The 922,746-nt window shown below is 45.5% G+C and carries 788 protein-coding genes, 3 tRNA genes, 1 other RNA gene, 7 pseudogenes, 2 CRISPR repeat arrays, 6 riboswitches and 2 other annotated features (2 of these 809 only partly in view); of the genes and pseudogenes, 221 read left to right on the top strand and 578 right to left on the bottom strand.

The genetic code is table 11. The features are described 5' to 3' along the window. From prsW to KIK04_RS20255, 7 genes are all read right to left on the bottom strand, one after another. Positions 1-704, bottom strand: partial view of a glutamic-type intramembrane protease PrsW gene (gene prsW, locus KIK04_RS20285; protein WP_232278836.1) — the 5' portion only. Its footprint begins 22 nt before the window's first position; 704 of the gene's 726 nt are visible here — the first part of the coding sequence; its start codon is at positions 702-704; its stop codon lies beyond the left edge, outside the window. 47 nt (positions 705-751) lie between these two features. Continuing rightward, positions 752-2,008 (bottom strand): Glu/Leu/Phe/Val family dehydrogenase, encoded by a 1,257-nt coding sequence (locus tag KIK04_RS20280; RefSeq protein ID WP_232275391.1) that lies wholly within the window; start codon positions 2,006-2,008, stop codon positions 752-754. Between the two features lie 194 nt (positions 2,009-2,202). Continuing rightward, complete coding sequence (locus tag KIK04_RS20275; protein WP_232275390.1) at positions 2,203-2,826, bottom strand: genetic competence negative regulator; 624 nt, start codon at positions 2,824-2,826, stop codon at positions 2,203-2,205. 207 nt (positions 2,827-3,033) lie between these two features. Beyond that, complete coding sequence (locus KIK04_RS20270) at positions 3,034-3,525, bottom strand: DNA-directed RNA polymerase (protein ID WP_232275389.1); 492 nt, start codon at positions 3,523-3,525, stop codon at positions 3,034-3,036. A gap of 86 nt (positions 3,526-3,611) precedes the next feature. Next, on the bottom strand, positions 3,612-4,454 hold the full coding sequence (locus KIK04_RS20265) for a metallophosphoesterase (protein ID WP_232275388.1): 843 nt from the start codon (positions 4,452-4,454) through the stop codon (positions 3,612-3,614). Position 4,455: 1 nt separating this feature from the next. Beyond that, positions 4,456-4,812 (bottom strand): hypothetical protein, encoded by a 357-nt coding sequence (locus KIK04_RS20260; protein ID WP_232275387.1) that lies wholly within the window; start codon positions 4,810-4,812, stop codon positions 4,456-4,458. Then, positions 4,809-5,399, bottom strand: a complete 591-nt coding sequence (locus tag KIK04_RS20255) for a CPBP family intramembrane glutamic endopeptidase (RefSeq protein ID WP_232275386.1) — start codon at positions 5,397-5,399, stop codon at positions 4,809-4,811. Before KIK04_RS20255 ends, KIK04_RS20260 begins: the two co-directional genes overlap by 4 nt. Before the next feature lie 563 nt (positions 5,400-5,962). On the opposite strand from KIK04_RS20255, the gene serA reads away from it, so the two are divergent. Continuing rightward, positions 5,963-7,558 (top strand): phosphoglycerate dehydrogenase, encoded by a 1,596-nt coding sequence (gene serA / locus KIK04_RS20250; RefSeq protein WP_232275385.1) that lies wholly within the window; start codon positions 5,963-5,965, stop codon positions 7,556-7,558. Between the two features lie 140 nt (positions 7,559-7,698). Here the strand turns inward: serA and KIK04_RS20245 are convergent, their stop codons facing one another. The 40 genes from KIK04_RS20245 to KIK04_RS20050 form a co-directional block, all read right to left on the bottom strand. Continuing rightward, positions 7,699-9,150 carry an ATP-binding protein gene (locus KIK04_RS20245; RefSeq protein ID WP_232275384.1) on the bottom strand — a complete coding sequence of 484 codons (1,452 nt, stop codon included), beginning with the start codon at positions 9,148-9,150 and terminating at the stop codon, positions 7,699-7,701. Position 9,151: 1 nt separating this feature from the next. Beyond that, the gene (locus tag KIK04_RS20240; RefSeq protein WP_232275383.1) at positions 9,152-9,868 is read right to left on the bottom strand and encodes a response regulator transcription factor; all 717 of its coding nucleotides are present in this window, start codon (positions 9,866-9,868) and stop codon (positions 9,152-9,154) included. 119 nt (positions 9,869-9,987) lie between these two features. Continuing rightward, positions 9,988-11,247, bottom strand: coding sequence for a c-type cytochrome biogenesis protein CcsB (gene ccsB, locus KIK04_RS20235; RefSeq protein ID WP_232275382.1), 1,260 nt, complete (start codon positions 11,245-11,247; stop codon positions 9,988-9,990). Next, complete coding sequence (resB, locus tag KIK04_RS20230) at positions 11,244-12,911, bottom strand: cytochrome c biogenesis protein ResB (RefSeq protein ID WP_232275381.1); 1,668 nt, start codon at positions 12,909-12,911, stop codon at positions 11,244-11,246. The genes ccsB and resB overlap by 4 nt, the downstream gene beginning before the upstream one ends. Positions 12,912-12,933: 22 nt before the next feature. Next, a complete protein-coding gene (locus KIK04_RS20225; protein ID WP_232275380.1) occupies positions 12,934-13,497 on the bottom strand; it encodes a redoxin domain-containing protein in 564 nt (187 codons plus the stop codon). 156 nt (positions 13,498-13,653) lie between these two features. Beyond that, a complete protein-coding gene (locus tag KIK04_RS20220) occupies positions 13,654-14,388 on the bottom strand; it encodes a pseudouridine synthase (RefSeq protein WP_232275379.1) in 735 nt (244 codons plus the stop codon). A gap of 216 nt (positions 14,389-14,604) precedes the next feature. Then, positions 14,605-15,144, bottom strand: a complete 540-nt coding sequence (locus tag KIK04_RS20215) for a spore maturation protein (protein ID WP_232275378.1) — start codon at positions 15,142-15,144, stop codon at positions 14,605-14,607. Between the two features lie 55 nt (positions 15,145-15,199). Further along, complete coding sequence (locus KIK04_RS20210; RefSeq protein WP_232275377.1) at positions 15,200-15,835, bottom strand: nucleoside recognition domain-containing protein; 636 nt, start codon at positions 15,833-15,835, stop codon at positions 15,200-15,202. Positions 15,836-15,909: 74 nt separating this feature from the next. Continuing rightward, entirely contained in the window at positions 15,910-17,091 is a 1,182-nt protein-coding gene (locus KIK04_RS20205) for a D-alanyl-D-alanine carboxypeptidase family protein (protein ID WP_232275376.1), read from the bottom strand. A gap of 173 nt (positions 17,092-17,264) precedes the next feature. Further along, complete coding sequence (gene ytfJ / locus KIK04_RS20200; protein WP_232275375.1) at positions 17,265-17,723, bottom strand: GerW family sporulation protein; 459 nt, start codon at positions 17,721-17,723, stop codon at positions 17,265-17,267. Further along, the gene (locus KIK04_RS20195; protein ID WP_232275374.1) at positions 17,696-18,376 is read right to left on the bottom strand and encodes a DUF2953 domain-containing protein; all 681 of its coding nucleotides are present in this window, start codon (positions 18,374-18,376) and stop codon (positions 17,696-17,698) included. The genes ytfJ and KIK04_RS20195 overlap by 28 nt, the downstream gene beginning before the upstream one ends. A gap of 242 nt (positions 18,377-18,618) precedes the next feature. Continuing rightward, entirely contained in the window at positions 18,619-19,320 is a 702-nt protein-coding gene (locus KIK04_RS20190) for a metal-dependent hydrolase (RefSeq protein ID WP_232275373.1), read from the bottom strand. Between the two features lies 1 nt (position 19,321). Continuing rightward, the gene (scpB, locus tag KIK04_RS20185) at positions 19,322-19,939 is read right to left on the bottom strand and encodes an SMC-Scp complex subunit ScpB (RefSeq protein ID WP_232275372.1); all 618 of its coding nucleotides are present in this window, start codon (positions 19,937-19,939) and stop codon (positions 19,322-19,324) included. Continuing rightward, a complete protein-coding gene (locus tag KIK04_RS20180; RefSeq protein ID WP_232275371.1) occupies positions 19,908-20,705 on the bottom strand; it encodes a segregation and condensation protein A in 798 nt (265 codons plus the stop codon). The genes scpB and KIK04_RS20180 overlap by 32 nt, the downstream gene beginning before the upstream one ends. 64 nt (positions 20,706-20,769) lie before the next feature. Next, a complete protein-coding gene (ribH, locus tag KIK04_RS20175; protein ID WP_232275370.1) occupies positions 20,770-21,237 on the bottom strand; it encodes a 6,7-dimethyl-8-ribityllumazine synthase in 468 nt (155 codons plus the stop codon). Between the two features lie 27 nt (positions 21,238-21,264). Then, positions 21,265-22,500: a bifunctional 3,4-dihydroxy-2-butanone-4-phosphate synthase/GTP cyclohydrolase II gene (locus tag KIK04_RS20170; protein ID WP_232275369.1), complete on the bottom strand. Its 1,236-nt coding sequence runs from the start codon at positions 22,498-22,500 to the stop codon at positions 21,265-21,267. A 48-nt stretch (positions 22,501-22,548) separates the two neighbouring features. Beyond that, complete coding sequence (ribE, locus tag KIK04_RS20165; protein ID WP_232275368.1) at positions 22,549-23,286, bottom strand: riboflavin synthase; 738 nt, start codon at positions 23,284-23,286, stop codon at positions 22,549-22,551. A 115-nt stretch (positions 23,287-23,401) separates the two neighbouring features. Continuing rightward, on the bottom strand, positions 23,402-24,505 hold the full coding sequence (gene ribD, locus KIK04_RS20160; protein WP_232275367.1) for a bifunctional diaminohydroxyphosphoribosylaminopyrimidine deaminase/5-amino-6-(5-phosphoribosylamino)uracil reductase RibD: 1,104 nt from the start codon (positions 24,503-24,505) through the stop codon (positions 23,402-23,404). A 583-nt stretch (positions 24,506-25,088) separates the two neighbouring features. Continuing rightward, positions 25,089-25,254, bottom strand: a riboswitch (FMN riboswitch). Between the two features lie 133 nt (positions 25,255-25,387). Next, on the bottom strand, positions 25,388-25,819 hold the full coding sequence (locus KIK04_RS20155; RefSeq protein WP_232275366.1) for a peptidylprolyl isomerase: 432 nt from the start codon (positions 25,817-25,819) through the stop codon (positions 25,388-25,390). A 233-nt stretch (positions 25,820-26,052) separates the two neighbouring features. Further along, a complete protein-coding gene (gene lysA, locus KIK04_RS20150; protein ID WP_232275365.1) occupies positions 26,053-27,384 on the bottom strand; it encodes a diaminopimelate decarboxylase in 1,332 nt (443 codons plus the stop codon). A 176-nt stretch (positions 27,385-27,560) separates the two neighbouring features. Next, complete coding sequence (locus tag KIK04_RS20145) at positions 27,561-29,174, bottom strand: spore germination protein (protein ID WP_232275364.1); 1,614 nt, start codon at positions 29,172-29,174, stop codon at positions 27,561-27,563. Positions 29,175-29,204: 30 nt separating this feature from the next. Continuing rightward, the gene (locus tag KIK04_RS20140) at positions 29,205-29,657 is read right to left on the bottom strand and encodes a stage V sporulation protein AB (RefSeq protein WP_232278835.1); all 453 of its coding nucleotides are present in this window, start codon (positions 29,655-29,657) and stop codon (positions 29,205-29,207) included. Continuing rightward, a complete protein-coding gene (locus KIK04_RS20135; protein ID WP_232275363.1) occupies positions 29,650-30,294 on the bottom strand; it encodes a stage V sporulation protein AA in 645 nt (214 codons plus the stop codon). Before KIK04_RS20135 ends, KIK04_RS20140 begins: the two co-directional genes overlap by 8 nt. Positions 30,295-30,542: 248 nt before the next feature. Beyond that, positions 30,543-31,298 (bottom strand): RNA polymerase sporulation sigma factor SigF, encoded by a 756-nt coding sequence (sigF, locus tag KIK04_RS20130; protein WP_232275362.1) that lies wholly within the window; start codon positions 31,296-31,298, stop codon positions 30,543-30,545. Between the two features lie 11 nt (positions 31,299-31,309). Beyond that, entirely contained in the window at positions 31,310-31,765 is a 456-nt protein-coding gene (gene spoIIAB / locus KIK04_RS20125) for an anti-sigma F factor (RefSeq protein WP_232275361.1), read from the bottom strand. Further along, positions 31,762-32,115, bottom strand: coding sequence for an anti-sigma F factor antagonist (spoIIAA, locus tag KIK04_RS20120; protein ID WP_232275360.1), 354 nt, complete (start codon positions 32,113-32,115; stop codon positions 31,762-31,764). Before spoIIAA ends, spoIIAB begins: the two co-directional genes overlap by 4 nt. Positions 32,116-32,204: 89 nt before the next feature. After that, positions 32,205-33,434 carry a D-alanyl-D-alanine carboxypeptidase family protein gene (locus KIK04_RS20115; protein WP_442951186.1) on the bottom strand — a complete coding sequence of 410 codons (1,230 nt, stop codon included), beginning with the start codon at positions 33,432-33,434 and terminating at the stop codon, positions 32,205-32,207. Between the two features lie 193 nt (positions 33,435-33,627). Next, positions 33,628-34,104 (bottom strand): hypothetical protein, encoded by a 477-nt coding sequence (locus KIK04_RS20110; RefSeq protein ID WP_232275359.1) that lies wholly within the window; start codon positions 34,102-34,104, stop codon positions 33,628-33,630. A 199-nt stretch (positions 34,105-34,303) separates the two neighbouring features. Next, positions 34,304-36,112: a carbon starvation CstA family protein gene (cstA, locus tag KIK04_RS20105; protein ID WP_232275358.1), complete on the bottom strand. Its 1,809-nt coding sequence runs from the start codon at positions 36,110-36,112 to the stop codon at positions 34,304-34,306. A gap of 142 nt (positions 36,113-36,254) precedes the next feature. After that, entirely contained in the window at positions 36,255-37,217 is a 963-nt protein-coding gene (locus tag KIK04_RS20100; RefSeq protein WP_232275357.1) for a LytR/AlgR family response regulator transcription factor, read from the bottom strand. Continuing rightward, entirely contained in the window at positions 37,192-38,979 is a 1,788-nt protein-coding gene (locus KIK04_RS20095) for a sensor histidine kinase (protein ID WP_232278833.1), read from the bottom strand. Before KIK04_RS20095 ends, KIK04_RS20100 begins: the two co-directional genes overlap by 26 nt. A 166-nt stretch (positions 38,980-39,145) precedes the next feature. After that, complete coding sequence (locus KIK04_RS20090; RefSeq protein WP_232275356.1) at positions 39,146-40,474, bottom strand: pyrimidine-nucleoside phosphorylase; 1,329 nt, start codon at positions 40,472-40,474, stop codon at positions 39,146-39,148. 220 nt (positions 40,475-40,694) lie between these two features. Then, entirely contained in the window at positions 40,695-41,519 is an 825-nt protein-coding gene (locus tag KIK04_RS20085; RefSeq protein WP_232275355.1) for a purine-nucleoside phosphorylase, read from the bottom strand. Between the two features lie 122 nt (positions 41,520-41,641). Next, entirely contained in the window at positions 41,642-42,826 is a 1,185-nt protein-coding gene (locus KIK04_RS20080; RefSeq protein WP_232275354.1) for a phosphopentomutase, read from the bottom strand. A 181-nt stretch (positions 42,827-43,007) separates the two neighbouring features. After that, positions 43,008-44,000 carry a site-specific tyrosine recombinase gene (locus tag KIK04_RS20075; protein WP_232275353.1) on the bottom strand — a complete coding sequence of 331 codons (993 nt, stop codon included), beginning with the start codon at positions 43,998-44,000 and terminating at the stop codon, positions 43,008-43,010. Positions 44,001-44,165: 165 nt separating this feature from the next. Beyond that, positions 44,166-44,402, bottom strand: coding sequence for a DUF4227 family protein (locus tag KIK04_RS20070; RefSeq protein WP_232275352.1), 237 nt, complete (start codon positions 44,400-44,402; stop codon positions 44,166-44,168). Positions 44,403-44,552: 150 nt separating this feature from the next. Further along, entirely contained in the window at positions 44,553-45,041 is a 489-nt protein-coding gene (gene fur / locus KIK04_RS20065; protein ID WP_232275351.1) for a ferric iron uptake transcriptional regulator, read from the bottom strand. Positions 45,042-45,201: 160 nt separating this feature from the next. Continuing rightward, complete coding sequence (gene spoIIM / locus KIK04_RS20060; protein WP_232275350.1) at positions 45,202-45,837, bottom strand: stage II sporulation protein M; 636 nt, start codon at positions 45,835-45,837, stop codon at positions 45,202-45,204. Positions 45,838-45,921: 84 nt separating this feature from the next. Beyond that, on the bottom strand, positions 45,922-47,223 hold the full coding sequence (locus tag KIK04_RS20055; protein WP_232275349.1) for an endonuclease Q family protein: 1,302 nt from the start codon (positions 47,221-47,223) through the stop codon (positions 45,922-45,924). Positions 47,224-47,245: 22 nt separating this feature from the next. Beyond that, the gene (locus KIK04_RS20050; RefSeq protein WP_442951111.1) at positions 47,246-47,830 is read right to left on the bottom strand and encodes an NUDIX hydrolase; all 585 of its coding nucleotides are present in this window, start codon (positions 47,828-47,830) and stop codon (positions 47,246-47,248) included. Between the two features lie 59 nt (positions 47,831-47,889). Between KIK04_RS20050 and KIK04_RS20045 the strand changes: the two genes are divergently transcribed. Both KIK04_RS20045 and KIK04_RS20040 read left to right on the top strand, forming a co-directional pair. After that, positions 47,890-48,090 (top strand): hypothetical protein, encoded by a 201-nt coding sequence (locus KIK04_RS20045; RefSeq protein WP_232275348.1) that lies wholly within the window; start codon positions 47,890-47,892, stop codon positions 48,088-48,090. Positions 48,091-48,222: 132 nt separating this feature from the next. Further along, positions 48,223-48,828: a TetR/AcrR family transcriptional regulator gene (locus tag KIK04_RS20040; RefSeq protein WP_232275347.1), complete on the top strand. Its 606-nt coding sequence runs from the start codon at positions 48,223-48,225 to the stop codon at positions 48,826-48,828. A gap of 103 nt (positions 48,829-48,931) precedes the next feature. Here KIK04_RS20040 and KIK04_RS20035 read toward each other — a convergent pair whose 3' ends face one another. Then, complete coding sequence (locus KIK04_RS20035; protein WP_232275346.1) at positions 48,932-50,065, bottom strand: M20/M25/M40 family metallo-hydrolase; 1,134 nt, start codon at positions 50,063-50,065, stop codon at positions 48,932-48,934. Between the two features lie 99 nt (positions 50,066-50,164). On the opposite strand from KIK04_RS20035, the gene prli42 reads away from it, so the two are divergent. Beyond that, a complete protein-coding gene (gene prli42, locus KIK04_RS20030; RefSeq protein WP_232275345.1) occupies positions 50,165-50,269 on the top strand; it encodes a stressosome-associated protein Prli42 in 105 nt (34 codons plus the stop codon). A gap of 102 nt (positions 50,270-50,371) precedes the next feature. Here the strand turns inward: prli42 and lipB are convergent, their stop codons facing one another. The 5 genes from lipB to lpdA all read right to left on the bottom strand — a co-directional run bounded on the left by lipB (position 50,372) and on the right by lpdA (position 56,227). Beyond that, positions 50,372-51,058, bottom strand: coding sequence for a lipoyl(octanoyl) transferase LipB (gene lipB / locus KIK04_RS20025; RefSeq protein ID WP_442951185.1), 687 nt, complete (start codon positions 51,056-51,058; stop codon positions 50,372-50,374). Between the two features lie 69 nt (positions 51,059-51,127). Continuing rightward, a complete protein-coding gene (locus tag KIK04_RS20020) occupies positions 51,128-52,510 on the bottom strand; it encodes a dihydrolipoamide acetyltransferase family protein (protein WP_232275344.1) in 1,383 nt (460 codons plus the stop codon). A 96-nt stretch (positions 52,511-52,606) separates the two neighbouring features. Next, positions 52,607-53,590: an alpha-ketoacid dehydrogenase subunit beta gene (locus KIK04_RS20015; protein WP_232275343.1), complete on the bottom strand. Its 984-nt coding sequence runs from the start codon at positions 53,588-53,590 to the stop codon at positions 52,607-52,609. Further along, entirely contained in the window at positions 53,581-54,618 is a 1,038-nt protein-coding gene (locus KIK04_RS20010) for a thiamine pyrophosphate-dependent dehydrogenase E1 component subunit alpha (protein WP_232275342.1), read from the bottom strand. The genes KIK04_RS20015 and KIK04_RS20010 overlap by 10 nt, the downstream gene beginning before the upstream one ends. 181 nt (positions 54,619-54,799) lie before the next feature. Beyond that, the gene (gene lpdA, locus KIK04_RS20005) at positions 54,800-56,227 is read right to left on the bottom strand and encodes a dihydrolipoyl dehydrogenase (protein WP_232275341.1); all 1,428 of its coding nucleotides are present in this window, start codon (positions 56,225-56,227) and stop codon (positions 54,800-54,802) included. Positions 56,228-56,395: 168 nt separating this feature from the next. Here lpdA and KIK04_RS20000 point away from each other — a divergent pair, with 168 nt between their 5' ends. Further along, on the top strand, positions 56,396-56,731 hold the full coding sequence (locus KIK04_RS20000) for a DUF2627 family protein (protein WP_232275340.1): 336 nt from the start codon (positions 56,396-56,398) through the stop codon (positions 56,729-56,731). 68 nt (positions 56,732-56,799) lie between these two features. On the opposite strand, the gene KIK04_RS19995 is transcribed toward KIK04_RS20000, so the two are convergent. The 31 genes from KIK04_RS19995 to KIK04_RS19845 all read right to left on the bottom strand — a co-directional run bounded on the left by KIK04_RS19995 (position 56,800) and on the right by KIK04_RS19845 (position 84,978). Beyond that, positions 56,800-57,447 (bottom strand): hypothetical protein, encoded by a 648-nt coding sequence (locus tag KIK04_RS19995; protein ID WP_232275339.1) that lies wholly within the window; start codon positions 57,445-57,447, stop codon positions 56,800-56,802. 88 nt (positions 57,448-57,535) lie between these two features. Then, a complete protein-coding gene (locus KIK04_RS19990; protein WP_232275338.1) occupies positions 57,536-59,059 on the bottom strand; it encodes a VanZ family protein in 1,524 nt (507 codons plus the stop codon). 320 nt (positions 59,060-59,379) lie between these two features. Further along, entirely contained in the window at positions 59,380-59,925 is a 546-nt protein-coding gene (locus tag KIK04_RS19985; protein WP_232275337.1) for a hypothetical protein, read from the bottom strand. Between the two features lie 249 nt (positions 59,926-60,174). Then, positions 60,175-61,032, bottom strand: coding sequence for an alpha/beta fold macrolide esterase (locus tag KIK04_RS19980; RefSeq protein ID WP_232275336.1), 858 nt, complete (start codon positions 61,030-61,032; stop codon positions 60,175-60,177). Between the two features lie 482 nt (positions 61,033-61,514). Continuing rightward, positions 61,515-62,219, bottom strand: a complete 705-nt coding sequence (locus KIK04_RS19975; protein ID WP_232275335.1) for a hypothetical protein — start codon at positions 62,217-62,219, stop codon at positions 61,515-61,517. Positions 62,220-62,463: 244 nt separating this feature from the next. After that, positions 62,464-63,285: a sporulation transcription factor Spo0A gene (gene spo0A, locus KIK04_RS19970; protein ID WP_232278830.1), complete on the bottom strand. Its 822-nt coding sequence runs from the start codon at positions 63,283-63,285 to the stop codon at positions 62,464-62,466. 250 nt (positions 63,286-63,535) lie between these two features. Then, entirely contained in the window at positions 63,536-64,864 is a 1,329-nt protein-coding gene (gene spoIVB / locus KIK04_RS19965) for a SpoIVB peptidase (RefSeq protein WP_232275334.1), read from the bottom strand. Positions 64,865-64,980: 116 nt separating this feature from the next. Continuing rightward, positions 64,981-66,702, bottom strand: coding sequence for a DNA repair protein RecN (recN, locus tag KIK04_RS19960; RefSeq protein WP_232275333.1), 1,722 nt, complete (start codon positions 66,700-66,702; stop codon positions 64,981-64,983). A 37-nt stretch (positions 66,703-66,739) separates the two neighbouring features. Then, entirely contained in the window at positions 66,740-67,189 is a 450-nt protein-coding gene (gene ahrC, locus KIK04_RS19955) for a transcriptional regulator AhrC/ArgR (protein ID WP_232275332.1), read from the bottom strand. Between the two features lie 37 nt (positions 67,190-67,226). Beyond that, a complete protein-coding gene (locus KIK04_RS19950; protein ID WP_232275331.1) occupies positions 67,227-67,685 on the bottom strand; it encodes a DNA-binding protein in 459 nt (152 codons plus the stop codon). Between the two features lie 101 nt (positions 67,686-67,786). Further along, positions 67,787-68,629 (bottom strand): TlyA family RNA methyltransferase, encoded by an 843-nt coding sequence (locus KIK04_RS19945; protein WP_232275330.1) that lies wholly within the window; start codon positions 68,627-68,629, stop codon positions 67,787-67,789. 25 nt (positions 68,630-68,654) lie between these two features. Further along, a complete protein-coding gene (gene dxs, locus KIK04_RS19940; protein ID WP_232275329.1) occupies positions 68,655-70,553 on the bottom strand; it encodes a 1-deoxy-D-xylulose-5-phosphate synthase in 1,899 nt (632 codons plus the stop codon). A 153-nt stretch (positions 70,554-70,706) separates the two neighbouring features. Beyond that, positions 70,707-71,639 carry a polyprenyl synthetase family protein gene (locus tag KIK04_RS19935; RefSeq protein WP_442951110.1) on the bottom strand — a complete coding sequence of 311 codons (933 nt, stop codon included), beginning with the start codon at positions 71,637-71,639 and terminating at the stop codon, positions 70,707-70,709. Further along, complete coding sequence (xseB, locus tag KIK04_RS19930) at positions 71,632-71,895, bottom strand: exodeoxyribonuclease VII small subunit (protein WP_232275328.1); 264 nt, start codon at positions 71,893-71,895, stop codon at positions 71,632-71,634. Before xseB ends, KIK04_RS19935 begins: the two co-directional genes overlap by 8 nt. Next, a complete protein-coding gene (gene xseA, locus KIK04_RS19925; protein ID WP_269670968.1) occupies positions 71,882-73,258 on the bottom strand; it encodes an exodeoxyribonuclease VII large subunit in 1,377 nt (458 codons plus the stop codon). Before xseA ends, xseB begins: the two co-directional genes overlap by 14 nt. Before the next feature lie 40 nt (positions 73,259-73,298). Next, positions 73,299-74,153: a bifunctional methylenetetrahydrofolate dehydrogenase/methenyltetrahydrofolate cyclohydrolase FolD gene (folD, locus tag KIK04_RS19920; protein ID WP_232275327.1), complete on the bottom strand. Its 855-nt coding sequence runs from the start codon at positions 74,151-74,153 to the stop codon at positions 73,299-73,301. A 61-nt stretch (positions 74,154-74,214) separates the two neighbouring features. Continuing rightward, positions 74,215-74,667, bottom strand: a complete 453-nt coding sequence (nusB, locus tag KIK04_RS19915) for a transcription antitermination factor NusB (RefSeq protein WP_232275326.1) — start codon at positions 74,665-74,667, stop codon at positions 74,215-74,217. A 228-nt stretch (positions 74,668-74,895) separates the two neighbouring features. Next, on the bottom strand, positions 74,896-75,126 hold the full coding sequence (locus KIK04_RS19910) for a DUF2273 domain-containing protein (RefSeq protein ID WP_232275325.1): 231 nt from the start codon (positions 75,124-75,126) through the stop codon (positions 74,896-74,898). Positions 75,127-75,141: 15 nt separating this feature from the next. After that, positions 75,142-75,675, bottom strand: coding sequence for an alkaline shock response membrane anchor protein AmaP (gene amaP, locus KIK04_RS19905; RefSeq protein ID WP_232275324.1), 534 nt, complete (start codon positions 75,673-75,675; stop codon positions 75,142-75,144). 68 nt (positions 75,676-75,743) lie between these two features. Further along, entirely contained in the window at positions 75,744-76,154 is a 411-nt protein-coding gene (locus KIK04_RS19900; protein ID WP_232275323.1) for an Asp23/Gls24 family envelope stress response protein, read from the bottom strand. Positions 76,155-76,275: 121 nt separating this feature from the next. After that, positions 76,276-77,619, bottom strand: a complete 1,344-nt coding sequence (accC, locus tag KIK04_RS19895) for an acetyl-CoA carboxylase biotin carboxylase subunit (protein ID WP_232275322.1) — start codon at positions 77,617-77,619, stop codon at positions 76,276-76,278. 46 nt (positions 77,620-77,665) lie between these two features. Next, positions 77,666-78,175, bottom strand: a complete 510-nt coding sequence (accB, locus tag KIK04_RS19890; protein ID WP_232275321.1) for an acetyl-CoA carboxylase biotin carboxyl carrier protein — start codon at positions 78,173-78,175, stop codon at positions 77,666-77,668. A 204-nt stretch (positions 78,176-78,379) separates the two neighbouring features. Beyond that, complete coding sequence (locus KIK04_RS19885; protein ID WP_232275320.1) at positions 78,380-79,345, bottom strand: SpoIIIAH-like family protein; 966 nt, start codon at positions 79,343-79,345, stop codon at positions 78,380-78,382. A gap of 58 nt (positions 79,346-79,403) precedes the next feature. Then, positions 79,404-80,072, bottom strand: coding sequence for a stage III sporulation protein AG (spoIIIAG, locus tag KIK04_RS19880; protein ID WP_232275319.1), 669 nt, complete (start codon positions 80,070-80,072; stop codon positions 79,404-79,406). A gap of 75 nt (positions 80,073-80,147) precedes the next feature. Next, positions 80,148-81,113 (bottom strand): stage III sporulation protein AF, encoded by a 966-nt coding sequence (gene spoIIIAF / locus KIK04_RS19875; RefSeq protein ID WP_232275318.1) that lies wholly within the window; start codon positions 81,111-81,113, stop codon positions 80,148-80,150. Positions 81,114-81,149: 36 nt separating this feature from the next. Beyond that, positions 81,150-82,499 carry a stage III sporulation protein AE gene (spoIIIAE, locus tag KIK04_RS19870; protein WP_232275317.1) on the bottom strand — a complete coding sequence of 450 codons (1,350 nt, stop codon included), beginning with the start codon at positions 82,497-82,499 and terminating at the stop codon, positions 81,150-81,152. Between the two features lie 14 nt (positions 82,500-82,513). Then, complete coding sequence (gene spoIIIAD, locus KIK04_RS19865) at positions 82,514-82,903, bottom strand: stage III sporulation protein AD (RefSeq protein ID WP_232275316.1); 390 nt, start codon at positions 82,901-82,903, stop codon at positions 82,514-82,516. An 8-nt stretch (positions 82,904-82,911) separates the two neighbouring features. Further along, positions 82,912-83,115, bottom strand: coding sequence for a stage III sporulation protein AC (gene spoIIIAC / locus KIK04_RS19860; protein WP_232275315.1), 204 nt, complete (start codon positions 83,113-83,115; stop codon positions 82,912-82,914). An 11-nt stretch (positions 83,116-83,126) separates the two neighbouring features. After that, on the bottom strand, positions 83,127-83,651 hold the full coding sequence (gene spoIIIAB / locus KIK04_RS19855) for a stage III sporulation protein SpoIIIAB (RefSeq protein WP_232275314.1): 525 nt from the start codon (positions 83,649-83,651) through the stop codon (positions 83,127-83,129). Then, on the bottom strand, positions 83,644-84,612 hold the full coding sequence (gene spoIIIAA / locus KIK04_RS19850; RefSeq protein WP_232275313.1) for a stage III sporulation protein AA: 969 nt from the start codon (positions 84,610-84,612) through the stop codon (positions 83,644-83,646). The genes spoIIIAB and spoIIIAA overlap by 8 nt, the downstream gene beginning before the upstream one ends. Before the next feature lie 96 nt (positions 84,613-84,708). After that, entirely contained in the window at positions 84,709-84,978 is a 270-nt protein-coding gene (locus KIK04_RS19845) for a YqhV family protein (RefSeq protein WP_232275312.1), read from the bottom strand. Between the two features lie 237 nt (positions 84,979-85,215). Here KIK04_RS19845 and KIK04_RS19840 point away from each other — a divergent pair, with 237 nt between their 5' ends. From KIK04_RS19840 to KIK04_RS19830, 3 genes are all read left to right on the top strand, one after another. Further along, positions 85,216-86,037, top strand: coding sequence for a phosphosulfolactate synthase (locus tag KIK04_RS19840; RefSeq protein ID WP_232275311.1), 822 nt, complete (start codon positions 85,216-85,218; stop codon positions 86,035-86,037). Between the two features lie 31 nt (positions 86,038-86,068). Further along, entirely contained in the window at positions 86,069-86,791 is a 723-nt protein-coding gene (locus KIK04_RS19835) for a 2-phosphosulfolactate phosphatase (protein WP_232275310.1), read from the top strand. A gap of 110 nt (positions 86,792-86,901) precedes the next feature. After that, entirely contained in the window at positions 86,902-87,366 is a 465-nt protein-coding gene (locus tag KIK04_RS19830; RefSeq protein ID WP_232275309.1) for a DUF441 domain-containing protein, read from the top strand. A 64-nt stretch (positions 87,367-87,430) separates the two neighbouring features. Here the strand turns inward: KIK04_RS19830 and KIK04_RS19825 are convergent, their stop codons facing one another. The 5 genes from KIK04_RS19825 to KIK04_RS19805 form a co-directional block, all read right to left on the bottom strand. Next, complete coding sequence (locus KIK04_RS19825; RefSeq protein WP_232275308.1) at positions 87,431-88,687, bottom strand: aspartate kinase; 1,257 nt, start codon at positions 88,685-88,687, stop codon at positions 87,431-87,433. 154 nt (positions 88,688-88,841) lie between these two features. Beyond that, positions 88,842-89,399 carry an elongation factor P gene (efp, locus tag KIK04_RS19820; protein ID WP_232275307.1) on the bottom strand — a complete coding sequence of 186 codons (558 nt, stop codon included), beginning with the start codon at positions 89,397-89,399 and terminating at the stop codon, positions 88,842-88,844. Positions 89,400-89,454: 55 nt separating this feature from the next. Next, positions 89,455-90,531 (bottom strand): M24 family metallopeptidase, encoded by a 1,077-nt coding sequence (locus tag KIK04_RS19815; RefSeq protein WP_232275306.1) that lies wholly within the window; start codon positions 90,529-90,531, stop codon positions 89,455-89,457. 51 nt (positions 90,532-90,582) lie between these two features. After that, positions 90,583-91,041, bottom strand: a complete 459-nt coding sequence (aroQ, locus tag KIK04_RS19810; RefSeq protein ID WP_232275305.1) for a type II 3-dehydroquinate dehydratase — start codon at positions 91,039-91,041, stop codon at positions 90,583-90,585. 165 nt (positions 91,042-91,206) lie between these two features. After that, positions 91,207-91,821, bottom strand: a complete 615-nt coding sequence (locus tag KIK04_RS19805) for a YqhR family membrane protein (RefSeq protein WP_232275304.1) — start codon at positions 91,819-91,821, stop codon at positions 91,207-91,209. Positions 91,822-91,985: 164 nt separating this feature from the next. Here KIK04_RS19805 and KIK04_RS19800 point away from each other — a divergent pair, with 164 nt between their 5' ends. Together KIK04_RS19800 and KIK04_RS19795 are read left to right on the top strand one after the other, a co-directional pair. Then, positions 91,986-92,939, top strand: a complete 954-nt coding sequence (locus KIK04_RS19800) for a DUF1385 domain-containing protein (protein ID WP_232275303.1) — start codon at positions 91,986-91,988, stop codon at positions 92,937-92,939. Positions 92,940-92,975: 36 nt separating this feature from the next. Then, positions 92,976-93,305, top strand: a complete 330-nt coding sequence (locus KIK04_RS19795; protein WP_232275302.1) for a hypothetical protein — start codon at positions 92,976-92,978, stop codon at positions 93,303-93,305. A 51-nt stretch (positions 93,306-93,356) separates the two neighbouring features. On the opposite strand, the gene KIK04_RS19790 is transcribed toward KIK04_RS19795, so the two are convergent. From KIK04_RS19790 to mntR, 3 genes are all read right to left on the bottom strand, one after another. Continuing rightward, positions 93,357-94,331 carry a patatin-like phospholipase family protein gene (locus tag KIK04_RS19790; protein ID WP_232275301.1) on the bottom strand — a complete coding sequence of 325 codons (975 nt, stop codon included), beginning with the start codon at positions 94,329-94,331 and terminating at the stop codon, positions 93,357-93,359. Positions 94,332-94,432: 101 nt separating this feature from the next. Further along, complete coding sequence (locus KIK04_RS19785) at positions 94,433-96,133, bottom strand: family 10 glycosylhydrolase (RefSeq protein WP_232275300.1); 1,701 nt, start codon at positions 96,131-96,133, stop codon at positions 94,433-94,435. A gap of 174 nt (positions 96,134-96,307) precedes the next feature. Then, positions 96,308-96,733, bottom strand: a complete 426-nt coding sequence (gene mntR / locus KIK04_RS19780; RefSeq protein WP_232278827.1) for a transcriptional regulator MntR — start codon at positions 96,731-96,733, stop codon at positions 96,308-96,310. Between the two features lie 182 nt (positions 96,734-96,915). Between mntR and splB the strand changes: the two genes are divergently transcribed. Further along, positions 96,916-97,998: a spore photoproduct lyase gene (gene splB / locus KIK04_RS19775; RefSeq protein WP_232275299.1), complete on the top strand. Its 1,083-nt coding sequence runs from the start codon at positions 96,916-96,918 to the stop codon at positions 97,996-97,998. 72 nt (positions 97,999-98,070) lie between these two features. Here splB and KIK04_RS19770 read toward each other — a convergent pair whose 3' ends face one another. From KIK04_RS19770 to pflB, 17 genes are all read right to left on the bottom strand, one after another. Beyond that, complete coding sequence (locus tag KIK04_RS19770) at positions 98,071-98,787, bottom strand: cytochrome c biogenesis CcdA family protein (RefSeq protein ID WP_232275298.1); 717 nt, start codon at positions 98,785-98,787, stop codon at positions 98,071-98,073. 36 nt (positions 98,788-98,823) lie between these two features. Continuing rightward, positions 98,824-99,630: a metal ABC transporter permease gene (locus tag KIK04_RS19765; protein WP_232275297.1), complete on the bottom strand. Its 807-nt coding sequence runs from the start codon at positions 99,628-99,630 to the stop codon at positions 98,824-98,826. Positions 99,631-99,690: 60 nt separating this feature from the next. Next, positions 99,691-100,440 carry a metal ABC transporter ATP-binding protein gene (locus tag KIK04_RS19760; protein ID WP_232275296.1) on the bottom strand — a complete coding sequence of 250 codons (750 nt, stop codon included), beginning with the start codon at positions 100,438-100,440 and terminating at the stop codon, positions 99,691-99,693. A 40-nt stretch (positions 100,441-100,480) separates the two neighbouring features. Further along, complete coding sequence (locus KIK04_RS19755; RefSeq protein WP_442951109.1) at positions 100,481-101,530, bottom strand: metal ABC transporter solute-binding protein, Zn/Mn family; 1,050 nt, start codon at positions 101,528-101,530, stop codon at positions 100,481-100,483. Positions 101,531-101,825: 295 nt separating this feature from the next. Then, positions 101,826-103,853 (bottom strand): methionine--tRNA ligase, encoded by a 2,028-nt coding sequence (gene metG / locus KIK04_RS19750; protein WP_232275295.1) that lies wholly within the window; start codon positions 103,851-103,853, stop codon positions 101,826-101,828. A gap of 453 nt (positions 103,854-104,306) precedes the next feature. After that, positions 104,307-104,537 carry a membrane protein insertion efficiency factor YidD gene (yidD, locus tag KIK04_RS19745; RefSeq protein WP_232278825.1) on the bottom strand — a complete coding sequence of 77 codons (231 nt, stop codon included), beginning with the start codon at positions 104,535-104,537 and terminating at the stop codon, positions 104,307-104,309. Positions 104,538-104,569: 32 nt separating this feature from the next. Further along, a complete protein-coding gene (locus tag KIK04_RS19740) occupies positions 104,570-105,034 on the bottom strand; it encodes a Fur family transcriptional regulator (RefSeq protein WP_232275294.1) in 465 nt (154 codons plus the stop codon). Between the two features lie 215 nt (positions 105,035-105,249). After that, the gene (locus tag KIK04_RS19735; protein ID WP_232275293.1) at positions 105,250-107,499 is read right to left on the bottom strand and encodes a stalk domain-containing protein; all 2,250 of its coding nucleotides are present in this window, start codon (positions 107,497-107,499) and stop codon (positions 105,250-105,252) included. A 225-nt stretch (positions 107,500-107,724) separates the two neighbouring features. Next, on the bottom strand, positions 107,725-109,842 hold the full coding sequence (locus KIK04_RS19730; RefSeq protein ID WP_232275292.1) for a copper amine oxidase N-terminal domain-containing protein: 2,118 nt from the start codon (positions 109,840-109,842) through the stop codon (positions 107,725-107,727). A 340-nt stretch (positions 109,843-110,182) separates the two neighbouring features. Further along, positions 110,183-111,814 (bottom strand): beta-N-acetylhexosaminidase, encoded by a 1,632-nt coding sequence (nagZ, locus tag KIK04_RS19725; RefSeq protein WP_232275291.1) that lies wholly within the window; start codon positions 111,812-111,814, stop codon positions 110,183-110,185. Between the two features lie 82 nt (positions 111,815-111,896). Further along, complete coding sequence (locus tag KIK04_RS19720) at positions 111,897-113,498, bottom strand: response regulator transcription factor (RefSeq protein ID WP_232275290.1); 1,602 nt, start codon at positions 113,496-113,498, stop codon at positions 111,897-111,899. Continuing rightward, complete coding sequence (locus KIK04_RS19715; RefSeq protein WP_232275289.1) at positions 113,473-115,416, bottom strand: sensor histidine kinase; 1,944 nt, start codon at positions 115,414-115,416, stop codon at positions 113,473-113,475. Before KIK04_RS19715 ends, KIK04_RS19720 begins: the two co-directional genes overlap by 26 nt. Before the next feature lie 42 nt (positions 115,417-115,458). Then, the gene (locus KIK04_RS19710) at positions 115,459-116,286 is read right to left on the bottom strand and encodes a carbohydrate ABC transporter permease (RefSeq protein ID WP_232275288.1); all 828 of its coding nucleotides are present in this window, start codon (positions 116,284-116,286) and stop codon (positions 115,459-115,461) included. Further along, positions 116,286-117,170 (bottom strand): carbohydrate ABC transporter permease, encoded by an 885-nt coding sequence (locus tag KIK04_RS19705; protein ID WP_232275287.1) that lies wholly within the window; start codon positions 117,168-117,170, stop codon positions 116,286-116,288. The genes KIK04_RS19710 and KIK04_RS19705 overlap by 1 nt, the downstream gene beginning before the upstream one ends. A 149-nt stretch (positions 117,171-117,319) precedes the next feature. Next, on the bottom strand, positions 117,320-118,681 hold the full coding sequence (locus KIK04_RS19700) for an ABC transporter substrate-binding protein (RefSeq protein ID WP_232275286.1): 1,362 nt from the start codon (positions 118,679-118,681) through the stop codon (positions 117,320-117,322). A 271-nt stretch (positions 118,682-118,952) separates the two neighbouring features. Continuing rightward, a complete protein-coding gene (pflA, locus tag KIK04_RS19695; RefSeq protein ID WP_232275285.1) occupies positions 118,953-119,711 on the bottom strand; it encodes a pyruvate formate-lyase-activating protein in 759 nt (252 codons plus the stop codon). Positions 119,712-119,917: 206 nt separating this feature from the next. After that, a complete protein-coding gene (gene pflB, locus KIK04_RS19690) occupies positions 119,918-122,182 on the bottom strand; it encodes a formate C-acetyltransferase (RefSeq protein WP_232275284.1) in 2,265 nt (754 codons plus the stop codon). Between the two features lie 321 nt (positions 122,183-122,503). Between pflB and KIK04_RS19685 the strand changes: the two genes are divergently transcribed. Continuing rightward, positions 122,504-123,325, top strand: a complete 822-nt coding sequence (locus KIK04_RS19685) for an MreC domain-containing protein (protein WP_232275283.1) — start codon at positions 122,504-122,506, stop codon at positions 123,323-123,325. A 175-nt stretch (positions 123,326-123,500) separates the two neighbouring features. Here KIK04_RS19685 and adhE read toward each other — a convergent pair whose 3' ends face one another. Continuing rightward, positions 123,501-126,128 (bottom strand): bifunctional acetaldehyde-CoA/alcohol dehydrogenase, encoded by a 2,628-nt coding sequence (gene adhE, locus KIK04_RS19680; protein WP_232275282.1) that lies wholly within the window; start codon positions 126,126-126,128, stop codon positions 123,501-123,503. Between the two features lie 309 nt (positions 126,129-126,437). Between adhE and KIK04_RS19675 the strand changes: the two genes are divergently transcribed. Then, on the top strand, positions 126,438-127,256 hold the full coding sequence (locus KIK04_RS19675; protein ID WP_232275281.1) for a Crp/Fnr family transcriptional regulator: 819 nt from the start codon (positions 126,438-126,440) through the stop codon (positions 127,254-127,256). Between the two features lie 54 nt (positions 127,257-127,310). On the opposite strand, the gene KIK04_RS19670 is transcribed toward KIK04_RS19675, so the two are convergent. The 5 genes from KIK04_RS19670 to KIK04_RS19650 form a co-directional block, all read right to left on the bottom strand. Beyond that, positions 127,311-128,048, bottom strand: coding sequence for a hypothetical protein (locus KIK04_RS19670; protein WP_232275280.1), 738 nt, complete (start codon positions 128,046-128,048; stop codon positions 127,311-127,313). A gap of 150 nt (positions 128,049-128,198) precedes the next feature. Beyond that, positions 128,199-130,142: an ABC transporter permease gene (locus KIK04_RS19665; protein WP_232275279.1), complete on the bottom strand. Its 1,944-nt coding sequence runs from the start codon at positions 130,140-130,142 to the stop codon at positions 128,199-128,201. Beyond that, positions 130,114-130,893: an ABC transporter ATP-binding protein gene (locus KIK04_RS19660; RefSeq protein ID WP_232275278.1), complete on the bottom strand. Its 780-nt coding sequence runs from the start codon at positions 130,891-130,893 to the stop codon at positions 130,114-130,116. The genes KIK04_RS19665 and KIK04_RS19660 overlap by 29 nt, the downstream gene beginning before the upstream one ends. 188 nt (positions 130,894-131,081) lie before the next feature. Continuing rightward, on the bottom strand, positions 131,082-132,143 hold the full coding sequence (locus KIK04_RS19655) for a sensor histidine kinase (RefSeq protein WP_232275277.1): 1,062 nt from the start codon (positions 132,141-132,143) through the stop codon (positions 131,082-131,084). Then, complete coding sequence (locus tag KIK04_RS19650) at positions 132,140-132,856, bottom strand: response regulator transcription factor (RefSeq protein WP_232275276.1); 717 nt, start codon at positions 132,854-132,856, stop codon at positions 132,140-132,142. The genes KIK04_RS19655 and KIK04_RS19650 overlap by 4 nt, the downstream gene beginning before the upstream one ends. A 259-nt stretch (positions 132,857-133,115) precedes the next feature. Between KIK04_RS19650 and KIK04_RS19645 the strand changes: the two genes are divergently transcribed. Next, entirely contained in the window at positions 133,116-133,430 is a 315-nt protein-coding gene (locus KIK04_RS19645; RefSeq protein WP_232275275.1) for a DUF485 domain-containing protein, read from the top strand. Next, a complete protein-coding gene (locus tag KIK04_RS19640; protein ID WP_232275274.1) occupies positions 133,427-134,959 on the top strand; it encodes a solute symporter family protein in 1,533 nt (510 codons plus the stop codon). The genes KIK04_RS19645 and KIK04_RS19640 overlap by 4 nt, the downstream gene beginning before the upstream one ends. A 114-nt stretch (positions 134,960-135,073) precedes the next feature. Here KIK04_RS19640 and KIK04_RS19635 read toward each other — a convergent pair whose 3' ends face one another. From KIK04_RS19635 to KIK04_RS19610, 6 genes are all read right to left on the bottom strand, one after another. Then, positions 135,074-135,940, bottom strand: a complete 867-nt coding sequence (locus KIK04_RS19635) for a DegV family protein (protein WP_232275273.1) — start codon at positions 135,938-135,940, stop codon at positions 135,074-135,076. Between the two features lie 105 nt (positions 135,941-136,045). Continuing rightward, complete coding sequence (locus tag KIK04_RS19630; RefSeq protein ID WP_232275272.1) at positions 136,046-136,450, bottom strand: DUF350 domain-containing protein; 405 nt, start codon at positions 136,448-136,450, stop codon at positions 136,046-136,048. 31 nt (positions 136,451-136,481) lie between these two features. Further along, positions 136,482-137,945, bottom strand: a complete 1,464-nt coding sequence (locus tag KIK04_RS19625) for a glutathionylspermidine synthase family protein (protein ID WP_232275271.1) — start codon at positions 137,943-137,945, stop codon at positions 136,482-136,484. Positions 137,946-137,948: 3 nt separating this feature from the next. Next, positions 137,949-138,329, bottom strand: a complete 381-nt coding sequence (locus KIK04_RS19620; RefSeq protein ID WP_232275270.1) for a hypothetical protein — start codon at positions 138,327-138,329, stop codon at positions 137,949-137,951. A gap of 60 nt (positions 138,330-138,389) precedes the next feature. Further along, positions 138,390-138,899, bottom strand: coding sequence for a hypothetical protein (locus tag KIK04_RS19615; protein WP_232275269.1), 510 nt, complete (start codon positions 138,897-138,899; stop codon positions 138,390-138,392). 168 nt (positions 138,900-139,067) lie between these two features. Beyond that, positions 139,068-139,436 carry a winged helix-turn-helix transcriptional regulator gene (locus KIK04_RS19610; protein ID WP_232275268.1) on the bottom strand — a complete coding sequence of 123 codons (369 nt, stop codon included), beginning with the start codon at positions 139,434-139,436 and terminating at the stop codon, positions 139,068-139,070. Positions 139,437-139,642: 206 nt separating this feature from the next. Between KIK04_RS19610 and KIK04_RS19605 the strand changes: the two genes are divergently transcribed. The 3 genes from KIK04_RS19605 to KIK04_RS19595 all read left to right on the top strand — a co-directional run bounded on the left by KIK04_RS19605 (position 139,643) and on the right by KIK04_RS19595 (position 143,614). Further along, positions 139,643-140,914 (top strand): CapA family protein, encoded by a 1,272-nt coding sequence (locus KIK04_RS19605; protein ID WP_232275267.1) that lies wholly within the window; start codon positions 139,643-139,645, stop codon positions 140,912-140,914. 154 nt (positions 140,915-141,068) lie between these two features. Beyond that, complete coding sequence (gene rbsK / locus KIK04_RS19600; RefSeq protein ID WP_232275266.1) at positions 141,069-142,034, top strand: ribokinase; 966 nt, start codon at positions 141,069-141,071, stop codon at positions 142,032-142,034. 524 nt (positions 142,035-142,558) lie between these two features. After that, positions 142,559-143,614, top strand: a complete 1,056-nt coding sequence (locus KIK04_RS19595; RefSeq protein ID WP_232275265.1) for a LacI family DNA-binding transcriptional regulator — start codon at positions 142,559-142,561, stop codon at positions 143,612-143,614. 125 nt (positions 143,615-143,739) lie between these two features. On the opposite strand, the gene KIK04_RS19590 is transcribed toward KIK04_RS19595, so the two are convergent. The 5 genes from KIK04_RS19590 to KIK04_RS19570 all read right to left on the bottom strand — a co-directional run bounded on the left by KIK04_RS19590 (position 143,740) and on the right by KIK04_RS19570 (position 150,865). Then, complete coding sequence (locus KIK04_RS19590) at positions 143,740-144,552, bottom strand: carbohydrate ABC transporter permease (protein WP_232278824.1); 813 nt, start codon at positions 144,550-144,552, stop codon at positions 143,740-143,742. Positions 144,553-144,655: 103 nt separating this feature from the next. Continuing rightward, the gene (locus tag KIK04_RS19585) at positions 144,656-145,531 is read right to left on the bottom strand and encodes a carbohydrate ABC transporter permease (RefSeq protein ID WP_232275264.1); all 876 of its coding nucleotides are present in this window, start codon (positions 145,529-145,531) and stop codon (positions 144,656-144,658) included. 47 nt (positions 145,532-145,578) lie between these two features. Next, entirely contained in the window at positions 145,579-146,925 is a 1,347-nt protein-coding gene (locus KIK04_RS19580; RefSeq protein WP_232275263.1) for an extracellular solute-binding protein, read from the bottom strand. A 136-nt stretch (positions 146,926-147,061) separates the two neighbouring features. Further along, positions 147,062-149,035: a helix-turn-helix domain-containing protein gene (locus KIK04_RS19575; RefSeq protein WP_232275262.1), complete on the bottom strand. Its 1,974-nt coding sequence runs from the start codon at positions 149,033-149,035 to the stop codon at positions 147,062-147,064. 33 nt (positions 149,036-149,068) lie between these two features. Continuing rightward, positions 149,069-150,865 (bottom strand): cache domain-containing sensor histidine kinase, encoded by a 1,797-nt coding sequence (locus KIK04_RS19570; RefSeq protein ID WP_232275261.1) that lies wholly within the window; start codon positions 150,863-150,865, stop codon positions 149,069-149,071. 356 nt (positions 150,866-151,221) lie between these two features. Here KIK04_RS19570 and nhaC point away from each other — a divergent pair, with 356 nt between their 5' ends. Continuing rightward, entirely contained in the window at positions 151,222-152,604 is a 1,383-nt protein-coding gene (gene nhaC, locus KIK04_RS19565; protein ID WP_232275260.1) for a Na+/H+ antiporter NhaC, read from the top strand. Positions 152,605-152,734: 130 nt separating this feature from the next. Here the strand turns inward: nhaC and KIK04_RS19560 are convergent, their stop codons facing one another. Further along, a complete protein-coding gene (locus KIK04_RS19560) occupies positions 152,735-153,457 on the bottom strand; it encodes a TerC family protein (protein WP_232275259.1) in 723 nt (240 codons plus the stop codon). A 461-nt stretch (positions 153,458-153,918) separates the two neighbouring features. On the opposite strand from KIK04_RS19560, the gene msrA reads away from it, so the two are divergent. Continuing rightward, complete coding sequence (msrA, locus tag KIK04_RS19555) at positions 153,919-154,899, top strand: peptide-methionine (S)-S-oxide reductase MsrA (RefSeq protein ID WP_232275258.1); 981 nt, start codon at positions 153,919-153,921, stop codon at positions 154,897-154,899. An 89-nt stretch (positions 154,900-154,988) separates the two neighbouring features. Here msrA and KIK04_RS19550 read toward each other — a convergent pair whose 3' ends face one another. After that, positions 154,989-155,906, bottom strand: coding sequence for a protein phosphatase 2C domain-containing protein (locus KIK04_RS19550; RefSeq protein WP_232275257.1), 918 nt, complete (start codon positions 155,904-155,906; stop codon positions 154,989-154,991). Positions 155,907-156,204: 298 nt separating this feature from the next. Here KIK04_RS19550 and KIK04_RS19545 point away from each other — a divergent pair, with 298 nt between their 5' ends. Beyond that, positions 156,205-157,065 carry a DegV family protein gene (locus tag KIK04_RS19545; RefSeq protein WP_232275256.1) on the top strand — a complete coding sequence of 287 codons (861 nt, stop codon included), beginning with the start codon at positions 156,205-156,207 and terminating at the stop codon, positions 157,063-157,065. 48 nt (positions 157,066-157,113) lie between these two features. On the opposite strand, the gene KIK04_RS19540 is transcribed toward KIK04_RS19545, so the two are convergent. From KIK04_RS19540 to KIK04_RS19520, 5 genes and pseudogenes are all read right to left on the bottom strand, one after another. Beyond that, positions 157,114-157,707 carry a GNAT family N-acetyltransferase gene (locus KIK04_RS19540; RefSeq protein ID WP_232275255.1) on the bottom strand — a complete coding sequence of 198 codons (594 nt, stop codon included), beginning with the start codon at positions 157,705-157,707 and terminating at the stop codon, positions 157,114-157,116. Between the two features lie 145 nt (positions 157,708-157,852). Further along, a pseudogene (locus tag KIK04_RS19535) lies at positions 157,853-158,032 on the bottom strand (ATP-binding cassette domain-containing protein); the annotation flags it as partial. A 257-nt stretch (positions 158,033-158,289) separates the two neighbouring features. After that, on the bottom strand, positions 158,290-158,796 hold the full coding sequence (lepB, locus tag KIK04_RS19530; protein ID WP_232275253.1) for a signal peptidase I: 507 nt from the start codon (positions 158,794-158,796) through the stop codon (positions 158,290-158,292). Between the two features lie 110 nt (positions 158,797-158,906). Beyond that, positions 158,907-160,688 (bottom strand): cache domain-containing sensor histidine kinase, encoded by a 1,782-nt coding sequence (locus tag KIK04_RS19525; RefSeq protein WP_442951108.1) that lies wholly within the window; start codon positions 160,686-160,688, stop codon positions 158,907-158,909. A gap of 24 nt (positions 160,689-160,712) precedes the next feature. Then, on the bottom strand, positions 160,713-162,299 hold the full coding sequence (locus KIK04_RS19520) for a helix-turn-helix domain-containing protein (RefSeq protein WP_232275252.1): 1,587 nt from the start codon (positions 162,297-162,299) through the stop codon (positions 160,713-160,715). A 236-nt stretch (positions 162,300-162,535) separates the two neighbouring features. On the opposite strand from KIK04_RS19520, the gene KIK04_RS19515 reads away from it, so the two are divergent. Continuing rightward, positions 162,536-162,841: a hypothetical protein gene (locus tag KIK04_RS19515; RefSeq protein WP_232275251.1), complete on the top strand. Its 306-nt coding sequence runs from the start codon at positions 162,536-162,538 to the stop codon at positions 162,839-162,841. Between the two features lie 194 nt (positions 162,842-163,035). Here the strand turns inward: KIK04_RS19515 and KIK04_RS19510 are convergent, their stop codons facing one another. The 4 genes from KIK04_RS19510 to KIK04_RS19495 all read right to left on the bottom strand — a co-directional run bounded on the left by KIK04_RS19510 (position 163,036) and on the right by KIK04_RS19495 (position 169,125). Beyond that, positions 163,036-165,306: a purple acid phosphatase family protein gene (locus KIK04_RS19510; protein WP_232275250.1), complete on the bottom strand. Its 2,271-nt coding sequence runs from the start codon at positions 165,304-165,306 to the stop codon at positions 163,036-163,038. A 217-nt stretch (positions 165,307-165,523) separates the two neighbouring features. Beyond that, positions 165,524-167,188, bottom strand: a complete 1,665-nt coding sequence (locus KIK04_RS19505) for an extracellular solute-binding protein (RefSeq protein ID WP_232275249.1) — start codon at positions 167,186-167,188, stop codon at positions 165,524-165,526. A 116-nt stretch (positions 167,189-167,304) separates the two neighbouring features. Next, positions 167,305-168,198 carry a carbohydrate ABC transporter permease gene (locus KIK04_RS19500; RefSeq protein ID WP_232278822.1) on the bottom strand — a complete coding sequence of 298 codons (894 nt, stop codon included), beginning with the start codon at positions 168,196-168,198 and terminating at the stop codon, positions 167,305-167,307. A 24-nt stretch (positions 168,199-168,222) separates the two neighbouring features. After that, positions 168,223-169,125, bottom strand: a complete 903-nt coding sequence (locus tag KIK04_RS19495; protein ID WP_442951184.1) for an ABC transporter permease — start codon at positions 169,123-169,125, stop codon at positions 168,223-168,225. Between the two features lie 314 nt (positions 169,126-169,439). Here KIK04_RS19495 and KIK04_RS19490 point away from each other — a divergent pair, with 314 nt between their 5' ends. Together KIK04_RS19490 and KIK04_RS19485 are read left to right on the top strand one after the other, a co-directional pair. Further along, positions 169,440-170,216: a DUF2087 domain-containing protein gene (locus KIK04_RS19490; protein ID WP_232275247.1), complete on the top strand. Its 777-nt coding sequence runs from the start codon at positions 169,440-169,442 to the stop codon at positions 170,214-170,216. A gap of 2 nt (positions 170,217-170,218) precedes the next feature. Continuing rightward, positions 170,219-170,569, top strand: a complete 351-nt coding sequence (locus KIK04_RS19485; protein WP_232275246.1) for a GIY-YIG nuclease family protein — start codon at positions 170,219-170,221, stop codon at positions 170,567-170,569. Between the two features lie 184 nt (positions 170,570-170,753). Here the strand turns inward: KIK04_RS19485 and KIK04_RS19480 are convergent, their stop codons facing one another. Further along, positions 170,754-172,052 carry a helix-turn-helix domain-containing protein gene (locus KIK04_RS19480; protein ID WP_232275245.1) on the bottom strand — a complete coding sequence of 433 codons (1,299 nt, stop codon included), beginning with the start codon at positions 172,050-172,052 and terminating at the stop codon, positions 170,754-170,756. Between the two features lie 185 nt (positions 172,053-172,237). Between KIK04_RS19480 and KIK04_RS19475 the strand changes: the two genes are divergently transcribed. Next, entirely contained in the window at positions 172,238-172,582 is a 345-nt protein-coding gene (locus tag KIK04_RS19475; protein WP_232275244.1) for a helix-turn-helix domain-containing protein, read from the top strand. 116 nt (positions 172,583-172,698) lie between these two features. On the opposite strand, the gene KIK04_RS19470 is transcribed toward KIK04_RS19475, so the two are convergent. Together KIK04_RS19470 and KIK04_RS19465 are read right to left on the bottom strand one after the other, a co-directional pair. Continuing rightward, the gene (locus KIK04_RS19470; protein ID WP_232275243.1) at positions 172,699-173,910 is read right to left on the bottom strand and encodes a NupC/NupG family nucleoside CNT transporter; all 1,212 of its coding nucleotides are present in this window, start codon (positions 173,908-173,910) and stop codon (positions 172,699-172,701) included. Between the two features lie 367 nt (positions 173,911-174,277). After that, complete coding sequence (locus KIK04_RS19465) at positions 174,278-175,096, bottom strand: VanW family protein (RefSeq protein ID WP_232275242.1); 819 nt, start codon at positions 175,094-175,096, stop codon at positions 174,278-174,280. Positions 175,097-175,270: 174 nt separating this feature from the next. Between KIK04_RS19465 and KIK04_RS19460 the strand changes: the two genes are divergently transcribed. Next, the gene (locus tag KIK04_RS19460; RefSeq protein ID WP_232275241.1) at positions 175,271-177,538 is read left to right on the top strand and encodes a HelD family protein; all 2,268 of its coding nucleotides are present in this window, start codon (positions 175,271-175,273) and stop codon (positions 177,536-177,538) included. An 85-nt stretch (positions 177,539-177,623) separates the two neighbouring features. Here KIK04_RS19460 and KIK04_RS19455 read toward each other — a convergent pair whose 3' ends face one another. The 5 genes from KIK04_RS19455 to KIK04_RS19435 form a co-directional block, all read right to left on the bottom strand. Next, a complete protein-coding gene (locus tag KIK04_RS19455) occupies positions 177,624-177,887 on the bottom strand; it encodes a YqkE family protein (protein ID WP_232278821.1) in 264 nt (87 codons plus the stop codon). Positions 177,888-178,041: 154 nt separating this feature from the next. Further along, positions 178,042-180,006, bottom strand: coding sequence for a methyl-accepting chemotaxis protein (locus tag KIK04_RS19450; RefSeq protein ID WP_232275240.1), 1,965 nt, complete (start codon positions 180,004-180,006; stop codon positions 178,042-178,044). Positions 180,007-180,284: 278 nt separating this feature from the next. Next, positions 180,285-181,550: a sensor histidine kinase gene (locus KIK04_RS19445; RefSeq protein ID WP_232275239.1), complete on the bottom strand. Its 1,266-nt coding sequence runs from the start codon at positions 181,548-181,550 to the stop codon at positions 180,285-180,287. 61 nt (positions 181,551-181,611) lie between these two features. Continuing rightward, the gene (locus KIK04_RS19440) at positions 181,612-183,258 is read right to left on the bottom strand and encodes a hydroxysqualene dehydroxylase (protein ID WP_232275238.1); all 1,647 of its coding nucleotides are present in this window, start codon (positions 183,256-183,258) and stop codon (positions 181,612-181,614) included. 505 nt (positions 183,259-183,763) lie between these two features. Next, entirely contained in the window at positions 183,764-184,363 is a 600-nt protein-coding gene (locus tag KIK04_RS19435) for a DUF4269 domain-containing protein (RefSeq protein WP_232275237.1), read from the bottom strand. 176 nt (positions 184,364-184,539) lie between these two features. Between KIK04_RS19435 and KIK04_RS19430 the strand changes: the two genes are divergently transcribed. Both KIK04_RS19430 and KIK04_RS19425 read left to right on the top strand, forming a co-directional pair. Further along, the gene (locus tag KIK04_RS19430; RefSeq protein ID WP_232275236.1) at positions 184,540-185,061 is read left to right on the top strand and encodes a copper amine oxidase N-terminal domain-containing protein; all 522 of its coding nucleotides are present in this window, start codon (positions 184,540-184,542) and stop codon (positions 185,059-185,061) included. 168 nt (positions 185,062-185,229) lie between these two features. Beyond that, complete coding sequence (locus tag KIK04_RS19425; RefSeq protein WP_232275235.1) at positions 185,230-185,580, top strand: DUF3889 domain-containing protein; 351 nt, start codon at positions 185,230-185,232, stop codon at positions 185,578-185,580. A gap of 3 nt (positions 185,581-185,583) precedes the next feature. Here the strand turns inward: KIK04_RS19425 and KIK04_RS19420 are convergent, their stop codons facing one another. From KIK04_RS19420 to KIK04_RS19405, 4 genes are all read right to left on the bottom strand, one after another. After that, on the bottom strand, positions 185,584-186,111 hold the full coding sequence (locus KIK04_RS19420; protein ID WP_232275234.1) for a DUF2569 domain-containing protein: 528 nt from the start codon (positions 186,109-186,111) through the stop codon (positions 185,584-185,586). Between the two features lie 299 nt (positions 186,112-186,410). Further along, complete coding sequence (locus KIK04_RS19415) at positions 186,411-186,854, bottom strand: flavodoxin (RefSeq protein WP_269670967.1); 444 nt, start codon at positions 186,852-186,854, stop codon at positions 186,411-186,413. Between the two features lie 267 nt (positions 186,855-187,121). Then, complete coding sequence (locus KIK04_RS19410) at positions 187,122-188,060, bottom strand: GNAT family N-acetyltransferase (protein WP_232275233.1); 939 nt, start codon at positions 188,058-188,060, stop codon at positions 187,122-187,124. Then, positions 188,060-188,515 (bottom strand): NUDIX domain-containing protein, encoded by a 456-nt coding sequence (locus tag KIK04_RS19405; protein ID WP_232275232.1) that lies wholly within the window; start codon positions 188,513-188,515, stop codon positions 188,060-188,062. Before KIK04_RS19405 ends, KIK04_RS19410 begins: the two co-directional genes overlap by 1 nt. A 403-nt stretch (positions 188,516-188,918) precedes the next feature. Here KIK04_RS19405 and KIK04_RS19400 point away from each other — a divergent pair, with 403 nt between their 5' ends. The 5 genes from KIK04_RS19400 to KIK04_RS19380 all read left to right on the top strand — a co-directional run bounded on the left by KIK04_RS19400 (position 188,919) and on the right by KIK04_RS19380 (position 194,586). Continuing rightward, positions 188,919-190,607: a peptide ABC transporter substrate-binding protein gene (locus KIK04_RS19400; RefSeq protein ID WP_232275231.1), complete on the top strand. Its 1,689-nt coding sequence runs from the start codon at positions 188,919-188,921 to the stop codon at positions 190,605-190,607. 115 nt (positions 190,608-190,722) lie between these two features. Continuing rightward, positions 190,723-191,661 carry an ABC transporter permease gene (locus KIK04_RS19395; RefSeq protein ID WP_232275230.1) on the top strand — a complete coding sequence of 313 codons (939 nt, stop codon included), beginning with the start codon at positions 190,723-190,725 and terminating at the stop codon, positions 191,659-191,661. Beyond that, positions 191,658-192,605 (top strand): ABC transporter permease, encoded by a 948-nt coding sequence (locus tag KIK04_RS19390; protein ID WP_269670966.1) that lies wholly within the window; start codon positions 191,658-191,660, stop codon positions 192,603-192,605. Before KIK04_RS19395 ends, KIK04_RS19390 begins: the two co-directional genes overlap by 4 nt. 17 nt (positions 192,606-192,622) lie before the next feature. Further along, positions 192,623-193,609: an ABC transporter ATP-binding protein gene (locus KIK04_RS19385; RefSeq protein WP_232275229.1), complete on the top strand. Its 987-nt coding sequence runs from the start codon at positions 192,623-192,625 to the stop codon at positions 193,607-193,609. Between the two features lie 5 nt (positions 193,610-193,614). Beyond that, positions 193,615-194,586, top strand: coding sequence for an ABC transporter ATP-binding protein (locus tag KIK04_RS19380; protein WP_232275228.1), 972 nt, complete (start codon positions 193,615-193,617; stop codon positions 194,584-194,586). Between the two features lie 159 nt (positions 194,587-194,745). Here KIK04_RS19380 and KIK04_RS19375 read toward each other — a convergent pair whose 3' ends face one another. From KIK04_RS19375 to KIK04_RS19330, 10 genes are all read right to left on the bottom strand, one after another. Further along, positions 194,746-195,720: an AraC family transcriptional regulator gene (locus tag KIK04_RS19375; protein WP_232275227.1), complete on the bottom strand. Its 975-nt coding sequence runs from the start codon at positions 195,718-195,720 to the stop codon at positions 194,746-194,748. A 14-nt stretch (positions 195,721-195,734) separates the two neighbouring features. Further along, on the bottom strand, positions 195,735-196,583 hold the full coding sequence (locus KIK04_RS19370) for a class I SAM-dependent methyltransferase (RefSeq protein ID WP_232275226.1): 849 nt from the start codon (positions 196,581-196,583) through the stop codon (positions 195,735-195,737). 119 nt (positions 196,584-196,702) lie between these two features. Further along, positions 196,703-197,368, bottom strand: coding sequence for a hypothetical protein (locus tag KIK04_RS19365; RefSeq protein WP_232275225.1), 666 nt, complete (start codon positions 197,366-197,368; stop codon positions 196,703-196,705). A gap of 77 nt (positions 197,369-197,445) precedes the next feature. Continuing rightward, positions 197,446-198,276: an AAC(3) family N-acetyltransferase gene (locus KIK04_RS19360; RefSeq protein ID WP_232275224.1), complete on the bottom strand. Its 831-nt coding sequence runs from the start codon at positions 198,274-198,276 to the stop codon at positions 197,446-197,448. Between the two features lie 45 nt (positions 198,277-198,321). After that, complete coding sequence (locus KIK04_RS19355) at positions 198,322-199,059, bottom strand: suppressor of fused domain protein (protein WP_232275223.1); 738 nt, start codon at positions 199,057-199,059, stop codon at positions 198,322-198,324. A gap of 35 nt (positions 199,060-199,094) precedes the next feature. Continuing rightward, positions 199,095-199,559, bottom strand: a complete 465-nt coding sequence (locus KIK04_RS19350; protein ID WP_232275222.1) for a GNAT family N-acetyltransferase — start codon at positions 199,557-199,559, stop codon at positions 199,095-199,097. Position 199,560: 1 nt separating this feature from the next. Beyond that, positions 199,561-200,124, bottom strand: coding sequence for a GNAT family N-acetyltransferase (locus KIK04_RS19345; RefSeq protein WP_232275221.1), 564 nt, complete (start codon positions 200,122-200,124; stop codon positions 199,561-199,563). 15 nt (positions 200,125-200,139) lie between these two features. Then, complete coding sequence (locus KIK04_RS19340) at positions 200,140-200,937, bottom strand: DUF4184 family protein (RefSeq protein ID WP_232275220.1); 798 nt, start codon at positions 200,935-200,937, stop codon at positions 200,140-200,142. Between the two features lie 52 nt (positions 200,938-200,989). After that, positions 200,990-201,244, bottom strand: a complete 255-nt coding sequence (locus tag KIK04_RS19335) for a DUF2164 domain-containing protein (protein ID WP_232275219.1) — start codon at positions 201,242-201,244, stop codon at positions 200,990-200,992. A 39-nt stretch (positions 201,245-201,283) separates the two neighbouring features. Beyond that, the gene (locus KIK04_RS19330; RefSeq protein WP_232275218.1) at positions 201,284-202,207 is read right to left on the bottom strand and encodes a PhzF family phenazine biosynthesis protein; all 924 of its coding nucleotides are present in this window, start codon (positions 202,205-202,207) and stop codon (positions 201,284-201,286) included. A 634-nt stretch (positions 202,208-202,841) separates the two neighbouring features. Between KIK04_RS19330 and KIK04_RS19325 the strand changes: the two genes are divergently transcribed. From KIK04_RS19325 to KIK04_RS19310, 4 genes are all read left to right on the top strand, one after another. After that, positions 202,842-203,249: a Fur family transcriptional regulator gene (locus KIK04_RS19325; RefSeq protein ID WP_232275217.1), complete on the top strand. Its 408-nt coding sequence runs from the start codon at positions 202,842-202,844 to the stop codon at positions 203,247-203,249. After that, positions 203,216-204,007, top strand: a complete 792-nt coding sequence (locus KIK04_RS19320) for a winged helix-turn-helix domain-containing protein (RefSeq protein ID WP_232275216.1) — start codon at positions 203,216-203,218, stop codon at positions 204,005-204,007. Before KIK04_RS19325 ends, KIK04_RS19320 begins: the two co-directional genes overlap by 34 nt. A 169-nt stretch (positions 204,008-204,176) precedes the next feature. Beyond that, positions 204,177-205,640: a catalase gene (locus KIK04_RS19315; protein WP_232275215.1), complete on the top strand. Its 1,464-nt coding sequence runs from the start codon at positions 204,177-204,179 to the stop codon at positions 205,638-205,640. Positions 205,641-206,016: 376 nt separating this feature from the next. Next, positions 206,017-206,619: a DedA family protein gene (locus tag KIK04_RS19310; RefSeq protein WP_232275214.1), complete on the top strand. Its 603-nt coding sequence runs from the start codon at positions 206,017-206,019 to the stop codon at positions 206,617-206,619. A 75-nt stretch (positions 206,620-206,694) separates the two neighbouring features. Here the strand turns inward: KIK04_RS19310 and KIK04_RS19305 are convergent, their stop codons facing one another. The 6 genes from KIK04_RS19305 to KIK04_RS19280 all read right to left on the bottom strand — a co-directional run bounded on the left by KIK04_RS19305 (position 206,695) and on the right by KIK04_RS19280 (position 218,048). After that, complete coding sequence (locus KIK04_RS19305; RefSeq protein ID WP_232275213.1) at positions 206,695-208,674, bottom strand: methyl-accepting chemotaxis protein; 1,980 nt, start codon at positions 208,672-208,674, stop codon at positions 206,695-206,697. 488 nt (positions 208,675-209,162) lie between these two features. Continuing rightward, positions 209,163-210,572 (bottom strand): TIGR02679 domain-containing protein, encoded by a 1,410-nt coding sequence (locus tag KIK04_RS19300; protein ID WP_232275212.1) that lies wholly within the window; start codon positions 210,570-210,572, stop codon positions 209,163-209,165. Between the two features lie 9 nt (positions 210,573-210,581). Further along, complete coding sequence (locus KIK04_RS19295; RefSeq protein ID WP_232275211.1) at positions 210,582-214,691, bottom strand: TIGR02680 family protein; 4,110 nt, start codon at positions 214,689-214,691, stop codon at positions 210,582-210,584. Positions 214,692-214,702: 11 nt separating this feature from the next. Continuing rightward, positions 214,703-215,929: a TIGR02678 family protein gene (locus KIK04_RS19290; RefSeq protein WP_232275210.1), complete on the bottom strand. Its 1,227-nt coding sequence runs from the start codon at positions 215,927-215,929 to the stop codon at positions 214,703-214,705. A gap of 30 nt (positions 215,930-215,959) precedes the next feature. Further along, on the bottom strand, positions 215,960-217,495 hold the full coding sequence (locus KIK04_RS19285) for a TIGR02677 family protein (protein WP_232275209.1): 1,536 nt from the start codon (positions 217,493-217,495) through the stop codon (positions 215,960-215,962). Positions 217,496-217,541: 46 nt separating this feature from the next. Then, positions 217,542-218,048 carry a nucleotide-binding protein gene (locus tag KIK04_RS19280; RefSeq protein WP_232278818.1) on the bottom strand — a complete coding sequence of 169 codons (507 nt, stop codon included), beginning with the start codon at positions 218,046-218,048 and terminating at the stop codon, positions 217,542-217,544. Between the two features lie 88 nt (positions 218,049-218,136). On the opposite strand from KIK04_RS19280, the gene KIK04_RS19275 reads away from it, so the two are divergent. The 5 genes and pseudogenes from KIK04_RS19275 (at position 218,137) to KIK04_RS19255 (ending at position 222,583) form a co-directional block, all read left to right on the top strand. Continuing rightward, positions 218,137-218,583 (top strand): transposase-like zinc-binding domain-containing protein, encoded by a 447-nt coding sequence (locus KIK04_RS19275; protein ID WP_442951183.1) that lies wholly within the window; start codon positions 218,137-218,139, stop codon positions 218,581-218,583. Between the two features lie 532 nt (positions 218,584-219,115). Next, positions 219,116-219,830, top strand: a pseudogene (locus KIK04_RS24335) (ABC transporter ATP-binding protein); the annotation flags it as partial. A 418-nt stretch (positions 219,831-220,248) separates the two neighbouring features. Continuing rightward, the gene (locus KIK04_RS19265) at positions 220,249-221,772 is read left to right on the top strand and encodes an ABC transporter permease/substrate-binding protein (protein ID WP_232275207.1); all 1,524 of its coding nucleotides are present in this window, start codon (positions 220,249-220,251) and stop codon (positions 221,770-221,772) included. Between the two features lie 237 nt (positions 221,773-222,009). Next, positions 222,010-222,189, top strand: coding sequence for a hypothetical protein (locus KIK04_RS19260; RefSeq protein WP_232275206.1), 180 nt, complete (start codon positions 222,010-222,012; stop codon positions 222,187-222,189). A 205-nt stretch (positions 222,190-222,394) separates the two neighbouring features. Next, positions 222,395-222,583 carry a hypothetical protein gene (locus KIK04_RS19255; protein WP_232275205.1) on the top strand — a complete coding sequence of 63 codons (189 nt, stop codon included), beginning with the start codon at positions 222,395-222,397 and terminating at the stop codon, positions 222,581-222,583. On the opposite strand, the gene KIK04_RS19250 is transcribed toward KIK04_RS19255, so the two are convergent. Both KIK04_RS19250 and KIK04_RS19245 read right to left on the bottom strand, forming a co-directional pair. Then, entirely contained in the window at positions 222,580-223,377 is a 798-nt protein-coding gene (locus tag KIK04_RS19250; RefSeq protein WP_232275204.1) for a class I SAM-dependent methyltransferase, read from the bottom strand. The two genes, KIK04_RS19255 and KIK04_RS19250, sit on opposite strands and share 4 nt — an antisense overlap. A 192-nt stretch (positions 223,378-223,569) precedes the next feature. After that, complete coding sequence (locus tag KIK04_RS19245) at positions 223,570-224,883, bottom strand: sigma 54-interacting transcriptional regulator (RefSeq protein WP_232275203.1); 1,314 nt, start codon at positions 224,881-224,883, stop codon at positions 223,570-223,572. 217 nt (positions 224,884-225,100) lie between these two features. Here KIK04_RS19245 and KIK04_RS19240 point away from each other — a divergent pair, with 217 nt between their 5' ends. Then, positions 225,101-226,021, top strand: a complete 921-nt coding sequence (locus KIK04_RS19240; protein WP_232275202.1) for a proline dehydrogenase family protein — start codon at positions 225,101-225,103, stop codon at positions 226,019-226,021. Positions 226,022-226,077: 56 nt separating this feature from the next. Beyond that, positions 226,078-227,625 carry an L-glutamate gamma-semialdehyde dehydrogenase gene (gene pruA, locus KIK04_RS19235; RefSeq protein ID WP_232275201.1) on the top strand — a complete coding sequence of 516 codons (1,548 nt, stop codon included), beginning with the start codon at positions 226,078-226,080 and terminating at the stop codon, positions 227,623-227,625. Between the two features lie 118 nt (positions 227,626-227,743). Here pruA and KIK04_RS19230 read toward each other — a convergent pair whose 3' ends face one another. From KIK04_RS19230 to KIK04_RS19155, 16 genes are all read right to left on the bottom strand, one after another. Next, positions 227,744-228,274 carry a GrpB family protein gene (locus tag KIK04_RS19230; RefSeq protein WP_232275200.1) on the bottom strand — a complete coding sequence of 177 codons (531 nt, stop codon included), beginning with the start codon at positions 228,272-228,274 and terminating at the stop codon, positions 227,744-227,746. Between the two features lie 25 nt (positions 228,275-228,299). Beyond that, positions 228,300-228,860, bottom strand: coding sequence for a GNAT family N-acetyltransferase (locus KIK04_RS19225; protein ID WP_232275199.1), 561 nt, complete (start codon positions 228,858-228,860; stop codon positions 228,300-228,302). A gap of 74 nt (positions 228,861-228,934) precedes the next feature. Beyond that, on the bottom strand, positions 228,935-229,411 hold the full coding sequence (locus tag KIK04_RS19220) for an NUDIX domain-containing protein (protein WP_232275198.1): 477 nt from the start codon (positions 229,409-229,411) through the stop codon (positions 228,935-228,937). 178 nt (positions 229,412-229,589) lie between these two features. Continuing rightward, complete coding sequence (locus tag KIK04_RS19215; protein WP_232275197.1) at positions 229,590-229,907, bottom strand: hypothetical protein; 318 nt, start codon at positions 229,905-229,907, stop codon at positions 229,590-229,592. Between the two features lie 189 nt (positions 229,908-230,096). Continuing rightward, on the bottom strand, positions 230,097-230,603 hold the full coding sequence (locus KIK04_RS19210; protein ID WP_232275196.1) for a GNAT family N-acetyltransferase: 507 nt from the start codon (positions 230,601-230,603) through the stop codon (positions 230,097-230,099). 75 nt (positions 230,604-230,678) lie between these two features. Next, positions 230,679-231,617 carry an acetamidase/formamidase family protein gene (locus KIK04_RS19205; RefSeq protein WP_232275195.1) on the bottom strand — a complete coding sequence of 313 codons (939 nt, stop codon included), beginning with the start codon at positions 231,615-231,617 and terminating at the stop codon, positions 230,679-230,681. A gap of 20 nt (positions 231,618-231,637) precedes the next feature. Continuing rightward, on the bottom strand, positions 231,638-232,564 hold the full coding sequence (locus tag KIK04_RS19200) for an aminoglycoside phosphotransferase family protein (protein WP_232275194.1): 927 nt from the start codon (positions 232,562-232,564) through the stop codon (positions 231,638-231,640). A 167-nt stretch (positions 232,565-232,731) separates the two neighbouring features. Continuing rightward, positions 232,732-236,472, bottom strand: coding sequence for a glycosyl hydrolase family 18 protein (locus tag KIK04_RS19195; protein WP_442951182.1), 3,741 nt, complete (start codon positions 236,470-236,472; stop codon positions 232,732-232,734). Between the two features lie 475 nt (positions 236,473-236,947). Then, positions 236,948-238,279, bottom strand: coding sequence for a branched-chain amino acid transport system II carrier protein (gene brnQ / locus KIK04_RS19190; protein ID WP_232275192.1), 1,332 nt, complete (start codon positions 238,277-238,279; stop codon positions 236,948-236,950). Positions 238,280-238,365: 86 nt separating this feature from the next. Beyond that, positions 238,366-238,626, bottom strand: a binding site (T-box leader). Between the two features lie 119 nt (positions 238,627-238,745). After that, a complete protein-coding gene (locus KIK04_RS19185) occupies positions 238,746-239,447 on the bottom strand; it encodes an HAD family hydrolase (RefSeq protein WP_232275191.1) in 702 nt (233 codons plus the stop codon). A 123-nt stretch (positions 239,448-239,570) separates the two neighbouring features. After that, on the bottom strand, positions 239,571-240,065 hold the full coding sequence (locus KIK04_RS19180) for a GNAT family N-acetyltransferase (protein ID WP_232275190.1): 495 nt from the start codon (positions 240,063-240,065) through the stop codon (positions 239,571-239,573). A 36-nt stretch (positions 240,066-240,101) separates the two neighbouring features. Next, positions 240,102-240,806 carry a class I SAM-dependent methyltransferase gene (locus KIK04_RS19175; RefSeq protein WP_232275189.1) on the bottom strand — a complete coding sequence of 235 codons (705 nt, stop codon included), beginning with the start codon at positions 240,804-240,806 and terminating at the stop codon, positions 240,102-240,104. A gap of 107 nt (positions 240,807-240,913) precedes the next feature. Next, complete coding sequence (locus KIK04_RS19170; RefSeq protein WP_232275188.1) at positions 240,914-241,720, bottom strand: class I SAM-dependent methyltransferase; 807 nt, start codon at positions 241,718-241,720, stop codon at positions 240,914-240,916. A gap of 229 nt (positions 241,721-241,949) precedes the next feature. Beyond that, entirely contained in the window at positions 241,950-242,669 is a 720-nt protein-coding gene (locus tag KIK04_RS19165; RefSeq protein WP_232275187.1) for a GNAT family N-acetyltransferase, read from the bottom strand. Between the two features lie 192 nt (positions 242,670-242,861). Then, positions 242,862-243,620: an alpha/beta fold hydrolase gene (locus KIK04_RS19160; RefSeq protein WP_232275186.1), complete on the bottom strand. Its 759-nt coding sequence runs from the start codon at positions 243,618-243,620 to the stop codon at positions 242,862-242,864. Positions 243,621-243,678: 58 nt separating this feature from the next. Continuing rightward, positions 243,679-244,119: a hypothetical protein gene (locus KIK04_RS19155; RefSeq protein ID WP_232275185.1), complete on the bottom strand. Its 441-nt coding sequence runs from the start codon at positions 244,117-244,119 to the stop codon at positions 243,679-243,681. A 170-nt stretch (positions 244,120-244,289) separates the two neighbouring features. Between KIK04_RS19155 and KIK04_RS19150 the strand changes: the two genes are divergently transcribed. Beyond that, the gene (locus KIK04_RS19150) at positions 244,290-246,341 is read left to right on the top strand and encodes a terpene cyclase/mutase family protein (RefSeq protein WP_232275184.1); all 2,052 of its coding nucleotides are present in this window, start codon (positions 244,290-244,292) and stop codon (positions 246,339-246,341) included. 542 nt (positions 246,342-246,883) lie between these two features. Here the strand turns inward: KIK04_RS19150 and KIK04_RS19145 are convergent. After that, complete coding sequence (locus KIK04_RS19145; RefSeq protein WP_232275183.1) at positions 246,884-247,486, bottom strand: TetR/AcrR family transcriptional regulator; 603 nt, start codon at positions 247,484-247,486, stop codon at positions 246,884-246,886. A 244-nt stretch (positions 247,487-247,730) separates the two neighbouring features. Between KIK04_RS19145 and KIK04_RS19140 the strand changes: the two genes are divergently transcribed. After that, a complete protein-coding gene (locus KIK04_RS19140) occupies positions 247,731-248,738 on the top strand; it encodes a saccharopine dehydrogenase family protein (protein ID WP_232275182.1) in 1,008 nt (335 codons plus the stop codon). 1,140 nt (positions 248,739-249,878) lie between these two features. Here the strand turns inward: KIK04_RS19140 and KIK04_RS19135 are convergent. The 12 genes from KIK04_RS19135 to KIK04_RS19085 all read right to left on the bottom strand — a co-directional run bounded on the left by KIK04_RS19135 (position 249,879) and on the right by KIK04_RS19085 (position 258,725). Next, the gene (locus KIK04_RS19135; protein WP_232275181.1) at positions 249,879-250,451 is read right to left on the bottom strand and encodes an SMI1/KNR4 family protein; all 573 of its coding nucleotides are present in this window, start codon (positions 250,449-250,451) and stop codon (positions 249,879-249,881) included. A gap of 186 nt (positions 250,452-250,637) precedes the next feature. Then, complete coding sequence (locus KIK04_RS19130) at positions 250,638-250,886, bottom strand: helix-turn-helix transcriptional regulator (protein ID WP_232275180.1); 249 nt, start codon at positions 250,884-250,886, stop codon at positions 250,638-250,640. Continuing rightward, positions 250,883-251,044, bottom strand: coding sequence for an aspartyl-phosphate phosphatase Spo0E family protein (locus tag KIK04_RS24480; RefSeq protein ID WP_442951107.1), 162 nt, complete (start codon positions 251,042-251,044; stop codon positions 250,883-250,885). The genes KIK04_RS19130 and KIK04_RS24480 overlap by 4 nt, the downstream gene beginning before the upstream one ends. A 384-nt stretch (positions 251,045-251,428) precedes the next feature. Beyond that, complete coding sequence (locus tag KIK04_RS19125; protein ID WP_232275179.1) at positions 251,429-252,742, bottom strand: helix-turn-helix domain-containing protein; 1,314 nt, start codon at positions 252,740-252,742, stop codon at positions 251,429-251,431. Positions 252,743-253,106: 364 nt separating this feature from the next. Beyond that, positions 253,107-253,553 (bottom strand): NUDIX hydrolase, encoded by a 447-nt coding sequence (locus KIK04_RS19120; RefSeq protein WP_232275178.1) that lies wholly within the window; start codon positions 253,551-253,553, stop codon positions 253,107-253,109. Then, entirely contained in the window at positions 253,553-255,589 is a 2,037-nt protein-coding gene (locus KIK04_RS19115; RefSeq protein WP_232275177.1) for a S9 family peptidase, read from the bottom strand. Before KIK04_RS19115 ends, KIK04_RS19120 begins: the two co-directional genes overlap by 1 nt. A 147-nt stretch (positions 255,590-255,736) precedes the next feature. Beyond that, positions 255,737-256,150, bottom strand: coding sequence for an HXXEE domain-containing protein (locus tag KIK04_RS19110; protein WP_232275176.1), 414 nt, complete (start codon positions 256,148-256,150; stop codon positions 255,737-255,739). Positions 256,151-256,194: 44 nt separating this feature from the next. Beyond that, the gene (locus tag KIK04_RS19105) at positions 256,195-256,686 is read right to left on the bottom strand and encodes a GNAT family N-acetyltransferase (protein WP_232275175.1); all 492 of its coding nucleotides are present in this window, start codon (positions 256,684-256,686) and stop codon (positions 256,195-256,197) included. Positions 256,687-256,760: 74 nt separating this feature from the next. Further along, positions 256,761-257,348 (bottom strand): delta-aminolevulinic acid dehydratase, encoded by a 588-nt coding sequence (locus tag KIK04_RS19100; RefSeq protein WP_232275174.1) that lies wholly within the window; start codon positions 257,346-257,348, stop codon positions 256,761-256,763. Positions 257,349-257,537: 189 nt separating this feature from the next. After that, positions 257,538-257,960, bottom strand: a complete 423-nt coding sequence (locus KIK04_RS19095) for a hypothetical protein (RefSeq protein ID WP_232275173.1) — start codon at positions 257,958-257,960, stop codon at positions 257,538-257,540. 81 nt (positions 257,961-258,041) lie between these two features. Further along, complete coding sequence (locus KIK04_RS19090) at positions 258,042-258,473, bottom strand: ester cyclase (protein WP_232275172.1); 432 nt, start codon at positions 258,471-258,473, stop codon at positions 258,042-258,044. Positions 258,474-258,581: 108 nt separating this feature from the next. Continuing rightward, complete coding sequence (locus tag KIK04_RS19085; RefSeq protein WP_232275171.1) at positions 258,582-258,725, bottom strand: hypothetical protein; 144 nt, start codon at positions 258,723-258,725, stop codon at positions 258,582-258,584. A gap of 128 nt (positions 258,726-258,853) precedes the next feature. Here KIK04_RS19085 and KIK04_RS19080 point away from each other — a divergent pair, with 128 nt between their 5' ends. From KIK04_RS19080 to KIK04_RS19070, 3 genes are all read left to right on the top strand, one after another. After that, positions 258,854-259,378, top strand: a complete 525-nt coding sequence (locus tag KIK04_RS19080) for an isochorismatase family protein (RefSeq protein ID WP_232275170.1) — start codon at positions 258,854-258,856, stop codon at positions 259,376-259,378. 88 nt (positions 259,379-259,466) lie between these two features. Further along, entirely contained in the window at positions 259,467-260,135 is a 669-nt protein-coding gene (locus KIK04_RS19075) for a Type 1 glutamine amidotransferase-like domain-containing protein (RefSeq protein ID WP_232275169.1), read from the top strand. A 122-nt stretch (positions 260,136-260,257) separates the two neighbouring features. Then, on the top strand, positions 260,258-260,926 hold the full coding sequence (locus KIK04_RS19070; RefSeq protein ID WP_232275168.1) for a class I SAM-dependent methyltransferase: 669 nt from the start codon (positions 260,258-260,260) through the stop codon (positions 260,924-260,926). Between the two features lie 155 nt (positions 260,927-261,081). Here KIK04_RS19070 and KIK04_RS19065 read toward each other — a convergent pair whose 3' ends face one another. From KIK04_RS19065 to KIK04_RS19010, 11 genes are all read right to left on the bottom strand, one after another. Further along, positions 261,082-262,335: a glycosyltransferase family 2 protein gene (locus KIK04_RS19065; protein WP_232275167.1), complete on the bottom strand. Its 1,254-nt coding sequence runs from the start codon at positions 262,333-262,335 to the stop codon at positions 261,082-261,084. Continuing rightward, positions 262,335-264,596, bottom strand: a complete 2,262-nt coding sequence (locus KIK04_RS24325) for a glycosyltransferase (protein ID WP_332329982.1) — start codon at positions 264,594-264,596, stop codon at positions 262,335-262,337. Before KIK04_RS24325 ends, KIK04_RS19065 begins: the two co-directional genes overlap by 1 nt. Positions 264,597-264,665: 69 nt before the next feature. Next, positions 264,666-265,340 (bottom strand): glycosyltransferase family protein, encoded by a 675-nt coding sequence (locus tag KIK04_RS19050; protein ID WP_232275166.1) that lies wholly within the window; start codon positions 265,338-265,340, stop codon positions 264,666-264,668. Between the two features lie 204 nt (positions 265,341-265,544). Continuing rightward, positions 265,545-266,660 carry a glycosyltransferase gene (locus KIK04_RS19045; protein WP_232275165.1) on the bottom strand — a complete coding sequence of 372 codons (1,116 nt, stop codon included), beginning with the start codon at positions 266,658-266,660 and terminating at the stop codon, positions 265,545-265,547. A 336-nt stretch (positions 266,661-266,996) separates the two neighbouring features. Further along, positions 266,997-267,311 carry an alpha-helical endospore appendage domain-containing protein gene (locus tag KIK04_RS19040; RefSeq protein ID WP_232275164.1) on the bottom strand — a complete coding sequence of 105 codons (315 nt, stop codon included), beginning with the start codon at positions 267,309-267,311 and terminating at the stop codon, positions 266,997-266,999. A 228-nt stretch (positions 267,312-267,539) separates the two neighbouring features. Next, positions 267,540-268,550 carry an alpha-helical endospore appendage domain-containing protein gene (locus KIK04_RS19035; RefSeq protein WP_232275163.1) on the bottom strand — a complete coding sequence of 337 codons (1,011 nt, stop codon included), beginning with the start codon at positions 268,548-268,550 and terminating at the stop codon, positions 267,540-267,542. A gap of 324 nt (positions 268,551-268,874) precedes the next feature. Then, positions 268,875-269,798, bottom strand: coding sequence for an MBL fold metallo-hydrolase (locus KIK04_RS19030; protein WP_232275162.1), 924 nt, complete (start codon positions 269,796-269,798; stop codon positions 268,875-268,877). After that, positions 269,761-270,483 carry a hypothetical protein gene (locus KIK04_RS19025; protein ID WP_232275161.1) on the bottom strand — a complete coding sequence of 241 codons (723 nt, stop codon included), beginning with the start codon at positions 270,481-270,483 and terminating at the stop codon, positions 269,761-269,763. The genes KIK04_RS19030 and KIK04_RS19025 overlap by 38 nt, the downstream gene beginning before the upstream one ends. Before the next feature lie 28 nt (positions 270,484-270,511). Beyond that, a complete protein-coding gene (locus KIK04_RS19020; protein ID WP_232275160.1) occupies positions 270,512-270,886 on the bottom strand; it encodes an alpha-helical endospore appendage domain-containing protein in 375 nt (124 codons plus the stop codon). 39 nt (positions 270,887-270,925) lie between these two features. Beyond that, positions 270,926-271,228, bottom strand: a complete 303-nt coding sequence (locus tag KIK04_RS19015) for an alpha-helical endospore appendage domain-containing protein (protein ID WP_232275159.1) — start codon at positions 271,226-271,228, stop codon at positions 270,926-270,928. 237 nt (positions 271,229-271,465) lie between these two features. After that, positions 271,466-272,485 carry a YheC/YheD family endospore coat-associated protein gene (locus KIK04_RS19010; protein WP_232278816.1) on the bottom strand — a complete coding sequence of 340 codons (1,020 nt, stop codon included), beginning with the start codon at positions 272,483-272,485 and terminating at the stop codon, positions 271,466-271,468. A 374-nt stretch (positions 272,486-272,859) separates the two neighbouring features. Between KIK04_RS19010 and KIK04_RS19005 the strand changes: the two genes are divergently transcribed. Further along, a complete protein-coding gene (locus tag KIK04_RS19005; RefSeq protein ID WP_232275158.1) occupies positions 272,860-275,589 on the top strand; it encodes an alpha-helical endospore appendage domain-containing protein in 2,730 nt (909 codons plus the stop codon). Positions 275,590-276,201: 612 nt separating this feature from the next. Here the strand turns inward: KIK04_RS19005 and KIK04_RS19000 are convergent. The 19 genes from KIK04_RS19000 to KIK04_RS24475 form a co-directional block, all read right to left on the bottom strand. Next, positions 276,202-276,528 (bottom strand): hypothetical protein, encoded by a 327-nt coding sequence (locus KIK04_RS19000; protein ID WP_232275157.1) that lies wholly within the window; start codon positions 276,526-276,528, stop codon positions 276,202-276,204. A gap of 218 nt (positions 276,529-276,746) precedes the next feature. Then, entirely contained in the window at positions 276,747-277,535 is a 789-nt protein-coding gene (locus tag KIK04_RS18995) for a hypothetical protein (protein WP_232275156.1), read from the bottom strand. 1,022 nt (positions 277,536-278,557) lie between these two features. Next, positions 278,558-280,279 carry a collagen-like protein gene (locus KIK04_RS18990; protein WP_232275155.1) on the bottom strand — a complete coding sequence of 574 codons (1,722 nt, stop codon included), beginning with the start codon at positions 280,277-280,279 and terminating at the stop codon, positions 278,558-278,560. A gap of 400 nt (positions 280,280-280,679) precedes the next feature. Further along, positions 280,680-281,243 (bottom strand): GNAT family N-acetyltransferase, encoded by a 564-nt coding sequence (locus KIK04_RS18985; RefSeq protein ID WP_232275154.1) that lies wholly within the window; start codon positions 281,241-281,243, stop codon positions 280,680-280,682. Between the two features lie 2 nt (positions 281,244-281,245). Beyond that, positions 281,246-281,659, bottom strand: coding sequence for a VOC family protein (locus tag KIK04_RS18980; protein WP_232275153.1), 414 nt, complete (start codon positions 281,657-281,659; stop codon positions 281,246-281,248). Positions 281,660-281,701: 42 nt separating this feature from the next. Beyond that, positions 281,702-282,454 (bottom strand): class I SAM-dependent methyltransferase, encoded by a 753-nt coding sequence (locus tag KIK04_RS18975; RefSeq protein WP_232275152.1) that lies wholly within the window; start codon positions 282,452-282,454, stop codon positions 281,702-281,704. A 268-nt stretch (positions 282,455-282,722) separates the two neighbouring features. Further along, entirely contained in the window at positions 282,723-283,829 is a 1,107-nt protein-coding gene (locus tag KIK04_RS18970) for a hypothetical protein (RefSeq protein WP_232275151.1), read from the bottom strand. Between the two features lie 38 nt (positions 283,830-283,867). Next, entirely contained in the window at positions 283,868-294,787 is a 10,920-nt protein-coding gene (locus tag KIK04_RS18965) for a non-ribosomal peptide synthetase (RefSeq protein WP_232275150.1), read from the bottom strand. A gap of 79 nt (positions 294,788-294,866) precedes the next feature. Then, complete coding sequence (locus KIK04_RS18960; protein ID WP_232275149.1) at positions 294,867-312,233, bottom strand: non-ribosomal peptide synthetase; 17,367 nt, start codon at positions 312,231-312,233, stop codon at positions 294,867-294,869. 131 nt (positions 312,234-312,364) lie between these two features. Further along, positions 312,365-323,956: a non-ribosomal peptide synthetase gene (locus KIK04_RS18955; protein ID WP_232275148.1), complete on the bottom strand. Its 11,592-nt coding sequence runs from the start codon at positions 323,954-323,956 to the stop codon at positions 312,365-312,367. Between the two features lie 508 nt (positions 323,957-324,464). Then, the gene (locus KIK04_RS18950; protein WP_442951106.1) at positions 324,465-325,295 is read right to left on the bottom strand and encodes an AAA family ATPase; all 831 of its coding nucleotides are present in this window, start codon (positions 325,293-325,295) and stop codon (positions 324,465-324,467) included. 57 nt (positions 325,296-325,352) lie between these two features. After that, positions 325,353-325,550: a hypothetical protein gene (locus KIK04_RS18945; protein ID WP_232275147.1), complete on the bottom strand. Its 198-nt coding sequence runs from the start codon at positions 325,548-325,550 to the stop codon at positions 325,353-325,355. 1 nt (position 325,551) lies between these two features. After that, the gene (locus KIK04_RS18940; RefSeq protein WP_232275146.1) at positions 325,552-327,090 is read right to left on the bottom strand and encodes an ABC transporter ATP-binding protein; all 1,539 of its coding nucleotides are present in this window, start codon (positions 327,088-327,090) and stop codon (positions 325,552-325,554) included. After that, positions 327,090-327,785, bottom strand: a complete 696-nt coding sequence (locus KIK04_RS18935; protein WP_232275145.1) for an energy-coupling factor transporter transmembrane component T — start codon at positions 327,783-327,785, stop codon at positions 327,090-327,092. The genes KIK04_RS18940 and KIK04_RS18935 overlap by 1 nt, the downstream gene beginning before the upstream one ends. Continuing rightward, positions 327,785-329,524: an ABC transporter ATP-binding protein gene (locus KIK04_RS18930; protein WP_232275144.1), complete on the bottom strand. Its 1,740-nt coding sequence runs from the start codon at positions 329,522-329,524 to the stop codon at positions 327,785-327,787. Before KIK04_RS18930 ends, KIK04_RS18935 begins: the two co-directional genes overlap by 1 nt. Next, positions 329,517-331,352: an ABC transporter ATP-binding protein gene (locus tag KIK04_RS18925; RefSeq protein ID WP_232275143.1), complete on the bottom strand. Its 1,836-nt coding sequence runs from the start codon at positions 331,350-331,352 to the stop codon at positions 329,517-329,519. The genes KIK04_RS18930 and KIK04_RS18925 overlap by 8 nt, the downstream gene beginning before the upstream one ends. A 23-nt stretch (positions 331,353-331,375) precedes the next feature. Next, positions 331,376-331,978 (bottom strand): MptD family putative ECF transporter S component, encoded by a 603-nt coding sequence (locus tag KIK04_RS18920; RefSeq protein WP_232275142.1) that lies wholly within the window; start codon positions 331,976-331,978, stop codon positions 331,376-331,378. A 275-nt stretch (positions 331,979-332,253) separates the two neighbouring features. Further along, positions 332,254-332,640, bottom strand: a complete 387-nt coding sequence (locus KIK04_RS18915; protein WP_232275141.1) for a hypothetical protein — start codon at positions 332,638-332,640, stop codon at positions 332,254-332,256. A 161-nt stretch (positions 332,641-332,801) separates the two neighbouring features. Further along, positions 332,802-332,879: a helix-turn-helix domain-containing protein gene (locus KIK04_RS24475; protein ID WP_442951181.1), complete on the bottom strand. Its 78-nt coding sequence runs from the start codon at positions 332,877-332,879 to the stop codon at positions 332,802-332,804. A 415-nt stretch (positions 332,880-333,294) separates the two neighbouring features. On the opposite strand from KIK04_RS24475, the gene KIK04_RS18910 reads away from it, so the two are divergent. Beyond that, entirely contained in the window at positions 333,295-333,597 is a 303-nt protein-coding gene (locus KIK04_RS18910; protein WP_232275140.1) for a hypothetical protein, read from the top strand. A gap of 1,096 nt (positions 333,598-334,693) precedes the next feature. Here the strand turns inward: KIK04_RS18910 and KIK04_RS18905 are convergent. After that, positions 334,694-335,401 carry a CAP domain-containing protein gene (locus KIK04_RS18905; protein ID WP_232275139.1) on the bottom strand — a complete coding sequence of 236 codons (708 nt, stop codon included), beginning with the start codon at positions 335,399-335,401 and terminating at the stop codon, positions 334,694-334,696. A 6-nt stretch (positions 335,402-335,407) separates the two neighbouring features. Then, positions 335,408-335,536: riboswitch (cyclic di-AMP (ydaO/yuaA leader) on the bottom strand. Positions 335,537-335,932: 396 nt separating this feature from the next. Between KIK04_RS18905 and KIK04_RS18900 the strand changes: the two genes are divergently transcribed. From KIK04_RS18900 to KIK04_RS18890, 3 genes are all read left to right on the top strand, one after another. Then, on the top strand, positions 335,933-336,355 hold the full coding sequence (locus KIK04_RS18900) for a MarR family winged helix-turn-helix transcriptional regulator (protein WP_232275138.1): 423 nt from the start codon (positions 335,933-335,935) through the stop codon (positions 336,353-336,355). A 51-nt stretch (positions 336,356-336,406) separates the two neighbouring features. Then, the gene (locus KIK04_RS18895) at positions 336,407-336,814 is read left to right on the top strand and encodes a hotdog fold thioesterase (protein ID WP_232275137.1); all 408 of its coding nucleotides are present in this window, start codon (positions 336,407-336,409) and stop codon (positions 336,812-336,814) included. Positions 336,815-336,986: 172 nt separating this feature from the next. Next, positions 336,987-337,964: an NAD(P)H-dependent flavin oxidoreductase gene (locus KIK04_RS18890; RefSeq protein WP_232275136.1), complete on the top strand. Its 978-nt coding sequence runs from the start codon at positions 336,987-336,989 to the stop codon at positions 337,962-337,964. 148 nt (positions 337,965-338,112) lie between these two features. Here KIK04_RS18890 and KIK04_RS18885 read toward each other — a convergent pair whose 3' ends face one another. From KIK04_RS18885 to KIK04_RS18875, 3 genes are all read right to left on the bottom strand, one after another. Then, on the bottom strand, positions 338,113-338,640 hold the full coding sequence (locus KIK04_RS18885) for a hypothetical protein (RefSeq protein WP_232275135.1): 528 nt from the start codon (positions 338,638-338,640) through the stop codon (positions 338,113-338,115). A 293-nt stretch (positions 338,641-338,933) separates the two neighbouring features. Beyond that, on the bottom strand, positions 338,934-339,743 hold the full coding sequence (locus tag KIK04_RS18880) for an undecaprenyl-diphosphate phosphatase (RefSeq protein WP_232275134.1): 810 nt from the start codon (positions 339,741-339,743) through the stop codon (positions 338,934-338,936). A 135-nt stretch (positions 339,744-339,878) separates the two neighbouring features. After that, the gene (locus KIK04_RS18875) at positions 339,879-341,231 is read right to left on the bottom strand and encodes a hemolysin family protein (protein ID WP_232275133.1); all 1,353 of its coding nucleotides are present in this window, start codon (positions 341,229-341,231) and stop codon (positions 339,879-339,881) included. Between the two features lie 250 nt (positions 341,232-341,481). Between KIK04_RS18875 and KIK04_RS18870 the strand changes: the two genes are divergently transcribed. The 5 genes from KIK04_RS18870 to ureC all read left to right on the top strand — a co-directional run bounded on the left by KIK04_RS18870 (position 341,482) and on the right by ureC (position 347,906). Further along, positions 341,482-342,285 carry a DUF1836 domain-containing protein gene (locus tag KIK04_RS18870; protein WP_232275132.1) on the top strand — a complete coding sequence of 268 codons (804 nt, stop codon included), beginning with the start codon at positions 341,482-341,484 and terminating at the stop codon, positions 342,283-342,285. A 47-nt stretch (positions 342,286-342,332) separates the two neighbouring features. Continuing rightward, a complete protein-coding gene (locus tag KIK04_RS18865; RefSeq protein ID WP_232275131.1) occupies positions 342,333-343,727 on the top strand; it encodes a PucR family transcriptional regulator in 1,395 nt (464 codons plus the stop codon). 109 nt (positions 343,728-343,836) lie between these two features. Then, positions 343,837-344,970 carry an alanine dehydrogenase gene (ald, locus tag KIK04_RS18860; protein ID WP_232275130.1) on the top strand — a complete coding sequence of 378 codons (1,134 nt, stop codon included), beginning with the start codon at positions 343,837-343,839 and terminating at the stop codon, positions 344,968-344,970. 603 nt (positions 344,971-345,573) lie between these two features. Continuing rightward, positions 345,574-346,191 (top strand): urease subunit gamma, encoded by a 618-nt coding sequence (ureA, locus tag KIK04_RS18855; protein WP_232275129.1) that lies wholly within the window; start codon positions 345,574-345,576, stop codon positions 346,189-346,191. Positions 346,192-346,193: 2 nt separating this feature from the next. Then, positions 346,194-347,906, top strand: coding sequence for an urease subunit alpha (gene ureC, locus KIK04_RS18850; RefSeq protein WP_232275128.1), 1,713 nt, complete (start codon positions 346,194-346,196; stop codon positions 347,904-347,906). Between the two features lie 131 nt (positions 347,907-348,037). Here ureC and KIK04_RS18845 read toward each other — a convergent pair whose 3' ends face one another. From KIK04_RS18845 to KIK04_RS18835, 3 genes are all read right to left on the bottom strand, one after another. Continuing rightward, positions 348,038-348,535, bottom strand: coding sequence for an SRPBCC family protein (locus KIK04_RS18845; protein ID WP_232275127.1), 498 nt, complete (start codon positions 348,533-348,535; stop codon positions 348,038-348,040). A 239-nt stretch (positions 348,536-348,774) separates the two neighbouring features. Further along, positions 348,775-349,242: a GNAT family N-acetyltransferase gene (locus KIK04_RS18840; RefSeq protein WP_232275126.1), complete on the bottom strand. Its 468-nt coding sequence runs from the start codon at positions 349,240-349,242 to the stop codon at positions 348,775-348,777. Positions 349,243-349,261: 19 nt separating this feature from the next. Further along, on the bottom strand, positions 349,262-350,245 hold the full coding sequence (locus KIK04_RS18835) for a S66 family peptidase (protein WP_232275125.1): 984 nt from the start codon (positions 350,243-350,245) through the stop codon (positions 349,262-349,264). 70 nt (positions 350,246-350,315) lie between these two features. Here KIK04_RS18835 and KIK04_RS18830 point away from each other — a divergent pair, with 70 nt between their 5' ends. Continuing rightward, a complete protein-coding gene (locus tag KIK04_RS18830) occupies positions 350,316-350,594 on the top strand; it encodes a hypothetical protein (RefSeq protein WP_232275124.1) in 279 nt (92 codons plus the stop codon). Between the two features lie 142 nt (positions 350,595-350,736). On the opposite strand, the gene KIK04_RS18825 is transcribed toward KIK04_RS18830, so the two are convergent. The 6 genes and pseudogenes from KIK04_RS18825 to KIK04_RS18800 all read right to left on the bottom strand — a co-directional run bounded on the left by KIK04_RS18825 (position 350,737) and on the right by KIK04_RS18800 (position 361,797). Beyond that, positions 350,737-351,348, bottom strand: coding sequence for a LysE family translocator (locus KIK04_RS18825; protein WP_232275123.1), 612 nt, complete (start codon positions 351,346-351,348; stop codon positions 350,737-350,739). Between the two features lie 298 nt (positions 351,349-351,646). Then, positions 351,647-356,521 carry a DUF11 domain-containing protein gene (locus KIK04_RS18820; RefSeq protein WP_232275122.1) on the bottom strand — a complete coding sequence of 1,625 codons (4,875 nt, stop codon included), beginning with the start codon at positions 356,519-356,521 and terminating at the stop codon, positions 351,647-351,649. A 147-nt stretch (positions 356,522-356,668) separates the two neighbouring features. Further along, positions 356,669-357,643: a DUF6005 family protein gene (locus KIK04_RS18815; RefSeq protein WP_232278814.1), complete on the bottom strand. Its 975-nt coding sequence runs from the start codon at positions 357,641-357,643 to the stop codon at positions 356,669-356,671. A gap of 66 nt (positions 357,644-357,709) precedes the next feature. After that, positions 357,710-357,958 (bottom strand): annotated as a pseudogene (asbD, locus tag KIK04_RS18810) (petrobactin biosynthesis protein AsbD); the annotation flags it as partial. A gap of 56 nt (positions 357,959-358,014) precedes the next feature. Then, positions 358,015-359,862: an IucA/IucC family protein gene (locus KIK04_RS18805; protein ID WP_232275121.1), complete on the bottom strand. Its 1,848-nt coding sequence runs from the start codon at positions 359,860-359,862 to the stop codon at positions 358,015-358,017. 48 nt (positions 359,863-359,910) lie between these two features. Continuing rightward, entirely contained in the window at positions 359,911-361,797 is a 1,887-nt protein-coding gene (locus KIK04_RS18800; protein ID WP_232275120.1) for an IucA/IucC family protein, read from the bottom strand. Between the two features lie 361 nt (positions 361,798-362,158). Here KIK04_RS18800 and KIK04_RS18795 point away from each other — a divergent pair, with 361 nt between their 5' ends. The 3 genes from KIK04_RS18795 (at position 362,159) to KIK04_RS18785 (ending at position 366,932) form a co-directional block, all read left to right on the top strand. After that, positions 362,159-363,943, top strand: a complete 1,785-nt coding sequence (locus KIK04_RS18795) for a DEAD/DEAH box helicase (RefSeq protein WP_232275119.1) — start codon at positions 362,159-362,161, stop codon at positions 363,941-363,943. Between the two features lie 199 nt (positions 363,944-364,142). Continuing rightward, positions 364,143-365,558 (top strand): YqhG family protein, encoded by a 1,416-nt coding sequence (locus tag KIK04_RS18790; protein ID WP_232275118.1) that lies wholly within the window; start codon positions 364,143-364,145, stop codon positions 365,556-365,558. A gap of 141 nt (positions 365,559-365,699) precedes the next feature. Further along, positions 365,700-366,932: a hypothetical protein gene (locus KIK04_RS18785; RefSeq protein ID WP_232275117.1), complete on the top strand. Its 1,233-nt coding sequence runs from the start codon at positions 365,700-365,702 to the stop codon at positions 366,930-366,932. A 93-nt stretch (positions 366,933-367,025) separates the two neighbouring features. Here the strand turns inward: KIK04_RS18785 and KIK04_RS18780 are convergent, their stop codons facing one another. Then, positions 367,026-367,268, bottom strand: coding sequence for a YqzE family protein (locus KIK04_RS18780; protein WP_232275116.1), 243 nt, complete (start codon positions 367,266-367,268; stop codon positions 367,026-367,028). A gap of 184 nt (positions 367,269-367,452) precedes the next feature. On the opposite strand from KIK04_RS18780, the gene KIK04_RS18775 reads away from it, so the two are divergent. Beyond that, positions 367,453-368,232 carry an N-acetylmuramoyl-L-alanine amidase gene (locus tag KIK04_RS18775; RefSeq protein ID WP_232275115.1) on the top strand — a complete coding sequence of 260 codons (780 nt, stop codon included), beginning with the start codon at positions 367,453-367,455 and terminating at the stop codon, positions 368,230-368,232. A 100-nt stretch (positions 368,233-368,332) separates the two neighbouring features. Here KIK04_RS18775 and KIK04_RS18770 read toward each other — a convergent pair whose 3' ends face one another. Beyond that, positions 368,333-369,268: a divergent polysaccharide deacetylase family protein gene (locus tag KIK04_RS18770; protein WP_232275114.1), complete on the bottom strand. Its 936-nt coding sequence runs from the start codon at positions 369,266-369,268 to the stop codon at positions 368,333-368,335. A 193-nt stretch (positions 369,269-369,461) separates the two neighbouring features. Between KIK04_RS18770 and KIK04_RS18765 the strand changes: the two genes are divergently transcribed. Beyond that, the gene (locus KIK04_RS18765; protein WP_232275113.1) at positions 369,462-369,773 is read left to right on the top strand and encodes a hypothetical protein; all 312 of its coding nucleotides are present in this window, start codon (positions 369,462-369,464) and stop codon (positions 369,771-369,773) included. A 10-nt stretch (positions 369,774-369,783) separates the two neighbouring features. Here KIK04_RS18765 and vanT read toward each other — a convergent pair whose 3' ends face one another. The 4 genes from vanT to KIK04_RS18745 form a co-directional block, all read right to left on the bottom strand. Beyond that, positions 369,784-372,090 (bottom strand): serine racemase VanT catalytic subunit, encoded by a 2,307-nt coding sequence (gene vanT, locus KIK04_RS18760; protein ID WP_232275112.1) that lies wholly within the window; start codon positions 372,088-372,090, stop codon positions 369,784-369,786. Continuing rightward, positions 372,059-372,916 (bottom strand): D-alanyl-D-alanine carboxypeptidase family protein, encoded by an 858-nt coding sequence (locus KIK04_RS18755; protein WP_232275111.1) that lies wholly within the window; start codon positions 372,914-372,916, stop codon positions 372,059-372,061. Before KIK04_RS18755 ends, vanT begins: the two co-directional genes overlap by 32 nt. Beyond that, positions 372,913-373,971 carry a D-alanine--D-serine ligase VanG gene (gene vanG, locus KIK04_RS18750; protein WP_232275110.1) on the bottom strand — a complete coding sequence of 353 codons (1,059 nt, stop codon included), beginning with the start codon at positions 373,969-373,971 and terminating at the stop codon, positions 372,913-372,915. Before vanG ends, KIK04_RS18755 begins: the two co-directional genes overlap by 4 nt. Before the next feature lie 326 nt (positions 373,972-374,297). Then, positions 374,298-374,744 carry a hypothetical protein gene (locus tag KIK04_RS18745; protein WP_232275109.1) on the bottom strand — a complete coding sequence of 149 codons (447 nt, stop codon included), beginning with the start codon at positions 374,742-374,744 and terminating at the stop codon, positions 374,298-374,300. Between the two features lie 487 nt (positions 374,745-375,231). On the opposite strand from KIK04_RS18745, the gene KIK04_RS18740 reads away from it, so the two are divergent. Continuing rightward, positions 375,232-375,534, top strand: coding sequence for a hypothetical protein (locus KIK04_RS18740; RefSeq protein WP_232275108.1), 303 nt, complete (start codon positions 375,232-375,234; stop codon positions 375,532-375,534). A 204-nt stretch (positions 375,535-375,738) separates the two neighbouring features. On the opposite strand, the gene KIK04_RS18735 is transcribed toward KIK04_RS18740, so the two are convergent. Both KIK04_RS18735 and KIK04_RS18730 read right to left on the bottom strand, forming a co-directional pair. Continuing rightward, positions 375,739-376,074, bottom strand: coding sequence for a hypothetical protein (locus tag KIK04_RS18735; protein WP_232275107.1), 336 nt, complete (start codon positions 376,072-376,074; stop codon positions 375,739-375,741). Positions 376,075-376,276: 202 nt separating this feature from the next. After that, positions 376,277-377,227, bottom strand: coding sequence for a DUF1963 domain-containing protein (locus KIK04_RS18730; protein ID WP_232275106.1), 951 nt, complete (start codon positions 377,225-377,227; stop codon positions 376,277-376,279). A 231-nt stretch (positions 377,228-377,458) separates the two neighbouring features. Between KIK04_RS18730 and KIK04_RS18725 the strand changes: the two genes are divergently transcribed. Beyond that, positions 377,459-377,803 (top strand): hypothetical protein, encoded by a 345-nt coding sequence (locus KIK04_RS18725; protein WP_232275105.1) that lies wholly within the window; start codon positions 377,459-377,461, stop codon positions 377,801-377,803. Between the two features lie 249 nt (positions 377,804-378,052). Then, a complete protein-coding gene (locus tag KIK04_RS18720; RefSeq protein ID WP_232275104.1) occupies positions 378,053-378,295 on the top strand; it encodes a hypothetical protein in 243 nt (80 codons plus the stop codon). Between the two features lie 18 nt (positions 378,296-378,313). On the opposite strand, the gene KIK04_RS18715 is transcribed toward KIK04_RS18720, so the two are convergent. The 19 genes from KIK04_RS18715 to KIK04_RS18635 form a co-directional block, all read right to left on the bottom strand. After that, positions 378,314-379,030, bottom strand: coding sequence for a hypothetical protein (locus KIK04_RS18715; protein WP_232275103.1), 717 nt, complete (start codon positions 379,028-379,030; stop codon positions 378,314-378,316). A 308-nt stretch (positions 379,031-379,338) separates the two neighbouring features. Beyond that, positions 379,339-379,587 carry a helix-turn-helix domain-containing protein gene (locus tag KIK04_RS24470; RefSeq protein WP_442951180.1) on the bottom strand — a complete coding sequence of 83 codons (249 nt, stop codon included), beginning with the start codon at positions 379,585-379,587 and terminating at the stop codon, positions 379,339-379,341. Between the two features lie 407 nt (positions 379,588-379,994). Continuing rightward, on the bottom strand, positions 379,995-380,312 hold the full coding sequence (locus tag KIK04_RS18710; protein WP_232275102.1) for an SMI1/KNR4 family protein: 318 nt from the start codon (positions 380,310-380,312) through the stop codon (positions 379,995-379,997). Positions 380,313-380,492: 180 nt separating this feature from the next. Continuing rightward, positions 380,493-380,741: a helix-turn-helix transcriptional regulator gene (locus KIK04_RS18705; protein ID WP_232275101.1), complete on the bottom strand. Its 249-nt coding sequence runs from the start codon at positions 380,739-380,741 to the stop codon at positions 380,493-380,495. Then, complete coding sequence (locus KIK04_RS18700) at positions 380,738-380,893, bottom strand: aspartyl-phosphate phosphatase Spo0E family protein (protein ID WP_232275100.1); 156 nt, start codon at positions 380,891-380,893, stop codon at positions 380,738-380,740. Before KIK04_RS18700 ends, KIK04_RS18705 begins: the two co-directional genes overlap by 4 nt. A gap of 217 nt (positions 380,894-381,110) precedes the next feature. Further along, positions 381,111-381,233: a hypothetical protein gene (locus tag KIK04_RS24250; RefSeq protein ID WP_269670964.1), complete on the bottom strand. Its 123-nt coding sequence runs from the start codon at positions 381,231-381,233 to the stop codon at positions 381,111-381,113. Then, positions 381,230-382,537, bottom strand: coding sequence for a helix-turn-helix transcriptional regulator (locus tag KIK04_RS18695; protein ID WP_232275099.1), 1,308 nt, complete (start codon positions 382,535-382,537; stop codon positions 381,230-381,232). Before KIK04_RS18695 ends, KIK04_RS24250 begins: the two co-directional genes overlap by 4 nt. 522 nt (positions 382,538-383,059) lie before the next feature. Beyond that, a CRISPR array of direct repeats spans positions 383,060-385,389; the repeat unit is 29 nt; unit sequence CTTTATAACCCACTACGTTCATATAAAAC. Positions 385,390-385,574: 185 nt separating this feature from the next. Next, entirely contained in the window at positions 385,575-385,835 is a 261-nt protein-coding gene (cas2, locus tag KIK04_RS18690) for a CRISPR-associated endonuclease Cas2 (RefSeq protein ID WP_232275098.1), read from the bottom strand. Between the two features lie 2 nt (positions 385,836-385,837). Next, a complete protein-coding gene (gene cas1b / locus KIK04_RS18685; RefSeq protein WP_232275097.1) occupies positions 385,838-386,827 on the bottom strand; it encodes a type I-B CRISPR-associated endonuclease Cas1b in 990 nt (329 codons plus the stop codon). Then, positions 386,824-387,324 (bottom strand): CRISPR-associated protein Cas4, encoded by a 501-nt coding sequence (gene cas4 / locus KIK04_RS18680; protein ID WP_232275096.1) that lies wholly within the window; start codon positions 387,322-387,324, stop codon positions 386,824-386,826. Before cas4 ends, cas1b begins: the two co-directional genes overlap by 4 nt. A gap of 27 nt (positions 387,325-387,351) precedes the next feature. After that, positions 387,352-389,670 carry a CRISPR-associated helicase Cas3' gene (gene cas3 / locus KIK04_RS18675; protein WP_232275095.1) on the bottom strand — a complete coding sequence of 773 codons (2,319 nt, stop codon included), beginning with the start codon at positions 389,668-389,670 and terminating at the stop codon, positions 387,352-387,354. A gap of 5 nt (positions 389,671-389,675) precedes the next feature. Next, positions 389,676-390,383, bottom strand: coding sequence for a type I-B CRISPR-associated protein Cas5b (gene cas5b, locus KIK04_RS18670; protein WP_232275094.1), 708 nt, complete (start codon positions 390,381-390,383; stop codon positions 389,676-389,678). 4 nt (positions 390,384-390,387) lie between these two features. After that, the gene (gene cas7i / locus KIK04_RS18665) at positions 390,388-391,290 is read right to left on the bottom strand and encodes a type I-B CRISPR-associated protein Cas7/Cst2/DevR (RefSeq protein WP_232275093.1); all 903 of its coding nucleotides are present in this window, start codon (positions 391,288-391,290) and stop codon (positions 390,388-390,390) included. Between the two features lie 31 nt (positions 391,291-391,321). Further along, the gene (cas8a1, locus tag KIK04_RS18660) at positions 391,322-393,232 is read right to left on the bottom strand and encodes a type I-B CRISPR-associated protein Cas8b1/Cst1 (protein ID WP_232275092.1); all 1,911 of its coding nucleotides are present in this window, start codon (positions 393,230-393,232) and stop codon (positions 391,322-391,324) included. Next, positions 393,233-393,967 carry a CRISPR-associated endoribonuclease Cas6 gene (gene cas6 / locus KIK04_RS18655; protein WP_232275091.1) on the bottom strand — a complete coding sequence of 245 codons (735 nt, stop codon included), beginning with the start codon at positions 393,965-393,967 and terminating at the stop codon, positions 393,233-393,235. A gap of 515 nt (positions 393,968-394,482) precedes the next feature. Next, positions 394,483-396,018: direct repeats of the CRISPR family, unit length 29 nt; unit sequence CTTTATAACCCACTACGTTCATATAAAAC. Between the two features lie 1,133 nt (positions 396,019-397,151). Beyond that, positions 397,152-397,238: transfer RNA gene (locus tag KIK04_RS18650), tRNA-Leu, on the bottom strand. A 143-nt stretch (positions 397,239-397,381) separates the two neighbouring features. Further along, positions 397,382-397,717 (bottom strand): carboxymuconolactone decarboxylase family protein, encoded by a 336-nt coding sequence (locus KIK04_RS18645; protein WP_232275090.1) that lies wholly within the window; start codon positions 397,715-397,717, stop codon positions 397,382-397,384. Between the two features lie 107 nt (positions 397,718-397,824). Beyond that, on the bottom strand, positions 397,825-398,082 hold the full coding sequence (locus KIK04_RS18640; RefSeq protein ID WP_232275089.1) for a hypothetical protein: 258 nt from the start codon (positions 398,080-398,082) through the stop codon (positions 397,825-397,827). A 257-nt stretch (positions 398,083-398,339) separates the two neighbouring features. Next, positions 398,340-398,663 carry a hypothetical protein gene (locus KIK04_RS18635; protein WP_232275088.1) on the bottom strand — a complete coding sequence of 108 codons (324 nt, stop codon included), beginning with the start codon at positions 398,661-398,663 and terminating at the stop codon, positions 398,340-398,342. Between the two features lie 257 nt (positions 398,664-398,920). Between KIK04_RS18635 and KIK04_RS18630 the strand changes: the two genes are divergently transcribed. Together KIK04_RS18630 and KIK04_RS18625 are read left to right on the top strand one after the other, a co-directional pair. Then, the gene (locus tag KIK04_RS18630; protein WP_232275087.1) at positions 398,921-399,574 is read left to right on the top strand and encodes a DNA uptake lipoprotein; all 654 of its coding nucleotides are present in this window, start codon (positions 398,921-398,923) and stop codon (positions 399,572-399,574) included. A gap of 197 nt (positions 399,575-399,771) precedes the next feature. Continuing rightward, on the top strand, positions 399,772-400,965 hold the full coding sequence (locus KIK04_RS18625; protein WP_232275086.1) for a YkvI family membrane protein: 1,194 nt from the start codon (positions 399,772-399,774) through the stop codon (positions 400,963-400,965). Between the two features lie 84 nt (positions 400,966-401,049). Here the strand turns inward: KIK04_RS18625 and KIK04_RS18620 are convergent, their stop codons facing one another. After that, the gene (locus KIK04_RS18620) at positions 401,050-402,174 is read right to left on the bottom strand and encodes a glycosyltransferase family 4 protein (protein WP_232275085.1); all 1,125 of its coding nucleotides are present in this window, start codon (positions 402,172-402,174) and stop codon (positions 401,050-401,052) included. A 100-nt stretch (positions 402,175-402,274) separates the two neighbouring features. Between KIK04_RS18620 and KIK04_RS18615 the strand changes: the two genes are divergently transcribed. Next, a complete protein-coding gene (locus KIK04_RS18615; RefSeq protein WP_232275084.1) occupies positions 402,275-403,546 on the top strand; it encodes a GGDEF domain-containing protein in 1,272 nt (423 codons plus the stop codon). Between the two features lie 152 nt (positions 403,547-403,698). Here the strand turns inward: KIK04_RS18615 and KIK04_RS18610 are convergent, their stop codons facing one another. Continuing rightward, positions 403,699-404,457, bottom strand: coding sequence for a DUF2705 family protein (locus KIK04_RS18610; RefSeq protein WP_232275083.1), 759 nt, complete (start codon positions 404,455-404,457; stop codon positions 403,699-403,701). Further along, positions 404,454-405,383 carry an ABC transporter ATP-binding protein gene (locus tag KIK04_RS18605; RefSeq protein ID WP_232275082.1) on the bottom strand — a complete coding sequence of 310 codons (930 nt, stop codon included), beginning with the start codon at positions 405,381-405,383 and terminating at the stop codon, positions 404,454-404,456. The genes KIK04_RS18610 and KIK04_RS18605 overlap by 4 nt, the downstream gene beginning before the upstream one ends. 172 nt (positions 405,384-405,555) lie before the next feature. On the opposite strand from KIK04_RS18605, the gene KIK04_RS18600 reads away from it, so the two are divergent. After that, a complete protein-coding gene (locus tag KIK04_RS18600; RefSeq protein WP_232275081.1) occupies positions 405,556-407,139 on the top strand; it encodes an RsmB/NOP family class I SAM-dependent RNA methyltransferase in 1,584 nt (527 codons plus the stop codon). Positions 407,140-407,209: 70 nt separating this feature from the next. Here the strand turns inward: KIK04_RS18600 and KIK04_RS18595 are convergent, their stop codons facing one another. The 4 genes from KIK04_RS18595 to KIK04_RS18575 form a co-directional block, all read right to left on the bottom strand. Further along, entirely contained in the window at positions 407,210-407,938 is a 729-nt protein-coding gene (locus KIK04_RS18595) for a hypothetical protein (protein ID WP_232275080.1), read from the bottom strand. Between the two features lie 604 nt (positions 407,939-408,542). Next, complete coding sequence (locus tag KIK04_RS18585) at positions 408,543-409,343, bottom strand: Cof-type HAD-IIB family hydrolase (protein WP_232275078.1); 801 nt, start codon at positions 409,341-409,343, stop codon at positions 408,543-408,545. A 54-nt stretch (positions 409,344-409,397) separates the two neighbouring features. Beyond that, complete coding sequence (locus tag KIK04_RS18580; protein ID WP_232275077.1) at positions 409,398-410,141, bottom strand: pseudouridine synthase; 744 nt, start codon at positions 410,139-410,141, stop codon at positions 409,398-409,400. A 2-nt stretch (positions 410,142-410,143) separates the two neighbouring features. After that, positions 410,144-412,027 carry an RsmB/NOP family class I SAM-dependent RNA methyltransferase gene (locus tag KIK04_RS18575; protein WP_442951105.1) on the bottom strand — a complete coding sequence of 628 codons (1,884 nt, stop codon included), beginning with the start codon at positions 412,025-412,027 and terminating at the stop codon, positions 410,144-410,146. A 284-nt stretch (positions 412,028-412,311) separates the two neighbouring features. Here KIK04_RS18575 and KIK04_RS18570 point away from each other — a divergent pair, with 284 nt between their 5' ends. The 3 genes from KIK04_RS18570 to KIK04_RS18560 all read left to right on the top strand — a co-directional run bounded on the left by KIK04_RS18570 (position 412,312) and on the right by KIK04_RS18560 (position 415,600). Continuing rightward, positions 412,312-413,061 carry an ABC transporter ATP-binding protein gene (locus tag KIK04_RS18570; protein ID WP_232275076.1) on the top strand — a complete coding sequence of 250 codons (750 nt, stop codon included), beginning with the start codon at positions 412,312-412,314 and terminating at the stop codon, positions 413,059-413,061. Further along, entirely contained in the window at positions 413,058-414,431 is a 1,374-nt protein-coding gene (locus tag KIK04_RS18565) for an ABC transporter permease (RefSeq protein WP_232275075.1), read from the top strand. The genes KIK04_RS18570 and KIK04_RS18565 overlap by 4 nt, the downstream gene beginning before the upstream one ends. A gap of 77 nt (positions 414,432-414,508) precedes the next feature. Then, positions 414,509-415,600 carry an efflux RND transporter periplasmic adaptor subunit gene (locus KIK04_RS18560; protein ID WP_232275074.1) on the top strand — a complete coding sequence of 364 codons (1,092 nt, stop codon included), beginning with the start codon at positions 414,509-414,511 and terminating at the stop codon, positions 415,598-415,600. 104 nt (positions 415,601-415,704) lie between these two features. On the opposite strand, the gene KIK04_RS18555 is transcribed toward KIK04_RS18560, so the two are convergent. After that, positions 415,705-416,067 (bottom strand): NAD(P)H-binding protein, encoded by a 363-nt coding sequence (locus KIK04_RS18555; protein WP_332330019.1) that lies wholly within the window; start codon positions 416,065-416,067, stop codon positions 415,705-415,707. Between the two features lie 178 nt (positions 416,068-416,245). Here KIK04_RS18555 and ant(6) point away from each other — a divergent pair, with 178 nt between their 5' ends. After that, positions 416,246-417,103 (top strand): aminoglycoside 6-adenylyltransferase, encoded by an 858-nt coding sequence (gene ant(6), locus KIK04_RS18550; RefSeq protein ID WP_232275072.1) that lies wholly within the window; start codon positions 416,246-416,248, stop codon positions 417,101-417,103. Between the two features lie 10 nt (positions 417,104-417,113). Here the strand turns inward: ant(6) and KIK04_RS18545 are convergent, their stop codons facing one another. Then, positions 417,114-417,779 carry a metallophosphoesterase family protein gene (locus KIK04_RS18545; protein ID WP_232275071.1) on the bottom strand — a complete coding sequence of 222 codons (666 nt, stop codon included), beginning with the start codon at positions 417,777-417,779 and terminating at the stop codon, positions 417,114-417,116. Positions 417,780-417,796: 17 nt separating this feature from the next. Further along, positions 417,797-418,231 carry an Lrp/AsnC family transcriptional regulator gene (locus KIK04_RS18540; RefSeq protein WP_232275070.1) on the bottom strand — a complete coding sequence of 145 codons (435 nt, stop codon included), beginning with the start codon at positions 418,229-418,231 and terminating at the stop codon, positions 417,797-417,799. Between the two features lie 156 nt (positions 418,232-418,387). Between KIK04_RS18540 and KIK04_RS18535 the strand changes: the two genes are divergently transcribed. Beyond that, positions 418,388-419,440 carry an oxidoreductase gene (locus tag KIK04_RS18535; RefSeq protein WP_232275069.1) on the top strand — a complete coding sequence of 351 codons (1,053 nt, stop codon included), beginning with the start codon at positions 418,388-418,390 and terminating at the stop codon, positions 419,438-419,440. Positions 419,441-419,699: 259 nt separating this feature from the next. On the opposite strand, the gene KIK04_RS18530 is transcribed toward KIK04_RS18535, so the two are convergent. After that, positions 419,700-420,737: a FecCD family ABC transporter permease gene (locus KIK04_RS18530; RefSeq protein WP_232275068.1), complete on the bottom strand. Its 1,038-nt coding sequence runs from the start codon at positions 420,735-420,737 to the stop codon at positions 419,700-419,702. 1 nt (position 420,738) lies between these two features. Next, positions 420,739-421,782 carry a FecCD family ABC transporter permease gene (locus KIK04_RS18525; protein WP_442951179.1) on the bottom strand — a complete coding sequence of 348 codons (1,044 nt, stop codon included), beginning with the start codon at positions 421,780-421,782 and terminating at the stop codon, positions 420,739-420,741. A 281-nt stretch (positions 421,783-422,063) separates the two neighbouring features. Between KIK04_RS18525 and KIK04_RS18520 the strand changes: the two genes are divergently transcribed. Continuing rightward, positions 422,064-423,086 (top strand): ABC transporter substrate-binding protein, encoded by a 1,023-nt coding sequence (locus KIK04_RS18520; protein WP_232275066.1) that lies wholly within the window; start codon positions 422,064-422,066, stop codon positions 423,084-423,086. Between the two features lie 165 nt (positions 423,087-423,251). Next, entirely contained in the window at positions 423,252-424,928 is a 1,677-nt protein-coding gene (locus tag KIK04_RS18515; RefSeq protein ID WP_232275065.1) for an ABC transporter substrate-binding protein, read from the top strand. A gap of 134 nt (positions 424,929-425,062) precedes the next feature. Here the strand turns inward: KIK04_RS18515 and KIK04_RS18510 are convergent, their stop codons facing one another. Further along, positions 425,063-426,100 (bottom strand): NAD(P)/FAD-dependent oxidoreductase, encoded by a 1,038-nt coding sequence (locus KIK04_RS18510; RefSeq protein ID WP_232278812.1) that lies wholly within the window; start codon positions 426,098-426,100, stop codon positions 425,063-425,065. Between the two features lie 545 nt (positions 426,101-426,645). Continuing rightward, positions 426,646-427,125, bottom strand: coding sequence for a GyrI-like domain-containing protein (locus KIK04_RS18505; protein WP_232275064.1), 480 nt, complete (start codon positions 427,123-427,125; stop codon positions 426,646-426,648). A 228-nt stretch (positions 427,126-427,353) separates the two neighbouring features. Between KIK04_RS18505 and KIK04_RS18500 the strand changes: the two genes are divergently transcribed. From KIK04_RS18500 to KIK04_RS18465, 8 genes are all read left to right on the top strand, one after another. After that, positions 427,354-427,791: a VOC family protein gene (locus KIK04_RS18500; protein WP_232275063.1), complete on the top strand. Its 438-nt coding sequence runs from the start codon at positions 427,354-427,356 to the stop codon at positions 427,789-427,791. A 164-nt stretch (positions 427,792-427,955) separates the two neighbouring features. Then, a riboswitch (adenosylcobalamin (AdoCbl) riboswitch) is annotated at positions 427,956-428,098 on the top strand. Positions 428,099-428,187: 89 nt separating this feature from the next. After that, positions 428,188-430,608 carry an S-layer homology domain-containing protein gene (locus KIK04_RS18495; protein ID WP_232275062.1) on the top strand — a complete coding sequence of 807 codons (2,421 nt, stop codon included), beginning with the start codon at positions 428,188-428,190 and terminating at the stop codon, positions 430,606-430,608. Positions 430,609-430,623: 15 nt separating this feature from the next. Continuing rightward, positions 430,624-431,160, top strand: a complete 537-nt coding sequence (locus KIK04_RS18490; protein ID WP_232275061.1) for an ECF transporter S component — start codon at positions 430,624-430,626, stop codon at positions 431,158-431,160. Positions 431,161-431,374: 214 nt separating this feature from the next. After that, positions 431,375-432,070 carry a response regulator transcription factor gene (locus KIK04_RS18485; protein WP_232278811.1) on the top strand — a complete coding sequence of 232 codons (696 nt, stop codon included), beginning with the start codon at positions 431,375-431,377 and terminating at the stop codon, positions 432,068-432,070. A gap of 14 nt (positions 432,071-432,084) precedes the next feature. Beyond that, positions 432,085-433,089: a sensor histidine kinase gene (locus tag KIK04_RS18480; RefSeq protein ID WP_232275060.1), complete on the top strand. Its 1,005-nt coding sequence runs from the start codon at positions 432,085-432,087 to the stop codon at positions 433,087-433,089. A 190-nt stretch (positions 433,090-433,279) separates the two neighbouring features. After that, complete coding sequence (locus tag KIK04_RS18475) at positions 433,280-434,050, top strand: ABC transporter ATP-binding protein (protein WP_232275059.1); 771 nt, start codon at positions 433,280-433,282, stop codon at positions 434,048-434,050. After that, on the top strand, positions 434,025-435,956 hold the full coding sequence (locus KIK04_RS18470; RefSeq protein ID WP_232275058.1) for an ABC transporter permease: 1,932 nt from the start codon (positions 434,025-434,027) through the stop codon (positions 435,954-435,956). Before KIK04_RS18475 ends, KIK04_RS18470 begins: the two co-directional genes overlap by 26 nt. A gap of 160 nt (positions 435,957-436,116) precedes the next feature. Further along, the gene (locus tag KIK04_RS18465) at positions 436,117-437,007 is read left to right on the top strand and encodes a class I SAM-dependent methyltransferase (protein WP_232275057.1); all 891 of its coding nucleotides are present in this window, start codon (positions 436,117-436,119) and stop codon (positions 437,005-437,007) included. Between the two features lie 19 nt (positions 437,008-437,026). On the opposite strand, the gene KIK04_RS18460 is transcribed toward KIK04_RS18465, so the two are convergent. The 7 genes from KIK04_RS18460 to KIK04_RS18430 form a co-directional block, all read right to left on the bottom strand. Beyond that, positions 437,027-437,671, bottom strand: coding sequence for a response regulator transcription factor (locus KIK04_RS18460; protein WP_232275056.1), 645 nt, complete (start codon positions 437,669-437,671; stop codon positions 437,027-437,029). Then, entirely contained in the window at positions 437,637-440,012 is a 2,376-nt protein-coding gene (locus KIK04_RS18455) for a sensor histidine kinase (protein ID WP_232275055.1), read from the bottom strand. Before KIK04_RS18455 ends, KIK04_RS18460 begins: the two co-directional genes overlap by 35 nt. Before the next feature lie 84 nt (positions 440,013-440,096). Next, positions 440,097-440,900, bottom strand: coding sequence for a CPBP family intramembrane glutamic endopeptidase (locus tag KIK04_RS18450; RefSeq protein WP_232275054.1), 804 nt, complete (start codon positions 440,898-440,900; stop codon positions 440,097-440,099). A gap of 118 nt (positions 440,901-441,018) precedes the next feature. After that, entirely contained in the window at positions 441,019-441,225 is a 207-nt protein-coding gene (locus KIK04_RS18445) for a hypothetical protein (RefSeq protein ID WP_232275053.1), read from the bottom strand. Continuing rightward, positions 441,218-441,631 carry a DUF309 domain-containing protein gene (locus KIK04_RS18440; RefSeq protein WP_232275052.1) on the bottom strand — a complete coding sequence of 138 codons (414 nt, stop codon included), beginning with the start codon at positions 441,629-441,631 and terminating at the stop codon, positions 441,218-441,220. The genes KIK04_RS18445 and KIK04_RS18440 overlap by 8 nt, the downstream gene beginning before the upstream one ends. Continuing rightward, a complete protein-coding gene (locus KIK04_RS18435; RefSeq protein ID WP_232275051.1) occupies positions 441,628-442,437 on the bottom strand; it encodes a GTP diphosphokinase in 810 nt (269 codons plus the stop codon). The genes KIK04_RS18440 and KIK04_RS18435 overlap by 4 nt, the downstream gene beginning before the upstream one ends. 66 nt (positions 442,438-442,503) lie before the next feature. After that, on the bottom strand, positions 442,504-443,598 hold the full coding sequence (locus KIK04_RS18430) for a quinone-dependent dihydroorotate dehydrogenase (RefSeq protein WP_232275050.1): 1,095 nt from the start codon (positions 443,596-443,598) through the stop codon (positions 442,504-442,506). A 215-nt stretch (positions 443,599-443,813) separates the two neighbouring features. Here KIK04_RS18430 and KIK04_RS18425 point away from each other — a divergent pair, with 215 nt between their 5' ends. Then, positions 443,814-443,951: a hypothetical protein gene (locus KIK04_RS18425; protein ID WP_232275049.1), complete on the top strand. Its 138-nt coding sequence runs from the start codon at positions 443,814-443,816 to the stop codon at positions 443,949-443,951. 210 nt (positions 443,952-444,161) lie between these two features. Here KIK04_RS18425 and KIK04_RS18420 read toward each other — a convergent pair whose 3' ends face one another. From KIK04_RS18420 to KIK04_RS18395, 6 genes are all read right to left on the bottom strand, one after another. Continuing rightward, positions 444,162-445,670, bottom strand: a complete 1,509-nt coding sequence (locus tag KIK04_RS18420) for a L,D-transpeptidase (RefSeq protein WP_232275048.1) — start codon at positions 445,668-445,670, stop codon at positions 444,162-444,164. 70 nt (positions 445,671-445,740) lie between these two features. Further along, positions 445,741-447,570 (bottom strand): stalk domain-containing protein, encoded by a 1,830-nt coding sequence (locus KIK04_RS18415; protein WP_232275047.1) that lies wholly within the window; start codon positions 447,568-447,570, stop codon positions 445,741-445,743. Between the two features lie 22 nt (positions 447,571-447,592). After that, positions 447,593-449,626 carry a FecR domain-containing protein gene (locus KIK04_RS18410; RefSeq protein WP_232275046.1) on the bottom strand — a complete coding sequence of 678 codons (2,034 nt, stop codon included), beginning with the start codon at positions 449,624-449,626 and terminating at the stop codon, positions 447,593-447,595. Positions 449,627-449,755: 129 nt separating this feature from the next. Then, positions 449,756-451,708 (bottom strand): CHASE2 domain-containing protein, encoded by a 1,953-nt coding sequence (locus KIK04_RS18405; RefSeq protein ID WP_232275045.1) that lies wholly within the window; start codon positions 451,706-451,708, stop codon positions 449,756-449,758. Between the two features lie 224 nt (positions 451,709-451,932). Then, positions 451,933-452,166, bottom strand: coding sequence for a ferredoxin (locus tag KIK04_RS18400; RefSeq protein WP_232275044.1), 234 nt, complete (start codon positions 452,164-452,166; stop codon positions 451,933-451,935). A 116-nt stretch (positions 452,167-452,282) separates the two neighbouring features. Next, complete coding sequence (locus tag KIK04_RS18395; RefSeq protein WP_442951104.1) at positions 452,283-453,590, bottom strand: DNA polymerase IV; 1,308 nt, start codon at positions 453,588-453,590, stop codon at positions 452,283-452,285. 179 nt (positions 453,591-453,769) lie between these two features. On the opposite strand from KIK04_RS18395, the gene cimA reads away from it, so the two are divergent. Further along, positions 453,770-455,383 (top strand): citramalate synthase, encoded by a 1,614-nt coding sequence (cimA, locus tag KIK04_RS18390; protein WP_232275043.1) that lies wholly within the window; start codon positions 453,770-453,772, stop codon positions 455,381-455,383. Between the two features lie 127 nt (positions 455,384-455,510). On the opposite strand, the gene KIK04_RS18385 is transcribed toward cimA, so the two are convergent. Then, positions 455,511-456,068: a TlpA family protein disulfide reductase gene (locus KIK04_RS18385; RefSeq protein ID WP_232275042.1), complete on the bottom strand. Its 558-nt coding sequence runs from the start codon at positions 456,066-456,068 to the stop codon at positions 455,511-455,513. Between the two features lie 227 nt (positions 456,069-456,295). Here KIK04_RS18385 and KIK04_RS18380 point away from each other — a divergent pair, with 227 nt between their 5' ends. Continuing rightward, positions 456,296-457,516 (top strand): MFS transporter, encoded by a 1,221-nt coding sequence (locus tag KIK04_RS18380; RefSeq protein ID WP_232275041.1) that lies wholly within the window; start codon positions 456,296-456,298, stop codon positions 457,514-457,516. A 15-nt stretch (positions 457,517-457,531) separates the two neighbouring features. Continuing rightward, the gene (locus tag KIK04_RS18375; protein WP_269670963.1) at positions 457,532-458,086 is read left to right on the top strand and encodes a M67 family metallopeptidase; all 555 of its coding nucleotides are present in this window, start codon (positions 457,532-457,534) and stop codon (positions 458,084-458,086) included. Here KIK04_RS18375 and KIK04_RS18370 read toward each other — a convergent pair. The 3 genes from KIK04_RS18370 to KIK04_RS18360 are packed head-to-tail and all read right to left on the bottom strand — an operon-like array spanning position 458,073 to position 461,732. Continuing rightward, complete coding sequence (locus tag KIK04_RS18370; RefSeq protein WP_232275039.1) at positions 458,073-458,888, bottom strand: exonuclease domain-containing protein; 816 nt, start codon at positions 458,886-458,888, stop codon at positions 458,073-458,075. The genes KIK04_RS18375 and KIK04_RS18370 overlap by 14 nt on opposite strands. After that, the gene (locus KIK04_RS18365) at positions 458,881-460,272 is read right to left on the bottom strand and encodes a DUF294 nucleotidyltransferase-like domain-containing protein (RefSeq protein WP_232275038.1); all 1,392 of its coding nucleotides are present in this window, start codon (positions 460,270-460,272) and stop codon (positions 458,881-458,883) included. Before KIK04_RS18365 ends, KIK04_RS18370 begins: the two co-directional genes overlap by 8 nt. Further along, positions 460,269-461,732, bottom strand: a complete 1,464-nt coding sequence (locus KIK04_RS18360) for an ammonium transporter (RefSeq protein ID WP_232275037.1) — start codon at positions 461,730-461,732, stop codon at positions 460,269-460,271. The genes KIK04_RS18365 and KIK04_RS18360 overlap by 4 nt, the downstream gene beginning before the upstream one ends. 268 nt (positions 461,733-462,000) lie before the next feature. On the opposite strand from KIK04_RS18360, the gene KIK04_RS18355 reads away from it, so the two are divergent. Then, positions 462,001-462,447: a helix-turn-helix domain-containing protein gene (locus KIK04_RS18355; RefSeq protein WP_232275036.1), complete on the top strand. Its 447-nt coding sequence runs from the start codon at positions 462,001-462,003 to the stop codon at positions 462,445-462,447. Positions 462,448-462,492: 45 nt separating this feature from the next. Then, positions 462,493-463,173: a zinc metallopeptidase gene (locus tag KIK04_RS18350; protein WP_232275035.1), complete on the top strand. Its 681-nt coding sequence runs from the start codon at positions 462,493-462,495 to the stop codon at positions 463,171-463,173. A gap of 73 nt (positions 463,174-463,246) precedes the next feature. On the opposite strand, the gene KIK04_RS18345 is transcribed toward KIK04_RS18350, so the two are convergent. After that, entirely contained in the window at positions 463,247-464,158 is a 912-nt protein-coding gene (locus KIK04_RS18345; protein WP_232275034.1) for a glutamate biosynthesis transcriptional regulator GltC, read from the bottom strand. Between the two features lie 60 nt (positions 464,159-464,218). Further along, positions 464,219-464,827: a rhomboid family intramembrane serine protease gene (locus KIK04_RS18340; RefSeq protein ID WP_232275033.1), complete on the bottom strand. Its 609-nt coding sequence runs from the start codon at positions 464,825-464,827 to the stop codon at positions 464,219-464,221. 170 nt (positions 464,828-464,997) lie between these two features. Here KIK04_RS18340 and tpx point away from each other — a divergent pair, with 170 nt between their 5' ends. Further along, the gene (gene tpx, locus KIK04_RS18335) at positions 464,998-465,516 is read left to right on the top strand and encodes a thiol peroxidase (protein ID WP_232275032.1); all 519 of its coding nucleotides are present in this window, start codon (positions 464,998-465,000) and stop codon (positions 465,514-465,516) included. A 90-nt stretch (positions 465,517-465,606) separates the two neighbouring features. Here the strand turns inward: tpx and KIK04_RS18330 are convergent, their stop codons facing one another. The 3 genes from KIK04_RS18330 to KIK04_RS18320 all read right to left on the bottom strand — a co-directional run bounded on the left by KIK04_RS18330 (position 465,607) and on the right by KIK04_RS18320 (position 467,194). Further along, complete coding sequence (locus KIK04_RS18330) at positions 465,607-465,996, bottom strand: DUF1499 domain-containing protein (protein WP_232275031.1); 390 nt, start codon at positions 465,994-465,996, stop codon at positions 465,607-465,609. A 158-nt stretch (positions 465,997-466,154) separates the two neighbouring features. Next, a non-coding RNA gene (gene ssrS / locus KIK04_RS18325) (6S RNA) lies at positions 466,155-466,335 on the bottom strand. 76 nt (positions 466,336-466,411) lie between these two features. Beyond that, positions 466,412-467,194 (bottom strand): YesL family protein, encoded by a 783-nt coding sequence (locus tag KIK04_RS18320; RefSeq protein WP_232275030.1) that lies wholly within the window; start codon positions 467,192-467,194, stop codon positions 466,412-466,414. A 174-nt stretch (positions 467,195-467,368) separates the two neighbouring features. Between KIK04_RS18320 and KIK04_RS18315 the strand changes: the two genes are divergently transcribed. Continuing rightward, entirely contained in the window at positions 467,369-467,509 is a 141-nt protein-coding gene (locus tag KIK04_RS18315) for a sporulation protein YjcZ (protein ID WP_232275029.1), read from the top strand. A 76-nt stretch (positions 467,510-467,585) separates the two neighbouring features. Here KIK04_RS18315 and KIK04_RS18310 read toward each other — a convergent pair whose 3' ends face one another. Then, positions 467,586-469,259, bottom strand: a complete 1,674-nt coding sequence (locus tag KIK04_RS18310) for a degradosome RNA helicase CshA (protein WP_269670962.1) — start codon at positions 469,257-469,259, stop codon at positions 467,586-467,588. 270 nt (positions 469,260-469,529) lie between these two features. Between KIK04_RS18310 and KIK04_RS18305 the strand changes: the two genes are divergently transcribed. Further along, entirely contained in the window at positions 469,530-470,354 is an 825-nt protein-coding gene (locus KIK04_RS18305) for a YitT family protein (RefSeq protein ID WP_232275027.1), read from the top strand. Between the two features lie 82 nt (positions 470,355-470,436). Here the strand turns inward: KIK04_RS18305 and KIK04_RS18300 are convergent, their stop codons facing one another. The 6 genes from KIK04_RS18300 to KIK04_RS18275 form a co-directional block, all read right to left on the bottom strand. Next, positions 470,437-472,806: a glycosyl hydrolase family 18 protein gene (locus KIK04_RS18300; RefSeq protein WP_232275026.1), complete on the bottom strand. Its 2,370-nt coding sequence runs from the start codon at positions 472,804-472,806 to the stop codon at positions 470,437-470,439. Between the two features lie 594 nt (positions 472,807-473,400). Further along, positions 473,401-473,937: an NADPH-dependent FMN reductase gene (locus KIK04_RS18295; RefSeq protein WP_232275025.1), complete on the bottom strand. Its 537-nt coding sequence runs from the start codon at positions 473,935-473,937 to the stop codon at positions 473,401-473,403. A 192-nt stretch (positions 473,938-474,129) separates the two neighbouring features. Next, positions 474,130-476,151 (bottom strand): S8 family serine peptidase, encoded by a 2,022-nt coding sequence (locus tag KIK04_RS18290; protein WP_232275024.1) that lies wholly within the window; start codon positions 476,149-476,151, stop codon positions 474,130-474,132. Positions 476,152-476,471: 320 nt separating this feature from the next. Further along, entirely contained in the window at positions 476,472-477,443 is a 972-nt protein-coding gene (gene pfkA / locus KIK04_RS18285) for a 6-phosphofructokinase (protein WP_232275023.1), read from the bottom strand. A gap of 23 nt (positions 477,444-477,466) precedes the next feature. Continuing rightward, positions 477,467-478,495, bottom strand: coding sequence for a tetraprenyl-beta-curcumene synthase family protein (locus KIK04_RS18280; protein WP_232278809.1), 1,029 nt, complete (start codon positions 478,493-478,495; stop codon positions 477,467-477,469). A 175-nt stretch (positions 478,496-478,670) separates the two neighbouring features. After that, the gene (locus tag KIK04_RS18275; RefSeq protein ID WP_232275022.1) at positions 478,671-478,988 is read right to left on the bottom strand and encodes a hypothetical protein; all 318 of its coding nucleotides are present in this window, start codon (positions 478,986-478,988) and stop codon (positions 478,671-478,673) included. A 302-nt stretch (positions 478,989-479,290) separates the two neighbouring features. Between KIK04_RS18275 and KIK04_RS18270 the strand changes: the two genes are divergently transcribed. Beyond that, the gene (locus KIK04_RS18270) at positions 479,291-480,481 is read left to right on the top strand and encodes an MFS transporter (RefSeq protein WP_232275021.1); all 1,191 of its coding nucleotides are present in this window, start codon (positions 479,291-479,293) and stop codon (positions 480,479-480,481) included. 106 nt (positions 480,482-480,587) lie between these two features. Beyond that, positions 480,588-481,238, top strand: coding sequence for a nitroreductase family protein (locus KIK04_RS18265; protein ID WP_232275020.1), 651 nt, complete (start codon positions 480,588-480,590; stop codon positions 481,236-481,238). A gap of 230 nt (positions 481,239-481,468) precedes the next feature. Here KIK04_RS18265 and KIK04_RS18260 read toward each other — a convergent pair whose 3' ends face one another. Then, positions 481,469-482,215: a YebC/PmpR family DNA-binding transcriptional regulator gene (locus KIK04_RS18260; RefSeq protein ID WP_232275019.1), complete on the bottom strand. Its 747-nt coding sequence runs from the start codon at positions 482,213-482,215 to the stop codon at positions 481,469-481,471. Between the two features lie 206 nt (positions 482,216-482,421). Beyond that, on the bottom strand, positions 482,422-482,622 hold the full coding sequence (locus KIK04_RS18255) for a cold shock domain-containing protein (protein WP_232275018.1): 201 nt from the start codon (positions 482,620-482,622) through the stop codon (positions 482,422-482,424). A gap of 206 nt (positions 482,623-482,828) precedes the next feature. On the opposite strand from KIK04_RS18255, the gene KIK04_RS18250 reads away from it, so the two are divergent. Further along, positions 482,829-483,062: a hypothetical protein gene (locus KIK04_RS18250; RefSeq protein ID WP_232275017.1), complete on the top strand. Its 234-nt coding sequence runs from the start codon at positions 482,829-482,831 to the stop codon at positions 483,060-483,062. Between the two features lie 443 nt (positions 483,063-483,505). After that, complete coding sequence (gene pepF, locus KIK04_RS18240) at positions 483,506-485,299, top strand: oligoendopeptidase F (RefSeq protein WP_232275015.1); 1,794 nt, start codon at positions 483,506-483,508, stop codon at positions 485,297-485,299. A gap of 249 nt (positions 485,300-485,548) precedes the next feature. Here the strand turns inward: pepF and KIK04_RS18235 are convergent, their stop codons facing one another. Next, positions 485,549-487,153, bottom strand: coding sequence for an FAD-dependent oxidoreductase (locus KIK04_RS18235; RefSeq protein ID WP_232275014.1), 1,605 nt, complete (start codon positions 487,151-487,153; stop codon positions 485,549-485,551). Between the two features lie 125 nt (positions 487,154-487,278). Here KIK04_RS18235 and KIK04_RS18230 point away from each other — a divergent pair, with 125 nt between their 5' ends. The 3 genes from KIK04_RS18230 (at position 487,279) to KIK04_RS18220 (ending at position 489,903) form a co-directional block, all read left to right on the top strand. Continuing rightward, complete coding sequence (locus KIK04_RS18230; protein WP_232275013.1) at positions 487,279-487,596, top strand: LapA family protein; 318 nt, start codon at positions 487,279-487,281, stop codon at positions 487,594-487,596. 145 nt (positions 487,597-487,741) lie between these two features. Next, positions 487,742-488,785, top strand: coding sequence for a M42 family metallopeptidase (locus KIK04_RS18225; protein WP_232278808.1), 1,044 nt, complete (start codon positions 487,742-487,744; stop codon positions 488,783-488,785). Between the two features lie 110 nt (positions 488,786-488,895). Further along, a complete protein-coding gene (locus KIK04_RS18220; RefSeq protein ID WP_232275012.1) occupies positions 488,896-489,903 on the top strand; it encodes an oxidoreductase in 1,008 nt (335 codons plus the stop codon). 599 nt (positions 489,904-490,502) lie between these two features. On the opposite strand, the gene KIK04_RS18215 is transcribed toward KIK04_RS18220, so the two are convergent. The 4 genes from KIK04_RS18215 to KIK04_RS18200 all read right to left on the bottom strand — a co-directional run bounded on the left by KIK04_RS18215 (position 490,503) and on the right by KIK04_RS18200 (position 494,906). Then, complete coding sequence (locus KIK04_RS18215) at positions 490,503-492,467, bottom strand: ABC-F family ATP-binding cassette domain-containing protein (protein WP_232278807.1); 1,965 nt, start codon at positions 492,465-492,467, stop codon at positions 490,503-490,505. A 193-nt stretch (positions 492,468-492,660) separates the two neighbouring features. Next, entirely contained in the window at positions 492,661-493,239 is a 579-nt protein-coding gene (locus KIK04_RS18210) for a TetR/AcrR family transcriptional regulator (RefSeq protein WP_232275011.1), read from the bottom strand. Between the two features lie 77 nt (positions 493,240-493,316). After that, positions 493,317-494,147: a DUF92 domain-containing protein gene (locus tag KIK04_RS18205; RefSeq protein WP_232278806.1), complete on the bottom strand. Its 831-nt coding sequence runs from the start codon at positions 494,145-494,147 to the stop codon at positions 493,317-493,319. A 60-nt stretch (positions 494,148-494,207) separates the two neighbouring features. After that, positions 494,208-494,906: a fumarylacetoacetate hydrolase family protein gene (locus tag KIK04_RS18200; RefSeq protein WP_232275010.1), complete on the bottom strand. Its 699-nt coding sequence runs from the start codon at positions 494,904-494,906 to the stop codon at positions 494,208-494,210. 223 nt (positions 494,907-495,129) lie between these two features. Between KIK04_RS18200 and KIK04_RS24245 the strand changes: the two genes are divergently transcribed. Continuing rightward, positions 495,130-495,897 (top strand): molybdenum cofactor biosynthesis protein MoaE, encoded by a 768-nt coding sequence (locus KIK04_RS24245; RefSeq protein ID WP_269670961.1) that lies wholly within the window; start codon positions 495,130-495,132, stop codon positions 495,895-495,897. Positions 495,898-495,899: 2 nt separating this feature from the next. On the opposite strand, the gene KIK04_RS18185 is transcribed toward KIK04_RS24245, so the two are convergent. After that, entirely contained in the window at positions 495,900-496,976 is a 1,077-nt protein-coding gene (locus KIK04_RS18185; protein WP_232278804.1) for a MoeB/ThiF family adenylyltransferase, read from the bottom strand. A gap of 284 nt (positions 496,977-497,260) precedes the next feature. On the opposite strand from KIK04_RS18185, the gene KIK04_RS18180 reads away from it, so the two are divergent. Both KIK04_RS18180 and KIK04_RS18175 read left to right on the top strand, forming a co-directional pair. After that, positions 497,261-498,085: a glycosyltransferase family 2 protein gene (locus KIK04_RS18180; RefSeq protein WP_232275009.1), complete on the top strand. Its 825-nt coding sequence runs from the start codon at positions 497,261-497,263 to the stop codon at positions 498,083-498,085. 98 nt (positions 498,086-498,183) lie between these two features. Next, positions 498,184-498,891, top strand: a complete 708-nt coding sequence (locus KIK04_RS18175; RefSeq protein ID WP_232275008.1) for a glycosyltransferase — start codon at positions 498,184-498,186, stop codon at positions 498,889-498,891. A 34-nt stretch (positions 498,892-498,925) separates the two neighbouring features. Here the strand turns inward: KIK04_RS18175 and KIK04_RS18170 are convergent, their stop codons facing one another. The 4 genes from KIK04_RS18170 to hemE all read right to left on the bottom strand — a co-directional run bounded on the left by KIK04_RS18170 (position 498,926) and on the right by hemE (position 503,995). Further along, a complete protein-coding gene (locus KIK04_RS18170) occupies positions 498,926-500,236 on the bottom strand; it encodes a molybdopterin molybdotransferase MoeA (protein WP_232275007.1) in 1,311 nt (436 codons plus the stop codon). Positions 500,237-500,425: 189 nt separating this feature from the next. Beyond that, complete coding sequence (hemG, locus tag KIK04_RS18165) at positions 500,426-501,847, bottom strand: protoporphyrinogen oxidase (protein WP_232275006.1); 1,422 nt, start codon at positions 501,845-501,847, stop codon at positions 500,426-500,428. Positions 501,848-501,933: 86 nt separating this feature from the next. Beyond that, positions 501,934-502,884, bottom strand: coding sequence for a ferrochelatase (gene hemH / locus KIK04_RS18160; protein WP_232275005.1), 951 nt, complete (start codon positions 502,882-502,884; stop codon positions 501,934-501,936). Positions 502,885-502,948: 64 nt separating this feature from the next. After that, positions 502,949-503,995: a uroporphyrinogen decarboxylase gene (gene hemE / locus KIK04_RS18155; RefSeq protein ID WP_232278803.1), complete on the bottom strand. Its 1,047-nt coding sequence runs from the start codon at positions 503,993-503,995 to the stop codon at positions 502,949-502,951. A gap of 313 nt (positions 503,996-504,308) precedes the next feature. Between hemE and KIK04_RS18150 the strand changes: the two genes are divergently transcribed. The 7 genes and pseudogenes from KIK04_RS18150 to KIK04_RS18120 all read left to right on the top strand — a co-directional run. After that, the gene (locus KIK04_RS18150) at positions 504,309-506,180 is read left to right on the top strand and encodes a spore germination protein (RefSeq protein ID WP_232275004.1); all 1,872 of its coding nucleotides are present in this window, start codon (positions 504,309-504,311) and stop codon (positions 506,178-506,180) included. Then, the gene (locus KIK04_RS18145; protein ID WP_232275003.1) at positions 506,180-507,358 is read left to right on the top strand and encodes a GerAB/ArcD/ProY family transporter; all 1,179 of its coding nucleotides are present in this window, start codon (positions 506,180-506,182) and stop codon (positions 507,356-507,358) included. The genes KIK04_RS18150 and KIK04_RS18145 overlap by 1 nt, the downstream gene beginning before the upstream one ends. A 1-nt stretch (position 507,359) precedes the next feature. Then, positions 507,360-508,430 carry a Ger(x)C family spore germination protein gene (locus tag KIK04_RS18140; protein ID WP_232275002.1) on the top strand — a complete coding sequence of 357 codons (1,071 nt, stop codon included), beginning with the start codon at positions 507,360-507,362 and terminating at the stop codon, positions 508,428-508,430. Positions 508,431-508,541: 111 nt separating this feature from the next. After that, positions 508,542-509,753 carry an MFS transporter gene (locus tag KIK04_RS18135; protein WP_232275001.1) on the top strand — a complete coding sequence of 404 codons (1,212 nt, stop codon included), beginning with the start codon at positions 508,542-508,544 and terminating at the stop codon, positions 509,751-509,753. Between the two features lie 345 nt (positions 509,754-510,098). After that, on the top strand, positions 510,099-511,196 hold the full coding sequence (locus KIK04_RS18130) for a lytic polysaccharide monooxygenase (RefSeq protein ID WP_232275000.1): 1,098 nt from the start codon (positions 510,099-510,101) through the stop codon (positions 511,194-511,196). 347 nt (positions 511,197-511,543) lie between these two features. Then, positions 511,544-512,341 (top strand): lytic polysaccharide monooxygenase, encoded by a 798-nt coding sequence (locus KIK04_RS18125; RefSeq protein ID WP_232274999.1) that lies wholly within the window; start codon positions 511,544-511,546, stop codon positions 512,339-512,341. Positions 512,342-512,743: 402 nt separating this feature from the next. Next, positions 512,744-513,379, top strand: a pseudogene (locus KIK04_RS18120) (lytic polysaccharide monooxygenase); the annotation flags it as partial. 288 nt (positions 513,380-513,667) lie between these two features. Here KIK04_RS18120 and KIK04_RS18115 read toward each other — a convergent pair. From KIK04_RS18115 to KIK04_RS18105, 3 genes are all read right to left on the bottom strand, one after another. Next, complete coding sequence (locus KIK04_RS18115) at positions 513,668-515,014, bottom strand: sodium-dependent transporter (RefSeq protein WP_232274997.1); 1,347 nt, start codon at positions 515,012-515,014, stop codon at positions 513,668-513,670. Positions 515,015-515,147: 133 nt separating this feature from the next. Continuing rightward, positions 515,148-516,491 carry a sodium-dependent transporter gene (locus KIK04_RS18110; RefSeq protein ID WP_232274996.1) on the bottom strand — a complete coding sequence of 448 codons (1,344 nt, stop codon included), beginning with the start codon at positions 516,489-516,491 and terminating at the stop codon, positions 515,148-515,150. 124 nt (positions 516,492-516,615) lie between these two features. After that, the gene (locus KIK04_RS18105) at positions 516,616-517,254 is read right to left on the bottom strand and encodes an O-methyltransferase (protein WP_232274995.1); all 639 of its coding nucleotides are present in this window, start codon (positions 517,252-517,254) and stop codon (positions 516,616-516,618) included. Positions 517,255-517,357: 103 nt separating this feature from the next. On the opposite strand from KIK04_RS18105, the gene KIK04_RS18100 reads away from it, so the two are divergent. Both KIK04_RS18100 and KIK04_RS18095 read left to right on the top strand, forming a co-directional pair. Then, positions 517,358-518,518: a THUMP domain-containing class I SAM-dependent RNA methyltransferase gene (locus KIK04_RS18100; RefSeq protein WP_232274994.1), complete on the top strand. Its 1,161-nt coding sequence runs from the start codon at positions 517,358-517,360 to the stop codon at positions 518,516-518,518. Between the two features lie 29 nt (positions 518,519-518,547). Next, entirely contained in the window at positions 518,548-520,518 is a 1,971-nt protein-coding gene (locus tag KIK04_RS18095; RefSeq protein ID WP_232274993.1) for an LTA synthase family protein, read from the top strand. A gap of 64 nt (positions 520,519-520,582) precedes the next feature. Here the strand turns inward: KIK04_RS18095 and KIK04_RS18090 are convergent, their stop codons facing one another. The 5 genes from KIK04_RS18090 to KIK04_RS18070 form a co-directional block, all read right to left on the bottom strand. Beyond that, positions 520,583-522,106, bottom strand: coding sequence for a glycine betaine uptake BCCT transporter (locus KIK04_RS18090; RefSeq protein WP_232274992.1), 1,524 nt, complete (start codon positions 522,104-522,106; stop codon positions 520,583-520,585). Positions 522,107-522,316: 210 nt separating this feature from the next. Beyond that, entirely contained in the window at positions 522,317-522,601 is a 285-nt protein-coding gene (locus tag KIK04_RS18085) for a hypothetical protein (protein ID WP_232274991.1), read from the bottom strand. A gap of 90 nt (positions 522,602-522,691) precedes the next feature. Continuing rightward, positions 522,692-522,913 carry a YuzB family protein gene (locus KIK04_RS18080; RefSeq protein WP_232274990.1) on the bottom strand — a complete coding sequence of 74 codons (222 nt, stop codon included), beginning with the start codon at positions 522,911-522,913 and terminating at the stop codon, positions 522,692-522,694. Positions 522,914-523,016: 103 nt separating this feature from the next. Beyond that, positions 523,017-523,283: a hypothetical protein gene (locus tag KIK04_RS18075; RefSeq protein ID WP_232274989.1), complete on the bottom strand. Its 267-nt coding sequence runs from the start codon at positions 523,281-523,283 to the stop codon at positions 523,017-523,019. Between the two features lie 141 nt (positions 523,284-523,424). Beyond that, positions 523,425-524,639, bottom strand: coding sequence for a M14 family metallopeptidase (locus tag KIK04_RS18070; RefSeq protein ID WP_232274988.1), 1,215 nt, complete (start codon positions 524,637-524,639; stop codon positions 523,425-523,427). A 307-nt stretch (positions 524,640-524,946) separates the two neighbouring features. On the opposite strand from KIK04_RS18070, the gene KIK04_RS18065 reads away from it, so the two are divergent. The 3 genes from KIK04_RS18065 (at position 524,947) to KIK04_RS24240 (ending at position 526,863) form a co-directional block, all read left to right on the top strand. After that, positions 524,947-526,116 carry a DegT/DnrJ/EryC1/StrS family aminotransferase gene (locus tag KIK04_RS18065; RefSeq protein WP_232274987.1) on the top strand — a complete coding sequence of 390 codons (1,170 nt, stop codon included), beginning with the start codon at positions 524,947-524,949 and terminating at the stop codon, positions 526,114-526,116. Continuing rightward, positions 526,113-526,652: a GNAT family N-acetyltransferase gene (locus KIK04_RS18060; RefSeq protein ID WP_232274986.1), complete on the top strand. Its 540-nt coding sequence runs from the start codon at positions 526,113-526,115 to the stop codon at positions 526,650-526,652. The genes KIK04_RS18065 and KIK04_RS18060 overlap by 4 nt, the downstream gene beginning before the upstream one ends. 79 nt (positions 526,653-526,731) lie before the next feature. After that, a complete protein-coding gene (locus KIK04_RS24240) occupies positions 526,732-526,863 on the top strand; it encodes a hypothetical protein (protein WP_269670960.1) in 132 nt (43 codons plus the stop codon). 39 nt (positions 526,864-526,902) lie between these two features. Here KIK04_RS24240 and racE read toward each other — a convergent pair whose 3' ends face one another. Together racE and KIK04_RS18050 are read right to left on the bottom strand one after the other, a co-directional pair. Then, entirely contained in the window at positions 526,903-527,712 is an 810-nt protein-coding gene (racE, locus tag KIK04_RS18055; protein ID WP_269670959.1) for a glutamate racemase, read from the bottom strand. Positions 527,713-527,855: 143 nt separating this feature from the next. Beyond that, positions 527,856-532,280: a hypothetical protein gene (locus KIK04_RS18050; RefSeq protein WP_232274985.1), complete on the bottom strand. Its 4,425-nt coding sequence runs from the start codon at positions 532,278-532,280 to the stop codon at positions 527,856-527,858. Positions 532,281-532,603: 323 nt separating this feature from the next. Here KIK04_RS18050 and KIK04_RS18045 point away from each other — a divergent pair, with 323 nt between their 5' ends. After that, on the top strand, positions 532,604-533,737 hold the full coding sequence (locus KIK04_RS18045) for a phosphodiester glycosidase family protein (protein ID WP_232274984.1): 1,134 nt from the start codon (positions 532,604-532,606) through the stop codon (positions 533,735-533,737). 110 nt (positions 533,738-533,847) lie between these two features. Here the strand turns inward: KIK04_RS18045 and KIK04_RS18040 are convergent, their stop codons facing one another. From KIK04_RS18040 to KIK04_RS18000, 9 genes are all read right to left on the bottom strand, one after another. Then, positions 533,848-534,288: a YtxH domain-containing protein gene (locus tag KIK04_RS18040; protein WP_232274983.1), complete on the bottom strand. Its 441-nt coding sequence runs from the start codon at positions 534,286-534,288 to the stop codon at positions 533,848-533,850. A 21-nt stretch (positions 534,289-534,309) separates the two neighbouring features. Beyond that, positions 534,310-534,756, bottom strand: coding sequence for a hypothetical protein (locus KIK04_RS18035; protein ID WP_232274982.1), 447 nt, complete (start codon positions 534,754-534,756; stop codon positions 534,310-534,312). A gap of 371 nt (positions 534,757-535,127) precedes the next feature. Then, the gene (locus tag KIK04_RS18030; RefSeq protein ID WP_232274981.1) at positions 535,128-535,565 is read right to left on the bottom strand and encodes a DUF86 domain-containing protein; all 438 of its coding nucleotides are present in this window, start codon (positions 535,563-535,565) and stop codon (positions 535,128-535,130) included. A 184-nt stretch (positions 535,566-535,749) separates the two neighbouring features. Further along, the gene (locus tag KIK04_RS18025) at positions 535,750-536,130 is read right to left on the bottom strand and encodes a cupredoxin domain-containing protein (protein ID WP_232274980.1); all 381 of its coding nucleotides are present in this window, start codon (positions 536,128-536,130) and stop codon (positions 535,750-535,752) included. A 159-nt stretch (positions 536,131-536,289) separates the two neighbouring features. Continuing rightward, the gene (locus KIK04_RS18020; RefSeq protein WP_232274979.1) at positions 536,290-537,225 is read right to left on the bottom strand and encodes a class I SAM-dependent methyltransferase; all 936 of its coding nucleotides are present in this window, start codon (positions 537,223-537,225) and stop codon (positions 536,290-536,292) included. 107 nt (positions 537,226-537,332) lie between these two features. Then, entirely contained in the window at positions 537,333-537,758 is a 426-nt protein-coding gene (locus tag KIK04_RS18015; protein WP_269671035.1) for a phage holin family protein, read from the bottom strand. A gap of 118 nt (positions 537,759-537,876) precedes the next feature. Then, the gene (locus KIK04_RS18010; RefSeq protein ID WP_232274978.1) at positions 537,877-539,187 is read right to left on the bottom strand and encodes a 6-phospho-beta-glucosidase; all 1,311 of its coding nucleotides are present in this window, start codon (positions 539,185-539,187) and stop codon (positions 537,877-537,879) included. A 37-nt stretch (positions 539,188-539,224) separates the two neighbouring features. Next, positions 539,225-540,205 (bottom strand): N-acetylglucosamine kinase, encoded by a 981-nt coding sequence (locus KIK04_RS18005; protein WP_232274977.1) that lies wholly within the window; start codon positions 540,203-540,205, stop codon positions 539,225-539,227. 148 nt (positions 540,206-540,353) lie between these two features. After that, on the bottom strand, positions 540,354-541,280 hold the full coding sequence (locus KIK04_RS18000; protein WP_232274976.1) for an AraC family transcriptional regulator: 927 nt from the start codon (positions 541,278-541,280) through the stop codon (positions 540,354-540,356). Between the two features lie 116 nt (positions 541,281-541,396). Between KIK04_RS18000 and KIK04_RS17995 the strand changes: the two genes are divergently transcribed. Then, positions 541,397-541,918, top strand: a complete 522-nt coding sequence (locus KIK04_RS17995; protein ID WP_232274975.1) for a hypothetical protein — start codon at positions 541,397-541,399, stop codon at positions 541,916-541,918. A gap of 159 nt (positions 541,919-542,077) precedes the next feature. Here KIK04_RS17995 and KIK04_RS17990 read toward each other — a convergent pair whose 3' ends face one another. The 4 genes and pseudogenes from KIK04_RS17990 to KIK04_RS17975 all read right to left on the bottom strand — a co-directional run bounded on the left by KIK04_RS17990 (position 542,078) and on the right by KIK04_RS17975 (position 544,560). Then, positions 542,078-542,566: a hypothetical protein gene (locus KIK04_RS17990; RefSeq protein ID WP_232274974.1), complete on the bottom strand. Its 489-nt coding sequence runs from the start codon at positions 542,564-542,566 to the stop codon at positions 542,078-542,080. 48 nt (positions 542,567-542,614) lie between these two features. After that, positions 542,615-542,824 (bottom strand): annotated as a pseudogene (locus KIK04_RS17985) (hypothetical protein); the annotation flags it as partial. A gap of 231 nt (positions 542,825-543,055) precedes the next feature. Further along, the gene (locus KIK04_RS17980) at positions 543,056-543,787 is read right to left on the bottom strand and encodes a DNA alkylation repair protein (RefSeq protein WP_232274973.1); all 732 of its coding nucleotides are present in this window, start codon (positions 543,785-543,787) and stop codon (positions 543,056-543,058) included. 50 nt (positions 543,788-543,837) lie between these two features. Further along, a complete protein-coding gene (locus KIK04_RS17975; protein WP_232274972.1) occupies positions 543,838-544,560 on the bottom strand; it encodes a TioE family transcriptional regulator in 723 nt (240 codons plus the stop codon). Between the two features lie 183 nt (positions 544,561-544,743). Between KIK04_RS17975 and KIK04_RS17970 the strand changes: the two genes are divergently transcribed. Both KIK04_RS17970 and KIK04_RS17965 read left to right on the top strand, forming a co-directional pair. After that, on the top strand, positions 544,744-545,220 hold the full coding sequence (locus KIK04_RS17970) for a hypothetical protein (RefSeq protein ID WP_232274971.1): 477 nt from the start codon (positions 544,744-544,746) through the stop codon (positions 545,218-545,220). Positions 545,221-545,235: 15 nt separating this feature from the next. After that, entirely contained in the window at positions 545,236-545,865 is a 630-nt protein-coding gene (locus tag KIK04_RS17965) for a TetR/AcrR family transcriptional regulator (protein ID WP_332329980.1), read from the top strand. Between the two features lie 152 nt (positions 545,866-546,017). Here the strand turns inward: KIK04_RS17965 and KIK04_RS17960 are convergent, their stop codons facing one another. The 34 genes from KIK04_RS17960 to KIK04_RS17800 all read right to left on the bottom strand — a co-directional run bounded on the left by KIK04_RS17960 (position 546,018) and on the right by KIK04_RS17800 (position 583,175). Beyond that, complete coding sequence (locus tag KIK04_RS17960; protein WP_232274970.1) at positions 546,018-546,770, bottom strand: amino acid ABC transporter ATP-binding protein; 753 nt, start codon at positions 546,768-546,770, stop codon at positions 546,018-546,020. A gap of 10 nt (positions 546,771-546,780) precedes the next feature. Continuing rightward, positions 546,781-547,446: an amino acid ABC transporter permease gene (locus KIK04_RS17955; protein ID WP_232274969.1), complete on the bottom strand. Its 666-nt coding sequence runs from the start codon at positions 547,444-547,446 to the stop codon at positions 546,781-546,783. 14 nt (positions 547,447-547,460) lie between these two features. Beyond that, positions 547,461-548,291, bottom strand: a complete 831-nt coding sequence (locus KIK04_RS17950) for an amino acid ABC transporter substrate-binding protein (protein WP_232274968.1) — start codon at positions 548,289-548,291, stop codon at positions 547,461-547,463. A 323-nt stretch (positions 548,292-548,614) separates the two neighbouring features. Next, positions 548,615-549,772 carry an agmatine deiminase family protein gene (locus KIK04_RS17945; RefSeq protein ID WP_442951103.1) on the bottom strand — a complete coding sequence of 386 codons (1,158 nt, stop codon included), beginning with the start codon at positions 549,770-549,772 and terminating at the stop codon, positions 548,615-548,617. A gap of 81 nt (positions 549,773-549,853) precedes the next feature. Further along, positions 549,854-550,678: a MerR family transcriptional regulator gene (locus KIK04_RS17940; RefSeq protein ID WP_232274967.1), complete on the bottom strand. Its 825-nt coding sequence runs from the start codon at positions 550,676-550,678 to the stop codon at positions 549,854-549,856. A 448-nt stretch (positions 550,679-551,126) separates the two neighbouring features. Next, positions 551,127-551,327 carry a hypothetical protein gene (locus KIK04_RS17935; protein WP_232274966.1) on the bottom strand — a complete coding sequence of 67 codons (201 nt, stop codon included), beginning with the start codon at positions 551,325-551,327 and terminating at the stop codon, positions 551,127-551,129. A gap of 51 nt (positions 551,328-551,378) precedes the next feature. After that, positions 551,379-551,891 (bottom strand): DNA polymerase III, encoded by a 513-nt coding sequence (locus KIK04_RS17930; protein WP_232274965.1) that lies wholly within the window; start codon positions 551,889-551,891, stop codon positions 551,379-551,381. A 19-nt stretch (positions 551,892-551,910) separates the two neighbouring features. Further along, positions 551,911-554,280, bottom strand: coding sequence for a polymorphic toxin-type HINT domain-containing protein (locus KIK04_RS17925; RefSeq protein ID WP_232274964.1), 2,370 nt, complete (start codon positions 554,278-554,280; stop codon positions 551,911-551,913). A gap of 229 nt (positions 554,281-554,509) precedes the next feature. Then, positions 554,510-554,917: a transposase gene (locus KIK04_RS24465; RefSeq protein WP_442951102.1), complete on the bottom strand. Its 408-nt coding sequence runs from the start codon at positions 554,915-554,917 to the stop codon at positions 554,510-554,512. Then, entirely contained in the window at positions 554,917-555,900 is a 984-nt protein-coding gene (locus tag KIK04_RS17920) for an IS1182 family transposase (RefSeq protein WP_232274963.1), read from the bottom strand. Before KIK04_RS17920 ends, KIK04_RS24465 begins: the two co-directional genes overlap by 1 nt. Positions 555,901-556,041: 141 nt before the next feature. Further along, positions 556,042-556,320, bottom strand: coding sequence for a hypothetical protein (locus KIK04_RS17915; protein ID WP_232274962.1), 279 nt, complete (start codon positions 556,318-556,320; stop codon positions 556,042-556,044). Between the two features lie 30 nt (positions 556,321-556,350). Next, positions 556,351-561,750 (bottom strand): polymorphic toxin-type HINT domain-containing protein, encoded by a 5,400-nt coding sequence (locus KIK04_RS17910; protein ID WP_232274961.1) that lies wholly within the window; start codon positions 561,748-561,750, stop codon positions 556,351-556,353. Positions 561,751-561,802: 52 nt separating this feature from the next. Beyond that, positions 561,803-563,032 carry a LamG domain-containing protein gene (locus tag KIK04_RS17905; RefSeq protein ID WP_232274960.1) on the bottom strand — a complete coding sequence of 410 codons (1,230 nt, stop codon included), beginning with the start codon at positions 563,030-563,032 and terminating at the stop codon, positions 561,803-561,805. A 369-nt stretch (positions 563,033-563,401) separates the two neighbouring features. Further along, on the bottom strand, positions 563,402-564,523 hold the full coding sequence (eutH, locus tag KIK04_RS17900; protein WP_232274959.1) for an ethanolamine utilization protein EutH: 1,122 nt from the start codon (positions 564,521-564,523) through the stop codon (positions 563,402-563,404). Positions 564,524-564,563: 40 nt separating this feature from the next. Beyond that, positions 564,564-565,109: a BMC domain-containing protein gene (locus KIK04_RS17895; protein ID WP_232274958.1), complete on the bottom strand. Its 546-nt coding sequence runs from the start codon at positions 565,107-565,109 to the stop codon at positions 564,564-564,566. Beyond that, positions 565,102-565,377, bottom strand: coding sequence for a EutN/CcmL family microcompartment protein (locus KIK04_RS17890; protein WP_232274957.1), 276 nt, complete (start codon positions 565,375-565,377; stop codon positions 565,102-565,104). The genes KIK04_RS17895 and KIK04_RS17890 overlap by 8 nt, the downstream gene beginning before the upstream one ends. Positions 565,378-565,397: 20 nt before the next feature. Then, positions 565,398-566,186 (bottom strand): ethanolamine utilization protein, encoded by a 789-nt coding sequence (locus KIK04_RS17885; protein WP_232274956.1) that lies wholly within the window; start codon positions 566,184-566,186, stop codon positions 565,398-565,400. 18 nt (positions 566,187-566,204) lie between these two features. Next, on the bottom strand, positions 566,205-566,840 hold the full coding sequence (eutD, locus tag KIK04_RS17880) for an ethanolamine utilization phosphate acetyltransferase EutD (protein WP_232274955.1): 636 nt from the start codon (positions 566,838-566,840) through the stop codon (positions 566,205-566,207). A gap of 10 nt (positions 566,841-566,850) precedes the next feature. Next, on the bottom strand, positions 566,851-567,729 hold the full coding sequence (locus KIK04_RS17875) for a cobalamin adenosyltransferase (protein WP_232274954.1): 879 nt from the start codon (positions 567,727-567,729) through the stop codon (positions 566,851-566,853). Positions 567,730-567,862: 133 nt separating this feature from the next. Then, complete coding sequence (locus KIK04_RS17870; RefSeq protein WP_232274953.1) at positions 567,863-568,153, bottom strand: BMC domain-containing protein; 291 nt, start codon at positions 568,151-568,153, stop codon at positions 567,863-567,865. A 71-nt stretch (positions 568,154-568,224) separates the two neighbouring features. Beyond that, positions 568,225-569,736 carry an acetaldehyde dehydrogenase (acetylating) gene (locus tag KIK04_RS17865; protein WP_232274952.1) on the bottom strand — a complete coding sequence of 504 codons (1,512 nt, stop codon included), beginning with the start codon at positions 569,734-569,736 and terminating at the stop codon, positions 568,225-568,227. 26 nt (positions 569,737-569,762) lie between these two features. After that, on the bottom strand, positions 569,763-570,449 hold the full coding sequence (locus tag KIK04_RS17860) for a BMC domain-containing protein (RefSeq protein ID WP_232274951.1): 687 nt from the start codon (positions 570,447-570,449) through the stop codon (positions 569,763-569,765). 11 nt (positions 570,450-570,460) lie between these two features. Further along, on the bottom strand, positions 570,461-571,114 hold the full coding sequence (eutL, locus tag KIK04_RS17855; protein ID WP_232274950.1) for an ethanolamine utilization microcompartment protein EutL: 654 nt from the start codon (positions 571,112-571,114) through the stop codon (positions 570,461-570,463). Between the two features lie 17 nt (positions 571,115-571,131). Beyond that, a complete protein-coding gene (gene eutC, locus KIK04_RS17850) occupies positions 571,132-572,220 on the bottom strand; it encodes an ethanolamine ammonia-lyase subunit EutC (protein ID WP_332329979.1) in 1,089 nt (362 codons plus the stop codon). Positions 572,221-572,237: 17 nt separating this feature from the next. Beyond that, the gene (locus KIK04_RS17845; RefSeq protein WP_232274949.1) at positions 572,238-573,602 is read right to left on the bottom strand and encodes an ethanolamine ammonia-lyase subunit EutB; all 1,365 of its coding nucleotides are present in this window, start codon (positions 573,600-573,602) and stop codon (positions 572,238-572,240) included. A 105-nt stretch (positions 573,603-573,707) separates the two neighbouring features. Continuing rightward, positions 573,708-575,138, bottom strand: coding sequence for an ethanolamine ammonia-lyase reactivating factor EutA (gene eutA, locus KIK04_RS17840; protein WP_232274948.1), 1,431 nt, complete (start codon positions 575,136-575,138; stop codon positions 573,708-573,710). A 134-nt stretch (positions 575,139-575,272) separates the two neighbouring features. Then, entirely contained in the window at positions 575,273-576,697 is a 1,425-nt protein-coding gene (locus KIK04_RS17835) for a sensor histidine kinase (protein WP_232274947.1), read from the bottom strand. Beyond that, complete coding sequence (locus KIK04_RS17830; RefSeq protein ID WP_232274946.1) at positions 576,690-577,262, bottom strand: ANTAR domain-containing response regulator; 573 nt, start codon at positions 577,260-577,262, stop codon at positions 576,690-576,692. Before KIK04_RS17830 ends, KIK04_RS17835 begins: the two co-directional genes overlap by 8 nt. Before the next feature lie 73 nt (positions 577,263-577,335). After that, positions 577,336-577,767, bottom strand: a complete 432-nt coding sequence (locus KIK04_RS17825) for a EutP/PduV family microcompartment system protein (protein ID WP_232274945.1) — start codon at positions 577,765-577,767, stop codon at positions 577,336-577,338. A gap of 14 nt (positions 577,768-577,781) precedes the next feature. Then, positions 577,782-578,138, bottom strand: coding sequence for an ethanolamine utilization microcompartment protein EutS (gene eutS, locus KIK04_RS17820; protein ID WP_232274944.1), 357 nt, complete (start codon positions 578,136-578,138; stop codon positions 577,782-577,784). A gap of 204 nt (positions 578,139-578,342) precedes the next feature. After that, positions 578,343-579,485, bottom strand: coding sequence for a 1-propanol dehydrogenase PduQ (locus KIK04_RS17815; RefSeq protein WP_232274943.1), 1,143 nt, complete (start codon positions 579,483-579,485; stop codon positions 578,343-578,345). A gap of 427 nt (positions 579,486-579,912) precedes the next feature. After that, a riboswitch (adenosylcobalamin (AdoCbl) riboswitch) is annotated at positions 579,913-580,064 on the bottom strand. A 78-nt stretch (positions 580,065-580,142) separates the two neighbouring features. After that, positions 580,143-580,799: a response regulator transcription factor gene (locus KIK04_RS17810; RefSeq protein ID WP_232274942.1), complete on the bottom strand. Its 657-nt coding sequence runs from the start codon at positions 580,797-580,799 to the stop codon at positions 580,143-580,145. Positions 580,800-580,809: 10 nt separating this feature from the next. Then, positions 580,810-582,234 (bottom strand): HAMP domain-containing sensor histidine kinase, encoded by a 1,425-nt coding sequence (locus KIK04_RS17805; protein ID WP_232274941.1) that lies wholly within the window; start codon positions 582,232-582,234, stop codon positions 580,810-580,812. Next, positions 582,231-583,175, bottom strand: a complete 945-nt coding sequence (locus KIK04_RS17800; RefSeq protein WP_232274940.1) for a substrate-binding domain-containing protein — start codon at positions 583,173-583,175, stop codon at positions 582,231-582,233. Before KIK04_RS17800 ends, KIK04_RS17805 begins: the two co-directional genes overlap by 4 nt. Before the next feature lie 249 nt (positions 583,176-583,424). Here KIK04_RS17800 and KIK04_RS17795 point away from each other — a divergent pair, with 249 nt between their 5' ends. Continuing rightward, positions 583,425-584,786 (top strand): MFS transporter, encoded by a 1,362-nt coding sequence (locus KIK04_RS17795; RefSeq protein WP_232274939.1) that lies wholly within the window; start codon positions 583,425-583,427, stop codon positions 584,784-584,786. Positions 584,787-584,986: 200 nt separating this feature from the next. Beyond that, positions 584,987-585,661, top strand: coding sequence for a DUF559 domain-containing protein (locus KIK04_RS17790; protein ID WP_232274938.1), 675 nt, complete (start codon positions 584,987-584,989; stop codon positions 585,659-585,661). A gap of 527 nt (positions 585,662-586,188) precedes the next feature. Here the strand turns inward: KIK04_RS17790 and KIK04_RS17785 are convergent. Then, on the bottom strand, positions 586,189-588,036 hold the full coding sequence (locus KIK04_RS17785) for a UbiD family decarboxylase (RefSeq protein ID WP_232274937.1): 1,848 nt from the start codon (positions 588,034-588,036) through the stop codon (positions 586,189-586,191). A gap of 380 nt (positions 588,037-588,416) precedes the next feature. Beyond that, positions 588,417-589,190 carry a VOC family protein gene (locus KIK04_RS17780; protein ID WP_232274936.1) on the bottom strand — a complete coding sequence of 258 codons (774 nt, stop codon included), beginning with the start codon at positions 589,188-589,190 and terminating at the stop codon, positions 588,417-588,419. Between the two features lie 392 nt (positions 589,191-589,582). Between KIK04_RS17780 and KIK04_RS17775 the strand changes: the two genes are divergently transcribed. Next, positions 589,583-590,443, top strand: a complete 861-nt coding sequence (locus tag KIK04_RS17775; RefSeq protein WP_232274935.1) for an Rpn family recombination-promoting nuclease/putative transposase — start codon at positions 589,583-589,585, stop codon at positions 590,441-590,443. A 145-nt stretch (positions 590,444-590,588) separates the two neighbouring features. Here KIK04_RS17775 and KIK04_RS17770 read toward each other — a convergent pair whose 3' ends face one another. Beyond that, positions 590,589-591,398 (bottom strand): alpha/beta fold hydrolase, encoded by an 810-nt coding sequence (locus KIK04_RS17770; RefSeq protein ID WP_232274934.1) that lies wholly within the window; start codon positions 591,396-591,398, stop codon positions 590,589-590,591. 123 nt (positions 591,399-591,521) lie between these two features. Beyond that, complete coding sequence (locus KIK04_RS17765; protein WP_232278798.1) at positions 591,522-592,424, bottom strand: hypothetical protein; 903 nt, start codon at positions 592,422-592,424, stop codon at positions 591,522-591,524. A gap of 222 nt (positions 592,425-592,646) precedes the next feature. Here KIK04_RS17765 and KIK04_RS17760 point away from each other — a divergent pair, with 222 nt between their 5' ends. Both KIK04_RS17760 and KIK04_RS17755 read left to right on the top strand, forming a co-directional pair. Further along, positions 592,647-593,309 carry a Crp/Fnr family transcriptional regulator gene (locus KIK04_RS17760; RefSeq protein ID WP_232274933.1) on the top strand — a complete coding sequence of 221 codons (663 nt, stop codon included), beginning with the start codon at positions 592,647-592,649 and terminating at the stop codon, positions 593,307-593,309. A 185-nt stretch (positions 593,310-593,494) separates the two neighbouring features. Continuing rightward, the gene (locus tag KIK04_RS17755; RefSeq protein WP_232274932.1) at positions 593,495-594,244 is read left to right on the top strand and encodes an alpha/beta hydrolase; all 750 of its coding nucleotides are present in this window, start codon (positions 593,495-593,497) and stop codon (positions 594,242-594,244) included. 200 nt (positions 594,245-594,444) lie between these two features. On the opposite strand, the gene KIK04_RS17750 is transcribed toward KIK04_RS17755, so the two are convergent. After that, on the bottom strand, positions 594,445-595,830 hold the full coding sequence (locus KIK04_RS17750; RefSeq protein ID WP_232274931.1) for a TraB/GumN family protein: 1,386 nt from the start codon (positions 595,828-595,830) through the stop codon (positions 594,445-594,447). A 222-nt stretch (positions 595,831-596,052) separates the two neighbouring features. Between KIK04_RS17750 and KIK04_RS17745 the strand changes: the two genes are divergently transcribed. The 3 genes from KIK04_RS17745 (at position 596,053) to KIK04_RS17735 (ending at position 598,442) form a co-directional block, all read left to right on the top strand. Further along, positions 596,053-596,505, top strand: a complete 453-nt coding sequence (locus tag KIK04_RS17745) for a helix-turn-helix domain-containing protein (RefSeq protein ID WP_232274930.1) — start codon at positions 596,053-596,055, stop codon at positions 596,503-596,505. Positions 596,506-596,551: 46 nt separating this feature from the next. Then, the gene (locus tag KIK04_RS17740) at positions 596,552-597,574 is read left to right on the top strand and encodes a linear amide C-N hydrolase (protein ID WP_232274929.1); all 1,023 of its coding nucleotides are present in this window, start codon (positions 596,552-596,554) and stop codon (positions 597,572-597,574) included. Positions 597,575-597,884: 310 nt separating this feature from the next. Next, positions 597,885-598,442, top strand: coding sequence for a DUF6022 family protein (locus KIK04_RS17735; RefSeq protein ID WP_232274928.1), 558 nt, complete (start codon positions 597,885-597,887; stop codon positions 598,440-598,442). 592 nt (positions 598,443-599,034) lie between these two features. Here KIK04_RS17735 and KIK04_RS17730 read toward each other — a convergent pair. From KIK04_RS17730 to KIK04_RS17715, 4 genes are all read right to left on the bottom strand, one after another. Further along, positions 599,035-600,228 (bottom strand): MFS transporter, encoded by a 1,194-nt coding sequence (locus KIK04_RS17730; protein ID WP_232274927.1) that lies wholly within the window; start codon positions 600,226-600,228, stop codon positions 599,035-599,037. Between the two features lie 74 nt (positions 600,229-600,302). After that, the gene (locus KIK04_RS17725; protein ID WP_232274926.1) at positions 600,303-600,830 is read right to left on the bottom strand and encodes a TetR/AcrR family transcriptional regulator; all 528 of its coding nucleotides are present in this window, start codon (positions 600,828-600,830) and stop codon (positions 600,303-600,305) included. A gap of 248 nt (positions 600,831-601,078) precedes the next feature. Continuing rightward, a complete protein-coding gene (gene pckA / locus KIK04_RS17720; RefSeq protein ID WP_232274925.1) occupies positions 601,079-602,659 on the bottom strand; it encodes a phosphoenolpyruvate carboxykinase (ATP) in 1,581 nt (526 codons plus the stop codon). A 33-nt stretch (positions 602,660-602,692) separates the two neighbouring features. Beyond that, positions 602,693-602,869 (bottom strand): GapA-binding peptide SR1P, encoded by a 177-nt coding sequence (locus tag KIK04_RS17715; RefSeq protein WP_232274924.1) that lies wholly within the window; start codon positions 602,867-602,869, stop codon positions 602,693-602,695. Positions 602,870-603,354: 485 nt separating this feature from the next. Between KIK04_RS17715 and KIK04_RS17710 the strand changes: the two genes are divergently transcribed. Beyond that, a complete protein-coding gene (locus KIK04_RS17710) occupies positions 603,355-604,428 on the top strand; it encodes an LCP family protein (RefSeq protein ID WP_232274923.1) in 1,074 nt (357 codons plus the stop codon). A gap of 78 nt (positions 604,429-604,506) precedes the next feature. Here the strand turns inward: KIK04_RS17710 and KIK04_RS17705 are convergent, their stop codons facing one another. Further along, positions 604,507-605,436, bottom strand: a complete 930-nt coding sequence (locus KIK04_RS17705) for a hypothetical protein (RefSeq protein WP_232274922.1) — start codon at positions 605,434-605,436, stop codon at positions 604,507-604,509. Positions 605,437-605,641: 205 nt separating this feature from the next. Then, positions 605,642-606,226: a flavin reductase family protein gene (locus tag KIK04_RS17700; protein ID WP_232274921.1), complete on the bottom strand. Its 585-nt coding sequence runs from the start codon at positions 606,224-606,226 to the stop codon at positions 605,642-605,644. Positions 606,227-606,385: 159 nt separating this feature from the next. Here KIK04_RS17700 and KIK04_RS17695 point away from each other — a divergent pair, with 159 nt between their 5' ends. The 3 genes from KIK04_RS17695 (at position 606,386) to KIK04_RS17685 (ending at position 608,765) form a co-directional block, all read left to right on the top strand. Continuing rightward, the gene (locus KIK04_RS17695; protein ID WP_232274920.1) at positions 606,386-606,718 is read left to right on the top strand and encodes a winged helix-turn-helix transcriptional regulator; all 333 of its coding nucleotides are present in this window, start codon (positions 606,386-606,388) and stop codon (positions 606,716-606,718) included. Positions 606,719-606,988: 270 nt separating this feature from the next. Continuing rightward, on the top strand, positions 606,989-607,522 hold the full coding sequence (locus KIK04_RS17690; protein WP_232274919.1) for a pyridoxamine 5'-phosphate oxidase family protein: 534 nt from the start codon (positions 606,989-606,991) through the stop codon (positions 607,520-607,522). A 16-nt stretch (positions 607,523-607,538) separates the two neighbouring features. Further along, on the top strand, positions 607,539-608,765 hold the full coding sequence (locus KIK04_RS17685; protein ID WP_232278797.1) for a benzoate/H(+) symporter BenE family transporter: 1,227 nt from the start codon (positions 607,539-607,541) through the stop codon (positions 608,763-608,765). Between the two features lie 62 nt (positions 608,766-608,827). Here the strand turns inward: KIK04_RS17685 and pdxR are convergent, their stop codons facing one another. Both pdxR and KIK04_RS17675 read right to left on the bottom strand, forming a co-directional pair. Next, a complete protein-coding gene (pdxR, locus tag KIK04_RS17680) occupies positions 608,828-610,258 on the bottom strand; it encodes a MocR-like pyridoxine biosynthesis transcription factor PdxR (RefSeq protein WP_232274918.1) in 1,431 nt (476 codons plus the stop codon). A gap of 390 nt (positions 610,259-610,648) precedes the next feature. Continuing rightward, complete coding sequence (locus KIK04_RS17675; protein WP_232274917.1) at positions 610,649-611,473, bottom strand: NmrA family NAD(P)-binding protein; 825 nt, start codon at positions 611,471-611,473, stop codon at positions 610,649-610,651. Between the two features lie 543 nt (positions 611,474-612,016). Here KIK04_RS17675 and KIK04_RS17670 point away from each other — a divergent pair. Further along, a complete protein-coding gene (locus KIK04_RS17670) occupies positions 612,017-612,460 on the top strand; it encodes a cupin domain-containing protein (protein WP_232278796.1) in 444 nt (147 codons plus the stop codon). A gap of 171 nt (positions 612,461-612,631) precedes the next feature. Here KIK04_RS17670 and KIK04_RS17665 read toward each other — a convergent pair whose 3' ends face one another. Continuing rightward, entirely contained in the window at positions 612,632-613,198 is a 567-nt protein-coding gene (locus tag KIK04_RS17665) for a serine hydrolase domain-containing protein (RefSeq protein ID WP_332329978.1), read from the bottom strand. A 499-nt stretch (positions 613,199-613,697) separates the two neighbouring features. On the opposite strand from KIK04_RS17665, the gene KIK04_RS17660 reads away from it, so the two are divergent. After that, positions 613,698-614,348, top strand: coding sequence for a transcriptional regulator (locus tag KIK04_RS17660; protein WP_232274916.1), 651 nt, complete (start codon positions 613,698-613,700; stop codon positions 614,346-614,348). Positions 614,349-614,789: 441 nt separating this feature from the next. Here the strand turns inward: KIK04_RS17660 and KIK04_RS17655 are convergent, their stop codons facing one another. Continuing rightward, the gene (locus tag KIK04_RS17655) at positions 614,790-616,235 is read right to left on the bottom strand and encodes a PH domain-containing protein (protein ID WP_232274915.1); all 1,446 of its coding nucleotides are present in this window, start codon (positions 616,233-616,235) and stop codon (positions 614,790-614,792) included. Then, on the bottom strand, positions 616,222-616,701 hold the full coding sequence (locus tag KIK04_RS17650) for a PH domain-containing protein (RefSeq protein ID WP_232274914.1): 480 nt from the start codon (positions 616,699-616,701) through the stop codon (positions 616,222-616,224). The genes KIK04_RS17655 and KIK04_RS17650 overlap by 14 nt, the downstream gene beginning before the upstream one ends. Before the next feature lie 88 nt (positions 616,702-616,789). Here KIK04_RS17650 and KIK04_RS17645 point away from each other — a divergent pair, with 88 nt between their 5' ends. Further along, positions 616,790-617,389 carry a TetR/AcrR family transcriptional regulator gene (locus KIK04_RS17645; protein ID WP_232274913.1) on the top strand — a complete coding sequence of 200 codons (600 nt, stop codon included), beginning with the start codon at positions 616,790-616,792 and terminating at the stop codon, positions 617,387-617,389. A 256-nt stretch (positions 617,390-617,645) separates the two neighbouring features. Here the strand turns inward: KIK04_RS17645 and KIK04_RS17640 are convergent, their stop codons facing one another. Beyond that, positions 617,646-619,046: an MDR family MFS transporter gene (locus KIK04_RS17640; protein ID WP_232274912.1), complete on the bottom strand. Its 1,401-nt coding sequence runs from the start codon at positions 619,044-619,046 to the stop codon at positions 617,646-617,648. 182 nt (positions 619,047-619,228) lie between these two features. Here KIK04_RS17640 and KIK04_RS17635 point away from each other — a divergent pair, with 182 nt between their 5' ends. Next, a complete protein-coding gene (locus KIK04_RS17635; RefSeq protein ID WP_232274911.1) occupies positions 619,229-619,840 on the top strand; it encodes a TetR/AcrR family transcriptional regulator in 612 nt (203 codons plus the stop codon). Between the two features lie 188 nt (positions 619,841-620,028). Here KIK04_RS17635 and KIK04_RS24320 read toward each other — a convergent pair whose 3' ends face one another. The 8 genes and pseudogenes from KIK04_RS24320 to KIK04_RS17600 all read right to left on the bottom strand — a co-directional run bounded on the left by KIK04_RS24320 (position 620,029) and on the right by KIK04_RS17600 (position 625,792). Beyond that, positions 620,029-620,334, bottom strand: a complete 306-nt coding sequence (locus KIK04_RS24320; RefSeq protein WP_332329977.1) for a sensor histidine kinase — start codon at positions 620,332-620,334, stop codon at positions 620,029-620,031. Positions 620,335-620,524: 190 nt separating this feature from the next. Next, entirely contained in the window at positions 620,525-620,893 is a 369-nt protein-coding gene (locus tag KIK04_RS17630; protein WP_232274910.1) for a DUF4180 domain-containing protein, read from the bottom strand. 12 nt (positions 620,894-620,905) lie between these two features. Continuing rightward, positions 620,906-621,466, bottom strand: a pseudogene (locus KIK04_RS17625) (TetR/AcrR family transcriptional regulator); the annotation flags it as partial. Between the two features lie 82 nt (positions 621,467-621,548). Beyond that, positions 621,549-621,692 (bottom strand): hypothetical protein, encoded by a 144-nt coding sequence (locus tag KIK04_RS17620; protein ID WP_232274909.1) that lies wholly within the window; start codon positions 621,690-621,692, stop codon positions 621,549-621,551. Between the two features lie 459 nt (positions 621,693-622,151). Further along, a complete protein-coding gene (gene deoD, locus KIK04_RS17615; RefSeq protein ID WP_232274908.1) occupies positions 622,152-622,859 on the bottom strand; it encodes a purine-nucleoside phosphorylase in 708 nt (235 codons plus the stop codon). 162 nt (positions 622,860-623,021) lie between these two features. Then, positions 623,022-623,684, bottom strand: coding sequence for a nicotinamide riboside transporter PnuC (gene pnuC / locus KIK04_RS17610; protein ID WP_232274907.1), 663 nt, complete (start codon positions 623,682-623,684; stop codon positions 623,022-623,024). A gap of 138 nt (positions 623,685-623,822) precedes the next feature. Beyond that, complete coding sequence (locus tag KIK04_RS17605) at positions 623,823-624,500, bottom strand: Crp/Fnr family transcriptional regulator (protein WP_232274906.1); 678 nt, start codon at positions 624,498-624,500, stop codon at positions 623,823-623,825. A gap of 797 nt (positions 624,501-625,297) precedes the next feature. Next, the gene (locus tag KIK04_RS17600; protein ID WP_232274905.1) at positions 625,298-625,792 is read right to left on the bottom strand and encodes a hypothetical protein; all 495 of its coding nucleotides are present in this window, start codon (positions 625,790-625,792) and stop codon (positions 625,298-625,300) included. A gap of 190 nt (positions 625,793-625,982) precedes the next feature. Here KIK04_RS17600 and KIK04_RS17595 point away from each other — a divergent pair, with 190 nt between their 5' ends. The 8 genes from KIK04_RS17595 to KIK04_RS17560 all read left to right on the top strand — a co-directional run bounded on the left by KIK04_RS17595 (position 625,983) and on the right by KIK04_RS17560 (position 635,139). Then, complete coding sequence (locus KIK04_RS17595; protein WP_232274904.1) at positions 625,983-626,834, top strand: lipase family protein; 852 nt, start codon at positions 625,983-625,985, stop codon at positions 626,832-626,834. A gap of 34 nt (positions 626,835-626,868) precedes the next feature. Next, positions 626,869-627,744: a lipase family protein gene (locus KIK04_RS17590; RefSeq protein WP_232274903.1), complete on the top strand. Its 876-nt coding sequence runs from the start codon at positions 626,869-626,871 to the stop codon at positions 627,742-627,744. Between the two features lie 227 nt (positions 627,745-627,971). Continuing rightward, positions 627,972-628,823, top strand: coding sequence for an AraC family transcriptional regulator (locus KIK04_RS17585; RefSeq protein WP_232274902.1), 852 nt, complete (start codon positions 627,972-627,974; stop codon positions 628,821-628,823). Positions 628,824-628,950: 127 nt separating this feature from the next. Further along, positions 628,951-630,462 carry a sulfatase family protein gene (locus tag KIK04_RS17580; protein WP_232278795.1) on the top strand — a complete coding sequence of 504 codons (1,512 nt, stop codon included), beginning with the start codon at positions 628,951-628,953 and terminating at the stop codon, positions 630,460-630,462. After that, positions 630,459-631,205, top strand: coding sequence for an ABC transporter permease (locus KIK04_RS17575; RefSeq protein WP_232274901.1), 747 nt, complete (start codon positions 630,459-630,461; stop codon positions 631,203-631,205). Before KIK04_RS17580 ends, KIK04_RS17575 begins: the two co-directional genes overlap by 4 nt. Further along, a complete protein-coding gene (locus tag KIK04_RS17570; protein WP_232274900.1) occupies positions 631,181-632,014 on the top strand; it encodes an ABC transporter ATP-binding protein in 834 nt (277 codons plus the stop codon). Before KIK04_RS17575 ends, KIK04_RS17570 begins: the two co-directional genes overlap by 25 nt. A gap of 21 nt (positions 632,015-632,035) precedes the next feature. Further along, entirely contained in the window at positions 632,036-633,088 is a 1,053-nt protein-coding gene (locus KIK04_RS17565) for an ABC transporter substrate-binding protein (RefSeq protein ID WP_232274899.1), read from the top strand. Between the two features lie 80 nt (positions 633,089-633,168). Next, positions 633,169-635,139, top strand: coding sequence for a DUF4838 domain-containing protein (locus KIK04_RS17560; protein ID WP_232274898.1), 1,971 nt, complete (start codon positions 633,169-633,171; stop codon positions 635,137-635,139). A gap of 249 nt (positions 635,140-635,388) precedes the next feature. On the opposite strand, the gene KIK04_RS17555 is transcribed toward KIK04_RS17560, so the two are convergent. Beyond that, entirely contained in the window at positions 635,389-636,018 is a 630-nt protein-coding gene (locus KIK04_RS17555) for a hypothetical protein (protein WP_232274897.1), read from the bottom strand. Positions 636,019-636,212: 194 nt separating this feature from the next. After that, positions 636,213-639,320, bottom strand: a complete 3,108-nt coding sequence (locus KIK04_RS17550; RefSeq protein WP_232274896.1) for an MMPL family transporter — start codon at positions 639,318-639,320, stop codon at positions 636,213-636,215. Positions 639,321-639,497: 177 nt separating this feature from the next. Here KIK04_RS17550 and KIK04_RS17545 point away from each other — a divergent pair, with 177 nt between their 5' ends. After that, positions 639,498-640,079: a TetR/AcrR family transcriptional regulator gene (locus KIK04_RS17545; RefSeq protein WP_232274895.1), complete on the top strand. Its 582-nt coding sequence runs from the start codon at positions 639,498-639,500 to the stop codon at positions 640,077-640,079. A 380-nt stretch (positions 640,080-640,459) separates the two neighbouring features. Here KIK04_RS17545 and KIK04_RS24235 read toward each other — a convergent pair whose 3' ends face one another. Then, positions 640,460-640,585, bottom strand: coding sequence for a hypothetical protein (locus tag KIK04_RS24235; RefSeq protein ID WP_269670958.1), 126 nt, complete (start codon positions 640,583-640,585; stop codon positions 640,460-640,462). A 202-nt stretch (positions 640,586-640,787) separates the two neighbouring features. On the opposite strand from KIK04_RS24235, the gene KIK04_RS17540 reads away from it, so the two are divergent. Then, the gene (locus KIK04_RS17540; RefSeq protein WP_232274894.1) at positions 640,788-641,207 is read left to right on the top strand and encodes a MarR family winged helix-turn-helix transcriptional regulator; all 420 of its coding nucleotides are present in this window, start codon (positions 640,788-640,790) and stop codon (positions 641,205-641,207) included. Between the two features lie 24 nt (positions 641,208-641,231). Then, the gene (locus tag KIK04_RS17535) at positions 641,232-641,870 is read left to right on the top strand and encodes a nitroreductase family protein (protein ID WP_232274893.1); all 639 of its coding nucleotides are present in this window, start codon (positions 641,232-641,234) and stop codon (positions 641,868-641,870) included. Between the two features lie 179 nt (positions 641,871-642,049). Here KIK04_RS17535 and KIK04_RS17530 read toward each other — a convergent pair whose 3' ends face one another. The 7 genes from KIK04_RS17530 to KIK04_RS17505 form a co-directional block, all read right to left on the bottom strand. After that, a complete protein-coding gene (locus tag KIK04_RS17530) occupies positions 642,050-643,228 on the bottom strand; it encodes an MFS transporter (RefSeq protein ID WP_232274892.1) in 1,179 nt (392 codons plus the stop codon). A 29-nt stretch (positions 643,229-643,257) separates the two neighbouring features. Then, positions 643,258-644,073 carry a MerR family transcriptional regulator gene (locus tag KIK04_RS17525; RefSeq protein ID WP_232274891.1) on the bottom strand — a complete coding sequence of 272 codons (816 nt, stop codon included), beginning with the start codon at positions 644,071-644,073 and terminating at the stop codon, positions 643,258-643,260. A 395-nt stretch (positions 644,074-644,468) separates the two neighbouring features. After that, positions 644,469-645,545 (bottom strand): LLM class flavin-dependent oxidoreductase, encoded by a 1,077-nt coding sequence (locus KIK04_RS17520; protein WP_232274890.1) that lies wholly within the window; start codon positions 645,543-645,545, stop codon positions 644,469-644,471. A gap of 56 nt (positions 645,546-645,601) precedes the next feature. Next, positions 645,602-646,450 carry a VOC family protein gene (locus KIK04_RS17515; RefSeq protein WP_232274889.1) on the bottom strand — a complete coding sequence of 283 codons (849 nt, stop codon included), beginning with the start codon at positions 646,448-646,450 and terminating at the stop codon, positions 645,602-645,604. Between the two features lie 108 nt (positions 646,451-646,558). After that, a complete protein-coding gene (locus KIK04_RS24230) occupies positions 646,559-646,693 on the bottom strand; it encodes a hypothetical protein (protein ID WP_269670957.1) in 135 nt (44 codons plus the stop codon). Between the two features lie 111 nt (positions 646,694-646,804). Continuing rightward, positions 646,805-647,911, bottom strand: coding sequence for an MBL fold metallo-hydrolase (locus KIK04_RS17510; RefSeq protein WP_232274888.1), 1,107 nt, complete (start codon positions 647,909-647,911; stop codon positions 646,805-646,807). Between the two features lie 37 nt (positions 647,912-647,948). After that, positions 647,949-648,359 carry a DoxX family protein gene (locus KIK04_RS17505; RefSeq protein ID WP_232274887.1) on the bottom strand — a complete coding sequence of 137 codons (411 nt, stop codon included), beginning with the start codon at positions 648,357-648,359 and terminating at the stop codon, positions 647,949-647,951. 151 nt (positions 648,360-648,510) lie between these two features. On the opposite strand from KIK04_RS17505, the gene KIK04_RS17500 reads away from it, so the two are divergent. Beyond that, positions 648,511-649,062: a helix-turn-helix domain-containing protein gene (locus tag KIK04_RS17500; protein WP_232274886.1), complete on the top strand. Its 552-nt coding sequence runs from the start codon at positions 648,511-648,513 to the stop codon at positions 649,060-649,062. Between the two features lie 131 nt (positions 649,063-649,193). Here the strand turns inward: KIK04_RS17500 and KIK04_RS17495 are convergent, their stop codons facing one another. From KIK04_RS17495 to nrdR, 5 genes are all read right to left on the bottom strand, one after another. Then, the gene (locus tag KIK04_RS17495) at positions 649,194-650,342 is read right to left on the bottom strand and encodes an NADH-dependent flavin oxidoreductase (RefSeq protein ID WP_232274885.1); all 1,149 of its coding nucleotides are present in this window, start codon (positions 650,340-650,342) and stop codon (positions 649,194-649,196) included. 65 nt (positions 650,343-650,407) lie between these two features. After that, entirely contained in the window at positions 650,408-650,950 is a 543-nt protein-coding gene (locus tag KIK04_RS17490) for an NADPH-dependent FMN reductase (protein ID WP_232274884.1), read from the bottom strand. Between the two features lie 31 nt (positions 650,951-650,981). Next, on the bottom strand, positions 650,982-651,731 hold the full coding sequence (locus tag KIK04_RS17485; protein ID WP_232274883.1) for an IclR family transcriptional regulator: 750 nt from the start codon (positions 651,729-651,731) through the stop codon (positions 650,982-650,984). A gap of 578 nt (positions 651,732-652,309) precedes the next feature. Further along, a tRNA-Ala gene (locus KIK04_RS17480) sits at positions 652,310-652,385 on the bottom strand. A gap of 282 nt (positions 652,386-652,667) precedes the next feature. Continuing rightward, positions 652,668-653,147: a transcriptional regulator NrdR gene (nrdR, locus tag KIK04_RS17475; RefSeq protein WP_232274882.1), complete on the bottom strand. Its 480-nt coding sequence runs from the start codon at positions 653,145-653,147 to the stop codon at positions 652,668-652,670. A 124-nt stretch (positions 653,148-653,271) separates the two neighbouring features. On the opposite strand from nrdR, the gene KIK04_RS17470 reads away from it, so the two are divergent. After that, a complete protein-coding gene (locus KIK04_RS17470; RefSeq protein WP_232274881.1) occupies positions 653,272-653,484 on the top strand; it encodes an alpha/beta-type small acid-soluble spore protein in 213 nt (70 codons plus the stop codon). 99 nt (positions 653,485-653,583) lie between these two features. On the opposite strand, the gene KIK04_RS17465 is transcribed toward KIK04_RS17470, so the two are convergent. The 14 genes from KIK04_RS17465 to KIK04_RS17400 form a co-directional block, all read right to left on the bottom strand. After that, the gene (locus tag KIK04_RS17465; RefSeq protein WP_232274880.1) at positions 653,584-654,171 is read right to left on the bottom strand and encodes a lytic transglycosylase domain-containing protein; all 588 of its coding nucleotides are present in this window, start codon (positions 654,169-654,171) and stop codon (positions 653,584-653,586) included. Then, positions 654,168-654,770 carry a dephospho-CoA kinase gene (gene coaE, locus KIK04_RS17460; RefSeq protein ID WP_232274879.1) on the bottom strand — a complete coding sequence of 201 codons (603 nt, stop codon included), beginning with the start codon at positions 654,768-654,770 and terminating at the stop codon, positions 654,168-654,170. Before coaE ends, KIK04_RS17465 begins: the two co-directional genes overlap by 4 nt. 27 nt (positions 654,771-654,797) lie before the next feature. Further along, positions 654,798-655,802, bottom strand: coding sequence for an MntP/YtaF family protein (locus KIK04_RS17455; protein WP_232274878.1), 1,005 nt, complete (start codon positions 655,800-655,802; stop codon positions 654,798-654,800). Between the two features lie 137 nt (positions 655,803-655,939). Continuing rightward, positions 655,940-656,767, bottom strand: a complete 828-nt coding sequence (gene mutM, locus KIK04_RS17450) for a DNA-formamidopyrimidine glycosylase (protein ID WP_232274877.1) — start codon at positions 656,765-656,767, stop codon at positions 655,940-655,942. Positions 656,768-656,885: 118 nt separating this feature from the next. Beyond that, positions 656,886-659,576: a DNA polymerase I gene (gene polA / locus KIK04_RS17445; protein ID WP_232278794.1), complete on the bottom strand. Its 2,691-nt coding sequence runs from the start codon at positions 659,574-659,576 to the stop codon at positions 656,886-656,888. 129 nt (positions 659,577-659,705) lie between these two features. Continuing rightward, on the bottom strand, positions 659,706-660,365 hold the full coding sequence (gene phoU / locus KIK04_RS17440) for a phosphate signaling complex protein PhoU (RefSeq protein WP_232274876.1): 660 nt from the start codon (positions 660,363-660,365) through the stop codon (positions 659,706-659,708). A 72-nt stretch (positions 660,366-660,437) separates the two neighbouring features. Then, entirely contained in the window at positions 660,438-661,226 is a 789-nt protein-coding gene (pstB, locus tag KIK04_RS17435; protein WP_232274875.1) for a phosphate ABC transporter ATP-binding protein PstB, read from the bottom strand. Positions 661,227-661,238: 12 nt separating this feature from the next. Then, positions 661,239-662,114: a phosphate ABC transporter permease PstA gene (gene pstA, locus KIK04_RS17430; protein ID WP_232274874.1), complete on the bottom strand. Its 876-nt coding sequence runs from the start codon at positions 662,112-662,114 to the stop codon at positions 661,239-661,241. 4 nt (positions 662,115-662,118) lie between these two features. Then, positions 662,119-663,045: a phosphate ABC transporter permease subunit PstC gene (pstC, locus tag KIK04_RS17425; RefSeq protein WP_232274873.1), complete on the bottom strand. Its 927-nt coding sequence runs from the start codon at positions 663,043-663,045 to the stop codon at positions 662,119-662,121. A gap of 151 nt (positions 663,046-663,196) precedes the next feature. Further along, complete coding sequence (locus KIK04_RS17420; protein WP_232274872.1) at positions 663,197-664,219, bottom strand: PstS family phosphate ABC transporter substrate-binding protein; 1,023 nt, start codon at positions 664,217-664,219, stop codon at positions 663,197-663,199. A 361-nt stretch (positions 664,220-664,580) separates the two neighbouring features. Beyond that, on the bottom strand, positions 664,581-665,300 hold the full coding sequence (locus KIK04_RS17415; RefSeq protein ID WP_232274871.1) for a response regulator transcription factor: 720 nt from the start codon (positions 665,298-665,300) through the stop codon (positions 664,581-664,583). 171 nt (positions 665,301-665,471) lie between these two features. Continuing rightward, entirely contained in the window at positions 665,472-667,292 is a 1,821-nt protein-coding gene (pnpS, locus tag KIK04_RS17410; RefSeq protein WP_232274870.1) for a two-component system histidine kinase PnpS, read from the bottom strand. Between the two features lie 101 nt (positions 667,293-667,393). Next, positions 667,394-668,401 carry a bile acid:sodium symporter family protein gene (locus KIK04_RS17405; RefSeq protein ID WP_232274869.1) on the bottom strand — a complete coding sequence of 336 codons (1,008 nt, stop codon included), beginning with the start codon at positions 668,399-668,401 and terminating at the stop codon, positions 667,394-667,396. Continuing rightward, positions 668,398-669,993: a fumarate hydratase gene (locus KIK04_RS17400; RefSeq protein WP_232274868.1), complete on the bottom strand. Its 1,596-nt coding sequence runs from the start codon at positions 669,991-669,993 to the stop codon at positions 668,398-668,400. The genes KIK04_RS17405 and KIK04_RS17400 overlap by 4 nt, the downstream gene beginning before the upstream one ends. Positions 669,994-670,331: 338 nt before the next feature. Between KIK04_RS17400 and yfbR the strand changes: the two genes are divergently transcribed. The 3 genes from yfbR to ade all read left to right on the top strand — a co-directional run bounded on the left by yfbR (position 670,332) and on the right by ade (position 674,306). After that, entirely contained in the window at positions 670,332-670,913 is a 582-nt protein-coding gene (yfbR, locus tag KIK04_RS17395) for a 5'-deoxynucleotidase (protein ID WP_269671034.1), read from the top strand. A gap of 108 nt (positions 670,914-671,021) precedes the next feature. Beyond that, a complete protein-coding gene (gene ytvI / locus KIK04_RS17390) occupies positions 671,022-672,158 on the top strand; it encodes a sporulation integral membrane protein YtvI (RefSeq protein ID WP_232274867.1) in 1,137 nt (378 codons plus the stop codon). A gap of 61 nt (positions 672,159-672,219) precedes the next feature. After that, positions 672,220-672,322, top strand: a riboswitch (purine riboswitch). A gap of 133 nt (positions 672,323-672,455) precedes the next feature. Then, positions 672,456-674,306 (top strand): adenine deaminase, encoded by a 1,851-nt coding sequence (ade, locus tag KIK04_RS17385; protein ID WP_232274866.1) that lies wholly within the window; start codon positions 672,456-672,458, stop codon positions 674,304-674,306. A 105-nt stretch (positions 674,307-674,411) separates the two neighbouring features. On the opposite strand, the gene KIK04_RS17380 is transcribed toward ade, so the two are convergent. The 4 genes from KIK04_RS17380 to citZ all read right to left on the bottom strand — a co-directional run bounded on the left by KIK04_RS17380 (position 674,412) and on the right by citZ (position 678,525). Beyond that, the gene (locus KIK04_RS17380) at positions 674,412-674,843 is read right to left on the bottom strand and encodes a hypothetical protein (RefSeq protein ID WP_232274865.1); all 432 of its coding nucleotides are present in this window, start codon (positions 674,841-674,843) and stop codon (positions 674,412-674,414) included. Positions 674,844-674,975: 132 nt separating this feature from the next. Further along, entirely contained in the window at positions 674,976-675,917 is a 942-nt protein-coding gene (gene mdh / locus KIK04_RS17375) for a malate dehydrogenase (RefSeq protein WP_232274864.1), read from the bottom strand. A 12-nt stretch (positions 675,918-675,929) separates the two neighbouring features. Further along, positions 675,930-677,228: an NADP-dependent isocitrate dehydrogenase gene (gene icd, locus KIK04_RS17370; RefSeq protein ID WP_232274863.1), complete on the bottom strand. Its 1,299-nt coding sequence runs from the start codon at positions 677,226-677,228 to the stop codon at positions 675,930-675,932. 184 nt (positions 677,229-677,412) lie between these two features. Next, on the bottom strand, positions 677,413-678,525 hold the full coding sequence (gene citZ, locus KIK04_RS17365) for a citrate synthase (RefSeq protein ID WP_232274862.1): 1,113 nt from the start codon (positions 678,523-678,525) through the stop codon (positions 677,413-677,415). Between the two features lie 501 nt (positions 678,526-679,026). On the opposite strand from citZ, the gene KIK04_RS17360 reads away from it, so the two are divergent. Together KIK04_RS17360 and KIK04_RS17355 are read left to right on the top strand one after the other, a co-directional pair. Then, positions 679,027-679,833, top strand: a complete 807-nt coding sequence (locus tag KIK04_RS17360; protein ID WP_232274861.1) for a trypsin-like serine peptidase — start codon at positions 679,027-679,029, stop codon at positions 679,831-679,833. A 185-nt stretch (positions 679,834-680,018) separates the two neighbouring features. Continuing rightward, entirely contained in the window at positions 680,019-680,858 is an 840-nt protein-coding gene (locus KIK04_RS17355) for a trypsin-like serine peptidase (RefSeq protein WP_232274860.1), read from the top strand. On the opposite strand, the gene KIK04_RS17350 is transcribed toward KIK04_RS17355, so the two are convergent. Then, positions 680,792-681,235, bottom strand: a complete 444-nt coding sequence (locus KIK04_RS17350; protein ID WP_232274859.1) for a condensation domain-containing protein — start codon at positions 681,233-681,235, stop codon at positions 680,792-680,794. The genes KIK04_RS17355 and KIK04_RS17350 overlap by 67 nt on opposite strands. 355 nt (positions 681,236-681,590) lie before the next feature. On the opposite strand from KIK04_RS17350, the gene ytvI (KIK04_RS17345) reads away from it, so the two are divergent. Further along, positions 681,591-682,706: a sporulation integral membrane protein YtvI gene (gene ytvI, locus KIK04_RS17345; RefSeq protein ID WP_232274858.1), complete on the top strand. Its 1,116-nt coding sequence runs from the start codon at positions 681,591-681,593 to the stop codon at positions 682,704-682,706. A 125-nt stretch (positions 682,707-682,831) separates the two neighbouring features. On the opposite strand, the gene KIK04_RS17340 is transcribed toward ytvI (KIK04_RS17345), so the two are convergent. Beyond that, a complete protein-coding gene (locus KIK04_RS17340; RefSeq protein WP_232274857.1) occupies positions 682,832-683,077 on the bottom strand; it encodes a hypothetical protein in 246 nt (81 codons plus the stop codon). A gap of 589 nt (positions 683,078-683,666) precedes the next feature. Between KIK04_RS17340 and KIK04_RS17335 the strand changes: the two genes are divergently transcribed. Then, positions 683,667-685,199 carry an endonuclease MutS2 gene (locus KIK04_RS17335; RefSeq protein ID WP_232274856.1) on the top strand — a complete coding sequence of 511 codons (1,533 nt, stop codon included), beginning with the start codon at positions 683,667-683,669 and terminating at the stop codon, positions 685,197-685,199. A 72-nt stretch (positions 685,200-685,271) separates the two neighbouring features. Here the strand turns inward: KIK04_RS17335 and KIK04_RS17330 are convergent, their stop codons facing one another. From KIK04_RS17330 to KIK04_RS17295, 8 genes are all read right to left on the bottom strand, one after another. Further along, positions 685,272-685,661: an FxsA family protein gene (locus KIK04_RS17330; protein ID WP_232274855.1), complete on the bottom strand. Its 390-nt coding sequence runs from the start codon at positions 685,659-685,661 to the stop codon at positions 685,272-685,274. Between the two features lie 24 nt (positions 685,662-685,685). Further along, a complete protein-coding gene (locus KIK04_RS17325) occupies positions 685,686-686,177 on the bottom strand; it encodes an acyl-CoA thioesterase (protein ID WP_232274854.1) in 492 nt (163 codons plus the stop codon). A 152-nt stretch (positions 686,178-686,329) separates the two neighbouring features. Next, complete coding sequence (gene pyk / locus KIK04_RS17320; protein WP_232274853.1) at positions 686,330-687,757, bottom strand: pyruvate kinase; 1,428 nt, start codon at positions 687,755-687,757, stop codon at positions 686,330-686,332. A 155-nt stretch (positions 687,758-687,912) separates the two neighbouring features. After that, the gene (locus KIK04_RS17315) at positions 687,913-688,878 is read right to left on the bottom strand and encodes an acetyl-CoA carboxylase carboxyltransferase subunit alpha (RefSeq protein ID WP_232274852.1); all 966 of its coding nucleotides are present in this window, start codon (positions 688,876-688,878) and stop codon (positions 687,913-687,915) included. Then, entirely contained in the window at positions 688,868-689,746 is an 879-nt protein-coding gene (accD, locus tag KIK04_RS17310) for an acetyl-CoA carboxylase, carboxyltransferase subunit beta (RefSeq protein ID WP_232274851.1), read from the bottom strand. Before accD ends, KIK04_RS17315 begins: the two co-directional genes overlap by 11 nt. A 127-nt stretch (positions 689,747-689,873) precedes the next feature. Continuing rightward, complete coding sequence (locus tag KIK04_RS17305) at positions 689,874-690,062, bottom strand: glutamate decarboxylase (protein ID WP_232274850.1); 189 nt, start codon at positions 690,060-690,062, stop codon at positions 689,874-689,876. A gap of 190 nt (positions 690,063-690,252) precedes the next feature. Further along, positions 690,253-690,759 (bottom strand): phosphatidylglycerophosphatase A family protein, encoded by a 507-nt coding sequence (locus tag KIK04_RS17300; RefSeq protein ID WP_232274849.1) that lies wholly within the window; start codon positions 690,757-690,759, stop codon positions 690,253-690,255. A 138-nt stretch (positions 690,760-690,897) separates the two neighbouring features. Continuing rightward, the gene (locus KIK04_RS17295) at positions 690,898-694,680 is read right to left on the bottom strand and encodes a DNA polymerase III subunit alpha (RefSeq protein ID WP_232274848.1); all 3,783 of its coding nucleotides are present in this window, start codon (positions 694,678-694,680) and stop codon (positions 690,898-690,900) included. A 174-nt stretch (positions 694,681-694,854) separates the two neighbouring features. Here KIK04_RS17295 and KIK04_RS17290 point away from each other — a divergent pair, with 174 nt between their 5' ends. The 3 genes from KIK04_RS17290 to KIK04_RS17280 all read left to right on the top strand — a co-directional run bounded on the left by KIK04_RS17290 (position 694,855) and on the right by KIK04_RS17280 (position 696,147). Further along, positions 694,855-695,181 carry a YtrH family sporulation protein gene (locus KIK04_RS17290; protein ID WP_232274847.1) on the top strand — a complete coding sequence of 109 codons (327 nt, stop codon included), beginning with the start codon at positions 694,855-694,857 and terminating at the stop codon, positions 695,179-695,181. 5 nt (positions 695,182-695,186) lie between these two features. After that, positions 695,187-695,675, top strand: coding sequence for a sporulation membrane protein YtrI (locus tag KIK04_RS17285; RefSeq protein WP_232274846.1), 489 nt, complete (start codon positions 695,187-695,189; stop codon positions 695,673-695,675). 154 nt (positions 695,676-695,829) lie between these two features. Further along, positions 695,830-696,147 carry a YtpI family protein gene (locus KIK04_RS17280; RefSeq protein WP_442951101.1) on the top strand — a complete coding sequence of 106 codons (318 nt, stop codon included), beginning with the start codon at positions 695,830-695,832 and terminating at the stop codon, positions 696,145-696,147. Between the two features lie 116 nt (positions 696,148-696,263). Here KIK04_RS17280 and KIK04_RS17275 read toward each other — a convergent pair whose 3' ends face one another. The 4 genes from KIK04_RS17275 to KIK04_RS17260 all read right to left on the bottom strand — a co-directional run bounded on the left by KIK04_RS17275 (position 696,264) and on the right by KIK04_RS17260 (position 699,969). Next, positions 696,264-697,592, bottom strand: a complete 1,329-nt coding sequence (locus tag KIK04_RS17275) for a DRTGG domain-containing protein (RefSeq protein ID WP_232274845.1) — start codon at positions 697,590-697,592, stop codon at positions 696,264-696,266. A 148-nt stretch (positions 697,593-697,740) separates the two neighbouring features. Beyond that, the gene (locus KIK04_RS17270) at positions 697,741-698,169 is read right to left on the bottom strand and encodes a hypothetical protein (RefSeq protein ID WP_232274844.1); all 429 of its coding nucleotides are present in this window, start codon (positions 698,167-698,169) and stop codon (positions 697,741-697,743) included. Positions 698,170-698,300: 131 nt separating this feature from the next. Further along, positions 698,301-698,639 carry a YlbF/YmcA family competence regulator gene (locus tag KIK04_RS17265; protein WP_232274843.1) on the bottom strand — a complete coding sequence of 113 codons (339 nt, stop codon included), beginning with the start codon at positions 698,637-698,639 and terminating at the stop codon, positions 698,301-698,303. A gap of 148 nt (positions 698,640-698,787) precedes the next feature. Continuing rightward, positions 698,788-699,969 carry a DUF445 family protein gene (locus tag KIK04_RS17260; protein WP_232274842.1) on the bottom strand — a complete coding sequence of 394 codons (1,182 nt, stop codon included), beginning with the start codon at positions 699,967-699,969 and terminating at the stop codon, positions 698,788-698,790. Between the two features lie 146 nt (positions 699,970-700,115). Between KIK04_RS17260 and KIK04_RS17255 the strand changes: the two genes are divergently transcribed. The 6 genes from KIK04_RS17255 to KIK04_RS17230 all read left to right on the top strand — a co-directional run bounded on the left by KIK04_RS17255 (position 700,116) and on the right by KIK04_RS17230 (position 707,761). Beyond that, entirely contained in the window at positions 700,116-701,486 is a 1,371-nt protein-coding gene (locus KIK04_RS17255; RefSeq protein ID WP_232274841.1) for a YheC/YheD family endospore coat-associated protein, read from the top strand. Positions 701,487-701,500: 14 nt separating this feature from the next. Further along, entirely contained in the window at positions 701,501-702,691 is a 1,191-nt protein-coding gene (locus KIK04_RS17250) for a YheC/YheD family endospore coat-associated protein (RefSeq protein WP_232274840.1), read from the top strand. Further along, positions 702,688-704,067 carry a YheC/YheD family endospore coat-associated protein gene (locus KIK04_RS17245; protein WP_232274839.1) on the top strand — a complete coding sequence of 460 codons (1,380 nt, stop codon included), beginning with the start codon at positions 702,688-702,690 and terminating at the stop codon, positions 704,065-704,067. Before KIK04_RS17250 ends, KIK04_RS17245 begins: the two co-directional genes overlap by 4 nt. Next, the gene (locus KIK04_RS17240) at positions 704,064-705,173 is read left to right on the top strand and encodes a YheC/YheD family endospore coat-associated protein (RefSeq protein WP_232274838.1); all 1,110 of its coding nucleotides are present in this window, start codon (positions 704,064-704,066) and stop codon (positions 705,171-705,173) included. Before KIK04_RS17245 ends, KIK04_RS17240 begins: the two co-directional genes overlap by 4 nt. A 24-nt stretch (positions 705,174-705,197) precedes the next feature. Continuing rightward, a complete protein-coding gene (locus KIK04_RS17235; RefSeq protein ID WP_332329976.1) occupies positions 705,198-706,619 on the top strand; it encodes a YheC/YheD family endospore coat-associated protein in 1,422 nt (473 codons plus the stop codon). A 161-nt stretch (positions 706,620-706,780) separates the two neighbouring features. Continuing rightward, a complete protein-coding gene (locus KIK04_RS17230; RefSeq protein WP_232274837.1) occupies positions 706,781-707,761 on the top strand; it encodes a YpdA family putative bacillithiol disulfide reductase in 981 nt (326 codons plus the stop codon). A gap of 208 nt (positions 707,762-707,969) precedes the next feature. Here the strand turns inward: KIK04_RS17230 and ytvI (KIK04_RS17225) are convergent, their stop codons facing one another. The 5 genes from ytvI (KIK04_RS17225) to KIK04_RS17205 all read right to left on the bottom strand — a co-directional run bounded on the left by ytvI (KIK04_RS17225) (position 707,970) and on the right by KIK04_RS17205 (position 714,827). Beyond that, on the bottom strand, positions 707,970-709,001 hold the full coding sequence (gene ytvI, locus KIK04_RS17225) for a sporulation integral membrane protein YtvI (RefSeq protein WP_232274836.1): 1,032 nt from the start codon (positions 708,999-709,001) through the stop codon (positions 707,970-707,972). Between the two features lie 150 nt (positions 709,002-709,151). After that, on the bottom strand, positions 709,152-710,315 hold the full coding sequence (gene yfkAB, locus KIK04_RS17220) for a radical SAM/CxCxxxxC motif protein YfkAB (protein ID WP_442951100.1): 1,164 nt from the start codon (positions 710,313-710,315) through the stop codon (positions 709,152-709,154). Positions 710,316-710,436: 121 nt separating this feature from the next. Continuing rightward, complete coding sequence (locus KIK04_RS17215) at positions 710,437-712,680, bottom strand: MMPL family transporter (RefSeq protein ID WP_232274835.1); 2,244 nt, start codon at positions 712,678-712,680, stop codon at positions 710,437-710,439. Positions 712,681-712,748: 68 nt separating this feature from the next. Then, on the bottom strand, positions 712,749-713,840 hold the full coding sequence (locus KIK04_RS17210) for an HD-GYP domain-containing protein (RefSeq protein WP_232274834.1): 1,092 nt from the start codon (positions 713,838-713,840) through the stop codon (positions 712,749-712,751). Positions 713,841-714,002: 162 nt separating this feature from the next. Continuing rightward, positions 714,003-714,827 carry an undecaprenyl-diphosphate phosphatase gene (locus KIK04_RS17205; protein ID WP_232274833.1) on the bottom strand — a complete coding sequence of 275 codons (825 nt, stop codon included), beginning with the start codon at positions 714,825-714,827 and terminating at the stop codon, positions 714,003-714,005. Positions 714,828-714,977: 150 nt separating this feature from the next. Here KIK04_RS17205 and KIK04_RS17200 point away from each other — a divergent pair, with 150 nt between their 5' ends. Further along, a complete protein-coding gene (locus KIK04_RS17200) occupies positions 714,978-716,018 on the top strand; it encodes an HD-GYP domain-containing protein (protein WP_232274832.1) in 1,041 nt (346 codons plus the stop codon). A 6-nt stretch (positions 716,019-716,024) separates the two neighbouring features. On the opposite strand, the gene KIK04_RS17195 is transcribed toward KIK04_RS17200, so the two are convergent. Further along, the gene (locus KIK04_RS17195) at positions 716,025-716,906 is read right to left on the bottom strand and encodes a polysaccharide deacetylase family protein (protein WP_232274831.1); all 882 of its coding nucleotides are present in this window, start codon (positions 716,904-716,906) and stop codon (positions 716,025-716,027) included. A gap of 368 nt (positions 716,907-717,274) precedes the next feature. Between KIK04_RS17195 and KIK04_RS17190 the strand changes: the two genes are divergently transcribed. Together KIK04_RS17190 and KIK04_RS17185 are read left to right on the top strand one after the other, a co-directional pair. Then, positions 717,275-717,445, top strand: a complete 171-nt coding sequence (locus KIK04_RS17190) for a hypothetical protein (RefSeq protein ID WP_232274830.1) — start codon at positions 717,275-717,277, stop codon at positions 717,443-717,445. An 88-nt stretch (positions 717,446-717,533) separates the two neighbouring features. Continuing rightward, complete coding sequence (locus tag KIK04_RS17185) at positions 717,534-718,082, top strand: stage II sporulation protein M (protein WP_232274829.1); 549 nt, start codon at positions 717,534-717,536, stop codon at positions 718,080-718,082. Between the two features lie 209 nt (positions 718,083-718,291). Here the strand turns inward: KIK04_RS17185 and sufB are convergent, their stop codons facing one another. From sufB to KIK04_RS17155, 6 genes are all read right to left on the bottom strand, one after another. Beyond that, complete coding sequence (sufB, locus tag KIK04_RS17180) at positions 718,292-719,689, bottom strand: Fe-S cluster assembly protein SufB (RefSeq protein ID WP_232274828.1); 1,398 nt, start codon at positions 719,687-719,689, stop codon at positions 718,292-718,294. Between the two features lie 56 nt (positions 719,690-719,745). Beyond that, a complete protein-coding gene (gene sufU / locus KIK04_RS17175) occupies positions 719,746-720,159 on the bottom strand; it encodes a Fe-S cluster assembly sulfur transfer protein SufU (RefSeq protein WP_232274827.1) in 414 nt (137 codons plus the stop codon). Beyond that, entirely contained in the window at positions 720,146-721,372 is a 1,227-nt protein-coding gene (locus KIK04_RS17170; RefSeq protein ID WP_232274826.1) for a cysteine desulfurase, read from the bottom strand. Before KIK04_RS17170 ends, sufU begins: the two co-directional genes overlap by 14 nt. Beyond that, entirely contained in the window at positions 721,369-722,682 is a 1,314-nt protein-coding gene (gene sufD / locus KIK04_RS17165; protein WP_232274825.1) for a Fe-S cluster assembly protein SufD, read from the bottom strand. The genes KIK04_RS17170 and sufD overlap by 4 nt, the downstream gene beginning before the upstream one ends. 31 nt (positions 722,683-722,713) lie before the next feature. After that, positions 722,714-723,496, bottom strand: coding sequence for a Fe-S cluster assembly ATPase SufC (sufC, locus tag KIK04_RS17160; protein WP_232274824.1), 783 nt, complete (start codon positions 723,494-723,496; stop codon positions 722,714-722,716). 330 nt (positions 723,497-723,826) lie between these two features. Then, positions 723,827-724,285 (bottom strand): Dps family protein, encoded by a 459-nt coding sequence (locus KIK04_RS17155; protein WP_232274823.1) that lies wholly within the window; start codon positions 724,283-724,285, stop codon positions 723,827-723,829. A gap of 401 nt (positions 724,286-724,686) precedes the next feature. Between KIK04_RS17155 and mtnK the strand changes: the two genes are divergently transcribed. Both mtnK and mtnA read left to right on the top strand, forming a co-directional pair. Beyond that, positions 724,687-725,934 carry an S-methyl-5-thioribose kinase gene (mtnK, locus tag KIK04_RS17150; RefSeq protein WP_232274822.1) on the top strand — a complete coding sequence of 416 codons (1,248 nt, stop codon included), beginning with the start codon at positions 724,687-724,689 and terminating at the stop codon, positions 725,932-725,934. Between the two features lie 64 nt (positions 725,935-725,998). Then, positions 725,999-727,138, top strand: a complete 1,140-nt coding sequence (mtnA, locus tag KIK04_RS17145) for an S-methyl-5-thioribose-1-phosphate isomerase (protein ID WP_232278790.1) — start codon at positions 725,999-726,001, stop codon at positions 727,136-727,138. Between the two features lie 134 nt (positions 727,139-727,272). Here the strand turns inward: mtnA and KIK04_RS17140 are convergent, their stop codons facing one another. Continuing rightward, positions 727,273-727,575 (bottom strand): YunC family protein, encoded by a 303-nt coding sequence (locus KIK04_RS17140; RefSeq protein ID WP_232274821.1) that lies wholly within the window; start codon positions 727,573-727,575, stop codon positions 727,273-727,275. Positions 727,576-727,874: 299 nt separating this feature from the next. Between KIK04_RS17140 and KIK04_RS17135 the strand changes: the two genes are divergently transcribed. Further along, entirely contained in the window at positions 727,875-728,414 is a 540-nt protein-coding gene (locus KIK04_RS17135) for a hypothetical protein (protein ID WP_232274820.1), read from the top strand. Between the two features lie 146 nt (positions 728,415-728,560). Here the strand turns inward: KIK04_RS17135 and KIK04_RS17130 are convergent, their stop codons facing one another. From KIK04_RS17130 to KIK04_RS17115, 4 genes are all read right to left on the bottom strand, one after another. Then, positions 728,561-730,477: a putative bifunctional diguanylate cyclase/phosphodiesterase gene (locus KIK04_RS17130; RefSeq protein WP_232274819.1), complete on the bottom strand. Its 1,917-nt coding sequence runs from the start codon at positions 730,475-730,477 to the stop codon at positions 728,561-728,563. Between the two features lie 29 nt (positions 730,478-730,506). Continuing rightward, positions 730,507-730,884 carry a DUF423 domain-containing protein gene (locus KIK04_RS17125; protein ID WP_232274818.1) on the bottom strand — a complete coding sequence of 126 codons (378 nt, stop codon included), beginning with the start codon at positions 730,882-730,884 and terminating at the stop codon, positions 730,507-730,509. A gap of 156 nt (positions 730,885-731,040) precedes the next feature. Next, on the bottom strand, positions 731,041-731,730 hold the full coding sequence (locus KIK04_RS17120) for a response regulator (RefSeq protein ID WP_442951099.1): 690 nt from the start codon (positions 731,728-731,730) through the stop codon (positions 731,041-731,043). Beyond that, entirely contained in the window at positions 731,727-733,346 is a 1,620-nt protein-coding gene (locus tag KIK04_RS17115; protein ID WP_232274816.1) for an ATP-binding protein, read from the bottom strand. The genes KIK04_RS17120 and KIK04_RS17115 overlap by 4 nt, the downstream gene beginning before the upstream one ends. 237 nt (positions 733,347-733,583) lie before the next feature. Between KIK04_RS17115 and KIK04_RS17110 the strand changes: the two genes are divergently transcribed. The 5 genes from KIK04_RS17110 (at position 733,584) to KIK04_RS17090 (ending at position 738,483) form a co-directional block, all read left to right on the top strand. Further along, positions 733,584-734,603 (top strand): tripartite tricarboxylate transporter substrate binding protein, encoded by a 1,020-nt coding sequence (locus KIK04_RS17110; RefSeq protein ID WP_232274815.1) that lies wholly within the window; start codon positions 733,584-733,586, stop codon positions 734,601-734,603. Positions 734,604-734,626: 23 nt separating this feature from the next. Further along, the gene (locus KIK04_RS17105; protein ID WP_232274814.1) at positions 734,627-735,094 is read left to right on the top strand and encodes a tripartite tricarboxylate transporter TctB family protein; all 468 of its coding nucleotides are present in this window, start codon (positions 734,627-734,629) and stop codon (positions 735,092-735,094) included. A gap of 12 nt (positions 735,095-735,106) precedes the next feature. After that, complete coding sequence (locus KIK04_RS17100) at positions 735,107-736,642, top strand: tripartite tricarboxylate transporter permease (RefSeq protein ID WP_232274813.1); 1,536 nt, start codon at positions 735,107-735,109, stop codon at positions 736,640-736,642. 25 nt (positions 736,643-736,667) lie between these two features. Beyond that, on the top strand, positions 736,668-738,110 hold the full coding sequence (locus KIK04_RS17095; protein ID WP_232274812.1) for an NAD-dependent malic enzyme: 1,443 nt from the start codon (positions 736,668-736,670) through the stop codon (positions 738,108-738,110). Between the two features lie 190 nt (positions 738,111-738,300). Further along, positions 738,301-738,483, top strand: coding sequence for a hypothetical protein (locus KIK04_RS17090; protein WP_232274811.1), 183 nt, complete (start codon positions 738,301-738,303; stop codon positions 738,481-738,483). Positions 738,484-738,597: 114 nt separating this feature from the next. Here the strand turns inward: KIK04_RS17090 and KIK04_RS17085 are convergent, their stop codons facing one another. Next, the gene (locus tag KIK04_RS17085) at positions 738,598-739,158 is read right to left on the bottom strand and encodes a Uma2 family endonuclease (RefSeq protein ID WP_232274810.1); all 561 of its coding nucleotides are present in this window, start codon (positions 739,156-739,158) and stop codon (positions 738,598-738,600) included. Between the two features lie 135 nt (positions 739,159-739,293). Here KIK04_RS17085 and yhbH point away from each other — a divergent pair, with 135 nt between their 5' ends. Both yhbH and KIK04_RS17075 read left to right on the top strand, forming a co-directional pair. Then, positions 739,294-740,445, top strand: coding sequence for a sporulation protein YhbH (gene yhbH, locus KIK04_RS17080; RefSeq protein WP_232274809.1), 1,152 nt, complete (start codon positions 739,294-739,296; stop codon positions 740,443-740,445). Beyond that, positions 740,442-741,890, top strand: coding sequence for a SpoVR family protein (locus KIK04_RS17075; protein ID WP_232274808.1), 1,449 nt, complete (start codon positions 740,442-740,444; stop codon positions 741,888-741,890). The genes yhbH and KIK04_RS17075 overlap by 4 nt, the downstream gene beginning before the upstream one ends. Before the next feature lie 114 nt (positions 741,891-742,004). Here KIK04_RS17075 and KIK04_RS17070 read toward each other — a convergent pair whose 3' ends face one another. From KIK04_RS17070 to KIK04_RS17040, 7 genes are all read right to left on the bottom strand, one after another. Continuing rightward, complete coding sequence (locus KIK04_RS17070) at positions 742,005-742,436, bottom strand: MarR family winged helix-turn-helix transcriptional regulator (RefSeq protein ID WP_232274807.1); 432 nt, start codon at positions 742,434-742,436, stop codon at positions 742,005-742,007. A gap of 275 nt (positions 742,437-742,711) precedes the next feature. After that, entirely contained in the window at positions 742,712-743,401 is a 690-nt protein-coding gene (locus tag KIK04_RS17065) for a hypothetical protein (RefSeq protein WP_232274806.1), read from the bottom strand. Positions 743,402-743,562: 161 nt separating this feature from the next. Further along, entirely contained in the window at positions 743,563-744,477 is a 915-nt protein-coding gene (locus KIK04_RS17060; RefSeq protein WP_232274805.1) for an EamA family transporter, read from the bottom strand. A 391-nt stretch (positions 744,478-744,868) separates the two neighbouring features. Then, on the bottom strand, positions 744,869-746,962 hold the full coding sequence (locus KIK04_RS17055; RefSeq protein ID WP_232274804.1) for a hypothetical protein: 2,094 nt from the start codon (positions 746,960-746,962) through the stop codon (positions 744,869-744,871). Next, positions 746,946-749,102 (bottom strand): DUF8727 domain-containing protein, encoded by a 2,157-nt coding sequence (locus KIK04_RS17050; protein WP_232274803.1) that lies wholly within the window; start codon positions 749,100-749,102, stop codon positions 746,946-746,948. The genes KIK04_RS17055 and KIK04_RS17050 overlap by 17 nt, the downstream gene beginning before the upstream one ends. Next, complete coding sequence (locus tag KIK04_RS17045) at positions 749,077-750,573, bottom strand: hypothetical protein (protein ID WP_232274802.1); 1,497 nt, start codon at positions 750,571-750,573, stop codon at positions 749,077-749,079. Before KIK04_RS17045 ends, KIK04_RS17050 begins: the two co-directional genes overlap by 26 nt. 189 nt (positions 750,574-750,762) lie before the next feature. Further along, positions 750,763-751,497, bottom strand: coding sequence for an alpha/beta hydrolase (locus KIK04_RS17040; RefSeq protein WP_232274801.1), 735 nt, complete (start codon positions 751,495-751,497; stop codon positions 750,763-750,765). A gap of 172 nt (positions 751,498-751,669) precedes the next feature. Here KIK04_RS17040 and KIK04_RS17035 point away from each other — a divergent pair, with 172 nt between their 5' ends. Then, the gene (locus KIK04_RS17035) at positions 751,670-752,344 is read left to right on the top strand and encodes a 3'-5' exonuclease (protein ID WP_232274800.1); all 675 of its coding nucleotides are present in this window, start codon (positions 751,670-751,672) and stop codon (positions 752,342-752,344) included. Positions 752,345-752,495: 151 nt separating this feature from the next. Here the strand turns inward: KIK04_RS17035 and KIK04_RS17030 are convergent, their stop codons facing one another. Further along, entirely contained in the window at positions 752,496-753,320 is an 825-nt protein-coding gene (locus KIK04_RS17030; RefSeq protein ID WP_232274799.1) for an aldo/keto reductase, read from the bottom strand. 444 nt (positions 753,321-753,764) lie between these two features. Here KIK04_RS17030 and KIK04_RS17025 point away from each other — a divergent pair, with 444 nt between their 5' ends. From KIK04_RS17025 to cysW, 4 genes are all read left to right on the top strand, one after another. Further along, a complete protein-coding gene (locus KIK04_RS17025) occupies positions 753,765-753,998 on the top strand; it encodes a YezD family protein (protein ID WP_232274798.1) in 234 nt (77 codons plus the stop codon). Further along, positions 753,995-755,191 carry a sulfate ABC transporter substrate-binding protein gene (locus KIK04_RS17020; protein WP_232274797.1) on the top strand — a complete coding sequence of 399 codons (1,197 nt, stop codon included), beginning with the start codon at positions 753,995-753,997 and terminating at the stop codon, positions 755,189-755,191. The genes KIK04_RS17025 and KIK04_RS17020 overlap by 4 nt, the downstream gene beginning before the upstream one ends. A gap of 165 nt (positions 755,192-755,356) precedes the next feature. Next, positions 755,357-756,196, top strand: coding sequence for a sulfate ABC transporter permease subunit CysT (gene cysT, locus KIK04_RS17015; RefSeq protein ID WP_232278789.1), 840 nt, complete (start codon positions 755,357-755,359; stop codon positions 756,194-756,196). 41 nt (positions 756,197-756,237) lie between these two features. Further along, on the top strand, positions 756,238-757,110 hold the full coding sequence (gene cysW, locus KIK04_RS17010; RefSeq protein ID WP_232274796.1) for a sulfate ABC transporter permease subunit CysW: 873 nt from the start codon (positions 756,238-756,240) through the stop codon (positions 757,108-757,110). Positions 757,111-757,228: 118 nt separating this feature from the next. Here cysW and gerQ read toward each other — a convergent pair whose 3' ends face one another. The 3 genes from gerQ to KIK04_RS16995 all read right to left on the bottom strand — a co-directional run bounded on the left by gerQ (position 757,229) and on the right by KIK04_RS16995 (position 759,190). Further along, positions 757,229-757,723, bottom strand: coding sequence for a spore coat protein GerQ (gerQ, locus tag KIK04_RS17005; RefSeq protein WP_442951178.1), 495 nt, complete (start codon positions 757,721-757,723; stop codon positions 757,229-757,231). 159 nt (positions 757,724-757,882) lie between these two features. Continuing rightward, a complete protein-coding gene (locus KIK04_RS17000; RefSeq protein WP_232274795.1) occupies positions 757,883-758,314 on the bottom strand; it encodes a cell wall hydrolase in 432 nt (143 codons plus the stop codon). 243 nt (positions 758,315-758,557) lie between these two features. After that, positions 758,558-759,190 (bottom strand): NAD(P)H-dependent oxidoreductase, encoded by a 633-nt coding sequence (locus KIK04_RS16995; RefSeq protein ID WP_232274794.1) that lies wholly within the window; start codon positions 759,188-759,190, stop codon positions 758,558-758,560. A 343-nt stretch (positions 759,191-759,533) separates the two neighbouring features. Here KIK04_RS16995 and KIK04_RS16990 point away from each other — a divergent pair, with 343 nt between their 5' ends. Continuing rightward, entirely contained in the window at positions 759,534-760,511 is a 978-nt protein-coding gene (locus KIK04_RS16990; protein ID WP_232274793.1) for a class I SAM-dependent methyltransferase, read from the top strand. Positions 760,512-760,692: 181 nt separating this feature from the next. Here the strand turns inward: KIK04_RS16990 and KIK04_RS16985 are convergent, their stop codons facing one another. The 4 genes from KIK04_RS16985 to KIK04_RS16970 all read right to left on the bottom strand — a co-directional run bounded on the left by KIK04_RS16985 (position 760,693) and on the right by KIK04_RS16970 (position 763,791). After that, positions 760,693-761,925, bottom strand: a complete 1,233-nt coding sequence (locus KIK04_RS16985) for a cation:proton antiporter (protein WP_232274792.1) — start codon at positions 761,923-761,925, stop codon at positions 760,693-760,695. A 3-nt stretch (positions 761,926-761,928) separates the two neighbouring features. Then, a complete protein-coding gene (locus tag KIK04_RS16980; protein ID WP_232274791.1) occupies positions 761,929-762,426 on the bottom strand; it encodes a cation:proton antiporter regulatory subunit in 498 nt (165 codons plus the stop codon). Between the two features lie 29 nt (positions 762,427-762,455). Beyond that, entirely contained in the window at positions 762,456-762,674 is a 219-nt protein-coding gene (locus KIK04_RS16975; protein ID WP_232278787.1) for an AbrB/MazE/SpoVT family DNA-binding domain-containing protein, read from the bottom strand. Between the two features lie 334 nt (positions 762,675-763,008). Further along, complete coding sequence (locus KIK04_RS16970) at positions 763,009-763,791, bottom strand: Cof-type HAD-IIB family hydrolase (RefSeq protein WP_232274790.1); 783 nt, start codon at positions 763,789-763,791, stop codon at positions 763,009-763,011. A gap of 234 nt (positions 763,792-764,025) precedes the next feature. On the opposite strand from KIK04_RS16970, the gene KIK04_RS16965 reads away from it, so the two are divergent. Then, the gene (locus tag KIK04_RS16965) at positions 764,026-765,015 is read left to right on the top strand and encodes a LacI family DNA-binding transcriptional regulator (RefSeq protein WP_232274789.1); all 990 of its coding nucleotides are present in this window, start codon (positions 764,026-764,028) and stop codon (positions 765,013-765,015) included. A 49-nt stretch (positions 765,016-765,064) separates the two neighbouring features. Here KIK04_RS16965 and KIK04_RS16960 read toward each other — a convergent pair whose 3' ends face one another. From KIK04_RS16960 to KIK04_RS16950, 3 genes are all read right to left on the bottom strand, one after another. Next, on the bottom strand, positions 765,065-766,894 hold the full coding sequence (locus KIK04_RS16960) for a hypothetical protein (RefSeq protein WP_232274788.1): 1,830 nt from the start codon (positions 766,892-766,894) through the stop codon (positions 765,065-765,067). 290 nt (positions 766,895-767,184) lie between these two features. Continuing rightward, on the bottom strand, positions 767,185-767,736 hold the full coding sequence (locus KIK04_RS16955; protein WP_232274787.1) for a DUF2199 domain-containing protein: 552 nt from the start codon (positions 767,734-767,736) through the stop codon (positions 767,185-767,187). 370 nt (positions 767,737-768,106) lie between these two features. Beyond that, positions 768,107-768,394, bottom strand: coding sequence for a hypothetical protein (locus KIK04_RS16950; RefSeq protein WP_232274786.1), 288 nt, complete (start codon positions 768,392-768,394; stop codon positions 768,107-768,109). A gap of 316 nt (positions 768,395-768,710) precedes the next feature. Between KIK04_RS16950 and KIK04_RS16945 the strand changes: the two genes are divergently transcribed. After that, positions 768,711-768,980 (top strand): hypothetical protein, encoded by a 270-nt coding sequence (locus KIK04_RS16945; RefSeq protein WP_232274785.1) that lies wholly within the window; start codon positions 768,711-768,713, stop codon positions 768,978-768,980. Between the two features lie 61 nt (positions 768,981-769,041). Here KIK04_RS16945 and KIK04_RS16940 read toward each other — a convergent pair whose 3' ends face one another. Then, positions 769,042-770,937, bottom strand: coding sequence for a PrkA family serine protein kinase (locus tag KIK04_RS16940; RefSeq protein WP_232274784.1), 1,896 nt, complete (start codon positions 770,935-770,937; stop codon positions 769,042-769,044). Positions 770,938-771,222: 285 nt separating this feature from the next. Between KIK04_RS16940 and KIK04_RS16935 the strand changes: the two genes are divergently transcribed. Next, positions 771,223-772,086: a DUF2161 family putative PD-(D/E)XK-type phosphodiesterase gene (locus KIK04_RS16935; protein ID WP_442951098.1), complete on the top strand. Its 864-nt coding sequence runs from the start codon at positions 771,223-771,225 to the stop codon at positions 772,084-772,086. A gap of 224 nt (positions 772,087-772,310) precedes the next feature. Here KIK04_RS16935 and KIK04_RS16930 read toward each other — a convergent pair whose 3' ends face one another. Then, on the bottom strand, positions 772,311-773,519 hold the full coding sequence (locus KIK04_RS16930) for an aminotransferase-like domain-containing protein (protein ID WP_232274783.1): 1,209 nt from the start codon (positions 773,517-773,519) through the stop codon (positions 772,311-772,313). A 133-nt stretch (positions 773,520-773,652) separates the two neighbouring features. Next, a complete protein-coding gene (locus KIK04_RS16925; RefSeq protein WP_232274782.1) occupies positions 773,653-775,977 on the bottom strand; it encodes a sensor histidine kinase in 2,325 nt (774 codons plus the stop codon). A gap of 232 nt (positions 775,978-776,209) precedes the next feature. Here KIK04_RS16925 and KIK04_RS16920 point away from each other — a divergent pair, with 232 nt between their 5' ends. Both KIK04_RS16920 and KIK04_RS16915 read left to right on the top strand, forming a co-directional pair. Next, complete coding sequence (locus KIK04_RS16920) at positions 776,210-776,620, top strand: hypothetical protein (RefSeq protein WP_232278785.1); 411 nt, start codon at positions 776,210-776,212, stop codon at positions 776,618-776,620. A gap of 13 nt (positions 776,621-776,633) precedes the next feature. Next, the gene (locus KIK04_RS16915; RefSeq protein ID WP_232274781.1) at positions 776,634-777,701 is read left to right on the top strand and encodes a phosphodiester glycosidase family protein; all 1,068 of its coding nucleotides are present in this window, start codon (positions 776,634-776,636) and stop codon (positions 777,699-777,701) included. A 271-nt stretch (positions 777,702-777,972) separates the two neighbouring features. Here the strand turns inward: KIK04_RS16915 and KIK04_RS16910 are convergent, their stop codons facing one another. The 3 genes from KIK04_RS16910 to trmL form a co-directional block, all read right to left on the bottom strand. Next, positions 777,973-778,857 (bottom strand): GNAT family N-acetyltransferase, encoded by an 885-nt coding sequence (locus tag KIK04_RS16910; RefSeq protein WP_232274780.1) that lies wholly within the window; start codon positions 778,855-778,857, stop codon positions 777,973-777,975. Positions 778,858-778,936: 79 nt separating this feature from the next. Next, positions 778,937-779,185 (bottom strand): AbrB/MazE/SpoVT family DNA-binding domain-containing protein, encoded by a 249-nt coding sequence (locus KIK04_RS16905; RefSeq protein ID WP_232274779.1) that lies wholly within the window; start codon positions 779,183-779,185, stop codon positions 778,937-778,939. 477 nt (positions 779,186-779,662) lie between these two features. Further along, a complete protein-coding gene (gene trmL, locus KIK04_RS16900) occupies positions 779,663-780,127 on the bottom strand; it encodes a tRNA (uridine(34)/cytosine(34)/5-carboxymethylaminomethyluridine(34)-2'-O)-methyltransferase TrmL (RefSeq protein WP_232274778.1) in 465 nt (154 codons plus the stop codon). Between the two features lie 153 nt (positions 780,128-780,280). Here trmL and KIK04_RS16895 point away from each other — a divergent pair, with 153 nt between their 5' ends. Then, the gene (locus tag KIK04_RS16895; RefSeq protein WP_232274777.1) at positions 780,281-781,018 is read left to right on the top strand and encodes a response regulator transcription factor; all 738 of its coding nucleotides are present in this window, start codon (positions 780,281-780,283) and stop codon (positions 781,016-781,018) included. A 135-nt stretch (positions 781,019-781,153) separates the two neighbouring features. On the opposite strand, the gene serC is transcribed toward KIK04_RS16895, so the two are convergent. The 20 genes from serC to metA form a co-directional block, all read right to left on the bottom strand. Next, positions 781,154-782,251, bottom strand: a complete 1,098-nt coding sequence (gene serC / locus KIK04_RS16890) for a 3-phosphoserine/phosphohydroxythreonine transaminase (protein WP_232274776.1) — start codon at positions 782,249-782,251, stop codon at positions 781,154-781,156. 261 nt (positions 782,252-782,512) lie between these two features. Continuing rightward, a complete protein-coding gene (gene glnA / locus KIK04_RS16885) occupies positions 782,513-783,937 on the bottom strand; it encodes a type I glutamate--ammonia ligase (RefSeq protein WP_232274775.1) in 1,425 nt (474 codons plus the stop codon). 246 nt (positions 783,938-784,183) lie between these two features. Further along, a complete protein-coding gene (aroF, locus tag KIK04_RS16880; RefSeq protein ID WP_232278784.1) occupies positions 784,184-785,245 on the bottom strand; it encodes a 3-deoxy-7-phosphoheptulonate synthase in 1,062 nt (353 codons plus the stop codon). 299 nt (positions 785,246-785,544) lie between these two features. After that, on the bottom strand, positions 785,545-786,492 hold the full coding sequence (locus tag KIK04_RS16875; RefSeq protein ID WP_232278783.1) for a 4-hydroxy-3-methylbut-2-enyl diphosphate reductase: 948 nt from the start codon (positions 786,490-786,492) through the stop codon (positions 785,545-785,547). Between the two features lie 96 nt (positions 786,493-786,588). After that, complete coding sequence (locus tag KIK04_RS16870) at positions 786,589-788,058, bottom strand: sensor histidine kinase (protein ID WP_232274774.1); 1,470 nt, start codon at positions 788,056-788,058, stop codon at positions 786,589-786,591. Between the two features lie 3 nt (positions 788,059-788,061). Continuing rightward, complete coding sequence (locus tag KIK04_RS16865; protein WP_232274773.1) at positions 788,062-788,748, bottom strand: response regulator transcription factor; 687 nt, start codon at positions 788,746-788,748, stop codon at positions 788,062-788,064. 168 nt (positions 788,749-788,916) lie between these two features. Then, a complete protein-coding gene (locus KIK04_RS16860) occupies positions 788,917-790,605 on the bottom strand; it encodes a S1C family serine protease (protein ID WP_232274772.1) in 1,689 nt (562 codons plus the stop codon). Positions 790,606-790,832: 227 nt separating this feature from the next. Beyond that, the gene (locus KIK04_RS16855) at positions 790,833-791,222 is read right to left on the bottom strand and encodes a YugN family protein (RefSeq protein ID WP_232274771.1); all 390 of its coding nucleotides are present in this window, start codon (positions 791,220-791,222) and stop codon (positions 790,833-790,835) included. 93 nt (positions 791,223-791,315) lie between these two features. Beyond that, positions 791,316-791,978: a response regulator gene (locus KIK04_RS16850; protein WP_232274770.1), complete on the bottom strand. Its 663-nt coding sequence runs from the start codon at positions 791,976-791,978 to the stop codon at positions 791,316-791,318. A gap of 12 nt (positions 791,979-791,990) precedes the next feature. Beyond that, on the bottom strand, positions 791,991-793,055 hold the full coding sequence (locus KIK04_RS16845; protein WP_232274769.1) for a HAMP domain-containing sensor histidine kinase: 1,065 nt from the start codon (positions 793,053-793,055) through the stop codon (positions 791,991-791,993). 2 nt (positions 793,056-793,057) lie between these two features. Further along, the gene (liaF, locus tag KIK04_RS16840; RefSeq protein WP_232274768.1) at positions 793,058-793,885 is read right to left on the bottom strand and encodes a cell wall-active antibiotics response protein LiaF; all 828 of its coding nucleotides are present in this window, start codon (positions 793,883-793,885) and stop codon (positions 793,058-793,060) included. Positions 793,886-794,129: 244 nt separating this feature from the next. Next, complete coding sequence (locus tag KIK04_RS16835) at positions 794,130-794,351, bottom strand: hypothetical protein (protein ID WP_232274767.1); 222 nt, start codon at positions 794,349-794,351, stop codon at positions 794,130-794,132. A gap of 179 nt (positions 794,352-794,530) precedes the next feature. Beyond that, complete coding sequence (locus KIK04_RS24460) at positions 794,531-795,190, bottom strand: 3D domain-containing protein (RefSeq protein ID WP_442951097.1); 660 nt, start codon at positions 795,188-795,190, stop codon at positions 794,531-794,533. Positions 795,191-795,298: 108 nt separating this feature from the next. Then, a complete protein-coding gene (locus tag KIK04_RS16825) occupies positions 795,299-795,757 on the bottom strand; it encodes a DinB family protein (RefSeq protein WP_232274766.1) in 459 nt (152 codons plus the stop codon). 163 nt (positions 795,758-795,920) lie between these two features. Beyond that, positions 795,921-797,894: a threonine--tRNA ligase gene (thrS, locus tag KIK04_RS16820; protein WP_232274765.1), complete on the bottom strand. Its 1,974-nt coding sequence runs from the start codon at positions 797,892-797,894 to the stop codon at positions 795,921-795,923. 424 nt (positions 797,895-798,318) lie between these two features. Continuing rightward, complete coding sequence (gene ytxC / locus KIK04_RS16815; protein ID WP_232274764.1) at positions 798,319-799,236, bottom strand: putative sporulation protein YtxC; 918 nt, start codon at positions 799,234-799,236, stop codon at positions 798,319-798,321. Between the two features lie 145 nt (positions 799,237-799,381). Then, a complete protein-coding gene (gene mqnC, locus KIK04_RS16810) occupies positions 799,382-800,521 on the bottom strand; it encodes a cyclic dehypoxanthinyl futalosine synthase (RefSeq protein ID WP_232278782.1) in 1,140 nt (379 codons plus the stop codon). A gap of 209 nt (positions 800,522-800,730) precedes the next feature. Beyond that, positions 800,731-801,879: a PLP-dependent transferase gene (locus tag KIK04_RS16805; protein WP_232274763.1), complete on the bottom strand. Its 1,149-nt coding sequence runs from the start codon at positions 801,877-801,879 to the stop codon at positions 800,731-800,733. Then, positions 801,879-803,066: an aminotransferase class I/II-fold pyridoxal phosphate-dependent enzyme gene (locus tag KIK04_RS16800; RefSeq protein ID WP_232274762.1), complete on the bottom strand. Its 1,188-nt coding sequence runs from the start codon at positions 803,064-803,066 to the stop codon at positions 801,879-801,881. Before KIK04_RS16800 ends, KIK04_RS16805 begins: the two co-directional genes overlap by 1 nt. Continuing rightward, positions 803,063-804,007 carry a homoserine O-acetyltransferase MetA gene (gene metA, locus KIK04_RS16795; protein ID WP_232274761.1) on the bottom strand — a complete coding sequence of 315 codons (945 nt, stop codon included), beginning with the start codon at positions 804,005-804,007 and terminating at the stop codon, positions 803,063-803,065. The genes KIK04_RS16800 and metA overlap by 4 nt, the downstream gene beginning before the upstream one ends. A 126-nt stretch (positions 804,008-804,133) precedes the next feature. Continuing rightward, a riboswitch (SAM riboswitch) is annotated at positions 804,134-804,283 on the bottom strand. A gap of 209 nt (positions 804,284-804,492) precedes the next feature. Between metA and KIK04_RS24225 the strand changes: the two genes are divergently transcribed. Together KIK04_RS24225 and corA are read left to right on the top strand one after the other, a co-directional pair. Further along, positions 804,493-804,627, top strand: a complete 135-nt coding sequence (locus KIK04_RS24225; RefSeq protein WP_269670956.1) for a hypothetical protein — start codon at positions 804,493-804,495, stop codon at positions 804,625-804,627. A gap of 115 nt (positions 804,628-804,742) precedes the next feature. Continuing rightward, entirely contained in the window at positions 804,743-805,678 is a 936-nt protein-coding gene (gene corA, locus KIK04_RS16790) for a magnesium/cobalt transporter CorA (RefSeq protein ID WP_232274760.1), read from the top strand. A gap of 155 nt (positions 805,679-805,833) precedes the next feature. Here corA and KIK04_RS16785 read toward each other — a convergent pair whose 3' ends face one another. After that, the gene (locus tag KIK04_RS16785) at positions 805,834-806,889 is read right to left on the bottom strand and encodes an HRDC domain-containing protein (protein WP_232274759.1); all 1,056 of its coding nucleotides are present in this window, start codon (positions 806,887-806,889) and stop codon (positions 805,834-805,836) included. A 335-nt stretch (positions 806,890-807,224) separates the two neighbouring features. Between KIK04_RS16785 and KIK04_RS16780 the strand changes: the two genes are divergently transcribed. Beyond that, positions 807,225-807,521, top strand: coding sequence for a DUF3055 domain-containing protein (locus KIK04_RS16780; RefSeq protein WP_232274758.1), 297 nt, complete (start codon positions 807,225-807,227; stop codon positions 807,519-807,521). Between the two features lie 145 nt (positions 807,522-807,666). On the opposite strand, the gene KIK04_RS16775 is transcribed toward KIK04_RS16780, so the two are convergent. From KIK04_RS16775 to KIK04_RS16720, 12 genes and pseudogenes are all read right to left on the bottom strand, one after another. Next, a complete protein-coding gene (locus tag KIK04_RS16775) occupies positions 807,667-808,866 on the bottom strand; it encodes a phosphodiester glycosidase family protein (RefSeq protein WP_232274757.1) in 1,200 nt (399 codons plus the stop codon). Between the two features lie 120 nt (positions 808,867-808,986). Then, positions 808,987-809,904 carry a 5'-3' exonuclease gene (locus KIK04_RS16770; protein ID WP_232274756.1) on the bottom strand — a complete coding sequence of 306 codons (918 nt, stop codon included), beginning with the start codon at positions 809,902-809,904 and terminating at the stop codon, positions 808,987-808,989. A gap of 231 nt (positions 809,905-810,135) precedes the next feature. Then, entirely contained in the window at positions 810,136-810,495 is a 360-nt protein-coding gene (locus KIK04_RS16765; protein WP_232274755.1) for an arsenate reductase family protein, read from the bottom strand. Positions 810,496-810,736: 241 nt separating this feature from the next. Next, positions 810,737-811,792 (bottom strand): RluA family pseudouridine synthase, encoded by a 1,056-nt coding sequence (locus tag KIK04_RS16760; RefSeq protein WP_332329975.1) that lies wholly within the window; start codon positions 811,790-811,792, stop codon positions 810,737-810,739. Continuing rightward, positions 811,782-812,381, bottom strand: a complete 600-nt coding sequence (locus KIK04_RS16755) for a cob(I)yrinic acid a,c-diamide adenosyltransferase (RefSeq protein ID WP_232274754.1) — start codon at positions 812,379-812,381, stop codon at positions 811,782-811,784. Before KIK04_RS16755 ends, KIK04_RS16760 begins: the two co-directional genes overlap by 11 nt. A gap of 140 nt (positions 812,382-812,521) precedes the next feature. Beyond that, on the bottom strand, positions 812,522-813,082 hold the full coding sequence (locus tag KIK04_RS16750; protein ID WP_232278780.1) for a bifunctional adenosylcobinamide kinase/adenosylcobinamide-phosphate guanylyltransferase: 561 nt from the start codon (positions 813,080-813,082) through the stop codon (positions 812,522-812,524). A gap of 50 nt (positions 813,083-813,132) precedes the next feature. Continuing rightward, entirely contained in the window at positions 813,133-813,696 is a 564-nt protein-coding gene (locus KIK04_RS16745; protein WP_232274753.1) for a hypothetical protein, read from the bottom strand. Positions 813,697-813,819: 123 nt separating this feature from the next. Beyond that, positions 813,820-814,050: an aspartyl-phosphate phosphatase Spo0E family protein gene (locus tag KIK04_RS16740; RefSeq protein ID WP_442951096.1), complete on the bottom strand. Its 231-nt coding sequence runs from the start codon at positions 814,048-814,050 to the stop codon at positions 813,820-813,822. 177 nt (positions 814,051-814,227) lie between these two features. After that, on the bottom strand, positions 814,228-815,445 hold the full coding sequence (locus KIK04_RS16735; protein ID WP_269670955.1) for an aminotransferase class I/II-fold pyridoxal phosphate-dependent enzyme: 1,218 nt from the start codon (positions 815,443-815,445) through the stop codon (positions 814,228-814,230). Positions 815,446-815,456: 11 nt separating this feature from the next. Next, positions 815,457-815,957, bottom strand: a complete 501-nt coding sequence (locus tag KIK04_RS16730; RefSeq protein ID WP_232274752.1) for an Lrp/AsnC family transcriptional regulator — start codon at positions 815,955-815,957, stop codon at positions 815,457-815,459. Between the two features lie 360 nt (positions 815,958-816,317). Continuing rightward, positions 816,318-816,680, bottom strand: a pseudogene (locus tag KIK04_RS16725) (spore coat protein); the annotation flags it as partial. Between the two features lie 79 nt (positions 816,681-816,759). Beyond that, a complete protein-coding gene (locus KIK04_RS16720; protein ID WP_232274750.1) occupies positions 816,760-817,014 on the bottom strand; it encodes a hypothetical protein in 255 nt (84 codons plus the stop codon). A gap of 95 nt (positions 817,015-817,109) precedes the next feature. Here KIK04_RS16720 and KIK04_RS16715 point away from each other — a divergent pair, with 95 nt between their 5' ends. After that, positions 817,110-818,333, top strand: coding sequence for an NAD(P)/FAD-dependent oxidoreductase (locus KIK04_RS16715; protein ID WP_232274749.1), 1,224 nt, complete (start codon positions 817,110-817,112; stop codon positions 818,331-818,333). 72 nt (positions 818,334-818,405) lie between these two features. On the opposite strand, the gene KIK04_RS16710 is transcribed toward KIK04_RS16715, so the two are convergent. The 4 genes from KIK04_RS16710 to KIK04_RS16695 all read right to left on the bottom strand — a co-directional run bounded on the left by KIK04_RS16710 (position 818,406) and on the right by KIK04_RS16695 (position 823,215). After that, complete coding sequence (locus tag KIK04_RS16710) at positions 818,406-819,632, bottom strand: MFS transporter (protein ID WP_232274748.1); 1,227 nt, start codon at positions 819,630-819,632, stop codon at positions 818,406-818,408. A gap of 79 nt (positions 819,633-819,711) precedes the next feature. Beyond that, positions 819,712-820,131: a hypothetical protein gene (locus KIK04_RS16705; RefSeq protein WP_232274747.1), complete on the bottom strand. Its 420-nt coding sequence runs from the start codon at positions 820,129-820,131 to the stop codon at positions 819,712-819,714. Between the two features lie 269 nt (positions 820,132-820,400). Then, the gene (locus KIK04_RS16700) at positions 820,401-820,817 is read right to left on the bottom strand and encodes a DUF350 domain-containing protein (protein ID WP_232274746.1); all 417 of its coding nucleotides are present in this window, start codon (positions 820,815-820,817) and stop codon (positions 820,401-820,403) included. 40 nt (positions 820,818-820,857) lie between these two features. Then, entirely contained in the window at positions 820,858-823,215 is a 2,358-nt protein-coding gene (locus KIK04_RS16695) for an endonuclease MutS2 (RefSeq protein ID WP_232274745.1), read from the bottom strand. 179 nt (positions 823,216-823,394) lie between these two features. Here KIK04_RS16695 and KIK04_RS16690 point away from each other — a divergent pair, with 179 nt between their 5' ends. Both KIK04_RS16690 and KIK04_RS16685 read left to right on the top strand, forming a co-directional pair. Continuing rightward, entirely contained in the window at positions 823,395-823,757 is a 363-nt protein-coding gene (locus KIK04_RS16690) for a phage holin family protein (protein ID WP_232274744.1), read from the top strand. A gap of 270 nt (positions 823,758-824,027) precedes the next feature. Continuing rightward, positions 824,028-824,405 carry a cupredoxin domain-containing protein gene (locus tag KIK04_RS16685; protein ID WP_232274743.1) on the top strand — a complete coding sequence of 126 codons (378 nt, stop codon included), beginning with the start codon at positions 824,028-824,030 and terminating at the stop codon, positions 824,403-824,405. A gap of 92 nt (positions 824,406-824,497) precedes the next feature. On the opposite strand, the gene KIK04_RS16680 is transcribed toward KIK04_RS16685, so the two are convergent. The 4 genes from KIK04_RS16680 to pheS all read right to left on the bottom strand — a co-directional run bounded on the left by KIK04_RS16680 (position 824,498) and on the right by pheS (position 833,758). After that, positions 824,498-825,133: a CvpA family protein gene (locus KIK04_RS16680; RefSeq protein ID WP_232274742.1), complete on the bottom strand. Its 636-nt coding sequence runs from the start codon at positions 825,131-825,133 to the stop codon at positions 824,498-824,500. Then, the gene (locus KIK04_RS16675) at positions 825,130-829,968 is read right to left on the bottom strand and encodes a hypothetical protein (protein WP_232274741.1); all 4,839 of its coding nucleotides are present in this window, start codon (positions 829,966-829,968) and stop codon (positions 825,130-825,132) included. The genes KIK04_RS16680 and KIK04_RS16675 overlap by 4 nt, the downstream gene beginning before the upstream one ends. A gap of 284 nt (positions 829,969-830,252) precedes the next feature. Then, positions 830,253-832,697 carry a phenylalanine--tRNA ligase subunit beta gene (gene pheT / locus KIK04_RS16670; protein WP_232274740.1) on the bottom strand — a complete coding sequence of 815 codons (2,445 nt, stop codon included), beginning with the start codon at positions 832,695-832,697 and terminating at the stop codon, positions 830,253-830,255. A 29-nt stretch (positions 832,698-832,726) separates the two neighbouring features. After that, positions 832,727-833,758 carry a phenylalanine--tRNA ligase subunit alpha gene (pheS, locus tag KIK04_RS16665; RefSeq protein WP_232274739.1) on the bottom strand — a complete coding sequence of 344 codons (1,032 nt, stop codon included), beginning with the start codon at positions 833,756-833,758 and terminating at the stop codon, positions 832,727-832,729. Positions 833,759-833,812: 54 nt separating this feature from the next. After that, positions 833,813-834,145, bottom strand: a binding site (T-box leader). Positions 834,146-834,452: 307 nt separating this feature from the next. Here pheS and KIK04_RS16660 point away from each other — a divergent pair. The 6 genes from KIK04_RS16660 to KIK04_RS16635 all read left to right on the top strand — a co-directional run bounded on the left by KIK04_RS16660 (position 834,453) and on the right by KIK04_RS16635 (position 842,755). Then, complete coding sequence (locus tag KIK04_RS16660; RefSeq protein WP_232278777.1) at positions 834,453-835,733, top strand: NCS2 family permease; 1,281 nt, start codon at positions 834,453-834,455, stop codon at positions 835,731-835,733. 407 nt (positions 835,734-836,140) lie between these two features. Then, the gene (locus KIK04_RS16655) at positions 836,141-836,767 is read left to right on the top strand and encodes a kinetochore Spc7 family protein (protein WP_232274738.1); all 627 of its coding nucleotides are present in this window, start codon (positions 836,141-836,143) and stop codon (positions 836,765-836,767) included. A 531-nt stretch (positions 836,768-837,298) separates the two neighbouring features. Then, positions 837,299-838,603: a sugar ABC transporter substrate-binding protein gene (locus tag KIK04_RS16650; RefSeq protein WP_232274737.1), complete on the top strand. Its 1,305-nt coding sequence runs from the start codon at positions 837,299-837,301 to the stop codon at positions 838,601-838,603. A gap of 72 nt (positions 838,604-838,675) precedes the next feature. Next, the gene (locus KIK04_RS16645; protein WP_232274736.1) at positions 838,676-839,983 is read left to right on the top strand and encodes a carbohydrate ABC transporter permease; all 1,308 of its coding nucleotides are present in this window, start codon (positions 838,676-838,678) and stop codon (positions 839,981-839,983) included. Beyond that, entirely contained in the window at positions 839,983-840,822 is an 840-nt protein-coding gene (locus KIK04_RS16640; protein WP_232274735.1) for a sugar ABC transporter permease, read from the top strand. Before KIK04_RS16645 ends, KIK04_RS16640 begins: the two co-directional genes overlap by 1 nt. A 106-nt stretch (positions 840,823-840,928) precedes the next feature. Continuing rightward, positions 840,929-842,755 (top strand): alpha-glycosidase, encoded by a 1,827-nt coding sequence (locus KIK04_RS16635; protein WP_232274734.1) that lies wholly within the window; start codon positions 840,929-840,931, stop codon positions 842,753-842,755. 296 nt (positions 842,756-843,051) lie between these two features. On the opposite strand, the gene KIK04_RS16630 is transcribed toward KIK04_RS16635, so the two are convergent. The 14 genes from KIK04_RS16630 to KIK04_RS16570 all read right to left on the bottom strand — a co-directional run bounded on the left by KIK04_RS16630 (position 843,052) and on the right by KIK04_RS16570 (position 854,036). After that, positions 843,052-843,648 carry an N-acetylmuramoyl-L-alanine amidase family protein gene (locus tag KIK04_RS16630; RefSeq protein WP_232274733.1) on the bottom strand — a complete coding sequence of 199 codons (597 nt, stop codon included), beginning with the start codon at positions 843,646-843,648 and terminating at the stop codon, positions 843,052-843,054. Positions 843,649-843,750: 102 nt separating this feature from the next. Then, positions 843,751-844,017 (bottom strand): hemolysin XhlA family protein, encoded by a 267-nt coding sequence (locus KIK04_RS16625; protein ID WP_232274732.1) that lies wholly within the window; start codon positions 844,015-844,017, stop codon positions 843,751-843,753. Between the two features lie 66 nt (positions 844,018-844,083). Next, positions 844,084-844,209 (bottom strand): hypothetical protein, encoded by a 126-nt coding sequence (locus KIK04_RS24220; RefSeq protein WP_269670954.1) that lies wholly within the window; start codon positions 844,207-844,209, stop codon positions 844,084-844,086. 53 nt (positions 844,210-844,262) lie between these two features. Beyond that, positions 844,263-844,400: an XkdX family protein gene (locus tag KIK04_RS16620; RefSeq protein ID WP_232274731.1), complete on the bottom strand. Its 138-nt coding sequence runs from the start codon at positions 844,398-844,400 to the stop codon at positions 844,263-844,265. After that, positions 844,397-845,008: an XkdW family protein gene (locus KIK04_RS16615; protein ID WP_232274730.1), complete on the bottom strand. Its 612-nt coding sequence runs from the start codon at positions 845,006-845,008 to the stop codon at positions 844,397-844,399. Before KIK04_RS16615 ends, KIK04_RS16620 begins: the two co-directional genes overlap by 4 nt. A gap of 16 nt (positions 845,009-845,024) precedes the next feature. Continuing rightward, complete coding sequence (locus KIK04_RS16610) at positions 845,025-847,559, bottom strand: hypothetical protein (protein ID WP_232274729.1); 2,535 nt, start codon at positions 847,557-847,559, stop codon at positions 845,025-845,027. Between the two features lies 1 nt (position 847,560). After that, entirely contained in the window at positions 847,561-847,845 is a 285-nt protein-coding gene (locus KIK04_RS16605; protein ID WP_232274728.1) for a ketopantoate hydroxymethyltransferase, read from the bottom strand. Then, positions 847,842-848,429: a putative phage tail protein gene (locus tag KIK04_RS16600; protein ID WP_232274727.1), complete on the bottom strand. Its 588-nt coding sequence runs from the start codon at positions 848,427-848,429 to the stop codon at positions 847,842-847,844. Before KIK04_RS16600 ends, KIK04_RS16605 begins: the two co-directional genes overlap by 4 nt. Then, complete coding sequence (locus tag KIK04_RS16595; RefSeq protein ID WP_232274726.1) at positions 848,419-849,552, bottom strand: baseplate J/gp47 family protein; 1,134 nt, start codon at positions 849,550-849,552, stop codon at positions 848,419-848,421. Before KIK04_RS16595 ends, KIK04_RS16600 begins: the two co-directional genes overlap by 11 nt. Beyond that, positions 849,545-849,982, bottom strand: a complete 438-nt coding sequence (locus tag KIK04_RS16590) for a DUF2634 domain-containing protein (RefSeq protein ID WP_232274725.1) — start codon at positions 849,980-849,982, stop codon at positions 849,545-849,547. The genes KIK04_RS16595 and KIK04_RS16590 overlap by 8 nt, the downstream gene beginning before the upstream one ends. Further along, positions 849,979-850,278 (bottom strand): DUF2577 domain-containing protein, encoded by a 300-nt coding sequence (locus KIK04_RS16585; protein ID WP_232274724.1) that lies wholly within the window; start codon positions 850,276-850,278, stop codon positions 849,979-849,981. The genes KIK04_RS16590 and KIK04_RS16585 overlap by 4 nt, the downstream gene beginning before the upstream one ends. Then, positions 850,279-851,247, bottom strand: a complete 969-nt coding sequence (locus tag KIK04_RS16580; protein WP_232274723.1) for an XkdQ/YqbQ family protein — start codon at positions 851,245-851,247, stop codon at positions 850,279-850,281. Positions 851,248-851,262: 15 nt separating this feature from the next. Beyond that, complete coding sequence (locus KIK04_RS16575; RefSeq protein ID WP_232274722.1) at positions 851,263-851,973, bottom strand: LysM peptidoglycan-binding domain-containing protein; 711 nt, start codon at positions 851,971-851,973, stop codon at positions 851,263-851,265. Beyond that, complete coding sequence (locus KIK04_RS16570; protein WP_232274721.1) at positions 851,973-854,036, bottom strand: hypothetical protein; 2,064 nt, start codon at positions 854,034-854,036, stop codon at positions 851,973-851,975. Before KIK04_RS16570 ends, KIK04_RS16575 begins: the two co-directional genes overlap by 1 nt. 190 nt (positions 854,037-854,226) lie before the next feature. Between KIK04_RS16570 and KIK04_RS16565 the strand changes: the two genes are divergently transcribed. Continuing rightward, entirely contained in the window at positions 854,227-854,577 is a 351-nt protein-coding gene (locus KIK04_RS16565; RefSeq protein WP_232274720.1) for a hypothetical protein, read from the top strand. Here the strand turns inward: KIK04_RS16565 and KIK04_RS16560 are convergent. The 6 genes from KIK04_RS16560 to KIK04_RS16535 form a co-directional block, all read right to left on the bottom strand. After that, complete coding sequence (locus KIK04_RS16560; RefSeq protein ID WP_232274719.1) at positions 854,574-854,996, bottom strand: phage tail assembly chaperone; 423 nt, start codon at positions 854,994-854,996, stop codon at positions 854,574-854,576. The genes KIK04_RS16565 and KIK04_RS16560 overlap by 4 nt on opposite strands. Positions 854,997-855,080: 84 nt before the next feature. After that, the gene (locus tag KIK04_RS16555) at positions 855,081-855,539 is read right to left on the bottom strand and encodes a phage tail tube protein (RefSeq protein ID WP_232274718.1); all 459 of its coding nucleotides are present in this window, start codon (positions 855,537-855,539) and stop codon (positions 855,081-855,083) included. 1 nt (position 855,540) lies between these two features. Further along, positions 855,541-856,857 carry a phage tail sheath family protein gene (locus tag KIK04_RS16550; protein WP_232274717.1) on the bottom strand — a complete coding sequence of 439 codons (1,317 nt, stop codon included), beginning with the start codon at positions 856,855-856,857 and terminating at the stop codon, positions 855,541-855,543. Further along, entirely contained in the window at positions 856,858-857,070 is a 213-nt protein-coding gene (locus tag KIK04_RS16545) for a hypothetical protein (RefSeq protein ID WP_232274716.1), read from the bottom strand. Then, positions 857,057-857,485 (bottom strand): phage tail terminator family protein, encoded by a 429-nt coding sequence (locus KIK04_RS16540; RefSeq protein ID WP_232274715.1) that lies wholly within the window; start codon positions 857,483-857,485, stop codon positions 857,057-857,059. Before KIK04_RS16540 ends, KIK04_RS16545 begins: the two co-directional genes overlap by 14 nt. A gap of 272 nt (positions 857,486-857,757) precedes the next feature. After that, positions 857,758-858,180: an ArpU family phage packaging/lysis transcriptional regulator gene (locus tag KIK04_RS16535; protein WP_232274714.1), complete on the bottom strand. Its 423-nt coding sequence runs from the start codon at positions 858,178-858,180 to the stop codon at positions 857,758-857,760. 231 nt (positions 858,181-858,411) lie between these two features. On the opposite strand from KIK04_RS16535, the gene KIK04_RS16530 reads away from it, so the two are divergent. From KIK04_RS16530 to KIK04_RS16505, 6 genes are all read left to right on the top strand, one after another. Then, the gene (locus KIK04_RS16530; protein WP_232278776.1) at positions 858,412-858,873 is read left to right on the top strand and encodes a helix-turn-helix domain-containing protein; all 462 of its coding nucleotides are present in this window, start codon (positions 858,412-858,414) and stop codon (positions 858,871-858,873) included. A 42-nt stretch (positions 858,874-858,915) separates the two neighbouring features. Continuing rightward, a complete protein-coding gene (locus KIK04_RS16525) occupies positions 858,916-859,431 on the top strand; it encodes an ImmA/IrrE family metallo-endopeptidase (protein WP_232274713.1) in 516 nt (171 codons plus the stop codon). A gap of 43 nt (positions 859,432-859,474) precedes the next feature. Further along, positions 859,475-860,527 carry a mannose-1-phosphate guanylyltransferase gene (locus tag KIK04_RS16520; RefSeq protein ID WP_232274712.1) on the top strand — a complete coding sequence of 351 codons (1,053 nt, stop codon included), beginning with the start codon at positions 859,475-859,477 and terminating at the stop codon, positions 860,525-860,527. Then, the gene (locus KIK04_RS16515) at positions 860,524-861,474 is read left to right on the top strand and encodes a GDP-mannose 4,6-dehydratase (protein ID WP_232274711.1); all 951 of its coding nucleotides are present in this window, start codon (positions 860,524-860,526) and stop codon (positions 861,472-861,474) included. The genes KIK04_RS16520 and KIK04_RS16515 overlap by 4 nt, the downstream gene beginning before the upstream one ends. A 17-nt stretch (positions 861,475-861,491) precedes the next feature. Continuing rightward, positions 861,492-863,897, top strand: a complete 2,406-nt coding sequence (locus KIK04_RS16510; protein WP_232274710.1) for a glycosyltransferase — start codon at positions 861,492-861,494, stop codon at positions 863,895-863,897. A gap of 94 nt (positions 863,898-863,991) precedes the next feature. Continuing rightward, positions 863,992-865,902: a glycosyltransferase family 4 protein gene (locus KIK04_RS16505; RefSeq protein WP_232274709.1), complete on the top strand. Its 1,911-nt coding sequence runs from the start codon at positions 863,992-863,994 to the stop codon at positions 865,900-865,902. Between the two features lie 136 nt (positions 865,903-866,038). Here KIK04_RS16505 and KIK04_RS16500 read toward each other — a convergent pair whose 3' ends face one another. Then, a complete protein-coding gene (locus tag KIK04_RS16500) occupies positions 866,039-866,818 on the bottom strand; it encodes an FkbM family methyltransferase (RefSeq protein WP_232274708.1) in 780 nt (259 codons plus the stop codon). 206 nt (positions 866,819-867,024) lie between these two features. Between KIK04_RS16500 and KIK04_RS16495 the strand changes: the two genes are divergently transcribed. Continuing rightward, positions 867,025-867,654, top strand: a complete 630-nt coding sequence (locus KIK04_RS16495; RefSeq protein WP_232274707.1) for a DUF1796 family putative cysteine peptidase — start codon at positions 867,025-867,027, stop codon at positions 867,652-867,654. An 80-nt stretch (positions 867,655-867,734) separates the two neighbouring features. On the opposite strand, the gene KIK04_RS16490 is transcribed toward KIK04_RS16495, so the two are convergent. From KIK04_RS16490 to KIK04_RS16470, 5 genes are all read right to left on the bottom strand, one after another. Further along, a complete protein-coding gene (locus KIK04_RS16490) occupies positions 867,735-868,118 on the bottom strand; it encodes a hypothetical protein (RefSeq protein ID WP_232274706.1) in 384 nt (127 codons plus the stop codon). 155 nt (positions 868,119-868,273) lie between these two features. Next, positions 868,274-868,350 (bottom strand) — tRNA-Pro (locus KIK04_RS16485). Positions 868,351-868,440: 90 nt separating this feature from the next. Beyond that, on the bottom strand, positions 868,441-869,094 hold the full coding sequence (locus tag KIK04_RS16480) for a response regulator (protein ID WP_232274705.1): 654 nt from the start codon (positions 869,092-869,094) through the stop codon (positions 868,441-868,443). A gap of 54 nt (positions 869,095-869,148) precedes the next feature. Further along, positions 869,149-869,985 (bottom strand): sensor histidine kinase, encoded by an 837-nt coding sequence (locus tag KIK04_RS16475; RefSeq protein ID WP_232274704.1) that lies wholly within the window; start codon positions 869,983-869,985, stop codon positions 869,149-869,151. A 145-nt stretch (positions 869,986-870,130) separates the two neighbouring features. Next, positions 870,131-871,132: a LacI family DNA-binding transcriptional regulator gene (locus KIK04_RS16470; RefSeq protein WP_232274703.1), complete on the bottom strand. Its 1,002-nt coding sequence runs from the start codon at positions 871,130-871,132 to the stop codon at positions 870,131-870,133. 212 nt (positions 871,133-871,344) lie between these two features. Between KIK04_RS16470 and KIK04_RS16465 the strand changes: the two genes are divergently transcribed. Next, the gene (locus KIK04_RS16465) at positions 871,345-871,668 is read left to right on the top strand and encodes a YbjQ family protein (RefSeq protein ID WP_232274702.1); all 324 of its coding nucleotides are present in this window, start codon (positions 871,345-871,347) and stop codon (positions 871,666-871,668) included. A 99-nt stretch (positions 871,669-871,767) separates the two neighbouring features. On the opposite strand, the gene KIK04_RS16460 is transcribed toward KIK04_RS16465, so the two are convergent. The 3 genes from KIK04_RS16460 to KIK04_RS16450 all read right to left on the bottom strand — a co-directional run bounded on the left by KIK04_RS16460 (position 871,768) and on the right by KIK04_RS16450 (position 874,935). Next, complete coding sequence (locus KIK04_RS16460) at positions 871,768-872,733, bottom strand: aldolase catalytic domain-containing protein (RefSeq protein ID WP_232274701.1); 966 nt, start codon at positions 872,731-872,733, stop codon at positions 871,768-871,770. A gap of 138 nt (positions 872,734-872,871) precedes the next feature. Further along, complete coding sequence (locus tag KIK04_RS16455) at positions 872,872-874,005, bottom strand: serine hydrolase domain-containing protein (RefSeq protein WP_232274700.1); 1,134 nt, start codon at positions 874,003-874,005, stop codon at positions 872,872-872,874. A gap of 27 nt (positions 874,006-874,032) precedes the next feature. Further along, positions 874,033-874,935 (bottom strand): LysR family transcriptional regulator, encoded by a 903-nt coding sequence (locus KIK04_RS16450; protein ID WP_232274699.1) that lies wholly within the window; start codon positions 874,933-874,935, stop codon positions 874,033-874,035. A 170-nt stretch (positions 874,936-875,105) separates the two neighbouring features. Here KIK04_RS16450 and KIK04_RS16445 point away from each other — a divergent pair, with 170 nt between their 5' ends. Beyond that, entirely contained in the window at positions 875,106-876,137 is a 1,032-nt protein-coding gene (locus KIK04_RS16445) for a DMT family transporter (protein WP_232274698.1), read from the top strand. Positions 876,138-876,270: 133 nt separating this feature from the next. On the opposite strand, the gene KIK04_RS16440 is transcribed toward KIK04_RS16445, so the two are convergent. From KIK04_RS16440 to KIK04_RS16430, 3 genes are all read right to left on the bottom strand, one after another. Then, entirely contained in the window at positions 876,271-877,791 is a 1,521-nt protein-coding gene (locus KIK04_RS16440) for a leucyl aminopeptidase (RefSeq protein ID WP_332329974.1), read from the bottom strand. Between the two features lie 91 nt (positions 877,792-877,882). After that, positions 877,883-879,223 carry an ATP-binding protein gene (locus KIK04_RS16435; protein ID WP_442951177.1) on the bottom strand — a complete coding sequence of 447 codons (1,341 nt, stop codon included), beginning with the start codon at positions 879,221-879,223 and terminating at the stop codon, positions 877,883-877,885. A 365-nt stretch (positions 879,224-879,588) separates the two neighbouring features. Next, positions 879,589-879,996: a hypothetical protein gene (locus tag KIK04_RS16430; protein WP_232274696.1), complete on the bottom strand. Its 408-nt coding sequence runs from the start codon at positions 879,994-879,996 to the stop codon at positions 879,589-879,591. A gap of 191 nt (positions 879,997-880,187) precedes the next feature. Between KIK04_RS16430 and KIK04_RS16425 the strand changes: the two genes are divergently transcribed. The 5 genes from KIK04_RS16425 (at position 880,188) to KIK04_RS16405 (ending at position 888,605) form a co-directional block, all read left to right on the top strand. After that, positions 880,188-880,400: a hypothetical protein gene (locus KIK04_RS16425; RefSeq protein WP_232274695.1), complete on the top strand. Its 213-nt coding sequence runs from the start codon at positions 880,188-880,190 to the stop codon at positions 880,398-880,400. Between the two features lie 196 nt (positions 880,401-880,596). Next, positions 880,597-881,142 carry a DUF4912 domain-containing protein gene (locus KIK04_RS16420; protein ID WP_232274694.1) on the top strand — a complete coding sequence of 182 codons (546 nt, stop codon included), beginning with the start codon at positions 880,597-880,599 and terminating at the stop codon, positions 881,140-881,142. Further along, positions 881,139-884,150, top strand: a complete 3,012-nt coding sequence (locus KIK04_RS16415) for a 1,4-alpha-glucan branching protein domain-containing protein (protein ID WP_232274693.1) — start codon at positions 881,139-881,141, stop codon at positions 884,148-884,150. The genes KIK04_RS16420 and KIK04_RS16415 overlap by 4 nt, the downstream gene beginning before the upstream one ends. After that, a complete protein-coding gene (locus tag KIK04_RS16410; RefSeq protein ID WP_232274692.1) occupies positions 884,147-886,573 on the top strand; it encodes a sugar phosphate nucleotidyltransferase in 2,427 nt (808 codons plus the stop codon). Before KIK04_RS16415 ends, KIK04_RS16410 begins: the two co-directional genes overlap by 4 nt. Before the next feature lie 4 nt (positions 886,574-886,577). Continuing rightward, positions 886,578-888,605: a glycoside hydrolase family 15 protein gene (locus tag KIK04_RS16405; RefSeq protein WP_232274691.1), complete on the top strand. Its 2,028-nt coding sequence runs from the start codon at positions 886,578-886,580 to the stop codon at positions 888,603-888,605. Between the two features lie 176 nt (positions 888,606-888,781). Here the strand turns inward: KIK04_RS16405 and KIK04_RS16400 are convergent, their stop codons facing one another. The 6 genes from KIK04_RS16400 to ilvB all read right to left on the bottom strand — a co-directional run bounded on the left by KIK04_RS16400 (position 888,782) and on the right by ilvB (position 896,165). Then, positions 888,782-889,330 carry a peroxiredoxin gene (locus tag KIK04_RS16400; RefSeq protein ID WP_232274690.1) on the bottom strand — a complete coding sequence of 183 codons (549 nt, stop codon included), beginning with the start codon at positions 889,328-889,330 and terminating at the stop codon, positions 888,782-888,784. 395 nt (positions 889,331-889,725) lie between these two features. Then, complete coding sequence (gene leuB, locus KIK04_RS16395) at positions 889,726-890,820, bottom strand: 3-isopropylmalate dehydrogenase (RefSeq protein WP_232274689.1); 1,095 nt, start codon at positions 890,818-890,820, stop codon at positions 889,726-889,728. Positions 890,821-891,028: 208 nt separating this feature from the next. Continuing rightward, the gene (locus KIK04_RS16390) at positions 891,029-892,579 is read right to left on the bottom strand and encodes a 2-isopropylmalate synthase (RefSeq protein WP_232274688.1); all 1,551 of its coding nucleotides are present in this window, start codon (positions 892,577-892,579) and stop codon (positions 891,029-891,031) included. 144 nt (positions 892,580-892,723) lie between these two features. Beyond that, positions 892,724-893,716, bottom strand: coding sequence for a ketol-acid reductoisomerase (gene ilvC / locus KIK04_RS16385; RefSeq protein WP_232274687.1), 993 nt, complete (start codon positions 893,714-893,716; stop codon positions 892,724-892,726). 194 nt (positions 893,717-893,910) lie between these two features. Then, the gene (ilvN, locus tag KIK04_RS16380; protein WP_232274686.1) at positions 893,911-894,423 is read right to left on the bottom strand and encodes an acetolactate synthase small subunit; all 513 of its coding nucleotides are present in this window, start codon (positions 894,421-894,423) and stop codon (positions 893,911-893,913) included. Next, the gene (gene ilvB, locus KIK04_RS16375; protein WP_232274685.1) at positions 894,420-896,165 is read right to left on the bottom strand and encodes a biosynthetic-type acetolactate synthase large subunit; all 1,746 of its coding nucleotides are present in this window, start codon (positions 896,163-896,165) and stop codon (positions 894,420-894,422) included. The genes ilvN and ilvB overlap by 4 nt, the downstream gene beginning before the upstream one ends. 683 nt (positions 896,166-896,848) lie before the next feature. Between ilvB and KIK04_RS16370 the strand changes: the two genes are divergently transcribed. Next, positions 896,849-897,286, top strand: coding sequence for a GNAT family N-acetyltransferase (locus KIK04_RS16370; RefSeq protein WP_232274684.1), 438 nt, complete (start codon positions 896,849-896,851; stop codon positions 897,284-897,286). A 192-nt stretch (positions 897,287-897,478) separates the two neighbouring features. On the opposite strand, the gene KIK04_RS16365 is transcribed toward KIK04_RS16370, so the two are convergent. Beyond that, positions 897,479-897,859, bottom strand: a complete 381-nt coding sequence (locus KIK04_RS16365; RefSeq protein ID WP_232274683.1) for a hypothetical protein — start codon at positions 897,857-897,859, stop codon at positions 897,479-897,481. Positions 897,860-897,998: 139 nt separating this feature from the next. Then, positions 897,999-899,318 carry a helix-turn-helix domain-containing protein gene (locus KIK04_RS16360; RefSeq protein WP_232274682.1) on the bottom strand — a complete coding sequence of 440 codons (1,320 nt, stop codon included), beginning with the start codon at positions 899,316-899,318 and terminating at the stop codon, positions 897,999-898,001. Positions 899,319-899,587: 269 nt separating this feature from the next. Here KIK04_RS16360 and KIK04_RS16355 point away from each other — a divergent pair, with 269 nt between their 5' ends. Next, positions 899,588-899,929: a cupin domain-containing protein gene (locus KIK04_RS16355; RefSeq protein WP_232278774.1), complete on the top strand. Its 342-nt coding sequence runs from the start codon at positions 899,588-899,590 to the stop codon at positions 899,927-899,929. Positions 899,930-900,044: 115 nt separating this feature from the next. On the opposite strand, the gene KIK04_RS16350 is transcribed toward KIK04_RS16355, so the two are convergent. The 5 genes from KIK04_RS16350 to KIK04_RS16330 all read right to left on the bottom strand — a co-directional run. After that, entirely contained in the window at positions 900,045-903,242 is a 3,198-nt protein-coding gene (locus KIK04_RS16350) for a collagenase (RefSeq protein WP_232274681.1), read from the bottom strand. A 355-nt stretch (positions 903,243-903,597) separates the two neighbouring features. Next, positions 903,598-904,482, bottom strand: coding sequence for a glycosyltransferase family 17 protein (locus tag KIK04_RS16345; protein ID WP_232274680.1), 885 nt, complete (start codon positions 904,480-904,482; stop codon positions 903,598-903,600). Between the two features lie 2 nt (positions 904,483-904,484). Then, on the bottom strand, positions 904,485-913,016 hold the full coding sequence (locus KIK04_RS16340; RefSeq protein WP_232274679.1) for a non-ribosomal peptide synthetase: 8,532 nt from the start codon (positions 913,014-913,016) through the stop codon (positions 904,485-904,487). Next, the gene (locus tag KIK04_RS16335) at positions 913,013-921,805 is read right to left on the bottom strand and encodes a non-ribosomal peptide synthetase (protein ID WP_269670953.1); all 8,793 of its coding nucleotides are present in this window, start codon (positions 921,803-921,805) and stop codon (positions 913,013-913,015) included. Before KIK04_RS16335 ends, KIK04_RS16340 begins: the two co-directional genes overlap by 4 nt. Positions 921,806-922,265: 460 nt before the next feature. Continuing rightward, positions 922,266-922,746, bottom strand: partial view of a DNA and RNA helicase gene (locus KIK04_RS16330; RefSeq protein WP_232274678.1) — the 3' portion only. It continues 296 nt past the right edge of the window; the window shows 481 of its 777 coding nt (coding positions 297-777); the start codon falls outside the window, past its right edge; the stop codon is at positions 922,266-922,268.

The following is a 922,746-nucleotide window of genomic DNA, read 5'->3' as shown; positions in this document are numbered from 1 at the left end:
CGTTTGATCAGGCGAAAAGGCGAACCCGCTGTTGCTCGTCTTACTTTAGACATTCCGAAGTACCATAAAAACAGCATGAGTGGGATGACAAACCATAGCCAGTATCTCGTCACGGTGAGCAACAAAATATCATAAACCCCGTGCCAAAATATCGGAATCACGATCGAAAACGCGATATAGCGCTTCGTTAGGTTACCTTGTGAGAACTTGGCTTTGCCCAAATAATAACCCATAATAACCCCAAATAGGGCGTGGCCGGATACGGGTAGCAAAGCCCGAATCAGCAACTCAAAGAAGGACGTATATTGGAACCACGCATATAAAATGTTTTCGATCGTTGCGAAGCCAAGCGACACAGCCACCGCATACAAGATACCGTCGTAATGCTCATCAAACGCGACATGATTGTATATTAAATGAAAGAGGACAAACCATTTGATGAACTCCTCCACACCTGCCGAAATGATAAACGAGAACAGAAACGGGTTCTTCCCCCACCACATGACCAGACCATGCTGAATGATCATAATGGGAAATACAATAAGAATTCCGACGATAAACACTCGAATCACGAGATGAATCGGTTCATAGTCGTAACGATCTTTTAAGTAGAAATAAGTTAATAAAGCAAGTCCTGGCGCTATTGCAGCAGTTAAAACAGGCAAAATCGGCGTTGCGAAGTCACTTGTCTGCGCAGCACTCATTGCGGCGCTGGCCAAGGACATCGTCATGGCCGAATAGTCTGTCACGTTTATACCCACCCCCGGTAACGCGAAGCTTCTGCCATCTTACGTACGCCCACCATATAAGCAGCAAGACGCATGTCTACTTGTTTCAGTTGATGCAATTCAAAAACTTTATGGAATCCGCGAGTCATCAGCGTTTGCAATTTTTGCATAACTTCTTCTTCGCTCCAGTAGTAGCCCTGATTGTTCTGCACCCATTCGAAATAAGATACGATGACTCCGCCGGCACTTGCCAGCACGTCCGGTACGAGCAAAATTCCCCGCTCGGTTACGATGCGAGTCGCTTCGATCGTCGTCGGACCGTTAGCAGCTTCGACGATAATTTGTGCTTGAATTTGACCAGCATTATCTTCTGTGATTTGATTCTCAATGGCAGCCGGAACAAGAATGTCACACGGCTGAATAAGCAAATCTTCATTCGGTATCGTGTTCTTGAACATCGTCGTTACTGTACCGAAAGAATCGCGACGGTCAAGTAAATCCGGTATGTCCAACCCGTTCGGGTCATACAACGCTCCGTTTACGTCGGAAATGCCGACTACTTTAGCACCAGCTTCATACATGAACTTCGCCAAGTAGCTACCAGCATTACCGAAGCCTTGCACGATAACACGAGCATCTTTAAGCGGAATCGATTTCACTTTTAGTGCTTCATATATCATCATAACTACGCCTTGTGCAGTAGCTGTCTCGCGACCGTGCGAGCCACCGAGCACAAGCGGTTTACCTGTAATAAAGCCTGGAGAATCGAACTCACGAATACGGCTGTATTCATCAACCATCCACGCCATAATTTGCGAGTTGGTCATGACGTCTGGAGCTGGAATATCCTTAGTCGGGCCTACGAATTGGCTAATCGCCCGCACGTAACCACGGCTTAAGCGTTCCAACTCCCCAAATGACATTTTGCGCGGATCACAAATGACTCCGCCCTTACCTCCACCATACGGTAAATCAGCAATACCACATTTCAAGCTCATCCAAATTGAAAGCGCCTTCACTTCTTCCTCAGATACATCCGGATGGAAGCGTACCCCGCCTTTCGTTGGGCCGACAGCATCGTTATGCTGTGCTCTATATCCTGTAAATACCTTTACTTTACCGTTATCCATACGAACGGGAATACGAACAGTCAAAGTACGCAAAGGCTCTCTAAGAAGGTCTGTCATATCGTCTCCAAATCCAAGCCTATGTAAAGCTTGTGAAATTACTAATTGAGTCGATTGCAATAATGTTGCGTGATCTGTAGTCTTGGCGGTCATTTACGTTCACCTCATAATGATATAATATCAACTGGCAATACGCTTAAGGGCTGTCATGTCATGCGTCAATTCCCCATGCTCGTGTCCAATAATTAGAAAAAGCATATATTAATTAAATATAACATGACCTAAACTGAAAATGGGAGGTGCGCATCATCCGGGATGAAGCGCACCCCCCATCATAATAAGCAACATCACGTGTTACGTGGCTTGAAGTGTTGGCATGTAACCGCAATCGCATCTTCCGCAATAATGCACTTGCCATACTCCTCCAAGACGGCCGTCGTGACCGATGTCGCTTCTCCAAACTCTGCTAGGATAGCAATTAAAGCCTGTAGTCGAGCCGTTTCCAATTGATTAGGTTCGACATGATAGATCCATTGACCATTATATTGGTAGAGCGATCCAGAAACGGAAAATTGACCATTTACCGTATGTGCCGCTTCAATGAAGTGTTCAAAATCGCGGAAGGCGAACACGATCGTATCGCTTTCCTCTAATGTAACTTCCATTTCGTATACATCGTCTAGTTCCTCTTCGTCACCATGTAATGATTGACTTGAAGATGAGTTGTCCCAACGCGTGCGTGTAACAATGACGACCATACCTTGAGCTGGCATAGCAAATACTTCTACGGCAAGCGGTCCCGTTGCATCAAAGCCGAGTTCGGTATACGCTTGATCCATCATTTCTGCAAACAGTTCTTGTAGCTTGGACATTTCTCGCCACAGGTCTTCACGCTGGATCCCGCGTTCAGATAAATCATCGAACGTTAGGAAAATTCGAATTTTGTCTTGGCTCAGACGTTCGATTTTCATGACAGGACCCTCCTTTACAACATCGGTTATAACAGATTATGAAGCAACATATAATATGTGCTGAAAATGGTTCTATGTATTTCATGTTAACACTATTTTGCATGTTTTGCACTACATAAAATTCACGATCTAGGTCTCGCCTGTAAAAAAGGACTAAAAGCCGCTGTGCAACGTTCGCACAGCGGCTTTGTCCATCCTGATGCGCTATTAATGAGGTGTTTCTATCGTCACATCGAGGGCTTCAGACCCTTGCTGTGACGATGATTTCGCTGAAAAGGCTGTGCCTGATGCAGCGCTTGAGCTCGCTTTTGACACATCGCTTTTCGTTGGTGCCGTAGGTGTTGGCGCGAGACCATTTTCCCGCAATATCGCATCCACTTTACGTTTCACGGCAGGATCGTTGTTAATAAGGTCTTTAACTCGATCTAGGCTGAACACTTCGTTAGATCCGGTACCTTGTCCTTGAGACGCAGCAGACGTTGTTGCCGCGGATGATGCCGTTGAAAGGGACGATAAATCCGCAAATTTCATAAGCGTGTTATCAAGCACACTCCCTTTCGCATTACTCATTAAATCTTGAACGACGTTCCCTGCCGTTTGGAGCTTTGATTGCAACGCCGCTAATGAGCGGCGGTCTGCCATATACATCCCCGCCAAAATTCCTATTGCTGTGCCGGCAATAAAAGTCGTCACTCTCACCGTATGTCCTCCTTTATTAGTTAGGATCATCTTATAGTTTGAACGCGACTCGTCTTGACCATGCGCATTAAATTTTAGGAGAAAGTTCACTCCGTTATGGATGATGCCCGCAGCACGATAAAATGCGCCTCTGGGCGACAATTTAGCCGAAACGGCCAGTGCGCGGTACCAAACCCGCTCGAAATGAACAGCTTAAGCGGGGTACTGCTAGGATTGTATTGATGTTCATACCATCCCGATAAGTAGCGGCGATAAAATGCATTTGCTTTAATCGGTCCGAAAAAAGGCACACAAATTTGCCCACCGTGCGTATGCCCCGATAACATTAAATCTACTCGTTGCAGTTGGCATACCTTTAAGGCTATCGGATCATGGACCAGCAGCACGGTACACGCCTCGTCTGCTAGTGGTTCTTCCATCGCAACTTTGATATTCGCCCGACCTGTGTAAATGTCGTCGAGGCCTACGAGCCATATATGCTCACCCGTTGCACTTTCCAACCTCATCGCTTCATTTTCCAGCACTTTAATGTCGTGCTCTCTTAACATGTTGCCAAGTGCCCTTACGTCGGCCTTATAATCGTGATTTCCATATACCGCCACTACAGGACCCAACTTACGCAGTTGGGTCACATTGTTCACACAACCTTCCCATGATGCGCCTGCCTCTGTAATGTCGCCCCCTAATAGTACGAGCTGTGCTTTTTGACGAGTCAATAAAGTTTGCACATGTTGGTCTGTGATCGAACGCCGATGCAAATCCGATATGAACATGAGTCGCGTGCCGTCAAATGAAGCTGGCAATCGGTCGAGTACCACTTCTTCCTCCGTAACGACCAAGTCCATCGCTTCCATTCTCATCCGAACGATTAGCACGGTCAGTACAATAAAGCACAATGAAAACATAGCAAGCACGATCATGACGCTCATGTTAACCCTCCGCGGTCATAAGATGACGTCCCCACATTAACAAACCTATGAGTAATCCCACAAACAACAAAATTAATAAATTGTAAAACCACTTTGTTAGCTTCTCATAGTTAGATGGATGCAATTGCTGTCTAGGTGGCAAAGTACGATCCTCGTCCTTAATCTCAAGTTGTTTCCAGCTAGACGGATCAGATTCCATATTCTCGTTATGCATATGTTCAGGAGGATCTATCTCCTCTGTTAACGATTCTGATTGTTTTAATGAACGCAGCGCAGCTAATGCTTTGCTCTGATTTAATTGGTCTTGCTCTTGCGTATAAGAGGACCATCGTGAATGTTCACGTCGATTCTCGCTCATGCTTCCCTCCGAAAACGTAATATTAGTCCCATAATTAAATCTATGAGGAAGTGAGCCAACACCGGAGCCCAAAGTGTGCCTGACCATTCATATATCGTTCCGAGCGCATAGCTAATTCCAAATACCATCGCTGTCGGAAGCCAATGACGTAAGTAACGCACGTGAATTGCGGCAAATAAAATACTAGTCCAATACGGGCCAAATGCATGCTGAATGGCCCCTCTAAACAGTAGTTCCTCGCACACACTCACGACAAACGAAATGACGATAATATGCCAAACCGGTCGGTTGCTAAACAGCTTCTCGTTAATTCCACCGTCATCTGTCATATTGTCAGGTACGAACCGCGACACGATTAGGTCTACTACAACTACTGTTGCAGCAAGGCCTGCGCCCCAATAGGCGAAGTGCCAATCATTCGGCAGTGTGAACAGCTCAATTGGGTTGCGCCGCTGCAGCAAGACCCAAATCGTCCCGATAAAAAGTGTAAGCATTTGGGTAATATACAGATTCAATAGTAACGTTCGGTCGTCCAGATCCGTTATTTGAATTTGTCTTGCCTTAAAATCACGCCATTTCTGTTTCATTCCATCCCTGCCTGTTCTTAAGCTAAAAAAATATGTAGCTATAGGTGTTTCTTACATGTATATCCCCAACAGAAAAATCATATCAGAAAATTGTCGGTTCACACAAGCACACAAGCGTAACCAATATATTGACAGCTCACTTGAAGCATGTTACATTAGTAAAAATTTCATGAACCTTAAAGTCAGTGATGGAAACGAGCCTGCAAAGAAACCTACAGAGAGCCGAGTAACTTGGTGGAAATCGGCGGTGGATTGTTGTGTTCCAGCGTTCCTGAGTTGCTGCGCTGAACCTTGCTTTCTTAGTAGGCGCTTTCGGGTGGAATCCGTTATCATTCCTGCGTCTCAAGATAAGACGTTAAGGCTGATCGCGCGAGCGAACAGCGAACAAGGGTGGCACCACGAAAGAAGACTCTCGTCCCTTACTACGGTAGTAGTATGCGGACGGGAGTTTTTTTATATGATTTCAGCATGATTCCATACTCTGTCTTTATCCTTTGTTGTCATGCTTTTCATGCTTACTTATTACATTACATTCAAGCAGTCAAAGGGAGGAAATTTATCACATGTTTAAAGTCCTTGTATCCGATCCGATTAGCGATTTCGGCATTCAGCAACTTATGGATGCGAACGATGTTGTAGTTGACAAAAAAACGGGTCTAACGGAAGAGCAATTAATTGACATTATTGGAGAATACGATGCACTGCTTGTACGTAGTCAGACACGTGTTACCGCCCAAGTTATGAATGCAGGTAAGCAATTGAAGGTTATCGGTCGTGCAGGAGTTGGCGTGGATAACATTGATTTACAGGCTGCTACAGAGCGCGGAATTATCGTCATCAATGCACCAGATGGCAATACCATTACAACTTGTGAACATGCGTTTGCGATGATGATGGCCCTTGCGCGCCATATTCCGCAAGCCTATGTGAAGACGATTAATGGAGTATGGGATCGTAAAACGTTCCTAGGCGTTGAGCTGCGCAACAAAACGTTAGGCGTGCTAGGTATGGGACGTATCGGTAGCGAGGTTGCAAAGCGGGCAAAGGCGTTCGGCATGAACATCCTTGGTTACGATCCGTTTATGACGGATGAGCGCGCGGAAAAGCTTGGCGTGAAGCTTGGAACGGTGGATGAAATTATCCGCTCAGCTGATTTCATTACGGTTCATACGCCGTTAACGGCTGAAACGCGCCATATGATTTCTACTCCTCAATTTGAAGTGATGAAGCGCGGAATGCGCATTATAAACTGTGCGCGTGGTGGTATTATTGACGAGGTAGCTTTAGTTGCAGCCATTGATAAAGGGATTGTCGCTGGAGCAGCATTCGACGTGTTCGAACATGAGCCACCACAGGAAGACCATCCATTTTTGCATCATCCAAACATCATCGTCACGCCACATCTAGGTGCCTCCACTGTTGAAGCACAAGAAAACGTTGCAATCGACGTATCGGAACAAGTGTTGCACATTTTGCGGAATGAAGCATTCAAAAACGCCGTCAACATGCCGCCTGTACCAGCAAATGTACTGAAAAAAATTCAACCATTTTTCGATTTAGGTGAAAAACTAGGTCGTTTCGCTGCACAAATGGCAAAAGGACCACTCATTGAGATTATCGTGCATTACTCTGGTGAATTGGCAGAAGTCGATACGCAACCTTTAACACGACATATCGTGAAAGGTGTGCTATCACGTAATCTTGGGACGGATGTCAATATCGTGAATTCGATGCATCTTGCAAAAGTGCGGGATATTAACATTATCGTACAAAAATCAGTCGTAACGAAAGACTTTACGAACCTCCTTACTGTCATCCTTCGTACGGACACTGAGGAACGTTTAGTAGCTGGAACACTGTTAAGCGGATACGGTGAACGCATCGTACAAATTGATAAATATACCGTTGACTTGGCACCAGAAGGGCACATCTTGTTAATTTCTCATAACGATAAACCAGGATTGATTGGATCGGTTGGTACATTGCTCGGTAAAAATGAGATTAATATCGCAACGATGCAAGTAGGTCGCAAAATTGCAGGCGGTTCTGCGATTATGGTATTGACTGTTGACAAATCCATTGCGCAACAAGTCATTACCGATCTGAAACAAATTCCGGAATTAAATAAAGCGAAACAAATTGTGCTTAACAACGATTGATACAAATTAGAATCGAATGATACAAATTGTTTCACAAGCAACAAGATTTATCTTCATAATGTGGGCTATGCTGACAAGAACTGAAGCGCTGCTCATCAACCAAAAACACCCTTCCGCTAGTCTTGTCGGAAGGGTGTTCGTTATTGTTCGGTTCGAATAGGCAAAAAGATGGAGAACGTTGTCCCTTTACCGATCACACTGTCGACCTTGATCGAACCTTTGTGCGCCTCTACGATATTTTTGACGATCGCTAGACCAAGTCCTGTTCCACCAGACGCGCCGCGCGTTCGTGCTTTATCAGCTTTATAGAACCGTTCAAAAATAAACGGCAAGTCTTCGGTTGGAATGCCCTGACCGTGATCGCGGATATGGATAACCATCGACTCACCCTTATCATTCGCTTGCCGTTCTGTCGTGATGACGATTGGCTCGTCCGTATGGGAGTGTCTAAAGGCATTGTCCAGCAAGTTGGTTAAGACTTGCTCCAAACGATCCTCATCGGCAAGAGGCATAATCGGATTAACAGCTTCATAATTCGCTTGTAGCGGAATTTCCCGTTCATGATCCAATACGGAGAACTTGCGTACAACGCGTTGAATCAGCTCATGGACGTTCGTTTCATTCCAGCGCATGGGCAAATGTCCGGCTTCCATGCGTGCTAAATCAAGCAAATCTTTCACTAACCTGCTCATTCGCAACGACTCGTCATGAATGACCTGCACCAACTCACGGCGTTCTTCTGGTGAGCTTACAATGTCATCAAGCAATGCTTCGCTATAACCTTGCAGCATGGAGAGCGGGGTTCGAATTTCATGCGAGACGTTGGCTACGAAATCTTTACGCAACTTCTCCATCCGAACCTCCTCCGTCACATCACGTAGGACGGCTACTGCACCACGAACGCCATTTTTTTTGTACAATGGCCCCATGACGACCGACCATACTTCTTGCTGCACATGAATTCTCGTCGTCACTTCACGCGCTTCTTCCACGACTGTTTTAAACAGCGGCCGCAGCGGACCATGAACTTTGGTCGTAGATTCCACATGGATATCTTCAACCTCATCCTCAAGAGTGTCATACTCATCCCACTCCAGTGTATGCCACTGCTTCAAAATGGCTTCACCTTGCGGGTTGGCAAGCACCATATACCCCGATGCGTCAAACGTAATGACCGCATCGGTCATACTGCGTAAAATGCTCGCTAAATGCTCCTTCTCATGCTGCAAGTCAACGATGGTCGTATTTAATTCCTCTGCCATATGGTTAAACGTGCGTGACAGCTCACCGATTTCATCTGAAGACCGAAGCGTAACACGAGTCGAATAGTCTCCCTTACGAATCGTATCAGCAGCTAGCTTTAATTTTTGGAGCGGCTGTGTTATTTTCGTGAATAAGAAAAAAGCAAAAAAAGTCGTCAACGAGAATCCAGTTAAGGCCGTGTACACAAACAGTTTCTTAATATCATTGGGATGTGCAAAATTGCTATCAATATAATTTAACAAATAAACGCCTAACGTCATGAGGACAAAAGCAACGAGACCGATAATCGTAATCCATAACTTACCGACAATGCTGCGCCAAAATTTCACGTTATTTAGGCACCTCTAGCTTGTAGCCAACACCCCATACCGTCGTAATCATCGTAGCGGCCTCTGGCGACACTTTATTTAACTTCTCACGCAATCGTTTCACATGGGTATCCACCGTGCGCAAATCACCAAAAAACTCGTAGTTCCACACATCTTTTAACAGTTCCTCACGAGAAAACACTTTATCCGGAGATACCGCTAAATAATGAAGAAGTTCGTATTCTTTGGGAGTTAAACTCACTTCTTGACCGTCTGCTGATACACGGTGTGCATCATGCTCGATTACAAGATGCGGGAACACAATGTTGTTGCTCGTTTTCGGATCATTGGTCAAAAATGCAGTTGCTGATGAGCGACGCAGTACAGCTTTAACCCGATAAATGACTTCACGCGGGCTGAACGGCTTTACGACATAATCGTCAGCTCCAACTTCAAACCCTTGCACGCGGTTCATCTCTTCGCCTTTTGCCGTCAACATAATGACTGGTGTTGCTTTTACTTGACGCAAGCGTGTACACATTTCAACGCCATCCATGCCTGGAAGCATTACATCGAGTAAAATTAGCGCGTAGTCTTCACTTACCGCTTTGCGCAGCGCGACTTCACCATCTTCAGCCTCATCGATTTCGTATCCTTCCTTCTCCAAGTACATTTTTAGCAGTCGGCGAATACGTTCCTCGTCATCTACGACCAGAATGCGGTTTACTTGTTCGGACATGTGCAGCTCCCCTTCCAAATTAAAATGACAACGTGCGAGCGACTCAATAGGAGCCGCATCGCACATTTTTCTTACTTATACGATCAATGACTGAATGTAGTAGACCACTGATATTTCTCTTATACTCCTGAATAGGAGTGGAGACCGGCAATAATCAAGTTAACGCCTAGCAATGTAAATAATACAATCATAAAGCCTATTACGGCAAGCCAAGACGATTTCGTCCCGTGCCAGCCACGTGACAGGCGCAAGTGTAAATATGCGCTATAGAACAACCAAGTAACGAGCGCCCATACTTCTTTTGGATCCCAGCCCCAGAAGCGGGACCAAGCAATATGCGCCCAAATCATAGCGAAGATAAGTCCGCCAAGTGTAAAGATTGGGAATCCGATCGCATTTGCACGGTAACTGATCTCATCCAGATCATCAGGGTCCATTGACTGAAGCATAGGATGAATAGCGCGTGCAATCGGTTTACGAATAATAAGACGAATAAGAGCATATAATAATAATCCGGCAATGATAGAGAATACGACTGTATTCAGTTTACGTCCGGCGTGGACGCCTTCCATCCAGCCGGGTGCTTCCACAAGCGGAAGAGACAACCCTAGTAACGAAGGAACTGCTTCTAGAGATGCTTCATCACTATTATGCGGTGCGATTAGCGGTGGAATCTCATACTTAACCATTTCTAATTTACTCGTAATTTGGCCATTTTCAACGACATCCACTTTTTGGCCGATTGAAACCTCATAATTAACAGCACGGAATCCGAACATGACGAAAATGTATCCGATTGTAATTACGACGACAATCAGTACAAATTCGAGCCAACGCTGCTGCGTACGGTATTTCACATCGTCCCAACGTACCGTACGAAGCAAATACATTAATCCGACAACGAAGCCGACCGCGAAAAAGGCATAGCCTATTGCTGCCAAGGATACGTGCAAAATCATCCATATGGAGTCCAAAGATGGAATCAATGGCTGTACTTCGCTCGGAAAGACGGAAGCATAGGCCATAATAATGAAAGCAAGCGGAACGGCAAATACGCCAAGTACAGCAGAGCGATAAATCATAAACATCACAAGGAAAGCTGCGATAATCATCATCGCCAAGAAGGACATGAACTCATACATGTTGCTGACAGGAATATGTCCGCCGCCAATCCAACGAGTTGCAAAGTAAATCAATTGCGATACAAAACCGATTATCGTAACCGCAAATGAGATGTTCCCCCACTTTTTGACGTGGCTAGCCGTATCTTTCACTTTCATCTTGGTACCAGCCATCGTAAATACGAACAAAATAAAAGCAAGACAATAAATAAAGAAGCTCGCTAAATACGCGTCTTGACTAAGTTCTAACAAAGTCACCCTTTATTCCCCCCACGGTCTATGGCCTTCGGATCAACTTCCAGGTCCATCGTCTTCATTACGCGTGCTACCTCATGACGCAAACCGTACCAATTCTTGTTCGTATGCGCCCCAAGTGCTAGCTGGTCGCCATCCAAGCGCAACCATATCCGACGATGCTGCCAGTAAAAACCCATAATAAGGCCGATCATGCTTATTGCTGCCCCTACCCATACAAACGGAAGTGCTGTATCTTTACGCACCGTTAAATAGGTTGTCGATTCGGAGAACGTTACATCGTTCATCGTGTCGACTTCGAGTTTAAACTTCTTTCCAATTTCACCATTCAACATATCTTGTTGGAATCGCACCTTGTCTTTAGGCAGCGGGAAATATAAATAAGGCTCGCCTGTTGCGACGATTCCGGGCCCTGTAATCATAAACACAAACGCAGGCGCATTCGGTTTATTGGATTTGTTCGTAGGTTTGCCATCCGAACCGAGTCCAAAATCATGATATTTCTCCCGCAATTCTAATTGGTACGGGCCAACTTTATAATGTGTTTCTGTCTTGTTAACCTTCACTTCTATTTGTCCGTATTTCTCGCCTGTAGCTACGTTCGACAAAATCGGCTTGACTGAAATGAGCTTCGGCGTGAAATCGAAACCAAATTGATAGAAGGAAAGACTGTCATACACCATGGGATGATTGACTCGAATGTTGTGACGGTGCACCTCTTCCAGCACCGGTTCAGCTACCGGGTCATCGCACTTATCCACGCAACGGAACAATGTCCCCTTCGTTTCATACAGCTTCGCCATGATGCGACCTTCCTTCGCAAACTCCTCCGGCATCTCATCCGCACTGTAATACTCAACGATAAATTCCTCATTTTGAAAGTAATACGGTGTGCTTGGAATGGGAACCGGTTGTCCTTGAGGAAAACCCGTATAATACTCCATGTGCCAGCCTGGAATGTTGCGTGCCAACACGGCGAGCAGAAATACGATTAAGCCAATATGGTTAATATACGGGCCCCAGCGACTAAAGCGATTCTTCTCCGCTAATAAAGCGTCTTCATCTCGAACGACATTATAGCCTTTTTTCTTGAGCGCCGTCTCCATATTCGATAGCCATTCCGTTTGGTCGGCTTGAATTTGAGTACCGTAGGTTACACGCTGACGCGTAATAAACTGCGTGTGCTTGCGCACTTTTTGTTTATGTAATGCGCGGTACAACGGTAATACGCGATCCAAGCTGCACACAACAAGCGAAGCGCCGATCATGACGAGCAGCGTTATAAACCACCATGATTCATACGTATTGGACAAGCCTAACAAATAATAAATATGGCCAAGTGTACCGTAATTCTCTTTGTAGTAAACGGATGCATCAATATTAATAAATTGACTTTCTTGCGGGTATATCGTCCCGAACGTTGAACTAATCAACGTAATGACGATAATAATAACCGCTATTTTAACGGAAGAGAAAAAGTTCCAGACGCGATTAAGTAAGGATGGATTTTCTTTCTGTGACTTTCGTGCCACCCCGTCATAGCGCATTTCGAGGACACTGTCCTCCTGCATCATTTCCTCAACCGTCGGCTTGCCGCAAGCCTCACATAGCACGGTTCCGACCGCATTTTGATGACCACACTCACATTTCGTATTGTCAAACCGCACGTTAATGTCCCCTCTCCATCCGTTAGCGTTTAGCGTTTACAATCTGCTGAATGTAATTATCCAGCATTTCTGTCGTTAATTCGCCGACATGGATGGCTTGAACGGTACGATCAGGCTTTACGAAAAATGTCGCAGGTAATCCACGTGCATTAAAAGCATCACGCGCTTTAAATTTAAGATCCAACATCATCGGAAAATGTACATTCACTTTTTTCATATAGTTCTGTACAACGAGCTTGTCTTCACCGATATTAATGCCGATCACTTCTACACCTTCTGGTTTCCACTTTTCCCATGCTTGTTGCAAGGCTGGCATTTCGCGTTCACAAGGCTCACACCATGTCCCCCAAAAGTTAAGGACAAGCGCTTTACCTTCAAAGTCATTAAAGCTTTTAACTTCACCGTCGGCCATTTGCAAAGCGATGTCCGGAATAGTACTACCTACAACCGGCGCTGTGTTGCTTGGTTTCAACAAAGCAGTGCCAATCGCATATCCCCCAACGACTAAGATGACGGATAAGATGATAATTTGTACGATTTTGTTACGTTTCCCCATCACCAACGCCCTTTCTATGACTTGTTTCACATTCAGGCGGAAAAAATGCTACAAATTAATTAACGCCATCCACGTCCATTATAATCCAAAGACGAACGCGCATATCTTCCTCAATATGAAAATTATGTGTCATAGCCCTAGCAGGTATCGCCTTATTGTAACGTGCATATACCTGCTAGGTTTAGGTTAGCTGCGGCGGCTTGTCTTAATCGATTGCTGCAACTCATTCACTTCGGATTTCGTCAGTATGCGATGCTTACCGCGCACTAAGCCTTGCAGGGTAATGTTACCGAATCTGACACGCTTCAAACGGATGACCGAATGGCCGATCGCTTCAAACATGCGGCGAACTTGACGATTACGACCTTCGGTAATCGTGATGCTGATTGTAGCCGTATTCGTTTCCACGTTTACATCGTGGTACTCGATCTCGGCTGGCAATGTCACACCATCTTCAAGCTTAATCCCTTTCTTAAGCTTGTCCAAGTTATCCCCGTGCGGTACGCCTTTAACGGTTACATGATACGTTTTCTCTACATGGTGTCGCGGATGCATAAGCTTATTCGCTAGTTCGCCGTCATTTGTGAGGATCAACAAACCTTCAGTATCATAGTCCAAGCGTCCTACTGGGTATACACGCGTACGCAGTCCGCCCATAAAGTCACGCACTGTCTTTCTGCCTTCAGGGTCAGACATCGATGTAATAACCGCTTTCGGTTTGTAAAACGCAGCATATACTTTATCGGACTGGGTAATTTCCCGTCCATTAACTGTAATGACGTCCGTGGCAGGGTCTGCCTTCACGCCAAGCGTTGTGACAACTTCGTCATTCACTACTACCTTGCCGGATAAAATAAGTTCTTCGCATTTTCTGCGCGAAGCAACCCCTGCGTTCGCCAATATTTTTTGTAATCGTTCCATTTTTGTAAGTCACCTCAGGTTTATGATAGCCTTTTCCATATCGTTTGTACACGCACATTTAACGGCTGCTATTAGCCTGTCCAAACTACGTTTATGTAAGGCGGTTTTGTGCAAAGCAAAAGCTCGGTACATGCAGCACCGAGCATCGATTGCTAATTACGTATCATATTATAGCATATAACAGTCAAACGCAGTAAAGGTTTACCCAATACTTCATTAGCTTGACCCAAATACGAGTAAACATATCACAATAGCAGCAACAAAGCCGACAAAATCAGAAAAGAGACCGACTTTTAACGCGTATCTGCCTTTACGTATTCCGACTGCGCCAAAATAAACAATGAGGACGTAAAGCGTCGTATCCGTACTGCCCTGAATCGTAGAGGCAATACGCCCGATAAGCGAATCAGCACCATACGTTTTAATGAGATCCGTAGTAAATGCTAACGAACCCGCTCCTGTAATGGGCCGCAAGAACGCTAGCGGCATCACTTCGCTTGGCACCCCAAACCAATCCATAATTGGACGGAACAAACTAACGATCCAATCCATCGCACCCGATGCGCGAAATACACTGATCGCAACCATCATCCCAACTAACGTGGGGATAATGTTGATGGAGGTCTGGAATCCATCTTTAGCGCCCTCGACAAATGATTCATAGACCGGGACTTTCCGAAAGTAAGCGTAGAGTGGAATAAACACGACGATAGCCGGAATGGCCCATGTGGATACCGTCGATATGAACGAATACATGGTAACCATCCTTTCATAAGCGAACATGAGCTGGATGTCTGGATGTCGATTTTAGTTAAGAAGCTATATCCTTTGAGGTTGCATCATAGGTCGTATGTGGAGGGAAGGATGATGTTGGATGGCGACTTCGATACCATCTGTCCGCCGCAATTGCTGCAAGGGTGGCAATGATAGTCGCAAGCAAGGTCGTTCCTACTATTTCTGCTGCATTCGCCGAGCCAAAATTCATGCGAATCGCAATCAGCGTAGTCGGGATGAGTGTAATGCTAGCTGTATTGATCGCTAGCAGTGTACACATCGCCGGAGTAGCCGTATCCTTGTCGGGATTAAGCTTCTGTAATTCCTGCATCGCACGAATGCCCATCGGCGTGGCGGCATTGCCAAGACCGAGCAAATTGGCACTCATATTCGACATGATGTAGCCGAGTGCTGGATGGTTGCGCGGCACATCCGGAAACAAATAGCGGACAACCGGACCTAACGCTTTGGCCAAACGTGCCAGCAACCCCGCATCCTCTGCAATCCGCATCATGCCTAGCCAAAATACCATGACACTAATAAGGCCAAAACTAACCGTTACCCCAGTCTTAGCCCCATCAAAAATGGCTTCTGTGACGATTTCAATTTTCCCTTGGGCAGCGGCTGCAATAAAGCCAACCAGCAACATAAACACCCAAATTGCGTTAACCACCGAATCCCCCTCCCATGAACATGACGAATGAACATGACTCAGATTTGGCCCCTTAACGGAAGTGTTCCCTGATCTTAACCATTTGGACTTGTGTCATCACGAAGTGAGACGGCTCCTAGCACTTGGTCCTGAATTCGAAATTCAAGCCTTCCCCGATCTCCAAGGCGATAATCCACTGTATCTTTCGGCGTTAATGTCAACCGCGAGGTTACCTGCTCTTTTTCCTCTAACGTTAAAGGATACTTTAACGCTTGCTTGGCGATTAATGGATAACCGGATATTTTTTGTCCGGCCTCAATTAAAGTCGTTAATGGGAAGGTCTTGAAGCCATAATCAAGCAGATGCTCATGATCGACCCAATCTTGTCCATCATTTAAAGTAACGACGGCTAATTGCTGCCCATTTCGTGTAGCCGAGCTGACTAAGCAGCGCAGCGCTTGTTTCGTATATCCGGTTTTCACACCGTCAGCACCTTCGTAAAAGCGCAGCATTTTGTTTTTGTTCACCCATTTGTAATCCCATTTTTCATACGGATTTGGCGCTGACTTGATGCGCGTTCGCACCATTTCTCTAAAGGTAGCGTTGTGCAGCGCATAAGCCGAAATACGAGCCAATTCGTTAGCTGTCGTATAGTGCCCTTTTGCGTCCAAACCATGAGCGTTTTGAAACTGCGTTCGCTCTAACCCTAATAGTCGCGCCTTCTCGTTCATCAAATACACAAAACCTTCTTCTGAGCCGCCAACATGCTCTGCTATCGCAGTAGCCGCATCATTGCCGGAACGCAGCATAAGGCCATAGAGCATGTGATTTAAACTCATCTCTTCACCAAGACGCAAATAAATCGATGAACCTTCTTTTCCTACAGCTCGATTGCTCACTTTCACTTTATCGGACAGCTTTCCGTGTTCGATAGCTACAATAGCTGTCATTATTTTGGTCGTACTTGCCATCGGGAGCTGCTCATCCCCATTTTCACTGTGTAAAATGCGTCCTGAACGCACATCGATAATTGCAGCTGCTTTTGCTGCAGTAGACGGTGTGTGAGCACGAGATGGTTCTTCGTTTGTTTCTTTTTTGGCACGAGGTTTAAAAGAATACGATTGAAATTGGACTTGCTCACTTTGTCTACTTTGTCCATATTGCCCTTGTTGGGCCTCAGCCGCATTCTTGGAACTAAATGGCGTCAGGACAGTACATAACAGCATGATGGTAACTATAACGCGTACGGCTGGCGCAATGCGGCGCAACTTGCTCATAACTTCCTCCTTTTAAATGAAACCGCCAACTTGTACTATATGTATGCTTTTTAGATACAAGGTATGTCCAACGCATACAAAAAGCGTTCAAGTACACATGCTAGCCGCCGCCCACGATAACGGCCAACGACTTTACAGGTGAAACTTGAACGCCTGTGATACGCATGTGGCGGCTACGTAATAATAATGTCGTCATCATGTTTACGCCGATTTGAACGCTGAAACATGCCTTCTATCCGATCCAGTACTTGCGGGGCTGCATCGATAAGTTTCTCCAGCAAGTGTGTCTGACTGTCTACCGACACCACATTAATTCCATTTTTCCCAACAACGAGGAAAGCAATGGGTGTAATATAAATACCGCCGCCGCTACCACCACCAAATGGCTTCGTAGAGGTAGATACCGAATGCCCATTTTGATGCTTTTCGGACTGGTCGTGATGCCGTTCATGTCCCTCTACACGAAAGTCACTTCCACCTGCAGCAAACCCCAAAGCGACCCGACTAATCGGCAAAATAACACTGCCATCTGGCGTTTGCACCGGATCTCCGACGATCGCATTTACGTCTACCATCGTCTTAATATTTTCCAACGCAGCTCTCATTAAGCCTTCAATAGGATGTTCCGCCATGTCTTCACTCCTCCTTTTGTTCGCGTGATGCGAATGATGAGCATAACGACTGCAACTATAGCGTGCGCGACTCGTATTTTCGTTATGCAAACAACACGAGAAGAAAAATATGGTTGCTTGTAGTTCGGTACAACGGACAAATAAGGTGTCTGTTGAAATCGAATTTGATAGGTGAACCAACCTGTAGCTGCACTTTGCACTCCCCACAATAAACCTGTTAATATGCTCGTCGTTGCTGGATTTTTCACACCCACTTCTGATTCCCAAATGAATAGATCACAACGAATGTAATTTAACGAACGATATAACCATTCTTTTAAAGCAGCCGTGTGATAGGCGAGTTCCCAGATTCGCCCCACGAACCTGCGTATCGTCTGTTTGTTTATTCTCCCTTTGCTGCGATGCGAGTGGCCTGAGGCAAAGTTGTCTTCTTCCTTCACCCCTACCATAAAACCTTCGTCCACACCTGCAAACAACACCGTTCTAAACTCATATCGCCAACGCACCCATAACAGCCTTACTAGTAACAACACACGTTCATGTTTGCCCGCTTTATGTAAAAGGATTTTGCATTCGAGATGTGTGCTTAAAAAAGCGATTAATAGCGCAATTAGCAACAATAGAATAATGATGAACCAAAACGATGCGCTCAACCGTTCTTTCCCCCTTTTTCAAGAATCGTGCTTCTTATTACCATGCGTTGACGCAAATCTGTCTGGTAGATCTATTGTTGCGCTGGATTTATGTTGTCCAAATATTCCTGTTTTATTTAACTAACATATCCATAAGTTATATAAGACACGCGCACAATGATTTGTATCCCACATAAACAAATAAAAAAGCCCCTAACGCTTCACGTTAGAGGCTTTCTGGTTATTGCTCTGGCACATTTAGATCATTTATTTAATTCATCTGTATTTAAAGACTCACCTGGTTGCAACGCATAGCCGTGAATACCGAGCACCTTCAATTGGTTAACGAATTGAGCACCGTCTTGTTCAATCACGGGAAACGTATTGTAATGAATCGGGACAATATGTTTCGCTTTTACCCACTGCGCCGCGAGCAACGCGTCTTCTGGGTCCATCGTAAAGAAACTTCCGATCGGTAAAAAAGCAACATCCGGCTTAAACCGTTCCCCGATTAGCTTCATATCGCTAAACAAGGCCGTATCCCCCGCATGGTAAAGCGTAAAATCATCTACTTGGAGAACGATACCCGCTGGGTTCCCTAAGTAAATAATAGTACCATCACTCTCTGTCACCGATGAGCTATGCAAGGCCGGAACCCATTTAATCGTGCCGAACTCAAACGTACCCGATCCACCTAAATTCATGCCGATCGTCTGCGCGCCTTGTCGACCTAAATAATCAGCCAACTCCACTATCGTAATAATCGGCGCGTCATTATTTTTCGCAATCTGCACTGCGTCCCCAATATGGTCACTATGACCATGAGTAAGCAATACGAAATCGGCTTTAATCTCTTTTGCACTTGCCCCCGCCTTAGGGTTATCCGTTAAAAAAGGGTCAATAATGATGCGGTGTCGCTCTGTTTGCAACATTACGCCAGCATGTCCAAGAAACTGAATGTTCAACCTAGACTCCTCCCTCCGGATTTGGAACGTCTTCAATCGTTAATTGTCGACCTTCCAACTTATTGAATAATAGCTGCGTTTCTTCCTCCAATCCGTCCGAATGTTCGAACTGGGACGCCTCTGGCAGCTCGTCCAAGTTAGACAACGCGAAATAGTCAAGAAACGCTTTTGTCGTGCCGTACAAGATCGGCCTTCCGATCGCTTCAGCACGACCTACCTCTTCAATTAAATCTTTGTTAACGAGCGTTTGGATCGCTCGATCTGATTTTACACCACGTATTTCCTCAATGTCGACCCTCGTTATAGGCTGCCGATATGCAACAATCGATAGCGTCTCCAACGCCGCTTGAGACAACGATGAGCGAGTTGGCGAATAAGCCATTTTTTCAAAATAAGGTGCATGCTGTTTCAAAGTCGTTAGTTGATACATGCCTGCGATCTCCAAAATTTGCAACCCTCGCTTGCTGCGCTCCATATCGCCTTGCAAATCCGTCATCGCATCGCGCACAACCTCATGCCGTTGCTCCGTAATTTCGGCTACTTGCTTTATATTTAACCCTTCGTCGCCAGCCATAAACAGCAGTCCCTCAATAATCGACTTCAACGTCTGAAAGTCCATCCTCTTCCACTTCCCCGTTCCATTGCACGACAATGTCGTCGAACAACTGATCTTGATAACATTTCACTTGCTTTAACTTCATCAATTCCAAAATGGATAAAAAGGTAACGACAATTTCTTGCCTTGTCAGCTGCTCACTTAACAGTGCCGAGAACATCACTTTACTGCCGCGCCCGCCTGGACGCAGCATCGTAATAATGTCGCGAATGCGGTCTTTGACGGACATCTCATCACGATGAATCGTCGCCACATGAGATCGACGCACCGCTTTGCGCAGCGCTTTTTGAAACGCCTCAATCAGATCGGTCACGTGCAACCCTTCAACCGGATTCGTAGGTGCGTCTGGCATGAAAGTCGTTAAATCTTCTGGTTCTTTGGAATAAATTAAGCTCCGATCCGCTTCGCGATCTCGCAAATGCTCCGCTATGCCTTTATATTTACGATACTCAATCAGTTTACGAATTAACTCTGATCGTGGATCAATGTCATCTTCTTCATAATAATCGGTATATTCGTCCTCCCAGTCCATAACGGGAGGCTTAGGCAGCAGTTGTTTGGATTTCATGGACAGCAACGTTGCTGCCATGACTAAAAATTCGCTTGTAATATCTAATTCGAGTTCCTGCATGCTTTGCAAATAGTCCATATATTGGTCGGTAATTTCACTAATACTAATATCTTGTATGTCGATTTCCGACTGATCGATTAAATGCAGCAGCAGGTCGAGTGGTCCCTCGAACGTCTCTAACTTATAAGTGACGGTCACCCTGCAACCTCCTGAAAAGCAAATGTAGCGCCCTTAGAAGAAAGGGCACTACATTAAATAAGCACTATTTTAACTGTTTCGTCAAGTTTGCCATCTCGATCGCAGCTGCAGCTGCTTCCCAACCTTTATTGCCAGCTTTCGTGCCTGCTCGTTCGATCGCCTGCTCAATCGAATCGGTTGTCAGCACGCCGAATATGGTCGGAACACCTGTTTTCAAAGCGATTTGAGCCACGCCTTTTGCCGCCTCATTGCACACATAATCAAAATGCGGCGTCGAACCGCGGATAACAGCTCCCAATGTGATGACCGCGTCATACTTCCCGCTCTCCGCCATTTTTTGCGCGATTAACGGGATTTCAAAAGCTCCTGGCACCCATGCCACATCTATATCATCATCCTGCGCACCGTGGCGCTTTAGCGCATCTAACGCACCCGACACCAGTTTGCCTACAATAAACTCGTTAAAGCGTCCTGCGACGATTCCGTATTTTAATCCGTTCGATACTAAGTGTCCTTCAATTATGTTTGGCATGTTTTTTCCTCCTGAAATTGGATATTATTATGAGTTCAATTGCTTCATTTCATCATTTATGACAAGCATATGCCCTAGCTTTTCAGCCTTCGTTTGCAAATAATGGGCATTATCTTCGTTATGATCCATCTGTATCGGTACGCGTTCAACGATCTCGAGTCCATGCCCTTCAAGGCCTTTAACTTTGCGTGGATTGTTCGTCATTAGACGGATGTGACGCACGCCAATATCTTTTAAAATTTGAGCACCGATACCGTAGTCCCGCAAATCGGCTGGAAATCCAAGCTTCAAGTTTGCATCTACCGTGTCATAGCCTTGTTCTTGCAGTTGATAAGCTTTTAGCTTGTTGATGAGGCCAATACCGCGCCCTTCTTGGCGCATATATAACAGCACGCCACAGCCCTCTTGCTCGATCCGTTTAAGTGCTGCCGCAAACTGCGGGCCGCAATCACAGCGGTGAGAATGAAACACGTCTCCCGTCAAACATTCAGAATGTACGCGAACGAGTACAGGCTTCGTACCGTCGATATTGCCTTTTACAAGCGCGACATGCTCTTTGTTGTCGACTTCATTCGTGTACGCGATAGCACGAAATGTTCCAAAGTCAGTCGGCATATTCACTTCAACCTCACGCTGAACGAGCTGTTCCGTCTCGTTGCGGTACTGAATCAGATCACGAATGCAAATGAGCTTCAAGTCATATTTGTGTTTAATTTCGACTAGATCTGGCAGCCTTGCCATCGTGCCGTCTTCTTTAATGACTTCGCAAATGACACCGGCAGGTGCAGCTCCGCACAATCGCGCCAAGTCCACCGCAGCTTCTGTGTGCCCAGCCCGACGTAATACGCCGCCTTTTTTCGCAACGAGTGGGAAAATGTGTCCGGGTCTGCGGAAATCGTGTGCAGTTGCCTCTGACGAAATAAGCGCCTGTATCGTCTGTGACCGCTCATGCGCCGATATCCCTGTCGTCGTATCGATATGATCGACAGACACGGTAAAAGCCGTACCGTGATAGTCCGTATTGCGTGTGACCATCGGTGGTAGCTCCAATTCCTGCGCACGCTCCGCCGTAATCGGTACACAGACGAGTCCTCGTCCTTCTTTAATCATAAAATTAATAACTTCAGGCGTCGCCATATGTGCCAGCGCGATAAAATCGCCTTCATTTTCACGATCTTCGTCGTCAACAACGATGATGACTTTGCCCTGCTTCAAATCGTTTAATGCATCTTCAATTGTGTCCAAGCGAATCGGTGCTTCCATTGAGCGCTTCCCCCTTTTCCATTGCGATTCCACGAATGCGCGTGATTACTAAAATCCGTTTTCTGCCAAAAAAGCAGCACTGATTCCCTTAGAGGAACTTTTACTTGAACCACTTGAACCACTTGCGCCAGTTACAAAGCTATCGCCGTTGTCCATGTTACTGTTGGCGGCAGATTCAGCTTCCGCTGCTGATCTTCCGTAGCGAAGCAGGTGGTCAACATATTTACCAAGCACATCGCATTCGATATTTACGATATCGCCAGCTTGCTTATGTGTAAGTGCGGTTTGCACTAATGTATGTGGAATGATCGATACAGCAAAATGTCCCTGTTGTGCACGAACGAGCGTCAAGCTTATGCCGTCAATCGTGATCGACCCTTTCGGAATCATGTACTTGGCTAATTCCGTTTGGCCCGTTTGGAACTCAAACAGGACCGCATTAGCTTCTGGCGTTCGCTTTATGAGCGTTGCCGTCCCATCTACATGTCCTTGGACAATATGCCCTCCAAAGCGACCATTTGCCGCCATAGCTCGCTCTAAGTTAACGGCCGTCCCTGTACTTAACTGCTTTAAACTCGTGTGGCGGAACGTCTCTGGCATTACATCTGCACGAAAAGTTGCTCGATCAAATGCAGTAACCGTTAAGCATACCCCGTTAACAGCAATGCTATCGCCGATGCTGATGTCAGTGAGCACTTTTTTCGCGGCAATGTCCAGCACCATTGCTTCACCACGCCTTGAAATGGAGCGCAGCACACCTATTTCTTCAATGAGTCCAGTAAACATGTTGCTCGCCTCCCTTGTGGTTCTTCGTTCTTCTTTCTTCGTTCGTTGCCCTATGCTCATTGCTCTCGGCTCTGCTCTCTGCACTGAACCCAACATTGCCCTCGCGCTCCTATCCCTACTTTTTGACAGGATAACCGAACACACACACATCATTGCTTATCGTCTCGACATGAACATCACGCAACTCGAAAGCCTCACGCATTTGCTCGACTCCATCAAATTCAAAGCTGCTCGGCGCCGCGGTACCTCCGACAATTTTGGGTGCGAAAAAGAGCGCTATTTTATCGATCAGCCCTGCCGTGAGCATGGCTCCGTTTAATCTCCCGCCACCTTCAAGCAAAATAGAACCGATCTCCCTGCGGCTGCACTCGCGCAACGCAGCTTGTAAATCCACCTGTTTCCCGTCCCCTGCACGGATAATCTCTACCCCGCGCTGCTGCAAAGCGGCAGCTCGCTGCTTGTCAGCGGATTCGGTCGTCATGACCCAAGTCGGTGCCTTGTTGTCTATCACGATTTGCGCATGAAGTGGCAATCGCAATTGCGAATCCACGATTAAGCGAATCGGATGCAAGCCAGGCACATTGAGCCTTGTAGTGAGCGCAGGATCATCTGCCAGCACCGTGCCGATTCCGACCATAATCGCTTGATGGCGGTGTCGAAGCGCATGTACTCGTTCACGTGACTCTGAATTCGTAATCCATCTGCTGTCGCCTGATTTGGTAGCGATTTTACCGTCTAGCGTGCTTGCCGTTTTCAACGTGACGAACGGCAAACCCGTTGTAATATACTTTGCAAAAGGTTCTATGATGCCCTTTCCTTGCTGCTCCAAAATGCCTTCCTCCACTTCGATACTGTGCGTTCGAAGCAAAGACATTCCTCGTCCAGACACAAGCGGGTTCGGATCTGTACATGCGATGACGACTCGCTTGACCCCTGCCTCGACTAAGCGCAAGCTGCAAGGCGGGGTTCTGCCGTGATGACTGCACGGCTCCAGCGTGACGTATGCGGTAGCTCCGCAAGCTTGCTGTGCTGCCATACGTAAAGCATGTATTTCTGCATGCTCATCGCCTCGCTTCAAATGCGCCCCCATGCCAACAATGCGTCCCTCGTTCACCAGTACACATCCTACAGCTGGATTCACTCCCGTCTGTCCGACTACACGACTGGCTAAATCTAGAGCGAGCTGCATATAGAACTCGTCATTTATAACCGATCGCACATCCTGCCTCCTTCCTTTTCTGCCTCCATTTGTTGCATCAGCATGCTGCAATCGTGCACGTAACGTGACGGATCACAAGCTCCGATGACGCAAAAAAGCCCTTCGGAACATCCTCCGAAGGGCATAGGTATTTAGGTAGCAGGTATGTACTTTTGATCACTAACAAGCATTAAGCATATAACGAAACAAGCGCAGCACGAAAACGAGCTGCCTAGCTCGCATTTTGTATGCCGAATAGACTTAAACTACAGCCAATGATGACACGTCCGTATTTCTACACCAGATGTCCAACCAACAAGAGTTTCATCCCCTATTGGTTATTCGACATAAGACGCAAACCTGTCGTAAGTCAGATACAGATCCGCTATCATCCTTGTCCGTTTAAGCTGTACACAACCATGTACACATACAAAATATTCACAACAATGAACCGAATTCGCGTACACAAATAAAACCCGTAAAATGAGGGCAACCTCACTAAGGCCATCCTTATTTGGATACTTTCGGTTCGTTATCGAGTGTTTATGCTATATGTTGTTGTGATAAAAGAACTTCAACACGCGAAAAAACCGCGCTACTCCTGTTTCCCCTTCTCCCATCCAGACTATACTGTCGGTCCCGGAATTACACCAGGTCCACCGAACGATACAAGATCGTGCGGGTCACGGACTAAGAACTTTCTGTCCTTATCGGACTGCGAAAGCTGCATCACCGCCGGTCGGGAATTTCACCCTGCCCTGAAGGTTGGTTGCCTCGTTGTGAACCACAACGATGGCAAAACGATCATAACACCGATCACAATAATATGCAATCGGTGTTATGGTTAACAGGTTCTATTCAAGTGCCGTACAAGTTTCGTACAAGTACCGTCTTATACGGGTACTATTCTTCCCAAACTGTAACTTCAGTCATTTTAGCACCTTGTTTAAGTGCATCTACGTGTTCCATGCCGGATACGACTTTACCGAACACCGTGTGCCCACCGTCAAGGTGTGGTTGAGCTTCGTAGCAGATGTAGAATTGGCAGCTACCTGTGTTACGGCCCGCATGTGCCATCGCCAACGTACCACGCTCGTGCTTAGAAACGTTTGTCGCTGTTTCGCAAGGAATTGTGTAGCCAGCGCCGCCTGTTCCTGTTCCGTTCGGACAGCCACCTTGTGCTACAAATCCTTTGATTACACGGTGAAACGTCAAACCGTTGTAAAATCCGGAGTTAGCCAACTTTTCAAAGTTTGCAACTGTTCCTGGTGCTTCTTCTGGAAGCAACTCAATAATAACTTCGCCTTGTTCCAATACGATTTTTGCTTTTTTCATATGTAAATCCATCCCTTCACGTGTAACAATAATTTAGACAATAACGTTAGTATACCATCCCCGCAACACCTTTCAAAGTACCATTAACAGACAACCTTAAATTCGATAACGAAAAAGCCATTAAAAAACACCCTAGCTTAGCCAAACAGCAGGTCGCTGCCTAGCCAGACTAGGGTGTTAAACATGTTACATCCTCATTCAAACGAAGACGTAGCTACGTTCACAAGTACCAATTACGCTTGAACCGTCTGCTTCTGCATACGCGCAGGGATAACATCGTTATTGACGACGTCTTCACGTGTTTCACGACGTACAACAACGTCCGCTTGACCGTCTTTTACAAAGACAACAGCAGGTCTTGCGATTCGATTGTAATTGCTGGCCATCGCATAGTTGTATGCTCCTGTGCACGTCACAGCTAACAAATCGCCGAATGCCACGCGTGGCAAGGATACATCCCAAATGAGCATATCTCCGCTCTCGCAGCATTTACCAGCAATCGATACAACCTCGCTCGTTTCTTCATTCGCACGGTTTGCTAATACAGAATCGTAGCGTGATTCATAAAGGGCTGGACGTGGGTTGTCTGTCATTCCACCGTCAACCGCAACATATTTACGAACGCCTGGTATTTCTTTGACAGAGCCTATCGTATACAACGTTGTACCTGCATCGCCAACTACGCTACGGCCTGGCTCGACCCAAATTTCCGGCAACTGCTCCGCAATGCCTGCAAAGTGCTGCTTCACGCCGTCCGTAATTGCTTTAACATACTCGGATACTTGCAACGGCGTATCGCCTTCTACATAACGAATGCCGAAGCCGCCGCCCAAGTTCACCACTTGGAACACGACGCCCAATTGCTGCTTGACTTCGCGGGCAAATTGCGCCACCCTTTCGACAGCCATTTGGAAGCCCTCTGTCTCAAAAATTTGCGAGCCGATATGTGAATGGACACCGAGCAAATGTAATTGCTCTGCCTCATGTGCTTGCTGGACCGCTTCAAACGCAGTTCCGTTGCCAATATCAAAACCGAACTTGGAATCCGTTTGTCCGGTCGAAATGTACTCGTGCGTGTGTGCTTCCACACCAGGTGTGACACGCAGCAACACGTTAACATGTCTGTTCTGTTCTTTCGCGATCGCGTTCAACAACTGAAGTTCAGTGAAGTTGTCCACTACGAAGCAGCCGATTTCTGCTTTCAACGCCATTTCAATCTCGTCCGGCGTCTTGTTGTTGCCATGGAAATGAATGCGCTCGGCTGGAAAACCAGCTTGAAGCGCTGTGTACAGCTCGCCTTCAGATACGACATCAAGAGACAAACCTTCCTCTTCAGCCAGACGACACATCGCCATGACGCAAAACGCTTTACTTGCATAAGCAACTTGGAATTTCAAACCTGAAGCGCGGAAAGCTTCCATATATTCACGGCAACGCTGACGGACAAGAGCTTCGTCAACGATATATAACGGTGTTCCAAATTGAGCTTTTAAGTCCACTACATCACAGCCGCCAACTTCTAAGTGTCCTTGCGCATTGATCGTACTCGTTCCATGTAAATACATCGATTTTCTCCCCGTTTCCCTATTATATGTGTATGTTCACATTGACTCATGCTGTTATACTCATCATTCACATTATGCTATCAATTGTTATATTGAGTATAACAGTAGCAGGTAAACGGGAAGAATGGACTTTTTTGCACATCTTTTGTATTATTCAAAACGAATACATAAGCGAGTTATGAATTCGCAGTTGGTGGCATCTTTGTATCGTCACGCGTTTTATTGAAACTTGGGCGTCTTCTCATATATAGCACAGGGTTACGGACGATGATGTTGTATAGTGCTTTCGCGTTAAACGGGATAAGCGGCCACAAATACGACGAGTTGTAGGAACGATGTACAGCCAAGTAAATAATGAACAACGTCGTCCCGATGACTAGCCCTGGAACCTTAAATAGAGCAACCGCGACGAGCAGCACAAGTCGCACTATCCGATTAGCAAGTCCCAATTCGTAGCTTGGTGTTGCAAACATACCTACCGCCCCGATCGCCATGTACAAAATAACTTCATTTACAAATACGCCCGCCTTAACTGCAACGTCGCCAACGAGAATAGCGGCCACAAGCCCCATCGCAGTCGCGAGCGGGGTTGGCGTGTGAACCGCCGCCATCCGCATGAGATCAATGCCTACCTCAGCCAGCAAAAATTGGATTATGAGCGGGATTTTCCCTACTTCCTGCGGTCCAATTATTTGTAAATGAGGTGGCTTTAAAGAGGGCTCTAGGACGAGCAATAGCCACATCGGGAGCAAAAACAAAGAGGCAAAAATGCCTACGAACCGCACCCAGCGTAAATAGGTGCCCATAAAGGGCGTCTGCCTGTTCTCTTCCGCATGCTGACACAAGTCAAAAAATGTAGTTGGCAAAATCATGACGGATGGCGACGTGTCCACAAAGATGACTACATTGCCTTCCAATAAATGTGCTGCTACAACGTCCGGCCTTTCCGAGTAACGAACGAGCGGATACGGGTTCCATCCTTTGTTAATGATCGCTTCTTCCAACTGCTTGTCTGCAAGCGGTAGCCCATCGATGTCTAGCTCTTTAATTTTGGTGCGTACAGATTCCACTTGGCTGATGTCTACGATGTCGTCAATAAAGGCAATACATACATCCGTACGAGTACGGCGCCCCACTTGAATGACTTCGTATTTCAAACCAGGATCACGCAGCCGACGTCGCACAAGTGAGATGTTCGTAAGCATCGTTTCGGTGAAACCATCTCGGGCTCCTCGTACGACCCGCTCTAGCGAAGGCTCCTCTGGGCCTCTAGAGGGAAATGCTTTTACATCACAGACGATAGCAGCCGATTCATGCTCTATAAAAAAAGCGCTTCCTCCAGCGAGTACTTTGTTAATGACTTCGCTCATTTTAGTCACTTTTTCCACCTGAACATGTGGAATATAGCATTCGAAAAATGCTTTCAGCGCATTAGCGGATACAGACTCCTTATCCAGCATCGTCAGTCGCGCTAAAATGACTGTCATCACATCGTCCTTAATAAATCCGTTCAAATAAAAAAGTCCTGTGCGACGTCCTCCAAACGTCATCTCGCGAAATAACACGTCAAACGATTCTTCTAGCCCAACAACATGCCTTAACGTATGCTTCGCTTGCTCAAGCTTCCATGGAATGGTATCCGAACCTTGCCAATATGCAACAGCCTCCGCGACGTTATTGGACAGTTCATTCTCCTCTTTTTGCATCACTTCCAATTGTTCCTTATTGATCGTATAACTCGCTTGATCCCGATTTCCACCGTGCTGCGGCGACTTTGACTTCGTCGTCATAACGTTTCATCCTCCTGCTGTACTTTCAATTCAACCCCTATATACAAACCAATCGAAAAGTGAGCCGCATATTTTTCCGAGTACCATTGCAATGAGCAAATACGTCAGTACAGTAGACATGCCTAGCCGCTTCGCTAAGATTGGCAACACATTGAGCACTTCAGTCAATGCCGCTGCTACTAAGCCAATAAATATGCCATCTAATAGGCCGATGATGGGGGGCAACCATTGACCTAACTTGAATTGAACGTACCAAAAATCAAGCGTAGTAAACGTAAGCGTGCCCAGCACCATCGCATATTCAAACCATTGCACTAAGCGATAGGAACCTGTTAATTGCGCCAAACGAGGTAACACGTCTAAGACGACAAAGACAGCTACAAAAGAGCCTCCGACTGCAATCCCTCCAGCCAGTCCAATAAAAGCGCCAATTGCTTGCTGTAACCCTGACACAGCCAGATTGTAAAGGGCCGCTTCATTCATCGCCATGTTGCGCGGAGTTCAGTCGCGCATACTTTTCTGTAATGATGTACTGATTTACATTTTCTTGATACATAAACATTTCCAGCTCAAGCGGGGTTGGCTCCTCATTTTTTTTGCTGCGAAAGATATGATTGAAAAATGTAAGCATTCCCACGCCGATGCCAATGGAATAACTGATTTGAAACACTGTGGCACTTGCATTTTTTTGACCCGTTATAAGCTCCATCAGTCGTTTATGAACTTCCGCCATGCTGACATCCGCATGAAAATTCATAATGGCTAGCCCTGACCCGCAAAAGAGCAGCATACAAACTAGCGCCACCAATACGAAATTAGGTTTTTTGGGCTGCTTCGCTATTTCAACGATGGTATGAGGGGCACCGTAGCATTCAATGCTCATCTCGGGTGCTACAAGCTTAATCGCTTGCGCGATACTGAGCATTTCGACGAGCATAAGCTTCCCGTCTGACCTCGTTGGCTGATTGAGAGGCAGCTTACTTAGTTGTGCAGCCCAATGTTCCGGTACGGTAACAAGCTCTGCTACATCACCTAATCGAATTGTAGTTCCAGGAGCAACTCGTGCTCGCCGCCGCAGCCTAATGTAACATGTTGCTTGCGTTGGTTCCGAGCGCACCATATTCACCACTCCTTCCCTTCCATTATGTTTAGTATGGTTGAGTTGAGGAGCATTATGAGAAGTTGGGAGCTTTGGAAAAGTTACCAATTCCATGGATGTCCCCTGTCAAACATCCATAACGCCGCTTGTCTAGCGTACATCCATGGTTAAGAATGTGGCAGTAAGCCATATTGGCAGACGAGGATAATGGACACAAAAATGCCCCTCAATCATGATGAGGGGCATACTAACATTTTACACCAAAGACGTTATTGTGCGATTTGCGCCTTGATTGACTGCAATATTTTTTTCTCCAACCTCGACACTTGAACCTGCGAAATCCCTAGCCTGCTCGCAACTTCTGATTGTGTCTGATCGCGAAAATACCGCAAGTAAACGATAAGTCGCTCTCGTTCATTCAGACCTTCAATCGCTTCATTTAAAGCAAGTTTATCAAACCAGCGCTCTTGCGACTCATCTGCGATTTGATCCATTAACGTTATCGGATCGCCATCATTTTCGAACACCGTTTCATGAATTGAAGTTGGCGGTTTATTGGCCTCTTGCGCAAAGACAACATCCTCCGGCGCAACCCCAAGCTCACTCGCCACCTCTTTAATCGTAGGCAGACGATTCAAGCGCTTGGACAGCTCGTCCTTCGTTTTGCGCACCTTATTCGCCATCTCTTTCAGCGAACGACTAACTTTTAATGTACCGTCATCCCGTAAAAACCGCTGTATCTCTCCGATAATCATCGGTACAGCATACGTGGAGAACTTTACATCGTAGGACAAATCGAATTTATCGACAGATTTAAGCAAGCCGATGCATCCGATTTGAAACAGATCTTCCGGTTCGTACCCCCGGTTCATAAAGCGCTGCACGACCGACCAGACAAGCCGGATGTTGCAGTTGACCAGTGTCTCTCTTGCCAGTGTGTCGCCCGCTTGGCTTAGCGCAATAAGCCGCTTCACTTCCGCGTCATCCAAATAACTGTGCGACGATTGCTTCAAATCGACTTTCATGGCTTCAACCCCTAATTGTAGAGCGCTTTTTTCGATTCGATCCGCTTTTTCATGCGGATAGTTGTACCGGCGCGGTATTGACTCGTAATTTCAAACTGATCCATGAAATTTTCCATAATTGTAAAACCCATGCCTGAACGATCCATATCAGGCTTTGACGTATACAACGGTTGACGTGCCAACTCGATGTCTTCAATGCCACGACCTTCATCAGCAACCGTTAAAGTAACTTCTTCATCTTCAATGACCGCTTCAATCGTCACCATTCCGGACGGATCATTATCGTAACCGTGAATGATACAGTTCGTAACCGCTTCAGATATGACCGTCTTCAAATCGGTCAATTCTTCAAGCGTAGGGTCCAATTGGGACACAAATGCAGCGACAGCGACACGGGCAAACGCCTCATTTTCCGATCGACTAGAAAATTGTAGCTTCATCACGTTGTTATGGATGCGTTCACTCATGATACGACCTCCAAACCGTTAAGCGCTGTGCGCTCATTATCGTAGACGTGGACAATTTTGAACAAACCTGACAATTCAAACAATCGACGAACGGCTGGATTAATGTTGCACACCGCCATTTTTCCGCCCTTACCCTTAATCTGCTTGTACCTCCCCAAAATGACACCAAGTCCTGAACTGTCCATAAACGTAAGTTCTCTCAGACTTAATACCACATGGTTTACATGTCCGCGTTGGATGGCATCATCTAGCTGAATACGTACAACTTCTGCCGTATGATGATCCAACTCTCCCCTCAGACGTGTGATTAACACATTTTGCTGATGTTCTAATTCAACCTGCAAATTCATGCGTTCACTCTCCTCCCAGCTTTGACGAACCAATTCGTTAAATTGAATACCAATTCCTGCTAGGCGACAAAACTAGAACGTACACGTCGTTATTTGACAAAAAACAACTTCCCGCAAGTGCGCTTAAACAGCGTCCACCAACCTGCTTTCGCCACATTTTCATTTGCTTCGACAGGGAATTCACGAATGATCTGATCGCCCTCATACACGACGATACGACCGATCGGTTGTCCTGCATAAATAGGGGCGCTTAAAGATTCAGGTGCTACCAATTCATACCGAATCTTGGCATTCGCAGCCCCTTTCTTCAACAGCACGTTATATGGCCGCTCCGCTTTTAGCTCGATTCGTTCGACCATACCTTTTTCGATGCGGATATCCCCAATCTTGTCACCAGATTTCAAGAGCGGCACATTCGTATATTGAGCAAACGCGAAATCAAACATTTGACTCACTTCTGTGTTGCGTGTTTTGGTATTCGGTTCACCGAGCACCACAGCAATCAACCGCAAATTGTTACGTTTAGCCGTAGCGGACAAGCAGTATTTGGCCTCAGACGTATAGCCTGTTTTTAACCCATCAGCGCCTTGATAGAACTTTACAAGCTTGTTCGTATTGACGAGCCAAAACTTTTTATCGGTGTTCTGCCGTAAATAGTCTTCATATAGCCCCGTATATTTCGTCACATTCGGATATTGCAGTAGCGCCTGCGACATAAGTGCAATATCATGCGCAGACGTATAGTGATTGTCAGCAGGCAGCCCGTTGCAGTTCATGAAATTCGTATTTTTCATTCCTAATTGCTTTGCTTTGTCGTTCATCATTTGCACGAACGCTTTTTCGGAACCGGCAACCTTTTCTGCTAAAGCCACAGATGCATCATTTCCAGATGCAAGGGCAACTCCTTTAAGCATGTCATTCACTGTCATTTCTTCGCCAGGCTCCAAAAAGATTTGGGAGCCACCCATAGATGCTGCATATTCACTTGTGCTTACTCGGTCTGTTAGCTTGAGCTTCCCTTGATCAACCGCTTCCATGACGAGCAGCATCGTCATAATTTTTGTTATGCTGGCAGGCGGCAAGCGGTCGTGACTATTTTTTTCAAAAATAACGGTTGCTGTATCTGCATCTAATAGCACTGCTGAACGAGCACTTTGAGCTAATTCCGCTCCCGGAGCAGCTGGCCCGGTAGTCGTCCGACTCTCGCCACTCGTGATTGCATCCGTTGGAATGTCAGCTATGCTTGCAGCAGTTGCTGCTGGAACGAGCATACTTCCTGCCAACATGACACAAACAAAAGAGCAGAACCATCTGTTCAAACGATTCAAACAACGTCCCTCCTATCACGATGTACACAATCTTAGACACTCCTATATTCCAAGATGTGCCTTTTATTTATTGTTGTCCGAACTTAAATAAAATATTCCAATTCGGACCGATGCAACGCACAAAAAAAGCACAGAGCAGCGATTATGCATGCTACTCCGTGCTATCGATGAAACAGAGATGGAATTATAAGATACGAGTCAATTCGTCATGAACGAGTCGATGCGTCGGATTCAGTTCATCTGCCGCTGTTTTACCAAACACACCTACTAGAACTCTGCTGCTATTTACGCGAACCTGTACTTCGAACTGGGCCAAAGCGGCTACATCAGCCGTAACAAATGCGGATGAATTAGGGGGAATGGTTACGGTCTGAGTACTAACAAGTACCTTTACACCATTAAGCTTAAATACTGTAACGACTGCTGTCCGCGTGAAAGCACTGTTGTTTAACAGCTTGGTAAACACAGTGGCCGAAAAATTGGTAGCTGCATTTTCTAAGGGGCCTGTGGAGTAAACTCGAATAACAGGTTTTGGTTTTGGGCAATGGGGTTTTTTACCACTAACTTGTGGACTTGCCTTTTTCACCTGTGAACTCACCTTTGTGGCCTTACCTGTCACCTTTGAACTTATTTTTGTCGCTTTTCCAATCGGTTTTTTCACTGTTTGCCACCTCCATCTCCGAGATTAATATATATAATGCTAGAGCTGCCAAGTTGGTCAGAGACAACTTACAGCCGACATAACACTAAATTAATAGAAAGTGGTCTTGGAGGTAAAAGGGCTTCTATTTGCAGCTCAATATGCAAAAAAAGCCCGATGCTTTATCGCACCGGGCTTTACATGATCGATTTAAATGCGCTTACGCACTTGCTGTTGCGCCTTTTGAGCTATCCAGCTTCGTACGTGGGTTGTTCCACATTTCAATCCATTTTTTAATTGCTGCCACCATGATGATCATACCAAGAACCAACATAATGATAGATAAGCTAGCGTTCATTACACTGTAACCTTTAGCTTCTACGTTCAAGTACACATTCGTAATCATCCAGTAGCCTGCATAGTTTACCGTAATGAACAAGTAAATCAATGGGATCAGACAAGTCAACATATATCTACGCTTATCTGCAATTTTAAGTATAATAGTTGCCCCGATAATCAAGCCGATAGATGCCATCAACTGATTGGATACACCGAACAGCGCCCATACGGAGCCAATATCGCCTGAGAAGAGCAAGTAACCCCACATAAAGCAAGCTAACGCACTGGCAAAAATAGAACCTGGAATCCAATCCACTCGTTTGAGCGGCTTGTAAATTTCACCGAAGAAATCTTGAATCAAGTAGCGAGATACACGCGTTCCTGCATCGATTGCTGTCAAAATAAATACCGCTTCGAACATAATGACAAACTGGAAGAAGAACGCTGCCATGTTCTCAAACCACGGAATCTTCGTGAAAATGTACGTCATACCTACGGCCAATGTAACCGCGCCGCCTGTTCGACCTTCTAGATCCAAGCCGATTTGCTGCGCCAATTCTGGCAAGTGAACAACTTCCATACCAAGCGTCTTAAACACTTCTGGCGTGGAGTTAATCGCAAAGTAGTCACCTGGTTGCAACGCTGTCGCTGCAATCAAAGCCATAATTGCAACCAAACATTCAACAAGCATTGCGCCAAAGCCGACCGATTTAATGTCGCTCCAACGATTAATCATTTTAGGCGTCGTACCCGAGCCTACAAACGCATGGAAACCTGAGATGGCACCGCACGCAATCGTAATCGAAATGAATGGCCATACCGGGCCAGCCAAAATTGGGCCGCCACCGTTAATAAATTCAGTAACCGCTGGAAACGGAATCGCAGGGTTAATGACAAATACACCAATAATAAGGGCGATAAACACGCCGATTTTCATAAAGCTACTCAAGTAGTCACGTGGTGCTAACAGCAACCATACCGGCAGTGCCGCCGCAAAGAATGCGTATATTGGCAACATAATCGCCAACGTGCTTGCATCAAGCGTCAACCAGTCGCCAAGGACTGTTCCTTGAATGTACGGACCAGAGAATACCCCGATCATCATCAAAATAAAACCAACGGTTGTTGCGACTTTCAAATTGCCTGTCTTTTTATGATACAAGCCTACACCCATCGCGATTGGAATCGTAATACCGACCGCGAACGTCCCCCATGGGTTATTCTCCAACGCGTGGAGCACGACCATGGACAAGCCTGCCATTGTAATCGTAATGATGAACAACATCGCCAAACCTGTACAAAATCCTGCAACAGGCCCCAGCTCTTCTTTAGCAACTTCAGACAACGATTTACCTTGCTTACGCATCGAAGCGAACAACACGACCATATCGTGTACCGCTCCACCGATAACCGCACCGATCAACAGCCATAGTAGACCTGGTAAGTAACCGAACTGAGCTGCTAATATCGGACCGACAAGTGGTCCAGCCGCAGCAATCGCTGCAAAGTGATGACCAAACGTTACCCATTTATTTGATGGAACGTAATCTTTTCCGTCTTCCAGCTCGTGAGCTGGCGTCGGGATTGAATCATCCAGCTTCAATACTTTAGCTGCCATGAACGTTCCGTATAAGCGATACGCGATCATAAGAATACATATCGCACCGATAACCATTGAAACCGCATTCATAGTTATGCTCTCCCTTGCTCTTAATATACGTTTATCATACTAGATGAAAAACGAAATAGAGCGTTTTCATGATAAAACGCATAACTTATGGGCTGAGTTACATAAAATGAATGCTGAAATGCAAACGTGATCGCACCCCTTTTTAAAATCCGAAAATATGTTTCAGCTCTTTCATATACGTTCGGCTGACAGGCACACTTGAACCGTCTTCCATAATCAAATTGTATGTCGAATGAAACCATGGTTGAATCTCAACAATTTGATCCAAATTAACGAGAAACGCCCGATGCACACGTACGATCGAGGAATGCTGCAACTTCCGTTCAATCGTGACGAGCGGTTCGTTCACTTTGTACGTCTGGTCCTTCGTCACAAACTCCGTCTTCCCCTCAACGGAAGTAACGTACACAATCGTACGCACTGGTACGACAACAATGCGATCCTCCACCGTGATCGCAATCCGCTCGGTTCGTTCGGACTGCGCAAATAGCGCGACTGGCACGACTGGCGCAGCATGAGGAACCCCTGTATCTTGTAACGCAAACGTACCATTCGCCAACTGTCCACCTGTTCCCAGGTTAGGCTGAGAAAAGTGCTGCGCCTGCTGATACGGCTGCTGCTGCTGTTGATCATGTCGTTGACCCTGCTGATCCTGTAGTTGACTCTGTTGCTGCTGACGTTGACTCGGTTGTTCCTGTTGCTGACTCTGGTGCTGCTGTCCCATACCTGAAGCCCTTTCGCGCAACCGAATCATTTTGTCGACCGTTTGCTGAACGCGGCATTCATCAAATGGCTTTAAAATATAGTCACTAGCATTCAATTCGAATGCTTTAAGGGCATATTCATCGTAGGCTGTAGCAAACACAACCTCCGGACGTGATTTCACATCGAAGGCAAGCAATTGCTTCGCAATTTCAAGTCCGTTATCTTCGGCTAATTCAATGTCGAGAAATACGACATGCGGCTGATGTTGCTGAATCAGCTCCAACGCTTGTTCCATCCCCTCAGCCTCTGCAACGACCTCCACTTGCTCGGAGCGCCGTAACAAATAGGCCAACTCATCTCGTGCTAGCGGCTCATCATCCACGATAATGGCCTTCAACATGCTGATCACTCCACTTGTTCTGATTTATCGGCAGCATAATCACAACTTTTGTACCTGCCCCAAGCTCACTTTCAATTTGGAAAGAAGCATCTTGACCGTATAATTCCTCAATTCGTTTACTAATATTGTGTAGCGCGGTCCCTGTTCCCTCTATCGATTTAACAGCGTGTTTACCAAGAGTTTGCAGCAGATCAGGTACGATACCTTTACCGTCATCCTCTGTTATTAATACCATATGTTCCTGTTGTTTAAAGGCACGTATCGTCACATGACCACGTCCATGTCTATTTCCCTTGCCAAATGCATGCCGGATCGCATTTTCCACTAAAGGTTGGAGCGTGAATGGCGGAACTGCAACCTTCTCCAGTGCAGGATCAATATGCAGCGTAACTTCATATTTATCTGGAAACCGTGCTTGCTCTAACGACAAGTAAGCCTCAACATGCTCCAATTCTTTTTGTAGTGGAATGAGTACGTGACGCGCTCCTTGCAAATTGCTGCGGAAAAATACACTCAACTTTAAGAGCAATTGACGCGCTTGCTCTGGATTTTTGCGACAAAGGGCCGAAATCGTATTAAAAGCATTAAACAAAAAATGCGGATGCACCTGAGCGTGCAACGCCTTAATTTCCGCATCTTTCAGCAGCTTGCTTTGCAGCTCTGCTTCCGCCAGCTCTAACTGGGTCGAAAACAGTTTGCCAAGCCCTTCTGCCAACTCTTGCTCCACCGAATCAAGTCGATTCGGGCTCGTAAAATATAATTTCAACGTGCCTACTGTCTTGCTATGCACAATTAGCGGCAGTACGATGGCTGCTTGCAGCGGACACGACTGATGCGTGCAATGAATTTCCTCGCGCGTCTTCGCCTTATGAATACGGCCGCTGTCCAACACCTTTTTCGTCAGCTGTGTCACAATTTGCTGGCGGGTTATATGGTGATCGGCTCCCTCGCCAATATGTGCTAACACATAATGCTCGTCCGTAATCGAAATGGCATCTGCATTGGTTAGTTTCAATATGACCGCTGCCGCTTCACGGCAAGAATGAGCATTCAAGCCTTGGCGAAAATAAGGCAGCGTCTGATCGGCGATATAGAACGCTTTGTGCGTTTGCAACGCACGTGCACGCTCTTCTTCTTGCAGCATGGACTGTATAATGAGCATAAATAGCAGCGTGCCAAAACCGTTGACGACGATCATCGGAATCGCAATAATACTGACAAGCGCAAACGCAGCCTCGGGTGGCTTCGCCGTCATCACAATAATGCTCATCTGCAAGCATTCCATCACGATCCCAATCGCCGCAGCAAGCCATGGTGCATTGTTCCGATGCTTTAAAAAGCGCTTGCTAATTAAGCCGGTCACAATTCCGGCAGCAATCGTCGAGATACCGCATGCAACAGCCGTATATCCACCTAAAAACAGGCGATGCACACCTGCAAGGAGACCTACACCTGTTCCAACAAGTGGCCCGCCAAGCAAGCCCCCAATGACGACCCCCATAATGCGCGTGTTGGCGATAGCACTTTCCGCAGCGACATCCGCTTGCCAGCCATGCGGTGCCACAACGCTGCCTACGATTTCAACGCCTGTGTAATTACTTATAATTCCAAATGTTCCAAACACGACGATTAGTAATGATTTTTCCGCTAATCCGTGCTCATTATGAATAATTTGCCGAAACGATTTCATGCGGGATAATAAAAAGGCAACCGTGATTAAGATGCCTACTCGTTCCAGCATTAAGGGCAGTAAGCTAAGCAACGGCTTCACCTTCCTAAATGTTCTGAATGTTCTAAATGATCTGAATGGCAGAATCAGAAACACAATTACTTCCCGTTATATACAATCATCTATAACAAAAAACCGTTATGCGACGAACGTGAAGACACGCTCGCTGCATAACGGACTTTTCGTTTACGTCGTTAAGTTACACAAAACGCTGTACACCGTCTTTAGTGACGATTGCGTATACAAGTGGTTTTGCTGCAACGTCTGCTTGCGACAGCTCGTATGCTTTAATGATACGGTCTTTTGCTTCTTCAACACGCTTTGTATCGTTCACGTGCAAAATCGCGAGCGTATCGCCTACGTTTACTTTGTCGCCTACTTTTTTACGCAAATCAAGGCCAACAGCCAAGTCGATTTGCGATTCTTTCGTTTCGCGACCAGCTCCAAGCAACATCGCAGCTACGCCGACATGCTCAGCTTGAATCGCTGCTACTGTACCTGCTGCTACTGCTTTAACTTCAATACGCTCGCTTGCGTGCGGCAACAGGCTTGGATCTGCGATCATCGATGCATCTCCGCCTTGTGCTTCAACAAGCTGCTTGAGCTTCTCTAATGCGGAGCCATCAGCCAAGTGGCGCTCCAAAATTTCGCGCGCTTCTGCATCTGTCTTCGCAGCGCCGCCCAATACGAGCATGTAAGAACCGAGAATAAGCGACAATTCGCGCAAATCTGCTGGTCCGCCATTGTTAAGAGTCATGATCGCTTCTTCAACCTCAAGCGAGTTACCGATCAAGTGGCCAAGCGGCTGATCCATGTCAGAAATAATACCGACTGTTTGGCGGCCCACTTCTGTTCCGATATCAACCATTGCTTGTGCCAAAGCGATCGAATCGTCCAACGTTTTCATAAACGCACCACTGCCCGTTTTAACGTCGAGAACGATTGCGTCTGCGCCAGCAGCAATCTTTTTGCTCATGATGGAGCTTGCGATAAGTGGAATGGATTCCACTGTCGCTGTAACGTCACGCAAGCTGTACAATTTCTTGTCAGCAGGTGTGATGTTACCTGTTTGTCCGATCAAGGAAACACCGATGTCATTAACTTGGTTGAAAAATTGCTCTTCTTCGATCTCTACTTGGTAACCTGCGATCGCTTCCAATTTGTCGATTGTACCACCTGTGTGACCCAAGCCACGACCAGACATTTTAGCTACAGGTACACCTGCTGCTGCAACAAGTGGAGCAAGCACGAGGGATGTTTTGTCGCCTACGCCGCCAGTGGAGTGCTTGTCAACTTTAATCCCTTTGATTGGGCTCAAGTCGATTTGGTCACCTGACTTCGCCATTTCTAGCGTCATTACAGCTAACTCTTTAGGCGTCATTCCTTGGAATACAATCGCCATTGCCAAAGCTGCCATTTGGTAGTCAGGCAAATCACCTTTACTATAACCACCAATAAAGAACTTAATTTCTTCCGCGCTCAATTCTACTCCGTCGCGTTTCTTCTGAATAATGTCTACCGCACGCATCGTACGTCCTCCTTCGTCTCATCAGCTAATCTTTGTTCGTAAAAATGATTCGAGTTACAGATGCACTTGCTGCACGAATGACTTCATGCTGTCGTATATCATGATGTCTATGCTAGATGCAAACGACCGAGACTCTTCACACATTGAAAGCCATACCGAAAGCGTATACGCTTTCGGTACATACTATACACTTTACGATTTACACTTCATATGACCTAAATTACATCTTAGGAATAACAGTCATTACAAGCTTCAAGAATTGCTCTTTCACTTGCTCTGCTGTTTCCATAACTTCATCATGGGACAACGGCTGGTCAAGAATGCCCGCAGCCATGTTGCTGATGCAAGAAATGCCTAGCACTTCCATGCCCGCATGGCTTGCAACGATAACTTCTGATACCGTCGACATGCCGACCGCATCTCCGCCCAATGTGCGCAACATGCGAATTTCAGCAGGTGTTTCATAGTTAGGTCCTGTCAAGCCGACGTAAACGCCTTCTTGAAGGGAAAAATTCATTTCAGCAGCCACTTCTTTCGCAAGTGCGCGCAAACGACGGCTGTAAGCTTCCGACATATCTGGGAAACGAACGCCCAGTTGCGAATCGTTCGGTCCGAACAATGGATTGCGGCCAGTCAAGTTCAAGTGGTCGCTAATAAGCATCAAGTCGCCAGCGTTATAGGAAGTATTAATACCACCTGCTGCATTCGTTACGAGCAATTTGTCGATGCCAATTGCTTTCATAACGCGTACCGGAAACGCTGTCAATTCAGGGCCGTAGCCTTCATACATATGGAAGCGGCCTTTCATCAATGCGACGGAACGACCGTGAATTTTACCGACAAGCAATTCGCCAGCATGTCCCTCAACCGTAGATGTTGGGAAATGTGGAATTTCATGATAAGGAATTGTAACAGCTTCCTCAACCAAGTCTGCCAATACCCCTAAGCCGGAACCCAAAATTAAACCGATTTCTGGCTTGAATGACACGCGGCTTTGAATATACGAAGCTGCCTCTTGAATTTGTGCATAAGACGTTTGACTCATAACACTTTCCCCCTGCTCCCTAATTTGCATTGTAGTTATGATTCCATCTTTATATCCATCATAGGATGAACGATTACCATCGTTGGCACGTCCATCCTGCTTGATAGCTTAATTATGACTTCTTAGAACAATTCGTTCAAGAAGCTTGTTCCAATAGCTGGTTTCGCTGCACCAAAGTTATCTGCGATCGTTGCGCCAACATCAGCAAACGTTGCACGAATGTTAAGGTTGCGTCCTGCTTTAATGGACGGGCTGTAAACCAAGAGCGGCACGTATTCACGTGTATGGTCCGTTCCTGGATGTACCGGATCATTACCGTGGTCTGCTGTAATGATGAGCACGTCCTCTGGGCCTGTAAGTTCCAACAATTGTGGAACCGCAGCATCGAACTCTTCCAATGCTTGTGCATAGCCTTGTGGATCACGGCGATGTCCGTACAAGGAGTCGAAGTCTACCAAGTTCGTGAACACCAAGCCTTCAAACGATTGTCCGAGCAAATCGATCGTCGTTTGAATACCGTGTGCGTTGCTCTTCGTCGGGTGAGATGCTGTAATGCCTTCACCAGAGAAAATGTCGTTAATTTTACCGACCGAAATAACGTCCTTGCCTGTGTCATGCACAGCGTTCAACACAGTAGGTGCTGGAGGGCTTACTGCATAGTCGTGACGGTTCGGCGTACGCTTGAACGCGCCTGGTTCACCTTCATAAGGGCGCGCGATTACGCGACCAACTGCGTAAGGATCTTCCAACGTCAAACGACGCGCGATTTCGCAAGCACGGTACAGTTCATCCAACGGGATAATGCCTTCGTGCGCTGCAATTTGAAACACGCTGTCTGCTGACGTGTACACGATCCAAGCGCCTGTTTTCATTTGCTCTTCGCCATACTCGTCCAACACTTCAGTACCGGATGCAGGCTTGTTGCAAATGACTTTGCGTCCTGTTTCACGCTCGAAAGCTTCAATCAGCGGTGCTGGGAATCCTTCAGGGAACGTATTGAAAGGCGTCGTAATTTCCAAGCCCATCAATTCCCAGTGGCCTGTCATTGTATCTTTACCGACCGAGATCTCTGCCATTTTGCCGTACACCGCTTGTGGTGCATCAACAGGCTTAATTGTACCCAAATCAGCGATGTTTGCCAAACCGAGCTGCTGCATATGTGGGATTTTTACATTAGGAACTTGTTCAATAATATGTCCAAGCGTATGACTTCCTGCGTCACCGAACTTTTCAGCATCTGGAAGTTCACCAATACCTACGCTGTCCAAGACGATAACCGTCATACGACGAAAACGTTGATTACTCATTCCAATCTTCCTCCTTCGTGTCCTCTTAGCTTGTCTAAAGTTGTACTGACCCATACGATTATTAGCTATGCGACGCTAAAGAGTCAAGCTTATATCTAGCCAACTTGCATACTACGATTTTAAACGTTTTTGCATTTATGCTAACTAGTCTATTGTGAAAAATCATTGAACAACTCGTGTTTCAATCCGCTTGCCGTCGTGCCCGTGGATGTGCATTCGAATAAACGTCTTTCATGCTCGTTTTATTCATCAAGTGCACATAACGCTGCGTAGCCGCGATATCGGTATGCCCTAGCATTTCTTGAACCGCACGTACATCTGCACCATTGTTCAGCAAATGTGTGGCGAACGAGTGCCTTAATGTATGCGGTGACATTTTTGTTTCAAAGCCAAGGGCAGCTGCATACTTTTTCAACAATTTCCAAAAGCCTTGTCTCGTCATGCGCTCACCATGTCGGTTTAGAAAGAGCGCTCCATAATGATCTGCATGTCCTGCCTGGTCTACATGGTCTGCATGGTCTAGTGCCACATCTATTGCCTCTAACCTTTCATGCTTCGCACGCTTGTCCAAAAAGGTCGCACGCGATGCTGATAAATAAGCATTTATCGCATCGACAGCTGCTTGTCCAAGCGGAATAACCCGTTCTTTGCCTCCACTTTCGCAACGCAAAAAGCCAAATTCCAAATGGATATCGCTTACATTCAAAGCGATTAATTCAGATACGCGAACGCCTGTGGCATATAGCGTTTCCAACATGGCCCTATCACGAATGCCTTGAGCGTTAGACGCGTCAGGGGCAGCGAGCAATTGCTCTGTCTCTTCCAATGAGAGTACAACGGGCTCGCTCTGCTTCGCCTTTGGGCGTTCAAGGCCCATCGTCGGGTCGTGTACAACTTCACCTATGCGAATAAGATAATGAAAAAAAGAGCGAACGGCTGCCACTTGGCGTGAAATCGTAGAGCTTGCGCGGCCGTCCCGCTTCATTTGCAGCATATAATGATTAACATGGTGGGCGCGAATGTCTTCGCCTGCCGTAACCCCATGATTAGATAGCGTTTGCACAAAGCCCCGCACATCTCTTACGTAAGCGTCAAGCGTATGCGTTGACAGTTGACGCTCATCGGTCAAGTAATTGAAGTATCGCTCCATCTGTTGTTCAAACTTGCTGCTCATGCCCATTTCTCCTACTCGTGCGGTTTACTTTTTCCCCTACTCTTATTTCTTTCCACGCTCATTCGACAAATTCCTGCTTGTAGAGCCCGTTTCACCCGCGAAAAGCGGAAGTACATTTATCCAATTATGGTGCATGCAGGAGCTCATATGTACATATTGTGCATTTCATTCGCCTAACCAGTAAAATAATCGTAGCCGTTCGGTGAACGATGCAGGCTCAAGAACAGCTTGTAGATCGGTTTGAAATACTTTGACGGCTCTCCCTTGTGGTTCACGATAACGATCCACGGGCGCTATCCAGCTTCCAAACGTATCAAAAAGCTGTATCAGCACATAAGTCAGAACGAGAAATAAGGCAGCGAACTTACATTTCGTAGATAGCTTGCGCAGCGATATAATCATAGTAACCAGTCTCCTTACTCATAAAAGACGTCGTTACCATTAATTTATGAGTAACGGACGGGCGTTATGCTTGTACGCATAGAACCATTTAAAAAGCCCCAGCGTAAACCGCCGAGGCTTTGTCCGTTACTCTCATTTGAATGGGCCAAATTACTGACTAGCTTGCTGCCCTGACTCGATCTTTGTCTGCGCTTCTAGTTCTTTCTCGTGACACTGTTTACAGATGCCGTGAAAATCAAGACGATGGTCAATAACCATAAATGTAAACTCTTTCTCAAGACGCTCTTCTAAAGGTCCGAGCCAGTCTTCTTGAATTTCCTGCATTGAACCGCATTGTACACATATAAGATGGTGATGGTGGTGCTTGTTGCTTTCTCCGCGTAAATCATACCGCGCAACTCCATCGCCGAAATTTAACTTCTCCACGACATGCAGCTCATTAAGTAATTCCAGCGTACGATAAACGGTGGCAAGACCGATTTCAGGCGCCTTTTCTTTTACGAGCATGAAGACATCTTCAGCACTTAAATGATCTTCCTCATTCTCAAGCAGCACTCGAACAGTTGCTTCGCGCTGCGGTGTCAGCTTGTACCCTTGGGATTGCAGTTGTTGTTTAATCTTCTCAATCCGCGCTTCCATGGTCTCCCCCCTTGCCCGCCAAGCCGCATTTCTACTCACTTATATCATTATAGGGGGTGAGCGCAAGCAGTGTCAAATCTTTTACGATGGGTAAATCAACAAACAGGACTTTAGATCTGGTTTATTCGATTGGCTTATCCAATTAGCGAATATGATTAGCTTACCCGACTTGTGTAAACAACGAAGCTGCCCATTGCATAAGTGGTGGTGAAATCCATGTGACCAACGCAGCCACAACGATCATACCTCCTGCTGCTCCCCCATGCGTCACGATATATTGTTTCAAAGGCTCGCGTGAAGCATTCATTTTCGGTATAAGTAATCGGTGTTTTAAAATATGGAAGGCCAATGCTAACGAAGCCACACTGCACATTAGCACAAGTGGTATGGCAATCAAGTTAGGTGGAGCTACCGAGACGAAGGCAAACAACATACCCTTCCATGAATATTGGCTCACTAATGTTCCGACCGTAAAGCCGACAAGCGTCCCTTTTATAAAATCAAGGGCTAAAATGAGTGGAAATCCGATGATCGATATGCCTAACAAGGCTATTACACCAATCCACTTCCAATAAAACAGCAGAGAGGACCAAAATTGCTCGCTACGATCAGCTGACCGTTGCTCTGTCTCGACCGTCACAAAAAATTGGCCTAGATGACGTGCAATATCTTGTTGTTGTTCAAAGGTCAGGGCATTGACAAGCAATGCCCCAAATACAACGCCAACGACAAACAACACCGTGACGAACACATAAAGATGAACTTGGTTGTGGAACGACTGTGCAAGCAACTTCATGATTCAGGCAACTCCTTCTTCCGAAACGACCGTTATCATTCCACTTTTATGCGCGTCCTTGTCCAAATATGCTCGTCACAGCTTCTAAGTCGATAACACCTTGCCGTAAATCCCACCACCTCCGCTTTGCAGCTCCAAATCGCCGCGTCTAGCCTTATCAATCAGAACGGCTGTCTTTTCTCCGACGACTTCGGTTAGCTGCTGCAAGGTCGCATTATGCAGCACGGCCATTTCCGTACCAAAATGTGCAAGCAAGCGGTTATATGTCTTTGGTCCCACTCCAGGAATGTATTCGAGTGGGAATTGATGAATGTACGGTGGTCGGTGCTCTACTCGATGAGGCAGCGATCGGTCTGCAATTTGTTCGATGCGGTCCAGCACACCTCGCACGAACTTGCTGCTCCCGCAATGTTCGCACACGCCTGCTGTCGAGCCGCTCGTGTGGATGCTGAAGCATAAGGTACAGCTTGTGCGATGATACTTACCAAGCCGCGGATTCAACCCATAATTGGCACTAACATGCCGACCGTGCTGTCGATGTACAGCAAGCGCCCACTCTTGGAACGTGGGCGCCGCTAACTGTAGCGCATTGTATTCGCGGGCAATTTTGGCTAGCGAATGAGCATCTGAATTCGTAAGCCATGTGTAGCGGTCCAGCTCAGACAATAAGCCGGCCATGTCGCTGTCCGCGCTTAGCCCAAGCTCTACTGCGTCGATAAGCTCCACATCAAGCACATCGGCTAGCTTGTCCGCACAATTGCCATACACACTTTTGTGTGGCGTGAAAATGTGCGCCGGAATGAATAGCCCTCCGTGCGCGATTGTTTCTGCTTGCAGCGCGCGGCCCGATACATATACACGCTGGGTGGAAAGCGTCATATTCGTAATATGCGGCGTCAACCAAGCCGAAAAACGCTTCATAGCCGCAAGTGACGGCAAATAGCACAAGACGTGAGCCGCACCTCGGCCAGGTTCACGTATTTCCAGCTCCGTGCCTAGTAGCACGGTCGTTTGTTGATAGCGTATTCCGCCTTCTGGTAGTTCTTCCATTTCCCCAGCATCGAGCAGTTCCTCGATGTCCCTCAACACGCCTGGGGCATGGGCATCAATGACGCCGATTAAATGCAGCCCTTTTCGTTCGGCGGCCTCTTTGGCAATCGCCTCAAACGTAAGATTCCGGCTAGCGCTTATTTTTACGGGCTCCTGCCTTGATGTACGACCAATATGAATATGAAAATCACCATAGTATGTATGCAAGTCCGCCTGCGGTACAGGAGCACGTTCAGTCGCCTTGCCAATATCCCCATTGCTACTGCTGTTTCTGTTGTAATCGCTGTAGCTGTTACTGCTGTTACCGCTCTTACTGTTGCTACTGTTATTGCTCATAGTACCTCACTCTAAACGTGTCTTATACCGGCCAAGATCCTGTTAGCTGACGCAAATGCCAAGCATATAGGGCACTAATCGTCTTCGCGTCACTAATTCTCCCTTGGCGCATAGCTTCATAGGCTTCCTCAATCGTCAAGGCGCTCACTTCGAGAAACTCGTCCTCATCGGTGTTCATTTCACCCTGTTCTAAATCTTCAGCCGCGTACAGGTGAATAATTTCATCTGCAAAGCCTGGTGATGTATAGAATGAACCAATTCGAGTCAAATGACTCGCTTTCAGCCCCGTTTCTTCTTCTAATTCACGCAATGCTGCATGCTCTGGCTGTTCATTCGGATCTAGCTTACCCGCCGGAATTTCGACTTGAGATTTCCCGAGCGCTTTTCGATACTGTTCGACCACGATCATTTTATTGTTAACTATCGCTAACACAGCTACCGCACCTGGGTGACGGACAATTTCGCGTGTTGCTGTCGATCCATTCGGCAAAGTTACAGTGTCCAGCTGCAAGGAAATAATTTTCCCGTTATAGATGGACTTCGTTTCAGTTGTTACTTCTTCAAATAAATGTTGCCCAACTCGTTCATTATTAGATGTGTTCATCATTTCACTCTCCTCGGCGCATAACTTCATAATGCAGAACATAGTTATTATAACAGAATGGCTTGTCCGTTTCGAAAAAGTTGAAGAGTGAGGGTGCCGATATGAAACAATTGTGGTCTGAACAAGATATGCTGCTCGTTGGAAAAGGTTATGAGATCCAAGCAACATTACGTAGACTTATGATGCGTGACGGCGCACAAGCGCCACTGGCAACAACACTGCACAAACAGAAGCGAATCCATAACCGCAACAGAACCAATTGACTTTACGCATTTGTTGTATATATAATGAAAACGATTTTATTTGACCGTTCGTTCGAATAAAGGTGTCAGAGAAGCAACTTAGTCAGCTTGTCATCAACCAAGAACGACACCTTGCTAGGAGGAGTAAACAAGATGGCCCGACGCACAGCAGAAGAGGCAGAACAGACCAAACAACTAATCGCGGCGACCGCTGAACGACTATTTATTCAGCACGGCTATCAAGCTACTTCCATGGAGCAAATACGGGAACAGTCCGGCATGAGCAAAGGAAGTATTTACTATCATTTCAAAAGTAAAGAGCTGCTGTTTATGTATGTTCTAGACTTACATTTAGAACAATGGATTCAAGCTTGGTATGACTCCCTTGTTGCCGGCATGAGCGCGACTGATAAGATGTATGCACTCGCCGAACATTTTGCACGCGACTTTAATGACCCGCTCCTGAAAGCTGCTGAAGAATTTTCACTTTCTAACGCCTCTAACCCCGAGCATCTAGAAACGCTGTTGATGTTAACACGTAAACATTTTCCCGTGTTGAAAGAAGTTCTAACACAAGGCATACAATCTGGTGAGTTCAGCACGACGTTTGATGTGGACAGGCTTACGTTGTATTTATACAATTTATTAGCTGGCCTGGGCGTACTCTCTTTAGAAGAAGAGCAATCTGAAGCAGAAATCATCTCCATGCATCGGGATGCGATACGTTTGTTTCTAGGCGGCGTGTCTAGGCGTTCATAAGCAATCGCAATGACCTTAAAAATAAAGAAGGCTTGAACCATGGCACATCCAAGTGCATCAGGTTCAAGCCTATTTTAATTGCTAACTTGCTCAAATCGATAAATTAAGCTGACTTTACGGCTTGGCGAACAATCGCAATGACCAGTTCAGTCGTTTTGACCAGATCCGAAATGAGGATCCGTTCTTTAGTCGTATGAATATGCTCGTAACCAACCGCAAGGTTTACGGTTGGCACACCCATGCCGTTAAAGACGTTAGCGTCACTTCCACCACCGGAATGGAATAAGCTTACGTTCGCGCCAATATCCTCAATGGCACGCGCTGCAAGTTGTACAACTTCATCCTTTTCCGTGAAGTTGAATGCCGGATACACGATTTCGCTCTCAAACTCTGCACGAGCACCGTGCTCCTGTGCAGCAGATTCCAATGCTTCCTTCATGGCCGCGACTTGATTCGTAACTTTATCTTGTACAATACTGCGTGCTTCAGCGTCAAGTTTAACGAAATCGCATACGATGTTCGTCGCACCGCCACCTTCAAAACGACCGATATTAGCTGTCGTTTCATGGTCAATACGTCCAAGAGACATGCGTGCGATCGCTTTACTTGCTACTTGAATGGCACTAATACCGTCTTCTGGATTTACGCCTGCGTGAGCGGATTTTCCATAAATTTTCATAGAGATTTTAGCTTGTGTAGGCGCTGCGACTGCAATTGCACCTACCTCACCGTTCGAGTCAAGGGCATAGCCAAGATCCGCTTGCAAATAGCTCGAATCCATCGCGCGTGCACCTACAAGTCCGGATTCTTCACCTGCTGTAATGATAAACTGAATTTGTCCGTGCGCTTCGCCTGATTCTTGAATCACACGAATAGCTTCAAACATAGCTGCGAGGCCTGCTTTGTCATCCGCTCCAAGAATAGTCGTGCCGTCGCTCGTTATGTATCCATCATCGTCGATTTGTGGATTTATACCTAGACCTGGTGTTACCGTATCCATATGGGAAGTAAAGAACAGACGCTTCGCGTTCTCCGCACCCGCCGTTGCTGGCCATGTCACGATCAGGTTTCCTGCAGCGTGTCCTGTAACTGCAGCTGTGTTATCTTCAACAACCTCTAAGCCTAAATCGGAAAATTGTTGCTTTAATACATCGCCAATTTCACGTTCATGCTTCGTTACGCTGTCTACTTGCACCAAATCAACAAAATGTTGAACAAGTCGTTGTGGTTGTACCATACTCTTTCCTCCAGACAAAAGATTCGTTAGAATAGATAGTAGTGTATTTCCGTATTTCAATTGTTAATAGAAATGCCTAAGAAAGGAGCTTTTGTGATCATGCAATCCAACCGTTGGTTTAAAATAGTCGTATACGTGATGCTAGCTGCAATGATCGGTTCGACGTTACTACTTCTTCTTGAGCCGTTGTTCTACGGTCAATAAGTCGCTAAAAAGCACTAACCTAATTCCTATCTTAACAATCTTTACATCAAGAGACAAGCCATGCCGAGCGGCATGGCTTGTCTAATAGCTGTTATTAATTGGTTATTGAACATGTACTGCGCCGTCATATTCAAACACTTCCAATAAGTACGGGAGCAGAAGCTGCCCGACTTGTGCAACCGTGAAGGTCTCACCTGTACATTCCTCAAGCGACGTAACGCCGTAATCGCGAATACCGCATGGAACAATACCCGTAAACCCTTCGTCTTGGATGCCATTTTTTACATTCAGAGAAAATCCATGACTTGTAACGAAGCCCCGACGACCTCTGCACTTATTGAACTTTACGCCGATCGCGGCAATTTTACGATTACCTATCCAGACTCCTGTGTATTCGGGTTTGCGACTGCCCTCGATACCATAGGACGCTAACAGACGGATAATCGCTTCTTCCAATGCGCGCAAATAGCCGTGTAAGTCAATACGAGTTCCTTCCAGTAATAAGATCGGATAACCGACCAATTGTCCTGGGCCATGATACGTAATGTCACCGCCGCGGTCAATCTCATATACAGCAATGCCTCGCTCGCGCAGTTGATCAGCACTTAGCAGCAAGTGCTCGGGATTGCGTTGGGAGCCAATCGTGTACGTAGGCGGATGTTCAAGCAGAAAAATGGTGTCCTGCTCGCCCTCTTTGTCGATAGCTCGTACCGCATTTTTTTGCATGTCCCATGCTTGTCCATAATCTAAGCTCTCAAAAGTATGAACCTTTAACACTCTGTTACGAATCATCATCTCACACTTTCTTCTGTCCAATTCATAAGTCTATCGTTATATTTTACTATAATTGAGATGGAATTAATATAATTTCGTATCAAGTGAATAGCTCTCTAAATTTTCTTTGACACGCTGCAAAAAGCGACCGCATATGACGCCATCCAAAATGCGATGGTCAAGCGACAAGCACATATTGGCCATCGAGCGCACGGCCAACATGTCGTTAATAACGACAGGCCGTTTGACGATCGATTCGAACGTTATGATAGCAGCTTGGGGGTAATTAATAATCGGATAAGAAGCGATAGACCCAAAAGAACCTGTATTATTAACCGTAAACGTGCCACCCTGCATATCTTGTAAAGTTAAGCGACCTTCGCGTGTCTTCGTGGCCAATTCTTCAATTTCCCTTGCTAGTCCAGCAATGTTTTTTTGATCAGCGTGCTTAATAACCGGTGTCATCACGGAATCTTCCGTGCCCACGGCTAACGATAAGTTAATATCCCGCTTCACAATAATTTTGTCCACAGCCCAGACCGAGTTCATAATCGGGTAATCTTTAATCGCGTTGACAATCGCTTTCAGTACAAAGGCTAAATAGGTCAAGTTGATGCCTTCCTTACGCATAAACTCATCTTTCAGCTTGCTGCGCAGCAACACCAGATTCGTAACGTCCACTTCAATCATCGTCCATGCATGCGGGATTTCGGTGACACTTTGTCGCATTCGACTCGCAATCGTTTGCCGAATTGGCGTTATATCAACGAATGTCTCGCCATGACCCAGCTCCGTTTGGCCTTCTACGACTATGTTCGGGATGCGTGACGATTCAGCAAGATGCAAGCCTGAATTGCGCACAGGCACATGATACGCAGTATCGCTTGAGGCCGAGGGTTGTTGCACCTGCTTAGCTGCAACATGCTCCGCAGCGCTTTGTTCCATGTACGTAAGAACGTCCTTGCGAGTAATGCGCCCGCCAATACCGCTCCCCTGAACGTTAAGCAGGTCGATTCCGTGCTCGTTAGACAAGCGCAACACGGCAGGAGAGTAACGATTGGCCATAGGCTGTTGTCCTGCATGTTGCGTGTCGAGTGTCCCGATCGATCGTGCGGAATTGCCCGACTGATCATGCGGAACGTTTGACGCCGTTACGTTTGTTGAAGCTATATGACTTTGAGCTACCCGACTATCAGCGCTACTGCTCACCGCTTGAACAGGTTCAATGCGGCAAATAATACCGCCAACATCAACGGTTTCGCCCTCCTGCGCCAAAATATCACGCATGACGCCAGCCTCTGTGGATGGCAGTTCTGCTATAACTTTATCGGTTATCACTTCACAAATCGGCTCATATGCATCAAACGACTCACCTGGGCGTTTTAACCATTTGCCAATCGTCGCGTTAACGAGTGACTCCGCCAATTGTGGCATCGTGACGTCTTTCCAATTTGTATGTGTAGACATCCTGCTTCACTCCTGTTCTGTACGGTCAAGCAGCCTCACTGACTCCGTTTACCTGCTCGCCAACTGCATACGGTCACTAGCACAATGATGTTCGCTTTAAAATTGTGCCAGTTGACGCATCGCTTCCTTCGCTTTGTCTTTACTCAACATAAAGAACTTTTCCAAAGGCGGGCTAAACGGCATAGCCGGTACATCCGGGCCACACAATCGCATAATAGGTGCATCCAGTTCGAACAGCAGTTCCTCCGCAATGATAGCTGACACTTCGGCACCGATACCACCTGTTTTGTTGTCTTCGTGGATAATGAGTACTTTGCCCGTCTTCGCTACAGCTTCCAAAATACCTTCCTTATCCAAAGGCTGGATCGTACGCAAATCTAGCACATGCACACTTATCCCGTCTCGTTCTAGTTCCTCTGCTGCCTGTAAAGCAAAGTGAAGTGCCAGGCTGTAGCCGATTACAGTAATATCCGTACCTTCACGGAGTACATTTGCCTTTCCGATCGGAACAATGTAGTCATGTTCCGGAACTTCGCCTTTTACCATTCGATAACATTTTTTATTTTCGAAAAATAGGACCGGATCGGGGTCGCGGATAGCTGCCTTGAGCAGTCCTTTGGCGTCATAGGCCGTGTATGGAGCGACTATTTTAAGACCAGGAGTACCGAAGAATACCGACTCTGGACATTGAGAATGATACAAGCCCCCAAACACTCCGCCCCCAATTGGGGCGCGGATCACGATCGGACACGACCAATCGTTATTCGAACGATAACGAATTTTAGCAGCTTCACTCAAGATTTGGTTCGCAGCTGGAAACATAAAGTCCGAGTATTGCATTTCCGCAATCGGCTTCATACCTATCATAGCCGCACCAATTGCTACACCCGCAATCGCCGATTCCGCCAACGGCGTATCCAGCACACGCTGTTCACCAAACTGCTCATACAAACCTTTCGTCGTGGAAAATACGCCGCCTTTAACACCGACATCTTCGCCTAGGACAAACACTTCCTCGTCGCGCTCCATTTCTTCCTTCATCGCTAAACGAATCGCATCAATGTATTCCATTATCGCCATGATCCGTCCCCCTCTTCCGTCTCCGCAAACACATGCTTCAGCGTACTTTCCGGAGCTGGGTACGGAGCTTGTTCGGCAAATGCCTGCGCCTCATCAATAATCGTCTTCAACTGCTCATGTAGCTCCTGATCAGCCTCTTCACTCCATAGGCCACAATCCATCAAATATTGTTTATATTTAGGCAAACCGTCACGCTCACGATTTGCATCAACTTCTTCTTTGGTTCGATATGCCAAATCGTTATCAGAAGTCGAGTGCGGCGAAATACGATACATATCGGCTTCTATTAAGGTCGGCCCCTCGCCGCGAATCGCACGGTCACGCGCTTCCTTTACAGCTCGATACATCTCAAGGACATCGCACCCGTCCACCTTAAATCCTGGGAAACCATAGCCCAGTGCACGGTCACTAATTTGACCAGCGGTCTGCTTGGCTAAAGGAACAGAAATCGCATATTTATTATTTTCACACATGATAATGACAGGGAGTTTATGCACACCGGCAAAGTTACAACCTTCGTGGAAATCTCCTTGATTACTTGATCCATCTCCAAACGTAACGAATGACACCGCAGCCTGCTTTCGCATCTTCAAAGCTAATGCGATACCTACCGCATGCGGCACTTGTGTCGTCACCGGACTGGAGCCTGTAACAATTCGCAATCTTTTGCATCCGAAATGACCTGGCATTTGACGCCCGCCGCTATTCGGATCACTTTCCTTTCCGAATAGTGCCAGCATGAGTTCACGTACGGTCATCCCGACCGATATTACAAATGCATAATCTCGATAATAAGGCAAGAAATAATCGTTATCTCGATTTAAGGCAAAAGCTGAAGCCACTTGAGCAGACTCTTGACCAATGCCGGAGACGTGAAAATTAATTTTGCCTGCCCGCTGCAATAATAAGGCGCGCTCATCATATTTACGTGCAAGCAGCATCATCCGGTACATCTCAACAGCTTGCTCATTCGTTAAACCGAGTTGTTCATGCGTTGTCCGCAATCGGACTGTCGTTTCAGGTGTCATGGAGTCATCCCCTTTGGGTTCGAATGCACGCTATCAAGGGTGAATAGGTTAAAACACGTGCTATTCGTTATTATAATACCAGGTACTAAGACTTGAACCTAAACCCATTATACTCCCAACGTTCAAAAAAATAAAATGATAAACGTCATGTACCCTGTTATACGACCATCATGTACGACTATTATCCGTGGTAGGCACGTCCCTCTGCCGCCCACATCGCCTCGCTCATAATTTCAGACAACGATGGATGCGGATGAATGACGTGCCCAACTTCCCATGGCGTTGCATCCAACAGCTTGGCTAACGCAGCTTCACCGATAAGCTCTGTCGCATGTGGTCCCACGATATGCACACCGAGCAGATCGTTCGTCGCTGCATCCATAACGACTTTGACAAATCCATCTGTCTCACCTTGGACAACCGCCTTACCGATTGCTTTAAAAGACACTTTGCCAATACGTACGTCAATTCCTGCCTGACGGGCTTCATGTTCCGTCATCCCGACAGCAGCTGCTTCTGGCCGTGAATATATACAGCGTGGAATACGATGTTTGTCCAACGCTTCCGGCTTGCCCCCTGTCAAATGCTCGACCGCCACACGCCCTTCTGCGGATGCAGCATGGGCAAGCTGCAAACCGCCTATCACATCGCCGATTGCATAAATATGCGGCTCTGACGTTTGCATCGATTCGTTGACACGGATAAAGCCATTTTCCAGCTGGACGCCTGTATTTTCTAGTCCTATGCCGTCTACATTGGCTTGTCGTCCTACAGAGACTAGAAGCTTTTCCGCAGAGAGATGTAGCAGTTCCTTACCCTCGGCTACTTCTGCGCTAATATGGATAGCGTCGTCATCTGTATGTACGGATTCCACTTGAAGCTTAGTGTTCGTATGTATTCGTACGCCTCTTTTTTTCAACTGGCGTGCCAACTCTTTGGCGACGTCTTCATCCTCCGTCGGAACGAGTCTAGCTCCGGCTTCCACAATGATGACTTCTGTCCCAAAATCAGCTAGCATCGACGCCCATTCGACGCCAATTACACCGCCACCGACGATAATGACACTGCATGGTAGCTCCGTCCATTGCAGCGCCTCATCACTCGTCACGATTCGCTGACCGTCTGCTGCTAGACCTTGCAGTTGGCGTGGCCGCGAGCCCGTCGCAATAATCAAATGTTGCGGCACGATGGTGAGGGACTCCTCATCCGGTAGCTCCACCGCTACCGACCCGCTTTGCGGCGAAAAGATCGAAGGCCCCATAACGCGACCATTGCCATAGATCACTTCAATGTTATATTTTTTCATCAAAAATTGAATGCCACGATGGAGCTGCTCCACCACTTCCTGCTTGCGTTGCTGTACCCGTTCGAAGTTAAGACTTACACCTTCGATTACGACACCGAAGCGCGAGCTATCTTGCGCTTGCACATAAGCTTCTGCGCTGCGCAGCAACGCTTTGGTCGGGATACAGCCACGATGTAGGCAAGTCCCACCTAACTGCTCACGTTCAATTACAACGACCTCAAGTCCCGCTTGTGCTGCCGCGATGGCCGCAATATATCCACCTGTTCCTCCGCCTAGAACAGCTACATTGGTTTGCTTCGTCATCCATTTCCCATCCCTTCGAGTGTCAAGCTGCCTCTATTGTACTCTCTTTTTAGATGACCAACAAATGTCAGATGTCATATCACGAGCGTCTACTTTAAAAGATTAGACATCTGCGGTGAAGCAAGGTAAGATGATAACGAAGCATAATTTTTTAACAGGTGATTACATATGAAAACAACTCTATCTCGTTTTATAGCTATTATTATGCTTGTCATTCCAGGATTAGCAGCAACTTACGGTTTTTTGCTGATGAAAGACTCGATTTACAATTACATAGTCGATTCAGGAAATGATAAGATTGTCGACCCATCGTTCAGTTGGCTGCTCTTTTTAGGCGGGCTTGTCTTATTTTTGCTAGGAGCGTTCTTTATTGGAGGTTGGGTATTTTACCGTGACAAGAAACGTAATTATGTCGCGTCCCGCTTTCGTACCAAGAAACCTCGGCCAGCAGGCCCTATTATTAAGCGTTCAGCTTCTACCACCCCAACTCAGAACAATGAGTAGATTAATACGACTAAAAAATCCCCATGTCACGATACGTTAAATCTGACATGGGGATTTTTATTTATTTGCTATCTATACAAATGTATCTTTTTTCGCTTCACACGGTTGCGTCTTGCTCGATGCTTCATTTGGCGTTTACGTCGCGCCTTAGCTTGACGCGGTAATGATCGCTTCGTATGACTCGGCCTAAATATAGGCCCCTTCGTGTCCTGTTCATGATGTTCATGGCATTCATGATGTTCATAATGTTCTTGCTGCTCATCATCACGCATTGATTGAATCGTAGCAGCCGCCTCTTCAGGTATAATATCCTGTTGCAATGTGATATTACTAGTCTCCAGAGCTTCAAGCACAGCCAATTCATTACTATGCAGCAATTCAGGGTTAAACGGACTTTTTTCGTTAAAATTACCACCTAAAATGACTTGGACGGTTCCATTTCGATTGACGATAACCGATTCAACGAACAGCCACTCTGTAATTACCGCTGCAATAATGGCGACCTTCTGTACCGTAATCGGTATAAGCGGTGGTGTCGGTTCAGGTGGCGGGAGCGTTGGCGGCGGCTCGATAGGTTGTCTAGCTGATTTCGCTTTATTTTTGGCATTCGAAATAGCTGGATGCCGCCGCGAAACGCTTTTATTCGTTTTTGACCTTCGATCTCGCTTCCGACGCATCACCCAAACCGCCTTTCTGCCTCTTTCTGTCTCAATCATTATAGTCAGAGGATTGGCATTTGGTGCGATTTTAGCCGTACAGGCGGAACCTAGAGTGCGCACAAATCATAACATAGCTAGAGCTGTCTCAATCTCCGTGTTCGTTGCGATTTTGTTGACGTTCCCGTGATGACTGAGGCCGCTGAGTCGACTCAGATGATTGCGCGATCCGAGCTCTAAGCCGCTCCATTTCTTGTTCCACTAAACGTTCCTGATTAGGTATTGCTTGACGTTCTTCTTGAACGTCTTCGATAGGAAGTTCAGGTTGCTTAGCATGACCTTCCGAACTAACGTCTCTTACGTCAATCGAAGATGTGTTGAACATGGACATCTCATGCTGGCGAACTTGATCTTGAACATCCGCTTTGCGCTGATTCACGTCAATAACTTGCCCATCATTCATCTCCAAATGGGGCTCCCCATCAGGCTGATACGGGCGCATACGGTTGGGAATCGTGATCACGTTGCGCGTGCGGCTCATTTTTTCATAGAACAATCGCTTATCTTTCTTAAATAGATGCAGTAGCAAGTGAACAACCCAAATCCCATTAAACACGAACCATGCTAATCCAAGCAGCATCATCACGATACCATCTATCGTTGTATGAAGGTCGGCATTTAACGCCAATCCAATCGCATAATTGACACCGTAAATACCGAAATAAAGCAAACCGTAGCGTTTAAATAACGCGATAAACGTAATCCTTTTTTGTCCCTCGGCTACATCGTCTTTTTGGACTTGAATCCGTGTCATCCATTTACCAAATGTTTTACCATTCGTAAACGTCGGAACAATCATAAAGTAAATGAGCACAAACAACGCTAAAAATATCGCGTTAGATTCAAGCGAAAACGAATAATCGAACGTACTACTCCAACCTAGATGAAGGATAATGTTCGCGATACCTACACAGAAAATAAGGACCAAATAATCAATACCAAGTGCAATTCCGCGGCGAATAAAGCCGACGGTCTTCGCTTTCAAATCAACATTGGCATCCATTTCATCTGCACGAGGCAAAAAATACGTAATAATTGGAGCAATAATAAAGCCGATTATACCGCCCGACGTATTTAAGATGAGATCATCGACATCGAGCAATCGATAGGGGCATTCGTACAATCCGTACAATCCTGTGCGCTGTGTCACTTCAAAGAAAATCGCGACTGCAAAGGCAACCAGCACCGTTTGTACAAACGACCTTCTAAAGTAATAGCGCATATAAATACCTAACGGAATCGTTAAGGCAACATTGAAAAAGGCTTGTAGAAAGGCTCTTTCTTTCAACAAGTGTACGTAACTGGCCGGATTTGACCAATCAACACGCGTCTCCTTCAAAAAGTCATTAACGAAATTAAAGGGAACCCATTGTTCAAACACAGCACCCCGCTTTAAGTCTACACAGTTGTCTAAATTTTGGGGCAGCGGCAAAATAACTAAGTAATAAGCGGAGATGCAATATAACAAAAATGAAAAAAGGACAAACGATCTCATTTTGTTCACATACCCGTATGTTCGATATTGAACAATTAAAAAGGGTATCGTCAACATAAATGCCACGATCGGAAATGTCAGAAAAGCGTATTGAAGCGGAACTAAGTAAGTATTCATAGCTGATCCTTTCTCGCGTATGGTTATTCTTAAGTTGAAGTCAAGCAGTTGAACCGTTAAGTAGCTAGGCAGTAAGGCAACTAGTAGTTTAGCCGTTGAGAACAGCCTATATAATTTAGCAAATTTTCAGTCGTAACACAAAGATTTACGATTGCCATTTATTTAACCATTTTTTATGTAAAAAAAACGCAGAGTGTCACCTTTCAAAGCGTCCATTCCGCGGGGCACATTCGCCATTTGATGAAGCCTTTTACTTAATAAGACGACATTCACATATGAATCTACTTCATAATCACACACTTTTTTATAAAAAGAATATTTCAACTAATAAAATATGAGCTTGGATCAGATATGTTATTTTGAACAAAAAACTCAGCCTTCTCCTTAATTCGTTCCATCGTTCTCTCTTCCGTAATGCCGTATTTCTCTAAATGCAATACCTGCTCGAAGCTTCCTTCTTTGTGTATCAAATCGTTCTGTACATCTACGGTAACCGTCATGATGATTTCCTCGTCGTAGGATACGATTACGTTTACTAGCTTTCTGACTAGATCTACGTTTGTATAATCGGTCTTCAAGCTGACTGGTACAAAAACAGTAAATCCTCCACCTTCATTTGGCGGTTCCACACCCGTTAGACCTAACTGAATAGCCGTTACGGCAGTCTCAAAGTCGATTGCATCTCGGCTTGGAATCTGACACGGATCGTCAATTAACTCCAGCACGGCTTGCATAAAGCTAATTTCATCTTCTACCTCCTCCCCAGCAAATGGGACATCAGGACCTAGCAATTCACGCATCTTATTGCCAAGCGCAATATGTTCGGTAAATTGCTTGCTCTGCTTTGGTGTAAATGGATCAACCATCCTAATTTCACTCCCTTGACTACGTTTTTTCGACTGAATAATGGTTATTTTAACATGCCATTTTCCCCTTCACCTCTTACTGGTGCCTCACGGCTAACAACGATTAATCATCAGCTAAATGACTTGTTCGACAGAGACATGCTCAATACAATAAGGGCTACAAAAAGGGCTACAAATTCGCTTCACCGAACTTGCAACCCTCACTTGTTTCATCTGTTTATTTCGTTATTTCCGTTCAAAATATAATGCTTACACGACTGAAGTATGCTTCACAATCGCGTCAATGATCTGGTCCCAATCATCGAAATGAATCTCGTGCCCCGTACCTTCGAGCGCTAATAAGGATGCATCAGAGATTTCATTTACAAGAATTGTAGCACCCCCAAAATGACACACGGTGTCCTCCGTCCCGTGGATGACCAGTGCAGGGACTGCAATATCTTTTAAGCTTCCTTCATAGGGACCAGAACTTCCAAGAAGGGCATGATTGTACATACTGAGCAAATGGTTAGCCCGTTTAATTTCTGTTAATGCCAGCTTATACGCTCTTTGCTCATCAAACCTATGGCCTGAACCACAGAGCAAGCTTGAGCCCTTAACCAAGTAATTCGCTACCACCTCGTCATCTGACCAATCCAGCTCAGCTCCGCTTGCATGGTAAGCCAGTATCCGCTCATCCATCGGAGGCACTTCTTCATTGTCCAGTTCCGATTCAAAAATGCTACCGGTCCCAATCATCGTTATGGTTAGAACTCTTTGCGGATGGTTTACGGAAATTAGTTGGGCAATCATTCCACCCAATGACAATCCAACGATATGCGCTTGGTCTATCCCATAAGCATCGAGTACTCCCACCGCATCATTAGCCATATCTACCGCGTTATATTCAAGCTTCCCGGGTTCGTTAGTCGTGGATCGTCCGACATCTCGATTATCGTATCGAATCACATATCGTCCCGTATCGGCTAATCGCTGACAGAACTCCGCATCCCAATACACCATCGAGCACATGGCTCCCATAATCAGCAGGACTGGAGGATCAGCCGGATTGCCGAAACTCTCTGAGCATATTTCAATTCCATTCATTTGAGTTATTTGTTCAGACATACGTATCTCCTTCGGGGCGCTGTTCGCCCCCATTTCAATGAGTGAAATGCTTCATATTGAATAGTAAGGAGGTTCTGCTAACTGTATTCAAGCAAATTAAGAATTAGCATAACTCCTATCGGTGCGGATAGGTTTGAATATCCTCATAGTGAATCAACATTACCATTGCTAACTCCACCTTTCGTAGATAAGTTCCAAATTCATACATCTACTCCAATGTATCACCTTCGCCAATGCGTGTAAACCATATTTTGTATGGTCAGTAAATAACCCGCGAAGACACCATTCTTAAGTGCCTCCGCGGGTTCCATTAACTTATTTAACATTCAAGATGTCGATATATGAAGATAGTTAACGTTACCAATCATAATCCACAGGTGTGAACTACAACTTTTAGAATTGAAAATCCTCTTATTCGTTTGGGTTGATATAGACAAATATTCTGTAAATACGATGGCAATAGGCTATGTAGTGATAAGATATTAGCTTAACTTTTTAGATACATGTCCCCATTCGTCTTCAGTTAAATCTCTAATCAACTCAAATCCATTTTTGGTCACATAAAAGTTATATAACTTCTTTTTATTACGATAATCGACTGTTGACAGAGATGCATCTACACTTTCCACTCCCATTCCTTTTAAAACCGTACATAAATGATCCACAACAAATGAACCAACCCCACGGTTTTTGTAATGCCCACAATTGATATCTGTTAATTTGACACTAGCTTCCCCTGCATAAATACTATCCATGATTAGAGGTCTTTGTTGCACACGATCTATAAACACAATGCATTTTAAGTCCCTACAACGTTTTAGTGAACTAGCATTAGGATTACTGTTCTTTAATTTTTGTTGGAATTCATGGGAATATTCCAATTCTTCTTCAAATAAGATAACGATACTTTGCCCACCTTTAAGTACGCAAGTAAAAAAATGTGGTTTAAAACCATCTTTTAATTTGTAACTCAAGGCATTTTTTAGGTTGGCTATCGATACTTCTAATTGCTCAATCGTCTCTTTATCCATAATATTTTGAGCATGTAATTTGTGATTTACCTCATCTAGTTTATCATTGTCTTCCTTGCAGGACTCAACTTCCCATCTGAATTTTTTTATTTTCTTCCTAAGTATTATTACACAAACAATAAGCAGGGCTATTATGAGGTAATGGATAATCTCCAAACCACCATCCCCTTTCTAGGTTAAATTATTTTCATTATTTGAATACATTTTATAGAACATATATTCTCATTTTAATATATAGCAGCTTAACTTTTGAGTACCATTTCCCATTATAAAAACTACCACTTGTTTATCGGCTTCATGGAAGACCAATATACGAGTGGTAGTTTTGAATTACATTTTAATTTTCTCAAGTGTCCTTGTTAATGACAAAGAACGTTCAAACCTTTACACACCTCTACAGCTAACTTACCTTATGCTCAATCCGCAGCTTGTCAGCGACCATCGCAATAAATTCGCTATTGGTAGGCTTCGACTTGCTAATATTGATCGTATAGCCGAACAAACGGCTAATGCTGTCGATGTTACCACGTGTCCACGCCACCTCAATCGCATGGCGGATCGCGCGTTCGACACGGCTTGGTGTCGTCTTATATTTCTCGGCAATCGCCGGATAAAGGGTCTTCGTAATCGAACCCAAAATTTCGATATTGTTATACACCATCGTAATCGCTTCACGCAAATACTGATAGCCTTTAATATGTGCAGGAACACCAATTTCATGAATGATGGACGTGATGTTCGCATCCAAATTTTTCGTTTTGCCGAGTGGCACCACATTTGACTTCGACATTGAGCTTATCAGCGAGCTTGTGCTTGAGCTTGTCACTGATGAGGCCATAGTCACACCCGCTAACTGACGAATGCGGCTCGCTAATACGTCCATGTCAAACGGCTTCAATATGTAATAGGATGCCCCGAGTTGAACGGCGCGTTGCGTTATGCTCTCTTGACCAAAAGCAGTGAGCATAATGATTTTAGGCTGCGGAGACAAGTTGAGATTGCGCAAGCGTTCTAGCACACCTAGGCCGTCTAAATGTGGCATAATAATATCGAGAATGAGTACATCCGGCACATTTCTCGTTTGTTCCAGGAACTGAAGCACCTCTTCACCATTATAGGCTACGCCCGCAACTTCCATATCTTCCTGTTCAGACAAAAAGTCTGCTAATAAGTTCGTAAATTCTCGGTTGTCATCCGCTAACAATACCTCAATCTTTTGCAACATCGGATCCTCCCTTTATACCAAGTTTCGCGTTTGAATCGTCATCCTAAACCACAATTGTGACGTTTTGTTTTTCCTAAGACTAGTTATTCGACATCATATATTGAAATCCTTCTGTCGAATATAATTTTTCTTTATTTTTTTAGAAAAATATTTTATAATGATTAATTTATGTCTTAATGCTACACTATTCGAATTTGTTCGACATTTTATCCGCTGACTTCGATAAAAAAGAGGAAGGCGACTAAAATTAGCTCGCTTTCCCCTGCGTTGATTTTGACGGTGTAAGTACAATCCCTGCATCTTGTAACATCCATTCGATAAAGCAGCCATATCCAGAACTAGGATCATTTACAAACACATGCGTGACAGCTCCAATAAGCTTGCCGTTTTGAATAATCGGGCTGCCGCTCATGCCCTGCACAATTCCGCCTGTTTTTTGCAGCAGACGAGGATCTGTAACCCGAATGACCATACCTTTTGTCGCGGCTGAAGACTGCCGTGTCACATGCACGATTTCAATCTTGTAGCGCTCGATTTGCTGACCGTTGACGACAGTAAGCATTTCAGCTGGGCCTTCCTGCACTTCCTCATTAAAAGCGACTGGAATCGCTTCTTTGTACAAGCTATGCTCAGGATTCGCTTTCATCTTACCAAAAATGCCAAACGGCGTATTACGCTCGATGTTACCTAGGACACGACTTTCCTTTAAAAAATGTGCCCGCTTCTCACCAGGCTCTCCATTTTGACTCTTGGAAATGGACGTTACGTTAGACTGCACAATTTCACCTTGGCCGACAACAATCGGCGTTTGCGTATCCATATCGGTGATGACATGGCCAAGCGCTCCGTAAACGCCTTGATCAGGCGCATAGAACGTTAGTGTACCTACCCCTGCCGCAGAGTCCCGAATATAAAGGCCGAGTCGCCACGTCTTATCCTCATCGTCATAAGCAGGATTCAGCTTCGTCTTCACTTCCGTCTGACCACGGCGAATAATTAAATCAATCGGCTTTTTGTTCTCCCCCGCACGACGCACAATATCAGACACTTTTGTGACGTCATTAAGGCGTGTTCCGTCCATACTGACAATAAGATCGCCTAGTTGCACACCTGCATCTTCACCAGGTGATGTTTTCTTGTCGACTCCTACGCGCACAAGATGGTGTCCCACGACAAGAATACCCGCTGATTTTACTTTGACACCGATCGTCTGACCCCCTGGGATCACACGTAAATCAGGTACAACGTTTACTTTTAACGTTTTGAACGGAATGCCGCCGAATATTTTCAACCTTAACTTCGCTTGACCGGATTGCTTCGATTGCAGCGAAATGGGTTGCTGTGGCGACAAACGTAAAGATGGACGATCGTGTCCATTCACTTGCAAAATATCTGGGCGGTCCACCGTCGCTTGCGCGTGAACGGGCATGACCAAGGCCAATTGCTTCTGCTGACCTTCAAATAATCGCAGCTGATTCGGTAATGCAGCATAAGTGCGAAACGGTGCTGTCGTACAACAAAAACAAACCATAATGACAAGCGCAAGACCGAATAGCCGTTTTACGTTGGGGTTCAAAGGTTCACACTCCTTTGGCGGAAGCTTGACGAAAAAGGTCATCGCCCATTTCGTAACCTTAAGTTAACCTCGACCCCAACGTTTTATGAGTGAAAATGATTCCTCAAACCCTTGAATTACGCACCTTTTTGTCTTTCAGCCAACTTAAGCATTTCTTGTGCATGATGTAAAGTTTTTTCTGTTACTTCCACCCCACCAAGCATACGTGCCAATTCGGTTACTCGTCCGTCTTCATTTAACTCGGTTACTTGCGTGGAAGTACGGTCATCTCGAACTTGTTTCTCAATATAATATTGATGGTCGGCCATGCACGCAACCTGTGGCAAATGCGTAATCGCGAACACTTGTCCGCTGCGGGCAACCTCGGCTAATTTTTCAGCAATCGCTTGCGCCGCTCTACCGCTAACGCCTGTATCGACTTCATCAAAGACGAGTACCGGAATACGATCCACTTCTGCAAAAATCGTCTTCAACGCCAGCATAATACGGGACAATTCCCCGCCTGATGCAATCTTATGAAGCGGTCGCAACGGCTCGCCTGGATTCGGTGAAATTAAAAATTCAGCGTCATCCCAGCCCTGCTTTGTAAAACGAACAGATACTCCATCGACCTCATACCCGTTAGCACCTTGTAGCTTGTCCAGCCGGACATCAAGCCGTGTACGCTCCATATGTAAATGTTTTAGTTCTTGCTCGATACGCCCTGTCAATTCATCCGCCAGCTCACGCCGTGCATCTGTCAGCGTCTGCGCACGCTTCACTAAGCCAACTAAGCGCTCAGCAGCTTCCCGCTCCATTTTCTCGATTCGTTCATCTTTGTTCTCAATCTTGTCTGTTTCAGACTGAATATGCAGCAAATATTGCAGCATGTCCTCAACGGTTGAGCCATATTTTCGCTTCAATGAATGGAGTGCATCAAGCCGATCCTCGATTTGATCGAGTCTGGCCGGATTGAATTCAATGCCTGCGCGATAATCCCGCAATTGGAAAGCGACATCTTCCAATTGGTAAAAAGCGCTTTGCAACTGTTCGATGATCGGCTGGAAATGAACCGTATCATAAGCAAGTACTTCTTCCAGCTTAGACAAAGCTACGCTAACGGAATCGAGTGCTCCCTGACCATACACTTTTTCATACGCCGTGCTGACCGTATCCATCAACTTTTCGGCATTAGCTAGTTTGCGTCGTTCTTCACTTAAAGATTCGTCCTCGCCCACTTGCAGCTTGGCTCCTGACAACTCTTCAATTTGAAAACGATATAAATCAAGCATTTGATAAGCTTGTTGGCTCGTCTGCTTTAACTGCTCTAACTCGCGCTGCAAAGCCATAAAACAGCCATACGCTTCACGATAGTGTTCCTTTTTCGCCGTTAGCTCACTGCCGCCATAAGCATCCAACCAATCTAAATGCTTATCCACTTTCAGCAAGGATTGATGCTCATGCTGACCATGGATATTAATAAGCATTTCTCCGATCTCGCGCAGCATCGTCAAATTGACCATGTTGCCATTGATCCGGCACAAGCTCTTTCCTTGCACGGACAGCTCCCGCCTAATAATAAGCAATTCCTCACGCTCAGCATGGATGCCAAGCTGTTGAATCGTATCCCATACCGGATGATCGATCGGCATATCGAAAGAAGCCTCCACTTCGGCACGCTCCGTTCCGTAACGCACAAAATCGGCGGAGCCTCTTGCCCCGCCGATAAGCCCAAGGGCATCGATAATAATGGATTTTCCGGCTCCTGTTTCACCCGTTAACACATGAAAACCTTGATGAAATTGCAATTGGATCGATTCGATTACCGCTAAGTTACGAATGGATAAAGCAACTAACATCCTGTTTCCTCCTTGCCCCTGACAGAAATGAAATGTTCTAAGAAATGTAACTCATAATTTGGTCGACTACTTTTTGACTCGTTTGCTTCGTTCGGCAAATAATAAGAATCGTGTCGTCACCGCACACGGTCCCCATAATTTCCGGCCACTCGATTGAATCCATCAACGCAGCAACAGCATTTGCAGTGCCGGGAAGACATTTCATCACAATCAAGTTCTCCGTAAAATCAATGCTGATGAAGCTGTCCAACAATGTACGCTTCAACTTCTGCGCAGGATTAAAGCGCTGATCAATCGGAAGTGAGTATTTATATCTGCCATTGTCCATTGGCACTTTAATAAGATGTAGTTCTTTCATATCGCGCGACACGGTTGCCTGCGTAACGTGAAAGCCTGCATTGCGCAACGAATCGACCAATTCATCTTGTGTTTCGATGTCCTGATTCATCACAATTTCACGTATTTTAATATGACGTTGACCTTTCATGTGTACCTCCACATAGATGTTGATTCAGTTGGTTACGTTATGTTTGCGGGTCTCCCCATTCCATACGTACAACTCTTAATCTTTGTTCCACCATATCTACAATGATTATACCATCGCAATCTGGATATATCGCAAAATATGCTGACCAATGCTTGCGCATACCGCTCGCACTCCATTCGATATGCATACGCTCACGTATGATACGCACGGGATACCAACTTCCTTCACGCCTCACAATCATATCAATCCAAAGTCGGTTTGCTTCTGCCCCATGATGATCAACTGAAAAAGAAAGAGGTACAAAATATTTGCCGCCAATAATTTCATAACCTGCCTGCTCAATCATTGCAATCACGTCATCATCTTGTGGAAAACGATCGCTCAAATAAACGTTCTCCATAGGTTCAGGTTCTTTAAAATATTGACGAACACCGTAATAAACCCATATCGAGACTCCTATTAAAATGAGTACCATTACCCAAAGGTCTGCTAACATAGCATGGCCCACCTCGGTGATTTCAGCGTTCAGCAAAAGAAACTCATCCGTTAAGTGGCTTCTCGGATGAGTTTCCTCTGCTGCATAATAGATGCAATCAATTATGACGAACGGAAGGTCGAGTTCGCGTTGCGTACAACCTCTGCGATATGCTCCCGAGCTACGTAGTTAATCGTGGTCGCTTCTGCTTCTGCATGCTCAACTGGAACGTTCCAGTAAGCTAAAAATTCAATGTTTCCTTCTCCACCCGTAATCGGTGAGTAAGTTAATCCTTCAAGCTTAAACCCAAGCTCAGCTGCAAAATCAAGCACCTGACGCAACACTTGCTCATGCGTGCTTGGCTCACGCACGACACCGGATTTACCCACTTTGTCACGGCCTGCTTCAAATTGAGGCTTAATAAGCGCGATGACACGCCCTGGCTTATGAAGCAGCTGCTTGAGCGGCGGCAAAATTAACTTCAACGAGATAAATGATACATCAATCGTTGCCGTATCCGGCTGTGGTCCTTGCAAATGTTCGGGTTCCATATAACGAAAATTAGTTCGTTCCATAACAATGACCCGCTCATCGTTACGCAATGACCAATCGAGTTGGTTGTAGCCGACATCAATCGCGTATACGGTGGACGCGCCATTTTGTAGCGCACAATCCGTAAAACCGCCTGTTGATGAGCCGATATCAAGCATGACCGTCCCTTCGAAAGCAAGATCAAATGCTTTGATCGCTTTCTCCAGCTTCAAGCCACCCCGACTTACATACGGATGGGGTGCACCTTTGACGGTAATCGAAGCCGTGCGGGGAATTTTCATCCCCGGCTTCTCGATTCGTTCTTGATCAGCGAGGACAAGCCCTGCCATAATGGCAGCTTTCGCTTTCTCTCTGCTTTCAAAGTAAGCCTGCTCAACGAGCAGGACATCTATGCGTTCCTTTGCTGTAGACATGCTTAACTCCTGTCTTTACTTCATACTAAGCTCGTGATAAACGATTATCGCCACGAGCAAATAAAATGGTCCGCACCTCGTTCACTAAGCGCTCGGCGGTAAGTCCAACTTCCGCACGCTGTTCCTTGATGCTACCGTGCTCCACAAAGCAGTCCGGTACAGCAAGTGGCTTCACGATGACGTCGTGCACATTGCGCTCCGCGTAGAACTCCAAGACTGCACTGCCGAATCCGCCAGGCATTGACGTTTCCTCCATCGTGAAAATAGGCAGACGCTCTTTAGCCAGCTGAGTAAGCATTGCATCATCAAGTGGCTTAATAAAGCGAGCATTTACGACGCGAAGCTGTACGCCTTCGCGCTTCAACAATTCTGCTGCCTCTTCTGCAATTTGAATCATCGGTCCAATCGCAAGCACGACCGCATGGTCGCCTTCGCGAACGGTTTCCCATTTTCCGATCGGAATTGGTGTCATGATGTCGTCAAACGGGACTCCAACCCCATTGATCCGTGGATAACGAATTGCAATGGGGCCTGCTTCGTAATCAAACGCGGTCTTCATCATATGACGAAGCTCATTTTCATCCTTAGGCATCATTAACACGATGTTCGGAATGTGACGCATAAACGAAATATCGTACACCCCTTGATGAGTTTCGCCATCCGGGCCCACAAATCCTGCACGGTCTATCGCAAAAACAACGTTTGCGCCGTGACGGCAAATATCGTGCACGACTTGATCATAGGCACGTTGTAAGAACGTGGAGTAAACCGCAAATACCGGTTTCATTCCTTCCATCGCCAATGCCGCACACATCGTTGCTGCGTGCTGTTCCGCAATGCCGACATCAATCATCCGGCCTGGAAACTTCTCTGCAAACTTGAGTAATCCAGAACCGCCTGGCATTGCAGGCGTGACCGCAACAATGCGATCATCTTGCTCCGCTAGCTCTATGAGCGCGTTTCCAAACACTTCCGTATACATCGGGTTGCCGACGGATTTTACAGGCTGGCCTGACTCCATCTTGTAAGGCGTAATGCCGTGCCACTTATGTGAATCCGCTTCAGCGGGAGAATAGCCTTTTCCTTTACGCGTCACAACGTGTACGAGCACTGGACCTTCAACACGGTCTGCCTGCTTGAACGTTTCCAGCATTTTTTCCATATCGTGACCGTCAACCGGACCTAAGTACGTGAAGCCAAACTCTTCAAACAACATACCTGAGACGACCAAATATTTAAATCCGTCTTTCAAACGTTCTGCTGTCTTAGCCAGCTTCCCACCGATAGCCGGAATTTTTTTGAGCAGTTGCTCGACTTCTTCTTTCGCTTTCACGTAATGACGGTCAGATCGAATTTTGCACAAGTAATTGTGTAGCGCGCCAACGTTTGGCGCTATAGACATCTCATTGTCGTTCAACACGACCATTAAGTTTTTCTTTTCATGACCAATGTGGTTCAAAGCTTCCAGCGCCATACCGCCAGTCAGAGCTCCGTCACCGATAATAGCGACCACTTTATTGTCTTCGCCCTTATAATCTCGTGACAAAGCCATACCCATCGCAGCAGACAATGATGTACTACTGTGACCTGCTTCCCACACATCATGTTCACTTTCTGAACGCTTTACAAAGCCACACAATCCTTTATATTGACGCAGTGTATCAAAACGATCTTTGCGCCCTGTCAAAATTTTGTGTACATAAGCTTGGTGTCCCACATCAAATATAAATTTGTCCTTAGGACTATCATACAAATAATGAAGGACCAGCGTCAGCTCGACAACGCCTAAATTCGGTGCCAGATGTCCGCCTGTTGCTGACAGATTTTCGATAAGGAATTGACGAATTTCGGCTGCCAGCGGTGTCAATTGTTCTAATGACAACCGTTTTAAATCGCTAGGTTGATGAATTTGGTCGAGCAGCACGGGATTTCCCTCGCTTTCGTTGGTTCGTTGTGCTCTGTTTCCTCTAATGTACCTTTTTTTGTACGATCACTAAGTTTCGATCAATAGGCCCATTATATCACAAACTATTTACAAACACCCATGACGCCAAATGCGTTACTCATTAGACGTTATTTAGTGGTTACGGTCCATCAAATAATCCGCTAATTCCAACAATCGCTGTGGCTGCGGAAATTGTGCCTGCAAAATGGCTTGCTTCGCCTCAGCAGTTAAGCGTTCAACTTCCTGCTTGGAAGCTTCTAAGCCGATAAAATAAGGATATGTAACCTTTGCACTTTTTTCATCGCTGCCTTTAGGCTTACCGATTAGGGCTTCATCCCCGATCACATCAAGGATGTCATCTTGAATTTGAAAAGCCAAACCAAGCTTAAAACCGAATTCGGTTAAGGCATCTAATTGGTGTGCATTAGCTCCTGCCAGATGTCCTCCGGCGCGTAGCGAAAAGATAACCAAGTCACCCGTCTTGTGGTGATGGATATATGCCAATTGTTCCAGCGTAGTCAAACCTTGTTCGCCGCCCATATCAGCAACTTGTCCGCCAACCATTCCTCGCATACCCGCATATTCTGCCAATTCCTCCACAATGGTGAGTACGGCATCGGCGGAAACTCCCGTTACCTTGGCCGCTTGCGCAGCGGTGAAAAAGGCGTGTGTCAGCAAACCGTCACCAGCCAATATCGCCATCGCTTCTCCGTACACTTTATGGTTCGTCGGCTTGCCACGCCGCAAATCATCGTTGTCCATCGCAGGTAAATCGTCATGTATAAGTGAATAGGTGTGAATCATCTCCACCGCACAAGCTACAGGTAATGCAGTGGCAGGCGAACCGTTTAAACTTTCACAAGCCGCGAGTACAAAAATAGGGCGCAGCCGCTTGCCGCCCGCCATTAATGAATAGAGCATCGCTTCTGCTAAAGGGTGCGGAACGTTCCAACTTGCAGGTAGCATCGTAGGAAGCGTTTCCTCTATGAGCTGTATGCGCTCCTGTAAATATTGCTTCAAAGGCACGGCCGATTGGGATGCAGAGTGTGATTGTGGATTAATCACTACTCTCACCCGCTTCTTCTGCTTGGAACGGTTGACGTTTCAGCTCGCCGTTTTGTTCTGTGAGCATTTCAATTTTACGTTCAACCTGCTCAAGTTTCTGTGAACATAATTTAGACAGTTCCATTCCTTGTTGAAACAGGTCGATTGCTTCTTCTAGTGGAGCGTCCCCACTTTCCAATTGGGCAACGATTTGTTCCAGCTTATCTATCGCTTGTTCAAACGTGAACTCATCGTTCCGTTTTTTACTTTGACTCATCGTGATCCTCCTCGCGTTCTGATCGCATCGACCATACGTGGCAGTCTAACTGCCCATCGGCTAGTTTGACGTGCACAACATCTCCCAGTTCCACTTCAGACACCGAACGAATCAGCTTCTTATCCTGTTCGTCGTACACTAGGCTATAACCGCGTGACATAACCTTGAGCGGACTTAGCGCATCCAATTGACGAATGGCACTAACCCATTCCATTCGTCTTTGCTTGAGCGCACTTGACATGGCCGTTTGCAGCTGACGTGTGTTAGTCTGCAATCGGTTTTGCGCCGACGACCATTGATGAAGTGGACTATGCTCGCGCAAGCTACTATGTAGGTCACGCCAGCGTTCTTCTGCTTTAACGAACCGCATATCCGCTCGATATTGGAGACGCTCTGTTAATCGGATCAGACGCTCGGCGTGCTTCTGCACCCCTTGTTCAGGACGGCGCAATGCCGAAGATTGCTGAGCTCGTAACAAACGCTCCTGACTAGCCGCCATTTGACGTTCCACTGCGTGACGTAACCGTCTCTCCAGATGTGACAAATGTTGTCTAATTTCTTCATGGTGGACAACAGCAAGCTCCGCTGCCGCAGTGGGCGTCGGAGCACGTAAATCTGCCACAAAATCGGCTATTGTAAAGTCTGTTTCGTGCCCAACAGCAGAAATGATCGGAATCGCGGATTGTGCGATCGCACGTGCCACTTCCTCTTCATTGAATGCCCATAGCTCTTCTAATGAGCCACCGCCACGTCCAACAATAAGAACATCCACTTCCTGATGTCGATTCATCGCTTCGATCGCTTTTACAATAGATGGCGCTGCTTGTGCTCCTTGTACGAGTACAGGAAATAACAATACAGGAACATTCGGTTGGCGACGATTCAACGTAATCAAAATATCGCGCACCGCTGCTCCTGTAGGAGATGTAATGACACCGATGGCGCGAGGATAACGAGGAAGCGGACGCTTACGTTCTGGCTCAAACAACCCTTCACCAGCCAAACGTTCCTTTAACTGCTCAAACGCCATATACAGGCTACCGATACCGTCAGGCTGCATTTGCTGGGCATAGAACTGATACTGTCCATCTCGTTCGTACACCGTCACATACCCACGTGCAATTACTCTTGTTCCTTCTTTCGGTCGGAACGGCAAGCGTTGATTTTGGGAAGCGAACATAATCGCACGAATACGACTATCGGCATCTTTAAGCGTAAAGTACATATGTCCGCTAGAGTGATGTGTAAAGTTGGAGATCTCGCCTCGTATCCACACATCCTGCATACGTGCATCACTATCAAGCTTCATCCGAATATACTTATTCAGATCTTTGATGGATAATATACGCGTGTCACTCGCCACCTCGTCGCCTCCTCTCTTATCATTTATGTCAAACGTTCACTTACACGTTATGGATTCGTTTTGCAGCTTTCAACGTATTTAGCATGAGCATCGTAATCGTCATAGGTCCTACCCCGCCTGGAACAGGAGTAATCCAAGAGCAGATGTCTTTCACATCATCGAAATTCACATCTCCTGCTAGTTTCCCATTTTCAAGACGGTTAATCCCGACATCAACGACTACAGCTCCCGGTTTGACAAATGAACGGTCAACAAAGTTAGGTTTACCTATAGCCACAACTAGGATATCCGCCAATTTAGCCAATTCTTTCATATTCGATGTGCGCGAATGGCACATCGTAACCGTTGCATGTTCGCGTTGCAACAACAAGGAAACAGGTTTGCCCACAATATTACTGCGTCCGATGACGACGGCATGTTTGCCCGCGATTTCAATACCGTTACGCTTCATCAACTCAATTACGCCTGCTGGCGTACACGGGAGTAATGAATCGTCACCGATAACGAGATTGCCAACACTTATGGGATGGAAACCGTCCACATCTTTTTCAACTGCAATCCGATCAATAACCGCTTTCTCATCGATATGCTTAGGCAACGGCAATTGCACTAAAATACCGTGAATCGCCTTATCTTGATTCAATTGGTCGATCAATTGCAGCAGTTCTGCTTGTGACGTTTCTGCATCTAAACGGTGAACTTCTGAGTAAAAGCCAAGCGCATTGCACGTTTTATGCTTACTATTAACGTAAACTTGTGAAGCCGGATCGGCACCTACAAGCACAACCGCGAGCCCAGGCTGAACACCTAATTGTTTTAGGCCTTCTGTTTCCTGCGTAATTTCCTCGCGAATTGTTTCGGATAATTGTTTGCCATTCAAAAGTGATGCTGTCATCGTTCTCTCCCCCGTTTCCTGCTGTTAAAAATGTTAACTTAATATGTTGTCCAACTGTATATTAAGCGTTATCGTTACTTTTATCATAGTCACGAAGCATAGGCCCCAATACGCCATTAACGAATTTGCCTGACTCATCTGTACCGAAATGCTTCGCCAAGCTTACTGCTTCGTTAACGACTACCTTTGGTGGTACATCTTTACGAAGGACAAGCTCATAACAAGCTAAGCGTAGCACTTGACGGTCAACACGTGACAAACGATCCACTTGCCAGCCTTTCAAATACTGAGCAAGCAATTGATCGATCTCTTCCCGGCTCTCCCACGTATCGCGAACCCATCTGAGTACTTCCATATGCATCGCTGATGCATGCTCTGGCTTTACTCCGATTTCGCTTTCCTCTTCATGAGATTGATTTACAACAGTTGCTACAGCCTGTTCCGGCGTAACCCCATTCATTTCAAGCTGATACAAACTTTGAATAGCCATTTCTCTGGCAGTACGTCTTTTCATTTCATTTTCCTCCTGCTTGTTGTCCCAGCCGCTCCATAGCGGACTTTACCTAAGCTGCTCTTGATGCTGCTCATGCGGTATTCATTATTGTTTATTTTTATTATACAAAAAAAGATTGATATTGGTTGAAATGAGCTACTGCCCTCAATAAAAAATCCTATGCCCGCTCCGATCGCCACTGGGCGGCAAATACTAGCGGTGCCGCTATCGTTCGGAGCGTCCATAGGACTACTTCAACCATCTCCAACGTTCGGACAACCAAAAGCCGACACGCTGCCAAGGTATCAAAGAGCTAAGGTGCAAGTCTTTACGCTTGCCCACTTGGTATCCGATAATCACGAGCAACGCAAATACAAACATGTCCCATAATCCGACGATCAAATACAGCAAGCCAAAAAACATCCCTGCCGCGATGCCGACGAAGCGTCCCCCGTGACTCTCCCACATTTCTTTCCACATCGGAAAGTTCACCACCTATTCAACACGCGCTTTAAAGGTTTGAGTTTGCACAATATTTGCTACATAAACGGAAACATAGGACACTGGAATACCTGTAATTTCCTGTACATATTCCTTTACATTGCGCTGAACTTCCTCAGTTATATTCGGAATGGACGATTCTCCGTCTACTACTGCACGGATCGTAATGTCCAAGCCAGACTCATTCGTGCGTATACGTGCCTTTAAATCTTTCACACCACGTATACGACCAGCAGCTTTTAGTGCTACATTTTCAATTGTCTCCAAAGAAACTTTGATGTCCCCGATTTCTGTGCGTTGATCAATCGACGTAACCGATTTGCGTTCTCTGCGCAAAGATACGTAGAAGAAACGCAAACTGATCAAAAACAACACACATGCCGTAATGACTAAAAATTGAATATCTCCACGAAACCCAAACGGAGCTGTATCGACAACTTCGGAGATGATCAATAGCACCGCTGCAGACAATATACCGACAGCAAGACTATAAACAAACAGCAAAATTCTGTCCACTACTCGGATCATTCCACTCACACCTCCTTGCTGAATCAAAGTAAACCCCCTGCCACCAGGAGGGGGTTTACGTCTTCATATTATTTCACGCGGATAGTAGGATCAGTTTCTTCTACTTTTTCCTGTGACTTAAAGTGAACATCATGAACATGAACGTTAACTTCAACGACTAGCAAGCCTGTCATTGTCTCAATAGAGCGCTTAACGTTCGTTTGAATGTTGCTTGCAACTTCTGGAATGCGATGTCCGTATTCCACGATAATGGATACGTCTACAGCCGCTTCACGTGAACCAACTTCAACCTTAACGCCTTTGGACAAATTTTTACGACCAAGAAGCTCTGTAATGCCGCCTGCAAATCCGCCACTCATTCCGCGAACGCCAGCTACTTCAATCGTAGCCAATCCTGCAATTACAGCAATAACTTCTGGCGCTATTTGAATATTACCCAAATCTGTACGTTCAAAATCAGGAATCATCGTCTGACTCATCCGATACACTCTCCTCGTCATATTGTGGATAGAGCATAGTTAACTTGTCCTTCTCATTATCATAACTATAACATTTGTCCAATTTTATGACAAACGATGCCATTCAACGAAAAAAAGGTAATTATACTTCATGCTCTTCCAAAAACTTGATGTCAAAATTCCCCTCGATAAAAATCGGATGCTGCAATAGACGTTGATGAAAAGGTATCGTTGTATGTATACCCTCAATCGCAAACTCAGATAAAGCACGCTTCATACGTTCAATCGCTTCGTTTCTAGTAGGTGCCCATACGATCAATTTTGCAATCATCGAATCGTAATGCGGCGAGATCGTGCAGCCTTGATAAGCTGCGCTGTCTACACGAACACCAAAGCCGCCAGGTGCTAAATACTGATTAATTAGTCCAGCTGATGGCATAAAATTACGGGAAGGGTCTTCTGCATTAATTCGGCATTCGATCGCCCAGCCGTCAATACGCACATCTTCTTGTGTAAAGGATAATCTTTCTCCTTGAGCAACCATGATCATTTCTTGGATAAGATCGATGCCTGTTATCATTTCTGTAACAGGATGCTCAACTTGAATCCTTGTATTCATTTCCATAAAATAAAAATTACCATCAGGACCAAGCAAAAATTCTAACGTTCCTGCGCCACTATAATTTACCGCTTGCGCTGCACGTACAGCAGCGTCACCCATACGTTGGCGAATTTCAGGAGATAACACCGGACATGGTGCTTCCTCTACCAGCTTCTGACGACGGCGCTGTACGGAACAATCACGCTCGCCTAAATGAACAACATTACCGTGCTTGTCCCCGATAATTTGTATTTCGACGTGTTTCATTCCCGTCAAATATTTCTCTAAATAAACGCCTGCGTTACCGAAAGCTTTTTCTGCCTCTTGTTGCGCATTCGTTATTTGCTTAATAAACGATTCTTCGTCATCGGCGATGCGAATACCTTTGCCTCCGCCACCAGCCGTTGCTTTAATAATGACTGGAAAGCCAATATCACGAGCAAGCATGACAGCATCCTCAATGTTCTCCAGCAAGCCATCAGAGCCTGGGATAACAGGTACACCAGCATCTTTCATCGTTTGCTTGGCTACCGCCTTATCTCCCATACGCTCGATCGCATCAGACGAAGGCCCGATAAATGTAATTCCGCAAGATTGGCATATCTCTGCGAAGTCAGCATTTTCAGCCAAAAATCCGTAGCCTGGATGAACGGCATCGCACTCGGTTAACGTAGCGACACTCATTAAGTTCGTGAAATTCAAATAGCTGTCCTTAGACGCTGTTGGGCCAATGCAGTAAGCTTCATCTGCTAAGCGAACATGCAGTGCGTCACGGTCAGCCTCAGAGTAGACTGCAACGGTAGCAATGCCGAGCTCTTTGCATGCGCGAATAATGCGAACGGCGATTTCTCCCCTATTCGCGATAAGCACCTTCTGAAACTTCATCGTTTAACCTCCTTGGCTGTGCATATGTTCGGGCGTGTTAACCGAATCATTCTGGCTTCACCAAGAAAAGCGGCTGACCGAATTCAACCAATTGGCCGTTCTGAACTAATACTTCCACGATCTCGCCCTTCACTTCGGCTTCCAGCTCGTTCATAAGCTTCATTGCTTCCAAAATACATACGACCGACTTCTCGTGAACTTTATCACCTACGCTGACAAACGAACCAGCTTCAGGTGAAGGAGAACGATAAAATGTACCGACCATTGGCGATACAATCTTATGCAAGCCCGCTTGAGCATCCACACTTACAGCCGCACTTGAATCGGTAACTTGCGGCGCAGGCGCAGCGCTAGTTACTTCAACAGTAGCGACAGCAGCTTGCGGTGCTGGCGCTGGGGAATATGTATGCTGTTGAGATGTATGTAGATTTACAAATTCTGTCTTCCCCGGTTTGCGAATGACCAAACGAGAACCTTCATTTTCCACTTCCAATTCTTGGACGGAAGTTTGGTCCAACAATTTGACCAATTCTTTAATTTCGCTAATCTTAAACAACGACTTTCACTCCTCATGACGTTTTAAATGCCAAGGCAGTTCTGGTTCAATTGGTGTATACAACCTTATAGTAGTTAGTATTATAACATAATCCAAACAAATAGAAAGAGCCCAGTTTATTTACTGGGCTGTACTCACTCCAACATGATTTGACGGACATGCCGCGCGAACACTTATCGCGAACCGTTCAAACAACGTCACACCTTACTCCGACACGTATTGCACGCTGACTTTATCTTGTGTGACTTCCAGCTCTTTCATCAATTTTGCCATAATATCTACCGCTTGTTTAATGGCTAATTTTTCACTTTGCACGACCACTTTGAACTTGTTGTTTTCTTGGGTTATGACGGCATTGTCATAATCTTTTTGCAACTCCGCTTCTAAATTCGTAATTTTTTGCTCTCTTTCGTCCAGCTTATGAATCTCATCATACGCAGCAGCTAATTTTTCTCCGTTGACATTCGTGTTGTTAATAACACCCATCAAACGCTCCAATTCAGCCTGGTATTGCTGATTACGCTCCATCTGCTTTTCTTCAATCATGCTGCGCTTCATAACGCCTTCTGCTTCCACTTGATTGATGATATCTTTTTCTTGCGGCTTAGCCGCTTCATCTTTTACATTTGCATCCTCAGTCTTAGCGCCATCTGTCTTTACTCCACTGCCGGTATTCGCTCCATCGGTTTTCGTCTCGCTCTTGGCTCCATCTTGTTGCGTTGCTCCACTTTCCTTGTTCTGTTCGGTATTTCCTGTGGCCGCTCCCTTGTCAGTTGTCTCACCATTTGGGGCAGTTGTATCTTTGTTTGATTCATGGTTTGGTTCTTTGTTTGGTTCCTTGTTCGCAGTATCACCGCTAGTTGACTCTGTACCGCTTAAGTTCTGAGGATCATTTTTGCCCGATGTTTCCCCTGTTCCTTTGTCCTGTGTTGCGCCAGTCGCATGCTGACCGTGAGCTTCTGCCTTCTCGCCAGCTGACACCTCTGTTATTTGTACGGATGGAAGCTGTGTTACTTCTGTTGCATCGCCACGCTTGTTATCCATTTGTGTCTTATCTGCCATCTCTTTCACTTGACCTGTTGTGTCACCTGTAAACAAATAGTAAGCAGACAGCACAACCATTAAACTAAGCATAGATACTAACCAAATCGTTTGTCGACGGGTATTCATCGTATATACCTCCCTTTCGTGATTACCAATTCATTAGGAATAATTTCGTTTATGCAGCCTACTCCGCAATTTTTCGAGGTACAACCGAAATTCGAAATGCGGGTACATTCAGTCCTTTTTCCACCGCATCAACGATAAGGTCATGTACAGTCGAATTTTCCGCACCTTTGGCTACGACGACTACCCCACGTACTTTTGGCTTGATTCGCTTGGTTACAATCGGCGTTTTCCCATTAGATGCTTCATAGGTTACAATTTCACCGTTGCGAGAGTACTGTGTGGAGTGACGCTTTCCACCATTTGCATCTGTCTCTTCGGTCACTTGTTGATCGTCTTTCATGTTACGTTGAACGATAAGCTCCTCTGTGGAGTCAACCGTGACGAGGACTTCGACTTGACCGACCCCGACGATTTCCTCCAAAATGTTTTTGACACGTGCTTCAAACGACATTTCAACCGTTTCAAACACATTTGTTCCCGCTTGGGCAACTTTGTCCTTCGCTTGATCAAGCGGTTCAAACGCTCCGAGTGCAGGTGGTTCGCGACCGTCGCTGCTTTTTCCAGTAAGCCAGCCGATACTTCCCTCATTCGCGTTAAACGAGCCGAACAGGAGGAGAACCGCGCCTAGCAGTCCTAGCAGCAGTAGCCAACGAAATGCCCGTACACGTTTCGATCCTCCCGAACCGTTGCCGATCCATCTTTCGATCTGTTGCAACCATTTCGCCAACGCAATCGACCGCCTTTCGCAGCATGGACTCGCTCTCACTTGTCCTACTTTCACCTATATGCACGCAAATAATAATTATGACTCCCATTTGATTTTGATTTGTTCGGGTTTGATTAACCACGCAGACGTAAGTGTAGTCACTGCGCGTTGTTCCCACCATGCCAACAATTGATCATCGTGAAACGGAACTCCGGCCGAAACATTCGCATTTGAAGCACTCATAGGTGCACTTGTAGGCGAACTTGTAGGTTTATTTGTAGGCTCCTGTGTAGGTTCACTAGTAGATGCGCTCGCTGGATTGCTATTTGGCTCGCCATTTATTTCATTCGTACGATTAATTTCACGTTCTGTAATCGCCACTTGAACAGGCGCAACCGACTCAATTGGCGAAAATACTGTTGCCGCAGGCACCTTGGCTTCCCCCGTGCCACTGCTTCCTACTACTGGCCCTCGATTCATCCTGACTTCAACTTGCTCAATCATCGCCCCAGTAGCCTGCTGCTTAGCCCCGCTTGGCCACGTTTGTTGTTGACCGTCCAGTTGATGATACGGCTCGGATCGTGCGGATTGACCACCTTGCCCCGCCTGCCCACCTTGTGTCAACTTCACCCGTACCCCTGCAACATGGGCGGATTGCACGTTCGCCTGCACACCCTCTGTTGGCAGCACAGCCATCACCTGAGCAAGCTGCTGCTGCATGCGCGACTCCATTTCAATTTCTGCTAAGCGAAAAGTTTGTGCCTCTCTTTGCTGCTGCAACATTTGAGCTTGACGACGAATTTCGCTTAAGCTTGCCTGCGCGTTGGCGCCAGCACTTTTGGCGGACAAATCCGCCGCCTCTCCCCATTCTTGTGCCAGTTGCGTCGTCAACTTCTCGTTAAACAACTTCAAAATTGGCGACAACAACGTGAGCAAAATAATGAGACTCAGCACAAGCTTGACATAGCGCTGCATAGTGCGATTTGGCATGAGCAAATCAATGAACGCAGCTAACAAGATGACCATAATGATTTCCTTCAGCCATTGCGTAAGCCAATCCATCACACAAGCTCCTTCCGCACTCAACTAGGACAATTGTTAGCGCATCATGACGGTTATGTTTCCGGCTGTAAGCAAAATCGTAATGGACAAAAAGAACATCAACCCTACGGCCGCTAAAGCGCCAAACACGTAAATCATGCTTTTACCGACCGTTTTTAAACAGCCGACGACCGGGCTATCTCCAAGCGGCTGCATAATAGCTGCCGCCACATTGTAAATAAGAGCCAGTGTCAAAATTTTGATAGCTGGAAAGGCACACAAAAATAACAAGATGATAACCCCTGTTAAACCGACGGCATTTTTGACGAGCAGGGAAGCGGAAATCACTGTATCGGTTGCATCTGAGAACACCCTGCCGACGACAGGCACGAAATTGCCTGTTATGTATTTAGCCGTGCGAATGGCAACACCATCCGTTGCGGAGCTTGCGAACCCCTGTACGGAGATGACACCAAGAAACACAGTCAGCAGTACACCTAATAGGCCAACACTTAAATTGCGGAGCAAGTTAGCAAGCTGGGTCACTTTGTACTTGTCAGAAATCGCACTCACAATATGAAGCACAGCCGAGAAAAAAATAAGCGGAAATACGATTGCATAAATAAGGGTCCCCACCATATGCGTCATAAAAATAATGACCGGATGCAGCACCGATACCGTAATGACGTTGCCCATTGAAGCAAGCAAGGTGAACAGCAGCGGTACCATCGCCATCATAAAATGAATCATGCCTGATATGGCATCCTTCGCATATCCAATCGCAACGTGAAAGCTGTTAATGGCCAAAATAATAATTACCATATACGAAATCGCGTATGCAATTTTGCTAACATTGTTCCGTTCAAACGCCGTTTGTAACGTTTCCAACACCATGCTGAACACCGACAAAATGACGATCGTCACAATAAGCTTTCCATTGACAATAACTTCTTTTAGCAGAAACTTCCCAAGTGCAAGAAATACATTGTCTACGGTCAACTTCTCCCCGCCTGGAAGCAGTAGATCGGCAAAGTCGGGTAAAGCATCATGTGGAAAAAAACCCCCATATTTCTGTAAAAGATCAACCCAATATCGTTCCACCTCGGCTGTTTGCAACTTACCTGTCTGTTCTTTGGCCCAGTTCTGCACAGGCGGCGTTGACGTGAGCCCTGACGTTACATCGGAGGGAGGCACGCCTACGACAGCCTCCTCTGCGGAATTGCTAACGGCGAGGATGCTCGCGCCATCATCAGTTGCCGCGAACCCAACACTTATGAACGAACAGAGAAGACAGAGCCCTAGAACGAGCGCTGTACGCCAAATATAAAAATAACGACGCTTGTCTGCTAAATTATTGAGGGACACACGGTATCGACATTTGCGGCTATTGCGTACCTCCTGTCTCATTCGCTCCTCCTGTGTCAGGCTGGCAGCAGTTTCATCACCGTCTCGATGATGACACTTATAATGGGAACAGCGAGCACCATAATAAGTACTTTGCCGGCTAATTCTATTTTTGAAGCAATGCCTTCTTGTCCAGCATCACGCACAACCTGTGCGCCAAATTCGGCGATATAGGCGATCCCGATAATTTTTAATATCGTCTTTAAGTAAACAGGCTCAATTCCTGAACGCTCAGCTAAATCGATAAGCACCTGAATAACGGTTTCAATTTTGCCGACCAGCATTAAGAAAATGACGATCCCCGCAAACGTCGCGATTAAAAAAGCGAACATCGGTTTCTGCTCTTTGACGACAAGGACGAGAATGGCCGCGATCAGGCCAAGCCCTACTACTTGCACAATTTCCATGCGCTCACCTACTGAAACAAGAAAATGGCTTTAATCTCTTGAAACAAGTTGTCGAGCAGACGCACCACCATAAAGAGTACGACGACAAAGCCGATGACGGTCACCCAATGGGCCATGTCCTCTTTACCCATTTGCTTCAGTACCGTATGAATCATCGCGATCATAATTCCAATTCCGGCAATTTGAAAAATGGCACTCACATCCACATTCATGCCCAGCCACCTCAATACATCAAAATGACAGCTAACACGCCGCACAGAACACCAAGGCTGCGGCACATCGTTCCGTAACGTTGAAATTCTTCACGTGCCGTATATTCTTCTTGCTCTAATTGTTTGATGGCGTGACGAATATGCTTCTTCTGCTCATCACGGTCACTTACACCTAGGCTGTAGCCTAATTCAACGAGCACTCGCAAATCTTCGGCTTTCAACGCAGTAGCCGAACCATATTGCTTTAAGGCATCATGCCAAGCTTCACGTGCGGTGCGTGGCACAGCCGCCGAGCTTTCAATCGCTTTCGCTGCCGCATGGAACAACAGCTGCAAGGGGGGCCGCAATTGACGGCCAATGTCGGTAAATGCCGCAGATAAAGGCGTATGGCCATACACGATGGCCGTCTCTAGCCGCTGCAAGGCGTTGTTCATTTGCCGCAGTTGCTGAGGCCTTGCTGCGTAGGATGCCGACTTCATCCAGCCCATACTAGCAGCAGCTGCGATGATCAATGTAGCTCCAATCAGCTTAATCATGGCGCAACGCCCTTTGCTTTTCGTCATATACACGCTGCGTCCATTCCCGCTTCACTCGCTTCAAGATGACGATACGGCCAAATACCTCTTCCTTGAGCAGCTGACTTATTCCTGGACGCCTTAATACGTCTTCCATACTAGCACCGTGCGCAGAGGCGATAATCCGCACACCAGCATGCATCGCTTCCCGCATGGCTAGCACATCTTCATCACGCCCAAACTCATCGACAACTAGTACGTCAGGCGACATTGAACGAATAAACATCATCATTCCTTCCGCCTTCGGACAGCCGTCAAGCACGTCCGTACGGTAGCCAAGATCAAAGCTTGGTACCCCTTTAATGGAACCCGCAATTTCAGAGCGTTCATCGACGACACCGACCTTCAACGCCTTCCAGCGGGCTTCGGGATGGTGCCATGCACCAGCGCTCACAGCACGGACGACATCACGCAGCATCGTCGTCTTGCCATGCTGCGGCGGGGATACGATCAGCGTGTGATGAACGGTCTGCTGCTTAAAGTCAAGCAAGACTGGCATAATACTCGCTGCAACCCCTCGCACTTCGCGTGCAATCCGAATATTAAAGCCTGTAATTTCGCGTAGGTGACTCACCTTCCCTTGCGACAAGACGGTGCGGCCAGCCAGTCCGATCCGGTGGCCTCCGGCGATCGTGACGAAACCGCGCCGCAACTCTTCCTCCATCGTATACAACGAATGATTCGTTATAAAATCTAGCAGCTGATGCCCGTCCTCTCGACTAGGAACGTAAGCCGACGAAGGTAAGTCCGTTAGCACACCCTCTGCGGTAACGAACTGATAATCACCCATGACCCCTACTTCTAGCGGCCTTCCTTCACGGATGCGAATCTCTTCTAGCTCATTCATCACAACTTGCGGAAGGCGTGTAAAGATCGATCGCAGTGTGGGTGGAAGCACGGAAGACCAACTAGTCCGATGCATGACGTCACCACCTTTGGACAAGTCTACGAACACCGATAATGCACACTAGCTTCTACCCCCATATGTATGGACACGCCTGCACAATTATGACTTCGCTTACTTTTTTAAAATACCAATTAATAAACAAACGACACCCGCCCCAATCCAAAGCAGTTTGCCCCAAGTAAGCTTATCCGCCATTCCCATTAAGCCAATTGTCGTTGTCGCGATTAATATAATGGGCCCTACTAGAGCAAGCAGCGAATTGACAGCAAGCGCGCGCTCCGGTGTATTTAGCCTCAGCATAATGAGTGCCGCTGCAATTTCGATACATCCTGAGAACAGGCGTAGCCCTGCCATACTAGCTACAAATCTGTCGATAGACACGAGGCATTCTCCTTCCATATGCAAGTTGATTCAACTCACCTAACCATCGTTCGCTGGTCTCGTCCACCTCAACCTAGTTATACGTATGCAAAGCCATGGCATATTAGAGCAAGTATTATTCAAGGCGTTGTCGTTGTCGTTGACGCCAGTCCTAGCCACATAGGCACCTGTCTGGATACAGGCGCATATATTGCTTGCATAGTTTGACGACAACTGAATGAGAAGGAGATTGTTAGCATGAATCGCATTCATAGTGCTGCCATACAATGGCCTCATGATTTAAAAGATCCGAGTGGCAAGAGAAAAGAGAAGCCAAGAACGTATGGATTGACGATGGTGATCGACAAAGGTTTGGGATTGCGCAGTTATACGGATTTGCTAGAAACCGCTCATGAATATATTGACGTGCTTAAGTTCGGCTTTGGCACGCCTGCCCTGCTCTCTTCTCACATTTTGCGAACAAAGCTTAAACTGGCAAAAGAGTATGGCATTATCGTGATGCCAGGTGGTACCTTTTTAGAAATCGCGCTTGTGAAAGGCAAAGTTGACGAGTTTCTGTGTTTGATGAAAGAAGCTGGATTTACAGGGTTAGAAATTTCAGACGGATGTATATCCATGTCAAGGCGAGAGCGGAATGAACTTATTAAAAAGGCGACCGATGAAGGCTTTATTGTAAGCACAGAATTCGGAAAGAAGGACGAAACCCATGCATGGTCGCTGTCCGAATTGGCCGAAACGTTTGCTGAAGACATGAATAATGGCGCCCTTTGGATGACGATTGAAGGACGCGAATCTGGAAAAGGCGTAGGGATTTACGATAACGACGGATGCTGTGACGTAGCGGATATGGATGCGATTATGAACACGATTAGTGATCCTGAACGAATCATGTGGGAAGCCCCGCTTAAAGACCAACAAGCGGCCATTATTAAACGCGGTGGTGTCAATGTCAATCTGGGCAACGTCGCGCCACACGATGTGATTTCACTTGAGGCACTGCGCAGAGGGTTGCGATACGACACGATGAGTGATCATATTTTTTCATATTATGAGATTTAGTTGATTAGCTTGATAGGGGAGGTGCATGTTCATGCAGGTCGATGTCATCGCGAGCGTGAACGAAGCGCGTGCCATCGATTTGACACATCGTACGGTTATTGTCATTGATGTGCTACGCGCTACGAGCACGATAGTAACGGCACTCGCTAATGGAGCCACGAGCGTGCTGCCTGTAGAAACGGTTTCTCAGGCGAAACAATGTCAAGAGCCTAATGATGTGCTGGGTGGCGAAAGATACTGTAAAAAAATTGCCGGCTTCGATACTGGCAACTCCCCATTCGAATATATGACAACTGCCTTTATCGGTAAGCGCATTATTTTGACGACTACGAATGGAACGAGAGCGATTCAAAAAGCACAAAAGGCGGAGCACATCTTGGCCGGATCGTTTATTAATGCTGACGCGTGTGCACGGGCCGCATTTAAGCTGCGTAAAGATATTGCGTTACTATGTGCAGGCTCACAGGATACGTTTGCATTTGAAGATGGATTGTGTGCAGGTTTACTCATCGACGTGTTGTCTCGGTTGGCAAGTAATGCTTCAGATATTACGGTCAACGATTACGGATATATCATGCATAGTGCCTTTCAACATCATCGCAATTCGTTGACAGAGGCGCTGCAAAAATGTGCGGGTGGAAAACGGTTAGCAAAGCTGGGGTTCAGTAAAGATGTCGAATATTGCGCGGCTGTGGATTCAGTACCGCTCGTTCCTATCTTGGAACAGCATGTCATGCGGCCTTACGAGGGATAATCGGTAGTAAGTTCTAAAGCTTGATAGCTTGTTCATATCGTAAATAAGAGCGTTCTAATTAATTCGGTTGGTGAACGTTCTTATTCCTTCTAAGCGGAGGACAACTCTTAATGAACGGCGAATTCGTATTGGTCATTCTTATCATTGTAGGTTTAGTTAGCCGCTCTCCGATTATTACGACAGCAGCTTGTATTCTATTAATTATTAAACTCGTTCATTTAGAACGTTATTTGCCGATGGTAGAACGACGCGGTCTGGAGCTCGGACTATTATGCTTAACGATCGCCGTATTAGTCCCTCTTGCGGCAGAGCGTATCTCTGTGCATCATATTACAGCTGCGCTTACGTCTTGGCCGGGCATCCTTGCGATTGCGGGTGGCGCGATTGCCACCTTTATGAACGGTCAAGGACTGCATCTGCTGAAAGATGATCCCCAAATGATCGTTGGCCTCGTTGCTGGCTCCATATTGGGCATCGTATTGCTGCGCGGCATCCCGGTTGGCCCGCTAATGGCCGCAGGCATAACGGCCCTGCTCATTCAAATTAGTCGCTGGGTGTCGGATAAGTTCCTCTAGTTCGGCTTAGCTTGTCGAGAAAGTCCCCATTCGCAACGACGGGGACTTTCTACGTTATACTCGCTTATCGACGGTCTTTAGGACCACCAACGACTACTTCTTCAAGCGCATCCAAGCCAAAAGACGTATGCAGTTCCGATATCACTTCCTGCAATCGATCAGCCTCAATGACGCAAGATACTTTAATCTCGGACGTGCTGACCATTTTAATACTAACACCGATTTTCGAAATAACTTCGAACATTTTTGCTGCAACACCAGGATGACTTACCATGCCTGCGCCAACGATCGAAACTTTGACGAGTGCCACGTCGTTAAACGTAACTTCACGATAAGGCAAGGAGGAGTGCAATTTCTCAATAACTTGCAGCGCCCTTTCACGGTCACTCAGTGCCGTTGTAAAGGAAAAGTCAGCCTCTCCTCGTTGCACACCACTCTGAACGATAATATCGACATCAATTTGTTCGTTCGCTAACGCGCCAAACACGGTTGCTAGTACACCTGGTTCATCAGGAACTCCTATAATGCTGATACGAGCTACATTTTTATCATAGGCAATACCGCTTACGACAACTCCTTGTTCCATTACCGCTTCCTCCTTGACGTAGGTTCCCTCATTATGATTAAAGCTTGAGCGAACGACGAGACAAACGTTATTATGCTTAGCATACTCTACAGCTCGCGGATGCAGCACTGCCGCTCCTAAATGAGCCAGCTCCAACATCTCGTCATACGATATTTCGTTCAGTTTGCGCGCACAGCGCACAATTCTTGGGTCGGTGGAGTAAATCCCGTCGACATCAGTATAAATTTCACATACGTCAGCTTTAATCGCCGCTGCCAGAGCTACTGCGGTCGTATCCGAGCCGCCACGCCCTAACGTCGTGATCTCACCTGCGTTCGTCATACCTTGGAAGCCAGCCACGATAACGATCTGGTTATCGTCCAATGCTTGTAGCACGCGCTCCGCTTGAATGTCTAATATACGAGCTCTACCATGTGTCTCATCTGTACGGAAACCAGCTTGCCAGCCTGTATAGGACACAGCTTCATGACCATATTGATGGATTGCAATAGACAATAGGGCAACCGACATCTGTTCCCCTGTCGTTAAGAGCATATCCATTTCACGTACAGGAGGAGTATCATTTAACCGCTTAGCTTGGTCTATTAAATCATCCGTCGTATCTCCCATAGCAGATACTACAACGACGCATTTGTGGCCTTGTTCTTTCTTCTCTACAATTCGGCGGGCAACATGTTGCATCCGTTCCGTCGTGCCTACGGAACTACCACCAAATTTCATTACATATAACGCCACGTGATTCACTCCTACCCATATAGACTAGTGTTGCATGCATATTAATTGCATATTATAGCATGATTTTTCAACTTGTGAAGGAAAAAATACACATAAAAAAACTCCGAAGCCTAAAAGACTCCGGAGTTGCGCCGCTTGTGGCGGAACAGTTGTATTATGCACGAGAAATATAGTTGCCTTCGCGTGTATCGATAAGCAACACATCATCTTGGTTAATGAAAAGTGGAACTTGAACGTTCAAGCCTGTTTCCATGACTGCTGTTTTCGTTGCACCAGTAGCCGTGTTACCTTTGATACCAGGCTCAGTTTCAACGACTTTCAACTCAACGTTGTTCGGCAAGTTAATACCAAGGATTTCGCCTTGATAACTAACAATGTTAACGACCATGTTGTCTTTCAAGAAGTTGATTTCCCATTCCAATTGGTCTTTGGACAAATCAAACTGATCATACGATTCATTGTCCATGAACGTATACTCTTCACCGCTGTTGTACAAATATTGCACAGTACGGTTGTCGATTTGCGCACGAGCAAGGTTCTCACCTGCACGGAATGTTCTTTCAACGGTGTTACCGTTACGCAAGTTTTTCAACTTGGAACGTACAAACGCCGCACCTTTACCTGGTTTAACGTGCTGGAAGTCAACGACTGTGAAAATGTCTGTGTCCACCAAAATTGTCAAGCCTGTTTTAAAATCGTTTACTGAAATCACTATTAATTCCCTCCTACATGCAATGCAACCTCGTAAGACGTTCAGCTTAAACAGCTTACATGTCTAATACAAGCAGTTGTTTCGTCGATTGTGTTAGTATTTCAATCCCGTTTGCCGTAATCACGATATCGTCTTCAATACGTACACCGCCGAATCCAGGCACGTAAATGCCCGGCTCTACGGTTACGGTCATACCAGGCGTTAACACCGTTTCGCCAGCTTGAGCCAATCTAGGGTACTCATGGATCTCCATACCAAGGCCGTGGCCAAGGCTGTGCCCAAAGTTGTCTCCGTAGCCATAACGTTTAATAATGTCTCGTGCCAAAGAATCAGCTTCACGGCCTGTCATTCCTGAACGGATATGTTCCAGCGCATAAAGCTGTGCTTCCAGCACAATATTGTAAATTTCAATGTGCTTATCTGTCGGCTTGCCAAGCACCACCGTGCGAGTCAGATCGGAACAATAGCCTTGATAATAAGCACCGAAATCCAATTTAATAAATTCGTTGCCTTGGATAATACGCTCGCTGGCTACCCCATGAGGCAGCGCAGAACGTTCACCAGATGCGACAATCGTATCAAAGGAGCTGGAAGTTGCGCCATTTTTACGCATGAAAAATTCCATTTCCAAATTGATATCCTGCTCACTCACACCAGGCTTCAGGAAGTTCAAAATATGGCTGAACGTTTGGTCCGCCAATTGTGCGGCTTCACGCATAATCGCAAGTTCTGCTTCATCTTTAATCATGCGCAGCTCTTCAACCAGTCCGCTGACCGGTACTAGCTCTACAGGCTGCAGCTCTTTATTGTAAGCAGCAAATGTTCCATACGCAACATGTTCTTGCTCGAATCCGAGTCGGTTCACACGAATCTCGGCAAGTAGCTGCTTCAACGTATCCGTCATCGTAACAGCATGCTCGATAACGTCAAACCCTTGCGCTTGCTCATTAGCTTGCGACATGTATCTGAAATCGGTCAACAGAACAGCTCTGTCTAACGTAATAAGGACATACCCGGATGAACCTGTAAAGCCCGTCAAATAACGGCGATTAACCTTACTTGCCACAAATAGTGCTTCTAGGCCACGCGCTTCCATCGCTTGTCTTAATCGAATTATCCGATGATTGCTCATCTCATCATCTCCTAAACATCACGTCATCTTCGCATCTCATTGTCGTTCGCGTTATGAACGGCTCACTTCCGCATTGTCTCTTACATGAGCATGCAGTGCCTGCATGCCAAGTTCATAGCTGAGCGGTCCGAAACCAGCTACTTGACCGATCACAATCGGTGCCGTAACGGAGACGTGACGGAACGACTCGCGCTTATGTATGTTAGACAGGTGAACTTCGACTGTCGGAATGGAAACCGCACTTAAAGCATCGCGCAATGCATAGCTGTAGTGTGTCAATGCCCCCGGATTAATGAGGATCCCGCTATGAACACCATAAGCAGCATGAATGCGATCAATAAGTTCACCTTCATGGTTGCTCTGAAAGCATTCCAGCGTGACGTTCCACTCGGACGCCAGTTCGTGTAATCTCGCTTCGATGCTTGCAAGCGATACACTGCCATACACACCAGGCTCTCTAATGCCGAGCATATTTAAGTTCGGTCCGTTCAATACGAGATAACTTGCCATATTCACCCCACCTGTCGAGCGTTAACGAATCCTCACGTATTTTAACATACAGGGGAGCAATTGAGAAGCATCGTTGACGATGTTCACGCGTTTTTGTATCAAAACGATGACAAACAAACGGATTGTGACGTGCTAAGACTGTTCGCGTAGCTGTGACTTTAGGTGTTAGGTCGATGGCTGCTGCTCTGCCTCTGCTAGATGCGTATCACCTTGCCCCTCCCCTGTCTCTCCCTCATGTTCTTGTGTTGCAGCTTTACTTTCTTGCTGTTTGGCTTGCATCGACTCCTTTTCACCGGGCTCTCGCAAGCGCTCATCCGTAAATTCCATCGCCACGGTGTAGCCAATAAATAGTCCCCACAAGACCATAATACAAACTTCTGTGTAGATCGTATTCCACGTTGTCTTATGTACAGGCGGCACTAGATACATCATTGGCCCAACCCAAACGTATAACACTGCCCACCACAATGCCCCGTACCCAATTCCAAGCCAAGGCCCAGGCACCTTTTTAAAGAAGATCGTATATAATAGGGAAGCTGCAATGGAAAATAAAATAAATGCAATCCACCCTAACAATTGCCCTTGGGTCGTTTCCAAATAACTATGCTTATAAAAAGGCTCTACTAAAAGAGCAGGAGTAACTGCCGTAAAATGATAAACATACACAAACCACCTTAGCCCACCCCATATTAGACCTGCAAAAAAACCTAACTGCACCGCGAACAAAAATGGATTTGTGCGCCGATTTTTTTTGGCTGTACGTGTTTGATTCTCATTCATGTAACTTTGCCCCTTTTTGCGCGTTTGCTAATTACGATTTAGTATGTGCCAATCTGTTCATGGAGATTACAATCGTGATGTGGAAATAAATCTTGAAATTCGATACAATGGTTACATAAAATTGCGATTAATAAGCGTTTCAATTACTGAGGATGGTGAATCGATTGTCTCAAAAGGAACAAAAAGCCGTCTATGGAGGACAGGCCGTGATCGAAGGCGTTATGTTTGCCGGTCGTCATGTGAATGTCACGGCAGTTCGCCGAAAAAATAATGAGATTACGTTTTATGAGGTTCCACGCCAAGAGAAAGCATGGTTAACCGCCTTGAAAAAAATTCCGTTTATTCGTGGAATTGTCGGCATCGTGGAAGCGAGTGCCAAGGGCTCGCAGCATTTGAACTATTCGTTTGAAAAGTTTGCGGAAGACGAAGAAGAAGACGCGGCCCCTGCTGCACCTGAAAAAAAGAAAAACTCGACGTGGGATTTAACGATGGTGTTAGGGGTAGCCGTGGTCGGTATTTTATCGTTCATATTTAGTAAAGTGATTTTCACGGCAGTGCCTGTTATTATCGAAGAGTTCTTGTTCGGGGAAGCATTTGAGAATCAAGTTATTCATACGATGATTGAAGGCGTTATTAAAATCGTGTTCTTGTTAGGCTATTTATGGCTTATTTCTCAGACGCCGACGATTAAACGACTGTTTCAGTACCACGGGGCAGAACATAAGGTAATAACGGCTTACGAGCATGGCGAAGAGCTGACCGTTGCGAATGTGCAAAAGTATAATACGCTGCATTACCGTTGCGGCAGTAGCTTTATGGTATTTTCCGTCATCGTAGGTGTTATTATTTATTCCTTTGTTCCTTACGATAATATGTGGGATCGCGTATTGTCTCGTATCGTTCTCATTCCAGTCGTGCTAGGCGTATCCTATGAGACGCTGCGTGTGACGAATGCGGTGCGAGAATTCGCAGTGCTGCGCTATCTCGGTTATCCAGGGCTGTGGCTGCAAAAGTTGACTACAAAGGAACCTACAGACGACCAAGTTGAAGTTTCGATTGCATCCTTTAATCGCATGCGTGAGCTAGATCAGGAGATTGCGACAGCTAAAGCCTCTTAATGTGACGTATTCATGTATAGGAAAGGGATGACGCATATGACTAAAATCCCTCGCTGGTTGTTGTTCGTTCTGTTTACGTTTGTCGGCATCGGCATTGTAAGTACTATCACGCAAAACCCAACATCGTTAATCGTTCCGTTGCTCGTTATCGGCGTTATCGTTGCACTTTACAAATTTGGCCCCCGCCGCAAAACGGGAACGCCCAACATTAAAAAATCAGCCCGTACAGAAGCGAAAGCGAAATCGCTTCCGGGCAAAAAGATGGAACGTCGACGTTCCACAGCCACACTACGCGTGATCGACGGCTACAAACCTAAACATTCGAAGGCTGACCCAGACAATCAGACTTCGAACAAATCAAAATAAAAAACGAGCACCTCCCTATTTGACATAGTGGATGGGTGCTCGTTTTTTCGTTCACTTGCATTTTTTATTGCAAAACTGTGCATGCAGCTTCTCATAATAACCGTAATCCCACTCGCTAAAAAAATGCTCACCAGCCTCTAAGCCAGACGCATACAACGCCATGCTTTGAGCAGAAGTGATATCGAAATCGGTCATCGACGTGCCTAGCGTTGGAATCTTTATCGTACGAAAGCGATTATGCTGCCCAATGTATCGTTCATCGTGCGCAGACATCATCGTCTCGAACATCGCCTGTAGCATCGAGAACAGACCGTAAATCCGATGCGGCTGCCCTTCCTTTTGACCGACCAACTGGAAGCCGATCGTAGGCACGAGACGACGAGTTGCCGGATCTCTAATCTCGTCGAACAACCAGAGCGGAAAATTACTTAGCAGTCCGCCATCGACGATGTAAGCAAGTTGTCGTTGAAACGATTTGCTGCGACCTTGCGGTGTCTTCACAGAATAGCGAATAATGACGGGATCGAAAAAATACGGAATGCTCGTACTCATACGTACAGCTTTGCTAACCGTAAAGTGTTGCGGTTCAATGCCGTATTGCTTAATATCATCTGGCAGTACGAGCAACCTACCGTTCGTAATATCAGATGCGATAATACGCAATTGATTCTTTTTTAAATCACCGAATGTGCGGATTCCTTTGGCAGCGAGCAATTTATGTATCCAGTGCTCAAGCCGTTCTCCAGCATATAGCCCTTTTTTCAATAACAGACGTGCAGCAGGTCCGATCCATTTCGTACTAAAAATGGGGGATCGCTGCATAAAAGAATGAAACGGCATCGCTAATATTAATTGTTTCATATCTTCTGCTGTATATCCAGCCGCTAATAGTGCTGCAACAATAGCTCCAGACGACGTGCCTGCAACATTTTGAAACGTGATTCCGTTCAATTCCGCTGCTTTAATCGCACCGACTAACGATATTCCCCTGACCCCGCCGCCTTCAAAAACTCCGTTTACATTCAACTGGGAACCTCCCCCTTGCCGCTGCACACTTACTGTTATGTATGCAGCGGTAAAAAGGGATATGTTCAATGACCATTTAGTAAAGTTAAGATGATATCCGATTATTGCGTTTGTGAAGCGGACTCGCGTGAGTAGTGCTTTTCCAGTTCATCGGCTACATTTTTCGTGTTTTGTATAAGATTTTTAGCACTAAAGAAAATACTCCCTGTCACCGTGCCGTACTGCTTGTTGTAATCCAATTGATCCAGCAATACATCCGCACTCTTCCAATCTTTCTCTTTAGCATCAGCTAGCTTGTATGCGGCGTGACCAATGTACAATTTCACATTCGTTCCAGCCGTTTCCTTTACCCACCAATCGACGAGCGTATCGTAAGAAGCAAGGCGGTGACCGATATGCCAGTATACCTGCGGCGCTACATAATCTATCCATCCGTTCCGGATCCAAGTACGCACATCCGCATACAAGTTATCGTAGCTACTTAGTCCTGCCTTCGTATTGGAACCTGTTGGATCTAACGTTGAATTGCGCCATACCCCGAATGGGCTAATCCCAAACGAAACATTTGGCTTAATCGCTTTGATTTCGCGATTCATTTGCTGCACAAACAGATTCACATTGTTGCGGCGCCAATCGGCTTTCGACTTAAATCCATTATTGTACGTGTTGTACGTTTCATCGTCGCGGAAAGGCTCTTTATCCTCGCCGTACGGGTAAAAATAATCGTCAAAATGAACGCCATCAATATTATAATTGCGGACAACTTCCATAATAGAATCTTTAATAAATGTTCTTGCCGCTGGCACTCCAGGATTAAACAGCAGCTTACCGTTATGCTTCACAACCCAACTCGGATTAAGTCGTGCCGGATGATCGGCAGTTAGTTTCTCGACTTGACTATGTACACTCACCCGATATGGGTTAAACCACGCATGGAACTGCATGCCACGCTTATGGGTTTCCTCAATCATAAACGCTAACGGGTCATATCCGGGGTCTTGACCTTGCTTTCCTGTCAACCACTCGGACCACGGCAACATTTCTGATTTGTAAAAAGCATCCGCTGTCGGTCTAACTTGGACAAATACCGCGTTCAGACCGCTCTCCTTCAATGTATCGAGCATCTCGATATATTGCTGTTTCTGCTGCTCCGCGTTAAATCCATTCTTCTTTGGATCGTGCGGCCAATCAATGTTGTATACCGTCGAAACCCATGTGCCACGGAGCTGCTGAGCGTGCTGTTGATTCTCTGCCCCTCCGCCTGTATTACCGTTCCCGGTACTGCCTGTATTACCGTTCCCAGTACTGCCTGTGTTGCCGTTTCCAGAATTTCCAGAGTTTCCAGTGGCGTCCGTTGACGCCAACATTACGGAACGGCTGCTCCCGTCCCACTGCACGTTCAGCCCAATGCTCTCGCCGATAAACCGCAGCGGTACCATCGTTCTGCCGTTGCGCATTTGCGCACCTGAATCTAGAGCAACATGTTGTCCGTTCACCTCGGCTTCACTTTGCCCAAGCGTAAGTCGGATCGATTGTCCGTCTTTGTTGAAGACAACCTGCTTCTCTGCTTGCAACCACGATACTTCAGCACCTACCGCTTCCCCAACGGCTCTGAATGGCATCATCGTTACATTTTTTACAGGCACTAAGTAAGGAGCAACGTCTGTCTTCAATTGACGTTCATTGACAAATACCTTAATGTCTGACGCTGGCGCCGCATTGACGGGCGCAGATGCAGGTAAACATCCGCTCAGCATTATCGCTGCCAAAGTGCTCAGCAGCATTTGTTTTGCTTTTTTCATTGTGCTACCTCTCCCATAAATCATATTAGGCCTTGCTTGGCTTGCGACTACGTACAATTGCGTATGCAACATTTTGGATAAACACCCTATGTACCATCATTTAATGCCGTGTAAGCAGTTCCTATATCATTAGACGCAAAAAATAAAACAACTGTTTCGCTGGAAACAGTTGTTTTATGATTCTTTATCTAATTCGCCACGCAAACTGCGTAATTGCTCAATCCGTTCGGGCTCGCGGCGGAAATATTCCACTAACGTTTCGATACACGTAATTGAATCCCAGCTTAGATGATGCTCAATACCTTCAACATCTTTGTAAATATGCTCTTCTTGCACACCAATCATCGTCAAGAAATGTTCTAACAGCTGATGTCGGTCGACCAAGCGTTTCCCAATCTTCTTGCCCTTGCTCGTCAGAACGAGACCACGATATTTTTCATAAATCAAATATTCGTCCTTATCGAGCTTCTGAATCATCTTGGTAACGGAAGATGGATGTACTTCCAGTCCTTCCGCAATATCAGACACGCGTGCGTAGCCTTTCTCGTCGATGAGTTTGTAGATGCGCTCCAAATAATCTTCCATGCTTGGTGTTGGCATCATGTTCCCTCATTTCATTACCACTTTAAACCTATCATGTCATGTAGGCCTTTTATAGTTTACATGGTTTCGAGCATAAGTTCAACCTTAGATGCAAATTGCTGGTTTCCTGTACGATAACTAACAGAAGCAATTGCTCTCACATGGTAAACACTAATCAAGCAAGGAAAGGAGGATTCGACATGTCCACTACGGTGAATCTTGGTACAAATGACACCAACAAGCGAGTACCGCGCAGCACACCACAATTCGTGCCCGAACTCGTATACTTTGAGCCTGCCGCACTTGAATATCCGAAGGGGCAGCACATTCTTAAATGGGTACAAGCCGAAGGAATCGAATACCAGCTGACGACATCACACAATCGAATTATGAACTTTCCCGGGGACACCGAACTGCAACAATATCGAATTGCAAAGCGTACTTTAGTCGTCGGTGTTCGTAAAACGTTGAAATTCGACCAATCCAAGCCGTCTGCTGAATATGCAATTCCGATCGGTACAGGTTGCATTGGGCATTGTCACTATTGTTATTTGCAAACGACACTCGGTGCAAAGCCATACATTCGGGTCTATGTAAATACGGACGAAATTTGGGATGCTGCGAAGCGGTACATCGAAGAAAGAAAACCTGAACTAACCCGCTTTGAAGCTTCTTGCACTTCCGATCCGCTTAGCATCGAACATATCACTGGAAACTTGTCAGACCTCATTAGCAGAATGGCTGGGGAGGAATTTGCACGGCTCCGTTTCGTCACGAAATATCATCATGTGGAGCCTTTGCTTTCCTTAACCCATAATCGACGCACCGATGTGCGATTTAGTGTGAATGCGGACTATGTGATCAAGCATTTTGAGCCTGGCACTTCGCATTTCGAAGAACGAATTGAAGCCGCAGCCAAGATTGCTAAAGCAGGTTACCCGCTCGGCTTTATTATTGCGCCAATTTACTGGTACGATGGTTGGGAAGATGGATATGACACCTTATTAAAAAAATTAGCTGCCGCACTGCCAGAGGAGGCAAAATGGGATGTATCGTTTGAACTGATTCAACACCGGTACACGAAAACAGCAAAATCCGTCATTGAAAAACGATATCCAAAATCGAAACTCGAAATGAATGAAGAAGAACGAAAATATAAATGGGGTCGCTGGGGTCAAGGCAAGTATGTATATCCGGATGAGCAGGCCAATCAATTGAAAACCTTTATTTCAGAACGTATTTATACGTATTTTCCGACAGGGCGTATTTTATATTTCACTTAAAAAAGAAAGACCGCGCACAGTGGACAATACAGACGCTTATGCGTTGTCCGCTTCATGCTCGGTCTTTCAAGCTTATGTAAGATTAATGAGCCATTCTGGCGTCATATTGAGCAACCAATTGTTAAGAATGGTTAGTTTGTCTGTCATCAGCAAAATACCCATAATAATCATGATAACGCCACCAATTTTCATCATCATGTTCGAATATTTTAATAACCACCGTGCAGATCCAATGAAAAACGTTAAAATGAAAAAGGGTATTGCAAAGCCGAGCGAATAGGCCGAAGTAAGTGTCATGCCCATGCTAGGTTGGGAAGCAGATAAAGTAATAATGGCTCCTAAGATCGGTCCAATACAAGGTGTCCAGCCTGCTGAAAATCCAACTCCCAGCAAGAAGGTACCCGCAAAACCACCTTTGCGTCCAACTTCTAATTTACGTTCTTTCATCAAAATGTCCGGTCGGAAAATTCCGATAATGAACAAGCCCATGACAATAATAAATACAGCGGAAATTTGTCGAATCACATCTCGATACTGTGCAAGATAGGAACCTAGCAAAGTAGCGCTTAATCCAAGCGTAAAAAAGACGAAGCTAATGCCTAGCACAAAAAAGAACGTGTGCGCGAGCATTTTCATTCTCACTTCTCGTTTGCCTTGATCCTGCTTAAGCTGGTTGACCGACATACCCGTGATAATGGATAAGTATGTCGGATACAGTGGCAAACAGCAAGGTGAAATAAATGATACGACTCCTGCCCAAAACGCGATCCAAACCGTTATATCCGTCACGTGAATCGCACCTCCCTTATGATGTGTATGCTATCGTTATACTTTTACACCGCGACGAACAGCCAATGTTAATATTAACATACCAATCAATAAGAGAACAATCGTCGCTCCAGGTGCTAAGTTCCATACACCCGCCATCACAAGTCCGATCACAACCGCAAGCTCGGCCACAAGGACAGACAGCACAACGGCTTGTTTAAACCCTCGTGCTATTAACAGACTCGTAGCAACGGGTATCGTCAGCAACGCCGATACGAGCAGCGCACCAACGATTTTAATGGCTGCACTAATGACAAGCGCTGTTAATACGGTCAAAGCTAAGTTGAGCCAGCGCACAGGCAAACCGTTGACAGCCGCAGCATCTTCGTCAAACGTCAGCAGAAACATCTCTTTGAAAAAAACGATCATAAAGCCGATTACGATCAGGGTAACCCCGCCAACGACAATGAGATCCATACTATTCAGCGTATAAATGCTGCCGAATAAATAGTTGTTTACGTTCGCGTTAAAGCTCATGCCTAATGTAAAAAACAACGATGCAAGCGCCACACCGCCCGACATAATGACGGCGATAGACAGCTCCGCATACGTTTTGTACGCTTTGCGCAGCTTCTCAATCGCAACCGCTCCTAGCAAAGCAAACAGCACACCCATTGCTAGCGGATATACGCCAAGCAAAAAGCCGAGCGCAACGCCCGCTATCGTCACGTGCGCCAACGTGTCACCGATCATCGAAAGTCGTCTCAGCACGAGAAACATGCCCATTAACGGACCTGTGACACCGATAAGTAACCCCCCGATGAGCGCCCGTTGAAAAAATTGTGACTGAATAATGTCTAACAACTATAACGTCCCCTTTAATTCATTTCAGGCAGCACGGCTGCAATAGCAACACGGCGCTGCTCATGATTGGAGCACGCCGTGCGTCAAGTCCGCCTGTGCACACTCGATTTCATGCGAGTGCTTCACATAAAAATTCAATTTCCCACAATGTCCAACTGGCTCACTGCCGAGCCATGAATTGACTAAGTCTAAATCGTGCGAAACCATAATAAACGTCATATGATGATGCTCATGCAAATGCTGCAATAGATTGAAGAAATCACGCTGAGTTTCAGCGTCAATGCCAACAGTAGGCTCGTCCAATATGAGCAGCTCCGGCTTGTTAACCATAGCACGTGCTAAGAACACACGCTGCTGCTGGCCACCTGACAACTGACCGATGCGCTTGTCTGCTAAATCTTCGATCCGCATGACACGCATGGCGTCTTGGCATTGCTCCTGCTCTTGACGTGTGATACGGCGGAACAAACGGCCGCGATTGTACATGCCCGATTTAACGACTTCCTGCACCGTAGCAGGAAACAGCGGGTTAAAGCTGTTCTTTTGCGGTACGTAGCCGATTCGGTTCCAATCTTTAAATCGCTGAATCGGGGTGCCGAACAGCTTAATTTGCCCTGCTGTCGGCTTGAGTAGGCCGACCATCAAACGCAATAGCGTCGTCTTGCCAGCGCCATTGGAGCCGATGACACCAACAAAATCCCGTTCATGAATCGTAAAGTTTACGTCTTTGAACACAAACTGATCTTCATAACCGAAGGCTACCTGATCGAGCTCAATCACTTTTCCGTGGCAAGCCTCGTTTATAGTCATATTACATCTCTCGCTTCCTCGTTCCATACTTCTGTCCTTCTTATTGTAGCGCTTGAACGAGATTTTGCAAATTCCGTTCCATTAACTTCAAATAGTTGTCACCAGCTTGCTGCTGCTGTTCCGTTAAGCCTTCCAGTGGGTTCAGCACTAAAATATCAACATTGGCTTCACTTGCCAGCGTCTTCGCTAACTGGTCAGAAACAAGCTCTTCAAAAAAGACGTATTTCAATCCTTTTTCCTGTACGAGCTTGGACAAACGTAATATATCTTGTGCGCGCGGTTCAGCATCAGGCGTAATTCCCATAATGGCATGTTGATTCAAGCCATAGTCATGTGTTAAATAGCCAAACGCATGGTGGGACACGACGATATCACGATGTTTCACATTTTTAAGAGCCGCTTCATATTTGTTGTCCACCGCTTCGATTTTTTTGCGAAGCTGTTCGTAGCGCTGTTCGTACGTCACTTTATTGGCACTGTCCACAGAAATAAGTGCATTCTTCACGTTGTCCGCCATAACGAGTGCCGACTTAGGGCTTACCCATGTATGTGGGTCAAAATCACCGTGCTCATGGCTATGCTCCGTCTCGGCATGGTGCTCATCTTTCGCACTTTCCTCTGCATGTCCAGGTTCATTTTCGTGCGCATGCTCATGCTCGTGACTGTGGGCGTCGCCCTCGGCCGTAATAAGCGTAATACCTTTGCTAACTTCTTCTAGCTTCACTTTAGAGTTAGGGTCCAAGCCTTTTTTAAAATCGGGCAGCCAACCTTCGAAGCCCGCTCCATTTACGAGCAGCAGTTGAGCATTGGACGCGTTGTGGAGATCGATACTTTTAGGCGTCCAATCATGTGGCTCTACGCCAGCAGGGATCAGATTGATCGCATTAACCTGCTCGCCACCGATCTCATTTACCATAAAATAAATCGGATAAAAGCTAGTCACTACATTCACTTTACCTTCTACTAATGAAGGCTGTGTACGGTCGCTACAGCCAGCTGCAACAAGTAATAAGCTACTTAGGACAGCTACAAAGCCAAGCCTCCATATATTTGTCCGCATAAAGCGACTGTTGTTCGCTGTGTTGTTCATCTTCTTCGTTAGATTCAACTTGTTCGTACCTCTCTTCTGTCTCGATTCATATTTGTGTGTATACTATATCTTGTTCGTAAATATTACTATCGTAACGATTACTATTAAGATTATAGGCACGCCTTAATGACTTGTCAATGTTAAATATAGTGTGCAATTTCGATGATTCATAAAAAAACACCTGTAGACAGACGATTTTCCGTCCACCTACAGGTGTGTAACCTACTACAAACTTTGTACCATTCAATTGTATTTGTACAAGTACGAGTACGGCGCAATGTAGCGGTCAACTTATTTATTTTACAACTGCCCCGTTCGGCATGCTGTCCGGAACAGTAGCAACCGTAAGCTGCCCATCTTGGGATGCAGCCAAAATCATGCCTTGCGACATAACACCGCGCAGCTTAACTGGCTTCAAGTTCGTCACACAAATCACTTTGCGGCCGATAAGTTCCTCCGGCGTGTAATATTGTGCGATGCCGGAAACCACTTGGCGCTGCTCATAGCCAAGATCCAACTCTAGGCGCAATAGCTTATCCGCCTTAGGCACTGGTTCAGCGTGCTTAACTTGCGCCACACGCAGCTCCACTTTAGCGAAATCGTCAATCGCGATTTCAGGCTTGCTATCAGCAGGCGCACTCGCTGCTTCTGCCGTCGTGCCCGCCGTAGGCGACGCAGCAGCCGCTTTCGCCCCACTAGTCGCGCTAGAATCTGCCTTGTCAGCTGTAGCAGATGCTCCGCCATTCATCGCTTCCGCGATTGCTGCTACTTCAATTTCCACATCAAGACGCGGGAAAATAGGCGCTGATTTAACAACCTTCGTACCTTCCGGCAAGATGCCGAACGTACGCACACTCTCCCATGCCGTCACGTCGCCAGCTGAAATGCCGAGCTGAGCCCACACTTCACCTGGTGTGCGTGTCATAAATGGCTGCAACAAGATTGAAGCAATACGCAAGCTTTCCGCTAAATGTGTCATCGCAGATGCAAGCTCATCACGTTTTGACTCATCTTTTGCCAATGCCCATGGCTGAGTTTCGTCAATATATTTGTTCGTACGGCTAATAAATTGCCAAATCGCTGTCAGCGCAACCGAGAACTCCATCTTCTCCATCGCTTCCTCAGCTTTTTCAACCGTTTGCGCAGCAAAGCTTTGCAGCTCGCCGTCAAATGCCGTCACCTGACCCTTGTAGGTAGGGATGACGCCATCGAAATACTTTTCAATCATCGCGACCGTACGGTTCAACAAATTGCCCAAATCGTTAGCCAAATCGAAGTTAATACGCTCTACGAAGCTCTCTGGTGTAAACGTGCCATCAGAACCGAACGGCACTTCACGCAGCAAGTAGTAACGGAGCGCATCCAAGCCGTAACGATCGATCAGCGTAACCGGATCGACAACGTTGCCTTTTGATTTCGACATTTTGCCATCCTTCATCAGCAACCAGCCGTGACCGAACACTTTTTTCGGCAGCGGAAGATCGAGTGCCATCAGCATAATCGGCCAGTAAATCGTGTGGAAACGAATAATTTCCTTACCGACCAAGTGAACATCAGCTGGCCAAAAACGCTCATACAGCTCCGGATTGTCCGTACCGTAACCAAGAGCAGTGATGTAGTTGGACAATGCGTCAATCCACACATACACGACGTGCTTCGGATCGCCTTTTACTTTGACGCCCCAGCTAAATGATGTACGTGAGACTGCCAAATCTTCAAGCCCTGGCTTAATGAAATTGTTAATCATCTCATTTTTGCGTGACTCTGGCTGAATAAATTCTGGATTCGCTTCATAGTAAGCAAGCAATCTATCCGCGTATTTGCTCATCCGGAAGAAGTAGCTCTCTTCCTTCACCAATTCCACAGAACGTCCGCAGTCTGGGCAGTTGCCGTTTTCGAGCTGACGCTCTGTAAAGAACGATTCACAAGGCGTACAGTACCAGCCTTCGTACGCTCCTTTGTAAATATCACCTTGCTGCACAAGGCGATCGAAAATGTCTTCGACCACTTTTTTGTGGCGCTCTTCCGTCGTGCGAATGAAATCGTCATACGAAATGTCCATCTTGCTCCACAATTCTTTAATTCCTGTTACGATATCATCGACGAATTGCTGTGGCGTTTTGCCCGCTTCTTCCGCTTTGCGCTCAATTTTTTGCCCATGCTCGTCTGTACCTGTCAAAAATCGTACATCGTAACCACGCAAGCGCTTATAGCGTGACATCGCATCTGCCGCTACAGTCGTATAAGCGTGCCCGATATGCAGCTTATCACTCGGATAATAAATCGGTGTCGTAATATAAAACGTCTTGTTTGCCTTCGTCATGAAAGCTCGCCTCCTTATCAATACAACCATTTAAACATCAAAAAAAGCCCTCATCCACTATGGGACGAGAGCTTAGCTCACGTGGTACCACCCAAATTCCTGTTCCTATCATCGATGCTCAGACGCTACCCTCATAGGACAGCCCGTAGGAATCGATCATAAACAACAGCTTCATTGTGCTCTTGCAACAAGAGCGCATTCGTTAACGAGAATGAATCGCTGCCGCTTACGTACATGAGATGCCTAACAAATATAAGGCCCTCTGTGCACGCTCACGTCCAGTTCCTCCAGGACCATATTCGGATGTCGCTCCATACCGGTTTCCAGCTCCCCCGGCTCTCTGTAATGGCTCAAAACGATCCTACTCATCCGTTCTTCGGAAAAAGGATATATAAGTTTGCAGATATGCTCAATATAGCTTACGTATCATCCGATGTCAAGTTAACCGCACCGTTACTTCTTACGCGGATTCCGCGGAGGAACTTTGTCAATTCCTCCACGATGGAAGGGATGACACTTCGCAATTCGTTTCACCGTTAACCACGAGCCTTTCAACGGACCGTGTATTTCTAATGCCTCTAGAGCATAGGCAGAGCACGTCGGATAGAAGCGACAAGTCGGCGGTTTTAAGGGTGAAATAAATCTACGATAAAATCGCACCGGTCCTTGAAACACTCTCGTCAAACCTCTCGTGCGCCCACCTTCTAATTGCTTGCTCAAATCTGCTCACCGACGGTGCTTGCACCGTTCATACTTAAATCGTTCTCTATCACTTGGCAAGCTTGGCAATAACCAAACACCTCAAACTTATGCTTGACGACACGAAAGTTATCGGGAACATCCGTTAGCGGCATGGGGCAAAAATGTATCGGATACGTCTTCTCACAATGCAAACAAATCATATGATGATGATGACGATTCTCTGAACAATGAGCACGGAATTTCATGCCATCTTCAAAAACAATTTGTTCCAACACCCCCAACTCATGCATCACACGCAAGTTGCGGTAAACGGTATCAAAACTTAAGCCTGCATAACGTTTTCCCATATATTCCGTTACATCTTTAGGCGATAGAAACCCTTCCGTCTCGGCAAATAGCTTCGCGAGCGTACGCCTCTGCTCGGTAATGCGCAGCCCTTGATCCGCCATTTTATCGAGAATTTGTTCCGTAGTCAGCAACTACTATCCCCCCTAAATTTCCTACTATAATAATGCTTGATTTGACGCTGCAAAGTCAAACCGTTTTATGAATAAAATGAAATAAGATATACAATTAAAAAGCCACCCTTCATCCCTATAGGAATGAGTAGAAGCATGTCGCTTCTTACCAAGAGAGAAAGGTGACTGTTGTTATTTAATGTTACTCGCTATTTCATGTTACCTCATTGAACGCATTAGGAGCGCGGTTTAGGTAGCGGCGTGAACACAAGGTTTACAGGCATATTGTTACCTGCCGCTGGAGTGAACCAAAGCTCGACCCGCTCTTCATGATTACCTGTGCGGTACACAACGCTCGCCTCATTCGGACCATTCAAAATACCGTGGTTCGGCGTATGAATGACCTGACCGTTTACGAGCATCGCACCCGAATACGATCCGCCACGTGAATTGAAGGAGATCAATGTATTCGGAGCAACACGCTCCAACATCACACGATATAAGACGCCATAGTTGCCCGCATTCACTTGATCAACGTAATCGATCATATCTGATCCTTTAATATAAGGGTCGTTAACTTTGTCAGCAAACAACAATCTGCTAGGCTTGTCTCCAACGACCTCTTTTACGGCAAAATTGCGATCCGCATTTTCGAACGTACCACGAATGTGAACACCGTCCGATTTGAGCTTCTTCAGCTTCGGTAGTTCTTTCACCACATTTTTGCTCTCATCTAACGCCACAACAGAGTATTCCACGGTAGTGTCAGAATAGAAATCTGCATAAAGCGTATAAATTTCTTGTGGCTTCAACGCACGCTGGCTAACGTCTGGAACTAGCATTCGTGTTTCGTTAGGCTGCAATGTCGTCTCAGACACATTAGCATTTGCGGCAAACGACTCAAAGTAACGCACGGCTGCCATTTTACCCGTTTGCTGCGGATAAGTACTTGGTCCGGCCCAACCAGAACGTTCCACTTGCACAGTAGCAGGACGATCCGAAATGTTTTTTACCATAATGTAAAGCTTTATGTTCGTATTCTTGGCATTTTTATGATGCATCAAAATACGAGCACCGCCAGCAACGTTATCCGTATACAAAATGCCGTCTTCGACGATAGACTCTGGGCTGTTCGCACGATATAACGCGCGCGCTGTCTCGCTAACCTCTGGCTTAACTACGGCTAAGTCTTTAATGGAGGCACGGAATGCATATTTTTCCCCGATCGATGTATGAACGTGGCTGAACTCATCGACCGTATACAAAGTTTCTTCGGAAATGATGATCGTATGCTCTACTTCGTGTGTCGCACCAAACCCATCTGTTACTTTTAACGTAATGGTCTGTGGACCTGGTGTAAAGAACGCCGGCTCGTTGTTCGCCCACTCTCGCTTGGCGATGTCGTTCTCTGGATCTCTACTTATATCTTCATAGCGAATAATTTCGCCCATTTTATAAGTCGTCTTATCGGTACGGAACTCAGCAATTGGCGCCTGATTTGGCGGCAGCACGTTGATCGTTACCGAATGGGTATTACTCCATTCACCTTGATCATCCAACACCCGCAGCGATACAACATAGGTGCCTGGATCTTCATAGTAATCTTGCAGACCCTCCCATTGCTCTTCGATAATTTGGCGTCCGCGTGGTGAATACGATTCATTGTTCACAGTGACTCTTGTCTGACCCGCGTAAATTTGCTTTTCAACGACGTTGAACTTCGCCACAGGCGGAGCATCTAAGCGTACAATGATTCGTTTGTTGACATTATCCCATTGATACGGCATATTAAAAGACTTCATCGCCGATGTTATCGGTACCATAAACGTGCCGTTTTGAATGTATGAACTACCGCTCATCCGTGTTGATTTACCGTCCACACGATAGTAGCTTGTATTCGCTTTGTAACGCAGCTCACTGCCACCATTTGAAATAATCGTTTCTTTCGTTTTATTATCAAAATTAACACTCAGGCCAAAACGCTCAACTAGGGAGCGCAGCGCAATATAAGAAACTCCCTTTTTCACCGTAATCGGCTGTGGAGATTTATAGGCAACACCGTTGTGAAACATTAAATTGCTATTGGCGATGAGTACGAGAACATCGTTGCCATGAGTGGCATAGTCAAAATTTTTCATTTTTTCTTCCATTGAACGTCTAAACTGCTCATCCTTTGACAGGAGTGTACCTGTACCAGAACCTACGTTCATATTTAACATATCATCACGTTCGGAGACGTTCCCCAGCTCGTTTTCCAAAGTTTGATTTTCCGAAGTCTGATCGCGTTGTTGTTCATTTTGTGCATTTGATTCGTTTGATTCGTTCACAGTATGCCCCGTTTGATCGTTCTGCTCCTGCTTATCCTTCTGCTCCAAAGCAGGTTGTTCAATCGGTGATAGATTCATTTCTGCATAAGCAGACGGCAAAAAAGCGGTAAACTGTACAGCAGCTAAACAGCCAATCAACATTCTTTTCCAATATTTCATGATGTCGTCTTTCTCCTCATTCCTCTAAGTTGCTCTATTTCGCTAGGACAAGTATGTTCCATTGGCGTGTGTGCTTGTAAAACCATTCATTATCATTTTTGGTTAAGCTATAGTAATAGACGTTACTAGTATAAAAAAGTTGCTATACAAAAGTAAATAGCCACCTCTATCACCCCAAATTTTACTTAGGAGCGTACTATAATAGAAGGTGGCTATAACCGTCCGCTATGAGCGCGGCTTAGGAACTGGCGTAAATATAAGATTAACTGGCAAGTTACTGCCTGATGCTGGCACGAACCATATTTCTAGACGTTCTTCGTTATTACCCGTGCGATATACGACACTTGCATCATCCGTACTTTTCAGCAAACCATTATTTGGCGTGTGCACCGTTATTCCGTTCACAAGCAATGCGCCCGCATAGGTTCCGCTTCGTGAGTTAAAGGAAATTAACGTGTTTGGGGCAACTCTATCTAATGTCACACGATAAAGTACGCCTTTGTTGCCTTTATTAACGTTGAAAATAGTATCGATCATATCGTTGCCTGTTACATTCGGATCTTGCTCTCCATCAGCAAACAGCAGTCGACTATGCTTCTCACCGAGAAGTTCCTTCACGTTAAAATTGCGATCAGCATCGATAAACGTGCCGCGAATATGAACTCCGTCAGAGTGCAGTATTTTAATATTTGGCAACTCTTTAATGATATCTTTTTTCTCATCAAGTGCGATAATGCTATATTCAACCGTTGTATCGGCATAAAAGTCAGCATAAAGGGTATACACTTCGCTCTTCTTCATCGCACGGTCAGACATTTCTTTCAGGAACACACGCGACTCACCTGGCTGCAATACAACACTTTGCTCGTTAGCTTGCTGCGAGTGCGAATCAAAGTAGCGCACTAGAGCCATTTTACCTGTCTGTTGTGGTGCGTTGCTCGGACCTGCCCAGCCTGCTCGCTCTACTTTGACACTAGCAGGCGTATCGGATACGTTTTTGAGCGTCACATAAACTTTCAGGTTCTTATCGGACTCATTTTGATGATGCATTAAAATACGAGCGCCACCGGTCACTTTATCCGCGTACAGAACGCCTTCCTCTTTGACCGATTCTGGACTGTTCGAACGTAAGAGTACCCGAGGTGCAGATGTCGATTCCGGCTTCAGCAGTTCCATCGCCAATATGGAGCCTGTAACGGGATATACTTCCCCGACTTCCGTATGCGCAATATTAAACTCATTGGCTGTATACTTCGTCTCTTCGGTAATCGTAATGGTCTGCTCAACTTCGTGGCTTGCCCCAAAACCGTCCGTCACTTTTAACTTAATCGTCTTCGGTCCCGCTGTAAAAAATGCTGGCTGTTTATTCGTCCATTCTTCTGATTTCAAATCATTTTCAGGGTCGCTACTGTAGTTCTGATAACGAATGAGCTCACCCATTTTGTACGTATCTTTATCCGTATTAAACTGTGCGGTAGGCGCCTCATTTGGCGGCAGTACCGTAATCGTCTCGGAATGCGCCTGACTCCATTCACCCTGTACATCCATAACTTTCAGTGAGATCGTATACGATCCTGGTTGCTCATAGTATTCTTGCAAGCCAACCCATTCTTCTTCTACGATCTGATGTCCCCGTAAGGAATAGGAATCGTTCGTGATGGAAACTCTCGTCTGGCCTGCATAAATTTTTTGCTCGTTGACGCTAAATTTTGCAACCGGAGGCGAGTCCAAGCGAACAATCGTGCGCTTATTCGCAGGGTCTAATGTATACGGAATTTGTAGCGCGGTAAGTGCCGGCAAGATCGGAACCATGAATGTGCCCTTTTTGACAATAGGTTTGCCGCTCATCTTCACGGCTTTACCGTTCAAACGGTAATAGCTGCTTCCAGTTTTGTATCGAACTTCAGTCTGACCATTGGAAACAATCGTTTCCTTCGTCTTGGGGTCTTTCGATAGTTTAAACCCTATACGGTCAACTAGCGAGCGCAGTGCAATGTACGTGACGCCTTTTTCGACTGTCATTGGCTGCGTGGCCTGGTATTCAAAGCCGTTATGGAACATCAACGGGCTATTTGCAATGAGCACGAGTACATCTTTTCCATGCACGGAATAGTCAAATAGCATCATTTGTTCCCTGAGCAAGTCTGCTGGTGATTTCTTTACTGCGACCTTCTTGTCAGCGGCCTTTTGCGCAAGTGATTGCTCCGTGTCTGTTGTCAAACTTTCAGCTTGCGTTTGTTCTGTTGGGGGTTGATTGGTTTGTTCGGCTGCTGCAACAGGAATGATAACTGCAAATTGTACGGTAGCCAAACAGATGACTAGCATTCGTTTCCAAGCTTTCATGTTGTGCCCTACTCCTCATCCATCGATGTTATTTTTTTCATTGGTACTTTTTTCTACAATGAACACTTTAATAGACGCCGATCCTAGCAAAAAGTTTCTAAATTTTGCGAATATTTTTACCTAATAAAGTGAACAGATGTGACTTTTTTCATATACAAAATAAGACAACACAACGAACCTAGTGAATTACAATGAAATTATTACCTTTCGTATTTAACCAAAATCGTACAGCTTCAACCATTTTACAGGCCATTGATTTACATCAAAAAGGACCTGCATCACACTGATAGGTGCAGGTCCTTTACTCGATGTCCGTTCAATTGCGTTAAACCGTGCGAAATTACGATTTCACAAGCGTTCCATGATCAAAAGCATACTGCTCCGAAATCGTTACAGGTAGCTTCCCTATCGCAGGTGCTACGCCGACGAGCACGTCAGCTAACGCTTTCATCGTCGCCGGACGATTTTCATAAGCGCACACGTACGTCTTCACATTAGGGAATTGATTGAGATCGTACGGATTGCGTGTCGAAGCAACGACGACGCGTTTACTAGCATCCGCCGCCAACTGTTCAACTATGCTAACTTGACCTTCATGCAGCAGGGAAACCGCGTTGTACGTGACGATCACGACTTGACGGAACGATGCCGCATACTCTACCACTTTCGCCACTTCATCTGCCTTCGGATACGTACCAATTCGTAATTCCTCAACTTGGCCAAGATGTGGCGCCAGCGCAGTTGCAAGTGTATAAGCCTGCACAATCGGCTCATCCACTTCAGTACGCTCACGAACTTCGGGCCATATGACTAACGTTGGTTCGTTGTGCGCAAGCGGAAGCTGCGCTTCGTCCTTGACCAGCGTAATACTTTTGGCATAAATGTCGTCAACGACTGCTTTAGAGCTTGGTGTGCCGAATTGGCTTGCAAAGTCTGCTTCCACTTCCTCGATCTGTTCCATACGGCGCTTCGCTTTGAGAGCCAATAAACGATCAACAGATGCGTCAACTTGCGCTTCGCTGATGCGGCCGCTGCGTACAGCTGCGACGAGCGCTTCAATCGCGGCAACTTGCTCTGCAAACGTATGGCTGACCAATACGAGATCAGCGCCAGCTTCCACCGATTTAACAGCACCTTCAGCAATGCCGCACTCTTTAGAAATGGCATGCATTTCTAAGCAGTCCGTTACAATAACACCATCGAAGCCAAGACGGTCGCGCAGTAGATCGGTCAACACGCGACGAGACAACGTAGCCGGAATTTGCTCCGGCTCAAACGCAGGGAACATGACATGCGCCGTCATGATGCTATCTACGCCAGCTTCGATAGCCGAAATAAATGGCGCCAGCTCAAGCGACATCAGACGTGCTTCATCGTGTGGCACGGCTGCAAGCCCATGGTGAGAGTCTACAGCTGTATCCCCATGGCCTGGGAAATGTTTCGCAGTTGCTGCTACATTGCTCACTTGCAAACCGTTAATTTGCGCCACACCCATCTTAGACACAAGCTCAGCATTTTCCCCATAGGAACGTACGCCAATGACTGGATTTAACGGATTGTTGTTCACGTCCACACTCGGTGCAAAGTTCATATTGATACCCATGCGCAACAGCTCTTCGCCACAAATGCGCGCCGCTTCATAAGCAAGCTGCTCATTTCTTGTTGCGCCTATGGCCATATTACCTGGAATGAGCGTAATATCATCCCAATCGATGCGGGCAACCATGCCCCCCTCTTGGTCAATACAAATAAAGAGTGGAACTTCGGTCTGCTTACGGGAAATGGTTTGCAGTTCGCGTGAAAGCTGCGCTACCTGCTCCTTACTTTCCACGTTGCGACGGAAGTAAATAATGCCGCCAACATGATACTTTTCCAATAGCGTCGTAATGTCTGTCGATACTGTCGGTGTTTTAAAGCCCACCATTACCATTTGTCCGATTTTTTGCTCCAAGCTCATTTGCAGTCTGTCCATGTCTCCATCCCATCCTCGCTTATGGCATCGTCTTGCTGTCTAATTCCCCTGTTGCTTACATCGTTGTATTGTTGCTCATTTGCTATCGCTCAATAGGGGCATGCTTTTCCCTAAATTCCGATGGCGTCATCCCTGCATACTTCTGAAACACTTTCGTAAAATAGCGACGCTCGGAATAACCAACCATGTTACCGATTTGGGTGACACTTTTATCCGTCATCGTCAGTAGCGACTTCGCCAGCTCCATCCGCTGTTTGGTCACGTATTCCACGAATGTTTCGCCAAAATGATTTTTAAACAGCAGACTAAAGTAGCTGCAGCTAATCCCTAAATAATCGGCAATTTCATCAATGCCAATATCAGAGCCTAAGTTGCGCTGAATATAGTCGCGAGCTGAAATCATTAGCAGCTCACTCGATTTTTTGTTCAGCGCATGTTCTTTCGTGTGGTGCACAAGCTGTGAAATGACGTTCACTAAATCCTTGACACTGACGCTGTGCTGTAATTTGTCCCACATCGCTTCTTCTTCAGCGGTACTAAGCAGCTCAAGCTCCCGCATTTCACGCAGCAAATGAATGATCACGTAGTGCAAAAACTTTTCGGCACGTACAAGCGACTGCTCAGAAATATGAAGCAAGCTCGCTTGTAGCTCCTGCAAACCGCGTTCTACTTTCGTCTTATCATTTTGCTTCATGCCAGAGACAATCTCTTCCACCAAGTGCCACTGAGACACAGATGCAGCTTGACGCGCGGTCGAACTTTCATCTACAGGCACGAGTTGCTCGTTGTCAGCATGCAGAAGTAACACACGCTGCAAGCGCTTGTACGTATGAGACAGACTCGTCATCGGAATCGGCCCTATATCCCAAGCCACACTTACAGTAAGCTTCACATGCTCTCGTACCGCTTGTTGAATGGCTGCAGCCCATGCGGAGACGTCTTGAGCGCTGACGGTGAATCGATCTTTGTAAAATTGCAGCAAAATGCACCATTCGCCTTCACGCATTTGCAGTACCGCATACTTCAACCAATCGTTGTTGATTGCGTCCTGCAATACATTCCGTACCGCAAAATTCCATAATCGCCGCTCGTTTTCGCTCCATGTTACCGTTCTTTGCGCATAGCCGTCCAAGTCAATAAGCAGCAAACTATACACAAGTTGGTCTGCTTGATGATCGTCATCCACAACAAAGTAGCTTGAATTGCCTGAAGTGAAGCCCATCAACACATCAAACATCATCTTCTCGTACGCCAGACTAATGACTTTGCCCCAACGTCGTTCGGCCATCGTCTTTTCCAACTTCCGAGAACGAACAATGTCGGCAACTTTGCGTACCGTATCTTCCAATTCTTCATAATTGATAGGCTTCGAAATATAATCTCGAACACCATGCTGCAAAGCAATTCTCGCGTATTCAAATTCCTGATAGCCCGTCAGCATTAAAATTTCCGACTCACAGCCCATTTTACGAGCTTGACGCAAAAATTCCATGCCGTCCATCACAGGCATCCGAATATCGCATAAAATAATGTCCGGCTCGTGCTGACGTACAAAATCTAATCCTTCTGCCCCATTTCTGGCCGTGCCGACGATGTCTATTTGCATTTCTTCCCAAGGAAGCACTATCTTCAAGTTGTTTAAGATATGGACTTCATCATCAATGAGAAGCGCCTTCACGTTCATACATTTCACCCTGCTCGTATTTCGGAATAGTGCACTGAATAATAGTGCCTTCATTTTGTGCTGAACAGATGAACAAGCCATATCTGGAACCGTACTGGATTCGGATTCGATCCGCAACACTGCGCACCCCTAACCCACGCCGCTCCGTATTGTACGCCTCATCTGCCAACGGTACTAAACTATGCTGATCATCTGATAGCATATATTGAAATCTTTTCAATTGTTCGTTCGACATTCCTAGCCCGTTATCCTCTACTGTTACAAAAATTCGTTCCTCATCTTCGTGAGCTGAAATACGAATCCAGCCTGTATGTGTAATTCCGTTAAAACCGTGCTGAATGCTGTTTTCCACTAACGGTTGCAGCGTTAGCTTAATAATTTTGCAATGCATGATCTCTTCCGGAACATCAATTTCAAAATTAAATAGCTCCTCGAAACGGAACTTCTGTATTTCTAAATAGCTGCGCAAGTAGTCCAGCTCTTGGCGAACCGTAACTTCCTCTTTATCTTGAATACTAATTCGCAAAATGTTGCCTAGTCGAAGAACCATTTGACTCACTTTACGCCCCTCATTCTGGATCGCCAATACGTTAATCGATTCTAAGGTATTGAACAAAAAGTGAGGTTTAATTTGAGCCTGCAACACGCGCATTTCGGCTTTGTTCTTCTGTTCTTGCTCAAGTTTCACTTGATTAAGTAAGCCATTAACGCGGTCGATTAGGCTGTTAAATCCTTTGGACAGCAATCGCAGCTCATCATTTCCTTCCTCAACAACACGAGCATGCAAATCGCCTTCTTCAACCCGACGCATAAAGCGAACGATACGAGTAATGTTACGCGTAATACGGTTCATAAACAGCAAATTGTACAAAAATGCCCCTAAAATACAAAGCAGCATAATGACCGATATCCACTGGATAAACACCATCATCTCTCTGGAAAGTGAATTCCAAGAGCGCACCGACACAAGGTGCCAGCCGAATTCATCCAACTTATGCATGGACACGACACTTTCATCGCCAGCGAAATTCCCTTTGAAACTATGGAAACCATCTTTAAATACGAGCGGCTGATCCAGATAGTTCTTCACGTTATGCCCAGTCGCTTGCTTGTACGTATCAAACAACACTTGTCCGTTATTGTTCAGCAAGAAAAAACGATGTTGTCCGCTCGGGTCAGCCGAACGAAAACTATCGAATATATCTTCAATATCCCAGTTTTTAATTTGAATCACAGACATCCCGATATTTTTCATTGTATTTAAGTTTTTCACAACGCGAAGTTGCGTAAATACTTGGTCATTCCCTGTTATTTCGGGATATTCATTTGGGCCGAGCCATTTGGACTTTCCTTTTGAAGCAACGATCTCTTCATAGATATGATGCTCCTTAAATTGCTTAAACGGCATCGGTGAGAAATTTTCTTTTGAAAAAATGGAAACATACTCGGATTGTGCATCTTTTTTAAAGTTGTATAAATAGGCAAAGCTAATTGAACGATGGTTAAATAGCAACCTTCTAAAATTTTGTTGCTTCTCGTTATGCAAAATATAATCTGAACCTGTCAACACAGTCGATTTTTTTTGCTCGAGAGGGGGAAACATCGTTTCTAATGGATCTATTTTTTTCGTACTACTATTCAAGTCTTCCATGTTGGTGAAGTCTTGGCTCGTCGGCTCTGGCGAGCTTAGCGCAACTTGAAACAAGTTGCTTCCAATTCCATTATCGGTGATATTGTCGATTTCATTGAAGACGTGTTCGATATTGAGTGCGATGGCACGCAATGAAAACTCTGCTTGCTGACTATATTTTTGTTCTAATAGATTGAAGGTAATGAAAAAAGTAATCGAACCTAATAAAAACAAAGGGATAATGATGAGTGCCACGAATCCCGCAAACAATTTATAACGTAAATTCATTGCTTCTCACTACCCCTTTGTTCTCATGCTTGTAAATCAACTTTAGCCTTTGACGCTTCCTGCCGTCAATCCTTCGATAATTTTTTCTTGCAGGATAGCGTAAATGACCATAACCGGAACGACGCTATACACGATACCAGCGGACATTTGCGCATAGTTGGTGTTATAGGAGTCGCGGAATCCGACCATACCTACCGGCAATGTCTTCAGCTCGTCCGAAGAAATAAAGTAGTTCGCCAACAAGAACTCGTTCCAGTTACCTAAGAAGTTGACGATAAACACCGTAACCATCGCCGGAACTGTCAGTGGCAGCATAATCCGTATAAATATTCCTGGAGCATTCAGCCCGTCAATAACAGCTGCTTCTTCCAGCTCTGTCGGCAATTGCTTCATAAATGCAGCTAAAATAATAACCGAGAATGGAATGGCACCTGCAACGTACGGAATAAACAACGCCCAGTGAGTATCTAAAATGTTCAGATCGCGCACTAAACCGTAAATCGGCAAAATGAGCGCGTTGCTCGGAATGAGCAAACCAAGCAAAATAAATTGAAATACGATTGGACTCAATTTACGGAAACGCATCCGCGTAATCGCAAAAGCGGCCATCGATGCAATAATAATCGTTGTAATCGAGCCTGCTGTTGCAATAATAAAGCTGTTCGTAAAGTAAGTGCTAATATTCGCGTTGACCCAAGCTTCCACATAGTTACTCCATACGAATTCCGTAGGGAATCCGAACGGATTGCTCGCAATCGCACCGTTGTCCGCCTTTACAGATGAGAACAGGACGAACAAGAATGGATACAAGATGATGAGAAGATAGCCCATTAAAAAGAAGTGAGGTGTGCTTTTCTTCAATGAATTCATCAGTATTCAACCCCTTCGGCACGACGTGCAACCAGAACCTGGTACAGTGCAGTAATAATTAACGTAAATACAAAGATGAGTACGGCGATACTGTTACCGAAGCCGTATTTAAAGCTTCTAATTGAATTTTCAAGCATGTAAGTTGCCATTACGTTGGTCGAACCTGCTGGTCCACCTTTAGTCATAACGAGGATAATATCGGCTGCTTTCATCGCTCCCGCAATGGAGAGCATCGTAACGACCGAAATAATAGGCATAATTAATGGAATCGTAATGCTGAACGCACGCTGAATGCCTGTAGCGCCGTCAATCATCGCCGCTTCGTCCAAATCTTTTGGAATAGACAAGATTGCAGCTAACACCATGACAATATAGAAGCCAGTCCACTGCCAAGCGTTCGTGATCAAAATGGACAACATGGCCCATTTCTTATCCGACAGCCAGTAAATTTTTTCGATACCGAAAGCTCCTAATAAATTGTTCAATAAACCGAAATCCGGCTCATAAATAAAGCCCCACAAAATACCGATTACCGCAGTAGACATAACAGACGGCATAAATACCGCTGTCTTGTACAAACCTCTCAAACGCTTGACATTGGAGATGAGCAAGGAGAAGAAAATAATTAATGGAACTTGGATAAAGCATGAGAACATAATGAAGAATCCATTGTTCTTAACCGAATTCCAAAACTCCGGGTCACTCATCGCTTTGGCGTAGTTGTCTAAACCGATAAATTTTACGTTTTTGGAAATTCCGTTCCAACTCGTAAAGCTGTAATACAACGAGTTCAGTACGGGATAAATGAAAAAGGCAATAAACAGTATGAGCACTGGTAGTAAAAATAACGCATAAACTACAGGCTGTCTTATCGTTTTATTCATGATTTCCCTCCGTCCGTTCCATATTTCGCGAAAGTCGCCCTTCAAGAAAGTCTCCTATCGAGAAAGTCTCCTTCCACGAATGTACAGACTCTATATTTTAAAAGAAACACCACCCACCCACGGAGGGCGGGTAGTGTTATATTGCAAAATTACTGAGCTTTGTTCGCTTCTTCTTGTGCTTTTTGCAATTGGTCGAGCATAGCTTGAGGCTCAACTTCGCCACCGATGATCTTCTGAATGCCGTTACGCAAATCAGTCGTTACATCCGCTTGGATAAGTGCATCAAATGCTGGCCATGTATACTTAACATCTTTCAACGTTCCTAAGATTTGTTTCATCAAATCAGTGTCTGCTGCTGCATCAAGCTTCGCTTGCTCAATCTTCATCGAAGGCAATACGCCATCTTCTTTCAAGCCACGAAGTTGTGTTTCTTCATTGTACAAGTTCTTAATAAATGTTTTTACTGCTTCAAGCTTACGTGGATCTTCTGCTACTTTTGCAGAGAACGCATAGCCGTTGTTGGAATCTTGCATGATGCTATACCCTTCTCCAGCTGTGAATGGAGGCATCAAGAAAAATCCGATGTTACCGTGTGCATCACCTGCTTGAGCCTTATCGTTAAATACGGAAGTTGCCCAAGAACCGTCAAACATCATTACTGCTTCGCCAGTCGACATTTGGTTACGCATTGCAGCATAGTCCAAGCCGAGCTCGCCTTTTTTGAAGTAGCCTTTTTTCACCCAATCTTGGTGAACTTTGAATGCTTCAACCATTTTAGGGTCGTTCCATTTCGCTGTGCCTTTAGCAAAGCCAAATGCAGCTTCATGACCTGCTGTGTACGCCCACAGGTTGTTCGTTGTCATCAAAGGTACCCAAGCTTCTTTGGACGATTGTGCAAACGGAATTTTACCGTCAGCTTTGATTTTTGCCGCGAGTGCGTCTAACTCAGCAATCGTCTTCGGAGCTTGCAAGCCTTTTTCCGCGAAGTACTTCTTGTTGTAGAAGTAACCTTCGATGGAACCACCGATTGGCAAACCGTAAATCTTGCCATCATGTGTCCAAGGTGTCAACGAAGTAAAGGAATTCTCCAAGCCCAAATCTTTCAAGATTGGAGTCAAATCGAGCACTTGACCTTCTTTCGCATAAACACCTACGTCCGGGCTACCGAATGCATCGAAAATGTCAGGCGCTTGGTTGTTTACCATCTCGCCGCGCAGCTTTTCGTTACGGTTAACGTCGGAATCAACACCGTCAAGCTTGATTTTCAAGCCAGGAACATCTTGTTCTGTTTTCTTTACGACGTCCTGCAAGATTGCAAAACGATTTTTCTTAGGCTCACCTAATTGAGTGTGGCGAAGCAATAACTCAACTGGCTCGTTACTTTTCTCTACTTTTTGATCTGCTGGCTTTTGCTCGCCTGCAGTTGATTCGCCGCCTTTAGCGCCACAACCAGCAAGTGCTGTGGTAGCGATAAAGAGAAGCGACAACATCATGACCAAACCTTTCTTCATGAAGACCCCTCCTAATGAATGTTGAAAGTTGATACGCTTTCATTATAAGATGCACCCTTTGTCCTCGTAAGGACGACATTTCAACAATGGAGGGGTAAAATTCTCTAATAAATACTTCAGGAACAAAATAATACACCCTTTCGACACCGATCGAGCCAAAACGATTGTAAGTTTTTGAAGTAATTATTGAATTGTATAAAAAAACAGCATTCCATCCATTCCGATGAAATACTGTTTCAATCTATCTATAAAATGATATTTCAATAATCGTTCAGATCATATGCTCCGCTGCCTGTCGTCCTTGCTCAATAAGCTGCTGTGCACGTACCATTTGTTCAGCATTAGGTGACGCTACACCTGCCAGTGGGTACACTTCGCCCAATTGCTCCCACTTATATACCCCCATCTGATGATAAGGCAGCAGCTCCACTTTTTCCACCCCATTTAATGTGCCAATAAAGCGCCCTAACTGAAATAAATCTTCACTATCGTCATTAATGCCTGGAACAACAACATGACGGATCCACATCTTCTTTCCGCGTTCCGACAAATAACGCGCCGTTTCGAGCGTGCGCAAGTTTGACACACCTGTCAAATGGATATGTTTTTCGGTATTTATATGTTTAATATCTAACAATATTAAATCGGTCACTTCAAACAAAGACTCAAGCCTCATTGCTTCATTTACGCCGTTTGTATCTAATGTCGTATGCATATTCCAGCGTGTTTTAACTTCACGAAATAGTTCTTGAACAAACTGAGCTTGCAGTGTGGGCTCACCACCGGACACGGTCAACCCTCCACCAGAAGCGCGATAATATGCCAAGTAAGGCTCCATTTCAGCAACGACTTCCGCCATCGACATTTCTTTGCCTGCGGTAAGGCTCCACGTGTCGCGGTTATGGCAATATTGGCATTTAAGTGCACACCCTTGCATAAACAAAATAAATCGAATGCCTGGCCCATCAACCGTGCCAAACGTTTCAATAGAATGAATGCGCCCGCTTAATTTACTGTGTTGAACTGACATATGAATCACGTCCCTTTCTTCTCTCCGGCTCTGCCAAGCAAGAAGGACGCCCCTCCTTACATGATGGCACCTTTAAGTGCATCCATGTAAGGCAAGCAGCGCCCCTTTCTTGTCCTTATTCACATACACATCCAATACATCGTGCTATATATCACGTTAAATCGTGTTACATTGCGTTACACCACATTAAGTCGAGTTACATCTCGTTACATCGCGCCGTGGAACGTACGGTTAATAACATCCAATTGCTGTTCACGTGACAGCTTAATGAAGTTGACCGCATAGCCGGATACGCGAATCGTGAGCTGCGGATATTGCTCTGGATGTTCCATGGCATCGAGCAACTGCTCGCGGTCGAATACGTTTACGTTCAAGTGATGTGCGCCGCTGCCGAAATAGCCGTCCATCATCGCGACGAGATTCGCTTTACGTGTCGTAAGTTCTTTGCCAAGCGCCTTCGGCACGATCGAGAACGTGTTGGAGATGCCATCCAAGCTGTGCTCGTAGGGTAGCTTCGCAACCGAGCTTAACGATGCCAAGGCCCCCTTCTTGTCACGCCCATGCATCGGGTTTGCCCCCGGGGCAAACGGCTCACCCGCTTTGCGGCCATCTGGTGTTGTGCCTGTCTTTTTGCCGTATACAACGTTCGACGTAATCGTTAGTACAGATTGCGTTGGGACCGCGTTGCGATAAGGTTTGTGCTTGCGAATCATATTCATAAACGATTCCACCAGCTCGACCGCAATGCTGTCTACACGTTCATCATTGTTGCCGTAGCAGGGGAACTCGCCTTCGATTTCAAAATCAACCGCAATGCCTTGCTCATTGCGTATCGGCTTCACTTGCGCGTATTTTATCGCGCTTAGCGAGTCCGCAACGACCGACAGCCCCGCGATGCCACATGCCATCGTTCGCAATATTTCTCGGTCGTGCAACGCCATTTCGATACGCTCATAGCAATATTTATCGTGCATAAAATGAATGACGTTCAGCGTATTCATGTACAGCTTCGCTAGCCATTCCATCATCTGCTTGAACCGCTTCGTCACTTCATCATAGGACAACACTTCGCTCATAATCGGCGGTAGCTCTGGGCCGACCTGAATGCCAAGTTGCTCATCTTTCCCCCCATTTATCGCGTACAACAAACATTTTGCCAAATTGGCACGAGCACCGAAAAATTGCATTTGCTTGCCGATTCGCATCGCTGATACGCAACATGCAATGCCGTAGTCATCACCGAAAAACGGGCGCATGAGATCATCGTTCTCGTATTGAATGGAACTCGTTTCAATCGACACGCGCGCGCAATACGTTTTAAAAGCTTCCGGCAGCTTTGTCGACCATAGCACGGTCAAGTTCGGCTCTGGTGCCGGACCCAAGTTGTACAATGTGTGCAAAAAGCGGAAACTGCTCTTCGTTACGCGACTCTTACCGTCGACGGACATTCCGCCAATTGACTCTGTAACCCAAGTTGGATCCCCGCTGAACAACTGATTGTAGTCAGGTGTGCGTAAAAATTTGACGATGCGTAGCTTCATGACAAAATGATCGACCAGTTCCTGTGCCTCTGCTTCTGTCAACGTACCCTCTTGCAAATCACGCTCCACATATATATCTAAGAACGAAGACACGCGGCCAAGTGACATCGCGGCACCATTCTGCTCTTTAATTGCAGCTAAATAAGCAAAGTACAACCATTGGAACGCCTCACGCGCGTTCGTTGCGGGAGTGGAAATGTCGTAACCGTGCATTTTCGCCATCAGCTTTAACTCAGCCAAAGCACGAATTTGCTCGGATAGTTCCTCCCGCTCGCGAATGACCTGCTCATCAATTACGTCCACTTCTAACAGCAGCAGTTGTTCTTTTTTTTCCTCTATTAAAAAGTTAACCCCATACAGTGCTGCCCGTCGATAATCACCAATAATGCGACCGCGGCCATATGCATCCGGCAAACCTGTAATAATACCCGCCTTGCGTGCTAAGCGCATCTCCGATGTATAAGCATCAAATACGCCTTGATTGTGCGTTTTGCGTACATCGGTAAACATACTGATGACTTCATCTGGCATTTCAAAGCCATACGCTTTGCAAGCATCAATCATCATTTTAATTCCGCCAAGCGGCTGAACCGAACGTCGGAAAGGTGCATCAGTCTGCACACCGACGATTTTCTCCTTGTCCTGATCCAGATACCCGGGCTGATGAGATACGATCGTCGACGGATTGTGGACATCCACATCCCATACTCCACCGCGCTCACGTTCTTCACGGGACAAACGGCTGACAACTTCCCATAGCTGCTTCGTATTCGTAGTCGCGCCCACTAGAAAGTTTTCGTCACCTTCATAGGCGTTCATATTGGTCTCGATAAAATCACGCACATCAACATGCGTTTGCCACTTTCCTGCTTCAAATCCACGCCAAGCTGTACTCGTATTCATTTGCTCTGTTCTCTCTTTTACCGACATCCTAATCCCTCCAGTATCTTGTATCTGTTTAGTTTTAGTTGCCTTATTGAAACAATCGCTGAGTCGCGTAAAACCACTTTTATTTGTGACTATTTTCACTAATATGTGTGTGTCTCTTGTTTCATATTTATTGTACTTCATTGCGGCTGCTATTTATGTGATTTTTATCACATTAAAATGAAGCTGAACGCGCTCCAATGACTTCCTATCATTACACCTATCAACAAGTTAAATAATGGTATAATTGAAGAAGAGACCAAAATGTTGGGGGCTGCTAACGAAAAGATGAGACACGCACGAAAATCCATTTTAATAGCCTGTATGATTGTAACAACATTTAGCTTGTACGGTTGTAATTCGTCAAATGCAAGTGTGCTGGATTGGAAAGAGCTGAATAGGTTGCGCCAAGAGAACGAAGCTTTAAAAAAAGAGCTGCAAAAGTACAAAACGACCAAGCCCGAACTACTTCAAGAAGCGCTTACTCGATATGACCAAAAAGATTTAACGAGGCTTAAAGAGCTCAAAAGCTTAGCCGAGCAATTATTTCCTGGAACGAAAGAGACCAAACAAATTGCAGCTATTACGCACAAATTGGACAATGGCCTTAAACAGGCTCTAGCGATTGCGACATCTAAAATGAAAAAAATGGTTGATGAGGTTACTGGATATACATCGTATCAAGATAAGTCCTCACCTACATCTGCGGCTAAAAATAGTATCCATCTTTTCTTTTTAAAGCGGGATAAGGATCGTGCATATGAACTGTATACGCGAATACAGCATAGCGGTTCGATGACTGTCGGACTTGATGAAGTCGAAATTCGGGCTGATGGCAAGTATTTCAGTATTTCCGTCGTGCCTGAAGAGGTAAAAAGAAATTATAATTTTGTAGAAATTGTAGATCAAAGCGGCGTGCCGTGGGAGCAATATGATAGCCCAGTAAGTTGGTATATGGATTTAGATATGATCCATGCCATTATTTCGTCCAAAAAGGCTATTATGCGTTATAAGGGCCGTAGTCTTCACGTTGATCGCACGATTACAGCAGCAGAGAAGAAAGCGATGCGCCATGTGATGGACGCCTTTAAAGCTGTTGGCGGCTTGGACAACGATGATTTCAAACGGAAATCAGATGACAGTTAGCCATATTAGTAACGGTTCTACTATGAGCTAGTAAGTATTGAGTGTATAAAAGGCAAAAACACCATTTTGCTGAGGAACGCCGATTATGTCGGGGAAATGCCGAGCGTGAGCGGGAAGCAAAGAGGTCGCCCCATCATGGGGCGACCTCTCGACCTCTTACTCCTCCTGTGCGATACTACTCAAAGCGACCGTAAAATGCGTTGCGGTAAACATCCGCCAGTTCGCTCACAAGCGGTAGCTTCGGATTCGCGGTCGTACATTGATCCTCGAAGGCGCGGTCAGCCAAATATTCGACCCTCGCTTCAAAGTCTTTGCTGTCAAAGCCAATCGCTTGGAACGATTCAGGTATGCCCAGCTCACGGTTCAGCTTGCGAATCGCGTCAATTAAGCTATTGACGCCTTCTTCTGTCGTGCGGGCTGGCAATCCTAGCATGCGTGCGATTTCCGCATAACGCACGTCCGCCACAAAGTGGTCGTATTTCGGAAACGCAGCGAACTTCGTCGGCTGCTTCGCGTTGTAGCGAATAACATGCGGCAGCAAAATGGCATTGGTACGTCCATGTGCCGTGTGATATTGCGCCCCCCATTTATGCGCCAAGCTATGGTTAATGCCGAGGAAGGCATTCGCGAACGCCATACCTGCAAGCGTAGACGCATTGTGCATTTTTTCGCGCGCCTTCGGACATGCTTCTTTGTACGATGGTAACAAATGCTCGAAGACGAGTTGAATCGCTTTAATGGCCAATCCGTCCGTGTAATCGCTCGCCATAACCGACACGTACGATTCAATCGCATGAGTCAGTACGTCCATGCCCGTGTCGGCAACAGCCGTCTTAGGCAGGCTGTACACGAACTCAGGATCAACAATCGCCACATCTGGCGTGAGCTCATAGTCTGCCAGCGGGTATTTGGTGTTTCCTTTTTCCTTATCGGTAATAACCGCAAACGAAGTCACCTCAGAACCCGTACCCGACGTCGTCGGAATCGCGACGAACTTCGCTTTTTGGCCCAGCTTCGGATACTTATACGTCCGCTTGCGAATATCCAAGAACTTTTGCTTCAAATTGTTGAAATCGGTGTCTGGATACTCGTAGAACAACCACATCGCCTTCGCCGCATCCATCGGCGAACCGCCGCCTAAAGCGATAATACAGTCTGGCTGGAAGCTAGCCATCATTTCCGTACCGCGGCGCACCGTCTCTGTAGAAGGATCGGGTTCTACGTTCGAGAACACTTCGATGGCAACCGGCTGACGACGCTGGCGCAAATAATACTCCACTTTCTCGACATAACCGAGCTTCACCATCATCTCATCGGTTACGATCATAATGCGGCTAATGTCCGGCATTTTCGCTAAATATTGCGTGGAGCCCTTTTCAAAATAAATTTTGTTCGGCACTTTAAACCATTGCATGTTCACTGTCCGCTTCGCCACCCGTTTAATATTGAGCAAATTAACTGCCGACACGTTCGCTGATGTTGAGTTGCGTCCATAAGATCCGCAGCCCAACGTTAGCGACGGGATGTTCGTATTGTACAGATCCCCAATCGCGCCATGCGTGGACGGCGAATTGACTAGTATGCGCCCTGTTTGCAATCGTTCCGCAAACCGATTAATGACATCCTCATCGTTCGAGTGAATGACCGATGAGTGCCCCATTCCGCCAAACGCGACCACTTGCGCCGCACGCTCAATGCCTGCTTCAGCCGTTTTCACCTTATAGCACGCTAGCACAGGACTAAGCTTCTCGGCAGAGAGCGGATATTTCGGACCAACGCCGTCCAACTCGGCAACGAGTATTTTGGTGTTTTCCGGTACGGTGATGCCTGCCATCTCTGCAATCTTACGAGCAGATTGCCCAACAATCGTCGGATTGACGGCACATGTGTCTGCTTTCATCGCGGAGCCTTGCAGCTTACCCGCTTCTTCTGGTGTTAAGAAATAGCATCCATTCCGCTGCATAAAAGCCTTTACTTCATTAAAGATCGGCTCCTCGATAATAACCGCTTGCTCAGACGCACAAATCATACCGTTATCGAACGTTTTCGATAAGATGAGATCGGTAACTGCCTGCTCGATGTTCGCTGTCTTTTCAATAAAGCAAGGGACGTTCCCCGGCCCTACGCCTAGCGCAGGCTTGCCACAACTATAAGCCGCACGCACCATGCCCGCTCCGCCTGTCGCTAAAATGAGCGCTACGTCTGGATGATTCATCAAGCCATTCGTCGCTTCCATGGACGGCATTTCAATCCACTGCACACAATGTTCAGGCGCTCCGTACTGTACGGCCGCCTCTGCCAACACTCGTGCCGCTTCCGCGCTACAGCGCTGCGCCGATGGATGAAAGGCGAATATAATCGGATTGCGCGTTTTTATGGAAATGAGCGCTTTAAACATCGTTGTAGACGTCGGGTTTGTAACAGGTGTAACCCCCATCACAATGCCGACCGGCTCCGCAATTTTCATAAAGCTCTCATACGGATTATCTTCAATGACTCCGACCGTTTTGTCGTATTTCATATCATTGTATATATACTCTGTCGCAAATATATTTTTCGTGATTTTATCTTCGTACACACCGCGGCCTGTTTCCTCAACCGCCATTTTCGCCAGATGCATATGTTGATCAAGGCCCGCAAGCGCCATTTGCTGAACGACGCGGTCGACTTGCTCTTGATCCATGCCCATCATTGCTGCTTGCGCTTTTTTTGCACGATCAATGAGTTGTTGAATATGCTGCTCCACACTATGCTTTTCTGCCTTTTTTTCCACTGTTGGCTTTAACTCTGGTTTTGCTGCCATTCTATCCGCCTCCATTTATGGAATGCTGCGCATGCAAGTCATGTTTCGGCGCTGCTTTCCTTGCCTATAGTCCACAAGTCTAATCTGCGTTGCTTTATTTTGTGAATCTTTTCACATTTTCATTGTAGACCAGATGCACCCTCGTTGTATGTGATATATGTCACACCACATTTTTACCTCGCTTTCGCTTAATAGCGCGCTTTGTTCATATTCCGCCCATTTACACCGTGATTTTTATCATATATTTTGTCGCTAATCTGTAAACATTTTTGAACCTTATTGGAATTGACATCATCATGGGGAACGTTCATGATAGAAGTAACGAAAGATTTAGTGAAACAAGTCACAAAGGAAGTTACCCACTTATCGCTATTCAATATTGAAATACACAGTTTGGAGGAGAACGGAGTGACCATCATCAGCGAACAATTCGTAGCGTATTGCAATACGTCCTGTTTCTCAGACCAGAATGTCGAGCGTCTAATGACTATAGCCAAGAATCGAACGTACCCCGAAGGGTCTCATCTTTTTTGGGAGGGCGATCTGTCAGATAAGCTGTTTTTGCTCAAAAGCGGCCGCATCAAAATGACGAAGTCAACGGATGAAGGTAAGGAATTGATTTTGTACATGTTTGAAGCAGGAGACCTTGTTGGTCATGTCGATCCTTTTCACAACATGAAGCACAGCTTTACGGCAGAAGTGATGGAAGAAGCTGAAGTCGGACTTATTGATCAAAAAGATTTGGAACTGCTTATTTGCCAACATTGTGATTTTTCAATTGATTTTATGAAATGGATGGGCATTCATCATCGGCTAACGCAAACGAAATTCCGCGACCTCATGATGTACGGCAAACCTGGAGCGCTTTGCTCGACCTTGATTCGTTTGTCCAATACGTATGGGGAACAACTGGAAGACGGCGGGCTGCTCATCAACAAAAAAGTGACGCACACCGACTTATCTAACATGATCGGGGCCACGCGCGAGAGCGTGAACCGGATGCTAAGTGACTTACGTAAGCAGGGGATTATCGAATACGAACATGGATTAATTATTATTCGTAGTTTGGAGCATTTACAAGGTGTATGTCACTGTGAACTATGCCCGAAAGAAATATGCCGCATTTAAGGGTAGATTAAAAAAGCGAACCGTGTACGCTTGCTGCGTACGAGGCTCGCTTTTTTAAGGCGTTATCGTAAACTTCACATGATCATCTTGCTTCAGGTCAATGCTAGCCCGGTCTTTCAGCTTCACACTCTTCTTGTTAATATGTATGTGGAATTGAACGGACGATGCAAGCTTGATTTCACCAATTTTATCCACAGAATTTCCATCCTTAGATAACTGAATTTGGGCAAACTCGCTTAACAAATCGTCAATGTTCAATCCTTCTTCCCAACGTACTAAGTACGTATTCGTTATGTCTGGAGCCGTCGTCCCGCCATCAATGCTAAGATTGATGCCCGGTATCGGAGCTGCGTTTGTCACAACATCATCTTCGGTTACAAATATAAATATCGTATCACTCGGCTGCACATTTTTGCTCAAAGCTTGCGTAGAAAGAATCTGCTCGTCATTAATGAGTATACCCCAGCCCATTTTGTTATCGAGCGACACATCCCCAACCGACACAATTTCCTTCTTGTCTTCTGATAGCTTGACCCGTCCTGAATAAACCAAAGTATTCGCAACAGTCATGCCCTGCTTCCATGGTACTTTCAACTGTTCGGATAGATTCGGAATAATCGTTCCGCCGTCAATATGAATCATTACTTCGTCGCCTTTCAGCACAGCAGCTGCGGGCAATGGTTCTGATGTTGCTTGCTTGGAATCGGAAGAGCAGCCAACTAGGAAAAAGAGGATGAGTATCATCCATCCTAGAAGAGCTTGCCTCTCCAAGTTGGAACGCTGATAAGTCATGTCGTCACTCTCGTTTCTGCCTTCAAAATTCAAACACGTTACATAATCGAAATGTATGAATCTATTATGCACGAAAGAGAGAGCCAAAAAGTATCAATCCCGTAACAAAACAAAGGCAATGTTGTCAGACCAGCCGTCTAGCCTTATATATTACACGTCCGCCACTTCTAAAATCTTTTTCATATACGTACGGCGTGCCGCTAAGAAGTAAATCGTCTGCATGATGACGAATAGCGCTACGACGGTCAGTGCGTACCCCAGCACATTCGAATTCAGTAAGTTACTCAAGGACTTCATCGCAAACATCGTATGCAGACTGCCCACGACGCAAGGCGCAAAAAAGACGAGGCCGACTTGAAACGTCACCACTTTACGTATTTCTTCAATCGACAGTCCGATGCGTGTCAGTGATTTAAAGTACGCTTGATCGTCTTGTAAATCCGTAAACAATTTGAAATAAATAACACTTCCACTCGCAAGGAAGAAGAGCAAGCTAATAAACAAGCCGATAAACAGCGTTAGCGAAGTGATCTGCTTTACACTATTCCAAGCTTCCGTCCGGCTAGCCACATTGTATTCGTTATCTTCAGACAAAGTGCTTTCTATTTTGTTGATGACAGGCATGGCGTATTCCCAATCTTCCCAGTCCATGTAATACATCATTCGAGCATAGTTCGAATGAGCACTTGCATATAATTGCGCAGCCAACTGGTCCGTGACGACAAGGGTTGCACGGCTATGACTATCACTTGGGATTACTTTCTGTTCCAATTGGTCCTTAACATAAAGAATTGTATCTGTATGCCCTTTTACGGAAACCACGTACTTGTTGGGGCTAAGCTTGATGGATTGTGATGGGTCATGAAAAAAGATCATAGATTCATTATGTGGTCTCGATACCAAAAACGATTCACCACTTGCTACGGAACGTGTCGGGTAACCAAAATGAACAGCCAAGCGATTATAATCTGCGACACTGATGATGTTGACACGATTGTTGTCTGGTTTTATGACGCCATCAACATACTTCAACTTCAGGCTCGCTGTAACTGCATGACCTGCTTCATTTGCATATCCCTCGACGACTTTAGGACTTAGCGGAGGGACGTCTTCTTTACCCCCGTTCATCACAAACACAAACAAATACTGCTCACTTACCGACTTCCGCAAACCTTGGTCTAAAGAATAGACGGTTGCTGTTGCCGTAAGCACAACTGCACATAAAATCGAAATGTTAAATAGCATTTGCGCATTGTCACGCAGCTTGTAGGCGACTTGCGACACGTTTAACATATTCGTGCGGAAGTAATAGAAACGCTTATTGTTTTGCATCATACGCGTAATGGATACGCTTAGCTGTGTAAAGAGGAAATACGTGCCTAACACGGTAAATCCAATGGTAGGGATTGCTGTAACAATAAACAATTCCATCGTGCTTGTCACTGCTAAATAATAGCCTGCTACCAGCGATACAACGGCTAAGATAACGAGCAGCCATGAAAACGTAGGCACCTTTCTCGGTGCCTTCTCTGCCCGAATCAGGTCAATAATTTGTGCACGTCCTACCTTACGCAACGAATATAACGTAATACACATAAATAGTAACAAATAGCCAACAACCGTAATGATAACGGCCTGTATATCAATATAGAACCGCATCGGCGCTGCGAGACCTAACATCCGTGAAACCGTCATGAGGAATAGCTTAGTCAGTAGGGTCCCGATGCCGATACCGGCCACAATCGACAACAATGAAATAATCATATTTTCATAAAAAACGAGCTTTCGCAGTTGAAACTTCGTCATGCCAAACAGCGTGAGCATGCCAAACTCCTTTTGGCGTGATTTTAAAAATGCGCCGCTGGAGTAAAGAGTAAAGAAGAACGAAAAGATGATGACGAGCCATTGACATAAGAGCATCAGCTGACGTACGCTACTTCCTCCATAAATGTTCCCCTTCATCACGTCAGGATGATAAATAAAAGCCGCATATACGAAAAAGATCATGACCGCAAATACACTACTGAAAAAATAAGCGCTATAGCGGTGCCAACTGCCCTTAATATTACTTATAGCGAGCTGTCGGGACGTCATCGAAATTTCCTCCTAATAAGCTTAGCGAATCCAAAATATGTTGGAAAAACGTTTGGCGGTTCGCCCCACGACGAATTTCTGAGAACAAGCGCCCATCTTTAATAAACAAAATACGTCTGCAATAACTAGCCGCAAATGGATCATGAGTGACCATTAAAATAGTACGATTCTGCTTTTCATTTAACTCCTCTAACGCCGTCATCACATCCTTAGCCGACTTGGAATCTAAATTCCCCGTCAACTCATCAGCTAATAGCAAGGAGGGCTGATGAATGACCGCGCGAGCAATGGCAGTTCGCTGCTTCTGTCCACCCGAAATTTCATACGTTCGCTTGTCTAAAATGCTCTCGATCCCAAGCCACTTTGCTGTCTCTTGCAGACGACGCTCAATTTCTTTGGCTGAAATTCCGTCCAAGGCAAGCGGCAAAATAATGTTCTCCTTCACACTTAACGTGTCCAGTAGATTGAAATCTTGAAAGACAAACCCTAACTCGCGGCGGCGAAATTGCGCCAAGTTACGATTATGAAGGGTCGTGGGATCGGTTCCGTTCACATATATTTTGCCGGAGGTCGGTTTGTCAATGGTCGCCAACATGTTAAGCAGCGTCGTTTTCCCACTGCCTGACGGTCCCATAATGCCGACAAACTCCCCTTCTTCTACTTGTAAGTTAATATCTTTTAAAGCCGTGTATATCATTTTCCCTCTCGTACCGTACACCTTCGACAATTGCTCCGTTCTCAATACGGTCATGCTGAAAGCACTCCCCTCATTCTTTTACAGTTATTTTACAGTATAACCATTACCGTTAACCTACGAACATTGAATTAGCTTTCAATGCGCGGCAACAAACTTACAAAATTGTCATCTACTCGTTGCGAATATGAAAAAGCGCTCCTCTCTAGCGTCTGCTAGTCATTGAGCGCTTAACATCCATATAGCTACATCAGATTGCGATACAAGCTGTCGCCAGCAAAACGAAGCGTCACACTCGTTCCTTCGTTTACCTTCGAACGGATCGAAATCGTATGCCCCAAATTGGCCGTTACTTTTTTAACTAGATATAGCCCCATTCCTGTCGCATCGCCTTCACGTCGTCCATTTTCACCCGTAAAGAACGGATCGAACACACGCGGCAAATCATGCTCAGCAATGCCTATACCCTCATCGTTGACATGGAGCAGTATCGCATTTTCGTCCACTTCAATTTGGAATTGCAAAGTTTTGGTGCCCGGTAGATGCTTCGAATACTTAATAGCGTTGGTCACTAACTGCGTCAAAATAAAGACGAGCCATTTCTCGTCACTCTCTACAAATACGTCCGCACCACTCACCTTAGGGTAAATGTGGTACCGAATGAGTGCCTTCCTGTTCTGGTTAATAACTTGACGGATCATTTGCTGCAAGTTCAACCTCGACACGTGCAAATCAAGTTCAAATTTGTCTAGACGTGCCGTGTGCAGCATCATGTCGAGTCCGCGTGTTAGCCGATCTGCCTCTTCAGCGATACTGTGCATGAGCTGCTCCGCCTGCTCGTGGGTCATGGGACCCGCGTGCTGCTGCGTCAGCAAATGAATAACGGACACAGGCGTCTTCATATGGTGGACCCATTGATTCGTAAAATGAACATGCTGCTCCCTTTGCTGGCGCATCACGATCAAATCGTTCGTAAACGCTTGATATTGGCGCGTGATGAGTTCATGAATTTGCTGTTGCTCCTTTGTTGCAGGATGTTGCAAACAAAGGGTGAATTCACTTTCGCTCAAGCTAGCTGATGCATGATTCATCTCTACATACCACGGTCTCATCTTCTTATAATCATATAATAAACCGAGCACAATCACACAGGTCGCCAATATAAAAATGTAAATCAAGCTGTCGCTACGTATGTATCTTTGCCCTATTCCTAAGTCCAACCAAACGACGACAAGTGAGATAAATACGGCAACTAAGCAAGCTGCGATAATGCGTAATCGGTCTCTACAATATTGCCAAAACGTCATGCTGGTCCCCCATCTTCAACCCAAGTAGCCTGCAAGCGGTAACCTTGCCCACGCACCGTTTCAATCGCCTTGCTAATGCCGATTTCCTCCATCTTCTTACGTACACGCGTAACGTTTACAGTTAGCGTATTATCATCAACAAAGTCAACATCATCCCACAGCGTTTCTAACAGCGTTTCTCTAGAGACTACATGACTAATTCGTTCGAGTAGACAACATAACAGCAACGCTTCATTTTTCGTTAGATCCACACGCTGCTCCTGCCATTCCAACGTATTTTTTGTACGATGCAAAATAAGTCCGAACACATTTACTTCCTCACCGCTATTCCCGCTGCTGCCCGCATATTCCCCATACGTACGGCGCAGTACGCCCTTCACTTTTGCTAATAATACATCGAGATGAAAAGGCTTCGTTATATAGTCATCCCCACCATTTTCAATCGCCATCACTTGATCCATCTCTCCAGTGCGCGCAGACACGAAAATAATCGGTGCATTCGTCACCATCCGGAATTGACGGCACCAATAAAACCCGTCATAAGCAGGCAAATGAATATCAAGCAATACGAGATCGGGATTAATTTGCAGCAGTTCTTCTTTTAAGGCGGTGAATTGAGTCGCCCTTGTGACGTCATAGCCGTATTTTGTTAACGAAGATTGCAATATGGAAGCAATTTTATCGTCATCTTCAACAATCATTATTCGATACATATTGGTTTTCCTCCATCCAATAACTACTCATCTTGCTGTTGTCTGTTTCCCGATAACCATCATAGCATAAAGGAATAAAGCTTCAAACAGCGCCTCCAAAACCGTCCTCTTAAAGAAATATTTGACGATATTGTGAACAGTCTCTTATAATCAGATTCAGGGGGTGGAAGCGTTTTCTTATTATCAAATTCTTTTCATGTTAAACGGTTTCAATGTCGTGTATCGGTCATCTGTAACCATTTGAAACGGAGGTCGAATAATGAAGCGAAACGAAGTCAATTATGCCGCAATGGCAAAATCAGCTCCATTTAAAGCATTAATGAACAGTAAAAAACGATTTATTGTTCCCCTAACCCTATTCTTCTTCGCCTTTTACTTCACGTTGCCTATCCTGACTGCATACAGCACGATCTTAAATGAACCGGCAATAGGCTCCATTTCCTGGGCTTGGGTGTTTGCGTTTGCACAATTCGCTATGACTTGGGCGTTATGTATCATCTATGCAAGACGAGCTGCTAAATTTGATAAAATGGTGCAGCAGCTTAATCGGGAATGGGGAGGGGGGCGCGGATGAATACGACTGCTTTTTCATTGTTTTGTTTTATTGTGTTCTTAACGATGATCATTACGTATATTGCATCCAGAAAAACCAATTCAGCGTCTGATTTCTATACGGCCGGCGGTGACTTAAAAGGCTGGCAAAATGGTCTCGCTATTGCTGGAGACTATATGTCTGCCGCCTCCTTTCTTGGTATCGCGGGTTCAATCGCCATCGTCGGCTTTGACGGTTTCTTCTACTCGATCGGCTTCTTAGTCGCCTACTTAGTCGTACTCTACTTGGTCGCAGAACCACTACGCAATTTAGGAAAATACACGCTTGCCGATATGATTGCCGCACGCTTTAATAACAATAAGGTGCGCGGTATCGCCGCTCTCAACACAGTCACGATCTCCACGTTCTACATGATCGCCCAATTGGTTGGAGCTGGCGCCCTTATTAAGTTGCTGCTCGGGATTGACTATGTCTGGTCCGTCATCATCGTAGGTTTCCTCATGACTCTGTATGTCGTATTTGGTGGTATGCATGCTACTTCTTGGGTTCAAATCATTAAGGCCATTTTACTGATGGGTGGCACCTTGTTATTATCTATCATCGTCTTCTCCAAGTTCAACTTTAGCTTAACGGGCATGTTTGAGCAGATGAAGACCGCCACACCGCTCGGCGATTCCTTTTTAAATCCAGGCAATAAGTATACGAATTCACTTGATACACTTTCGCTTAATTTAGGCCTTGTTCTAGGTACAGCCGGCTTACCCCACATCCTGATTCGCTTCTTTACAGTTAAAGATGCGCCGACCGCACGCTCTTCTGTCGTCTATGCAACATGGATCATCGGCCTATTTTATATTATGACGATTTTCTTAGGCTTTGGTGCAGCTGCATTCGTGGGTAGTGAAGCGATCTTGGCACAAGACAAAGGCGGCAATATGGCTGCGCCGCTACTTGCTCAAGCTTTAGGAGGCGACTTCTTCTTTGCGCTGATTTCTGCTGTCGCTTTTGCCACCATTTTGGCAGTAGTGACCGGCCTTGTCTTGTCGGCAGCATCTGCCTTTGCCCATGACTTTTACAATCACATCTTGCGCAAAGGAAAAGCAAGTGAGAAAGAGCAAATGACGGCAGCACGCTGGGCTTCCGTAGGCGTCTCGCTGTTATCCATCGTGCTCGCACTGCTAGCTTCTAATTTGAATGTTGCTTTTCTAGTTGGCTTAGCTTTCGCTGTAGCCGCGAGTGCGAATTTGCCTGTCATTTTGTTTACCGTCATTTGGCGGCGCTTTAATACGATCGGCGCCATTAGTGGGATGCTCACAGGATTACTGTCGGCTATATTGCTGGTCGCGATTAGTCCAAGTGTGTGGGATCCGAATGGCAAAGCCATTTTCGTGGGCGATCCTCTAATCGATTTAACGAATCCAGGTATCATTTCCATTCCGCTAGGTTTCTTGGGCGCTTGGTTGGGAACCATGCTGTCCACACGCAAAACGGATGTGGATGAGAAGTTTGATGAAGTGTTAGTGAAGGCAAATACAGGTATTCATATGTAATGGCCTTATCCAACGTATAGCAAACAAAGCTAAACGCAAAAGGCTGTCCCCGCTCTGAACTACACTTAAGCATGGGGACAGCCTTATATGTTAACGTCAAAGTAACACTGTAATTTAAGTATGAGATCGCTCTAATGTAGTCTGATAAGTAACGAGTACACAGCCTTCACCCGAATACGTACCGATAACCGGTCCGATATTGACAAATAGCACACGTTTAAATGGATACTTCGCCAATAAGGATTCCATAAACGTACGGGCACGCTCCTCACAGTTGGAATGAGCAAATGCAACCCAATCTTTGTCTGTGCTATGCCAAGCTTCACCCACTTTGTCAATTAAGCGACGCAGCGCTTTTTGCGTACCGCGCACTTTTTCCAATACCTCAACGGCACCATCCTCGTTCGCTTCCATCACGAGCTTAATGTTAAGCATAGAAGCAACCGTCCCTTTGAGGCGGCTTAAGCGCCCACCTTTAATGACGTTCTCCAACGTATCCACCGTAAAATAGGTCCGAGTCTCTTTTGCGTATTGCTGCATCTTCTGACTCACGGATTGCAAAGTCTCACCTGTCTGAGCTAGTTCAGCAGCACGTACTGCAAGCAACCCAAGTCCTAATGAGGTTGTCTTCGAATCCAACACTTCGACCCGGTTCGGATGTCCTTCTTCTTCATACATCTCTTTGGCCATTAGAGCATGATTATACGTACTACTAAGTTCAGGAGTAATGCATAGCACGAGAATGTCACGATCTGCACTTAGCGATTTATATAGTTCAAGGAATGCCCCTGGTGATGGACTAGCTGTCTTTGGCAATTCTTCTTCCTCTCGCATGCGCTTATAGAACTCTGCTCCGTCCATTTCAGAAGTATGTAGTTCATCTCCAAACCGAACATGGAGAGGAACAACGTTAATTCCGAACTGTTGTGTGATCTCAGAAGTTAAATCGGAGCTTCCGTCCGTAATGATGTGAATGGTCATGTCATTCTCCCGTCTTTCTTAGTCTGTTAACAGCACCGTATCTGTTTCCGCTTAATTATAAAGTGTTGTGAGTAGGAAGACAACGGCTAAATGAAGCCAGTACCGTTAAATAAGCATCGTTCCGATGACGATAGATACCCCGATAATAATACCGCGCAGCAGATGGGCAACGGCTTTATTGCCTTTTGCAATTTCATCACATACACGAAACTGCGGTAAACAGATATCAACAATGAAATAGACGATGCACAAAATAACGATGCCCACAGCCGACCATGCAAGCATCAATACCCACGAACTCGTATTTAAAGATACCATCGCTACGATGATCGCTAAACCGAGCAACTTACTGCCCATGTAGATGCCAGCAGCCTCATTGCCTTTCATAATTTCATCACGATCGTTGAACCGCGTAAGTTTGCTAAATACGAATGCGCCTGCTGCCATAATGAGCGCAATTAGGAGTAAGCCGATTCCAACATTCCCAAGCTCGGATAAAAAGGTACTCATAACAAAATATTCCCTCCATCTTCATAAAGTATCAATTGTGTGATGTATAAAGCCATCCTGGCGCATAACTGGCCAAGTCACCCGTAACAAGCCCACCAACTCGCGGCAATACGCCACCAAACGTTCCGTTCGGCACATAGACGCCTGTTAACAAATATCCTTCTAGCTGCCCATCCTCCGTGTCGAGCTGAACTCGCTCCATCGGAATGAGCTGTTGATAAACTTTGGACTGGTTCTCATAATAGTGCAGTATTTCCCTCTGCTCCTGCTGTACATTTGCCTGTTCGGAATCACGGTCTTCATCCTTTATCGCTTGACCATGCTCATCATACCTAGTCGTCCCTTTCCCTTCCCGCCCCCACAATCCCTTCGCTACATACGGAATACGCTGCCGAATAAACGGCTCTGGTGTCGTATACGTGGGTGGCAAGTAGGTGCGGATCGCACAGACATCCTGTTCGTCAAAGACGTGCTCGTCCGTTAACCAGTCTGACCATTCCGATTGATGCTCTACTAAGGTCCAGATAAGTGCCATAAGCGCTTTACTCTGCAAAATGATCGATTGCGACGGGTTAAGCAAGCCTAGCTTCCCTTCAGCTACGAGTCGCATAAGATGCTCCCCTACAGGAAAGCCTGATGGCGACTGATCGTGAATGAGATACTCTAATGGATAGAGACGATACCATATGTAGACGCGTTCACCATTTGCGAACAGTCCCTCTTCAGGTCGAAGTTCCATTTGCTCCAATGGAACATAGGTAGCATCCCATCCCGCTGCCTGTACGAGTTCCATTAAAAAGAGCGTGTTGGCGCGATCTTCGCTATGATCCCCGAAGCTACTAAACACCACTTTTCGCCCTAATCCTTGCTGCTCATACCAGCGAAGCAAGTCGCATAACGCGGCTTGCAGCCGTTCCGCAAGCGGGGCCGAAATATTGTGCAGCTTGCAGCCAGTGCCTGTAGCTGCTGGCTCCCTTCCCGGATCTCTTCCGGGATTTCTTCCTAGCTCTTTTACTGTATCCCTTACTGCATCCCTTGTTTCCTCCAGCTCCAGCCTCTGCCTCTGCCCCTGCTCCTGCTCCAGCTCCGCAAGCAAGGAGCCTGACAAATACGCAGCCTCCGGTATGCCTGTAGGCGTATCCGCATTATTCTCGATGCACTTCCAACCCTCTGGGCCAAGTATCCAGTCTTGGCGTGCAATGCCCGTATGGGGACATTGCCGACGGGCTGCCTCAACAAGACTCGGATGGATACCCAATTGGTTGACGAGGGACACGTCAGGCAGCTCTGTCTGCACGAAGCGCAGCGCTTTAACGAAGACGCGATGCATCTGTTCGGCAGCTGTGCGTAGTGCTGCCAGTTCTTCTTCTGTATAGCCTACAGCTGTCGTCAAGCAATACGGTTTGCCGTGCATGCGCACGTACGGCACGGTGCGCAGACGCTCCCCTTGAAACGCTTGCGCCGCTGTAAATGGCATCCGAAACGTACGCCTCATGTCCTAACCTCCGCTTGAGTAACCGCTACTTCCAAAACCACTGTAAGACGATGATTTCTTTTTTTTGTAAGACTTATAATAAGAATCGTTGTCAGGATCGTCACAGTCCAATTCTACCTCGTACTTCTTTTCCACGTAGACACATTCTTCTTGATCCGTCATTTTAACTTCTTCGTCCGCGCAGGCTGTTGTCGCTAACACAATGGGCATGCAAGTCATCAATGCATACGCTAACTTTTTCCTTGGCAATGGGACATCTGTTGTCGATGCTTGCACTCGATTCAGACCTGTTTGCTCCACTTCATGCGCATACCACTGTGTAACCATTTGCAAGTTCTGGCCATCATTGTTCAACGGGTCCACTTGCACCATTTCCTCCTTCATCGCTGTTCTCCCCTCGACATGTTATATGTAAAAGATCAATTGCTAATTACCGCTTACTGCTTACTGCTCATGCATTTGCACAAACAATAGGAGTTTGTTCCGATCAGCGTCTAGTACGGTGTACAAAATGTCTACACTGATCCCGTCTACTTCACTATAATGGTCGAGCAACAAGGATGCTACATCTAAGGAATGAGGCGGCTTTGATTTGATACTACATGCAAACTGTCCCGTATCACGCTGCCACATTTGCCACTCCACTTCAAACGGCTCAGCCACGTCACAAGCACCGTGAAACAACGTGTGCTCAATCGCCGCTCTATATTCAGACACGACCTCTCCTGACCATGGCCGGACATATATCGTCGACTTTGTGCTGCCTTCACTTTCATTAGACGTATGCTCCCATAGCCGATTAGCGATTACGGTTGCATCAACGAGCTTGCATATAAACGAATAGGAAGCCGCCACCGTCCATGTGTCGATGATCCGACTAATTTCCCCTGTGCTTTGCTCCCACTCCGCATAACGTAAGCATACATTTTCCCCCACCCAATTCGTCTGCTTCATTTCTGGCCCCCTTCCAATCAAACGCCATTTGTATCTGGCTAAAATAGCCATACGAATTTTCGCTAGAAAGGTTCCAATCCATTTATGAACCAACATTAAAAAATGCCGGGCTATCCGGACGATCCCGGTATCCCAGCACTTAATAAATAGTATGATTCTCTGTGACTGCTATGATTTAGCTTCCTGTTCGCTAGTTTCAGCAATAAAGCAATCGCTTGTATCTTCCACCCAAGCTTCTGCCCAGTCAGAAATGGATTTCATGACTGGCTCCAATGCGCGTCCTTTATCCGTGAGTGCGTACTCAATTCGGACCGGCGTTTCTGGATAAACGTTACGCACAACGATTCCTATCGATTCTAAGTCTTTCATCCGTTCGCTCAACATTTTGTCGCTCATTGTAGGAATGAGAGCGGAAATGTCCTTGAACCGTTTAGGGCCGCTTAGCAGCACTTTAATTAGCAGACCGTTCCACCTTTTTCCCAAAACACAGAACGCTGCCTCGAATCGTGGGCACATACTCGTATGGTTTTGTTCCATCCGTTCACCCCTCCTTGATAAACTTACAAAATGTAAGTACATTGATTTTACCATATCTCTGTAAAAAAAGAAACTAGCTAACCACGTTCGATGTAACATTTTTGATATTTTTTTGCAATGAAGTTGCAACTTTTACCCAAAACATGTGAAATATAATGGTTATGTTATGATGATTTGTAATTCTCAAGTCGCAGGGGGTCTATTGTTTGAGCAACTTTAAAGAGAGCCGTTCACAACGGCATCAACGTTTAAGACAAAAGGAGAAGCGCAAGCGAACGTCCAAGCTTCGATGGCTGAATAGGATTCTGGCACTTGGTGTGTGCGCTGCCGCCGTTTTATTTTTTACGACTGGGACCTTTAAGCAAATGTTCTGGAATGAAAACAGCCATGCTCAACCGCCTGCACCAAACAAACAACAGCACTCCTCTGAGCAACCGCACCGCGATCAACAACAAGGAGAATCCAACAACGTTCCCAACGATAATCCAACTGATAGCAACGATACGCACCCTATTACGCACGAGCCTATCAACATTATTTTTGCTGGCGACGCCTTAATGGATTGGTCTGTAAAAGAGACGATTCGTAGCAAAGGGCCTGATTACCCTTTCAAATACGTTGCTCCAGCTGTAACGAAAGCGGATTATGCAGTTGTCAATTTGGAAACGGCCGTCACAACCCATGATCAAAAAGACCCGAATCAACTTTACAATTTTAAATCCGATCCGATTTCATTAAAAGGAATTAAGAACGCTGGTTTTGACTTGGTCACTATCGCCAACAATCATGCCCTTGATTTTAAACAAAAAGGGTTTCTAGATACGCTCAATCATTTGCAAGATTATCAACTACCGTATGTTGGTGGCGGCAAAAATGCAGAAGAAGCGTATCGAGCGCATGAAGTCACGCTAAAAGGTAAAAAAATTAAATTTCTTGCCTTTTCCCGCTTTATTCCGCAGACGTATTGGTTTGCTGGTCCAGATCACCCAGGTATTGCGGAGGCGTACAACAAATCAAGTGTATTACCCGTTATCGAGCGTGAGCGCAAAGACTGTGATTATTTGCTTGTTTATATGCACTGGGGCGTGGAGAAAAAAAACCGACCTGAACCGTGGCAGCGTACTTACGCTCGCGAAATCATTGATGCGGGCGCGGACGCTATTGTCAGCAGCCATGTTCACGTGTTGCAAGGGTTCGAGTATTACAAAGGAAAGCCTATCGCGTATTCGATCGGTAACTTTTTGTTCCCTGATTACGTGCGCAACGATAAGGCTGATACAGGATTGTTAACACTTACGCTGCAAGATGGCGAAATTGCGATGCAGTTCGATCCTTATTTTATATACAAAGACCAAATTATCAAAAAAGAACCTTCTTATGACAAAAAACAATTGCACTATTTGGAATCGATCTCATACGATGTTACAATAGACGGAAAGCAGGTTAAGGATGCAGTGAAAGTGAACCAGCATCCTTAACCTGAACGACGTCAAGCACCGTGACGCTCGTTGAGCGCTAACACAATCCGATTCCATGACACAGTAAACGCGCATCTGCTTTAATTCGGGTGCGCGTTTATGCGTTTATTAGCCTTTTTCATTACTCTGCGTATGATTTGAAAGGAATGACACCATGAGCTTAATCAACAGACTTAGCCGTCCGAACATTACGGTTATCGGTAGTATAAATATGGACCTGGTTACCGTTACAAACAAGATGCCGGATGGCGGTGAAACGGTTCACGGCGAACAATTCGCTACCTTGTGCGGCGGTAAAGGGGCAAATCAAGCCGTCGCCTGTGCGAGACTCGGCGCAAATGTTACCTTTATCGGAGCCGTTGGCAACGATGCGTTCGGCGAAATTATGGTTAATAACTTAAAACAGGAAGGTGTACATACCGAGCTGATCGCAGTCCGAGATGATGTCGCTTCGGGAACAGCCACGATTGTGGTCGCCGACAACGATAATCGCATTATCGTCGTGCCTGGTGCTAACGGTAAAGTGAGCGCTGCACAAGTACAAGAGCACGCGGACATCATCCGTCAATCAGATCTTGTGCTGCTTCAACTTGAAACTCCGCTACCGACGGTAGAGGCGGCGGTTGAACTGGCATATGACGCGGGCAAGCTCATTATTTTGAATCCTGCGCCTGCCGTGAAATTACCAGCGTCCTTACTGGACAAAGTGTCGTATGTAACTCCGAACGAGCATGAGTTAGCTATCTTGCTAGGCAACCCTGCTTCCGTACATACAGTAGGATCAGCGTCGCCAGATGTAGTAGAAGCAGATGTTAAAGCTGCGCTGCTACAACATCTACCTGGTCGAGTCGTAATGACGAAAGGTGCTGAAGGAGCCTACTGGACAGACTCCACTGGTAGTGTACAGCGTACGGCGAGCCATTCTGTCCAAGCCGTCGATACGACTGGCGCTGGAGATACGTTTAACGGTGCGTTAGCAGTAAAGCTAGCCCAAGGCTTTGCCCTTCAAGAAGCCATATCATGGGCTGTTGCCGCTGGTGCTCTATCCGTAACCAAGTTCGGCGCGCAAAGTGGCATGCCGACTGATGATGAACTCGAATCGTTTATGGCACAACTGTAAAGCTTTATTGGTGCGCATTGCGCGCATATTATGTATGCATGTAACTCACCTATGAACCCCTACCACAAGCGGAAGCGGCCGGATCGTGCAACGGCCGCCGCTTGGCTGCCCAGTTACTTGCTTGCTTACTAATCGTTTACAGAGCTATATGGCTACATGAGTTACTTTAGCAACTTCGGCTACTTTGTCTACTTTGGCTACTGAACTACATGATCTGCATGATCTGCATTAGCTACATTGAGCACTTGGCTCTATCACTTAATCATTTACTTCCTCGATGGCGTTCATTTCAAGCCGAGCAACTAGACCATTTCTAACACGGAACGAACCATTCGCATGTAATTGCAAAAGAATTGTTAGCTAAGCACAATATGGAAAGACTCTAAACTAACGTCACTTTTAAATTAAATTTACCTCGTCTGCAAATTTATGTTTCTATTTTTGGACAATTCTGCTAAACTAAAATGAAATCGGTATAACTTTCTAGTGTTCGCATCGACTATTAAATAGTAGGAGTAATGACTATGGCTACGATTTATGATATTGCCAAGCGAGCGAATGTATCAGCTATGACTGTGTCGCGTGTCATCAACAACACAGGTCGTGTAAGTGAAAAGACACGAGCAAAGGTCAAGAAAGTAATGGAGGAAATGCAGTACATCCCGAACTCGGTGGCGCGATGTCTCGTCACACAAGAATCGAAAGTATTGTCCCTTCTCATCTCAGACATTGCAAATCCCTTTTTCACAACGATGGCACGTGGAGCTGAAGATGCCGCCATGCGGCAAGGCTATCGACTTATGTTTGGTAATAGTGATGAAAGTATTGACAAAGAGCGGGACTACGTCGAAATGATTTTGTCCATGCGTGTTGACGGTGTATTGTTTGCACCGAGCAGCGACCGCTCACTTCAACATTTGGAGTGGCTCCAACGTAAAAATGTTCCTTTCGTACTGTTAGATCGTGAAGTGACTGGCATCGAAAGTGATGCCGTGCTTGGCGACAGTCGCGAAGGAGCACGTAAACTTGTTACGGAGATGATTCAACGTGGTCATCGACGAATTGCAATCATAATTGGTCAGGTGGACATTTCAACTTCACGAGAGCGCCATGCTGGGTATATGGACGCCTTAAAGCTAGCCGACATTCCCTATGATGAGTCGCTTGTGATGATGAGCAGTTATCCATCACAACATGGCAGATTCATATTCAAAGATGGATGGCTAAACAGCAATGGCTCCGAGCGTCCAACCGCTATTTTTGCGGCAAATAACATGCTTGCCTTATCGGTATTGCAAACCGTGCGTGATCTAGGGTTGCGCGTACCTGATGACTTGTCTATCGCATGTTTTGATGACTTCGGTCGTTTAGAAGAAGCAAATCCGTTCTTCACCGTCGCTTCCCAGCCTGCCTACCAATTTGGCGAACTGGGTATACAACTACTGCTCGAACGTATTCGTGACCGCAATCGCGCTGTTCGACGCATTGTCTTGCCATGTAGCATTCATTTGCGACAATCTGTCGCAGCTGCATTGGGTGCAACTACGCCGAAGCACGTATCAAGTTATTTTTCTGGTTAATTTTCCACATAACCTCTAACCACACTCGAAAATGAAACCAGTTGCATCTGCAGATCCGGACGGACAATTGTCCTCCCATTGTCCATTCCTTCTAAGAAGCTCATCCGTCCGGTAACATACACACCTTAACCCTTTACTGCGCCAGCCGCCATCCCTTTCATTACTTGCTCTTGAAATAAAATGTAAATCACGATTGTCGGCAGTGCCGCCAATGACAGTGCAGCCATCGTAAGTTTATAGTCGGTCGCGTAGCCTGTAGCAAAGACCGATAAACTAAGTGGCAGCGTCTTCAAAGCTGGGCTATTTATAAATACTAGCGCGAAAGCAAAGTCGTTCCAGAACCGTAAAAAGCCTAAGATTGCGACGGTTGCCAAGGCTGGAAGCGCTACGGGAAGCATGATACGGTAGAAGATGCCGTAATAATTACTTCCATCGACGAGTGCTGCTTCTTCCATTTCCTTCGGAATGTTCGCCAAATATGCAGCAACGACAAATACCGCGATTGGCAACTCAAACGCCGTATAGGGCAAGATGAGCGCCGCATATGTGTTCAACATCCCCATTTTGCTCATCATAATAAACAAAGGGACAAGCGTGCTATGAATCGGAATCAGCATCCCTAGTACGAACAACAGATGAATAATAGAACGGCCGCGAAACGAAAACCGCGCTAAGACATAGGCGGCCAACGCACCTAACAATAACGTTAGTACCAGCGCCGTTGACGTCACGATGAGTGAATTGACCATGGCTGTTCCCATACCCGACACTTCCCACGCACGAGCAAAATTGGACCATTGCCACGTCGCAGGCAGACCAAAAGGAGAGGCGTAGAACTCCGCATTCGTCTTTAGCGCACTCATGAACAACCACATGAGTGGATACAATGTCACAAGCGCGTAAATCCCTAAGCTTGAAGAGACGAGCATTTGCTTCATGTTCCATTTTCGAGTACTGCTGCCTGTCTCTCCTGTTACGATGAACGTCATAGCGGCTAATGGCTTCATGATAAGTCGCCTCCTTCTGATTAGGCTAATCGTCTTAATGAGTTTCTTTGCGCATTAACCGCTGAGAACCCGCTACCATAAGTAAGCTGATGATTACGATTAAAGTGGAAACTGCACTTCCGTAGCCAAACCGATAAACGGTAAATGTGCTGTTGTACATATAGGATGCAAGCAGCTCCGTCGCATGCGCTGGTCCGCCATTTGTCATCACATAAATCAAGTCAAACGCCTTTAAGCTGCCTGAAATACACAGCACAATGGCTACTTTAAGCGTATCCCAAATTAATGGGAGTGTGATCTGGACGAGCTTGCGCAAGCCGACTGCACCGTCTAGCTGGGCAGCATCGTCTAGTTCGGATGGAATGCTATGCAATGCTGCGAGAAACATAATTAAATACGGACCAATATAGTTCCAAATGAGCGGTATCGCGATCATCCACATCGCAATGCTCGGATCTGATAGCCACGCATGCTTCCACTCTTCCAAACCGACTGCGGTCAAGAGAGCATTAAGCAAGCCTGTTTGTGGGTGATAAATGTTCGACCAGATGATGCCGATTACGACCGATGAAAGCACCATCGGCATAAAGACTGCGGAGCGAATGAACCGTTGAAACCATGTTCCCCGCTTCAACAGTAGCGCAAGCAAGAGCGCAATCGGCACTTGGCCGAATACGGATGCCGCAACGACAATCATATTATTTTTAAACGACAGCCAGAACACCGGGTCTGTCAACGCCTCCACGAAATTGTCCAGACCGATAAAGCGTGCTTCGCCCAGCCCTTTCCAATCAAAAAATCCGTAGTATGCCGACCAAAAGATCGGCACGATTACAAATAGAACATACAACAAGAGAGCGGGTGTCAATGATATCGCAATAAAGGAACGTTGATGGGACCAACTACGCATAAGAGCTCTCCTTTCTCGGAACATTCATGGAACTTGCATGAGGCGTATTATTTTCCGAGCGCTTTCGCCTGTGCATTTTGTATTTTTTGCGCAATATCTTGTGGGTTTCCACCCATTAGCAACTCCTGTATCCCGTTATTCACGGCATCCGTTCCTTCGCTCGTCAGCATGGCATCATATACAGGTGTTCGCTTTACCTCATTTACGAGTCGATACAGCTCTGCAAATAACGGCGACACTTTCGTTGTATCCAGCTCTACTTTGTAGCTAATTAATTGATTCGATTCGAGTGTTTTCTTTTGGGCTTCAGGACCACTCATCGCATAAATGAGCTTGTAGGCCGCCTCTTTCTTTGCCCCTTCTACCTTACTGCTTAAACCTAGCCCCACACCCACAACACCAGAAGTGGAATTCGCGTCCCCTTTACCTGCTGGCACAACAGGCAGTACAGTTGCCCCCATCTGCTTCAACGTTTCTGCCGTAGCATTCGCCGTCAAATTCGTAAGCGCCCAACCGCCATCGATCATCATCGCAGCTTGGCCTTGCGCAAACATCATTTCCATTTGTGTGTTGTCAATGCTGTTAAAGCCTTCTTGGAACGCTCCTGCCTGCTGTAATCCTTGTAACAACTCCAACGCACGCACGAATTGCGGATCTGTAAATTTCGCTCCATCTTGCTTCGCTGCTTTAACGAACCAATCCGTGCCTGTTACTCGATCAGCCAAGGAGCTAATAATGCTGGATTGCGCTAACCATGCCGCCTTGTTACCCAGCGCAATCGGCGTAATATTTTTTGACTTCAATGTCTGAACGGCAGTCAGCAATTCGTCCCACGTCTTTGGTACAGCAACACCGTGTGTCTCCAAAATGGTTTTGTTGTAATACAAAATGGACGTTGGTGTATACCCCATTGGCGCACTATAAATGTTGCCGTCCACCGTATAGTCATCAAATGACCCTGGTAAAAAACCATCTTTCCATGTCTGCTGACTATTCAGCAGCTCATTAATTGGCTGTAGCAGCTTGCCACTATGAAATTCGCGCGTCATCGTGCCTGGCCACATCAAAAATACGTCAGGCATCTCATTAGCTGCTGCTACCGTTTTTAAACGTGTACGATAGCCATCTGGCGGAATAGCTTGCACGTCCAACTCAATGTTGGCATGCTGTTGTTTAAATTGCTCAATCACTTCCCTCATCGTCTTCGCACGCAGATCGTCCCCCGTAAAATTGTGCCACAAGGACAACTTGACCGTTGCTACCTCTTTCCCTTTATCAGCTGATCCCGACGCACTGTCTTTTCCTGATCCACCTGTCGAGCCTCCCCCACTACATGCCGAAAATAAGGAAGCAACGAGCACAAATACGAGCATCATCATCCATTTTTGACGCATTTACATTCCCTCCTGACTTATTCTGTACTCCATTTCAGCGACGCCACTAGTGAACGAAATCATCATGAATGGGGCCGTTGCTATATATCTAGTGTAAAGAAAGCGCTTTATTAATCGTTAGGGATAAAATTAGGCGCTAGAGGGGACGGTTTTCGTCACGTGCTGAACAATGATCACGGAATTCAGATGGCGTACAGCCATAATATTTTTTAAACAGTTGCGAAAAATATTTCAAATCCTCATATCCAACGAGCCGTGCAACCTCTGTCACTTTGGCAGCTGAATCGCGCAGCATCTGACTTGCACGCGCCAAACGAGCTTCGGTGACAAATTCGAGGTAGTTCATCCCTGTCTCTTGCTTAAATTTTTCACTTAAATGATTCGGATGCACATTGACGTGCTTGGCTACGTGTTGCAAGGTTAATGTTCCATCTGCTCGCTCACGAATATATCTCATCGCGCTCCTCACAAAGGAAGCCGTCGCCCCTGACATATAGTCCCGATAGTGCTCCATCGCTGCGTGAAGCGCGTCAAATAAGGCTTGCTCCCATGCAAGGCGATTTGCGGTGCGCGGCGACATGATTGTGCCTGTTTCCCAGTCTGTTCGATGGGTATGTAATTTCGGTTCAGAGGCTTGCGTAGTCCGGCGAGTCTGGGTATCAGGGGGTAGTGCAGCAGCACAGCGATCCAGCCAACGTCTGGCTGCAACGAGCAGCGATTGCCCATACGATTGCACCGACTCCGGCGTCGCATGCTCGCTTGCGATCAGTTGACTCACAATGCCAGACAACCATTGGCGCAATTGTTCTGGCTGACCGGACTTGAGCGTCTGAATCAGCTCGTCTTCAACTACAGCTGTACAAATCGTTGGTTGTCCTAACCGCCGTCCGCTCTCTTCATAGGTTAAGTAACGGCGGCGCCGACTCGCGCTGTCAACTAACCAATAATAAGCAGCGGCCTCTAAAGCATCTGCGTAGGAAACGTTCCATTGTTCCGGAGCTATAACCGAACGCCCGATTCCGGCGTACAACTGACAGTTTAGTTTACGTTCAATAAGGGCGAGTACATAATCCCACTTGTTGTTGCGGTCTATGCCATTGGTGTTGTGGCTCATGCCATTGGTGTTGTGGTTCATACCGTTGGTGTTGTGGTTCATGCCATTGCCACTATGTATGTGATTTTGATTGTGTTTGTGTTTGTGATTGCCTTTGTAGTTGCCCATTACATCATGGCGTGCACGCACAACAACGATGTGCGGCTCGATGCGAATGATCATACCTTCAATCAGCTCATGCAGCATGTTATGTACGGCAAACAGCAGCAAGCTGTTTTGTTGTTTATCCCAGCCAGATGCGTGGATACAAGCAACTTCATAGACCGTTGGGCCCGACGTTGAACCATCATGCACCGCATCTTTAGTAACCGTAGAACCCCCAGAGCCCGTTTCCATACTGACCTCACTGAATGGCGCGCTACGCATGGCTAAGCTCTCCCACTCGTCGGTTCTGCCCATTCTGCCTGTTCTGTCCGTTCTGTCTGTTCTGTCCGTCCTGTCCGTTCTGTCCGTTCTGTTAGCTCCGTCAGTTCTTCCGGTTATTCCAACTGCGTCAACAAATAAGTTAGCTGACATGTTCGTTTCCGCCTGCACAGTCGTATGACCCAGCAGCAACTTCAACAACTGCTGCTCGCGAATCGAGGCCTCCTTACGTACGTTAGCTCGCTCTGTCTCCCGCTTACTTATAATTCGCTCCTTCGCACGAAGCGCAGCTTTAATAATGTCGTCAGGGTGACTAGCCTTCAATAAATAATCGTACACCCCGATCCGCAGCGCTTGCTGGGCATACTGAAACTCATCGTAGCCAGTTAACACAATCGTTTCGCTTAACGGGCTTACTTGCTTAATATAAGCTGCCAAAGTAAGCCCACTCTCACCTGTCATTCGAATATCCGTTAAAACAAGCTGCGGCTGCTCATTCCTGACTACAATCATTGCCTCTTCCGCTGAAGCACATGGCGGTAGCACTTCAAAGCCAAGCTCAGACCACGGAATAACTTGTACCAAGCCCGTGCGAATAATAACCTCGTCATCGACAATTAACAGCTTTAACATGTAAATTCCCCATCTCCTTAAAAAGTGTCTCCCCTACCCGTTTACTCCTATCGGAATTTCAAACGTCACTTTCGTTCCTTTGCCAAGCTCGCTTTCGATCAGAAGCTGCGCCTGATCACCGTAATGCAACCGCAGCCGCTGCTGTACGTTGTAAACTCCGTAACTGCTACGCTGTTCCTCCGTCAGCTGCGCACGCAACCGCGCAATCGCCTCCGCATCCATACCGACGCCGTTATCTTGTACACAAAACCGGATGTGGCTATTATCAACTAACGCCACCTCAATCGAAATCACAGCCGCAGCGTATACCGCGCTCTCTTCATTTTGAAACATGCATCGTTCAGTCGCCTCCACTTGCACAGACGGCATTTTTAACACACCGTGAATAAGCGAATTTTCTACTAGTGGTTGCAACAGCAGCTTCAACGTAGAAACTTGTTCAAGCTCCGTTGGCAGTGTCACAACGAACTGAAAGCGCTCTGGGTAACGGATCGCTTGAATATGCAAATAATGTGTAACGTGCGCAATTTCCTGCTCGATAGGACAATATTCCAAGCCCCGGTTTAAACTGAACCGCAAAAAATGGCTCAATGCCCCTACCATATCCGCTATTTTACGATTCCCGTCCATCCAAGCAAGCCACTGCACAGAGGACAACGTATTATATAAAAAATGAGGCTGAATTTGAGCTTGGAGTGCTTGTAAGTCCGCTTCTTTTTTACGAGCCTCGTTCACTTTCACTTGTTCCGTTAACCGAGCAATATTGTCATTCAAGCGATTGTAACTACTCTCAAGCAATCCGATTTCGTCTTGCGAAGTAATAGGTACACGCTCAAAGGGACGGTCTGGCTGCACCTTGCGAATACCGTGCGCGAGCCGGATTAATGGCATCGTAACGCGTTTAACAAAAAATAACGCCGCACCTGAAATCACAATGAACGCGATGCCAGCTGTCAACACCGTCAATTGCAACACATAGCGATTTTGCGCACTAAACGCCTCATACGGAATAACGGCATACATACGCCACGGCGCAACCGGCACAGGCATCGTGACGACAATATGTCGATCATCGTGCTCGCCGACATCTATAAACTGTGGTTCGCTGCCCTTATCTAATTCATGCAGCACCTTTGGCCACCTCGCACTTGCTTGCATAGAGGCGTTGCTCGCTACGAGTCGGCCTTGCTCATCAAGTAATAGCATGATGCCGCTATCGATCGTCGCATTGCGCAGCTTATGTTCTAACACGCCACTATCTATGCCGATAGATAACATGCCCATATGCTCAAACGTACTCATACTGCGAAACGGACGCACAAGCGACACCGTGCGTAAATGCCCTTTACTCGTAAGTAAATCAAGCGGCGGCGACCACCATTTCGTCTTTTTTTCCCAAAAAGAGCTATGAATAAGTGGTACATGCTGATACAGCTGTGAAGAGAATATCGTCGTATTGGTCAGCTCGGAATTACCATTAAAAGGGATGATGCGAATGTCTGAAATGTACGTTTTGGAAAAAGCCAAGTTAGTCAAAAAACCGATCATACGCATATACGCCGCTGCGTTTGCTTGCTTACTCGATAAATATTGTTGAATTTCTTGTTGTCCAATTAAAAATATAGACATATTTTCCGCATCTTGTGCTATCGTTTCCATAACGGCACTCATCTGACGCAGCGTATTTAAGCTTGCCAGCTTTGCTTTTTCTTCCGTAATAGATGAAGCAATGCTGTAAGAAACGTAGCCTAAACATAAGATGGGAATAATAATCGCAACGACAAGCAGCGCAGAAAGCTTGCGATGCAACGAACCAGTTAACCATTGCACAAAGTCACCTTCTTTTTTAGGAGAGATTTTTGGTGAGGGGTGGATCGCCAGTTGTAAGACGTGTAATACTCATAAATTTGTAAACGCATACATTATAACTGCTGAACAAACGTACGGCCATTCTATTTTCAAAATTAAACATACACAATATGGAACATTACTAAAAAAACAAAAATTTATTGACCAATCGTTAAATAGGAGGTAAAGTATAAAGCATTACTACGAACACTTTAGTGCGTGCAAGCGTGTAAGCGAACAAGCGAGAAAGTGTAGAGATGAGCGAACTTGATTTTTCCTTTACGGGCAACTCATACATTCAAACATCGTTACTGTATTTATAATAAGGAGCTGGCATTATGAATTCTACTCAATCTGAAACGGTTACGTTTAAACAAAGCATTATCATATTCGTAACAATCATTGGTTGGCTATTGCTAACCATACTCGGCTGGCAAGCTGAGCCGCATGTACCCCTTATCATCGCGACTATTTTGACGGGAACATTACTTATGGTATTTGGTCAATCGTGGAAAACCGTCGAAGAATCGCTGCTGAAAGGGTTACAATCTTCCGTCTTTCCGGCTATGCTGCTTGCGCTAATCGGCGTCTTAATCGCTGTCTGGATGATGAGCGGGACAATCCCGACGTTACTCGTCTACGGCACATCATGGTTTCAACCACAATGGTTTACGATTAGTGCCTTGCTGTTGACAGTCGTTGTGTCCATGTTCGTAGGCAGTTCTTTGACGACAGTCGGAACATTCGGCGTTGCACTTATCGGCATGTCCGAATCGATGGGCGTCCATCCTGCGATCGTAGCTGGCGCTGTCGTATCAGGTGCCTGCTTCGGTGACAAAATGTCGCCATTGTCGGACACGACGAACTTTGCCGCCGCTATTTCTCGCGTGCAAATTCCCGATCATATTCGCAATATGACTCGGACGACTATACCTGCGTTTGTACTTACATGTATCGCCTTTTTATTTTTCGGCTCATCAGCGGAGACCGACTTAGCACAGCTGCAAGCGATGCAGCGTGACATTAGCCAAGCGTTCCACATTTCGCCGTGGACGCTGCTGCCGCTAGCGGTTGTACTAATTACCGCCTTTAAGCGTTTGCCGATTCTCGTGTCGATGCTGCTCGGCATCGGTTCAGGGCTCGTTGTCGCTGTCATCATGCAGGGACATTCCAATGTCCCTGAGTTGATGGCTACGATGCAGCACGGCTTTAAGACTACATTCGCAATGGAAGAAGTAGGAAACATCATTAATCGTGGCGGATTGCAGTCGATGACATGGGCAATGACGCTGATCGCCATTGCGTTCTCGCTCGGCGGATTACTGCAACACGGTGGCGTAATTAACGCCTTGTTCAGTCGTGTAATCGCGCCAGTTAAACGGAAAGAAACGCTCGTCGTGTCGAGCGGACTTAGCGCAATCGGAGTCAACGTCATTACGGGCGAGCAGTACATGTCCATTCTGCTACCTGGACAACTGTTCGAAGCCGAATACGAAAAACGCGGTATTCCGCGCTTGACACTATCCCGTACGCTTGAAGATTGCGGCACACTCGTGAACCCGCTAATTCCTTGGGGAGTAAGCGGAGCGATGATGACTAGCGCACTTGGCTTAACGGTGCTTGATTACGCTCCATACGCGTTCTTCCTGTGGTTCTCACCACTATGTACGTTCGCGTTCGCCCTTATTCCAGGCTTGAAGCGACAAACGTTAGGCGAATAACCGATCACCTGTATGTGCTATAAGCCATACGCCATTCACCGTTCGCCATAATCCCAGCCTTACAAGCAAGCCTGCCTTCGCGATCACTCACGAAGACAGGCTTTTTTTCATATGAATATGTGTTAAGACTTTATTCCCCTTGCGCTGGCTTCAGTGAAAGATCGTCATCGTCCGGCAATTGTGTAGGCTTATTCCGCTCCCGTGCCCGCTTGATCAGCCACCCCGTTACAAGTACAACAGCAACGAGAGCTAGCTCGAAACCGTATTTGACGAATCCATTTGCAAAGTAGGGCTTAAGGAAAGATTCACCCACAATCATTTTTCCAGCCGTCCATGCGAGAACTGCGGAGCCCAGCGTTATAATAATCGGGAAACGGTCGATAAACTTCAAAATGATGGTACTACCCAGTATAACGATCGGGATGGAAATGATTAAGCCAAGAACAACGAGTAACGGCGAGTTATGAGCCGCACCTGCGACAGCAAGCACATTGTCTAATCCCATAACCGCATCTGCAATTACAATCGTGCGTACTGCCGCCCAAAAATGGTATTCTGCTTGGAGGTTGTGACTTTTTTCATCCGCCAACAACTTAATTGCAATCCAGATCAGTAGCAGTCCTCCGATTAAGAGCAGACCTTTAATTTGCAGCAAATAGAACACGCCCAGCGTAGCGACAGCCCGAATGGCAATTGCCCCGAACGTTCCCCATAAGATCACTTTCCTTTGCTGCTCCTTAGGCAAGTTCCGCGCTGCCAAGCCAATCACGATTGCGTTATCCCCTGCTAAGACGAGATCAATCAAAATAATCGACATGAGTGCCATCCAAAATTCAGGTGAGAATAATTCCATCCCTACATTCCTCCTTCAAAGTGAATTAAGTAGCTTCGAACACGGGAACAAGAAGACGCCGCTACCCACGCAGGTAACGGCGCCCAAATAAAAAGAGACCTTTACCATTGCGGCAAAGGTCTCGCAAACAACGTAATCCGTTGCCAATAAAGCCGAGGACTCACGTCCCGTAATGACGACTTTACTGTATTAGCTACTCCCCTTTGAAGAAGTATCATGTTCGATTTGAGCTAATGATAGCATGGGGCCACCAAATGATCAACCTTATTTTGCCTAAAAATATAAATATTGCTTGTCCTTTTTTTCGCTTGCTAAGTTGCTCGGCACATTGTACTTCCGGGCACAATTGTATATATTGAGGTTGTATAGTTATTATTGTTGAAATTGCTGTACCGTTGTGAATGTAAAAATATAAATAAACAGCGTGACGCAAAGTCATGTTCGTGAGGGAGGACATACATATGACAGAATCACAAGCAGGCGCTCCTAAATGGGAGCTGGCAACGTTTGCCGGAGGATGCTTTTGGTGCATGGTGACGCCATTTGAGGAGCTGCCAGGCATTCACTCGATCGTATCCGGCTATATCGGTGGACATACGGAAAATCCTAATTATAAAGAAGTATGTACGAACACAACTGGACATGCAGAAGCCGTCCAAATCACCTTTGACCCCGAGCAGTTTCCGTATGAAAAATTGCTCGATATTTTTTGGCAGCAGGTTGATCCTACGGATGCGGGCGGTCAGTTCCATGATCGAGGCTCCTCTTATCGCACAGCTATTTTTTATCATAGCGACGAGCAGCGCGAATTGGCTGAGCAGTCTAAACGTACTTTAGAAGCAAGCGGCCGCTTCGATAAACCGATTGCAACTGAAATCGCTGCCGCGAATACGTTTTACCCTGCTGAGGAATATCATCAAGACTACCATTTGAAAAATTCAGCTCACTATAAGCGCTACCGCCAAGGTTCTGGGCGTGATGTATTTATCGCCGAGCATTGGGGTGTTACAGATACGGAACGAGCTGACTTGAAACATAAACTTTCTCCTATGCAATTTCATGTGACACAGAACAGTGGCACAGAGCCACCCTTCCAAAATGAATTTTGGGATCATAAGCGCGAAGGCATTTATGTGGATATCGTATCAGGCGAGCCCTTGTTCAGTTCGTGCGAAAAATACGATTCCGGCTGCGGCTGGCCAAGCTTTACGAAGCCGCTACGTCCGTTCCACGTCGAGGAGAAGCTCGATTTGGCTCATGGCATGATCCGTACAGAGGTGCGCAGTCGCTTGGGCGACTCTCACCTCGGACATGTGTTTGACGATGGGCCTGCTTCGCAAGGCGGGTTGCGTTATTGTATCAACTCTGCTGCGCTCCGCTTTATTCCGAAGGAAGAGCTGGACGAAGCTGGCTACGGCGAATTTAAGTCGCTGTTTAAATAAAATGAAGAGAAGCCCCGCGCCGCATGAAACCGTTCGATCTCGGTTCCATCCAGCTTGGGGCTTTTTTTTCATATGTAGAGCGTGGACGATTAAAATGAAATAATGATGCCTGTCTTGTCATCACTTTTTTTAAATCGTGGCACTTGGTTGCAATACGCATCGTTGTCCTCATATTGCTGCAAACGCTCAGCATATCGTTGTACGCCATCTTCGATCAACTGCTCTAACCAACTCACCGAAGGCGGGGTGTCATGCTCTCGCCACTCATACAAGCCGTCTGAAATCATAATGAGATGGCTCAAGCCACTTAGCGGCAAGGAACCCGACTCTAGCATCTGATGCAGTTGCGGATCTCCATTCATGACGCTGTAGCCATGCGGCCTATTCGCTTGCCGACGATTGGCGAGCAGCATATCACTAACAGCTTCTGGCCGTTCGTGACGATGCCAGGCTGCCTCATCCTGCTGCCACACGCGCAAAGCGGCGGCATCAAACGGCTCAACTGCATCATGCGTCACCGCTCGAATAGCTCCAGACGTGTAGCGAGCATACAGCATACAGTCCCCTGTTTGTACCCAATGCGCAACATGCTCGTCGAAGATGACTGCCACATGCGCAGCTCCCCAGCGGTGCTCGGGTTGTTGGAACGGTACATTGTGCGCAATCATGAATTGGCGCAGTTGCTCATTTGCGCTTAGCGTTCCCCGCTGAAGCCGTGCAAGCGGCTCTATGCTTGCAGATGCCCTGACCTCGGACTGAATCCCTGAGGTCAAGGTTAATGCGGCTAGCGCCCCGGATGTTCGACCTTCACTATCCGTATAGGCGTCCATTCCGGATACACCGTCAATTACGGCGAAGAGACGGTTTTCGGGACAGACGATCCAACTGTCCTCGTTGCATGGCCCTTGACCTTGCCGTGTTGCTGCTTCCACTTCAACCGTTTGTCTATGTTGTCGAGTCGGTTCGATACGAATGACAACACGTTCGGTTCCGTACGGTGAGCTCATTTATTGATCCCCCCACTATGTATATGTATATTTTTCATTCGTGAACATAGGCTAGTACTTAGTATATTCGCTCCTAAGCGACTCAATCAAAGGCAACGCTCAAATTAGTTGCAACGATCCGAGCTACACTGCGTATTAACAACTGCAACTTACCAAATACGTCCTACATTTTACTGTAATTTTCAGAACGATTTGATTTCTATAAAAAGGATTTCACTCAAATCATGGACGCATTAAATTTTTACAGTATAATGGTATTTGTGAGTTTATTTTTACATATTATTCGGGAGGAAGTACTATGAGCCGCATCAAAATCTTTTCGGACAGCACGTGTGATCTGCCGAAAGACTTGATAGACCAATACGATATCAGCATCATCCCGCTTTACGTTACGTTTGGCGAGACGGCCTATCGCGACGGAGTCGAAATGACAACAGAGCGAATGTACAAGCTAGTCGACGAGCAAGGAAGTTTACCTAAGACCGCTGCTCCATCGCCTGCTGATTTTATGGCTGCTTTTGAGCCTTTCGTTCGGGAAGGGCGCGATATTTTGTATATCGGCTTGTCCTCTGAACTGTCTTCAACTCAGCAAAATGCGAAGCTTGCAGCTGACATGTTGCAAGAAAGCTACACTGCCAATATTTCAGTGTTTGATTCGCTTAACCTAGCAACGGGTATCGGCCTTCAAGTCATGAAAGCTGTACGGGCAGCAGAGGCGGGACAAACCGTTGATCAAATTGTACACATGTTAGAAGCAGTCCGTCCACAAGTGGAGACGGAATTTATCATCGATACGTTAGACTACTTGTATAAAGGTGGACGCTGTAGTGGACTTACGAACCTACTAGGCAGCTTGCTTAAAATACGTCCATCCATTAAAGTTGTGAACGGTAAAATGACGCCCGCGAACAAGACACGCGGGAAACGTGAAAAAGCGTTGGAAAGCTTGCTGAACAACGCCTTGCAGCATGCAGATGAAATGGATGGCGACATGATCTTCGTCACTCATTCGATGTGCTACGAGGATGCAGTGAATATTCGTGCTGAACTTCTAGCACGTACCAACACGCAACACGTATACATTTCCGACACAGGCTGTGTCATTTCCAGCCATTGTGGTGCCAAGACGCTTGGCATCGTTTATGCTAAAAAAAGCTAACGCACACAAAGCGGTGAGCCTGTCATAGGGCTCACCGCTTTCTATATGCTACTCCAACTGCTTGGTTCCCCAATAAGCGAGCTTGCGATAGGGCTGCTGACGCTCATCCTGCTCATATTGCTCTCGCAATAAACCGAGCCCAATCATATCCAAGTAGCGTCCATTGCGGAACACACGCTGACGCTGACGTCCTTCCTCCACAAAACCGCACTTGATATAGCAGCGATACGCACGCTCATTCGGTTCCAATACTTCCAATTGAACACGGTTCAATTGGAGCTGGTCGAACGCGACCGCCTGCAAGACGCGAATGGCTTCTTCGCCATAGCCTTGACCAAACAACTCTTTGCGCCCGATTACGATCCCGATCGTACCGATACGATTTTTCCAATCTATATGCAAATCAATTTGACCGATATATGCTTCCGACTCTTTTTCTGCGATGACAAACGAACGAATATTGTCTCTTGGCTTCATTACTTCATTCTTAAACGATTCCGTCGTTGTATACGAATGCGGAGACAAGAACAGATCATGCAAGCTCTCCGTTACTTCCGGATCATTTACCCACTTGCGCATGGCTTCCATATCACTTTCCCGATACTCTCTTAAGCGAATCCGATTCCCAAAATAGTGAGGCATTCCCGTTTCCCCCTCGCAGCGATTTTTCCTATTCTAGTACATCGGAGAGAGAAAAGGTAGTTAATTAATGGGAATTCAATCAACTAGATTACGCTCACTCAAGACGATCGTATCGTGCTTCACAACCCTCATAAAAGGATATTCTTTAATATGATACCGCAACTCGACACAATACAAGCAGTGTAAGGAGATGTTTCATGCCGTTGTAAAAAAGGGTTCCAACTGGTGCAGGATACAACCCTAAGATGAACTTAACTAGTGTTGATTTCCCAGCAGCGTTATCACCAACGATCTCGATCTTTTCGCCGCGCTTAATGGACAAATGAACGTGTTGTAGCGTTGGCCCTAACGCTTACATTAATTATGATCACACACTATCCGATCAGACCCTAATTCCTTTATCTAAAAGCTATTATCCACTATACAGCATCGCCAAAACGTTCATTAAAAATAATAATAACGCCTTCGTGCTGCTAAATGAATTAGAATAATTTAACATCTCATAGGTTAACGCTAACGTTTCAAACGGAAAAAGGCTTGCGTCAGTAAATGACTAGCAAGCCTTTTCGAACGATATATGGCTTAACGCCAAGGCCACAACTTGGCCTCCACTTTGCCTTCTAATGAGTCATTCGGGACGAAGCCTAAATCACGGCTATCCTTACTATTTTCCCGATTATCCCCAAGTACAATGACGTGCCCTGCTGGGACAAGTGTCGGAATGCTCATCCCTTTGGGCATCGTGTTCCCTAAGGCATGAGGCTCTTCAACCACCTTATCGTTTATGTACAGCTGTCCATCACGGATATCAAAACGGTCACCTGCAACTGCCACAACACGTTTAATCAGTCGTTCACCGGAAAAATCCGGTTCAATAATGACCACATCCCCACGCTCGGGCTCATTTAATTTATACACCCACTTATTTTCTAAGAGGCGATCACCCTCTTCATACGTTTGATTCATAGAGTCTTGATTAACGAGAATTTGCGCATAAGCGACCTTCTGGATCGTTAAGCTAAGCGTTAAGGCGATCGCTGCCGGTACCACAAAATCCATCGTCAACTTCTTCAACCAATTCTGCTTCATGCCTTATCCCACCCCTGATTTCCATATTTTACAACGATACTATGTTATACGTTTGTACGTATGATTAGTTTCCGTCTCCGTTGACATTTGTCCCTGTATGATCGAGTCTACTAGGTACGAGGACTGTCCTTTTCCCGCACAGCAGGGATCGTAATCGTGACCGATGTACCAATGCCAGGTCTGCTAAATATGCTAACGCCATACTGCGCTCCATATTGGAGCCTAATTCGCTGATGGACGTTGCGGATGCCATAACCGGCATTGACGTGATCGCGCGAATCAAAAATTTGCCGAATTCGTTCTTGCTTCATCCCAACTCCATCGTCAATGATGCGGAACGACAAACGATCGCCAACCTTTTTCCCGACGATTCGTATATGTATCCGATCCCCACACCACGCATGCTGCAACACATTTTCGATAAAGGGTTGCAAAATTAACTTGACCGTATCATAGCTGCAAACGTCTGAATCAACATCAAACAGCACTTCCAAACGATCCCCATACTTTATTTTTTGAATGGCTACATAGGCTCCCGCCTGTTCGAACTCTTTATGTACCGGAATGATAGAACGACCATCATTTAGCGTTAACCGATAAAACTTAGCCAAATCCATGACCATGCGTTGTAGTTTGTCCGTCTCACCGAACTTTGCAAGACGGCTAATAGAAGATAGGGTGTTATATAAGAAATGCGGATTGATTTGCGCTTGCAGCGACTCAAGCTCCGCTTCTTTTTTTTGAATTTGTGTAATATACATTTCGCTAATTAGTTCCCCGATATTTTGTCCCATCTCATTTAAAGCTACCGCAATTTGCGAAAATTCATCCTTGCCGTTGTAAGCCATCCGCTTATGGAGGTCACCTTCACGAAAAGCATGCAGAACCGACACAATTTTGGTCACACGAACCGAGAAGTATTTGGATATAAACATGGCTACAAACGTGAACACCACAAAACAGATTAGACAAATGGCGATCGTTAACATGCGAACTTTTACGGTATCGCCTTCAATGATAGCCGTAGGCACATAGGTGACAAGCTTCCATGGCACGCCATCCAGCGGCTCCTCGATAACGAGTAAATCTTCTTGCGATGCCGAATGGCGGAGCGCTTTAATGTGTTGTTCACTGACTTCATAACCAGAGTGATACAAGATTTCATTTTTGTTGTCCGCAATAAGCAAAATACTGCCTTCGCCGATTTTACGATAATCAACACTCTCAAACAGCTCATTCAAAGGGACATTTAGCCGCATAAATCCGATTTCCTTTAGTCGCAGCGGGGAACTTGTGTCGACAAGCCTTCGCAGTAAAGACATGCGCTTATACTGTTGGTCTTGTTCTATCTGTTGCCACTTCAGCGTTGTCCCGTAAATTTCAACGGGATGGTCTGCATACCAATGTTTATGAGCAATTCGCTTTAAATGGAAGATGTCAGCGTCTCTACCTTTCGATTCGGGGTCTCCCTCCTCTAGCGGGCGTTCATAAATTTCAGGCAACCGCTCATTGTGCATAAACACGGACATCCACATATTGCGGTTGGTCGCGTTGAGCGCATGTTGGATTTTAGGAACGACGTATTCCGTCATTTTCTCGTACGTCTCCCAACCCGCTTCATAGCTGCGCAAATTGCTGGCGAGCGTATAATCAAAATAGAGCATGTCGGAGATACGTTTAGCGTCCTCCATTTTGTACGTAATATTGTCGCGAATTTGTGATAATGTTCCTTGAATGTTCGTACGCGTCTGCTTGCGGATCGAGTCCACATAGATGGCATGCGACACGAGTCCGATGATAAGTACGGGAATGATAATAAAAGTAATGTACGTAAATAGCAGCTTATATCCGAACGGAATATAGGAAGGCTGTATTGGTTTAATAGACGGCACTATAGTTCCTCCATTCCCCAGATGCTATTCTTTTTTGCGATAATCCATAGGACTCATTCCATACGTTTCCTTAAACTGTCTACTAAAATAAGGAAGGTAGCGATAGCCCACTTGATCAGCAACTTCGTATATTTTAAGGCTCGGGTCCTTCAGCAATTCCCGCGCTTTTTCCATCCTCATTTGGATGAGCATTTCACTGAATGATTTGCCTGTTTCTTCTTTAAATAGATGTCCTAAATAATTCGGTGAAAAAGAGAACTGACGCGCAATATCCCGCAGCGTAATGTTCTCATGCATCTGCTCGCGCACGACGCGCTGCATTTCGCGAATGAGTCGACCGTTCTTCGTTGAGGCTTTGCGACGCAACATTTCTGATATTTCAAACACTTTGCGCACGAGCCATGAGCGAATGTCGTCCATCGTTTCGAATTGCAATAAAATATCCAAATTGCGTAGCTCCATGCCGAGCAAGCGGAATAAATCCTCATCCACGGAGTGCAAATATTGATCCAATTTGAATACGATGTACATCGCTAAATTATGAATCGTACACTTGGAGCGCAACGTAAGCACGGACAGGAACAAGTTCTCGATTTCGTCGTGAATACGGACGAGTTCGTAGTTAGCCATAGCCGTAAATAGGGCGTCCAGCCTCAGATCAAGTGTACGCGCATCTTCCATTTCTGGAGCGCGCTGCATCTGTTCATAGGCAATGAGCTTGCCCTTGCCGAAAAACATTTTGCAATCTAAAGCTTCTGTTGCTTGCTGATACGACAAGCTAAGTTCATTCAACTGCTGCACGGCCAAGCCAAGTCCGATCGTCAACGTAAATGACAATCGCTCCTTAATACGGTGCAGCATAAATCGCAACACGGCCTCGGCCTTCTCATCGCTCACGAGCAGCGCATAGCGTTGGCGTGATAACTTGCAGACGTGCAAGATATCCTGCTCCAGACAAGCAGTTAACACTTCCGCAGAGAACGACTGAAACAATTCTTGGCGGGCGGATTCCTGTTTGGCGTCAAGCTTCCACGCCACATCGTCCGCTTCCAGAACAGCAACTCGAATAGGCCATTGTAACGATTGGAAGCCATATGAATGCGCAAGCTCCCAAAATCCCGATTCATCGTTCAGCGTGGACGTGGAATCGCCATCAAGCAGCCGAACGAGCAATTCATTTCTCGCCATCGGGATCGCCTGTTGATAGGCAGCATCCGCTGCTTGGCGGCGCTTCGTCTCGTCGAGCTCCTTCGTTACGCGCTGCAACGAATCGATTAATTCCTGATCGTCCATCGGCTTAAGTACATAGCTGCAAGCGTTCAACGAGAGCGCTTGTTTAACGTAATGGAAATCTTGGTAACCGCTTACAAAAATAATGCGCGTTTCGCTGCGCTTATCCAATGCATGGCGTGCAAGCTCTAGTCCCGACATATTTGGCATATTGACATCTGTTACCAATATGTCTATGTGCTGTTGTTCGATTACTTCGCAGGCTGAGAAACCATTGTTCACTGCTGCTACAATCTCAAGACCTAGTTGTTGCCAAGGAATAAATTGCTTCATTCCTTCGAGGTCAAGCATCTCATCGTCTGCGAGTAGTACTTTGTACATGATGTCGTGCACCTCCATGGTTAATACGAGCTGACGTACTGACGTGTTAACGCAATGCTATGCTGTGCTGTGCTGTGCTGTGCTGCTGCACTAAATGTGCTGGATAAATGAGGATATACTATAAATTATACACCAGCCCTGTTAAGGGTGTCTGTAACAAATTGATTCAAATCTATTTTCGCGATGTATAACATCTCGATCATTTGGTCAGCTTGGTACGAGGAGGTGTTTGCAGGATGAGCATCATATCGATAAGCGTGATCATCATTATTCCATTAGTTATGCTACTCGTTACACTTTATATGAAACCATTTCAAATCGCTTTTCATTTTCTTGCGTTGTTGTGTGTCTACAGCGTTGGCATCGTACTTGCGCTTGCGGTCATCCAGACCAATTCCAACGGGACCACATTTACGACAAATGTGCACACTATTTTGCTGAACCCTTGGTTGTTATACCCCGGTGCCTATCTGGGCTTGTATATTCCATACCGGATTATGTTAGATATGTCACAATTCAAGGCGTGCAACTGTAAAAAGTAGTACCGTATCACGTGCCCGTATGCCCCCATGAGTTAATAATCGATAACAATATCGGTAACCATCCACGACACAAGCAGCCCGCCTATGTGCAACTACAAACACACATAAGCGGGCTATTCGTGTTCAAATCCAAACTCATGCAAACCAATGATTTATATGCTAAAATGCCAAAATCACTTTTTTGCACCCATTTATTAATAGGCTGCGGCTGTGCTGACTTGAACCGGGTCTGAATTATTTCTCTCTCCGGCCGCTTTGATAACAAAATGATAGCTTTGGGCTGCATCAACTTGATTCAACGTATACCTATACTCGGTTTGACCCGCAACTGCTGGGATATACAGGCTCCAATTTTTCCCTAGCTTATCATCTTGCTCATAAATTCGGAATCCTCGAACAGACCCTGAGACACCGGAAGGGGAATTCCATGTCATCACTGCTTTACCCCGCTCGATTGTGACTTTAGCTTGCTCGACCTTGGCAGGCTTAACGTCCGTTCGTTTGATGCTATACTCGTCATATTTTGTTAAGCTTTCGCCCTTGGCTGCGGTATATGACGTGAATTTCAGGATATCGTTCGTGATCGAGACATCTGTGAACATTTTTTTGAAAGGTTGCGCGTTAATAACTGCAAAGTAATCATTATACCCTGGATATTTTGTGTAGAATTTTCCACCCACAGAATTCGTCATCAAATACACGGTACCTGGGGGATTAACTACATTGCCTTGCGGGTCCTGTACCACGTTCTTAATCGGCTTATCGTTCAGCATCTGATAGGATCGCATATACATATGGTCATGCGCTTCAAACACGATATCTATGCCCATTTCATCGAACACAGGGATCAGTTGCTTCTTGTAAAATTGGATGCGGTTATCTTCCCACTTCCCCGCGTTGTCGCCTGCCGAATACGGACTTTTATGAAGGGATACGAATTTCCACTTCTTATCGGTTCTTGCAACTTGATTTCTCATCCAATCCAATTGGGCCTTGAATTCAGGATCTATCCTATCAACCTGACCATTACTATTGAGTCTTCCCGCAAACTGAGAGTTAAATTGCATAAACAGTGCGTCGCCATATTCAAACGCATAAACCGAGCCATCATGAGTGCCTGAAACTACTTTTTGGGGCAAGTTGAAATGGTTATAAAAATTGTTGTTATCGGTGGTTTCATCCCCCGCGTAGTCTTTAACTTCATGACCACCAAGAACGGGCACGAAAGGCACACGAGCAAATTCTTTGTGCGGAATACCTAGAAACCACTGCCATTGGGATTCCAAATCGCCGTTATCGACCAAGTCGCCTGTTAAAATAAAGAACTTCGGATCGCCAATATGATCAATCGCCCTGCGGAATGTGTCTTGCCACAGCTCATAGGTCGGTCTGCTGGAAGCTTGCGAATCCGAGCCAACAACAAAGCGAAAATCGTGTTTGCCCGCTTGATCGGTGGTGAACATACCGATAGGGCTCCACCCATCGGCATCCCCATTGCCTGCACGGTATTGGTATGCCGTACCTGGCTTCAGATTATTGGCGATGACCTTATGGCTCGCAAATCTCTCTTTTTTCTTCGAAGCTCGATCACTTTTTACCATGAAAGTGTCGATAATCGTGGAACTTCCGCTATAAGTAATCGCTTTAGCTTCTGGAAATTTACCATCTACTACTTCTGCAGCTTCAACAACCTGCAACTTTGTGCCTGATATGTCTTGGGGGGTGTACCATGCAAATGCCAAGCTCGTTTTGGGGTCGCCATTGAATGTCATATTTAACAACTGGGGCGTTTTCCGGGATGCTTGTGTTTTCCGCTCGCCTTTAACTACAACTTCCCTTAACCGGCTTGAACCGGTATTTCCTATCGATTCAGTGCCTGATACTCTTGTGTTGGAGTTCACAACCCAGCGAATATATAATCGTGCCTGATCATTGGCTTCGCTTGGAAGGGCAGCATCTACTAATGAACCAGCCGGACTGTAGTCCGTGCCTAGCGTAAGCGCACCTTTGTTAATGTCTTTCCAATTCGTCGAATCTGTACTTATTTGAACCTTAAAATCCCGGGGTCCTGTACTTGAGGATTTCTGCTGTGAGGATATATGAATACGTTCCAATCCCTTTGTTGAAAGGGTGGCCACCCATGCTTTTTTGCCTATTCCATTGTCCCAGCCTTGATAACGGATGCTCTTCTCTCTGTCGTCAAAAGTAAAACCCTGTCTGGAGCTGCTTCCAATCTCTTGCACAATCGTTGCGGAATCTTTATGCAGACCAAATGCAGCGTTAAACACACCTGGGTCATTCCTGATGCTCTGGAATTCCCATTTTGCTGCAATCTCGACACTTCCGGCAGTAATCTGTTCTTCCGTTTCACTAGCAACAGCGATGTTAGAGAGTAGCAGCATGAACACGACCAACATGGCAATCGTTCGGTAACACTTCTTTCGCAAAATGTAATTAATTTGCATGACATTCCCTCTTTCCTCATCAAATTAAAACCTTTAGCTAAGGAGATGGTAACACATTGGCATGTGATTATTTAGCTATTTACGTAAATTTTATGTAATTATTATAAACATGTCCCCTCAACATAAAAAAGATAAGCCCCGTCACAAATGATGACGGAGCTTCTCAACTAACTGTGTATACACGACTTGCGCATACTCTCTTTCATGCAAGTCAGTATTATTTAATACCTAACTTCGCTTTGTTTTCTTCCCAACGCTTTGTTTGGTAATCAAGCAGCTTCTGGTAGCCTGCTGTTTGTGCATCTTGCTCTGCTTTATCAAGGACAGCGATAACTTCCGCATCATTCTTCGCGTAGAGTGCTTTCGCACGGTTTTCCATGAACAAGTCTCTAATACGCTGTGCGACAATACCTTCTTCCGAATCAGGCATTGGCGCCAAGTTCACGAATTGCGTCCAGTTAAATTGTGTCTTCCATGTAATTTCCATTTGGTACTTCGTTTCCCAAGTACGTTTTTCTTCTGGAAGTTTCTCTTCAATGCTCGATTTTGCCGCATCAACAAATCCAGTGTTTCCTACCCATTGCAAGTTGATCAAGGAGTCCATTAGCTCACGACGCTTTTGCTCTTCTTTGAAATAAGCATCTGTGAGTTTAGGAATACCCTTGTCATCAGTACCATCCCAATACTTGCCTTTAGGTCCCCAGAACATCGTGCTCATACCTTCTTCGCCAGTCATCCAATCAAGGAATGCGAAAATCGCTTCTGGATTTTTAGCGCTTTTTGTAATAACACTTACGTTCCAACCTAATTGATTGTAGTGGCCAGGGTATACTTTGTTTTTGTCTACACCTTGCTTGTGGAACGGCCACAACATAATGTAGCCTGCATCTGGATCTTTCGCACGCAGTGCTGTCGTACCACGCGTACCAAAGTCTGTCGTACTCGAAGCAGCAAATACTGCAACGCGTCCTGTGTTAACTCGCTCGTTAACTTGGTCCATCGTTTGCGTCAATGCGTCCTGCGTAACGAGCTTCTCACGATACAGCTTGCTAACGAATTGCATCGACTCGCGGAATACAGGATCCGCGAAGATGGACGTGAGCTTGCCGTCTTTCGGTACAGCACGGTTGAAAATAAATGTTGGCGGATGCTCTTCCTTAAATGCTGAGTAAAGTGATTCGAACCCTTGACCATCAATACTCGGGTCAAACGGAATAACATCTGGGAATTTCGCTTTGACTTGCTTCAAGTAATTGTACAAATCGTCTGTTGTTTCAATCTTAGGGCTACCTAATGCTTCGTATATTTTTTTGTTCAGCATGTAGCCTGCGTTACCATTGGCACGCGTCGTGTACCAGTTCGGGAATTGATACAACTTGCCATCTTTCGAGCGAAGCATATTAAGTGTCTCTTCGCCAGCCCATTTTTTCAAGTTTGGATATTTATCCAAATATTGATCAAGCGGCACGAGCATATCTGCTTCACGCAAACGCTCTACATCCGGCCCACGGTCCATCCACATCACATCTGGCAGTTGGCCTGACGCGATCATCGTGTTCAATTTTTGCTCCGCATTACCGCCGGAATGAATCGGGGTAACGTTAACTTTCATATTATCTTTAATCCACTTTGTCGTTTCATCTTTACCCCACGGTGGCATTGTGTACCAGCCGTAGTGACCGTAGAACGTGTAATCCAGCGGTTCTTTGCCAAACTCATACTTCGCTGTCGTATCGCCTGCTGTTGTCGCTTCACCCGCAGGCTTTTTTTGGTCGCCGCTTGCTTGGTTGCTTCCGCCGCCTCCACAAGCTGACAATAACGACATTGCTGCCATCAACGCAATTAACGGTAGCGCAACCGAGCGTTTCCACCCTTTTTTCATAGCAACAAACCCCTCTCTGTCGAGCATCATAATATGTGACGCATCTATGCTTAAAGCGAAGCTCTAAACATCCCCGTAAAAAAATCTCTAACCTAAATCCCTCATATGAATCTGTACTACTCTTTCATGGAGCCTACAAGCACACCTTTAACGAAATACTTTTGCACAAACGGATAGACGCAGATGATTGGCAATGTCGCCACAACCATTGTCGCCATCGACAACGATTTCGTCGTTACACTTTGCATTTTCGTCAAATGGCTGGCCGCCGCTGAATCGACCTGTGACAGCTGCTCACTCATAATGTTGGAGTTCAACGTTTGCTGCAAAATCGTCTGGATCGGATACAAGTCGGTATTTGTCAAATAGATGCTTGGTACGAACCAATCGTTCCAATGCGTAATCGCTGTAAACAAGGACAATGTCGCGATTACTGGACCCGATAGCGGCAATATAATTCGGAAAAAGATGCCCCAGTTCGTGCAGCCGTCTATTTTAGCCGATTCCTCTAATCCACCTGGTAGACCACTGAAAAACGTACGGAAAATAATCATGTTCCATACACTCAACAACGTCGGAATAATCATAACCCAGAACGAATCCATCAGCCCGATACCACGAATAATTAAAAATGTTGGAATGAGACCGCCGCTGAAATACAGCGTTACGATACACATGATCATGTAATATTTGCGCCCAATAAGCTCTTTCTTCGTCATCCCATAGGCGAAAATAGCTGTTGCTATAATACTAAGCAGTGTACCGATAACGGTACGCAGCACGGATACCATAAAACCGGTAACCATTCGCTCGTCTTTAAACACAATCTCATAGTTCTCTAGCGTAAAATCGCGTGGCCAAAACGTAACGCCACCAAGGACGGTATCCTGCCCGCTATTGAACGAGACTACGACTGCGTTCCAGAACGGATAGAAGGTAGCGAAAGCGAGAAATGTTAAGAACGTATAGATGAAGCCGATAAATAGTCGATCACCAAAGCTATGTCTCATTGGATTCATTGGACTCTCCCCCTCCTACCACAAGCTGTTGCCGCTACGGCGTGCAATGGCATTCGCAATCGTGAGCAAGCCTACACTAATGATAGCTTTAAACAAACCGACTGCTGCAGCGTAGGAGTAGCGATAATTTTTCAATCCGACCCGATACACATAGGTATCAATAACATCTGATACTTCGCGCAGTGCTGGATTGACGCCCAAGAGCAAGATCTCTTCAAAGCCTGCGTTCAGCAAGTTACCAATCGCCAATATCATGAAAATGATAACGACTGGCATGATAGATGGAAGCGTTATCAAAAACATTTGTTTAATCCTGCTTGCTCCATCCATCGAAGCAGCTTCATATAAATGAGGGTCAATACCCGAAATAGCAGCTAAGTACACGATAGAAGAAAAACCAATTTCCTTCCAAATCCCGGTTGTAATCAAGATACTCCAGAAATAATCTTTTAACGCTAAAAAGTTAATTGGTTCATCAATTAAGTTCAACTTTTCCAACAGCATATTAATACTGCCGTTATCTGTGGAAAGCAACGATCCTGCGAAACCTGCAACGATAACCCACGATAAGAAATGCGGCAAATAACTTACCGTCTGTACAAATCGCTTAAACACCATGTTTTTGATTTCGTTGAGCATTAACGCAAGTAATATGGGTGCCGGAAAGGCGATACATAACTTCAGCAAACTAATGACAATCGTGTTCCGCATCACAGTAGCGAACTCAGGTGCATTGAAAAATGCTTCAAAGTGCTTTAATCCGACCCATGGGCTTCCTGAAATGCCTTTGAACAGGTTGTAATCTTGAAACGCGGTCACGATTCCGTACATCGGTAAATATGAGAAAATAAATACCAATACTAATCCCGGTAAAACCATTAGCTGAATGTCCCACTGTTTAAGAATACGTTTTAGCATTGAATCACGCTTTACTGGATACGGCGATTCACGAACGGGAATTTCAACTTCAGACATGGGCATTCTCTCCTTTTTTTGTATAATCGAATGCTGTTAGTTTCATTGTAACGGGGAGAACCGCGTGTTCATAGATGAGGGATCAACGAAAGTTGATACTTTTTAAAGAACGTTATAAAGTTTAACGCTTGTACTTTCTATAAATAACCTCAATCAGGAAGAATAAGTTTGTCCACCGCAAATAAAACTTGATAAACAATAGATGTTTTAGTATATTATCTATATAATAATAAACAAAAAAGGGATGTGTTTATGAAATGAATGTACCAGAACTATTTTGGAATGCCTCATCCGAACAACTTAAGATCGGTTATATTTATGAAGACAATCATTATATATGCCTGCTATGTGGTAAATCATTTGAGCAAGGAATCATATACCCTGATCAAGATAAATGGTATGAAGCGGAACGCTACACTCGACTTCATATTGAGCAAGCACACCAATCCGTGTTTGACTACTTGATCCGCCTTGATAAGAAGCTAACCGGTTTAACCGAACATCAGAACAGCCTGCTGCGCCTTTTTTATCAAGGAAAGAGCGATAGTGAAGTACAAGCGGAACTGGGCATCGGTAGCGCATCCACGATTCGCAACCATCGCTTTGCGCTAAAGGAGAAGGAGCGTCAGGCGAAAATATTTTTAGCGATGATGGAACTGTCCAAGCAAAAAGATAGGCATGCACCAGCCTTTATCGAGGTTCATCAAACCGCTACGATGGTGGATGATCGCTACAATGTGACGCAAGATGAGCAAGCAGCGCTTTTGAAAAAGTATTTCCCGCAAGGAACAGACGGCCATTTGCACAAGTTCGCCCGCAAGGAGAAGCATAAGCTTGTTCTGCTCCGTGAGATTACAACCCGTTTCCAAAGTGATCACGTGTACAGTGAAAAAGAAGTGAATCACATCTTAAAAACGGTGTATGACGACTATGTCACGCTCAGAAGGTATTTAATTGAATATGGCTTCCTTGATCGAAAGCCCGATTGCAGCGAATATTGGGTTAAAAATAATACTCTACCAAAGGAGAATTAACGATGGATCGTAAAAAAGAACTAGTCCAACAATACAAAGAACTAAAAACGGTGGCTGGCGTTTATCAAATTAAAAACAACGTCAATCAAAAAATTTGGATCGATAGCACACGAAATGTAAAAACGCTAGAAGGTAAACGATTCATGCTGCAGTTGGGCACGCATATGAACAAAGCGTTGCAACGCGAGTGGAATGAATTCGGGGAAACTGCCTTTACTTTTGAATTGTTAGAGCCATTGAAGCAGCAGGAAAACGTATACGTTGACACCAAAGATGAGTTGAAAAAGTTGGAAGAAAAATGGATGGAACAGCTTCAGCCTTACGATGAACGCGGATATCATACAAAACGTTGATCAAACGGGAACATCCGTGCGACCCTAACAGGACGAGCGGATGTTCCCACCCCAAGCTGTTATTGGTGTCCGATCCAAGGAATGTCCATGAATATGCCAACTTGGTCAAAGCCGATTACGCTTAAAGATAGCGTGGACACGACGACGAGTAACGCTGCTTTCGACATCCATTTGTTCATTAACATCAATCCTCCCTCTGGGTATGACTTAATTGTTTAACCACGCGGTCGATCGTGTGGAGCAGCTCCGCACTGAAGCTTGAAATGTGATTAGCCATCGCTTCCGTTACAGGAGCAAAACTGCCAAAAGCTTTTTCCATCTCCCCTATGCGCACATAAACGGTTGTACTTTGCAGGAAACTGTTAATGGCTTCATCAAATTGCCCGCTTGCAAGTAGGAGATGCCCTTTTTGTTGATAAAAGTAGGCCATTTTGGAACGTTTAAACGGCGTTGTTTGGATATCATGCTGAATCGATCGCTCCATTTCATCCTCGTAATTCAACATTTCACTAGCTGCGCACATGTCCGCTTTTAACATGTACAAATCCATAAGCTCCGTTACCGCAAAAATCAAATTGTAATTTGAATACTTATGCAAATACCCCCTTATTTGCGTGATGGCCAAGTCTACATTGCCTAATCTCCCATTAATAAACCCTGTTTTCAATTTCACATTGTCCGCAACAAATGGGAAGGACAGCTTGCTATATTGATGAAGGTAAACTTGGCTGACGTCGTATTTGCCGAGATAAAAGTAAGCGTTGCACATATTAAACAGCGCATTTGCTCGATGCTCACTTTGAATGTTGTCTAATTGCAGCACGCTTTCGCTGAATTGAATCGCTTCATCAAAGCGCATTAGGCAATAGGCGTGAATGCTCATCGCTTGATAAAAAGTGAGGCGTTCATTTGGATTCAAAAAATGAACATAAGTCAATACATTTTTGCCTGCTTGAAAGGTAGTCTGGAGTTGAGTAAAGTCATTGCGAATAAGCATGTACTTCTGATAAAGCCCCTTTGCGATATAGGGCATGATGCCGTGACATAAGGAGTGGTCAATAATGGAGTTGGTTAAGGTTAGTTTGACGGATGTGTCGTCTACCTGTTGCACAAGGGAGCTTAATTGTTCAACTAATTCATAGCTATCCCCATCGGAGGCGAGAAACTTTGCAGCTACTTTCGCCACTAAATTCACGTCTGCCCGCTGGATCGTTTCCATTAATATGGCTAACAGCGTCTCGGATTTTTTCTCAACCTCGATATAACTTGCCGCCATTTCCGAATACGGAATGTTTAACACGTTCGACATACATAACAGCATTTGAAAATCGGGCTTTTTAACGTCCCCATTTTCAATCTTCGAAATGTTCCCTTTCGAGATGTCCGATCGTCTTGCTAACTCTTTCAATGAAAATTTGGCTTTATTTCTGTAATGTCTTATGAGGTCGCCAATTCGAGTATACTCTAACGAACTCGACGGCATGTTCACCCTTCCTTTCGTTAAAACCAGCTACGGACATCTTGAACATAGGCAAGCTTCTGAAGTCCTCTTTATTATAGTACAGGTTATCAGAGTCGTCAATGACTATAGTCACTATAACAAGTACATACTATAGAATATTGTGGGTTTCCTTTCGAAACTCTATGTTGTCCATAGAGGTGAAACCTATGAGTGAAATTGCACGAGCTGTTGGGGAAAATTTACGTGCTTTACGACAGCAACGGGGATTAAGTCAAGAAAGTTTGGCGTTAAAAGCAGGCATTAATACATCTTATATGGGGCAGCTTGAGCGTGGTGAGAAAAGCCCGACTGTCGATACGCTAGACAAGCTTTCCACTGCACTTGACGTACCGTTAGCCCAATTGTTTCAATTCGATACACCGCGATCCGACATCATAGACACGACCTTCACGGATAAGATCATGTTTCAGTTGCAAGACCGAACGGTAAATGAGCAAGAAATGATTTTCCAGTTCATAAAGCAACTGCTGCTATTCCGCGATAAAAAATAACAGTTGGCATATGCCGGCTACTGTAGAAGCTATTTGTAACAAAATCAGGGGAGGCCGCGGCCTCCCCTGATCGTCTAGTTAGTTATTTAAACATGTAAATGGCAAGTTATGATTAATTAAAGCAACATACCCGCAATCGCTCCATTTAATACCGAAGCAAGCGCACCCGCCAAAATGACCTTGAGGCCTACTTTTGCGATTTCACCACGTCGAGTCGGAGCCATACCGCCGACACCGCCAATTAAGACAGCCATCGAGCTAACGTTTGCGAAGCCGAGCAGCGCAAAACTCATAATACCAATTGTCTTTTCATCCAATGATTTCATATGTTTTGCAAAATCAATATAAGCGACAAATTCGTTCAAAACTAACTTTTGACCGAGCAAGCTGCCTGCGATAACGGCGTCGTTCCAAGGAACCCCGATTGCAAATACGAGCGGGGCGAATAAATAGCCGAGCATTTGCTGAATCGTAATTTCATAGCCGAACCAGCCTGCAACCCAGCCCACGAGGCCGTTCGCCAATGCAATCAAGGCAACGAACGCGAGCAACAACGCACCAACGTTAGCTGCTAATTTCAGGCCGTCAATTGCACCGTTTGCAGCAGCATCAACGACATTAACGGAGTCTGACTTCTCGAACTTCACTTGTTTATTTACGATTTGTTCCGTTTCAGGCATAACGATCTTCGCCAACACGAGTCCCGCAGGAGCGGACATAAACGCACCTGCAATTAAGTATTCCATTGGCACTCCGAGTGCAGAGTACGAGGCAAGCACCGAACCCGATACGCTTGCCAATCCACCTGTTAGAACGGCAAACATTTCCGAACGGGTTAAGTTCGCGATATACGGCTTAATGACGAGTGGCGCTTCTGTATAGCCAACAAAAATGTTAGCGGCAGCGGAAACCGACTCCGCTTGGCTCGTTCCCATCAGCTTGGAAATAGCTCCGCCGATATATTTGATGAACAGTTGCATAATACCTAAATGGTACAAAATCGCGATTAAGGACGCGAAGAAAATGATGAGCGGCAACACATTGAACGCCATGACGAACGCTATGCCCGATTGTTCACTATATAAACCGCCGAACAAAAACATAATCCCTTCATTGGCATAAGAAATGACGCTGCTCACACCGTCTGACACGCGCTTAAGCATCTCTCGCCCAGCACTCCATTTTAACACGATAAGTGCAAACACAAACTGTACTGCAAATCCAATAATGATCGGACGCCAACGAATTTCACGTCGATTATAAGATAGCAAATAAGCTAGCAAAAATACGACTGAAATACCAAGAAGTCCGTGCAACAGATCCCCCATGATGAAAAAAGCCTCCCAGATGTCGATTACTTAGGTAACTGCTTTAGATGCTCTAACCGTTCTTACTGTGTTAACTGTGCTAATGATTATACTGCTACTACACGAAAGGCCCGCTTCCTAAGCCGCCCCATGCGTTAACGCTTTCAAAAGTGGCTCCATAACCAATTTGACCACTTCAACACATCTATAACTTTTGCTGATATAATTGCAAATTTTTATTGAAATAGTGATAAATAATACCTATTATTCTATTCATTTTTATAAAGGTCAACAAGACTGAAGTTTGTCTGAATTATGACAAATTGAAATGACGAACGTACGCTCCCACCATACCGCTCCACTCCACTTCATTTCAATTTACTTCAATTCATTTACAGCCTTCCAATAATGGTGCATACATCATTAACGCTTGATTGCGGGCTACTTCCTCATCTTTGCAGCATTCACCCGCCTCATTGATTACTTTGCGGGCAATGACATTTTCCCGTACATAGCCGCCCCAAGGTTGCTCGTACATCCGATGCTCCCGCTCATATATGTGAACCTGATAGCGGCTAGGCATAACAGAGCGCCATTCCCCTACTAGCATTTCATCGGTGACATAGAGATGCAATTGATAGGCGTCATCCGTGTCATTACGAATCATGAGATCCAAGTAATTGTAAGCGCACGTTGCTCCGCTTCCAAAAGGCTGGGTTCGATTGGCATCGGGAAAGACGTCATACGAATGTCGATGCCTTTCTGTCACTTGCAAAGGCGTATGCAACGTTATCCAATATATCAGATTGGATAACTGGCACAGTCCGCCTCCAATTCCTAACTTCATTTGACCGTAAAATAAAATCATTCCTTCGACGTACCCTTTACGCCGAGTCGGATTGCCGATCAAACGCCAATACGATAACGTCTCCCTTGGGTTAACAATAAGCCCATCTAGCTGTGCTATGGCCAGCTTCAAATTGTGGACTTTGTTGCGTTGAATGTGCATATCTACATGCTGCAACACGCGGTACAACGGCGTTTGATGCGTAGCCACAACATAGGGCAACAGCTCCTTTAAGCGGGTTGTGGCAAATTGCTTGCGCATCGTAAACCATTTTACATAACGTTTCAGTCGGTAAGCTTTTTTTCCGCACCAAAGCCGGACGGCTGATCGCGGAATTGGACGCAGAGCTGGACTAAACATCGTAGACCCTCCTTTAACTCGCATAAAGATGCTGGTTGCGCTGGCAATTACGTTGATTTTTCAATGGTGGTATGGTATATTGATTCTCCCTTTTTCCAGAATCTGATCTGTATCTGAACGGAAGATATTCAATTCGTGAAGCTGGGAATATTAACTCTTAGGAGGTAACTGAATATGAATGACTCGTTTCAAAGTGCCTATCAAGAAGAAGCTGAACGGCTACATGAGACCATGACGGAAATTCATCGTCAATACGATCGGCTGCACAGTGTTCCTGTATATACGGGGACGGATTTTACCGAGCAAGTGCTGGAAGATACCCGTGAAATGCGCCGACAGCGGTTGCAGCGGGCCATGAAAGAGCCATATTTTGGCCGCCTTGACTTTGAAGAACTTGGCAAGCTCCCATTGCCGCTGTATATCGGTAAGCACGGTGTCGATCGTGATATTAAGCCTGGTCAGGCAGAGAGTTATCCGTATGTCGTCGATTGGCGTGCGCCAGTCGCCAGCTTGTTCTACTCGTTTACGGGCGGCACAGATTTAATTAGTTACGAAGCACCAGAAGGTGCAATTGAAGGATATGTACATCTAAAACGGAACCTCGTGATTCGTGAGCAGTCTCTTCAACGGGTTGTAGATACGTTTAATCGTGAGGAAGGCGAAGGAGACGGGCCTGTTACGGACGAATTCCTCGTGTACCGTCTAGGTGAAAATAAAGACAATCGTCTACGTGATATCGTATCTACGATTCAAGTAGAGCAAGATCGAATTATTCGCGCTCCCAAGAACAAAGCGCTGTTTATCCAAGGGGTTGCTGGAAGCGGTAAGACAACTGTTGCCTTGCACCGTCTCGCTTTTTTGCTCTATCAATATCACGAGCAAATTCGCGCCGACAAGATGATGATTTTTGCTCCGAACCGGATGTTTCTCGATTATATCTCGAATGTCCTGCCTGAATTGGGCGTTGGCAACATTCAGCAGCGGACGTTTCCCGAATGGACGCTCGAAGTGATTGGACTTGAAGGCAAAGTTGAGCTGGCATCTTCCATGGAACAAGCTGAAAAATGGTTTGGTTCTATCGCTGGACGGCCTGTACTCGATGATCAAGTGTCTGGGCGCTTTAAAGGCTCCATTGCCTTTATGCGTATGATTGAGGCTCGTCTCTCCGCGTGGGAGCAACAAGCTGTGCCAGTTGAAAACTTTATTCCATGGGACGGCGGTGTGTTGTCCAATCGCATCATCTCGGATTGGTTCTACAACGAGTACCGTTCATATGAGCCTGCAAAGCGAAAAGAGCGTGTATTCAGCCGTATTCAACGTTGGATTGAAATGGAACTGAAACACGAACGTTCCAAAACGTTGCTGAAAGAGAAGAAAAAATCAGCAAGCCAGCGTTTGAAGTCCTACATGAAAAAGTGGGCTGATCTCGATACGTTCAGCATGTATCGTTCCTTATTCGATCCTAAGCAGCCGTTGAACGTTTCGCTAGAGAGCATGGAGGACGCGGAGCACTTAACGCATTCAGAACATTCAGCGCATTCAGACCGTGTAGACGATTTGCCGGTCATACCGCCAGATGTGCAGAAGGAAACTTTCGCCTACTTGCGCAAAAAGACGGTTCGGCATGAGGATTTGGCAGCGATGCTGTACTTGCATGTTCGCTTGAACGGCGTTGCGAGCGAATATCGATACGACCATGTCGTCATTGACGAAGCGCAAGATTTCTCACCGCTGCAAGTGGCTGTACTTGATTACTTCGTGCGTAACCATTCGTTCACGGTGCTAGGTGATTTGTCACAAGGGATTCATGCGTATGCAGGCATCTTGGACTGGTCGGAAATGCGCTCGTTGTTCAAGACGGATGAAAATGATTATTTTGCCTTAACACGCAGCTATCGTTCTACGATGGAGATCATTCATTTCGCCAACGTCATTCTCGAACGTGGCGTCAAGACCGATATGCTAGCTGTACCTGTGTTCCGTAGCGGGCAGAGAGTGCGCCTTATTGAACTGCAAGCTGATCCCGTATCGCGGCTTATCCAAGCGATTCAGCATATGAAGGCTAGCGGCTACAATACGGTGGCACTGCTAACTCGCACGGCAGACGAAGCACGTGCATTAGCAAGCAACCTACAAGCCGCAGGAGCTGCCGTCAACTTAATAGACGGCAACCAACAGCAATACGCCGGCGGCGTCTCTGTACTGCCCGTCTATTTGTCTAAAGGGCTGGAATTTGACGCCGTGCTGCTGATGGATGCGGATGCAGAACATTATCCATGCGACCCGCTCGACGCCAAGCTCATGTATGTCGGCTGTACGCGTGCCCTGCATGAATTGTGGGTGCTGCGCCAAGCAGACGCCGAGCTGTCACCGCTTATCGAAACTAACGATGAAGAGATCATCATGCTCGGTTGGCCGGACAACATGGATAACAACCACTAATTGCCATAAACAATGGTTTAATGATAGCATACTACCCAACCTATTTCACACACTAAAAAGAGAGCCCACAGGCTCTCTTTTTAGTTTAAGATTTGAACTTTTTCCAATCCATCTTACTATTGTTCAACAAATACGAAAAATCATTATCAAGCATCTTCTGCTCCGCTTTGCGCGCATCTTCTGCCACCTTGCGCTCTTGTTCCTTGCGCTCCGCTTCGGCTGCCTTCAGCTCTTCGCTTTGCGCCTTCAGCTTGTTCAACACATCAGCGCCAAGCAAATCCTTTAACGTAGCTGGCTTGTCCGACGAAGATGCCGCTGGAGCAGCTGCTTGTCTTCTCTTTTTCGCCATCTTAATCACCTCGGTTTCTCCCCTATATTATATCAGGTATCGGCAACGAGAAAAGCCTAATAACAGCTTTCCCGCTACGCAACACAGTCTTGAATCTGCCTCACAATGAGACCCGAGCGAACGATAGGTATGTTTAATGTTTAATATTTAAAGTTTAAAGTTTGAACTTCGTAATTTGTAATTCCAGACGTTCTGCCATACGAGACAGTTCCTCTGCTGACGTGCTCATTTCCTCCATCGAGGCAAGCTGCTCCTCAGTCGTGGCTGACACACTTTGCGTTCCTTCGGCCATCTTCATCGTCACAACTTTCACTTCGTGCATGTAGCCATTCATCTGTTCTGTACCTGCAGCCATTTGCTGCGCGGATGCCGATACTTCTTGAATCTGTGTTGCCACCACATCGACAGCCTGCTCAATCCGCGCAAACGCAGCTCCTGTGTCACTCATCACTTCGATCCCAAGCTCTACTTCCGCTGCGCTTGTTACCGTATGCGCCGCCGATTTCTTCATTTCAACCTGAATAAGCTGGATCGTCTCGGCAATTTGCCGTGCCATGATGGAAGACTGTTCAGCCAGCTTGCGTACCTCACTGGCTACCACCGCAAAGCCCCTGCCATGCTCACCTGCACGCGCAGCTTCAATTGAAGCATTCAACGCTAATAGGTTCGTCTGCGAAGCTATAGCTGAAATCGCCTTGACGATGTCATCAATACTATGCGTATGTGCACTAAGCCCGTTCATTGTATCTCTTAATTGATGGACACTACTGCTAATCGATTCCATCTGCTTGATCGCTTTCTGGATGGAATGACTACCTTCCGCAGCGACATCTGACGATTGAATTGCAGCTTGCGCTACCGTGTGTGAACTACCTTCAATGCTTTTTACACCTTGCGTAATTTCTTGCACGGTACGGTCAGCCTCGTTCATGGTCAACACTTGCTGCTCTGAACCTTCCGCAAGCTCCATCATGCTCTCAGCCGTATGCTGCGACGCTTTAGCTGACTGATCGGAGGCTGCTGCTAACTCTTGCGCCGAGGAAGACAAGTGCAACGACGTGTCTGACACCTCATTTAACACGGATCGCAACGATTTCATCATGAGATTGAAGCTGCGACTAAGCTCGCCGATTTCATCACGAGAGACATCATCCAGCTGCACGGTCAAATCACCCTCACTAATGGAATGAGCAGCTCTCATGAGACGCCTCAAAGGAGTTAAGATCGAGCGAATGATAAAGAAGATGATGACAGCTCCCAACACAATCGCCACAGCAATAACGATAAACGTCGTATTAAAAATAGGCTCGGACGCTTTCGCAAAATCTTCAGGATACATGGTCCCTATAATAATCCAGCCCGTTTGCTCATTCGAAATAAAGTACATTTCTTTCGGTGTACCATCAAATACATAACTGATATGACCCGAAGGCTTCGCGTACACCGCTTCTGTCCAATCCCCTTCGGCTGTACTACCTCGCTCTAGCTTGGGATGCACGATATATTTACCCGTCTGATCGAGAATGATTGCATAGCCTTGATAGCCGATTTTGACATCACTAGTCATCGTCATTAAATGATCCAACTTCAAATTCATTCCCACGACTCCACGTCCATCAGCTGTTGTCCGAGATAACGAAACGACGACATCGCCTGTAGAAGCCGTTTTGTAAGGAGGAGTAACCACGACTTTCCCTTTATTTTTCATAGCCAGCTTGTACCATTCTCGGGTTCTTGGGTCATAATCTGCTGGTAATTTTAATTTAGGCGCTTGAATCATAGCGCCTTCCGCAGTCCCCACATACGTACTGACTAGGTCTGGATGAAGAGCTTGAAAACGATTCACGAGTTGACGAAGTGGAGAATGGTCAGCCTTCACATCGCCTTGAATTTGCACGGTCTGCGCAAGGAACTCAATGTTCCGTTTGCTATCCACGATCAACGTATCAATTTCACTGTTTAATAGCTTCATGTTTTGTTCGGTAGATTGAACAACTTGCTGCTTAACAATTACATTAGCGCTTTCAAAAGAAAGAAAACCAATCGTTAAGCTGGGAATAATGAGTATGACGCAAAAAGACAGAATGAGGCGCTGTTGTACAGTAAGTTTGAGTTGCATAGCTTCTTCTCCTCGTAACTAAGATGTCTTATATGTATATTTTAATCATATATGATATATCGGTTAATTTCACTCTTGATTTATGCGTAATATACTTTTAGATCCAATAATATAAAAAAAGACGCTCCCCGCCAATCATGTTGTTACATGAATCACGTTAGAAGTGTCATATGCTCGCTAGGTACATGGTGATAATCGGGAGGTTGTCTTCCCCGCCACCCATTCGTATACAGAATAAGCCCAGCATCATCTTACTCATCTGCTGGACTTATTCACGGTTACATTTTCAATGGTTTGAACAACAATACACATGTCGTGCCTTCATTTGGTCGGCTATAGTACGATATTTTGCCGTGCATGGCTTGCACCAAGCTCATCACGACCATTAAGCCCAAGCCTGTACCCTTCTCTTTCGTCGTATAGAAAGGCATGCCGATTCGTCTAATTTGATAGTCACTCATCCCTACTCCTGTATCTTTCACATGAATATGGACGCCTTCTTTATCTGACCACGTCGTCACGTTCAAATGACCGCCGTTCGCCATTGCTTCAATGGCATTTTTCATAATATTAAGCAAGCATTGTTGGAATTTCTTGGATTCCCCCATGACGTACATCGGTTGTTTAGACAAATGTTGAATGTCTAGTTCAATTTGCGACAGCACACAAAGTGACGTAATCATCGGCATAACACTATCAATCTCGCATTGGATATTGAGCGGCTTCGGACGCTCAACTGTCGGTTTGGCATAATTCAAATAATCCGTAATGATCGCATTGGCTTGATTAATGCCTTCGATCGCATAGGAACGGTATTTTTCCATTTGCTCTGGCGTTAAATTCTCGCGCCGCATCAGCTGTAAAAAACCGTGCGCCGTCGTGAGCGGATTACGGATCTCATGCGAAATAGACGCTGCAAACTGCCCAATTACCTGATATTTTTCCGCCCGATATAGCTCTTCGCTTAATCGTTCCTGATTTTTGACGTGATAGTAAAGGTAGCTTACAAATATCGACGACAAATAGGATCCCACAATGGCAATGATCATCTCCACGCTCGTCACATCATCCCATTTGTTAAACAAGAATAGAAATGGGATCAGATAGCTTGTAAGCATTGTGATCGCAAGAAGAGAAATTCGCCAATACGTACTTTGCATCAATTGCCGGTAATGAAAAAAACAACCGATAGCCAACAAGATCGTCGAACCGACGAATGACGGCAAAAAATCATTTTGCACAAACAACACACCACAAATATTAAAGGCCAACCACGTAAAAATACCTGGAATAACGCCTTCGAATAGAGCAGCTAGTGCTAGGCAGACTGGCGTTGTATACACCGCATACACGAAAGGATTAATCTCTTCGTAACCGATATAACAGAACGTCAAGACGATTAAGATAAGGACGAACAATATTTTACGCCGATTATGATTATACATAAACTTAGGTGTAATAATTAAAAACATGAGGCATGCGCTCATAATATAGAACAAATCTTTTATTTCATGTGCAATAATAGATTGAATCAAAGCTAACATTTCCTTTCCATAGCAATGCGCAGCCTAAACAACGCTCGAAAGATGCACGCCATGAAACGGATTAGCCCATAATTTTACCGTTCCACGGAAGTCCGCGTTCATATCGAGAGCGGTCATGTTGACGCCATGCTGACAGTAAAGGATACTCGTACATATCCCATATTTTACAATAAGGAGCATCAAAACCACTTGCTTCTATAATAGCGTTAACCGCTCGGCGAGCCGCTTCATTGGCCCCTTCCATTGTCGCCAAATCCGTATTGGTCCGAACGTAATCAGCTGCTAAAAATAAATTCGGGATCGCCGTGTAAGCGTTCGGCCGTAAATTCCATGTATGGACACGATTGACGAGCAACGGTTCCATATTGATGACTTCATGCGGGTTAGGAAACTGAATGTCCTCATCTAAAAACCATGTCACAAGCATGTCGTCTGTCAACATCGTATGCTCGACATTGAGACTGCGCTTCAGTTGTTCCCATACTTCTTCCTTAATTTCTTCTTTCGTGCATTTCATTGCGGGCTTGCCATACAAGAGGCCTGGCTCTTCCCAGTCGGAAATATCAATGGATAGCACGCCCTGCACATCACCATTACCAAAGCTCTCCATCGGAAAATCCGGCCAAAATTGCGCTTGCGACACGAGCGTTAACGCCCACGGGCTATCCATTAAGATCGCATGTCCATGTACAACGGGTACATCTTGATTCAAGAAGAACTGTATGCCGTTCATCCACTCAACAGATTCGGCTAACTGTGTGAGTCCACCTAACAAGGGGTCAGCTGCCACAAGTTCATCCGTAAGTAATTTGGCCATAATTTCTACTGGAAACGCCGCAATATAATAGTCGGCAGTTATGACTTCATTGGAGCCATTTTGACTTATCGTTACACTTTGAATCTTCCCAACTTGACATTCGATATGTTCGACTTTAGCTCCAAGATGAAATTCGACGCCTTCTGCGCGCAAATGATCAAGCCATGGATGCAGCCATACATCGTTCGTCGGTCCATTTAGCATCCGATCCGCGCTTCCTCCTGGAAGGACCATGTCTAGCATTAATGTAGCTCCCACCGTACCAATCGTACAAGCATTTGCTTCACGCGCCTTAGCTGCAACGAGTACACGTGTTAGCCCTGTAAAAATATGCTTGAATGTATCGGATTGCTTATCCCCTTCAAGAAAGTTCCACCACGACTCGCGCTGAAAATCAAGTAAGCGGCGCTCGTCACAACTCGTTAATACTTTCCACAAGCAGGAGACGTAATGCTCGACATCCTCATTGCTCAGCCCGAGCTTATTGTCGAATAACGATTTAAGCAATGTCCGCCAGTCAGCCAACGACTGTGGAAACTCCGTAAGAAATGGCAGCATCGGTCGATCAAAAAAAGCGAGCCCCAAATTCGTTCCTTCTACTAAATTATCAAATACGCCGTCTTCATTATGTTTGTATGGGATACGTTTCATCGTATCCGTGATATGTTTGTAAAATTTAGGGAAGAAACGGAATCCGTGTTCTCCAGGCAGGTCTTTGCGCCCATTCGTACCTGATTGAGGAACAAGCATACTGCGTGCCTTTCCTCCGGGAGTAGTTCTCATTTCATACACAGATACTCGATATCCACGTTCTACTAATTCGTGTGCAGCACTCATTCCAGCGACGCCGCCACCGAGTACGATTACGGAAGGTTGTGACTTTGAAACCATATTTTGTTGTGCACTCCTGTTCATCTATGAAGTTATGTAGCTCTTTATGGAAGAAATGAACTATTTTCATCTTACTATATGAATCGCAAAAAACAACATCATTCTACAATTTTAAACAAAAAAATAGCACACTCCGACAAAATCACTCGAAATGCACTTCATTATTGTGTAGCTATAAATCCTTCTCATGATGATCCAAACGTCCTAGTACTCTATTATAGTGCTCTAATATCATCTTAGAAGCATCTAAAAGCAGATGACAAGAAAATGTCGAATGGTGTCCTTCTCCTTCCCTCTCATCCTCATTTTGACTTCTATTCATCCATTTTCGTGTAAAAAATCGATACAATAGAGCAAATACAGCAACATGAACGACTAGTCCCACACACCCAACTACCAACTGAAGGTTTGTGCTCCGCTGATTGACTGCGTTATCATTGCGCTGTATAAACAACTCGGTTATCCAAATTGGCGGTGCAACACCTGACCCCACAAAAAAAGTTGCCTACTCCCTTATATCGTGAGTAGACAACTCCTTTAAACATTGAAAGTGAGCAAGACTTCGTACTAGCTCTTCTTCACACCTATCATACCACTCTAGCATGGCTTCGTATGGGTCGCCTGGTAGTTGCAAATACGCAGCAAAAGCAGGCTCTGTCTTCATTCCTGCCTCTTTTAACTGGCGGATCTCGGCAACAGCCACCTCACCAAGCACGCGTAAAATGCGGGCTTCCGCTACCATATGCCTGTAGCCATTCTGCTCCGTCACAGGACGAGCTTCCGCATAAATTTCAATGGGAAAGTCGTCTGTGTCAAAATTGCAAGTGATCGCAAGGTCGCCCACTTCGAGCTTAAATGAAGGATACTGACTGAACTTTTGTGTCACGTCACTAATAAACAATTCCTGATTGTGCGCGTACACCTCACAAATCATATCCAAATCACTATTTTTCACATCGATTTGCAGCGGAATCGTCCCGACGAGTACAGGGTTATAAGGTTCAAGCGCGGTCACAATTTGATGTTTGATCAAACATGAGTAGGCGCAACGTTGGCGCTCTGTTCCGTTTTTTAAGTAATGAATATTTCCCCAGTCTACGTCCATCTTATCCTCCCAATAAACATCCAAATCTGTCTTGCAACATATTTTAAGGTAAAATTAATAAAGGTAAAAAAGTAACGTTATTGAAACTTTTTAGCCCTCAAATACGTCTAACTTATATAAGGGGGGATAAACGCTTTATGCTTTCATCCATACAGAACAAGATCAGATTTTGCTTCATGATTGTAACTTGTATACTTATTAGCTCACAAGTCACAGCAATGCCTATTGCTGCAGCCGCAGTGGTAGAACCTATAGCTACTATTAGAGCAACGCCATCAGAACCACTACCAATTAAAGTGGTACCTAAGGCATCTCCACAGGAGGCTCGCTTAATTGATAGAGAAGGTAATTTAATTAAAGTCAATTGTCATATCATTAGTGGAAAGACTTATATTCCTATCGCGAAGCTATCGACTTTTTTATCATTACAAGTACGATGGGAAGCCCTCTCTCAGACCGTAATCATTAAAGGTGTTCATGCAGGCATTACATGGAACTCCAGAACAGACTATATGCAAGTTAACGGCAAGGATGTTACATTAACGACCAACCCAGTTCTTCTCAACCATACAACGCTCGTTCCCCTACAGTTGCTCCGAGATGTATTCAGCATCAATTACCATTGGGACGGCACTACAAAAACAATACAACTCATTGATTCAGGCGAACTCGATTTTGTCAATACCGCTTCTACGTAAAGAGCGGTATTGACTTATTTTTTGCCTACTTTTCCGATTACATGATGGTACAACATGCTCCCCAGCACCGCACCCCTTTTGCCAACATTTTTCCTTATATTGTGCATTAACGTTTAAGGACGACTTTTTCAGGAAACAGTAGGAAGGAACAGAAGGAGGCTTGCAAAGATGCGATATTTTATCCGAACACTTACGATTGCAACATGTATCGGACTCACCGTACTGACTACTAGCCACCCTTTTGCCAATGAGGCTTTTGCTGCGCAACACACCGTTAACAAATACGCCCAACCCGAATATGCAAAATGGGGCCAAATCGCTGTCAAACGTACGATGGAAAAATATAAATTACCCGTTGTAGATTACAAATATTTAGGACGTACTGCCACAGCCCCCAACATATTTCAAGAGAAATTTAAATTGTGGTTAAAATCAGCTACCCAGCCATTTACTGTACTCGTAACGATTACCGTTCAAGCTGAACCAGAAACAATCGTCTCGATTACGTTTGAACCTTAAACATTAGTTAATAAAGGTCGCTTTGACTCGTTTCGAGCGTAAAAAGTACGGAGTCCAAATTAGGCAAGTCAGCGCCGCTCGGAAAACAGTCTTAACGATAGATGTATCTTCTTCCATCGGAATCGATATTTGATAGAACAAAATCGCGCACACAATGGCATAAATAAGATTAAAGCCGAACATCATTATGTATAGCTGTGGAAGACTCTTTTTCCGCTTATAAAAATAAGTAAGTGTGACAATCGCGAAAATCAATAACGCGATACTGCCAATAATCTCAACAACGACGAGTACAATAAGCATCGGATCATAATATTCCGAGCTGCTATTCGTAATAAAGTCCCATTCCTTGGACGACAAAAATGGGATTTGGACCAACAGAAGGCTAACAACTTGTGAAATCAGTGTAAGAATAAGTCCGATTTGGACAATAATTAACCAGCCGCCAAGTCCTTGGTACTTCGTAAAGTCGGGCTTAGGTGCAGTGTTTTCTGCTGAAGCTTCGTGCACAGATGTTTGATCATTACTCAAGTTTGATTACCCCTTTTTCTAATCTAAACGATATCAGGATTAGGGCCGCTTCTTTTAACCACAATTAATAATTGTCTCATATTCATAGCGTGAATGGAACATATTTTTAGTTCTCAGGCTTTATCCGTAACGGCGGTTACGATTTAAGCAAGCCTTTGTTAATCCTCGCTTCTTTTCAAAGGGGGCTGATGGCACAAAAGAGGGGTAAACATACAAATGAACGATGCCCCGCAAGAGGGCACTTTTTTCAAAGTGTTCATCTTACGAGTCACCGTTCAATCCAAGATGGCGGTTTAGGTTTAGCTGTTCAAACGTTCAATAAATTTTTGTCCGAATTGACTGCACAATTCTTTTTCAGCCGCTTTTGGCGTTAGCTCGACTTTCAAGCCCTCAAGCACAACCTCTGCACCAAGCTCTTTCAGCTTGTTCGTTAATATATCAACCGCAGCCCCATACTCTGCATATGAAGAGTCACAGGAGCCGAACACAGCTGCCTTTTTACCTTCTAAGTTCAAGTCTGCCATATCATCGTAAAAATCAAGGAACTCATCCGGCAATTCGCCGTCGCCCCATGTATATGCCCCAAGTAAAATACCGTCGTAGTCATTAAGATCATGCACATTCGCATCCAGAACTTCTTTAACGGTTACATCCCCACCAGCTTCGCGTACTCCAGCTGCTACCGCCTCAGCCATTTCTTCTGTGTTGCCTGTCATACTCGCATAAATTAAGATCGTTTTCAATGTAATTCCCTCCACATATATTGATTTCCAGTTAACGTATTATAGGCGTACGATAGTCCGATATTAATGCAGCAGCTCCCCAAATGACGCCTGCATGAAATTGATAATCATTTTCATCTCCAGCGACATTATACATCGTCTCGCATCCTCTTTCAACTGTTTTACGTTAGAAAAAAGTTGACTCTGCTTGCTTTACTCGGAAAACGACCTATCGTTAACGTTCTATCTTTCAGTTTCTACTATATGGGCTTCTTACAAATTATATGATTATGTCACCTTTGTCCAAGTTGCACGTGTGTAGCCTAGCCGCATTCCTACCCGCTCCATATTGCGATGACTAACCGATAAATAAGCCGCTTGGCTGACAACCCATGCGCAACGATGACGTGCATCGCTTATACGTCGGCGCAACAGCGCTGTCTGCAATCCGAGACCGCGATATTCAGGCAGTGTCGCCGCAAACGTCAACGAAGCGACTCCATGCTGCTCATACATAACGCCTACCGCTGCTGCTACGTCCTCGACATAGCCAATGTAGAATGACCAGCCCGGACGCCCCATCAAGACCGTATTGTTCCGAGCTACATGTGAAATCCCGTTCTCTCCTAATCCAGTTCCGAGACAATGAATCGTTGCATACGTCTCCACATCATGCTCCCCTATTTGGCAAATACGCAACTTACCTTTCGGCAGCCTTAACGATCCTGACAATTCTGACGCTTCAGAAGCTTCTGACAATCTTGCTGATCTTGGTGATCCTAGCAATCCAGTAGTCCTCTCATCATCTGTAATCAACTCTGCAATTGCCTCTGGTTGCGCATATAACGTCGCATGAAATCCGCTCTGCATAAACCCTCGTTGAGCTAGTGCCTGAAACAGCTCGATGTGAGCTTGCCCTGGCACAATCTCGAACTGCGGCACACGGTTACGTGCCGCATAGAAAGCTATAATATCATCAAGCTGACTTACATCCTCGCGGCGCAAGCCTTTGACCGTATTAAATTGGGGCCACGGCATCGTTCGACTATAGAACAAATGTGCACTTCCCATTTGCTCCACCATGATCCCTTCAGGGTTACCAGACTGTTCTTGAATCGCTTTCATTCGATCCTTCATATATGTAATCTCTGACCGCTCCAACTCATCAGCTATTTCCGTTGTCAAATGGGTTAAATGTCCCCCAGCTCTTACATGATCTTCACTCATTAATTAGTATCTCCTAAATACGTAGGTAATGTCTGTCTCTTCTTTAAGAGCAAAGCCAACTGATACGGGTAAACACGCAGCTCATCAATCGTATCCAGTGGAATCCACTCGACCCCATCCTGTTTCTCATCTATATTCGTGCCCTGAAAGGATTCAGGCTCTCCGATGAGTCGAGCACTAAAATAAAATTCAACTTGATGAAAATCGGCGCCACCAACTGAAAATTGATGATTTTTCCCAATATATTCGCGCAAATGGATGAGATCACGAATCTCCACTTCACAACCGAGTTCCTCCATACATTCCCGAATAACGGTGTCGCGCAGTTCTTCCCCGTTCTCCTGACCTCCGCCAGGAAACAAATAATAATGACCGTCTTGGTCGACGTTGCGCGTCAACAACACATGATCCTCCTGAATAATAACCGCTTTTGCCGCATTACGAATTGATTTCATCGTGTTGTCTCCTTAAATGTAAAATATGAAAATACGATCGATGTAGTACATGAACGAATGAGCATGTTATATTAACTTACAACGTTGTTCATGCTGAAGCAACATATCCTTAAAAAGGAAGCACCCTTTTTCTTTTTCATTTTTTGCACACGTATTCCCAAATCTAGCACACATGCAAAAAATCCATTCACAGCAAACACTTTCCCCTATTTGTTCATATAGAGAAGTCAATCTTAACGGAGTAAGCTAAATTTTAATAAAATTTATTAAAATTATAAAGACGGCGTGTAATCGTTATGATATGATATGGTGCAAATCATATGTCAATAAATCTCCTCAAGTACATACAACATCGCTATTGACATACGGTAAAAAAGTTTCACGAGAGGGGACGATTTATCGTATGAAACGTAAATCTATGCTGCTTGTCCTAACGCTACTACTCGCAGTAAGCGCCTTTGTAAGCGCTTGCGGCGGTGGAGGATCAAGCAAAGATGCAAACACAACCCAGAAAGAAAACAACTCCGGCAATCAAGCAGAAGAAAAGAAATCGGACAAACCGCAAGTATTTAGGTTCAACATTCACTCGGAGCCACCTACATTAGACCCAGGGTTAGCTCAAGATACGGTCTCTTATCAAGTGTTGACTTCCCTATTTGAAGGCTTAGCACGTGTAGACGAGAAGGGAAGAGAGATTCCTGGCATCGCAGAAAAGTGGGAGATCGCACCTGATGGCAAACAATACACATTCACGCTGCGTAAAGACGCAAAATGGTCCAATGGCGACCCTGTCACTGCGCATGACTTCGAATACGCTTGGAAACGTGTCTTGGATCCGAATACGGTACCTGCTCCACCATACGCCATTCAGCTTTACTACTTGAAAAACGCCAAAGCTTATCATGAAAAGAAGAAGCAAGTTGCCGATGTCGGTGTTAAAGCCACAGATGACTACACACTCAAAGTCGAATTGGAGCACCCGACACCTTACTTCTTAACGTTACTTTCTTTCCAGACCTACTTCCCAGTCCATAAATCCGTGAAAGATAACCCAAAATGGGCGGCTGAAGCCGATACGATTATTTCCAACGGTGCATTCAAATTAAGCACTTGGAAACATCAAGACTCCTTAGAACTCACGCCAAACGAGCACTACTATGCACGCAAGGAAATCAAATTCGATAAAGTTCAATTGAAGATCGTCACTGACTCAGCTACGGAATTAAGTATGTACGAAACAGATGAAATCGATCATGCAGGCAAGCCAACAGGTGAGCTGCCAACCGATCAAATTCCGATCTTGAAGGAATCCAAAAAAGATGAAATTAACCAAAACATTATTGCTGGCACGTACTACTACTTGTTCAACAATAAGCAAGCTCCTTTTGACAATGTAAACATTCGTAAAGCACTCGCGATGTCTATCGACCGCAAGCTCATTACAGAGAAAGTCGCACAAGGCGGGCAAATCCCGGCATACGGTATGGTCGCCAAACGCATTAACGGGCTTCAAGCAGAATACCGTGATGAAGTGAAAGACGACTATTTCAAAGAGAATCTGGATGAAGCAAAAACATTGCTTGCCAAAGGTTTGCAGGAAAAAGGATTGACTGCGCTGCCTGAATTCACGTTAATTCACAACTCGAACGATCTGCACCGTAAAGTGGCGCAGGCGATCGCAGACATGTGGGCTAAAAACTTGAACATCAAAGTGAAAATTGAGAACCAAGAGTGGGGCGTATTCTTGAAGACGCGCGATTCACTTAACTATCAAGTCGCCCGTGCAGGTTGGAATACTGACTACAACGATCCGATGTCGTTCCTTGATCTGTATACGACGGAAAGCGGCAACAACGATATTGGGTATACCAATAAAAAGTTTGATGAGTTAGTTAACAAAGCCAAAACGATGGCTGACCCTGCAGAACGTATGAAGGTCATTGCCGAAGCTGAGAAGCAATTAATTCAAGAAGATATGGCCATTATGCCTATTTTCTACTACTCTGACGTTTCGTTAACGAAGCCACACGTGAAAAATGTGTTCTTGGACTACCAAGGCTTCCTGCACTTTACACGCGGATATATCGAATAGCTTTACGATTACATCTAGTCTGTGACTATTCGGGATACATATGCCTTTAATGACATATGCGTCCCGATTTTTTTTGTAAAGAGAAAGGAAATTCGCAGAGGAGGACTGATGGAATGTGATTCGATATATCGTTTCGAAACTAGCTTTTCTACTCGTTTCATTATGGATACTTGCAACGCTAACCTTTGTACTGATGAACGCGATACCTGGTGATCCGTTAATGTCGGAGAAAGCTGTACCGCCTCAAGTCCGTGAACGACTAATGGCGCATTACGGCTTTGATAAGCCACTATATGAACAATATTTCACTTATCTTGGTAACCTTGTGCAAGGAAATTTCGGTATTTCGATGAAAATGGTTGACCGTGAAGTGGTCGATTTTATCCGGGATTCCTTCCCGAACTCCTTAAAACTCGGCCTCGTAGCTATTGTCGTCTCTGTAGTTATCGGTATAACACTTGGCATGGTAGCCGCACTGCGACACCGAAAGCTCATTGATAACATAGCGATGATTATTGCGGTACTAGGCGTATCCGTACCAAGCTTTGTATTCGCATCTGTCTTTCAGTACGTATTCGGAGTTAAGCTGAAGCTCTTGCCTGTCGCGGGGCTTGCTGAGCCACTTAACTATATTATGCCGACGCTCGCCTTAGCTGCACTACCAATCGCATTTATTGCTCGCTTAACGCGCTCAAATATGCTGGAAGTACTGCATTCGGATTATATTAAGACCGCAAAAGCCAAAGGATTAAGTCCTTGGGTTATCGTCCAGCGGCACGTTCTGCGCAACGGCATATTGCCTGTTGTCACCTATTTGGGACCATTAACAGCAAACGTCATTACAGGTTCGTTCGTAATCGAGCAAATTTTTAGTATTGGCGGGCTAGGTCGAATATATGTCACCAGTATTAACAATCGTGATTATTCACTTATTATGGGAATTACTATTTTCTATGGCTTGATCTTGATGTCTGCCCGCTTTATTACGGATATTGCCTACGGCTTAATTGATCCACGTATTAAGATTACCGGAGGAAAGGAGAAAGCCACGTGATAACTTTTAATAAACGTAAAAATAATGAATTGCACGTGTCGCCTGATTCGTTCCGCAAAGCAGTTAAGGAGAACCATGCGTCTGAAGGGATCGAGCGGGAAAGCATCTCGGCAATGAAAGATGCTTGGCTGCGCCTACGCAGCAACTGGTCAGCAATGACAGGCTTAGTCATTTTAATTTTGCTCGTATTAATGGCGGTTATAGGTCCTTTATTGACCCCGCATGATTATTATTCGAACAATCTGGAGAAGACGAACTTGGCACCTTCAGCCGATCATTGGTTCGGAACAGACGACCTCGGCCGCGATATGTTTTCGCGTACGTGGATGGGCGCTCGTATCTCTTTGCTCGTAGGATTCACCGCTGCAGCGATTAACTTAGTAATCGGTGTTATTTACGGCGGTATTATGGGCTATGTCGGCGGACGCATCGGTGAAGCGATGAATAAATTTTCAGAAATTATTTATTCCGTTCCTGATTTGCTCGTCGCGATTATGCTCGTCGTTGTGTTCGAACCGAGCATTATGACGATTATTTTAGCGCTATGCTTTACGGGCTGGATTAATATGGCGTGGATCGTACGTGGACAAATGATGCAGCTCAAAAATCAAGAATTTGTGCTTGCTTCACGTTCACTCGGTGCTGGAGCGCCACGTATTTTATTTCGCCATCTAATTCCGAACACGCTCGGACCGATTATCGTAACGTTAACACTTGCAATCCCGTCCGCTATTTTCAGTGAGGCGATGCTCAGCTTCCTCGGTCTTGGGGTGCAAGTGCCTGCCGCATCTTGGGGCATGATGATTAGCGATGCGTTGAAGGCCATGACGATTTATCCGTGGCGAATGCTGTTCCCAGCGATACTCATTAGCTTAACGATGCTTTCATTTAATATGCTCGGTGACGGATTGCGGGACGCATTTGATCCGAAGATGAAACGATAGACGAGGAGGAACACGTCATGGAACGTATTTTGGAAATCAACGATCTGCACGTCTCGTTCCACGTTCGGGCCGGCGAAGTAAAGGCCGTGCGCGGCGTTGAATTTCATGTGAACAAAGGCGAAGCCGTCGCTATCGTGGGTGAATCCGGATGCGGCAAGAGCGTAACGGCGCAAACGATTATGCGCCTGCTCCCTTCCCCACCAAGCAAAATCAAGCAGGGCGAGATTAAATTTAAAGGCGAAGACTTGCTCAAGAAAAAAGAGCGGGAAATGCAAGCGATTCGCGGTAAAGATATTGGTATGATCTTTCAAGATCCGATGACTTCTCTAAACCCAACAATGACCATTGGTCGACAAATTACCGAGGTGCTGGAGAAGCATCAGAAACTTAAAGGAAACGCCGCCAAGCAGCGTGCTATCGAGATGTTGAGTGCGGTCGGCATTCCGAATCCGGCTGCGCGATTAAATCAATATCCGCATGAATTTTCGGGCGGTATGCGGCAGCGGGCCATGATCGCGATTGCGCTCGCCTGCAATCCGTCGTTGCTCATAGCCGATGAGCCAACGACCGCGCTGGACGTGACGATTCAGGCCCAAATCTTAAGCGTAATGAAAGACTTGCAGCATCAATTCGGCACCTCGATTATTTTAATTACGCATGACTTGGGTATCGTCGCTGATTTATGCGACCGTATTATTGTCATGTACGCAGGTAAAATCGTCGAAACAGGAACAAAATGGGAAATATTCAAAAACCCGAAACACCCTTATACGCGAGGACTGCTGCGCTCTCTTCCACGGATCGATCAGAAGAAGGATGAGCCGCTTATTCCTATTTATGGTACGCCACCGGACTTGTTGAAGCCTCCTGCTGGCTGCGGGTTTTGCGCGCGCTGTGATAACGCGATGAACATCTGTCAGACACATGATCCTGATATGACGTCGGTAAGTGAGACGCATGCCGCTGGTTGCTGGCTGCTTCATCCGATGGCACAGGAGGTGTAATGGCGATGCAACAACAGCGCGAAGCTTTATTAGAAGTTGATCGATTGAGCAAATTTTTCCCGATGAGCAAGAACAGCGTGTTGAAGGCAGTCAACGATGTGAGCTTTACGATTCATCGTGGTGAGACGCTCGGGATGGTGGGCGAGTCTGGCTGCGGAAAATCAACCGTCGGTCGAACGATATTACGCCTTTACGAACCAACTTCAGGACAAGTTCGATATAACGGCCGTAACATATACGATTTGAAAAATAAAGAAATGAAGCTGCTACGACGTGAAATGCAAATGATCTTCCAAGATCCTTATGCGTCATTAAATCCTCGTATGACGATAACGGACATTATCGGGGAAGCTCTGGACATTCACAAGTTAACCCATTCACGGGCGGAACGCAAACGTCGAGTTGAGGAATTGCTGGACTTGGTCGGGCTTAATCCAGACCATGCTACCCGCTACCCGCATGAATTCTCGGGCGGTCAGCGGCAGCGGATTGGTATAGCGAGAGCATTGGCAGTCGAGCCCAAAATTATTATTTGCGACGAGCCGATATCTGCACTCGACGTGTCCATTCAAGCCCAAGTCGTCAATTTGCTCAAAGAGCTACAAATGAAATTCGGGCTTACCTTTTTGTTTATTGCGCACGATTTATCGATGGTTAAACATATTAGCGACCGCGTAGCGGTTATGTATTTAGGTAAAATGGTCGAGCTGACGGACAGCGATTCGCTATATGCAGAACCGCTCCATCCGTACACGAAAGCGTTGATGGCCGCTATACCTGTCCCTGACCCTGAGATTGAAGCGACCAAAGAGCGCATCGTACTGCAAGGGGAATTGCCGAGTCCGATCAATCCTCCGAGCGGATGTCATTTCCGGACTCGCTGCCCAATCGCGTCGGAACGTTGCTCCATGGAGGCACCTGTATTTACCGAAGTGAAGCAAGGACACTTTGTCGCTTGTCACGCGGTTATGGCCTAGCCAATCTAGCTAATCTAGCTAACCTAGCAACATCTAGCAATCATTCATTCGCACATAAAAAAAGCGGCTGTGTCTCCCGTATAACGGGTTAACACAGCCGCAATTATGTTGCACAACGACCTCATTAGCGAGCTAATAAACGACTTAGTGAAAATAAGCCTACTTCAATTTCAACGGAATGAAGCCTTCCAACACCATGTTTGGTTCGCAGGAAACGTAATGTTCGATGCATGGTTTATCCTCCAATGCATATGGACTAGCTGGCAGCCACTCATTGAGCACTTTCGTAAAAGCCTGATCCAACTGTTTCAATGCGGACAAAAAAGCCTGATTATCCGTTCCAGCTACCTCTACTCGCACAACAGCGTACTTACCATCTATTTGTTGAAGATGAACGCCATTGCTTCCTTCCGTAATTGTCGTATCGCTAGGCAGCGTAAAGGCTGCGTCATACCTACGGAGTTCATCAGGCGTTGTCGTATGATCATAGAAGATACCTAGCTTCATTGCTGTTGAAAAGTCAAAATCTCTTGCCGCCAACCACTGCTGCACCTGATCAAACGCACCGCCGATTTTTTCACTTACTACCGACGGCTCGTAACCTTGAATACGTGCATAAGCCACTTTCATTTGCTCCAAGTTTCTCACTTCTACTGTCATTTTTTGCACTCTCCCTATGTTTAACATTGTAGCGTCTGCCGCTATATGTTTATCATAGAGGAATGCATTCCCTGTGGCTTGCTCATCATTGCGCATCGATTGACCGTCATTGCGATGCACTTGACTATTCTTGCTATATTGTTCACGGTACTCGCTTGCACTAACGCCGAAACGCTTGCGGAATGCACGTGCAAATACAGAAGGTGAACCAAAGCCGCACGCCATCGCGATCTCTGTAATCGACTCATGTGGATTGGAGCGGAGCAGTCTTGCCGCACGCTCAATGCGTTCACGTGCAATGTAGTCCTGAACGGTTTCGCCCAAATGCAGCTTAAACAATCGATGAAAATAAAACGGTGAATAGCCACCTTTTGCTGCCACCTCCGTCAAATTCAACGAATCGTGCAAGTTAGACTGGATGTAGTTGAGGACTTCATTTAACGAAGCTTGATGGTCATATTCGACACGTTTCATTTCGCACTAACCCCTTATTTTTTCACAATGAGCAAGAAACGATGGCATGTAACCTCAACATACCCCTGATCTTGCACTTGCTGATGCAATTTCAATAAACCTTCTTTATACGCCTCTACAGTAAAGTCTTCAATTTGCCAAGGAATAGCGCGTAAATAATAAATAATCGCTCCAATATCATAAAAACGGCTCCACGTGCTTTCATCGGCCCGCTTTAGTACCGTAAAACCCGCAGCACGCAGTTGCTGCTCGGCTTTGTCACAAGTCCAATCGTAATGCTCAACTTCTGGGGCGCCTAATGCTCGATTAAACTCCTGATCGTTGTCCCCGCCCACTTGCTGTGTAATAAATACGCCACCTGGCTTCATCATTCGATACAACTCGTTAGCATCAAACGACTCATGCCGATTCGTAATGAGATCGAAGGCTGCATCTGCGAACGGCAACGAAGCATCATCCTCAAAATAATGCACCTTCACACCGAGCGACGACAAATTATGTTGTGCTACCGCCACATTGGGCTTATAGCCTTCAGTCGCCTCCGTACGTAACGGCAGTGGACATCTTTCAGACAACAGTTGCAGAAATTCTCCCCCGCCTGTGCCCATATCGAGCATCGACTGTGCTTTGCTTATATACGGAATCAGAACAGACGCATAATTCCAAGGTAGTGGAAATTCAGCCATCCGCCCATGTTTCGATAAATACGAAAAATCCCAACCTGAAAAAGACTGCTCACTCTCTTGAACCAGCTCGTCAAAAGTTTGTTGCAGCAAGTCTCCCACTTGATCCGCACGTTCTGCTTGCTCTGCTTGTTCTACAACACGTTCTGCTTGTACGTTTGCGCGCTTCTCAGCTCCCATAGCTGTCACTCCTATTCGTTATTACGTTAATATGAGCTACTATGAACATGCCAATTAGATACGCATATCGACCACTCCCCCTATCCATTAGTTTACATCCACATTATTCCTTCATCAACCTATGTTTCATTTTCATCATGATATATAGCCGTATGATTAGCAAAAAAGTGTGTCATCCAAGCTAGCCATTCCTGCTCACAACCAGCCCATTGCGGACAGTTCTCCCCTGCCTGCACGAGAGAAGCAACATTTTGTTCCACATTTTCAACTTGATGAAACTGCACAAGCCCAGGATAGGCACCACCCATTGTCTTAAAATAAGTAAGCTGCGGCTGGATCAACTGCAAATGCTGTTCAAAATTACTTCTCGTACGGGACGTATCTCCCAACTTGTGCATTCGTAAAGTCGCTTCATCCGTCCATAAAATAACATACCGCTGCGGCAAACCAATGCGCCTAGCTTGAATCATTTCACTTAGTAGGTTTGCTCTATATGCTAATGGCACACCACCAAACCCGTAGATCCAGTCGTACCATTGCTTAAAAATATCTCCGTCCAGCAGTACGTACTCATGCTGCTTCGCTTGCTCCAACGCGATTGACCATCGATCAGCTTGCCGCTCAATGAACCAGAGCACTAACTCTTCTTCTGTTAAATGTGCAGGAGGCGATCCGAACAAAAAATACGTTTCCTCAACAATATAAGCATCGTAGTGCTTCGCAAAAGCACGGCAGGTCGAAGATTTCCCGACCGCACTGGCTCCTTCAAGACAAATGATTGGCATATCTAATCTAATAGCCCCCCAAAGACACATAAAGACACATAAAGACCTTGAACCATAATGGTCAAGGTCTTTATGTGCTATGAAGATGATGTTGATCGTTGACGATGATTGTTAAACCAAGCCGTGGCATAATCCACACTTACCCGCTGCTTCATGAAGCGCGAGGTAGAGATGCCTACTTTTCCGACGTTCACTGAATCCGTGTGCACCCGTTCAAAATCTGCTCCCAGCTGATCAAAGTCTTCATCGCTAGTCGCAACATCTGTGTACGTTTTCCAAACGCGTTGCCCCTGCTCTAAAATAGGTGCCCCATACAACTGCATCTCGCGGTTATTCATCCGATATTCAGCTAAATGAAACGAAGTATGATTGTCGTAATCGACACCTAACAACAGAACCCATCCATCCAAATCGTACACCCGCGCCAAAGGTGATCCCTCACCTAAACTTTCATCCAGCCGATGATCGTTAGTTATAATTTCAGCATGCTTGCCCCACGCACAAAATGAAACAGATGGATGATAGCTGCGCCGGACACCTTCACATTTGCGAAACGTTTCTGCAATGATACCCATTTGCCGAGTTGGTGCCATATTCGGATCAAAGGCTGGCATCGTCTCCCGAATAGGCTCCCACCATGACTCCGGCACTGGAGGGGCTTGCCAATAGGAGGGGTCCGAATAATCAGCTGTATGCGCTGGCATTACAATCGTACCTTCCTCCGTTACGACATTCTGCAAGGCTTGGATAACCGCAACCGGTCCACCACATATCCAACCTAATCGACTTAAGGAAGAATGGACGAGCACGGTCATGCCCGCGCTTAGTCCTAGACGACGCAAATCATCTGCAAGGCTCTCCCGATGCAGCAGCCGCGGCGTCTGCTCCACAATAGACTGTTCGCTCATGGCGTTGTCACCTCCGTTTGAATCGATCTCGTCTAATGATCCGATCTAAAATAACCAAAATCTCTTTTTAGCCTTACACGTATTGTCTCGCTTCAAATCAAGCAACTCGTGGACGCCCGCTTCACTTAATTTATCGTACAACGGATCAATTCCTTCATTAAGCTTGAATTGCATTTCTTCTTCATAGATAGGTATTACGCTGTAAAAATAAATCGTTCTATCTGCGGAAGCTTGGCAGCTAAAAAAGTCAGGTTGTACGGTAGCCGGCATACCGAGCAGCGTACCGCACAACTCCGTGTCCTCTGCATACCATTCCGCAGGATCACCATTCGGAATCGTATGGCCAATATACAACCAACTGTCATACTCATGGGGCAGCCGTGCCAACGTCTTTAGCCAACGAATCGGCCAATAATTTCGTTCATCGTTAAAAGCTTCGCTCGACATTTTCCAATCTGGCGGCAAACAAAGCATAAGCTCCGCGAACCGAAACTCCTCCGCCCCTTCGGGAACGGTCATAGGTAGCTCACTCATCCCACAAGTGACCAACGTATAATAATTCCGGTCAGGTGTTGGCTCGACCACAAAAATATCGATATGAACAACGTCAGAAATCAGTTCATGATAAACGTTAGAGATCGGTCCGATATACTTCTCGACATGGTCAGCAACGAGTTGAATCGTCTCATCATTGCCTGATACGATGTGAACGTCGTTTCTTTGTTGATGTCGGTATATCGGTGCTCCAGAAGCTGAGAATGCAGATGGTTGATGTTGACTCATGAATCATATTCCCCTTTGATGTCATCCATATAATGTTAGATCATTAATTCATAGTTATAATAGTGTTCATCACGTATGTATCCTAGCGATTCATATAAATGCTGAGCTGTTGTATTATCAGTTGCCGTAGACAATACGACCTTTTTTGCGCCTGTCTGCTGCGCAAATTGATGCGCAGTGACCATTAAACGGCGCCCGACTCCGCTTCCACGATACGCAGGATTCACGTACAAGTCGTTTAATATCCAGATCGGCTGCATGCTGATCGATGAAAAAGACGGATACAATTGCGTAAATCCAGCAGGTATTACTTCATTGTCCCGTTGTTCAAGCGCCAGCCAAATAACGGATTGTTGCTGCTCAATCCGCCCCTCAATAAACAGACGTGCCCCTTCAACATCTGAAGCTTGTCCATAAAAGATGCGGTATTCATTCAGTAATTGCGCCGCCAGTGCTGCCTCTTCAATACCTGCTCGTTTAATCGTAATTGTATGTTCCATATTAACCACCTACAAGGTCTCTTTTTAAAACTCCAAACACAACATAGTCCTCAAAAATTCCGTTCTCGTTTGCATAGCCGCGCAACGTGCCTTCTTTTGTAAATCCTGATTTCTCCAACACGCGCTGGGAAGCTATATTTTCCGGTTTTGTAAACGCTTGAATACGTTGGAAATGGAACTGCTCAAAGCCCACAGGTACCAGAGCTTGCAGCACTTCGGTAATAATGCCCTGCCCCCAATATGCCGGATTTAGATCGTAGCCGACTTCTGCGCGGGAATGCTCCTTATTCAGTTCGTGGAATCCACATGTTCCGATAAGTGTATCTTCACCTTGCAACGTAATCCCCCAACGGATACCTTCACCTTGCTCAAACCGCTCTTGGAAAAAAGCGATGATGCTATCCGCTTGCTCCCGTATGGTGAACGCGTCTAAATCCAAATATTTCATTACTTCTGGATTCGAAAAGTTGGCAAACAACTGATCACCATCTGCCGACGTAATGGGTCTTAAGCGGAATCTTGCAGTTTCGATTACAGGTACTTCATTTTGAGTTGTTGTTAACATCGTTGTCTAATCCCCCTATAGGTTACTTAATTTTAAAGGTAAAAGGCGAAACTTAACCATAAGTGAAGCAATGGTTACGCCGAGCATTATGCCTGACAACGGTGACACTACGAGAATACCAATCATATTGGAACTCTCTGAAATGGTAAATTTAGCGATAACTATTAACAAAACAACAAAAATAACAACACCCCAATATCTCACTTTGCTCGCCGTAGATACGCGTACAAACGAAATCGGAGTCGGGGCTGATTTCACTGTGTCCGCAGACGAATATCTTCGTCCTGCCAGCAACTTCCACAATAAGACACCCTCAATCGTTAAACCAAGCAGCGAAAGGCCATGCTGCATCATTTTGTATAAGGGAATGCCTGCCACGATCGGCTGCTGCATACCCGGAAAAGCAGTGACAAACCATCCTGATCGGTGAGTCCATGCATCTAAAAAAACGTGCGTAGCAAATCCAATCACGACCGAGCCAATAAAGATGAGCCAGTCTTTGTAGCTGCGCAGGCGCCACGATCTGATCAGTTGATAAGCCCGACGATCAAGATCGAACCACGACGGCAAATGCAACACCAACGCATGTTTAATGACATAATGGAACAGCCAAGCAAACAAGATCGATAACGGAATCGCTTCTAACAACAAGCCTTTAAACGTATGTCCTATAACTTGATGAGGTTCTAGGGCAATAAAGTACTCAAAATCCGGAGCCATACTACCCAAAATTAGCCCGCTTAAACTTAAGGTGAACATCCCCATTCGATGAAAAGGAACCGCATATAGCGGATGTGCAAACGTAAATGGCATGCGTCATACTCTCCAACACTAAATTTATTCCATACTCACAATCAGATTCGGATTAAGGACTTCGCGGAACAGACTTTTGCATCGCGTACAATTCATCTTCTAATGCAGCATGACGTTCGCTGAGCAACTTTTGTGTGTCTGAAAGCGCTTCGTTATAAATATGCGGGCCGAGCAACTCTAGCATATAATTGATCCACTGCTCAGCGGCCAAATCTCCGATAACTTCGTCTCGCTCCTGCTCAAAGTAACGTTTGACCTGATCGACAAGCTGCTGCCGCTGTTCTCGGGGAAGCTTAAACATCATCATATCGTTCTACACCTTCCTTACATGAACCCCCGCTCTTGATTAGTCAGAGGAAGCAGAGTTGTTAACTACCATTTCAATTTCTACTTCTTCAACAAATACCGCGGTGCCACTGATCTCGACGCGCATACCTTCTTCGTCTCGCACGACATACACATTAACTTTGCCGTCTCGTCCCATTTCCAAACCTTGCTCCACTGTGAGATTGACTTCCTTAGCATCTGGAGTCATGAAATTCATCCAATACGCCCCCATCACACCCGAGGCCGTTCCAGTCACTGGATCTTCCACCGTGCCGGAGTGCGGAGATGAAAAATGACGTGCATGCATATCAGCCGCCTCATCTGCGGTCTCTAAGCAAAATGGGTGTACAGAGCTAGTCGGAATCTCATGTAAAATGGCTGGAAATTCCTCATTTCGCGGATTCATACGAGTAAATGCTTCTCTCGTACGAATCGGAACCAATAACGTCCAATTCCCTGTACTGCCATACACAATTGGTAAATTGATATCCAAATCGTCTTCGTTAATTCCCATAGATGCTGCCAGCTCTTGAACAGAACCATTGAACGGCATAAATTGCGGTGCGGCTTGCTGCATTGTGATTAACCACTGACCGTCAACCCATCTCATTTTTATCGGCAAAATGCCTGCCTTTGTTTCGATCGTCAAATCTTCTGCTGTATCATTCAACATACCATGCGTGCGTAGTGCGTATAATGTAGCCATCGTACCGTGACCACACAAATTCATTTCGCCGCCAGGCGTAAAATAACGAAGACGAACGTCCGCTACATCTGATTTCAAAGCGAAATTCGTTTCATTAAAACCCATTTCCCGGGCAATGTTCTGCATCTGATCTACGGTAAAAGCATCAGCATTAAGCACAACCCCAGCAGGATTCCCACGATGAGGAACCGTTGTAAATGCATCATAATGAGCGACTATGACTGTTTGCTTCTGCATGTTTATCTCCTCTTTTACATAAGCATATTCAACTGATTTAAAGATTTATATCTTAGGTTAATCGCAGCCTCCATCTCTTAGCTATACATGTTGTTTCTATTGAAGGATGTCCCAACAGACAACAATATGAAACGTTAAGCGCAAGCAGGCATCAATCAAATAGCCTCATATGTGTATACGTAAGTGTAAGGGGAACGGTTCTATGCATTAAAAAACGAGTCACAGCGAGCAGCATACCAGAGAACGGATACGGTGACTCTTCAATCCGCAGCTGCTTAACCATTCGATATCATTAATAACTAGGAATGATCATTGCAGCAATGCAAAGCACAATACTGACGAACGGGGCTATGACAAGGCTGGATCGACCAATGTACATAATTCGCAAGCCCAATAAAACGCAGTCAAATTGCGACTACGCACACCAACATACCTCAACCTAAAAAGATGATCTAATCGTTGCTACCTCCTTTTTGTTGTCTTTTTTTGATGCACATATGTATTTTATCATATCCCCACTTCCAAAAACCACCATTCAATTTATGCACAATTTTTAACTTATTATAAGTATTGACTTAGAATTATTATAATCTTATACTGAGTATAAATTGATAATGAGTATGGGGGAATTAAAATGACTAGAAAAGGCTTGCTGACAACGCAACGTAAAGTCATTTATGAAATAGTCAAACAAGCGAAAGACCACCCAACAGCTGCTGATATTATGGAGCGACTTAAACAGGGAGGCTATAGCTTTGCTTACGGTACGGTATACAATTCTTTACGATATTTAACGGAGGCAGGCATGATTCGCGAACTACAATTAGAAGGCGATGCTAGCCGTTACGACGGGCATGTTGAAGATCATCAGCACGTTATTTGCCGCTTATGCGGTAAAGTTGACGAAGTGTATACGGTCGTCCCTACCGATTGGGTAGCTACTGTAGCAAATGAAACGGGCTATGACATTGAGATGGAGCATGTTGTATTTAAAGGAGTGTGCCCCCAATGCCAAAATGCAACGAAAGATACGAACCTGTGATGAATAAGATTGCACAAGGAGATAATCAGCCGGAAATCGATGCCCTTGAAGGAGCAGGTGAGGTGTGTGTGTCTACTCACCGAATCGTCATCATTAGTCCGCATCCCTCCTCTTTGCATGAGCTTGTAGGCGAATTAAGTGCTCAATGCTGCGATGTGCTTGTATTTCATAAATTTAGCCAACATGTGCTGGCTAAGCTTCAATTAGATGCTTTAATTATTGATCAGCCGTTCGATATAGCCGCATTAGGCCAATATCGCAATACGATTGACGCGAGCATCCCAATCTGTTATCTCGTTCCGGCGCAAGATGGACGGCAGTGTGGCGAGCGTTTGCTGGCCGAGGATGCTGTATTTGGCATCACATGGCCTAAAAGGGTCCAGACGGTCTGGTCGCAAGTTGAGCGCATCATAGAGCAAAACGGGATGTCAGATGCTAAACGTATGGACCAAGGTCAAGCTACATTTAAAGACTTGGTGATTGATTATCGCCGTTTTGTGGTGATGAAAGAACAAGTTCGGATTGAATTGACGAGAACCGAATTTGATTTGCTTAAAGTGTTGCTGGCAGCCGACGGCTCGACCCTTTCCCGCCAGGAAATTATGGATCAGATCTGGGGCGAGCACTATTTTGGAGGCAGCAACATCGTAGACGTGCATGTCAAAAGCTTGCGTCAAAAGCTAGGTGACGATTCAAAAAAGCCGCGCTATATCTCAACCGTGCGCGGTGTTGGTTATCGGATTGCGGATGATATTTAGCGAGAAAACAGCCTAATTGTTATAAGTGTCGAAACTCATCTTCATTAAACCTTCATCATCACTTCATGTTGTCTTCATGATCATTAAATACTGCGATGATATGATTCTGTTAACAGCAAATTTAGATTTAGTCTAAGTTTAATAGATTCATATATAAGGAGAGATAAGAATGAATGAGAGACCAGTGTTAACGACAAATCAAGGCGCTCCTGTTGGTGACAACCAGCATTCGCGCACTGCTGGCCAGAACGGCCCCACTTTACTTGAGGATTATCATTTGCTTGAAAAATTGGCCCATTTTGATCGCGAGCGTATTCCAGAGCGTGTCGTGCATGCTAGGGGTGCTGGCGCTCACGGGGTGTTCGTGGTTGAGAACAGTATGAAACCATTTACGAAGGCAGCATTTTTGCAAGAAGTAGGCAAAGAAACGCCGCTATTCGTTCGTTTTTCAACGGTTATACATTCATCCGGTTCACCTGAAACAGCCCGTGATCCACGAGGATTTTCTGTAAAACTGTATACCGAAGAGGGCAACTACGATATTGTAGGCAACCATTTGCCTGTCTTTTTCATCCGCGATGCTATGAAGTTTCCTGATATGGTCCATTCATTAAAACCAGCTCCTGACACAAACATCCAAACCCCAGATCGATACTGGGATTTCATGACATTAACACCAGAATCGACGCATATGCTGACTTGGTTGTTCTCTGATTATGGAATTCCGGCCAATTATCGCGAGATGGAAGGATTCAGTGTTCACTCCTTTAAATGGATTAATGCAGCAGGAAAAGTGACTTACGTCAAATATCGCTGGAATCCACAGCAAGGCGTGCGCAATTTGAGCGCTGCTGAAGCAAGTGAAATACAAGGAAAAGATTTTAGTCATGCGACACGTGATTTGTTTGACCGTATTCAACAAGGACAATTTCCAAAGTGGGATCTGGAAGTGCAGATGATGGCGCCAGAAACGTTTGATACGTTAGACTTCGATCCACTCGATCCGACAAAAGTTTGGCCCGAAGCACAGTTCCCGTATCACAAAATCGGTACGATGACGCTCAATCGAAATCCGGATAACTATTTCGCTGAAGTGGAACAATCGGCATTCTCACCTAGTGTACTCGTTCCAGGTGTAGAGCCGTCGGAAGATAAATTGCTGCAAGGCCGTTTGTTCTCTTACCCAGATACACAGCGTCATCGCCTTGGTGCTAACTATGTGCAAATTCCAATTAATTGCCCGTACGCTCCGGTACGCAACAATCAGCGTGATGGATTGATGCAAACGAAGCAACAACCATCTACGATTAATTATGAACCAAACCGATATGAGCAAGAGCCGAAAGAGGCTCCCCACTATCGCGACAGCGAAGCATCCATTCATGCTCCCACTACGCGTCGTCGTATTGAGAAACCGAATGACTTTGCTCAGGCTGGCGAACGCTACCGTTCTTATTCAGCTGAAGAACGTGATCATTTAATCGACAATCTGGTAAATGATTTACAGCATGTGCATGAGAAAACAAAAATGCTTGCCATTTGCAACTTCTTCCGTGCCGATCATGAATACGGCACACGACTTGCGCAAGGACTTGGCGTCGATATTTCTGAATATTTATCTATGTTTAAGTAATTCGCTTTACTCCTATTGCAATGGCAATTCATGATATGGCACCGCATCTGACCGATAGGGTTTCTACCCCTTCCCTATGGTCTGAAGCGGTGCTTTTTAACTATGGAGAAACGGTCAATCGGGTTAACACCGTATGAGGTGTGAACCGATCCATCATCTGTTACTGGTCACGATTGATATGAAGAGATAAGACGATTGTCAATGCTATGGGCCACCTTGCCAACAAACAAATTGCAGGCTCAAGCATACAAAATAATCAATGAGAGTTATTCTCATTTGAATATGAATTTGTAATCATGCTTAAAAACCTATATATTATATTAGTGTTCAATCTACTATCCCTTAATTGGGTATTTACTAGAGGTGCCGGATCTTTATGGAACAGTTGCTATTAGATTTTATTATGTGGTTTAAGCAGTTATCTTACTTTGGAGTCATACTTTCGCTTACGTTCGAATTTGTACCTGCCGAATTGGTTCTGCCATTAGTAGGTTACTGGGTATACGAAGGTGATATGAAGTTTTGGCTCGCTGTACTCGCCGGTAACATCGGTGGCGTGCTCGGCCCGCTGACTTTATATGCATTAGGTCGCTACGGTGGTCGTCCCGTTATTTTGAAGTATGGGAAGTACTTTCTCGTCCGTGAGAAGGAAATTAATAAAGCAGATCATTTTTTTGAAAAATACGGTGCTGGAGTAGCCTTCTTTGGACGTTTCATCCCAGGAGTGCGTACCGCTGTTTCCATTCCGTGTGGAATGGCTAAAATGAGCGTCTCTAAGTTCTGCATCTATACGTTCTGCGCCATGCTTCCGGTAACGACTTTGTACGTCTATTTGGGCTTTAAACTGGGTCCCAAATGGAAAGAAGTCGGACCTTTAGCGAAGCAGTATATGACACCGGCAGCGATTGTTGTCGTCGGTGGCCTGCTCTTGTATGCTGGCTACAAGTTGTGGCAGAGCAAACGGACTGCGGCGAAATAACTAAAAAAAAGCCGGAAGTACTAGCCGTGGTGGGATTGTTATCCCGCACACCCTAGTGCTTCCGGCTTTTTTAATTTAAAGTTTGAAGCCTGCTGTCAGCCTGCGCATCTCGTCCGCGATGCTTGCAAGATGATTAGCTGACGCAGCAATTTCCTGCATCGATGCGCTCTGCTCTTCACTTGCAGCAGCAACCATTTCGACTTCCTGTGCAGTCTCATTCGTCAATTGGCTTGCTGTCTCAAAAGAATCAAGCATCGACCGATTCGACTGTGACAGGCGGTCACTAACACCAGCCACATGCTTCAATTGGCTGTTCATTTCCTCAATCGCCCCAAAGACGTTCGCCAACATACTCGTCACTTCAGTCGTTAATTGATGGCCTGTTGTGACGGCGTCTACATTGCTCTGCATCGTTAATGCTACAGCTTGCGAACGTTGCTGAATTTGCGCGACAATGCCCGTAATTTTAGCCGCGGCACCAACTGTTTGCTCGGCAAGCTTACGGATTTCACCTGCTACGACAGCAAACCCTCTGCCGTGCTCGCCAGCATGTGCAGCTTCAATCGCTGCATTCAGTGCTAGTAGCTGCGTCTGTGCGGCTACCTCGCGAATAAAGACGACCATGCCGTTAATTTGCTGGGCTTCATCGTTCAAAGACTCCGTTTCCAGCTTCGCTTGCGACGTTTGCGTCATAATCGTTTCCATTTGCGTGCCAGCCTTTTTCAATGCCTGCTCGCCGTCGGCCGCCCACAAATTGATTTCCGTGGAAGCCGCCGAAGCTCCTGTAACTAGCTGCGCTACTTGATGCAGCTCTGTGCCTGAATAGGTCGCCATATGCTTGACCTGCTCCAAGCGCTCATTCGTCTCGCCTGATTTAGCAGAAGCTTCTTCAATCGAGGCAGCAACCTGCTGAATCGTGCTTACATTTTGCTCCGAATTCGCGGATAGCTCTTCAGATGAAGCTGCTATCGTTTCAGAAGCGTCGCTAATTTGCTTCAGCATTTGAGCCAACGATACCGACATCTGATTGAAGTTCACTTGCAATTGGCCAATTTCATCCGTTCTTGCTCGGCCTACATGCTCTTCATTATGGACAGACAAATCTCCTGCGGCAATGCGATCCGTTTTTACTTTTAAATGAGATATCGGTTTAATAACTTGTCTGAAAAATGACCAGCAAAATACGCCAATCAACACGATCAACAATGCGATGAAGCCAAGTGCTGTCATAAATAACGTGTTCGCCATCTCGATAATCTCAGACCATTGCAGCACGGATACGATGTTCAACTGCAACTTGTTATTCTTATCAAAGCTGACGTACGCTTCACTCCCGTTAACTTCGAGCGGTAAATTGCCACTCTGCTGCTTCAAAAATGGCTCGTACTTTGCGTCTGTCAGCTTCGTACCTGGCTTTATTCTTGGGTGGGAAAGCACTGTATTTTCCTTGTCAAGCAAGGTAATATACCCTGTTTTCCCTACCTTTACGGTCTTAATCATTTCATTTAAGTTGTCAATTGTAACGTCGATTCCGGCTACCCCTTTGCCGCCGTTCAACGTTTTCGAGAACGTAATGACCGTCTTTCCCGTGACCGAGTCCTTATACGGTGTTGAGATGACCGTTTTCCCTTTATGTTTGACCGCTTCTTTATACCAGTAACGTGACTTGGGATCAAACCCTTGCTTTACTTGTCCTGTACTTTCCGCGTATTGGTTCTCATAAGAAACAAAAACCGCCAACAGTTGATTCGTATCCCGCGCCACATCTCTCACACGATTGTTCAAAAAAGTTGGATTGATGCGATCCGCCGTCATACTCGCTACGATACCATCCAACGTATGGGCATAATCATTATACGCTTGGTCTAGTGTGCCTGTAATGATTGTCGTCGCCTGCGACACTTCGTCCAGCAGCAGCGATTTGGAGTGCTCTGCGGCAATGTTCGTTAGCGTAAACGTAAGGGCTAGCGTTGGTACTAATACAAACACTAACAGCAAAGTGAGCGTCTTTTTGGCTAACGAACGTTTAAAAGATTGTGTAAGTTTGTCTAACATGTTGTGTTTGTCTCCTTCAGCTTCTACATGCAATTGATATCGCTTTTCCCGCTTTTTTTGTGTTTAAATTTCAGGTGATGAAATCGTAAAAAACGACGAGAGCATTAACACATATATCGGTTATTAAAAAGCGATATTGAAGCGTGGTGACACCCGTTTTTCATTGTAATTGTTGGGAAAAGGGAGGATGTGAGGTTTCCAGCAAATTAAAACAAAAAAGCCGAGCCTACACTACCGACTCGACTCGCTTTTCAAATGCTTCTAAACTCTGCGACTAACCTCTTATTGAAATATGCGCACATGTTATTTAACAGTATTGGTTTACCTAGCCTTTTGAGATTACAAAGACCGCTAGGATATCGGGTAAGTGACTTCGCTTCCTCTTGATGAGCCCGTTAAAGCTCTGTTTAGCGACTGATTTTGTAGTGTACCACTCACTGTATTGGATGTTTGCTTTAGTCCCTCGATGCCAATAGCTGTAGAATCAATTAAATCACTTCACGTATGACCTTAATCCAATCTTCTGTCAACTCTTTACCAAACGATTCCTGATAAACTTTGGCTCCAATCTGTACCATCTCTTTTTCCAAACGACCTTCACTTTTTTCAAGGAATTTCAATTCCTCGTCTGATAAAGGTTTACTTTTTGGAGTAACATACTTACGGTATATAAAAGGATCCATTCGCCAGGCATAAAATTGTGCTGAGAATTGATTTCTCATTCCGTATAACATTTGTATACCTGGGAAATCAAGATCGCCGGAGTAGTAAATAATGCAATCCGGATTTGAAGCAAGGCATTTTTCGATAAAAACTTTCGAAGCCGTTCTTGATTGCCCAATGGTACAAAGAAGGACTGGAAAATCTAACGGAAGTTGCTGTAGAGAAAGTCTATTTGTGTTGAGATAGTTAATAGTTTCATCTACGAGATGAGATATCGTAGATGGATTCTCAATAATATATATTGAAGAATACTTTGGAAGCTGTTCAATTTCCTCAATCTCTCGCAAATTTAAGGTACGAGGAGATGTACCGTTTATCAGATGGGGGACGAAAACGTGCGAAATAGAACTTAGATCATCATCCCTAACATCAAAGTTCCTATAAATTTGACGCTCAAACAAATAATTGGGAACGACTGTTATATCGTTTTTCCCGACTCCATTCAGCTTTAATCTCTGGATATGTATGTCATAAAGAGCATGCCACACTAATCTTCCTACTGCGTTTTTTTTATCAAAGGCATGTGAATCCTTCGTAACATGTTCTGCAAAGTAAGGTAATCTTATTTTCCCAGTAGATATACCCTTTTCTTTAAGCATTTCCTCTTTTCTCATAAGTAGATGCCATAAGGCACTTAAACAAATAAGCAGATCGGAGTACGCACTAGCACCTTTATCAAAAACATTTCTTAATACCCCGTAACCTTTAGATTCTGCATTCTTCAATCTATAGAACCAGTTAAATGTCTTGTGAGTAAACTCTTCAAGATCTGTTGTAGAAAGTTTGAATTTATTAATAAAACCTTGCTCAACTTGAACGAAAAGATCGGACCAACCCGTTAATTTCAAGTTTTTTTGTTCACGTTTTGTGAGCAATTGCTTGCTATATAACACTTCATATAATTCGGGAATTGATAATCCATATCCCTGCTCTAATTCTTCAGCAAAAATCGTCAAATGTACTTCAACTTCTGCCCCTGGAACAATCAATTGCTTAACACGATTTCCAAAATAGTCCTGCAACCTTTCAGCCTCAGCCTGTGTTTGTACTATAAAACGAGCGTTTCCCCTTACACCATTTTGTCCCTTGTATTTGTTAAACACTGCAAACAGCAAATTTTCAAGTAAATGGTCTGAGTAATATCCCTGAGCTGTTTTACGATTCAAGAGTTCCATATTTCACCTCTAATTGACTAATACTTTACTTTCTCCATCCCAGCGGTAATGGAACAAAGTAACGAAATCTGTATCTTTGGGCCTATAAATCTCATAGATGGCCAGACTCGGCACGGTATCGTAACAGCCCCATAATACTTGTGATGTCATGATATAATCGAAACCCATATCAGTCAGTAAATGAAACATGTCTCGCATATTAGCATCGTCTACACCCGCAAATGCTTCATCTAACGAAATTATTTTGGGTGCATCTAAATTTGCCTCGCTATACCTTGAGTACGTAGCTGCAAATAGAGGGATATACATCGCCATGGCCTTCTCACCACCACTAAGAACATTAAACTTGTGATCACATAGTTCCGTATAGGTAGTTCTATCCCCTTTAATATGTTCCAGCTTGAACTCGAACCAGGAGCGATAATCCAACTGTGAGTAGATATAGCTACGTAACACACCATCTTCTCTCTGGGAATCTTGCTTTGCTTGTAGGATCCTTGTCCGAAAATGAGTGATGACCTGTTCTATCTGTTCATCATCCATCCGGTGTTGATCCCTCATTAATAGACTGACCAATGTTTCAGTGTCTAGCTCATCTTCATTATTACGACTTAAAGGAAGCCACTTTAATGAAAGCTTTAAACCACTCGATGTATTTCTTTGCTTCATCAATTCATCCATTTGTTCAACCCAAGCTTTGGCACGGTGAATTCGTCTACGAATTGCTTTACCCACACTTCCAATGATGATTTCCTCATAAAGTTCGCGATCTTTGGCAGTTAGCAGGATCTGATGCTCCTCCATTTGTTGAGTTAACTCATTTAATAATATCGTTGGAGAAACGGGATTTAAGCGATCTCTTTTAGAGAGTATGATAGCTCGGCTTGCGCTAGCCTCTCCAAAGTCCAGATCAATTGCGTACTCTTGCAAATTTGCTTTTGATTTATGAAATTCCCTTGTCAACTCATGCCCTATCCGCTCTTGAGTAACATTAGCGAAAAATTTGGTGTCTTCTTTTGCAACTTGCTCACAATATGTCACTACGTCTTCTAAAGAAACTCCATTCGTAATGGGCTCAATTAACTTTCTTGATAATGGTAATAAGCCCAGACGTATTTCCTTTCTCCATTTTTCAAGTGAATTATTGAGTAGTTCTTGGCTATCATTCACCTTTTCATTGCAATTTTCGAGATTTCCTTCTGCTTTACCAAGTTGAATGTTTTGCTGTTCTTTTTGCTCCTGTAACTTAGATATTTCTATGGATAACAATCCTTTTTCATTTTTGTGGTCCGTGATCCGTCTATGAATATCCTCAATTCCCATCGCTTTAACGATCTCACTAAGCACGTTGACTTGTGCTGTCAGTTTCACTTTATGAATTTCCAGTTCCTCTAAATCTGTCTGATCATCCTCCACTGAGATGAGTAAGCTGGTATATTGATTTGTCTGGTTAGCCTTGATTTTTAACGTACTATGATATTGCCCCCATTGGGAATGCAAATCCGAGATATAGCCTTGATAGGTGGAACAATATTCGATTGCTTCGTTGATCTGTGGCTCATTTTTCAGTCGAGACCAATCCGCTGTTTGTTCCATTAGTTTTACCTGTACCGCTCTCCAGTCTGATACTTTTATCTTGTAACGTCCCTCTACTTTTTGTTCTTGCTCCATTGAATGTTCCAGCCGAATTGTCGCTTTCAATACCAATTCCAGTTGATTTTGCAGTTCAATATCATGGGGGAATGCATTTATTTCAAGAACCATGTTTTGTTGATTAATAGATAGCACATGAAGTTGCTGGTCAATGTTCTCCAACTGTTCATTTAAAAGCTGTATTTTTTCTTCCAGCTTGGTTATTTCCAATTGCTTTGTGTGTAAACGATTCGCCGCTCCAATAAATTCAGCTCGTCGTTTTGAGTTGTTTTTTCCGGATAAAGGCCCAATACTGAAATTCCCTGTCTTTGTGATTAACGCTCCAAATGCTCCACTGCAGCTTGTAAATGAATCGCTCTCTTCCTTATAGCCTATACAATTCAGCACACCATTGATATCTTCGACTGATAAACCACTTTTTTCCGAAGGAATCGCGTGGAGAACCGAGCTGAGCGTCTTCCCCTTATCTAGACTCGAAGGTTGAATTTGAAACCAGACTTCTTCCTTATTATGCTGTTCAAATATCCCTACTTGTCCCCCAGGCAAAATCCACGCATCCAACAGCCCTGCCTGGTATAATGTTTCTTCCAGTTGCGCTTGCTGACTTTCGCTCAAAGTTTCACTAAAATCACATACTGTATACAAAGGTGCCCCTGTGCCCGCTTTTCTCTCTTGCCGAGAAAAATTTCTGCTTTCCGTTCTTTGAGGCTCTGGTTCCTTGGCCATTTTCCATTCATGCAGTTCCTGTTCCAGTTTGAGATGTTCATTTTGAACACCCTCTTTTTTTTGGTTCAATACGGCTATTTGCTGCATATATGACTCTTTTTGCTGCTCGTAGGCTTGGACAACTGGCTGCCGTACAGGATCATACAGACGATTATTAATATTTATTAGTGTTAGAGCACGTAGACTCTCTCTCAGGTGCTCTCCTTGCGCAGGCAAGTGTTGCAATCTCTGATACCAGGCAACTAACTCCTCTCGAATATATTCTTTAATCGTTTCCAGTTTTTCCTTTTGCTCGTGCTGTTCTTCTTCAGCTTGGTGCCGTTGTTGAAGGATTTCTCCTAGCTGAATTTCCATTTCTTTCGCCGCTCTTGCCGCTTCCCCTTCTTCCCTTGCAGTCTGTTGAGCGGCTACCAGCCGCTTCTTATGAGCATCCAGATCTTTCACCCAATTATTATGCCATTGATTTTCTTCAGGAACACCTCTTCCCCAAATTCCATGATACACATCGTGCTCATTAAATTCGATCATTCGTGCCATGTCTTCCAACTCGCTAATCGTTTTGTTTTGTTCATTTACAATTTGGCTTAACAATTCAGCTAAACTTGAAATTTCCTGCTCTAGTTGTTCCAACTTAATTTGATTGGAAGTAATTCTCTCACTAACTGACTGGATTTGCTTATGAATCCCCGCTAATTGTTCTTCTTGAATTTCCAGTTCTCTTTGTTTCCCCATCGCCTCGCCCTGAATTAAAACCTCTAGCTCAACTTCCACAATGCCAAGACGATGTTCACAATCAATTAATTTCTGAACAATTATATTTTTTTCCGCTGCGATCTCTATTAATTGCTCTTCTATTCGTTTTAATTGACTTGAATTTTTATTGTAAACTTTCCACTGTTGAACAACTTCATTGGATGCTTGATGTAGTAGAAACTGATTGTAGTTGTTGTAGATTTGTTCGAGATGTGAAAGTTCCCGTACGTGTAATTGAAGTTCATCCAGTCGATCAGTAATTTGATCCATATCTTCAAGAACTTCCGATAGTGAGCTTAAATCATCTTCCATAAGGGGTGGAAGCGATTTATTTAAAATTTCATAGATCGACGAAGGTTTTAAATCTTTAGACAACTTGGGACTCCTTAATTCCAATAGTAGCTTTAATAAATCTTTATAGGACTCCGTCTCTCTAAATCCGAATAGTGCCTTATTCACCATTTCACGATATACACTTTGCTCCTGAACAACTTGTCCGCCTGAAGCTATTTTTTCTTCTAAAGCTTTACGATGGAGAGGGAGCTTTTTACCGTCTTCCAGCCATAGATTTCGATCATATAAATAAAAATCTTTACCTACCCTTCTGGAATCATCGAGCAGAAATCCCCAAAATCCAAGCTGTGGTACGCCACGACGAGCCCTAACGCCAATGCCGATCGTCTTAAATAACTTCTTTTCCGGATGATAGAATTCAAGCCAGAGATACCCCGTTCTATCTGTATGACCCTGATTAGTGTCACCTAACAAATAATATTCAAGACGCCGATCACGTGACCCGAATGGATCAAGACGTTCCGGCCTTTTATCCCCGTCCAAGACAAGCGGAATAAAACTTTGCATGGTGACCGATTTACCTGATCCATTAGTTCCACGTAAAATTAATCTGCCTTGCTCAAAAAGGAATTCTTCTTCATCGTAATACCAAAAATTCAGAATTCCAGCCCTGTTCATTTGCCAACGATCCACATCAAGTCCTCCTAATCAGCCTGTTCTGTTGAGCCATACTGAACTTTCCATCTTCCTCCAGCTCCATTTAATACAAAAAACATGTGATCTTCCCAATGTCCGAATCCCCATTCAGTCAAATGATCGCATATTTCTTCAGCCAGAACGGCAGAATTCATCTTTTTATGCTCGGTCGTCCAGAATTCTCCAAAACGTGCTTTTAAATGAATGAGTGCGCGTTCAATTTCATTTTTAGTCAAACGTAAGAAGCCATTCAGCTCAACTTTCATACCTATTTCAGAGTTCGACTCCATACTTCGAATTTCTCCTAACAAAAGCATTGCCATGTCAGACAAAGCAAACTGTGTTGGAAAGGTCTCCGATTCTGACATGCTATTCGTTTCGAACAGAAGAATCCCCTCTCTATAGCGGCTCCCTTCCCAACCAAACATCGTTTTTAAATTTTTAATTAAGAAACTGGCTTCTTGTTGAAGATAGGAAGGATCTCCATACCACTGATGATTAAGTAGTATAGGTTCTAGCAAAAAACGGCGGTACAGTTCATGTCTCCTCTTCATCTCTATTTCATTAGAATCCGTCCCGTAGGGCATCGTTTCTTTTAATTGATTCATATCGGTATAACTGGATAATTCATCAGGGAAACTTCTTAAGATGTAGCGTGAATAACACGTACATTCATACAACACATCATGATGTTCATACTTTAAAGCCCAGTTCGCCTCTTCACCATCTACGGATCGTACGATATTCAAATTTTTCAATTTTCTTAATGCTCTGGCCATGGATAAACGATGGTAATAATTCCCCCAGTTCACGTCCATTCCTTGCTCAACCATGTATTGTCTAATATCAATTACTAACTTGGTTAGCAAAAATTGTTCGCCTTCTGTTTTGTTCTCCAGATACCATAGACTATATGTGAACAAGGCGTAATCTAAGGGTTCGCGGAACTCTTGAAATCCCATCCACGGGAACGCATGCGCCGGGACTTTCTCCAGTTTAATAAAATTTCTATTCATAACGATCGAGTAGCCGGTATAGCGCATAAACCAATCTTTGATTTCAAAATACTGATCTTTAATCCAATAATAAATCTCAGCATTTTTTTCCTTATCAATCCATGGGCGATTCAATAGAGCGCTCATACAGATTTGTTTTCTTTCCTCAATTTCATTGCGATCTGGAAGATTCATTCGTTGTCTCTTAGAACTGAGCTTACCTACTTTAATCTTTACCATGTGTGTATCCTCCGAAATAAATTTCTCTGGTTACAGCTCGTTGAACCAAGCAACTTGGTCAATCCAGGCTTTACGATTAATGACCACGAAATGGAAACGGTAATTCAGAAGTTCAAGTGTGCCATCTTCACAATGTAAAAGCGCACGTTCCTTGTCAGGTGGATGCTTTAACTCGATTTTAATTCCTTCAGAGGTCTGAAATGAAAAAGTAGAAGAAGCGTTACAGCGACTAATCCAACCTAGTAGTTGCAGTCTTGTTGTTTCCTTTATGAGTTCTAATTCCGAAATGGAAATATTCTCAGCATTAACCATATTGATCAAAAATCCCAATTCACTCTTCTGCTTAACCAAGAATTGTTCCCTGAATTTATCTTTTAAGGGGCTATTATCAATGGCTATCTCCGTGTCCTGTCGCTCATTTCTTTTTCTACTTCGTGAACGTATCGTTCGTGAAATTGCTGACTCTTTCCACATCGATATTTCCTTGCTGTCTGACTCCCGCGAATCTTCACCTTGCAGGTGACGGGCTGGAAATAGGCCAAATACATAGGCCGATAATTTATGGGCGGTATCAATATCGGGGATTTCGTAAAACCATTTTCCTAAATAATCAAGATCTTTCTTCCTGCTAATACTAGAACGTTTCTTCTCCTGAATACGGACCGCACTCCGTACTACTTTCACGATGGCATCTTTTGTAGCACGTTCCAGTAACACAGAATCACTAATTGAATTTGGATCACCAAGAAACCACCTGTTTAAACTACTCCATTTTTCCTGAAGTTCATCTAAGTATTGGTCCTTAGTTACTAGTTGCTCTAGTTTGGGGATTCGCCATTCATCGTCGACTACTGCTTCTAAAAATAATTCTCGAACCCCTGCTGTTATCTCATTTAAGTTACCTTCAATTTTATAAGATCGTCTCTGAAGAGCCTGAATGAAATCTTGTAAATAATGAGTAATTGACTCCTTGTACATTAAAAAGGCATCTGTGGCCATTAAATCTTCCACTAATCCCGTCTGAAGACTTGCAATGTAATCCACAGATGTTTCATGTAAGGTTTGAAACGAGTTAAAGAGTGTCTTCCAGTATTCCAAAGCCTTACCAGGTTCATATTTACCTGCATGAAATCTAATGTTAAATAAGGTATCTGCAATCGTGTCAAAAAGAGTTGGCTCCAATGAACCTCCATATCCACGAACAGACTCCAGACTCTCTAGCATTCGTTCGATCTCAATGGAGTACGGGGTGAGAAGATAACGAAATTTTTTACGTAGATACTCTTCGACGGTGACCGCACGTTCCCCATCATGCTGTGCGGTTAGATTACCCCACTCCACTAATTGCGTAAGATCTATTTGACATTGATCCAAGTTGTAATTTTTATGTAAATCCCAGTCCATAACACCTGCATAGATCTGTTCTGGCTTAAGCCAATAATTTAATTTTTGATACTGCTGGTAGATATAGCGCATAATGGCTCGATAGCGTGTAACATTATCTGCGTTTACATATTTTAATTCCGAAATGCCGCGCAATGAATGCAAGTTAGGGATTTTGCTCACATTAACCTCCTGATTCTTTGGAGAGATTTAATCTGCACTTCACTCTTTACTTTCTAGGACTAAGTAATCTAAGCCATGCGAGCAGTTCTCTTTTGGCTCGGTGACTCTTATCCAAATTACAATAGATTACCCCATCTAAATCAGACGGAATTGATGACGAGCCCCTTCTACAAATGATAGTTCGATCAGCACCCAAATGGCCTTTGAATAGACCATATTCATAGAGAACATTAGGCTTTGGATGCCAACTAAACTCGTTGTCGAACATAACGTAATTATCTTCACTGAATATAAGGATTGCGGCATCTACCCGTTTGCAGATGCTTTCCAAGCTCTCGCTCATATGATTGCCAAGAAGAAAGACTCCTGGGGAATTCCATGGAAGTACAACATGTCCTACTTCTTCAATAAGCTCTGCTATCTCTCTTAAATCGTCAAGAGCGTTTGGCGTATTCGCACTTCCGACAAATATCTCCACCATATCAATAAAGCTCCCTCCAAAAGTGTTAATGTTAATTTTACAAGCAACTACATTATTTTTCCATCCCCCCACTTGCTTCAAAAAACTTATACAATTATAATATGGCTATTAAATTTTCAATGTTAAGATGTTCTTTTTCATATCAACAGTTGAGGTGAAAATGATGCATTTTTATGAGGATACAAATCGTTATTTAAAAGTTTGTGACTCTGAACAAAGTTTAAGAGAACTTCGGAAAAATGCGTGGCAGTTTCTTAATCAAGTGGACGAGCAATTAAGTTCACAGTACCCTAGAACAGATAAACCCAGCCTTTGCCCACGATGCCGTAGTAGAAATACAAAAAAGAATGGACAGAAACAGAAAAGATATCGTTGCCTGGATTGTAGCCGCACATATGATATCAACCTAGACAAACCCCACATTTTCCATCACAAACATCACCCAGAAAAAATGCTCAACCTCATTTTTTTGATATATAAAACAAATAAGAGTACAGCTGAAATCCTAGATGAACTTGATTTATCAAGAAACACATACTATAAATGGAAAAAAGAAGTTTTAATCGTTCTTCCTTTTCTTGCACCTTACTTTGTAAAAAGGCATTAAAACCCGCTAACTTCTGATCCTCACCTACATTTTGAGCTGAAAATTCTTTATAATTTTTATCGCTCTTCATTTTTATTTTTATTAAACTTGTTATATTTCGTATATATTTTAAACATAAAAAGAAAATAATGTATTTAAAATCCCATACTACACTATGTATCTCTTTTTCACTTGTTCTTCGTGTACCAATTACTACAAGTACATTTCACATCGACTTTTACTGTTCCCCAAAAAAAGTTGGAGCAAGCTTCAGACACCTTTGATCCTAAACCACTTGTTCGCTCAAACCGTAAAATAAAACCCTGCAAGCTATTAGCGGGCTTACAAGAGCTCCCAACTTCCTTATCAGACCAATCCATCTGGTACGGATCGGCTGTGTTATGCTAGTGAAAAATATGACCTTTGCTATGCTAAACTAATAATTATTTGCACGATTGCGGCCCTATGTTTTGAAAATTCAGGAAACGACAATGATATGGAGAGGATACATATATGATTAGGTGTAAAATAACCGCAAAGAGAGGTGGTTGCCATGATTCGATTTGAAAATGTGAGCAAAACGTATCCTGACGGCACATCGGCCGTGAACAAATTGAATGTATGCATCGAAGCAGGCGAATTTTTTGTACTTATCGGGCCGAGCGGCTGCGGGAAAACGACGACGATGAAAATGATTAACGGATTGATTCAAGCGACTGAAGGGACTATTTATATTCATAACAAAAGCATCTCCGCATACAACGTGCATGAGCTGCGTTGGAATATCGGCTATGTGTTGCAGCAAATTGCGCTGTTCCCTCATATGACTATCGCTGAAAATATTGCGGTTGTACCTGAACTGCGCAAATGGAACAAGCGCAAGATCAGGACGCGCGTGGATGAGCTGCTCGATATGGTCGGTCTCGATCCGGACACGTACCGAGATCGGAAGCCAGCTGAGCTGTCCGGTGGGCAGCAGCAGCGAGTTGGGGTCGTGCGTGCACTTGCGGCCGATCCGGAAATCATTTTAATGGACGAGCCGTTTAGCGCGCTCGATCCGATTAGCCGCGAGCAGCTACAGCGTGATATTGTCCAATTGCAGCAGCGTATTTGCAAGACGATTGTGTTTGTCACGCACGATATGCAAGAAGCGCTCGCTCTTGGGGATCGTATTTGTCTGATGCGAGACGGTGAAATCGTCCAAGTCGATACTCCGCAAGCGATGCTGGCGCATCCAGCAAATGACTTTGTGCGCGAATTTATCGGGGTACAACATGGAGGCGACTTGCATGGCTTACTCGGGGCAAAAAATGTGGATGGATTGCAAGATTTGCGAGAATTGCGAGAGTGGCGAGATTTGCAGCAATTGCGTGATTCACAGGGGCTGCATGGTTTGGACGCGATTCATCAAGAATCGCTAACGGCCAAAGACGTCATGCAGGAAGTAAACAGCGACGCTGTACTCGCCGAGTTGATGCGCGAAGGGCCTGACCGGATTAACGGGATCAACGGGATTGACGGGACGCAGCCCTTGGCCGCTAACTCGTCTATTGCACTCATTTTCAGCCGTCTCGCAAATGAAGATCACATTCTGGTCGAAGACAACGCTGAATTTATCGGTGTAGTGAGTCGTCAAAGTGTTATCGCATATCTTGCTAAGCAAATTGACATGCGGGGTGAAGGGGCATGAACAGCTTATGGCACACATTTATAAGCCGCAAGGATGAACTGCTTAGTGCGCTTATTGAGCATATTCAAATCTCCTTTATCTCGCTGCTGCTTGCTGTAATCATTGCCGTTCCTTTAGCAATATGGTTAACGCGCAAGCCGCGCTGGGCTGAAAGTATTATCGGTGTATCGGCCGTTATGCAGACGATTCCGTCTCTGGCCTTGCTTGGCCTGCTTATTCCGCTTGTTGGCATTGGCAAGCTACCCGCCATCATTGCACTCGTGCTGTACGCGCTGCTGCCTATCCTACGCAATACGTATACGGGTATTGCCGAGCTTGACCCTTCACTCATCGAAGCCGCTCGCGCAATGGGAATGAACAGCCGCAAGCGCCTGCTGCGTGTCGAGCTTCCGCTCGCTTTGCCTGTGATGATGGCCGGCATTCGCACCGCGATGGTGCTCATTATCGGCACAGCAACACTGGCCGCTCTAATTGGCGCGGGCGGGCTCGGCAAGCTCATTTTACTTGGCATTGATCGCAACGATAATGCGCTTATTTTGCTAGGCGCAATACCAACAGCGCTGCTCGTGCTGCTGTTTGATATCATCTTACGCTTAGGCGAACGAATGTCTATCACACGTTCATGGAAACCTGTAGCCGCCGCAGCGTTAGCCGTAGCCTTGGTCATCCTCGTCCCGCTCACGTGGAGCACGGGGAGCAAAGATATCGTAATTGCCGGTAAACTAGGCTCAGAACCAGAAATTATGATTCAAATGTATAAGCAGCTCATTGAACACGAGACAGACTTAAACGTTGAATTGAAGCCCGGCTTCGGCAAAACTTCATTCGTATTTAACGCGCTGCAAGCAGGCGAAATTGATATGTATCCCGAGTTTACAGGAACCGTAATTTCGACTTTTTTGAAGCAACAGGCTGTCAACACCGATGCGAACGATGTGTATGAACAAGCACGCACAGGAATGTTGCATAAGTATCAGATGGCACTGCTTGAGCCGATGCAATTTAACAATACATACGCATTGGCTGTTCCAGCAAACATCGCAGAACAATATGGCTTACGTGCAATATCTGACTTGAAGCAAGTCGCTGCTAACGTTAAAGCGGGCTTTACTTTGGAGTTTTCCGATCGGGAGGATGGCTATAAAGGAATCCAGAAGCGGTACGGCATTACGTTTCCAAACATCGTGACGATGGAACCTAAACTACGCTACAGCGCACTTGCGTCTGGAGATATTCAAGTGCTAGACGCCTACTCGACCGATAGTGAGCTTGCACAATATAAGCTGACCGTATTGGCAGATGATCAAGCGTTGTTCCCACCCTACCAAGGCGCACCATTAGTACGTAAAGAAACGCTTATGAAATATCCTCAACTGGAGGAAGTGCTTAATAAGCTGGCAGGTAAAATTACAGATGACGAAATGCGAACGATGAACTACAAGGTAAATGTAGAAGGCGTAGCTGCGGAACAAGTTGCCGAGCAATTTTTACGTGGTGCGGGGTTACTTCCATCGTTGTAGTTGTACAGGTCGTAGTTGTGCAGCTTGTAGTTGTAGAGGTTGTAAAGCAAAGGATGCTTCTTTTGAAAAAAAGTGTGTGCTTCTTCGGTGCAACAGGGGCATCAAATATTAAAGTTGTGAAGTCATCGTGACGCCAAATGAGTTTGATAAAAAAATAGTAAAAATAATGAAGCCAATCTCCATACTGTGCGTATTGATTCGTATACATATATTTCAATATCATAGGGGAGATACAACATGACTCGTAATCGTAAGCGTAACAATCATTCCAATCGCAACACTAAAGAAATCGTATTAGATGTACTAGGTTATGCTGGCGACTTTATGAAACTTATTTACCGCGGGATTAAAATGATATTTCGTGGCATCAAAATGATATTCCGCTTTTTCGGCAAACTCTTAAATTTATTTGATTAATCACATGATGACGCCACTGCACCGGCAAAAACGATCATATCGTATGTTCCCTCGTGCAGTGGCGTCTTTCCAATTCGTATAACTATTCAGCAGCTCAAAGCTACATGCCATTCTATTCGATGTAAACATGATCGATCTCTTCTTACTTTCGTGCAAACATACGAGTAGATTGCCTAAAGTTGTTATAAGCAAAGGAGAGAATCTCATGCTCAGCTCACACAGTCGCAACAATCGCACCAGTCGCAACAATAAACGTCCTATGAAAGAAAAAGTGATGGATATACTCGGCTATGCGGGTGATTGCATAGAGCTTATTTTTCAAGTTTTCCCACTTATTTTCCGCTTTTTCGGCTTTATTTCTCGTAAAATCATTCGAATTTTCGTCGATTCCTAAATACGCGACGCCGTTGCACGGGCAACAACGATCATATCGTACGCCCCTTGATGCAGCGGCGTCTCTTTCCAATCTGCATAAATATGCAGCAACTCAAAGCCGTTGTTGCGCAGCGTCCGCTCTATTTCTTGCGGATACGTATAGCGAAGATCGATCGTCGCTGAACGCTCTTCGACGAGCTTATCAAGCTCATAAGAACGGCGAATGGTCACATAATGCTGAATTTGCGTCATTTGGTCATATACCATCTTAGTCGATACGTCGCATTTGCGACCCTGCTCATCCGTAATGGTGCGCCAGTAGGCCTCCTCTGCCGGTTGCAGCAATTCTTCATCTGATGGATAACGCGTATCAAAAATAAAGATCCCTTCATCCGTCATTGCTGAACGCACCCCACGCAACAAACGATCTTGAAGTTCATTCGTTAAAAAATGTTGAAACGAGTGCCCAACCGTATAGGCTAAGGAAACAGGTTCGCCTACACTCAATTGTGTGCAATCCTGTTGAAGCCAGCGGACAGCCGCTCCATTTGGCGTTTTGCGCTGCGCTTGCTCCAGCATTCCCTCATGAATATCGATTCCAATCAAAGCATAGCCTGCTTCTACAAATGGCAGTGTCACTCTTCCAGTTCCACATGCCACATCCAAAATAAAACTTTCTGTTCCTGTAATCCCGATTTTCTGAGCCCATTTCCGTAAAAAATCAACTTCTTCTGTCCCTTTGTTCTCCATATCATACAACTGCGGATTCTCATACTCTTCTAAATTATACTCGGCTGTTTTTTCCACGCTCATGCTGTGAATCCCCCTGATTAAATATCCTTTTTATACCTTTTCACACCCTCTAATAGTACCATAATTTTCATGTTATTCAACCGCTGTTTAATAGGTAAATTAAAAAAACAGCACATCCGGTGAAATTAAATTTCAACCGTTTGTGCTGCCCTTAGCTATAAAAAGAAGCTTATATCTTGTCGATTCTTTTATTTACTCCAACCCATACTGCTTCATCTTGTAATAAAGCGCCCCGCGTGAAATGCTCAGCATACGGGCTGCTTTCGCCTTATTGCCGTTGGCCCGCTGCAACGATTCCGCGATTAGCGTTCGCTCCATTTCCTCCGAATGCGCGCTAAGCGGCAGTTCCTGCTCGGTCAACTCCTTGAGCGTCGTCAAGCGTGCATAGGCAGGCAAGTCGCCCGCGTTCACGTTGCGCTTCCCGTGCGTCAGCGCGATGGCATAATCCATCGCGTTGCGCAACTGCGGCAAGTTGCCAGGCCAATCGAATGCGGTGATCGCAGTCAGCGCATCTGCGCTCAAGCTCGGCACAGGTGTGCTCGCACGCTCTGCCGCTTGTGCCAGCAATTGCCGGCATAGCTCCGGCAAATCTTCCTGCCGCTCCCGCAAGGATGGCACATCATGCGTTTGAAACGCATAATAAAGCTCTGCTGACAGCAAACTGTTCAGCTCCAATTCCGCCTGACTCAATACCGTTGAGGCGAATAACTGGCAATCAAGCGCAATAGGCTTCGTTCCACCTACGCGAACATACTCGCGTTCCTGCATGGCACGCGCCAACTTCTCCTGTATCGGATGCGGCAGCACCTGAACATCTTTAATGTACAAGCTGCCACCATGCGCCGTGTCCAGCTTGCCAAGCCGCTCCTCGTCACCCTGAAAGCCGAACAGCTCTGCTTCCAGCAACCCCTCCGGTATCGAGCTGCAATGAAAGCTGACGAAGTTTCCTTCCAATTCGCTTTCATCATGCAGCCATTCCGCAATGGCACGTTTACCTGTGCCAGACTCTCCCGTCAGCAGCAGCGAATAGCCCATTCGATTCATCGACTTCAACCGTTCAATGTCATCTGCTTTGCCAAGCAGCAGCGCATCTGGTAACGCATTTCCAGCAGGCTTACTGTACAGCTCCGCGTTAAGCTTCACGTATTTGGACACATCCCGTTCAATCGAGATTGCACCAATTAATTGCTTCTCTTCATCAAACACAGGCACGGTGTTGATGATCACATGCAGATCAGGACGCGGTTCATGGTACACCGCGTACACGGCATTGCCACTCTCCATAACTTGAAACAGCATGACAGATTCACGTTGAAAAAAGTCGCCAATTTTGCGTCCGACAATTTCCGTCCGTGCCACCCCATACATGTCAGCTGCACTCGTATTCCAATATATAACGAAGCCTTCCGTATCGACAATCGTAATCGCATCGCTCGATGCTTCCATCAAAGGTCCTAAAAAGGCGTTCATTTTCGGTCCAAAATGTTGCTCATTTACGACGTTCACAGCTAATTCCCCATCTCTTTTCTTCGTCTATCGATAGGATTTACGATACTTAAATTATGGCAAACCACTTCATAAATTGCAACGAATTGAATCAAACAATCCTAAAAAATGGTTCAAAAATGTATTTACAACTTCAACCAAGTGTGATTATAATTAATCACAAATATGATTAGTGTTTAATTTTTAGACACATTGCAGCCTAGGGAGAGATTTTGATATGGAAAGTGTGCTTCGAAATGCTTTTTTATTCCTCTCTAAAAATCAATTTGCAAATCGTACAGCGAAAAAGTATGGGCTGCGCTTCGGTGCCCGTAAATTCGTGGCCGGAGAGCAAATTGCGGAAGCGATTTCCGTTGTTAGAGAACTGAACACCCGAGGAATCGTAGCGACGCTCGACCACTTAGGTGAATTTATTTTTACAAAGGAAGAGGCGCTAGAATCAAAGGATTATTGCATTCGTACTTTGGAAGCGATTGCAGCAGGCGGGGTTCAGTCTAACTTATCGTTAAAGTTAACGCAGCTAGGGTTAGATATTTCGTACGATTTATGTCTGGACAATATGCGGCAAATTGTAGCCGCTGCCCAGCGCTTAAACAACTTTGTGCGTATTGATATGGAGGATTATGCGCACAACGAGGCCACCATCAAGCTGTTTCATCAGCTGCGCAGCGAGTACGGCGCAACGGTCGGACTCGTCATTCAGGCGTATTTGTTCAAGAGTGAAGAAGATATGAAACAATTGAACAAGTACAATCCTAATTTCCGGCTCGTAAAAGGAGCCTACAAAGAGTCGCCGATGGTTGCCTTTCCAGATAAAGTCGATGTGGATAACAATTTTATTCGCATTATTGAGCAGCATTTGCTGCAAGGCAATTATGCGGCTGTAGCGACACATGATGATCGCATCATTGAGCATGTCAAAAGGTTCGCCCAGCAGCGCGGCATCCCGAACTCGCAGTTTGAGTTCCAAATGTTGTACGGCATACGCACACATGAGCAGCAATCTTTGGCTGCGCAAGGATATACGATGCGTGTCTATGTGCCCTACGGCAACGATTGGTACGGCTATTTTATGCGCCGTCTGGCCGAACGTCCAGCCAACGTAGCTTTCGTCCTCAAGTCCATGTTTAAGAAATAGCTATTCGCTATTTCTTTCTAAATAAAATAACAATTACACTTTGGGAGGTATTTTATATGACATTAGTACCGTACCGCAATGAGCCGTTTACCGATTTTAAATTGGAGTCTAATCAGCAAGCGATGAAGGAAGCGCTGGAGCGTGTGAAGCAGCAGCTAGGCAAGACGTATCCAGTCGTCATTAACGGTCAAAAAATATCAACGCTCAAGCAAGGAAAATCGATCAATCCCGGCGATGTCGACCAATTGATTGGCCTTGTCTCCCAAGCAGACGTCGCTTTGGCTGAGCAGGCCATCACGACTGCTTACGCCACATTCCAAGAGTGGCAGCATGTCAGCCCAGATGAGCGTGCATCGTATTTGTTTAGAGCTGCGGCTTTGATGCGCCGTCGCAAGTTCGACTATTGCGCATGGCTCGTGTATGAGGTCGGCAAAAACTGGGCCGAGGCTGATGCAGATGTGGCTGAAGCGATTGATTTCTTGGAATTTTACGGACGTGAAATGCATCGTTTAAGTGGGCCACAGCCGCTGACGCCGCTTGAGGGCGAAGACAATCGTCTGACGTACATTCCACTTGGCGTTGGTGTCGTTATTCCGCCGTGGAATTTCCCGCTCGCTATTATGGCGGGAATGGCGACTGCTGCGATCGTATCGGGCAACACAGTCGTCTTAAAGCCGGCATCCACTTCGCCTGTCATTGCAGCGAAGTTTGTGGAGCTGATGGAAGAAGTCGGCTTGCCACCGGGCGTTATCAACTTTGTTCCAGGCTCAGGCGCGGAAATTGGCGATTATATCGTCGATCATCGCCTCACTCGCTTCGTATCGTTCACGGGCTCGCGTGACGTAGGTCTGCGTATTAATGAGCGCATCGCGAAGACGGGCGAAGGCCAAATTTGGATTAAGCGCCTGATTGCTGAAATGGGCGGTAAAGACGGCATCGTAGTCGATGAGTCGACGAACTTGGAAGAGGCAGCGACAGCAATCGTGCAGTCCGCATTCGGCTTCCAAGGGCAAAAATGCTCCGCAGGCTCACGTGCCATTATTCATCAGGCGGTGTACGATGAAGTGGTTAAGCTCGTTGAGCACAAGACGAAAGAGCTTTGCATTGGACCTGCCGATCAAAATTATGGAATCGGTCCAGTTGTCGACGAAAATGCGTACAACAAAATTTTGGAGTATATCGAAATTGGCAAAACAGAAGGGCGTTTGCTTGCTGGCGGCGGTGCGGCAGAAGGCAACGGATATTACATTCAACCGACGGTGTTTGCTGATGTTAGTCCGACTGCACGCGTTATGCAGGATGAAATTTTCGGTCCTGTGCTGGCTCTGTGCAAAGCGGACGATTTCAAGCAAGCGATCGACATTTTCAATAATACGGAGTACGGTTTAACAGGCGCTGTGTTCAGCAACAATCGCGAGCATTTAGAATATGCAAGACAACGGATGCATTGCGGAAACTTGTACTTTAACCGTAAATGCACAGGCGCACTCGTGGGCGTTCACCCGTTTGGTGGCTTTAATATGTCAGGTACGGATTCAAAAGCAGGCGGACGTGATTACTTACTCTTATTTACGCAAGGGAAACTTGTATCTGAGAAATATTAATATTTTTTTTATATAAAAATGCACCAAAAAACCTGCATTGCCGTTGGGCTTTGCAGGTTTTTTCATGTTCAATACGAGCGATCAGAAATGGGGGCTTATGGATATTGTGATGCTTGTTTCATTTCGTTACGTCTACGACCAACTTTCGCTTCGCTTGTTCGATGATCGCTTTAATAAAAGCAGCTTTGCCCTTCGTGTAGCTAACCCGATCATGCATAAATTGTGAAGCAAGCTGCTTTTTCAACTCGGCATAGGCATGTTGGGCTTCCACATGTGATCGCAAATAGTCGCGAAACCGCAAGTTGGACACCCACTCCTCGCTATTGTGCGTATACACATGTAAATGATGCGTACCCGCACGCCATTGCCCGCGGCGGAAAAACATCCGTGTCGGAAAGTCCGACTTCGGCACATATTCATAGCCGATCTGAGCTAGCGCTTGAATCGACTCTGCACCGATGTGAGCCAAGTCAGCTACTCCGATCATAATATCAATGACGGGCTTGGCAACTAGGCCTGGAACGGAGGTACTGCCAATGTGCTCAACACCGAGCAGTAAGTCAGGTAAGCACGTCGTGATAAGCGCTTTGTCGCGCGCGAACTCGTCTTGCCATATCGGATCGTATTCGCGAAGAGTGACGATTTCCATAGTCATTCCCCTCTCTTTGCGACTGCTAACACTTGTTGCTTATACGTATCGCATCGCCTTCAGTATGACTTACGATGCCGTGAAGATTGTGCCATCCTATCGATAATTCCTTAACCATCTTGGAGCCAATCTCGACCTCTTTGTCATCAATAGCCGTACCACCTAACTTCTTGTAAAAATGCAGGGCGGGATTGTCTTTCAGTACCCACACGAGCATCGAAGTCATATGCCGAGATAGCATCGCTTGCGCAAATGTGTGCAGGAGCGCACGGCCAATTCCTTTGCCTTGCACCTGTTCGAGCAAATAAATCGCATACAATTCACAATCGTACGGATACTCTTGCTCCCGATTAGGCCCACCGCTCGCAAAGCCGACGATGCTGCCAGACTCATCCTCTGCCACAAACAACACATTTTGCTCATCCAGTTGTGAGATGATCTTCTCCCAGATCTCTCGCCTTTTCTCCACACTAAGCTTCTGCAAATAATCGTCAGCCACGATATTTTTATACGTCGTCCTCCAGCTCTGAACTTGTACAGTCGCGATCAGATTCGCATCTTCTAATCGCGCAGGTCGTATATGCATCTCACTCGCGCCCCCTTCGGTCGATGTATCCTCTTTATTAGTTACGGTTAGCTTAGTCGCATCTCAGCTGTATCTCAATGAGGTTTCATGCAACATTTATGCGATAGCAAAATATCGCATACAAAGGGGGTAAACGCGTCCTGCTCCAGTTGTTCCAACTGATCGAGCTTCATCCAGCTTGCTTCTAGGCAGTCTTGATCATCCCCACCAATCTTAAGTTGGTCGTAGCCATGCTCTAACTTGATGTTGTATATCATCCCAATATGATGCATAATTTCTAAGTTCTGTTCTTCGGATTGCTCCACACTCGGAGGATATGGATACGTTAGCGTATACGACAGAACCGTTCTTATCCGACCAATTAAACCACTTAATCCGGTTTCTTCTAGGAACTCTCGTTTCAAAGCTTCAAACGGTTCTTCTCCGAACTCAATTCTTCCTCCAGGAAAATCCCATTTTCCCGTATGCGGACCTCTTGCTTTTTTCGTTAGCAAGACGCTCCCATCCATAATGACTACGCCGTAAACACCTAAATGTGTATATTTCTCCATATTAACCTCTCTATGTATGGATTCATTTTTATCAAATATATGTTGGACGTTTAGTTCTAAGTCAAATTATACAAGCTGAATCCAATACTTGCATCTTTCTTTTTGAAGCTCTGTAATAAACGAAAAAAAGCCGCTGATGAGATAGAGATCTCCACCAGCAGCTTTCGCAAGGGACAATTTAATGAACGGCATAACGAAAAGTTTCGAACGAACTCCCTCTTTGTAATTGAACCGTCACCTTGCCGCGACTTTTAAACTGAAACTTCAGGTTACTTCCACTAAATTGGATGTTGTCAACCAAGTTCCTACCCTCTGTAAAAATGAACGCCGTGCCGCTCTTCGAAAACCAACTATTAACCGGAACGACTTGTCGAGGAATTCCAATCTGATTCTGTTCGAGGCTATTCCCAGTTGCCGATCCGGCGAATAATGGCGCACCACCAATACTAAGTAACAACGTTATAGCCAATGCTCCTGTACCAAGCTTTTTCAACATCGTTCATTCCTCCTGAATTAGAAAATGAGAACATCGCACCTAGCAGGCTCTGATGTGAACTTACTCTATGTATAACTGCCTTTCAGGTTTATATTAGCTCTATAAATGATATGGATGGTTTTCAACTTTTATGATGATAGATTTGGAAAAAGAACGTTCTTTTTGTGCTCGATTTCTATTTCTGTATAATCAATCAATCTTAATCCAATACTTGCATCTGCCTTGTTGTACTTCTGCGAGTACTCCATGGTTAGCTTCAATCACTTTACGTGACCGTATGTTCGGTTCATCGCAAGTGAGCAGGACTTCCTGAAGTCCCAGGAGAGATGCTTGCTGTAATAGCTCGTGCAACATAAGCCGCCCATACCCTTTTCCTCGCTGAGTCGGCCTAATAATATAGCCAATATGCCCACCCATTTCGCGTAACTGTTCGTTCAAATGATGCCGCAGCTTACCATAGCCAACAGGTTCATTATTCACGTACAACCAAAATACAGTTTGCGGCACATAGCCCAGTGGTAAATGTTCGCCTGTAGCAATGCGTGCACAACGAATCAATATGTGTTGAAATTCAGCAAATGTGTCACACAGCAAACTGTTCGTAAAACCGTTCTCCCCTACCCCAATCTCCTGCACCATTGCAAAAATCGATTTATCGTCGTTAACAGTTAAAGCTTTGAGCTGCACGTGATTCATATAGAGATCACCTTTCTTAAAGCGTGGATACTGATCCTCTTAAACAAGCTCAAGTACAAGTACAGTAACAGCCGCTTATCTCAGCGCACCGTGCGGCAAACAAGCATGAACACCTTTCACTCCATTTACGATCTGCGTAACTCTCAGATCAATAACCGCACTTCCAAGCGCCATCGCTTCTACCCGATTTACACCGTAAAGCTCGCCCATTAGCTCAAGCATGCCATCCAATGCCTGCACGGTAGCTTCATTTAAATCCTCGTGTAGCCCAAATGTTAACCATCCAGCAGGCGTATTCGCTCGCGGCAAAGTCAAAGGCATGTCCTCTCGCAACTGAAATGTTAAATCGACCAATTCCATCGGACACTCAATCGCTTGGCAGCTCACCTCACCATCTCCCTGCGCGGCATGCCCGTCACCGACAAAAAACATGCCACCCTCAACCGGAATAGGCAAATACAACGTACTCCCTTTCACAAGCTCTTTGCAGTCTAGATTTCCACCACAATAACGTGGCGTCCATGTCAAATGCTTGCCAGGCTCATCCGGTGGCATGCCTAAAATGCCCATAAACGGCTTTAACCCCACGGAAAATGATCGATCATTTACGGTACACGTTCCGATATTAGTCTTGTTGTCCAGTTGCCATTTCAGCGTAATCTCTTCGTACTGCGTTAGCCCGAGCTGAACATTTTGCCAATTCGCATATTGTCCTGCACAAGTAAACCCATACGGTCCGGGTATCAGATCATTGATGCGAACTTCCAACGTCATGCCAGGCTTTGCGCCGTTAATCCAAATGGGGCCGATTAAAGCGTGCCCGCGATCCGTTTCCTTGTTAAGCGGTTCAAATTTTTTCCGAGACTGCGTCTCCTGACAATAATACCCCCAGCCAGCATCCAAAGTTTCCATTTGCACCGAATCCCCTGATTGTATCGTAAGTATCGGATCGTACTCTTTTGAAAGCGTACCGTACAAATTTTTACGTTCTGGTTTTAATCGCTGAACCGTCATCGCTAATTCCCCACCTTATCCTATTTGTTGTACCAGCTAGGTTGAATCGAAGTAAAATAATCGTGGTCATCCAGTACGCGGTTTACTTTGTCTACCATTTGTGAGAGCTCATCTGGCTTCACTTTTAAAATCCACACGACCGAAGAGAACATACACATCGCCAAATAAAGCGAATAGAGCTTCCAGAACGATTCATCTGGTTCTTGATGCTGATGGTAAGCCGCTATTTGTCCTTTTGAAAAGGGAATACTCACTTCGGAACTGAACATGCCGACCTTCAAAAATTCGTGGATCGGATCTCCCCAGTCAAAGCGATTGAAATCAATCACACCAGCCAGCTTACGGTCTTGTATGACCAAATTTCCGACATGAAAATCATCATGCTGAAAAAGGTTAGGGCGCTGCTTCGCAAGCGGCAAATGCGCTTCAATAAACGAGATCAAGCGTGAATCATGCTCGAGCCTAACGCCGCACGCTTTATACGTTTCAATATAGTGCTTTTGCTTGGGATAAAATCGATCGTACCATGAGGATAAATGGATGGGAGCATGCAGCTGATGCATTTTCCGTAATTGTTCGCCTGCTTCTAGACCGATTCGGTATTGTTCTTCTTCTGAGCAGTTGGGGAGTTCATCGGATGCATCGTCTCCTTCTATATAAGTGAGCAGCATATATCCTTTATCTACATTGTGCAGCTTGCCAAAATCTAGCGGTCTTGAGCATTTCACGTCGAGCTGTTTCATATGGTAAAGAATTTCATATTCGGTCTGTTTGGCCGTGTAATCGCTAATCTTAAACAGTTTGAGCAATGCTTTTTGCTTGGATTCCGCATGAGTAACGATATATTTTTCGTCGTCGGAGTACCCTTTTTCAATTCGTCTCCAATCTTCGCACTCTTCTAAAAAAGGAACGGACGTCTTCAAATCACTTAACTTCAATTTACTCACTCGTGTTCATCCCCTTACTGTATGAATGAAATCTAGCAATCTCACCTTGCCAATATTTTATTATGAACTTACAAATAAACACAATAGAAACAGACCCTTCACTTCGAAAGTGAAAGGCCTGCTTGAAGTGCACTGCTAGTTACTTGCCGCGAACTCAGATCACACCGCTATTTTACTTTCCACAACGCTGGCACGTTAGGTGGCTCCCAACCATTGAGCGCGGTGTGCGGCTGGCGGCAAATGTAAACGACGCCGTTGAAACTCGCCTCGTCATTCACTTTGTAGCTAGTGCCAGCCGTCCATGGCAATACGCTAGGAGTACCATCCGTCGTGACTTGGATGTCCGTCCCCGTTGAACTATTACCTGCCGCATCAAACGCCGTTACCGTAAACGTGTACAGCGTGTTTGGCGTCAAGCCGGTAAGGGTCGTAGCAGGTGTGCTTACTGTCACACTGTTCGTACCGTAGACTACTTTATATCCCGTCACACCCACATTATCCGTCGATGCTGTCCAACTTAAGCTGACCGTTGTATTGGACTTAGCCGTCACTTGCACGTTGGTCGGTGCAGAAGGTGGCGTCGGGTCAAGTGGGCCACCGCCTGTGTTGACAGGGAGTTCATTGCTTGCTGGCGATACGTTGCCCGCTGCGTCCAGCGCTTTCACGGTAAACGTGTACGATGTGTTAGGCGTTAACCCCGTGACAGCGAAGGAAGTGCCTGTCACGCTTGCTATTTTATTAGCGCCTTGGAACAGATCATAACTGACTACGCCGACGTTGTCGCTTGAAGCATCCCAAGCAAGTGAAACGTTAGTCGGTCCTACTCCCGTCGTACGTAAGTTCGCTGGGGCAGTCGGCGCTATCGTATCGCCGCCACCTCCACCTAAGCTGTCCAAGTAAGCACGGTGCGAATTGGAGAAATCGAAGTTGTAAAATTTATCCCAGTTAATTGACCATGTCATTAAACCGCGCATGCCAGGGTAACCAGCCGGATTGCGCAATTTGTAGCGCCCGCCGAACGGTACGCCTTTGTACACATAATTCAGCGCTTTGTGAACTTCGGGTACTGGCGTAAACCCGTTGCCTGCATTATTGTTAGCCGGCAAGCCGATCAGGACTTGATCAGGGCGCAGCGCAGGGAACATGTGGTTTCGATTTTTGGCAACTGGAAATCCCGTCAGTACCATATCCACCATCGCGACATGGAAATCGGCATTGCCCATCGGATAATATGTATCATCCAGCGCGGTAATCGGCCCCGAGTTGTAATGCTGAACTTGCAGCCAATCTAAAATATCGCGCAAGGCGTAAATAACAGGCAAATAAGAACCGGCTCTGTTGTCAGCACCTCCCGAACCTCCATAGAAGCTGTAACCAACTTGTACGAAAAAGGTTTCCGGTGCCATCGTAACCATAAATGGCTCGCCGAACGTGTTGTGTAATTCACGTACAGCTGAAATTAAGTTCGTAATAACAGGTGTCGTCGGGCTACGGAAATCGGTATCGCCACCATTCAAGTACAGCGAGTGACCTTCAAAATCGATGTCCAACCCGTTGAAGCCGTACGTCGAAATAATTTGTTTCATGGAGCTAACAAATAGGTCTCGTGCTTGCGTCGATTCTAATTGGACTTGTCCGTTAGCACCACCAATTGAAATAATGACTTTTTTACCTTGGCTCTGCAAATATTTAATATCTGCAATAAACTCGGCATCGGTCGCATTAAACGGCTTGAAACCGATGGTTCCGCCTTTTGGTCCATTTGTCGGCTCAGCAAACGACACGTTGATGACGTCAAACTTCGGGGAGACGTCACGTAATCGAATAACACCCGATCCGTTTTCGAAGTTATGCCAATAGCCAACAATCAATTTCTTAGAAGAAGGAAGGGCCGAAATGGCCCCTCCTCCTGGTACAATAATGCTATCTGGTGGTGCAATGTTCAAATCAGGCTTGGAACCTGGTGGCGCGACGTCAGGAGGTGTAAGGTTCGATCCTGGCGGCACGGCTCCATCTGGAGTCCCTGCAGGTGGAACCGCTCCACAGTTACCAATCAGCTTCCAGACACCGTCTGCCCCGCTCAGGTCAGGACGATCACCTTGTGTCCACCATTTTGCTTCATAAATTTTCCCGTTATGAGATACGCGCTTGCCACCTGTATAGACGGAGCTTGCATCCCACGCTGGTGTTGTACATGGATCACCACCGCTACCTGGGTTTGTCGTTGCCGGAATGCTCGCACCCGTGGATACGTTGCCTGCGGCATCACGAGCAGTCACCGTGAACGTATACGCGGTGTTTGCTGTCAGATTGCTCACCGTTACGGATGTCGTTCCTGTATTGACGCTGCCCGATCCGTAAGCAACGGTGTAACCTGCGACACCAACGTTGTCCGTGGAAGCCGTCCAGCTTAAGCTGACGCTATTGGCTGTTTTGGCAGTCACCGTCAAGCCAGTTGGCGCTGTTGGCGGAATCTTATCGCCAGGGCCAGGACCAGGGCCTCCACCTTGCAAGTCGCTATACACTTTGTTCAAGAGCGGCTTGTTGCGATCGTTGCTGAACTCCCAGAACATCGCGCCAGCTAACCCTTTGGATTTCAAGTAAGCTGTTTTGTGGCCAAGTGACTCCACATCGTCATACGTAATAAAGTTGCCGTTCGTTTTGTTGAACACGTAAGGTACTTTCGAAATGTTGTTCCAGAACCGTACATAGCCGTTCCGGTTGATGTAGTTATTTTCGAGGTCGGTATAATCAAACACGCTTGGCTCCCATGTACCAACATTCGCTTTGTCCAAGCACTGCTGGTACTGACCATCACTAGCGACAGCACAGCCTCTCCAGCCACGGCCGTAGAATGGCAGACCGAGTAACAGCTTGCTAGCTGGCACTCCAGCACGCAAATGTCCGTCAACCCCCGCTTCAACGTTGAAGGTGGTCGGATTTGGCACACCTGCCGCAGCAGCAGCTGGGTCTGCATGCAGTGGCGCGTTATGGGCACTAATCTTTTGCCAGCCGCCGTTGAAGTCATACGTCATAATGTTGATCCAGTCAAGTATTCTGGCCAGTTCACCAAGCTCTGTGTTCTGAACGAACGCAGGCGATGCACCGGACGCAATCGTCAGCAAATAATGTTTGCCGTCTACCGCGCCTGCCGCGTTTAGCTTGTCGCGAGTAGCTTGCAGGAGCAACGTGTAGTTGCGCTTATCTTCTGGACGTACACTGTTCTTCGGCAGTCCGCCACTGACTGGATACTCCCAGTCTACATCGACGCCGTCAAACTGATACTTGCGGACGAAATCGACCGCCGAATTCGCAAAGTTCTCACGTGCTACCGGATCGGCAGCTACGTCAGAGAAGCGGTTCGACCAACTCCAGCCCCCAACTGAGATGAGTGTTTTTAAGTGTGGGTTCGCTTTTTTCAAGTTGATCAGTTGCTTGAAGTTGCCTTTAAGTGGGTCAGCCCACGTATCGCCAGGATGATTCTTTTGGGCATCCGCCCAAGGATCGCCCATTACAATCGTGCCATTTGGCGCATTCATGACGCCTTTTTCATCTTGACACGTCCATGTTTGACGATTCGGGCTTTCTGGGTCAGGGTTGCCGTGAATGCCATTCCAACAAATGTCCGCAAATGCATAGTTGATGTGAGTGACTTTCGATACGTCCATGTCGCGAACTTGATAATTGCGGCCATACGTGGCCCAGCCTGGGTAGTAGCCTACAATCTTGTAGCCACCAGCATCAGGTGCAACGGAAGCGGGTGCCGGAGTTGATGTCGGAGCGGTCGTTGCAATGCTCTGTTCTTGAGCGTTTACTGCTGTAATGCTTTGTGGAAATAAAGACAATGTGAGTGTCAAAATAAGCGCAATGACGGCGGACTTTTTCATCGTAGCCGATTGCCATTTCATCATCGAATTCCTCCTCTTCTAAATAAAAAGATAGCGCTTTCATGCTCTGCGAGATGTTCATAAGTAACTCTGTTTGACAAGCTATGCATGAAAATGTGCTGTGCGTGAACGAGCGATTTATCACCTCCCTAACGGAATATAAAGCATGGCTTCATGGTGCTCTTACGTGTGAAAAGTGCGAGATGTGTGAGATGTGTGAGAAATGATGCTGTGTGCAAGGCAAGTTGCTAGGATCTTGTAGAGCGTGTGTAGTGGTGCAGTGAGTGGTACAAGTAGTGGTAGATCTGTGATCAAACAGGGGTGTTGACATTTTCCAATAAGGGCAATTGATGTCACATTTATTTTCTTCGAATACAAGCCGTGAGGAAAGGGGTAATTTTCTACAATATAGGGATAATTTTGTATCATGAGTTAATGATGCTGTAGCCCGAACACGTGTAAAGGCATGTTCAGGCTACAACAAGAGGCAAGAGAGTTAAACTGAATTGGCTGCCTGACGGGAGCGGATACGTCCAATAATAAGACCTATACATGCCCCAATCACAGCTGGAATGAGCCAGCCAATCCCTTCCGCATATAAAGGAATCACGTGCAACAACTTCGTTACACTTTCAACCGGAATGTTGGCTGCCTTTAGTCCATCGAACAAGCTGATGACCGACGTTCCGATAAGTGCACAGATGTAGACGGCAGGTTGACCATTAAACCACTTATCCATAAACGTTAGCACGATAAGGGTGATGGCAATAGGATAAAGGAACAGCAAGACCGGAATGGATACCGAAATAATTTTGTTCAAGCCTAGATTCGAAACGAGCAGACCGAACACGCAAATGATTAGCACAAACTGCGAATAGCTAATACGTGTCGTTAAGGTTGAAAAATATTGAGCACATGCCGCGATCAGACCGATTGAAGTTGTTAAGCATGCCAGTGTTACGATAACAGCAAGCAACACTAATCCGTACGGGCCGAACAGCTGCTGTACCATCATTGTCATAAGCTGTCCACCGTTAGCTACGTAACCGAGTGAAACGCTCGTTGCTCCCATATAGCCTAGTGCAGCGTATACAAGCGCCAGTCCAATACCTGCAACAATTCCAGCTTGGATAGTGGCACGTGTAATGACGCCTTTATCTTCAACACCCGTCATTTTGATCGCGTTAATGACGATAATACCAAAAGCGAGTGCCGCGATTGCATCTAGCGTCATATAACCTTCCATAAAACCTTTAAATCCTGGTGACGTCACATATTCCTTCACTGGTGCTGCAAACTCACCAAGTGGATTAACAAGGCTGCCTACAAATAGCAGCGCAATCGAGATCAAAAGTGCTGGAGTCAGCAAGTTTCCGATACGTGCTACGAGTTTAGTTGGGTTTAAGCTAAGCCAATACGATACAGCAAAAAATAGTACGGAGTAAGCGAGTAACACCCAAGCACTACCGCGCATCGATTCGCCTACAAATGGAGCCGCCCCCATCTCAAAAGAGACGTTGGATACACGCGGAATTGCCATAAACGGCCCAAGCGCCATATATACTGCAACGGCAAATACGAGGCCGAACTTTGGATGCACGCGCCCAGCTAATTGCTGCACGTTGCTGCCTGTTTTTGCGATTGCGATAACTGTAAGCAGCGGCAAGCCGACTGCTGTAGCGATAAACCCAATCATTGCGGGTATAAAGTTATCCCCTGCTTGCTGCCCAAGAATAGGCGGAAAAATGAGGTTTCCTGCGCCAAAAAATAACGAGAATAGCATCAATCCGGTAAAAAACACTTGCTTTTTCGATAATGATTGCTTCATTTTAGTTCCCCCTGATTTCGATTAAACACTTGTTGCAAGTGTTGCTTGACGATTAAGACGTCTATAACAAAAAAAGCCCGTCCCATAAAAGGGACGGGCTTTACCCGCGTTACCACCCAAATTCAATGAATAAGAAACATCGATGTTCTAATTCATGCACTCTATGCGTAATTCACGATATTACGCGCTCCTGATAACGGAGGATTCCGGCAGCACTTACAGCTTACTCATTCAGCACTGCTTCTCTAGGATGACTTCAATTATGAGCTGAACATCGGCTTGCAGCCTTGCACCGACTCCCTGTAGATCAGTAATCATAACTTACTTGTTCCCGTCAACAAACTTATCACCGTTTTTAAGTTTAGTTCTATTTTACAGATGTTATTAAGCTTGTCAATGAGTAATTATTTTAGTTCTAAGTGGGAAATTGTTGATAGCGCTTTAACTTTTCCATAATAAACCACATTTATGCGTGCATCTTCTGCAAATATCCCACAATTTCACCCAGTTGTTTCACCATATATTTCGGCTTATGGTGCGGCTCTAAATCAGCTCCGCTGCGATTATAGTAACAGAAATCGATGCCTGCGTTTACAGCACCTAAATAATCATCGTTAAGCGAATCTCCGACAAACAACACTTCGTCGGTATTTAACGACAACTGCTGCAAAGCCGTCTGGAAAATTTGAAGATCCGGCTTCCAATATCCGACCTCGTCAGAAATGATGAGCGCATCAAAATAGTGGTGTAAATTCCCTGCTTCTAGCCTCTTTCGTTGCGCCACACCGATCCCATTCGTAATGACTGCCAACGTATACGTCTCTTTGAGATCTTCCAGAATTTGCTCAGCCCCTGGCTCCAAATCACATCGGTTGCAAAACATTTCCCAGTAGGTTTCAATCAGCGGATTACAAAGCGAAGTATCAAGATTTAAACTCGTAAACGTATCGATGAAAGAATGTTCCAACACTTGTTCAATCGAAGAATTGGATTCGATTCGCCCCAGCCAATATTTGAAATTAATCGGTCGAAATGTAGCCCAAAAGGATTCCCACTCCCAGCCGTCCTGCAAATGATGGCTTGCAATCGCTTGCTCCATCGCTGTTTGCTCACTCAAATTGAAATTAAGTAACGTATTGTCCAAATCGAAAATAATAGCTTTATACATAGCCATTTCCCCCTAGGATGTCATTAACGTTGCTCCGCTTAACGCTTGAATTCCAGCTTGCTTCGAACAAATGTGGCCATGCCGCCATTCCGAGTTACATAGGCGGGATTGCTGGGCTAAATTTTATGCTTTACACGTATTAAAATACTGAAACCGTCTCCGGTGCTTAACTTCTTCCGTGTACGTATTATTCGTATACTCCCCTATGACTTTATTCCAAAAAAGCTGTGCTGGCGTATTACGTACCAGCTGATACATCTCCCAATTCCCACGATGCTCATCAAAAAGCCACTGCGCAGCTTGCTTACCAACACCTGTACGCCGATACTTTTTCACGACAAAGAACTCATGCAAAAAGTAAGTGCCTTGTTCTTCCTTTTCCATATATTCGACCAATGCAAAGCCAGCAAGTTGCTCATTTACACGAATAAGATAAGGAAATTTGACAGAATCTTTCCAGTATTGTTCCAATTCAGGATACGGCCCGTACGTTCCATCTGCGATTAAATCGTCATCATTGTACTCAGAGAAATCATAAAAATACATTTGAATGAGGTTTGCTAAAATGGCTTGTTCGCTTTCCAATGCTGGATGTATGCTCAACTGTATACTCATCATGGAATCTCCCTTTTAACGCGATGATCGCGGTGTTATTTACCCCTTTTTGCGCGCAACAAATGTTATCCAGTTACTTTTGAACGCTATGCACGCCCCTTGCTTCTGCTCTTGAATGCTCTGAGGTAGTTGTTTTTCGATGACAATATCCCATTCGTGATACGATTCGCGCAACAACTGAAACGCTCTGTCTGTACTTAAATGAAGTTCAATAAGCCCAGCAGTGCGTTCACCTGTCGCGATATCAAAGTGCTCAACTTCTGTACTCATTAAGATGCTGTTGATCCCACCTGCTGTGGTCCCTCGTTGCATCCGCTCGACAACAGCGCGAAAAGCTGCCTCCGAAGAAACATGTTCTAAGCAAGAACACGCAACGATGTAATCATAAGTGTCCACCGCTATGTCATAGAACTCGACGTCGGCTATTTCCGCCGTTATACTAGCCTCAACCCCATATTGCTGTATATGTTCACCCAACTTATGTACAGCCGTCGGAAGCAGATCAACGCAGTGAACTGCGCCGCTATAAGGCTGAATACGCTGCGCAATCGGAATGCTATTTCTACCGACACCGCTGCCTAAATCGAGAACACGAATCCCTTCTAAATCCAGTTCTTCCAGCATGTCCATAACGACCTTTACCGGCTTTGCTAACCAGCTTCCCGCTTCAAACAACTTGCTCTCCTTATAAAAATCCTCATGGTATTTCATTTCTTCAGCTCTCGCCTGCAAAAAATGACTCATCTCATCCCTCATTCCTCTCTCGCTCTTGCTACATACTCGAAAGAACTTTCGTGGAACAGATAAAAAAAAGGTGAGCGCTACATCGAGCAAACTCACCTCTTAACCATTTAAACCTTTTGTGCAACGAGCGTAAACGTCTTCGGAATGCCCATGTCAAATACTTCTGACGAAAGATTAGGCAGCTCTTCTAAAATCTTCACGTACAGCCCCTCACTTGCGACAGCTGTTACGACTTCACCGAGTGTCCAATGACGCAAATAAACTTTTTGCACCATTTGTTCCGTAGTGATTGCGCCGTGTTCATCTTGATGCAAAAATTTAGAGAACGAAATTTCTTTCTCTACTAAATCCGTATTAAAATAATTGCCTGTTACTTTATGCTTGCGAATGTTGGCCGTAGTGCCCTTCGACGTAATTAATTTGGTCGTAACTGGATGGAAATCATGCAGCACAAGCTCTCCCCCTGAACGAAGCAGCTTCGCCACAACTTGGAACAATGGCTTTAAATCAGCAAAGTAATGCAAAATGCCATTTTCCATCATGACAACGTCATAGTCGCCCGTTAGCTCTTCAGCCGGAAGGTGGAGCACGTCTGACAAAATGTAGCGGATGTTCACATTAGCAGCTGACGCTAATTGCTGTGCATATTTTTCATTGTCCTCCGAAAAATCAACGACTGTCGCGTCTGCGCCTAGCAATGCAAGGGCAACCGCTTTATTTCCATTCGACCCAAGCAAGTTTATCACTCGTTTTTGATTTAACCCGTGTTCAATATGTTTATATATAGGTCCTAAGCGTTTGACCGGATTTTGTTGCAGTTTAGTCGCAGCCTCTTCAGGTGTTCCAAATCGCTTAACCCATGCTTCATAAGCTCCTGTATTCCAAGCTTCTTTGTTGTGTGTAAGAGTTTCCATGTGTTCTTGATGTCCCCCGTAGACATGTGAGTATCCGAGAAGCTATTCTACGAAGTCAGGTCGTTGATAAGCTATCCTCGTTAATCGCATAAGTCCATAATATAGTAGATGCTGTTAGAGTTATCGAAAGTTTACCATTTCTATCTCCTCCAGTTCCATGCCAAAATAATTGATATGAAACCATTTTATTATGCACCATTTTTACGTCTTTGCCTAGGGAATGGCCCGTTTAAATTAACGGTATTTTTTCGTAAACGTGGATATTGCACACGGTCTCGAACCCTAGTTTCGTATATAAAGAGTGCCCCATCTGACTGGAAGCAAGAATACACATATCCGATTTTTCGGCCGCCTTTTGCAGCAGTGCTGCACATAATTGGTGGCCTAACCCCTGACCCCGATAGGTAGAATGGATATAAATGTTGTCCAAACAAGAAACTCCTGTATCCAGCTGAAATGAAACTCTACCATTTCCTGCAAACTCATTATTTACATAGATCGCATAGTATGCAATAGCAGGATCACGTAATCGTCTTGGATCGGCGATTTGCTTGTCGAGCTCGACTGTCTCGTGCTCCTCTTTGATGGCGCGAACGTCGATTTCAGGACTGTGATTCGTGCTTGGGATTAACCCTTTTTGCAAATGATGCGTCATCAAAAATTCACTTACTTTGTACTTGTAACCGAGTATGGGCTTTGCTCCCTGTTCCGAAAAGACACTAAGCCAATAATCTGTCGGCGTGTTTACATGCTGTTTGATCCTATTCAAGCTTGTTTCGCTGTAATTGTTTACGAAAAACTCATCTGTTCTGCCACCTATATTTTCGCCAAAATGGACATGTGTAAATAAAGCCTGCTTATCTACTGTCGTGTTAGGTACCGTTCGACATAAGACCCAGCCATTCACAAAATGCTCGATTAGGCGTTGACGTTCCTCTACTTGTTGCATCTTCTATTTCCACCTTTTCGTTAGTTTCGCTTATGATGCAATCATCTTTCGCCCGAGGCGTTCGTTTCTTGAAGCATTTACTGAATCATATCTTGAAGCGTATGTATAAAAATTCGTTTCCCTATCTGTTCATGCCTATGTGGCTTGTAAAAAAACACCCGTACGCTTCATTTTACTGGAATTTATTCACTATTAAAAGTGTCTCTTTGCAACATAATCCAAGAAATCCACGACCGTTTTTAAGTGCAAAGCTTGTTCTGCCCCACGAATATCGTGGCCGGATTGAGCAAATTCGGCGATCGTTAGATGACGATAACATTGCTTATACACCTCAAGATCATGATTTGAAATGAAAGAGTCAGCAAGCAACCCTCTCATAACTAACACAGGAAAATGTATGGGAAATGATAAATCTATTTGAGTAGAATCGTGCTGGATGCCATGCACAGCCTCTGGTCGTATAAATGAGATTCTATTGCACGGAATTAAATAATTGTGAATATAATCATCCGCCCAACCCTGTGGCATTTGGCGATGTTCGGGTGGATAGTCTTGAATGATCAGTGATTGAATCGGGTGGTCAGCCTGATCAGATTGTACGTAGTACGATCCTTGTAGCCTTGCATAACCTAAAGCGTACGAAACACCACGTGAATAGCTGAACAAATGAAACCGTTCTAACCGTGCTGCTTGCACGACGGCCTCCAAATCAGCAATATGCGGTTGCAGGTCATAGCCTTGAAGTGGGGTATCGCTCCTGCCTCTTCCGCGAAATGAAAGAACAACACACCGACGCGGCAGCAACGCTTGAACAAAATCGACGTATTGTTCCGCGGTCTCAGACAAGCCCGGGCAAATGAGCAAAGGAGTCATTTCTGACGTTGCATGATTAGCCGAGTCGAGATAATGGATGGTTACTCCATTATTAACGGTTGTACACGATAGGAACATAACATCACTCCCCTTTCAGCATAATGTACTGCGCGAATCGTTTATCACCATCACCCATTTATGGATTTTTACGCATGCTATTATTAAAGAGCTTTATCCCTTCTTCAATGACCAAAAATAGTACAGCTCCCATGCTGCCGATACATAATAAATTTAGTTCACTCGGACTAACACCGAAATGACTTAAAAAAATAAGCAAATATAAATACGTAACGAGCAATCCCCCGACACTGTACAAGCCTATATTCACGAAAAATCGCAGCACCTTTTTGCTACTTAACCAAGTTGTTTTTAACCACATAAAATCAATACAAAGGGCATATAGCACTCCACCTGTTAAATATATCGGAGAAACAAATAAAAAAATAAAACTGAGTATGACGCTGTCGGCAGAGCCTATGGAACGAGGTAAAATCAACATGATTGCGAAGCAGATACTAAACACAACACTGGCTAAAAGGCTGACGATTATTTTACGAAGAACGAATAATTCCCCCATTTTATCGCCCCCTTTCTATTTCTGATTGAACGATGAATATGGGGTCATCTTACATTTTAATGGATCGCCCTGCAACACATTTTTGGTATGAAAAGGAATATATATTGAAGTCCGTTCCCTTTACCCTGTCTAAGAATATGGAAGAAACGACATGAATATGGTCAATAGTAATGACTAAGAACGTACGAAAGGGTGAAGCGATGAATCTAACGGTAAATATAAACGCGGCAATCGATCGTCTGACCCGTCAACTGCTGGCTGCACAACATTCCGATGGCTCGTGGCGTTACTGTTTTGAGATTGGATCGACGATGACGGATAGCTTCATGATTATTATCTTGCGCATCCTGCAATTACCCGAGGAACAGTTGGTGCAGCAGTTGTCACAACGAATCGTAGCCAAGCAGCATCAAGCTGGTTATTGGAGCGCGTATCCCGATGAACAGCACGGCAATTTATCCGCGACGGTGGAGGCTTATTACGCCCTGTTATATGCTGGTTATGTGAAGAAGGACGACAAGATCATGCTGAAGGCCCGAGCTTACATATTAGAAAAAGGAGGCTTGAATGCGGTCACTAGCGTTATGACCAAAGCGCTGCTGGCAGCAACCGGACAGCTCCCTTGGTCTCGTTCCCTAATTGTGCCGATCGAATTTCTGCTGCTTCCCGATTGGTCGCCAATCAGCTTCTCTGATATTGTTGGTTATGCCAGAGTTCATATTGCTCCGATTCTGATTTTGAGCAGTCATCCTGATACAAAGCGTCCTGAAGGGGCACCTAATCTAGCCGACTTACTTATTCAACGCGACCAGAACAGCGGTGAAAACAACGGTGAGAACAGTAACAAAAGTAATCAAAGCAGCGATCCAAGCAGTATTCAGAGCAACTATTTGCAACATGATTCATCCTACTTCGATGACTCACAGGCCCCCTATAATCCAGCGTCCTACGCTTCGGAGCAGCATCGATTTTTGCTCCAACATTTGAAGAACGAACTGCTGCAACTACTCCCCTCCCCGCAATCCGTTAAGCAGGAGGCGCTCCACAAAGCGGAGAACTTCATGCTGGATCGCATTGAACCGAACGGTACCCTTTACAGCTATGCCAGCTCCACCTTCCTTATGATCCTCGCACTGCTGTCGCTCGGCTATGACCGTAGGCATCTGCGAATCCGAACCGCCGTGCAAGGGTTAAAATCGTTCACTTGTCTGACGGGCGAGCAGATGCAGCATGTGCACATTCAGAATTCGCCCCCGACGATATGGGATACCGCGCTCATTAGCCATGCTTTGCAGCAGGCGGGCTTACCCGCCCAGCATCCAGCCATTCAACGTGCAGGCACTTATTTGTTGTCCCGTCAGCAGCATCGGCTCGGGGATTGGTATATGAATAATCCGAACCCTACTGCTGGAGGGTGGGGCTTCTCAGATATTAATACGATGATTCCTGATGTCGATGATACGACAGCCGCGCTGCGCGCGATTCACCACTTAGCGCCAGGAAATAGCACGTATACAGCTGCTTCGGACAAAGGGCTGCAATGGCTGCTGTCGATGCAAAATGACGATGGCGGTTGGTCTGCTTTTGAAAAAAATAAGAACAAAGCTATCTTAACTTGGCTGCCCTATGATGGCGCGGACGCGGCACTTACAGACCCGTCTACTACGGATCTAACTGGAAGGACATTGGAGTATTTGGGCAACACGCTCCATCTTACACAGAAGCAGGCCTTTGTCCGCCGAGCGGTTGCCTGGTTAATTCAGCATCAGGAGCAGAACGGATCGTGGCACGGAAAATGGGGCATTTGTTACTTATACGGCACTTGGGCTGCTGTCACAGGCATGACAGCAGTCGGTGTGAGCCCTTCTGATCCTGCGATTGTGCGAGCAGCTCGCTGGCTGTCGCGTGTACAGAACGCAGATGGCGGCTGGGGTGAGTCTTGCGAAAGCGACCGCAAGAAGACGTTTGTTCCGTTGGCGATGTCTACACCTTCACAGACCGCTTGGGCCTTGGATGCGCTAATCGCGATATCCCCCCATCCTACGGCTGAGATCCAGCATGGGGTCAAGGCGCTGCTCCAATTGAGCCATCCCTCGTATCAAGCTATGAGCTATCCGACAGGGGCCGGATTACCAGGACACTTCTACATTACGTATCACAGCTATAACTATATTTGGCCCTTGCTTGCTCTTAGTCACTATAGGCGGAAGTACTTGCGGTAAATTATGAGAAGAGGCCTTCCCTACTTGCGGGCGAGGGCCTCCTCTTTGAGGTAGCAGGTTGATGATCTTTAGGCAGGGTATGCAATGAAAGCAATGAAACTCCGAAAAACCTCAGCGCTAGTGTAAGAACGTGGCAACTAAGACATATACGCCTTGTCTAAAGGGGTGTTTTTATGTCCAAAAGAAAATGAACATCTACAATGGAAAAATAGATCAAAGAAGGTCGCGGTACAGGAACAAGTACAGACTATCAGCCATGGTTGAAGATTCAAGATGACTGTTTGAAAACATTAACATTATGGGGTTTAGCCAGGGGTACCGCCAACATTTCGGAGATTTCGTACGGTAAGCAGCTTTTCGCAAGAAAAGGGCCGATTTCCTGGGTACTATTCCAAGAAAATGATCCGGTTCCCTCCAATCATATCACGCGCACATTAAAAAAATAATTAGCTACTCATCATTGCGAGAGACTAATTATTTTTTATATCAAGTTAACACATAACCGACGTTAGAATACAACCTTGGTGAAAATAGCCCTCTACTTATAGCTCGCTTTTCATCGCTCCGTTAGGGCTGGTTAATATAATATCTATGCTCTTTAAAGACAGTCGCAGCCATTCATCCTTAGATTGACCTTTAATGAAATTTTCAATGCCACAGAGAGATGAAGCCAGTATGACACTCACACTTTCTTTATCATCGCACGTCCATTCATTATTCCTTATGCCTTCCTCAAGTATATCGTAGATAAAACTCACGTATAGTTCGGTCATATTTTTAATAATTTCTCTAAAATCCCCACTTAATGTTCCAATTAAGTAAAGCTCGTCCGTTGCTTTCGTCAAAAGTAGCTCTTCTTTAATCGTGAATTCAGCTAGTGCATAGATCTTTTCCTTAGCCGTAAGGCAATCTTTTGTATAATTTATCCATTCACTCTTCCACCTCATTGACTCTTCTTTAATCATGGTTAAAAAAAGAGTCTCTTTATTGGAGAAGTGATGAAAAATATTACCTTTACTAACATTCGCTTCCTTTGCTATATCCGCGATGGACGTTGCGTTATAACCTTTATATTGGAATAAATACTGGGCTGCTTGTAGGATTTTACTCTTGGATATTTTACTTAATTCTTCGTTTGTGGTCATCTGAATTCCCCTTTCAATTATCGGTTGTATGAATTGTAATCCAATTCTCCTGAGCTTGCGGTATATAGAATTATAACTACAAATCCGGTTCCACTGATACTCCTTTTTTCTTCATAATAACCCGAGTTTAGATAAAGTCCAAATAAACCACTTTACAAACCGAACGATCGGTATGTATAATCGTTTGTGTCAGATGCAAAACATTATGACTTGAAAAAATCACTAGATACTGGAGGTACTAATTATGAATACTACAATCACACAGCACCCTGTTCTTCTCATAGGGGGATCGGGCATGGTCGGTAAAAACGCTGCCGAGCATCTTCGACGGTTTCATCCTGAATTACCTATTTTAATCGGAGGCCGAAATTTGGAGAAAGCGCAAACTGTGGCAAATCAGCTCGGTAATGCCCAAGCGGTTCAAATTGATTTAGAGCGTCCCAACCTAGGTTTACCAGAGGATATACAACTCAGTGCTGTTGGAACTTTCTTCAGAGACGGAGAGTTTTATTCCCAGCGCTGGGCTCAGAACAAACGAATTCCATTCCTTTTTATATCGGGATATGAACATGAAATTGGGAAACATACCTCTATCTATCTTCATGGCCCCTTAGCCGCGCCCGTGGTTATAGCCACCCACTGGATGGGGGGGATTCCCATTACACTTGCAAAACACTATGCACGTCAATTCCGTAGTATTGAAGCCATAAATATTAGTGTCATTTTTGATCCAGAAGAGGAAATCGGTCCAGATGGAACTTTACAAAATGAAGGGGAAATAGAAGAAACCAGCCCTTATCCATTGTTCTTTCAGGATGGAAAATGGAAACGGGCGAAGGATGAAATGGACATCGGACGTACAATTAAAACGGTGGATGGAAGTATTCAAGAGGCAACAGCATTTTCATCACCAGATATTTTAAGTCTGGGAGCCATGGATATCAAGTCCGCTCGCTTTGACTTCCTCGCTCACGAATCTTCCGGCAGAAAGAGCGGCGGACAAATTACACACGATATAATTATTGAGATCACAGGGGAATTGAAAGACGGGACTTTGACAACCGTACGGCGCGAGATTGTATACCCAGATAATCAGTCCTCAATGACAGGACTCGGTGCAGCCATTGGTATTGAACACTTGTTGGGACTAGTGGACACAGCACCTCGACCGGGTCTGTACTTCCCTGAAAATGTTATTGACCCCCTACACCTGGAGCAACGTCTAAAACAGACTGGTACACATATCAGTTAAATAGTGTGGCCGACTGCTCTATTGAACTGCACCCCAATTGTTAGACAAAACTAACAATCGGAGGTGCAGTTTTCTTATAACCAAATTTTCACTTAATGCAAAAATAAGTGCAAATAATCCTTTTGACTGTAATAATCTTGCTGCCTCTGTTAAATACACAGTAGTCGATACACATCGCATTAATCAAAATGTTTTATGCGCTAGCTCTTTGTTACGAGCAGATCTTCTATAACCCATCTCGCCTTTAGGCTGGGAACATATTAATTTTCTAGGTGAGTACACATTAGACTTAAAAAGAATACCTGATCATAATTTATTACGCCCCCTCAACGCAGGTGAATAAAGGATCACCCGATCTCTCCTTAGCGTATAGGAAATCGGCCTTTTTCTTGTGAAAAGCTAAGCTGTATCGAGACTTCTTGGCGAACAACAAATAGAATATACGGACACGCTATCCAGCAATTTGATAAGTGGTTAGACGGTGCAGATAAGCAGGAATCAGTAGATAACATATTTAAGGACTAGCCACTCTATGTAAGAGTGGTTTTTTATTGCGCTGGGGGAAAGGTTAACAGTTTGAACATTAAAGATGCTTACGATAAGGGCGGTACACATACAGGCATCAAGCAGACATTAAAATAGACGATAGATAAATCGATTGGCATAATTGCTATTAAGTCTATATTTCTGATATCATGAATTATAATCCTCATTATGTAATAATATACAATAAGGATAGTTGACCTAAACTATTATTTTGAAAAGGAAGTGATTTAACATGACTCTTTTCTTGGTAATAGCTTTTCTTGTAACATTTTATATAATAGTAGGCTTATTTGGAATTAGTATGAATGATAATGAACTTGTATATATTCTTCTTCTCATTGTTATAGCAATATTGGTAAGTATTGATTTAAAGGTATCATCGAAAAAAAAGAAGTAATATTAAAAGCAGCCCTCACATATGGGCTGCTTTATTTCGGATGATGACCTTTTAGTACGTAAAGTTATAACGGTCAAAAGAAGTGGAATCAGAAAGACCACTAAAATCAATACGTTGTATTTGAAACCTCTCCTTAAAAAAGAACAAGCTCATGCACAAATGAAAAATAGCATAAGCCTGTTCTTTGATGTAGTATTTTAACTCTCCTTCTCAATTATCCTGACCTTCATACACATCAGATTGACCGTGTTGTAAATCTCCCTGCATTGAAGCATCGGATTCCAATTCCAGAAATCAGAGCCATTAGCCGTAATTAAATGCCCTAACCACTCGGCAAACCCCATTTCCAGCGCCATATATTCAGGGCTACCCTCGTTCCAAAATAAATAGTTCTCCTGTTGTGTTGTATCTATGAAGAAGTTGGCTTTCGGATTTGATGCGATGGGTAAAAATTGCGGCCTTATATCGTAAATCGTCGTCATAAACTTAGTAAGCATATCTATTCCGTAAATCTCCGTACGTATTCCTTCTCCAATATCAAACAGGATTGCGCCATTACAACAATTGAGGAACTTGATGTACTCATCTGGGAGTTGGATGTTGAATTGATTCGTAAACGTTCTCATTTCCCTTTTGGTCGCAGGAGGATTAAAAGTAAAGCGCCCCACATACAGCCCACCATATACATTAGGAACTAACAATGTCTTACTTTGTGTTACACGTTGTTGTAAGCAGTTCATGATTTTGAATACGCTGTATTTCTTACTCACAATCATTCCCCATTTGGACTATTTAGTTTTCTCTCCGTCCTATCCAAGTAAAGTTATATATGCAGGTTTTTCATGGGTATGTTAAAGGGGTTGCAAAGGAAGTTTATTCGTGGTGATTTGGTCTCTTCTAAAAGCCTAACTCGTCTTTATTAAGAAACATAATTTATAATACAGTTGAAGGTTGCTTTATCGGCTGTGTTTATTGCGAGTAAGCACAGCCTCTTCTTTTTCTCCAGAGCAACAATCATCATCGTCGAAAAATCGCTTCCAATCAAAATTCAATACTTGTCCAATGCGCTTCGCTACTTGAACGCTTGGGTCACGCCTCCCCCTCTCTATATTAGAGTAAGAACTGCGTTCAATTTGGGAGAGCGTCGCTACTTCTTTTTGAGTTTTACAGCCTCTGCATTGAATGAGCCACTTGCGATGCTTCATCGTTTTTCACCTCCTTTCGTAAATAATGCTTTCTGATATTCCAGAATGTAACCATCAAGCTGCTGGCTAAGCTGGACGACAGGGTGTGCAGTAAAGCTCTCGTGTTCGTTTACGGCGTGAACAAGTTTCGCTCTAAGATGACTGATGTCGGATAGCAATGGATGATCTCCATCATTTACACGTGGGCAAAAGTGTGCAGGAAGAATATTATCACCCCCATCAGTTCATTTCTTCTGTGCAATTAAAAGCATAGTACAAGTTGGGCAAGTGACTATAGATACTTAATTTAGCGAAATTTTCATTTCCCTTTAAATACATAATTGGAATTTAATTATTGATTAAACACAAAAAAAGATACCTTTTCAGGTATCTACAGGAATGTAATTATTAAAGTTCACTACGTTACAATTCAGAGGTATATTAATGCTTTGTATCCCACGGAGCAGAGCCACCAAATGGAACAATAGAATCATCTAGTCCGATCAAAACTACTGAAAGGAGTATTACAGCTAGAAGAATCGGGATTTTTGTCAACAATCTGTTCATACCAGACTGTCCCCTTTCTTGTTTAATTTGTCTTTAATATGAATGAATAATTGATTAAACTCCAAAATTAAATCCATATCAAGTAGAGAGCTATCATCGACTATAGCTTTTGTGATAAAAGATAGACTGTCAAATGCTTTTTCAAAATTCGATATACCTGCATATTTTAAAGTACTAATTCGATAACAAGCCAAAGCATCTCTAGCATCATTATCGGAAAGCAGCAAATCACCTTTAAGTTTATAATAATAAGCTAATTTTGCTCTGTTTTCAGGTGTGGCTAGTCTATCTTGCAAGGACAATATCATTTGTTCCTCATATTTAAATAAATACTTAGCTGAATTAAAATCTTTTTTTATTATGTAAAAATCCATAAGCTGTACGACGGCATACGTTATATTATATTCAGAAGGATCAGACAAATATGCTTCTAATTGCTTTACGCCTAATTCAAGGTTACCTGTTTTCCCACTTATACAGCCAGTCATCATCTTTGCGTTATCCTCAATGTGCGGCAAAGAAAACTTACTATATTCCGCGAGATAGGATTTGCTGTTCTCGTATCTCCCTAAGTAATAATAACAGTTACAAATATTAAAGATTGCATTTGCTTTTAATACACCATTTTGCTCATCATTCTGAATTACAAACTGACTTAGTTCGATAGATTCCTCATACTTCATCAGACTGAAAGCATGAATTGCCAAACGATAATACAGTCTCAATTGTTCCGCAGGATTTAAAAAATCAGAATAGTTAAGAATGTTTTTGCCTGAATCATAGGTAGATTGCAGTTTGCTAAAATCGTTTCTTACTATTTCATATTGCCGATACATCCCCTTAGCAATATAGGGCATAATACCATGACCACGTGAGTAATCAATAATACTCTGATACAAATCAATTTTTACATGATTATCATTAATAGTTAGAGTTATTGAATACAGTTTTTCTATCAATGTTACACTGTCTTCTCGTTCCGTTTCAAGGAATTTGGTTGCAATTTTGGGAGCTATCCATGCATTTTGAGGGGATGTAATTGCTATCTCTAATATACTCATTAGTGAGGCTGATTTTTGCTCAATTTCAATGTATATTTCAACATATTCGTGAAATGGGATATTAAGAACAGACGCAGTAGCTTGGATGATTTTAAAGTCAGGTTTCTTTGTTTCTCCGTTTTCAATTCTAGATAAGCTTCCTTTTGAAACATTTATTAGACTTTCCAAATGCGCTAGTGTCATATCTACTTGTTTTCTGTAACGATGTATCAGTTCCCCCAAAGGTGTAGGTGTGTTTACATGATTCATGCTCTCACCTTCCCACAGATAAGTTCCAGATAAATACATTCGCTCAATATTACCATCAATCCCCAAACGTGTAAACTATGTTTCAGTTTATTTTTTGTTTAGAGGAAAGTATATTGGGTTCAAATTATTTTAAGCAAAGACATAAATTTCGCCGCCAAGCAAGTATCGCACCTAAAAGCTACCTGTCTAAAGCAGCTCACCAATTCCGTGGCTTTATCGTCCAATATTCTCCTGAAAAGTTGGAACGTAAATAAAGCCGTGGCCTACTAACCTAATCAAGCAGGTTAATAAACCACGGCCACTCATTTTACCAACACAAAGCTACATACCGATTTCAACGATAATAACACGCCAGCACCCTCTATTACGTCAACGTCACATAATCGTCCAAATGCTGTATTTTCATCACCGCTTTATCCTGCCTCACCGCATCCACGATCCGCTCGACCATCACATTCGTGATCGGCCTTGGCAGCTCATCGAGATGAAAAAATCCGCACTCATCAATTTCATGACCATCAGCTTGCGGGGTACCTACATATTCGAGCACACGAAACACGTAGATATAGCCATTTCGATGCGCTAAAAAGTAGATGCCCGCCAGCTCTAATTGGGTGACATCGATTTGCAGCTCTTCTTTACACTCACGAATGGCTGCATCCCACGCAGATTCCCCAGCGTCAACGACGCCCCCTGGCATGGACCATAGATGCTTACCGTAATGTTGATGCACTAGCAAAACGCGGCCTTGTTCATCTTGAATGATACAACCTGCGGCATCAGGAGCTCGTTCCATCGCCACGTTAGTCACTAGTTGTTCACGAGTTCGCCGCTCGCAGCATCCACATGAATGAATCGGTTCATCCAGCCTACGATCCGATTCAAGCGCTCCATACGCAGCTCAGGGTTCCCGCTGCGCGACAGCTCATGGTTCGCGCCAGGGAAGCGAACGAACTGCGTTTCCTTGCCTAATCGTTTCAAGGCAATAAACAACTGCTCCGCCTGCTCAATCGGGCAGCGCAAATCCTGCTCGCCATGCAAAATTAAGAGCGGCGTCTCAACATTACTCACATAAGCAAGCGGAGACTGCTTCCACAGCTGCTCCAAATTAGCCCAAGGCTGACCGCCAATCTGATCTTCTGTAAAGTGATAGCCGATATCACTTACACCGTACATGGACGTCCAGTTACTAATCGAACGCTGGGTAACCGCAGCCTTAAAGCGGTTCGTATGACCGACGATCCAGTTGGTCATAAATCCGCCATAGCTACCGCCTGTCACACCAAGTCGCGTCTCATCAACATAATCATAGTTCGCCAACACGTAGTCTACGGCATCCATAAGATCAAGGTAATCCCGTCCACCGTAATCGCTGCGAACCGCATTGACGAACTGCTGTCCGTAACCATGACCACCACGCGGATTCGTGAACACGACCGCATAGCCTTGTGCCGCCAGCAGTTGGAACTCATGCATAAACGTATTCGCATACATCATATGCGGACCGCCATGAATTTCAAGAATGGTCGGATACTTGCGACCCGCTTCCATCCCTACCGGTGGAATCATCCACCCTTGAACATTCCAGCCATCCGTCGTAGTAACCCAGAACGATTCTGGCTGACTAATGGCCAACTCGTCAAATAAAGCTTCATTTTGATTCGTCAACAGCAGCTCTGTTCCACGCGCAAGGTTCAAGCGATACAGTCTGCACGGTTGTTGCCAATCAGCCGACGCGAGCACGACCTCGGATTCGTCCGCAGATAGAACGAACTGCGTAACGTCGCGCGCACCCTCTGTCACTTGTTTATATGTACCATCTAGACCGAAACGTACAAGGTTCACACAACCCTCAGATGAAACCAACGTATAAATAAACTGCCCATCCTGACTGAATACCGGACGATCAAATGCGCCCGCCTTCATATCCGAAATGGAATAGCTGCCCATTTGCCAGTCCAAATGTTCGGTCACACAAGTGACGTTCCCGCTCTCACTATTCAACGTGTACAACCGTGTCAGCGTCGCGTTTCCATACGAGCGATCCGTACCTAAGAAGCCAATCGTCTTGCCGTCTGGCGAACAGAACGGCTTGCCGATGGAATAGCTAGAATCGGTCAGTCTGCGAGCCGAGCCACCCGTCCGTTCGATGATGAATAGGTCATTCGTAAACACGAGGTCTGGATTTTGAGCCGCATCTTCAGGCTGCTTGGACGTAAACACGATAGAATCGCTATCCGACGACCAAGCGAAAGCAGATACATCAAAGTGACCTGTTGTAAGTGCCGTTACTTCACCTGTTGCAAGCTCATGTACGAACAAGTGCATCCGCTTGCCATCCCATAAGCCAGAGCTGTCCGATTTGTACATTAAGCGATCCACGACAGTCGTCTGCTTCTTAGGCTTGCTGTCTGCATCGGCACCTGCATCTGCATCTTGCTCATCAGACGACTTATCCATATCCACTCCGGAAATGTAGGCCATATATTTACCATCTGGCGACCATATGTAGCTGGACACACCATGTTCCGCGTTCGTGACGACAACAGCTTCCCCGCCGTCCGCCTCCATTTTCCACACTTGATTTGACTTGCCTTCTTTACGCAAAAAGGTAAGCAACGATCCGTCTGGCGACCACGTCGGCGCTGAATCACTTGGCCCGTGTGTCCAAGTCCGGTCACGACTGCCATCCAACTCCACCATACGAATATTCGTGAGATACCCGCTCTTATCTTCCTTTACTCGCTTCAACACATAAGCAATTCGATTGCTGACCGGATTAATCACCGGGTCACTTACCCACGCTAACTTAGTTAAATCCTCTGCTGTGATCCGTCTTTTTTCCATTTGCTTACCTCCTAGTGTTGTGCTGTTCATGTTGCTGTTCATAGTGCTGTACGTCTATAAGTCAAATACTGTACCGTCCGCGTTCATTCGTCAATATTAATTCTCTAATTCTAGCAAAATTTCATCTTACATCTATCATCTTTCCAGCTAAGTTAAACGAGTTAATAAGTAGATCGCATAAGGTGTAACGAGAAACATAGCGGTATACAGACCTGGCGTATACGCGTTAAGTATGCATGTTTGCACCACATGAACGACATTGTGTACAAGCACAAAGATGAGAAAGGAGACGTACAACACCGAGCTCCATTGCGCTTCGAAGTTTTGAACTTTAAGAAATGTAATCGTTGCCATCGTTAAAAATATAAACACATCTCGCTTCGCGAACGAGTACGAATTCACGTTCCAAAATTGCCAAATCATTTGATGCAGCCGGTTAGCTTTGATTTTACTTTTTATGGTGGGCGCCCATTTTTCAACTGTTATAATTTCCTCAAAGTCATGCAACATAAAAAGGACGACGAACAACCAGATGGCATTCGTTAATTCAAGTTGGAACATGATGCTTTCATCTCCTCAATCCTATTCCAAACATATACGCTCGTCTACTCGATCACCGCAACCATCGTCACCGAAGTTCCGACGACCTCAACTTCTTTGAAGCCAAATCGTTTATACATCCGCACAACTTGATTATGCGGGTCAACACTTAGCGAAAGCGCCTTCACTCCTTGCTGCTTAGCCTCCGCGAACAAAGCGCTCATTAGCGCTGTCCCGATGCCCTGTCCTCTATACGCTGTGGCGATCGCCATCCCAAGCTCTGGCGTCTGTTCATCCACATAGCCGAACCCTTTGTTAGGCTCAGCAAAAAGCCGACACGTAATCGAACCGATACGCTCACCCTTCTCATTTTGCGCGATAAATCCGACATCACCCGTTCGACCCCAGTCAGCCACATACTTTACTAGAAAAGGCTCCTGTATAATCTCCCTTGGAAACGGCTCCTCCCCCGGAGGCGTATACAATGATTCATACAACATGTCCCATAAAAACGGGATGTCCAGCTCGGTAACCGGGCGAATTCGATATTCACTCACACCCATTCCCCCCTGCTCCATCTAAATGATCGAAAAAGCTACTCGAAACTTCGAGCAGCTTTACTTCTCATTACTTATAATTTCAGCGAAGCGTCAAGCGACTTGGCAGCGGCTTGTTCATACAACCGATACATGTCCATTTCAGGGTCCATCGCCCTTGTGATGGCAAAAGCCTCCTGAATCGATTTCTTATTCTGAATCATTTCATAGCATAAACGGAGTGCAAACATCAGTGCCGTATTCCCAAACGGATAGTCATCCGGCCCAATATAAATGCGACAACCGCCACCCAAAAAGGCTTGCGCCAGTGCAGGATCACCGAGCGAACAGCCATTGCCGATTACGATGTGCCCAGCTAGCTTCGTAAAGCGTGCGATTTCATCTGGGCCAAAGTTACCTCGTGGCTCCCCCTCTTCATACACCGATTCATCCAATTCCGGCATAATGAAACGGCCCTCATCTCCATGAAAATTCAAGATAATCAGATCCGTATTCAGCATTACATCTTCGCCAGACAGCACATCCATCAAATCGGATGGTCTTCCCACCCAATGCGTCATAACACGTGCCCCAAAATACTCAAGTGAAGCCCTAATCGCTTGCGTTTCCATATCACAATCAGGTCCACATACTAAAGTTACGTACATTTCCGGTTTAGCCATCTCTATACTCCTCCATCTTCATCCTTAATATCATCTATCCCTACTAAATGAAATGAACAAACAATAACAGGTATGGAGGTGATCGGGCCCGAGCAATAACGACCGCACGTTAACGCTTTCTATTTACCATGACTGTGATTCTCCTTTTCATTATCTTATTCTACATATTACCATGGCAAATCTATGTATTCAAACTGTTCTATAGCGACGGCTCAACCCTTGTATAGCACCGTATCCCAGCCCAAATACGACACCCGATGAGGCAAAAAAAGCATAGAACAGCTGCGCTTCAGCCGAAATCAACCTTCCCCCACCAAAGAACATCATCATGAATGCAGTTGGTAAAATAAAAAGTGCGGCACAGGCGAAAGGGTACAGCGCTAGTTTGATGTACGGATTCAGCTGTCTTGTACGGACAATAGCGCAAACATACAAGTATAACGGTACTAACACGATGCCATACGCAAGGATTGACCAAAATAGAATCGCATTCAGATCACTGCCTACTGCTTGCTCCCACCCGTACCAAAGGGTGGCTTTATAAGTAGAGATACCAGCCAGAAAGGAAATGATAAACAAGCTAATTAAAAGGAATCCCTTTAGAATTTTCATCGATTCCCCTCCTTTCTTTCGTTATTCACTAGTGATATTCTCGGCATATTATTTCTATCCAGCCGTCTCCATGTGGCTGACCTACTTATCGTTTTCTAGTTCATGCTGTTTCAACTGCTTAAGCATTCCTAAGCGATCAATTTGAATCCAATATTCGACGATCTTCATATCTTCCACACGATACACCGCGCTTGCGATTTCAACCAGTTCCTTCCCCGTGGGAGCATATCCTTCAACAACACCAACGTGCTTGCCCGTCTGCTTCCAACGAACGTACACTTTTTGCTCTTGAGCAATTAGCTCTTGGACTTCCACCACGAAATCGCCAAACATATCTTTAAACTCTCTTATATGCTCGGCATAATTGTCAGGTGTACGGTCAATCGTGGCCGAATGTTCGGCATTCACTTGATGAGCTTTAACAAGCGGAGCCATGTATTGATGAGCTTTGTCTGGATCTTTTCCCGATTTTACCTCTTCAAAAAAATGTGTAATGAGCTGTTCCGCTGACATTCACGCCATCCCCTTCAACTCTAGATTAGCCATCATCATACCATCGTTCAAAAATCGGAGCGCCTGCCACCGCATCGCTCACCATGCGCTGTTACACGCATCGATCATTTAAGCTTGTACAAGCTGCTCCCCAATGCCGGAAGCCGCTCCCGTTACAATGATTTTCATATCGTTGAGCACCGAACTGTTTTCCTCTATCTCATTTTTATACTCGTTATAAGCCGATTGGTTTCGATAGATTGTGCAGCTCAACGGCTTAGTGAGTTATACAGGAGATGAATGAACCATGACATGATGCGAAGTCTTTTATGGATAACAATACAGATGCTATGGTGCTATTTTTTGTTATAATAAATAAGAAACAGAGGATGTGATCCACAATGAAACAAGCTTTAATTGTCGTTGATATGCAAGAAATTTTCTTTAATGAACCCCAATATTTCCTACATGATCACAATCAGTTGCTTGAAAATGTGAACCTATTAATTAATCATGCGCGTCAACAACACATCCCCGTCATCTTTATTCAACATACCGATCCAAATGAACAAGGTGCACTATTTGAAGGCAAAGACAACTGGAAACTTCATCGAAACTTACGGATGTCTGATTCCGATACCATCATCAAAAAGACAAAATGGGATGCCTTCTATAACACACCCCTGTTGGATTATTTAACTCATAACCGCATCGAACAGCTTATTTTTGCAGGGGCCCAAACCGAGTTCTGCTTAGATACGACCATTCGGGCTGCTTACAGTTTAGGTTATCAACATAACATCTTATACAAGCACACCCACAGTACACTCAATAGTGCTTGTCTAGAGGCAACAGCGATTATTCAGCACCATGAACATATATGGAATCACCGTTTTGTTACGCTACGTCCGTTAGAACAATTATAAGAACATCCTTCGATAATGAGAGATTTCAAATGAGTGGAATAGCAGAGCTACAGACTAAGTTGAACGATACAAATGAGAAGGTGATCAGATGGATACACATTTATTTCTGTTTGGAGGTGGCCCTCCATTTACATCGCATATGGCCAGACGGTTTGTAGAAGCGGCCCAAACGGAGGGCCCCGTTTCGATATTATGCGTAGATAGAAGCGGGTGGGAAGAATATATGCCGCGCTATACTCAAGCCTTAAGAGATTTAGGCGTAAGTAAATTCTACTTCTTACCTCTACCTACTACGCCAATAGAGCAGGTCATTGCATGTCTAGACCGTAGTTCCGGCATTATCATTGGGGGTGGGGATACGAATTTATATGCGGATTACATTGTTGAGACGTCCATTTCGAACACCATTAAAGAACGATATGAACGTGGTGTTCCTATTGCGGGTTTTTCAGCGGGAGCATTAATCAGCCCAGAACGATGTGTGATTTCGCCTCATGATAATGTGGAAGGCGTGTTCCAACATCGAAAAGGATTAGGGTTAATTGCTGATGTACTGATTGCGGTACACTTTACAGAATGGAACGAGGAAGCTCATTTACGGCACGCTGTCAGCACGTTTAGCGATCATTTGAATTATGGAATAGACGAGGCTACTTGTATTTATTTTCGACACGGACGGCTGGAAGCTACTGAAGGTAAAGGGGTTTATAGCATCGAAAATGAAATATTAACAAAAATAAGCACCTCCCACGCTTAGTCGTTGGTTTGCCAAAATATGTTGTACTGATCTCCTCACACCTTCATATACATAGTTATGATAAAGATGAACGTCAGGTTCAATTCCGAACCATTTCGAAAACAAGGGTAAGAAGGTGAATTATGACGGACTGGAATCCATTTAGCCCTACCTTTGAATATGAACATATCGATGCACGTACTTTGCAGCACTCTGCTTGGGTAGGACATCGTCGTTTCAGCTATGATCTCATTCGCTTTTATCGTCCTCGATTATTCGTGGAATTAGGAACACATTGGGGTGCGTCCTTTTTTAGCATGTGCCAAGCGGTGAAGGACGGAGCATTGCCTACTTCGTGCTATGCGGTGGACACATGGGTTGGCGATGGACATACCGGACAATACAATAATGAAGTGTATGATACGATATCCTCCATATCCTCTACCTTATATCCTCACTTTTCCCACTTGCTGCGTACGACGTTTGACGAAGCGTTGGAGCAATTCGAGGATGGCTCCATCGATTTACTTCACATTGATGGATTTCATCAATATGAAGCGGTCAAGCATGATTATGAAACATGGCTTCCTAAAGTTGCTCCGAACGGCATCGTATTGTTTCATGATATTTCGATACACGGATTCGGATTCGGTGTATGGAAGTTATGGGGAGAGTTAACAGCACAATACCCTTCCCTTGAGTTTGCACACTCTGCTGGCTTAGGAATCTTGTTCCCGAAAGGAACTACAGACCAGTATGATACGTTGCATCTTCAGTGGGCAGAGTTGCGTCAGAAGTACGCGAACACGTAATCGAATACGTACAAAAGCGCAACTTGTCAAAGCAGACAGTTGCGCTTTTTGTTGGGCAGACGGTATTGCATATATAATGGCGCTTTGAATTTCCAATAAAATCACATCTAAATTTACATCTAAATAGAAGGTTACCCTATTTCGCATGATTCGCATTAATGGATCGCATTCTCCTTGCGGGAATCAAATTCATAGTGGATCACAATATCCGTGTCCAACACCTCTTGCTTATACGATTTCGGCTTATCTAAATACGATAGCGGAAAAGATCGATGGAACAGCCTGACTTGCTTCGTGGCAGGTACTTCTTCACGTTGTTCGAACTTCATCGTAGCAACCGCTCCATCTGGGGAAATAGAGCGCTTTAAAGCACGTATTTTTCTCCTCGCCTGCTCGGAAACATACTCACCTGCTTCCAACAGCAGTATATAAGGCCCTGCTGCTTGCTGAACTGCCCGCTCCCACTGCTTCATCCTACTTTTCCTTGGCTTCTCTTTCACGTAGCTAGCAGCGTAGCTTTGCGATATCGCTTCGCATGCACCTGAAATATCAACGACGATGATTTCATCTGCGATATCTTTAATCGAGTCTAATGCCTTAATTAAAGCCGACTCTGTATCCGCAAGTACGCAGCAAGTGAGCTTAGCGTCCTCTTTATAAATTAAATCAAAAATGTCCTCTCCCCACTTTTCTTTCGCTTTGTTCCGATTTATGCCCATTAAATATTGCACATTATTTTGGGGCGTATCCTGTTGGAGTTCCTTCATCGTTGCGTGTCCGACATGATGTATAAAGCTCGCATTCGCTATGACTAGACGATAGCCAGCACGTGCGACGCGCAAACATAAATCATCATCCTCAAAATTCCCGATGTCATATATTTCATCGAAGCCTCCAACTTCTTCCAGTACCGCACGCTTAGCTAATAAACAAAAGCCAATCAAGCGCCGAACTTCAGTCGTCTTTCCTTGATTGCGAGTCCCATGTTCGTGTGCAAATGCATTCAGATCCAATAAATCTGTATAAGGAACCGGAATGATCTGGTGACCACTTGAATAGTTCGTAAGCGGACCTACCATTCCTATATCAGGGCTTGCATGCAAGGCAGCTAGCAGGTGGGTCAGCCAGTTAGGAGTCACGACGGTGTCATTGTTTAAAAATAAGATGTGTTCACCTGTCGCAACTTCTAGCCCTTGATTACAGCCCGCAGCAAAGCCCGCATTATGGTCGTTACAGATGAGAATGACATCCGGTTGAAGCTTTAAATACATGACCGTTAATCCATCTGTTGACCCATTGTCAACCACGATAATTTCATACGGTTCCGAGGTCCATTTGCGGATGCTTTCCAGACATAGTACAGTGTGATGAAACTGGTTATGAGTCAGTATAATCATACTCGTCTTCATTATTCTCGCCCTCCACTAGCACTACCCGTCACTTGTTCAAATCGTTCCCCCAGTAGATTTTTGAAGTACGTTTGATTGTACAGCATACTTGGATGATCAGGAATAAAGCGGAGCGCCATTTCATTGTGATAGCATGCCGTTTCGTGTTGGCCCATTTGGTCGTAGACGACACATAGCTTCAAGTGAGGAATCCATGTCCAAGTGGATGATTGTGTCATGGTCAGCTGATTGGAAGGAATCGCGAGTTGGGTTGCTTGTTCAAACCAATAGATGGCATCTGGCATGCGCTGCTTGTTCAGCATGATCTCGCCGATTTGACAGCATATATCGGAATGTGGTTTATCAAATATAAACGATCGGACTAAAGCGGGCAGCCGCTCTTCCTCATGGTTAAGCTTTTCATGGCAGGACTCCATCTTTAGACAAGCTTGGATACAGTCCTCATACCACCCTTGTTTCGTTTGCAAAAATTTCTCGTAGTAATCAAGTGCCTCCGCGTATCGAGCATGATCCTTCAGCTCGTTAGCATAATAGTACAAGTCTCGCGCTGAAAACACTTCACCTGCTGCCAAACGATTTTCATATATGCGTAAATTGCGATCGGTGTAGTGTTTATCTTTTTTATGATATACGCATATATCACTATGTTGAATGTTGCCGTACACCTCCAAATATTCATGGACGGGGCCAATCCAGCGAAAATTAGCAGCTCGCTGCACGAGACGGTTGCGCCTAAGCGAAAACAAAGGATCGCCTGCCTCGTTGGTCGTCAACACATAAGGCATACTTACACTGGTGACGTCGCGTGACAATTCACGCTTCAATTGCCTGAACGCGACACGGCCCTTCTCGTCAATAATGTCATCTGCATCCAACCAAAAGATGTATTCCTGCGTCGCTTTACTAAACGCATAGTTTCTTGCAGCCCCAAAATCGTCTATCCATTCAAAATCATACAGGCAAGCTTGATTGCGAGCGGCAATTTGCTTCGTATTGTCCGTCGATCCCGTGTCAACGATCACGATCTCGTCGACCAGATCGATCACACTGTCTAAACAACGCTGTAAACTTTCTTCTTCATTCTTAACAATCATGCACAAGCTGATCTTTAGCGCAGAGGCATCCTGCTCTGCGAGCTGAAGTAGTCGTGCGAGCGCTTCGTGCGCCAACTCATGCTTCGCATTGGCAGCGAGCGCTTGCTCATAAGCATGTATGGCGTTCTGCTGCTGGTCTAATTTTTCATAACTAAGCCCGATATGGTACCAAGCATGAAAGCTGCCCATCCCACGCAATGTGAGATGTTGCAAATTTCCCTCTCCTAATTCAAGACAATGTTTAAAAGTGTCCAATGCCATCTCGAACTTATTCTTATGATACAGGATGACTCCTCTGTAAAAATGAAGATCAACATAGTCGGGATATAGCTGGATGGCCCGTTCAATAGATGGCCATGCTCCCTCATAGGAGCCACTTGCCAAAAGAGTATCGTATTTTAATTTGTAGCATAGAGATGGGGGTAACTTGCTTTGCTCGATAAACAACTTCATCGCCAAATTAACCGTATCGTAAGCGTCCTTATACTGTCCCAAACGGTAATACTCACTTGCAAGATGATAGTCAACCCAAGGGTTATATCCTTCTTTTTGTTTTTCCCGCAACAGCATCTGCTTATTACGCTCCGCTTTATCGCGTGCTTTAACGATCACGTCCATATAACCGAAATGATGTACGCGAACAGGCAACCGATATACGTTGAAATCGGAGCCCAAAATATCATGCACATTCAGTTGTTCATGAATCGCGCCATTGAACTGAAAGCCCTTATGATTGCGAAATAACCGATGATGATGCACAATAAATGCGTGTTCCCCATTTGCTTCTTCCCCAATGTAATTAATAAGCTCGATAACCGCTACATGATTATCTTGTACGGTAAAAATAGTTCGCAATGCTGGAGCCGTATCCGGGTCCAAATGCTCATCTGCATCCAACCAAAAGATCCAATCCCCTGTGGCTTGTTGCAAGCTGTAATTGCGTGCCTCAGCAAAGTTGTCCGTCCATTCCAACGGAAACACTTTAGCTCCGCGCGATTCGCAAATCGCGATCGTGTCATCTGTTGAGCCCGTGTCAACGACTATGATCTCATCTACGACATTTTGCACACTATCCAAGCATTTTCCAATCAGCTTAGATTCATCTTTGACAATCATACATAAGGATATGCGACCTTCTAAGGTGCTTTCACGATCTGTCTGATGCATAACATCCATCCTTTCCAGGAGAATCCGGTTAGCTTGGTGTTGCAACGGATTGTTGTATCAAGCATCGATTCAGGAATGAATCGTCATATACTCGTGAACAAAAATAGTTCGGTAGCGCTCATACGATACGCGATCAAATTCATCGCCATTATAATGAATACACCATGGGCTTTGCAGCACTGGAACACCTACTACGTATCCATTGCGTTGCATTTCTATAGAATGAGAAGAATCATAAAAGTGAAATCCATCGAACAAATCTTCTCGCCACGGTATGTTTACACGAGTCGCCATGAATAAGCCATCGATCGCCTGAACTTGCACATAATCCGACGATTCATGCCACCCATAATCGAAACGTAATAGCTGGTATGTCTCCCGCCGATGCTCGATCACTTGGCCAACAAGCGGGCTTCCCTCCCACCATATTCCATTCGTCGGCAACGTTGCACATCCAGCGAGTCCAATCATGCCAAGATCGGCGTGCCGTTGAAAGAGCTGGACCATTTCAAGTAGCATACCTCGATGCACAAGAAACGTATCTTGATGAATATATATTTTGTATGCAGCTTCGATATGGAGCGCATTATTGTAGCCGCTTGCCATACCTGCTGCATTTCTAATCTCATATAACTCAACTGTAAATCCTTCTGGAACCGTTAAATGAGCAATTTGTCTCTTGGCCTGTTGGAATAAAGTTTCGTTGCTGACACACATCACGAACAATATTCGTTGCAGCCCCATAACTATCCCCGTTCCTTTCCTTCATGTATCCAAGTATAAAGACGCCAATCTTAACAGCCTTATAACCCTTCGTCTTACTACTCATCATTTGTTATTTGAACGAGGTAACGATATAGCGCAAGATAAATTATATGTGAAAAATAATAGGCTCATACGTGGCAGATACGTTGTTAGGATTATATCCACACAAGTAGGAAGTGTGTTCTATACGCTAGCTGATCCCATGATGTGGTTAAGCTTATCTAGAGCTGGTATGTAATCCGGAAATAGTCGTAGAGCATGTTCGTAAGCTTGAATAGCCTCGTCGGCATTTCCGAGATTCTCGTGGCATAAGCCGATGTAAAACCAAGCATGAAAGCTACCCGCTCCCTTTAACGTCAAATACTTGATATTGTCTTCACCCATCTCGACACATTGCTCAAAGACAGAAATAGCCTGCCCGTACCACTCCTTCAAAAAATAAATAACACCTTTATAAAATTGCAAGTCCACATAGTCCGGATACATCTGTATGGCACGATCAATACCTTGCCATGCTCCATCGACACTCCCTAATGTAATCAAGATTGAATACTTCAGTTTATACAGTAAGGAAGGAGGGGTTTTCTCTTCTTGCAAAAAATGAACGATAGCCAGATTTAAATATTCGAAAGCTCGAACGTAATCTTTCATTCGATAATATTCTGTAGCCATATGATATTTGATCCATGGATGATGATTTTCTTTACTTAACTCTTTTTTCAGGAGCTGAATATTCCGCTCTGATTTCTTTTTATTTGCTAAGTATTCATTCATATATCCATAATGATATATTTTTACCGGCAGCTGAAGTTGTTGAGCAGGCGTGTAGTCAGGGAGTACTTCTTCGAGATTTAGCATCTCATGGATGGAATTATTGAATTTAAATCCGATGTGGTTACGGAAAAGACGAGAATGAGCAATATGAAAAGCATCGTTCTCATTGGGCGTATCGCCAATAAAGTTAATGAGATGTATCCAACCGATCGACTCTGATTGCAACGCTAGTGTTTGCTTGAGTTGCGCAGTGTCACAACTCCCCAATACTTCATCGGCATCCATCCATAATATCCAATCTCCTGTTGCTTGCCGGAGACCATAATTTCGAGCCTCGGCAAAATGATCATTCCATGCATAATGCAACACGTTGGCACCATGCAAATGGCATATTTCAACTGTTTGATCCGTAGATCCGGTATCTACGATAATAATTTCATCTACTAAATCTTTCACACTGCTCAGACAGCGATGCAGACAGCCTTCTTCATTTTTGACAATCATGCACAACGAAATGTTCACCATGTCCTTCACCACCCCCACACCATATACAATGTTTACTCTACTTAAAGCCCACGAGTCATTGTGTAATATATGAGCGCTTTATGTCTGGCTTCAACAGAAGAGCAAAGAGGTTGCCTGACACTTCGGCAACCTACTTTAAAGAAAATAGGAAATCATTTTTTTGTAAATGCTGTACAAAAAATGATTGATGTTCATGATAGGAATTGTGAGCTAAGCGAGCGAGATGAGGAACGTGCCATAACTGCTTCAGCCTATGTCTTGGGTTATTCTCATGTCGTTCGTACGTAAGTAATAGATTATCGTTACAAGTACAAGCTTGTGACAACAAGTGAATGCTTAAGGCGTGATTGGCAAGCTATTCACAATGTTGTCGAGCTTAATTTGCAGTAAGATCTCTTTCTTAATCACTTCTTGGAGGGTTCTTTGCACACTATGGTCGATAGCAATCAAGTTGGAGAGTGTAGCTGGTGGAGAGAGCCCTGCACTTCCAGGCAATGTACCCAGAACATATTGAATCTTCTCCGCTTCAGCATTGATAATGTGAGCGAGAGCAAGTTCTTCCAGTGCAATTGACGCCAATAGCAGGTTAACAGAGTCACCAATTGTAATCGAAATCGTAGGTGTAATATTAGGAATATTCGCTTGGGACATCCTCAGATCACCTCGTATAATAAAATGTAAACATCATCTCACCATTCACAACATCCATATGTGTGAATTTGGATCTGCTCTACCCAGAAGCGTAAACAGTTCCGTGTGTTTCTGCTTCCACAACTATGCCCTCTCATCTCAATTCGCTCATCTATATCTATGCACCATAGCCTACCTATCTGAACCAATCTTTTTTTATTTTTCGATCAAAATTTGGTTCTACATGCGTTATAACAGTCTCACAATGGTAAGAGATGCGCCCGGAACGCCATCTGATGCCGATGTCGTATCAGATGCACGATCGTTGTACATTTGTAGCACATTTAATCCAGCACCAGTCGTCAAAATATAGCTGCCTGATAATTGGGTTTCCACGCCAACCGCCCCGCCATTACCAACATGACTGCCTAGCAGAGTCGTGCCGTCTAGACGGAGTGCATAACCAATGCCTTCAGATGGCATTTGGAATCCTTCTAAATAACTAATAATCAAATACGTCTGATTCGGAGATAGGATCACATTTGGTGTACCGACAACATGTGTAATATCGGTACCATTTATCACAATATTGGCATCGAATACATAAGGATCGCCGGGCGCTACCGTTTGTTGAATAAAGCTCAGTACTTTGGCACTACTTGAAGTCACGGTTACACCCGAACTGCCTGTAGCCCCCGTGGTGCCCGTTGGACCTGTAACTCCAACTCCCGTTGCTCCTGTCGGGCCTGTCGGGCCTGTAACCCCAACTCCCGTTGCTCCTGTCGCTCCTGTCGCTCCTGTCAGACCTGTACCCCCAACTCCCGTTGCTCCTGTCGGACCTGGCGGACCTGTAACCCCGACTCCCGTTGCTCCTGTCGCTCCTGTCAGACCTGTACCCCCAACTCCCGTTGCTCCTGTCGGACCTGGTGGACCTGTTGGGCCGACACCACCCGTTCCCGTGCTACCCGGAATGACAGACACTATCGTTTCTAATTTGCTATTGAGCAAAATCTCTTTCTTGATAGATTCCTGCAAAATAGACTTCACGCTCGCATCTACTAGCAGTAAGTCACTTAATGATGCTGGTGTAGACAATCCTGGAATCGTACCCACAATGTACTGTATTTTTTCTGCTTCGGCATTGATGATGTGCGCTAAACCCAATTCCTCCAAAGCGATCGAAGACAATAATAAATTAATGGAATCATCTCTAGTTAAAGTTATATTCGGAGTGATATTGGGAATATTAGCTTGTGACATGTCGATCTCTCCTCTAAGTTGCTTTTTTTGTGAACGATCATTCTCACTGTTCGTCGATCTACAAGCACCGTATGCTCAAAATAAAATACGCTTCTCTGTTGCAGTAAGAATATATGTGAATGCTCCAAAATATTTGCCTGTACTGTAATTATTGTTTGAAAAAAGTCGAAGTTCCGAGATGACAAGTCGAATCCTCCTGAACGAAATCCCATTAAAATAACCTCTTCACGTTCATACCTGTATGATTGAGCCATACAGGTATAGATGTGAAGAGGTTATCGCGATGTGTTATTCATTTTATATCCTTTTATGAAATGGAGTCCTCTAAATCAAAGCCGCTGAGGAACGAGCATAGTAATGTAATCGACCGTCATTAACCGTGGCTCGTAATTTCGAGTTATCACTTAACTCTGTCAAATAAGACCTGACAATCGAGTTCGCCAAAGTAAAGTGCGCCGACTTATTTTGCAGTTGATATTTTTTCATCACTTGCTGAACAATACTTTCTAGCGTCATCGGCTGCTCCCGTACAAGTCCTAGTATAAAGGTGGACGTTTCATCAATGAGTTGCAAGTGCTGTTGAATCAAATCAGTAACTTCCGTATATACACCACCATGTGATAGTACATAGCCATTCGTTTTTCTTTTTCCAATTTTCCTTAAGGAAGCTTTAGCACCTTTAATATCGGTATAGTACAGAAGCTTTTGCTTGTTTAAAGTCTTTTTTCCAAAAATAGCATCACCGCAGTAAAATACTTGATCGGGTGTAATAAGTCCTACCATGCCTGGAAAGTGTCCTGGAAGTGGTACCACAGCGAAAGAAACTTGATCGATGACCAACGTATGATCCGTATATGGGACAATATCGGTAATCAAATCGGGGGATTGATTGTGCTCCGTTTCCTTCGTTATACAGGGGATGTGCCCCGACAACCAATCCTCCAACGCACGTTTCTCAATAAATTGGGTAGTCCATGAAGTGGCGTATACTTTCAAACCTTTGTATTTTTGCTTAAAATAGCTGACTCCTCCAAGTTGAGCCTGATGACCGTGCGTGACGATAATCGACGTAATCTGATAGTCTTTTTGCTTGATAGATTGCTCGATTCGTTTCGCAACATCCTTGTTCGCCCCACTATCAATGAGCACAGCCGAACGATTAGTGTCATTGAAATAAACGCCCACCGTCAAATCGCCTTCAAACATGTAACTATTCCCGCGTATCAGTGATAAATTGGTATCTTTCATCGTCGGATTCCCCTTTATTCAAGGTACCTGTGTCATCAAAGTTTCCTTGTTTAAACATGACGTTGCCTACATTCGAGGTAACAAAAGTGGTCATATAAGGTAGGCTTGATCGACTGGACTGCTTTTTCTTATTTACGTGAGTATGCTCCGTAATGAACTCCTCTTTTTTCCTTTCGTTTACAGATTCCATTGGAGGTAAGTCAACGAAATCCGCTGTTACATCTGGTTCTGTTTGCTCCATAAGAAACGGTTCATTCTCGCTGCTGATTGAAGAAGTCCGTACATCACGGCGTGTGCTGGGCTTTCCTTTTTTATGATATTTCAAAATGACGTCCAACTTCATCATAATAACATCCATATGTATCACGTTATCAAGCGGATTCTCATTGATTTCATGTTTGATAATGCGAGCACAGTCGATAATATCCGCTATAATTTTTTCTTTCCTAACATTCGGTTCAACACCTATTCTGTCCTCGGGATGTATCCTCATTTCCCGACTATCGCGGAATCGATGCAGCTCCATGATAGAACTAACTAAGGAGTAAATTTTAGCTTCAAAAGCAGCAGCTTCCATACTGTGCGACATCGGGCGTCTAAATAAAGTCCCTCTGACCAAATGCAAGATAGCGCGTTCGAGCCTGAAGGATGAGTTATCACGATCATGGCTAAGAGAGAGTAGCATGATATAACGCCTCTTTTTTCATTGATTTTTAGTAATCAAATACGTCATCGTTTTGGGATGTCCGTTGTTTATGTTTTGTTCGATGTTTATCAATCGGACTGTAGCTGGAGTGGAAGTCTTGCATACCCGTTAACATGTCAATTTTTTTGAGTAGTAACCATTCAGCCATTAATAAACTATCTAAAAACTGAATTACCGTATGATTAAACTGGATGATTTCAGATGTAGAGGGCCCTGTAGGAAAATCGAGATTTTTCCCTACAAATGCCGCTGCTTTATCTGTTTCCGTATTAACTAGATTGGACAATGCTTCTTCTTCTAAAGCAATTGCCTTAATTAAATGAGCTACAGCTTCTTCCTTAGAGATTGGCTCTTCGTAAAAAGATTCACTCTTTATTTTCACAGTACGCCTCCTTCCCCGTTCAACACGATCATTCAGTTATTATTCTTCAAAGAAATCATCACGCTCTTCCAACGAAATAACATCTTCTAACTTGAATTGCAGCAGCATCTGATGTTTGATAATATTACGCAACATTTTTTCCACACTGTTGTTAATTTTCAGCGCATCATCCAAACTGACGCAAGAGTTCTTAAGAATGGCTTGAATCTTCTCTCCTTCTGCATTAATGATATGTGACATCCCGATTTCTTCCAGCGCAATTGAAGTGAGCAACAAGTTGATAACCTCGGGACGATTTAAGACGATTTCAGGTTTTATATCAGGAATGTTAGGCATTGACACGGGTATTCAGCTCCTTTAAACATCTATTGGTCAGAAAAAGCGTCCTCCAAAGCGAATGAGACTTGCTATACGTAACCTATTCTATGAAGGCATTCATTTTATTATGATTAGAAGTGTACAAACTTATTTTTGATTTTTTGGCACATCGATAATCACGTAAATAGCGCATATCTAGGCACAGATATGCGCTATTTCTACATATATATGAAGCCATTAGAAACATGCAGAATCACATTGCTAGTTGATTTTGTTGTAAAGCCACTTCGCATAATGGATAGGCTGTGTTATCGCCTTTTCGTAGGTAGATTCGTCACCGATACTGTGGAAGACTTCACGCGAAGGTTTGGAGTTAACTTCTAGCAGCCAATGTCGGCCATTTTTATCGACTGCCCAGTCCAAAGCCAGTTCACATAATGAGCCATATTTGCGTTCAAGAAATTTCGCTATACCGATTCCAGTATTCTCCATGTTGTACTGTACCCTATGAATAGGCTGGCGATGGCCGATCCATTGCTGGAGCAACGTTCTCATTGGAACGGCATGACCGCCACCGTGTAAATTAGACGTTACACTTCTTCGCGCGCCAACGCGACCAACTGTACCCGTTAATGTCCATACTCCATACTCATTTTTTTGCACGAGCATGCGATAATCGTGAACCCTTCCATTAGGCATTTTTAGATGAATGCCCTGCTGTACAATGAAACTCTCTCGCCTTACCCATGTATACATATACCTTCCCAGACGATTGAATTTGACATACTGTGGTTTAATAATGCGGCGATTCCGATCCCGTCCTTCTACAAATAAAAAGGCAGGGTGGTCTTTTTTTTGTTCAATGCGAAGAATACCTCGTCCACCCGTTCCATTCACCGGTTTAATATAAATCATTCCTGACTTTTTTATCATTCGATTGATATCGCAAGCTCGGGTAAATAGCATAGTATCCGGAAGACACGTCCTGAATTCGGGATTCTCGGATAACACATTGTGAAGCGTCCATTTGTTTCGGAGGGGATGATTGAGGTATACCAGATGTTCATATATGTAGCGAAACCGCTTTACTTGTAACTGTTGGACGGGTTGTTGACTCCGACATCTATCAAAAATAATATCTGGTAGAGAAACCCACTCTCGTGCCCACTTCTGGGAAGTAGGTAGATAGATAATGGCGTTTATTTTATCTCTATGGTAGTCTACATCCTGCGCTGTAAATAAGCACACGTCTAAACCAATTTTTTGACCAGCTACAATCATTTTTTTATAAATATGAAGCTCCTCCATTTTGTGCTTCCCTCTGTGATATTCCATAAGGATTCCTAACTGTGGCTGTCTCATACAATCCCCTCTTTTCGGTTTCGACTCATTCTGAAACTTATATCCATACGTATGTCAGATTAGGCTCTTCGGTGATAAAGCAGATAAAAAGGTCAAGTTGCTTCGAACAAGCTGGCAACAATCATAGCCCTAATTTAAATCCATTCACCCAATCATTCGTACCGCCCGTGAATATTCTGTGAGAGTAAACGCAGTCTATTCTAGACATTGTAGTGTGACTACAAACGATGCGATATATCGTCGGAATAGTGCTCGAATATCATATGCTCATTACCCAAGAAAGGAGAGGTAGTATGTCACAATCTAACATACCTAATATTACGCCTCAGATCAGCATAACAAGGGATAACGCGATCAATTTGTTGCTCTCTTCCATCGCACTTGAAGAACTAGGACTTAGCCATATCTTAAATGCGGAAGGGGAAAAGCTACAATACGTCCTTGGTACGTTGCCTGGCGTAACACCACCAGTAGTTACCATTAGTGATATTTTAGAGATGAATGCAAGTGTTCGTAGTACGTTAAGCGAAATTACGAAGAAGGAGTTTATTCTAAGTAATAAACTAGACTCTATCTTAACGACCCCGATTTCTGTGGGACCGACTGGTGCTACGGGTGCTGCTGGGGCAACTGGTCCAACTGGCGTCTTGCCAGCGGTGTTGTTCTCGGTGAGCGGGCCTTCGGGAACTGCCCCGATGGGGGTAGGCGATGTTCTTTCGTTTAATACAAGTACTTTGGAAATTGAAGTCACGCCAGGTTCAGCTAACGTTAGAATTGATCTATTAAGCACGCCTACGGGGCCAACCGGAATTACCGGCGCGACTGGTGCAACCGGAGCTACGGGGGCTACGGGCGATACGGGTGGCACGGGCGTTACGGGGGCTACTGGTGCTACGGGCGTTACCGGTGCTACGGGCGTTACGGGGGCTACCGGCGCGACGGGCGTTACCGGAGCTACTGGCGCTACCGGCGCGACGGGCGTTACCGGAGCTACTGGCGACACGGGCGTTACCGGCGCTACGGGAGTTACCGGAGCTACTGGCGGCACGGGCGCTACCGGAGCTACTGGCGCTACCGGCGCTACCGGCGCGACGGGCGCTACGGGCGTTACCGGAGCTACTGGCGACACGGGCGCTACGGGGGCCACCGGCGCTGGGGCTACTGGTGACACGGGCGCTACGGGGGCCACCGGCGCTACGGGGGCCACGGGCGCTACCGGCGCTACCGGCGTTACCGGAGCTACTGGCGACACGGGCGCTACCGGCGCTGGGGCTACGGGTGCCACAGGCGCTACCGGTGCTACGGGCGTTACTGGCGCTACTGGCGACACGGGCGCTACCGGCGCTGGGGCTACTGGCGACACGGGCGCTACGGGGGCCACCGGCGCTACCGGCGCTGGGGCTACTGGCGACACGGGCGCTACGGGGGCCACCGGCGCTACGGGCGTTACGGGCGCTACCGGCGCTACGGGGGCCACCGGCGCTACGGGCGTTACCGGAGCTACTGGCGACACGGGCGTTACCGGAGCTACTGGCGCTACGGGGGCCACGGGCGCTACCGGCGCTACCGGCGTTACCGGAGCTACTGGCGACACGGGCGCTACCGGCGCTGGGGCTACGGGTGCCACAGGCGCTACCGGTGCTACGGGCGTTACTGGCGCTACTGGCGACACGGGCGCTACCGGCTCTGGAGCTACTGGCGCTACGGGGGCCACCGGCGCGACGGGCGGCACGGGCGTTACCGGCGCTACTGGCGACACGGGCGCTACCGGCTCTGGAGCTACTGGCGCTACGGGGGCCACCGGCGCGACGGGCGGCACGGGCGTTACCGGCGCTACTGGCGACACGGGCGCTACCGGCTCTGGAGCTACTGGCGCTACGGGGGCCACCGGCGCGACGGGCGGCACGGGCGTTACGGGGGCTACTGGCGCTGGTGTTACCGGCGAAACTGGAGCTACAGGCACTACAGGGGCTACAGGACCATCGGGCGGCGCTACTGGGGCGACTGGTGCTACCGGTGCCACGGGCGCTACTGGTGCGACTGGCGACACTGGCGCTACGGGCGGCACGGGTGCTACTGGTGCCACGGGCGCGACTGGCGCTACTAGTGCTACTGGTGCCACGGGCGCTACTGGTGCGACTGGCGACACTGGCGCTACGGGTGCCACCGGGGTCACGGGCGACACAGGCGCGACTGGTGCCACGGGCGCTACCGGCGCTACCGGCACTACTGGCGCTACTGGTGCCACGGGCGCGACTGGTGCTACCGGCGCGACTGGCGCGACTGGCGCTACTAGTGCTACTGGTGCCACGGGCGCTACCGGCGCTACCGGCGCAACAGGCGCTACCGGTGCTACCGGCGCGACTGGCGCTACCGGCGTGACTGGTGCCACGGGCGCTACCGGCGCAACAGGCGCGACTGGTGCTACCGGCGCAACAGGCGCTACCGGCGCGACTGGTGCGACTGGTGCCACGGGCGCGACTGGCGCTACCGGAGCTACTGGTGCCACGGGCGCTACGGGCGCTACAGGACCAGAATTCGGAACAAATGGATTCTCGGCGCTCATCACCGCACTATCCTTAAGCGCCAGTTCCACACTGACAAACTGGTCTACAGCAAGCCCTTACTTCAGCAGCCCGAACTTCAACGCAGCAACAGGAATATTCACCGTGCCAGTTACGGGCAGATACGCCATGAAAGCCACGGTAAACTATTCGACAACAGCTGCAATCTCGGTTTCACTTGGTGCAGGTGTAGAACCTGCTTTCGTTATTCAGCGTCTGACCCCTGTTTCAACCTCACTTATTAATAGCCAATTCCCAATCTTGAACGTAAACGTCGCACTCGTCCTCACACTAAGAGCTATATTAGGAAGTGGTTCGGTTGTATTAGCTGGTGACGTTACATTAAATGCCGGCGACACAGTAGCCCTTCAATATGTCGCCAATGGACTAACCATTGCTCTAAGTCTAGGAGGAGACAACAACCAAGGTATCGTCTGGTCCGTCTTCCAGATTGCATAAACAATGCTACCTCACATCACAATACGGCATCACTTCACAAGCGAGCATTGAACAGATGATGTTTTCCCATCCGTATCTCGTATCCCCCTGCACACCCCACTAACACTGACAAGTCACACAACAACAGGGATGTCTCAAAAGTCATTGAAAATGACGGTGAGACATCCCTCTCTTCATATTTTCGATCAAAAAATTCGTTCTTGAATGGCGGAAGCCCAAAGAAAAATGAAACCCTTCATTGGTTGCTCGTCTAATCTGGACCATAGATCCGCTAAAGAGTTAAAAAAGCGCCCCATTCACACGATTTTAAGCCAATAACGAACTCCGCATCATTTCAATCCTTGTCCATCTACAGCATCCGCCTACAGAACGGAACGTCGGTCCGCAACGGTCCATCATCTACAAATTGTATCGTTCATCCACAGCTTTATTAGTGGCTAGCACAACCTATCAACTAGAGTGGTGGCCCTATAGTTCAAAACTTAGCCTTTTATCTTTACGATTGTACATCCTCAATGTCTAAATCATCCTATGAACGTCAGTAACATAATACGAACCCCTATCATTTGTGAAACTACCAATTTAACCACAATTATCACAAAATACAGTACTTTAGTTAAGAATCATATGACTACATTCCTTGTGATTGTTCCTCGCCGCCTCAGCAATCATAAAGAACTTCTCATCATGCGTCTTCTTATATTGATACATAAACAATTCAATGAATGCACAGTGATTTTCCACTTCAGGGTATGCATCTAAAATATATCGTAACGCTCTCGCATCAATCTCTTTTTGAGCTGCGCCTGTTGCATCTAACGTCGCCCCGATCGCAACCAATGCAATTTCTGGATGTAAATGGCTACTTGCTTCTAACGTCGTATGAAGCTCAATCGCGAGTTGAGCAATGTGAGCTTTATCGTGCGGATAGTCTCGCATCACGAGAAAATCATAGGCAGCTTGTCCACCCCGAACACAGGATAAATGTTACAAAACACCAAAATGTGCGTCGCGCCCAACGATATATACCAAGAAAAGCGTCCCACACACCGTGTAGAAGACGCTTTTTAGAATGAACCCTCATATGTTGAATGAGTTTCAATATCGTCATTGCGATTCAATTAGCAGTCAAGCACTGAGGTTGAGGGTAGATGATTTCACGGAAGCTGTATATACACAGTGCTTAAAGGTTTAACATTTTTAATTGTAGTAAAACCTTGTTCAAAAGAAACGCGATAAGAAGAAGTACTGTCCATATCAAATGGAATAACGTATGCAAAGTTTTTTTCGGATACATCAACTTTTCCTTGTTGATATGCTCTTACACTAAATGTCCCATGGACAGGCACCGTTTCGACTTCTCTACTTTCCCATCCAAATCCTCTCCCGTGGAATGCAGGTGCGGGCATCAGCGTACCCTCCAATGTACCAATATCATCTAAAAATGAAACATGACCAGCATGAGCATGCGCCCCCAAAAATGCATACGATTGATGCTGTAGAGCCTTAGGTAAAGAACGCGACCATTCAAAAGAACCTATCAATCGTAAATTGGTTTCATTCCATTTGTTATTGTCCTCAACAATTAAATATATGGTCAATCCATAACATTCCTTATCAATTCTCTCTTTTGTAAACGTTTCAAAAACATCTTCCTTTATAGGCACAAGTTTGTTATTTTCATCGTCATACTCAAAATAAAATTGTTTCGAAACTCCCTTGCTTGCTTTTATATTTAACAAAGACCAATTGCTCTTCAGAGATGAACTCGCATTTGGAAAGCTATTCTGAGCTTCAAATACGTTGTAATATCGTTCTCTTTGAATCAGATATTGAAACTGATTATCGGTTGATATGATTTCCGCTTCGTCCGTAGTATGAGCCTGACTACAACTCGTCATGAATAAACAAAGAAATATCAAAGACACCACACATTTGTGTTTCATCTGATTCCTCTGTCCTCCTCTAATTCGTGATCTGTTCCCCGGTCCCTAAACTTTTCGCCGTTGCACACGATATACCGATCTAGCCATAGACTTCACATGGTCAAATTTTTATTCAACGAAAAATCTACTATTCATTTAACTCGTTAACCTTCATACGTTCCAAATTGACCATTATTGTATATCGCTCTGCATTGTAGCATCGGGTTCCAGAAATCAGTACCGTTAGCTGTTATCAAGTGCCCTAGCCATTTTGCCATATCCAACATTAGACTGATTTATTAAGGGCTTCCTTCGTTTCAAAATTGATAACTGTATATTCAATGGCATATGGAATGCTCTGAATTCTTTTGCAATTGCAGAAAAAGTAAATGCGAACTTCCCTACCAAATTATTATGCGTAAACATTAGGGACTATCAATGCCTTGCTTTAAATTAAGCCTACACGCCGTTGCAAACCATTCATGGTTTCAAAAACACTGCATTTCTTACTCTCAATCATGCTCCATTCGGAATATTTAACACTCTCTTTCCTAACTAAGTAAAGATATATATGGAGTTTTCATGGGTATATGAAGGAGCTAATGTTTGAAAAGGGAGAAGTTATCTGGCAATCATCAGGTATTATTAAGATTTCAGAGGAAAGTCTATTCCGTGGCCTATGATTAGCGATGAAGATGTTAGGTTTCGTTAATATGGATTTATTATTCATTGTGACAATGAAAGCACTCTTGAGCTTTTACGTCCCTATGTACCTGCTCATCTGCCACCGAAATACGGATATAGCTTGTTCGTCGCTACCAGCCAGCCGTTTCTATGGGTATAACAATAAATGACATACTCGTACGAATGCGTTCAATGTCCGTGGTGTTCGATATTACAAGAGCTAGAGGTAATGTATGAATACATCCATAAGAGGCCACTTTTTTCAAAGTGTTCTCTTATGGGTAGCACACAGACAATTTATAAGCTGTCTATCCTAAGAAGAATTAAAATTCTTTATTTCATTCCTATACGGTTTGCATTTACGACAACTTTATTATATTGATAGCTGTATTAAGCGTGTTGACGGTGTCTGAACCAGCATTCATTAATTGTAATACACTTGGATTCGTTACGACGTCGAAAACGGCTCCCCCCGTGAATTGGCTAATCAGAATTTGTCCAGTAGCCCCTGTCCCTGAACCTTCAATTCCAGCCCCATTAAGAGTCAATATATATACGACGTTGCCGGGTGTCACGGCTGGTATTGCATTACATAAATACAACACCCAATAAGACCCTGGAGTAAGAGTAATGTCTGTTGATCCTGGCACATGGGTAATTTGGTCACCATTAAGTGTATAATTTGTATCCCATGAGACTGCACCTAGTGCTGGGTTTACTTGAGCTACTGTAGTAGTTGCAAATCGTCCATTATTTATCGTGACTCCACTAGGTGTAGGACCTGTCACACCGGTGACGCCTGTTAAACCGGTAGCTCCCGTTGGACCGACATCTCCCGTCGCTCCGGTGGCTCCTGTTGCTCCTGCACCTGTGGCTCCCGTCACTCCTGTTGGACCTGTTGGGCCGATATCTCCCGTCGCTCCGGTGGCCCCTGTTGCTCCTGCACCTGTGGCTCCCGTCACTCCTGTTGGACCTGTTGGGCCGACATCTCCCGTCGCTCCGGTTGCTCCTGTTGCTCCTGCACCTGTGGCTCCCGTCACTCCTGTTGGACCCGTTGGGCCGACATCTCCCGTCGCTCCGGTAACTCCTGTTGCTCCTGCACCTGTGGCTCCCATCACTCCTGTTGGACCCGTTGGGCCGACATCTCCCGTCGCTCCGGTAACTCCTGTTGCTCCTGCACCTGTGGCTCCCGTCACTCCTGTTGGACCCGTTAGACCGGCATCTCCCGTCGCTCCGGTCGCTCCTGCAGCATCAGCACCCGTGGCTCCCGTCACTCCTGTTGGGCCCGTTGGACCGATATCTCCCGTCGCTCCGGTCGCTCCTGCAGCATCAGCACCCGTGGCTCCCGTCACTCCTGTTGGACCCGTTGGACCGACATCTCCCGTCGCTCCCGTCGCTCCTGTTGGGCCCGTTGGACCGACATCTCCCGTCGCTCCTGTTGGACCCGTTGGACCGACATCTCCCGTCGCTCCGGTGGCCCCTGCAGCATCAGCACCCGTGGCTCCCGTCACTCCTGCTGCTCCCGCTGGACCAGTAGCTCCTTGCGCACCTTGAGCTCCTGCTGGACCTGGGTCACCTTGGACTCCCGCCGGCCCTGCTACACCTTGCAGACCTACTGGGCCTGCTGGGCCTTGCGGGCCTACCAAACCTTGAGCTCCCGCTGGGCCTGGTACGCCTTGAGGACCTGTTGCTCCCGCTGGACCCACTGGTCCAGTGATGCCCGTCGATCCTGGAGGATCGCCAGATGGTCCTGTCGGGCCTGCTGGTCCAGTCGGCCCAACCGAAATCGGTGTATTCAAGATACTATTCAACTTGCTCTCAAGAATAAACTCCTTCTTCGTCAATTCACGAATCGTATCCCGAACGCTTTGATTTACGTTAAGAATGTCACTTAGTGTGGCTGGCGGTGCAGATACACCTGGCAACGTACCAAGTATGAACTGTAGCTTCTCGCCTTCGGCATTAATAATGTGACTGAGACCGATTTCTTCAAGTGCGATGGATGAGAGCAATAACGTAATCGCATCATCACGCGTCACGGTGATCTGCGGCGTAATATTTGGAACGTTGGATTGAGACATACGTATACTCCTCCTGTGCATTTATCCTTGTTGCTTTCACACAGTCATAGTATTCACATGCCCACCTCCGGAGTGGGTATTCTCCCATATAAACACATCTTTCTTAGGAAATAGGTAGAAGCCTAAGATAGAATCCCTTATCTTTTGTTAGATGATAGCTTTAATCCCTATTTCTACTGCTCCCGCTAAGCCGATACACAGTAGGACGTCGCACCCAAGTTTGATGCAAGTCCCCCCTCCCAATAGGACTCACTAAAATAAACAACACCCTCCCTATCCTCCATTCAGCCATGTAAAGGGTACTCCCAGCTTAAGATAATAAACCGCCTACAAATAGATCGAGGTTCTAATCATTCTTTTTCAACACATCACAACATACCCTTTTAAATTTCTTTATATTTTAATTCTCAAACTCTGTGTTCAACAAACTATACACCCACATATCCCTGCACTCCCCAGTAACACCATGACACTCATACTTCCTTAAACAGCCTTCTGCTTTGAAATTGAATCTTTTTAACATCTCCGCAGAAGCCGTATTTTCATCACTCACCAAAGCCTGAATACGTACTAAACCTAACTGATTAAATCCTAACCCTAATACTTCACGTATCGCTTCCGACATCATTCCACGACGCCAATACGCTTCGGATAATTCATACCCGATTTCAGCCCTCGCCCCTTCAAACTCACTCAAAAATATCGTTCCAATCAATTCATCCGTCGCTTTGTCAGCAATGGCAAATCGAATTATCCAGCCGTCCATATAACCTTTATTCCAATCTTTTATGATTTCATAACTCTTCTCTAACGTTTCAGGTCCATTCCAATCCAAATAACGATATACATTTTCATTCGAATAATATGCAAGCAACTCCGGAGCATCTTCCAATCTTAATGGTCTTAATCGTATTTTCTGACCTTCGATGACTGGAAACGCTTTAAACACTTTTGTAAAATTCATGGCTATCCTCCTATGTCACTACATGACGTCTTGCTTAAAACCGTTTGCACCCGCTCATTCTTCTCCGTATCACTCAAATATTCAAAAAGACCAAGACGATTTCCCCAAGGATCAGTAAAAGTTGCCCACTTTACTGGAACTTCTGCTCGCGAATGAATTTCGAAGCTCTCCACATTTAGTTCCTTTTGAAGTCTATCTCTTTCAGCTTCAATATCGATAACTCCTAAACGAATGGGCCCGCTCCCTGCACTTGGCACTCCTTCTGCTACTTGCAACCAACATCCAGGTACAAGCTCCCATTCCGCAAATCCTGCATGCGGTACGTCGTCTGGTTCCTTATTGAGCAAGGTTTGATACCATATTTGGCCTTCATTTATATCTGTAACACGAACTTGAACCGTCATTTCATAGATCAAGGTAATTCCCCCTTACCATTCCTCTTTCTAATCACAACCGCACTACTTCCTACATTTCACAATCATCGTCGCTGGCAAATAGCCTGCCTTGAACTCCGAATACCACGAACTAGGATTCCCCCCACGCTCGCGTTCCTGAATTTCTACATCTTCAATGACTTGTTCAATCGTAAACCCAACCCGAATTAACTCATTCAAATACGTACTAAGCTTTCTATGCTGATACACAGCAGGACGCGGTGCCCAAGCTTTATGTAAATTTCGTGTTTCTTCCCAATAGGACTCACTAAAATAAATAACACCCTCCTTGTAATCCATTAGACCATGTAGAGGATGCTCCCAACTAAAAATAAATGAACCGCCCGGTTTTATATAGCTGTAGACGTTCGACAACGTTTGATGCAAATCCAACGTCCAGCCCAGCGCGAAAATCGAATACGCAATATCAAAATCGTTCTCTACCAAACCTGGATTCTCTTCCATCGGCGATTCATAGAGCTTTACTTTGACACTATCGCCTACAACGCGCCGTGCCGTTTCAATCTGAACCTTGGACAAATCCAACCCAACTGCTTCATCCACCCCATGGTTCAGCATGTACAATAACGAGTGCCCGCTCCCGCAGCCTACCTCCAACACCTTTTTGCCTGCTAAAGGATCGAATAGTTGCAGCTTCTCCTCCGTCGGAGCATGCGGCCCATATTCCGGCAACGCTGTTCGTCCAAAAAATCGTTCCGCTGACTCATCCCAGCTCTGCTTATTGATCTTTAACTGCTCTTGCATGGTCATATTCATCACTAACAGCTCCTCTTATGAATGAATGTACAACCGAGCTACTTATGTTAGGTACCAAACTCATGTTCTATCATAAACTTAAATTCCTCATCCTTGCTATTCATATTATGAACCTGTCCAACATGAACGTTTATATCCATGCCTTTGAAAGTGGAATACCTCATCACCTCTATTTTTTCCAGAATAAAAAAGCCTGAAGTTAATCAGGCAAATGCTCCATGATTTCTTCAGGCCAACCACTGTAACTATTTCTTCTTTTCGAGTTCGTTTAATAGCTTTGAGATTGAATGACGGACGGTGATGATTCTTGTTCGCGTTGAATATTGGAATACGCCTCGGTATCCGCATAGCGATCGCGCATTTGTTCAAGTTCAGCAGTAAAATCATTCACGTTATCGGCCCTCATCACGACTTTAGAAATCATTTTTTTTATTCCATACGAGCCTTGCATCTGCACAGGCTCTTTTAAACAGATTTCCAATTGCGGAGCATCCAAACGCATAAATGAGACGAAAATGTCATCTGGAATTTTTTCACCTAATTCAAATGGTTTCGCTTGGTTTACCGCTTCGATATTGTCCACTTCAACTGTAATACTACCCTGAAAACCTAAATTCACTTTCAGCTGCCCATTTGTTAAACGGTGCGGACGAAGACGGAAAGAATTGTACAAGGCTATCATGTACAAAATACCGTATACATTCAATACCGCTGTGATCCATGCAAGGACAATGCTCCATCGTACGAGTAAAAAATGCAAAGCTACTGACTCTACGATAATTAAAATGATAAACACGATAACGATGACTTTAATTTGTGAGTCTTTATGATACGTATACGTACCAGGTTTGGGCTCGTTATTTTTTTTAAACCACGCGAACAATGAATAAAAAAATACGCTCATTTCTGTAAGCAAAATATTAAGTACGACACCATCACCCATAATCGGCATCAGCGCTTCTTTCATCGTGCTGATCGGGTCCAATTCTTCACGATTACCTACTGCACGATAACGCTTAACGATCGTATATATCCGATAAATGATATAAGGCACTAGCAATATTTCTACGACAGGCAGCAGCCATTTCAACACCCCTTGCAAAAAATACCGATGCTCAAGCGGTGTTATAAAGTACGTCAATGCTACGGAAAAAATAAACCACACATATACATACTCTCTCGGCAACGATTTAGGTCTGGCCCACAGTAAATAAAAGGTTGTCGGTATTAATACGATCATTCCGATATTAGAGCTCATGATTACGGTTTCGTTCACGATCTCTTGTCGAAGTAAGAAATAAGCAGCGCCGGACAACATGATTGCAATCATAATAAACACAATAGGTAAAAGTGGACCTGTTCTCATTTTACTCAAATATCTCACCTCATTTAGATGTTAGGTATTCCGTCTGTTTAAAGGGCTCCCTGTTCAATCTTGTTCATAGCAAGCTCAAGCTCTGACAACTTCACTTCTGAATTAGCCATGACTTGCTCGACGACACTTCTAAAGTCGTTGGCCATTGCTAGTATTGTATTTTTATTAAATAGCTTTGTGCAATACGCAAAATCCAGAATAATTTCGTGCTCTCCCTCTACTCCTACTAAGTAGAAATCGTGCTCAGCAACTTTCCAGTCAAACGGATACGTCGCAAAGCTAAGACCGTCTACTTGTAATTGAACAGGAGCCATGTTTAAAAAGGAAAACGCTGTATCATACCAGTCACTTCGACTTGGATCACTAGGCACATTTAATGTTTCAACTAGTGCCTCAAATGGATAATGCTGATGCTCATAGGCGGCAAGTAAATTCGTCCTTACTTCCATAGCGAACTGCTTATAAGACTTATCAGGTGTCGGATAGTTACGTAGCGGCAACGAGTTGATAAATAGCCCCATGACACGCTCCAATTCTGAAGTAGGGCGTCCAGCAACTAGCGTACCGACGATAATATCCTCCTGATTTGAATATTTCATTAATAAAGCATAGTAGGCAGCAAGTAATGTCATGTACAGGGTAACATCATGCTGAAGACTAAAGTTTCGAACTTGTTCGGTCAACGATTCGTCAAGCGTGAAGCGAATTTGATCGCCTTCAAACGAGCGAATGCTAGGACGCGGATAATCCGTTTCGATTTGCAAAACGGGTGGATTCTTCCCTAATTGACTCCGCCAAAATTGCTCTGTCTGCTCCAATGCACCACTATGCAACTGCTCGCTGCTCCATACGACAAAATCTTTAAATTGAATACGAAGCGGCTGAAGCTCGCTCTGACCTTGATAGATCATCATTAGTTCGTTGAAAAAGATAGAGAATGAGATGCCGTCCGATATAATGTGATGCATATCGACCATCAGTATATAAGACTCGTGTTCGATTTGAATCACTTTTGCTCGAATCAGCGGCGCTGAATTCAGGTCAAACGGTCGAATAAAATCATTTATTTTATTCGATACATCTTCTTCCCACGCTTGTTCCACTACCAGTTCAAATCGTACTTCTTGGTCTATTTTCATCATTAATACGCCATCGATTTCCGTGAACGAAGTACGAAGCGCTTCATGCCGTTCCACTATAGTGCGGAAGCTTCGCTCCAACCGCTTCATATCAAGCAAGCCTTCGACCTTTAACACCTGTGGCATATTGTAGATCGTCTGATCCGAGCTTGATTGATAGGTATACAATTGTAACGGCGTAACCGGATAATATTCACGCTCTTCCACAATTGGAATGAGCACTTCCTTAACATTTTTCTCTCCGTTTCCTACCTGCGCCACATAGGCAGCTTGTTCCATAATGGTCGGCCTTTCGAAAAATAAACGCAACGGAAACGTCACATTAAATTGTTCGCTAATCCGGTTAACCACTTGCGTTACTTTCAAAGAATGGCCACCCCGCTCAAAGAAATGATCATGAACGCCCAATCCTTCAACACCTAGAACTTCTCCCCAAATTTCGGCAAGTATTTTCTCATGCCAAGTAACAGGAGCAACATATGGTGTCTCGTTCACAAAATCGTTGTCTGGCTCAGGTAAAGCACGCTCATCTACTTTGCCATTTGCCGTAAGTGGAAGCGCTTCTAGCCCGACATAGTATGTCGGAACCATATAGTCCGGCAGCGCTTGCGCAAGCCATGTGCGCAGCTGTGCCACACTCCATTCCTTCCGACCAACTACATATGCCGCTAAATACACGTGTCCGCGACTATCCTGCTTCCCTAGCACGACAGCCTCTTTCACCGCTTCATGCTGGATGAGACGTTGCGTAATTTCACCCAGCTCCACCCGAAATCCACGCACTTTCACTTGGCTATCGATCCGGCCTAAGTATTCGATGTTTCCATCCTCACGCCAACGCGCCAAATCGCCTGTCCGATACAGCAACCCCTCCGCCTCGTACGGGTTTGCTTCGAACTTTTGTGCCGTCATCTCTGGCTGGTGCAAATAACCTTGCGCCAGACCTTCTCCTGCCAAGCACAGCTCCCCTGGAATCCCGATGGGCTGCAGCTTGCCATCCTTGCTCACAATGTACACACGTACATTATCAATCGGCTTTCCTATCGGCAAATTCGTCTCCGCTTCCTGTACGCTGTAGCTCGTTGCCACTACCGTGTTTTCGGTCGGTCCATAGTTATTGACGAGTTGGTAGCTCTGCTTCCGATACGTCTTCAACTTCTCCCCACCTGTCAACAACAGCCGTAACGAGCTGTTGTCCAGCTCCATAAAGGGCTCGCATATTGGCGTTGGCAAAAAGCTTATCGTAATGCCATTCCGCTCCATAAATGCGTTCAGACGTTGCACATCCGTCCGCGCTTCATCCGGAACGATGAATAACGTGGCACCCGCAATCAAATACGGGAACACTTCCCATACCGAGGCGTCAAATCCAAACCCCGCAAACTTTGTACTCCGATCCAATGCCGTCACCGAGAAGTGCCGGTTATGCCAGCAGGAAAGGTTGACGAGTGAGCGATGCGCGACGGCTACCCCTTTTGGCTTGCCCGTAGAGCCTGACGTATAAATGATATACGCCGAATGGCTCGCTTCCACGCTCGTCCGGTTCAAGGTTATCTCCTGTTCGTTCTCTGTGTCGTTCTCTGTGTGCAGGCTCAACAGGTCCACATCCACGACTTCTCCAGCAAAGGTGGTCGACTTCATCCCTTCTCGATGCGTCACGACTAAGCTCGTTCCACTGTCTTGTAGCATATATTCGATCCGCTCCTGCGGATAGGCGGGATCAATCGGCATATACGCCGCTCCAGCCTTCAGAATACCTAACACACCGACTAACATATCCAATGACCGTTCCATCATAATGCCGACAACGGTATGGATGCCCGCTCCCTTATGCCTTAGGATGCTAGCTAGCTGATTGGCACGTTCGTTCAGCTCCCGATACGTCAATTGAACATGCTCGGCCTTGCCCCGCCCAGCTTTCTCCACCTCATGTTCCGCATCGTCACTTGCAGTCTCGAGCACAACAGCCGGATGATCCGGCGTTAACGCTACCTGTCGTTCAAACAGCTCATGAATCGTGCAGTCCACCGGATGCGCGACAAATGTATCGTTAAATACGTCCAGCAGTTGTTTCTCCTCCGAAGCAGTCAGCACATGCAATTCAGACAAACGTTCATTAGGCTTGGCCACAATTTGCTCCAATACGTGAACAAAGTGTCCTGCCATTCGCTCTACCGTACTATGCTTGAATAAATGGGTGCTGTATTCCATTTCAACACAAAGGTGCGCATACTCCTGTTCGGTTACACTCACCGTTAAGTCGAATTTGGACAAGCCGTGCTCGGTGTCTTCCACTAGCAACGATGGTTCCGCGAATCCATTCATACCTCGATTGGCTTCAAATGGTTGATACGTAAATACGGTGTCAAATAATGGATTCCTACTCATGTCTCGGCGTACACCAAGCTGTTCAATCATATCCTCTAACGGGTAATCTTGGTGAGGATATGCATCGACTACGATTTGCTTAACTTCTTCCGCTAGTTCGGCAAACGTTCTGGTCTTGTGCGGAAAGACTCTCAATGGGAGCATATTTACAAACATACCGAGCGTACCGTCTATATCGGGATGGTTCCGACCTGTGACAGGCGATCCTATGATGACGTCTTCTCGCTCCGTATATTTATGCAAGAACACTGCATATGCGGCCAATAGCAACGTGTAGGTTGTCATCCCCCACTCTTTGCAAAGATCGTGTATACGTAACCCACTGTCCCGATTGAGCACAATTGAATGTCTACTTCCTCCAAACTTTTGAATAGCTGGTCTTGCATAATCGGTTGGAAGTTGCAAGACGGGTACATCATCTGTAAAACGGTTTAGCCAATACCGTTCTGCATCGAGCCAATTCTTATGATTTTTTTGCGACTGCTTCCACACTACATAGTCTTTGTAATGAATCGTTAACGGTGGCAAAGCTTGGCCCTTATAAAGCTCGTTTAGTTCATTAACGAAAATACTAATGGAAACGCCATCTGACACGATATGATGCATATCCAGTAACAATATAAAGGATTCATTCTCCACGTGTAACAGTTCGGCTCTTAGTAAAGGAGCTCGGTGTAAATCAAATGCACGTACAAACGCTTGCTTCCGGCCAGCAACTTCCTCGGCGCGAATGGTTGCCGAAGTTACGACAAAGGATACGTTCTGATGAATCTGCTGAACAAGTTCCCCTTCTATCATGTTAAAGGAGGTACGCAACGACTCATGCCGTTCCACTAGCCAATGTAGGCTCTGTATCAATCGATCCATGTTCACATTTGAAGGCAACCGCACAATTAGCGGCATATTGTAAGTAATTCCTTCACTATCCAATTGACTGACATAATACATTCTTTTTTGCGCGGATGAAGTTGGGTAGTACAAGCGATCATCTATAGCCTTAAGAATATATTCATCGACAACCGATTTTGGTTGAATGGCCAACAAAGCTGCTAGTTCCCGAACAGTGGGACGCTGAAATAAGTCACTTAACGTTACAGTAGCTTGCATTTCAAGGCGAATGCGGGAAACGAGCACACTAGCTTTGAGTGAATGACCTCCTAATTTGAAAAAGTTATCATTCAATCCAACCTTATTAACACCGAGTATACTTGCCCAAATTTCCGCTAAACGTCGCTCAACTGCGGTTTCCGGCTTCACGTATTCAACCGTAAACACATCGCCCACATCAGGCTGTGGCAACGCCCTCTGATCGATTTTCCCATTAGGCGTAAGCGGCATTTCCGGCACAATAACAAAGTAGGCTGGCATCATATAGCTCGGTAGCAATTCTGATAAACTTTCGCGTAAAAAGCTCTCATCCCGCTCATCGTCCATGACGACGTATGCACAGAGATAACCTTGTCCTTGGTTATCTGTCCGAGCTACGACAAACGCTGATTCAACCTCTTCAATCGCTAGGAGTTGTCTCGTAATTTCACCGAGTTCAATCCGATAGCCGCGCAGTTTAACCTGATTGTCCATACGCGAAATATATTCCAAGTTGCCGTCTGGCAGCATTTTTACAAGGTCACCAGTTCTATAAAGTCGCTCATGAGGCAGGAATGGATGCTCGACAAACTTTTCCGCCGTCATTTCCGCATTGTTTAAATAACCTTCGCATAATCCTTGCCCCGAAATGCACAATTCACCAGGCACACCTATCATTTGCAGCCGATCATGACGGTCGAGTACATATACCTGCGTGTTGGCAAGTGGTCGGCCGATTGGAACGGTATGAGCATTCGCTTCTACTTGTAGAATAGGGTAGAACGTCGCATACACGGTGCTTTCGGTTGGTCCATACATATGAACAAGCTTGCCTGGTCCAAGGATAGAGTACGCTGATCGTACATGGCGAATGGACACTTTCTCTCCACCGAACAAAATTTTTCGCACTCGCTGCAAAGCGCCTACATTGACATCGACCAGTGTATTGAAGAGTGCTGTTGTAATAAAAAATACCGTAATTTGCTCTCGCTGAATAAGTTCAGTTAACGCATCGATATCCAACATGGTATCTTTAGACACCAATACGAGTCTAGCGCAATTGAGTAATGCCCCAAAAATATCAAAGGTCGAGCCATCAAAGGCATAATTGGATAACTGCAAGAGTCTATCATCAGGCTGTATTTGAATATAATTCGTATTTTTCACAACTCTAATAATGTTTTGATGTGTCGTTAACGTGCCTTTAGGTCGTCCTGTAGAACCGGATGTATACATCACATAAGCCAAATCGCTAGGCGAACAGTTAGCTACCATATTGCTGCTCGGAAAATCGCTTAATTCGATCTGCTGCAGTTGTTTAATTTCACCCTCAAATTGGACCGTGTCGCCGATCTCTTGATCGGTCAGCAATAACAACGCTTGGCTGTCATGCAGCATGTAGTTGACACGGTCAGCAGGATAGTCCGGATCGATTGGAACATATGCTCCTCCTGCCTTCATTACGCCAAAAATGGCGGCTATCATATCAGTAGAACGCGATAACATAAGCGCGACTCTCGCGTTCGCACCTACTTGATTAGCGCGTAGAAAGTGAGCTATTTGATTGGCACGCTTATTTAACGTTTGGTAGCTAACGTCACGCTCTCCTATGGTCAAGGCGATTTTCTCAGGTGCTGATTCAACCTGCATTTCGAATATTTGAGCTAGCGTCAGCTGTGTAGAGCTGATGTCCGTAGCATTCACCTTATCGAACAGCATTTCTTCATCTTCACTGATCATTGAAAGTTGTCCTATTAAGCGCTCTGGATGGATAGCGATTTCTGTTAAGAGTCTGGCAAAATGCTTACCCATACGTTCAATCGTTTCAGCCTTGAATAGACTTGTTCGATATTCGATTTCAACATATAGTCCATCTTCTTGCTGTAAGGCAACGAACATAAGATCAAATTTGGATATTTCTAAGTTGAAAGGATATGGTTGAAAGACAAGTTCGCTGCTCTCATTTTGTGCCAGCTGCATATTTTGTAGGGCGAACATCGTGTCGAATAAAGGATTCCGACTACTGTCACGCTGCAAATCCAACTTATTTATTACTTCTTCAAGCGGATATTGCTCATGCTCAAAAGCACGCAGGACGGTCTCTTTTACATCTGTTAAAAAGTTAATAAAGGTTTGCTCCGATGAACATGTATTGCGAATAGCAAGTGTATTCACGAACATACCAACAATCGGTTCTAAATCAACATGGGAACGACCTGCTATTGGCGAGCCGATAACGATATCGTCTTGTCCCGAATAACGGGACAAAAATACATGATAAGCAGCTAACAATATCATATATAGCGTGGATTGCTGTTTGTGACACACCTGCGAAAGCTGATCCACGATTTGGCGATCCACACGAAAGACGTGGCGATTACCTTCGTATTGTTTAACAGCAGACCTAGGAAAATCAGTCGGCAACTCCAGTACAGGCACTTCCCCATGAAATTGTGCCAGCCAATAGTCTTCATGCTTTTTCATGGTGTCTGATTGAGCTTGCTGCAATTGCCAGACAGCATAATCTTTGTACTGGATTCGAAGCTGCGGCAATGATTTTGTATCATATAGCTGCTGCAGCTCCCTAATAAGAATTTGCGACGATATACCATCTGAAACGATATGGTGTACATCGATCATCAATACGAATTCTTCTTCCGCTAATTGCAGAAGCTCTACACGTAGCAGCGGGGCTTGCTGCAACACAAATGGACGAATAAAGGTTGAACTGTAGCTGGCGACCTCTTCGCGTGTACACAAAATAACCGTAAACGGAACGTCTACTTGGTCGTGAATCTGCTGCACGATTTCATTGTTTAGCAACATGAATGAGGTACGCAACGATTCGTGCCGATCCGTTAATTTACTCACAGCTTGTCGTAAACGCTCTATGTCTAGCGGACCTCTAATATGTGTAAGGTAAGGTATATTGTAAGACGTTCCCACTTCCTGAAATTGACTTACCATATACATTCGTTTCTGTGCCGATGAAGCCGGATAATATTCCATTGGACTTGCTGCTGCAATTACGTCCTGTTCTTGTTCTGTACCATTCAAAATGAGGCTCGCCATGCTTTTAATGGTAGGATGCTGCAAAATAAGACGCAATGGAATATCTACATGAAATTGCTTTTGAATGCGAGACATTAACATAATCGCCTTAAGGGAATGTCCACCTCGTTCGAAAAAGCTGTCCGACGTTCCTATTCCTGTAGAGCCCAATACGTCTTCCCAAATCAAGAGCAGGTCAGCCTCAGTTTCATTTTCAGGTGGTACATAAAGTGCAGCAGCAAAATGTTCACTACTATTCGGTTGGGGAAGCGCTTTTTTGTCTATTTTACCGTTTGGCGTTAATGGAATACGATTAAGTTCAACGTAATAGGTCGGAACCATATATTGAGGCAATATTGCTGCAATATGTGTACGTAACTCGGCAACCTCAATGGGTTGATTGGGTACGTAATATGCGCACAAATAATGGGATTCCCCAGTCCCACCCTGAATGGCAACGACAACTGCTTCTTGGATTGCCGGATGCTCACGTAACTGAACTGCAATTTCGTCGGGTTCGATGCGGAAGCCGCGAATTTTAACCTGCTGGTCGATACGACCGATATATTCGATCTGTCCATCTTCCGAGACACGAACCAAGTCCCCTGTCCGATACAGCTTCTCGCCAGACACATATGGGTGCGCCACGAATTTCTCAGCAGTTAATTCGTGCTGATTCAAATAGCCTGCGGCCAGCCCGTCTCCACCTAAGCATAGCTCCCCCGGAATTCCTCGCGGCTGCATTCGCATTTTGCTGTCCATGACATACGCTTCTGTGTTAGCTAGCGGACGACCGATCGGCACCGTTGCCGCACCTTCTTCCACCTCCCGTATCGAATACGCCGTGGCAAATACCGTGCTTTCCGTCGGGCCGTAGACGTGTGTCAGCACATCTTCTCCTACCACTTCCAGTGCTTGTCGAACGTGGGACACCGATACGTTCTCCCCGCCGAACAATACTTTGCGCACGTTCTTTAAGCAGCTCGCATCCAAATCAATCAACACATTAAATAAAGCCGTTGTAATAAAGAACACCGTAATGCCTTGCTCTCGAATCGTTCCTGCAAGCTTCCCGATGTCCGTCACATCTTCACGCTTCAATAGCACCAGCGTCGCACCATTCAACAACGCTCCGTAAATATCGAACGTTGAACCATCAAAGGCATAGTTGGACAATTGCAGTACGTTGTCCTTCTCATCGATTTGAATGTAGTTCGTTGCTTTGACTACTCGACTTACATTGTAGTGCTTCACAAGCGTGCCCTTGGGCTTCCCTGTGGAGCCAGACGTATAAATAACATACGCCAAATCGTCTGAGCTGCTGTCTACAGCTACATCGCAGCAATCCTTCATCTGCTCATCGAACCGTTGTGCGTCAGACATGGCTTCCTCTATCACGATAAGCTTTCCTTTAAATTGTTGCAGAATAGGTATTGCTGCATATGTATCGTGCTTAGTAGCACCTGATGCCGCTTCTGGCCTAGCTTCCGGTGTCGCTTCCAACACGGCTTTCGCAACAACTTCAGCAGCAGCTTTAGCAGCAACCTCCGCAGCAGCGATCAAATGCGAGCGCGTTACAAGCCATGCCGCGCCGCTGTCCTCTAGCATGTAGCGAATACGCTCGAGCGGATTGTCGGGATCAATGGGAAGGTACGCTCCCCCTGCCTTGAGAATAGCCAGCAGCGCGACAATCATTTCTACCGATCGATCGCACAGCACAGCTACGATCACATTCGGCCCTACCCCCTGAGCGCGCAGCACGCGTGCCGCTCGATTCGCCTGTTCATTCAGCTCGCGGTATGTCAGCGTTTGACCTTCAAACACAATAGCCGTACGGTCCGGTGTTCGCTCAACTTGCTCCGCAAAGTGCTGCTGCAACGTTTTTTCCTTGCCGTATATGGACTTCGTTTCTGTTAGTTCCGTCAGCAGCCACTGCGTCTCCGCATCGGACGAAATAGTCAATTGCTCTACTGCAATTTCTGGATTTTGTACGACCTGGTTGAGCATACATGTAAAATGCTCCACTAACCGATAGGGAAGAGCTGCATCATACACCGCAGCATTAAACATAAACTTAAGCCCTAATTGTGCATGTGGTGCCACCATAATGTTGAAGTCATAATTGGATTGTTCATACGTGCTGACATCACCTATAGTGAACGGTAACTCTCCTTTGTCAGAAAGGGTGTTCATCGAAGCCATACCAAAGTTCTGGTAGGTCACAATATGTTGAAACAAATTGCGACTCAACTGACTTTTAGCTTGAATATCCGCTAGCGATACATAACTGTATTGTTCGGATTGTATCGCAGCCTCCTGAACGCGTTGAACGAGTGCTGACACCGTTTGACCCGCTTCTGTTTGAATTCTGACCGGTATCGTATTGATAAATAAACCGACCATTGTTTCGATTCCTTGAATAGCAGCTGGGCGCCCAGAAACAACCGCACCGAACACGACATCGTCCGTATTGTTGTAGCGCTGCAACAATATGCCCCATAGCGTCTGAAACAGACAATTGGCTGTGACTTGAAGCTGCTTCGCAAGTTCCATAAAAGAATGCGTCAGTGATTCATCAATCGTTAGCAACACTTGTGCATTTTCATATTTCACATCGGGGTTTGCGCTTGCATTCCCTCCATTCTGCTGCTTCAGGGGCACCTCAGCCGTTAGCTCGTAATGTTGAAGATACATGTTCCAATAATCGGTCGCAGCATCGTTATCCTGTTGCTCGAGCCACTTTATGAATGTTCCATAAGATGTAGGAGGTGCTAACAGAATGGGCTTGCCTGCATGTAGACATTGATAAATGTGAAACAGCTCACCGAGTACAATGGAAGTACACCAACCGTCCATTAAAATATGATGATAGCTCCAAATTAACTGAAAATCGGATTGTCCAATTTGAAAAAGTGCAAAGCGCATAAGCACGTCTTTAGACAATTCAAAACCTTTTTGTTTGTCCCGTTCGATATATTGCTCCAAATACTGCTGCTGTTCTTTCTCAACTAGATGTGTCAAATCTTCAACATAAAGCTGAAAAGGCCTCTCTTTTAAGACGACTTGGCGCGGTCTCTGTACTTTAAGATGAAGAAAGACGGTGCGAAAAATATCATATCGATCAATAACAACCTTCACGCTTTGTTCAAAAACAAGCGGGTCTACCTGTCCGTTCAACTTGAGTATCACTTGCTCGAAATATGTAGCTTCTTCTTGGCTAAGCAATGAATGAAAAAGCATCCCTTCTTGCATTGAAGATAAGGGGTATATTTTATCGATTTTGCTCTTGTCCACGATCCGAATCCTCCTTGGAATGAGAGGTAGAGAATAGAAAAACGTCTATTCTCTACCTAATCTACTTACTACATGCTTGCTACAATAAATCAACCATTTCTCCAATTGCATCAAGCTCTTCCAAGGTGAGTTGGTCATCGCCAACATCACTCGGCGTTATGTCCGAATCTTCTTTGCTCATACAGTGCTTCATGCATTGTAGAAGCTGCTCTTTATACGTTTGAACTAGCGTACTCATCACGCTTGTATTAAATTGCAATGTCGAATACGTAAGTGTTACACGTAATTGCTTGTCAACAACAACCCCTGTAACATCTAACAGATGTTTTCTTTCTGTATCCATCGACAATCCTGTCGGCATCGGTGATAACGCGAATTCCCCTTGAGCCAAGGAATCAAATTGACCCAAATAATTAAAGCTCACTTCCGGACATAAAGAACCTTGAAGACCATTACGCAAAGCAGGTTCTGTTAAATAACTTAATATTCCGTACCCAATTCCCTTGTGTGGAACGCTTCTTAGCATTTCCTTCACGGACTTGAGCTGGTACCCGATTTCCTTAGCATGCGACATATCTAGGTGAATCGGGAACATCGATGTAAACCAACCCACTGTGCGCGTTATATCCAAATTAGGAATAATATCCTCTCGACCATGTCCTTCGAGCTGAATAAGGAAGCTGTGCTCGCCTGTCCATTCTCTTAAAGTTAATCCTAGGGCTGTCAACATTAAATCGTTTACTTCCGTACGATATGCACGATGAACATCTCCGAGTAAGTTGGCTGTCTCTGTTACGGATAGCACCATCGTTTCATGACTAATATCGGCCCATTTATTTTGCTGTGTATCATTCATTAACGGAATGCTTTTTCCTACTTTTACTTTGGACTCAATCTCTTTCCAGTACTCGATTTCATGTAAAGCTCGTTTGCTATTCGCATACTGTTGCAATTGTTCAGACCATTCTTTAAAAGAATGGGATTTATGTGGCAGCTTAATTTCCCGATTGTTTTCTGCCTGCCTGTAGGCATCTGCCAAATCTTCGAACATAATCCGCCAAGAAACCCCATCAATAACCAAATGATGAATAGCGATTAATAAATGATCGCCTTCCGCTGTCTGATACAAACCAAGTTTGATTAACGGGCCCTCTTGCAGACTCATTTTAGACTGTAAAGCAGTCGATAGACTCTCAATTCGCAGCCTTAACTCGGTTTCATCTGTCAAGTCAGTCAAATCATGTACATCGATCGAGTACATACGCCCCTGCAAGCCACGATTCGTTTGAATGACTCGCTCTGCCTCTACCTGATAGCTCATGCGCAGCGCATCATGGTGTTTGACGAGGCTATCCATGGCGTAGCCAAGCACATCTGGAACAAATCGCTCTTTTCGGTACAACATCATTGCTTGATTCCAATGGTGCATCTTCTGGAAGCGATTGTTAAAGAACCAAGCTTGAATCGGCGTCAATCCAACTTCACCTGTAATAAGCCCTTGATCAGCCTGAATCGTTTCCTGTCTTATAAATGGCCCGATCTGTTCCACGGTTGGGTACCGGAATAAATCCTTAACATCGAGTTTATAACCACGATGATTGAGCTTCGCTGCGATTTGAATAGCTTTAATGGAATCACCGCCAAGCGAAAAGAAATGATCGCGAATGCCAACTGACTCCAGGCCTAATATGTCGGCCCATACTTGACATAGCATTTCTTCGATTGGATTAGTAGGCGCAGCATCGGCATGACCATCGCTGAGACTTCTGTCTGGCTCAGGTAAAACACGCTCATCTACTTTGCCATTTGCCGTAAGTGGAAGCGCTTCTAGCCCGACATAGTATGTCGGAACCATATAGTCCGGCAGCGCTTGCGCAAGCCATGTGCGCAGCTGTGCCACACTCCATTCCTTCCGACCAACTACATATGCCGCTAAATACACGTGTCCGCGACTATCCTGCTTCCCTAGCACGACAGCCTCTTTCACCGCTTCATGCTGGATGAGACGTTGCGTAATTTCACCCAGCTCCACCCGAAATCCACGCACTTTCACTTGGCTATCGATCCGGCCTAAGTATTCGATGTTTCCATCCTCACGCCAACGCGCCAAATCGCCTGTCCGATACAGCAACCCCTCCGCCTCGTACGGGTTTGCTTCGAACTTTTGTGCCGTCATCTCTGGCTGGTGCAAATAACCTTGCGCCAGACCTTCTCCTGCCAAGCACAGCTCCCCTGGAATCCCGATGGGCTGCAGCTTGCCATCCTTGCTCACAATGTACACACGTACATTATCAATCGGCTTTCCTATCGGCAAATTCGTCTCCGCTTCCTGTACGCTGTAGCTCGTTGCCACTACCGTGTTTTCGGTCGGTCCATAGTTATTGACGAGCTGGTAGCTCTGCTTCCGATACGTCTTCAACTTCTCCCCGCCTGTCAACAACAGCCGTAACGAGCTGTTGTCCAGTTCCATAAAGGGCTCGCATATTGGCGTTGGCAAAAAGCTTATCGTTATGCCATTCCGCTCCATAAATGCGTTCAGTCGTTGCACATCCGTCCGCGCTTCATCCGGAACGATGAATAACGTGGCACCCGCAATCAAATACGGGAACACTTCCCATACCGAGGCGTCAAATCCAAACCCCGCAAACTTTGTACTCCGATCCAATGCCGTCACCGAGAAGTGCCGGTTATGCCAGCAGGAAAGGTTGACGAGTGAGCGATGCGCGACGGCTACCCCTTTTGGCTTGCCCGTAGAGCCTGACGTATAAATGATATACGCCGAATGGCTCGCTTCCACGCTCGTCCGGTTCAAGGATATCTCCTGTTCGTTCTCTGTGTGCAGGCTCAACAGGTCCACATCCACGACTTCTCCAGCAAAGGTGGTCGACTTCAGTCCTTCTCGATGCGTCACGACTAAGCTCGTTCCACTGTCTTGTAGCATATATTCGATCCGCTCCTGCGGATAGGCGGGATCAATCGGCATATACGCCGCTCCAGACTTCAGAATACCTAACACACCGACTAACATATCCAATGAGCGTTCCATCATAATGCCGACAACGGTATGGATGCCCGCTCCCTTATGCCTTAGGATGCTGGCTAGCTGATTGGCACGTTCGTTCAGCTCCCGATACGTCAATTGAACATGCTCGGCCTTGCCCCGCCCAGCTTTCTCCACCTCATGTTCCGCATCGTCACTTGCAGTCTCGAACACAACAGCCGGATGATCCGGCGTTAACGCTACCTGTCGTTCAAACAGCTCATGAATCGTGCACTCCACCGGATGCGCGACAAATGTATCGTTAAATACGTCCAGCAGTTGTTTCTCCTCCGAAGCAGTCAGCACATGCAATTCAGACAAACGTTCATTAGGCTTGGCCACAATTTGCTCCAATACGTGAACAAAGTGTCTTGCCATTCGCTCCATCGTGCTCTGCTTAAACAGCTTTGTATTAAATTCAAATTCGATCACGATTTGCTGGTCCGACACCATGGCACCAACCGTTAAATCAAATTTAGTATACAAGTGTTCAAAATCGTACGGACTAAACGAGATATCTCCTTTTCCCACCCCACTCTGTTCCTCATTTTTAAACGTGAACATCGTATCGAACAATGGATTTCGTCCTAAATCTCGTTCCGTACCGAAACGCTCAATTACTTTTTCTAAAGGATAGTCCTGATGCTCCTGCGCCTCCAGCACGTTGTTCTTCACCGTTGCGAGAAAATGGCTAAACGATTGTCCCTCTTCTAATTGAGTGCGAATAGCAACCGTGTTGACGAACATCCCTATTATTTGGTGTAGTTCTTGCTTGGCACGCCCTGACACAGGAATCCCGACAACTATATCGTCTTGCCCACTATAGATGTGCAGCAGCTTATAGTACGCAGCAAGCAATGTTATAAATAAAGTCGCGTTTTGCTTAGCAGCAAACTGCTGTAAGGAATGGCTCAAAGGCGCATTCAGCTTCTTCAAAATGCGATTACCTTCAAATTGCTGAATCGCTGGCCTCGAAAAATCTGTTGGCAACTGAAGCACGGGCACATCCGTGTCGAATACACGTTCCCAATATTGTTCGTGTTGGGCATTTACGCTGTCAGACAGTCGATTGAGCTGCCACACCGCGTAATCTTTAAACTGGAATGGTAAATCAGGAAGCTCATCTCCATGAAGCAACAGTTGTAACTCCTGCATGAACACCTGTAATGACATACCATCTGAAATAATGTGATGCATATCGAGCAGGAATACATATTCAGATGTCGTGATTTGTACTAATTTCATACGAATAAGTGGTCCTTCACTTAGATCAAATGGTCGTATAAATGCTTGTATAAGTGACGGTATGCTCTCTTCTTCCGTTTGACAGTAGCTAAACACTGGAAATACCGCCGAATTTGCGTCATGAATACGCTGCTTCAGCTCTCCCTCAACCATTTGGAAAGTGGTGCGCAATGCTTCATGGCGTACGACCAAATACTCACACGCTTGCTGAAAACGCTCCACATGTAAGGAGCCGTTCCATTTCATCACGGCTGGCATGTTGTAGCTCAAGTTGTCGTGATTGAACTGCTGTAACACGAACAGCCTGACTTGACTTGGCAGCGCCGGATACAAGTCACTTGGGTCCGCAGACTTGATAGGATCAACAACAGCTCTAGGCAACATGCTCGCGCCATAATTGCGCTCATCCGAGTTCACACCTTGAATACGGGAAGCGCTAGCTGCGTCTATGCCCGCAGCCATCTCGCGAACAGTCGTTTTCGTAAATACGTCACGGAAAGGTACTTCAACGTTCAGTATCTCCTGTATGCGTGCTATGAGCAGTGTAGCTTTTAATGAATGTCCACCAAGCATGAAAAAGTCATCTTCAGCACCAACCTGTTGAACGGATAATATTTCTGACCAAATCAGAACGAGCTGCTTCTCCGTTTCCGTTGCCGGAGGAACGTACACATTGTCACGTTCAACACCGCCAGTCGGCTGCGGAAGGCTCTTAGTATCTATTTTTCCACTTGCAGTATAAGAAAAAGTCTCCAATTGTACATAACTAGCCGGAACCATGTAATCGGGAAGCTCTTTTTTAAGATGCTGTCGCATTTCAGCCGTCGTCTTAACACGATTTGCGACGACATACCCACACAAGTATGGCTCATTCTGATCCGTATGAATGACCGTTACGATTGCATCCTCGATTCCATCCAGTTCTAACAATCTCGCACGTATTTCGCCAAGTTCGATTCGATAGCCACGTACTTTTACTTGCTGGTCTTGTCGCCCTAAGTAATGAATGATACCCTCAGGGTCCCAGACAGCAAGATCGCCGGTACGATAAATGGTTTCCCCGGTTAACACAGGATGTGGAGTGAACTTCTCGGCTGTCAAGTCTGGCCTATTTAAGTAGGCTACGGCCAACCCTTCCCCTGCCAAACACAACTCGCCTGGCACGCCTATTGGCTGGTGCTGATCGTCCCGACTTAAAATATATGCCCGTACATTGCGAACGGGGCGGCCAATCGGAGTAGGCCCTTGCCAGTTACGACTGATGTTAAATTGTGTCGCATAAATGGTAGACTCCGTAGGGCCATACAAGTTAACGAGCTCTGCGTGATCCAGCTGACTATAAAAGAGAGCGACCAAATCGTTAGAAAGTGCCTCGCCTGCTGCAAACACATAGGTCAACCGGTTCATGATATGAATCCGGTGTTTGTTCACAAACATCAACCGGAGCATAGACGGTACAAAGTTAATATGACTAATGTGATGCTTCTCAATTGCAGTCAAAATCGCCTGCGGATCTCGTTCATCACCCGCTTTGAGCACAACTAATCTGCCTCGACCCACGATCCACCCGAACAATTCAGCGACAGATACATCAAACGTATAAGTGGTCTTGAACAAGTACGCGTCATCTTCACAAAGCGGATAGTCCATCTCCAGCGCATGTAAAATGTTAACCACACTGCGGTGCTTAATTAAGACACCTTTGGGCTTGCCCGTTGACCCTGAAGTATAAATGATATAAGCCAAATCGTCGGGGTCATTAATCTTTTCAAGATTCGTGCTTACTTCTACATAAGCCGTTTCTCGATGAAGTACGATAATCTCTTGACTGAGCGAGTTCATATGCTCTACTAAATGATGTTGGACAAGAACAACCTGTGCTTGACTATCTTCCAGCATGTAAGCGATTCGTTCTTCTGGGAAATGATGATCAAGTGGTAAATAAGCCCCTCCTGCCTTGAGAATCGCTAAGATTCCTATCACCATTTCTACTGAGCGCTCGGCAAGGATGCCCACGATTTGATTGGGACCTACACCTTTTGCTCGTAGTAAATGAGCGAGTTGATTAGCAGACTTGTTCACTTGTTCATACGTAAATTGCTCTTCCTCGTCTACCAAAACAATACGATCTGGATGAAGCGCAGCTTGTTCCTCCATCAATTGATGAATCGTTTTGTCTTGCGGGAACGATGTTTCGTTACTGCAAAACCGATCAACAATTTGTCGTTGCTGTTCCTCACAGACCCATTCCAATTGCGCAATACTTTGCTCAGGCTGCTCAATTATGGCATGAATTAATTGTATGAGATTGCTCGACATCCGCTCGATGGTATCTTTGCGGAACAGATGCGTATTATACTCCCATTCAAACGAAAGCTGTCCCTTGTAAGCCGTGATGCCCACCGTCAAATCGAACTTTGCCGTACGATTTTCCATTTCATAAGGCTGCAAGGCCACTTGATCTAGGCTGTACGCGACACTGTCCATATTTTGCAGGACGAGCATCGTATTGAATAATGGACTATGGCTAAGATTACGGTTTACATCAAGCTGTTCAAGCAATTGTTCCAGCGAATAATCTTGATGGATAAATGCATGTAACACATTGCGCTTGATTTCCTGTAAAAAGTGTGAAAATGTCTTGTCTGCTGCCGGATAGTTCCTTAAAGCTAACGTATTGACAAACATGCCTGCCATACGTTCCACATCGGCATGGGTCCGCCCCGCAATTGGCGTGCCGACAATAATATCCTCTTGCCCCGTACACTTATATAGAAAGACGTTATATACGGATAACAGCAGCATGAAAAGGGTTACTCCCTTTTGTTCTGATAAGCGATATAACTGCTCGCTAGTTGATTTTGAAAGTTCAACGCGAATCCGATTGCCGTCAAATTGCTGTATCCGTGGGCGCGGATAATCGGTATGCCATTCAAGCACCGGCAGTTCGCCACTCATCTCTTCAACCCAGAACGATTCCTGCTGTTTCATTTTGTCCGAACTGTAACATTGCTGCTGCCACACTGCATAGTCCTTATACTGCAACGATAACTGCGGTAATGCCTCTCCACGATAAAGCCTCATTAACTCTTCAAGATAAATATTCATCGACATCCCATCGGAGATCGTATGATGCATATCCAACACAAGGAGACTGCGGTGTGTATCGACACGAAGGAGACATATGCGTGCAAGCGGAGCCTGATTTAACGCAAATGGTCGTACCCACTCCTGTAACCAATTATTTACGTTGCTCGCAATAGTTCCAATCGTCTCAACAACTTCAAGCTTGATAGCAGCCTCGGAATGCACACGCTGGACCAACTCGCCATGTTTCATTTCCAGACTCGTACGGAGAATTTCGTGACGGTCGGACAGCAGATGAACAGCGTGATCCAGCCGCTGTAAATCGATTTCACCGTGTACCTCAAAAGCGATTGGCATATTGTACAACAGACTGCTGCGATCCATTTGAGAAATGACATAAAGCCGCTTTTGTGCTGAAGTTGCCGGGTACACTTCCTTCACTTCCGCAGGTTGAATGGATATATAGCCCGTGTTGGCAGCATCATCAATGATAGAAGCCATTTCTTTTACATTTGGGTACTCAAACACCTGCTGGAGCGAAAACTGTATACCAAACTCCTTCTGAATTCGTGACGTAAGAATCATCGCTTTCAAAGACTGACCACCGATGTCGAAGAAATTATGGTGCAAGCCTACTGATCCAATACCTAATACCTCTTCCATCATCCTAGCGAGACGTATTTCTGTGACCCTTTCTGGGGGAGCATACTTTTCACTAAAAACGTCTTCTTCAGGCTTTGGTAGCAGGCGCTGATCAATTTTCCCATTTGGCGTTAACGTAAATTGCTCGACTTCTACTAAAAAGGCAGGCATCATATAGCCTGGTAAAACCGACCGCAAACTTTGGCGCAATTCCGAGCGCGAAATCGGCTGCTGCGCGACATAATAAGCACATAAATACGCTTGCTCGTGCTCGTCCAGCATAGGAATGACAATCGCTTCTTTCACCGCTTCATGCTGTACGATACGCGCCTTGATTTCATCTGGCTCAATGCGAAAACCACGTATTTTGAGCTGTTTGTCCATCCGACCAATATAATCAATATGGCCATCGTAACTAAACTTGGCGAGATCACCCGTTAAGTAGAGCTTTTTCCCAGGCTTAAAAGGATGATCAACAAATTTTTGCAGCGTTAGTTCATCGTTATTTAAGTAACCCTCCACCAAGCCATCACCGGAAAGGCATAATTGTCCGTGAACACCTATAGGCTGTATTTGCAAATGACTATCTAAAATGTACGCTTCCGTATGTGAAATCGGCTTTCCAATCGGAATAGTAGCTGTATTCGGATCGACAACATCAATTGGATAGTATGTCGCAAACACTGTGCTCTCTGTTGGTCCGTAAACATGAACTAATTTGCCCGGCCCCGTTACTGCAAATGCCTTCTGAACATGCGTTAACGATACTTTTTCGCCGCCGAACAATATTTTTCGTACCCTAGACAAGCAGTTTGGATCGTAATCAATCAGCGTATTGAACAAAGCAGTTGTAATGAAAAAGACCGTAATCTGCTGTTTGCTTATCGTCTCCGCTATGCTGTGTAAGTTCATATCCTCGCTGCTTAGCAGCACGAGCTGAGCTCCATTTAAGAGAGCAGCGTAAAAATCAAATGTGGAACCGTCAAAAGCATAATTCGATAATTGCAAAATGCGATCGGTAGGTACTATTTCAATGTAATTGGTATGCTTGACAACACGCGTAACATTATAATGAGCTGTTAAATTGCCTTTCGGCTTACCTGTAGAGCCTGACGTATAAATAATGTAAGCCAAATCACTCGCGGAATAGATGCCAGGCAGATCAAGTGATGGTTGTATCGCATGATCCATACTTGGATTACTAGGCTCACTACGGACAGCCTCGTTCACATCAATAACTTGTCCCTTGAAGTTTGTCGGGATGTTATCCGAACCTTCTGTAGTCAATAACCAAGCAGCTCCACTATCTTCAAGCATAAATTGGATTCGATCGGCCGGATAATGCGGGTCAACGGGTACATAGGCTCCCCCAGCTTTCAGCACGGCGATTAGCGTTACGATCATATCGATCGAGCGGTCAAGCAGCAGGGCAACAATGCTCTGCCGAACAACGCCACGATCCCGCAACGCCTTGGCTAAACGATTCGCGCGGACATTTAGCTCCGCATAGGTCAGCTCACTTCCGTTATGCACAACAGCAATACGATCTGGTACTAGTGCCACCTGCTCCTCGAACAGCTCTTGAATCGTTCTATCCCTTGGATAACCAACATGGGCTACATGTATCTCATTGAACTCGTTTATGAATTGATGCTCCTCTTCAGCAGATAACATCGAAATCTCATGCAGCGGAATTTCTGAATGTAAAGCAACTTTGCGTATTAATTGCTGTAAATGTTTGACCATCCGTTCAATTGTCGCGGTTCCAAATAAAGCCGTGTCGAACTCCATTTCAAAAACTAAACCATTCGCTTGCTCACTTGCTGTAAGCATCAGGTCAAATTTGGCTGCCCCTGTTTCCAATTCTATCGGTGTAAAACGAGCAGACTCGACTACCCTTGGAGTTACATCAATGCTTTGCAGCGCAAACATCGTGTCAAATAAAGGATTCCGGCTCGTATCACGCGCAATTCGTAGCTTCTCTACTAGCCGCTCAAGGGAAAACGCATAGTGTTCAGTGACGTGAAGCACCTGATCTCGTGTTTCTTGCAGCAAGCTTACAAAGCTCTTGTCGGACTGTGGATATAATCGTACAGGCAATGTTTGCACAAACATGCCCATGACCTGCTCCAGATCGGCATGATTTCGACCGAGCATAGGAGTTCCAATGATGATATCTTCCTGCCCCGTATACTTAGCCAAAAACTGCGCGTACACCGTAAGAAGAATCATATTAAGGGTTGCACCATGCTTCGCACCCATATTTTTCAAGACCTGCACATGCTCCTGCTCGATTGAAAATTGGATACGCGCTCCGCGATATTGCTTGACCGTCGGGCGGAAATAGTCGGTCGGCAACGCAAGCACCGGAATATCGCCTGCGAAAGCTTTCAACCAATACTGCTCCGCTGCTTCACTTGCGGTCGAAGCTTCTTGATCTAGCTGCCACACCGCATAATCTTTATATTGCAGCTCAAGCGATGGCAGTGGCTTTGCTTCATATAAATCGAGCAGCTCCTGCAAAAATAGCTGCATCGAAACACCGTCCGAAATAATATGATGCATATCAATGAATAGCACGGCAAATTCGTCTTTAACTTGAGCAACTGCCGACCGCAGCAATGGTGCCTGCGACAAATCAAACGGCTGAATAAACGCCGTAGCTAGCGATTGCCAATTGTTAGCTTCGACTTCCATGACTGGCAAGCAGAAGTCAACTTTTTCATGCACGCGCTGCTTAATTTGACCTCCCTCCGCTGTAAACGAGGTTCGCAACGATTCATGGCGCTGAATTAAGCTTTGTAATGCTCGCTCTAATCGTTGCGCATCAAATGAACCATCTATGCGAAGGGCAACTGGCATATTGTAGCTCAGACCAGCATCTTCAAACTGCTGGATAATAAATAATCTTGCCTGCTGTGCAGTAGCTGGATAGCTGTCGCTCGGTTGAGCCGGCATTATCCGGTCAAAAGAAATTCGATCCAAAATTTGTATAAATTTCGCTTGCTCGCTGACAGTTGGATACTGGAAAATACTACGCAGCGGCAAGTCGACTCCAAATTGTTTTTTTATTCGTGAGGACAATACGATCGCTTTAATCGAATTGCCTCCGATTTCAAAGAAATGATTGTGAATGCCTACTCTATCCACACCCAAAATCGATTCCCATAAGCGAACAATACTCTCTTCCGTTTCATTGGTAGGTGCCGTAAATTGTTCGCTAATTTGCTTATTTAAATCAGGAAGCGGCAGTGCAAGGCGATCCACTTTCCCGTTGGGGGTAAGTGGTAGCTGGTCCAATTGGATGAATTGATCTGGGATCATGAACTCGGGTAAACCCGCACGTAAAAATGTACGCAGAGCCATCACGGAACAGTCGGAATTCAATGTGTAGTGAACACATAGTAAAGGCTGTTCGTTAATCTTGTCATACACGCTTACATAAGCTTCGCTTACAGCTGGATGCATGACTAAATAACTAGCAATTTCACCAGGCTCAATGCGGAAACCACGAATTTTAACCTGCTGGTCGATACGACCGATATATTCGATCTGTCCATCTTCCGAGACACGAACCAAGTCCCCTGTCCGATACAGCTTCTCGCCAGACACATATGGGTGCGCCACGAATTTCTCAGCAGTTAATTCGTGCTGATTCAAATAGCCTTCGGCCAGCCCGTCTCCACCTAAGCATAGCTCCCCCGGAATTCCTCGCGGCTGCATTCGCATTTTGCCGTCCATGACATACGCTTCTGTGTTAGCTAGCGGACGACCGATCGGCACCGTTGCCGCACCTTCTTCCACCTCCCGTATCGAATACGCCGTGGCAAATACCGTGCTTTCCGTCGGGCCGTAGACGTGTGTCAGCACATCTTCTCCTACCACTTCCAGTGCTTGTCGAACGTGGGACACGGATACGTTCTCCCCGCCGAACAATACTTTGCGCACGTTCTTTAAGCAGCTCGCATCCAAATCAATCAACACATTAAATAACGCCGTTGTAATAAAGAACACCGTAATGCCTTGCTCTCGAATCGTTCCTGCAAGCTTCCCGATGTCCGTCACATCTTCACGCTTCAATAGCACCAGCGTCGCACCATTCAACAACGCCCCGTAAATATCGAACGTTGAACCATCAAAAGCATAGTTGGACAATTGCAGTACGTTGTCCTTCTCATCGATTTGAATGTAATTCGTTGCTTTGACTACTCGACTTACATTGTAGTGCTTTACAAGCGTGCCCTTGGGCTTCCCTGTGGAGCCAGACGTATAAATAACATACGCCAAATCGTCTGAGCTGCTGTCTACAGCTACATCGCAGCAATCCTTCATCTGCTCATCGAACCGTTGTGCGTCAGACATGGCTTCCTCTATCACGATAAGCTTTCCTTTAAATTGTTGCAGAATAGGTATTGCTGCATATGTATCGTGCTTAGTAGCACCTGATGCCGCTTCTGGCCTAGCTTCCGGTGTCGCTTCTGATGCCGCTTCTGCTATCGCTTCCGACACGGCTTTCGCAACAACTTCAGCAACAACTTCAGCAGCATCTTTAGCAGCAACCTCCGCAGCAGCGATCAAATGCGAGCGCGTTACAAGCCATGCCGCGCCGCTGTCCTCTAGCATGTAGCGAATACGCTCGAGCGGATTGTCGGGATCAATGGGAAGGTACGCTCCCCCTGCCTTGAGCACAGCCAGCAGCGCGACAATCATTTCTACCGATCGATCGCACAGCACAGCTACGATCACATTCGGCCCTACCCCCTGAGCGCGCAGCACGCGTGCCGCGCGATTCGCCTGTTCATTCAGCTCGCGGTATGTCAGCGTTTGACCTTCACACACAATAGCCGTATGGTCCGGTGTTCGCTCAACTTGCTCCAAAAAGTGCTGCTGTAACGTTTTTTCCTTGCCGTACAGGGTCTTGGTTTCAGTTAACCTCGACTGGAGCCATTGCACTTCTTCAGGCGTAATCATCGTTATTTCTGACAACGTCTGCTCACCATTGTCAACCAATTGATTCATGATTTGCACAAAGTGCGTCACAAGTCGTTCAATCGTTTGGCGCTTGAACAAATGCGTACTATATTCAAATTGGCAGATGAGTTTGTCTTTCTTCTCTAAGACTGTCAATGTTAAATCTACTTTAGACACATTCGTTTCAAGTTCGTAGGCGCTAAATGCGATATGTTCCGAGCTAACTTCTGTCACATCGCTACTCAAGTATGAAAACATCACATCAAATATCGGATTGCGGCTTAAATCTTTTTTAACATTTAACTTTTCAATCATTTCCTCTAGCGGATACTCCTGATAATCGTACGCACGCAGTACTTTTTTCTTTGTGTTTCCCAAAAATTGTATAAATGTCATATCATCGCTTACATGACTACGGAGCGGCAGTGTGTTAACGAACATGCCAACGACTCGTTCCACATCTGGATGGAACCTTCCCGAGACTGGTGAGCCGACAATGATATCGTCTTGACCCGTGTATTTGTGTAAAAGCACCTTGAACATACATAAGAACATCATATTCATCGTGGCGCCGTATCGAGCTGATCCGGCCTTAACTCGTTCCAGTACGTGCGGCCCTAGCTCGAATTGAACTCGGCTTCCTGCGAACTTCTGAACAGACGGTCGTACAAAATCAGTTGGTAATTGCAGCACCGGTATTTCTCCCGCAAGCGCTTCTAACCAATAAGCCTCCTGCTTGTGGAAATAATCTGACTGCATCCAATCTTGCTGCCATACCGCATAATCTTTATATTGCAGCGGTAAGTTTGGCAATATTTTCTCATCGTACAGGTCTAGCAACTCCGTAAGCATCACATCGACAGAAATACCGTCTGCGACCAAATGATGAATATCTATCATTAAATAGTCATCCTCACCTTGCACACGAACAACACGTACACGCATTAGCGGCGCGGCACCTAAATCAAAAGGGCGCACTTGCTCCTGAAGAAGGGAGGTTACCTGATCGGGATCGGATTCCATAAATTCAAGATCAATGCGGGCCTGCGGATGAATCTGTTGCATAAAGCTCCCATCGATCATCGTAAAAGAAGTTCTTAACGATTCATGACGCTCTGTCAGCCATCGAATGGCTTGCGATAACCGCTCTACCTCTAAATAACCACTTACCCGCAATACGATTGGAATATTATAACTTTTCTCTGCACCTTCAAATTGTTGAATAACATACAATCGTTTTTGAGCAGACGACACTGGATAATACTCCGCAGGTTCTGCTGGATGAATCAACACAACCGCTTGTCTCTCCTTGGCATCAATCAATACACCAAGTTGCTGCACCGATGACGCTTGGAACAACTCCTGCAATGATACTTTGATATTAAATTGTTGAAGTATACGTGCAGCGAGACGCATCGCATTTAATGAGTGGCCGCCCAAATCGAAAAAGCTGTCTGTCACACTTAACGTTTCAATGCCTAAAATGGATCTCCATATTTCAGTAAGCTTTTCTTCGGTCAACGTTGATGGATGAACAACATGCGTCGTATTTGATAATTGCATCGGCTCCGGCAAAGCTTTACGGTCTACCTTGCCATTCGCAGTCAGCGGCATCTGATCAAGTGCTACAAAATAGGATGGAATCATATAGTCTGAGAACGTTTGAGCCAAATGACCCTTTAATTCATCGACACTCCATTTCTTACAAGGAACGAAGTAGGCACACAAATACATTTGCCCATTGAGATAATGTCGGGCCATGACAAGTGCTTCCTTTACAGCCTCATGCTGTAGCAGCCGCTCTGTAATTTCACCTGGCTCGATCCGAAAGCCACGAATTTTAATTTGATGGTCGATTCGCCCTAAATAAACGATGTTGCCATCTGGCAGCATCTTGACCAGATCTCCCGTCCGGTACAACTGCTCCCCTTGGATAAAAGGATGGGCAATGAATGCTTTAGCAGTGAGCTGTGGATTGTTCAAGTAACCCGCCGCTAACCCATCTCCACCGATAAACAACTCCCCCGCAGCCCCCATTGGTACTGGTTGTAAATTATCGGTCAGCACGTATGCAGTCGTATTGCTAATCGGTTTCCCGATCGGCACTGTTCCCAGACACTCGTCAAGTTGCTCAATCGTGTAAGCTGTGGCGAACACCGTGCTTTCAGTTGGACCGTACACATGCACGATTTTTCCTGGTCCTAAGTACGCAACCGCACGTTGTACGTGACTAAGCGACACGAGTTCCCCACCGAACAATACTTTACGCACATTCGCAAAGCATTCGATGTTGACATCCACAAGCGTGTTAAATAAGGCCGTTGTGACAAAAAATACAGTGACCTGCTGCTCACGAATAATATGGGCTAGGCCTGACGCGTCAAGAAGCGTATCTTTGGACAGCATCACCAGCTTCGAGCCATTCAGTAAAGCACCAAAAATATCGAATGTAGAGCCATCAAAGGCATAACTAGAAAGTTGCAGTACAACATCTTGTTGTTGTAGGGATATATAATGCGTATCGAGAACGACTCTACTCACATTGTATTGGCGGATTAACGTCCCTTTAGGTCTACCAGTGGAACCTGATGTGTAGATTACATAAGCTAAATCCTCCGCAGTATGATTAGCGCATGGATTATACTCATCACCCTTTATGTACTCCTTATCTTCAAAACCTATCACTTCACATGCACTATCAGCCAAAGTAATAGAGATATCGGAACTGCTATCTATGAAATGCTGCTGGGCAACAATCCATTTCGCTTCGCTATCTGACAGCATAAATGCGATTCTTTCTTGAGGGAAATCTGGACTTAGCGGCAAATAGGCTCCACCCGCTTTCAAAATACCAAAAATACCGACCAGCATCTCAAGCGAGCGTTCTGTCATTAAGCCTACGATTGAATTAGGCTGTACACCTTGGCGAATTAATCGATGCGCCAATCGATTTGCTCGTCGATTTAATTCGCGGTAAGTAATCTGCTCCCCCTCATATACAACGGCAATGTGATCGGGCGAACGTTCAACTTGACGTTGAAACAACTCACTTAACGTTTTATTTCTTGGATATGTGGTTTGAGTTTGATTCCAATCTATCAATACTTCCTGTTGTTCTGTTTTCGATTGGACTAGCAGCTCAGATACTTTCTGATGAGAACTTGAAATCATCATTTCCAATACGTGTTCAAGCTGTGTAGACATTCGCGCAATTGTACGTTCATGAAACATATCGGCATTGTATTTAAATTGGAACTCAACACCATCATTTACTGTAACCGCAAGAGTAAGATCAAAAATCGTCATTTCAAAGGCAATGTAGGAAAGCATATTTAAAGCGTAGTCGCCTTTTAAAACGCCATCGAGCGGGAAATTTTCCACTACGATAATCGAGTTAAACAATTGCTCTTGGGGACTTAACTGGGTGTGTTGTTTTATCTCGGCTAGTGAACTGCTTTCAAAAGGAATTGTCGCATTCATTTTTTGATTTATATGTTGCAACAACTCATCCAAAGTGGTCTCTGGATTAGCCTGAATGCGCATCGGCAACGTATTAATGAACAATCCAACGAGATCATCGATATGCTTAACTTCGTTGTTGCGACCAGATACCGTCGTTCCGAATATAACATCGTCACCGTTGTTGTATTTTTGCAGCAAGACACCCCATGCGCCATAGAGCACAGATGCGAGCGTAATTTTTCTTGATTTCGTAAACTGCTGCAAACGATCGCTCACACTGGACTGCAATTTTGACCGATATTGTCCAGTCTGCTGCACCGAATGATTCCGCTTGTCTGGTATATCATATGGCAACATCGTTTGCGAGTTCCACCCGGACAATTGTTCTATCCAGAACTGGCGCTGCTTGTCTTTATCTATTTTTCGCAAGTACATCATATAGTCTTTATATGTCGTTTGCAGCGGTTTACGAATTGGCTCTTCATTGACGAGCATGCGATGAAACGAAAAAAAGTGCTTCAATAAAATCGCATTACTCCAGCCGTCAAACAAAATATGATGGTTGCTTACCGTAAGCTCGCATTCGTAATCATTCAGCTTGCACCACGTAATCCGAAAAGCAACTTCTCCCAAATCAAACTTTTCCAAGCGATCATCCGTACGAATTTGTTCTAGACAACGCTGTTGTTCGTCTGCTGGCACACGAGAGAAATCATGCACACGTAGCTGGATGTGGTGCTTTTTTAAAATAATTTGAACCGGACTATCCATCTTTTCCCATCTAAATAGAGTACGCAACGGTTGATAGCACTCAATTACAATATTCCATGCTTTCTCTATTCGCTCAGCATCAATTGTTCCTGTCAACCGCATACTCATTTGCTGAAAATGAAGATCACTTTCCGGACTTTGTACATAATGAAACAGCATTCCCTGCTGCATCGAGGTAAGCGATAAGATATCTTCCACGTTGTTTTTGTCCAATTTCATGCTGGCCATAGCGTTTGTTTTCCCCCTAGTAAAATTACCTTTTGCTACACTTAAATCCTTATATCCGTGGAACCTTTCAGGGGAGTAGAATAAGCAAGTACAGTCCCACGGAATACGTAACCAATCAACTCATACACTAATTACTCAAACAAAAGATCTAACGATTCCTGGTCCAGTTCCGCCGCCTCAAAATCAGACGGTGTATATTGGACTTCTTCTTGTGCAACGCTAAAATCCACGATGCTCATTAATTGATGAATAAATGAATCTACCAGAGCTTGCATCGTTTCCTCCTGATAAGCGAGCCCATTATAGCCTAGCTCCACGTGGAAAACATCGTTCATCATATAGCAGTTCAAGTCCATTTTTGTCGCCATCGTATTGGACTCACCGATCTCACCCACACTGCTCATTTCTGAAAAACGAAATAGCTCATTGTTAAACTCTTGATTGAATTGGCCCAAGTAGTTGAAACGCAATTCAACCATTTCTCGTTTGTCCTCTAGCCATGCATCGTTTAAATAGCGAAGGACGCCATAACCGACTCCATTGTTAGGTACAGAGCGGAATTGTTCTTTAATCCTTTTAATTTGCTCACCCATGTCATCACTTGGAAAACCCAGTTTTAACGGATACATGGACGTAAACCAACCTACCGTACGCGACAGATCCAGCGATTCAGCATGCCGCCCGTGATTTTCCATAACTACAACGTATTCGCTTACCTGAGCGAAGTCACAAATTGCTCGGGATAAGGCAGTCAACAACAAATCATTTATTTCCGTTTGGAACGCCCAGTGCGCCTCGGCTCGCAACAATTGGGATTTGGAACGATCTAACGAGCTACTGACCGTTTTCTGCCTTTCTATGCTCCAATCATCCGTTTCAGCATCCTGCGGTAACTTGAAAGAGTGTGCATTTGCAATTTCCCAATACGATTGCTCGCTGACAAACGCTTTTGAAACCGCAAGCTCATCAACATGTTTATACCAATCTAATAAGGAAGCGGTTTTCTGCGAAAGAACGGGCGTTCTTCCAGCTGCAAAACACTCATATAAATAAACAAAGTCGTCCAACAAAATTCGCCACGTCACACCGTCAGTCAATAGATGATGTGCCGTAATCAGCAACTTATGCTTCCCTTCGCTAATCTTCATCAGCATCGCTCTAATAAGTAGGTCTTGATCAATTCGACAAGCTGACTTCAGCTCATATTTAAGCTGCTGCTCCTGGACATGTTGCTCTCTCTCATCAAGCATCGTTAAATCAATTTGCTGTACTTCAAAAGGAGCATTCGCATGATGTTCATTAAAAAACAGTTCCTGCTGCTCCAAATTCACATTTAATCGCAAACCATCATGGTGCTTAACGAGCAATTGGAAAGCTTGCTCCAGCCATTGCACATTCGGGCTGTGATGCCACTCCAGCATTACGGATTGGTTAAAATGATGTGGATTAGCTAGGACGCTATCCATAAACCAATGCTCAATTGGAGTAAGCCCTTTCTTGCCTATTAACAAGCCTTGATCATACGTTACGAACGATCCTGAAGTGACGACCTGCAGCGCAATCGCTTCAATCGTTCGATACGTTAGCACATCACTAACCGAAATACGCCACCCGTGCTCGTTGTCATTGAACTTGGACACGACCTGAATCGCTTTGATCGAATCGCCTCCAAGCGCATAAAAATCTTCTAGAACGCCAACAGCATCTAAGTGAAGCAGGTTCTCCCAAATTAGGCATAACCTTTGCTCAAATCCGTTTCGAGGCCCTACGTAATCCTCCGTACATTCTATATATCCTTCTGGCTCTGGTAGCTGCTTGCGATCTACTTTGCCGCTTGCCGTATGCGGAAACGCAGCCAGTTGAACAAAATAAGACGGAATCATATAGTCTGGCAATAACTTTGCCAATTGTTTACGGATCGACTTCACAGAGCAAGATGCTTCGGCTATAAAATAGGCACAAAGATAAGCCTGCCCACCTGCTGTATACCGAGCGATAACGATGGTATCTTCGATCCCTTCACAGGTTAAAATCTTTTGTCGAACCTCATCAAGCTCGATTCGATTACCTCTAATTTTGACTTGATAATCCAATCTGCCTAAATACTCTATTTGCCCATCCGATCGCCAACGAGCCAAATCGCCTGTCCGATAGAGTCGTTCGCTCGGCTTAAATGACGCCTGCACAAATTTCTCTGCCGTAAGTGCAGCATTGTTTAAATAGCCGACTGCAACTCCGTCACCACTGATGCATAGTTCACCCGCGATACCTATCGGTTGAATATGACCCACTTCGTTCACGATATAAATGCGTGTATTCGCCACAGGCTTTCCAATTGAACCTGCCTGACCATTTCCTGGCTTTATCGAGCAGCCAGTCGCATAAATCGTTGCTTCCGTAGGCCCGTACAAATTTTCAAGCCGTACGCCGGACAAGGCTCTGTAGAACTTATCAATTAAATCTGCTGGCAGAGCTTCCCCAGCCACGAATACATATTTAAGCTCCTCCATGTTACGGATGGACTCCGAATCAAATGGAAACAACCCTAACATCGAAGGTACAAAATTAATATGGGTAATTCCGTGTTGTGCAATAGCTGCAATCATTTTTTCAGGATCTTTTTCTGCACCTGGCTCTAGTATGACGAGCCTTCCATGCCCGAAAAACCAGCCAAAAAGTTCGGTTACGGAAACATCGAACGTGTAGGTCGTTTTGAGCAAATAGGCATCCTCAGCTAGCAACGGATAGCTCTGCTCTAAGTATGTCAACATGTTGATTACACTTTTATGCTGAACCATTACGCCCTTTGGATTCCCCGTTGAACCAGACGTGTAAATCATGTAGACGACATCTTCTGCCGTTTGCGAATGTGTGATCGGACTGCTTACTTCTGTAGAAAGCTCCGATTCATTTACAGTCACCACCACACCAGCATATTCTAGCCGCGCTGTAAGCGGATCCTTAACTAACAGCAGCTTAGCATGACTGTCTGCAAGTACAAACTCAATCCTCTCTTGAGGCAGCCCAGGGTCAAGTGGTAAATAAATAGCGCCAGCCTTCAGTACGGCTAAAATAAAGATGACCATTTCAAACGATCGCTCGGTCATGACTGCCACAACATCGCCTGAACTCAATCCGTGCTTCAACAACAAATGTGCAAGCTGGTTTGCTTTTGCATCGACTTCCCCATAAGTCATCGTTTGATCGTTACATACAAGCGCAGTACGCGCTGGATTTTCACTTACACGTGTCGCAAATAGACGTTCAAGCGTCATCGTGCATGCATATTCCATTTGTTCGCCGCTAAAATCGTCGAGCAACTGGGTCCACTCTGCTTTCGTAATCATTTGCAGCTCACCGATTTCACGCTCTGGCTGCTGCAGTGCATGGCGTAACAATTGAATAAAATGATTGCCCATCCGCTCGATCGTGCTGCTAGCGAACAATGTTGTCGCGTACTCCAATTCGAAATGAATTTGCCCGTCTTTTTCAATCGCATCTAACGTCAAATCAAACTTGGAAATAGGATGCGAAAATGGATACGGCGTAAACGTTAACTCATTGCTAGAACTCTCATGCAACGACATATTTTGCAATACAAGCAACACATCAAAGAGTGGATTGCGGCTCAAATCTCGATCCAAGGTAAGCTTATCCACTAGCAACTCTAGTGGGTAATCCTGATGTTCTAGTGCCGCAAGCATGTTGTGCCTAACCTCTGCAATAAATTGAGCAACCGTCTTCTCAGCTGTTGGCTCGTTTCGCAACGCTAGCGTATTTACAAACATTCCGATTAATGGATCAACATCAGGATGTGGTCGATTAGTGACCGGAGCACCCACAATAATGTCTGCTTGCCCCGAATATTTTGCTAACATTATATTAAATACCGCTAATAACAACATATACAGCGTTGCTCCATGCTCCTCGGAGCATCTGTGCAGTTGCTTCGTCAAGTCCGCATCAATGACAAACGCTTGTCGCATGCCTGCAAACGATTTAACTAACGGCCGCGAATAATCGGTCGGCAACTGTAAGACAGGCAAATCGCCCGCTAACGTATCAAGCCAAAAGGACTCTTGCTCGAATGCAGATCGGGTTAACTGCTCCTGCTGCCAAGCGACAAAATCTTTGTACTGAATTAGCAATGGTTCTCGTGCATCAGCACGATCATACGCTTCGATCAGTTCTTGCATAAATATATTCATAGACACACCGTCGAACACAATGTGATGACGGTCAAGGAGTAACAGATGCGACTCCTTCGTTATTTGTAGCAATTCGACATGGAGCAGTGGTGCTTCACTTAAATCAAACGGCCGGACAAATGCCTCAATTCGTGACGGCACCTGCTGAACTTCCAGTTGATCGAATGAAAGAGCGATTTCTACTTGATCCGCTATTAGCTGCACAAGCTCACCTTGTCTGATCGTAAACGAAGTACGCAATATTTCATGACGGTTCACAACGAGCTGAATCGCCGCCCGTAATCGCTCCACTTCCAACGGCCCATCCACTTGCAAAATAACAGGCATATTGTAGCTTAAAGCTGCCCCTTCATATTGCGAAATAGCATACAGCCGCTTTTGTGCCGAAGAAGCTGGATAATCAGCTTGCAAGGCTAATGACGGAATTGGTGCATACGTATAGACATCCAAAGCTTCAATCCCTCGGCCAAGATCACGAATAGTCGGCTTCGTAAATAGCTCACGTAACGGATATTGAACCTTAAACTCCTTCTGTAAACGAGACACTAAGATGGTTGCTGTTAGTGAATGTCCACCTAACCTAAAAAAGTTATCGGTCACACTAATATCATTTACTTTCAATACGTCTTTCCAAATGGCTGCTATGCGCTGCTCGATATCCGTAGCAGGAGCCTCAAATTCACCTTCCGATACCATCCCCGTTACATCCGGCTCTGGCAACAATCGACGATCCAGCTTTCCATTATGCGTTAGGGGCAAGCGGGCCAGTTTCACAAAATAGGACGGAATCATATAGTCTGGTAGAGAAGCACTCACAAATGTTCTCAATTCAGACACAGTCGAAGCCTCATCAACAACGACATATGCACATAAGTATTTGTACGCTCCCTCGCCTATTGATATGACGACCGCTTCCTTGACGGCATCATGAGTATGCAGTATTGCTTCAATTTCACTCAACTCGATTCGATAGCCACGGATTTTCACTTGATGATCCGTACGACCCATATACTCGAGCATACCGTTAGGTAGCCAGCGTACAAGATCACCCGTTCTGTACATGAGACGATCGGAAGCAACAGGTAGCTGAACAAATTTTTGTTGTGTAAGCTCTGCTTGGTTATGATATCCACGTGCTAGGCTGACTCCTGTAATATAAAGCTCACCGATGACACCAATTGGCTGAATTTGCCCGTTTTCGTTCAATATGAATATCTCAGTCATCGAAATCGGCTTTCCAATTGAAGGAACTTCCTCGAATTGATTGCGATCAATCGTATACATGGTAACGACATGCGTTTCAGATGGCCCATAATGATTGTGCAGTTCGACGTTATACTTGATAAGCGTATCGTGTAGCAACTTCGTCACAACGAGCTGTTCGCCCGCAGTAATGATGTGATCCACACATTTTGCCAATGGCTCTATATATTGTTGTTCCGACGCCATGAACTTTAAAAATGAAGTCGGGATAAACAGCGTCCGAATATTCCGTTGCTTGACGAACGCAATGAGCTGTTGCACATCCCGCTTCTGTTCATTATCAATAATATGGAGCTCACCACCACACAGCAGTGTCGAAAATATTTCCTGATAGCACACATCAAAGCTTAAAGTCGTAAACTGCAGCACTCGATCGAACGGAATCGCTTGCTGTTCCTGCTGATAAGCAATGAGATTCAGCAACGTTTTATGCTCTAGTTGAACTCCTTTGGGGCGTCCTGTTGTGCCTGATGTATATATGACATAAAGCAGGTCCCGTTCTGCGCTATCCAATTGCAGATTGCTTGTCTCATCACTCGAATATATACAATCATCATCAAGCAGCACGATTTCTCCGCAAAAAGCATCTGGCACAGATAATCCACTTCTCGTCACGAGTACTGAGGACTCGCTATCCTCTACGATGTAGGCAATTCGTGCACTCGGAAGCTCTGGATCAACAGGTAAAAATGCTCCTCCTGACTTTAAAATACCGAGCAAGCCTACGATCATTTCTACTGAGCGCTCGCATTGCAACAACACAACGGAATTGCGCTCGACCCCTTTCGTCCGTAAGAAACGGGCTAGTTGGTTGGCCTTTTCATTCAATTCCCAGTATGTGAGGGTAGATGTGTCATCTGTACACGCAACTTGATTTGGGGTACAAACAACCTGCTGCTCGAACCATTCATGAATGGAAGCGACTGTATGTACGCGCTGAAGCTCTGTATCGTGAAAGGATGCAAGCTGCTGAAGCTCAGCATCACTAACTAAAGGTACGTCTCCCACCCTCGAATGAAGATTTGCAGCCATATGTTTCAAGAGTTGCTCGTAATGCATCAGCAAGCGTGCAATCAGCTCGTCCGAAAACAGATCGGTATTATAATCCAAGCTGATCGTTAATTGATCATCCCGCTCAAACACATGTACCGTCAGCTCAAATTGTGCGGAATCATTCTCTACAATTTGAAGCTCCGTCTGCAAATCATGCATCTCTGTAACTTCTAAATTCTCATTTTGCAAAATGAACAGCACTTGTATGAGTGGAGAACGACTGGCATCCCGCTCTACATGTAACTCGTCAATCAGCATCTCGAACGGTACGTCCTGGTGCTGATACGCGGCTAACGTAGTCTGCTTGACACGCTGCAAATGTTCTCGGAATGTCGGATTGTCCAAAAAAGAAAACCGCAACACTAATGTGTTTACAAAAAAACCAACCAAATCCTCAATTTCGGTACGTGTTCGATTGGCAATAGCCGTCCCTATGAGCAAATCCTTCTGACCTGTGTAGCGGTACATTAATGTAGAAAATGCACTTATTAATGTCATAAACAATGTACATTCACCTGACTGACTCACCTGTCGTAGCTGGTGTGAGAGCTCCGGATCAATACGCCAATTTATTCTCTTTCCCTTGAAGGTCTGTATGGCAGGTCTTGGACAGTCTGTCGGTAAATCAAGTACAAACGGCGCCTCTTGCAGTTGATGCTGCCAATACAACAGCTGATCTTCGAGAATATGTTCAGTTAGCCAATTGTTGTGCCAGATTGCATAGTCTGCATACTGTAACGGCAACGGTCGAATGTCAGCCTGAACACTTTGAACTTCCGCGGTATAGTAGGCGTTAAGATCTCGCATAAGTACACCTACGGACCAACCATCGGAAATAATATGATGAATCGTCGTAAGTAATACATGCTCTTGCTCTGCCCATTTAAACAATCGGAAGCGGATTAACGGTCCGTCTGTCAATTGAAATGGCGTACTCGCTTCTTGCTTACAAAGCCGATTCCATTCCTGTTCACGATCGGACGGTGGAAGACTCGATAAGTCGTGTATGCCCATGTTGACTCTTCTCTCAGCACTTATGACTTGCATAGGTACATCGTCAATCACGTCAAAATTCGTCCGTAATGTTTCGTGACGGTCTACAAGAGATTGAACACTACGCGACAAAATGTCTACATGTAGAGGGCCCCTTAGACGTAACGAGAAAGTATTGTTGTAATAAGGATTATCTGGTTCCCACTTGTAAAGAAACCATTGACGCTTTTGAGCATATGACATCGGCACATGGTCGCCTCGTGAATACTGTTGCAGGACACTTGACTGTTCACCTATCCCTAATCTTCGCTGTACAAGGGCAGCAAACTGTCGGACTGTAGGATTAAGAAATAAATCTTGCAGCGTAACGTCCGCTTGAAATCGCTCCTTTATGCGCGATACAAGCTGTGTTGCTTTCAGTGAATGGCCCCCTAGAGCAAAGAAATTGTCTTCAACACTTAGCTGTTTAATAGCGAGGATGTGGAGCCACATTTGGACTAGCTGTTTCTCTAGCTCTGTCTCTGCCAACACATATTTACGCTTCGTTGTCTCTGACTCCATAAGCTGAACAAGAATAGCCCGATCGATTTGACCATGTTCAGTTAACGGTAAAGTATTTAGCTTCTTTACGCGTACTTGATGCTCAATCGCCTCATTCTTCAAGAATTCCGTAATCGAGTTTACAATCTGTGAAGTTTGAATATGTTGCGCCTCTTTCGTCTCAACAAACGCATACAATCTATGTTGTGTAGTAACCAGCTCCACATTACGATCACGGAAATCTTGCTTGCTACCGTCAATTCCAATGAACAGCATCGCGCGACCTGTCATTAACCCAGCTAGCAGGGAGTAAATGCCTTGGTATGACGTGATGGGCATATATCCTCTAGCAAGCAATGCTTGTTTCGTAATTAAATTGCGGCTCATTCCGATTTCATCCCACACGCTCCATGCAAAACAGGCCGCATTCGTTCCGCATCTATAATGCTGATACTGGGTAAACACCTCAACAAATCCGTTAGCTGAACAATATCCACCCAGAGTCATCCCCGAAAGGAAGCTTCGTGCGGATGAAGCTGCAATAAACTGACAATTCGGTCTCTGCAACGCTATTTGATGCAGGACATAAGAGCCATATACTTTGGCTTCATACTGAGCTTCTAGCTCTTCCACCATTAAATCAGTCAACAGCCGTTCTTCAATCACTCCGGCGAGATGAATAATTCCGTCTAGCTGTTCGGACCAGTTGCTTTCAGCATCATGGACAATTGTCCGCACCGAATCCTCATTTGTAATATCGGTTGCTTTAAATTCAATCGAGCCACCATTTTTCTTAGCAAGCTCACACAAAGCTTCATACTGTTTTTTTATCTCTCTGGACCAATTTGCAAGCTCCGTTCTACCAAGAATGACAAGACGAGCTTCAAAGTTCTCCAGTAAGTAGCTAGCTACCAGCTGACTTATTCCACCTAAGCCTGTGATAAGATAATTACCTTTTTGCTTGAATGGAATTTCCTGTTTAACGTTGTCAGTAATCATCATTTTTTCAATTCGTTCTACGAGACGTTTTTGACCACGATACGCAACAAGCGTCTCAATCGAGCCTTGTTCTAGATGCAGGGCTTCCTGTGCCAATATACGACCGTGGGTAACTGGGCAAGTTATATCAAAATCAACAAGCCTGCAATTAATGAGCGGCATTTCTTGAGATACCGTCTTTAGTAGTCCAATTATCGTTGCTTTTTCATAGGCAACATGGTCCGACTTAGAAGTAACAAGCGCATTTGTCGTTACAATTGTTATCGATAACTCAACTAGCACTCGTTCTTGCAGCGCTTTCACTAAAAGCAGCAAACTATGGCTACCTATCACCTGAGCATTCCTCAAATGTGCGAGTGTAGCTAGTTCCCCATCATATACGCTATAGTTCCAAAGATGATAAATATGCAAACGTTGAACGCCTTCATTTTCCAAAGCTTGCAGTAATAGTACATAGTCCATTGGCAAGCTTGGATTTATCCGGTAGCGATTCTGGGTTATTTGCTCAAAATGGTCACCTATCTCAACATAGATGGCATTTCCTTTAAATTGCTCCCATAACCCCTCCTGGTCCACAAAAACTACGTGCATGTCTTCGTTTACAGGGGATTGCGGCATTGTGTTATCGATATCACTTTCAATCCAAACCGGCTGGTAGAACCAGTTGGGCAGCGTATTCTCATTTGCAAAGTACAGATCAATCTGCTTCTGAATTTCGCTATATTGACCGTCCATCCAATTTTTACTTAGCTGGATTCTCTGGATTTTCCCTGAGTTTGTCTTAGGGAACTGCTGTTGATTCAATGGAATCACATATTCAGGGTATATCCCAAATTTTCGTGTCACATGCTCGCGAATTTGATTGATCATATCCATTACAAATGGAACATCGTCATCTACTGGCACAAAAAATATGGCGAGACTCTCTTGGCCCGTGCCTCCATCTGAAATGCCACAGGCTGCCGTAAACGTTACACGTATCCCCGAAAGCTCTTCTACACAAGACTCTATCTCATAATTATGATAGTTGTTCCCGTTAATAATAATGACATCTTTGTTGCGTCCTGTAATCGTAAGTCGCCCTTTATGTAGGAAAGCCAAGTCCCCTGTTTCGAACCAGCCTTCTCCTACAAACACTTCTGCGTTAGCTTCTGGATTTTTATAATATCCTCGCATGAGCTGCTTCGTATTAATTTGAAGACGACCAATCGTATTTTCAGGCAGCAATTGATGGTTAGAGTCAACAATTCGAATAGATACCCCGTGCAATGGGCCACCAATTTCGGTGAAAAAAACGGCATCTTCAGCGGTTGGATCAGTAAACTGCAACGTTCCTGTAAGAGATTTCTGTGTCACAACGTGTACACCGCTCATCTCTTTCCCTCGTATGATGTGTTTGGAATATGCAATAACAGAGGAAAGTTCCGACATTCCAAAAGCTGCTGTAATCGCATCTTCTGGCAAACCGAATGGTTGTAATATGGTTAAAAACTTTTGTGTGGTCTGAGGGACGATTGCTTCGGCACCATTAATAATGTGACGTATTGAAGCTAAATTCCAATGATGTTGTTGGATGTCGTCCTCTAAGCTGTTAATGAGTGTAAATGCAAAATTCGGAGCCCATGTAGATGTTACGCAATAGGTGTCGATCCAATGAAGCCATTGTAGTGGGTCTGCGATGAATTGTTCAATTTGCGGGTGAACTTGGCTGCAAGTAACATATGTACTTTGAAGGTGTGACATGATAAGTCCGCCAACATGATCGAGCGGCATCCAGTTCAACCATACATCGTCTGTTCCTAATTGGAGAGCAGTAGACGAAGATCGAATCATATGCAAAATGCTCTGATGTGTATGCTGTACACATTTTGGAATGCCAGTACTGCCAGAAGTTAATAGATTAAGTGCAAGTTCGTCTTCGGAAGGGATGTGGGTTTGGCAAGTGGCTTCGCCGTGTAATAGCGAATCCATATCGATGATTTGCAGCTCTTCTGTCTCCCAAAGCTCTGAAAGCTGTAATAATGACGGGTATAACGATGAATTCGTAAGGATGACAGCGTGTTCTAGCAGTTCCCACACGCCATATAACTTAGTAACAGCAGCACTGTGTTCCCTATAATCGGGTGCAACTCCCAATGGAGCAGGTAAAAATCCACCTAGTATGCATGCCCATAGCGCAGTAATGAAGGAACGATTAGTTGAAAATTGAAAAATAACAAAATCTTGTGGTTGAAGCCCTCTTGCTTGAAGTCCGCCTAATATTCGTTCGGCCTCTTCCCATGCATCTGCATAAGAGACGCGTTCCTCGGTGCCTTCTGAGTTGAAAAAAATCATTTCGCTAGTAGGGGCACTTAAAGCTGCTCGCCGTAGTATATCTTGCAGCGTTCTTGGCTCATGCTCGTCTATCAAAAGAACTTCTTTCGAGCAGAAAGCCGGCGATGTCGTGCTCGTTTCTTCCGTGCTGGACGACGATGTCGATACAGGAGTCTGCTTTCTAGCACTGCTGTTGCTTTTCCTCTTATGAGGGAAAATATCTGTTAAATGAATCGACGAGATCGGTATGCTTTCTGTTTGAACTTCGACTGCAATATTGTTCAATATCGAATGATGTTGTTGCCTTAAATACGTTTCTAAATCTCGGTAATCAAATGGTGTATCGTGTAGCATATTACTATTTTTTCGAAGTATAACCGTCACCACCAAGCCATATATTTGTTAGAAGCAATGATTAATATCACTATAATATCGCAAATATTTGAATTATGATACAAGAAAATATAGAAAAATTTTCATGAACAAAATTTCATTTCGCTCCTTTTTTCACAGAGTTTGATACAAATCCAACGTCCAACCCCGCGCGAAAATCGAATACGCAATATCAAAATCGTTCCGCTGACTCATCCCAGCTCTGCTTATTGATCTTTAACTGCTCTTGCATGGTCATATCCGTCACTAACAGCTCCTCTTATGAATGAATGTACAACCGAGCTACTTATGTTAGGTGCCTAACTTATGTTCTAGCATAAACTTAAATTCCCCATCCTTGCTATTCATATTATGAACCTGTCCAACATGAACGTTTACATCATACCGATTGAAAAACGTAACTCCCCATTACGCTCTCTTAACATGTAAGTATAAAAAAAATCTGCAATACACGATTGCAGACGGTGTTCTACATGACAGCAGGTTGGTACTCCTGATACGAAGCCGACACATGCTTTTTATGAAGTGGTTTATGTTCGATTATCGCCTTCCGCTTCGCTTTAAGCATGATTTGTTCGATATCCGCAAAGCTGCATCCAGCAAGTTGCTCACATGCATCTGCCAATATTCCTTCTTCTCTTGCAAAAGGGCCGATAAGCCGTTCCATATACAGTTGTCGACTCTGGTCATCCGGTAATTCGTAAGTCATTTTCGTATCAAATCGGCGCCAAATCGCCCTATCCAGCTCTTTTTCCAAATTGGTAGCAGCCATAAAAATACTCTTATCACCAAAGTCATCCAGACATTGCAGCAATGTGTTTACGGCGCGCGCCATCTCCTTGACTTCATCGTTGCTTTCTCTCGTCCTTGCAAGGGCATCAAACTCATCAAGAAATAACACACAAGGATAGGATCGAGCGTAATCAAAAATTTTACGAATATTGCTCCCCGTTTCACCTAGATGGCTATGGATAATAGCATCCAAACGTACGAGAATAAGCGGAAGGTCTAGCATCTTAGCCATATAAAAAGCAGTTAATGTCTTACCCGTTCCCGGTGGACCATACATGACCACTTTGTTAGGGATCGGAACGCCATGCTCCTCAAACACTTCTCTCATGCCTAATATGGCTAGAAATTCTGCCACAATGTTATGGTTGCGCTCTGGAAGCAGAAAGTGTTTCACTTTTACTGCACATTCTTTAGGCGTATATACGGTCGCCATATCTATTCCTTTAGCGCGGGGAAGTCGCACATTTGCGTTGTGTTTACTCATTGGGTTATCACGCTTTCCTTTCATCTCTCGTTTACTTCGCGCAAACGATACTTCTTTTTTATTCGTAAATATTACGATTTATTAATGATAATACTTTTTTCCGCCCGAACTGTCAACTAACCTTTTGATCCATTCGATCAATCGTCTGCTGCCCCTGAAGTCCGTGTTGAATGCTGCCATCTCCACTTTGATTACGGAATCACGCAAATAGAAGCCGACATCCCCTGCCGAAAAAGGGAGTCCGCTTCTATTTTGAAATATACGATTATACGATGTCACTTCATCCTGCAGGGACAGCCCGCAACGTATCCATCAATTGAATGACAGTAGGAGCATCTTTTTCTGTAAGCTTCATTTCCAGTTTCAGTGTGTTCTCTTGGAAGAATAGCAACCGCTCACACGCGCCGTACACCAGCTCATAATCGTGCGTAATGACGATCACGGTTACGCCTGTTGCTGCAATTTCCCTAATGAGATTTACAACTCGTCGCATGTTTTTTCCATCTAGTCCGGAAGTAGGCTCATCCAAAATTAAAATATCGGGACGGCTCATTAAACCGACGGCAAACGTCAAACGCTGCTTCTGCCCACCGGACAAAGAGGCAGGATGTTGATCGCGAAATGCCCACAAATCTAATTGTTTGAGCAAATGTTCTGCTCGGCGTGCTGCATCAGACTCTTTCTCGTGCGACAATAACAGTTCATTCAGCACGCTGTCCGAAAAAAGCTGATAATCGCTGTCCTGCATGACGAACCACAGTTTACCGAGACGTTGCTTTGCTTTGACAGGCTGTTCATCAATCGAAATATAACCTTTCTGCTCCTTCAATAACCCGCATAACGTTCTGGCTAGCGTCGTTTTACCTACGCCATTCGGTCCTGTCATACACACCACTTCACCTTTGCGAAGTGAAAAAGTTACCCGATCCAGCACAGCCCGCTTAAATTTTTTAGGCGCGATTCTCACGTCATGAAGTGCAATTCGTTCCGGCTGGATGCAGCCGGGGTCACCAACAACATGCGAGGGGACTTTGAGCACGGGCGATCTCAGTCCATAGTCATGTAACATCTCCTCACTAAGGGAAAGCAGCTCTTCAGGAGTCCACTCGGCAGCGATCTCTCCTTGATTCATATACACAATTCGATCCGCGAGCGGCAGCAAATAGTAGAGGCGATGGTCGGCAACGATGATCGATTTCCGACTCGCCTTCAGTACAGACAAAATGTCCGCCAGTTCACGGGTTGCTACCATATCCAGATTGGCTGAAGGCTCATCCATTACCAAAATATCAGGGTTCGCCAAGCGGGCAGATGCGACTGCTACCTTCTGCTTTTGCCCGCTGGACAGTTGATGAACGCCGCTATGTAGCAGTGAAGTCAACTGCATTTCCTCCGCTAACTCCTCTACGCGCTTCCGTATTTGCTCCGCATCCATCCCGTAATTTTCGCCACAGAATGCGATTTCATCTTGCACGACCGAGGTGAAAAATTGGCTTCTCGAATCTTGAAAAACACTCCCTACGATCCGCCCGAAATCCCACGCTGCAATATCCTTTATATTTCTCCCTTGTAAGACAACGGTTCCTGTCAGCTCTCCCTCATAAAAGTTCGGGATAAGGCCATTGATGAGACGCGTGAGGGTTGTCTTGCCACAACCTGATGGCCCCGTAATGACCACGCATTCCCCCTCGTTAATAGTAAGGTTTATATATTTCAATTGTTCAGCCGACTCATTGTACTTGAATGACACATCCTTCAGCTCAATGATCGGTTTAGGTTCTATGATTGGTTCTGGCTCTATACTTCGTTTAGGTTCCATTATTGAATCACCTCATGTTGATAGACCACAAAGAGCCACCCTACGTACACAAGCAGTAACATATAGTCCTGCCATCTGAAGGAGATTTGATAAATACTCGTTTTTTTGCCAGGATAATCGATGCCTTTCGTAGTCGCTGATGCTGCAAGTTGATCCGAAATTTTCAGACTCCGCATCAGCAAAGGAACGATCGTATGTTCAAATGTACGTAGCGGGCGTAGCCAATTTTTAGGGGAACGATATGAAACGCCTCTTAGACTGGCTGAAGTCTGAATCGCTTCGTGTTCAAGCCGCATAACGGGCATATAGCGCGAACTAACCGTAATCGCTATCACCATGCCCATCGGCAGTTTCATTTGTTGCAGTGCAGCCATCAGTTTGCCCGATGGCACTCGAACGAAAGACAACGATGCCATAAATACGGGCATTAACCGCAACCCCAAATACGTTACAAACCCGAACATTTTGATGATTTCCACATCTGTGCGGGCAATCCAGTTCTGCAGAAGAAAGAGCAACCCTGTCAAGAGCAGAAGCTGTAACGTACTTTTGTAAATGCTTTGCAACAGTAGATAAACCGTCATAAAAGCGATGATCCAAAGTAATTTATTCATATCCACCAAAAAAACAGCCAAGCTGGACATCAGGACGATTAGCAACTGGGTGCGTGGATCAAATGATACAACGGGCTTCATTACGTTAATCTCCACTCCTCTGAGCGTTGTTGTAAGTTCCATAGATTAGCATAAATGCCTTGCCTGTTTATTAAAATGTCATGCGTTCCTTGTTCGACAAGCACTCCTTGATCCAGCACAAGAATGTTGTCCGCATTCTGGATTGTTTTCAGCCGATGGGCAATCAGGATCACGGTTTTGTGCGCGACCAGTTCATTGATTGCCTGCTGCACAGCTGCCTCATTTTCTGGGTCCAAAGAGGCGGTCGCCTCATCCAGTAACACAATAGAGGCGTCCTTCAGCAAGGCGCGGGCAATCGACACCCGCTGTTTCTCGCCGCCAGATAGCGTGGCTCCCCCTTCACCGATCGGGGTATCATATCCTAGCGGTAGTGCAGAAATAAATTCATGGCAGCAAGCCCGCCGAGCGGCTTGCTCAATCTCTTCCTGCGTGGCATCCATCTTGCCAACTCGAATATTGTTTCGAATCGTGTCTTGAAACAAATACACATCTTGGAACACCATCGATATATCTTTAAGCAGCTTCTCCGGATTGATGTGTCTGATCGACGTGCCGCCAATCGTGATCTGCCCCTGCTGCACCTCCCAAAAGCGGGCAAGTAGACGAGTAACGGTACTCTTGCCACTCCCTGACGGGCCAACCAATGCGGTTATCGTTCGAGGCGCAATGGAGAATGTCAAGTTCTTCAATACAGGCACCTTGTCATCATAGCCAAAGGACACCCGATCAAAAGCAATTGCTCCGTAAGGTACAATATCTTTGTCACCTTCCATCGGCTGTTCCTGCTGCACATCCATGATGCGCTGTGCGCTGTAGGCGGAATAGCGCAGTTCTCCATAACTCATTAACACCGTAGTTAGAGGCTCAAAAACTTTCGTGCCAACGAGTAAAAATAATAAAAAGATGGGCAGTGACAAGGTTCCACCAGCCAGCAAATAACTTCCAGTAAAAATCATCAACGTCAACCCTGATCGAGTTAGTAGCATAGCTCCCATAATCATCGGCCCAATCATGCCTTCAAGCCGAATGGAAGCTTTCTTCAGCTGATCGAACGATAACCGCAATCGTTCAAACCGTGTTCCACCCATGTTGTGCGCCTTAATTTCACGAATGCCAGATAAATATTCCTGCAAGCGGCTTGCCGCCTCATTTTTCGCTTTCACATGCCGCTCGCTTAACTGCGCCTGAATCGAATCGGTCAGCCACAACAACAGCGCACCGAGCGGAATAGCCGCGAACATGGCTAGCGCCATCCTCCAGTCCAGAACCGCCAGCCCGAACAACGCCATAATCGGCAACACGATCGCACTAATCAGTTGCGGAAGATTGTGTGAAATCGTATGCTCCACTTGCCCGTAGTCGCTAAGCAGCAAATTCGTAATATCCCCTGGATCGCGTTTACCAAAAAATCCGAGGGACAGGTGACGAATATGCTCCGCTAGCGATAATCGTCCGGATGCTGCCAAGCTATAGGCTGATTTGTACGTCTTGTCGTACAGCGAAGTGTAGGCGGCATACTCTACGCCTAGCCACAACAGTAAAATCACGCTAACCGTCCACATTCTTCCGATATCCAAGCCTACAACGGGATTTGCAAAGGAAACATACATCGTATTGAACAGATCGACCACCAATACGGCCGGAATCACCTTAGCGATGCCATCCAAAATGGCGGCAAGAGCAGCAGGCCACAGGCTTCTCACGTTTCCGCCCGATATGTTATATAAATATTTATACATCTGTCTCCCCCATTTTCACCGCCATCGTTTGACTACGATTTCCACCGAGTTTCCAGGAGGCCGCGCTCATATGTGCTTGCCACATCTTCTCGTACAGCCCGCTTTTAGCTAATAGCTTTTCATGCGTTCCCTGCTCTACAATTTCACCTTGATGAATAACGAGAATTTGTTCGGCTCTGCGAATCGTAGACAAGCGATGGGCAATAATGAGAACCGTCTTCCCTTTCACCAAACCTGCCAAGCCTTGTTGAATTTTCGTTTCATTTTCAGCATCCGCATAAGCTGTAGCCTCGTCTAGCACCAAAATGGGCGCATTTTTGAGCAGCGCACGAGCAATGGCGATCCGTTGTGCTTCTCCGCCGGACAAATACGTTCCGCCTTCGCCAATTTTGGTATCGTAGCCTCGTTCCAGCTTCTCGATAAACTCATGGCAGCAAGCGGTACGGGCCGCAGCGATGACATCTGCTCGGGACGCTGTCGTGTTCCCCATGCGGATGTTCTCTTCAATCGTGTCGTAGAACAGATGCACGTCTTGAAACACAAAGGACACGGTGTTCATCAAGTTAGCCGTTCCCATCTCACGAATAGGAACACCACCGATGGTAATGTCACCATCCGACACATCCCAGAATCGCAGTAGTAAGTTCGCGATCGTTGATTTTCCTCCCCCGGAAGGCCCGACCAGAGCAGTCGTTTCCCCCTGCTTGGCGACAAATTGAATATCCTTTAGTACAGGTCTATAGTTCTCGCTCCCTTGCTGCTCGTAAGCAAATGAAACATGACGGAAGGCGATATCGAATGAGTGTGGAATACGAGGAGAAAGAGGCTCGCTTATCGGTTCTACCGCAAATACCGCCTCAATCCGTTTATTCCCTTCCACGATTTCACGTAGCCCGCTTCCCAAATAGAGCAGCTTTAGCAATGGTGCCGATAGACTGGGGGTGATGACGAGGAACAAAATAAACGTAATGGCAAATGCCTGACTGGCAGAATTGCCACTGAACAACAAGATGCCTACCGGAATAACGAACGTAACTAACGAGCCCGTAATGACAAAAAATAAACTGTAGGACGTTTTGCACAAGTTCGTAATGTACAAGGAGATATCTCGATATCTCGTTACTGCCGTCTTAAAGGTTAAAAAGGAGTCCGCCGGAATACCAAACACTTTAACAGCTGGCATTCCTCTGACATACTCTACTCCTGTGGCGTTCATTTCTTCGATTGCATATTGAAAATCACGGTACGCCTTTTTCCCGTTATCGCTTGCAAACACTCGTGTCTGAAGCCAAAATCCGAGCCCGATAGGAAACAAGAGAACGATTGCCAACTGCCAGTCTAGCCAGAACAAATACCCTACCAGCAACAGAGGGATGACGATCGCACTCACCAGATCGGGAAGCTGGTGGGCAATAAACTTCTCGATTTTTTCAACACTTACCTCGATAATCTTCTTAAGTTCGCCAGTTGCAGTGTTCGTATGATAGCCCATTGGCAGCTTCGCTACATGATCAGTCAGTTTAACCCGCAGCTGATACAATATCGTAAACGCCGCAATATGAGAGGACATGCCACTAATATAGATGCAAATCAAGGCCGCGATCACGCTAACAAAAGCCATACCGCCCCAATACATAAGGAGATCCTTATTAATGGCATCCATATGCTGCGCATTCCATAACAGCTCTTTAATAATGTTGTAAATCGCCCAAAATGGAGCGATCTGCAACAAGCTCGAGAAGACAGAAAAAAGTGCAGCAACCAGTAACAACCCTTTTTTTTCGCGTACGACTTGGATTAAACCTGACATTTCGGACTTGGAACTCATTGTCATCCTCCATCCTTAGACCCTTATTTAATCATGCCTGCTTTCATAAAATGTTTCTTCAACATGTTGGACGCAAAGACGCATCCTAGTAAAGTTAATACAAAGGAGAAGAGCATACTTCCTAACATCCACATGGGAGAATAGGCAAAATTCCGCATAATTTCGCTCATTTCCGATGAGAACATCGCTTCCAACACATCCGATCCGTATACGTGAATAGTTGCATATCCACCAATGCCAAACAGCATGCCATAACTTGCATACGCGAGAGACTGCCGTGTAACCTGCTTGTACTGGTTACCGTTACCTTTTAACAGCACGGCTTCGCCAAGCAAGCCCGCTGCAACAAAGAATGGCAGCATCAACGGAATACCCATAATGGCATACACAAGTCCGGTGACAAGTCCTAGCAATAAGATTACGCCTCTTTTCCCTACTTTGATTGCCATAATCAAATAAATAATAGCCGAGAAGAACAGACATACTCCCGATATTAATGGCATGGCCGCGAACATCACGGGCGTCAGTAAGGTGGATACAATTCCGTTAACGATAAAAATGAGAATGCTAAAAATCCCAATAAGTACGTAGTCTTTCGTTTTTAACGATGTTGACTGGGTTGACATGAATATCAAACTCCTTCTGATTGATTAGCAAGATATCGATAATGATAATCATTTTCAATAATAATAGTCGGTTATGGTTAACTTTTCAATTGTCTTTTCTAAATAATTAGTTATATATTGTAAAAAAGAAACTGGATTTAGATCTTTATTTTTCTTAGGAGCCTTCACCCTATGATGAAACTCATGATGTAACATAAAAAAGATCGCTCTTTCAGAAGCTTGTCATCTCACAGGCTTCCGAAAAGAGCGATCTTTTTACAATCGAGCTACATATGTTATTCACCAAACTCCTGTTCTATCACAAACTTAAATTCCCCATCTTCACTATTCACATAGTGAACCTGTCCAACATAAACTTTTATATCAAACCGTTTGAAAATGGCATATCCTATAGCTTCTATTTCTTCCAAACTAGCTGCGCGTGAATCATTCGTAAACCTCACAACAACGGGACAATCGTACAAACCATGTTTCCAATTGTGCTCTCTTGAGATATTGAGTTGGATGTCATTGCTGCCAGCATTCCTAAAATCAATCCACTCCCACGTATTTTCATAATCACGTTCATATACCGAGTAATGAAGCACGTCTTTGATGTCCTCTGCAATATCGGATAGTTCTTTCTTAATAAAAAACCATAGGCAATGTGATTGATACGTCACTTGAGGTACCTACTTTCTTATACGATGTATACTTCCATTTAGCTTTGTTGGTGAAAAGTGTGTCATTTGGGTACAAAAAAATCTGCAATACATGATTGCAGACATAGCTTTAATTAAAAAATGATTTATTGTACCACAGGGAAAAACTACTCCTGAATCGATTAAACCAAATCTTTTTTCTCAGGTGTATACTCTATTAAATCAGAAAGTTTACAGTTAAATGCATCACACAGTTTTATAACTTTGCTTGCGACAGAGCTACGGATTTAAGTAACCAATTTTCTCAAACCAGTCAAGAGTACGTTCTCCTATCAGAAACATGCAGCAAACAATACTCCCAGATATACACCAACCTACCTGATGACCTTAAGCCACTTCTACTTGATTATGAAAAATGCATAAATGAACTTCAAGCTCTCATGATTGACTTTATGTATTCTCAGGGTCTTAAAGATGGATTTGTGTTAAATAAACTTCTAACAGAACCTCGCTAAACATGAGGTTCTTCTTTCAATTAGAATTGCTATGTAAGTTAATATTTTAATATTATAATGAATTCGAATTTAAACTCAATATCCTTACCTGATTCTCCCACATGATATTGCTCCTATGTTAAAAGCAGTCTTAATTTATGCTTCATCATATAATGTAGAGGTGGATACTATGAAAAAAATAAATTTTAGAGATTATGATATGGCTAGCAAGTATATTAGAATTAAATACGGAATAAAAGGTTTCGGATTCGGAGCTATACCTCTCGGAAAAATAGAGACGGTAAAAGACCATCTTATACAAGACTATACCGAAAGGGAATTACGAACAATTAAAACAAGTGTAAATTCGCAATTTGAACAATATAAACAGCTCAACTTAATTATTGTAGTTATTATCTTCTTTTTGACAACAGTTCTAGGGACACTTGCTCCATATATATACCGTTATTATTTAAGCCTTTAGACTGGCAGTACAATACTCAATCAAAAATTGATGCTGTTAAATTGGACTCCATGAATCTTGAAAGTAAAATATCATATTTAACTGAACAACTACAATTACAAGTTGATAATTTCTCAAATATATTATTATTTATTCAAGATGAACATTACTTTCTACTTCTCATTGTTTTTATACCTTTAGTTTTTTTATTCTTCATAACACTTTATAGATATAGATGGATTACCATTATTAACAATCTGGTGAACGAAGCATTTGAAGAAAAAAAAGCTCTAAAAAAAGGTTAGAGGTTATGTACGACCGATAAAGCGAATGAAAAAACCATGAAGATATTAAGACATTGGATAACCAAATGGACAATGAGGAAACTGCTACTACGCCAATCAGTGCATGAAGCGTAATGTATATTCCACCCAAGATACTGCAAAGTCACTGAATTGCTAATATACGATGGTTGAATTGAAGGATTTTGTGAATGTTACTCTTGCTATTAAGGAAATTAAAGGTTTTCCACCATGAAATTAATATTATTATCACAAAAATCGCTGTTTTAAGTGGCTTTTTTATATACGTGTATGAGGTATCAATGCTTGGGTAATGAGGAGTTTATTCAATCGACGATTTGTAACAAGAAAAGAACGTGTAATTATGATATTTTGCTTTTTTTCTGAAATACAGTACGCAAATTTTGCATACTGTACTCTCTGGTTTTATTGACTAAACCAGAATTGATTGTCGGCTCCAACTGGTGTTATTGATTAAACAAACAAAAATAAACATATTATAATGGTTAAGTTACCTAATTTTATAACAATCATTTTGTCACCTCCTTCATTTCAATTAATAATAGTCTATTCTGCTGTAGTTCAATTGATACTAAAAGTTGTCTGCAACTAATGTTAAACAAGAACCAGAGGGGACTCTAAAGTTGTAAATTAAGCAGGAGTTTAATTTATTTAATATGAGCAAATAATATTTCATTGAACTCCTTGCCGTAAGGGTATTTTTACCCCACCCAAACAAAAAACACCCCGAAATCCCAATGAGATTTCGAGGTGCCTCTTTTAGCGGATTACTCCGCGCTATTATAAAGTTGTACTTAGCCTTTGAATAATTGCACCCAAACTCCGTTATAATAAGCTACACCGATAGAAGAGTATTGGCCCTTCATGATGTTCTCACGGTGACCAGGGCTGTTCATCCAGTCCTTCATCACTTGTGCTGGAGATTGTTGGCCTTTAGCGATGTTCTCGCCAGCCGTGTTGTATTTCACGCCGAACTGCTTCATCATATCGAACGGCGAACCGTAAGTTGGCGAAGTGTGGCTGAAGTAGTTTTTGCTATGCATGTCTTTTGCTTTTACCATAGCTACGTCGTTCAATTGGGAATCAGCTTTCAATGGCTGAAGACCTGCTTTGGAACGCTCTTGGTTAACCAAGTTGATAACTTGTTGTGCAAAGTTATTTTTGTCTTGGTTTTCGTTGTTACCGTTGTTGCTAGGATTTGTTGGCTTAGACGGTTGTTCTGGTTTAGTAACTTCTGGCTTTTGCACTTCAGGCTTAGATGGCTTGGATGGCTTTTCCGTACCTGGCTTGTTCATGCCCGGGAAGTATTTTTCCATCAAGTCAGCAAGGGCTTTATCCATGTTACCTTTGTTTCCTTGGAAACCTTGGAAATTAACAAAGCAGTTCGGGTTTTGAACTTGAACTGGCTCTTTTGCTGGTGCAGCAGATACCGCTCCTGCAGAAATTACTGGTGTTAGTGCCAAGGCACCTGCTACGACTACTTTCGTCATATGTTTCTTCATACTAAATATCTCTCCCTTTGGTAGCCTACGAGGTTAGCTGACGGGTTCGGGTCAAAAGGTCTCCCCTACCGCTTATGGCGGCTTCACCCCACTATGTGGGTCCCCCGTGCCTTTTGGCTTCGGCTTGTTTTTTTAATACTTTCACATGTTAACATGGATCAACAAAGAGATCATTTTAAAAATAATAGAAATAAACATAAATATTTACAAACTGTAACTTTTTCATTTCAGCGCTGTTACCTGCACTTCACACATTTCTCCGCCCCAAAATGCACGTCATTTTTTTTCCTTCTACTAATAGCTAATCAAAGCTAAATTCAACTCTACGAATCTCTCATCTATATAAAATGCGACATCCCTTTAACAATTCCATTAAAGATGACAATCTTTTCGCTCATTCCACCCCCAATCCAGCCACCAATAAAAATTTTTTATCCACTTTACTCGTATACAAGGTAATTTTCGTGTGTTATATTTTGGATATATTCGCCATTTTGAATAAGTAAGAAAGGAACGGAGAGCAGCATTCACATGGAACCGATCGAAGATTGTCTAACCTTTTTGCTCGGCAAAGCATCCCAACGTGCATATCAAATTGCTAAAGCCAAGCTGCAACCGTATGGCGTCACGCCCGTACAGCACGCACTTCTCCATCTGCTATGGGAAAAAGACGGACAGCACAGCTCCGAGCTAGGCGAACGCCTCCGACTCGACTCTGCGACCATGACCGGGTTGCTCGATCGTCTCGCGCAAAGCGAGCTTATTGAACGCCGGCCAAGTCCGACAGACCGCCGAATGAATCATATCTTTTTGACACCACGCAGTCAGGAATTGCAAGCTCCGTTATCCATTTGTATCGAAGATACGCACAAGGAAGCGTTGCAGGACTTTACAGCAGACGAAATCGCCCAGCTCAAAGGTATGCTCGCTCGATTCATTGGCCTTCATCCATAAGCTTAAACCCTCATGCTTAACCCATACCGAACAGAAAGCGAGGTTCATTTCATGCATCAAATGAAACCATTAAGCGAAACCATGCTTGGTGCCTTAGGCATCGAGCTTGGAGAAATCACACCCGAACGAGTAACGGCTACCATGCCTGTTAACGCGGCGACACACCAGCCTTTCGGGCTACTCCACGGGGGTGCGTCTGTCGCACTTGCAGAAACCGTCGCCAGCTTAGGCACGTGGTTCCTCATCGATCAAACAACCGAAGCCGCTGTCGGACTCGAAATTAACGCCAATCACATTCGCTCCAAGCAATCAGGAACGGTGACCGCCATCGCAATACCACTGCACAAAGGCCGTTCCACCATGGTCTGGGAAATCAAAATTGTGGATGAAGACCAACATCTCATCAGCATCGCCCGCTGTACCGTCGCTATTATTAAACAGAAGAAGACCCTTAACTAATTTTCAAAAAGAACAAAAGTGATCAACGGCTGCTATGCTATTTTGTAGCCCCAAGAATTGATTGCGCTTACATTGTAATATACATGATACAATTGCCTAACTGCCCTACCTACACCGATCAGCCAACTTTACAGATACAGAAAAATATCAAACCGCGAGAGGATGAGTTCAATTGTCTAAACGACTACCGCAACAAATGACTCAGCAGCTCAGTTTGCCTGTTATCGTCGCCCCCATGTTCCTTATTTCTAGTCCGAAAATGGTTATCGAGAGCTGTAAAGCAGGCCTTATCGGGTCATTTCCACTTCTGAACGCTCGCACAGCCGAAGACCTTGACGACTGGATGCAGCAAATTACGGATGCGCTCTATGCGGCCAAGGCCAAAGAGCCTGGGCGCCGTATCGCTCCGTGGGCAGTTAACCTGATCGTCCACCGCACGAACAAGCGCTTCGAAACCGATTTAGCGCTTATTGTGAAACACCAGCCACCGATTGTCATTACATCGCTCGGTGATCCGCAGCCAATCGTTGACGTCGTGCATCAATATGGCGGACTCGTGTTTGCAGATGTCAGCACGCTCAAGCACGCTGACAAAGCCGCACAGCGTGGCGTGGACGGACTCGTCCTCGTATGCAGCGGCGCAGGCGGACACGCGGGGGCGATCAATCCGCTCGCCTTTATCGCCGAAGTCAAAAAAACTTGGACCGGCATCACGATCCTCGCCGGCAGCATCTCTAACGGCCAAGACATATTGGCCGCCGAAGTACTCGGTGCCGATCTCGCCTACATGGGCACACGCTTTATTGCGACGACCGAGAGCTTTGCCCATCACGATTACCAAACGATGCTGATCGAATCCACACTAGATGACCTGATTTACACCGATGCCATTAGCGGCGTAAAGGGCAATTACCTCATTCCGAGTATTCGCAATGCCGGACTCGATCCAGCCAAGCTGCTAAAAAAAGATAGCATCGATTTCTCGCAACTCAATGCCACCAACGCCAAAGCGTGGAAAAATATTTGGTCGGCTGGCCAAGGCTTAGGCGCCATTGAGCAAGTCGCATCCGTTGCACAAGTTGCAGCGGAGTTAAAGCAACAATACAAACAAGCCTTGCATCAACTGCAACTCACCAGCGTTCCTGACTAAGTACATGATCCAATAAAAAAGGCAAGCTGCCAGCATCGGTCATCGTTGGCAGCTTGCCTTTTGTTGTTTATCAACCACATGGTTACCTATCAACTAGCATCACCAATGCCCATTGCCCATCACACGTAACGAATCAAGCTAATCAAACTTAACTAATAATTGCCCACCTTTCTATGTCCGTTTTCGAGTACCTGTCCCTCACTCCCCAACCCTCTCCTGTACGCGGCAGACGTCGATGCTCCTGCGCTACCGACTGCGAAAATTCCAGCGGCACATATACACAATGCTTCTCGTATGTATGGCCCCTTCGCTTAAACTCGTACACCACCTCCTTTTTTCCTAGCTCAAGCGGCGTCCATAACAACGACGCATCCAGCTTAACATACTGCATCGGCACATCTTCTGATACTCGTATCGTCTGCGACTTGCGATAGAGCCCACCTAATATGATTCGCGACGATAACCGTTGCAGCGTATGCTCCGCACTAATCGCCTGAATCCCCGCAAAATAACGTCCGTCTCTCCCTAGCCCAAAGCTATATTCCTCATTGGCACAGTATCTAGAACCGTGAAACTTAAACGGCAGCGATCGACAAACACGCTCCATTTCCGTTAAAGTCTCACAATATTGACCGAGTAAGATAAACGATTTTAGTTTTACGATATAAGCATCCATACTTACACCATCCTCCTTGAATTCCAATTTTTATGATTGTAAACCAAGTAGAACTTTTTTCCTAGACATTTAATACTATATAATAGCAAATTTGACATTTAATCTCATATATTTTCAACGAAAAAGCCTCATTATTAAGTATTTAGTCTTAATAAAGGCGCCGAAAGCATGTAAATATACCCATTTATTTATCCATAAATTATAATAAATAAACAGATACTTTAGACTCAATAAGAATCACACAAACAAAAAACGGACCCTCGCAATTGCGAAGATCCGCCTCCATATGTTACTTACAAGAAAAATATCATAAACACAATCGCGAGTACAAAGCGATAGTATGCGAAATACGCAAATGGCAATCGCTTCAACAAGTTCAAGAACGTCTTGATCGCGAGCATCGCAACCACGAACGCAGCAATAAAGCCTGTCGCGAAAAAGCTGAAATCGTCCATCGATAAGTGGGATGCGCTCTTGAGCAAGTCATAGCCTGTTGCACCAACCATCATCGGCACAGACAACAAGAACGTGAACTCTGCGGCAGCCGTATGGCTTACGCCAAGCAGCAAGCCACCCGAAATCGTCGAGCCCGAACGCGAGAAGCCAGGCCACAACGCGAACATTTGGAACAAACCAATACCAGCCGCTTGCTTGTACGTAATTTGGTCAACCGTGTTCGCAGATGATGCACCCGCTCTACGCTTGTATACTTTGTCAGCAATAATCATTAAGATACCGCCAGCAATCAAACTCCATACAACCGTTTGCGCACCGAACAAATATTGTTTAATGAAGTCACGTAGAACAACACCACCAACAACACCCGGAATCATCGCCAAAATAATATGATACATATTCAGACGCTTTTCACCTGTCTTCGGTGGCTTTATCGATACGACCAGCATATCAATAAACTTGTTGAAGTAAAGCACGACTACAGCTAGAACTGCACCTAGCTGAACAAACACCTCAAACGTCTTAATACTCTCGTCCGTCAGGCCGAGCAAATGCGTCGTCAAAATCATGTGCCCCGTCGACGACACCGGGAGAAATTCCGTTAAGCCCTCAATAATGCCTAACAATAAAGCCGCTAACAAATCCATTTCTAATTTAATCCTCCCAACTCACTGCTGCAATGCTGCGAACTACATGTTCACGCACTTAGGATACACGTGCAACTAAGCACAACTGAACCCCAGTCATTAGACTGAGGTTCAAGCTTTATGTCTATTATGAACTTATTTTGCTGAAGCTTCAACTGCTGCTAATCCTTCACTTGCTCCAGTTGCTTCAACCACTTCTGGCTTTTTAATTTCAATTTTACGAATCCGGTGTTTCTCTTTTTCCACAATCGTAAATTGAATGTTTTCAACTGTATAAGCGCTCCCCTTTTTGCTGTCAGGGTATTGACCGTATAACCAGCCGCCAATCGTATCCAAATCTTCGCTCTCAATGTGCGTTCCGAAAATATCATTAATTTCAGCCAACAACACTTTGCCATCTACCAAATAATGCTGATCCGCAATGCGTTCCATTTCTGGGCGCTCATCACTATCGAATTCATCGCGGATTTCACCGACGATTTCTTCCAAGATGTCCTCGATCGAAATCATACCGGACGTGCCACCGTACTCATCCACCAAAATCGCGATATGAGCACGTTCTTTTTGCATCTTTTTCAACAACGTCTTAATCGGCATTGCTTCGGAAACCGTCAATACAGGATGCATAATTTCAGCAAGTTTCACTTCGCGCAAATCGTTGAACTTCAAGAACAAATGCTTCGTATTCACCATACCGATAACGTTGTCTTTGCTTTCTTGAATAACAGGAAAACGAGTATATTGTTCCGCTTTGATGATGGCGATATTCTCATCGACCGACTTGTTCGCGTGCAAGCAGACCATATCGGTACGCGGTACCATAATTTCCTTCGCTAACAGCTCATCAAAGGCGAAGATGCGGCTTACATAACCGTATTCCGTATTGTTAATCTTCCCACTCTCATAACTCTCACTAAGAATAATTTGCAACTCTTCTTCGGAGTGAGCATCTTCATGCTCTTTTGCCGGCTTCATGCCGAACAAACGAAGGAGGCGGTTAGCCGAACCGTTCAACAACCAGATGAACGGGTACATCATTTTATAGAAAAAGATGATTGGCTTGGCAAACAACAAGCTAACCTTCTCTGATTTCTGAATCGCTACCGTCTTCGGTGCTAATTCACCAACGACGACGTGTAAAAATGTCATGGATACCATTGCTATTACATAGGACATAATGCCAGCATATTGTATAGGCAGTCCCCATTTATCAAATACCGGATGAAGCAGCGCCTCTACCGTCGGCTCTCCGAGCGAGCCCAATCCCAAAGCTGTAATTGTAATACCTAATTGACACGCAGACAGATACCCATCCAAATTACTTGTAACCTCTTTGACCGCAAGTGCATTGCTGCGTCCTTCTAATACTAACTGGTCTACACGGCTCGCACGGATCTTAATAATTGCAAATTCTGTTGCTACGAAAAATCCCGTAAGTAAGATTAAAATCGCTACCAGTGTTAAATTAAGTAAGGGGTAGGTGTCCATTCTTACATCCTCAACTCCTAAAGTGTTTAATAAATTTCAGGTTCATATGAACTTATTATAAAAATGTTTGGCCTAATTTACAAAGTCTGAATCCGACCATTCTGATTCAAATTACACCTTTTTTGACCAAACGTATCGGTGAATGCACCTTTCTATAACCATTAATAACTTTGACTTTCGATTAGTAGTGATTTTATGATAAACTAAGCCGAAACTCCTATGAATCAAGGAAATCAAGGAGAGAAAATGTATGGAAACGTTCGTACTTACCCGTAAAAAAATGTCCCGCTTGCTTCTTTCGCTATATCAGTCGAACGGAGAAGAACGCGATTATGCTCACACAGACTCATTTCGCTCCATATTAGAGCAGGTTTGGACACAGCTTCAGCTTCGCCGCAAAGAGCGTGGAGACGTGATTACGCCATTGAGTGAATGTAAGCTGCCACCTATTTTGGCAAAACTGTTAAATGACCATTCCAACAAAGAAGGCTTGTCTTTAAATGAAATCGTAGCGCTCGGCAATCAGGTCGAGTACACGAACTTTTCGTTGACTTCCATTCAGAATTGGGTCAAGCGTGACATCAAACCGATTGTCGGCCCACCACATATCGGTAAAAAATATTCGCTGCAACAGGCAGCGCTCATCTTAATTGTCGAAGACTTGCGCGCTACACTTAGTCTGGAAGCAATCAGACAGTTGTTAGAGCAGCTGTTTCAACCTGCAACGGCAAATCAGCAATTGCTGATTAATCCGCTTGACTTTTATGCGGCCTACTCTTCGCTATACGAAGAGCTGGACCAAAATAACGACCAAGTGCTGGACGTATACGGACATGATCCACTCCGGTTGCATCACGATGAATTACTTGAAAAAGTGATCAGCCAGAAGACGGAAGAACATCTCCAGCAGCTTGCGATCGTGATGGATGACGCTACACGTTTAGTCGTTCGCAATGCACTCGTCATTGCGATTACATCCGTGCAAACGACATATTTTCAGCATCTGGCCAAAATGTACTGGAAAGCGATCGTTCCTCATCCATCAGCTGATTAAGGTGACGGTATGAGACTGTTTTGATTTTTGTCAGGGGAGCATAATGCATGAACGTGAACGCGGAGTTTAATCCGTTTGACCAAGATTTTGACCATTTAGAGGCTATCGCTGACATGATAAGCGAAATGCTGCAATGTCCGGTAACGATCGAAGATGCGAGCCATAAGCTGCTCGCATACAGCACTCATCACCCGCAGACCGATCCCGCTAGGATTGCCACCATTATTGGTAGAAGAGTGCCTGAGCAAGTCATTAGCGCCCTCTGGCGGGATGGCATTATACAGCAGCTGATGTCCAACAATGAGCCCATTCGGATTGAGCAAATTCCTGAAGTCGGGCTTGGTAACCGATTAGCGGTAGCCATTCGCAATCAGCACGACATATTAGGCTATATTTGGGCGTTGGAAGATCAGAACGAGCAGCCTACGGACGACCGCGCACTGCTTTATTTAAAGCAGGCGGCGTACGCTGCGAAGACGAAGCTGCTTCAGCTACAATCGCAAAGGCGCAAGCAAGAGCAGCATAGCAGCGATTATTTTTGGCAGCTGCTGACGAACCATCTTGCTGGCGAGCCCATTATTCGCGAGAAAGCGATTCAACTCGGTGTTCATTTGCCTCAGCGTTACCAAATTGTCGTGCTTGAATTTGAACACGATATTAACGATAAACTGTACCGCCAAGTGCATTACACACTTAAGACGGCCGAACAACTTCGCGTTGCGCTGCATGTGACGCAAAATAATCGGCTCATTTTGCTGTGCAGCCCAACCCTGTCTGGCGCACCGCAGTCTAGAGCGACAGGCACAGGCGTTGGAGCGGCTCGTACTGGCGCTAATGGTGCCGGTGCTAGTGTTGGGAGTGCTGGGGGGGCTGCATCGCCTTCTGGACGTGGACAGGATGCGCTCGCGTTGAATGAGCAGTCAGCATCCTACAAAGACTCGATTGCGCTGCTCATTCGCCAAATGAAGCACCGCTTCAACGCCGCCCCCTTGCAGCGGGGAGCAAGCACGATGTGCGACAATTACGCAATGGTTGCGCAGCGCTATCGCGAAGCGTTGGCCGTGCTGCAAATGAAGCAGCATTTTCCCGCAGCGCTGGAAGACGTGTTCGATTATCCGGAGCTAGGATTGTACCGCTATCTGCCTGCGATTGCGGACATGAATCAGCAGCAACCGCAGGAACATCCGAGCATAATGAAGCTGCGCGCTTACGATACGGAACATCAAAGCGATTTGCTACATACATTAGAAATATTTCTATCTCACGATAGCCATGTGAAAAAAGCCGCGGAAGCGCTGCACATTCATACGAATACACTAACGTACCGCTTAAAGCGCATCTCTGAAATTGGTGCAGTTGATTTAAGCAGCATGGATCAAAAAGTGTCCATTTATTTAGAACTTAAAGCGCATCTCATTGCGAAAGGCTCCCCCCCTTTGTGAAATTTCACAAGGGCGGAGTCTTTTTTTCATGGAACTGGACAAAGCCGAACAGCCACTTCCTATTTATACTACTAATGAAGAAAGTTAAGTGCGCTGAGGGGGATTCGTAATGATTATCGGAGTACCAGCAGAAATTAAAAATAATGAAAACCGCGTCGCGATTACGCCTGCGGGCGTCGTTTCTTTTGTGAAGGCGGGCCATCAAGTTATAATTGAACATAACGCTGGCGTAGGCAGCGGATTTACGAACGACGATTATGTGAAAGCGGGCGCTTCCATTATCGAGCAAGTAGCTGATGTATGGGCGCAAGCGGATATGATTATAAAAGTAAAAGAACCTATTGCAGCCGAATACGGTTATTTCCGTGAAGGCCTCATTTTGTTCACTTACTTGCATTTGGCAGCAGAGCCAGAATTGGCACGTGCCTTGACTGAAAATGGCGTAACCGCAATTGCTTATGAGACGGTTGAAGTGAACCGTACCTTGCCATTGTTAACGCCAATGAGCGAAGTTGCTGGCCGTATGGCGTCGCAAATCGGAGCGCAGTTCTTGGAGAAACCGCATGGCGGCAAAGGTATTTTGCTCGGCGGTGTACCTGGGGTGAAGCGTGGCAAAGTTACCGTTATCGGCGGTGGCGTTGTTGGTACGAATGCAGCTAAGATTGCCATGGGCCTCGGTGCTGATGTGACGATTATTGATATGAGTCCTGACCGCATGCGTCAGTTGGACGATATTTTTGGCAGCCAAGTGAATACGCTCATGTCGAACCCGCTCAATATCGCTGAAGCGGTTGCGGATTCTGATCTCGTTATCGGTGCGGTATTGATCCCTGGTGCGAAAGCACCTAAGCTTGTGACGGAAGATATGATTAAATCGATGCAGCCAGGCTCTGTCGTGGTTGACGTCGCAATCGACCAAGGTGGTATTATTGAGACGGTTGACCGGATTACGACGCACGACAACCCGACCTATGTGAAGCATGGTGTTGTTCACTATGCTGTAGCCAATATGCCAGGTGCTGTGCCGCGCACGTCTACAATTGCGCTCACGAATGCAACGATTCCTTATGCGTTGCAAATTGCGAACAAAGGCTTGCAAAACGCGCTGCGCGACAATGCAGCCCTCCTTCGCGGGGTAAACGTTGCTGGCGGCTCGGTGACGTACGAAGCGGTCGCTCGCGACCTAGGCTATACGTACGTGCCTGTTGAAGAGGCGCTTAAGAAGGTAGCTGTTGTATTGTAGTCGTCAAGAAGCTGGCTGGAACTAGGAGCTACCATATAGGAGCTACCAGCTCTACAAGTTAGCAATTAGAAGTCAGCCGGTCACTAGCTAGAAGCTAAGCCACTTGGCTGACGTAATACATCTTCATCGATTGTTCGAGCACCACCCTTGTTGAGGGGTGGTGCTTTTTTGCATGATGACAAGGTCACTATTGAATTTTAATTTGCTGGAAATAAGCAACCCACCACCCTACTCCAACCTTCTATTATGTTAGATTAATTAACATAAATACGAGAATAATTTTAATTAATACCTCTTATAAATACAAAAAAAGCATAAATAAGTAAGTGTAATCAACCAAATTCAATTTATATGTCATATTTCATAACTTATTATTGACACAATGAGGTCGCACATGTTAATTTTTGTGTAATCATTCTTTACATTACTTCATCTCAGCTTCATCAGTCGTTCATCAGTGCTTCATGATTTCGTTTGCGTTCATCATTTCATGTCTTCACCGAGCCTTACCCGATCCGATACACCCGAACATACATCAATTCAAGCCCTAACCGCACACCCAAATGAACTCATCTGCACCGTAGATGAAAGGAGACTATTCATATGCATTTAACATTACAAGAACGCGAGAAATTGCTGCTCTACGTTGCGTCTGAATTGGCACAAAAAAGATTGGCGCGTGGTGTAAAGCTCAATTACCCCGAGGCGGTGGCCCTTATTTCCGGTTACATTATGGAAGGCGCTCGCGACGGGAAATCCGTAGCTGAATTGATGGAGTCGGCTCGTTATTTGCTAACGGTCGATGATGTGATGGACGGCATTCCCGCGCTGCTGCAAGAAGTTCAAGTGGAAGCCACGTTTACAGATGGCACGAAGCTTGTCACCGTACATAGTCCGATTCAGGGCGCAGGCGGCTTTACTCCTGGGGAATACATATTCGCCGAAGAACCGATTGCGCTCGTACCTGATCGACCTCGTATCACACGTAAAGTAGTGAACACAGGCAATCGACCGATCCAAGTAGGCTCACACTATCATTTTTATGAAACGAATGTCTCGTTACAGTTTGAGCGGGCAGGAACCGAAGGATTCCGCTTGGATATTCCGTCAGGTTCGTCCGTACGGTTTGACCCGATGGAAACGAAAGAGATTACGCTTGTGCAAATCGGAGGCAGCAAACTTATATACGGCTTTGCCGGACGAACGAACGGGAGCGTGTAAACATGTATATCATCGATCGAGCAACTTACGCGAGCATGTACGGCCCAACAACCGGAGATCGGGTTCGCTTGGCAGATACTTCGCTTTGGATTGAAGTGGAGCACGACTACACGGTATATGGAGACGAGTGTGTATTTGGCGGCGGTAAAGTCGTGCGTGACGGCATGGGACAGCACCCATTGGCTACTCGCGCTGAAGATGTGCTGGATTTAGTCATTACGAACGCGCTTATCATCGATACGTGGGGCATTGTAAAAGCTGACATTGGCATTAAAAATGGACTTATTAGCGGTATCGGCAAAGCAGGCAATCCATTTGTGATGGACGGCGTAACGCCTGGGATGGTCATCGGTGTAGGAACAGAAGTCATTGCAGGGGAAAATTTAATCGTGACCGCAGGTACGGTAGATAGCCACGTCCATTATATTTGCCCACAGCAAATTGAAGTGGCACTCCAAAGCGGAACGACCACGCTCATCGGAGGAGGCACAGGGCCTGCCACAGGCACGCTAGCCACAAACTGTACGTCTGGCGTGTTAAATTTGCAGACGATGCTACAAGCGACCGATTCACTCCCGATTAACCTCGCCTTCCTCGGCAGAGGCAATAGCTCGAACCCTGCAGCGTTAGCTGAGCAAGTCGTCGCCGGTGCAGCCGGCCTGAAGATTCACGAAGACTGGGGCAGCACCCCTTTCGTCATCGATACATGCCTGAACGTTGCCGAGCAATACGACGTTCAAGTGAACATCCACACCGATACACTTAACGAATCTGGCTATGTGGAAGATAGCATAGCGGCGTTCAAAGGCCGTACCATTCACACCTACCACACCGAGGGAGCTGGCGGCGGGCACGCGCCTGATCTACTACGTGTTGCAGGGATGAGCAACATTTTGCCATCATCTACGACACCAACGATGCCATATACTCGCAACACGGTTGATGAGCACCTAGATATGCTCATGATGTGCCATCATCTCGACCCGAACATTACCGAGGACGTCGCTTTTGCCGCTTCACGGATACGGGCGATGACTATCGGTGCGGAAGATATTTTGCACGATATGGGCGTTATCAGCATGATGAGTTCAGACTCGCAAGCGATGGGCCGCATTGGTGAAGTCGCCATTCGCACATGGCAAGCTGCTGACAAGATGAAACAGCAACGCGGCCATCTACGCCCGGATTGTCGTGCAGACAATTTCCGTGTTAAGCGCTACATCGCCAAATATACGATTAACCCAGCCATTACGCACGGCATTTCCGAATATGTCGGCTCGATCGAGGTTGGTAAAATGGCCGATCTCGTGCTATGGAAGCCCGCCATGTTCGGCGTCAAGCCAGAAATGGTATTAAAGAGCGGCATCATCGTGCACGCCGTGATGGGCGATCCTAACGCTTCTATCTCCACGCCACAGCCGCTCATGTACCGCCCGATGTTCGGCAGCTATGGCGGCGCGATTGCTAAACTAAGCGCCACGTTTGTCTCTCAGGCTGCGCTTGAGCAAGATAGTTTATCTGCGCTAGGTTTGGGCAAACAGTTAAAACCTGTGCGCGGTTGTCGCACAGTGACGAAGCAAAGCCTCATTTTGAATGGGGAAACGCCATTTATTGAAGTGAATCCGAACAGCTACACGGTTAGCGTGGATGGCGAGCAAATAAGCTGTGAGCCTGTAGACGAGTTGCCGTTAGCACAGCGTTATTTTTTAATTTAGTTCTGTTAAAAATATGGCTTGATTAACGAACACCCCCTTTACTTAAGCAGGCCTCTTTTTCTGCTAATACTTCATTTGCACACTTAGAAATACACAAAAACACGAGCGCAAGGAATCGCTCGTGTTTTCATTTAAACGGGGTAATTAATTTTACCTGTTTCAACTAATTGCTTTAGCCCTTCAAACATATAACCCCAACCTTGTTCGGTTTGACTATTATAGTCAACAAGCGCTTTTTCAACGTCTCCCTCCGTCCAACCTGCTTCGTGAGGAACGACAATGACTTGTGTGAACGTCATTTCAGAGCCCTTATCTAACGGTTTAATTTCGACTACAATTCTGTCCTCCAAATCGTTGAATTGAGGCATTTTAAAGGTGAATATGAGCTTACTTGGCGGGTCAATTTCGACGTACTCACCAATTGCCCTGTAATCTTTACCTTCACGATGGTCAACAATTTCCCAACGGCCACCGACATGGGGCTTATTTGTTGCCACTTTGTTCGTTGGTTCCATGGTGAATAACCATTTTCTCATCTTGTCTGGATTTAACCAAGCGTCAAATACTTTGTCCGCACTGACATCAAAACGACGAGTCATCGTAAGTGTAGTTGTTGATGTGTTAGCCATATTAACTTCCTTTACTAAATAATCTAGCTGAAATGGTGTGCTTATTAGAGCAAGGAAGAAAAGGCACTTCTCTTCAAGCTGGAGCCTTGCCTGACTGAACACACCTTATTATGTTGAACAGATTTATGTAATGTATAACTGCCGATCTTTATTTTACGCTCGTATCTTGTTAGTTAAACAAATAAGACATTTCTCGTAAGTGTCCATCATTTCAAATTCCGCACCGCTTGAAACTATAATCAAATGACATCCAACTGCTTTTCGTAACAAATGCTGTCTTCACAGCCTTCGTACTCGCCGTAACACGGAATCAGACCGAATCCAAACTTCTCGTATAGACCGACCGCATCATCTTGGTTTTTTCCGGTTTCAAGTCGAATACACGTATACCCACCCTCAGCCGTAAGTTGCTCAAGGAAGGACAATATTCGCGAAGCTACACCTTTACGGCGATACGCTGGCGCCACATAAAATCGTTTGATTTCGACCACCTTATCCCCAAGCGGGCGAATCGCGCCGCAGCCAGCTGGCACATCACCATCGTAGGCGACGACGAATGTCATTTCCTTTACCTTGGGGTCATCAAAGTCTACGCCAAATATCTTTTCCGTTGGATAGCGCTCCATCAATTCTTGATCGAGCTTGGCGATTAAAGCACGCAGCTCTAAATGGCTTGGTGAAACGATTGTCGGTTGAATGTTCATCATGTTGTCTCCTTGTAAGTTGCTATTTAACATTATCACGAATCGCGAGACGGATTTCCCTACCATTCGCTTCTATCGAAGCTCGTCCCCCAATCGGAAAAGTAAACTGCGGTGACGTATGACCAAAATCGAGATCCGCAATAACCAGAATTCCGGCAAGCTCCTGCTTCGATGTAACAATCTCGATTAACAGCTCCCTCGTCATTTGCGATGCCTTCTGAAAACGACCGATCACAATTCCTTGCACACCAGCAAATCCCGGCTGATGAATTATCGATTGTAAATCCCGATCGAAGTTGAGTGGCGACACTTCGTAATCGTCTTCAAGGAACAGGATCGCATTCGTCAAATCAGGCATATACGCCGTTCCATGCAGCAAGTTGAATGTACATTGATTGCCTCCGACAATGACCCCTTCCGCTTTGCCCTCCTGAATGACGAAAGGCCCCTCATTTTGCATGAATTGGCGGTCTTCTTGATTCAAGTACCAGCTGTCGTCGCTCCATTCCGCTGCAGACACTACCGTCACTTCATCTTCCTCGAACATCATTTTTCGAAAATAGTCTATCGTATAAGCCAAACCATGCAGCATCCCGAACGTAGAAAAATGCGGGCCGGAATACGTTATCAATCCCGTATTCGCGTAAATGGCATTGCTCAAGGCAGTAATGTCCGAATATCCGCACAAGCGCTTCGGGTTGGCCCTGATTATTGAATAATCGAGGTGGCGCAGCAACTGGTTGCAATTGAAGCCCCCGATTGTGGTTAAAATTCCTTTTACGTTCGGATCTAAAAACGCTTCATGCAAATCAGTAATTCGTGATACAATTGAAGAAGATAAAAAAATGTCCGTCTCCTCAACGTGACGGCCGAACGACACACGCAAACCTAAATCCTCCAAGCGCTGCTTGGACAATTCCCGTTGTTCAGCTGCAATGATGGACATCGTTCTAGACGGTGAGATGATGCGAATTTCATCACCCTGTCTCCATTTTTCTGCTCTCATCGTTCACACCCCCGACCTTCCGGTACAAATAGTCATTTGACATTGGCGCACAAAACCAATATCATGTAACATGCGAAAATATAAAGAAGCACAGGTGATACAGATGATCTTCAAACCACAAGTTGTAGAAGCAAAAATGCACGAACGTAATGATGCTACGAACCTTTACCATGTTGTTGCGAGATTGCAAGACAACACGCACTGCCGGATCATTTACAACAATGGCACAAAGAGCATTTCTCGACTTCTGAAAAATCCATGTCCGATTTGTCGTAAAGATACGCACTGCAAGTGCTTGGATCGTTTTGTCGAGGAAATCGCAAGCCAAGTAGACTTCGCACAATTGTAATATCGTCCTGCTTCTAAGCGGACAGTGATAAGAAAATCGCCCTTCCCTGCCAGAATGGCAAGGCTAAGGCGATTTTTTTTGTGTTCACTTGGGCGTTCACTGATGCGTTCACTAGTACGTTCATTCGTGTCCAAATAAAGAGTTAAATAAAAGAATCTACGAATATATATCCGCCAAAACAAATTAAGACGCTGCCTGAGATTCGGTTCAACCAGACTAAAAAGTTATCATTCATAAATTTGCGGAACCACCCGATTCCTAAACTTAGCAGTAACCACCAGAAGACAGAACCGATAAATACACCCAAGACCAATACATATCCCGAAAAAGTACTTCCTCCTTGAGAAAGTCCTAACGCCGCAAACAACCCTAAAAATAAGATGATCGTAATCGGATTAGAAAGCGTAAGTAAAAAGGTAGAAATAAAAGCTTTAAGCAGTCCACTCTTTGAGCTGGGAGCGGGTTTGCCTTCTGGCTTAGATTTCATACACTTAATACCTAAGACGCATAGAAAAATGCCTCCAATAAGCTTGATCCACGACTGCTGGTCCAACATAAACTGCGTAATAAACGTTAAACCAAATGCGGCGATGCAGCCAAATATAACATCCGCCATAGCAGCACCAAGGCCAGATACTAAACCGTATAGTCTACCTTGACTAAGTGTGCGGCGAATACATAATACCCCGATAGGCCCTACAGGTGCAGCGATTAGAAACCCCAGCATCGTTCCTTTCAGTAACGTCATGAACATGATTATTCCTCGCGTTCTACTACCACTATGATAGGTTTTAGAAAAAATTGTGCTGCTTCGGCGAGGACGTCATGTACACGAACCTCTTAACAAATTTTATCAAATTATTGAAGGAAGAAAAAGGGGGGGAACTACTTTTATCCAAAAATAAGCCCAGCTCGCCCTTTTCTTAATCAAGAACGACCATATAACACCATCAATCCATACTTCCATAACACCGAAAAACTTCTGTCGCAGATCAACAACAGAAGTTTTCCAGCGCTCGTTGCATATTTGATTTTATTTCATTCCCATTTCATCATTCTTCCATTTCTTCAATTAAAATAACAACCTGATTAGAAAATACCCGTAACGTCGTGAGCGTTCCTTGCGCGTTTCTAAACGAAAACAGTACAGACGCTTGATTAACAGCCTGAATAGGCGGGTTTGGACTGATTTGTATTTTGACTTTAAACCGAATGTCCGCTTCCTCTCCCGGCTTTAAATTGTGAATCGGAACGCCTGCACGTAAATTTTGACTAGCACTCGGTTTACCATTTATCGTGACACTTCCTACTACAAGCTCTGTGCCTGCTGGAATCTCATCAAACACCTTGATGTTCGTGAGCTCGAATACGGACGTATTTTTCAGCCGTATCGTAAATGTAACGATTTCTCCTGTAATCGCGGATAATCGATCCGCTGATTTAATGACTTGGAGCGGTGAAGCTAGAACTTGAATCGAAGCAGAAGCACTAACCGGTGCCAGCTCATTGGAAGTCAACGTAATCGTATTAACGATCGTCGAGCCAGGCACAGCATTAGCAGGAATAACGAATGGCAGGCGTGCTTGCCTAGTCGTTCCAACGGGAACCCGAACGTTAAACAAATTAATGTTAAGCAACGGATCAACCGCTCGAACATTCGTTAACGGCACGTTCCCTGCGTTTAAAAAGTTAAGCACAAATTGGACTTGTTCACCTTGAAAAGCTGTGTTTTTGGACGCCGTTTTCGTTAAAATGACGGCAGGCGCTGCCGATACGGTCACAGTTGCACTCGCTCGCTGCGTGACAGAATCGTCCGAGGTCAGCACCGCTTCATTGCGAATAACAGTCCCCGCCAGCGTATTTTTCGGAACGGTGAACGATGCATTGAACGAAATGGATTGACCAGGATCCAATCTCGTTACCCGCTCCATCAATTTAATGACCGGATCGAACAGAAAAATATTTGTGAGCGGCACACTCGACGTGTTATTAATGACAATTACATAATGAATCGTCTCTCCCGGAGCAGCCGTCGCCCGATCAGCATTTTTCGTGAAGGTAACAATCGGATCAGGTACGATCGGCAGTACGTTGGTCGCTTCCTCATCCGGCAGTTCCCCAGTCTCGACCACAACGGTATTCGTTAACGACGATCCTACAAAAGAGCGCGGAATCTCAAACGGCACGTTAAGGTTTATACTTAACCCCAAATCAAGTAAATTAATGATCGTATCGATACCGAGCAGCGGGTCGATAATGCGCACATTCGTCAACGCTACATTGCCTGGGTTGAAGAGTGTAATATTGTATCTGATCGTTTCACCAGGTACAGCGGATGGCACAGACGTGTCTTTTGTCAATAGAAGTACTGGCAGTTGCAGCACCGTTACCGTGGCCGATCCTGATACCGTATCGGTCTCATTAGCCGTGGCTAAAGCCGTATTGGTAAACGATTCAGGAAGTCGATTGAGCGGAATTGTAAAAGGGACGGTTAACGTTTGGGATGCTCCCGGAGCCAAGGTTGGGATCGTCTGTATAAAGCTAAGTGCAACGTCAGCCACAACGATATTGTTCAAAGTAGTACCTGATGTATTGCTTACCACTATCGTGTACACTACATTGCCACCCGGCGGGGCTGACGTCGGGCTGACTGACTTCGCCACAACTAAGCCAACGATCGGCGATACGATGACCCTTGCTTGGGCTGTAACCTGCGCCGTTTGATCGGAAACCGCTGTAGCCGTATTAATAAATACGGTCTCCGCAGGTGTTGCCACAGGCACGCTAAACGTTAGTATTATCGTCTGCACGCCCCCAATACCTAGCGTTGGGAACGTTTGATCAAGGCCTAAAAATAGATCTTGGACACGCACATTCGTAAGCGGCACATTGCCACCATTTTTCACATTGATCGTGTACGTAATGGTACTACCCGGTGCGGCACTAGTAATGTCTGCCTCCTTCGTAATCGTAAGCAGTGGTGCGGCCAGTATGGCCACAGATGCAGCCGCTTCTTGCAGCACAGCACGATCTGCTACCGCTTGTGACACATTGTCCACAGTCGTTCCCGCTGGTGTCTCAGCTGGAATGGTAAACGTTTGTGTAAACGAAATAGCGGCCCCAGCTAACAGCTGTGTCACCGTTTGATCCAAATCAAGACGGGCGTCCGTTACATTGAGATTGGTCAACGTCATATTGCCCGTATTCGTTACCGTAATCGTATAGGTGACAACTTCACCTGGAAGCGCACTCGTTACATTCGCTGTCTTAACAATTTCAAGTTCAAACGTGGATTGAATCGGAACAACATTTGTCGACTGCGCTGGGACCGTCTGGTCTGATGTCGCCGTCACAGTATTCGTAATATTTGTTCCATCTGGTGTATCTAGCGGTACAACGAAGGTTCCATTTAACACGATCGTTTCCGCTGGAAAAATGAGTGAGATCGTCTGATCGATCCCGAGCAGCGGATCAGTGACACGAACGTTCGTAATGTTAATAAACCCTGTATTCGATACAAAAATGGTGTACGTAATCGTTGAACCCGGAGCTGCGGTAGTCTGATCGGCCTCTTTTATCACTTCAAGAATTTGCAATGTTGGCTGTAGCACAGTTACCGATGCTTCATCCGATACGGGCCCGATTTGATCAGAAGTTGCGGTCACGGTATTCGTTATTACAGTACCCGGCGCTGTACCGAATGAGGGAGTAATTGAACCTGTAAAATTAAACGATTCTCCAGGAACAAGCTCATTAATGGTTTGATCAATGCCAAGTAGCGGATCTTGAACGCGAATATTTGTCAAAATATTATTACCGGCATTGCCAACCTCAATCTCAAACATGACCTCTTGGCCTGCCTCCACGGTTGGTTGATTCGCCGTCTTACGAATAAACAAATTAGGTTGCGCCGTAATGGTGACCGTCTCCGAGGCGGATACAGGCCCTGTTTCATTCGCTACCACGGTTACCGTATTCGTAAACGTGCCTGATGCATTCAGCGGTACGGTAAATTCGCCGAAAACGAATTGACTTGCGCCTTGCAAGAGCTGAGGAATAACCGTATCCACACCAATTTGTGCATCGGTGACGCGCACGTTAGTCAAGGTGCTGTTCCCTGCATTGACCACCTCAATCGTATAGGTAACTGTCTCTCCCACAGCTACAACCGTACGGTCGGCAAGCTTCGTTACGACTAACGCTGGTGCAGCAATAACGGTAGTCTGAGCAGTAGCTTGCGCTGCTATCTCATTGGAAACTGCCGACGCTGTGTTCGTGAATACAGTCCCAGCAGGAGTGTCTGGCGGAACTGGAAATGAAATCTGAAAGTTTAGCGTTTCACCCGCTGGGAGCACCGATACGAATTCATCAATGCCAAGCAACGTATCTGTAACAACCACATCCGTTACAGGCACACCCCCGTTATTAATGACCGAAATGGTGTACAACACATCATTTCCAGGTGCAACTTCAGTAGGATTTGCGGTCTTAATCACATTCAAGGAGAGGAGGTTCACAACGACTTCACCGGACTCGGCTACGCCGTCCAATACCGGCCCTCCAGGTACGGTCTGAAACTGAAACGTCGTCGAAGCTTGATCGATAAACTGTGGAGGAACAGTCCCTGTACCTACCCGAAGCTGGAATGTCACCCTCCTGCTCATGCCAAGCGGCAGCGTTCCGAGATTTATCCCACTCACAGGACTGGCCCCTGGCTGCTGAACCGTATCAATCGTTACACTACCGTCAACAAATGTCGTTCCTGTCGGAATCGTATCCCGTAAAATAACATTGTCGGCACTAGCCGCCCCACTATTCGTAACCACCACCGTATAGGTGATTGTATCTCCGCGCTGAACAACCGTCCTGTCGCTGCTCTTTACAACTGATATGATCGGCTGGTTGACGTCAATTTGGATCCCGACACCGTTCGGTAAAATAACATCAGAAGTCGTCGTAATCCGCAGCACGCCTGAAGTTTGGGAGTTCCTAAGACCTGCTGAACCGTCCACGTTCGTAATATCATAGCCAAGCCTTGAACCCGTGTTATAAAATCCCGGATTACCAGCGGTAGCATTGCGAGTGCCAAACGTTCCCGAAGTATCCAGATTACCGCTGTCGTTATTAATTTGCGCTTGAAAGAAATTGTTCGCCAAGTTGTTAGGCCCAGACAATGTGGACAATATGGTTGTGTTCGGGCCAAATTGAACGATGTCCCCTCCTGCAAATGGGTCACCGTCATGCGCGGACAACAGTATGCGCCCCGTTACCGGACCAGCAGCCGGTGACGAGAATCCCGAGATCGCGATATCGACACGCGGAACCGTAATTCCTACAAGGTCTTGACCAACAAAGATGGATTTATTGCGGAAAGGTTGCGCAGCATTTTGATAAGATACGGCCAACGTCCATCCCGAGTGTGATGATTGATTATCATCAGGGGTGATTACGGCAGGAACACTGCCTGTAACATACGTACCTGCGCCAGCCGCCTGCACCAAGGCCGTCACATTGGCAGTCTGCGTATACCAACGTGTTATTCCGTTAGCGCCAACGTTGTCAAAAAACTGTTCACGCGTAATCGTGAACGTACCTAACGGCGTCGTAAATTGAATCGGGTTGGCAATTAGCGGTGTCACATTACCCGTTGGGTTCGCATAGTTCGCAGACCAGATCAGCTCTGCATATTCAACCGTACTGCCTGGCGGCAGCTGAAGAATCGCGGCCGAATTGTCCACTGTAAAATCCAGAGTCGTGCCTGGAAACCAGCCTGGAGCGACCAGACTCGTGTTTGTCGTAATAAAAGCTCCTGACGCGTCCAATGTACCAGGTAACAGCTGATTCGCTATTTTCGATAGAGACAAAGCATTCCCGGTAAACGTGAGTGACCCCGCGCTTGTTGTCGTAAATCGTTGGACAAATGGCAAATGAATCTCACCTCTCAGTAACAGCAGTAATGCTACATTTATATTACGAATACAGCTGCACTAGAAGTCATAAAATAACCGTTGCCCATCGTGGAATAAACAAAAAAGAAAGAGGCGCATCAAACGCCGCCTCTCTCTTTCTTCACCTTATGTAGCACTTTCTAATTTGCCATATTGTCGAGCCAACAGCCCGAATTGACGTTCAATCTCCTGCTTGACTTCCAATTCAATCGTATCCATTTTTTCCAATTGACTTACCATTTGTGGCAGCAGCGATATATCGCCTGTGATCGACATTTTAATCGCTGTGTATTGAACTTTGCGGAAACCTTGAATGACCTCTTCCACCTGATCGGCCCAATATCCAAAGTGCTCCGCTTTCGACAATTGCAACGTATCGCCAAAATACATAAGCGCATACTCGTAACTATATTTGCGAATAACGAGTACGAATAAATTTTTCACAGCCGCTGTCAACATCGAAAGCGTATATCCGTTCTGTTCGGCTGCCATGTCGATGAGCAGTTGCTTCAGACGAGACGTAAGCTCATTATGCTGCTTCGGGAAGCTACTATGGTAGTAAGATTCCACCACCTCAAAATCAGGCGTACGAATTTGATCCGCATCGACGTAGAAGCCTCCGCCTAACGGATTCTCCCTAATCGCTTCGATAACTTGCTCTCTCGATACCGTCCCCTCCCAACGGAAATCAGGGTCCAGCATAAACCATTCGTCTTCCCGCTCCGTTTTGTAAATCATTAAGTAATGCGGGAACGGCTTTTGATTGAATTTGTTCTCACGCTCTGGCATCAGTGACATATCAATTTGCACGATAATGTGTCGATGCTCTGGACGATGTTCGAGCAAATCGAGAAAAGTTTGCACATTGCTCTCTTTATCCAATTCCGGATCGTACCATTTGTACACTTTTGGACCAAACAGCCGCTCGAACCACTCTAAATACGTATCATACGATTCGCCATTCGTATAATATTGAATGATCCCTTGTTCAGTGATGGCAAACGGAGCATCCCATACCCCGAAATAAAACGGTCTATAATCAACATCGCTATAGCGCTTCACAATCTCACAGAAACAGCTGATCAGGCAATGTACTTTAATTCGTTGATCCTTCCAGCCAAAAGGCTCGTCTTCCGCTGCTATATGATGCTCATAAGGAGCGATTGCGGGTTCTAATTGCTCCATAAAATCCAGCAAAGAGCCTACCGATACAAACACCTCTGGATTCAACTCATCCTCAGGCACGCGCAATTTCAACTCTTCTTCCAAATAAACGAGCAGTTGCAGTAGCATGACCGAATCCATATGCAAATCCTGATTCAGCTTCAAATCCTCTTCCAGCCAAGGGACATTTGGCAACTTTAATTTGTTCGTCATAATATCCCATAACTGACCTTTAAATTCATCGCGATCCATACCGTAACAGCTCCTAATTGTCCATGATGAAGTTGGAATAAAATTTATATTAACTCTTATAAGGCGCTCGTCGCTTTCCTTTCCATCAGCCTTCTGGCTTCGTACAATGGATTAAGAACTTCGTGAATAAACTCCTGATCTGGATATAAACGTTGCTTCGTTAACTGCTCAGCGCCAGTAGTCGGCTCAAACAAATCGAACTGCTCAAAACGACTTGCCAACGCCGGGTAACGATTGCGATGACTGTCCAGCACGTCTACAACTAGCGTCCAGAACTCCGTCTCGGTACAATGATGGCGTTCAGCAAGGACGAGTGCTAACTCGCCCAAATTAATGTTGAGCAGCGCATCAACGGTCAAGCTTTTGACCGAATCGATATGGGCAGGTTCGAAAAATTCGTTCAAGGGCGCAGTCGCAAAAATCGGGTCGATTTCCACCAGGTTGGGACATGCGTCCGGGTCGTTTACGTACGGCTTATACCATTCCATACTTTCGTGAAAATCTTTCAACGCCACACGGCTTGGTAACCCATTGCGGTGCACAAGCACCATGTTCTGTCCGTGCGACTCATGCGCAATACCATGAGCAACTAGTAGATGGACGATCGGAAGCACACATGTGTCTAACAAACTGCGCAACCAATGTTCCACGCCGTGTTTTTTTAGCCATGGCTCAATAAATAATGTGCCGTCCAACTCCGCAGAGCATAGCCCATTAAACGGTACCGCCTCTTCATCTGGCTCTAAATAACGATGTATACTTTCGCGCCAAATGCATCCTAGTGAACCAAATGTAACCGTATTAACTATAGGAGAAAGTGCAGGCGGGTTATAGCTAATTCCTGCATACTCCTTCAACAAAATTATCCGCGCTTCGTCCGTTAAATAGCGATCCCCGTCAATCAGCGTCTTGAGCCACTTCGAAATCGGCGCAGCGGTGGCAACGAAATGCGGTAGCAAATTGCGGGCGCTGGACGTGTTAAGAATTTGCATAGGTAGCTTGATATATGACTTGCGCTTATGTGACTCGTTCGCTAACGTGCGAATCGATTGCTGCGGCAAGTAGGTGTCCTCCGACTCCCCTAGCACGATGATGTGCTGCTCCCGCAAATCCTGTACATAATGCATAGCCGTATGTTCACGCCATTGCCACGGATGCACAGGCAAATATATGTAATGCAAGGGATCACGCCCATGACTGCGTACCACGTCATGGAACTGCTCTACTAGCGACTCGCCTAACTCTTCGGCCAGTATGCGATCCAAGCTCCAATCTTCATCGATGGCTAGCCGTGTATGCTCTCTAGCGACCGCTAACCATAACAAGCGAAGCGACCGCTTATATTCAGGACCATAGGTCATATGGTCAACATAATCGAAGCCAATTCGCGATTTGTAACTCGGATGATAAAAGTGGCCATCCGTGATGCTACCTTCCAACTCATCATACGTTTTGCCTTGCATCGTATCCACATTTTTAACACGCTCATATTGGACCAACGTATCTTTCAGCAAGGTTTGCTCCAATTCTTGAATAAAGGAGCGCAGCTTTACCTCGGAAGGGCCGATATGTCCCAATACTTCAAGCACGAATTGGGCAAGCGAAGTCGCTTCCTGCACACTACCATTGGCTGCTACACGCATCACGATTGGGCTGGATAGGCGCATCCGCCCGAAAGTTAATGTTATGCGGCCATAACATTGATACGCGACGCGCTGTTGTTCACGATCATAGCCTTGCAAGGTAAATAACGTAACGTCGCCCCGCTGTTCTACCTCGGGTTCAACGATTTTTTCTGAAACAATCGACTCTACAAGCTGGCGAAACACCCTTCTTCGGACTTGCACATATTGCTCGGATTGAACCGCTTCAACGACGATGCTGCTCTGCAACGTATTTTCCATCTGTTCTCTTCTCCGCTTCCTTGAAGTTAGCTAGCTGAACGAAAGCTGCTACACGATTGTTTGGGCGAACGCCGCCTTAGCCTCAGCGCTATTCTCCGCGCTATTACTAGCTCCAGCAGGGCCAACACCAGTCTCGTTCTGTAATCCTATTACTAGCGCTAGTGGGTTATCAATATTTACATAAACCGACTGTAAATCCAGCGAATCAACGAGCTCATCCATATCGTAGAAGCGCGTTAACAAATTCGCCTTACAAGGAAGCTGCTTTTGCGTCAGTAGATTGTGCAAGAAACGGGACGGTTCCCGATTCATTGGTACAAACTGTTCTAATGCAGAGCGCAGCTCATGCAGTAGCACTTCCTCCTGAATAAGTCCAGCCGAACCAAAGCCATTTATAAGTCCATACATATGATTGAAAATGAGATAATAAGTAAAACGCTCATCAACGATGGCGTCATCGTACAGCATCTGGCTATTTTCACCTACACCTGGTAATAGTTGATCCAGCTTTTCTTTCATGGAAGTGCAATAATAGTACCCTTGATTATCGCGGAAGTAGAAGTGGTTCGGGTAGCCAGCTTCTAGCTGGACGACACTGTTTTGTTGATGTGCTTCTAACGCGATCCCATATGTTAAGTACATCCATACCATTGGCTTTAACGAAATGTGGAGATAGCGGCGGAACCAGTCCACACTTACTTGCTGCACACTGCGCCCCTCTTCCTCCGCAAGCCGATGAATAATCGTAGACAGTCGCGTACGGTGCCCTGGAATAGAGTCCTGAACAAGACCCGCTACTAACGTTGCATTTCGCGCCTTTTCACCCTGAAACGGATTTTCGCGCAGCACGACTTCAAAGCCCGACTCCTCTTGCCCTACCATCTTCAGTGTGATGAATGCGGGATCATTAATCATTTCAAAAGCTGGAAATTGATTGGATACTTCCCCAACCCCGTTATCGAGCAGTCGCTTTATTTCTAACCCTAGTTCGAGTTCATTGAATTTGTTGACACGTAGTGAATTCGTCACTTTCACATGTAGTGAAAATTTGAACATAAACTGCGATTCAGGATGGTATACCGTCCGCAGCGACGACGTTGCCATAAATCGTTTACCTTGCGCACCTAAATATTGAATAAGTCCACTATCCAACCATTGTTGCACATTTGGATCAGCGAGCAACCGCTGCACTTCGAGTGGGTGAACCGGAATTAGTGAATATGAATCCGCTTGACAATACTGTGCGACAAATGTCGGATCGACCTCTGAGTCTGCACGTAACTCTGCTTTCACAATTTCGGTTGCTGAATCAGCGAGTGCCGAATCTTCTTCTACAATCGAGCGGTGCGCCCGAAAATAGTGTAGTGCGAATTGGCCTTTTAACTCGGGGGAATATATATGTTTCACTTGCTCAGGTATGCCTTGACGACTCTTCGGTGTCGGATGATTGAGGTGACCGAAGAGCAGGGATTGTTCTGCTTGAATAAAATCGGCGTCAAAACCGTACAACGATTCGGTATCATCACTACGTCCTTCAACGAAGCCGTCGATATTATGATAGCTTTCAATGATACGCAGCATGAGTTCATCAGGAATAGTACCTACGTCGTTCGTAATAGCAAGTTCCTTCATAAGGAACGCCGTTAAAGTAATAACGTCAGCATGCACCCAGCCGCCTGTTGGACCGCTCACATAGCAGATGGGGAATTCGAATAGATGACGTCCTGTAGCAGACTTATACTTAACTGCCGCACACAACGTAATACCTTGCAGCGGCAAATGAATATTCACATAGGAGCCGATTCTGCTCTGTACAGGGAACCGCTTGTCCAATTTGGCGGGAGAAATCCACTCCCCTTGTCCCGTTTCCCGCAAATAACAGTTTAGAAAGCTTTGCTGCGACATATGAGCAGAAAGCTGTGTTGTATCTAACATGTTCGGATGATCTCCTCTACTTATTCTTCTACTTGCTGTATCAACGACAACAGAAATGGTCAGCTGCACTCCTACTCTCTACGAGATTCATCAAGAAACACATTGCAATGAACTTCATCCCTTCACACAAAAAAATGAAAATTATTGAAAATTGGAGATGAAACAATTGTAAGTGATAACTATTCTCATTTCAATAGTAATTTTGATTCTCATTATCAATAAAATACAAATCTCCGAAATCAGCTGTAACGATGCGTAAATGGAGAAGCCGTTATAAGTAACACCCCAAGGTTATGAAACGATGGAAAAACGTCCATACTACACATTACGCAACAAGGCTACATGCAAGGAGGTCAATACGATGCAGCCGGACGTACCAACGCCATCCGAACACCCTATTTCTACACCTGATGTTCCACTTCTATTTAACCGGAGTTGGATCGATGATATGCAAGCACGGATCGACAAAAATGGGCCTTGGGACGACTGGACCTTGTTTCAACTTGCTTACGAGGCCGAACAAGCGAAGCGGATTCGCAGCTTCGATGAGCTGCAATGCCTCGCGCATTTGCCTCAATTACAACCTCTCCCCCACCAAACGGATACTGCGCGCAAAGTGCTGCACGACATGCGGGGACGGGCGATATTAGCAGATGAAGTTGGTCTGGGCAAGACCATTGAAGCTGGACTTATTTTAAAGGAATATATGATTCGTGGTCTTGTCAAAAGAGCACTTATTCTAGTCCCTGCCTCGCTAGTGCTGCAATGGGTTCGGGAGTTAAATCAGAAATTTAGCATTTCGGCTGTCGCGCAAAAAAAAGCACACTCTTGGCAATGTGAGATTGTAGTGGCCTCGATGGACACAGCTAAACGCGATCAGCATAAAAATATTTTGCTTAGTTATGACTATGACATGCTCATTATCGACGAAGCGCATAAGCTTAAAAATCGCAAAACGACCAATTATCAGTTTATTCAGCAGCTGCGCAAAAAATATTGTCTCCTGCTTACGGCCACGCCCGTGCAGAACGATATGAATGAGCTGTACAACCTGATTAATTTGCTGAAACCAGGTCAATTGGGCGGGCAGGGCGATTTCAGTGCCAATTATGTAGTCGATAAACGGGTACCAAAAAATGAGACCCAGCTACAAAACGAGCTGTCTAAGGTGATGGTGCGCAATCGGCGCGGTGAGGGCAATGTTAATTTTACGAAGCGAATCGTGAAAAATGTGACGCTGACGTTGTCGGAAGATGAGCAAGCGCTTTATGAGGGCGTTACGCGATTTATTAAGGAGCAGTATCGTTCTGAAGGGGTGGACATCGGCACGATGTTTTCGCTGCTGACGTTGCAACGTGAAGTGTGCTCTAGTCGCGATGCGGTGTTTATTACGTTAGTCAATTTGGCAAAGAAACTCGCACTAGATTCACCTATTCGGGATTATATATGGGATTTAGTTGCGCTCATTAAGGGTATTACTTCGAATACGAAGGCTGAAGCTGCGATTCAAATTATTCGTAGCACGAATGAAAAAGTAATCGTGTTCACGGAATATCGAGCGACGCAGGAATATTTGATGCAATATTTTCAACAGCATGGGATTACGGCTGTCCCATACAGCGGTGGGATGAATCGTGGTAAAAAGGACTGGATGATGGACTTGTTTCGCGGTCGCGCACAAGTGATGATTGCGACTGAAGCGGGCGGCGAAGGCATCAACCTACAGTTTTGCCACCATATGATTAATTTTGATTTACCGTGGAACCCGATGCGGGTGGAGCAGCGGATTGGGCGTGTGCATCGCTTGGGACAAATGAACGATGTTAAAATTTTCAACTTAGCTACGAAAGGCACGATCGAAGAATATATTTTGAGTTTGCTGCACGAAAAAATCAATATGTTTGAAATGGTTATCGGTAGACTCGATATGATTTTGGAGCGTTTGGAGACGGGCGATTCGTTTGAGCGCAGCTTGTCAAGATTGGTGCTTGAAGCTGACAATGCCGAAGATCTGATGCAGCGCGTGGATGAGCTTGGTCAATCAATTAATACGTTGCGCGAGGAGATTGAACAGACTGTCGAGGAAGATGGAAGCGTTGACGAGGGTGTCGATCATTTGCTTAATCGATTGAGTACGGAAGCTTAGTGTGTCATGTGAAAAATATAATTGCCTAGGTTGTAAGGTCGCGTAGGTAGCACGTGCTGTGTAGGTAGTGCGTGCTGCATAGGTAGTGTGTACTGCGTAGGTACTGCGTGCTGCGTAGGTACTGCGTGCTGCGTAGGTACTGTGTGCTGCGTACGCTGTGTGAGTTGTGCCGCCCAGATGGGAAGGAGGATCTAGTCAGGTGAACAAAGATGAAGTTATTCGCTATGTGATGCGCTATTTAGAAACGACCAATTGTCATATTGTTGAGAAATCGCCTGCGCATGTAACGGTGAAGTTGTCTGAGCAGGCAGACAAGGCGCTAACAAATCGCCCTTATTACTGGGGATTTGTTGAACGTACAGGTACGCCAGCGGAGACGATGCGCTTTACGTTTGTGTTTGATCCTGCGGCGATGCCCTCTGATCCGCCGCGCGGACCACTTGGTATGTCAGCGCCTGCAAGCGTGATAAGCACTGTGAACGATATGGGTAGCAGTGGCGGCGGACAGGGCAATCATGTAGCCGCTCATGCTAGCAGTGGCAATGGAACGAACGGCCAACCCGCCGCTCATTCTGACAGCGGCAGTGGGCCGCTCAACCAACCAGCCACTCATGTTGACAGTGGCAGTGGGCCTAACAGCCAATCAGCCGCTCGCGCTGACGGTGGCAGTCCATCCCGTCCTGCCCCCGCCTCACACGCAAGTAGTGATAAGGAGGCAGCCCTTATCGTACAGCAATCAGCAGCTGCTCAGTCAAGCGCTGTCGTCGGCCGCTTTTCCGGACTCGTTCCGTCCATAACAGGGGGAACGATGCCAATTCGAATCCCGCGCGAGGACGTTACCTACGGCAGCCGCCGTTTAGAGCAAATCATTCAAGCCGCTGCCGATGGCGGCCGCTATGTGAGCCTTTTCGCCGCAACAGATGAAACTGGCATGACATCCGCACGAAGTCATGCTAGATCTGCGAATCGTTCAGTACCTTACGAACCTTGGCTCATGCTTAACACAAAGCTGGAATTCATGTGTGATTTAAAGCGAGAAGAAATTCATTCCTTTGGCATATCACTCGTATCCGGCAAAATGTGCACCCAATTTATGGAGTATGTGCTGCCATTAACGCTCACGCCAAAATTACCTCCCCATGTGCATGTACTACCATGGCACATCGCCTTGGAGCAGACGCAACAAATGGTGGAGCAGTATATACGGGGCCATATTGACACCTGTGACAACGAATGGGCAGAACAAGCTCATGCTCGTCTCCAAGATGAACTAATCAGGTTGTCAGCCTACTACGAGACATTAATTAAGGAAACGGAACAAAGCGAAATCACTTCTGCTAAAGCGAAAGATTCACTAAACAAAGATAAACCGATCAACGACACGAATACAGATACCAATATAGATACAGATACAGATACAGATACAGATACAGATACGGATACGGATACAGATACAGATGAAGCAATACTTGCTTCGATAACGATGCAACAACAATACGAAATGCGTAAACAAGAACTTCGCTGGCAGTTTGAGCCGCGTATTCAATGCTCCCTACTCAATACAGCGCTTGTTCATTTACCATTGCATGCACCAATAACAAGCTTCACACCATAATGTGTCTAGATGCGCCAACTTGTGGCAAAAATAGAACTTATCTGATCAAGCCTCGAAACCATCGTCCGACAACCTTTTTGAGGCTTGTCCTTTAAAATAAGACCAAATGATACATTTTGTATCTGGAATGAGGTGACAAAAATGAAAACACCCTACTGGCTTTCGCATCTTGGAAGCTGGATTCGCTCAGTAACAATAACCATCCTATTCGCTAGTAGTATAGCTTGGGCCATCTGGAGTGTGCATACACATTTTACAACACCGCCCACCCCTGCCAACGCATATACCTTGGACAACAATCAGCAGCCAGCTCAAACACATGTAACAGCGGACGACAGCAAGCACACTGACATAACAGTAGCACTCGCATCATTCCAACAAGCCACAACGCTTCAGCAGCACTCGCCTGACCTTATTCGGATTGCTGAGCATTACAAACAACAGCTTGCTAACAGCTCGCCATTTGATAATTGGAAACAAGGGACATTAGATGTCATGCCACTAGGCCCAGGAACGCACGGCTGGCTCGTGCGCGTGCTGGTCGCAGGCAAACAAGTCGGATATATGATATTGTCAGCATCCAATCCATCTGATTCCGCTGATTCCGTCGATTCAACCGACCCAGCGGACACTCAATCAGACACCGTTAAACTTACCGAGTATGGAACGGGTGAACAAACACCTTACGATCTAAACACATTAAAACAGGCTTTATTATTCCATTTACAGACAGAGCCACAGGCTGCGTCCTATGCCCACATTGAACCATACTACGACGATACACAAGTCACGCTCTGGAAAGTAATCAATAAACAAGGTGTCATAGCTTGGTTAGACGCGCAAAGCGGTGAATGGTTGCCGGATGAATATCAGCCGGAATCCAAATATTTAAAGCAAAATCAACGCGATGCCATTTCAGCGCCTGCAAGCTTAGCGAGCCACAAGCATCACACCACTTCATCTGCGGCTCACCTTGTCCAATCACAGCCTAATCTCGAGCTACGACATGCCGTAACCGATCCAACACCAGCTCTACTGCAACCGTTGTTCGACCCGTACGAGAACGTGACGTGGATGTCACTGCTTAAGCAAGTTCGCGCAAACGCATCCTCTTTAACCGATGAATTCAATCCGCTTGATGAAGCACATAAATGGATTTATGTGCAATCGTCTAGCAACGGAAGCGTACACGTACAAATGCCGTTCTCCGTTGTCGGACTTCAACAATGGGGCATAGCTTCAACCTCAGCTACAGTTGCATCACATCGCCAGCCTACATCCTATGTGGCCGTAGCAAGCCCGGATTTGCAGGCGACCCGTTATATTCACATCGAGAGTGCCGTAATGAATGGAACATTTGTACCGCAAAAATAACACAACAGGCTGTCTCCCCGTAGATGCTACATCTACGATTGAGACAGCCTGTTGTGCATCATCATTGAAGCTAGACGACAAGATGTGTGTAAACTAACGAGCACGTCGCCACACCACTAGACTAGCACGCTTCCATAGTGGCTTAGTGAAACTGCCCCATGTTTTGGCCCACATGCTTAAGCTAAGCGGTAAAAGCCCGAACCATTTTGTAATCCAAGCCTCATTCGTACGCTGCTTGCGCTCCATTTTTTTCTCGCGCCGTGTTTCTTCCGGTGTTTCCATGTACGTCACAACACGTTGTGTAATGAACTTGATGAAATCATCGCTCTTTGCCATGCGCACGCACCACCTTATGAATTTGCCGACCGTTACATATAAGTTTGCACCGTTTTTCATCACCTTAAACATCTTGTTGTAAACGAATTTCTTTTTCACAAACACGCATTATTTACATCGAATGACTAGGACGCACTTCGCACACCTTAACAGCAATGTGTATTAAAAAAGGGAGGATTAGAGCATGAGCCACTTCACCCGACTCGTCACTAAAAGTGCTTGTGCGCTGCTTTTATTGACCACTGTTCAATGGTCTGCATATGGTGGCGTAACACGAATTTCCGCAGAACCGTTATCTCATGAAACGGCAATCATGCAACAGCCTAAACAGCCGCAGCAAGCGCTCAATACGCATAGTCCAAACAATTTATCATCCGCATTTCCACAACGAGTCGTCATTATTGATGCAGGTCACGGCGGGATTGATGGAGGCACGAAATACGGTGATCTTTTGGAAAAAGATATTAATTTAGCCATTGCCCAAAAATTGTACTTGCTACTGCGCAGCAAGGGCATCCCTACTATTTTGAATCGAACCGGAGACTATGCTCTTAGCGATGATAATCGTTGGTCACAAGTGCGCTCGCGGCATCAGCGCGACCTCGCTCAACGTCGGCAATTAAGTAAAGAAATTCCGACTTCGCTGTTCGTCAGCATCCATGTGAACTGGACGAAAAACCAAGCAAAGCGTGGCCCCATTATCCTGCACAAGGACGAAGGACGCAGCAAGATGCTCGCATGGGTCATTCAGCAATCGTTAAACCCTCTTTATGAGGTTCGCAACAGTGTCGAAGTCGGGAGTACTTACTATTTGCTCCGTCGTGTAGAGCATCCAGCTGTAATTGTCGAAACAGGCTTCATTAGTAACGAAGCTGACCGTCAGCTACTGACGAGCGCCAAAGGTCAAGCGACCATTGCGTCTCGAATTTGTGACGCCCTGATCCATTTCAACGCATTATTTTAACCGTGTGCTTAAGAACTTACAACAAAAGTGCCCCAGACGGCGTTTGTTACACCGCGGGGCACTTTGCATTTTGCACTTTGCACCTTGCTATTGCACTTCGCTATTGCACTTGTAACTGCTGGCGCTCAATCAACTTCGAAATGGGCACGATGTTCACTTGCTTCATAAGCTCGGGTACAAATTTGCCTAGCACTTGTGCGGTCTTTTTACCAGGTGTACCTACATGGCCGATCGTTACACAAACCGCGTGATCTCGTAGATGTTGCTCGATAAGCTTACATTGTTTAGAAATATGAGCAGTCGAAACCTCATCGTCAAGAAAGACATGATTTTGAATAACGGGTACCCCAACCTCTTTGCCGACTTCCGCCACAATCGAGTGGTAATTGGTCTTACTATCCAAATAGTACAAACCCCGCTCTTTGCAAACTTTAAGCACAATTCGCATAACACGTTTATCGCCCGTCGCTTTTGAGCCCATATGATTGTTCATACCGACCGCATGAGGGACCGCATCGATCGCTTTATTCACTCGCTGTTCAATCTCTTGATCGGACAGCGAAGTTAAAATACCGCCTGGCCCCATCCAGCTTGCCCTGCCATGCTTCGGCTCCATCGGCATATGAACGATAACTTCATGCCCAAGTCGATGCGCTTGTTCAGCATCTTTAGCCGTTGTTTGTAAAAAAGGCATGACCGCTACGGTCAGCTTGACTGGCAGCGAAAGCATTTCATCGGTTCCTGACATACGATTTCCGAAATCATCAATCACGATGGCAAGCTGCTTCGTCGTGCGCTCCGCGCCTTTCTGCTGCGCTACCGGCTCGTCCGTATATATCCACGTGGCACTCGAAGCATAAGCCTCATCTACAACACCGCACGCAAGACCTACCATTAATACTGTCACCAGAAACAAACGAAACAAGTGCACTTCATTGCGTAAGCTCTGATTTTGTTCGTATTGTGCCAAACTGTAAGCGACCGTTCCAACAAGCTGCTTCCATTTCTTTCTTAACCATTTGCGTAGCCGGATCATAAAAATGGCACCTCCAACACTGTATTCATTTCAGCGTTGGTGTTAATATGCGCAATAATCGTCCACATTACTCCGCTTTCATAGTTAGCGACCCAATTGCATGAACATTAATGAAAAAAAAGTGACTATTTCATGTCGAAAATGTGTCTTTTTTGAGTAAAACATGATATACTGTTCATAAGTTCAAAACGGCATGAAAGTAGGTGCTTTTATGGAAGCGTTGTCACTTTTAATTTTGTTTTGGGTTATGTTGAGAATACTACCTTACTTTTCTAATGAAGAACATACTAACGGATCTACAAATGGAGGCAGCCGTATGACAACAAGATCTTTATTCATCGCTTGCACAGCAATCTCATTTATTGCATTTATGGGAGCGATCCACTACTCAATTTCCCTTTTTCATATAAATAATCAAGCTTCAGTCTATGCTTATTTCCTAGCTCCATTAGTTTGGTTATTTGCAATCACGTGCAATCCAAAGAAAGAACAATCTGAAGCCTAACAGATGCACATTAAGGTAAGGAGCAATGGTTGTTGTTCCTTACCTTTTCTTTTTGACACATTTGCATTTGTCTGGATACATGGCGACTCGGCGTTGACTCCACCTCGCTCCTCCGGATATAGACTCGCTCCACTCGGCTTCCGATGCCGCTTACAATCTCATTCGTAATGGTGTTACAACGGCTTGCAACTTGCCCCGCAGTAATGATTTCCGCTCCATCTTGACCAATTAAAGTTACCGTATCTCCTTCTTGTACGCCGTCTATGTGCGTCACATCGATCATCATTTGATCCATGCATATATTTCCCGCAATATTCGCTTGTTGACCTCGCACAAGAACGTTGCCACCTTGCTCAAATAAAGCTCTCGGAATACCGTCCGCATATCCAATCGAGACGGTGGCAATACGACTGTCCTCCACTGGCACATAGCTTCGCCCATAACCGATGGGAGTCTCTGCCTTGATTGAATGGACAAGCGTTACCTTTGCTTTCAAGGAAAGGACCGGACGCAATCTGACTTGTGTATTAATGTTATCGTCCTCATTGCTAAGCAATCCGTACAAAGCTATACCTGGACGAGCCAGTCCACAATGTAGATCAGGATAATTTAAAATGCCGTAGCTGCTTTGGATATGAAGTGTACCTGGGTTAATCCCTGCGTACTTCAACTGCCCGATCACTTCATAAAATCGGTTAATTTGTGCACGTGTATAAGCCATATCATCCGCTTGATGGCTATCCGACACGGACAGATGGCTGTAAGTTCCGGTTACGTGTAAATGAGGTTGTTGATACATCCAGCGAATCTGCTCCATGTTGGCATGGGTTTCCCCCAGCCTTCCCATGCCCGTGTCGATTTTAATATGTACGTTTACTTTTCTTCCGAACTTGCCGAATTTGCCAGATTTTCCGGATCTACGGGATTCATTGAGAGAACCCGCATAATCTGCGCTAATCACCGTTTGCGTAAGATCATACCGCACAAGGTCTCTGAACCGACTTGGAGAAGTATATCCTAGAACGATGATCTCTCCTTCGATCCCATGTTTACGTAAGGTAATCCCTTCTTCACATTCAGCCACTGCAAAGTGCCTTACACCCGCATCGTAAAGCGACTTTGCCACCGGTATGCTGCCGTGACCGTAAGCATCTGCCTTGACCACTGCCATCACCTTACAATCAGCGGGAAGGATTTTTTGCAACTCCACAAGGTTATGTCTGAGATGTGCAAGATTCACCTCTACCCAAGCCCTGTGCTTGGGGGTTGGTTTTGTTATTTCCCGAGAAATAAAATACACCACGATACCCGCAAACAGGATCGACAACAGGGTAACGACAACAAAATGAATCAGGCTATTCGCTACCAACACGGCGCTTAACCCGCTAAGCTTAGCTACACCTCGTACGACCACAATGGAAAGCGGATGCAAAATATATATCCATGTACTTAGCTGTCTAACATATGAGCCACCCCTGCCTTTTTGGGTGAGTAGAAATTGAAACAAATAATATACAGCCGGAACTAAAAAAACGTACATACTATCATGCCGCGGCAATTGTAATTGTTGCACAAGGCTTCCCTCTACGAACAGCAACGCAACGGCTAGTGCGAAGAAAAGGGCGCTGCTTGTTGCCGATTGTACGTTGCGGGATGTTTGGGATCGCTGGGCTGTCCAAGCACCAAGTACAATAAAAAGTGGTGCAAAAAACAACCCATTTCTCGTATAGTCAAACAGGGAAAACAAATTCGAATAGATAGCGTGTAAGAGACCCTTCTGTTCTACTAAACCAAAATAACTGTCACCGAGAAGTCCGATTAGATACAGCAATCCAGTCAGTACAAACATCGTTGTAAAGGACAACTTTTTATATAGAAAATAAGTGAGGTAAACGCCAAGGATGAGCGCCGGAAAATACCAAAGGTGATACAATGTCCCATTAAAAAGAATATCTTTCAACGTAGACAGCAAGCTGAAATCTAGTGTGAAATATCCGGCGTACACATTGAGCGGTACATATAGCAACATTGAGGCAAGGTACAGCCATGTGATTTTACGGGCATAACGATTCACGATTAGCCTGTCCTGACTAATCTCCCCTGTCAGCTTCTGAAAGAGCAAAAAGCCTGAAGCCATAAAGAAAAAGGGCACCGCAAGTCGAGCAAATATGCCGGTAAGCAAAAAGTCAGCATACGTATTGTAGGACGTTAATGGCCCCGTATGAATGGCGATGACCAACATAGCCGCAACGATTTTGAAGTCATCGAGCAAACCGTAGTTGTTCTTAGCAGCCACTACCTTCACTACCTTTTTCATGGAATACAGTGACTACAAATCCGTCGTCGTTGTTGCCTGAAATTTCATACCGTTTACCGTTGGTGATCGGTACGGTTGTGACTAATTCTTTTGCACGTACATAATAAATTTCGATGACCAAGTCTTTATGTTCAAAATAGAGATGCTCCTCATGCAAAGCATACTGCTTCAACCATGTGAGATACTCCTCTAGGCACAATCCACGTTGTTCCATAATAACCGAGTGCGGAAAGCCCACATAACGATAATGCCAAGGTTCACAGGCAATATGGGTGATATGCTCTTTGCCCTGTTGGTACCTTTGAATAAATCCATATGTAGCTGCAAGTTGCTTAAACGTTCGGTACACGCCATGATCTGGAAAGGATGGGCATATAAGATTCATATGGGGTGCGTTTTCACCTACATCCACTGCAAGCCCCGTTTGGTGCTCACTTTCATTCGGACGCGCTACATACGATGTTGTAAAAATAGGCCCGTTATCTCGTAACGAAGTTGTATATAATTCCTGCTGCTCCTTTCTTGAACGATACCCACTAACGACGACAATTTCATCCCTCACCTGACATGCGCTCAATAAAGCTGCCAACTGGTACGCACACGTTTTTTCTAGGAATATGTTCTGCTGTTCCGTTTCCAGAATTGGAAGATGATTGACGGATACCACGAACTGTTCAGATGAGCGTATAGGATGTTCATAGTTAACTAATATGAGATGTCCTTGATGAACATCCGCTTGGTCAAGTCGCAGCTCAAGTTGCAAGTTATCAACTTTGGCAATTGGAGTCTTACAAATGTGACGGTTAGTGCTTATCGTCTCCATCATCCTTGACCCCCCTCTACTGCGAGCTGTAACAGTCGATCGAGAATTTCCGCATAAGATAACCCGCTAGCCCGTAGCATGTTCGGATATCTAGAGTTAGACGTGAACCCGGGAATCGTGTTGACCTCATTAAATACAATGTCATAGTCGGGAGTCAGGAACATATCGACTCTTGCAAACCCTTTGCAACCCAGCGTCTTATAAATACGCAGCGCCGTTTGTGTTACCTTGTCCGCTGTGGCCGCGTCTATTCGTGCTGGCAGGTGAATGGTCGAGCTGTGCAGCGTATACTTTTCGGTAAAATTAAAAAAGTCGCCCGTTATTTCAATTTCATCAATAACACCGATGATCGGATCGGAATGATGGCCCAGCACGGCGCAGCCCACTTCAAATCCTTCAACCTGTTGTTCGATCACGACCTTGTGATCGTGTAAAAAAGCAAGTTCCATCCCGCTTATTAACTCTTGCTCGTTGTGCGCTTTCGTAATTCCCAAAGAAGACCCTGACTTTGCAGGTTTGATAAATAACGGAAACTCCAGCTGCGCTGCCGTCGCAAGCGATTGTTCCATAGGTTCACCTTTGAAAATAGTGACAGAGCGGGACGTGCGAATACCAGCTGCCCGCACTAACGTATGTGCAATCTCCTTATCCATCCCGATCGCGGAGGAAAGCATCTCGCACCCTACAAACGGAATACCCGACAGTTCTAGCAAACCTTGCAAGGTTCCGTCCTCCCCATATTTTCCGTGCAGCACGGGAAAGACTATATCAAGCGGAACGATATGATATTCCGTATTTACAAGTTCAATCAGCCCTCGTATTTCTCTACTCGGTGATATAAAGGAAGGAATACAGCTAGCATGCATATGCCAATGGTCGTTACGTATATCCTCGATACTGCCGCTATATCTGAGCCAATTCCCCGCTTGTGTAATGCCTATCATCACAAGGTTATATTGCTCAGTATCTAAATGCTCGATCACGGAAGCGGCTGAGTTCAATGATACTTTGTATTCATTGGAGCAACCGCCGAACAATACAGCAACTGTCTTTTTCATATGTAAACCTCCTATAATCTTGACTGTTCATTAAGAATAGGAGAAACAGTTTAAAAAGATGTAAGGTAAATATAAAGATTTTCTTAATACTGTTCACAGCTAGGAATTATTCTTATCTCCTTAAAAAAGTAGGATTAGCGTTCCCCTCTGCAAAAACGATGATTGAGGGCAAAGGCTTCCTACTTTAGTGAGATATGACGCTAGCCATTTCTTTTGTTCGTTATCGCTCTATTTTTGTTCTATACATTTCACTTTAATATAGACCCAATCAAAGTTTACATTTGCAATAAAAAGTGCTCTGGATATATCCAGAGCACTTCGCGTAACTATCTATTATGTTCAATCTTAAGGTTGTAATTCACGTCTCTACCAAAATCTCTCTCTCCATGGCCCTTGACTTTAATAAATGCTGTAGCTCCAGGCTTTACCCATATACCACCAACATCTGGTGCTGCTCCCTGATCGAATGGCTCGAGCGTATACTCTCTACCTTCAGAGTCGATGTTATAAATAACCATATCATAGTTTACAATATTGCTTCTTGTCGAACTTAACGTAAACTTCACAAACATATCACTCGGGTAGGGGTTAGTCCACTTATGCCAATCGACATCTTGATAATCAATAACCGCTCCAACACTATCAAGACCAAAAATTTGTTTAGCTGTCTCTCTTGTATCATACACACCCTTAGTGGCCGATACACTTGTAGCAGAAAATACGAATATGCTAGAAACCATAAGCAATCCAGTGAGTAACTTTTTGAATACCACAATTCCACATCCTCTCAAATTATGTAGAGCTGGCCAACTCCGTTCCACAATATACCATAAAAATACATGTATTGTATATATGAATGTAGAAAATTTAATGAAAAAGTTGAAAAATTTACACGGGGTAAGATTATATGATGAATATGCATTTAATTTAATAGATTCGATTTTAAAAACAATTTATTTAGATATTTAAATTATTGTAAAAATATAAAGTAAATTTCTTGTCCTATTTTGTTAAATAAACGTCATTGAAAGTCGTGCAAGACCCAGATTCTTGTGCCGCAAGAAGACATCATACAGAACCGATAACGAAATCATATATACGGTTAGAGACATTGGTAGAGCAATCTATGAAACCTCACATATATGTAATATTTTAGACTATTTTATAAAATTACATAGTAAATATAGTCATATTTACCCAAATACAATTTTGAGTTTTTATTATATGATTTAGATCAATTTGAAAATGGGAGGATTTAGGATGAACATAAGTAAACTAGTATTAAGCTCACTTATTGGTGCATCATTAGCTTTTGGTTCTGTAAGCATCAACACAGCCCCTGCCGCTGCTGAAATGTCCCAACAAACTACAAATTTATTGGTTTTAAGTATTGGTGAAATTCGTCATATCGGCGCCTATAACATCATTCAAAACTCACAATGGGCCATCGCTAAAACATCAGTACCTTCCTACATTCAAGCCATAAGACCAGGAAGTGCACTTATCGAAATCTATGAAAATAGCAAATGGGTTCGCTATGAAGTCTATGTTAGGGCCCATTAACCATTAATCTCTGGCCTTGTGATAACATACTGCCTCTCACTACAGGAGGCGGTATGTTATTTTCACCTTTTTCACCCCGATGAAAGTTCTATGTAGTACAGCAGCTCGGTAAGGATTTGTATTATTTCCAAATAAATACCGCCTCCATAGAGACGGTATCTACATTACTTGGTCGAATATTCACTCACCTCAAATATCAAAATTTTATCGAACACAACGTAGTCCTTTCGGCTGAGGTGTCACTTGTACCTCGTTCGAATTTTGATTCTCTCCACAAGTATGATTTGCAGCGACAACATAGCAATACGGAGCCCCTGCTTTGGCAGCATTGTCGGAATAGCTCGTAATGTATACACTATCTGCTACTGAAACATACGGCCCGCCCGGTTTTTCTGCTCTCTTTACGGAATAACTATCAGCACCAAGATTATTCCATGTCAAACTAACATTCGTGCCATTCCATTCTTCCTTTAACACTGGAGGAGCCACACTTGGTTTAAAGAAGACATTGATATCATAAATGTTGTTCGGACCATTCACTCCGTTGATAAACGCTATTTTCTTTACATTTTGAGCATCAGGAAAACAGATTTGCTGTTTATTTTTATCTTTGTAGAACTCATGTTTGATGAGTTGTCCTGATGAATTAAAAAAACTAGAATATCCATCCGTATCATTCTTAATATTCCTATAAATTTAAAAAAGCCCCGAATTCGACTTCAGGGCTGCATTCATATTCAGCTTAACTGCTGTACACTTTAACGAAAGTTCGATCAAAGTTGTTATTTTTCAAATCATTCTTATCTATTAGAACTTCCAAATAGCCAGCATCCCACCACATCATACCCGCCTCTTCTAAAGAAGATATCGAAAAGAGGACTTGCCAATTCTGTATCCCTTTCTGATGCAATTCTTCGTTTTTTTGATAGTCGATTACGAGAGGCAGCAACTTCGTTAATAAATACTCAGCATCTTCCGAATTTCCACGCTCAGCAGCTTGTGCTGCTTTTTCTCGGATATGACTTTCTTCTTTGTGCGTATAAAGTAAATCTTCAAGCCCATTTTTGCATAAGTACGCCTGTTCTAAAGAATCCTCATAAAAGTCCGTATGTTCTCCCCAGACGGTTGCAGGGCTATTACATAACAATTGGTAGACTTGATTATACTCACACCTTAAAGTGTCCAACAACTCCTCGTTATCCAAATATTCGCCCCCAATAACAACTTTCGGTTTAAAAGATATTTTGTACGAATCAAAATCTCTATCACCCTCACCAACTTCCACTTTACGCTTAGGAGGCTTCGTTCTTTTCAATACACTTAAATCACCATCATAGTAAAATAGGTTATGTTCAACATCCGTTGCAGGTTCATCTAATCCTAGAAAAAAATAAAGTATACCCTTGCTAGGTAAATCTTCGCACGGAGAGTACGGCAACTCGCTTAAATTAATTTGTGCGATAAACGAACAATACTCGTCATCCGATACACAAGGCCATTTGATGTGGGGAGGTAAATCTGGATAACCAGCAATACGGCTGTTACCCATTTGCTTATAGTCTTCCTCTTCTTCCAGATGAAATTCGAGCCTAGTCTCCGCGAAACGGAGAAGATGTTCTTTCAGCTCTTTTTTTATTTGATATTGTTCAATAATTCGATCTAATTCGTCTTCGATAAAATGGGTAGATAGCACATCGTTCTTCCTCTCTGCATGGCATTAGATTATGATATTTTTCCCAACCATATCACCCACAATATACCACTAGGAAAGAGGCTGTCAATTTGAAAAAGTGTACGAAAAAGCCCTACACCATAGTTGAGACTTCATAATATCCTACCTTAAAATTAGAAACTCCCTCTCCTTTACATAGTAAATTGTGTATATTCAATCTACTATATTAGATATCCAAAGGAGGTTTTACTAATGAAGTTCAAACGCGCACTCGCACTCGGCATGATGGCAACATTGATGTTCTCGATACCCGCTTATGCTTCTTCGACTGAAACGCAGTCTCAAACTGTAAGCGCAAATGTAGAGCGACCAGGTTATACATACAAGCAAAAATTTATTGCGGTCAATGGACCAGCACTAGTCATTAAGACAAGAAGTATTACCGTGGAAGACAATCTAGGACAGGTATCTATTACCATACATCACAAACTGGGAGATACAGTAATTCATGGTATGAAGCGCACGCTTCCTGATGGCCCTGTTAAAGTAATTGATGAGACCAATAAAATAGTCTACCTCGTGTATGTCAGTAGATAATCTTTTCCGAACAAAAGCCGTATGAAAAATCATACGGCTCTTGTTCTTGTTTATCACCTATTTATGTTGTGACGGTTACTTGAGCAATTAAACAACGGTACGATAGCAATAATACAACATTGAGGATTTGCAAATATTTCTTACTATAATGAACATTTTAGTAATTGCTAAGTAAGTATAATGAATACTTATGATATACTGTCAATAAGGTAAATAATGGTCGATTGCCATGAAAGGATGGTGTATATCGTGTCAACCGCAAACTCAAGACGGTTAACTGGGAGTATCATTTTATTTATTGCAGCAATCCTCTTTTCAACTTACCATTTATGTATTTCTATTTTAGGAGCAGGAAAGCTTTCACCCTTTAAATCATCTGATTTGTCACTGCTCTACGATTCATCTATTGTTTTCGGGCTAATTGGTATCGGATATTTGATATACTCAGAAATTATGGAGTATAACAATAGTGAAAAGCAGGATGAAAGATAATCCTGCTTTTTCTTTGTTTTATATTCTTTTTTCCACGATAGTTACAATACCTCTCGTTTTACCGCCAGCCAATTGAACAGGAGACTTAACACTGACAGAATTGCGGCTTAATTCTCTATCAAAGCGGTTATAACTAACAGTGTCTCCCACTGCTACGTCATATAAAGGAGTAAATGTCAGATAAACCTCTGTTCGTGGCTTCGCCGTCACTTTAGTAGTGTAACTCACAGACTTCGTATTATGCCAACCTGCACCAAACACAATCTCCATAGCTTGAAAGTACGTACTTGTGAATCCAGCACTTGCATTATACCCATATTCATTGCTCCAATTCACTTCTTGCTCGATGTCGTTAACCGATGACGTATTTCGCAAAATGTCTGTCATCGCTATCCTCATCTCCGGTTGAGGTACTGCTGCAGAAAAATAACTGGAATAGAATCTGAATTTCACTGGACGATTATCAGGATGGTCAGCAGATATATCATTTGATGGATTTTGATTAGCTCTTTTCGTCAACCCATCGACTTGGCTTTGTACGACTTGACCTCTTTTCAAGAGGGCCTTGTACTCATCAATCGTGATTTCTTGCAATCCGTTCTCCGTGGTCAAAAATGAACGCACAACCTGTTCATTTTGTACCTTTTGTTGATGGACACCTTGGGCACTTGCAGAAGGTGCAATAGAAAGCAACAGACTCAAAGATACAGCAGCAAACAGTTTCTTAATTTTCATTGGTAGTGCCTCCCTAGCCAAATTTTTATAACAGGTGTTGTTTTCGCAATGTTGACTAGATGTTGATGTTGAATAATAATGAAATTGGCAATACCTTTTCGGGACTAGGACTATTCTGAGTAATCCTAGTTCCTATTAATTTGCAATCAATAGAACCACCCCCATTTTACCGATTTCAAGTCATAAAATGGTGCCTGAAATAAGAGAACACCCAACACAATTATTGGGTGTTCTTAGAATATCATGTTCATTTATGAATACAATACCTGCACAGGCAGATAAGAACCATTTTATGTAAAATAAAAAAATTATTTTTCTATTTTACATGGACACAACATGTAACCATAACCATGCACAGTCAAAATAAACTTTGGGTCACGGTCACTGCTCTCCAGTTTTGCTCTTATACGTCCTATACACTTATATAGCTCTCCTTTGGGTATTCCTTCATACTCTGGCCACCATGCAAATTCAATCAAATCTTGTGTTGTGATAGCTTCATTTGGACTCATAGCAAGCTTACGTAGGATACGCATTTGTACGGATGATAAAGGTATCAGTTTAGAGTTTTTTACAGCAATTAATTTTTCAAAATCAATATAGCAAGTTGAACTTAAATCAACACGTTGTATCTGAAACCACTCCTTAAATAAAGAATAGGCTTATGCAGGAATAAAAATAGCATAAGCCTGTTCTTTGATGTAATATTTCAACTTTCCGCCTCAACAACTTTAACCTTCATACACTTCAGATTAACCGTGTTGTAAATCTCTCTACATTGAAGCATCGGATTCCAATTCCAAAAATCAGAACCGTTCGCTGTTATCAAATGTCCTAACCATTCGGCAAATTCCATTTCCAAACAGATATATTTAGGACTGCCCTCATTCCAAAATAGGTAGTTCTCGTTACGTGTTGCATCTATAAAAAAATTAGCTTTAGGATTAGAAGCAATGGGTAGGAATTACGGTCGAACGGCGTAAATAGTCGTCATAAACTTTGTGAGCATGTCTAAGCCATAAATCTCCGTACGCATTCCTTCCCCAATATCAAACAGAATTGCGCCATTACAACAATTTAGGAACTCCATGTACTCATCTGGGAGTTGAATGTTGAATTGATTCGTAAACGTTCTCAGTTCCCTTTTGGTCGCAGGAGGATTAAATGTAAAGCGCCCCACATACAGCCCACCATATACATTAGGGACTAACAACGTCTTACTTTGTGCTACACGCTGTTGCAAGCAGTTCATAATTTTGAAAACGTTGTATTTCTTACTCACAATCATTCCCCATTCGGACTATTTAGTTTTCTCTCCGTCCTAACCAAGTAAAATTTTATATGTAGGTTTTTCATGAGTAGGTTAAAGGGGTTGCAAAGGATGTTAATCGTGGTGAGCCTTCTAAATAACTAATAGTCATTATTTAAGAAGAATGTTGTATCATCAATTTGTAAGGTTTGTTTATCGGCTGTGTTTATCGCAAGTAAGCACAGCCTTTTCAATTACATCATTGCAAGGATCATCATCGTCAAAGAATCGCTTCCAATCACAGCCTAGAACTTGTCCGATGCGTTTCGCTACTTGAACACTTGGGTCACGTCTCCCCCTCTCGATATTGGAGTAAGAACTGCGTTCAATCTTGGACAAATTCGCCACTTCCTTTTGGGTTTTACTTCCTCTAAAGTGTATTAGCCATTTTCGTTGCTTCAAGACTTTCTCACCTCCTTTCGAATTGTGTTCTTTTGAAATTCTAAGATGTACATATCAAGCTCTTGACTAAGTTGGACAACGGGTTGTGCAGTAAAGCTCTCGTGTTCGTTTACTGCGCGAATAAGTTTCGTTCTAAGATGACTGATGTTCAAAAACAAATGATTGTCTCCATCATTTCGGAAAAAGTTATCAGGAAGAATATGCTCACCCCCACCAGATAATTTTGTATTTGCAAAAATTAGTATAAGCGTAGTTTCTCATATCATATTATTTCAAAATTGGTAGCGAAACTTTTGTAAAATAGCATTATATGAAATTAATATAAAATAAAAAAAGATGCCCATCGGCATCTTAATTTTTAATGATTATTTACTGTCCACTAATCCACGGGGCACCCCCGCTAAAAAGCACAACAGAATCACCCACAATAATACTCGCAGAAAGAAGTATTGCAACGAATAAAATAGGTGATTTTGCTAAAAATTTCTTCATATCAGCCCGTCACCTTCCTCGTTTATCTCGTCTCTAATTTGAATAACCATTTGGTTAAGCTCCATAATTGATTCTATCTCTAAGTGAGTATTATCATCTACGATAGCTTTTGTAATTAAGGATATGCCATCGAATGCTTTACCAAAATGCGAGATACCCGCATACTCTATGGTGCTCATTTTATAACAATCTAAAGCATGCTTAAAATCCTTATCAGCGAGTAACAAATCACCTTTAAGCCTATAGTAATAAGCTAATTTCGCACGTTTTTCTGGCGTGGTGTATATATCTTGAAGAGACATTTTCATTTGTTCTTCGTACTTAAATAGCTGTCTTGCGGCATTAGAGTCTTTTTTAATTGAATAGAAATCCATGAGCTGAACTACTACATATGTTAAATTGTATTCAGAAGGATTCAATAAATATTGTTCAAATTGTTGAATACCTAAATCAAGACTAACTGTCTTTCCATTGATACCGCTGAGCATAACCTTAACATTATCTTCAATGAAATCGTAAGGAAACTTCGCATATTCATCAAGGTAGGTTTTACTATCTTCATACTTCCCAAGACAGAAATAAGAATTGCAAATATTTAGGGTTGCATCTGCTTTTAATTTACTCTTTGTAACATCATTATGAGTAACATACTTACTCAGTTCAATTGCTTCATCATATTTTGATAGACTAACAGCATGTACTCCTAGTGCATAATACAGTATTAATCGTTCTTTTTCGTTTAAAAAATTTGCGTAACTGAGAATACTTCTGCCTAGTTGATAGGTGTACTTTAATTTACTAAAATCGTTTCGTTCAATCATATATTTCTGATACATGCCCTGAGCAATGTAAGGCATAATTCCGTGACTGCGCGAATAATCAATGATGCTGTTGTACAAGTCTAGTCTAATTGGCGGTTCTTTTATCGAGGCTGTAACAATATAAAGACTTTCCACTAACTCTATGCTATCTCGCTTTTCAGTTTCAAGGTATTTGGCAGCAATTTGGGGAGCTATTGAAGCGTGTTCTGATGTTGTAATCGCCAATTCCAAGATCGCCATAAGTGATTCTGCTCGATGCTCTACTTGGATATATTGTTCAACATATTCACGAAAGGGGATGTTTAGCACAGATGCAATGGCTTCAAGAATTTTAAAATCGGGTTTCTTTGTCTCACCGGTTTCGATTTTTGACAAGCTTCCTTTAGAAACATTGATTATACTCTCCAACTGCGCTAATGTCATGTTCACTTGATTCCTATAACGTCTTATAAGTTCCCCCAAAGGTGTAGTTACATGCCCCATGCTCTCACCTTCCCACAGATAAGTTCCATATTAAACCATTTAATTCATACTACCATCACCGCCCATATGTGTAAACCATATTTTGATTTATTTTTATTGTTTAGAGAAAAGCTGCCTTATATTGCGAAGAGAATTGATGTGCCGAGGGGAGATAATAACAAACCGTATGCGGTGCTAGTGCGGTAGGTCATTATTTTGGAGCAAAACAGAAAAATAATAAGATGGTTCAGTACCCCCTATTTCAGTAGGCAACAAAGTTTTCACCCTATCTGCACTTAGGATTCTGTTATGGTTAAATTGAAGTAGCAATCAAAACCAGATCACAAAGACTTTTTTATATCTCTTAACGTTCAGATAAAACTAAGTACTTCATAAAATCGTCTCCAGTCATTAGTTTCTTTAAATTCCACTACGTACAAATAAAAAGGGCCTCTACGCATACCCATTTCATCGGCTAATTGAGCTTAAATTCCCTCAATAAAACATAGAGGAATTTCATAAAACTTTTCAAACGCGAGGCACCCTTATAACCCACTACGTTCATATAAAACGGGAACTTTTGAGCTTTATACCACCAAGCACAATAAGTTTTTATAACCCACTACGTTCATATAAAACCGCGGCAACGTATGGCAGCACCCACACCTCCTGAACTTTATAACCCACTACGTTCATATAAAACGAAGTTGAACAAATCAAGGCAGATACACAACTACAAACTTTATAACCCACTACGTTCATATAAAACAAGTCTCGCCATTTTTCGGTCAATGTTTTTGGGTAATCTTTATAACCCACTACGTTCATATAAAACAGCTTGACGGCTCTTACACCTACGCGCCGGATTGGACTTTATAACCCACTACGTTCATATAAAACTTACTACGGGGATAGTCTATCAGTAACACCTATTGATCTTTATAACCCACTACGTTCATATAAAACTTCGGGCAGGAGAGTTCGTGTTCTACGGAGAGAATCAACTTTATAACCCACTACGTTCATATAAAACGTACCGACATCCGCAAGCGATCCGATAGATACAATGGTCTTTATAACCCACTACGTTCATATAAAACTACTTACATTTCACCCCGTTAGCTAACCTATATAGTGTCTTTATAACCCACTACGTTCATATAAAACGCTCAACCGTTCCGCCATATCCGAAGTATAGAATATCACTTTATAACCCACTACGTTCATATAAAACCACATCGCCAGCAGTGACAGCGTCAACACGTGCCAACTTTATAACCCACTACGTTCATATAAAACTCCATCCCGTTCGTTTATCAGATTAGGCAAAAAGACTTTATAACCCACTACGTTCATATAAAACTTCCATTATCACCATACGATATATCCATCAGGGAATACTTTATAACCCACTACGTTCATATAAAACTTCCATTATCACCATACGATATATCCATCAGGGAATACTTTATAACCCACTACGTTCATATAAAACCCGAACATTGGGAAGCGTGGCTCGAACAGTTTGGCAACTTTATAACCCACTACGTTCATATAAAACCGATAAGAGCGGGCAACGAGCGTTAGACGAGATAAACTTTATAACCCACTACGTTCATATAAAACACGCAGCTTCCGCTGGCGTAGCAGCTCCGATGTCCGACTTTATAACCCACTACGTTCATATAAAACTGCTATAGCTGACGTGGCCGTTAGTTCCCCATCTCCCTTTATAACCCACTACGTTCATATAAAACCAGAGCGCAATGCCTCTGCCTCTTTACATATGTGTACTTTATAACCCACTACGTTCATATAAAACGAAGAAACCGTGTGTCACAGCGTTTGAATTACCTTTCTTTATAACCCACTACGTTCATATAAAACTCGGTGCCTTCAGTCGTTGCCCGCGGATGTCACATGGCTTTATAACCCACTACGTTCATATAAAACCAACAAGAGACACGGACACCAACAAGCCGGATATACCTTTATAACCCACTACGTTCATATAAAACCTTTGCCACCCTCGATCAATTCGCCGAGATTCTCAACACTTTATAACCCACTACGTTCATATAAAACCGACAAGCGATACAAAACCTTCTGGGGTTAAAGCGACCTTTATAACCCACTACGTTCATATAAAACCGAAAGTGGAGTGGAGGCAATGGCTAAAAATTTCAAACTTTATAACCCACTACGTTCATATAAAACAGCAAGAATGCTGACAAGATAGGTCCGGAGCTGCTCTTTATAACCCACTACGTTCATATAAAACTGCTATATCAGATACAACGGAGTCTGCGACTAAAATCTTTATAACCCACTACGTTCATATAAAACTGGGCCAACACAAGTCTACGCCCTGGTGTATAACACAAACTTTATAACCCACTACGTTCATATAAAACCGATGCGCAGCAATGGATGCAAGCTTTCAAGCTCTACTTTATAACCCACTACGTTCATATAAAACAACAATTGTGTATCTACATAGCTTCCATGTTAATCCATCTTTATAACCCACTACGTTCATATAAAACGCGCTCGAAGTCAAAGCGGGTTGTCGTAGGACGGACGAGCTTTATAACCCACTACGTTCATATAAAACCAGCTTCAAGATTACCAACGAGTACATCATTTTATCTTTATAACCCACTACGTTCATATAAAACTTGATTTCAGCATCTTTATATAGTCCAACTACTTCCTTTATAACCCACTACGTTCATATAAAACCAGCCTGAGCAGCAGGCATGGGGTGAGATGACTGGCTTTATAACCCACTACGTTCATATAAAACCTTCCTCTTTTTTCACTTTCTCAGCCCCAATATCATCGCTTTATAACCCACTACGTTCATATAAAACCCCGTAAGCTTAAACCCAAAAACCCTTGATATATCAAGGGTTTTTGAGCCTTTAAACATCAAAAAAATAAGCCGTTTTGCATCGAACCTCTAATCGTGCAAATTGAAAAATAGAAAAAAGTACTCCGAGCCCAGTACTGGTAAGGACTTCATGGCAAACACTCAAAAAATCGTTTGATGCAAACTTCAAAAAAATAGTTGTTCAAAGGAACGATCTTTGCCGTAAACTATTTTCTCTATAGCTTTAGGATTTTCCACTTTATAAATATAGATGGAATCATCATCAGTAGTCAATTTCTTCAGTTCAGCCAAACAGCGTGTTAACTTTCCTTTGGTGATTTCTCCTTCAAATACAGAGTTTTGCGTCCAATCTAAGTACTCTCTTAGTTTTTTGCACACCTTACCGACTCGCTTTTCACCTACGTCATACGTAATAATAACAAACATCTTTACCACCACGCCTTAAAGGGCTTGTATACAGTATCCCCTATCATATGTTTAATCAGTTTATAAGCCTCAAGGCGAATTAGGTATCGATAGGATACGTTTCTCTTCAACTGGCGATGCTTAAAAGTACTTTTCATTTTCTCATCGAATGCAGCTAAAAATCGCTTACGACCTTCATCACTTAAATATACTAATCCATCTTCTTGATCAAAATGCTTTTCCTGAATTCGGCGGTTGTTAATAAGGTTAAAAATAATAGAATCAGTGATTAATGGTTTGAATATTTCAGCTATATCAAGACATAAAGAATACCTTTTACTAGATGATTCATGCAAAAAGCTGATCGTAGGATCAAGCACTGTCTTATAAATCTCTGATAAGACAGCAGTATACATAATACTATTTCCAAATGATATCATTGCGTTAATAGGATCATGTGGTGGGCGCTTAGAACGATATTCCCACTTCCATCCCCCTTTTAACATGCAATTAAATGATCCGTAATATACTTGCCTACACTGCCCTTCAATTCCCATTAACTGCGGGATAGAACGTGCTTCATCCAATAAGGCTGCATGTGCAGATAATGTTCCGATGTAACTTGATACTTCTTCTTCAGCACCATACTTACGTATATTACGCTGCATATGATGAACTGCGGATTGTATAAACTGTCGTGCTATATACATCCTTTTTTCATTATCCCATACATGTGAACTTTGTTGAACCACAGTAAACCCAGATACTTGTTTTTTCCGAGGGACAAAAGATCCATCATAGAATCCGTAATAATTATATAGATGCAGTTGAACACCATGTGAGGACAAAAGATGAAGCATAGAACTATTCATATCCACTTGACCAAAGATATGTATATTATCTGTTTGCTCAATAGGAAGTGGTCGAGATAATCCCTCTTCATTAACAAAGTAAAGAGTATTATCTTTTCGTTTCAATCTGCCTCCAGACATCATGAATACGTCTCTTTTCATACAGCATCCTCCTCTTCACCAACAAAACAGTAATCAAAGTAGGCACATTTTTTACAATACGTTTTCTTACGCAGATTCGGGACTTTACCGCTAAGAAGAGAATCAATTGATTTAATAGCTTGCTCTATCTCTTGCTCACCTTCTGCATCAAGTTCAATTCCGACAGTTTTCTTTTCTTTTGGGTAGCTAAGTAAACCCTTCTTCTCTATACCACGTTGTCGGAGCAAATAAAGATAATAGAGCATTTGTAATCGATCAGCATGTTCCATACGACTCGATATTTTCACTTCCCGTACAATGTCCCCATCTATCGTATCAATAGTTGTAAATTCATCTAGACTTACTTCTTTTGTCAAGCGAGAATATGCTTGGTCATGCAACACCAATCCTTCGATCACACGATCATGCTCTAATTCAAATCCAATCCCTCGATTAAACAACCAAAGTTTACGATGACACATTGCAAAGTAATGCATCTCAATACCTCTAATAGACAACGAATCTCACCCCAGTAAGATAGATTGTTAATCGAAAAACGCAGTTTCTCCCCCAGGTTTAAGTCCTGGACCATATCCTGTAGCTTCATCTTTAGAATAAGTAGCTTGTCCCATGCTTAATACTTGAATATGTTCCAGCCCCTTTTCTGTTAGGTTCGTCCCTTTCCCACCGTTACGCGAAAGCCAATACATTCTTACAGATACAGTCTTTTTTTCAATTTCCCGACGAATACTACGTCTTGTTTCTTTATCTTTTGCAAACTGATATTCCTCAACTAGCTCACTTACTTTTGGCCATAACTCAGCTGGAATAACCATTTGCGTTTCAATTTCACGCATCATTTTTTGGGCATCAATTTTACTAAATTTGAAATACTCCATATTTTTAAATACATCTATAGCATTATCAAATTCGGTTAAATAGGCTGTTCCTTTCAAAACAGTACGACTATAAAGTTTCTCAACCAAACACATTTTAGCTTGCTCATCCACGCACTTACCATCTAAATCATTCAACATTTCCAATCCAATCTTAACGACATCACGATCATAGACGCCACCTTTTCCACTTCTACTAATACCGCTGCATTCCTCTGTAAATACGATAACATTTGGCTTATTTTCATCGTACAGTCGAACACGGTAACATCTGCCCATTCGTTGAAATAAGCTATCTAACGAGCAAATTTCTGTATATAACAAATCAAAGTCAATATCCAATGAAGCTTCCACAATTTGCGTCGTAATCCAAATACCATGATCAGGCGCTTCCTCTTTCAAATGCCAACCTGATTGAGCAAACCCCAGTATTTCCTTCTCTAATTCATTTCGATCTTCTTGGGTAAAACGAGCATGAAGCAACTTTGGAATACTGCATGACTCACCATTAATATGAGCCCGATCCACAAGGAACTCCCAAAACTTAATAGCCTGATCGACCGTATTTACGATCACGAGTACTTTTTTACTCGCCGCTTCTGCAAAAATTTCTTCCACATCATTAAAAATACTTGTACCCCTAATCCCTATGCGATGTCTAATTACATCATGTGTAAACGTTCCAAAAGCAATCTCTTCTACAGGTATAGAAGTGTGCTTCTCGATGGCTTCAACATACAGCGCAGGCAAAGTTGCCGTCATTACCATAAACTGTCCACCAATACGATAAATCATATCTAACGCAAAAATAAGCATGGCTGCTATTTTAGGATCATAAGCCTGAATTTCATCTATCACGACTTTGGAATATGCCATTGTTGCAAGTTCTTTTTCAAACCCACAATAGTAATACGGGAACTTTAAAATTTGATCGATCGTGGACAATGTTAATTTCTTAGCGAATTGTCGAGAGCTTTCATACGTCAAATCATGATCAGTATATTCGGCTTCTTCAATCTTTTCATAGCTGGTTGAGTGCAATAAGCCAACACTTTGAAGGTTAATCTCCCCTTCTCTTTGGAAACGTGTAAACATGGCATTCAAACTGACTCTTAACGGGAGTGTAAAAAACGATTTATCTGTTCCTATCCACAACAATGCAGCCTCTGTCTTACCTGTCCCAACTGAACTTGCGCAGATGATATTTTTATTACGGTTCTCTAAGGCGAATAACTGTACAGGTCGAAGCACTTTGTACTGGTTATTCAAGTAGCTTAAAGCTACCTCTCCTGGTGACTCATCCTCCCCTTCTTCCACCCTTACACCCGCAGAAGCTGCATGGTCGATACGATGAAGAAGTCCCTTCAGTAAGACATGACGCCGCCATAAACGCTCATCTTGACGTAACTTTCGCTCACTTTTTTTGGAGCAACGATTTCGTTGTAGATCACTAATATACGGTGAGGGATCATGCTCCTTCATAAAGATGTTTATGTCTAATTCATTGAGTAAGTCTACAGGAATTTGCGATAAATGATTAAAAATTTGTGGAATCTTTTTGTACATATCTTGCTTATAAGCATGCAAAATCACATTCTCTTCCGGCATCTGGGAACGGCCTTCATGGTGAAAACCGATGGCATCTATAAGCAGAAATTGCTCCTCCATGTCTAAATTCAAGTAGTCAAAGGGAACCAGTGCCACAGATAAATAATTGTGCGGATAATCAGCAAGGAAGGTTTTAATTAATAACTTCCCTAAAGCTCTATTTACTTTATTCTGAAAAGGAGTATACGCTTTGCCGGTATCGTGAAAAAGGATAGCAATCACCAATAGACGCCAGAAGGAGGCATCTGCCTCCTTTAGACGTTTACCATATGCACTTCGTAAAATCTCTAGCTCACGCAAAAGCATGGACGTATGCTCCGCAATACTCTGCTCCACAGGTTTTGTTTTTGCAACAAACATATAGACTAATCCCCCATCTCCAGCGGAAAAGCTACACAATCTTCTCCGTCTGTCCACCAATACTCCCCTTGAACATATGGCCCAGCTGCTACATATTTCGCTTGTATTCGTTCCCACTGACGAATCCCTTGTCGAACGGTATATATCCAATTTAATCGGTAAGGAACACCCGTTAAGTTGTAATCCTGGTTAATAGAATCTGGCACATATATACTGTGGTTGAGCCTCATTCTCTTTTTCTGAATAGAAGACAGCTCTACAACACGGCATTCATCAATGCGAACGAGGTCCTCCCATCGTCCTAAAGAGATAGGTACGCCCCGCTTTATGCTTTCCTGTATCGATTCCAATACAGAATCTTCTGCTTGCACATGGATAATCAACCCTACATTAAGCAGCATATGCATGTAAATTGGCATTGTCGTTGTATGTTCATATTTGATTTGTTGCGCCAATCCATCTAGCACTAAAGGTATCTCGCCAGTTTCCAACTTCTTCACGAAATAGTGGGTCTGATAATCAGTAATTCTCGTTTCATAGCTACCTTGAATACTTATTTTCATAGGAATTAATGAAGTCGCTTCCAGCAAGGCATGTAGCATTCCTTTAACAGTTGAATAAGGAGGAAGCGGATATGTTTCTCCCACCTTAAACGCCGCTGGCTTCTTATAACACGCAGTCTCTTGAAACAATTGCAGTCGAAGGGCCTTCATTGCATCACGCCCCATACACTGCTTGAACCGATTGTTTTACTTTTTCAAAAAATTGATCAACAGAACATATCTGCTCTCCAAATGTATCTCTAAGCTCAGGTTCATTTGCCCAGATACCATCTACAAGACCCACACTAGTTTGAGCACCAATTGATTCGCCCATAAATGTTGTATCCATGACCGATTTAATTTGTCGAGAGTCAATACCAAACTCTTTACCTGATTTAATAAGTCCTACTCTCCCAAGGAAAAATGGGTTCGATACCTCGTAGGTTCCCCCAACAATAAATAGCGGGCTCAAGTTTTCACGACGACCACGAATATCCCGATATAGCACCTTTAAAATTTCAAGCAACTGCGCTACGCGCTCGAAGCGATCCTGTGCAGACAGCTCAACATTTCCATCAATTCCGACTCTTTGCAAATCTATTGTCATCGTATACGAATAATAGCTATGATGCTGTTCAATGTTAGCTAAGCTTGTACTCATTTTAGACTCGTTGCCATTTCCACGCTGCGCAAGCCCCATATTATTTAAAAATTCCATATCGCCCTTATATGGTTCCAAAGCTATCGCATGACTTAACCTTGCTACAGCTGGGCGCTTCTGTGATTCTTTGTCTGTCTTCAAATATCCAAACAAATCCATCTCTACCGAATCCGCGATCGTTACGTCTTTACGGAATTGAACAACACCCTTTGAGTTATCAACCGTGTCTAGATTCCAACCAAACAGTTCATTTCCCATGCGCACGATGTCATAGCGTACACTTTGCCGTGAAGCGAATGTATGAATATCACCATTGCCGCGATGAAACTTTTTCAACTCTGAAATGTTGCCAATGCCTTCTCCGTAGTTTAAAGATTGAGCTTGAAAAATTGCTGTAAATGTTAATGCTCTTGGCATTTTAAATACACTCCTTCGTTAATCGTATTTATTAATCGTCTTCAGATTCATCCTCATCATTATCCTTATCAGGGTCATCATTGCTGGAATTCACTTGCTTATCTTTGTCATTGTAATCTTCACCGAGCAATCCCGTAATAAATGCCCCTCCAAAGGTAGGGAAATCCATCTGCTCATCATTATGTACATTGAGTAAAATTGAATTAACTGTCATCCCTGCCTGTAGATATAAACGCATTACCGTATTAAAAAACTGTTGACGATCACCAGCATTCACTGCATTGAGCAAACGATAAGCTATAGCTGCGAGTCGTTTTTCCGGCCCCGACACATGCTCCGTGGTTTGCTCTTTACGAGTGTTCGTTTTATTCGTTAGCCGCTTTTGTAGTTCTAGGCCTTGCTTATATACTAGCCAAACTTGCTTTGATTTTACGGAGTTCATCTCGTTCTCCCCTTTCTTTTTATACTGTTCAATCCGATGCCTTTCCAAAAATGCAACCCAAGCACTATATATACCAGTCCGTCCTTGAGGGCCATTGTTCATAAATTCACGAACGGCGAGCCGCAAATGATTCATGACGATACGAATAGGATCAATGGATTGCATGACTAGGCGTAAAAATGATTCACGCAACGCCATATCGCGTATGCCGTCTATGCCTTTTTTATTTGCACCAAACTGCTCATGATAAAAATACTGTGTGATATGCTCAGGAACGTCGAAATAATTCAAAATCGTTTTCTTGCTACGGTAATCTGCTGAAAACTCGATAAACTGCACAGGTAAGAATACGTTAGCTTTCTTCTCTTCACGCCTTAACACTTTAGAAAGTATACTTGGCAGTGTTTCTCCCTTCTCTAGTTCACGTAGGTGGTCGTTCATGCGAATAATCTCGTCAACGTCACCATCCGAATACATAAAAGAGTGATACAATGGCGTAGCACTCTGATCCCGACGTCGGTAAGTAGTTAATCCTGCTGGAGCAAGGAATAAAATTAACTTAACCCACGACGAAATAGGAACTGGCTGCTTGTCTTGCAAATTCCAAGCAAAATTATATGCCTTACTGACCCCAAGGGGCGAAAATATCATCTCTTCAAAATTCCCAGTTGCAAACCATTCATCTACAAATGTGCAGCGCAATTGCTCATCCCAAAAAGCAGCAAGATCTCCGTCCCATTTTTTCAGCGTCTTCTTCCAGCCTTTATGGACAGATGCACTACTTGAATCTAAAATAGCTAGAAGCTCCTTTGTTTCAAGATTTGAACAAAATGCAGCTTGAATTTGCAAATCTCTTTGTACAGGATGAATGTAATCTGTTAAATAAGTAGCGATATGCCCATCTAAGTTGAGGCTGTTCTTGGCTACGTTCAAGAAGCTAGCTTGGCCATAGAGCGGTCCCATTAGAGAAGCTTTAACATAGTTAAGCGTAAGCTTCTGATCATACTCCATTTTTTTTAGTATTTTTAAATAGCGTTCAATCGTCGATTCAGCTTCCTGCCGCTGATCGTTGGATTGATAAGATTTTAATTCAGTTGAGAGAGATTTTAATTCAGTTGAGAGAGATTTAAGTTCAGTAATTTCGGAGTCATTTGGGAAGTATTTTTCAAGCTTCTTCAGCTGTGTGTCTAACGATTGCTTCGCCGCGAGTGCCCAATCTTTAATAGCAGAATCTTTCGTTCTCGTTGAGTAATAGTTAAGGCGTGTTTGCTCTCGCTTTGCGATCGAGTGCTCATCTAGCATGTAATGAAAAAATAATGAAGGAATGTACGGTAAAAATTGCGGGTCGATTTCCAAGGAGCTTTCCGTTTTAATAACGTAAGGTACATTTTCTTTTTCGTCTATGATTTCTGCTTTTTTTCCATATTGATAAATGCGCCATACTCCGACGCCCCCCATGGCTAATAAATAATCATCCATAGGTAGAGTAAGCTTATCCACTTATATCACCTCACCCTCTAGGGCCAAGCAGCCCATGCCTTGGGAACGGCGTAGACCAGCAGAGTAATCCAACAACCATTGTAGATCTGCCGGATGGCCTTCTAACAGCATTTTTCCCTGATAAGCGGTAAAATAAAGATACGAACGCTGCCTGTCTGCATGTTGTAAGAACTCATCGTTACTCTCTTTCACTATGATCTTTGACATTTTTATAGGTGTGACATTTATAGGCTCATATAATCCTCTACCCGATAGGCTGTTCAAGATGCGGTTGGTAACGTAGTTAAAATGTTCATTGTACTCTTCATCCCATGGTGCAAGTGGTTTCTTCTCTTTGTTCTCAATATGCAATGCTGATAGAGTTCTAACGATTATACGTGATGAGGTAATCTTAATATCCGGGAGCATTTTAATGTTTAACTTCTTAAGTCGATACTGCTTATACTGAAAATGCTTCATTTGCTGAAGTCCGCCCATCACAAGCAGCATAAATTTATAGTCACCTGATGTAATGGTCACTTGCATGCGCTCTAATTCGATCTCATCTTCCATGAGATGATAATTTTGCAAATAGACCGCAAATCCAAACGGCTTAGGTTGATTTCGCTGACTACTGTACAGCTCATGGTAATAAGCTTCATCCATTTTGCGAATGGCTTCTTTAATAATAGATACGACCAACATGCGATAACTAATTGGGAGACGCTCTACTTGAAAGCTGACATTTAACCTCATCGTTGACCCCTTTCCTTATTTATCCTTTAATATATTGACTATAATAGATAACCTCTTTTAATTTGTAAATACAATTTTCACATTGTGTTAGGATTTTTTTTTTTGTAATATTGATACTACATGTTTGAGAAACATTTTTTATCTGAACATTTCATGGGTTATAAATTTAATATATTGGCTATATATTATCTGAACGTTACGGGCGATTAGAGTTTCTTCAAAAAAAGAAGCCCTATGGGCTACTTAATAATTCAAAACTGTCTCAAATTTATACTCTCACCTTGTTCAATATAAAAGTATATTTTTTGGATGAGGCCACAATTCTTTATAGACAACTACAGTTATACAACTAGGCTACTTTAAAAACTAAAACGATTACGCAACTCATTTTTCACTCCGTTACGGTCCTATAAAATATATTACTGGAAATCACTATAGTTAGCATCAATACACTATATCCTTATATTTCCATATAAAAACTTCCGTTATCGCACTGTATCTCTTTTAGCATATTCCTTAATAATTCAATACGTTGATATAAAACGGCTTTTTTATTCGTGTGATCGAGGCACTCGTTCCACTTTATAACCCACTACGTTCATATAAAACGACACGGTACGCTGCCTCGATCCGGATTTGGGTATGACTTTATAACCCACTACGTTCATATAAAACTGAAAAGCCAATCCCACGCATCCAGCGATCAATATTCTTTATAACCCACTACGTTCATATAAAACAGAAAAAATCATTAGGCGTTGCAAAGCTTACTCTACACTTTATAACCCACTACGTTCATATAAAACTTTGCGTCGGCACAGTGTCTACAATACAGGGTTACAGTCTTTATAACCCACTACGTTCATATAAAACTTTAATCTTCTTGCGAAATTCAATGAATGATTCCACTTTATAACCCACTACGTTCATATAAAACTCACACACAAGGAGAAGTAAATTTGCTGAAAGAGCCTTTATAACCCACTACGTTCATATAAAACCGCAAGTCACTAACGATAAAAGCTCCGCATACACGACTTTATAACCCACTACGTTCATATAAAACGGGAGCGTGACCGTTACGTGACGATGCGTGATATCCGACCTTTATAACCCACTACGTTCATATAAAACATTACTTCGTCAATAACAGTCTCGATCATAAACAAACTTTATAACCCACTACGTTCATATAAAACGAAATAACAAAACGAATTTATTTACATGTTACAAACTTTATAACCCACTACGTTCATATAAAACTCGATCATGCAATTAGTATTTTCGAAGCACTGGAAATGGCTTTATAACCCACTACGTTCATATAAAACCGCTGTATCTGCCGTAAGGAAAGTTCTTCGGAACAACTTTATAACCCACTACGTTCATATAAAACGTCGATGAATCGTGGGCATCGCTAGCATCTAAGATCCTTTATAACCCACTACGTTCATATAAAACGGATCGTCGGCCATTACCACACATTCCATCTCAATCTTTATAACCCACTACGTTCATATAAAACCACAACACTCCGTTTGCGGCGTCAAATACTCCCTTGATGCTTTATAACCCACTACGTTCATATAAAACCTGTCATTTAGCGTTGACGGTCTACTGGGAGAATACTTTATAACCCACTACGTTCATATAAAACTACGGATTGGATAGCCGTGTGTGGCTTGCTTCCAACTTTATAACCCACTACGTTCATATAAAACTTCATTGATTCAGTTTCCTTCTTTATTTGATTCTCTCTTTATAACCCACTACGTTCATATAAAACCATTTTGGGATGGTATGAACTCGCTTATCGCTGGACTCTTTATAACCCACTACGTTCATATAAAACTTATACGTACACTAAAAGCAACCGGACAGACTATCGACTTTATAACCCACTACGTTCATATAAAACCCGAAGGCTCTGTCAATGGCGTCATCATAGACACACAGCACTTTATAACCCACTACGTTCATATAAAACTTGTGATTTTGGATATATCTGATTATGTTAAATACCTTTATAACCCACTACGTTCATATAAAACCCTGTGTTGCTACAAGCTCTCAGCCCTTGCTATGTCTACATTCATACTATACTCCAAATCTCCGTTTTGCATCAAACCTCTAGTAAGGAAAATTTAGTTTTTAAAAAAACGCTGAATTCCCTTGCTACGCCTGAACTCACAGTATTTGCTCTAAAATGTCGCTCGATGCAAACACCTCAAGCTAATAGTGCCTTAAGCACTTCAATTATTCAATAGCCGAGATAGATCATAGCGTTGATAAGGTTAGTTGTAAACATCTTAATCTTCCGTAATTTTTTCAACAATTTAGGTCATGTTCGCAAATGTTCGCTCAAAAAAAGGTGATATATCAGCTATGATATTCATCACCTGGACAATATCTCGTGAAAATATCGAGAAATACATATGGAGAGGAAACAAGAATGATAAAACGGCTTAATTGTAGACGGTGCAGCGGAATATTTAATGGAGACCATCGGGCACAATACTGCCCTGCCTGCAAAATAAGTGTAAGGCGAGAAAATAAAGAGAGGCACTTACAGAACATCCGCGAGGGTATCGCTCGAACGCTCGGCGGTATAGATCGGTGTGAGCGATGTGGCTGCAACTATACCGTTTATGGCCCAGCTCAGCGGTTCTGTCAGGACTGTCAACCGTTTCATTATGTAGAGCATGACGCGCGTCGTAGGTTTGTATTTTATCATGCGAATAAAGAGGCAATTAGTAAAGCCCTCAACATGAAGAATCGATTACATCGACCGATGTGCGATTGGTGCGGTAATAAAATAACAGAAGGACACGCCTTAACAAAAACCTGCTCCGATGATTGCAGGCGATTACGGAGAAACCAGCGTTTAAATAAGAACGCCATCGCTAGGAAAAATAAAGCGCCGTAAGGGTTCTTTCCTTCGACGACACTTCTGCATGTCTGTACATCACATACAAGATATACAAAGCCCCCCTTTCAGCTGCTGCTCCATTTACAACAATAAAGAAACACTACGTACTCATCGGGGAGTTATATTTTGAATTGGTAGTTTCGTTTCGTTTCGTTTAATCAATCACTTTTTCCCTAATCCTATATCTATCATCGCAACGGTTACCCGCACAACAAAAAAACCCTTGCTGCACAAGGGTTGTCGTTTAAATAAGTATGGTGCACTCAAGAGGACTCGAACCTCCACGCCCTTGCGGGCACTAGAACCTGAATCTAGCGCGTCTGCCAATTCCGCCATGAATGCAAATCATATAAGTAACTTTCATTACGTTATCGCCATTACCTAGCGACAAGAATTATATTACCATGCCTATGATCCGACGTCAATATAGATGCTGAATTTTTTTCATTTTAATTGAGATAATGGGTTCCCGCTTCAATGAAGCATTAGGTTTCACTTAGAGCGCGCTGCACCCGCGTAACGCCTTGTGAAAGGACATGTCCCCCGCCGATGGCCGAAGCCACGGCGACAGCTTCCATGATTTCAGCTTCGGAAGCTCCCTTTTGCTTCGCTTCACGTACGTGAAATAGCGTGCACACTTCGTTGTTGGCAAACAACCCGATGCCAAGCGCAATAAGCTGCTTCGTCTTCTGATCTAATGCTCCTGCATGAAAGCACGTGCCTGTGAAGGCATGATAGGCACGCACAACCTCAGGCAGCGTTGCTTCCAAGTGGGCTATCTCCTGTTTATAAGCTTGTACTTTGTTATCATGGGTCGACATGAACTTCCTCCTTCGATTCGTAAATCGCAGTAATTCGCGATCACAAATCATTTTCGTTATTGTTCATACGTACCTAGGATAACCATACAGCTTCTAACTCATCCGAACTATGAATCAAGTTCCTCAAGTTTCTCAAATTCCTCAAGGTGCAGGTGTTCAGGCTGCATTCTCGGTTCAGCAGCTGGTTGAATGCTATAGATGCGTTTCAGCTTTACGACACGGCGACTACGCTTCCGAATCATGACGGTCTCATCGTCCCATGCGACGACGAAACCTCTGACATCATTTATTTGCAACGTATCGCGAACGACACGTACAAACGTCCCTGCTAGACGGTACTCGTCCAATTGTTCTTCACTGATCATTCCGCTTCATCCTTTCTCATCATGTCTTCTTATAAACCAATTATATAACATTATTTATATATGCACGTAAATGCAAGCATTACGAATTGTCTAAGTTGTCCAATCTATATGGACAACGGGACCTGTGCCTCCGCTACAGGTCCCGCAACACACAAGTGTAAGTTGAGTCAAATACCTATTCACAACTAAGAACAGCGCCTTAATCGAAGCCCAACCTCTCAACTACTCACCCTTAACATTCTCAACAACCTTAACCTCTACCCTACATGTTCCTTGGAATCGTTCGTTTCAAACCAATAATCGAGCACTTTTGCAGACATAACGCGCTTTTGGATGTAGTTCACTTGCTGACTCGTGAACTGCTCTTCCCACGTGACCTTTAACTCATTGCACAGCTTCACCACAGTTAACAGTTCAGACCAAGCAACATACCTTTTGTACCAAAAAAACTGTGGGTGTTCAATCATATAGGGGTACAAATCGTCAAATTCTGTATGCTTGCATGCGAGCGCGCGCTCAAAATGCACTTTTGCTTCGGTCACTTTTTGTTCCAAGTATTGAGCCGTAGGTTCTTGAACCATTTCAACGCCCCCTCTCCTGACTTAATATTTATTATATGCTAAATGCTCGGAATGAGAAAAGGAGGCAAATCATTCAACATCGTGCAACCTTTAGCTTATTACCACGTCTAACTATACAAGAAGCTGTTAAAAATCGCACAGCTAACATAAACCTGCACGTGTTAATCAACATTATACATACTCACGTTTGATTCACCACAGACAGACAGGGTAATATGTTCTTAGTCCGCCGCGTGGCGGTGAAGGAGGGACAGGAGATGCAACGACCAGCCACTTACCCGCACATTAATGCTGTAATCGTATTTACATTTATGACATTTTTGCTGCTCGGTTGCACTTCAATTATAGAAAGCAAGACGTCAACGGACACGGAACTTCCGTTAACAGGTAGCAGCGAGCATAAACAGCCTGCTAAAGACAAAGCAGCCAACAAAGACAATGAACAGACCGTTATCGCTTCCCCGAATCAAACACAACAGCCACAACAAGCTGGTGCTGATAAGCAAGGGCAGCCATGGAATCGTAACGACCCGAAACTAAAAGGGATCGCTCTTTATGAGTCGAGTGAAGATGTGATTAAGCGTTGGGGAGAGCCAACGGACAAGTATACGATGGATGATACCGACCCCATTGAGGTTATGGAGTATGATGGCTTCGCCTTCGGATGCAGTACAAACGGGGAAGTCGCCTTCATTGAGGTGTCCGGCAATGGGATATCGACGGGAATAAGTGAGTTAAAGGTCGGCGACAACGATTCGGCTGCTGTACGTGTTCTAGGTAAGCCAGATCTGGATACCGATTATGTCTGGAGTTATAAGACGGATAAGTCGTTGCTCCGCCTTGACCTTGACCCGAAGACGAATCGGATTCAATCGGTTAAGTTATTCCCACATGAAGAAGCAGTAAGCTAATCGACTATACAAGAAGGGCTGTCTCAGCGTAGTTTTTAAAAAAACTACACGAGATGGCCCTTTTCATCATCTTCTAAACATGGCCTCATTTTCAACACTCTCCTGCTCCACCTTTTTATAGACAGTCATGTCCATCGCCTCGCCCACATATGCTTTAGTAATAAGTACAAGCGTGGGCAACAAGGAGGCTTCCTCTATTGAAACAAACTATCCGCGTGCTACAGATTGCGTTTACGTATATAGGCACTGTCGTCGGTGCTGGTTTTGCAACGGGACAAGAAATATTGCAATTTTTTACGCAATACGGTTGGTGGGCATCATTCACGATTATCGTAGCAACCGTTATTTTCGTATGGTTTGGTACGAAATTAATGTTACTGGCCCATCATATTAAGGCTCATTCCTACGAAGACGTCAATCATGCTTTATTCGGCAAACGTATTGGCAGCACGGTTAGTCTGTTTACGATGGTCGTCATAATTTGCGTCAATAGCGTTATGCTTGCAGGAGCCGGGGCTGTATTTGTGGAGCATTTCAATATGCATTACCAAACCGGACTGCTGCTCACGCTCGTGGGGTCATTTTGGATTATTAATCGAGGAATGGGTGCTATTTTGCATCTGAATTCCATTGTAGCACCGACCATGATCTTATTTACAATTCTGATTGTTGCCCACACGTTGTCTATGCCTAATGCTTCGCAATTTCTCACCTTCTCGACCGATAAACCGCTGTACGCCGCTTGGACTGCACCCTTTTTATATGGGGCATTTAATTTAGCAATGGCGCAAGCGGTACTCGTTCCATTAGGTGCATCTATGCCAAATAAGACTGTCGTTAAGCTAGGTGGCATTATTGGCGGTGTTGTTATTGGGTGTATGCTGCTTGCAGGACACTTTGCCTTGAGCGCCCAAATGCCCGGTATTACGCAATTCGATATCCCGATGGGACATATTGCTTCCGGACTTGGTTTAGCAATTCAACTCGTTTATGTGATGCTTATTTTTTCAGAAATATTCACCACATTTCTAGCCGATATATTTGGCGTTACCTTGCAATTACAACAACGCACTCGTCTCAACAAGAAACTGATTATATTTATGATTATGTTGTTCTGCTATATGATGAGCCAATTCGGATTTCGTTCGCTTGTATCAGTGCTCTACCCGTTGTTCGGGATGTTCAGCCTCGTTTGGCTGTATCTTCTCATTCGCATCAGAACTCCGTTCGATGCTGCACTTACGCCAAAAGATCCACCAGCAGCATCAACCTTGCTCCATGCCAACAACAATGAACCCGATATCGCCAGTGCCACACATATTCATATGTTAACAACGATACCGAAAGGCCCCGCCACTACGCTTAGATCGAATAAAAAGCCGCATCCCTAATCAGGAATGCGGCTTAACCTATATACTACTTTTGCCTACAATATACAGCCTACCCATGTAACGTTGCCAGATGACAGCTACCTGTTAGGGTCTATATCGGACATACATGCATTTCAATTCGTTCACAACACGTGTCAGGGAGTACGTTTGTTTCGCCTTTACCCAAGCTGCGCGGGCCAACTCATAACGGAAAGACGAATCCATCATCACCCGTTCGAGCGCATTACATAAGGCGATAGGCTGATCGGACGGCACGAGCAAGCCCGTTGTTCCATCTTCAATTTGCTCCGCAACCCCTCCGACATCCGTGCCTACGAGCGCCAGCCAGCAAAGTGCAGCTTCGGCAAATACGGAGCCAAATGACTCTGCCCTTGACGATAGCACAAAAATGTCCGAAAACGGCATGAATTCCTCGGGATGAAGCATATATCCGTAAAATATCGTTTCATCATAAATGCCCAAATCTTTGGCCATTTGTTCTAACTCTTCTCGGATCGGGCCGTCCCCGATAATGTGCAGAACGTACGTGTGTCCGCGCCGCTTCAGCTCGGCACAAGCTTGCAGCAGCACATCCAGCCCTTTCGCCGGAACGAGACGACATACTGTAATCAGCTGCGGCACAGCATTATCGTGAGCAATCGGTTTAAATCGCTTCTCATCGAAGCCGTTCGGCAAAACCTTAATCGCCTCAGCGTCATGTACATAGTGAGATAAATATTGTTTAAACGATTGCGATACCGTCATCATCTCGTCCACGCGTGCTTCCAACTCCGTATAAATCGCGGTTAAGAAGCGATGCTCGGGGCCGTGTTCAGCAATTTTCCCATTCAAAATAAGCTCTCGCTCATAACTGGAATGCACCGTCATAATGACGGGCGTATCCGGAAACAACTGCTTCATCACGAGTCCCGCAATCGGATGATGGGCATGAATTAAGTCATACGGTTTCGATAACCGAAGCTTCGTCCACCACACGTAATCTTTGTACGTTTGAATATATTTTTGCACAATCGGACTATCCCCGTATTCTGTCCAGTCAAATGTGCTAAACACCACTTCTTCTTGACCTTTATTACGAATTCGCTTCGGTAGCGAAAATAGGTCCATTTCCCAATTCGGCGTACGAAATTGTTCCAGTATATAAGGAATCATGGAGGAAACCCCACCTGGTTGCTCGGGTGGGAAGAACAAAGCCTGTAAAATTTTCACGTATGTCCCTCCTCAAATGCTCACGCTTTGCGCCTACCATCGTTTATGATATATTAGAACGTATGTTTCAGTAAAGAACTTGACTGATGGAGTGCTCAACATGAATATGCCTTTAATGACATGGTCTGGGGTTGGCAACATGGTCGCATTGACCTCAGCCTGCATGGTTTACATCACTTTTATTATACTGCTGATGACGTTGCGATTGTACTCCCGTCAGCGATCTAATGCGTATTTGCTTCTTTCTGCATCACTCGTGCTAATGGCACTCGACAAAGCCATCTATTTAATGGATGGCTTGATTTTTCATGAAGCACCGCAAGCGATCGGTGTGGGACGCGCCTGCCTGCAAACGCTCTCTTTTTTACTCGTTAACTTATCTGTCCTGCGTCTTTACAAACGGTTCTCGCACCAAATTCGTGCCCGCTTTGGGCTGTTATTTGCCGGAATTATCGGTGCAAGTCTATTGTGCTTCATTATTGAACCAGATGCAAAGACGGCATTCGGGAGCGCGTGGCCGCTCCTCGTGTATCACTTCATACTCACGATTGTATGTTATGCATGGATTGCACCGCGCATTAACCAACGTTTGAAATATACGCTTAGTCTAATCGTTCATTTTTTAACGTTGCTCCTTGTCACCATCAATTGGATGCTGTTCGGCGGGCAGCAAGCCGAATTGATCGTTCTTGAGCATCTTATGCCACTTATATACTATACATTGCTCTTTTTTATCCTCTTTGAACGAATTGTGGAGCATTTGCAAGTTACATATCGATCTTCGATTACAGACGGGCTTACACAGCTATACAATCGTCGTTATGTACTCCATACGATGCAGCAATATGTCCAAAAAGGGATGCGTCTTTCGTTTATTTTTTGTGACATTGATAATTTCAAAAAATTAAACGATACGTATGGTCATGATCATGCAGATGATGTGTTAAAACACGTGTCGAACATTATAAAAGAAGAAGTCGAAGACTACGGCATACCTGGGCGATTTGGCGGAGAGGAGCTTGTAGCGGTCATTGTTGACGCTGACGAAGCTGTTGCCCGAATTGCTGAACAAATCCGTAAACGTGTGGAGTTGGAAGCACAAGTAACGATTAGTGTAGGCTACAGCACATGGCATCACAAACTATCGATCGATGAGCTTGTACGTCAATCCGATCAGGCGATGTACTTCTCGAAGACGAGCGGCAAGAATCGAGTGACATCCTTTAAAAAAATGAACAGTAGCGACGATACAAGCGAGCACGCTGCACGTAAAGATCATAAAGGTGTGACCGATGAAAATGCTACGATTAGCAGTGAGGAAAAAAATCTTCCGCCACGTAAATCTCGCGCCAAGCGAAAGTCTCTGTCTTAAAAAAGGAAAGCCTTCTCCCTACAACGCATGTTAGCGTTATTTCTGGGAGAAGGCTTATTTTATATGCGCTGTGATGGCACCCGTTATTGATTGCACGGATATTGTGCCGTAATTGCACGGTTATTACGCCGTTATGCACAGCTATTGCACAACTATTGCACGTCGCGTTTTTTGAACACCCATATCGCGATCGCTAACATCACAATCATATAGACGGCATACATGAAAATACTAAAGCTCAATGTTGCGCCATCATAGGGCGCGCCCCCATCAGCGTATATTTTCCAATCCAAATGTGGAAAGTACGTGAACTTGTACCAGCTATATCGTTGCAGCCCCATCGAAGCGATTCCATCTATAATGGAAGAAAGCAGGAATGGAACCGAAATGGAAATTCCGACACTCCGTGTAAGGACGGCGAGCATAAATGCCATTGTCCCGTAAAATAAGGTTCCCACCCAACGATAAATCACAATCTCAATAAGAGATGTGAGCGTAGTCGAATCACCTTTTGCTGTTAAGGAGAAAAAGATCGCCCCTAACAATAACGCGAACACAAGCACTGCCACACTTACTACAACAAGGACTAACAATTGATTGACTAGTTTAGACATAAGCACCGTTGTACGACCAGCTGGTCGTATGAGTAGCTGCTTAATCGTTCCATCTTTATACTCATCGGTAACCGTCTGCGCTGTAGATGCAATAAAGTAATACGTCATAAAGAGCGCGCCTAAATTAACCGTAAGAACAGCCGTATCCATAAAATAGCCCGTGTCTTCGGCGAAATAACGCAGCACAACGATTATCAACAAAAAGATAGCAAATAGAAAAGCAAGAAATAACGGCAATTGCTTCTTACTATTGATTTTCATCCATTCGTTTTGCACTAATCCGGAAAAATAACTCATTCGATTCGTCCTCCTTTCGTCATCGACAAGAATGTATCCTCAAGTGTCGGTGCTACGGAGCGAACTTCATACAAGCTGATACCTGCACGTACGAGCTGCTCAATGACTTTCGGTACATCCTCTTTAGCTAGCTCGACGGACAATTGCTCAGACGTCACGATTTGAGCTTTCCACGCCGTATCATGCAATGCGGCTGCGGCTTGCTCGCTATTGTTGACAACGAACTGCATCGTTGTAACTGCAATCTGCGACTCTTCTCCTTGCAGGTGAATCGCATGTTCGCCCACAAATTTGCCGTTCTGGATAATAAGAACGCGATCACACATCAATTCAATTTCAGACAGCAAATGGCTTGAAACGAGTACCGCAATATTTTCTTCCTTGGCCAGACGGCGTAAGTAATCGCGCATTTGACGAATACCAGCAGGGTCCAATCCGTTCGTCGGCTCGTCCAAAATGAGGATAGACGGATTATGCAGCAGCGCCTGCGCAATGCCAAGTCGCTGGCGCATGCCGAGCGAATAGCCTTTTACTTTTTTATCAATCGCATTTTCCAATTCGACAAGCCTTACGATCTCATCAATCCGCTGCTCGCTAATCGGAGACGTGCTCATCCGCGCAAAATGAATTAAGTTTTTCCGTCCGCTCATAAATTTGTATAGTTCAGGATTTTCTACAATCGCCCCTACGTGCGCCATCGCTTTGGCGCGTTCTGTTAGGATGTTGTGACCCTCAACTTTAACTTCTCCTGCTGTCATGGACATCAAGCCAACGATCATCCGTATCGTTGTTGTCTTTCCCGCTCCGTTCGGGCCTAAAAAGCCGTATACTTCACCGCGGCGGACATTGAACGATAAATTGTCGACGATTAATTTATTGCCGATCTTTTTCGTGACATTTTTTAGTTCTACTACAATTTCACTCATCGTTCGTCGCTCCCTCCTATCTTAATTGCCCTACATGATACGTTATATTTAAGCTTATCGTTTCACTTTTGAACATTACATTATTGTCACCTTGTACAGTTTGTTGCAAGAAACCGTAGCTCTCCGGTAAACTAAGAGGCATATCATTATGTAAAAAGTAAGGAGCTGCATCATGACACAGAACCGCTCTCATTTGCCCGAAAGTTATATTCAGCAAATGACAGAAATGCTTGGCGAAGAAGCAAACGCCTTCCTGCAAAGCTATAATGAACCGCGCACATTCGGCTTGCGCGTACACCCTTTAAAATGGGAGCAGCGTACAGCAGCACGCGAGCGCATCATGCAACCATTTCAACTTACACCTGTACCATGGTGTGAAGAAGGCTATTACTACGATGAATCGACACGGCCAGGCAAGCACCCTTATCACGCCGCAGGCCTATACTATATTCAAGAACCTTCGGCCATGTCTGCGGTCGCGCTGTTGGACCCGCAGCCTGGCGAAACGATTCTTGACCTTGCAGCCGCACCAGGCGGGAAGTCTACTCAGATTGCTGGCAGAATGCGTGGACAAGGTGTGCTTGTTAGCAACGAAATTCATCCGCAGCGTGCCAAGATACTAGCTGAGAACATTGAGCGTATGGGCATTGCGAACGCCATTGTAACGAGCGCTGACCCGCACGACTTAGCAGCACGTTTTCCGCTGACGTTTGACCGCATTATGCTGGATGCCCCATGCTCAGGCGAAGGCATGTTCCGCAAAGATGAGGGTGCGATCTCAGAATGGTCGCCGCAGCATGTAACGATGTGTGCAACGAGACAATGGGACATTATTCAAGCCGCAGTCACGATGCTGCGGGTAGGTGGTACGATTGCTTATTCCACTTGCACATTCAACTTGGAAGAAAATGAGCAAATCATCGAGCGCTGGTTGAGTACGTATCCTCATTTCCGTCTTGTGAAGACGGAGCGCATCTGGCCGCAGCATCATCAGGGCGAGGGCCATTTCGTAGCCGTGCTTCGCAAGGAAGAAGCAGCGCTTCATGAGGTCGATGCGAATGACAGCTCTGGAAGCTCGTCCATTGCAAGCACATCAGATGCACGGTATATGGCCGATGGCCAAGTAACTAGCCATTTAGCTGGCCATTCACAAGATCGACGCCTAGGACAGCATCAAGACCAGCGTCAGGAACAGCGGAAAGAACAACGTCAAGGACGTGGCAAGCGGTCTGGTGGATACGGTGGCCCCCTAAAGAAGCATAATGCTAAGCAGCATGCTGCTCAATCGTCTGCCAAAACTGCGCTCGCAGATTTTCAACAGTGGGCTAAGGAGGCATTGCCAGGCTTTAGTCTGCCTGCACTCGGCACGCCCGTCCAATTTGGGGAGGAGCTGTATTGGCTTCCCCTTTCGGCAACGGCTGCAACGTTGCAAGATGAGCATTCGCTTGCAGGATTGCGCGTACTGCGACCAGGCTTGCATTTGGCGCATATACGCAAGAACCGCATTGAGCCTGCTCATGCCTTGGCGCTGGCTTGCTATGCTGACCGCACCGCAAGCTCGATCGTCAATTTGTCACTTGACCGTGACGAGCAAGCCGTGCATGCGTACTTGCGTGGCGAAACGCTGCCCGTACCCGCTGAGGCAACCGTTTCTAAAGGGTGGACACTTGTCACGGTTGACGGTTTACCCCTCGGTTGGGCCAAAGCGGTTGATGGCATATTGAAAAATCATTTACCTAAAGGTTTACGTCAATAGGACAATCCCTTCACATATAACCGCTAGCGTTGCTTATCAACAGATAAGTGTCGCTAGCGGTTATTTCATTTCAATCGCAATCCTGTTCCAGATGTAACAGCAGTTCATCGATAATTTCATTATGAAACATCATTGTCAAATGAAGCGCCTGAAAAGTCTGTTCCTCTTGCAACTTACTCATGAGCTCACGGGCTACGTACTCCCGATCTGCGTTCGTACCAGGAACACGAAAATCGATATAACCCGACAAATGTTCGCCGTCTGTGCTTATCGTCGCAGTCCCAACGGGGATTGCACCTGCAGACTCACTGTATACATCATAGAGCAACATATCACCGTCATCGCGCGCCAATACGATATGCACCGTGGCCGCACCACTAGTAAGTAAACGCTCATCCAACAATGGTTCATACTCCAATGCCTCTTCGTAAATGAAACCCGCATCATCGCGCTCATCATCCACATCTACGTCTACGTCAACTAATCGATCACTATGCCTATCCTCGTCACTCATCACTATTCTTGTGAGCTCTCCTTGAATGAACAGCACTTCCGTTTCCACTTCACCGAGCGCCTCTGCTGTATGGCGCACGTATCGTTCCACACTATGCTCAAGTTCCGCTAACGTTGAGGCCGTGTAGCGTCCAGCAGCCGCACGATCTAAAATAAACGCTCCTTGCAATTGGTCTTGCTCTCGGTACAACAAGTACAATGTTCCGACGTACTCCTCACTCCATAGTACATCGTAAGACTCCCCACCTACCGTTTTAAAATCGGGTCTCATTGTCAGTTCCGCCATCTCCAGAACCTCCACATTCTCAAACTTATTCCAACATTCCAATCTCGGGCTTATATTACCCAAAAGAAAGATGTACATACGCCCAAGTTCAAATGACCAGAGATAAGTGTCCATACGCGAATGATGCTCCTGCATAATATACCGATATACCGAATGACGGAAATACCGACATGGAAAGACTGATATGGCAATAGATATCCAAGTCGAAATTGAACAGTGGTCATAAATCGCCCTACTCCGTATTTATCCCTTTCGGTATAAACGATTTACTAAACTAAAGGAGGAATTGAAAATGAGTTATGGCTTCGGACATGGTGTTGGCTCGATAGGATTTATTTTGGTATTGTTTATACTTTTAGTGATCATCACCCGTGGTGTCCTCTACTAACGGCATAGGGGAGAACAAACATGGGCTGTATTAAAATAAGCGCAAATAGACCTCCGTCACCACGTAACGAGTCGTGTCGGAGGTCTATTATATGTCACGTTACTGCGTTACACGTTGTGTATTGCAAGTTGTGTGTTGCGAGTCGCGCTTACATGTTGCTATGCATTTAGCTTTAGGTTTACGGTTGCTTGCTGTGACATGCCCCCGCGCATCCAGCTAAGATAGGCAGTATTTTACTAGCGCAGCATGAACGCCGTCATCGTTGTTCGAAAGCGTAACATCTTGGGCTGCTGCTTTGACTTCAAGTGGAGAATTGTCCATGGCAATGCCCATGCCTGCAAATTGTAACATTGTAACATCGTTAAAATAGTTGCCAATTGCTAAGATTTGCTCGCGTGGAATACCGCGTTGCGCTGCCAACTGCTTCAAGGCGTTGCCTTTCGTCGCTTCTGGATGCATGATGTCAATAAAATAATCGCCGGAGCGCACGTATTGCAGCTCGTGTGTCCATAAATTCAAATCTTGCTCAACCTTGTCCATCTCTTCTTTTTGACCGCCAAGCGTCAACTTCACGGGATTATCATCCATCCCGCCCCAGCCTGGAAATTGCTGTGGCGTAATTAGGAATTCTTTGTACATATGGAGTGCATCTTCCGGAAGCTTATCCAGTTGGTCAACATAAAGTACAAACGTCGTGTTCACGTCAAACAGAACATCATGTTCACGACAATAGGCAATGTATGGTTCCAAGCTTGCATGTGGCATTTCGTAACGATGTATCAATTCACGTCCAACGGAGGATACCGTAGAAGCCCCGTTATGTGTAATAACAGTCCCTTCTAGCCCAAGCTGCTCTAAGTAAGGTAATGTGCTATCTGGGCTGCGGCCTGTACAAAGCACAATCTCTACTCCACGAGCAGCGATTTCTCGAATCGTCTCCGCGTTACGCGCAGATAACGAATGGTCATCGTGCAAAAGTGTTCCATCCATATCAAGTGCTACCATACGATAGTTCATATAAAGTTCCTCCCCATACCATGCTGTCTTCTATATTTAAAGTTGATTTCAATCCTACTCACGACTACCGCGAAGCTGTTCCAGTTCCTCTACCGTTAGTTCGCGCCAAGCTCCAATTGGAAGCTGCTCGTCCAAACGTAATGTACCCATGGTCAGCCGTTTTAAGTACGTTACTTGCTTGCCAACACTAGCAAACATCCGCTTCACCTGATGGAATTTCCCTTCGGTTATCGTTAGCTCAATCCGGGAATGCAGTTCTTCACTGCCACATAAATGTTCCAAAATTACAAGCTGTGCGGGCTTCGTTACATAGCCATCATCCAGCGTCACACCTGTAGCGAACGCTTGTCCATCTTCTGCTGTTACTTCACCTCGGACAACAGCATAATACGTCTTCGGAACGTGCTTACGTGGAGAAAGCAGTTCATGAGAGAGCTTGCCGTCATTCGTCAGCAGCAGTAAACCTTCTGTATCCTTATCTAATCGACCTACTGGGAACGGATCAAATGCACGCAGCTCATCAGGCAGCAAATCCACAACGGTCTGATCTCGTGAATCTTCTGTTGCCGATATGACACCTGGCGGCTTGTGCAACATAATGTACACATATTCACGGTAAGCAATAACGTTGCCATCTAACCGCACTTCATCAACTTCGTGGTCAACTTGAAAGCCGTTATCTTTAATGACGACTCCGTTAACTGTAACCAAACCAGCTTTCGCCCACTTTTTAATATCCGATCGCGAGCCGCAGCCCATATGTCCGAGCAGTTTGTCGAGCCTTATTTTTTTAGCCATGCTTATGTCCACCTCCATGCCGCAGGGTATTCGTTCTTCAATATGCCTCCGGCCCATTTGGCAAATCCTAACGGAAGACCATCAACCGTCACAAGTACGTAGCCTTTAGCGGAAGTACCTGCTTGCAACTGCAATTGTTCTTCGTTAGGGGTTAATGTTTCGCCCCGCAAATAACGCTTAATCTCGTCGGCATCTAGCGAGTAAGGAAGCACTCGCGCCGCTTCCTCTGCTGTGATGGCAAGCGCTAAGGCATGTGCGGGCTCAAAGCGTTCCCCTTTGCATGTGCCGAGGAACAAGCCTGGACGTGCTACCCTTAGACCTTGTAGCATCGTTAACGGCAACGGGCAGTCATATACGTATGGCCCGATCGCTGCATTAAGTTGAGCAGGAGCAGCAACGAAATGCTCACGACAAAATTGCGCATATATGTCAAGCTGCTCCCCAATTGGCGCGACTAGTCCCTTCTTAGGAGGCAGCGACGTGTTCCCATTGCTGGAACTAGCACGAGCAGAGCCAGCGCCATTTCGTTTAGGGCTATTATTGCCGCCTTTTTTGCCACCGTTAGCATTGCTGTAGCCATTGCTGTTACTGTTACTGTTACTGTTACTGTTGCGGTTACCGCTGCCCCTATCCTTGTCCGTGCCTTTAAAGCCCTTTTTGCGTAGTCGCTGGCCTTCTGCTTCACGTTCACTAGCTCGTTTAGGCGAGCTACGGAGCGCTTCATGATGAGCCCCCATCGTATCGCGATACTTAGCACCGTCAATTCCGTCAGTGCCGTCAGTGCCATGAGTACGAGCAGTATCATCAGTACCATCAGTACTACCAGTACCATGAGTTCCGTAAGCACCATCAGTACCATGAGTTCCGTCAGCCACGTCAACGCCGTCAGCAACACGTGCAACATGAGCTACATTAGTAGCATCAGCTACATTAGCAACACCAGCCCGCTCCAGCACAGCCACATAATGCCCTTCGCCCTCAAGCAAATGCGGCCACAAGCGCAGTGTGCCTGCCGTCGCAGCTACCGCTTCCGCTGACACAGCAAAACCGTGTTCCGCAGCGGTAGCGCTCGCCCAATCTGGGCGGCCGTGTGCAAAGCCGTGCCGTGCTTCCATCGGCACGACCCGAAACTCCGGATGCTCGGTGAGGAAGCGAGCAATCGACACCTCGTTCTCCTCCGGCGCAAACGTACACGTCGAATAGACAAGTCGCCCGCCTGGCGCCACCATCGCCCCTGCGCTCCGCAAAATATCAGCCTGCATCGCGGCATACGTCAACACAGGCTCACGTTCCCATGACTTGACCATATCCGGGTCTTTGCGGAACATGCCTTCCCCTGAGCAAGGCGCATCTACGAGCACCTTGTCAAAAAACTGCGGAAACGCCTCCGCAATCCGCTCCGGACGCTCATTAAGCACAACGGCGTTACGCACACCGTACAGCTCCATATTTTTGACGAGCGCCTTCGTCCGATCGGGATGAAGGTCGTTCGTCACTAGCACCCCGCGCTTCCCTAAGCGGGCCGCAATCTGCACCGACTTGCCGCCTGGTGCCGCACATAGGTCGAGCACGCGGTCATTGGGCTGCACATCAAGCAGTTCCACCGGGGCCATCGCACTCGGCTCCTGAATATAGTAGCAGCCCGCATGATAATACGGATGCTTGCCAGGACGCACATCGGCCTCCACATAGAAGCCGTCCGTCGTCCAAGGGATCGGCCGCAGCTCAAACGGCGACCGCGCTTGGAACTCATCTACGCTCCACTTCAATGTATTAACTCTCAAGCCCGCATAGGGCGTATATTCATAACTTGCCAAGAAGGCATCAAATTGATCCTCTAGACGAGACTGCATCGCCTCAAGAAACAATGTCGGCAACTTCTTCATGATGTCATCCTTTCATTCCCGACTCTCTTTGTATCCTTAACAAGCATACCATGTTCACAACCTGTTTTCTAACTTTATTACAGTGAAGGGTTTATGCGCTGCTTCGCCGTCTTATTTTTACGTAAAAAAGTTATATATCAACATAATTTGGAACAGTTTACTGTAATGATGCTTACAATATTGTCACTTTTTTAATCATTAGAAACTTTGTTCTCACACAATCGTATGATATTCCGTTATATTTATTAGAGTACATATTTGCAACGAGAGAAAGGAGGAGCCGAATGTTACGTGTTGAAGGTTTATCTCATTCATTTCAAAACGGCCCGGAATCGACACAAGTCCTGCACTCGATAGATTTTACGGTAACACGTGGCGAGATGGTTGCTCTATTAGGTAGCTCCGGTTCTGGTAAGTCTACCCTACTTAACTTAATGGCTGGATTAATGAAGCCAACAGAAGGCAGTATTTATATTGCGGACCATAATATCGTAAAAATGAATGAAAATCAGTTGGCAGAGTTTCGCCGCACGCATATCGGCTTTATTTTTCAAGCGTATGAATTGATTGCGAACTTGACCGTACGGGAAAATGTCGAGCTCCCGCTCGTCTTCCAAGGAACGAAACCGAGTGAGCGTAAGAAGAAAGCGCTCAAGCTACTTGAACAAGTCGGCATTCCTGACAAGGCAGAACTTTTCCCATCACAGCTATCAGGTGGACAGCAGCAGCGCGTCAGTATTGCACGCTCGCTTATTACCGAGCCCTCGGTTATTTTTGCGGATGAGCCTACAGGTAACTTGGATACCCGCACCGAGGAAGAGATTATTGCGATTTTGAAAAATTTAAACAGCAGCGTTAGCACGACATTTATTATCGTTACCCATGAGCGTGAGGTCGCGGACCAGACTCAGCGTATTATTACGCTGCGTGACGGTAGCTTAGTCGAGGATGCTGCACCTAACGTCGCAACACCCGCACAAGCTGTACAGCTCGAAAAAGAAGCAGCCGCGAGTGCAGGAGGGAGCACTTCATGAGAATTAGTGACTACATGCGGCTTTCTTGGGATCAACTTAGACGACGCAAAGTCGTAACCGCTTTATGTGCTGCGGGGATTTCCATTGGCTGTTCGGCCATTATTGTCGCGATGAGCTTAGGACAATCGGCGCAAATTTATGCCGAGAAACAGATGAACTCCTTTTTGAAAATGGATGAAATTACGGTTACACCAGGGGAAGCTCCCACTGGCAGCGGTAACGCCCGGGGCGCAGCTGCTAGTAATGACGAAGCGAAAGAGCGTGGCAAGCTTACCCAGCAGAAGCTGGAAGTCATTAAAAGTATTCCGCACGTCAAAGCGGTTGCCGCCTTTCAGCAACTAGGACAACTAGAGATGAAGACGAACGATGATCGTTCTACGTACGTCAATGTAATCGGTACCGATCTGAACTCATTGCGTCATTTTGACCATCAGTTTGGCCAAGGCTCACCTTCTGAGCTGCTCGATACCGCTGTGCTGAACTATGGGGCTACACTTGGAATTACGGACCAGGAAGCATTAAATAAGTTGTATAAACGACTTAACGAAAATCCGTTTAATCAAGCGCTCACTGAGCAATTGAAGACGCTAGAACTCACGACAACCAAGATGTACCAGCGTCAAGTGCGCTTACATCGCGTTACGGATGAGGGCAAAGAATATACGAGCATACCACTGCGGGTAGCTTCGGTATTGAAGAAGCCTAAAGGCCGAAGCGAAGAAACGCTCAGGTTTGACAAACAAATATTCGTCTCTTTAGATACAGCCCGCATGCTTAGCGAGCAGTTAAAAATGCAACCTAACACAGAGCAAACAGACAGCCGCGTATTCAACCAAGTCATCGTTAAAGTGGATGATCAGGCAAACATTAAAGAAGTTGAAAAGCAAATTAAGAAGCTTAAGTTGACCACGAAGACGAATTTGGAGTACAAAAAGCAGTTGGAAAGCACGTTTTCCATTGTCCGTACGATTGCGCTCGGTGTGGGCGTGTTTATCTTAATTATTGCCTCGATTTCGATTGTGGTTGCGATGACGATGTCGACGTACCAACGCCGCCGTCAAATCGGGATTATGAAGGTGCTTGGCGCCAACCTGCGCCAAATCCGCAACATGTTCATTATTGAAGCGGCGCTATTAGGCTTTATTGGCGGCCTAATCGGTGTGATGTTCTCGTATTGGATCGTCTGGGCGATTAACGGCGTAACGAATGCGCTTACTCCTGATGGTTCAGGAGAGGGTATTATTTTCATAACACCGTCTTACGTACCAATCGGGATCGCATTTGCGATTTTTACAGGTGTCATCTCCGGTATTTATCCGGCACTTAGCGCTTCGCGCACCGATGCTTTGACCGCAATTAAACGCGACTAATAGAGCGACTTCATGCGATTACATGTAAATGTGATTTCGTGCGATGCACTGCAAATTCAGGGAGGTCCGACATACATATGAAAAAAAAGATAAAATGGATCGTTATTTTACTCGTCGTCGTTGGCTTTAGCTACGGTTTGTACAACTTCTCAAACCCAGCACAAACAGGCGTGGTGACCGATGATACAGGAACGATGAAGTTCCAAGTAACGAAGGAAGCGCTCGTGCAAACGATTGAGGTCAAAGGTAAATCTTCGTACGAGAACGAAACCTTTATTTACTCCCCTTTTGGCGCAGAAGTGAAGCAATGGGGTGTGAAAGACGCGCAGCAAGTTAAGAAAGGCGAAATGTTGTTCCGCCTTGACCCGACAACACTGCAAAACGAAATTGAGCAGACGGAAGCAAATATTCAAAAGCAAAAGCTCGAAAATCAGTTAGCAGAGTTCAGACGCAACGTGGATAGTGAATCATCCACCACACCGATGGTTGAGGAAGAGTTGAAAAAGAAATACGTAGAACGGGAATCTTCCCGTTTGCAGCAAGAGCTTAACAGCGTGACAATGGGCATTCAGCAAAAAGAAATCGCGCAAAAGCGTGAAAAAATTGGCGAAGCTCAATACGGCGCTCCGGTTAGCGGTATCTTCTTGTTCGATGATCCGAAAAAGCTCCCACAAGAGCTGAAAAACAATGAGCGTATCGGTAAAATTGTTGACCTGAACAAGCTTCAACTCGTTACACTGGTTGGCGAGCAAGACATATTCAACATTAAGCCAGGCATGGCTGTTGAAGTAAAAATGAACGCGCTGAAAAACTTGAAGCTGAAGGGCAAAGTCGTTAAAGTGTCCAAGTTCGCGAAGGCAACAAGTACAGAGCAGCAAAACACGAACACGAACCAAGCCGCACAGTTCGAAGTCATTATCGGCTTGGAGCCGAACGATAAGCTGATCGCAGGCCTTAGTTTAACAGGCAAGATCGAAACGGCGAGCAAAGAGAACGCTATCGTCGTTCCGACGGTTGCGGTGATGCGCGAGAAGGACCAGCAATATGTGATGCTGGAAAAAAGCAAAGGCAACTACGAGCGTCGCAACATCAAAGTCGGCCTAGAGACGCCTGAAAAGGTGGAAGTGTTGGAAGGCTTAAAAGATGGCGACACGGTCGTGTTGCAATAGGATTGGAACTTATTTGTTATCTTAGTCTTCGTGTAGACCTAACCCTGCTGGTGCTTGATCCCAGCAGGGTTTTTTATGTAAATCATATTTCATTTAATGATCAATCAATTACAAATAAACGGGCTCTTACGAATCAATGTAGTATCATTAATTTGTGTGACTAGAAACTGCGCGATATCAGCATTGCGCATCTTCAAGCCTGGCATATTGCACTCATCAACTTTAGTTCGCCCTGTCAATTTCCCTTCCACTACAAATGGAAGTCGAATCATTGTCCAATCAATATCGCTATCATTTAAAATTTGAAACTCCCTACGCTTATCTTCCATCATAGACGCGAATAGTAGCCGGAACATCACTGCCCCCATTCGATTGGCCATCGATTTTCGGTCACCTTTGATGTCAAGAGAAGCACCCTTAACCCCAATATAACGTCGAATACCTGTCTCTTTCATGATTGCAATAATCTGACTCGTATGTCGTGTTCATCACCATGTGCATCACCTTGATGACATTCCGACAGCAAGGAGTATGAACACACCACAGCGAATAAGAAAAATAGGCACGTTATCTCATCCCTCATGTCGGTGAACCCACTCAATACTAAAGGGTACAATGAGGAACGAAAGAATGGAGGCTACTACATTGAGAAGTGAACAAGAAATGATGAATATGCTTATCGACGTTGCGAGGAATGATCATAGAGTTCGCTTGGTCACTTTGGAAGGGTCTCGGACGAACAAAAATATTACCCCTGATCTATTTCAAGATTATGATATTTCTTATTTTGTGACAGATATGGATTCTTTCAAGGAAAATGATCAATGGCTCCATACGTTCGGGAGTCGTATCATGATGCAAAAACCCGAAGATATGGAGCTGTTCCCGTCAGAATTAGGGAATTGGTTTTCCTATATTATTCTTTTTGAAGATGGAAATAAATTAGACCTGACCCTTATTCCAATGAACGAGGTCGAGGATTATTTCACAAATAGCGACGGTTTAGTTGAAGTCTTGCTAGATAAGGACGATCGTATCCAACATAAGGTGCACGCAGACGACCGGCAATATTGGATAAAGAAGCCAACAGCAAGAGAGTTTGATGACTGTTGTAATGAATTCTGGATGGTGTCCACTTACGTCGTAAAAGGATTAGTAAGACAAGAAATCTTGTTCGCGATTGACCATTTAAACGAAATTGCTCGACCGAATTTGTTGCGAATGATGGCTTGGCAAATTGGCGCAGAGCAAGGGTATACCTTTAGTGTAGGGAAGAACTATAAATTTATTAATCGGTACCTACCAAATGAAGATTGGGAGCAATTTCTATCCACTTACGCTGAACATAGCTACCCGAACATGTGGCAGGCATTATTGACTTGTTATGACTTATTTAGAAAATACGCTACAGCTGTGGCAGAAAGCCTCGGATATCCATATCCCGCATACGATGAAGCCATAACCAAGTACACGGAAAAAATGTATCGTTCATTGACGTGCTAGATATTTGATCTTAAGCATCTTCACTCACATCTCTCGGATCAACATCTAGCTGAACAATCTCTAGCACTTCACCTTGCGCGGTGACTCGAATAGCACTCAAGGCCACTTTCCGGTAAGCTCCGGTATCAATATTCCACGAATGGGACGCCTCCACATACTCAGGCCGACCAGACTTGCAAGGGGTGTGACCGATAATTTGAAGTTTACTAATATGTTTCAACGGAGTGCGATTCCACAGCACTCCTATCTCGTTCCCTTCATCGAAGGGGAACGCTACCTGCTCTGCAATACCAGCATGACTTATTAGTACATGCTCGTTCTCCCAGACGAGCGGAAGTTCACCGATCCATTCTGCTACCTCCCCCAGCTCCATGTTAGCCGTTCTAAGCTGCTTGAGCGTGTCATAGCCACACTGCGGAAGCCAATATTCGTTAGGACCATGCTCAATATGCTGCATAAACTCGTACTCATGGTTGCCTTTGAGAAAAACAGCGTTTGCGCCATACTGTTTTCTTAGTTCCTTAGCCAACAGCAGCGTTCCCGGCGTATCGTTCCCACGGTCGATTAAATCCCCTAGTTGAACAAGCCGCTCCTCATAGGGGTTCCAATACCGGTTAAGCAATTCTTTAAACGTATGTAGACAGCCATGTACATCCCCGACGACGAATAAGTTCATATGATATTTTTTCTCCTTTAGTCTATATCAGGTACAATGTTACGATGTTCGATTGGCGAGGAGAGAACGATTAGCGTCGTTGAATCCCCATATTTGCCCATCGCATTCATCATCCCTTCTAATGTTTGCAAAGATTCACTGACCACTTTCACCAAAAAGTTATATTGACCGCTTATTCGATGCAGTTCCATAACATCAGGTGTATGTTGGCAGTGCTGAACGAAATCTTCACAGCTCTTTGTATGAAATAACAAATAAGCTTGAATTCGTTTGTTCACTTGCTCTGGAGAGACAACCGTACGGTAGTGATCAATAATCCCTTTATCCTCCATCCTCCGAACTCGTTCCGTAACCGCGGGTTGCGAGAGCGCAACTGCTTTTCCCAGCTCGGTCATTGAAATCCTAGCCTGATCTTGTAAAATCATCAATATTTTCTTATCTAGGGCATCCATCGTAATCACTCCGATATTTTATAGGCGAATAAATCATTTTAAATTGGTTTTATAAGTCATTATACACTTTTAACTTTAATATTCTATGTCAAAAACATTATCGTTCTTTATATAATTATCTCCATAAAGTTCACTACGCGTTGAGGAGAGATACAAATGGATTCTAACCGATTGCTTGAGCAAGTCAAGGTAGGGAGCTGGTTACTTCGTTCACGAGTTGTGATGGCTCCTATGACACGCAGCTTTGCAGACGACCATTCAGGGGAAGTTGGTCCTGATGTTGTCGAATACTATCGTAAACGTGCGGCGGATGGGATTGGCCTGATTATTACGGAAGGGATCAATCCGAGTCCGAGAGCCAAAGGCACTTACCAAGTTCCAGGGCTGTATACACAAGGGCAAATCGAAGCATGGAAAAAAGTAACCGCTGCGGTTCATCAGGAAGGTGGAATCATCGTCGCGCAGCTCTGGCATGTTGGCAGACTCACCCATCACGAATTAACCGGAGGTTTACCCCCTCAAGCCCCATCTAGCCTTACAGCGAATGGACTCGTTCACCGCTTACGCAAACCTTATGAAAGGCCCGAAGAGATGTCGCATGCTGAAATCAAGGAAGTCATTGATCACTTTACACAAGCTGCGCGCAATGCCATAACGGCGGGATTTGACGGCGTCGAGGTTCATGCTGCGCATGGTTACTTAATCGATCAATTCAATTCACCTATCACAAACGTACGAACGGATAAATACGGGGGAAGCTTAACACAGCGCTTAACGTTCATGAAAGAGCTTCTAGTATCCGTCGTAGCAGAAATTGGGGCTGAACGAACGATTGTCCGCTTTTCAGAAATCAAGGATGATTTGCCCGCTTATAAATGGCCTGACGCCGAACACACGATTGCTACATATATCGAGGCTTTTAAAGAACTTGGTCTTACGATGCTCCACCCATCGACGAATCATTTTGATCACATCCTCGTCGACGAGCTGACTCTACATCAAGTTGTACGTAAATATTGGGACGGAATCATTATTGGAGTCGGAAATTTAACCCCCGATGCGGCTTCCGAGGCAATCGCAGACGGAACGATTGATTTAGCCGCCTTCGGACGCCCATTGCTAGCTAATCCAAACTTCATTCAACGCATAAAAAGCAGCACCGCATTGACAACGTATGATCCCAAAATTCATTTAAGCCATCTCGTATAGGCGAAAGTGAAAGAGAATGAAAAAGTGAAAGAGAAAGCGAATGAGGATGCTTGCAATGTGCTTAATAAGGAAAAGGACATGCTCTTTATCAACATAATAGCTCATTGTATAAAAATGAAAAAACAAGCGGGAGCGCACCAGTAACAACGCTCCCGCTTGCCCTATCTCACATTGACACACGATAAATCAACATCTGAGTTCATCCATAATTGCCAAATCAACAACGACTACTTTCTTTCAAGCAATTGCGATCGTAACCTTACGTCCTCGTCTTCGCCAACAAATACAAAAAATACGGCGCCCCAATCACTGCCACCACGATGCCCGTAGGCACCTCCGAGGGCTGCAAAATCCAACGGCCTAGCGTGTCAGCCGTAATGACCAAGAACGCTCCCGCCAGCGCCGCCGTTGGAAACAGTATTTGATGCTTTGGCCCAACGAGGCGACGCGCAAGATGCGGCGCGATCAACCCCACGAAGCCAATCCCGCCGCTCACCGCTACGCAAGATCCCGCAAGACCAACCGCTGCCGCAAGCAGCAGCAGCCGCTCCCTATCGACAGGCGCCCCTAGTCCGGTCGCCATATGATCACCCAAGTTCAATACATTAAGCACACGCGCCTTGTAACATACAAAGGGTAGCAAGATCACAATCCATGGCAGAAGCGCAAGCACGAACTTCCAGCTTGTCCCCCAAATGCTTCCCGCCATCCAAGTCGCGACAAATTGATACTTGTCGGGATTAAGCCGCAGCGTCAGCACAATAGTCGCCGCGCTGATCCCTGCTGCCACCGCTATTCCAGTCAACAGCAATCGTGACGGCACCAGACCATGGTACCGCTTATACGCCAGCGTATAAATTAGCGCTGCAGTCGCCCCCGCTCCGACTAAAGCAAGCACAGGCAGCAAAAATATCGGTGCCGCCCCAGTCGTCGGATAGAACGAAATAAACAGCATGACCATCAAGCCCGCTCCCGCGTTAATGCCCATAATACCCGGATCAGCAAGCGCATTACGGAACACGCCCTGCATCACACAGCCCGAAACCGCAAGCCCTGCGCCGATTAACACCGAAATAACGATCCTCGGCAGCCGAAAATCAAACAGAATTAAAGTCTGCTGCTTAGTTCCCATCCCCAATAACGTCTGTATCAATTCCATTGGCGAAAGCCGTATATACCCCGTGTTCATACTGAGAACAAAAGTGACCGCTATCAAAAGGCTGAGTACGATCAGCACCGTTACATTTCGTTTTCTTTTCTGTTTCTCCACAGTTACAAGCGATATTTGTTCCGCCATATTACAGCTCCCTCCTTTCTTTACGAGCCAAGTAAAGGAAGAACGGAACGCCAATAAGCGCGATGATAGCCCCCACTGGTGTCTCATAAGGCGGGTTCACCATTCTCGCCACCAAGTCGGCAAACACGACCAACAGACTACCTAGCACAGCTGAACATGGAATGATCCACCGATAATCGACACCGACTAAGTATCGGGCCAAGTGAGGAACCATTAAACCGACAAATCCGACCGCTCCAACAATAGACACCGCGGCTCCTGCCAACACAAGCACAATAAATGTTCCCGTCAATTTCACGAACACCGTACGCTGTCCAAGTCCTCTCGCAACATCCTCGCCTAGACTAAGCATCGTAACGGAGCGCGACAACGCTATCGCACCGATAATCGCCACAGCAACCCATGGGAACATCACTTTCAGCTCAAACCACTTCGTGCCCGCTACGCCTCCTGCATACCAGAACGCTAAATCTTGACCGATCCGATAATAAAGCGCGATCCCTTCGCTCAATGCGGACAACAGCATGCTTAGCGCTGCACCAGCCAACACGAGCCGCGTTGGCGTTAGCCCTCCTTTTGCCATCGAACCTATACCATAGACCAATCCCGCACCCAGACCTGCGCCTAAGAACGAGTACATAATCACATATATAAACGGCAATCCGGGAAAAAAGGCAAAACAAATCGCCAGCATAAATCCGGCCCCCGCATTAATACCGAGTAATCCAGAATCGGCAAGCGGATTGCGTGTCATGCCTTGCATAATCGCCCCTGCCACGGCGAAGCTTGCTCCAACCATTGCCCCTCCAAGCACGCGCGGGAGACGAATCTCCTGAATAATTTGATGCTGTGAATGTTCGGGATTAAAACGAAAAATCGCTTCCCACACGATTGAAAAATGAATATTCGCCGCACCAAACGATACGGACATCGCGATGCCGAACGCCAATGTAAGGAGACCACCGATCAAAATAAGGCTCCCTGCCCACCAACGAGAACGCAATCTAACAGGCTCCGAAGCTGTAACTTCCCTCGGCTCTTTCATTGCTAGTCCACTCATGAATGCCACCCTTGTTAGCTATAATGGATGAAGATATATGAGATTCATTCTCAATTATAAATAAAAATTTGAATCTATTAAATTGTAGGCCACCCTGTTACGCGTCGCAATGGACAAAGCTAACTGTTTTTTTGTACAAAAAGAACGCACAGATTTGGGTTTGTCCATTGAGCAGCAAGCATCATTCGTATAAGATGAACCTAATAATAACGATAATGATTATCATTATCTATTAAATTACAGCTATACTTGGAGGACATACAATCATGAAACATACAAAAAATTGGGGAGTCATCCTATCTGCCCTACTACTCATGGGAAGCATTTTGCTAGCATGCAGCAGCCAAACGGGAGACGAGAAGAAAGCAGTTGACAGCGCTCATACGCCAACGAATCAACCGAACACGCTGTCCACTTCCTCACAGACGGCAACGAACACGGAGACAACGGCATCTGCGTTACGCAAATTTACGGATTATAAAGGACATACCTTAGAAATCCCTGTTACTCCACAACGTATCGTGTTCTGGGGAGAAACGTTCAGCGATTTACTAACCCTGAATGTGAATGTTGTAGGCACTGCACACATGTTCACTAAGGGCTCTATGTATGAGCACCAAATGTCACAGATTCAAGATATCGGGTTTCCTATTAATTTGGAAAAAACGCTAGAACTTAAACCGGATCTAATCATTACGGCGAGTACGGATGAGAAAGAATACGAACAACTTTCTAAAATTGCCCCCACCATCGTATTCGATACGTTCGAACCGTTAGAAAATCGGATCAAGCTGCTCGGCGATATACTCGGGAAGAAGCAAGAAGCGGAACAATGGATCACTGCATTTAACATGAAGACGAAAGAGATGTGGAAACAGCTTCATGAGGCGGGAATTAAACCCGGAGAAACAGCTTCAGTCTTGACCTACTATCCTGGTGATCGGTTGTTCGTTATGGCACGTGCCGGCCTGCCACAAATGTTATACGATCCAGATGGCTTTAAACCTACGGCTAAGATTCAAGATGTGCTGGACTCGAACAAAGGCTTTGAACAAATCTCAATTGAGCTGTTGCACGAATTTGCGGGCGACCGGATTTTCATTTTAACCCCGCATGATGATGAATCGAAACGGTCAACCGAAGAGATGATGAAGAGTGCGATCTGGACGAACCTCCCTGCCGTGAAGCAAGGCCACGTCTATACGGTCGAAATCGACAAAGCAGATAGCGATGCTCTATCGAGACAATGGTTGTTAGATGAATTGCCAAAATTGCTACTAAAAAAATAATTCCACGCTAAAAACATGCATATGAACAAGCCTCAAAGCTTTTCAATGGACAGTCGCTCGTCGACAGCCATTGAAAAGCTTGTTTATTTTTTATACAATAACGTAAATGATAATAGTTCTCATATATATTCAACTCGCTAACGAACTAGAGGAGGCTCACAGCAGATGAGTAACCGTACCCTGTCTCCCCTTCCGCTTCGCAACCTGCTGTTTCATTTGGAAAGTATTGAAACCGTGAAGATACGAGGCGGAACGAAATCCGAACCGATAATAGCTAAATTACATACGATTCTTATTGTTGAACACGGAGCAGGCACACTGTACATAAATGATACGATTCACCATTTATCCCCTCACAGAGGCTATTTGCTTCCACCAGAAACTAGATTCCTTATCGTTACGAATGACGTTCTCCAATACTATCACATCCGATTTACAGCCATCCGAGTAGGAAAGCTGGAACATTCGACACATCGTGAATGCCTGCTGCCCGATCGTCATGAGTTGAGGGCATACCCCGCTTCCCGTCTAATCGGTTATGCACAATCTTTAGTTACCGACCAACCAATCGGGCGAGATCATGAGCTCGAATCGTACTATCAGCAACTACGCTTTCAAGAAATGATGGGCTTTTTGTTGGAGCAAAATTTGCATTTCGAGCGACCACTCAACAGCACGCAGGCGGTCGTGAACACGATCCATTATGTTGAGAAACACTATATGCAACAAATTACCGTTCAACAGCTTGCGGCATTAGCGAATGTTCCGCGCTGGCAATATAGCTCAATCTTTCAAGAGTTAACAGGCAAGAAGCCGCTCGACTACTTAACGGAAGTACGTATCAACCGCTCCAAAGAGTGGTTGCAGCATTCATTCGATCCGCTGCGGGACATTGCCCAGCGTGTTGGCTTTGCGGACGAGTATTACTTTAACCGCCGGTTTCGCCAAACAACGGGTACTACGCCACGGCAGTATGCGCTCTCGACGCGGCGGACCATGCACATCACCGATTGGATTGGCCATCAACTTGAAATTCCATGTCAAGCCAAACGTATCATTTGCTATAGCGAAACGTTCGGTGACCTACTCGCGCTTGGTGTCGAACCGATCGGAGGTGGATTGGCCATGATGGAAGCGGCCTTTTTCGTGGATCAGGTTCATCATGTGCAAGATGTCGGCTTTCCAATTAATGTCGAGAAGACGAAGGCACTGAATCCCGATTTAATTATTTCAGCTAGTCCTGACAAGAAGCAAGTTGCCAAGCTGTCGGCTATCGCACCAACCGTCACCTTTAATTCGTTTGCGTCGCTTGAACACCGTCTCCATACGCTTGGTCACATGTTTGGCAGACAGCAGGAGGCAGAGCGATGGCTACATACGTATCACGAAAAAGCGAACAGCATGTGGCGGCAACTTCAATCTATGATGAAGCCAAGTGAGTCGGCGTCTGTATTTATTTACGATCGTGGATCACGCTTGTTCGTGATGGGAGCGATCGGGCTAAGTACGACGCTTTATCACCCTTTAGGCTTTCAGCCTGCCTATCACATTCAACACCTATTGGATTCGGATGAACCTTACGCAGAAATTACTGAGGCGGAATTGCCGGATTATGCTGGAGACCACATCTTCATGCTGAGGCCTACGAATACAGAGGCAGAACAGGCAGCAAGCGCCTTGATGAATAGTAGCCTTTGGCGCAGCCTCCCTGCCGTTATGAATGGTCGAGCTTATTCGGTTGAGAAAGCTTGGAACTACGGCGATGCCTTAACGAGAGCCAAGCTGCTTGATACGTTACCGCAGCTTCTATGCAGAAGCCCCCTAACCGAAGTTACCTCATGACAGAGGCAAACTTAACAAAACCAGTCTATCGCGTCGCTTGCGCATGACAGACTGGTTTTGTTATTTATGACGAGCTTTATGACGATCTATACGTAACCGCTACAACGATTCACACGTGTTAAGGCTTACTTTTCCTATTCATCAACGACGCCAAGCGCACGATTTTTCTCTTTGAATCGGTCATTATGTGAAGACACGTACGCTACTTTAGGCGCTTCAGGGTCCATATACAATTTCGCGCTGTTAACGGCTAGGACCGCATCAGAGAATGCCCCAGCAATCAAATTAACCTTGCTGTCATAATGCGCATAATCGCCTGCAGCAAAAATGCCTGGCAAGTTCGTTGCCAACTTGTTGTCTACGAACGCACACCACTCATCCATGTTAAGTCCCCACTGATTAATTCCTGTAAAATCAGCTTTCAAGCCGTGGTTGACGATAACCGCGTCAACTTCAAGCTGCTCGATTTCCTCCGTATCAACGTTACTGATCGTTACTTTGCTGATCGTCTTCCCATCTTCACTATGCAGCTGTGTTAATCCATACGGCGTCCGCACATCGACGGAAGACTCCTTCATGCGTATAATGTTCTTCTCGTGTCCGCCGAACTGAGGACGGCGATGCACAACCGTTACGCTCGCAGCAATCGGCTCCAGCTCATTCGCCCAGTCTACCGCCGAGTTGCCACCACCGGATATGAGTACTCGTTGACCGCGAAACGGCTCCAGCTCTTGCACCGTATAGTGCAAATTCGTCACCTCGTAGCGCTCAGCGCCTTCAAAGTCCAGCTTGGCCATCTTAAGAATACCGCGGCCAAGCGCAAGAATGACTGTACGTGTCCAATGTCTTTCTCCCGATTCAGCCACAAGCACGTATGTACCATCCTCTTGCCGTTCAAGCCCTCTAATCTGCTGTCCGAACACAAGTGTCGGGTCGAATACTCTCGCCTGCTGGTCGAGCTGTTTAATAAGCTGCTCGCATATAATCGGTGCGAAGCCGCCTACGTCCCAAATCATTTTTTCAGGATAAATGAGCATACGGCCGCCCAGCTCTTCTTTTGCTTCAATGACTTTCGTCTTCAAATCGCGCATCCCGCTATAAAAAGCACCATACATCCCTGCAGGGCCTCCACCTATAATCGTTACGTCGTACAGCTCCAATGATTCAGTCACCATTAATTCCCCCAGTATGCTCACTACCTTAGATGATATTGATTATTATTATCAATTATATCTTTATTCGTTATTGTACCGTAGTAATCGTTCACTGGCAATGGACAAACCATCACTTTTTAGGGATTAGTTCCTACTTACTATATGAAGGAGCTGTCTCATAACGACCTCACGTATTGATCCTACGTCTCGATCACAACTATTAAACGCGAAGCTGGTGTCTGGTGGGAGGAATCTTTAAAAAATGAGTGCAATGGCATAACGTAGGAAAAGGAAAGCCGCTTGCAGATTAAACCTTGGGGATTTGAGCTTGACCAAATTCGCCAGCCTGTGCGTTTGTAGCATGCTGAGGCTGACGAGATGGTCCCGTTCGCGGCCGTTAAAGAAGAAATAAACAAACTCTTACCACATGGAACGGTGTTACAGATTAAAGCCGTAGTGTCCAGTCCTGAAGATCAGGTACATTACACAAGCAGCGAAATCGGTCTGTCCGAGGTACTCAGCTACTATGCAGCTAAACGAAACTCATAAAGCTGTACGTTCACTCAAGCTAATGCAATATGCAAATCAATTTCATTGTCTGTCTCACTCGGTTTATAGCGATGATCCCAGATTTCAAAATCAAAATCAGCAGGCCGCTGTCCATTCTCCTGCATCCAAGTGCCATACAAGTAGGAATAGGACTTAGATAACTCCGACTCTAATCCAACATGTGTATACTTCACAACCTTGCTTTCAGGCACCAAATGGCTGATCATTCCGGAAGGAATGTGATCGACCTCTGCAACCTTCACCCCAATAATGGAAGTGAATGCATCGAGATTCGGGTCGAAGTTCTCCTTACACGGGTAAATTTGAATCAAGTAAAATGGCTCCCCTGCACGATGACGAATTTCATTTACCCGACTTTGCAAATTGTTGAATGCGTCTTCAATAGTGCGATCTTCATCAAGCTGCTTTAAATTAGCGTGGGCGGTTATACCAATGACTGTAAACTGCGGAACGGACAACACGACTGGCTCCATTTAAATACCTCCTCAAAATTTGTTGATTACTGCTCGCTAACTACTTGTAAACCTTATGTTCACCTGATAAAATAGAACATATATTCGTATTCTCCGCTGTGATAAATAATCCTTTTTTTAATGGACATCATTTTTGAAAAAAGTTTATTTATTCCTGCTAAGGGTAATAATACGAACAGTTATCAATGGTTATCCATTGAAATTTGATATTCAAAGGAGTGTTTATCAATGGCTTTAAACGTTTATCTTAATTTTAAGGGGAACTGTCGTGAAGCAGTCGAATTTTACGCGCAAGTATTCGGAGCGGAGCAACCGCAGTTTATGACCTTTGGTGATTCACCTCCAAGCCCAGACTTTACACTTCCTGAAGAAGCAAAGAACCTCATTATGCATACATTCATTCATATTAGCGGACGGAAAGTGATGTTCTCCGATGTATTTCCTAATATGCCGTTTGTAGTCGGAAACAATGTGAGCCTTACCCTCAACAGCCACAATATGGACGAGCTACAATCCGCATTTGATCAATTGAAAGAAGGCGGCACAGTAGCCATGGATCTTCAGGAAACGTTCTGGAGCAAAGGCTACGGCAGCTTAACGGATAAATTCGGGATCGTGTGGCAATTTAACTTAGATCCTGAAGACGAAGAGTGCGGTACGAAATAACGGATTCCGCACTGAACAAGATGTAGTAACTTTTCTATTTCTAGAAAAGTCGCTGCATCTTTTTTTGTCTCTATATATAGTGAGACACTTAAATGGTATTAACGCTCACCCTCATGCCTTGTATAAAATCTTATATACAGGGGTTCATTCCCTGTTATATAATGCTAAAAGTTAAATACAATGTGAGAGACGGAAGCTGGTGTGAATCCAGCACGGTCCCGCCACTGTGATAGGCGTAAGCCTTAGTCAGGTCGGTTTCTCCCATTGATCATTTAACCTGAACTTTCGAGGCAAAGGTCGGGTTATTCATCATATTCCTCATATGATAATAACCGTAGCTCCTGCCTTTGTGTCGGAAGCTATTTTATTTTTATCATGGAGAGGAAGAGAGACAGCATGAAGAAAATCTTATCCCTGCTTATGGCTGCATCATTGTTCTTGACAGTCGCTATAAGTGCAGCTCCACTTCATCAAGCAGCTGCTGCTGCACCTAGTTTCAACCTGAATACTGAGGTTCAACGAGTCGTTAAGGCCTATTCAGCCGCCCAATATGATGATTGGTCAGCGGTAGCGGACAATGTTCTAGGCAATACCATCCCTAGCACTTATATCGAGCAAGCAAAAGCAGCCGTCATCGCTGAAAAAGGCAATTACACAAAGGGAACTGACATTGCGAAAGCGATTATCGGCCTTACAGCAGCAGGTGTCGATATTACGAATATTGAAGGTATTAACCTGCTGGACAAAGCAGTTAACTTTGACACGAATGAATTAAGTCTTTCCAATGACGTCGTTTACATGTTATTAGCCCTCGACTCTGGACCATATGAGGTTCCAGCAGGCGCGCCTGTCACACGAGATTTTTTGATTAAAAAGCTACTGGAGCTCAAGCTTCCAGCAGGTGGATGGTCATTCTTTGGTTCAACACCAAATGCGGATATGACCGGCATTATTATGGCTGGATTGGCCCCCTACATACAGCAACCGAGCGTGTCAGATGCTGTCTATCATGCGGATAAATTTTTTAAAGACAAACCGTTAGACAACAGCAATAGCGCAGCTATGCTTGTGATTGGTCTTTCCGCAGTTGGAAAAAATCCAACAGCAGATGCATACAAGCAAGATGGCAAAAATGCATTGGACAATCTGTATTCATACCTCACGACCAACGGACTTTACAAATATAAAAAAGCACGTGCAACCGGCGACAGAATGGCGACCAAAGATGTCATGCTGGCGTACCTTTCTTATCAAAAATTTTCAAATGGTAAACACAATAGTATTTTCTATGATTTAAAATCTAGATACAACACGACACCACCACAAAAACCAGATCCGAAGGCGTTCGATGTCTCGATAAATGTCACATCAGAGAAGCAATGGACAGGTTTCCCGCAGTCAGGCAAAGTTACGCTGCAGGAAGGCGATACGGTTGATACAGCACTCACGAAGCTTGTAGGAGCCGATCAGATCAAATACAAAATGTACGGCACGATGAAATACATAGCGGGCATAAAAGGCCTTGAATCTGGTGCCTATGGCAAAACGAGCGGATGGATGTATTGGGTCAACGATCAAGAACCTACCGTAGGAGCTGACGAATACAAGCTTAAAGCAGGCGACACGGTAAAATGGACCTACACTGGAGTTGATCCCGTAACGAATCCACCAGGCAATGGTGGCGGTGGTGGCACTGGCGGCGGTGGCGGTGGTACTGTCACTCCATCTATTTCGGTATCCGTCATGACTGAAGTACCTAAGTCAGGCTTGCCGATTAGCAATCAACAAACGTACCGCGCAGATATGACCGCGTTCGACGCGCTTGTCGGACTGGTAGGCGCTAGCAACATCAAGCATAAAGGATCAGGCGAAAGCTTATATGTGTCTTGTGCGATGGACTTGTGTGAACGAGCAAACGGAGCCCTTAGTGGCTGGAAATATTCTGTTAATGGTACCGAGCCAAATGAATCAGCAGGTGCTTACAAACTAAACAATGGCGACAGCATTGTATGGAAATACACTGGAACTCCCCCCACGAATACAGGTGGCGGCGTTCCCCCGGGGGGTGGGTCCGCTGGAAATTCTAATTCCGGCAATCCCTCAGTACCTAGCACTGGAGAGACAGGCAACAAATCTGGAACCAATAACAGCAATAACAGCAACAAAGACGGTAAACCCGCTTCAGGCAGCAAATCAACTACCGATCAAGGAAACGGAAAAAACACAGACGCTAACTCTGCTGCCGTTACTGTTACTGAGCATCTTTCTAAATATAGCGATCGGAATCAAATATCTCCTTGGGCGAAAGAAGCTGTTGCTCGCGCAAAACAGCTTGGCATCCTCGAAGGAACAAAAAACAAAGACGGAACAGTAACATTCCAGCCCAAAAAAGAAATAACGAGAGCTGAGTTCCTTAAAATTGTCGTTAAGCTCTTGTATGGAGATGTGAACGTAACGAGCAAGACAGAATACAAAGATGTAAAGACAAAAGATTGGTATTATCCGTATATCGTCAAGGCTAAGGAAATTGGCATGATTAGCGGGTTCGCAGATAACAGCTTCAAACCAAATGAAGCCATAACGCGTGAGCAAGCTGCAATTATTCTTGGCAAAGGCTTTAAGCTAACAGCTAAGAAAACGGTGAGCTTGAAAGATGTATCGAAGCAGCACCCTGCTGCGCTCTACATTGCAGCTGTACACGAAAATGGACTCATGACAGATAGCAGCGGTAAATTCAATCCGTCGCAAAAGGTATCCCGAGAAATGGCTGCTGTTCTAGCCGTAAAATTACACGATACATACGTAACGAACAAATAAAGGAGGTTAATGCCCATGCAAGCCGTTCATAACCAGCTACAACGCATAGCTGCTTCTCCAATGATAAGAAACATGACTATCGCTATTTGCTTATCGGCTTTAAGTATTGGTGGCCGAATATTGACCAATCAATTTCACATTCCGAATGTACAGCCCTCCACTGCCATTATTATGATTGCAGCGATAACTTTAGGCATGAGGTACGGCCTTGGTGTCGCCATTGCGACAGCAATTGGCTCGAACATGGTACTCGGGCACGGGCCTTGGACGATGTGGCAAGTATGTGCATGGGGTTCAGTTGCCATTTTGGCTAGCTTCCTACAGCCCTACTATAAGAAAATACCGTTAGTTGCCCTTGTTGGATTCGCTGCATTAACAGGCTATTTATACGGATTTATCGTTTCGACGCCGGCCTGGGCGTTAGGACCTGTTCATTTTTGGACGTACTATAAGTTTGGTTTACTGTTTGACACGTATCATGCTGCAGGTAATGCAGCCTTTATGGGAATGCTCGCTCCCATTTTATTGAAAGCTGTCCACAAAGTGCAGTGATCAAGTGATCACCAAGTAAAGCACATCGACCATTTCAGGTCAGATAGTATAATCCCCTTCAAGTGGCTGCACTTGGAGGGGATTTTTGCATTTGCTTTTGCATTTTTCAATTATAATTAGACTTCACTTTATAAATTTGCTAGATTAATTACAGATTTAGCATCCCATTATGTTATTGATGTAACGAAATGAATCGGAGGGTTTCATAAAGATGATGGAGACAATCATGATCGTAGAGGACGATCCTAAACTTGCTGAAATGCTCCAGCAGCACATTCGCAAGTATGGATTCGAGGCCATTATCGTAACGGACTTTGAACATGTCCTTGACCAATTTCAATCCATACAACCACATTTGGTCGTCATGGATATTCATTTGCCGAGCTTTGACGGCTACTATTGGTGCCGCCAAATTCGTACCATATCCACTTGTCCGATTATTTTTATTTCGGCACGTGATGGAGAGATGGATCAAGTGATGGCGCTCGAATATGGCGCCGATGATTACATGACCAAGCCGTTCCACTACGAATTGGTACTGGCCAAGATTCGTAGTCACCTGCGCCGCGCCTATGGCGCATATGCAGCGCAGGCCGATGAACGTAAAATCGAACAAACCGGCCTTGTCCTATATCCTGAACGCCTAGAAGCGTTGCTGCACGACAAATCGGTCCTGCTCACGAAGAAGGAAGCCGTCTTGTTAGAAGTGTTCATGACAAGCTATCCTCGCGTTGTGAGCCGCGACAAAATTTTAGACAAGCTGTGGGATGATCATGCGTATGTCGATGACAACACGCTCAGTGTAAATATGACGCGCCTCCGTAAAAAGCTATCTGATCTAGGCATTGAGGATGCCATGGAAACGATACGCGGGGTCGGGTACCGCCTGCACATCACATGGAGTAAATAAAGGAGTACACCGCCATGCGCTTATTTTTGCGAGAACATGTTCCGCTTATCCTTTTTTCAATCGTGCAGTTGTTTGTCGTGCTGTTGGTCTACTGGTTTGACGGCTATAACGACCTTCGTACAGCGCTGTACTCGGTATTTTTAGGTGTTTTTCTGCTCTGCGCTTATTTAGCATTTCGCTATATCAGTCATAAATCGTTCTACTCAAGGCTATCAAGCCCGCCTGTTTCGTTGAACGATACCATCCACAGTAAAGAACTAGCACCTTTATCAGTGGCACTCACGAAGCTGTTAGAAACACAGTACTCCCACTATAAACAAGAGCTAACAACGTGGGAGCATAAACAACAGGAACATATTGCATTCATGAACCAATGGGTCCATCAAATGAAAACACCGCTGTCCGTCATTGAACTAATGACCCAAGACAGTGTAGACCCTGCGTTTGACAGTATCGCTGAGGAAACCGATCGACTTCGTAAAGGACTCGAAATGGCTTTATACATCTCTCGCCTTGAAACGTTTGAACAAGATTTTTATGTGGAGAAGGTGGCGTTGTTCGAGAGTGTCGATAAGGTCGTCCATGAAAATAAGCGCTTTTTTATTCGCAATTACGTGTATCCTGAACTGAATATCGATCCACAGCTGACCGTCAATACGGATCGAAAATGGCTTAGTTTCATGCTCGATCAGCTTCTTACCAATGCGATCAAATATTCAGCCGGCAGCCGCGGGAAAGTCAATATTTCGGCCTATACCGAAGAACGAGCTGTAATTCTTGAAATGCAAGACCACGGGGTTGGCATTCCGGCCGCTGATCTGCCTCGTGTGTTCCGTCCCTTTTTTACGGGGGAAAACGGTCGTACTTTTAAAGAATCTACAGGCATGGGCTTATATCTCGTCCACGAAGTTGCCACGAAATTGAATCACCAGGTGGAAATACAATCCGCAACATCCGACACGCCCAGCACAAAGCGCGGGACTACCGTCCGCCTTATTTTTCCGTATGCGGCTCCATAACGGCTTGCACGGCTTGCAACGTGGATACCGACCGATGAACTTCAAGTTCATCGGTTTTTTTGTACCAAGGGAATCTTCACCTTAAAACCTTACACCTTTGTAAGACAAATGAAAGCCGCCACATTATGAAATATCATGCATTTTGTTTACACTTAGGTTAAATAATGAACGTGTAAAGGAGATTAGCAAAATGGATATGCTGCAATTAAGCAGTTTAAGTAAAATATACCGCGGCAAAGTGTCTTACGAAGCTTTAAAAAACATTGATTTAACGATTAAGCAAGGCGAATTTGTCGGCATTATGGGGCCGTCAGGCAGTGGCAAAACGACATTACTGAATATGGTAGCCACAATTGATACACCGACTTCTGGAAAAATGATGGTGGATGGCGATAATCCTCATGAGCTTTCACCAGAGCAACTTGCCTTATTTCGCCGTCGCAAGCTAGGATTTGTCTTTCAAGCGTTTAATTTATTACCGACCTTAACGGTAAAAGAAAACATTTTGCTCCCGCTTACCTTAGATGGGACACCCCTGTCGTATATGAATGAACAAGTGGCGCTGCTCGCGCAGAAGCTAGATATGGAATCGATTTTGGACAAACGCACCTACGAAATCTCAGGTGGACAAGCACAGCGCACCGCTATTGCGCGCGCCGTTATTCATCAGCCCAAGCTGCTGCTTGCAGACGAGCCGACAGGCAATCTGGATTCCAAGTCGGCACGCGATGTCATGGAATTGCTGGCGAAGCTGAACAAGCAAGATAACACCACAGCGATGCTTGTTACACATGATCCATTAGCTGCAAGTTATTGTGACCGCGTCGTCTTTATTAAAGACGGTCAGCTGTACAATGAAATTTATTGCGGTGACAATCGACAGGCCTTCTACCAAAAGATTATTAACGTGCTGTCCCTGTTAGGAGGAAATGCGCATGACTTTTCGACAATACGCGTTTAACAACGTCATTCGGAATAAACGCACATATGCGGCTCACTTTTTAAGCAGCGCCTTCTCGGTCATGATGTTCTTTACGTATGCCATGCTGCAATTCCATCCTGATCTGCAAGGCGAACTAACACTAACGAGCCATACCGTGAATGTGTTCGGAAAAGTCGCGATGTCCGTCGCCCAACTGTTGATTTTTGTATTTTCATTTTTCTTCTTACTGTACTCGGTCAGCTCCTTTCTCAAAACGAGAAAAAAAGAATTTGGTATCTTGCTTATACACGGCATAACACCCAAGCAGCTGTTTCGACTCGTATTTATGGAAAATATGATGATTGGCATAGCCGCCATTATGACGGGAATAACGGTCGGCATTATTTTCACCAAATTAATATTGCTCATAATTGCAACAGTATTAGTCATTGATCAAGGATTGCCTTTCTACTTGCCCTGGCAAGCAATCGCTCTTACGTTCGTTGCGTTCTTAGTTTTGTTTTTGGCGATTTCACTGTTTACGTCACGCATGTTGAAAATGAATCAACTCATTGAATTGATCAAAGCTGAAGATAAGCCAAAGCCAGAACTGAAAGCATCCATTTGGCTCTCGTTGCTCGCTGTCATGTTAATCCTAGCTGGTTACCTTGCGGTTTATTTATTTGCCATCAACACAGACCTCGTCCCCTTGTTAATTGCGGGTGTAGGTTTGACGATTATAGGTACTTATTTCTTGTTCACGCAGCTTAGTGTGTATCTGATAGGCTGGTTGCGTAAGCAAGAGCGGTTGTTCTTTAAGCGTACGAATCTATTAATGTTCTCAGAGCTAACGTATCGCATGAGGGACAACGCGAATATGTTTTTCATGATCGCAATCGCGTCGGCTGTCGCATTTACGGCAATTGGTGTCTGTGCAGCGGCAAGCAACAAAGGGTTGTCGGAAATGAAAAACCCTTATGCTTTCAGCTACACGACCTTCAGTGAACATAAAGCGGAGCAGTCGAATATTGCCACGATTAAACGGAAATTAGAACAAGCTCAAATCCCATACCGCTTCGGCACCGTTACACTGATGCTCACAGATAACAGCCAGATTATGATGAATCTGTCTGATTATAATTCATTGTCGACTGCACTCGGTTATGAAAGCGAAACGTTAGCGAGTAATGAAGCCCTGCTCGTATCTAGCAAGCAAGATGATCATGATCATTATAAAGGGGTTTATCCTAGCAATGTGCTCGAAGTGGAGCAAAGTAATCAAAAGATTAGGCTCAATGAGAAAAAAGCGATAATCCGCAACATGATTCCGGACGTTGCCCTTAATAGTGCCCGTATTGTCGTAACTGACGCTCAATTTGAGCAGTTTAGGGCTCTATCCAATGAAAGTACCCTGATTCGAAAATTTTACGGCTTCGTTGTCGAGAACTGGGAGCAGACAACCAAAAATGTTTCCTTTCAATTGATGGACGAAATCGGAGAGTTCGATGAACATGTTGCGATTTATTATTTCAATTCTTTATATTTGGATTGGCGCAAGGATAAGCAAGAAAATGGGCTGCTTATGATGTCTGGTGTGCTCGTTGGCATCGTGTTCTTTACATTTGCAGCAAGCTTCCTCTACTTCCGTTTGTATACAGACCTAGAGCGTGAGAAGGAGCAGTACCAATTAATTAGTAAATTAGGACTGACCAAGCTAGAGTTGAAAAAGATGGTTACGCAGCAACTGCTACTTATGTTCTTCCTGCCGATTATAGTCGCGATTATGCATAGTAGCTTTGCTATCTTCTCCCTGCAGCAACTCGTCCACTATGCTCTAGTGTCGGACTCATTTACGATAATCGCCTGCTTTGTACTCATCCAAGTTCTCTACTTTGCTATCATTCGCTGGCGATATATCAACAAAATACACAAAACGATTTCCTAAGCGATTTTCTAATCGTATCCAAAATCTATCATCTTTTATTCACGCAAGCTGATGCCTATACGTCATAGGTGTCAGCTTGTTTTTTTATACATGTACAGCATGATCGCTGCATATATATGAAACATAATGCAACATTTCCAATGTTCATGGAGGTTATCGTATGTCTACTAACAATGAAACATCGTTATCCTATCGTTGCCCGCTTTGTGAGCATCACGAGGCCGTTCTTTTTTCAACGTACCCTACCTTTCAACTCGTAAAATGCGCACAGTGTGCGTTCATCTATCAGCCCGTGCTGGAGCATCAGATCGAACAGTACATTTCTGAAATCTACGATGCGCAGTGGGTACAAATGAGAGAGCAGTATACCGAGCAAACGTTTCATGAGCACGCTGCTTTTAATCATTTGCTCATTCAAATGTTCTATCCATATGCGGCTGAAAAAGGTAGACTGCTAGAAATCGGCTCCGGCACAGGTGAGTTTCTCCACCTAATGAACAGCATCGGCTGGGACGTCATCGGCATTGAACCATCCGTGGCTGCCTGTGAATACGCGAGCCAGACATTCAATCTACCTTTGCGTTGCGACATGTTTGATCCTGTTAAGCTGGCAGCGTCAGAACCAATTGCTACCGATGTACAAGTCATCTGCTTCTGGCACGTATTAGAACATCAAGCTGATCCCATTTCCTTTTTGCAGGGGGCCGCTTCATTACTGCATCAAGACGGTATTATGCTGTTCAGCGTTCCGAATTTACGTTCGTTAACGAACCAAATTCACGGACTGCAATCGCCGTTGTTGAGCGAACGCGATCATTTATCCCATTTTACAATGGAACATATACAAATGTTATTACGCAAAGCCAACTTACAAAGTGTGTCTTTATTTACAAGGCAAGAAATCAATAGACATGTGCGTGATGTGAGCAGCATTGGTCAGCTTAAAGACAAGTCCTCCCTCTCCTTGCAACAGCTTGTCAAATGGCAGGCTGAACTGCAAAGCAATGGCGAAGGACACGAAATCGTTTGTGTATGTAAAAAAGGCAGCTAACGTTCCCCAGCGCTTTACGTTAACGGTTAGAATCATCTCCAGCAATCGTCATTTGCCCAAGTAAGCCAAGCTCATAGCCTTTGGCAACGGCACCAATGCGTGTACGAACACCTAGCTTTTGATTCATCGAGCTAAGATGGTGTTCCACTGTACGCTGGCTCATCATGAGCTCGCAGGCAATTTGCTTATTCGTCATTTCCTGTGCGACTCTTGTCAGCACTTCCCGCTCTGTTAGCGTCAGCTTGTCTGTGCGCGTGTGCGTTAGCCACTTGTCTGACATGAGCACATGGCCTAGCGCACTTTGCCTAATCGCGTTAATGATTTGCGGATAAGTGGCTTGCTTGGACAAATACGCGTGTACGCCCATTTCGTAGGCTTTAGTCACATATGCATCGTAACAATAGCCCGATAACATAATCATTTTTAGCGCCAATCCATAGCGCTCCTTCAAGACAGCTGCCAATTCAAAGCCATTCATATGCGGCATTGAAATGTCCATCACAATTACATCAGCGTTATGATATTCGATGTGATCGAGCAGCTGTCGTGGATGTTGGAAAGTGGCTACGACTTGAATATCAGGCTCCCTATCAAGCCGATCCTTTAACGCTTCCATCATTAAAGGATGATCATCCAGCAACATCACTTTTATGCGCGAATCCATGACTTCCTTCCTCCTTTATCAACGGAATTTGCACATGGACACATGTTCCCTTGTCCACGTCAGATTCAATTCGAAACAGCCCGCCAAGCTGCTGCACCTGATTGTGAATCGTAATCAAACCAAACGATTGGCTGGCATGATCATCAAATACATGCGCCACATCAAAGCCCTTTCCGTTGTCGTCCACCTTTAGATGAATATTTTCGGCCGTCTGCCAAACACAAACGTGAACCGCGCTTGCCTGTCCATGCTTGAACACGTTGTTGATCAGCTCCCGATTGATGCGAAACAAGGTCGCCTTGAGCCATTGTGGTAGTTCCAACTGCGGGTCCAATTCATAACATAGCTCAACTTGAATAGAGTGCGTTGCCAATTGGCTCTTCATGGAACGCACATGCCATTCCACCGCTTCCTTAAGTCCCACATTATCGATGATATGTGGATATAGATCATCGCATAGCAAGCGAATATCTTGCTGCGTCCCGTACAGGCAGGAAAGCCAAGCTTGAACACGCGCTTTACGTACATCACCAGTCGCATACAACTCCTCGATATCACGCGACATAAAAATAATATTTTGCAAAATATGATCGTGTAGATAATACGATGTCCGCATTCGCTCTGCCTGCTGCGCTTCCAGTATCCGTTGCGGGGTTTGTAATGTTGCTAGCCAGTTGGTCGTCTCCTCGCCGGACTTCTGCTCTCCTTCCTGCCGCATAGCAGATAATTGTCTTGCATTCACTAACAATTGCAGCGTCTCCGCGCGAACAAGTTCGACTAGCTTGCGTTCTTCGTCTGTAAATAAGGTCTGATTCCTTTTCGGGCCGATACACAAATAGCCAAGTTCATCGCCAGACTCAGGATCAACAAGATCCATTATGTACGCAAAATCGTACTGCATCTCTAGCGTACGGTAGACTGCATCCCTCATGTTCGTTATGTTCGTTATGGTCGTTATGGTCGTCTCAGCACCAGCATATTTACCTGTACCGTGTACCGTCGCATAACTCGGTTCTTTCCATACAACGCACACGCCTTCAACCTCAACGGTGTAATCGATAACATCGGCGAGCATGCGGATGAGTCCGCGCACATTTTTGTGCTCCATCCATTGCAGAGATAGCTTGAACTGCTGCTGTTGCAGCCAAGTTTGCCGAGATACGGCCTTTTGCCTCATGATGGATAAACTATGCTGATACACATAAGTCAAAGCCGCAAAGATGGCGAATAGTAGCAGCAACTGCCACATCCGTTCCCATTTAGCCGCCGCTACAAATAGCAGCAGACAACTGCCCAAATACAAACTATGCAGCACAATGCTACGCATGTAAAAACGCATATCTAGCATGTTTCGCTTGACGAGTAACCACATGATGACAGCTGACAACAAGACAAATCCGATCAACGCATATTCAGGGCGCAACAAATAGTCCTGCCATAGCAAATCCGGTATCGCAACCAAAAAAATGTACGGCAGTAAGCTGAGATATAACACGATAACAAAGGTAAGTAGCTGATTTTTCTCAATCAAATCTAGTGATTTCCAATAAACGTAGGCAATGATGCCAATACCAACTAACATAGCGATAAAAATAAGATGCACCGAACCACGAAGCCAGTCAGCAATATGTCCTTGTATGAACGTAACGATCGCAAATAACGACAAACCTAGTAAACCAAGGCGAAACAATAACATTGTACGCCTGAGTGCGGGTTGCACGGACCTAAACACAAAGATGATGAAAAAAGAGAGTAGCGCGTAAGGCATCCAAATCGCACAATGAATAAGAATTAGATTGGAGATATACATTTCGGAAGAAAACAACGTTAAGATCGTAACAGCCATCAACACATTAATCATAAAGAAACTGCGAACAAGATACGACTCTCTTTTTTTAAAATAGGCCATTAACCCCATGGCTAACAAAATACTTTCCAGCACAATCGCAAGCACCTGATTAAACCACTGTTGCCCAGTTAGGACGACATCCTCTGTCCAAGATACCTCATTACTCCGTTGAAAGCTGATCGAGCTCGCATGTTCAATGAGCAGCAGCCCTGAGCCCATGTGTTCATATTGAACCATTTCGTCAGACCGTATCATTTCATCAGGAAGCAGGCCGTTTACAAGTCGAACCGTATCTCCCTGCTGAATAGGCCAACTATGGGCTTCGCCCATCGGATCGATGCGTTCAATTTGCCAGCCGTTGTCGGTGGAACCAATGTATAGCCCGACATAAGGATGCTGAAACGAGGCAGCATGAATATAAATCGCTAACAGTACAAACAGTGTCACACTTAAGCCAATGAATCGATCGTACTTTTTCACGAATGCGCTCATAGTCGTAGTTCTCCCCCATGTGTCTCAGCAGAGTTAATGAATTATAGTGTTATAGAGTTATATTGTTAGAGGCTATCGTTAAAGTCATCTCACACCAGCAAGCATGTACGTAATCGTGCCCCATAAAAAATTAGTGAACAGGTGCAGAGCAATAGCTCCATAAATATTTTTGCGCAACTTTACGAGTAATTCAAAGGGGATAAATATGGAGAATGGAATGTACGCCCAGTTAATTGGCGCTTGCCAGAAATGGTACACATTAAATAGGACACCAACGATAATCCAATCCCCTTTGACGCTGCCGAGTTTATGCAATATATAGCCACGAAAATACATCTCTTCACCGATAAAGTTGCCGATTATGCCAATAAGCAGTAGGAAAAAAGGGAAATCATAGTAACCAACGACATAAATATGCCATGATTCAATCGCAAGCCACGGGATGGAGTTAAAAAAGTGGTACAACGGTGGATATATCGTGTGTAAATAAGGGATGGACAACAAGGTCATAATGATGGCTAATAGCGGAAACACAAGGAGCAGCCCTTTCAGATCGGGTCGTCTAAATCCTAAATAACAAAGGGATTGCTTCAATGTCATGTTATCCACATATCGCAATGACAGCAGCGGTACGAAGATGTGCCAGCCCGCAGTTAGCAAGACAAGAACGGTATATTGTGCGTAATGACTAGACATTCCTGTCCATAACATGATTGATTCTCGCAAATGAAAGACACCGATATAAGCGAGTAGCCCAGGAAATAGGGCCATACTGATGTAAAACGTAATCTGCTTCCAGCCTTTTGCATCGTATTGACGCAAAAACTGGACGTATTTCGGATCAGATACATTGAAAAAATGGGCGACTGATGGTCGTATTTTGATCATGTGTAACTCACGCTCCGCTTCGTAAATGGTTTATATCTTTACGATACCATTTCACGTTAGCGGGCAAATCGGGATGTCGGCACAAGGATGGAAGCGTGCCCGCATTTCTATTGCGTGATCACGCAAGTTCGATTTGTGCAATGCTTATGTGCGCCGCGATCAGCAAGCTGACATGCTCAATGCTTGTGTGCGACGCGATCAGCAAGCTGACATGCTCAATGCTTGTGCGCGACGCGATCAGCAAGCTGACATGCTCAATGCTTACGCGCGACGCGATCAGCATCATAACGAAAAGGATGGTGACTACGCACCATCCTTTAATCATCTTCTTCAGCTGGCAAAGCCACCTGATCGATTTGTTGTTGTAACGCAGGATCAAGCACCTCAATCGTGATATCACGAAACGGCGGCAAATGCGCTGCGCATTTGAGTGCAGCCAACACGAGTTCCGTATCCTGTCTTAGCTTATGTAACTGAATGCCCATAATCTCATCTGCGTAGCCATTGAGCTTGTTTAAGGCCGCTTCCAACAACTTTATAGCACCCGGGCGATTCCCGTTCTGATGATGATGCAGCCCTACTGCTACTTGCAGCAATCCTTGCAACAGAGGCTTCCGTCCCTCTTCGAGCCATAGCTCTTCCATAACATCATGGCACGTATAATAGTCCCGTTCTTCATTAAATAACTTTAAGAACTGAACGTATAACCGATCGTAGGCGGCATCGGTCATGGTTGCTGACCGATACTTTTTTTCGCCGCTTTAATTTCCGCAATCAATACTTCCTCCAACTGCTTCATACCGACCATATCACGTTGCTCCCACAACTCATTGAACTTGCGTTGGAACTGTATCGCTTCGCTTACGCGATGGTACGAGTATAGCGCTTGAATGCAGGACAAGCACGTTTGCACGATTTTAGAGTGATCCTCAAAGCTTATTTGTGCTTCTAATATTTCTTCACGAATGCTCGACATCTCATTATCAAGAATAAAAGCTGCTTCGCCCGCCTTTTTCAAACGTGCCCTCACATCTTCCGGCAAGCTGTCGCGATATTTGTAGTTGAGTGAATGCTCGATCGTCGCCCAGAAATTCATCGCCAACGTGCGAATCTGAATTTCAGCCAGCACGAGCTTTTGTCCAAGCGCCGTTTGTACCGGATACTCGACGATCATATGGAAGCTGCGATAGCCGCTGTCCTTGAAATTCGTAATGTAGTCTTTTTCATACAGTACATTCATATCTTTGCGTTGACGGATCAGCTCCGCTACTCGCCTGATGTCTTCTACGAACTGACACATAATGCGAATCCCTGCAATGTCTTCAATGCCTCGTTCGATGTTCTCTACCGGAACGTTAAGTCGCTTTGACTTCTCTAAGATGCTAGTCATGCGTTTGACGCGTCCGGTTACAAACTCAATTGGCGCATACTCTTCCCGCTTCTTCAGCTCAGCACGCATCGTCTTAAATTTAACTTTCAACTCTTCAACGGCCTGCTCGTAAGGCAGTAAAAAATTTCCCCAATCCATTCCGTCCAACTCGAACGCCTCCTATCCGATCAACCAACCCTATTGCGACAATTCCCCTTGCCGTAATAGAAAGTGCTACCTATGATCTGCACCGATGGCTTCTGAAATATGCTTGTAGCCGTCACGGGCAAGCAATCGCTTAAGCCCAGCGGCAAGTTCACGGTTAATGCCAGGACCGCGATAAATGAGTCCCGTATAAATTTCAACCAAGCTCGCGCCCGCGCGAATTTTGGCGTAAGCCTCTTCTGGTGTAAATACACCACCCGATCCGATAATCGGAATACGGCCGCCCGTCTGACGGTAAACTTGCCGAACGACTTCTGTCGAGCGCTCCGTTAACGGCTTGCCGCTTAATCCACCGTTCTCCAACCGATTCGGATGATCGGTCCCCATCCGAGACAGTGTCGTATTCGTCGCGATAATGCCAGATACACCACTAGCCATTATCGTCGCTGTCATATGCGCAAGCTCCTCGTCGGTTACGTCTGGCGCAATTTTGACGAGAACCGCCTTCTGCTTGCCACTCGCTTCGTTACGATGCTTCATTTCGGCCACGACAGCGGTTAGCAAGGCACGCAAATCATCGCCGTGCTGCAAGCTACGCAGATCCGGCGTATTCGGTGAACTAATATTAACGACGAATAAGTCCGCAACATCGTACAACGAACGGATACAGGACAAGTAGTCTTCGTGAGCCTGCTCATTCGGTGTAGCTTTATTTTTACCAATATTAACGAATATCGGAATGGGCCGCTTTGTTAGCGCTGACAACCGCGTGAGCATCGTGTCTGCCCCTTCGTTGTTAAAGCCCATTCTGTTAATAAGCGCCTCATCCGGCGGCAAGCGAAACATACGTGGTTTCTCATTGCCGGGCTGCCCCTTAGGCGTTACGGTCCCAACTTCCATAAAGCCAAACCCGATAGAAGAAAAGCCTGGCACCGCTTCCGCATTTTTATCTAATCCGGCTGCTAACCCGATTGGGCTATTGAAAGTGAGCCCGAACAAATCCATTGTCAGTGCAGGGTCTGCTGATACCCCATACATCCCCTTCAGCATAGATTGCATCCCAGGCAGCTTGGCCGCTGTTGCCAATCCTCCAATGACAAGGTGGTGTGCCCGTTCTGGATCCATTTTAAAGAAAATCGGTTTCCCTATATTGCGATACAACAAGCCGTTTCACTCCGATCATATCTATGCAAAATTGTATATGCCCTATATAACAGTTTAAATGTTTCTCGAAAAAAAGAAAAGTCAGTTATCCAATTAACATATCTGTTCATTTACCTAGAAAACGATTACAATAATGATAGCGAAGTACATAAAGGACTTAAACAGCAACTTGCATGAACAGTAAAATGATATTATGAAATGAAAGGTGATGACAGATGTCTGCAAAACGCAAGCCCCCAACGCTAGCTACGAAACCCCAAGATACAGGAAATAAAAAGGCGTTATACTGGGTTGGAGCGAGTCTGCTGTTCATTATCGTTATCGTCTCCATCTTATTGATTGTGAGCAATTAAGAAGCTGTTAAGCAGTTGTTTAGCAGTTGTTTAGCAGTTGTTTAGCAGTTGTTTAGCAGTTGATTAACGGTTGTTTAGCGCTTGTTTAGAAGTCGTTAAGACAACCAAACCCGTTAATCATTTTTTTAGCAGTAGTAAAAAAAGCCGAACTTTCAACTTCCATCCGGAAGCTTAAGTTCGGCTCTTTTTTATGTAAAACTAACTTACAAACTAGCTTAGCCACTCATACACTTTGTTCGGATTTTGCTGCGAAGGAGCTAGTTGCACACGGAAACGCTCCGACGCTTGTGGCACCCGTTCCTCGGCAGGTAATACGCCGCTCGTAATGAGTACTTCCGCACCTAGCGGTACCATATCGAACAACTCCTCAACATCTGCGGGCAGCATGCGTATACAGCCGAGCGATTTATCCTTGCCAATGCTGCTAAGATCACTTGTGCCATGAATCGCATAAAGCGAGTTGGACAATGCCATCCCTCTGCTGCCGTACGTTCCGGTTGCGCTGCCATTTGGATTAACAACCTTCTCCGTAATGTTAAATGTTCCGACTGGGGTGCGTGTGCCGCCAAGTCCAACCTTATAATTGCGCAGCAATATATTGCCGCTTACAACCGCAAGGCGATGCCGCTGCTTGTCGATGACGATGCGCAGCGGGTGCTTGAAAGGGTCAGCGTCGTTCGCTTGCCACAACGCTTTGACAGCCGCCATCTGCTTGCCTTGAGTGCCAGCGCCAGCGGTCAATAATTGCTTATCGAACGCAGCTTTAAGCTGTGCATAGTCTCCTGCTAGATGGGGCGTTGTACCCGACACATGATTATGCGGATATGGCTTCGCTAATCCGTTCCAGCGGTCGGGTAATGAAATGCCCCGGCTTACAGCAGCTGTTAGCGCAGAGCGCGTAACAAGCTTGCGCTCTGCCTCAAGCGCCCACTCGTTAGCCGTAACCCGTGCTTGCGCTTTAGCCTCTTCACACTTGCAATTAGGTGTCGCAAGCGGCTGAACGAGTGCGCCGCCTCTGAGGGACCTACTCGCACTTGTACCAGCATCGGCACTATCCATTGCCTCGGCATCATCAGTAGGTTTAGCTTCTGGAACTGTAATTTGCCACAGTGGACGCGGTCGTTGTGACCACAGCAGCCATTGTTTATCCCGTTTAGCGTCGACAATCAAGAGCTCGATCTTCTTGTTGGCACCTGCAACAATCGCGGATTGTATCAGCTCTCCGAGCCTGTCTCCCTGAGAGGCAGGCAGCAACTTAACTTGTTTATGACCGTTTCCTTCCACACGAGGTTCCGTTATAGAAGGACCCTGCTCATCGCTAAAGGTTGCCAACTTATCAGCTATACTCAACTGCCCGCCTGGAGCTACTACGACGATTGCAAAGAACAAGACGAGCAGAGCTACTAACTTAGCATTGCGGCGTCTGCGTTGTCGCTGAAGTAGCAGCTCTTGCTTCCTTTGTGACAATTGTTCTGCCCATTCAGCAGGGAGTGGTTCATTTTCAAAAGCTTTGAACACATCACCTGCTTGGTTGTAGCAATAATGAGCTTTGCCTATTTCTCCAGCCTGCTCATACTGCTTACCAAGAAAATACCATCCCATCCGGCTATCTGGATGCCTGGCGACGTATTTTTTCATATACGCCTGATCTTTGTTTGACGGCAGTGTCGATTGGATATCGCTCTTGCTGCTACTCATGCTGTCGCTCTTATTGTCCATCTTGTTCCCTCCCTTCATCATTCGTTATCGCCGGTATGGCGGGCAATCACTACAATAATAAGTTCAGTTCCTAAGGATTATTCGACGTTGCCAGCGATTGTCTGTTTGTATATCGAACGTGCAGCTTATCGCGTACGATTAGAGCACGCTGCTCAGGCAGCCAGCGAATATCAAAGCCAAGTTGCTCTGTAAAGAAAGGAGCTGGCACAAATAGACGACCGTCACGGATTACAGGTGCCGCCGACAGCGTTAAGCTTGTCTGCCTACCCTGCTCTATCTTTTGCACATCTGTGTGTCCTGCACGTAAAAGGTAGCTTGTTTCGCCCATAATAAGACGCGCTTCTTGCCGTTCAGGCGTCCACACGGTACGAAATTGCGTGATATGTTCCATTCCTCGCAGCGATATGAGCAACGTTTCTTTGTCTTTGAACGGTGCAGCATCTTGCCCTGCTACTTGACGGTTATATACCATTGCAGCCTCTTTTGGCGGCGCGTGTTTCAAGTCCACTGGCAGCTCATAACGATACAAGAGGCGAATCGCATTGTTGAATCCGTCCGCTACTGCGATCGAGCCGTTAGGCAATACAGCTACGGCTACGGGCTCGTGGAAACGAGCTTCACTCGCCAAGCCGTTCCACTTGCCATCTTGGCTTCCTTTGCCTGCAATCGTGTATACTTGTCCATTCATTATGTAACGAATTGAATGATTCCAACGGTCCGCAACGACGATGCCACCCTCCTGTGTCACAGCTAACCCAGCTGGGTGGTTAAACGACGCTGTTAAGGCGCTACCATCTTTATAGCTTCCCTCAGCATATAACGCATTTGAAGCATACTTAGGAGCAGCTCCCGCAATCGTCTCTACCGTTCCAGCGCTCAAGTCAATGGCACGTATCCGATTATTCCCGGTATCGCTGACGAGAAGTCGCCCTTGCTTGTCCCACGCGAGCGCCGACGGCTCGTTAAATAAAGCTTCGCTTAGCTTGCCGTCACGGTAATCGCCAGCAGCAGAAATCGCACCTGGCACGTATTCTACAATACGCTTGGACCGTGCATTTAAAGTCGTCACCTGACCGTTGTTATCGACCATCCGAATAACATGGTTAAGTGTATCTGCTACGTATAACGTACCATCTGCGCTAATCGTTACAGCCCGCGGGTAGTTGAATTGTGCTTCTTTACCTGCACCATCCTTCCAGCCCGCCAGTCCGTCACCAGCAATGGTAGTCATCTTGCCATCCTTGCTTAGCTTCCTAATGACATGATTGCCACTGTCCGCGACATATAGATGGCCTTGACCGTCTGCCGCTAATCCGCTCGGCTCATTAAGTAAAGAGGATGTGGCATCTCCGTCATGCCACCCACCTTGTGGCTGTGCTGACGACGCTTCCTCTATGAAAGCTCCGGCTATCGTCTTCGTCTGACCACTCTGGTCGATCGAGCGAAGGCGGTGATTGCGAGAATCGGCAACGATTAAATGCCCCTCGCTATTTACAACCAGACTTGCCGGAAAGCGATACTGAGCGTGAGTGCCCAATCCGTCGCTCATTCCTGAAATGCCGCTGCCCGACCATTGCACAACTTCATACCAAAACGGCGCACGCAACCAAGTTGCAAGTTCAAATGCAGGTGAGCGAAAAGATTCGAATGCACGTGAAGAAGCCTTGCTCAGTTGTGCATCAGATGTTTGTCCACCGCTTCGTGCCGATTCCGGCGATTGTGTAGCACTTGTCGACACGTTCGTTGCGGCAGATTTCGTTGCGACCGCTGGTGCATTATGCGGTATCTCTTTTTTTGCAGACGCCGCTACAATTCCTGCGCCTACACCGCTGTAGACGAGGGTAATGGCTATTGTGGACGCTAGCCATGATCTGTATGTTTTATTTATGTATGGACCCATATTTCGTTCCCCTTCACTTTCCTTAAGGTTTCAGCGGAATTTTAAGCGGTTCTTTCGGCTTGTTAAACATAATGGCGTTACCGTTGCCATCATACAATTGCACGTTCGTAATCGTCACAATCACTTCATTAAATGAGCTATCTGCGACAAAAGGAATCGATAATAACTGATCATCACTTTTTAATGTGACATCACCAGATTGCGTCACCATCAGACGATACGTCACACGCTGATTCGTTGTTACGATCTGATCAACACTGTTGCTGCCCGCATAGTCTGCAGCATGCTTTGCAATGATAAATTTACCGCCGCCGTGGCGATAATCCCACGGGTTCGCTTGCAATTTAGATGTATCTACTTTTGCACCTGTAACGTCCACAGTAAGTTCAACGGCACCCACTTGCAAAGCCGTCTTAAACCTTTTCAAAATCGTATTTACCGTGAAGGATTGATTAGGTGTTAATTTCTGTTCCGTACTATGAAGCTCAATAACATCATCTTGCTCTTTGGGCACATTCGGGTCTGGCTTATTCGGATCAGGTTTGCTTGGATCTGGACCACCCGGGTTGCCACCAGGATCAGGTTTACCCGGATTTGGATTGCCACCAGAATTACCACCTGAGCCGCCTCCCCCTACAACCACATTGCCCTCATTCGGATTCTTTTTCGTAGAATCAGAGCAACTCATTGTCTTCAAAGAATGTTCACACGTTTCCGTTCGACGTTCCACATGATCGGACTTAAATTTCTGCTTCCCTTCAGGAGACAAACTTTCTGCATACTTGTGCTCAAGCTGCTTCTGTGCTTCCACATTCAACTGTTCCTGCTTCTGTTTCCGCGCCTCTGCTTCAAGCTTTATTTTATCTTTTTGCGCTTGCGAGAACGGCTCTTTTTGAGCGGCTTCCTCTATACTCTTCGCTAAACGCAGCTCCATGCGTTGCTGCAATTGCTGCTCTGAAGCGGCAAGTTTCATTGTGGCCGCATCGTTCCACCAGCTTAATTTATACTTCGAACTATTGCGCAAAAGAGCTAATAATTCTCCCTCTTTTATGTTGCCTTTTTTCAGAGAAACACCTACGGCCTCTCCCACAACAGCACCAATATTGTGCATCGTTCGCGATAGCAAAGCTACCTCATCTTCCTTCGTACCGCCTAATTGCTTGTACGTCGTTAAAGCAGCGCAAGACTCCGCTGCACCTGCCGATGATGAAACGCATTTATGATTTTTCCACGATTGAAATAATTGCTCATTTTCTTGCATCGCATCACTATAGCCAGCTGCCATTGCCCTTATTATTGCAGGATCAGTTAGGCCAAACGTTTGCACGTTGGTGTACGCTTGAATGATCTCGGTCGCATTTCCTTGTACGGGTATCACACCGCCTAATAAAACAGGTATGATAGCAACCTCTTGGGCAGGATATACATCTGTCTGTGCTAAAGATATCATTTGAGAATCGCCAGAACGTCGGCTATCCTCAGTCTTTTTGCTCACCTGTGGCTCTACACCCATCGTTATCGGCACCTGATCAACCGGATACGTAACACGTACAGTACCCGCTGTCACAGACACTTTTGTCGAGCCGACCTCTGGATGTACTTGAACACCAAATTGCGTCCCGCGCACGGCCATCACAGCCGTAGGCGTCTCTAATTCAAAACGGTCATCGGCTCCAACAATCGATTTCACTTTGACCCAGACTGAACCAGCTAGAACCCCAATATTCGTTTTCGCGCCTCCGTCATTTTCTAGCTCCGTAAAGCTGACATTAGCGTTCGCACCTATCGTTAATTCATCCTCTTCCTCACCGCCGACGAGATGAAGCACGACGCGAGATTTCGGACCAGTCACTATCGTATCGCCCTGATTAATACTCATCTTATTAAACACGTTTAATGGCTTTGCGCCACCTGTCTTCGTAACCGTTGCTGTTCCTTTCCACTCTTTTACGATCGCCACACGTACAGCTTTATTTGCTGCTTGTACGAGACCAGCCGGTACGAGTGAGACAAATATGAACAGCGCAGCCAACAATACCATACTTATTCGCTTCACTTTCATCCTCCTCTCAATTTCTTTATCGGTTGAAATACGATTTTAAATCAGCACTTTTTAACAAATTGTGCACATAAATCGTTCTGAACGTTTGTTGCAAGCTGGCATGAAACGTAAAGTAATGTGAATTCACCCATCGTTATGCTGTTCGTTCTGTCCTGATAGTGGTGTATCCATTTGCCTATCATTTTTTCCATCGTGTTGCCCACTCATCAGCTCGCGCTCTTGCTCGCTCGTATTTGTTGGCAGCAGCTCGAATACCGAAATCATCATCGTCTTCCCTTTCAGCATCATCCGCCCAAGCGACAACGTCTTGTATTCATCACAAATACGTCTTTGCGTTTCCTCGCCCACAAGAATTTGTCCTGGCTTGGCCTGTGACTCAAGACGAGCAGCTACGTTGACCGTATCACCAATTGCCGTGTAGTCCAAGCGCAAGGTTTCCGATCCAATGTTTCCCACTACCGCTTCGCCGCTCTGAATTCCAATGCCGAAACGTGCCGATACTCCAAACTCAGCTTCTAGCTCTGCGCAAAGTGGTTTGGAGCGCTCCTGTAATTCCAAAGCTGCTTGTACAGCATGTCGTTCATGATGATCCAATCGATTAGGCGCGCCAAATATCGCCATTACTCCATCCCCCATAAACTTATCCAATGTGCCGTGATTTTGAAATACCGTCTCTGCACATACGTGCAAATAACGATTTAACAGCGCAAGGGTTCGTTCAGGATCAAGCCCTTCTGCCAATGGCGTAAATCCTCGTATATCGATAAACATAATCGTTACATCTTGTCTTGTACCACCTGCACGTAACGGCTCTTCCGAACAAAGCAATTCATTAACAACAGCAGGTGAAACATAGCGACCAAATATATCTACGACTTGTTTGCGCGCTTGTCGATCTTCACCATTTCGATAGGCAGACATCAACGCATAACCGAGCACCATACCGATTAAGGCATACACGTATGGGATAAAGACGGAACCGAGCGAGTAGGCAAAGATCCAAATGATCGTGTATAATCCAATTAATACAATGGAAAAAAATACACTTCTTGCGCCTCGGATCGAAGATGCGCACCATACCGCAACAGCTACGCTTAGCAACAAAGCACATAAAGACCAACCTAATGCAGCTTCATGATAAAATCGGCCTTCCAATAAATTCTGTACAATGTTGGCATGAATCTCAACCCCGTACAGCGGCATTGAGCGACTAACCGTAGTCATATGCCGATCACTTAGTGATGTTGCATACGCACCGATTAGGACGACTGTATCCTTATAGTAAGCCGGATCAATCGTGCCTGAATAAACATCCACAAACGACTGACGATCGTAGCCAGATAAGCTATCTTCGTCATAACCATAAGGTGAGGAGAAATAGTCGATTGTCACTTGATGTCTTGCATTCGTCGGAATAACTTCCGCACCACGCAGCCATACCCCCTGTTGCTCATCCCATTTGATTTGCTGGGAAGGCGGCAACAATTGATTGGCTGTCAGCACGCCAAGTGAAGGTATCATTCGGCCTTGCTCATCAGGCAAGCCAAGCATCATCTTCCTGATCACGCCATCTTGGTCAGGCATGACGTTAACATGACCTAGCTGTGACTCTGGGACAGAAATTTGATGTGAAGGCCTATCAACACGCTTGATTTGCAACTTTTCCGTTTCTTTTTGCAACGCTCTAAGGACAACTTGAACAGGCAAAAATACTTGTTCATATTTGTTCACTTGTTCAGATATTGCCTTATCGTTCTTAATGTCCGTTGCTGGCTCAATAAACAGCAAATCAAGCGCAACAGCACGTGCGCCTGCCTTCATCAGCTTCTCAGTGAGCTGAGCATACACAGCGCGATCCCACGGAAACGGACCTAGCTGTGCCAGCGAATGATCATCTATGGCAATGATCTTGATTCGGTCATCCGGCATTTGCTCGACACCACTCTTCGAGCGGAGCGCATCCCGAAGAATTTGCTCTTCCATGTAAAAGGGGCCGCCTGTCCCTATCGTATAAAGCATGGTCGTAAATAGGAACACCACGACGACAATAAATAAAGGAACCGCTTTTTTTAGCATTCGTTCCTCCTTAATCGGTTTGCTCTGGAGTATGTAATGACAATTTTTCCCTCACACGACAGGCGTCACCCGGAATGATAGTTCATGTAGACTTTATTGTAGAACGATACACGATTACTTGCAATTTAGTATCGGTGAACATTTTATAGGTTTTGACAAAATAAAAAATCCCCGCACGAAGCGGGGATTGTTCTCTCTCTAATTTGCTATCTCTATGAGGCAGATTAGTTGAACGGAGTGTCCGCAATTTTAATGGAGTCCGTCGGGCAGCCGTCTACTGCATCTTGCATGTCGTCGAACAAATCTTCTGGAATTTCTACTACGCCTTGGTTGTTGTCGCCATTAAAAATAACTTCAGCCAAACCCTCATCGTCGTAATCATAAATGTCAGGCGCTGTTGCTCCGCATGCGCCACATGCTATGCAAGTGTCTTTTTCTACCCATGTGTATTTTGCCATTGGTTAGTTCCCTCCTGTAAACGTACAGATCTTCTTGGTTCCTCCGTATCAAATATAATACAAAAAGTCGCCAAATTCAAACGATTTCCATCTTTTTTATTAATTGAAAATGCTTCTCATAGCGGACCTTCGTCTCGTAAAAAGTCGGTTTGCAGCGATGTTCCTCGCACCCGATGATTTCGCAGCAGCGTAGAAGGATCATCCCCAATCATTCCTAGCGTGATTAGGGCATTCTCACCGTATTTATCACGGATATGATCGACAGTCTGAATCAGTTTATCTTTCTTAGGTTGATGTTCATATTCAAACAGATCCATCTGCACAGCAGCTGCTTCTTGAGACACTAGATTCTGACCCGCAACACCGAGCAAACGAATCGGTTTCCCTGCTGCCCAATGACGCTCATATAATTTCCACGCTTCTTTTAATAGAATTGCCGCGTCATCTGTCGGCGATGGTAGCGTTATCGAGCGGGTAATCGTCTTCATTTCCGGGTCACGAACCGTAAGTTGTACCGTCTGCGCCATTAATTTTTGCCGCCTGATCCGGCGTGCAACTTGATCGGTTAGGTTAAGTAATACACGGCGCACCTCATCCTTCGCCACCACATCTTGGGGCAAAGTCGTCGTATGACCAATGGACTTGCTTTGTTCCCGTTCTGGCTTTACGGCTGCATGATCCTGACCATTCGCCGCTTGCTTCATCCAATGGCCCAGAACGCCAAATATCGCAACGAGTCGCGCTTCCTCCGCATGCGCCAGTTCACCTATCGTCCGAATTCCGATGCGTGTGAGCTTTTCCGCGGTCTTATGGCCAATGCCGAACAAATCGCCACATGGCTTGTTCCACAAGAGCTGCGGCATATCACGCATACGCAATATCGTAATGCCATTCGGCTTTTTCATATCGGAAGCCATCTTGGCTAACAATTTGTTAGGCGCAATTCCGATCGAGCATGGTAAAGATAACTGCTCACGTATGCGATGCTGCAATTGCTCGACAATTTGCATGGGCGTACCAAATGTTTTCGAGCCTGTAATATCCATGTAGCATTCATCAATCGATACGGCTTCCACGAGCGGTGTATACGAGCGTGCAATTTCGAGAAAAGCAAGCGAGTATTGGCGGTATAGATGAAAGTCAGGCCGGATTAGGATCAATTGTGGGCAAAGACGCATGGCCTGCTTCACATGCATCCCTGTACGTATGCCTAAGCTTCGCGCTGCATAGGAGCACGTAACTATGATGCCCTTACGCTGCTCCATGCTGCCCGCAACCGCAGTTGGCTGATTTCGATATCGTTCCGGCTGTTCAGCTTCATGCACAGAACAATAAAAGGCATTCATATCGACATGCAGCACAACACGGCCTTTCGTCGGATAATAACGGGACACCTCATTTTCGGACGATTCTTGATCCCTCACAATTTCCCCTCCCATGCTCAACATTTTTGACGACTCGTTGAAAGATTGTCATATATTGATACTATCCATTCAAATTACCCCTATACAACAGTGAAAGCAGTGCTATAATAGAAAAAAATTGCTTCCAGTTTCATCCTATGTGCTGCTTTCCATACCCATTTGAGGAGGTAATGCAATTCATGTCCAGAACGATCTCCATCTTTGATACGACGCTGCGCGATGGTACGCAAGGCGAAGGAATCAGCCTGTCCGCCGACGATAAACTTAAAATCGCTCGCAAGTTGGATGCCTTAGGTGTCCATTACATCGAAGGCGGCATTCCAGGCAGTAACGGCAAGGATATTGAGTTCTTTAAACGGGTGAAGTCGTACTCATGGAACTCCAAGTTGACCGCATTCGGCAGTACCCGCCGCAAAAACTCACTGGCTGAGCACGATGCAAACTTACAGCGAATAATAGAAGCAGGTGTTCCTGCTGCAACATTAGTCGGGAAAGCTTGGGATTTCCATGTGCACACCGCACTGCAAACATCGCTAGAGGAGAACTTAGCTATGATTTCCGATTCGATCGCTTATCTAAAGCGGGCTGGACTGGAAGTTATGCTGGATGCCGAACACTTTTTCGACGGCTACAAACACAATCCACAATACGCATTAGAAGTGCTACGAAGCGCTCAACTAGCAGGCGTTGACTGGGTCGTCATGTGCGATACGAACGGCGGCACGCTGCCTAATGAAATTAGCTGCATTGTCACTTCAGTGCGTCAATCCGTCACCACACCACTCGGTATCCATACCCATAATGACTGCGAGCTTGCTGTCGCCAATACGTTAGCCGCTGTTGAAGCTGGCGTCGATCAGGTGCAAGGTACGATTAACGGTTACGGAGAACGATGCGGAAATGCAAACTTATGTTCTATTATACCAAATCTACAGCTAAAAATGGGATATGATTGCATGCACAGTGACCATATTCGTGAGCTAACGAATACCGCCCACTATGTCAGCGAAATCGCCAATGTACATATGCCGGTTAATCAGCCATATGTAGGTCATGCGGCCTTTGCCCATAAAGGTGGAATTCACGTATCTGCTATCATGAAAGATTCGCGCACGTACGAACATATTGAGCCTGAACTTGTGGGCAATAAGCAGCGTATCCTGATCTCGGAACTCGCAGGCCAGAGCAATGTATTGTCGAAAGCACAGCAGCTTGGCTATGAACTGGATGCCTCGAATCCGGAAACACGTACTATTATTGACCGAATTAAACAAATGGAGCATCAAGGCTATCAATTTGAAGGTGCCGACGCTTCATTGGAGCTGTTGCTTCGTCAAGCGACCGGAATGAGTATAGAGCCATTTACTTTTGAATCTTTTAAAATACTCGTTGAAAAATCAGCCGATTGCGCTGTTCGCTCCGAAGCAATTGTTAAGCTGCATATTGATAATGAGACTGTCTACATGGCAGCAGAAGGCAATGGTCCAGTCAACGCCTTGGACACTGCACTGCGTAAAGCACTCGTGAAATATTACCCATTTATTGAGCAAATGCATTTAACAGACTATAAAGTACGCGTACTCGATGATAATGATACGACCGCAGCAAAAGTACGTGTCTTGATTGAGTCTTCAGATACAGACAACAAATGGAGTACAATCGGAGTGTCTTCGAATGTAATCGAAGCTAGCTGGGAAGCACTTGTGGATAGTATTCGCTACTCTTTGATCGGCAAGGAAATTAAGCATCGTTCATCACAGCCACGAGAACAGCTCGGAGTCGTCAATCAATAAATACAGCAACCATATAGATGGATAGAGAGAGAACATAGCAATATCAACCTGTTTCTAATCAAGCAATCAGCCAAAAATAACAACACGCCCCGTCATCCGCATACTACTGCAAGACGAGGGCGTGTTATCATTTAATGACTTTTCGAATCGACTTCTCTAGATCTTTCGCAGGACGCAGACCTACAATGACTTCACTCACGACCCCGTTACGATCGATAATGATATTTGTCGGAAACGCGATTCCATTATACGATTTGAATACATCACCTTTTTCGTCCCATAACACCGGATTAATGAGGTTGTACTCCTTCACGAAAGCTCCTGCCTTTTCCTTCGTATCATGCGCTGTTACATTTATCGCATACATATCGAGCTCATTTTGATATTTAGCGTAAAGTTTAACTAAATCTGGCGCCTCGGCTCGACAAGGATTACACCACGAAGCCCAAAAATTAATAAAGACGGGCTTGTCCCGTTTCCCGCCGACTTCAAATGTCTCACCTGTTAAGCTCGTGAGCGAAAAGGCTGGGGCTAACATCCCTACTCGCGGCCCTGTCTCCGTAGGGAGCGTTACGGTTCCACTCGCCTCGCGTAACGGCTTTGAATCAGAGAACAGCACATTTTTCGACCACGCCATACCAATCAATATCATAGAAATAGCTAGGATAAGCCAGCTCTTCCTCATACATACAGTCCCCCTTGTGAATACACATCGCCCTCATCGTGCTTAGGGCTCTAGGCTATCGTTCATGATGTATGCCTCAATCTGTTTCTATTTTACCCTTTTCCCTACAAAAATACGATTCAGACCCCGATATTTTTCAACTTGTTCCATAAAAATGTGCATGAACTGTTCACATAACGGGTAACGTAAGGCACGATTACGCGATTTATGAGAATGGAGAAACGTTCATGTCAAAGCAAGCAAAGCAGCAAACAGCAGGCTCGTTATGGCCACAATATGCCGCCTTAGCGACTGTTCCGCTCGTACTCGTGCTCGGCAATTCAATGCTCGTACCGATTTTACCGGATGTGAAGCGCCATTTACACTTGACGCAGTTGCAAACGAGCCTTATTATTACGTTATTTTCTGTAGCAGCTGGCCTTATCATTCCACTCGCAGGTTACTTATCTGATCGATTCGGTCGCAAAAAAGTGATTATTCCTTCGTTAATATTGTATGGAGCAGCAGGAATCGTAACAGGATTAGGGGCATTGTGGGGATCGTATCCGATACTCATTGCCGGTCGCGCTATTCAAGGAATTGGTGCAGCTGGGACGGCACCGATTGCGATGGCACTCGTTGGCGACTTATATCAAGATGCTACTGAGAGCCAAGCACTCGGCTTAATAGAAGCCGCTAACGGAGCAGGAAAAGTACTCAGCCCCGTCATCGGCTCGCTGCTCGCTTTATGGACATGGACAGCGCCTTTTTTCGCTTTCCCTATTTTTTGCGTGTTGGCCTTGCTTGCGGTTATGTTTCTCATTTCGGAACCGAAGCACCAGCAACAACCGACCGCGTTAAAACCTTACTTGGCTAAGATCCGAGCCATTTTTCGCGAACAAGGAAAATGGTTAATTCCGTCCTTTATCGCCGGCTCACTGGCATTATTTATTTTGTTCGGCGTACTGTTTTACTTGTCTAACATTTTAGAAGAAGCTCCTTATTTCATTAAAGGGGTGCGAAAAGGGTTTGTACTTGCTATCCCGCTGCTCGGGATGGTCGTAACGGCTTATATCACGGGGACGCTCATTAAGAAGAATGGCATTCTTATTCGTTGGTTAATGATCATTGGACTTGGCCTGATGGCCGCGTCACTTGGCCTGACGATTTTCTTGTTCCGCAACGTCTATCTGTTTATCGGTTTCATTACTTTAAGCAGCATCGGCACTGGCCTATTGCTTCCTTGCTTGAACACGATGATAACAGGCGCTGTAAACAAGTCGGAAAGAGGCATGATCACTTCCCTTTACAGCAGCTTGCGCTTCTTGGGAGTCGCCGCAGGCCCGCCTTTATTCAGCTGGATGATGGACATTTCCCATCGCGTTATTTTCATCACAGTCACGGTACTATCCGTCATCTGCCTATTGCTCATCATCTGCTTCGTGAAGCCTGATAAAAAAGTGAAATAAAGGGAGAGGATACTTTTGCAAAATAGGAGCAACCAAAGCCAACGCCAGAGCTACAGTCAAAGCTTCAACCTTTTCCAGAATCAAAGTCAGCGTTCATCTTTCACTGATTCTGCTACCGATCCAATATGTGCGACGATTTGTACCTCTGCAAGAAAGGCCATATACGCACATGGGCGCAGCCAATTGCCGAAAGAATCATGCGGTATTTTACTCGGTCTAAATGGGAGTACGCACTTTGATACGTATGTGCCAATAGCTAATCATGCAGCAGATCCAATCCATTCGTTCAGGCCAGATCCCGCTACATGGACGAATATCGTCATGTCAGCGATAAGCAACCAACAACAAATGATACTTGTTCATACTCATCCTTCGACGCCACCTGTTCCTTCATCAGCAGACGCCGAAGGACTCGTGTTGGCTAGTGGTCTCATGTATGGGATTATCATTGTATCCTTTCAACTTAGCCCTTTCTCGCCGCAGTTGCGCGCGTATCGCTTATATTCAACAGGACGTGAAGCATCCTTTGATCAGCCTTATTTTCAACCGATTCAAGTCAATTACGACTAAGGTACATGTACATATCCCCCAAAGTTGTAACACGCCGCTCGGCAGCCTCTTTAACGAGACACGTCCACAGTTGTGCCGTGACTTGAGCATCGCACAGCGCATGATGGCGCCGCTCAACGGCAATGCCATAATGCGCAGCCAAATGATCTAACGTATACGCCGGTAGACGTGGATGAAGCCAACGTGCAACAACCATCGTATCGATGATACGGTGTTTAAATGGTTTTTTGACGGCTCGCCAAAGGGCCATCCGTAAAAAAGCTTTATCATGCGCACTTGCATGCGCTACTAAGACACGATCACCGACAAAGTGGAAAAATTGACCTAGCCCTTCGTTTACCGATGGGGCTCCATGCACGGCCTCGTCAGTAATGCCAGTCAATTGCTGAATATGGGTCGGTATTTTCATACCTGGATTTACTTCAGCGTAAAATTGCGCACCCATTCCCTCCGCAATTTCCACACCCGCTACGTGTTGCACACCGAAGGCGATTATTTCATCTCCTCTCGTCGGATCAAAGCCCGTCGTTTCCAAATCAAAAACCGAAACGTTTAATTGTTCCAACGGAATGTCGAGCACATCGAGCGAGCGCTGTTGACGCTGCTTCCTATTAAGGGACCGTTCATAAGCGATTCGCTGCCCCCCTGTAAGCAGTTCTGGCCGCGCTACTTGCAGCTCCGCCCGCTCCATCCGGTCTGTGATAGCCTCTCTGTCCAACTGCATTTGCTGCCCAAGCTGAAACCCTTTTTGGCGCTGTCTCCAACGTTCTAACCAACCTTTGCTCTCACGTTTATTATCCATCGTCATACCTCCGTTCACTCTCTTTCATCCAACGCGAAAGCAGAAGGACTGAGCGCTTTAATCGCTGCCTTAATGCCTTCGTTAATACGGCTGGGTCCACTACGGCTGCGTTATGCCAGCCTGTATGCTCACGCTGCCCCCCTGCTAGCAAGCGTGCAGCAAGCAACATCTCCCAACTCAGAATGAGTTGTTGATGAAACGCCGCCGAACTCGACTTTGTAACCCGAATCTCGTTCCGCATATCTGCATTCGCTAGCGCGATAATTCGCTCCATCGTAGAAGTTCGTTCTGTCCGTCCAGCGGTTAAATCAAGCTGCTCAGCCCACGTTCGCGCTCGAATCGCTTGCATAAACGGAACATATGACCGATATTTGAAGTCAAATGCCCCTGCATGCTGACCATGGCGCTCACAGATGAGCTGGCCGAATGCATTACAACTCCGCTTACGGCGCATTCCATTACGCACGAGCGCCTTATACAAATGAGTCTGCCTACCCGCCAACTCGGTCAAGCTTGCACGCCAACGCTGTTCCAATTCAACATCACCATATACCGTTCGCATGTCGAGTGAGATGCTCAAGTAGCGCATACTTTCCCAATCTGCAAGGTGCGACCAGTCCATGACACGAGCAAGCCACTTTGACATACTGCCATTCCATTCAGGCTCAGAAGCTATTACTTTGCCCGTACAAGGCGGAAATCCGGCTGTAGATAGCCCATTTGTCATACGCGTTCCCCATTCCATGAAGTACCGCGTCGCAAACGCCATATGCTGGCCAGCATCACGTGTATCACTGGCATCTCTTGCATCACTTGATTCACTTACAACACTTACATCACCTACATCTCTTGATTCACTTACATCACTTACGCCACTTACGTCACCAGCTACATTTACTTCACTTTTCCCACTAGTTTTACGCACCTCACTTACCGTGCCATCCAACTGCTGCTGCCGCGGCATATCCCAGATGACCCCATGATCCTGATCACTCCATGGCGTCATTTCCTTTCTACCCCCGCTACCGAATAGAACGAAAGCATAAGCAGCTGGGGGAGGTCCCCAGCCGCTGGCAATCATCTCGCTCTCTACTAAAGCTGCCGCCGCACAGAACAACTCATCGTACAGTCGACGCGTCTGTTCATATACATGAAGCACCTGCTTCACGCCATCCTCATGCTCACCTATAACGCTCACTAACTGAGCCGCTGCCGAAGCTTGCGCACCACTTTTTTCAACCGCCGCCATCCACGCCTCACGAATATGGAACAACTCCCGCCACGGTTCACGCGCTTCCACACACTGATCTAGCCGCCTCAAGGCTGCTTCCGTACTTGCTTCAATAGCTTGAATATACGAACCTTTTTGAACAAAAGCACTCATGACAACCTGCCAATGACAGGCCCGCGCTCTTGCTCCTGATGCTCGCTTTTGACCGCGACTTGCGGCAGCACATTGTTTATCGCCTTCATTTGCTCTGGGTATCCGTATTCACCGTGTTCACTCATATCGAGTCCCATAATCTCCTCTTCTTCCGTTACACGCAACCCAATCGTTCTTTTCATGACCGCAAACATGATGATCGATAAAATCGCTACAAAGACGAATACGCCAGCAATACCTACCGCCTGCACAAACAATTGCTCAAAGCCACCTCCGTAAAAGAGTCCAGCTTTACCAACACCAACCGTCTCCACTAAGTGCGGTGCGGCAAAAAATCCGGTCGACAACGCCCCCCATATCCCAGCCATACCGTGCACCGAGAACGCATAAACAGGGTCATCAACACCTTTTCGCTCGAACCATTGCGCCGTAAAGAACGTCAAAGCTCCAGCAACTGCCCCGATTACGATTGCCGCCCACGGCTCAACGAAAGCACACGCCCCTGTAATCGCAACTAGGGCTGCTAATACACCATTCAGCATGCTCGGTATGTCCGCTTTACCTAGTACCATCCATGATACAAGCAATGCCACTACTGCTCCTGCGGCCGCGGCCAAATTCGTCGTCAACGCCACATAACCGAAAAATCCATCATTAACCGCCGTAAGCGTACTCCCTGGGTTAAAACCAAACCAGCCGACCCACAACAGCAGTACACCTAGCACAGAAAACACTTGATTGTGACCTGGAATCAGATTAGGCCTGCCGTCTTTACCGTATTTACCTAAACGTGGCTTAAGCATAATCGTCGCAACCAATGCAGCTGTTGCGCCTTGCATATGAACGACCGCCGATCCAGCAAAGTCCTGCATCCCAAGCTCAGCCAACCAACCTCCACCCCATACCCAGTGCGCAGCGACCGGATAAATGACGACGGTAAACAAAATCCCAAATATAACATACACACTCAACTTTGCCCGCTCAGCCAACCCGCCACACGCAATCGCAAGGGATACTGCAGCAAATGCAAATTGGAACAAAAATTTAATCGCTATCGGCACATCAGAAAAGGCTAGCGAACTGTACACTTCCGCAGCAGTCGACTCGTCGCCGCTGAAGAAAAAGCCTGTCGTTCCGATAATGCCGTTTCCGTTACCAAACCCAAATCCAAAGCCAAACATCCAAAACGTAATGGCACACAAGCCGAACATAAGAACAGTCTTGCCCGCGACATGGCCTGCATTTTTCATGCGTGAGGTCCCTGCTTCTAAGAGTGCAAATCCGGCCTGCATCATTATAACGAGAATAGCTGCAAGCATAATCCATACGGCATCAACCGCCAACTTCAGCTGTGCGTTTGTCGCTTCACCAGCTGCTTGAGCGAGTTGCGGAATAAATCCCCCTATTCCAATAACCGTTAACAAACTTAAAGTCCTTACCTTATGCCACTTTTTTGCCATCTGTATCGCTCCTTTTGACTTCACTTTAATGTTAGATTACCTAACACATAGCTAATGGATTGTTGTCATTATAAGCACGACATGAAACATTTGGCAATCACGTTTTCGGATTATCAGTAAAATAGTACAAAAAAATGACCATAAAATGACCTTTATCAACAATTAAGTAACCTTTAATGTTATTTTATATAACATATAAAAAAGTACCTCGTTTGACTGTATGGTTTCATATCGGGTATCATATACATATAAAGAGAGGTGAATTTCGATGGGAGATGAGAATAATCAACTGTATCGAATTGGCGAACTCGCGCGAATGGCCAACGTCAATCAACGCACAATCGATTATTATACGACCATCGGTCTCGTTCAGCCTGCACAACGGACTGCCACAAATTACCGCCTGTACAATGCTGAAACGATTGAACGTCTGCAACGTATTAATCAAATGAAACAAGAGAAATATACGTTAGAGGAAATCAAGCAATATTTTCAACATTTGAGCGAAGTTGCTACTGATGATATTTCACAGCGTTTAACGGATCTACAACTTCACTTACAGCAAGTAGAACGAGAGGTAAGAGAACTACAGCCTATGCTAGAGCGTTTAAAGCCTAAGCAAGCAGAGCCCCTCTTTAACCGTTTATCATCACAGAGCGCCGCTTGCGTTGAAGTGCTTATGACCGTATTGGACAGAAGCAGCACCATGCTATAATTGCAATTGCAGCTGATTTCCACTTATTTAGGAGGCTGAGTATTTATGTTTTTTCACCCTATGGATTTTTTAATTCTAATTGCATTTGGTCTATGTATTTGGGCACAGTTTCGTGTAAAAGGAACATTTAAGCGTTGGAGCGAGGTTCGCGCATCGAGCGGTATGACTGGATATGAAGCCGCACGCCGCATGCTTGACTCGAATGGCCTGCACGATGTACCTGTAGAGCCTGTACAAGGCGCCCTTACTGACCACTACGATCCAATAAATCGTGTTGTCCGTCTATCCGAGCCCGTTTACTATGAAAATTCGATAGCAGCGCTGTCTGTTGCCTGTCACGAAGTCGGCCATGCCATTCAGCATCAACAGTCCTATCCTATGCTCGTTGCTCGTCACAGGATCTTCCCCGTAGTCAATTTGACTTCCGGCGTAGCTCCATTTATGTTGCTGGGTGGATTCTTGTTTCAGATGTCCGGACTCATTTTGGCCGGTATTATCTTTTTCTCGGTAGCTGTTGCATTCCAGTTGATTACACTTCCAGTGGAGTTCAACGCCAGCAGCAGAGCTCGCGATTTAATGATTGCAGAAGGATTTATTTCGAACGAAGAAGAGAACGGTGTATCTAAAGTGCTGAACGCAGCCGCATTAACGTATGTAGCCGCAGCGCTTGTGTCGTTGCTAGAATTAATCAAGTATTTGATGATTTTCTTTAATAGTCGCGACTAACAACATAACCTGATACGCTAAACATACACGAAGGACCTGGTTAAACTGCTACATGCAGCGCCAGGTCCTTCTGCTATTCCGAAACATCCATTACAGATGAGTGCTTAAAATAAGTTAACAAGAAACGATGGAACGTCTTCGCTACAGGCGGAAGTTTCTCCTCCGAACGTCGGATCAACCCTATCGTGCGCGTCACAACCGGATTCACGACACGCACACGCACAGGTTGCAACTCCGTCGTATGCTTCAGCGCCATATCCGGTAGTAGGCTAACCCCCATCCCAGCCGCAACCAAGCCGCGAATGGTATCGGTTTCCTCTCCCTCAAAACCAATTACAGGAGTAAAACCCGCCTTAAAACACGCATCCCACACGATCGGACGCAAAGAATAGCCAGGACTGAACAATACGAAGGTATCGTCTTTCAATTGTTGCAGCTCGATTTGCTTCTCCCCCGCTAGCGGGTGGCTAGGTGGCAATATAGCGGACAATTCTTCTGTTAGCACGATTTCACCCGCCACTTGGTCACACTCTTCAGGAAAGGGCGAGATAAACGCCAAATCCACCTCTCCACGGACAATATCTCGAATGAGCGAAGGGTACATCCCTTGCTTGAATCGAAATTTCACATGCGGATGTGTTTTGCGAAATGCCGCTACGACCGACGGTATTAAATGAACCCCTAAGCTATGCGGAAAGCCGATGCGAATCTCACCAAGTTCAGGGTCCATAAATTCTTGCACTTCGTTTACAGCACGATCTAACTCTTTTAAAATAGCCTCTGCACGCTGACAAAATAATTGCCCAACGGGGGTAAGCTGCAAATTGCGCCCTTTTTGGATAAACAACTTAACTCCCAACTCTTCTTCTAGTTGATGAATTTGTCTGCTCACTGCTGATTGAGCCACATGGAGCTCTTCTGCCGCTTGTGTGACGTGCTCTTTTTGCGCCACTTTAACAAAATAATGCAGCTGTCTTAGTTCCACGGTTTCCTCGCTCCGATCTCTATATATACTGTTCCTTTAGCTTGTCAACAACCACTACACTTAGCGCGTTCGCATGTGAATGAAACGAAGTACCGCATACAACACGAAACCTGCTCCAAGACCACCGAGATGAGCACTCCAACTAATTCCTGATAGAACGAATGATTGAACGATACCGAGGCCTAAAATGATGTATATGGTCTTGCGTGACGATGCGTCCAACATTTTTCGTTGAAATATAGCAATAAACAAGTACGCCCCGTATATGCCATAAATAGCTCCTGATGCACCCGCCATCAACGTCTCCCAAGCCGACAATTTCAACGCAGCAGCGTTACCAAGCAATCCGCTGAGCAAATAAAGTAACGCATACGGAAACGAACCAAGCAAGCGCTCCAGTGGTGGCGCAAATACGAACAGGGCAAACATATTAAACAATAAATGCTCAAAGCCAATATGGAGAAACATCGCCGTTCCTGTACGCCATAAATCAGCAATATACGCTTCATTCTTATACACGGCCCCAAAGTCTAGCAAGGTTTCTGGATTTGTTGACCCCCCACTCAGTGTAAGGATAATAAACATAATCACATTCACAAAAATTAGCATGGACGTAATTGGAAACTGTTTAAGGTAGCTGCGCCAACTCTCATATCGAATAAATATCAATGGTATCCCCTCTTTCCTTGAAACTTCGTAAATTGCCGAGCTCATTTAATCATCTCAAATCAAATCACAATCCATCACGAACCGATATTGGACAATTATATATTCTTGCCTATATAATGATAAGTGGGTTTTACCATATATTAACCCCTATTTGCAAGGAGGAATTAACAATGTCAGCAGAACGCACAGGCGTTGCTACACTTAAAGGCAACCCTATTACTCTTCTAGGACCAGAACTTAAAGTCGGCGATAAAGCGCCTGATTTTCAATTGAACAAATCTTTGGTGGATATTGTTAGTCTGAAGGACTATGCTGGTAAAGTAAAGCTTATCAGCGTCGTTCCATCGATTGACACAGGCGTATGCGATGCACAGACACGCCGCTTCAACGAAGAAACGTCAACACTCAGCGATAATGTCGTTGTATTGACAGTAAGTGCTGACCTCCCATTTGCGCAAGCACGCTGGTGTGGCGCAGCAGGTGTCGACAAAGTCGTCATGCTGTCGGACTACAAAGACAACAACTTCGGACAAGCATATGGCGTTCTTATTAAAGAACTTCGCCTTGATATGCGTTCCATCTTCGTTATCGACGCTAACGACAACGTACAATACGTTGAATACTTGAGCGAGATGACAGAGCACCCTAACTACGAGCAGGCTCTTGCAGCTGTTAAAGCGCTCGTATAATACGTCATACACATAAAGCGAGAGATGAGTTTCGGCTCAGCTCTCGCTTTCTCTGTACAACATGGTGCTTACTTGCGACCGAATCGTCAATCATTCCGTTTTGTAAGCAGCTAACTTCTTATCCAGAACAGCGTACAAATCCTTAACAACACGATAATTAGCCCCAAAATCTCCTAAACCACCACGGGAAGCCGAATAAATATCGACCGCCGCTTTTGAGGGACTAACTTGGATTACCGATACAGTAATGTCCATCGTCCTACCGGTAAATGTACGTTTCTCCATTGTAATTTCGCCCACCGAAGCAACTTCGTGAAGCACTTTATACCCTTGAATCTTCTTTAAGGAGGACGTAATTTCCTCCCACGCTTTATCACGGGTTAATTGATAATAATGCGTTTTCAACTGAGGGTCTTTTGCACGATCGCCCGTAGATTCATAACTGCGAACGATGCCGACCAATGTTCGTTTGAGCGACAAAAACGTGTTCCTCCTCTTCTCGACAGCCATTGCTCACTTATGTATAGTGTAACACATTGTTCCCTATTGAGTAAAAGACCATTTGCACCATTTCACACAAAAACACAAAAAACACCTTCCACATGAATACTCTCATGAAGAAGGTGGTTGTGATAAAAGAAATACCCGCCTATGCCGTTAGGCCTTTATGTTCCGAACCCGCTCTCGCAGGTGGGTGTCCGCAAATTCATCTTTGACTTCCCTTCGGAGAGGGCGTGCCAGCAATGAACTGATGTTGAACTCCCGGGAAACATACATTGGTTCAAAACAATGAAGGCTTCACGCACATCGCAGGATGTATTCTTATTATAGTGACTTTTGCAATAAAAGTAAACCTAGGTTAGCACCTTTTTTTCAACCAAAAATTTGCATGTCATTATTTGACTGGAGCGTTATCGACAGCATCTAACTTTGCCTCAGTATCTTGTGTGTCGACTTCCTGTTCTTCGTCCAGCTTGCGATTATTTTCTTGAATTTCATGAAAAGCAGCATGAAAATTAAAAAACGCGTAGTACGCGATGACAGAGCCCGCAAATACGAAAAATAAAGCCGGCATGTGGAACAAGCAAAAATATAGCACCATTCCGCTTATGACTGTCGTCAAAATAATACGCAATGGACGAATGAGCGTCAATAAAATGCTATTTTTCACCAATTGAAACGTTCCCATGTGCACATGCGACAACATACTAAAGAAATTAAACAAAGACACGAACAACATAATTAATAAACCGAGCATAACATAGCCAATAAATTGGAACGAGCTTAACTGGGTCATATAGACGACATAATCAAAGTACATAACTACGAACAATATCGTATAAAAAAAGCCGCCAATCATCGCCTGCTTGTAGCTACCCTTATATCCTTTAAAAAAGGTACGAATTAGCGCCGCATCCGTCTCACCCATGACCCATTTGCGCACAACCGAGAACATCGCAGCTGTTGCCGGAAAAAGTGTAAACGGTGCCACTATTGCCATCAGCCAATTCGTTAACAACGATTCGTTAACGAAATTTTGCTGGGAAAGTAGAACTTTAGTAAATAACAAAAAGAAAAATGGTGCCGAACAAAGCAACCATAGCACATTCGTGACCGAAAAGCGCATAATCCACTCCGTAATACGGTATAACCCACCCATAGCTCCCCGAAACTCCAAAAAAACGCCCCCTTAATTCCATTCCAATCTGTCTTTATAACTATAATACAAATGAGCATAGCAAAGCCAGTGCCTATTTTGTCGGATATGGGTGGCTGTCTAAGCGTCGCATGCCGCTCCGCATATGATGTTAACGTAATTGAAATCAGCGCATGCTTACAAGGAGGTTTTTAAATGAGCGGATACGCTTATGGCGGCTATGGTGGATACGGCGGCGGTTGGGGCAGTGGTTTTGGGTTCATTCTCGTTCTGTTCATCCTCTTAGCCATTATCTTTTGTGGTTGCGGCGGCGGCTGGGGCGGCGGCGGTTGGTAATTCCAACCCGCTAAAAACGATAAAGCAACAAAAGGACCGCCACATGTGGCGGTCCTTTTGTTATATTTCTTAACTATTATTCGCTATCTTTCTCGCGACGTCCTTCACCTGTACGGCGCGGACGACGGTCGCCATAGCTTCCACCGCTACGTTCGTTACGCTCGCCACTACGCTCGCGTCCACCAGCGCTGCCGCTAAAGCCGCTGCGCTCACGGTTGCCACCGCTGTAGCTGCGCTCGCGGTTGCCGCTGTTGTAGCCACCACGGTCGCCACCAGTACTAGCGCTACCGCCACGGTATCCACCACCGCCGCTGCCGCCTTCACGACGACGATCGCCTTCACCGCGTGGTCCGTTGTTAGAACGACCACGTCCGTAAGGAGCAGACATTTTACGACCGCTTGTGCGTACGTCTGGCTTACGACGCTTAGCACGAATCGGATCTTCTGGTGTCAAAGATACTTCAACTTCTTTTTTGCCACCTGTCATCAGCTTGAATGCTGCAGACAACAAGTTAACGGAATCGTATTGATCCAACAATGTGATCGCGATTCCTTTATATTCGTTCAATTCGTTGTTATCAAGAACTTCGAGCATACGCTCAGCAACGATACGTTGCTTGCCTTCAATCGCTTCCGCCAAGCTAGGCATTGGCTTGCGAGTGATGCGGTGACGCGTAACACGCTCGATAAAGTTAAGGTGGTCAAGTTCACGCGGCGTCACGAAGGACCATGCGCTACCTTCTTTACCAGCACGGCCTGTACGACCGATACGGTGTACGTAGGACTCTGGGTCTTGCGGCAAGTCAAAGTTAATAACGTGCGTTACGCCAGATACGTCCAAACCACGTGCAGCAACGTCTGTTGCAACGAGTACATCGATGCTGCCGTCACGGAATTTACGCATTACCGTATCACGTTGGTTCTGCGACAAGTCACCGTGCAAGCCGTCAGCTGTGTAACCGCGTTTTTGCAACGCTTCAGCCAACTCATCAACACGACGCTTTGTACGACCGAATACGATCGCCAATTCAGGAGATTCCATGTCAAGCAAGCGGCTCAATGCATCGAATTTGTTACGCTCTTGCACTTCGATGTAAGATTGATCGATAAGCGGTGCGCTTACTTGCTTCGGCATTACGGAAACATGATCCGGATTAGTCAAAAATTGATTTGCCAACTTTTGAATGTTTGGCGGCATTGTTGCAGAGAACAACATCGTTTGACGCGTAGATGGTACAAGGCTCAAGATGGACTGAATGTCGTCCATGAAGCCCATGTCGAGCATTTCATCCGCTTCATCCAATACAACTGTTGCTACATCATCCAAACGGATCGTCTTACGGTTAATATGGTCGAGCAAACGACCAGGTGTACCGATGATGATTTGTGGACGCTTTTTCAAAGCGCGAATTTGGCGACCGATATCTTGGCCACCGTAAATTGGAAGCGAACGAACGCCTTTGAAGCGTGTTAACTTTCCGATTTCTTCCGCAACTTGAATCGCAAGTTCACGTGTCGGTGTCATAACGAGAGCAACTACACGCTCTTCTTCTACGTCAATCTTCGAGATCATCGGGATACCGAAGGCGGCCGTCTTACCTGTACCCGTCTGCGCTTGTCCGATAAGGTCGCGCCCCGTAAGCGCTACAGGTATAGCTTTTTCTTGAATTGGAGTTGCTTCTTCAAATCCTAATTCTGTAATCGCTTGAAGAACCTTAGGTTCCAAGCCAAATTCTGCAAATGTCTTCAAAATATTCATACTCCTTCGTTGTGGACAATCCACAGCCTTATCTGTATTCTTAAGTAGCGCGACATTGGTGACGAATGGCACATCGGGCCGACCGTCTTCTCATATACAATGCGGAGGTAAATCGCTATATAAGGCAATCCGAAACCGCGTTTTTATCGTGTACATAGTTGAAAAAAAGCCTACTCAAGAATATCCAAGTTATTATAACACAATTAGAACTAAGAATACCAGTTCTGATCTTACTAATACTACGTTTTGAGGTGATTTTGCTTGAAACGATTACTGCATGGTATCGTCATCATATTAGGCGCAGCTTGCATCGCGGTCGGTTTCAACCTATTTCTAATTCCCCATCATTTTCTAAGTGGCGGGGTCTCCGGTTTGTCTATGATTACAAGTTATTTCACAAACTGGGGCATCAGTACGCTGTACTTTGCTTTTAACTTGCCCATTATTATTTGGGGCTGGTTCATACTGGGCAGGCGCTTTATTATTTACAGCATAGTAAGCGTCGTGGCCACAACATGGTTCATTTCCATAGTCCCAGTCATGTCTGTATCGGACGAGCCGTTATTATCTGCGGTATTCGGCGGTACGTTAGTCGGGATCGGAAGTGGCATCTCGCTTCGAATTGGCGGTTCTACGGGCGGCTTTGATATTATCGGTTCCATCGTGACACGTTATCACGATATTCCTATTGGTAATATTCTCGTCGGCTTAAACACCGTCGTCATTGTCACACACGGTTATTTAATGCAAGGATGGGAGCTTGTCCTGTACTCCATGGTTTCGATTTTCGCTACCGGTAAAGTACTGGACACGATCTATATCAACCATTACAAAGTAACCGTGTATATTATTACCGACCAAAAGGATCAGCTCATTAACAAGCTGCTTTCTCTACCGCACGGTGTCACCGTCATTAAGACACGCGGTGCATTTACAGACATTGAGAAAGATATGCTTATGACTGTAACGACTCGGTACGAGTTGCCTGAACTAAAACGCACCATCAAAGAAATTGACCCTAAAGCTTTCGTCAATATTGTCGAAACGATCGGGTTAATGGGTAATTTCAGAAGACCCAAAAACTAGAAACACCCCAAAAGACCTCCAACCTCACGGAACACGTGAAGCTGGAGGTCTTTTTTTTTGCCATTCACAACTTATTACAACATTAGTTATGAGACTTAATGACTACATTTGTTGGTGATGCTGTAGCACTGCCTTGACCAGCCCCACCAAAGGTCACAGAACCCCCCGCAGGAATCGTACCATTCCAACCGTTGGATTCAATGATGTATCTTGTTCCGATATGGCTCACGATCTTCGCATCGAAGACCGAAGTAATTTTACCTGCGTAGTCAAACTCTACACGCCAGTTCGTAAGTGGAGTTGTTCCGTTATTTTTAATCGCAGCGGAAAAATCAAAGCTGTCTCCCCACGTCGATTTCGCCACAAACGTAAACGCTCCACTTGTTGAACCTGGCTTCTCGGCCGTCTTTGCAGTTACAGGAGCACTCGCCGTCGAACCGTTGCCTGCTGCATCTTTAGCAACAATCGTGAACGTATACGTTGTGTTTCCTGCAAGACCTGTTACGGATGTAGCTGTGCCGGTTACCGTTGTAGCCAGCTGACCATTGCTGTAAACATCGTAGCCGGTTACAGCTACATTGTCAGTCGAAGCCGTCCAAGTCAACGATACGCTGTCGTAAGTTGCACTTGTGACACTTACATTAGTAGGCACTGTTGGTGCAATTACATCTTGCAATGGTTTGGCCAACGTCTTTACGCTTAACGGCTGGCTTGCAGCGGACACGTTACCAGCCGCGTCTTTTGCTTTAACTGTAAATGCATAGCTTGTGTTAGGCGTTAAACCAGTAACCGTTGCCGTTGGGCCTGTAACTGTCGTCGCCAACTGCCCGTTCGTGTACACTTCATAGCCCGTTACCGCAAAGTTATCAGCCGACGGATACCATTTCAGTGCGACCGACTTGTCACCTACCGTCGTTGCTGCAACGCCTGTCGGAACGGATGGCGGAGTTATATCTGGTGCAGAGCCGTTAATGCCTAAGTCTGCGGCCACTTTATTAAGCAAGGTTGCTCCTGTACACGCAAATCTTGTCGTAGTACGGCAATCGGAATCAAGTTCCCAGATCATGCCGCCACCTAGGCCTTTAGTTTTAATATAATCTGTCTTAAGTCCGATCGATTGCTCGTCATCATATGAAATGTATGTTTTCGTTGTTGGGTTATACAAGTAAGGTACTTTCGCTTGGTCGTTCCAGTAGCGAGTGTAACCATTTTTATTTAAATAGTTCCCTACGATGTCCCCATAATCGAATACACCTGTCGGTTTTTTAGTCGTGAAATCATCCCATGTACCTTTTGGTGCCCAGTTGCCTGCGTCGTTTTTGACGCATTTTTGATAAAGACCGTCACCGTTCGGACCCGGAGCACAATTGCTCCAACCGCGTCCATAAAACGCTAATCCAAGTACGATTTTGTTCAAATCAACCCCAGCACGCTGATAAATGTCGATTGCGCCGTCCACATAGAACTTTTTCGCTGCACTCGGATCACGCGTATCGTTCAGCAAAGCTGCATTGTTGTTCGTCGTCTCGATAAATGAGCCACCATGGAAGTCATACGTCATAATGTTGATGAAATCGACAATCGCATTTACTTTTGCCATCTCTGTATTGTCGATATAAGTTTGGGATGCCCCAGTTGCGATCGTGAGCAAATAATGTTTGCCATCTACACGACCCGCTTCATCTAAATGGCGACGCGTTTCTTCAAGAAGCTTTGTGAAATTAATTTTATCGTTCGGGCTGTAGCTATTGCCGGGAATCGTTTCAACCCCTGGGTACTCCCAGTCGATATCCACGCCGTCGAAACCGTAAGTACGCACAGCGTCAACTGCTGATTTTGCAAAATTAATTCGGTACTGTTCATTAGCTGCTACGTCTGAGAAACGGTTCGACCAAGTCCAACCTCCGATGGAGAAAAGCGTTTTAAGATGTGGGTTTTTCTGTTTTAATCTTTTGAGTTCTCCGATGTTACCACATTTACCTGCTTCGCAGTCAGACCATGTATCACCTGGATACGACTTGGTTACATCTGCCCACGGCTCACCCACTACGATTGCTCCGTTCGGAACGTTACCGCGCTGCAATGGAACTGCTGGATCGGTACATTTCCAAGTGGTTGAATTGGGATTGTCAGCACTTGGGGAAGGATTACCATGAATACCGTTCCAACACACATCAAAAAACGCGTAGTTGATGTGCGTTAACTTGGATGCATCGATGTCCTTCACTTGATAGTTGCGCCCGTAGATTCCCCAAGAAGCAAAGTAGCCGACGTTTTTATATTGGCTGTTGGCTGGCGCTTGTGCGGTTGTTGGTGCAGCCGTTTGTGCAGCCGCTTGCACAGTAGACGCCCCAAGGCCTGTGCTTTGCAGCATCGGCATAAAGGATAAGACTAGACAAAGAGTAAACCAAGCAGAAGTTTTAAGCGATTTCCGTCTGTTTGTTGATCTCATATTCATTATTTCATTCCTCTCATTTTTCGTTATCGTAAGTCCGAATGGACATCGCAGCCTAAGCTGCAATCTAAAGTAGGCTGTTTAGCTTCATCCCTCCTTTCTATTAACTGTGGCTCTCGTCACTCCATATCTGAATCAATGTCAAACTGCGCATGTAATCTAGCTGGATCAATTCTAGTATTTTGTTCGCTAGTAATTGTAGCGTTTTCACTTTGAGATTAAACGGTGACGCTTATCTCAGTAGGGAGACCCTAACAAGTAGAAACGACAATGATAGACGAATGTGCGAGAGTTATTTCCTACTTTACCTTAATTTTCTTGACGGTAAAAGGTAAATAAGTACGAGTTTTGTAGATATTTGGATAGTTATGGATAACTCACACAACAAAAAAGCCTATTCACGTCGGAATAGGCTGATATAACAAGATACAACAAAGATATAACAATAATCTACGATTAAAAGATAGCATTTGAAGCTAGGCCTCTATACCTACAACCTCAGACATAATTTCGTTATTCATACCTTTTGAGGCCCTACGAGACTACATAAGGATGCTTAAGGATGCATGTGGTTGCAGTTAAACATTCATGCTAGATATTACGTGTGCGCTCGGCAAGTGTGAGGAAGTAGTCTACCGTTTTGGTCACACGCTGGATGACATTAGCTTGAGCTGGCTCACCTGACTCTGTAAATTGACGAGCATCGCCACCGAGTGAAATCCACTCTGGGCAGCAAATACCGTGTAAGTTACGAATCACGGTCTGCATATGCGTCAACGAATGGAGCCCCACTGCACCGCCCGCAGAGCTAGCTAACAATACGACTTTGTTATCAAAATGCTCAAAGCCTAAGAAATCAAGAGCATTTTTCAGTACACCGGACATGCTGCCGTGATATTCTGGCGTCGCAAGCACAATTAATTCTCCCGCTGATGCTGCATCTTTCAGCTTCGCTACGTTAGCATCGTCTCCATTGCCGTCTGGGCAATATAGGGGAAGCTGAACTTCTGCCAAATCAATCACTGTTGCCTCATGGCCTTTGTCGCGAAGTATTGTAGCTATGTATTGCACGAGCTGTGTCGTTGATGCTTGTTTACGATTGCTTCCGGCGATTAACGTAACGCGCATGATGTGTTTCTCTCCTTTTGTTCATAGAGTGAGACCATTGTTCTCAAGCCGTAATCATACCGTATATGATGTCGTAGTCATGTCTGATGATGGGCGTGCTTCCATTCGGTATACGAACATGTCCTTGGTCTCCCTTGCCGAAATAATACAAAACATAGCAAGGAGCGTCAAGCGATAATTTCACTTCGAACGTTATTGCAATGTCAATTGATGACCGGAAACGACAAGTGCATATGGCTGCTTCGATTGAGGCACATTGAAACCTTTGATCGTGACGGTATACGTTCCCGCTTGCGGTGTAGGGATATACACATTTTCTACATTATTGAGGCGATCGGCAGACGCACATGAGGTGCTGGCTGCGTTGCTCACAAAGCAGTTCCCTTTAAACACTTGACCATCCGGAGCTTTCACTTCAATATCAAGGTCGTTCACTAATGCTTTTGCCGCTAATTCTGTTCCTTGATGGTCCGTCCACACCGTCGAAATTTTGAGCGGCTGTCCAGCTTGAACCGTTACTTGGTGTGTGCTTGATTCCCCTGTACCAAGCCCGATCGCCTGATCGACGAACTCAACTTTGCGATTGTTGGTCGGGAACAAGGATGCTTCCAAATCGACGCGTCCCCAGCCCGTCTCGCGGCTGCCCCAGCCATAGCCAACATCTTGCGCACCGTTAATGAGTGTACCTTTAATCAGTGCAGAAGAAGGTGTTATATTTTTATTTGTCGTATAAAATTGACGTACGAGTGTGGCTGCGCCTGCCACAGCTGGCGTAGACATCGAAGTACCCGATTTCCGTGTGTAGAACTCATTTGGGCTCGGGGTATTGCTAGATACAGATGAGCGAGCCGATATGATGTCTGATCCTGTTGCGACCACATCAGGCTTAATCCGGCCGTCTGACGTGTTGCCGCGGCTGGATGAAGAACGGATCGTATTCGGGTTGGACTTCAGCAAATTGCCGACTGTCAGCACGTTTTTCGCTCCACTTGGCGTATTGACAGTGTCGTTGGCTGGTCCACGATTTCCAGCAGAGAACAAAATCGTAAACGATTTATTTTGCGCTAAAAACTCATCTGTTTTAACGGCATTGGAATTGTATTCATTGACACGACCGCTCCATGAGTTGGTATGGATACTAGCACCCGCTTGCTGTGCATCACGGAAAATGTCTCTAATATCGGTATAGCAAAATCCGTTGCCATCGGCGCATTGCAAAGATTGAAACACCAGCTTAGCTCCGTGAGCAACTCCTTTGTATTTTCCATTGGATTCCGTACCGATCCCTAATACTGTCCCTGCGACGTGTGTGCCATGTCCATTCGGGTCAGACCAATCATTGTCCCCACCATAGTCAATCGGTGTGGTATGCAATTTCCCCGTAAAATCGCGATGTAATGTAGCCTCGTTACCTGTATCAAGACCACTATCGGCAACACCGACAACTTGCCCAGTGCCGGTTAATCCACGGCTCCATAATCCGTTTGGCGACGATGCTTTCAATTGTCCGGTCACAAAATCATTATCTGCATCATAAATAAGTTTAGGTTCTATAAAAAGGACATCTTCGTGCTGTAGTAGTTGCTGCAATTGCTCAGTGGTCAGTTTGGCTTCAATCGAATCGCCGATTACTTTAATGTTGGTGGTTGCTTGTGTGTTGAGTGTAGAGGTGATGGAAGTTGCGCTTCCTTTGAAGACGGTAATAATGTAGGTGTCTGGCACAGTTGTTAGTGTCTCGTATTCTGATAACGAGTTAAATCCTTTCCAATCGGCTTGATATGGTGTCACACCGTATACGAGCTCGCTGGAGGCAATTTGCTGTGCTTGTTCGCCATTTATTCGGACTAAGTAGGCAAAGTCAGGCACGTAATCGCCCACTTCTGCACCAGCAGCGGTTAATACTTGCTTGGATTTCTCTGTAATGACATCTTTGAATTGAACAATGTACAGTGAGCGTTTGTTTGAGGATGCATCGAATGTTTGATTTTCCAATGATGGGGAAGTTTTTAAATCAACGTTGCCCCCCTTCAGATGTAAAAAGCGCTGAGCGTCACTAGGACTAGCATTAACATTTGTATTCGCGTTCGGGTTACCATTTACATATCTGCCTGTATTTCCGTTTCCATTATTAGCGCTAGCTGAGTACGGGCTGACTGACATTAGCAGACTTAAGCAGACAGCTGCGGACAACACGACCATAATCTTTTTTCTCATGTTATTTACCTCCATAAAATAAAAGAATAGAAACCAAAATCATTCCTTCCATCGCGACTGCTAAGGAGCTACACCCCCATTCTGTTCTACTCTAGTATTCTATTTGAAACACATGTGAGGCACTTATAGCCAAAGCCATAAGCTTTATCGAAAACTATTTTATCAAAACGAGAGAGATAAATAAACAATTTTGTCATAAATATGATTTGAGGGCAGTGATTTATACCACTTTCGCATGCAAATGTGCATGCAAAAAAGCCCACCGAACTTAGCTCGATGGGCTTCTCTATATGAACGAATCCACGTCGGTCGTTGTCTTATTACTGAGACAAACGATTTGCTAATTCGTACAATTCCGTATTGAATTCCTTTTTCGTATTCACGACGAGATCGATATCAGTCGCAACGAGTTCGCCTTTAATAATTCCGCAGCCTTTGCCGGAATCGCCTTCCATCAAGCGACGGACTGCAAAGTCACCTAAGCGGCTTGCCAAGATGCGGTCAATCGCAGTCGGTGCGCCGCCACGCTGAATGTGGCCAAGAACCGTAACACGTGGCTCTACAGTCGGACAGCGTTCAATGATGCCGTTAACGATGTCTTCGCCTTTACCAACGCCTTCAGCCACGATAACAATACTGTGACGCTTGCCGCATTCGAAATTCTCGCGCATACGGTTCGCAACATCATCAATGCTGAATGGAACTTCCGGCACGAGAATCGACTCTGCACCACTTGCCAAACCTGCATAAAGTGCAATGTCGCCACAATGACGGCCCATTACTTCTACGACCGAGGAGCGTTCGTGGGAACTCATCGTGTCACGCAATTTGTTAACTGCGTCAACAACAACGCTTACCGCTGTATCAAAACCGATTGTGAAATCAGTAAATGCAATATCGTTATCGATTGTACCAGGCAAGCCCATCGTCTTAATGCCTAGTTTGCTTAGTTTATTAGCGCCTTGGTAAGAACCGTCGCCACCAATTACGATCAAACCGTCGATGCCATGGGAGCGCAAAATTTCTGCACCTTTTTCCTGACCCTCTGGTGTACGGAACTCTTGGCAACGAGCCGATTGCAAAATCGTACCCCCGCGTTGAATGATGTCACCTACGCTACGAATGTCCATTTTGCGCAAGTCATTGTTCAAAAGTCCTTGGTAACCACGCTGAACACCATAAACCTCAAGACCGTGGAATAACGCTGTACGAACAACCGCACGCACGGCTGCGTTCATCCCCTGGGAATCTCCGCCGCTTGTAAGTACGGCTATCTTTTTTACTGCAGTCATGTAAGTTTCCTCCCTCTATCCTATCAATACATATGTTTGCGTATCCAACGACTGTTTAGCCAGAAAAACAACCGCATGAGCGGACTGTTCTTCATCAGACGTTTAGATACGTTGCGAACCTCTCCTTGCTCGCTAACTTTCGGGTCTGACAAATACAAGGCGAGCAGCCCTTCTATAATCATACGATGAAAACGCCCATTAGGTAGCGAGCTCACTCGAGCTATCGCCTCGTCAGCAAAACGGCCGATTCTTTGTATAACCGTCGCTTCCCCATCGTAATAATTACAGAAATTCAAATCGCCCCCAGCTCGGTCTTCTTCCTGATCGATTAAATAATCGAGCAAAATATGAAGACCGCACACGTACGGAAAATAAGCATGTTTAATCGCCAAAGTTTCGGCAACAGTAAGCCGTTCATCGCAGGCAGACAGGAATAATTGGAATACACCCAAAGTAGAGCCTGTTGCTGCAGCAAACTCATTCCAACCGATGTCTGGAAAGTCTGCAGCATGCTGCTCCCACCATGCAAGCAAGGCAGGTTCTCGCCGTTCTTTGCGAATATGCTTGTGCACTTGCAAATCGGAATAAAGACTTACCAAATTCACGATTTCGCTTTGCGCTGACGCATATCCGGGGAGTTGCTGGATGCAATCGCGGCATGTTTGCACTAAAGCACGCAAATAGTCCCCGTCATCCTTATCTTCCCGCAACGCGTAATAATCGCGCATCGGCAGCTCTGGCTGCACCGCATCCAACATCGATTGATGCAGTAAACGGAAGTCATCCGCATCCAGCGACGTACTCCGGTCGCACAAATTGTCCAAATAATCGCTAATCGTCTGAAATGCCACAATGAGCGGAATGAGCACATCACGCTTGTCCAGTCGGACAGACGCATATACAGCTCCGCCCTCGCAGTGGAACTGTTTGGTCGCAATGCTGGCTAACGCCTGCTTGCGCAGTTCCTCGTTAGGAATAAGTTCCGCTCGAGCGCGCCATTTCGCTAACGCTGACCGGACTTCAGGCAATATAAATTTGTATACGCGGTACATTAGTCGTACCGGCCCTTGTGGGGATGTCGTACAACGCTGCCGATTCAAGGAAAGCCTCCGATCTCCAAGTCGATCTTGCTGGGACCTGTACTCATTTTAGCCGATAATCTCATTAAAGCCGATATAATTATATTACGAAGTGACACTTTGCACAAACCATCTAAGCCAACCTTTTTTAATGGTGAATCTTGGAATCGAATTCTTGGTGCAAACGATACCATAAATGTAAATCGTTAATCATACTTGCTAATTCCGCTATTTCATAATTAATTTTACAGGATGTTTCGAAATGCTCTTCCTCATACAATGCGGCTTGCTTGACGACAATCATCCGCTCAAGCTCCTGAATACGGTCAGGAATGCGGCCTCGTATTTCTTCCCAACGCATTAAAATATCCGCACGCTCTTCCCACGGCACATCTTCCCACTGTCCATCCATCACAGGGACATCAATGCCTAACCGCTTATCCCGTACGAAGTAAAAGCTCCTCATGAAGCTCATCCTTTCATTCCGTACTCCTACTTCATCATCACGACGTCCAACCTAAACGTCAAAATGTCCCGACGTTCCAACCTACAATTCATACCCTACACGCCCGATAACATACTTTGGAGTTAATTTACCACTCTCAGCTGAAGATGTAAACGCTATTTCACGCATAAGCTGGGAAATACTGTTCCCTACTAGGCGAACATGCTATACTTAGCGGTGCTTATATAACTATTTTTAAGCCTATATTTCTATCCCCATCAAGATGTTTTTGCAGCATGAATTACATAAAGGAGCTATGCACAATGTCAAATTACACAAGTCATCATGAAGCCAATTGGCTTCGCGCGTTTGTGTTTACCGTCTTCATGATTGCTTCTATTGTCGTGTCTTATTTTCCGCTGTATTACAAATCTTTAGGCTTTAATAGTGTGCAAATTGGATTGTTATATTCAGTCGGTCCACTAGTCTCAATCGTATCCAATCTATTCTGGGGCGTTGCAAGTGATAAGCTAAGGACGTTGAAAAAGGTCATCATCGTACTATTAATTGGATATCTGATTATATCGCTTGCTTTGAGCCAAATAACATCATTTGCCGCAGTATCAAGCTTGCTAATCGCCTTCTACTTCTTTTACTTTCCTATCTTCCCTTTATTGGATAGCTTCGCAATCGTTACCGCAGAAGCAGAGGGTAAAAGCTTCATTAGCATTCGCGTGTTCGGATCGATCGGCTTTGCCGTATCCGGCCTCGTATTTGGCTTTGTGTTGGGCTCCATAGGCGCACAATATAGCGTATGGGTCGTCATTGCCTTAGGTACAGTCTCGCTGCTGCTCGCTTTTCGGTTAACGGACAAGAAAGCCAAACAGACGACAGTGAAAAAAATGGAGTTTGGCGGACTATGGAAGGTACTGAAACAGCGTGAAGTCGTGTTGTTCTTCCTATTCGTGCTGCTGTTAGCAATCGCTCACCGTTTGAACGAGGCGTTTCTGGGATTGGCATTGATTGAGCTTGGCGCTAACGAATCACTCGTCGGCTTGGCATGGATGCTGTCTGCTGTTAGCGAAATCCCAATCTTTTTCTTATTAAGCGCGTATGGCGATCGGTTTAAGGAACTGCCGCTGCTCGCATTTTCCTGCTTGATGTTTACGATTCGCTTTCTGCTCCTCGCCGTGCTGCAAGACCCAATATGGATGTTGTCTACACAAGTGCTGCATAGCGTATCGTTCGGCATTTTTTTCTTTGTCGCGATTCGTTACCTTAGCCGTGTTATTCCTGACGAATATCGTTCCACAGGCATGGCTGTGTATACGATTGTTTGGTCCAGCATCGCGGGCTTGCTAAGCGGAACGATCGGGGGCGTTCTCATGCAAGCGTATGGTAAGGATGTGGTTTATTACACCAGCACGATGTTCGCCTTGGCAGCCTCGCTCGGCTTTGGAGCGCTAGCTTGGTATTCACAACGCGCTGAGGGCTTAAAGTCTCTCCGAAAATAAACAATTCGAATGAGTCGTTGCATTTCTCGAGCAGCCCATGCTAATATATTAGCACCAGATACTAACATCAGCTCACAAATACTTTCACAGGAGCGGAGGAACCGATTTGACAACTTACGAATTAGTAAAAGAAGTCATTCAACAACGTCGCAGCGTGCGTCATTATATGGATCGTCCTGTTGAATTGGAACATATACGCGAAATTATGGAGTGTGCGCGATATGCGCCTAGCGATACGAATTCACAAACGTGGGAATTTATCGCCATTTTAAATCGTGACATCATCAAGCAAATTGAAGAATTGACATGGGATGCGCTGCATAAACGAGGGCACGAGGCGGAAGCGCTAGGGCTCGCTAGGGAAGCACGCATGTTGACGCGTTCATTTGGGCCTTATGCGACAGCATTTTCCGATGCTCCCGTGCTCATTATCGCGCTAGCAACGCCGTATACCTCTAAATTTAGAGAACGCATTTTTGATCCGATCGGCTTAGTTCCAGATTCCATATGGGAAGAAGAAGGCATTAAGAGCAGTTGCCTTGCCATCCAGAACGTGATGCTAGCCGCTCACGCCCGCGGTCTGGCGACATGCCCGATGACCGGTCCCGTATTATTAGCGGAAGCAGCGATAAAGCAACTGCTCGACATTCCGCATGATCGTCAAGTTAATATGGTGCTAGCGCTAGGATATCCGAAAGTTACACCTGCCTCACCTGCTCGCAAAGAGGTTGACGACATCTTGCGTATCATACAATAATTAGTCGGACATTATGCGGCTAATAAATAGACATACGGGCAAAGTGATAACGTTCAGATCAGACCGTGATGAAATCAAGATTAAAGCGAGATGAATACAGCACCACATAAAAAGCCCCTGCGTGGTCTTATACACCTTAAGGACAAGGAATGAGGACAACAACAGGGGCTTCTATTATGATCATGTCAATTGTTCATTTCAGGAATGTCCATGGCCCGAACTCAAGAGTTCTAACCTTGAATACGCGCCATTTCTTCTTCGCTAACCTCGAAGTTCGTGTACACGTCTTGAACGTCATCGTTATCTTCGAATCCGTCCATCATTTTAAGCAGTTTCTCCGCATTTTCTCCGTCCACTGCTACCATATTTTGCGGAAGATAACGAACATCCGCACTTTGGAACTCGTAGCCTGCTTCTTCAAGCGATTTCTTTACTTCTTCAAATTGATGTGGATGTGTCAGCACTTCGAAGCTGTCTTCATTCACAACAATATCTTCAGCGCCGCTCTCCAGCGCTTGCATCATCATGGTGTCTTCATCCACTTCGTATGCTTCACGATCGATGACGAGCAGTCCTTTGTGATCGAACATATACGATACACAGCCAGACTCACCCATGTTACCGCCACGCTTATTAAAAATCGAACGCACGTCAGCAGCTGTGCGATTACGGTTATCCGTCAAGGCGCGAACCATAATGGCAACGCCGCCTGGTCCATATCCCTCGTATACGATTTCTGCGTACTCGACACTATCTGCTCCGCCCGTTGCTTTTTTAATCGCACGATCGATATTGTCTACCGGCATTTTAATGGCACGTGCATTAGCAATCGCCGTCTTTAAGCCAAAATTCGAGTCTGGGTTTGGTCCACCACTCCGGGCTTGCATATATATTTCGCGGCTTAATTTCACCCACTGGTTGTTCTTTGCCTGATCGGCTTTTCCTTTACGGTCTTTAAATAGCTTAAACTTAGGCATATTTCTACGCTCCCTATCAAACAGTTTCAACAATATATAAGTTTATCATTACAGCTTTAAGCTGGTCAAAGAAAAAGTAAATTGTCATGCCGACACCGTTTGCTGAACACAAAAATAAAGCAGCCCTCACCGATTGCCCGGTGCGGACTGCTATTCATATCGTAGCGAGATTTTAAGTTATAAAATGATCATTTCTTGTGACAACCTCAATATACTTTAGAGACGTTAGCGGCTTGTGGACCACGGTTTCCTTGCGAAATCTCGAACTCAACTGCCTGACCTTCCTCCAAAGACTTAAAGCCTTCTCCTGAAATAGCAGAGAAATGAACGAATACATCGTCACCGTTCTCCACCTGGATAAACCCATAGCCTTTCTCGGCATTAAACCATTTAACAGTACCTTTCAAGTTCAAAACCTCCTCACAATCTCCACCCTAAAGGCGAATATTTCCATTATACGGATCTCATTTGTCCAACGCAACTGATTTGCCTAAACAATTGATTTGATTTCATGGGAAGGCTTAGGTTATGATGAACGATAATGATCGATTGAGCAAGAAACAGAGCAGCGACGCGCTGTTTTTCACTACAGAAACGAGGTTTGAGATTTATTATGTTTAAGACACACGTTATTTACAAGACAGACAAATGGAACATGCTGACGGTTGAAGTACAAGGACGCCACCTCATCCTCCGCGAAATTTCCCAAGAATGGGGCGAGGATACGCATCACTTTCTAAGCCGCCCAGCCATGATGAACTGGGCTGAGCACCGTTTCCCAAAAGAGAAATTCGTAGGTAAGGAAGATGAGTGGCAATCCATTATGGATGCCTTCAAGCAAGTATAGAGGTGCCTGCATGAACTCCTTTAATACGATTGCATTTATTGTGTTAGCCTTCATATTAGGTGGCCTCCTTATATGGAAAAAGGATACTGTCCCCGTTCCTTTACGCCGCTGGATGGCTATATGTTCGCTCGTATTCATCGTTTTTGCCTTCTTCCTTATTGTTTATTCTGCCTTCAACTTAGGAAGATAGGTCTAGCTTCATATTAGAATAACCGAAATTCGGCCATACTACCTCACAAGCCTAAGTCGTCTCATCTGGGGCGATTGACGACAGGAGGTTTATTTTTGTGAGGAAGCGCCATATAGTTGTAGTATCGATTGTGGGAGTTATGCTTTGCACTACTCTCTTTACAGGGTCCCGCAGTACGAACGTACATGCGTGGACTCCATATACATACGGCAATAGCCTCTTACCACAGTCCAAATCCATGAGGAGGGTACATATGCAACAGGTGATTAAACGCTCAGACGTGCCGCAAGAGAATCGGTGGAGACTGGAAGATATACTAGGTTCTCAAGCCGAGTGGGAGAAAGAATATACCCTTGTACATCAACTCGTCGAGAAAATGAAGCAATACCAAGGTAAATTAAGCGATGTTCAAACGCTCAAAGCGTGCTTTGAATTGGAAGATGACATTTCTCTTCATACCGAGCGTCTATACGTGTATGCCAATATGCGTCATCATGAGGATACAGCAGCTCCGCAGCCGCTTGCATTGGCTGAAAAGTCAAAGAAGCTGTCGGTTACGGTAGGCGAAGCATTATCCTTCATTACACCAGAAATTTTGTCCCTGTCTGATGAGCAACTTGATAAGATGATTCAAGAAGCAGCATTGGAACCATACCGCTTCACACTCATTGAAATGAAACGCCAAAAAGCACACATTCTTTCCAAAGCTGAAGAAGCTTTGCTTGCTCAAGTTGGGAACTTGTCTAAAGGTCCCGAGTCTATTTACAGCATGATCAACAATGCAGACATGAAGTTTCCGAAAATTAAAAATGAAGCCGGTGAAGAAGTTGAATTAACACACGGCCGCTATTCGCAATTTTTGGAGAGCCGTGATCGCGGTGTTCGTGAACGTGCATTTGAAGCTGTCTATGGGACGTACCGTAAACAGCGCAATACGATTGCAGCGACATTAAGCGCAAACGTGACTAAGAACTTATTTTACGCCAAAGCGCGCAAGTATCCTTCTGCACTCGAAATGTCGCTGTTCGGCGACAACATTCCGAAAGAAGTGTATACGAATCTCATTGCAACGGTACATAAGCATTTGCCGCTTATGCATCGCTACATGAAATTGCGCACGAAGCTGCTCAAAGTCGACAAGCTGCATATGTACGATCTGTCTGCACCGATTGTAGACGAGTTCGATATGAAGATTCCATACGATGAAGCCAAGAAGATTACGAAAGAAAGCTTGAAGCCACTTGGCGAAAACTATTTGAATGTGCTGCAAGACGGCTATGACAATAGCTGGATCGATGTGTACGAAAATGAAGGCAAGCGCACGGGAGCATATAGCTGGGGCGCTTATGGCACTCACCCGTATGTACTGCTTAATCATAAAGACAACTTGAACAGCATGTTCACGTTAACTCACGAGATGGGTCATGCGCTGCACACTTATTTCTCGGACAATAACTTGCGTTACCGTGATGCGCAATACCCGATCTTCTTGGCTGAAGTTGCGTCCACGCTGAACGAAGCGTTGTTGATGGATTATTTGCTGAAGAAGACAACCGATCCGAAAGAGAAGATGTATTTGCTGGCGTACTACGTGGATCAATATCGTACGACGGTGTTCCGTCAAACGATGTTTGCGGAGTTCGAAATGATTATGCACGAACGCGCTGAGCAAGGCGAGGCATTGACTGCTCAAGTATTGAGCGAAATTTACTATGAGCTGTCCAAAAAATATTATGGCGACGACATGGTCGTTGATCAAGATATTGAAATGGAATGGGCACGCATCCCTCACTTCTACACAAGCTTCTACGTGTACAAGTACGCGACAGGCTTTTCAGCTGCGCAAAGCTTCTCCAAGCAAATCTTGGAGGAAGGCCAGCCAGCGGTTGAGCGTTATCTGGGCTTCCTGAAGAGCGGGGGCAGCGACTACCCGATCAATATTTTGAAAAAAGCAGGCGTAGACATGTCTACAGCGGCTCCGATTGAAGAAGCGATGAGCATTTTGGAATCGCTGATTGAAGAAATGGAGCAAACAGCAGCCAAGTAAGCAAGCTGTTGATGCTTAATAACAAGAGGCGAAGAGCGGATGCTCTCGCCTCTTTTATTTTGCTCGTCACGTGTGAAATGTTATGAATTGCGGACTGATGGACTTGTGGGCTTGTTGACTTGTGGGCTTGCAGGCTTGCAGGCTTGTCGCCTTATCGGCTGTTAACGCCAAACTGTACACACAGCGAATATCAAGCTAACTACCTTACAACAACCTAGCAGCCTTAAGCCTAACAACGACTGGCTAGCCTTACAGCTCTTTTCCGTCAAATGGCCAGCTTCGCTCCACCCCTGCAGCGTCCAGTTCCGCTTGATAGGCGTGCAAATGTTCACGCTGGAATCGTATGTCGTGTGGCGTCAATTCATGTTGCAACGCATACGCAAGTAAATGCCCTACCGCTTCGCCGATGTTCCATTCGGTTGGATGCAAGCGATAACAACCATTCGTAATTTGCGTCGTGCCAATATTTTTACAAGCGGGCAGCACGTTACGAACACGGATCGGCAGCAGTGCGCTTAGTGGTATTTCATACGGCAAAGCAGGAATATAAGCTGTCCGGCGTGTTTCTGTCGTCATATGCAAATCCAGAAAATATCGGCCCACTCCGACGCTATCCTCATATCGACGAATACCAAGCCCTTGCTGCTGGCGTATTTCTTTGTTTACGTCACCTTCCGTAATCGTATACAGCGCTCGAATGCGGCGTGATTCGCGAATGTACGGTGCTTTCGCCAGCCCATCCTTTGTGCCAAGCACGTCTCCACGCAAACTTAAATTAGGATAGCCAAAGCCCGAGTCATGACGCGGCGCTTCAGTCTGAAGCCAGTAGAGCAAAGATAAGCTTAATTGACGCGCTTCTTCAATGATTCGTTGACGCTCATTGTAATCACTTTCGATTAGCGATTTGAGCGAATAATCATTTTGCGGCCAATTAATAAGGGAAATGTCATGCGGATATACTTCTGGCTTAAACTGCTTTCGATTTATAATCCGTCGATATGTCCATAACGGGTAGTCCTTCCAATTGTCTGAAAGTAAGACGAACTTGCGATATTCCGCTTTTGTACCTGGCTTAATGTCCCACCAGTTGAGCAGTGGATACGGGGAATCTGGGTACCGGAACTTTTTCCACCAATCGTACATCTCCGGCTTAGGGATCATTTCCCCTTTGTCAGGATGCTGCTCATCCATCGTTAACGCCATAACGATCGTAAACGATTGAATGTCCCGTGAGTTAGCTTCCGGCAGTGCGTGTGGTTCCTTCGTATCCGCAGCAGACTCTGCACCAACAACATGCTCGATCCCTGCTAGCGGTAGCAAGTCACCTAGTTCAGTCGCGTCCACAAAAAAGCTTCCCCTCAAGCGCGTTAAGCAACCGCTCGGCAAATGCCGTACCACAACATGCTCTACCTCATCTTTTTCACAATCAGCCTCTACCGGTATCGTCTCAACCATGATGTGTAAGCGACCACTCTTCAAGTGTGGCGCCAGCATTCGCAGCAAAATCTCATGGGCAAGCCGCGGCTCATGACACAACCGACTGACCCATCCACTCCCCGGATTGAATTGGGTCACATATTTTTCGTGCTGCGCCACCTCAGGTAAAATAAGATTCGAATCCCGATAATGATTACGTACAGCGTGTCTAAATGCCCTGTAACTGCGCGTACTGCCAAACTCCTCAATCCACGGATGCTCATCAGGAGGAACAGCTTGGCTCGTTAGCTGGCCCCCGATCCAATCCGTTTCTTCTGTCATCAGAACACGATACCCTCGCTCCGCTAACGTCCAAGCTGCAATCGTTCCACCTAGTCCTCCACCAATGATGACAACATCTGCTTCTAAGTTTTCCATACTATCCCTCCTCACTTTATAATTAAACTTCGTTTCAACTTGTGACACTCGCTGTCGAACATTATACTGATATTACATCACCACATGAAACCAACTCCCTACAACAGGGAAAAGGAGGACATCTTATGCGAATTCAATGGTCTTTGTTAGCAGGCCTATTGTTTGCGTTAATTACGGCTATTTTCGCCGTGATCAACGTAGAACCGGTGCAAGTCAATTTATTGTTTGGCACCTTTGATGTGCCGCTCATTTTGCTTATACTCGGCTGTACCGTACTCGGCGCCTTAATCGTCGGCTCTTACAGCATTTATTTGCAGTATAAAATGCAGCGAAAAATAAAGATGCTTGAGCAGCAGCTAGCACATGTTATCGACGCTACAGGGTATTTAATGCCTACAGAGGCACTTGTACCTACGGAAGAAGATTCCACCAACAAGATTTAACAAGTTCCCCCGTGTAAGTGATAGCTCGTTCTTTGGTTATCTGTCACTTGCACGTTACTCAATTATACATAAGGAGTGACCACACAACATGACTACAAATGAACATCACGAGACGCCCCCCCATGCGAACGTACGTCCAGAAGCGTTGCATGTATCCATTGACGACAATTACGTCCTATCGTTTTTACTTGAGCTGTTAAATACTCCTAGCCCAACCGGTTATACACATCACATCATGGAGCGCATCGCTCAAGAAGCGAAGCGGCTTGGCTTTACTTATGAGAGTACGCAAAAAGGCTGTGGCATAATTCGTGTTTCCGGTCATGCGAGCGATGCAAACCGCGTCATTTGTCTGTCTGCTCATGCAGACACGCTCGGCGCAATGGTACGTTCCATTAACGACGACGGCACTTTACGCCTCACTTCAATCGGTGGCTATATGATGAACGCCATTGAAAATGAATATTGTCAAATTCATACCCGCTCTGGCAAAGTGTACACGGGCACGATCCAGACGAATCAACCTTCGACCCACGTGTTTCGAAACTCTGATGAGTTGAAACGTGATGACAAAGTAATGGTTGTCCGTATTGATGAACTTGTACATACAGAAAAAGATACACAGCAGCTTGGCATTCGTACAGGCGACTATGTTTCCTTTGAACCTCGGGCGGTCCACACGCCTTCTGGCTTTATAAAGTCACGCCATTTGGATGACAAAGCGAGTGTTGCCGCGCTGTTCGGCTTGTTGGAAAGTATGAGTCGGACCAAGTGGCAGCCACGGCATGATACGGTCATTTTCATCACGAATTATGAGGAAATTGGTCATGGCGCTTCTTATATTCCTGCTGATATTACGGAAATGATTGCTGTTGATATGGGAGCTATCGGTGATGATTTAAACTGCAAGGAGACAGATGTTTCGATTTGTGCCAAAGATTCATCAGGGCCATACGATTACTTTATGACGGGTACGCTCATTGAACTGGCAGAACGCGATGGTATCCAATACGTCACAGATATTTATCCTTTTTACGGCTCAGATGCTTCTGCTGCGCTGCGCGGTGGAAATAACATTCGCGCCGCGTTGATCGGGCCCGGTGTACAAGCTTCACACGCGATGGAGCGCACGCATGAGCAAGCGGTCATAAATACGGCGCGCTTGTTGGCAGCTTACATTTGTGAATAAGGCGGAATCCATCTGTGTAGAGATGGTGAATGAAATAATCGGTTGAAACGGCTTACATGTGCATGATCTGCATGATTTGCAAGATGCGGCATAAAGGAGGCGAATTCGCTGTGAATCAAGCTTATCAAGCGCTCGTCTTAAACAAGACGGGAGAGGGTGACGTTCAAGCACGGGTTCAGACCCGTCAGTGGAATGAGCTGCCAAGCGGGGACGTTACGATACAGGTAGCCTACTCCAGCTTGAACTACAAGGACGCACTTGCTTGCTCACCAAACGGTAATATTGTGAAATCGTACCCGTTCGTGCCTGGCGTTGATTTGGCTGGTACTGTCGTGGACAGTACCGATGCTCGTTTTGTGGCGGGGCAACGTGTCCTTGTGACAGGATATGAACTTGGCGTGTCGTATGATGGTGGCCTAAGCGAATATGCCCGCGTGCCAGCGGATTGGGTTATTCCGCTGCCGGAAGAGTTGAGCTGCCGTGATGCCATGATTTTCGGCACAGCTGGTTTAACGGCCGCGCTGTCCATCGAGCGCCTTGAGCGGCATGGTGTAAAGCCTGAAGACGGGCCAGTGCTCGTTACTGGCGCAAGCGGTGGCGTAGGCACATTTGCGGTGGCGATGCTGGCCGCTGGTGGCTACGAGGTAGCTGCGGTAAGCGGTAAGCCGCAGCTGGCAGATGCTTTGCGTCAACTTGGCGCAAAGGAAGTTATGGCGCGCACGGAACTGCTGCCAGAGCGGCCAAGGCCGCTTGATAAGCAGCGTTGGGCTGCTGCCGTGGATGTGTGCGGCGGTCCGATATTGACTGCCGTGCTTGCTTCCCTTCACTACGGCGGCGCGGTTGCCGCGAGTGGTCTGACGGCAGGTAGTTCGCTGCCGGCGACGGTGTATCCGTTTATTTTACGGGGCATCACATTGTATGGTATCGATTCGGTCTATGTGGACCAAGCCCGCCGCAGCGCATTATGGTCGCGTATTGCAACAGATTGGGCCCATCTCGTGCAGCTACAACGTGTGAACGAGATCCATTTAACGGAAGTCGCAGCTGTCGCTGCTCGTATGCTGGAGGGGCAAACTTGGGGCCGAACGATTGTAAACATTGCGGGAACCAAGCCATGACAACTACGAACTGGTCCATAGGTGCCCAAGCAGCGCTAGAAGCTGCGATTACATGCCGTGAGCAGCATTACATGCTGACGTGTGAAGCTTCGGGTGCATAACATGTCCGCGCAGATAGTCTCGTAGATTATGTAAGGATATGTAGATGGGTGCTTCCACATGGAGTACCCCTCAGGCTGTCGAGAAAGCAAAGTTAGTTCTTAACGGTTGCCATAATGGCTATATCGCCAGATTTACTTCGTTTTAATTTCTAACGGTTATGGGTGAGCTTATTGCTCCAATTTCATTCAAAATCCAGCTGTTTTCAGCGTAATAAACACCGTCATAACCGTTACATGTTGAATGGGCTCATATTCGCTGACATAACAACTGTGGCGACCGTTAGGAGAGGAGTCAGTGACTCAGCTGACTATTAACGGTTAGGGCACAAGGGATCAAGGGATCAACTGACTACCAACCGATACGTGCGAAGCTACTTGCCGTTATCTCAATGAAGAGAAACCCTCGTCTTAACGAACAGAGGTTTCTTGACAAGCAGAAAGGGGTACTCCATATGGAGTACCCCTTTCTCTTTAAGATATCGAGAGCTTTTGCAGCCGCTATTTCTTTTTGCTCGCCTCAATCTGCTCGGCAAGTTCACTTAAATACGTCCAGCGCTCCATCAGCTCGTTAAGGCGCTCCTCTGTTGCCTGCTGCTCGCTCATCAATTGCTGTAGCCTTACAGCATCGTTGAATGCCAGCTCCATCTCACGTTGAATCGACTCGAGCTTCGTTTCTGTGTCGGCAATCATGCCTTCAATTTGCTCGTACTCACGTTCTTCCTTGTAGGACATTTTCAGCTTTTTACGCTCATCCTTCTGGGGCTGTTGGTCAGCTTCCGCACGCTCTGCCAAGCCTGCATCCTTTTCCTTACGTCCAGATGTCCCAGATGACGACTGTTTCCCTGATTCAAGGGCACTTGAAGGTCCGTTAGCCGTACGCCACTCGATATATTCCGAATAATTACCGACATGCTGGTGAATTCGGCCCGCTTCCAACGACCACATACGCTCTGCCACACGATCCAAGAAGAAACGATCATGCGATACCGTAATGACGACACCTGGAAAATCGTCTAAATACTGTTCCAAAACAGACAACGTTTGGATGTCCAAATCGTTGGTTGGCTCATCCAGCAACAGAACGTTCGGTGCAGTCATTAACATACGCAGCAATTGCAAGCGCCGCTTCTCGCCGCCAGATAACTTAGCAACAAGCGTCCATTGCATCGTAGGATTGAACAAAAAGCGTTCTAGCATCTGTGCTGCCGAAATCGTATGTCCCTCGCCTGTACGAACTGTCTCTGCTGCCTCGCGAATGTATTCGATAACACGCATCGATCCATCCATTTCTTCATGCTCTTGCGTGAAGAAACCGATCTTGACAGTTGGGCCTAACGTAATCGTTCCTTGGTCCGGTTGCCGTTCACCCGCTATAACGCGTAGCAGCGTCGATTTGCCCGCTCCGTTGGGCCCGATAATTCCGATGCGATCTCCCGGGACTGCAATGTAATCTAAACCTTGGAACAACAATTGATCGTTAGCTTGGCAGCCAAGCTCCTCGATCTCCATAATCTTTTTGCCCAACCGTGTTGAAGCAGCGGACAACTCGACCGAATCATTTTTGGCAGCCGCGCTTTGCCCTGACAATTCTTCATATCGTTGAATCCGTGCCTTCTGCTTCGTTGTCCGTGCCTTAGCACCTCGACGCATCCATGCAAGCTCATGGCGAAGCAAATTTTGACGCTTATCTTCAGACGCATCTTCACGAGCCTCACGGTCCGCTTTTAACTCCAAAAAATGCGTGTAGTTCGCTTCATAAAAGAACGCTCTACCTTGATCCAGCTCGATCATGCGGTTAGCGACCCGATCCAAAAAGTAGCGATCATGCGTAATCATAAGCAAGGCGCCGGAACGTTTTTGCAGCATCGTTTCCAGCCAAGCGACCGTCTCGTTGTCGATGTGGTTCGTCGGCTCATCCAGCAGCAGCACGTCTGATGGCTGAATAAGTGCTGAAGCTAACGCAACCCGCTTCCTTTGGCCACCTGATAGCTCGCCCATTCGTGCATCAAAACGATCAATACCAAGCTTCGACAAAATCGTCTTCGCTTCACTTTCCAGTTGCCAAGCATTAAGACGATCCACATCGTCGCTGGCCCGCACTAATTTGGTCTGAAGCTGTTCATTATCCGGCTCGTGACGCAGCTTCTCCAACAACTCCGTATACACGCGTACAGCGATCATTTCCGGTAGATTCCCGCCCATAACTTGGTCTAATACGGTCACATTTGGATCAAATTCAGGCTCTTGTGATACGTATTGCAACGTCACCCGATTCGCCATCAGAATGCGTCCTTCTTCCGGTGCCTCTATACCAGCGACCGTTTTCAGAAACGTTGATTTTCCTGTACCGTTGACCCCGATAATACCAAACCTATCACCAGCTTCAATGCCGAACGTAACGTTGCGGAACAACGTCTTTTCACCATAGCTTTTTCCTACATTATCTATCGTCATCACATGCATCATTATTTTCCTCCATCCATAGCGACAAGGGCGCCTCCACGTACGGCTTATGAATCCAACAGCTAAGCCAGTCCAGACGCACCTTATCGCCGTTCACAAAACGAGGGAGAACCTATTGTTCTCCCTGTTCTCCCTTTAAACTTCTTATACACACTTCTGTTCGTAAAAGGATACCCCTAAAGCGTGATCAGACTCATGCTCTCGCTTGTACGGCACAACCATTCATAAACAAATCTACTGAAAAATGGACCCGTTGTTGTAAATCCGTCTCCGTAAACGTTGGCGAGAATAAAATGTCCATTTTGAGCATATCAAGCATTCCCGCATACGATTTTGCTAGTAACATCGGCTCGGACAAGCCGTGGGTATCCATTATATTTGCAATTAAATGGGTATAGCGATACATAAATGCACCCAATGCCTTCATCAGCTCTGGATCGTTATTAGGCGCTTTAAAAAACAAATTCGTGTACTGTTTACGATTAAAATAGTATCGGAGATGATGTTCAGCAACAAATTGAAGCTTCTCCATCAACAAATGGCACTTCTGTAATCCAAACTCCAGCTCTGCTGCATACTGTTCAAAATCACGCACGGTAATCGCCGTAAATAACTGTTCCTTACTATTAAAATATAAATACAAGGTTCCTTTAGCGATGCCCGCTTTTTCCGCAATTTCAGACATTTTCGTTTCGTAAAAACCGTTGGAACCGAAAAGCTCGTAGGCTGCATCGAGAATTAAACTCAATTTAGGTGCTTGAGCGTAACTCATCGCGTTCACCTCCTTTACTGCCACTTGCTCTAGTTCGAATAATAACATGCCCTATCTATTATGTCGATTTATACCGTTCACACAAGGCCAAATAACAAGGCACACAGCCATGCCGCAGCACCGCCCGCGCAAGAACTAATCAGGTTGACCAAATCGTTGTTCAACCATGCAAATCCGCGGACGAGCGTTGTCGGCTGCCCGCAATGGGCACGGCGCTCGGTGAACACATCACATGTGTTACAGCGATAACCAGCCTGAGCGGTGGCACCGAGCAAAGAATCGGTAAAGGCACCGATAACGCCACCTACCAGCCCAGCCGTTATTAAAGCTAATAGTTCATAGACCGATGCCGTCAAATACGGTTCTGGCGACAACAGCGTAAATAACGCGCCAGCCACCCCGACCGTTAACGCGCCACCGACAGCAGCTAACGATCCTAAACCGGACACCGCGCCAGACGTTCCAGCCGGAACTTGTTGTCCGCTTAATATCGAACGTGGCAGTTTGCGGCTCAAGCTGCCGATTTCGGTCGCCCACGTGTCCGCGTTGACCGTTGCCATAACACCGACAAATACCCATAGCCAACTAGAATGCGGAAATAAGGCATGTCCAAGGCAAAGCACCATCCCGATGCCACCGTTAGCAAACACTTGACCTGCATCACGTGCACCCGATTTTTCGTAAACGTCGTCCAACCGGCTTTTCATCCGTTTTTTCCATTTTGACCATAGCGTTGACGTTATAAAAAAAGTAAGCAATAAGCCGAACCAAATGAGGCTTCCGCTCCCAAAATAAATCGTTCCCATCACGCTGGCCGCTACTGCACCACTTAACGTCAGCGAGCGTTTAAGCAAAGCTGCTCCTGCAACGAGTAAGCTGCCGAGCAAACCAGCCAGCCACATTGTCATTTCCGGCCATTGTAGCACGGCATTTCCTCCCTCGATTAAACCGATTTCATAATCAACTGACTACGTTTGTTGACGAGCTCCAATGACGCAGGAGCCTAATATGGAATCGCTCAGGCACAATTCCAAACGATCCCCTGCTTGCACGGGGCCAACACCCGCAGGTGTTCCCGTAAATATAATGTCCCCTGCTCCCAAACCATAATGGTGAGCCACATATTGAATCAATTCGTCAAACGAGAACATCATATCGTTCGCCATGCCTTGCTGCACACTCTCTCCGTTACGCAGCAAAGAAAACGGTGTTCTCGCAAGCTGTTCCGAACCTGGATAAGCAAAAAACGGTGTGATCGGTGCGGAGTGGAGCACACCTTTTGCAGGTAGCCATGGCGTGCCTTTTTTCTTCACTACGTCCTGCACGTCACGCAATGTAAAATCAATGCCGAGCGCAATGCCGTCGACCACGTCGTCTGCCGTCATGCCTGGCTCTACACGTCGTCCAATACGAAGCACCAGCTCGATTTCGTGATGGACAGCCCCTTGGTGAAGTGGCAGTTGCAGCTCGGTCTCCTGTGTGAGCTGCGTGACCGCATGAGAAGGCTTCAAAAATACGAGCGGCTCGTCAGGAACTTCGTTGCCCAACTCGGCTGCATGCAGTCGATAGTTGCGTCCGATGCAATATACGTTGCCAAATTCCAAAGCATAAACTTCATTTTTAAGTGCATGTTCACTTGCTAGATTTGCCGTGTTTATCGTATTCATTTTAACCGTTCCCCCTCATTTTTTCCAACTAAAGTCACTTTCATTGCGCTCATGACGAACTTATGGACAGTCTTTTTGACATACTTAATGACATACTTAATGAAGTGCTAATCAACGTACTTATAGACGTACTTCTCAACATGATCTGCACAGGCTATGATAATATAAAAAGGATAAACAAACCTAAGTCAGACATCATTTATGGAAGAAAGAAGGTATCCGAATGTCTTACTCTTACACCATTCAATGCTTTGCTGGAATAGCAGACGCCGTAGGCCAGCCTAGCATGATCATACATGCTGACTCTGCTCAGATGACCGTACGCGAGTTAAAAGCGTTGATCGCCGAACACTATCCAGCGGCGAGCGCGATTATTACGCGCTCTTTTATGGCCGTCAATCAAGCGTATGCCCCTGATCATGCTAATGTTGCAGCGCAGGATGAGCTTGCGCTTATTCCGCCAGTATCAGGCGGCGATGGCATAGGAGACGACGCAAGTGATGGCGCAAATAATGCGTCACACCACAACATATCTGCGGACGGACGCTTTGAACTCACATACGCGCCCATTTCAACCGAAGAGGTAGCGAACAAAGTTGCTGATCCAGATCATGGAGCCGCGCTCATCTTTATCGGCACGACGCGCGAGCATACAGACGGCAAGCGGACGGTGCAGCTGGATTATGAAGCCTACGTGCCGATGGCTTTAGGCATGCTCGTATCCATCGGCGAAGAAATTGCCGAGCGCTGGCCAGGCACCATAACGGCGATCACTCACCGCCTTGGCACCGTACAAGTCGGTGCCGCGAGCGTCGTTATTGCTGTCTCTGCACCGCGCCGAGTCAGCAGTTATGAAGCAAGTCGCTACGCAATTGAGCGACTTAAACAGCGCGTTCCGATTTGGAAAAAGGAAAGTTGGGATGACGGCTCTGAATGGATCGGCCATCAGCTTGGCCCATGGGACCCACTAGCCGAACATCCGCTTCCTTAACCTTATCCTAAATAGCGGTCATACACCGTGCGCGCTTCTACGGGGTCCTGCGTGCCATGCACAAGCACACGGCCGTCGCGGAAAATGACGAGCCGGTGGTGCGCGGTCTGGAGCGAAACGAGATACGGATTAGCCGATACTTCGCATTCATCCAGCCCCCGAAAGCGCGCAGCAAGCCCGTCCAAATCAAGGACAAGCGATTGAGCAGGCCGAATTTGCACCGTGTCACGCCCGCATAAAATGTCCGTCTTGCGATGGTTAGCCGCGCTTAAATACGGATAGACTGCCTGTTCTCCGCACGATGGACAATCGGATCGCTTGGCGGCACCGACATGGATGGACGTAAATTGATTCGTCCACAAGTCAAACGACACGAGCTTATCGCGCAGCGCTTCATGCTTTCCGGCCAGCCATTTTAACGCTTCGGCAGCTTGATAAGCGACAACCATTTGCACGGCTGGCGGAATAATCCCAGCCGTATCGCAGGTCGCTCCCCCAATTGGCACACTCTCCATCAAACAGTGCAGGCAAGGTGTGTGCTTAGGAACAAACATCATCGACATGCCGTAGCTTCCTACACAAGCTCCATATATCCACGGAATGTTCATACTCATTGCATAATCGTTAATGAGCATCCGTGTATCAAAGTTATCTGTCGCATCTAAAATAAGGTGTACATCCGCTGCCATATCCGGCAGCTCGTCCACTGTCACATCTGCCACCAAGCCGCGTATGCTAACATCACAGTTAATCGCCTTTAGTCTGCGCTCCGCGGCAACGGCCTTCGGCAATCGTTCCTGCGCATCTTGCTCCGTGTACAGTTGCTGCCGCTGCAAGTTGCTCCACTCCACATAATCACGGTCAACGATTGTGACATGACCGACGCCCGCTCGTACTAGCGTCTCGGCAATGCCGGAGCCAAGAGCGCCTGCTCCCACTACGAGCACGCGACTGGCACGTATGCGCTGCTGTCCATCTGGCCCAATTGGGCTGAATCGCTCCTGCCTAGAGTAACGATCATGTCTAGAGTCACGATCATGCCTAGCATCACGATTATGTGTAGCGTCACGCTCATCCATTCCCGCTTCCGACGTTGATTCGGATTGTATTTGTTCGTCTGTCGACAGAGACATCGTTGCACCGCTCCCCTCGTTGTGTTGTCTACTTGCTATTGTACATGAACAACCCATAATTGCCCACTATCAGCCCTCTACATCATGTAGACGAACACGCTATGTTTCCAGCATGCCTTTTTAAAAATAAGCCCCTAATTCTAAAGTGATGTCATCTACTCCCTACTCATACAATGGTCACATAGGCCCCTATAGGCCACATTTTAATGAACAAATCGGAGGATAATTCTATGGCCTTACCACGTGTGTTAATCGGTAGTCCCATCAAACAACAGCCCGATATTCTGCAAGCTTTTCTACAGTCCTTAGAGCTGATTAAGCAAACATCCTTTGAAGCCGATTTTATTTTTGTTGATGATAATGATCATGTCACGTCTGCGCACGATCTCGTTGCCTTTCAGAACCGCAACCCAAAATGGAATATTAACGTATGGCCAAGTGAGCAACCTAACTTAACTTACCATCGAACCGAAACGACTCATTATTGGAGCGAGGCGCTCATATGGCATGTCGCTGCTATGAAAGACCGGATTTTGGATCACGCGCAAGAAATGCGCTACGATTACGTCTTTCTCATTGATTCGGACGTCATTATACATCCCGATACGATCGAGCGCTTAATGGGCACGCAAAAAGATATTGTGGCGAATATTTACTGGACAGCATGGGAGCCCAACATCATTGAAATGCCGCAAGTATGGCTGCAAGATGTATATTCGCTCATTCCGAAAGCTCGGCTGGAGCAGTTAACGGATGAAGAGTCGAATGCAAGACTGCTTACCTTTTTAAAGCAGCTGCGTCAGCCTGGCATTTTTGAAGTTGGTGGGTTAGGCGCTTGCACATTGATTAGCCGAAAAGCAATTGAAGCTGGGGTGCGCTTTAAAGAAATTCGCAACATTTCGTTCTGGGGCGAAGACCGTCATTTTTGCGTCCGCGCTGCGGCGCTCGGCTTTTCTCTGTATGTGGATACACGTCGTCCTGCCTACCACATTTACCGTCAGACTGATTTAGATGGGGTAGCCCGCTACATTCAAGCATGTAAACAGCCCGATTAAAAGATGGAGCCGTCAAAAATAAGAGGATGCCACTGGGTTTTTTACCGTTTATTGGGATCTGTTCATTTGTGCCTGCTTGTGAAGGAGGAAGCTGCTCCATGCGCCCAAGACCGTACCGTTTAACGCTGTCGATGACCGTTCACAACGAAGCAGACCGTTACTTGAGTCGCGTACTACAACGGTATCGTCCTATCATTGATCAGGCGGTCATTATCGATGATGGCAGCACAGACCATACGGTATCCGTTTGTGAAGAGATACTTAACGGAATACCACTCCATCTGATTAGGAATGAAGCGTCGAACTTCAAGGAGGAGCATCGACTGCGCAAGCAGCAATGGGAAGCGACATTAAGCACCGATCCCGATTGGATCTTGAATGTGGATGCCGACGAACTGTTCGATCAACAGTTGGATCAACATATTGAGGCGCTCTTGCGTCAGCATGTTTACGATGCGTTTTACTTTCGGTTATATGATATGTGGAACGAGACCCACTATCGGGAGGACTATTTTTGGCGAGCGCATCTTATTTATCGCCCCTTCCTTGTACGGCCGCACTGCTTAGCAAGTACGGCTTGGAAAGAAACGAACCAGCATTGCGGCCGATTCCCGCTTGAAATTGAGCAGCTGTCTTTTGCGTGTCATTCGGCCCGCATACAGCATTTTGGCTGGGCTACGCCACAAGACAGGCTGCATAAGGCAGAGCGTTACCGCCTGCTGGACCCGGAAGGGCAGTACGGTTGGCTCGAACAATACGAGTCCATTTTGGACCCCGCCCCGCCTTTAGTCGCATGGGAAGAGTGACGACCAGCAGACTAGCACTAGAGGCGGGGATGGATTACGGTCGCAAACGTAGCGGGATAATGTCTACGACAGCTTCCGCATCCAAATGATGAACAGCCGCTGGAATAACGATGAGGCAGTTCGCATCGCGAATCGTAATCGTTACACTCGACACATCGAGGCCAACAGGCCGTACGAGCAGTTGCCCCTGTTCATCTGTCCACATCGTTCCTCGGACGAGCCGCTCAAATGTATCCACTTTTGCAAAAGGTTGTGCAAGTTTAGCCCGATACCTTACGGGCAGCGCTTGCTCCGCCCCGACTCCTTGCATCATTAATAAGGCTGGACGCACGAACAGCTCGAACCCAACAAAGCAAGCGCTTGGATTGCCGGACAGCGCAAATAGCGGCTTATTGTTCAATAAGCCAACTGTCGTCGGGCTACCTGGTCGCATCGCAAGCTTGTTAAACAACAATTCGCCATCCCAATGATTCGTAATGTCGTACAGTACATCATAATCACCTACAGATACTCCACCTGTCGTTACGACGGCGTCGTAGGAAGCTAACGCCTGTTCGACCACGTCACGCGCCGTATCGAAGTGATCAGGTACATGGTGCAGCAAATGAGGAACAGCCCCTGCTTCTTCTATTTGCGCAGCAAGCAAATACGCATTGCTGTTGCGGATTTTACCTGGTGCAAGCGGCTCATCCACGCCTAGCAGCTCGTGACCGGTAGATAACACCGCGACTTGCGGACGCTTATGTACCGCGACTTGCGCACAGCCAAACATGGCGAGCAATCCCATTTGCCCCGAGCCAATCCGCTCGCCACTCGCTACCAATCGTTCACCTGCGGCGATTTCCATGCCGATAGGCAGTACATTTTCGCCCGACTTCACCGAACCAGATATTTCGATCCATACTTCGCCGTGTTGTTCTTCTGCTGAAGTCCATTCATATTTGACAACGGCATCTGCACCTGCGGGCACTTGCGCTCCTGTCATAATGCGAATCGCTTCGCCTGCTTGTAATACATGTGGAGAGACAGAGCCGCATGGAACTTCGTCTATCATTTTCAATTGAATAGGTTGTGAGGCAGATGCGCCTGTAGTGTCTATTGCCCGAACTGCGTAGCCATCCATAACGGAGCGACGAAAATGTGGTACGGGCACATCCGCATTTACCGGAGCGGCTAAATAGCGACCATAGGCTTGTTCCAATGGTACACGTTCACTCGCAACAGATGTGATACGTTGTATGACCAAGGACTGTGCTGCTGCTACATGATAAATCGTGCGATTAAACTTTGGAGTTGACGATAAATGTTCCTTTGCAGATTGGAATTCATCATTACGCTTATGCATTAGGTTCTCCCCCTGAAAAAATAAAAGATGCGCAGCCCAGCTGCTCCATTTACAAAGAAGCTGCCCTTTCCCCGTTTAAGTGGTGTAGGACAGCTTCTCAGTTTGATTATAATTGCGTTGCTTAGCGAAAATGTTTACGATGAAAATAGATGGCAGCGTTACGGCGTAAAGCGTTATGGTATTACGGCACTACAACGCCGCCGCAGCCTCACCAGCTGCACGCCCGCCGCGAATACAGTCTGGCATCCCAACACCCTCATAAGGCTGACCTGCCACAAAAACACCTGGCAAGTCGCGTTTCAGCGCCTCACGCAGTCGCGTAATTTCCTGTACGTGACCGACCGGATATTGCGGCATCGACTGGCGCAACCGTGTAATTTCCATAAATTTAGGCTCTGCATCAATGTCCATTAACTCTTTCAGCTCTTTAATGACGGTGCGTTTCAAAGCCTCATCTGGCCACTCTACCCGCTCCTCGTCGCCTGCGCGTCCGATGTAGCAGCGAATGACGAGTGTGTCCTCTGGGCACGTATGCAGCCACTTGATCGAAGTCCACGTACAAGCTGTAATTGCACGCCCTTCACGGCGTGAAATAACAAACCCAGTCCCATCAAGCTTCGCCTTGATGTCCGAGCGTTTGAAGGCCGTAATCACGTTCGCAACCGAGACGTGTTCAATAGCCTCCAATGCGCTTACATCAATATGATCACGCAGCAACGGAGCTGCGAAGTTGGAAGGCGTCGTTACGATGATGCGCGACGCCTGTAGCACAGCGCCATCACTCAACTGCACTTCATACCGTTGACCGTCGTCGCACTTCGCGATACGAAGCGCTTCAACGCCTGTCTTAAACTGTACGTTGTCGCGCAACACTTGCTCCATTCGTTCGACCAACGAGCCCAAGCCGCGTCGAAACGTCAAAAATGTCGTCTTCTTCGCGACGTCCGGCAAGCCTGGTACAGATTGTCCGGCTGTTCGACTAGCTATCATGCCGCGAATAATGCTGCCGTGCTTGCGCTCGACCTCGCCAAATTGCGGGAACGTCGCCTGCAAGCTCAGCTTGCGCATATCCCCTGCATAAATGCCAGCGAGCAGCGGTTCGGCTACATACTCCGTCACTTCCTTGCCAAGTCGTCGATCAAGGAAGCCTCCCAACGATTCGTCTTCATTCGACATCCGTGGCTTACGAATCAAGTCTGTAAGCGCACGTAGCTTACCAAATATCGAAATTAACCCTGTCTTTGCAAATGGCCCCATTTCGGTCGGTATGCCTAACACCAAGCCTGGGGGCATACGGTGCAACTTGCCGCGTTTTAAGATATACGTCTTTTTCGCGTTCGGATTTGTGGCTACAAGCTCGGATTCCAACCCAACATCACGCGCCAGTTCGATCATCGGTAGCTTGCGTGCCAAAAAGGAGTCCGGCCCCTTTTCAATCACGCATCCATCCCGATACATCGTCTCTATTTTTCCACCTAATTTAGGTGCTTTTTCTACGACCGTAATATTGATTGATAAGCCGTTCTCCTGTGCCTGTTTCCACGCATAAAATGCCGCAGACAGCCCTGTTATTCCACCGCCAATAATGACGATATCCCGCGAACAATCCATGATAAGTCCCTTCCTTTACTCCTGCGCCCATTATGTTTGCAACTCTATTGAATGTCTGTCTTATTTCATTGTAGTTATGAATTGCTTTACAACTTTGATGCATCCCCAACAACAGCATCCGCCAACACGTTCATAAACTTCGAATCATCGTTTAACATTCGTGTCCGCTTATAGTTCACATTCAAACTTTGTGCTTGTTGTGTAGTTTCAATGTCAAGGTCATACATCACTTCCAAATGATCCGATACGAAGCCAATCGGTGCAGACAACATATGACGCACGCCTTGCTGCGCCAAGCCTGCCAACGTTTCCGAAATGTCAGGGCCCAGCCATGGCGTTGCCGTCTGACCCGCACTCTGCCACGTAAATTGCCATTGACCGTCAGACAAGCCCAACTGCGTCGCAATCGCTGCTGATGTAGCATGCAGCTCGTCTGGATACGGATCATTCATTTCCAAAATGCGTGTTGGCAAACTGTGCGCACTAAATAAAACCTTTACTTCGGCTTGCGCTGCACCGTCTTGCTCAAACGCTGTCAATTGCTCACTAACCCGCTCCGTCCAAGCTTCGACTAAGGTCGGATGCAAGTGATACGACTTCACACTTTGCATACGGATGCCTTGCTTGTCTGCTTCTTCCTGCGCACGCTTGTTATAGCTGCCTACACTCATCACCGAGTAGTGTGGAGCCAATACGATGCTGACCGCTTCGGTAATTCCGTCGCGAGCCATCGCCACTACGCCGTCCTCAATGTACGGCTGGACGTGCTTTAATCCTTGATAGCACACGTAGCGCACATCACTGCCTGCCGTGCGCTCATTAAGCGCAGCTTGCAAACCTTCTACTTGGCGATCTGTATGCTCACGCAGCGGAAATACGCCGCCCACGATCGCCTCATAGCGATCGCGCAGCTCTTGCAGCTGCTCTGGAGCAGGCGGGCTGCCTCTGCGGATATGGGTATAATACGGTTCAATTTCATCCATGCTACGCGGGGTGCCGTAGGACATAACGAGCACACCTATCGTGCGTTGTGCCATCGAGGAAGCCTCCTTGATCCATTACGATCTCATCTATTGTAAAGTCTCGTTTGATTTAAAAAGATTAGCGCTTTGCAAGCGCCTCTCTCGAATACGTGTGCACATATTCAGTTAACTGCTTCAATTTATCCAGCGACGCTTCTGGGAACAAGCCGTGACCCAAGTTGAAAATATAACCTGGCTCCTGAACGCCCTGATCGATAATGTGAGCAGCTTCCCGTTGAATAATATCCATTGGGCCTGTCAGTATAAATGGGTCCAAGTTGCCTTGCACCGCAAATTTCTCACCTAGGCGACGGCGACCTTCAGCAATCGATACACGCCAATCAAGTCCGATCACGTCAGCCTTAACGTTATGCAACAATGGCAACAGCTCGCCAGAGCTCACGCCAGGGAAATAAATTTTAGGTACGTCCAAATCAGCCACACTTGCAAAAATACGTTCAATCGTAGGCAGAACGTAAAGTTGGAAGTCGCGTGGTGACAGCGATCCGACCCAACTGTCAAACATTTGGAACGCTTTGCTGCCATGCTTAACTTGGGCGCGCAAGTATTCGATAACCATATCACCCAGCTTGTCCATAAGTGCAAACCAAATTTCAGGCGTCTCATACATCATCGTTTTCGTACGAATGTATGTTTTGGAAGGACGACCTTCAATTAGGTAGCTTGCGATCGTGAATGGCGCACCGACAAATGTAATCAATGGCACTTTCAATTCACGATCTAAAATGCGGATCGTTTCGAGCACGTGGCCCAAATCGCCTTCCGCGTCAAATGGTTTCAAGCGCTCTACATCAGCCACGCTGCGAATCGGATTATGAATAACGGGTCCAACATTAGCCACAATATCAAAATCGATTCCGATAGACGCTACCGGATTCATAATATCAGAATAAAGAATAGCCGCATCCACGCCCAATTTGTGGACAGGCATTAGTGTGACTTCAGCAGCTAGCTCTGGTTGTTGGCAAATTTCGAGCAAGCTGTATTTCTCTTTAATTTTACGATAGTCAGGATCATAGCGACCTGCTTGTCGCATATACCATACCGGCAGTTGATCAACAGTTTCCTTTTTACAAGCACGAATAAATCTATCATTATAAGTCATCACGTAATACCTCTCTTCAACGGTATTGTGCAAAATGTTACAACCTAACGGTTCCATTATGCCCCTTTTCCCGTGCCATCACAACCAGACCATCTTCACAAGCTTTGACAATCTGTTGACAATGTTACGGAAAACGCTTACATTTACTCACCAAATCTTAATGATACGTTAAACCGACTAAATTGTAACTAGCTTCCTTAAAAAAACATCTTTCTGAACAAGATTCGTTAGAGATGGTTATCTCTTTTTTGTTATAAAAATGGATCGTTTGCACAACCTATCCAAAGAAGCAGACAAGGAAGGAGAACATGCCATGGATGTAGTTCAACAAATTCGACAACTATTTGTACACTGTGACGATTTTAAAATTGAAGCTTATAACGGCGGCGACATCATGTTCTTCTACTTTGACTGTTTGCTTGATAAAGTGCAATTCCATGAAGTGATTACTTCATTTTTTGCCAATGCGCCTTATGAAGAAGGAGTGCAGCGTTTACTTACGACGTGGAAAGAAATACAGGGAACGACCGACCAGCAAGCGTTAAAAACGTGGTCAGACGCGGTGCTTAATGGTGAAATTGGCGCTGTTCACGCTGGAAAGCTGTACACGACTGCGGCAGGCATCGGCGCCAACCGCAGCGTAGACTACTCGCAACGTGAAAGCATTATTACGGGCCCGCACGATTCGTTCATCGAACAGTGGACAGCGAACATTGCCTTGCTGCGCCGACGTTTGCGGACTACAGACTTAAAAGTTCAAAATTACAACATCGGCAAGCATATACCATGCAATACGTACCTCCTCTATTTAGACAGCGCGGTTGATAAAGAGGCATTGCAGGAAGCTGATAAGCGACTAAGCGCGCTATTTATTGAAAAGCAACTAGATGGCAACGCGCTGACTAAATATTTGGAGGATCAGCCTTACTCCATATTTCCGCAATGGTACAGTACCGAGCTTCCTGACACCGTTGCGCATCATTTGCTGCTAGGTAAAGTCGCACTCATTACCGAGAACAGCCCTACAGCGCTCGTCGCTCCCGCCAAATTTTCTGAATTTCTGTCATCGTCAGGAGACGAATATGACCGTTGGCATTTCGGTGTGTTTATTCGAGTATTGCGTGTGCTTGCGTTTTCGCTAACGCTTCTGTTTAGCGCTTTTTATGTGGCTGTTACGACTTTCCATTATCAATTCATTCCGGTTACGTTGTTGCAGACGATCGTAAAATCACGCTATCGCGTGCCGTTTGATCCGATTTTTGAAGCGTTGTTAATGGAGTCTATTATTGAGCTGCTTCGTGAGGCTGGCATTCGCCTGCCTGCCAAGATCGGCTCGACGATCGGTATTTTCGGAGGGCTAGTTATCGGGCAAGCGATCGTTGCCGCCGGATTAGCCGGAAACGTACTTATCGTAACCGTTGCGACAGCTGCGCTCGCCTCTTTTATCGTGCCGAACTATACGATGGAGACGTCTTTGCGGATGCTCCGGTTTGTCAATATTATTTTAGCTGGTCTATTTGGATATTTTGGCATCATGCTGTTCACAATCGTGCTCATTGTGCATTTGTGTCAGCTCCGTACGTTATCTAAAGAATATATTGTGCTGGACCATATCGGGCCGTACCTGATGTTGAATAAGAAGAACAGGCCAAAGCGCGGTTACAAAGCAGCACAACAGAACAGCGTGCAAGCAGGTTCGCAGAGCGGCACGCTGGGCGGCACGCTGGGCGGCACGCTGGGCGGCACGCTGGGCGGCACGCAGAGCGGCACGCAGAGCGGCGCGCAGGGCGGCACGCAGGGCGGCACGCAGGGCGGCACGCAGAGCGGCACGCAGGGCGGCACGCAGAGCGGCACGCAGGGCGGCACGCAGGGCGGCACGCAGGGCAGCGCCCAAGGCAACGCACAAGGCAACGCACAAGGCAACGCACAAGGCAGCGCCCAAGGTAGCGCGCAAAGCAACGCGCAAGACAGCGCGCAAGGCAGCGCACAAGGCAGCGCACAAGGCAGCACGCAGGGCGGCACGCAGGGCGGCACGCAGGGCGGTTCGCAGGGCGGTTCGCAAGGCAGCGCGCAAAGCAACGCGCAAAGCCGCTCACTAGCCAATTCACAATCCGGTTCGCAAGCGGGATCAATAGCCAGCTCACATTCCAGTTCACAAACGGGCAGCACGGGAGGTGCAAACTAGTGTCACCTAAAATGAAGGCATTTGCCGTCGGAACATTACTCTTTATGACACAGCGCGGCGTTATGATGTTTCAGTTGCCCACGATCGTGTCCCTTGAGTATGGCACGAACGGATGGATCATTATTATTTTTCTGTTTGCCCTCGTGCTGCTTCACCTCTGGGGCATCCATTATGGAATCAAAAAACATGATTACAAATCCGTCTTGCAGCTCATTTCGGAAAGACTTCCCAAGCCAATCGCGTTTATGCTGCATACCGTGGCGATGCTCATTTTCGTTGCAGCTACCTTTACGTTTATTCATACATACGTTTCAACGCTGCAATATACAAACGATATTTCCGTGCCGATCAACTCGATGGCCGTTATTTTGCTTGGCGTTTGTGTATATACAGCATGGCAAGGCTCGTACACGATCGCTAAAGTTTCGATTGTTTTTTTTCTGCTGTCCTTCTGGACCATTGGCTTAGAAGTGCTGCAATTTAGCGATTTTAGCACAGCACGCCTGACACCGTTTTTTTTTCATAATGCCAATCCTACCGTGCAAGGCTTTTTTCAAGTATTTAGCGCCTTTTTCGGGTTCGAAATCTTAATGATCTTAGCACCACATTTGGATAAAAAGACGGCTTGGTTTCGAAGTACCCTTATTTTCAACTGCATCTTAGGCGCCTACTATTTAATGTACTGTTTGCTCGTGCAAGGATTACTGCCCATCAATCAGTCGAGCTTCGTTCGTCTAGCTGTACTTCGACTATACGGGAGTACACAGATTACGATTCTCTCCTATATTACGGATTTGCTATTTATTTTCCTGATGTTTTCCACAGCCATCAATACGTCCATTTTCATTTGGTGCGCAGCCCAAATGTTAAAGCAGATGCAGAAAGTCGAGCGAAAGGCGGCTAATTACACATTAATCGGCCTATTGTCGACAGCTTTGATTTTGGCGCCAGTTTCAATGACTATAAAGGATAGCGTCAAATCAATGGTCGTTATAGCAGACTGGGTACTAATGGCGACATGGATATTGCTGTATATGTTTTTACCGAAGCAAGCAAAAAACAAGCAATCTACAACCAAACAAGCGGAATTACCCATAACAACGGTAGCTTGTGGACTTACTCCAGAGCAGCAAAATGTGCAGACGTATCGAAATAAGGAACATCCAGAGGTGATATAACATGGCGAGCCGTCATTGGATTGCCATCGTATTTGTATTGCTTGCCGGACTTACAGTTGGCTGTCAGAACAAGACGATTGTTAACGAGGCTGGCTTTATTCAAACGATTACGATTGATAAAAGCGACGATCACATGTTTGAATTCGGCATCAGCTTTCCGCAAACGAAGGAAACAGGTAAGACGAGCTTCGCTTATATTACGATTAAGGCAACCGACTTCCCAGGTGCCTATCGGAAACTCATTTTAAAAACAAGGTACAAGCTCGTACTGGGACAGCTCCGCAATGTCATTGTCGGTAAAAGCGTAGCTCAAGATGATGTAATCGATGTGCTGCGTAACTTAATTTATGATCCAGAGCTGCCGCTGTCAGCCAACTTGTTTATTTATGACGGCAAGGCAAGCGACTTGCTGCGCAACCATTTGGATGAGCTCAACTACACGTTGTATCGTCTCCTGCTCAAATTAAATCAAAATAAAGGCATCTCGATGTCGACGATTTTCAATTTTGTACGCGATTATTTGGATGATGGCGCTGAACCGCTTGCTTCGCATCTAAGATCGACGAAAGAAGATGTGTATGTGCAAGGTATTGCCTTGTTTCAAGGTGGAAAATGGACGTATACACTGCCTGAAAAAGATGTTGCCTATATGCTCATGATGAGAAATGATCGCATGAATACGTATGTGTATATGCCTCCAAAAACGTTCGGAGCCCCCTTTTCGCTCGTGATCGATAATGCCAAAGCGAAACGTTGGATTAAAGTGAAGCAGGTCTCCCCTGAAATTGAAATCGATATTTATGTCAGCTTAAGCGGCAGCGTTATCACACCGCTGAATGAGCTAATCAAGGCCGAGAGCCGGCCTGCAGCCTATATCGAACAAAAAGTAGAGGAAGAGATGAATAAGGTGATGCAAGAGCTACAGAAACAACGAACTGACGCCGTTAATTTAGGGATGTATGTGCGCAATAAGATGGGATACCCCGCGTATAGTCAAGCAAAATGGCGCGAACAATTTGCTCACGCACGTATTCGTTGTCACGTACAATTCCAAATGGACAACCAACTTTAATCGAATAATTTTAGAAATCAAGCAAAATGGGTTATCCAAACTGTGGTATAATAATGGCAGTTGCTGACACACCGGACGGAACGTGGCCCGAGAAAAGTGGTGAATAAGAATATGCAGCGATGGAAACTAAATCTCGTCATTTTATGGTTCGGGTCATTTCTCGTCATGGGCGGTATGACTATGGTCGTACCGTTCCTGGCACTTTACTTACAGCAAGATATCGGCTTAACGGATCAGCATGAAATTGGGGTATGGGCGGGACTTATTTTTGCAGCCAACTTTTTCACATCCTTTTTGTTTCAACCGATTTGGGGGAAATTTGCGGATAAGTATGGACGTAAAGTCATGCTTCTTCGTTCAGGCTTTGGGATGGCGATTGTAACAGCTCTGATGGGATTTGCGCAGACACCGCTTCACCTCTTGTTGCTGCGCATGTTGAACGGAACGATATCAGGGTTCAATCCAGCAGCGATCTCCCTCATTTCTGCCACCACCCCTAAAGAACGCATGGGGTTTGCGATGGGCGTCTTTCAATCGGGTGGCGTAGCGGGAACGATTCTCGGCCCTCTTATTGGAGGAATATTAGCGGATATGGTCGGCTTTCGCTCTATATTTTTTATTACTGGCGCTTGTATTGGTATCGCTTCATTGATCACCATGTTTCTCGTGCGCGAGAAATTTGATCGAGAGGAAGCGGCTCATCAACCACAAGTATCCGTATTAGAAGGCTTTAAACAATTAAGCCGTATTCCACAATTAATGGCGTTGCTAGCCGTTACTTTCTTGCTACAATTCGCCATGTTAAGCCCGATGTCTTTGCTGCCGATTTACGTACAAGAATTGCACGGCTCTACAGAGAATCTCGCCCTAATGGCAGGCTTAGTTAGCGCAGTTACCGGTATCTCCAATATGGTGTGCTCACCGCTGCTGGGCAGGTTGAGCGACCGAATTGGAGCCCAGCGCGTACTATTGTTCTCGCTTGCCGGTGCGGCGATAGCGCTTATACCACAAGCGTTCGTCCAGAACGTCTGGCAGTTGCTTGCAGTACGCTTTTTACTCGGCATGTTTATGGGTGGACTGCTGCCAAGTGTCAACTCGCTCATTCGTCAGTACACGCCAGATGGTATGGAAAGTCGAGCGTACAGCTTTAACACGAGCACGCTAGCCCTTGGCAATATGGTAGGACCTATAGTCGGCGGAGCCGTGTCAGGCTTCATTGGCATTGAGGGCATATTTATTATGTCAGGGGTGTTTTTGTTCGTGAACGTCGTCTGGGTCTGGTTCTCATTGAACAGCAAGTCGCGTTCGACAATCCGTCCTTAGTGTCCGTACAACTTCATAATGAACGTGGGTCACGTCGAACAATGGATGGGGTTGTCCTAAAGTCATGAGCATGAACATGCTTGACTGGGACAACCTCTTTTTTATGGATTTCATAAAATTCAGGGAAAAGCAATTGAATTCCACTAGCCATTCATGCCACGTAGCGCCATGTAAAAAGTAAATGTGTACACGGCTACATCGCGATAAATACATAATATATCTAACCAATATTGGTTCAATATATGACTTTAGACAATTTTTAAACACAAGACCTAAATCTTCGTAGTACAATTCATATTGAAAGCGGATTCACATTTCCAACCCAAATTTAAGGAGGTAGGTAAAATGGAACATCATCGCTTCAGTCATCACATGTTTGTTAAAGCTTCAACACGATTCGCAGCTTTCGGGATTATGCTGTTAGGCATTCTCGGAATGACGACGTTCGCTGAGAACGCTTCGGCTCACGGGTACATCGAATCACCAGCAAGTCGCGCATACAACTGTAAAATACTCGTTAACAAAAATTGTGGCCTGATCCAGTATGAGCCGCAAAGCGTTGAATTCCAAAAAGGCTTTCCACTCGCTGGCCCACCAGATGGAAAAATTGCTAGTGGTAATCACCACCTCTTCCCAGAGCTTGACCAACAATCCCCTACTAGATGGCAACAGATGAATATTAAAACGGGTAAGAATACATTTAATTGGTTTTTAAAACAGCCACATGCAACAACAGACTGGAAATATTACATCACAAAGCAAGGATGGAACTCCAGTGCACCACTGGCTCGTTCATCTTTTGACCTCAATCCGTTCTGCTCTGTATATGATGGCGGCAAGACGCCTGGCGTAAACGTCTCTCACAGCTGTGACGTTCCGGCTGATCGCAGCGGCTATCACGTGATTCTGGGTGTCTGGACCGTCCATGATACAGAAATGGCGTTCTATCAAGTCATTGATGTGAATATTCAAGGCGGCAACGTGCCGAAGCCGCAACCGACACCTGAATTGGTGAATGGCGCAGTCTATCAGTTTGTTAACACGAATAGCGGCAAAGCACTTGATGTATTTAATGGAGGCACTGCGGATGGCACGAATGTACAAATTTCGAGCGTAAATGGCTCCGCAGCGCAGCAATGGCAAGTGTGGCTTCATTCAGATGGCAGCTACAAACTGATTAATACGGGTAGTGGAAAAGCGCTGGATGTCTATGCGGCAGGTACCGCTGACGGGTCAAACGTACAAATATACAGTGACAATGGAACGAGTGCACAAAAATGGTCCTTTAGCAAACATAGCGATGGAAGTTATAAACTCATTAATACAGGGAGCGGTAAAGCACTAGATGTATATGCCGCAGGCACTGCTGATGGATCAAACGTGCAAATCTATACGGATAACGGAACTCCGGCACAAAAGTGGACCTTCACACGTGTGCGTTAATATGATGTTTCAATAAGAAACCATAGCGTTAATTTCGTAATAAGAGGTTGTCCATAAGTCATCATTATGACTTGGACAGCCTCTATTTTTTAATCGTAAATGCGATGTGATTATATCGAGATCGAAACAAAAAACAGCTGATACCTCATTGCTAGTCATATCGGCTATTCGTTAGTTTAGAACATGATTTAGTTAATCGATATGACGAAGTAAACCTACTTTTTACACCAAATATTTAAGCCCTTTAATTTAGACAATTTTTAAGTACACAATCTGTACAATTATAGTACAATCTTCCGTGAAAGCGGATTCAATTTTTCCAGCCCAAATTTAAGGAGGTAGGTAAAATGAGACATCATCGCTTTACACATCCGTTGTGGTCAAACAACGCAACACGATTGGCAGCTTTCGGCATCACGCTTCTAGGTATTTTGGGGATGACAGGGTTCGCTGAGAACGCCTCTGCTCACGGGTACATCGAATCACCAGCAAGCCGCTCGTACAACTGTAATTTGCAAGTGAATAAAAATTGCGGCAATGTGCAGTGGGACCCGTATAGCGTTGAAGGAACCAAAGGCTTCCCACAAGGCGGTCCAGCTGATGGGCAGATTTCCAGCGGAGGTATTCCACAATTCAGTGAGTTGAATCAACAATCCTCGAATCGTTGGCATAAGTTAAATATTCAACCGGGTCAACATACATTCAAATGGCATTTAACAACGCAGCACAGAACGACTAAATGGCACTATTACATCACCAAGCAGGGGTGGGATTCAAGTGCACCGCTTACCCGCTCCGCTCTCGATTTGAAGCCGTTCTGCTCTGTTAATGATGGGGGGAAGATACCTCCTAAATCCGTGTCCCACAGTTGCAACGTTCCATCCGATCGCAGCGGCCATCATTTGATTTTGGGTGTATGGGATGTCCACGACACTCTGGGGGCATTCTATCAAGTTATTGATGTGAACATCGGAGGGAGTAGCGAAGCGCAGCCAGGCCAATTGGCTCCTGATACTCTTCATCGGTCTATTAAAGCGAACTTGGACAAGGCAGTGGCAGTAGCTACAAGTTCTACAAGTTCTACAGCTTTAGTAGACCATTCTAGTGAGCTTACATGCTCGCATCACCAAACTGGGGGGAAATAGTTCACATTCTCGCACATTTAAGAGACTTGATAGCTTAATCTCTAAACTAGCAGGTGCCGTCCTCAGGTTGAAGGTTGAAGTGCACCCCAGTTGTTAGGCAGAACTAACAATTGGAGGTGCATTCCACATCCGTTCGGAGTTACCGTTTATCCAATCCTTAAGTTGCAGATAACAATTGTGTAGTACGAAGCATGTTAGATTGTATTTCAATTAAATAGACACTTTCAATTGCTAACGACGAACGAAAATCTTCGACATTTTCAGGACAATATCCTTCACCTGTTTAATATTTAAGCCCTTTAATTTAGACAATTTTTAAGTACACGACCTGTAAAGTTATAGTACAATCTTCCTTGAAAGCGGATTCAATTTTTCCAACCCAAATTTAAGGAGGTAGGTAAAATGAGACATCATCGCTTCACACACCCGTTGTGGTCAAAAAATGCAACACGATTGGCAGCTTTCGGCATCACGCTCTTGGGCGTTCTTGGGATGACAGGCTTCGCCGAGAATGCTTCTGCTCACGGGTACATCGATTCGCCAGCAAGTCGCGCGTACAATTGTAAACTGCAAGTGAACAAAAATTGTGGCAATGTGCAGTGGGACCCGCACAGCATTGAAGGAGTCAAAGGCTTTCCGCAAGGCGGGCCTTCGGACGGCAAGATTTCCAGCGGCGGTCTTCCCCAATTCAATGAATTGAATCAACAATCGTCCAATCGCTGGCAGAAGTCGAGCATTTCAGGTGGGCAACAAACCTTCAAATGGACATTAACAGCGGCGCACAGAACGAGTAAATGGCACTATTACATCACCAAGCAAGGATGGAATTCGAGCGCACCGCTTACCCGCTCTGCACTTGATTTGAAGCCGTTCTGTTCTGTTAATGATGGAGGTAAGACACCTTCTAGATCCGTGTCCCACAGCTGCAACGTCCCATCTGATCGCAGCGGCTATCATTTGATTTTGGGCGTATGGGATGTTTACGACACTCAAGGTGCATTCTATCAAGTTATTGATGTGAATATAGGAGGAGGTGGCGAGGAGCTGGCTCCTGAAGCTCTTCATCAGACCATTAAAGTAAACCTCGACAAAGCAGCGGTTGCTGCTGTCACAGCTTCAGTAGAACATTCGAGCGAACATTCACATTCGCATCATTAAACTGGGGGGAAATCGTACACTATTTCGCACATTTAAGCGCATTTGAGCATCCTACAGCGCTAATCCTGTAAATAAAGGCTCAGTCAAAGAATAAGGGGCTGTCCAAAAGTCACCATGATGTCATGATGACTCGGACAGCCCTCTTTGATGTTCGTTCGTAGCCCTACATTACACAGGCAACAAGTTTAGCGCGTTTAAAAATACAATAACAATAATAACTGGGATCACATAACGCAACAGCATGATGTATAAAGTAAGACCCTTACGCCACCACGGATGCTCTGACTTCAATTCCTCTTGCAAGCGAGCCTTCGGAAAACGGAAACCGACAAACAAGGAGATAAGTAGCACACCCAACGGCATAAGCACGTTGGACACCGCATAGTCTGCCGCATCGAAGATCGACTTTCCGAACAGCTGCACATCGGACCAGACGCCAAACGACAAGGCTGACGGAATACCGACCACAAAAATAAGGCCGCCGAAAACCCAGCTCAACCGCTTCCGTTTCGTAACCTCGCCCCGCGCATACGCGGATACGAGAATTTCAAGCATGGAGAACGCTGACGTCAGTGTCGCAAATAAGAACAGCGCCAAGAACAACGCAATAAATATTCCGCCATACGGCATCTGTTCAAACAGCGCTGGCAAAGTATTAAACAGCAACCCTGGGCCTTCCTCCGGCTTCATTCCGAGTGCAAACAACGCCGGGAAAATCGCAAGCCCCGCCATCAGCGACGTAAGCACGTTCAATGCAACAACCGACACTGCTGAGCGCGTTAACGACTCTTTTTTGTTCAAATAAGAACTGTATGTGACCATAACGGACACCCCGACACTTAAACAGAAGAACGATTGCCCGAGTGCGTATAGCACCGCTTTTGACGTTAATTTTTCGAAATCCGGCATCAAAAAGTAAGCAAGCCCTTCACTCATTCCCGGCAACGTCAGCGAGCGCACCATCAGTACGAGAAACAGAATAAACAAGCCTGGCATCAAAATCCGACTTGCTCGCTCAATCCCGCCCTTAATTCCTCGTCCGACGACGATGATCGTGATCAGCATAAATGCAAATTGGGCAATCACGGCCATGTACGGATCAGAGACGGTACTACCGAATAACGCTCCATAGTCGCGTCCATCAACAAGCAGTCCTCCGGTCATTGCCCGTCCGAGGTATAGTAATATCCATCCTCCTACAACGCTGTAATACGATAGTAGCAAAAAGCATGTACCCATACCAAGGTAACCCGTCCAATGCCAACGGCTTGTTGGAGCCAGCTCACGATAAGCTGAGATCGCTTCTTTTCCCGTGCTGCGACCAATAAAAAATTCAGCCAACAGCAACGGTAAACCAATTCCTAATGTAAACAGGAGGAAGATAAGAAAGAAAGCGCCGCCCCCGCTCGTCGCGACGACGTTCGGAAATTTCCAAATCGCACCTAAACCGATGGCCGATCCGGCAGATGCTAGTATAAAGCCTAGCTTTGATGTCCATTGTTCTTGAGATGACATATTGACTTCCTCCTGCTAATGTACTGCACATGTTGCAACAATGCTAATAACCATACAAATAGCAGAACTAATAGCAATGCTTTTTACAAGTTAAGCAACGATTGTGTTCATCAAAATATTTCAATTGCGTCTGTTAAAACGGCAGCCAGTTCATTCCGTTCAAAAACACGATAAGTACGATAATCGGCAGGACGAAACGTAGCAAGAACAAATAGACGCCCAACCCTTTACGCCACCATGGTGACATCTTCGACCATTCTTCCCGCAATATAGACATCGGGAAACGATAGCCAACAAACACCGAAATCAGTAGTACACCGAGCGGTAGTAATACGTTCGAAACGGCAAAATCAGCCAAATCGAACACCGTTTTGCCCATCCATACGATATCCTTGCCGATGCCAAATGAAAGCGCAGATGGAACACCGAGCGCGAAAATGATCGAACCGATCAACCAGCACATTTTGCGACGGCGGGCCGCATCACCATGCGCAAATGCCGCAACGACAATTTCCAACAACGAGAATGCCGATGTCAATGTAGCAAATAGAAACAATGCTAAAAATACGGTTATAAAAACACTACCGTATGGCAATTGCTCAAATACGGCTGGCAGCGTAACGAACAGCAGCCCTGGTCCTTCTACTGGCTTCATCCCAAGCGCGAACAAGGCTGGGAAAATGGCAATTCCGGCCATTAGCGATGTCATCAAGTTTAAGCCAACGACGGATACGGCTGGTTTACCAAGTGGCTCCTGCTTACTTAAATAGGAGCTATACGTTACCATACACGATCCGCCTACGCTTAAGCAGAAGAACGATTGACCTAGTGCGTATAGGACTGCTTCTGACGATAATTGGCTGAAATCTGGCTTCAAGAAGTAAACCAAGCCAGCCTCCATCCCAGGAAGCGACAGCGAACGTACGATTAGCACTAAAAATAATAAAAACAAGCCCGGCATCATAATCCGGCTTGCACGCTCAATTCCTTGCTTAACGCCTTGCGCGACGACGACAATCGTCAGCAACATAAATGCAGCTTGCGACAACACAGCCGCCCATGGGTCAGCGGTTGTCTGACCAAAAAACGCACCGTAGTCACGGTTTGCTTCCAACAAAGTGCCGCTTACTCCACGCAAAAAATAAAGGACAATCCAACCGCCCACGACGCTGTAGAAAGACAGCAACAGTGAGCATGTCGCCATACCGAGGTAACCAATCCAGTGCCAACGGCTCCCTGGAGCTAAATGGCGGTAGGCCGACACCGCTTCTTTCCCTGTACTGCGTCCAATTAGAAACTCCGCTAACAACAGCGGTAAGCCGATCCCTAACGTAAATAAGGCGAAGACGAGAAAAAAGGCGCCACCACCGCTCGTAGCCACCACGTTCGGGAATTTCCAAATGGCTCCGAGACCGATGGCCGAACCAGCTGACGCCAGTATAAACCCAAGCTTGGAACTCCATTGTTCTGATTTCATTACAACTATTAATCCTCCGTCTAACCAATTTGCTGTCACACATTATAACATAACTTATGACTAGGTTGACTCGCATAATTGTTAACAGTTCTGCGTCGAATCACCAAATCTAACTAAATGTCCATCATTTGCGGACAATAGCAAGCGCTAAGCCATCGTAAGCAGGCAGCATCGTGCTTTCCAAGCGCTCATCCGTAGCTATGATTTCATTGAAGCGACGCATCGCTTGCACGGATGGGCCTTGCTTCCCTTCATCAAGGGTACGACCGCGCAGCATCAAATTGTCTGCCGCAATAATAGCTCCTGGACGTGCTAGCTTAATCGCGTACTCTAAGTAGTTTATATAATTCTCTTTATCTGCATCGATAAAGAAGAAGTCAAACCGAGCTCCCTCTGCTTCCAATTGAGCTAGTGAATCCAGTGCTTCACCGATGCGATATTCGACACGTTCACCAAAGCCCGCTTCTATTAAGCTTCCCTTTGCCAGCTCAGCATAATCAGCCTTCAATTCCAGCGACACCAGTCGTCCGTCAGCTGGTAATCCTAAGAGCAAGCAGCAGCCGCTGTAGCCGCCTAGCGCCCCTATTTCAAGTGCATGTGTCGCACCCGATAGGCGAACAAGCATCGTTAATAAACGGCCATAGCCGTCTGGAACAGAAATGTCACGCAACCCAAATTCAGCGATTCGTTCACGAATACGATTAAACACCGGATTAACTGGATATAGCTGTTCTAAATAATTTTCTACCGCTTCATTTGACATTTTTCACAACCTCCTACCTTTTATGATATGATGGATGCCATATGAGTACAAGTCAATACAGCGAGTTATACATGTAGAATGAGAACGGAGTGAATATGTAACAATGAGTCAAAGTTGGTCATTAATTGCTACAGCCCCGATGGGATTGGAGTCAATTGTCGCACGTGAGCTGCAGGAATTAGGTTTTGAAAATATAAAAACGGAGAACGGTCGCGTCCGCTTTACTGGCGGCCCGCTAGAAGTTTGTCGAGCTAACCTTTGGCTGCGTACTTCTGATCGGGTTCTTATTTGCATGGGCGAATTTCCTGCCAAGACGTTCGATGAGCTGTTCGAAGGCACGAAAGCTTTGCCGTGGCACGAATGGATTACAGAAGACGGTGAATTTCCTGTCGACGGACGCTCCCTTAAATCGCAGTTGTCAAGCGTCCCAGCTTGCCAAGGTATCGTAAAGAAAGCCATTGTTGAACAATTAAAGCAGCACTATCATACCGAATGGTTCCATGAAGATGGGCCGCGCTATCGCGTCGAGGTGTCGCTCTTAAATGATCGCGCGATGCTCACGTTAGATACAACTGGAGCTGGCTTACATAAGCGCGGCTACCGGAAACTGACAGGTGTCGCGCCAATCAAGGAAACGATGGCTGCTGCACTTGTGTTGCTTAGCCGCTGGAATCCGAGCCGCCCATTGTACGATCCGTTCTGCGGTTCAGGCACGCTGCTGATCGAGGCAGCGATGATTGGCTGGAACGTCGCGCCAGGCTTGCGTCGTACGTTTTCGTCTGAAGGATGGCCCATCATTCCCGATTCTGTGTGGGAAGATGCACGTGATGAAGCATTTGATGCGGTACAAGACGATATCGAGCTGCAATTAACCGGTTCTGATATTAGTCCGGAAGCCATCGAACTGGCTAAAGCTGCGGCTAAGAGCGCTGGCTTTGCCCGTGAAATTGACTTCCACGTGGCACCGATATCCAAGGCACGCCCCGAGGGCGAATATGGCGTCATTATTACGAACCCGCCGTACGGTGAGCGACTAAGTGACACCAAGGAAGTGGAGCAAATGGTGCGCCAACTTGGCTTTATGGCCAAAGTACTGCCAACTTGGTCCTTATTCTCGATTAGCCCGAGCAAACAATTCGAGCATTATTTCGGTCGCCCTGCGGACAGGCGCCGCAAGTTGTATAACGGAACGATTGAATGTCAGTATTATCAATACCTAGGTCCGCTGCCACCGCGTCAGCCACGTAGCGAATCTGAGCAGTAATTTTGTAGAGAGGAATTGGTTATGAATCCATGAAGCCGACAATGTACGGAACAGAGCGCCCAATGACAGCAAACCGTTTGCTGTTGCAACTGCTGCGGCGCGTAGACATTTTGTTTTTTGTCATGATCATCATGTGGAAGCTTGCTTGGTTTAACCGTACGCTCGCGATCCCGAATATGAGCACGGTACCAAGCGATCGTTTAGTCGCATTAGGTGCTATTTTAATTGTCGGCGCATGGACGCTATGGTTATCACAGCGCTGGCGCACCTTTATGCTGATGCTGCTTAATATCGTCCTGACACTGATCATTTTTTCTGATTTAGTCTATTATCGTTATTTTCAAGATTTCATAACAGTTCCTGTACTGCTTCAAGCTACTCAAGTCAGTTCACTTGGCGATAGTATCGCTTCACTGATTCATGTGACCGATATTACATTGTTTATAGATTGGCTTGTTCTTATTCCGTTGTCGATATATGTGTTTCGTACGGAACGTAGAGCAGCACGTCAGCTCCACCTAGCTGCGCCTACTGTACGCAACTCTCATTCGAGATGGAAGCGAACGATTAGCGTCGCGGCTACCCTTGCTTGCGGTGCCTTTTTAATTGCTGCACCTATACAACAAGCGACGAGTACTTGGGCGAAAGGAATACTTGTCGGTAACTGGTGGAACCCCGCTATTTATAATGTAACGGGCTTGCTCGGGTTTCACGGTTATGACATCTACCGTTATGCACAGGATAACTTGTTTGGCGGCGCTACCTTAGCCGTGGATGAAGAACAGCAAATCCGCGAATGGCTGGACAAGCATCGGCCACAGTTGCAAGGACCTCCTGCCGCTTTTGGTAAGTATAAGGACAGCAATGTCATTGTATTGCAAGCAGAAGCGTTTGAGAACTTTGTTATCGGTCAAAAAGTAAACGGCCAAGAAATTACGCCAAACTTGAACGCGCTCGCAAAGGAAAGCATGTATTTTAACCGTTTCTTCCATCAGACTGCGCAAGGAAGAACGTCCGATGCCGATTTCACGGTGCATGCCAGCCTACATCCGTTACCGACAGGCTCTGTCTTTATACGTTATCCGGATCATGCCTATGATATGCTGCCGTTGCTACTCAAACAGCAAGGCTATGCGACAGGTGCTTATCACGCCTATGATGCGAGCTTCTGGAATCGGTATATCATGTATGGCAATATGGGTTATGACCAGTTTATGAGCAAGAACGATTACAAGATGGACGAGCCACTGGGATGGTCACTTGGTGATCGCTCCTTTTTCCGACAGTCTGTGGAACGGATGGCGCAAGGAAATCAACCTTTTTACAGTTATTTAGTCGGACTTACCAGTCATCATCCATATAACTTGCCGCAGGAAGCACAAAAGCTGAATGTTGCGCCACATGATGGCACGATGTTCGGGGATTATTTGCAGTCGATTCACTATGTAGATGCCGCCGTTGGTGAGATGATCAAGGACTTGAAACAGCGTGGCCTCTGGGACAAGACGATTTTTGTCTTTTACGGAGACCATGACAATTCCATACTGGAAACCGAGCCTCTTGCCCAACTGCTGCAAAAGGACATTTCAAAGTTGGATATGATCGAGATGAAAGGCCAAGTGCCGCTGCTGATTCATTTGCCGGACGGCGCTAATGCTGGGACGTATGATCGAGTAAGCGGACAGCTCGATATTGCGCCAACACTACTTCATTGGCTAGGCATCGATACGTCAGATAAGACGATGATGGGTACGAATTTGCTCAATGATGACAATCGACTTGTCGTGCAGCGCAACGGATCGGCTACGGACGGTAAAGTGTTCTATGTACCATCAGCAGACGGGTTGTTCGAAAATGGCACATGCTACAAGTACGACACTCGTCAACCAATCGCTGTTGCTCAATGTAAGCCGCAAGCTGACGAAGCGAAACGAAGGCTGCAAGTGTCTGATTTAATCATTACAAGAAACGCGATCCAGACGATGCGTGAATCTAAATAACGAAAAACCGCAGTCAACTTCAATGTGAAGGGACTGCGGTTTTTTAACAGTTATGAACATTGCACTACGAATCATTTTCCAGCAACATATCGAGCTTTTTGCGGCGCTTCTTCTCCAACTGCCGTCGTTCACGATCTTCTTTATGTAGCGCTTTAGACAACGAGACGCACATCCCTAGCAAGATGACGGCAAATGGCAGCGCGGTTAAAATAGATGCCGTTTGCAGCGCCTCCAAGCCGCCACCTACGAGCAGCACTGTGGCAATTAGCGATTGAAATATGCCCCATGCCAGCTTCACAGCAAAGGATGGGTTCGGATTGCCATTCGTCGACATCATACCTAACACGAAAGTCGCAGAGTCGGCTGACGTAATAAAAAAGGTGACGATAAGCAGCGTAGCCAGTACGGCCAAAAAGCTGCCCCACGGCAAGTATTCAAGCGTGATGAACAAGGCTGACGTAATGTCTTGTTTAACCGCTTCAGCAATAGGTAGTCCTTTAAACATCTCAAAATACAGAGCCGTATTACCAAATACGGAAAACCAAATAAAGCTGAATCCACTAGGTACAAGCAGTGTGCCAAGCACAAATTCCTTAATCGTGCGCCCTTTGGATACACGCGCAATAAAGGAACCGACAAATGGCGCCCAAGCAATCCACCACGCCCAATAGAACAAGGTCCAATTCGCTACCCACGAGCTATCGCTAAACGGAGTCATGCGCAAGCTCATCTGGATAATATTTTGCAAATACCCGCCCAATGTCATCGTAAACGAGTCAACAATAAAGGAAGTCGGCCCGAGTAACAACGTAAATAGCAGCAGGCCTACTGCGATAATCAAGTTCGTATTGCTCAGTATACGAATTCCTTTATCTAATCCGGACACGGCTGACGTAAGGAACAACACTGTAACAACCGCGATAATAATGACTTGTACAACTACATTGTTCGGAATACCGAAAATATGCGTTAATCCGCCGTTAATTTGCATAACGCCAAGTCCAAGCGATGTCGCCACTCCAAACGCAGTCGCAATGATCGCCAATATATCGATCGTCTTGCCGATCGGTCCTTCCACTTTTTTGCCAAGTAGCGGATAAAACGTCCAGCTAATCAGTCCTTTGTACCCTTTGCGGAACGTAAAATAGGCTAGTCCTAGTGACACAAGCGTGTAAATCCCCCAAGGATGCAGTCCCCAGTGGAAAAATGAATATCGCAGCGCTTGCCGAGCCGCTTCTGATGACATCCCTTCACCACCAGGCGGTGTCATATAGTGACTCATCGGTTCTGCCACTCCCCAGAAGACAAGCCCAATCCCCATCCCTGCACTAAACAGCATGGCAAACCATGACATATTTGAATACTCCGGCTCATCGTCATCGCTTCCTAGCGTAATGTTTCCATATCTGCCGAATGCGATAACGAGACAGTACACCAAAATAACGAGTGCCGTAATTAAATAAAACCAACCAAATCTTTCCGTCGTAAACGACAATGCCGCACTAGACTGTTCAGCCAATTGATCAGGTGCAAGCAATCCCCATATGACAAAAGCTAAAATAATAATAACAGAAATTGTAAAAACCATAGACACACTCCTAAATCTTATGTATAAGCCTAAAAAAATGGGCCTATTTTATTACCCAGTATTATTCCCTTTGAATCATTGATTCATGAAAAAAAGCGTAACGACCTCCCTATGTACAGGGAATTCGTTACGCTTTGCGTGTGTATACATGCTAAACTGGTCATGTATACGGCTGGTTCGGATGGTATTCGTATAAGATGAATACGACGGTTACTTGTGCTTCCACTGCCCGCTTTGAAACAAGGAATTGAATCTGGCCTGCTCTTCGCCAAGCAGTTCATCGGCAAACTCAACTGCCTGCTGATTGTCGCACAGATGCGTTTGTTCAACTGCTCGTTCCGCATGCTCCAATGAGTGCTGTGCTTGTTCCACAGACTGCTCAGTCGGATGTGACAACGCTTGCGACACCGCGTTATGAGCGCGGTCAATTGCATTACGTGCTTGTGAAAATGAATTCTGGGTTTGAATGCTTGACTCGTATTTATATCTCGACATCTAACGAAACCTCCTTCGTTGAACAAGGTTGCCGAGGGATACCCTCACTTCGTTAGGATGTGGACATTAGCGGTCGAATATACAGGAGTGCTATTTCACAAACTGCTTTGCCTTCTCAAGGCACTCATCTTCTGTTGGTGCCGTGATATAACGACCGTTAACATAAATAAATACTCGTTTCGCGCACGGGCCACAATACGATTTGCAACCTACTTTAACGTCTGCTTCAGGGTCGAGCTTTTGCACTTTTGGTAAAAAGGTTTTCATTTTAATATGTTTGCATTTATCACAAATACGTATGTCATTCGCCATTATTTTGTCACTCCGATGTAACTGATCATCATAATCAATGTTGTTGTAAGCCATACTTATTGTAAGTGAAGGCTACAGATGAAGCAACCACAAGCTTCCATCTTTATCGATGGTTGTGGCTGTCATTTTCTTGTTCGTATTTTGCAGCACGTTTCGCAAACCAAGGCATTAGAATCATCGTAAACAGGATGTCATCAATTGGAATGAACGGCAAAAAGTCCAACGGTATTACCCAGTACAATGCAGCTAAACCGACGAAGAGTGCTTTTTCCCGTATTGGTACACGGCTGGAACCGAGTAGCCGTGGAGCGGAACGCAACAACGACCATAGATGATTCCATGAGCGCTTACGTTTCATAATTCGCGGCATGTCGAACACCTCCTCTTCACGGTATTGTATGTGATTTAACCGTGATATACAAGCGTTATTGCTACCTTTCTCCAGTATGATCGACTCCTATACCGTACCTTTACCGCACCTTTACCACTCCTATACTATGCTTGAACTACACTATCCCACTCCCGTACCACTTATCGCTTCGATCAATATAGCCGACACTTCGCGATACATGGAATCAAAATCCATTAGCGGCAGCGGACTTATCCCGTTACCGACCTCGATCGTGAAGCCAGGCTTACGATATTGTTGAATAAACCAATCTTTGTACCCAGCATCGCTGCCGGAAAGCTTAACAGCCCGATAGCCGCTCGCCAATTGAAAGCGTTCTGCCCATCGTTCGGATTCTGCCGGTTCGTAATCCCGATAATTCCAATAAATTTCTTGACCTTGCGTATGAAACGATAAGGCCAACGCAAACGGAATACGGTCGGTAAAGGAAGCTAAAGCGATTGCTTCCGGTTCTGAAAGCGGACGCTGTCCGCCAAAGTTGAGCGGACCCGGCCCGGTACGACCTCGTCTTGCTTGCTCCTCTTCCCAATGGGCAGGAAATTGATCATTTAGGTCTACACCGTTTACATTCGCCTTCCAGCGTTGAAAACGGCGCGAGCCTCCGTTCCATACGTTCAGCTGCTTATAATAGGGATGCTGAGGCGTAATTCCTTCCTGCGCAAGCTCCACGCCGTCTGGATTGGCCATCGGCACGATCCACAGCGTTGTGCGTGCAAATGAATCTTGTACGTTCCACTGCTGATGTGAGCTCCCACCTTCATAGGCCTGTGCGTAATCTTCAGCAAACTTCATCAATAAGGCCGAAGTTACCCATTCATTGGCATGAACGGCACCATTGGCATGAATGGCAATTGGCCCATTGCCTAGTGCAATGGCAACAATGGGCTTTCCTAATACGCTATAGCCAATCGTTTCTGTCCGCACGATGGGGCAGCACTGCTTCAATCTTTCCACATCGCGTATCAATTGCATGTAGCCGTACTCGGCTTTCTTTTTCACATCATCATCATTAAACACATAAGGTATGGTCAAACTTTGACCCACGACTAAGCTGCGCGGATCTATCGTAGGATTGGCATTTGCCAGCACTTGAGCGGGCACATGGAACCGCAAGGCAATCGCATAAAACGTGTCACAAGGTTGCACAACATAGATATTCGCTTGCCGCTGTGGAATATAAATAACTTGTCCGGGCACAGCATAATCGTCCGATGAAATTTGCGTATTACAGGCAAGCAGCGCATGGATATGAATACCATAACGCAAGCAAATCCGTAAATACGTATCCCCTTTTTGCACAACATAAGGAATTGTCACGATCAAATAGCACTCCTTCCACTTCACGTTGCTAATGTCATAGATATGCGTAACAGGATAGGAACATAACTGCTGTGCATTGATTTGCCGCCTTTTTTCTATTAGCAGCGCATCGGTCCAAGCGTTTAAATTACGAGATACATAGAGTGAGATGATAGTAGGATAATTACCGAATTTTGAAAGGAGTGGCCGCCAACATTTCGATTCCAGCCACTAGTCAACATAGGCTTTCGCCTAATGCGGATATCTTTACGTGACGGTTTATCTCATGTTTGTCCAGTTCCAAGCGATGACTAAATCAGAATGAATGGACGTGATCAGCGTGAACATCCCTTTGTTCGTCCCTACGTATCGAGTGGAAGAATGTCTGGCGGAAATTCGTGAGTGTTTAGAAAAAGGATGGACAGGGCAAGGATTCAAAACCGTTCAATTTGAACAATGTTGGAAAGCTTATACGGGGCTTCCCTACGCGCATTTTATACATTCAGCCACGGCTGGCTTGTCACTAGCTCTTGACGTGTTAAAGATGTCCCATCACTGGAAAAAGGGAGACGAAATTATTACGACGCCCTTAACTTTTGTATCCACCAATCATGTGATCCGCTATCATGGGCTGAAACCGGTCTTTGCTGATGTAGATTCCTACTTATGTATAGACCCTGCCGATATCGAACGTAAGATTACGCCTCGGACGAAAGCCGTCATGTTTGTTGGCATCGGGGGTAACACAGGGCAATACGAACATGTCGTTCATCTTTGTCGCCGTCATCAATTATGCCTCATACTAGATGCAGCACATATGACAGGTACGCGACTGCATGGTGTTGTTCCTGGTCAAGAGGCCGACGCCGTTGTCTATTCGTTTCAAGCTGTTAAAAATTTACCTACCGCAGATGGTGGCATGATTTGCTTTAAAGAAGCTGACCATGATGCCGTTGTCCGAAAATTAACAGGGCTAGGCATGAATAAAGACGTCTATACGCGTACACATATAGACGGACCCTATAAATGGTTGTACGATGTGGAACACATCGGCTATAAATATCACGGCAATTCGATTATGGCTGCCATCGGACTTGTGCAGCTCAAGTATGTTGATCAAGATAACGCCTACCGTAAACAGGTGGCTGCTTGGTATGAGACAGAGCTAAAATCACTTGTTCCGCACATTCAAGTTGTACCGCTCGCTCCGGGATGCGACAGTTCACGCCACTTATTTATTGTGTCGTGTGCTGACCGTGACGAGCTTATTCTCCACTTGAATGAGCATCATATTTTTCCCGGTGTGCATTATCGCGCAAACACGCATTACCGGATGTATCGCCATGCAAAGGGAAGTTGTCCGGTAGCTGAGCAATATTCGGATACTATACTTTCGCTACCTCTACATTTACGGATCACATATGAAGACGTACAGTATGTGATCCGACAAATTCGCCTATTTGCAGAATACAAGTATGAGGCAGACTGGACATGAATCATAATTATTACATTTTCAGCAAAAGACTGCTGCTGCGGCCGCTTCGTATGTCTGATCTGGAATGGGTTCGGCAGTGGCGGAATCAAGCGCATATTCGGAGCTTGTTTCAAGACAGTCGTCCGATTGAAGCTCACGAACAGCTACTATGGTATGAACGATATGAACAACAGCCGGATGATATGATGTTTCTCGTCACTTGTCGGAAAGACTATACACCGCTTGGGACAGCTGCAATTTATCATGTTGATCTGAATGTGGGCACTGCGGAATTGGGTCGGATTCAAATTGGTCCAGCTGATGTAATTGGACAGGGCTACGGAACCGAAATCGTTCAAGCGATGCTATCTTTTGCTTGGAATGTTCTCCACTTGTATGCTGTAGAACTTTATGTAAAGAACGACAATGAGCAAGCCATTCGAACTTCTATTGCGTGTAGGTTTACGTTGATAAACGATGATATCGTGCAGGAGACTACGAAGGGTTCGTTTCTCAAAATGACGATGTATGCCAATACGTTCAAGGGGCTGCCTTAGCATCGTTAGAGTGGAACTATTTTTGCGCGATCCGTGCATGGTTTATTTATACCAACTTAACAAACAGCCCAAGGGGAGCATGAAGATGGTGTTCCGGCTTGCTGCATCGAGTCATCAGCAGTGTGTAGACGCAAATGTTTACGAATCGGGATTTAGTCAACAGGATGGCGATTCGTGTGACGTAGGTAAAATGAAACAAGGGGCTGCTTAAGTCTTACGACTCCGAGCCAGCCCCTGCTGTGAGATATAATTAGATAATATGAGGTACTTGCCAAACTACTGGGAAATCTTGAATGTGCTCTCCTAGCCATTGACGTGCAATGTCTTGAAAGATCGCTGCGTCTCCACTGCAAAAGAACTGATGAATCGGCAATTGTGTACTACTTGCCAGTTGTCCTTTGTCATGCAAAATGGTACTGACTTCTCGCGCAGTTTCATCTGCTGAGCTGATCAATTTCACTTGCGACCCCATTACTTCCTGTATCGGCTCCGTTAGAAACGGATAATGGGTGCAGCCCAAAATCAGCGTGTCGATAGGTGTCGCCCGCAAAGACGCCAACGATTCTCGAACCGTTTGCCACGTATCTTCGCTGCGGAACAATCCTCTTTCGACAATAGGAGCGAACTTTGGACAAGCTTGACTGACGACTTCAACTTGCGGAGAGATTCTTTTGAGCGCATGTTCATAAGCGCCGCTGTGTATCGTTCCTTCTGTTCCGATAACACCGATATATCCTGAATCTGTCGCGGATATTGCAGCACGAGCACCTGGATTAATGACACCGACAACAGGTACAGATACATATGAGCGAATATCATCTAAGGCTACTGCTGTTGCAGTATTGCAGGCGATTACTATCATTTTAGGGTTATATTGGATTAAATAGTCTACGATTTGGCGTGTGAACAAGCGCACTTCCTCCGACGTACGTGGACCGTAAGGAGAACGAGCTGTGTCTCCAAAATAAATTATTTTTTCTTGTGGAAGTTGACGCATGACTTCTCTCGCAACCGTCAAGCCTCCCACACCAGAATCGAGCATTGCTATAGCTTGCTGCACGAATACACCGCTTCCTTCGTCTCTTGATTGACTGACTTTGAACCGCCTCTGATACCATATGAATGGCCAAGGCAAAACGTACCTTGATCTTAACTGAATTGCAGACAAGGTTCAAGGCTCACAGTCAGAGAAGGAATACGGTCTTAGTTGGAAATTTTCGCAAATGTAATGGTTGCTGAGGCGCTACCAGATAATGAGGCCAGAGTCGCACCTGTTGGTGTACTTACTGAAAACGTATCCCCTGAAGCTGTAATGACGATGGCTTGCCCTGTTGCCTCCACACCGCCTAAGCTTACAATAATACGAACATCTCCTCCTGTAACAGCCGTCCCATTATGCAATAGCTCAAATCCAACTTGTAAAGAAAGTAAAGAACTGACCACGATATTGTACGATATTAGATACACACCTGCTGACGTGATTGTGACTATGGTGCCCGCTCCGTTTATATTAACATTTGCAGTACTAACGTCCACATTTGGAAATGGTACAAGTGCATTGGCAGCTAAGGTAGGGCTCGCTGTATTTGCAAAAAATCCATATTCACCAAATGCAGTAACACCTGTAGCTCCTGTTGCACCCGTGGCTCCGGTTGCACCCGTGGCTCCCGTTGCTCCTGTTGCTCCTGTTGCTCCTGTGGCCCCTGTTGCTCCCGTAGCTCCTGTTGCTCCGGTGACTCCAGTGGCTCCTGTTGCTCCTGTCGATCCGGTGGCTCCTGTTGCTCCTGTCGATCCGGTGGCTCCTGTTGCTCCCGTGGCTCCTGTTGCTCCCGTGGCTCCTGTTGCTCCTGTTGCTCCTGTTGCTCCTGTTGCTCCTGTTGCTCCTGTTGCTCCTGTTGCTCCTGTGGCTCCCGTTGCTCCTGTTGCTCCTGTTGCTCCCGTGGCTCCTGTGGCTCCCGTTGCTCCTGTGGCTCCTGTTGCTCCCGTTGCTCCTGTGGCTCCTGTTGCTCCTGTGACTCCTCTTTCTCCCGTAACTCCGGTGGCTCCCGTGACCCCCGTGACTCCGGTGGCTCCCGTGACCCCCGTGACTCCGGTGGCTCCCGTGACCCCCGTGACTCCGGTGGCTCCCGTGGCTCCTGTTCTTCCCGTCGCTCCTGTTGCTCCTGTGCTTCCCGTCGCTCCCGTGGCTCCGGTGACTCCTGTAGCTCCTGTTGCTCCCGTAGCTCCTGTGCTTCCCGTAGCTCCCGTTGCACCTGTTGCTCCCGTTGCACCTGTCGCTCCCGTGGCTCCTGTCGCTCCCGTGACTCCCGTTGCACCTGTCGCTCCCGTTGCTCCTGTTGCACCTGTCGCTCCCGTTGCTCCTGTTGCACCTGTCGCTCCCGTGGCTCCCGTTGCTCCCGTTGCTCCCGTTGCTCCCGTGGCTCCCGTGGCTCCCGTTGCTCCCGTTGCACCTGTTGCACCTGTCGCTCCTGTTGCACCTGTTGCACCTGTCGCTCCCGTGGCTCCTGTGGCTCCCGTTGCTCCTGTGGCTCCCGTTGCACCTGTCGCTCCCGTTGCTCCTGTTGCACCTGTCGCTCCCGTTGCTCCTGTTGCTCCCGTTACTCCCGTTGCTCCTGTTGCACCTGTCGCTCCTGTTGCACCTGTCGCTCCTGTCGCTCCTGTTGCACCTGTCGCTCCTGTCGCTCCTGTTGCTCCTGTTGCTCCGGTAGCTCCGGTAGCTCCTGTTGCTCCTGTGGCTCCCGTCGCACCTGTGGCTCCTGTTGCTCCTGTTGCTCCTGTGGCTCCTGTGGCTCCCGTCGCACCTGTGGCTCCTGTTGCTCCCGTGACTCCCATAGCTCCTGTTGCTCCTGTCGCTCCGGTTGCACCTGTCGCTCCTGTTGTTCCTGTTGCTCCTGTGGCTCCCGTGACTCCCGTCGCTCCTGTTGCGCCTGTTGCGCCTGTCGCTCCTGTTGCTCCGGTTGCACCCGTTGCTCCCGTGGCTCCCGTACCACCTGTAGCTCCGGTGCTTCCCGTAGCTCCCGTTGCTCCTGTATCTCCCGTAGCTCCTGTTACTCCTGTGGCTCCCGTGACTCCCGTGGCTCCTGTTGCTCCCGTGGCTCCTGTTGCTCCCGTTGCTCCTGTTGCTCCTGTTGCTCCTGTTGCTCCCGTGGCTCCCGTGGCTCCTGTTGCTCCCGTGGCTCCTGTTGCTCCCGTGGCTCCGGTGCTTCCCGTCGCTCCCGTACCACCTGTCGCACCTGTAGCTCCCGTTTCACCTGTTGCTCCGGTGCTTCCCGTCGCTCCTGTGGCTCCCGTTGCTCCCGTTGCTCCTGTTGCGCCTGTCGCGCCTGTCGCTCCTGTTGCTCCGGTGACTCCTGTAGCTCCTGTTGCTCCTGTTGCTCCGGTGACTCCTGTGACTCCTGTTACTCCTGTGGCTCCCGTGACTCCCGTGACTCCTGTTGCTCCTGTTGCTCCTGTTGCTCCTGTTGCTCCCGTGGCTCCTGTTGCTCCTGTTGCTCCTGTTGCTCCCGTGGCTCCTGTTGCTCCTGTTGCTCCTGTTGCTCCCGTGGCTCCTGTTGCTCCCGTTTCACCTGTTGCTCCCGTTTCACCTGTTGCTCCCGTGGCTCCGGTGCTTCCCGTCGCTCCCGTACCACCCGTCGCACCTGTAGCTCCGGTGACTCCTGTTACTCCTGTGGTTCCCGTTGCTCCCGTGGTTCCCGTTGCTCCCGTGGCTCCTGTTGCTCCCGTTTCACCTGTTGCTCCGGTGCTTCCCGTATCTCCCGTGGCTCCTGTTGCTCCTGTTGCTCCCGTGGCTCCCGTAGCTCCTGTTGCTCCGGTGACTCCTGTTACTCCTGTGGTTCCCGTTGCTCCCGTGGTTCCCGTTGCTCCCGTGGCTCCTGTTGCTCCCGTTGCACCTGTTGCACCTGTCGCTCCCGTTGCTCCTGTTGCACCTGTCGCTCCCGTGGCTCCCGTTGCTCCCGCGGCTCCCGTTGCTCCTGTCGCTCCTGTCGCTCCTGTTGCACCTGTCGCTCCTGTCGCTCCTGTTGCTCCTGTTGCTCCGGTAGCTCCGGTAGCTCCTGTGGCTCCTGTGGCTCCCGTCGCACCTGTGGCTCCTGTTGCTCCTGTTGCTCCTGTGGCTCCTGTGGCTCCCGTCGCACCCGTAGCTCCTGTTGCTCCTGTCGCTCCGGTTACACCTGTCGCTCCTGTTGTTCCTGTTGCTCCTGTGGCTCCCGTGACTCCCGTCGCTCCTGTTGCGCCTGTTGCGCCTGTCGCTCCTGTTGCTCCGGTTGCACCCGTTGCTCCCGTTGCTCCCGTACCACCTGTAGCTCCGGTGCTTCCCGTATCTCCCGTTGCTCCTGTATCTCCCGTAGCTCCTGTTGCTCCTGTTGCTCCTGTTGCTCCCGTGGCTCCTGTGGCTCCCGTTTCACCTGTTGCTCCGGTGCTTCCCGTCGCTCCCGTACCACCTGTCGCACCTGTAGCTCCGGTGCTTCCCGTATCTCCCGTGGCTCCTGTTGCTCCCGTAGCTCCTGTTGCTCCTGTGCTTCCCGTCGCTCCCGTGGCTCCTGTGGCTCCCGTGGCTCCTGTTGCTCCCGTTGCTCCCGTGACTCCTGTTGCTCCCGTTTCACCTGTTGCTCCGGTGCTTCCCGTATCTCCCGTATCTCCCGTAGCTCCCGCACCACCCGTCGCACCTGTAGCTCCGGTGACTCCTGTTGCTCCCGTTTCACCTGTTGCTCCGGTGCTTCCCGTATCTCCCGTATCTCCCGTAGCTCCCGCACCACCCGTCGCACCTGTAGCTCCGGTGACTCCTGTTGCTCCCGTTTCACCTGTTGCTCCGGTGCTTCCCGTATCTCCCGTATCTCCCGTAGCTCCCGTGGCTCCTGTTGCTCCTGTTGCTCCCGTGGCTCCCGTAGCTCCTGTTGCTCCTGTTGCTCCCGTGGCTCCTGTATCTCCTGTTGCTCCAGTTACTCCCGTTCCTCCTGTTGCTCCAGTTACTCCCGTTCCTCCTGTGGCTCCGGTTGCTCCCGTCGCTCCCGCGACTCCTGTCGATCCCGTTGCACCTGTTGCTCCAGTTGCTCCCGTAACTCCTGTAACACCAGGAACACCACCTGATGGGCCTGTTGCACCTGTAAATCCTGTCGCACCAGTCGAGCCTGTTGCACCTGTAGGGCCAGTTGGGCCAGTTGGTCCTGTCGCTCCAGTCGCACCGGTCACTCCCGTGGCACCAGGAACACCACCTGATGGCCCAGTTGCACCTGTAAATCCTGTCGCACCAGTCGCACCAGTCGCACCAGTCGGACCTGTTGGACCAGTTGGCCCCGTAGGCCCTCTCACTCCCGTACTTCCTGTCGCTCCTGATACCCCCGTTACTCCCGTTACTCCCGTTACTCCCGTAACGCCCGTCGTTCCCGTAACACAAGCGGCACCAGTCGCTCCCGTAGCTCCCGTGGCTCCCGTTGCTCCTGTCGCCCCTTTTACAGGTTGAGATTCAAATGCCACAACAGATTCTTCAACCTCTCTAATCGAAACAATCCGCTTTTTCTTGTTCGGATGACACTTCCGTTTACGTTTTCCAGAAGAACCTGATGGGGGCTCAGGAAATACCGGATTTAAGTTACGTTGACTTTTCTTTTTCGATTCCCTTCTCTCCCGCATCTTTTCCCATCACTCTCCCTCACTTCATATCGTGCACCTCAGCCTACACCTTATAAATTTGCCGACTTGCTCCGCATTTTCAACTATCCCATTAAAAAGCCACCTCTTCCCTTGCATGACTCGCCCTCCATTATTAAGTAAAATTTATTAATTCCAATTGTCGATTAATGTATAATTATTTAAATATTTGTCACAATATTCGTTTCATAATTAGGTATACTCTTGTGACACACACACAACTGTAACTGATCCATCTAGCCATTCTGTCCTTTTTTACCTAATCACGCTCACAAAAAAACAGAACTTAACAAGAGGAGAACAATATGAACACACCACACGCATCAGGAGGATTGCCACCAAGAAGAACGAGACAACACACGACTCCCAACAAGAAACGGCCTAAACAAAAGCGCTCAATTAAAAAAATAATAAGAAACACCTTCGCCATCATGCTGCTACTTGGTGTACTTGGATTAGGTTGGCTTTTTTTCACGCCATCAGGAACCGATTTTCGCTTTCTCATTGCAGATACGTTAATAACGACCAGACATCGTCATTGGGCTAAATATGTAATTGGTCAGGATCAATTAGATTCAAGAGTCCAACAGTACTGGAAACAATTCGAGAATATGGGTGACGAAAAAGCGAATCATCAAATTACAAAACCAGACACAACATCTAACAAGCCGAAATCTCTGATTGAATACCACAATATAAGTGGCGAGGGCTACAGTGGCTATTTAATGGTCGTGAACGATCCGACAAAAGTGCGCATCGGAGTTCCAAATCGTGTTGGCAAAGGGGAAAAAGTGTCCGAGATGGTCAAGCGCACAGAAGCATTAGCTGGAGTAAATGCGGGCGGTTTTGCTGATCCGAATTGGAAAGGTAACGGCTTTCAACCTATAGGCGTCGTCATCGCTGACGGCAAAGTGTATTACAACGGTTCTGGCGGTATGAACAAAAGAACCCAATTTGTCGGCATCGACAAAGACGGGAAAATGATAGCCGGTAATTATACCGTGCAGCAGTTGATGAACATGGGCGCCAAAGAAGGAGTTACTTTTCAACCACGTATCATCGTGAATGGAAAAGGCCAAATCAAAAGCCCATCACAAGGCTGGGGCATCGCTCCACGAACCGTAATGGGACAGCGTGAAGACGGCGCTATTTTGTTCCTTATTATTGATGGCAGACAAACGCATAGTATCGGAGCCAACTTGTATGATTGTCAGCAAATTATGCTCGAACATGGGGCTGTTATTGCTGCCAACTTAGACGGTGGTTCTTCAACCGTACTCGCTGAAAAAGGTGGCCACATTAAGAACTCACCTGCGAGCCAATATGGCGAACGCTTTTTACCATCTGCGTTTCTCGTGTTTGAAGAACCGGAGCAAGTAGCTATTAAAAACATATGGGAAGGCTTAGACCCGCGTAAAATTGACCCTGGAAAATGGTAATCGTTGAGTCAAGCCCATTCCCTGCTAGCCCCAAAGTTCTAGGTTGCATGCGTCAACCACTCTGAACATTGGGGCTTTTTTCTCCAACTATACGTGTTCACGCTTCATGATTATGACTTCAACACCAAATGCTGATCACTTTCTACCTTTTCACTACATGTATCACTTGCCTGATGTCCTTGCTTATTCAAATGATCGTCAGTAACAAGTACTGACTGATTCATGTATTCATCTGCACATTCACCGGCAGACTCTCGAGTAGTACTTACTTGTGCAACCGCAGTGTTAGACTGCTTATCTTCTTCACGCCACTGCTTCCATGATTGCTTTATTTCTTCCGACTTTTCTTTCGCAACAGTTGCCCACTCACTTGCATGTTCACCCACTTGCTTCGCAAGCTGTTGTGACTTCTCGCCCACTTCATGCACACCTTCGACTATATCTTGACGCAGCTCTTTACCTGGCTTTGGAGCAAACAATAACGCTGTCACAGATCCTACGATGCCTCCGACTATAGTACCCATCCAAAAAGGCTTGCTTAGTTTTGACATTTCAAAACCCCTCCTCAACTGTCACATTCGTCCGTCGCGCTTCTCTGCTGAAGTCGTTCTGCGGCTCCGTATTTCGGTTCCAATGGAGTAAAAAAGATCGAACCACTGCAAAGCTTCTTTAATACTTTGCTCATTCGCTTGTTGAGCTGCATGCACCTGATTCGTCACTTTTGTAGACCACTTCCTAATACGTTCATGCCATAACTGAATCGTGTGATGAATGCGATTGAACGTCTCGGTCCAATCGTGTACCGATCGCGTACTTTTGTCGACGCGCTGCAGTATACGATCTGCTCGACGGGTGAGCTTCCGCATATCACGCGACAATTGTTGCATGTGCAACTCACTAGCTGACAACGTCTGTTCCAGCTTGCCAAGTACTCGCCAGCCTCGGCACAGCACGATTGTGCCAGCTGTGCACAATACAACCCAAGCTGCCACGGCTAACGCAACGGCCCACAGCATCATCTTGTGATCCTCCTTCAGCAATAGAATCAACTTGCTATCTTGGAATCGGGACGAATGCCCATTTCGTAATGACAGTATAAGTAGTCTGGGCTTGTCTTGACACAAATAAGGTCGTCCTTTTTTGGGGAGCTGGTCCACTAATCGTCCCGTGCAACCCATTCAAGCCCTATTTTCGGGCATTGCACGGTACACGACCTATGAATCGACTAGTTTCTCCACAACTAAAAAAGCGCCCCCATCCCTCGGCTTAGCCGATTGGACGGAGGCGCTATTCAACTGCAAGTAAACGCGGTAAGTTTCATTTGAATGGATCGGGTCAACTATTCAGTTGGTGCTGCACAACATGAGTTAAACGTTGCACATTCCAGCGCTTAAGCTTTAGAGCCTAGCTTCATTTCACTACTTACAAAGGCACGGACAGAAACCGCGAATGCAGGTAGCAATGTGGTAAGAGGCACTAACAATGGATGCAATTCGCCACGTTTCCATTCATCATAGCTTTGTACAAGCGGTCTTCTTAAACGGACCAACTCCAGCAATGATTCTTGGATCTCCTTATGAACTGCACCTTCTTGCGCCATAATTTCAACGATATCTTCATAACTACTAGCATCCCTCAACAAAAACCCATCGATCAGCAAGCTTCCGATGTCAGTTACAATTTCAATGGCTAAATGCAACACTCGTTCTTGAGCAAGCGAAACGACTAATCCGCCGTCCCACTGTTGTTGAATACTTTCAACCGCCTGCACCAGATCGTCAATACTGTTCAATCGACGCTCTAACTGCTCCACATTCACATAATACATCCGGATCCCTCCACCGTGTAGCATCATTCATGATCATTCTAAGTATAACGCTTACATTCGAAAAAGTAACGACCCATCCGTTCTTTTTTGCTGCATAGATACTCATTTGCTCGTCAAAAAAAGGAGCCTTAGCAGACTCCTTTCTTCGTAAAGCTATCCGTTATGTAACATTCATGACTAACGTCTATGCTTCTACGATCAAGTACGATTTCATCGTGTTATGACCAGGTCCGCACATAATGGAACAGAAAATCTCATATTTGCCAGGCTTATCGAACGTCATGTCCTTTTCCATCTGGCCGTCTTTTAAATCGATATTAAACTCTTTAATACCAGCGCCGTGTATGCCCGCTTTGTTTACAAGCTTGAGGCGAACTTTTTCGCCAACTTTCACCTTATACTCAGCTTCACCAAATGTAAAATCGCCATTTGCCACAATTTTTACAAGAGTCATGCCTTCCGGAGCCGTTTCTTCAACTGGTGGCTTCGGCATATTGAACAACATCAACCCTACGGCAAATACACACGCGATGCTGAACAACGAGAACATCGCCCATTTCTTCATAACTGTCATACGCCCCTTTGTCAGTTACATTCATCATCTCTTATTTTACAAAATGTTTCCTAAATCCCTCAATACAAACTTGTAAATTTCGGGATTATTTTTAGCATTTTGTGACGATTTCATGAACGACGGGGCGTATGTTTCAGCTATAAAAAAACATTAATTTTTAAGTTTGCGTTTCTTACGCAAGTACGGAACGTAAACCTTCTTTCTCAGACTCGATTGGCTCGTCGAGCGACGTGTTTTCGCACTTTTTTTCCCTTTGCTCTTAGGAGCTATCCGTTCAGCCTGCTGATTGAATTCGTCAACTTCCAGCTCGGCTGCAACGTCAACGCCAATCGTTGAATCGATTACATTCTCGTTCAGTGCGCTCGTTTCATTTTCAAGCTGATTGCGCCGTTCGGATTGAATCACGAACGGTCGATCGTCCAAGACGAGCTGCTCATCATTTTTTTCTCTTTGTTCCGTAATACTTCGTGGCTCTTCCATTGGCTGCAACGTCAACGACTCTAGCTCCAGTTCATCCATATCTCCTTTTACAGTGACTAAGTGAAGCATGAGTTGGTACACAACGTTCAGTTGGGATTGCCGTAACCGACGCAGTTCGACCTCATCGTACAGGCAACGATATTCTGGAAAGTAAAAGTACTCTATTCGAACTAAACGAAAGTCTAATGGAGTACGTTCTGAATCTTCTATTTTTTCGTTCATAAGCGACCATCCAGCATCAAGCGGCTGCAAATATTCTTCTGCATTCATCGGTGTATAGCTATTTTTTGTCCAATGCCGAGGCGAGTGTTCATCAAATAACTGTCTATATTCAGGATGTGTAATATGACTCGTAACGTGAGCATATGGAACGACGAGGCAAACAACTGTACCATGCTTACAAACCCGATACATCTCTTGTACGATGTGTTCAGCATTATTCAAATATTGCAAAATATTTGATGCAATCATAAAATCTACACTATCATCGGGCAGAGGAATCCCTTCGTTCAGGTCACAAACCTTATCCACACCCGGATAAGGATGACTATCCAGCCCAATGCACCGAGGATGTTTATGGATGCCGCAACCCAAGTCAATCCTCACTGTAGTCACATCCTTTTATCACGATCTCGATTGTATGCTGACATGATATTCGTACAAAATTGCACTGGTTTGTACCCTCGCCTTTCATTCACACATTTCCGCTATAATCACTGCTTTTTTCGTGGTTGCCTCGGCAGCTCTTTGTCGGGCTCCGACTTTAATGAGGCGATAATATTTCTAATTTTAGTCGGTAACGGTAATCCCAGACGTCCATAATTTTCAGTAATGGAAATGAGTTCGTTTGCCAAATAGAAGTATATGGAACCATCTTTAATCCACGATGTACCTAACGCATTATCCATATGATGCGCTAACGTAATGATAAGCAACATAAATGCCTTTCTTGCTAACCCCCAGAAGCCTACGAGACTACTTAGCCCTTTACCTTCTCTCAACGATGCGGCGATGCCGGAGATGTAGTCAACGGCAATCGTCAACATAAACAATGTCAACAAGTGGGTCCACTCTCCGAACATGAAGGTCAGCACTACTCCGCACACCCCGCCAATGCTGTTTAATGCTGTTTGCTTCACGAATTGTTCCTCCCTTAGTTGCGGGATACTGCATTGTATGCTGTCTTGTCCGTATGGAGACGGCCAATTTGTACTTTTCCACAAAATAAGGCCCCTCCTTATCGGAGAGGCCTTTGTATTATTTATTAAAAAACTGTGGCAAATAAGCACGGTTTGCTTCTAACATTTCATCCAGAAGCTGTTTCGCTACAGCAACGGAAGGGACTAGCGGATGATGAACCATCGCTTGTAGTGCAATTCCGCGGTCGCCTGTTATAGCTGCTTCAATCGTGAGCTGCTCGTACGTCTTAACCGCATGCAATAGCCCTTTAATATGCTCAGGCACGCGCTTTGGTGGCAATGCAATCGGGCCCTGTGCCGTCACGACACAGTTGATTTCAATACTTGCATCTGCTGGCAAGAAGTCATAAATATTGCCGTTCATTACGTTTAGCGTCTGAATATCTTTACGGTCATTATACAACGATTTCATTAAATTCACAGCCGCTTCAGAGTAATAGGCTCCTCCGCGCTGCTCTAACTGCTTCGGCTTCTCTCGCACAGTCTCGTCTTTGTACAATTCGAACAATTCAGTCTCGACACGACTCACGACTTCTGCACGTGTTCCGCTCTTCTCGAGTGCCGAATGCATTTCATCAAACATCACATCGGTCATATAAAAATATTTCAAATAGTAGGTCGGGATTGCACCTAGTGATTGTAAAAATTCAGCGTCCCAACCTGTAGTTGGCACGTTTTTCGCCGTATAAGTTAACCCACCGTCCAACAATTCTGGAAGCTTTTCTTCTCCTTTTACAGAAGCCGAAGTCACCCAGTGCAGATGGTTAATGCCTACGAACTCAGGCAGCACCTCGTTCTCACCCACACCATACTGCTCCGCCAAAAACTTCTGGAAGTTAATCGGCGAGTTACATAAGCCAATCGAACGCACGCGGCTATGCTTCGCCACAGCTTCCGTTACGATCCCTGCCGGATTCGTAAAGTTCAGCATCCAAGCATTAGGTGCCAAACGCTCAATATCACGGCAAATGTCCAAAATAACCGGGATCGTACGCAGCGCCTTCAACATGCCACCAGGCCCAGTCGTTTCCTGGCCAATAACACCATGCTTAATCGGAATATGCTCGTCGCGTTTACGTGCTTCCAGCAATCCGACACGCATTTGCGTCGTCACAAAATCCGCGCCTTCAATAGCACGCTCACGATCAAGGGTCAGATGGACTTCAATCGGTACGCCAGCTTCTTGCACCATGCGCTTCGCTAAGTTCCCGACGATTTCCAGCTTATGTCTGCCTTCTTCTATATCTACAAGCCATAACTCACGTATCGGCATTTGGTCATAATTGCGAATAAAGCCTTCAACGATTTCAGGCGTATAGGAAGAACCTCCACCAATTACGGCAATTTTTAATCCTACTTGATTTGACATGTTGTCAGCCTCCTATCAATCTAGATGTGAAGACGTGCTACGCCTCCACCTTTTCAAATTGAAACGACTTTAAACGCTCGTCAAGCTCTGCATCAATTGTATATCCAGCGTGATCCATCGCACTCATGACTGCACCCACAACAGGGTCCGCTTCCAAACGAACGATTTGAGCGTGAGGCGCGGCTTGACTAATTCGTTGTTGAATCGCATCAATGAGGTAAGGGCCGCTACCGCGCGTCACCACGCTGCCAATTAGCACAATATCGAATGACTCTTCCGTCATATGTAAACGTTTAATTAGTGCACATACGGCATTACCAAGCTCGGCGCCTTCTTCTTGTAAAATGCGCTTCGCCACTTCGTCACCTTGATTAGCAGCTACAAACAATGTTTTCACAAGATCGCGTGGAATCATCACTCGATGATCCAACACATCGTTGTACAGTGCTTCCACAGTCGTATAATTCATCGCTTGCAGGACGAGTGTCGTTAACGCCGTTGCTTCACCTCGACCGTCCCATGCGCGAATGACTGCGCGAAAAACAAGCATCGCCAAGGTCGAACCGCCACCATAGCCATCACCATACTTAAACCCAAACCCACCATACTGCAACTCCTCGCCTTGCGAGTTGCGCGCAGCACTGTTAAAGCCAGAGCCGCAAATAATGACAGCCCCATAGGCACGCTTCGTGCCAGCACGCATGCCGATCATCGTATCGCAAGCCAATGCATGCTGCTTGAAACCTAGTCCAGCAATCATCGGGCGCAAAATAACATAATCGGGCTCCCGATCAGCGCCGGCCAAGCCAAAGTAAGCAAACGTTACATCTTCTTTCGTAATCCCAGCTTGCTGTAGTGCTTCCTCACAAGCCGCACGTATGTTATGCTCTGCTACTTCGCGACCGAGTTGGTGGTTGCCGTTACCAGCCGAACCTTTGCCAAGAATGGTTCCATTTTCATCGACTAATAACGCATGTGTCTTGCTTCCTCCCGCGTCCACACCTAGATAGATGCTCATTATACCTCTCCTGTCACTATCATTTTGAACAAGCTCTGGAAGATTAGATTGCGCTTTCAATTGTTTTATATCATTAGCATACACCTTTTAAAAGCGAGAAAACTACTACTAAACAGGTATAACCAGATACTATATTACTGTTCTGCGTTTAAATCATGCCATCTGTTCCGCCTTGCTGATGACGAAGCTCGCTTGGAGATTTTCCGACTTGTTGCTTAAACAGCCGGTTAAAATTAGATAAGTTTCTAAAGCCGCAATCAGCAGCAATTTGAATAATTTTTAGATCGGTTGATTCCAGCAAGTGGACTGCATGTATGAGTCTTAATTGGATGAGGTAATCTAAGGGTGATGTACCCACTGCTAGTTGAAATAGGGCACTAAATCTCGAAGGGCTTAAATGGGCCAAATCTGCTAATTGTTTCAGTGTCCATGGAAAAGATAAATTTTGTTCCATCGTGCGGATCACTTCTTTTAGGGCGAGCATACCGCGATGCTTCATCGGAGCAGGCCCTGTATGCTGCACGGCAAAATTCCGGTTAACGAGTACGAGAAATTCCGTTAACAAAGCTCGTACCAAAGGAATATGAGAGATGTCCTTGTTGTCCATTTCACCTTTAATTCGTTGCAGCAGTTGTACGAGTTCTGGTATCGTGTCGGCATTACGATCAAGCAAATTTGTAAAATGAATACCGATGTCGCGAAACGGTCGCAACAGTTCTGGATCATAACGTAAATCGACTGCCAATAGCGCCGGATCGAACAAAAATACGTCCATCATTAAATCCTCATTCTCAAACGCCCGATGCAAATCATGCGCATTAATGAGTAAAATATCTCCCTCAACAAAATTATATTTAATTCCGTTTATTAAGTAGAATCCATGTCCACGACGAATATAATTAATTTCTAGGGCATGATGCCAATGCATTCGCTGAAATCCCGGACTTACCCCTTCTGTCGTCGAAACCATAAACGGAAAAGAGGAAGGCCAATCCATGTGGTCACGTATAATTGTTTGGGGTGCTTCTATAAGTTCTCCAGTATAAGGCTCGTATTCTGCTTTCATGGCCTTCATATGACCTCCTCTACCTACCAACAAAAATTTACTATTCTATTACATCATTACATCAAAAATTTAGCAACATCGCAAATGGCTCAAGATTAAATAAACCTTTTGTAGGATGTACTTATATGTCTTTTATTGGTAAAGTAGGCACCGAGATTCAAATCGTTCTACATAAAATGAAGGGTGGAATGACAATGAGGTTTAAATCGTTGTGGACAACACTTCTTGTCTGTGCAATGAGTGTGGGATTTACGCAAAGTGCTTTTGCAGGTGAAATCCGACCGCATGCTGTAGGGATTGGCGATACTCAAGCAGAAGCACTCGCTATCACACCAAACAAACACATTACCCTCTTTTTGTCTCATAGCAACGATGCAGATTGGTTTAAATGGACGAACCGCGCCATTAACGGTGAAACGAAATTTGTAGGTTTGCAGCCGAGCAGTAGTGACGCAGAATACCGTTTAGGATTTAAGCTTCGGTACGCTAACGGCTTTGAGTCCAGCCTCTTTTTTGCGCCAGACACGGGGCCGGGCAATTTGCAATCGATAAGCAATTTGGCTGTGCCAGCGGGAGCGACATTGTACGTCGTTGTCTTATCCAAACGGTTCGGCCCTGGTCATTATACGTTGTTGTTCGCCAACTAAAGATAGAATTAAAGTTCATATAAATAGGTGCTTTTCACACGCTTCCCCTTTGAGCGGACATTGGAAATGACCATTTGTCTCCTTGGAGGGGATTTTTCGTTTAAATTGTACATAAGAAAAAGCCGCCGAGTAATTGGCGACTTTTCTTTGCGCTTTACTTTACTGCTTTATAAGTTGCTTGTTGCTTGCCGGAACATCTCCTGGGCGCTCATATGAAAAATTGAAGTTATGAATGTGATAAGGCTCGATCTTGTCGCCCGTATTTCTTATAAAATACGAGATTTTTCCAAAAGGGGGGACTAAAATACTGGTCAGATTTAAAGATCTTTTATTCGTCGGATCTGAATAAAAAGGTATGGATCTTTGGCCAAAAGGATAATCAACAACTGCTCCTAGCAAAAGACCGGAATGCTCTGAATTTGTAGAAACAGAGAAGTGAAGGAATCTGTTTTTTCCTGTTCTGTTCTCCCACGTATACCAATCATAATCTTTAGAGTCTTGCAAATAGCCATGAATTTTAACATCGAAGTCAATTTTTATCGCCGCTTCTTTCGTATCACCCATACCAGGCATCGCAAATGCAGACGGAGCAAAAACGGTCAAACTTGAAGCAACCATCAATACAGCCAAAAACTTTTTCAATTTCATATACAAGCCTCCAATTCAATTTGTTTGTTATATATCCATATATACCCTTTACAAAATATCACATATAAAGATATTTGTATACGAATTTTCGCTATTTTTTTCTAAAATTTGATCATTTAATCTTTCATATAGTGAATAATCAATAATTTTGTCAAGGAGCTGGCTGAACGATATTCCTGCCGCCTTGGCGCTTTTAGGCAGCAATCTGTTCGCAGACATCCCCAGTAGCGTATTGACTTCCAATACTTGCGAGATGTTGCCCCGTACAATCGTAAACACATTCCGGCAATTACAGCTGCCACAAAAAAGAACCACCTATTCGGATTATGTATCCGAGAGTGGTTCTTTTCGCTTTCGTGTTATTCTCAACGGCAGATTGCACATGGCAATTTTCCTTCTTTAGTAACGGTTGTATAACCCTCATTAGCGGCTTGTACCCATTTTTTCCAATTGTTCTTGCGTACGCGGTTTAACGTTGATGACCCGCCACTAGCGCACCTTTTTTAGGCCCATATAATGAGCTCGTTGCGCTTGATCAAAATGTTCAATGGCATAACGCAACAGTGTCCGTGGCATAACTCCGGCATGTTGATCTAAAAAGCTTACGAGCTGTGAGCGATCCTTTTTGCCCGCTTCGCGCAGCATCCAGCCCGTTGCCTTATGAATTAAGTCCTGCTTGTCGTTCAGCAACATTTCCGCAATGTTAAACGTGTCCGTGAGGTCATGTTCACGAATAAAATACGAGGTGCTAACGATCGCAATGCGCCGTTCCCATAAATCCGCCGAACGTGCAAGCTTGTACAAAATATCACGCGGCTTATCTACCAAGTAGCCGCCAACGACATCACGCGCACTTCCATCAACTAAATCCCAATTGTTGATTCGATCTGTACGTCTCATATAAAGCTCGAACAGCTCTTTTTTGCGGCTGGAGGGCGTTTTTTTATGGGCTGCTTGTTTAGCCATTATGTGCAGTCCGCCTGCCCTTACCTCGTGAATCGGGCTTTCCAGCAACTTCTCGATTTCGCTGGGCGGCAGGTCGATAAATGGTTTGCACAGACTGGCCAACTGGCCCGCTCTCACACCGATAAACACGTCACCTTCGCCATACTCACCTTTGCCCGTTTTAAAGTAGCGCAGCGCCTTTTCCGCTCCATCCGGCGATCCACATGCCATGAGCTGCTCGACAAAATGCTCTGCACGGCAACTTGCTTCTGTCATTTCGCACCCCTCATTTCTAATTGAATTATTCGCTCTTGCCGCTAGCACACCTAACACCCCGGCTTCGGGTCCATAAGTCCTACTTCTTTGCACAATTCTACTAATTGATGCACGCCATAGAACTGCTGGCGGTTGCGATAATGAATCGTCAATAGCGCATCCTCTGTCAATTTTTTTGCCTTTTCAATGCTTTGATGTTCGACAGCTTGTACAATCTCCTTCATGTTTTCCAAAAAGTAAACCGTCCTGCGCAGCGTACGAATAAGCAAAATTTGCCGCACATGCATCGGGGTGAAAATGCGATATCCATTTTCAGGATTACGTTCAGGTGAAAGCAGCCCTTCTTTTTCCCAATGCCGAATGGCAGACTGTTGAACGTCCGTAAACGTAGCGACTTCACCTATGTTCATATGGCTTTTCAGCTTTTTATTCATAAACAAAGGGATATCCGGCTTGTGTAAAAAAGCTATCGTCTGTTCAGCAACGACTTTTTCTTGTTGGAGATCAGCTTGTTCTTTATTCACAAGCCAAAAGGCGATATCCATTTCAGCCTGTTGAATATGACGCAGAACGTCACAAGTGATCTTGACACCGAACCCGGGAAACATGGCGCGCAGGCAGCGAAAATAAGCTAAATGTACCTTCGTATACAGACGGTAACCATTAGCACCACGCTCAGGTGCTGGCACGACTCCCCACGATTCGTAATGTCGCAATGCACTTGTACTAATTTCAAGTTCTCTTGCAATCTCAATAGGCTTGTAGTATTGCATGCTCCGTCCTCCTTGATTGAGTAGATTCTCACTATACCAAAAGTGGATGTTGGAGGTAAACCTTTTCACGACAGGCTACTACGGATTTCGTTGTCCTCACATTGACGGAGAAATAAACGCGTGTTATTATTTGATTGATTGATCAAATAATTAATTAAACAATCAATCAGGATGGTGGATAACATGGTTTCAAATTACAACAATCAAGAACAAGAAAGACGCGTATCAACCGATTGGTTTGTAAATATACTGCCGTTATTAAGTGCATCACTAGGTGGGGCAGCGCTATGGTATACTTGGTTTATGTACGGCACTTTGGCGCAAGCAGATGTTCCTTGGTATAACTGGATCAGACCCGCTTTTCTGCTGCTGTGCGGTATCTTATGTCTAGTGTCAACTGCCCTATTCGTTCTAGGTAAGTCTTCCGCTTGGTCCGTATTTAAAGGTGGCTTGTTTATGATTCCCATGATGCTCATGTCGGGCTTAATCATGTTGGTCATACGAGCTATCCAACATGTGATTCAAGGAAGTGCTCAACCTTTTTTAGTGCAGATGTTCACAGACCCTAAAAATTTAATTATTCCTATTATCGTAATGGCTTTTGTTATACTAGGTTCATTAAGTAAAAGAGAACGAGCGCACAACCATAACAACACGTAATAATCGAGGCGGTATATGATGAACAAAGATAATCAAACTGAAGGAAAACAGTCGTTTATCGCAGCAGCAAGACGTGAACAAATCATCGAGGCTGCAATCAACACGCTTGATGATATTGGGTACGTAAAAGCCAGTCTAGCTCAGATTGCGAAAAGGGCGGGAATCAGCACAGCGTTGATTTCGTATCATTTTGCGGATAAACATGATTTGATGAATCATCTTCTTAGCAAGCTTGTAGAACGCTCCTCTTCTCATATATTGGAGAAGGTACACATTGAACGTACACCCGCGGAGAAGCTGGAAGCCTTTATCGTTGCCAGCCTAGCTTATCAGGGCACCCATCACGCTCATCAAACCGCGCTCATCGAGATCGTGTTCAACGGCAGAACCCCTGATAATGTTCCGTACTATAAGCTCGGGGATGACGATGATGAAGATACGCTTTTGGTAGCACTACAACAAATACTGCGAGACGGGCAGGAACAAGGCATCTTTGGAGCCTTCCATATCACGGTGGTAGCGAACATGATTCAAGGCGCAATTGGCGAGTACATGCTTAACTCTTCCGTAACGAAAACCGTTGACTCGGAGACGTACAGCAGAGAGCTTGTCAACATGATTATGAAAGGTGTGAAGAAGCAGTAGTCCTAGTTGCAACGCTAACTACAGCGGAAATGATAGTGTTCAACAACAAAGACAGCGACGGTGTTCTCACACCAATCGCTGTCTTTGTTGTTGATGGAGCATTAAAGCATCGGAACGAGGGTACGCGGGCACGTTAGAACGTTAAAACTCACTTAAGCGCTCATCCAATTTAAGCGGTGCAAAAATTGCTGCGTCCGCTCTTGAGTTGGCGTATCAAATAGTTGAGCTGGTGTCCCCTTCTCCACGACCACACCTTGATCAATGAAAATAAGGGTGTCCGCTATACATCGTGCGAACTGCATTTCATGAGTGACGATAACCATCGTCATGCCTTCCTGCTTCAGATCGGTCAGAACCTTGAGCACTTCACCCACGATCTCGGGATCAAGCGCGGAGGTTGGTTCATCAAACAACAGCACATCCGGCTCCAAAGCCAGCGCCCTTGCAATACCTACGCGCTGCTGTTGCCCACCCGATAATTGGAATGGATACGCGTTAGCCTTATCCGCCAAGCCCACTTTCTCCAGCAGCTTGAATGCGATGGAATGCGCTTCTGCTTTCGTTCGACGTCGTACCGTAACGAGTCCTTCCATTACATTTTGCAGTGCTGTCATATGCGGGAATAAATGGTGGGACTGAAATACCATCCCCGTGTGCAAGCGCAGCTTCATCAAGTCTGCGTGCTTAAGCGACTTCCCTTCCTGAAAATGAAGTTCCGTGTCTGCTATACGTATATAGCCACTCGTCGGCTGCTCAAGTAAGTTCAAGCAGCGCAACAAGGTCGACTTTCCAGAGCCAGAAGGACCGATAATGACCGTGATCTCCCCTTTTTTCATATGTAGGCTAATATCTTTCAAGATCGGTACGTTATCAAAATGTTTGCGCACATCTCTCATTTCAATCATGTTCCTGCTCCTATCGAACAATATAGCGTTCAAAATATTTCTCCACCCTTACTTGTAAGGCAGATAAAATGGTGCTGAAAAACAAATAAATGAGCGCCACTTCGCAATAAATAAGCAAATGTTCGTACGTCGCTGCCGCAATTTGCTGCGCGCGCTGGAACATCTCCGTTACAGTAATCGTCGCAGCAAGCGATGTATCTTTCACTAAGCTTATGAATGAATTGGACAAAGACGGTACAGATACTCGTGCTGCCTGCGGCAAAATGATACGACGGAGTATTTGGCTGCGTGTCATACCGAGCGAACTGGCCGCTTCCCATTGTCCTTGCGGAATCGACTGAATGGCTGCGCGAATGACTTCTGAGTTATACGCACCAACACTTAGTGAGAACCCGATAACGGCTGCTGGTAATGCTCCAATTGTAATGCCTATACTTGGGAGTCCGTAAAAAATAATAAACAACTGTACGAGCAGCGGTGTGCCGCGAATGATCCACACGTAAAATCGAGCAAGCCATACGAGCGGCTTAATCTGTGATAGGCGAGCCAAGGCCGTCAGTAAAGCGAGAATAAGTCCAATAGCAAATGAGAGCAAGGTAAGAGGGATAACGAACAGCAGTCCGGCTTTGAATAACGGCCATAGTGACTGAATGAAGATGTCTACATATTTATCCATGAGCCATCACCCAACTATTTTGAAATGTCAGCATTAAAATATTTTTGTGAAATCTTCAGATAGGTACCATCCGCTTGCATGTCAGCAAGTGCTTTGTTAATCGCATCGAGCAACTCCTGCTCGCCTTTACGCAGCAGTACGCCACTGCTCGAAGCATTCGGATGCTCAGCGACGACCTTTACTTTCGCTTCTGGACGATGCTTCTTGAAATCCAAGAAAGATAGACCATCGTTAACGGTCACGTCAATTCGTTTCGACACAAGCAACTCTATCGCTTGATTAAAGCCATCCGTTTGTACAATTTCTGCTCCATTTTGCTTCGCCAGCTCGGTTAAATTGGATGTCAAAGATTGGCCCGCTTGCTTGCCTTTTATATCCGCAAATGCTTTTACATCCTGATTCTCTGCATGTACAATAAGCACCGCTTTCGACACGCTGTACGGATTCGAAAAGTCATATTTCTGCTTGCGTTCATCGGTAATAGATACTTGATTCACGACGATGTCGAATCGTTTGGCATCCAGCCCAGCGAACATTCCGTCCCATTTGGCTTCGGCAAATTCCGGCGTTACACCTAACCGCTTCGCGACCTCGTGTGCAATCTCAACATCGAAGCCTGTCAGCTTGCCGCTATCATCGTGATAAGTGAACGGAGGATACGTCCCTTCTGTGCCGATTCGAATCTTGCCGCTCGCCTTGATTTCGCCAAGCAAACCAGTCGCTCCGGTCGCAGCAGGCGCCACTTGTCCAGATTCCGACTTCGTATTTCCGTTCTGGCTGCTGCACGCCGCCAAAACCATTGTTACAAGTCCTATAAACAATAAGGTTAACGTTTTCTTTGTCATCGTTGTACATCCCCCTGCATCATGTAATATCACCATTTGTATCCACGGAATGACGAACTTATGACGGTAGGCATCCGAGGATTGTTCCGATAATATCACGCTTTCCAGTTGTATACAATACAATTTCATATTATTCCGATAATAAAACTATTAATTAATATCTTCATGAGCATTTAGCGTTCATAAATGCCCCGCAAGGAACATGAAATTGCAGCACGAATATACGAAAAAATAAAAAGCACCCCTAAGTGGATGCAAGTATGGTAACATACTCGCCAACTTAGAGGTGCTCTCACCGTACGACCAACAGGAGTAGACAACTGCTACTTCTTTAAATCGATAGGTTGTTGTTGTGTAACACAATGAATCATGCCACCGTCTTTATAAAGCTCTCTCACATCAATGCCGATAACTTTACGATCAGGGTATAGCTTTTGAATCATATCGTTAGCTTTTTTATCATTTGGGTCATTATAGTTCGGAACTAATACAACTGTATTCCCGATATAATAATTGATATATGAACCTCTGTACCCTAATTTCTTGCCACTATCTAGAACGACATTGTTTTTGCTAATCGGCAATTTCACGTACTTATACGGCTTGTTATCGGCGTTCTTTGCATTCATAAGGGTTTTAATATCCTTATTGGTGACTCCCCATTCTTCTAAACCGTCTCTGTCCATCGTTACAATGGTGGATTTATCATGAAATTTAACGAATCCATCAATGTGGAAGTCCGTAATATCCAGGTCTGGCACACCGTCTAGCCAAATGAAATTCGTAGCACCCAGGTTTTCTGCGATATATTCCTCAATTTCAGCCTCTGTAAATTGCGCATTTCTATTTTTATTCGTAACAGCACTACGCGTCGATATAAATGTACCATTACCATCTAATTCAAATGCTCCACCTTCAAGTACGACTTCATTGAGATCAATGTTTTCCATACCCAATTGCTTGCTCAGCTTTTTGGAGATTAGAGCATCTTTTTTATACGGCGTTTTCTTACCCCAACCATTAAATCCCCAGTCCATGAGTTTAAGATTGTTATCATTGTCGTATACAAAAATAGGTGCTGTATCTCTTGCCCATACATCGTCAGTAGGAACAATGTAGAAGTCGATTTTGTCCATATTTACACCTTCATCGTACAGAAGATCGTAAATATATTCCTTTTCGTATTTATCATAGGCGATAATATGAACATTTTCCCCTTCACTTAAAGCACTGGTCATCTCTACCCAAATGTCCTCAAGGTTTTCTTTATGGCCTTTACCGTATGTGTAGTTATGGGGCCATTGTAGCCATGTGCCTTCATGTTTGCTACTTTCTTCAGGCATGGTGTATTTGCCTAAGGTTTGATTTTTCACGTTTTGATTTTTCACGCTTGGACTCCCAGCAACTGTATTTTGCGTACTTCCCATCAAGATTCCGGCTGTTAATAGGACCCCTGAACATAATACAATCATCTTATTCATGTTATAAACTCCTTTATGTGCGGTTAGCTTGCTTGCTCATGGAAGTAGAATAAGCTTTGACATTATGTCAAGGTCAAGCCATTATTTTTCACCTTTGATGACAGGAAAATAAACCTGCGTTACATACTCCTCCACAGGACAGTCACATTCTGACCCTTTTAAGTACGTTTCATACGGCAGACCATCCAAGCTATAGCCGTTGCTTTCTATCCACTCTTCAAGTGCCACATATGCGTATCCGATGTAGTCATAACTTCCGATATGCAAAGTAGTAGCAACCAACGTTTCGGGCATTTTTTTGATTTGCCAGTCCCTTGATGCAGCCCCATCATTCGCATGCGTAATCGGGATCATCAACTCCATATCGCAGTGTTCAGGAATAAACTCTTCATCGAAAAAAGCAGCAGACGGAACACTAAGTAACTGAATGCGACTTTCTCCCGCTTGTTCGTATAAGGAATCCATATACTTGTCCATATCCGCTATGTTAATCTGCAATCTTTGACTGATGACACTGACCTCGTTTCTCATGCCGAGCAAGATGTCATAAGATATTCTACCTCCGCCAATTAAATCGACTTGGGTTGCAATCATTTCTTGCATTTCTGCAATGATCTGTTTATTGCGATTGATCTCGATGGATAATTCATTTATTTTCGTGTGCATCAGATCGGTAACTTGTTCTCTGTCTGATGTTTCAAGGATCGATTTGATCTCGGGTAAGGAAAATTTATATTCCTTCAGTTTCTTGATTCGCAATGCTGTTTCTAATTGACACTTCTCATAATATCTGTACCCGTTCGTTGTATCGATATGCACGGGCTTCAAGAGTTCTTCCTTATCGTAGTGTCGCAACATGCGAGCACTCATTTTGCAAAGTTGAGAAAATCTGCTAATTGTGTACATAATTCTCCCTTGTGTCGTGTGTTAGTCGTGTTTAGGGCACTGGGCAGCCATTGCGCCAATCTGACGATACTCAATTTCGAGGAAAATAGCAAATTGAGCTGACGCACCATAAGATACGTTGGGCATGAAAAAGCTCCGCTCGTAGGAACAGGTGATGTTATTTAACGTGTCTACCTTAAGGAGAGCATATCGGTAACATTGATCTAGAGTTAACAACTCCTTGTTCGCGCTTTTTTTTAGAATCAGAATATTAACAAGCTTAGCTTCATAAAAAGTAGTGCTTAAATCCGTGCTATCATTTGAGGGTTAACCACATCCGTATACAAATTCAACGTCAGTGGAGGGGCAGTTCCGCTTCATACGTATCCTAGTTTATAAACCGTCAAAGCATTAAAAAATAGAACCTTGATTCGGAGAGATCTCCTATCAAGGTTCTCAAACACATAATCTAATCTAGCAACACATACCACTGATACATTGCAGGTAAATTTCCATCAAACAAAACGGTTCCAGTCCATTCATCGTCGACTTGAAATACAATAACACGTTCATTGTGCTGTAAATTTAACTCATTTACTTCCTTAACGGATAAAGCAGGTTGGCTTGGTCCCAAATAATTAAAATTACAATCAATTTCAATGTTTTTCATTTCATGCCCCTTACACTCACAAATTATTCTTGTTGCTGAGAAGTGAAGTCTCTATGCGTTATCTTCACACACTTGAATAATTTCTGGAGGGACAGTTTCAAAAATCAGCACTTCTGGTTTTTGAAATGGCTTCTTTAACAAATATTCTTCAAGCGTTATCATACTTTTCCAGTACTCACTAATCCAATATTCAATGGTTTCCCCTGTATCAAAATTCAAAGCTTCTTCATCGAAATCCTTCAAATCCTCATAAAATGCTTGATCATAAATGGAAAGAGATACCTCGCTATTAAAAACTTGAATTTTATCTGTAAACACAGGAAAAAAAAATGACTTTGAAAATCGATTGAATAAATCTACACCTATCACTGCTTCAAAATTAACCCAAACTGGTACCCCTGATGGTTTGAGTTGTTTAGTTAACTCGGGTTTTATTGCTCCACCGTTACTGTATCGCTCATTTGATTTTGTCGAATGCTTGATACCTTCGTTCATGATTTCCTCTAGTGCTACATGATGTTCATGATTTTCAGGTAAATAAGCATGATATAAAAATATACTCACGTTCTTTCACCTACTTAATCTATTTTTTTCTTGGAAAATAAGGGAAGTGAGAACTTCTGTTTGGCTTATCATGATGAATGAATACTCTGTGGCTTCCCGTTCGAGTATCTGGTGTACTGATATTTCCGTAGAATTCTTTATAGTACTTTGTAATTCTATATTTATTTGGATTGTAAGGACTAGGCCAGTTAGAGTACGCCCTATCAGGGTTTGTCACTGTTTCTTTTCTTAGTTTGGCAACATCAACATCTTTCCCATATTGTGTCTTATTGGGAGTTGATTTTTTACTCGGATCATATAAATGTTTTTCAGCATGCGGGTTAACAAAATCTTTAGCATTACTTCCACCATTGGGTTTCGTAGGTACTAGAGTTTTACTTGACCCGCTAGTTATATTTGTCGAATTAGCTACCTTTGACTCACTAATCTTCGGCTTAGGCGGCGTTACAGATGGGACCGCGCTTGGCTTAGGAGAAGGAACATCACTGTCTCCAGAAAAATTAAATCTAAATCCTCCGCCTCCACCTGCTCCACCGCCTCCTCCGCCGCAGTTATGCGTCCAGATTTTCAAATCGGTGACAAAGTAGTTATGGTAGCCATCTACTCTGAAATTATAAACCTTCGTGTGCTCTTTTTTAATCTCAATGCTCTCGATAGCATATTCCTTGCCCTCATTGTCAATCAGCTTATCGCCAACCTTGAGATTCTTTGCCTCTATCCAGCCAACACCAGATACCCAGAACGGATGCTCATCTGTCGTGACAAATGTCGTATCCTTGACGGTAACGTGATAGGTCTCTTCTACTTCACGCTGGAAGGTCTCTTCTACTTCTTTATACGCTAACTCGCCTGTTTCCTCGCTTTTGGCGAGAACCTTGTCCCCGACTTTAATGTCTTCTATCGCTTTGTAGCCGTCTTTCGTCTGTACCTTTGTTCCAGCAGAAAAACAGCGACGCATACAGTTTAATACGCTAAATTCACCACTTGGATCATGGTAAAGTAAAGGATTATTCTCAACATACGTATACAGATTCAATGTTAGAGGCTCTTTCATTTCCCCTTCATACGCATCCTCGGTTGTGAATCTTCCAATGTTTGGGTCGTACCAACGAGAACGCAAGTATTGCAGGTTTGTGGCATTATCCCAATACTCGCTAGAGTAGCGAAAAATGTTCGGTACTTTCTCCGACGCGATGAGCGGCTTGCCCCAAATGTCATACGTGTATGTGTTCAGCACAGTTCCTTGGCTGTCGCGAAGCTCGGTGACGTCACCGTGGCCGTTGGTTACGTAGTACTGCATTTGATTGGTGCTCGCGACTTGACGAGCCAGTAAGCGACCTCGTGGGTCATGAGCATAGGCATACGTGAGTGTAACGGTTCCGCTAGGCTCTACTTTGCCTTCCGCGACGATGATTTTGCGGTCGTCGTAGTAGTAGCGTGTGGTCTCGCCAGCTTGGCTGCGCTCGACCATCAGGCCGTCACCGTTGTAGCGGTACGTAACGGTGTTGCCGTCTTCGGTGACTGCACGCGTTAAGCGATTGCGGGAGTCATAGCTGTATTGAGCGCCTTTTTGCACAGGTGGATTGGCGGTCGTTAGCGTACTGCGATTGTCACGTGCGTCGTAGGTGTACGTCTCGCTGAACTGGCTGTTCGTTTGAACGCGATTGAGCTTGTCATAGGTGAAGGTGAACGGCGTGCCGTTTTCATTTTTGCTGGTGATATTGCGGTTAGGGTCATAGCTGTATTGATACTGCCCAAATGGCGTCGCCCCTTGGTGCTGTTGGATGTGGGCTAAATTTAAGCCGTCGTAGGTGTAGGTCTCGGTGATTCCGTTGGACATGCTTAGCTTCGCTAAGTTCGTCTCGGATTTGTCGTAGGTGTAGTTCATCGTGGCTAACGCTGTGTTGTTGCGATCGGTGACTTGCAACGACGTTGGATGCGAAAACATCGTGCCGTAGTTCACCGTCATCGACGAGCTAAACGTCGGCGTCGTTACGGTTTGCTTCGTTCGTAAGCTTCTCGCCTCATATTCATAGCTCAACGTGGTTTGGTCGGGATACGTGATCGTTCGCAATTCTCCCGTTGGAAAATACGCATATCTCGTCGTCCCCGTTGCATCGGTCATCGCGATGCGATTGCCGCCCTCATCATACGCATACGTAACGCCTTCTTCTGGGATTGGCGTCGTGCTGCTTGTGAGGAAGTTACGGTTGCTGTAGCCGAACTGATGAACCTGACCTTTGCGGTCGATGCTTTTGACCAAATTGTTGTTCGCATCGTGATAGAATAGCTTGCTCAAGTTTTTCGGATCGATCTGCTCGATCAGGCGGCCGATTTCGTCGTATTTCTTCTTGAGTACACTTCCGTATGCGTACTGAATTTGGATCAAATCACTGGCTCATTGTAGGTGTACTTCGGCGTCAATGACGGCGGTTAGACGGCTTAAGGCGTCGTACTACCAAAATAGGTTTTGTTATTATTATAGTATGTAAAAAATAAACCTCGAAAGGCAAGGAGGGGCTGTTGACAAAATGGGTTCGGAATTAAATTTCCGGGCCCATCTTAACTTTTAAGCATCTTTTTAACTGAATAATCTTCAGCAAACACCCTGCGGTGCATCATTTTCCCCTATAGATCATCGCTTTTGTCATCCTTTTTAGATTCATGGCCAACGCCGAAAAGAGGCAATGTTCGAGTGCGTTCCGAATGCCTCTTTTGTATGTCTTGCGTAGATTGTGCACTTGCTTCATCGTACCGAAGGTTCCTTCACACCATATTCTCCGCAGACGTTGAATTCGCTTATACTCCGGTGTCTTGGATCGCGTTCTATTTTGCTCCAATGCTTCATGAAATAGGGGTCTTGTTATGCTGCGATAGGGTTTTGATTTGGTAAAACATCTGTCGCTTAGAGGACAAGCTTTACAATCCTTCGTTTTTGCTGTGTAGATCTGGTAATAATGAGTTCCCCTCCTTGATATATAAGTGAACCCTACATTTTTTCCTGCTGGACAAATATACGTATCCATTACAGGATCATAAATAAATTTTTTCCATCAATACTATCGATGCTACTATGTTGCTGAGGGGCGATATAACCCTGAATATCTAGTTTTTTTAATCCGTGATGAATCAGGGAACTGTCGTAGCCTTTGTCGGCGCCAACTTTTTGAATGGACAATCCAAATTTAGTCTTTTGCAGGGAAAGCCTCTCTACATAGGGGTCGTTATCATTTACATTGCCTGGGGTCACATGGATATCCGTTATGATTCCATGTTTGGTGTCTATACTTGTATGTCCGAGATAGTGGTAACCGACCGGCTTTTGTGGTCTATTCAGCCAACCAGAATCGGGATCTGTCGTGCTACGCTTGACTTCTTTTCGTTCAGATTTATCTGGTGGGGATTGCTTAGAAGGACCACATTTTTTCTTCCCTTGAACTTCTCGTTTATCTTGTAGCTTCTTCTCCAGTCTATGAACTTCCTGTTCTAGTTCTTTTAAATAGTCCGAAAGGGTTTGCTCTTTCCATACCTTTTCGCTTTGGTAATCGGAAGCATGAGCTTTAATGTGTGTAGAGTCAGTGACAATCCCCTCACCTGTCACAAGCCCTGAAGATACACATGTTGAAACGATATGATCGAATATTTCTTGAAAGATCGTACTCTCCTTAAATCTGCGCCGGCGATTCTGACTAAGTGTCGAATGATCCGGAATGGATTCTTCCAAACCTAATCCTAAATACCATCGAAATGCCAGATTCAATTGCACTTGTTCTTTTAGCTTTCTTTCAGAAGGAATGCCATACAGATACCCAAGAAGTAGCATTTTTATAAGTATGACGGGATCAATTGATTTTCTGCCAATTGGGGAGTACAAATGCTGGACTTTCTTATATATAAACGAAAAATCTACAACCTTCTCTATAGAGCGTAGTAAGTGATTTGCTGGGATACAGTCTTCCAAATTAAAAAGCATGAACTGATGTTGATTTTCTTTATTTATTTCCATCATTTGCGAACACATCCAAAAATAAAACCGTGTAGAGAACAAATTCTACACGGTTGCTTTAATATCATTTTATTTGAGGGATCATTTTTATTTTGTCAACAGCCCTATGAGGCCAATCAAGGTTCGATAAATAATTTTGCATTACTAATATGAATACGCTGATCCCCAATCATTGAATTTATTCCAGAACTGGTCATCAAAAACAGACTCCGTGTCTAACCCTAAAGAGATAGCTGTATACCTCCATTTGTCAAAATTAAAATCGATAGGATACTTACCAATCGAATAAAGTTCAATAACTAAGCCCTCAAATGACATCTCATATTCGCCATGTTCGAGATAATGAAAAATACCTTCAAGTCCTTCAGATGAAATGATATTACGTGAATTTGTTATATACTCCATTAAGAGCTTTTCAAGCACTATATCTATTTGACTCCCCTCCTTATTAGTTTAAGGTTTAATAGGGCCATATAACGGATATGCTGTGGAAATTTTCCCTGCATACTTATGGTTTGGTGGATAAAAATCTACACGAATTCTTACTCCACTACGTACACCTATCGAAAATGGTGAATTCCACTTCCCAGTTCCTCTAATTGCCCTCGGATCTGTAGCAATATCTGAAATATGGTGTAATATTCTCCCTTTACTCCAGTTGGAAGGAAACTCTGTCTTACCTGCTTTGCCTGCACCTGCTTGGTGACGATTAAGAATATGATCTTTCCTATGACCTGTTAAATCAACATAACTGTCACCTCTAGTAACGCCTTTACCTACTTCCTTTGTAGTACCCTTAGAATCACTCTTAGTTGCATAAGTTGAACTCGTGAGCTTAGAAACATTATTACCTGAATTAGATGAGTTTGTTACCTTTGATTCACTAATCTTTGGCTTAGGATACGTTACAGATGGAACCGCGCTAGGCTTTGAGACAGGAACATCACTGCCTCTAAAGAAGCTAAAGTTAAACCTAAATCCTCCACCGCCGCCTCCACTTCCGCCGCAGTTATGCGTCCAAATCTTTAAATCGGTGACAAAGTAATTGTGATATCCATCTACTCTTAGATTATATACCTTTGTCGGTGCTTTTTTAATCTCAATATGCTCAATTGCATATTCCTTACCTTCGTTATCTATGAGCTTATCACCAACCTTCAGCTCTTTAGCTTTTATCCAGCCAACACCAGACACCCAGAATGGATGTTCATCTGTCGTGATAAATATTGTGTCCTTGACCGTGACATGATACGTCTCTTCGGCTACACGCTGGAAGGTTTCTTGCACTTCTTTATATGCTTGTTCACCTGTTTCTTCGCTTTTAGCAAGAACCTTGTCGCCAACTTTAATGTCTTCTATCGCTTTATAGCCATCTTCCGTCTGTACCTTTGTTCCCGTAGAAAAGCATGTGTGCATACAATTAATCACAGATTCACCACTTGGATCGTGGTAAATCAGAGGGTTATTTTCTACATACGTATACAGGTTCAACGTCAAAGGCTCTTTCATTTCCCCTTCATACGTGTCTTCCGTAGTAAATCGCCCTATACTCGGGTCGTACCATCGAGAACGCAAATATTGCAGGTTCGTTGCACTATCCCAATACTCGCTAGAGTAGCGAAAAATGTTCGGTACTTTCTCCGACGCGATGAGCGGCTTGCCCCAGATGTCGTACGTGTACTTGTTCAGCACGGTTCCTTGGCTGTCGCGAATCTCGATGACGTCACCGTGGCCGTTGGTGACGTAGTACTGCATTTGATTGGTGCTCGCGACTTGGCGGGCCAGTAAGCGACCTCGTGGGTCATGAGTATAGGCATACGTGATCGTAACGGTACCGTTTGGCTCTACTTTGCCTTCCGCGACGATGATTTTGCGGTCGTCGTAGTAGTAGCGGGTCGTTTCTCCAGCTTGGCTGCGCTCGACCATCAGGCCGTCGCCGTTGTAGCGGTACGTAACGGTGTTCCCGTCTTCGGTGACTGCGCGCGTTAAGCGATTGCGAGAGTCATAGCTGTATTGAGCGCCTTTTTGCACAGGTGGATTGGCGGTCGTTAGCGTACTGCGATTGTCGCGTGCGTCGTAAGTGTACGTCTCGCTGAACTGGCTGTTCGTCTGGATGCGATTGAGCTTGTCATAGGTGAATGTGAACGGCGTGCCGTTTTCATTTTTGCTGGTGATATTGCGGTTAGGGTCATAGCTATATTGATACTGTCCAAATGGCGTCGCGCCTTGGTGCTGTTGGATGTGGGCTAGATTTAAGCCGTCGTAGGTGTAGGTCTCGGTGATTCCGTTGGACATGCTTAGCTTCGCTAAGTTCGTCTCGGATTTGTCGTAGGTGTAATTCATCGTGGCTAACGCCGTGTTGTTGCGATCGGTGACTTGCAACGACGTTGGATGCGAAAACATCGTGCCGTAGTTCACCGTCATCGACGAGCTAAACGTCGGCGTCGTTACGGTTTGCTTCGTTCGTAAGCTTCTCGCCTCGTATTCATAGCTCAACATGGTTTGGTCGGGATACGTGATCGTTCGCAATTCTCCCGTTGGAAAATACGCATATCTCGTCGTCCCCGTTGCATCGGTCATCGCGATGCGATTGCCGCCCTCATCATACGCATACGTAACGCCTTCTTCTGGGATTGGCGTCGTGCTGCTCGTGAGGAAGTTACGGTTGCTGTAGCCGAACTGGTGCACCTGACCTTTGCGGTCGATACTTTTAACCAAATTGTTGTTCGCATCATGATAGAATCGCTTGCTCAAGTTCTTCGGATCGATCTGCTCAATTAGGCGGCCGATTTCGTCGTATTTCTTCTTGAGTACGGTTCCGTCTGCGTACTGAATTTGAACCAAATCGCCGGCTACATTGTAGGTGTAGGACACCTTTTTTCCATCGGCGTCAATGACAGCGGTCAAGCGACTTAAGGCATCGTACTCGTATTTGGTTTCGTTACCTTTGGCATCACGCATCGAGACGACGTTACCTACGAAGTCATACGTGTACTGGGCCAGTACGACTGCTCCTGCTGGTTTGAGCTCTTCTCTTTTTACAACACGATTTAGCACGTCGTACGTTTCTCGAATCTTGTTGCCCTCTCCGTCGATGCTGACCTTCGTGTTCACAATGTCGTTGTACTCATACTGCTTCGCATTCCCGGCAGCTGTCTCCTTGATGACTCGGCCCCAAGCGTCATAGACATAATCGATACCAGCTCCCGTGACTGTCCCTTTGCGGAGCAGTCTCCCGTGTGTATCATACGTATGATGCGCCGTGCCGCGACCGTTTGTCTCTCGGATAAGGTTGCCGATCGGATCAAAAGCCTTCTCGGTGACATGGCCCCGTGGATCGGTGACGGTAATCGTGTTCTGGACATCATTGTACACAATTATCGTTTGGGTGCCGTCAGGATATTTCTCCGCGATGACTCTTCCTAGTTTATCATACGTAGACGTTGTCGCGTGACGGTTGCCATCGGTGTAGGAAATCATATCTCCCGTGAACCGATTATAGTCGGCCTCCTTCACGATAGTCGTCACTTGACCCTCTGCATTCTTGACATCCACCGTTTGCTTAGTCGGGAAGAAAGCACCCAATTGTGGACTAAACTCCTGCTTGACGATGGTATCCTGTTGCTCTCCCCGTATCCGAACCGTGATCGGATTTCCATTCGGGTCGTATTCCCGCTGAACTTGCTGTAATAACGCACCTTGATTATTTTTGCTGAGCATTTGCGTCATCTCGCCATGGTTCGGATCATACTTGTACTCGGTCACCAACTGTGTCTGCGCATTCAGCGCTTGAACACTGCTTAGTAACGCGCGTCCAACCCTTTTGGAAATCGTAGCGGTTGGCAACGAATAGTCGTAGCGGTTGGTCACGTTAAGCGGGTTCGTTTCCGATACGACCAAGCCCCAATCGGCGGTATCATATTGTCGGACGGTCGTCTTCTTAGGTGCATGAAGAGCACCGTCCTGAAAGCTTTCCTCCATCCGCGTTGGATTCGGCTTCTCTCTCTCATAGCTGTACTGGACACGCTTCGACTGGTTCGTGTTGTTTACCTTACTTACCACCTCAGTATTAAAAACCTTAGGTGGTTCATAGAAACCAGCAGGCCGTCGCTCATACGTGTGCATCGTTGATTTCAAGCCGTCATCTACAGTCGTCGTTAACGTATATTTTTCGTCATACTTGGAACTGCCGTGTATTTTATACGTTAGCGCGGTCGAGTTCATCTTCGTCTGGGAGGCCGAACTGTACGACACGTGTCGGGAGGAATAGTATATGCTTTGTTCCACCGCATAGGGTCCAATACTCATTTCCCATGCACCGAGGATGCCAAATTGAGAGAGCGCTTTGGTCGGATGCTCGATCGATGTCAGTAAGATCGCTTTGTTTTGCCCATACGTTTCAAGCTTCTCGGAAGGGTGGCCTACGTAACGGTACTTCTCCATCAGATTAAACTGCAAGTTATTCCATTCTCGATATCCGTATTTCGTTGAACGACCTAGAGGGTCAATAACCTCGTCTAGCACTTCCAGTTCACGAAACTTTCCGTTCGGCCCATCGCCGATTTTACGTTTCTTATAAATAACCTTCTTATCATCCATGCTTACTGTCACCGTATGATTGATCTTATCGTAAGCAAACCACATTTGATTATTAACCTTTCCGTCTTTGGAAGAACTGACAATAAACCAAAGCACCTCCTCTTCCATGGAGGGCCCTTGATACATAAACTCGACCCAGTTGCCAAACTTGTCGTCCATTCGAACCAACTTACCGTCTAAGCTAAAATATTGTTTGATGCCACTTTTATGATCCTTCAGGACAGAATCTGGTCTTTTACCACTTATTTTGGTGACCAATCTCTCTTCTTCGGTTGCAGCATCAAACGTCAAGTCCTTATAAGGATAACCAAGCAACGATAGCTTATTGATCCCATGGGGATCGCCAAGGGGATAGGAGCCGACACCTGCGATGTAAATGGAACGCTCTTCATTCACCTTCCAGGCATTTCGGATATAGGAAATATCCCAGATCCACCCTTTTCCTAACGCGTGCAATTCATCTTCAGGAGTAGGACGCGTGCTGTTGGTATCATTGGTGACGTAGATATCATCCTTCGCGCGGCTGCTGTCATACACTCTCCGAAGCGCAAATCCCATGCCATTAGCACCGGACATGACCAAATCGGTGGCGGATACTTGCAGCGAACCGTCGATCGTCGAGATTTGCTCATTGTCCGAGCCGATGGTATAAGGCGCTTGATCGGGCTTATGCGCTCTCTGTTTGAGTGCAATTTGATCATATGGACTTGTGTTAAATAGCCCGTCCTGCAAGCTGTACACGTGGTCCGTGACAGAGTTGGCGCTTGCCTTGTCCAGAATAGGCTTAGGTTTAGGTACAGCCTTCGCCTTGGCATAGACCGCGTCCGTTACACTCTTTATTTTGTTCAAATGGTTCAAGTTCGTGTTGTGTAGGGTTACTGGATCTAGTGGAAGGTTGGGGTACTGAGCTGTCATGAATTTCTCGTAGGAGTTGCCCTGCTGCTTCTTTTCTAAGCCTTGGTAAATATGATGAAGCTGGTAGCCCTTGGCCATTTCATTCAGAACCCAGTCGCGATTGACATCGAACTGGTAAGTTACCGAGGTGACGGTGATGAGATTGTTGAGGTCGTCTGCGGTCATAGTCTGATCCACAGCATTCCGTTTAAAAGAAGGTGAATAGACCGTTTGGCTGACAGATGACGAAGACTTAGCGACAACGCGATTCGTGGCTTGTCTCGCTTCGGCCGGAGCTAACGGCAAACTGGTTAGGACCAATACAACAATAAGTAAAATAGATATCTTTTTCTTCATCATTTAAGTAAGCTCCCTGTTTCATAATGATTGTACACTTTTCCCCTTCACACCTTTACTCTAATGAGCTATACACTAAATCCTTTGCAGCATTCAGCGTTGTTTTGTACATTTCACTCTGAATTTCTATCTCATTCAACGCTCTGTTCCAAATCTTCAAATCTGCCATTTCCCCATTGAATTTATAGTGATCATCATGGCCCCAACCCGAAATGAACGCTTTATTCGTAACATTACGCTGTTGCGCTCCTCCATTCTTAGAAAGAGTTTGTTTCACACCATTCAGATAGAGTTCGTTCAGATAAGGATCTCCGTTCGTAAAAATAGCTGTCACGTGCACCCAACGATTGGACAAATCACCAGACTGGACCCCATACATATCCCCAACGCCTGTATTGAACCCAAATCTATTCCCCTGAATGTATAGTGTATACATATCCCCCCAACTAAAAGGCATTTCTGAATCCTGACCGTTCCATTTCATCCAAAATTGAACCGTTGATTTGGCCCCCGCAGCTGTATTCACATTAAGTTTGTTTAATTCTAGACGCTGTGTTCCCTTTAGCTTAAAAGAACTGTTCGGTGCATCACTCCATTTCCAGTGCCCCACTAAATGATCCATGGCTACAGGTTGTACAACTACTCCACTGCTATTAATTTCAGTTCCATTTAAAGCACGATTCCAAATTTTCAAGTCGGCAAGCTGGCCTTTAAACTTGTAGTCATCATTGACAGACCATCCCGAAATCGTAGCATTGTCCGAAACATACTTTAGCCGCGACAACGTATTGCCATAGTGCTGCAAAGGTTGGCGCTCACCATTCACATAAAGTTCACTTTTGGTAATGTCTCCGTTATTAAAAATGGCCGTAATACGCACCCATTTATTTTGTAACTGCTGCGCGTTGAACCCATAAATATCTGCAACTCCACTATTAAAGCCCAGTACATTGCCCTTTATCCAAAGGGTATATCCCGAATGCCACGAAAAGGGCATCATATTATCTTGACCTGTCCAGTACATCCAAAACTGAACCGTCGTTCGTCCATTTTCAGCTACATTAAGGTTTTTAGCGAGTATGTGTTGCTTTTCATGACCCGAAAACGTCTTTTTACTATTTGGAGCAGTTCCGATATCCGATAACTTCACATTTTTCTGATTCAATAGATTCCCGTTCACATCATACTCATATATCATCTGACTACTAGCAGCAACGGAACTTGTAAACAACATACTTATAAATAAAACGATAATCCCCATTTTAAAAGAACGATATTTTTTCATGTTTACTTCCCCTTTAGCCTATAAAATATGTTTGTGTTCAATTGAAAATTGACAAAGTTTCTTCTCAATCTTACTTAAGCCTCCTTTTCTTTGATTGATGTAACACTATTTAAGTATATTTGTAGTTGAACTATTTTCCTTAACTATAAAAAAAGTGAAACTTTCGCTAAGTTTCAGCATGAATCAACAAATAATAGAAAATCCTAGAACGATAAGAGCCATTTGCACGATTGATCCACTGTCAGCCCCCTTTTATTGAACGTAGTCCCGAAGTTCTTTTAGTACCACCAGCATTCAAACGAAATTAAAAAAAACCAGTCACCGATTAAGTTTCGGCAACTGGTTTATTAGGAAAATAAATATATAATTCTATGCAGATTCTGTGCGCACTTCTGCGGAAGCCGGAGCAGGTTCTGGAGCCATCTTTTTCGCTAAATAAACCGCAACGAAGATCGCTGTAATTCCGCCTACCAGCTTCCCGACGATCATCGGGAAAATCATCTCTTTCGCCACCCCAGCCGTAAAGCCGAGGTGATCGCCAAACACGAATGCGGCAGACACCGCAAACGCAACGTTAATCACTTTGCCGCGCGCGTCCATGTCTTTCATCATCCCGAACATCGGGATGACGTTCGCAAGCGTAGCTACCATACCCGCTGCCGCAACTTCGTTCATGCCAAGCAGTTTGCCCATTTTCATAAGCGGCTTGTTGAACAGCTTCGTAATGACAAATACCATCGCAAAGGCACCTGCCAACACAATGGAAATATGGCCTACGATTTGGATGCCTTCCTCAATCGGAGCGAGGCCAGGAATAATTGTAATCCCTGTAAGCTGCTGCGTAATGCCAGCTGCCAGTCCGAGTGTCGCCACGATAACGATAAACTGTCCGAACACCGTGAAGCCCTTAATCATACCTTGTGGGAACTTCCACAACCCGAGCACGATAAGGACAGCGAACAAGATGATCGGCACCAGATTGGACATAATCATCCCCAGCGAGTAGCCTGCGACTAAGCCACCAACCAAGCATCCGAGTGGAATCGTGACGATACCAGCCAAGACACCCGTAGCTAAATACTTATGGTCTTCCTTTTTAATAATGCCAAGTGCAACTGGAATGATAAATACGATTGTTGGGCCAAGCATAGCACCTAGAATCGTACCAGCAAACAAGCCTGCTTCAGGTGTTTGCGCTAACTCCATCGCGAGGGAGAATCCCCCCATATCGTTCGCTAGTAGCGTAGTCGCAAACATGGCAGGATCTGCGCCCAGCGCACTGTATAACGGTACGACAATCGGGCTTAACAACTTAGCCAAGACTGGCGAAAGCGAGATAATACCGACCATAGCCAACGTAAGCGAGCCCATTGCCATGATCCCTTCATCGAATTGATGCCCTAGGCCGAATTTGTTGCCAATTGCTTTATCAAGCGCACCAAGAATCATAAATAGTACCATGCCGTAAATAATAATTTCGTTAATTTCCATACATGTGCTCCCCCTTTCTGATGTTCCCTTTCAACAACTATTAGCGGAACTGCTGTTTGATCTCTTCACTTGGAGAACGCAGCACCGAATGATGAACGATCCGTTTTTGATCCATCGCGGAAACAAATACGTTCATTCCCTGCTCCACATCACTGACACTTCCCGTAAATACGGCGAGAAATTTGCCGCCAATCGCCATGCCGAGATTCATTTTTTTCAAATAAATATCGCACTGCTTCAAAGCTTCGTTTAATGCATAAATGCCGGATGATACCGTCGACGTTTCCACAATGCCGAGGGCGTCTACAGGATAAGAAGCGTTGCGACGCTTCAGCCCTTCTTCAATGTCAGGATGAACACCTTGCAGGAAAAAGTCGCTAATGCGGTATTCACCAGCTTCCACCTTGGCAGCTTCCAGTGCGACCTGCACATCCGCCGTATCACCGCTCATAATAATGAGAAATTTACCTGGACAAATCGGCTTCAGATGATGAACGGTTACCGGAGAGGTTTTTAGCATGCGGTCGGCTGTTTCATATCCCTTGCTAATACTTCTTAGCTCGATCACCCCGATCGCGCTACTCATCGGTTACCTCGATCGAATCGATGATTCCGACGATAACGGCATCAACCGGAATATCCGCATTCGCAAGCGAAGTGCGGGCAGCACTTCCTGTCGTCACGAGCACGTTGTCGCCAACCCCCGCTCCCGCATTATCTGCAGCCACGATATACTCGTGTTGAACCCGTGCATCGTCATGCGAATACGGCTTAACCATCAAAAAGGTCAGTCCATTTAGCTTATTATCTTTGCGAGTAGCCCAAAGGCTGCCCACTACTTTTCCGACAATCATCGGTCAACCTCTCCTCGCCGTTACCTTCTGTGTACCTGCATCTGCTGCATACGCAAATAATCCTGTGCGAGCGGCGTAATAATACTGTTGCGATCGATGACGATTTGACTACCGTTGTGCAAGCGGTACTTTTTCACTTCTGCTTCCGTAACGACTCTACAAGTCAGTACTTCCGCCATGGGGGATACGATATCTTGTGCAAGCTCGTTAACAGACGAACACGCGGCACAAAGCTCAGACGCTCGCGCTGACGCTGCCTGCGACGCTGCTGACGCATGCGGCGTTACCTGCGACGCTGTTGACGCATGCGCCGCTTCCTCTGCACGGCTATCCTCCAGACACACCGCCAGCAGCTCCGACTGTTTCACTAGCCGAATACCATAACTAGCCAGCTGATCAGCACATTTTTCATACAGCTTGTACAATAGAACAGGTGCCGAAGACTTGTATTTGCGATAATACAGCCCCTCTTCAACAGCAATAACCCGTCTTCCCTTTAACAACATCGTCAGCACAAATCGTTCACGTGGGCCTGCACTGATCCCATTTGCTAGGTTAACGAGCAACTGCATGCACAGCTTCGGCATTATGAGCAGATCACAATCTCTAAGCGTCTCGTTGTAATAGGACAATTCCACATGTGGACGCAACAAGTTCTCCAGCTCCGGTAAAGGTTCCTCGGACAGCACGAGCACTCGCTTCCTCTCCACTAGCGAAGATTCATCCGTCTGCTCCAGGCCTATCCTGCGCAGAACCTCATTTGCCACCGCTTGAATAAGTGCTGCTCGCTGTTGAGCTTTTATGTTCATTTTTTCACACTCCTAAACCTAGCTGCCCTTTTTCAAAATTTTCCCCTTCGTGCCTTTCGCAAAGCCACACGCATTCGCCTCGTCATAGTCGATATGCATGTACGTTTCATAGTTATCGCTCACTCGAATAAGTACATCATCAAAAATGAGCGGGCGCTTGCCGTACACTTTTACTTGTACAATCTCGCCGTTGTCCACATTGAATTTCTTCGCATCTTCCGTCTTGACGTGAATATGACGCTGTGCTGCAATTAGTCCTTGCTCAAGCTGCATCACATTGCTGCCGGAAGCGATCACGATGCCTGGCGTTCCGTCCAATTTACCGCTTTCTCTTACCGGAACTGGCACACCTAACACAACCGCATCCGTATGTGAAATTTCCACCTGCGATTGCTTGCGCTCCGGCCCGAGCACAACCACATTATGCAATGACCCTTTCGGACCGATCAGCGTAACACGCTCTTTGCACGCATATTGTCCGGGCTGGGACAGATCACGCGCTTTCGTTAATTGATAACCTTCGCCAAACAATGCATCTATCGCTGCTCTATTTAAATGAACATGTTTACCGGATGCTTCGATCTCGATGCAAGTTTCATCCTGTACCCGTTTAATGACTTCATTTACAATGCTCTCTAAGAATTGATTATCCATCCTGCTCACCTCATGAGTTGTACTGTCCTACGCGGATGCGGAACATGATGATCCAGAACAGCGAAGACAGCCGATTCAGTGTTCGAATAATATCTTCACGCTCTGCTTCACCGTGATCCTTTTTGAAGGCCTGATAAGCAAGTAGCTCCGTCTCCCTCGTCATCGTGCGCAGCGCATTTATCACAACAACCGCTTCGCCCATATCAAAGCTCGGTTGAAAATGTTCCAATCCAAAATACTTCTTAGGAAAATGAGACTGCTCACGCAGCTCCTTGGGCGTCATCCCCAGCAAGTTAAACTCTTCAATACTTTCACTTAACACTTCACAGCGTACGATTCGTCGTACAAATTGCAAAATTTCTTCCAAATCATTGACCAATTTGGTCATGTGTAGCTTGTGACAGCTAATTTGTGCTTCCAGTAATTTCGTTTCTAATGAATCCAGCTTGCCACGGAATAATATCCGCGGATGGTCTTTGAACACGAGCATGTTGCCATACAAATGAGTCATATGCTCTGGCTTGGTTTCCAAAAATCCGCCATACAGCGTGCGAAAACGCTTTTTGCCTGCGGATGCTTGTTCCGTGTCCAAGTTGGTGGTGATTTGCAGCTTAACTTCCTTCTTCGGCAGCAGTCTTTCCGAATCCGTATCGGACACTTGAGGCGCTTGAGACGCTTGCACAGAAGCTTGTACAGCTAATTGCACAGTTGATTGCACAGTTAATTGTTCAGCAACTTGCACGTATCGAAGTTCAATCTGATGGTCGGTCAAGAAGCTCTTTGCTGAAGGCGTCAAAATCGTCCCCTTCACCGTCTCGTATACCGCAACCTCTTTCAAATTTTGATTTCGAAAATATTTGCGCAGTTCGCTTTCCGTAATTACAGCCATGTTCTCACATCCTTTTACGCTCGATCATTCGAGCGACTGGCAGTAGGGCTATCCGAATTAGCAATTGGCAAGAAGTGGGGTGCGGCTCTACACCGCACCCTCCCTTCCGCCTACATGTATGATGACGTCGTAATTACTCTGTAATTTTCGTCTTTGGAAGAATCGCGTCCACTTCGGAATGTGGTCTTGGAATAACATGTACGGACAACAATTCTCCTACACGCTCAGCTGCTGCTGCACCTGCATCTGTTGCTGCCTTAACTGCACCAACATCACCGCGAACCATTACTGTAACAAGACCTGCACCGATTTGCTCTTTACCAATCAACGTTACGTTAGCTGCTTTCACCATTGCGTCTGCTGCTTCAATTGCACCTACCAAACCTTTAGTTTCAACCATTCCCAATGCGTTTGCGTTTGCCATTTTAAAATTCCTCCTAGTAGTTGTATGTTAAATGTGGTGGATAAACGTTTGCATAAAGATGTAAACCTGAACTACATTTTTTCCAAAATGCGTTTCACAATCATGTTAATGAGCTGCTCTTTATCATCCAAGCTAATGCCCACTGGTGCAGATTGCACCGAAGGTTGCGCTGTTGGTTGCGCTGCTTGTGCCGCCGCTTCCACAGCAGGCTGCTCAACCAAGTCTTCCAACTCTTTCAGCCCATATGCCAGTCTGCGAATGTTAAGCAGGTTAAGCGGACTGATGTTGTCGGAAGTTGAGCTTCCGCCCACAGCACCACAGCCTAATGTAAGTGCAGGTGCAAGCGCCGTTGTCGCGCCAATACCGCCTAATGCCCCTGCTGTGTTCACCAACAATCGAGATACCGGTTTCTTAAGCGCAAACTGACGGACGATTTCCTCGTTTTCCGAGTGGATCATCATCGTATGTCCAGCGCCTTCGCCATTCAAAATCTCGATACAGCGCTCACATGCCGCCTCCCAGCTCTCTTCTGTGTAGAACGCCAGAATCGGAGCCAGCTTCTCCCGCGAATACGGCACGTTGCGGCCCACTTGAGTCTCCTCAGCGATGAGGACACGTGTGCCCGCTGGGATGTTCAAGTTCGCCAGCTTCGCGATATGCTCCACGCTGCGGCCAACGATTTGCGGATTCATCGTGCCGTTGGCACGCATAATGAATCGGCCAAGCTGCGCTGCTTCTTCTGCTGTAAGGAAGTAAGCTCCTTGTCGCTTGAACTCAGCAACAACAGCTTCCTTGCTGCACGCTTCGACGACGACGGATTGCTCGGAAGCACAAATGGTGCCGTTGTCGAATGTCTTCGAATCCAAAATGCGCTTAACCGCAAGCGGAATATTCGCACTTTTTTCAATGAAGGCAGGGCCGTTACCTGGGCCGACACCAATCGCTGGGGTACCGGAGGAGTAAGCCGCTTTGACCATCGCCTCTCCACCTGTAGCCAGAATTAAGGCTGTGTCTTTATGCTTCATCAATTGATCCGTTCCTTGAATCGTAGGAACAGTCATTGTAGCAATAGCTCCTTCTGGGCAGCCCGCTTGCACAGCCGCTTCATGGATCACCTTCACCGTCTCCAAAATGCTCTTCAGCGCATTCGGATGCGGGGAGAACACGATGCTGTTCCCCGCTTTAAGCGCGATAAGCGCTTTATAAATAACGGTAGAAGTCGGATTCGTCGATGGAATCAAACCAGCAACAACGCCGACAGGCACCGCCACTTCCATCACTTTGTTCGCTTTGTCATCCGTCAGGACGCCAACCGTCTTCATCTCTTTGATCGACTCATATACATGCTTCGAAGCAAATGCATTTTTAACGATCTTGTCCTGCCAACGACCAAAGCCTGTTTCCTCATTCGCCATCTTCGCTAGTTTCTCGCGATGCGTGTAGCCAGCATCAGCGATTGCTTTGACAATTGCATCAATTTGCTCCTGCGTCATAACGGCAAGCTTGGCTTGTGCCTCCTTAGCCTTCTTGATCAGGTCGCGTACTTCCTGAATGGATCTTAGGTCTTTATCGTATGTTTCCATCAATACTCCTTCTCTCCATCACATCTTTAAGAGCTGGCTTTATTTTTGTTCTTCGAACGCTTCACTATGGATGAGGCAGTCGGCTTTAGCGAAGCTACATTTGCAATCGCCTCAACCTGCTCTGCCACCTTCATTTGCTCGCTAAACGCAGAAGTCATTGGCTGATTAGCACCAGTTTGTGTGCCTGATTCTTTAAAAGTTGTATCTTGAGTATCTGCATCCTGATTACTTATGCCTTGAATGCTTGTGTCTTGGATGCTTGTACCTGGAACATTTACCTCCGACGCGCTTGCTTCCGTCGCTTCTGTGGAGACAGGCGTATCTGCCCCATCTGCCTTTGCAGTAGTAGCTACATCTACTTCGAGCATCGCATCTGCCTTTGTATGATCACTAACTTCCTTCGCGATCTCCGGCTGCTGTTCACTCGCACTCTCATCCTTCAGACCGAGCATCATAGCAGCAGTCTCCTCATGCAGCCTTGCAATCACATGATGTCTCAGTAGCACCTTCAATTGCGCAGCAGTCTCCGCTCCGGCAGCTACAGCCGCTTGCACGGCCCCAACATCACCGCTTAACTTGACTGTCATAATTCCGGCATTCACTTTTTCCATGCCAATGCAAGTCACATTTGCTGCCTTCAAAGCGGCATCCAGAGCGGCAATAGCTCCTAGATAACCGTCAACTTCCACTAAACCTAACGCAAAATTTCTCATAGGCTAGTTCCTTAATAATTCGTCGGGTTATCTGCGACGAATTGCACAGCTGCTGCAAAGGCATCACATGCCGCTTTGCAAGCTGATTGACTTCCCGTCAGCAGAGCCCCGCCGAAATTCGTCTCGGAAGGTGGGCCGAAGAAGGTGGCAATCGTGACGTCTGCCGCTTTCAACGCCGCATCAAGCGCATACATCGCTTCCAATGGAGGAGCGATCAAGTACGCAAGTGCTTCGCCTTCTTTGATGTTGGCCGTCTGGGACAAATACGTACCTGTGCGGGAGACACAATGCGCGAAATACGTAATGCTGTTATCCTCATTAGCACTTATAAAATGTGCGCCGCCCTCGATGAAATCAACGATAGCGTTCATCCCGCTGCGCACTTCATCCGGACTAGGTCCAGCTATCATGCCGATGACCTCACCAGCGAGCTTCGTTGAAGCATTCGCAGATCCGGCATACATGCTCTTGGCATAGACCACGTCAACCATAGCTGCTTTCGTTGCTTCATCAAGCGCCGCATATGTGACATCGTCGATGTCAGCTGTAATAATGCCCAAGCTTTTATGGTGTGGCTTCAGCTCTAACTTGCTCGCCATATCATGGCTTACGTTGGAAATGAGCTTCATGCCCAACACCTTTGCATGAATCGGTTCGTTTCTCATACGAGCCACCTGCCATCCTATAGTTTCAATTCAATACCAGATGCTTTACGGTCAATCATCGTCTTAATCAATTCTGCAATGTGCGCCCCTGCTTCCACCGCAGGCGTTCCGCCCGAGTGAATGTTCGAGATAACCGTACGTCTCGCTTCAGGCATTCCGACAGTCGGCTTGTAAGCAATGTAGGCACTCATCGATTCTGCTGTAACGAGTCCTGGACGCTCACCAACCAACAAGCAGACTACATCGGCCTCAGTCACGTCACCGATCACATCCATGGAAGGAACACGACAATGCTTCACGAACAAGATATTGCCGATCTCAAAGCCATACATCTTAAGACCTTGTATAATAGCTGGCACAATGTCGCGCAAATTCGCTTCGATCGCTGCCGAACTTAAGCCGTCACCGACCATCAACTGCACCTTAGCCTGTTTCGTCGTGTTCTGCTTGATATCTTCAATCGTTGCTGCCGAGAACTGACGGCCCAAGTCTGGACGTGTAATATATTCATCCTTATCGCGGCACATCGTTGCTACTGGGACAAGGTTCATTTCTTTTACAAACTCTTCGGACACGTAAGAGAATACAGCATCCTGTGCAGCAGCATGGTCAGCGCGGAATCGCAGTGACGTAATCGTCTTATAGCGCGGACCTGCACGCCATACGCCAAGACGTGCTGGTGTTTTTGCCTTCATTTTCATATAACCTTCACGATCTTCTGGATCAGGAACGAGCAATAGCTTGCGCAAATCGATCTCCGTAATATCATCCAGACATTCACCACTGTCCAGATGAGCCTGGGCGTGATCCTGCATATTCGTTGACCCATTCGCTTGTACATGGCCTTGTACATCGCCCTGCATTGGCACTTGCGACGGAACGCTCACCTGCACCTGCTCCTGTCCATGCACTTGTTCGCCAAGTGTCGGCTGCGCCAACTGCTCAGCAGACATTGCAACTGCACTCGCAACCGCATCTACAACTACATCTGCCGCTACATCCGTCGCAGGTTTCGCGTCAGATTTCGTGTCAGCCTTTGCCGGCACCGCGCCCACCATCTCGTTCAAAATCGATTCAATCATCGTCTTCAAATCTTTTTCGTTCATTTGCCCTTCCTCCTTTCCTATTTCAGAAACACAGATGCGTCCCCAGCTCTTTTAGTCAGCTTGCCATTTTCAATAAAGCCCATCTTCTCCATCCACTGTTCGAACTCGCGAATCGGACGCAGACCGAGCAATTCACGCAACGTCGCCGTCTCGTGATAACCTGTCGTCTGGTAATTCAACATGACATCGTCACCATGCGGGATACCCATGAAGAAGTTACAACCTGCCGCAGACAATAGCACCGCTAAGTTTTCCAAGTCGTTCTGATCCGCCTTCATATGGTTCGTATAACAAGCATCACAGCCCATCGAAATGCCTGTCAGCTTGCCCATAAAGTGATCCTCAAGCCCAGCGCGGATAACTTGCTTTGCATCGTACAAATACTCAGGCCCGATAAAGCCAACAACCGTATTAACGAGGAACGGATTGTATTTTTTCGCAAAACCGTAACAGCGTGCTTCCATTGTCACTTGGTCGATACCGTGATGCGCTTCCGAAGACAGCTCAGATCCTTGACCCGTTTCAAAATACATCACATTCGGACCTGCCACCTGTCCATGCTTCAGTACAAGATCCTGTGCTTCAGCGATTGTAGCGGAATTAAAACCGAATGCTTCATTCCCTTTTTGCGACCCTGCAATAGATTGGAAAATCAGTCCTGTCGGCGCTCCACGCTTAACAGCTTCCATCTGTGTCGTGACGTGTGCAAGTACACACGTTTGCGTTGGAATGTCCCACTTCACACGGAATTCCTCAAAACGATTAAGAACGCGCGTTACGCTTTCTACAGAATCGTCTACCGGATTGAGGCCGAGCACGGCGTCACCGATACCGAAAGTCAAACCTTCCATTAAGGAAGCCATAATGCCATCTGGATCATCTGTCGGGTGATTCGGCTGCAAGCGTGCCGACAAAGTACCCAAGCGACCGATCGTCGTGTTCGCTGTCGCCGTAATGCGAATCTTTTTCGCCCCGTACATCAGGTCGAGATTGGACATAATTTTAGCGACCGCTGCGACCATTTCAGCCGTAAGACCACGAGAGACACGCTTAATATCCGATTCCGTTGTGTTCTCATTTAAAATCCACTCGCGAAGCTCTTCCACGGTCCAGTTTTGAATTTCGCTATAGATGCGTTCGTTAACTTGATCCTGAATAATACGTGTTACCTCATCTAACTCATAAGGAACCGCTGGATTGTTGCGCAAGTCTGACAATTTAATTTGGGACAGCACCACTTTTGCTGCCACACGTTCTTCTGACGAAGAAGCCCCCAGACCGGCCAGCATATCCCCCGACTTTTCCTCATTGGCTTTTGCCATCACTTCCATTAGGGAATTGAACTGATAAACGCGACCAAACAATTTCGTTTTTAAAATCACAAAAGCTCCTCCTTCCGCATACAACGCTCTTATTTCAACTCCATGGAGTCGTGCCATTCATTCCGTAAAAAATCCATTCATTTCGTAAACTTGCCATTCGTTCGATCAATGGAATACAATCGTTTTCACCACGACAGGCAATACTTTTCCATCGGCAATCGGCTTGCCGATATCGATATAGTCGCCATTGTCAACGTGCACACTGTCTAGGCAAATAACGTCCTTCTTATAATCAAGCAGCGCATATAACGTTTGTCCCAACACTTTTGCCATATCATGACGGACAATGACAATGAGCGGATACTTATGCTCTAGCAGCTCGGACATCCCTGTGTACAGCCCACGAGCATACTTCTGTACCTCTTGGAAGCTCGGGCTGTTCTTCCCTTCGATCGCAATCGCGACCTGCTGCACATCATTGTTCAACTTAAACCAGTTCAGCTTATCGGCAATCGCGCGCGCCAGTACGTCATCACTTCCAGATTCATCGGCTAAGGATAGCTTCAAAATAGGAATGTTCTTAATCGGGAAGCTCTCTTCCGTGTACGTTATCGTGCTGCCGCTGATCTCGGTCGTATGGGAACCCGCTCCAACGACAGTAGCCCTGATCGTTTCGACTGCACGCGCCATCGTCATCCGCTGCGTCAGTGGCGAAGCAGCAATCGCCCTCCCGAGCAAGATCCCGATATCTCCGTATTGGAACACATCGTCAGCTGCTTCTTCATAAATGTAATCAGCCACCCCACCGGAGAACGAGATACACGCAATGGCCTGATCGAGCCGCAGCCCTTTGTTCGTGACAATCGTGTCATAGTAGTCACTTAGCGGACGTAGCCCGACGCTTTCCTCAAGCAGCTTGACCATTTCCCCGATAATCGGCTCGAGATCGGCAGGCGTTACATGCTGCCCTACAGTCAGCGCTAATCCTCGCCGCGCTGCGAGCTGCTTAATCTTAGGTGCAATATACGTAATCTGATGTGACCCTTGGTCAACTCTGATGAGTCGACCACCGATGTCTAGACATCCCGTATCCAATAGCTCACCATTTGCAAACAAGGCTAGATTGCTCGTACCGCCACCAATGTCAATGTTCACAATGGAGGTCGAATGCTCTTTGGAATACGTGTGAGCACCAGCCCCTTTAGCGGAAATAATGCTTTCCAGATCTGGGCCTGCTGTCGCAACTACGAAGTCCCCGGCGAAGCCGCTTAACGATAGCAGCACCTCATTGGCATTTTCTTTACGTGCAGTCTCACCTGTAATAATGACTGCCCCCGTTTGAATGTCGTCCTTCGAGATGCCCGCTTTCTCGTATTGCTCTTGTACAAATAACTGAATCTGATGCATATCAATCCGATTGTCAGCAAGTACAGGCGTGAAGCAAATATCGCTGCGATAGACGACCTCTTTATCCGTAATGACTAAGCGCGGCACCGAAAAAGAGGATGATAAGTTCTCAATATGCAATTTCGACAAGACCAATTGCGTCGTCGAAGTTCCCATATCAATGCCTACACTTAGCAAATGTTCATTCACTACTCTCACCCCCTGTCGCTTCATATCGCCGATAAGTACGCAAAAAGGCTTAAAGTTATAACCCTCCCGAATATCGGAAATGGTTCACTCTAAGCCTCTTTGCTTATTGGACTACATCTTTGTAGCCTGAATATTTATTTTTTAAATGTAAAGCTTACCGCCGTACCGCGACCATTAGATCCAATGGTGAGCTTACCTTTGAGCTTATCTTTCACATAGCTGCGGACAATTGATAGCCCCAAGCTTTTGCGCGAGCTTTCAACCGTAGGGAATCCGACACCATCATCCGTTACGATTACAGTAACTAACCCGCCTTCCAGCTGGGCATTTACCGTAATCGTGCCCTGCGTGCAATCCCCAAACGCGTGTTCATAGCTGTTGTGAATCAGCTCATTCACAATGAGCGCAATGGCAACCGTACGGTCACTATCCAGACAAATGCTCTCTGTAGCCGTAATGTGAATATCGATCAGGCTGCAATTAACGAAGCACCGCTGAATATTCGACGCGATGAGCCGAATGACATCAAGCAAATCCACTTGCGCTTCGATTTCCGTCGATAATAGTTCATGAGTCGCCGCAATCGCAAGCACCCTGCTCACACTATCGTTCAAGCTTTTTTTAGCTTCCGGACTCTCACATTGCCGCCCCTGAATACGGAGCAGTGAAGCGACCGTCTGCAAATTATTTTTGACCCGATGGTGAATCTCACGTATCGCAACCGACTTGGAAACAATCTCTGCTTCCTTATGTTTAATCTCGGTCACATCGTGTAAAATGACGCCCACGCACAAGTCTTGCTCTTCGATAAACAACCGCTTCACCTGATAATAACGGTCAGCCACCTTCACATCCGTTGTCAATGGACAACAAGGTAACGTCGTATGCTGCCTCATCAACTCGGAGAACATCGTCTGATCCAAGGACAAATTATCATAATGCAGCCCTTGAATGTCCTCCAAGTAACCAAGCTGCTTATAATACTCCGATGCCTTCTCATTTTTCAGCTTCAAAAATCCCCGCTTGTCGAACACCAGAACGGCATCCTCCAACTGATTAATGATCGAACCCTTGAAACGCAGTATCGCAGTCAGCATCGAAGACATCTCACTGTCCTCGTATTGCGTTCCCGTTACATTAAAATGAGCTTGAATGTTATCGATCACATCTTTTTCATAAATGACGACCGCAATCACTTTATCTTGGCTCTTAATCGGATATACCGTCTGCCGGACAAGTTGCTCTTCCTGCGTATTCGCGATAAGTCCCTGTGACATCATACCCGTCTCCAACGTACGCAGGGCACCTGGCTCGTTTGCGCGTAGCGCCCTCTCGCCCGTGACCGAGCGCTTATACAGCGACTGCCCTTCTCCCGGTCGACGATGGTAGACTACAATCGCCTCATTGGAAATACTGGACAGCACGTCGATAAACACATCATCTTGCGCGTCCGACATTTCGAAGGATTCGGCGATTCCGATAATCCGTCTAATATCCGCATCTGACAATCCCGTATGTCGCTGACATAGCTGCTCGATCCGAATTCTGTAATCAATCATACGAAATGACGATGGTCGTTGCGATTTCGATCATTGGACACCGTCGATCCATACTTAGTTTACGCAAAGTTTGATAGGCTTCTTCTTCCGTGCAGCCATTTTCTTTCATCAAAATTCCTTTGGCCTTCTCGACGGCTTTGCGCTCTTCCATCTTCTGCGTTAGCTTCGATAGATTTTGCTCAAGCTTACGAATTTCTTTGCCTTTGGCCATCGTCACTTCTACCATTGGAATAAACGACTTTTCATCAAGCGGCTTCACTAGATAAGCAAGTGCTCCGACAGAGGATGCTTTCTCAATCGTTTGTTTGTCGCTGAATGCGGTCAACAAAATGATCCCGCCTGCCAGCTGCTCTGAAATGATTCGTTTGCCCGCCTTTAACCCATCCAAGATGGGCATTTGAACATCCATGATTACTAGATCGGGCAGATGCTTTTTGCATAGTTCGATGGCTTCAAAACCATCTGAAGCTTCGCCTACTACATTGTAGCCCGCCTCTTCAAGCATCTCACGAATATCCATCCTTGTAATAGGTTCATCGTCGACTATTACAATTTTTCCATTCATGTGTCATGCACCTCATTGTCTGCCGTTATTTGCTCTTCTAAATGAACGCTTCTTTCTGAAACATATACGTCGTCTACGCCTCCAAATAGTTGCGAAGCGCCTCTACTCCAACGTTCTCTATCGTCGAGACTTCAAAAATATATTCCGCACCCGCTGCTTGCAAATGTGCTCGCGCTTCGGCGATCTGTGCTAGCGTCTGTGCCAGCTCTACTTTCGTCACGATGCCGATCACCGGCTTGGCGAATACGGTCGCAAAGGCTGGCGGAAAATAGCTGTCTTCCTTCGTACAATCTTGCACAAGTCCGATTACGTCTGCATCAACGCTGGAGACGAGCAGCATCTTGTACAAGTATCGATTCTCGATGCACTCCCCAGGCGTATCGATCGCCTGATCGAGTGTTTCAATCGCTTGCGTCTTCTTATACGCAATTTCTTGGCCGTGCAGCCATTGGCACAGCGTCGTCTTGCCTGAGCCCGTACTTCCGGCCACGATCAATTTCTTCATTGCGGCTTCTCTCCTTACGTTCTCGTAATCTTCGCAGCTGAGAAGCCTAAAATATGTTGCAACCCAATCAGCACTTCACTTACCGCAGATTCCACGGATGATACATCTCCCGTAATGACGAGCGAGCCGCTGAACCGATCGACAAAGCCGATCTGCACCCCTGCCGCCTTCGTCGCGATATCTGCTGCAATAATGGAGGCCTCACTTGGTGTAATAGTCATAATTCCGATGGCATCACGCGTTTCGCTTACTAGCCCCAGCTTCTTATAAATATCCGCATTGGGGTTCGCAATAATGTGAGCCAGCGTAACCTGTTTACCAGGTACATATTCTTGAATAACACGTTGTTTTTCGTTGTGTTGGTTGTCCATACTCTCATCCCATTTCTTGTAAGAAACACGATTTTGCTGTAAAAAAACATAAAGACCCCTTAAAAGTTCGCCACGGAATTTTTAAGAAGCCTCATCGCTTGTATTTGTATGCAACACGCCGTTGTGTTACTTTCACTATATTTGAAAACTGTAAACGTTGTCAACCGCATTGCGCACGAACTTCACGCATAATTAAACTTTAATTTAAGATTGAAACATTTTGTTCAAAATTTGTACGACATCAGCTGTGGTAGGCACACGCGGATTCGTAGCCGTGCAGCCATCTTGTAGCGCTCCCTCGGCAATCAGCTGACGATTTTCTTGAAATGCAGCTTTCTCCACACCTTGCTCACGCAGCGTCTGCGGCATATTGAGCTGTTTTTGAAGTTGTTTAATCGCCTGTACCAGACTGCGAACGCCGCTCTTCGCATTCGGAGCCGACAGCCCGAGCAATTTGGATATTTCGGCATATTTTGCTGCCGTCGCGTTGCTCTCCTCTTTGCTGTAGCCTGGCTTGTAGTCCGCATTAAATTCAATGACGTACGGCAACAGCATCGCGTTCATGCGTCCATGCGCAATGTGGAATTTAGCTCCAGCGACATGAGCAATACCATGATTAAGGCCGAGCGATGTCATATTGAACGCTATACCGGCGAGACAGGAGGCATTGTGAATTTTCTCCCGTGCCTCCATATCATTACCATCCTTATAAGCACGTGGCAAATACGAAAATACGAGCTTGATCGCCTTCTCTGCCATCGCATCGGTAATATCGTTCGCCTTAGTAGAGACGTACGCTTCAATGGCATGGGTTAATACGTCCATCCCTGTATCCGCGGTTATAAAGTCAGGCACGCTTCTGACTAATTCCGGGTCCAAGATCGCTTCTTGCGGCAACATATCCTCAGACACGAGCGGATATTTAATATTTTTTTGCTTATCGCTAATGACAGAGAATGAAGTCACTTCAGAACCTGTTCCGCTCGTTGTCGGGATTGCGATGAACGGAATGTCTCGTTGATTGAGTATTTTTTGCGCAAACAGCTTCATCGCTTTAGCCGCATCTATCGCAGAGCCTCCGCCAATGGCGATAATCAGATCCGCCTGAAACGCACCGAGCGCTTCCACACCCTCTGTGACGATTTCTACAGGAGGATCAGGGATGATATTGCTGAAAATGTACTGCTCGTTGCTCTCATCCAACCGTTCAAACAACATATTAATAAGCCCCGATTTAAGCATAAAAGGATCCGTAACGACAAAAATTCGTTTCTTTTTCCACTCCGACAGGCGATTCAACGCACCTTGTCCTAAATAAATATTCGTCTTGATTGAAATGTTGTTCAAGTAAGGCACCTCCAAAATGTTACGAAATACGAATGGCTCGCTAAATAGTTAGATAACAAAGCAGTTAGGTAACAAAAAAGAGGCTTTTAAAGGAACTCAATCCCTTAAAAGCCTCTTTGCTTGTTATATAATGTGTACGCCATTGTACACAATGATTGCATTTGTAATTGTCTTTCTCCACTGTACACCGCAATCGAGACACTCGTCAACCTTATATGTCACTGCATCGTACATGAAGAAGAGTTATATAAAAAAGGGATGCACCTCGTTGTGCACATCGTTCCTCGACATTGAAGAACTCCCCACTTGCTAGCTATACGTCGTTGTATGTGTTCGGCGGCGAGCACCTGGCATCGCCAACAGCAGCGTTGGCAGCCTTCTAGCCACATAAAAAAAGCCTAGCGAGGCAGAATACGTCACTAGACTTGTAAACCAGTCACTTTCGCCTCGAAATGACGGGTCAGGCAAAGTTACTAGACAATCGACCTGACTTAAGACTGAATACTCAGCCTATTACAGTGGCGGGACCGCGTTGGATTTGCACCAAACTTCCATTGTCTATCACTTTTTCTATTGTGTATGACGTGAATGGGCATCCATTCGACATTATTATAGCACAATCGATCGAGTTGGCAATATAAAGTATTACAAAGGTAGTTACTTATTTTGTAGATTATGCTTGATAACATATTCGACGAGCTCACTCTTCTTCGTTACGTTTAGCTTGGCCATTAGTCTACTCTTATGCGTATCTATCGTTTTCACGCTTAGTACTAGCTTCTGACCGATTTCGACGAGCGAATAACCTCGGGACAAATAATCCAACACTTCTTTTTCACGTGAGCTAAGTAGATGGTAGAGCCTATGATGCTCTTCTTGAATTGACTTTTTTTTGATAGAGGACAGTAGTACGTGTGTCTCCTGAGGACGCAAAAATACGTATCCTTTGATCACGGAATCGATGGCCGCGTACAAGTCCTCATCGACGGCAGCCTTTGGAACGTAACCAGACGCCCCTGCATGAATGACGGCGTTAATGTAGTCCTCATCTTCATGCATTGTTAATACGATTATTTTGGCATCAGCATGTCGCGCTTTAATCTCTTTAAGCACTTGAATACCGTCCATTCGAGGCAAGCTGATGTCGAGAATTAAAATATCCGGCAGCAGCTCCTCGTACAGTCGCAGCGCTTCAATTCCGTCGGCCGCCTCGCCCACAACTTCGTATGAAGGGCGCTTGCCCAACAACAACTTAAGACCTGAACGAATCAAAGCATGATCGTCAGCCAACATGACTCTTGTTACCTGCTCCATCTCGTATCCCTCATTCTGTCTCACATTTTAGTGGAATGGACACCTTCAGTTCAGTCCCGCCCCAATCCGATTTTTCTAGCAGGAACGTTCCGCCGAGCAGCAACGATCGCTCCCTCATGCCATGAATGCCAATCCTATTTTGCCGGCGCGCCTGCTCGAAGTCCTCCTGCTCGATTCCATGTCCGTTATCACGAATCGTGACGTTAATCGCCTGTTGTAACGCTTCCATGCGGACATCGATTCGAGTTGCAGCCGTATGTTTCACCACATTCGTCAAACTCTCCTGCAGGATTCGATATAAGGCAACAGCGGTGTGGCTTTCAATAACTATATCGTCATTGGGCACCGTAAGATGAACTTCAATCGCATACTTTTCTTCAAATTTATTGGCATACTTTCGCATAGCCGCAATTAAGCCCATATCGTCCAAAATGGGCGGCCGTAATTCTACCGCAAGGTCTCTAATTTCCCGCAGGATGCCAGCAGCGATATCTCTGCTTGTCGTCAGCAGCTCTTGCTGCTCGGCATCTTTTGCTTCATTAGCCATGACCCTCATCGTCACGATTAACGAAGTGAGTGCTTGGCTTGTCTCATCATGAAGCTCGCGCGATATTCGTTTGCGCTCATCCTCTTGTGCGGAAATGAGCTTTAAGATGAGAGTGTCTCGTACGCGATCTTTGTCCTGCAATTCATTCAGCAATGCCTCGACTTCTTTATTGGAGCTAATCAAGTTATCAGCCATCTCGTTAAACGCCTGAGCCAGCCTACCAATTTCATCATTGCTCGATACATGAGCTCGCAAAGATAGTTTCCCTGCCGATATCCCCGACGCAACTCGCACAAGATTGTTAATCGGCCTCGTAATAATGCGAGTTACACAGTAGGCAATCCCTGCGGCCCCAACACAAACGAGTATGGTAGCGATAATTAGCTTCCCAATTTTGTTCTTGATGTCGGCCTTCGCTTGCTTCTCCGTCATCCCCACACGGACAAATCCGATGTCACCATCTTCAATGGGAAAGAGCACATCATGAATGAGTCCTTCGTTAGAGACAAGCGTTTCCACATGGGGCTGACCATGTTTATAAAGCATATGGGTATCCATAATCCCTTTAGGAAGATCACCTGAAAACGTATGAGAAACGAGACCATGATTATTATTAATGACCAAAATATAACGGACATCTTCATTTGCTTGCTGCGCCTGTGAAATTAAAAAATATGTCGCATAGTAATCGTCCGTCAATATGTAATCAGAAGATGATGCCGCAATCGTATTCGCAATATTTAATCCTCGTTTTTTAAGTTCATCCGCCATCATATTCGTTAGCGACTCCCAAATAATGTAGCCCAAAATAGAGGCGAGAAATAGCAGCGAGACCATAATAGCCCCAAATATTTTTTGATTGATTTGAAACTTATTCATCCACCTCATGATCGGCCTCTTCCGGTAACCGTGTGAGCGCTGTCAAATAATAAAGGATCTACAGGTACAAATCGATCAATGGATATGCCTTTGAGCGCCGCTTGGATGGCCTCATGCTCATGCATCGTTAAAAAAATATGTTTTATTTTTTTCTTTTCTTCTTCCGACAGATTGCGGTTGACGACCACAGGACCTGTACTGAGCTGCTTGGATTTCGCGATTACTTTTAAATTTTTGGCTAATTCCGGATCTTTCTGTAACGCTTGCTCGAATACTGAATTGTTCACCGCGGCAGCAACGACGACGTTATCCATGATCGCTCTAAGCGAATGCTCATGATTGTGCGTATACATGGACCGACCAAAAAATTGTTCCGGCGTCTCATTCAACTCTGCCAGCTTCTGATTCACAAATAAGTAACCTGAATAGCTGATCGGGTCTGTAAAAGCAATGCTCTTTCCTCTTAGATCAAGGATATGATCAATATCCTCTTGCGAGTTATTGACGACCAAATACCCCTGATAATAGGGAACCCCCATCCGTTCTTGAACCGCGATAGGTTCCAATTCTTCCACATTTCGATAAGTGAGATAGGCCCCTGCTGAGAGAAGAGCGATATCTGCACCACCATTAATGATGAGCATGCTCATTTCTCGATAACTTTTCCGTTGGATCAAAATGACTGGTCTTTGCAATTGCTCCCCAATATGATTGGCAATCTTCCTATAGTGCTTAATCGTATCGGCTGGTGCTAGCAAACTTGAAAAAGTCACACGAATAGGATCATTCCTGCTCTCCTGAAAGGGCTCAGGAGCCGGCTCGGATTTGGTAAAGTCAATCTGGTATTCCGAGCGAGCGTTCTGACAGCCTGACAATAACATAGCTACTACACACACAAGTATAATCACGACATGCCTATTCAAAATCCCACCCCAGTTATTCGAAATCATAATTCGATCACCTAGTATAGCATGATATGTCCTGTCTGTAATGGATATCAATCTAGGAAGCCCGCATCGCATGTTCCATGCGGGTTTTTGTAGGAATTATTCCTACATATTAAGCGATAATTCCTACAAAAAAATCAGAGTTCCACTGATAGTTAGCAGGTCTAATGAACTTGATAATAAAGGGGGGCAATCAACACGTGCACAGAAAACGAAATGAAAGCGCTACATAATTAAAAGGGGTTGAAAACTGTGATTTCATTTTTGAGACCAAAGATGGCTTCTGCCAAGGTCCCAGCGGATCAGATCGAGAAAAAGTATAGACAGTTCCGCTTACAAGCTTTGCTAGGTGTATTCTTCGGATACATGGCATACTACATTGTTCGGAATAACTTTAAATTGTCTACACCTCAATTACAGCAAGAGTTAGGGCTTAGCAATACCGAGATCGGTTTGCTCATCAGCTGCTTGCTTATCACGTACGGTATTAGTAAAGGTGTTATGAGTAGCCTCGCGGACAAAGCAAGTCCAAAGCGTTATATGGCTTTAGGTCTAGCACTTTGTGCGATGGTTAATATTATGTTAGGCTTCAGTACAGCCTTTTGGGTGTTTGCAGCACTCGTCGTGTTACTCGGTTTGTTCCAAGGTATGGGTGTCGGTCCTTCGTTTATTACGCTCGCGAACTGGTACCCGCGTAAAGAACGTGGCTTCATTACAGCCGTATGGAACATTTCTCACAACATCGGCGGCGGTATCGTAGGTCCGATCGTAAGTTTCAGCTTGCTCATGCTAGGTGGAGATGAGCATTGGAAAGTGGCAAGCTATCAAATTCCTGCAGCTATCGCCGTTGTGTTCGTGCTTGTCATCTTGTTCTTGACAAGAGAAAAGCCTGAGCACGAAGGTTTGCCACCTATTAGTGAAATGTACAAAGATAATCTTGATTCAGCACTTGGGAAAAAAGATGAAAAAGCACCATCTGACATGACGGCTTGGCACATTCTCTACAACTATGTACTTAAAAATAAAAATGCATGGTTAGTATCCATTGCAGACGTATTCGTGTACATGATCCGCTTTGGTGTTATCAGTTGGTTGCCGATTTACTTGTCAACTGTAAAAGGATTCTCTAAAGGTGAAATGGGTTTCGCGTTCCTTATTTTCGAATGGGCGGCTATTCCTTCCACACTATTGGTTGGCTACATGACGGACAGATTCTTTAGAGGCTATCGTATGCCACCAGCAATTATATGTATGTTCATTATTTTCTTCGGTATCATCGGTTACTGGCTAAGTGACTCCTTGATTATGGTAACGATATTTGCAGGTCTTATCGGTGCTTTGGTTTATGTACCGCAATTCTTGTGCTCGTTGCAAACGCTCGAAGTTGTACCTCCATTTGCAGTTGGTTCCGCAGTTGGTTTGCGCGGAATCATGAGCTACCTTTTAGGTGCATCGCTCGGTACGACGCTATTCGGACTCTTTGTTGACCTTTGGGGTTGGAACAGCGGATTCTACTTGCTCCTAGCAGCAGCAGTTCTCTGTATCATTTTCTGTTACTGGTTGCATGTAAGTGTTAAAGCAGTTCAGAAGAAAGCTGAAGAAGCTACCGTCTAATGTGTGCTGAGTTGTAACTACTGCGTATCTGGGGCTAAGTAGCAACTACTACGTACCTAGCGGTATAGCATGTAAAACGACTTAGTATGGCATCAGTCTTAATCTCCGAGTATACTAAGGAAAGACGAAGAACGTCCCGAACTATTCCTGTGCGAATAGAAACGGGACGTTTTTTTTATTTTTCTGGAGGGATATAGAGGATGAATTTCGAAGAAACACACGCTGCATTTATCCAAACTCATATTCAGAGCAGGTCAGGAGAACGTAGAGGTCGATTGGAGCGAGGACATCGAGAGGCCGAGCAATTATTTTGTCGCAACATATGGTGGCCGCTACGAGGACATTTCGAACAATTGCATCCAGAATTTGAAGTAATGGACTGGAGAGGTCGCTCCTATTTTTGCGATTTCGTCTTCCTTACACCGCATGAAAAGCTCATTATTGAAGTCAAGGGCTATGGTACACACGTACGTGATATGGATAGACTAAAATATTGCAATGAACTGAACCGAGAAACATTTTTAACAGCAATAGGGTATCAAATGATTTCATTTGCCTACGATGATGTTGCACAGCGTCCTGAACTATGCATAATGTTGCTGCGTATGGTACTTAGCCGATATCAGCCAATTGGGACACCCACTCATTTGACTAGTGTAATGGAACGGGAAGTCATTCGTCTTGCTTATTTACTCGCACGTCCCCTGCGCCCCATTGATGTTGAGAATCACCTAAGCATCAACCATCGGACTGTTGTTCGTACGCTTCACACTCTCTGTAAGAAAGAACTTTTATGCTCCATAACTGGAGCGCAAAATAAACATGTCGTTCGATACGAACTTCAAACGAAGGCACTGGGTTTATGTCAATTGTAGAGGTTGTATTTTAAGGCTGTTAGTAAGATCATGTGGAAAAGGCATGGAAGGAGATAGAGTCGATTAAATCATTCGAACGATAGAATGGAAAGTTGTTTCATGTCATGTTATGGAGTCTCGTGTTGTGCAGTGTGGTCGAATGCCTGCAATTATGCATCTTTTCTCATCAACTTATTACTTGAACGATAAAATAAGTGCAATTGTGCATCTTTTCGCTCGTTAAACCCTTAGCTAGCCTTTAGATGACTGAAATACCTGCACATTAGCAGGCATTCTCTCGTAATCATCAATTTGTACTCAATAGCTGCATTTTTACATTAATATGATTTCACTCCACATGTTAAAATGCATGGCAACGCCAATTGGATAGCAAGGAAATGGCGGAGCCTTTCATAACAAGCTTTCAGACAAAAAACGTCCAAGTTCCACCCCTGTAGGAATGAAACTTGGACGTTCCCTTAACATTTAATAAGACACCTCTCCCTGAATTGCCCCTGTCTACATGACACGGGGCAGTTCAGGGAGACTCACACTTGCTTTAACGATATCGAAATGCCACTTAAACTAGCGCCTTGTGCAAATAAGCGCTTAATGCTCTCCTCAACCTTTGGATCAGGTATCAATGGCGGTGCTTGATGCGGCTTCGTACGAGCGTCAATGATAACATTATCGCAGCCCCAATGCTTATGCTCATAGTAACTATTCACGCCGTACATATCATGGGACGGGTTGCTGCGTGTAAATGTAGCCCAGAGGAAGTTATCGATCGTTGCCCCCATAAACTCGCTATCATCACATACGATGATCATCGGACATGAAGTCAGCTCACCCTTGTCACGAATCGCTTCACTCAATTCTTTCATTTGCTGCGCTGCTTCCGTGTAGTTCGTGAATGCAGATCCTTGGATCGCCACAATGCCTGGCATAACGAATGCCGCTCGTTCAAATCCTCGCAGTTCTTGCAGCTGAACAGGAACCTCCGTGCATAAGTCTCTTTTCTTATCGCCTACAGCCGCGAAGACGACCTTACTCCCCGTATTCAAGCCCGTTCCGGAGTAATCAAGGGTATCGATCGTTGTATTCGTCTGAAAATGAATGTCGCGATGCAGATCGATTCGCTCCAATATATAAGCTAAAAATTCCTCTGCATGATGCGTGCTTATCGGCTGTTTCTCTTCAGCCGCGATAAATAAATACTTAGCGAGGCTCAACTGACCCGTTCCTAGTATCCGGTTGGCGAGCGTAAGAATTTCTGCTGGGCGCTTCACTTCTTGATAAGGCGTATAGCGTTCGCTACCAATAGCAAACAGCAATGGATGCACCCCTGCTGCATCGACGGCATGCACCTCTTTTACGCCCGGAATTTCTTGGCGTATTGCTCCCCCTGTTAACTCGTGGATCAACGCGCCGAAGGACGTATCCTCTTGCGGTGGTCGGCCCACGACCGTAAACGGGAAAATCGCATTTTGTCTGGCGTACACTTTATGCACGCGCATGACAGGGAATGGGTGCGTCAGGCTATAATAGCCTAGATGATCACCGAAAGGCCCTTCTGGCTTCGTCTCTTCGGGGTAAATTTCACCCGTAATCACAAAATCAGCATCATGACTAATACAATGCCCTTCTTCATAGCTGTATCGGAAATTACGTCCAGCCAGCAAACCTGCAAAGGTCAGCTCGCTCATGCCTTCAGGCAATGGCATTACAGCCGACAACGTATGCGCAGGCGGCCCACCGATAAAGCAGCTCACCTTAAGCGGCTCACCGAGTTTATTCGCCTTGTGTTGGTGCACGCCAATGCCGCGGTGAATTTGATAATGAACGCCTACTTCTTTGTTCAATTCATATTCATTGCCGCTAAGCTGTACACGGTACATCCCCAGATTGGAATTCATAATGCCTGGCTTGTCCAAGTCCTCCGAATACACTTGAGGCAACGTTACGAAAGCTCCGCCATCCTCCGGCCAAGATTTAATGAGCGGAAGATCGGAAATTTGGATTTCCTGAAACCCAGCCGGACGGCTGTTTTTCTTAACAGGTAGCGCTTTTCTTGCTGATAATCCGGTTCCGACATATTTAAATGGATTTTTGAGCGCTTTCATCGGATCGTTGCGTAGCGCGATGACGTTCTGCACCGGCTCCAGTGTATCCCGGAAAATGAATTTACTGCGCTCGATCGTGCCGAAAAGGTTGGATACCGCGCGGAACTTCGACCCTTTTACATTTTCAAACAATAAAGCCGGGCCGCCCGCCGCATACACTTTCATATGGATAGCAGCCATTTCGAGATTAGGATCAACTTCTTCATGTATACGAATCAAATGCCCATGCTGCTCTAAATCGATGATGCACTCTTCTAAATTGCGATATCTCATGTTATGACTCCAATCTCCTGAAAAAAGTGAACCCCATCACATACGGCGTCACTTTCATATTTAATAGATAATGGATTACTCCTTCCCTTAATTATCGGTAAATTCGCAACCTAGGTCAATGCCGAGCACATACAACTGGAAGTACTCATATGAAACGAGCGGACGTACCTTCTACTTTCATTCATGACGAAGGCGATTTATATTCGTTATTTATCATTTTCGACTTGTCTAGTTGTCGTCTACTTTAAAGTTTAAGATTTGATCACCTTTGTCTGTAATAATTAAAATTCTTCGTTCATCCATTTCTCTCAATTCCTTTATAAAAAGATTAAGTAGATGCAACTAGCTAGTAAAAAGCTCACAACTCTAATGTATTCTTATCAGGCTTGCTTCTCAAGCTCGATGAAGGAAATAGCATTACCATCAGGGTCTGTTATCACAACTATGCGACCAGCAGGAATTTTACGAGCGTTGGTTATGACTTTGGCTCCCCATGACTGAGCCTTTTCGACTGCTTTTTCTAAATGTTTAACGGTGTAACAGACCCTCCATTCCGTCTCCCCCGTTTCAAGAGAGGCTTCCTTCATACTGCCGACCTTCTTCCCTTCGTGTCTGACCTCAGCACTTGCGAGCGTTTCCTCATGTTTAATTTCCACTGTCCAGTTAAACACCTTTGTGTAGAATTCAATAGAACAGGCCAGATCCGTTGTCATAAGTTCAAACGAAAAAGGTGCTCCCTCTCGGTTCAAATTGACATTCATTCCTTTAAAACGCCGTGACTCCCAAATAGACAGAACAGCGCCTGCCGAATCTTGAATGGTTGCCATCCGACCGAAATCGCCCAAATCAAAAGGTTCCAGCAGGAGGTTCCCGCCTGCCTGTTCAACTCTAGCAACAGTTTGATCGACATGATTAACCGCCACATATACACTGATGTGTGGTTTTGTTCCGGGTGGGAACGCTGGAGAATTCAGGTCTGTGAATCCCCCAACCTGATCGTTGCCCGCATAAATGGTTGGATACAACCGATGAGGCCAAGACTCTTGTTGATACCTCCAATTGAGTACATCTTTATAAAAGGTTTGGACTGAAGCCATATTGCATGTTTTTATATCCAACCAACAAAACTCACCTGCTGCTCGGTAGTGCTCCACTTTCATCACTCCTTATTAAAGCCAGTCCCTTAATAGACGGCAAAAAACGCGTACTGCTCCTATGGGAGTGTGCGCGTACGCATGAAATCTTCCTCATTTTGTTCACATTATACTATATGAATGTTTAGGCTTAAAGAAAAATATTCCAAATTATTATTGCTTCATTTCCAGCATTTTAATATCGATTGGATTAAACGCCTCCACATAACGTTTCCGTCCCAGCATGTTAATGGCGGGATACTTGCGGCTGACCACTATTTTATCAGCTGTACAATTTCGCTAACCGAACTTGGCCCTCTCATTAATAGTTCCTCAATACTTAGGGTTCATCTAGAACTACAACATCACACACCAAGCATGCTATAATCAAAATAAATGGAGTTGATTGACAAATGACGGACTTGCTCGATCCTCGGAATGATTTTGTGTTCAAACGGATTTTTGGCAGTGAGGAGAACAAAGATGTGCTGCTTGCTTTCTTAAACCGAACTTTCGCGGAGTCTGGCGAGCCGCCACTCACGGAAATTGTTCTCCTGAATCCGTATACGGATAAGGACGCTCCGCTGGATAAGCAGTCCATCTTCGATATATGGGCGAAGACAGCAGAAGATAAGCTGATTAACATTGAAATGCAATTATTTAATAAATATGACATCGAAAAGCGTACCCTATACTATTGGAGTAAGCGTTACTCTAGCCAGTTGCAAGAAGGCCAGACCTACAAAGAGCTAAAAAAGTGCGTCACTATTAATATTTTGAATTATTCATTCATTTCGAATAACCGTTATCACAATGTGTTCCATTTGCGGGAAGACCATACCGGAATTGAACTGACCGATGATATCGAGGTTCATTTTATGGAACTATCCAAGCTAGACGAACAGACGGTTCCTGTTGAGGGTGGATTAATTAATTGGCTGTTGTTTCTAAAAGGTTCCGACAAAACGAACTGGGAGGTGCTAAGGATGAACGAGCCAACATTGAAAAAAGCAATGGATACGCTGGAATTTTTGAGTCAGGATCAAGAATCACGTCGGTTGTATGAAGAACGGCAGAAGTACTTGCATGATGAGGCTTCAATGATCGAGTGGGCCACAGAAAAAGGGCATAAGAAAGGACTCGCTGAAGGAGAGCGTAAAAAGGCGATTGAAATCGCCAAAAACATGCTGGCGTTAGGAATCGAAGTTTCCGTTATAGCCAAAGCGAGTGGCCTCTCCGAATCGGAAATTGCATCTTTAAAGCCGCTTCAATAAATTCATTGACTGCATCTGGTGTACATCCACACTGTACATCCACACATCTAACAACGGCAAAAACGCGCACTACTTCTCACGGAGTGTGCGCGTACGTTTTATTTTTACACTTCATACCATCCTGCTCCAATCACCAAAGCCCCCGCTAAGAGTTAGCAAATTGCATCAGCAGCTTGTTAACCTCATCAGATTGATCAATAGGTGCTCCGTGTCCACTATTCGTCAAAGGAAATAGTTGCGAACCTTTAATTCGCTGCTGGGTGAGCTGCGCACTCTGATAAGGAATGAGCTGATCATGGACACCATGTAGTATCGCAGTTGGAACATGAATTTGACTTAAATCGTTCACTACATCTTCGGTAGATGCGGCTTGCAATATTTTAATAAGCGCGTAGGAAGCCGATTGATACCCCACATTAATAAACCAATTTAACATTTCCGCTCCCTTGTTGCGATTGAAGAACATCACAGAAATATCACTAAGAAACTTAGGTAAATTCACATACATTTGCTTAATAAGCGCTTCGGCCTGCTCTTTCGGTATCCCATAAGGAGATTGAGCATTTTTAACAAACGAAGGAGATACCGCATCGATCAATGCTAATTTAGAAACGTGCCGACCTTTATACCTAGACATGTATCGAATCGTAAGTGCCCCACCTACAGAAAAGCCAACTAAAGTGATGTTTTCTAATTTTAACGCATTCAATACCACCGCGATATCATCCGCTAATCGATCGTACGTATAGCCTCCCCAAGGCTTATCAGACTGACCATTACCTCGAATATCCATACTAATACACCGAAAACCAAACTGCGGCAACACGTTGAATTGATACTCATACATGGTGTGGTTTAGCGGCCAACCGTGAACGAAAAATATCGTCTTACTATTTGGTCCTGGATTCAGATCTTGTACAAAAACACGTACACCTTTCTCAACTTCAATATACATGGTCTACCCTCCAGTTAGCGAACAGGAATTGTCTTATTTTTAAGCTATGACTTGGAGTTAGTATATATGTAGTGAAATTGGGCTGATGCAAAATAGGGTCAAGCTCCCCTTCTAAGCTTTTCTCTATCTTTGCCTCGCTTCATATGATTTGTACATCCATACCGATCCGAACAAAAAAACGGATGCAAGCAAAGCACTTATCGGGAGCATTACCGCGATTTCTTTAGGAAACACGAACGGGAGCAGTGGAAAAGCGTATACGGCAGGTACACGAATCCCCACGATGTGCAGCAAGATTAGCATCAGCAGCATATCTAAGAGCGCAACAACGATTCCCCACGGGATAGTAAAATAGAGCATCGTTCCGACAGTTGCAGATACCGTGAGCACAAGGCATTGTTTAATCGCCATTTTACGGCTATACATCGGCTTTTGCAGAGACTCATAGACGACAACTAATATCGGTGGAATGACTGACAATTGGGGATAGCCAGCGATGATACATAATCCCATCCATGCGAAATTCAGCACTAAAAAGACGAGCATATACTTGTACTCGATGTTTACTCGTTTCTCAAGCCCTTTGTTGAAGCGAAATACGAGCACGCCCAGCATCAAGATGAATGAGAATATGCAGACCGAGGCCATAAACGTCCATTCGGTTGCATTCGTAACTAAGGGCAGTAATCCTGTCGCAATGGATGGTGCAAAGTTCGATTGGATAAGCCGCAAAAAGAGCATCATCAGAACGAGCGTCAAGCTGACTTTCCCTAAATAAGCAAGATGGAGCTGATTCACCGCAAAGCCAATAGCCGCCGTGGCTGAAGGCGCCACAAAAATGATCGCTGGCCGCCGAACCCACCCCGCTTCTCTATACACCCAAATGGCTATGGCCATAGCCGCAATTTCTGGTAAAATGATTTCCCGATCGTTGAGCATGATTGAAATCGCCACCATCGTTAAAATAAACACGATCGCCACGATGTAGGAAAAGGCGGTTTCTTGTTGCGTAATTTGGGTGCTCAAAGCTTTGTTTGAAGTTTGATCCGAGTTGTTCAAGGCTGTGTACTCCTTTTTATCATTATTTTTCATTTAACTTCATTCCTTTATCCATCTATTGCTCCTCACCGTGATTTCCTCCATGTTGCGCTATAGCGTACACGTTTGCATACCGTACGGGGGTATGTGTAAAATGAGAGCATACGAAATAGGGATGCAAACACATGGATTAGGAAGGTGATACGGAGTATGCAGGCTCAACAAATTGACGACATCATCAAGCTCTTCCCTAGCCTAGCAGATGTTACGCAAGAAGATTGGCAAGCTGAAGGAATAAGTATTGTCACGCTACCCGTTAACCAAGTCATTCATGAAGGTGAATTTTTGAAAAGTGCGGCTTTAATATTAGATGGGACCGTTCGCATGTACAAGCTGAGCGACAGCGGGCGAGAAGTTACGTTATATCGAATTAGCGACGGTGAATGCTGCCCGATGATGGCATCAAGCATTTTAGGGGAAACGGCGTATGAAGCTTCAGCCTGTATGGAGAAACCGACAACCGTCTTGTTTATTCCTGTTCGCATTTTTCAAATGTGGATGGACAAGTATTTGCGTTTTCGGCAGTACATGTTCAAAACGTTCGCACGTCGCCTCATTATCATGTCCAATCTCATCGACAGTGTCGTGTTCAAATCCATTCGCAGCCGGATTGCCGAGTATTTACTAAAAATGACGAGCGATGACAACGATTCTTTATCGATTACACATGACACGTTGTCCATTGAACTGGGCACTGCCCGTGAAGTCATCAGTCGCACACTTAAGACTTTCGAAAAGGACGGGTTGCTGCGCTTAACACGGGGACAAATTACACATATCCAACGTCAGCAACTTCTAGCACTCATTGAATAAGAGAAACGTTTGCGCGGCGTATAAACAGCTTTAAGTTGGGGAAACTACAGCACAACTTCATGTTCTGCAATATGTTCTGTAAAAAACAATCCATCTTGGTGACAAAGTTACGGAGCAGGTTGTACCACTTTGATAATATAAGTCTCAGAAGAGAACAACTACTCAACCAAATGGAGGTTTTCATAATGAATACAACGACACAGAACCAACTTAACTTTGTACTTATCCACGGCGCTTGGGCCAACGTTACTTTTTGGGACGAAGCAGCTGCATCGCTTCGTAAGCTCGGACATACAGTCCATGTGCCTCAATATGCAGGCCACGGAGCTAACATTAACCCCGATGTGACGCATGATGAAATCGTACAATCGGTTGTGGACTACTTCAACGAGCAGAACTTGCAAAATGTTGTGCTCGTAGGACACAGCTTCGGCGGAACGGTCATCGCTAAGGTAGCGGAAATCGTTACGGATCGCATTAGCCGTCTAGTTTACTACAATGCATTTGCACCTAAAGACGGCGAAAGCTTAGTCGACCAAATGCCAGAACCCGTGCAACAAATATTCAGTCACCTGAGAGATGCGTCCGGCAACAATACAATCACATTGCCGTTCCCACTCTTCCGTGAAACATTTGCGAATAAAGCTACGGCGGAACAAGCACGCGCCATTTACGATGTTGCACCAACAGAGCCAGCAGGTCCTTTGTTCCACAAGTTGGACCTGAAGAAGTTCTATAGCTTAGAAATTCCAAAAAGCTATTTGTACAGCTTGGAGGATATTGCGTTTCCTCCTGCGCCGTTCGCTTGGCACCCAGCGCAATCAGGCAACTTGGGCTTATTCCGCCTTATCGTTTCGACAGGCGACCATGTAAGTACCGTACACAATGAACCGGATATGATTGCTGAAAAGCTCGTTGAAGCTGGAAGAGAATAAACGAACAGCAAGCTACGAATACGACAACTCATTAATTACAGTAAGGGGTATTCCACGCCACCATCATATGGCTGAGGAATACCCCTTTATTTGTCTAGTCCTCAGCCAAAAAGCAGCCCGTGCATAAGGGATGAGTATCTTCCCTCGTACACGGGCTGCTTATCATTTAGCGGCTATTAAGTTTCATTTAGTTCCATTTATTATTTCACTAATTGAACGTCATAGCCTTTTTCTTTCAGCAGGTCAATCATCATGCCTTTTGTTACAAAATGTCCGGCACCGACAACGACAAAAGAAGTATTTTCTCCTTCTTTTTCTAACATGTCAGCCAGCTTGCGGGCCATATTTTTGTCCCGCTCCCCGAGTAAACGCTTATTCGTCTCACTAGCAGCTTCTTTCTCAATTTCTGTGAAATAAGTTGCGAGACCTTCTACATCGCCCTCGATCCATTCAAGCTGCATTTGCTTTAAACCTTTTGCGATATCTTTTTGACCATTGTCAGTAAGTAAAGCATCCAGCATCACATTCAATTCTTTCTCCTGCTGCTCCGCAGGGACAGAAGAGAATAAGTCTGCTTGCAATTTAATACTTTCCAACTCATGAATAGGCTTGCCTGTCAACAACGCTTTGCTAATGAAATAATTTTCGACGCCCGTATTCAGTCCAATCATCATCTCAGTTGGGTTCTCATAGTAGCTCAAGTTCGTAAGATTCAAGGAAATGGCAAACGGTTTGTAAGCGTCAAAACTATTCGCTGGCAGTTTCAGCTTTGTAAGCACCTTTTGCAGCTTCTCGTACGTTGCTGCGGACACATGATCTTTAAGCTGCTTCCCCTCTTGATATTGCATCTGATTCAAGAAGTAAGTCATGTCGCTATTCAAGGTATCGACCTCAACCCACATGTTGTCCGATTTATCGAACGCTTCGCGAATGTCCTTTTGCATCGGGTACATATCATTGTTGCCCATATGAATCGAGCCTAGCAAATACAGGGTGTTTTTGCCTTTGGACACTTTCCACATCATGCCTTCAGAGCCTTTACCCAATGTGTCGTAGGTAAACTCGACTAATCTACTCGACATGACAGCCGCCTGCTCAACTGTGATCGGCTTATCCAGCTCAAGACCGACGAGCGTACCTTTTACGATCCCTTTTTGCTGCATATATTCAATAGGTTGACTCTCATTCATCCCGAATGCTTCCGGCAATTCGTAAGTTGCCAACAACTTATGTAAGGCAGTGATGACTGTTTCTCTCGTGATCGCACCATCAGCCGTGAATGACAGAGCCGCGTCTTTTTTCTTCAACTCAAGCTTATCGAGTTTTACAGCTGTTGCATTCATCAACGATTTGAACTTCTCAGCCGTAATCGACTGTTGAAAAGTACCATCTGTATACCAGCCCAACGGAAAAATGCCGTACTTCTCGCCTTCCGTCAAAGTAGATATGGACCATGGGCTGACAGCAGGAGCTACAGGAACTGCTTCCGCATGAGCGGGTAAGACGTTCCCTAGTAAGACTGCTAGGCTCAGCGCACCTGCACCAGCCAAACGGCTAAGCTTGTTCCAACGATTTTTAACTTGCATGAAATGTTCTCCTCTCAATTCTAAGATGTAACATGAATCTATGATTATGATTTCATTAGTAGATTATACCATAGAATATGATGTTTTTACTTCTATTTTCCAAAGGGATTTTTTCAATGAGGATATGAACATTTTTATTTTTGTTATTGACATAAAATACGTCATGTATATAATTAACATTATTAAGACGTGACATATTTTACGTCAAAAAGGAGACCTAACATGGAACAAGTGCATCCCATGACTATCTTGCAATACTTAGCTCTGATCCACGAAGTGTCATATACCCATGTATGTAAAGAGATCGGATTAACTCCGCAGCAATTTTCCGACTGGGTCAAGAAAAGACGGCCCGTCCCGAAGGAACGGCTGCAAGCTATAGCTGACTATTTCAACATGGAACCGAATCTACTAATCGATGAGAACTCCTATCTTCAAGACCTAACCGTCGACAAAAAGATTGATATCCAAATCATGTTCCTTAAACAGCTCGTCCAGCAAGCTGAAGCAGGAGCAGACATTGAAGCTTATCAAGATAAGTTAATTCGACTTGAGGGTGAAAAAGAGCAGCAGAGCCTTATCCAAAGATTCGCTGCTGTGGTTAAGCAAGGGAATGCGCAAACAATTCAGCTTTGCGAAACTTTTGTAGAGCAATTGGAAAGCAACGATTCTTAGATGCCCTACAACTTTTAGTTCCATTTATTAAAAAGGAGGCCATATCATGTGTACGATTTTTCAGCTGAATCATAGCGGTCAACGTTATGTATGTAAAAATATCGATATGATTTACGACGGGGTATATGGGTTTACGAATCAACGTGGCGTGCGAAAAGTGGCGCTAATGATGCCCCCCGCCATTCCTGCGTCCTGGGAGTCTGTCTATGGCAGCTTGACCGTCTCTCAAGTTGGCAAGGAAATGCCGAATGGCGGTATCAATGAGGCAGGACTTGTTGTGGAGCAGTGTACGCTGCCGCAGGCTGAATATCCACAAGCAGACAGCAAGCCAGCCGTGAATGAGCTGCAATGGATTCAATATATGCTTGATACTTGCAGTACCGTTCAAGAGGCACTACAAGCCGCGTCGATTATTCGAATCGACCAGAGCACGTCTAAGTTGCACTATTATCTTGCGGACCGTGGTGGCGATTGGGCAGTGGTCGAATTTCTGGATGGCAAAATGAGCATTTACAATGCGGGTAGCCCCAACCCCACTATTCCAGCCATGACCAATTCTCCATACGAGTCTGCACTGCAAGAAATTAAGGATGGCCGAACAGAATGGGCTGACCGTGATGATTATGAACGTAACTCGATGGAACGTTTGTTAGCTACGACAGCAAGCTTACGTGGAAAAATAAATGTGGACGGCTTAGCAAATGATCACATGGTTGATTCCGCTTTTGGGACTTTGTCAGTAGCACGGCGAGAGGATACGATATTAAGTCTTGTCTACGATTTAGAAAAGTTAGAAGTCCATGTGCGCACGAACCACGACTGTACGAGCAAGGTGATTCAGCTAGCTGACTTCAACTTTGCACATGAATCCCCTTCCTTTGCCGCAGATCTTCAGACGCTTCAAGCTGCAGACGTACGAGCGCAGTTTGTAACGTATGATACAACATTTAATTTGCATGTCGTTCGCTCGTTTTTTAGAGATCCGATATTAACTTCTATATTTAAGTGGGACAACTCAGATGAAATCATTCATTTCTTAGCGCATTACCCTGATTCTTTTGAAAAATAATTGGTGAAAAGACACCACCTTATCCGTCTAGGCAAACGATGTGGTCCTCATCCGTATAAGGTGGTTTGTTTATGCTAAATCGACTGTCGGTTAAATGATGGGGTGATTTTATTTCCGCAACTACATCTTCCTTTTTCTCGACGTACATTTAGACACTCGTAACTCTTCTGTAAAAGCCTCAATAATATGCTAAGGTTTATCATTGGATTACAGGGATCATTAGTCGTCATTCGTAATGACCTTAACATTTGCATTAAGGTAATAAAATTGTAGAGTAAGTGAAAATGTTAAGGGAAGGTTGGGATTTATAATGGAACCGACAAACTTGCTACAAGCAGCCTTGGATGAGAGCGGCGAAGCTCGGATAAACAGCATTGCCCGCTATATGAAAGAGCATATTGCGGCGAACTGGGACACCGTGCTCGTGAATCATCAAGACAAACTGCAACGGGCGTACGAGGAAGCTGGCGATATGGCCTACGGAACATATTGTAACCTGCTGTTTCTTCAGATTCACCGTGATTTTAAAGCGGCTGGTCTTAACCCTGAGCCCCGCTTCCCGGGGGAATTTGACATCTCTCGAGAATGGGGCTCTGAGCAGCAAGACGACCAGCAGCGCTGGATGTGGAGCACGGTTTATGGACCGAATCAAGAGGCCCTTGGCACAATTGTAACGCTCATCCACCATGACCATACCCAGTTTCGAGTGCCTCACCAGCCAGGCATTCTGGCATTAACAGCAGTTGGCAAGGAAGCTGTCGTTGAAGCGTTGTCTGCTCTCTCCCCCGAATTTGCTCAAGCGCTTGAGTTTACGGTCGAGTACGAACTTTATTTGCAGAGCCAGAGCCAGAATCAAAGTCAACCGTAAACCTCTCATTGCTGTGTAGCAAAAAGCCGCTAAACACGCGACGTTCTTGGGGACGGGACTGACCCCCTTGTGTTTAGCGGCTCTTTTTATGTTAGTGAACTTAGGACATCTCTCTCGTATAGAGAGTGACTCTAAATATATGATCCGCTGTGCCCCCACTATTAACGGTTGTCACAGTTGTTATTTCAGCGGATTAGATACAATTAGAAGTTTAACGGTTCTAATAACGCTTATTACTATGAAAATAGCTGGATTTCTAATGAAATTGGAGAAATAAGCTCACTGACATCCGTTAGAAATCATAACGATGTAAATCTGACGAAATAGCCTCTGTGGTAACCGTTAAGCACTCACCTAGAACGCGTATTCGTCTGTTGCCGCTCCATTGCAGCCCAGTTGCAGCTATTTGGATAAGAATTTAGATATGCTTCAATTCACGCTCTCGCATAGAGAGCGACAATGGCGTTTTTAGCCCGCGTCACATAAGGGATCGAGGCCCCACCAAATGTTCCACGAGAATAATATCCTAGACTGCCGCTGTTGTGTCTGCCAGCACTAAACTATCGAACGCGTTACTTACAACATGAATATGTTACTTTTTCTCTGTCGTAAAATAAACAAACCCAATGACTGGTAAAGCTATTCCAATTAACAATGCTGCTTTCCAGCCACCCATAGCATATGCCCATCCTCCCGTCGCAGAGCCTATAGCACCACCAACAAAAAAGATTGCCATATATAAACCATTAAGCCGACTTCGAAACTCTGCTCCCAATGATAAAATTGCACGTTGGCCGAGAATCAGATTTGCTGAAACTCCCATGTCTAATAGAATAGCCGATATGACCAAGGTTACTAATGCGGATGTTGAACTGCCTTGGATTACAAGAGGTAAAATCCCAGAAATAATAACTAATGCTAACGCTATCCCTGTGGCTGGTCGAGTCCAGCCTCTATCGGCAAGCCGGCCTGCCACTGGTGCAGCTACCGCGCCAAATACTCCAAGCAATGCAAACACGGCAACTTCCTTTTGTGAAAAATGGAAAATCGGACTTGTTAATAACAAAGGAACCGTAGTCCAGAACAAACTGAAAGTTGCGAACACACATGCGTGGTAGATGGCTCTACGCTGCAGAATCGGCGTAGTTTTGAGTAAATGTAACATAGAACTCAAAAGTGCCGGGTATCGTGTTGTGGTCAACGGCTGTCTCGCAGGAAGCACCATTGCCAATAATAGTGCCAACACAAAAATCGCTGTGGCGGATAAGTAGTATACAGCTCGCCACCCCCAAAACTCCGCCACTATACTTGAAATGGGACGAGCGAGCAAGATACCGAGCAACAAACCACTCATTACATTCCCCACATTTCGGCCGCGTGTAGCATCTGGCGAAAGTTGAGCTGCGTACGGTACGAGTACCTGAGCCGCAACTGATCCTAACCCGATAAACAGTGAGACAGTGAGAAAAAAGGTAGCACTTTTAACTACAGCTGCAAGCGTCAAAGCTACTACAGTAAGGAGCAATGACACGACAACAAGTTTTCGGTTTTCAAGTATATCTCCCAAGGGTACGATAAATAACAATCCAATTCCGTAACCAATTTGAGTAAGGGTGACGATTAAGCCAGCTGCCCCAGAAGATATCCCAAGTGCCGAACTAATTGGACCCACTAGAGGCTGCGCATAATAGAGATTAGCAGCGATTAGTCCGCAAGCTGTAGCCAGAATGAGTATGATCCACGCCGAAAAAGGCTTTTCAATTTTTTCACCTTCGATTGAACTCAACGTTAACACTCCTTTCCTTGTGAATAAGCCTCCTTTTCTGGAATGATCATTCCAGAAAGATCAAAAAAATTTGTTTATAGCATTTCAATAACTGTGTTCATCATGTCATAAATAATTTTTTTATCCGTTTTCACCTTTGATACTACATTGATACTATGATTAAGGTTAAGTAATAGGTGTGACAGAGCCTTAATATCTTTATTGGAGTCGATTTCTCCCGTCTGCTGTCCTTTGCTTAAAAGGTCATCAAAGGCCTGTTCCAATTCCTCGAAACTGTCTCGTATCAATTTGCGTAGTTGTTCATCCGGCGAATCCAAGCCCAGCGCTGCGTTTGTAATCAAGCATCCTTTAGGCAAATCCTCATCAAAAGCGGAAGTAATATGCTGATCAAAATACTGCCGGATTCCAACTTTCGCAGACGACGCACTTACCAAGAGATTTCTTTTTTTCTGTCTTATTTTTTTATAATGTTGCACGGCTTCAACATATAGCGTCTGTTTGTCTACAAAAGTTTCGTACAAACTTGATCTGCTTAATTCCATTGCTTTTAATAGATCTGGAATGCTTGTCGCTTCGTAACCTTGTTCCCAAAAAACTAACATTGCCTTATGAATGACGTGCTCCTTGTTAAACTCTTTAGACCGTCCGATACTATCCCCTCCTTATGTGTAGAAGCAGCATAACATTTCAGGAACGATCAGTCCAGTTTTTCGTGATTCCAATCGAGTACCATTCTATACACAACAAAAAAACGGCATTTCTGCCGTTTTTCACGATTATAAGCAACCTAGGAGGAGCATAATCCCAACACCTTCGCTGCCAGCAAGATGCTCTCTCCATACGTCAGCTCTTACAGCTGCGGACCAGCAAGCTTAATTGCGTCCGAAACTCCGTTGAATTTTTCGAAATTTTGTTTAAAAAGGTTCGCAAGCTGCTGCGCTTTACGATCATAATCCTCTTGATCTACCCACACATTTCGCGGATCAAGCAGATCACTAGGAACATCCGCAACCGCGCTCGGAGTATGCACACCAAACACAGGATGAGGCACGAACGACGCCTCCTCAATACTTCCATCAATGATCGCCGTAATCATCGCTCTTGTGTACGACAAATTCATGCGCTTGCCGATCCCGTACGGGCCGCCGCTCCACCCCGTATTCACCAAATACACGCGCGCGTTGTGCTTCGTTATTTTGTCACCGAGCATTTCCGCATACACATCCGGTCTCAGTGGTAAAAATGGAGCCCCGAAGCATGATGAGAACGTTGCCTCAGGCTCCGTAACACCCCGCTCCGTACCCGCTAACTTAGACGTATAGCCGGACAGAAAATGATACATCGCCTGCTCCTTCGTCAGCTTGGACACAGGAGGCAGCACGCCATAAGCATCCGCAGTCAAAAAGATAATAACGTTCGGGTGCCCACCAACGCCCGGGATAACCGAATCTTGAATATATTCAATCGGGTAAGCAGCCCTTGTATTTTCGGTCAACACATTGCTGTTGTAGTCTGCATCGCCTGTTATTTCATTGATAGACACATTTTCCAGCACAGAGCCGAAACGAATCGCGTTCCATATTTGCGGCTCTTTTTCCTGCGTCAGCCCGATGCATTTCGCATAGCATCCACCTTCGAAGTTAAATACACCGTTGTCAGACCAGCCATGCTCGTCATCCCCAATTAACCTGCGGTTCGGGTCTGCCGACAACGTCGTCTTGCCTGTTCCCGATAAACCAAAAAACAATGCCGTATCCCCAGCCGCTCCGATATTCGCCGAGCAATGCATCGGCATGACGCCGCGAAATGGAAGCAAATAGTTCAGCACGCTGAAGATCGATTTCTTCATCTCGCCCGCATAATGAGTTCCGCCGATCAACACCGTCTTTTTTTCAAATGAAATCGCTATGAATGTCTCCGAGTTCGTGCCATCTATAGCTGGATCCGCTTTCAAGCCAGGCATCGCAATAACCGTGAATTCGGCTTCATGAGACTGCAATTCAGCCGCAGTAGGACGAATAAATAACTGATGCACAAATAAATTTTGCCATGCATATTCGTTAATAATTCGGATCGGCAAACGATAGTCATGGTCTGCTCCTGCATAACCGTCGAACACGAATAGTTTGCGGTTCTCCATATAATTCATCATCTTGTCGTAAAGCGAATCAAATTGTTCAGGAGTAAGCGCCTGATTCACCGCTCCCCAAGCAACGTGATTTGTCGTGTGGGAATCCCTCACGATGAATTTATCCTTAGGAGAACGCCCTGTAAACTTGCCCGTCTTAACTTGCAATGCGCCTGCCGAAGTAAGGTAGCCCTCTCCATGGTGCAGAGCGGACTCAACAAGCTTCACAACCGGCAGGTTTCTTTGAAATGCTGTTACATTTAAATCGGCAATTTGTCTGTTTACCTTGTTATTCGTAATCACGGTTATTCCTCCTATACCTGCCTCATCTTCGTGTTAATCTGTGTAAGCTTGTATTGGTGAAGCAATGCTGCTGTGCATTTGGCGGCACTCCTGTTGATCGCATACGCCATAAATAGTAGCCGTGCGATTCGTATCTAATGTGTCCACTTGAGAGTTACAATGCTTGCAAATGATGACACCCATATTGATGGTTTGGTTGGAATTATTCATGCTTCATTCATCCTCTCTTGTACTAGGCTAATTAAGTTCATTAAGGTAAATAAGGTAACTACTTATCTCGGCTTACATATCGCCATTGGTGTGACTCACCCTACATATTCGTTGTGCGGATTCTTATGTTGTTTATGATGCTGAGATGAACGAATGATTCATTTGTGCTCATCCACCCACTCAAGTATGTGTTTTATATTCAATTACTACGTCATTAATGTACAACATTTATAAATAATACGCAATATATAATAGCACATTTGTTTCATTTATTTGTTTATTGCGTTATTTTGAAACCCGTCACAAGTAATTCATCCCCTTAAAATGAAAAAACACGACCCGTTGGATCGTGCGCAGTGGTTCATGATGTGTGTTACTCGACTTTTAGGAAGCGTTCTCTTTCCATTTCACCCACGATATATTACCATAGTAATTCAAGTGGAAATTTTTTCTTATCCACTCAATACATAACCGGAGGGCGAGACATGGAACAACAAGACGCTACATCGTTAACAAGTGTACATCCAAAAAAGAAGAACTATTATCGCATATTTGCCTATGTGGCTTTAGCTTTTGTTCTCATAGGAAGTATTGCTTTCGTATATAGAAAAGAGCTTGGACTCGTATTGTTTGACTTATTTGTAGCTAAGCCTGTTAAAGAAGTCATGAATGATTCTTATGTAGCTGTTGGTACCGAAGTGTATTCACCACCGCCAAGCACAACTACGTCTTACGATCCTTTTTCCATCTTACTGCTCGGCGTAGATCCAAGAGGCAACGAACGCGGACGTTCAGATTCCATTATTTTTACAGTTATTCGACCAGATGATAATAAATTGTTACTCGTCTCTATCCCGCGGGATTCTTATGTCGACATTATTGGCAAAGACAAAAAAACGAAAATTAATGCCGCACATTCTTATGGCGGCCCCAAAATGAGTATCGATACCGTCGAACATTTGCTAAAGAATAAGATTAACTATTACGCGACGGTTAATTTTAACGGCTTGAAAGACTTCGTCAATGCATTAGGTGGAGTAAAATTACCAATTACCAAGCTGATCGAGAACAAGCATCCGTACCATGATAAGCTTCGAATAGAACCTAATAAGCCAATTTATGATGGCCAAGAAGCGCTCAGCTACGTTCGATACCGTGAAGATTCCGATGAGAATCGAACGATGAGGCAGCGCATTTTTCTAAATTCTGTTATGGATGAGTTACTCACCTTTAAAAATCTTTCGAATATTCCTGCATTACTGAAAATTGGCGGGGCAAACTTTACGACGAATATGAGCTCTGATTTCATTGTATCGGTAGCAAAAGATTTTTATATGAAGAACTCCTTGCCTACGATAAGCAGCTACATGTTACACGGAACAGGCGTGCGCACCGATGCTTGGTATTATGAAATTGACGCGGACGATTTGGAGTATACGCAAAAATTGATTGCGAATTGGTTAGATCCGAATATGGTTGCAAGCCAATTGATTGATCCTGCGTTAGGCAACAATAAAGATAAAGACAGAGGTAGAGATAAAGACAGTAGACCGATGTGATTGGACGAATCCACCTTATGAAACAAAGAGAGTATATATCCTGTTACGGGATATATACTCTCTTCTCATGTATAACCACTATTTGTAAGCCTTCTCTTCACTCAGTAACAATTCAAGTTCGCTATCTTCCAGTTGAAGCTTCGCGATAAGCTCACTTCTTTCTTGCATCATCTCATTACACTGAAGATTATAGTAATCTTCTCCCATTAACTCAATGTGATCTTTTTGCTCGTCGATCCATGATTTAAGTTCCCTATCCATTCGCACAAGCTCGATGTGGAACTCATTAAAGTCGGTAATTCCCTTATCTCTTAGCTCTAGTTTAATTTTATTCCTAGTAAATAATTGGTACTTATCCCTCAGGAAAATATACGGCTCATATCCATAAAACTTACCGAATTCAGAATCATAATTGTACAGATCATTTTTATTAGTTATTCTGAATATTTCAAACATCTTTTTTTCTATGCTATCGTGTATCTCGCGCAGGTGACTTATATGGGTCGCATCATTCATTTGGGAGAATAAATCAAGAATATAGTCACCAATCGTATATTCCAAATGTATTTGATCTTTCACAAACACAATTTCAGCTTCTATAATAGAGTTACGCTTGTTCCCCATCTGATAACGAATTAAGCCATACTTGTAAGCCTTATATCTTCTATCGTAACCAGTAGAAAAAGCGATGGTGTACTCGTTATTTAGGAAATGAACACTACAACTTACGTTGTTAACTGTACTTACCCCTGTACTTGATGCTAACTTCTGATTCGTTACGTAATTTACCATACCCTCAAGAACGATAAAATCCCTTTCCAAGCTACCAATATGCTCCATTAATAACTCTTTATAGTCAGCAATTGGCTTAGCACTTTGAGCTGCATACTTATCCTGATTATCAGCTACAAAATGAAGCATTTCATCACAAACAGGAATTTTAATCTTCTCAAGCTGAAAATTCAGATCCTTGCTTTTAAATCGTTTTATAGGGTTCATCCACAGCATAATAGCCCTCCTTATCACTGCACAACTTCCTATGTGCACTCCTACTTAATTAATTCTCCGTTTGGTATCACTGTCCTTTATTAGTAATATAAATTCATTCAATCGTTGAAAAATAGAATAGAACTACCAAATACTCATACAACAGATGCTGCAAACAATGATTAGCTTAACCATCTTTCTGTCCAATTGAAAATGATGGCGTAATTCAAGCAAAATCTCCTGCTAAGCTTGCAAGCGGCTTCCATTCATCGATAGCCACTTTGTAGTTGCCTGCATAGGCAGCCGCGTCTATTTGGGCACGTACAACGGTTCCAAGAATAATATGATCTTCACCTACTGGAATAATCCGATCTAACTTCAGTTCAAAAGCGATCGGCGCCTCAAGCACCGCCGGAACTCCCACAAGTCCACAAGGCTGCGGTGTAACTCCTGCAAGCTCAAACTCGTTAAACTCCGGCTCGACACTAGCAGCTGAACGCAGCATCGCTTCTCCAAGCGGTTCGGACACCATATTAATAACGTACTCCCCCACCTCACGTATATTTCTCAGCGTATCCTTTACCCCACCCTCACGCTCATCGACGCCTGGTCCAATTGAAATCATCAATGTTGGCGGGTTGCGGGAGGCCACCGTAAAAAAGCTGAATGGCGCCAAATTAAGCACCCCCTCCTTACTTTTTGACGACACCCACGCAATCGGTCTTGGCACAACCGAACCAATCATTAACTTATACATTTCCTCCACGCTCAAGTCGCTCGTATTAAATGTGAATCCATCTGGCTTCGGCATATATTCATCAACCTTTCATTCCATTTGCTCAGGGGAAATAGGAGTGCCATAATATAATTTTGCAGCTATTCATCCGATATTCGTAAGTATAAACCTGAACATATAAAAAGAAAGTACGCACTTCTATAGTAGATACTTACCAAAAGGAGAGTAACTTCTATGATTGAAGAAAGCAAAAATGCTGACGCACAAGCCAAACTAACTCCATTTGACTACACCTTATCTTTAATCGGCGGAAAATGGAGAATGAAAATCATGTATCAATTAGCTTCCGGACAAGTCATGCGTTACGGCGAATTAAAACGGCAGCTTCCTGCGATTACTCATAAGATGTTAAGTTTTCAATTAAAGGATCTAGAGTCTTGTGGCATTGTCAAAAGAGAAGAATTCCCGCAAGTTCCTCCGAAGGTGGAATACTCGCTAACGCCAAGAGGCAGGTCGTTAATGCCGATATTAGAGGGAATGTGCAGGTGGGGAGTGGAAAATCAATAGCTTTTCTAATATCTAAAATTATTTGGTCGCGATCCGTGTTATAAGGAATGTTAGACTTGCTGTCTTGATAGCAGCTTTTAAGATGAGAGAGAGGCTCCTTTTACGATTGGCAATTCTACTCTTTACTTCATTGCTAGTCAAAGGTCTTATTGCAGTGGACTGGTGCGAAAAAAATATGGACTGCTCGATTAGCGTATTTATGGATGTACTCATTCACTCCAATAATTGCTATACTGACGAACATAATTCAGTATGTAGGAGTGATTGAGCATGGATATGGTTCGTTACAAGATAAGAGAAGTATTAGATCGTGACAAAATGGATGCCTTCCTGTGTAAAGCGCGAATTGGTCATCTCGGCATGGTTGATGGTCAGTTGCCGTATGTGGTTCCGCTGAATTTTGTGTGGACAAAGGAGAAGCTTTATTTTCATGGAGCCACGGGCGGGAGACGCAATCAGGTCATGAGTGCGAATCCAGAGGTTTGTTTTACGGTGTGTGAAGAATATGGAACCATTACCGATCCAGTACCCGCTAAGACGGACACTGCCTATATGAGTGTTATGATTTTTGGCAAGGCCGAGCTTATCGTTGATCTGGACGAAGCTACATATGTGTTGCAGGAAATGCTCCACAAATATGTGCCTGGTTATTATAACCGCCCGTTGTCCAAGCAGCATGTAGACAAATACAGATCCGCTGTATTCAATGGCCCTGTTCAGGTATACCGAATTGACCCCCGTCATATTACGGCGAAAGCAAATCCGATCGAGGAAGGAAAAATGTACGCACATCAGAACGACTAGGAGAATGCATATGAATATGAATACAACATCATCCTCGCTGCGTGGCCGAGATTTGATATCTCCCACCATAGCTGCTTTCATATCTGTCATAGTCAACTACGGTGGGACGTTTATTCTCGTATTTCAGGCAGCAAAAATAGCGGGTTTGAGTCCTGAAATGACCGCTTCATGGGTATTGTCGATTTCAGTTGGTGTGGGGATAACGGGTATTTGGCTAAGCTATCGCTACCGCGAACCAATTATTACGGCTTGGTCAACACCAGGTGTAGCTTTTCTCGTGTCAGCATTAGCAGTAACCCCCTATGCTGAAGTGATTGGCGCTTACATCATCTCTGCTTTAGGGTTTATTATTCTAGGGATATCGGGAATGTTCGAGCGTTTCGTCCGGCTTATTCCTTCAGGCATTGCTTCTGGTCTACTGGCAGGTATTTTATTGCAGTTTGGTATTTCAGCCTTCGGTGGTGCGGAAGTTGACCCTATGCTTGTCATTGTCCTGTTTGTTGCTTACGTACTTTTAAGAAGGTTTACGTCCCGCTATGCTATCGTCGGTATATTAGTAATCGGCCTTATTTACTTGATTAGTGTGGAAAATGTAGATTTCAGTACTATCAAATTGGCAATCGCTTCACCGATATTTGTCGTACCGGAGTTTACGTTACATACTTTATTGAGCGTCGCATTGCCGCTGTTTATCATTACTTTGACGGGGCAATATATGCCTGGAATGCTAGTGTTGCGAAATGATGGCTTTAACACGAGCGCAAATCCGATTTTGACCGTAACGGGTTTGGGCTCACTTCTTGCAGCGCCATTCGGCGCGCATGCTTTTAATGTAGCAGCCATTACTGCGGCGATTTGTACAGGTAAAGATGCGCACGAGGATTCATCAAAGCGTTATATTGCTGGAATTGCCTGTGGAATTTTTTACGTTATTGTCGGCCTATTTGGGGTGACGCTGGCTGCTCTGTTTCTGATTCTTCCCGCCACCTTCATCGCGACGTTAGCGGGATTGGCATTGCTCGGAACAATTGGCAGCAGCCTTGCCAACGCTTTAACTGATCCCAAGGGCCGCGAGACAGCTTTGATTACTTTTTTAGCAACGGCTGCAAATGTTACCTTACTTGGTGTTGGCGGTGCATTCTGGGGTCTTGTTGCAGGTGTGGCCGCGCATATTGTGATGCATGGACAATTTCGCCGGACACCATGCAAGATGAGCGGAATACAACAAGCTGAACAGAAATAATAAGAGGCATGAAAATGACTGCAAGTACAGATCGGCGCTAATGAGAGACGGAGATGCTCGAATTATAAAAGCATCTCCGCAAGTCGGTGAATACCTGTTTCTATTGCTGACTCATCTACTTTAGCAAAGCCCAATACCCACCCTTTTCGATTACTTTGCAAACAATAATTACTAAGCGGGTATATACGTATTCCCTTGCCTAGCGCTTCGTTCGTAACGGCTTCTTCGTCAAACGAACTTTCAGCTTCAAGGAACATGTGCAGCCCCGTTTCTACGCCGCTTAGTTTGAAACGTTCTCCGAGGCCAGTTGAACTGATAGCTTTCGTCATCGCTTCGTGTCTGCGCCGATATACGTTTCTGACTCTTCTCATATGGCGCATGAAATGCCCATGTTCAATAAAGTGAGTAAGCGTCAATTGCTCCATAATGGGAAGGTGCCGATAGGTGAGTTCATGGACTTGAGCGAGCTGGCGGATGGCTGTTTTTGGTCCAATGATTGCCGATATTCGTATACCAGGAGCAACCATTTTTGAAAAACTCATCATATACAATATGTTCTGAGATTGCTGGCTGAACAACGTGGGTAACGGGTCGCCACGATATCGAAACTCGCTATCGTAGTCGTCTTCAACAATCCAAAATTGATGTTGAGCGGCCATATGTAACAATTGTTGCCTGCGGGGTTCCGGCATGATCACCCCAACTGCGCACTGATGTGAAGGCGTAACATAGACAAGTTTGGATTGAGGATGAATGCGGTCTACCTGTAAACCGCAATCGTCTACAGGGACAGGAACAACATTCATCCGCCGATATTTCATGGCCATCCACGCGGCGGGGAAGCCGGGATCTTCAACAGAAACCGTTTCACCTTCGTTTAATAGTGCTTGGGCGATCAAATCAAGGCTATGTTGTGCGCCCGAAGTCAACATAATTTGATCGATATGCACGTGGATACCTCGCTCAAGTGACAGATAACGTTGAATCTGTTCGCGTAGCGGAACGAAACCATAGGCGTTGCCGTAAGCCCAACTGGCTAGGTCCGTTTCTTTGGAGGCTTGCAAAAAGGAGTGTCTCCATTTTTTTTGAAAATATTGATCCAAATATGGCTCGTGTGGGCTGAAATCGATCTCAATATCTCGGTATTCTTTGCCTCTAAACCAGCTCTGCAAATGGCTGACTGCATCGTTTAATAAAGGCAACTCAGGGGTGACAGGCCCTTGAAGTTTAACATCCTCTGCAAAGCTTGCTCTGCAGGTCCAATCACTTACCCTTGTTCCCCCGCGTCTGGAAGTAACGGTGTAGCCACGACTGAATAATTCCTCATACACAATCTGTATCGTTGAGCGGGAGACACCAACCAGTGGTGCGAGCTCACGGGAAGGCAGTAGCAATTCGCCTGGTGGCCATTTTCCGGTTGTAATATTATGAATAGCTTGGTCAAGCAGTTGTTGCCATATTGGGCGTTTGTCACCACGGTTAATTTTTAGCATCCATTTCACCTCTAGTTGTATTCGGATTGAAATATGGATTGCTTTAATTACATCTTATATTACTTCTTATGTATGTTTGATAACATACCATTAATTGATATACTACATGGTACTAGTTGGCCAAGCAACATGGGGTGACTGGTCAAGTTGCCTTGAACTTATTGCAATATGGTGAGATGCTTTTTGCGTAACCTAATAAATACGCTCAGTCAGGAATTACTGGCTGAGCGTATACAGTAAATGACTTGCATGAAAGACCTTGCCGTCTAGCATGATTCCCCTCAAATATCTTGGATCAGCTTCTAACGGTTTAACTCGCTTATCTTACTAAAGATAGTGTGTTTCTAAGTTTCTCTTCCCCTACCACTAATGCCTATTCCACATAACGCCCTACGTTTGTCCAAGAAAACAATGTGCATGCTCCTCCGCCCATTCCGCAAATGTTTGTGCCGGTTGTCCGATAACTTCCTCTACAGTTGAAACTACCGTATAAGCCATCTTAGGCGGATTGAGGTTCCAATCGATTACATATTCGATGACGTCCGCTTGGACGCCCATCTTTCTCATTTGCTCGCGTTCCTCGTCGATAGACACCTCTACAAAACGCAAATCACGTCCAATGGCCTCCCCAATGATACGCACCTTGTCTTGAACGGTTATGGCTTCAGGCCCAGTCAATAAATATTCCTTACCCGCATGCCCCTCTTCCGTTAATGCTACCGCAGCTACTCTACCGATATCTGCCTCATGAACAGAAGCGTTCAGCGCGCTCCCTAACATATCCCGTACCAATCCTTCACTCCGAATGGAATCCGCCCATTTTCGCGAGTTCCCCATAAATTCAACGGGTTGAAGGAATGTCCAATCCAAATTACTTGCTTCAACAGCTTGCTCAACGGCACCCTTCTCACCGCTCCATAACACCGTAACCTTCCGAACTCCAGCCTTTGTAGCGAGCTCCACGATCTCCGGCCCCGTTTGCAAAGGAGTATATTGTGCCCCGGTCGTCATTAAATGCATACCGCTTACACCATCCAACGCCGCAGCAAGTGTACTTGGGTCGCTTAAATCACCTTCCACGACTTCCACACCTGCTGGAAGGTTCTCATGCAGGGCATTACGTGTCAAAGCCCGCACTTTTTGACCTCTTTGAAGAAGTTCATCCACAACACGCCGCCCAACCGTACCCGTCGCTCCCGTTACTAAAATCGTCATCTAGAACCATCCTCCCATTTTCCGCAATTTAATTTACCCGACGATCGGACACAAAGCCGCATTCATGATGCCACCACCGTCCGGATTTTCCACAACTGCCACCACAGAACGCCTAGGTTGATTTGCGTGCGTTCATGAACATCATCTCATGGTTTTTTATTTTTCGCATATATGACCAACAACAAAGGTGTTTTGTGACAACATAGTTCGTATTATTTTTTATTGGCCTTTAGATCGCGAGACCTAGCACCGTCTCACTTACGCTTAAGATTGTGGCCATTCAATATTTATAATTGTGATTTACGGGTGACCACAGCACGACGAACACCGTATATCGACGAATCACTTCTATCTGGGCGCATGAATACATTAATGCATCACCTACTCCAGAAAGGCGGGATTACGTCAATGACAGCCGACAACACTACTGCCGCGCTAAGCTCCCCTGCTTTGAATTTATCTTTTGACTTAAGAAAGGCACCCTTTTTCCAAAAAAATGCCCAGAATTTCATTCTGCAGCAATTCGCAGCTCAGTTGCCCGTAATGCAAAACTTAGGCCTGCTCGACATTTATTTAAGTAAAGGCAATAGTGTCGAGGCGCATTGGCATCCCAACGCAGCAGAGCTCGTGTATGTCATCCAAGGAGAAGCTGTCGTCTCGATTCTAAATCCGTTTACGTTGCAAATCCTGACTTACCGCGTCAAGCCGCCGCAAACCGTATACATCCCAATGGGCTGGTGGCATTGGGAAATTGCGCTGACGGATCACGTTCACTTGCTCGCTATTTTTGATAACCATGCTGCGCAAACGGTGTTCGGGTCTGATGTGCTGCGCAAGACGCCACCTGAAGTGTTCCAACTCATCTATGGCGTTAATGCCGCCCAGCTTGCGGAGGTGCTTAAGCCTATTAACCAGACGGTCATTATAGGGCCGCCGAATTCCAATCCGCTGCAATGGCAAATGAGCCCGCAAAATCAGTACGGATAATTGTTCGATGCATACGATACATACGATACATTCGATGCGTTTGATGCGTTCGATATGTTGGGTATGTTCGATATGTTGGGTATGTTCGATTAGCTCGTTTGATCGCACACAAAAGGCCGAGAATCCCTGTTTACGATGTTCTCGGCCTTGATTCTTTTCACAGATTCTTTTTCACAGGAAGTCGTTTGAGCGCTCAGCACACTTGGCTAACTTACGCAGCACGTTCCAAAAGATAACATTCATGCTTTTAGCTTGATAAGCTGTTTGATTGAAGCTCCCCATTAAGTACACATCCATATTTGGAACATACAACATAAATGAACCACTCGCACCGAGATGCCCCCAGCCGATATATTTACGAGCGAAAGGAAGAAAACGCATCCTCATCAATCCATACCCATAATCCACGCCTATCCACATGTTGTTCCATTGGTGCATGATGTCCAAGATGTCATTGCGAACAAGCTGTTTGTTAACGAGCGCTTTCATAAAAATCAGGAGATCTTCTGACGTACATACGGTTTGCCCACCAGCATAAAAGCTGCTAAAGCTGCGATAGTCGTCTATTTTAATTTTCAAATCATCCATATATAAATGGGCTGTGGGGTAATCGCTCTGAATGGCTGGATTGGAATACTGGGATAAAAATGATTGGTTCATGCGCAGGAGAGCAAATATGTAGTCATGAAGCACTTCATGGTATGGCTGTGATGTGATATTTTCAATGATGAGGCCCACAAGTTGTAGCCCGTATCCGTATAATGAACTTTTTTCCCAGGTGGAAAGCGGGGGCTTAAGTTCTCTTTAGACCACTGTATCGTTTCTTCAGGTGTCCACGAGCGTGAGGGGTCTGCGAGTATTTTTTCTAATATAGGCTTGCCCTCGCCCTGCTTCGGTTTATCCGTAAAAAAGTCGGGTATGCCTGAGGTATTGTTTAAGAGATGCTTGATTTGAATGTCAAAGGGTTAGATTCGTTTCCTTGTTAGACATCGTTTAAATGTATTCATTCATGATTACGATGAAATTTGCATACTGCTTGTTCTGCTTGTCCTGCTTGTTCTGAGCGATCTACAGACGGTATAATTAACTTCATAAAGGTCGTGAAGAACACGCCGCTTCTGTGCAATGGCTATCCTGATTCCGTATCAGGGGGAATTGTGCGGGGGCGGCTTTTTTCTTCTAAGATTAAGATCATAGTGAGGTTTATTTTAAAATTATGAAAGAGAGGGCGAGCATTATGACACCATTTGAGAATGACTACGAGGAGTGGTTACAGGAGAATATCGCTAAGGAAAACAATTCGCGAAGACGAGAACTACTTACTAAGGGACTAGGCCATGGAACTGTCGAGTTTCTTCGAACAATTTGGTACCCTGCTGTCGGTAATCTGAATCATTTGTTTCCAGAGTGGGAGGTGCGTGACTTCAATAATGGGTGCCGATATTTGGATTTGGCATACATGCCTGGTGGTGCTAAGGGCTGCATCGAGATACACGGCTATCGCTCCCATGCCAGAGATATTGAAGTTAGCCGCTTCAAAGACTTGTGTATGAAACAGGCCTTGCTTGCGCTTGATGACTGGTTATTCTTTCCGATTGCATATCGATCTATAAAAGACGATCCCGGAGTCTGCAAGCAGTTAGTACTCTCCTTCGCAGGAAAATTTCTAGCAACGTCTGCTGCGACGGGCCTACCTTGGTCTGAAGCTGAAACTTTGCGATTTGCTCGCAGACGCATGAGCCCCTTTGTACCAAGAGAGCTTGCTAATCATCTCTTGCTCTCAGAGAATCGGACTCGAACGATTCTTCGATCGTTAGTGAACAAAAATCTACTTGTTGTTGCAAGCGGCAAGCAGCGATACCGCACCTATCGGTTGGCGGTCAGCTGAGATTCGCTGTTCCACTACCGTTGTGTGGAGGTGCGACTGTCTGGATGTGTGGCTGTCTGGATGTGCGACTGTCTGGATGTGTGGATGTGCCTCTGTGCGGCTGTGCCTCCACTACTAACGGTCGCCACAGTTGTTATTTCAGCAGATTAGATGCAATTAGAAATGTAACGGTTATAGTAGCGCTTATTATCGTGCAAATTGCTGGATTTCTAATGAAATCGGAGTAATAAGCTCACTCACAACCGTTAGAAATTAAAACCATGTACATCTGGCGAAATAACCACTGTGGTAACCGTTATGAAATATCTTTACGGCCAGTCGCCCGGCCGACCGAGCGTGCGAAACCAGCAAACCAAGCAAACCAGCAAACCAAGGGGTTCTTCCCCCATGGATCAAGAAATTCTTCCTGCATGAACTACGGGGGGAAGATGCCCCCTCCTTTCACCCCTCTAAAAAATGCGCGACTTCGCTTACTCTCGAATGCGGAGCATGACGGATCGCAAATACAGCTGGTTCCCTCCCGCCAGCAACCGCTATTTTTAAAGTGGCATGGCCTCTTCTCGCTTGCAATGCCGTCTGAGATATCCGATGCCACTGCATCCGCTTCTTCGGAATCAGCACCCGCCGCAGCGAAAAACCACCGTAACGGATGGCAAGCTGACCATCTTGTACCGACCATGCCGCTTGCCTATACCGAAGCTCGCCCCAAAGGGCTGCCACCACAGGCAGCACAAGCGTTAACCATCCATAGTAGCCAGGAAGCCATATCATGCCTGGAACCACGATGAACAAACAAAGTGATATCGGTAGCAACATAAAATGGCTTCTTGCTGATGGCTCTGGTCGTCCATGCCACTGCACCGGCAACTCAAAGCCCGGCACAAAACTTTTCAAAAATCCGTCCAGTTTGGATATTTTCAGGAGCGGATAAAGAATGATGGAACTCGTGTCGCTCTCCTTTTTTCCGGCTATTACGATATAGACGCTCACTAAGCCGAACGGCCTGCGAAACATATTTCCCACCACCTTCACCGCCTGAATGCGCTGGAGGGAAATCGTGACCGTTTTTTTATCCAGCAATCCTCTGCGAATAATAAGGTTATCGTCGCTTCGTTCCAGCTCATAATTGAAATCCATAAGAATCGTAAATATGACAGCGATCAGCCATGCAGCAGCCATTAACAGGAGTGGAAACCATACAAACCACAGCGAACCAAATCCCTCGATAATGAATTTCCAAATATCAAACACAGCTCTAACATCATCAAAGCGGGCGACAATAGCCCCGAACACCGCTAACACAATGCCTATACGAACAGAGCTAACGCTATAATTCAGTAGATCGCCGAGCGCCAGCGAGATGTGACTCTGCGTGTCAGTCGAGCGGGCTTGGCTTCTCTCTAGAGGGGATAATGTGAGTGCCGCGCGGATTCGTTCGGCTTCAGCTCTGCTGATTGAACTGAGTTCCTCAACCGAATCGCCAGCTCCCGCGGTACTGATGTTGAGACTCACTAAACCAAACGGGCGCTGATACATTCTGACGGTCAAATCGAGCGACAACACCCGCTCCTTAGCCATCCATGTTTTTTTTCGAAACCAGACGCCTTGCTCTATGTATAATCTGCCCTGCTCCAAGACGTATTTGTAACGATACCAGCGTATCCAGCCGAAAACGAAGATAAGCAAAAACACAAAACTACCAGCCAACACGGAGACGGCTACCCAACTGACGTTATCCCCATAAATCAGGGAGGCGAGAAATACGAGCAGCGGGACAAGCGGCAGAGCATGTAGTGATTCCTTGAGCGTCTTAGCCGCAAAAAAAAGCAGGGATACGGGGTGGAGCCGTTTGGCTGTGTCCGAGATACTAGGATTAGAGATCTTCATCCGAAACCTCCGCATAGGCCATAACTTGCCGCTGAACCTGTTCAGCCGTCTGTACCGTAAGCGCTGGAATCTGGTGACTTCCAGCTGCGGTTGAAATCGTAATGGACGCTAAACCATAACGGCGCAGCAACGGCCCTTGCTTCATATCAACATGTTGAACGCGTACCATCGGAATCATCGTACGCTTCCACAGCCAAATGCCGTGATGCAACTCTATCGATTGTTCTTGGATAGCATAAGACCAGCGATTGTAGCGGCGTATTGGAATAATAACGACTAAAATAAGGACCGAGAGCAAGCTCAAGATTAGCACAGACGAAAATATCCAAAGTGGCCAATGAAACATTAACGACAATAGTAACAAGGCAGCTAAAATAAGAATGGATGGCGAAAGGATAATCATCGCTGTCAGCCTCCACACCATAAGCGCATTCTTGTCGATTTTCCCTGCAAGCTCTTCACGCAATGCGGAACAACTCCCCTTCCAAAATTTTGAACTCTCGAGCCAATATAGCACGGTGTGCTAAATAAATCAAGTGTGGTATAATGAAGACATGCCAAAAATCGTAAACCATGACACTCAAAGAGAAATGATTGCTGAAGTTGCCTGGAAAATTGTTAGTCGGGACGGTGTGGAAGCGGCGAGTGTACGCAATATTGCGAAGGAAGCCGGGTTGTCCATGGGCTCCATGCGCCATTATTTTCCCAGCCAAGCGGATCTGTACATCTATCTCATGGAACTCGTAAGCAGCAAGGCAGGGAAGCGCATTCAAGCGATGATCGCTTCCACATCCACTCCTACTATGCAGCAACTTATCCATCTTACAATGCAACTGCTGCCCATTCATAACGAAACAAGACTAGAAATGGAGGTATGGCTTTGGTATAACGCCAAAGCAGTGAGTACGCCCGCATTAAAACCGCTGAACGCCAAAATCTATGAAGAAACCTATCTATTGATCAAGTTGGTCATCGATGCGCTTATTCACTTGAAGTTGGCTAAGAAAGGGATCGATCCCCATTATGAAATGGATCGGCTTTATGCCCTAGTGGACGGATTGGCCCTTCATTGTTTCATGCATCCTAGTGAGGCTTCCGAGGAGAAAATAGCATCCATTTTGACTCGTCATTTAGAGGAATTGTGTGAGTCGTGATCGAGCTTTGCTTGTCAGATTCCCACCTAGGGGTATTTCAGTCTTCCGTACCCCTAGGTGGGAAAATTCAGTTCAGTTCACCGCCTTTTTTCGATATCAGTTCCGTATTTCTGAAATAATGATAAAAATCTTATACACCCACTCTTCTTAAAAAAGGGCTGTAATAATTCCATTTTCATTCTAAGATAAGCCTTTTCTGCTGCTTCATTCTCGTTATCCAGAAATTCACCTCCTCTATTAGTTCCTTTCATCTGCCCTATCTTTTCGAAGTTTGAATCAGCCGTGTATTTCCGATGAAGAGGCAGGCGATCAGACTGATGCCCGCAAATACAGCACTCAGCAAAAAAATCTGAGACAGCGCATGACTTAATTCCACCTTGTCCACATTTACACCCGTCTGCAGTTCCCGACTTAGCAGACTGCCGAGCACACTTACCCCGATCGTTCCACCCATGGAACGAAAAAATTGGGATGACGAAGTAGCGACACCCCGATGATGCCAATCGACCGCGTTCACAGCTGCCATCCCCAGCGTCGGATATACTGCTCCCATTCCGAGACCGGTGATGACCATATACGCGATCACTTGCGTTTTCGACGTATCGACGGTCATTAGTCCCAGCAGGATAAGCCCCACGAGCATAAACAGTAAGCTACATGCCAGAATCGTACGATAGGTAAAGCGATTCATAAACCGCCCGCTCATCGTAGACGTCACTACCGTCGATAGCATAAGCGGCGTCACAATATACCCCGTGATCGAAGGGCTAACACCGATAATTTCCTGAACGTACAGCGGAATATAGGTGATAGTACTGAACATGGCCGCGCTCACAAAAAAACCGGCGAAATTGCCGCAAGCTATCGTGCGTAACCGAAATAGATGCAACGGGATGATCGGTTCCTTCGTCACCGTTTCGATCCATATGAACAAGCCGACAAGGACACCACCCGTGGCAAACAAACCTATAATCGGAGCAGAACCCCATGCATAGCTTAGGCCGCCCATTACTAGGGCAAGAAGCACAGACACGATCCCTCCGGTCAAAGTAATCGCTCCGAGCCAATCGATGGTAAGCTTCTCATCGTTTCTCCGATTTTCTTGCAACACCGTCGCCATAACGATTAATGCGATCATACCGATAGGCAGATTTATAAGGAAAATCCATCTCCACTGACCATAATCCGTCAAAATTCCACCGAGCGTCGGCCCCAAAATACTAGAGATTGCAAAAACGGCACCGAACAATCCCATGAACTTTCCTCTACGTTCCGGAGGAAAAATGTCGGCTACGATGGTGAAGGCAATAGGCATAAGGGCTCCCGCTCCCAATCCCTGAATCCCCCTAAATAAAATGAGTTGCTCCATCGTTCCGGCCATTCCACAAAGTAATGAACCTGCTAAAAAAAGCGATAGCCCGATCACATACATCCGCCGCCGTCCATATAAATCGGCTAGCTTCCCGTAGATGGGCATAGTCGCTGTGGAAGCCAGCATATAGATCGCAAACACCCAACTATAAAGGGAACCTCCTCCTAATCCTTTTACAATGGACGGCATGGCAGTAGAAACAATAGTCTGATCTAATGATGATAAAATCAAACCCATCAGCAATCCCGTTGTAATTAATCCTACTTTTGGCTGTTTACTCGACATTTCCAATCACTCCTCCTAGCACACTATTCAGCACAGTGTTGCAAATGCAATGCTGTGTTGTTTAGAATAAAAGGGATGGGAAATGTAGGCAACCGTCAATTTTGTAGCAAAAGTTGCTTAACCGACAATACGGTTATCGGTGTCGAATATAAAATACTTGTTAGACAAAGGAGCTACCTATAATGCCATCTACGGTCAACAAACCGCTTGATCCGCGTATCAAACGAACCCTACTGGTGATCAGAGATGCACTGATTTCGTTAATGGACGAGAAGGGCTTCGCTCCTATATCCGTTCGCGATCTTACGGCGCGGGCACAAATTAACCGCGCTACCTTCTATCTCCATTACCAAGACAAATATGATCTCTTGGACAAAGTCGTCAGCGAAATGCTGCAAGAATTCCACACCACGATTCAGCTCCCGCCCGCTTTCGAAGCCGAAGATTTTTGCATGGATTCGGATATCCCGCCGCATTCGTTCATTCTCCAGCTCGAACATATCGCTGCCAATGCTTCATTTTATAAAGTCATGCTTGGCGTAAATGGATTGCCTGGCTTTGCGGGACGAATGGAACAAGCCATTAGTACTGCTTTGTATCATCGCTCCGCTTTAGCTCAGCCTCGCGATGAGCAGCTGAAGGTTCCGCGTGAAATGATTATCCGTTACACGACCTCCGCACATCTCGGCATTATTATGCAATGGTTGGAGAACGATTTAATATATACGCCTAAATATATGGCCAAACAGTTGAAGCGTCTACATTTGCTGGGCCCTACTAATCTTTACAGTTAAGCACTTTTTTCTATACTACCTTTGCTGTAGCCCGAAGATACCAATTCCCCATTTTAATGTAATAAAAATAAAGGACTATCTCTCAAGATCTTAGACCTTAAGCAGATAGCCCTTTGAGTTATTATTTGATGGAACCTAGGGGGATCGAGCCCCGTTCCGTCTTTAACTGAACTGTCACCACGTATAAATCATTCAAAAATATATTCCTTGATTTGTTCACTAACGCCAATTCCATTATCTCCGATCCACAGAATGACATTTCCTTCTTTTTGTTCACATGATACATATAGCACAGTTCCTGCTTGATTATATCGCAGTGTATTACTAATTAAGTTTGTGATGACACGGGCGACGCTGATACTTTTGATAGTGAACCAGTCCCGCTTACTAATCCGGACACTACGATAAAAGTCAATATAATAGCTATCCCACGGTGAAATTTTCGAAACATACTCATACGGTGCTCTCTCCTCTGTTTCATTTCTCAGCAACATCAGAATATACGAGCAAACTTAATCCAGATTGTATACCATCTTAATGTAATGTGAAATATGCGGTCGCCCCCATTGAGGCTCTCCCCAAATCAAAAAAACGCAACCCTCATCAGGTTGCGTTGGATGTGTACTGTTGTGGAACCTAATGTTCCTCACTACGCATGCCTTTTATCGCCCTCTCGATCATCGCCTACTTCAACAAGCTTAACTTTTCAATCGCCTGTTGTTCCGTCGGCAAGAAAAAGATATCCTTTCCGTTATTACACTCATAGATGAAATCTCGCAAGCTTTTACTGGAGTACGCCGTGAAATCTCCTACAATCGCAACCTTCACATGATAATTGATGAACTTTTGCAGGATTTCGCCTGCAAGGCGCGTTTTCAAATCGAAAAAGCTTTCATTGAGCACCGATTTATGCAGCACAAATCGATCGCAGTCTGTTTCATATCGAACGGTTGCCATCAGATCCAATGCTGACTGAACATCCTCTATTAATATCTCGCTGCTGCTCACGACTGCAATATTTGCTCCGCCTGTTTCTACTTTCTGTATATTCATAAACATCCTCCTTTAATTGGCCGTAAATCTGCGCACATAATCTTCACAAATGGTTCGATTATCTTCGCCATTTACTGGCGGTATATTCGCTACCCTAAAAAAGCTTAGACCTACAACCATCGCCAGTAGCCCATATGCAGCGTTTCGCGAATCTTCTACACACATTTGCCCCAGCTTGTTACCGTAATCAAAAATCTTGGCTATCCCGTGGAGTTCAGCCAAATAGCTCTTAGATACAACTTCCTGCAAATGAGGATTCAACATCGCTTTTGAGAAAAATTGTAGAAAGAGCTTGCCTGAATCCTTATAAGGAATAAACATCTGTTCAATTCCATCCAATTGCGATACATTGATGCTCTATACCGTGTCCTCACGGTATGGCGGTAGGATATGTTTCAGCGTAAGGTCAATCATTTCCCCTGGTGTCATTGTAAGTTCAAATTCTGATTGTAACTTTAGACCATAGTAGGCCATGAACGCCTTGAAGGCTTCGATCGTCAAATTATCCTTATTCTTAAAATAATAAATGACGACTCCCTTTGAGCAGTCCGCATGCTCGGCAACCTTATCCACTTTTTTATACTGACTAGTCAGAATAAAAAAATTGTATTCCATGTTTTGCCACAATGTCAATGAAGCTTCACTATAGTCTCATCTACTCAATTTGTCGGTTGCTGCAGGCAGTAGGCAGCGATATCACACTTATTGGTTGGCGGTCAGCTGATCCGCTGAACTGCTGATCTGCTGATCTGCTGATCTGCTGATCTGCTGTTCCTGTTTCAACTCTAACGGTTGCCACAGTTGTTATTTGCGTGGATTTGAAGCAATTTGAAGTTTAACGGTTCTGGTAGCGCTTATTTTAATGAAAAAGGCTGGATTTCTAATGAAATCAGGGAAATAAGCTTACCAGCAACCGTTAGAAATCGAAGCCAAGTAAATTTGGCGAAATAGCACCTGTGGTAACCGTTATGAAATAACGTTGAGCACGTTTACGTGCACGTCTGCGTCAGTTGTAGCAGGGCATTACTAGTTGCTGTTGCAGACGCAGACGCAACTGCAGACGCGTCTGCATGCTCCGTGATAGAATACGCGTCACCATGCTCATGCGTAGTCGTTTGATACCATTTTCCGAGCCTTGATGTGGTTAGACATCAGACATTCCGACATCTTCGTTGTTCCATCCCTTGTACACATCCTCCAAACACGAAAAAAACACAACCCTCTGGATCGTGTTTTCCCCTATTATCTACTATGGCCTTTACAACGTAATAGCTGTCTCTAGTCCCAATTGGATCATGTCATGAAGAGACGTCTCACGCTCCTCAGGAGTAATGGTCTGATCCGTCAACATATGATCCGTAACCGTAAGAATGGACAACGCTCGGGCGTTGTATTTGGCAGCGACCATATACAATGCGGCTGTCTCATTATCGCACGCTAATACTTGATACTGAGCCAACTTCTCATACATAGGTGCATTGCCATCATAAAAATGATCCTCCGTCTGGACAAGTCCAGCCCTCACTGGTAAGTTCAACTTCTCCCCCATATCATACGCTGCCCTCAACAGTCCAAAGTTAGCCGCCGGTGCGTAGGAGAAATTCTCGAATTCATGTTTGAACATCGCCGAGCTTGTGGACACTGCTGTACCTAGTACAAGATCCATATGCTTGACTTCAGGATGATATGAACCACTTGATCCGATTCGAATCAAGTTCTTCACCCCGTAGTCATTAACCAACTCGGTCGCATAAATCGACATCGACGGCATGCCCATTCCCGTTCCTTGAACCGAAATGCGCTTGCCTTTATATGTCCCCGTGTACCCAAGGATACCGCGGATACGGTTATAGCAGACGGCATCCTCCAAATAGTGTTCCGCAATATATTTCGCACGCATCGGATCGCCGGGAAGCAGTATCGCCTCGGCAATGTCGCCTACTTTTGCTTCAATATGAAAACTCATAATGTAATCCTCCATATAATGTTGCCTTTGTTGCTTTTGTTTCCTCTGTTGCCTCGGTTGGTTATCCTAACCTTATGCTTGTCCTAACCTGAATCTTGCAACTTGCTCGGATCTACTTTAGAAGCCTTAGAAGTCTTGTAAGTCTTGTAAGTCTTGTAAGTCTTAGAAGCCTGTACCCGTTGCACCTTCACGCTCTTGGTTTGCTTCATGATGTTGCTTCCATTCGATTAAGCCGTCGATGCACAAGATCAAGTTGATAACGGCCAACATAATCAGCACATACAAGCCAGAGTAGAAATACACCACGATAGAAATTCCGTTCATCAAAATCCACAAATGCCAGTTCTCCAAAATCTTTTTACTCAACAAGTACTGCGCTGCGAGGCCAATGACCGCGATTAACGCATCCAGATAAGGATTGCTCGCATCCGTAAACTTCACTTGAATGTATGACCAGATCCCCCATGATGCCAAAATAACACTGGTCCAGATCAAATAGCCCTTTGCCGACAAACGAATCGTTGGCGTAACATCTTCTTCACCTTTATTTTTCATCCAATAGTACCAACCATAAATGTTAAAGAGCAACTGCAACGCCGCCAGAACGACCATCGCGTATAGACCTGAGTTAAAGTAAATGTACATAAAGCACACAACTGCGATTCCGCCAAATAGGAAATTGATAACTTTTTGTCTTGCTAACAACCATACGTTGATAACGCCCACGACAGAAGCAAATATTTCAATGTACGAAGAACCTAGATAAATGCCCGCCCCTAAACTGATAGCACAAGCAATAATAACGAACAAAGGATGTTTAATCATGTGCTGCAACCTCCTGTAATAGTCTGACCTGATGCTAACCATTGCAACTCACATTCAATCGCCCAATTCCCGTAAGCACGGAAAATGATAAGGCTTTCATTTTTTCAAGTGGACAACTCCATTGATACTATCTTGCCGTTAAGAGCGGCTGTTTCGCTCTTCCAACTGCAATTGCATGGGGTCCAAAATCATAATCTCATGCTTATTCAAATCAATAATGCGCTGTTTTTTTAGCTCCGACAAAATACGATTGATGCTTCGAGGAGTCACAGCAAATTGTCTGCTAAGCTGCTGCTTATCGATCTGAATCACGATTCCATCTGCCCGCTTCTGTCCATGAGGCACGCAACGGAGCAAATAACTGCACACCCTGTCATGCAGCGGATACAGATTATTGTCCCCCTCCTTCTTCAGAATGTCATACTGAAGCTTTAAGATGCTGCGAATAAAATACTCGTTAAAGTTGCGGTCCAACTGCAGCCATTTCAAAAAATGCTCGCGTTTCAGACCCATCAACTTCACATCCGTAACCGCTTCCACGTTACTGATAAAAGGAAGGCGGTCCACGATCTCCAACTCGCCAATCATATCCCCTTTGTGATAAGTAGACTGCACATATTTCTTGCCGTTCTCCCCAATAACGCTAATGTCAGCGACTCCTTCAACCAAAATGTAAAAGTTGTCCTGAACATCCCCTTGAGAGAACATGACCGTGCCGGCCTCGAACTTGGTCAGCTTCCATTCACGCAAGATTTCGTAGGGGCACTGCTTCATCATCGTATAAATTTTGTCGTGTTGTTCCATGTAGTTGATCATTTGCTGCATCCCCACCTTGGCTCACCTCAAGTATATATTTTCGATGTCTTTCACGTATAGGACACGGGTCCGTCTATTCCTATTAAAACAAGGCATCTCAGCCGCTATTTCGCCTTCATTCGGGACATTTGTCTTTTGACTTCAATAATCGCAATTGTTCCCCTACCATCCGCTAATTTAATCCGCTCGTCAACATCGTTTTAATAAAAAGTCATTGGTATATTTTGCTCACGAACTTCCCCTTGAATACAAACCGAAAGACCAACCAGTGGTTCATATCGATTTCGGCGATGTCCGCACAAGCAAATTCACCTTTTCCTTGTCCTTTTCCTTTTCCTCGTCCTCTTCCAACGTACGCAAAAAAACATGCCTTTCGGCATGTTCAGCTTGTCGAGAAACCTTTGTTTGTTAAGACAAGGGTTTCTCTTCATTGAGATAACGGCAAGCAGCTTCGCACTAATCGATTGGTAGTCAGCCGATCCTTTGTGCCCTGACCGTTGGTAGTCAGTCGATCCCTTGTGCCCTAACCGTTGGTGGTCAGCTGACCACCAACATCTGATTCACTGTGTCTCCTCTCCTAACGGTCGCCACAGTTGTTATTTCAGCGAAAATGAACCCATTCAACATGTAACGGTTATGATGGCGCTTATTATGATGAAAACAGCTGGATGTTGAATGAAATTGGAGCAATAAGCTCACCTATAACCGTTAGAAATCAAAACGAGGCAAATCTGGCGATTTAGCCCCTATGACAACCGTTAAGAACTGTTGCGGCCTTTATCAACTGGAGCGCAGCCTTAAATGTAACGAATCTTATATTTACCGTTTAGTTCCGCTACAATAACCCATCCCGCTGGAATCGGAGAAGCGTGCACTACCCATATTTCCGTACCTGAGGCAGCTCCTGCCACGTTCACAATCTTATATTTGTACGGTGTTTCAAAAGTTATAACCCAGCCTGCTGGAATCGGGGAAATGTGCAAAACCCATAGTTCTACCCCCGAGGCAGCTCCTGCTGCGTTTAAAATCTTAAACTTATCCCGTGTTTCATAGGTAATCACCCAGCCTGCTGGAACAGGAGACGTTTTCAGTATCCACATTTCTGTCCCATAACTTAAGCTGCCTACATGATCAGTACCAAGCAAATTTGTAGTGAATGCTGAAGGTTGTGCCTTATTGTGTGAAGTAAGAACAGGATCAGATTGTGCCACCGCTGGCGCAGATATGGATAACATGGATAGTAATACAAGTAATAAAGCTGAACAAATCACAGTCATAAACCCTTTTTTCACAGAATCATCCTCCTCTCCGCTTTCAATATATGCAAATACACTGCATCGATATGATCCCCTAGCAAAACATTCATTCGGTTGGAAGAACGATCCCTGATTCGAAATAATATGCACACGCCCATGGCATTTCAACATTTTGCTCATATCATACGTATAGCATATTAGCCCTAACGTATAGGGGGAACATGAGATGAATATTTCTGGAGCTGGAGCTGGAGCTGGAACCGGAGCCAACAGTTCGACTAATAAAAATGCAATCTTTCTCGCAGCCATGAGCTATCAAGCGTATCAGTTGTTTTTTAATAACAAGGTAGTGTTGCCAAAAGGCTTTAAACTACGCTCCATCATCCGCGCCTTAGTCAATGTAGAGAACCCGACAGAAGAAGTATTCGGCTTCATTGCCGAATCCAAACAGAAAATTATTATTGCGTTTAGAGGGTACGCAGCATACCCTGCGGACCTTCTTGCAGGATACGACATCCTACAAGTACCCTATCCTTTTGTCGAAAACGCGGGCAACACCCATCGGGGATTTACTTGCCTTTACCAATCTACGCGAGACAAAATCATCCGTGTGCTCAACAAGCTCCCTGCAACCAAACAATTGTACATTACCGGTCATAACTACGGTGGCGCGGTAGCAACACTAGCTGCGCTAGATATCGCAGTGAATACGAAGTTCCAGCAACCTATTGTCTATACGTATGGCAGCCTACGAACTGGAGACCCTGTTTTTGCAGCCCGCTTCAACCATGTCGTAAAAAAGAGCGTGCGCGTCTTCAATATCCATGACAGCAATCCTACTTTCCCAGCAGTGTTGTACCCTCCTCCTTTTACCAAACAAGGATTGAGATATGAGCATGTAAAAAAGAAATATCCTCTATCTTTCCAGCTCAACAGCACGCCTCGCAATGATGGAATTGCCTGCTATTTTAAATTCCTCAGCAAAAAGAATCCTGCTTATGCGAAAGCACTTTGCCAATCGAACCCTGGTTTTTGTCCATGCACGAAAATGTGTGTCCCGCTTCGAAAAACGTGCTAGTTCCACAGCCTAGTGTACGAGAAAGGAGTCAGTTATGGGGAGTTCTAGGAGCAATCTTACTTGTAAAAATAAAATAGCGATTTTTCTTGCGGCTATGACCTACCAATCGTATGTGCTGGTTGAAGCGAACAAACTGTTCTTACCGAAAGGCTTTAAGCTGCGCTACACCATTCGGGCCCTTGGTGGTGTTGAACAACCAATCAAAGAAATTTTCGGGTATATCGCGGAATCCAAACATGAAATCGTGATCGCGTTTAGAGGAACCGGTTCGTTTCAAGACAATGAATCCGACCAAGATATTTTCCAAATCCCCTATCCTTATGTCCAAAATAGTGGGAAAACCCATCGCGGGTTTACGTGCATATATGAATCCACAAGAAACAATATCATTCGAGTCCTCAATAAGCTGTCTCCGACCAAACGTCTGTATATTACTGGCCACAGCCTAGGTGGAGCTCTAGCGGTGTTGGCGGGTTTGGATATTGCTGTGAATACGAAGTTTCATAAGCCGATCGTGTATACGTATGGCTCACCGCGTACTGGAGATCCTACCTTTGCCGCGAAATACGACAACATCGTAAAAAACAGTGTACGTGTGTACAATGTTCACGACATCATTCCCTTTATACCGGATAAAGTGTACCCACCTCCTTTTACAAAGGAAGGGCTGTACTATAAACATGTGAACACAAAATATCCCGTTTCTTTTCAACTGAACAGTGTAGCGGGCCTCAATCATAGTATTAGCTGTTATTTTAAAAATCTTAGTAAAAAGAAGCCTGCATTTACGAAAGCATTATGTATATCCAATCCGGGTTTTTGTCCCGATACACGGTTTTGTGTTCCTTTTCTAGGGGGATGTGGAGCGACAACGACAAAAAGGAAATCGAGTTGTTGTGTAGGATGTTAGTTCAATATTCAATGTTAAATGTTAAATGTTAATTCTTCGATGTTCAAGCCTCATCTAACGCTATGTTGGGTGAGGTTTTCTTGTTACATAAGAACGGTTACTTGCATCTTGTTATATACACATTGGCTATTGTTGAGAATAAATGTGAAACGTATGATAGTAATCATATAATCATATATCAAAGTAAGCTCATATGAATAATTAGCTATCACTAAGGAGATTGCAGGATGAAAGAGTATACTTCGGAATTTGCTGAACACATTTATTACACACCTTCAGAAATAGAGAAAAAAGGAGGGATTTGGCCTGTAAGAACCGGTAGAAACGTAGCAAAACCTAACTATTCCGTCGGCTCTCGCATTATAGAATGTTTTTCGATTCATTGTATTACTAGTGGAAAGCTCTCGTTCGTACATCATGAGCAGTCAGTGATGTTGACTAGAGGTGATTTATTTTGCTTGTACCCTCATATGCCCTACAGTTATAAGGTTGTACAACCAGATGCAGCAGCTCTTAGTATGAAGTGGCTCGCTTTTCACGGGACTCAAGCTTCTTCTATTTTAACTAAAATAGGCTTTGCCATGCAGCAGCCCTACGTCCGCGGAGGTATGACATCGGAAGCAGAGATGCTGTTCGATCAAATTCAAAGCTTGATGCGTAAGCAAAGCAGCGGGAACCTTCGACTACAAGCATACCTGTACCAACTGTTAGGCTGCTTTATGGAGCACAACGAAGCCAAGCAATCAGGTAAGCATAGCAGACATTGGATACAACGAGCAGTGGACTACATGGATGTCCACTATATGGAGGGCATAACCGTATCCGATGTGGTTTCTATTGCAGGCGTACACCGTTCTCATTGCTACACCGAATTACAACGTGTGCTTGGAACTAGCCCGCAACATTATTTGATGAAACTGCGCATGGACAAAGCAGCCGAATTGCTAAAGGTAGAGCGATATACGATAACCGAAATATCGGCAAGTTTAGGCTATAAGGATGTGTACTCTTTTTCCAGAGCTTTTGGTCATTATTATGGCATGCCGCCAACACAATTTAGAAAAGACCCAACAAAATGATAAATAAAACAAACAAAATGTTATTTTGCGTCGGTCCTAAACCGAATATGATTGTTGCATGCCAAATAAATGACTAAACAGGTAGGAATAATAAGATATATCTTCCTGTACGAGAAATGAGGGGGCAATCTTGAAACGGCCTAACATTTTATTGATTACGAGCGACCAGCAGCACTGGAATACCCTCGGTGTGCGCAACGAGGAGATTAGCACACCTCATTTGGATCGTTTGGCTCAAGGCGGGACCACATTCACCCGAGCGTATTGTCCGAATCCCACGTGTACACCTTCACGCTCTTCAATCCTAACAGGGCAATATCCAAGCCAACATGGAGCATGGACGCTTGGCACGAAGCTTCCGGAAGAGAAGCAAACGATCGGGGAACTTTTTGTGAATGCAGGGTATCGAACCGGATTGATTGGCAAGGCGCACTTCCAACCACTCGGGACAACCGAGCAATATCCGTCAGTTGAATCTTATCCCTATTTGCAAAATCTCGATTATTGGCGTCATTTTACCGGGCCATATTATGGCTTTGAGCATATTGAGCTGGCGAGAAATCATACGAATGAATGGCTCGTGGGCCAACATTATGCGATTTGGATGGAAGAGAAAGGTTGTCTCCATTGGCGAGATTATTTTATGGAGCCGACGGGTAGTATGAAAGCTTCGGAGCAGCATTCGTGGACGATTCCAGAAGAGTATCATTACGACACTTGGATCGCTGAACGGACGGCGTCGCTTCTGCGGCAATATTCCGATCAGGGCGAACCGTTCTTCTTATGGTCGAGCTTCTTTGACCCGCACCCGCCTTATCTCGTTCCAGAGCCATGGGACAACATGTATGACCCGGATCAGATCACAATGGCTGCGGCTCATAAGGGAGAGCACGATTCAAATCCACCTCATTTCAAATTGACTGGGCTTGAGAATGCTGACTTTTCTTCGTATCACGAAACGGGGTTTACCTGTCATGGCATGCATTCCCATGTGCATGATGAACAATCGCTCCGTCAGGATATCGCCATTTACTACGGAATGATAAGCCTCATGGACAAATATATCGGTCACATACTTGATACGTTAGAGCAATGTGGATTGGCGGAGAACACCATCGTCGTGTTCACTTCGGATCATGGACACTTTTACGGGCATCACGGATTGATAGCCAAAGGCCCGTTCCATTATGAGGATTTGATCCGTATTCCGATGATTGTTCGTTATCCTGGTCATGTGCCGGAAAATCAAACTTCTGAGGCCCTGCAATCATTGGTTGATTTTGCACCAACACTACTCGACCTTGCTGGTATCCCCATCCCAAGAACCATGACCGGTGTCTCCCAAAGTGAGGTTTGGAGGGGGCGTCAACAACAGGCTAGAGATCATATCATCTGCGAGAATCGTCATGAACCTACTTCTATTCATCTCAAAACGTATGTAGACGAGCGTTATAAACTAACGGTCTATTACAATCAATCATACGGCGAATTGTTTGACCTTAAGGAAGATCCCGAAGAACGGCGTAACCTGTGGCACGAACCAACATTTGCTCAACTCAAATCTAATCTGCTGTTGAAATATGTGTGGGCTGAGATGGGAAAAGAACCAATTTGGATGCCAAGGATATCACACGCATGAGATGGCTGTCTGTACTATCCATCGTCGTTGGTATTATCATCTGGTTCGCCGCTTCTACGATTCCGGCCGTCAACGCCATTGTGAGCGATCCGTTAACGATCGCTAAGGCGCTCGTCTCTGAATGGGAAAAAGGATATCTCTCGCAGCACATTTTCATCAGTGTATGGAGGGTGATTGCAGGATTTACGTTAGCCTTGTTAGCGGCTCTCCCCATCGCCTTTCTCATAGGTTGGTACAAGTCCGTGCGATTGCTGCTGGAGCCATGGATTCAGTTCTTTCGGACAATTCCGCCGATTGCGTTAATCCCGCTCGTTATCGTAGCTCAAGGGGTCGGCGAGCAGGCCAAAATAACCGTCATCTTCGTTTCCTCCTTTCTCGTTATGGTCGTCACTATTTTTCAAGGTGTGAGCAATGTGGATATGACCATGATCAAAGCCGCACGTGTGCTCGGTGCTAAGGATCATCAACTTTTTCTGGAAGTGGTGGTTCCAGCCTCCTTCCCTTATATTCTTGTAGCTATGCGGCTTGGACTCGCTAGCGCGTGGACAACGCTTGTTGCAGCCGAGCTGACGGGTGCATCCCGAGGGCTTGGCACGATGATTATGGAAGCAAGCTTGTACTTCCGAATGGATATTGTTGTAGCGGGCATTTTGCTCATTGGAATGATTGGGCTATTGATGGATCGTGCCCTATTATATGTAGAAAGAAGGCTGACAGGATGGCAGGAAGTGCACAAAAGCTAGAGGAGCCCGAGATAGAGCGGTTTACACGCCCTACCAAAATCGTGATTGAACAGCTCAGCAAAGTGTACATGGGGCAAAAAAAAGATACGGTGGCGCTGCAAAATATTAATCTAGAAATTGTTGAAAATGAGTTCATTTGTGTTGTCGGTCCTAGCGGCTGCGGCAAAACAACACTGCTTAACATCATTGGCGGATTAGAACAAGCGACATCTGGATCTGTATATGTAGACGGAGAAGCTGTGAAAGGACCCGGCAAAGAACGGGGCGTGGTCTTTCAACAGTATGCATTGTTCCCTTGGAAGACGGTCATCCAAAATGTCGAGTTTGGCCTTAAACTAGCAGGATTTGATAAGAAAACGAGACTGGCTAAGGCGGAGAAATACGTAGAATGGGTTGGGCTTAAAGATTTTATGCACGCGTATCCTAAGGAGTTGTCCGGAGGAATGAAGCAGCGTGTCGCTATTGCAAGAGCGTATGCCGTGGAGCCGAAAGTGCTGCTGCTGGATGAACCCTTTGGGGCACTAGATGCCCAGACAAGGGCCCAACTGCAAGAGGATCTGATCCAGACGTGGGAAAAAGAAAAGAAAACATGCTTCTTTATTACGCATGATGTCGAGGAAGCCGTGCTGCTAGCAAACAGAGTGATTATCATGGGCGCTCGCCCGGGAAAAATCAAAGAAATCATCCATATTCCCCTTCCCTATCCAAGAAACCAGCTGACCAAGCTGGAGGACTCCTTTATACGACTTAAAAATGAAGTTTGGACAAAAGTATACGGCAATGGCAATGATTTGACTCATAACGACTAATCATCAAGGAGTGAACTTGCGATGGAGAAATATATTCAAGTGGTGAAATGGGCTACACACTTACGAACCGGTTTACTCGGTTTACTCGCTTTAATGGCTGGCACCATTATTAGCGGCTGCACTTCTACCGCGTCTTCGACTGCAATCGAAGAGTTAAGTGAGATAAGAGTGGGCTACATTCCAGACATTAACGGTGCTGCTCCACTCGTCATTGGTGAACACAAACAATTTTTTAAACAAGCAGGTATTCAAGTTACCCCAACTAAGTTTCTGAGCGGGCCGCCTGAATTTCAGGCCATGGCGGCAGGAAAGATCGACATCGCCTATATCGGACCAGGCGCTACTTTTCTAGCTGCACAAGGGAAAGGAAAGATTATCGCAGTAGCCAGTTTGAGTAAGGGCGATAAGCTGCTGGCAACCAAATCATCGGGCATTCAAAAATGGGAGGACTTAAAAGGTAAGACAGTCGGCGTTCCCAAAGGTACTTCTGGTGAAATGATTCTTAATCTTGGTCTAGAAAAAGCAGGCTTGAAGCCGTCGGACGTCAATATTGTCAATTTGGACGTTGCCGGAGCCGTTTCATCGTTTATTGCGAATAAAGTAGATGCTGTTGCGATTTGGTCCCCTTATACGACTGAAATTGAGAGACAAGTCGGCAAAGACAACATCATTACAATTGGTAGCAATGAGCAGTTTTTCCCTGAATACGTGTTTCCAGCCAGTTGGGTCGTCAATCCGACATTTCTGGAGGAAAAGCCGGAATTAGTAGAGAAATTTGTGCAAGCTTGGATTGCAGCTAATGATTATAAATTAAAAAATATCGAGGAAACGATCCAATTAACGGCTCATTTCACCCAAGTACCGGAAGATTCGCTGCGCAGCCAATTAAAAGATATCGAATGGATCGAGTCTAGTAAAATCGCGGCCTATTTGCAGGATGGCACAGCGAAAAAATGGTACGAAAACCTACAGCAATTATTTGTGAAATCAGAAAAATTGAAAGAAGTGGTCCCCGCTGAGCAATTTGTTGTATCCGATCTATTTCATAAAGCCTTTAAAACACCTGCTAATTAAATTCGCTAAATTTGCTGAAAACGAACTAGGAGTGTGATGAATCTATGTACATTTATGCAAAAAGGATCATGTTGTTTCTGTTGAGCAGTTTGTTATTGTTCACATCCGTGCCATTTGTTGAAGCTTCTGAGCATGGGGTCGTAAGTGGGGAACGATTTCTAGTGCGCGACGGGCAATCCGAATCCGTTATCATATGGTGGTCTGGAGGCGGGGATGAAGTGCCTGCCTTCGCAGCAGCGGAGCTGCAATCTTATGCTGGCAAAATAACAGGGGCTCAGGTGCCGATACGCAAGGCTCAATTGTCGTATGCTTCTGGTTCCGGACAATCGTTGAACGCAATTTCCAGTGGAATTGCGATCGTGACAGGCGCAGAGGCTTTAACTTTTTTACAGACTCCTGCCGGAAATGTCGTCTCCATTCCTGCTGAATGGTTCGTGCAAGTTAATGCAGCGCTGACGAATGCAAAAGAAGACTCATTCTCCATTCAGACGCTTGGCAGCAAAGCCATTCTTGCCGGTACCAATGACCGCGGCACCTTGTACTCCTCTTATGAGCTGATTGAACGTTTAGGAGTTCAATTTTTTGCTCCGAACTTTGATTTTTACAACGGCAACTCCGAATTTGTACCTACGCAATCTTCGATCGCTGTGGCGGATCTGAATGTAAAGGAAGAGCCGAGCCTCAAATATCGACGTAAATATGTCGAGGAAGGTTGGAGCCATACGAGCGGCAACTTGCCGCAGTTGATTGATTGGATGGCAAAAAACAAGCTGAACATTTTAGCTTATCCAACCGATTATATTCATTTGGGCATCGTCAAATATGATACGTGGCGATCGCAGCTTGTGCCTGAGCTGAAAAAGCGTGGAATTGTGCTGGAGGCAGGTGGTCACGGCTTCGACAGCTTTCTTCAACCGAGCAAATATAAAGCGCAGCATCCAGAATGGTTTGTTGCTGGCTACAATGTATTCGATGTAGCCAATGACGCAGCGGTAGCGGCCTACATTAATGAAGTCGTTGACTACTTGAGACAACGGCCGGAAATTCGCATTTTTGACGCATGGCCACCAGACAATGCCACTTGGCCGCCCTCTGCGGCACAACGATATGGGAGTATTGCCAATGCGTATGCAGCCGTGGTCAATAAATTAGATGATGCCGTGCAAGCACAGCTACCTGGGGTACGGATTGAAGCAATCGCTTATCAATCTCACATTGATCCCCCATCTCCCGCTTACGCATTTAAGCCGACGATCCTTATCGATTTTGCTCCCATCGATCGGAGTCATGCCGAACCTATCAACGGTTCTACGTATCCCGCCAATACGAATTATGTAAACTTAATCAACAAATGGCGTGCCGCCTTCACTGGCGATTTGGCGATGTACGAATATTACCGCAGATACAGCTTTCACTCCTTGCCCATCGTCATGCCGACCTTAATCGGGCAAGAACTGCCCTACTATCACTCCCTAGGTATTAGCGGACTAGGCATTTACTCAGAGCCGGGAGACTGGCTGACCTATGAAATTACGCATCTCATCGCTGCGCAGAAATCATGGGATACGACGCTCGATACACAATCTTTTGTCGATGAATACGTGAAAGCTCGCTTCGGTCAGGCTTCAGCAGCGGACGTAGCTGCCTATCTTGTACTCGTGGAAAATACGGGGCGTCAGCTGTTTGACCGATTTAGAGGGAATTACGGCGATCTGAATGTGATAACTTCAACAAGAGCTAATTACGTACAAGCGCGGACAAATCTGACGCAGGCAGCAGCCAAGACACCCGCCAATTCATCCAGCGCCTTCATCCTACAACGATTGTTGTGGAATATCGACTACGCCATCGCGGATACCGAAGTTTCGTATTATAGTTTACAGCGTAATTCTGGAAAACTGCTGCAAGCCAAGCAAGCGACAAAGGGCTACGTCGAAACGCATAAGTTTAACGGTATCATTACGCAATCTTTGTGGGCATTGAACCGTTATCAAGGAAATGCGACGAGGGAAAATACATTGTGGATTTACGATTTGTATCGCAACCATTAAGGCATTTAAGCTTTCGGAACTAATTGCAGCGGTAAATTTCAACGACGGGCTCCTCACACGCAGAACACAGGTCTGGTTAGACTTGCTGCCATTTGTGTTTGGTGGTACAAGGGGGAATCGCCCCCCTTGACCTCTTCACTACCAACGAAGCGCTCTCGCATCATTGGATGTCTCTTTCCCAAACTATGTATACCATATCTACTGATGTTCCCATCTTCAGATATCATTGTTCTGCTATTCTTTATATCATTATTCCATCCCATGCTCTTCACGAATTTGGTACAAGGCATTAAGAGGCAATTCAGTAGGATCCCGATTCAGAAGCACATGCATGAGCAACAAATCGATTTTAATGGCACACACGTTATTTCCATCTACGATAGACGGAAATCCTGTCTCTAACACTGGGCCATGCTCCTCGTTCCAATCCAAGCCAGCATAAACCTGATCTGGACCAAATTCCTCTTGAACCGCAGCTATACACGGTGCGAGAATCTGATCGTCGATAATCGCTTTCGTTTCCTCTTCACTTGATGGAGGTTGCGGAAGTGCCTTTCCGCCTTTCGTTTTCATCAGATCGACAAAAAATGAGGCCATCCAAAGGGAGGGATTATCATCGGTTTGGAATCTCTTAATCAATTCTTGTAGAAAAAAGCCGCATTCATATTCGTCATTAGAATCATCTTTCACTGCAAAAATAAACAATAGACCGAAAGTTTCATGGTTCGATACACGTCCTGTCACTTCATCGAAGTAAGTCTTCAACGAGACAATACCATTATGGTGAACTGCGTTAATGAGTTCAATCCATCTCTCTTCTGAAAATGTTCCTTGGTTGCTATCATCTGTGACTTCATTAGTCTGTGTGTTGTTACTCATGCTTTCCACCACCTCTGGCTTATCATATCATTCGATAGTTTGGAGAGTAAAGCTACTTACCGAAGTCAATCGATCAGGTCTGAAATAGCCGATCCTAACGAAACTTAAAAAACGAACGCCGGTTTAGTACCGACGCCCGTTTGTCTCCCAAGAGCTTTTTTCAATGTATTTAAAATGAGGTCTCGATCGACCTTCTACTTCTCTCTGACACTTAACTTTTGTACCCGCTCTACTACAGCCAACAATGCAGGAAGCATAACCGGCAGCATTACAAAGCCAAGCAAGCATAAGCCGATCATAACGGTCATCGCAACTTCAATCAATGTCAGCACCCCTGATGGGATAAGCGCTGCAAACGTACCGCCAAGAATGATCGCTGCCGAAATGACAACACCGCCCATATGACGAGCAGCCTCAATCATTTCTTTCGTAGAATGACCTTCTAATTCCCGATAACGCATCATTAAGAAAATGCTGTAGTCTACACCTAGTGCGACAATCATAATGAAGCTGAAAAATGGAACATTCCAACCTAATTCATTAACGGATAGCAAATGTGAACTTAGGAATTCACTTATACCAAGCGAAGTAAAGTAAGCCAACACTAATGAAAGAATGATAAAGATCGGTATCCACAAGGAGCGTGTGATAAATATAAGCACAAGCCCAATGCCGATTAACATAATCGTTGCTGTGCGAGCAAAGTCACCACTCGCGATCGCTTCCAGATCTACATTTTCAGAAGTTTTGCCACCCAAAGCTGCCTTGGCATGTTTGAGCTCGCTGCCTTTGATCGCAGCCTGCACTTCCGTGTTAAGCTGCTTGACGATTGCCATCGCTTCTTTCGAATACGGATTCACCTTCAACATAATATTCATTTGTACCGTTTTCCGATCTGGTGACATGTACATATCCAGTGCTTGCTTAAAGTCGTCGCTCTCCAGCACGTCTTGCGGAATAAAGAACTTCTCCGAAGCCTTGGATTCACTTAAGCCGTGCAAATAGCTTTGAGCATCTGCCAAGCCCGTGCTCACTTCTTCCAAACCTTTTGTGCTAGCTGACAAACCCGATTGCAGCTTTTCCATATTACCTGTTAACTCAGTTAATCCCGAGAGCAACTGCTTTTGCCCTGCATGAATTTCTGCTAAACCTGTGCGAAGAGCAGGCGGGACGGGGATCATTTTTTTCGATCCGTCTGCTGCTGTTTGTAGTCCAGCTTGTAAGCTGGATGAACCTTCATGCAGTTGAGTCACACCTGTTTGCAACTGGACAACACCGTCATTTACGGCGGAAAGCGAAGCGTTTGCTTGTTTAAATGATGACATCGCTTTGTCATATTCCGTTTTCAAACCGCTCAACTGCTGCGCTAATTCCTTCATCTGCTGTTTTCCAGTTGCAGCAATACCGAGCGCCGTTTGGATATGCTCATCATTGTCCATATCTGGATTGGATTGCACAAATTTGCCCAACGTGATTTCGATTTGTTCAAATCCTTGTGCAGCTCCCCCAATCGCTAGCTCTAAGCTTGCAAATTGCGTGCCAAATGCAGACAGTCCTGTTTCAAGGTCTATATATCCCTGCTGCAATTGCGGTAACGAACGAGATAGTAAATTCATTTGTTCCTTAAGCGAACCTAGACCGCTTTCCAGCTGTTTAGCACCGCTAGCGCCTGAATCTACGCCTTTCGATAACTGCTCAATCGCTTTTCCTAAACTCGTAACACCTGTTTGCACTTCATTTGTTCCATCGATGAGCAGCTGTACATTTTGTACACCTTTCGTATCTGCTTGACCGATTTCTTTTTCCGCAGAAGACAGTCCATCGTTAATCTCACCAACGCCTTTTGCGGCATCACCTAAGCCTTTATTCAGTTCCTTCGATTGATCTTTCATATATAACTCTTCCATCTTCTTGCCAACTGGACGTGTTGTTGTAAACACTTCAGCTACACCAGACATATTCGAAATTCGTTCCGCAAGTTCGTCAAGCTCTTGCAATGACTTGGCATTGTTCAATGATTTATCCGATTGAATGACCAATGTCGTCGGTGAAGAAAATCCTGGCGAATAATGCTTCTCAATGACCTGAATACCTTGCTTGGAAGCGTAGCTATCATCAACCTCCAACAAATCGTTATAGCTCAAGGAATCGCTATACTTCACAATAAACGGGATGCACAATATCGCAATAAACAAAAGAGCTGCGATAGGTCTTGCCACGGATGCTTTTGCTAATGTGCCCCAAATTCGACTTTCCCCATGTCCATCGAACTTTTTAACAGGCCAAAACAACTTCTTCCCTAACCCGAGCATAATGACCGGATTCAACGTCATCAGTACGAGCACGAGCACGGCTACACCGATCGCCACGGCCGAACTTGCTTGATAAATGCCGAACTCCGCCAAAATGAGCGCCATAAAGCCGATAAATACCGCAAGCGCACTGTAGAGCACCGTTTTTCCAGCAGAGCGATACGTCGCTTTGACTGCTGTAAGTGTATCATCTTGCTTGGTCAGCTCTTCTTTAAAGCGAGAGAATAATAAAATATTATAATCCGTTCCGATACCAAATAAGATAACGACTAGAAACACTTGTGTAAAATTCGAAAATGGATAGTTAAACCACTCCACAAAATGTGCAACGATGCCGAGTGATACGATATAGGAAATCCCCACCGTCAGTAGTGAAACAACCGGTACAATAGGAGATCGGAATACGATAATAAGTACGAGGATAATAAAAATGACCGCAATGATTTCGGTTTTCTTAATACCTTCTTCTGTCGACTTAACAAAATCTTCGATTACAAGACTGTTCCCTGTCAAATACGTATCTACCTGTTCCAGCTCCATCAATGCCTCTAATGGCTTCGCAGCTTCAGAAATCGTCCCTTGGCTACGACTGACAGATAGCTGCGTTAAAATCGTCGTCTTGTCCTTCGACACGAGTTGACTCTTCGTATGTTCATCATCTAAATGAGTGAGCATATTTTCAATGCCAAGCTGCTTTTGCTTCGCTTTGAATTGTGCAATAACGGATTCGATTTGTTGCTGTTGTTTACTTGTTAATGGCTTATCGGTACCACTATTAAAAACAGCAATAATCGAGTAGCTATTGCCACTGTTCTCGTCCATCTGACTTAGCATCTCATGTGCGATCTTGCTTTGCGCACTGTCTGGGATCGATACTTGTCCCTTTTCCCTCACTAATTGATTGAGATTCGGCATCGTCATGACGATAACTACGGTAATGAGTATCCAAGCCACGATCGAGGCGATTCTCAAATTTCTTATTTTCTTCATTCTCTGTCTCCTATCTTTACAACATCCACAAAACTAAACACGTGTTTACTTTTGTACCTGAAAAAAGTATACTCAGTGTGTGAAAAGTATACAATGTTCAATTTTTAATCATTTATTCAATTTTGAATATTTATATGTAGTTATGTTCAATTTTAGATAAATAAGGGGTATGCCAAAATGAGGGAAAAAGCCGAATACAGAAGTGCCATTCGTTCGAGGAACATGATTCGCCGCGCTTTGGTTGAGTTAATGTTGGAAAAAGAATTTCAAAAAATCACGATCAAAGATATTGTGGATCGCGCTGATGTTAGCCGCGGAACCTTTTATGCTCATTTTTCGGATGTACATGCTGTCATTGAACAAATAGAAATTGAAATTATGGAAAAGATGATTGAATTTCTGGATGAATTCAAACATACCGATCTCATTCAAAATGTGATGCCCTTCTTAGTTAAGGTTTCTCATTTCCTAGGTCAAGATATTGAGTTTTACCGTATGCTCATCAAGATCGATCATGCATGCACATTCTTAACGAAAGTCAAAGTCGTATTTATCAAGAGTCTTCTTAGTTATGAACGTAAAATGGATACAGAGCAAGAACGAGAAGCGTTCCTGCTTCATGTCAACTTTTTTGCCAGCGGCCTCGTTGCGATGTATCAAGACTGGTTCGAAGGAAAGATAGACGGTTCCCTTGATGACTTGGCAGCTTCGGTGAGCCGTATTATGGCGCAAGGGTTCCAGCCTTTTTTAATGAAATAATGTGTAAAAAAGCCAGACGAAACATAGGATCTCATCCTGATGGTCGTTTGGCTTTTCTAGCTTATTTTGTATATAAAAACTCTTTCAATCACAGCATCTTTCAATCACAGCACTAAGTCTAGTTTCGATTAAACATCCAAACAAAAATGGACATGAGTTGATCCACCCACCACCCACTACTCTTTCCATAAGTCCGAATCAGTTCCATGAACGTAACGGTTGCCACGGAGGCTATGCAGTGGTAATTTCCTCATTTTAAATCGTAATGGTTACCAGCGAGCTTATTTGTTATTGGTAGCGATATCATTCACTACTACTGCTAAAATAAGCGCACTCACAACCGTTAAAAATGAAATACGAACGCTTTCGCGTTAATAACGTTAATAGCGACCGTTAAATGAGCTGCCTTGGCGAATCACAATACGAACGCTGACACTTTCATTTCCATTATGCTCTCCCCATCGATTGCATGCCAGCGCTGCATCCTTATCAGAACTATTTTTCATCGTTTAGAAGACCATTACACCATCGAAGCTTCACAGAAGGGGCATAGTTGCAACAAATACGCAATCATGTTATATTACTTGAGGCATCAATAATTGATACATCAAATATTGAGCGGTCAATGAATATGAATGACGACGAGATGTGGTTCACAACAAACAACGAAGTTATTCATATCTTCAATCTCTCAGGAGGCTCGAAGGCATGACGCAAAATGATTGTAAAGAGAAGCAGATCTTGACTCTGCTTAACGGATTGTGCAACAAATTACAGCATAAATTCGAACATTGTACGGGCATAAGCTCGTCCCGTCTCGAGATTTTGTACGAACTATGCGGGGGAATCGAGATCAAGCAGTCCATTTTGCAAAAGCGTATTAACATCGATAACGCTGCTATTACTCGTCATCTAAAGCAACTTGAAGCTGAGGGCATGGTGACGAGACGCAAAAATCCTGACGATAATCGTGAAACCTTTGTTCGCTTGTCTGATGAAGGACTTGAAAAAATTGAAGGATACAAAATCGAAAAAGAAAATTTTATTCGCCAGATTTTGAAGGACTTCAATGATGAAGAGATTCCAAAACTGGCCGATTTTCTCGAACGAATGAAAAACAACATTTAACTTATTAAGGAGCTGTTATATATCATGAGCAAATTTCAAACAACAAATGACTTTAAGGAAATCACATATGGTCGTCGTTCTGTAAAAGAATATGACCCTGAGGTTAAAATCAGCAAAGAGGAAATGACCGCAATTATCGAAGGCGCTACGCGAGCTCCATCCTCAGTGAACATGCAGCCTTGGCGCTTTATAGTTATCGAAAGCAAGGAAGGCAAAGAGAAGCTGGCTCCGTTGGCGAAATTCAATCAGACTCAGGTGCTCACCTCTTCTGCCGTTGTAGCTGTATTCGTTGATATGGAAAATGCATCGTACATGGATGAAATTTTCAGTAAATCTGTAGAACATGGTTATTTGCCGCAAGAAACGAAGGACATGGCAATGAGTACGTATAAGCCATACTATGATACGATCTCTGCGGCCGATCTACGTGATGTTAACTTTGTCGATGCTGGTCTCGTATCGATGCAATTGATGCTAGTAGCCCGTGCTCACGGCTATGATACGAATGCAATCGGCGGTTATGAAAAGGCTAAAATCGCTGAGGCCTTTGATTTGGACAAAGATCGTTACCAGCCGATCATGTTGATCAGCATTGGTAAAGGAACTAAAAAGGGATACCCATCCTATCGCTTACCTGTTGAAACAGTAGCGACTTGGAAATAAAGACAAGCAGCTATCATCGATAAATGTAGGGCATCATACCATTAATCCGATGCTTCGAACCGACTCCAGCCTTACGGCCAGAGTCGGTTTATTTTCTACTCACCCGCTTGTTCACCCACCCATAATCCTTCGGTTCTCATTTTGCCACATGAATAGATTTAATAGTTGTGAGGACAACCTTAAACATGTATAGACTGATTACGGTCTAATCTGTAGCTGATAAATGTCAGCAATGAGGCTGCAATCGCAACAATCGCCCCGAACCAAGACACATCAATCAATTCCTTGTGCGTCGTAACAACTCCTCCAAGAGCTGATCCCAATGCTATTCCGATGTTTATGGATACAGGCGTTAATGATGAAGCCAAGTCTTTCGCAGTCGGAAAATATTTATTAGCCAAATCAATGAAATACAGTTGCATCGTAGAGTTCATGATATAAATGATAAAAGCAATGAATGATATACTAATCAACCCCGTAGCCATCGAGTTGAAGGTGACATAAATCGATGCGAGAATGACCGCTTGTATAAGAAATACATATCTAAGCTTGCTAATCCCGTTGCGATTTGCCAATCTCCCACCAATTAAAGTACTGAACACGGAAACAACTCCGTAAAGCAAAAATACAAGACTAATATACTTGTTAGGGATAAAAAGTACTTCTTGCAACAAAGGAGCTAAATACGTATATACGGTATATGTCGCTCCTATACTTAACGCAGGAATAGAGAATGCTATTATAATACGCGAATTGGTTAATAATTCGAGTTGTTGTTTTAATGAACTTTGAAACCCTTTTAGCCCTTTGGGAATTGTCGCCGCGCTTGTGATCAGAGAAATAATTCCTAACAGAGCAGTGAACCAAAAAGCCAATTGCCACCCACCCCATTGCCCAATAATGGTACCAAGAGGGACACCGACTACACTAGCGATTGTAAAACCCATAAAGACGATTGAAATCGCTGTCCCCCTCTTCTCTTCGGACACCGTTTCGCTGGCAACCGCCATTGCAAGTGCGATCAACACTCCGGTCACAATAGCCGTTATTATTCTGGAAATAAGGAGCAGCGCGAACGAACTGGATATAGCGGTTATTATATTACCTATAATAAATACCCCAATCAAAGAGAGCATCAGCGGGTACTTGGAGAACCGACTGAATATAGCCGTTAATACGGGTGTACATATTGCAAAAGAAATAGCAAACGCTGATACAAGCGCCCCCGCTGTTGAAATCGAAATATTCAAGTCGGTTGACACTTCAGTCAGCAGTCCGACAATGACAAATTCACTTGTACCTAAGACGAAGGTCAATAAAAATAAATTCAAGGTCAGAATCTTTTGTTGTTTACTCACAGATGAATCCCCCTTCTATGTAAACTTCTTCAAACTCTTTCGACAGCAATCTGGACTTCAGCAATATAAGTTTCCGGATCACCTAATTTTTCATGAGGAAGACAAATTTCTCGACGGGGCTCGTTTTCCTTTATGCGGAAACCGTTTCTTTCAATCCAAAATGCTAATTCTGTGCTCGCCATACATGCGCTCCTCGTCCGACAAACATGGACAAGCGTAGCCATCGTCGTAACTTGAGGCAATTGTGTTACCATGAAGGGAGGACTACTCGGGATTTCGTGAGTTAGTGGACGGGCCACTTCGATATCTATCTCGTCCTCACTTTCTTCACAGCCGTGCCAAAGCACAATTTGAGAAGATGAAGACAGACCTAATTTTCCTAAATGATCGTCCAGTAGTTTAAATAACTCAGGTATTTGCCTATACGAAGCTCTACTGCGGTAAGAAATCACAAACTTAGGCTCAACTTCCTTTAAAATGACATCGTGTGGCGTTTGGTTTTCACTCTCATTCTCGAGGAAACACAGACGTTCCTTAATTCGAGTGAGCCTAGTCTGTTCCTTATCTAGCGTCGACTGAATTTCATTTTGCTTGATCCGAAACATCCCCCTAATTTGCTCAATCGGGACTTGCTCACACATCATTTGACGAATTTGGTCCAAAGAGAATCCCAATTCTTTATAAGCCAAAATACGATTGAGCTGAAACATTTGGTCAGCCGTATAATATCGATATCCTGTAAATTTGTCAGTGTGAGCTGGTGTGAGCAAGTTCAATTGGTCGTAGTAACGAAGTGTTTTGACAGACACTTGGCTAATCTTCGAAAACTCACTAATTTTAAACATCGTTACACTTCCCTTTCATGAATATTTTCAATTCTCTCCTTGTCTTTACCAAGTATAACTATCTTGTTAAGGGGAGAGTCAAGGGAGATGTTTTTATCCTTAATTCCCCGAATCTCAGGGGTTATAATACTCCACAAAAATTTTGATATCGTGTTCCTACGATCGAACACGTAGGTTATGTCTTCCTCATCAATCAGCGCATCCAGCTAAGCTCGGTCATTGTCTTTCGCTTAGAATATCTCCCTTATAAATCAATTAATAATAATGCTACTTGCTTTAATTTATCTATTCGACCCCATTTTCAAGCCACCATTATTATTGATTAATATTTACGGTCGGAACAAAATAAAGTATTAGACCGAAATAAATTCTTCGGCCTAATACTTTATTTTCACTTATGATTTACTAGTGACTTTTCGAACGATAGGAACTACTTCAGAAGCGAGTAGTTCAATATTTTTCATCACTTTATCAAATGGTAAACCGCCGATATCAAGCTGAGCAATAAAGCGTTTATGACCAAACATCTCGTATTGGCTTAAGATCTTCTCAACAATTTGCTGCGGGCTGCCAACAAACAAAGCCGTATCAGGGCTTGTCATATATTCAAATTCTTCAATAGAAATATTCCTATTACCCATTCCGCGTTGTCTATTCACATAAGACCAATAATTAGAATAATAAGGATAAAATTCTTTTTTTGCTTGTTGCGTTGTCTTGGCAATATAGGTGTGTCCTGTGACACTAACGTTAAGGGCTTCCGGAGAATAACCTGCTTCAGCTCCGGACTTGCGATAAATATCAACTAATGGCATAAAGCGTTTTGGATCACCGCCTAAAATAGCGAGTGCCATGCCAACTCCCATTTTCCCAGCGCGAATTGCGCTTTCAGGTGTGCCGCCAACACCCACCCAGACAGGCAATTTACTTTGAACAGGACGAGGTGCAATCTCAGCATTATGCAAAGAAGAGCGGAAGCGACCGTTCCATGTGAGCGTCTCATTAGCGTTTAATTGTAGGAGTAAATCTAAGTGTTCTGAAAACAGAGCATCATAGTCATTAATGTCATAGCCGAATAATGAAAATGATTCTATGAAAGCCCCTCTACCAGCAATGATTTCAGCTCGTCCATCCGAAAGTAAATCCAAAGTAGAAAAATCCTCGAACAGCCGAACCGGGTCAACTGTACTTAGCACCGTAGTTGCACTCGTTAGTTTGATTGTCTTAGTTTGCTGGGCAATCGCTGCTAAAACAACCGCCGGTGACGATACCGCATAGTCCAATCGATGATGTTCACCCACGCCAAACACATCAAGTCCCGCTTCATCAGCGAATTTAGCTGCTTCAATGATTTCCTTTATGCGCTGCCTAGAACTAATCCTCTGCCCAATATTAGGATCCTCACCTAGATCAGCAAGCGTATATATACCCATTTCGATTCCCGAATTTTCAGAACTTACATTTAATTGCATCGTATTTTATTCCCCTTTTAAAGCTGTTATAGCACTATTGCAGCCAATGGCCTCGATTATACGTGAAGTTGAATCCGATTACCTGAAGGATCCTCAGTGACATAATAACCATTTTCCTCTTGAACAGGAGCACCTATATTTTTCAGCTGAGCTATAATATGATTTCTCGCTTCCTCACTAGGCAGCACAAGTAAATACGATTCAAGCCCTACACTGTTCGGAGCAGGAGGTGGAGCACCAATACCCGCCCAAGTATTTAATCCGATGTGATGATGATATTTTCCTGTCGAGATAAAGAGTGCTTGCGCTCCGTACCGGTTAACAACCTCAAAGCCGAGCCCTTGCGTATAAAAATGTTCCGCTTCAGCGAGCTGTGACACATGTAGATGGATATGCCCCATAATCGTGCCAGCTGGAAGTCCACTCCACTTACTCTCCTGCTCTCGAGTGAGAAGATCATTGAAATTTAATGGATCAGTCGCCATTGCTACATTGCCACCACTCCAGCTCCAAACCGACGGATTACGGTCGATATAAATTTCAATTTCATTACCATCCGGGTCCGCTAAATACAAGGCTTCACTCACAAGATGATCTGCAGATCCAAAACGTATATTCAGTTCCGCGAAGTGTCTCACAATACTCGCCAAATCAGAACGATTAGGCAGTAGCAATGCAAAATGATACATACCTGTCGTATTTTTTTGCTTAGGTTTAACATCGTCGGGCTGCTCTATTGTAAGCAGTATTGTTTTCCCATCTGCGGTTAATTCCGCTTTCGTTTCAGTTTGGCTCAAAATTTTAAATCCAATGACCTCTTGATAAAAAGAAAGTGATTGCTTCAAGTTCGATACCTTGAGATTTACTTGGCTTACAAAAGTGCTCGGCTCACGATGATAATTCATATAAATGTCTCCTCTATTCCCTAATTAATTTTTGTCTGATGTTATTATTCAAAAACAATAACCGGCTTTACTGTCGCTCCACGCCCCCTACTGCCACCCTCGTCAAACTTACTTGTTTGCCAATTCAAACTGGTTTTTGACGCTATGCATAAGTAAAAACTCGGTGTTTTCCCAATCTGGATATAGCTGCATCATCTTCTGTTTGGCCTCATCTTCACTTGTAGATGCCTCGATAGTGTCCAATAAGTCATAATTTTATCTTAACGAAATCCAAATTATTATCCCCGTTGAAGTACGTATTAGTCAGTACAAGCTGTCAACAAATCGACAGCCTGTAGCTCATACAATTAACGATTATTGATAAGAATACATTTTAAATGCAACCATCTTTGCATTAGCAGGTGTAGAATGTTCGAAACCATATAGCTTGCCATATTTCGGGCGAAGTGTATCTGTTGCTTTTACAGACACTGCATCCATCCATTCCGCTAGGTATGCGGTATGTGCTCCTTTACTTGAATCCACGTAATTTCCGTAAGGCAATGCCACCATAGCATCACTGACTGCTTTTTTCAGATCAGCGATGAAAGCAAGATGGAAGTTAATATCTTTTTTCTCACCCACGTTGCCGTGTCCGCCGTTGAGCCATTTCCAATCTAGTTTCAACACATCTTTATAATTTTGCTCTAAATAAACAAAGTTCTCAGAGCCTGCAAAATTCCAGAAAGAAGGTTGATCTGGATTCAATAAGTCTGGCGCATGAAGTACTTTTTCTCCTTTCATGAGCCAAGCCGCATGATCGTCTGTGTGTGCAGCCCGATCGAATCCATGCAGTTCTAAAACTTGATTTTCAAATTTAAACTTGCCCTTCGGCCAAGCCACGAGTTCAGTTGGGCGAGGGATTTTACTATCAACGTATGCAAGCTTCTCTGCCGTTGCTTTGGAAGCTACGATCCGAGGCTTCTTCTGTCCTTCTGCTTCTAATGCTTTAAGGAACTCTGACGTTCCGTTAATATGATCTGCATGTGCATGGGAGTATACAATTGTCGTAATTGGCAGCTTCGTTACTTGACGAATCGCTTTGAGAACTTGTTCAGATCTGTATTCTAACGGATCGAATACCATAACTCCCTTTGAACCTACGTAAAAAGTTGTCCCGTAGTATTGTACTTGTACCCAATACGTGTTTTTCGTTAATCGTTGTAATACATATGGTTGTTCGGCATTTAGATTAAAAAGATTACCGATTTTCTCACCTGATTGAATCAATCGTGTACTCGACGGGTTTACGTACTTTGCACCGACTGGTGAAAATTCTTTCTCATTTGCATCTATATTGCTTCCAGTAACCGACATCTGTTTTGATTGATTGCTTGAATCACCATAAGAGACGGTTAGATTAGCAGCCCCCGTTGCGATTGTAATCGCTGCAATAGCAGAAATAACTTTGATCTTATTCATAATAATAAGCCTCCTCATTTCGAATAAATTTCTTTACTTATTTTTTAGCACTTCTTCTTCCAAATAAAGCGTGATCGACTGAGAGAGGTGAGCGATCGGCTACGAACATATACATCGATGTGATGATAAGAATCAAATCCAACTCATAACCTGCCATTTGATTATTGCCAAGCAAACCGGTGGAGAGCTTTGCTGTAAAGATCGCGCCTGTAAGCATAATTGCAAATAAAGCTGAAACATAACGGGTAAAGAGCCCTACAATAAGCATTATCCCACCAACAATTTCGAGAGCAGCTACAAAATACGCTACTCCTCCAGGAATACCCAAGGAACTAAACCAAGCTTCGACATTCACCAAACCCATGTTCAATTTACTAATGCCGTGGGCTAAAAATAATATTCCTAACACCACACGCATTAGAGTCGATACCACTGTTACTTTATTCATGATTAATAAATCTCCTTTTTATTATATTACCTATAACAATATATTTTTCGTATTACAAATATAATTCGAAGTGATGTGGCATGTCAACAAAAATATTGTTATTATAAATTTATATTTAGTATTACAAATATCTCTTAGAGGTGAATACGATATGAACATCGGCGCTACCATACGGGCCATCCGTAAACGTAAAAACATTTCCATCACTCAAATCTGCGAAGAAACCGGCTTATCGCAAGGCTTCATGAGCCAAGTCGAAAACAACAAAACATCCCCTTCCATCGCCACATTGGCGAGTATTGCTAAAACTTTGAATGTACCTTTGGCTTATTTGCTCCTGCGACAAGAAGAACGAATGAACATCGTCCGCAAAGCAGAACGACGGATCACAAAAAGCGGGATTGAAAATTTAAAAGTGGAGCACTTAAGTTCAACAAAGAACTTACAGATGAGGCTTGTTGAGTTACCTCCCGGCGCTTTAACAGGAGATGTCCCACATGCACATGAGGGAGAAGAAGTTCATTTTGTTGTGAAAGGAAGAATCTATGCAGAACAAGGAGAAGATTCAGCTGAATTTGAGGAAGGCGATTCTTTCAGCTGGAATGCTTGCACACCTCATCTAGTTAGAAACATCGGTGAAGAAACAGCGATTGTTCTCATTTCCATCTACAGTGAGAGCGAGCAAGGTAAAGATTTAATGTAAATGTAAAATAGTAAATAACCTCAATCTTCTACGGAAAAATGCCCATAATGATTTTAAAAATCATCATGGGCATTTTTGTTTGTTAACCAAATAAATACGATTTAGATATGCACCGCACAACTACCAGAAAATCACTTTTCTTTTTCCACAGGAAACCAACCTTCATGCGATAAAATTAATTGCCATAGAGGGGTAGGTATACATTTCTCTTTCTGAACGGTTGTTTTTAAAATATGCGTAATAAGAGATTCATTACCTGCATGTACTTTCTCAACCCACTGAGGATCAACAACTAGAGCCCGTCCAATTGCTACAAAGGGCACATTCGCTTGCTCTAGCACCGCTAGCGCATCATCCGCTGAATGAATTGAACCTACCCCGATAAGCGGCACACGATTATTAATCCTTTCAGCTAAAAGTTCCATGCGTGATCTTTCACTCGTTACACCACGCCGTGGTTTTGCCCAAGCATCTGTTGACGCCAAATGTACATAATCGAGTTGATGTTCAATGAGCGCCTCCACGAGTCCAAACGTTTCTTTCATCGTGATACCAGGTGTCTCCGGCTCTTCCGGTGAAAAACGATAACCAATTAAAAATGGTTTTGTCGCATACTCCGCAATCACACGTTTCACTTCTTCAATGATCGCTAACGAGAAATTTAATCGCTTCGCTTCAGACCCACCCCAGTTATCCTGTCTACGATTCGAATGCGGTGAAACAAATTGTTGAAGTAAATAGCCACTCGCACCGTGGAGCTCAATTCCATCAAAGCCTGCGACAATCGCGCGTCGTGTTGCTTCTCCAAAATCATGGACGATTTGTAACACTTCTTCATGAGATAACGCTTTAGGTGCTTGGTCGATACTATAAAAACCACGATCAAGAAGTGGCGCTACATGGCTAGCACTCCACGTTTCTTGATTTGGAACTAAACGAGGCACTGCAAGTCTTCCCCCATGGTAGAGCTGCACTACCGCTTTAGCGCCACCTTCATGAATCACTTTTGCAAGTCGAGTAAGCCCATCAATTGTCCCGTCATGATCAATCGCCATTTGCCCGTCAAAGCCTTTACCACTTTTTGCGACATAAGCACAGGCTGTAATGACTGTTCCAACACCATTCGCACGCAAACGATAATAATCAAGCTCTTCTACTGATACATAATCATGTTGATCTGCGGAAAAAGTGGTCATTGGAGCCATCATGAGTCGATTTCTAACTTGCACGCCACTATTAAATGTGAAATTTTGAAATAACCGTTCATATCGCTTGCTCATGTTATCCTCCTTATAAAAAATCCCTCACGCCAAAATGCGCTAAGGGATTCGTTAGATTCGTTTCATTACTTAAATTGTTTCATCCATTGCATAAAGTTAACAATTACAGTATCTAGAAAAGAAATCGTCGCTTCATCCGTTAAATGGCCTTCTGAGTCGAATTTTTCGTGTGCAGAACCAACATAGACTTCATTCATTGGCAACAATGGTGAGTTCAGACCACTGGCAAATAAGATGTCTCGTAAATGCATTTGCGCTTTAACTGTACCCATTGCACCCATTGACGCACCCATCATGATAGATGGTTTGCCGTGCATGACTTTATCCACCCGACTCATCCAGTCAATAGCATTGCCTAAAACGCCTGGAATTGTTGAGTTATATTCTGGTGTAACCCAAAGCACGGCGTCTGCTGCATTTACTTTTGCTTTGAAATCTATCACAGCTTGCGGTGCATCAAGCTCGATGTCTTGGTTATACATTGGTAAATCACGTAAGCTCAAGATTTCTAGTTCAAATGTTTCTGCATAACGCTTTTGTATATGTTGTGCTAACTGCAAATTCAATGATTTTTCACGGATACTTCCTACGATTGCTACTATTTTCATCTTTCTTCCTCCTGGTTTAGTCCAATTGATTCTATAAAATCAATGACTGTATTTCGTGAGTAATGGCTTCGCTTCCCTTTGTCAGAAGTGCAACGAACCGCTTCATATTCGCGCGTGTAATAGCGTCCTTTGGTGCAGCAATAGCAACAGCAGCAATGACTTGTTCTTGCTTAAAAAGCGGCACTGCAATACATCGAATACCCACGACTCGTTCTTCATCGTCGAATGCGTAGCCCTGTTTCTCAATTACCTTCAAATGATGCATAAATAACTGCAAATCCTCAAACGTGTTTTCAGTTGCCTTCACAAAGGATAGCTTTTGCAACCATTTTTGCTGGGTGCTGAGTGGTAAATTAGCCAAAATGACCTTGCCAAGTGCTGACTGATGTAAACGTGAACGATTCCCAATCTCCTCTTGAGCCGGCACTGTAAAAGGGGCATGTAATACTTGTGTCATCACAAGATTCGTCTCATCCATTTTCCCGATATACACACTTTGCCCAAGTTTTTTTGCCAGCTTATAAACAGACTTTAAAGATACCCAATCAAAATCTGCTCTTCTCTCAAAATGGCCACAAAACATCTTGTGATTCAAATGAAATTGATTCTGAAATTTATACACATAATCCATTTCTGCCAATGTGGCAAGTAAACGGAATGCCGTAGATTTGTTCAAATCAAGCGTATTTGTAATTTCAGTAAGTGTGAGTGCTTCTTGTTGTTTGATCAACTCCAGTATTTGCAAACCCTTTTTCAAAGTGGCTACTTCATATTGTCCCATCTCTTCACCTCAGTCCTCGCCTATATTACTTTTATTAAAAAAATACTGCAAAAAAAGAGAATTAAGTTTCAAATAATGAAACCGAAATTGTTCTCTATGTTAAGTTATACAAGTCCTTGGTATGTTTCTGGATTATTTATATATAAAATATATTTACTATACTTTATAAAGTATATTATGAGTATTAATAGTGTGTCAAATGCTAGCCAAAGCGCTTATGTTGAGAAGTTGTCATAGAAAAAAGACTATCTCTCAATGATCGAAAATGATCAAGAGATAGTCTTTTTTATACAACTTATGGATTTAATTTCTTTTTCAAAATCCATCAAATTTAAAAATTGCATAGCATTTATCTTTAACTTCGAGTTTTAAGCATATCCTTACTGCAATTCGATAATGGTCTTTTGAGAAGGTAGACATGGAGATTTTCATGGTTGTTCCAAATTCCCATCTACAGGATGTAGAGGAACAAGAACCTTAGCAGAAGTCGCGGAAAAGCCCACCTTGAATTCATCAAGTCTCATTCATATTTGGGAAAACAAAAAAAACGGCATCTCTGCCGTTTTGACGATTAAGTATGGTGGAACCTAGGGGGATCGAACCCCTGACCTCTTCACTGCCAGCGAAGCGCTCTCCCAGCTGAGCTAAGGCCCCATGTCGTAAAAAAATTATAGCACCGAATGCATTTTTTTGTCAATATTCAATATCTAACGAAATAACCATATCCATCACACATAAGATCAACATAATCATTTTCATCTAACCGCTCAACTCGCGCTCTAATCGCACTCTAACCTCGCCAGCCACTCCAGTCCCACAGTCACTCCACATTGCACATTGCACATTGCCGCAAAAATAAAAGTGTGCGCATGCCTCTACAATCAAGACAAGCACACACCATTATAAACGCCACAATCAATAAACTAAAGCCCAAGCCTACGGCTCCTGCACATCCCCTAACGGGTTTTTAGACAGCAGGTGCGTAAGCTCCTTCATAAACATGCTAATATCTTTAAATTGACGATATACCGAAGCAAAGCGCACATACGCCACCTCATCCACCGGATACAGCTGCTCCATCACGAAATCGCCAATAACGCGGCTCTCCACCTCAGCATGCGCCGTGTTGCGCAATTGCTTCTCCACTTCGGATGCCATCATCTCTAAGCGCTCAACTGAAACTGGACGCTTTTCGCAGGCACGAATTAATCCGCGCAACATTTTTTCGCGACTAAATTCTTCGCGGCTGCCATCCTTTTTAATGACGATTAGCGGCGTTTCCTCCACCATTTCAAACGTTGTAAAACGTTTGCTACACTGCTCACATTCACGACGGCGACGAATCGACTTGTTGTCGTTTGCCGGGCGCGAGTCTAACACTTTTGTCCCAAAATGATCGCAATAAGGACATTTCATTTCCATTCCTCCATCCTATTCACACCTGATGTACATCAATTAACTAAAAATCCCAACCGTTACCTGTAATGAAGTTCGCCAGATTGCGCACAATACAATTACCAACCGCAAGGAGGTGAATGAAATGAGCAACCGTTCCAGCAATAACTTAGTCGTTCCTCAAGCGTCCGGAGCTCTTGAGCAATTGAAATTCGAAATCGCTCAAGAATTAGGTATCAACCTTTCTCAAGACGGTTACTACGGTAACTTGGCTACACGCGATGCCGGTTCGATCGGTGGTTACATCACGAAACGTCTCGTGCAAATCGCAGAGCAACAACTTGCAGGTCAATACTAATTTAGTTTGACGAAGAGGCGTCGGTACAAGATAGCTGCAAGGCATCTTGACCGATGCTTCTTTTTATATCGAACCATGCTCATCCATGAATGAGCCATGTTACATCAGCGAATAAATACTTTTGTACTTTTCATAATAATGAATGACCCGCTTCACGTACTGCCTTGTTTCACCAAACGGAATTTGGTCCTGCGCCGTGTCATACTGTCCATCCCACGTTCCATTGCTCAGCCACTTAGACACGTTTCCAGGGCCCGCATTATAAGCCGCAATCGCTGCAATCCTATTTCCTTTGAATTGTTTATGTAACGACTTCAAATACCAAGCACCAAGCCGAATACTCGGCTCTGCCTCATTTTTCAGCTGGTCTAAAGACCATTGCTTGTCCACCTTCAACTGCTCCATGGCCCAAGTTGCCGTGTTCGGCATCAGTTGCATAATGCCAATGGCTCCTTTTCGCGATTCACGACCTAACTCGTAATTCGTCTCGACACGAATGACAGCTGCAATAAGCAGCGGGTCAAGATTGTAGGTGGCCGCAACCTTTTGAATGGACTCTTCAAAATGAATCGGGTACATCCACCGCGCCAACCACTGCGACTGAAAAAACAATAAAAACAAAAAGCCGAGAAATAGCAGCAAAAATATCCGCTTTTTTCTCATCAGCCTCATCCAACGATCAATCATAAGCCCAGACAGCCTTGCTCAGTTAAAAAGTGCAGCACTTGCCGTTCGGTTTCCTCCAAACTATGACTGTTGTCAATGACAACGTCAGCTCGCTCACGTTTCAGCTCGATATCCATTTGCGCAGCCAGCCTTTGCCTAGCTTGCTCCTCGTTACTACAATCTCGGTTCATTAAGCGCTGCAATTGAACATCCCGCGGGACGTACACAACCATAACCATTTGAAATAGCGATTCCATGCCCGATTCAAACAACAAAGGGACATCAACGACAACAAGCTTATCGGGATGCTCCTGCTCATATTGACTCATCTGTGCCATCATACGCGCACGAATAGCGGGATGAGTGATCGATTCCAGCAACTTGCGCTGTTCTGGATTAGCAAACACGATTTCACCCAATCGCTTGCGATGCAGCGAGCCATCTGAGAGTAGCATGTCCGCTCCAAATTGATCCGCTATTTTTTGTAATGCAGGACTGCCAGGAAGAACGATCTCCCTGGCAATCTGATCAGCATCAACAAGCAAGGCGCCATGTCTCACCAACATTTGAGAGACCGTACTTTTTCCCGAAGCAATTCCGCCGGTCAATCCGATGTTCACACCCTCACCTCTTCCGCAATCATCTGGCTATAATAATTTAGCTATGCCCATCCCAATTAACAATATTCCAGGTAAAAAGGTGACTCTCCGTATCCACAGCCAATGCGAGCATGTCATTCCAATCTGGATGCCTAACCGTAAAAAAGCTCCGCTAAACAACGCGATCATGAGCGCAGTCGCCAACGGCGGAAAGCCGAGCAGCGCTGCACCAATGCCAGCACCGAATGCATCTAAGGACAATGCAATTCCGAGCCACGCCGCCTCTGAAGCGCTAATCGTTCCCGAACGATCAAGGTCAGCCGCATCAGGCGTTCGTAAAATTTGAATGACAAGCCCAAGCCGTTTCAATTGAATGCGGGCAATCGTCTTGTAATCATCGGCTCGTTGTTTAGCGCGAACACCTGCATAGAGATCAGCATAAGCATTGGCACTAGCACGAGCATTAGCAGTTGCATTAGCAGTTGCATTAGCAGTTGCATTAGCATGAACATTAGCATCAGCACTTGCGCTAGCATTGGCATGAACTACAGCATGGGCATCCACACGGATATCCCCACGCCCCAGCTCCACCCGCTCAACTTCATCCACAGCAGATACTCGTACTAACGCTTCAGTTGCAGATGAGTCTCTCGATTGCGGTTGCAGCGCTCCAGCCGTGGATGAATTCTCCGCTTGCGATTGCAGCGCCCCAGCCGCGGATAAATTCCCCGGTTGCTGCTGCAGCGCTTCGTTGGGCTCCTCGTGCTCACCCGAGCGCGAAGATCGAACAAACTGAACCATCGCGAAACAACCGATCACGATTAAAATAAGTCCGCCAACCCAACGAGCCGCTTGCGCAGAAAACAAGTGAATAAACCATAATCCCACCTGCATGGAACATAAAATGATCAAGCCGGAACAGATCGAAATAATAACGATAGAAGTCCAAGGAATACGAAGCTTGCGCAGCCCGTATGTCATTCCTACTCCGAAGCTGTCTAAGCTTAGCGAAAAAGCTAAAGCCAGCATCGATGCAACTTGAATGAGCAACATACTCCCTCCCTCAGTGTGCTTGCCATATGACCCAGCTTGGGTTAAGCCTCGTTCACAGGTTCGTGAACGCAAGCCCATGACATCAATTACGACATCATATGGGCACGTGCGGAGAGGGGTGCATCTATTGTTTTATTTTAGACCGTCTGGCATCGCGGACAAAAGTGGGTGCCTCGGCCCCCGACAACTGTCTTTTCAATAATCGTGCCACAATCGTGGCATGGTTCACCTTGTCGGCCGTACATTTTGAATTGATGCTGGAACATGCCCATTTCACCTTGTCCATTTACATACGACTTAATGGACGAGCCTCCAGCATGGATAGCTTCCTGCAACGTCTGCACAATTTCTTGATGCAGACGAGCATACTCCTCATCCGTCAGCTTGTCCGCAGGACGCAGCGGATGAATATGTGCGCGGGACAAAGCTTCATCCACATAAATGTTACCAATGCCCACCACAATATGTTGATTCAACAGCACAGGCTTAATCGCGCTCCGACGCTTGCGCATCGCTGCGGCGAACGCCTCGACCGTAAACTGCTCGCTCAAAGGCTCAATACCTAGCTTATGCAAAGGCGCCATTGTCAGATCGTCGCCTGATTTGAACAGGTGCATCGTGCCGAATTGGCGCACATCTTTGTATCTTAATTCAGTGCCGTCTTCAAAATGGAAAATAACGTGCGTATGCTTCTCAACAGGCTCATTCGCCTCATAGACGCCGTAACGACCTTCCATTCGCAAGTGAGACACAAGGACAAGACCGTCTAGCAAAATACGCAAAAATTTGCCGCGTCGTTCTACTTGTTGTATCGTATGTCCAGCAAGCGCAACACAGAACTGCTCTATTTCTAAAGGACGCTGAATAATACGAGGCAATGTTACCGTCACTCGTTCAATCCGCTTCCCCATAATTAACGCATTCAAAGTTTGTTTTACCGTTTCAACCTCCGGTAATTCCGGCATATTCAATCACCCCGTTGTCCATTATACCGAAAAATGACCTAAAACGGCCAAAATGGTTTATTTTTCATCCAACCGCTTCTCACGCTTACATCTTGTACTCTGGAACGGCCTAGTTTACTTATTTCGCCTCGTACCAGTTCGCTCCTGTAGACACATCCGCACGCAATGGAACATCAAGTGCTAACGCTTGCTCCATCACCTCTGGCACAAGCTGCTTCATTTTGTCCAGCTCATCCTGCGGCACTTCAAATACCAATTCATCATGCACCTGTAAGAGCATGCGGCTTCTCAATCCTTCATCGCGCAAGCGCTTGTCCATATGCACCATCGCCAGCTTAATAACATCAGCTGCTGTACCTTGAATCGGCGTATTCATCGCCGTACGCTCCGCAAACGAACGCACATTGAAATTCGAAGCATGAATATCATTCAAGTAGCGACGACGCTCTAACAGCGTCTTCACATAACCGTCCTGACGCGCCTGCTTCACGATTTCGTCCATCCACTGACGAACACCTTGGAACACGGCAAAATACTGATCAATAAACTGCGCCGCTTCCTTACGTGTAATGTTCAAGTTCTGCGATAGTCCATAATCGCTAATACCGTACACAATACCGAAATTGACCGCTTTCGCCTGACGGCGCATATTGCTATCTACATCGTCTTGCTGCACGCCGAATACGTCCATCGCTGTCTTCGTATGAATGTCCATATCTTTCACGAAAGCTTCTTTCAGCTTCTCGTCTCCCGAAATATGAGCCAACACACGAAGCTCAATTTGCGAGTAGTCGGCTGCGACAATTGACCAACCTTCCTCCGACGGAACGAACGCCTGCCTAATTTTGCGGCCTTCCTCCAAACGGATTGGAATGTTCTGCAAGTTCGGGAACTGGCTGCTTAGACGGCCAGTCGCGGCGATCGTCTGACGGAAATACGTATGCACATTGCCCGTTTCATCGCGTACCTCTTTCAGCAAGCCCTCAATATAGGTGGATTGCAGCTTAGCTAATTGACGATAGTGCAAGATGAGCGGAATAACAGCATGATACGGTTCCAGCTTCTCTAACACTTCCGCATCTGTCGAGTAGCCCGTCTTCGTCTTCTTAATAACAGGCAGACCGAGCTTATCGAACAATACTTCACCTAGTTGCTTAGGTGAACCAATATTAAATTCCGTACCCGCCAATTCATAAATACGCGTTACGGTTTTATCAATTTCGGTGGTGAACTGGTTGCCTAACGCTTGAAGGGTCTCCTTGTTCACCTTAATGCCTGTCTTCTCCATTTGAGCCAAGATGCGCGATAGCGGCTGTTCCAGCTCATAGTATAGACGATTCATTTCGTTCCGCTCCAAGTCAGCTTCCATCAACGGAGCTAAACGGCGTACAAGCGCTGCTTGACGAGCGGCATGATCCGCTACCTTCTCTAACTCAGGTACGCGGAACTTCGCTCCTTTGCCGTACACTTCCTCATCACTCGATGTGAGCGGCAGATCATATTTCACCGCCATCGATTGCAGCGTTGAAGCAGAATCGCTCGGGTCTAGCACGTAAGAGGCAAGCTGCACGTCAAAGCTTGTCCCCGCAAATACAATACCATGCCAATGCAAAATCAACTCAACACGGTGCAGATCATAGCCGTGCTTCAGACGATTCTCGTCGGCTAACCATGATCGAACTGCCGCAGCTTCGTTGCTTAGCAATTGCTCCTTCGTTATATACCAGTTCGCCTCCGGTGTCGCCACGCACACCCCGATAAGCTCCGCTTGGTGTGGATTATCGCCACGCGACTCGACAATAAGCGTGTCGGCTGATTCAAGCGACTCATTTAGCGCCTCCCACTGGCTAGCCGAAGTCAGCAGCTGAACGTTTAACTGTTCGCTAGACAGAGTCGCATCTGCCTCACCATCAACGCCTGTTACGGCAGCTCCTTCGCTACCAGCTGCACCCAGTTTCTCCACGCGATCAACGACAGACTTGAATTCCAGCTTGCGCAGCGCTGGCAATGCCGTCTCTAATTTCATCCCGTCGAATTGCATCCGCTCCCACGATTGCTCCAGCGGTACTTCGCGGAAAATCGTCGCCAGCTTCTTGCTTAAACGCGCATCATCCGCGTGATTCGTTAAGTTCTCTTTTTGCTTACCTTTTAACTGATCCAAGCTGTCCAACACGCCCTCAACGCTGCCGAACTGATGCAGCAACTTGAGCCCGGTCTTCTCACCAATACCAGGAACTCCTGGGATGTTATCAGACGTATCGCCCATTAGCCCTTTTAGATCAATAATTTGCAGCGGCTTTAGACCGTACTTCTCATCAATCGTCGCTGGCGTGTACTTCTCGATTTCAGTAACCCCTTTGCGGGTCAACACAACGGTGACGTTGTCGGATGCCAATTGAAGCATATCTTTGTCGCCAGAAACGACTTGCATCGTCTTGCCTTCCTCGTCCGCTTGGCGCGTTAACGTCCCGATGATATCATCGGCTTCGTAGCCGCTAAGCTCAAAATGAGCGACACCGAGCGCATCAAGCAAGTCTTTGAGCAGCGGAAATTGCTCCGACAGCTCAGGCGGCGTTTTTTCGCGACCGCCCTTGTAATCTTTGTAGTCACTATGGCGGAACGTTTCCTTGCCCGCATCAAAGGCGACTAGCAAATGTGTCGGCCGCTCTTCTTCCATTATTTTAAGCAGCATCGTCGTAAAGCCGTACACTGCGTTCGTATGCAAACCTTGCGAATTTGTCAAAGGAGGCATTGCAAAAAATGCCCGATAAATGATGCTGTTTCCGTCAATTACGATTCTTTTTTCCATCATACACGCACCTCAATCTGTTCTCATAACACCATGATAGCACAGCCGTCCATTGGAAAGGAAATGAGTCGCAACATTAAAACAACCGACCGGCACTTTCCGCCCGATCGGTTGATTATTTCGCTTCATTTAGCTGTTTAAATCCGGTCGCTCATTCGTCACTAGATACACGACGCTTTCGCCGATATTCGTCGCATGATCTGCAATACGCTCGATATATCGCCCTACGAACATAAGCAGCATCGCCTGCGTTGCATTTTCTGTATTTTTCGCCACATTTACAATAAGCTCTTGGAAAATTTGACCGAACAATTGATCGACTTGATCATCGTCCTTCGCCATTTTGTAGGCAAGATCCACATTTTCCTCAACATACGACTGGATCGATTCTTGGATCATCACTTGCACAAGTTCCGCCATACGCGGAATATCAACCAGTGGCTTCAAAAGCGGTTGACCGTTCATACGCAAGACGACTTTCGCAACATCAATGGATAAGTCACCCATCCGCTCCAAATCACTAGCAATTCGAAAAGCAACAAGTGTACGACGTAAATCTTTCGCAACAGGCTGCTGCGTCAAAATGAGTTTTGAACCGATATCCATAATTTCAATTTCAAGTCGGTTCAATTCAACATCTTCTGCAATAATCGCTTTTGCCCGTTCCACGTCCATCGTTTGTAGAGAAGCAATTGATTCCGATAAGGCACGCTCGACGCGCGTCCCCATCTCTTCAAGTAGAATGCCAAGTTGTTCCAATGCCGAATCGAGCTCTTTGCGTTGAATCATATTATCCACTCTCCTTTGTAGCGTAACGCCGTTACTTTTGCCGAACGGTGTTGCTTATATATGAATAACGAATTAACCGAAGCGCCCTGTAATATAATCCTCTGTCCGTTGGTCACTTGGGTTCGAGAACAGCTTATCTGTCTCTGTAAACTCAACTACTTCACCATTTAAGAAGAAGACAGTTTGGTCGGAAATACGAGCTGCTTGCTGCATGTTATGCGTAACCATCACGATCGTATACTTATGTTTCAGCTCTTGGACAAGCTCCTCAATCTTCAACGTCGAGATCGGGTCAAGCGCCGAAGTCGCTTCATCCATCAACAAAATGTCAGGGTTGACAGCGAGCGCGCGAGCAATGCACAGACGCTGCTGCTGGCCGCCGGAAAGGCTGAAAGCTGACTTTTTCAAATAGTCTTTTACTTCTTCCCACAGTACAGATTGCTTCAAGCTTTGCTCTACGATCTCATCTAGCTTCGCCTTATCGCGAATCCCATGCAAACGTGGTCCGTAAGCAACGTTATCATATATCGATTTCGGGAATGGATTCGCCTGTTGGAACACCATCCCTACCTTTTTGCGAAGTGTTTCCACATCGACTTCACTGCCGTAAATATGGGTGCCCGCGATTTCAACTTTCCCTTCAATCCGCGTGCCCGCTATCATATCGTTCATCCGGTTCAACGTACGGAGCAAGGTCGATTTCCCGCAGCCTGACGGCCCGATAAACGCTGTAACTGCGTTGGCAGGAATCGTTAGGTTCACTTTTTTCAAGGCATGGTACGTGCCGTAGTACAAATCCAAATCTTTTATATTAATAAGTGTCTTATAGGCAGTCGTTGCTGTTGCATTTGCGGTTGTCATACGATAGCCTCCCTATACGTTTTTCGAATATTTATTGCGCAAAATGATAGCCGAAATGTTCATCAGCACGAGCAGCACCATCAGTACGATAATACCGGCTGCCGCCAGTTCGTGGAACGCGAGTTGTGGACGCGAAATCCAGTTGAAAATTTGAATCGGCATAACTGTATATTGATCCATAATGCTTTCTGGCAAAAAGGCAACGTAAGTCGCGGCGCCTACCATAATAAGTGGCGCTGTTTCACCGACAGCACGGGAGAGCGCCAAGATGACGCCTGTCAAAATACCAGCCATCGATGATGGCAGGACAGAACGGGAAACCGTCTGCCATTTCGTTGCTCCAAGAGCAAAGGAAGCATCTCTACGCGCTCTTGGTACAGCGCGGATCGCTTCTTGCGCCGATACGATAATGATCGGCAGGACGAGCAATGTCATCGTCAGCGCACCTGATAATAAGCTGCGGCCAAACGCGAGGCCTTGCACGAAAATCGTCAAGCCAAGAATACCGTACACGATCGACGGTACGCCCGCCAACGTGCTTATATTTAATTGGATAAGGCGAGTGAATGCATTTTTCTTTGCGTATTCTTCCATATATATGGCAGCGCCTACACCAACTATGAACGAAATTGGTGCCATAATGAGCACCATGTAGATGGAGCCAACAATCGCTGTCTTCATGCCTGCCCGTGATGCTAAGCGCGACGGGTTAGATGTAAAGAAATCAAAATTGAGGCGTGTTAAGCCATCCATCATGATGTTAACGAGCAAGGCCATTAAGGCAATAATGCCGATCGATGTCGCGAAAATAAACAAGCCATGAAACACTACGTCTGCTTTGCGTCGATTGGCGATTTGCTTACGATTCGCATCCTGTAACAAATTCATCGGTCTAGTACTCCTCTCTGAAGCGTCTCGCGACATACATAGCGATAATGTTCAGCAAGAACGTAATAATGAACAACGTGATGCCGACTGCATATATCGTTCCGTACTCAATGGAGCCGTGCGGCGTATCGCCCAAGCCGACTTGTGCAATGTAGGCTGTCATCGTCTGGATGCTTTCCAGCGGATTCAGCGTCAGCTGCGGCGTCGAGCCTGCTGCTACAGTTACGATCATCGTTTCCCCAATCGCACGGGAAAAGGCTAAGACGAACGACGATACGATACCGGATAACGCGGCCGGAACGACAATTTTCCAAGCGACTTCAAAACGTGTCGCCCCTAATGCGTAAGCGCCGTTGCGCAAGCTGCGCGGTACAGCCGACATCGCGTCTTCGCTTAAGGAAGAAATCATCGGGATAATCATAATCCCGACCACGATCCCTGCGCTCAAGGCGTTAAACACGCCCGCGTCGGGGAAGATGCTACGTATAATCGGTGTAATAAACGTCAGGGCAAAGTAACCATATACAATTGTCGGCACACCTGCCAACACTTCGAGAATAGGCTTTACAATTTTACGAACGCGTTGTGGCGCGTACTCACTTAAGTAAATCGCGCTGGCTAGACCAAGTGGCAGCGCTACGATACAAGCAATTACGGTAACGAGCAATGTACCGCTAAGTAGGGGGAGAATACCGAACGATTGCGGTGCAATCAATGGGCTCCACTTTGTGCCGAACAAAAACTCACTAATGCTTACATGTTGGAAAAACGCAAGCGTCTCGGTAATCAGTGTGTATACGATCCCTATCGTCGTTACGACGGATAAAGCCGCACACATAAACAAAAATACGGGTACAATTTTGTCGGACAGATGCGACTTGCTGTTTTTAAACGACATTTTTACATCCGAATGCGTACCATTCGCCTGCATAGTTCATACCTCACTTTGCATCATTTACAATTCGTTAACAATGTTGCGATGAAAATGTGATGGCTCTGCATGTACTTCACTTGGCAAGAGACATCACATGTTCAACCTTGTTCACGATGCGAATCATCGTTTTTTCTTGGTGTTCGGTCGGTTATTGCAATTTCTTGAACTGCTCATCCACTTTGTCTTGCGGCATCGCTACATAGCCAACTTCTCTCGCGATATCGCCCACGTTGTGTAAATAGAACTCAACGAATGCTTTCACCTCTGGCTTTTTCAAATGCGGCTTGCTCACATAGACGAGCAACGGACGTGACAACGGCGCATAGCTTCCATCTTTAATTGTCGCTTCGGACGGCGTGACTGTAGCTTTACCGTTATTGACCGGAACGAGTTTCATGTTGTCCTTGTTCTCTTCATAGAACGAGTAGCCGAAGTAGCCGAGAGCGTTCTTTTCACCAGACACACCTTGTACGATAGCGTTCGTATCTGCACTGTACGTAATTTGGTTATCGTTACGGCTATCGCCCGCTTTGCCGTTAATTTCTTCTGTGAAGTAATCGAACGTTCCGTGGTTGGAAGCTGGCGAGTAAATGACAATCTCTTCATTTGGCCAACCTGCACGTACATCTGCCCACGTTTTCACTTTAGAAGCTGGCTCATAAATCTTTTTCAATTCATCTACTGTAATATGGTCAACCCATGTGTTATCTTTATTCACTACGATGGACAACCCGTCATATGCAACCGTCAATTCTACAAAATCGACGCCGTTCTTTTTAGCATCAGCTGCTTCTTGCTCCTTAATCGGACGTGAAGCGTTGCTAATCGCGATGTCGCCTTTGGCGAAACGTTTAAACCCAGAACCTGTACCTGAAGTTCCTACGGATACACGAACATCACGATGTTCAGCACCAAACTCCTCTGCGATCGCTTCTGTTACAGGGAACACGGTACTTGAACCATCGATATCAATCGTACCGGACAATTTTTCAGGAGAAGTCGCTTCCGTGTTCGAGCCAGCTGTATTGTTGCTACCCGTTGATTGACCTCCACAAGCTGCTACTACAACTGTCAACGCTGCTACCAATGTTAACAGCATGATTTTTTTGCCCCACTTTTTCAAAATAACCCACTCCCTTGTCTGTGTTAAAAATGTAGTCTTCGAATCCATTTCATAGCGTTCACAGCTATTCTGAAGTGGATACCTGCATCATGATTTTACGAGTGCTTTACATCTGTTCATTGCATGTTTTCATTTGTTGTATGTGTTGCTTCGTTGCTTACAATTTGAATATTAACGGTTGTTTGTTAAGACTGTTTTGGACATTTGTTAACGCAGTGTAAAATCTTTTAATCATTTAATCTTTTATGAGCAAGTGTGGAATGCTTTCATTCACACAATCATTAAAGATGCTCACTTAGCTTGCCCATTTTTTCGAAATACAGGTAACTTTTTTGAACGCCTTTAAGATATGTCTGAACATGTATATAAATAAAAAAGCACACCTCGCAAGCCAAGCGAGATGTGCTCTTTATTTGTTTTTTTGCACCATTAATTTGTAGCCGACTCCACGGATCGAGTCGATTTGCACGGATTGCTGGTTCATTTCCAGCTTTTTGCGGAGCGAGCTGACGTGAACGTCAACCGTACGCTGACCGCCGATATAATCAAATCCCCACACCGCATTCATGAGGTCATCGCGCGTAATGACTGTTCCTGGCCGCTGCACTAAATGAAGCAGCACTTCAAATTCTTTGGGCCGCAGCGGAATCAGTTCGTTATGCAGCGTGACTTCATACCTTTCCGGATAAATGCTCAACTCGCCTAAAGTAATCACTTTCTCATCACGACTTGGCTCAAGCCCGAGTGGCAGTCCATCATTGGATGTACGCCGCAGGACGGCTGAAGCACGGGCAAGCAGCTCAGCTACGCCGAATGGCTTCGTAATGTAATCGTCCGCTCCACATTTGAGCCCTTGGACGACTTCCTCCTCTGCGTTGCGCGCCGTCAAAATGATAACTGGCGTCTTCCCTCCTGCTTGTCGCAGCTTCGTCAATACTTCAAACCCATTCATTCCAGGCAACATAATGTCCAATATAATGAGATCAAAATGATGATGAAGTGCTGTATGAAGCCCCTGAGATCCATGATCAACAACAGTCGTCTCATAACCTTCGAGCGTCAAATTATACGATAATAGGCGAGCAAGCGTCGGCTCATCCTCAATAACTAACACTTTTATTTCCGACATTACTGTTCCTCCGAAAGTCCGCATCATTTCGCAGTTCTCGTTTTTTGTCATCGTAACATAAATAAATAGACGACGACTATCCTTTTTATGAAATGCCATATATATAATTGAATCCAATTATGGATATCTACTGCATTTCATTCGCAAGTATCGCCCCATAGATCAAATCGACTACGGGTATTGGCGTATAAATGCCACCGTATCCTGTAACACAGGTAACTCGATCGTAAACGTCGTTCCCAAGCCAGATTCACTTTCAACTTGGATATGACCACGATGCGCTTCCACCAAGTGTTTCACAATAGACAAGCCCAAGCCCGTTCCCCCAGAGCTGCGAGAACGTGCTTTATCTACTCGATAAAACCGCTCAAAAATACGCGGCAAATCTTTCTTCGGTATACCCATGCCCGTATCCGAAATCGTTAATCGTATCTGCTCATAATCCCCGTTCGCAGCTACATCAAGTGGGTATGCCGAAATTTTAACATGACCACCTTCAGGCGTATAATTGATCGCATTCGATAATAAATTGAGCACGATTTGGCGCAGGCGGTCTTCATCTGCCTCCAAATACATTTCCTCATCGGTTTGCAATAGCACCTCGATGTGCTTAGTCTCTGCCGCCTGCTGCAACATTTCTGTCGTCTGCTCTAAAAAGCTGCTCATATGAACAGGTGAAAATTGCAGCGGCACTTTTTTGGATTCGATTTTAGACAACTCCAAAATGTCCCCGATAAGTCGATTCAACCGCTCACTCTCATCATAAATAATACGCAGGAATGACTGCGCCGTATCGGGATCATTCATCGCACCATTCATTAACGTTTCAGCAAAGCCTTTGACAGCAGCGACAGGCGTCTTAATTTCATGCGAAACGTTCGCTACAAATTCACTGCGCATCCGCTCTAGTCGGCGAATGGCAGAGACGTCTTGCATAAACAACAGCACACCCGACCATTGTTTGTCTGAAGTGTACACAGGTACGACATTCACATCGAGCAACCGCTCTTGCGGATAGTAAATCGCAATTTCGTCATGCAGCATTAATTTATGCTCCGCGACATCAGCGACCATTTGCATAAGCTCATGGGGAGCTCTTACTTCTTTAAAAGACTTGCCTACCCAATCATGGCATTTCACGCCTAAAATACGCTCCGCCTTGCTGTTAAGCAACTCCACTTTGCCGTCTGCTTCGACCATAACGATACCATTGATCATATGTTCCAGCACGGACTGCAAACGACTCTCGTTCTCCCGAATTTGGGTCAATTGGATTTGCAAACTATCCGCCATCGCGTTAATCGCAGAGCCTAACTGACCAATCTCATCCTTGCCTGTTGCATGCACGCGGGCACGGTAATCCATGTGCGCGATACGCAGCGCAACCCTTGTCATCTTTTCAATCGGACGAGTTAAACTGTAAGCAATGCGATAACTGGTAAAGGCAGCGACAAAGAACAGAACGAATAGGCCCGCACCCAAATAAACCCATAGCTCACGTACGCTTTTTTCAATTTCCTCTAATCCCATCGCCAAACGCAAATAACCATTATATTGAGGGAATTTTATAGGAGTTGCCACATACAGCATGTTCTGCTTTGACGTTTCGCTGTAGCGAATGTTCGAGCCGATTCCTTGCTTTTGCGCAGCGACAATCTCTTCCCGCTTCAAATGGTTGTCCATTTGGCTGACGTTATGCTTGGAATCACCAATAACCGTGCCATCCGCTAAAATAAACGTGACCCGTGCATTTGCACTTTCATGCAGCTTGTGTGACCAGTCCGTATAGTATCGACCGGCCTCATCTCGTTGCTCTGTACTTTTCCAAGTTAATGTCTGCTGAATGAGCTTCATTTCCCGGGACATATTTCGTTCTAATTGCTCGATATGACTCCGCTTAAACGTATTCGCCATATAAATACCTGCTAACAGCATCGATATCCCGATTAACAGCACGAATAAGAGCGTCAGCCTCGTACGAAAATGCGTCATGCCTATCTCTCCACTTCAATTCTCTATTTCATAACTTTCATGTTACACGGATTAATCTTAATTCGAAATACTACTGAAACTCTTCTGAACTCTTATCGTACTTATATGACCTCTTTTTGACTAGGTGCTTTTGTATTAAATTTTTGTAAAAGAGCGTAAAACAACGTAGCCCCTGGCTGTTGAATTAAGATTGAAAGAACGACCGCAACAGCGGCTTCTGGGCCAAAATATTGCATGGCAAGCACGATCCCTAGCGAATTGTTACGCATCCCGCAAGCAAAGCCAAGCGTTCCTCGCAATGCTGCTCTCTCCTCAACAGTCGACTGTGGCGTTCGAAACAAGGACGAGCTCCAAGCTCCAACAGCATAGCATGCCGCAACGACCAAGATGACGACCATAAACAAGTAAAAAGCGTCCCATCCCCATGAGTGGACGAACGGGCCAATCGCTGCTGCATTGAACATGACGACAGCCATAAAGGCTAGCTTCGACAACGGTAGTGTAACTGGTGCGGTCTTCGGCTTAGCCTGCCCTTTGCTGAGTTCATTGACTACAATGCCGCCGATCATCGGCAGCACGACGATCAGCAACAAATCAACGAGCATGTCCCACGTATCAAAATGAACCATTTCCCCGAACAGCAGCGAAATAGAGAACGGAACGATCAGCGGACTAAGCAGTGAATCGGCTACGACGAGTGCAAGAATCAAAGGAACAGGTCCGCGGGCCATACTGACCCACAACACCGAGGAAACACCTAACGGAATCACAGTAAACAGAACGAGCCCTGCTGTATAATCCGCATTTTCGCCAAATAAGGCGTTTCCAATGCCAAACGCCATTAGCGGCGACAAGACATGGGCAATCACGAATACGTTTAAAAATAAGAGCGGACGCCCAAACGCCGCAGTTACGTCGCGGAATTTACAGCCTAATCCCATCACAAATGTTACAAATCCGAACAACCACGGTATGAATGGTACGTATTGAATCAAAATACCACTGCAAATAATCCCCAGCACTAAGCTGCCGGGGACTAATACGAACATATAACGCTCAAACCAATGATTAAGTTTAATGCCTAATGGTGTAGGTTCAGATGAGTTCATTTGAATACAGTTTCCTTGTACTGTGCTAGTTTCTCGAACGAGCTTTTATCTACTTCAGCGTGCAGACTGTTGCCATGGGCATCCATCGTTACGATTGCAGCAAAACCTTCAACTTCAAGGTGCCACATCGCTTCGGGAATACCGAATTCCAAAAAGTCGACGCTGTTCACTTTTTTAATACATTCTGCGTAATATTGTGCAGCTCCGCCGATGGCATTCAAATAAACACCGCCATGCTCTTGCAGCGCTGCCAACGTCTTCGCTCCCATACCGCCTTTGCCGATCACGGCGCGGATGCCGAACTTTTTAATAATATCGCCTTGATACGGCTCCTCACGGATACTCGTCGTCGGCCCAGCTGCTTTCACGTGCCAGCCATCTTCATCCTGCAACATAACCGGACCGCAATGATAAATAACAGCGCCATTCAAATCAACTGGCGAATCGTGGTCCATTAAGTGCTTATGCAACGCATCGCGACCGGTATGCATTTCGCCATTAATAATGACGACATCACCGACACGCAGTGCGCGAATCGCTTCTTCTGTAATTGGCGTCGATAGTACCACTTGGCGCCCGCCTTGGCTTGCACTCTCTGTGCTACCGCCAGCAGTACCCGTGCTGTCAACTTCGCTGCTTGCTGCCGTCTGCGCCGCTGCTTGACCAAGCACTTCTTCGCTCATTGGCACTTCTGTGCCACGTTCATACACCCACTCCGTAATGACACCGGACTCGCTGTTCAACAATACGCCTTGACGGCGGAATGCCCAGCAATTATAAGCGACCGACACAAAGAAGCTTGCTGGCAAACGGTTCATAACTCCCACTTTACAGCCCAGTAAGGTCACTTCGCCGCCAAAGCCCATCGTACCGATTCCAAGCTCATTCGCCTTGTCCAGCACGTAATCTTCAAGCTGCTTCAGCTCAGGAATATCATTTTCGTCATGCACATGACGGAACAATTGATGCTTGGCCAACTCATAACCCGTCGTGCGGTCTCCTCCGATACCGACGCCGATAAAGCCTGCACTGCATCCTTGCCCTTGCGCCTGATACACAGCATGCAGAATGCATTTGCGAATGCCGTCCAAATCACGACCTGCCTTGCCTAGTCCTTCAATTTCCATCGGCAAACTGTACTGAATATTTTTATTTTCACAGCCGCCACCTTTCAAAATAAGCTTTACTTCCACTTCGTCACGGTTCCATTGCTCGAAGTGGATTACCGGTGTCCCCGGTCCGAGGTTGTCACCACTATTTGACCCGTTTAAAGAATCTACAGAATTCGTGCGCAGCTTGCCTGCTTTAGTAGCCCGGCTCACCGCTGTGCGAATCTGTTCCTTCATAATGATCTGATTTGCACCGATAGGCGTGTGCACGATAAAAGTCGGCATGCCCGTATCTTGACATATCGGCGACACATTGCGCTCTGCCATCTTAATGTTGCGGGCAATCGTAGTGAGTGATAGTCCAGAACGAGTTGCCGCATCCTCTCGCTCTTGGGCATGGCGAATGGCACGGCGCACATCGCCGGGTAAGTTTGTAGACGCTTCCACAATTAGTTCGTAAACGCTTTGCTCAAAGTGCTGCATGATAATACCTTTACCCCTCTCGTCGCAAGTATCCCGGATGAAAAGCTATCGTGTTGTAAGGTCTAGGTGGCTCGGGAATGATATTGAAATGTTTCTATTCAAAAAATACCAACAATCATATAATAGCATAACAAAGCCCTTTTGAAAGGATGGAATGTTGTATGAGCACATCCGAATCCCACTCCGACACTGGCATCAACGCTCACGCTAGTGCCCGCACGACTAATACGGGTGACACGACTGATACTCAAACCGGATCTGACACGAACATGGTCTCCCATCTACACACGGACAGCTCCGACGACGAATCTAAGGAGCTATCCGACATCCCAACCGAAATTAGCCACTTTTTCGCCTATATGTACAGGCTTAAACATATTGAACGGTGGAGCTTGATGCGCAATACAACTCGCGACAACGTTGCAGAGCATTCGTTCCATGTGGCGATGACGACCCACATGCTATGTACGATCGCGAACGTCGTGTTCGGCAAAGCGGTGAACAGCGGCATGGCGGTCACGATCGCGTTGTTTCATGACGCGACCGAAGTGTTTACGGGCGATATCCCCACCCCAGTTAAGCATCACAATCCCAAAATATTAGCTAATTTTCGGGAAATTGAGCATTTAGCAGCTGAACGGCTCATTAGTATGATTCCTGCGGAGCTGCAACCGACCTATGCGGCGCTTATTGATGCCAAGCAAGAGGATGAGCTGCGGCAATACGTAAAAGCAGCCGATTTGCTGGATGCATATGTAAAATGCGCGTTTGAATTGTGCGCAGGCAATCGTGAATTCGCCGTGGCCAAGCGGCAAACGGAGCAAAAATTAAAGCAGCTCGCCATGCCAGAGGTAGATTACTTTTTGCAAAAGCTTGCACCGAGCTTGGAGATGACCTTAGATGAAATGTCAAACCCGTAGTTGTTAACGGGCAGCACATTATTTTTTACTGATAACAGTCATTTCGCCTCATATTTGGGTTTCATTCTCCATTCTGCTAAAATGTACTCACTGGAGGTATTTTAGACTATGTCCGCAATCAACTACTCATTGTTACATCGAATTTTTCGTGCTGTGTGGGTGAGCATCGTCATCATTGCCATTGTCATGCTTATGTATTTCAGCTTTCCCATTTTGTATCCTTTTCTCGTCGCGTGGCTACTTGCTTACATGATGAACCCGTTTGTGCGGCTACTAGAGCATCGGGCTTCGTTCCCTCGCTGGGTTGCCGTGACTACAGCTCTCATCTTGTTTCTCATCGTCATCACGTTAGCGGTGTACGTATTTACGACTAAAATAGTCGAAGAAGCCTGGTTTATTGCCGGCATCGTCCAAGAACAGATCGTATGGTGGAGCGGTGTAGCTAATCAATATGTTCATTCCGCTGAATTCCAGCAGTTGCTGGCCGATTTAAACAATACGATTGGCTTACAAGAAATTAAGGAGACATTGTCGCAGTATACGAGCACAGTCGCTAACGTCGGCACCACGATCGTCGCCTTTGTATTCAACCTGCTGAAATCAACGATTCTTGTGCTTCCTAATTTTGCATTGATTACAGTCATTGTCATGGTAGCGACGTTTCTCATAAGCAAAGACTGGCACAAAATCACGGCTAAAGGTGCTTCTCTCGTTCCAGACAAAGCACGTCGCTCGATTTCTATCGTATTGCGCGACATTCAACACGGCGTGTTTGGCTACTTAAAAGTCACGTTCATTTTATCAGCCATATCAGCTTTTATATTTTTGATTGGGTTGCTTATTTTGGATGTTAAATATGCACTTACGATCGCCATTATTGGCGGTATCGTCGATCTCATCCCGATCGTAGGTATTCCTGCTATCGTTGTACCTTGGGCTTGTATCGCGTATTTAAACGGCAATACGTATCTGGGCACGGGAATGCTCTTGTTATGGTTAGCCATTCTCGTCGTGAGACAATCGATTGAGCCTAAGCTGTATGCCACGAATCTGGGTCTGCATCCGCTACTGCTGCTTATTTCTTTGTTTGCCGGATTAAAATTACTTGGAGTGGCCGGCATTTTTCTCGGCATTATTTCACTCGTTATTTTGACGGCTTTGTACAAAGCGAACGTGTTCCGCGATGTAACTCGCTACATCATGACAGGCCGTTTTTTTAAGGAGAATAGTACTGATAAGTCCTAGTTATCCAAAATAAACCATTGACGATGTTGGTGGCACCCGCTACTATAGGGAACAATCTATTTTTTAATCGCATATTGATCTTCGTATAATATTTGGAAATATGGTCCAGAAGTTTCTACCAAACTACCGTAAATAGTTTGACTACGAGGAATGAATGACAGACGTCTTGCAACGATGCTACGCCGCACACTCGGCCGCGCTATTTTTGCAAGGCTTTGTCTTACTCTCCTTACATGTCAAACTCTAGCGGCGCGCTAGAGTTTTTTTTATTTTTACACAAGGGAGATTTGCATTGAAATGAACAACCAGACGGATAACTCAACGTATAACACTAACCATTCTAATCCTATCGACAAAGACAAATTGCAGCAACGACTGGCTGCATCAAGCAAACGTAAACCCGCGGACATCGTGATTCGTAACGGACGCATCATAGATGTGTTTAATTTAGAACTTATTGAAGGTGATATTGCCATCACAGATGGGGTCATTGTTGGGATCGGCAACTACGAAGGGCAACAAATCATCGACGCTGCGGGGCGTTACATCTCCCCTGCCTTTATAGATGCTCATGTGCATATTGAATCTTCCATGGTCACGCCACCGGAATTTGCTCGTGCGGTCATTCCACACGGCGTCACGACCGTTATCGCGGACCCGCATGAGATCGCCAACGTATCAGGGGCAGACGGCATTCAATTTATGCTAGACGCATCCGAACGTATACCGTTGGACGTATTTATGATGCTGCCTTCATGTGTTCCTGCAACACCTTTTGAACATGCTGGCGCACGGTTGGAGGCAGAGCATTTACGCCCCTTCTATGGACATCCCCGTGTTCTAGGGTTAGCTGAAGTGATGGATTACCCGTCCGTGCAAAATGGAGCTGCGGATATGGTAGATAAGTTGGCCGACGCTTGGCACAATGGCGGCTATATTGATGGGCATTGCGCTGGGCTGAGCAATGAAGCGCTGCAAGTGTTACGAACGGGCGGCATTCGGACGGATCACGAATGTGTCGCAGCTGCTGAGGCGAAAGAACGGCTGCGCAATGGCATGTATGTGCTTATGCGTGAGGGCTCGGTCGCCAAAGATGTGAAGGCGCTTGCGCCCGTCGTTACACCGTACAATGCACGCCGCTTTATGTTCTGTACAGATGACAAACATTTGGACGAGCTGCTACACGAGGGCAGCATTGACCATAATGTACGGCTGGCGATTGCGAGCGGGATTGCTCCGCTACAGGCGATTCAAATGGCTTCCTTAAATGCTGCAGAATGCTACGGTTTAAGTCTTAAGGGAGCGGTGGCAGCTGGCTATGAGGCAGATTTGCTCTTCCTTGATGATTTAGACAACTTGTCTATCGCTCAAGTATATAAACAAGGCCGTCTTGTCGCTGAAAATGGGCACTATGTTGGGCCTCAATTGCCACAACCTAGTATCCCGCAACAGTTACTACAAACCGTGCGGCTGCCGCACTTGGATGAGACGATGTTCCGGATCGAACTGGAACCAGCTAGTCCGAGGCACGTTGAGAACGCTGGACAGCTGACGGAGCAGCAGCATCGTTGTCATGTTATTGGCATTGAGCCTAACAGCTTGATTACGAAGCATCTGATTGAGGAAGTGACGGTGCGTGAAGGCTTCTTCCAGCCATCCATAGTTAACGATCAATTAACGTTAGCCGTTCTGGAAAGACATCATCTGACTGGCAACGTCGGTGTCGGTATCGTCAAAGGATTCAAACTTACAGCTGGAGCAATTGCTTCCACGGTCGCGCATGATTCACATAACTTAGTCGTAGCGGGCACTAACCATGAAGACATGGTGGCAGCAGCTCAAGCTGTACAGCAAATGAACGGTGGCCTAGTCGTTGTACAAAATGGTCAAGTGCTTGCATCGCTGCGTTTGTCATTGTGCGGACTTATTTCAACCGACAGTTACACAGAGGTACTGGCTCAACTCGATCAGTTGCACCAAGCTTTGATACAGGTCGGCGCAGCAACAGCGTTTCATCCGTTTGTAACGTTGTCGTTTTTATGCTTACCCGTCATTCCAGAACTGAAGCTTACCGATATGGGCTTGTTTGATTTCCGCTCATTTTCACATATTCCGGTTGCTGCAACCGAAGCTCAGTTAACAACGTAACGTCTAGAACTACATCTATCACCGCTTCACTTTCACATGCAAAAAAGGTGGACCACGAATATACGTGATCCACCTTTCTCTTATTTTAAGTCGTTAGCTAATAAGTTAGCCAATAAACTTGTAGCTAAACACCATCAATACAATCATAACAATAAACAACACGAAAATAATGAAGCTGAACGTGCTTAACTTCTTAAGCAGTGCAGCATCCGGCTGTCCTGCTTTCGCTGCTTCCATTGCACGCTTCAAGTTCTTACCCATAATGCCGCTGAGCGCGCCGATTGCCAACAAAAGAATTGTCGTCAACGCCATCCACAGCGGTGTGTAATTGCTCTTCGTCATTAAGTAACCGCCCGTAATAAACTGAACGATCAAAAAGTACTGCGCGATACGATTAGCTGTAAATACACTAAGAAGCACACCTTCTTGTCCAGCAGGCGTCACTTTGTTCACCTTGGACAAAATAAACGGAACAATAGCGTAAAAGCCCGTAACAACAGCACCGAAAATGTGTAGTAGGGAAAAGGCTGTTTGCATTGTAGATACATTCCTCCATCATCTTATTCTCTATTTAACATGTATCATTATACTAAATTTTTCCCCTTAACTCAAAGAAAGTCGGCGTAGTTTCACGCCGACTTTTGACATCTGTATGACAATTGTCACATCTTATGCATTAACGACTTGAATAACGTTGCGGACTGACTGCGCGGACTTGTCCAACGCAGCTTTCTCGTCTGCCGTCAATTCAACCTCGATAATTTTCTCGATACCGTCGCCGCCCAATACAGCTATTACGCCCATAAACAGGTTGTCATAGCCATATTCGCCTTGCAGCAGCGCAATAACAGGCAAGATGCGCTTCTTATCTTTCAAAATCGCTTCTGTCATTTGCACAAGCGAAGCTGCTGGCGCATAGTATGCGCTGCCGTTGCCGAGCAAGTTCACGATTTCGCCACCGCCAACGCGCGTGCGTTGTACGATTGCATCGATACGCTCTTGCGGAATCAGCTTCTCGATTGGCACGCCGCCTACGTTCGTATAACGAACGAGTGGAACCATATCGTCGCCGTGGCCGCCCAATACGACACCACGCACGTCTTCAACCGAAACGTTCAACTCTTGTGCGATAAACGTACAGTAACGAGCTGTATCTAACACGCCGGATTGACCGATGACACGGTTTTTAGGGAAACCGAGTGTCTCATTTGCAACGTAAGTCATTGCATCTACAGGATTGCTCAAAATAATAACGTAGGAATCTGGGCAATACTTTTTCACGTTTTCGCAAACTGATCTTACGATACCCGCGTTCGTATTAACCAAATCATCACGGCTCATGCCAGGCTTGCGTGCAATACCTGCAGTAATGATAACTACGTTAGAACCTTGCGCATCTTCATAGTTGGAAGTACCGATAATGTTGCTGTCAAAGCCTTGAACTGGGCTTGCTTCCAACATATCGAGCGCTTTACCTTTTGTAGGGTTCTCCAACTGTGGAATGTCAACGAGTACGACATCTCCAAGTTCTTTTTGAGCGATCATCAATGCTGTCGTCGCGCCAGTGAAACCAGCGCCAACTACTGTAATCTTGTTACGTCGAATTGCCATTTCACTCGCTCCTTAGCCCAAATGTTTAATAATTTCGTCTGCAAATTGCGAACATTTCACTTCGCTTGCACCATCCATAAGACGTGCGAAGTCATACGTAACGGTCTTGTTGTTAATAGCCGTTTCCATACCTTTGTAAATCGCGTCAGCCGCTTCTTGCCAGCCCAAGTGCTCAAGCAACATAACGCCGGACAAAATAACGGAGCCTGGATTTACAACATCAAGGTCAGCATACTTAGGAGCTGTACCGTGCGTCGCTTCAAAAATAGCATGGCCTGTCAAGTAGTTGATGTTCGCACCAGGAGCGATGCCGATGCCGCCAACTTGTGCTGCCAAAGCGTCAGACAAGTAGTCGCCGTTCAAGTTCAACGTTGCGATCACGTCAAAGTCTGTTGGACGAGTCAATACTTGCTGCAACGCGATATCAGCAATTGCATCTTTAATAATGACTTTGCCTGCTGCAACAGCGTCAGCTTGTGCTTTGTTAGCTGCTTCAACGCCATCTGCTTCTTTAATGCGATCGTATTGATCCCATGTAAATGTGTGCTCAGCGAACTCTTGCTCAGCCACTTCGTAACCCCAATTTTTAAACGCGCCTTCTGTATACTTCATGATGTTGCCTTTATGAACAAGCGTTACGCTCTTACGGTTGTGCTTAATTGCATATTCAATAGCTCCGCGTACAAGACGCTTCGAACCTTCGGAGGATACAGGCTTAATGCCGATACCTGATGTCTCAGGGAAGCGGATCTTGTTAGCGCCCATCTCTTGCTGTAGGAACGCGATTACCTTTTTCACTTCATCCGAACCGGAAGCGTACTCGATACCTGCATAAATGTCTTCCGTATTTTCACGGAAAATGACCATATCTACAAGCTCAGGACGCTTAACTGGGGATGGTACGCCAGCGAAATAGCGAACTGGACGCAAGCATGTGTACAAATCAAGTTCTTGTCTCAGGGCAACGTTCAAAGAACGGATACCACCGCCGATTGGTGTTGTCAAAGGCCCTTTAATCGCTACGATATATTCACGAATCGCCTCAAGCGTATCATTCGGCAACCATTCATCATAGGAATTGTGAGCTTTCTCACCAGCAAATACTTCGTACCAGCTAAGTTTACGCTCGCCTTTATACGCCTTCTCAACCGCTGCATCCAATACGCGCTTCGATGCACGCCAAATGTCGCGACCTGTACCGTCACCTTCAATAAAAGGAATAATAGGAGTGTTCGGCACTTGAAGCTTGCCGTCTTTAATCGTAATTTTTTCACCTTCGGTTGGTGGTGCGAATTTTTCGAGTTGCAACATAATCGACGTTCCTCCTTAAAGTTATTGCCATTTATTTGGCAAGGTATGAATAAGTAGTGACGGGAGCTACTCTATCATTGTAGCAACCCGCCCTTCTGGTAGACAACCCCTATTCTTTCACATCTAACTATCATGGTTCGATATGAGATGAAAGGGGTTACACCAATTTACATATTTTCAACGATTAACGATTTTGTAAATGTACGTATGTTTGATGAGACGGACCTGTATACTCCGCACGTGGGCGAATAATACGGTTGTTCTCAAACTGCTCGAGAATGTGTGCCGTCCAACCCGATACACGGCTAATTGCGAAAATCGGCGTAAACAACTCGCCTGCAATGCCTAGCATCGTATAGGTAGAAGCAGAATAGAAATCAACGTTTGGCTTCAACCCTTTTTGACCTGTAATGAGCTCTTCAATGCGCACAGACATATCGTATAAAGTCGAATCGCCATTGGCACGACCCAACTCCTCAGACATCTTCTGCAAATGCTTTGCACGCGGATCGCCATTTTTGTAAACGCGGTGTCCGAAGCCCATAATTTTATCTTTATTGTCCAGCTTGCTCTGAATGTAATCATCTACGCGGTCAAACGTACCAATTTCATTGAGCATTACCATTACAGCTTCATTTGCGCCACCGTGCAAAGGACCTTTCAAAGCGCCAATCGCAGAAGTAACACCGGAATAAATGTCAGACAACGTCGCTACCGTAACACGCGCAGCAAATGTAGATGCATTAAGCTCGTGGTCAGCGTGCAGCACAAGTGCTTTATCCATCGCTGTAACCGCGCTTGCTTCCGGCTCTTGTCCAGATAGCATATACAAGAAGTTGTATGCAATCGATTTGCCCGCTTGCGGTGCAACAGGTTCCTTACCTGCACGAACGCGCGCAAGGGTAGCTACGATCGTCGGAAGTTGAGCTTGCAATTTGATAGCTTTCGTAATGTTCGCTTCATAGCTCATATCGTTCGCAGTGTTGTCATATAATGCCAACGCTGAAATTGCAGAGCGAAGCGCAGCCATCGTATTTGTGTCAGACGGATACAATTTAATCTGTTCTACTACTGCATTTGGAATAGCAGTATGCTCACTAAGTTGCGCTTGCAGTTCAGCCAATTCGGATTGATTCGGTAATTTCCCGTACCATAACAAATAGACAACCTCTTCAAAAGTGGCATTTTCTGCCAAATCATCAATATTGTAGCCTCGGTACGTCAACACGCCGTCGATAATCGAACTGATGGACGAAGTAGTTGCAACAATGCCTTCCAAGCCTTTCGTCGCAGTCATCTGTCCTCTCTCCTTTGCCATTTAGCATAAACTCTCAACTTCCGCTTCCACTTTCGTATGCTTAACCTGATGCAGAAACCTGTAATCGCCTTTGTATAGTAGAAATGTATGATTGTCAAAATCGTTTCTACAAGAAGAGTGAACAACCTGTAAACGAGCAACACCCGCACTTAAACGTTGTCATTCACTAAAAAGGCAGGTTTTTCTATATAAATCATATAAGATTTTGTCTGTTATGTGAACGGTTTCAGTGCAAATAATTGGATAGAAATGCTTTATCACGTTCATAAAAATTATTGGTTGGCTTATAACGAATAAATCGGAATAGGGGATAAAAGGATCTAATGTAAAATTGAACATATGCAATAATTAGTAGGATTTTGTTTTAATACATAACGAAAAAGTTATTATTTACCACCGTACGAAATCGTGCTATATTGATTTCAGCAATCTTGTCAGTCTTCCAGATTAAACATTTTAATTGTGGAAGGAAGGAATTTCATGCTAAAAAAAGGATTCTTACCAACGCTATGCTTTACTTTAATGTTTTCGTTCTTAAGTTTGACTCAAGGTGCTGACAACAGCAACGCCTCAAATCAAGAAGCTATCCAACTTCATAACAACTCAATTCAGTCAACCGCTTCACTGTTTAACACTAGGGATCTTCCAGACGTCATTATTGGCGAAGACGAAAGATATTTAATTAGTGATCCAGCAGCTGAAGAAAAGTACAAGCATATCGGTAAACTTACATTCACCTCAGGTAGCGGCAGCCGCTCATTCTGTACAGCGAACTTAGTTAGTCCTACAGTAGCCCTCACTTCTGCTCATTGTGCTTACAACAGAGCTAGCGCCAAGTATTCCACTAACATGACGATTCAATTTGCAAAAAATATCGACAGTCACACTGTGCAAGCCAATGTTACCCGCGTATTCGTTCCGAGCCAATACATTACGGCTGGTGGTACGTCGAACGATTGGGCTGTATTGAAATTGGATCGCCGTGTTTCGAACTCTCACTTTATTGTTAGCCCTGGAAATGCTCAAGTTGGCGACACTGTTGAAATAGCAGGATACCCAGGTGATTTGGGTGGACAAGAAATGTACGGCCATACGAATCAAATTACGAACATTATCGGCAACACGATCCATCACAACATGGATACGGCTGGCGGTCAAAGCGGATCTGCAATCGCAAGTTATCCTTACTTGAAAGCAGTTCACTCGGGTGGAGTAAGGGGGAGCCATAACGTAGCAGCACTTGCAAATACCTCTATGGTATCGAAAATAGCGGAATTCAACCGCTAGGACAAGCTGTAAGTTAGGTATTCCTAGTCCTTATCCTATTTAATAAATAAGAACCGACGTGACATCATCGGTGTTCGATAAGCCTCGGAGCAATCCGGGGCTTTCTTTAACGCATTTGATATCTGAATTGCATGATGGTAGCTTGACTTCCGATTTGATCATACTAATTTGAGAGGAAGAATATCATGCTGAAAAAAGGATATGCCACGGTACTTTGCTTTGCGCTGCTCTGTTCAATACTATCGGTGACGGGAGCAGCTGAAAGTAGTAATACTTCATTCTCACATCCACACTCCAACCAGCTTCATAGCCATTCATCACCTCTGACACTTGAAAAAGCACAACGCTTAAACACAGACATCGGAACTGAATCGGTTATCGGCACCGATGATCGATATTTGATTAGCGACCCAGCGTCCTCCCCAAAATACAGCAACATAGGTAAACTTGAATTCATCTCTGGCTCTGGTCAACGAGCATTTTGCACCGCCTCTCTCGTCAGTCCAACCGTAGCACTCACCTCTGCCCACTGCGCATTCGATAAACATTCAGGGAAATATTCAACGAATATGGCTATTTACTTCGGCAAAAGTGGTACGAGCCACGTCAAAGCAGCATCCGTTACTAAAATTTACGTTCCAAGCAGCTATAAAAAATATGAACCTGATTTATCGATGGATTGGGCTGTGTTGAAATTGGATCAGCACGTTTCAAAGCATCATTTTGTGATTAGATACATCCCTAAAGTCGGAGATATCGTTGAACTCGCTGGCTATCCTGGTGACAAAGGTGGAGAGCATATGTATGGGCACACCAATACTATCGTCCGACAATTTGGTAGTTGGAATGGTGGCGCCGCGCATCATAATATAGATACTTATGGCGGACAAAGCGGCTCGCCGCTGCTTGATTACCCTTACATTAGAGGAGTCCACTCACGCGCAGGTATCGGCAGAAATCATAATGAAGCAGCGCTTGTGAGTGCCCAGATGCAATTTTTTGTCGAGGAATTCAGTCGCCAGTAGTGGTAGCGGCACGAAGTGTGAGCATGAGACAATTTGGAATCAAATAGTGGAATGGATGTACGGTTATGAGCATCCAACCATTCCCTTGCTTGTCGTTCAGGATCGCCTTCAGAAAAATCAAGCCACTCAATCTCTATTTTTACGAGGGATTGTACGACTTGTTTGGGATCGCCATCTACCTCTGTAATCTTTATGCGGAAAGCATCATTCTGTTGCAGAATGAAACGCATCGCTTGTTGTAGCGCATCTAGCTTCATATGTCCTCTCATCATGATTGTTCCAGAGAGCACGTTCGTCGTGGTGTTCGGATATAGCAGTTCCGTGTACCAAATTCTTTGCTGTGCCTGCGTTAGAGGAAATACTGTACTATCACTCATGCCTATCCCTCCTGATTGCGATTTTAACCAAATCGAATAACGAAAAAAGGCATAAGTTAAGAAGTCGAAGCTTCCTAACTTATGCCCTTACGGTAACATGTTAGTCTGGGTATATTTCCGATACCCAGATCCATATGCGTATACGATTGAGGTAATTATATATTTGGGGTACTTCAGTGTCAACAATCCTTCAACATCTTTTAAACATCATTAAGCATCTTGAACCACCCTTAAAAAACGATTAATCCATCATCCCCCGCCATAAGCAGAAAGATTTTTTCCGTGGACGAGTTACTGCTTATCCTCTCCTGTCACGCATATATATGTACAACCGTGTTAAAAAGGGAGGTTTGCCGTGGATCAACTTATACTCAAACGAATATGGCGCGGTGGATGGGTGCTACTCGTGACGGGATGCTTCATTATCGCAGCGTACACCGTGCTACCACTTATTTATCCATTCATTATTGCATGGCTGATCGCATTCGCCCTTAATCCATTCGTGAAATGGATGCAAGTGAAATGGCGAATGCCCCGCTGGTTAAGTGTATCCATTGCGCTGAGCGTTTCCTTAATGTTCGTGCTCACCGTGATGACCGCAGTCATCACACGCATCGTCCAAGAAATATACACCATTTCGCGCACAATCGAGGATTATTTAAACGCATGGCGAGACGTGATTATTAGCTTTTTTGAAAATGAGAAGTTACGTTCATTTGTACAAACGATTAGCTCCCTCTACAAAAATAATCCGAACATTCAGGAATCGATCAACAACAACTTGTCGAATACCGCGCAAACCGTAACGAACACCGTCACAGAACTTGTGACACGTTTTTTGGATAGCATCGTTCGCATTCTCACGAGTTTGCCGAATATTGCTACGATTGTGATTGTCATTTTGTTAGCTGCCTTCTTTATAAGTAAGGACTGGCAACGATGGATGGACGTTGTTACGCGTGTTTTTACAGAGGGGATGCGCAAGCCTATTCGGACGATTTTTTTCGATTTAAAAAAAGCCCTATTCGGCTATTTATGCGCACAGTTTATGCTCATCTCGATCACAGCTGTCATCGTCATAATCGGCCTGCTCTTGCTGCAAATTGACTATGCCGTCACGATCGGGCTATTAATCGGGGTTGTAGACTTACTGCCGTATTTAGGCGTAGGTGCAGTAATGGTGCCATGGATTGCCTATTGCTTTTTATCCGGCGGCACCACAATCGGGATTGGGCTATCCGTACTGTACGGCATCATTCTGATTGCACGTCAAATTATGGAACCGAAAGTACTCGCCTCCAATGTTGGCTTGGACCCCCTTATTACGTTAATCGCCATGTTTATCGGCTTGAAACTATTCGGGGTGCTTGGTCTTATTATTGGGCCTGTTACTATCGTACTGCTCGCTGCCATTCAACGAGCGAACGTGTTCCGTGATTTACGCAATTATGTGTTAACAGGCCGAAGGTGACAGCCTGGAAAGAGTTAACTTCGTCAAACTCACTACAAAAAAGACATCAAAATGCGAAAAAGAAATCCTAAGCGGAGTGGCCTCTCAGCAAGGGCACTCTGTTTGTTGTCTTTCTGTTGAAGTACTTACACATTTACTTGTTCAATACCTAGCTTCATATGCTCTTTAATTTCTTGATACGTCTGTGGAGTAGGAAAAGCGTAAAGCTTTACCGCTAACAATACTGTAAAAAGTCCAGCAAACAAAAGTGAAGTATAGCTGACCGCATACGATTTTCTTTTTATATATGCGAACGTACTTGCAACTAAGGACAAAAATATAAATAAACAAATACCACCCATAATGACAATATCAATTCCTGATAAAAACATACCGTACCCCCTAGTGAACCACCTTTCCCCAAAATTATAGCATACTATAAGGAAATATCACCCTGAATTAGAGCTATTTTTAAAAATTATGTTCATATGCATCCTAAGAACTAGCTCGGAATATTGTGGTTAATGTTGACAATACATTCGCTACATGTTAAATTGTGTATGTATTTTCACATAGGGAGAGATGTTAATGTTGGTGCTCGTTCTTAACTAACCAAATTCCATATAAGGCATTCATTTCAAGATGGAAATGTCTGGGCATTACTTGTGTAGAGTAAGGCTTTATTTCCTGTACCTTGAATGATCCTTGGATTTAGTTAAGAACAAATCGCGGGCATCTTATCGTACCTTTGTGACGATTATTTTTGCGCTCATCCGTGCTGTGTTCAGCACGTTTTTTTTATTGCACAAAAATGTAACTCGTTATCAAGATGATTAAGGCATCGTGCCGTACAGTCATGCATGACACATGGCTATACGTACACGACTGTCTATTTCATCTATCGAAGGGCAAAGAATGACGTGCTATGCGTTCATTCTTTGCCCTTTTTTATTTTCCCATTTGAAGAGGAGGAAATGAACAATGAACATGCAACAAAAAAGCTACGTACGCTTAGAGTACGACAAAGTCAAAATGGAACTGATGCACTACGTCCTTTCCTATGTTGGTAGACAGCATGTCGAGCAACTTGAACCTTCAGACAGCTTGAATGAGGTCCGTAAATCGCTCGATGACACAGCAGAGGCAACTGAATTGCTGCAAAGTGGCGCAAGCGTCCCCTTGCCATCTATGGAAGGAATGGAGCACATCATGTCCCTCGTTGGGACAGGGTACATGTTCGTTGAGCGGGACTTTATGTCTATTAATACGTTTTTAAACAGCTGTGATCAGCTTAAAAGATATATGGCCTCTAGAGCAGAGCGGTTCCCGCGTTTCAGCACTCACGCGGCTTCCATGCAAGATACAAGTACATTAAAAAGCGAAATTGAACGCTGTATTCAGCGTGGACGTGTGCTTGATTCAGCAAGTAAAGAATTAGCCAAAGCACGTAAAAAAATGGCGGCCACTAAAGATAAAATTCATAAGCGACTCAATCAAATCATGTCTCGACACCGCTCCATTTTACAAGAAAACTTAGTTAGCATGCGAGGCAATCGCTATGTGCTTCCTGTTATAAAGTCGCACCACAAGCAAATTCCAGGCGCGATACTGGACGAATCGTCCAGTGGTCAAACGGTCTATGTCGAGCCTCATGAAATTGGTGCCTTGATCGTCGAAATGAATATGCTCGCAGCTGATGAAGCGAGAGAAGAAGCAAAAATATTGAGCTACTTGACTGAACTCGTTGATAAAGATGAGAGCAAACTGCGCCAACATGTTGAGATTACAGGCATGTACGATTTTATTATCGCCAAAGCGAAGTATGCACAGACCATGGAGGGCCAAAACGTAGAGCTAAATCTGGCAGGCGTCATTCTCATTCGCCAAGGCAAGCATCCGCTGCTGCATGAGAAGATGAATCCCTTAAACATTGCGATTGGCGGGCAGTATCGATCGCTTATTATAACGGGACCGAATACAGGAGGGAAAACAATTGCCTTAAAAACAGTCGGACTGCTTACGCTAATGGTTCAGTCCGGCCTACTAGTACCTGTGCAGCCCGGAAGCCAGTTCGCGATTTTTTCGAAGGTCATGGCCGTTATAGGTGATGAGCAAAGCATTGAGCAATCGCTAAGTACCTTTTCAGCTCATATGAAAGGCATTATTGATATCCTTGAAACTGCCGATTCCTCTACACTAATGCTTGTAGATGAAATGGCAGCTGGAACTGACCCTGGAGAAGGGATCGCTTTATCCATAGCGATCATGGAACAAATGTACAATCAAGGAGCCGTTTCGTTCGTGACGACTCACTTCAATGAATTAAAAACTTTCGCGGCGCGGACGGACGGATTTGAAAACGCCCGCATGGAGTTCAATGCCGAGACGCTACAGCCGCTATATCAGCTTACGATTGGCGAAGCCGGCAGAAGCTATGCGCTCATTATTGCACAGAAGCTCGGCATTGACGACCTGATTGTGAAGCGTGCGCAACAACTTATTCAAGCACAATAATAAAAAAGAAGGACAGCCTACTCCCTACTAGGGGGCTGTCCTTCTCCTTATTCATTAAAAACGACTTATTCATTAGAAACGACGAAACGTCACCGTGTTCCCGTCTCTCATTTTCTTTTCGAGCCATTTAAGCAAGTAATGGCGGTAAATCGGGCGTGTAAGCGGGAATACAAGCGTGAATCCTATTACATCCGTAAAAAACCCGGGTGTAAGCAACAATACCCCACCAGCCAAAATGCATAGCCCATCAATCACCGCTCTGCCTGGTATTTGCCCTGTCTGCATCTGACGCTGCGCTTCTCCCCATACTTGCTTGGCCTCATACCGCGCAACGATGGCACCAATGATACCCGTCAGTAAGATAAGGAGGAATGTATTCCATCCACCTACCCAACCACTCATCAATATAAATCCGTAAATTTCAAGCGCTGGAATTAATAATAGCAACAGTAACACCCACATAAAGGGCAGCTCTCCTTTCCTACCTTACACCTGATTTAATAATGCCCAGATGTCTGGAGCAGTCCGATCAAGCCTGATCGGACGCCAATCCGTGCTTAACCATACATGCGTTGTCCCACCTTCAACTAAGCGTTCCCCAAATGGCTCAGCGAACCACATTTGCGTCTCTAATCGCTCTGCTTCAGCTTCGCTAACTCGACATGCACATGACTGGAATTGAACACGCAACGGCGTAGCATCCAATAATTTTGTAAAAATGATCACGATATCATCATACATCGCAGGCTTTTTAAACTGTGCCTGCAAATCCGTAACGGGCAACAGTAACCCTTGCGCTTCCAACTGTTTGTACGTATGGCCCCGACCGCGTAGCCATTCGGTCCGACCTACCTCAAACCATGTAACATAATTGCCATGAAACACGACATTCATTCGATCTGTCTCTTGGTATCGAACACGCAGCACATGACCATGCCAAGACGTATCCGCTGTTAGCTTGTGTACGATGATATCCACGCTCCTTGTTATACAAGTAATACGATCATAACACAAAGTTGTTTCCATTCTCACACTAGCAAACTATAACAAAAGCAATGGCCATATGGCCATTGCTTCTGTGTACTTAGCTCGTTATAGAAACGAAGCTTACATGCTCCGCACTTGTATAATTAGCAGTTGCCGCCAATTTGGCTTACTTTAATCAAGTTTGTGGAGCCTGCGCAGCCAATTGGTACGCCCGCTGTAATCACAACCAAGTCACCTTGGGAAACGAGGCCCGATTTAACGCCGCCTTGTTCTGCAATTGCAAACATTTCGTCTGTAGAAGCCGCTTGCTCGCTCTTAACAGGTACTACACCCCAAGTCAAGGACAAGCCACGCATAACTTGCTCAGACGGTGTTGCAGCGATAATAGGTGCTTTAGGACGGAATTTAGATACCATACGCGCTGTATGACCTGTTTGCGTAGAGCTGATAATCGCTTTCGCATTCAAATCAAGTGCTGTGTTCGCAACAGCTTGGCTAATTGCATCTGTAACGCTTGGTTGCTGCTTGCTGCTTTGCTTCAAGAAAATTTCACGGTAGTCCAATGCGGATTCCGCTTTTTCAGCGATACGGGACATTGTCAATACGGACTCAACTGGGTATTTACCCGCAGCCGTTTCACCAGACAACATGATTGCATCTGTACCGTCGAAGATTGCGTTAGCCACGTCACTCGCTTCCGCACGCGTAGGGCGTGGGTTACGTTGCATGGAATCAAGCATTTGAGTAGCCGTGATAACTGGCTTGCCTGCACGATTACATTTTTCGATCATACGTTTTTGCACGAGTGGAACTTCCTCAGCTGGAATTTCAACGCCAAGGTCACCACGTGCAACCATAAGACCGTCGGAAACTTCCAAAATTTCATCCAAGTTGTCTACGCCTTCTTGGTTTTCGATTTTGGAAATGATTTGAATGTGCTCAGCGTTATGCTCTTTCAACAAGTTGCGAATTTCCATAACGTCGCTTGCTTTACGAACAAAAGATGCTGCAATAAAGTCAACATTTTGCTCGATACCGAAACGGATATCATTCGCATCTTTCTCTGTGATACCTGGAAGAGAAATTTTAACACCTGGAACGTTAACACCTTTACGGCTCTTAATTGTGCCGCCGTTAACAATTTTGCACTTGATTTCTGTGCCTTGAATGTCAACAACAGTCAATCCGATCAAGCCGTCATCGATAAGAATAGTCGAACCGACTTCTACATCACGTGGCAAGTTCTCATAAGATACCGAGATACGATCTTTGTCGCCCAAGATTTCTTCCGTCGTCAAAGTGATGTACTCATCTTCAACAAGGTCAATCGGCTCTACAGCCAATTTACCAGTACGGATTTCTGGACCTTTTGTGTCAAGCAAGATCGCGACTGTTTTGTTCATTTCTCCGCAAGCTTGGCGGATCGTTTTGATACGGTTACCGTGCTCTTCGTAATCACCATGAGAGAAGTTCAAACGGGAAACGTTCATACCCGCCAAGATTACTTTCTTGATGTTCTCCAAAGATTCGCTAGAAGGTCCGATAGTACAAACAATTTTGGTTTTACGCATTATGGTTTTCCTCCAATATTATCTCTCTCAATATCTCTACTTTTTTAAATTAGTTCACAACTAATTAATTTACTATAATCATCAAGTTTTGTATATGAAGATTATCATATTTATAAGTTTTACCAATTCACATGCTTTTTATGTAAGTGATTTGGTTACATACTATCCAGCTCGGTAAAAGCACCGATTTTACGGAACTTATTGTATCGGTCTTCACGCAGCTCGTCCGCATTCAGCGCCAACAGCTCCACCAATTGACCCCATAGCGCTGTCTTGATATGCTCGGCAGCCTCTGGAATGTTCTTGTGTGCTCCACCTTGAGGTTCAGGAATAACTTCTTCAATAATTCCCATTTCCTTCAAATCGGCAGCTGTGATCTTCATCGCTTCTGCCGCTTGATCCGCCTTCGAAGCATCTTTCCACAAAATCGAAGCAGCTCCGTTTGGCGAAATGACTGAATAGATAGCGTGCTCCAGCATGAGTACGCGATTGCCCACTCCTAAGGCTAACGCTCCTCCGCTACCGCCCTCACCAATAACGACGCAAATGATAGGAACACCAAGCATAGCCATATCGCGTAAATTGCGCGCAATCGCTTCAGATTGGCCGCGTTCTTCCGCAGTATTGCCTGGATAAGCACCTTTCGTATCGATAAAAGTGATGATCGGACGCTTAAACTTGTCTGCTTGCTGCATAAGTCGAAGTGCCTTACGGAAACCTTCAGGGTGAGGACTTCCAAAAAAGCGGGCGATATTATCTTTCGTATCTTTACCTCTTTGATGACCGATAACGGTAACCGCGACTCCATTTAGTCGTGCAAGCCCACCTACAATCGCTAAATCGTCTCCAAATAAACGATCACCGTGCAATTCAACAAAATCGGTAAAAATATGCTGCACCAAATCTAACGTCGTTGGACGCTGGTGATGTCTTGCCAGATGCATTTTTTGTGAAGGAGAAATACTGGTGTATATTTCAGCGGCCAGCCTGGCATAACGCTCTTCCAAACGGGCAATCTCTTCAGTAAAGTCAATACTTTTCTCATCCCCGAACTTTTTTAGTTCGTCAATTTTCTGCTTTAACTCTACTAAAGGCTTCTCAAACGGAAGTTCACCCGCCATGCGACACCTCTCCTTTTACCGTATGCAAGTCGAGCAACTTTGACAACGTTTGACGTAAGTCTTTACGAGGTACAACGAGATCAATTTGCCCGTGCTTCAAGTTAAATTCAGCCGTCTGGAATTCATCCGGCAACTTCTGACGAATCGTCTGTTCAATTACGATTCGACCTGCGAAACCAACGAGTGCTCCCGGCTCAGCAATATTAATATCGCCAAGCATAGCAAAGCTAGCTGATACACCACCCATAGTCGGATCTGTAAAGACAGATATGTATAAGCCGCCTGCATCGTGAAACTTCGCGAGTGCAGCGCTCGTCTTCGCCATTTGCATTAAGCTTAAAATACTTTCCTGCATACGTGCCCCACCTGATGTGGAGAAAATAATAAGCGGATACTGCTTCTGTAAGGCGATCTCAATGGCACGGGTAACTTTCTCCCCTACCGCAGATCCCATACTTCCGCTGAAAAAGTCAAAGCTCATTACCGCGACAACGACAGGATAGCCGCCAATCGTGCCTTCTCCTGTCACTACAGCTTCGTTCAGTGGAGACTTCGAGAGCTGCTGTTTCAGTTTCTGTGCATAGCCTGGAAATTCAAGCGGATCGACAGAAACGAGATTGCTGTCATATTCAAAGAAGCGGCCTTCATCCAATGTCAATTCGATACGCTCGAGAGCGTTTAATCGCATGTGATGACCGCAATTGGAGCATACTTTCAAGTTTTTTTCTAATTCCTTATGATATTGAATCGTACCGCATTTGGCGCATTTGTGCATTAAGCCCTCGGGTATCTCGCGCTTAGGACGGTCATCACGTACAGACGGTACAGTTGCATACTTTTTCTTTTTCTGAAATAAGTCTTTGAACACCCGTTACACCTCTTTAGGCGTGATTTCTCCCTCTTGTGCCCACTATCAGCACATTTGGAGATTGTCCTAACTTTAGACAACAAAAATCGGCTGTCCGAACAATGCTAGCGTTCTTTAGGCAGCCGTATTATGCATGCAAAATCGAGTTGAGCACCTCTTGAACCTCTTCCACTTCTCCGGAAGGAACAAGTATTTCAAATTGTTGTTTAGAAAGATGAACAGGGCGCACTTGAATAAGAAACCCTTCTTCCGTCAGTCTCAACTGAATCATGTCTGCGATTTTGGCAGTCGGTGCGATGTAGATAACTGTCCACATACGCGGTAGACCCCCCTAACATTCAACTACGTCTCGTATAATGCCACAATGATAACATAACTGTGATTTTCACCGCAACCAAATCGAGACATGCATATAAATCTTTAACTTCGTTATTGGTTTAATGAGATTATAAGCGGTAGTTGGAACTATATGCAAGAGTGTCTAAATGTTCTCTCCCGACTAACCGTCAGACCTCGTCAATATTTTCAGACACATCATACTGACGAGCATTCACATCGTGGTGAGCAATTCGTGCGGATGCAGCTGCTGCAAGCCCAGCTACGAGATCGTCGAGAAATACGTGTACATGGTCGCCTTTATTATTTAGTTGTTGAATTATGCCAACTTTAGCTTTGTCTAAATAACCAAAGCTAGTAAGCGCAATGGTACCAAACATATTGGTAATTCCTAGTGCAAGCGTCTCGTCTACGCCATACAAAGACTCGTCCGCTTCCATGATCGATTGTAGCGGTTCAGGCAACAGCTGTTGTTCCGCCAATATATCTAAGGTAATGCCTGTTAGAAGCGTGTACTGAACTTCACGTTTGCGCAAAATCGCCTTAACACTGTCTAAACAGTCCTCCTGTTTGAGAACAGCGTTGTACGGATGCTGGAGTTGATAGACGATCTCGGAAATAGACGTCAGTGTCACCCCACGCCGCTGAAGCAACTCCACGCAATCATCGTAAGTCATCGCTACTTCCTCCCTTATCCCGTAAGCTACAACGCCAAAGAACATGTTGTGCAACGGGGCGTACATAAATGTATGCGTCGTAGAGAGGAAGTGTTCATGCTCTTCAAGATATTCGACATGAACAGCGCTACGCCTTTTTTACTTCACTCGCACGGTCCCAGCGCCGCATATGGCCTCAATCCGGCGGAATAATTCCGGCGAAGGCTTGATCGCATATGCGGCACTTAGCGCCCGCAACTGCTGCTCACGCTCGTAAAACAGCACGGTCGGCAGCGGCCCAGGCTGGGATTGGATAAGCTGTTGCAGCTCTTGGAGCAGCTCTGGACGTTCACGGTCAGCCGTTATCTTGATATACACGCGCTGCGTTGCAGAACGCGGCTGCGCAGACGAGGAAGCGCCTGGCGACTCCGCCACTCTCCCTCGCTCCGCATCACGACCTGTTGGCCTCTGCTGCGTCTTATGCGAGCTCTCCTGCTGCGCCGTGTGCTGTGCCTGACGTAAAACCTCCTGCTGAGCGCCTAGCTCGTCTCGTGTTGAAGGATGTCCAGAGCTGGCATCCACGCTTGGACGAGCCACAGCTGGACGATTAGCGCCATACACGCTCGCGCTACGCTGACTGCCAGAGCTGCCAGAGCTGCCCATGCTGTCGCGGCCCTTAGGGCCAGCCGACGAGCCACCGTCACCTGCCAGTTCCGGACGACGACGCTGGCGGGATCGCTGTGCAAGCGCAGCAACGGCGTGCGGCTCCAACGGCACCGCCTCATGTGCCAGTAGCTTGTAGTCCTCGTCCTGTTGCTGGACTTTAGCCCGAACAGCAAGCAAGGCTCCTTTGGCAACGAGTTGTTCCGCACGTCGCCACACCTCTGGAAACAGAACTACTTCCACACGTTCAATTCGATCTTCAATTTCGACAAAAGCCATCGGTTTTCCTGCTTTTGTAACAATCGAGCGGATCGACACCACCATACCTGCTACGACACACTCGCTTTCATCAGCAGCGTCATGCAAATCAACGAGCTGATCGGTGTCTATTTCAGCCAATAGCGCCACATAATCATCCAGTGGGTGCCCTGACAAATATAAACCGAGTAAGTCGCGCTCCAACTCCAATTGTTGGGCCATAGTAAATGGCTGAACGTTGGGCAGCTCAACCGTCCAGTTGTTCACCTCGTCCAAGCCCAAGAATTGAATTTGCAAATCTTCACGTTCCTTGCGCCACTTCGCAGCCGCCTCCAACGATTCATCCAACACCGCGAGCAACTGCGCCCGGTGACCAGGTAGCGAATCGAATGCGCCAGCTTGAATAAGCGATTCAATTACACGTCGATTGCAGACACGTAGATCAACCCGCTTGCAAAAATCGAGCAAGTCCATAAACGGCTTCTGCTCCCGTTCACGCAGCATACTCTCAATCGCAAGTGTACCGACATTTTTAATCGCTCCAAGTCCAAACCGGATCGCGCCGTCAACAGGCGTAAACGTGACTTTACTCTCGTTCACATCAGGCGGCAGCAATCGAATGCCTTGCTTGCGACAATCCTCAATGTATTCAGCCACCTTGCGATGATTGCCCATATTGGCCGTTAACATCGACGCCATAAATGGAGTCGGATAGTGAGTCTTCAAAAATGCGGTTTGAAACGCCAGCACACCGTAAGCAGCCGCATGCGCACGCGGGAAACCGTAGTCCGCAAAGCGAACGATCATGTCATACACATGATTAGCTTCCGCCTCCGCATATCCTTGCGCCAAGCTTCCTTGCACAAAATGCTCACGCTCTTGATCAAGCACTTCGCGTTTCTTTTTCGATACAGCTCGTCGCAATAAATCCGCTTCACCGAGTGAAAATCCGGCCATACGCGAGGCAATTTGCATAATTTGCTCTTGGTATACAATAATGCCGTACGTGTCACGCAAAATCGGTTCCAGATCCGGATGTGGGTATTCAACTGCCTGTTTGCCGTGTTTACTCAAAATGTAGTTCGGAATAAATTCCATCGGACCTGGGCGATAGAGCGCTAGAACGGAGACGATGTCCTCGAATGAGTTAGGCTTCATTTCACGTAAAACACGCCGCACCCCTGCCGATTCCAATTGGAACAGCCCGGTCGTTTCGCCACGTCCTAGCAAGGTATACGTCTGCTCATCTGCATCGTCCACCGCATTCAAATCGAGCGCCTGACCAGTACGCTCTTCGATCCAACCGAGCGTGCGCTCGATAATCGAAAGTGTGCGCAAACCAAGAAAATCCATTTTAAGCATGCCGATCGCTTCTAAATGCTCCATCGAATATTGCGTGAGCGTGGAACGCTCGGAAGCGGCCTGCAAAGGCACGTAGTGCGTCAGCGGCTCTTGACTGATAACGACTCCAGCCGCATGCGTGGAAGCGTGGCGTGGCATCCCTTCGACCTTGACAGCCATATCAAGCAACTCACGTATGCGCGGTTGTTTCTCTCGCCATTCACGCAGTTCTGTGCTTACGTGCAGCGCCTTTTCCAACGTGATGCCGATTCGCTCGGGTATTAACTTCGCAGCCCGATCCGTTTCGTTGTAAGGCACGTTCAGTACGCGCCCTACATCGCGCACCGCTCCACGTGCAGCCATTGTGCCGAACGTAATAATTTGCGCTACGCGGTCATGGCCGTATTTGTCAGCGACATAAGCAATGACCTCATCGCGCCGCTCGTCGTTAAAGTCAATATCGATATCTGGCATCGTAATTCGCTCTGGATTAAGGAAGCGCTCAAACAACAAATTGTATTTCAGCGGATCGACGTTCGTAATGCGCAATGTATACGCAACAAGACTACCTGCGGATGATCCACGTCCAGGACCTGTCATAATGCCTTGCTCATGGGCATAGCGAATAAAGTCCCATACGATTAAAAAATAGTCCGCAAAGCCCATATTCACAATCGTATCCAACTCGTAGTGCAAACGTTGCCACGCGCTCTCTTGAAAGGCTGCATCCTGCCACTCGCTTACATGCGCATAGCGGTTGTGAAGCCCTGCTTCACATAGCTGACGCAAATACTGGGCTGCTGTCAGCCCTTCTGGAATCGGCTCGAACGCCGGAAGCACAGCTCCGCCAAGTTCAATCTCCACCTTGCATTGCTCCGCAATCCGCGCGGTGTTGAGAATCGCCTCTGGCACATGCCTAAATAAAGCGCTCATCTCATCGCCAGATTTAAAGTACAGTTGATCGGTAGGAATACGCAATCGCCCCTCTTCCTCAACCGTCTTGCCTGTACCGATACATATGAGCACATCTTGCATGGCCGCGTCTTCTTGACGAATATAGTGCACGTCGTTCGTCGCGACTAAAGGAATGCCTGTCTGCTCGCTTAGCGCGATAAGGCCGATGTTCACTTTTTTCTGCTCAGGCAAATGATGATCTTGCAATTCAAGGTAAAATCCATCCTTAAAAATGTCACGGTATCGCTCAGCCGCAGCACGTGCCTCGTCCAAACGATCGTGCAGGACGTGCTGCGACACTTCGCCTCCTAAACAGGCACTCAAGCAGATAATGCCTTCTCCGTACTGCTGAAGCGTCTCCATGTCGACCCGTGGTTTGTAATGAAAACCTTCCAAGTGTCCAACGGAGCAAATTTTCATCAAATTGCGATATCCTTGCTTGTTCTTCGCAAGCAATATTAAATGATAGATGGGCTGTTCCTTACGCGAGGCTCGTTCGTGACGAGAACCAGCTGTCACATAAGCTTCCATTCCAATAATGGGTTTAATTCCATGTTTTAGACAAGCTTTATAAAATGCGATCGTCCCGTACATAACCCCGTGGTCGGTAAGGGCGAGCGCCTTCATTCCATTTGCAGCTGCTTGCGTGGCAAGCGCTTCGATCCGCGCCGCTCCGTCGAGCAAACTGTATTCACTGTGAACGTGCAAATGCACGAATCCGTTCATGTGCTAAGACACCTCCGTCATCCTGCCTTTTGCTACTCATAACAGCATGATGATATACGAACATACTTTCGTTTTCTATTTTATCATATTTCATGAAACAAGTTCTATACATGTACAGAGGAAGTCTTGTCCTTTTTCACTTCCGCCAAATACGGTTTGAAGGGAGAAGCTTGCATGGGTACATTTTTAGCGAAGGCGCTGCTCGATTTTTTTATTGCCTTTGGCGTCGTTATGGGCGGTTCAATGCTGGCAGGCATCGGAGCCGTAATCGCGCTCCAATCTCCTGTCGATACGATGAGTCATATTGCGGAGCACTTGAAAATTTGGGCCGTCGTTGCAGCAGTTGGCGGCACGATTGATCCTATCCGTGTCATTGAAAGCAATTTTTGGGTCGGAAACTTATCTCCTGTATTTAAACAGCTGCTTTATATATTCGTATCCTTTTTAGGGGCGCACCTAGGCACGGAAATCATTCATTGGATTTGTCGGGTCAGGGGGTAGATACGATGCGTAAACCGACTGTTTCATCGTTGCTGCGGGATATCGGCATCGGCATTTCAGGGATGGTACTTGGAGCTTGCGTGTATCATGCGCTATTTTTGCATCAGATCAATGAGCTAGTTATGATGAATATTGATTTGCAGGATCACGTGTCTCATTACCGTACTGAAGCGCAAGATTTGCTCAAATATAAAAATAAACAGACTGTCATTAAAAGCATCGACGTTCACATTTACAACCCTTCTACGCAGCGTATTATCCCGCAAGGGGATCAAGCTGAAATTAAGCGGCGCCTCCTCAACGATTTAAAAGGCTTAAAGGGTCGAGACGTGTTTCAAATTGACGAGTACAGCAAACTGGTAGAAGGACTACTAAAAAATAAAATTTACCCCGATATATTCGAAAAAGATTACACGGTGGCGTTACGCACCATGCTCGTCACAGAAGGCGTCCTGCACGTATGGATCGATGTTCATGCTTATGTAGGCACTTAAACCAGCTCTTTAATCATCAATTAAACTAGCATTAATCCAGCTCTAATCCGGTTTGTAAGCCACTTCCTCTTCATCGATGAAAACGTTCGCCTCAAGCGGACATTATGGTAAAATAACAAGAGCTATATTTGATACAAAAAGGAGCGTTTATACTTTGGAGCAAATTATGCAGTCAATACTGTGGGGCTTAGTCCTGCTCATCTGCTTAACGTCAGGCTTGTCCGTTTTTTACAGCATTCGTTCTCGTCGTTCTAGCCACGCCGGTTATCGAGGATTATATGCAGCCCGCACCAACATTTGCATGGGCTTTATGCTCGTGTTTATCGCGCTTATTCAGATGTTTATGTTTGAAGGATCGACGGTGCGCGTCATTGTCGGAGCTGTGCTGCTCGTTCTCGGTGCGTTCAATTTGTTTGCCGGATTGCGCAATCACGGTCATTTTCAACGACATTTATCTGCCGAGCAAAAATAGAGCACTCCCGTCTTACGTAAAGGGGCCGCCCCAAGTCATCTTGTGACTTATGGAACGGCCTCTTTGTTCGTATTCGCTAAGCTGACTTGGCTGACTTGGGCGAATATACGACAGCATTAATCAATGTTTTGTACGTTCATCATCGCTTTACTAGCAAGCGCACCGTCCACAAGCAGTTCAACTTCAAGCTTGCAGAACTTGCGGCTTAGCTCCAACACGTGAGGCCGTATCGTCAGTAACTCTTCGATTTGGATCGGACGAATAAAGAACGTCGTAATGTTCTCTAGCACATGATCGTGACCGCGCGCATCTTTTGCGGTGCGCAGTGCGGCTTGCGTCATTAACGTCGTCAGAACCCCTTCTGATATCGTGCCTAAATGGCTTGCCATCTGCGGGGTAATCACCCCTCGATAGAACAGCCGCCCCTGTTCGTCCCGCTCCTCTTCGAACCCGTTCCAAATCAGATCATCGAACGTTTCGCCAAGCTGTGGCTCCTTCTTGGCATCCCGCATCGCTTCCAATACCTCGCGCCGCGTAATGACGGCGAGCAGCCTCCTGCTCCGGTCAACTACAGGCAGCAGCTCAACGCCTTCCCACACCATTGTGTGTGAGGCAGACGCAAGCGATGTCTGCAAGTTAGCCGTAATCGGATTGCGGCTGTACAACTTATCCAGCGTCTGCGTCGGTGCTGCACCGAGCACATCTTTATACGTCATCATCCCGATGACTCGGTTCCAGTCATCCACCACAGGAAAACGACTATGCCCTGTCTCCTCGCGCAGTAGCTCAAAATCAAGCACCGTACTAAAAGGCCGCAAGACGTGCATTTTCGTATTTAAGTTGACGACATCCTCTACAATCATAATTTTCTTCTTAATAAGTCGATCAAATAATGCACGGTTAATCATCGAAGCGACTGTAAACGTATCATATTTGGATGAAATGATCGGTAAGTTGAGTGTATCCGCCAGCATTTTGACTTCTCTGCTCGTCCCGAAACCACCTGTAATCAATACGCCTGCCCCGTGCTGCAAGGCAAGCCGGTGTGCGTCTTCGCGGTTACCGACGATGAGCAAGCTGCCCGCATCTATGTAGCGAACCATGGCGTCCAGTTTCATCGCGCCAATGACATACTTGTTGAGCGTCTTCGTTTGACCCTCAATTCCACCAAGCACAGAGCCACCTACAATTTCGACAACCTCTGTAAATGTCAGTTGGTCGGACATGTTGCGCGGTTTCTTCTCCACACGCACAGTGCCAATTCGCTCTTTCGTCAGGACGAGGCCGATATTTTCGGCTTCTTTGACGGCGCGATATGCGGTTCCTTCACTAACACCCATTTCCTTCGCCAATTTGCGTACGGAAATTTTGGTGGCTGGCTTTAAATTTTCAATATGAGTCAGCAGCTGCTCGTGCTTGGTGACCGTTCCATCATGTCCTTCCATCTGTTACACCCCTAATCTCCGAACTGTATTTATCTGTACCTATATTATCACAAATAAAAAAGCCTTCCCACTCCTCTCTCCGCGTACATCACATACGGGAGTTAAGAGTGGGAAGGCTTATATCGTTCAGATCAATCAGCATGATACGCTAAGTAACATGCTTTTTTTGCGTTTGCTTGCGCTCCACACGCTTGAGCACATGCTCTTCTAACCGGCGCAGCTTCTCCCGCCGAATACGTTGCAGATGGCGTTCAGCTTCTTCGTCAACGCCTAGTAAACGATAAAGATGAGCGCCTAGCACAAGCAATGCAAAGCCAATCCATACAAAACTGAACCAAGTAGCTCCTGTGGATAAGTGCGCAGTCTTGACAATCGGCAAAGCGATTAAGAGCATCACAAGTACGATCGCGATTGCACAGACGTGCCACCAGCGCTTCGCCCGCTGCTTGGTGGTCGCGCCTTCGCCAAGCGGAAGCTCGGCCGTTTCTTGCGATGCCTCTTGCGCGGCCCTTTGCTCAGCGAGCATATTTTCCATACGCCTTACCATTTGCGCAGCTTCATATTCGGTCTTTTTCATAACGATAACGCCCTCCTTGCCAACAGACATACGGAAGCTCATACTTCGTTCTGCCTTGCAGGCCTTGTCCTTAATAAGAGCGTATGAAATGCAGGACACGATTATGTCACCTTTATTACGAGATTCAAAAATTATTGATAGATATGGCCAAGAGAATCGGTTACAATCTTGTTCACATCTTGGATAATAACGGCCAAGCGCTGCTCTGCCTCAAACAGGGCTGCCATGTCTGGGTTCATGCTAATCACTTCGAACAGCTTCTGCATGTTCTCCATCTCTTCTGGCGGCGGCATTTCACCAGCCATCATCTGCTGTTGCAATTCGACTTGACGCTGACGGAAGTTCGCAAGCATGCTCTTGCTCTCTTCATTTGCATCGATCGCTTTCATCGCTTCTTCAATCGCTTTTGCTTCTGGAGATTCTTGCAAAGCACGTGCTAGTTCATGTGCCTTATCGTATACATTAGACATATTCATTCATCCTTTCTTACTATCAAACCTGTATCAAACCATTCCTAAATAGAAATTAGTAGGCTGATATAATCAGCCTAGACAGCATACCATATGTATTCTTTATACGACAAATGACGACGCATTCGTCACATCACATTGTGCAGCATCATTTTAGTGCTAGCATGACCACGCCTTGCAGCAGACCGATAAGTCCCCCTAATACAGCACCAAGCCATGTAATCGCTCGGAATTCTTTACCTGAGACGCTCAAAATAATCGTCTCCAAGCGTTCAACAGGAAAACGCTCAACCTGCATACGCACCATTTCTTGCAAGTTCACAACTGCGACAAGCCGCTCTAAGTTGTTATCGAGCAACCTCAGCCCAACTTCTACCACACGCGGCACATAAGGTTCCCACGTATGACGAACTTGACCAAGCCACACTGTTGGGCGAACGTCACCGAGTCGCTCCACACGCTCAGTCCAACGCGTTAATGCAGGTAGATGTTCCAAGAGCCAATCTACAGGCTCCTGTTCCGTATGCTCCTGATCGGTAAATGCGCGTATGAGTTCAGCAGGCGACTGGTTACCCCATTCCTGCAATTTGTTCGCGATAAATTGCGCCACTGCCGTATGTACGGATATCGAATGCAACTGCTCTGCAATAATGGGCGTCATCTTCGATACAAGTTTATCCTCATCGACAAACATAGCAGCCATCGTACCGAAGAAGCCTTGGGTACGCTCTAACACTCCAGATGCCATCTTGCGTAGCATATGTTGACCATTAGGGGACAATATTTCTTCCCGCACAGCCGACAACAACAACGTTGCCGTTCTAGCAGCAATCCGCTCGCGTGTCTCATCTGAGTACATGGGCAACAACTCTGACAACGGACGCACATCTAGTTGGTTGCTTGTCCACCATTTTCTAAATCCTGCATCAGTCCAAGCTTGTAGACGCTCCGCTAGTTGATCGCGTACATCTTCCCACTCTCGATCAGGAAATAAAGTGCTTGACCATTCGCGTACCGTACGCTCGTCTTGCAGCCATCGCTCTAGCCCGTTAAGCAGCGACGACGTCGCTTTCTCTTGCACATTAGGCTTATTGAGCATCGCTCGTAGCCCATCGCTTGTTACTAAGTATTCGGCCACCACATCCCCTAGCGAAGCAGCAATATCCTCTTTCCGCTTTGGGATGAGCCCCGGGGTAAACGGTACTCGCCACCGCCCAATTTTAATCGGAATTCGGGGGTGAAATAGCATCTTAATCGCAAAGTGATTCGTAATCCCGCCTACAACGGCAGCTACGGACACGCTAAAAAGAATAAATAACCAAGTGGGCATAAATCCGCATCCTTTCCTGCATAGGTTAATCACCAAGGAAAATATGTCCTCATATGATACATTAGCGTATATGGTTCACCTGTATTGACCCGTACAGGTGCCCAACGTATCAAGGACAGTAAGTTGTTGTTGGAAGGAGAACCAACATGTCCAAAACAAAAGTAACGCTCCAGGTCATCAGTTCCGGCATCTTGCGAGAAGAAGTGCTCATGTTAGGCGAAGCTTACGTCAAACAGTGGAAAATCCCGGTCAACCAACCACTAACACTTCGCTTTGGATCATTTAAGCACCATGTGACAGTCGTTCCTGTCCCCCGCTATGACGGCTTGCGCATGAATCATGTATTGGCACGGAAGATGGGACTACAATCCGGCGTTACGCTCCGAGCTGTATATAAATCGGCAAGCCACACGTTATGCCTTGGCCCACTTGTTGGTGTGATGATAAGCAGAGACCGGCCAGATACGCCTGATAAGCCGTTTGGGCAAATTACGTTGTTCTGTAAAGAACTCGTAGATGCCTGTCAAGCTCACGGGGCTGTCGCTTGCTTCTTTACACCTGAACAAATCCTAGATCAATACAGCGGTGTGCAAGGGTGGGTTTACGCAAATGGATGCTGGCAAAAAGCAACAATGCCGATCCCAGATGTCATCAACAATCGACTTCCTTCGCGCAAGATAGAGAACAAACCTAGCGTACAGCATTTTATGAAAGAAGTAAAACTGCGTCATAAAACCCACATCTTTAACGAAAAATTTCTCGATAAGACCGAAGTATTTGATGCCCTACAGCCCGATGTTCAGTTACAAAAGTATTTACCAGAATCCCATCTCCTGCGCAGCTTTACAACCCTGAAGACGATGTGCGCTCGTTACAACACCGTCTTTCTTAAGCCGGCTCGTGGCAGCCTTGGCAAAGGTATCGTTCGTGTATCTAAATTGCCGGACAATACGTATCAAGCGATGTATTCAACTGTAAACGGAACGCGTCGCCAATCTTTTAGTAGCCTGCTTAAGCTGTTCTCGAGCCTATCTGGAAAAATGAAAACGAACAGCTACCAAATTCAGCAAGGATTAACGCTGATCGAAAATGAAAAGCGCCCCGTCGACTTTCGAGCTCTTGTGCAAAAAAATGCTACCGGAAAATGGACGATTACTTCTATCGTGGCGCGCGTAGCCAGCAATCAGCATTTTGTGTCCAATCTTGCACGCGGCGGTACGTTAAGTACGGTAAAAGAGGCCATCACGAGTTCGGAACTATCGTCTGATTCACGGACAGACATCTACGTTCGCTTACAGCGTGCTGCGCTTGATATTGCACGCGGAGTCGAAACTTATATCCCGCTGCATTTTGGCGAACTAGGTATCGATTTAGCCGTCGATGAACACGGAAGAGTATGGCTTCTAGAAGTGAATTCCAAACCTTCCAAAAGTGATAACACACCGCTTAATGAAAGTAAAATACGCCCTTCTGTACGCAAAATGGTCGAATATGCTCGCCATTTAGCTGGCTTTTAAGGAGGTGGTCATCCATGGACGTATGGACTCCAAGGAGGGACAACGCCGTGCTCGGCGTACTGCAAAATGAATCCTCCTCTGCACCTTCAACCGACACCGACACAGCTGCAAATGCACACATTTATCCGCTCACTGAACCCATGTACAGCCGCAAACTTTGTATGGCAGGCCATAAATTAGGCGTTACCGTGCTCGTGTTTTCTCCCTTGCACATCGACTGGGATAACATGAGCGTAACGGCTTATCACTATCATGCTGGAGGCTGGGAAACTCGTCACGTCGCATTGCCTGCGTTAGTGTACGATCGATGCACGTATGCTAACGAGATGCAGCACTATCGGACGAAAGTCGCGATGTCTCGGATGCAACGTGCAGGCATCCGGTGGCTAGGTATCGGCTTAGGCGGGAAATGGGATATATTCCGTTCCTTGTCCACCTGTCCCGACTTAGCTCCCATTATGCCACCTACTACGGTATACAAAGGCATGAAGGCACTAGCTGAGCAACTGAATCACCATGATGCTAACGTGTTCCTCAAACCGCAAGGGGGGAGCCACGGACGCTCCACCCTTCATGTTCGTCGCGCCCGGGCAGACGAGGGACAGCGTACGATGTACCCACTTCAAGTGCGGGGGCGAAATCGTGACAACTCGCTCGTGCAAAAAGGTTTTTCTACCGTTGAATCCGGGTTGCAATGGATCGACCACTTCATCAGCAAGCGACGATATATTGTCCAGCCGTACTTGTCGCTAACGGATCAGGAAGAAAGACCGTTTGACGTTCGCGTACTCATGCAAAAAAATGAGCGTGGACAATGGAAGTTTACAGGCATGGCTGTGCGTGTTGGATGCAGCACGAGTGTAACATCCAACTTGCATGGCGGTGGCCACTCTGTTCAGGCTCTTCCGTTCTTGATTGAGCAGTTCGGCCCGAGCGAAGCCGAGCGGCTGGCAAGTACGATTCGTCACTACAGCAAGCTTATTCCGCCTGCGCTTGAACAACGGCACGGACGCTTATCAGAACTAGGGCTCGACTTCGGAATTGACCGAAATGCACATCTATGGCTGCTGGAAGTGAATTCGAAACCCGGCCGTAATGTATTTAGTCAAAGCGGTGAGCGAGATGCTGCCCTTAAATCCGTGGAATACCCTATTTTGTACGCGCGTCACGTTATGGTTCGACATCTTAGGAGGGTCTGTCCATGAGTTTGACGGTTTGTAACGTGCATTTAACGCCAAATCCTGAAAAAGTATTATACGTGTCCAACTCACTCTTAAAACAACTCAAACTAGCCGGTAAAAAAACGGTGCGGCTTCGCTTCGGAAAAATCGTCACTCCCGTTTCCGTTAAACCGATTCGAAAACCAGGTAAACATCTATTCGTCAGCGCTGGGTTGCGCAACTATGTTCATGTGCCGAGATCAGCTATGGTGCACCTCTTAAATGAATCCGAAGGCGATTTGCAAATCGGTCCGCTCATCGGCATTATGTCTGATGCCACAACGAATCGGCCCAATGCGACGCCTTTTGGGAATCGCTCTAATTTTATCAAGCAGCTACTCAAGGCAGGCAACAAAAAAGCTTATATATGCGCCTTTCACCCTAACGACATTGATTGGCATGACGAGACGGTGTCCGCCTATTTCCTTAGTGAGTCCGGCGGTTGGATGAGAAGAACTGTGCCCCTGCCAGATGTTGTGTATAACCGCCTCCATAGTCGGCGGGCGGAAACGTCCGCGGCGATTAACGGACTGCGTGAACGATTAATTAGAAAAAAGATTCCGTTTTTCAACTGGAGCTTCTTTAATAAATCGGATGTATATGAACTGCTAAAAGATGAGCTTGACGCTAATCGCTATGTACCAGAATCTGTCATGAGCCCAACCTCCGATATGATAAAAAGCATGCTTGAAAGACATCAATTCGTCTACTATAAACCGACGGCAGGCAGTTTAGGTATCGGCATTTATAGACTTACCTATTTGCCCAAAAAAGGATACTTCGCTCGCTATACGAGCAACGGCAAAAATGTACTGCTTCGCTTCAAACATTTTTCTAGTCTGATGCGCATGCTGGAAGCTAGACATGGTCAAAGTTTGCTCAATTACGTCGTCCAGCAAGGTGTACGGCTCATTGAGATCGATGGTTGCCCGATCGATTTTCGGTTTCATATGCACAAAAACGGTGAAAACGTATGGACGGTCGTCGGAATCGGCGCCAAAAAGGCCGGAAAAGGCAGTGTCACCACTCACGTCAAAAATGGTGGGCAACTCATGACTCCTGAACAAGCGCTGGAACGCGAATTCGGTGACCGGGCAGAGGAGGTGTTGGAGGACGCCAAACGAGTTGCCATTGATCTTGCGGAAGCAATCGAACGCAACCACCCTCATTTAATCGGTGAATTAGGATTTGATATTGGTATTGATCGTGATGAACATGTATGGATGTTCGAAGCGAATGCCAAACCAGGTCGCTCCATTTTTAAGCATCCATCGTTAAAAGATGAAGGAACCGCTTCTCTTAATCACATTATTGAACATTGCCTGTACCTGAGTAAATTTCTCAGGAGGGATGAATTTTGAGCGAATTGGAACAGGAGCAATTGCCGGTCGTTGCCATACTAACGATTGATGACGAGAAAGATTTGTTTAGAGGTAATCGAGAGAACTTCGTGGACTTGTTGCAAACGGGTAAGGAGATGGGATTTCTCGTTTATATCGTCACGGTGAAAGACTTAAAGCTGGACGCTAGACGAATTATCGGGTATCGCTATCAATTTGAACAGAACATATGGCAGCAGGAATGGTTCCCGCTGCCACAAGTGATTTACAATCGCATCCCGCTACGCGAAGATGAAATGCAGCCTCCTGTGATCAAGAAAATAGTCGACTTGGTGACTCATCCCACGATCCGACTGTTCAACCCTTTCTTTTTCAACAAATGGCATCTGTTCGAATGGCTAAAAAAATCACGGACGACGAAACAATTTATTCCTTCCACCCAACGGTTGACGACACCTATCCACTTAGGAAAAATGTTGCATAAGCATCCGTTCTTATTTTTAAAGCCCGAAAGTGGCAAGGCGGGTGTTGGCATTATGACATTGCGTGTAAATCCAACCAAAGCATTAAAGTTTCGGTTGAAAATTCAAGACAAGAAAAAGAACGTATCGTACAAATGCGCTACGATTACGAAGCTATGGACGCGTATTCGCAAGCAAGCTTCACAGCACAACTATATCGTTCAGCAAGGCATCTTGCTTGCCTCAATCGATCGCAGACCTTTTGACTTACGCGTACTCGTCCAGAAAAATGGCAAAGGACAATGGGACATCACGGGCGTAGGGGCTCGGGTTGCAGGTTCATTGAGCATAACGACCCACGTCCCACGTGGAGGAAGCATTGACGATCCTGAGAAGCTGCTAACGTCAATATTTGGTATAGAACAGTCAAAACGCATCCTCATTCGCACAAAAAACGCCGCGCTCATTATCGCTCGTCAAATTGAACGCGGCTCCGGTCAGACGCTTGGAGAAATGTCAATGGATTTGGGAGTGGACGCTAGCGGAGGCATCTGGTTTTTTGAAGCCAATGCCAAACCGATGAAATTTGACGAACCGCACATCCGTAAACGTTCTTTGGAGCGCATTTTTCAATACAGCACGTTCCTTGCCAAACCAAGTGGATAACGGACAAGAAGAAGGTGAATGCGCTTGGCTCAACCGGTACTTGGCATATTAACGTTATACACAAATGAACAGAAGCATCTTGAAGAACGGTCGATCTATCAGAAAATGATCACCTTGGGAAAGCAAATCGGTCTTAACGTCTTCGTGTTCACGCCGCAAGACGTCGATGAATCCAACCGCCGCATCAACGCCATGTGCTATCATCCCGAATCCGATCGTTGGCACTATAGATGGATGAAGTTCCCTCATATGATATTTGATCGCTGCCGTCTGCAAAATAGTTATCGATTTGAACAATTACGCAAATTTCGCGCCAAATACAACAATCTGCTGTTCCTTAACCGCCCGCTGCGCAATAAATGGACGATACACCAAGTATTGTCCACCCTGCCTTCTATTCGTCAGCATTTGCCTGTGACGCGCTTGTATACGTGTGTGCAAGACGTACAGCGCATGATTAAGCAAGAGCCGCTCGTTTACTTGAAGCCTATTAACGGCACGGGAGGGCGGGGCATCTTACGGATTGAACGGTTGAAATCGTCCAATCAAGTCGTATATGTACAAGGGCGAGATCAGCAACGGCGCATTATTCGTCCGCAAAAATTGACTTGGTCCCAACTGGCGATTAAATTAGCCGCATGGAATGCCAGAGAGCGATATCTCGTTCAGCAAGGAATATCGTTGAATTTGCCGAACGGGCGTGTGCACGATTATCGCATGCTTGTGCAAAAAGATCGATACGGCAATTGGTCCCTTACGGGCTGCGCAGGCAGAATCGGAGCAGAAAAAAGCATAACGTCCAATTTGCACGGCGGCGGCGAAGCCGTAGCAATGGACGTATTGCTGAATCAATGGATTGCAGACTATTTGCTCATCCATCGTGTCAAAGAAGAGGCGCGAACATTAGGACTGGAAGTCGCTTCGTATTTGGAGGAAAAGTACGATGCTTTATGTGAAATCGCGCTTGATATCGCGATTGATCGCAGCGGACATGTGTGGATGCTCGAAGTAAATCCGAAGCCTGCACGTGAGGTGTTTAATCGAATTGGTGATGGCGACACTTACCGAGCTGCCATTATGCGCCCACTTGAATATGCATTATGGGTGTACGAGAACAAAGTGCTGAAAAATAACAACGACGGCAATTTAATCACGTACACGAGTCCGTTTATTGCGGATTCTGACTTGCTTTCCATCCAAATGGATTCGCAAATTCCGATCCCAGACCCTGCCACAGTTACTGCAACCACCCCAACACCAACACCAGCGCCAGCTCTGGTTCCAGATCTGGCTCCAACTCCAACATCGACTCCAACACATACCATTACGAGCATTTATGAAGACGGGAAAATACTCGTCTACACATCGTCCTATATCGTACCTCAAGAATACGAAGAACAAGGAAAGTCGCTTCAAGCGGTCCCATGTCTTGAGACTTCGGAATAACGTAATATTGTTGTCGAACAACACGACAAGCACAGATACAGAAGGCGCAGCCAACTTATAGATGGTTACGCCTTCTGATATGTTTTATGAGCGTTGTCAATCGTCGCTATTTTCAGTTACGATATAACGATAACTATCATGTCTGAACGGAGGAGATTAAAGTGGAACAAGCCATTATTATTGGGGCCGGACCTTGCGGACTATCGGCTGCCATTGAATTGCAGCGCATCGGAATCGATCCGCTTATTATTGAGAAAAACTGCATCGTGCATTCGATATATCGTTACCCCACACATTTACAGTTTTTTAGTACACCTGAGTTATTGGAGATTGGGGGTATTCCATTTGCCACGCCAAATGACAAGCCTTATCGTCACGAGGCGCTTGTCTATTATCGAAAAGTGGCCGAGCATTACAAGCTCCGGATTCGTGCCTATGAAGAAGTACTGTCTGTACAAAAAGAAGCCGATGGATCATTTTCGGTGCATTCACGAACACAAAACGGAGCTACCTCCCGTCGCTCGACGCCCCATGTCATTATCGCGACAGGATATTTTGATCATCCTAATTTGTTAGGAATTCCAGGTGAATCACTATCGCATGTCACCCATTACTTTCAAGAAGCTCACCCTTATGCTGGCATGAACGTCACCATCATTGGGGGGAACAACTCCGCCATTGATGCTGCGCTGGAACTGCAACGGGTAGGCGCGCACGTAACTGTCGTCTATCGAGGCGAGCAATTGTCGAGCAGCATTAAGCCGTGGGTACGCCCCCTGTTTGAAAGCATGCTTAGCAAACAGCGCATTCAAATGCGCTTCGCTTCACAAGTGACACGTATTGAATCTGGTTATGTACATATTGAGGATGCAGCGGGGGATGTGGATATCATTTCTGCCGATTTTGTACTCGCTTTAACTGGATTTAGACCTGACCGAAACATGCTAGCCGATTCAGGTGTTCAATTGCAAGCAGACAAGGAAAAGCCGATCTATCATCCTGACACGATGGAAACGAACGTCCCTGGCCTCTACGTAGCTGGTGTCATCGCATCTGGACGGGATGCCAATGAGGTGTTTATTGAGTCAGGCCGACACCACGGCCGTATCATCGCAGAGCAAATCGCACAACGAGTCACTTAACAAATGACATCACAAGTCACATCGCGAATCACATAGCAATTCACTGAACAATTTACAGAGCAATTTACAGAGCAATCATGAATTGGAACTCCATTTCGTCCCTAACGCAACACGCGCAGTCGAGTTCAGCTCTACGTACATCCGAACTACCTTTTTCTAAAAAAAGAGCACCCGGGCTTCAAAAGCCTGGGTGCCGATTAACAACTCTCTAAAACTTAAACTTCACTTCCAATAGCCCCGCCTTACGCAGCGCGGAAAACACAATGACGACCAGCGGTCCAATGAAGAAACCGATAACGCCGACAAGCTTGAAACCAACATAAAGACTTATTAAAGCTGGCAGCGCTCCGATACCTACCGAATCACCAACCACTTTCGGTTCCAAAATACGACGCAGCGCTGTAATGATAACGAACAACGCGACCAAACCAACACCTGTAAACAAGTCCCCCGTTACCATGCAGTAAACACCCCACGGTACCAATGCAGAACCTACCCCTAAAATAGGTAGTAAATCTACAATCGTGACGAGTAGCGCGATAGCTAATGGATATTTTGTATCGAGAATTAACAATCCACTCAACGTAATCACGTACGTGAACAAGCTTAAAATAAACTGTGCTCGGATAAAGCCAAACACGGATTGTCTAAGCCGATCCATCACTTCACCGACCTGATTGTGCGATTTTTCATCAAAAAATCTCAACACCGTAGGACGGAAGCGATCTAGACTCGCGTTTATAAAGAAGAGCGCCACGATAAATACGATAAAGAAGATAAACATGTTAGGCAACGCTGAAGCTGCCGACACCATATGTGTCGAAGCCGCCGAAGCGAACGAAGATAAATGTCCGATTGCTTGGCTAATTACCGTTTCAATACCCGCTCCCCAATCACTTGGCAGATCTTGATACACCCCGCGCATATCAATCAGACTCTTCTCAACCCATATTTGAACTTCCTGCATATAAGTCGGCATATTTTTCACAAGCGCAATAAGCTGCTTAATCATTTGCAGACCGAGCCAATACATACCGAACAACAGGAACAACGTAAACAACGTACTCGTTATCGCAGCTGCTGGAACTCGCTTAACACGAAACGTTCGCATCCAAAACTGTGTCAAAGGCTCTAAAAACATGGCCAATACACTGGCTAGCAAAAATGGCGCTCCGACAGTAAACAATCCGTACAGAAATACGATACCTAATGCTAGCACAACAAGCTGTTTTAACGACATAGGTCACATCCTTCATCGGCACACCTGCCGTTAATGTTATACAAGTTACATCGTCACCTTCATAACATGCTCCGATGCTGCATATGTGGTTTTCATTTTACCGTACCGTTGATAGGCTGTCACATACCTACTCCATTTGTATAGCACCTATTACAAGGTTAGTGCAGTACGTTTCTTAAAATCGATTCCATCGTAGTACATGTTCGCAACAAGTAGATTCGGACCACAGCATGAAGCTTGTGGACAATAACAATCAACCGTTTGGCTTAGTGGATGCTCATGCAACCATCTATTAAATATGCCGTCTAATTTTTCATTAAAAATGTTCCCGAATGCTGGAATGTCCGCAAAATCAGTTACGTACACGTCACCAGAGAACAAATTGACATTGAGTCGGTTACGGCCATCCGGATCGTTACGCAATGTAACGTTCGGCTCCGTCTTCAAACGCCGCAACAGCGCATGATCCTCTTCATTTGTATTGCAATGGAAAAATGGTAGCGTACCAAATAGCATCCACATATCACGATTGCGTACATCCAATAAGTCATGGATCGATTTGCGCAGCTCCGGCAATTGAAGCACGGGCAAATGCTTGGCGAACGAGCTTGGATACATCGGATGAACCTCATGACGCTTACAACCCATCTCATCAATAAGCTGATGAATTTGTGTAATCTTATCATGCGTACGGTAGTTAAGCATCGATTCTGCCGAAATGTACATCCCCGCTTCACTTAGTTTGCGGGTGTTTTCAATCATGCGTTCGTACAAACGAACGGCCGCCTTTTCCTTGACGTCATGTACAGTATGTGCAAATCCGACTTCATGAAAATCGTCTGCACATGTGTAGTTAAACGAAATATGCATGACATCCAAATACGGTAACAGCCATTCATACCGCTCTATATCAAGCGTCAAATTCGAGTTGATCTGCGAGCGCACTCCACGCTCACGCGCATATTTAAGTAGCGGGACAATGTACTCTTTAACCGTTTTGGCATAGAGCATAGGCTCCCCACCAGTAATACTGATTGTCTCCAAATGCTCAACTTCATCCAGGCTTCTTAGCATATCAGCAAGCGGAAGCTTCGGCGGTTCGCTAATCGAGAGCGTATGACCGACTGCACAGTGCTCGCAACGCATGTTGCAAGCAAGTGCCAGCGTCATTTCAACACTTGTGAGCGTATGCTTCCCGTGTTGCTGCAATGAGCGAATCGGGTCCCAAGGGTCATAAGACGGTGATAACGGGATCAGCTCATTTCTCCTTATCGTCCCTATAGTTGTTCCTTGCTCCACTTGAAGTTGTTCCATTGTTCATTCCACCTAACTTTCTAATTACCTCTAGCTGAAAATCTTTGTAACGATTCACAGAATTGTTTATATGTTTGTTTATATGTTGTTTATGTGTTTGCTTATTTGTTTAAGATGACGGTCACTGTTTCGATTGTTGCTTGTGTCTCATCCAGCGCGGGGCCCACCAATTCGCATTCCCCATCAGCTTCATGAGCGCAGGCACAAGAAATAGCCTAATTAACGTCGCATCTAACAAGACTGCTGTGGCTAAGCCTAGACCAATCGCCTTCATCATCTCGTTATCTGTAAAAATGAACGCTCCCACAACGACGATAAGAATAAATGCAGCACTCGTAATGATGCTCCCTGTCTTTTTCAATCCTTCTGCTGTCGCCTGCTCGTTATCCCCGCTCTCATCATACTGTTCAGCGATACGCGACAACAAAAATACTTCATAGTCCATAGATATGCCGAACACTACACAAAAAATGATGACAGGCAGCATGGCAACGACTACGCCGGTAGACGTCACTTGGAACAGTTCCGCCAAGAAGCCGTATTGAAAGACGAGTACAACGATGCCTAGACTCGCACCTAAGCTTAATACATTCATTATCACCGCCTTTAATGGCAGTAATACCGAGCGAAATGCAATAAACAATACGATATACGTCACAATGAGGATAAATACGATGACATATGGCAGCGCAGTCGTAATCGTATCTACAATATCTAAGCGAACCGCAGCTGCTCCTGTCACAAGCTGCTCTTTAAAGGCTGGATCGATATCCATTTCGCGCATTTCGCGCACAAGTGGAAACGTAACGTCACCTTCCGAGTCTAAGCTAGAGATGACTTGCAGCACAATCCATTCGTTGTTGACGAGTCTTGTATCTTCCAGTGCAGTGCGCACAGTCTGTTGCTTTAACGCCTCTGCCTTTGCTGTGGACGAAGGAAACTTCGACATCGCCCCAAGATAGCTATCGACTCGGCTTACCCCTTCTAATGCGGACAAGCGGTCTGTGAGTCGTTGAACAGCTTCTATCGTCACTTCGTCCGTATACGGCTTATCCGTCCGCAATACAACTTGAATCGGACTTAATTCCCGCATATCGTAAGTTTGCTTCAACAGATCAAACCCGTAGCGCGATTCATACTTAGGCGGCAGCATTTCTGCTTGAGGCACACCTATCTTCATTCCGCTAATGGGCCATGCAAATGCAATTAACAAACCGCTTAGCACGACGACAATCGTGACTGGGCGCTTCATTACGCCATAAGCGACTTTGCCCCAGAAAGCACGCTCCGTCTGCTCAGGGCCTTCTTGACGACGGAATCGCTTTGGAATAACCTTGTAGCGATTAATTCGTTCTCCTAGCAAAGCGAATATAGCCAGCAGCAAAGTGTTGCCGACGATGACAGACATCGTCACAACGAGTACACCGCCCAGACAAATCGAATGGAACAACGATAAATCAATAAAGACCATCGCAATTAATCCGATTAGAACCGCGACACCGGAAAAGAAGATAGACTGACCCGCCCGTTGCGCAGTCATCGCGACGGCAAGCTCGACGGAAGGCTGGCGTCGCAGCTCCTCACGGAAGCGACTAACCATAAAGAGGGCATAGTCAATCCCGACAGCAAGTCCGAGCATGCTTACGATGTTCGGCATAAAGTTGCTGAGCGAATCGGTCGTTAGCGCTATAAAGTATATCAGGCCCAATGTTATCGTCACGCTCATTAGACCAACAATTAACGGCAAAATGCCTGCCAGCCACGTGCCAAACACGAGCAGCAGTACAATTAAAGCAATAGGCAAGCCAATGACTTCGGCTTTAATAATATCGCGTTTACTCGCTTCCTGCATATCGTAAAAAGCAGCAGTAGCGCCGCTGACATACGTGCTCACCTGATCCATTTCTGGAATGAGCTTACGTATTTCCGGATAGCGGTTGATCGCTTCGTTCGAATCTAAATCTATAAATACGGTAGCAGCAATGACGTCATCTCGCTTTCGCAGATGACCTTCTTTGCGTACCGAAATCTGAGTGACATAAGATTCCTGTTCTAACCGATCTAGTGACTGTTCGATCCGTCGTATCGCTTCTGGAGTCCATAACGAAGAGCCGTCACGGCTTTCATATACAATATCCAGCGTGGTCGATGATAGTTGCAGCTCTTCACGCATCAACACAAGCGCCTTATCAGACTCGCTACCGATAGGCGTAAAGCCAGTGTCCTTAAGCATTGCAGGTGCTTTTACTGCAAAAAACGCCATAACAACGAATAAAATGACCCAGATGATCCACACCGCATGGCGCTGCCGAAACATAAAGCGGCCCCAATGCCAGAACAACCCTTGTTTATCTGATTCTCGCACGAATTGAACCCCCAACTATCAAAATGAAAGCACATCTTCTCTCATTGTACGTGTTGGACGAAGATGGGTCAATTTTCAGTCGTAAATCCGACGATCATCGTGCTTAGACAGCGGGAAAGATCGATTTCTTTGCCTTGTGAAACGGTCTCACCTTGTGGCCCATACAAAATACGGACAGTTGGGCGCTGTGGGCAGTGCGTGTTAATACTCGCCACGACACCGATTTCCCCCGTACTTAACTCTATCGTCATCCCAAGCGGATATACAGCTATTCGATCACGAAACAGAGACAGCATCGGCTGCTCGTACAATGTTCCTGCTCCAGCGTACAAAATTTCAAGCACTTCATGTGGCAGCATTGCGTTACGATAAATACGGTGTGAAGTCATCGCGTCATACGAATCCGCTATCGCCACCCATTTTGCGTAGTCATGAATTTCATTGCCCTTCAATTGTCGAGGATATCCACTGCCATTCAACCGTTCATGATGCTGATAAGCGATGTGTGCGGCCAATAAAGGGACATTCGGCTCGTCCTTCAAAATAGCGTAACCGAGCTCTGCATGGCGCTTTACATGGTTAAACTCTTGGTCGGTTAATCGCGACGGTTTATTTAACAGTTGTAGATCAATTTTCGTTTTGCCGATATCATGCAGCAATGCCCCTAAGCTTAACACTTTCAATTGTTCACGATCATATCCGTAATTAATTCCTAACAAAGTACTATAAATACATACGTTCAAAGAGTGGCGAAACAAATAATGATCCGTCGTTTGAATGTCGTTAAGCATGACCATAGCGTCATTGTGGCTCGAAAGGTCGTCTATAATGGCGTCCAAAACAGTGAGAAATGCGCGACTCATCGTCGAATACGCCGGTCGTTTACGACTCATTCCTTCATCCATTAACTTCTTGAATTCGGTTCGGATCGTCTTGTTCGCTTGTCTCATCGTAGCTTCGCTAATAAGGCTTACAGGTTCAATCCCTTCCGTACGCTCATCTTCAATATATACGGACGTGACCCCCATCGTTGAAAGGCGGCGAATGTAGACGTCATTCAGTTCCACTTGCTCACCTAACAGCACAAGACCTTCTTCGTTATACACTTTTTTCGCTAGTCGCATACCTGGTTGGCATGCCTGAATCGGAACCCACCTCAAACAGAGTCAACCCCTGAAGTTATCCAAATTTACACCACAATACTGTGAATGCATTATTTCAACATCATATCAAAAATAGGCGGTAGTGACGACTAGAAAATGTAAAGTTGATAGAAAAATTAGTATTTTTTTCGAGTTAGTACGCAAATTCATTACAATCGACTATTCCATAATAAAAAACCAAAACAATCCAGCTACGATAAAGCGATATATCGCAAAATGTTTAAGCCGCACACGTTGAATATGCTTTAAAAATGTAACAACAACCGCGTAAGCAACCATAAACGCAACGATAAAGCCTAGCGCAAAGAGCCCAACGACATCCAAGCTAAACATATGAATATTGTTTATAATCTCATATCCGGTTGCAATCATCATGATTGGAATTGCGATGATGAATGAGAAGTCAGCAGACGCTCGGTAACTAACACCGCTCAGCAATCCACCGGAGATCGTGGAGCCTGATCGGGAAAATCCAGGCCACAGCACAGCGATAATCTGATATAAGCCGATCAGAAGGGCTTGCTTATACGTAATATCATCTACGGATTGCGCTTCCGGTTTCCTGCGCGAACTGTACCACTCAGCGGCCCACATAAATATTCCCCCGACTATTAGTGCGAACAGCACCGTATACGCACTAAACAGGGTTTTAATGAAGTCTTTCGCCACAAAGGCAACCAGCAGGGCCGGAGCGATACCTAACCCGATATGAAGCACATTCATTCGTTTCTGTGGGGTGAGACCTTTTTGGACGGTTTCACTGCTCAAGCCGAGCAGCCCTAAAATTCGTTGCCAATACACGACTGTAATCGCGATGATCGCTCCTAATTGAATCACGATTTCAAATGTTTTTAGCAATTCACTCTGCTCATCAATGCCGAGCAACTTCGAAGTAAGTATCATATGTCCCGTTGACGATACAGGGATGAATTCCGTAACCCCCTCAACAACTCCAAGTAGTATGGCGATAAGAACGGTTAACACGCACTCACTCCTTTCCCTCTATACTTCTATCATACGGGACATCCCCTCATATTCATTACTGCAATAATTGACGAAAAATGGTAAATTAAGTTGTCACTTTAAAGCATTGTTGATATGATAAAAGGACGTATAAATATCAGATTAGGAACGGTGAACAAACGCATGCGGGTTCAGGTGACAGAATTAGTAGAAGGAGATGTCGTGAAGCGCAGTGTTTTTAATGAACATGGCCTTCATGTCCTATCAGCGGGAACCGTGTTGGACGAACGAGAGATTCATACTTTACTACGCCATCACATTGATTACATTGATATTGAAAATCGACAACTACATACGCAGAGTGGTAGCGATAACATCGTACAGATGCAAGTACACTACGAGGAAGCATTAAGCGGTGTTCGACAACTGTTAATAGACGCGGCTCGCGTTAACAAAATAGACGATAATGTGGTTCAAGAAGCTTTAAACCCACTCATGGATCAACTTACAGTGGAACGTGACGTGGTCTCGTTGATGATGCAGCTAAACAATCAAGATGACTACACCTGTCAACATTCGGTTCACGTAGGTATGCTCTCCTATTTTTTAGCTACTTGGCTTGGATATGAGTTAGATGATTCCCTTCGCATTGGAAAAGCTGGTTACTTGCACGATATCGGAAAATGTAAGATCGACCCACAAATTTTAAACAAGCCTGGAAAGCTGACAGCGGATGAGTTTGAAGTGATTAAGCAGCATACCGTTGCGGGACACGACATTATTATGAACTCCTATGATGATGAGTGGCTGGCAGTCGCAGCCTTGTATCATCATGAGCGTCTGGATGGCAGAGGCTACGTGCATGGATTAAAAGGGGACGAAATTCCTGATGTAGCTAAAATTGTAGCTATCGCTGATATCTACAGTGCGATGACATCAACACGCGTGTATCAAGCAAAGCAAGACCATTATAAAGTGCTGCAAGAGCTGCATCAGATGAGCTACACAGGCTTAGATGCCAAAATGACCCAAACCTTTATACGCCACATGCTGCCTAATTTCATTAATAAACAGGTTATATTGAATGATGGACGGGCCGGTGTTATCGTCATGACCAATAACACCGAATATTTCCGCCCACTCGTTCGTGTTGATGAAGGATTTGTTGATTTAGCCGATCAACGCCACATGACGATAGAACAAATTTTGTAGTACATTCTAATTTGGACGGATAGCTTTCGCTTTTGAACGATGCGATAACAGCTCAGACACGGTAACGAAGCGATAACCACGCTTTTTGAGGGTAGGCAAAATTTCTTTCAGAGCCTCTACCGTGTCTGTACGCCCCTCCACAAGATCGTGCAGCAGAACAATATCTCCATCACGTGCATTGTTCACCACTTTATTAACAATTGCTTGCACTCCAGGTGAACGCCAATCCTTCGTATCCTGATGCCAAGACCACAGCACCATACGATAACCACTATCCCGCACTATCTTCACTAGCGATTCATTATAATATCCACCTGGCGGTCGAAACAATTTCGGCTTTTGACCGATAACGTCTTGAATCGATTCATGCGCCTTTTTTATATCCGCTCGCATTTGCTCAGCCGACATGCCCCGCCTTAAATAGATGTGGCTAAACGAATGATTGCCTACTTCGTGTCCCTCATGCACCGCTCGTCTTACAATATCGGCATATGGTTTGACCCGCCTACCGATCACAAAAAAAGTCGCTTTCGCTTCATACTGCTTTAACAGGTTAAGTATTGCAGGTGTATGGCGCGGATCTGGGCCATCATCGAAGGTGAGCGCAATTCTTTTGCCTGCATCCGGCACTTCCCATACGATATCACCTCTAGGCTCGTAGTAATCGCGACCTTTTTTTGCAGGGTACTCCACCTTCTTCCGCTGTTTGTTTACCTCTGCATGCTCATTAAAGCTGGTTGAAACAGCCGAGCTAGCTTGTTGGTGGACTTCGCGCTTCTCATTACTGCCCCCTACTCCGGCGCTTACAGTAATAGTAGTCAAGGCCGTACTGCTAATAAACAAAACAGACACCATAATGGCTGCACGATTACTAAATAGATATCTCAAAAATTCACATAAACGTCTGTACATATCGAACTTCATAACCACCATTCCTAACTGATCGATTTCCACCACTCAAAATAAATTTACACATATTCGCTCACGTATACGACCTACTTCTATATTTACCGAACTCATTTAACGAATTCATTTAACGAGCAAGCTCCTGCTTCATCGTCCCTTAGTATGTCTCGTCATTAACATTTTCATCCATACAAGCAAGTTACCATAAAATTATTCACTCCATCTAAAAATTCACTTCCATCGTTTTCGTGCAACTTTCATCAATCTTTCAGCTCTATGAATCAATGCTAGAACATTTTTGCAAATAGTTTCATAGAGTAGCAGTATCTTAAAGAAAGGTGGTGCTTTACATGATGATCATGGATGTCGCACAGTTGCTTGGCGTAGATTTATCATTTGCTCTGCAAATTATTAGAACCCTGATTGAATCTGGCACACTCCCTCCAGAGCTCGAGCCAGTTCGAGGGCTTCTGCTTACACTAATCAACCTTGGCCTTATTGATTCTGCAGTTGCTCTGTAAATCACAAAAAAGTGTATCTGCTCGCAGATACACTTTTTCCATTTATCTATTTATATTTCACAACTAAGAAGTATTGGGGTGATTAGAGATGAAGTCTGTGTTAACACGGGTATGGGCACAAGAGAAAAAACGGATTTTGCTTTCGGCAGTGTTATTATGTACAGGAATTATTCTCGGCTTATTTTTAGGCCATCAGGTTAATATTAAACCAAATATGTATGTTCAACCCGAACATATGGAATGGCACACTTATGCTACAAATAACATTAGAACCGCTTTTATTATAGCAGCCAGCGGGATTCTTCTATCGGTACCAACGATCTTCATTTTATTTTCAAATGGCCTCATTATCGGATTTGTCATTGCACTGTCTTCTGCGGTTCATTCTTATCCAACCATCTTGGCGGGACTGCTACCGCATGGCCTTTTAGAAATTCCTGCTCTGCTTCTGGCTGGGGCTATCGGATTAAAGCCGCTTAGCTTAATTGTACGAAGAATCAAATATGGAGAAAAAATAAAATGGATAACAGAAGCTCTAAATAGCGCGAGACTGTTCTTAGTCGTGACGGCCCTATTAATCGTCGCCAGTCTTATTGAAGCAAATATAACGCCTTACATTATGGATTGGACACGCTGATCTCAAGCAGATCTTTAGCAGATCACACTATAAAGATGACAGTACGCCCATACTGGATACGTACATCTGCTTGATTGTGCAGCTAACATAAAAAATACGCGTTCGAGCAACTTGAACACAGAAGTGTAAAAGTTACTGCGAACACGTATTTATCGGTTAATCAGAAGATTAAAGTCAATGACTTCATCGAACACCTTGCCGAAATACGATTAGCCGATGGAGCCTTCCATCTCGAACTTGATGAGACGGTTCATCTCTACCGCATATTCCATTGGCAACTCTTTCGTAAACGGCTCAATGAAGCCCATTACGATCATTTGTGTCGCTTCGTCTTCAGTCAAGCCACGGCTCATCAAGTAGAACAATTGGTCTTCGGATACTTTAGATACCGTTGCCTCATGCTCCAACTGAATGTTGTCGTTACGAATTTCGTTGTACGGAATCGTATCGGACGTGGACTCGTTATCCAAAATAAGCGTATCACACTTGATGTTCGCTTTCGCACCATCGGAATCACGTCCGAAGGAAGAAAGACCACGGTAAGTTACTTTACCACCGTGCTTCGAAATCGACTTCGAAATGATTGTCGACGTTGTGTCTGGAGCAAGGTGAATCATCTTCGCTCCAGCATCTTGGTGCTGGCCTTTACCTGCTACCGCAATCGACAACACGGAGCCTTTTGCACCGCGGCCTTTAAGAACTACCGCTGGATATTTCATTGTCAACTTGGAGCCGATGTTACCATCTACCCACTCCATGTTTGCATTTTCTTCACATACCGCGCGCTTCGTAACGAGGTTGTAAATGTTCGGTGCCCAGTTCTGAATCGTCGTGTAGCGAACGCGAGCGTTCTTCTTCACGATAATTTCAACGACCGCACTATGCAACGAGTTCGTGCTGTACACAGGTGCCGTACAACCCTCTACGTAGTGAACAAAGCTATCTTCGTCCGCAATAATAAGCGTACGCTCGAATTGACCCATGTTCTCCGAGTTGATACGGAAGTAGGCTTGCAACGGAATTTCGCATTTTACGCCTTTTGGAACGTAAATAAAGCTACCGCCAGACCATACTGCACTGTTCAACGCTGCAAACTTATTGTCTGCAATCGGAACAACCGTACCAAAGTATTCACGGAAAATTTCTGGATGCTCACGCAATGCCGTATCTGTATCCGTAAAAATAACACCTTGGTCTTCCAGCTCTTTTTGCATGCTGTGGTAAACGACTTCCGACTCATATTGAGCAGATACGCCCGCCAAGAACTTTTGCTCCGCTTCAGGGATACCGAGCTTGTCGAACGTCTCTTTAATTTCAGTCGGAACTTCTTCCCACGTCTTACCTTGCTTCTCCGAAGGACGAACATAATATTGGATGTCATTGAAATCAAGCTCATCCAGATTACCGCCCCAACGAGGCATTTCCATCTTCTCGAATTGTTTCAGCGACTTCATGCGGAAGTCAAGCATCCACTCTGGTTCGTTCTTGATTCCCGAAATCTCTTTTACGATTTCAGGCGTCAAGCCTTTTCCAGATTGGAACACCGCTTGGTGATTGTCGCGGAAGCCATATTTGTACTCTTCCATTTCAGGCATTTTCTTAGCCATCGCAGTGTACCTCCTAGTACGGTATCCGTACGTATTTACTCTTGCTTTGTACAGGCCTACTCGATTCCTTTGCGGAGCGCATTCCACGCAAGGGTCGCGCATTTAATCCGTGCTGGGAATTTGTTCACACCAGACAAAGCCTCAATATCTTCATATTCATCAAACGTTACATCTTCGCCTTTAACCATTAAAGAAAATCGTTCAGCTAGTTCCAACGCTTCGGCAAACGTCTTACCTTTAACAGCATCCGTCATCATAGAAGCACTGGACATGCTGATCGAGCAACCTTCCCCTGTGAAGCGTGCATCTTGAACGATGCCGTCCTCCACTTTCAGTTGCAAGGAGATACGGTCTCCACAAGTTGGGTTGTTCAAGTCGATCGTTACAGCATCAGCTTCAAACGAGCCACGGTTACGTGGCTGTTTGTAGTGATCCATAATGACTCGGCGATATAGATCATCCAATTGCATCGCTGAAGTACTCCTTTGTTTCCCGCAAGGCGGCTGCCAATCGGTCAATATCTTCTTCTGTATTGTAAAGATAGAAGCTTGCACGTGCCGTTGAGCTTGCGTTCAACCAACGCATCAATGGCTGACAGCAATGATGTCCTGCACGAATGGCAATGCCTTTCGCATCAAGAACGGTTGCTACGTCATGCGGATGAACGTCATCCAAATTAAACGTTACGAGTCCGACACGGTCTTTCTTCGGGCCGTAGATCGTAATGCCATCAATGGTAGACAGCTTATCCAAAGCGTACTGAGCTAATTCATGCTCGTGACGCTCAATGTTGTCAAGCCCAACTTCGTTCAAGAAATCAATTGCCGCACCTAATCCAACAGCACCCGCAATCATCGGCGTTCCGCCTTCAAAACGGTACGGCGTTTCCTTGAACGTTGACTCATGCAAGTCAACGAAATCGATCATTTCGCCGCCAAATTCGATCGGCTCCATCTTGTTTAACAAATCTTTTTTGCCGTACAAGGCACCAATGCCTGTAGGTCCACACATTTTGTGCCCTGAGAGAGCATAGAAATCACAATCTAGGTCCTGCACATCAATGCGCATATGCGGTGTGCTTTGCGCACCGTCCACCACCATAACAGCGCCATGGCGATGAGCGATTTGTGCAATTTCCTTGATTGGATTTACGAGGCCCAATACATTGGACACGTACGACATGGTGACCACTTTAGTACGGTCAGTAATCGTCGCTTCAACGTCCGCCAAAGTGATGTGGCCATCGGCTTGCATCGGAACGTATTTCAAGGTAGCACCGGTTGCTTTCGCAACTTGCTGCCATGGAATGAGATTACTATGGTGCTCCATCTGCGTCAGTACAATTTCGTCACCTTCGCCGCACACAGCGCGTGCGTATGAAGATGCAACCAGATTGAGCGCAGTTGTGGTGCCGCGAGTGAACACGATTTCTTCTGCACGACGTGCATTTATAAACCGCGCTACCTTCTCGCGCGCGCCTTCGTAAGCGTCTGTTGCCCGCGAACCGAGCGTATGCACGCCACGGTGTACATTAGCGTTATCCCACTCATAATAGTGTTTTAAGGCTTCAATAACGGCCCGCGGCTTCTGTGAAGATGCCGCGCTATCCAAATAAACTAGCGGATGTCCGTTTACCTCTTGATTCAATATCGGGAACTGCTCACGAAGCTCGCGTCCAATCATTGTCCCAGCTTCCTTTCGATGTAACGACGCAACAACTGCTGCAAGTGCTCATTAGGCAGTTCTGCTACGACTGGCGCCAAGAATCCACGAATAATCAAGTTCTCAGCGTCTGGGCGTGTAATACCGCGCGACATCATATAGAATACTTGCTCTCGGTTAACTTGGCCCGCAGATGCTGCGTGACCTGCTGTTACATCGTCTTCATCGATAAGCAAGATCGGGTTCGCGTCGCCACGTGCTTTAGGGCTAAGCATAAGAACGCGCTCTGTTTGCTCACCGTTCGCTTTAGTAGCACCTTTTTCGATCTTCGTAATACCATTAATGATAGACGAAGCATTTTCGCGCATAACAGCACGAGTAATCATTTGGCTGTCGGAATTTTTACCGAAGTGAACAGCTTTAGTCGTAATGTTCAGCTTCTGATCTCCATTACCCACGCAAATGACTTTTGCATCGGAAGTCGAGCCATTGCCTTGCAAGATGGACGTCGTTTCGGATGCAGCGTTACCGTTGTGCATTTCACCAATAATCCACTCAATACGACCATCGTTCTCTACAACAGCGCGACGGAATGTCAAGTCTGTTGTCTTCTCACTAAGGTGATGAATGGATGCATACGTTACTTTAGCACCTGGCTTAACAAATACTTCAACAATACCGTTGTGAACGAATTCTTTATCCAATTCACCAGATACATAGTTGTCTACATAGTTTACACGGCTATTCGCTTCCGCCACGATAAGCACGTGCGGTGCAAATGTTGCATCGGCGTTATCCATGTAGAACAATGCCTGCAAGGGTACATCCACGACAACATTTTTCGGCACGTACAAGAATACGCCACCGTTCCAAAGTGCTGCGTGCAATGCCGCTAAGCGGTTATCATCCGCTTTGATCGCTTGCATCAAGTAAGGTTTCACCAAAGCTTCATGCTCACGTGCTGCTGTTTCCAGATCCGTAAAAATAACGCCTTGCGCAGCCAATTCTGCGTTCAAACGACGATATACGGCACTAGAATTATATTGTACGACAACATTGTCCGCTTCTTGAGCTGCATCATCTGCAAATAAGACACGTGCTGCTTCAGGAAGATCGGCAAAAGCCGCCACTTCTTGAGCTTCAGCGTGCGCACCGTAATGCTTCAAGTTCCAACGGTCAAGTTTCGTTTTTTCTAAGAAAGGGTTCTCCAGTGTTGCGGCTTTCTCCAAAGCCTGCAAGCGCAGCTCTGCCAACCAAGCAGGCTCACTCTTGCTGGTGGAAAGGGCTGCGACCGTTTCACGGTCCACCGGCAATACAGTTTGTGTAGTCATCGGTCCATCGCTCCTCCTGTCACTCATTCGACTAAGCGTCTTGTCCTACAGTCTCGTCTGTGATACCGAGTTCTTCTTTAACCCAGTCGTAACCTTCTGCTTCAAGACGCTCTGCCAATTCCGGACCACCGGACTTAACGATACGTCCTTGCATCATTACGTGAACGAAATCTGGCTTGATGTAGTCCAACAAACGCTGATAGTGCGTAATGATCAAGAAGCCGCGCTCTTCATTGCGCATAGCGTTTACGCCATTAGCAACGATACGAAGAGCATCGATGTCCAAACCGGAGTCGATTTCGTCAAGAACGACGATTTTCGGTTCCAGCATCATCATTTGCAAAATTTCGTTACGCTTCTTCTCACCACCGGAGAAGCCTTCATTCAAGTAACGGTGTGCGAATTCTTGGTTCATCTCAAGCTCTTTCATTTTGCCTTCCATTTGACGAATGAACTTGATCAAAGAGATCTCGTTGCCTTCACCGCGACGCACATTGATCGCGCTGCGCAAGAAGTCGGAGTTCGTTACACCGGAAATTTCGCTCGGATATTGCATAGCCAAGAACAGACCAGCACGTGCGCGCTCATCCACTTCCATTTCCAACACATCTTCGCCGTCCAATGTTACTGTACCTTCAGTTACTTCATATTTATGGTGCCCCATCAAAGCGGACGCAAGTGTACTTTTACCCGTACCATTCGGGCCCATGATTGCGTGCACCTCGCCGCCTTTCATTTCAAGGTTAATACCTTTCAAAATTTCTTTACCTTCAATGGTTGCTTTCAAACCATTTATGACGAATTGAGTTGCCATGTGGTCAAACCTCCAGAGTGATGGATTTAAAAATACATATATACTTAAGGGAGAAGTAGATCCCAATAAGATTTATTATCTTGTAATAATTATAATGTGATTGTTAGCGATTCTCAATCTAATTTTAAATTATTATTTTTTTGTTTTCAACTAATTGTCCTATTTTGTCTATGATAAATGTCACACCACTTCAAAAACACGAAAAGCGCATCCTTAGGATACGCGTTCGCAGTAGGCATGTAGCCTACAAATGATACACCTTTTACTCCAGAAACTTTATTATAACAAATCTGTCGATGAAAGAGATCATTTTTCTTATTTTACTATTTGTTAGCCGATATAGGACTTCAACATCCATACATGCTTCTCAAGACCAGACTTCAGCCCCAAGAACAAATCACCTGTTGCTTCGTCTTCTGCTTCTTCCGCCAATTCCATGATTGCCTTGAATTCTTTAATCAATTGCTCAAAGTCTGCCACCAATTGTTGCACCATTTGATCCGCGTTTTCAGCTCCGTTTGCTTCATTAATAGAAGCATGCTCCAAATATTGTTTCAGTGACGCGTAAGGTTTGCCACCGATCATAAGCAAGCGTTCAGCAACCTCATCCATATTAGCCGTAACTTCTGTGTAGTACTCTTCGAATTTCTCATGTAGCTCGAAAAATTGTCCGCCTTTTACAAACCAGTGGTAGTTATGCAATTTAACATATAGAACGTTCAAGTTAGCTACTTGCTGATTAATCGCTTGAAGAAGATTAGTTTGTGTTTGTTGTTGGTTTTGTGTCATGTGTATGGCCTCCAGTATGTTGAATATAAGTTGAATAGCTAGTTAAGTTGTTCATACATGATCTAATTTCATATTTAGATTATGTCTTTCTTTATAATTATTCTAATATAATAACTAATTTTAATCAAGCCTTTTACGCACCTTTTTTTTGTTAAAATATTTCAGTTGAAGCTAACACCGCTGCCTTATTTTTCACAAACTATTTCTATCTTGAATACTTGTAACCCCTTATTCTACAAGCGAAACAGACATTAATTGACGAGTGGACAAAAAGTCTAGTTATCTGATTCGAAAAATAAGTATTTAATTAGGCAAAAAAATCCTATATACTATTTCGAAACCGCCGCATCATACAGGATGCTGCTGTAAGCAATTGTAACTTGGGAGGTGCACGTCCGCCTATGATCAAATCCACATCATATCGTCCGTTGTCCTTAGAAGATGCGATTCAAATTGCGAGAAGCATCAACGTTTTTGCTGCTGATGCTAACTTGCAGTGCGAAGAAATCGGCGACGGAAATTTGAACTTAGTGTTTCGTGTTTATGAGTCCGGTAGTGAACAAGCAACATCCGACCAATCGCCTCAACGTATTATTGTCAAGCAAGCGCTCCCTTATGCAAAAGTTGTTGGGGAGTCGTGGCCGTTGACGTTGGATCGCGCACGCATTGAAAGTGAAGCGCTATTATTTCAAGCTTCGCTTGTTCCACAACTTGTACCCAAGGTATTCAAAATTGATAACGAACTCGCGCTTACCGTTATGGAGGATTTGAGCGATCACGTTATTATGCGAAAAGGGTTAATCGAAGGGAAGCAATATCCGCTATTTGCAGAGCATATTGCTGAATTTATGGCACGAACCCTCTTTTTCTCTTCTGATCTCGGTATGAATCAGCAGGAGAAAAAGCGTCGTGTGGAGCAGTTTACGAATCCGGAGTTGTGCAAAATTACGGAGGACCTTATTTTTGACGACCCGTATACGGATTCCCCGAATAACAATTGCGATGCAGCTATACGTGATGAGCTGACCAAGCTGTGGGACGATAAAGTTCTACATTTAGAAGTAGCTTTGCTGCGTGAGAAGTTCTTGACTCAGACGCAGGCGCTGCTTCACGGCGATCTGCATACAGGCAGCATCTTTATAACGGAAACATCGACTAAAGTGATCGATCCTGAATTTGCTTATTATGGCCCGATGGGATTTGATATCGGTGCGGTGATTGCCAATTTGCTGCTTAACGCAGCAGGACAACAGTATTGGTGCGGTGACGAGCAAACAAGGCAAGATTATCGCCGCTATTTATTAAATACGGTGCGAGATATATGGAATCGTTTTGAAGCGAAATTCCGTGTGCTATGGGATGAGCATCTTGTTGACCGACTCGCAGCTACTGACGGCTATCAAGATATGTATATAGACCGACTGTTGCAGGATGTAATCGGTTATGCAGGTTGTAAAATGATTCGACGGATTGTCGGGCTGGCTCATGTCGCTGACATTGATTCCATTCCAGATCCGCAAGTTAAAGAGCGTGCGCAGCGTATTGCGCTAACGATCGGTAAGAAGTTGGTGAAGATTAACCGTCGGGTTCATTCGATCGACGAAGTAATCGCCACGTGTGAATATGGTTTTAAAGGAGTGCATGTGTAAAATGACGAACGGCGTTAACACAGGGAACGCGAGTATTGCTTTAGATGGTGTGGCTGTAGATAGTATGGCCGTACATGACGCAGCGACAGATGCGCAGACGCTTGACCAACAAGGGCCCCTTGTATCTGTACGCTGGTTGGAGGATGGAGCCTTAGCACTGCTCGATCAACGGTTGCTCCCTGAGTCTATTGTATTTATGCGGCTCGAAAGTTCCGAGCAAGTATGGCACGCCATCCGTGATATGGCGGTACGTGGCGCGCCTGCCATTGGCATTGCGGCTGCATACGGCCTTGTGCTCGGCGTACAACATGATCAGCCAGCAACTGCCGCTGCATGGCTCGCAGCGGTCGAGCAGCATGCGACTTATTTGGCCACGTCGCGGCCGACAGCGGTCAATCTGTTCTGGGCGCTGGATCGGATGCGCGCGAAGGCTGCACACATCGCTGCAGGCACAGCTACCGCTGAAAGTGAAGGTGCAAGTGCAGGTGCAGAACTAGCCGTTGTACAGCAGTTCAATGGACAATTGCTAGCGGAAGCACAGCTAATTCAAGCAGAAGATGAGGAAGTGTGCCGCTCGATTGGCGAACATGCCCTCACGTTGTTCCACGATGACATGGGAGTTCTCACCCATTGCAACGCAGGTGGCCTAGCAACCGCGCGTTATGGAACGGCGCTAGCGCCAATGTACTTGGCGCAAGAGCGTGGCATGACACTGCGTGTGTTTGCAGATGAGACACGCCCTGTACTGCAAGGTGCACGGCTAACAGCGTTCGAGCTTATGCAAGCTGGAATCGATGTAACGCTTATTTGTGACAATATGGCTGCAATGGTCATGCAAAAGGGCTGGGTACAGGCCGTTATCGTTGGAACCGATCGCGTTGCGGCAAACGGCGACGTAGCCAACAAAATCGGCACGTACGGCCTAGCTATTTTAGCTAAAGCACACGGTATTCCATTTTATGTGGCTTGTCCAACGTCCACGATCGATCTCGACACACCTTCAGGTGATCAGATCCCGATTGAGGAAAGAAGCGACAGCGAAGTCACTGAGTCATTCGGGAAGCGAAGTGCACCGCAAGGCGTAAAAGTATTTAACCCTGCTTTCGATGTGACACCGAACGAGTACGTTAGTGCCATTATTACAGAGCACGGGGTGCTGCGTGCGCCGTACGATGTTTCTTTGCAGCAAGTGATGAAGCGCTAAGTCATCCAACGAGTTCAAGCATCACCAATTAAATGAAGCCGTCCATTCGTGGATTCATTCTGGCGGGCACTCATTGTGTTATCTTAACCATAACACAGGCAGTGTCCGCCTTATTTTGTTCCACGCCAATCGCCTTACGTCATACGAAGTAGTGCTTCTCTTCCTGACATACCTGCATAAATGCCTAATTGCTCGGCTGAATGCGTCACCGACTCTAAGGGAGCCTCAAGTAATTGTTCTAATGTCCGCACACCAACTGCGCGGCCAGCAATAATGCCGCGATCTTTGAGCCGGTCATTCAACAGCCCTACATCGAGTGCTCCGCACATAATATATCCGTGGTCCGTCGAAATGGACAATAGGGTCGTTTTGGGCAGCAGCACTTCCACCCCAAGTACCGTATGTTGCTCAATCGTTATGGGCAGCAAACGAATCATAACGGATGACCTCCTTTACTACACAAACTACATAATCGATAACATCGTATGCTTTCCCTGCTCTAATGTGCACTTGTAACAAACCGTTTTCGATACGAACTGTTTATTATTTGTGAATCTTCTAGATCATTCTATTCCTATCAAAATAGTTAAACATTCATCATTTCGACATATTTTTCACACCACCATCCGAAAAATAGTTCTAAAGAACTATTTTTGTTCATGATTCGCCTTATTATAATGGTTTCATCTAGGCTGAATGGTCAGGGCTGGGGGATTATATCAATATGATCTATCCGATGAAATCTAACCGATCGACGTACAAATTTAACGTCGACATCTTGATTCAGGGTGATTCCAACGCAGCTGCATTGGAAAAGCTACTGAACCTACTGCAAAACGAACAAGACATTCTCGATTTACAAGTTCAATCAGGCACGCAATTAGGCACTCTTGTTCAGCTCATGGAAATGATGCAGCAGCAAAACATAGAGGAAACGCCTTTTGGATTACGGAACGGTTCAAGTGACACAACAGTTGACGCAACAACAGTCGATGAAAATCAACAACAAGCGCCGAAAAAGAAGCAAGCCCAACAACCCTTGCATTTATCAGGGGGACTACACGAATTGTCTGATGTGGAGAAACAGATTGAGCAATTTATTCTCCATAAGTCACTAATTCGGATGTTTATTAACAAAGGCAAAGGTGTCAAGATAAGCATGCCTTGCCGCGTTCTAAACTACGATGCGGAGAAACAGTTGTTAAATGTGTACCACGTTGATGAGAAACAAGTTTACGCTTTTCATTTATTTGAAATTGAAGAAATGAATGCGTAACCGTTAGCTAGTGGTGATTGTACTCCACTTGTGTAAAGTAAAAAAACAGCAGCCGTTAAAAGAGCGAATCTTTTAACGGCTGCTGTTTTTCGTCTAGTATTATGCACAACCACACATTATCTTTATCATCATGCACTTCATGCACTTCATGCACATCTTTCACGCATCATCGATTCAAACTTTAAGCTTGGCAGCGGTGGACTGAAAAAGTAGCCTTGAATTTCATTACACGAATGATCCTGCAAAAATTGCAGTTGTTCTTTCGTTTCTACCCCTTCAGCGATCACTTGCATCTTCATATTGTGTCCTAACGCAATAATGGCCGACACAATAGCAGCATCGTTAGGATCTTGCTGTAAATCACGCACAAATGAGCGATCAATTTTCAACCGACTAATCGGAAAACTTTTCAAATAATGGAGTGAACTGTACCCTGTACCAAAATCGTCGATACTGATACCTACACCCATTTCGTTTAATTTGGTTAGCATATGGGACGCTCGGATACCATCCAGCGTCATACTTTCCGTAATTTCCAAGTCCAAATAGCGCGGCTCCAATCCTGTCTTAGACAGTACTTGTTCTACGGTTTCCGCTAAATTTTTCATTTCGAATTGGCGTACAGATAAATTCACAGACACAGGAATAGGCGGCAAACCTGCATTTTGCCAGAGCTTATTTTGCCGACACGCTTCTTCCAGCACCCATTCTCCTAACGCTACGATAAAACCGTTTTCCTCAGCCAACGGGATAAACAATCCTGGTGAAATAATACCACGTACAGGATGATTCCAGCGGACAAGCGCTTCCACACCAACTATTTGTTGTTTGCTCATATCAACTTGCGGCTGATAGTACAACTCGAACTCGCCTCTTACTAACGCAATCCGCATATCGTTTTCTAGCGTTAACCGCTCTAGCGACTGATCGCTCATATCTGGCGTATAGAACAAAAATCCGTTTTTCCCTTGGCTCTTTATACGTGACAAAGCAATATCCGCCTGTTTCGCTAAGGTGCCTGCGTCAGACATATGCAGAGCTTCTTCCACCATTGTAATCCCGATGCTCATCGTTACATGCACCGGAATATCATTAAGCAGGAAGGGCTCCTCCATCGCAGTAAGCAATCGTCGCACGCGCTCCGCCACTTCTTGCTCGGACTGCACATTCGTTAAATAACAGGCAAACTCATCCCCTTCTAAGCGTGCCAGCATATCGTTCTCCGTTAACGAGCGCAGTAGCCGCTCAGCTGTTTGCAACAACAGCATATCCCCGCAATCCGTACCAAACGTATCGTTGATCCGTTTAAACCGATCCAGATCCATCATGACGATAGCCATGCAAAACGGAGAGTATGCCGTCATTTTTAACGCACCCGACAAACCTTGCATAAACATTCGTCGATTAGGCAAGCCCGTCATATCATCGTAGTAGGACATATAGCTGATTCGTTCCGATAAATGTCGATTCAGTTTCGTGTCCTGCAAAAATACAGCGTACAAAAGAGAATCTGTCGGAGACGAGTCGGTTATCGTACCGCTTGGCATAAACGTAATGGCAGCCGCCCAATCCATACGATAGCCTTGCTTGTGCAGTCCGACAATGTTAATTTGCACGTCCTGCCCTTGCCTAGCTTTCTCGAGCGCCACTAACATCTCATTCACATGCCGCTCATCGATAATTTGAGCTAACGTTTGCACGTCGTCGTATTTATAGCTCGTCGCTTCACGAAAAGCTGCATTCATCCCCATAATTTGCCCATCTTGACACACAAAAAGAGCAGGAATGGGCAAGTGTTCATGCATACGACCACACATCCCCAGTACTTCAACCGTTGATCCGTCCGACGTAATTGAGCCCACATATAAATTCCGCAGCTTCCGAACTCGCCACTCATTCCATAACATGCCCGCAACAACGAGCATAGCAGCACTGAACACGATCCAACGCCACTGTTCCTGTGCAACTACAAAGGACCATAGGCACACCGCTATAAAGCTCGCCAGTATTCCGTATGCAACCTTATCGTAGATTGCAGAATAAAGATCCCCATTGTATTTCACAGCATCTCTTCCTTCCGACATCGTAATTGCTATCGCTTATGTGCGCTTACAGACAATGCAAGCATAAGCCAACCAGCAATAAATGCCACCCCGCCTATCGGCGTAATCGCACCTAACTTGGTTACACCTGTAAAGCAGAGCAAATACAGACTTCCGGAAAACACAATAATACCTATCCATAGCAGCCTTGCTGCCCACAGCGCCTTGCGCTGGTCAACCAACTTGTCAGCCAAGAGCGCAATAAGCAAAATTCCAAGCGCATGCGACATATGGTACTGTACAGCTGTTTCGAACGTAGCTAACCGTTCTGGGGTTAGAATTTTTTGTAATATATGGGCTCCGAATGCGCCCAAAGCAACAGACAGTAAAGCATTTAGACTGCCAATAACAATGTATTTTCGTAACATGATGTCAGCTCCTTCAAGCGTTATGTATTCGGCAATATTTAACTACAAACCACGATCTAATCTTATATGAAGAAGCTCTATTTTTCCATCATGAATTCATGAACATACATTCCAATTTAGTGAACAATCATGCAAAAAATAGTGACCAAAATCATATCATATTTGCATACTACGATATACACGTTCGGGACGACCTACCGTGCCATAGTAAACATCCGCACAAACTTTCCCTTGTGATACCAAATATTCCAAATATCTTCTGGCTGTAGAGCGGCTTATGCCTAGCCGACTACCTAAATCTTCGGCAGACATACCTTCTTCTGTCTGCGTAATAAATGTAATAATTTTATCTAGGGTCAGCTTATCAATACCTTTCGGATATAACTCCTTTGCCTTTACATCTAATCGCCCGTGAATAAGCATATCAATTTGCTGCTGACTGACAGATACATTACTATGGGACAAACGTGTTACTTCTTGATGGAATTGTTTATACTTTTCTAACGTTTCCAACAGTCGCTCATAGACAACAGGTTTAATAATAAAGTCGAATACACCGCCTTGAATCGCCGCACGAACAGACTGCATATCCTTAGCGGCTGTAATCATAATCACATCTGATTGCGGCGCATGCTGTTTCATATAACGAAGTAATTCCAGCCCGCTCATATCTGGAAAAAAGACGTCAAGCAACACTAAATCAGGCGTCAATATGTCTAAATGCTCCTTAGCCTGCTGCTCATCCGTCGCAATACCTACGACCGTATAGCCGCTCGCTTTTTCAACAAAGCGGCGATTTATTTCTGCAATTCGCACATCGTCTTCAATGATGAGCACTCGGATCATAAACATCCCTCCGCTGTTGCGTGATGATCGGACAATGGATTAACTTTCGGAATAATGACCGTAAATACAGTTCCTTGCCCTCCCTCGCGCGGTTGATAAGTAATCATCCCATGCAAGTCATTAACAGCCTGCTTCACAAGCGCAAGTCCGAACCCGCGATGCTGACCTGCTTTTGTCGAAAAACCTATGCTAAAAATATCGTTGCTGTACTGCTCGGCAATGCCTGTACCTGTATCTTCAATTTCGATAATTAAATCTGTCCCCAGATCGGTTAAAAAGATTTGTACATCTTTCGTATCCCCTGCGGCCTGCACGGCCTCCATCGCATTATCAATCAAATTTCCAACTATCGTCACCATCTGGTTGCGCTCCAGCGTCACAGGCACATCTCTGAAGCTGCTGTCCGGATGAATGTGCAGACTCACATTCAATTCATTAGCACGATTAAATTTACCAATCAGCAAGCCCCCAATTACCGGATCTGGAATTTCATGCATAATAAATTGAAGCAAATTGTGATGAAGATTCGATTCGCTCGTAATGATGTCAATCGCTTCTTGATACGATTCCAACTGAATTAAGCCCGCGATCAGATACAGCTTATTCGAATATTCGTGCGTCTGAGCCCTTAAGCCGTCTGCATAGGTGCGCAACTGCGAGAGCTGCTGGGTTAACAAGTACATTTCCGACTTGCTACGAAAGCTAGACACAGCACCAACAACCTGCTGCTGATGATTCATAATCGGTAGTCGATTAGCGACGATCACTTGATCCCTAATTATCGCTTCTTTATCATATTGAGCCTTTCCGGATTCAATCACTTCCATTAGCTTCGTATGCGGATTAACCGCCGAGATCGGCTTCCCTACAACGTCTTCCGTACGATTCAGACCAAGCATATGTACCGCAGTATGATTAACAGTCGTAATGACACCCTGACGATTAACCGCGATAATGCCTTCGCGAATAGATTCCAATACGGCTTCCTTCTCTTTATAGAGCATCCCAATTTGAGCAGGCTCTAGACCATGGATCGCTCGCTTAACATTACGTGCAATAAGGACGGCACCTAGCCCGCCTAACAATAAGGCTAATGTTGCCCAAACTAGTATGTATTTTTGGTATAACATAATTTCTTCTTTAATATCTGTTAATAGAAACCCGACGGAGACGACCCCAATGACGTTATCCTGATCGTCAAAAATAGGCGTCTTGCCCCGCAAAGATAAGCCTAAGCTCCCCACAGCTTCAGAAACGATCGATTTCCCTTCAAATACAGGCTCGTTATCTCCGCCGATCATAGGCTGCCCAATGCGGCTTGGCACCGGGTGCGCATATCGTATTCCGGCACGATTACCAACAGTAATAAATTCAGCTCCTGCATGCTGACGAATTTCTTCCACAATCGGCAAGATGGCTGCTGTTGGATTAGGATACGAGAAAGCACGGCGTATTTCAGGGATGGAGGCTACCGTTTTCGCAAGGTGAAGCGCTTCCAATCCTTTCTGATCTTTAAGTGAAGAAGTCCACATTCGCTGCAACGTAAACGACAGGCCCATGATTACGATTGTGACTAAAGTGCAGATGAGCAGCATAAGCTTCGTTTGCAGCCGCATATTCGTCCTCCAACATTGTGATATCGTTCCTTTATCTTAAAAGTGCTTGTTACTTTCTACCAGTATACCATCTGTGAAGTTTGTGTGAATATGATGAAATTTCTGTGAACAATATGAACAAAATGAATTTTATTTTCTGTATAGAACTTATGACCATAAACTATTCGGACGTAATGCACAATGATAAGATTCATATTGTAAGCGTTATCATAAAATTTATAATGGGGGATTAGGAACATGACAAAGAAACCGATGAGATGGAAACTCAGTATCATTGCCATTATAGCTGCATTATCATTGTCTGCTTGTAACGCTTCTACAAAATCGGGAGACTCCAGTAAGTATCCTGAAAAACCGATCGTGGTTGTCGCTCCTTCTGGCGCAGGTGGCGGTTGGGATAAAACAGCACGCTCCTTGACCAAAGTGTTGACCGATACGAAATTGGTGTCCCAAGCTTTGACCGTTGAGAATAAGCCAGGCGGTGGCGGTGCTGTATTTATGGCCGAATATGCGACTAAAGAGGTAAATAACCCATACAGCCTATTCGTCAACTCCCCGCCTATCCTGATCAACAACTGGAAGGACAGCGGAAATAGCCCTTATGGCTATAAAGACACTACTCCACTCGCACAGTTGACGAAAGACTACGGCGCTATCGTTGTAGGTGCTAATTCGAAATATAACGACATGACTTCTCTGTTACAAGATATCAAAGCAGACCCGACTAAGATTACGGTAGCGGGTGGCTCTGCACCAGGCTCCATGGATCACTTGATCGCTGTATTGCCAGCATTTAAGTTCGGTATTGATCCAAAATCGGTCAAATACGTGTCTTATGATGGCGGCGGTGAGGCGATGGCTGCATTGCTAGGCAACAATGCCGATGTAATCGCGACAGACGCTTCCTCGATTGGCGAGTATTTGAAAGCTGGCAAAATTAAAGTGCTTGGCATCACCTCTCCAGAACGTTTAGGTGGAGACTTGAAAGACATCACGACGATGAAAGAGCAAGGAATTGATGCGGAGTTTACGATTTGGCGCGGCCTGTTCGGCCCTAAAAACTTAGGCAAAGATGAACTTGCTTATTGGGATAAAACGATTAAAGAGCTCGTCGCAAAAGATGAGTGGAAAAAAGAATTGCAAGCTAACGGTTGGGAAAGCGAGTATCGCAACGCAGATGAGTTCAAAACGTTCCTCGGCGAACAAGAAACACTCATTAAAGTGTTGTTGGACGCTCTAGGTATGGTAAAGAAGTAATCTTGTGGTGAGGAGTCCTTTACATGAAAATACGGTTTGACAGCTTAGCAAGCGTTATCTTTTTTCTAGTCGGCACGGGCTATCTCCTTGAGAGCCGCAACATAAGCGAATCCGCTTATGGCAGTAGTGTCGGCCCTGATATTTTCCCAATGGGGTTAAGCATTATTATGATGCTGCTTAGTGTGAAACTGTTCTTTGAATCGTTAAAGACTCCGCTCTCCAATGAAAACAATAATGAACAGCAGAAACCGGATTATGTTCGGTTTCTGCTTATATTGGGAGCGGCGTTCATTTACGCTTATTTCTTAGAAGATATCGGCTACGTCATTGGGACATTTATTTTCTTATTATTCTGTTTCCAAGTGCTCGAGCGCGGTAAGTGGTTAACTTCCATTCTTGTTTCCGCTGGTTTCTCGGCGGCTGTATATGTACTGTTTGTAAAAATATTACAAGGTACGCTGCCGGGCTTCCCGGAATGGCTACCGCTTTAAGGAGTATATGCGATGGATGTACTAAACTATTTAGCCGACGGCTTTGCAACGAGCTTGTTATGGTACAACTTGCTGTTCGCCTTCGTAGGCGTCCTGATCGGAACAGCAGTCGGCGTATTGCCAGGCATCGGACCAATGAGCGGCGTCGCCTTGCTTATTCCGGTGACAAGCTCATTAACGTCCGGGATCGGGCTCAGCTCTGGCGATGCCGCGACAAGTTCGATTATTTTGCTAGCGGGCGTATATTACGGCGCTATGTATGGCGGCTCTACGACGTCCATCCTGCTTAACACGCCGGGAGAATCATCCTCCGTCGTGACGGCACTGGATGGCTATCAAATGGCAAAGCAAGGCCGCGCTGGCCCTGCCTTGGCGATCTCTGCGATCGGATCATTCTTCGCAGGTATCGTAGCTATAGTCGCACTCGTCTTTCTTGCTGAACCGTTGTCGAACGTGGCGCTGATGTTCGGTCCGGCAGAATACTTCTCGCTCATGCTGCTCGGCTTGGCCGCCGTAAGCGGACTTGCTGGTAAATCGATGACCAAAGCGTTGATGATGACGATCCTCGGTCTTATGCTTGGAACGGTTGGAATTGATAGCGTTACGGGTGTATCTCGCTTCACCTTTGACTACGCGCCGCTCTTTTCCGGCTTTGAATTTTTGACGATTGCAGTCGGTTTGTTTGCACTCGGTGAAGTGTTCAAGACTATTATGGAACGTGATTATGGCAACAACCGCGAAATTATTAAGATCGGCCGTATTATGCCAACGAAGCAAGATATGAAAGAAAGCACGGGACCTATTTTGCGTGGTTCATTTCTCGGATTTCTGATCGGCGTACTGCCAGGTGCGGGCGCAACATTAGCTTCCTTTTTCAGTTATATTACCGAGAAGAAGATTAGCAAAACTCCTGAGAAATTCGGCAAAGGCGCGATTGCAGGAGTTGCTGCACCTGAAGCTGCAAATAACGGTGCTTCCGGCGGCGCTATGATTCCGCTACTCACGCTTGGTATTCCAGGCTCTGGTACAACAGCTATTTTGATGGGCGCGTTTATGATGTACAACATTCAGCCAGGCCCACTGTTGTTCGATGACCACCCTGAAGTGGCGTGGGGCTTAATCGCAAGTATGTTTATCGGTAATCTCATGCTGCTCGTATTGAATATGCCGCTCGTTAAAGTGTTTGCCAAAATTATCGAAACACCTGCACGCTATTTGCTGCCGATTATTATTGCGATTTCAGTATTCGGCGTGTACGCGGTGCAAGTTAGCATTTTTGATTTGATGCTGCTACTTACTTGCGGTATTATCGGCTATTACTTGGCTGCAAACGACTTTCCGATTGCACCAATCGTACTCGGTCTCGTTCTTGGGCCAATGATCGAGAACAACTTGCGTCGTGCCTTAACGGCGTCGAACGGCGACTTTATGATTTTCCTAACGAAGCCGATGTCAGCTGTGTTTTTACTGATCGCGTTGCTCTGGCTAGTCATTCCTCTCATTTTAAAGTTAAGAGGCAAAAATGTTGTTATAAATGAAGAGGGTTAACTTTTTCGAAAAAGTGGTGAAATGGATGAATTCGCATAAATTTGGTTCTGGTGGTCAAGGAAAAAGCTTTATATTGCGCTTAGAAATGTTGACAGACGAGGTCAACTTTGTTCAAGTGGCCTCAGCTATCTATAAGCACGATGGTGAAATCGTTGCTATCGATATGATTCAAACGAACCCGACAATGACGGTACGTGACATGACCGTTACGGTAAATGATACGGTACAAATCGACCATATTGTTGAATCGATTCGGAAATTACCTGGTGCGACTTTGCTGCATATTTCAGATCGCACATTTCTCATGCACTTAGGCGGTAAGATTGAGATGAAACCTAAGCATCCTGTTCAGAACCGCGACGATTTATCGCGGGTATATACGCCTGACGTGGCGCGGGTATGCATGGCTATTCACGAAGATCAGCGTAAAGCGTTTACGCTCACGATGAAGCGCAACACGGTTGCCGTTATTTCTGACGGCTCAGCCGTACTCGGCTTAGGCAATATTGGCCCTTACGGTGCAATGCCCGTTATGGAAGGGAAAGCGATGCTGTTTAAGCAGTTTGCAGACGTTGATGCAATTCCGATTTGCTTGGATACGCAAGATACGGAGCAAATTATTAGTATCGTGAAGTCGATTGCCCCAGCATTCGGTGGCATTAACTTAGAAGACATCTCTTCGCCGCGCTGCTTCGAAATTGAGCAGCGTCTCAAAGCGGAGTTAGATATTCCGGTGTTTCACGATGATCAGCATGGAACGGCCGTGGTGTTGTATGCAGGCTTAATTAACGCCTTGAAAATTGTCGGCAAGCGCCTTGAAGATGCGAAGGTCGTCATTTGCGGCGTCGGCGCTGCTGGCGTTGCATGCAGCAACATCTTGTTGAAAGCGGGCGTACGAAACCTCATTGGTGTAGACCGCGAAGGTGCCCTTGTGCGTACGCAGAGCTACAGCAACCCAATTTGGCAAGAGTATGCCGAGCGAACTAACCCTCACTTGGTGACAGGTCAGCTGGGCGAAGTCATTAGAGATGCCGATGTGTTTATCGGTCTCACATCTGGCGGCCGCGGTCTTCTGTCTCGTGAGCAGGTACAAACGATGGCCAAGGACCCCATCGTATTCGCAATGGCGAACCCGACGCCGGAAATTCAACCCGAGGCGATTGTCGACATCGCTACTGTAATCGCTACAGGTCGGTCGGATTATCCGAACCAAATTAACAATTTGCTCTGCTTCCCTGGCATCTTCCGTGGTGCGCTCGATTGCCGCGCCTCTACGATCAATGAGGATATGAAGCTGGCAGCAGCTGAAGCGATTGCGTCCACGATCTCGGACAATGAATTAAATAAGTCCTATATTATTCCGAGTGTGTTTAATCCCGCCATTGTGGAGTCCGTGCGCAAGCGTGTAATTGAAGCGGCACTTCGCACAAATGTAGCACGTCGTATCCCACGTGAATATCGTGTATAATAGTAACAAACGCAGCCCCAACCTCGCGTTAGCGAAGTAAGGGGCTGTTGTTTCCGATTCGTTAAAAACAATGTTGCTCAAACGACACGCTCGTGTTAGTCTAACATCAGATACGATGTTCGATATGAACCGCTAGGTTAACGATCGACACCTCGTAAAGATGTGATATTGAAAGGAAGGTTTCATCACGATGGAAACCAATGATCAGAAGAAAACAAGTTTGGCAGATGCCGCTAAAGCCCTTTTGGCTAAGAAAAAACAGCAACAAGCGGACCAAAAAAACGGCCAATTCGCCGACAAGTCCACTAAAGCGCTTAAAAGCCAAAACAACAAAAAGCCAAACAATCAGCGCCGTCGTACAGGCGGATCTTAATATTTTGGCCCAGAACCGAACATCAAGGCATGGCAGTCTCTAAGCTGCCTAGAGCTGTCGCAGTGCTACATGGTAGCCGGCGATAGCTCTATTTAATTTGCCTAGCTATCAACACTAATGGAACACCTCGGCTAAATGTATAGTGAACTCATGCAGGGCAAATGAGCGCAGTCGATCTTCCTTTCCGAACACTTCCCGCTTGCGATAGCTTCCTTCCTCGAAGCCATACACTTCTATCGTTAAATGTGTAGGATCCACAATCCAATATTCCGCAACGCCATATTTTTCATAAAGCTTAAACTTCTCGTTCCGATCTTTAAGTGCCGTTGAAGGCGACAATATCTCGATAACTAATTTAGGGGCACCTCGTACGCCTTTTTCATCAATTTGCTCTGGATTACAAATGACCGAAATGTCGGGCTGACAAACGTGGTCTGGAGAATGATATTCCCCCTCCTCACTAAGACGCACGTCGAAGGGTGCTACAAAAGGCTCGCACTTTGTACCTTTTAGAAAAGAACGTAGTTCAAAATAAAGACTGCCCAAAATTCGCTGATGCTCAGTAGAAGGCGCGGGGGTCATGTTGTAAGGCACATCGTAAATGAGCTCCCATCTTCCATCCCACTCTTGAATATCGGCGTATGTGTATCTAGGATGCGGTTCAGGATTTTTCATTACCTGTTCCCTCGCTTTTTAGTGATATACCACGTAGTTTATCATAGTTCTTCGCTCCCATCACATAACACCCCGGAAAATGAATATATTGATTAAGAGCAACTATTCTTATCAGCGATCAGGAGGTGCCTCATAATGGATTCACGGACGTTTATTGTTTCCCGCGAAGACTGGTCGCTCCACCGTAAGGGCTACCAAGATCAGGCGCGTCATCAGCAAAAAGTGCGCGAAGCCATCAAGCAAAATCTCCCCGATCTCGTTACCGAGGAGAACATCATTATGTCAGACGGCAAACAAATCATTAAAGTTCCGATTCGGAGCTTAGATGAATTCCGCTTCGTATACAACTTTAATAAGAAGAAGCATGTCGGGCAAGGCAACGGCAACAGCAAAGTCGGAGATGTGCTCGGCACAGACAGCCAGCAAGGACAAGGCAAAGGGCAACAAGCTGGCAATCAGCCTGGAGCAGACATCGTTGAAGCCGAGATCAACATCGCGGAGCTGGAAAACATGTTGTTCGATGAATTGGAGCTGCCTAATTTACAGCAAAAAGATAAGGACCAGTTGGAGACGATAGAGATTCGCTTTAACGATATTCGTAAAAAAGGAATCATGTCCAACATCGACAAAAAGCGAACGATCTTAGAAAATTTGCGTCGCAACGCACTTTCCGGCACCCCTGGCATTCACGGCATTAACCCGGAGGATTTGCGCTTTAAGACGTGGGAAGAAATCGTGAAGCCCCATTCCAATGCTGTCATTATCGCGATGATGGATACGTCGGGATCGATGGGTTCCTTTGAAAAATATTGCGCTCGCAGCTTCTTCTTCTGGATGGCACGCTTTTTACGGCGTCAGTATGAAAAGGTGGAGATCGTGTTTATTGCGCACCATACGGAAGCAAAGGTCGTGAGTGAAGAAGACTTTTTTACTCGCGGCGAAAGCGGTGGAACGATTTGCTCGTCCGCTTATATTAAAGCGTTAGAAATTATTGACCAACGTTATCCGTCGTCGAGCTATAACATTTATCCGTTCCACTTTTCGGACGGGGACAATTTAACGAGTGACAACGAGCGCTGTGTAAAGCTCATCACAGAAATGTTAAAGCGAACAAACATGTTCGGATATGGCGAAGTCAATCAATATAACCGCAGCAGTACCCTCATGTCAGCATATCGCAGCATAAACCTACCTAATTTTATGTATTATGTCATTAAAGAAAAGGCAGAAGTATATAAAGCACTCAAGCACTTTTTTAAAAAGCAGCCGGGAGGGGTGCGGGCATGACATCCGATGAAATACGGCAACTGGAATACGCGATTGATGAAATTACGGAAGTCGCCGCAGGCTTTGGACTCGATTTTTACCCGATGCGGTATGAAATTTGCCCTTCCGACATTATTTATACGTTCGGAGCGTACGGTATGCCCACCCGCTTCGGACACTGGAGCTTTGGTAAAACGTTTCACAAAATGAAAATGCAATACGACTTCGGCTTAAGCAAAATTTATGAGCTCGTCATTAACTCCAATCCGTGCTATGCCTTTCTTCTTGATGGCAACTCGCTGATTCAAAATAAGCTGATCGTGGCACATGTGCTAGCCCACTGTGACTTTTTTAAGAACAACGCCCGCTTTGCCAATACGAACCGCAACATGGTCGAGTGCATGTCCGCCACAGCAGAACGAATTATGCAGTATGAAATGGAATATGGCTCCCAAGCTGTAGAAAGCTTTATTGATGCTGTACTCGGTATTCAGGAGCATATTGATCCACAACTCGTACGGCCGCAGAAGCTTGATAAGCAGCGCTACATGGAGCTTAAAATGCGCCAGCAGCGCGAGGGTCAACCACCTAAACCACAAGGAGTCTACGACGACCTATGGTCACTCGACGAAGCGAAGGCAGCCCTGAAAGGTGGACTTCGTGATGAAGCTTCGGAACGCCGCTTTCCACCAGAACCAGAAAAAGACATCGTCTGGTTTATTCAAGAATTTTCGCCAGAGCTTGAGGACTGGCAGCGTGACATCATGACGATGCTACGTGATGAGATGCTGTATTTCTGGCCTCAAATGGAGACCAAAATCATGAACGAAGGTTGGGCCTCCTACTGGCACCAACGCATTATCCGCGAGCTCGATTTATCGACATCCGAGACGTTTGATTATTCTAGCTTGAATGCTTCTGTCGTGCAGCCGTCGCGTAATAGTCTGAATCCCTATTATTTAGGCTTGAAAATATTCGAAGACATTGAGAAACGCTGGGATAATCCGACGAAAGAGGAGCAGGAACGGCTCGGTCGCCAGCCCAACCAAGGCCGTGACAAAATATTTGAAGTTCGCGAGCTTGATTCCGACAGCTCGTTTATTCGGAACTATTTGACGAAGAAGCTGACAGACGACTTGGATTTATACGTGTTCGAGAAAAAAGGGCCGGAGTGGAAAATTACCGACAAGTCATGGGAAAATATTCGCGACCAGCTCGTCTATTCTCGCGTTAATGGCGGTTTCCCCGTCCTTGTCGTGCAAGATGGCGACTATCAGCGTGCAGGGGAAATGTATCTCAAGCATCAATACGAAGGCATTGAGCTTGATCTCAAGTACTTGGAACGCACACTGCCTTACGTGTACACGCTTTGGGGAAAGAGCGTTCATCTGGAGACGATTGTCGAGGAAAAAACGGTACTATTCACGTATGACGGTAAGAAAGTGTCGCGCAAGTTCGGCACATAAGCACGTCGACATCGCAGCGTAACATGTTATTGCAACCAGGCTCTTGCATCCAAGCAAGAGCCTTTCCTACACATGTATGTACTCCCCATCTCAATAATCTCCAGTAGCCATTGGCTAATATTTATTGAAATTTTGCTCCATCCGCTCCAGCCAACAGCGAAATAACGCCATTTCCTCGTCTAAGAACGATTGACGCAGCAGTTGTTCACCTTCTTCCATAATGCGTAAACAATCTTCCTTGAGTAAAAGACTCTTTGAAGTTGCATACAAACGATTAGCCCGTGTGTCCTGCTGATCTTGCTCTCGTCTAATAAATTCTTTCTTTTCTAAGCCACGCAATAAAAACGTTAATGAAGCCGGCTGTATACCAAGAATTTGTCCTACCCTTTTTTGTGTTAATCCTTCTTGTTCCCACAACGTCAACAGCACGCTTAATTGTGAGTTCGTCAAGTCATATTGCTCCAGTCGCTGATCTAGGTAGTTGCAAATGTTTCGATAATTCTTTTTTAACCAAAATGAGATTAAAGATTGCATCCCTTGCGTCATGCGACTACATCCTTTCTTGCAAAATCGATATTTCATAGTTCAACTGCTCATTCATATTACCCAGCTGCAGCTCACTCACACTCCCCAGCTTATCCCCCTCTCTGTACATCATTTCGTATCTCTGTTCATCATTCCTTATTGTTTGTAACCTTTAACATATAATATTGAAACTCCCATACAGATTACAATAAGGAACAATTTTACAATCTCTTTTTTTTACATTCGACGCCAGATATCAAAATTCCTTTTCCAAAATGCTTAACTCTACCTAAAACTCAGTGAAGTTGCGCTTGGAAAGTTCGTTCGATATAATGCATCAGTCGTTCATACACCTGTAAATACATATCTCTCATTTTGGTGTCACCCACATGGATAGAGAACATCAGCAACTCATCCAACTGTCGCTGAAGCATCCAATGGGCTAGCGGCTTATCTCCATGGTAAAGCGCGTATATCGCTGTTTTTAGCGTGTACAGCCACCGCAGCCATTTCATTTCTACGTCATCTGACCATTCATGCCTAGGCTCGTCCGCTGCTAACAGCTGCTCTTCCATCGAAACGCTTACTTCCACCTCTTCTAAGCATACATTCGTTTGCTCACTAATAAAGGAAAGATGACAAATCGGCAATTTAGCTCCTTCACGCTGATTAGGATGCCACTCGCCCAATTCACACCTAACTGTTACTATTTTAAAGTCATTTGCATGCATACTGCCTAATACGACATTCCACTCTTTATTTATTTCAACGCCTTCATATCCATAAATACTCTTGATCGTGGATGGAGCAACAGGTTTAATGTGTAGCATCAAAGTTCCAGTAGTGGCATATCCCTGTTCTGTTATATGTAAATTGGCACGCATTGCATTGGACCAAATAATAAAAAAAACGATCTGTGCTGCCTGCGTAACGGAGTGCTTCGTAAAGCCTGGAACGACGTACAGTGGTGATATAGAGACTGACAAGATGATACCCCTCTTTTCTAAACTTCGTTCTTTGATTGTCAAATGTATGAATATATGATCAATTAAACACTTTTATACAACCTTATAAGTTTCGACGAAAAGGTCTTTTTTCCTGCATCTTTGGACCTAATTATAACAAAAAACGGAGGCTGCGGCCTCCGTTAGGTTTGTTCTTGATTAGTTGTCATCTTGGTTGAGCGACGTTGGCGAACAGCTACAGCGATTTGCGGCACACAAATGCCGATAAAAATGAGAACGATTCCTAGCCATTGCAACCCTGTTACTTGCTCCTGCAAAATGATAACAGATACAATAACCGCAGCCGGCAGTTCAGCCGCTCCTAGTATGGTGCCGAGACTAGTGCCTATACGTGGGATACCTATTCCGAAGAAAATAACCGGAATGACGATGCCTAGCAAGCCTATTGCTAGGCCATATTTCCACAATCCAGAAAGTAATGCTCCATCCCATATAAAAGTAGGCGGAAATAAAATAAACACGACGAGCATGGCGCTTGTAATCATCGTCAGGCTCCGATTGAGAACAGGAACGGTGACAGCCGCACGACCACTAACAAAGATGTACAGGGCAAATGACACCGCTGACAGGATACCAAACAGAGCACCCTTCCATGTTAGCCCGGATATCCCCTGCTCCAACAACCCTCCCGCCAACACGGTACCCACAAGTAAAATAGCTACAGCGCCTATTTGTCCGTTGTCAGGGCGGCGCCGCGACACAATCGCATCAAGTAGTATGCCTATCCATGTAAATTGAAATAAAAAGACGACCGCGATGGATGCGGGTAACTCCGCAACGGCAACACCGTACGTGATCGATGTGAAGCAAACAGATAGACCGCAGCCTAATAGCAGCAACACATGTTTCAACCCCATTTTGTGCCGTGAAAATAAGCCTGTAAGTACAAGCAGCAGTAACCAACCGAATACATATTGTCCCCCGATAAGTTGTTGCACAGTAAAACCTGCTTGAATGCCCAACTTCATCATCGTGGACACGGCACCATAACTACATGCACCTAAAAATACAAGCAGCGCATAACGAAACGCAACCATTCCCTAACTTTCCCCTCTCCATTGAACTTAATCTCATTTCTCGTATCACAAGTAAAGTAGCAAACAGCAAGCAGAGCACAACAGTCCAACGGCATACCAGCAAACGGAAAAACAGCGCAGCGGCGCGGCAAAACAGCAAAAAACCCCCTGTCAACAGAACAGGGGGCGAACGAAATCAAAGATAGCACGGCACGAATAGCTATGCAATCCTGCAAAATTTCGCCTCTTAGCCACTACGATACTTGCCATGAATGGACTAAGTTTGGTACACGAGTTTATGTCCATATTTTAGCGAAACCCTTTGTCACTTGTCAATCCGCTCACGAGTGCACGTCCCTAACATCCTCGCTTGCGTGTCCCCCTTCAACGCACAAGACAACTACCGGGAGACTTAACGCGTACCATTTTGGAGCCAGTCCAGCAGTAATCGACCAAGCTCATGTTTGCCAACCGTAATTTCTTGATTGTGCTGACGGGCTGGATATAGTTGCAAAAAAATGCCTGGTGGTTTTTCCTGCACCACCGGATCGCTTCCATGGAAAGTGGGCGAAGTCGACGAATTTGACGTACCAGCTTCGCCTCTTTGCTCCGCTGCACTCCGTTCTCCACCAGGATAGGCACATATGACCTGATAGATACAACGACGGCGATAGGTGCCATTAGCTGCTGCGTAGCAAATCGCCCAATACTTGCTCATTTGCAAGGCCACCTTCGTATTGCCAGCATCGCTGTACATCGTACGCAGGCGGCGATACTTCGCTTCGATGATAATGGACGTACAATACGTGTTGCTTGACGCTTCGTACAAATCGAGCCGAATGTCAGGGCGACGGTTCCATTCCACACTATAAAAAGAAGTCCCTTTTATGCGGGCTGTTTCCGGATCACCTTCTACCAAAGCATCGTAGTGTGCCACGATTCGCATATCATTTTTCGTAAATGTTAATGCATACCCAGTAGGCAATCCGTTCCAACCATTAGCAGAATGGTGCTTAGCACTTGTTCCGTTTGCGATGTTATCCGTTAGCGAGGCTGTTCCATGAAGTTGATTATCGTTGTATACAGGCTCCACCTGGAACCCGCATTCTTGCAGCACCTCCACAACGGTAAAAAAGACGTAATACTCGTACACTTGCGGAGTTGAACGGTAGGCAGGCACAAGCGTGACAGCTTGGGCAGCAGCTGTGTCTGCCCCCGTCCTTGCGTGTTCCCACAAGGTACGTACTAATCGTGGTGCCCACATATAACCGTCCGGCACGACGCGCGGCATCACCGCTTCAATAGGCCGCCAAAATCGCGACTGCATGCGCCTTTGCAGCGATTCTAGCTCACGTTGGCAAATTAACGAGATCGCTTCCAGCTCTGAACGACGCTGCATCACCGCTTCGCGGTCGCGCTGCTTCATCGTCAATAACTTACGCACTTGCTCTAGTTCTTCATCAGCAACGTAACGCTGATCTGTCATTTTACGCTCTTTCTCTTTGCCTTCTTCCCATTCATTCATCAGTTTGGCCCACTGCTGCTGCACGGTCGCTTCTGTTTGCTTTAAAGACTGCTGTGCCAGTTGCAACTGCTGTAGCAACTGCATCGTCCACCACTTGACCGCTTGATGGGTAGAGCGGTCCGTCTCCGGCTGCATCCGACGATTATAATGTTTCGTCCCTGCATATTGCACGCCGCGTGCACTTGCCTCCCACTGCACGCTGCGTGTAGTCGCTCGACGCGCAACTGATTCGACGGCATATACGGGAGTTAAGCGATTCGCACCATGCTCTTCCATCCATCTTAAGGCTCGATTTAAGAGCGGCTCTACTCGTTTAAACCAAGTGAATAAACGCCAATCCGCTGCACGGTTTGTACCTTGAACCGCAACCGTCCCGTGTGACGTCGATTGTGATTGGACGAACCAATTGAAAGTAAGTCCAGATACATGCTTTTCAATAAGCGCATGCATATCGAGCAGTTCGCTCTCCGATACGTTTTTAGGCGTAATCTTATACATGCCGTAATAACTAATTCCGTTACAACGTACTTCAAGTCGGTATTGCCCACACGGCCAAGGGTAATCGACTTTATCTTGAAAACGGTACAGATCTACCCGGGGCTGCGCCGCATAAAGCCGAACAGGTTTCACATCTTCTTCATCCGCAACAGTCGGGTCCCAGAACAACTCGATCTCAACATTCGGCTCCGCAATAAGCTGTACGGACAGCTCGACGCGCTCCTTAAAAGCAATCACTTGCGGATTGTCCATATACGAAGGAGCAATAAACGTTTGCAAACCTACACCAGGCATGACCTCCACCGTACTATGTTCACGGCCGATCCCCACGTGAAAAAGGAGCCGAAAAAGCGGCTTGTCACCGCTTGTTCGTTCATGTTCATTGGGCATGTGGGCAACCTGTTGGCTGGGACGATGACTATACATTTGACGCGTATGATGAGGTTGTGCAGTGCTAGGAAACTCACTATGTTGTATAGCCATACGTCATCAACTCTTTCGCTTTATGCTTCAGCCACTCCATACTGTGCTGAAAAGAGGATACTCGCTGCGCTGATTCACTGAGCAACATATGTGCAACACGTCCCGGTTCATATTCCGTGTTGTTTACATAGCCGATCAGCTCACCGACGGCCGTTTCTGTACCTGTTATTTTCGTGAGTACGCGCTGTTTGAGTTGGATATCAAACGCTACGCTTCGTAATATGAGCTGCTCACGTTCTGCTGAACGCGGAATATTGCGTACATAACGCGCAATACCTCGCGCTACCCGAAACGAAATGCCAAGCTGTCGATCACTGACTTGCAGCACATGATGCAATTGATCAAGCAAATCAATTTCGGCTTGAGTGAGCCACTCTAATTCACGGCCAGCAGGAGCGTTCCATTCATGCCGATACGCATAGCCCGTAATCGGCTGCTCGTTACCAGCCGCTTGGGATTTATAGCCGCTACGATGCAGTTGCTGAACCTCACGAAACGTTAACTTGCGTGGAAATATAACATTCGCACGATCCAGCAAGCGACTCGAAAAAGTCTTTGTCGTTTCATCAAAATTGACTGTACCTACAAATATAACGTTATCACCTATACGTAATTCAGGAGGCGGCTGCCGTAACAGATGTGCATGCGGATTTGAACCGTGTTGCTCTTCGGCTTTCGTCTCGACCTGCTCTTCAACCTTGCGATACAAGCGCAACGTACGCTGTGAAGCTTCAACTTCCAAAATAGATATAAACGGGCTGAACCAATGCTCAACCTGCGACAAGTTCATTTCATCAAAAATGACCATATGCAGCTGTTCGGGATACTGTTGCGCGTGCATCAACAAACTAACAAGCCCTGTTTCACTTTCATGGTACTCATTCGTCACCGGATTATAAAATCCGAGAATGTCATTAGGTTCGTGGTGAGCAGGAGATATCGGAACGAGCAGTAAGTTGGTGCCGTAGGTTAATCCGAGTGCTTCGCCATATAGACGAGCGAGCTGAGATTTCCCTGTACCTGACATACCGCCTATAATGGTCAACATGTTCGTCTTCGCACTAATATGGAAGTTGCATAAATCTTGCGAGTCATAGTAAAGACCTTTCGTGTGTGCCCGATCGCGAAGCCGCTCCAAGAAGCGAAGCTCCTCTGGATCGGAGCTTGGTAGTCCATCCTGATAGGCTTCCGTACCATTAGTCGCTAGTTCGGGTAAGGAAGAAGCTAAAGTTGGCTGTGCTGTGCTTGGTTGTCTTGATTCAACCACAGCAGCTGATAGCGAAGTGACATGGCTCAAGACCAATGCTTCGTGGCCTCCATTGCCTACCGCTATTTCCGAATTCCGATCCGCAATCATGGCTACGCGTAAATATTGCCCATCTATAGACACGCGCTGTTCAATAGCTTCCATCGCCGCTTCATTCATAACGAGCATATGATCGTCATAACGGGCCGCTACTCCTTCAAAAAAAGTGTCGGTTACTGGCATACGAATAATTTTTTCAGGTGCATGAACGTAATAAGTTGTACTGACTGTAGGATGCTTTGTCCATAGTAAATTTGAGTATAAATAATGGTCATAATATATCCAGTGTGGGGTCATTAATATGTTAGGATGATGTAATAGTTGTATGGGAGACCCGTTGATAAGTCTATTTTCTAATGAAGCTCTCGATTCTTGCAGCGATAGATGAGGTTGTGGAATAAGTGTGTAACGAGAGGCTGGAGTTATATCTTCAATTCTTAAAATGTCGAGCATTAGAAACATATTATTAGAAGATAGAGAAAATAATATCAGTTTGTTTTTCAATCGTTCTTTAAGCATTTCTTTACGCTGAATCGGTAGTAGCCGATCGTAGTTCGGAATAAGTTTACTACGTATTTTTTGCACATTATTATAGCTTTTCGTACTTCCACGAAAAATTCGATTTGAATAAATAAAGTGTCGGGATAGCTGCTCAGGTATATCGTTTAAACACGTTAAATTAAATAAAATATACTCATTTTCTTCATCTTGAAAGGTCACGGGTGCCTCTATAAGTGTATTGGCCAGCTCATCTTCTGTCGTTAAACGTCCGACGAATACACATCGTTTAAGCTGTAGCTCGGTATCCTTACTCAATTCCGTTCGCAACTTCATGTTCAACAGCCCCTTCCACATAATAAATGACCTTCCGAATCAGCATCGCATCTTCTCCGCTAACAAAGCGATAACTAGCCCGATGCGCTTTAAACATCCGCTCCCAAATAAACGTCCGCTTCGTCTCAATCCCATCTGTATCAATAAACCAATGGACAGCGCTCGCTTCCTTTCGCAAGCGATACTCTAATTGCTCATCTGTATCTACGCATATGAGAATATTGGCCGCCACAAATCGTTCCAGTTGACGATCACGATTAAACGTAACTAACCGAACAGGTTCACGGTTAATTAAATATGCCCGATTGGACGGCGAATCAGTAAGCTCCACCCGCTTCATTGCCGCAGCTTGTTCTGCATCCGCTTGCGCCTGTGCATATGCCTGTACTTGTGCTTCCACTTGAGCTTGTGCATGTGCCTGTGCTTGCGCTTCCATTTGAGCTTGAGCCTGTGCTTGCGCATTACTCAGCTCATTCACAAGCTGCCGTAACTGTTCGAGCTGATGTTGCTGTTGAGCACGCTCCTCTTCAAGCTGTTTATATTCGTTGTTTAACACATTCCGCTCAGCCTGCCATTCTTCGATTTGTAAACTCCAATTTTTCTTATCCTCATTCCAACGCATCGTATCCTTCTCTCGCTGCCGATCAAAACGTGCTAAATCCTCCATTGCACGTTGGCGTTCCTGCTCGTGTAACTTCTCTACCTCATGAAATTGTTCGCTCCGTTCCACTGTCATCCGAGCAATATCTAGTGCAACGAGACGAAACAATAAATCGCGTTCCTCTTGCGTCCATACCAGCCATTGACCTAAGGAAGTTGCAGCAAGGATCGCGTAATGGCCGCTTGGCAACATCTCCTCGCTCGCCATAAAAAACTCATTTAATGGAACATTGGCATTAAAATTATCCGCAATATGTTGCTCACCACTATATACGGATACGCAACCTTCTATCCAGCCTTGCTCTAAGTCATTTTTCCGCAGCTTCATCACCAAACGATGCAGTTGCTGTTCCAACGTCAAATCTTTTAGCAGGCCATGCCACAGTTGCCGCCCTTGCTCAACGTTACTCTGTATGACAGCCCCGTGTTCTTTTACCCACTCCGGATAGAGTTGCACCGCTGCGACTACTTGCCCTGCTGGCTTTAACTCATTGCCAAAATGAAGCTGCGCAATAAAAAACTCAGGCTCCATCGTTGCATTTTCATCATGGTGTAAAAATGTATATTTACGAATCGTCGCAAAATAGAACTTATGCAAAATCGCGCCCACATCGGATAACCCGTTCAGTTTTTCCATCGTCTTTTTACGGAGAAGCGGAGCTGGAACGTGCCGAAGTGACTTATTAAATCCAGGTATGATCGGCTTTACAATCGGAGCAAGCGCTTGAATGTCCGACTCATCGAGCAGCGCAAGCAGCGTGGGGACCCAAGAAGTTAAATCGACTGATGGCTCTAGCGACAACAAGTTCATGTAGAAACCCCTTTCTTTTAACGTAACTAGGCAATGTTTTATAAGTTCATTCGACAGTCTTTAAACCATTTCCTGTTAATGAAACTTTTTTTATTTAAAAAGAGAAGCGAATCAATCGCTCCCCTTCTAAAGCTGAATTTATTAAAAATACAGCTTCTTTGCTGCTGCATTTACAACTTGCTATCCCCATTATTTCGGCAGCCATCTCAGCACCCGTTGAATTTGCTGATCCCAGTAGTCCCACGTATGACCCCCTGATGACTCTTCATAAGTAAGTTCCATACTAGTACCTTGACATACATCGCGAAAAGCATGGTTATCGCGCAGTAAAAAGTCTTCTGTTCCGCAGCATTGATACAGTAGCGGCTTCTGCCCTTCTGTTGCATCACATTGTCGCAGTAAGTGCAACAAATCGTTGCCCGACCCCGCTACAGGCTGCTCGCCAAATATATGCACATATTCCGCCCCCCATAATTCCTTATGAAACGGATGGGCAACATCCAGCGCCCCTGATAAGCTAGCACAAGCTGCGAACCGCTCGGGATAAGTAAGCGCCCATTTCATTGCCCCATAACCTCCCATCGACAGTCCGGCCACATAGTTGTGCTCCCGCTTGTCCGATAGCGGAAAAAAGGCATGTGCCAACCGCGGAAGCTCTTCGCTCAAAAACGTCCAGTATTTCCCGCCATAGGCCATATCGGTATAGAAGCTACGATGCACCTGGGGCATAATGACAGCAAGCCCCAGCCCTGATACTGCCCGTTCAATCGAAGAGTTGCGCACCCAAGCCGTATCATCATCAGACATACCATGCAATAAATACAAGGTTCGATGTTGATTATGTAAACGTTCCGGTATAATCGCCGTTAATTGGGTATTCATCTTCAATGTTTCGGAATAAAAGCGGCATTCTATCAACGCCATGATGACAACACTCCTTCTTTTTATCAAAAAGCAGTTAAGATTTTATGTATTACATTCGGGTGATGACCAGACATATCCTCCCCTTTCAACTGCGAATTATGGTACAATCGATGTTATCGACCGTTACACAACACGAGACCATTTCAGTAAGTAGAAACGGGGGAACATAGAGATGCTAGCGATTGTGTACGACTTAGAAATGACGGTTAAACGTAAAAAAGGTGAGATGGCTGAAATTATCGAGATCGGCGCTGTAAAAGTAGCGTTGGAAGAAGATAAGCCTGTGATTGTAGATACGTTTCAAGCGTTCGTAAAGCCTACCAAAATTGTGCTTACCGCAGATACGATTTCATTTACAGGCATTACACAAGCGGACGTAAACGAAGCGGATTGTTTGCAAGATGTGATTGATCGGTTTATTGGTTGGATTGGCACAGCAGACTACGCGCTCTGTTCGTGGGGACCAGATGATAAAGCACAATTTGCAAGAGAGTGCCGTACGAAGCGGATTGCGCTGGATTGGTTACGTAATCATAACAACGTGCAGCAACCCGTATCCCTTGCGATGGGACGGCCCAAAAATCAACAAATTGGTCTTAAAAGTGCACTAGAGGTGTTGAACATTGAATTTGTTGGCTCCCATCATCGTGCGATTGATGATGCTTACAATACAGCTTTAATTTATATTCATATGTTCGAACATATTCATCTGGAGCGTAATCACATTAACGACCATCCTGCCTATGAAACGAAAGTTGTCTATCGGGGTGCGAACGAAGACGAGGAAGACAACGTCAGCCCGTTTGCTGCTTTAGCGAACTGGACGCCGCAAAATGACCATAAATAAACGCCTGCCGAGAACGGCAGGCGTTCGTTCTATATAAGCGCAATCACGCTGCTAGGTGCTGTGTACGATACGAATACGATACGAATACGTTACAATCCGATTCGATACGGTATTGAACGACACGGCACAAAGCCACGACACGAAGCCACAACTAGGATACGTTAAACTCATCCGGATCTGGACCGACACGACGGTCTTCATTCAAAGCATGAATGGCAGCCATATCGTCAGCAGACAATTCAAAATTAAACACATCATAATTCTCACGAATACGTGACGGCGTCACCGATTTTGGAATGACGACATGTCCCTTTTGCAAATGCCAACGAATGACGATTTGCGCAGGCGTCTTGCCATGTTTAGCAGCCAGAGCCGTAATCGTCTCGTGCTCCAAGATGTCTCCACCTTGCATAAGCGGACTCCACGCTTCCAAGTAGATGTCGTGACGTTCGCAGAACTCGCGCAGCTCGTTCTGTGCCAAACGCGGATGACATTCCACTTGGTTCAACACAGGCTTAACCGTGCATTCTGCCAGCAAGCGCTCAAGGTGATGAATGTGGAAGTTCGACACGCCGATTGCACGCACACGACCCTCTTCGTACAATTTTTCTAATGCTTTATATGTTTCAATGTAGCGATCAAGCTCAGGTACTGGCCAGTGAATCAAGTAAAGATCGATATAGTCTACACCAAGCTTGTTCAAGCTCTCGTCAAATGCTTTCAAAGTAGCTTCATAACCTTGATCAGAGTTCCATACTTTTGTTGTCAAGAAAATGTCCTCGCGCTTAACGCCCGATTCCTTAATTGCTTCCCCAACACCAACTTCATTTTGATAAATCGCAGCTGTATCAATGGAGCGATAGCCTGTCTCAAGGGCCGTCTTAACGGCTTCCTTCACCTGTTGTCCTTCTTCAACGCGCCATACGCCAAGACCAAATTGCGGCATGCTCACGCCGTTGTTCAATGTAACGAGCATCTCGTCTACCTCCTTCAAATTCAGTGCCGCGATAGTGCTGCACATCCATAATAGATCCAACTATCAGTATAATATTAATAGATATGCTCGTGCAATGCCGCCTCCCTCGACGATCCTTTTTGAACGAGAACCACGCAAACTTTTGTTGAAAATGAATTAAAGTAAAATAAGGAAAAATACGGTTGACATGACCGACAGGCGCTGATAACATACAACCATAAAACATACTACTTTCATCGGAATAATAATAATTAAGACTTTTCAATCCGATGAGTCGACCGGACAGCCGGAGACGCGAACCTATGCTTGCTTTGCATGCACCATCATTTAGGGGGATGTCTGCGGCTGTTTGCTTAGGATTTTGACTCTATTTTGCAAGAACAACGAACACGCGCCACTGAGCAGATATGTTGAGCCACAATTTCAAGAGAAAGCAGGGATAACATGAGTCAACCTCGCCAACAGCGCGCTCAACTGCAACCTGTGCAGGACGTGACGCAACAAGCCGAAGACCAACTTGATCCACGCTGGCTGGATCGCATTACAGATCAATTAAAAGGATTGAAGTACGGCTCCGTCTTTATTGTCGTTCATGACAGTAAAATCGTGCAAATCGACCGCACAGAACGTGTCCGTTACGAACAAGAGGGAAAAAGAGAGAGGAGAGACACACGATGACCAATCATGAAACGCACACAGCTCATCCAACGAAGCAACAACATGAACACCCCCATTTCCAACTTGTACACCTTGAGGGACACGATCCACGCGTTAGCCCAAAGCAACAATATCAACGGAACATTCACAAAAGCATATTTACATGGTTCACACTCCTAACCTTATTACTTGTTACCGCATGCAGCGGCGGAGAGGGGAAGAGCAACCCTAACTCTGCGGCACCAAGCGGAACTAATGATAAAGCGAATGCAACCAAAGATCCTATCGTGATTCAGAACGTTTCCTACGATCCCACTCGCGAGTTGTACACGGAATTTAACAAGGCATTTGCAGACCATTGGCAAAAAGAAAAAGGCCAGACGGTGACGATCAAACAATCTCACGGCGGTAGTGGTAAGCAAGCACGCTCGGTCATTGACGGTCTGCAAGCTGACGTTGTCACACTTGCCCTCGCCTATGATATCGATGCCATTCGTAAAGCTGGGTTTCTGCTAGAAGGCTGGCAGCAAAAATTGAAGCATAACAGCGCCCCTTACTACTCCACGATTGTCTTCTTAGTGCGCAAAGGAAATCCGAAAGGTATAAAAGACTGGAACGATCTTACGAAACCTGGTGTACAGGTTATCACGCCGAACCCAAAGACGTCGGGCGGAGCACGCTGGAATTACTTAGCCGCATGGGGCTATTCACTGGCTAACAACAATAACGATGAGGCCAAAGCACAACAATTTGTCGCCGATCTGTTCAAAAATGTGCCTGTGCTTGATTCAGGCGCACGCGGTTCAACGACTACTTTTGTCGAGCGCGGTATTGGTGATGTCCTTATTTCATGGGAAAATGAAGCTTTTCTGGCGATCAATGAGCTAGGTAAAGATAAATTTGAAATCGTCGTGCCATCGCTAAGTATTTTGGCGGAACCTCCGGTTGCAGTCGTGGACAAGACCGTTGATAAACGCGGGACGCGTGAGGTTGCACAAGCTTATTTGGATTACTTGTATACGGAGGCAGGTCAAGAAATCGCAGCTAAGCATTATTACCGTCCACGCTTAGAGAGCGTCGCTAACAAGCATGCGCAGCATTTTCCGGCCATTAAATTACTTACGATTCAGGAGCATTTTGGCGGATGGGAAAAAGCACAGCAAACCCATTTTAATGATGGTGGACTGTTCGATCAAATTTATAATCCCAAATAAACCTAAATAATCCCAAATCCAGCAACATGACATCACACATCTCTGCGTTTATTGCCATTACATCAGGGAGGTCAGAGCATGTCTAATCAAACAAACGGGTCAGATTCCCGCTCGCGCGCTGACTCAGCCTCTGACTCGCGGTCTGCTGCAGACCAACGTTCACGCTTGAGTTCAACGAGAAAGCCACGTTCCGTTCTACCGGGATTCAGGCTGACGCTCGGATTTACGATACTTTATTTATCCCTAATCGTCCTCATTCCATTGTCTGCCGTCATCTTGAAGTCGTTGGAGCTTAGCTGGGCTTCCTTCTGGGAAGCTGCATTTAACGAGCGTGTACTTGCCGCGTATCAAGTCAGCTTCACAGCTGCGTTCATCGCCGCACTCGTAAATGTCGTGTTTGGCTTCATCGTCGCTTGGGTGCTTGTCCGCTACCATTTCCCCGGCAAGCGCCTGCTCGACGGCATTATCGACCTGCCATTTGCCCTGCCCACTGCTGTGGCAGGCATCGCTCTCACCGCTATCTATGCGGAAAATGGCTGGGTCGGACAATGGCTCTACGCGCTCGGAATTCCGAGCGCGTATTCCTTGCTTGGCATTACAATTGCGCTAACGTTTATCGGTCTCCCTTTCGTCGTACGCACAGTCCAACCTGTGCTCGAACAATGGGAAACCGATGTAGAAGAAGCTGCTGCCACACTAGGCGCGTATCGTTGGATCACGTTCTGGCGCATTATTTTGCCACAGCTAGTTCCTTCGCTATTGACCGGATTTGCACTTGCCTTCGCACGCGGCATCGGCGAGTACGGTTCAGTCGTATTTATTTCCGGCAACATGCCGATGAAGACGGAAATCGCTCCGTTCCTTATTATGACCAAGCTCGAACAATTTGATTATGCTGGTGCAACCGCAATCGCATTAACTATGCTTGTGATTTCGTTTGCGCTTCTCCTGCTCATTAACGCCATTCAATGGCGAGCAGGGCAACGAACCATTTCCAATTCATAACTAGATTCTCAACTTGTTCGGGAAGGAGAATCATCAATTCTATGATATCGACAACATCATTTGAACCGACTGACGGACCGCCACTACGAGGCACTGCAACAGCGGTGTCGTGCACAACAGAACCGCGCTATATGCGCATCCTTTTATTAAGTGTGGCATGGGGCTTTATCGGACTCGTGCTACTGCTACCTTTGACTGCTGTATTTATTCAAGCATTTAAGAAGGGGTTAGATGTTTACTTTGCCTCATTGATTGACCCAGATGCAGTCGCTGCCATTAAGTTAACGTTGTTGACCGCATTCATCGTCGTCCCGATTAATACGATATTCGGTGTAGCCGCAGCATGGTGTATAACTAAATTTCAATTTCGCGGAAAGCAATGGTTGCTGACACTCATTGATGTGCCTTTTTCCGTATCGCCAGTTATTGCGGGCTTTTTGTTTATTTTAATGTTTGGCGCTAGCGGCTGGTTCGGCCCTTATCTGTCTGAGCATGACATTCGCATCGTATTCGCGCTGCCAGGCATCATATTAGCCACACTATTCGTCACGTTTCCGTTCGTGGCCCGAGAATTGATTCCACTTATGCAAGCGCAAGGAACACACGAGGAAGAGGCAGCTGCCACTTTAGGCGCCAAAGGCTGGCGGCTGTTCTGGCACGTCACGTTGCCGAATATCAAATGGGGGCTCATGTACGGCATCATCATTTGTAACGCACGAGCCATTGGCGAGTTCGGCGCTGTTTCCGTCGTATCCGGCCATATTCGAGGCGAGACGAACACGCTGCCGTTGCATGTAGAAATTTTGTACAACGAATATCAATTCTCCGCTTCCTTTGCTGTTGCATCATTGCTTGTTGCTGTCGCTTTGCTGACCCTCATCGCCAAGCAGTGGCTGGAACAAAAAAAGGAATAGCCCTCCAGCAGAAGCAGCTTGACATCAAACCACGCACATGCTGCGCACGCCAAAAACCGCCTGCTTCATCTTCAAGATGGACAGGCGGCTTTTCCTTTTCATACGTATATTTAATCGATTATGAATTCAAACATTCTGTGGCAGAACGAGCTGGCGAACCGGATAAAGGATAATGATAATTAAGCGGCTCATCAAATGTTGCATAATCCAAGTTCACCATTAAGAGCAGCACACGTTGCCCAGTCAACGGATCACTAATAATGATATGATCGCGTCCAGCCGCTTCGAGCACGCCACGGAACACTTTGGCATTCCATTCCGAGTTGTTCTCGTATGTCATATAGAACGTTCCTACTTTTCCTAAGTTAAGCCGTAAAATATTTTCCACGTAAGACTGTTCAAACCCGACATTCGGCAATACTGCACCCGTTGGTGTCATCACACTTCCACTAGGCACTTGTGGGGGAACAACTGGCGCCCCAGACGGTACAGAGGATACAGGCTGAACAGCTGGCGCTGGTGCTGGGGCGACTGGTTGCATCGGATAACTCACGTTCGCACTGTACAAGGCCGCGCCATTACCCGCAACCGGGCTTGGGGCAGCGCTATACATAACTGGATTATTAACCGGATTAACGCCATAAGGAACAAACCCGTGCCCACAACCACCTTTACCCATGCCTGCGTTTCTACCGAAATCTTGTACGGGATAAGCATAGTAATTCATCGTCAAACTCTCTCCTTTTCAACCTTGCGGTTGATCTATTTTTATTTAATACGTGTTATATACAGCCGGGCAATCCGCACCTGTCGGTGTAAAGAAACAATGCGCTTTATATCTCCCAGAATTTTGCTGATTGTACCAAGTCGGCGGGCAAGCTCCTGCCGGCCGGAAAAACCATAAGGCATACGATGCAGGCCAGACCCGCTCCCCATTTATAGCCCGCTGCGCCATACGAACATCCGCATCACGTGCTTTTTGATAAAAATATCCTTTTTGTGTCGCTTCGAATCCACCTGGATTTTGAAACACCATGTCTCTCACTGAACGTATATCGAGAAAATCCAAGCAGTCTCCAAGGATACGATTAACACCGACATTTCCTACCATCATCATGCCTTGCTCGCCCTCACCTTCAGCTTCAGCACGCATGAGTCGCGCCAACATCTTCACGTCCTCTGAGTTCGCTTTAATGACTGCCATTACACTCGCTCCCTCCCTTCATTCGCTATCATCTTATGTGCGAATGCCTAATTGGTGACGAATGGATGGGCAAAATTGCAAACGAAATCACACTGCATGAATGATACAAAACAGCACAGTTCCGTACATGCTCAATTACAGCAAACGATAATGGCATATGCAGAAAACGATACTGACATATGCAAAAACACGCAAAAAATCCGGCCTCATAAAGAGAGCCGGACCTTGGATTGTATGACAGTATTATTTAAGCAAGTTGCGTGCGCTTTCCGTTGCACGTTCTTTTGCTGCTGCAAGCAATTGTTCTGCTTGGTCTGGCATTGCAGCCATACCTTCGACAATAACGCTTTCGAAGTTTGTAATTCCGATAAAGCCCAATATTGCTTGCAAGTAACCACCAGTAAATTGGAATGGCTGTGGTGTAGAACCTTCGCCATATACGCCACCGCGAGCTTCGATGTGAACAACTTTTTTGTCACCAGCAAGGCCTTGTGGACCTTCAGCTGTATATTTAAACGTACGACCAGCGATCGTAATGTTGTCAATGTAAGCTCTCACCATTGGAGGGAAGCCTATGTTCCACATAGGTGTAACGAATACAACTACATCCGCAGCCAAAAATTGCTCCAAGATTTCGTTCATGCGGCCCAAAATACGTCCTTGCTCAGCGGACAATTCTTGACCTTGTGCAGCTTTACCCCATGCATCAAGCACAGTACCGTCGATCAGTGGAACTTCCTCACTGTACAAGTCAATACGCTCTACTTCTACGTTGCTTTGGGATTGCAATTCTTGCAAGTAGTGATCAGCCAAACGCAAGCTAAAGGACAAATCAGTCGGTTTAGGATTAGAGTTAACTACTAGAACCTTTGTCATTAAAGGACACCTCTTAGAAAATTATTTTCAGAGCACTATTACTTAGGTTGACTCAGAATAGCTCTCGTCATGCACAACTTACTTTATGTAAGTATAATATAATTATCACTTACTTTTGTCAAGTAAGTTTTTATAATTTAGAAAATAATTTTGTTTATAAAGTATGTAAAATAATTGCGCACCGTATTATAAAGCTTCGGACAACTATTGACAGCCTTTCACCTATTTAAATGTACGCTTGCATGAGGGACAATCGTCGTTCCTTTGTACGGCTATTCCTAGTATAATACCCTAAACAGTTCGGACGATTGGAACAAGTACATCAGAGCGGACGGTGAACACGATGAAAGTCGATCTAGGATGCGGTTCCCAAAAAAATACTGGCTGTACCGGTATTGATATAAGGAATTTACCTGAAGTTGATATCGTCTGTGACATCAATCAAGGCATTCCGCTCCCAGATAATTCAGTTGAAACCTTGTATGCCGTTGACGTTCTCTCTTACGTCGATGATTTAATAGGTACCATGAAGGAAATGTATCGAATTTGTACGCACAAAGCTATTGTGTGCATCATAGCGCCATATGCTCATACGTACCATCACATCGTGAATCCGTATTATAAACATTGGTTCAATGAATACACTCCCTTATTTTTTACGAATTGTCCAAATCCCCGCCTTCCCTTCGATGAGTCATCACCATACCGTGCATCCCTGCCTAATCTGAGTATGAATGAAACGCTTGATATCGATTTTCGATTGTTAAAAACCGAATTTTTTTACAGCCCTGTATTCAATGAGTCGATGTATGATTTAGATGAGCGAGAAGTGATCAGACAGATTCAGCCGAATGTCGTGAACGAAATTATGTATCATTTGCTTGTCATTAAAGGTGAAGTAACAGAAGAAGAGATTGAGCAACTTGCACTTGAATCGTTGGAAGTTCCTATGCAAGCTTTAGAAAAGCGCGGTATGGAGAGCAGCGAGGAAAAAGGAAACATAGAAAAAAAGAACGCACATATGGAAATAAACAACAAAAGTACGAAAAAAGCAAAAAGCAGCAAAAGCATAAAAACGAATAAAAGGGTCAAAGTCGCTCGTTCACTTCGTAAGAAGAATGGTAAATCTATCGTACACCCAGTAAAGAAACTTAAAGTAAACAAAATTGCCATCAAAAATCGGTTACAAAAAAATAAAAACGTGAGCAAAGACAAATCAGCAATCCAACTCGGATCCAATCAACAAGGAAAAGGAAATGGCAAAAGCAACAACAGAGATAAAAAACAGCAGCTGCCAAAGCAAAATGAGCAAACTTCTTGAAATAAGCTTCTGCACGTATACAAATCTGGTTTTGGCGCTGCCTCACTTCGTAACATGTAACCCGTTCTCTAGGGAACAATGGGGCGCATGCTTTTATTTTTATCAACAGCACAAAAAAATGACGCAACCATCACAATCTTGCTCTGCAATGGTTACGTCATTTCTCCCACTTATACCGCTACTATGACTCGCTCTTACTTTTAGTTGTTGCAGTCAAGTGCTTCTTATTCCACTTAAACACCTTGTTCAGCAACATGTAGATATGGCTGGACTCCTTGGTCAAGATTGGACCTAAGATAGCCAATATGAGTACATATAAAGCAGCGAACGGCTGCAATATGCCAGATAGCCCTCCGGCAATACCTAAGTTTGCCATAATAATGGAGAACTCTCCTCTTGAAACGATTGTCAGGCCAATATTCGTCGAAGCTTTGTGAGACAGGCCTGAATTGCGACCTGCCATCATACCTGCAATGAAGTTGCCTACTATTGTGACTAAGGCAGCGGCTATAGCCAAGCCCGCAGCTCCTCCAAGGGAATACGGGTCGATGCTCAATCCGAAACTGAAAAAGAATATCGCACCAAAAATATCACGGAAGGGAATAACTAACTTCTCTATGCGATGTGCTTGTTCGGTTTCGGATAATACTAAACCAATTAGTAGCGCTCCAATCGCTTCAGCGATGTGAATGGTCTCAGAAAATCCAGCGATAACAAACAACAGCGCGAAAATAACAATAATAAAAGTCTCATTCGAAGTAATATTAAGCAATTTATTCAAGAGCGGCGTGCACTTGCGCGCAATGATGAAGAACATCAAAATATATCCTAGCGCCAATAAAATCGACATCAGTGTGCCGCCTAGTGAAGTCGCACCGCCAAGTACCATACCTGACACAACAGACAAGTAAACAGCAAGGAAAATATCCTCAAACATAATAATTCCAAGTATAAGCTCGGTCTCTGCATTCGCTGTCCGCTTCAAATCGACAAGCACTTTGGCTACGATTGCACTTGATGAGATCGTAATAATACCTGCAATAATGAGTGTTTCCAACAACGGAAACCCACTTAACCATCCGAACATTAGCCCGAGTGAAAAGTTAATCAAGATATAAATACTGCCGCCCACGGCAATGGAGCGCCCAGACTTGATCAACTTGCCGACGGAGAATTCCAGCCCTAGATAGAAGAGAAGGAACAGGACTCCGATTCTTCCAAGGAAAGCGATTATTTCCGCACTCTCGATGAACTTGAGATCAATAATCCCAATCGTTGGCGCATGAGGGCCAACCACCATCCCTAGTATGATGAGAAACGGAATGATGGAGAGCTTCAAGCGGTTAGCGACGAGAGCGCATATGGCAATTAAAGTTAATGCTACACCTACCTCAAATACCAAATGATTCTGCATGTATCAACCATCACTCCCTATAAACAGTTTGCGTTTAATTTCTTTCAGATGGTCACGCTGCCCAGATACAACCAATGTGTCACCACTCTCAATGATCGTTTCAGGCCCCGGATTAATAATTTTACACTGATTTTTTCTCAAGATAGCAATGATAATCATATCGAAGTTCTGTCTAATATCGAGTTCGCCGATCGATTTGTTGATGCAATTCGCACTTTCACTTACTTTGTGCCACTCGATAACGAGATCATCAAAGGCCATTTCGATATTTTCAAGCGCAGTCGGCTTGTATGTCATCCCGCCAATAATCGCTGCCAGTTGCCTTGCCTCCGAGTCGCTCAGTTCTACCATCGCCTTGCTCTCTTCCAAATCGTCTTTTTCAAAATGGTAAATGTCTCGACGTCCATCATCATGGATGATAATAACCATCCGTTCCCCACTTTGCGTATCGACCTGATATTTCATACCTATACCAGGAAGTTGAATTTCTCTAATATCCATCCCACTTATGGTCTCCTTTCGTGCTACCGTTATCGTTCCAACAATTTCTTGGCGCCATGAATAATATTTTCAATCTTCTCTTTACACAAAATATCTTGCAAATCGTGCAGTGCCTGCAAATCTGCCTTCGCCATAATGACGAGTCCATTCTCCTCAATAAAGGCAACTCTGTCACCTTCATGAATTTGAAGCACATCACGAATATGCTTTGGAACGGTGATTTGCCCCTTACAGCTTAGTTTGGCCATTTCCACCCCCTAACACTCCTTTCTTTCTTTGTATTCCAAGAAAATAATGAATTCCTTACTTTCCTTACTTTTTTATTGTACCACATTTTTATACCTTATGACACTTATTCGTCTAATTTCTTTGAAAAGGCTATGCTTCGCTTCATATAGGAAGGGGGTTCGTTTTATTATTCGTCGTTAACGCCGCGACTAAACATGAATCAGCATAAGTTCGTGCAGAACGTAAGGAAGAATGTAAAATGTGTAGCAAACACCTATCTCAGCAATACCTCGGCAAAAACGAAACAAGCTGCTTCCTGTTCACAGAAGCAGCTTGTAAAACACATATTTTTTGTTACACGTTTCGTTTCGAAATTAGACCCAGCTCTACTAATGCATTCGCGATGCCGTCCTCACCATTCGAGGCTGTAACCATATTGGCACACTGCTTTACCTCATCTGATGCATTGCCCATCGCGATTCCCGTCCCTACAAACTGTAGCATTTCTTTATCATTCAGCCCATCCCCAAAGGCAATGCTATCTTCTACTCGGGCATCAACTGCGCGCAAATACTGCTCAATGCCGCTTGCCTTCGAGCGTCCTTTCAACTGCACGTCTGTTGCTAATCGATGCCAGCGTACGAATTGCAGTTCAGGAAAGCGTTCAGCATAGCTTGTTATTTCTGCTTCTTCACAAAATAGCAAACCCTGATAGATCGGTTGTTCCTTATATAACTCGGCATTCACAGGCGGATGCGCGATTCCGTGATGACTTAAACTTTCATGGACTCGTTCATTCTCCATCGTGACTGTCCACGTATTTTCATTTATAAAACCAACCACGTGCTCGTTTGCTTGCGCCACATTTGCAAATTCACCTAACAGGCTGTCTGGGATTTGTTCAGCAACGATGACTTCCCCATTCCTTACCGCATACTGACCATTTAAGCTTACATAGGAATGAATATTTAATGCCTCGCGAACCCACTTAAAGGTTGCAGGCGTTCTACCTGTGGCAATAACCGTTTCAATTCCTGCCGCTTGCAACTGCTGCACCGCCTGACGCGTCGACTCTAATAGTTGCTGCTCGTCATTCAACAATGTTCCATCAATATCAAAAAATACGATCGGTTTCAAAACGCTTCCCCCTTCTCTCCTGCAAGTTATCTTTAGTTGTCAAAGCACCTACAGCCGCAAAATCGTAACGCCCGCAAAGGTTACGCCAATTTCGCGGTTTATCGAGATTTGTGTTACAACTTAACCTTAAAGTATGAAACGCTTTTCAGAGCAAGCCATTTTATTTTATAAATTTACGCAGTAAAATAGTGAGATACAACCAGCTTTTACAATCCATATAAGGAGTACCGACTGATGGCTAATATCAAGCAAATTGCGCGCTTGGCAGGCGTATCTGTTACAACCGTGTCACGCGTCCTGAACGACCATCCTTATGTTGCTGAGGAAAAGCGGATAGCCGTCTGGGACGCTATACGCAAGCTCGATTATACGCCAAACTTGAATGCAGTTAACTTAGCAACAGGACGCACACAAATGGTCGCTGTTCTGCTACCATTTGCTAATCATCCTTTTTTTGCAGGAATGATAGAAGGAATCGCATATGAGGCGTTGCAGCGTAAATACCGGATCGTCATTTGTCAAACCGACTATAAGCCAGAAGAGGAACGTAGCGCACTAGAATCGCTTCGCCGTAAGCAAGTAGATGGCATGATTATATGCTCCAAACAGTTAGGTTGGTCGGATATAGAAGGCTATGCTGCGGATGGCCCTATTGTAGCTTGCGAATATACCGATTCTTCACATATTTCTTCCCTTTATGTGGACCATTATGCGACGACAACACATGCGATGCAGACACTTATCGCACAAGGACATCGCCGAATTGGCTACGTGTTAGGCCGTCCCGATAGCTTTAATAGCGTGAACAGGCTACGTGCTTATAAGGACTGCTTGACGGAAATCGGACAAGCTGTTCATCCAGCTTGGATTTTTCATCATTGCTACCAAGTCGATCAGGGGGCGGACGTCGTGAAGTTGATCGCAAATATGAACGAACGGCCTACTGCTCTGCTCGTTGCAGGGGATCAATCAGCCGCAGGCATCATTATTGAAGCACGTAAGCAAGGGATGGACGTGCCTAGCGAATTGTCGGTTATTGGATTCGATAATATCCCGCTCGCGGAAGTACTCGATATTACAACATACAACTTGTCCAGCTTTGAATTTGGCTGCCTAGCGTTCTCAACTTTTTTTCGCCAGTTGACCACAAAGGGACAACCGCCAGAGAAGCATCAATTCCCTGTGCAGTTGATCGAACGCGCTACAGTGGCCAAAATACGTTAACCACAACGAAAAGAGCGACCCGCTTGCTTGAGTCGCTCTTCTTTATTCGTCAAGAAGTAAACGAAGAGGTTATGCTGTGTCCTTGCTCACTCGATTGATAGTTGTTCGACGCTCCGTTTGCTTCTGCACCATATGTCGATGACGTGATGCTGTGTACTTGACCGCTCGATTGATAGTTGTTCGGCACTACGTTCGCCTCTGGTCCGTGCGTGGACGACGTAATGCTATGCACTTGACCACTTGATTGGAAGTTGTTCGGCACTACTTGCGCGTCTGGGCCATGCGTAGACGCCGTGATGCTTTGCACCTGACCACTCGATTGGAAGTTGTTCGGCACTACTTGCGCGTCTGGGCCATGCGTAGACGCCGTGATGCTTTGCACCTGACCACTCGATTGGAAGTTGTTCGGCACTACTTGCGCGTCTGGGCCATGCGTAGACGCCGTGATGCTGCGCACTTGACCACTTGATTGGAAGTTGTTCGGCACTACTTGCGCGTCTGGGCCATGCGTAGACGCCGTGATGCTGTGTACTTGACCACTCGATTGGAAGTTGTTCGGTACTACTTGCGCGTCTGGGCCATGCGTAGACGCCGTGATGCTGTGTACTTGACCACTCGATTGGAAGTTGTTCGGTACTACATTCGCGTCTGGGCCATGTGTCGACGCCGTGATGCTGTGTACTTGACCACTCGATTGGAAGTTGTTCGGCACTACTTGCGCGTCTGGGCCATGCGTAGACGCCGTGATGCTGTGTACTTGACCACTCGATTGGAAGTTGTTCGGTACGACATTCGCGTCTGGGCCATGTGTCGACGCCGTGATGCTGTGTACTTGACCACTCGATTGGAAGTTGTTCGGTACTACTTGCGCGTCCGGGCCATGTGTCGACGCGGTTACGCTATGCACTTGACCGCGGTAACCAGGTTGCGATTGGCTGGTGTACGTCTGTGCAACCACATTATGTACACCGGTCGGCTGGTAGCCGCCAACATGGCTATTACTTTGCGTCCCGCTTGTAATTCCTCCACTTCCTTGCCGCCCACCATAGCCACCACTATAGTTCGTATAACCGCCTTGTGTTCCACTCGTAAATCCACCGCTAGAAATGCCACCACTAAAATGACGTTGACCGTTACCACTATGACCTGCAGAATTGTTGCTATGTCCGTAACTAACATGTCCGCCTTGGTATCCTTGGCTACCTTGCTGTCCAGCGGTGTTATTGCTGTATGTGCTAGCCACAATACCTCCTGTTAAGCCTCCGTAGCTACTACCATAGTTACTGGAATGCCCATAACTAGCATGGCCACTACCACCTTGATATCCTTGACTGCCCTGCTGTCCAGCGGTGTTATTGCTGTACGTGCTAGCCACGATGCCTCCTGTTAAGCCTCCGTAGCTATTACCATAGTTACTGGAATGCCCATAACCAGCATGGCCACTACCACCTTGATATCCTTGACTGCCCTGCTGTCCAGCGGTGTTATTGCTGTACGTGCTAGCCACAATGCCTCCTGTTAAGCCGCCATAGCTACCACCATAGTTACTGGAATGCCCATAACCAGCAATCCCGCTGCCACCTTGATATCCTTGGCTGCCTTGTTGTCCAGAGTTATTATTGCTGTACGTGCTAGCTACGATACCACCTGCCAAACCGCCATAGCCACTGTGGTTCGTATAGCTGCCATAACTAGATGGTTGGCTGTAATTTGCACTTCCATAGCTGACATGTCCGCCTTGATTTCCTTGACTACCTTGCGAGCCAGAATTATTGTTGCTATACGTTCTTGCCACAATGCCGCCTGATGAGCCCGCTCCGTGTACACCATTATTGCTACTCGATGCAGCAAAATGTTGCCCAAAATGTTGGTTAGCCATGCCTCTTCCTCCTATACTGTTTCACTTGGCCGAACCATTTGCTCAGCACTCGAAGTTAGTATGCATTTAAGCAAAGGAGGTTTATGCATCTCATTTTATATTTTTCCACCTCCGCACATGTTCCGAATCTTGATGAGTTGTACATATATGGACATACAAAAAGGCACCTCGTCCTCAATGGCGCGGTACCTTGTTCACTCTATTCAGTGATGTAGCTATCCTCCTGCTTTGTATATATCTTAGAAGTTAATATTGAATTCATGAAGTGTATTCGTAGATGTCAGAGGTCATTAACGTGCGTCTGGTAGCTTATGGTATGCGTTGTGCAATGGCTGTAGTTCCAACCACCTTTGAAAAGATAATCCTTGTCTCTGTTCGATTGCAAGCAGGTGATCCGAATTGTCCACGTGAACATCAAGTACAGACTTTCGTGGTTGCCATTTAATCGTAACGGGCAAAGCAAGTGTATCTGGGTAGCCAGGAATGGCCGAAGATAACTTTCCTGCTAAGGTCTGTTCTTGTAGGGAGCAAGTCGTTAGTAGTGCATCATATTGTTGACCACTCACTTGTATCCACACGTCCCAGTGAACATTACCGCGACCGTTTCCATTCGGCGCAGTCAGCCTACCACGAACATAGTAATATTCGTTATCTATAATACATTTTCCAGCGGACAGTACGCATCTCTCTTCTCTTTCCCACGGTTCAATTTCAGCCACATAGTAAGGTGCCGTACAGCCAGCTTGAATAGTTGGCATCAGTTGCTCCTGTTGTTGTTTACGTAATCTAAGTCGTGCAACTCTTCGACAACGATATTGTCGTTCTTTCATTAATGTTCCCATATATATCCTCTCCTCTACCATTACATTACGACAATTTGCGAGGAAAGTAGTGACTAAATTGTGAACACTTTTCAACAAAATTCAACAAATGAACTTCAATTCATGTAGAATCTTGTCGAATATTGATCATATTTGTTCCGATCTTAACCTTTGGGAGTCATCTAGTAATCCTTTGACACGAAATAGACTCATTTCATTCTCATCTAAAACATGTTGTAAAGTTCCCTGTTCTGCTAATTTATGCAGCTGCGCAAACGCCTCATCCATTGTCATACCAAGGTTGTATGCTAGCTCGGCTGTGCTGATAATTCCCTTGTTGTGCGATGCAATAGTTAAACAAGCACGTTCAACACATTCCTCATCCCACGCCTCATATTGATCGTTGTAATACGACAAAGCGAGGCCTACCCATATAACTCCCATAATGATATTCGTATAGCTGCTCTTCTGCCTCTCTTACCGATATCTTTGAAGAAGCCGCAACTTCAAATGGGGTTACGTAGCCTTTTTGTCGATACGCAATCTGTAAAACACATAATTCCTTATGACTTAAATAACGGATTTGCCGTTGACTTCCTTCATTGTCCAGTAAAGCTTCGTACTCGCTTTCACGCTTATTCATCTTGCGATAGACGAATATAATCCATCCCGACGACATAATGAACAAACTAAATACGAATACTTGTTGCTCCGCTAAGTCCCCCCCCACCATGTCTGATCCTTGACAGTAGCCGTAGACAATAAGTACAACGAGAGTCCTAGTACATATGTAGATAATAATCTTTTTACGAACACGAGATCGGTCTCCTTTCGATAGTTTGACATGAAAATAGTTCCACATCCCGATAATCATACATGGAAAAAAGGGACAGGCCTATGGTTTTGGGGCAATCTTAACATTTCTCTTCGAGCTGAAACTTTATCATTCACAATAAAGGGGTTTTATGGTAAATTGAAAAAAGGAGGGCTTTATCATGGAATTAAGTCTTATTTCATCAACCCTAATCGTGCTAGGCTTTTTAATCGCATTTGCGGTCATCATCGTTGTCGGCGTGCGAATCGTATGTAGAAATAAACCCGGAATGGCTGAACTTGTATACTTAGGCATTCTTTTCGTTACTTTGCTCGGCTCTGTGTATTTGTCCCTGTTTGGATCGATCGACATGGGGAACCAGCCCCTTATGATCGCCATCGTGTTTATTTCGGTATACCTCGCCTATAGACGAAAAAAAGATTGTTCGTAGTCCACTCACGGATTATACATAAAAAGGCCCCGCAAATGTATCGTTTGCGAGGCCTTCTCTTTTATCTGTTCAATAAGCTGCCCACATAACGGAGCAGTTCGTTGGCACATACCGAGCAATAGCCATGCTCATCAATTAATCTGGCGGTGACTTCATTAATGCGCTTGAGCTGATTTTCATCTGGCGTTTTCGTCGAAGTCGTAATCTTGACGATATCTTTTAAGTCCGTGAACAGTTTCTTTTCAATGGCTTCACGCAGACGATCATGACTGTTGTAGTCAAACTTGCGTCCTTTGCGAGAGTATGAGGACAATCGAATTAGGATTTCTTCGCGGAACGCCTTTTTCGCATTGTCAGACACACCGATTTGCTCCTCGATGGAACGCATCAGCCTTTCGTCCGGCTCCATCTCCTCGTCTGTTAACGGATCGCGAATTTTTTTCCAATTGCAAAAAGCTTCAATATTGTCGAGATAGTTCTCGAACAGCGTCTTGGCTGACTCCTCGAACGAGTAGACGAACGCCTTTTGCACTTCTTTTTTGGCCAAACTATCGTACTCTTTACGCGCAACCGAAATAAAGTTCAAATAACGTTCCCGCTCCTCCTTCGTAATGGAGGCGTGCTGATCCAATCCATCCTTAATCGCACGCAGAACATCTAGCGCATTAATGCATTGAAGGTCCTGCTTAATTAGAGCACTTGAAATCCGATTGATGACATAGCGCGGGTCAACTCCCGACATGCCTTCCTCACTGAATTCGGTTTGCATTTCCTTCAAATCGTTCTCTTTGTAGCCTTCCACTTCCTCACCGTCATACAGGCGCATCTTCTTCACTAAATCCATGCCTTGCTTTTTCGATTCTTTGAGGCGGGTTAAAATGGAGAATATCGCTGCGGCTCGCAGTGCATGCGGTGAAATATGGACATGCCCCATATCACTTTGCAAAATAAGTTTCGTATAAATTTTTTCTTCCTCTGTCACTTTTAAATTGTAAGGAATCGGCATCACAATCATCCGCGATTGCAGGGCCTCATTTTTTTTGTTGCTAATAAACGTCTTATATTCAGCTTCGTTCGTGTGGGCCACGATCAGCTCATCCGCGCTAATTAAGGCAAATCTCCCCGCTTTAAAGTTCCCTTCCTGTGTTAACGAAAGCAAGTTCCACAAAAACTTTTCATCACACTTCAACATTTCTTGGAACTCCATTAAGCCTCGGTTTGCCTTGTTCAGTTCTCCATCGAAGCGGTATGCGCGCGGATCAGATTCCGAACCGTATTCCGTAATCGTGGAGAAATCAATCGAGCCTGTAAGGTCAGCAATATCTTGTGACTTCGGATCAGAAGGACTGAACGTACCAATACCAATTCGGTTCTCTTCTGAAATAATGACTCTTTCTACGAGCACTTGCTCAATATCGCCATGGTATTCCGTTTTCAGCCGCATTTGGCAAGACGGGCACAAGTTGCCTTCAATGCGTACACCCAACTCGCGCTCTATTTCTGGGCGTAGCTCTTGTGGGATTAAATGAAGTGGCTCCTCGTGCATAGGGCAGCCTTTAATGGCATACACCGCTCCCCGCTCAGAGCGCGCAAACTGCTCCAAACCACGCTTCAGCATCGTTACGAGTGTCGATTTCCCCCCGCTGACTGGGCCCATTAACAACAAAATGCGCTTGCGTACGTCTAGCCTTTTTGCCGCTGAATGGAAATATTCTTCTACCAGCTTTTCAATCGCTCGATCCAGACCGAACAGCTCTTTTTCAAAAAATTTGTAACGTTTATGGCCGTTCACCTCCTCGAAACCGTGTGCCGCGATCATCTCGTACACACGGGCGTGGGCTGTCATAGCCGATGCGGGGTCGTTGCGCAGCAAGTCGACATATTCCTTGAACGTTCCGGTCCAGGCTAACCGTTCGCTCTCAGTACGATGCTCCGCTATTCGTTTGAAAATGTCCATCTCATTAACCTCCAATGCTCCCTATTTGCAACATAACCTTTCATCGCCGCTTACCTCTGTCTGCCTGTCAAAGTCATTTTACAAACGCCTTGGGCGCTGAATGCCTTTTCACTAATGGAATATCCTATAATAATTACAGGGTATTACATACGTATGCGGCAGCTCGGCATTAGTTTCACGAAATTTTGAGCCAAGTGGTAGGAATACGTCCACATCGATAGCGTGATATAATGCACATATATGCCTAACGGAGCAGTACGAAATGAAAAGGTAGAGGTGAGTAGCGTGCCCAAGCAAGCTCAAGCAGCACGTACACCCGGGCGGAAGGAGACGGAGTTGTACGCGCCTGTTAAAGCTTTTTTTGAAAAAAGCGGATACGAAGTGCGTGCCGAAGTGCGGCATTGTGATTTAGTCGCGATACATCCGGAACAGCCCGAAGCCGGGCCCATTGTGGTGGAAATGAAATCGACCTTTAATTTGACGCTTGTCCTGCAAGCGCTAGAGCGGCTGAAAGTATCGACGCAAGTGTATGTCGCGGTTGAAAAAAAGAGCGGCAGCCGCGGTCATCGGCCTACTGCGCTGATCGATTTGTGCAAGCGCCTCGGTCTTGGTTATATCACGGTGACGTTCTATAAGCGCAAGCCACCGTTGGTGGAGGTCGTGTGTGAGCCAAGTGAGGCGCAGACGGGACGCAAGCCTATTAAGACGCGAGCGGCACGGCTTGCGCGCGAGTTCGCTGGGCGTAGCGGCGACTACAACGTGGGCGGCAGCACGCAGCGGCAGCTTGTGACCGCGTATCGCGAGAAGGCGCTGCGTGTGGCAGCGGCTTTGCTGAGCGAAGGGCAGGAAGCGACGGCGCTCGCGGCTTTGCCGAGCGAGGCGCAGGAAGCGACGACGCTGGCGACTTTGCCGAGCGAAGCGCAGGAAGCGACGGCGCTGGCAAGCCAGCCCCAGCGAGCCGCGCACGTGCGCCTGCGCAGCGGCGTAAGCGATGCGGCTGCCGTCTTGCAGCGTAACTACTACGGCTGGTTCCTGCGAGAAAGCCGTGGCAAATATTCGCTCACACATGAGGGCAAGCAAGCACTAGAACAATACGCAGACGTCGTCCGCAACGCAGTGCGGGGAAGAAATCAGAACACCCCTTTTTAAAAATATAACCCCTCATTTCCTGAACAAATGAGGGGTTATATACACAGGTCCTATCTCCTTATTTTCAATGTAAAAACAAAAAAAGAAACCGCCCTTTTGCACCAGAGACAAGCTCCCCACAAAAGAACGATTTCCTTCTTAACTTATGCCCGCTCAACTCAAGAACGAAGCTGTCTTGCCTTCATTTCGCAATGTGCACTGAAGGCAACGCAGCTCCACATTCATTAATCTGAAGAACGTGCTGTAAATTCACTCACCGCTTCTGACAAACGCGACATGCCTGTGCGAATGACGCTCGGCTCAGCAAATGAATAGTTCAGCCTTAACGTATTCCGCTTCGCCTCGCTCGCATAGAACGGTTTCCCCGGTACGAAAGCAACGCCCTTTTCAACAGCGCACTTCAATAACGAGTCGGCGTGCAATCCTTCCGGCAACTCCACCCAGAAGAACATACCACCTTGCGGCAGGTTCCAACGCGCATTTTTCCATAAATCATTTTTCAACTCAGCTGCCATCGTCTCCATACGTTCCTTATAAACCGCAGCCAGCTTATGAATATGGTCATCTATATTAAATACTGCTGGATTAAGCATTTCTACTAAAATAAGCTGATCCAACACACTTGAATGCAAATCTGATGATTGCTTGACCTTAGCCATCATATTAATGATACGTTTATCTGCTACGACCCAGCCTGTACGCAGTCCTGGAGCAACGGTCTTACTAAACGTACTCGTATATGCCACAATACGATCCGCTTGCTTTCCTTCCAAAGATGCAATAGTTGGCACTTTATTAGAAGTAAAGCTAATATCGCCGTAAGGATCATCTTCCAATATTAACGTTTCCTGCTCACGACACAACCTCAGTAGCGCTTCACGACGCTCCAAGCTCCATACGCGCCCAGTCGGGTTGCTAAATGTCGGCACGACATAGACGAACTTCGGATTATACTGCTTCAACTTTTGTTCCAGATCATCTGGCAGCATACCGAAATCATCGCTCTCGACCGGAATCACACGCGCCTCGTTCATGCCTAACACTTGCAAACACGCCAAGTACGTTGGATCTTCCACGAGTACGACATCACCTGGATCAAGCAAAGCGCGAACATACAAATCTAGCGCTTGCTGTGAGCCGCTCGTTACCAAGATTTCATTCACATCAGCATGAATATTGCGATTTGCAGCCATACGCTGAGAAATGCTCTCTCTTAACGCCGTAACCCCTTCTGTCAATCCGTACTGCAACGCCTGCGGACCCTGATTGAACACTCGCTCCGCCGCGACGCGCATCGCATCTACTGGAAACCATTCATCTGCTGGCAATCCGCCTGCAAAAGATATAATCGACTTGCCTTGTGTCAACTTTAAAATCTCACGCACAACTGAACTTTCCACGGATTGTACTCGCTTAGAGAACGAATATTTCATCTATAACCGCCCCTTTCTGTTTCCAAAATGATACACCGTTTGCTATAGCAATGCAATCCTTTTACACCGCATCACATCGTGAAAGACACAAAAAGAGCCACTCTCTATTAGCAGCGGCTCCCCGTCTTACGATTTAAGATTGTTCAGACGATATGGATGGGTAAGGAATAATAATTTCCATAACAACCCCTTGATTTGGCGTCACTTTCCACTCCACATCTCCCTGTTGCGTTAACACGCGAGCCCTCATCTGCTTTAGGCCTCTTGATTGGACTTGCTGCCCAAACACGGCACCAGGATCAAATCCAACTCCGTCATCTTCATAATACATAATGATGCCATTCAAATCTGCCCACAACCCCAAGTAAATACGCTCGGCATAAGCATGCTTGCGTGCATTCATTAACAGCTCCTGTGCCACTCGGAACAAATGAAGCTTAAAGCTAGGCGACTGTGCATCAAGCAGCGGATGAACCGATCTTTCGAACGTAACCTCGCTCCCCAACTGCTCGAATTCTAAATCTATGTAATGTTGAATCGCATTTGCAAATCCAACCGTTTCAATCAACTTCGGTTGGAGCGCAAAGCATAGATGGCCAAGCTGCTGATTGACTGTCTCTAGCTTCTCCCCTGCCATCCGTAACTCCTCATGATTGATCGTATCTTTCCAAGAACTCCAATGCTTCAACGTCGTATTCAGTTCATGCAGCGGCTGCATAACCGTCTCTTGCACCGTACGAACGAGCTTCGCTTTCCCTTTTTCCTGTGTATCGAACAACGTCAACACGAGCTGCAATCCTTGTGGTGTTGTTGCATAAGAAGGATGTTGCATCGGCTGTTCATATGATTCTATACGCTTTTTCATTTCTTGCATGCTATAACTTTTATTCAAACCGATACGAACTAAACCGAACAATTTTTGAATCCAGTTGTTTTCTTCCATATTCGTTGTATTCGTACTCAATTCATGGTGCACAACGACTACGAAACAGACATAATCCTCATTTCGTTCCAGCTCAAACCATTGATAGTTTGGATGCTGACATTCACCTGTACGAATATGTCTTTCCAACAAATAATGATCAACATCTCCATTTATATACGTATCTAGCGATTCATGTGGAAACTTCATCACAACAGCTGCGCCTTTAATATACAAACCTTTCATAAGTGAATGTAAAATAACGTCAGCCGTATCAGGCACAGTTGAAACGGAACTCAAATCCCCCGATACGTTCTGAAGAAGTCGATGCAGCCTTGTAGAACGCGGATACATGACCGATTCAAGCTTGTTGCGGAAATATTCCAAAGAATAAAGGACAAATGTCAACACGATTACGATAAAAAGGAAACTAATGACTTGGTATGCCATCGTAGCAGTAGCGCTGAAAATAAGCCCATTAAGCCCAACGATAAGCGCACTAGGCACCATCGCGATCAGCAGCACCGTTACTGTGCGTCTGACCACAACATCAATATCGTAAAGACGATGAAACGCCGTTAAGTAAATAAACAAGATCGGAATAATAAAAGTAAACCAACCTGTTACGAGCGGAGAAACGATAAACGTCCCCCCGATCCAGCGCGGCAACAACGACAATACAATGACTGGTGCAAATGCAGCAATGATCGACAACCAAATAAAGCGAATTACGGCCGACAAATACGCCTGCTCTTTGCGATAACGTATCGATAAATGGGTAAGAACAATAATATTAAGTATGATAACGACAATCACAAATATGTAAGTAAACCAGTAACAAGTGCGATACACCGGATAGGCAAAATTCGGATGAAAATATAAAAGCTTACCGATCAGTTCCAAACCTACTATTGAATACAACACTACGAGTAGCCGCTTCGGAATGACAATACCGCCTTTTTCATGAAAAAACAAAATCAAAAAATGCAATAACATAATCGGAAATAAAGCAACTGCCGTTGTAATGAGAATCACACTAATCGGATCTCCACGAAACGAAGCCCCAATACACATATAAATAGTTCCCATTAAAAAAAATAGACAAGCTAGTAAACGCGCAGACGGTGCATGATTTCTTCTTCGCCATAAATATGCAGCAATCGCGAACAGGATCAATTCCGTCAAGAGCGGCATCAAATTCGTGGACCACTCTTTCGGCAGATCCGCTATGTAGATCGTTTTCGTATGTTCTCCTCGCGCTACCGTAATCCAGTCTACTTGCTCAATTGCCCGCCAACGCACAATATGTACATTTTGTTCAGGCGATTTCCCATCTATGCTCGTGACGACATCCCCGATGCGCAAGTCGTATTTGTTAGCGATATCCAACCTGTCCATCTCTGAAATGTGCCATTTCCCATTTTCCAACTGCGTGCGAATTCCAATAAAAGGGTGTTGAAACGTTATCCAAATAAACCAAATATGCAAGAGGACAAAAATGAGACCCCCTAGTTTAGGATAAATTTTTGAGCTCATAATCGTAATCCTCAACCTTTCTGCTACGCGGAACGAGCAGCAATGCAATCGATTTAACTTTGTCGAAAACTTTCATATAATCCGACAAAATTCTACAAACCTAAAGTGATTGTATATGACGTTCTGTATTGCTGCAATGTCTATTTTTTACGGATTTTGCAATTATGTTGACATACGTGCTAGAATAATAGAATGTTTTTTTACAAAATCGACTTCTTTCGAGGTGAATAGCGTGCAACCATCTATGCAAACGGAACGCGACACAAGCCGTCGCACCCGATCGAAGACGAGCGGAGCAAGCCCAAAATGGTTTCTTGTATTTTGGCTAGGTATGATCGTCACTGGCATGACAGCTACTTATTTTTATAGTCAACATATGAAGACTGTGATGCTGCAAGATTTGCACAAGCAAACCGAAGCTCAGCTGAAGCAAGTGCAGCAATCTTACGAGAAACGCTTGAACGGGCTTAGTGTACAGCTTGATTCGATGCAAAATAAAGTCGATGCGTTTAATGAATTGTTAACATTCACGAAAGATAACACATCGAACAAGACAGACAACAGCAACAAATTATATACACAACTTAATGAAGTGAAGAAGCAGTTGAATGAGCTGCAAAAGCAATTGAACTTGCTGAAATAAGTGAGGGATAACGATGAACTGGGAAATTAAACGAATCAATCGGTTGTTTATGCTAGCGACCGCCCCATTCTTGGGAATGATGATATTAATGCTCTCGACATCGCTCTCTACATCTTTTCAATTATCGTGGCAGCCACTAGCTGAACCCGTAGCCTTTAATCAGAAGCAGGCTGCGCTGGCCAAAGATATGGAGCAGGCGCGTAAGACTGCTGCGTATACGGTTGATTCTGTGCGCCGAGTTTCTACTATATATAAGCGCACAACGACGACGATGAACGATGTTGTTCGAGCGGCCTCTACTCAGGCAAAGCGCCCCGGCCAAATTTACGACCGACGTATATCCTCACGTCTTGGCCCCGTAAAGGAACGCATTAACAGCGACGATTTGCGTGCCGAACTGTATCGAATCGCCCAGCCTACATATAGTGGTTATGCTATGAAAGTAAAATTGAAAGACCCGAAAGCGATGCGAATGACGCTAGGTCATGACTCATACGGCAGCTCAGAAACGACGCTGCAAGCAGTAAGGCGCTATGGCGCGGTAGCTGGAATCAACGCCGGTGGCTATGCAGATGGAAGGGGCAAGCGTTTCCCGCTAGGCACGACTGTCATGAACGGAAACTATGTTAACAGTTTCGAACCGAGTCACAAAGATTTGACGTTCGTCGGCTTGAACAATACCGGCAAGCTTATCGGAGGCGAATTCCATAGTCAATCCCAATTGGATCGATTAGATCCGAAGTTCGGTGCTACGTTTGTTCCTGCGTTATTGGACAACGGTGTCAAGCTACCTATACCGGATAAATGGAAGACAAAGCCCCATCGTGCACCACGAACCGTTATCGGCAACTATAAGGACGATCAGCTCCTTATTATCGTAGCTGATGGTTACAATGAGAACGGCAGCTCGGGTGCTACACTCGAAGAGCTGCAAGCGAAGCTAATCAATTTAGGCGTTAAAGACGCCTACAATTTAGATGGCGGCGGCTCATCGTCATTAATTTTTAACGGACGTGTTGTTAATAGCCCGTCTGATGGTCAACTTCGACCTCTACCAACGCACTTTTTATTTTTTAAATAGTCTTACCTTGCACACTTAGCCTCTATTAACATAAAAGAATTGGTCAAAATTCACACCATTATCATTTGTTTTTTGGCATGTCTTGGTTATAATAAAGGAAGGTTATTGGAGGTGTGCATCATGTCCGTCGTATTTTGGATCATCATGCTCGTATTAGTCATGTTCTTAGTAGCCAACTTTACAGCAGGCTACAACGAAGACAAGACAAAAGGCTTGTAAGCAGAAAAGCTTCCCTACAATATGGGAAGCTTTTCTTATTCTTGCCTATCCACTACCATTGAACTTTATAAAAATATAGCATATGTTTAACGGTCAGACCTGCTCTTTTATATACATGAATCGGTTTCTCATCATTCGCATCCACACACAAATTCATCTTCTTAATACCTTGTCTGCCGAACAACTCGAACAAGCCGTTTTGAATCAGTCTCGTTCCAATGCCTTGATTTTGAAATGATGGTGCCACCGCAAAAAATTCGATGCTTCCTTCGCCAAATTCCGGCTCACACTCGACATAAATATATCCTTGGAGTTGTTCATTATCCCCTACAGATACGAGGACCTTGTTATGATCATTCAGCCTCTGTAAAATATCTAATCCACTATAATAGCTGTTCGGGAATGCTTCCTCATGCAAAGCGATAAAGGCTTCGTGCTGGTTAGGATCTAAATAGGGTAAATGAGCGACTTTCAGTTCGTCACACAATTGCTGTGTAGCATGGAAAATAGCATTTTCACCTGCTCGCTCCACGCCAAGCGTGTCCATGAAAGCAGCCATATACTGATGATGCTGATTAAAAAAGAAATAGGCTGTGGACACATGTTCTTGAACGAGTTCTTTGCCTGCTGTCCATAACAACTGCGCAATCTGAAGCCATTTCTCGCCCGATTCCGTATTCACAAACGGTCCCCATACTTCAGCCGTCCGCCTTTCACTATCGATATCGAAACCTAGCACTGCAATCAGCTCGCCGTCCTCATAGGCAGCCACAATGCTATCTTTCGTATCCCGATCGCTAAAATCATTCAGCAAACTATTTAATATTTCCTCTTCCTTTTCCCCACAATAGGCGATATGATGCGCTTCCCTATTGTTTAGTGTAAAAATAAGAGTTGCTGCCTCTTTAATATCCTTTACCTGATCGATTCTCAGCACGAATAACACCCCTGATGTTAGTTTGGATAAAAAAATTAGGAGCTCTACCTAAAGGTAGATGCTCCCATTTTTCTCTTGCTTAGCGAATCAATTGCGTCATGTCAGTCATGCATTGTGAACATATGTATCGATCTTTAAAATCTGACACACCGTCCATGGATCCACAGAACACACATTTTGGACGGTAGCGCTCCAAAATAATGTGGTCTCCCTGTACCAAGATTTCGACAGGATCCCCCTCGTTCATTTGGTAACGCTTCCTGAGTGATTTTGGTAATACTATACGTCCTAATTGGTCTACTTTGCGGACTACACCGGCAGGTTTCATAAGTTCCACCTCTCTCGTATATACTCTTCTCATGATTACCCTTGAAACTACCGCTCTATCTACTTCGATATACCTAGGCAAAAATCCTGCTGAAATTTGTCAATAAGTTTTATTTTTATTCAGTTCCTGTAATAATGTGTCCGAAATGAATAGAATAAAACTACATCATACTCGTTTAAGCCTTACTTTTCGCCTATTTTCAAGCAAATTCAATGTTTCAAGATCGACAAATTCTGCACCACTAAAAAGCAATTAAATCGAAAATATAGCAAAAACAAGACTAATGACTCTGTTACTTTGTATCTAAACGTTGTCATTATGTATATCTTTATGACTATTTTATCACAATTGAATTATAGTCATAACGATTTATTTTTATATTTCATCAAAATTACGAGAAATGAAAAAAGAACTATACCTTTACCATTTATAAAAATGATAATTGGAATAGTTCTTTTTTTGCTAACCAGATGTCGCCTAATCTAAATTAGGGAAACCAAGCTGCCTTAAAGCTTCAAATAAAATAATGGCAGCCGAGTTGGACAAATTAAGCGAACGCACCTCTTTTGTCATCGGCATACGAATACATGTTTCACGATTAGCTTCGATCAGTTCCGCCGGCAATCCTTTGGTTTCTTTGCCGAATACGAAGAAATCGCCATCTTGATACTCAAATTGGCAATAATGATTTGTCGCTTTCGTCGAGGCATAAAAAAAACGCGCATCCGCGTATTTATCCAGCACTTCTTGGAACGAATCGTGGTATTCAATATTTACAGCGTGCCAATAATCGAGTCCAGCGCGCTTTAATGTCGCATCGTCAGTTCGAAATCCAAGTGGACGTACCAAGTGTAGATGTATGCCCGTTGCCGCGCACGTACGCGCGATGTTGCCCGTATTGGCAGGAATTTCAGGTTCGACAAGTACAATATGCAGAGCCATCCGTTATTCACCTCACATTCCTATCTATTATACACCAATTTACACAAACACGCGTATACTTGCGCGATTTAACACCCATTTTACATGACCTTAATATGGTGTTAATTGTTCGCATTCATAATACATGTATAACATGGTATCAGGAGGTACGCGATGAAGTCGAAAATTTTAGTTGTCGATGATGATCCTTCAATGTTGATTCTTATAGAATACAATTTAAGACTGGCTGGTTACGAGGTATTATGTGTCTCAGATGGTGAATCCGTGTTTGAGGTGTTAACCAAATTCCGTCCGGATGCCATCGTTCTCGACCGCATGCTGCCGCAAACGAACGGTTTAGACGTGTGCCGTAGGCTGCGCACGCAGCACAATATGGTTCCGATCATTATGCTGACCGCCATGCATGAAGTGAGTGAACGCATCGTAGGCTTGGACAACGGCGCTGATGATTATATGACAAAGCCTTTTAGCCCGCAGGAACTTATTTCACGCATTCGTTCACTGATGAGACGTGTGCAAACGCTGCCTTCTGATGCCGAGGGAACGATTTATGAAATTGGTGGCTTGACCGTTATCGAGAAGCAGCGTGAGGTGCTCTTAAACGGCCGTAGCATCGATTTAACGCCAAAAGAGTTCGAACTACTCGTCTTTCTATGCCGCCACCGTGGCAAGGTTCTGAGCCGCCAACAATTGCTACATGGCGTGTGGGACTATCATTTTTTGGGCGATACGCGCATCGTTGACGTTCATATTAGTCATCTTCGTGACAAGTTGGAAAAAAACGCGCGCAGCCCTGAATTTATTGTGACGATCCGCAATGTCGGCTACAAGTTGGCCGACACCGTCAAGCAATGTCTGGCTGCATCGACTATTTATCCACAGCAAGCATAAACGTAATCTTTTCATGCCAAACCCGCCTGCACCATATGCAGACGGGTTTGTTTGGATATAGCTATTTGTTTTGGTCATCAGTATAGACAATGCTGCCTTTTAGCTGACCTGTAGTCACCGCTTATACACGTATATCTAACCATTCTGCTGCTGAAATTGACGCATAAACTGCGCCAAAGCGTCGCAGTTCTCATAAGGAACCGCATTGTAAATCGAAGCACGCAGGCCTCCAACACTACGGTGCCCTTTTAAACCGATAAAGCCTGCTTGATCGGCTTGCTTAATGAAGGCCTTCTCCAGCTCTTCATTGCCTAAGCGGAACGTTACGTTCATCAAGGAACGGCTGTCCTTATGCGCACAGCCACGGAAGAAGCCACCGCTCTCGTCAATCGCATGATACAGGAGCTGTGCTTTCGCCTGATTGTTGCGCTCCACCGCCGCTAGGCCACCCTGTGCCTGAATCCATTGCAGCACCAAGTTAACCATATAAACCGAAAATGAAGGCGGTGTATTGTACAGCGAATTATTTTTAAAATGTGTACTGTATCTCATAATCGTTGGGATCGTCTTTGGACTGTTAGCCAACAATTCCTCTTTTGCGATAACGACTGTAACACCGGAAGGGCCTAAGTTTTTTTGAGCCCCAGCATAAATGAGATCAAATTGAGAGACGTCAATTGGACGGCTAAGGATATCACTTGACATATCCATAATTAGAGGCACGTCTTGACGTGTCGGATATTGCGCGAATTGAGTGCCTTCGATCGTTTCATTCGAGGTTAAATGCACGTAAGCAGCGTTCTCTGGTGCGACGATTTCATGTGGCTGCGGCATACGCATATAAGCATCGCCTTCGGTTGAGGCAACGACCTTCGTCTCCCCGATTAACGCCGCTTCCTGAAGCGCTTTGTTCGCCCAAGCACCGCTGATGACATAGCCTCCGACCTTGTCAGGTGTCAACAAATTCATCGGAATCATCGCAAATTGAGTGCTGGCTCCCCCTTGTAAAAACAATACATCGTAGCCATCTGGCACTTGCAGCAATTGCTTCAACAGTAATTTCGCTTCATTGTGTACTTGCTCATAAACAGCTCCACGGTGCGACATTTCCATAATGGACATGCCTTGATTACGAAAATCTACGAATTCGGCTTGCGCTCGTTCTAACACTTCCAACGGCAATGCAGCTGGCCCCGCGTTAAAATTGTATGCTCGTTGTTGCTGATTTCCCATCCTTATCCCCACCTTCTGCTGGTCTTGATCTAAATTATTGTAATGATAGCAGGTATCTGCACGAGCTTCAATATCCAAATCAGAACTAAATCCGAAAAAAGACGTAATAGTTCAGCTGTTTCGTTCGGATTTTAGCCACATACGAACTACATACCATAACGTTACTACGCAAAAGAACCCGCATTACTGCGAGTTCTTGTGAAAAGTGCTATTCAACTATCGTGTCGAATGATGAATGATGCGTTCAAAAAATGATGTCGATTAGCAGTCAAAATAAAGGCTATACTCTTGCGGATGAATACGAATCGCAACCGACTTCGCTTCTCCACGTTTGAGGCTGATATAGTTATCGATAAAGTCTTTCGTAAATACGCCGCCTTCCAACAAGAACTCGTGGTCTGCCTCCAGAGCATCCAACGACTCTTCCATCGTGCCAGGTACGCTACGAATGTCTTTCTTCTCCGCATCGGACAAATCATAGATGTTGCGGTCATATGGGCCGTAACCCAGTGCGCTCGGGTCAAGCTTGCGCTTAATTCCGTCTAAGCCTGCCATCAACATAGCTGCAAACGCCAAGTATGGGTTAGCGGTAGAATCAGGCGTGCGGAATTCAATACGGCAGCCCTTAGGCGTTACAGCAGCGACCGGAATACGAACAGCTGCGGAACGATTTCCTTTGGAGAACACAAGGTTTACTGGCGCTTCGTAACCTGGTACAAGTCGTTTAAACGAGTTCGTACTTGGGTTTGTAATCGCAAGCAGCGCCGGAGCGTGATGCAAAATACCACCGATATAGTGCAGCGCCATCTCGCTCAAGTTCGCATAGCCACCTTTTTCGTAGAACAACGGTGTGTCCCCATTGAAAATGGACTGGTGCACGTGCATACCACTACCATTGTCGCCAAACAGTGGCTTTGGCATAAATGTTGCTGTCTTACCAAATTGGCGTGCCGTATTGTGTACGATATATTTGTACTTCATCAAATTGTCTGCTGTACGTGTCAATGTATCGAAGCGGAAGTTAATCTCGCCTTGACCTGCAGTTGCCACTTCGTGGTGATGACGCTCGATGCGCAAGCCTGCTTCTTGCAACAAGCGACACATCTCACTGCGCAAATCTTGCTGTGTATCGATAGGAGCAACCGGCACATAGCCGCCTTTAGTTTGAATTTTAAAGCCGAGGTTGCCGCCATCTTCTTTACGATTCGTATTCCAACCAGCCTCTTCTGAATCCACAAAGAACGAAGCACTGTTCATTGAATTTTCATAACGAACTTCATCGAAAATAAAGAACTCTGATTCAGGTGCAAAGTATGCATCCGTGCCTACACCTGTCGTTTGCATGAATTCCTCTGCCTTTTGCGCGATACTGCGCGGGTCACGTTCATAACGAACACCATCTGGGGTATGGATGTTACACATGATGATTAGTGTCGGATGAGCTGTAAAAGGGTCCACATAGCTCGTGTCTGTGTCAGGCATCATAACCATGTCAGATTCCTCGATACCGCGGAATCCTGCAATGGATGAACCGTCAAATGCTACGCCGTTCTCAAACGTTCCTTCTTCCACCTCTGTAGCAGGCAAGCTGATATGGTGAGCACGCCCCATCAAATCCACAAAACGGAAATCAACATATTGTATGTTTTTCTCTTTAATAAGCTCCAAAATAGCGTTAACAGACATCGTAACTCCTCCTAATCCCGAACATTAAACGTCCATTCCCCGTCAATTGTTCTTTTTCGTTTTTATTGTTAGAGTCATTATAGATCTTGAAGTAAAATTTCGTCAATAGTCATGTCAGGTATTTTTTATATTTCATGTAAGGTATGCTAACACGCACAAATCAGTATACAAATTATGCAAAAAACCTTGCCAAACATACCCAAAAGTATGTCTAGCAAGGTTCAATTAGAAAAAATTATTCAATTTTTACTTTTTCCATGTCAAAAAGTGTTCCGCGGGTTGCTTCACCGTATTAAAGGTTTTCCCGAATAATGGTGCCATCTGCTCAAAATCACGCAACAAAGCAGCAAATTGATCAGGGAACAAGGATTGTACACCGTCGCCAGTCATGGAATTGTCTGGATCGGTATGCATTTCAATAATGAGTCCGTCCGCTCCTGCGGCAACGGAAGCTTTGGACATCGGTTCTACCAACTCACGTCTGCCTGTCCCGTGGCTAGGATCAGAAATGACCGGTAAATGGCTTAGCTGCTTCATGACCGGAATAGCAGTCAAATCAAGTGTATTGCGCGTGTAGGTCTCAAACGTCCGCACACCACGCTCACACAGCATTACATTCGGGTTGCCTCCAGCCAAAATATATTCCGCTGCATTCAACCACTCATCGTATGTCGCGCTAAAACCGCGCTTCAATAGAACAGGCTTGCCGCACTCACCCAGCTTGCGCAGCAAATCAAAGTTCTGCATATTACGTGTGCCGACCTGCAAAATATCTGCGTATTCTGCACAAATATCTACATATTCAGGTGTCATAACTTCCGTTATTGTCAGCAGGTCATGCTTCTTACCCGCTTCAGCCATCATAACTAGACCTTCCACACCAACACCTTGGAAGCTGTACGGACCGGTACGTGGCTTAAATGCACCTCCACGCAGCACCTGACCACCCGCAGCTTTAACAAGACGGGCAGTCTCATCAATTTGTTCTGGCGTTTCTACCGCGCACGGTCCTCCCATGATAACAAGGTTGTCCCCACCTATTTTCACGCCACGGATATCAATAATCGTATCTTCGGGATGGAAGTCACGACTTGCCAATTTGTAAGACTTCGTAATTTTGACTACACTTTCAACGTCTTTCATTTGGCGCAAATGTTCAGCAAGCTTCGGTTCAGCTTTGCCTACAATACCGATAACCGTACGGTCTGCACCACGGGAGACGTGTACTTGTAATCCTGCACTTTCAATGACACCGATAATAGCTGAAATCCGCTCTTCTGTCGTATTGTTCGATACGATAACAATCATGACTTTCATCCTTTCGTCAGCAATATCTATGCTGTTCATTATTTTATATTTCATCACTTTCACACTAAGACGCTTATACGCTTTTAAGCTTTCATTCGTTAAAGTAACTATACTTGAATATGAGCTCGTTCGTCAAGACCTTTCACAACTTAATTTCGCACTGAATTCCGTAACTTAGCTTCGCAACTTTGCTACGCAGTCTAGTTCGACGTCACCGCACAAATATAATAAAACCACCTGTTTCCCAGCTAACGCTGTTCGATACAGGTGGCTATCATATTTATTTTAACTTATCCAGCTTACGCTCTTTTCTCGCGCACTACTGGCAGCAACTTCGCCATATTCACTGTCCGTTTTAACTCCCACGTACTTTCATCATTCGGATCATACTGTTCTAAGAAAGCAACAACTTCCTTCGTGAGAGGCGTCGGTGTCGAGGCACCGGACGTAACACCTACTTTATTAATGCCTTGCAACCACTCAAGCTTAAGCTCACTCAAGTCGGAAATCCGGTATGCTGGCGTTCCGGCAATTTCCTCAGACACTTGAGCTAAGCGATTGGAATTGTTACTGCGCGGATCTCCGACAACAATAACAAGCTCAACCTGCCCAGCTTGTTCGGCAACGGCATGTTGACGATCTTGCGTAGCCATGCAGATTTCGTTATGAATTTCGGCCCCTGGATACTTCGCAATAAGCCTGTTCATAATGTGCTTAATGTCCCACTGGCTCATTGTCGTTTGATTCGTAATGATGATACGCTCTGCATCAATTGACAACTGTTCAATTTCTGCTTCCTGCTCAATAAGATGAACTTTATCAGGTGCTACACCAATTGCCCCTTCAGGCTCAGGGTGACCTTTTTTGCCGATATAGATGACCTCATAGCCGTCGTCAGTCTTCTCACGAATCAGATCATGCGTACGCGTTACGTCAGGGCACGTCGCATCCACCGTCGTCAATCCTTTATCGCGCGCTTTGCGACGAACTTCAGGAGACACGCCGTGAGCAGTAAAAATAACCGTTCCCGATTCAATTTGTTCCAAAATTTCCATGCGATTTGGCCCATCAAGTGTAATAATGCCTTCATTTTCAAACGCATCTGTAACGTGGCTATTGTGCACGATCATGCCTAATATATAAATCGGACGTGGTAAATCCAAATTACGCGCCGTCAATTGTGCTAATTTCATTGCATCAACTACCCCGTAGCAGTAACCGCGCGGTGTAATTTTCATGACTTCCATCAAGCCACCTGCTTTCTTCATGTTCGCCTACTCTACATTATAGCATTCTTAACCGTTCTAATACGAATCTAGAGTTAAGTAATCTACCCTTACCTATTATACCGGATGAAGGTTTGCCTCGTCGACAACTGTAAGCGGCAGCCATATGATGAACGTCGTACCTTGTTCAGGTTGAGTCATGACTTCGACCGATCCGCGGTGCTCATCAATAATCCACTTCGCAATGGACAAGCCAAGGCCTGTGCCTGAAGTGACACCCCTTGAAACATCCGCACGATAAAAGCGTTCGAAAATATAAGGCACTTCACGCTCGTTCATGCCCATGCCTGTATCTTGCACTTTCAAACCAACTTGATTGTCTTGCCTGATCGCTTCCAAGCTAACCGTACCTGCCTGTGTGTATTTGAACGCATTTTCGATAAAAATAAAGAGCATTTGCTGCAAATAATCTTTATTCCCGTGCACGACAGCACCTTCCAAAGCAGCTGTATCTCCTATGACCCACTCTGCCTTGCGCGGCAAAAACTGCGCTCGGCGCACAACTTCTTCCACCAGCAATTTGATGTCCTGCGGCGATTTTTCCATTAAAGCGCCCGCATCTGCCCGTGCCAGCGATAACATATCATTGATGAGTCGACTCATACGCCGCGATTCATCCGCGATATCACTTAACGCTTCCATCGACATCTGATTACGTTCATTTTCGGTAAAAGGCAACGTTTTCGCTTCATTAATCCACATTTTTTCGAGGAGATCTACATTTCCTCGAATCGTCGTGAGCGGCGTACGCAACTCATGAGAAGCATCTGATACGAAGCGACGCTGCGCTCGATAAGCTTCGTCCAATTCATTGTAGAACGTTTCCATTCGACCTAGCATGTTATTTATCGTATCCGTAAGCTGACCGATCTCGTCTTCTGGCGGCCCTTCTCTACGAATACGCACACTTAGATCGGCTCCCTTTTGAATACGATCCGTGGCGCGAATAATATTTTCAATCGGACGCAACGATTTTTGCGCAAGAAACAATCCCAACGAGAACGCTAACACAACCGTCACCATCGAAGAAATAATTAATACGCTTTTTAACTCGCGAATAAAACGGCCTTCTACTCCCGTATAACGAGCGACTTGAATAGCCCCGACAATTTGTCCACCTTTTCTTTCGAGCGCTTTTTCTAGAACGACAAACTCGTACCCCTTGTCGAACTCTTTACGAAATCCCGACTTAATTTCACCTGCTTTACGCGGCGTCTTAAGCTGAATATCGTTGTCGTACAGATTAGAGCTTCCTTTCACTTGACCGTTTGTAAAATTAACAATTTGTACGAACAACTGCTCATACTCTAACCGCAACACATCGGATTGCGGAAGCTCAAAATTCAGCCCGCTCCACAAATCTCCCTCCGAGTAGATCGGGAGTTTATCCAATTGTTGCTCAAGATCATTTTTCACTTCTTTATATACGTTGTAATCCGCAAAGGCGTAAATCGCAACGCCGAACAGAAATAAGGTAAATGCAAGCAGCGCTGAATACCAAACAGTCAGTCGCAGACGAATCGACATTCGTTATGAGTCTCCTCTCAGCACATAGCCTGTGCCGCGTATCGTCATAATGATGCGCTTGCCGCCATGCTCTTCTGTTTTTTGTCGAAGCATCGCAATATAAACTTCGAGTACGTTGGATTCACCACTATAATCGTAACCCCATATTTTTTCCATAATGACATCGCGTGACAGGACACGCCTCGGGTTTTGCATAAACAAATGTAGCAACTCGAACTCTTTGGCCGTTAATTCAACTGCCTGACCGTCACGCTTCACTTCCCGTGTATGCAAATCCATCAGAATATCTTCAAATGTCAAACGATGACCTCCGCCTTCACCTTCCGAACGACGTCGCAGCAATGCCCGCACACGCGCTAGCAATTCTTCAAGGGCGAAAGGTTTGACCAAGTAGTCATCCGCGCCCGTGTCGAGTCCTTTCACCCGATCCTGCACTTCATCTTTGGCCGTAAGCATTAATACAGGCACTGTACTGCCCGCTTCACGCATCCGACGGCATACTTCCCAACCGTCTACCTCAGGCATCATCACATCTAAAATGACAAGCTCCGGCTCGCGAATCATCATTTCTCGCAACCCTTCCGCTCCATTAGCAGCAGTACGCACTTCATAGCCTTCAAAGACGAGACCGCGACGCAGCATCGACGTTATTTTTTCATCATCATCAATAATTAAAATGTTTGATCTCATAACGCTCTCCTCCACCTTCTCTTTCCAACTACCCCAATTGTTATATATCTTATTATAACCGTAATCGTATCATACGAAAGGGAAGCAAAGAACTGCTTGGCAATTCTCGCTCCCCTTTCCTCATCCTTCTTCCTGTAATTCCAATTGCCTAGCCCAGTTACTTAGCAACTAACGGCGCTTATTTTCATACTTGTTGCGGTCACCGATTTTAGCTTTCAAGTCGATTTTTTTGTCGTTACGCACAACTTGAAACGTTACTTCTTCACCAACTTTTTTCGTTTGAATCGCTTCAATCAGCTCTTGACTCGTGCCATACTTCGTTCCATTCATACCTGTAATGATATCGTAAGGACGTACATCCGCCTCATAAGCAGGTGTACCGAACATCACCTCTTGAACCATGGAACCTTCTTCGTATTTAATACCAAGTTGCTCCGTCAAGTCTTTGGTTACCGTTCGCAACGTTGCGCCAATAAACGGAGTCGGCTCCTTCGGAATTTCTTTGTTCGCTTTTAAATCTTCAACCACTTTTGCAATCGTGTTCGACGGAATGGCAAAGCCAATACCTTGTGCCTGACGGCTGACAGCTACGTTCATACCGACAACTTCGCCTTTCATATTCAAGAGCGGGCCACCAGAGTTACCTGGATTAATAGATGCGTCTGTTTGCATCAAGTTCTTGTACTCTCGTGTGGTTCCGTTATCATCGATCGCAATCGTACGTCCGCGCTGGCTTAGTACGCCAACTGTAACCGTGTGGTCGAATCCACGTGGGTTTCCGATTGCAACAAGCCAATCACCGACTTGCGTCGCATCAGAGTTGCCCATAGGTAGTGTTGGGAAGTTGCCTTCGCCTTCAATCTTCAGTACTGCCAAATCCAAATCTTTGCTATGGCCGAGCAACTTAGCAGTGAGCGGCTTATCATAGCCTTGCACCGTAACCTGAATCAGTTCCCCACCTGCAATCACGTGTTCATTCGTTAAAATATATCCACTTTTATCAAAAATAAAACCTGTACCAGAACCGAGTGGCTGCATTTCCGACTGCGATCCTGAATTACGTCCGCTATCATACGAATCTCCAAAGAACTCACGGAAGAACGGATCATTCATCCAAGGATTTGCGCTTTTATTGCTGCCCGCTTTGGCCATCGTTTCAATCTTAACGACTGCTGGGCTGGACTGCTTCGCAACCTCCGCTACACTTGGAGCGCCATCTGGGAATGGTGTGCCTGGATTATTGGTCATTACCGCCTCTGGAGCACTTGTGTTCCCTCCACCTGCAATCGCTTCGCCGCCCGTAAATAGATTCGTCCGATCCGCTGTATACATAAGTGCGCTAATAACGAGCATTCCGGCTAAAAATGAAGCAAATACCGTACGGAATGACGTGCTTCGACGCTTATTTCCTTCATTATACTTCCAGTTCCCTTGAAACGGAGGCGCTTGAACATGCTCCCCTTGCCCCATATAACTAGATGCATTGGCATCGGCCTGCATCTGGCCAACTGCCCCTGCTTCTCCGCGTCCATAATGTTCTCCGCTTGGCCCGACTTGGCGTGTCGAGCTAGAGAAAGGTAACGGCTTGACTGGAGCTGGTGGCGTCACTTGCACTTGACTCTTATGCCCACCAGTGTCTACTGATGTAGTCGTGTCTGGTGTTTGGCTTCGATTGGCGGACTGGTATGGGCCGTACGAATAATAATAAGGCGACCCTTTCTCGTTCGCTTGTGAATCTGTCACTTTCGAACTTGATGCCTGAACGGCTTCCTCTTGCTTCGTTTCATTGCTCACATGATCAGTTGTATTAAGGTCACCCGTACCGGATGAAGGATAAGATTTGCGTTGCTCTTCCATATACATTTACCTCCCAATTGATATATCCTGTTTGTCTAGCAAGACGAATGCGATGTTGTTGACGTTTCGTCTTGGCGTCTATGTTCTATATGTTTATCTTGAACTATAAACCTTAAACTTACCTTAAAAAAAGGATAATACAAAATAAAAGGTTATAAACTTCGATAACATTCCATAAAAAAAGCCAACCACATCAGTTTGTGGTTGACTTCACTTACTCCAAACAGCTAACCAAGTCTACGTTCAGCCTCTGCTAAACGATGACGAGCTTTGCCCACATCGTCAGCAGACAGCTCAGCATCAACGTTAGCAGGCGCTTGAAATTGATTGACTACTGCGCTCAACATTGGCGCGCCTGCTGTCTTATCATTTCCTTCGCAATACACATGCTTGAGAACGATTGGCTCCAGCAACCGAATATGTCCCTCGCCGTCATCCACTTCATTGTCATAAACATTCTCCAACGCTTTAAACGGGATACGCAGCCATAGCGTATGATCATCGTTTAACGGGCAATCATAACTTCCGCCCTCATAGCTCCAATTACCACCGATCGAAAACCCAAGTGGTTCCAAAGCTTCCGTTACCTCTTGGATACGAAATATTTGATTTGACACCGTACTATGTAAAGACTGCATTCAAATGTTCACCCTCGTCGCTCAAGCGCTCTATTTAGACTGTAGCTATAGGATAGACGAAATGCATGTCCTTTAACCACTCTTAGCCCACCCTTTTCGAAACGCCAACACTGCAAGCTGTGTTCGATCTTGCAGTTCACATTTCATTAATAAGTTGGATACATGTGTTTTTACGGTCTTAATGCTAATGTGCAGCTCATCGGCAATGTCACTATTGGACTTCCCCTCTGAAATAAGTAGCAGCACTTCCATCTCCCGCTCCGTAATCCCGTCACGAATCGGCTGTGCTGCCAGCTTGCGCAAGCCGCGTGTCAGCGCTTGTGATACGTCGCCGCTCATTACGGGCATCCCACGAACGACACTCCGCAAAGCGCTTACAAGTTCATCTGCAGATACGGTTTTTAGAACGTAGCTAACAGCTCCTGCTTGTATCGCTTCTACGACTTGCTCATCTTCCATAAAGCTGGTAAGCATCATAATTTTCAAATCGGCATACTGCTGCACCAACTGCCGCGTAGCCTCTACTCCGCTTATCTCGGGCATCATTAAATCCATAAGCACAAGATCAGGCAATTGCTGCTTGGCTGCTAATTGGGCTATCTCCTGTATCGCATGCAGCCCACCGCTCGCTTCGCCAACGATCTCGATCTCAGGATCTAGCATGAGATACGTTTTTAAGCCAAGACGAACCATTTCGTGATCATCAACAAGAAACACTTTAATCGACTGCCCCATTGAACTTTCCCCCTAGTCGGAATCCATGCCCAGCTCTGTATCTTCAACAAGCGCAATCTCTTCAAATAAAGGAATGTAAGCGCGAATTGTCGTCCCCGCTCCTGATTGACTAATAAGGTCCAAATGGCCCCCTAATTTATCGACTCTTTCACGCATCGTCAGTAAACCGTAGCTGCCTGTTCCTCTAGCTGACTGTAAATCGAACCCGATGCCATCGTCAGCTACCACCAATACAACTTGCCGCTGCGTTTCGTGCAGCGTTAGCGTAACTTGTCTAGCTCGGGCGTGCTTGACCACATTGGCCATTGCTTCTTGAATCATGAGAAAGCATTGATATTCCTTCGCTTCGGACAAGTTCGTTCGAACGTCAACCTCAATCTTGCCTTGCAGTCCATTTTGGCGGCAATAATCGGGAAACCATTGCTGCAATGCCTCTTGCAAGGTATGTCCATTCAACTCCAACGGCCTCAGCTGCGCAATTAACACCCGCATTTGCCGTTGGGCCGTATGCGACATTTGAATAAGCTGCTCGACCAAAATACGCGCCCTTTGCTCATCCAAATCCATCACCTTAGGTAGTGATGATGATGCCATATGCAGCGCGAACAATTGCTGACTGACGGTATCGTGCAAATCACGCGCCAATCGCCGACGTTCTTCTACGATAACCGCCTCGCGTTCCTGATCACGCTCCATTACATCTTGTTCCGACAATTTTTGCAGCAAGTGTAGCTTCGGTTCAATTTCGTTAATCATGTTATTAAAGTCCTCGTACAATGGACTGAAGCCGTTGCTGTCCTGAACCGGTATTCGAACCGACCAATTCCCTTTCGTTACTTGCATCATATGCTCTTGCAGCACATCTAAACGACGCTGTATCCTCAACCCCGTTACATAACCGGCGATCAATGCTATCGATAAAATAAGAACGACGACGTACATCCACCAATTATCATCGACAAGTACGTTATCTAAGGCAAACCATAATCCAATGATAGTTAGGCAACCGACAACAATGAACGATAAGAGTAGTTCCCATTTTGTACTATCTGTGCTGCGAATCCAACGCGTAATCATGCTTAACCTACCCGTGTAACTTTTACGGTACCGATTAACGTATTGATCGAAATATGTATTTTTTTGCCTGTCTCATAAAAATGTGGAGTAGTCATACTTCCCGTATTTCCTATCCCTTCCTTCTTTTCCCCTAGCACATTCACCTCTCCGATGACAGCAGATGTCGTGATGTTAAGCCCTAAATCCATATCATAAGGAAGAAATACTTTGACATCCCCAATAAAAGAGGAGATGTTAATATCCGTTTTACCGTAAGGAATTTGTGCTCTCGTCAAATCGATTATCGTATCCCCGATAAATTGACTAACATCGAGCGGCTTGAGCTCCCAGTATTCTTTGCCAAGCTGAATATTACCTAGAAAACTCGACTTCTTAAGTTTAATGGGTGGGGTGGTATATGGATTATCCTTCATCCAATTATCTGCAGCCATTTCGGGATTACCGTAAACATCATGCATACCCATATCGTCTTTGTATACATTCGGGTACGGTGACACACTAAAATCTGTGTTATTTTTAGGCTTCAGCAAAAAAGAAATACCGAGCGCAACGAGGCCAACGGGAAGCAGAAACGGTATGATATCGCCTAGTGAGTATGTGACCAGTCCTAAATTACGTAATAATAAGTAGGCTCCGATAATAAGAACTAAAATGGACCACCACACTCTTTTGACTAACATATAACATCCATACACAAGAAGGAAAACCGGCCAGAATGTCCGGAATAGATCTGCCAGTTCAATATCGATAATATTTAGTTGCTTAAGCATAAAAAAGATACCTAACATAATCAAGCCCAAACCACCGAGCCATCGTGTGCCTTTAACCATAAAACACCCTCCATTTCGCTGAACTTCGTCTTCTTCATCTTCTAGCTTCAGTGTAAAGAAAACTGGCATTTCATGCTAGTGGCGACGGAAGTATTTGTATATCGGTCTAGAGGCGGAGGATGTGGGAATAAATTCATATTTGTACACACAAAAACGACCGCCCTACAAAGGCGGTCGTTCATGTTGCCTCTCACGCAGGCTGAATGCCACACGAAAGCTACATCAATCATCTCCATACACAAGCTTACTGTTGCGAGTTAGAGGCCGAATTCTGTGATGCTTTATTTCGAGCACTAGCACCTGCAATACCTGCAGTACCCGCAGCACCTGCTTCTTCAGCAAATTCCGCTCCGAATTGTTCGTTAGCGAATTCGTTTTGGTTCGCAAATCCCTGTGAAGCACCTACGTGAGCACCTGTTTGAGCACCTGCTTGATTTGCACCAGATCTGTTGTTACGTCTAGCCATCGCATAACACCTCCGCATCAACACCTGCATCATCGTGCAGACATTGTTTATTTGGGAAAGGTCATTTCCACAACAACTATTATGCGATGTCTCTAATGTGTTTATGCGATGGTGCTCTTAGCAGGTTAACCCAACTGCTGCACCAAGCTACTCATGTAATTATGCGGTCATCCGCCTTTTTAAAGCATGGATTTTGGTACACCACCATGCTTAAACACGGCTTCATTTAATTGCTTGAACATTTGCTCCGTCAATTTGCCATTACCACGTTTAATCAACTGAACTTCAACCTCTTTTTTTCCCCATTGGTTAAATACTTGCTTCGTCGTATCAAAATATAAATCAATTTTTTTACCTTTAATTTTGCCACCAATATCCGCAACTACCCCATATCCGTAATCAGGGATATACAAGATAGAACCTAGCGGGAACTCCTTTAAGTCAGCCGCTATCGTAGACACGTACCCACGACGCACTTTTACACCTGAATACGTAATTCCGTACTCAGGATGCCCTGGCCTTTTGCCTGTTGATTCAATACCTGCTGTATAGCCAGTGGCAATGACATGGACCTTGTCGAGTACTAGCTGATTTACGGGCGCAAAAGCTTGGTCCATATACGATTGCCACGTTCGCCCGTTATTGGCAGCCTGCCCGTTAACTGGCACCGTTTTTGCTTTCGCATCTGGCTTTACATGAACCGTAGAGGCGGCAGAGGCTGAAGCCGTGCCAATAACTAAACAAATCATAGCGGTCATGAACAGCGCCGTCATAACTTTAAATCGTGACACGTTCATGTTGTGCGTGGTCGTATACTTCGTTTGCTCATGTGATCTCATGTTAAATGTAACGTTCCTTCCCTGGTTAACGATTTGTTAACATATGGTTTGTTTCCTAGAGGGAAGGTTACCCCGTTAAATGGTTTATTATTCATATTACTATGCCACTTACACAAATTTGCGTAACGCTTGAATGGCCCCAGTATGTAGCCCTTCGTGATAAATGGTTCGAACTAATACTTGAGAAATGGTATTCATCCCTAGTTCGGTTTCTGAAAATGTTTGTTCCAACCGTTCGGCATAAGTTGCCCGAATGAATGCAGGTTGCTGCTCGAGCAACTGAGTAAGCGTTTGCAAGTCAGGTATTGATGAATCCCAATTCGCTGGGCTAGTCCCGTAATTAAACCATTCCAAGTACCCATCTGGAATCTCGATCCGTTCTTTGGTTAAATGCTGAATCCATAAATATTGATCGACGAAAATGTGGCCTAAATTCCAACGGATATTGTTGTTGAATCCTGTTGGTATGATGTTGGCTTGCTCTTCGGTGATGAACTCCACAATATCTAAAGTCACTTTCCGGGAAAAATCAAGCTGGTTAAATAAAACTTCATGCCGCTTATTCATCAATGTTCCCCCTTGACATGCTCATGCATTTTTTGACCCATCCTACTTATTCGCCTTTTATACACGTTTTCCTGTCCAGCCTACAACGCCAAGCACCTGAGCAAAAAAGGACAAAAAAATGGCGTGCTCACCGTTCCCAGTAAGCACGCCATGTTAACCACGATTATTTTTCGTTGGATTCGGGTTTCGTCGCTTGTGCAACGTGACGGCTGCGAATTTCTTCTTGCAGCTTCGCAATCACATCAGCAAGCGGCTGAATTCCGAGGTCGCCCTCTCCACGTTTACGCACGGAGACAGCGCCATTATTTTTCTCGTTCTCACCGACAACGAGCATGTACGACATTTTCTCAAGCTGTGCTTCGCGAATTTTGTAGCCGAGCTTCTCATTGCGCAAGTCAGCTTCCACACGGATGCCCGCTTCCTTCATCGCTTCTTCTACTTCTTTTGCATACGCTTCGTAAGTAGGCGATACCGGAATAATCTTCGCTTGAATCGGTGACAACCAGAGCGGCAATGCGCCTGCAAAGTTCTCCAGCAAGAACGCAGTCATACGCTCCATCGTACTGATAATACCGCGGTGAATAACGACCGGACGATGCTTCTGTCCATCATCGCCCACGTATTCAAGCTGGAAGCGTTCTGGCAGCAAGAAATCAAGCTGTGCTGTGGACAACGTCTCTTCTTTGCCAAGCGCTGTCTTAATTTGAACGTCAAGCTTCGGACCATAGAATGCTGCTTCGCCTTCTGCTTCATAGAAGTCCAAGCCAAGCTCTTCTACCACTTCGCGCAGCATACGTTGCGACATTTCCCACATTTGATCGTCTTGGAAATACTTCTCCGTATCTTGCGGATCACGGTAAGACAAACGGAAACGATAGTCTTTGATACCGAAATCGTCATAGACGCGGCGAATCAAGTTTACAACGCGTGCAAACTCTTCTTTAATTTGATCCGGACGGCAGAAAATGTGCGCATCGTTCAATGTCATCGCACGTACACGGTGCAAGCCTGTAAGCGCACCGGACATTTCGTAGCGGTGCATCGTGCCGAGCTCCGCAATACGAATCGGCAATTCGCGGTAGCTGCGCAGATCACTCTTATACACCATCATATGGTGCGGACAGTTCATCGGGCGAAGGACGAGTTCCTCGTTGTCCATCTCCATTTTCGGGAACATATCCTCACTGTAATGTTCCCAGTGGCCGGAAATTTTGTATAGCTCTACGTTAGCCAATACTGGCGTGTACACGTGGCTGTAGCCCAAACGCTCTTCCAAATCAACAATGTAGCGCTCCATCGTACGGCGCAAAGTAGCACCATTCGGCAGCCAAATTGGCAAGCCTTGTCCAACTTCACGCGAGAAGCTGAAAATTTTCAACTCTTTACCGAGCTTGCGGTGATCGCGTTTCTTCGCCTCTTCCAGCAAGTGCAAATGCTCGTCCAGCTGTGCTTTTTTCGGGAATGCTGTACCGTAAATACGTTGCAACATCTTATTTTTAGCATCTCCACGCCAATAAGCGCCCGCCAAGTTCAACAGCTTGAACACTTTCAACTTGCCTGTAGAAGGAACGTGCGGCCCACGGCACAAGTCGAAAAATTCGCCTTGATCATAAATCGTAAGCTCAACGTCTGCTGGCAAATCGTTAATAAGCTCCAACTTCAAGTTATCGCCTAACTCTCCGAAAATGCGCAAAGCTTCATCACGAGATACGACGCGACGGCTAATCGGCAAGTTCTCAGATACGATGCGATCCATTTCTTTTTCAATTTTCGGCAAATCTTCAGGTGTCAAAGACACGTCAAGGTCGATGTCATAGTAGAAACCATCTTCAATAACTGGACCGATACCCAGCTTTAAGTCTGCATCTTTGTACAGGCGCTTAATCGCTTGCGCCATCAAGTGAGCTGTACTATGACGCATCACTTCAAGTCCGTCTGCGGAATCCGGCATCACGATTTCCACTTTCGCATCTTGCTCAAGCGGCGTGTACAAATCAACGACTTTACCGTCGATTTTGCCGGCTAAAGCGTTCTTTTTCAAACCGCTGCTAATCGAAGCCGCCACATCTTCAATCGTGGAGCCACGCTCATATTCGCGTACAGCGCCGTCTGGCAACGTAATTTTAACAATAGACATTCTAATATCCCCCTCAAAATCACTATGACAAAATAAAAAAACACCCGCCCTAAAAAAAGGGACGAGTGTCTATTCGCAAATAAACTCGTGGTTCCACCCTCATTCGATTGCAATCCCTACTGCACGTACATCAAAGCAAAGGGTATTGAAATCCTTGAGCATTCGTTATCGGGAATGACGCGGTAAATGTTACTGTTCAACTATAAGTCCATACACCGATCGTATATCAATCTTCATGTGGGCTTATGTTGAGGTTCCCATTCACTGCTCAGAAGGGGTAAATGTAGGTGTACACCGAAGGGAATTACAGCCAAGTTCCCTCTCTCTGGACGGTTCCGTCCGACATTCATGTCTTCATCGTCGCATAGCCTGTATCCAACTAATCGTTCAATACGGCATATTATATGCGATAATCAATCAACGGTCAAGGGTAAGCCTCCGGCTGAATTTCATCGCTCAAAAACGGCTGGCAGGAGATGCAATATACACACACTTGCACACGCGATTCAAAAATTTGCTGGATCGTCTTAATAACCTGCGACTCCGGCTCGCGTGTATGTATAATAATGTTTTGCGGCGACACATTGATCAGCGTACTTACGATCATATCCTCCATTTCCATGTCGCAATCGATCATTTCAACGACCATACCGTCTACAACATGCGTTGGTTCTAGCGGTTGAAGTTGTTCATTCAACAACGAAAACTCATGTCCGCCTTTGTGCATCAAGTGAGCCAACGGAATTTTCGTATCTTGAATAAATACGAAATATTTAAGTAGCCCGATAAATTCTTGATATTGTCGCTCAAGTACAAACTCATCAATCGCATATTCGACAACCTCTTTTAGCTCACTCATATAGCTGTCCAACCGAAATCGAATATAACCATCGATATTAATCGCCGTATGTTCCTCTAAATACGTACGTAGCAAACGCGCAAGCTTGCTTTTTCTCCTGACTCGCGATTCTTTTCCACCCGTATCATCCGTACCGTTCAGCAGTTGGATACAGTATCGTTCTACTTTGACACGGTCTGCTGCATCATATTTGGACTCACGAGCGATAAGTGTACGAATAAGCGGTTGTTCCTTATATGCCAAAATAAATTCGGCTAACGCCCTTGCGGTACGGTTCCACACTTCATGTCCTTGCTGCTCCAAATGAAAATGCGGTAGTACGCCACGGCACGTAATCCACGCCAGCTGGTCTGAACAGCTGTGTTCCAGCGTTACACTTTCCGTCTCTGTATGTAAATCGCCCAATTCTTGCTGTAGCAGCTCGAAAAGGCACAATACATCATCTTGCTTTGCCTGCGGAATAGACACAGTGAACAGTTCCATGAACTCACTCCTTTCTGTTCCTTATTCAGTATATGGGAGCGAGGAAATAGATATACGAAGACGCTTTTGGAAAAAAGAAGGTACAAAAAAACGCACGTTAGAGCATGGAGTGCTCCGACGTGCGTTTTGGTTAAACGTATGAGTCCTAATTTTGCATAATAAAATCGCGTGTGACCGCAGAATTGTTCTCGTCAAATACTTGGAGAATGTTATATTTCGTATCGCGCTGCGCAGGAATTTTGCCTGCCTCACGAATCAGACGCAAAATGCTTTCAATATTAACTTTATGCGTAGCACCAGCAGCAGATACGACGTTTTCTTCGATCATCGTACTTCCGAAGTCGTTGCAACCGAAAGAAAGCGTCTTTTTACCGATTTCCGGCCCCATCGTTACCCATGAAGCTTGGAAGTTCGGAATATTATCCAAGTAAATCCGGCTAATGGCAAGCGTCTTCAAATATTGCTCTGGCGAGACGCGCTCTGCTTTCATCCGTGTGTTATCTGGCTGGAACGTCCATGGAATAAAGGCAAGGAAACCTTTTGATGAATATTCATTCTGAAGACATTCATCTTGTGCTGTACGTACACGCTCCAAATGAAGCGCGCGCTCATCCATCGTTTCACCGAAGCCGATAACCATCGTTGCGGTCGTATTCATGCCGACTTTGTGAGCGGTTTGCATGACGTCCATCCAATCGCGCCAAGAGCCTTTTAGGCGGCTAATCTTGCGACGTGTACGGTCATCCAAAATTTCAGCTCCACCACCAGGCAAAGAATCCAAACCTGCCTCGTGAATTTGACGCACAACTTCTTCCAATGAAAGACCGTCAGACACTTCTTTCATTTTCCATATTTCAGCTGGTGAAAAAGAGTGCATCGTGATGTCCGGGAAGCGACGTTTAATTTCACGCAACAAATCAGTATAGTAGCTAAACGGCAAATTCGGATTCGTGCCGCCTTGCATTAATATTTCGGTACCGCCTACATCAACGGTTTCTTGAATTTTTTGAAAAATAACTTCATCAGGTAGTACGTATCCTTCATTCGATCCTGGAGAGCGGTAGAAGGCGCAAAACCGACAATACACATCACAAATATTCGTGTAGTTGACGTTTCGCCCGATAACGAACGTTGCAAGCGGATCGGGGTGCCACTTCTTCATCATTTCATTCGCAACATGGCCCATTTTCTCCACTTGATCGGATTCAAACAACGTGACGCATTCGTCCGTGTCGATACGTTCACCGCGCAGCGCTTTGTCCAATATGCGGTCAACCGGTGACATCATCGTCACAGTCACTTCCTCTCATGTTAGGTTTAAACTATTGATAAGCGTATCACAAATTGGGTCAAAACAACAGCACCCTTCCGGTATGCTTTTTTGCAAATTAGTGGCGAATCTAATTAGCATAAAGGCCGGAAGGGCGTTGTTTCAATGAGGTTAAAGTCATGTTTAGGTGATACATAAGTGATGTTTAAATCATGTTTAAATGCTTAGCCTGAAAGGGCTTGATTAAGGTCGGCAAGCAAATCATCAATATGCTCCAAGCCGACTGAGAAACGCAGCAATCCGTCTGTAATGCCGCGCTCTTGACGTACTTCATGCGGCATTGCGGCATGTGACATCATGGCTGGGTAAGACAGGATGCTCTCGACCGCGCCTAAGCTGACCGCGACAAGCGGCAGCTCAACGCGGTTCAGCACTTGCTTGGCGCGTTCGCCGGAACCGACGTCAAATGAGACGACAGCGCCGTAGCCGCGCGATTGCTTTTCGTGAATGTCTCGCCCAGGGTGGTCGATCAGACCTGGGTAATAGACGTTCGCAATATCCTTGCGGCCTGTAAGCCACGCCGCTAATTTGGCTGCGCTCGTTTCACTGTGGCTCATGCGGGCTTCTAACGTCTTCATGCCACGAATCAGCAGCCAGCTATCTTGCACACCTAGCACAGTGCCAAGTCCGTTCTGCAACTGCTTCACTTGCCGACCTAGCGCATCATCAGCGGTAACCGCAAGTCCTGCCAGCACATCACTGTGGCCGCCCAAAAACTTAGTCGCACTGTGTAAGACAATATCAACACCTAGCTCAATTGGACGTTGGTGATACGGCGTCATAAACGTATTGTCTAGCAATGTGAGCAAGCCATGCGATTTCGCCCATGCTGTCACAGCGGCAATGTCCGTAATTTTGAGCGTCGGGTTAGACGGTGTTTCCATATATACGGCTTTCGTATTTGGTCGCAGCGCAGCTTTAACGAGATCGAGATTCGTCATATCTACAAACGTCGTTTCAATATGTAGTCGACTTAAAATCGACGTCAGCAATCGATACGTGCCACCGTATACATCTTCTGTTACGATGACATGGTCTCCTGCGGAAAGTAACAAAAAGGCCGAAGAGATAGCTGACATGCCGGACGAAAAAGCAAACCCACGCTTCCCGCCCTCTAATACTGCGATATAGTCTTCCAACGCTTGGCGTGTCGGATTACCTGAACGGGAATAGTCAAATTCCGGTGGCTCATAAATATTTTCATGATGAAAGGTTGATGCCTGATAAATAGGCACGCTCGAAGCTCCTGTAGTCTTGTCGATCTCGCCACCGAAGTGAATCAACTTTGTGCCGAATTGTTTGTTCTGACTCATTATTGTTCCCCCTCCACCTCTCTATGCGCTGCCTCCAACGCTTGCTCTAAATCCGCAATAATGTCATCTACATGCTCGATTCCAACTGAAAAACGCAACAGGCGATCGTCAACACCTACTTGATCGCGAATTTCCTGCGGAATATCAGCATGTGTCTGAACGGCAGGATACGTCATCAGTGACTCTACCCCACCTAAGCTTTCTGCAAACGCAATCAGCTTCAAGTGTCGCAAAATCGGGTCCACGTAGCGAGCGTCCTTGACTCGGAATGAAAAAATGCCTGTATTGCCAGAAGATTGCCGACGCTGGATATCATAGCTCGGATGATCTTCAAGCGCTGGATGGAAGACGGCAACAATAGATGGATGCTCTGTCAGCCAGCGAGCAACGCGCTCTGCATTGTATTCGTGGCGCTCCATCCGAATGGCCAGTGTCTTCATCCCACGCATTAGCTGATAGGAATCAGACGGGCTCAACACTGCTCCGATTGAATTGTGCAAAAAGGCCATCTGTTCAGACAACTCTTTGCCTTTCGTAACAATTAGTCCAGCTAGCACGTCGTTATGCCCACCAAGATATTTGGTTGCGCTATGAATAATAATGTCGGCCCCCAATTCCAGCGGACGTTGGAAGAATGGAGTAAGCAATGTGTTGTCCACTACCGTTAGCAACCCGTGCGTCTTCGCCCACGCGGATACTTTCTCGATGTCCGTAATCATCATGAGCGGATTCGTAGGTGTTTCAATAATGACCGCCTTCGTTGACGGTGTTCGCACCGACTCCAACGCATCCATATCATTTGTATCTACATAAGAAGCAGTTATACCAAAACGGGATAAGATGCGCTCAAGCAGACGGTAAGTGCCACCGTATAAATCTAGCGACACAATCAGATGATCACCTTGACTGAACAAGGTGAATATAGTCTGCAACGCAGCCATCCCGCTGCTACACGCAAAGCCGGCATCACCGCTCTCCAAAGCAGCAGCCGCGTCTTCTAGCACCTGCCGCGTCGGGTTTTTCGTACGGATGTAATCAAATCCTGTACTTTGCCCAAGCCGTGGATGACGAAAAGCTGTTGACTGGTAGATCGGAAAATTGACTGCACCTGTGTTCGGCTCTTGAATAGAACCGATTTGAGCCAAGCGGCTCTCCAACCGATATTTTGTCTCGTCGCGCTCGATCATTGTGTGATAACCCCTTCCTTGTTAGCAGCAGCATAGTCTAATTCAAATGGCGTTTCTTGATATACGTAGTAGTTCAGCCAGTTGGAGAACAACAAATTCGCATGCGCACGCCATGTCGAAAACGGTCTTTTTGTCGGATCATTTCCCGGAAAATAATTTTTCGGCAGATCCATGGCCATTCCTTTTTCAACATCGCGGTCGTATTCCCATTGCAACGTACAGGCATCGTATTCGGAATGTCCCGTTACGAATATTTGCTTGCCATCTCTTGAAGCAACTAAATATACGCCCGATTCTTCCGATGCAGAGAGCACTTCTAACTCCGCTACCTTATCAATATCTTCTTGTCGGAATTCAGTGTGACGGGACTGTGGGACAAGAAACATTTCATCGAATCCGCGAGTTAACTGTACATTTTCTTTTTTCAGCTCGTGTGGAAACACACCGAATATTTTGTGATCCAACGAATATTTAGGCACACCGAAGTGATAATACAATCCTGCTTGAGCAGCCCAACAAATATGGAACGTGGACGTGACTTTCTTTTTCGACCATTCCATAATATGGCATAACTCACTCCAGTAGTTCACTTCTTCAAATTCCATTTGCTCTACCGGCGCTCCTGTAATAATAAGACCATCGAACCTTTGATCCTGTATATCTTCAAACGTTTTATAGAAACTGGATAAATGCTCAGCTGACGTATTTTTAGAAGTATGTGTAGCTGGATGAAGCAGCGTCACATCTACTTGCAGCGGCGTATTTCCGATTAAGCGCAACAATTGAGTCTCCGTAGTCTCTTTCGCTGGCATCAAATTCAGAATAATAATTTTTAACGGACGAATGTCTTGCTGGTAAGCACGCGTTTCATCCATCACAAATATGTTCTCCTGTGTTAAAACTTCTTTCGCCGGCAAATGATCGGGTATTTTAATCGGCATGTGACGCTCCTCCTTCGTAGGGTTCGAGTTTATTGTTAAATGATGACATTCAGGTAGGAGGTTACAAAAAAAACCTTCCCCGGCATTCGAGAAAGGTTTCGCGTTAAAAAATAAACATATGCGCCTCTCTCATCTCTCAGCAACGGGCATACCGTTCCTGCAAGAATTAGCACCGTGCGTTATGAAAATGGCTGCTTGCGCTCTATGAGCGCCGCGTCATTAACGCCGGTTGCCGGGTGTCATCGGGCTTGTCCCTCCACCTACTCTTGATAAGATTGCAACTCATATTCAATTGTAACTGCCGTGCATATGTTGCACTTGGTAATAATTTAATGCAAGTCGAGTCGCTCGTCAAGAGGAAATTCACCATCTTTTACCGTTGGCATACGTTGTAGGGAAAACCTTGAAAGCATGGAAGCGACGGATTATACTAGACAAGTGCTTATTTGCACAACCTTATTTTAATGATATGAGGTGAAGTTCGGATGGATGGCGATCCCAGACCGAGAGACGGCGTTAACGGACAACTGAATAGGATGATTCGATCACTTGCGCGTCTTGGCTGCATGGATTGCTTTATGCTGACCTATTTGCCAACCGAACATTTGGCTATAAGATAAGAGCGGACTGCGCTTAGTGCACCGACGACGTTGCAACCTCGATCGAATCGTCTACTTTGACGATGACGTCTGTTCTCGTGCTGAAACACGAATCAGACCGAAGGAGTGATTTGCAATGAAAATTCGTCTGGTCAATCAAGGCGTATTCACGCCAATTGATGACATCGAAACAACATTGAAGCCGCCAGAAGAAGGCTTTTATTGGATTGATGCAGACATCGAAGACCTTGTTGTTCTACAGCAACTCTTCTCTATTCACGACCTAGCAGTAGAGGATTGCTTGAATGAAGAAGAGCAACGCCCGAAAATTGAAATTTATGAAGGCCACTATTTTATTGTGGTAAACAGCATTCGCTTTGACGATGAAGAAATTTTTCTACGCACGTTGAACACTTTTTTAGGCAAGCATTATTTAATAACGGTAACCCAGCAAAAAATTAACGAACTGCGCACGGTCAAGCCCCTACTGTGGGAGCAAGAGGTATGTACGCCAGACCGGATGCTCTATTTGCTCATTGACTTAGTTGTCGATAACTACTTTACGGTAGCAGACCGCATCGAGGCCAAAATCGACAATCTGGAAGAAGAAATGCTCGTTAATGCTAAGAAATCGCACTTGAACGAAATTATTAGCTTGCGCAGCGAAATTTTATGGTTGAAAAAAGGGCTCGGTCCACAAAAAGAAGTGCTAACTGTGCTATATCGCAAAGATTTGCGCCTTATTGACGACGACCTGCAAAAATATTTTCGCGATATATATGAAAATGCTGTCAAAGTAACTGAAACGTTTGAAACGTTTCGCGATTTGATGGGGAACTTGCGTGAATCGTATCAATTGAGCATTGCAAATCGTGCCAACGAAATTATGCGTGTATTTACAGCGATGACGACTATTTTTATGCCACTTACGTTTATCACAGGTATTTATGGGATGAACTTTGATTATATTCCTTTTATGGATACGAAATACGGATCTGTATTTGCAATCGGCTTTATGTTTCTTCTTGGTGGGTTTATGTTTTATTTGTTCCGCAAAAAAGATTGGCTATAACGTTGTTACAACGGTTCCTATTATGCCCGCTGCTCCCTACTCATACGGGGACAGCGGGCTTTTCATAATCCTAGAAGCCATCGCTCACCTGATTGGCGTTTAACCTACCTGAACGAATCCGTTCTGTATGTATACCATTTGTACGCTATCTTCCCTTATGCAATTTTTCTGGCATCACCGCCCTGCTCGCTCTTCTCGCTTTGCCCATTGTGCTCGCGACGCACTAGCCGCAACAGGCGAATCCGCTCGTATATCGGCTGCAACTCCACCATAGGCTTCTCTAATGCCATCTCTCCATAAGCTCGCACAAGTACAGGCCGCAAATATTTATCACCCAAATCGGACAAAGCATGCTCTATAGCAGAACGCTCATCCTGCGGCAAATCAACGAGCTCCCGCTCAATAAGCTCCTGCATATTGAATCCTTCTTGCTCCATCGCTTCTATGCGTACAATAATCTCCCGTCTGTCTACCTGTAAGCGTGTCATCAATTGCTCAATGCGCTCACCAAGTTGAACCCCTTCGAGCAAACGACGACGCTCGGTTATTTTCAACAATTCCGCGGCTTGCTTATCTTCTTCTTGCTCATAGATCCACTTCGCAAACTCTGCTTCCGTCACTGCAGCCTGCACCCAGTCTAACGGGAACGTCGTTTTTCGCTCCATTGTTCGCGTCACCTCCAAAATATCCTCGGCATATGAGGCGACTTTCGCATCGCCGAACCCGGGCAATTGCTTAAGTTCCTCCGGCGTATGCGGCACAAAAGCACTTACGATACGCAACATGCGATTAGTCGCGATCCAATAAGGAGCTCGCTTTAACTTGCCCGCTGTTTCACGACGCCACTTGGCCAGTTGCTCATACAACGGCGAAGGATGGTGCAAATCCGCATAGCATGTTATCCATTCTTGACGTTCGCGCATGCGCCGCTCATGCATGTTAGCTTCTGGCGAAAACCCAAGCGATAAACGATAACCTGCGCTCAACAAGCTGGCCATGCCACGCCGTAAAGCTGCACGCATTTCTACCCACATCGTGCCCTCGTACCAGATTAGCGACTTCCCTTCCCGCTCCCAGCACACTACCCAGTTCCCATCCTGCTCACCAGCAGTTATAATGCCATATTCATTAGACTTCTCATCAGGTGGGCTAGGTGACACCGTATCCGAATCTTTACTAAGCTCAAGCATAGCCATCCAAATCAATTTCATTACCATTTCCTCCTCGCAGTATGTAATAGGACATGTCGTCTGTTTCGCATGTTGTGAGGTGCATCTATTTGCCCTGTGTCATTCATCTAAGAACGCGTCAAAGTAAAATAAAAAAAGAAAGCACCCCTTTGAATAGCCTATGGCTCATCAAAGAGGTGCTTCCTCGTCCTAGTTATGAATTTAACTAAATTATAGCATGTCACGTTCGTGTGTCAATTCCTAATCATACTTTCATCTATTCATAATAAGCATTCATTAGCAAATATTTCATCATTTCACAAACGAATTGGATAGGCTATAATGGGGACGTCATCCTTCAAAGGAGGTACAACACGATGAACATCAATGAATTGGATTTTTTATCGGACAGTACAGAACAAACGAGTACACGATTTGTAACCGTTATTGGCAACAGCATGCATCGTTTTGATCTGGCTGTCACAACTACGAATCGCTTTTATGGAAAAAAGTTAGTGACCGATCTGCAATCAGGACTAACCGCTATCCTAGGTCAGGACGACTTGGAAGAAGAGGGATACCTTGAACACTTTTACAAGTTGACTGAAGAGGAAGCAGAGGACTTACGCCAGTTTCTAAGCTTAGTTGTTGGCGAAGTGAATTTTACGGACTAGACATGAGAACAGAGAGAAACCCCTCGCCTTTAAAAAGACAGGGGTTTCTCGACAAGCTGAAATGCGCGCTAAGCGCTTTTTTTGTGTAAACTCATACATAGAGCAAGGGAATCTTGAATCCACTTACTTGAACAGTACTTAAACATTACTTGAACAATAAAGCGTTACTAATATTGCGCCCTGGCTTCGTCATCAGCTTGCCGTTCGCGTATAAACCGGAAGATGCACCGCCATCCAAATTCATCGCATGCACAGCACCTAGCTGTTTCCAAGCAGCAGCCCATTCCTTCATCGTCGCCGAACGTACAGTCGCGATCATCACGGAACCGTCAGGCATAATGCCTACTCCACTACGTGCCGCAGACAGCGTAAGTATTTTATCTTGTCTGAAGCCTTCTGCTTTAGGATTTAGAGCAACTTTGCCATCTTTGACAAGACGCGGTCCCGCTCCAATAGCGGCCGTCACGTCACTCCAACCCTCAATTTCATTCCCTTGGTGGTTCATATATGTAATATCTAGCTTCACTTTCGCGCCTTTCTTAAACCGGTCGGCCAACTTGGCTTCTTTGCCTGTAAAATGAATAACGTAGCCGTCTGCCGGAATGTTGACGCTGCGGCCAGAAGCTACCTCTGTCACGATTCCTTTGCGCACGACTACGGCACGACCAAATGCAGCTCCTGTCGTTTTACCACGCTTAGGTGTGAACAAGATAGCTGAATTCGCATTCGACTGTGGCGTACGATTAACGAAATAAGCGTACCAATCCAATTCCCTGCCATCGTCAAGCTGCTCCACTTTTCCTGTCATACGCACACGTAGTGTATCCATTTTTGCACTGCCATCGGATTTAAAGCCTATAGTCGTTCCTAAGTTACCAACATGCTCAATACGGCCATCGGAAATAACAGTTCCCCACGGTTCCGGTATGCCACCGTAAGCTTCAAAGAAAGTGCCATTTACCGCCGCGCGCGCTTGGTGCTGTGCGACAATAGATTGCAGTGAAGCAACTTTGCCAATTTGCCCAGCACCAAATATGACGCTTGGCTTCATGCCCTTAGGCACGCGTACGGTACTCACACTTAACTTCTTAGCTCCCACTTTAATTTGCTGGGTCGATGCCTTGACTTGCTTTCCACCTTGCACACTAGCTTGAACGCTACCTGCAAATGCAGCAGTATGTGCTAGGCTTGAGCTGCTTACTTGTACTTGCGCTGCTTCAGCTCGTCCGATTTGTGGCATCGCGTAGGCTGAAGATCCAGAAAATGTCGTCATCATAAGGCAAAAAGCTAGTACTCCACTTACAAAATGCCGCCTGTTGCGGCGAGTAGTCAAATGCGTATTCATGTTGTATAAATCCTCCCCAGGACATAGAGAAGGACCCTTTTTATATCTAAGATGTTAGGTTCATGGTGTCGGTTAAAGAGTCCTAAATGTGATATTTTGTTTCGTAAAATGCTGTCATCCTTACATCCCAATATATGAAATCATGCTATTCATTTCCAAACGTTCAAATACAGCGGACACTGCATCTCGATCTGGAGAAAATGCGCAATCGTCAGCATGACAAGAGACAGGCACTTCACATTCAATTCGTGCTAACTGGCGTGACAAATGAAGCATGTCCAAGTCAGCTTCGATTTTAGTGCGTACCCCTTTTGCAAGCTCTGGCAAATGTTCTAGAATACCTTCGATAGACGCGTACTGTTGCACCAGCTTTAACGCTGTTTTTTCCCCAATACCGCGCACTCCCGGGTAATTGTCAGAAGGATCGCCCATTAACCCTTTTACGTCGATGACTTGCATCGGGGTTAATTGCTTCTCTTCCATTAACGTTTGCGGGCAATAGACAGCATAGTTGCCTTGTCCTTTTTTCATAATAGCTACTTTAGTACGCTCATGTACGAGCTGCAACATATCATGATCGCCTGTTAAAATGACGACTTCCATCTCTTCACGGTATAAACGTGCAAGGGTTCCTATGCAATCATCCGCTTCGAAACCTTCTACAGATATGTTCGGGATACCGAATCCGTCCATGACGTCGCGCATCAATTGAAATTGCGGCACTAAATCTTCAGGGCATTCTGAGCGATTAGCTTTATATTGATCAAACTGCTCTGCTCGAAATGTCTTGCTGCTCAAATCCCAGCAGCACACGATATGCGTAGGGCCAAATCGTTCTACGGCATCCCAAAAATAGCGCATAAAGCCGTATACCGCATTCGTCGGCGTACCGTCCTTCATTCGACGAATTGTACCGCCATATGCGGAGGCATAATAAGCACGGAACAGCAAAGCCATTCCGTCGACAAGCAGCACGCGCGGCTCCTTAGGTGTATCAAACGTTATATCTGAAATGTCTGTAATATCAATCGAATTCATTGTTTTTTGCCCCTTTCCCGTCTCATGCGCTCAACAGCTTAACCAGTATATCATATCCTGCAATCTGTTCCCGATAACGGTTTCTGCCAGCAACTCTAGGCATAGGACTACACATATGGATTCAACTACTTTGTTACATTGCTTAGAAGCGCACTGCCTGAGCTGTACTACTTAAGAGCATACTGCTTAAGAACATTCTACTTATGAGCGTGCTACTTAAGAGCGTACTGCTTAGGACCATACTTCTTGGTATGTATCTTCTTTAAAACCAACCGTGACGCGCTGACCATCTGTAACGATCGGACGTTTAATGAGTTTGCCGTTCGAAGATAACAGCTCTAGCTGTTCTTCTTCGCTCATATCCTTCAAGCGATCTTTAAGCTGGAGCGATCTATATACTTCTCCAGCCGTGTTAAACCACTTTTTAAGTTCTAAGCCGCTATTCGCCACGAGGGTGCGCAGCTCATCAACAGTCGGTGGCTGTTCCACGATTGGGCGCAGCTCCAATTCCGCTCCTTTTGCTTGCAGCGATTTGATCGCGTTACGGCAAGTGCTGCATGTGGCATAATGATAAACGGTTAATTTTTTCATATTCATTCACTCCGATCTACTACATTTACTACGATTTTTTTGGATAACTTGGTTTAATTCGAGATGCTGCATCCATGACAATCTCATTCAAACGAATTCGCTCAACTACATCCATTTCGCTCTGATTCGAACGAATTCAATCTACTGCATCCATTTCAATCTCATTCAATCTAATTTAATCTACTCAATGGATACTGCTGTGACACGGCAAAGCTAAGGATAACTACAAAGCTAAATAACGCTAAGCCTGCGACAAGCGTTGTCGCAACTGCTCCATATCTGGCGGCAAATCGACGTGAAATTGAAGGCGTTCAGCCGAAATGGGGTGATTGAAAGCAAGCTCTGATGCGTGTAGCGCCTGACGCGCGATACCGCAATCTTCACGCTGCTCACCGTCGCTCTCCATCTCTAATTCGTCGCTGGATGGACGTTCTTCATCGTCCCGCTTATAAAATCTGTCCCCTATTAGAGGACAGCCAATATGCTTCATATGGACGCGAATCTGATGAGTCCGTCCCGTCTCCAACTTACAGCGCACCATCGCCGCTGGCTGTCCGTTCATCTCATACTCTTCCACCGTCTCATAATGAGTGACGGATGGATAACCGCTAGGCGTTACAATACGTAGATGCCGTTCCACGGGATCACGGTCTATTGGAGCGTCAACCGTCCCTGTTCGTGGGAACGGCACACCGTATACGAAGGCGGTGTACACTTTATCCATCGTTCGGTCAATCATCTGCTCCGCCAGCTGTTGATGAGCGTACGCATGTTTGACAACGATCATCAGGCCCGACGTATCCTGATCTAGACGATTTGCGGGGCGAAATTTAGTCAATTCGCCACGAGAACGCCAATAATGAACGACACCGTTAGCCAGCGTGCCATTTGGATATCCTTTTGTCGGATGAACGACGATGCCTGCTGGCTTATTCAGCACCAGAATATCATCGTCCTCATACACGACATCAATCGGCATCGGCTCAGGCAATATATAGTCCTCATCCGCGCCCATTTCTTTAATGCGGACCACGACGACGTCCTGTGGGAGGAGACGCTCTGTCGCATAGCGCCGCTCTCCGTTAACCGTAATGGCGTCCTCCAACTCTTTTAGCCGCTTGTTCAGGCGGCGTGATAAATGGAGACGTGTACGCAGTATAGTCTTTAGCTGAATACCCGCTTCCTCTTCTGGTACGACATATTTGAGTTCAGCTACATCGCGCCCTTGCATGCCTTGGCCTTGCTTATCTTGGTCTTGCATCATACCATCGTTACTCAACCCGTTCTTATCCATCATATTTCTCATTACGCTCTTTACGGGTAGTAAATACATCTGCACTGCGCGCATAAGCTACATCTTCAATTTCAGCCAACGCGTTAGCACGACGAGCGGCCACAAAGAAATAGTCCGATAAACGATTTACATATTTCAACACTTCCGGATTAACAGCCTCTTGCTGTGACAACGTAATGAGACGACGTTCCGCGCGACGGCATACCGTTCTGCACACATGTAGCGCAGATGCAACCGCATGCCCACCTGGCAAAATAAATTTCGAAATCGCTGGCACTGCTGCATCGTGCTCATCAATCCATTGTTCTAACCGCTGCGCCAGCTCTGCATGCACTTTGTATATCACCTTACCCTGCCTTGTCTCGGCATAGGCTGCATCCGAGCCACAATCAAACACTTCATGCTGAATCATCGTAAGCTGTTGACGTAGTACGTCCATTGCATCGTCTGTACAGCAAGACACTGCACAGCCAATAAACGAGTTAAGCTCGTCCAATTCACCATAAGCGTCTACCCGTATATGATCTTTGGGAACTCTCCCACCGATCAGCGAAGTCATCCCTTGATCACCAGTTCGTGTATATATGTTCATTTGTTATGCTCCTTCGTCATCTATAAAATCTCTTACCACAACAGCATTTATTGCCCAATAGTCTGCTTTTTCGCAGTACTGCTTCCTACGCAGATCCGTGTATATCACAGCACGACTATTTTGCGAATGTACGTATTCCCTTATCCGCGAAAACGCAGTGACGTCAGCTCTTGAGGAATGCCGGCCGTCATCCTAAATAATTGATCGCAGCGCCGAAGCACAACAGCATTTAACTTCGCAAGTTCACGTGCAAACGATTGCTCTTGTTTACTCATAAAGGGGGTAATAAGCGGTGCTTCGTTCGTAATAAGGAACAGCTTTCCTTGAAAGCTGAGGATTGCCTCTTCCAACGCTAATCTAGCTGTTGCCACGTGCTCTGCATACGCACTGCTATCACATTCCCCTTGCTCTTCCAATAAAGCCTCATGCCAAGATATGAAATAAGATGATAAACTATCAATGACAAGTACGCGGCGGTCAGCACGGAACAAATTCGATCCATTGTTGATCCGGTGCAGCATACTTGGCAACAAATGATCGGTTTCTACCGTTTTCCAACTCATGAGAGAAACTTCAGGCAGGGCTTCCGGTACGATAGTCCGGTTCGTGATGACGTACAAGCCTTCGCGGCCGAAAGTAGACGCATAGTGCAGTGCGAACGACGTTTTGCCACTGCCAGTGCTGCCGATAATGCCTATCATCACGTGTCTTCCCTCCTGACCTTTCAAAGTATTGACTCCATGCCATGACGTTATTGTTCAGCTGCTAACATTTTCAACACCGCTACTGATTTATCGATACTAGGTGTGCCTACATGAACAGCCGCAAACCAATCCTTTTCTTCAATGCCAACTTGTGCAATAACAGGAAGTTTACTTGTTGGAAGCGCAAATAAGTGCTTGCCTTTTTTCTCTATAAACTTTTCCCCTACTTGCTCCTGGATAGCACCATCTATGTAACCTTCACGAAACGTATCTTTATTGAAAAAAGGTTCCAATGGAACATGCCCACCCTGCAAGCTCATCTTCTGCATATCCTCTTTTGGCACCATCATAATGCTGTTGCCCCCAGCAGCGTACTCGACAAACAATTTGTGTGGGCTGTACATCACCGACGTCACGACATCAACGGTAAATTTCCCGTCCAATTTTTTATTCAGATGCTGCTCCAACTTTTCCTCGATCTCGCTCGATATGGTCGTTTTCGGCATCATAAATATTTTTATATCTGCCTCATCTGCATTGTTGCAACCGCTCAACATACTCGCTAATACGATCAGCATGAACAATTGACTTAGCCATCCTAGCTTGCGCATGGTGCGTTCCCCTTCCCCACCTGTTAGCCGTGTTCGTTATGTAGACTTACCTTCAACCACAACTATATCACAAACAATAGAAGCAAAAAAAGAAGACCCTTGCGGGCCTTCCATTGAACGCAGTCATTTTTTGACGTGCGATTTCATATATTCATTAATTTTCACATCAAGCAGTCTGCTAATTTCAATAACTTTCTCAGCTGTAAAAGACTGCTCTTCCTGAAACATTTGTTCCATTTGCTTGCGAAGAATACAAATTTCATCCTCTAATGCAAGCAGCTCGGACGAAACGTTTCTTGTTTTGCCCGACCATTTCGGCATCATACCGTCTTCCCTGAATAAGGCGTTTTTCATTGTGGTTAACGTGTAGTCCGAACAAAACAAGTTTATTTTCCTCCTTCCGCTGCTAGGTATCCCCTGCTTAGATTATCCCTATTTCCCATAATAAGGACGAACACAAACAGGACATGTTATATTATACCAGAGCATATTGGAGAAAACTAGTTCTTTTTAGATTCATTTGAATATTTTTCACATTTCTTGCTTTATATTGTCGACTAACCGCCCCATACGCTCAATTGCCTCATTTAATTGCGATACAGAAGTTGCGTAGGAGCAACGAATAAATCCTTCTCCACCTAGACCAAACACATCGCCCGGGACAGCTGCTACTTTAGCCTCAAACAACAGCCTCTGTGCAAACTGCTCCGATGTTAAGCCCGTGGATTTAATGGAAGGAAATGCATAGAACGCCCCTTGCGGTTCATGACATTCCAAGCCGATTTCACGGAAGCCTCTAACGACTAGCCGTCTGCGTTGATTGTACGACTCTACCATTCGATCTTTTTCTTCTTTGCCGTTTTTCAACGCTTCCAACGCAGCCACTTGCCCCATGATCGGCGCACACATAACCGTGTACTGATGAATTTTTAACATTGCTGCTATAATCTCTTGATGTCCACAAGCATATCCCATACGCCAACCCGTCATTGCAAAAGCCTTCGAAAATCCACTAACGAGTATCGTGCGATCTTTCATGCCAGGAATTGCGGCAAAGCTTACATGCTTCTGATCGTATGTAAGCTCTGCATAAATTTCATCCGAAATAACGATCAAATCGTTCTCTTCTACAATTTTCGCAATCGGCAACCAATCCTCATACGTCATAATGCCGCCTGTCGGATTGCTTGGGTAGCACAAAATTAACACTTTTGATTTCGGTGTAATTTTTGCCCGCAACGACTCAGCTGTCAGCTTGAAATTGTTCTCGGCCGTTGTCTCAATGCCAACTGCGACACCACCACCGATCGATACGATCGGTGAATATGAAATATAACACGGCTCAGGGATAAGAATCTCATCCCCTGGCGATACAAGCGCACGCAAAGCCAGATCAATGGCTTCCGAGCCGCCGACCGTTACGAGTACTTCGTTGGCTGGATCATAAGTGACATCGAAAGAATCGTCCAAGTATTTGGCGATCTCTTCGCGTAGCTCAGGCATCCCTGCATTTGACGTATATTTCGTCATTCCTCTTTCTAACGAATATACACACGCTTCACGAACATGCCAAGGTGTGCAAAAATCAGGTTCGCCCACACCGAGCGTAATAATGTCTTTATTTCCGCTAACTAAATCAAAAAACTTGCGAATACCAGAAGGCGGAATAGAGCGTACTAATGGATTTAAATAATCATGCATCGAACGTGAATGTTGTGACACCGTTTGTTTCTCCTCTGACTTAATCATGACTCGTCACCTCACGGAGTAATAACGAGGCGATGGTCATCCTCGTGTTCCTCGAATATAATGCCGTCTTGCTTATATTTTTTCAAAATAAAATGTGTTTTTGTCGATAATACGGATTCGATTGGAGATAGCTTGTCGGAAACGAAACTCGCAACTTCGCGCAAGCTCTTTCCTTCTACCTCAACGAGCAAGTCATATGCACCAGACATTAAGTACACCGATTTCACTTGCGGGAACAAATAAATACGTTCTGCAATACCTTCGAAGCCTCGTCCACGCTCAGGTGTAATTTGCACTTCAATTAATGCGGTTACTTTCTCATCCTCAACCTTACTCCAGTTCACCACAGTGGCGTACTTTACAATAACGTGATCTTCTTCCATTTCTGCTATGGCCGCACGTACTTCGGCCTCTTCTTTGCCAAGCATCGTTGCAATTAAGTCAGAAGAACGTCTGGCGTCTTCCTTTAACAACTGCAAAATGCTCAGTTTCAACTCGGTAAGCTCTTTCATAACCGCGTCCTCCCTCAGTTGCCTGTTTACAATTGACAGTAATGATAACAACTATGATACACCTAACTACAACTCCCTGCCAACTAAATTCAATGGAACCATTTAACGCGGTAACAAAATAAACAAATAAAAGAAGCGAGCTTCCCCTTCGCCTGAATATACCACGAAAGGATAACCCGCCTCCAACCGACATCGTTAGTGATGACCTTGCTGCTGATGCACATGAATGGGTTGAACATGATGTGAGTGTGCATGATGTAAATGTTCATGGCGTGAGTGCTCATGATGTTGATGCGAATGATGCAAGTGTGCATGGTGCTGGTCTAATTCCGTCAACGCCGCATAAGGTACAGCACTGTAGTTCGACGGTTGATGAGCTACTGAATGCCCTGTTTGCGCGTACTGCGCACTCTGTTGTTTCTGCTGTAAAAATTGCTGCGTTTTTTGCAGGGTCTGCTGATTTTGCTGCAACTGCTTCGTTACTTCCTGTTGCAAAGCACCCGAAGAAACAGAATACATATTGTTCTGCTCCATAAGGTAAAATAGCTCTCCTTGCAGTTGCAGTGTGCTATGCGTCAAATCGGTAAACATTTGACGTACAACGGGACAAGCCGCCTCCGTTACAGCGGTTGTATATTCGCGAGATGTTCGCTTTAAATCCGCTAAAATCGTGTACAGTAAATCTCCCTCTGGCATAAAGCCTTGTCCTTGCCCTTGTGGCATGATGGCCCACCCCTTAAACGAAATCTAAAATCTAAAATTGGTTACCGAGCTATATTCCGCAACGTGCAGCCAGCAATCCCTAAGATGAGGAAGGGGGCTGCGGCTGGGTCGGTGCTAAATGCTCGTGCTGCTGCAAACTTTGCACGAGTACATTCGCATGCTGTTGATGAACCGCTATCAGATGAGACAACACCTGATGGATTTGAGGATTTGTCGTTTCAGCAGCGGTAGCAGCACATTGTTTGAGTAGCAAGTCTTCATTGGATATGGAATCGACAATGTACTCCAATTCTTTAGCTGATAATGCCTTCATTGCATGAGAATGTTGAACCATTTAGACTATCTCCTTTCGTCACTTGAGAACCATTGAACTACATGTATTATGCACCCATCTATAGGGAAATATGTAACATGAAAGGAGCGACCAGCATGAAATTACAGTCCGGTACTTTACCGTGGCTAGACGTTCTGCAATCCGTACGTTCCTATCCTCCACTAGAGCAACATTTATCATGTGATGTCGTTGTACTAGGAGGCGGTATGAGCGGAGCACTAATGGCTTTTGAATTAGGCAAGCGAGGCAAAAATGTGGTCCTGTTAGAAAAGAGAAGCATTGCCGGAGGAAGTACAAGCGCGAGCACGGGCTTGTTGCAGTTTTGCAATGATAAATCGTTAACGTCTTGCATCCATACATTCGGAGCAGCAAGCGGAATCCAATTCTACACGCTATGCAAACAGGCCGTAGAGAAACTGCTTTCACTTCCGAAGCAACTCAATGCCGACCCTGACCTTTTACCAAGAAGCAGCTTGTATTTTGCTAGTTGTAATGAAGATGTGCCCCAACTGGAAAATGAATACGCTACGCTTTTGGAGCATGGCTTTGACGTGGAGTGGTGGGATACCGATAAGATTGAAGCTCACTTTGGCTTTCGCAAGCCCGCCGCGATTGTCACCCACGGTGATGCTGAAGCCAACCCAGTCAAGTGCGTGCACGCATTGATCGACACGGCTGTAGAACGATTTGGACTCCGTATATATGAGGATTCACGTGTGCAGCGTCATGAATGTATGGTTGACGGCGTTGCCTGTTACACGGACAAAGGATTCAAAGTAACGGCAAGGCATGCTGTATTCGCGCTTGGCTATGAAACACAAGAACTTAAACGTGATCGTAACGCCGTATTAGAAAGTACGTTTGCAATCGCAACCCAACCCATTCCAAACCTAGAGCAGCATTGGCATCAGAAATGGTTAATATGGGAAACGGCACGGCCTTATTTATATTTGCGAACGACCACCGATAACCGAATTGTAGCTGGAGGTTTGGATGAGGGTACAACCATTCCCGAAGAACGAGAAGCTATGCTGCGCAACAAAGCGAATTTGTTACGTGGTGAGATTAACAAATTGTTCCCTGCTTTAGGGCCATTCGAAACCGAATATGCTTGGACTGCCGCTTTTGGCTCAACGCACGACGGCTATCCTTTAATAGGGCCACATCCTGATTACCCCAATTGCTATTTTGTGGAAGGGTATGGTGGGAATGGGACGGTGTACAGTGCAATTGCGTCTGAACTCATCTGCGACATGATAGAGTACGGCTCTCATCCGGACGAGCATTTATTTCGTTTTAGTCGAGCAACAAAGCCATAAAAGCCATTTAAGCCATCCTAGCCATAAAAATAAAGTGCTCACATCGTTAGCAAATGGAGATACACCTCTCAGCTAATCATGCGAAGCACTTTTTTCTTTTTGCTTTAATTTTTGTTGCAGGATCGGACGCATCAGCCATGTGGTGATGACGGGCGCAAATCCAACGACTGCTAGAAAAATGACAATCGCCTGATGGTCATTTCGCCATTGCACGAACACAATAAACGCTAAAATGGATACGATCCTACCAACGAGTAACCCAAACTCACGCGTAACGGTCAGCTCAACACGATGTTGGACAGATTGTTCATCCACCCCAAGCAAATCAAACGTAGCCGATGTCATCGGAACCACAAATAACGGCGAAAATAACGAAGTGATAATCCCAAACGTCAACAGAGACGAATATTGTAACTGAACAAAAAGAGGTACAACCGCGCACCCCATCGCTATCGCCCCTACAAACATGCCTGAAATCCGATACTTCTCTTTAATCCAACGACCTACTGCATAAAAGCTAATGAGAGACACCGCTGACGTAATGAGCGTATAGCTTCCTAACTTCAGCTCATTTGTCGTTGCAATATACACGATGAGTCCGACGAGAAAAGCAAATACCCCATCTCTAATGCCTTGAGCAGCAAGTGCTGGCAAAGCGGCACGCCACGGGCTATTTTTCTTTTTCCACTGTACAAAAGGGATTAGCCAATCATAATGTTGTTCTGGCGGCCTTCGTTCCAACCAAAAACTAATCATGCCCGCTCCAATAAATACACCAAGTGAGATCGTAAAAATAAGCGGATAACCCCGATCACCACCTAATTGGGAAATGAGAAACCCTGACGCCCACGGAGCGATCATACCGCAACCTGCCCCTACTAACCCGACCGAACCGTTAAATAAGTCTCGATTATTAGCGTCCGTTACTTCAAAATAAATGACGTTAAAGGCCAACCAAAATGCGCCTAATGCAGCACCTAAGGTAAGTCCCAACGGCCATATATAATAGACGGCTGCTTTACCTAACCACAGCACGGCTGCGTAGAACAGACTAGCAAGACCTATACCAAGGCGTAAGCAATTCAACTTATTGCCTTCTTTTACCCATTTTCCAGCCGTGTAGAACATGAGCCCAATCGCTATTTGCTGACTAAATGCAAACCAACCGATTAACGTAAACTCTGATTTTACTTTCCATAAAAAAACGTTGACGAACGTCCCAGAGAGAGCGTTCGCCAACGAAAAAAGTCCGAACACGACCAACAACAGCAGCAGTTGGCCGTTAAGACGCGCTTTCACGAAGGTGAACCCTCCTCGCTTTAGAGCTCTGCACCCTTTTCGTTACAGCATATAACCTACCCTAAAGCGAGCGTCTTCATTATTCAGATTTTGAATTTCTTACGTTGTCCATCAATGCTTCGCGATGCGGCTCCGCTAATACTTTGCTCACTTGGAAGCACGATGTACATACATACACATCCAACGCAAACGGCGCAGCTAGTAGCGGCTTGTCCAACGCTTCAGCTGTATGGGCCTTAAATTGATTATCCCCCATCGTTTCTTGTCCTGCCAATAACATATATTCGCGACACAGCGGACATTCAGGCACTTCAGGCTGGTCGAGCAAGATGCGATCCATACTATCTTGATAACGCAGGCGATCTGAATTTTTTAGTAGCAAACCTTTACCGTCCCAATCCATCTCATCCCATGCTTTGTCCTTTGCTGCGCCCGCATCTTGACCTTCCTCATCATCCTCATCTTCATCACGCGAACCCATTTCATCATTACGTTCCATCGCAACATTCACGGTTCGGTATTCATTAAGCTCATTATGACAATGTGGACATTCTTCCTCAGGACCCAATTCCTCATCCCATACTATTTCTGTATCGCACCAATGACAAATCGTTTTCACTCTAAAACCATTCCTCTCTAACTCAGCCCATTATTTAAAGATTGTTCCAATAAAAGATGCCTATAATAAAGAATAACGCCGCACATGCGAATAAGGTCATCCACAAATATTTCAAATTCATGCAATAATCCCCCTGCACCACCGTACAACTAAATGCTTGCACCGATAATATAGGACAATGAAACGGAAATGACCATTGACAGTAAGCCAACCGCGCGATTGTCCCGTTGTATTTCGTCATCAAGACGGAAATAAGGCATTAGAAACCCGAACAGAAAATAGGCGACGAGCAGCAAGCAGTAACCGACTACAGCCCATTGCAACGAAGCATAAATCGAATCATGCGCGTCGATTCCGAAGCGAAAAATGTTGCATATGCCGAATATTTTTCCCGACGTCGCCATGGCGACACTGATGTTGCCTTTACGAATTTCATCCCAACATTTATAGCGCGTGACCAACTCAAAAATCGATAGCAAAATACCGAGAGCTAACAAGGCTACTGAAAAATAAGCGACCATGGCGACATAAGGATTGGCGAGCCATTGTTCCATAATCTGTTCCATGTTCAGCCAATCCTCCCTCTAAATAACGACGTGTTGATCATTATTTAAACTCCACCACGGTTACACCAGTTCCGCCTTCATTGTAATTACCGATGCGGAAGCTTTTTACATGTTTGTGGCGACGTAAAAAGTCTTGAATGCCCGTGCGCAATATTCCTGTTCCCTTGCCGTGGATAATGTAAACCTGACCAAGGTTCGACAGCAAACCTTCATCGAGGAATCGATCGACTTCCATTAATGCCTCTTCCAAGTTCTCCCCACGCAAGTCAAGTTCTGAGCGGACACTGTCCCCTCTAGAACGCGTTAAGTTTGCTCCGGTCTTAACCACTTCCGGCTTCGCGCGTGCAAGTAGCTCCAAATCATCAAGGCGAACTTTCATTTTCATAATTCCAAGCTGCACAATGGCTTCTTGAGAACCTGACAGTTCAACTACAGTGCCTTTCTGATTCAAGCTATATACCGTTACTTCATCGCCAGCTTCGATCTTACGTGCTTTAGCTGCACTAGGACGCTTGCCTTGCTTGCCCAGCTTGCTTGCAGGTGCTGCCTCGTCAAGACGCTTGCGCGCTTCCGTTAAACGGTGATCTTGAACATTAGCCTTTTCTTCCGCTAATTGCTTCAGCTCTTTAATAATTTCTTCCGCTTCCCGACGCGCCTTCGCGACGACGCTGCGGGCTTCTTCCTCCGCTTTGGCAACGCGCTTGTCTCGCTCTGCCTGTAAACGTTCGTTCTCCGCCAATAATTGCTGGCGCAGCGCTTCCGTTTCACGGCGAAGCTGCTCGGCGGAAATACGTTCTGCCTCCGCACTTAGGCGATTTTCCTCCAAGGAGGCGATCATGGATTCGACACGCATATCTTCTTCTGTAACCTCGCCGCGTGCATGATCGATAATCGCCTTCGGCAAGCCAAGTCGCTCGGCAATCGCAAAAGCGTTGCTTCGACCAGGAACACCGACTAGCAATCGATACGTTGGACGCAACGTCTGAACGTCAAATTCCATGCTCGCATTGATGACGCCTTTACGCTCATAAGCGTACGCTTTCAGTTCGCTATAATGCGTTGTCGCTACCATGCGACATCCCGTTTGATGCATATGCTCCAATAGTGCAATAGCCAATGCTGAGCCTTCTGCCGGATCTGTTCCTGCTCCCAGCTCATCAAGCAGCACTAAGCTTTTCTGTGTCATTTCTTGCAAGATGCGAATAATGTTCGTCATATGGCTAGAGAACGTACTCAAGCTTTGCTCGATGCTCTGCTCGTCCCCGATATCCGCATAGATGGAATCAAACACGCACATTTGGCTGCCTTCCTGTGCAGGAATAAACAACCCTGACATCGCCATTAAGCTAAGTAACCCGATCGTTTTCAACGAAACCGTTTTACCGCCTGTATTGGGTCCGGTTACGATAATTGATGTGTATTGATTGCCCAACTCGACATCGATCGGTACAACGCTATCCTTAGCAAGCAGTGGATGACGCCCTTTGCCCAATTTCAAAAATCCGCGATCGTTCATGCGCGGCTGTGTAGCTTTCATCTCATGGGCAAGACGTGCTTTGGCAAAAATAAAATCAAGCTGCTGCAAACATTCGGTATCGTTAATGAGCAAATCTGCCTGCTCACCAACTTGATCCGTAAGCAAAGACAAAATACGTTCGATTTCCCGCTCTTCTTTAAGCTTCGTTTCACGGAGCTTATTGTTCATCATCACAATGGACTCCGGTTCGATGAACATCGTAGCGCCGGAGCTGGATTGGTCATGCACGATCCCGCCAAAATGACCGCGGTACTCCTGCTTGACCGGAATAACGTAGCGGTCATTCCTAATCGTAACGAGCTGCTCTTGCAACATTTTCGCTGTGCTTGGTGTACGAATAAGCGATTCCAGCTTCTCGCGAATGCGTGTTTCGCCGATGCGTAGCTCGCGTCGGATCGTTGCTAATTCAAAGCTTGCTTGATCCAATACGTCACCTTGCTCGTCGATACATTGGCGAATGTGTTCCTCCAAAGGCTTCTGTTCGCTAATCGCATCAACAAGCGCTTGCAGCATCGGAACAGCCTGCTCTTCATGTACGCTTTCAACATGGCGATGAATACGTCTGCCAGCGAACAGCAATGCTGAGATATGCCACAGCTCTTGTGGGCTAAGTACCGAGCCTATGCGCGCACGTTGTATCGCAGGACGGATATCCGTCACGCCAGAAAATGGTGCCCCACCTTTAAGACGGTCGACGGTCATCGCTTCGTCTGTCGCTTGCAAACGGTGTTTGACTTCATCTAAATCAGAGCTTGGCAACAGCACGGATGCAGCCTGTTCACCTAGCTGGGTTGCAGCATGATTCGCCAACTTCTGCAAAATTTTCGTATAGTCTAACGTTTTTAAAATTTTCGAATCCAAAGTAAAGTCACGACTCCTCTCGCTGTTCATTATTATAGCCTAACGAAAACACCGTGGCTATGCGGTTAAGCTAGCACTGGATAAGTTTGTCGATACCTGCCGCTTATGTTTAATAAAGAAAAGGATACAATAATTGTTGCACAACACGTACCCTTTCAAACGGTCAAGGAGGTAGGTCCATGAGTTTTCTCGGTCATGTCGTCCGATTTATCGTCGCAGCGCTCGTATTAATGGTCACTAGCTGGATTGTGCCTATGTTTTCGGTCGGCGGATTTTGGAGCGCTTTACTGCTTGCTCTAGTCATCGCCCTGTTCGGATGGATCGTCGAAGGTCTGTTCGGCAAGCGAGTCACACCATTTGGACGTGGCATCGTCGGGTTTTTGATAAGCGCGCTCGTCATTTACGTTGCACAGTTCTTCGTAGGTGGCGTTTCCGTTTCTGTAATAGGTGCCCTGCTCGCTGCGCTTGTTATCGGGCTCATTGATTTGTTTATTCCGGTAGCAACACCGTACGAAGCTGGTCGCAGTAATACGTCGAAATAGGCGTAAAAAAGGTCACGTAGTATTACTTACGGCCGAACATACAAATTGGATGCATCCCAATGCAACAAATTTCATACGTTTGTCACAATCTAAATCGATTATGACTTGGAAAAGCCTTTCTCATTGCTTATTGTTATGGCAAGGATTCAACATTGGAATTGTTGCCAAACATATTCCAGCGACGATGTTGGCTTCCATAACAGGTACTGTACTTCTGGTTAGGTAGTTAACTATCACATCTCCAGAACGTATAGTCAGGAGGGTTTAATCATGAAACGCATTGGGATCATCGGGTTTGCGGTGCTCACGTTAGCATTGGCTCTATCTGCTTGTAGTTCAGGAAAACAGACTGATTCACAATCGAAGTCTAATTCGAACGATTCAGCAGCTAAACAAGTTGTTATCAAAGCTTCTAACTATAAGTTTGACCAAGCCGAATACCGTGTAAAAGTAGGCGAGCCTGTTAAATTTGTATTAGAATCTTCTGGGAATCACGGACTTTCCGTGAAAGAACTTGATTTGAATCTGGATCCGAACAGCACTTCGCAAGTCGTTACCCCTGATAAAGCAGGCACATATGAGTTCATTTGTACCATTATGTGTGGGCCTGGTCATAAGGACATGGTTGCCAAAATTATCGTTGAGTAACGAGCAAGCATGAAAAAGCCGCCGTCATCTCGGTCAAAAGCCGATGAAACGGCGGCTTGCTTTATATTCATGTGACATGTGTATGGAATACGCTACAGCCATTGCGCCCATTTGATCGCTTCGACGATGACTTCAGGTATCCAAGCTCCTGTCTTGTTCATCCAAAACGATGTTTCTACCCATTGGTGTAACTTTCCTGTTGGCCATGCTTTAAGTACCACATATAACAAGCACCAAATAATTAAAAATTGCAAGTATCCGATGATCGCTCCGCTCCAACGGTCAATGGATTGAAGCGGGCGGTTTTTTGAAAATCGTTTGAATAGTAAATTAAGCAACCAAAATCCTGCCATGACAAACCCAAACAATATGCTAAACGCGGTTACCGAATAAACGGTCTCAGAGATGGACGACCACGCGCCACTATACACCGATGCCCAATCGCCCTTCTGGGCTGCTGATGGAGCTGCTTGGGTTCCGAGTGACTGTATAGGGCTTGGATCACCCTCTACGCCAAACAATCGTTTTTTTACCCATGGTGCAAAAAATTCATAAAATCGCGATGCAATAAAGAACGCAAGTAAAATGCCGAATAACGAAAGCAATTGCGAGCGTAGCCCACGAACTGCACCAATGATCGTAAATAGAACGGCACATATAACGATCGCATAATCAAGCGGGTTCCAGGAAAGAAAAACATCCCTTACGGTGTGCCACCATTCGATCATTTCACGTCCTGCTCAATCAATTCAAGCCACTCATTAAATTCTGCTTGCAGCTTTTTGTATTCATCTTGCAATTGAACGTATGCCTTCTCCGTTTCCTGAGCCTTATTCTGTTCCATTTCCCGCTGAAGATTCGATATACGGAACTGATGGGACATGACTTCGAATTGTTCTTTGATTAGTGCGATCTCATCTTGAGAGCCATCCGCTCCACCTTGCATAGATCCTACTTGTTGCATGGCTTCACGAAGCTCAATTTGTTTCTGGTCATATTCTGAACGCAATTTTTTGAGCTGTTCTTGCAGGTCACGTTCACGCTCTAGCAATTGCTGTTCGCGTTCTTCCCATTGATGCAAATGATTTGTCATCTGCTCAGCTAATGCTTGGCGCTGCTGCTCAGTCTCCACCGCCGCGGCGGCTTCTGCCTGCGCAGCTGCTACAGTCGCTTCAGCCTCTGCTTGCGCACGCTCCGCTACAGCTAGTGCTACCTGCGCTTCCACTCGCGCTGCTTCTTCCACTTGCGCTTGCTCCATCGCGGCTTCGGCTTCTGCCTGTGCAGCTTTTACAGCCGCTTCAGCCTCTGCTTGCGCACGCTCCGCTACAGCTAGTGCTGCCTGTGCTTCCACTCGCGCTAATTCTTCCATTTGCGCCTGCTCCATCGCAGCTTCGGCTTCTGCCTGCGCTGCTGCTACAGCCGCTTCAGCCTCTGCTTGCGCACGCTCTGCTACAGCTAGTGCTGCCTGTGCTTCCACTCGCGCTGCTTCTTCCATTTGCGCCTGCTCCATCGCAGCTTCGGCTTCTGCCTGTGCAGCTTTTACAGCCGCTTCAGCCTCTGCTTGCGCACGCTCCGCTACAGCTAGTGCTGCCTGTGCTTCCACTCGCGCTAATTCTTCCATTTGCGCCTGCTCCATCGCAGCTTCGGCTTCTGCCTGCGCTGCTGCTACAGCCGCTTCAGCCTCTGCTTGCGCACGCTCTGCTACAGCTAGTGCTGCCTGTGCTTCCACTCGCGCCGCTTCTTCCACTTGCGCCTGCTCCATCGCGGCTTCCGCTTCTGCCTGCGCTGCTGCTACAGCCGCTTCAGCTTCTACTTGTGCACGCTCTGCTTCGGCCAGTGCCGCCTGCGCTTCCACTCGCGCTGCTTCTTCCACTTGCGCCTGCTCCATCGCGGCTTCCGCTTCTGCCTGCGCTGCTGCTACAGCCGCTTCAGCTTCTACTTGTGCACGCTCTGCTTCGGCCAGTGCCACCTGCGCTTCCACTCGCGCCGCTTCTTCCATTTGCGCCTGCTCCATCGCGACCTCAGCTTCTGCCTGCGCAGCTTCTACAGCTGCTTCAGCCTCTGCTTGCGCACGCTCCGCTACAGCCAGTGCCGCCTGCGCCTCCACTCGCGCCGCTTCTTCCACTTGCGCTTGCTCCATCGCGGCTTCGGCTTCTGCCTGTGCAGCTTTTACAGCCGCTTCAGCCTCTGCTTGCGCACGCTCCGCTACAGCTTGTGCTGCCTGTGCTTCCACTCGCGCTGCTTCTTCCATTTGCGCCTGTTCCATCGCGGCCTCAGCTTCTGCCTGCGCTGCTTCTTCAGCAGCTTTAGTTTCTACTTGCGCCTTTTCAAGCGTTGCAACAGACTCTTCCCATTGCTTACAATCCGTTTCTAGCTGGCCACAACGCTGTTCCAATTCGTCAATCAGCGCATCGTACGTCATGCGCTCATCCGCTTCTTTCTCTGCACGAGATAACAGCTCTTGACTGAACTGCACTTGCAACGCCTCACGCTCGCCACTAAGCTGCTGATCAAAATCTTCTCGCAGCTGAACAGTCTGCTCCTGCCAAGCCGTTCGAGCAGCTTCCAACTGCTCTTGCAGCTGATTCCGCTCCTGTGCAAACCGCTCCTCAAGCTCTGCTTGCTCTAGCTGCAATCTTGCTTCAGCAGCATTGCGCGCTTCATCCGCTTGCAGTTGCAAGGCCTGCATATCTTTATCCGCTTGTTCCACCAGCGCTTGCAGTTCCTCTTCCATCTTCACTTGCATAAGCTGACGCTCTTGCTCAAGCTGCTGCTCGAACTGGCTACGCTGTTCCTCCAGTTGCTCCTTCAATTGCACTTCATATTGCTGCTCTATTGAAAGCCGCTCTACTTCCGCCTGTTGAGTCAGCTCTGCGTAACGTTGCTCAGCTTCTTGCAACAATCCAAATTGCTGCTCCTCAAACGCAGCTCGCTCCTGTGCTAGCTGCTCTTCCCATTGTTTCGCCTGCTCCTGCCATTTCTCAGCATGCTCAGTCCATTCATCCTTTTGCTGCTCCCATTGCTCGCGCTCGGAGTTCCACTGCTGTTCTACATGTGTATATTTTTCATTCCATTGATCACAATTCAATTGTAATTCATCTGCGCGCTGCTGCTGTGACACCACTTCCGCTTGCGCATCGTCACGCACTTTTATAAGTCGTTCCATTTCCACCTGACGAGCACGATCAAGCTGCTCAGCACGACCAAGATGTCCCTCCAGCATGCTGATCCGCGCTGTATGGGCGCGCAAGCTTTCCGCTGCTTCATTAAGCTGAACATCTGCTTCTGCCAGCTGATTATCTTTATCAGCTAGCTTCGCCTCAACTTCAGAGCGGAATTGCGAATCAGTGGACTCGTGGGACGACATCAGTTCCGCATGTTCGGTACACAGCGTCTCAATCTGTTCTTCGTACTGTATAGCCAGCGTACTAAGCTCTTCTTCATGCTGCTTCGTCATCGCGCTAAGCTGCTCCGAGTGCACCGCTTCGACTTGTAACAGTTGCTCAGCATACTCAGACTGCACTTGTAGTAACTCATTAGCATGTTCCGCTTGTATTTGCGACACACGGTCCTCATATTCAGCTTCTACTTTAGACACATAATCCTGATGTTCAGCTTGTACTTGCATCAAATGCTCAGCACTATCGGCCTGTACTTGCGCCAATTGCTCCGTATTCTCTGCTTGTACCTTCATCAATCGCTCAGCGCTCTCAGCCTGTACTTGCAGCATTTGAGCCGCGTACTCGTCCTGTGCGTGCTGCATTTGCACCACATGCTGCTGCTCCAAATCGTTGATACGCTGACTGTAACTTTGCTCCAACTGCTCAACTCGCTGTGCATGCTCCTGTTCCAGCAGTTGCATCAGCTCGTTATTTTCCTGTTGCAATTGCTCCAGACGCTGTTCATCCGCTTGGCGCTGCAACTCCATTTGCTTCTTGCTCTTTTGCTCGACTTGTTCGATTTGCTGCTTATTTTCTCGCTGCAATCGCTCAAGCTGTTGCTTGCTTTCAAGTTGAAGGTCAGCCGTGCGCTGTTCGTGAGCCTGTTGCATTTGCTCCGTCTGTTCGGAATGAACACGTGTCAGCTCCGACGTTTCCGTGGAAAGGCGAGCTTCCCACTCCGCAGTTTGGGTAGCTAACTGACCTTCCCAAGCTACTGTTTGCTCAGCCAGTTGTTGTTCCCACATTGCATGCTGTTCTGCCGATTGCCGCTCCCACGACGCTGTCTTTTCGGCCAGCTTCGTTTCCCATTTAGCAATGATCTGAGCAGCACGGCTTTGTTCAGCATCCAACTTCGCTTGCCACTCCACTTGCAAAGTAGCAATTTGCTGCTCCAAAGCTTGAACTGCGGCTGCGTGAGCCGCTGTAATCTGTTCCCGCTCCTCTTCACGCTGCAATTCCAATTCGAGAATCCGCTCTTCATAAGCTTCGTTACTTACTAAGCTTGCTTGTTCATGCTGCGCAATTAATTGGTCGCGCTCCTGTTTATACGTATCACTTAACTGCGATAACGCCTGTTTATGCTCAGCTTGCATACGCTCTAGCGATTGACGCAGTTGCACAGCTTCATGTTCAAACTCCTGCTTCGCCGCCTCTGCTGCCTCACGATGCGCCGTATTTAAAGCATCGACGGTGTCTGCATGCTCACTGCGCAGCTTCGCCAGCTCTTGTACGTGCTGCTCATTTGCTTCTTCGGATGCTTGCAAATGATTAAGGCGTTCCTCATCCAACTCGTTAGCGTGCTCCGCCACTAATTTTTCCAATACTGCCGTATGCTGCGCATTCAAATTCGCAATTACATGATCATGCTTCCGTACCGTTTCGTCTATAAACTTGCTATGCTGCTGCTTGAGCTGACCCGTCTCTTGCGCGAATTTCTGCTTTGCCTGTTCGAGCTCGCGGATATGAGCATTTGCCGCTTCCGCTTGTTTTTTCTGCTCCTGCTCAACACGCTGCTCCGTCTCTTGCAAACGTCGTTTTAAATCATTTTCACGATTGATAACACCTTGCAGACGCTTCTCCACATCTTTCATCTGCTCGCTCAGCTTACTGTTGCGCTCATCAGCCGACTTCTTCTCCGCAGACAACTTGGTGTTCAATTCCGCTTGTGAACTAAGTTGCTTACCTAGCTTATCCAGCTCCTGCTCTAGCTTGGCCCGTTCTTGTTCCAGACGCTCGCTCTCTTCTGCAGCCTGTTCACGCATACGTTCTACTTGCTGCAGGGATTCGGCCTTTAAGCGCTCAAGGTTGCGTTCAGACTCTATTTTCAGCTTATCTAGCGTGGTCGCAAGCTCTTGTGCCGCTTGTTCCTGATCGACTAACTTCCCGCTCACGAGCGAAAATTCATCTTTGATTCGTTGGACTTCTTCTGCAATATGTACAGCTGACAATACCGCAATACGCGGCGTATCCAGCCTTGGATTTCCTTCTGCAATTATGCGCATGTGCTCATCTACATAAGAAGCGATGTTGCGCACATATTCCTTACTTGTATCCCCTACCAACTTATACTGTGTACCATATATTTCAACCAATACCCGTAATTTATTATCCGGTGAGGTCATTTTAACGTCCTCCTAACTTCCTGAACCTAATCTGTATTTTTAAAATGAAACTGAATCATTGCGCATATGTAAAATATTTGTCATATGTGTGGTTACACCCATTTTTATTGCCTCGTTATAAGTTCGCTACAGTACGCGTTATTTCCTGCTACATTGCTCTGAATGTATAAGTTTCCTCACATCCATTATGTTCCACTACGACCGACCTTTACATAAAAAAGAAGCAGCGCCTCTCCGAATGCGTTGATTCGTTGAGAAACGCTGCTTCTATTTATTTCAAACGTCTATTTACGTAATTCTGCTGCAAAATTAGTTTCAAAAGCGGTTACGACGCGACCGTGCACATCCGTAATTTCTTCATCTGTCAACGTGCGCTCTGGATGACGATACACGAGTGAAATAGCAGCGCTCTTCTTATCTGCTGCAATACGATCTCCCGTATAAATATCAAATACGCGCACCGATTCCAGCAATTCGGAAGCAACTGCTTTAGCCTCATCAACCAAACGTCCGACTTCCACGCCACGGTCGATAACGACAGCGATATCACGTTCCACAGCTGGGAAGCGCGGCAACGCTTGATAGATGATCGCGCCATCTGCTGCCTCGATAATCGCTTGCATGCGCAACTCTGCTGCGTACGTCTCCCCTAGATCTTTAGCACGTTGGACATCAGGGTGTACCTGACCGATCGTACCGATAAACGTTTCGCCAGCTTCACCTTGCAAGTAAAGCGATGCTGCACGTCCTGGATGGAAACCTTGCGGTTGATCGGCTGCAAAGCGAATGCGATCAGACAAGCCGAAGTAAGCAAACACACGATCGAGCACGCCTTTAACATCATAGAAATCAATGTTTTGCGCGGGCACGTTCCATTGCGGTGTGCTTCTTTTGCCTGTCATTACGATCGACAGCACCAAATCTTCTGTTGGCAGCTTCGTTAGCTGTTCTTCAGCTGTCGTATAGATGCTGCCCAACTCGAACAAATGAACATCGTCCATTTTACGGTTGCGGTTGTATGTCGCAACGTCCAGCAAGCTTGGAATCAAGCTTGTGCGCAGTACACTGCGCTCCTCGCTCATCGGCATTGCTAAACGTACTAATTGCGTATCTCCAGCCAAGCCAGTAAACAAAGTTGTCTCGCTTGGTTGCGTGAACGAATATGTCAGCGCCTCATGCAAGCCACCGTCCGTCAATAAACGACGTACAGCACGGCGTACGTACTGACCTTTTGTCAAAGCGCCTGGCGTAGTTGGCCCTTCGATTGGCGTTGTCGGAATGTTGTCATAACCGAACAAACGCGCAACTTCTTCGATTAAATCAACATCACGCTGAATGTCGCCACGACGTGATGGAACGCGTACCTCGAACGATTCATTTTCAATCGAATCCGATTCGAAACCGAGACGATCAAAAATAGCTTGCACATCTTGAACCGACAACGCTGTACCTAAATAGCGGTTTGTCTTCTCAAGTGACAAACGCACGGTTGTAAGCTCGTGTCCATCGTTCACTTGCTCTACAATGCCAGCTGCAATCGTACCGCCCGCGATTTCGCGGATTAATTCTGCCGCACGGTTGAGTGCAGGAATGACCGCTTCTGGGTTCACTTCCTTCTCGAAACGAAGGGAAGCTTCCGAGCGCAAGCCTAGCTGACGGGACGTTTTGCGAACCGTGCTGCCAGCGAACTTAGCCGACTCCAGCAAAATGTTAACTGTTCCGCTCGTTACTTCGGAGTTCGCGCCACCCATAACACCTGCAAGCGCTACTGGCTTCGCTCCATCTGTAATGAGCAGCATGTGTGGCTCAAGCTTACGCTCTTGCCCGTCAAGCGTCACGAGCGTTTCGCCTGCCTGTGCAAAGCGAACGTCAATTGTACCGCCATTTGCCAACTGATCCGCGTCAAACGCGTGCAGCGGCTGGCCGAATTCCAACATAACAAAGTTCGTAATATCTACGATATTGTTAATCGGACGTACGCCAACTGCGAGCAAGCGATTTTGCAACCAAAGTGGAGATGGCGCAATCGTTACGCCGCTAATGTAGCGTGCTGCATAGTGGCTGCACGCCTCTGGTGCGCTAATGCTCACCTTAACACGGCTGGATGCCGCTTCACCGGATTCCGTTACAGCCGTGTTCGGCATGTTCAGCTTGCGATCGAGCAATGCGCTTACTTCATGTGCCGTACCGATCATGCTCAAGCAATCTGAACGGTTAGGCGTCAGACCAAGCTCCAACACGTGATCGTTTAAGCCAAGTACTTCAGCTATCGGCGTGCCTTGCACCGTATCCGCTGGCAACACGAGAATGCCTTCTTGCATCTCTTTAGGCAGCAACTTGTCGTTCATGCCGAGCTCTTTTGCCGAACAAATCATCCCTTGGGACTCAACGCCGCGCAGCTTCGCCTTTTTAATTTTAAAATCGCCAGGCATTACAGCACCAATTGTAGCAACGGGTACCTTCTGACCAGCACCTACGTTAGCTGCACCGCACACGATTTGCAGCAACTCACTTTGACCTACGTCTACTTTACATACGCTAAGCTTATCTGCATCGGGATGTTTTTCCCGCTCCACTACATAACCGACAACAATGTTGTCCAGCCCTTGATTGCGATTTTCCACCGATTCGATTTCGATTCCGGCACGCGTCATACGCTCTGCTAACTCTTCAGCAGCGACACCTGTCAAATCTATATATTGAGACAACCATTGATAGGATACGTTCATGACCTTTCCCTTCCTTCCCTGTTAAGCTGTTACATGCGAGCAAACTGCTGCAAGAATCTTAAGTCGTTTGTATAAAAATGACGGATATCGTCTACACCATATCTCAGCATCGCAATACGCTCTACACCCATACCGAACGCGAAGCCGGAATATTGTTCGGGGTCGTAGCCGCCCATTTCCAATACGCGCGGATGCACCATACCTGCACCCAAAATTTCGATCCAGCCCGTTTGCTTACAAATGCGGCAGCCGGAGCCTCCACACTTCATACACGTTACATCGACCTCAACACTTGGCTCTGTGAACGGGAAGAAGCTTGGACGCAAACGAATTTGCATGTTGTCGCCGAACATTTCACGCGCGAATTGCAGCAAAGTGCCTTTCAAGTCGCTCATGCGAATATTTTTGCCGATGACAAGACCTTCGATTTGATGGAACATGAAGGAATGCGTTGCATCGTCATCGTCACGACGGTACACACGACCTGGGCAAATGACCTTAACAGGCTGACCTTTCATCGCTTCCATCGTGCGAATTTGCACAGGCGATGTTTGCGTACGCATCAAAATATCTTCTGTTACATAGAACGAATCCTGCATATCACGTGCCGGATGATCTTTTGGCAAGTTCAATGCTTCGAAGTTGTAATAGTCCTGCTCGACTTCTGGACCTTCTGCAACTTGATAGCCCATACCGATGAAGATATCTTCTACTTCTTGAATGACTTTGCTCAACGGATGTACGGCACCCACTGTCATTGGACGGCCTGGCAACGTAACGTCAATCGTTTCCGCTCTCAGACGGCGATCCGTTTCCTCACGTTGGAACTGCTCCTGCAACTCCTCAATGCGCGCTTCGATAGCACCGCGCACATCGTTCGCAACTTGACCGATAACCGGACGCTCTTCAGCACTTAATGCACCCATGCCACGCAGCACTTCTGTTAGTGCTCCTTTTTTACCTAAATATTTGACACGTTGCTCATTCAACTGATTTGCATCCTGCACCTGCTTCAGCACTTCTAACGCCTCTGCCTGCAACGCCTGCAAACGCTCTTTCATGATGACAACCTCCCTTTAAATTCCACCAGAAAATAAAAAAAGGCCTTCTCCGTCGCAAGGGACGAAAAGACCGTGGTACCACCCTTAATTAGACAAATGGATGACGCGGCGTGTTCGTAAAAAAGAAATAGGCCTGCTCATCTCAAACATTTGTCTCACTTATAGCGACTGTAACGGGTCGAAACCGAGAACCTCTATTGAACTTCATGCACACAACGCGCTAATCCATCAGAATTAGAATGGGTAAGGCTATTGGTGAGAATGAGTCGTTCAAAGTTCCTGCTCCAGAGTGAATTTCGGCAGTCCATTCTCCAAAGACGCTCTCAATCTACGGCGTCTTCTCCCTGTTAAGCGGTGCTGCGTACTTGTCTCTTTCACGGCATTTCAACAATGATATTCATCTAACATAATTGTCGTATTATTATAGCCAATTCGGGGCATTTTTTGCAAGGGACAGCACAATATTTTTACGTTCCACTGTTTATAGAAGTTGAAAATTGTTCATGAATGTTCATGATTAGTCCGACTACAAACACGCCGTTTGTGATATAATATCGGAATGGCAGCGCCAAAATGTTGCCTATCTTTCATATTTTACATATGCAAAGGGTTGGGTGAGGGGCTACGATGGAAAGCAGGTATACAATTGTTCCACCTCCGTAAAAAATCAAAACAAGGTACGGCCGAGCATGCTCTGGCGCAGTCCGCGGAAAATGGTTGGCGGCGTGAGCTGCTTGCGGGTGTCGTATCGTTTTTTGCAATCGTATATATCGTTGTCGTAAATGCAAAAATTTTATCCGATGCAGGCATTCCGCAAGACGCGGGTATTGTCGCTACGATTCTCGCTTCTGCGGTCGGTTGCTTTATAATGGGTATTTGGGGCAAGTCCCCCATTATCCTCGTGCCAGGCATGGGTATTAATGCCATGTTTACGTACACACTCGTTGGCGGAATGGGCCTTACGTGGCAGCAGGCGCTAGCCGTTGTGTTCGTGTCGGGTATTTGCTTTACGGTAATTAGTTTTACTTCGCTGGCTGAGAAGCTGAAAGAAGCGATCCCTGAATCGCTGCAAGAAGCGATTACGGTCGGTATCGGCCTCATGCTCGTGTTGATCGGTTTGCAAAAAGGCGGCGTGATCATCTCTGATCCGGATACGCTCATTAAGTTACAGCCGTTAACGAACGCCTCGGCGCTCGTTACGTTGGCGACGTTAGCTTTAACGTGCATTTTGTTTATGCGTAACGTGCCAGCTAATTTGCTGTTGAGCATTATCGGCGGAACGGTGCTCGCTTATGTAATGGGCATCGGCGGCAGTGATGCTAGTGCGGGTGCAGGTGCGCAAGCTTCGTTCTCATGGGCGTCGTACGGCGAATTGTTTGCGGGCTTCAGCTTCCAAGGTGTGTCCGTCATGACATTTACCGTCGCAGTGTTCTCGCTGACGCTCGTTATCGTGTTCGAGAATGTTGGGTTGATTAACTCGCATTTGAACATGACGAAGCAGCCGGAACGTTTCCAACGTTCGATGCAAGCTAATGCGCTATCCGTCATCACGTGCGGATTGTTCGGTACTAGCCCTACCGTCTCCACGGTTGAGACGGCAGCAGGTATTTCCGCAGGCGGTCGTACAGGCTTGACGACAATCGTCACGGGCGTCTTGTTCTTAGCGACATTGGCTGCATTGCCCATTTTGACGATGATTCCAGACGAAGCAGTCGCACCTATTCTTATTTTTATCGGTGGCTTGATGATGCCAACGGTGAAAAAAGTAAAGTTCGATCCGCTGTCCGAGGGATTGCCAGCATTTTTCATTATCGCGTTCATTCCATTGATGCACAGCATTGTGGATGGTATCGCGATCGGCTTTATTAGCTATGCGCTGTTCCAGCTCGTAATGGGCCGTGGACGCACAGTTAAGCCGTTGTTCTACGTAATTGCATCTTTGTTTGTTGTACATTTTGTACTGCAAGCATTGTAAAAAGACGAGTGACAAGCGAGACATCGATTATTCGGTGTTCTCGCTTGTTTTCGTTCTGTCGCTGTCGAGATAGCAAATCGAGCGCCAGAGCCAATAGATGCAAAAGTGTAGGCTTTGCAGAGCTCATCTGAATATAGGGGAAAGCCTGTACTTTTGCAGGAATTTCACATCGCACATGGACATGGATCATGTTGTCTCCAATACGCTAGCTGTAAAGAAAGCTAATTCTGAATTTATGGATAAAATGGGTTCTATACTTCATTACAAACGGCGACCTCCTCTAACGAACTGATAAAAGAGAATCACCTAACGGGTAGTGCCTCTGATGTATTCGATACGAAACAAAATACTTGTTTAATTATTCGATATGAATATGTTATGCTTGATACGAAACGAGGTGAATACGAATGGAAGCGGTACTTAATCTGATATTGTCAGAGATTAGAGAAATGAAAAGCGACATCAGCTCGATTAGACATGATGTCCATGAACTTAAAGAGGACGTGATGGTGCTTAAGTCTGACGTCAGTCAGCTTAAAGAAGACGTGACAGTGCTTAAGTCTGACGTCGGTCAGCTTAAAGAAGACGTGACGGTGCTCAAATCAGACGTCAGTCAGCTTAAAGAGGACGTGACAGTGCTTAAGTCTGACGTCGGTCAGCTTAAAGAAGACGTGACGGTGCTCAAATCAGACGTCAGTCAGCTTAAAGAAGACGTGACGGTGCTCAAATCAGACGTCAGTCAGCTTAAAGAAGACGTGACGGTGCTCAAATCAGACGTCAGTCAGCTTAAAGAAGACGTGACGGTACTCAAGTCTGACGTCGCATCTCTCAAGACGGGACAAACTATCCTCGAAAATACAACAACCTGCATTTTTAAAGCTGTAATTCGAATCGAGGATACACAACCAAAAGATACGTTAGCGTTATTACAAAATATCGGTTATAAAATAGAAGGCCATGACAACGAAATTACAGTGCTGAACACACGGGTCTTCAAAATGGAGTCCATTATAGTGAAATACAATCGACAATAACCGCCCACCCTTCCTTCGTGTTGTGGATCGGGCTTTTTTTCTACCCGAAAACGAACTAATCCCCTCTCTCAACCGTCCCTTTCTGCAAATGTAATTGTAAGCAATAATCGGAGTCTAATGTAACATTAGTTAAACAAAGGAAATAAGATCACCTAATATCAACCAAAGTTGCGCAAACGTTTGTCCTGATAAACAAATTTTATAAAACAGCCACATTTTTGAAAACCCTTACTGTAACCGCATTCACACGAGTCAAGCTACATAATCAAGAGTTCTTGGAAGAGAACGAGCAGAAATGATAGCATAATACTGTTTTCATATCTACATTAGCCTGAAATTCACGATTTTTCGACGTATACCCTCTTTTACAACACCTACAACTATATGGTTAATTCAACTTGAAAGCGCTGTATTGCGTATCTTATTCAATAAGATGTTTTCATTTTCACAACTATCATCTTTTTGTACAAACGTTTGCACAAAGCAAACCGATCACACATTTTAGGCACCAAGAAAGGGGTTTTACGTCCGATGAAAAAATGGATGGGTCTATTACTATCGCTTACCCTTGTCTTTACCCTCGCAGCTTGCGGCGGCGGAGGCAGCCAAAGCCAGCCTGCACCAACTACAGGCGGCGACACACCAGCTACACAAACTACAGATGCTGGTAGTGAATTGAAGCCTGAACCAGGAGCGAAGCTTATCGTATGGGAAGGCAAAGAGCAACAAGCTTACCTCGAAGAAATGGGTAAAGCATTCGAAGAAAAATATGGCGTTCCCGTTGAATATCAAGAGCTTGGATCTGCTGATCAAATGGCACGCGTAAAGCAAGATGGTCCAGCAGGACTTGGCGCTGACGTTATGATGATGCCACATGACCAGCTTGGTGAAGCGGTTGCGGCGGGTTTAATTTTGCCTAACGATTACTATGAAGAAGATACGAAAAAGAACTTTATCCCTACTGCGGTAGACGCAGTGACATTCGACGGCACGATGTACGGCTATCCGCGCAATATGGAAACGTACCTTCTCTACTACAACAAAAACTTAGTAAAAGCAGAAGATTTGCAATCTTGGGACAGCATTATTAAATTTGCAAAAGGCTACAACGATGTATCTAAAAACAAATTTGGCTTTATGTGGGAAGTTAACAACTGGTACTTTGCATACTCCTTTATCGGAGGCTACGGCGGGTACATTTTCGGCGACAACAACACGAATCCAAAGGATATCGGTTTAAATACACCAGAGGCTGTCGAAGCAATGAAATTCTACGCATCTTTGCGTGAAATCTTGCCAATTAACGCGACAGACGCTTCTGGAGACGTTAAAACAGAATTGTTCCAATCCGGCAAATTGCCAATCAACTTGGACGGTATTTGGCAAATGAGCAACTTCACAAAAGAGAAACTCGGCTTTGAAGTTGGCGCAGTTCCAATGCCTAAATTGCCAAACGGCAAAAATCCTGCTCCATTTGCAGGCGTAAAATCTTACTTTGTAAGCTCTTTCACTCAGTATCCAAACGCAGCGAAGTTGTTCATCAACTTCTTGACGACGGAAGAAGCATTGACGAAAAATGCGCAAATGACAGGTATTATTCCTGCCCGCAATGGCATGGAGAACAACGCTGAAATCATTAAAGATGAGCGTGCAAAAGCATTTGTTGAGCAATTCAAAATGGCACAGCCGATGCCTTCTATTATCGAGATGCGTCAAGTCTGGGGCCCTGCAACAGCTACACTTGAGCTAATCTGGAACGGCAAAGATCCGAAAGAAGTGTTGGATAAAGCTGTGAACGATATGAAGACAGGTATTGAACAACAAAGCAAATCATAATGCCAATCGTGCGATCAGCCGCCCCTAGCGGTTGGTCGCATCCTACTATTGTAAGTTGAGGTGAAATCTTTCATGAAACGTACCGTTATTGCACCTATCTTGTCCGCTGTTGTGATGGGACTCGGACAAATGTACAACCGCCAGTTTACAAAGGGCATTATGATGATGCTCCTGTATATACTAGGCCTTTACTACACGTTAACGAACATCGGGCACGCACTATGGGGGGTCGTAACCCTAGGTGAAAAAGCTCAGCATTTTGAAAAAGTCGGTAAAATTCAACAGCTCGTCCGCGGCGATCATTCCATTCTCTTATTGATCGGCGGGCTAATCACTATATTTCTAGTCATTCTGTTCGTGGTGTCTTACATCATGAACATTCGTGACGCGTATCAAACCGCTAAACTGATCGATGAGGGTAAAACACCTAATCGTTTTGGCGATACCTTGAAGTTCATTAACGAAAAACAGTTTCCATTTATTATTATCGCACCGCAGCTGCTGTTCTTGTTCTTCTTTACAATACTGCCGCTGATTTTCTCAGTATTAATCGCGTTTACGGACTATTCATCGCCGAAGCATGCGCCTCCAGCCAATCTCGTAAACTGGACTGGTTTTGAAGCATTCGCCGATTTGTTCACACTTAGCGCTTGGGCGCAAACGTTCTATGGCGTATTTGCTTGGACGGTAAGCTGGGCGGTTCTATCCACATTGTCTTGTTTCTTTGGTGGATTTATGATTGCACTTATCCTTCAGCAAAAAGGAATTATATTCCGTAAAATGTGGCGTACGATTTATATGCTACCATTTGCTATCCCGAGCTTTGTATCGTTGCTCATTATGAAAAACTTGTTCAACTCGCAATTCGGGCCGATTAACCAATACTTAGCTTTCTTTGGTATTGATGGACCACAATGGCTTGCTGATCCGATGTGGGCCAAGATTACGATTTTGATTTGTAACTTCTGGCTCGGATTCCCAATCTCGATGCTTATGATTACAGGTATCTTGTCTACCATTTCAAAAGATATGTATGAGGCAGCCGAAGTGGACGGAGCATCTGCATTCCAGAAGTTCCGCGTCATTACGATGCCAAGTGTTATGTACGCGCTCACGCCGATTTTGATCGGTCAATTTGCAGGTAACTTCAATAACTTTAACGTCATTTACTTGCTTACAAAAGGAGCTCCGGCAAACAGCGAATATCAATTTGCAGGCCATACGGACATCTTGATTACATGGTTGTACAACTTGTCCCTTACGAATGGTAAATACAATTTCGCTTCGGTAATCGGTATTATTATCTTTATTATTTTGGCAACACTGTCGCTTTACAGCTTCAGAAGAACGCGCATGTTTAAAGAGGAGGATGCTCACTGATGATAACAGGACGTAAGATTAAAAAAATTGCATGGCTCACCATTAGCCATCTTATCTTGCTGGCCATCGCCATTTTCGCGATTTATCCGGCGCTGTGGGTTATCCTGTCATCATTCCGTCCAGGCACTTCGCTCTATAGCGAAACCTTTTTGCCGTCATCGTGGACGATTAAGCATTATGTGTCGTTGTTTAAAGACTTCCCGTTTGCGACATGGTATCTGAACACGCTTAAAATCGCTCTTATTTCCATGGTATTTGGCACTCTGTTCGTACTCTTGTCTGGGTACTCGATTTCACGCTTCCGCTTTAAAGGTCGCAAAGGGTTAATGTCTACCCTATTCGTAATCGGGATGTTCCCATCCCTAATGAGTTTGTCAGCGGTTTACATTTTGCTGCTTAATATGAATCTACTCAATACGCACGCAGCTCTTATGTTCGTGTATACGGCTGGAGCTATTATGGGCTATTTGATCGTAAAAGGTTATTTCGACGGTATTCCGAAGAGCTTGGAAGAAGCTGCTCGTCTGGACGGCGCTGGACATTGGCGCGTGTTTTTCAGTATCTTCTTACCACTCTCGCGCCCACTGATCGTATTCTTGTCGGTAACATCGTTTGCAGGGGCGTTTAGTGACTTTATTTTTGCACAAATGGTATTGCGTACGAAGGAACAGTTCACACTTGCTGTCGGCCTGTTCAACATGGTTAATACGCAGTTTGCAACCCAGTTTACCGTGTTTGCGGCTGGCTGTGTGCTCGTAGCACTTCCAATTACGCTTCTGTTTATGTTCTTGCAACGCTATTTGGTAGAAGGCTTGACGGCGGGTGCAGAAAAAGGCTAATGAAATGTAGAAATGTACAGAGAACCTACTGCTCTACTAAAAACATGTACGTTGGTAGCTTGGGAAATGAGTCATGTTGCGGTTTGGATAGAGAGGAGAGATTGGAATGCTGTTAGAAGCGATGTACCATCGACCAAAGCTCAATTGGTCCTATGCTTATGATAGAGAGACGATCCACTTGCGCTTGCGGACAAAAAAAGATGACGCGGCAAGTGTACAAGTGATTTACGGGGATAAGTTCAACGTCGGTACGGAAGAACAGTCGAATATGCTGACAGCGGAGATGACGATTCGCTATCAGGATGAGATGTTTGACTACTGGCAGGCTGAGGTGCAGCCGAAGTTCCGTCGTTTGGCGTACTGCTTCCAAATTACTGGAAGTAAAACGGATACTGGGAGCAGCCAGAATGCAGGGAAAGCTGGAAAAACGGGACGCTCACGTAAAGCCGTGCAAGAGACGGTGTGGATGAATGAGCAGGGCTTCTGCACAGAGAAGCCTAACCCGTGTCACGGATTTTTTGAATATCCGTTCTTGAATCCTGCGGATGTGTTCACACCTCCAGCTTGGGTAAAAGACGCGGTGTTCTATCAAATTTTCCCGGAACGCTTTGCGAATGGCGATCCTTCGAATGATCCTGAAGGGGTTCAACCTTGGGGCGGCGAGCCAAAATGGGACAACTATTTCGGTGGCGACCTGCAAGGCGTGATGGATCATTTGGAGCATTTGACGGATTTGGGCGTCAATGCGATTTACTTTACGCCGGTATTTGCGGCGCAGACGAACCACAAGTATGACACTGAAGATTATTTGCAGGTGGATGCTCATTTTGGTGATAATGAAACATTGAAGAAGCTAGTGGCGGAATGCCATAAACGCGGTATTCGCGTGCTGCTGGATGCGGTGTTCAATCACTGTGGGCGTACGTTCCCACCGTTCGTGGATGTGTTGGAACGCGGAGCGGATTCCCCTTATGCGGACTGGTTCCACGTGCGGGAATGGCCGTTGCAAGTTAAAGATGAAGTGCCAACGTATGACACGTTCGCGTTTGTGCCGTCGATGCCGAAGTTGAATACGGAGCATCCTGACGTACAGAAGTATTTGCTCAATGTGGCCGAGTACTGGATTAAGGAAGTCGGCATTGACGGGTGGCGCTTGGATGTGGCTAACGAAGTGGATCACCAGTTCTGGCGTGAGTTCCGCAAGACGGTCAAGGCAGCGAATCCGGACGCGTACATTTTGGGTGAAATTTTCCACGAGTCAGTGATGTGGCTGATGGGCGACCAGTTCGACGCGGTCATGAACTATCCGTTCACGTGGGCGGTGCATGAGTTCCTTGCGAAGGAGAAATCGGACGGCAAGCAGTTTGCGACGGCGATTCAGAAGCAATTGGTCGGCTATCCACAGCAAGCTAATGAAGTGATGTTCAACTTGCTCGGCAGTCATGACACGGAGCGCCTGTTGACGTTCTGCGGTGGCGATAAGCGCAAAATGAAGCTGGCTGCGTTGTTCCAGCTGACGTTCTTGGGTACGCCGTGCATTTATTACGGCGATGAGATTGGGCTTGACGGCGGGCATGACCCTGGCTGCCGCAAGTGTATGGAGTGGGACGAGTCGAAGCAGGATCGCGACTTGCATGCTTTTTATCGCTGGGCTATCGGCTTGCGTCGTGAGTATGCAGCGCTACGTACAGGCGAGTTCCGCTTCTTGTACGCCAAGGAAGGCGACACGCGCCTTGCTTATGAGCGTGTAGATGAGGGTTCGCATTTCGTCGTTACGATGAACCCGAAGAAGACGAAACGCACGCTGACCGTTGCACTACCAGCAGGACGCTGGCTGGATGAAAGTACGGGCGAGCAGCTCATTGTTGTAGAAGGGCAGAAAGCTAAGCTAGAGCTGCCGCCGTACGGTTATCAGGTGCTTCGTAAGTTGTAATCTGGGTAGTTAGTCAAGCAGGATATGGACATGAAGAAGGTCAGGACATACGCCATTTACGAGTAGACATGTCGTACTTAGATCGCATTTTTCCAGTACTATGTAAGTACTGAAAGGAGTGCTGAACAAGTACGAAGCTTGTACTACTGGGCGTACCCTGACCTTTTTTGCATCGAAATGTGTTGGTTGAATTGTGAAGGTGATTGGTTATATTGTGTGAACGTTGCTGAGACTGAGTGTCCGATGTTGTCCGTTGTCTGGTGATTGGTTAAATTCATTTTGACTCTGGCTTCTGTTTACGGGACATACCGAATATTAAAATAGTCGCAAATTCCTTGCGCAATCTCTTTCGCGCATTCCTCGCGATATTGGGTCGACAACAGCAGTTTCGCCTCTGTCAAGTTATCCATAAATGCGCATTCTACTAAGACTGCGGTCATTTTTGTATGTTGTAGGACGTAGAAATTAGCCGACTTTACGCCACGGTTGCGAAGTTTTGTGCCTTGCATCAGTCGTTTTTGAATCAAAGTTGCCGCCTTCGCACTGTCCGCTGCCCCAGGGTAGTGGTACGTTTCGATTCCGCCCCAGCTCCCCCACACGCTCGTGTTTGCATTCGCATGAATGGAAATGTAAAAGTGTGCATTTGCACTGTTTGCTTTTTGCACACGCGTACTGAGCGGCACATCGGAATCTCCCGGTGCTACCATCAGAGTGCGAAATCCGCTACGTTCTAAATGTACTTTCAACCTTGCCGCGACAGCACGATTAAACTCATTTTCATGCATATAAGGCTTCCCTGTTTCCGGCGACACTGTCCCATCTGGAAAAATAGGGGTACGCTTTCCTGGTGTCTCCATACCGTGTCCATCATCAATTGCGATTAATTTTGTCATATTAAAAATCCTCCTCTAAATTTAAATATGTTTGAAGATCGATAAGTGCTTGTACAAAACCAACCATTTAGCAACGCTCATTGAATCCTTCACGATTACCGTCTAGGCACCACCCCCTCGACGTAATAGTTCAAAAATGATGCTAATGACCGCCACAATTACCGCACCACTTAAAGTGCGCCACAGCCATTTATGTCCCTCTTCAATCCGGTCCAGCCGCTGGTGCGCGTTCTTGGTTGATTGCAGCGCCTCGCGCGCAGTTTCCCGCGCCGCTTCTGCGGTTTGATTGATGGCTGAAATGGATTCAAGGCGTGTCTCGATGCGCGCTAGTCGTTCTAAAATTTCCGTCGTTGCTGCTTTCTCTGACATCTAAACCACTCCTTATTGCAAAATGTAGGACCTGTCCAAAAATGGACAGGTCCTAGGGTTGGAAACTCAATATTGAGCTGTTGCTGGCACTAGTTCGGTTGCTGCTATTGCTATTGCTATTGCTACTATTACGTTTACGGTTACTGTTGCTGTTACTATTTCTGTCATCGCTACTGCTTCCGTTATTTTCACTCTTATTGCTACACAACGCATACCGCATATTGTTCTTATTCTCCGCTTAACGGTTAAAAAGCTTGTCCGGTAATGTCCGCGAACTGCTGCGGCGTAATTTCCCCGAACAAATTCGCGTCCGTCTTGACGACCTTACGCAACTGGCTGACATCAATCCACTTCTGCTCAAAAGCCAATTTCCAAAAACTCACGCCGATTTCCCTCCCTTCATCGTAATCAGTTCCAGCTTCGCTTGCGCCAGCTCTTTGCCTACGGAGTCCAGTACGGACTGCTGTTGGGCGGCTTGCTGCTTCACGTCCTTGAGCGCCTGCTCCAGCAACTCCACCTGCGATGGCTGCTTAGGCTGTGGTTCTCTAAGCTTGTCGATTTCAGCTTGCGAGAGCCCTTCTGTCCACGCTTCGGATTTGAAATCCCAGCGTGGCTGGTATAGCCCCTCTGGAACAGTTACGGCGACGATATAGCCGATAATCTCTTGCGCAGGCGCTGGAGGGGCTACAGCTCCCGTTTGGGCCACTGCTTGGGCCACTGACCCGGCTTGGGGTGCTGTTCTGCTCGGCCCCTCTGGCTGCTGTCCAGCTAAAATAGCCTCAGACAGTTGTCCGGCAAGTGTTTCCCCTACGGCAGCTTCCGTAGGCACGGCTGCTGCACCTGCTGCTACACCTTGATCTTGTGTAGCAGCTACGCTCTTCGCCGCATGCTGCACCGCTTGGCGGATAGGAAAAACGCCCGTCACGGAGTCCGCAACGAGCGTCGGTTCGATGTATTTACCGTTGAGATCTGTAAGGATTGCTTCTTTCATTGCATGTCCTCCTTCATTATTGTTCGGCGCGGAAGTCAACGCCTGCCAGCGATAAGAACCCATTTACGGGTACTCGAGTCAAAGAAACGACTCCATCCGACGCCACCGACAATGCAGCGGATACAATCGTTGCGCCCCCGTCCGAGCAAGCCACGTTAAATATGTGATGGTATTTCGGACGATACCCGACAGGTAAAGTAAACAGCCCCACCCCTGCAACCATCGAGCCGCTCGACAGCATTCCCGACAACCTAACCGTGCCCATCGAATCCTTATAGTACGATGATGTACGATAGTGCGCGAGGTTGTACGGAACCCATCCGTTCACTGGAGTAGCGCTAATCCACTCCGGCAGACCCTTCTCCACCTTCTGCGTCTCAGTCACACCTAACCGTCGTTCCATGTCACCTATTTTCTGCACGACATCTGTCACTGTACCGCGTAGGTTCTCCGCAACACTACCGAAGATCGGGGCCGAGAGCGTTGGCTCTAGGATCGTGTATGTTACATGATAGTCTGCGGTAGGGTCGAAGTTTGCGTTTATGATAACTGCCTGTGCGCCCCAAATGCTTCCGTTTTTATCTCCCAGAATCCATTTAACGTCTTTCAAATACGATTTATAAACGCTCAATATCTCTAAAGCCCTAAACCTTGTTTTTCCACCAACAAAGAAGTTGTTAATGTACCAATTTCTATCCGTTGTATAGTATTCCGGATTAGCTTTCTCACGTAACACAATGCCACTTCCGACTTCAACCACGTTTGCCCCTTGTGTCAAGGTCGCACCCGTTTCATAATTCTTTACAGGTTCGACGGTTGGCTTGGATTTGAGATATTGGAGATGGTACGGGCTCCAGTTAGTCGCTAGCGCTGTAGGCGTGATTGACGTGGCGTCCCGCCAGTCACGTGAAACCCCATCTACTCGACGGACCCACCACTTCGATCCAGTTCCGTTGTAAAAGTTATTGGCTGTGGGAACGTCGGGGCCTGAACCAGCCTCACCGTTATACATCGTCCACCCCATAAAATACGCTTTGATTTCATCAGGTGACGGCGTGTAGGCATCTCCCCAACCGCTGTCTGCATTAGCGACCGATATACGTAATCCTCCGCTATGAATGTAAGCTACATCTGCTCTAGCGTCTAAATCAATAACTGTGCCTCGAAAAAGTAAATGGCCATTATACTTTGTCGCAACCACACTTTCTTCGTAACCAGACACTGTGGCATCAGGGGCATAGCCACTTACACCAACTGACTTATACCCCGTTTTACTTCCGACAAAAAGCCACTCGGCTGCCTCTAAAGTTCGTTTCCTCCACTTTTCCACCATATATGTTAATCCGTCGCCACCAACAAATAAAACATCCGCTTCGCTTCCATCTATCGGATTCGCAGCAAGCTCACTTTCTGATGCCCACATGCTACGTTGTTGAGGTTGAAATGATTTAGAGACATCTCCAATGTGAAGCATTGGATTTTTAAACGAACAGGTATTCATTCCGCCTGTTCCGTTGGATACATAAAGAAAAACATTATGGTATTTTCCTGTATTAAACGTTACTGTTTTGGATGACGTATAACCAACAATCAGTGTTTTAACTCCATCATCAACGGCAAGCATACCATTATGTTCAGCACTAAAAGTATAATTTGTATTAGGTAAGACATTAACCTTTACTCGGGAATATTCATTCTGCGTCTTCGGATTGAGATTAAGATGGTAGGGTTCGATTATGCGTGAGTTATTTAATGCTGGTTCAGAAAATTCCCATTCGTAAAATGGTGGCAAGAGATTCGCGCCCGTCACAATCGCATACGGATTAACGACATTCGTCAGACTATCCACGTATGGGTATCGTTCAGCGACTTGTTCCGGTGTCATCGTCTTGATAACGTTATGCTCAGCTTCGCTGATCTTAAAAACACGATAATCTTTGAAATTAATGGTAGCAGTAGACGGTATACCTGTTCCTTGGTCTTGTATGTTCAAAATTTGAATGCGAACCGCTATTGCCTCCGTATTTGGAGCTGTTTCAAAAGTTAAAAATGTCGGTTTGAGTGCTTTTGAAAAAACTGGTGTTCCTATTTTCTCAGCGGTAGAATTACCGTCCTTATCAAAGTTTATTGCCCTCAGGTACAATTTAAAGTTTTCGCTACGTACATTTGCAACTAACAAGTATCGTTCACCATGTTTTGCTTTTATAATTGTTGAATTTTCAGCAAACACATCATAATCCACTTTGTTCGGTGCAACCTGAATAAGCCCCTCTTTCAAAGAGCATATGGCTCTAGGTGTATTCCATGTATCCGCTTGATTCGCATTAGACCCTAATAGATTAATCAGCGTACGCCCCTTAATTTCACCCAGCCTAAACAACCCATCCTGCGGCGCATCCACGATTTGCACGCCCGGCTGAAGCGTAAGCGGCTTATGTGCAGCAACATCCATCGCATGATGCGCGGCACCAATGCCTTGCTCGATGCGGTTCAAATCCTTCTCCGTAACCGTATCTTCAAACTTCCAATCAGTTTTGCCCTGATAAGCCAAATCAGCCCACCTCTTTCACTGAAATTTGCTGCGTAATAAGCGTGTCAGATGGAACCGGCACGAATACATGGTTCGTGCTAATCACGCCATTTTGCGCGTCGCGTAGCTCGATTAGGGTGACGCTGTCCACCGCGTTCGCGGGAATTAAATATTCCAATTCCACGAGGGCGTTAGTCACCTGTTTGACGCGAAACTGAGTGATTTCGAATTTGCCGTTCAGCACGACCTTAGCAATCTTGCCATGGATATGCGCTGACAGCTCATGCATAACCGAAGCCGTAATCATAGGACGACCACCTCCTGGTTGCGTTTAGCAAATGGCGTGCTGCCGAGCTTCCAAGTGGTGGACAGCAGCGTCATGCGGGTGAGCGGCGTACGCGTGATTCGCTCCTGCACAACGATACGGTCAGCTAACGACGTTGCCTGATTGTAAACCAAGTTGGCAGGCTTAATTCCGCGTACCGTATGCTCTACCTCTTTAAAAATAGCCGCGTCACCAATTTTGGCGATCACTTTCAATAAGAAGCGGTCGCCATCCACCTCGACACGTGCGCGGCCCGCTCCCAGCAAAAAGTCGAGCCGCTGCTGCAAGTACCTCGCCGTAAATGGGGGCTTAGTCGCATAACGGTTCATCACCCGCTTTTTGCGAAAATCGAGCATCTCCACAGCAGGGTCAGCTTGAATACCAAGCTGCTGCTCACGCCGCTTAACCGCATACTCACTTGCAGTCAAGACAAACTGGTCAGCCAGCCATTGCTCCAACGCCACGCCTAACCGCTGCGACTCGGCATCCACCGTAATGCCCAATGCCTGAAATTCACGCACCGCTTCATAATAGGGCGGCAAATACGACACATGGTTACGTGGCATGCAGCTTCACCTCCCCAAGCAGCGGAATGTGCTCGCTACCCAGCTCTAAATTACCAGCGACACCGTTCAGCTTCGTGCCGCTCACATCCGTGACACCGCGCACCGTCAACGCACGTGCTTCCAATTGACTTACGCGGACGGTCAGCTTGTCCGCATCTTTCCACGTCGTGCGCAAGCTGTACACGTATTCGCGCAGCACCTTTTCGACATCAGCTTGCACTTGTCCAAGCGTAATCCCCTTCTCCAATACAAGCCTCATTTCGACCGATGCCGTCGTAGGCTGTACAGCCGCCACCGTTACCCGATGGCCGATTGGCGCAAATCCAATTCCCTTTCCCGACGCGGTTAACGGATCGGTCTCCGTCTGCACAGATGCAACAAACTCTGGTGAAGGCACATCATGGGTAGATGAAATCAGTGTACATTTTACGGTGCCTCCGCCATTCCAAGCTGGGTACACCTTCACACCTCCTACCCCCGGTATGGCATTCAGCTTCGTCTTATAATCAGCCACATTGCCACCAAACGGTTGCTCACTCATCACAGACAAGTAGCGCGCCCGCAGTTCCTCGTCAGCCTCTGCATCCTCACCAGGTACGAGCACCTTGCCAAGCTCTGCACGCGCTAGCCCGTCCACATAATCGATCGGTGTCATCACGCCAAACGCTTGATTGCCCTGTGTACCTACCGTCTCACTCATTAAGACAAACTCCCCGAGCGACAGCCTCTCCGTCACGCCAAATGTCAAACCACCTATAGAAAAACGGCTCCCTATCGGTACATCGACAGGCAAGCCGCTCGTATTCATAAACATTCCTCTTCGCTTAGCTGCCGTAGCTGCTAGCCGTCGCACACCAAACTCAGCCGTTCGTCGTTCCAAATACTCCCCTGTGGCCGTATCTGCATAAGACAACTGCACGGCTACGCTCCAATCCAAATACCACTGTGCCAACTCCGCCGCCACAGGTGCAAGCGCATCATAAATGATGCTTCCCTCGCGCTTATCCACGTCGTCAGGCACACGCGTTAGCATGCGATTCAAAATTTCCTCAAAGGATGGCGTATACGTATCACTATCCAGCGAAGCCAATTCACTATCCATTGCAACCCTTACATTATCCATCGATGTTCACCCCTCTTTCCATTTGCAGCTTACCAAAAATCGTATCGACTACAAATTGTACTAGCAGGCAGTCTGCTTGTTGCTCGAACTCAAATTCACCTACATCCGTTACGCGATCATCAGCTAGGAGGGCCTCCGAAATCGTCCGTTGCAATTCAGCCTGCACCACGTCCAGACCGTAGCCGATTCGGGACTGTAACTCCGAGCCATAATCCGAACTGTAAATCAAATAGGCAAACCGTTCGGTTTGCAACTGCTTGTAAATCGCCTGCTTCACCGCTTCCAGACCATCAGTCATCCTGGTGATGCGGCCAGCAGCGATGTCTAAGCCATACGTTCGGCTGGGCAACACTTCGGCATCGAACAGTAAATCCTGTTCCAGCTCACCAAATCCTTGCTGTGGTTCCAGTATGGCTCCCTTAGGAATCATGCACTCACCACCCGATCCAGTAGCACATACGACTGACCGCCTTGCATCCGTGCCAGCAATACTCGATCCCCAGCGTACAGCCCTTGCCGCACGACAACTTCCTCCGTACCGATCCTCACCTTACGCTCTGTAAGCTGCTCGGTCAGCACAAGTACCTCAGCCGGCAGCGATAAACGCTGCTCCACCAGCACCGTCAGCGGGCTTGTCTGCACAACCTCTCCATACAGCAAAGCAACTGGATTAGACGCCGCAACCGCGCCTACGCCTGCTTTTTTAATAATGTTCAGCATTCCCATTTATATCACCTTCAGCGTTAATGACATCGTATGCTCGCTGCCACTCCAGCTATGGGAGCATTCATCGACGAGCATATATTGCTTTACGTCCTGCTCTGGCGCATATATCGGTATAAGCATGCCTGCTCGAATACGCACGTCACCTAATGCATCTATTTTTAACGTTCGCTTTTCACGATTGTGCAGCTTCATAAGCGTTTTAAGCTGTTCCTCAATTTGCGCTTTGTTCAGCTGTTCATCCAGCTTTTTATACAATTGAAGTCGGCCCCATTTGGCAATATTAGCGCTGTCCTGCATAATATACACCTCACGCTTGCCCGTCTCCTCATTGTCACGGATAAGCTTGACACGGTTATACGTTTCATCGTCTATCGTTCGCGTATACGAGAGGCCCGTCATTTGACTGCCGCGCCCGACAATGCGATCACTGCGCCAATCACTCACTTTTTTCAAGCTAAGACTACCAAAATCATCATAGAGAACATACATTTCTTTAGTACCAATTAGGGTTAAATCAAGGACACGGCACACGATGTCAAGCAGCTTCTTATCATCCTGAATGAGTGACGGAATATTATGTTTCGTCTCCACCAAAGTGCCTACACGCAAGCTGAAATCAGATGCAATACGTTTGATTACAGCTGTCGCATTCGTATTTTTAAACACATACGTATCGTTGGCCTGCAAATAGCGCAGTTGATCATAAGCGGTCAGCTTCACATCATTGCCCGTCCCCGTATCGATGGAAAAGACGTATCCGTAAAATACGTTCATGCCCTGCCATTGCACCTTAATTACATCACCATTGTTAACTTGAAAATCGGAGGATTGAAAAAGTGCGCCTTTCACATACGTTAATTCAAAAGTTGAGGGCTTCGTGATGCGCGACGTTGACCAAGACATATCGGTGACCAGCTCCGAAATATCCCACATTGTACCGTTCCGATTATCTATCAACACACTCAGCATACGGCTCCCTCCTTTCTATGGCAGTCGAATTTCACGTCCGATTTGTAGCCTGCCCAGCTCATCATTACGAATTTTGTTATGGCGCTGAATCTCCCTCGCCTTTTTATCACTACCGTAAAATTTACGAGACACAACCCACAAATTATCGCCTTTTTGCAACTTATAAGTCGCTGGACGCTTACGCAAGTCGGGACGCTTTTTAGGTGTCTTTTTCACATTTTTCTTATTAGAAGGCTTTCCTAGCTTGTCTGGCTTCCCTTTACTTGCCACAACTTCTACTTTCTCGGCCTGAAAAAATCGATACTCTTTGAGCGAAATATCGAATTCGAGGTCTCCATTTGTTCCTGCTACATCACGCCAAGTGAACTCCTCGATATAAACGGCTTTGTTCAACGTATAAGTGGGACTCGTAATAATAAAACGTATGGGTAACTTGCGAGCCATCCATTTTTTTAACAGATTAATATAATAAATGGGTGGATGGAGTTGATAGGAATGAACAAACGAGTACTGCTGCGCCGGAAAAAAACTGCTGAAACTGAAGCTAGAAAGCTTAGGTTGATGAAGCGTCACAACTTCACCTAGTCCCACAATCTCATGGGAAGCCGCGTTTCCAGACTCACCAATCTCTATCGATTCTGGATTGACAGGCAACTCCATTAACTGTTCCAGATTGTTAATGCTCAAGTACATCCGGTAATAGCTCGATGCGGGGCGCTTACTCATTAAGCATACACCCCTTCCGCTGCTATTTTGAATTCTTCCTCCAGCTTCTGTTCAATGCGGCTCACGAGCGTATCGATGTCGGCCCCTTGATGAATATCTCCTGTACTAACGGTAACAGTAGGTGTCAGAGACACAAAATTGGAAACCGCCTGCATTTCGGCTAATTCACGCATCATGACCAATTTTTCGTCGGAAATATCGACTTCTTTTTTCGGCTGCGCATTCGGCATGCCCATATTGCCCATGCCGCCAACTCCTCCTCGGCCACCCATGCCTCCCATACCACCGTTTCCGCCCTTTCCACCAAAATCTAATTTAGTAAGGTCAGGCATATTATCAATGACCATAGGGCTTAACTTATCTACTCCTTTTCGTCCGGTGTTAAACTTGGACAAATCCGGAGTAGGGGGTGCTTTTGTAGTACCGCCAAACTTATCTTTTAATTTGGTTGCATCAAACTTTTCAACACCATCTGCCGCCCAATCGAATCCACCTTCAATGGACGTCTTTACTTTTTTCTGCAAGTCATCGGAATTTAGATAATCCAACTTTAACTCCAATTTACCTTCCATCCCAAGCAACTCAGCAATCGTGTTAACTAAAAAATTGATTCCTGCTAACATCCCGTTAATCATCAAAATGTAACTATTACCCAAAATTTCAAAGTACTCAATAGCTCCACCTACAAACCAAGAAATGACTTTTCCCATGAATCGGAACACTTGAGCCATCATTTCACGGACGGGCTGCATCACTGTACCCAATGCGAGTAGTGCAGCTACTAACCCAAGCAATAAACTTATAACAAGCATAATAGGATTCGCATTCATAATCATATTCAAAATGGCCTGCCACATAGCCATTAAACGCATGTACATCGCAGTCAGCATGATGACACCGTTGTAAATAAGAAACGCTGTTGCTAATCCAATAATGAGCGGCAAAATGAAACCTATCCCACTAGAAATAAATGAAACTAGTTCAATAAAGCGTTGAGCAACATATCCAATTACAGTACCAATGATAGCCAAGCCTATACTAATCGCATCAAAGATCGGTACAAAATCACCAGCCTTCAAGCCATCCGTCAATGTTGTGATGATAGGCAGCAGCGCCTCCATTCCGGCCTGACCAGTTCGCGCCCACATCTCTTTGAAACCACTAATAAGTGACTTCCATTTTTCAACGGGACCGTCCAACAAAGTTGAGTAAGCCTGCTGTCCCATTCCTGCCTGCGTCATTAAATCATCCATTAATTTGAGATAGCTATCAAAGTCTCCTGCTTTTGCAAATTTAGCTAGATTCTTCTCCTGATCCCGAGTTAAAGACATATTAAAGGACCTGAACAGCTCATCCGATTTCCCCATCATCGTATCTTTAAACTTAACGACAACATCGTCTTGCGAAGCTCCTGAGAATGTTGCTAGCCGCTGCACCATGTTGTTCATTGTGTCGAGGTCTTTTTCTCTCGTTGAAACAGTCGAGAGCGAGAGGATTGATTTCAGCGTTTGAGATGGATCATTGCCCGCTTGAAACTCTGATTCCCTAAAGCGTTCAAAATACGCTTCACCCATCTCTTTATTGCCAAAGCGGGCAACATAGCGCGCCCTTAGATCTTCCATGTGAGCCGCACTTGTGATGGCTGTCTGAATAGGTTCCTGTACGCCGGACAACATTTTACCTACGACTCCGTTTCCGGCGCCTCCACTTCCGCCAGCCCCTCCACCAGAACCGCCTCCATTTCTTCGTTCTAGTATTTGCTCCGCCCTATTTCGAATATCTCTACTCATATTTGATAAAGCTTCACGTACTCTGCGGGCGACATTACTGATTGTTGTGGCGACCTCCTGCCCCATAGTACGAAGCCTTTCAAAACGAATCGTTGTATTCTGCCAAACACGATTCAATCGTGCTGTCGACTTTCCCAGTGTATTTTCAACGCTTTTACTTCCTCGCTCCCAAGCCTTCATAGCACGTTTACGTGCTTCATCAAAAGTATTTACCATCGACTGTTGGGCACGTGCAAACGAATGACTAAAACCCCGAATTGCATCTGCTGTCATATTGGTCTTCCCCCCTTCTTTGCCGAATCCGCGTTGCGCTCGCCGCAGCTTGCAAAACACGCGCGCGCTAACCCGTGCGAGCCTATGCCGCGCCCGCTACGCGACAGACACCTGCAAGTGGCACGAGTAGCATGCACCGTGCCCGCTACACGGCGCTTGAACATGTTGCTCGCACAGAAGCTGCACCGCCTTGCCAACGCTGCGCGTCAGCGGCGATACATACCAGCGGCATACGCCAGCAACGCCTTGCCAACGCTGCGCGTCAGCAGCGATACATTCTAGCGATATACGCCAGCGACGACTTGCCAACGCTGCGCATCAGCAGCGATACATTCTAGCGATATACGCCAGCGACGCTTCGCTAGCGCCGCGAGCGCATACGCTGCTGCGCCTTGCGATCTTCCTCCACGCGAATATCGATCATCGCGTACACGGCAGCGCGCTCACGCAGCGGCAGCTCCAGCAGCTCGTGCGGCAAAATGCGCAGCTTGTGGAGGGCGTAGTAAGCGTAATTCGCCTCACTATCGCCCTCCTTAATTAGTTTTTTACCTCATCGACGAGATCGTTCATGTCTTGGTCGAAGCCATTCAGCTCCTGCACCTTCGTCAGCAAAGACGTATACTCCCCAGGCAGCAGCATCGCACGCAGCAACGCTTCCGCCCCCATGATACCGTACGATTTTTGCAGCTCCGCATCCTTCAAATCGGGATAAACGACGCTCGTTACAATCAGCTTCGCCGTGTACTCGTTAAAATCAATTTCCGGCGTCATCACGCCGCCCTTACCTTTAATGTGCTTCGTCGACGCCTTGCGGCAGCGCTCATTTTCCACTTCCGTCATGCTGCGCAGCTTCCAAGCAACCGGCTCGCCTTTTTCATTTTTAAAACGAACAGAGACGACATGCGTCGTCTCCGTGTTTGGCTCTGCATTTTGGGCGAAAAAATAACTAAGTGTACTCATTCAACCTTCACCTCATCTTAAATTTTCAGTTCAGTCCATTCCAACTCAAAGCTCAAAGCTCTCAGCTCACAACGTTGTTTATAATTACGCCAATGAATTAAAGTTGCTTAAAATGTCAATATCGTCAAACGTAAACTCCAATTCCTCTTCCAATACGTCACTCTCCGTATCCAATTTTGCAATAACGACCGAGTTCAAGTTTACATTTTTCAGCGTAACCGTCTGATTGCCAACAGAAGAATTCGGGTCCTCATTCACAACCATCACATCAAAATAAGTATCAATACCTTCCTTGACATAACGGTTCATCAACTGGCGGAATAAAGGCGCGACATAATAAATCGTCATGCTGCCCGTACCGCTCCAGCCCGCAGTCTTGTGCTGCAACGCACGGCGGCCAAGCGTCTTGATTTCGGCCTTTGTCTTCTCAATTTTTGCTTCCAGCGTCTTAATGTAGAACAACTCTTCCGTCTTGCCATCAATTGTTGCAAACGCGCGACCTTCGCGGCCGGATACCGTATCTTGCGCCATTAAAAATCCCATCTTACTTCACCTTCACTTTCACATAAATTTTTTCAATTGCATCCACAGGTTGTACATTCAGCTGAATGACGATGCTGTCAATCGTATCCCCTTGCAACACCTGTACATCCGTCTGGGCGTCGAAGTTCTGAATCGCGTTGCTATTTTGCAACTTGTCCAAATACGAAATACACTCTTTGCGGAACAGCTGACGACCATCCGCGTTGTTATTCGTTTTACCGACATAGTACGTCTCGAAAATGCGTTTAAAATCGTTCGCAATGCTGTCCAGCACACGCACAACGCGGTTTTTAGCGAACGAACGGCCTTTTTCTGGGGTGAACGCAGTCAGCGTGTTGACATCCTGTTCAACTACAGCGCGACCACCTTGGTGTACAAATACAAACTCACCCTTCGTCAACGCCTGCTCCACTTGGCTGTTCGTATAGCGGACATCCACATCAACTGCGTCTTCGTATGCCGTATACGTTAATGACTGATTTACTGCCGCAGCGGCCGTTGCGCCCGCAACCCATGCCGTCGCTTGCGCTGCATTTAGTACCGTACCGCCAGACAGCTTCACGCCGTTCTTCACACTGATAATACCTTCATGATTCGCCGCAGGATAATCCGCAAGCACCACCTGAATCTTCTTGCCTTCCTCTTGGCGTATCCGCTTCACAAATGCAGCGTATACCGGCTTCAATGCAGCGTCATCGCTCGGCAATGCTACCGTATGGAAATCCTGCACCTCGATTGCCGTCAAAAATGCCGTGTGATCCTGATTCGTCACCGCACCATCAGCGCCACCTGTAAGCGGTAAGCCTGCCAATGCCTCCAACAAGCCAGCACCTTCGAACACCACCCACTTATTCGCTTTCAGCTCTTCCATCTTCGCTACGGTCTGCACATCTACACTGCGACCTGCAACTTGAGTTACTACATCAAATTTCGTGTTGTCATTTACATTAGGCTGTACAACGACGGTAACGTCATTGCCACGCACGCCGCCGTATTGCGCGGTTACTTTAAATGTCTTATGCGTCGCGCTCGCTTTAACACCTTCGTTTAAGCGATACAGCAATACAGTCTTAGCACGTTTGAACGCTTCATTGACGAGGCGAAGCGGCTCGTCTGTCAGCTCGTAGCCCAAACGATCCAACAAGCGCTCACCAGCATGCAGTACCGTCACTTGCTTGGATGCTCCCCAGCTCAACTTAAGCGGCAAAGCAACGATTCCACGCTCACCTACGCCACCAATTGGTGCTGCTTCAGATTCAAAGCGTACATATACGCCTGGTCTCACTTTATTTTGGGTGTTCCATGTTCCTCCTGCCATTTACACGACCTCCTGATTTAAAAATTGTTGTTGTAAAGCCTCAAGCTCGCCTTCTGTGTAAACCTGTTCCTCGTTCTCTGGCAACAGAGCATTCAAAATGTCACGCTGCTGTGGCGTCCATCTGTCTGCCTGCAACCATTGCCGCTTCGTAAAAGCGGTATAGCTTGGCTGATCAAAAGAATTAAATGAATTAATCGAATTAGACGACTCCATCCCTTACACGTCCCTCCTGTTTCATGACCTTCATTTTGACCGCCTGCTCGGTTGAGCGAACGATTGTGACATCGTGCTGCACGTAAAAACGCAGTGCGCCCTCCATAACCTGATGCCGCATGCTTACGCCGACGCAAGCGGATGTGCCGACCTGCACACGCTCCATGTGGTCGTAAAGCTCGTCCGCGATGTCGTGCACAGCGACATCCATTAACTTGGGATGGTACGAAATTTCCCACGCCAATCTGGCCTCGTACCGCCGTTCGCCAATACGCTTGCGTTCACCCTGCACCAGCTTTACAGTGAAGCAGGGCGCTGCGGCTGTACCGCGTTCCTCTACATCCAGCACCGGAATAGCGGGAAAACTGCCACGCAACTTGGCGACAATGGCTTGCCTAAGATCTCGCGTTCGCATGAGTCACCTCCTTTCAAACTCTCCATTCACTTGCGGATACAAAAAACCGCCCGACGATGACGTCGAACGGCTTCCTCATTGAGGCTGTTTGCTTGCTATTTGGCTTGTAGTTGGCTCGCTATTTGCTCGCAGTTTGCTTGCTGTTTGCTTGCCCTGCTCACTCACAACCTCACAATAACATCTTAGCACGGTACTCCGTCCTACCGCGTGCCATCATTCGGTCAACCCTCGGTCAGCGGCAGGCCACCAGTCGGTCAGTGCAATATTCCATCCTATTCTTCGAATACTTCCAGCCCTAGTATAAAAGCAAGTTCCATTACAGCCCGCGCCTTAATACGTCGAAATGTACGCTCACTTAAATTCATTTCAATACTTAACATATAATCAGGCACGTCCGATTTCGGGTCCAAATAACTCCGCTCCACAACTTGTCGCTCCATTTCCCCCAAATGAGCCACAGCCGTCGTCACATTTTGATACATTTGCTTCATATAAGCTTCCCGCTCGATGTTGTTCACCGCAGTCTGCTCTACAGGTTTGCTTATCGTATTCGTTGGGCCGTGCCAACGAGGCTCCATCACTGAAGTCGTTCGCATTTCCTTGCGTACCGATCCAGCACGCTTGTACATACGTGCAATGCTAAGCACCTGTTCAACCTTTTTGCGTGTTGCCGTTCGATTGATCGTTGCCAACATAACATCACTCCCTGTTCCTTAAAATAGCTAAATTGACATTCAATAAGATACTTTAAACAACATGCGTCCCACAAATAAAAGGTGGCCTTGCGTTGTTTATAACAACGATGTATAATAACATCATTCCATTAATACGAACAAACGTTCGTTTTGTTACAGCAAGCATATCACGTCCTATAAACGAACGTCAATCATGAATGGGTGATCATATGTGGGACGAGGGTGAGAACAATGTTGGAAACAGAGAAGCAGCAAGAGCTTACAGGCGCTCGAATTAAGCAACTTCGCATGAAGCACGGCTTGTCACAAGACGATGTCGCACATACGCTTGGTATGAAGCGTGCCAATGTTGCTAATTACGAAGCAGGACGAACGACACCCCCTAGCGACGTGTTGGGACGAATTGCCGATTTACTGCATACGTCAAGTGACTATTTACTAGGCCGCATTGAGCATTCACTGCCGTATTTGCTAGATTCGCACGAAGACATTCCAGAATGGGCGACACCTAAAGATAAGCGTGATTTCAAAAAAATGCTGGAGGAAGACGCAGAAGTCATGTTTGACGGCGTGCCTATTGATGGGGATGACCGTGATCGTGTCATGCAAGTGCTGCAAGCGCTATTTTGGGATGCTAAAAAGCGAAACAAACGCAAGCCTATACGAAAGCCAGAAGGCGAGCAGCATGATTGAATACGATCGGACAAGACCAACCCGTACCGCGAGGTGCAATTTATGGATGTTGAAAAAATTGTACGTGCATTAATTCGAAAATTCAAAACGAATTGCCCATTTGAACTTGCACAGCTGTTGAACATACATGTTGAGACGACTACACTTAGCAACCAGACTCGCGGGTTTTATTTCCGCAAGCTTCGTCGGCGCTACATAGTTATTAACGATAGCTTGCCGTTTGAATGGCAGCGCTTTGTATGCGCGCATGAGTTGGCGCACGATCGCCTGCATAAAGGGATCGGACATTTTTTCATCGAACGACACACGCTGTTTCAAGCTGGAAAGTTTGAGCGCCAAGCGAACGAATTTGCGCTGCAACTACTGCTTGCCAACACCGAAATCCACGTTGGTGAAACGAGAGAAACGTATTGCGCTCGGCATGGTGTTCCACAAGAAATGGCACGTTTTTTACGCACCGATGAAGAAATAGATGAAACTAACCTAGCTGGACGGGAACAAAAGCCGTTTCAACAGGTTACATACCCGTCATACAATAGGGTACATGTGGAGGAGTAGGTTTAAGCTTACATGCTTTATTTTGGTATGGAGGTGATATACATTGATTGTCGTCATCATGGCAGGTGGAAAAGGAACGAGATTTTGGCCTTCCAGCACCGCCTCCAAACCGAAGCAGTTTCTTCCCTTGCTCTCAGGATATACCATGCTGCAAGAAACGTATATGCGCTTCCGACAATGGTTGCCTATAGAGCAAGTGTATGTAGCCACAACTTCTTTCTACAAGGACTTAGTGCTAGAACAGTTACCTGAATTAGACGAAGAACAAATTATTGTCGAACCAATGCCACGGGATACGGGGCCGTGTACAGCGTTAACTGCCTTATTTTTTCTCCGCAAAGGTATTGATGATTGCTTAGTTATGGCGCCTTCCGATCAATATATGGCAGATATTGACGGCTTGCGGATGGCATTGCTGGAAGCCGAAGCTGAAGCTGTCAATAACCGCGCCACCATCATGCTCGGCATCCTGCCCACTCGCCCAGAAACGGGTTATGGCTACATTCGTACAGAGCCGTGGCGGGATGCCGAACGGATGCGAAAGGTCGTTTCCTTTCTTGAAAAGCCAAATCGCTCGGTTGCCGATGAATTGCTGCGTTCGCCAGGTACGTATTGGAATAGTGGCATTTTCGTGTGGCGTCCTTCTACCATTGCCCATCTTATGGAGACGTATTGCCCAGCCATTTGGCTACCGCTATTCTCCAACTACCCACACGTACAAGACATTTATCACACCCTGCCTAAGCTTTCCGTTGATTTTGCCATTATCGAAAAATCCCCTGCACGCTATGTCATTCCGGTTGACTTCGACTGGGATGATATCGGAACTTGGAACGCCGTATCACGATTTTACAATGCAGACGGGAACGATAATTTACTCAATGGCAAGGTGCAATCGCTTAGTTCGAACGGCAACATCGTGTTCTCCGACAAACATGCCGTCATTATCGGGGTGAGCGATCTCATTATTGTGTCCACAGAAGATGGCTTACTCGTGTGCCACCGCTCGCAAGAGCAACGTATTAAAGAAATGCTCAATGAAAATATCACGTTAGCGAAGCCGCAATCCTTTAGAGAGGTGAAACCATTCAAGTGAAGGCACTCGTAACGGGAATAGCCGGCTTTGTCGGCAGTCACATGGCCGAGTTTTTGTTAGAGCGCAATATCGAGGTTGTAGGCACGATTCGCAACCGCAGCCGCATGGAACATATTACGCACATTCAAGACCAAATTCGCCTAATCGAATGCGAGCTGCGCGATCCTTTTTCGGTAGAATCGCTGTTGACGCAAGAGAAGCCCGACCTTATTTTCCACCTTGCTGCACAGAGCTTTGTACCTACTTCGTGGAATTCCCCCATCGATACGATCCACAATAACGTAGCTGGTCAGCTCAACATATTTGAAGCGGTACGTCGATTAAACCTATCCTGTAAAATTCAAATCGCTTGCTCTAGTGAACAATATGGTCATGTCGAGCCGCACGAAACACCCATTCGTGAAGAAAATCCTTTGCGCCCACTAAGCCCGTATGCGGTTAGCAAAGCGGCTCAAGATTATTTAGGGTACCAATATTATAAGAGCTACGGGTTACACGTCATCCGCACACGTACCTTTAATCATACGGGACCAAGACGGGGTGAGCAGTTCGTTACATCCAACTTTGCCAAGCAAATTGCCGAGATTGAAAAAGGAATTCGGCCACCCATCGTATCTGTGGGCAATTTAAGCGCTCAGCGTGACTTTACCGATGTAAGAGACGTTGTGCGCGCTTATTGGCTTGCACTTGAAAGTGGAGAAGTCGGTGAATGCTACAACATCGCTTCCGGCTCCTGTGTGACGATTCGCGAAATGCTGGATATGCTGCTCGCTATGAGTACTGTCCAGATTGATACGGTACCGGATCCGAGCCGTATGCGTCCTTCTGACGTCGAAATATTGCTTGGAGACGCCTCTAAATTCGAACAAAGAACGGGCTGGAAACCAGAAATTCCGTTCGAACAGACACTTGCTGACCTGCTTCAATACTGGCGTCAGCTGGTGTGAAAGGAGTGTGATGATGCGTGCAGGCTTTGCGCAAACGAAGAACCGTTACCCGAACCCGCTCAGCCGCTGGTTCACGACGTAAACGCACGCGATCGCGTACAGGTCGCCGCAAAGGTACGCGAAAAGGTACGCGCAGGCTATCCCCCAAATTAAGGCGGAAACACAGGCGCAGCAGCCTTATCCTTCGTAAAAAACGGGCCAGACTGTTCAAAACCCCACTCGCTAAAAAATTACATTTCAGGAATATACCAAGCTCCCCCGCACACGTTCTGTTCAACGACCAGACCACCCCTGTTCCCCCCCTTGTTGTAAACGAACATGCGGCAGTCGAGCACCATAATCCGTTGCATGTAGCAGGTGCTACGCCTATTGAACAGACACAGACGATGGCACTAGCTAATCAATCCGGTTTGCCTTTACAGGCCGAATCCCATCCCCCGACTCTCGAATCTGTTCAAGATGTACCCGCAAATCCAGCACCAGAATCCCCACAAACAGATGTCAACTATCAGCACCTATTTCTCACCCACATCCAAGATGACCCAATGATCGATATATTTCCAATTAGAACCGATCGCTCTACACGCAAAGTAAGCTTAATCATGTTAACTTGGAACGCCTTAGCCTATACCAAAATGACGTTGGAAGCGATTCGTCCTGCATGCGAACACGACCCGAATGTAGACGTCATCGTCCTCGATAACGGTAGTTCGGATGGAACCACAGCATACTTGCAATCGATCCCTTGGATTCGGTCTATCTTCCTTGATTACAACTCCGGATTTGTAGCAGGCAACAACTTCGCCATCGAGCAAGCTGATCCGAACAGTGATATCTTATTGCTGAACAATGATATTATTGCTGCTCGCCCTGACTGGATTACCATGCTGCAAGAGACAGCCCACAGTGCCCCCGATGTCGGCATTGTCGGCTGCCGCTTGCGAGACGGTGTCGGCGCACTCCATCATGCAGGCACTTATATTTACCCAGACAACGTTGCAGGCCAACAAATAGGCGGCCTAGAAATTGATGTCCGCCAGTACACAGGCATTCGCGAAGTGCAAGGTATCATATTCGCTTGCGCCTATATAAGACGGGAAGTTCTTAATCGTATTGGCTCGTTAGATTGTGACTATTTTTCGTATTTCGAAGATACGGATTACTGTCTAAAAGCAATCGAGGCCGGATTCAAAGTTCTATTCGATGGCCGCATTACGATGCTGCATTATCACAATACATCGACGAAAGAAAACAACGTCGACTTTTGGAAAATGTACGAAGACTCTAAACAAATATTTGCTCAAAAGTGGCGTCAAAAATTGTTCAATCGTTATCGCACAGGTGTTTCTTGGCATTCGGTCGTCAACTTGCCTTTCTTTGGGTATGCCGAATCCTCCAAAAATTTAATGCTTGCGTTGGATGAAAATGATGTGATGGTTTCTTATCAGTTTGCCTACGGCCCAGGGACACCTGTTCCGTTAGAAGAACCTGTATCTAACTCGGATATGCGCGTTAATATATTCGCGAATCGCCAACATAGCCTGAGCAATCCTGGTATCGTCTACGCTCAAGGCGACGTGTTCGCGAAAAATCCGCATAAGTACAAAATCGGCTTTACGATGCTTGAAGTAGACGGCCTACCTGAAGAATGGGTGAGACAATCTAATTTGATGGACGAAGTATGGGTACCTTCTCAATTCAATGTGCAAACATTTAGACAAAGCGGCGTTCATGTCCCGATTCACGTCGTTCCGCTAGGTGTGGACACCCAATATTTTCACCCGCAACTGCGAACGTCTCGTTGGTCGCCTCATTTTACGTTCCTAAGTGTGTTCGAATGGGGAGAGCGCAAAGCTCCTGAACTGCTGCTGCGCACGTTCGCGCAGACGTTTAAGCAACATGAAGATGTTGTACTTGTATGTAAAATTACGAACAATGACCCCGCGATTGATGTTCCCGCGGAAATTCGCAAGTTAAATTTAGGCCCGCTGGCTCAAAAAATTATTGTCGCCCACAATCAAATGATGCCATCCCATCTTATGGGTAGCCTATATCGCTCCGCTGACTGCTTCGTACTTCCTTCACGTGGCGAAGGCTGGGGTATGCCGATTATGGAAGCGATGGCGTGTGGATTGCCTGTCATAGCGACGAATTGGAGTGCCCAAACGGCGTTTATGAGTCATCATAACAGTTTCCCGCTCCAAATTCGTGGACTGATCCCTGCACAAGCAAGGTGCCCATATTATGCCGGCTTTAGCTGGGCAGATCCTGAACCTGAGCACCTCTCCTACTTGATGCGCTACGTCTTTGAGCATCGTGATGCTGCACACGAAGTAGGCATGAATGCAGCCAAGGAAATGGCGTCAGCATGGACTTGGACCCATGCAGGCGAACGGATGAAACAACGCTTGGTACAAATATAGACGGAAAAAATAGCCACTTGTTGTGATCATCTGATGTAGATGCCGTCCATTTACCCTCGTCTCGCTGCTCTTTATGCGTGTTGGAAGGAGGCTTATGATGAAGCCAAGAAATCGTTCAACCCCCATCGTACAAATGTTTGCTGTGGTAAAGAAACGTTTGAGCAAAAAAGAAGGACTATACGGAACTTCTGCTCGACTTGAAAATATATCTGTGCGTTCTGCTGAACATTCAGCCGTGCTGTTAGCGCAACATAACCGCGCTCCTGAGCGATCTGCCAAACTTCCAATATCTCGCTCCATCACCAACTCCAAACGCTTTGCTCGCAGCACTCGATTGTATGCCGCAGAACCAGTCGTTCGTACTGTTGCTCGTAGCACTCCTCGTGCCATTCCTCGTGCCATTTCACGCACCCTTTCACGTTCCCTTTCTCATTCCGTTCACTCGCCCACTCAACCGACTCTCTCTGCTGTTCGCGCCACATCCAACACTACTCGTTCTACTAGCCGAACTGCCACTTCCCCGCAACGCGCTCGCGGCACCGCAACTCGCTTCATTCACAGCACACCGAATAGTCGGCGTCGTAAGCGTAAAGTAATTACGCTAAGACGCAAACGCAAAATAATGAAGAGGCGCTACCGCTTGAGCAAATTCCAGCTTAAAAAAATAGCCTCACGCAACAGGCGCTTGCGGCGCACTCGTCGCTATCTTTCGCGTCCGTCCTTTACGCGAAGATATGCGGGTGGTATTCTCGTCCCCTCGCACGCAGATACCTTACCCATTCAAATCTATCCCTCGCCTATTCAGGCCGATGCGGTCGCTAACGCTCCCCAGTCACAAGACCTGACCGCCAACCTTGAGCAAGCGAGTACCGATCCACCCCCTACTCCGCAAGCCCAAACGTTAGGTGTGAACGTATTCGGCTTGGCACGGGCCGAAATGGGCATCGGTCAAGCGCTCCGCTTAGGAGCGTTATCCCTTATCGATGCCCAAATCCCAATTACGATTCAAAATTATCCCCTTTTGCGAACAGCAAGACAGCAAGATTACACCTTGATCGGCTATACGCAAGAGCCCGCTAAACATGAAATCAATCTGATGTATATGAATCCTGATCTGATGCCCGAAGCAAGACAATATTTTGGCGAACAATCGTTCAATGGTAAACATAATATCGCCTATTGGCATTGGGAGCTGCCCGAATTTCCAGCCGATTTCGACTTTGCTTTTTCCCATGTTGATGAAGTATGGGTCCCTTCTGAATACGTACGCTCCAGTATTGCCGAACGATCACCAGTACCTGTTGTAACGATACCGCATGGCATTGTCACGGCACCAATAGCACCCGTAACACGTAGCAGCCTCGGTGTGCCGGATGACAAGTATATCTTTTTAACGATGTTCGACACATACAGCATCATGGAGCGAAAAAATCCTGAAGCCGTACTGGAAGCCTTTTTGCAAGCATTTGGGCCAACGCGTTCGGATGTATGCTTAATCATTAAGACCAATTGCCCCCAAAATGGGGATGCGGCATATGAGCAATTTAAATCCGTTGCCCAATCCATATCTAATGTCATTTGGCTGGATAAATCATTGACTCGGCATGAAACATGGGCACTCATTGACTTAGCAGATTGCTTCGTGTCCTTGCATCGCGCAGAAGGTTTCGGCCTCTCGCTTGCAGAAGCGATGTCGCTCGGCAAACCGACGATAGCGACTCGCTGGTCTGGCAATTTAGAATTTATGAATGATGAGAACAGCTATTTGGTGAATGCCGACATCGTCCCCGTCGGCACAAACCAGGGACCGTATGGCGCCCATCAACAGTGGGCACAGCCCTCCATTACAGAAGCTGCGGAACGAATGCAGCACGTCATACACAATACGTATGATTCGTTCCGTATTGGACAACAGGCGCAGCGCCACATCGCGGAACATTTCTCTGTGGCGGTTAGTGGCCAGCGCATGCGGGATCGGTTAGCTCAAATACGTGTTCAACCCTGAACGCCCGCCTCGCAACAACAACAACAACAACAACAACAACAACAACAACAACAACAACAACAACACTAAAGCAACATCAAAAGGGCCGCCACTCACATGATTCGCGTGAGTGGCGGCCCTCTATTCGTCCTTCGATTTATTTGTCAAACGAACACCAAATATCGACAAGCTGTCGGCCGTCAGACAAAATATTCAAAATATCGTTGTAGCTATGAATTGGAATAAGCGCTCCACTAAGATCAATAACCGTCAAATGGAAAAACATTTGCGACAGGACATCATACAATAACTTCGGATCTTCACCGAAAATACCTTGATGCGCGTCCGGATTGAACTCAATGATTAAATGTGGCCGGAACCTTTTAATGAGATCGACAGCCCCTTGCAGCACTTTAATTTCTGCACCTTCAACGTCAATCTTCAAACAATCTAACCGTCTTAAACCGGTATTACTTACCCAATCATCCAGCTTCACGCAATTCACGACTTCTTGAATGCCTTGCTGTGATTGAGAGGTGGTGATATGAGACCAAGCTCCGCCATAATCAATATACGAAAAAGCCAGTTGCACATTATCATTATAAGCACCTGCATGAACAGGAATAATGCGGCTAAGTCCGTTGTCTGCTATGTTATGAACCAAGTAATGAAAGTTATGTCCCGACGGTTCAAAAGCATATACCGTCCCTTGCTGAGCAACATGCGCCATCGCGATCGAAATCGCACCGATATTAGCTCCGATATCCATACAGACCGCGTCTGTTGGTAACTTATCTTTCAACCATTTCATTATATGAGGCTCATAAACCCCTCCATTTGATTCGGTACCTGCCAATACCGCATCGCGGTCATTAGATGTCAATCGGTATGCTGATCCATCATATGGGATGTGCAACGCAATCGTTTTCGCCTGCATAACACCCGCTCCTTTCCGTACGTGCCAGCGTCAATTTACAAAGGAAGTGTTGATTCTACTATTTTATTCATGCATATCATCTTATGTGATAATGACGATATCCGTGTTAGATGAATCTCTTGTGGGCTTCGGCGCATGTCCACACCTTTTACCACTTGCTGCATTTACTAATGACGAGAGCGATTGTAAAAGGAGGCAACGCCACCATGAATGTAGAACAATTACGAGGTCAATACGATGCGGTCATTAGCCTTGGGTCAAATTGCTTGCCAGCCATTCAAATCGAACGTAACGGCTTGCGTCAGTTTACTGGAGTCATCGATTGGATGGATAGTAAAAATACCCGAGCGATTATCCAACTCATACGTAATCGTTTCCAAGGCATGCTCAATTTAAATCATATGGTAGCTATGGGTCCTGCTGGAGATTTCATGCTCGTTATCGATAAAGCCTATGATATTATCGTCGTACATGATTTTCCGCTATCGATAAATACGGAGACGAATTGGCCCAGCTATTACGAGCTTGTAGACAAAGTAAATCGACGCAGCGTCAGATTGCTTGGGAAAATGCAAACCGCAGAACGCCTACTATTTATTCGCATGGGATGTACAGCAGAGGAAGCTGTTGAGATGGAGCAAGCACTGCGGGAGCAAGTTGCACATGACTTTCGTTTGCTTATTATTAATCATGATTTCGTGCTTGGACTTACGGATTTGAATTGGCCTCACGCCAATACCGCTTCCGTAATGCTGCCACATGCTAACGATATCTGGAAAGATAACGATGCCTTGTGGTCGCAGCTATTTCAAGGAATATCGATTAAATCCCCTTAACTTCTTTTTGCTGTAAAAAGCCGGCCTAATGGGCCGGTTACGTTGTGTTCACTCGATTTTTACGATAAATATAATCATGCTTACGATTTCACATACCCACGTAATCCGAGCGTGCCATACACCTCTGCACTGAGTCGTTTAGAGGCAAACGAGAAATAAAACACTTCTGGGCCCGTAGTCGTAGCAACCTCCTCGAACTCCAAATAGGCTGTCGACTGTAAATAACAGGTCTCGATCGTACGATGCACAACAGGACCATTCGCAGCACCGCGATGAATGACAATCTCCAGTTCCCCTAAGTCAGCACCTAACCTTTTTCGCCATTGAATGGAAAACTCAAAGCCGAATCGCTTACCTTCTTCCAACGGAATAATCATCCACCCAAATTCACGTGCCTCCGCAACCGGAAGTATCGGCTGATAGGAGCCTGCCGGAATGGTGCGTCCATCATTATGCTTAAACATGTAGCATCCCCCTTACTTACTCATAACGAGTATTTTAAGCTTCATCGACAGCTTATGCTCGTCGCAAGAGACCTGTACAAGATACCGGCCTGACGCCACGCAAAAAACGCACTCCGTGGAATAATTTCCACTGAAGTGCGTGAACTTGAGATGTATGGTCGGGACGACACGATTTGAACATGCGACCCCTTGGTCCCAAACCAAGTGCTCTACCAAGCTGAGCTACGTCCCGACGTGTATAAACATAATGATTTCAACACTGATGATTATACTATGGTATTTACAGTAACGCAATATTTTTTTGAGATATAATTATATATCTCTACGTCTCTACTAATCCATTTTCGAGTGCATAGCGAGTGAGCTGAACCCGATTTTCCAGATGTAACTTTTGTAAAATATTTTTTAGATGGTTTTTGACGGTGTGCTCCGACAACGAGAAGCGGGTCGCGATTCCCCGATTGGATTCTCCTTTGGCAACACGCTCCAATATTTCTCTCTCTCGTGACGTCAACGGTGTAGACACAGGTGCTTTGTTCGGTCCTTTGGTGGAGAACTCCTGCAAAATACGAAACGCCAGTTCTTTAGACATTGGCGCCTCATCTATCGCAATCGCGCGCAAATATTCATGCCACGAAGACGGCTGCAAGTTTTTAAGCAAATAGCCTTGAGCCCCCTTTTTCAACGCTTCAAAAAGATGGGTAATGTCGTCGGATACGGTTACCATCACAATTTTTACATAGGGGAATCGTTCTTTAATTAACTTCGTCGCCTCTAGTCCGCTCATGTTAGGCATACAAATATCCATCAATATTAAATCTGGCATAACCGTTTCCGTCATGCGCAGTGCCTCTTCCCCGTTCACAGCTTCACCTACGATAACAAACTGTGGATCAATAGATAAAATGTCACGCATACCTTCGCGCGCATGCGCATGATCATCGGCAATTAGAACTCGAAAAGACCTCGTTTGCATGATGTTTAACTCCTTCCTAAGCCATTCGAATGATACGTCATACTTGCTCTTAATCTAAGCCGCTTTTAAGTCGCCTTTACTAATGGTCACAATCGTTTCACCTTGTTGGCGTTGAACACGTAATGACCAGCCTAAATGGTTCGCACGGTCACGTAACATTTTCAAACCATATTTACCGGACTGTGCAAACGGATCACCGTAAAAGCCTACTCCATCATCGCGAACCTCACAACAAAAGCCGTCCGGTAGCAACTTCGTCTGAATCGACACCCGCTCCGCTTCCGCATGCTTGCGTACGTTAGTAAGCGCCTCCCGCACACAAGAGAACAAGGCAACTTTCTCCTTCATCGATAGCGCCTCATCAGGTAGCTCCCAACTCACGACCGGCTCCCACTCTGTTTCACGCCTTACTTCCTCGATCATTTGCAACAAATTATGCGACCACGAGAAGTCCGATTCCTGTGGTGCTGTACGTAGATTCGAAATCGCTTGCCGCACATCATCATAGACGAGCCGCACGGTTTGGCGCAAATGGTCTAACTGCGCTCCCTTTTGTTCCGGAGGAGCTGCCTCTAGCCGATCAATTTTTACCGAGAGCATAAATAAAGACTGCGAAATGCCGTCATGCAGTTCTTGAGCCAGCCGCTCCCGCTCTTCCAGCGCCGCTTTCTGTTCCTGCTCATCACGCAGCTTCGCAGCCGTCTCATCAAGCAGCCTAAACAAACGTGTCATTAAAATAGCCGATACGACAAACACGATAATGGGTGCGAGTATGTTGCCAGCATCCATAGACAAATACGGTAGCAACCAAGAGTGTCGTATAAACTCCCAGAGACCTATCGTAATGGTCGGGATCCATAAAATTAAATGTTTGATCGTTCTATCACTCATAAGCTCAACCAGCCTCCCAATCGATATTCGCTTCCAGCCCATTTGTTTCCCTGTAAATAGCGTACACTCCCTTGGACAAAAGCTCAACAAAAAGAAGCATGCAACGCCGCAATGTCAACTTGCAACTTATGCATGCTCCTTCTGATTACACCTTACGTGGAGTGGTCGTCGATTCGCGCACGACAAGCTCCGATTCAAATTTCAGCGTGCTGCTGCGCTTAGCCGTACTGTTAATATGCTTCATTAACGTCTCGACCGCCGCTTGACCAATTTGATTAGCGGGCTGCTTCATCGTCGTTAAGCGCGGCCGTAGCTGCGAAGCCAGCATTTGATCGTCGTAGCCAACGACCGAAACGTCTCTTGGCACTTGATAACCGGCTTCATGCAGCGCGTTCACCACACCGATGGCAGTAAAATCATCAGCTGCAAATATTCCTGTCGGCAATTGACCTTCTTCCAGCCATTTTTGGACGGCTCGATAGCCCGATTCGATGGAGAAATCTCCAGCCTCAATAGCGACAGGCTGCAAGCCTGCTTCTTGCATGGCGCTTAGAAATCCTTTTTCACGTTCAACAGCACTCACAAAAAAATGCGATCCCTTAATATGCGCAATGCGTTTGTGTCCAAGCTCAATTAAATGCTTTGTCGCTTCATAGCCGCCTTTAAAGTTGTCGACGACAACGTTAGATACGGACGGCTGCACGATCTGGTTGTCGATAAGTACGAACGGAATTTTCCGTTTCTTTAGTTCGACAACGTACGGCTCCTCATGCACAGCTGACAAAATAAGGAGGCCGTCTACCCGATCTTCTTGAATTAAATCACGGCCGTGCCCCTCTTCGGTCGGATGATTGGCGATAGATAGCGCAAGGTAGTAACCGTAGTCCTTCAGCATGCCAGACACTTTTTGTACGATACTATCTAAAAAAGAGTCTTGCAGCGTCGTTACGATCATACCGATAACGCCAGTCTTGCCTTTAGCCAAACTCCGTGCGGCTGCATTCGGATGATAATCAAGATCTTTCATCGCTTGCAGTACCTTTTGACGGTTTTTTTCACGCACCGTCGTTGCATTGTTAAGTACGCGAGACACGGTTACGACAGATAAGCCGGCCTTTTTAGCCACATCGAAAATACTGACCTTCATGTCCTACTCTCCCCTATTATGCAACATCAGCAATCTCGTAATCTTTTAACTTAATTAAATAATAACGAATTTGAAACGTTATTCCAATGAAATCTCACCTGCTTAGAAACATTTTTTTATATGGAACCATTTTTCGTACTTACTTATGAGTCTTTAAAATGTGGTTACACTAGATGAAGATCAACAACGTTTACCATAAGGGAGCAAAAATCATGATCATCGTTACGACCGAAAATATCCCTCATTATGAAGTGACAGAAATGTTAGGAACAGCATCTGGGGTCGTTGTGCGTGCTCGGGGCCTCGGCGGAGATATTATGGCTTCTTTAAAAGGCCTAGTCGGCGGTGAAGTAAAAGAGTATACGAAAATGATTGAAGATGCGCGCCGTCAAGCCATCGATCGACTTATTCAAAATGCACAAGCGATGGGTGGCAACGCCATCGTGATGATGCGCTTTGATAGTGGTGATGTTGGTCAAAATATGAGCGAAATTGTCGCATATGGAACCGCTGTGAAGATTCGTTCATTACGCTAGTGAGGGTATCTGCCCCGCTCAGCTCATAAAAAAGACCGTCGCAGTTGCCTTTAAGGCGGCTGCGACGGTCTTTTTCCTATTTATTTATCATAAATGGTATTAAGAACGTTTTTGGTTAAAATTCACTTCAGGCGTTGTCATGCGGTCGTAGAACTCTGCATAACGGTCGCGTTCTGGAGAAGCGAGCAGTGCCATCGCCGAGCGTGGATGCTCGTCAAGTGTGCCTGTAACTAAGTAAGGAATAAGGTAGCCCCACTCCCACTTTTCACGCACGCTTAACATATAATTTTCGATAAAGGAAAGCACTGGACGCAATTGATATTTGCTATTTTTCAAATGAGTGAGCAGTAACTCTGTTGGACAGTTCCCTGCTCCACGCCCCATTCCATAAACGGAAGCGTCTAGCAATTCAACGCCTTTCTCTGCCGCAACAAGCGAATTCGAAAATGCAAGCTGCATATTGTTATGCGTATGTACGCCTAAGCGCTTATTTGGCAAATGCGTTTGGAATTTGTCGACCAGAAAATGAATGTCGTTATGATCCAAGCTGCCGTATGAATCAACCACATATACGAAATCGACCGGGCTGGCTTTAATCATTTGAAACGCTTCAACCAAGTCGTTCTCCATAACATTGGAAAGCGCCATAATGTTAATTGACGTCTCATAACCGAGTTTATGGAAAGTGTTAACCAAATCTAGCCCCTTATCGACGTCTTTGCTATAGCAAGCGACGCGAATGAGATCGATCATACTTTCGCTGCGCGGTAAGATATCATTCTCGTCCACACGTCCAATGTCTACGAGTGCAGACAGCTTTGTGCTTCCTTTTTGCGGAATGACCTTACGCAAGAAATCATCATCCAAAAATCGCCAAGGGCCTGCCTCATCCGCGCCTTTTAATAGCTTGGGCGAGTTTTTATAGCCAATTTCCATATAATCAACGCCAGCATCGTTTAATGCGGCATATAAATTTTGGACAAATTCAACGCTGAATTCCCAATTATTCACTAGCCCGCCATCTCGAATGGTGCAGTCGACAATTTTGCAATGGTTCGTTTTCATTCCGCCTTCTCCTCTTTCTTGTGAATTTCTCTTCATTCTAATGGAAAGAAACGTATAACGCAAAGCAAAAGATTCAATTTATTGTCCAAATATGGCGAATAAGCGAAATTCAAATGATTTCCTAACTGATTATGGATCTCAATTAGAGTTCGTTTTGGTCATCGCAACGACTTGTTCAATTAATTTCAATGGCTGCGGCGTGTCTTCAAAATGACTTGTAAACACGATAACGAGTTGCTCCTCCGGTACTACGACTATGTATTGTCCACCATAACCCATGGCAAAAAAGGACTTTGTTCCATCAAAATCTCGAACCCACCAATGAAATCCATAGCCCCCAATCCAAGAATCACCTTCGGCATGCTTTTGCGTAGACAATGCCACCCAGGACTTTGGCACAAGCTGTTGTCCGTTCCACTTCCCTTTTTGCAAATAAAGCAAACCGAATTTCGCCATATCCCGTGGAGCCATTTCTAAACCGAATCCACCTGGAGTGGTGTTTTCAGGATTTGTTTCCCAGTCATAGTGTGTAATACCGAGTGGCTTAAACAACTTTTGCTCGCCGTACTGTTCCAAGTTGTAACCCGTAGCTTGTTTAATAATGACGGACAGCAATTGAGAGGCACCCGAATTATAATTGAATGTCGTTCCTGGCCGTTCGATAATGTTGCGTTCGAGCACAAACTTCGTCCAGTCTCTGCTGTTCACCATCTTTTCCATCCCAAATCCCCACTTCGACCATTCCGGCCAATCCATCCCTGTTGTCATTTCCAATAGATGCTTGATCGTAACTTGATCATTCATTTTATCTTTATCACGCCTCCACAGCGGAAGCCAATTAGCTACAGGTTGATGAATATCTCCTACAAAACCTTCCTCCAACGCAATTCCAAACAACGCCGAAGTGACACTCTTCGTCACTGAGTTAATGGGGAACTGACTTTTTTCATCATACCCTTCTCGATAATACTCGGAAATGATAAACCCATTTTTGACGAGAACCATCGAATAGACGACAGATAATTGTTTCAATTTTTCATTAAAGTCGATTAGCGGCTGTTCCTTGATACCAAACGTAGCAGGAGTCGCAAAATTCCAACCTCCACCCGTAGTATGAAACGAGTTGCTCATATAAGGAGTGGGCTTAAGATTATTGGTTCGTTTTTCACCAAACCGATCCGTAGATGCGCCACTGGAATGCCATAATGAGCAACTGCTTAACAACAAACCAATCATCAGAAGCAGCAGTAGGTAATGGAATTTCCTTTTCATTGCTACACCTCACTCCCTTTGTACACCCTAATCGTGCACAATCGGCATGCGCTGCGCTCTAATATGCGCTATAGTCTCTAAAAATTTGCGTTCAACTTCACTCAAATAAGTGTCGGCCCGTCTAATATAGACGACTGAAATGTGCCGAAACGGAGCGGGAACGGCATACACACGCAGCATGCCTTCCGCTTCCAGCTTCTTTACGGCGGACCTTGGCACCACGGTAATACCTAATCCGGCAGCTACCGTTCCGATAATCGTCTCTAGCGTCCCAAATTCCATAATTCGAGACGGCGAGATCCGTTCCACTTGCAGCCACTGCTGCAACTTGGCGCGGTAACCACACCCCGTACGAAATACGAGTAGCGGTTGTTGCAGCAAGTCGCTCACATCAGGCTTCGCATCTTCCACTTCTTGTTCAGCAAAGTTGCCGCTTACAAGGACAAGTTCTTCTTCAAACACGGGGTACTGTTCAACGTGTAAGGAAAGAACCGGGCCTGTTACAAAGGCCCCATCCAATTTATGCTCAAGCACTTCTTCCGTTAGTTTCTCCGTCACTCCGGTGACCAGAGATAAATCTACTTTTGAATATTCACGATGAAACTTGCTCAAAATATCCGGCAGTCCAACAACCGTCTCGACAGAACCGATGAGCAGCGATCCGACAGGATCATCGGGATGTTGAAACGCTTTATGCATTTCGCTCATTAAGGCGGACATGCGTTCCGCATAAGTGAGCAGCTTTCTTCCTTCCGCATTGAGGATCATCCCGCGACGATGTCGATGAAACAACGGATGGCCTAGCTCCTGTTCTAACGTACGAATCCGCGCGGTAACGTTCGATTGGACGTATCCTAATTGTTCAGCTGCACGGCTGACGCTGCCATGCTCAACAACGGACAAAAATATATGAATATCGCTCAGTTCCACTCTATTTAACCCCTTTATTTACACGCTGTGATATAAGGTATCAATTTAAATGATATGTTAAATCACTTTCAATTATTTTACAAGATACTTTCAGCGCATTATTCTAAGTAAGCAGAGCAACAAATAGGGAAATAAATAGAGAACAATATGATTGTAGGAGTGGACACATCATGAGCAAAAAAAGTTTTTGGCAGGGCGCGATTTGCTGCTTGTTTGCTGCCGTTGCATGGGGAGCTATGTTCCCCATAGCGGAAGGCGCGCTGCATTATATTGACCCCTTCTGGTTTTCTGGTATTCGCTACGCTGCAGTCGCCATCTTACTCGCTGCAATACTGTGGTGGAAAGAGGGACGAAGTGCATTTCGTGCGGAAGGCCATGGGTTTAAGCTGTGGATGTTAGGAACGCTTGCCTTCACCATCTATAACTTCGGTGTATTTTGGGGCCAGCAGCAATTAGGTAAGCCCGGTGTTCTCCTTGCTTCTATCATGGAATCTTTTATGCCGATGCTAGCGGTGCTGTTTGTCTGGATAGCTACACGCAAGCGCCCAAGTCTCATAACGATAGGATGCGTAGTTGTTGCTTTCATTGGTGTGTTATTTGTCGTCACAAAAGGGGATTTCTCTGCGCTAAGTAGCGGTAATATGAAGTTCATTCCACTACTATCTGTTTTTGTCGGAGTTGCCGCTTGGGTGCTGTTTACGATTGGCAGCGAGCAGTTTACTGGCTGGTCAGCATTGCGCTTCTCCACCTTAACTTCTATTTACGGTGGATTGACATCCATTATCGTCGCAGCAGCAATGACTGCTACAGGCATTGTTGATATGCCTACGATTAGCACGCTTACCATAATACTTCCTGCCATGACTTTTATGGTTATCGTAGCGGGCCTAATGGCGCTGCTAAGTTGGATACATGGTATTCAACTCCTGCAACCGATAAACGGCATGCTCTTTATCAATTTTGTACCCGCGACAACGTTTGTTATTTCGGTTATGCAAGGCTATCAAGTGTCCGGAGCCGAAATGATAGGCACTTTACTTATTATCGGTGCACTGATTGTCAATAACATCATAAGCCGCCGATCAGCCTCAATGCCTCAAACTGCTCAGACTCCTGAAGCGGACTCATCAACACGGGCAGCTGCTAATAAAAATCGAGTATCACCTAACCGCTCACGAAAGACCGCTACAACTTCAACCTAGCTACCTTTTTACCCATTAAAAACAATAGGAGAGGCTATGCAGCCTCTCCTAGCTTGATGTCGGTCATCGTTGTCTGATAAGCTCACATTCGATCAGTTTGAATGTTACATATTCGTTGTATCATCGTACCGTACTAGGCTTCAGACGTGATCATTTCAGCAATCGTCCGCACCATAGCCCCTGTACCGCCCTTCGGATCTACGCCACGCGCTTTATTCAAAAACGCAGTTGCCGCGATATCCAAGTGAACCCAAGGAAGCCCGTCTGCAAACGTACCTACGAACAATCCCGCTGTAATCGTGCCTCCAGCGCGACCACAAGAGTTGCGTACGTCAGCAACCTCACTCTTCAATAAGTCCCAGTACTCTTGGTGGGAAGGCAATTGCCACACATATTCACCCGTACGTTTCGATGCAGTTGTCAATTGCTGCATCAGTGCTTCGTCATTCGTCACTACGCCTGTCGTAAAATCACCCAGCGCAACGGTCACCGCACCTGTCAACGTAGCAGCATCAATTAGTTTAGTAGCGCCTAGCTCCTTGGCATACGTCATCGCATCTGCTAATACTAAACGACCCTCTGCGTCTGTGTTGATAACTTCAATCGTCCGTCCGCTGTAAGAAGTAATAACATCGCCAGGCTTCAACGCGTTGCCAGCAGGCATATTTTCCGCTGATGCGATCACACAGAGCACGTTCGCTTTGGGACGTAAATGTCCGATCGTAACCATAGCCCCTAGCATCGTACCTGCGCCACCCATATCGCAAATCATTTGCTCCATATTCGCAGACGGTTTGATGGAAATACCACCCGTATCAAAGGTAATGCCTTTACCGACAAGACCGTATACGTCGTTCCATTCTTCTTTACCTTGGTATTTCAGCACGATCATGCGCGGTGGATTTACGCTACCTTTACCGACGCCGATCAAGCCGCCCATCCCTTTGGCTTCAGCTTGATGTTCATCTAGAATGTGCACTTCAAAGCCAAATGTGTGCGCCAAATCTTGCGCAACCTCTGCCATCTTGCTCGGATAGAGCACGTTGCCAGGCAAGTTCGTCAAGTCGCGCGCTAATGTTGTACCGAGCGCGTACGCCTTTCCACGAGTTGCACCTTGTTCAACTTGCTCTAGTGCGTCGTCAGCGCCATAAACAGTTAACTGCTCGAAGCCATGAGGCGGCTTAGCGTCGCGCTTATACGTTACACGCTGGTAAGCGCCAAGCAGGAAGCCTTCAATAATGGCATGCCCCGCTTCTGCTAAGCTGCCTGTAAACTTCATACTGTCCGATTGCTGAGGTACAACTATAGCTACGCGCTTTGCACGCGCTTTTAGTGCTTCTTTAGCAGCTTGTACCATCATGATGCGAATATCCGCAATCGTGAGCACGTCATTCGAATGTCCAACTGCGATTAACACTGGCGCTTTGTCTGAGCCAGTCGGGAATGACTGTGTCTTGATTCCATCAAACAGCCCGCATTGTACAGCCTGCTGAACCAATTTGGCACCAGGCACCACGTGTGTTCCTTGCTCCCATTGCTTTTTTGTTGCAATAACGACTACAGCATCCGCCTCAGCTTGCACCGCATCGCCCGCAAGAACGCTAATATTCGTTTCGTTCATCCAATTTACATTCGTCAGTATCATGGTCTTCATCCCTTTGCTACAAATGATGTGCCAATTTCACACCATATTGTAACACAACTTAATACGGTGTTCGATCTGAAGTTGTACCTACCTACTACGTTCAACCCAGTGGCAATCTAATAATAAATTCCGTCCATTCGCCTTGTACACTATCGACTTCAATCAGCCCACCATGATTTTTAATGATCCGATAGCTGACGGACAAGCCTAATCCAGTACCTTCTTCTTTTGTCGTAAAGAAGGGATCAAACAGCCTTTCCAGTGTGCTTTTCGCCATTCCAATTCCGTTATCTCGAATATAGACCGCGACAAAATGACCTTCTTGCTGAGCCGAAATCGAAATAATGCCTTTGCGCTGCAAGCGCTGCGCATCCATCGCTTCAATCGCATTTCGAATCATATTTAACAGCACTTGCTTGATTTGCTTGACATCAATCGCAACGTACATCAGGCCTGCTTGGGATAAATCGGCCAATTCGATCTCGCAGCCTTTCATTAAGGCTTCGCTCTCTGTTAGCAGCACAACTTCCCGCAGGAGCGATGCAATCGGTACTTCAGCCGTCATCGGTGCAGAAGGCTTGGACGAATTCAGAAACTCGAAAATGATGTCGTTCGCACGGTCAATTTCAGCTAAAATAATACGCGCGTACTCTTCTTTTCCAAGCTGCATCAAATGCGGGCGCAGCAATTGAATAAAGCCGCGAATGGATGTGAGCGGATTGCGTATTTCATGTGCAATCGCTGCTGCAATCTTCCCCAGTATAGCTAGCTTGTCATTTTGATATGCCGTTTGTTCAATACGCTTGTACTCGGATACATCTTTGATGCTAAATAAATAGTCTCCGTCCATTTGATCACTGTACGTGACCGTTACTAAATAATGGCGTCCATGCTGGTCCATAAATTCATGATAGCGCTTTCTTTGTAAGATAGTATCTCTGTATAAGCGAAGGATAATCTTTCTTTGTTCACGCTTTAACAAAGGATGGACGAGCAATTGCAGCAAGTTACAGCCGACCAGCGCTTTACGTGGCACCTCTAAAAACTTTGCCGTCTCTAAGTTGATAAATGACATCATTCCACTGCTGTCAAATAGCACGATACCACTGTCCATTTGTTGCAGCACATTTTCAAACTTATTTCTGACTAACTGAGTGGAGTACAATGCTTGTGCGGACCGAATCCAAGGTTCGCGAATCGGGTCAATGACCAAAGGTTCCCCCTCCTTGCTTCCCTGTTCTGTCTTGATAGCCGTAATCCATTCCACAAAGTAAATAAATGAGCGATGAAGTGCCTTCGCGCCTTCATCCCAATCCACATGAGCCATTACCGTACATAGCATTTCTTCATGAAGGTTAAGTAAATCTTCCATAGAAAGCTTGTCCGCCATTGCTGCAGCTTCCTTGGCCACTTGTAAGTGCTCGTCGCCGCCGTTCAACATATACACACGCAACCCATTGGCATACTGCTGCTTCCATTGCTGCTTGCGACCGTCTCTTCCTTTTAGCGCGTCCAACTAAGACTCACCTCATTAACGGCAACCGTTGACCGAATAAGCCCTTAATGACCGTTCCATTCCAACAGTTCCATCATAGTAAAGTTTTGGCAAAATCGTCAACCCAAAATAATGTCGATTTTTAACAAATAAGCGCACATTCATTAAAAAGTGTATAAAAATATACGTATATAAAAATAAAGCGACTTCCATTCGAATGTCGAAAGTGGCACTGATTGATGGCCGTGTTCGTCATACGAAGGTTGTCGCCCGATATGTGTATCATGTTGTAAACGCATCCAACTCAAGGCTCAGTTCTGCTTCATTAGCTGGGCTTTACGGCGGCTCATTAAAGCCAATCTCCGCTTCAACTGTGACTCCCATTGCGGATCGCTCCATTGCTTGGCCAAAGCCAATAAATCAAGTGCGTTATCAATTTGGTTACGTACAATGTCTAGTGGATCTTCATTTTCATGACTAACGCAATTCTCAAACAAACGTGCATCGTCTGCATTTACGTAATCACCAAAATCTACTTCTCTCACACCGTCACTTTCAGCATATTCTGCCAGAATTTCATATTCGTTCTCAACTAGATAGTGAACGTCTATACGTTGGCAAACCGGACATAGTAGCAGGGGAACATTATGTATCCTAGTCCTATAATGCTGTAAAGTACCTTTAGACCCAATCATACTTGCACCACAACAGAAACTCATGTTCTCCCTCCTAACATGTAATGCCTTGAAGGCGGAGTTCTCTTAGTCTATTCGACGCCTGCAAGGCCAATTCCTTTTTTTTACTACAATTTCATTTCAGCTTGTTAGGCAAAGGCATATTTGCGTATATGTTTGGCGTTTGCTGCATATAGATAGGAGACAATACCATTCCAAAAGTGGAGGGCTCATCGATGTCAAATATTTTGTTTGTCGCTTCTAAGCAAATTAGCTATTTGATGTATGACGATAACAAACATGAGCTTGTAGCCCATTATGTGACAGGTGAAACGAAGTGCTATCATTCCGTTTCGGCTAGTTGGTACAACCGGTTACAGCAATCCGAAAATCAATATGATGAGTTTATTTTACTCACCCAGTCCCTTTTGGAGACTTCCAGCAGTTAAGTGTTTATTGGGGGTGGATTAGGTATGCTGTTATTCATTTTGTACCTAGATTCATAGATTATGAAACAGTTTCACTCCCCTTTCAAATATTTAGAAAACGTTTAGACATGACGGAAGCCTTTCACGGATAGCATGAATGGATAGCAAAAGTTGCATCTGCATGATGACTAAAGCTAACCAACGAAAGGAGGTCCCTATGTTCGGCTCACCCACCCACAATCCATGGCCACCGACTTATTTGCACAACATCATTCATCTTATGGTCAAAGACCCTACAACATTATTTGTGTACTGGGAAATAACAGAACGAAAGCGGCAAGCTGTAGAACGTCATTATTTAACCTCTTGGAACAGCATACCCAAAATCATGCGATTATATCGTTCGACAAGTTCGGTTACACAAGCATGCACTTATGCTCATTCCGACATTGAAGTGTTTGACGCTGATTCATGGTACATCAAACATATTCAAGCGAATACGGCATACATGGTTGATTACGGAGTGTGGAACAGCTGTCAGCAATTTGTTCCGTTACTACGTTCCCAAGCCGTACAAACACCTCGTAACTTCCCTGCTGGATCAAATGAAACTAGTGATCAAATAGCTATTCAAATGACAGGCCATCACGTCCACCTACATGATGAGCAACCTTTTACAGCTGCTTCCTATGACGAGACTTCCCCATTCAAGCAATTTTCTACGTACACGCTATATTCAACTAAAGAAGGAGTACGTTCATGAACGAGCAACCAAATGGACATATTGCGCTCGTGCTGCACGCGCATTTGCCATATGTCCGTCACCGTAACCGTGACGATTTAATGGAGGAAAGATGGTTTTTTGAAGCGATGACGGAGACGTATATTCCTTTATTGGATACGTTCGAACGCTTGCAAGCCGATCATGTTCCCTTTCGGATCACGATGACCTTAACACCGACCCTGCTTGCGATGATGGCTGATCCGCTCATGCAGGAACGGTATGAGCAATATTTGTTACGTGCCATCGGGCTAGCTGAACGCGAGATCGAGCGCAACGAGCCGAACGAAGCATTTATAGCGCTTGCTGTCATGTATTTTGACCGCTGGACCCGTTGGCTGCGGCTGTACCGTGAATGGGAGCGAGACGTTATCGCTCGATTCCGCTGTTTGGCCGATGCCGGTGTGCTAGAAATTATTACGTGCGCTGCAACGCATGCTTTTTTGCCCTTTATCAAGCATCCCGCTTCGATATACGCCCAAATTGAAACAGGGATGCTTGAACATGAACGCTTCTTTGGCCAACGACCGCACGGGATCTGGTTGCCTGAATGTGCATATGCACCACATTTGTCTCCCCTACTCAAGCAGTGCGGCGTACGTTATTTCGTAGTCGATGCGCATGGTATTGAGCATGCGGAACCACCACCGACAAGAGGCTGCTTCGCTCCTGTGCAAACCGCTGATGGCGTTCATGCTTTTGCACGAGATGTGTCCTCTTCCCAACAAGTATGGAGCAGTCACGAAGGTTATCCAGGTGATTACGACTACCGTGAATATTATCGGGATATCGGATTTGATCTCGGGTGGTCCGACGAGCAGGAATGGAAATATATTAAGCCCTATATGCTGCATGACGGAGCCAGAATGAACACCGGAATCAAATATTACCGGATTACGAGTACTCATGAGGAGAAGGAACCGTATCGTCCAGACTGGGCTAAACATAAAGCGTATGCGCATGCTCGTCACTTTCTGGACAGCAGAGAACAGCAACTACAGCTCGCTGCCACACATTTGGATCGCACGCCTGTTGTGCTGTGCCCCTATGATGCAGAATTGTTCGGGCATTGGTGGTACGAAGGGCCGCTTTGGATCGAAGCGTTATTTCGCGAACAAGCCACCCGTCGGAGTCTAGGGCAGAGCAAGCTTACTTTTGTTGCCCCTATCGATTACTTGGAGCAATATCCACAATCGGAACAGGCGCACATTCCGTTCTGCACGTGGGGACGAGATGGCTACGGTGATGTATGGCTACAAGAGCACAACGACTGGATTTATAAGCATCTTCATCAAGTGGAAACACGGCTACTACATACGATTGAGCAGCATCAGGGTGAACAGTGGGCATTCTCCTCTATTCAAGAGCGAATTTTAAATCAGGCTGTACGTGAATTTATGCTGGCTGGCAGCAGTGATTGGGCATTTATAATCGATGCCAATACGGTTCCATCCTATGCTACCGCACGTACGAAGCAGCATGTTATGCGATGCCACACGTTGCTAGACATGATCGATAAAGGCTTGTTTGATCAACTACTGCTGGAACAGATGGAGCAGGACGCACCTTGCTTTCCGACGTTAGATTACCGCTTGCTTCTTCACACCGAACGGAATCACAACGATATGAAAGCAACACATGCAGAACAACAAATAGCCGCGCAATTATTTACCGAAAGCGCTACAGCTCATTTAAAGACAAGCTTGCTCCACACTGCCGAAACGACGTATCGTGTTCCGCGCGGTGCGATGCTCAAGCTATCTAAACAGCAACGCAATAATGCGGTAAAGCGCGTACTCATGCTGGCATGGGAATTTCCGCCCCTCATTGTCGGCGGCCTATCACGTGCGGTGTATGACTTATCCCGACATCTCGTCAGACGCCAATGTGAAGTACATATTGTGACACGGGAAGTTCCCGGATCACCCTCCTTTGAAATGATGAGTGGCATATACGTCCACCGCGTTCCGCTTATTCAAACGAATACGGAAATCGAGTTTATGGATTGGGTGTTTCAAATGAATAATGCGATGTCGGATGGCGTCAATGAGCTTGTACAGCATGGCATTTCGTTTGATTTTATTCATGCGCATGATTGGCTCGTCTATCTCGCCGCCAAGGATTTAAAAGATGCGTACAACTGGCCGCTAATCGCCACGGTACATGCAACGGAGCATGGACGCAATCATGGCGCGCTAGAAAATGATTTGCAACGCCGGATTCATGACATGGAGCTTCAGCTAACGAATGAAGCCGAACATGTCATCGTGTGCAGTTCAGCGATGGTGCACGAAGTCGAAAGATTGTTCGGCCTAGCGCGTCATAAAATCTCGATGATTCCTAACGGTGTGGAGCGCAAGGCTGGGAATTTGAAGTTACACGGAAATAGCAAATCGACAAAGTCCGATATGAAGCAGGTCCGCCTGCAATACGCTCAGCCCAATGAACCCATGCTGTTCTATATCGGCAGGCTCGTGTTCGAAAAAGGCGTCCACGTCTTAATTGAAGCGATGACGCATGTTGTACGCAGCACTCCACAAGCAAAGCTCGTCATTGCGGGCAGCGGTCCGATGAAGCATGAGTTACAACGACTCGTCAAAGAACGACATCTAGACAATACGGTCCATTTCGCCGGATTCGTCAATGATGATGAGCGGGACGCACTGCTTAGCGCAGCCAACGTGTGCGTCTTTCCAAGCTTGTACGAACCGTTTGGGATCGTCGCTTTGGAAGCGATGCAGCAAGGAACACCCGTGGTTGTCTCCGATACAGGCGGCTTGGCTGAAATTGTCGAGCATGAGGTAGATGGCTTTAAAGCACTGCCTGGTCATGTTGAGTCGCTCGCTTGGCATATTACGGAACTGATCAACAATCGCGAGCTGGCCGAACGCATGGCTACCCGTGCTCAGGTTAAGGTACAAACGCAATACGATTGGCACACAATTGCCGTATCCACGCAACGCGTATATGAAGGAGTGATCGCACGATGAAAGCTGTCATTATGGCTGGTGGTAAGGGTACTCGTTTACGGCCGTTAACGCTGCAAACCCCAAAACCGATGGTTCCGCTATTAAATCGGCCTTGCATGGAGTACATTATCGAGCTGCTTAAGCGGTACGATATACACCAAATTGCGGTCACTGTTCAATATTTACCGGATGTTATTCGCCATCATTTCGGCGACGGATCACAATTTGGTGTCGAGCTTCACTATTTCGAAGAACTGTTACCGCTCGGTACAGCTGGCAGCATTAAAAATGCAGCCGCCTTCCTAGATGAACCCTTTATCGTCATCAGTGGCGACGGTTTAACCGACTTCAACTTGCGCCGCGCCGTACAGTTTCATCGTGAACGAAATGCGTTAGCGACTATGGTGCTCACTCAAGTTGCCTCACCTTTAGAATATGGTGTCGTAATGACCGCAGAGGACGGCCTCGTTACCCGGTTTTTGGAGAAACCGAGTTGGAGCGAAGTGTTTAGTGATACGGTCAATACGGGTATTTACGTGCTCGAACCAGAAATTTTAGACTGGATTCCCGAAAATGGAACTTACGACTTCAGCTTAAACTTGTTCCCTGCCCTACTTCGTGAACAAAAACCGCTCTACGGTTATGTAGCAGAAGGATATTGGTCTGATATAGGAAACTTACAACAGTACCGTCAAACTCAATTTGATATGCTCGATCGAAAAGTAGGGGTACGCATTTCGGCTTCCGAGCCGCTGCCAGGCTTATTTGTTGAGCAAGGCGTCCGACTTCCTTCACGCATTCGGTTGAGTGGTCCCGCCTACATCGGTGCGGGCTGCACGCTCCATTCTTCATGCGCGATCGGGCCTTATACGATACTGGGCCAAGGTAATACCGTGTACCCGAACAGCTCTATTGAGCGCAGTATCGTATGGGATGGCAACACGATCGGTGATTATACCGAGTTGCAAGGAGCGCTGCTGATGAATCGGTCTATTATTGGTAGCGGGGCTTATGTCCAAGAAGGAGCGGTCATTGGGAGCGGGTGCACGATTGGTGCCAAAGCGTCTGTCCGCTCACAAGTAAAGTTGTGGCCGAACAAAACCGTACACGCAAACGATGTGGTGAACGCTTCCTTGATTTGGGCCGATGAATCGTTAAGGCCGTTATTTAAAGGCCGCGGTATTGTCGGCATTCCAAATGCGCACATTACGCCAGAGTTCGTCGGTAAGCTAGCTTCCGCTTACGGCTCTATCCTTACAACAAATGCAACTATCGCGCTGGCTTGCAACAGCCACCCATTTGCGCAATTACTCCAAACTTCTTTTGCAGCCGGATTACGCTCCATCGGTGTCCATGTCATTGATATTGGCCCATGTTCCGAAGAGGTATGCCGCTATGCGGTTCGTCATTTAAACGCTGACGGTGCTGTTCATATTCAACTACGAACTTCAACGGATAACGCCCAAGTTGTCCTCTCTTGGATGGATGCGCAAGGCTTACCAATTGCCAAAAGCTTAGAACGGAAAATAGAAAATGCGTTCTACCAAGAAGATTATGCACGCAGTCACGCCGACCGCATTGGGCGCTGGCGCCGTTACGAAGAAGCTACCTCCGACTATGTAGAGGAGCTGCGGCAGATGATAGCGTTCGATAACATTCGTGAAGCTAATTTCACACTTGTCCTCCAGTACAGCCCGCTCGACGAACATGACACAATCGAGCAATGGTCCAACGCGATTGGTGGCACACGCATGCTCATTCAAGCCCACAACGGCGCGGTACACACGGTCGCCGAACACGTACAAAATTACCGCGCACATATCGGCGTTCATATGGAAAATGACGGTTCGCTGCAGCTTATTACTGCCGAGGGCGTAGTCGTGACATCATCGATGCTACAGTCCCTCCTTATTGTTGCCTTAGCGAGAGCAGGCACAGATGCCGTACTTGGCATCCCTATTAGCGCTCCCATTACGGCTGAACAATTAGCGGCTGACACGGGACTTCGTGTTGTACGTACACGGGAGCCGCTGCGCGCGATGATGGAAGCAGCCGTCGGCTTACCTTTTTCACCGTTCTCGCAGCGTCTGTATGCGATCAGTCTCATTTTGCAACTTATGTCGCAAGAGGATCTTTCTTTAACCGAATTGATTCAACAATTGCCTGAGCTGCATATTGTAAAGGAAGAAGTACCGTGCGCTTGGCATGAAAAAGGAACGATGATGCGTCAAATGATGGATTGGGTTCGTAGAAGTGAACTGGAAGCAGAGCTGCTCGATGGCATTCGTGTCCAAACCGAAGATGGATGGGTGCTTATTTTGCCCGACCAAGATGAACCTGCGTTCACCGTCGTCGCCCAATCTGAGAGCGCTTCTAAGGCACGCATATTAGCTACCGATTTTGCTGCTCGGCTGCACACTACGTATCAAACGTTAAGGAAGTGATCATTTGCCTAGACATCTCGTCGTTGGGAACGGGAAAATGCTTGTCAATCTTGATCAACATGCCTATATCCGCGACGTGTACTATCCGTACGTCGGACAGCTCAACCATGTAGGCGGGTATCGCTGCCGAGTAGGCGTGTGGGTAGAAGGCCATTTTAGTTGGTTAACCGACCCAGAATGGCATTTTGAGCTGGGCTATGTGGATGAAACGCTTGTGACCGAGGTGACGGCGCATCATGCCGCCCTCGGTATTACACTGCGAATGAATGATGCGGTGCATCAGCGCGATACGATTTTTTTGAAACGAATTCGCGTCAGCAATTTGCACGATGCGGAACGCGAGGTGCGCTTCTTTTTTCATCAAGATCTCGTCATTAATGAAACGGAAGTCGGCGATACGGCTGTCTTTTATCCGGATAATCGAACGTTGTTTCATTACAAAAAGGATCGCTACTTTATGTTTAACGGCTTGAGTGGTGCGAACAGTGACAGTACGATCACTGACAGTGCGAACAGTGACAGTACAAACAAAGCGGACACAGGCATTTTTGAGTACTCCACCGGTGTGAAACGATTCCATAGTGCCGAAGGTACGTGGAAAGATGCTGAAGATGGGCATCTGATGGGCAATGCGATTGCGCAAGGCTCTGTTGATAGCACGCTGAGCTTGCGTACGCTCGTACCTGCCAAAGCGGAAAATGAGCTGTTTTATTGGTTTGCCGCAGGACGCAATTTGCATGAAGTAATGCGCTTAGACGCTTATGTTCGTGAGAGCCATCCCGGGCGCCTCATTGATCGCGTCGAAACGTATTGGCGCCGCTGGGTGAACAAAAGCAACCGTTCTTTTGCAAACTTGGAGCCAGAACTCGTGAAGCTGTATAAACAAAGCTTGCTCATCGTTCGAACGCAAACGGACGCTGGCGGTGCCATTATTGCTGCCAATGACACGGACATTATGCAGTTCAATCGGGATCATTACAGTTACATGTGGCCGCGAGACGGAGCGCTTGTGGCTCAGGCGATGTCATCGGCCGGTTATCATGGCATGATCGCTGCTTTTTTCCGCTTCTGCTCCGATGCGTTAACATCAGACGGATATTTGCTGCACAAATACAATCCTGACGGAACCGCTGGCTCCAGTTGGCATCCGTACATTCATGATAAACGCTCGCAGCTTCCGATCCAAGAAGATGAAACCGCACTCGTCTTGCATGCGCTATGGCATGATTATGAACAGCACGGAGATATTGAGCTGCCACAGTCGCTCTATCGTTCGCTCGTTCGCAAAGCAGCTAAATTTCTGCTTCATTATACAGATGAATCCCTTGATTTGCCGCTGCCGAGCTATGATCTATGGGAAGAACGTTACGGCATATTTACGTTTACGGCTTCTGCTGTATATAGCGGTCTTATGGCCTCTTCCCGCTTTGCTGCACTATTCGGTGATGACACGCGCTCGTTAACGTATGCACAGGGAGCCGAACGTATTAAAAAGGGCATCTTAACTCACTTATGGAACGAGGAAGAACAACGTTTTGCACGCAGCTTATATCGCAAAGATGGGCAATGGCATCAAGATATGACTCCGGAAAGCAGCATTTTTGGCATTTACGAATTCGGGGTGCTGCCACCAGATGATGCGCGGGTCATATCGACCATGAATGCGCTGCGTCAGAAGCTATCTGCCAAGACGTCCGTTGGCGGAATTGCACGCTACTGGCGGGACTACTATTTTCAGCGCAGCTCCGATATGGAGGTCGCATCAGGCAATCCGTGGATCATTTGCACGCTATGGTTTGCTTGCCATGATATTGCGATTGCGCGGTCGCTCGCTGATTTACAGCGCCCGCATGAAGCACTACAATGGGTTGCTGCCCATAGCTTACCAAGTGGCTTACTTCCCGAGCAAGTCGATCCGTTTAATGGCAGCCCAATTTCAGTTGCGCCGTTGACGTGGTCACATGCGACTTATGTGGATACGGTGCTCCGCTATGTACAAAAATACGAACAATTGAATGCGACATCCAAATAAAGCTAGGTCAATCCTTGACATCAAATCCTTGACATACAGCAAGCCCCGCTTGCAAAGGGTCTATAGACTCTTTGCAGCAGGGCTTGTGTTCTTTCGAAACGATGCTACTTATTTAAAAAAGTAATGAGTGACATCCTGTTCATTACTTATTCGTACGTGTCCTCTGTACGCGACTACTATTTCGTATTCAAGTGCTTGTCGCCTGGCTTCCAGTTAATTGGGCACAACCCACCAGATTGCAAGGCTTGCAATACACGCAATGTTTCTTCAACACTGCGGCCAACGTTGTTGTGGTTCACGACTTGATATTTGATTTCACCTTCTGGATCAATAATGAACAAACCACGCAAGGCGATACCTTCTTCTTCGATCAAGACGCCATAGTCACGAGCAACGCTCTTCGTGAGATCCGAAGCAAGCGGGAAGTTCAACTTGCCAAGACCGTTCTCTTCTTTGGACAAGTTAATCCATGCGCGGTGGCTATGTATGGAGTCAACGGAAACACCCAAAATTTCAGTGTTCATGTTGGCGAACTCTTCCTTCGCATCACTCAAAGCTGTGATTTCAGTTGGGCATACAAAAGTAAAGTCCAATGGGTAAAAGAACAATACGAGCCATTTGCCACGGTAATCGTTCAAAGATGCTGCGCCAAATGCTTGGCCATCACCATTTACGGTTTCCATATTAAATTCGGGTGCGAGTCTTCCAACTAAACGTTCTGCCATAATTATAGCCTCCTTCAATATATGAATGTTCATGATTCAAGTGGGTTATGTAGGCAAATTGCTAAAATACAACTACCATTAGGGTACAACTACCATAATGAATGTTCTTCATTCACTTCCTATTATACCTATTCTTCGACAAAAATATCCTTTCTATAAACCGAAAACAAAAAAATATTTTCAAAGCGAGATGTAGAAATACTTCATTAAAAAAAGCTTTCTGCTTCTCTGTGCGGTGCACAAAAAAACAAAAAGCTTCCTATTATAATAGGTTTTATTTGAAGTGAGATTTACAGCGGTTATGTTCGAATCCATAATCCATAATCCATAATCCATAACCGCCGTGATTCACTAGCTTAATTCTTAATTTTTAATTCTTCGCGCTTCATTCGTAATTAAGAACGCACTGTCGCACGCTGCATCGCGGCAATGATCAGGTCACCCATTTGCGAAGTGCTGAGCGCAGTGGATTTGTCTGTTGCGATGTCACCTGTGCGATGACCTGCATCTAGCACGTCCTTGACCGCTTGCTCAATCGATGCTGCTGCGTCCTCATAGCCAAATGTGAGGCGGTACATCAATGCGACCGACAAGATCGTCGCGATCGGGTTCGCCACACCAAGGCCAGCAATGTCAGGTGCTGAACCGTGCACCGGCTCGTACAAGCCGAAGCTGCCTTCACCAAGCGATGCAGATGACAGCATACCGATGGAGCCTGTCAGCATCGCTGCTTCGTCACTAAGTATGTCACCGAACATGTTCTCTGTGACGATTACATCAAAGCTGGACGGGCGACGCAGCAATTGCATCGCACAATTATCTACGAGCACATGCTCCAGTTCCACATCCGCATATTCAGGTGCCAAGCGATTAACCGTTTCACGCCAGAGACGGGACGTTTCAAGCACGTTAGCTTTGTCTACAGATGCGAGCTTTTTACGACGTTTTTGTGCGATTTCAAACGCTTGACGCGCGATGCGCTCAATTTCCTGCACGTTGTATGCACACGTATCGACCGCTTCTTGTCCATTCTCAGTCTCACGACGGAACTTATCGCCGAAGTAAATACCGCCTGTCAATTCGCGCACGACGATTAAATCTGTCCCTTCGAGTACTTCGGGCTTCAACGTCGAAGCATCTTTCAAACAGTCAAAAATAACAGCTGGTCGAATGTTAGAGAACAAGCCTAACGCTTTACGAATGCCGAGCAAACCTGTTTCTGGGCGCAATTCTTTCGGATTGTTGTCCCACTTCGGGCCGCCGACTGCTCCAAGCAACACCGCATCTGCTTGCTTGCACAACTCTAATGTCTCTTCTGGCAGCGGCGTTCCTTTTTCATCAATTGCGATTCCGCCAAACAAGCTATGTGTCGTTTCGAACGAATAGCCGAATAGTTCTTCCGTACGCTTTAATACTTTTTCAGCTTCTGCGACCACTTCTGGACCGATACCGTCGCCAGCGATAATCGCGATTCTTTTTACGTCAGCCATGTCGTTCACTCCTCGATCAATTCTATTATTCCAGTTGTACCATAATTACAATGTATTGACTAAGATATAAAATCTATCACCTTTATAGGTATAAACTATGAATACGCATTAAAATAGGACGATGAAAAAAAACGACTCAAACTTGCGCATGAGCATACTTTTTCATCGCCCTACTATGCTACTGCCTACTACATGTATCTATGTTGCTCTAAATGAGGCTCATCTTATCGCGGCGGCTTGCTGTTCCTGACTTCCGCTTCTCAATGATGCGGTTCAGCGCGTCCACATAGGCATGAGCACTCGCCTCTAAAATATCGGTGCTGACACCGCGACCTTGAACAGCTACCTCGTTCTGCGTCAACACGACGTGCACTTCGCCGAGTGCGTCCTTGCCATGCGTAACCGATTTAATCAAGTAATCGGTTAGCTGAGCTTCTTCACCGGTCGCTTGTTCGATCGCATGATAGATGGCATCAACAGAACCATTGCCTTCGGCTACCTGCTCCAACATATGTCCATCTGCCCGTAAGATGCGCACCCGCGCACTTGGCGTAGACTGGTTACCGTACTCGACAAAAATGGTTTCCAGTTTATACTCTTCCGGTATATCGATGAGCTTCTGTTCGAGCAATACACGAATGTCCTCATCAGACACCTCTTTTTTCTTGTCAGCTAAATCCTTAAACTTCGCAAACGTAATGTTCAATTGCTCTTCTTCCAGCTCATAGCCCATATCTATCAGCTTCTCACGGAACGCGTGTCGACCCGAATGTTTACCGAGGACGAGCTTGCTATCTTTTAAGCCGATCGTTTCAGGAGACATAATTTCGTAGGTCGTCTTTTCTTTCAGCATACCGTCCTGATGGATACCCGATTCATGCGCAAACGCGTTAGCGCCGACAATCGCTTTGTTACCTGGTACGACCATACCTGTCAGCTTGCTGACAAGGCGGCTCGTACGTGCAATCTCTGGCAAGACGAGCGTAGTCTTCGCTTGGTAAAATTGTTGGCGTGTTTCCAGTGCCAACGCTACTTCTTCGATCGCCGTGTTGCCCGCGCGCTCGCCAATTCCATTAATCGTGCCTTCGATTTGGTCGGCACCATTTAAGATCGCCGCCAATGCATTCGCTGTCGCCATTCCTAAATCGTCGTGGCAGTGCGCACTTAATTGAATTTTTTCAATCCCAGGCACTTGCTCCTTCAACGTTTTGAAAATGTTACCGTACTCATACGGGCTCAAGTATCCAACGGTATCTGGAATATTAACGACGCTAGCTCCTGCTTTAATCGCCATTTCAGTCACTTGACACAAAAAGTCGATCTCCGTGCGGCCCGCATCTTCAGGGGAAAATTCAATTTTGCTAAAATATTGTTTGGCATACTTAATTGCTGCTTCGGCCGCCTCCAACATTTGCTCCTTACTCATGCGCAGCTTATGCTGACGGTGAATGGGAGATGACGCGAGAAACAGATGCAAGCATGGATCTTGTGCGCCTTTTAATGCTTCGCGCGCCGCGTCAATATCCGAAATGCGTGCGCGAGACAGCGCGACGACAGATGCATTTTTCACTGCGCTTGCTACTGCGTTCACTGCCGCTAGATCACCCGGGGAAGCAGCTGGAAAGCCCGCTTCGATCCGATCTACGCCGAGACGCTCCAATTGATAGGCAATTTCAAGCTTTTCATTCGTATTCAGGTTAACTCCGGGTGATTGTTCTCCATCACGCAGTGTTGTGTCAAAAACATAAATTTTACGCATGATTGCACCTCCATGTGGTAGGCAGTAATTTTTTATAGGCAGTATTTGCGGTATTTGTTGCAAAAAGATATAAGAACAGCGTCCTCTCCCACCAAACTGACGGGCGGACGCTGTATGTAAACGTCTAGATTGATTATGTGATTGTTACTTTTTGATCCAGTGCATCATTTCACGCAATTGAGCACCAACAACTTCGATCTGATGATTCGATTCATTGCGGCGTGTTGCCGTCAAGAATGCGCCATTCGCTTGGTTCTCCAAGATGAAGTCGCGTGCGAATTTGCCTTCCTGAATGTCTGTCAGTACAGCTTTCATCGCTTTTTTCGTTTCTTCTGTTACGATGCGTGGGCCAGTTACGTAATCACCGTATTCAGCCGTGTTACTGATCGAATCGCGCATCGTTGCCAAACCACCTTCGTACATGAGGTCAACGATAAGCTTGAGCTCGTGCAAGCACTCGAAGTACGCCATTTCTGGTGCATATCCAGCTTCCACAAGTGTTTCAAAGCCCGCTTTAACAAGTGCGCTTACGCCGCCACACAATACCGCTTGCTCACCGAACAAGTCTGTTTCTGTCTCTTCTTTAAAGGATGTTTCAATGACACCTGCACGCGTACAGCCAATTCCTTTTGCATAAGCCAAGCCAATTGCTTTTGCGTTGCCTGTGGAATCTTGCTCAAGCGCGATGAGTCCAGGAACGCCAAAGCCCTCTACATATGTGCGGCGCACGAGGTGACCTGGAGACTTTGGAGCAACTAGCAAGACGTCGTTATCTTTAGGCGCTACGATTTGGCCAAAATGAATGTTGAAACCGTGTGAGAACAAAAGCGCTGCACCTTTTTTCAGGTTCGGTGCAATTTCGTTCTTGTAAACGGAAGCTTGCGTTTCATCTGGCATCAAGATTTGGACTACGTCTGCGCGGCTAGTTGCATCAGCAACAGACAATACTTCGAAACCGTCATTGCGCGCTTTATCTGCGGATTTGCCTTCACGAAGACCGATAACGACTTGCAAACCACTGTCACGCAAGTTCTGTGCTTGAGCGTGACCTTGACTTCCGTAACCGATTACCGCGATTGTTTTACCTTCCAACACTTTAAAATCTGCATCTTTTTCATAATACATCGTAACTGCCATAAGTATGAGTCCTCCTCTAATTTATCTTGAATTTGGTTGTAGCCTGCAACCCGAATGAATGCGGGTGTGTCAAGGGACGACATAAGCATCTGTTACAACATGCCGCTTCATTCGCCGTTCATCCCCTGAAACACCCTTCATTCAGGTTTAGGCTGCGAGACAGATAGCTCGATCCTACACCTGTCTCCTTATTCCTATTTGCTGTCTGTTACATTGCCACGAATCATCGCAGTTACACCAGTACGACTAATTTCACGAATTCCGTAAGGCTGCAACAATTCGACCATCGCTTCAATTTTCGGCGACTCGCCGACGACTTGGACAACTAATGTACTAGGTCCAATATCGACGATAGATGCTCGAAACGTTTCGACGACACCTAAAATTTCAGGTCGTTCACTCGGGCCTGCCTTAACTTTAATTAGCGCCAATTCGCGCGCCACCATAGGCTGTGAACTTAAATTAACAACTTTGATGACATCAATAATTTTGTAAAGTTGCTTCTCGACCTGCTCAATCGTATGATCGTCGCCCGTCGTCACGATGACCATGCGAGACAAGCCCCGCTCTTCCGATTGACCAACGGTTATACTTTCAATATTGAATCCGCGGCGACCGAACAAGCCGGACACACGCTGCAATACTCCTGGCTGATCGTTGACGATGACGGCTATTGTATGCTTTGTCGTATGCTTGTTCGTACTCATTCGCTATCCTCCATTATCATTTGGTCAATCGTGCATCCTTGCGTAACCATCGGGTACACATTTTCGCCTTTGCGAACAACGAACTCGACGACAGCTGGGCCGGGAACGTTTAATGCTTCCTCCCACGCTTTGCGAGCCTCTTCCTTGTTCGTTGCTCGGAAGCCGCGCACACCGTATGCTTCAGCCAATTTGACAAAATCGGGACTACCCGCCAAATCAATGTGGCTATAACGACTGTTGTAAATGATTTCTTGCCATTGACGAACCATCCCCAACACTTGGTTGTTAATGATGACGACTTTGACCGGAATATTGTTAATCGCGCAAATCGCTAGCTCTTGCGCACACATTTGCATGCCACCGTCTCCGTTAATGGAGATGACTACCCGTTCAGGATGCGCCATCTGGGCACCGATAGCTGACGGGAATCCAAAGCCCATCGTACCTAGTCCACCGGATGTAATCCAAGAACGCGGTTGGTTAAAGCGATAATATAAGGCTGACCACATCTGATGTTGACCAACGTCAGTCGTTACGATAGCATCGCCGCCTGTCACCTCATTAATCATTTGAATGACCCATTGCGGCTTCAACTCATCATCCGAGTCAACAAAGGTAGGTGGATTATCCAGCTTTCGCTGTAAAATCGCAGCCCGCCACGCCTCCGCTTTAACCGTGTGCTTCGCAGAAGCGTTAGCCAGTTGAAGTGTTGATTTGATATCGCCCACAATCGGAATATCTGTAGGAACATTTTTACCGATTTCTGCCGGGTCAATATCGATATGAACGATCTTGGCCTTCGGTGCAAAACCATCTAACTTCATCGTTACGCGGTCATCAAAACGAGCGCCGATGTTAATAAGTAAGTCCGCTTCTTGTATCGCCGTGTTTGCCGTATACGTTCCGTGCATACCCGGCATGCCCATCCACAATTCGTGTGCACTCGGAAATCCACCAAGTCCGAGCAACGTTGTCGTTACAGGAATTCCCGTCTTCGTCGCGAACTCGAACAACTCTTCGTGTGCTCCTGAATGGATGACCCCTGCCCCTGCCAAAATGACTGGCTGCTCCGCTTCCTCGAGCGCCTTTATCATTTTATCGACTTGGTACTTGTTCGGCTGTACCGTCGGGTTGTAACCGCGAATGCTCGTGCTCGTTACAGGTTGGAACAACGTCTTGGCCGCGGACACGTCCTTCGGAATGTCGATAAGAACCGGCCCTTTACGTCCTGTGTTCGCGATGTGAAACGCTTCGTGAATGACACGAGGCAAATCATTAACGTCGCGTACAAGATAGCTATGTTTCGTAATCGGCATTGTAATGCCAGTAATGTCTGCTTCTTGGAAAGCATCTGTACCAATAAGCGTCGTCGCTACGTTGCCTGTAATGACAACGAGGGGTACTGAGTCCATATAAGCTGTCGCTATGCCGGTAACAAGGTTAGTTGCGCCCGGACCCGATGTCGCGATGCACACGCCTACTTTGCCTGATGCCCGAGCATATCCATCGGCTGCATGAATTGCGCCTTGCTCATGTCTGGTAAGCAAATGGTTGAAGTCCTCAAATCCGTGCATGGCATCGTAAATGTACAACACCGCGCCACCCGGGTAACCGAAGACACATTCCACGTCTTCCAACAACAAGCTGCGCAACAAAATTTCCGAGCCTGTAATGACCTCAGGCTTCATCCATTTTTCTCGTAATTGTTCTTTTGATCGCCTTGTTGCTTGATGTGCGCTCATTCGCCATCCTCCTTACGCAATTTGAATGCAGATTCAAAATCGGAAATATCGGTTATGGTTCACAAGTTCAAGTTGAGACATGATGGATTTTATTGCGCCTGGCCAGGCATATAACAAAAAAACCTTCCATCCCCGCAGCTCACCCGCTGCCTAGGGACGAAAGGTTGATCTTCCGTGGTACCACCCGTGTTCGCTTCACATTTCGCAATGCAAAGCCTCAGTAAGTATATACGCATGACGAGCAACTCGACATATGCCTATACTTTAAGACGTCTAACGCGCGTCTGACGATTTTCCCTAATAAGTCCATTTGTTTCGATTGCACTTCATATGCAAATGACGAAACGTTGATTCCTTTCAGGAAAACAGCTCCGAGGTGAGCTCGTAATTAAGGATTCTGACGCCGGTTTCAGCATGTTCCGGACGCTCTCTGTTCAGCAGAGCCTTAATACTTCGTCCTCTTCATAGCCATTGGGATTATGTAGCAATCTCAGTTGCCGAATGTTTAGAAACATTATATTCCTCCACCTATCGGGAGTCAATAGGTCATTTTTAAAATCATTCACTTGCTCTATCACTCGCAATACGTCCTTTTACATATTAAAAATGTAACCCTGATCCGTACGATTACATACGATAAATAAATAATTTTTTTCTATCCTTAGCCAGATGGAGGAGCAGCCATGATACGACAACGGCGTCCGGGTGCGGATGATGCAGCGATATGGTCCCTCATACAGACGGAGCTTATTCCGCGTTCGCATTTGAAGCTAGTTCCTAAGCAGATCCAAAAAGAGTTGCCTGAACGTTTGAATCGGGATGCTGCTTTTGTTGCTGAAAATGAATTAGGGCATGTCGTTGGTTTCGTTAATTTGTTTAGAAAAGACCGCTTGCTTTATCTCGACATGCTGGCAGTAGCTAAATCCGCTCAAGGTAAGGGATATGGCCGACAGTTATTGTATTATTCCGAATGTTACGGAATGAAACATCATTGCAGTGAAATTAAAATGCTTGTCGACTATGATAATGTGGATGCACAGCGTTTTTATTATCGTGCGGGATATAAAATGGTAAAATATATAGGCGAAGTTTTTTGTTATGAACTAGAAAAACGATTGTAACGCGTGAACGTACGAATAAGAGTCTAGTGGGTAAGAGCCTAGGTAAATTCGCCCTAGACTCTTCTTCGTTCTTATTGGGACTGTTCGAAGTACCATTGGTAGTACCGGCTAGTAGAACCGCTAGTAGTACCGTTAGTAGTACCCTTATTGGAGCCGTTGGTGGCGCCGTTGGTGGCGCCGTTAGTGGTGCCGTTAGTAGTACCCACCATAACCAGGTGGATATCCACCATACCCTGCATATCCTCCATATCCAGGAGGAGGAGGAGGAGGGTATCCACCGTATCCGGGTGGATACGGGCCGTAACCATACCCTGGTGGAGGATATCCCCCCCAGCCACCACCACAACAGCCACCGCCCCAGAACCCCAATGTACCAATGGCCAATAAATCAAATAGTGCAAGTGCGAGCAGCGCTCTCGTCTTGACCGGTTTGTCGCTCTTATCTTCAATGACAAGCTGGTTTCCCGTTACACGTACAAGCTTGCCCGTAACAACTGCTCCGTCTTTTTTAAGAGCATAAATATCTCTCCCGAGCAATGACTCCGCTTGTGCACTGGTCACAACACTCCGCACACGATTCCCTCCCCATCTATCGTGCAATTCGTACCATTACAGGTTATGCGCTAGCGGAATAACCTGCTTGTATAGTTGCCCTAAAGGAGTAATCTGTGCTTAATCATGAAGGGTGTTGCTTAGCTCTAGTCTCTCAACTCTATTGACTTAGCTCATTTGTCTTAGCGCTCTTCTGTGTCTCATCAACGCTCAATATGCTGTATACCATATCCATTTTTCGCAGCGTCTCGATATCTGCTTGCCTATTATTGTTAATAATCGTTTGGGTAATATACGATAATGATTTGAATGCGTTGTTGTAGCTTGAAATAGCTGCATACTCCATTGCGCTTAAGATATAACTATCAAAGGCGCTCTCAACGTCTGCGGTACGGATTAACACATGTCCCTTCAGACGGTAATAATAGGCTAATTCTGCTCGTTTCAGTGGTGTGGTTTGGGTTAGTTGAGTGATTTGTTCCTCGCGCTGCAGAAGCTCGGTTGCTGGCTGAAGATAATCATGGTTGAGGTATAATTTTAATAATTCAACAACGAGTTCTACGAAGTAAAGTGAGGATGGATGAGATAAACAAGATTCAAGTTGCTTCATGGCTAATTCAACGTTACCTGTCTTCCCATTGATTAAGCCAGATACGATGGTTGTATTCTCGACGACATCAGGTGCATATGTTAGGGTGTTGTAGATGTTTAAATAATGTAGGCTTAATTCGTGTTGTTCGAGATAATAGTAGGAGCGACTTATCGCTAACAGAGAGCCCGCTTTAAACAAGCTATCCGTCTTATCATGATGGTAGATGTACATACCGTACTGGATACAATCTTCGTACAGCATGAGGTTATAGGCGTGTAGGACTAGCTTGTAATACAGTAGCATTTGCTCTTCTTTTCCCAAAAAGTCAATGTAGTTTAAGATGTACGTACCCGATGGATACGTTTGCTGAAGTTGACGATCGTCCTTACACTCTATCAAATATCGTTGCAGCAGCCCCTTTGCTAAAAAAGGCTGGATTCCATGTGCACGAGAGTACTGCACAATAAGTTTAAATATATGAAGCTTTGTCGAATCGGATTGGATGTTATAACATCCATCGTATAGACGCTCGACAAGCTCGTAACTATCTTCATGCGGAGATTCCAAAAACTTCAAAGCGACCTTTACAGCGATCGAGTTATCGTTCTGCTGCACAGCGTCCAATAGCAGTTCATACAACACTTCTGGACGTTGTTCTACTTCGATATAGTGACTTATAATATCGGCGTACGGAATATGCAGTGCAGTTCCTAGCGCTTGCAGCGTTCTCAACTCTGGCCGCCTCGTGCCACCATTCTCAAGTCGAGAAAGCCCTGCCTTATCTACACCTGATAGTTCCGCAAGTTTCCTTAATGATAGGTTAGCTTCTTGTCTACGTTGTCTAATAAGGTCGCCGAGTGTTACATATTGCAGCGACACCGCCCTCATAACAACACCCTTCCGCAAGAGATCATGACATGAATTTCCTTTATTCAACAACTCGCTTTATTCTACCATCAAATTCCCAATATGTAAATTACCACTGATGCAGTAACTTTATAGTGTGAAGCTATGTGAGGTGCATTCTCCTGTTTATGTTTATACTTTGTTTCGAATTGAATCACTTAAGGGAGGGAGGAAATATCTAGTTGTTAGCGAAATCTTATTTGTGCCCGAGCTATATGATTGCAACATCAACTAATGAGGCTACTTTTACGATGCAAGAACCGTTACAAATAGTGAATTTGCAGCAAATCTCACGGTCCATTACTGATGAGTACAAAAATGTTGTGGTTAGCCACATCAATGAGAGCTGCCTCCGCCTAGCGGTGTTTCAAGGTGAGTACAAATGGCATTGCCATCCGACTTCTGATGAGCTATTCATTGTGTTGGAAGGTGAATTGTTAATTGATTTTACAGACCGCGAGACAATTGCGATGCATGCCAATGACTCGCTTGTTATTCCAGCAGGGGTTGTACATCGAACGCGAGCTAACGTACGGACGGTCAATTTGTGCTTTGAGCATACGGATGCGAATACCGAATTCGTTGACATGTAGAATTGATTGGTAGGACATTAGAAGTACAGGTGTCGTTGTAAAATGTAACTGGCTGCTGTTCTCAAGTTGAGAACAGCAGCCAGCACGATGCCATTTATTTATTCTAAGGTTGCACTTATTGCAGCATTAGTGAATATTGAACAGGTTCATCGCTATATTTGTACACGTGAAGATAATAGCGTCCTGGCTGCGCCTCGTACGATGCGCTCATATACTGATCGTCTACCTCAGTAGGATACGCCACTGGTTGCTGCCCATTTGGGTCGTGAAAGAGTATCCAGTTCACGTCTTTACCTAGTTTCTTGGTCAATTGAACGCGCAAGTTCGTCGGCTTGTCCAATTCGATGGCAAAAACGTCCTGTAAGTCACGATCGATCAACGTGCCATTCACAATCTTATTAAGCGACAAGGGACCATTCGCACTATCACTTGCATCGTTAGGCTCTTGCTCCTCAAATGGTTGTACGTCTGTGTCATCTGCCTTCGCTGGCTGAACAAGCAGCTTATATGGCGACTCTGTAGGCGATATCGCATATACGTACAAATAGTAAGTGCCTGCTTTCGCTTCAAAAGTACCTGTATGACGTTTCTCGTCCGTCTCTTGCGGGTAAGCGGCATAATTGTTAAGGTCGGACTCGTGGAATAGAACCCATGCCACGCCTTGTAAATTGTCCGTCTCCAACACTACTTTCAGTTGCTCTGGGCTTTGTACTTGGAAGCGGTACACATCCATATTGTCCGTGCCGCTAACAGCAGCAATTGTATGACCTAGAGCGGGTAATAAAGTCGCTTCCTCTACCACATTGTTCGGCTCCTGCTCTTGGCCTTGCTCCGGCTTACTTCCTCCGCCATCCGTTTCAGGCTGCTTTGAGCCGCCGCCTTCATTTTTCCCGTTACCTTTATCGCCACCATTATTCGAGTTGCTACCATTGTTACCGTTATTTCCGTTATTTCCATTGTTGCCGTTATCAGCGCCTATGTTATCGCCTTCCACCCATTTACCATGGAATACGACGTCATACATATAACGCCCGTCCGCAGTCACACGATAATTCGTAAAATAGGACGTTACCGTCTTATATCCATTCCATGACTTGTCAGACAGCGTGCGGATAGACTCATCGGCGAGGCGATTCATCATCTGCCAATCGCTCGTCTCCCCTTGGGACTGCTCCCCTACATATGTACCACGCAACGTAAATGTGTTAAAAAATTGCGACGTCTGCCCCACCAGCTTCACATCCGTTAAACGAGCAGCAGCCGTTATTTCCTGTACGAGCTCATCTTTGTTCTTCGGCTGAATAGCTTGCATATAGTCGTCTGATACCGTTGGAATCGACAACTGGTCATATTGTTGCACATGACGATCGATGGACTGCTGGTATGCCGCATTCGCCTCTGTACTGTGGCTTAACTCAGCGATAAAGTTTTCGTAGCCCTGCACATCATTAGTCCGGATAACGTCATTCAGACGATCGAGCTTGAAAAAATCTTGACGGAACAAGTAATCGTACAACGCAAACGAATACTCGTAAAATTTCCATGTTCCGTATTGGGAATTCATCGTATTTTCGACTGTATAACGTTGAGAAGGGGCATCATTTTTCAAATTGCGTACAACAGATTGGCGTGGCTGGATGCCATCGGTACGTGTAGCCCCTGCGAAAAACTCTGCACTGCCTTCTTCGAACCAAGGCATTTTCCCACTTCCATACATCGGGCCTTGACCCCAATCGCCCGGAACCGTATAGCGCCCTTGCAAGTAGTGTGTATACTCATGGCGGAACAGCTCTTCTAAACTAAAAATGCTTTGTTCAGCAGTCCGATCATAAGTGAAGAAGGTTCCGTCACCCTCGATATAAATACCACCATTATCTGTAACGAAACCATACAAATGCTTATTCATTCGATATTCATCTGGATTGTTATAAAGCACAACAGTCAACACATCGTCCTTGTTCCCTTGCTCCAAAGCTTGATCGTTGCCCATCACACGATGAAACTGTGCTTTCACTTCTTTAGCTGCCCAGTACAAACGCTGTACCTGTTCAGTCGTAAGCTTATTGCCGGTGCGGAACATGATACTGCCGTCATCAAACGTATACGTGCTTGGCAAATACAGCTGTTTACCCTGCTCCTTCAAGGCAGCCAGATCAACCTTGTTACCGTTATAATCGGTTGCGTTATAATGCTCGGAAATTTGCTCAGCCGCTACAAAATACAGCTCACTTAATAGCGGCTTTTGGAGCATCGTTTGCGTAAGTACTTGGTTCGCTTTGCTCGGATCACGATGATAATGAGCGAGCGCGCCTGTGTAATAGAGTGCATTGTTCGTCAGCCATACGTGCTCCTGAGATGTCGGCCCGTTACTTGCGAACGTATATAACTCATCAAGATAGTTATCGATAGCTCCATTATACGGTGCTTGCTGAGCCTCATCCCGCTTTTCCCATTGCAGTACATAGCCAATGCCTTGCATTACACTATAAAAGGCACTGCTCTTCTCACGGCTGTTCGCAAACTGATCGATATTGGAGCGAAATTGTGTCATGATCGCCGCGATGCGATTTATCGAACTCGGATCAGCTGTTGAATTGGAGATTAGTTTACCTGTCGCCTCTACTACTTCGTCCTGGGTCTTTGTACCCCAACCAAAATGACGATTCGCCGTTATATCATTTAAGGCTGGTACTATTTTATTCTTAAATTCCTGTTCTTTCAGATAACTTAGCTCCTTATTATAGTAACCTAAGTAAAATCCAGAACGCAGCACTTCCACCAAAGTTGGAATGCCTTGTGCATCATCTGGTGTAAAACGTTGGCCTCTCTCACGCAAAGCATCCATTATGGCTTCAATACGTTCTCGATTATCGTAAAATTGACGCGTATCCTCGTTGAATTTAAATAATTCAGGGAATTGTGTCCACGAGGAATGAGCGAACAATTCAATAAGCTCCTCATGACTCAAGGTGTTCAAATGCTTCATGGTGTACGTATTCTGAGCTGCATAACTTGCTTTTAATGCATGGTTCTTTGCAGGCTCAGGGCCCAGAGGTGCTGTATCATATTCGTCGGCATGTAATCCGCCTCTTTGATAATGGAACGATGAGGGGGACGAGAATGGAGTCATGTGCGTCGATCCCTCTATCAGCATGCTTCGATCGTTGCTTAGATTTGAAATTTTAGAATCTGAAATACCGAGTGTTTCTATGATTTGATCATGATTCGCTTGTACAGGGCCCGTCGGCCATGACATAACTGTTGAAACCAGAACCGCCCCTACTGTCATCATGCTGATCCATTTTTTATTCATGTTGTCTTGATTCTCCTTTTACTTATGCAGCTCTAACGTCGCTTATATAAGTAATCGGATGAATCTTCACCGTTCAGCATAAAGCGTTGTGCCTGTTTTTATAGTACTTTCGGAACGAGCATGGCGACTGAACATAATTCCTGTTTAGCAAGTGATGCTATTTTCCTGATAAAACAAACATAAGGCCTTGGATGAACAGTTTCTGGTTACTTCTAACACCTGATCTGGTCGTTATCCCACCGGCAATTAAGTCTAAAGAACCAGCTATTACTATTAAAGTAATGGCCGTTAAGTAAATATTCATACAAAAGAAAGAGCCATAAGTTTTTGACTTATGGCTCTTTCCGCATTAAGTTTATCCGTTATACCACAGCCCTGTTGTATCGACTTGTTTAATGGCACCTAAAAAGCTTTTTTCGTTATCCACGTAAAGCTCACTATCCAAATAATACAACTTCTTATGATTAATACATTGGTTTATATAGTCCTCTTGGCTTTCAACCTTGTTTTTCAAATTAGCCTCAAACGCCTTCAATTTATCGACGGCCGTTTTTTGATATTCAAGCCATGAATGATGAAATCCAACCGGTTCCTCAAGGCAGTAAATATCGTGAGTTAACGATTCAGCAATTCCTTTTTTACGTAAATAATCAGATGTAAATGGCATACTCTTAAAGAAACGACCTGTCATAATGTTTACCCGATAACTCCAATGTGGGGACCCATGATTCGACGCACTAAATAAATTTAAAAAGAACACAGAATAGTGCAACTTGACAGTAATGATCTGACGTCTCTTTACTTCAGCTACAATCCGATCAGCCCACCTGCTATCAATAATCTCATCGAAATCCCCTAGTATAACGATATCGTTGTCCTCTACCTGGTCACGCAAATATACAGAGGACAGATTGCGTTGATAGGCTTCATTATAAAATGCACTGTTATAGCTAAGTAGTCTCCAATACCAACGGTCAAATTGGGCAGCCTGACACGTGCTTCGATTAAAATACAACTGATGTCGGGTCGGAGTACGAAACACCTGCTCCGCATCCAACTGATGGTATTTTACTTTATCTGAAACGTTTGACTCCTTAAAATTGAATGGCTTGTCTACATTACTGAACGTTTTGTTTGCCTCAACGACATGTAGCTCATCAACCCAAGAGGCATTTTCTTTTATTTTAATTTCAGCGACTCGATTCTCATTGAAAAATGGACAAAATTCATAAATTTTCATATTTATTGTCTCCCTTCGCCTATCGCGGTTAATTCTGAATGCACAGTAGTCATAATCATTCGGTTCAAATGCTCCGTAAATAAATGCAACAAAGTTTGTATCGTTTGTTGTTCAAAATGCAGCGTGCTGTAATAGCAGGTTATATGCAAGCGATTATGATGCTGCGTGACGGTCATATTTAACAAGTAAGCAGACGGATTATCCGGCGAATTCGTATGACCAAAAGGGATGCTCAGTTGTTCATAAAAATCATTACTCGGAGCGTCTGTTTCTTGTGACATGTAATGAAACAACATATGAGTTGAGTCTGGGAGCTGTAAAGCGTCTGTCTGAATATCTGGCAGCACATGCTTGAGAACGAAATAGTCCAAGCCTTCTGCTGGAACATGTTCTAATGTTTGCTTCATTGCTCCCACCAGTTCCGTATCTTCTCTTAGCTGTATATGCTTCTCATTAGCTTGAATCCGAATAGGGTAGGCTCCAGCAAAAAATCCGATCGTACGGAAAATTTCTGTACTGGGCACAAATGACTCGCGCTGATACGACATAAGATGAAGAAGAATATCGGTCTGTTTTTTAAGATCGTAGCAGGCGCACATAAGAGCGGTAAGTAAGACACCCAGATGCGTTGTTTGATGTTGTAAGGTGTACTGTTTAAGTAGCCTGATATCATCGGCATTCGTTAAGACCGCCTGAGATAACGTATTCATCGTTCGATGAGTAGGTATGGCTTGGTTCTCCATATCAACTTGCAAGGAGCGCCCCGCTTCCAACACGGCTTTCCAATATGCGGTTGGTTGCTCAAAATTAGCAGTTTGCGCATAATGAAGCAGGTTCTCGCACCATTCGCGATAGCTGCTTGCTGACTGCTCGATGGCATCACTTCCGTTGCTAGGTAGCATGTGGTCTCCCAATGCATGCTTCAAGTCCTCCAAAAATATTTGCAAGGAGATACCATCAAAAATAATATGATGGAACAGTAACAGTAGCACCTGCTGATCCTGATGCTGATAGCGATCAAACAACACCGCTTTGAACAATAGTCCACTTTTAATATCAAACTGATCTTGTAATTGCGTGCAGTACTGTGTGATATAGCTATCATGAGACATGGACTCGTCTTCTAGACAAACCAACGTGCATAGAGTATCGCTATTCAATTCCTGCTCCAATTGATACCATGTTCCATCATCAAGCTGTTTGAATGTTAATCGCAAGGTATCGTGCTTCTGAATGACCTCGCTCAACGCTTGCTGCATGGAACCGAGTGAGACACGTTTCTTAAGCAGCGCGATATACGGAATATTAAATTGATGATGATTAACTAATTTACGCTTGAGAAAACGCCTTTGCACCGCTGATAGCGGAAAACCATTGTTCGGGAGTGCTGTATATCGTGCCTGCTCTTGTTCAACTGCCTCTTTTTCTACTTGTACGTTTCCTGTTCTTCTCGAGATGACTTGGGCCAATTTGGCAACCGTCTGCTCCAGCAATATTTGTCTTACGGTTACTTCATATCCTTCACGCTGCATCAGACTTACAATTTGGAGTGCATGTAACGAATGCCCGCCGACTTCCAAAAATGGATCTGTCACACTAATCCTGCTGAGCTTCAGCACTTTACACCAGATTTGGGAAATCGTTTGTTCATCCTCATTTCTAGGTGCCAACTGAATATCCAAGGAACTATGTTCGGGCTTAGGCTGTGGCAAACGCGTTCGATCAATTTTCCCATTAATATTTAAAGCGAACTGCTCCAGTCGAACGATGGCAGAAGGAAGCATATACGATGGCAATCGTTCTTTCAAGAAATCTCTCACGTTATGCTCGTGCCCGCTCACCCATTTGTCAGATGTATAATAGGCAACTAGCTGCTTATTCAACTCATTCTCCTGTACAACAACGATACACTCACGTACGTCAGGATGATCCGCAAGATGCTGCTCTATTTCTCCACATTCCACACGGAAGCCACGAATTTTCACCTGAAAATCTGCTCTGCCAACAAAATCGATATGGCCATCCTCCAGCCATCTGGCTCTATCACCCGTACGATATAGCACTGCATTTCTTCCCCTGTTCTTATCGTCAACAGAAGCAAAAGGATTCGGTATAAACTTCTCCTTCGTTAACTGCTCTTGACCAAAGTAGCCTCTAGCGACTCCGTCTCCTCCTACGTACAGTTCACCAATCGCCCCAATAGGCTGGACATATCCATACCTGTCTAAAATATAGCAGGTCGAATTGCTAATAGGTTTACCGATAGGTACACGAGTTTTAAAGGTCCGCTCAATGGGATAGGTAGTAGAGTATGTTGTATTTTCAGTAGGCCCATATCCGTTGATAAGCATTAGTTCAGGATATTTTTGCTTTATTTCATTAATTTGCTTAATCGAAAGTACCTCTCCACCCAACAAGACGGCCTTTAATTTAGCGAATACACTGTCATGATACTGGACCAATACATTAAAAAAGGACGGGCTAATTGAAATCATTGTGATATCCCATTTTTCAATCCATTTCTCTACGCTGGTTAATACATCTTCTTTATCGACCATATATAAGGTTTGACCATTGAGTAATGTTCCCCAAATATCGAACGTAGACGCATCAAATACAGGTGAAGCAATGAGTAACATTCTCGTGGTCGAGTGAAACGGAAATGTGTTGCTATTTTTCACAAGTCTTACGATGCTTCGCTGTTCAATCATGACTCCTTTCGGCTGCCCCGTGGAACCTGATGTGAACATCACATAAGCAAGCTGCGTAGAGTCGGCGTTGGATTTAGCTTTATCATCACACCCTTGATGGGCATGTTCGACAACCATCTCTGACTCTCGTTCAAATTCGAGTTGATCGATGAAGACAAACCGCGCTCCAGATGCCGCTTCCGCAACCTTCTCAGCCCAAACCGAACACGTAATAATCGTCTCGATGCTGGCAGCACTCACAATTTCTTGCACTCTACTCACTGGGTAGTCAGGATCAATCGGCACATAAGCGCCGCCAGCTTGTAATATCCCAAGTATCGCGATGATAAATTCCGGAGCACGTGGTAAAAAGACACCTATACACGTCTCTCTTCTCATCTGGAGCTGCTGTAAACAACAAGCAACGTATTGTGACTGATCATAAACGTCTTGATACGTAAGCACACGTTCATAATGAACCAGTGCTGGTTGCTCTGCATGGAGCTGAAGCTGCTCCGCAAATAATTGTGGAATGGTACTCTCTCTCGGATAGTCGGTAGATGTATCGTTCCACTCATAAATGACTTTGTTATACTCTTCGTCTGACAACAGCTTAATATCTCCGACTAAGCTGTCCGGCTGTTCAACGACAAACTGTATAATATTTTTCAATTGACTTTGCAGACGAAGAATGGCTGTGTCCTCGTAATAATCGCGATCATACATAAACTTGATATGTATCGTGTCATGCAAATGGACGATCGTAATCGTAATCGGATAATTCGTCTTCTCTATCTCTTCCATATCTTTGACTTGAAAGCTATCCCAAATATGCTGGTAATCACTTAAATAATTTTCAAATGCGACGATACTATGAAATAACGTGTGCTGCTGAACTTCGCACAATTGCTTCAGTTCAATCAAGCTTAAATAGCAATAATCATTGAGCTCCTGCATGTCACGATGAAGCTGCTGAAGCTGCTCAGTAATGGACATTTGATGGTCCCAACGCATAACCAACGGCAAGGTGTTAATTAACAAGCCGCCAATTTGATTCGCATACGGGAGATCCGATCCCCTGCCGGACACAACAACACCAAGCGTCGTCACATCCGAATCCGCGTATACTTGCAACAGCTTGCCCCAAGCAAATTGCACCAGCGTGTTAAGCGTAATATGCGTTCTTTTTACAAATTGATCCATTTTTTCTGTCAGGTCCTGATTTACATGCAATGTCTCCGAGCCCTGTCTTACAATCGGCTGATACATGGCCTTATCAATCTCTTTATGCAACAGGGGGAGCGGAGTGGGCTCTCCAATTCCCTTCAGATGCATTGTCCAGAAGGATATAGCTTCTGACTTGTCTTTGGTTATGAGCCATTTGATGTATTTCTCATAAGATAGCAAGCTTGAAGTGGTATGGTATGCACTGTCATACCGCTCATGAACTTGATTCAACAATAATGGCATGCTCCAGCCATCCAATAAAATATGATGGTAGCTCCAAATCATCGTCCACTCATCGTGACGATGCTTAAGTAGCGTAATCCGATATGGACAAGGTTGACTAAGATCAAACCGTCTCATCCGATCTTGGTCGAGCAGTTGTACCCGCCGCTCTTCCTGTTGTTCAGCAGATAATGCAGATAGGTCGATTACGGTCCAATCTAGCTCAAACTGCTTAATTACACACTGATAGGGCGCATCTAACTTTTCCCACACATAAAATGTTCGCAAACAGTCATTTTCGGAAATCATCGCGTCCCATGCTTGCTTATATCGTTCCGCATGAATTTGACCTTCATATTTCCACGTTACTTGTACGAAATATTGGTCTGAATCTTTATGTTCTAGATAATGATATAGTAGCCCAAGCTGTACTGGACTTAACGGATAAATGTTATCCAGATGATAGCGCGGGTGATAGTTGGTTACGATCGGCTCTAGCTGCTCTTGTTCAACTTCAATGAGTGGAAAATCGCTGGGCGTGAACATCTCTGCTTGCTGTTGACTGCAATGATCAATAATACGATGTAAATGAGCCACTAATAAATCAGCAAACTTCTCGATCGTGCTATCTTTGAAATGCAAGCGGCTATATTTAAAAAATAGGTGCAATTGGTCATAGACGACCGAGCAATTCAGCTCAAGCAAGTTCGTCCCATGATTCCGGGGTGAGCTATAGTCCTGTGCTGTCTCGCGGGAAAAAGAAGTCCAACCTTCTTCCGGCTCACCATGAGTAAATTGCCCCAAATAGTTAAATGTCGCCTGTGGTAGCGATGCATTTAATTCGTCTCTGACCCGCTCATTTGGATGACAATATTTCAACACGCCATAGGAAACGCCATTGTCTGGGAGTTGTCGCAACTGTTCTTTGACTGACTTTATCGTATCGTCGATGTTCCGACTTGCTGGAATGTGAATGCAAATGGGAAACAGCGTCGTAAACCAACCGACGGTTCGTGTCGTATCCAGATCTGCAACACAGTGCTCGCGGCCATGGCCTTCAAGCTTGAAAGCTACACTCGATTTGTTCGTCCATTCCGACATCGCTAGTGCCCAAGCTGCAATAAATAAGTCATTTATTTGCGTACGATACGCGTGCGCACTCCGCTTTAAGAGTCGTGTTGTATCGATTTCCGGCAACGTCACCAGCAGCTCGCTATAATCGGTGCTCATCGTGTCGACATCGTGAAAATCAACAGGCAACACCAATGCACTTAACTGTTCTTGAACCTTTTTCCAATAAGATAACTGTTCAAGTGTACATTCCTGTTGCGCATAGGCAAGGAGTGCAGCATGCCAGTCTTTGAATCGGCTTGCCACCGGATGCGCTTCCTGACCTTGATACAATCGCTGCAAGTCTTCCAGCACAATTCTCCACGATACTCCATCAATGACCAGATGATGTATCGTGATGACGAGACGATCCTTTCCATCAGGATGCCCTGTGATGACTCCAACGTGTAGAAGTTGACCCGCTTCAAAGTTGAGATGATGGTGCCACTGCTTACTTATCGATACGACTTCTTGATCGGGATCTTCTGTCTGTTGTAAAGGATGATACTGGATGCGGACATCCTGATATCCCTCCTTTTCGGCTCGATATTGCTGGTATCCATGCTCCGAGGTGTTATCATCTCGCAGACTGAATCTTAGTGTAAGCTCTGGATGATGTTGCACCAGTTTCTGGACGGCTGACACTAGTCGTTGTGGGTCGCAATGCTTCACCAATAAGATTTGCGATTGATTAAAGCAATGCGGATCTTCAAATTGCTGCTGAACAAACCATTGTTGAATCGGTGATAAGCCGAATTCCCCTTCTATACTTAAAGAACGGAACTCGCTATCGTTCACATGGTGACAAGCGAGTGCAGCTATCGCTGCTACGGTCGGATTCTCGGCAACAAGCTTGGGAGTAAGGATTAGGCCTTGTTCTCGCGCCTTCGACACCATTTGAATGGCTAAGATCGAATCCCCACCAATCGCAAAGAAATGATCATGAATGCCTATATCTGTTCGTTTTAATAAATGCCCCCAAATACTTAGCAAACAGGCTTCCGTTTCATTTCGCGGCTCGACTATAAGACGTGTATTCGAATCCACATTTTTACTTGTGGCTTCCGGTTTAGGTAGCGCCGCTCGATCCACTTTGCCGTTCGTATTAAGTCGTATATGATCAACATAAATGAAGAAAGACGGGATCATGTAGGAAGGGATTAATGTTCCTAAGAAAGTTCTTAATTCACTTTCTTGCACGTATTGTTCGGCTGAGAAATAGGCGGCCAGTCTCTTATTTGAATCGTACTCCACCACCTCAACAACACATTGCGTTATGCCTGGAAATTGACCAATCCGGTACTCGACTTCGCCCAACTCAATGCGAAAGCCGCGTATTTTGACTTGATGATCGTTACGGCCGATATATTCCAATTCCCCGCTCGGCGTCCACCTTACGATGTCTCCTGTCTTATAAAGTCGCATCGAAGTCGGATGCAAATTATTCACATCTTGGATATTGACAACTTGGAATCTATCACTGGTTAAGTCATCACGATTCAAATAACCTCTTGCTAACCCTACGCCTCCAATCCACAGCTCTCCAGGAACACCTATCGGCAGAGGATTGAGCTGCGGACTCAGTACAAATAACTGGGTATTGTGAATAGGCTTACCTATCGTAATCAGATCGTCCGGCCGACAATAGCTTACTGTACATATCACCGTCGTTTCTGTCGGTCCATACACATTTATCAATTGGTGATGCTTTCCCCAATATTGGACAATATCTTCGGTTAGAGCTTCTCCTGCCGAAATGAGTGTCTTTAACTGCGGCAGCCCTCTTTTCCTCATCGATCGGATCACAGAGGGTGGAAGCAATGTTAAATGAATGTTCCGGTCATGCAACACATCTGTAATATCCGCCTGCGGAGGCAATTCATCTTGTGCTAGCACGACCATCGTACCGCCCACAGATAAAGTGCCTACCCATTCAAAGACAGACGCATCAAAGCTCATAGAAGCAAATTGGAGCACTCTTACATATGGTGCTAATTGGAATTGCTCAATCAGGCAGTAGGCTAGATTTACAGCCCCTTTATGTTCGATCAGAGCCCCTTTCGGTTTACCTGTCGAACCGGAAGTGTAAATCACATAGGCTAGATTGCCGCTCCTTGCAACTGGTTCTAGATTCGCAATCAAATTTGCGTGATCCCCATTTATCTCATCAACACAAATGATGCTCAGATCGCTTAAATCAACTGTAAGCCGTTGAAGCTTATCCCGTAACGATGTGTGCGTCACAATAACGTTAGCTCTTGAATCTTCCAAAATAAATGTAATTCTCTCGTCAGGATACGCCGTATCTATCGGCAGAAAAGCACCGCCCGCCTTCATAATTCCGAAGAGAGACGGAATCAGTTCAGCACTGCGTTCCATAAATACGGCTATTACCGTATCTGGAGGTAACGTACTCTTGAACTTCGCCTGGTACGTCTGTCGTATGTAACTGCCAATCTGATTCGCCTTGCTGTTCAGTTGTGAATAAGTTAATGCTTGTTCTCTAAATTCAAGCGCAATCGTATGAGGACTACGTACCACTTGCTCTTCGAGCAGCTGATATATAGTCTTCGTAGTCGGTAACGCCTTCGTGGTTTGATTCCATTGTATGACCGTCTGCTCATACTCCGCTGTAGTTAGGATGTTGTGTGACAGAACAGGGCTAGCAGGTTTTTGTAAGCATTGCTGCAGCAACACTTTTAAATGCCCAAGCAGGTTCTTGATATATGCATTCGAAAATAAGTGTGAGTCATATTGGATGACGAGCTGGCCTTCGTTATTTTCTAGACGATACCCGAGACAAAGCTCTGGTTTATAGAGTTTGCCCATCGTTTGGCACTCTGAAAGTGGGGATAGACCCATCTCAACGATTCCTATGTTGAAATAGTCATCCGATTCCATATGTTGTAGATCATGATCAGCTTGTTCCTCTTTCGCTGCTAGACGTTGAACAAGCTGAATAAATGAGTCTTCCTGATTCATACTCACTACATAAGGTTGGAAATGCTCTAAGCTGATAGGCTGTTGCTGCTGTGATTCCATCATCGGGTGCATCATTACAGCGATGCTGAGCTGATTGGTATAGTTAGCTAGTAGGATAGACCAAACAGATAGAATTAGCGATGTTATATCAACCTGATGAGTATTTGTAAAATCATATACACTTTTTACTTCGTCATTGGAGAGTACAGCAGACTCCAAAACTAGGACATTGTCCATACTTAATGAACGTTTGTACGAATACGGCAATGGCAATTTGTAGCGAGACACGGACTCCTGCTTCATCGTAAATCTGCTCCTTCCGTTCCATTCTCAATACATGCAATCCGAGTGAAAATAGATCTTAAGACATGAGGGTTAATCTCATAGCTGCAACGAATTTGAAAATCCAATCCCTCTTTATACGTGTGGGTAATACAATTCATTAAAGAATGTATCGGCAAAGGATTAGGTAACACCTGAACCTGATCTTCTTCAAATTTATCCTGATCGCTCTCAACCGCAATATTCCCTAAAAAATTGAACATAAATATGTCGGCTGTTTCAAACTGCTCGCCAAAATGGACAAACTCGTTGATTCGCCCCCAATCTCTTTGGCAACCTTTATGCGTTAATAAATGCAAAAAGTTAACATTGCATTTTCGCAAATAGTCTAGTCTATTGCGTACGATATCTGATATCGCTGCCTGCTTCAAATGAGAGTGAAGCAACATCGGAATAAAATCGATAAATTCTCCTACTGTATTGTAATAGGAACCTGCTTCGTAATTTCTACCCTCGTACACGAACAGAAGCGGCACTTTTTCAAGGCCAAAATATTCGCTTATCCCCTTTGTATAGACGGATAACGCAAATTCCATTGAACGATTAGAAGTCGGAACCTGAATGCCAAACTCATAGGACTGCGCACTTTTCCGTTCGCTCGTTAGCTCTAAAGCCGCTATTTTACTGCTGTAAAATTGCTCTAGATCAAATACATCGACCAGCTCTTGCTCCGTTATATGCTGCGGACCTTTATAAATCTGCTCAACATAGTCTTCATACGATCTCAGAACTTCCTGTTGCTCTTGTTGCCCGAGTACGAATGAACGGTAGTTAGAGAGGAATTGCCGCTCCACAATTTCACCTGTTGCACGGTCAAAAATAACATGATGATACAGAAAAACGACAACATGCTCCCGTAAATTGCGCTTAAATACGATGGTTTGGTATAAAATCTGCTCTCCGTTATATTTGATTTCCGACAATTTCTGGTCGAGTGCTGCCTCAAATTCCTCGGTTAGTGCATATTCAGATAAATCAATCACTAACAAGTTAAGAGGAGTTAACGAACTGTACTCATACTCCTGCCAATAAACATCACTCTCTCTATCAACAGCAAGGCTTCTTAACAATCCCTGTTCCGCAACAATTTGAGCATAAGCTTGCTCAAGTAAAGAAGCATCGATAATTTCATCTAATTCAAATGTACTCATACTTACAGGTGTCTCAAACGAAATTTGCAACTTCTGAATAGGTCCTAGCGGATATTGGTGAGAAACGTTATTTCTCTTAAGCCACTCGTCTTTTTTCAAGTAATCTTCTTCAATGGAAAGCAGCAACTCCGATATCCCTTGTTCATTCATTTTTCTAAGACCAATTAGGTCGTATAATTGCTGTTCTGCTATAGGTCCGTTATAGCGATCTAAATCTTTCTTCAGGTGATGAGAAACGACATAATGCGGATGAAGTTCTTTACTGACTTGCTTTTGAAAAATCTGATTGATCTGTTCCATCTGAGCTTGGCTCAGCAGAACTGTTGCAAAAAGGATGTTTCGTGCTCTAGTTGTAGAATGAGTATCGAAGATAAAATAAGATTTCCACTCGAATTGAGCCCTGATCATATGATGTAACTCGGCCATAGCCTCATCAACCGATTGAATTAAATCATTCCGCTCCAATTGGGATTGGAGGTAATCACTAAGCTGTCTTATTGTCTTGTAAAAATAGATGTCAGACAAAGATACAACATAGCCCAGTTTCTCCATATTAATCATAATCGATAGTGCTTTAAGCGAGTGACCACCCAATTCAAAAAAATCATCATGCACGCCTATGTTGTTAACGCCTAATTGGCTCTGCCACAATTCAATAAGTGCATGTTCCATCTCATTTTGTGGGGCTTCATAATATGCGTTTGTTTGTACCACATATTCCATGGCCTGCAGTACTCTCAAATCAATTTTTCCGTTTTTTGTGAAAGGCATGTTCTCTAGTCTTACATAGTAGGACGGTATCATATAACTTGGCAATTGAGTAGATAACGCTGCTCGCAGTTCGTTTACTATCAGCTCCTTGGTTAGATGATCAGCCTTACTAGCCACAAAGTAAGCACATAAATGCTTCTGTCCGTTATCATCATCTCGTGCCAACACGATCGCTTCTTTGACCGTGTCCATATTCATCATACAAGCTTCGATCTCGCCAACTTCAATCCGATAACCGCGAATTTTGACTTGATGATCGATACGACCCAAATACTCAATCGTGCCATCCGGCAACCATTTCGCTAAGTCACCCGTGCGATAACATCTGCCATGTACGCCGAAAGGATCATCTCCAAATTTTTCATTCGTCACATCTTCTCTTCCCACATACCCTTTACCCACACAATCCCCTGCAATATACAATTCACCGGCAATGCCTACAGGCTGAAGCATTCCTGCTTCCGATAAAATGTAAATGGCGGTATTCGAAATTGGCTTTCCAATTGTAGGTACACCTGCCACCGCTTCTGCTGGGTGAATGGTCAACGTTGTCGCTACGTGAGTTTCCGACGGACCGTAATGATTGTGCAGACAGACTTGATTCCGACGCAAAAAGCTTGCGAGCGCTTCCGGCAAAATGAGTTGTTCTCCTGCTGTCACGATATGTTTGACGGAGCTGGGGAACTGCTCTACAAATCCTTCTTCCAAAAATAAAAACTTGGTCAGTGCTGTAGGCAGCAACACGACATCTATATTCGAGCGCTCTATGAAGGCCAACAAGTGATGGACATCTTTTTTCACATCTTCTTCGATGATGAATAAGCATCCACCAGCTGCTAATGTTGAGAACAACTCTAGATAGCACATATCAAAGCTGCTCGTGAAATATTGCAGCACCCGCTTATCATAGGTGATATTCGTAAAAGTATACTGATAATGTAGCAAATTAACCATGTTGCGATGCTCCAGAACTACACCCTTCGGAGTACCGGTCGTACCCGATGTATAAATGATATACAGCGGATCTGTTGCTACTGCGATATTGGCTCTTGTATCCCCATCTTCAATCCGATCCTCGTTGCACACGTTCTCAAGCTTATGTTGCACATATTGTAAATCCACTAGCTCTACATCAGGAAACTGTGTCTGCATACGCTGCATTTGAACCGTTTCTGTCAGTAATATGCCAATGCCGCTGTTCTCCATCATGTACTTGATTCGTTCAATGGGATACTGCGGATCAATGGGAACGAAGCATCCTCCAGACTTCAATATGCTAAATACCCCAGCTATCATATTCGGTGATCGATCTACCATCAGACCGACGACACTGCCAGATTGCACACCCCGTTTTCGCAATGTTCGCGCAAATTGATTTGCCCTCTCATTTATTTCACGATACGTCAACTGTTCCGTACCAAACACCACAGCCACTTGATCCGGCGTCCGCTCCACTTGATCTTCAAATAGCTGATGAATGGTCTTATCTCGGGCATAGTCGGCTGTCGTTCCATTAAACACATCGATGATTTCCGCTTTTTCTGCTGCTGAAATGATATCAAGATCACTTATACGAACATGCGGATCACTCACGACCTGCTCAATGATTTGCAGCACATGTCTTTGAAGCCGTTCCATACTCTCTCGAGCGAACACATGGGTGTTATAGCTGTAGCATATGTGAATATCATCGCCTGGGACAATGATCACGTTCAAATCATAGTTTGTTTGATCAACCGTATCCACACCCTCAATGGTAAAGCTGGCCAGAACATCGTTACTTAACTGCTCGATCTGATTCCCAATCGGGGTGTTCTGAAACACAATAAGATGATCGATTAACTCGTGCTTATGATGCGTCAGTGTCTGGATCTCATAAAGCGGATAATTAGCATAGCTGCTTGAGGCTATCGCTTGATGTTGTGTTCTCACCATCACATCCGCAAAAGTATCCATGGCCTCACTATGAATACGAACTGGAATTGTATTAATAAACAAGCCAATTATGCTTTCTACATCTGGGATTTCTGACGGCCTCCCGGACACAACACTGCCAAATACCACATCACTATGACCGTTATATTTCTGTAGAACAATTCCCCATACCGTTTGTAGCAGTGTATTAATGGTGACTTTATACTGCTTGGCCACACGATTCATTTGCTCAGTCATCGTTCTTCCTAATGCATGATTCAATTGCTCAATTTGGCAACTGTTCTCTTTCATTTTTTCATTTTCTTGCTGCTTTAGCTTCGGTAACGTCGTTCGGTGTTCGTAGCTGTCTAAGTATTGCCGCCAGTAATTGGCCGCTGCTGCTTGATCCTGACGTGCCAACCATTCGATATAACGGCTATAAGGAGCTACTGGAGGTAACTCTGGCGGCCGTTGGTCCAACAATTGAAAGTAACTGCCAAACGCTTCTTGTGAAACAATTTCCATGCACCAACCATCCATCAAAATATGATGGAAGCTCCAGATAAAGCGATAAACCTCTTCTCCCGTGCGCAAAATCGATATTCGAATCAGTTCATCTTTCGCAAGGTCGTACCTTCTAGCTTCGTCCTGTTGCGTAAATGACTCCACATACAATTGACATTCATGCTCATTCAAATGACGCAAATCTTCTAAATGCCATTTAATCTTTCTATTCCGGTATACAACTTGTAAAGGTTGTCCCTTCCAGTCACTGTAGAAATTCGTTCTGAAAATCTGGTGTCGATATGTCAGCAGCTCCAAGCTCTGTTTAAATATTTCTAGGTTAAAGCTTCCTTTTAAATCAAAAATCGTTTGTTCATTGTAGGCGCCAGAATTCGAATCTTTCAAGTTGTGAAATAACATGCCTACTTGCATCGGTGTTAGTGGATACACATCTTCCATCACACCTACATGCTTAGTTTGCTCGACAAGTTCATCTAGGTCATCTAATGTGATTCCTTTAAGCGAGACATCGCTGGGTGTCAACTCTACCCGCTCTTTGTTTACACAATGCTGAATGATTATCCGTAAACTTTCTCTAAATAACTCTGCAAATTGTTCGATGCTTTCCTTGCGATACTCTTTAGCGCTGTAACTGATGGACAATGATAACACGTCATCTATAATTTCCCCATTAATAACCAGCGCATGATTACGAACCATATGCTCACTCATATTTACACCACTTGAGTACGGAGAAAATTGAATAGCTGTGCTTTTCAAGTCCTGTATGCCTTGATCGAAATGCCCTAGATAGTTATAGGTAATCTCCGGTAATGCGTTAAACGTACGTTTACGTTGTTCATCGATCCGGTCGTTAGATTCAGACATATATCGCCATATTCCATATCCAATTCCCTTTTGTGGAATTTGGCGTAGTCCTTCTTTCACTTCCTTGATGCGTCTCGATACGTCTTGACCTGATTTCATTTCCAGCGCAACAGGGAATTGACTTGCGAACCAGCCAATCGTCCGTGAAATATCGATGTCTGTGAGAATGGACTCTCGACCGTGACCTTCCAAATTCACTAGCACACGCTCAGTTCCGGTCCACTTATGAACTGCTGTTCCTAACGCGGTAAGCAACAAATCGTTCACTTCCGTGTTGTAAGCCCGCTTCGTTTGGTTCAACAGTTGCTCCGTCTCCCGCATCGTCCATTTCACGGTTACACATCCGCTGTCGCTTAACAGTGACTGATCTACCACATCATCTTTTGGCAGTCTCGTAAACGTTTCCATTTCAATTTTGTCCCAGTACTCCTGCTCGCGCTCCATCTCTTCGCCCTGCGCATATTTTTCCAGTTTTTCAGCCCACAACTGGAAGGAATCCGTTTTTTGCGGAAGCTGAATGCTCTCGCCCTGATCCGCTTGCTTGAAGCCCAGCGCAATATCTTCAAACAAGATACGCCAAGATACATCATCAATGACCAAGTGATGAATCACAATCAGCAAATGATCACCATCGGCACAACGAAATAATCCGAGTTTCATTAACGGACCATCTCTTAAATTGATACTCGCCTGAATGGCCGTAGCCTTCGCTTCAATCGCGCCAGCCACGTTCGCTTCATCTTTGAGGTCAACGACTTCCAAGCTATACAGCTCACTTTCGTCGATCCCACGATTCCAAGCCACTACTCCGCTTTCCGTCTCCTGGAACACCATTCGCAGCGCATCATGCTGCTCGACAATCTCCGTAAAAACGTTCCGTATTACCGCTTCATCGAACCCACTCTCCCGGTAAAAAAGCACCGATTCGTTATAGTGATGAGCATCTGTCATTTGCTGCTCATAGAACCAGCGCATAATCGGAGTAAGCTTCACAGCTCCTGTGATTTCCCCTTGCTCCGCAATACGACCAAGCGGCTGCACGTATTTACTTAAATCAGACAGAATAGGACGCTGAAACAACTCTTTTATTTCCAGCTTGTATCCTGCATGGAACAGCCTTGACGCTACTTGAATCGATTTAATCGAATCCCCGCCAAGATCAAAAAAGCTATCATGGACACTTATCGTCGATGCGCCCAACACATCCTGCCAAATGCTCACGAGTACTTGCTCCACCTCTGTACGTGGCGCGACATACTCCATGCCTGTCTGCATGCCATTCTCTGGGGTTGGCAATGCTTTACGATCTAGCTTGCCATTCGAAGTCAGCGGCATCTTATCTAGTTGCACAAAATATGACGGCACCATATATGCCGGTAACGTTCGGGACAGTTTGCTTCTTACCTCCCTAATGGTCAACTCACGCTTAGCCACAAAGTAGGCACACAACTGTTGTTGTCCGGCTTCATCTGCTCTCACGATCACAACGGCGTCCTTCACCGACTCGACGTTTACCAACTGGGATTCAACTTCACCAAGTTCGATCCGATAGCCACGAATTTTCACTTGATCGTCAGCTCTCCCGATAAACTCCACGTTCCCATCCGGCAACCAGCGTGCCAAATCGCCCGTACGATACATTCGTTGATCAGGCACAAACGGGTTGTCTACGAACTTTTCCGCGGTCAGGTCCGGACGATTCACATATCCTCTCGCCACACCCTTACCTGCAATATACAGTTCGCCGATCACACCAATCGGCTGCAATTGGCGCTGCTCGTCCAAAATATACACGTGCGTATTCGGAATCGGTTTCCCTAGTGACACCCTCACCTCTGCTTCACAGCGGCTAACAAGTGCATCTATTGTGGTCTCTGTCGGGCCATAATGATTGTACAAGGTGTATCCTTGCTGCAGGATCCTATCCTTCAGCCGGTCTTCAAGCCGCTCGCCCCCGCAAATAACAATTTGCAAGCAATCGATCCGCTCGCGATCGACTAGCAATTGTTGCATTAATATCGGAGAAGTATCAATTACGTTAATGTCATATTTGCGCAAATATTCCGCCACATAGGATGGTTGTAACAGCTTATCTTTTTTGATACCATGCAACGTGGCGCCATGCAACAGCGTACCGAATATTTGCTCAACACTTGGATCAAACGTGTATTCCGCCGTCAACAGCACGTGTTGTGTTATCGATAACACATATTGCCTATAGTACCAGCTCACAGTATTTACAACGCTTTGGTGTTCAACCATGACCCCTTTTGGATGTCCTGTTGTACCTGAAGTGTATAGAACGTAGATTAAGTGATTCGGACCAGTAATCGATTCTAGGTTTGAACGGTCCATGTTGCGAGAATGATCCTTCTCCAGTAGCACGACCTTACCTGAAAAATGAGCAGCCACTCGATCCTGCATACGCTGCTGCGTAAGAAGTAGCTTTATTCCCGAATCTGCAAATATGTGTCGGACACGCGCTTCAGGGAACTCCGGATCAATCGGTACGTAAGCACCACCCGCTTTCAAAATCGCTAACATACCCACGATCATGTCTAATGATCGCTCTGTCATCAGCCCAACGAGTTGGTCTGCTTGCACGCCTTCAGCTTGTAACATTCGCGCCAGCTGATTTGCTCGTTCATTTAATTCCTGATACGTTATTTGCTCATCTTCGAATACAATAGCGATATGATTTGGCGTGTGGGAGACCTGTTCTTCAAACAGTTGGTGAACGGTCTTGTCTTGCGGAAAAGAGCTCGCTGTGTCGTTAAAGTCATGCAGTATGTGTGCCTTTTCTTCTTCTGGTACAAGTTCTACTTTTCCTAATTCAAGGTTTGATTGGAACAAAATTATAGATAATACATAATGAAGGTGCTCAATAAACTGTCCTATATAGGCCTCATCATATAAGTTATCGTTATATAACACTCGCAAATGAAGGCCATCGTCAGCTAAATTAAATCGGAACATAATATCCCAAGCCGCATAGCTATTGCAATCATATTCATGAAGCTCCTGTAAAGAAACAATGGTATGAATAATGGGTTTCCCACTAATATTGGAAGGCACATGTAGCTTGTCTGAGTAATGCCAAAATGGGACGTCCTGATTTTTCACAGATTGACTGACCGATAGTCTCATTTGATGGAGTAAACTTTTAAACGAATGCTGATGAGTGACATGACTTTTCAATAAAGTAAGCTGGTCTGTAAATAGAGGTTCACTTGCTGAGCGTATCGTCGGAATGCCTAGGATGATGTGTTCTTTCCCCGTATATTTATGCAACATAATCTTAATTCCAGCTAACAGGATTAAAAAAACACCTTGATGGGATTCCCCTCCTATCGTCAATATTCGTTGAGATAGGTGCGACGGTAACAGACAATATAAGGATTGAACTTGACTCGGACTGCTCGAACTGCGTGATGTTCGATAATATGGAAGACTTGTTATACGATCATCCTCATCAAATTTATTACTCCAAAACAATTTCTGTTTCTCAAATAAATCGTTCAACAGAACCTCTCCTTTTCTACATTTTAAAAAGGATAATCTGAAATAGATGCGATTACGATGATTTTAAATTCGTACTTGCCTTAATCCGAAAAAATGCGTGTACCTGTTTGAAAGGATTGTAGTGAAGGACTGATGATTATACGGCGAAGAAGAAATGTTTTACTGAAAAGATAGCACGATATTTCTAGTAACAACCCCAAAAATTGGGCAACAACTCCTCACTCTCTTTATTAAAGAATAATTATACAATTAATATTAAGATATTAAACATTTTTTATATTAACATAGCTTCTATTATTTATCATCAACTGATTGTTTAATAAAATCACATGATACGACCACTCTAAAATCTGAACATGTATCTATATGAACTGGGGTATCAATTTCAACTACTTCTATGGCCTCCGCTTGGAGTAAGTGCGCCACTGAAAAGTGGCACGCCCACACCTTGCTTGTCCATCTAGTCCACTATCATCCGTTTCATGCCACTGTGTCTGGAATCCGATCTCGAATTCCCACTGCCGCCTACGTCGTCCAGTATTTTGCCTAAATGTTTATGAACTTGCACGTTCGTATACTCCTTATACCCCAGCCCTAATCGATTGGAAATATACTGAAGAATGACCTCTCGTTCAAGTACACCTTCATTTAAGCACAGCATGGCAAACACAATATCATAAGGATGTTTACTTGCTCTTTTCAACATTTCTGCGGCAAAGTTCCGCAATACGAGGGGATGAATCGTGCTTTTGTGAGTGGCTGCGTACTCCACATGAATGATATTCAGCGTGTTGTACTCCGTCGCCATGTCCACAAAACTCTGATAGTCAGAACGCAATCTCGCGCCTTCCTTTAACTTAAAGCGAGCAAGCTCCAACTCATCAGGCTGAATGAGAATATTGTCATCTAACACCATTTCGGTTCGGTACGACGTGAAATCC

Origin of the sequence: Paenibacillus sp. 481 (assembly GCF_021223605.1) — a bacterium.
Classification (GTDB): Bacteria; Bacillota; Bacilli; order Paenibacillales; family Paenibacillaceae; genus Paenibacillus_B.
This window is presented reverse-complemented; position numbering and strand designations above follow the sequence as displayed.

Excerpts from the sequence above, each read along its gene's own strand:
- KIK04_RS20280 (WP_232275391.1), bottom strand. The coding sequence starts at position 2,008 with ATGACCGCCAAGACTACAGATCACGCAACATTATTGCAATCGACTCAA.
- KIK04_RS20275 (WP_232275390.1), bottom strand. The coding sequence starts at position 2,826 with ATGAAAATCGAACGTCTGAGCCAAGACAAAATTCGAATTTTCCTAACG.
- KIK04_RS20265 (WP_232275388.1), bottom strand. The coding sequence starts at position 4,454 with ATGAGCGTCATGATCGTGCTTGCTATGTTTTCATTGTGCTTTATTGTA.
- KIK04_RS20260 (WP_232275387.1), bottom strand. The coding sequence starts at position 4,812 with ATGAGCGAGAATCGACGTGAACATTCACGATGGTCCTCTTATACGCAA.
- KIK04_RS20255 (WP_232275386.1), bottom strand. The coding sequence starts at position 5,399 with ATGAAACAGAAATGGCGTGATTTTAAGGCAAGACAAATTCAAATAACG.
- serA (WP_232275385.1), top strand. The coding sequence starts at position 5,963 with ATGTTTAAAGTCCTTGTATCCGATCCGATTAGCGATTTCGGCATTCAG.
- KIK04_RS20240 (WP_232275383.1), bottom strand. The coding sequence starts at position 9,868 with ATGTCCGAACAAGTAAACCGCATTCTGGTCGTAGATGACGAGGAACGT.
- KIK04_RS20220 (WP_232275379.1), bottom strand. The coding sequence starts at position 14,388 with ATGGAACGATTACAAAAAATATTGGCGAACGCAGGGGTTGCTTCGCGC.
- KIK04_RS20215 (WP_232275378.1), bottom strand. The coding sequence starts at position 15,144 with ATGTATTCGTTCATATCGACGGTATCCACATGGGCCATTCCGGCTATC.
- KIK04_RS20205 (WP_232275376.1), bottom strand. The coding sequence starts at position 17,091 with ATGAGCAAGTTGCGCCGCATTGCGCCAGCCGTACGCGTTATAGTTACC.
- ytfJ (WP_232275375.1), bottom strand. The coding sequence starts at position 17,723 with ATGGCGGAACATCCTATTGAAGGCTTAATGAGAGCTGCGTTGGAAAAT.
- scpB (WP_232275372.1), bottom strand. The coding sequence starts at position 19,939 with ATGGACTTTCAGACGTTGAAGTCGATTATTGAGGGACTGCTGTTTATG.
- ribH (WP_232275370.1), bottom strand. The coding sequence starts at position 21,237 with ATGCCAAACATAATTGAAGGACACTTAGTATCGAACGGATTAAAATAC.
- KIK04_RS20170 (WP_232275369.1), bottom strand. The coding sequence starts at position 22,500 with ATGGAAGCACCGATTCGCTTGGACACAATTGAAGATGCATTAAACGAT.
- ribE (WP_232275368.1), bottom strand. The coding sequence starts at position 23,286 with ATGTTTACTGGACTCATTGAAGAAATAGGTGTGCTGCGCTCCATTTCA.
- KIK04_RS20155 (WP_232275366.1), bottom strand. The coding sequence starts at position 25,819 with ATGAAAAAAGCAAAAATCGTATTGGAACAAGGCGAAGTTATTATTGAG.
- lysA (WP_232275365.1), bottom strand. The coding sequence starts at position 27,384 with ATGTATTTACATGGAACGAGTACGATCAATGCGCAAGGACACTTAGAA.
- KIK04_RS20145 (WP_232275364.1), bottom strand. The coding sequence starts at position 29,174 with ATGACGACGAAGTCAAAGTCGCCGCAGCACGGTGGAAATCGGGATCAA.
- KIK04_RS20140 (WP_232278835.1), bottom strand. The coding sequence starts at position 29,657 with ATGAATGAAGCGGCCCTTTACAATCTGGCTGTGTCAGGGTTACAGCAA.
- KIK04_RS20135 (WP_232275363.1), bottom strand. The coding sequence starts at position 30,294 with ATGGTGCGCTCGGAACCAACGCAAGCAACATGTTACATTAGGCTGCGG.
- sigF (WP_232275362.1), bottom strand. The coding sequence starts at position 31,298 with ATGAAAGTCGATTTGAAGCAATCGTCGCACAGTTATTTGGATGACGCG.
- spoIIAB (WP_232275361.1), bottom strand. The coding sequence starts at position 31,765 with ATGAGTGAACGCATCCATAACAACGTGATGAAGCTACAATTTTCTAGT.
- spoIIAA (WP_232275360.1), bottom strand. The coding sequence starts at position 32,115 with ATGAATTTGCAGGTTGAATTAGAACATCAGCAAAATGTGTTAATCACA.
- cstA (WP_232275358.1), bottom strand. The coding sequence starts at position 36,112 with ATGAATGCGGTTTCAATGGTTATCGGTGCGATATGTATTCTTATGATC.
- KIK04_RS20100 (WP_232275357.1), bottom strand. The coding sequence starts at position 37,217 with ATGTTGAAGGCCATTATCGTGGATGATGAGCCGCTAGCACGAGATGAG.
- KIK04_RS20090 (WP_232275356.1), bottom strand. The coding sequence starts at position 40,474 with ATGCGTGCGGTAGACATTATTCAGAAGAAACGCGACGGAGTAGAATTG.
- KIK04_RS20085 (WP_232275355.1), bottom strand. The coding sequence starts at position 41,519 with ATGAGTCAAACGTCTTATGCACAAATTCAAGAGGCAGCTTCGTATATT.
- KIK04_RS20080 (WP_232275354.1), bottom strand. The coding sequence starts at position 42,826 with ATGAGTAATCAACGTTTTCGTCGTATGACGGTTATCGTCTTGGACAGC.
- KIK04_RS20075 (WP_232275353.1), bottom strand. The coding sequence starts at position 44,000 with ATGAGCAGCAAGTTTGAACAACAGATGGAGCGATACTTCAATTACTTG.
- KIK04_RS20070 (WP_232275352.1), bottom strand. The coding sequence starts at position 44,402 with ATGATTATATCGCTGCGCAAGCTATCTACGAAATGTAAGTTCGCTGCC.
- fur (WP_232275351.1), bottom strand. The coding sequence starts at position 45,041 with ATGGAAGCGCGGATTGAGAAGATTAAACAACAACTGCAATCCCAAGGG.
- spoIIM (WP_232275350.1), bottom strand. The coding sequence starts at position 45,837 with ATGAAGTTGCTTGCACAGTCGTTCCACAACCAAGTTCATCTTTATGTG.
- KIK04_RS20055 (WP_232275349.1), bottom strand. The coding sequence starts at position 47,223 with ATGAGCAATAACAGTAGCAACAGTAAGAGCGGTAACAGCAGTAACAGC.
- KIK04_RS20050 (WP_442951111.1), bottom strand. The coding sequence starts at position 47,830 with ATGATGAACACATCTAATAATGAACGAGTTGGGCAACATTTATTTGAA.
- KIK04_RS20040 (WP_232275347.1), top strand. The coding sequence starts at position 48,223 with ATGGCCCGACGCACAGCAGAAGAGGCAGAACAGACCAAACAACTAATC.
- KIK04_RS20035 (WP_232275346.1), bottom strand. The coding sequence starts at position 50,065 with ATGGTACAACCACAACGACTTGTTCAACATTTTGTTGATTTGGTGCAA.
- prli42 (WP_232275345.1), top strand. The coding sequence starts at position 50,165 with ATGCAATCCAACCGTTGGTTTAAAATAGTCGTATACGTGATGCTAGCT.
- KIK04_RS20020 (WP_232275344.1), bottom strand. The coding sequence starts at position 52,510 with ATGTCTACACATACAAATTGGAAAGACGTCACGATGCCACAATTGGCG.
- KIK04_RS20015 (WP_232275343.1), bottom strand. The coding sequence starts at position 53,590 with ATGGCGATAATGGAATACATTGATGCGATTCGTTTAGCGATGAAGGAA.
- KIK04_RS20010 (WP_232275342.1), bottom strand. The coding sequence starts at position 54,618 with ATGACACCTGAAACGACAGTCCGATTGCGGACAACGCATGAACAACTC.
- lpdA (WP_232275341.1), bottom strand. The coding sequence starts at position 56,227 with ATGACGAAGCAAACCAATGTAGCTGTTCTAGGCGGAGGAACAGGTGGA.
- KIK04_RS20000 (WP_232275340.1), top strand. The coding sequence starts at position 56,396 with ATGAAAACAACTCTATCTCGTTTTATAGCTATTATTATGCTTGTCATT.
- KIK04_RS19995 (WP_232275339.1), bottom strand. The coding sequence starts at position 57,447 with ATGATTGAGACAGAAAGAGGCAGAAAGGCGGTTTGGGTGATGCGTCGG.
- KIK04_RS19990 (WP_232275338.1), bottom strand. The coding sequence starts at position 59,059 with ATGAATACTTACTTAGTTCCGCTTCAATACGCTTTTCTGACATTTCCG.
- KIK04_RS19985 (WP_232275337.1), bottom strand. The coding sequence starts at position 59,925 with ATGGTTGATCCATTTACACCAAAGCAGAGCAAGCAATTTACCGAACAT.
- KIK04_RS19980 (WP_232275336.1), bottom strand. The coding sequence starts at position 61,032 with ATGTCTGAACAAATAACTCAAATGAATGGAATTGAAATATGCTCAGAG.
- recN (WP_232275333.1), bottom strand. The coding sequence starts at position 66,702 with ATGTTAGTTGCTTTATCCATTCGTAACTTAGCGGTAATCGAATCGATC.
- ahrC (WP_232275332.1), bottom strand. The coding sequence starts at position 67,189 with ATGAAAGGTCAACGTCATATTAAAATACGTGAAATTGTGATGAATCAG.
- KIK04_RS19950 (WP_232275331.1), bottom strand. The coding sequence starts at position 67,685 with ATGTTAGCAGACCTTTGGGTAATGGTACTCATTTTAATAGGAGTCTCG.
- KIK04_RS19945 (WP_232275330.1), bottom strand. The coding sequence starts at position 68,629 with ATGTCTACAGCAAAGGAACGCATAGATGTCCTGCTCGTTGAGCAGGCT.
- xseB (WP_232275328.1), bottom strand. The coding sequence starts at position 71,895 with ATGAGTCAAAGTAAAAAACGGAACGATGAGTTCACGTTTGAACAAGCG.
- folD (WP_232275327.1), bottom strand. The coding sequence starts at position 74,153 with ATGACAGCATCACTTTTGAATGGCAAACAATTATCCGAAACAATTCGC.
- nusB (WP_232275326.1), bottom strand. The coding sequence starts at position 74,667 with ATGAAAAGACGTACTGCCAGAGAAATGGCTATTCAAAGTTTGTATCAG.
- KIK04_RS19910 (WP_232275325.1), bottom strand. The coding sequence starts at position 75,126 with ATGTGGAAAGAAATGTGGGAGAGTCACGGGGGACGCTTCGTCGGCATC.
- amaP (WP_232275324.1), bottom strand. The coding sequence starts at position 75,675 with ATGATCCGAGTAGTGGACAGAATTTTGCTGTTTGTTTATAGTCTTGCT.
- KIK04_RS19900 (WP_232275323.1), bottom strand. The coding sequence starts at position 76,154 with ATGAGTCAGACGATGATTCCTGATTTTGAACGTACAGATTTGGGTAAT.
- accC (WP_232275322.1), bottom strand. The coding sequence starts at position 77,619 with ATGAAGTTTCAGAAGGTGCTTATCGCGAATAGGGGAGAAATCGCCGTT.
- KIK04_RS19885 (WP_232275320.1), bottom strand. The coding sequence starts at position 79,345 with ATGAATACCCGTCGACAAACGATTTGGTTAGTATCTATGCTTAGTTTA.
- spoIIIAF (WP_232275318.1), bottom strand. The coding sequence starts at position 81,113 with ATGGATTGGCTTACGCAATGGCTGAAGGAAATCATTATGGTCATCTTG.
- spoIIIAE (WP_232275317.1), bottom strand. The coding sequence starts at position 82,499 with ATGAGACAGGAGGTACGCAATAGCCGCAAATGTCGATACCGTGTGTCC.
- spoIIIAD (WP_232275316.1), bottom strand. The coding sequence starts at position 82,903 with ATGGAAATTGTGCAAGTAGTAGGGCTTGGCCTGATCGCGGCCATTCTC.
- spoIIIAC (WP_232275315.1), bottom strand. The coding sequence starts at position 83,115 with ATGAATGTGGATGTGAGTGCCATTTTTCAAATTGCCGGAATTGGAATT.
- spoIIIAB (WP_232275314.1), bottom strand. The coding sequence starts at position 83,651 with ATGATTAAGCTGATTGGAGCTACATTGATCATCGCAGCTGCTGCTAGT.
- spoIIIAA (WP_232275313.1), bottom strand. The coding sequence starts at position 84,612 with ATGCATCGGACTAGTTGGTCTTCCGTGCTTCCACCCACACTGCGATCG.
- KIK04_RS19840 (WP_232275311.1), top strand. The coding sequence starts at position 85,216 with ATGAATCGCATTCATAGTGCTGCCATACAATGGCCTCATGATTTAAAA.
- KIK04_RS19835 (WP_232275310.1), top strand. The coding sequence starts at position 86,069 with ATGCAGGTCGATGTCATCGCGAGCGTGAACGAAGCGCGTGCCATCGAT.
- KIK04_RS19830 (WP_232275309.1), top strand. The coding sequence starts at position 86,902 with ATGAACGGCGAATTCGTATTGGTCATTCTTATCATTGTAGGTTTAGTT.
- KIK04_RS19815 (WP_232275306.1), bottom strand. The coding sequence starts at position 90,531 with ATGAGCAATCATCGGATAATTCGATTAAGACAAGCGATGGAAGCGCGT.
- aroQ (WP_232275305.1), bottom strand. The coding sequence starts at position 91,041 with ATGGCAAGTTATCTCGTATTGAACGGACCGAACTTAAATATGCTCGGC.
- KIK04_RS19805 (WP_232275304.1), bottom strand. The coding sequence starts at position 91,821 with ATGAATGAGAATCAAACACGTACAGCCAAAAAAAATCGGCGCACAAAT.
- KIK04_RS19795 (WP_232275302.1), top strand. The coding sequence starts at position 92,976 with ATGACTAAAATCCCTCGCTGGTTGTTGTTCGTTCTGTTTACGTTTGTC.
- KIK04_RS19785 (WP_232275300.1), bottom strand. The coding sequence starts at position 96,133 with ATGAAAAAAGCAAAACAAATGCTGCTGAGCACTTTGGCAGCGATAATG.
- mntR (WP_232278827.1), bottom strand. The coding sequence starts at position 96,733 with ATGCCAACACCAAGCATGGAAGATTATTTGGAGCGCATCTACAAACTC.
- splB (WP_232275299.1), top strand. The coding sequence starts at position 96,916 with ATGTCCACTACGGTGAATCTTGGTACAAATGACACCAACAAGCGAGTA.
- KIK04_RS19760 (WP_232275296.1), bottom strand. The coding sequence starts at position 100,440 with ATGACTATAAACGAGGCTTGCCACGGAAAAGTGATTGAGCTCGATCAG.
- KIK04_RS19755 (WP_442951109.1), bottom strand. The coding sequence starts at position 101,530 with ATGAACAACACAGCGAACAACAGTCGCTTTATGCGGACAAATATATGG.
- metG (WP_232275295.1), bottom strand. The coding sequence starts at position 103,853 with ATGACGAAGGCAAACAAGACGTTTTATATTACGACACCGATTTATTAT.
- KIK04_RS19735 (WP_232275293.1), bottom strand. The coding sequence starts at position 107,499 with ATGAAATATTGGAAAAGAATGTTGATTGGCTGTTTAGCTGCTGTACAG.
- KIK04_RS19730 (WP_232275292.1), bottom strand. The coding sequence starts at position 109,842 with ATGAAAGCTTGGAAACGAATGCTAGTCATCTGTTTGGCTACCGTACAA.
- nagZ (WP_232275291.1), bottom strand. The coding sequence starts at position 111,814 with ATGGACAGACTGCAAATGAGCTTGGAGCAAAAAATCGGACAAATGGTA.
- KIK04_RS19720 (WP_232275290.1), bottom strand. The coding sequence starts at position 113,498 with ATGAACGTGAAGGCGCTTCTCATTGATGATGAAGTCCATATCTTAAAC.
- KIK04_RS19715 (WP_232275289.1), bottom strand. The coding sequence starts at position 115,416 with ATGAATTTACGTTATAAATTGTTTGCGGGATTCGTGGCACTCATCATT.
- KIK04_RS19710 (WP_232275288.1), bottom strand. The coding sequence starts at position 116,286 with ATGAATTCATTGAAGAAAAGCACACCTCACTTCTTTTTAATGGGCTAT.
- KIK04_RS19705 (WP_232275287.1), bottom strand. The coding sequence starts at position 117,170 with ATGAATAAAACGATAAGACAGCCTGTAGTTTATGCGTTATTTTTACTA.
- KIK04_RS19700 (WP_232275286.1), bottom strand. The coding sequence starts at position 118,681 with ATGAAGAAAGGTTTGGTCATGATGTTGTCGCTTCTCTTTATCGCTACC.
- pflA (WP_232275285.1), bottom strand. The coding sequence starts at position 119,711 with ATGTCAGTTCAACACAGTAAATTAAGCGGGCGCATTCATTCTATTGAA.
- pflB (WP_232275284.1), bottom strand. The coding sequence starts at position 122,182 with ATGTCGGTAAAAGAGAGAACAGAGCAAATGAATACGAGTACAGCTTGG.
- KIK04_RS19685 (WP_232275283.1), top strand. The coding sequence starts at position 122,504 with ATGATTGTAACAACATTTAGCTTGTACGGTTGTAATTCGTCAAATGCA.
- adhE (WP_232275282.1), bottom strand. The coding sequence starts at position 126,128 with ATGGCAGCAAAACCAGAGTTAAAGCCAACAGTGGAAAAAAAGGCAGAA.
- KIK04_RS19675 (WP_232275281.1), top strand. The coding sequence starts at position 126,438 with ATGATAGAAGTAACGAAAGATTTAGTGAAACAAGTCACAAAGGAAGTT.
- KIK04_RS19670 (WP_232275280.1), bottom strand. The coding sequence starts at position 128,048 with ATGACTTATCAGCGTTCCAACTTGGAGAGGCAAGCTCTTCTAGGATGG.
- KIK04_RS19665 (WP_232275279.1), bottom strand. The coding sequence starts at position 130,142 with ATGACGTCCCGACAGCTCGCTATAAGTAATATTAAGGGCAGTTGGCAC.
- KIK04_RS19660 (WP_232275278.1), bottom strand. The coding sequence starts at position 130,893 with ATGACCGTATTGAGAACGGAGCAATTGTCGAAGGTGTACGGTACGAGA.
- KIK04_RS19655 (WP_232275277.1), bottom strand. The coding sequence starts at position 132,143 with ATGACGTTTTGGCAATATTGTAGAGACCGATTACGCATTATCGCAGCT.
- KIK04_RS19650 (WP_232275276.1), bottom strand. The coding sequence starts at position 132,856 with ATGTATCGAATAATGATTGTTGAAGATGACGATAAAATTGCTTCCATA.
- KIK04_RS19645 (WP_232275275.1), top strand. The coding sequence starts at position 133,116 with ATGAAGCGAAACGAAGTCAATTATGCCGCAATGGCAAAATCAGCTCCA.
- KIK04_RS19640 (WP_232275274.1), top strand. The coding sequence starts at position 133,427 with ATGAATACGACTGCTTTTTCATTGTTTTGTTTTATTGTGTTCTTAACG.
- KIK04_RS19635 (WP_232275273.1), bottom strand. The coding sequence starts at position 135,940 with ATGACCATTCACATCATTACGGACGGAAGCTCCGATTTAACTTCTGAG.
- KIK04_RS19630 (WP_232275272.1), bottom strand. The coding sequence starts at position 136,450 with ATGAGTACCTTTTTATCCGAGCTTGGGAATGTTGGAATCGGCTTACTC.
- KIK04_RS19625 (WP_232275271.1), bottom strand. The coding sequence starts at position 137,945 with ATGAGGCGTACGTTTCGGATGCCATTTACAGCGGCGCAAGCGTTTCAA.
- KIK04_RS19620 (WP_232275270.1), bottom strand. The coding sequence starts at position 138,329 with ATGAAGGAGGAAATGGTGCAAGTGGACCCGTTGAACAATGATGGCCAG.
- KIK04_RS19615 (WP_232275269.1), bottom strand. The coding sequence starts at position 138,899 with ATGAAGCAGACGAATTGGGTGGGGGAAAATGTATGCTTACGTTATGCG.
- KIK04_RS19610 (WP_232275268.1), bottom strand. The coding sequence starts at position 139,436 with ATGGAACAAAACCATACGAGTATGTGCCCACGATTCGAGGCAGCGTTC.
- rbsK (WP_232275266.1), top strand. The coding sequence starts at position 141,069 with ATGAGCTTAATCAACAGACTTAGCCGTCCGAACATTACGGTTATCGGT.
- KIK04_RS19595 (WP_232275265.1), top strand. The coding sequence starts at position 142,559 with ATGGCTACGATTTATGATATTGCCAAGCGAGCGAATGTATCAGCTATG.
- KIK04_RS19590 (WP_232278824.1), bottom strand. The coding sequence starts at position 144,552 with ATGAAGCAAATGCTCGTCTCTTCAAGCTTAGGGATTTACGCGCTTGTG.
- KIK04_RS19585 (WP_232275264.1), bottom strand. The coding sequence starts at position 145,531 with ATGCGTAGTTGGTCCCATCAACGTTCCTTTATTGCGATATCATTGACA.
- KIK04_RS19580 (WP_232275263.1), bottom strand. The coding sequence starts at position 146,925 with ATGCGTCAAAAATGGATGATGATGCTCGTATTTGTGCTCGTTGCTTCC.
- KIK04_RS19575 (WP_232275262.1), bottom strand. The coding sequence starts at position 149,035 with ATGTTAAAGCTGTTAATTGTCGATGACGAGGTTATTATTCGCACGGGC.
- nhaC (WP_232275260.1), top strand. The coding sequence starts at position 151,222 with ATGAATTCTACTCAATCTGAAACGGTTACGTTTAAACAAAGCATTATC.
- KIK04_RS19560 (WP_232275259.1), bottom strand. The coding sequence starts at position 153,457 with ATGGAATTATTCTCACCTGAATTTTGGATGGCACTCATGTCGATTATT.
- msrA (WP_232275258.1), top strand. The coding sequence starts at position 153,919 with ATGACAGAATCACAAGCAGGCGCTCCTAAATGGGAGCTGGCAACGTTT.
- KIK04_RS19550 (WP_232275257.1), bottom strand. The coding sequence starts at position 155,906 with ATGAGCTCACCGTACGGAACCGAACGTGTTGTCATTCGTATCGAACCG.
- KIK04_RS19545 (WP_232275256.1), top strand. The coding sequence starts at position 156,205 with ATGAGCCGCATCAAAATCTTTTCGGACAGCACGTGTGATCTGCCGAAA.
- KIK04_RS19540 (WP_232275255.1), bottom strand. The coding sequence starts at position 157,707 with ATGCCTCACTATTTTGGGAATCGGATTCGCTTAAGAGAGTATCGGGAA.
- lepB (WP_232275253.1), bottom strand. The coding sequence starts at position 158,796 with ATGAAGCAGAATTGGTTGAAGAAGTTGACGATGGATTTTGTGGTACCG.
- KIK04_RS19520 (WP_232275252.1), bottom strand. The coding sequence starts at position 162,299 with ATGTACAAAGTACTACTCGCAGACGATGAGATGCTTGACCTCGAAGGA.
- KIK04_RS19515 (WP_232275251.1), top strand. The coding sequence starts at position 162,536 with ATGAGCATCATATCGATAAGCGTGATCATCATTATTCCATTAGTTATG.
- KIK04_RS19510 (WP_232275250.1), bottom strand. The coding sequence starts at position 165,306 with ATGCAAATTAATTACATTTTGCGAAAGAAGTGTTACCGAACGATTGCC.
- KIK04_RS19505 (WP_232275249.1), bottom strand. The coding sequence starts at position 167,188 with ATGAAAAAAGGGTGGAAACGCTCGGTTGCGCTACCGTTAATTGCGTTG.
- KIK04_RS19500 (WP_232278822.1), bottom strand. The coding sequence starts at position 168,198 with ATGAGACATAGCTTTGGTGATCGACTATTTATCGGCTTCATCTATACG.
- KIK04_RS19495 (WP_442951184.1), bottom strand. The coding sequence starts at position 169,125 with ATGCTAAAACGTATTCTTAAACAGTGGGACATTCAGCTAATGGTTTTA.
- KIK04_RS19490 (WP_232275247.1), top strand. The coding sequence starts at position 169,440 with ATGAATGTACCAGAACTATTTTGGAATGCCTCATCCGAACAACTTAAG.
- KIK04_RS19485 (WP_232275246.1), top strand. The coding sequence starts at position 170,219 with ATGGATCGTAAAAAAGAACTAGTCCAACAATACAAAGAACTAAAAACG.
- KIK04_RS19480 (WP_232275245.1), bottom strand. The coding sequence starts at position 172,052 with ATGCCGTCGAGTTCGTTAGAGTATACTCGAATTGGCGACCTCATAAGA.
- KIK04_RS19475 (WP_232275244.1), top strand. The coding sequence starts at position 172,238 with ATGAGTGAAATTGCACGAGCTGTTGGGGAAAATTTACGTGCTTTACGA.
- KIK04_RS19470 (WP_232275243.1), bottom strand. The coding sequence starts at position 173,910 with ATGGGGGATCTGTTGCACGGACTTCTTGGTATTTCAGTCGTATTTTTG.
- KIK04_RS19465 (WP_232275242.1), bottom strand. The coding sequence starts at position 175,096 with ATGTTTAGTCCAGCTCTGCGTCCAATTCCGCGATCAGCCGTCCGGCTT.
- KIK04_RS19460 (WP_232275241.1), top strand. The coding sequence starts at position 175,271 with ATGAATGACTCGTTTCAAAGTGCCTATCAAGAAGAAGCTGAACGGCTA.
- KIK04_RS19455 (WP_232278821.1), bottom strand. The coding sequence starts at position 177,887 with ATGGCGAAAAAGAGAAGACAAGCAGCTGCTCCAGCGGCATCTTCGTCG.
- KIK04_RS19450 (WP_232275240.1), bottom strand. The coding sequence starts at position 180,006 with ATGCAACTCAAACTTACTGTACAACAGCGCCTCATTCTGTCTTTTTGC.
- KIK04_RS19445 (WP_232275239.1), bottom strand. The coding sequence starts at position 181,550 with ATGTTAGCTTTGATTCAATCTATTATTGCACATGAAATAAAAGATTTG.
- KIK04_RS19440 (WP_232275238.1), bottom strand. The coding sequence starts at position 183,258 with ATGGTTTCAAAGTCACAACCTTCCGTAATCGTACTCGGTGGCGGCGTC.
- KIK04_RS19435 (WP_232275237.1), bottom strand. The coding sequence starts at position 184,363 with ATGGACGTAGACTGGGGAAATATTCATTACTTAAAAAACGGAACAGAG.
- KIK04_RS19430 (WP_232275236.1), top strand. The coding sequence starts at position 184,540 with ATGATTGTAACTTGTATACTTATTAGCTCACAAGTCACAGCAATGCCT.
- KIK04_RS19425 (WP_232275235.1), top strand. The coding sequence starts at position 185,230 with ATGCGATATTTTATCCGAACACTTACGATTGCAACATGTATCGGACTC.
- KIK04_RS19410 (WP_232275233.1), bottom strand. The coding sequence starts at position 188,060 with ATGAGTGAAGATCATGTAAGAGCTGGGGGACATTTAACCCATTTGACA.
- KIK04_RS19405 (WP_232275232.1), bottom strand. The coding sequence starts at position 188,515 with ATGAAATCAATTCGTAATGCGGCAAAAGCGGTTATTATTCAGGAGGAT.
- KIK04_RS19400 (WP_232275231.1), top strand. The coding sequence starts at position 188,919 with ATGAAACGTAAATCTATGCTGCTTGTCCTAACGCTACTACTCGCAGTA.
- KIK04_RS19385 (WP_232275229.1), top strand. The coding sequence starts at position 192,623 with ATGGAACGTATTTTGGAAATCAACGATCTGCACGTCTCGTTCCACGTT.
- KIK04_RS19380 (WP_232275228.1), top strand. The coding sequence starts at position 193,615 with ATGCAACAACAGCGCGAAGCTTTATTAGAAGTTGATCGATTGAGCAAA.
- KIK04_RS19375 (WP_232275227.1), bottom strand. The coding sequence starts at position 195,720 with ATGAAACGTGTCGAATATGACCATCAAGCTTCGTTAAATGAAGTCCTC.
- KIK04_RS19370 (WP_232275226.1), bottom strand. The coding sequence starts at position 196,583 with ATGGGAGCTGAGAAGCGCGCAAACGTACAAGCAGAACGTGTTGTAGAA.
- KIK04_RS19365 (WP_232275225.1), bottom strand. The coding sequence starts at position 197,368 with ATGCCAATCATTTGTCTTGAAGGAGCCAGTGCGGTCGGGAAATCTTCG.
- KIK04_RS19360 (WP_232275224.1), bottom strand. The coding sequence starts at position 198,276 with ATGAGCGAACAGTCTATTGTGGAGCAGACGCCGCGGCTGCTGCATCGG.
- KIK04_RS19355 (WP_232275223.1), bottom strand. The coding sequence starts at position 199,059 with ATGAGTCAACATCAACCATCTGCATTCTCAGCTTCTGGAGCACCGATA.
- KIK04_RS19350 (WP_232275222.1), bottom strand. The coding sequence starts at position 199,559 with ATGGAACATACAATTACGATTAAACGAGCAGGTATTGAAGAGGCAGCA.
- KIK04_RS19345 (WP_232275221.1), bottom strand. The coding sequence starts at position 200,124 with ATGTTAACAACAACTCAAAATGAAGTACCTGTAATCGAAACTGCAAGA.
- KIK04_RS19340 (WP_232275220.1), bottom strand. The coding sequence starts at position 200,937 with ATGCCATTTACGTTTGCACATCCGCTATATGCGGTTCCTTTTCATCGA.
- KIK04_RS19335 (WP_232275219.1), bottom strand. The coding sequence starts at position 201,244 with ATGATGATGTTTAAGCTTCCCCGAGAACAGCGGCAGCAGCTTGTCGAT.
- KIK04_RS19330 (WP_232275218.1), bottom strand. The coding sequence starts at position 202,207 with ATGCAGAAGCAAACAGTCATAGTCGCTCATTATGATGCATTTACAACG.
- KIK04_RS19325 (WP_232275217.1), top strand. The coding sequence starts at position 202,842 with ATGACTAGAAAAGGCTTGCTGACAACGCAACGTAAAGTCATTTATGAA.
- KIK04_RS19320 (WP_232275216.1), top strand. The coding sequence starts at position 203,216 with ATGCCAAAATGCAACGAAAGATACGAACCTGTGATGAATAAGATTGCA.
- KIK04_RS19315 (WP_232275215.1), top strand. The coding sequence starts at position 204,177 with ATGAATGAGAGACCAGTGTTAACGACAAATCAAGGCGCTCCTGTTGGT.
- KIK04_RS19310 (WP_232275214.1), top strand. The coding sequence starts at position 206,017 with ATGGAACAGTTGCTATTAGATTTTATTATGTGGTTTAAGCAGTTATCT.
- KIK04_RS19305 (WP_232275213.1), bottom strand. The coding sequence starts at position 208,674 with ATGTTAGACAAACTTACACAATCTTTTAAACGTTCGTTAGCCAAAAAG.
- KIK04_RS19300 (WP_232275212.1), bottom strand. The coding sequence starts at position 210,572 with ATGGAACTCTTGAATCGTAAAACAGCTCAGGGATATTACTCAGACCAT.
- KIK04_RS19290 (WP_232275210.1), bottom strand. The coding sequence starts at position 215,929 with ATGGTAAAGATTAAAGTAGGTAAGCTCAGTTCTAAGAGACAACGAATG.
- KIK04_RS19275 (WP_442951183.1), top strand. The coding sequence starts at position 218,137 with ATGATGCATTTTTATGAGGATACAAATCGTTATTTAAAAGTTTGTGAC.
- KIK04_RS19265 (WP_232275207.1), top strand. The coding sequence starts at position 220,249 with ATGAACAGCTTATGGCACACATTTATAAGCCGCAAGGATGAACTGCTT.
- KIK04_RS19260 (WP_232275206.1), top strand. The coding sequence starts at position 222,010 with ATGACTCGTAATCGTAAGCGTAACAATCATTCCAATCGCAACACTAAA.
- KIK04_RS19255 (WP_232275205.1), top strand. The coding sequence starts at position 222,395 with ATGCTCAGCTCACACAGTCGCAACAATCGCACCAGTCGCAACAATAAA.
- KIK04_RS19250 (WP_232275204.1), bottom strand. The coding sequence starts at position 223,377 with ATGAGCGTGGAAAAAACAGCCGAGTATAATTTAGAAGAGTATGAGAAT.
- KIK04_RS19240 (WP_232275202.1), top strand. The coding sequence starts at position 225,101 with ATGGAAAGTGTGCTTCGAAATGCTTTTTTATTCCTCTCTAAAAATCAA.
- pruA (WP_232275201.1), top strand. The coding sequence starts at position 226,078 with ATGACATTAGTACCGTACCGCAATGAGCCGTTTACCGATTTTAAATTG.
- KIK04_RS19230 (WP_232275200.1), bottom strand. The coding sequence starts at position 228,274 with ATGGAAATCGTCACTCTTCGCGAATACGATCCGATATGGCAAGACGAG.
- KIK04_RS19225 (WP_232275199.1), bottom strand. The coding sequence starts at position 228,860 with ATGCATATACGACCTGCGCGATTAGAAGATGCGAATCTGATCGCGACT.
- KIK04_RS19220 (WP_232275198.1), bottom strand. The coding sequence starts at position 229,411 with ATGGAGAAATATACACATTTAGGTGTTTACGGCGTAGTCATTATGGAT.
- KIK04_RS19215 (WP_232275197.1), bottom strand. The coding sequence starts at position 229,907 with ATGTTGAAAAAGCTTGGTACAGGAGCATTGGCTATAACGTTGTTACTT.
- KIK04_RS19210 (WP_232275196.1), bottom strand. The coding sequence starts at position 230,603 with ATGAATCACGTGCAGCTCAAAGCTTTAACTGTTAACGACGATAAATCG.
- KIK04_RS19205 (WP_232275195.1), bottom strand. The coding sequence starts at position 231,617 with ATGACGGTTCAGCGATTAAAACCAGAACGTAAAAATTTGTACGGTACG.
- KIK04_RS19195 (WP_442951182.1), bottom strand. The coding sequence starts at position 236,472 with ATGAAATGGCAATCGGCTACGATGAAAAAGTCCGCCGTCATTGCGCTT.
- brnQ (WP_232275192.1), bottom strand. The coding sequence starts at position 238,279 with ATGAAGCAATCATTATCGAAAAAGCAAGTGTTTTTTACCGGATTGATG.
- KIK04_RS19185 (WP_232275191.1), bottom strand. The coding sequence starts at position 239,447 with ATGTATAAAGCTATTATTTTCGATTTGGACAATACGTTACTTAATTTC.
- KIK04_RS19180 (WP_232275190.1), bottom strand. The coding sequence starts at position 240,065 with ATGATGAGTATACAGTTGAGCATACATCCAGCATTGGAAAGCGAACAA.
- KIK04_RS19175 (WP_232275189.1), bottom strand. The coding sequence starts at position 240,806 with ATGAGTCATTTTTTGCAGGCGAGAGCTGAAGAAATGAAATACCATGAG.
- KIK04_RS19170 (WP_232275188.1), bottom strand. The coding sequence starts at position 241,720 with ATGGAAACTCTTACACACAACAAAGAAGCTTGGAATACAGGAGCTTAT.
- KIK04_RS19165 (WP_232275187.1), bottom strand. The coding sequence starts at position 242,669 with ATGCAACAAGTAGAGGAACGTCAACGCCTAATCGAGCATTTTGTGAAT.
- KIK04_RS19160 (WP_232275186.1), bottom strand. The coding sequence starts at position 243,620 with ATGTTCCTATCGTGTACAACCGTTAATAATGGAGTAACCATCCATTAT.
- KIK04_RS19155 (WP_232275185.1), bottom strand. The coding sequence starts at position 244,119 with ATGGGGGAATTATTCGTTCTTCGTAAAATAATCGTCAGCCTTTTAGCC.
- KIK04_RS19150 (WP_232275184.1), top strand. The coding sequence starts at position 244,290 with ATGACTAAGAACGTACGAAAGGGTGAAGCGATGAATCTAACGGTAAAT.
- KIK04_RS19145 (WP_232275183.1), bottom strand. The coding sequence starts at position 247,486 with ATGACCACAAACGAAGAATTAAGTAAAATATCCAAGAGTAAAATCCTA.
- KIK04_RS19140 (WP_232275182.1), top strand. The coding sequence starts at position 247,731 with ATGAATACTACAATCACACAGCACCCTGTTCTTCTCATAGGGGGATCG.
- KIK04_RS19130 (WP_232275180.1), bottom strand. The coding sequence starts at position 250,886 with ATGAAGCATCGCAAGTGGCTCATTCAATGCAGAGGCTGTAAAACTCAA.
- KIK04_RS19125 (WP_232275179.1), bottom strand. The coding sequence starts at position 252,742 with ATGAATCATGTAAACACACCTACACCTTTGGGGGAACTGATACATCGT.
- KIK04_RS19115 (WP_232275177.1), bottom strand. The coding sequence starts at position 255,589 with ATGGAAAAAAGACGGATCACAGCAGAGGATTTAACTAAGTTAGCGTGG.
- KIK04_RS19110 (WP_232275176.1), bottom strand. The coding sequence starts at position 256,150 with ATGTTCCAACTTGAATTAACGAATGCCATCTGGTTGTTCGTCGTCCTT.
- KIK04_RS19100 (WP_232275174.1), bottom strand. The coding sequence starts at position 257,348 with ATGGCTAAACCGGAAATGTACGTAACTTTAGTATGTGGACCTGATTGT.
- KIK04_RS19095 (WP_232275173.1), bottom strand. The coding sequence starts at position 257,960 with ATGAAAATTCTAAAGGGATTCCTTTTAATTAGCTTGTTTATCATTTCC.
- KIK04_RS19090 (WP_232275172.1), bottom strand. The coding sequence starts at position 258,473 with ATGTCAGCGGAACAGCTCATTACACATTTTTTTGAAGAGGTAAAATCG.
- KIK04_RS19080 (WP_232275170.1), top strand. The coding sequence starts at position 258,854 with ATGAAACAAGCTTTAATTGTCGTTGATATGCAAGAAATTTTCTTTAAT.
- KIK04_RS19075 (WP_232275169.1), top strand. The coding sequence starts at position 259,467 with ATGGATACACATTTATTTCTGTTTGGAGGTGGCCCTCCATTTACATCG.
- KIK04_RS19070 (WP_232275168.1), top strand. The coding sequence starts at position 260,258 with ATGACGGACTGGAATCCATTTAGCCCTACCTTTGAATATGAACATATC.
- KIK04_RS19065 (WP_232275167.1), bottom strand. The coding sequence starts at position 262,335 with ATGAAGACGAGTATGATTATACTGACTCATAACCAGTTTCATCACACT.
- KIK04_RS24325 (WP_332329982.1), bottom strand. The coding sequence starts at position 264,596 with ATGCATCAGACAGATCGTGAAAGCACCTTAGAAGGTCGCATATCCTTA.
- KIK04_RS19050 (WP_232275166.1), bottom strand. The coding sequence starts at position 265,340 with ATGGGGCTGCAACGAATATTGTTCGTGATGTGTGTCAGCAACGAAACT.
- KIK04_RS19045 (WP_232275165.1), bottom strand. The coding sequence starts at position 266,660 with ATGGTGAACATTTCGTTGTGCATGATTGTCAAAAATGAAGAAGGCTGT.
- KIK04_RS19040 (WP_232275164.1), bottom strand. The coding sequence starts at position 267,311 with ATGTCCCAAGCGAATATTCCTAATATTACACCTACGATTTCGATTACA.
- KIK04_RS19035 (WP_232275163.1), bottom strand. The coding sequence starts at position 268,550 with ATGTCACAAGCTAATATTCCCAATATCACTCCGAATATAACTTTAACT.
- KIK04_RS19030 (WP_232275162.1), bottom strand. The coding sequence starts at position 269,798 with ATGAAAGATACCAATTTATCACTGATACGCGGGAATAGTTACATGTTT.
- KIK04_RS19025 (WP_232275161.1), bottom strand. The coding sequence starts at position 270,483 with ATGCTACTCTCTCTTAGCCATGATCGTGATAACTCATCCTTCAGGCTC.
- KIK04_RS19010 (WP_232278816.1), bottom strand. The coding sequence starts at position 272,485 with ATGATTGTAGCTGGTCAAAAAATTGGTTTAGACGTGTGCTTATTTACA.
- KIK04_RS19005 (WP_232275158.1), top strand. The coding sequence starts at position 272,860 with ATGTCACAATCTAACATACCTAATATTACGCCTCAGATCAGCATAACA.
- KIK04_RS19000 (WP_232275157.1), bottom strand. The coding sequence starts at position 276,528 with ATGCGAGACTATCCGCACGATAAAGCTCACATTGCTCAACTCGCGATT.
- KIK04_RS18995 (WP_232275156.1), bottom strand. The coding sequence starts at position 277,535 with ATGAAACACAAATGTGTGGTGTCTTTGATATTTCTTTGTTTATTCATG.
- KIK04_RS18990 (WP_232275155.1), bottom strand. The coding sequence starts at position 280,279 with ATGTCTCAATCCAACGTTCCAAATATTACGCCGCAGATCACCGTGACG.
- KIK04_RS18985 (WP_232275154.1), bottom strand. The coding sequence starts at position 281,243 with ATGAATTTTACAAAAGTGTTTAAAGCGTTTCCAGTCATCGAAGGTCAG.
- KIK04_RS18975 (WP_232275152.1), bottom strand. The coding sequence starts at position 282,454 with ATGAATATGACCATGCAAGAGCAGTTAAAGATCAATAAGCAGAGCTGG.
- KIK04_RS18960 (WP_232275149.1), bottom strand. The coding sequence starts at position 312,233 with ATGGCCAGCATGAAATTGGACAAAAACAACGTGGAAGATATCTTATCG.
- KIK04_RS18955 (WP_232275148.1), bottom strand. The coding sequence starts at position 323,956 with ATGCTACACGATACACCATTTGATTACCGAGATTTAGAAACGTATTTA.
- KIK04_RS18950 (WP_442951106.1), bottom strand. The coding sequence starts at position 325,295 with ATGAAAGGAAAGCGTGATAACCCAATGAGTAAACACAACGCAAATGTG.
- KIK04_RS18940 (WP_232275146.1), bottom strand. The coding sequence starts at position 327,090 with ATGGAACCTAAACGAAGTATAGAGCCAGAACCAATCATAGAACCTAAA.
- KIK04_RS18935 (WP_232275145.1), bottom strand. The coding sequence starts at position 327,785 with ATGAAGCCCGTTGTATCATTTGATCCACGCACCCAGTTGCTAATCGTC.
- KIK04_RS18930 (WP_232275144.1), bottom strand. The coding sequence starts at position 329,524 with ATGTATAAATATTTATATAACATATCGGGCGGAAACGTGAGAAGCCTG.
- KIK04_RS18925 (WP_232275143.1), bottom strand. The coding sequence starts at position 331,352 with ATGAGTTCCAAGTCCGAAATGTCAGGTTTAATCCAAGTCGTACGCGAA.
- KIK04_RS18920 (WP_232275142.1), bottom strand. The coding sequence starts at position 331,978 with ATGTCAACCCAGTCAACATCGTTAAAAACGAAAGACTACGTACTTATT.
- KIK04_RS18905 (WP_232275139.1), bottom strand. The coding sequence starts at position 335,401 with ATGAAGAAACATATGACGAAAGTAGTCGTAGCAGGTGCCTTGGCACTA.
- KIK04_RS18900 (WP_232275138.1), top strand. The coding sequence starts at position 335,933 with ATGGAACCGATCGAAGATTGTCTAACCTTTTTGCTCGGCAAAGCATCC.
- KIK04_RS18895 (WP_232275137.1), top strand. The coding sequence starts at position 336,407 with ATGCATCAAATGAAACCATTAAGCGAAACCATGCTTGGTGCCTTAGGC.
- KIK04_RS18885 (WP_232275135.1), bottom strand. The coding sequence starts at position 338,640 with ATGGATGCTTATATCGTAAAACTAAAATCGTTTATCTTACTCGGTCAA.
- KIK04_RS18880 (WP_232275134.1), bottom strand. The coding sequence starts at position 339,743 with ATGGATTTGTTAGCGGCTTTATTGTTAGGCATTATTGAGGGCTTAACG.
- KIK04_RS18875 (WP_232275133.1), bottom strand. The coding sequence starts at position 341,231 with ATGGACACCTACCCCTTACTTAATTTAACACTGGTAGCGATTTTAATC.
- KIK04_RS18870 (WP_232275132.1), top strand. The coding sequence starts at position 341,482 with ATGGAAACGTTCGTACTTACCCGTAAAAAAATGTCCCGCTTGCTTCTT.
- KIK04_RS18865 (WP_232275131.1), top strand. The coding sequence starts at position 342,333 with ATGAACGTGAACGCGGAGTTTAATCCGTTTGACCAAGATTTTGACCAT.
- ald (WP_232275130.1), top strand. The coding sequence starts at position 343,837 with ATGATTATCGGAGTACCAGCAGAAATTAAAAATAATGAAAACCGCGTC.
- ureA (WP_232275129.1), top strand. The coding sequence starts at position 345,574 with ATGCATTTAACATTACAAGAACGCGAGAAATTGCTGCTCTACGTTGCG.
- ureC (WP_232275128.1), top strand. The coding sequence starts at position 346,194 with ATGTATATCATCGATCGAGCAACTTACGCGAGCATGTACGGCCCAACA.
- KIK04_RS18845 (WP_232275127.1), bottom strand. The coding sequence starts at position 348,535 with ATGGCTAACACATCAACAACTACACTTACGATGACTCGTCGTTTTGAT.
- KIK04_RS18840 (WP_232275126.1), bottom strand. The coding sequence starts at position 349,242 with ATGATGAACATTCAACCGACAATCGTTTCACCAAGCCATTTAGAGCTG.
- KIK04_RS18835 (WP_232275125.1), bottom strand. The coding sequence starts at position 350,245 with ATGAGAGCAGAAAAATGGAGACAGGGTGATGAAATTCGCATCATCTCA.
- KIK04_RS18830 (WP_232275124.1), top strand. The coding sequence starts at position 350,316 with ATGCGAAAATATAAAGAAGCACAGGTGATACAGATGATCTTCAAACCA.
- KIK04_RS18825 (WP_232275123.1), bottom strand. The coding sequence starts at position 351,348 with ATGTTCATGACGTTACTGAAAGGAACGATGCTGGGGTTTCTAATCGCT.
- KIK04_RS18805 (WP_232275121.1), bottom strand. The coding sequence starts at position 359,862 with ATGGAAAATACGTTGCAGAGCAGCATCGTCGTTGAAGCGGTTCAATCC.
- KIK04_RS18800 (WP_232275120.1), bottom strand. The coding sequence starts at position 361,797 with ATGTTAGATACAACACAGCTTTCTGCTCATATGTCGCAGCAAAGCTTT.
- KIK04_RS18795 (WP_232275119.1), top strand. The coding sequence starts at position 362,159 with ATGCAGCCGGACGTACCAACGCCATCCGAACACCCTATTTCTACACCT.
- KIK04_RS18785 (WP_232275117.1), top strand. The coding sequence starts at position 365,700 with ATGAAAACACCCTACTGGCTTTCGCATCTTGGAAGCTGGATTCGCTCA.
- KIK04_RS18780 (WP_232275116.1), bottom strand. The coding sequence starts at position 367,268 with ATGGCAAAGAGCGATGATTTCATCAAGTTCATTACACAACGTGTTGTG.
- KIK04_RS18775 (WP_232275115.1), top strand. The coding sequence starts at position 367,453 with ATGAGCCACTTCACCCGACTCGTCACTAAAAGTGCTTGTGCGCTGCTT.
- KIK04_RS18770 (WP_232275114.1), bottom strand. The coding sequence starts at position 369,268 with ATGATCCGGCTACGCAAATGGTTAAGAAAGAAATGGAAGCAGCTTGTT.
- KIK04_RS18765 (WP_232275113.1), top strand. The coding sequence starts at position 369,462 with ATGAAAGTAGGTGCTTTTATGGAAGCGTTGTCACTTTTAATTTTGTTT.
- vanT (WP_232275112.1), bottom strand. The coding sequence starts at position 372,090 with ATGAAAAAGGTAGTGAAGGTAGTGGCTGCTAAGAACAACTACGGTTTG.
- KIK04_RS18755 (WP_232275111.1), bottom strand. The coding sequence starts at position 372,916 with ATGATGGAGACGATAAGCACTAACCGTCACATTTGTAAGACTCCAATT.
- vanG (WP_232275110.1), bottom strand. The coding sequence starts at position 373,971 with ATGAAAAAGACAGTTGCTGTATTGTTCGGCGGTTGCTCCAATGAATAC.
- KIK04_RS18740 (WP_232275108.1), top strand. The coding sequence starts at position 375,232 with ATGAACATAAGTAAACTAGTATTAAGCTCACTTATTGGTGCATCATTA.
- KIK04_RS18725 (WP_232275105.1), top strand. The coding sequence starts at position 377,459 with ATGAAGTTCAAACGCGCACTCGCACTCGGCATGATGGCAACATTGATG.
- KIK04_RS18715 (WP_232275103.1), bottom strand. The coding sequence starts at position 379,030 with ATGAAAATTAAGAAACTGTTTGCTGCTGTATCTTTGAGTCTGTTGCTT.
- KIK04_RS24250 (WP_269670964.1), bottom strand. The coding sequence starts at position 381,233 with ATGAAGAAATTTTTAGCAAAATCACCTATTTTATTCGTTGCAATACTT.
- KIK04_RS18695 (WP_232275099.1), bottom strand. The coding sequence starts at position 382,537 with ATGGGGCATGTAACTACACCTTTGGGGGAACTTATAAGACGTTATAGG.
- cas2 (WP_232275098.1), bottom strand. The coding sequence starts at position 385,835 with ATGTTTGTTATTATTACGTATGACGTAGGTGAAAAGCGAGTCGGTAAG.
- cas1b (WP_232275097.1), bottom strand. The coding sequence starts at position 386,827 with ATGAAAAGAGACGTATTCATGATGTCTGGAGGCAGATTGAAACGAAAA.
- cas3 (WP_232275095.1), bottom strand. The coding sequence starts at position 389,670 with ATGTTTGTTGCAAAAACAAAACCTGTGGAGCAGAGTATTGCGGAGCAT.
- cas5b (WP_232275094.1), bottom strand. The coding sequence starts at position 390,383 with ATGAAGGCCCTTCGACTGCAATTGTTTCAAGAGACTGCGTGTTATAAG.
- cas7i (WP_232275093.1), bottom strand. The coding sequence starts at position 391,290 with ATGCCAAGAGCATTAACATTTACAGCAATTTTTCAAGCTCAATCTTTA.
- cas6 (WP_232275091.1), bottom strand. The coding sequence starts at position 393,967 with ATGAGGTTAAATGTCAGCTTTCAAGTAGAGCGTCTCCCAATTAGTTAT.
- KIK04_RS18645 (WP_232275090.1), bottom strand. The coding sequence starts at position 397,717 with ATGTCGACCCATGATAACAAAGTACAAGCTTATAAACAGGAGATAGCC.
- KIK04_RS18640 (WP_232275089.1), bottom strand. The coding sequence starts at position 398,082 with ATGATCAGTGAAGAACAATTGGACGAGTACCGTCTAGCAGGGACGTTT.
- KIK04_RS18635 (WP_232275088.1), bottom strand. The coding sequence starts at position 398,663 with ATGGTTCAAGAACCTACGGCTCAATACTTGGAACAAAAAGTGACCGAA.
- KIK04_RS18630 (WP_232275087.1), top strand. The coding sequence starts at position 398,921 with ATGCAACGACCAGCCACTTACCCGCACATTAATGCTGTAATCGTATTT.
- KIK04_RS18615 (WP_232275084.1), top strand. The coding sequence starts at position 402,275 with ATGAATATGCCTTTAATGACATGGTCTGGGGTTGGCAACATGGTCGCA.
- KIK04_RS18610 (WP_232275083.1), bottom strand. The coding sequence starts at position 404,457 with ATGAGTTATTTTTCCGGATTAGTGCAAAACGAATGGATGAAAATCAAT.
- KIK04_RS18605 (WP_232275082.1), bottom strand. The coding sequence starts at position 405,383 with ATGAGTGAAATTGTAGTAGAACTAAAAAATGTCACGAAAAAGATCGGC.
- KIK04_RS18600 (WP_232275081.1), top strand. The coding sequence starts at position 405,556 with ATGACACAGAACCGCTCTCATTTGCCCGAAAGTTATATTCAGCAAATG.
- KIK04_RS18595 (WP_232275080.1), bottom strand. The coding sequence starts at position 407,938 with ATGGCGGAACTGACAATGAGACCCGATTTTAAAACGGTAGGTGGGGAG.
- KIK04_RS18585 (WP_232275078.1), bottom strand. The coding sequence starts at position 409,343 with ATGAACTATCGTATGGTAGCACTTGATATGGATGGAACACTTTTGCAC.
- KIK04_RS18580 (WP_232275077.1), bottom strand. The coding sequence starts at position 410,141 with ATGGCTAAAAAAATAAGGCTCGACAAACTGCTCGGACATATGGGCTGC.
- KIK04_RS18575 (WP_442951105.1), bottom strand. The coding sequence starts at position 412,027 with ATGAAGAAGTTGCCGACATTGTTTCTTGAGGCGATGCAGTCTCGTCTA.
- KIK04_RS18570 (WP_232275076.1), top strand. The coding sequence starts at position 412,312 with ATGTTACGTGTTGAAGGTTTATCTCATTCATTTCAAAACGGCCCGGAA.
- KIK04_RS18565 (WP_232275075.1), top strand. The coding sequence starts at position 413,058 with ATGAGAATTAGTGACTACATGCGGCTTTCTTGGGATCAACTTAGACGA.
- KIK04_RS18560 (WP_232275074.1), top strand. The coding sequence starts at position 414,509 with ATGAAAAAAAAGATAAAATGGATCGTTATTTTACTCGTCGTCGTTGGC.
- KIK04_RS18545 (WP_232275071.1), bottom strand. The coding sequence starts at position 417,779 with ATGAACTTATTCGTCGTCGGGGATGTACATGGCTGTCTACATACGTTT.
- KIK04_RS18540 (WP_232275070.1), bottom strand. The coding sequence starts at position 418,231 with ATGGATGCCCTAGATAAGAAAATATTGATGATTTTACAAGATCAGGCT.
- KIK04_RS18535 (WP_232275069.1), top strand. The coding sequence starts at position 418,388 with ATGGATTCTAACCGATTGCTTGAGCAAGTCAAGGTAGGGAGCTGGTTA.
- KIK04_RS18530 (WP_232275068.1), bottom strand. The coding sequence starts at position 420,737 with ATGGCGGAACAAATATCGCTTGTAACTGTGGAGAAACAGAAAAGAAAA.
- KIK04_RS18525 (WP_442951179.1), bottom strand. The coding sequence starts at position 421,782 with ATGAAAGAGCCGAGGGAAGTTACAGCTTCGGAGCCTGTTAGATTGCGT.
- KIK04_RS18520 (WP_232275066.1), top strand. The coding sequence starts at position 422,064 with ATGAAACATACAAAAAATTGGGGAGTCATCCTATCTGCCCTACTACTC.
- KIK04_RS18515 (WP_232275065.1), top strand. The coding sequence starts at position 423,252 with ATGAGTAACCGTACCCTGTCTCCCCTTCCGCTTCGCAACCTGCTGTTT.
- KIK04_RS18505 (WP_232275064.1), bottom strand. The coding sequence starts at position 427,125 with ATGGAGCCAGTCGTGTTGTCCGTTCCGCAGTTTACAGTCATTGGTATA.
- KIK04_RS18500 (WP_232275063.1), top strand. The coding sequence starts at position 427,354 with ATGGCTTTAAACGTTTATCTTAATTTTAAGGGGAACTGTCGTGAAGCA.
- KIK04_RS18495 (WP_232275062.1), top strand. The coding sequence starts at position 428,188 with ATGAAGAAAATCTTATCCCTGCTTATGGCTGCATCATTGTTCTTGACA.
- KIK04_RS18490 (WP_232275061.1), top strand. The coding sequence starts at position 430,624 with ATGCAAGCCGTTCATAACCAGCTACAACGCATAGCTGCTTCTCCAATG.
- KIK04_RS18485 (WP_232278811.1), top strand. The coding sequence starts at position 431,375 with ATGGAGACAATCATGATCGTAGAGGACGATCCTAAACTTGCTGAAATG.
- KIK04_RS18480 (WP_232275060.1), top strand. The coding sequence starts at position 432,085 with ATGCGCTTATTTTTGCGAGAACATGTTCCGCTTATCCTTTTTTCAATC.
- KIK04_RS18475 (WP_232275059.1), top strand. The coding sequence starts at position 433,280 with ATGGATATGCTGCAATTAAGCAGTTTAAGTAAAATATACCGCGGCAAA.
- KIK04_RS18470 (WP_232275058.1), top strand. The coding sequence starts at position 434,025 with ATGACTTTTCGACAATACGCGTTTAACAACGTCATTCGGAATAAACGC.
- KIK04_RS18465 (WP_232275057.1), top strand. The coding sequence starts at position 436,117 with ATGTCTACTAACAATGAAACATCGTTATCCTATCGTTGCCCGCTTTGT.
- KIK04_RS18460 (WP_232275056.1), bottom strand. The coding sequence starts at position 437,671 with ATGGATTCGCGCATAAAAGTGATGTTGCTGGATGATCATCCTTTAATG.
- KIK04_RS18455 (WP_232275055.1), bottom strand. The coding sequence starts at position 440,012 with ATGAGCGCATTCGTGAAAAAGTACGATCGATTCATTGGCTTAAGTGTG.
- KIK04_RS18450 (WP_232275054.1), bottom strand. The coding sequence starts at position 440,900 with ATGATCAAAATACGACCATCAGTCGCCCATTTTTTCAATGTATCTGAT.
- KIK04_RS18445 (WP_232275053.1), bottom strand. The coding sequence starts at position 441,225 with ATGATTAAAGGATGGTGCGTAGTCACCATCCTTTTCGTTATGATGCTG.
- KIK04_RS18440 (WP_232275052.1), bottom strand. The coding sequence starts at position 441,631 with ATGACCGATGCCGCCTACGATCGGTTATACGTTCAGTTCTTAAAGTTA.
- KIK04_RS18425 (WP_232275049.1), top strand. The coding sequence starts at position 443,814 with ATGTCTGCAAAACGCAAGCCCCCAACGCTAGCTACGAAACCCCAAGAT.
- KIK04_RS18420 (WP_232275048.1), bottom strand. The coding sequence starts at position 445,670 with ATGGACAATAAGAGCGACAGCATGAGTAGCAGCAAGAGCGATATCCAA.
- KIK04_RS18415 (WP_232275047.1), bottom strand. The coding sequence starts at position 447,570 with ATGGGTCCATACATAAATAAAACATACAGATCATGGCTAGCGTCCACA.
- KIK04_RS18405 (WP_232275045.1), bottom strand. The coding sequence starts at position 451,708 with ATGCTAAAAAAAGCGGTTCCTTTATTTATTGTCGTCGTGGTGTTCCTA.
- KIK04_RS18400 (WP_232275044.1), bottom strand. The coding sequence starts at position 452,166 with ATGGCAAAATACACATGGGTAGAAAAAGACACTTGCATAGCATGTGGC.
- cimA (WP_232275043.1), top strand. The coding sequence starts at position 453,770 with ATGTCCAGAACGATCTCCATCTTTGATACGACGCTGCGCGATGGTACG.
- KIK04_RS18385 (WP_232275042.1), bottom strand. The coding sequence starts at position 456,068 with ATGAGGAAGAGCTGGCTTATCCTAGCTATTTCTATGATATTGATTGGT.
- KIK04_RS18380 (WP_232275041.1), top strand. The coding sequence starts at position 456,296 with ATGTCAAAGCAAGCAAAGCAGCAAACAGCAGGCTCGTTATGGCCACAA.
- KIK04_RS18370 (WP_232275039.1), bottom strand. The coding sequence starts at position 458,888 with ATGGATAATAAACGTGAGAGCAAAGGTTGGTTAGAACGTTGGAGACAG.
- KIK04_RS18365 (WP_232275038.1), bottom strand. The coding sequence starts at position 460,272 with ATGAGTGCTTTTGTTCAAAAAGGTTCGTATATTCAAGCTATTGAAGCA.
- KIK04_RS18360 (WP_232275037.1), bottom strand. The coding sequence starts at position 461,732 with ATGGCAAAAAAGTGGCATAAGGTAAGGACTTTAAGTTTGTTAACGGTT.
- KIK04_RS18355 (WP_232275036.1), top strand. The coding sequence starts at position 462,001 with ATGGGAGATGAGAATAATCAACTGTATCGAATTGGCGAACTCGCGCGA.
- KIK04_RS18350 (WP_232275035.1), top strand. The coding sequence starts at position 462,493 with ATGTTTTTTCACCCTATGGATTTTTTAATTCTAATTGCATTTGGTCTA.
- tpx (WP_232275032.1), top strand. The coding sequence starts at position 464,998 with ATGTCAGCAGAACGCACAGGCGTTGCTACACTTAAAGGCAACCCTATT.
- KIK04_RS18315 (WP_232275029.1), top strand. The coding sequence starts at position 467,369 with ATGAGCGGATACGCTTATGGCGGCTATGGTGGATACGGCGGCGGTTGG.
- KIK04_RS18300 (WP_232275026.1), bottom strand. The coding sequence starts at position 472,806 with ATGAGATCAACAAACAGACGGAAATCGCTTAAAACTTCTGCTTGGTTT.
- KIK04_RS18295 (WP_232275025.1), bottom strand. The coding sequence starts at position 473,937 with ATGCGCGTTACGTTAATCGCCGGAAGCAATCGTAAACAAGCATCAACG.
- KIK04_RS18290 (WP_232275024.1), bottom strand. The coding sequence starts at position 476,151 with ATGAGAAAAAAGATTATGGTCGTGTTGTCCGCAGCTGTCTGCTTAAGT.
- pfkA (WP_232275023.1), bottom strand. The coding sequence starts at position 477,443 with ATGACTGCAGTAAAAAAGATAGCCGTACTTACAAGCGGCGGAGATTCC.
- KIK04_RS18280 (WP_232278809.1), bottom strand. The coding sequence starts at position 478,495 with ATGTACCGCGTATACAAATTTATATTGCCTGAAGTCCGGTCAGCGTTA.
- KIK04_RS18275 (WP_232275022.1), bottom strand. The coding sequence starts at position 478,988 with ATGAGGAGCTTTTACTTCGTACGGGATAAGCGGTTAGGCATTGATGTC.
- KIK04_RS18270 (WP_232275021.1), top strand. The coding sequence starts at position 479,291 with ATGTCAAATTACACAAGTCATCATGAAGCCAATTGGCTTCGCGCGTTT.
- KIK04_RS18260 (WP_232275019.1), bottom strand. The coding sequence starts at position 482,215 with ATGCCTAAGTTTAAGCTATTTAAAGACCGTAAAGGAAAAGCCGATCAG.
- KIK04_RS18250 (WP_232275017.1), top strand. The coding sequence starts at position 482,829 with ATGTTTAAGACACACGTTATTTACAAGACAGACAAATGGAACATGCTG.
- pepF (WP_232275015.1), top strand. The coding sequence starts at position 483,506 with ATGCAACAGGTGATTAAACGCTCAGACGTGCCGCAAGAGAATCGGTGG.
- KIK04_RS18235 (WP_232275014.1), bottom strand. The coding sequence starts at position 487,153 with ATGGAAAACTTAGAAGCAGATGTTGTCATCATTGGTGGAGGACTAGGT.
- KIK04_RS18230 (WP_232275013.1), top strand. The coding sequence starts at position 487,279 with ATGCGAATTCAATGGTCTTTGTTAGCAGGCCTATTGTTTGCGTTAATT.
- KIK04_RS18215 (WP_232278807.1), bottom strand. The coding sequence starts at position 492,467 with ATGCATGTGATGACGATAGATAATGTAGGAAAAAGCTATGGTGAAAAG.
- KIK04_RS18210 (WP_232275011.1), bottom strand. The coding sequence starts at position 493,239 with ATGAGTTACGCTCAAGCACCTAAATTGAGTTTAATTCTCGATGCAGCC.
- KIK04_RS18205 (WP_232278806.1), bottom strand. The coding sequence starts at position 494,147 with ATGACAATGTGGCTGGCTGGTTTGCTCGGCAGCTTACTCGTTGCAGGA.
- KIK04_RS18200 (WP_232275010.1), bottom strand. The coding sequence starts at position 494,906 with ATGAATACGATAAACACGGCAAATCTAGCAAGTGAACATGCACTTAAA.
- KIK04_RS24245 (WP_269670961.1), top strand. The coding sequence starts at position 495,130 with ATGTCTTACTCTTACACCATTCAATGCTTTGCTGGAATAGCAGACGCC.
- KIK04_RS18185 (WP_232278804.1), bottom strand. The coding sequence starts at position 496,976 with ATGGATGAGCGTGACGCTACACATAATCGTGATGCTAGGCATGATCGT.
- KIK04_RS18180 (WP_232275009.1), top strand. The coding sequence starts at position 497,261 with ATGGCCTTACCACGTGTGTTAATCGGTAGTCCCATCAAACAACAGCCC.
- KIK04_RS18175 (WP_232275008.1), top strand. The coding sequence starts at position 498,184 with ATGCGCCCAAGACCGTACCGTTTAACGCTGTCGATGACCGTTCACAAC.
- KIK04_RS18170 (WP_232275007.1), bottom strand. The coding sequence starts at position 500,236 with ATGCATAAGCGTAATGATGAATTCCAATCTGCAAAGGAACATTTATCG.
- hemG (WP_232275006.1), bottom strand. The coding sequence starts at position 501,847 with ATGGATTGTTCGCGGGATATCGTCATTATTGGCGGTGGAATAACAGGG.
- hemH (WP_232275005.1), bottom strand. The coding sequence starts at position 502,884 with ATGGCACAACGCACGATAGGTGTGCTCGTTATGTCCTACGGCACCCCG.
- hemE (WP_232278803.1), bottom strand. The coding sequence starts at position 503,995 with ATGACTTATAATGATAGATTTATTCGTGCTTGTAAAAAGGAAACTGTT.
- KIK04_RS18150 (WP_232275004.1), top strand. The coding sequence starts at position 504,309 with ATGGATGTAGTTCAACAAATTCGACAACTATTTGTACACTGTGACGAT.
- KIK04_RS18140 (WP_232275002.1), top strand. The coding sequence starts at position 507,360 with ATGGCGAGCCGTCATTGGATTGCCATCGTATTTGTATTGCTTGCCGGA.
- KIK04_RS18135 (WP_232275001.1), top strand. The coding sequence starts at position 508,542 with ATGCAGCGATGGAAACTAAATCTCGTCATTTTATGGTTCGGGTCATTT.
- KIK04_RS18130 (WP_232275000.1), top strand. The coding sequence starts at position 510,099 with ATGGAACATCATCGCTTCAGTCATCACATGTTTGTTAAAGCTTCAACA.
- KIK04_RS18125 (WP_232274999.1), top strand. The coding sequence starts at position 511,544 with ATGAGACATCATCGCTTTACACATCCGTTGTGGTCAAACAACGCAACA.
- KIK04_RS18115 (WP_232274997.1), bottom strand. The coding sequence starts at position 515,014 with ATGTCATCTCAAGAACAATGGACATCAAAGCTAGGCTTTATACTAGCA.
- KIK04_RS18110 (WP_232274996.1), bottom strand. The coding sequence starts at position 516,491 with ATGAAATCAGAACAATGGAGTTCCAAGCTTGGGTTTATACTGGCGTCA.
- KIK04_RS18105 (WP_232274995.1), bottom strand. The coding sequence starts at position 517,254 with ATGTCAAATGAAGCGGTAGAAAATTATTTAGAACAGCTATATCCAGTT.
- KIK04_RS18100 (WP_232274994.1), top strand. The coding sequence starts at position 517,358 with ATGAGTCAAAGTTGGTCATTAATTGCTACAGCCCCGATGGGATTGGAG.
- KIK04_RS18095 (WP_232274993.1), top strand. The coding sequence starts at position 518,548 with ATGAAGCCGACAATGTACGGAACAGAGCGCCCAATGACAGCAAACCGT.
- KIK04_RS18090 (WP_232274992.1), bottom strand. The coding sequence starts at position 522,106 with ATGGTTTTTACAATTTCTGTTATTATTATTTTAGCTTTTGTCATATGG.
- KIK04_RS18085 (WP_232274991.1), bottom strand. The coding sequence starts at position 522,601 with ATGTCGAGATATAAATACGAGTCAAGCATTCAAACCCAGAATTCATTT.
- KIK04_RS18080 (WP_232274990.1), bottom strand. The coding sequence starts at position 522,913 with ATGGCGAATGACATACGTATTTGTGATAAATGCAAACATATTAAAATG.
- KIK04_RS18075 (WP_232274989.1), bottom strand. The coding sequence starts at position 523,283 with ATGCCGCGAATTATGAAACGTAAGCGCTCATGGAATCATCTATGGTCG.
- KIK04_RS18065 (WP_232274987.1), top strand. The coding sequence starts at position 524,947 with ATGGACGTGATCAGCGTGAACATCCCTTTGTTCGTCCCTACGTATCGA.
- KIK04_RS18060 (WP_232274986.1), top strand. The coding sequence starts at position 526,113 with ATGAATCATAATTATTACATTTTCAGCAAAAGACTGCTGCTGCGGCCG.
- KIK04_RS24240 (WP_269670960.1), top strand. The coding sequence starts at position 526,732 with ATGAAGATGGTGTTCCGGCTTGCTGCATCGAGTCATCAGCAGTGTGTA.
- KIK04_RS18050 (WP_232274985.1), bottom strand. The coding sequence starts at position 532,280 with ATGCGGGAGAGAAGGGAATCGAAAAAGAAAAGTCAACGTAACTTAAAT.
- KIK04_RS18045 (WP_232274984.1), top strand. The coding sequence starts at position 532,604 with ATGAACACACCACACGCATCAGGAGGATTGCCACCAAGAAGAACGAGA.
- KIK04_RS18040 (WP_232274983.1), bottom strand. The coding sequence starts at position 534,288 with ATGTCAAAACTAAGCAAGCCTTTTTGGATGGGTACTATAGTCGGAGGC.
- KIK04_RS18035 (WP_232274982.1), bottom strand. The coding sequence starts at position 534,756 with ATGATGCTGTGGGCCGTTGCGTTAGCCGTGGCAGCTTGGGTTGTATTG.
- KIK04_RS18030 (WP_232274981.1), bottom strand. The coding sequence starts at position 535,565 with ATGTATTATGTGAATGTGGAGCAGTTAGAGCGTCGATTGAACAGTATT.
- KIK04_RS18025 (WP_232274980.1), bottom strand. The coding sequence starts at position 536,130 with ATGAAGAAATGGGCGATGTTCTCGTTGTTCAGCATCGCGTGTGTATTT.
- KIK04_RS18010 (WP_232274978.1), bottom strand. The coding sequence starts at position 539,187 with ATGTCAAATCAAGTAGGATTAAAAATTGCCGTAATTGGTGGAGGTTCT.
- KIK04_RS18005 (WP_232274977.1), bottom strand. The coding sequence starts at position 540,205 with ATGAGCATCTATCTAGGTGTGGACGCGGGAGGAAGCAAGACACATGCG.
- KIK04_RS18000 (WP_232274976.1), bottom strand. The coding sequence starts at position 541,280 with ATGAAGGCCATGAAAGCAGAATACGAGCCTTATACTGGAGAACTTATA.
- KIK04_RS17995 (WP_232274975.1), top strand. The coding sequence starts at position 541,397 with ATGTCTTTTATTGGTAAAGTAGGCACCGAGATTCAAATCGTTCTACAT.
- KIK04_RS17990 (WP_232274974.1), bottom strand. The coding sequence starts at position 542,566 with ATGAAATTGAAAAAGTTTTTGGCTGTATTGATGGTTGCTTCAAGTTTG.
- KIK04_RS17980 (WP_232274973.1), bottom strand. The coding sequence starts at position 543,787 with ATGACAGAAGCAAGTTGCCGTGCAGAGCATTTTGTCGAGCAGCTCATG.
- KIK04_RS17975 (WP_232274972.1), bottom strand. The coding sequence starts at position 544,560 with ATGCAATACTACAAGCCTATTGAGATTGCAAGAGAACTTGAAATTAGT.
- KIK04_RS17970 (WP_232274971.1), top strand. The coding sequence starts at position 544,744 with ATGGTTTCAAATTACAACAATCAAGAACAAGAAAGACGCGTATCAACC.
- KIK04_RS17965 (WP_332329980.1), top strand. The coding sequence starts at position 545,236 with ATGATGAACAAAGATAATCAAACTGAAGGAAAACAGTCGTTTATCGCA.
- KIK04_RS17960 (WP_232274970.1), bottom strand. The coding sequence starts at position 546,770 with ATGATTGAAATGAGAGATGTGCGCAAACATTTTGATAACGTACCGATC.
- KIK04_RS17955 (WP_232274969.1), bottom strand. The coding sequence starts at position 547,446 with ATGGATAAATATGTAGACATCTTCATTCAGTCACTATGGCCGTTATTC.
- KIK04_RS17950 (WP_232274968.1), bottom strand. The coding sequence starts at position 548,291 with ATGACAAAGAAAACGTTAACCTTATTGTTTATAGGACTTGTAACAATG.
- KIK04_RS17945 (WP_442951103.1), bottom strand. The coding sequence starts at position 549,772 with ATGAATAAGATGATTGTATTATGTTCAGGGGTCCTATTAACAGCCGGA.
- KIK04_RS17940 (WP_232274967.1), bottom strand. The coding sequence starts at position 550,678 with ATGTACACAATTAGCAGATTTTCTCAACTTTGCAAAATGAGTGCTCGC.
- KIK04_RS17935 (WP_232274966.1), bottom strand. The coding sequence starts at position 551,327 with ATGAAAAACATTGAAATTGATTGTAATTTTAATTATTTGGGACCAAGC.
- KIK04_RS24465 (WP_442951102.1), bottom strand. The coding sequence starts at position 554,917 with ATGGATACGTATATTTGTCCAGCAGGAAAAAATGTAGGGTTCACTTAT.
- KIK04_RS17920 (WP_232274963.1), bottom strand. The coding sequence starts at position 555,900 with ATGATGGAAATAAATAAAGAAAATCAACATCAGTTCATGCTTTTTAAT.
- KIK04_RS17910 (WP_232274961.1), bottom strand. The coding sequence starts at position 561,750 with ATGATGAAGAAAAAGATATCTATTTTACTTATTGTTGTATTGGTCCTA.
- KIK04_RS17905 (WP_232274960.1), bottom strand. The coding sequence starts at position 563,032 with ATGAAAAAATATCGTTCTTTTAAAATGGGGATTATCGTTTTATTTATA.
- eutH (WP_232274959.1), bottom strand. The coding sequence starts at position 564,523 with ATGGAAATTAACGAAATTATTATTTACGGCATGGTACTATTTATGATT.
- KIK04_RS17895 (WP_232274958.1), bottom strand. The coding sequence starts at position 565,109 with ATGAGTAGCGCGATCGGGGTGATCGAGCTAAGAAGTATTAGCAAGGGA.
- KIK04_RS17890 (WP_232274957.1), bottom strand. The coding sequence starts at position 565,377 with ATGATTGTCGGAAAAGTAGTGGGCAGCCTTTGGGCTACTCGCAAAGAT.
- KIK04_RS17885 (WP_232274956.1), bottom strand. The coding sequence starts at position 566,186 with ATGAACATAAAAGCTCAACAGCGAGCAGCACTTATTCAAGCGGTGGCA.
- eutD (WP_232274955.1), bottom strand. The coding sequence starts at position 566,840 with ATGGATAATCAATTCTTAGAGAGCATTGTAAATGAAGTCATTAAACGG.
- KIK04_RS17875 (WP_232274954.1), bottom strand. The coding sequence starts at position 567,729 with ATGGCTGTAATTACGGAAAGCGAACTGCGCAAATATTTTCGAAATCAA.
- KIK04_RS17870 (WP_232274953.1), bottom strand. The coding sequence starts at position 568,153 with ATGGCAAACGCAAACGCATTGGGAATGGTTGAAACTAAAGGTTTGGTA.
- KIK04_RS17865 (WP_232274952.1), bottom strand. The coding sequence starts at position 569,736 with ATGGAAACATACGATAAAGACCTAAGATCCATTCAGGAAGTACGCGAC.
- KIK04_RS17860 (WP_232274951.1), bottom strand. The coding sequence starts at position 570,449 with ATGAGAAATTTTGCGTTAGGTTTAGTGGAAGTTGACGGTTATCTAGGA.
- eutL (WP_232274950.1), bottom strand. The coding sequence starts at position 571,114 with ATGAGAAACGAACCGATTCATGCAAAGGTGTTGGGCATGAAGCTCATT.
- eutC (WP_332329979.1), bottom strand. The coding sequence starts at position 572,220 with ATGAACGAAAAAGATTTGAAGACGATGATTGAATCGATTTTGAACGAG.
- KIK04_RS17835 (WP_232274947.1), bottom strand. The coding sequence starts at position 576,697 with ATGATTGATTACAGAATTCGGATCGAGCAGCTATGTCAGCGACATACG.
- KIK04_RS17830 (WP_232274946.1), bottom strand. The coding sequence starts at position 577,262 with ATGAATGGAAAAATTGTAATAGTCGACGATGAACCTATTACAAGGATG.
- KIK04_RS17825 (WP_232274945.1), bottom strand. The coding sequence starts at position 577,767 with ATGAAGAAATTGATCGTGGCCGGAAGTACGGGCTCAGGCAAGACGACG.
- eutS (WP_232274944.1), bottom strand. The coding sequence starts at position 578,138 with ATGGACAACCAACACAACGAAAAACAACGTGTTATTCAAGAATATGTA.
- KIK04_RS17810 (WP_232274942.1), bottom strand. The coding sequence starts at position 580,799 with ATGGAGCAGGTAACAAGAGTCATGTTGGCTGACGATCATGCTTTGATT.
- KIK04_RS17805 (WP_232274941.1), bottom strand. The coding sequence starts at position 582,234 with ATGAGGTGGATGAATAAGTTTCAAATCAATCAAAAAATATTTGGGGCT.
- KIK04_RS17800 (WP_232274940.1), bottom strand. The coding sequence starts at position 583,175 with ATGATTTCGAATAACTGGGGTGGGATTTTGAATAGGCATGTCGTGATT.
- KIK04_RS17790 (WP_232274938.1), top strand. The coding sequence starts at position 584,987 with ATGAATTTCGAAGAAACACACGCTGCATTTATCCAAACTCATATTCAG.
- KIK04_RS17785 (WP_232274937.1), bottom strand. The coding sequence starts at position 588,036 with ATGAGATATCGCAATTTAGAAGAGTGCATCATCGATTTAGAGCAGCAT.
- KIK04_RS17775 (WP_232274935.1), top strand. The coding sequence starts at position 589,583 with ATGACGGACTTGCTCGATCCTCGGAATGATTTTGTGTTCAAACGGATT.
- KIK04_RS17770 (WP_232274934.1), bottom strand. The coding sequence starts at position 591,398 with ATGTATATTGAAGTTGAGAAAGGTGTACGTGTTTTTGTACAAGATCTG.
- KIK04_RS17760 (WP_232274933.1), top strand. The coding sequence starts at position 592,647 with ATGCAGGCTCAACAAATTGACGACATCATCAAGCTCTTCCCTAGCCTA.
- KIK04_RS17755 (WP_232274932.1), top strand. The coding sequence starts at position 593,495 with ATGAATACAACGACACAGAACCAACTTAACTTTGTACTTATCCACGGC.
- KIK04_RS17750 (WP_232274931.1), bottom strand. The coding sequence starts at position 595,830 with ATGCAAGTTAAAAATCGTTGGAACAAGCTTAGCCGTTTGGCTGGTGCA.
- KIK04_RS17745 (WP_232274930.1), top strand. The coding sequence starts at position 596,053 with ATGGAACAAGTGCATCCCATGACTATCTTGCAATACTTAGCTCTGATC.
- KIK04_RS17740 (WP_232274929.1), top strand. The coding sequence starts at position 596,552 with ATGTGTACGATTTTTCAGCTGAATCATAGCGGTCAACGTTATGTATGT.
- KIK04_RS17735 (WP_232274928.1), top strand. The coding sequence starts at position 597,885 with ATGGAACCGACAAACTTGCTACAAGCAGCCTTGGATGAGAGCGGCGAA.
- KIK04_RS17725 (WP_232274926.1), bottom strand. The coding sequence starts at position 600,830 with ATGTTAGTTTTTTGGGAACAAGGTTACGAAGCGACAAGCATTCCAGAT.
- KIK04_RS17715 (WP_232274924.1), bottom strand. The coding sequence starts at position 602,869 with ATGAATAATTCCAACCAAACCATCAATATGGGTGTCATCATTTGCAAG.
- KIK04_RS17710 (WP_232274923.1), top strand. The coding sequence starts at position 603,355 with ATGGAACAACAAGACGCTACATCGTTAACAAGTGTACATCCAAAAAAG.
- KIK04_RS17705 (WP_232274922.1), bottom strand. The coding sequence starts at position 605,436 with ATGCTGTGGATGAACCCTATAAAACGATTTAAAAGCAAGGATCTGAAT.
- KIK04_RS17700 (WP_232274921.1), bottom strand. The coding sequence starts at position 606,226 with ATGCCGAAGCCAGATGGATTCACATTTAATACGAGCGACTTGAGCGTG.
- KIK04_RS17695 (WP_232274920.1), top strand. The coding sequence starts at position 606,386 with ATGATTGAAGAAAGCAAAAATGCTGACGCACAAGCCAAACTAACTCCA.
- KIK04_RS17690 (WP_232274919.1), top strand. The coding sequence starts at position 606,989 with ATGGATATGGTTCGTTACAAGATAAGAGAAGTATTAGATCGTGACAAA.
- KIK04_RS17685 (WP_232278797.1), top strand. The coding sequence starts at position 607,539 with ATGAATACAACATCATCCTCGCTGCGTGGCCGAGATTTGATATCTCCC.
- pdxR (WP_232274918.1), bottom strand. The coding sequence starts at position 610,258 with ATGCTAAAAATTAACCGTGGTGACAAACGCCCAATATGGCAACAACTG.
- KIK04_RS17675 (WP_232274917.1), bottom strand. The coding sequence starts at position 611,473 with ATGACGATTTTAGTAACGGGAGCGACGGGTACGGTTGGGCGGCGTGTT.
- KIK04_RS17670 (WP_232278796.1), top strand. The coding sequence starts at position 612,017 with ATGCAAAACTTAGGCCTGCTCGACATTTATTTAAGTAAAGGCAATAGT.
- KIK04_RS17660 (WP_232274916.1), top strand. The coding sequence starts at position 613,698 with ATGACACCATTTGAGAATGACTACGAGGAGTGGTTACAGGAGAATATC.
- KIK04_RS17655 (WP_232274915.1), bottom strand. The coding sequence starts at position 616,235 with ATGAAGATCTCTAATCCTAGTATCTCGGACACAGCCAAACGGCTCCAC.
- KIK04_RS17645 (WP_232274913.1), top strand. The coding sequence starts at position 616,790 with ATGCCAAAAATCGTAAACCATGACACTCAAAGAGAAATGATTGCTGAA.
- KIK04_RS17640 (WP_232274912.1), bottom strand. The coding sequence starts at position 619,046 with ATGTCGAGTAAACAGCCAAAAGTAGGATTAATTACAACGGGATTGCTG.
- KIK04_RS17635 (WP_232274911.1), top strand. The coding sequence starts at position 619,229 with ATGCCATCTACGGTCAACAAACCGCTTGATCCGCGTATCAAACGAACC.
- KIK04_RS24320 (WP_332329977.1), bottom strand. The coding sequence starts at position 620,334 with ATGTTGCTGAGAAATGAAACAGAGGAGAGAGCACCGTATGAGTATGTT.
- KIK04_RS17630 (WP_232274910.1), bottom strand. The coding sequence starts at position 620,893 with ATGAATATACAGAAAGTAGAAACAGGCGGAGCAAATATTGCAGTCGTG.
- deoD (WP_232274908.1), bottom strand. The coding sequence starts at position 622,859 with ATGAGTTTTCATATTGAAGCAAAAGTAGGCGACATTGCCGAGGCGATA.
- pnuC (WP_232274907.1), bottom strand. The coding sequence starts at position 623,684 with ATGATTAAACATCCTTTGTTCGTTATTATTGCTTGTGCTATCAGTTTA.
- KIK04_RS17605 (WP_232274906.1), bottom strand. The coding sequence starts at position 624,500 with ATGATCAACTACATGGAACAACACGACAAAATTTATACGATGATGAAG.
- KIK04_RS17595 (WP_232274904.1), top strand. The coding sequence starts at position 625,983 with ATGAATATTTCTGGAGCTGGAGCTGGAGCTGGAACCGGAGCCAACAGT.
- KIK04_RS17590 (WP_232274903.1), top strand. The coding sequence starts at position 626,869 with ATGGGGAGTTCTAGGAGCAATCTTACTTGTAAAAATAAAATAGCGATT.
- KIK04_RS17585 (WP_232274902.1), top strand. The coding sequence starts at position 627,972 with ATGAAAGAGTATACTTCGGAATTTGCTGAACACATTTATTACACACCT.
- KIK04_RS17575 (WP_232274901.1), top strand. The coding sequence starts at position 630,459 with ATGAGATGGCTGTCTGTACTATCCATCGTCGTTGGTATTATCATCTGG.
- KIK04_RS17570 (WP_232274900.1), top strand. The coding sequence starts at position 631,181 with ATGGCAGGAAGTGCACAAAAGCTAGAGGAGCCCGAGATAGAGCGGTTT.
- KIK04_RS17565 (WP_232274899.1), top strand. The coding sequence starts at position 632,036 with ATGGAGAAATATATTCAAGTGGTGAAATGGGCTACACACTTACGAACC.
- KIK04_RS17555 (WP_232274897.1), bottom strand. The coding sequence starts at position 636,018 with ATGAGTAACAACACACAGACTAATGAAGTCACAGATGATAGCAACCAA.
- KIK04_RS17550 (WP_232274896.1), bottom strand. The coding sequence starts at position 639,320 with ATGAAGAAAATAAGAAATTTGAGAATCGCCTCGATCGTGGCTTGGATA.
- KIK04_RS17545 (WP_232274895.1), top strand. The coding sequence starts at position 639,498 with ATGAGGGAAAAAGCCGAATACAGAAGTGCCATTCGTTCGAGGAACATG.
- KIK04_RS24235 (WP_269670958.1), bottom strand. The coding sequence starts at position 640,585 with ATGAAAAATAGTTCTGATAAGGATGCAGCGCTGGCATGCAATCGATGG.
- KIK04_RS17540 (WP_232274894.1), top strand. The coding sequence starts at position 640,788 with ATGACGCAAAATGATTGTAAAGAGAAGCAGATCTTGACTCTGCTTAAC.
- KIK04_RS17535 (WP_232274893.1), top strand. The coding sequence starts at position 641,232 with ATGAGCAAATTTCAAACAACAAATGACTTTAAGGAAATCACATATGGT.
- KIK04_RS17525 (WP_232274891.1), bottom strand. The coding sequence starts at position 644,073 with ATGTTTAAAATTAGTGAGTTTTCGAAGATTAGCCAAGTGTCTGTCAAA.
- KIK04_RS17520 (WP_232274890.1), bottom strand. The coding sequence starts at position 645,545 with ATGCAATTAAATGTAAGTTCTGAAAATTCGGGAATCGAAATGGGTATA.
- KIK04_RS17515 (WP_232274889.1), bottom strand. The coding sequence starts at position 646,450 with ATGAATTATCATCGTGAGCCGAGCACTTTTGTAAGCCAAGTAAATCTC.
- KIK04_RS17510 (WP_232274888.1), bottom strand. The coding sequence starts at position 647,911 with ATGAATAAGATCAAAGTTATTTCTGCTATTGCAGCGATTACAATCGCA.
- KIK04_RS17505 (WP_232274887.1), bottom strand. The coding sequence starts at position 648,359 with ATGAATAAAGTAACAGTGGTATCGACTCTAATGCGTGTGGTGTTAGGA.
- KIK04_RS17500 (WP_232274886.1), top strand. The coding sequence starts at position 648,511 with ATGAACATCGGCGCTACCATACGGGCCATCCGTAAACGTAAAAACATT.
- KIK04_RS17495 (WP_232274885.1), bottom strand. The coding sequence starts at position 650,342 with ATGAGCAAGCGATATGAACGGTTATTTCAAAATTTCACATTTAATAGT.
- KIK04_RS17490 (WP_232274884.1), bottom strand. The coding sequence starts at position 650,950 with ATGAAAATAGTAGCAATCGTAGGAAGTATCCGTGAAAAATCATTGAAT.
- KIK04_RS17485 (WP_232274883.1), bottom strand. The coding sequence starts at position 651,731 with ATGGGACAATATGAAGTAGCCACTTTGAAAAAGGGTTTGCAAATACTG.
- nrdR (WP_232274882.1), bottom strand. The coding sequence starts at position 653,147 with ATGAAATGTCCTTATTGCGATCATTTTGGGACAAAAGTGTTAGACTCG.
- KIK04_RS17470 (WP_232274881.1), top strand. The coding sequence starts at position 653,272 with ATGAGCAACCGTTCCAGCAATAACTTAGTCGTTCCTCAAGCGTCCGGA.
- KIK04_RS17465 (WP_232274880.1), bottom strand. The coding sequence starts at position 654,171 with ATGATTGATCGTTGGATGAGGCTGATGAGAAAAAAGCGGATATTTTTG.
- KIK04_RS17455 (WP_232274878.1), bottom strand. The coding sequence starts at position 655,802 with ATGTTGCTCATTCAAGTTGCATCGATGCTGGCTTTAGCTTTTTCGCTA.
- mutM (WP_232274877.1), bottom strand. The coding sequence starts at position 656,767 with ATGCCGGAATTACCGGAGGTTGAAACGGTAAAACAAACTTTGAATGCG.
- polA (WP_232278794.1), bottom strand. The coding sequence starts at position 659,576 with ATGGAAAAAAGAATCGTAATTGACGGAAACAGCATCATTTATCGGGCA.
- phoU (WP_232274876.1), bottom strand. The coding sequence starts at position 660,365 with ATGATTCAACGCAAAGAGCTCGATTCGGCATTGGAACAACTTGGCATT.
- pstB (WP_232274875.1), bottom strand. The coding sequence starts at position 661,226 with ATGACAACCGCAAATGCAACAGCAACGACTGCCTATAAGACACTTATT.
- pstA (WP_232274874.1), bottom strand. The coding sequence starts at position 662,114 with ATGAATTTGTTACAGGATGCGAATCGTAAGCAAATCGCCAATCGACGC.
- pstC (WP_232274873.1), bottom strand. The coding sequence starts at position 663,045 with ATGCAGGCGAATGGTACGCATTCGGATGTAAAAATGTCGTTTAAAAAC.
- KIK04_RS17420 (WP_232274872.1), bottom strand. The coding sequence starts at position 664,219 with ATGGATTCGAAGACTACATTTTTAACACAGACAAGGGAGTGGGTTATT.
- KIK04_RS17415 (WP_232274871.1), bottom strand. The coding sequence starts at position 665,300 with ATGTCGGAAATAAAAGTGTTAGTTATTGAGGATGAGCCGACGCTTGCT.
- pnpS (WP_232274870.1), bottom strand. The coding sequence starts at position 667,292 with ATGACGCATTTTCGTACGAGGCTGACGCTCTTATTCGTGCTGTTAATC.
- KIK04_RS17405 (WP_232274869.1), bottom strand. The coding sequence starts at position 668,401 with ATGAACTCATCTGAACCTACACCATTAGGCATTAAACTTAATCATTGG.
- KIK04_RS17400 (WP_232274868.1), bottom strand. The coding sequence starts at position 669,993 with ATGCAGCACTTTGAGCAAAGCGTTTACGAACTAATTGTGGAAGCGTCT.
- ytvI (WP_232274867.1), top strand. The coding sequence starts at position 671,022 with ATGTCCGCAATCAACTACTCATTGTTACATCGAATTTTTCGTGCTGTG.
- ade (WP_232274866.1), top strand. The coding sequence starts at position 672,456 with ATGAACAACCAGACGGATAACTCAACGTATAACACTAACCATTCTAAT.
- KIK04_RS17380 (WP_232274865.1), bottom strand. The coding sequence starts at position 674,843 with ATGCAAACAGCCTTTTCCCTACTACACATTTTCGGTGCTGTTGTTACG.
- mdh (WP_232274864.1), bottom strand. The coding sequence starts at position 675,917 with ATGGCAATTCGACGTAACAAGATTACAGTAGTTGGCGCTGGTTTCACT.
- icd (WP_232274863.1), bottom strand. The coding sequence starts at position 677,228 with ATGTTGCAACTCGAAAAATTCGCACCACCAACCGAAGGTGAAAAAATT.
- citZ (WP_232274862.1), bottom strand. The coding sequence starts at position 678,525 with ATGACTGCGACGAAAGGCTTGGAAGGCATTGTTGCAACTACTTCGTCC.
- KIK04_RS17360 (WP_232274861.1), top strand. The coding sequence starts at position 679,027 with ATGCTAAAAAAAGGATTCTTACCAACGCTATGCTTTACTTTAATGTTT.
- KIK04_RS17355 (WP_232274860.1), top strand. The coding sequence starts at position 680,019 with ATGCTGAAAAAAGGATATGCCACGGTACTTTGCTTTGCGCTGCTCTGT.
- KIK04_RS17350 (WP_232274859.1), bottom strand. The coding sequence starts at position 681,235 with ATGAGTGATAGTACAGTATTTCCTCTAACGCAGGCACAGCAAAGAATT.
- KIK04_RS17340 (WP_232274857.1), bottom strand. The coding sequence starts at position 683,077 with ATGTTTTTATCAGGAATTGATATTGTCATTATGGGTGGTATTTGTTTA.
- KIK04_RS17335 (WP_232274856.1), top strand. The coding sequence starts at position 683,667 with ATGAACATGCAACAAAAAAGCTACGTACGCTTAGAGTACGACAAAGTC.
- KIK04_RS17330 (WP_232274855.1), bottom strand. The coding sequence starts at position 685,661 with ATGTGGGTGTTACTGTTGCTATTATTAATTCCAGCGCTTGAAATTTAC.
- pyk (WP_232274853.1), bottom strand. The coding sequence starts at position 687,757 with ATGCGTAAAACCAAAATTGTTTGTACTATCGGACCTTCTAGCGAATCT.
- KIK04_RS17315 (WP_232274852.1), bottom strand. The coding sequence starts at position 688,878 with ATGGCGGGTGAACTTCCGTTTGAGAAGCCTTTAGTAGAGTTAAAGCAG.
- KIK04_RS17305 (WP_232274850.1), bottom strand. The coding sequence starts at position 690,062 with ATGTGGACAGTTATCTACATCGCACCGACTGCCAAAATCGCAGACATG.
- KIK04_RS17300 (WP_232274849.1), bottom strand. The coding sequence starts at position 690,759 with ATGACTTACGATGATTGCGTGGAGTTGCTTCAGCGGCGTGGGGTGACA.
- KIK04_RS17295 (WP_232274848.1), bottom strand. The coding sequence starts at position 694,680 with ATGAACGGATTCGTGCATTTGCACGTTCACAGTGAATACAGTTTGCTC.
- KIK04_RS17290 (WP_232274847.1), top strand. The coding sequence starts at position 694,855 with ATGGGTACATTTTTAGCGAAGGCGCTGCTCGATTTTTTTATTGCCTTT.
- KIK04_RS17285 (WP_232274846.1), top strand. The coding sequence starts at position 695,187 with ATGCGTAAACCGACTGTTTCATCGTTGCTGCGGGATATCGGCATCGGC.
- KIK04_RS17275 (WP_232274845.1), bottom strand. The coding sequence starts at position 697,592 with ATGGAAGGACATGATGGAACGGTCACCAAGCACGAGCAGCTGCTGACT.
- KIK04_RS17270 (WP_232274844.1), bottom strand. The coding sequence starts at position 698,169 with ATGAAAAAGACCGAATATGAAGCTGCGCAAATGGTAAGGCGTATGGAA.
- KIK04_RS17265 (WP_232274843.1), bottom strand. The coding sequence starts at position 698,639 with ATGTCTAATGTATACGATAAGGCACATGAACTAGCACGTGCTTTGCAA.
- KIK04_RS17260 (WP_232274842.1), bottom strand. The coding sequence starts at position 699,969 with ATGCCCACTTGGTTATTTATTCTTTTTAGCGTGTCCGTAGCTGCCGTT.
- KIK04_RS17255 (WP_232274841.1), top strand. The coding sequence starts at position 700,116 with ATGTCCAAAACAAAAGTAACGCTCCAGGTCATCAGTTCCGGCATCTTG.
- KIK04_RS17250 (WP_232274840.1), top strand. The coding sequence starts at position 701,501 with ATGGACGTATGGACTCCAAGGAGGGACAACGCCGTGCTCGGCGTACTG.
- KIK04_RS17245 (WP_232274839.1), top strand. The coding sequence starts at position 702,688 with ATGAGTTTGACGGTTTGTAACGTGCATTTAACGCCAAATCCTGAAAAA.
- ytvI (WP_232274836.1), bottom strand. The coding sequence starts at position 709,001 with ATGTCGTTAAAACAGCTTGTTGTGCTAGCATTAGGTATCGTATTTCTG.
- yfkAB (WP_442951100.1), bottom strand. The coding sequence starts at position 710,315 with ATGGAACAACTTCAAGTGGAGCAAGGAACAACTATAGGGACGATAAGG.
- KIK04_RS17190 (WP_232274830.1), top strand. The coding sequence starts at position 717,275 with ATGATGATCATGGATGTCGCACAGTTGCTTGGCGTAGATTTATCATTT.
- KIK04_RS17185 (WP_232274829.1), top strand. The coding sequence starts at position 717,534 with ATGAAGTCTGTGTTAACACGGGTATGGGCACAAGAGAAAAAACGGATT.
- sufB (WP_232274828.1), bottom strand. The coding sequence starts at position 719,689 with ATGGCTAAGAAAATGCCTGAAATGGAAGAGTACAAATATGGCTTCCGC.
- sufU (WP_232274827.1), bottom strand. The coding sequence starts at position 720,159 with ATGCAATTGGATGATCTATATCGCCGAGTCATTATGGATCACTACAAA.
- KIK04_RS17170 (WP_232274826.1), bottom strand. The coding sequence starts at position 721,372 with ATGATTGGACGCGAGCTTCGTGAGCAGTTCCCGATATTGAATCAAGAG.
- sufD (WP_232274825.1), bottom strand. The coding sequence starts at position 722,682 with ATGACTACACAAACTGTATTGCCGGTGGACCGTGAAACGGTCGCAGCC.
- sufC (WP_232274824.1), bottom strand. The coding sequence starts at position 723,496 with ATGGCAACTCAATTCGTCATAAATGGTTTGAAAGCAACCATTGAAGGT.
- KIK04_RS17155 (WP_232274823.1), bottom strand. The coding sequence starts at position 724,285 with ATGACACAAAACCAACAACAAACACAAACTAATCTTCTTCAAGCGATT.
- mtnK (WP_232274822.1), top strand. The coding sequence starts at position 724,687 with ATGATCAAATCCACATCATATCGTCCGTTGTCCTTAGAAGATGCGATT.
- mtnA (WP_232278790.1), top strand. The coding sequence starts at position 725,999 with ATGGCCGTACATGACGCAGCGACAGATGCGCAGACGCTTGACCAACAA.
- KIK04_RS17140 (WP_232274821.1), bottom strand. The coding sequence starts at position 727,575 with ATGATTCGTTTGCTGCCCATAACGATTGAGCAACATACGGTACTTGGG.
- KIK04_RS17135 (WP_232274820.1), top strand. The coding sequence starts at position 727,875 with ATGAAATCTAACCGATCGACGTACAAATTTAACGTCGACATCTTGATT.
- KIK04_RS17125 (WP_232274818.1), bottom strand. The coding sequence starts at position 730,884 with ATGTTACGAAAATACATTGTTATTGGCAGTCTAAATGCTTTACTGTCT.
- KIK04_RS17120 (WP_442951099.1), bottom strand. The coding sequence starts at position 731,730 with ATGATCCGAGTGCTCATCATTGAAGACGATGTGCGAATTGCAGAAATA.
- KIK04_RS17115 (WP_232274816.1), bottom strand. The coding sequence starts at position 733,346 with ATGCGGCTGCAAACGAAGCTTATGCTGCTCATCTGCACTTTAGTCACA.
- KIK04_RS17110 (WP_232274815.1), top strand. The coding sequence starts at position 733,584 with ATGACAAAGAAACCGATGAGATGGAAACTCAGTATCATTGCCATTATA.
- KIK04_RS17105 (WP_232274814.1), top strand. The coding sequence starts at position 734,627 with ATGAAAATACGGTTTGACAGCTTAGCAAGCGTTATCTTTTTTCTAGTC.
- KIK04_RS17100 (WP_232274813.1), top strand. The coding sequence starts at position 735,107 with ATGGATGTACTAAACTATTTAGCCGACGGCTTTGCAACGAGCTTGTTA.
- KIK04_RS17095 (WP_232274812.1), top strand. The coding sequence starts at position 736,668 with ATGAATTCGCATAAATTTGGTTCTGGTGGTCAAGGAAAAAGCTTTATA.
- KIK04_RS17090 (WP_232274811.1), top strand. The coding sequence starts at position 738,301 with ATGGAAACCAATGATCAGAAGAAAACAAGTTTGGCAGATGCCGCTAAA.
- KIK04_RS17085 (WP_232274810.1), bottom strand. The coding sequence starts at position 739,158 with ATGAAAAATCCTGAACCGCATCCTAGATACACATACGCCGATATTCAA.
- yhbH (WP_232274809.1), top strand. The coding sequence starts at position 739,294 with ATGGATTCACGGACGTTTATTGTTTCCCGCGAAGACTGGTCGCTCCAC.
- KIK04_RS17075 (WP_232274808.1), top strand. The coding sequence starts at position 740,442 with ATGACATCCGATGAAATACGGCAACTGGAATACGCGATTGATGAAATT.
- KIK04_RS17070 (WP_232274807.1), bottom strand. The coding sequence starts at position 742,436 with ATGACGCAAGGGATGCAATCTTTAATCTCATTTTGGTTAAAAAAGAAT.
- KIK04_RS17060 (WP_232274805.1), bottom strand. The coding sequence starts at position 744,477 with ATGGTTGCGTTTCGTTATGCGCTGCTTGTATTTTTAGGTGCATGTAGT.
- KIK04_RS17055 (WP_232274804.1), bottom strand. The coding sequence starts at position 746,962 with ATGGCTATACAACATAGTGAGTTTCCTAGCACTGCACAACCTCATCAT.
- KIK04_RS17050 (WP_232274803.1), bottom strand. The coding sequence starts at position 749,102 with ATGAAGTTGCGAACGGAATTGAGTAAGGATACCGAGCTACAGCTTAAA.
- KIK04_RS17045 (WP_232274802.1), bottom strand. The coding sequence starts at position 750,573 with ATGAACTTGTTGTCGCTAGAGCCATCAGTCGATTTAACTTCTTGGGTC.
- KIK04_RS17040 (WP_232274801.1), bottom strand. The coding sequence starts at position 751,497 with ATGGCGTTGATAGAATGCCGCTTTTATTCCGAAACATTGAAGATGAAT.
- KIK04_RS17035 (WP_232274800.1), top strand. The coding sequence starts at position 751,670 with ATGCTAGCGATTGTGTACGACTTAGAAATGACGGTTAAACGTAAAAAA.
- KIK04_RS17030 (WP_232274799.1), bottom strand. The coding sequence starts at position 753,320 with ATGCTCGTTACATTGAACAACGGCGTGAGCATGCCGCAATTTGGTCTT.
- KIK04_RS17025 (WP_232274798.1), top strand. The coding sequence starts at position 753,765 with ATGAGTCAACCTCGCCAACAGCGCGCTCAACTGCAACCTGTGCAGGAC.
- KIK04_RS17020 (WP_232274797.1), top strand. The coding sequence starts at position 753,995 with ATGACCAATCATGAAACGCACACAGCTCATCCAACGAAGCAACAACAT.
- cysW (WP_232274796.1), top strand. The coding sequence starts at position 756,238 with ATGATATCGACAACATCATTTGAACCGACTGACGGACCGCCACTACGA.
- gerQ (WP_442951178.1), bottom strand. The coding sequence starts at position 757,723 with ATGTATAGCGCTGCCCCAAGCCCGGTTGCGGGTAATGGCGCGGCCTTG.
- KIK04_RS17000 (WP_232274795.1), bottom strand. The coding sequence starts at position 758,314 with ATGGCAGTCATTAAAGCGAACTCAGAGGACGTGAAGATGTTGGCGCGA.
- KIK04_RS16995 (WP_232274794.1), bottom strand. The coding sequence starts at position 759,190 with ATGACAAAGGTTCTAGTAGTTAACTCTAATCCTAAACCGACTGATTTG.
- KIK04_RS16990 (WP_232274793.1), top strand. The coding sequence starts at position 759,534 with ATGAAAGTCGATCTAGGATGCGGTTCCCAAAAAAATACTGGCTGTACC.
- KIK04_RS16985 (WP_232274792.1), bottom strand. The coding sequence starts at position 761,925 with ATGCAGAATCATTTGGTATTTGAGGTAGGTGTAGCATTAACTTTAATT.
- KIK04_RS16980 (WP_232274791.1), bottom strand. The coding sequence starts at position 762,426 with ATGGATATTAGAGAAATTCAACTTCCTGGTATAGGTATGAAATATCAG.
- KIK04_RS16975 (WP_232278787.1), bottom strand. The coding sequence starts at position 762,674 with ATGGCCAAACTAAGCTGTAAGGGGCAAATCACCGTTCCAAAGCATATT.
- KIK04_RS16965 (WP_232274789.1), top strand. The coding sequence starts at position 764,026 with ATGGCTAATATCAAGCAAATTGCGCGCTTGGCAGGCGTATCTGTTACA.
- KIK04_RS16960 (WP_232274788.1), bottom strand. The coding sequence starts at position 766,894 with ATGGCTAACCAACATTTTGGGCAACATTTTGCTGCATCGAGTAGCAAT.
- KIK04_RS16955 (WP_232274787.1), bottom strand. The coding sequence starts at position 767,736 with ATGGGAACATTAATGAAAGAACGACAATATCGTTGTCGAAGAGTTGCA.
- KIK04_RS16950 (WP_232274786.1), bottom strand. The coding sequence starts at position 768,394 with ATGTCGTCGGGATGGATTATATTCGTCTATCGCAAGATGAATAAGCGT.
- KIK04_RS16945 (WP_232274785.1), top strand. The coding sequence starts at position 768,711 with ATGGAATTAAGTCTTATTTCATCAACCCTAATCGTGCTAGGCTTTTTA.
- KIK04_RS16940 (WP_232274784.1), bottom strand. The coding sequence starts at position 770,937 with ATGGACATTTTCAAACGAATAGCGGAGCATCGTACTGAGAGCGAACGG.
- KIK04_RS16930 (WP_232274783.1), bottom strand. The coding sequence starts at position 773,519 with ATGAAATATTCGTTCTCTAAGCGAGTACAATCCGTGGAAAGTTCAGTT.
- KIK04_RS16925 (WP_232274782.1), bottom strand. The coding sequence starts at position 775,977 with ATGAGCTCAAAAATTTATCCTAAACTAGGGGGTCTCATTTTTGTCCTC.
- KIK04_RS16915 (WP_232274781.1), top strand. The coding sequence starts at position 776,634 with ATGAACTGGGAAATTAAACGAATCAATCGGTTGTTTATGCTAGCGACC.
- KIK04_RS16905 (WP_232274779.1), bottom strand. The coding sequence starts at position 779,185 with ATGAAACCTGCCGGTGTAGTCCGCAAAGTAGACCAATTAGGACGTATA.
- trmL (WP_232274778.1), bottom strand. The coding sequence starts at position 780,127 with ATGGCTCTGCATATTGTACTTGTCGAACCTGAAATTCCTGCCAATACG.
- KIK04_RS16895 (WP_232274777.1), top strand. The coding sequence starts at position 780,281 with ATGAAGTCGAAAATTTTAGTTGTCGATGATGATCCTTCAATGTTGATT.
- serC (WP_232274776.1), bottom strand. The coding sequence starts at position 782,251 with ATGGGAAATCAGCAACAACGAGCATACAATTTTAACGCGGGGCCAGCT.
- glnA (WP_232274775.1), bottom strand. The coding sequence starts at position 783,937 with ATGTCTGTTAACGCTATTTTGGAGCTTATTAAAGAGAAAAACATACAA.
- aroF (WP_232278784.1), bottom strand. The coding sequence starts at position 785,245 with ATGATTGTTATCGTATCGAACAATACGACAGAAGAGCGGATTTCAGCT.
- KIK04_RS16875 (WP_232278783.1), bottom strand. The coding sequence starts at position 786,492 with ATGGAAGTCATGAAAATTACACCGCGCGGTTACTGCTACGGGGTAGTT.
- KIK04_RS16870 (WP_232274774.1), bottom strand. The coding sequence starts at position 788,058 with ATGTCGATTCGTCTGCGACTGACTGTTTGGTATTCAGCGCTGCTTGCA.
- KIK04_RS16865 (WP_232274773.1), bottom strand. The coding sequence starts at position 788,748 with ATGAGATCAAACATTTTAATTATTGATGATGATGAAAAAATAACGTCG.
- KIK04_RS16860 (WP_232274772.1), bottom strand. The coding sequence starts at position 790,605 with ATGGAAGAGCAACGCAAATCTTATCCTTCATCCGGTACGGGTGACCTT.
- KIK04_RS16850 (WP_232274770.1), bottom strand. The coding sequence starts at position 791,978 with ATGGGGCAGTCGATTAAAGTGTTTCTTGTTGATGATCACGAAATGGTT.
- KIK04_RS16845 (WP_232274769.1), bottom strand. The coding sequence starts at position 793,055 with ATGATTACGCGTTGGATTCGCAGCACAGATAGTACAAAATGGGAACTA.
- liaF (WP_232274768.1), bottom strand. The coding sequence starts at position 793,885 with ATGGTTAAAGGCACACGATGGCTCGGTGGTTTGGGCTTGATTATGTTA.
- KIK04_RS16835 (WP_232274767.1), bottom strand. The coding sequence starts at position 794,351 with ATGGCTAGACGTAACAACAGATCTGGTGCAAATCAAGCAGGTGCTCAA.
- KIK04_RS24460 (WP_442951097.1), bottom strand. The coding sequence starts at position 795,190 with ATGAGATCACATGAGCAAACGAAGTATACGACCACGCACAACATGAAC.
- KIK04_RS16825 (WP_232274766.1), bottom strand. The coding sequence starts at position 795,757 with ATGAATAAGCGGCATGAAGTTTTATTTAACCAGCTTGATTTTTCCCGG.
- thrS (WP_232274765.1), bottom strand. The coding sequence starts at position 797,894 with ATGTCTATTGTTAAAATTACGTTGCCAGACGGCGCTGTACGCGAATAT.
- ytxC (WP_232274764.1), bottom strand. The coding sequence starts at position 799,236 with ATGGAACTGTTCACTGTGTCTATTCCGCAGGCAAAGCAAGATGATGTA.
- mqnC (WP_232278782.1), bottom strand. The coding sequence starts at position 800,521 with ATGTCACCGGTTGACCGCATATTGGACAAAGCGCTGCGCGGTGAACGT.
- KIK04_RS16805 (WP_232274763.1), bottom strand. The coding sequence starts at position 801,879 with ATGAGTCAGAACAAACAATTCGGCACAAAGTTGATTCACTTCGGTGGC.
- KIK04_RS16800 (WP_232274762.1), bottom strand. The coding sequence starts at position 803,066 with ATGATCGAGCGCGACGAGACAAAATATCGGTTGGAGAGCCGCTTGGCT.
- metA (WP_232274761.1), bottom strand. The coding sequence starts at position 804,007 with ATGCCGATTAAAATACCCGATCATTTGCCGGCGAAAGAAGTTTTAACA.
- KIK04_RS24225 (WP_269670956.1), top strand. The coding sequence starts at position 804,493 with ATGGATGGCGATCCCAGACCGAGAGACGGCGTTAACGGACAACTGAAT.
- corA (WP_232274760.1), top strand. The coding sequence starts at position 804,743 with ATGAAAATTCGTCTGGTCAATCAAGGCGTATTCACGCCAATTGATGAC.
- KIK04_RS16785 (WP_232274759.1), bottom strand. The coding sequence starts at position 806,889 with ATGAAATTGATTTGGATGGCTATGCTTGAGCTTAGTAAAGATTCGGAT.
- KIK04_RS16780 (WP_232274758.1), top strand. The coding sequence starts at position 807,225 with ATGAACATCAATGAATTGGATTTTTTATCGGACAGTACAGAACAAACG.
- KIK04_RS16775 (WP_232274757.1), bottom strand. The coding sequence starts at position 808,866 with ATGAATACGCATTTGACTACTCGCCGCAACAGGCGGCATTTTGTAAGT.
- KIK04_RS16770 (WP_232274756.1), bottom strand. The coding sequence starts at position 809,904 with ATGAATTCGATTGATATTACAGACATTTCAGATATAACGTTTGATACA.
- KIK04_RS16765 (WP_232274755.1), bottom strand. The coding sequence starts at position 810,495 with ATGAAAAAATTAACCGTTTATCATTATGCCACATGCAGCACTTGCCGT.
- KIK04_RS16760 (WP_332329975.1), bottom strand. The coding sequence starts at position 811,792 with ATGATGGATAAGAACGGGTTGAGTAACGATGGTATGATGCAAGACCAA.
- KIK04_RS16755 (WP_232274754.1), bottom strand. The coding sequence starts at position 812,381 with ATGAACATATATACACGAACTGGTGATCAAGGGATGACTTCGCTGATC.
- KIK04_RS16750 (WP_232278780.1), bottom strand. The coding sequence starts at position 813,082 with ATGATAGGCATTATCGGCAGCACTGGCAGTGGCAAAACGTCGTTCGCA.
- KIK04_RS16745 (WP_232274753.1), bottom strand. The coding sequence starts at position 813,696 with ATGCGCAAGCTAGGATGGCTAAGTCAATTGTTCATGCTGATCGTATTA.
- KIK04_RS16740 (WP_442951096.1), bottom strand. The coding sequence starts at position 814,050 with ATGAAAAACGCCTTATTCAGGGAAGACGGTATGATGCCGAAATGGTCG.
- KIK04_RS16735 (WP_269670955.1), bottom strand. The coding sequence starts at position 815,445 with ATGATTAAGTCAGAGGAGAAACAAACGGTGTCACAACATTCACGTTCG.
- KIK04_RS16730 (WP_232274752.1), bottom strand. The coding sequence starts at position 815,957 with ATGAAAGAGCTTACCGAGTTGAAACTGAGCATTTTGCAGTTGTTAAAG.
- KIK04_RS16720 (WP_232274750.1), bottom strand. The coding sequence starts at position 817,014 with ATGGTTCAACATTCTCATGCAATGAAGGCATTATCAGCTAAAGAATTG.
- KIK04_RS16715 (WP_232274749.1), top strand. The coding sequence starts at position 817,110 with ATGAAATTACAGTCCGGTACTTTACCGTGGCTAGACGTTCTGCAATCC.
- KIK04_RS16705 (WP_232274747.1), bottom strand. The coding sequence starts at position 820,131 with ATGGAACGTAATGATGAAATGGGTTCGCGTGATGAAGATGAGGATGAT.
- KIK04_RS16700 (WP_232274746.1), bottom strand. The coding sequence starts at position 820,817 with ATGGAACAGATTATGGAACAATGGCTCGCCAATCCTTATGTCGCCATG.
- KIK04_RS16690 (WP_232274744.1), top strand. The coding sequence starts at position 823,395 with ATGAGTTTTCTCGGTCATGTCGTCCGATTTATCGTCGCAGCGCTCGTA.
- KIK04_RS16685 (WP_232274743.1), top strand. The coding sequence starts at position 824,028 with ATGAAACGCATTGGGATCATCGGGTTTGCGGTGCTCACGTTAGCATTG.
- KIK04_RS16680 (WP_232274742.1), bottom strand. The coding sequence starts at position 825,133 with ATGATCGAATGGTGGCACACCGTAAGGGATGTTTTTCTTTCCTGGAAC.
- KIK04_RS16675 (WP_232274741.1), bottom strand. The coding sequence starts at position 829,968 with ATGACCTCACCGGATAATAAATTACGGGTATTGGTTGAAATATATGGT.
- pheT (WP_232274740.1), bottom strand. The coding sequence starts at position 832,697 with ATGAACGTATCCTATCAATGGTTGTCTCAATATATAGATTTGACAGGT.
- pheS (WP_232274739.1), bottom strand. The coding sequence starts at position 833,758 with ATGAAAGAGCGTTTGCAGGCGTTGCAGGCAGAGGCGTTAGAAGTGCTG.
- KIK04_RS16655 (WP_232274738.1), top strand. The coding sequence starts at position 836,141 with ATGGAAGCGGTACTTAATCTGATATTGTCAGAGATTAGAGAAATGAAA.
- KIK04_RS16650 (WP_232274737.1), top strand. The coding sequence starts at position 837,299 with ATGAAAAAATGGATGGGTCTATTACTATCGCTTACCCTTGTCTTTACC.
- KIK04_RS16645 (WP_232274736.1), top strand. The coding sequence starts at position 838,676 with ATGAAACGTACCGTTATTGCACCTATCTTGTCCGCTGTTGTGATGGGA.
- KIK04_RS16640 (WP_232274735.1), top strand. The coding sequence starts at position 839,983 with ATGATAACAGGACGTAAGATTAAAAAAATTGCATGGCTCACCATTAGC.
- KIK04_RS16635 (WP_232274734.1), top strand. The coding sequence starts at position 840,929 with ATGCTGTTAGAAGCGATGTACCATCGACCAAAGCTCAATTGGTCCTAT.
- KIK04_RS16630 (WP_232274733.1), bottom strand. The coding sequence starts at position 843,648 with ATGACAAAATTAATCGCAATTGATGATGGACACGGTATGGAGACACCA.
- KIK04_RS16625 (WP_232274732.1), bottom strand. The coding sequence starts at position 844,017 with ATGTCAGAGAAAGCAGCAACGACGGAAATTTTAGAACGACTAGCGCGC.
- KIK04_RS16615 (WP_232274730.1), bottom strand. The coding sequence starts at position 845,008 with ATGAAAGAAGCAATCCTTACAGATCTCAACGGTAAATACATCGAACCG.
- KIK04_RS16605 (WP_232274728.1), bottom strand. The coding sequence starts at position 847,845 with ATGATTACGGCTTCGGTTATGCATGAGCTGTCAGCGCATATCCATGGC.
- KIK04_RS16600 (WP_232274727.1), bottom strand. The coding sequence starts at position 848,429 with ATGCCACGTAACCATGTGTCGTATTTGCCGCCCTATTATGAAGCGGTG.
- KIK04_RS16595 (WP_232274726.1), bottom strand. The coding sequence starts at position 849,552 with ATGGATAATGTAAGGGTTGCAATGGATAGTGAATTGGCTTCGCTGGAT.
- KIK04_RS16590 (WP_232274725.1), bottom strand. The coding sequence starts at position 849,982 with ATGATTCCTAAGGGAGCCATACTGGAACCACAGCAAGGATTTGGTGAG.
- KIK04_RS16585 (WP_232274724.1), bottom strand. The coding sequence starts at position 850,278 with ATGGGAATGCTGAACATTATTAAAAAAGCAGGCGTAGGCGCGGTTGCG.
- KIK04_RS16580 (WP_232274723.1), bottom strand. The coding sequence starts at position 851,247 with ATGCTGAGTGTGTTGATAGATAATCGGAACGGTACAATGTGGGATATT.
- KIK04_RS16575 (WP_232274722.1), bottom strand. The coding sequence starts at position 851,973 with ATGAGTAAGCGCCCCGCATCGAGCTATTACCGGATGTACTTGAGCATT.
- KIK04_RS16570 (WP_232274721.1), bottom strand. The coding sequence starts at position 854,036 with ATGACAGCAGATGCAATTCGGGGTTTTAGTCATTCGTTTGCACGTGCC.
- KIK04_RS16560 (WP_232274719.1), bottom strand. The coding sequence starts at position 854,996 with ATGAGTACACTTAGTTATTTTTTCGCCCAAAATGCAGAGCCAAACACG.
- KIK04_RS16555 (WP_232274718.1), bottom strand. The coding sequence starts at position 855,539 with ATGGGATTTTTAATGGCGCAAGATACGGTATCCGGCCGCGAAGGTCGC.
- KIK04_RS16550 (WP_232274717.1), bottom strand. The coding sequence starts at position 856,857 with ATGGCAGGAGGAACATGGAACACCCAAAATAAAGTGAGACCAGGCGTA.
- KIK04_RS16545 (WP_232274716.1), bottom strand. The coding sequence starts at position 857,070 with ATGGAGTCGTCTAATTCGATTAATTCATTTAATTCTTTTGATCAGCCA.
- KIK04_RS16540 (WP_232274715.1), bottom strand. The coding sequence starts at position 857,485 with ATGCGAACGCGAGATCTTAGGCAAGCCATTGTCGCCAAGTTGCGTGGC.
- KIK04_RS16535 (WP_232274714.1), bottom strand. The coding sequence starts at position 858,180 with ATGTTGGCAACGATCAATCGAACGGCAACACGCAAAAAGGTTGAACAG.
- KIK04_RS16530 (WP_232278776.1), top strand. The coding sequence starts at position 858,412 with ATGTTGGAAACAGAGAAGCAGCAAGAGCTTACAGGCGCTCGAATTAAG.
- KIK04_RS16525 (WP_232274713.1), top strand. The coding sequence starts at position 858,916 with ATGGATGTTGAAAAAATTGTACGTGCATTAATTCGAAAATTCAAAACG.
- KIK04_RS16505 (WP_232274709.1), top strand. The coding sequence starts at position 863,992 with ATGATGAAGCCAAGAAATCGTTCAACCCCCATCGTACAAATGTTTGCT.
- KIK04_RS16500 (WP_232274708.1), bottom strand. The coding sequence starts at position 866,818 with ATGCAGGCGAAAACGATTGCGTTGCACATCCCATATGATGGATCAGCA.
- KIK04_RS16495 (WP_232274707.1), top strand. The coding sequence starts at position 867,025 with ATGAATGTAGAACAATTACGAGGTCAATACGATGCGGTCATTAGCCTT.
- KIK04_RS16490 (WP_232274706.1), bottom strand. The coding sequence starts at position 868,118 with ATGTTTAAGCATAATGATGGACGCACCATTCCGGCAGGCTCCTATCAG.
- KIK04_RS16480 (WP_232274705.1), bottom strand. The coding sequence starts at position 869,094 with ATGCAAACGAGGTCTTTTCGAGTTCTAATTGCCGATGATCATGCGCAT.
- KIK04_RS16475 (WP_232274704.1), bottom strand. The coding sequence starts at position 869,985 with ATGAGTGATAGAACGATCAAACATTTAATTTTATGGATCCCGACCATT.
- KIK04_RS16470 (WP_232274703.1), bottom strand. The coding sequence starts at position 871,132 with ATGAAGGTCAGTATTTTCGATGTGGCTAAAAAGGCCGGCTTATCTGTC.
- KIK04_RS16465 (WP_232274702.1), top strand. The coding sequence starts at position 871,345 with ATGATCATCGTTACGACCGAAAATATCCCTCATTATGAAGTGACAGAA.
- KIK04_RS16460 (WP_232274701.1), bottom strand. The coding sequence starts at position 872,733 with ATGAAAACGAACCATTGCAAAATTGTCGACTGCACCATTCGAGATGGC.
- KIK04_RS16455 (WP_232274700.1), bottom strand. The coding sequence starts at position 874,005 with ATGAAAAGGAAATTCCATTACCTACTGCTGCTTCTGATGATTGGTTTG.
- KIK04_RS16445 (WP_232274698.1), top strand. The coding sequence starts at position 875,106 with ATGAGCAAAAAAAGTTTTTGGCAGGGCGCGATTTGCTGCTTGTTTGCT.
- KIK04_RS16440 (WP_332329974.1), bottom strand. The coding sequence starts at position 877,791 with ATGAAGACCATGATACTGACGAATGTAAATTGGATGAACGAAACGAAT.
- KIK04_RS16435 (WP_442951177.1), bottom strand. The coding sequence starts at position 879,223 with ATGTTGAACGGCGGCGACGAGCACTTACAAGTGGCCAAGGAAGCTGCA.
- KIK04_RS16430 (WP_232274696.1), bottom strand. The coding sequence starts at position 879,996 with ATGAGTTTCTGTTGTGGTGCAAGTATGATTGGGTCTAAAGGTACTTTA.
- KIK04_RS16425 (WP_232274695.1), top strand. The coding sequence starts at position 880,188 with ATGTCAAATATTTTGTTTGTCGCTTCTAAGCAAATTAGCTATTTGATG.
- KIK04_RS16420 (WP_232274694.1), top strand. The coding sequence starts at position 880,597 with ATGTTCGGCTCACCCACCCACAATCCATGGCCACCGACTTATTTGCAC.
- KIK04_RS16415 (WP_232274693.1), top strand. The coding sequence starts at position 881,139 with ATGAACGAGCAACCAAATGGACATATTGCGCTCGTGCTGCACGCGCAT.
- KIK04_RS16410 (WP_232274692.1), top strand. The coding sequence starts at position 884,147 with ATGAAAGCTGTCATTATGGCTGGTGGTAAGGGTACTCGTTTACGGCCG.
- KIK04_RS16400 (WP_232274690.1), bottom strand. The coding sequence starts at position 889,330 with ATGGCAGAACGTTTAGTTGGAAGACTCGCACCCGAATTTAATATGGAA.
- leuB (WP_232274689.1), bottom strand. The coding sequence starts at position 890,820 with ATGGCTGACGTAAAAAGAATCGCGATTATCGCTGGCGACGGTATCGGT.
- KIK04_RS16390 (WP_232274688.1), bottom strand. The coding sequence starts at position 892,579 with ATGCGTAAAATTTATGTTTTTGACACAACACTGCGTGATGGAGAACAA.
- ilvC (WP_232274687.1), bottom strand. The coding sequence starts at position 893,716 with ATGGCAGTTACGATGTATTATGAAAAAGATGCAGATTTTAAAGTGTTG.
- ilvN (WP_232274686.1), bottom strand. The coding sequence starts at position 894,423 with ATGAGTACGAACAAGCATACGACAAAGCATACAATAGCCGTCATCGTC.
- ilvB (WP_232274685.1), bottom strand. The coding sequence starts at position 896,165 with ATGAGCGCACATCAAGCAACAAGGCGATCAAAAGAACAATTACGAGAA.
- KIK04_RS16370 (WP_232274684.1), top strand. The coding sequence starts at position 896,849 with ATGATACGACAACGGCGTCCGGGTGCGGATGATGCAGCGATATGGTCC.
- KIK04_RS16360 (WP_232274682.1), bottom strand. The coding sequence starts at position 899,318 with ATGAGGGCGGTGTCGCTGCAATATGTAACACTCGGCGACCTTATTAGA.
- KIK04_RS16355 (WP_232278774.1), top strand. The coding sequence starts at position 899,588 with ATGCAAGAACCGTTACAAATAGTGAATTTGCAGCAAATCTCACGGTCC.
- KIK04_RS16350 (WP_232274681.1), bottom strand. The coding sequence starts at position 903,242 with ATGAATAAAAAATGGATCAGCATGATGACAGTAGGGGCGGTTCTGGTT.
- KIK04_RS16345 (WP_232274680.1), bottom strand. The coding sequence starts at position 904,482 with ATGAAAATTTATGAATTTTGTCCATTTTTCAATGAGAATCGAGTCGCT.
- KIK04_RS16340 (WP_232274679.1), bottom strand. The coding sequence starts at position 913,016 with ATGAAGCAGGAGTCCGTGTCTCGCTACAAATTGCCATTGCCGTATTCG.